This is a genomic window from Macrococcus brunensis (assembly GCF_022343725.1).
Classification (GTDB): Bacteria; Bacillota; Bacilli; order Staphylococcales; family Staphylococcaceae; genus Macrococcus; species Macrococcus brunensis.
Genome location: NZ_CP092179.1, coordinates 1,092,816 through 2,015,561 on the forward strand (window position 1 = coordinate 1,092,816; position 922,746 = coordinate 2,015,561).

The 922,746-nt window shown below is 42.1% G+C and carries 951 protein-coding genes, 39 tRNA genes, 6 rRNA genes, 2 other RNA genes, 14 pseudogenes, 7 riboswitches and 4 other annotated features (2 of these 1023 running past the window's edge); of the genes and pseudogenes, 256 read left to right on the top strand and 756 right to left on the bottom strand.

Annotated features, from left to right (window positions below; all coding sequences use genetic code 11):
* Together MGG13_RS05650 and MGG13_RS05655 are read left to right on the top strand one after the other, a co-directional pair.
* Window positions 1-211, top strand: partial view of a phage minor head protein gene (locus MGG13_RS05650; protein WP_239034251.1) — the 3' end only. The gene continues 725 nt to the left of window position 1, outside the view; 211 of the gene's 936 nt are visible here — the last part of the coding sequence; the start codon falls outside the window, past its left edge; its stop codon occupies window positions 209-211.
* Window positions 211-477, top strand: coding sequence for a hypothetical protein (locus tag MGG13_RS05655; RefSeq protein ID WP_239034252.1), 267 nt, complete (start codon window positions 211-213; stop codon window positions 475-477). The genes MGG13_RS05650 and MGG13_RS05655 overlap by 1 nt, the downstream gene beginning before the upstream one ends.
* A 31-nt stretch (window positions 478-508) precedes the next feature.
* Here MGG13_RS05655 and MGG13_RS05660 read toward each other — a convergent pair whose 3' ends face one another.
* Window positions 509-709 carry a hypothetical protein gene (locus tag MGG13_RS05660; protein ID WP_239034253.1) on the bottom strand — a complete coding sequence of 67 codons (201 nt, stop codon included), beginning with the start codon at window positions 707-709 and terminating at the stop codon, window positions 509-511.
* A gap of 221 nt (window positions 710-930) precedes the next feature.
* Here MGG13_RS05660 and MGG13_RS05665 point away from each other — a divergent pair, with 221 nt between their 5' ends.
* From MGG13_RS05665 to MGG13_RS05755, 19 genes are all read left to right on the top strand, one after another.
* Window positions 931-1,518: a phage scaffolding protein gene (locus MGG13_RS05665; RefSeq protein WP_239034254.1), complete on the top strand. Its 588-nt coding sequence runs from the start codon at window positions 931-933 to the stop codon at window positions 1,516-1,518.
* Window positions 1,519-1,533: 15 nt separating this feature from the next.
* Complete coding sequence (locus MGG13_RS05670; protein ID WP_239034255.1) at window positions 1,534-2,469, top strand: hypothetical protein; 936 nt, start codon at window positions 1,534-1,536, stop codon at window positions 2,467-2,469.
* A gap of 23 nt (window positions 2,470-2,492) precedes the next feature.
* A complete protein-coding gene (locus MGG13_RS05675; protein WP_239034256.1) occupies window positions 2,493-2,822 on the top strand; it encodes a Rho termination factor N-terminal domain-containing protein in 330 nt (109 codons plus the stop codon).
* An 8-nt stretch (window positions 2,823-2,830) separates the two neighbouring features.
* Window positions 2,831-3,130 (top strand): head-tail connector protein, encoded by a 300-nt coding sequence (locus MGG13_RS05680; protein WP_239034257.1) that lies wholly within the window; start codon window positions 2,831-2,833, stop codon window positions 3,128-3,130.
* On the top strand, window positions 3,130-3,456 hold the full coding sequence (locus MGG13_RS05685; protein ID WP_239034258.1) for a head-tail adaptor protein: 327 nt from the start codon (window positions 3,130-3,132) through the stop codon (window positions 3,454-3,456). The genes MGG13_RS05680 and MGG13_RS05685 overlap by 1 nt, the downstream gene beginning before the upstream one ends.
* Complete coding sequence (locus MGG13_RS05690) at window positions 3,453-3,845, top strand: HK97 gp10 family phage protein (RefSeq protein ID WP_239034259.1); 393 nt, start codon at window positions 3,453-3,455, stop codon at window positions 3,843-3,845. Before MGG13_RS05685 ends, MGG13_RS05690 begins: the two co-directional genes overlap by 4 nt.
* An 11-nt stretch (window positions 3,846-3,856) precedes the next feature.
* The gene (locus MGG13_RS05695) at window positions 3,857-4,297 is read left to right on the top strand and encodes a hypothetical protein (RefSeq protein ID WP_239034260.1); all 441 of its coding nucleotides are present in this window, start codon (window positions 3,857-3,859) and stop codon (window positions 4,295-4,297) included.
* Between the two features lie 14 nt (window positions 4,298-4,311).
* A complete protein-coding gene (locus MGG13_RS05700) occupies window positions 4,312-4,836 on the top strand; it encodes a phage tail protein (RefSeq protein WP_239034261.1) in 525 nt (174 codons plus the stop codon).
* Between the two features lie 73 nt (window positions 4,837-4,909).
* The gene (locus MGG13_RS05705; RefSeq protein WP_239034262.1) at window positions 4,910-5,431 is read left to right on the top strand and encodes a tail assembly chaperone; all 522 of its coding nucleotides are present in this window, start codon (window positions 4,910-4,912) and stop codon (window positions 5,429-5,431) included.
* Between the two features lie 77 nt (window positions 5,432-5,508).
* A complete protein-coding gene (locus MGG13_RS05710) occupies window positions 5,509-5,772 on the top strand; it encodes a hypothetical protein (protein ID WP_239034263.1) in 264 nt (87 codons plus the stop codon).
* Window positions 5,765-9,547, top strand: a complete 3,783-nt coding sequence (locus tag MGG13_RS05715) for a hypothetical protein (protein ID WP_239034264.1) — start codon at window positions 5,765-5,767, stop codon at window positions 9,545-9,547. The genes MGG13_RS05710 and MGG13_RS05715 overlap by 8 nt, the downstream gene beginning before the upstream one ends.
* Window positions 9,547-10,503: a phage tail domain-containing protein gene (locus MGG13_RS05720; protein ID WP_239034265.1), complete on the top strand. Its 957-nt coding sequence runs from the start codon at window positions 9,547-9,549 to the stop codon at window positions 10,501-10,503. The genes MGG13_RS05715 and MGG13_RS05720 overlap by 1 nt, the downstream gene beginning before the upstream one ends.
* On the top strand, window positions 10,500-12,257 hold the full coding sequence (locus MGG13_RS05725; protein ID WP_239034266.1) for a hypothetical protein: 1,758 nt from the start codon (window positions 10,500-10,502) through the stop codon (window positions 12,255-12,257). The genes MGG13_RS05720 and MGG13_RS05725 overlap by 4 nt, the downstream gene beginning before the upstream one ends.
* Window positions 12,258-12,271: 14 nt before the next feature.
* Window positions 12,272-14,221, top strand: a complete 1,950-nt coding sequence (locus MGG13_RS05730; RefSeq protein WP_239034267.1) for a phage tail protein — start codon at window positions 12,272-12,274, stop codon at window positions 14,219-14,221.
* Window positions 14,222-14,224: 3 nt separating this feature from the next.
* A complete protein-coding gene (locus MGG13_RS05735) occupies window positions 14,225-14,623 on the top strand; it encodes a hypothetical protein (RefSeq protein WP_239034268.1) in 399 nt (132 codons plus the stop codon).
* A 132-nt stretch (window positions 14,624-14,755) separates the two neighbouring features.
* Window positions 14,756-15,022, top strand: a complete 267-nt coding sequence (locus tag MGG13_RS05740) for a hemolysin XhlA family protein (RefSeq protein WP_239034269.1) — start codon at window positions 14,756-14,758, stop codon at window positions 15,020-15,022.
* Between the two features lie 13 nt (window positions 15,023-15,035).
* Window positions 15,036-15,467, top strand: a complete 432-nt coding sequence (locus MGG13_RS05745; RefSeq protein WP_239034270.1) for a hypothetical protein — start codon at window positions 15,036-15,038, stop codon at window positions 15,465-15,467.
* A gap of 30 nt (window positions 15,468-15,497) precedes the next feature.
* Window positions 15,498-15,827, top strand: a complete 330-nt coding sequence (locus tag MGG13_RS05750) for a phage holin (protein WP_239034271.1) — start codon at window positions 15,498-15,500, stop codon at window positions 15,825-15,827.
* Window positions 15,827-16,726, top strand: coding sequence for an N-acetylmuramoyl-L-alanine amidase (locus MGG13_RS05755; RefSeq protein WP_239034272.1), 900 nt, complete (start codon window positions 15,827-15,829; stop codon window positions 16,724-16,726). Before MGG13_RS05750 ends, MGG13_RS05755 begins: the two co-directional genes overlap by 1 nt.
* 546 nt (window positions 16,727-17,272) lie before the next feature.
* On the opposite strand, the gene MGG13_RS05760 is transcribed toward MGG13_RS05755, so the two are convergent.
* Complete coding sequence (locus MGG13_RS05760) at window positions 17,273-17,911, bottom strand: DUF4352 domain-containing protein (RefSeq protein ID WP_239034273.1); 639 nt, start codon at window positions 17,909-17,911, stop codon at window positions 17,273-17,275.
* A 303-nt stretch (window positions 17,912-18,214) separates the two neighbouring features.
* On the opposite strand from MGG13_RS05760, the gene MGG13_RS05765 reads away from it, so the two are divergent.
* Complete coding sequence (locus tag MGG13_RS05765; RefSeq protein ID WP_239034274.1) at window positions 18,215-19,711, top strand: hypothetical protein; 1,497 nt, start codon at window positions 18,215-18,217, stop codon at window positions 19,709-19,711.
* Between the two features lie 67 nt (window positions 19,712-19,778).
* Window positions 19,779-20,174, top strand: coding sequence for an HIT family protein (locus MGG13_RS05770; RefSeq protein ID WP_239034275.1), 396 nt, complete (start codon window positions 19,779-19,781; stop codon window positions 20,172-20,174).
* 17 nt (window positions 20,175-20,191) lie between these two features.
* Here the strand turns inward: MGG13_RS05770 and MGG13_RS05775 are convergent, their stop codons facing one another.
* Entirely contained in the window at window positions 20,192-20,740 is a 549-nt protein-coding gene (locus MGG13_RS05775) for a DUF4352 domain-containing protein (RefSeq protein ID WP_239034276.1), read from the bottom strand.
* A 233-nt stretch (window positions 20,741-20,973) separates the two neighbouring features.
* Here MGG13_RS05775 and MGG13_RS05780 point away from each other — a divergent pair, with 233 nt between their 5' ends.
* The 3 genes from MGG13_RS05780 to MGG13_RS05790 all read left to right on the top strand — a co-directional run bounded on the left by MGG13_RS05780 (window position 20,974) and on the right by MGG13_RS05790 (window position 23,116).
* Window positions 20,974-21,459 (top strand): arsinothricin resistance N-acetyltransferase ArsN1 family A, encoded by a 486-nt coding sequence (locus MGG13_RS05780; RefSeq protein ID WP_133432420.1) that lies wholly within the window; start codon window positions 20,974-20,976, stop codon window positions 21,457-21,459.
* Between the two features lie 138 nt (window positions 21,460-21,597).
* Window positions 21,598-22,005 carry a MarR family winged helix-turn-helix transcriptional regulator gene (locus MGG13_RS05785; protein WP_239034277.1) on the top strand — a complete coding sequence of 136 codons (408 nt, stop codon included), beginning with the start codon at window positions 21,598-21,600 and terminating at the stop codon, window positions 22,003-22,005.
* A gap of 79 nt (window positions 22,006-22,084) precedes the next feature.
* Window positions 22,085-23,116 (top strand): DUF2332 family protein, encoded by a 1,032-nt coding sequence (locus MGG13_RS05790; protein WP_239034278.1) that lies wholly within the window; start codon window positions 22,085-22,087, stop codon window positions 23,114-23,116.
* A 22-nt stretch (window positions 23,117-23,138) separates the two neighbouring features.
* Here the strand turns inward: MGG13_RS05790 and MGG13_RS05795 are convergent, their stop codons facing one another.
* Entirely contained in the window at window positions 23,139-24,482 is a 1,344-nt protein-coding gene (locus MGG13_RS05795) for an aspartate kinase (protein ID WP_239034279.1), read from the bottom strand.
* A 108-nt stretch (window positions 24,483-24,590) separates the two neighbouring features.
* Between MGG13_RS05795 and MGG13_RS05800 the strand changes: the two genes are divergently transcribed.
* The 4 genes from MGG13_RS05800 to MGG13_RS05815 are packed head-to-tail and all read left to right on the top strand — an operon-like array spanning window position 24,591 to window position 28,528.
* Entirely contained in the window at window positions 24,591-25,763 is a 1,173-nt protein-coding gene (locus MGG13_RS05800) for a homoserine dehydrogenase (RefSeq protein ID WP_338041120.1), read from the top strand.
* Entirely contained in the window at window positions 25,760-26,824 is a 1,065-nt protein-coding gene (gene thrC, locus MGG13_RS05805; RefSeq protein WP_133432415.1) for a threonine synthase, read from the top strand. The genes MGG13_RS05800 and thrC overlap by 4 nt, the downstream gene beginning before the upstream one ends.
* Window positions 26,821-27,702, top strand: coding sequence for a homoserine kinase (gene thrB, locus MGG13_RS05810; RefSeq protein WP_239034280.1), 882 nt, complete (start codon window positions 26,821-26,823; stop codon window positions 27,700-27,702). Before thrC ends, thrB begins: the two co-directional genes overlap by 4 nt.
* Before the next feature lie 19 nt (window positions 27,703-27,721).
* Entirely contained in the window at window positions 27,722-28,528 is an 807-nt protein-coding gene (locus tag MGG13_RS05815; protein ID WP_239034281.1) for a Cof-type HAD-IIB family hydrolase, read from the top strand.
* A gap of 8 nt (window positions 28,529-28,536) precedes the next feature.
* Here MGG13_RS05815 and MGG13_RS05820 read toward each other — a convergent pair whose 3' ends face one another.
* The gene (locus tag MGG13_RS05820) at window positions 28,537-29,391 is read right to left on the bottom strand and encodes an oxidoreductase (protein WP_239034282.1); all 855 of its coding nucleotides are present in this window, start codon (window positions 29,389-29,391) and stop codon (window positions 28,537-28,539) included.
* 79 nt (window positions 29,392-29,470) lie between these two features.
* Here MGG13_RS05820 and panB point away from each other — a divergent pair, with 79 nt between their 5' ends.
* The 3 genes from panB to panD are packed head-to-tail and all read left to right on the top strand — an operon-like array spanning window position 29,471 to window position 31,507.
* The gene (gene panB / locus MGG13_RS05825) at window positions 29,471-30,280 is read left to right on the top strand and encodes a 3-methyl-2-oxobutanoate hydroxymethyltransferase (protein ID WP_239034283.1); all 810 of its coding nucleotides are present in this window, start codon (window positions 29,471-29,473) and stop codon (window positions 30,278-30,280) included.
* A complete protein-coding gene (gene panC / locus MGG13_RS05830) occupies window positions 30,273-31,127 on the top strand; it encodes a pantoate--beta-alanine ligase (RefSeq protein WP_239034284.1) in 855 nt (284 codons plus the stop codon). The genes panB and panC overlap by 8 nt, the downstream gene beginning before the upstream one ends.
* Window positions 31,124-31,507 (top strand): aspartate 1-decarboxylase, encoded by a 384-nt coding sequence (gene panD, locus MGG13_RS05835; protein WP_133432409.1) that lies wholly within the window; start codon window positions 31,124-31,126, stop codon window positions 31,505-31,507. Before panC ends, panD begins: the two co-directional genes overlap by 4 nt.
* A 21-nt stretch (window positions 31,508-31,528) precedes the next feature.
* On the opposite strand, the gene MGG13_RS05840 is transcribed toward panD, so the two are convergent.
* Complete coding sequence (locus tag MGG13_RS05840; protein WP_133432408.1) at window positions 31,529-31,849, bottom strand: hypothetical protein; 321 nt, start codon at window positions 31,847-31,849, stop codon at window positions 31,529-31,531.
* Window positions 31,850-31,920: 71 nt separating this feature from the next.
* Window positions 31,921-33,366, bottom strand: a complete 1,446-nt coding sequence (locus tag MGG13_RS05845; protein WP_239034285.1) for an amino acid permease — start codon at window positions 33,364-33,366, stop codon at window positions 31,921-31,923.
* 188 nt (window positions 33,367-33,554) lie between these two features.
* Between MGG13_RS05845 and MGG13_RS05850 the strand changes: the two genes are divergently transcribed.
* From MGG13_RS05850 to MGG13_RS05865, 4 genes are all read left to right on the top strand, one after another.
* Window positions 33,555-34,493 carry a metal ABC transporter solute-binding protein, Zn/Mn family gene (locus tag MGG13_RS05850; RefSeq protein WP_239034286.1) on the top strand — a complete coding sequence of 313 codons (939 nt, stop codon included), beginning with the start codon at window positions 33,555-33,557 and terminating at the stop codon, window positions 34,491-34,493.
* Between the two features lie 120 nt (window positions 34,494-34,613).
* Window positions 34,614-35,597, top strand: coding sequence for a GMP reductase (guaC, locus tag MGG13_RS05855; protein ID WP_239034287.1), 984 nt, complete (start codon window positions 34,614-34,616; stop codon window positions 35,595-35,597).
* 78 nt (window positions 35,598-35,675) lie between these two features.
* Window positions 35,676-36,662, top strand: a complete 987-nt coding sequence (locus MGG13_RS05860) for a CAP domain-containing protein (RefSeq protein WP_239034288.1) — start codon at window positions 35,676-35,678, stop codon at window positions 36,660-36,662.
* Window positions 36,663-36,670: 8 nt separating this feature from the next.
* Window positions 36,671-37,087, top strand: coding sequence for a hypothetical protein (locus tag MGG13_RS05865; RefSeq protein WP_239034289.1), 417 nt, complete (start codon window positions 36,671-36,673; stop codon window positions 37,085-37,087).
* Window positions 37,088-37,124: 37 nt separating this feature from the next.
* Here MGG13_RS05865 and MGG13_RS05870 read toward each other — a convergent pair whose 3' ends face one another.
* Both MGG13_RS05870 and lexA read right to left on the bottom strand, forming a co-directional pair.
* Complete coding sequence (locus MGG13_RS05870; protein WP_239034290.1) at window positions 37,125-37,562, bottom strand: hypothetical protein; 438 nt, start codon at window positions 37,560-37,562, stop codon at window positions 37,125-37,127.
* A 209-nt stretch (window positions 37,563-37,771) separates the two neighbouring features.
* The gene (gene lexA, locus MGG13_RS05875; protein ID WP_133432699.1) at window positions 37,772-38,392 is read right to left on the bottom strand and encodes a transcriptional repressor LexA; all 621 of its coding nucleotides are present in this window, start codon (window positions 38,390-38,392) and stop codon (window positions 37,772-37,774) included.
* 142 nt (window positions 38,393-38,534) lie between these two features.
* Here lexA and MGG13_RS05880 point away from each other — a divergent pair, with 142 nt between their 5' ends.
* From MGG13_RS05880 to MGG13_RS05905, 6 genes are all read left to right on the top strand, one after another.
* Complete coding sequence (locus tag MGG13_RS05880; RefSeq protein ID WP_239034291.1) at window positions 38,535-38,738, top strand: hypothetical protein; 204 nt, start codon at window positions 38,535-38,537, stop codon at window positions 38,736-38,738.
* Window positions 38,739-38,844: 106 nt separating this feature from the next.
* Window positions 38,845-39,084, top strand: coding sequence for a DUF896 domain-containing protein (locus MGG13_RS05885; RefSeq protein WP_133432701.1), 240 nt, complete (start codon window positions 38,845-38,847; stop codon window positions 39,082-39,084).
* Window positions 39,085-39,094: 10 nt separating this feature from the next.
* The gene (gene tkt / locus MGG13_RS05890; RefSeq protein ID WP_239034292.1) at window positions 39,095-41,077 is read left to right on the top strand and encodes a transketolase; all 1,983 of its coding nucleotides are present in this window, start codon (window positions 39,095-39,097) and stop codon (window positions 41,075-41,077) included.
* Window positions 41,078-41,169: 92 nt separating this feature from the next.
* Window positions 41,170-41,400 carry a YneF family protein gene (locus MGG13_RS05895; RefSeq protein ID WP_133432703.1) on the top strand — a complete coding sequence of 77 codons (231 nt, stop codon included), beginning with the start codon at window positions 41,170-41,172 and terminating at the stop codon, window positions 41,398-41,400.
* Window positions 41,401-41,514: 114 nt separating this feature from the next.
* Window positions 41,515-42,198: a cytochrome c biogenesis CcdA family protein gene (locus MGG13_RS05900; protein ID WP_133432704.1), complete on the top strand. Its 684-nt coding sequence runs from the start codon at window positions 41,515-41,517 to the stop codon at window positions 42,196-42,198.
* A 1-nt stretch (window position 42,199) separates the two neighbouring features.
* The gene (locus tag MGG13_RS05905; protein WP_133432705.1) at window positions 42,200-42,673 is read left to right on the top strand and encodes a CcdC family protein; all 474 of its coding nucleotides are present in this window, start codon (window positions 42,200-42,202) and stop codon (window positions 42,671-42,673) included.
* A gap of 9 nt (window positions 42,674-42,682) precedes the next feature.
* Here MGG13_RS05905 and MGG13_RS05910 read toward each other — a convergent pair whose 3' ends face one another.
* Window positions 42,683-43,171, bottom strand: coding sequence for a DUF2621 family protein (locus MGG13_RS05910; RefSeq protein ID WP_133432721.1), 489 nt, complete (start codon window positions 43,169-43,171; stop codon window positions 42,683-42,685).
* A gap of 93 nt (window positions 43,172-43,264) precedes the next feature.
* Here MGG13_RS05910 and MGG13_RS05915 point away from each other — a divergent pair, with 93 nt between their 5' ends.
* From MGG13_RS05915 to MGG13_RS05935, 5 genes are all read left to right on the top strand, one after another.
* Window positions 43,265-43,468: a DUF1659 domain-containing protein gene (locus tag MGG13_RS05915; RefSeq protein ID WP_133432706.1), complete on the top strand. Its 204-nt coding sequence runs from the start codon at window positions 43,265-43,267 to the stop codon at window positions 43,466-43,468.
* Window positions 43,469-43,503: 35 nt separating this feature from the next.
* Entirely contained in the window at window positions 43,504-43,722 is a 219-nt protein-coding gene (locus tag MGG13_RS05920) for a DUF2922 domain-containing protein (RefSeq protein ID WP_133432707.1), read from the top strand.
* A gap of 75 nt (window positions 43,723-43,797) precedes the next feature.
* Window positions 43,798-44,910: an exonuclease SbcCD subunit D gene (locus MGG13_RS05925; RefSeq protein WP_239034293.1), complete on the top strand. Its 1,113-nt coding sequence runs from the start codon at window positions 43,798-43,800 to the stop codon at window positions 44,908-44,910.
* Window positions 44,897-47,794, top strand: coding sequence for an AAA family ATPase (locus MGG13_RS05930; RefSeq protein WP_239034294.1), 2,898 nt, complete (start codon window positions 44,897-44,899; stop codon window positions 47,792-47,794). The genes MGG13_RS05925 and MGG13_RS05930 overlap by 14 nt, the downstream gene beginning before the upstream one ends.
* An 80-nt stretch (window positions 47,795-47,874) precedes the next feature.
* The gene (locus MGG13_RS05935; RefSeq protein ID WP_239034295.1) at window positions 47,875-48,486 is read left to right on the top strand and encodes an SCO family protein; all 612 of its coding nucleotides are present in this window, start codon (window positions 47,875-47,877) and stop codon (window positions 48,484-48,486) included.
* A 35-nt stretch (window positions 48,487-48,521) separates the two neighbouring features.
* On the opposite strand, the gene mscL is transcribed toward MGG13_RS05935, so the two are convergent.
* On the bottom strand, window positions 48,522-48,890 hold the full coding sequence (gene mscL, locus MGG13_RS05940; RefSeq protein WP_133432711.1) for a large conductance mechanosensitive channel protein MscL: 369 nt from the start codon (window positions 48,888-48,890) through the stop codon (window positions 48,522-48,524).
* 172 nt (window positions 48,891-49,062) lie between these two features.
* Between mscL and MGG13_RS05945 the strand changes: the two genes are divergently transcribed.
* The 4 genes from MGG13_RS05945 to MGG13_RS05960 all read left to right on the top strand — a co-directional run bounded on the left by MGG13_RS05945 (window position 49,063) and on the right by MGG13_RS05960 (window position 55,312).
* On the top strand, window positions 49,063-50,586 hold the full coding sequence (locus MGG13_RS05945; RefSeq protein WP_239034296.1) for a glycine betaine uptake BCCT transporter: 1,524 nt from the start codon (window positions 49,063-49,065) through the stop codon (window positions 50,584-50,586).
* Between the two features lie 87 nt (window positions 50,587-50,673).
* Window positions 50,674-51,987 (top strand): TrkH family potassium uptake protein, encoded by a 1,314-nt coding sequence (locus MGG13_RS05950; protein WP_275416171.1) that lies wholly within the window; start codon window positions 50,674-50,676, stop codon window positions 51,985-51,987.
* Between the two features lie 142 nt (window positions 51,988-52,129).
* The gene (gene acnA / locus MGG13_RS05955) at window positions 52,130-54,835 is read left to right on the top strand and encodes an aconitate hydratase AcnA (RefSeq protein ID WP_239034297.1); all 2,706 of its coding nucleotides are present in this window, start codon (window positions 52,130-52,132) and stop codon (window positions 54,833-54,835) included.
* 57 nt (window positions 54,836-54,892) lie between these two features.
* Window positions 54,893-55,312, top strand: coding sequence for an acyl-CoA thioesterase (locus tag MGG13_RS05960; protein ID WP_239034298.1), 420 nt, complete (start codon window positions 54,893-54,895; stop codon window positions 55,310-55,312).
* A gap of 27 nt (window positions 55,313-55,339) precedes the next feature.
* On the opposite strand, the gene MGG13_RS05965 is transcribed toward MGG13_RS05960, so the two are convergent.
* Together MGG13_RS05965 and plsY are read right to left on the bottom strand one after the other, a co-directional pair.
* The gene (locus tag MGG13_RS05965) at window positions 55,340-55,618 is read right to left on the bottom strand and encodes a HesB/YadR/YfhF family protein (RefSeq protein WP_239034299.1); all 279 of its coding nucleotides are present in this window, start codon (window positions 55,616-55,618) and stop codon (window positions 55,340-55,342) included.
* 4 nt (window positions 55,619-55,622) lie between these two features.
* Complete coding sequence (gene plsY, locus MGG13_RS05970) at window positions 55,623-56,204, bottom strand: glycerol-3-phosphate 1-O-acyltransferase PlsY (RefSeq protein ID WP_239034300.1); 582 nt, start codon at window positions 56,202-56,204, stop codon at window positions 55,623-55,625.
* A 197-nt stretch (window positions 56,205-56,401) separates the two neighbouring features.
* Here plsY and parE point away from each other — a divergent pair, with 197 nt between their 5' ends.
* From parE to MGG13_RS05990, 4 genes and pseudogenes are all read left to right on the top strand, one after another.
* A complete protein-coding gene (parE, locus tag MGG13_RS05975; protein WP_239034301.1) occupies window positions 56,402-58,414 on the top strand; it encodes a DNA topoisomerase IV subunit B in 2,013 nt (670 codons plus the stop codon).
* On the top strand, window positions 58,414-60,804 hold the full coding sequence (parC, locus tag MGG13_RS05980) for a DNA topoisomerase IV subunit A (RefSeq protein WP_239034302.1): 2,391 nt from the start codon (window positions 58,414-58,416) through the stop codon (window positions 60,802-60,804). The genes parE and parC overlap by 1 nt, the downstream gene beginning before the upstream one ends.
* 99 nt (window positions 60,805-60,903) lie before the next feature.
* The gene (alsT, locus tag MGG13_RS05985; RefSeq protein ID WP_239035681.1) at window positions 60,904-62,346 is read left to right on the top strand and encodes a glutamine transporter AlsT; all 1,443 of its coding nucleotides are present in this window, start codon (window positions 60,904-60,906) and stop codon (window positions 62,344-62,346) included.
* A gap of 178 nt (window positions 62,347-62,524) precedes the next feature.
* Window positions 62,525-63,974, top strand: a pseudogene (locus MGG13_RS05990) (IS1182 family transposase).
* 132 nt (window positions 63,975-64,106) lie between these two features.
* Here the strand turns inward: MGG13_RS05990 and MGG13_RS05995 are convergent.
* Window positions 64,107-65,093 carry a DUF1002 domain-containing protein gene (locus tag MGG13_RS05995; protein ID WP_239034303.1) on the bottom strand — a complete coding sequence of 329 codons (987 nt, stop codon included), beginning with the start codon at window positions 65,091-65,093 and terminating at the stop codon, window positions 64,107-64,109.
* Window positions 65,094-65,205: 112 nt separating this feature from the next.
* Here MGG13_RS05995 and glcT point away from each other — a divergent pair, with 112 nt between their 5' ends.
* From glcT to MGG13_RS06015, 4 genes are all read left to right on the top strand, one after another.
* A complete protein-coding gene (glcT, locus tag MGG13_RS06000) occupies window positions 65,206-66,051 on the top strand; it encodes a glucose PTS transporter transcription antiterminator GlcT (RefSeq protein ID WP_239034304.1) in 846 nt (281 codons plus the stop codon).
* A gap of 104 nt (window positions 66,052-66,155) precedes the next feature.
* Window positions 66,156-68,225 carry a glucose-specific PTS transporter subunit IIBC gene (gene ptsG / locus MGG13_RS06005; RefSeq protein ID WP_239034305.1) on the top strand — a complete coding sequence of 690 codons (2,070 nt, stop codon included), beginning with the start codon at window positions 66,156-66,158 and terminating at the stop codon, window positions 68,223-68,225.
* 120 nt (window positions 68,226-68,345) lie between these two features.
* Window positions 68,346-69,497: an AI-2E family transporter gene (locus tag MGG13_RS06010; protein ID WP_239034306.1), complete on the top strand. Its 1,152-nt coding sequence runs from the start codon at window positions 68,346-68,348 to the stop codon at window positions 69,495-69,497.
* A gap of 100 nt (window positions 69,498-69,597) precedes the next feature.
* Window positions 69,598-70,536: an LCP family protein gene (locus MGG13_RS06015; protein ID WP_239034307.1), complete on the top strand. Its 939-nt coding sequence runs from the start codon at window positions 69,598-69,600 to the stop codon at window positions 70,534-70,536.
* A gap of 33 nt (window positions 70,537-70,569) precedes the next feature.
* Here the strand turns inward: MGG13_RS06015 and MGG13_RS06020 are convergent, their stop codons facing one another.
* Both MGG13_RS06020 and MGG13_RS06025 read right to left on the bottom strand, forming a co-directional pair.
* Window positions 70,570-70,755, bottom strand: a complete 186-nt coding sequence (locus MGG13_RS06020) for a 2-hydroxymuconate tautomerase (RefSeq protein WP_239034308.1) — start codon at window positions 70,753-70,755, stop codon at window positions 70,570-70,572.
* Window positions 70,755-71,768, bottom strand: a complete 1,014-nt coding sequence (locus MGG13_RS06025) for a cation diffusion facilitator family transporter (RefSeq protein WP_239034309.1) — start codon at window positions 71,766-71,768, stop codon at window positions 70,755-70,757. The genes MGG13_RS06020 and MGG13_RS06025 overlap by 1 nt, the downstream gene beginning before the upstream one ends.
* A 101-nt stretch (window positions 71,769-71,869) precedes the next feature.
* Between MGG13_RS06025 and MGG13_RS06030 the strand changes: the two genes are divergently transcribed.
* The 3 genes from MGG13_RS06030 (at window position 71,870) to MGG13_RS06040 (ending at window position 75,154) form a co-directional block, all read left to right on the top strand.
* Complete coding sequence (locus MGG13_RS06030) at window positions 71,870-72,250, top strand: sporulation protein (protein ID WP_239034310.1); 381 nt, start codon at window positions 71,870-71,872, stop codon at window positions 72,248-72,250.
* 89 nt (window positions 72,251-72,339) lie between these two features.
* A complete protein-coding gene (locus MGG13_RS06035) occupies window positions 72,340-73,383 on the top strand; it encodes a M42 family metallopeptidase (RefSeq protein ID WP_239034311.1) in 1,044 nt (347 codons plus the stop codon).
* Between the two features lie 64 nt (window positions 73,384-73,447).
* Complete coding sequence (locus tag MGG13_RS06040) at window positions 73,448-75,154, top strand: ABC transporter ATP-binding protein (protein WP_239034312.1); 1,707 nt, start codon at window positions 73,448-73,450, stop codon at window positions 75,152-75,154.
* Window positions 75,155-75,201: 47 nt separating this feature from the next.
* Here MGG13_RS06040 and MGG13_RS06045 read toward each other — a convergent pair whose 3' ends face one another.
* Window positions 75,202-75,567: a hypothetical protein gene (locus tag MGG13_RS06045; protein ID WP_133432322.1), complete on the bottom strand. Its 366-nt coding sequence runs from the start codon at window positions 75,565-75,567 to the stop codon at window positions 75,202-75,204.
* Window positions 75,564-76,229, bottom strand: coding sequence for a sigma-70 RNA polymerase sigma factor region 4 domain-containing protein (locus MGG13_RS06050; protein ID WP_133432321.1), 666 nt, complete (start codon window positions 76,227-76,229; stop codon window positions 75,564-75,566). The genes MGG13_RS06045 and MGG13_RS06050 overlap by 4 nt, the downstream gene beginning before the upstream one ends.
* 106 nt (window positions 76,230-76,335) lie before the next feature.
* On the opposite strand from MGG13_RS06050, the gene MGG13_RS06055 reads away from it, so the two are divergent.
* Window positions 76,336-77,559, top strand: a complete 1,224-nt coding sequence (locus MGG13_RS06055; protein ID WP_133432320.1) for an aminoacyltransferase — start codon at window positions 76,336-76,338, stop codon at window positions 77,557-77,559.
* Window positions 77,560-77,572: 13 nt separating this feature from the next.
* A complete protein-coding gene (locus tag MGG13_RS06060; RefSeq protein ID WP_239034313.1) occupies window positions 77,573-78,844 on the top strand; it encodes an aminoacyltransferase in 1,272 nt (423 codons plus the stop codon).
* 709 nt (window positions 78,845-79,553) lie between these two features.
* Here MGG13_RS06060 and MGG13_RS11405 read toward each other — a convergent pair.
* The 7 genes and pseudogenes from MGG13_RS11405 to MGG13_RS06095 all read right to left on the bottom strand — a co-directional run bounded on the left by MGG13_RS11405 (window position 79,554) and on the right by MGG13_RS06095 (window position 84,409).
* Window positions 79,554-79,688, bottom strand: a complete 135-nt coding sequence (locus MGG13_RS11405; protein WP_476703335.1) for a type II toxin-antitoxin system PemK/MazF family toxin — start codon at window positions 79,686-79,688, stop codon at window positions 79,554-79,556.
* Between the two features lie 158 nt (window positions 79,689-79,846).
* Window positions 79,847-80,737 carry an ABC transporter permease subunit gene (locus MGG13_RS06070; protein ID WP_239034314.1) on the bottom strand — a complete coding sequence of 297 codons (891 nt, stop codon included), beginning with the start codon at window positions 80,735-80,737 and terminating at the stop codon, window positions 79,847-79,849.
* Window positions 80,737-81,297 carry an ABC transporter permease subunit gene (locus tag MGG13_RS06075; RefSeq protein WP_239034315.1) on the bottom strand — a complete coding sequence of 187 codons (561 nt, stop codon included), beginning with the start codon at window positions 81,295-81,297 and terminating at the stop codon, window positions 80,737-80,739. The genes MGG13_RS06070 and MGG13_RS06075 overlap by 1 nt, the downstream gene beginning before the upstream one ends.
* A 377-nt stretch (window positions 81,298-81,674) precedes the next feature.
* Window positions 81,675-81,950 (bottom strand): helix-turn-helix domain-containing protein, encoded by a 276-nt coding sequence (locus tag MGG13_RS06080; RefSeq protein ID WP_239034316.1) that lies wholly within the window; start codon window positions 81,948-81,950, stop codon window positions 81,675-81,677.
* A 1-nt stretch (window position 81,951) separates the two neighbouring features.
* Window positions 81,952-82,242, bottom strand: a pseudogene (locus MGG13_RS06085) (type II toxin-antitoxin system RelE/ParE family toxin); the annotation flags it as partial.
* A 95-nt stretch (window positions 82,243-82,337) separates the two neighbouring features.
* Window positions 82,338-83,939 carry a choice-of-anchor I family protein gene (locus MGG13_RS06090; RefSeq protein WP_239034318.1) on the bottom strand — a complete coding sequence of 534 codons (1,602 nt, stop codon included), beginning with the start codon at window positions 83,937-83,939 and terminating at the stop codon, window positions 82,338-82,340.
* A 104-nt stretch (window positions 83,940-84,043) separates the two neighbouring features.
* Window positions 84,044-84,409 carry a hypothetical protein gene (locus MGG13_RS06095; RefSeq protein WP_239034319.1) on the bottom strand — a complete coding sequence of 122 codons (366 nt, stop codon included), beginning with the start codon at window positions 84,407-84,409 and terminating at the stop codon, window positions 84,044-84,046.
* Between the two features lie 115 nt (window positions 84,410-84,524).
* Between MGG13_RS06095 and pepF the strand changes: the two genes are divergently transcribed.
* Window positions 84,525-86,324, top strand: coding sequence for an oligoendopeptidase F (gene pepF, locus MGG13_RS06100; RefSeq protein WP_420827888.1), 1,800 nt, complete (start codon window positions 84,525-84,527; stop codon window positions 86,322-86,324).
* A gap of 140 nt (window positions 86,325-86,464) precedes the next feature.
* Here the strand turns inward: pepF and MGG13_RS06105 are convergent, their stop codons facing one another.
* On the bottom strand, window positions 86,465-87,334 hold the full coding sequence (locus MGG13_RS06105; protein ID WP_133432315.1) for a CvfB family protein: 870 nt from the start codon (window positions 87,332-87,334) through the stop codon (window positions 86,465-86,467).
* A 113-nt stretch (window positions 87,335-87,447) separates the two neighbouring features.
* Between MGG13_RS06105 and MGG13_RS06110 the strand changes: the two genes are divergently transcribed.
* Together MGG13_RS06110 and MGG13_RS06115 are read left to right on the top strand one after the other, a co-directional pair.
* Window positions 87,448-89,049: an ABC-F family ATP-binding cassette domain-containing protein gene (locus tag MGG13_RS06110; RefSeq protein ID WP_239034321.1), complete on the top strand. Its 1,602-nt coding sequence runs from the start codon at window positions 87,448-87,450 to the stop codon at window positions 89,047-89,049.
* Between the two features lie 146 nt (window positions 89,050-89,195).
* Window positions 89,196-90,155, top strand: a complete 960-nt coding sequence (locus tag MGG13_RS06115) for an IS30 family transposase (RefSeq protein ID WP_239034322.1) — start codon at window positions 89,196-89,198, stop codon at window positions 90,153-90,155.
* Window positions 90,156-90,304: 149 nt separating this feature from the next.
* On the opposite strand, the gene cspA is transcribed toward MGG13_RS06115, so the two are convergent.
* Both cspA and MGG13_RS06125 read right to left on the bottom strand, forming a co-directional pair.
* Window positions 90,305-90,505 (bottom strand): cold shock protein CspA, encoded by a 201-nt coding sequence (cspA, locus tag MGG13_RS06120; protein WP_016912585.1) that lies wholly within the window; start codon window positions 90,503-90,505, stop codon window positions 90,305-90,307.
* A 173-nt stretch (window positions 90,506-90,678) separates the two neighbouring features.
* Window positions 90,679-90,972, bottom strand: a complete 294-nt coding sequence (locus MGG13_RS06125; RefSeq protein ID WP_239034323.1) for a DUF1033 family protein — start codon at window positions 90,970-90,972, stop codon at window positions 90,679-90,681.
* Window positions 90,973-91,139: 167 nt separating this feature from the next.
* Between MGG13_RS06125 and MGG13_RS11390 the strand changes: the two genes are divergently transcribed.
* From MGG13_RS11390 to MGG13_RS06135, 3 genes are read left to right on the top strand one after another with little or no spacing between them, the layout of a single operon-like run.
* Window positions 91,140-91,385: an acylphosphatase gene (locus MGG13_RS11390; protein WP_420827916.1), complete on the top strand. Its 246-nt coding sequence runs from the start codon at window positions 91,140-91,142 to the stop codon at window positions 91,383-91,385.
* Window positions 91,386-91,410: 25 nt separating this feature from the next.
* On the top strand, window positions 91,411-92,133 hold the full coding sequence (locus MGG13_RS06130) for a 5-bromo-4-chloroindolyl phosphate hydrolysis family protein (protein ID WP_165983131.1): 723 nt from the start codon (window positions 91,411-91,413) through the stop codon (window positions 92,131-92,133).
* Window positions 92,114-93,250 (top strand): toxic anion resistance protein, encoded by a 1,137-nt coding sequence (locus MGG13_RS06135; RefSeq protein WP_239034324.1) that lies wholly within the window; start codon window positions 92,114-92,116, stop codon window positions 93,248-93,250. The genes MGG13_RS06130 and MGG13_RS06135 overlap by 20 nt, the downstream gene beginning before the upstream one ends.
* Window positions 93,251-93,263: 13 nt before the next feature.
* Here MGG13_RS06135 and brnQ read toward each other — a convergent pair whose 3' ends face one another.
* The 24 genes from brnQ to MGG13_RS06255 form a co-directional block, all read right to left on the bottom strand.
* A complete protein-coding gene (gene brnQ / locus MGG13_RS06140; RefSeq protein WP_133432310.1) occupies window positions 93,264-94,601 on the bottom strand; it encodes a branched-chain amino acid transport system II carrier protein in 1,338 nt (445 codons plus the stop codon).
* A gap of 89 nt (window positions 94,602-94,690) precedes the next feature.
* Window positions 94,691-96,526, bottom strand: coding sequence for a vWA domain-containing protein (locus MGG13_RS06145; protein WP_239034325.1), 1,836 nt, complete (start codon window positions 96,524-96,526; stop codon window positions 94,691-94,693).
* Window positions 96,526-97,308, bottom strand: a complete 783-nt coding sequence (locus tag MGG13_RS06150; protein ID WP_239034326.1) for an ATP-binding protein — start codon at window positions 97,306-97,308, stop codon at window positions 96,526-96,528. The genes MGG13_RS06145 and MGG13_RS06150 overlap by 1 nt, the downstream gene beginning before the upstream one ends.
* 40 nt (window positions 97,309-97,348) lie before the next feature.
* Window positions 97,349-97,552 (bottom strand): DUF6501 family protein, encoded by a 204-nt coding sequence (locus MGG13_RS06155; RefSeq protein WP_133432307.1) that lies wholly within the window; start codon window positions 97,550-97,552, stop codon window positions 97,349-97,351.
* Window positions 97,552-98,493, bottom strand: coding sequence for a VOC family protein (locus MGG13_RS06160; RefSeq protein WP_239034327.1), 942 nt, complete (start codon window positions 98,491-98,493; stop codon window positions 97,552-97,554). The genes MGG13_RS06155 and MGG13_RS06160 overlap by 1 nt, the downstream gene beginning before the upstream one ends.
* 44 nt (window positions 98,494-98,537) lie before the next feature.
* Entirely contained in the window at window positions 98,538-99,779 is a 1,242-nt protein-coding gene (gene odhB, locus MGG13_RS06165) for a 2-oxoglutarate dehydrogenase complex dihydrolipoyllysine-residue succinyltransferase (RefSeq protein ID WP_239034328.1), read from the bottom strand.
* 13 nt (window positions 99,780-99,792) lie between these two features.
* Window positions 99,793-102,546: a 2-oxoglutarate dehydrogenase E1 component gene (locus MGG13_RS06170; protein ID WP_239034329.1), complete on the bottom strand. Its 2,754-nt coding sequence runs from the start codon at window positions 102,544-102,546 to the stop codon at window positions 99,793-99,795.
* Window positions 102,547-102,651: 105 nt separating this feature from the next.
* The gene (locus MGG13_RS06175) at window positions 102,652-104,013 is read right to left on the bottom strand and encodes a sensor histidine kinase (RefSeq protein ID WP_239034330.1); all 1,362 of its coding nucleotides are present in this window, start codon (window positions 104,011-104,013) and stop codon (window positions 102,652-102,654) included.
* A complete protein-coding gene (locus MGG13_RS06180; RefSeq protein WP_133432302.1) occupies window positions 104,010-104,669 on the bottom strand; it encodes a response regulator transcription factor in 660 nt (219 codons plus the stop codon). Before MGG13_RS06180 ends, MGG13_RS06175 begins: the two co-directional genes overlap by 4 nt.
* A 171-nt stretch (window positions 104,670-104,840) precedes the next feature.
* Window positions 104,841-105,461 carry a phosphatase PAP2 family protein gene (locus MGG13_RS06185; RefSeq protein ID WP_133432301.1) on the bottom strand — a complete coding sequence of 207 codons (621 nt, stop codon included), beginning with the start codon at window positions 105,459-105,461 and terminating at the stop codon, window positions 104,841-104,843.
* Window positions 105,462-105,472: 11 nt separating this feature from the next.
* Window positions 105,473-106,480, bottom strand: a complete 1,008-nt coding sequence (locus tag MGG13_RS06190; RefSeq protein WP_239035683.1) for an undecaprenyldiphospho-muramoylpentapeptide beta-N-acetylglucosaminyltransferase — start codon at window positions 106,478-106,480, stop codon at window positions 105,473-105,475.
* A 62-nt stretch (window positions 106,481-106,542) separates the two neighbouring features.
* Window positions 106,543-108,000 carry a S41 family peptidase gene (locus tag MGG13_RS06195; protein WP_239034331.1) on the bottom strand — a complete coding sequence of 486 codons (1,458 nt, stop codon included), beginning with the start codon at window positions 107,998-108,000 and terminating at the stop codon, window positions 106,543-106,545.
* A gap of 98 nt (window positions 108,001-108,098) precedes the next feature.
* Window positions 108,099-108,320, bottom strand: a complete 222-nt coding sequence (locus MGG13_RS06200) for a YozE family protein (RefSeq protein WP_133432298.1) — start codon at window positions 108,318-108,320, stop codon at window positions 108,099-108,101.
* The gene (locus MGG13_RS06205; RefSeq protein WP_133432297.1) at window positions 108,320-108,817 is read right to left on the bottom strand and encodes a PTS sugar transporter subunit IIA; all 498 of its coding nucleotides are present in this window, start codon (window positions 108,815-108,817) and stop codon (window positions 108,320-108,322) included. The genes MGG13_RS06200 and MGG13_RS06205 overlap by 1 nt, the downstream gene beginning before the upstream one ends.
* Before the next feature lie 12 nt (window positions 108,818-108,829).
* Complete coding sequence (gene msrB / locus MGG13_RS06210) at window positions 108,830-109,258, bottom strand: peptide-methionine (R)-S-oxide reductase MsrB (protein WP_133432296.1); 429 nt, start codon at window positions 109,256-109,258, stop codon at window positions 108,830-108,832.
* Window position 109,259: 1 nt separating this feature from the next.
* Entirely contained in the window at window positions 109,260-109,778 is a 519-nt protein-coding gene (gene msrA, locus MGG13_RS06215) for a peptide-methionine (S)-S-oxide reductase MsrA (protein ID WP_239034332.1), read from the bottom strand.
* A gap of 5 nt (window positions 109,779-109,783) precedes the next feature.
* Window positions 109,784-110,311: a DUF2140 family protein gene (locus MGG13_RS06220; protein ID WP_133432294.1), complete on the bottom strand. Its 528-nt coding sequence runs from the start codon at window positions 110,309-110,311 to the stop codon at window positions 109,784-109,786.
* Window positions 110,304-111,026, bottom strand: a complete 723-nt coding sequence (locus MGG13_RS06225) for a lysophospholipid acyltransferase family protein (protein ID WP_239034333.1) — start codon at window positions 111,024-111,026, stop codon at window positions 110,304-110,306. The genes MGG13_RS06220 and MGG13_RS06225 overlap by 8 nt, the downstream gene beginning before the upstream one ends.
* Complete coding sequence (locus MGG13_RS06230) at window positions 111,026-111,505, bottom strand: dihydrofolate reductase (RefSeq protein ID WP_133432292.1); 480 nt, start codon at window positions 111,503-111,505, stop codon at window positions 111,026-111,028. The genes MGG13_RS06225 and MGG13_RS06230 overlap by 1 nt, the downstream gene beginning before the upstream one ends.
* 7 nt (window positions 111,506-111,512) lie before the next feature.
* On the bottom strand, window positions 111,513-112,463 hold the full coding sequence (locus MGG13_RS06235; protein ID WP_239034334.1) for a thymidylate synthase: 951 nt from the start codon (window positions 112,461-112,463) through the stop codon (window positions 111,513-111,515).
* A 113-nt stretch (window positions 112,464-112,576) separates the two neighbouring features.
* The gene (locus tag MGG13_RS06240) at window positions 112,577-113,395 is read right to left on the bottom strand and encodes a class I SAM-dependent methyltransferase (RefSeq protein WP_239034335.1); all 819 of its coding nucleotides are present in this window, start codon (window positions 113,393-113,395) and stop codon (window positions 112,577-112,579) included.
* Window positions 113,379-113,816 carry a BrxA/BrxB family bacilliredoxin gene (locus tag MGG13_RS06245; protein WP_239034336.1) on the bottom strand — a complete coding sequence of 146 codons (438 nt, stop codon included), beginning with the start codon at window positions 113,814-113,816 and terminating at the stop codon, window positions 113,379-113,381. Before MGG13_RS06245 ends, MGG13_RS06240 begins: the two co-directional genes overlap by 17 nt.
* Window positions 113,816-114,928, bottom strand: a complete 1,113-nt coding sequence (locus tag MGG13_RS06250) for a virulence factor (RefSeq protein WP_239034337.1) — start codon at window positions 114,926-114,928, stop codon at window positions 113,816-113,818. Before MGG13_RS06250 ends, MGG13_RS06245 begins: the two co-directional genes overlap by 1 nt.
* 10 nt (window positions 114,929-114,938) lie before the next feature.
* On the bottom strand, window positions 114,939-115,112 hold the full coding sequence (locus MGG13_RS06255; RefSeq protein ID WP_133432287.1) for a zinc-finger domain-containing protein: 174 nt from the start codon (window positions 115,110-115,112) through the stop codon (window positions 114,939-114,941).
* Window positions 115,113-115,244: 132 nt separating this feature from the next.
* Here MGG13_RS06255 and MGG13_RS06260 point away from each other — a divergent pair, with 132 nt between their 5' ends.
* From MGG13_RS06260 to MGG13_RS06270, 3 genes are all read left to right on the top strand, one after another.
* Window positions 115,245-115,925, top strand: a complete 681-nt coding sequence (locus tag MGG13_RS06260) for a queuosine precursor transporter (protein ID WP_239034338.1) — start codon at window positions 115,245-115,247, stop codon at window positions 115,923-115,925.
* Between the two features lies 1 nt (window position 115,926).
* A complete protein-coding gene (locus tag MGG13_RS06265) occupies window positions 115,927-116,313 on the top strand; it encodes a ribonuclease HI family protein (protein ID WP_239034339.1) in 387 nt (128 codons plus the stop codon).
* A 135-nt stretch (window positions 116,314-116,448) separates the two neighbouring features.
* Window positions 116,449-116,700 carry a hypothetical protein gene (locus tag MGG13_RS06270; protein WP_239034340.1) on the top strand — a complete coding sequence of 84 codons (252 nt, stop codon included), beginning with the start codon at window positions 116,449-116,451 and terminating at the stop codon, window positions 116,698-116,700.
* 103 nt (window positions 116,701-116,803) lie between these two features.
* On the opposite strand, the gene MGG13_RS06275 is transcribed toward MGG13_RS06270, so the two are convergent.
* From MGG13_RS06275 to MGG13_RS06285, 3 genes are read right to left on the bottom strand one after another with little or no spacing between them, the layout of a single operon-like run.
* Window positions 116,804-117,676 carry a 5'-3' exonuclease gene (locus MGG13_RS06275; protein ID WP_239034341.1) on the bottom strand — a complete coding sequence of 291 codons (873 nt, stop codon included), beginning with the start codon at window positions 117,674-117,676 and terminating at the stop codon, window positions 116,804-116,806.
* Window position 117,677: 1 nt separating this feature from the next.
* On the bottom strand, window positions 117,678-118,442 hold the full coding sequence (locus tag MGG13_RS06280; RefSeq protein ID WP_239034342.1) for a sulfurtransferase: 765 nt from the start codon (window positions 118,440-118,442) through the stop codon (window positions 117,678-117,680).
* A gap of 1 nt (window position 118,443) precedes the next feature.
* On the bottom strand, window positions 118,444-121,788 hold the full coding sequence (locus tag MGG13_RS06285; protein WP_239034343.1) for a dynamin family protein: 3,345 nt from the start codon (window positions 121,786-121,788) through the stop codon (window positions 118,444-118,446).
* Between the two features lie 120 nt (window positions 121,789-121,908).
* On the opposite strand from MGG13_RS06285, the gene MGG13_RS06290 reads away from it, so the two are divergent.
* From MGG13_RS06290 to MGG13_RS06300, 3 genes are all read left to right on the top strand, one after another.
* A complete protein-coding gene (locus MGG13_RS06290) occupies window positions 121,909-122,079 on the top strand; it encodes a cytochrome c oxidase subunit 2A (protein ID WP_239034344.1) in 171 nt (56 codons plus the stop codon).
* Between the two features lie 12 nt (window positions 122,080-122,091).
* Entirely contained in the window at window positions 122,092-122,571 is a 480-nt protein-coding gene (locus tag MGG13_RS06295; protein WP_239034345.1) for a cupredoxin domain-containing protein, read from the top strand.
* A gap of 119 nt (window positions 122,572-122,690) precedes the next feature.
* Window positions 122,691-124,301: a b(o/a)3-type cytochrome-c oxidase subunit 1 gene (locus MGG13_RS06300; protein WP_239035684.1), complete on the top strand. Its 1,611-nt coding sequence runs from the start codon at window positions 122,691-122,693 to the stop codon at window positions 124,299-124,301.
* Window positions 124,302-124,425: 124 nt separating this feature from the next.
* On the opposite strand, the gene MGG13_RS06305 is transcribed toward MGG13_RS06300, so the two are convergent.
* The 6 genes from MGG13_RS06305 to MGG13_RS06330 all read right to left on the bottom strand — a co-directional run bounded on the left by MGG13_RS06305 (window position 124,426) and on the right by MGG13_RS06330 (window position 128,256).
* The gene (locus tag MGG13_RS06305) at window positions 124,426-125,403 is read right to left on the bottom strand and encodes an LLM class flavin-dependent oxidoreductase (protein ID WP_239034346.1); all 978 of its coding nucleotides are present in this window, start codon (window positions 125,401-125,403) and stop codon (window positions 124,426-124,428) included.
* Window positions 125,403-126,521, bottom strand: a complete 1,119-nt coding sequence (locus MGG13_RS06310; RefSeq protein ID WP_239034347.1) for a THUMP domain-containing class I SAM-dependent RNA methyltransferase — start codon at window positions 126,519-126,521, stop codon at window positions 125,403-125,405. The genes MGG13_RS06305 and MGG13_RS06310 overlap by 1 nt, the downstream gene beginning before the upstream one ends.
* A gap of 131 nt (window positions 126,522-126,652) precedes the next feature.
* Window positions 126,653-127,022: RNase P RNA component class B (rnpB, locus tag MGG13_RS06315), an RNA gene on the bottom strand.
* A gap of 42 nt (window positions 127,023-127,064) precedes the next feature.
* Window positions 127,065-127,370, bottom strand: coding sequence for a DivIVA domain-containing protein (locus MGG13_RS06320; protein WP_239034348.1), 306 nt, complete (start codon window positions 127,368-127,370; stop codon window positions 127,065-127,067).
* Window positions 127,371-127,378: 8 nt separating this feature from the next.
* Complete coding sequence (locus MGG13_RS06325) at window positions 127,379-127,933, bottom strand: SLOG family protein (RefSeq protein ID WP_133432277.1); 555 nt, start codon at window positions 127,931-127,933, stop codon at window positions 127,379-127,381.
* Window positions 127,930-128,256, bottom strand: coding sequence for a DUF1798 family protein (locus MGG13_RS06330; protein ID WP_239034349.1), 327 nt, complete (start codon window positions 128,254-128,256; stop codon window positions 127,930-127,932). Before MGG13_RS06330 ends, MGG13_RS06325 begins: the two co-directional genes overlap by 4 nt.
* A 76-nt stretch (window positions 128,257-128,332) precedes the next feature.
* On the opposite strand from MGG13_RS06330, the gene recU reads away from it, so the two are divergent.
* The 3 genes and pseudogenes from recU to MGG13_RS06345 all read left to right on the top strand — a co-directional run bounded on the left by recU (window position 128,333) and on the right by MGG13_RS06345 (window position 132,891).
* Window positions 128,333-128,944 carry a Holliday junction resolvase RecU gene (recU, locus tag MGG13_RS06335; RefSeq protein ID WP_133432275.1) on the top strand — a complete coding sequence of 204 codons (612 nt, stop codon included), beginning with the start codon at window positions 128,333-128,335 and terminating at the stop codon, window positions 128,942-128,944.
* Window positions 128,944-131,265 (top strand): transglycosylase domain-containing protein, encoded by a 2,322-nt coding sequence (locus MGG13_RS06340; protein WP_239034350.1) that lies wholly within the window; start codon window positions 128,944-128,946, stop codon window positions 131,263-131,265. The genes recU and MGG13_RS06340 overlap by 1 nt, the downstream gene beginning before the upstream one ends.
* 178 nt (window positions 131,266-131,443) lie before the next feature.
* Window positions 131,444-132,891 (top strand): annotated as a pseudogene (locus tag MGG13_RS06345) (IS1182 family transposase).
* 112 nt (window positions 132,892-133,003) lie between these two features.
* On the opposite strand, the gene MGG13_RS06350 reads toward MGG13_RS06345, so the two are convergent.
* Genes MGG13_RS06350 through MGG13_RS06400 form a run of 11 tightly spaced genes read right to left on the bottom strand, consistent with a single transcriptional unit; the run spans window position 133,004 to window position 143,744 of the window.
* Window positions 133,004-133,348 carry a YpoC family protein gene (locus MGG13_RS06350; RefSeq protein WP_133431919.1) on the bottom strand — a complete coding sequence of 115 codons (345 nt, stop codon included), beginning with the start codon at window positions 133,346-133,348 and terminating at the stop codon, window positions 133,004-133,006.
* On the bottom strand, window positions 133,338-133,997 hold the full coding sequence (gene nth, locus MGG13_RS06355; protein WP_239034351.1) for an endonuclease III: 660 nt from the start codon (window positions 133,995-133,997) through the stop codon (window positions 133,338-133,340). Before nth ends, MGG13_RS06350 begins: the two co-directional genes overlap by 11 nt.
* A complete protein-coding gene (locus MGG13_RS06360) occupies window positions 133,987-134,640 on the bottom strand; it encodes a DnaD domain-containing protein (RefSeq protein WP_239034352.1) in 654 nt (217 codons plus the stop codon). The genes nth and MGG13_RS06360 overlap by 11 nt, the downstream gene beginning before the upstream one ends.
* Window positions 134,641-134,686: 46 nt before the next feature.
* Window positions 134,687-135,985, bottom strand: a complete 1,299-nt coding sequence (gene asnS / locus MGG13_RS06365; RefSeq protein WP_239034353.1) for an asparagine--tRNA ligase — start codon at window positions 135,983-135,985, stop codon at window positions 134,687-134,689.
* Between the two features lie 2 nt (window positions 135,986-135,987).
* The gene (locus tag MGG13_RS06370) at window positions 135,988-137,172 is read right to left on the bottom strand and encodes a pyridoxal phosphate-dependent aminotransferase (protein ID WP_133431923.1); all 1,185 of its coding nucleotides are present in this window, start codon (window positions 137,170-137,172) and stop codon (window positions 135,988-135,990) included.
* Window positions 137,173-137,231: 59 nt separating this feature from the next.
* Window positions 137,232-139,820: a helicase C-terminal domain-containing protein gene (locus MGG13_RS06375; protein WP_239034354.1), complete on the bottom strand. Its 2,589-nt coding sequence runs from the start codon at window positions 139,818-139,820 to the stop codon at window positions 137,232-137,234.
* Between the two features lie 10 nt (window positions 139,821-139,830).
* Window positions 139,831-140,802, bottom strand: coding sequence for a biotin--[acetyl-CoA-carboxylase] ligase (locus MGG13_RS06380; protein ID WP_239034355.1), 972 nt, complete (start codon window positions 140,800-140,802; stop codon window positions 139,831-139,833).
* Window positions 140,789-141,934, bottom strand: a complete 1,146-nt coding sequence (locus MGG13_RS06385) for a CCA tRNA nucleotidyltransferase (protein ID WP_239034356.1) — start codon at window positions 141,932-141,934, stop codon at window positions 140,789-140,791. Before MGG13_RS06385 ends, MGG13_RS06380 begins: the two co-directional genes overlap by 14 nt.
* On the bottom strand, window positions 141,921-143,048 hold the full coding sequence (gene bshA / locus MGG13_RS06390; protein WP_239034357.1) for an N-acetyl-alpha-D-glucosaminyl L-malate synthase BshA: 1,128 nt from the start codon (window positions 143,046-143,048) through the stop codon (window positions 141,921-141,923). The genes MGG13_RS06385 and bshA overlap by 14 nt, the downstream gene beginning before the upstream one ends.
* Window positions 143,045-143,422 (bottom strand): methylglyoxal synthase, encoded by a 378-nt coding sequence (mgsA, locus tag MGG13_RS06395; protein ID WP_239034358.1) that lies wholly within the window; start codon window positions 143,420-143,422, stop codon window positions 143,045-143,047. The genes bshA and mgsA overlap by 4 nt, the downstream gene beginning before the upstream one ends.
* Window positions 143,423-143,426: 4 nt before the next feature.
* Window positions 143,427-143,744, bottom strand: a complete 318-nt coding sequence (locus tag MGG13_RS06400) for a nucleotide pyrophosphohydrolase (RefSeq protein WP_239034359.1) — start codon at window positions 143,742-143,744, stop codon at window positions 143,427-143,429.
* 62 nt (window positions 143,745-143,806) lie between these two features.
* On the opposite strand from MGG13_RS06400, the gene MGG13_RS06405 reads away from it, so the two are divergent.
* Window positions 143,807-144,685, top strand: coding sequence for a YitT family protein (locus tag MGG13_RS06405; RefSeq protein WP_239034360.1), 879 nt, complete (start codon window positions 143,807-143,809; stop codon window positions 144,683-144,685).
* Window positions 144,686-144,721: 36 nt separating this feature from the next.
* On the opposite strand, the gene MGG13_RS06410 is transcribed toward MGG13_RS06405, so the two are convergent.
* The 22 genes from MGG13_RS06410 to cmk form a co-directional block, all read right to left on the bottom strand.
* Window positions 144,722-145,417, bottom strand: coding sequence for a zinc metallopeptidase (locus tag MGG13_RS06410; protein ID WP_133431931.1), 696 nt, complete (start codon window positions 145,415-145,417; stop codon window positions 144,722-144,724).
* A gap of 51 nt (window positions 145,418-145,468) precedes the next feature.
* A complete protein-coding gene (locus tag MGG13_RS06415; RefSeq protein ID WP_133431932.1) occupies window positions 145,469-146,050 on the bottom strand; it encodes a DUF1405 domain-containing protein in 582 nt (193 codons plus the stop codon).
* 49 nt (window positions 146,051-146,099) lie between these two features.
* On the bottom strand, window positions 146,100-146,888 hold the full coding sequence (locus MGG13_RS06420; RefSeq protein ID WP_133431933.1) for a menaquinol-cytochrome c reductase cytochrome b/c subunit: 789 nt from the start codon (window positions 146,886-146,888) through the stop codon (window positions 146,100-146,102).
* Window positions 146,889-146,915: 27 nt separating this feature from the next.
* Window positions 146,916-147,590, bottom strand: a complete 675-nt coding sequence (gene qcrB / locus MGG13_RS06425; RefSeq protein ID WP_133429078.1) for a menaquinol-cytochrome c reductase cytochrome b subunit — start codon at window positions 147,588-147,590, stop codon at window positions 146,916-146,918.
* A gap of 12 nt (window positions 147,591-147,602) precedes the next feature.
* Window positions 147,603-148,106, bottom strand: coding sequence for a QcrA and Rieske domain-containing protein (locus MGG13_RS06430; protein WP_133431934.1), 504 nt, complete (start codon window positions 148,104-148,106; stop codon window positions 147,603-147,605).
* Between the two features lie 116 nt (window positions 148,107-148,222).
* Window positions 148,223-148,651, bottom strand: a complete 429-nt coding sequence (locus MGG13_RS06435) for a DUF2487 family protein (protein ID WP_239034361.1) — start codon at window positions 148,649-148,651, stop codon at window positions 148,223-148,225.
* Between the two features lies 1 nt (window position 148,652).
* Window positions 148,653-149,150, bottom strand: coding sequence for a YpiB family protein (locus MGG13_RS06440; RefSeq protein ID WP_133431936.1), 498 nt, complete (start codon window positions 149,148-149,150; stop codon window positions 148,653-148,655).
* Window positions 149,140-150,351 carry a tetratricopeptide repeat protein gene (locus MGG13_RS06445; protein WP_133431937.1) on the bottom strand — a complete coding sequence of 404 codons (1,212 nt, stop codon included), beginning with the start codon at window positions 150,349-150,351 and terminating at the stop codon, window positions 149,140-149,142. Before MGG13_RS06445 ends, MGG13_RS06440 begins: the two co-directional genes overlap by 11 nt.
* The gene (gene aroA / locus MGG13_RS06450) at window positions 150,348-151,631 is read right to left on the bottom strand and encodes a 3-phosphoshikimate 1-carboxyvinyltransferase (RefSeq protein ID WP_239034362.1); all 1,284 of its coding nucleotides are present in this window, start codon (window positions 151,629-151,631) and stop codon (window positions 150,348-150,350) included. The genes MGG13_RS06445 and aroA overlap by 4 nt, the downstream gene beginning before the upstream one ends.
* Window positions 151,621-152,640: a 3-dehydroquinate synthase gene (locus MGG13_RS06455; RefSeq protein ID WP_133431939.1), complete on the bottom strand. Its 1,020-nt coding sequence runs from the start codon at window positions 152,638-152,640 to the stop codon at window positions 151,621-151,623. Before MGG13_RS06455 ends, aroA begins: the two co-directional genes overlap by 11 nt.
* Window positions 152,640-153,803 (bottom strand): chorismate synthase, encoded by a 1,164-nt coding sequence (aroC, locus tag MGG13_RS06460; protein WP_239035685.1) that lies wholly within the window; start codon window positions 153,801-153,803, stop codon window positions 152,640-152,642. Before aroC ends, MGG13_RS06455 begins: the two co-directional genes overlap by 1 nt.
* Before the next feature lie 73 nt (window positions 153,804-153,876).
* Window positions 153,877-154,323: a nucleoside-diphosphate kinase gene (gene ndk, locus MGG13_RS06465; RefSeq protein ID WP_239034363.1), complete on the bottom strand. Its 447-nt coding sequence runs from the start codon at window positions 154,321-154,323 to the stop codon at window positions 153,877-153,879.
* 72 nt (window positions 154,324-154,395) lie between these two features.
* Entirely contained in the window at window positions 154,396-155,331 is a 936-nt protein-coding gene (gene hexs-b / locus MGG13_RS06470) for a hexaprenyl-diphosphate synthase large subunit (RefSeq protein ID WP_239034364.1), read from the bottom strand.
* A gap of 12 nt (window positions 155,332-155,343) precedes the next feature.
* Window positions 155,344-156,069: a demethylmenaquinone methyltransferase gene (locus MGG13_RS06475; protein WP_275416045.1), complete on the bottom strand. Its 726-nt coding sequence runs from the start codon at window positions 156,067-156,069 to the stop codon at window positions 155,344-155,346.
* 12 nt (window positions 156,070-156,081) lie between these two features.
* Window positions 156,082-156,531, bottom strand: a complete 450-nt coding sequence (locus MGG13_RS06480) for a hypothetical protein (RefSeq protein ID WP_133431942.1) — start codon at window positions 156,529-156,531, stop codon at window positions 156,082-156,084.
* A 107-nt stretch (window positions 156,532-156,638) separates the two neighbouring features.
* Window positions 156,639-156,911 carry an HU family DNA-binding protein gene (locus MGG13_RS06485; protein WP_133429068.1) on the bottom strand — a complete coding sequence of 91 codons (273 nt, stop codon included), beginning with the start codon at window positions 156,909-156,911 and terminating at the stop codon, window positions 156,639-156,641.
* A 104-nt stretch (window positions 156,912-157,015) separates the two neighbouring features.
* The gene (locus tag MGG13_RS06490) at window positions 157,016-157,738 is read right to left on the bottom strand and encodes a hypothetical protein (RefSeq protein WP_239034365.1); all 723 of its coding nucleotides are present in this window, start codon (window positions 157,736-157,738) and stop codon (window positions 157,016-157,018) included.
* Window positions 157,731-157,937, bottom strand: coding sequence for a DUF2768 domain-containing protein (locus tag MGG13_RS06495; RefSeq protein ID WP_133431944.1), 207 nt, complete (start codon window positions 157,935-157,937; stop codon window positions 157,731-157,733). The genes MGG13_RS06490 and MGG13_RS06495 overlap by 8 nt, the downstream gene beginning before the upstream one ends.
* 9 nt (window positions 157,938-157,946) lie before the next feature.
* On the bottom strand, window positions 157,947-158,945 hold the full coding sequence (locus tag MGG13_RS06500; protein WP_133431945.1) for an NAD(P)H-dependent glycerol-3-phosphate dehydrogenase: 999 nt from the start codon (window positions 158,943-158,945) through the stop codon (window positions 157,947-157,949).
* Window positions 158,946-158,956: 11 nt separating this feature from the next.
* Window positions 158,957-160,267 carry a ribosome biogenesis GTPase Der gene (gene der / locus MGG13_RS06505; RefSeq protein ID WP_239034366.1) on the bottom strand — a complete coding sequence of 437 codons (1,311 nt, stop codon included), beginning with the start codon at window positions 160,265-160,267 and terminating at the stop codon, window positions 158,957-158,959.
* Window positions 160,268-160,370: 103 nt separating this feature from the next.
* Complete coding sequence (rpsA, locus tag MGG13_RS06510) at window positions 160,371-161,525, bottom strand: 30S ribosomal protein S1 (protein WP_239034367.1); 1,155 nt, start codon at window positions 161,523-161,525, stop codon at window positions 160,371-160,373.
* Between the two features lie 77 nt (window positions 161,526-161,602).
* Window positions 161,603-162,256, bottom strand: coding sequence for a (d)CMP kinase (cmk, locus tag MGG13_RS06515; RefSeq protein WP_133431948.1), 654 nt, complete (start codon window positions 162,254-162,256; stop codon window positions 161,603-161,605).
* Between the two features lie 64 nt (window positions 162,257-162,320).
* Between cmk and MGG13_RS06520 the strand changes: the two genes are divergently transcribed.
* Window positions 162,321-163,286, top strand: coding sequence for an asparaginase (locus tag MGG13_RS06520; RefSeq protein WP_239034368.1), 966 nt, complete (start codon window positions 162,321-162,323; stop codon window positions 163,284-163,286).
* A 9-nt stretch (window positions 163,287-163,295) separates the two neighbouring features.
* Here MGG13_RS06520 and MGG13_RS06525 read toward each other — a convergent pair whose 3' ends face one another.
* From MGG13_RS06525 to MGG13_RS06545, 5 genes are all read right to left on the bottom strand, one after another.
* Entirely contained in the window at window positions 163,296-164,270 is a 975-nt protein-coding gene (locus tag MGG13_RS06525) for a YpdA family putative bacillithiol disulfide reductase (protein WP_133431950.1), read from the bottom strand.
* 45 nt (window positions 164,271-164,315) lie between these two features.
* Window positions 164,316-164,960, bottom strand: a complete 645-nt coding sequence (locus tag MGG13_RS06530) for a CBS domain-containing protein (RefSeq protein WP_133431951.1) — start codon at window positions 164,958-164,960, stop codon at window positions 164,316-164,318.
* Window positions 164,961-164,984: 24 nt separating this feature from the next.
* Window positions 164,985-165,899 (bottom strand): LysM peptidoglycan-binding domain-containing protein, encoded by a 915-nt coding sequence (locus MGG13_RS06535; RefSeq protein ID WP_239034369.1) that lies wholly within the window; start codon window positions 165,897-165,899, stop codon window positions 164,985-164,987.
* A gap of 75 nt (window positions 165,900-165,974) precedes the next feature.
* On the bottom strand, window positions 165,975-167,324 hold the full coding sequence (locus tag MGG13_RS06540) for a RecQ family ATP-dependent DNA helicase (RefSeq protein ID WP_239034370.1): 1,350 nt from the start codon (window positions 167,322-167,324) through the stop codon (window positions 165,975-165,977).
* Window positions 167,321-168,214, bottom strand: a complete 894-nt coding sequence (locus tag MGG13_RS06545; RefSeq protein WP_239034371.1) for a helix-turn-helix domain-containing protein — start codon at window positions 168,212-168,214, stop codon at window positions 167,321-167,323. The genes MGG13_RS06540 and MGG13_RS06545 overlap by 4 nt, the downstream gene beginning before the upstream one ends.
* Before the next feature lie 122 nt (window positions 168,215-168,336).
* On the opposite strand from MGG13_RS06545, the gene MGG13_RS06550 reads away from it, so the two are divergent.
* Complete coding sequence (locus MGG13_RS06550) at window positions 168,337-168,561, top strand: ferredoxin (RefSeq protein ID WP_133432019.1); 225 nt, start codon at window positions 168,337-168,339, stop codon at window positions 168,559-168,561.
* A 33-nt stretch (window positions 168,562-168,594) separates the two neighbouring features.
* On the opposite strand, the gene MGG13_RS06555 is transcribed toward MGG13_RS06550, so the two are convergent.
* The 9 genes from MGG13_RS06555 to MGG13_RS06595 form a co-directional block, all read right to left on the bottom strand.
* Window positions 168,595-169,131: an ECF transporter S component gene (locus MGG13_RS06555; RefSeq protein ID WP_239035687.1), complete on the bottom strand. Its 537-nt coding sequence runs from the start codon at window positions 169,129-169,131 to the stop codon at window positions 168,595-168,597.
* 78 nt (window positions 169,132-169,209) lie between these two features.
* Window positions 169,210-169,329, bottom strand: a riboswitch (FMN riboswitch).
* A gap of 57 nt (window positions 169,330-169,386) precedes the next feature.
* On the bottom strand, window positions 169,387-171,066 hold the full coding sequence (locus tag MGG13_RS06560) for an ATP-binding protein (RefSeq protein WP_239034372.1): 1,680 nt from the start codon (window positions 171,064-171,066) through the stop codon (window positions 169,387-169,389).
* 47 nt (window positions 171,067-171,113) lie between these two features.
* Complete coding sequence (locus MGG13_RS06565; RefSeq protein WP_133431957.1) at window positions 171,114-171,821, bottom strand: response regulator transcription factor; 708 nt, start codon at window positions 171,819-171,821, stop codon at window positions 171,114-171,116.
* A 14-nt stretch (window positions 171,822-171,835) separates the two neighbouring features.
* Window positions 171,836-173,038 (bottom strand): c-type cytochrome biogenesis protein CcsB, encoded by a 1,203-nt coding sequence (ccsB, locus tag MGG13_RS06570; protein WP_133431958.1) that lies wholly within the window; start codon window positions 173,036-173,038, stop codon window positions 171,836-171,838.
* Window positions 173,035-174,651, bottom strand: coding sequence for a cytochrome c biogenesis protein ResB (resB, locus tag MGG13_RS06575; protein WP_133431959.1), 1,617 nt, complete (start codon window positions 174,649-174,651; stop codon window positions 173,035-173,037). The genes ccsB and resB overlap by 4 nt, the downstream gene beginning before the upstream one ends.
* Window positions 174,652-174,664: 13 nt before the next feature.
* Window positions 174,665-175,198, bottom strand: a complete 534-nt coding sequence (gene resA, locus MGG13_RS06580; protein WP_133431960.1) for a thiol-disulfide oxidoreductase ResA — start codon at window positions 175,196-175,198, stop codon at window positions 174,665-174,667.
* Window positions 175,199-175,275: 77 nt separating this feature from the next.
* Entirely contained in the window at window positions 175,276-176,010 is a 735-nt protein-coding gene (locus tag MGG13_RS06585; protein ID WP_239034373.1) for a pseudouridine synthase, read from the bottom strand.
* Between the two features lies 1 nt (window position 176,011).
* Window positions 176,012-176,548, bottom strand: a complete 537-nt coding sequence (gene scpB / locus MGG13_RS06590; protein WP_133431962.1) for an SMC-Scp complex subunit ScpB — start codon at window positions 176,546-176,548, stop codon at window positions 176,012-176,014.
* A gap of 1 nt (window position 176,549) precedes the next feature.
* Window positions 176,550-177,248, bottom strand: a complete 699-nt coding sequence (locus MGG13_RS06595) for a segregation and condensation protein A (protein ID WP_133431963.1) — start codon at window positions 177,246-177,248, stop codon at window positions 176,550-176,552.
* A 27-nt stretch (window positions 177,249-177,275) separates the two neighbouring features.
* Here MGG13_RS06595 and MGG13_RS06600 point away from each other — a divergent pair, with 27 nt between their 5' ends.
* A complete protein-coding gene (locus MGG13_RS06600) occupies window positions 177,276-177,779 on the top strand; it encodes a DUF309 domain-containing protein (RefSeq protein ID WP_239034374.1) in 504 nt (167 codons plus the stop codon).
* 42 nt (window positions 177,780-177,821) lie between these two features.
* Here MGG13_RS06600 and xerD read toward each other — a convergent pair whose 3' ends face one another.
* From xerD to MGG13_RS06615, 3 genes are all read right to left on the bottom strand, one after another.
* A complete protein-coding gene (gene xerD / locus MGG13_RS06605; RefSeq protein ID WP_133431965.1) occupies window positions 177,822-178,709 on the bottom strand; it encodes a site-specific tyrosine recombinase XerD in 888 nt (295 codons plus the stop codon).
* Window positions 178,710-178,777: 68 nt separating this feature from the next.
* On the bottom strand, window positions 178,778-179,215 hold the full coding sequence (gene fur / locus MGG13_RS06610) for a ferric iron uptake transcriptional regulator (protein WP_133431966.1): 438 nt from the start codon (window positions 179,213-179,215) through the stop codon (window positions 178,778-178,780).
* A 77-nt stretch (window positions 179,216-179,292) separates the two neighbouring features.
* Window positions 179,293-179,835: an NUDIX hydrolase gene (locus MGG13_RS06615; RefSeq protein ID WP_133431967.1), complete on the bottom strand. Its 543-nt coding sequence runs from the start codon at window positions 179,833-179,835 to the stop codon at window positions 179,293-179,295.
* Window positions 179,836-179,897: 62 nt separating this feature from the next.
* Between MGG13_RS06615 and MGG13_RS06620 the strand changes: the two genes are divergently transcribed.
* Together MGG13_RS06620 and MGG13_RS06625 are read left to right on the top strand one after the other, a co-directional pair.
* A complete protein-coding gene (locus MGG13_RS06620) occupies window positions 179,898-180,785 on the top strand; it encodes an aldo/keto reductase (protein ID WP_133431968.1) in 888 nt (295 codons plus the stop codon).
* Entirely contained in the window at window positions 180,782-181,708 is a 927-nt protein-coding gene (locus tag MGG13_RS06625; protein ID WP_133431969.1) for an alpha/beta hydrolase, read from the top strand. The genes MGG13_RS06620 and MGG13_RS06625 overlap by 4 nt, the downstream gene beginning before the upstream one ends.
* On the opposite strand, the gene MGG13_RS06630 is transcribed toward MGG13_RS06625, so the two are convergent.
* Entirely contained in the window at window positions 181,705-182,466 is a 762-nt protein-coding gene (locus tag MGG13_RS06630) for an SDR family NAD(P)-dependent oxidoreductase (RefSeq protein WP_239034375.1), read from the bottom strand. The genes MGG13_RS06625 and MGG13_RS06630 overlap by 4 nt on opposite strands.
* 77 nt (window positions 182,467-182,543) lie before the next feature.
* Here MGG13_RS06630 and proC point away from each other — a divergent pair, with 77 nt between their 5' ends.
* Complete coding sequence (gene proC, locus MGG13_RS06635; protein WP_133431971.1) at window positions 182,544-183,347, top strand: pyrroline-5-carboxylate reductase; 804 nt, start codon at window positions 182,544-182,546, stop codon at window positions 183,345-183,347.
* Window positions 183,348-183,436: 89 nt separating this feature from the next.
* Here proC and rnz read toward each other — a convergent pair whose 3' ends face one another.
* On the bottom strand, window positions 183,437-184,360 hold the full coding sequence (gene rnz, locus MGG13_RS06640; RefSeq protein ID WP_239034376.1) for a ribonuclease Z: 924 nt from the start codon (window positions 184,358-184,360) through the stop codon (window positions 183,437-183,439).
* Between the two features lie 108 nt (window positions 184,361-184,468).
* On the opposite strand from rnz, the gene zwf reads away from it, so the two are divergent.
* From zwf to MGG13_RS06655, 3 genes are read left to right on the top strand one after another with little or no spacing between them, the layout of a single operon-like run.
* The gene (zwf, locus tag MGG13_RS06645) at window positions 184,469-185,947 is read left to right on the top strand and encodes a glucose-6-phosphate dehydrogenase (protein ID WP_239034377.1); all 1,479 of its coding nucleotides are present in this window, start codon (window positions 184,469-184,471) and stop codon (window positions 185,945-185,947) included.
* Between the two features lie 46 nt (window positions 185,948-185,993).
* Window positions 185,994-186,596 (top strand): hypothetical protein, encoded by a 603-nt coding sequence (locus MGG13_RS06650; protein ID WP_133431974.1) that lies wholly within the window; start codon window positions 185,994-185,996, stop codon window positions 186,594-186,596.
* 18 nt (window positions 186,597-186,614) lie between these two features.
* Window positions 186,615-187,448 (top strand): helix-turn-helix domain-containing protein, encoded by an 834-nt coding sequence (locus MGG13_RS06655; protein ID WP_133431975.1) that lies wholly within the window; start codon window positions 186,615-186,617, stop codon window positions 187,446-187,448.
* A gap of 40 nt (window positions 187,449-187,488) precedes the next feature.
* On the opposite strand, the gene gndA is transcribed toward MGG13_RS06655, so the two are convergent.
* Entirely contained in the window at window positions 187,489-188,892 is a 1,404-nt protein-coding gene (gndA, locus tag MGG13_RS06660; RefSeq protein WP_239034378.1) for an NADP-dependent phosphogluconate dehydrogenase, read from the bottom strand.
* 149 nt (window positions 188,893-189,041) lie between these two features.
* On the opposite strand from gndA, the gene MGG13_RS06665 reads away from it, so the two are divergent.
* Complete coding sequence (locus MGG13_RS06665) at window positions 189,042-189,236, top strand: hypothetical protein (RefSeq protein ID WP_239034379.1); 195 nt, start codon at window positions 189,042-189,044, stop codon at window positions 189,234-189,236.
* 18 nt (window positions 189,237-189,254) lie between these two features.
* Here the strand turns inward: MGG13_RS06665 and MGG13_RS06670 are convergent, their stop codons facing one another.
* From MGG13_RS06670 to MGG13_RS06685, 4 genes are all read right to left on the bottom strand, one after another.
* On the bottom strand, window positions 189,255-190,364 hold the full coding sequence (locus MGG13_RS06670) for a M20/M25/M40 family metallo-hydrolase (RefSeq protein ID WP_239034380.1): 1,110 nt from the start codon (window positions 190,362-190,364) through the stop codon (window positions 189,255-189,257).
* A 186-nt stretch (window positions 190,365-190,550) separates the two neighbouring features.
* Entirely contained in the window at window positions 190,551-191,525 is a 975-nt protein-coding gene (locus MGG13_RS06675) for an aromatic acid exporter family protein (RefSeq protein WP_239034381.1), read from the bottom strand.
* A gap of 26 nt (window positions 191,526-191,551) precedes the next feature.
* Window positions 191,552-191,989 (bottom strand): BrxA/BrxB family bacilliredoxin, encoded by a 438-nt coding sequence (locus tag MGG13_RS06680; RefSeq protein ID WP_239034382.1) that lies wholly within the window; start codon window positions 191,987-191,989, stop codon window positions 191,552-191,554.
* A 70-nt stretch (window positions 191,990-192,059) separates the two neighbouring features.
* Window positions 192,060-193,154 carry a Glu/Leu/Phe/Val dehydrogenase dimerization domain-containing protein gene (locus MGG13_RS06685; protein WP_239034383.1) on the bottom strand — a complete coding sequence of 365 codons (1,095 nt, stop codon included), beginning with the start codon at window positions 193,152-193,154 and terminating at the stop codon, window positions 192,060-192,062.
* 252 nt (window positions 193,155-193,406) lie between these two features.
* Here MGG13_RS06685 and MGG13_RS06690 point away from each other — a divergent pair, with 252 nt between their 5' ends.
* On the top strand, window positions 193,407-193,637 hold the full coding sequence (locus tag MGG13_RS06690; RefSeq protein WP_239034384.1) for a DUF2627 domain-containing protein: 231 nt from the start codon (window positions 193,407-193,409) through the stop codon (window positions 193,635-193,637).
* A gap of 6 nt (window positions 193,638-193,643) precedes the next feature.
* Here MGG13_RS06690 and MGG13_RS06695 read toward each other — a convergent pair whose 3' ends face one another.
* The 16 genes from MGG13_RS06695 to MGG13_RS06770 form a co-directional block, all read right to left on the bottom strand.
* A complete protein-coding gene (locus tag MGG13_RS06695) occupies window positions 193,644-194,348 on the bottom strand; it encodes a glycerophosphodiester phosphodiesterase family protein (protein WP_239034385.1) in 705 nt (234 codons plus the stop codon).
* 3 nt (window positions 194,349-194,351) lie between these two features.
* The gene (locus tag MGG13_RS06700; protein WP_165983107.1) at window positions 194,352-195,005 is read right to left on the bottom strand and encodes a response regulator; all 654 of its coding nucleotides are present in this window, start codon (window positions 195,003-195,005) and stop codon (window positions 194,352-194,354) included.
* A 17-nt stretch (window positions 195,006-195,022) separates the two neighbouring features.
* Window positions 195,023-196,690 carry a DNA repair protein RecN gene (recN, locus tag MGG13_RS06705; RefSeq protein WP_239034386.1) on the bottom strand — a complete coding sequence of 556 codons (1,668 nt, stop codon included), beginning with the start codon at window positions 196,688-196,690 and terminating at the stop codon, window positions 195,023-195,025.
* 15 nt (window positions 196,691-196,705) lie between these two features.
* Window positions 196,706-197,158, bottom strand: coding sequence for a transcriptional regulator AhrC/ArgR (gene ahrC, locus MGG13_RS06710; protein WP_133431986.1), 453 nt, complete (start codon window positions 197,156-197,158; stop codon window positions 196,706-196,708).
* Between the two features lie 80 nt (window positions 197,159-197,238).
* The gene (locus MGG13_RS06715; protein ID WP_239034387.1) at window positions 197,239-198,036 is read right to left on the bottom strand and encodes a TlyA family RNA methyltransferase; all 798 of its coding nucleotides are present in this window, start codon (window positions 198,034-198,036) and stop codon (window positions 197,239-197,241) included.
* On the bottom strand, window positions 198,017-199,903 hold the full coding sequence (dxs, locus tag MGG13_RS06720; RefSeq protein WP_239034388.1) for a 1-deoxy-D-xylulose-5-phosphate synthase: 1,887 nt from the start codon (window positions 199,901-199,903) through the stop codon (window positions 198,017-198,019). Before dxs ends, MGG13_RS06715 begins: the two co-directional genes overlap by 20 nt.
* Window positions 199,904-199,991: 88 nt before the next feature.
* Window positions 199,992-200,846 carry a polyprenyl synthetase family protein gene (locus MGG13_RS06725; RefSeq protein WP_239034389.1) on the bottom strand — a complete coding sequence of 285 codons (855 nt, stop codon included), beginning with the start codon at window positions 200,844-200,846 and terminating at the stop codon, window positions 199,992-199,994.
* Window positions 200,843-201,037 (bottom strand): exodeoxyribonuclease VII small subunit, encoded by a 195-nt coding sequence (gene xseB, locus MGG13_RS06730; protein ID WP_133431990.1) that lies wholly within the window; start codon window positions 201,035-201,037, stop codon window positions 200,843-200,845. Before xseB ends, MGG13_RS06725 begins: the two co-directional genes overlap by 4 nt.
* Entirely contained in the window at window positions 201,030-202,370 is a 1,341-nt protein-coding gene (gene xseA, locus MGG13_RS06735; protein ID WP_239034390.1) for an exodeoxyribonuclease VII large subunit, read from the bottom strand. Before xseA ends, xseB begins: the two co-directional genes overlap by 8 nt.
* Window positions 202,367-202,756 carry a transcription antitermination factor NusB gene (gene nusB, locus MGG13_RS06740; RefSeq protein ID WP_133431992.1) on the bottom strand — a complete coding sequence of 130 codons (390 nt, stop codon included), beginning with the start codon at window positions 202,754-202,756 and terminating at the stop codon, window positions 202,367-202,369. The genes xseA and nusB overlap by 4 nt, the downstream gene beginning before the upstream one ends.
* Window positions 202,757-202,797: 41 nt before the next feature.
* Window positions 202,798-203,130, bottom strand: coding sequence for an Asp23/Gls24 family envelope stress response protein (locus MGG13_RS06745; protein WP_133431993.1), 333 nt, complete (start codon window positions 203,128-203,130; stop codon window positions 202,798-202,800).
* A 97-nt stretch (window positions 203,131-203,227) separates the two neighbouring features.
* A complete protein-coding gene (accC, locus tag MGG13_RS06750) occupies window positions 203,228-204,577 on the bottom strand; it encodes an acetyl-CoA carboxylase biotin carboxylase subunit (RefSeq protein WP_133431994.1) in 1,350 nt (449 codons plus the stop codon).
* Window positions 204,577-205,020 carry an acetyl-CoA carboxylase biotin carboxyl carrier protein gene (gene accB, locus MGG13_RS06755; protein ID WP_133431995.1) on the bottom strand — a complete coding sequence of 148 codons (444 nt, stop codon included), beginning with the start codon at window positions 205,018-205,020 and terminating at the stop codon, window positions 204,577-204,579. The genes accC (MGG13_RS06750) and accB overlap by 1 nt, the downstream gene beginning before the upstream one ends.
* A 112-nt stretch (window positions 205,021-205,132) precedes the next feature.
* Window positions 205,133-205,690, bottom strand: coding sequence for an elongation factor P (gene efp / locus MGG13_RS06760; RefSeq protein ID WP_133431996.1), 558 nt, complete (start codon window positions 205,688-205,690; stop codon window positions 205,133-205,135).
* Between the two features lie 24 nt (window positions 205,691-205,714).
* Entirely contained in the window at window positions 205,715-206,764 is a 1,050-nt protein-coding gene (locus tag MGG13_RS06765; protein WP_133431997.1) for a M24 family metallopeptidase, read from the bottom strand.
* 54 nt (window positions 206,765-206,818) lie between these two features.
* Window positions 206,819-207,649 carry a lipoate--protein ligase family protein gene (locus MGG13_RS06770; RefSeq protein WP_239034391.1) on the bottom strand — a complete coding sequence of 277 codons (831 nt, stop codon included), beginning with the start codon at window positions 207,647-207,649 and terminating at the stop codon, window positions 206,819-206,821.
* Between the two features lie 94 nt (window positions 207,650-207,743).
* On the opposite strand from MGG13_RS06770, the gene MGG13_RS06775 reads away from it, so the two are divergent.
* Complete coding sequence (locus MGG13_RS06775; protein WP_133431999.1) at window positions 207,744-208,127, top strand: rhodanese-like domain-containing protein; 384 nt, start codon at window positions 207,744-207,746, stop codon at window positions 208,125-208,127.
* A gap of 41 nt (window positions 208,128-208,168) precedes the next feature.
* Here MGG13_RS06775 and gcvPB read toward each other — a convergent pair whose 3' ends face one another.
* The 10 genes from gcvPB to comGA form a co-directional block, all read right to left on the bottom strand.
* Window positions 208,169-209,638 (bottom strand): aminomethyl-transferring glycine dehydrogenase subunit GcvPB, encoded by a 1,470-nt coding sequence (gene gcvPB, locus MGG13_RS06780; protein ID WP_239034392.1) that lies wholly within the window; start codon window positions 209,636-209,638, stop codon window positions 208,169-208,171.
* Entirely contained in the window at window positions 209,631-210,974 is a 1,344-nt protein-coding gene (gcvPA, locus tag MGG13_RS06785; protein WP_239034393.1) for an aminomethyl-transferring glycine dehydrogenase subunit GcvPA, read from the bottom strand. The genes gcvPB and gcvPA overlap by 8 nt, the downstream gene beginning before the upstream one ends.
* Before the next feature lie 11 nt (window positions 210,975-210,985).
* Window positions 210,986-212,068: a glycine cleavage system aminomethyltransferase GcvT gene (gene gcvT, locus MGG13_RS06790; RefSeq protein ID WP_239034394.1), complete on the bottom strand. Its 1,083-nt coding sequence runs from the start codon at window positions 212,066-212,068 to the stop codon at window positions 210,986-210,988.
* A gap of 72 nt (window positions 212,069-212,140) precedes the next feature.
* Window positions 212,141-212,638: a shikimate kinase gene (locus tag MGG13_RS06795; RefSeq protein ID WP_239034395.1), complete on the bottom strand. Its 498-nt coding sequence runs from the start codon at window positions 212,636-212,638 to the stop codon at window positions 212,141-212,143.
* Window positions 212,639-212,792: 154 nt separating this feature from the next.
* Window positions 212,793-213,179 (bottom strand): competence type IV pilus minor pilin ComGF, encoded by a 387-nt coding sequence (locus MGG13_RS06800; RefSeq protein ID WP_239035688.1) that lies wholly within the window; start codon window positions 213,177-213,179, stop codon window positions 212,793-212,795.
* 19 nt (window positions 213,180-213,198) lie between these two features.
* Window positions 213,199-213,432 carry a hypothetical protein gene (locus MGG13_RS06805; protein WP_239034396.1) on the bottom strand — a complete coding sequence of 78 codons (234 nt, stop codon included), beginning with the start codon at window positions 213,430-213,432 and terminating at the stop codon, window positions 213,199-213,201.
* A complete protein-coding gene (locus tag MGG13_RS06810; RefSeq protein ID WP_239034397.1) occupies window positions 213,419-213,880 on the bottom strand; it encodes a hypothetical protein in 462 nt (153 codons plus the stop codon). The genes MGG13_RS06805 and MGG13_RS06810 overlap by 14 nt, the downstream gene beginning before the upstream one ends.
* A complete protein-coding gene (comGC, locus tag MGG13_RS06815) occupies window positions 213,831-214,145 on the bottom strand; it encodes a competence type IV pilus major pilin ComGC (RefSeq protein ID WP_420827917.1) in 315 nt (104 codons plus the stop codon). The genes MGG13_RS06810 and comGC overlap by 50 nt, the downstream gene beginning before the upstream one ends.
* A gap of 43 nt (window positions 214,146-214,188) precedes the next feature.
* Complete coding sequence (gene comGB / locus MGG13_RS06820) at window positions 214,189-215,223, bottom strand: competence type IV pilus assembly protein ComGB (RefSeq protein ID WP_239034398.1); 1,035 nt, start codon at window positions 215,221-215,223, stop codon at window positions 214,189-214,191.
* Window positions 215,210-216,184, bottom strand: a complete 975-nt coding sequence (gene comGA / locus MGG13_RS06825; RefSeq protein ID WP_239034399.1) for a competence type IV pilus ATPase ComGA — start codon at window positions 216,182-216,184, stop codon at window positions 215,210-215,212. Before comGA ends, comGB begins: the two co-directional genes overlap by 14 nt.
* Window positions 216,185-216,384: 200 nt before the next feature.
* On the opposite strand from comGA, the gene MGG13_RS06830 reads away from it, so the two are divergent.
* Window positions 216,385-216,633 carry a DUF2626 domain-containing protein gene (locus MGG13_RS06830; protein WP_133432009.1) on the top strand — a complete coding sequence of 83 codons (249 nt, stop codon included), beginning with the start codon at window positions 216,385-216,387 and terminating at the stop codon, window positions 216,631-216,633.
* Between the two features lie 31 nt (window positions 216,634-216,664).
* On the opposite strand, the gene MGG13_RS06835 is transcribed toward MGG13_RS06830, so the two are convergent.
* Window positions 216,665-217,282: an MBL fold metallo-hydrolase gene (locus MGG13_RS06835; RefSeq protein ID WP_239034400.1), complete on the bottom strand. Its 618-nt coding sequence runs from the start codon at window positions 217,280-217,282 to the stop codon at window positions 216,665-216,667.
* 93 nt (window positions 217,283-217,375) lie between these two features.
* On the opposite strand from MGG13_RS06835, the gene MGG13_RS06840 reads away from it, so the two are divergent.
* Entirely contained in the window at window positions 217,376-217,615 is a 240-nt protein-coding gene (locus MGG13_RS06840; protein WP_239034401.1) for a DUF2759 domain-containing protein, read from the top strand.
* A 27-nt stretch (window positions 217,616-217,642) separates the two neighbouring features.
* Here MGG13_RS06840 and MGG13_RS06845 read toward each other — a convergent pair whose 3' ends face one another.
* From MGG13_RS06845 to MGG13_RS06865, 5 genes are read right to left on the bottom strand one after another with little or no spacing between them, the layout of a single operon-like run.
* Complete coding sequence (locus tag MGG13_RS06845) at window positions 217,643-217,954, bottom strand: MTH1187 family thiamine-binding protein (protein WP_133432012.1); 312 nt, start codon at window positions 217,952-217,954, stop codon at window positions 217,643-217,645.
* Window positions 217,955-217,964: 10 nt separating this feature from the next.
* A complete protein-coding gene (locus MGG13_RS06850; protein WP_239034402.1) occupies window positions 217,965-218,924 on the bottom strand; it encodes an ROK family glucokinase in 960 nt (319 codons plus the stop codon).
* Window positions 218,921-219,112: a YqgQ family protein gene (locus MGG13_RS06855; RefSeq protein ID WP_239034403.1), complete on the bottom strand. Its 192-nt coding sequence runs from the start codon at window positions 219,110-219,112 to the stop codon at window positions 218,921-218,923. The genes MGG13_RS06850 and MGG13_RS06855 overlap by 4 nt, the downstream gene beginning before the upstream one ends.
* A 2-nt stretch (window positions 219,113-219,114) precedes the next feature.
* Window positions 219,115-220,515 (bottom strand): rhomboid family intramembrane serine protease, encoded by a 1,401-nt coding sequence (locus MGG13_RS06860; RefSeq protein ID WP_239034404.1) that lies wholly within the window; start codon window positions 220,513-220,515, stop codon window positions 219,115-219,117.
* Complete coding sequence (locus MGG13_RS06865) at window positions 220,512-221,072, bottom strand: 5-formyltetrahydrofolate cyclo-ligase (RefSeq protein ID WP_133432016.1); 561 nt, start codon at window positions 221,070-221,072, stop codon at window positions 220,512-220,514. Before MGG13_RS06865 ends, MGG13_RS06860 begins: the two co-directional genes overlap by 4 nt.
* A gap of 169 nt (window positions 221,073-221,241) precedes the next feature.
* Between MGG13_RS06865 and MGG13_RS06870 the strand changes: the two are divergent.
* Window positions 221,242-222,571, top strand: a pseudogene (locus MGG13_RS06870) (IS1182 family transposase); the annotation flags it as partial.
* Window positions 222,572-222,710: 139 nt separating this feature from the next.
* On the opposite strand, the gene rpmG (MGG13_RS06875) reads toward MGG13_RS06870, so the two are convergent.
* The 8 genes from rpmG (MGG13_RS06875) to MGG13_RS06910 all read right to left on the bottom strand — a co-directional run bounded on the left by rpmG (MGG13_RS06875) (window position 222,711) and on the right by MGG13_RS06910 (window position 230,237).
* Window positions 222,711-222,860, bottom strand: coding sequence for a 50S ribosomal protein L33 (rpmG, locus tag MGG13_RS06875; protein WP_133428994.1), 150 nt, complete (start codon window positions 222,858-222,860; stop codon window positions 222,711-222,713).
* A gap of 71 nt (window positions 222,861-222,931) precedes the next feature.
* A complete protein-coding gene (phoU, locus tag MGG13_RS06880; protein ID WP_165983083.1) occupies window positions 222,932-223,582 on the bottom strand; it encodes a phosphate signaling complex protein PhoU in 651 nt (216 codons plus the stop codon).
* On the bottom strand, window positions 223,575-224,435 hold the full coding sequence (gene pstB / locus MGG13_RS06885) for a phosphate ABC transporter ATP-binding protein PstB (RefSeq protein ID WP_420827889.1): 861 nt from the start codon (window positions 224,433-224,435) through the stop codon (window positions 223,575-223,577). The genes phoU and pstB overlap by 8 nt, the downstream gene beginning before the upstream one ends.
* Window positions 224,436-224,456: 21 nt before the next feature.
* Window positions 224,457-225,350 (bottom strand): phosphate ABC transporter permease PstA, encoded by an 894-nt coding sequence (pstA, locus tag MGG13_RS06890; RefSeq protein ID WP_239034405.1) that lies wholly within the window; start codon window positions 225,348-225,350, stop codon window positions 224,457-224,459.
* Between the two features lies 1 nt (window position 225,351).
* On the bottom strand, window positions 225,352-226,281 hold the full coding sequence (gene pstC / locus MGG13_RS06895; RefSeq protein WP_133431598.1) for a phosphate ABC transporter permease subunit PstC: 930 nt from the start codon (window positions 226,279-226,281) through the stop codon (window positions 225,352-225,354).
* A 69-nt stretch (window positions 226,282-226,350) separates the two neighbouring features.
* The gene (locus tag MGG13_RS06900; RefSeq protein WP_239034406.1) at window positions 226,351-227,337 is read right to left on the bottom strand and encodes a phosphate ABC transporter substrate-binding protein PstS family protein; all 987 of its coding nucleotides are present in this window, start codon (window positions 227,335-227,337) and stop codon (window positions 226,351-226,353) included.
* Between the two features lie 162 nt (window positions 227,338-227,499).
* Window positions 227,500-229,539 (bottom strand): peptidoglycan D,D-transpeptidase FtsI family protein, encoded by a 2,040-nt coding sequence (locus MGG13_RS06905; protein ID WP_239035690.1) that lies wholly within the window; start codon window positions 229,537-229,539, stop codon window positions 227,500-227,502.
* A 95-nt stretch (window positions 229,540-229,634) separates the two neighbouring features.
* The gene (locus MGG13_RS06910; RefSeq protein WP_239034407.1) at window positions 229,635-230,237 is read right to left on the bottom strand and encodes a superoxide dismutase; all 603 of its coding nucleotides are present in this window, start codon (window positions 230,235-230,237) and stop codon (window positions 229,635-229,637) included.
* Window positions 230,238-230,341: 104 nt separating this feature from the next.
* Here MGG13_RS06910 and MGG13_RS06915 point away from each other — a divergent pair, with 104 nt between their 5' ends.
* Genes MGG13_RS06915 through MGG13_RS06925 form a run of 3 tightly spaced genes read left to right on the top strand, consistent with a single transcriptional unit; the run spans window position 230,342 to window position 232,783 of the window.
* Entirely contained in the window at window positions 230,342-231,112 is a 771-nt protein-coding gene (locus MGG13_RS06915) for a DUF1189 family protein (RefSeq protein WP_239034408.1), read from the top strand.
* Window positions 231,113-231,135: 23 nt separating this feature from the next.
* The gene (gene ispG / locus MGG13_RS06920) at window positions 231,136-232,233 is read left to right on the top strand and encodes a flavodoxin-dependent (E)-4-hydroxy-3-methylbut-2-enyl-diphosphate synthase (RefSeq protein ID WP_208001754.1); all 1,098 of its coding nucleotides are present in this window, start codon (window positions 231,136-231,138) and stop codon (window positions 232,231-232,233) included.
* The gene (locus tag MGG13_RS06925; RefSeq protein ID WP_133431603.1) at window positions 232,220-232,783 is read left to right on the top strand and encodes an LNS2 domain-containing protein; all 564 of its coding nucleotides are present in this window, start codon (window positions 232,220-232,222) and stop codon (window positions 232,781-232,783) included. The genes ispG and MGG13_RS06925 overlap by 14 nt, the downstream gene beginning before the upstream one ends.
* A 32-nt stretch (window positions 232,784-232,815) precedes the next feature.
* Here the strand turns inward: MGG13_RS06925 and MGG13_RS06930 are convergent, their stop codons facing one another.
* From MGG13_RS06930 to MGG13_RS06950, 5 genes are all read right to left on the bottom strand, one after another.
* Window positions 232,816-233,223, bottom strand: a complete 408-nt coding sequence (locus tag MGG13_RS06930) for a Fur family transcriptional regulator (RefSeq protein ID WP_133431604.1) — start codon at window positions 233,221-233,223, stop codon at window positions 232,816-232,818.
* Window positions 233,213-234,061, bottom strand: coding sequence for a metal ABC transporter permease (locus MGG13_RS06935; protein ID WP_239034409.1), 849 nt, complete (start codon window positions 234,059-234,061; stop codon window positions 233,213-233,215). The genes MGG13_RS06930 and MGG13_RS06935 overlap by 11 nt, the downstream gene beginning before the upstream one ends.
* On the bottom strand, window positions 234,058-234,822 hold the full coding sequence (locus tag MGG13_RS06940; RefSeq protein WP_133431606.1) for a metal ABC transporter ATP-binding protein: 765 nt from the start codon (window positions 234,820-234,822) through the stop codon (window positions 234,058-234,060). The genes MGG13_RS06935 and MGG13_RS06940 overlap by 4 nt, the downstream gene beginning before the upstream one ends.
* 89 nt (window positions 234,823-234,911) lie before the next feature.
* The gene (locus MGG13_RS06945; protein WP_239034410.1) at window positions 234,912-235,802 is read right to left on the bottom strand and encodes a deoxyribonuclease IV; all 891 of its coding nucleotides are present in this window, start codon (window positions 235,800-235,802) and stop codon (window positions 234,912-234,914) included.
* Between the two features lie 11 nt (window positions 235,803-235,813).
* The gene (locus MGG13_RS06950) at window positions 235,814-237,142 is read right to left on the bottom strand and encodes a DEAD/DEAH box helicase (RefSeq protein WP_239034411.1); all 1,329 of its coding nucleotides are present in this window, start codon (window positions 237,140-237,142) and stop codon (window positions 235,814-235,816) included.
* A gap of 113 nt (window positions 237,143-237,255) precedes the next feature.
* Between MGG13_RS06950 and MGG13_RS06955 the strand changes: the two genes are divergently transcribed.
* Window positions 237,256-238,221: a 4-hydroxy-3-methylbut-2-enyl diphosphate reductase gene (locus MGG13_RS06955; protein WP_239034412.1), complete on the top strand. Its 966-nt coding sequence runs from the start codon at window positions 237,256-237,258 to the stop codon at window positions 238,219-238,221.
* Window positions 238,222-238,252: 31 nt separating this feature from the next.
* Here MGG13_RS06955 and MGG13_RS06960 read toward each other — a convergent pair whose 3' ends face one another.
* The 7 genes from MGG13_RS06960 to ccpN form a co-directional block, all read right to left on the bottom strand.
* Entirely contained in the window at window positions 238,253-239,341 is a 1,089-nt protein-coding gene (locus MGG13_RS06960) for a Nif3-like dinuclear metal center hexameric protein (RefSeq protein ID WP_239034413.1), read from the bottom strand.
* Window positions 239,331-240,008, bottom strand: a complete 678-nt coding sequence (locus MGG13_RS06965; protein WP_239034414.1) for a tRNA (adenine(22)-N(1))-methyltransferase — start codon at window positions 240,006-240,008, stop codon at window positions 239,331-239,333. Before MGG13_RS06965 ends, MGG13_RS06960 begins: the two co-directional genes overlap by 11 nt.
* Before the next feature lie 55 nt (window positions 240,009-240,063).
* On the bottom strand, window positions 240,064-240,423 hold the full coding sequence (locus MGG13_RS06970) for a c-type cytochrome (protein ID WP_239034415.1): 360 nt from the start codon (window positions 240,421-240,423) through the stop codon (window positions 240,064-240,066).
* Window positions 240,424-240,505: 82 nt separating this feature from the next.
* Window positions 240,506-241,597 carry an RNA polymerase sigma factor RpoD gene (gene rpoD / locus MGG13_RS06975; protein ID WP_239034416.1) on the bottom strand — a complete coding sequence of 364 codons (1,092 nt, stop codon included), beginning with the start codon at window positions 241,595-241,597 and terminating at the stop codon, window positions 240,506-240,508.
* A gap of 18 nt (window positions 241,598-241,615) precedes the next feature.
* The gene (gene dnaG / locus MGG13_RS06980) at window positions 241,616-243,373 is read right to left on the bottom strand and encodes a DNA primase (RefSeq protein WP_239034417.1); all 1,758 of its coding nucleotides are present in this window, start codon (window positions 243,371-243,373) and stop codon (window positions 241,616-241,618) included.
* A 12-nt stretch (window positions 243,374-243,385) separates the two neighbouring features.
* The gene (locus MGG13_RS06985; protein ID WP_239034418.1) at window positions 243,386-244,210 is read right to left on the bottom strand and encodes a pyruvate, water dikinase regulatory protein; all 825 of its coding nucleotides are present in this window, start codon (window positions 244,208-244,210) and stop codon (window positions 243,386-243,388) included.
* 10 nt (window positions 244,211-244,220) lie between these two features.
* Window positions 244,221-244,853 (bottom strand): transcriptional regulator CcpN, encoded by a 633-nt coding sequence (gene ccpN, locus MGG13_RS06990; RefSeq protein WP_165983086.1) that lies wholly within the window; start codon window positions 244,851-244,853, stop codon window positions 244,221-244,223.
* A gap of 275 nt (window positions 244,854-245,128) precedes the next feature.
* Between ccpN and MGG13_RS06995 the strand changes: the two genes are divergently transcribed.
* The gene (locus MGG13_RS06995) at window positions 245,129-246,517 is read left to right on the top strand and encodes a glycine--tRNA ligase (RefSeq protein ID WP_133431702.1); all 1,389 of its coding nucleotides are present in this window, start codon (window positions 245,129-245,131) and stop codon (window positions 246,515-246,517) included.
* A 38-nt stretch (window positions 246,518-246,555) separates the two neighbouring features.
* On the opposite strand, the gene recO is transcribed toward MGG13_RS06995, so the two are convergent.
* From recO to lepA, 20 genes are all read right to left on the bottom strand, one after another.
* On the bottom strand, window positions 246,556-247,290 hold the full coding sequence (gene recO, locus MGG13_RS07000; RefSeq protein WP_133431617.1) for a DNA repair protein RecO: 735 nt from the start codon (window positions 247,288-247,290) through the stop codon (window positions 246,556-246,558).
* Entirely contained in the window at window positions 247,290-248,189 is a 900-nt protein-coding gene (era, locus tag MGG13_RS07005; RefSeq protein WP_133431618.1) for a GTPase Era, read from the bottom strand. Before era ends, recO begins: the two co-directional genes overlap by 1 nt.
* Window positions 248,189-248,593 (bottom strand): cytidine deaminase, encoded by a 405-nt coding sequence (gene cdd / locus MGG13_RS07010; RefSeq protein ID WP_133431619.1) that lies wholly within the window; start codon window positions 248,591-248,593, stop codon window positions 248,189-248,191. Before cdd ends, era begins: the two co-directional genes overlap by 1 nt.
* Window positions 248,594-248,605: 12 nt before the next feature.
* On the bottom strand, window positions 248,606-248,953 hold the full coding sequence (locus MGG13_RS07015) for a diacylglycerol kinase family protein (RefSeq protein ID WP_239034419.1): 348 nt from the start codon (window positions 248,951-248,953) through the stop codon (window positions 248,606-248,608).
* Entirely contained in the window at window positions 248,953-249,417 is a 465-nt protein-coding gene (gene ybeY / locus MGG13_RS07020) for an rRNA maturation RNase YbeY (protein ID WP_239034420.1), read from the bottom strand. The genes MGG13_RS07015 and ybeY overlap by 1 nt, the downstream gene beginning before the upstream one ends.
* On the bottom strand, window positions 249,417-250,361 hold the full coding sequence (locus MGG13_RS07025) for a PhoH family protein (protein ID WP_133431622.1): 945 nt from the start codon (window positions 250,359-250,361) through the stop codon (window positions 249,417-249,419). Before MGG13_RS07025 ends, ybeY begins: the two co-directional genes overlap by 1 nt.
* 47 nt (window positions 250,362-250,408) lie before the next feature.
* Window positions 250,409-250,816 carry a PH domain-containing protein gene (locus MGG13_RS07030; protein WP_239034421.1) on the bottom strand — a complete coding sequence of 136 codons (408 nt, stop codon included), beginning with the start codon at window positions 250,814-250,816 and terminating at the stop codon, window positions 250,409-250,411.
* Window positions 250,817-250,868: 52 nt separating this feature from the next.
* Window positions 250,869-251,327 (bottom strand): hypothetical protein, encoded by a 459-nt coding sequence (locus tag MGG13_RS07035; RefSeq protein WP_239034422.1) that lies wholly within the window; start codon window positions 251,325-251,327, stop codon window positions 250,869-250,871.
* A gap of 9 nt (window positions 251,328-251,336) precedes the next feature.
* Entirely contained in the window at window positions 251,337-252,326 is a 990-nt protein-coding gene (gene floA / locus MGG13_RS07040; RefSeq protein ID WP_239034423.1) for a flotillin-like protein FloA, read from the bottom strand.
* A 17-nt stretch (window positions 252,327-252,343) separates the two neighbouring features.
* Complete coding sequence (locus MGG13_RS07045; protein ID WP_476703336.1) at window positions 252,344-252,952, bottom strand: NfeD family protein; 609 nt, start codon at window positions 252,950-252,952, stop codon at window positions 252,344-252,346.
* A 165-nt stretch (window positions 252,953-253,117) separates the two neighbouring features.
* Window positions 253,118-253,294, bottom strand: a complete 177-nt coding sequence (rpsU, locus tag MGG13_RS07050) for a 30S ribosomal protein S21 (protein ID WP_133417242.1) — start codon at window positions 253,292-253,294, stop codon at window positions 253,118-253,120.
* 100 nt (window positions 253,295-253,394) lie between these two features.
* The gene (mtaB, locus tag MGG13_RS07055) at window positions 253,395-254,735 is read right to left on the bottom strand and encodes a tRNA (N(6)-L-threonylcarbamoyladenosine(37)-C(2))-methylthiotransferase MtaB (protein ID WP_239034425.1); all 1,341 of its coding nucleotides are present in this window, start codon (window positions 254,733-254,735) and stop codon (window positions 253,395-253,397) included.
* Window positions 254,736-254,867: 132 nt separating this feature from the next.
* Complete coding sequence (locus MGG13_RS07060; protein ID WP_239034426.1) at window positions 254,868-255,599, bottom strand: 16S rRNA (uracil(1498)-N(3))-methyltransferase; 732 nt, start codon at window positions 255,597-255,599, stop codon at window positions 254,868-254,870.
* Window positions 255,600-255,601: 2 nt separating this feature from the next.
* On the bottom strand, window positions 255,602-256,531 hold the full coding sequence (gene prmA / locus MGG13_RS07065) for a 50S ribosomal protein L11 methyltransferase (protein WP_239034427.1): 930 nt from the start codon (window positions 256,529-256,531) through the stop codon (window positions 255,602-255,604).
* A gap of 2 nt (window positions 256,532-256,533) precedes the next feature.
* Window positions 256,534-257,655 carry a molecular chaperone DnaJ gene (dnaJ, locus tag MGG13_RS07070; protein ID WP_239034428.1) on the bottom strand — a complete coding sequence of 374 codons (1,122 nt, stop codon included), beginning with the start codon at window positions 257,653-257,655 and terminating at the stop codon, window positions 256,534-256,536.
* Between the two features lie 75 nt (window positions 257,656-257,730).
* Window positions 257,731-259,551: a molecular chaperone DnaK gene (gene dnaK / locus MGG13_RS07075; protein WP_239034429.1), complete on the bottom strand. Its 1,821-nt coding sequence runs from the start codon at window positions 259,549-259,551 to the stop codon at window positions 257,731-257,733.
* Between the two features lie 21 nt (window positions 259,552-259,572).
* On the bottom strand, window positions 259,573-260,118 hold the full coding sequence (grpE, locus tag MGG13_RS07080; protein WP_133431631.1) for a nucleotide exchange factor GrpE: 546 nt from the start codon (window positions 260,116-260,118) through the stop codon (window positions 259,573-259,575).
* A 13-nt stretch (window positions 260,119-260,131) separates the two neighbouring features.
* Window positions 260,132-261,019 (bottom strand): LexA family protein, encoded by an 888-nt coding sequence (locus MGG13_RS07085; RefSeq protein WP_239034430.1) that lies wholly within the window; start codon window positions 261,017-261,019, stop codon window positions 260,132-260,134.
* Between the two features lie 110 nt (window positions 261,020-261,129).
* Window positions 261,130-262,245, bottom strand: a complete 1,116-nt coding sequence (hemW, locus tag MGG13_RS07090) for a radical SAM family heme chaperone HemW (RefSeq protein WP_239034431.1) — start codon at window positions 262,243-262,245, stop codon at window positions 261,130-261,132.
* Window positions 262,246-262,281: 36 nt separating this feature from the next.
* Window positions 262,282-264,105 carry a translation elongation factor 4 gene (lepA, locus tag MGG13_RS07095; RefSeq protein WP_133431634.1) on the bottom strand — a complete coding sequence of 608 codons (1,824 nt, stop codon included), beginning with the start codon at window positions 264,103-264,105 and terminating at the stop codon, window positions 262,282-262,284.
* Window positions 264,106-264,271: 166 nt separating this feature from the next.
* On the opposite strand from lepA, the gene rpsT reads away from it, so the two are divergent.
* Window positions 264,272-264,520: a 30S ribosomal protein S20 gene (rpsT, locus tag MGG13_RS07100; protein WP_239034432.1), complete on the top strand. Its 249-nt coding sequence runs from the start codon at window positions 264,272-264,274 to the stop codon at window positions 264,518-264,520.
* Between the two features lie 28 nt (window positions 264,521-264,548).
* Here rpsT and holA read toward each other — a convergent pair whose 3' ends face one another.
* The gene (holA, locus tag MGG13_RS07105) at window positions 264,549-265,517 is read right to left on the bottom strand and encodes a DNA polymerase III subunit delta (protein ID WP_420827890.1); all 969 of its coding nucleotides are present in this window, start codon (window positions 265,515-265,517) and stop codon (window positions 264,549-264,551) included.
* Window positions 265,518-265,604: 87 nt separating this feature from the next.
* On the opposite strand from holA, the gene MGG13_RS07110 reads away from it, so the two are divergent.
* Complete coding sequence (locus tag MGG13_RS07110; protein ID WP_133450790.1) at window positions 265,605-265,739, top strand: YqzM family protein; 135 nt, start codon at window positions 265,605-265,607, stop codon at window positions 265,737-265,739.
* 22 nt (window positions 265,740-265,761) lie between these two features.
* On the opposite strand, the gene MGG13_RS07115 is transcribed toward MGG13_RS07110, so the two are convergent.
* From MGG13_RS07115 to MGG13_RS07175, 13 genes are all read right to left on the bottom strand, one after another.
* Entirely contained in the window at window positions 265,762-268,014 is a 2,253-nt protein-coding gene (locus tag MGG13_RS07115) for a DNA internalization-related competence protein ComEC/Rec2 (RefSeq protein WP_239034434.1), read from the bottom strand.
* A 12-nt stretch (window positions 268,015-268,026) separates the two neighbouring features.
* Window positions 268,027-268,491: a ComE operon protein 2 gene (locus tag MGG13_RS07120; RefSeq protein ID WP_239034435.1), complete on the bottom strand. Its 465-nt coding sequence runs from the start codon at window positions 268,489-268,491 to the stop codon at window positions 268,027-268,029.
* A 50-nt stretch (window positions 268,492-268,541) separates the two neighbouring features.
* Window positions 268,542-269,162, bottom strand: coding sequence for a helix-hairpin-helix domain-containing protein (locus tag MGG13_RS07125; RefSeq protein ID WP_133431640.1), 621 nt, complete (start codon window positions 269,160-269,162; stop codon window positions 268,542-268,544).
* Window positions 269,163-269,228: 66 nt separating this feature from the next.
* A complete protein-coding gene (locus MGG13_RS07130; protein WP_239034436.1) occupies window positions 269,229-269,957 on the bottom strand; it encodes a class I SAM-dependent DNA methyltransferase in 729 nt (242 codons plus the stop codon).
* A complete protein-coding gene (gene rsfS / locus MGG13_RS07135; protein ID WP_133431642.1) occupies window positions 269,957-270,298 on the bottom strand; it encodes a ribosome silencing factor in 342 nt (113 codons plus the stop codon). Before rsfS ends, MGG13_RS07130 begins: the two co-directional genes overlap by 1 nt.
* 18 nt (window positions 270,299-270,316) lie before the next feature.
* Window positions 270,317-270,883, bottom strand: a complete 567-nt coding sequence (gene yqeK, locus MGG13_RS07140) for a bis(5'-nucleosyl)-tetraphosphatase (symmetrical) YqeK (RefSeq protein ID WP_239034437.1) — start codon at window positions 270,881-270,883, stop codon at window positions 270,317-270,319.
* Window positions 270,861-271,427, bottom strand: a complete 567-nt coding sequence (gene nadD / locus MGG13_RS07145; protein ID WP_239034438.1) for a nicotinate-nucleotide adenylyltransferase — start codon at window positions 271,425-271,427, stop codon at window positions 270,861-270,863. The genes yqeK and nadD overlap by 23 nt, the downstream gene beginning before the upstream one ends.
* Complete coding sequence (gene yhbY, locus MGG13_RS07150) at window positions 271,424-271,717, bottom strand: ribosome assembly RNA-binding protein YhbY (RefSeq protein WP_133431645.1); 294 nt, start codon at window positions 271,715-271,717, stop codon at window positions 271,424-271,426. Before yhbY ends, nadD begins: the two co-directional genes overlap by 4 nt.
* A 10-nt stretch (window positions 271,718-271,727) precedes the next feature.
* The gene (aroE, locus tag MGG13_RS07155) at window positions 271,728-272,513 is read right to left on the bottom strand and encodes a shikimate dehydrogenase (protein WP_239035691.1); all 786 of its coding nucleotides are present in this window, start codon (window positions 272,511-272,513) and stop codon (window positions 271,728-271,730) included.
* Between the two features lie 8 nt (window positions 272,514-272,521).
* Window positions 272,522-273,619: a ribosome biogenesis GTPase YqeH gene (gene yqeH / locus MGG13_RS07160; RefSeq protein WP_239034439.1), complete on the bottom strand. Its 1,098-nt coding sequence runs from the start codon at window positions 273,617-273,619 to the stop codon at window positions 272,522-272,524.
* Window positions 273,620-273,722: 103 nt separating this feature from the next.
* A tRNA-Gly gene (locus tag MGG13_RS07165) sits at window positions 273,723-273,793 on the bottom strand.
* 91 nt (window positions 273,794-273,884) lie between these two features.
* Window positions 273,885-274,127, bottom strand: coding sequence for a hypothetical protein (locus MGG13_RS07170; protein WP_239034440.1), 243 nt, complete (start codon window positions 274,125-274,127; stop codon window positions 273,885-273,887).
* A gap of 99 nt (window positions 274,128-274,226) precedes the next feature.
* Window positions 274,227-274,649 carry a cupin domain-containing protein gene (locus tag MGG13_RS07175; RefSeq protein ID WP_239034441.1) on the bottom strand — a complete coding sequence of 141 codons (423 nt, stop codon included), beginning with the start codon at window positions 274,647-274,649 and terminating at the stop codon, window positions 274,227-274,229.
* Between the two features lie 158 nt (window positions 274,650-274,807).
* On the opposite strand from MGG13_RS07175, the gene MGG13_RS07180 reads away from it, so the two are divergent.
* Window positions 274,808-275,227, top strand: coding sequence for a hypothetical protein (locus MGG13_RS07180; RefSeq protein ID WP_133431649.1), 420 nt, complete (start codon window positions 274,808-274,810; stop codon window positions 275,225-275,227).
* On the opposite strand, the gene MGG13_RS07185 is transcribed toward MGG13_RS07180, so the two are convergent.
* From MGG13_RS07185 to MGG13_RS07275, 19 genes are all read right to left on the bottom strand, one after another.
* Window positions 275,218-275,715, bottom strand: coding sequence for a GNAT family N-acetyltransferase (locus MGG13_RS07185; RefSeq protein ID WP_239034442.1), 498 nt, complete (start codon window positions 275,713-275,715; stop codon window positions 275,218-275,220). The two genes, MGG13_RS07180 and MGG13_RS07185, sit on opposite strands and share 10 nt — an antisense overlap.
* 57 nt (window positions 275,716-275,772) lie before the next feature.
* A complete protein-coding gene (locus MGG13_RS07190) occupies window positions 275,773-276,621 on the bottom strand; it encodes a prohibitin family protein (protein ID WP_239034443.1) in 849 nt (282 codons plus the stop codon).
* Complete coding sequence (locus MGG13_RS07195) at window positions 276,584-276,892, bottom strand: hypothetical protein (protein WP_133431652.1); 309 nt, start codon at window positions 276,890-276,892, stop codon at window positions 276,584-276,586. Before MGG13_RS07195 ends, MGG13_RS07190 begins: the two co-directional genes overlap by 38 nt.
* Before the next feature lie 84 nt (window positions 276,893-276,976).
* Window positions 276,977-277,501 carry a YqeG family HAD IIIA-type phosphatase gene (locus MGG13_RS07200; protein WP_239035692.1) on the bottom strand — a complete coding sequence of 175 codons (525 nt, stop codon included), beginning with the start codon at window positions 277,499-277,501 and terminating at the stop codon, window positions 276,977-276,979.
* 196 nt (window positions 277,502-277,697) lie between these two features.
* Complete coding sequence (gene mtnN, locus MGG13_RS07205; protein ID WP_239034444.1) at window positions 277,698-278,396, bottom strand: 5'-methylthioadenosine/S-adenosylhomocysteine nucleosidase; 699 nt, start codon at window positions 278,394-278,396, stop codon at window positions 277,698-277,700.
* Window positions 278,397-278,446: 50 nt separating this feature from the next.
* Window positions 278,447-278,923, bottom strand: coding sequence for a transcription elongation factor GreA (gene greA / locus MGG13_RS07210; protein WP_239034445.1), 477 nt, complete (start codon window positions 278,921-278,923; stop codon window positions 278,447-278,449).
* A gap of 23 nt (window positions 278,924-278,946) precedes the next feature.
* Complete coding sequence (gene udk / locus MGG13_RS07215) at window positions 278,947-279,561, bottom strand: uridine kinase (protein ID WP_239034446.1); 615 nt, start codon at window positions 279,559-279,561, stop codon at window positions 278,947-278,949.
* Entirely contained in the window at window positions 279,561-280,799 is a 1,239-nt protein-coding gene (locus MGG13_RS07220; protein WP_239034447.1) for a peptidase U32 family protein, read from the bottom strand. Before MGG13_RS07220 ends, udk begins: the two co-directional genes overlap by 1 nt.
* An 11-nt stretch (window positions 280,800-280,810) precedes the next feature.
* Entirely contained in the window at window positions 280,811-281,734 is a 924-nt protein-coding gene (locus MGG13_RS07225) for a peptidase U32 family protein (RefSeq protein WP_239034448.1), read from the bottom strand.
* A 1-nt stretch (window position 281,735) separates the two neighbouring features.
* Window positions 281,736-282,362, bottom strand: a complete 627-nt coding sequence (locus MGG13_RS07230; RefSeq protein WP_420827891.1) for an O-methyltransferase — start codon at window positions 282,360-282,362, stop codon at window positions 281,736-281,738.
* A 105-nt stretch (window positions 282,363-282,467) separates the two neighbouring features.
* Complete coding sequence (gene mltG / locus MGG13_RS07235) at window positions 282,468-283,595, bottom strand: endolytic transglycosylase MltG (RefSeq protein ID WP_239034449.1); 1,128 nt, start codon at window positions 283,593-283,595, stop codon at window positions 282,468-282,470.
* A gap of 15 nt (window positions 283,596-283,610) precedes the next feature.
* The gene (locus tag MGG13_RS07240) at window positions 283,611-283,940 is read right to left on the bottom strand and encodes a DUF1292 domain-containing protein (RefSeq protein WP_133431660.1); all 330 of its coding nucleotides are present in this window, start codon (window positions 283,938-283,940) and stop codon (window positions 283,611-283,613) included.
* A gap of 12 nt (window positions 283,941-283,952) precedes the next feature.
* Window positions 283,953-284,375 (bottom strand): Holliday junction resolvase RuvX, encoded by a 423-nt coding sequence (gene ruvX / locus MGG13_RS07245; RefSeq protein ID WP_133431661.1) that lies wholly within the window; start codon window positions 284,373-284,375, stop codon window positions 283,953-283,955.
* A complete protein-coding gene (locus tag MGG13_RS07250) occupies window positions 284,368-284,637 on the bottom strand; it encodes an IreB family regulatory phosphoprotein (RefSeq protein WP_133431662.1) in 270 nt (89 codons plus the stop codon). The genes ruvX and MGG13_RS07250 overlap by 8 nt, the downstream gene beginning before the upstream one ends.
* 62 nt (window positions 284,638-284,699) lie before the next feature.
* Entirely contained in the window at window positions 284,700-287,318 is a 2,619-nt protein-coding gene (alaS, locus tag MGG13_RS07255) for an alanine--tRNA ligase (protein WP_239034450.1), read from the bottom strand.
* A gap of 231 nt (window positions 287,319-287,549) precedes the next feature.
* Window positions 287,550-289,919, bottom strand: coding sequence for an SF1B family DNA helicase RecD2 (gene recD2 / locus MGG13_RS07260; RefSeq protein ID WP_239034451.1), 2,370 nt, complete (start codon window positions 289,917-289,919; stop codon window positions 287,550-287,552).
* Between the two features lie 2 nt (window positions 289,920-289,921).
* A complete protein-coding gene (locus MGG13_RS07265; RefSeq protein ID WP_239035694.1) occupies window positions 289,922-290,584 on the bottom strand; it encodes a tetratricopeptide repeat protein in 663 nt (220 codons plus the stop codon).
* Window positions 290,585-290,634: 50 nt separating this feature from the next.
* The gene (gene mnmA, locus MGG13_RS07270) at window positions 290,635-291,747 is read right to left on the bottom strand and encodes a tRNA 2-thiouridine(34) synthase MnmA (protein ID WP_239034452.1); all 1,113 of its coding nucleotides are present in this window, start codon (window positions 291,745-291,747) and stop codon (window positions 290,635-290,637) included.
* Complete coding sequence (locus tag MGG13_RS07275; RefSeq protein WP_239034453.1) at window positions 291,747-292,895, bottom strand: cysteine desulfurase family protein; 1,149 nt, start codon at window positions 292,893-292,895, stop codon at window positions 291,747-291,749. The genes mnmA and MGG13_RS07275 overlap by 1 nt, the downstream gene beginning before the upstream one ends.
* Before the next feature lie 131 nt (window positions 292,896-293,026).
* On the opposite strand from MGG13_RS07275, the gene MGG13_RS07280 reads away from it, so the two are divergent.
* Window positions 293,027-293,914 (top strand): nuclease-related domain-containing protein, encoded by an 888-nt coding sequence (locus MGG13_RS07280; RefSeq protein ID WP_239034454.1) that lies wholly within the window; start codon window positions 293,027-293,029, stop codon window positions 293,912-293,914.
* Between the two features lie 217 nt (window positions 293,915-294,131).
* Window positions 294,132-295,127 (top strand): LLM class flavin-dependent oxidoreductase, encoded by a 996-nt coding sequence (locus tag MGG13_RS07285; protein ID WP_239034455.1) that lies wholly within the window; start codon window positions 294,132-294,134, stop codon window positions 295,125-295,127.
* A gap of 27 nt (window positions 295,128-295,154) precedes the next feature.
* Here the strand turns inward: MGG13_RS07285 and cymR are convergent, their stop codons facing one another.
* Window positions 295,155-295,574 carry a cysteine metabolism transcriptional regulator CymR gene (gene cymR / locus MGG13_RS07290; RefSeq protein ID WP_239034456.1) on the bottom strand — a complete coding sequence of 140 codons (420 nt, stop codon included), beginning with the start codon at window positions 295,572-295,574 and terminating at the stop codon, window positions 295,155-295,157.
* Window positions 295,575-295,659: 85 nt separating this feature from the next.
* On the opposite strand from cymR, the gene MGG13_RS07295 reads away from it, so the two are divergent.
* A complete protein-coding gene (locus tag MGG13_RS07295) occupies window positions 295,660-296,919 on the top strand; it encodes a replication-associated recombination protein A (protein WP_239034457.1) in 1,260 nt (419 codons plus the stop codon).
* A gap of 15 nt (window positions 296,920-296,934) precedes the next feature.
* Here MGG13_RS07295 and MGG13_RS07300 read toward each other — a convergent pair whose 3' ends face one another.
* The 30 genes from MGG13_RS07300 to MGG13_RS07445 form a co-directional block, all read right to left on the bottom strand.
* Window positions 296,935-297,918 carry an ABC transporter permease gene (locus tag MGG13_RS07300; protein ID WP_239034458.1) on the bottom strand — a complete coding sequence of 328 codons (984 nt, stop codon included), beginning with the start codon at window positions 297,916-297,918 and terminating at the stop codon, window positions 296,935-296,937.
* Window positions 297,911-298,828 (bottom strand): ABC transporter ATP-binding protein, encoded by a 918-nt coding sequence (locus tag MGG13_RS07305; RefSeq protein ID WP_239034459.1) that lies wholly within the window; start codon window positions 298,826-298,828, stop codon window positions 297,911-297,913. The genes MGG13_RS07300 and MGG13_RS07305 overlap by 8 nt, the downstream gene beginning before the upstream one ends.
* Before the next feature lie 107 nt (window positions 298,829-298,935).
* On the bottom strand, window positions 298,936-299,709 hold the full coding sequence (locus MGG13_RS07310; protein WP_239034460.1) for a tRNA threonylcarbamoyladenosine dehydratase: 774 nt from the start codon (window positions 299,707-299,709) through the stop codon (window positions 298,936-298,938).
* Window positions 299,710-299,805: 96 nt separating this feature from the next.
* A non-coding RNA gene (gene ssrS / locus MGG13_RS07315) (6S RNA) lies at window positions 299,806-299,993 on the bottom strand.
* Between the two features lie 42 nt (window positions 299,994-300,035).
* Window positions 300,036-301,811: an aspartate--tRNA ligase gene (gene aspS / locus MGG13_RS07320; protein WP_239034461.1), complete on the bottom strand. Its 1,776-nt coding sequence runs from the start codon at window positions 301,809-301,811 to the stop codon at window positions 300,036-300,038.
* Window positions 301,811-303,073: a histidine--tRNA ligase gene (gene hisS, locus MGG13_RS07325; RefSeq protein ID WP_133431675.1), complete on the bottom strand. Its 1,263-nt coding sequence runs from the start codon at window positions 303,071-303,073 to the stop codon at window positions 301,811-301,813. Before hisS ends, aspS begins: the two co-directional genes overlap by 1 nt.
* Window positions 303,074-303,364: 291 nt before the next feature.
* Window positions 303,365-304,198: an N-acetylmuramoyl-L-alanine amidase family protein gene (locus MGG13_RS07330; protein WP_239034462.1), complete on the bottom strand. Its 834-nt coding sequence runs from the start codon at window positions 304,196-304,198 to the stop codon at window positions 303,365-303,367.
* On the bottom strand, window positions 304,195-304,647 hold the full coding sequence (dtd, locus tag MGG13_RS07335) for a D-aminoacyl-tRNA deacylase (RefSeq protein WP_239034463.1): 453 nt from the start codon (window positions 304,645-304,647) through the stop codon (window positions 304,195-304,197). Before dtd ends, MGG13_RS07330 begins: the two co-directional genes overlap by 4 nt.
* Window positions 304,648-304,656: 9 nt before the next feature.
* A complete protein-coding gene (locus tag MGG13_RS07340) occupies window positions 304,657-306,849 on the bottom strand; it encodes a RelA/SpoT family protein (protein ID WP_239034464.1) in 2,193 nt (730 codons plus the stop codon).
* Between the two features lie 93 nt (window positions 306,850-306,942).
* Entirely contained in the window at window positions 306,943-307,464 is a 522-nt protein-coding gene (locus MGG13_RS07345) for an adenine phosphoribosyltransferase (RefSeq protein ID WP_239034465.1), read from the bottom strand.
* Window positions 307,465-307,479: 15 nt separating this feature from the next.
* Entirely contained in the window at window positions 307,480-309,717 is a 2,238-nt protein-coding gene (recJ, locus tag MGG13_RS07350; protein WP_239034466.1) for a single-stranded-DNA-specific exonuclease RecJ, read from the bottom strand.
* A gap of 96 nt (window positions 309,718-309,813) precedes the next feature.
* Window positions 309,814-312,105 (bottom strand): protein translocase subunit SecDF, encoded by a 2,292-nt coding sequence (gene secDF / locus MGG13_RS07355; RefSeq protein ID WP_239034467.1) that lies wholly within the window; start codon window positions 312,103-312,105, stop codon window positions 309,814-309,816.
* Between the two features lie 49 nt (window positions 312,106-312,154).
* The gene (yajC, locus tag MGG13_RS07360) at window positions 312,155-312,430 is read right to left on the bottom strand and encodes a preprotein translocase subunit YajC (protein WP_239034468.1); all 276 of its coding nucleotides are present in this window, start codon (window positions 312,428-312,430) and stop codon (window positions 312,155-312,157) included.
* Window positions 312,431-312,440: 10 nt separating this feature from the next.
* The gene (tgt, locus tag MGG13_RS07365) at window positions 312,441-313,580 is read right to left on the bottom strand and encodes a tRNA guanosine(34) transglycosylase Tgt (protein WP_239034469.1); all 1,140 of its coding nucleotides are present in this window, start codon (window positions 313,578-313,580) and stop codon (window positions 312,441-312,443) included.
* Window positions 313,581-313,591: 11 nt separating this feature from the next.
* Window positions 313,592-314,617 carry a tRNA preQ1(34) S-adenosylmethionine ribosyltransferase-isomerase QueA gene (gene queA / locus MGG13_RS07370; protein ID WP_239035695.1) on the bottom strand — a complete coding sequence of 342 codons (1,026 nt, stop codon included), beginning with the start codon at window positions 314,615-314,617 and terminating at the stop codon, window positions 313,592-313,594.
* Between the two features lies 1 nt (window position 314,618).
* Window positions 314,619-315,632: a Holliday junction branch migration DNA helicase RuvB gene (ruvB, locus tag MGG13_RS07375; RefSeq protein ID WP_133431685.1), complete on the bottom strand. Its 1,014-nt coding sequence runs from the start codon at window positions 315,630-315,632 to the stop codon at window positions 314,619-314,621.
* 12 nt (window positions 315,633-315,644) lie between these two features.
* The gene (gene ruvA, locus MGG13_RS07380; RefSeq protein WP_239034470.1) at window positions 315,645-316,229 is read right to left on the bottom strand and encodes a Holliday junction branch migration protein RuvA; all 585 of its coding nucleotides are present in this window, start codon (window positions 316,227-316,229) and stop codon (window positions 315,645-315,647) included.
* Window positions 316,230-316,237: 8 nt separating this feature from the next.
* Complete coding sequence (locus tag MGG13_RS07385; RefSeq protein WP_239034471.1) at window positions 316,238-316,684, bottom strand: ACT domain-containing protein; 447 nt, start codon at window positions 316,682-316,684, stop codon at window positions 316,238-316,240.
* 8 nt (window positions 316,685-316,692) lie between these two features.
* Entirely contained in the window at window positions 316,693-317,982 is a 1,290-nt protein-coding gene (gene obgE, locus MGG13_RS07390; protein WP_133431688.1) for a GTPase ObgE, read from the bottom strand.
* A 13-nt stretch (window positions 317,983-317,995) separates the two neighbouring features.
* Complete coding sequence (locus tag MGG13_RS07395) at window positions 317,996-318,397, bottom strand: Spo0B domain-containing protein (protein ID WP_239034472.1); 402 nt, start codon at window positions 318,395-318,397, stop codon at window positions 317,996-317,998.
* Between the two features lie 99 nt (window positions 318,398-318,496).
* A complete protein-coding gene (gene rpmA / locus MGG13_RS07400; RefSeq protein ID WP_133431690.1) occupies window positions 318,497-318,781 on the bottom strand; it encodes a 50S ribosomal protein L27 in 285 nt (94 codons plus the stop codon).
* Window positions 318,782-318,791: 10 nt separating this feature from the next.
* Window positions 318,792-319,112 carry a ribosomal-processing cysteine protease Prp gene (locus MGG13_RS07405; RefSeq protein WP_133431691.1) on the bottom strand — a complete coding sequence of 107 codons (321 nt, stop codon included), beginning with the start codon at window positions 319,110-319,112 and terminating at the stop codon, window positions 318,792-318,794.
* The gene (gene rplU, locus MGG13_RS07410) at window positions 319,112-319,420 is read right to left on the bottom strand and encodes a 50S ribosomal protein L21 (protein WP_133431692.1); all 309 of its coding nucleotides are present in this window, start codon (window positions 319,418-319,420) and stop codon (window positions 319,112-319,114) included. Before rplU ends, MGG13_RS07405 begins: the two co-directional genes overlap by 1 nt.
* A gap of 14 nt (window positions 319,421-319,434) precedes the next feature.
* Window positions 319,435-319,506 (bottom strand) — a sequence feature (ribosomal protein L21 leader region).
* Between the two features lie 51 nt (window positions 319,507-319,557).
* On the bottom strand, window positions 319,558-320,049 hold the full coding sequence (gene mreD, locus MGG13_RS07415) for a rod shape-determining protein MreD (RefSeq protein WP_239034473.1): 492 nt from the start codon (window positions 320,047-320,049) through the stop codon (window positions 319,558-319,560).
* Window positions 320,049-320,894 carry a rod shape-determining protein MreC gene (mreC, locus tag MGG13_RS07420; RefSeq protein ID WP_133431694.1) on the bottom strand — a complete coding sequence of 282 codons (846 nt, stop codon included), beginning with the start codon at window positions 320,892-320,894 and terminating at the stop codon, window positions 320,049-320,051. The genes mreD and mreC overlap by 1 nt, the downstream gene beginning before the upstream one ends.
* Before the next feature lie 29 nt (window positions 320,895-320,923).
* Window positions 320,924-322,036 (bottom strand): glycoside hydrolase family 3 N-terminal domain-containing protein, encoded by a 1,113-nt coding sequence (locus MGG13_RS07425; RefSeq protein WP_239034474.1) that lies wholly within the window; start codon window positions 322,034-322,036, stop codon window positions 320,924-320,926.
* A gap of 58 nt (window positions 322,037-322,094) precedes the next feature.
* Window positions 322,095-323,834 (bottom strand): ABC transporter ATP-binding protein, encoded by a 1,740-nt coding sequence (locus MGG13_RS07430; protein ID WP_239034475.1) that lies wholly within the window; start codon window positions 323,832-323,834, stop codon window positions 322,095-322,097.
* Window positions 323,834-325,573, bottom strand: a complete 1,740-nt coding sequence (locus MGG13_RS07435; protein ID WP_239034476.1) for an ABC transporter ATP-binding protein — start codon at window positions 325,571-325,573, stop codon at window positions 323,834-323,836. Before MGG13_RS07435 ends, MGG13_RS07430 begins: the two co-directional genes overlap by 1 nt.
* 270 nt (window positions 325,574-325,843) lie before the next feature.
* Complete coding sequence (radC, locus tag MGG13_RS07440; protein ID WP_239034477.1) at window positions 325,844-326,515, bottom strand: RadC family protein; 672 nt, start codon at window positions 326,513-326,515, stop codon at window positions 325,844-325,846.
* Window positions 326,512-327,210 carry a prepilin peptidase gene (locus MGG13_RS07445; protein WP_239047006.1) on the bottom strand — a complete coding sequence of 233 codons (699 nt, stop codon included), beginning with the start codon at window positions 327,208-327,210 and terminating at the stop codon, window positions 326,512-326,514. The genes radC and MGG13_RS07445 overlap by 4 nt, the downstream gene beginning before the upstream one ends.
* A 323-nt stretch (window positions 327,211-327,533) precedes the next feature.
* Between MGG13_RS07445 and MGG13_RS07450 the strand changes: the two genes are divergently transcribed.
* Both MGG13_RS07450 and MGG13_RS07455 read left to right on the top strand, forming a co-directional pair.
* Window positions 327,534-328,118 carry an SMI1/KNR4 family protein gene (locus MGG13_RS07450; protein WP_239034478.1) on the top strand — a complete coding sequence of 195 codons (585 nt, stop codon included), beginning with the start codon at window positions 327,534-327,536 and terminating at the stop codon, window positions 328,116-328,118.
* Window positions 328,119-328,124: 6 nt separating this feature from the next.
* The gene (locus tag MGG13_RS07455; RefSeq protein WP_239034479.1) at window positions 328,125-328,493 is read left to right on the top strand and encodes a thiol-disulfide oxidoreductase DCC family protein; all 369 of its coding nucleotides are present in this window, start codon (window positions 328,125-328,127) and stop codon (window positions 328,491-328,493) included.
* A gap of 38 nt (window positions 328,494-328,531) precedes the next feature.
* Here the strand turns inward: MGG13_RS07455 and MGG13_RS07460 are convergent, their stop codons facing one another.
* The 8 genes from MGG13_RS07460 to MGG13_RS07495 form a co-directional block, all read right to left on the bottom strand.
* The gene (locus tag MGG13_RS07460; RefSeq protein WP_239034480.1) at window positions 328,532-329,086 is read right to left on the bottom strand and encodes a GNAT family N-acetyltransferase; all 555 of its coding nucleotides are present in this window, start codon (window positions 329,084-329,086) and stop codon (window positions 328,532-328,534) included.
* 8 nt (window positions 329,087-329,094) lie between these two features.
* The gene (locus MGG13_RS07465) at window positions 329,095-329,424 is read right to left on the bottom strand and encodes a hypothetical protein (RefSeq protein WP_239034481.1); all 330 of its coding nucleotides are present in this window, start codon (window positions 329,422-329,424) and stop codon (window positions 329,095-329,097) included.
* A 151-nt stretch (window positions 329,425-329,575) separates the two neighbouring features.
* On the bottom strand, window positions 329,576-330,343 hold the full coding sequence (locus MGG13_RS07470; RefSeq protein ID WP_239034482.1) for a DUF1129 family protein: 768 nt from the start codon (window positions 330,341-330,343) through the stop codon (window positions 329,576-329,578).
* A complete protein-coding gene (locus MGG13_RS07475; RefSeq protein ID WP_133432185.1) occupies window positions 330,333-330,671 on the bottom strand; it encodes a PadR family transcriptional regulator in 339 nt (112 codons plus the stop codon). The genes MGG13_RS07470 and MGG13_RS07475 overlap by 11 nt, the downstream gene beginning before the upstream one ends.
* 369 nt (window positions 330,672-331,040) lie before the next feature.
* Complete coding sequence (locus MGG13_RS07480; protein ID WP_239034483.1) at window positions 331,041-332,420, bottom strand: YfcC family protein; 1,380 nt, start codon at window positions 332,418-332,420, stop codon at window positions 331,041-331,043.
* Window positions 332,421-332,530: 110 nt separating this feature from the next.
* Complete coding sequence (locus MGG13_RS07485; protein ID WP_239034484.1) at window positions 332,531-333,793, bottom strand: bifunctional folylpolyglutamate synthase/dihydrofolate synthase; 1,263 nt, start codon at window positions 333,791-333,793, stop codon at window positions 332,531-332,533.
* 8 nt (window positions 333,794-333,801) lie between these two features.
* On the bottom strand, window positions 333,802-336,426 hold the full coding sequence (locus MGG13_RS07490) for a valine--tRNA ligase (RefSeq protein WP_239034485.1): 2,625 nt from the start codon (window positions 336,424-336,426) through the stop codon (window positions 333,802-333,804).
* Between the two features lie 50 nt (window positions 336,427-336,476).
* Window positions 336,477-336,680 (bottom strand) — a binding site (T-box leader).
* A gap of 22 nt (window positions 336,681-336,702) precedes the next feature.
* Complete coding sequence (locus MGG13_RS07495) at window positions 336,703-337,734, bottom strand: AbrB family transcriptional regulator (RefSeq protein WP_239034486.1); 1,032 nt, start codon at window positions 337,732-337,734, stop codon at window positions 336,703-336,705.
* 359 nt (window positions 337,735-338,093) lie between these two features.
* Here MGG13_RS07495 and MGG13_RS07500 point away from each other — a divergent pair.
* Window positions 338,094-339,215 (top strand): annotated as a pseudogene (locus MGG13_RS07500) (IS4 family transposase).
* A gap of 200 nt (window positions 339,216-339,415) precedes the next feature.
* Here the strand turns inward: MGG13_RS07500 and MGG13_RS07505 are convergent.
* The 26 genes from MGG13_RS07505 to zapA all read right to left on the bottom strand — a co-directional run bounded on the left by MGG13_RS07505 (window position 339,416) and on the right by zapA (window position 364,270).
* Window positions 339,416-339,844: a hypothetical protein gene (locus tag MGG13_RS07505; RefSeq protein WP_239034487.1), complete on the bottom strand. Its 429-nt coding sequence runs from the start codon at window positions 339,842-339,844 to the stop codon at window positions 339,416-339,418.
* A 143-nt stretch (window positions 339,845-339,987) separates the two neighbouring features.
* Window positions 339,988-341,262, bottom strand: coding sequence for a glutamate-1-semialdehyde 2,1-aminomutase (gene hemL / locus MGG13_RS07510; RefSeq protein ID WP_239034488.1), 1,275 nt, complete (start codon window positions 341,260-341,262; stop codon window positions 339,988-339,990).
* Window positions 341,262-342,242, bottom strand: coding sequence for a porphobilinogen synthase (gene hemB, locus MGG13_RS07515; protein WP_239034489.1), 981 nt, complete (start codon window positions 342,240-342,242; stop codon window positions 341,262-341,264). The genes hemL and hemB overlap by 1 nt, the downstream gene beginning before the upstream one ends.
* The gene (locus tag MGG13_RS07520; protein ID WP_239034490.1) at window positions 342,232-342,909 is read right to left on the bottom strand and encodes a uroporphyrinogen-III synthase; all 678 of its coding nucleotides are present in this window, start codon (window positions 342,907-342,909) and stop codon (window positions 342,232-342,234) included. Before MGG13_RS07520 ends, hemB begins: the two co-directional genes overlap by 11 nt.
* A 1-nt stretch (window position 342,910) precedes the next feature.
* Window positions 342,911-343,840 carry a hydroxymethylbilane synthase gene (gene hemC, locus MGG13_RS07525; RefSeq protein WP_239034491.1) on the bottom strand — a complete coding sequence of 310 codons (930 nt, stop codon included), beginning with the start codon at window positions 343,838-343,840 and terminating at the stop codon, window positions 342,911-342,913.
* Window positions 343,841-343,850: 10 nt separating this feature from the next.
* The gene (locus MGG13_RS07530; RefSeq protein WP_133432195.1) at window positions 343,851-344,684 is read right to left on the bottom strand and encodes a cytochrome C assembly family protein; all 834 of its coding nucleotides are present in this window, start codon (window positions 344,682-344,684) and stop codon (window positions 343,851-343,853) included.
* Between the two features lie 4 nt (window positions 344,685-344,688).
* Window positions 344,689-346,020: a glutamyl-tRNA reductase gene (gene hemA / locus MGG13_RS07535; protein WP_239034492.1), complete on the bottom strand. Its 1,332-nt coding sequence runs from the start codon at window positions 346,018-346,020 to the stop codon at window positions 344,689-344,691.
* Between the two features lie 69 nt (window positions 346,021-346,089).
* Entirely contained in the window at window positions 346,090-346,677 is a 588-nt protein-coding gene (gene yihA, locus MGG13_RS07540; RefSeq protein WP_239034493.1) for a ribosome biogenesis GTP-binding protein YihA/YsxC, read from the bottom strand.
* Window positions 346,678-346,730: 53 nt separating this feature from the next.
* Complete coding sequence (gene clpX, locus MGG13_RS07545) at window positions 346,731-347,984, bottom strand: ATP-dependent Clp protease ATP-binding subunit ClpX (protein ID WP_133432198.1); 1,254 nt, start codon at window positions 347,982-347,984, stop codon at window positions 346,731-346,733.
* Window positions 347,985-348,107: 123 nt separating this feature from the next.
* Window positions 348,108-349,397, bottom strand: coding sequence for a trigger factor (gene tig, locus MGG13_RS07550; protein ID WP_239034494.1), 1,290 nt, complete (start codon window positions 349,395-349,397; stop codon window positions 348,108-348,110).
* A gap of 74 nt (window positions 349,398-349,471) precedes the next feature.
* On the bottom strand, window positions 349,472-350,422 hold the full coding sequence (locus MGG13_RS07555) for a hypothetical protein (RefSeq protein WP_239034495.1): 951 nt from the start codon (window positions 350,420-350,422) through the stop codon (window positions 349,472-349,474).
* Entirely contained in the window at window positions 350,422-351,042 is a 621-nt protein-coding gene (locus tag MGG13_RS07560; RefSeq protein WP_133432201.1) for an NUDIX domain-containing protein, read from the bottom strand. The genes MGG13_RS07555 and MGG13_RS07560 overlap by 1 nt, the downstream gene beginning before the upstream one ends.
* Window positions 351,043-351,147: 105 nt before the next feature.
* A tRNA-Arg gene (locus tag MGG13_RS07565) sits at window positions 351,148-351,221 on the bottom strand.
* 90 nt (window positions 351,222-351,311) lie between these two features.
* Window positions 351,312-351,794, bottom strand: a complete 483-nt coding sequence (locus tag MGG13_RS07570; RefSeq protein ID WP_239034496.1) for a YfcE family phosphodiesterase — start codon at window positions 351,792-351,794, stop codon at window positions 351,312-351,314.
* The gene (locus MGG13_RS07575) at window positions 351,791-352,375 is read right to left on the bottom strand and encodes an XTP/dITP diphosphatase (protein WP_133432254.1); all 585 of its coding nucleotides are present in this window, start codon (window positions 352,373-352,375) and stop codon (window positions 351,791-351,793) included. The genes MGG13_RS07570 and MGG13_RS07575 overlap by 4 nt, the downstream gene beginning before the upstream one ends.
* Window positions 352,372-353,184, bottom strand: a complete 813-nt coding sequence (gene racE / locus MGG13_RS07580) for a glutamate racemase (protein ID WP_239035697.1) — start codon at window positions 353,182-353,184, stop codon at window positions 352,372-352,374. The genes MGG13_RS07575 and racE overlap by 4 nt, the downstream gene beginning before the upstream one ends.
* A complete protein-coding gene (locus MGG13_RS07585) occupies window positions 353,178-353,609 on the bottom strand; it encodes a MarR family winged helix-turn-helix transcriptional regulator (RefSeq protein ID WP_133432256.1) in 432 nt (143 codons plus the stop codon). Before MGG13_RS07585 ends, racE begins: the two co-directional genes overlap by 7 nt.
* A gap of 77 nt (window positions 353,610-353,686) precedes the next feature.
* Window positions 353,687-354,451, bottom strand: coding sequence for a succinate dehydrogenase iron-sulfur subunit (sdhB, locus tag MGG13_RS07590; protein WP_133432257.1), 765 nt, complete (start codon window positions 354,449-354,451; stop codon window positions 353,687-353,689).
* Complete coding sequence (sdhA, locus tag MGG13_RS07595) at window positions 354,451-356,211, bottom strand: succinate dehydrogenase flavoprotein subunit (protein ID WP_239034497.1); 1,761 nt, start codon at window positions 356,209-356,211, stop codon at window positions 354,451-354,453. The genes sdhB and sdhA overlap by 1 nt, the downstream gene beginning before the upstream one ends.
* A 20-nt stretch (window positions 356,212-356,231) precedes the next feature.
* On the bottom strand, window positions 356,232-356,846 hold the full coding sequence (locus tag MGG13_RS07600; RefSeq protein WP_133432259.1) for a succinate dehydrogenase cytochrome b558 subunit: 615 nt from the start codon (window positions 356,844-356,846) through the stop codon (window positions 356,232-356,234).
* Between the two features lie 188 nt (window positions 356,847-357,034).
* Window positions 357,035-358,834: an excinuclease ABC subunit UvrC gene (uvrC, locus tag MGG13_RS07605; protein WP_239034498.1), complete on the bottom strand. Its 1,800-nt coding sequence runs from the start codon at window positions 358,832-358,834 to the stop codon at window positions 357,035-357,037.
* Between the two features lie 50 nt (window positions 358,835-358,884).
* Complete coding sequence (gene trxA / locus MGG13_RS07610) at window positions 358,885-359,199, bottom strand: thioredoxin (protein WP_133432261.1); 315 nt, start codon at window positions 359,197-359,199, stop codon at window positions 358,885-358,887.
* Between the two features lie 179 nt (window positions 359,200-359,378).
* On the bottom strand, window positions 359,379-361,718 hold the full coding sequence (locus MGG13_RS07615) for an endonuclease MutS2 (protein WP_239034499.1): 2,340 nt from the start codon (window positions 361,716-361,718) through the stop codon (window positions 359,379-359,381).
* Entirely contained in the window at window positions 361,715-363,421 is a 1,707-nt protein-coding gene (gene polX / locus MGG13_RS07620) for a DNA polymerase/3'-5' exonuclease PolX (RefSeq protein WP_133432263.1), read from the bottom strand. The genes MGG13_RS07615 and polX overlap by 4 nt, the downstream gene beginning before the upstream one ends.
* Before the next feature lie 44 nt (window positions 363,422-363,465).
* Complete coding sequence (locus MGG13_RS07625; RefSeq protein ID WP_239034500.1) at window positions 363,466-364,011, bottom strand: CvpA family protein; 546 nt, start codon at window positions 364,009-364,011, stop codon at window positions 363,466-363,468.
* Complete coding sequence (gene zapA / locus MGG13_RS07630) at window positions 364,004-364,270, bottom strand: cell division protein ZapA (protein WP_133432265.1); 267 nt, start codon at window positions 364,268-364,270, stop codon at window positions 364,004-364,006. The genes MGG13_RS07625 and zapA overlap by 8 nt, the downstream gene beginning before the upstream one ends.
* Before the next feature lie 90 nt (window positions 364,271-364,360).
* Between zapA and rnhC the strand changes: the two genes are divergently transcribed.
* Together rnhC and MGG13_RS07640 are read left to right on the top strand one after the other, a co-directional pair.
* Window positions 364,361-365,260, top strand: coding sequence for a ribonuclease HIII (gene rnhC, locus MGG13_RS07635; protein WP_133432266.1), 900 nt, complete (start codon window positions 364,361-364,363; stop codon window positions 365,258-365,260).
* 110 nt (window positions 365,261-365,370) lie between these two features.
* Window positions 365,371-367,623 carry an ATP-binding cassette domain-containing protein gene (locus MGG13_RS07640; protein WP_239034501.1) on the top strand — a complete coding sequence of 751 codons (2,253 nt, stop codon included), beginning with the start codon at window positions 365,371-365,373 and terminating at the stop codon, window positions 367,621-367,623.
* On the opposite strand, the gene MGG13_RS07645 is transcribed toward MGG13_RS07640, so the two are convergent.
* From MGG13_RS07645 to MGG13_RS07705, 13 genes and pseudogenes are all read right to left on the bottom strand, one after another.
* A complete protein-coding gene (locus MGG13_RS07645) occupies window positions 367,603-369,288 on the bottom strand; it encodes an IS1182 family transposase (RefSeq protein ID WP_338041140.1) in 1,686 nt (561 codons plus the stop codon). The two genes, MGG13_RS07640 and MGG13_RS07645, sit on opposite strands and share 21 nt — an antisense overlap.
* Window positions 369,289-369,417: 129 nt before the next feature.
* Window positions 369,418-369,822 (bottom strand): annotated as a pseudogene (locus MGG13_RS07650) (M15 family metallopeptidase); the annotation flags it as partial.
* Between the two features lie 12 nt (window positions 369,823-369,834).
* The gene (locus MGG13_RS07655) at window positions 369,835-370,131 is read right to left on the bottom strand and encodes a M15 family metallopeptidase domain-containing protein (protein ID WP_239034502.1); all 297 of its coding nucleotides are present in this window, start codon (window positions 370,129-370,131) and stop codon (window positions 369,835-369,837) included.
* Window positions 370,132-370,197: 66 nt separating this feature from the next.
* The gene (locus tag MGG13_RS07660; protein ID WP_239034503.1) at window positions 370,198-371,247 is read right to left on the bottom strand and encodes a hypothetical protein; all 1,050 of its coding nucleotides are present in this window, start codon (window positions 371,245-371,247) and stop codon (window positions 370,198-370,200) included.
* A 291-nt stretch (window positions 371,248-371,538) separates the two neighbouring features.
* Complete coding sequence (gene pheT / locus MGG13_RS07665) at window positions 371,539-373,932, bottom strand: phenylalanine--tRNA ligase subunit beta (RefSeq protein WP_239034504.1); 2,394 nt, start codon at window positions 373,930-373,932, stop codon at window positions 371,539-371,541.
* The gene (pheS, locus tag MGG13_RS07670; protein WP_239034505.1) at window positions 373,919-374,989 is read right to left on the bottom strand and encodes a phenylalanine--tRNA ligase subunit alpha; all 1,071 of its coding nucleotides are present in this window, start codon (window positions 374,987-374,989) and stop codon (window positions 373,919-373,921) included. The genes pheT and pheS overlap by 14 nt, the downstream gene beginning before the upstream one ends.
* Before the next feature lie 534 nt (window positions 374,990-375,523).
* Window positions 375,524-377,038, bottom strand: a complete 1,515-nt coding sequence (locus tag MGG13_RS07675) for a hypothetical protein (RefSeq protein WP_239034506.1) — start codon at window positions 377,036-377,038, stop codon at window positions 375,524-375,526.
* Window positions 377,039-377,652: 614 nt separating this feature from the next.
* Complete coding sequence (gene hsdR, locus MGG13_RS07680; protein WP_338041141.1) at window positions 377,653-380,865, bottom strand: type I restriction-modification system endonuclease; 3,213 nt, start codon at window positions 380,863-380,865, stop codon at window positions 377,653-377,655.
* A gap of 230 nt (window positions 380,866-381,095) precedes the next feature.
* Entirely contained in the window at window positions 381,096-381,314 is a 219-nt protein-coding gene (locus MGG13_RS07685; protein WP_239034507.1) for a hypothetical protein, read from the bottom strand.
* Window positions 381,315-381,685: 371 nt separating this feature from the next.
* Window positions 381,686-382,207 (bottom strand): hypothetical protein, encoded by a 522-nt coding sequence (locus MGG13_RS07690; protein ID WP_239034508.1) that lies wholly within the window; start codon window positions 382,205-382,207, stop codon window positions 381,686-381,688.
* Window positions 382,208-382,231: 24 nt separating this feature from the next.
* Complete coding sequence (locus MGG13_RS07695) at window positions 382,232-382,750, bottom strand: hypothetical protein (protein ID WP_239034509.1); 519 nt, start codon at window positions 382,748-382,750, stop codon at window positions 382,232-382,234.
* A 30-nt stretch (window positions 382,751-382,780) separates the two neighbouring features.
* On the bottom strand, window positions 382,781-383,212 hold the full coding sequence (locus MGG13_RS07700; RefSeq protein ID WP_239034510.1) for a hypothetical protein: 432 nt from the start codon (window positions 383,210-383,212) through the stop codon (window positions 382,781-382,783).
* Window positions 383,213-383,302: 90 nt separating this feature from the next.
* Window positions 383,303-384,040: a TrmH family RNA methyltransferase gene (locus tag MGG13_RS07705; RefSeq protein ID WP_133431135.1), complete on the bottom strand. Its 738-nt coding sequence runs from the start codon at window positions 384,038-384,040 to the stop codon at window positions 383,303-383,305.
* 122 nt (window positions 384,041-384,162) lie between these two features.
* Between MGG13_RS07705 and MGG13_RS07710 the strand changes: the two genes are divergently transcribed.
* Window positions 384,163-385,551 carry a dihydrolipoyl dehydrogenase family protein gene (locus MGG13_RS07710; RefSeq protein WP_239034511.1) on the top strand — a complete coding sequence of 463 codons (1,389 nt, stop codon included), beginning with the start codon at window positions 384,163-384,165 and terminating at the stop codon, window positions 385,549-385,551.
* A gap of 26 nt (window positions 385,552-385,577) precedes the next feature.
* Here the strand turns inward: MGG13_RS07710 and MGG13_RS07715 are convergent, their stop codons facing one another.
* Both MGG13_RS07715 and MGG13_RS07720 read right to left on the bottom strand, forming a co-directional pair.
* Window positions 385,578-386,417 (bottom strand): patatin-like phospholipase family protein, encoded by an 840-nt coding sequence (locus tag MGG13_RS07715; RefSeq protein WP_239034512.1) that lies wholly within the window; start codon window positions 386,415-386,417, stop codon window positions 385,578-385,580.
* 108 nt (window positions 386,418-386,525) lie between these two features.
* A complete protein-coding gene (locus MGG13_RS07720; RefSeq protein WP_420827892.1) occupies window positions 386,526-387,590 on the bottom strand; it encodes a M42 family metallopeptidase in 1,065 nt (354 codons plus the stop codon).
* A 190-nt stretch (window positions 387,591-387,780) separates the two neighbouring features.
* Here MGG13_RS07720 and MGG13_RS07725 point away from each other — a divergent pair, with 190 nt between their 5' ends.
* A complete protein-coding gene (locus MGG13_RS07725; RefSeq protein ID WP_239034514.1) occupies window positions 387,781-388,311 on the top strand; it encodes a nuclease-related domain-containing protein in 531 nt (176 codons plus the stop codon).
* 926 nt (window positions 388,312-389,237) lie between these two features.
* Here MGG13_RS07725 and MGG13_RS07730 read toward each other — a convergent pair.
* From MGG13_RS07730 to nrdR, 14 genes are all read right to left on the bottom strand, one after another.
* Window positions 389,238-390,389, bottom strand: a complete 1,152-nt coding sequence (locus MGG13_RS07730) for an MFS transporter (protein WP_239034515.1) — start codon at window positions 390,387-390,389, stop codon at window positions 389,238-389,240.
* A gap of 118 nt (window positions 390,390-390,507) precedes the next feature.
* Window positions 390,508-391,479 carry a uroporphyrinogen-III C-methyltransferase gene (gene cobA / locus MGG13_RS07735; protein WP_239034516.1) on the bottom strand — a complete coding sequence of 324 codons (972 nt, stop codon included), beginning with the start codon at window positions 391,477-391,479 and terminating at the stop codon, window positions 390,508-390,510.
* On the bottom strand, window positions 391,470-391,778 hold the full coding sequence (locus MGG13_RS07740) for a nitrite reductase (NAD(P)H) small subunit (protein ID WP_133431140.1): 309 nt from the start codon (window positions 391,776-391,778) through the stop codon (window positions 391,470-391,472). Before MGG13_RS07740 ends, cobA begins: the two co-directional genes overlap by 10 nt.
* A gap of 1 nt (window position 391,779) precedes the next feature.
* Window positions 391,780-394,185, bottom strand: a complete 2,406-nt coding sequence (gene nirB / locus MGG13_RS07745; RefSeq protein ID WP_239035699.1) for a nitrite reductase large subunit NirB — start codon at window positions 394,183-394,185, stop codon at window positions 391,780-391,782.
* A 10-nt stretch (window positions 394,186-394,195) separates the two neighbouring features.
* On the bottom strand, window positions 394,196-394,621 hold the full coding sequence (locus MGG13_RS07750) for a precorrin-2 dehydrogenase/sirohydrochlorin ferrochelatase family protein (RefSeq protein ID WP_133431142.1): 426 nt from the start codon (window positions 394,619-394,621) through the stop codon (window positions 394,196-394,198).
* A complete protein-coding gene (locus MGG13_RS07755) occupies window positions 394,602-395,309 on the bottom strand; it encodes a sirohydrochlorin chelatase (protein ID WP_239034517.1) in 708 nt (235 codons plus the stop codon). The genes MGG13_RS07750 and MGG13_RS07755 overlap by 20 nt, the downstream gene beginning before the upstream one ends.
* 153 nt (window positions 395,310-395,462) lie before the next feature.
* Window positions 395,463-395,822, bottom strand: coding sequence for a 50S ribosomal protein L20 (rplT, locus tag MGG13_RS07760; protein ID WP_133431144.1), 360 nt, complete (start codon window positions 395,820-395,822; stop codon window positions 395,463-395,465).
* A gap of 32 nt (window positions 395,823-395,854) precedes the next feature.
* A complete protein-coding gene (gene rpmI, locus MGG13_RS07765) occupies window positions 395,855-396,055 on the bottom strand; it encodes a 50S ribosomal protein L35 (protein ID WP_133431145.1) in 201 nt (66 codons plus the stop codon).
* Between the two features lie 12 nt (window positions 396,056-396,067).
* Window positions 396,068-396,604, bottom strand: coding sequence for a translation initiation factor IF-3 (gene infC / locus MGG13_RS07770; protein WP_239034518.1), 537 nt, complete (start codon window positions 396,602-396,604; stop codon window positions 396,068-396,070).
* A gap of 18 nt (window positions 396,605-396,622) precedes the next feature.
* Window positions 396,623-396,742, bottom strand: a sequence feature (ribosomal protein L20 leader region).
* 31 nt (window positions 396,743-396,773) lie between these two features.
* The gene (locus tag MGG13_RS07775; RefSeq protein WP_239034519.1) at window positions 396,774-398,270 is read right to left on the bottom strand and encodes an amino acid permease; all 1,497 of its coding nucleotides are present in this window, start codon (window positions 398,268-398,270) and stop codon (window positions 396,774-396,776) included.
* Window positions 398,271-398,332: 62 nt separating this feature from the next.
* A riboswitch (Lysine riboswitch) is annotated at window positions 398,333-398,505 on the bottom strand.
* A 54-nt stretch (window positions 398,506-398,559) separates the two neighbouring features.
* A complete protein-coding gene (gene thrS / locus MGG13_RS07780) occupies window positions 398,560-400,488 on the bottom strand; it encodes a threonine--tRNA ligase (RefSeq protein WP_133431148.1) in 1,929 nt (642 codons plus the stop codon).
* 287 nt (window positions 400,489-400,775) lie between these two features.
* Window positions 400,776-401,693, bottom strand: coding sequence for a primosomal protein DnaI (gene dnaI / locus MGG13_RS07785; protein WP_239034520.1), 918 nt, complete (start codon window positions 401,691-401,693; stop codon window positions 400,776-400,778).
* Complete coding sequence (locus MGG13_RS07790) at window positions 401,690-403,006, bottom strand: replicative helicase loading/DNA remodeling protein DnaB (protein ID WP_133431150.1); 1,317 nt, start codon at window positions 403,004-403,006, stop codon at window positions 401,690-401,692. Before MGG13_RS07790 ends, dnaI begins: the two co-directional genes overlap by 4 nt.
* Window positions 403,007-403,014: 8 nt before the next feature.
* A complete protein-coding gene (gene nrdR / locus MGG13_RS07795; RefSeq protein WP_133431151.1) occupies window positions 403,015-403,479 on the bottom strand; it encodes a transcriptional regulator NrdR in 465 nt (154 codons plus the stop codon).
* Window positions 403,480-403,590: 111 nt separating this feature from the next.
* On the opposite strand from nrdR, the gene MGG13_RS07800 reads away from it, so the two are divergent.
* A complete protein-coding gene (locus MGG13_RS07800) occupies window positions 403,591-404,253 on the top strand; it encodes an SGNH/GDSL hydrolase family protein (RefSeq protein WP_239034521.1) in 663 nt (220 codons plus the stop codon).
* A 29-nt stretch (window positions 404,254-404,282) separates the two neighbouring features.
* On the opposite strand, the gene MGG13_RS07805 is transcribed toward MGG13_RS07800, so the two are convergent.
* The 8 genes from MGG13_RS07805 to MGG13_RS07840 all read right to left on the bottom strand — a co-directional run bounded on the left by MGG13_RS07805 (window position 404,283) and on the right by MGG13_RS07840 (window position 414,513).
* Window positions 404,283-405,293, bottom strand: a complete 1,011-nt coding sequence (locus MGG13_RS07805; RefSeq protein ID WP_239034522.1) for a glyceraldehyde-3-phosphate dehydrogenase — start codon at window positions 405,291-405,293, stop codon at window positions 404,283-404,285.
* 83 nt (window positions 405,294-405,376) lie between these two features.
* Complete coding sequence (coaE, locus tag MGG13_RS07810; protein ID WP_239034523.1) at window positions 405,377-405,970, bottom strand: dephospho-CoA kinase; 594 nt, start codon at window positions 405,968-405,970, stop codon at window positions 405,377-405,379.
* A 10-nt stretch (window positions 405,971-405,980) separates the two neighbouring features.
* Entirely contained in the window at window positions 405,981-406,853 is an 873-nt protein-coding gene (gene mutM / locus MGG13_RS07815) for a bifunctional DNA-formamidopyrimidine glycosylase/DNA-(apurinic or apyrimidinic site) lyase (RefSeq protein WP_133431155.1), read from the bottom strand.
* A gap of 9 nt (window positions 406,854-406,862) precedes the next feature.
* Window positions 406,863-409,463, bottom strand: coding sequence for a DNA polymerase I (polA, locus tag MGG13_RS07820; protein WP_239034524.1), 2,601 nt, complete (start codon window positions 409,461-409,463; stop codon window positions 406,863-406,865).
* Window positions 409,464-409,535: 72 nt separating this feature from the next.
* On the bottom strand, window positions 409,536-411,194 hold the full coding sequence (pnpS, locus tag MGG13_RS07825; RefSeq protein ID WP_239034525.1) for a two-component system histidine kinase PnpS: 1,659 nt from the start codon (window positions 411,192-411,194) through the stop codon (window positions 409,536-409,538).
* A 41-nt stretch (window positions 411,195-411,235) separates the two neighbouring features.
* Window positions 411,236-411,946 (bottom strand): response regulator transcription factor, encoded by a 711-nt coding sequence (locus MGG13_RS07830; RefSeq protein ID WP_133431158.1) that lies wholly within the window; start codon window positions 411,944-411,946, stop codon window positions 411,236-411,238.
* Window positions 411,947-412,108: 162 nt separating this feature from the next.
* Window positions 412,109-413,374, bottom strand: coding sequence for an NADP-dependent isocitrate dehydrogenase (icd, locus tag MGG13_RS07835; RefSeq protein WP_239035700.1), 1,266 nt, complete (start codon window positions 413,372-413,374; stop codon window positions 412,109-412,111).
* A gap of 17 nt (window positions 413,375-413,391) precedes the next feature.
* Window positions 413,392-414,513 carry a citrate synthase gene (locus MGG13_RS07840; protein ID WP_239034526.1) on the bottom strand — a complete coding sequence of 374 codons (1,122 nt, stop codon included), beginning with the start codon at window positions 414,511-414,513 and terminating at the stop codon, window positions 413,392-413,394.
* A gap of 237 nt (window positions 414,514-414,750) precedes the next feature.
* Here MGG13_RS07840 and MGG13_RS07845 point away from each other — a divergent pair, with 237 nt between their 5' ends.
* Window positions 414,751-416,130, top strand: coding sequence for an amino acid permease (locus MGG13_RS07845; RefSeq protein WP_239034527.1), 1,380 nt, complete (start codon window positions 414,751-414,753; stop codon window positions 416,128-416,130).
* A 35-nt stretch (window positions 416,131-416,165) separates the two neighbouring features.
* Here the strand turns inward: MGG13_RS07845 and pyk are convergent, their stop codons facing one another.
* The 7 genes from pyk to MGG13_RS07880 form a co-directional block, all read right to left on the bottom strand.
* On the bottom strand, window positions 416,166-417,923 hold the full coding sequence (gene pyk / locus MGG13_RS07850; protein WP_239034528.1) for a pyruvate kinase: 1,758 nt from the start codon (window positions 417,921-417,923) through the stop codon (window positions 416,166-416,168).
* A 25-nt stretch (window positions 417,924-417,948) separates the two neighbouring features.
* Window positions 417,949-418,908, bottom strand: a complete 960-nt coding sequence (pfkA, locus tag MGG13_RS07855) for a 6-phosphofructokinase (protein WP_239034529.1) — start codon at window positions 418,906-418,908, stop codon at window positions 417,949-417,951.
* A 110-nt stretch (window positions 418,909-419,018) separates the two neighbouring features.
* Window positions 419,019-419,954 (bottom strand): acetyl-CoA carboxylase carboxyltransferase subunit alpha, encoded by a 936-nt coding sequence (locus tag MGG13_RS07860; RefSeq protein WP_239034530.1) that lies wholly within the window; start codon window positions 419,952-419,954, stop codon window positions 419,019-419,021.
* Window positions 419,938-420,810: an acetyl-CoA carboxylase, carboxyltransferase subunit beta gene (accD, locus tag MGG13_RS07865; protein ID WP_133431165.1), complete on the bottom strand. Its 873-nt coding sequence runs from the start codon at window positions 420,808-420,810 to the stop codon at window positions 419,938-419,940. The genes MGG13_RS07860 and accD overlap by 17 nt, the downstream gene beginning before the upstream one ends.
* On the bottom strand, window positions 420,803-421,225 hold the full coding sequence (locus MGG13_RS07870) for a FadR/GntR family transcriptional regulator (RefSeq protein ID WP_239034531.1): 423 nt from the start codon (window positions 421,223-421,225) through the stop codon (window positions 420,803-420,805). Before MGG13_RS07870 ends, accD begins: the two co-directional genes overlap by 8 nt.
* Window positions 421,226-421,312: 87 nt before the next feature.
* The gene (locus tag MGG13_RS07875) at window positions 421,313-424,402 is read right to left on the bottom strand and encodes a DNA polymerase III subunit alpha (protein ID WP_239034532.1); all 3,090 of its coding nucleotides are present in this window, start codon (window positions 424,400-424,402) and stop codon (window positions 421,313-421,315) included.
* 10 nt (window positions 424,403-424,412) lie between these two features.
* On the bottom strand, window positions 424,413-425,357 hold the full coding sequence (locus tag MGG13_RS07880) for a DHH family phosphoesterase (protein WP_239034533.1): 945 nt from the start codon (window positions 425,355-425,357) through the stop codon (window positions 424,413-424,415).
* A gap of 53 nt (window positions 425,358-425,410) precedes the next feature.
* Here MGG13_RS07880 and MGG13_RS07885 point away from each other — a divergent pair, with 53 nt between their 5' ends.
* A complete protein-coding gene (locus tag MGG13_RS07885) occupies window positions 425,411-425,761 on the top strand; it encodes a YtpI family protein (RefSeq protein WP_133431169.1) in 351 nt (116 codons plus the stop codon).
* Window positions 425,762-425,773: 12 nt separating this feature from the next.
* Here the strand turns inward: MGG13_RS07885 and MGG13_RS07890 are convergent, their stop codons facing one another.
* Entirely contained in the window at window positions 425,774-427,066 is a 1,293-nt protein-coding gene (locus MGG13_RS07890; protein ID WP_239034534.1) for a DRTGG domain-containing protein, read from the bottom strand.
* Window positions 427,067-427,079: 13 nt separating this feature from the next.
* Complete coding sequence (locus tag MGG13_RS07895; protein WP_239035701.1) at window positions 427,080-427,763, bottom strand: metal-dependent hydrolase; 684 nt, start codon at window positions 427,761-427,763, stop codon at window positions 427,080-427,082.
* A gap of 92 nt (window positions 427,764-427,855) precedes the next feature.
* Here MGG13_RS07895 and MGG13_RS07900 point away from each other — a divergent pair, with 92 nt between their 5' ends.
* Window positions 427,856-428,914 carry a M24 family metallopeptidase gene (locus MGG13_RS07900; protein ID WP_239034535.1) on the top strand — a complete coding sequence of 353 codons (1,059 nt, stop codon included), beginning with the start codon at window positions 427,856-427,858 and terminating at the stop codon, window positions 428,912-428,914.
* 45 nt (window positions 428,915-428,959) lie between these two features.
* On the opposite strand, the gene ald is transcribed toward MGG13_RS07900, so the two are convergent.
* Complete coding sequence (ald, locus tag MGG13_RS07905; protein WP_133431173.1) at window positions 428,960-430,081, bottom strand: alanine dehydrogenase; 1,122 nt, start codon at window positions 430,079-430,081, stop codon at window positions 428,960-428,962.
* A 130-nt stretch (window positions 430,082-430,211) separates the two neighbouring features.
* On the opposite strand from ald, the gene MGG13_RS07910 reads away from it, so the two are divergent.
* Entirely contained in the window at window positions 430,212-430,709 is a 498-nt protein-coding gene (locus MGG13_RS07910) for a universal stress protein (RefSeq protein WP_133431174.1), read from the top strand.
* A gap of 97 nt (window positions 430,710-430,806) precedes the next feature.
* Window positions 430,807-431,957 (top strand): IS3 family transposase gene (locus tag MGG13_RS07915; RefSeq protein WP_133432853.1). Its coding sequence is split into 2 segments (ribosomal slippage): window positions 430,807-431,080 and window positions 431,080-431,957, totalling 1,152 coding nucleotides; the frame shifts between segments, so codons are not numbered across the junction.
* A 79-nt stretch (window positions 431,958-432,036) separates the two neighbouring features.
* Here the strand turns inward: MGG13_RS07915 and MGG13_RS07920 are convergent.
* The 9 genes from MGG13_RS07920 to MGG13_RS07960 all read right to left on the bottom strand — a co-directional run bounded on the left by MGG13_RS07920 (window position 432,037) and on the right by MGG13_RS07960 (window position 441,395).
* The gene (locus tag MGG13_RS07920; protein WP_133431175.1) at window positions 432,037-433,239 is read right to left on the bottom strand and encodes an acetate kinase; all 1,203 of its coding nucleotides are present in this window, start codon (window positions 433,237-433,239) and stop codon (window positions 432,037-432,039) included.
* A gap of 74 nt (window positions 433,240-433,313) precedes the next feature.
* Entirely contained in the window at window positions 433,314-434,252 is a 939-nt protein-coding gene (locus MGG13_RS07925; RefSeq protein WP_239034536.1) for a class I SAM-dependent methyltransferase, read from the bottom strand.
* Between the two features lie 49 nt (window positions 434,253-434,301).
* A complete protein-coding gene (gene tpx / locus MGG13_RS07930) occupies window positions 434,302-434,799 on the bottom strand; it encodes a thiol peroxidase (protein ID WP_239034537.1) in 498 nt (165 codons plus the stop codon).
* Window positions 434,800-434,851: 52 nt separating this feature from the next.
* Entirely contained in the window at window positions 434,852-435,394 is a 543-nt protein-coding gene (locus MGG13_RS07935) for an RDD family protein (RefSeq protein ID WP_239034538.1), read from the bottom strand.
* 8 nt (window positions 435,395-435,402) lie between these two features.
* A complete protein-coding gene (gene sppA, locus MGG13_RS07940; RefSeq protein WP_239034539.1) occupies window positions 435,403-436,407 on the bottom strand; it encodes a signal peptide peptidase SppA in 1,005 nt (334 codons plus the stop codon).
* 72 nt (window positions 436,408-436,479) lie between these two features.
* Window positions 436,480-437,244, bottom strand: a complete 765-nt coding sequence (locus MGG13_RS07945; RefSeq protein WP_239034540.1) for a TSUP family transporter — start codon at window positions 437,242-437,244, stop codon at window positions 436,480-436,482.
* A gap of 52 nt (window positions 437,245-437,296) precedes the next feature.
* Entirely contained in the window at window positions 437,297-438,502 is a 1,206-nt protein-coding gene (thiI, locus tag MGG13_RS07950) for a tRNA uracil 4-sulfurtransferase ThiI (RefSeq protein ID WP_239034541.1), read from the bottom strand.
* Window positions 438,499-439,635 carry a cysteine desulfurase family protein gene (locus MGG13_RS07955; RefSeq protein WP_133431182.1) on the bottom strand — a complete coding sequence of 379 codons (1,137 nt, stop codon included), beginning with the start codon at window positions 439,633-439,635 and terminating at the stop codon, window positions 438,499-438,501. The genes thiI and MGG13_RS07955 overlap by 4 nt, the downstream gene beginning before the upstream one ends.
* 62 nt (window positions 439,636-439,697) lie before the next feature.
* On the bottom strand, window positions 439,698-441,395 hold the full coding sequence (locus MGG13_RS07960) for a septation ring formation regulator EzrA (RefSeq protein ID WP_239034542.1): 1,698 nt from the start codon (window positions 441,393-441,395) through the stop codon (window positions 439,698-439,700).
* A gap of 139 nt (window positions 441,396-441,534) precedes the next feature.
* Between MGG13_RS07960 and MGG13_RS07965 the strand changes: the two genes are divergently transcribed.
* The 6 genes from MGG13_RS07965 (at window position 441,535) to MGG13_RS07990 (ending at window position 445,488) form a co-directional block, all read left to right on the top strand.
* Entirely contained in the window at window positions 441,535-442,011 is a 477-nt protein-coding gene (locus MGG13_RS07965) for a GAF domain-containing protein (RefSeq protein ID WP_239034543.1), read from the top strand.
* A gap of 218 nt (window positions 442,012-442,229) precedes the next feature.
* Window positions 442,230-442,832, top strand: a complete 603-nt coding sequence (gene rpsD / locus MGG13_RS07970) for a 30S ribosomal protein S4 (protein ID WP_133431185.1) — start codon at window positions 442,230-442,232, stop codon at window positions 442,830-442,832.
* Window positions 442,833-442,902: 70 nt separating this feature from the next.
* The gene (locus MGG13_RS07975) at window positions 442,903-443,340 is read left to right on the top strand and encodes an OsmC family protein (protein WP_239034544.1); all 438 of its coding nucleotides are present in this window, start codon (window positions 442,903-442,905) and stop codon (window positions 443,338-443,340) included.
* Window positions 443,341-443,558: 218 nt separating this feature from the next.
* Window positions 443,559-444,842, top strand: coding sequence for a cation:dicarboxylate symporter family transporter (locus MGG13_RS07980; protein ID WP_239035702.1), 1,284 nt, complete (start codon window positions 443,559-443,561; stop codon window positions 444,840-444,842).
* 94 nt (window positions 444,843-444,936) lie between these two features.
* Window positions 444,937-445,143: a hypothetical protein gene (locus MGG13_RS07985; protein ID WP_133431187.1), complete on the top strand. Its 207-nt coding sequence runs from the start codon at window positions 444,937-444,939 to the stop codon at window positions 445,141-445,143.
* A gap of 126 nt (window positions 445,144-445,269) precedes the next feature.
* Entirely contained in the window at window positions 445,270-445,488 is a 219-nt protein-coding gene (locus tag MGG13_RS07990) for a hypothetical protein (RefSeq protein ID WP_133431188.1), read from the top strand.
* Window positions 445,489-445,516: 28 nt separating this feature from the next.
* Here MGG13_RS07990 and MGG13_RS07995 read toward each other — a convergent pair whose 3' ends face one another.
* Window positions 445,517-446,116 (bottom strand): lysophospholipid acyltransferase family protein, encoded by a 600-nt coding sequence (locus MGG13_RS07995; RefSeq protein WP_239034545.1) that lies wholly within the window; start codon window positions 446,114-446,116, stop codon window positions 445,517-445,519.
* Window positions 446,117-446,191: 75 nt separating this feature from the next.
* On the opposite strand from MGG13_RS07995, the gene MGG13_RS08000 reads away from it, so the two are divergent.
* The 3 genes from MGG13_RS08000 (at window position 446,192) to sdaAA (ending at window position 449,226) form a co-directional block, all read left to right on the top strand.
* Entirely contained in the window at window positions 446,192-447,364 is a 1,173-nt protein-coding gene (locus tag MGG13_RS08000) for a S1C family serine protease (protein ID WP_239034546.1), read from the top strand.
* 272 nt (window positions 447,365-447,636) lie between these two features.
* Complete coding sequence (gene sdaAB, locus MGG13_RS08005; protein WP_133431191.1) at window positions 447,637-448,314, top strand: L-serine ammonia-lyase, iron-sulfur-dependent subunit beta; 678 nt, start codon at window positions 447,637-447,639, stop codon at window positions 448,312-448,314.
* A gap of 21 nt (window positions 448,315-448,335) precedes the next feature.
* Window positions 448,336-449,226 carry an L-serine ammonia-lyase, iron-sulfur-dependent, subunit alpha gene (gene sdaAA, locus MGG13_RS08010; protein WP_133431192.1) on the top strand — a complete coding sequence of 297 codons (891 nt, stop codon included), beginning with the start codon at window positions 448,336-448,338 and terminating at the stop codon, window positions 449,224-449,226.
* Window positions 449,227-449,272: 46 nt separating this feature from the next.
* Here sdaAA and MGG13_RS11330 read toward each other — a convergent pair whose 3' ends face one another.
* From MGG13_RS11330 to tyrS, 3 genes are all read right to left on the bottom strand, one after another.
* Window positions 449,273-450,145, bottom strand: a complete 873-nt coding sequence (locus MGG13_RS11330; protein WP_133431193.1) for a TPM domain-containing protein — start codon at window positions 450,143-450,145, stop codon at window positions 449,273-449,275.
* The gene (locus MGG13_RS08020; protein WP_133431194.1) at window positions 450,145-450,735 is read right to left on the bottom strand and encodes a LemA family protein; all 591 of its coding nucleotides are present in this window, start codon (window positions 450,733-450,735) and stop codon (window positions 450,145-450,147) included. Before MGG13_RS08020 ends, MGG13_RS11330 begins: the two co-directional genes overlap by 1 nt.
* Before the next feature lie 69 nt (window positions 450,736-450,804).
* Window positions 450,805-452,064, bottom strand: coding sequence for a tyrosine--tRNA ligase (gene tyrS, locus MGG13_RS08025; RefSeq protein ID WP_239034547.1), 1,260 nt, complete (start codon window positions 452,062-452,064; stop codon window positions 450,805-450,807).
* A 315-nt stretch (window positions 452,065-452,379) separates the two neighbouring features.
* Here tyrS and MGG13_RS08030 point away from each other — a divergent pair, with 315 nt between their 5' ends.
* Entirely contained in the window at window positions 452,380-454,764 is a 2,385-nt protein-coding gene (locus MGG13_RS08030; RefSeq protein WP_239034548.1) for a transglycosylase domain-containing protein, read from the top strand.
* 70 nt (window positions 454,765-454,834) lie between these two features.
* On the opposite strand, the gene MGG13_RS08035 is transcribed toward MGG13_RS08030, so the two are convergent.
* The 14 genes and pseudogenes from MGG13_RS08035 to MGG13_RS08100 form a co-directional block, all read right to left on the bottom strand.
* On the bottom strand, window positions 454,835-456,502 hold the full coding sequence (locus MGG13_RS08035) for a formate--tetrahydrofolate ligase (protein ID WP_133431197.1): 1,668 nt from the start codon (window positions 456,500-456,502) through the stop codon (window positions 454,835-454,837).
* 114 nt (window positions 456,503-456,616) lie between these two features.
* Window positions 456,617-457,606 (bottom strand): catabolite control protein A, encoded by a 990-nt coding sequence (gene ccpA / locus MGG13_RS08040; RefSeq protein WP_133431198.1) that lies wholly within the window; start codon window positions 457,604-457,606, stop codon window positions 456,617-456,619.
* 58 nt (window positions 457,607-457,664) lie between these two features.
* Window positions 457,665-458,738, bottom strand: coding sequence for a bifunctional 3-deoxy-7-phosphoheptulonate synthase/chorismate mutase (locus tag MGG13_RS08045; RefSeq protein WP_133431199.1), 1,074 nt, complete (start codon window positions 458,736-458,738; stop codon window positions 457,665-457,667).
* 90 nt (window positions 458,739-458,828) lie between these two features.
* The gene (locus MGG13_RS08050; protein WP_239034549.1) at window positions 458,829-459,998 is read right to left on the bottom strand and encodes a YtxH domain-containing protein; all 1,170 of its coding nucleotides are present in this window, start codon (window positions 459,996-459,998) and stop codon (window positions 458,829-458,831) included.
* Window positions 459,999-460,079: 81 nt separating this feature from the next.
* Window positions 460,080-460,619 carry a DUF948 domain-containing protein gene (locus tag MGG13_RS08055; RefSeq protein ID WP_133431201.1) on the bottom strand — a complete coding sequence of 180 codons (540 nt, stop codon included), beginning with the start codon at window positions 460,617-460,619 and terminating at the stop codon, window positions 460,080-460,082.
* Between the two features lie 85 nt (window positions 460,620-460,704).
* The gene (gene murC / locus MGG13_RS08060; protein WP_239034550.1) at window positions 460,705-462,000 is read right to left on the bottom strand and encodes a UDP-N-acetylmuramate--L-alanine ligase; all 1,296 of its coding nucleotides are present in this window, start codon (window positions 461,998-462,000) and stop codon (window positions 460,705-460,707) included.
* A 10-nt stretch (window positions 462,001-462,010) separates the two neighbouring features.
* Window positions 462,011-463,393, bottom strand: a pseudogene (locus MGG13_RS11395) (DNA translocase FtsK); the annotation flags it as partial.
* Between the two features lie 1,319 nt (window positions 463,394-464,712).
* Window positions 464,713-465,306, bottom strand: a complete 594-nt coding sequence (gene ytpR, locus MGG13_RS08070; RefSeq protein WP_239034552.1) for a YtpR family tRNA-binding protein — start codon at window positions 465,304-465,306, stop codon at window positions 464,713-464,715.
* A gap of 5 nt (window positions 465,307-465,311) precedes the next feature.
* Entirely contained in the window at window positions 465,312-466,169 is an 858-nt protein-coding gene (locus MGG13_RS08075; protein WP_239034553.1) for a DUF1444 domain-containing protein, read from the bottom strand.
* A 77-nt stretch (window positions 466,170-466,246) separates the two neighbouring features.
* Window positions 466,247-466,555, bottom strand: coding sequence for a thioredoxin family protein (locus MGG13_RS08080; protein ID WP_239034554.1), 309 nt, complete (start codon window positions 466,553-466,555; stop codon window positions 466,247-466,249).
* Complete coding sequence (locus MGG13_RS08085; protein WP_239034555.1) at window positions 466,552-467,556, bottom strand: PTS sugar transporter subunit IIC; 1,005 nt, start codon at window positions 467,554-467,556, stop codon at window positions 466,552-466,554. The genes MGG13_RS08080 and MGG13_RS08085 overlap by 4 nt, the downstream gene beginning before the upstream one ends.
* 76 nt (window positions 467,557-467,632) lie before the next feature.
* Entirely contained in the window at window positions 467,633-468,364 is a 732-nt protein-coding gene (locus MGG13_RS08090) for an amino acid ABC transporter ATP-binding protein (RefSeq protein WP_133431208.1), read from the bottom strand.
* Window positions 468,361-469,080, bottom strand: a complete 720-nt coding sequence (locus tag MGG13_RS08095) for an amino acid ABC transporter permease (protein ID WP_133431209.1) — start codon at window positions 469,078-469,080, stop codon at window positions 468,361-468,363. Before MGG13_RS08095 ends, MGG13_RS08090 begins: the two co-directional genes overlap by 4 nt.
* Window positions 469,064-469,837 (bottom strand): amino acid ABC transporter substrate-binding protein, encoded by a 774-nt coding sequence (locus tag MGG13_RS08100; protein WP_239034556.1) that lies wholly within the window; start codon window positions 469,835-469,837, stop codon window positions 469,064-469,066. The genes MGG13_RS08095 and MGG13_RS08100 overlap by 17 nt, the downstream gene beginning before the upstream one ends.
* A 146-nt stretch (window positions 469,838-469,983) precedes the next feature.
* Between MGG13_RS08100 and MGG13_RS08105 the strand changes: the two genes are divergently transcribed.
* A complete protein-coding gene (locus MGG13_RS08105) occupies window positions 469,984-470,274 on the top strand; it encodes a hypothetical protein (protein ID WP_239034557.1) in 291 nt (96 codons plus the stop codon).
* On the opposite strand, the gene MGG13_RS08110 is transcribed toward MGG13_RS08105, so the two are convergent.
* The 8 genes from MGG13_RS08110 to MGG13_RS08145 form a co-directional block, all read right to left on the bottom strand.
* Window positions 470,275-471,462: a MalY/PatB family protein gene (locus MGG13_RS08110; RefSeq protein WP_239034558.1), complete on the bottom strand. Its 1,188-nt coding sequence runs from the start codon at window positions 471,460-471,462 to the stop codon at window positions 470,275-470,277. It lies immediately after the preceding gene.
* Window positions 471,463-471,514: 52 nt separating this feature from the next.
* Window positions 471,515-472,159, bottom strand: coding sequence for a tRNA (guanosine(46)-N7)-methyltransferase TrmB (gene trmB / locus MGG13_RS08115; protein ID WP_133431213.1), 645 nt, complete (start codon window positions 472,157-472,159; stop codon window positions 471,515-471,517).
* Between the two features lie 11 nt (window positions 472,160-472,170).
* Entirely contained in the window at window positions 472,171-472,962 is a 792-nt protein-coding gene (locus MGG13_RS08120) for a phosphotransferase family protein (RefSeq protein ID WP_133431292.1), read from the bottom strand.
* Window positions 472,963-473,089: 127 nt separating this feature from the next.
* On the bottom strand, window positions 473,090-473,920 hold the full coding sequence (gene dat, locus MGG13_RS08125; RefSeq protein WP_239034559.1) for a D-amino-acid transaminase: 831 nt from the start codon (window positions 473,918-473,920) through the stop codon (window positions 473,090-473,092).
* 1 nt (window position 473,921) lies between these two features.
* A complete protein-coding gene (gene pepV / locus MGG13_RS08130; RefSeq protein ID WP_239034560.1) occupies window positions 473,922-475,325 on the bottom strand; it encodes a dipeptidase PepV in 1,404 nt (467 codons plus the stop codon).
* 99 nt (window positions 475,326-475,424) lie between these two features.
* A complete protein-coding gene (locus tag MGG13_RS08135) occupies window positions 475,425-475,868 on the bottom strand; it encodes a YtxH domain-containing protein (protein WP_133431216.1) in 444 nt (147 codons plus the stop codon).
* A gap of 56 nt (window positions 475,869-475,924) precedes the next feature.
* Window positions 475,925-476,623 (bottom strand): pseudouridine synthase, encoded by a 699-nt coding sequence (locus tag MGG13_RS08140; RefSeq protein ID WP_239034561.1) that lies wholly within the window; start codon window positions 476,621-476,623, stop codon window positions 475,925-475,927.
* Entirely contained in the window at window positions 476,620-478,251 is a 1,632-nt protein-coding gene (locus MGG13_RS08145) for a putative polysaccharide biosynthesis protein (protein ID WP_239034562.1), read from the bottom strand. The genes MGG13_RS08140 and MGG13_RS08145 overlap by 4 nt, the downstream gene beginning before the upstream one ends.
* Window positions 478,252-478,344: 93 nt before the next feature.
* Here MGG13_RS08145 and MGG13_RS08150 point away from each other — a divergent pair, with 93 nt between their 5' ends.
* Entirely contained in the window at window positions 478,345-479,604 is a 1,260-nt protein-coding gene (locus MGG13_RS08150) for a BaiN/RdsA family NAD(P)/FAD-dependent oxidoreductase (RefSeq protein ID WP_239034563.1), read from the top strand.
* 12 nt (window positions 479,605-479,616) lie between these two features.
* Here the strand turns inward: MGG13_RS08150 and MGG13_RS08155 are convergent, their stop codons facing one another.
* Both MGG13_RS08155 and leuS read right to left on the bottom strand, forming a co-directional pair.
* Window positions 479,617-479,898, bottom strand: coding sequence for a rhodanese-like domain-containing protein (locus tag MGG13_RS08155; protein ID WP_133431220.1), 282 nt, complete (start codon window positions 479,896-479,898; stop codon window positions 479,617-479,619).
* Between the two features lie 9 nt (window positions 479,899-479,907).
* Window positions 479,908-482,322: a leucine--tRNA ligase gene (leuS, locus tag MGG13_RS08160; RefSeq protein WP_239034564.1), complete on the bottom strand. Its 2,415-nt coding sequence runs from the start codon at window positions 482,320-482,322 to the stop codon at window positions 479,908-479,910.
* A gap of 301 nt (window positions 482,323-482,623) precedes the next feature.
* On the opposite strand from leuS, the gene MGG13_RS08165 reads away from it, so the two are divergent.
* Together MGG13_RS08165 and MGG13_RS08170 are read left to right on the top strand one after the other, a co-directional pair.
* A complete protein-coding gene (locus MGG13_RS08165; protein WP_239034565.1) occupies window positions 482,624-482,941 on the top strand; it encodes a nuclease-related domain-containing protein in 318 nt (105 codons plus the stop codon).
* Window positions 482,942-482,970: 29 nt separating this feature from the next.
* Window positions 482,971-483,531 carry a hypothetical protein gene (locus MGG13_RS08170; protein WP_239034566.1) on the top strand — a complete coding sequence of 187 codons (561 nt, stop codon included), beginning with the start codon at window positions 482,971-482,973 and terminating at the stop codon, window positions 483,529-483,531.
* A 171-nt stretch (window positions 483,532-483,702) separates the two neighbouring features.
* On the opposite strand, the gene MGG13_RS08175 is transcribed toward MGG13_RS08170, so the two are convergent.
* Window positions 483,703-484,863: an MDR family MFS transporter gene (locus MGG13_RS08175; protein ID WP_239034567.1), complete on the bottom strand. Its 1,161-nt coding sequence runs from the start codon at window positions 484,861-484,863 to the stop codon at window positions 483,703-483,705.
* A gap of 91 nt (window positions 484,864-484,954) precedes the next feature.
* On the opposite strand from MGG13_RS08175, the gene mnmL reads away from it, so the two are divergent.
* Together mnmL and mnmM are read left to right on the top strand one after the other, a co-directional pair.
* Entirely contained in the window at window positions 484,955-485,905 is a 951-nt protein-coding gene (gene mnmL / locus MGG13_RS08180; protein ID WP_239034568.1) for a tRNA modification radical SAM protein MnmL/YtqA, read from the top strand.
* Window positions 485,895-486,446 (top strand): tRNA 5-(aminomethyl)-2-thiouridylate-methyltransferase MnmM, encoded by a 552-nt coding sequence (gene mnmM / locus MGG13_RS08185; protein ID WP_133431225.1) that lies wholly within the window; start codon window positions 485,895-485,897, stop codon window positions 486,444-486,446. The genes mnmL and mnmM overlap by 11 nt, the downstream gene beginning before the upstream one ends.
* Window positions 486,447-486,463: 17 nt before the next feature.
* On the opposite strand, the gene MGG13_RS08190 is transcribed toward mnmM, so the two are convergent.
* Window positions 486,464-486,868 (bottom strand): transcriptional regulator, SarA/Rot family, encoded by a 405-nt coding sequence (locus MGG13_RS08190; RefSeq protein WP_239034569.1) that lies wholly within the window; start codon window positions 486,866-486,868, stop codon window positions 486,464-486,466.
* A 44-nt stretch (window positions 486,869-486,912) separates the two neighbouring features.
* Window positions 486,913-487,710 (bottom strand): alpha/beta fold hydrolase, encoded by a 798-nt coding sequence (locus MGG13_RS08195; protein WP_239034570.1) that lies wholly within the window; start codon window positions 487,708-487,710, stop codon window positions 486,913-486,915.
* A gap of 66 nt (window positions 487,711-487,776) precedes the next feature.
* Here MGG13_RS08195 and MGG13_RS08200 point away from each other — a divergent pair, with 66 nt between their 5' ends.
* Window positions 487,777-488,289: a gamma carbonic anhydrase gene (locus MGG13_RS08200; protein WP_133431228.1), complete on the top strand. Its 513-nt coding sequence runs from the start codon at window positions 487,777-487,779 to the stop codon at window positions 488,287-488,289.
* Window positions 488,290-488,303: 14 nt separating this feature from the next.
* On the opposite strand, the gene MGG13_RS08205 is transcribed toward MGG13_RS08200, so the two are convergent.
* The 3 genes from MGG13_RS08205 to MGG13_RS08215 all read right to left on the bottom strand — a co-directional run bounded on the left by MGG13_RS08205 (window position 488,304) and on the right by MGG13_RS08215 (window position 490,578).
* Window positions 488,304-488,639, bottom strand: a complete 336-nt coding sequence (locus tag MGG13_RS08205; RefSeq protein ID WP_133431229.1) for a hypothetical protein — start codon at window positions 488,637-488,639, stop codon at window positions 488,304-488,306.
* Between the two features lie 107 nt (window positions 488,640-488,746).
* Entirely contained in the window at window positions 488,747-489,496 is a 750-nt protein-coding gene (gene pnuC / locus MGG13_RS08210) for a nicotinamide riboside transporter PnuC (protein ID WP_239034571.1), read from the bottom strand.
* On the bottom strand, window positions 489,496-490,578 hold the full coding sequence (locus MGG13_RS08215; RefSeq protein ID WP_239034572.1) for an AAA family ATPase: 1,083 nt from the start codon (window positions 490,576-490,578) through the stop codon (window positions 489,496-489,498). Before MGG13_RS08215 ends, pnuC begins: the two co-directional genes overlap by 1 nt.
* 413 nt (window positions 490,579-490,991) lie before the next feature.
* Between MGG13_RS08215 and MGG13_RS08220 the strand changes: the two genes are divergently transcribed.
* Complete coding sequence (locus MGG13_RS08220) at window positions 490,992-491,984, top strand: proline dehydrogenase family protein (protein ID WP_239034573.1); 993 nt, start codon at window positions 490,992-490,994, stop codon at window positions 491,982-491,984.
* Window positions 491,985-492,022: 38 nt separating this feature from the next.
* On the opposite strand, the gene ribH is transcribed toward MGG13_RS08220, so the two are convergent.
* The 5 genes from ribH to MGG13_RS08245 all read right to left on the bottom strand — a co-directional run bounded on the left by ribH (window position 492,023) and on the right by MGG13_RS08245 (window position 497,117).
* A complete protein-coding gene (gene ribH / locus MGG13_RS08225) occupies window positions 492,023-492,478 on the bottom strand; it encodes a 6,7-dimethyl-8-ribityllumazine synthase (protein ID WP_133431233.1) in 456 nt (151 codons plus the stop codon).
* On the bottom strand, window positions 492,475-493,659 hold the full coding sequence (ribB, locus tag MGG13_RS08230) for a 3,4-dihydroxy-2-butanone-4-phosphate synthase (protein WP_239034574.1): 1,185 nt from the start codon (window positions 493,657-493,659) through the stop codon (window positions 492,475-492,477). The genes ribH and ribB overlap by 4 nt, the downstream gene beginning before the upstream one ends.
* Window positions 493,644-494,243 (bottom strand): riboflavin synthase, encoded by a 600-nt coding sequence (locus MGG13_RS08235; RefSeq protein WP_133431235.1) that lies wholly within the window; start codon window positions 494,241-494,243, stop codon window positions 493,644-493,646. The genes ribB and MGG13_RS08235 overlap by 16 nt, the downstream gene beginning before the upstream one ends.
* A 1-nt stretch (window position 494,244) precedes the next feature.
* Entirely contained in the window at window positions 494,245-495,252 is a 1,008-nt protein-coding gene (gene ribD, locus MGG13_RS08240; protein ID WP_133431236.1) for a bifunctional diaminohydroxyphosphoribosylaminopyrimidine deaminase/5-amino-6-(5-phosphoribosylamino)uracil reductase RibD, read from the bottom strand.
* Between the two features lie 117 nt (window positions 495,253-495,369).
* Window positions 495,370-495,500, bottom strand: a riboswitch (FMN riboswitch).
* Between the two features lie 162 nt (window positions 495,501-495,662).
* Entirely contained in the window at window positions 495,663-497,117 is a 1,455-nt protein-coding gene (locus MGG13_RS08245) for an FAD/NAD(P)-binding protein (protein WP_239034575.1), read from the bottom strand.
* Between the two features lie 106 nt (window positions 497,118-497,223).
* Here MGG13_RS08245 and MGG13_RS08250 point away from each other — a divergent pair, with 106 nt between their 5' ends.
* Window positions 497,224-497,937 carry a hypothetical protein gene (locus MGG13_RS08250; RefSeq protein ID WP_239034576.1) on the top strand — a complete coding sequence of 238 codons (714 nt, stop codon included), beginning with the start codon at window positions 497,224-497,226 and terminating at the stop codon, window positions 497,935-497,937.
* A gap of 27 nt (window positions 497,938-497,964) precedes the next feature.
* On the opposite strand, the gene MGG13_RS08255 is transcribed toward MGG13_RS08250, so the two are convergent.
* From MGG13_RS08255 to MGG13_RS08270, 4 genes are all read right to left on the bottom strand, one after another.
* Window positions 497,965-499,374, bottom strand: a complete 1,410-nt coding sequence (locus tag MGG13_RS08255; RefSeq protein WP_239034577.1) for an MDR family MFS transporter — start codon at window positions 499,372-499,374, stop codon at window positions 497,965-497,967.
* A gap of 239 nt (window positions 499,375-499,613) precedes the next feature.
* Window positions 499,614-499,979, bottom strand: coding sequence for a hypothetical protein (locus MGG13_RS08260; RefSeq protein ID WP_239034578.1), 366 nt, complete (start codon window positions 499,977-499,979; stop codon window positions 499,614-499,616).
* Between the two features lie 249 nt (window positions 499,980-500,228).
* Window positions 500,229-501,653, bottom strand: a complete 1,425-nt coding sequence (locus tag MGG13_RS08265; RefSeq protein WP_239035703.1) for a 6-phospho-beta-glucosidase — start codon at window positions 501,651-501,653, stop codon at window positions 500,229-500,231.
* A 55-nt stretch (window positions 501,654-501,708) separates the two neighbouring features.
* A complete protein-coding gene (locus MGG13_RS08270; protein ID WP_133431242.1) occupies window positions 501,709-501,900 on the bottom strand; it encodes a DUF6366 family protein in 192 nt (63 codons plus the stop codon).
* A 341-nt stretch (window positions 501,901-502,241) separates the two neighbouring features.
* On the opposite strand from MGG13_RS08270, the gene MGG13_RS08275 reads away from it, so the two are divergent.
* On the top strand, window positions 502,242-502,787 hold the full coding sequence (locus MGG13_RS08275) for a DUF421 domain-containing protein (protein WP_208001744.1): 546 nt from the start codon (window positions 502,242-502,244) through the stop codon (window positions 502,785-502,787).
* A 205-nt stretch (window positions 502,788-502,992) separates the two neighbouring features.
* On the opposite strand, the gene MGG13_RS08280 is transcribed toward MGG13_RS08275, so the two are convergent.
* From MGG13_RS08280 to MGG13_RS08300, 6 genes are all read right to left on the bottom strand, one after another.
* A complete protein-coding gene (locus MGG13_RS08280; RefSeq protein ID WP_239034579.1) occupies window positions 502,993-504,543 on the bottom strand; it encodes a hypothetical protein in 1,551 nt (516 codons plus the stop codon).
* A 473-nt stretch (window positions 504,544-505,016) separates the two neighbouring features.
* Entirely contained in the window at window positions 505,017-505,151 is a 135-nt protein-coding gene (locus MGG13_RS11335; RefSeq protein WP_275416066.1) for a hypothetical protein, read from the bottom strand.
* Between the two features lie 21 nt (window positions 505,152-505,172).
* Window positions 505,173-505,334 carry a hypothetical protein gene (locus MGG13_RS08285; protein WP_165983052.1) on the bottom strand — a complete coding sequence of 54 codons (162 nt, stop codon included), beginning with the start codon at window positions 505,332-505,334 and terminating at the stop codon, window positions 505,173-505,175.
* A gap of 89 nt (window positions 505,335-505,423) precedes the next feature.
* A complete protein-coding gene (locus MGG13_RS08290) occupies window positions 505,424-505,933 on the bottom strand; it encodes a hypothetical protein (RefSeq protein ID WP_239034580.1) in 510 nt (169 codons plus the stop codon).
* 343 nt (window positions 505,934-506,276) lie between these two features.
* Window positions 506,277-507,380 (bottom strand): IS30 family transposase, encoded by a 1,104-nt coding sequence (locus MGG13_RS08295; RefSeq protein ID WP_239034581.1) that lies wholly within the window; start codon window positions 507,378-507,380, stop codon window positions 506,277-506,279.
* Window positions 507,381-507,450: 70 nt separating this feature from the next.
* Window positions 507,451-507,708 carry a helix-turn-helix domain-containing protein gene (locus tag MGG13_RS08300; protein WP_239034582.1) on the bottom strand — a complete coding sequence of 86 codons (258 nt, stop codon included), beginning with the start codon at window positions 507,706-507,708 and terminating at the stop codon, window positions 507,451-507,453.
* A gap of 141 nt (window positions 507,709-507,849) precedes the next feature.
* Here MGG13_RS08300 and MGG13_RS08305 point away from each other — a divergent pair, with 141 nt between their 5' ends.
* On the top strand, window positions 507,850-508,242 hold the full coding sequence (locus tag MGG13_RS08305; protein ID WP_239034583.1) for a (deoxy)nucleoside triphosphate pyrophosphohydrolase: 393 nt from the start codon (window positions 507,850-507,852) through the stop codon (window positions 508,240-508,242).
* Between the two features lie 10 nt (window positions 508,243-508,252).
* Here MGG13_RS08305 and MGG13_RS08310 read toward each other — a convergent pair whose 3' ends face one another.
* On the bottom strand, window positions 508,253-511,144 hold the full coding sequence (locus MGG13_RS08310) for a DEAD/DEAH box helicase (protein ID WP_239034584.1): 2,892 nt from the start codon (window positions 511,142-511,144) through the stop codon (window positions 508,253-508,255).
* A 76-nt stretch (window positions 511,145-511,220) separates the two neighbouring features.
* Window positions 511,221-511,400, bottom strand: coding sequence for a hypothetical protein (locus tag MGG13_RS08315; protein WP_239034585.1), 180 nt, complete (start codon window positions 511,398-511,400; stop codon window positions 511,221-511,223).
* 232 nt (window positions 511,401-511,632) lie between these two features.
* Here MGG13_RS08315 and MGG13_RS08320 point away from each other — a divergent pair, with 232 nt between their 5' ends.
* Window positions 511,633-511,833, top strand: a complete 201-nt coding sequence (locus MGG13_RS08320) for a VraH family peptide resistance protein (protein WP_133431256.1) — start codon at window positions 511,633-511,635, stop codon at window positions 511,831-511,833.
* Between the two features lie 27 nt (window positions 511,834-511,860).
* Here the strand turns inward: MGG13_RS08320 and MGG13_RS08325 are convergent, their stop codons facing one another.
* The 8 genes from MGG13_RS08325 to MGG13_RS08355 form a co-directional block, all read right to left on the bottom strand.
* Window positions 511,861-512,220: a protein kinase family protein gene (locus tag MGG13_RS08325; RefSeq protein ID WP_239034586.1), complete on the bottom strand. Its 360-nt coding sequence runs from the start codon at window positions 512,218-512,220 to the stop codon at window positions 511,861-511,863.
* Window positions 512,221-512,265: 45 nt separating this feature from the next.
* Window positions 512,266-512,829, bottom strand: coding sequence for a DUF805 domain-containing protein (locus tag MGG13_RS08330; protein WP_239034587.1), 564 nt, complete (start codon window positions 512,827-512,829; stop codon window positions 512,266-512,268).
* A 1-nt stretch (window position 512,830) separates the two neighbouring features.
* On the bottom strand, window positions 512,831-513,376 hold the full coding sequence (locus MGG13_RS08335) for a DUF805 domain-containing protein (protein ID WP_239034588.1): 546 nt from the start codon (window positions 513,374-513,376) through the stop codon (window positions 512,831-512,833).
* A 109-nt stretch (window positions 513,377-513,485) separates the two neighbouring features.
* Window positions 513,486-513,833: a TIGR04104 family putative zinc finger protein gene (locus tag MGG13_RS08340; protein ID WP_239034589.1), complete on the bottom strand. Its 348-nt coding sequence runs from the start codon at window positions 513,831-513,833 to the stop codon at window positions 513,486-513,488.
* A 341-nt stretch (window positions 513,834-514,174) separates the two neighbouring features.
* The gene (locus MGG13_RS08345) at window positions 514,175-515,032 is read right to left on the bottom strand and encodes an N-acetylglucosaminidase (RefSeq protein WP_239034590.1); all 858 of its coding nucleotides are present in this window, start codon (window positions 515,030-515,032) and stop codon (window positions 514,175-514,177) included.
* A gap of 97 nt (window positions 515,033-515,129) precedes the next feature.
* Window positions 515,130-515,264, bottom strand: coding sequence for a hypothetical protein (locus tag MGG13_RS11340; RefSeq protein WP_275416067.1), 135 nt, complete (start codon window positions 515,262-515,264; stop codon window positions 515,130-515,132).
* A 12-nt stretch (window positions 515,265-515,276) separates the two neighbouring features.
* Complete coding sequence (locus MGG13_RS08350) at window positions 515,277-516,131, bottom strand: helix-turn-helix domain-containing protein (protein ID WP_239034591.1); 855 nt, start codon at window positions 516,129-516,131, stop codon at window positions 515,277-515,279.
* A 125-nt stretch (window positions 516,132-516,256) separates the two neighbouring features.
* Entirely contained in the window at window positions 516,257-516,967 is a 711-nt protein-coding gene (locus MGG13_RS08355) for a transaldolase (protein WP_239034592.1), read from the bottom strand.
* A 115-nt stretch (window positions 516,968-517,082) separates the two neighbouring features.
* Here MGG13_RS08355 and MGG13_RS08360 point away from each other — a divergent pair, with 115 nt between their 5' ends.
* From MGG13_RS08360 to MGG13_RS08385, 6 genes and pseudogenes are all read left to right on the top strand, one after another.
* Entirely contained in the window at window positions 517,083-517,376 is a 294-nt protein-coding gene (locus MGG13_RS08360) for a hypothetical protein (protein ID WP_133431264.1), read from the top strand.
* A 41-nt stretch (window positions 517,377-517,417) separates the two neighbouring features.
* Window positions 517,418-517,768: a fluoride efflux transporter FluC gene (locus MGG13_RS08365; RefSeq protein ID WP_133431265.1), complete on the top strand. Its 351-nt coding sequence runs from the start codon at window positions 517,418-517,420 to the stop codon at window positions 517,766-517,768.
* Window positions 517,768-518,076 (top strand): fluoride efflux transporter FluC, encoded by a 309-nt coding sequence (locus MGG13_RS08370; protein ID WP_133431296.1) that lies wholly within the window; start codon window positions 517,768-517,770, stop codon window positions 518,074-518,076. The genes MGG13_RS08365 and MGG13_RS08370 overlap by 1 nt, the downstream gene beginning before the upstream one ends.
* Before the next feature lie 93 nt (window positions 518,077-518,169).
* Window positions 518,170-520,434 carry a 5'-nucleotidase C-terminal domain-containing protein gene (locus MGG13_RS08375; protein WP_239034593.1) on the top strand — a complete coding sequence of 755 codons (2,265 nt, stop codon included), beginning with the start codon at window positions 518,170-518,172 and terminating at the stop codon, window positions 520,432-520,434.
* A 118-nt stretch (window positions 520,435-520,552) separates the two neighbouring features.
* On the top strand, window positions 520,553-520,723 hold the full coding sequence (locus tag MGG13_RS08380) for a hypothetical protein (protein WP_165983058.1): 171 nt from the start codon (window positions 520,553-520,555) through the stop codon (window positions 520,721-520,723).
* A 156-nt stretch (window positions 520,724-520,879) separates the two neighbouring features.
* Window positions 520,880-522,562, top strand: a pseudogene (locus tag MGG13_RS08385) (IS1182 family transposase); the annotation flags it as partial.
* Here the strand turns inward: MGG13_RS08385 and MGG13_RS08390 are convergent.
* Window positions 522,549-523,388: an aldo/keto reductase gene (locus tag MGG13_RS08390; protein ID WP_133431267.1), complete on the bottom strand. Its 840-nt coding sequence runs from the start codon at window positions 523,386-523,388 to the stop codon at window positions 522,549-522,551. The pseudogene MGG13_RS08385 and the gene MGG13_RS08390 overlap by 14 nt on opposite strands.
* Before the next feature lie 87 nt (window positions 523,389-523,475).
* Window positions 523,476-524,393 carry a nuclease-related domain-containing protein gene (locus MGG13_RS08395; protein WP_133431268.1) on the bottom strand — a complete coding sequence of 306 codons (918 nt, stop codon included), beginning with the start codon at window positions 524,391-524,393 and terminating at the stop codon, window positions 523,476-523,478.
* A gap of 193 nt (window positions 524,394-524,586) precedes the next feature.
* On the opposite strand from MGG13_RS08395, the gene MGG13_RS08400 reads away from it, so the two are divergent.
* Window positions 524,587-524,781 (top strand): hypothetical protein, encoded by a 195-nt coding sequence (locus MGG13_RS08400; protein ID WP_133431269.1) that lies wholly within the window; start codon window positions 524,587-524,589, stop codon window positions 524,779-524,781.
* Window positions 524,782-524,808: 27 nt separating this feature from the next.
* Here MGG13_RS08400 and MGG13_RS08405 read toward each other — a convergent pair whose 3' ends face one another.
* Together MGG13_RS08405 and metK are read right to left on the bottom strand one after the other, a co-directional pair.
* Complete coding sequence (locus MGG13_RS08405; protein WP_133431270.1) at window positions 524,809-525,447, bottom strand: FusB/FusC family EF-G-binding protein; 639 nt, start codon at window positions 525,445-525,447, stop codon at window positions 524,809-524,811.
* A gap of 63 nt (window positions 525,448-525,510) precedes the next feature.
* A complete protein-coding gene (gene metK, locus MGG13_RS08410) occupies window positions 525,511-526,704 on the bottom strand; it encodes a methionine adenosyltransferase (protein WP_239034594.1) in 1,194 nt (397 codons plus the stop codon).
* A 101-nt stretch (window positions 526,705-526,805) separates the two neighbouring features.
* A riboswitch (SAM riboswitch) is annotated at window positions 526,806-526,905 on the bottom strand.
* Window positions 526,906-527,094: 189 nt separating this feature from the next.
* Between metK and pckA the strand changes: the two genes are divergently transcribed.
* Window positions 527,095-528,678: a phosphoenolpyruvate carboxykinase (ATP) gene (gene pckA, locus MGG13_RS08415; protein WP_239034595.1), complete on the top strand. Its 1,584-nt coding sequence runs from the start codon at window positions 527,095-527,097 to the stop codon at window positions 528,676-528,678.
* A 201-nt stretch (window positions 528,679-528,879) separates the two neighbouring features.
* On the opposite strand, the gene MGG13_RS08420 is transcribed toward pckA, so the two are convergent.
* Together MGG13_RS08420 and MGG13_RS08425 are read right to left on the bottom strand one after the other, a co-directional pair.
* Window positions 528,880-529,647: an alpha/beta hydrolase family protein gene (locus MGG13_RS08420; protein WP_239034596.1), complete on the bottom strand. Its 768-nt coding sequence runs from the start codon at window positions 529,645-529,647 to the stop codon at window positions 528,880-528,882.
* Complete coding sequence (locus MGG13_RS08425; RefSeq protein WP_239034597.1) at window positions 529,647-530,078, bottom strand: NUDIX domain-containing protein; 432 nt, start codon at window positions 530,076-530,078, stop codon at window positions 529,647-529,649. The genes MGG13_RS08420 and MGG13_RS08425 overlap by 1 nt, the downstream gene beginning before the upstream one ends.
* A gap of 113 nt (window positions 530,079-530,191) precedes the next feature.
* On the opposite strand from MGG13_RS08425, the gene yidD reads away from it, so the two are divergent.
* Window positions 530,192-530,422, top strand: coding sequence for a membrane protein insertion efficiency factor YidD (gene yidD / locus MGG13_RS08430; RefSeq protein WP_239034598.1), 231 nt, complete (start codon window positions 530,192-530,194; stop codon window positions 530,420-530,422).
* 310 nt (window positions 530,423-530,732) lie between these two features.
* The gene (locus MGG13_RS08435; RefSeq protein WP_239034581.1) at window positions 530,733-531,836 is read left to right on the top strand and encodes an IS30 family transposase; all 1,104 of its coding nucleotides are present in this window, start codon (window positions 530,733-530,735) and stop codon (window positions 531,834-531,836) included.
* Here the strand turns inward: MGG13_RS08435 and MGG13_RS08440 are convergent.
* The 8 genes from MGG13_RS08440 to MGG13_RS08475 form a co-directional block, all read right to left on the bottom strand.
* Complete coding sequence (locus MGG13_RS08440; RefSeq protein ID WP_239034599.1) at window positions 531,790-532,266, bottom strand: DUF2812 domain-containing protein; 477 nt, start codon at window positions 532,264-532,266, stop codon at window positions 531,790-531,792. The two genes, MGG13_RS08435 and MGG13_RS08440, sit on opposite strands and share 47 nt — an antisense overlap.
* On the bottom strand, window positions 532,263-532,583 hold the full coding sequence (locus MGG13_RS08445; RefSeq protein WP_239034600.1) for a PadR family transcriptional regulator: 321 nt from the start codon (window positions 532,581-532,583) through the stop codon (window positions 532,263-532,265). Before MGG13_RS08445 ends, MGG13_RS08440 begins: the two co-directional genes overlap by 4 nt.
* 112 nt (window positions 532,584-532,695) lie before the next feature.
* Window positions 532,696-533,700, bottom strand: coding sequence for an enolase C-terminal domain-like protein (locus tag MGG13_RS08450; RefSeq protein ID WP_239034601.1), 1,005 nt, complete (start codon window positions 533,698-533,700; stop codon window positions 532,696-532,698).
* On the bottom strand, window positions 533,645-535,033 hold the full coding sequence (gene menE, locus MGG13_RS08455) for an o-succinylbenzoate--CoA ligase (protein ID WP_239034602.1): 1,389 nt from the start codon (window positions 535,031-535,033) through the stop codon (window positions 533,645-533,647). Before menE ends, MGG13_RS08450 begins: the two co-directional genes overlap by 56 nt.
* A 64-nt stretch (window positions 535,034-535,097) precedes the next feature.
* Window positions 535,098-535,919: a 1,4-dihydroxy-2-naphthoyl-CoA synthase gene (menB, locus tag MGG13_RS08460; protein WP_239035704.1), complete on the bottom strand. Its 822-nt coding sequence runs from the start codon at window positions 535,917-535,919 to the stop codon at window positions 535,098-535,100.
* Window positions 535,909-536,691, bottom strand: a complete 783-nt coding sequence (gene menH / locus MGG13_RS08465) for a 2-succinyl-6-hydroxy-2,4-cyclohexadiene-1-carboxylate synthase (RefSeq protein ID WP_239034603.1) — start codon at window positions 536,689-536,691, stop codon at window positions 535,909-535,911. The genes menB and menH overlap by 11 nt, the downstream gene beginning before the upstream one ends.
* On the bottom strand, window positions 536,684-538,321 hold the full coding sequence (menD, locus tag MGG13_RS08470) for a 2-succinyl-5-enolpyruvyl-6-hydroxy-3-cyclohexene-1-carboxylic-acid synthase (protein ID WP_239034604.1): 1,638 nt from the start codon (window positions 538,319-538,321) through the stop codon (window positions 536,684-536,686). The genes menH and menD overlap by 8 nt, the downstream gene beginning before the upstream one ends.
* Window positions 538,318-539,550, bottom strand: a complete 1,233-nt coding sequence (locus tag MGG13_RS08475; protein WP_239034605.1) for an isochorismate synthase — start codon at window positions 539,548-539,550, stop codon at window positions 538,318-538,320. Before MGG13_RS08475 ends, menD begins: the two co-directional genes overlap by 4 nt.
* A 143-nt stretch (window positions 539,551-539,693) precedes the next feature.
* Here MGG13_RS08475 and MGG13_RS08480 point away from each other — a divergent pair, with 143 nt between their 5' ends.
* Window positions 539,694-540,614 carry a 1,4-dihydroxy-2-naphthoate polyprenyltransferase gene (locus tag MGG13_RS08480; protein ID WP_239034606.1) on the top strand — a complete coding sequence of 307 codons (921 nt, stop codon included), beginning with the start codon at window positions 539,694-539,696 and terminating at the stop codon, window positions 540,612-540,614.
* 33 nt (window positions 540,615-540,647) lie between these two features.
* On the opposite strand, the gene MGG13_RS08485 is transcribed toward MGG13_RS08480, so the two are convergent.
* The 14 genes from MGG13_RS08485 to MGG13_RS08550 all read right to left on the bottom strand — a co-directional run bounded on the left by MGG13_RS08485 (window position 540,648) and on the right by MGG13_RS08550 (window position 544,260).
* Window positions 540,648-540,923: a hypothetical protein gene (locus tag MGG13_RS08485; protein WP_133432848.1), complete on the bottom strand. Its 276-nt coding sequence runs from the start codon at window positions 540,921-540,923 to the stop codon at window positions 540,648-540,650.
* Window positions 540,924-540,941: 18 nt separating this feature from the next.
* Complete coding sequence (locus MGG13_RS08490; RefSeq protein ID WP_133432847.1) at window positions 540,942-541,418, bottom strand: PH domain-containing protein; 477 nt, start codon at window positions 541,416-541,418, stop codon at window positions 540,942-540,944.
* Window positions 541,419-541,522: 104 nt separating this feature from the next.
* Window positions 541,523-541,611: transfer RNA gene (locus tag MGG13_RS08495), tRNA-Ser, on the bottom strand.
* A 42-nt stretch (window positions 541,612-541,653) separates the two neighbouring features.
* Window positions 541,654-541,725 (bottom strand) — tRNA-Glu (locus MGG13_RS08500).
* Window positions 541,726-541,800 (bottom strand) — tRNA-Asn (locus tag MGG13_RS08505).
* A 7-nt stretch (window positions 541,801-541,807) separates the two neighbouring features.
* A tRNA-Gly gene (locus MGG13_RS08510) sits at window positions 541,808-541,881 on the bottom strand.
* Window positions 541,882-541,891: 10 nt separating this feature from the next.
* A tRNA-His gene (locus MGG13_RS08515) sits at window positions 541,892-541,964 on the bottom strand.
* 6 nt (window positions 541,965-541,970) lie between these two features.
* A tRNA-Phe gene (locus tag MGG13_RS08520) sits at window positions 541,971-542,046 on the bottom strand.
* 4 nt (window positions 542,047-542,050) lie between these two features.
* Window positions 542,051-542,126 (bottom strand) — tRNA-Asp (locus MGG13_RS08525).
* A gap of 8 nt (window positions 542,127-542,134) precedes the next feature.
* A tRNA-Met gene (locus tag MGG13_RS08530) sits at window positions 542,135-542,208 on the bottom strand.
* Between the two features lie 205 nt (window positions 542,209-542,413).
* The gene (locus MGG13_RS08535) at window positions 542,414-543,292 is read right to left on the bottom strand and encodes a ketopantoate reductase family protein (RefSeq protein ID WP_239034607.1); all 879 of its coding nucleotides are present in this window, start codon (window positions 543,290-543,292) and stop codon (window positions 542,414-542,416) included.
* Between the two features lie 165 nt (window positions 543,293-543,457).
* Window positions 543,458-543,545, bottom strand: a tRNA-Ser gene (locus MGG13_RS08540).
* 1 nt (window position 543,546) lies between these two features.
* Window positions 543,547-543,621, bottom strand: a tRNA-Asn gene (locus MGG13_RS08545).
* An 84-nt stretch (window positions 543,622-543,705) separates the two neighbouring features.
* The gene (locus MGG13_RS08550) at window positions 543,706-544,260 is read right to left on the bottom strand and encodes a competence protein ComK (protein WP_133432670.1); all 555 of its coding nucleotides are present in this window, start codon (window positions 544,258-544,260) and stop codon (window positions 543,706-543,708) included.
* Window positions 544,261-544,450: 190 nt separating this feature from the next.
* Here MGG13_RS08550 and MGG13_RS08555 point away from each other — a divergent pair, with 190 nt between their 5' ends.
* Entirely contained in the window at window positions 544,451-544,651 is a 201-nt protein-coding gene (locus MGG13_RS08555; protein WP_133432671.1) for an IDEAL domain protein, read from the top strand.
* 61 nt (window positions 544,652-544,712) lie between these two features.
* On the opposite strand, the gene MGG13_RS08560 is transcribed toward MGG13_RS08555, so the two are convergent.
* Genes MGG13_RS08560 through hemE form a run of 4 tightly spaced genes read right to left on the bottom strand, consistent with a single transcriptional unit; the run spans window position 544,713 to window position 549,104 of the window.
* Window positions 544,713-545,693, bottom strand: a complete 981-nt coding sequence (locus MGG13_RS08560; RefSeq protein ID WP_239034608.1) for a lipoate--protein ligase — start codon at window positions 545,691-545,693, stop codon at window positions 544,713-544,715.
* Between the two features lie 42 nt (window positions 545,694-545,735).
* Window positions 545,736-547,115: a protoporphyrinogen oxidase gene (gene hemY / locus MGG13_RS08565; protein WP_239034609.1), complete on the bottom strand. Its 1,380-nt coding sequence runs from the start codon at window positions 547,113-547,115 to the stop codon at window positions 545,736-545,738.
* Between the two features lie 18 nt (window positions 547,116-547,133).
* The gene (gene hemH / locus MGG13_RS08570; RefSeq protein WP_133432674.1) at window positions 547,134-548,054 is read right to left on the bottom strand and encodes a ferrochelatase; all 921 of its coding nucleotides are present in this window, start codon (window positions 548,052-548,054) and stop codon (window positions 547,134-547,136) included.
* A 12-nt stretch (window positions 548,055-548,066) separates the two neighbouring features.
* Window positions 548,067-549,104, bottom strand: coding sequence for a uroporphyrinogen decarboxylase (hemE, locus tag MGG13_RS08575; RefSeq protein ID WP_239034610.1), 1,038 nt, complete (start codon window positions 549,102-549,104; stop codon window positions 548,067-548,069).
* Between the two features lie 144 nt (window positions 549,105-549,248).
* Between hemE and MGG13_RS08580 the strand changes: the two genes are divergently transcribed.
* The gene (locus tag MGG13_RS08580) at window positions 549,249-549,767 is read left to right on the top strand and encodes a hypothetical protein (protein ID WP_239034611.1); all 519 of its coding nucleotides are present in this window, start codon (window positions 549,249-549,251) and stop codon (window positions 549,765-549,767) included.
* 94 nt (window positions 549,768-549,861) lie between these two features.
* On the opposite strand, the gene MGG13_RS08585 is transcribed toward MGG13_RS08580, so the two are convergent.
* A complete protein-coding gene (locus MGG13_RS08585) occupies window positions 549,862-551,073 on the bottom strand; it encodes an ABC transporter permease (protein ID WP_239034612.1) in 1,212 nt (403 codons plus the stop codon).
* Complete coding sequence (locus tag MGG13_RS08590; protein ID WP_133432678.1) at window positions 551,066-551,803, bottom strand: ABC transporter ATP-binding protein; 738 nt, start codon at window positions 551,801-551,803, stop codon at window positions 551,066-551,068. Before MGG13_RS08590 ends, MGG13_RS08585 begins: the two co-directional genes overlap by 8 nt.
* A gap of 107 nt (window positions 551,804-551,910) precedes the next feature.
* Here MGG13_RS08590 and MGG13_RS08595 point away from each other — a divergent pair, with 107 nt between their 5' ends.
* From MGG13_RS08595 to MGG13_RS08615, 5 genes are all read left to right on the top strand, one after another.
* A complete protein-coding gene (locus MGG13_RS08595; RefSeq protein ID WP_239034613.1) occupies window positions 551,911-552,330 on the top strand; it encodes an HIT family protein in 420 nt (139 codons plus the stop codon).
* 51 nt (window positions 552,331-552,381) lie between these two features.
* Window positions 552,382-552,738 (top strand): YtxH domain-containing protein, encoded by a 357-nt coding sequence (locus MGG13_RS08600; RefSeq protein ID WP_239034614.1) that lies wholly within the window; start codon window positions 552,382-552,384, stop codon window positions 552,736-552,738.
* Between the two features lie 89 nt (window positions 552,739-552,827).
* A complete protein-coding gene (locus MGG13_RS08605; protein ID WP_133432681.1) occupies window positions 552,828-553,373 on the top strand; it encodes an HTH-type transcriptional regulator Hpr in 546 nt (181 codons plus the stop codon).
* A gap of 36 nt (window positions 553,374-553,409) precedes the next feature.
* Entirely contained in the window at window positions 553,410-553,955 is a 546-nt protein-coding gene (locus MGG13_RS08610; RefSeq protein WP_239034615.1) for a DUF3267 domain-containing protein, read from the top strand.
* Between the two features lie 61 nt (window positions 553,956-554,016).
* Window positions 554,017-554,949: a peptidylprolyl isomerase gene (locus tag MGG13_RS08615; RefSeq protein ID WP_133432683.1), complete on the top strand. Its 933-nt coding sequence runs from the start codon at window positions 554,017-554,019 to the stop codon at window positions 554,947-554,949.
* A gap of 36 nt (window positions 554,950-554,985) precedes the next feature.
* On the opposite strand, the gene yhaM is transcribed toward MGG13_RS08615, so the two are convergent.
* The 7 genes from yhaM to xdrA form a co-directional block, all read right to left on the bottom strand.
* Window positions 554,986-555,927, bottom strand: coding sequence for a 3'-5' exoribonuclease YhaM (gene yhaM / locus MGG13_RS08620; RefSeq protein WP_133432684.1), 942 nt, complete (start codon window positions 555,925-555,927; stop codon window positions 554,986-554,988).
* Entirely contained in the window at window positions 555,924-558,833 is a 2,910-nt protein-coding gene (locus tag MGG13_RS08625; protein ID WP_239034616.1) for an ATP-binding protein, read from the bottom strand. Before MGG13_RS08625 ends, yhaM begins: the two co-directional genes overlap by 4 nt.
* Window positions 558,823-559,959: a metallophosphoesterase family protein gene (locus MGG13_RS08630; protein ID WP_239034617.1), complete on the bottom strand. Its 1,137-nt coding sequence runs from the start codon at window positions 559,957-559,959 to the stop codon at window positions 558,823-558,825. Before MGG13_RS08630 ends, MGG13_RS08625 begins: the two co-directional genes overlap by 11 nt.
* Before the next feature lie 72 nt (window positions 559,960-560,031).
* Window positions 560,032-561,498, bottom strand: a complete 1,467-nt coding sequence (locus tag MGG13_RS08635; protein ID WP_239034618.1) for a coproporphyrinogen III oxidase — start codon at window positions 561,496-561,498, stop codon at window positions 560,032-560,034.
* Window positions 561,499-561,555: 57 nt separating this feature from the next.
* Complete coding sequence (locus MGG13_RS08640) at window positions 561,556-561,909, bottom strand: YlbF/YmcA family competence regulator (protein ID WP_133432688.1); 354 nt, start codon at window positions 561,907-561,909, stop codon at window positions 561,556-561,558.
* A 70-nt stretch (window positions 561,910-561,979) separates the two neighbouring features.
* Window positions 561,980-563,110 carry a DUF445 domain-containing protein gene (locus tag MGG13_RS08645; RefSeq protein ID WP_239034619.1) on the bottom strand — a complete coding sequence of 377 codons (1,131 nt, stop codon included), beginning with the start codon at window positions 563,108-563,110 and terminating at the stop codon, window positions 561,980-561,982.
* Between the two features lie 44 nt (window positions 563,111-563,154).
* Window positions 563,155-563,619, bottom strand: a complete 465-nt coding sequence (gene xdrA / locus MGG13_RS08650) for an XRE family transcriptional regulator XdrA (protein WP_239034620.1) — start codon at window positions 563,617-563,619, stop codon at window positions 563,155-563,157.
* Window positions 563,620-563,933: 314 nt separating this feature from the next.
* On the opposite strand from xdrA, the gene MGG13_RS08655 reads away from it, so the two are divergent.
* The 3 genes from MGG13_RS08655 (at window position 563,934) to MGG13_RS08665 (ending at window position 567,353) form a co-directional block, all read left to right on the top strand.
* Window positions 563,934-564,821, top strand: coding sequence for a cation diffusion facilitator family transporter (locus tag MGG13_RS08655; RefSeq protein WP_239034621.1), 888 nt, complete (start codon window positions 563,934-563,936; stop codon window positions 564,819-564,821).
* A complete protein-coding gene (locus tag MGG13_RS08660; RefSeq protein WP_239034622.1) occupies window positions 564,808-565,506 on the top strand; it encodes an SDR family oxidoreductase in 699 nt (232 codons plus the stop codon). The genes MGG13_RS08655 and MGG13_RS08660 overlap by 14 nt, the downstream gene beginning before the upstream one ends.
* Before the next feature lie 158 nt (window positions 565,507-565,664).
* Window positions 565,665-567,353, top strand: a complete 1,689-nt coding sequence (locus MGG13_RS08665; protein WP_239034623.1) for an IS1182 family transposase — start codon at window positions 565,665-565,667, stop codon at window positions 567,351-567,353.
* On the opposite strand, the gene MGG13_RS08670 is transcribed toward MGG13_RS08665, so the two are convergent.
* Genes MGG13_RS08670 through MGG13_RS08680 form a run of 3 tightly spaced genes read right to left on the bottom strand, consistent with a single transcriptional unit; the run spans window position 567,332 to window position 570,602 of the window.
* Window positions 567,332-567,961, bottom strand: coding sequence for a response regulator (locus MGG13_RS08670; RefSeq protein WP_133432693.1), 630 nt, complete (start codon window positions 567,959-567,961; stop codon window positions 567,332-567,334). The two genes, MGG13_RS08665 and MGG13_RS08670, sit on opposite strands and share 22 nt — an antisense overlap.
* A gap of 4 nt (window positions 567,962-567,965) precedes the next feature.
* Complete coding sequence (locus tag MGG13_RS08675) at window positions 567,966-569,054, bottom strand: GAF domain-containing sensor histidine kinase (protein ID WP_239034624.1); 1,089 nt, start codon at window positions 569,052-569,054, stop codon at window positions 567,966-567,968.
* 9 nt (window positions 569,055-569,063) lie between these two features.
* Window positions 569,064-570,602, bottom strand: a complete 1,539-nt coding sequence (locus MGG13_RS08680; protein ID WP_133432695.1) for a bifunctional GNAT family N-acetyltransferase/carbon-nitrogen hydrolase family protein — start codon at window positions 570,600-570,602, stop codon at window positions 569,064-569,066.
* A gap of 78 nt (window positions 570,603-570,680) precedes the next feature.
* Here MGG13_RS08680 and MGG13_RS08685 point away from each other — a divergent pair, with 78 nt between their 5' ends.
* Together MGG13_RS08685 and MGG13_RS08690 are read left to right on the top strand one after the other, a co-directional pair.
* Window positions 570,681-571,502: an RluA family pseudouridine synthase gene (locus MGG13_RS08685; RefSeq protein WP_239034625.1), complete on the top strand. Its 822-nt coding sequence runs from the start codon at window positions 570,681-570,683 to the stop codon at window positions 571,500-571,502.
* Window positions 571,503-571,561: 59 nt separating this feature from the next.
* Window positions 571,562-572,167: a nitroreductase family protein gene (locus MGG13_RS08690; RefSeq protein ID WP_133432697.1), complete on the top strand. Its 606-nt coding sequence runs from the start codon at window positions 571,562-571,564 to the stop codon at window positions 572,165-572,167.
* 114 nt (window positions 572,168-572,281) lie between these two features.
* Here MGG13_RS08690 and MGG13_RS08695 read toward each other — a convergent pair.
* The 5 genes and pseudogenes from MGG13_RS08695 to MGG13_RS08715 form a co-directional block, all read right to left on the bottom strand.
* Window positions 572,282-573,729 (bottom strand): annotated as a pseudogene (locus tag MGG13_RS08695) (IS1182 family transposase).
* Window positions 573,730-573,907: 178 nt separating this feature from the next.
* Complete coding sequence (locus MGG13_RS08700; RefSeq protein WP_239034626.1) at window positions 573,908-576,070, bottom strand: RNA degradosome polyphosphate kinase; 2,163 nt, start codon at window positions 576,068-576,070, stop codon at window positions 573,908-573,910.
* A 52-nt stretch (window positions 576,071-576,122) separates the two neighbouring features.
* On the bottom strand, window positions 576,123-577,658 hold the full coding sequence (locus MGG13_RS08705; RefSeq protein WP_239035706.1) for a Ppx/GppA family phosphatase: 1,536 nt from the start codon (window positions 577,656-577,658) through the stop codon (window positions 576,123-576,125).
* Between the two features lie 25 nt (window positions 577,659-577,683).
* Entirely contained in the window at window positions 577,684-579,069 is a 1,386-nt protein-coding gene (fumC, locus tag MGG13_RS08710; protein ID WP_239034627.1) for a class II fumarate hydratase, read from the bottom strand.
* A gap of 81 nt (window positions 579,070-579,150) precedes the next feature.
* Window positions 579,151-579,288, bottom strand: coding sequence for an SAS053 family DNA gyrase inhibitor (locus MGG13_RS08715; RefSeq protein WP_165983710.1), 138 nt, complete (start codon window positions 579,286-579,288; stop codon window positions 579,151-579,153).
* 129 nt (window positions 579,289-579,417) lie between these two features.
* Here MGG13_RS08715 and MGG13_RS08720 point away from each other — a divergent pair, with 129 nt between their 5' ends.
* Window positions 579,418-580,254, top strand: coding sequence for a nuclease-related domain-containing protein (locus MGG13_RS08720; protein ID WP_239034628.1), 837 nt, complete (start codon window positions 579,418-579,420; stop codon window positions 580,252-580,254).
* 163 nt (window positions 580,255-580,417) lie between these two features.
* On the opposite strand, the gene MGG13_RS08725 is transcribed toward MGG13_RS08720, so the two are convergent.
* From MGG13_RS08725 to MGG13_RS08750, 6 genes are all read right to left on the bottom strand, one after another.
* A complete protein-coding gene (locus tag MGG13_RS08725) occupies window positions 580,418-581,035 on the bottom strand; it encodes a sugar phosphate isomerase family (protein WP_239034629.1) in 618 nt (205 codons plus the stop codon).
* 276 nt (window positions 581,036-581,311) lie between these two features.
* The gene (gene nfsA, locus MGG13_RS08730) at window positions 581,312-582,052 is read right to left on the bottom strand and encodes an oxygen-insensitive NADPH nitroreductase (protein ID WP_239034630.1); all 741 of its coding nucleotides are present in this window, start codon (window positions 582,050-582,052) and stop codon (window positions 581,312-581,314) included.
* An 11-nt stretch (window positions 582,053-582,063) separates the two neighbouring features.
* Window positions 582,064-582,537, bottom strand: coding sequence for a tRNA (uridine(34)/cytosine(34)/5-carboxymethylaminomethyluridine(34)-2'-O)-methyltransferase TrmL (gene trmL / locus MGG13_RS08735; RefSeq protein WP_239034631.1), 474 nt, complete (start codon window positions 582,535-582,537; stop codon window positions 582,064-582,066).
* The gene (gene queG, locus MGG13_RS08740; RefSeq protein WP_239034632.1) at window positions 582,527-583,654 is read right to left on the bottom strand and encodes a tRNA epoxyqueuosine(34) reductase QueG; all 1,128 of its coding nucleotides are present in this window, start codon (window positions 583,652-583,654) and stop codon (window positions 582,527-582,529) included. The genes trmL and queG overlap by 11 nt, the downstream gene beginning before the upstream one ends.
* 72 nt (window positions 583,655-583,726) lie before the next feature.
* Window positions 583,727-584,449: an amino acid ABC transporter ATP-binding protein gene (locus tag MGG13_RS08745; RefSeq protein WP_239034633.1), complete on the bottom strand. Its 723-nt coding sequence runs from the start codon at window positions 584,447-584,449 to the stop codon at window positions 583,727-583,729.
* Window positions 584,442-585,866, bottom strand: a complete 1,425-nt coding sequence (locus tag MGG13_RS08750; RefSeq protein ID WP_239035707.1) for an ABC transporter substrate-binding protein/permease — start codon at window positions 585,864-585,866, stop codon at window positions 584,442-584,444. Before MGG13_RS08750 ends, MGG13_RS08745 begins: the two co-directional genes overlap by 8 nt.
* 176 nt (window positions 585,867-586,042) lie before the next feature.
* Between MGG13_RS08750 and MGG13_RS08755 the strand changes: the two genes are divergently transcribed.
* Complete coding sequence (locus MGG13_RS08755; protein ID WP_239034634.1) at window positions 586,043-587,200, top strand: aminotransferase class I/II-fold pyridoxal phosphate-dependent enzyme; 1,158 nt, start codon at window positions 586,043-586,045, stop codon at window positions 587,198-587,200.
* Window positions 587,201-587,225: 25 nt separating this feature from the next.
* On the opposite strand, the gene MGG13_RS08760 is transcribed toward MGG13_RS08755, so the two are convergent.
* Together MGG13_RS08760 and MGG13_RS08765 are read right to left on the bottom strand one after the other, a co-directional pair.
* Entirely contained in the window at window positions 587,226-588,272 is a 1,047-nt protein-coding gene (locus MGG13_RS08760) for a PTS sugar transporter subunit IIC (protein WP_239034635.1), read from the bottom strand.
* Between the two features lie 106 nt (window positions 588,273-588,378).
* Window positions 588,379-589,188 carry an alpha/beta fold hydrolase gene (locus tag MGG13_RS08765; RefSeq protein WP_239034636.1) on the bottom strand — a complete coding sequence of 270 codons (810 nt, stop codon included), beginning with the start codon at window positions 589,186-589,188 and terminating at the stop codon, window positions 588,379-588,381.
* 164 nt (window positions 589,189-589,352) lie between these two features.
* Between MGG13_RS08765 and MGG13_RS08770 the strand changes: the two are divergent.
* A pseudogene (locus tag MGG13_RS08770) lies at window positions 589,353-590,624 on the top strand (MFS transporter).
* 13 nt (window positions 590,625-590,637) lie between these two features.
* A complete protein-coding gene (locus tag MGG13_RS08775) occupies window positions 590,638-591,570 on the top strand; it encodes an ornithine cyclodeaminase family protein (RefSeq protein WP_239034637.1) in 933 nt (310 codons plus the stop codon).
* A 39-nt stretch (window positions 591,571-591,609) separates the two neighbouring features.
* Here MGG13_RS08775 and MGG13_RS08780 read toward each other — a convergent pair.
* From MGG13_RS08780 to MGG13_RS08905, 26 genes are all read right to left on the bottom strand, one after another.
* Window positions 591,610-591,691 (bottom strand) — tRNA-Leu (locus tag MGG13_RS08780).
* An 87-nt stretch (window positions 591,692-591,778) separates the two neighbouring features.
* Entirely contained in the window at window positions 591,779-592,807 is a 1,029-nt protein-coding gene (locus MGG13_RS08785) for a hypothetical protein (RefSeq protein ID WP_239034638.1), read from the bottom strand.
* Window positions 592,808-592,987: 180 nt separating this feature from the next.
* Window positions 592,988-593,061: transfer RNA gene (locus MGG13_RS08790), tRNA-Cys, on the bottom strand.
* A gap of 10 nt (window positions 593,062-593,071) precedes the next feature.
* A tRNA-Gln gene (locus tag MGG13_RS08795) sits at window positions 593,072-593,143 on the bottom strand.
* Between the two features lie 9 nt (window positions 593,144-593,152).
* Window positions 593,153-593,225 (bottom strand) — tRNA-His (locus MGG13_RS08800).
* A 2-nt stretch (window positions 593,226-593,227) separates the two neighbouring features.
* Window positions 593,228-593,301 (bottom strand) — tRNA-Trp (locus MGG13_RS08805).
* Window positions 593,302-593,314: 13 nt separating this feature from the next.
* Window positions 593,315-593,398, bottom strand: a tRNA-Tyr gene (locus MGG13_RS08810).
* A 5-nt stretch (window positions 593,399-593,403) separates the two neighbouring features.
* Window positions 593,404-593,479: transfer RNA gene (locus tag MGG13_RS08815), tRNA-Thr, on the bottom strand.
* A 17-nt stretch (window positions 593,480-593,496) separates the two neighbouring features.
* A tRNA-Phe gene (locus MGG13_RS08820) sits at window positions 593,497-593,569 on the bottom strand.
* A gap of 5 nt (window positions 593,570-593,574) precedes the next feature.
* Window positions 593,575-593,650: transfer RNA gene (locus tag MGG13_RS08825), tRNA-Asp, on the bottom strand.
* Window positions 593,651-593,658: 8 nt separating this feature from the next.
* Window positions 593,659-593,732 (bottom strand) — tRNA-Met (locus tag MGG13_RS08830).
* Window positions 593,733-593,771: 39 nt separating this feature from the next.
* Window positions 593,772-593,864: transfer RNA gene (locus tag MGG13_RS08835), tRNA-Ser, on the bottom strand.
* Between the two features lie 11 nt (window positions 593,865-593,875).
* Window positions 593,876-593,949, bottom strand: a tRNA-Ile gene (locus MGG13_RS08840).
* A gap of 32 nt (window positions 593,950-593,981) precedes the next feature.
* Window positions 593,982-594,055 (bottom strand) — tRNA-Met (locus tag MGG13_RS08845).
* Window positions 594,056-594,079: 24 nt separating this feature from the next.
* Window positions 594,080-594,155, bottom strand: a tRNA-Ala gene (locus MGG13_RS08850).
* Between the two features lie 25 nt (window positions 594,156-594,180).
* Window positions 594,181-594,254, bottom strand: a tRNA-Pro gene (locus MGG13_RS08855).
* Between the two features lie 10 nt (window positions 594,255-594,264).
* A tRNA-Arg gene (locus MGG13_RS08860) sits at window positions 594,265-594,341 on the bottom strand.
* A 13-nt stretch (window positions 594,342-594,354) separates the two neighbouring features.
* Window positions 594,355-594,443, bottom strand: a tRNA-Leu gene (locus tag MGG13_RS08865).
* A gap of 31 nt (window positions 594,444-594,474) precedes the next feature.
* A tRNA-Gly gene (locus MGG13_RS08870) sits at window positions 594,475-594,549 on the bottom strand.
* A 5-nt stretch (window positions 594,550-594,554) separates the two neighbouring features.
* Window positions 594,555-594,638: transfer RNA gene (locus tag MGG13_RS08875), tRNA-Leu, on the bottom strand.
* Window positions 594,639-594,659: 21 nt separating this feature from the next.
* A tRNA-Lys gene (locus MGG13_RS08880) sits at window positions 594,660-594,732 on the bottom strand.
* 5 nt (window positions 594,733-594,737) lie between these two features.
* Window positions 594,738-594,813: transfer RNA gene (locus MGG13_RS08885), tRNA-Thr, on the bottom strand.
* An 11-nt stretch (window positions 594,814-594,824) separates the two neighbouring features.
* Window positions 594,825-594,900: transfer RNA gene (locus MGG13_RS08890), tRNA-Val, on the bottom strand.
* 10 nt (window positions 594,901-594,910) lie between these two features.
* Window positions 594,911-595,025 (bottom strand): 5S ribosomal RNA (rrf, locus tag MGG13_RS08895).
* A gap of 84 nt (window positions 595,026-595,109) precedes the next feature.
* Window positions 595,110-598,032 (bottom strand): 23S ribosomal RNA (locus MGG13_RS08900).
* A 237-nt stretch (window positions 598,033-598,269) separates the two neighbouring features.
* Window positions 598,270-599,822 (bottom strand): 16S ribosomal RNA (locus tag MGG13_RS08905).
* The 16S, 23S and 5S rRNA genes sit together here with 21 tRNA genes alongside, the layout of an rRNA operon.
* Window positions 599,823-600,288: 466 nt before the next feature.
* Between MGG13_RS08905 and MGG13_RS08910 the strand changes: the two genes are divergently transcribed.
* A complete protein-coding gene (locus MGG13_RS08910) occupies window positions 600,289-600,684 on the top strand; it encodes a YgzB family protein (protein WP_239034639.1) in 396 nt (131 codons plus the stop codon).
* Between the two features lies 1 nt (window position 600,685).
* On the opposite strand, the gene MGG13_RS08915 is transcribed toward MGG13_RS08910, so the two are convergent.
* Together MGG13_RS08915 and MGG13_RS08920 are read right to left on the bottom strand one after the other, a co-directional pair.
* Window positions 600,686-601,141 (bottom strand): Fur family transcriptional regulator, encoded by a 456-nt coding sequence (locus MGG13_RS08915; protein WP_239034640.1) that lies wholly within the window; start codon window positions 601,139-601,141, stop codon window positions 600,686-600,688.
* A gap of 68 nt (window positions 601,142-601,209) precedes the next feature.
* Entirely contained in the window at window positions 601,210-601,644 is a 435-nt protein-coding gene (locus tag MGG13_RS08920; RefSeq protein ID WP_275416069.1) for a peroxiredoxin, read from the bottom strand.
* Window positions 601,645-601,725: 81 nt separating this feature from the next.
* Between MGG13_RS08920 and MGG13_RS08925 the strand changes: the two genes are divergently transcribed.
* Together MGG13_RS08925 and MGG13_RS08930 are read left to right on the top strand one after the other, a co-directional pair.
* Window positions 601,726-603,024 (top strand): glutamate-1-semialdehyde 2,1-aminomutase, encoded by a 1,299-nt coding sequence (locus tag MGG13_RS08925; protein ID WP_275416070.1) that lies wholly within the window; start codon window positions 601,726-601,728, stop codon window positions 603,022-603,024.
* Window positions 603,025-603,074: 50 nt separating this feature from the next.
* A complete protein-coding gene (locus MGG13_RS08930) occupies window positions 603,075-604,160 on the top strand; it encodes an aromatic acid exporter family protein (RefSeq protein ID WP_133431586.1) in 1,086 nt (361 codons plus the stop codon).
* A 29-nt stretch (window positions 604,161-604,189) separates the two neighbouring features.
* Here MGG13_RS08930 and MGG13_RS08935 read toward each other — a convergent pair whose 3' ends face one another.
* The 5 genes from MGG13_RS08935 to mutY form a co-directional block, all read right to left on the bottom strand.
* The gene (locus tag MGG13_RS08935) at window positions 604,190-604,795 is read right to left on the bottom strand and encodes a DNA-3-methyladenine glycosylase (RefSeq protein WP_239034641.1); all 606 of its coding nucleotides are present in this window, start codon (window positions 604,793-604,795) and stop codon (window positions 604,190-604,192) included.
* Complete coding sequence (locus MGG13_RS08940; RefSeq protein WP_239034642.1) at window positions 604,796-606,397, bottom strand: FMN-binding glutamate synthase family protein; 1,602 nt, start codon at window positions 606,395-606,397, stop codon at window positions 604,796-604,798.
* A 52-nt stretch (window positions 606,398-606,449) separates the two neighbouring features.
* Entirely contained in the window at window positions 606,450-608,192 is a 1,743-nt protein-coding gene (locus tag MGG13_RS08945; RefSeq protein WP_239034643.1) for an ABC transporter ATP-binding protein, read from the bottom strand.
* 49 nt (window positions 608,193-608,241) lie between these two features.
* Window positions 608,242-608,793: a nucleoside tri-diphosphate phosphatase gene (gene ntdP, locus MGG13_RS08950; protein ID WP_133431582.1), complete on the bottom strand. Its 552-nt coding sequence runs from the start codon at window positions 608,791-608,793 to the stop codon at window positions 608,242-608,244.
* Between the two features lie 66 nt (window positions 608,794-608,859).
* The gene (gene mutY / locus MGG13_RS08955; protein WP_239034644.1) at window positions 608,860-609,894 is read right to left on the bottom strand and encodes an A/G-specific adenine glycosylase; all 1,035 of its coding nucleotides are present in this window, start codon (window positions 609,892-609,894) and stop codon (window positions 608,860-608,862) included.
* A 78-nt stretch (window positions 609,895-609,972) separates the two neighbouring features.
* On the opposite strand from mutY, the gene MGG13_RS08960 reads away from it, so the two are divergent.
* On the top strand, window positions 609,973-610,959 hold the full coding sequence (locus tag MGG13_RS08960) for a metal-dependent hydrolase (protein ID WP_239034645.1): 987 nt from the start codon (window positions 609,973-609,975) through the stop codon (window positions 610,957-610,959).
* A 26-nt stretch (window positions 610,960-610,985) separates the two neighbouring features.
* Here the strand turns inward: MGG13_RS08960 and MGG13_RS08965 are convergent, their stop codons facing one another.
* The 8 genes from MGG13_RS08965 to MGG13_RS09000 form a co-directional block, all read right to left on the bottom strand.
* Window positions 610,986-611,744: an ABC transporter permease gene (locus tag MGG13_RS08965; RefSeq protein ID WP_133431579.1), complete on the bottom strand. Its 759-nt coding sequence runs from the start codon at window positions 611,742-611,744 to the stop codon at window positions 610,986-610,988.
* A gap of 9 nt (window positions 611,745-611,753) precedes the next feature.
* Window positions 611,754-613,268, bottom strand: a complete 1,515-nt coding sequence (locus tag MGG13_RS08970) for an ATP-binding cassette domain-containing protein (protein WP_133431578.1) — start codon at window positions 613,266-613,268, stop codon at window positions 611,754-611,756.
* Between the two features lie 15 nt (window positions 613,269-613,283).
* Complete coding sequence (locus MGG13_RS08975; RefSeq protein WP_239034646.1) at window positions 613,284-613,604, bottom strand: YfhH family protein; 321 nt, start codon at window positions 613,602-613,604, stop codon at window positions 613,284-613,286.
* Entirely contained in the window at window positions 613,597-614,385 is a 789-nt protein-coding gene (recX, locus tag MGG13_RS08980) for a recombination regulator RecX (protein WP_133431576.1), read from the bottom strand. The genes MGG13_RS08975 and recX overlap by 8 nt, the downstream gene beginning before the upstream one ends.
* Before the next feature lie 34 nt (window positions 614,386-614,419).
* A complete protein-coding gene (locus tag MGG13_RS08985; protein WP_239034647.1) occupies window positions 614,420-615,130 on the bottom strand; it encodes a glycosyltransferase in 711 nt (236 codons plus the stop codon).
* Window positions 615,131-615,261: 131 nt separating this feature from the next.
* The gene (locus tag MGG13_RS08990; protein ID WP_239034648.1) at window positions 615,262-615,780 is read right to left on the bottom strand and encodes a type 1 glutamine amidotransferase domain-containing protein; all 519 of its coding nucleotides are present in this window, start codon (window positions 615,778-615,780) and stop codon (window positions 615,262-615,264) included.
* Window positions 615,781-615,840: 60 nt separating this feature from the next.
* The gene (gene rlmD / locus MGG13_RS08995; protein ID WP_239034649.1) at window positions 615,841-617,211 is read right to left on the bottom strand and encodes a 23S rRNA (uracil(1939)-C(5))-methyltransferase RlmD; all 1,371 of its coding nucleotides are present in this window, start codon (window positions 617,209-617,211) and stop codon (window positions 615,841-615,843) included.
* A 10-nt stretch (window positions 617,212-617,221) separates the two neighbouring features.
* Window positions 617,222-617,377, bottom strand: a complete 156-nt coding sequence (locus MGG13_RS09000; RefSeq protein WP_239034650.1) for an SE1561 family protein — start codon at window positions 617,375-617,377, stop codon at window positions 617,222-617,224.
* A 132-nt stretch (window positions 617,378-617,509) separates the two neighbouring features.
* Between MGG13_RS09000 and yfkAB the strand changes: the two genes are divergently transcribed.
* Window positions 617,510-618,652 carry a radical SAM/CxCxxxxC motif protein YfkAB gene (yfkAB, locus tag MGG13_RS09005; protein WP_133431572.1) on the top strand — a complete coding sequence of 381 codons (1,143 nt, stop codon included), beginning with the start codon at window positions 617,510-617,512 and terminating at the stop codon, window positions 618,650-618,652.
* 19 nt (window positions 618,653-618,671) lie between these two features.
* Here the strand turns inward: yfkAB and MGG13_RS09010 are convergent, their stop codons facing one another.
* The 5 genes from MGG13_RS09010 to MGG13_RS09030 form a co-directional block, all read right to left on the bottom strand.
* Entirely contained in the window at window positions 618,672-621,215 is a 2,544-nt protein-coding gene (locus MGG13_RS09010) for a YfhO family protein (protein WP_239034651.1), read from the bottom strand.
* A gap of 102 nt (window positions 621,216-621,317) precedes the next feature.
* Window positions 621,318-621,830 (bottom strand): acyl-CoA thioesterase, encoded by a 513-nt coding sequence (locus tag MGG13_RS09015; protein ID WP_239034652.1) that lies wholly within the window; start codon window positions 621,828-621,830, stop codon window positions 621,318-621,320.
* Between the two features lie 64 nt (window positions 621,831-621,894).
* The gene (locus tag MGG13_RS09020) at window positions 621,895-622,068 is read right to left on the bottom strand and encodes a hypothetical protein (RefSeq protein WP_165983078.1); all 174 of its coding nucleotides are present in this window, start codon (window positions 622,066-622,068) and stop codon (window positions 621,895-621,897) included.
* A 55-nt stretch (window positions 622,069-622,123) separates the two neighbouring features.
* Entirely contained in the window at window positions 622,124-623,359 is a 1,236-nt protein-coding gene (locus tag MGG13_RS09025; protein WP_420827893.1) for an aminopeptidase, read from the bottom strand.
* 23 nt (window positions 623,360-623,382) lie between these two features.
* Entirely contained in the window at window positions 623,383-623,580 is a 198-nt protein-coding gene (locus tag MGG13_RS09030) for a DUF1128 family protein (RefSeq protein ID WP_239034653.1), read from the bottom strand.
* A 123-nt stretch (window positions 623,581-623,703) separates the two neighbouring features.
* Between MGG13_RS09030 and MGG13_RS09035 the strand changes: the two genes are divergently transcribed.
* The 4 genes from MGG13_RS09035 (at window position 623,704) to MGG13_RS09050 (ending at window position 627,140) form a co-directional block, all read left to right on the top strand.
* Complete coding sequence (locus MGG13_RS09035) at window positions 623,704-623,973, top strand: YtxH domain-containing protein (RefSeq protein WP_133431568.1); 270 nt, start codon at window positions 623,704-623,706, stop codon at window positions 623,971-623,973.
* A 37-nt stretch (window positions 623,974-624,010) separates the two neighbouring features.
* On the top strand, window positions 624,011-625,015 hold the full coding sequence (locus MGG13_RS09040; RefSeq protein ID WP_239034654.1) for a YihY/virulence factor BrkB family protein: 1,005 nt from the start codon (window positions 624,011-624,013) through the stop codon (window positions 625,013-625,015).
* A 9-nt stretch (window positions 625,016-625,024) separates the two neighbouring features.
* Window positions 625,025-625,600 (top strand): beta-class carbonic anhydrase, encoded by a 576-nt coding sequence (locus MGG13_RS09045; protein WP_239034655.1) that lies wholly within the window; start codon window positions 625,025-625,027, stop codon window positions 625,598-625,600.
* 148 nt (window positions 625,601-625,748) lie between these two features.
* Window positions 625,749-627,140: a glycosyl hydrolase family 28-related protein gene (locus tag MGG13_RS09050; protein ID WP_239034656.1), complete on the top strand. Its 1,392-nt coding sequence runs from the start codon at window positions 625,749-625,751 to the stop codon at window positions 627,138-627,140.
* Between the two features lie 28 nt (window positions 627,141-627,168).
* On the opposite strand, the gene MGG13_RS09055 is transcribed toward MGG13_RS09050, so the two are convergent.
* The 5 genes from MGG13_RS09055 to map form a co-directional block, all read right to left on the bottom strand.
* Window positions 627,169-627,798, bottom strand: a complete 630-nt coding sequence (locus MGG13_RS09055; protein WP_133431565.1) for a response regulator transcription factor — start codon at window positions 627,796-627,798, stop codon at window positions 627,169-627,171.
* Between the two features lies 1 nt (window position 627,799).
* Entirely contained in the window at window positions 627,800-628,819 is a 1,020-nt protein-coding gene (locus MGG13_RS09060) for a sensor histidine kinase (RefSeq protein ID WP_239034657.1), read from the bottom strand.
* Entirely contained in the window at window positions 628,816-629,424 is a 609-nt protein-coding gene (gene liaF, locus MGG13_RS09065) for a cell wall-active antibiotics response protein LiaF (protein WP_239034658.1), read from the bottom strand. Before liaF ends, MGG13_RS09060 begins: the two co-directional genes overlap by 4 nt.
* A gap of 77 nt (window positions 629,425-629,501) precedes the next feature.
* Window positions 629,502-629,876: a hypothetical protein gene (locus tag MGG13_RS09070; protein WP_239034659.1), complete on the bottom strand. Its 375-nt coding sequence runs from the start codon at window positions 629,874-629,876 to the stop codon at window positions 629,502-629,504.
* Window positions 629,877-629,958: 82 nt separating this feature from the next.
* The gene (gene map, locus MGG13_RS09075; protein WP_239035710.1) at window positions 629,959-630,717 is read right to left on the bottom strand and encodes a type I methionyl aminopeptidase; all 759 of its coding nucleotides are present in this window, start codon (window positions 630,715-630,717) and stop codon (window positions 629,959-629,961) included.
* 84 nt (window positions 630,718-630,801) lie between these two features.
* On the opposite strand from map, the gene MGG13_RS09080 reads away from it, so the two are divergent.
* The gene (locus tag MGG13_RS09080) at window positions 630,802-631,758 is read left to right on the top strand and encodes an FUSC family protein (protein ID WP_239034660.1); all 957 of its coding nucleotides are present in this window, start codon (window positions 630,802-630,804) and stop codon (window positions 631,756-631,758) included.
* Between the two features lie 25 nt (window positions 631,759-631,783).
* Here the strand turns inward: MGG13_RS09080 and scdA are convergent, their stop codons facing one another.
* From scdA to murT, 4 genes are all read right to left on the bottom strand, one after another.
* Window positions 631,784-632,461, bottom strand: coding sequence for an iron-sulfur cluster repair di-iron protein ScdA (scdA, locus tag MGG13_RS09085; RefSeq protein ID WP_239034661.1), 678 nt, complete (start codon window positions 632,459-632,461; stop codon window positions 631,784-631,786).
* 141 nt (window positions 632,462-632,602) lie between these two features.
* Window positions 632,603-632,731, bottom strand: a complete 129-nt coding sequence (locus MGG13_RS11345) for a hypothetical protein (protein ID WP_275416071.1) — start codon at window positions 632,729-632,731, stop codon at window positions 632,603-632,605.
* A gap of 58 nt (window positions 632,732-632,789) precedes the next feature.
* On the bottom strand, window positions 632,790-633,509 hold the full coding sequence (gatD, locus tag MGG13_RS09090) for a lipid II isoglutaminyl synthase subunit GatD (protein ID WP_133431558.1): 720 nt from the start codon (window positions 633,507-633,509) through the stop codon (window positions 632,790-632,792).
* Window positions 633,509-634,819 (bottom strand): lipid II isoglutaminyl synthase subunit MurT, encoded by a 1,311-nt coding sequence (gene murT / locus MGG13_RS09095; RefSeq protein ID WP_239034662.1) that lies wholly within the window; start codon window positions 634,817-634,819, stop codon window positions 633,509-633,511. The genes gatD and murT overlap by 1 nt, the downstream gene beginning before the upstream one ends.
* Before the next feature lie 168 nt (window positions 634,820-634,987).
* On the opposite strand from murT, the gene MGG13_RS09100 reads away from it, so the two are divergent.
* From MGG13_RS09100 to MGG13_RS09115, 4 genes and pseudogenes are all read left to right on the top strand, one after another.
* Window positions 634,988-635,224: a FeoA family protein gene (locus tag MGG13_RS09100; protein ID WP_239034663.1), complete on the top strand. Its 237-nt coding sequence runs from the start codon at window positions 634,988-634,990 to the stop codon at window positions 635,222-635,224.
* On the top strand, window positions 635,217-637,187 hold the full coding sequence (gene feoB, locus MGG13_RS09105) for a ferrous iron transport protein B (protein WP_239034664.1): 1,971 nt from the start codon (window positions 635,217-635,219) through the stop codon (window positions 637,185-637,187). Before MGG13_RS09100 ends, feoB begins: the two co-directional genes overlap by 8 nt.
* A 10-nt stretch (window positions 637,188-637,197) precedes the next feature.
* On the top strand, window positions 637,198-637,356 hold the full coding sequence (locus tag MGG13_RS09110; protein ID WP_133431554.1) for a FeoB-associated Cys-rich membrane protein: 159 nt from the start codon (window positions 637,198-637,200) through the stop codon (window positions 637,354-637,356).
* A gap of 42 nt (window positions 637,357-637,398) precedes the next feature.
* Window positions 637,399-637,914 (top strand): annotated as a pseudogene (locus MGG13_RS09115) (3'-5' exonuclease); the annotation flags it as partial.
* 395 nt (window positions 637,915-638,309) lie between these two features.
* On the opposite strand, the gene MGG13_RS09120 reads toward MGG13_RS09115, so the two are convergent.
* The 4 genes from MGG13_RS09120 to MGG13_RS09135 are packed head-to-tail and all read right to left on the bottom strand — an operon-like array spanning window position 638,310 to window position 642,724.
* Window positions 638,310-638,513 (bottom strand): hypothetical protein, encoded by a 204-nt coding sequence (locus tag MGG13_RS09120; RefSeq protein ID WP_133431552.1) that lies wholly within the window; start codon window positions 638,511-638,513, stop codon window positions 638,310-638,312.
* Window positions 638,514-638,518: 5 nt separating this feature from the next.
* Window positions 638,519-639,598, bottom strand: a complete 1,080-nt coding sequence (gene dinB / locus MGG13_RS09125; RefSeq protein WP_239034665.1) for a DNA polymerase IV — start codon at window positions 639,596-639,598, stop codon at window positions 638,519-638,521.
* 4 nt (window positions 639,599-639,602) lie between these two features.
* Window positions 639,603-640,949 (bottom strand): 23S rRNA (uracil(1939)-C(5))-methyltransferase RlmD, encoded by a 1,347-nt coding sequence (gene rlmD / locus MGG13_RS09130; RefSeq protein WP_239034666.1) that lies wholly within the window; start codon window positions 640,947-640,949, stop codon window positions 639,603-639,605.
* On the bottom strand, window positions 640,946-642,724 hold the full coding sequence (locus tag MGG13_RS09135) for a 5'-nucleotidase C-terminal domain-containing protein (RefSeq protein ID WP_239034667.1): 1,779 nt from the start codon (window positions 642,722-642,724) through the stop codon (window positions 640,946-640,948). Before MGG13_RS09135 ends, rlmD (MGG13_RS09130) begins: the two co-directional genes overlap by 4 nt.
* A 113-nt stretch (window positions 642,725-642,837) precedes the next feature.
* On the opposite strand from MGG13_RS09135, the gene MGG13_RS09140 reads away from it, so the two are divergent.
* Window positions 642,838-643,659 carry a glucose 1-dehydrogenase gene (locus tag MGG13_RS09140; RefSeq protein ID WP_133431548.1) on the top strand — a complete coding sequence of 274 codons (822 nt, stop codon included), beginning with the start codon at window positions 642,838-642,840 and terminating at the stop codon, window positions 643,657-643,659.
* Window positions 643,660-643,873: 214 nt separating this feature from the next.
* Here MGG13_RS09140 and MGG13_RS09145 read toward each other — a convergent pair whose 3' ends face one another.
* The 3 genes from MGG13_RS09145 to MGG13_RS09155 form a co-directional block, all read right to left on the bottom strand.
* On the bottom strand, window positions 643,874-644,836 hold the full coding sequence (locus MGG13_RS09145; RefSeq protein ID WP_133431547.1) for a diacylglycerol kinase: 963 nt from the start codon (window positions 644,834-644,836) through the stop codon (window positions 643,874-643,876).
* A gap of 36 nt (window positions 644,837-644,872) precedes the next feature.
* Window positions 644,873-646,279, bottom strand: coding sequence for a helicase HerA-like domain-containing protein (locus tag MGG13_RS09150; RefSeq protein ID WP_239034668.1), 1,407 nt, complete (start codon window positions 646,277-646,279; stop codon window positions 644,873-644,875).
* Window positions 646,280-646,359: 80 nt separating this feature from the next.
* Window positions 646,360-646,866, bottom strand: coding sequence for a GrpB family protein (locus tag MGG13_RS09155; RefSeq protein WP_133431545.1), 507 nt, complete (start codon window positions 646,864-646,866; stop codon window positions 646,360-646,362).
* A 165-nt stretch (window positions 646,867-647,031) separates the two neighbouring features.
* Here MGG13_RS09155 and MGG13_RS09160 point away from each other — a divergent pair, with 165 nt between their 5' ends.
* Together MGG13_RS09160 and MGG13_RS09165 are read left to right on the top strand one after the other, a co-directional pair.
* Window positions 647,032-647,715 (top strand): hypothetical protein, encoded by a 684-nt coding sequence (locus MGG13_RS09160; protein WP_239034669.1) that lies wholly within the window; start codon window positions 647,032-647,034, stop codon window positions 647,713-647,715.
* Window positions 647,716-647,801: 86 nt separating this feature from the next.
* Complete coding sequence (locus MGG13_RS09165; protein WP_239034670.1) at window positions 647,802-649,070, top strand: MFS transporter; 1,269 nt, start codon at window positions 647,802-647,804, stop codon at window positions 649,068-649,070.
* Between the two features lie 39 nt (window positions 649,071-649,109).
* Here MGG13_RS09165 and gatB read toward each other — a convergent pair whose 3' ends face one another.
* The 3 genes from gatB to gatC are packed head-to-tail and all read right to left on the bottom strand — an operon-like array spanning window position 649,110 to window position 652,294.
* The gene (gene gatB, locus MGG13_RS09170) at window positions 649,110-650,537 is read right to left on the bottom strand and encodes an Asp-tRNA(Asn)/Glu-tRNA(Gln) amidotransferase subunit GatB (protein WP_239034671.1); all 1,428 of its coding nucleotides are present in this window, start codon (window positions 650,535-650,537) and stop codon (window positions 649,110-649,112) included.
* A gap of 12 nt (window positions 650,538-650,549) precedes the next feature.
* Window positions 650,550-651,995 (bottom strand): Asp-tRNA(Asn)/Glu-tRNA(Gln) amidotransferase subunit GatA, encoded by a 1,446-nt coding sequence (gene gatA / locus MGG13_RS09175; RefSeq protein WP_133431541.1) that lies wholly within the window; start codon window positions 651,993-651,995, stop codon window positions 650,550-650,552.
* A 2-nt stretch (window positions 651,996-651,997) separates the two neighbouring features.
* Window positions 651,998-652,294, bottom strand: a complete 297-nt coding sequence (gene gatC, locus MGG13_RS09180; protein ID WP_133431540.1) for an Asp-tRNA(Asn)/Glu-tRNA(Gln) amidotransferase subunit GatC — start codon at window positions 652,292-652,294, stop codon at window positions 651,998-652,000.
* Between the two features lie 151 nt (window positions 652,295-652,445).
* Between gatC and putP the strand changes: the two genes are divergently transcribed.
* A complete protein-coding gene (putP, locus tag MGG13_RS09185) occupies window positions 652,446-653,981 on the top strand; it encodes a sodium/proline symporter PutP (protein WP_239034672.1) in 1,536 nt (511 codons plus the stop codon).
* A 42-nt stretch (window positions 653,982-654,023) separates the two neighbouring features.
* On the opposite strand, the gene MGG13_RS09190 is transcribed toward putP, so the two are convergent.
* From MGG13_RS09190 to MGG13_RS09245, 12 genes are all read right to left on the bottom strand, one after another.
* Complete coding sequence (locus MGG13_RS09190; RefSeq protein ID WP_239034673.1) at window positions 654,024-655,199, bottom strand: CamS family sex pheromone protein; 1,176 nt, start codon at window positions 655,197-655,199, stop codon at window positions 654,024-654,026.
* Between the two features lie 9 nt (window positions 655,200-655,208).
* Entirely contained in the window at window positions 655,209-657,197 is a 1,989-nt protein-coding gene (ligA, locus tag MGG13_RS09195) for an NAD-dependent DNA ligase LigA (RefSeq protein ID WP_420827894.1), read from the bottom strand.
* A 3-nt stretch (window positions 657,198-657,200) separates the two neighbouring features.
* Window positions 657,201-659,345, bottom strand: a complete 2,145-nt coding sequence (gene pcrA / locus MGG13_RS09200; RefSeq protein WP_239034675.1) for a DNA helicase PcrA — start codon at window positions 659,343-659,345, stop codon at window positions 657,201-657,203.
* 5 nt (window positions 659,346-659,350) lie between these two features.
* Window positions 659,351-660,043 carry a heptaprenylglyceryl phosphate synthase gene (gene pcrB / locus MGG13_RS09205; RefSeq protein WP_239034676.1) on the bottom strand — a complete coding sequence of 231 codons (693 nt, stop codon included), beginning with the start codon at window positions 660,041-660,043 and terminating at the stop codon, window positions 659,351-659,353.
* 90 nt (window positions 660,044-660,133) lie between these two features.
* Window positions 660,134-660,805, bottom strand: a complete 672-nt coding sequence (locus tag MGG13_RS09210) for a M15 family metallopeptidase (RefSeq protein ID WP_133431534.1) — start codon at window positions 660,803-660,805, stop codon at window positions 660,134-660,136.
* A 65-nt stretch (window positions 660,806-660,870) separates the two neighbouring features.
* Window positions 660,871-661,167 (bottom strand): YerC/YecD family TrpR-related protein, encoded by a 297-nt coding sequence (locus MGG13_RS09215; protein ID WP_133431533.1) that lies wholly within the window; start codon window positions 661,165-661,167, stop codon window positions 660,871-660,873.
* Window positions 661,168-661,229: 62 nt separating this feature from the next.
* Window positions 661,230-661,484, bottom strand: a complete 255-nt coding sequence (locus MGG13_RS09220; protein WP_239034677.1) for a hypothetical protein — start codon at window positions 661,482-661,484, stop codon at window positions 661,230-661,232.
* A gap of 336 nt (window positions 661,485-661,820) precedes the next feature.
* On the bottom strand, window positions 661,821-663,116 hold the full coding sequence (purB, locus tag MGG13_RS09225; RefSeq protein ID WP_239034678.1) for an adenylosuccinate lyase: 1,296 nt from the start codon (window positions 663,114-663,116) through the stop codon (window positions 661,821-661,823).
* Between the two features lie 132 nt (window positions 663,117-663,248).
* On the bottom strand, window positions 663,249-663,419 hold the full coding sequence (locus tag MGG13_RS09230) for an NETI motif-containing protein (protein WP_239034679.1): 171 nt from the start codon (window positions 663,417-663,419) through the stop codon (window positions 663,249-663,251).
* The gene (locus tag MGG13_RS09235) at window positions 663,409-663,966 is read right to left on the bottom strand and encodes a DUF2179 domain-containing protein (protein ID WP_239034680.1); all 558 of its coding nucleotides are present in this window, start codon (window positions 663,964-663,966) and stop codon (window positions 663,409-663,411) included. Before MGG13_RS09235 ends, MGG13_RS09230 begins: the two co-directional genes overlap by 11 nt.
* Window positions 663,967-664,023: 57 nt before the next feature.
* Window positions 664,024-664,848: an ammonia-dependent NAD(+) synthetase gene (nadE, locus tag MGG13_RS09240; protein WP_239034681.1), complete on the bottom strand. Its 825-nt coding sequence runs from the start codon at window positions 664,846-664,848 to the stop codon at window positions 664,024-664,026.
* Window positions 664,845-666,305 (bottom strand): nicotinate phosphoribosyltransferase, encoded by a 1,461-nt coding sequence (locus tag MGG13_RS09245; protein ID WP_239034682.1) that lies wholly within the window; start codon window positions 666,303-666,305, stop codon window positions 664,845-664,847. The genes nadE and MGG13_RS09245 overlap by 4 nt, the downstream gene beginning before the upstream one ends.
* 107 nt (window positions 666,306-666,412) lie before the next feature.
* Between MGG13_RS09245 and MGG13_RS09250 the strand changes: the two genes are divergently transcribed.
* Window positions 666,413-667,579: an MFS transporter gene (locus tag MGG13_RS09250; RefSeq protein ID WP_239034683.1), complete on the top strand. Its 1,167-nt coding sequence runs from the start codon at window positions 666,413-666,415 to the stop codon at window positions 667,577-667,579.
* 4 nt (window positions 667,580-667,583) lie between these two features.
* Window positions 667,584-668,615 (top strand): nitric oxide synthase oxygenase, encoded by a 1,032-nt coding sequence (locus MGG13_RS09255; protein ID WP_239034684.1) that lies wholly within the window; start codon window positions 667,584-667,586, stop codon window positions 668,613-668,615.
* A gap of 3 nt (window positions 668,616-668,618) precedes the next feature.
* On the opposite strand, the gene MGG13_RS09260 is transcribed toward MGG13_RS09255, so the two are convergent.
* Window positions 668,619-669,722: a glycoside hydrolase family 55 protein gene (locus MGG13_RS09260; RefSeq protein WP_239034685.1), complete on the bottom strand. Its 1,104-nt coding sequence runs from the start codon at window positions 669,720-669,722 to the stop codon at window positions 668,619-668,621.
* 57 nt (window positions 669,723-669,779) lie between these two features.
* On the opposite strand from MGG13_RS09260, the gene MGG13_RS09265 reads away from it, so the two are divergent.
* Genes MGG13_RS09265 through MGG13_RS09275 form a run of 3 tightly spaced genes read left to right on the top strand, consistent with a single transcriptional unit; the run spans window position 669,780 to window position 671,567 of the window.
* Window positions 669,780-670,340, top strand: a complete 561-nt coding sequence (locus tag MGG13_RS09265; RefSeq protein WP_239035711.1) for a cysteine hydrolase family protein — start codon at window positions 669,780-669,782, stop codon at window positions 670,338-670,340.
* A gap of 38 nt (window positions 670,341-670,378) precedes the next feature.
* Window positions 670,379-671,296: a manganese-dependent inorganic pyrophosphatase gene (locus MGG13_RS09270; protein ID WP_133431522.1), complete on the top strand. Its 918-nt coding sequence runs from the start codon at window positions 670,379-670,381 to the stop codon at window positions 671,294-671,296.
* A 4-nt stretch (window positions 671,297-671,300) separates the two neighbouring features.
* Complete coding sequence (locus MGG13_RS09275) at window positions 671,301-671,567, top strand: GNAT family N-acetyltransferase (protein WP_420827895.1); 267 nt, start codon at window positions 671,301-671,303, stop codon at window positions 671,565-671,567.
* A gap of 40 nt (window positions 671,568-671,607) precedes the next feature.
* Here MGG13_RS09275 and MGG13_RS09280 read toward each other — a convergent pair whose 3' ends face one another.
* From MGG13_RS09280 to MGG13_RS09290, 3 genes are read right to left on the bottom strand one after another with little or no spacing between them, the layout of a single operon-like run.
* A complete protein-coding gene (locus tag MGG13_RS09280) occupies window positions 671,608-671,919 on the bottom strand; it encodes a DMT family transporter (RefSeq protein WP_133431520.1) in 312 nt (103 codons plus the stop codon).
* Complete coding sequence (locus MGG13_RS09285; RefSeq protein ID WP_133431519.1) at window positions 671,916-672,251, bottom strand: DMT family transporter; 336 nt, start codon at window positions 672,249-672,251, stop codon at window positions 671,916-671,918. Before MGG13_RS09285 ends, MGG13_RS09280 begins: the two co-directional genes overlap by 4 nt.
* The gene (locus MGG13_RS09290; RefSeq protein WP_239034687.1) at window positions 672,244-673,203 is read right to left on the bottom strand and encodes a Gfo/Idh/MocA family protein; all 960 of its coding nucleotides are present in this window, start codon (window positions 673,201-673,203) and stop codon (window positions 672,244-672,246) included. Before MGG13_RS09290 ends, MGG13_RS09285 begins: the two co-directional genes overlap by 8 nt.
* 135 nt (window positions 673,204-673,338) lie before the next feature.
* Between MGG13_RS09290 and MGG13_RS09295 the strand changes: the two genes are divergently transcribed.
* Both MGG13_RS09295 and MGG13_RS09300 read left to right on the top strand, forming a co-directional pair.
* A complete protein-coding gene (locus tag MGG13_RS09295) occupies window positions 673,339-674,661 on the top strand; it encodes an aldehyde dehydrogenase (RefSeq protein ID WP_239034688.1) in 1,323 nt (440 codons plus the stop codon).
* Between the two features lie 284 nt (window positions 674,662-674,945).
* Entirely contained in the window at window positions 674,946-675,839 is an 894-nt protein-coding gene (locus MGG13_RS09300) for a nuclease-related domain-containing protein (protein ID WP_239034689.1), read from the top strand.
* A gap of 852 nt (window positions 675,840-676,691) precedes the next feature.
* Here the strand turns inward: MGG13_RS09300 and MGG13_RS09305 are convergent.
* Window positions 676,692-677,351 carry a hypothetical protein gene (locus tag MGG13_RS09305; RefSeq protein ID WP_239034690.1) on the bottom strand — a complete coding sequence of 220 codons (660 nt, stop codon included), beginning with the start codon at window positions 677,349-677,351 and terminating at the stop codon, window positions 676,692-676,694.
* 810 nt (window positions 677,352-678,161) lie between these two features.
* Between MGG13_RS09305 and MGG13_RS09310 the strand changes: the two genes are divergently transcribed.
* Entirely contained in the window at window positions 678,162-678,380 is a 219-nt protein-coding gene (locus MGG13_RS09310; RefSeq protein WP_239034691.1) for an IS3 family transposase, read from the top strand.
* A 64-nt stretch (window positions 678,381-678,444) separates the two neighbouring features.
* Here MGG13_RS09310 and MGG13_RS09315 read toward each other — a convergent pair whose 3' ends face one another.
* Together MGG13_RS09315 and pglS are read right to left on the bottom strand one after the other, a co-directional pair.
* Window positions 678,445-679,215 carry a carbon-nitrogen family hydrolase gene (locus tag MGG13_RS09315; RefSeq protein ID WP_239034692.1) on the bottom strand — a complete coding sequence of 257 codons (771 nt, stop codon included), beginning with the start codon at window positions 679,213-679,215 and terminating at the stop codon, window positions 678,445-678,447.
* Complete coding sequence (gene pglS / locus MGG13_RS09320) at window positions 679,212-680,234, bottom strand: 6-phosphogluconolactonase (protein WP_239034693.1); 1,023 nt, start codon at window positions 680,232-680,234, stop codon at window positions 679,212-679,214. Before pglS ends, MGG13_RS09315 begins: the two co-directional genes overlap by 4 nt.
* Before the next feature lie 194 nt (window positions 680,235-680,428).
* On the opposite strand from pglS, the gene MGG13_RS09325 reads away from it, so the two are divergent.
* The 9 genes from MGG13_RS09325 to MGG13_RS09360 all read left to right on the top strand — a co-directional run bounded on the left by MGG13_RS09325 (window position 680,429) and on the right by MGG13_RS09360 (window position 688,386).
* Window positions 680,429-681,937, top strand: a complete 1,509-nt coding sequence (locus tag MGG13_RS09325; protein ID WP_239034694.1) for an aminotransferase class I/II-fold pyridoxal phosphate-dependent enzyme — start codon at window positions 680,429-680,431, stop codon at window positions 681,935-681,937.
* 2 nt (window positions 681,938-681,939) lie between these two features.
* Entirely contained in the window at window positions 681,940-682,365 is a 426-nt protein-coding gene (gene speD, locus MGG13_RS09330) for an adenosylmethionine decarboxylase (protein ID WP_133431514.1), read from the top strand.
* Between the two features lie 12 nt (window positions 682,366-682,377).
* Window positions 682,378-683,238, top strand: a complete 861-nt coding sequence (gene speE / locus MGG13_RS09335; RefSeq protein ID WP_133431513.1) for a polyamine aminopropyltransferase — start codon at window positions 682,378-682,380, stop codon at window positions 683,236-683,238.
* Window positions 683,222-684,073, top strand: coding sequence for an agmatinase (gene speB, locus MGG13_RS09340; RefSeq protein ID WP_239034695.1), 852 nt, complete (start codon window positions 683,222-683,224; stop codon window positions 684,071-684,073). The genes speE and speB overlap by 17 nt, the downstream gene beginning before the upstream one ends.
* Window positions 684,074-684,273: 200 nt before the next feature.
* Window positions 684,274-684,792, top strand: coding sequence for an MFS transporter (locus MGG13_RS11350; protein WP_275416073.1), 519 nt, complete (start codon window positions 684,274-684,276; stop codon window positions 684,790-684,792).
* 2 nt (window positions 684,793-684,794) lie between these two features.
* Window positions 684,795-685,511 (top strand): MFS transporter, encoded by a 717-nt coding sequence (locus tag MGG13_RS11355; RefSeq protein ID WP_275416074.1) that lies wholly within the window; start codon window positions 684,795-684,797, stop codon window positions 685,509-685,511.
* A gap of 15 nt (window positions 685,512-685,526) precedes the next feature.
* The gene (locus MGG13_RS09350; protein ID WP_239034696.1) at window positions 685,527-686,531 is read left to right on the top strand and encodes an NAD(P)H-dependent flavin oxidoreductase; all 1,005 of its coding nucleotides are present in this window, start codon (window positions 685,527-685,529) and stop codon (window positions 686,529-686,531) included.
* 107 nt (window positions 686,532-686,638) lie between these two features.
* Window positions 686,639-687,046, top strand: a complete 408-nt coding sequence (locus tag MGG13_RS09355; RefSeq protein WP_239034697.1) for a YolD-like family protein — start codon at window positions 686,639-686,641, stop codon at window positions 687,044-687,046.
* A gap of 218 nt (window positions 687,047-687,264) precedes the next feature.
* Window positions 687,265-688,386 (top strand): hypothetical protein, encoded by a 1,122-nt coding sequence (locus MGG13_RS09360; RefSeq protein WP_239034698.1) that lies wholly within the window; start codon window positions 687,265-687,267, stop codon window positions 688,384-688,386.
* Between the two features lie 24 nt (window positions 688,387-688,410).
* Here MGG13_RS09360 and MGG13_RS09365 read toward each other — a convergent pair whose 3' ends face one another.
* Window positions 688,411-688,572 carry a hypothetical protein gene (locus MGG13_RS09365; RefSeq protein ID WP_165983738.1) on the bottom strand — a complete coding sequence of 54 codons (162 nt, stop codon included), beginning with the start codon at window positions 688,570-688,572 and terminating at the stop codon, window positions 688,411-688,413.
* Window positions 688,573-688,691: 119 nt separating this feature from the next.
* On the opposite strand from MGG13_RS09365, the gene MGG13_RS09370 reads away from it, so the two are divergent.
* Both MGG13_RS09370 and MGG13_RS09375 read left to right on the top strand, forming a co-directional pair.
* A complete protein-coding gene (locus tag MGG13_RS09370; RefSeq protein WP_239034699.1) occupies window positions 688,692-689,054 on the top strand; it encodes a hypothetical protein in 363 nt (120 codons plus the stop codon).
* 181 nt (window positions 689,055-689,235) lie between these two features.
* Window positions 689,236-690,753 (top strand): M4 family metallopeptidase, encoded by a 1,518-nt coding sequence (locus tag MGG13_RS09375; RefSeq protein WP_133431508.1) that lies wholly within the window; start codon window positions 689,236-689,238, stop codon window positions 690,751-690,753.
* Between the two features lie 45 nt (window positions 690,754-690,798).
* Here the strand turns inward: MGG13_RS09375 and MGG13_RS09380 are convergent, their stop codons facing one another.
* The 8 genes and pseudogenes from MGG13_RS09380 to MGG13_RS09415 form a co-directional block, all read right to left on the bottom strand.
* The gene (locus MGG13_RS09380) at window positions 690,799-691,602 is read right to left on the bottom strand and encodes a hypothetical protein (RefSeq protein WP_133431507.1); all 804 of its coding nucleotides are present in this window, start codon (window positions 691,600-691,602) and stop codon (window positions 690,799-690,801) included.
* A 62-nt stretch (window positions 691,603-691,664) separates the two neighbouring features.
* Entirely contained in the window at window positions 691,665-692,036 is a 372-nt protein-coding gene (locus MGG13_RS09385) for a DUF2178 domain-containing protein (protein WP_133431506.1), read from the bottom strand.
* A gap of 11 nt (window positions 692,037-692,047) precedes the next feature.
* Window positions 692,048-692,431, bottom strand: a complete 384-nt coding sequence (locus tag MGG13_RS09390; protein ID WP_239034700.1) for a hypothetical protein — start codon at window positions 692,429-692,431, stop codon at window positions 692,048-692,050.
* 10 nt (window positions 692,432-692,441) lie between these two features.
* Window positions 692,442-692,645 carry a helix-turn-helix transcriptional regulator gene (locus MGG13_RS09395; RefSeq protein WP_133431504.1) on the bottom strand — a complete coding sequence of 68 codons (204 nt, stop codon included), beginning with the start codon at window positions 692,643-692,645 and terminating at the stop codon, window positions 692,442-692,444.
* A gap of 85 nt (window positions 692,646-692,730) precedes the next feature.
* Window positions 692,731-693,890, bottom strand: a pseudogene (locus MGG13_RS11400) (CynX/NimT family MFS transporter).
* Window positions 693,891-693,919: 29 nt separating this feature from the next.
* The gene (locus MGG13_RS09405; protein WP_239034701.1) at window positions 693,920-694,129 is read right to left on the bottom strand and encodes a hypothetical protein; all 210 of its coding nucleotides are present in this window, start codon (window positions 694,127-694,129) and stop codon (window positions 693,920-693,922) included.
* Window positions 694,130-694,147: 18 nt separating this feature from the next.
* Window positions 694,148-694,849 carry a DUF3169 family protein gene (locus MGG13_RS09410; protein ID WP_239034702.1) on the bottom strand — a complete coding sequence of 234 codons (702 nt, stop codon included), beginning with the start codon at window positions 694,847-694,849 and terminating at the stop codon, window positions 694,148-694,150.
* On the bottom strand, window positions 694,846-695,049 hold the full coding sequence (locus tag MGG13_RS09415) for a helix-turn-helix transcriptional regulator (RefSeq protein ID WP_133431501.1): 204 nt from the start codon (window positions 695,047-695,049) through the stop codon (window positions 694,846-694,848). The genes MGG13_RS09410 and MGG13_RS09415 overlap by 4 nt, the downstream gene beginning before the upstream one ends.
* Window positions 695,050-695,192: 143 nt before the next feature.
* Between MGG13_RS09415 and MGG13_RS09420 the strand changes: the two genes are divergently transcribed.
* Window positions 695,193-696,230 carry a C45 family autoproteolytic acyltransferase/hydrolase gene (locus tag MGG13_RS09420; protein ID WP_239034703.1) on the top strand — a complete coding sequence of 346 codons (1,038 nt, stop codon included), beginning with the start codon at window positions 695,193-695,195 and terminating at the stop codon, window positions 696,228-696,230.
* 13 nt (window positions 696,231-696,243) lie between these two features.
* On the opposite strand, the gene MGG13_RS09425 is transcribed toward MGG13_RS09420, so the two are convergent.
* The 3 genes from MGG13_RS09425 to MGG13_RS09435 form a co-directional block, all read right to left on the bottom strand.
* Window positions 696,244-697,014, bottom strand: coding sequence for an NUDIX hydrolase (locus MGG13_RS09425; protein ID WP_239034704.1), 771 nt, complete (start codon window positions 697,012-697,014; stop codon window positions 696,244-696,246).
* A 73-nt stretch (window positions 697,015-697,087) separates the two neighbouring features.
* Window positions 697,088-698,188, bottom strand: a complete 1,101-nt coding sequence (locus MGG13_RS09430; RefSeq protein ID WP_239034705.1) for a DUF1648 domain-containing protein — start codon at window positions 698,186-698,188, stop codon at window positions 697,088-697,090.
* Entirely contained in the window at window positions 698,188-698,565 is a 378-nt protein-coding gene (locus MGG13_RS09435) for a GntR family transcriptional regulator (protein ID WP_338041155.1), read from the bottom strand. The genes MGG13_RS09430 and MGG13_RS09435 overlap by 1 nt, the downstream gene beginning before the upstream one ends.
* 153 nt (window positions 698,566-698,718) lie before the next feature.
* On the opposite strand from MGG13_RS09435, the gene MGG13_RS09440 reads away from it, so the two are divergent.
* The 3 genes from MGG13_RS09440 to MGG13_RS09450 are packed head-to-tail and all read left to right on the top strand — an operon-like array spanning window position 698,719 to window position 701,165.
* A complete protein-coding gene (locus MGG13_RS09440; protein ID WP_239034706.1) occupies window positions 698,719-699,759 on the top strand; it encodes an NADH:flavin oxidoreductase/NADH oxidase in 1,041 nt (346 codons plus the stop codon).
* Complete coding sequence (locus tag MGG13_RS09445) at window positions 699,759-700,412, top strand: HAD family hydrolase (protein WP_239034707.1); 654 nt, start codon at window positions 699,759-699,761, stop codon at window positions 700,410-700,412. The genes MGG13_RS09440 and MGG13_RS09445 overlap by 1 nt, the downstream gene beginning before the upstream one ends.
* A 54-nt stretch (window positions 700,413-700,466) precedes the next feature.
* On the top strand, window positions 700,467-701,165 hold the full coding sequence (locus MGG13_RS09450) for a PepSY domain-containing protein (protein WP_239034708.1): 699 nt from the start codon (window positions 700,467-700,469) through the stop codon (window positions 701,163-701,165).
* Between the two features lie 22 nt (window positions 701,166-701,187).
* On the opposite strand, the gene MGG13_RS09455 is transcribed toward MGG13_RS09450, so the two are convergent.
* Both MGG13_RS09455 and MGG13_RS09460 read right to left on the bottom strand, forming a co-directional pair.
* Window positions 701,188-701,607, bottom strand: coding sequence for a DUF3916 domain-containing protein (locus tag MGG13_RS09455; RefSeq protein WP_239034709.1), 420 nt, complete (start codon window positions 701,605-701,607; stop codon window positions 701,188-701,190).
* A 33-nt stretch (window positions 701,608-701,640) separates the two neighbouring features.
* On the bottom strand, window positions 701,641-702,870 hold the full coding sequence (locus MGG13_RS09460) for an aminopeptidase (RefSeq protein ID WP_133431493.1): 1,230 nt from the start codon (window positions 702,868-702,870) through the stop codon (window positions 701,641-701,643).
* 119 nt (window positions 702,871-702,989) lie between these two features.
* Between MGG13_RS09460 and MGG13_RS09465 the strand changes: the two genes are divergently transcribed.
* Entirely contained in the window at window positions 702,990-703,538 is a 549-nt protein-coding gene (locus tag MGG13_RS09465; protein ID WP_239034710.1) for a thioredoxin family protein, read from the top strand.
* 21 nt (window positions 703,539-703,559) lie between these two features.
* Here the strand turns inward: MGG13_RS09465 and MGG13_RS09470 are convergent, their stop codons facing one another.
* The 6 genes from MGG13_RS09470 to MGG13_RS09495 form a co-directional block, all read right to left on the bottom strand.
* A complete protein-coding gene (locus MGG13_RS09470; RefSeq protein ID WP_133431491.1) occupies window positions 703,560-704,006 on the bottom strand; it encodes a GNAT family N-acetyltransferase in 447 nt (148 codons plus the stop codon).
* Window positions 704,007-704,069: 63 nt separating this feature from the next.
* Entirely contained in the window at window positions 704,070-704,531 is a 462-nt protein-coding gene (locus MGG13_RS09475) for a DinB family protein (RefSeq protein ID WP_239034711.1), read from the bottom strand.
* Entirely contained in the window at window positions 704,531-706,582 is a 2,052-nt protein-coding gene (locus tag MGG13_RS09480) for a HelD family protein (RefSeq protein WP_239034712.1), read from the bottom strand. The genes MGG13_RS09475 and MGG13_RS09480 overlap by 1 nt, the downstream gene beginning before the upstream one ends.
* 56 nt (window positions 706,583-706,638) lie before the next feature.
* Window positions 706,639-707,142, bottom strand: coding sequence for a hypothetical protein (locus tag MGG13_RS09485; protein ID WP_239034713.1), 504 nt, complete (start codon window positions 707,140-707,142; stop codon window positions 706,639-706,641).
* A 64-nt stretch (window positions 707,143-707,206) separates the two neighbouring features.
* Window positions 707,207-708,109 carry a nuclease-related domain-containing protein gene (locus tag MGG13_RS09490; RefSeq protein ID WP_133431487.1) on the bottom strand — a complete coding sequence of 301 codons (903 nt, stop codon included), beginning with the start codon at window positions 708,107-708,109 and terminating at the stop codon, window positions 707,207-707,209.
* The gene (locus MGG13_RS09495; protein ID WP_338041156.1) at window positions 708,109-709,392 is read right to left on the bottom strand and encodes an NAD(P)/FAD-dependent oxidoreductase; all 1,284 of its coding nucleotides are present in this window, start codon (window positions 709,390-709,392) and stop codon (window positions 708,109-708,111) included. Before MGG13_RS09495 ends, MGG13_RS09490 begins: the two co-directional genes overlap by 1 nt.
* Here MGG13_RS09495 and MGG13_RS09500 point away from each other — a divergent pair.
* Both MGG13_RS09500 and MGG13_RS09505 read left to right on the top strand, forming a co-directional pair.
* The gene (locus tag MGG13_RS09500; RefSeq protein ID WP_239034715.1) at window positions 709,391-709,621 is read left to right on the top strand and encodes a hypothetical protein; all 231 of its coding nucleotides are present in this window, start codon (window positions 709,391-709,393) and stop codon (window positions 709,619-709,621) included. The genes MGG13_RS09495 and MGG13_RS09500 overlap by 2 nt on opposite strands.
* A 49-nt stretch (window positions 709,622-709,670) precedes the next feature.
* Window positions 709,671-710,831: a low temperature requirement protein A gene (locus MGG13_RS09505; RefSeq protein ID WP_239034716.1), complete on the top strand. Its 1,161-nt coding sequence runs from the start codon at window positions 709,671-709,673 to the stop codon at window positions 710,829-710,831.
* Here the strand turns inward: MGG13_RS09505 and MGG13_RS09510 are convergent.
* The 3 genes from MGG13_RS09510 to MGG13_RS09520 all read right to left on the bottom strand — a co-directional run bounded on the left by MGG13_RS09510 (window position 710,828) and on the right by MGG13_RS09520 (window position 712,166).
* A complete protein-coding gene (locus MGG13_RS09510) occupies window positions 710,828-711,475 on the bottom strand; it encodes a metallophosphoesterase family protein (RefSeq protein WP_239034717.1) in 648 nt (215 codons plus the stop codon). The two genes, MGG13_RS09505 and MGG13_RS09510, sit on opposite strands and share 4 nt — an antisense overlap.
* A gap of 64 nt (window positions 711,476-711,539) precedes the next feature.
* A complete protein-coding gene (locus MGG13_RS09515) occupies window positions 711,540-711,899 on the bottom strand; it encodes a hypothetical protein (RefSeq protein WP_239034718.1) in 360 nt (119 codons plus the stop codon).
* Window positions 711,900-711,911: 12 nt separating this feature from the next.
* Window positions 711,912-712,166 carry a hypothetical protein gene (locus MGG13_RS09520; RefSeq protein ID WP_239034719.1) on the bottom strand — a complete coding sequence of 85 codons (255 nt, stop codon included), beginning with the start codon at window positions 712,164-712,166 and terminating at the stop codon, window positions 711,912-711,914.
* A gap of 175 nt (window positions 712,167-712,341) precedes the next feature.
* Here MGG13_RS09520 and MGG13_RS09525 point away from each other — a divergent pair, with 175 nt between their 5' ends.
* Window positions 712,342-713,754 carry an anion permease gene (locus tag MGG13_RS09525; protein ID WP_239034720.1) on the top strand — a complete coding sequence of 471 codons (1,413 nt, stop codon included), beginning with the start codon at window positions 712,342-712,344 and terminating at the stop codon, window positions 713,752-713,754.
* Window positions 713,755-713,784: 30 nt separating this feature from the next.
* On the opposite strand, the gene MGG13_RS09530 is transcribed toward MGG13_RS09525, so the two are convergent.
* Complete coding sequence (locus tag MGG13_RS09530; protein ID WP_239034721.1) at window positions 713,785-714,147, bottom strand: hypothetical protein; 363 nt, start codon at window positions 714,145-714,147, stop codon at window positions 713,785-713,787.
* Window positions 714,148-714,399: 252 nt separating this feature from the next.
* On the opposite strand from MGG13_RS09530, the gene MGG13_RS09535 reads away from it, so the two are divergent.
* Together MGG13_RS09535 and MGG13_RS09540 are read left to right on the top strand one after the other, a co-directional pair.
* Window positions 714,400-714,549, top strand: a complete 150-nt coding sequence (locus MGG13_RS09535; protein ID WP_239034722.1) for a hypothetical protein — start codon at window positions 714,400-714,402, stop codon at window positions 714,547-714,549.
* A gap of 13 nt (window positions 714,550-714,562) precedes the next feature.
* Complete coding sequence (locus tag MGG13_RS09540; RefSeq protein WP_239034723.1) at window positions 714,563-714,757, top strand: hypothetical protein; 195 nt, start codon at window positions 714,563-714,565, stop codon at window positions 714,755-714,757.
* A 61-nt stretch (window positions 714,758-714,818) separates the two neighbouring features.
* Here MGG13_RS09540 and MGG13_RS09545 read toward each other — a convergent pair whose 3' ends face one another.
* Window positions 714,819-715,595 (bottom strand): hypothetical protein, encoded by a 777-nt coding sequence (locus MGG13_RS09545; RefSeq protein ID WP_239034724.1) that lies wholly within the window; start codon window positions 715,593-715,595, stop codon window positions 714,819-714,821.
* A 274-nt stretch (window positions 715,596-715,869) separates the two neighbouring features.
* Here MGG13_RS09545 and MGG13_RS09550 point away from each other — a divergent pair, with 274 nt between their 5' ends.
* Entirely contained in the window at window positions 715,870-716,253 is a 384-nt protein-coding gene (locus tag MGG13_RS09550) for a hypothetical protein (protein WP_239034725.1), read from the top strand.
* 13 nt (window positions 716,254-716,266) lie between these two features.
* On the opposite strand, the gene MGG13_RS09555 is transcribed toward MGG13_RS09550, so the two are convergent.
* The gene (locus tag MGG13_RS09555; protein ID WP_239034726.1) at window positions 716,267-716,467 is read right to left on the bottom strand and encodes a hypothetical protein; all 201 of its coding nucleotides are present in this window, start codon (window positions 716,465-716,467) and stop codon (window positions 716,267-716,269) included.
* 218 nt (window positions 716,468-716,685) lie between these two features.
* Window positions 716,686-717,807 carry an IS4 family transposase gene (locus MGG13_RS09560; protein WP_239034727.1) on the bottom strand — a complete coding sequence of 374 codons (1,122 nt, stop codon included), beginning with the start codon at window positions 717,805-717,807 and terminating at the stop codon, window positions 716,686-716,688.
* A 172-nt stretch (window positions 717,808-717,979) separates the two neighbouring features.
* Here MGG13_RS09560 and MGG13_RS09565 point away from each other — a divergent pair, with 172 nt between their 5' ends.
* Window positions 717,980-718,528 (top strand): excalibur calcium-binding domain-containing protein, encoded by a 549-nt coding sequence (locus MGG13_RS09565; RefSeq protein WP_239034728.1) that lies wholly within the window; start codon window positions 717,980-717,982, stop codon window positions 718,526-718,528.
* A 253-nt stretch (window positions 718,529-718,781) separates the two neighbouring features.
* Here MGG13_RS09565 and groL read toward each other — a convergent pair whose 3' ends face one another.
* Complete coding sequence (gene groL, locus MGG13_RS09570) at window positions 718,782-720,404, bottom strand: chaperonin GroEL (protein WP_239034729.1); 1,623 nt, start codon at window positions 720,402-720,404, stop codon at window positions 718,782-718,784.
* 33 nt (window positions 720,405-720,437) lie between these two features.
* Window positions 720,438-720,722, bottom strand: coding sequence for a co-chaperone GroES (gene groES / locus MGG13_RS09575; protein WP_239034730.1), 285 nt, complete (start codon window positions 720,720-720,722; stop codon window positions 720,438-720,440).
* Between the two features lie 167 nt (window positions 720,723-720,889).
* Between groES and mroQ the strand changes: the two genes are divergently transcribed.
* Window positions 720,890-721,648 (top strand): intramembrane glutamic endopeptidase MroQ, encoded by a 759-nt coding sequence (mroQ, locus tag MGG13_RS09580; RefSeq protein WP_239034731.1) that lies wholly within the window; start codon window positions 720,890-720,892, stop codon window positions 721,646-721,648.
* A 35-nt stretch (window positions 721,649-721,683) separates the two neighbouring features.
* On the opposite strand, the gene MGG13_RS09585 is transcribed toward mroQ, so the two are convergent.
* Together MGG13_RS09585 and MGG13_RS09590 are read right to left on the bottom strand one after the other, a co-directional pair.
* Entirely contained in the window at window positions 721,684-722,487 is an 804-nt protein-coding gene (locus MGG13_RS09585) for a phosphotransferase family protein (RefSeq protein WP_239034732.1), read from the bottom strand.
* Window positions 722,466-723,905, bottom strand: coding sequence for a phosphate--AMP phosphotransferase (locus MGG13_RS09590; protein WP_239034733.1), 1,440 nt, complete (start codon window positions 723,903-723,905; stop codon window positions 722,466-722,468). Before MGG13_RS09590 ends, MGG13_RS09585 begins: the two co-directional genes overlap by 22 nt.
* Before the next feature lie 113 nt (window positions 723,906-724,018).
* Between MGG13_RS09590 and MGG13_RS09595 the strand changes: the two genes are divergently transcribed.
* Window positions 724,019-725,716: a M3 family oligoendopeptidase gene (locus tag MGG13_RS09595; protein WP_239034734.1), complete on the top strand. Its 1,698-nt coding sequence runs from the start codon at window positions 724,019-724,021 to the stop codon at window positions 725,714-725,716.
* 40 nt (window positions 725,717-725,756) lie between these two features.
* Here the strand turns inward: MGG13_RS09595 and MGG13_RS09600 are convergent, their stop codons facing one another.
* Window positions 725,757-726,527, bottom strand: coding sequence for a hypothetical protein (locus tag MGG13_RS09600; RefSeq protein ID WP_239034735.1), 771 nt, complete (start codon window positions 726,525-726,527; stop codon window positions 725,757-725,759).
* Window positions 726,528-726,715: 188 nt separating this feature from the next.
* On the opposite strand from MGG13_RS09600, the gene MGG13_RS09605 reads away from it, so the two are divergent.
* Both MGG13_RS09605 and MGG13_RS09610 read left to right on the top strand, forming a co-directional pair.
* Entirely contained in the window at window positions 726,716-727,570 is an 855-nt protein-coding gene (locus MGG13_RS09605; protein ID WP_239034736.1) for a VOC family protein, read from the top strand.
* Between the two features lie 16 nt (window positions 727,571-727,586).
* Window positions 727,587-728,210, top strand: a complete 624-nt coding sequence (locus MGG13_RS09610) for a nitroreductase family protein (protein WP_239034737.1) — start codon at window positions 727,587-727,589, stop codon at window positions 728,208-728,210.
* A 126-nt stretch (window positions 728,211-728,336) separates the two neighbouring features.
* Here the strand turns inward: MGG13_RS09610 and MGG13_RS09615 are convergent, their stop codons facing one another.
* The 5 genes from MGG13_RS09615 to MGG13_RS09635 form a co-directional block, all read right to left on the bottom strand.
* Window positions 728,337-729,068 (bottom strand): MurR/RpiR family transcriptional regulator, encoded by a 732-nt coding sequence (locus MGG13_RS09615; protein ID WP_239034738.1) that lies wholly within the window; start codon window positions 729,066-729,068, stop codon window positions 728,337-728,339.
* 21 nt (window positions 729,069-729,089) lie between these two features.
* Window positions 729,090-730,022: a GH32 C-terminal domain-containing protein gene (locus tag MGG13_RS09620; protein ID WP_420827896.1), complete on the bottom strand. Its 933-nt coding sequence runs from the start codon at window positions 730,020-730,022 to the stop codon at window positions 729,090-729,092.
* Between the two features lie 83 nt (window positions 730,023-730,105).
* A complete protein-coding gene (gene tatC / locus MGG13_RS09625) occupies window positions 730,106-730,864 on the bottom strand; it encodes a twin-arginine translocase subunit TatC (protein WP_239034739.1) in 759 nt (252 codons plus the stop codon).
* Between the two features lie 57 nt (window positions 730,865-730,921).
* Complete coding sequence (gene tatA / locus MGG13_RS09630; protein WP_239034740.1) at window positions 730,922-731,113, bottom strand: twin-arginine translocase TatA/TatE family subunit; 192 nt, start codon at window positions 731,111-731,113, stop codon at window positions 730,922-730,924.
* Between the two features lie 10 nt (window positions 731,114-731,123).
* Window positions 731,124-731,756, bottom strand: coding sequence for a redox-sensing transcriptional repressor Rex (locus MGG13_RS09635; protein WP_133432828.1), 633 nt, complete (start codon window positions 731,754-731,756; stop codon window positions 731,124-731,126).
* 142 nt (window positions 731,757-731,898) lie between these two features.
* On the opposite strand from MGG13_RS09635, the gene MGG13_RS09640 reads away from it, so the two are divergent.
* Window positions 731,899-733,812 (top strand): ABC-F family ATP-binding cassette domain-containing protein, encoded by a 1,914-nt coding sequence (locus MGG13_RS09640; RefSeq protein WP_239034741.1) that lies wholly within the window; start codon window positions 731,899-731,901, stop codon window positions 733,810-733,812.
* A 212-nt stretch (window positions 733,813-734,024) separates the two neighbouring features.
* On the opposite strand, the gene tsaD is transcribed toward MGG13_RS09640, so the two are convergent.
* From tsaD to MGG13_RS09780, 28 genes are all read right to left on the bottom strand, one after another.
* A complete protein-coding gene (gene tsaD / locus MGG13_RS09645) occupies window positions 734,025-735,023 on the bottom strand; it encodes a tRNA (adenosine(37)-N6)-threonylcarbamoyltransferase complex transferase subunit TsaD (RefSeq protein WP_239034742.1) in 999 nt (332 codons plus the stop codon).
* Window positions 735,016-735,444, bottom strand: coding sequence for a ribosomal protein S18-alanine N-acetyltransferase (gene rimI, locus MGG13_RS09650; protein WP_133432835.1), 429 nt, complete (start codon window positions 735,442-735,444; stop codon window positions 735,016-735,018). Before rimI ends, tsaD begins: the two co-directional genes overlap by 8 nt.
* Window positions 735,445-735,455: 11 nt before the next feature.
* The gene (gene tsaB / locus MGG13_RS09655; protein ID WP_239034743.1) at window positions 735,456-736,118 is read right to left on the bottom strand and encodes a tRNA (adenosine(37)-N6)-threonylcarbamoyltransferase complex dimerization subunit type 1 TsaB; all 663 of its coding nucleotides are present in this window, start codon (window positions 736,116-736,118) and stop codon (window positions 735,456-735,458) included.
* Entirely contained in the window at window positions 736,115-736,558 is a 444-nt protein-coding gene (gene tsaE, locus MGG13_RS09660) for a tRNA (adenosine(37)-N6)-threonylcarbamoyltransferase complex ATPase subunit type 1 TsaE (RefSeq protein WP_420827918.1), read from the bottom strand. The genes tsaB and tsaE overlap by 4 nt, the downstream gene beginning before the upstream one ends.
* Before the next feature lie 86 nt (window positions 736,559-736,644).
* Window positions 736,645-736,759: ribosomal RNA gene (gene rrf / locus MGG13_RS09665) — 5S ribosomal RNA — on the bottom strand.
* Between the two features lie 84 nt (window positions 736,760-736,843).
* Window positions 736,844-739,766, bottom strand: a 23S ribosomal RNA gene (locus MGG13_RS09670).
* A gap of 136 nt (window positions 739,767-739,902) precedes the next feature.
* Window positions 739,903-739,978 (bottom strand) — tRNA-Ala (locus tag MGG13_RS09675).
* 23 nt (window positions 739,979-740,001) lie between these two features.
* Window positions 740,002-740,078 (bottom strand) — tRNA-Ile (locus MGG13_RS09680).
* An 88-nt stretch (window positions 740,079-740,166) separates the two neighbouring features.
* A 16S ribosomal RNA gene (locus tag MGG13_RS09685) occupies window positions 740,167-741,719 on the bottom strand.
* 162 nt (window positions 741,720-741,881) lie between these two features.
* A tRNA-Gly gene (locus MGG13_RS09690) sits at window positions 741,882-741,955 on the bottom strand.
* 21 nt (window positions 741,956-741,976) lie between these two features.
* Window positions 741,977-742,060: transfer RNA gene (locus MGG13_RS09695), tRNA-Leu, on the bottom strand.
* A gap of 107 nt (window positions 742,061-742,167) precedes the next feature.
* Window positions 742,168-742,239, bottom strand: a tRNA-Glu gene (locus tag MGG13_RS09700).
* 79 nt (window positions 742,240-742,318) lie between these two features.
* Window positions 742,319-742,759 carry a SprT family protein gene (locus tag MGG13_RS09705; protein ID WP_239034744.1) on the bottom strand — a complete coding sequence of 147 codons (441 nt, stop codon included), beginning with the start codon at window positions 742,757-742,759 and terminating at the stop codon, window positions 742,319-742,321.
* Window positions 742,756-744,897, bottom strand: coding sequence for a Tex family protein (locus MGG13_RS09710; protein WP_239034745.1), 2,142 nt, complete (start codon window positions 744,895-744,897; stop codon window positions 742,756-742,758). Before MGG13_RS09710 ends, MGG13_RS09705 begins: the two co-directional genes overlap by 4 nt.
* Before the next feature lie 61 nt (window positions 744,898-744,958).
* Window positions 744,959-745,735: an RNA polymerase sigma factor SigB gene (gene sigB, locus MGG13_RS09715; protein ID WP_239034746.1), complete on the bottom strand. Its 777-nt coding sequence runs from the start codon at window positions 745,733-745,735 to the stop codon at window positions 744,959-744,961.
* Window positions 745,710-746,183 carry an anti-sigma B factor RsbW gene (gene rsbW / locus MGG13_RS09720; protein ID WP_133432844.1) on the bottom strand — a complete coding sequence of 158 codons (474 nt, stop codon included), beginning with the start codon at window positions 746,181-746,183 and terminating at the stop codon, window positions 745,710-745,712. Before rsbW ends, sigB begins: the two co-directional genes overlap by 26 nt.
* A gap of 1 nt (window position 746,184) precedes the next feature.
* Entirely contained in the window at window positions 746,185-746,508 is a 324-nt protein-coding gene (locus MGG13_RS09725) for an anti-sigma factor antagonist (protein ID WP_239034747.1), read from the bottom strand.
* A gap of 88 nt (window positions 746,509-746,596) precedes the next feature.
* Window positions 746,597-747,595 carry a SpoIIE family protein phosphatase gene (locus MGG13_RS09730; RefSeq protein WP_239035715.1) on the bottom strand — a complete coding sequence of 333 codons (999 nt, stop codon included), beginning with the start codon at window positions 747,593-747,595 and terminating at the stop codon, window positions 746,597-746,599.
* 79 nt (window positions 747,596-747,674) lie between these two features.
* Window positions 747,675-748,016, bottom strand: coding sequence for a type II toxin-antitoxin system PemK/MazF family toxin (locus MGG13_RS09735; RefSeq protein ID WP_133432177.1), 342 nt, complete (start codon window positions 748,014-748,016; stop codon window positions 747,675-747,677).
* A complete protein-coding gene (locus MGG13_RS09740) occupies window positions 748,017-748,160 on the bottom strand; it encodes an antitoxin MazE (protein WP_133432176.1) in 144 nt (47 codons plus the stop codon). It lies immediately after the preceding gene.
* A 59-nt stretch (window positions 748,161-748,219) separates the two neighbouring features.
* On the bottom strand, window positions 748,220-749,350 hold the full coding sequence (gene alr / locus MGG13_RS09745; protein ID WP_239034748.1) for an alanine racemase: 1,131 nt from the start codon (window positions 749,348-749,350) through the stop codon (window positions 748,220-748,222).
* 13 nt (window positions 749,351-749,363) lie between these two features.
* On the bottom strand, window positions 749,364-749,711 hold the full coding sequence (gene acpS / locus MGG13_RS09750; RefSeq protein ID WP_133432174.1) for a holo-ACP synthase: 348 nt from the start codon (window positions 749,709-749,711) through the stop codon (window positions 749,364-749,366).
* Window positions 749,708-750,181, bottom strand: a complete 474-nt coding sequence (locus MGG13_RS09755; RefSeq protein ID WP_133432173.1) for a PH domain-containing protein — start codon at window positions 750,179-750,181, stop codon at window positions 749,708-749,710. Before MGG13_RS09755 ends, acpS begins: the two co-directional genes overlap by 4 nt.
* Complete coding sequence (locus tag MGG13_RS09760) at window positions 750,168-751,640, bottom strand: PH domain-containing protein (RefSeq protein ID WP_239034749.1); 1,473 nt, start codon at window positions 751,638-751,640, stop codon at window positions 750,168-750,170. Before MGG13_RS09760 ends, MGG13_RS09755 begins: the two co-directional genes overlap by 14 nt.
* Window positions 751,633-752,109, bottom strand: coding sequence for a PH domain-containing protein (locus tag MGG13_RS09765; RefSeq protein WP_133432171.1), 477 nt, complete (start codon window positions 752,107-752,109; stop codon window positions 751,633-751,635). The genes MGG13_RS09760 and MGG13_RS09765 overlap by 8 nt, the downstream gene beginning before the upstream one ends.
* Before the next feature lie 92 nt (window positions 752,110-752,201).
* On the bottom strand, window positions 752,202-753,683 hold the full coding sequence (gene cshA / locus MGG13_RS09770; RefSeq protein ID WP_239034750.1) for a degradosome RNA helicase CshA: 1,482 nt from the start codon (window positions 753,681-753,683) through the stop codon (window positions 752,202-752,204).
* A gap of 166 nt (window positions 753,684-753,849) precedes the next feature.
* A complete protein-coding gene (locus tag MGG13_RS09775) occupies window positions 753,850-755,187 on the bottom strand; it encodes a UDP-N-acetylmuramoyl-tripeptide--D-alanyl-D-alanine ligase (protein ID WP_239035716.1) in 1,338 nt (445 codons plus the stop codon).
* 5 nt (window positions 755,188-755,192) lie between these two features.
* Window positions 755,193-756,263 carry a D-alanine--D-alanine ligase gene (locus MGG13_RS09780; RefSeq protein WP_239034751.1) on the bottom strand — a complete coding sequence of 357 codons (1,071 nt, stop codon included), beginning with the start codon at window positions 756,261-756,263 and terminating at the stop codon, window positions 755,193-755,195.
* Window positions 756,264-756,417: 154 nt separating this feature from the next.
* Here MGG13_RS09780 and rodA point away from each other — a divergent pair, with 154 nt between their 5' ends.
* Entirely contained in the window at window positions 756,418-757,572 is a 1,155-nt protein-coding gene (rodA, locus tag MGG13_RS09785) for a rod shape-determining protein RodA (protein WP_239034752.1), read from the top strand.
* Between the two features lie 12 nt (window positions 757,573-757,584).
* Here rodA and MGG13_RS09790 read toward each other — a convergent pair whose 3' ends face one another.
* On the bottom strand, window positions 757,585-757,719 hold the full coding sequence (locus MGG13_RS09790; protein WP_229713250.1) for an Lmo0850 family protein: 135 nt from the start codon (window positions 757,717-757,719) through the stop codon (window positions 757,585-757,587).
* A 173-nt stretch (window positions 757,720-757,892) separates the two neighbouring features.
* Here MGG13_RS09790 and cls point away from each other — a divergent pair, with 173 nt between their 5' ends.
* Together cls and MGG13_RS09800 are read left to right on the top strand one after the other, a co-directional pair.
* A complete protein-coding gene (gene cls, locus MGG13_RS09795; protein ID WP_133432167.1) occupies window positions 757,893-759,368 on the top strand; it encodes a cardiolipin synthase in 1,476 nt (491 codons plus the stop codon).
* A 155-nt stretch (window positions 759,369-759,523) separates the two neighbouring features.
* Window positions 759,524-760,141, top strand: coding sequence for an HD domain-containing protein (locus MGG13_RS09800; RefSeq protein ID WP_239034753.1), 618 nt, complete (start codon window positions 759,524-759,526; stop codon window positions 760,139-760,141).
* Window positions 760,142-760,172: 31 nt separating this feature from the next.
* On the opposite strand, the gene MGG13_RS09805 is transcribed toward MGG13_RS09800, so the two are convergent.
* The 14 genes from MGG13_RS09805 to MGG13_RS09870 form a co-directional block, all read right to left on the bottom strand.
* Entirely contained in the window at window positions 760,173-761,384 is a 1,212-nt protein-coding gene (locus MGG13_RS09805; RefSeq protein WP_239034754.1) for an NRAMP family divalent metal transporter, read from the bottom strand.
* A 22-nt stretch (window positions 761,385-761,406) separates the two neighbouring features.
* On the bottom strand, window positions 761,407-762,159 hold the full coding sequence (locus tag MGG13_RS09810) for a LamB/YcsF family protein (RefSeq protein ID WP_133432164.1): 753 nt from the start codon (window positions 762,157-762,159) through the stop codon (window positions 761,407-761,409).
* A 3-nt stretch (window positions 762,160-762,162) separates the two neighbouring features.
* The gene (gene accC, locus MGG13_RS09815) at window positions 762,163-763,512 is read right to left on the bottom strand and encodes an acetyl-CoA carboxylase biotin carboxylase subunit (protein WP_239034755.1); all 1,350 of its coding nucleotides are present in this window, start codon (window positions 763,510-763,512) and stop codon (window positions 762,163-762,165) included.
* Window positions 763,513-763,522: 10 nt separating this feature from the next.
* Entirely contained in the window at window positions 763,523-763,945 is a 423-nt protein-coding gene (locus MGG13_RS09820) for an acetyl-CoA carboxylase biotin carboxyl carrier protein (protein WP_133432162.1), read from the bottom strand.
* 1 nt (window position 763,946) lies between these two features.
* Window positions 763,947-764,900 carry a 5-oxoprolinase subunit C family protein gene (locus tag MGG13_RS09825; protein WP_239034756.1) on the bottom strand — a complete coding sequence of 318 codons (954 nt, stop codon included), beginning with the start codon at window positions 764,898-764,900 and terminating at the stop codon, window positions 763,947-763,949.
* Complete coding sequence (gene pxpB / locus MGG13_RS09830) at window positions 764,897-765,592, bottom strand: 5-oxoprolinase subunit PxpB (protein ID WP_133432160.1); 696 nt, start codon at window positions 765,590-765,592, stop codon at window positions 764,897-764,899. The genes MGG13_RS09825 and pxpB overlap by 4 nt, the downstream gene beginning before the upstream one ends.
* A gap of 132 nt (window positions 765,593-765,724) precedes the next feature.
* On the bottom strand, window positions 765,725-766,576 hold the full coding sequence (gene yidC, locus MGG13_RS09835) for a membrane protein insertase YidC (protein ID WP_133432159.1): 852 nt from the start codon (window positions 766,574-766,576) through the stop codon (window positions 765,725-765,727).
* 76 nt (window positions 766,577-766,652) lie between these two features.
* Window positions 766,653-767,285: a thiamine phosphate synthase gene (thiE, locus tag MGG13_RS09840; protein ID WP_239034757.1), complete on the bottom strand. Its 633-nt coding sequence runs from the start codon at window positions 767,283-767,285 to the stop codon at window positions 766,653-766,655.
* Window positions 767,286-768,071 carry a hydroxyethylthiazole kinase gene (thiM, locus tag MGG13_RS09845; protein WP_239034758.1) on the bottom strand — a complete coding sequence of 262 codons (786 nt, stop codon included), beginning with the start codon at window positions 768,069-768,071 and terminating at the stop codon, window positions 767,286-767,288.
* Entirely contained in the window at window positions 768,043-768,861 is an 819-nt protein-coding gene (gene thiD / locus MGG13_RS09850; protein ID WP_133432157.1) for a bifunctional hydroxymethylpyrimidine kinase/phosphomethylpyrimidine kinase, read from the bottom strand. The genes thiM and thiD (MGG13_RS09850) overlap by 29 nt, the downstream gene beginning before the upstream one ends.
* A complete protein-coding gene (tenA, locus tag MGG13_RS09855; protein ID WP_239034759.1) occupies window positions 768,854-769,519 on the bottom strand; it encodes a thiaminase II in 666 nt (221 codons plus the stop codon). The genes thiD (MGG13_RS09850) and tenA overlap by 8 nt, the downstream gene beginning before the upstream one ends.
* Window positions 769,520-769,568: 49 nt before the next feature.
* A riboswitch (TPP riboswitch) is annotated at window positions 769,569-769,664 on the bottom strand.
* 81 nt (window positions 769,665-769,745) lie between these two features.
* Entirely contained in the window at window positions 769,746-770,576 is an 831-nt protein-coding gene (locus MGG13_RS09860) for a transglycosylase family protein (RefSeq protein WP_239034760.1), read from the bottom strand.
* 172 nt (window positions 770,577-770,748) lie between these two features.
* Window positions 770,749-771,108, bottom strand: a complete 360-nt coding sequence (locus tag MGG13_RS09865; RefSeq protein WP_133432154.1) for a LysM peptidoglycan-binding domain-containing protein — start codon at window positions 771,106-771,108, stop codon at window positions 770,749-770,751.
* A 189-nt stretch (window positions 771,109-771,297) separates the two neighbouring features.
* Window positions 771,298-771,906, bottom strand: coding sequence for a single-stranded DNA-binding protein (locus tag MGG13_RS09870; protein ID WP_239034761.1), 609 nt, complete (start codon window positions 771,904-771,906; stop codon window positions 771,298-771,300).
* A 212-nt stretch (window positions 771,907-772,118) separates the two neighbouring features.
* Between MGG13_RS09870 and MGG13_RS09875 the strand changes: the two genes are divergently transcribed.
* Window positions 772,119-772,547 (top strand): YwpF-like family protein, encoded by a 429-nt coding sequence (locus MGG13_RS09875; RefSeq protein WP_133432152.1) that lies wholly within the window; start codon window positions 772,119-772,121, stop codon window positions 772,545-772,547.
* Window positions 772,548-772,608: 61 nt separating this feature from the next.
* Here MGG13_RS09875 and fabZ read toward each other — a convergent pair whose 3' ends face one another.
* The 30 genes from fabZ to MGG13_RS10025 form a co-directional block, all read right to left on the bottom strand.
* Window positions 772,609-773,052 (bottom strand): 3-hydroxyacyl-ACP dehydratase FabZ, encoded by a 444-nt coding sequence (fabZ, locus tag MGG13_RS09880; protein WP_133432151.1) that lies wholly within the window; start codon window positions 773,050-773,052, stop codon window positions 772,609-772,611.
* Window positions 773,053-773,250 (bottom strand): DNA-directed RNA polymerase subunit beta, encoded by a 198-nt coding sequence (locus MGG13_RS09885; RefSeq protein ID WP_208001767.1) that lies wholly within the window; start codon window positions 773,248-773,250, stop codon window positions 773,053-773,055.
* Between the two features lie 4 nt (window positions 773,251-773,254).
* Complete coding sequence (murA, locus tag MGG13_RS09890) at window positions 773,255-774,532, bottom strand: UDP-N-acetylglucosamine 1-carboxyvinyltransferase (RefSeq protein WP_239034762.1); 1,278 nt, start codon at window positions 774,530-774,532, stop codon at window positions 773,255-773,257.
* A gap of 83 nt (window positions 774,533-774,615) precedes the next feature.
* Complete coding sequence (locus MGG13_RS09895) at window positions 774,616-774,840, bottom strand: DUF1146 family protein (RefSeq protein ID WP_133432149.1); 225 nt, start codon at window positions 774,838-774,840, stop codon at window positions 774,616-774,618.
* 54 nt (window positions 774,841-774,894) lie between these two features.
* Entirely contained in the window at window positions 774,895-775,302 is a 408-nt protein-coding gene (locus tag MGG13_RS09900) for a F0F1 ATP synthase subunit epsilon (RefSeq protein ID WP_133432148.1), read from the bottom strand.
* A gap of 17 nt (window positions 775,303-775,319) precedes the next feature.
* On the bottom strand, window positions 775,320-776,732 hold the full coding sequence (gene atpD / locus MGG13_RS09905; RefSeq protein WP_133432147.1) for a F0F1 ATP synthase subunit beta: 1,413 nt from the start codon (window positions 776,730-776,732) through the stop codon (window positions 775,320-775,322).
* Between the two features lie 18 nt (window positions 776,733-776,750).
* Entirely contained in the window at window positions 776,751-777,611 is an 861-nt protein-coding gene (gene atpG, locus MGG13_RS09910) for an ATP synthase F1 subunit gamma (RefSeq protein WP_239034763.1), read from the bottom strand.
* Between the two features lie 33 nt (window positions 777,612-777,644).
* Window positions 777,645-779,153 (bottom strand): F0F1 ATP synthase subunit alpha, encoded by a 1,509-nt coding sequence (atpA, locus tag MGG13_RS09915; protein WP_239034764.1) that lies wholly within the window; start codon window positions 779,151-779,153, stop codon window positions 777,645-777,647.
* Window positions 779,154-779,172: 19 nt separating this feature from the next.
* On the bottom strand, window positions 779,173-779,703 hold the full coding sequence (locus MGG13_RS09920; RefSeq protein ID WP_239034765.1) for a F0F1 ATP synthase subunit delta: 531 nt from the start codon (window positions 779,701-779,703) through the stop codon (window positions 779,173-779,175).
* A complete protein-coding gene (locus MGG13_RS09925; RefSeq protein WP_133432143.1) occupies window positions 779,703-780,254 on the bottom strand; it encodes a F0F1 ATP synthase subunit B in 552 nt (183 codons plus the stop codon). Before MGG13_RS09925 ends, MGG13_RS09920 begins: the two co-directional genes overlap by 1 nt.
* Window positions 780,255-780,304: 50 nt before the next feature.
* Window positions 780,305-780,517, bottom strand: coding sequence for a F0F1 ATP synthase subunit C (atpE, locus tag MGG13_RS09930; RefSeq protein ID WP_041636195.1), 213 nt, complete (start codon window positions 780,515-780,517; stop codon window positions 780,305-780,307).
* A gap of 44 nt (window positions 780,518-780,561) precedes the next feature.
* Window positions 780,562-781,284, bottom strand: coding sequence for a F0F1 ATP synthase subunit A (gene atpB / locus MGG13_RS09935; protein ID WP_133432142.1), 723 nt, complete (start codon window positions 781,282-781,284; stop codon window positions 780,562-780,564).
* Between the two features lie 24 nt (window positions 781,285-781,308).
* The gene (locus MGG13_RS09940) at window positions 781,309-781,662 is read right to left on the bottom strand and encodes an ATP synthase subunit I (protein ID WP_133432141.1); all 354 of its coding nucleotides are present in this window, start codon (window positions 781,660-781,662) and stop codon (window positions 781,309-781,311) included.
* A 175-nt stretch (window positions 781,663-781,837) separates the two neighbouring features.
* Window positions 781,838-782,980, bottom strand: a complete 1,143-nt coding sequence (wecB, locus tag MGG13_RS09945; RefSeq protein ID WP_133432140.1) for a non-hydrolyzing UDP-N-acetylglucosamine 2-epimerase — start codon at window positions 782,978-782,980, stop codon at window positions 781,838-781,840.
* A gap of 12 nt (window positions 782,981-782,992) precedes the next feature.
* On the bottom strand, window positions 782,993-783,622 hold the full coding sequence (upp, locus tag MGG13_RS09950; RefSeq protein ID WP_239034766.1) for a uracil phosphoribosyltransferase: 630 nt from the start codon (window positions 783,620-783,622) through the stop codon (window positions 782,993-782,995).
* A 15-nt stretch (window positions 783,623-783,637) separates the two neighbouring features.
* Window positions 783,638-784,867 (bottom strand): serine hydroxymethyltransferase, encoded by a 1,230-nt coding sequence (locus MGG13_RS09955; protein ID WP_133432138.1) that lies wholly within the window; start codon window positions 784,865-784,867, stop codon window positions 783,638-783,640.
* A 12-nt stretch (window positions 784,868-784,879) separates the two neighbouring features.
* On the bottom strand, window positions 784,880-785,410 hold the full coding sequence (locus MGG13_RS09960) for a TIGR01440 family protein (protein ID WP_239034767.1): 531 nt from the start codon (window positions 785,408-785,410) through the stop codon (window positions 784,880-784,882).
* The gene (gene rpiB, locus MGG13_RS09965; protein WP_133432136.1) at window positions 785,397-785,849 is read right to left on the bottom strand and encodes a ribose 5-phosphate isomerase B; all 453 of its coding nucleotides are present in this window, start codon (window positions 785,847-785,849) and stop codon (window positions 785,397-785,399) included. Before rpiB ends, MGG13_RS09960 begins: the two co-directional genes overlap by 14 nt.
* A gap of 65 nt (window positions 785,850-785,914) precedes the next feature.
* The gene (locus MGG13_RS09970; RefSeq protein ID WP_239034768.1) at window positions 785,915-786,340 is read right to left on the bottom strand and encodes a low molecular weight protein arginine phosphatase; all 426 of its coding nucleotides are present in this window, start codon (window positions 786,338-786,340) and stop codon (window positions 785,915-785,917) included.
* Between the two features lie 7 nt (window positions 786,341-786,347).
* On the bottom strand, window positions 786,348-787,358 hold the full coding sequence (locus MGG13_RS09975) for an L-threonylcarbamoyladenylate synthase (protein WP_239034769.1): 1,011 nt from the start codon (window positions 787,356-787,358) through the stop codon (window positions 786,348-786,350).
* An 87-nt stretch (window positions 787,359-787,445) separates the two neighbouring features.
* The gene (gene prmC / locus MGG13_RS09980; protein WP_239034770.1) at window positions 787,446-788,279 is read right to left on the bottom strand and encodes a peptide chain release factor N(5)-glutamine methyltransferase; all 834 of its coding nucleotides are present in this window, start codon (window positions 788,277-788,279) and stop codon (window positions 787,446-787,448) included.
* Window positions 788,269-789,345: a peptide chain release factor 1 gene (prfA, locus tag MGG13_RS09985; protein WP_133432132.1), complete on the bottom strand. Its 1,077-nt coding sequence runs from the start codon at window positions 789,343-789,345 to the stop codon at window positions 788,269-788,271. Before prfA ends, prmC begins: the two co-directional genes overlap by 11 nt.
* 1 nt (window position 789,346) lies before the next feature.
* Entirely contained in the window at window positions 789,347-789,934 is a 588-nt protein-coding gene (locus MGG13_RS09990; RefSeq protein WP_133432131.1) for a thymidine kinase, read from the bottom strand.
* A 132-nt stretch (window positions 789,935-790,066) separates the two neighbouring features.
* Window positions 790,067-790,324: a type B 50S ribosomal protein L31 gene (locus tag MGG13_RS09995; protein ID WP_133418455.1), complete on the bottom strand. Its 258-nt coding sequence runs from the start codon at window positions 790,322-790,324 to the stop codon at window positions 790,067-790,069.
* 103 nt (window positions 790,325-790,427) lie between these two features.
* Window positions 790,428-791,744, bottom strand: coding sequence for a transcription termination factor Rho (gene rho, locus MGG13_RS10000; RefSeq protein ID WP_133452034.1), 1,317 nt, complete (start codon window positions 791,742-791,744; stop codon window positions 790,428-790,430).
* A 146-nt stretch (window positions 791,745-791,890) separates the two neighbouring features.
* Window positions 791,891-792,868 (bottom strand): class II fructose-bisphosphatase, encoded by a 978-nt coding sequence (gene glpX / locus MGG13_RS10005; protein WP_133432129.1) that lies wholly within the window; start codon window positions 792,866-792,868, stop codon window positions 791,891-791,893.
* Between the two features lie 123 nt (window positions 792,869-792,991).
* On the bottom strand, window positions 792,992-793,312 hold the full coding sequence (locus tag MGG13_RS10010; protein ID WP_133432128.1) for a winged helix-turn-helix transcriptional regulator: 321 nt from the start codon (window positions 793,310-793,312) through the stop codon (window positions 792,992-792,994).
* 95 nt (window positions 793,313-793,407) lie between these two features.
* Window positions 793,408-794,664 carry a UDP-N-acetylglucosamine 1-carboxyvinyltransferase gene (locus MGG13_RS10015; RefSeq protein WP_133432127.1) on the bottom strand — a complete coding sequence of 419 codons (1,257 nt, stop codon included), beginning with the start codon at window positions 794,662-794,664 and terminating at the stop codon, window positions 793,408-793,410.
* 175 nt (window positions 794,665-794,839) lie between these two features.
* Entirely contained in the window at window positions 794,840-795,697 is an 858-nt protein-coding gene (gene fdaB / locus MGG13_RS10020; protein ID WP_133432126.1) for a class IIb fructose-bisphosphate aldolase FdaB, read from the bottom strand.
* A 76-nt stretch (window positions 795,698-795,773) separates the two neighbouring features.
* Window positions 795,774-796,115 (bottom strand): response regulator, encoded by a 342-nt coding sequence (locus MGG13_RS10025; RefSeq protein WP_239034771.1) that lies wholly within the window; start codon window positions 796,113-796,115, stop codon window positions 795,774-795,776.
* Window positions 796,116-796,205: 90 nt separating this feature from the next.
* Between MGG13_RS10025 and MGG13_RS10030 the strand changes: the two genes are divergently transcribed.
* Window positions 796,206-796,706, top strand: coding sequence for a DUF2529 family protein (locus tag MGG13_RS10030; RefSeq protein WP_239034772.1), 501 nt, complete (start codon window positions 796,206-796,208; stop codon window positions 796,704-796,706).
* A 39-nt stretch (window positions 796,707-796,745) separates the two neighbouring features.
* Here MGG13_RS10030 and MGG13_RS10035 read toward each other — a convergent pair whose 3' ends face one another.
* The 3 genes from MGG13_RS10035 to MGG13_RS10045 form a co-directional block, all read right to left on the bottom strand.
* Complete coding sequence (locus tag MGG13_RS10035) at window positions 796,746-798,341, bottom strand: CTP synthase (RefSeq protein ID WP_133432123.1); 1,596 nt, start codon at window positions 798,339-798,341, stop codon at window positions 796,746-796,748.
* Between the two features lie 145 nt (window positions 798,342-798,486).
* Window positions 798,487-799,002, bottom strand: coding sequence for a DNA-directed RNA polymerase subunit delta (gene rpoE / locus MGG13_RS10040; protein ID WP_239034773.1), 516 nt, complete (start codon window positions 799,000-799,002; stop codon window positions 798,487-798,489).
* 91 nt (window positions 799,003-799,093) lie between these two features.
* Entirely contained in the window at window positions 799,094-799,897 is an 804-nt protein-coding gene (locus tag MGG13_RS10045) for a GNAT family N-acetyltransferase (RefSeq protein WP_239034774.1), read from the bottom strand.
* 142 nt (window positions 799,898-800,039) lie between these two features.
* Here MGG13_RS10045 and coaW point away from each other — a divergent pair, with 142 nt between their 5' ends.
* Window positions 800,040-800,852 (top strand): type II pantothenate kinase, encoded by an 813-nt coding sequence (gene coaW / locus MGG13_RS10050; protein ID WP_239034775.1) that lies wholly within the window; start codon window positions 800,040-800,042, stop codon window positions 800,850-800,852.
* A 33-nt stretch (window positions 800,853-800,885) separates the two neighbouring features.
* Here the strand turns inward: coaW and ldmS are convergent, their stop codons facing one another.
* From ldmS to MGG13_RS10075, 5 genes are all read right to left on the bottom strand, one after another.
* A complete protein-coding gene (ldmS, locus tag MGG13_RS10055; RefSeq protein WP_239034776.1) occupies window positions 800,886-802,061 on the bottom strand; it encodes an L-aspartate--L-methionine ligase LdmS in 1,176 nt (391 codons plus the stop codon).
* Window positions 802,062-802,064: 3 nt separating this feature from the next.
* Entirely contained in the window at window positions 802,065-803,234 is a 1,170-nt protein-coding gene (locus MGG13_RS10060; protein ID WP_239034777.1) for a M20 family metallopeptidase, read from the bottom strand.
* A 66-nt stretch (window positions 803,235-803,300) separates the two neighbouring features.
* A riboswitch (SAM riboswitch) is annotated at window positions 803,301-803,397 on the bottom strand.
* Between the two features lie 43 nt (window positions 803,398-803,440).
* Entirely contained in the window at window positions 803,441-805,102 is a 1,662-nt protein-coding gene (locus MGG13_RS10065) for a sensor histidine kinase (protein ID WP_239034778.1), read from the bottom strand.
* Window positions 805,099-805,761 carry a response regulator transcription factor gene (locus tag MGG13_RS10070; RefSeq protein ID WP_133432116.1) on the bottom strand — a complete coding sequence of 221 codons (663 nt, stop codon included), beginning with the start codon at window positions 805,759-805,761 and terminating at the stop codon, window positions 805,099-805,101. The genes MGG13_RS10065 and MGG13_RS10070 overlap by 4 nt, the downstream gene beginning before the upstream one ends.
* A 74-nt stretch (window positions 805,762-805,835) precedes the next feature.
* Complete coding sequence (locus MGG13_RS10075) at window positions 805,836-806,363, bottom strand: GrpB family protein (RefSeq protein ID WP_239034779.1); 528 nt, start codon at window positions 806,361-806,363, stop codon at window positions 805,836-805,838.
* Between the two features lie 269 nt (window positions 806,364-806,632).
* Here MGG13_RS10075 and MGG13_RS10080 point away from each other — a divergent pair.
* The 4 genes and pseudogenes from MGG13_RS10080 to MGG13_RS10095 form a co-directional block, all read left to right on the top strand.
* Window positions 806,633-806,986, top strand: a pseudogene (locus MGG13_RS10080) (class I SAM-dependent methyltransferase); the annotation flags it as partial.
* A 144-nt stretch (window positions 806,987-807,130) separates the two neighbouring features.
* Entirely contained in the window at window positions 807,131-808,045 is a 915-nt protein-coding gene (locus MGG13_RS10085) for a PLP-dependent cysteine synthase family protein (protein WP_239035717.1), read from the top strand.
* Window positions 808,045-809,199 carry a bifunctional cystathionine gamma-lyase/homocysteine desulfhydrase gene (locus MGG13_RS10090; protein ID WP_239034780.1) on the top strand — a complete coding sequence of 385 codons (1,155 nt, stop codon included), beginning with the start codon at window positions 808,045-808,047 and terminating at the stop codon, window positions 809,197-809,199. Before MGG13_RS10085 ends, MGG13_RS10090 begins: the two co-directional genes overlap by 1 nt.
* Window positions 809,200-809,211: 12 nt before the next feature.
* Window positions 809,212-809,685 (top strand): S-ribosylhomocysteine lyase, encoded by a 474-nt coding sequence (locus tag MGG13_RS10095; protein WP_133432114.1) that lies wholly within the window; start codon window positions 809,212-809,214, stop codon window positions 809,683-809,685.
* Window positions 809,686-809,719: 34 nt separating this feature from the next.
* Here the strand turns inward: MGG13_RS10095 and MGG13_RS10100 are convergent, their stop codons facing one another.
* The 4 genes from MGG13_RS10100 to MGG13_RS10115 form a co-directional block, all read right to left on the bottom strand.
* Window positions 809,720-810,559 carry a carbohydrate ABC transporter permease gene (locus tag MGG13_RS10100; RefSeq protein ID WP_239034781.1) on the bottom strand — a complete coding sequence of 280 codons (840 nt, stop codon included), beginning with the start codon at window positions 810,557-810,559 and terminating at the stop codon, window positions 809,720-809,722.
* Window positions 810,559-811,455, bottom strand: a complete 897-nt coding sequence (locus tag MGG13_RS10105) for a carbohydrate ABC transporter permease (protein WP_239034782.1) — start codon at window positions 811,453-811,455, stop codon at window positions 810,559-810,561. Before MGG13_RS10105 ends, MGG13_RS10100 begins: the two co-directional genes overlap by 1 nt.
* A 9-nt stretch (window positions 811,456-811,464) precedes the next feature.
* On the bottom strand, window positions 811,465-812,784 hold the full coding sequence (locus tag MGG13_RS10110; RefSeq protein ID WP_133432111.1) for an ABC transporter substrate-binding protein: 1,320 nt from the start codon (window positions 812,782-812,784) through the stop codon (window positions 811,465-811,467).
* Window positions 812,785-812,883: 99 nt separating this feature from the next.
* Window positions 812,884-813,444, bottom strand: coding sequence for a hypothetical protein (locus tag MGG13_RS10115; protein WP_239034783.1), 561 nt, complete (start codon window positions 813,442-813,444; stop codon window positions 812,884-812,886).
* 80 nt (window positions 813,445-813,524) lie between these two features.
* Here MGG13_RS10115 and MGG13_RS10120 point away from each other — a divergent pair, with 80 nt between their 5' ends.
* Window positions 813,525-813,845, top strand: coding sequence for a hypothetical protein (locus MGG13_RS10120; protein ID WP_239034784.1), 321 nt, complete (start codon window positions 813,525-813,527; stop codon window positions 813,843-813,845).
* A 41-nt stretch (window positions 813,846-813,886) separates the two neighbouring features.
* On the opposite strand, the gene MGG13_RS10125 is transcribed toward MGG13_RS10120, so the two are convergent.
* From MGG13_RS10125 to MGG13_RS10145, 5 genes are all read right to left on the bottom strand, one after another.
* On the bottom strand, window positions 813,887-814,234 hold the full coding sequence (locus MGG13_RS10125) for a DoxX family protein (protein WP_133432108.1): 348 nt from the start codon (window positions 814,232-814,234) through the stop codon (window positions 813,887-813,889).
* Window positions 814,227-815,399: a phosphopentomutase gene (deoB, locus tag MGG13_RS10130; RefSeq protein WP_239034785.1), complete on the bottom strand. Its 1,173-nt coding sequence runs from the start codon at window positions 815,397-815,399 to the stop codon at window positions 814,227-814,229. The genes MGG13_RS10125 and deoB overlap by 8 nt, the downstream gene beginning before the upstream one ends.
* Window positions 815,400-815,410: 11 nt before the next feature.
* Window positions 815,411-816,712 carry a pyrimidine-nucleoside phosphorylase gene (locus tag MGG13_RS10135; protein WP_239034786.1) on the bottom strand — a complete coding sequence of 434 codons (1,302 nt, stop codon included), beginning with the start codon at window positions 816,710-816,712 and terminating at the stop codon, window positions 815,411-815,413.
* A gap of 15 nt (window positions 816,713-816,727) precedes the next feature.
* Window positions 816,728-817,390, bottom strand: coding sequence for a deoxyribose-phosphate aldolase (deoC, locus tag MGG13_RS10140; RefSeq protein ID WP_239034787.1), 663 nt, complete (start codon window positions 817,388-817,390; stop codon window positions 816,728-816,730).
* A 94-nt stretch (window positions 817,391-817,484) separates the two neighbouring features.
* Window positions 817,485-817,949 (bottom strand): Dps family protein, encoded by a 465-nt coding sequence (locus MGG13_RS10145; RefSeq protein WP_133432104.1) that lies wholly within the window; start codon window positions 817,947-817,949, stop codon window positions 817,485-817,487.
* Window positions 817,950-818,029: 80 nt separating this feature from the next.
* Between MGG13_RS10145 and MGG13_RS10150 the strand changes: the two genes are divergently transcribed.
* The gene (locus MGG13_RS10150; protein WP_133432103.1) at window positions 818,030-818,710 is read left to right on the top strand and encodes a DUF3169 family protein; all 681 of its coding nucleotides are present in this window, start codon (window positions 818,030-818,032) and stop codon (window positions 818,708-818,710) included.
* Window positions 818,711-818,737: 27 nt separating this feature from the next.
* Here the strand turns inward: MGG13_RS10150 and MGG13_RS10155 are convergent, their stop codons facing one another.
* Window positions 818,738-819,688 carry an LCP family glycopolymer transferase gene (locus MGG13_RS10155; RefSeq protein ID WP_420827919.1) on the bottom strand — a complete coding sequence of 317 codons (951 nt, stop codon included), beginning with the start codon at window positions 819,686-819,688 and terminating at the stop codon, window positions 818,738-818,740.
* A gap of 96 nt (window positions 819,689-819,784) precedes the next feature.
* On the opposite strand from MGG13_RS10155, the gene MGG13_RS10160 reads away from it, so the two are divergent.
* Window positions 819,785-819,943, top strand: coding sequence for a hypothetical protein (locus MGG13_RS10160; RefSeq protein ID WP_165983119.1), 159 nt, complete (start codon window positions 819,785-819,787; stop codon window positions 819,941-819,943).
* 21 nt (window positions 819,944-819,964) lie between these two features.
* On the opposite strand, the gene nhaC (MGG13_RS10165) is transcribed toward MGG13_RS10160, so the two are convergent.
* From nhaC (MGG13_RS10165) to MGG13_RS10175, 3 genes are all read right to left on the bottom strand, one after another.
* Window positions 819,965-821,386: a Na+/H+ antiporter NhaC gene (nhaC, locus tag MGG13_RS10165; RefSeq protein WP_275416080.1), complete on the bottom strand. Its 1,422-nt coding sequence runs from the start codon at window positions 821,384-821,386 to the stop codon at window positions 819,965-819,967.
* A 270-nt stretch (window positions 821,387-821,656) separates the two neighbouring features.
* Window positions 821,657-821,857: a hypothetical protein gene (locus MGG13_RS10170; protein WP_239034789.1), complete on the bottom strand. Its 201-nt coding sequence runs from the start codon at window positions 821,855-821,857 to the stop codon at window positions 821,657-821,659.
* 63 nt (window positions 821,858-821,920) lie between these two features.
* Entirely contained in the window at window positions 821,921-822,223 is a 303-nt protein-coding gene (locus MGG13_RS10175; protein ID WP_239034790.1) for a hypothetical protein, read from the bottom strand.
* Window positions 822,224-822,335: 112 nt separating this feature from the next.
* Between MGG13_RS10175 and MGG13_RS10180 the strand changes: the two genes are divergently transcribed.
* Entirely contained in the window at window positions 822,336-822,494 is a 159-nt protein-coding gene (locus MGG13_RS10180) for a hypothetical protein (protein ID WP_239034791.1), read from the top strand.
* A 20-nt stretch (window positions 822,495-822,514) separates the two neighbouring features.
* Here the strand turns inward: MGG13_RS10180 and nhaC (MGG13_RS10185) are convergent.
* The 5 genes and pseudogenes from nhaC (MGG13_RS10185) to MGG13_RS10205 form a co-directional block, all read right to left on the bottom strand.
* Window positions 822,515-823,874 (bottom strand): annotated as a pseudogene (gene nhaC, locus MGG13_RS10185) (Na+/H+ antiporter NhaC).
* Window positions 823,875-824,025: 151 nt separating this feature from the next.
* Window positions 824,026-824,385: a MarR family winged helix-turn-helix transcriptional regulator gene (locus MGG13_RS10190; RefSeq protein WP_165983117.1), complete on the bottom strand. Its 360-nt coding sequence runs from the start codon at window positions 824,383-824,385 to the stop codon at window positions 824,026-824,028.
* Window positions 824,386-824,611: 226 nt separating this feature from the next.
* On the bottom strand, window positions 824,612-837,736 hold the full coding sequence (locus MGG13_RS10195) for a Rib/alpha-like domain-containing protein (RefSeq protein WP_239034792.1): 13,125 nt from the start codon (window positions 837,734-837,736) through the stop codon (window positions 824,612-824,614).
* A gap of 426 nt (window positions 837,737-838,162) precedes the next feature.
* Window positions 838,163-839,536: a hypothetical protein gene (locus MGG13_RS10200; RefSeq protein WP_239034793.1), complete on the bottom strand. Its 1,374-nt coding sequence runs from the start codon at window positions 839,534-839,536 to the stop codon at window positions 838,163-838,165.
* Between the two features lie 98 nt (window positions 839,537-839,634).
* A complete protein-coding gene (locus MGG13_RS10205) occupies window positions 839,635-840,576 on the bottom strand; it encodes a YeiH family protein (protein WP_239034794.1) in 942 nt (313 codons plus the stop codon).
* A gap of 66 nt (window positions 840,577-840,642) precedes the next feature.
* Between MGG13_RS10205 and MGG13_RS10210 the strand changes: the two genes are divergently transcribed.
* Window positions 840,643-841,260, top strand: coding sequence for a thermonuclease family protein (locus MGG13_RS10210; RefSeq protein ID WP_165983104.1), 618 nt, complete (start codon window positions 840,643-840,645; stop codon window positions 841,258-841,260).
* 36 nt (window positions 841,261-841,296) lie between these two features.
* Here MGG13_RS10210 and MGG13_RS10215 read toward each other — a convergent pair whose 3' ends face one another.
* Window positions 841,297-842,310: a LysM peptidoglycan-binding domain-containing protein gene (locus MGG13_RS10215; protein ID WP_239034795.1), complete on the bottom strand. Its 1,014-nt coding sequence runs from the start codon at window positions 842,308-842,310 to the stop codon at window positions 841,297-841,299.
* Window positions 842,311-842,499: 189 nt separating this feature from the next.
* Between MGG13_RS10215 and MGG13_RS10220 the strand changes: the two genes are divergently transcribed.
* Genes MGG13_RS10220 through MGG13_RS10230 form a run of 3 tightly spaced genes read left to right on the top strand, consistent with a single transcriptional unit; the run spans window position 842,500 to window position 843,064 of the window.
* Window positions 842,500-842,679 (top strand): hypothetical protein, encoded by a 180-nt coding sequence (locus MGG13_RS10220; RefSeq protein WP_133431907.1) that lies wholly within the window; start codon window positions 842,500-842,502, stop codon window positions 842,677-842,679.
* Window positions 842,679-842,873: a hypothetical protein gene (locus MGG13_RS10225; protein WP_133431906.1), complete on the top strand. Its 195-nt coding sequence runs from the start codon at window positions 842,679-842,681 to the stop codon at window positions 842,871-842,873. Before MGG13_RS10220 ends, MGG13_RS10225 begins: the two co-directional genes overlap by 1 nt.
* Entirely contained in the window at window positions 842,873-843,064 is a 192-nt protein-coding gene (locus tag MGG13_RS10230; protein WP_133431905.1) for a hypothetical protein, read from the top strand. The genes MGG13_RS10225 and MGG13_RS10230 overlap by 1 nt, the downstream gene beginning before the upstream one ends.
* Window positions 843,065-843,094: 30 nt before the next feature.
* On the opposite strand, the gene MGG13_RS10235 is transcribed toward MGG13_RS10230, so the two are convergent.
* From MGG13_RS10235 to MGG13_RS10245, 3 genes are all read right to left on the bottom strand, one after another.
* Window positions 843,095-843,940, bottom strand: coding sequence for a TcaA NTF2-like domain-containing protein (locus tag MGG13_RS10235; protein ID WP_239034796.1), 846 nt, complete (start codon window positions 843,938-843,940; stop codon window positions 843,095-843,097).
* A 14-nt stretch (window positions 843,941-843,954) separates the two neighbouring features.
* The gene (locus MGG13_RS10240; protein ID WP_239034797.1) at window positions 843,955-844,962 is read right to left on the bottom strand and encodes a hypothetical protein; all 1,008 of its coding nucleotides are present in this window, start codon (window positions 844,960-844,962) and stop codon (window positions 843,955-843,957) included.
* 65 nt (window positions 844,963-845,027) lie between these two features.
* Window positions 845,028-846,032, bottom strand: a complete 1,005-nt coding sequence (locus MGG13_RS10245) for an aldose epimerase family protein (RefSeq protein WP_133431902.1) — start codon at window positions 846,030-846,032, stop codon at window positions 845,028-845,030.
* Window positions 846,033-846,178: 146 nt separating this feature from the next.
* Between MGG13_RS10245 and MGG13_RS10250 the strand changes: the two genes are divergently transcribed.
* The gene (locus MGG13_RS10250) at window positions 846,179-846,460 is read left to right on the top strand and encodes a hypothetical protein (protein WP_133431901.1); all 282 of its coding nucleotides are present in this window, start codon (window positions 846,179-846,181) and stop codon (window positions 846,458-846,460) included.
* Window positions 846,461-846,491: 31 nt separating this feature from the next.
* On the opposite strand, the gene MGG13_RS10255 is transcribed toward MGG13_RS10250, so the two are convergent.
* Window positions 846,492-846,743, bottom strand: coding sequence for a hypothetical protein (locus tag MGG13_RS10255; protein ID WP_239034798.1), 252 nt, complete (start codon window positions 846,741-846,743; stop codon window positions 846,492-846,494).
* A 38-nt stretch (window positions 846,744-846,781) separates the two neighbouring features.
* Complete coding sequence (locus MGG13_RS10260) at window positions 846,782-847,258, bottom strand: glutathione peroxidase (RefSeq protein ID WP_165983105.1); 477 nt, start codon at window positions 847,256-847,258, stop codon at window positions 846,782-846,784.
* A gap of 175 nt (window positions 847,259-847,433) precedes the next feature.
* Here MGG13_RS10260 and MGG13_RS10265 point away from each other — a divergent pair, with 175 nt between their 5' ends.
* Entirely contained in the window at window positions 847,434-847,943 is a 510-nt protein-coding gene (locus MGG13_RS10265) for a helix-turn-helix domain-containing protein (protein WP_275416081.1), read from the top strand.
* Between the two features lie 19 nt (window positions 847,944-847,962).
* Here MGG13_RS10265 and MGG13_RS10270 read toward each other — a convergent pair whose 3' ends face one another.
* From MGG13_RS10270 to MGG13_RS10285, 4 genes are all read right to left on the bottom strand, one after another.
* Complete coding sequence (locus tag MGG13_RS10270; RefSeq protein ID WP_239034800.1) at window positions 847,963-849,006, bottom strand: hypothetical protein; 1,044 nt, start codon at window positions 849,004-849,006, stop codon at window positions 847,963-847,965.
* A 118-nt stretch (window positions 849,007-849,124) separates the two neighbouring features.
* Window positions 849,125-849,901, bottom strand: coding sequence for an alpha/beta fold hydrolase (locus MGG13_RS10275; RefSeq protein WP_239034801.1), 777 nt, complete (start codon window positions 849,899-849,901; stop codon window positions 849,125-849,127).
* 91 nt (window positions 849,902-849,992) lie between these two features.
* Window positions 849,993-850,784, bottom strand: coding sequence for an alpha/beta fold hydrolase (locus MGG13_RS10280; protein ID WP_239034802.1), 792 nt, complete (start codon window positions 850,782-850,784; stop codon window positions 849,993-849,995).
* A 9-nt stretch (window positions 850,785-850,793) separates the two neighbouring features.
* Window positions 850,794-851,486 carry a hypothetical protein gene (locus MGG13_RS10285; RefSeq protein ID WP_239034803.1) on the bottom strand — a complete coding sequence of 231 codons (693 nt, stop codon included), beginning with the start codon at window positions 851,484-851,486 and terminating at the stop codon, window positions 850,794-850,796.
* A gap of 80 nt (window positions 851,487-851,566) precedes the next feature.
* On the opposite strand from MGG13_RS10285, the gene MGG13_RS10290 reads away from it, so the two are divergent.
* Window positions 851,567-852,088 (top strand): NUDIX hydrolase, encoded by a 522-nt coding sequence (locus MGG13_RS10290; protein WP_133431893.1) that lies wholly within the window; start codon window positions 851,567-851,569, stop codon window positions 852,086-852,088.
* Here the strand turns inward: MGG13_RS10290 and MGG13_RS10295 are convergent.
* The 13 genes from MGG13_RS10295 to pta all read right to left on the bottom strand — a co-directional run bounded on the left by MGG13_RS10295 (window position 852,067) and on the right by pta (window position 863,951).
* A complete protein-coding gene (locus MGG13_RS10295; RefSeq protein ID WP_239034804.1) occupies window positions 852,067-852,993 on the bottom strand; it encodes a magnesium transporter CorA family protein in 927 nt (308 codons plus the stop codon). The two genes, MGG13_RS10290 and MGG13_RS10295, sit on opposite strands and share 22 nt — an antisense overlap.
* Window positions 852,994-852,995: 2 nt before the next feature.
* Window positions 852,996-853,919, bottom strand: coding sequence for a FecCD family ABC transporter permease (locus MGG13_RS10300; protein ID WP_239034805.1), 924 nt, complete (start codon window positions 853,917-853,919; stop codon window positions 852,996-852,998).
* Window positions 853,897-854,706 carry an ABC transporter substrate-binding protein gene (locus MGG13_RS10305; RefSeq protein WP_239034806.1) on the bottom strand — a complete coding sequence of 270 codons (810 nt, stop codon included), beginning with the start codon at window positions 854,704-854,706 and terminating at the stop codon, window positions 853,897-853,899. The genes MGG13_RS10300 and MGG13_RS10305 overlap by 23 nt, the downstream gene beginning before the upstream one ends.
* Window positions 854,707-854,764: 58 nt before the next feature.
* Window positions 854,765-856,423 carry an arginine--tRNA ligase gene (gene argS / locus MGG13_RS10310; RefSeq protein ID WP_239034807.1) on the bottom strand — a complete coding sequence of 553 codons (1,659 nt, stop codon included), beginning with the start codon at window positions 856,421-856,423 and terminating at the stop codon, window positions 854,765-854,767.
* Complete coding sequence (locus MGG13_RS10315; RefSeq protein ID WP_239034808.1) at window positions 856,420-856,830, bottom strand: YwiB family protein; 411 nt, start codon at window positions 856,828-856,830, stop codon at window positions 856,420-856,422. The genes argS and MGG13_RS10315 overlap by 4 nt, the downstream gene beginning before the upstream one ends.
* 132 nt (window positions 856,831-856,962) lie before the next feature.
* Window positions 856,963-857,469: a YwhD family protein gene (locus tag MGG13_RS10320; RefSeq protein WP_239034809.1), complete on the bottom strand. Its 507-nt coding sequence runs from the start codon at window positions 857,467-857,469 to the stop codon at window positions 856,963-856,965.
* A 12-nt stretch (window positions 857,470-857,481) separates the two neighbouring features.
* Window positions 857,482-858,777, bottom strand: a complete 1,296-nt coding sequence (locus tag MGG13_RS10325) for an HD domain-containing protein (RefSeq protein WP_239034810.1) — start codon at window positions 858,775-858,777, stop codon at window positions 857,482-857,484.
* 77 nt (window positions 858,778-858,854) lie between these two features.
* Window positions 858,855-859,328: a GNAT family N-acetyltransferase gene (locus MGG13_RS10330; RefSeq protein ID WP_239034811.1), complete on the bottom strand. Its 474-nt coding sequence runs from the start codon at window positions 859,326-859,328 to the stop codon at window positions 858,855-858,857.
* 109 nt (window positions 859,329-859,437) lie between these two features.
* On the bottom strand, window positions 859,438-860,541 hold the full coding sequence (locus MGG13_RS10335) for a GNAT family N-acetyltransferase (protein WP_239034812.1): 1,104 nt from the start codon (window positions 860,539-860,541) through the stop codon (window positions 859,438-859,440).
* 13 nt (window positions 860,542-860,554) lie between these two features.
* Window positions 860,555-861,688 carry an ATP-grasp domain-containing protein gene (locus MGG13_RS10340; RefSeq protein WP_133431883.1) on the bottom strand — a complete coding sequence of 378 codons (1,134 nt, stop codon included), beginning with the start codon at window positions 861,686-861,688 and terminating at the stop codon, window positions 860,555-860,557.
* A gap of 121 nt (window positions 861,689-861,809) precedes the next feature.
* Window positions 861,810-862,136, bottom strand: coding sequence for a YuzB family protein (locus MGG13_RS10345; protein ID WP_133431882.1), 327 nt, complete (start codon window positions 862,134-862,136; stop codon window positions 861,810-861,812).
* Window positions 862,126-862,965: a lipoate--protein ligase family protein gene (locus MGG13_RS10350; protein ID WP_239034813.1), complete on the bottom strand. Its 840-nt coding sequence runs from the start codon at window positions 862,963-862,965 to the stop codon at window positions 862,126-862,128. The genes MGG13_RS10345 and MGG13_RS10350 overlap by 11 nt, the downstream gene beginning before the upstream one ends.
* On the bottom strand, window positions 862,965-863,951 hold the full coding sequence (gene pta / locus MGG13_RS10355; protein ID WP_133431881.1) for a phosphate acetyltransferase: 987 nt from the start codon (window positions 863,949-863,951) through the stop codon (window positions 862,965-862,967). Before pta ends, MGG13_RS10350 begins: the two co-directional genes overlap by 1 nt.
* A 153-nt stretch (window positions 863,952-864,104) precedes the next feature.
* Between pta and hemQ the strand changes: the two genes are divergently transcribed.
* Window positions 864,105-864,854 (top strand): hydrogen peroxide-dependent heme synthase, encoded by a 750-nt coding sequence (gene hemQ, locus MGG13_RS10360; protein WP_239034814.1) that lies wholly within the window; start codon window positions 864,105-864,107, stop codon window positions 864,852-864,854.
* A gap of 319 nt (window positions 864,855-865,173) precedes the next feature.
* On the opposite strand, the gene MGG13_RS10365 is transcribed toward hemQ, so the two are convergent.
* From MGG13_RS10365 to MGG13_RS10385, 5 genes are all read right to left on the bottom strand, one after another.
* Window positions 865,174-865,692 (bottom strand): hypothetical protein, encoded by a 519-nt coding sequence (locus MGG13_RS10365; RefSeq protein ID WP_133431879.1) that lies wholly within the window; start codon window positions 865,690-865,692, stop codon window positions 865,174-865,176.
* Window positions 865,693-865,783: 91 nt separating this feature from the next.
* Complete coding sequence (locus tag MGG13_RS10370; protein WP_239034815.1) at window positions 865,784-866,815, bottom strand: ferrated catecholamine ABC transporter substrate-binding lipoprotein SstD; 1,032 nt, start codon at window positions 866,813-866,815, stop codon at window positions 865,784-865,786.
* A 90-nt stretch (window positions 866,816-866,905) separates the two neighbouring features.
* A complete protein-coding gene (locus MGG13_RS10375) occupies window positions 866,906-867,709 on the bottom strand; it encodes an iron ABC transporter ATP-binding protein (RefSeq protein ID WP_133431877.1) in 804 nt (267 codons plus the stop codon).
* Window positions 867,702-868,655, bottom strand: coding sequence for an iron chelate uptake ABC transporter family permease subunit (locus MGG13_RS10380; RefSeq protein WP_239034816.1), 954 nt, complete (start codon window positions 868,653-868,655; stop codon window positions 867,702-867,704). The genes MGG13_RS10375 and MGG13_RS10380 overlap by 8 nt, the downstream gene beginning before the upstream one ends.
* Window positions 868,639-869,601, bottom strand: coding sequence for an ABC transporter permease (locus MGG13_RS10385; RefSeq protein ID WP_239034817.1), 963 nt, complete (start codon window positions 869,599-869,601; stop codon window positions 868,639-868,641). The genes MGG13_RS10380 and MGG13_RS10385 overlap by 17 nt, the downstream gene beginning before the upstream one ends.
* Window positions 869,602-869,826: 225 nt before the next feature.
* Between MGG13_RS10385 and MGG13_RS10390 the strand changes: the two genes are divergently transcribed.
* Window positions 869,827-871,164 carry an APC family permease gene (locus tag MGG13_RS10390; RefSeq protein WP_133431874.1) on the top strand — a complete coding sequence of 446 codons (1,338 nt, stop codon included), beginning with the start codon at window positions 869,827-869,829 and terminating at the stop codon, window positions 871,162-871,164.
* A 187-nt stretch (window positions 871,165-871,351) separates the two neighbouring features.
* Here MGG13_RS10390 and MGG13_RS10395 read toward each other — a convergent pair whose 3' ends face one another.
* The 3 genes from MGG13_RS10395 to MGG13_RS10405 are packed head-to-tail and all read right to left on the bottom strand — an operon-like array spanning window position 871,352 to window position 872,675.
* Window positions 871,352-871,714 (bottom strand): DUF423 domain-containing protein, encoded by a 363-nt coding sequence (locus tag MGG13_RS10395; RefSeq protein WP_133431873.1) that lies wholly within the window; start codon window positions 871,712-871,714, stop codon window positions 871,352-871,354.
* 9 nt (window positions 871,715-871,723) lie between these two features.
* Entirely contained in the window at window positions 871,724-872,017 is a 294-nt protein-coding gene (locus MGG13_RS10400; RefSeq protein ID WP_133431872.1) for a YwdI family protein, read from the bottom strand.
* Entirely contained in the window at window positions 872,007-872,675 is a 669-nt protein-coding gene (locus MGG13_RS10405; RefSeq protein WP_133431871.1) for a uracil-DNA glycosylase, read from the bottom strand. The genes MGG13_RS10400 and MGG13_RS10405 overlap by 11 nt, the downstream gene beginning before the upstream one ends.
* A gap of 109 nt (window positions 872,676-872,784) precedes the next feature.
* Here MGG13_RS10405 and thiD (MGG13_RS10410) point away from each other — a divergent pair, with 109 nt between their 5' ends.
* From thiD (MGG13_RS10410) to MGG13_RS10430, 5 genes are all read left to right on the top strand, one after another.
* Window positions 872,785-873,615: a bifunctional hydroxymethylpyrimidine kinase/phosphomethylpyrimidine kinase gene (gene thiD, locus MGG13_RS10410; protein ID WP_133431870.1), complete on the top strand. Its 831-nt coding sequence runs from the start codon at window positions 872,785-872,787 to the stop codon at window positions 873,613-873,615.
* A gap of 114 nt (window positions 873,616-873,729) precedes the next feature.
* The gene (locus tag MGG13_RS10415; protein WP_133431869.1) at window positions 873,730-874,086 is read left to right on the top strand and encodes a YojF family protein; all 357 of its coding nucleotides are present in this window, start codon (window positions 873,730-873,732) and stop codon (window positions 874,084-874,086) included.
* Window positions 874,087-874,098: 12 nt separating this feature from the next.
* Window positions 874,099-874,761 (top strand): bacillithiol biosynthesis deacetylase BshB2, encoded by a 663-nt coding sequence (bshB2, locus tag MGG13_RS10420; RefSeq protein ID WP_239034818.1) that lies wholly within the window; start codon window positions 874,099-874,101, stop codon window positions 874,759-874,761.
* Window positions 874,762-874,783: 22 nt separating this feature from the next.
* Entirely contained in the window at window positions 874,784-875,656 is an 873-nt protein-coding gene (folE2, locus tag MGG13_RS10425; protein ID WP_239034819.1) for a GTP cyclohydrolase FolE2, read from the top strand.
* Between the two features lie 9 nt (window positions 875,657-875,665).
* Window positions 875,666-876,220 (top strand): sugar O-acetyltransferase, encoded by a 555-nt coding sequence (locus tag MGG13_RS10430; RefSeq protein ID WP_208001761.1) that lies wholly within the window; start codon window positions 875,666-875,668, stop codon window positions 876,218-876,220.
* A 31-nt stretch (window positions 876,221-876,251) separates the two neighbouring features.
* On the opposite strand, the gene MGG13_RS10435 is transcribed toward MGG13_RS10430, so the two are convergent.
* Both MGG13_RS10435 and tadA read right to left on the bottom strand, forming a co-directional pair.
* Window positions 876,252-877,121: a Cof-type HAD-IIB family hydrolase gene (locus tag MGG13_RS10435; RefSeq protein WP_239034820.1), complete on the bottom strand. Its 870-nt coding sequence runs from the start codon at window positions 877,119-877,121 to the stop codon at window positions 876,252-876,254.
* Window positions 877,118-877,636 carry a tRNA adenosine(34) deaminase TadA gene (tadA, locus tag MGG13_RS10440; RefSeq protein WP_239034821.1) on the bottom strand — a complete coding sequence of 173 codons (519 nt, stop codon included), beginning with the start codon at window positions 877,634-877,636 and terminating at the stop codon, window positions 877,118-877,120. The genes MGG13_RS10435 and tadA overlap by 4 nt, the downstream gene beginning before the upstream one ends.
* Window positions 877,637-877,699: 63 nt before the next feature.
* Between tadA and MGG13_RS10445 the strand changes: the two genes are divergently transcribed.
* Complete coding sequence (locus MGG13_RS10445; RefSeq protein ID WP_420827897.1) at window positions 877,700-878,293, top strand: deoxynucleoside kinase; 594 nt, start codon at window positions 877,700-877,702, stop codon at window positions 878,291-878,293.
* The gene (locus MGG13_RS10450) at window positions 878,286-878,942 is read left to right on the top strand and encodes a deoxynucleoside kinase (protein WP_239034822.1); all 657 of its coding nucleotides are present in this window, start codon (window positions 878,286-878,288) and stop codon (window positions 878,940-878,942) included. Before MGG13_RS10445 ends, MGG13_RS10450 begins: the two co-directional genes overlap by 8 nt.
* A gap of 14 nt (window positions 878,943-878,956) precedes the next feature.
* Here the strand turns inward: MGG13_RS10450 and MGG13_RS10455 are convergent, their stop codons facing one another.
* The 11 genes from MGG13_RS10455 to mtnK form a co-directional block, all read right to left on the bottom strand.
* Window positions 878,957-879,649 (bottom strand): HAD family hydrolase, encoded by a 693-nt coding sequence (locus MGG13_RS10455; RefSeq protein ID WP_239034823.1) that lies wholly within the window; start codon window positions 879,647-879,649, stop codon window positions 878,957-878,959.
* 9 nt (window positions 879,650-879,658) lie between these two features.
* Window positions 879,659-880,714, bottom strand: a complete 1,056-nt coding sequence (locus tag MGG13_RS10460; protein WP_239034824.1) for a branched-chain amino acid aminotransferase — start codon at window positions 880,712-880,714, stop codon at window positions 879,659-879,661.
* 90 nt (window positions 880,715-880,804) lie between these two features.
* Window positions 880,805-881,320: a 1,2-dihydroxy-3-keto-5-methylthiopentene dioxygenase gene (locus MGG13_RS10465; RefSeq protein WP_133431860.1), complete on the bottom strand. Its 516-nt coding sequence runs from the start codon at window positions 881,318-881,320 to the stop codon at window positions 880,805-880,807.
* Between the two features lies 1 nt (window position 881,321).
* Window positions 881,322-881,936 (bottom strand): methylthioribulose 1-phosphate dehydratase, encoded by a 615-nt coding sequence (gene mtnB, locus MGG13_RS10470; RefSeq protein WP_239034825.1) that lies wholly within the window; start codon window positions 881,934-881,936, stop codon window positions 881,322-881,324.
* Complete coding sequence (locus MGG13_RS10475) at window positions 881,933-882,580, bottom strand: MtnX-like HAD-IB family phosphatase (protein WP_239034826.1); 648 nt, start codon at window positions 882,578-882,580, stop codon at window positions 881,933-881,935. Before MGG13_RS10475 ends, mtnB begins: the two co-directional genes overlap by 4 nt.
* The gene (locus MGG13_RS10480) at window positions 882,565-883,728 is read right to left on the bottom strand and encodes a 2,3-diketo-5-methylthiopentyl-1-phosphate enolase (RefSeq protein WP_239034827.1); all 1,164 of its coding nucleotides are present in this window, start codon (window positions 883,726-883,728) and stop codon (window positions 882,565-882,567) included. Before MGG13_RS10480 ends, MGG13_RS10475 begins: the two co-directional genes overlap by 16 nt.
* Entirely contained in the window at window positions 883,721-884,683 is a 963-nt protein-coding gene (locus MGG13_RS10485) for an ABC transporter permease (protein ID WP_133431856.1), read from the bottom strand. The genes MGG13_RS10480 and MGG13_RS10485 overlap by 8 nt, the downstream gene beginning before the upstream one ends.
* Before the next feature lies 1 nt (window position 884,684).
* The gene (locus MGG13_RS10490; RefSeq protein ID WP_239034828.1) at window positions 884,685-886,043 is read right to left on the bottom strand and encodes a sugar ABC transporter ATP-binding protein; all 1,359 of its coding nucleotides are present in this window, start codon (window positions 886,041-886,043) and stop codon (window positions 884,685-884,687) included.
* The gene (locus MGG13_RS10495) at window positions 886,044-887,087 is read right to left on the bottom strand and encodes a sugar ABC transporter substrate-binding protein (protein WP_239034829.1); all 1,044 of its coding nucleotides are present in this window, start codon (window positions 887,085-887,087) and stop codon (window positions 886,044-886,046) included.
* Window positions 887,084-888,100: an S-methyl-5-thioribose-1-phosphate isomerase gene (gene mtnA / locus MGG13_RS10500; protein ID WP_239034830.1), complete on the bottom strand. Its 1,017-nt coding sequence runs from the start codon at window positions 888,098-888,100 to the stop codon at window positions 887,084-887,086. The genes MGG13_RS10495 and mtnA overlap by 4 nt, the downstream gene beginning before the upstream one ends.
* Window positions 888,097-889,290 carry an S-methyl-5-thioribose kinase gene (gene mtnK / locus MGG13_RS10505; RefSeq protein WP_239034831.1) on the bottom strand — a complete coding sequence of 398 codons (1,194 nt, stop codon included), beginning with the start codon at window positions 889,288-889,290 and terminating at the stop codon, window positions 888,097-888,099. The genes mtnA and mtnK overlap by 4 nt, the downstream gene beginning before the upstream one ends.
* A gap of 80 nt (window positions 889,291-889,370) precedes the next feature.
* Window positions 889,371-889,474, bottom strand: a riboswitch (SAM riboswitch).
* Window positions 889,475-889,666: 192 nt separating this feature from the next.
* On the opposite strand from mtnK, the gene MGG13_RS10510 reads away from it, so the two are divergent.
* Genes MGG13_RS10510 through MGG13_RS10520 form a run of 3 tightly spaced genes read left to right on the top strand, consistent with a single transcriptional unit; the run spans window position 889,667 to window position 893,161 of the window.
* Entirely contained in the window at window positions 889,667-890,839 is a 1,173-nt protein-coding gene (locus MGG13_RS10510) for an amidohydrolase (protein ID WP_239034832.1), read from the top strand.
* Window positions 890,820-891,998: an amidohydrolase gene (locus tag MGG13_RS10515; protein WP_239034833.1), complete on the top strand. Its 1,179-nt coding sequence runs from the start codon at window positions 890,820-890,822 to the stop codon at window positions 891,996-891,998. The genes MGG13_RS10510 and MGG13_RS10515 overlap by 20 nt, the downstream gene beginning before the upstream one ends.
* Window positions 891,995-893,161, top strand: coding sequence for a M20 metallopeptidase family protein (locus MGG13_RS10520; RefSeq protein WP_239034834.1), 1,167 nt, complete (start codon window positions 891,995-891,997; stop codon window positions 893,159-893,161). Before MGG13_RS10515 ends, MGG13_RS10520 begins: the two co-directional genes overlap by 4 nt.
* 51 nt (window positions 893,162-893,212) lie before the next feature.
* Here the strand turns inward: MGG13_RS10520 and tuf are convergent, their stop codons facing one another.
* The 32 genes from tuf to MGG13_RS10680 all read right to left on the bottom strand — a co-directional run.
* On the bottom strand, window positions 893,213-894,400 hold the full coding sequence (tuf, locus tag MGG13_RS10525; protein WP_133431848.1) for an elongation factor Tu: 1,188 nt from the start codon (window positions 894,398-894,400) through the stop codon (window positions 893,213-893,215).
* A gap of 125 nt (window positions 894,401-894,525) precedes the next feature.
* On the bottom strand, window positions 894,526-896,607 hold the full coding sequence (gene fusA, locus MGG13_RS10530) for an elongation factor G (RefSeq protein ID WP_239034835.1): 2,082 nt from the start codon (window positions 896,605-896,607) through the stop codon (window positions 894,526-894,528).
* Between the two features lie 97 nt (window positions 896,608-896,704).
* Window positions 896,705-897,175, bottom strand: coding sequence for a 30S ribosomal protein S7 (gene rpsG, locus MGG13_RS10535; RefSeq protein WP_133418109.1), 471 nt, complete (start codon window positions 897,173-897,175; stop codon window positions 896,705-896,707).
* Window positions 897,176-897,274: 99 nt separating this feature from the next.
* Window positions 897,275-897,694, bottom strand: a complete 420-nt coding sequence (gene rpsL, locus MGG13_RS10540) for a 30S ribosomal protein S12 (protein ID WP_133431846.1) — start codon at window positions 897,692-897,694, stop codon at window positions 897,275-897,277.
* A gap of 87 nt (window positions 897,695-897,781) precedes the next feature.
* Window positions 897,782-898,036: a ribosomal L7Ae/L30e/S12e/Gadd45 family protein gene (locus MGG13_RS10545; protein WP_133431845.1), complete on the bottom strand. Its 255-nt coding sequence runs from the start codon at window positions 898,034-898,036 to the stop codon at window positions 897,782-897,784.
* Between the two features lie 141 nt (window positions 898,037-898,177).
* A complete protein-coding gene (locus MGG13_RS10550; protein WP_239034836.1) occupies window positions 898,178-898,558 on the bottom strand; it encodes a hypothetical protein in 381 nt (126 codons plus the stop codon).
* Window positions 898,527-899,318 carry an ABC transporter substrate-binding protein gene (locus MGG13_RS10555; protein WP_239034837.1) on the bottom strand — a complete coding sequence of 264 codons (792 nt, stop codon included), beginning with the start codon at window positions 899,316-899,318 and terminating at the stop codon, window positions 898,527-898,529. Before MGG13_RS10555 ends, MGG13_RS10550 begins: the two co-directional genes overlap by 32 nt.
* Entirely contained in the window at window positions 899,282-899,740 is a 459-nt protein-coding gene (locus MGG13_RS10560) for an SgrR family transcriptional regulator (RefSeq protein ID WP_239034838.1), read from the bottom strand. Before MGG13_RS10560 ends, MGG13_RS10555 begins: the two co-directional genes overlap by 37 nt.
* A 28-nt stretch (window positions 899,741-899,768) precedes the next feature.
* Entirely contained in the window at window positions 899,769-900,467 is a 699-nt protein-coding gene (locus MGG13_RS10565) for a hypothetical protein (RefSeq protein ID WP_239034839.1), read from the bottom strand.
* Between the two features lie 19 nt (window positions 900,468-900,486).
* A complete protein-coding gene (locus MGG13_RS10570; RefSeq protein WP_239034840.1) occupies window positions 900,487-900,858 on the bottom strand; it encodes a hypothetical protein in 372 nt (123 codons plus the stop codon).
* 249 nt (window positions 900,859-901,107) lie between these two features.
* Window positions 901,108-904,725 carry a DNA-directed RNA polymerase subunit beta' gene (gene rpoC / locus MGG13_RS10575; protein WP_133431841.1) on the bottom strand — a complete coding sequence of 1,206 codons (3,618 nt, stop codon included), beginning with the start codon at window positions 904,723-904,725 and terminating at the stop codon, window positions 901,108-901,110.
* A 78-nt stretch (window positions 904,726-904,803) separates the two neighbouring features.
* Entirely contained in the window at window positions 904,804-908,343 is a 3,540-nt protein-coding gene (gene rpoB, locus MGG13_RS10580; RefSeq protein WP_133431840.1) for a DNA-directed RNA polymerase subunit beta, read from the bottom strand.
* A 186-nt stretch (window positions 908,344-908,529) separates the two neighbouring features.
* Window positions 908,530-909,129, bottom strand: coding sequence for a class I SAM-dependent methyltransferase (locus tag MGG13_RS10585; protein WP_239034841.1), 600 nt, complete (start codon window positions 909,127-909,129; stop codon window positions 908,530-908,532).
* Between the two features lie 67 nt (window positions 909,130-909,196).
* The gene (rplL, locus tag MGG13_RS10590; RefSeq protein ID WP_133431838.1) at window positions 909,197-909,559 is read right to left on the bottom strand and encodes a 50S ribosomal protein L7/L12; all 363 of its coding nucleotides are present in this window, start codon (window positions 909,557-909,559) and stop codon (window positions 909,197-909,199) included.
* Window positions 909,560-909,593: 34 nt separating this feature from the next.
* Window positions 909,594-910,154 (bottom strand): 50S ribosomal protein L10, encoded by a 561-nt coding sequence (gene rplJ, locus MGG13_RS10595; RefSeq protein ID WP_239034842.1) that lies wholly within the window; start codon window positions 910,152-910,154, stop codon window positions 909,594-909,596.
* Between the two features lie 33 nt (window positions 910,155-910,187).
* Window positions 910,188-910,312, bottom strand: a sequence feature (ribosomal protein L10 leader region).
* Window positions 910,313-910,346: 34 nt separating this feature from the next.
* Complete coding sequence (gene rplA, locus MGG13_RS10600) at window positions 910,347-911,042, bottom strand: 50S ribosomal protein L1 (RefSeq protein ID WP_133431836.1); 696 nt, start codon at window positions 911,040-911,042, stop codon at window positions 910,347-910,349.
* A 96-nt stretch (window positions 911,043-911,138) separates the two neighbouring features.
* Window positions 911,139-911,561 carry a 50S ribosomal protein L11 gene (gene rplK / locus MGG13_RS10605; protein ID WP_133418118.1) on the bottom strand — a complete coding sequence of 141 codons (423 nt, stop codon included), beginning with the start codon at window positions 911,559-911,561 and terminating at the stop codon, window positions 911,139-911,141.
* 138 nt (window positions 911,562-911,699) lie between these two features.
* Window positions 911,700-912,245, bottom strand: coding sequence for a transcription termination/antitermination protein NusG (nusG, locus tag MGG13_RS10610; RefSeq protein ID WP_133431835.1), 546 nt, complete (start codon window positions 912,243-912,245; stop codon window positions 911,700-911,702).
* Between the two features lie 11 nt (window positions 912,246-912,256).
* A complete protein-coding gene (gene secE / locus MGG13_RS10615) occupies window positions 912,257-912,433 on the bottom strand; it encodes a preprotein translocase subunit SecE (RefSeq protein WP_420827898.1) in 177 nt (58 codons plus the stop codon).
* 11 nt (window positions 912,434-912,444) lie between these two features.
* Window positions 912,445-912,585 (bottom strand): 50S ribosomal protein L33, encoded by a 141-nt coding sequence (gene rpmG, locus MGG13_RS10620; protein WP_208001760.1) that lies wholly within the window; start codon window positions 912,583-912,585, stop codon window positions 912,445-912,447.
* A 48-nt stretch (window positions 912,586-912,633) separates the two neighbouring features.
* Complete coding sequence (locus MGG13_RS10625; RefSeq protein WP_239034843.1) at window positions 912,634-913,248, bottom strand: sigma-70 family RNA polymerase sigma factor; 615 nt, start codon at window positions 913,246-913,248, stop codon at window positions 912,634-912,636.
* 74 nt (window positions 913,249-913,322) lie between these two features.
* Window positions 913,323-913,841, bottom strand: coding sequence for an NYN domain-containing protein (locus MGG13_RS10630; protein WP_133431833.1), 519 nt, complete (start codon window positions 913,839-913,841; stop codon window positions 913,323-913,325).
* A complete protein-coding gene (gene rlmB / locus MGG13_RS10635) occupies window positions 913,841-914,575 on the bottom strand; it encodes a 23S rRNA (guanosine(2251)-2'-O)-methyltransferase RlmB (RefSeq protein WP_239034844.1) in 735 nt (244 codons plus the stop codon). Before rlmB ends, MGG13_RS10630 begins: the two co-directional genes overlap by 1 nt.
* Complete coding sequence (locus MGG13_RS10640; protein ID WP_239034845.1) at window positions 914,572-914,973, bottom strand: Mini-ribonuclease 3; 402 nt, start codon at window positions 914,971-914,973, stop codon at window positions 914,572-914,574. The genes rlmB and MGG13_RS10640 overlap by 4 nt, the downstream gene beginning before the upstream one ends.
* A complete protein-coding gene (gene cysS, locus MGG13_RS10645; RefSeq protein WP_133431830.1) occupies window positions 914,966-916,360 on the bottom strand; it encodes a cysteine--tRNA ligase in 1,395 nt (464 codons plus the stop codon). Before cysS ends, MGG13_RS10640 begins: the two co-directional genes overlap by 8 nt.
* On the bottom strand, window positions 916,344-916,985 hold the full coding sequence (gene cysE / locus MGG13_RS10650; protein WP_133431829.1) for a serine O-acetyltransferase: 642 nt from the start codon (window positions 916,983-916,985) through the stop codon (window positions 916,344-916,346). Before cysE ends, cysS begins: the two co-directional genes overlap by 17 nt.
* Before the next feature lie 226 nt (window positions 916,986-917,211).
* Entirely contained in the window at window positions 917,212-918,666 is a 1,455-nt protein-coding gene (gene gltX, locus MGG13_RS10655; RefSeq protein ID WP_239034846.1) for a glutamate--tRNA ligase, read from the bottom strand.
* 15 nt (window positions 918,667-918,681) lie between these two features.
* Complete coding sequence (gene ispF / locus MGG13_RS10660; RefSeq protein WP_239034847.1) at window positions 918,682-919,161, bottom strand: 2-C-methyl-D-erythritol 2,4-cyclodiphosphate synthase; 480 nt, start codon at window positions 919,159-919,161, stop codon at window positions 918,682-918,684.
* Complete coding sequence (ispD, locus tag MGG13_RS10665) at window positions 919,149-919,835, bottom strand: 2-C-methyl-D-erythritol 4-phosphate cytidylyltransferase (protein WP_338041182.1); 687 nt, start codon at window positions 919,833-919,835, stop codon at window positions 919,149-919,151. The genes ispF and ispD overlap by 13 nt, the downstream gene beginning before the upstream one ends.
* Window positions 919,835-920,887 carry a PIN/TRAM domain-containing protein gene (locus tag MGG13_RS10670; protein ID WP_133431825.1) on the bottom strand — a complete coding sequence of 351 codons (1,053 nt, stop codon included), beginning with the start codon at window positions 920,885-920,887 and terminating at the stop codon, window positions 919,835-919,837. The genes ispD and MGG13_RS10670 overlap by 1 nt, the downstream gene beginning before the upstream one ends.
* A 14-nt stretch (window positions 920,888-920,901) precedes the next feature.
* On the bottom strand, window positions 920,902-922,266 hold the full coding sequence (gene radA, locus MGG13_RS10675) for a DNA repair protein RadA (RefSeq protein ID WP_239034848.1): 1,365 nt from the start codon (window positions 922,264-922,266) through the stop codon (window positions 920,902-920,904).
* Between the two features lie 94 nt (window positions 922,267-922,360).
* On the bottom strand, window positions 922,361-922,746 hold the final stretch of the coding sequence (locus MGG13_RS10680; RefSeq protein WP_239035721.1) for an ATP-dependent Clp protease ATP-binding subunit. It continues 2,053 nt past the right edge of the window; only the last 386 of its 2,439 coding nucleotides appear in the window; its start codon lies off the right edge, out of view; its stop codon occupies window positions 922,361-922,363.

Here is a 922,746-nt window from a genome sequence, read left to right on the forward strand (position 1 = left end):
TAACGGCTGCGTCGGTCCAGGGCCAAAGTTATTAGTCGGTGCGAACTCGGCGAAAGAGAATATTAACTGCAGGTGTGTGCTGATTTACCTGGTGGATGGCCAAGTGCCTGAAGTCAGACGGGCAAAGAATGCGGATGATGAGTCGATAGTGATACCATTTATGACTTATGAGAAATACGAGAAGTGGGTTAAAGGAGGACGAGTAGCTTAATGGCGAAGATAGTTAAATTTTTTTCAGAGCAGGATAACACTAAACAGCAACTCATTGAACATATTGAGGACTTACTTGAATGGGCAAAGAACGACGAGTTTGACAATGTGATGATCGCCACTAAATTAAAGTCCGGAGAAGTGATGACAGGCTACTGTAATCTTGATGTGGGAGATAAACAATATCTTAACTCACACATACAAGTGGATATTAACTTTGAAACAGTAAGAGCGAATGTAGATGAACTAATTGAGTGGGTAGAATAAAGAACCTCTCTTGATAGAGAGGTCAAAGCAATTACTGGTCACTGAAATCTCTGTAAGATATGAACTGAATTTTACTTTTATCAATACGGTAAATTTTATTACCGTAAGAAACATTCAGTGCAATATCACTTTCAGAAATGAATTTATCGAATTTTACACCTTCATTTACAAGACTGATAAAGCCTTGCTTCCCCTTCGATAAAGCTTCTGAAATAAAGTCTCTATATTCCATATATTCACCACCTTTAATTGTATTAATGCAATTATATCTATTTTTGCCGACAGTCGCGATGATTGACGGTTATTTTTATACAGTTTTTTACTTCAAAACAAGGAGATGATCACTGTATCTCGCCTGGATGAGCGTTAGCATCCACTTGACTGGCGGGTCGTTAAATACGTGCCGGGTGGTACTTAATCCACCGTAATAAAAAAAGTAAAGGAGCAACACAAATGAACAGAGAATTTTTAAGAGGTTTAGGTGTCACTGAGGATATCATCCCGCAGATCATCAATCAGCATCATGATGCTTTACGTCCTTTGAAAGAAAAAGCTGATAAGGCAGATGAGTATAAGCAGCAGGCTGAGAGTGCAGCGGAAGAATTGAAAAATCGTGACGAACAAATCACATCATTGCAGGCAAAGGCAGGCAGTAACGAAGAACTCAACGCTGAACTTGAGAAGTACAAACAAATCAATGCACAGCGTGACAAGGAAATGCGAGAATTACAACTCGATAACCTCTTAAAGGTTGAAGCGATGAAGCAAGGCGCTATCGATGCTGACGACTTTCTAAAAGTAATCGACAAAAGTGCGATTACTGCAAAAGAAGATGGCACATTCGAAGGTATTGCTGAATTAGTTTCGTCCACAAAAGAAGTTAAGCCACACTTTTTCGCAACAGAACAACGACGCGCAGGCAATCCGCCGGTTAAGGGCGCACCGGCTGAAGTGATGACGAAGCAGCAGATTATGGCAATCCAAGATACCGCTCAACGTCAAAAAGCAATCCGGGAAAATTCCCACTTATTCCATAACTAAAAAGGAGAATCATTTATGCAAAAATTAACAGAAAAACTTAAACTGAACATTCAGTTCTTTGCTACACCAGTTTATCCGGAAACAAATCTTCAGACAGTGGCGACACTGGACAACTATCCAGAAAAGTCTATCGACCACGTGTACCGTTTTGAACAGTCTCTGAAAGACTTCCAAAACGCTTTAGGTATTTCACGCTTAATGCCAGTAGCTGAAGGTGTAACCATCAAGTTCTACGGTAAACCGACAGTAACACTTGCTGATGGCAACGTGCCAGAAGGCGACCTGATTCCACTGTCTTACGTCACACCAGCTGTTGAATCGACTAAGGAAATCAAGCTGAAGAAATACCGTAAAGCAACATCAGGCGAAGCGATTCAACGCTATGGTAAAGATAAGGCGGTTGAAATTACTGATGATGCTCTTATCAAAGAGGCGCAGAAAGATATTCGCAAAGATATGTTTACTCTTGTACAATCTGGTTCTGCACAGACTAGCCTAAATGCTGCTAATGGTTTACAGGCTGCCCTTGCAACCGTATGGGGTTCACTTCAAACCATCTTTGAAGATGACACTGTACGCCCTATCGTGTTTGTTCATCCGATGGACGTTGCACAAGCGATTGCTGACAAACAACTTTCACTTGAAACTTCATTTGGCCTTAACTACTACACAGATGTAACGGGTACAGTGGTGTTTACTTCGACGCAAGTCACTCGCGGAACTGTTTACGCAACTGCTGCTGAAAACTTAGTTGTCGCTTATATCTCTGCTGATTCATCTGACTTAGCACAGACATTTGCTTTAACATCTGATGACACCGGTTTCATCGGTATGACACACTTCGTCAGCCACGAAACACTGACTCAGCAGACATTACTTGTATCTGGTGTGTTAATGTACCCAGAACGTCTTGACGGTATCGTGAAAGTGTCACTTTCAGCAGGCGCATAATACTAAAAGGAGTGAAATAGCTTATGGCTAAGACAAATCTAACTGGAACGGTCCTCACTTATTGGGAGGACCTGCAAGACAATGACCGTGCTTACAATATGGGGGACACGTTTCCTCATGCAGAAGCCGGCTATGAAGTAACAGATGAGCGTATGCACGAGCTAGCATCTGAAAACAATAAGCGTGGACAGAAGTTGATTAATATCAACGAACCTGCGGAAGAGAAAGAAGAAGTAACTGATCCATACGCGGATCTAACTGTCGCTGAACTCAAAGAGTTGGCTAAAGAACGTGAGCTTGAAGGCTACTCTAAACTTAATCGTGAGGACTTAATCGCCCTCTTAGAAAAGTAGGTGATTAGATGAATGCACTAGAAGTGAGAACAATCAATCAGTGGCCAGCTGACAAGTATGATGATACTCAGTTGGCCATCTTGATTGAGTTGTATCGAGGTATCGCGCAGGAACACTGCAATAATACTTTTCCTGACGGCAGCGAGCCGATGGGCGTGAAGAAATTCATCGCTGACTCTATCAAGCATTGTGAGACATCAGGTGTGGCGAGTAAGAGCATGGGGTCAGTGAGTATTTCATTTGATACTAACTTACCCGCTGCAATTTATGACCATCTTGCACCGTTCAGAAAGTTGAGGTGGCGCTGATGTTCGATAACTTCTATATCCACAATGTACAGATTGAGCGTACCACTAAGACTGTTGATACAACTAAGTATCCAACAACGACTACTGTTAACGTCTCTCTGACGTCGCTACAAGCCTTTATGGACACACCAGCAACGTCCGAAGCTGTACAGTACCATCAGCGTAACATCAAGCTCACACGCTTTTTATACTACGCATACGGAGCCGCAGACATACGCAAGACGGACATCATCTTATTTGAGGGCGAACGTTACGAAGTGACAGGTAAGCCTGAAAATCAAGGTGGACAGAATGAAGTCATGCGACTGCCGCTGAATCAGCTATGAAGAAATTAGTCGTGGCGCTTGAAGATTACGCTGAGGACATGGAGAAGTGGGCGAAGAAAGGTATCGCAGGAACGACAATGGCTATCTACAATACAGCTGTCAGTTTGGTGCCGGTTGATACGGGATTCCTAAGAAGCTCCATTACTTACAAGTTCGAAAACGGCGGAATGACCGGCATTATACAAGTCGGTAGCGAGATAGCCGTATACGTTGAATTTGGTACAGGCGTACATGCACGGGGACCAGGAGGGAGCAAAGCTAAAAAGATACCGTGGAGTTATCAAGATGCTGATGGTCAGTGGCATACGACTTCCGGTATGGTAGCTCAACCTTTCTGGTTTCCGGCGCTTGATGCCGGCGAGCGATACTTTAACAAATACTTTAGCTAGGGAGTGATGACATGGCGGACTGGCTAAGTGCCGAACAGCCGTTATTCAAGGCCATCATGCTGCATTTATATGCGAGTCCGCTGATGTCTGAGGTTAACGGCAATATCTTTGACAGAGCGCAAGTGGATATTACAGGTAACACGTATATCGTCATAGACAATACAAACGTACTAGAATACCCCACAAGCACAACGAACAAAGAAGTGATTGCAGTCACAGCACATATTTACCACAAGGACGAAGCACATCCAGAACAGGTAGTCGATCAGACACGCCAGTTCATGCGATGGCTTCGTTTTTATATGCAGCAAATTGATAAATTGCCGATGGAACATTACGAGGTGAAGCGTGCCAGTCTCGATTTACAGGAGACCATCACAGACGCTGACCTGGTGACGCAACACGGCATCTTAAGAATAAAATACGACGTCTGGCATAACGTCAGATATTAAAAGGAGAGAAATAAATGAACGCAAGCGATTTAGTAGTAATGGTGCTGCCTGTCAGCCAACCTTTAGCATCTGCAGCGTGGGCAGTCGGAGACTTTACAGAGGGTTCACACAAGATTTCGAACGAAGTCCGTGAATCAGTCCGATCTGGTCTGAAAGATTTTGATTACGGTGTAACAGAAGAAGAAGTTGGATTCACAATGAATCAAGTCACGTCTGACAAAGGACAGAAAGCCTTTAAAGATGCCATTCAAAAGAAAGAGCAATTACGTGTGTGGATTGTTGAGAAGGCTCTGACGTCTGATGGTCAGAATCATAATTCTACTTTCTTCTACGCAGTTGCAGAAGAATTAGAAGACGGTTGGGACGATGAAGAAGGTACTCGTGAAGTGACACTCAAAGTGAAACTTAATTCCGCTGAGGGGTTATTCCCGAAATTACCGGATGAAATCCTTAATCCATCTGAAGCTGTACGTGTGGCATTCGAGAAGCCAGGTGAATATACTGGCGCTCTTGAAGCGCGTACGAACGCAGGGGCTTAACATAATCGGGGAGCGTAACGCTCCTCTTTTTTTATTTGCGCAAATAAAAAATTAACTGAAAAGAGGAACTCTAATGTCTAAAATCACAGAATTAACAATCGGTAAAGTAGTAGAAATCAATGAACAAGGTGAGAAAGTTGTAACGAATCCAGGTAAGACCATCAAAGGCAAAGGTTCATTTTTCTTCACACGTAAGGCAGATAAGAAATATAAATCAACTGACAAAGAAGGCAATGAAATCGATGGTGTATCAGCTATCTTCAACGACTTAACCATGTACAACGATATGGCTTTAATCAAGTTCTGGGATTGTGCAGCGGCAAATCATCCATCACTTGAAGTGACCGAAGAAGAAATCATCGAAGAAATTCAGAAGATCGCTGACGAACAAGGAACAGCGCCACTGTTCGCAGGTGCGCTCGAAGTTTTTACGAAGGGATTCTACAAAGACAAAGTGGACAATCAGGACTTCATGATGCAATTAAGCGTCAGCAAGGAGAAGGACCCAGAGAAGAAAGCAGAACTGGAAGGCAACATCGAAATGCTGAAAGAAATTCGCAATCACGTAGCGAATACATCAATTACACAGAACTAGAAATCAATGCGGTACGCTATTTCAACATTACTGATTTAGCGTACCTTTATTCTTTAACGCCCTTACAGTGGGTCAACATGATGAAAGGTTATCACCACAGATTGATTGACCAGCGGGAAGAATATGGTCAACTCGCTATCATGATTGGTCAGTATAACAATGGTAAACCTTTAACTAAATTCTTTAGATCATTTGAAAAAACACATCAGGATATCGAAACGACAGAAGACCAAAAAGAAATGCAGAAGATTGAAAAGAAAGTGCTTAAACAAATTACTGAAAGTGCGTTAGATAGATGGACGCACGAAACATTTATTAAAAAGGAGGGACAGGATGAATAGAAACTTTGTGGCTGAAATCACAGCGAACATTAATAAATTCATGGCTAACATCCGCAGAGCGCAAGCGTCAGCTGATAAGTTGCAAGATAAAGTGACTGTCAATGTCGATGCTGACACATCAGCAGCCACTGCACAGATCAGTCGTTTCCGTGCGATGTTAAAATCTATTCCTAACAAGTTCCGCGTCCGAGCGGACATGGACACGTCAGCGATGTCGAAAATGAATGGCCTACTTAACAACTTCAGAGGCAGCGTCAACAAGACGACATCAGGCATTAAGTCGGCATTCGGCGAGACGGCGTCTGAAATTGGATTGATGCAGAATGCACTGATGGCATTAGCACCTGCAGCGATTCCGGTCGTTGCATCCTTAGTTCCTGCTATCATGGCCATCGGTAACGCTCTAGCTGTAGTCGGTGGTGGTGCTATCGGTTTAGCTGGTGCGTTTGCGATTACAGGTGCAGGCGTTGCAGCATTTGGTGGTCTAGCAATGAGCGCTATACAGATGCTGAACGATGGACTACTTGTTGCGACGGCAGAAACAGCTGCCTACCAAGGCGCGTTAGAAGGTTTAAAGGGAGCATGGCAAGGACTTGTTACAGGCAATCAGGCAGCAATATTCACGACGATGGCAAACGGTCTCAACATTGCTAAAGCTGCTTTAAGTGGGATGACGCCATTTATCGAAAACGTTATCAATTCTATGGCGCAGATGAGCGCATCAGTACTTAAATTTGTGCAGACATCGCCTGTTATGCAAGGTTTTTTTGACATGATGAAAACAACAGGTGTCGCAGTATTTAATGACATTATGATGGCAGCTGGTAAATTCGGCACTGGTTTTTTAGCGATATTTAACCAGTTTGAACCTTTATTCGCATGGATGGCACAGGGGTTGCGCAATATGGCCACACAGTTTCAAGCGTGGGCGACAAGTATCGGTACATCTAACGGCATACAGACATTTATCAGCTATGTGCAGACGAATTTACCGCTGATCGGCGAGATATTCGGCAATGTGTTTACCGGTATCTTTAATCTATTTACAGCCTTTGGAACAAACAGCCAGACCATCTTTCAGTCACTCGCTCAGATGTCAGCGCAATTCGCGCAGTGGTCAGCGACGATTGCGCAATCACAAGGCTTCAAACAGTTTATCGACTATGTGCAGACGCAGGGTCCTATCGTGATGAGTACAATCGGTAGCATCGTGACAGCAGTTATCGCATTTGCAACTGCTATGGCGCCTGTCGGGGCAGCAGTCCTCGGGGTAGTTTCGGCTATTGCTCAATGGGTCGCATCATTTGCAACAGCACATCCGCAAATTGTAATGGTGGTCGGTGCGATTACGACATTTATCGGCGCGATTGGTATGATTATGCCCGTTGTGATGAACATTGTGACGGGCATTATGACAATGGTCAATGTGTTTAACACCGTGCGTACCGGCATACAGCTAGCAGCTACCGCATTTACATTATTCACAAGCCCTATCGGTTTAGCAGTTGTTGCTATTGGCCTACTTGTAGCGGCGTTTGTTCTGGCATATACAAAGATTGAGTGGTTCCGCAATGCGGTCAATACATTTATACAAGGTTGGCTTGCAGGTGTACAGATGATTATCGCGGGAGTTCAGCAGTTCGCTGCTGGATGGATGGCAGGCATGGCGATGATTGGTCAAGGTATTCAGACGGCTATTACTATCATCACGACATTCGGCTCGATGATAGTATCTACACTTTCAACGGCGTGGACGGTAGCAGTTGCCGCTGTTTCTGCAGGGTGGTCGATGATTACTTCTGCAATAAGTTCCGGTGTATCTTCGGCTATTTCATTTGTGTCTTCTGGATTCCAGTCGATGCTCTCAACAGCCTCTTCGATTATGAGTTCGATCGTCAGCGCTTGCTCTTCGGCTTTTTCGTCTGTCGTATCGGCGATAAGTTCCGGAATCAGCTCGGCTGTCTCATTCGTCTCCAGCGGATTCAGCAACATGCTTTCTACTGCATCGAGCATTATGAGTTCTATCTCTAGTGCAATCAGTTCGGCGTGGTCTGCGATTACATCCACTATCAGCAACGCTATCAGTTCGGCGGTATCTGCTATTGTCTCTGGTTTCAGTAGCATGATGAGTGCTGTTTCATCTTTCGCATCTAACTTAGTTTCAAGTATCACTTCAGCCATGAGTTCGTTTATCAGCGCTATCACTAGTGGTGCATCACAGGCTGTATCAGCTATTTCTAACGGCTGTTCGCAGATGATTAGTACAATCACTGGATTTGTAGGCAATATGGCATCTGCAGGGGCTGACTTAGTACGAGGATTTATCAACGGTATCACGGGTATGATTGGCGATGCAGTTGCGGCTGCAGGTCGTATGGCAAGTGCAGCGGTGGATAAAGTTAAATCGTTCCTCCACATCGGCTCCCCGTCTAAAGTCTTGAAACAAATCGGTCAATGGCTCACTCAAGGTTTCGCCATCGGTATTGAAAAGGATATCCCTAAAGTAGATACTGCGGTACAGCGTATGCTTCGACCAGTTACAAAAGGCATTGCAAAATTAAAATCAGCGAACTACTCAGACTCACGTGAGGGTGCATCAAGTGTTTATAGCTTTATGTACGCAAACATTGAGAACGCAAATAAGCGCATCAGCGAGCTTGCAGATAAGCGTAAATCGCTTGCTGAAAAGATGTCTAAGGTTACTAAGTCGTTATCTAAGAAGATGACAGTCAAAGCGAGATTTGCGAAGAAATCGCAACTGGTCAAGATGAGCAGACAAATGACACAATTGAATAATATTATCCACGGCCAGTATGTTAAAAAGGGTAAAAACCGTAACGTCATCAAAGAAATACGTCCTATGCAGATTTATATGACACGTATCGCACGTAAACGTGAAGAACTGGCTGGCAAGCTGGAAAAGGCACAGGACAAGTTACAGGCTGCAATTAGTCGCAAGACAGACTTTAGCGCTAAGATTCGTGACGACCTCCGTGGATACGCCTCAATTACGTCAACGGAACGTAAGACGGCGAACGGTATACGTAAGGTGATGGCTAAGCGTTTGAGCGATATGAAAGCCTATTATGCAAACATCGAGCGTCTTAAAAAGATGGGCATTAATAAAGGCACGTTGAAAGACATTTTGGACGCTGGCATTGAAACAGGCGGCTCACTGGCTAAAGGTTTAGTTAAAGGCGGTAAGTCGGCAGTTAATCAAATCAACAGCTTACAAGCACAAATCAATAGCGTCAGCAGTAAGATGGGCAGTAAGAATGCATCACACTTTTATCAGGTAGGTGTAGACGCAGCCCGTGGTGTGGTCAATGGCCTTAAATCACAAGACAAGCAACTTGCTGCAGTAGCAACTAAGATAGCAGACGTTATCAGCAGCACCATCAAGAAACGTCTCGGCATCCACTCGCCATCACGCGTGATGATGGACTTAATGGGCTATGTGGGAAGTGGACTGGTCAACGGTCTATCCACGGCACAGCGTAAGGTCGCGACAGCATCCAGTCAGATTGCAAGTGCGATTGAACGTAATGTTAAGCCCGATTTAAGCCTCACACCGCTTGACGTGGCAGGCGGCACACAGGAAATGAAGCGATCAGTAGCATCTACTTTTGACGCAAACTTACAAGATGGTATCGATATGCCACAGCAGAACATCACAATCGTGATTAAGTCAGAGCATGATTTAGATATGCTGAAACACACGCTTGACACAATGGACGCTGTTGGCGCAAATGTAAACATATTGGGGGCGAGTTAATGTATAGCTTGGAACTAGTGCAAGGCACTAAGAGTATCAGATTGCATGAGGCGGGCTTTTATCTCGCCTCTCCTTTAAAAGTAAGCAGTCCCGAAATCATCAATGAGTTCAGCCGTATTGACGGCAGACCAGGGCGAATTTTAGGGAACAGTAGTCATGAAAAGATAGTGTTAGAAGCAGAAATTGAATTTGACTTTAGCTTAGATGCTCAATATCCGATGCTGCGTGACCAGATAATGGCCGTACTATCGGGTAGCGAGCCTTTTTATATTAGAGAGATGGTGCCGGAACACGTGAGAGTGAGCTTTGAAAAGCCGGGCGAACGTACAGGTGCGATGGACTTACCTAACATGCGTTATGCAAACGGTAAGCAGTATCTGGTAATTGGTACAGGTAGTCAGGTATTTGAGCAGATAGCACTCACAGGTAAAGGTACAGCGACCTTTGAGACGGCGATGCTGCCATATGCTGAAAGTATCGGCACGAGTAAGGTGATTAATGATAATGGTGTGGATGTGTCTAGCGGCATCTGGTCATTTGGCATGGGCTTACAGATGGATGGTGTGAATAAGGACACATGGAAGTATAAATACAGTGACGTGTCGACATTTAACATCTACAATCCAGGACACGTGGACATCAACGACTGGAAACAGTATTGCCAGATTACGATTACAGCTAAACAGTCAGCGTCAAGCATCAGATTGGTTGACGCAACCGGCGGTGTGTTTATCTTGACCAGAGACATTAAGGCAGGCGATGTTATCAAGATTAGTCAGCCTTATGTCAAGGTCAACGATGCAACAGCCCTGCATCAGAGTAACTACTATTTTCCTGTTATCAAGGCGGGACAAAATGCGATGCGAGTTGAGGGGATAAGCTATTATGAAATAGAGTTTGATTTTAAGTTTTATTATGGCGCTCAAAAAATAAAAGACTTGGAGGTATGGAAATGATTGAACCTAAAGTAATCTATCCAGATTTAAATGAAATAACGCACCAAGATATAAATTATAACTTCGGCTTAGTGGCCGGAGTGATTAACGATAGAGGGGAAGAAATAATAGGTAGCGAAGTTGTGAAAAATTGGTTATCTGAAAACAACTTCAAACCAAAAGAAGCAGTAACTACTTTTGCTGACTTGCCTATTAATCCGGAGATAAAAGAAGTAAGAGGGGTTATTGATACTAACCAAGTTTATTGGTTCGATGGCGAAAAATGGCTATTGCAATCATCATTAAATTTTGATGGTTTAGGAGATGTTAAAAGTCAGGTAGATACATTATTTATAAAAACGAGCGGCCGCATAAGTGTAGAACAATTTGGTGCAGTAGGCGATGGGGTTACAGATGATTTACATGCCTTTATCTCTGCGAGAGACCATATTATTAATAATAGCGCTAATAAAGGCGTTTTGTATGTGCCTCCACATTTTAAATGTTATTTGAGCGATACTTTCGATGGTTTTGGACTTCAAAATTTAGAAATCCTCGGGACTATACTAAGTAAAGATACTACCAAAGAGTTTATTATTGGCGTGAGGTCCGCTGTTCCATTTCCTTTTGTACCGAATATCAATACTATTTCGAAAATGACACTAAAAATTCAAGGTACTAAAAACGCTTTCATCAATGTAAATTCTGCGGAAAAGGTGCTCTTATGGGCAGATGGAGATAACCCTCTAATTTCATCACTTGCCTATTCGACCTTTTTTCTCGGTACTTCACCTTATGTTGAGATTAACAGTATAGGTGCAGCAGCATGGATTAATGAAAACAAAATCTTTGGTGGTCGCTTAACAAAAGTAGTAATTGCAGGTAGTTACTCGCATAACCACAATCATTTTTATAGTCCGACCCTCGAAAATTGTGACATCCAAATAATTAATGGTAACAGCAATGTGTTTTGGGACTGTCGTCTTGAAGGGACTAATAAAGTGTTTTTTGGAGCAGGAACTTGGGGTAATGCTGTTGTACGTTCATGGGAGTCAGCGCCAGGGGCAGCGCTTAGAGGTACGTGGGATATTACTTATACGGACGAAGGTAAAAATAACTACGTCATTAATCTGCAGGATATAATGCTAAATCGCAGGATGGTTTATAACTTAAGTTATGATAATTACATTAATAACATGGATTATGTTTTGAAGAGTGATAATAAGTTAAAGGTATCTGCAGCTGGGCAGTACAAGGATGTATTTGACTCCGGATTGATAAAGCTAGGTAATAGTGTAGGGCTTGAATTTGAGAGCGATGCACAAATTTGGCGGGGTTTCATCGAGCTATATGATACCAATAAACAGATTATTACAACTGACTTATCAAATCATGTTAATGGCGTTAGTTTGACATTTAGTACAACAAAATATCAATACTATTCCTCGGGCAATGTGAAAAAGTTCAATACTGCGGTGTTTAAAAGTTCCGGCGCAGTGTATGTCAAATTTAAAATACAATGTCATGTAACCACAGACTTAAGTACGTTTGAATACTTAAATGTTTATTTAACGACGCACCTGAAACAGAACCAACAACTTAGTTTACCTAAATACAATCGACAAGCAGTGCTGAGTAAAATCCCTACTGAGGGTACGTGGCAATTCGGAGATAAGGCAGAATATACAAATCCATTGAGTGCAGGTTATATAGGTGCAGTATGTGTAACTGCTGGCACACCAGGGACCTGGCGTAATTATGGGGCGTTAGTATAGAGAGGTGTGATTAAATGTCCTTACATGCGATAGACCACAACAACAACCATTACATGGTCGAGGGTATAACCACGGTTGAGGAGCAATTAAACGGCGATGACTCACTCACGATCGAGCTGGCGGATTCACCTATTAATGCGCCAGTCACAGCTAACATCACAGAGAGCTGGAAGTTCTCGGGTGTTGAGGGTAATAATGACCGTACTGTCTACGTGGTTAAACGTAAGGCGGTCACAACGGTAGGCAAGTTTAAAAAGTTAGTAATCAATGCCATACCACTATTTAATGAAGTATTTAACACCACCAGATTATATGATTATCATGAGGGCGAGTTTACAGCTGATGCTGTACTCAGCTCTCTTTTTAATGGTTCGGGGTTTACTTATAAACTGCCACCGTTATTTGCGTCTAGTAAGTACATTGAGAGTTATGGCGATGGTCAGACTAAACTCGAGATATTTAATCTTGTGCTGGAGACCTTCGAATTAGAGTTTAAGGTCAACGGTAATGAGATTGAGTTGTCTAAGTACCTTGTCAACCGTCCTGACTATATTATTTCAGACACTATCAACGCCTCAAATGTACAGCAGGAGATTGATGGTTTCAACTTTTACACGTATGCCGTCGGTTATGCGGACGTTTCAGACGGCGACCCTAACAATTTAGCAGGCATACAGCGAGAGTACACACACCCACTGGCAAGTGTGCCGGGAATCGGAAAGAAACATGCACCACCTCTGAGGTTAGGCGAGGAGACAGACCCCGCTAAGTTAGATGCTGCGCTTAAGACATATGTCGATAACTCGCTTAAAGTGAGCATCACATCAGACTTTATCAGCCTGAGAAAGCAATATCCAGAGGCTGTGCCGAAAAAGGCAGATGAAGTGATGTTTACCGCTAACAATATCGATTACAAGCAGATGGTGCGAATCGTTGGAATTACCACCAAACGCAATCATATGGGCGATATATTAAGTCAGTCGGTTACTTATGGCGATCAGCCACTCGCTAAACGTCACAAGGCTAATATCAACTTTGCGACGCAGTTTATCAATGAGCTGGTAAAAGGTAGACGCACAATCAGCAGTACAATGTTAGATAGTGCTATTTCCACGGCGACAAGTTTAATTTTAAATGCTAAGACGCAGCTGGACTTTAGTTCTAGCCTTGGTATCGTGGCTAAGAATCCGGACAATCCACAAGAGATGGTTGTCTTTAACAGTGCCGGACTCGGCGTCAGTAAAGACGGCGGTAAGACGTTCAGAAACGCCATCACGGGCGCTGGAATGGTGGCCGATGTGATTACATCAGGCACACTCAATACGCAACTTGTGAAGATTGAGGGGACAACAGGAGCCTTTGTGATAACAGGGGATAAGCTAAAAGCTGTTGATTATGATAATCCCAACAAATATACAGAGATTAGTCCTAAAGGTGCATATTTTAAAGGTGGTAATATCTCGATAGAGAGACCTGATGGTGCAATATGGATGGAGAATGGGATAGGAAAAAACGAAATGATTGTGACAGGTTGTTTCCCTCCGTTTTTATCATCGCAAACGACAGAAGGTGGGGTTAACGAACAGGCGTGGACTTCTGGCGAATGGTTTGTAACTGACCGTAAAACAGCAGGAACAGACTATGTAAGACTGGATGCGTGTTACTTTAACCACGACTATCGCTACTTGCAGATACCATTTGCCTTTAAGGTGTCTAAAACAGGTGTGTATATTAAGATTGTAGAGTTTAACAACACGACAGGAAGACCATCTTTTGAAGTTACGAAACTCTATACATTAGCATCACATGGTGGCGGACAAGCTGAGTATGACAGCTTTACGATTGACTTAGGTGTTCCGACATACGAGAGACGCCAGTGTTATATATACTTTAAACCTAATGCAGAGGGCGAAGACATTGACCCTGCGTATGTACGATTCCTGCCGATGAAATTAAACAGATAAGGAGTGATAAACGTGGAAGAAGTGCAGACATACGACTCATTATATTTGCAGACAGCTGATGGTCTAGTGCCACAAACGTCACGGGTGAAGATGGTCGTGCCGTTCAAACATATTGCTGAGGACGGATCTATTACAAGTATTTCGTTTGGACAGATGCTGGTGGAGGATGGCCAGGGTTTAACATTTATCGTGGATAAAGGTGTGCCAGAGGAGTATTACAAGATGCTGGTCGACACGTCGGGGCTAGTGCCTAAACTAGTTGTAAAAGACGGAGAGACACTGGTCGGGCAGTTGACGCCAGAAGAACAAAACATCGTAGAACTGGAACAGCAGTTATTAATTGCGAAAGCGAAGTACAACAACGAACAGATAACTGTGAGAGAAAGCGGGCTATTGGAGTAGTGGGATGATTTTTATCGCAACTAAAATAAAGGAAGAGTGGAGAATTTAGCAGCTTAAAACCCAACCTCTCATGTAAGTGAGGGGTTTTTATTATAAATACAACAAAGAGGGTGATGTGGTGAAATGAGGGAGATGATAAATCGTGTTAAGGACGAACTGCTTTACACGATACTGGTGATGATGTTAGACAGACAAGACACACACGCTACCCGATTAGATAATTTAGATGGACGACTCAGGAAATTAGAGGACAAAGATATCGCAGATGATAAGGACCTAAAAGATGCACTTAAAAAAATCGAAGAGGATTCCAAGTACAGACGAAACACTTTGTGGAGCGTCATTACAGGCATCATCATGCTGGTTCTCGGTGCAATATCCGCGAGAATATTCGGATGAAAGGAGAGAGACAATGATTAAACCTAATGCAGCTGAAGGCGGAATGCTTCTTTTTGCTTTTGTAACAGCAATCACATTGATTATTGATGGCGATATGTTTTCGTCAAGAAATGGATTAGATATTTACGAAAGTTATCTTGAATTGTTCGGAAGTGAGAAAAATGTAGTTATAGCATCTGTTGTGTGCATTATATTATATTCAACCTTGCTATTTATTAATGGACTGTTATATAGGTTTGCCGTAAATCTATATGGCTTTGTTTACATCGCATGTAACGCAGCCACTTACTTTACCAACTATCCGACGATGGGTTTAGCATGGGCTTTGTTCGTAATTGTAATGGCAGCAGGTAATTTATTCTTGATTGTCAGCTTGTCAGAAGAAAAACGCAAACTCAAAGAGCAGAAAAAAGTGATTGAAGAATATGAAAAGGACATCTCATAGAGGTGTCCTATTTAAATTGGAGGGATTTAAATGGAAAAGGAAAAAGTTTCAACTGGTACATGGATTCGTACAATCGTATTGGCGGTAGCACTGTTCAACCAAACTTTAGTGATGTCTGGACATAACCCTCTGCCATTCACAGATGAACAAATGACGAATGGTTTGACGCTTGCTTTTACTGTCGGCGCTGCTATCTGGGCTTGGTGGAAGGATAACGGTTTTACTGAGAACGGCATCAAGGCAAAGAACTTTAAAAAGAAACTCGATCAGGGCGAAGTTGAATTTGAAGGGCCGAAAGAAGTGACAGAAGACTCACAAATTGAAGTGGATAATACTGACAATTTCGGAGGTGCAAAGTAATGAAAGATATTTATTCAAAGCATATCAACGGTACTAAACTGACATCGCTCAAACCGCAGGTAAGAGGCGTTGTGATCCATAACGACTATGGTACACTAAATGGCCAACAGTATGAGCAGTGGCTCTACAATCGGGAAGCTAACGGCGAGTATGTCAAAGGCTGGGCAGCCCTTTATGTCGATAAATTATACCGTCTTTGGTATCATCCAACTAATTTTGTTGAGTGGCATTGCGGCAATCAGTACGCTAACACTTATCTGGTGGGCATCGAAGTCAATCGCACGCATCCAGACGCTGGACTCACGGATGAAGAGTTTCTCGAAAATGAAGAAGCAGCCCTGCAGACAGCAGCTGAAATCCTGTACAGCTATAATCTGCCAGTCAATTACTCAACTGTCAACTTACATCGCGAATACTTTGCGACAGCTTGTCCACATCGTAGCTGGGATGTACACGTCGGTAAGAATGCACCTAACACACGGGCTAATCAGCTGGTACTGCTTGACTACTTTATCAAGCGTATTAAGGTGTACTATGCAGAACTCGAAGCTGCTAAACGCAAGGAAGCACCTGTAAAAGCGACGATTGACAGAGTGGTGAAGCAAGTTAAGAAGATTAATACAACGCTCTATCGTGGGCGCTCAAAGTCAGCGTACTTTGATGGCTTTGTTGACTCTCAAGGTGCAGAAGTCCGGAAGCGCACAGGTAATCGCGTTACTGGATTTAAATGGACTAAAAAGGCTGGATACTCACTCAAGCCAGGGGAAGAAGTCTACATCTTTGAAACGCATAAAGGTTGGGGACGTATCTATACGGGTAACACGACAGGCAAAGGATCCAATGAATGGATTTGGTTAGGTCGCTTGCAGGTTGATGACATCTATAAAGCAGATAAATAAATTTTTAAAGCCGTCTATCTCTATATGAGGTAGGCGGCTTTTTTTATTTGGTCCGCATTGTCCGATTAACGTCCGGTTTATCGGACGATAAGAATATAAGCTAAGCGTTAAGGTTATATGTTTAAGTTACTAGCTTATATGTTTTCGACCGACATTTTTGTCGGTGCAAAACTAGGCGAAATCGATACGGTTACATATGCTACTCGAAAGTTACTCGAAACCTACTCGAAAGTTTTGTCCCGTTTTGTTCGTTTAGGCGAATATTCAATAATTCGTTTATCTAGGCTGATTAGAAACTTGCACCCAAATGTGATTATACTATCTTATGGGTGCGAAATTGGGTGCGAACTTTTAAATTAATATAAATTGGTATAACCGATAAATGCTATGATTCATCATTTTATACGCTTATAAATGTTAATAATCACTCTAATTTTATATCGTATGCAAGTATCTGAGTGGGAAAAAGAGCAGTATCTGAAGCAGTACTAAAGATTAAAGCCCACAAAGCTGAATAGCTTTGTGGGCTTTATTAATAGCGATAAATTATTCTGGCTTTACTGTATAAATCGCTTTTTCACCACTTAAAAATGGTTCAAACTCAAGCTCAATTTCTTTAGGATTGCCTACTACTGCAAAACCTTGTTTACCACTAATTGAACGACCAGATGATAAACCATCCATTAGAGTATCGTTAATAGGATATGACTCTAATTTTTTACCGTCAGCGTAAGCAGAAACATCAGTTCCTACAGGTATATCTTCTTTACCATTATTTTTGATATCCATTTCAACCACTAATACTTTATCTGCTTTAGTTTCTGCAAACTCGTTTCTTTCATCGGTATAGTATGCTTTTGTAGGTTTAAAAGTCACATTTTTCTTAGTAACTTCATCACCAATTTTATATTTCTTCTCAGCTTCTTTACTATCTGATTTCTCTGTAGTTGATGTAGACTCTTTAGTATCAGTGGAAGAATTTTCATTATCATTACCGCCACCCATTGCAGCAACACACGCACCTAATAAAATCATTAGTAAGAGTAGACCTAAACAACCAATTAAAAAAGGATTTTTCTTTTTCTTCGTTTGACGTTCTACATACACTATACGTTCTCCGTTTTCAGTGTACTGTTCACGACCTTGCTCGCTGCTGTAAACTACTTCTTTGTCTTTTCGCGCCATGTAAAAAATTCCTCTTTTCACTTATATTTTATATTCAATGGCCTTATGCCAATAAATATTAGAATTGTAAAACTTATAACATCCTTAAGTTAAAATATTCAAAATATTAATTATTACAACTTTTTATATAATACCATTGTTAAAATAAATTGACAATTGTATGTAATATGAATTAATAAATTAATTAAGTTGACAATTTGATAAATACTATTAAAAAAATAAGAAGTTTATCATCTTTTTATAGTGACTAATGTTAAAATAAAAACTAATGATGAAAGTTGACTGAATTAAGGAAGTGATGTTTTGAATAAGTTTAAAATAAACCGCTATGGCGAGATTAATCTTTTCAGCAATTCGATTGAATATGTCTCACCACTTGAAAATTTTAAGGATATACATACCAACAAAGAGAAGCTGATGGAGGACTATCAGGCGTTTTCAAATGATTTCAAACATAATAATGTGTTCTGTCAGATCACTCGTTTTAATGACTGGGGTAAATATATTTCGTTTGATTATTTTCTGCAGGATGCGACGATGTATGCTGCTATTCGTAATTATGATTTTATGACTCAGCTTAATCTTTTTTCTTCTTTAACAGATGTAGCAGAGTTTCAGGAGCAGCACCAGGTACGTGTTCTCTGGGACTTCAATAATTTTGTGATCGCTCATCATAAAGATGACAAGGATAGAGTGAAGGCGGTCCTGCACAATTTTGGTGACCTGGTCGTCTATGATGATACGACGCCCCTTAACGGTCTTAAGCGTCTAATTATACTGGGTCTCACTCAACTAAAGTCAGGTGATGTAAAGCCGCTTAAAGCTGATTTTATACATCAGGATGACGATGTTTTTCAATTTGCCGATGAGGTTCTGCGTGCTAAGGATATTCAGTCTATCCGCCGTAGTATCGATACGCGTCTCGGTCAAGTTAAAGAAATGGGCACTGTGCCGGTAAAAAAGGAAAAGAACAAGAGTCCTAATAAGAGTCCGCTTCGTTATATTTTAATGGGTTTAGCTGCTCTTTTACTGATTATGGCTGTATTTTTTGTTTTTCATAATATGTCTCAGAAATCAAAAGAATCTGAAGCACTGAATCAACAGCTTAAGCAGCAGCAGAGAGTGAATGATATTTTCAGTGAATATATCAGTGGCGATAGACAGCAGGCTAAAAAAAAGATGTCGACACTCAACTATGATGACTTAAACAGTGATAAGCAGCGCTCAATTTATATTAAGTGGCTAGTTGAAGAAGAACAGTATGATAAAGCACTCAGTCTTGATAAAGAAGCTGCTTATTTAATAGGCCAGGATATCCATAAAAGCAATCAGTCTGCGATTACTGATCTTGCAAAAGAAAAAGATAGCGATGTGTTAAAGTTCTTTGTGGCGAGTAAAGAAGGACGATATGATGATGTCGTCAAGCTGAGTGACAAGATTGACTTAAAAGAACGTTCTGCTGCAAATGAGCTAGTTAAAGCCTATCTTTTAACTGATCAGTCGCAGAAGCTGAAAGAAGTCATTAATAAGTCACAAAAGGATAGCCAGGAAGCAGAGAATCTAACAACTGTGCAAAAGTATTATCAGCCTTATGAACAGTCATTAAAGGATGCGACAAATCATTATGACGATAAACGTAAAGAAATAAAAGCGCTGAAAGAAACTTTAAAGAAGAAGTCAAGCAATGCGAAAGCGAAAAAACAGCTGACACAGGCACGTAAAGAGCTGAAGAGTATAAAAAATAATCTAGTAGAAGTAAAAGCGAAGATTGCTGATATTGATGTTGAAGACATTCATTAAAAACAAGAAGCTAATAAGCCGCAGAATCAGTGATTCTGCGGCTTTAATTGAAGGAGGTATATTGTTAATGGAAGAGAGTTGTATTTTTTGTCATCACCTTAAGAAAGAACAGATACTGATGGCCTCTGCTGACTATAAGGTCTTGTTTGATATAGATCCTATTCAATATGGACATCTGCTGATTGTGGCGAGACGTCATGTCATGAATTTTAATGAACTGAGAGAAGAAGAGACCGCAGATTTAGTGAAACTACAGAAAGTTTTAATCACACTGTTTGAAGATGAATTAGGAGTTGGAGTGACAGTTGTATTTAATAACGGTAAGATGATGGACCAGCATACGCATTTTCACGTCCATCTTTTTCCAAGATATAGTGAGGATGGTTTCTGGGATAAAGTTGAAGTTGAAATGCGAGACTCTCATATAACGTCTGCCATAGAACATATTATAAAAGAGCTCTGAACTAAGTTCAGAGCTCTTTATTCGTGTCCTGATACTTTATAAAGTGCTTTTTGACCGTTTAAGTCAAATAAAGGACCGATCTCTACTTCGAATTGTCCGAGACTCGGATTCAGTCTGAATGACTGGCTGACTTCAGCGGTTTCACCAGGCTTAATAGTGGCTGATTTATCAGAAGCGAGTGCGTATGCATCTGCTGTTTTACCATTGTAGTAAATCGTAGCGCTCTGTCCAGCATAGTAGGGTGTATCCGATGTATTTTTAACTGTGTAATAAAGCGTGACAACATCTTCAGGCTGACTCGCATCAATTTCCTGCGCTGCTGTCACTTTTGTTAAGGTAAACGTCAGATTATGGATATCTCGACTTTCACCAATTTCAGCAGCATCTGCAAGAGATTCATGAGGCAACTGCTCAGGTCCATTAATGACACTATCCATCTCCTGTTCTATTGTATAAACGGTATGACTGATGGTTTTCTCCAGCGCATGCGCGGGTGTCATATTACTGAATGCTGATAGAATAATAGCTGATGTCAGGACTGTGCCTGCTAGTACTTTATTGTTCATTTTAATTCCGGCTTTCTTATTTTAATGATTGAATCTGTGTTAGTGATTTTCACAGAAGAATAGTCCTATTATAAGACCGAAAACTATATTGTCAAAGGAATATGCTTATAAAAAATATTAATCTTTTGTAAGTAATGATAAGTTTTACATTTACTCTATTTTATAATTTACAGCATTTAAAGTGAGATATAAAATAATCTTAGCATTTATCTAACATGAAGTGAGGCACATCATTGAATATCAGACCTGGAGAATTAAAAGACCTTTCAGCTATTACAGCGATATATAATCAAGGAATAGAAGATGGTATAGCAACTTTAGAAGTAAGAGGTAAATCAGAAGAAGAAGTGCGTATCTGGTTATTTGACCGTTCAGAACGCTATAGTGTATTAGTTATTGAAGAAGAAGGTGTGATAGCAGGCTGGACAGCTTTGCAGCCTTATCGTTACCGAGCTGCTTATGAGGGCGTTGCTGAACTTTCTATCTATATTGATCGCAATCAAAGAGGTAAAGGAATTGGGCGAAAACTACTAAATGCACTGGAAAAAAGCGCTCAATTAAATAACTTTCACAAACTGATGCTGATGGTGTTAGAGATTAATGAGTCAGCACACCAGCTTTATCTAAAATGTGGTTTCAGAGATATCGGTATTTTTGAAAACCATGGTTATCAGCACGGGCAGTATTATAATGTGAGAATTATGGAAAAACTGATTTAAGCATACTGAAGTATGCTTTTTTTATTTCTCTATCTTGTTAGGAAGTTCTATTGTTATTTATCTAGAATAAAAGGTTTGTTTAATAATTAATAAGTGTTTATAATATAAGTAAATAGATTAAAAAGAGAGGTCATTTTAATGAGTGATGGATTATTAGCGATTAGAAACTTGCAGAAGCTCCAGTCCGAATGGACAACCTTAAGCCGTAAAATATTGAAAAGTTATGATATCACATACCCGCAGTTCAGAGTTTTAAACGGCATGCATGAGCTGCAGGCTTCAGGTAAAAGAATGACACAATCGATGGTAAGTGAACATACGGGGATTGATGTCATGACGCTTTCGACTATCATCCGCAATCTTGAAAATCGCAGACTGATTAGAAGACAGGAGTCACGGTCTGATACACGTGCCAAAAATGTTTATCTGACGACGATTGGTCTTAGCTTTATAGAGGAAATGGAACCTATAATAGAGCAGGCAGCTGATAGTTTTTTTGAAGAATTTTCATCTGACTTAAAGAATCAATTTTGTCAACTTTATTAATCCGATTTTCTTTCTTTTCATTATTTTTTGTAGTATGATTACACTTCAATAAAACAGCCGTTAGGAGAAAATAACCATCATGGCTTTAAAATATAAAGAAATCATGCTTGCTTACAGTAATGCTGTCGCAGAGAAAAGCCCTTTTTATCATCAATTAGGTCAGCATATGGCAGAAGATAAAGAACTAAAAGAGATTCTGAGTCCGTTTATTAGCGATAGACAGTTTATTCCGCTTTTTATGACTGCCGTCTTAACTACTTTATATCATACTGAAGATGAGCTGAGAAATTATTATTTAAATTTTTCAGATCACCCTCTGGAAATGGATTTAGAAGGTTATAAAGTGTTTAAGTCATTTGTCACTACTCATCTGGATGAAATCATGATTCTTGCGCGAAATGGTGATCTGAAGAAGAACATCGTCGAGCGTTCTGCACTTTTAATTCCTATTTTTCACTATATTATGGAACAATCCGATAAAGAAAACTTCAACGTCATTGAACTCGGTACTAAAGCCGGTCTACTGCTTAATTTTGACTGGTATGGCTATACGTTTAATAAGGACCATAAAGTAGGTCTGACTGATGATATTAATATCAAGATGAAAATTAAAGGTTATCCGTATGATACGCTCAGACCTTTGACTCATCCACGATTAAAATATGGTTTATCATCAGATGTTGTTCGACTGGAAGAAGAAGAGGCTTTTCACTGGATGATGAGTCTATTCTATCCGGAAGAAGTCAAGCGTCGTAATAATATGAAGAAAGCGCATGATATTTTGCTGGCCCACCCAGTAGAACTACTTGAAGGTGATGAACTGGAATTACTGGAACAGACTTTAATGATAATGCCGGATGACGAACCCGTTGTTATTTTTCATATCCATCACACTAAGAACTGGTCTGACGAAAAAAAAGTGGCATTGCTTGAACTGATTCAACGTTTCTCATCTACTAAGGAGATTTACCATATTCATCATCAATTGTTTGGTCAGGACATTTTTATCGACTATACACATCATAATGTCATCAAACGAGAGAAACTTGCTAATCTTGAGCTTGATAAAATGAAAATAGAGTGGCTGCTTGGACAACCACTCAAACTTTAAGACACCTTTTAAGGTGTCTTTTTTATTGGAAAAATGCCTGATAGACGGCTCTGACTGCTGTTTCAGCTTGACCAGCGTCAATGCCGAACATCATCGAGATCTCTGATGAGCCTTGGTTGATCATTTTAAGATTGATCTGATGGCTGCTTAAAGACGACGTTGCTTTGTTAGCCGTCCCGATGGCAGTTTTCATGCCTTCGCCGACTATCATTAAAATAGCCAGATCTTCTTCCACGGAAATTTCATCTACACTGAGTTCATGTTGAATTCTGCTGATCAGTGTTGTCAGTTTACCGGATAACTGATGACTTCTTAAGACGATACTGATGTTATCAATACCAGAAGGCATATGATCATAAGAAATCTGCATCTCTTCAAGAATCGTTAATAGTTTCCGTGTAAAGCCAATCTCTCTATTCATGAGATACTTCTTCATATTGATACTCGTAAAACCTGTATCACAGCTGACACCTACAACGCCAGTAAGTGCATGAGTAGAAACAATTCGAGTGCCCGCTGCATCCGGCTCATTCGTGTTTTTAATGACAACGGGTATTGCTGTATTGATGAGTGGCGCCACTGCTTCGTCATGAAAAACTTTAAAACCTGCATAGGAGAGTTCCCGCATCTCATCATATGTAAGTTCATCGATTTTTCTCGGTTCATGGATAATATTCGGATTTGCGCTGTAAATACCGCTGACATCAGTGAAGTTCTCATAGAGTTCTGCGTGAAGTGCTTTCGCAATGATCGCCCCAGTTAAATCCGATCCTCCACGCGAGAATGTGATGATATCCTGTGTGCTGGAAACACCGAAGAAGCCAGGCACCACGATTTTTTCCTGATAGCCTGATAAACGTTCACGTATCCGGTGGTAGCTTTCCGGAAGTATCATTGCATTGCCGGGTTCATCTGAGACCGTGAGTCCTATTTCTCGCGGTGACATATAGCGGGTAGGAATGCCTTGCTCATTGTTATACTGTGCAATGAGTTTTGCATTAAAATTTTCTCCGCAAGATTTCAGCGCATCAAGCAGGTAAAGAGGTCTGCTGTGCAGGGAACTGATGAGTCGAGTCAGTTCATGTCTGATTTCATTGCTGAGCGATTGCTTGACATTAAGCTCTTGTTCTATATCTTCAAATCGTTTAACAACCGCTTCTATCTGGCTTGAATAATCTGCGCCACTTATGACTGCATGATAGATCTGGATGAGTAGGTCAGTCACCTTAATATCGTTTTCGTTTCTTTTACCGGGTGCTGAGACGATAATCACTTTTCTATTTGGATCATCATTAACAATCTTTAAGATTTTTTTAATCTGCTGAGCATCACTGACTGACGAGCCACCAAACTTACTTATTTTCATGTGAAACCTTCTTTCCACTTGATTAGTCTATAGATTCAGTTATACTATAACTAACAATCCATTACAAGTGGACAGTTGTTTTTACTGAAAGTACAAAGGAGTGACGACATGATCAATATAGCGTTATTAGGACTGGGAACAGTCGGTAGTGGTGTGATTAAAATACTGGAACAAAATCAGCAGCAACTGAAAGACTATATGAATATAGAATTTAATATCAAGCATATCTATGTCAAAAATATCAATAAGAAACGGGATATTGATATTTCTAATTATCATCTGACAGACAATATGGATGACATCCTGAATGATGACCTTGATATTGTGATAGAGGTCATAGGTGGTATAGAACCGACTGTTGATTATATTCGTCATTTCTTAAATAGAGGCATTCATGTGGTGACCGCTAATAAGGATATGTTGGCCGCACATCTTGAAGAACTAGAGACACTGGCGACTAAACAGCAAGTTGCATTGAAGTACGAAGCAAGTGTAGCGGGGGGCATTCCAATAGTGAACGCCATTAACAATGGACTCAATGCCAATGCCATCCATCACTTTATGGGTATCTTTAACGGCACATCTAATTTTATATTAAGCAAAATGACACATGACAATCTGTCATTTGAAGAAGCGTTGCAGCTTGCAACAGAATTAGGGTTTGCAGAAGCGGACCCAACTGCAGATGTCGATGGTATAGACGCTCAGCGTAAAGTCGTCATCACTAGTTATCTTACTTTTAATACTTTCATTCATTTAGAAGACTGTGAAGTAACAGGTATACGGGATGTCACGCTGACAGATATCAAGCTGGCAGAAGCGCTCGGATATCGGATCAAACTTATTGGACAGGCATCATATGACGGTAAACGTGTTCAGGCTTCTGTTAAGCCATGCCTGCTAAGTGATCAGCATCAGCTCGCACATGTAGAGAATGAATATAACGCAATTTATATCGACGGGGATGCTGTGGGAGATACGATGTTCTATGGACGTGGTGCAGGTAGTCTGGCAACAGGCAGTGCTGTTGTCAGTGATGTCATGTACATCATCAGTCAGCTGGAGACAAAGAAACATACATTACCGCCTCATTTTACACTCGGTGAAAGTCAGACTGCAGACAGAAAACGTGTTGTCGTCATCAGTGAACAGCCAGTTGAAGGATTAGCAGGACCACACGCTGAATATCAGGGCTCTCACGCCTATGAAGTAAATACAACTGATCTCGAGAAGTTGAACCTCACTCACTTAAAAATATATCAGATAGAAGGTGCAGAATGATGAGATGGCAAGGATTAATACATGCATATAAAACGTTTTTACCCGTTACTGACGAGACACCACTACTGACACTGAACGAAGGGAATACGCCCCTTATTCATCTGCCATATTTATCTGCTCAAATGGATATAGAGCTTTATGCAAAGTATGAAGGGGCTAATCCAACCGGCTCATTTAAAGACCGCGGTATGGTGATGGCAGTTGCAAAGGCGAAAGAAGCAGGACGGAAGGTTGTCATCTGTGCATCTACAGGCAACACTTCCGCTGCAGCTGCAGCGTATGCTGCACGAGCGGGCCTGAAAACCATCGTTGTCATACCTGAAGGTAAAATAGCCCTCGGTAAACTTGCGCAGGCCATGATTTACGGAGCTGATATCGTCTCTATTAAAGGCAACTTTGATGAAGCATTAAACATTGTGCGTAAAGTTGCCGAAAAGAGTGAAGATATTGAACTGGTCAACTCTGTCAATCCTTATCGTATAGAAGGGCAGAAGACCGCGGCATTTGAAATTGTAGATCAGCTGGACGGTGCGCCAGATGTACTGGCTATACCAGTCGGTAATGCGGGTAATATCACTGCTTACTGGCAAGGATTCAATGAGTATCACGAGCAGAAAGGGACTGCTTTACCGAAAATGTTTGGTTTTCAGGCAGAAGGTGCATCGCCTATTGTTCAAAACAAGGTGATAGAGCAGCCTGAGACTATTGCAACGGCTATCCGTATCGGTAACCCAGCTAGCTGGCAGCGTGCTGATGAAGCACGAGATTTATCAGGAGGACTGATAGATAGTGTGACTGATGAGGAAATCCTTGCTGCATATCAGCTGATGACTTCTAAAGAAGGTGTGTTTGCTGAACCGGCGAGTAACGCATCTATTGCCGGCCTCATCAAACTTCATAAGCAAGGTAAACTTCAAAGCGGGCAGAAAGTTGTAGCGGTTCTGACAGGCAACGGCTTAAAAGATCCTCAGACTGCAATTGACCAGGTCGAGCAGGTGCCAGCTGTGCTGGATAATGATGAGGAAGCCATTATCAATTATATTGAAAGACAGTTATCATGATTCGTGTCCGTGTCCCTGCATCTACTGCGAATCTAGGACCTGGATTTGATTCGTTAGGCATGGCACTGAATCTTTATCTGGACATAACTGCTGAAAAAGCAGATACTTGGCATTTTAAACATTTGGGGAATGAAATAGCTTCATTGCCATCAGATTATACACATTTCATCGCACAGAAGGTCACTCAGTTCTGTCATGAACTGAATGTTAAGCCTTTCTGTCTGAATGTGACGATGAAGTCGGACATTCCTCTTGCAAGAGGTCTCGGCAGTTCCGGTACTGCGCTTATAGCAAGTCTACTCTTAGTCAATTACTACGGGAAGCTTAATTTAAGCACACAGGTTCTGGTAAATTTATTATCGAAAGAAGAAGGGCATCCTGATAATGTTGTTCCGTCATTAGTTGGCGGAGTTATTGCAGGCTGTTATTACGATGAAACATGCAGCTATGTGACACTTCCAGCTATAGACTGGCCACTCTATGTGGTTATTCCGCCTTACGAGCTGAAGACAGAAGATGCCAGACGTGTTCTTCCGTCTTCTCTCGCACTCGCTGAAGCAGTAGAAGCAAGTGCTATTTCAAATGTACTTGTTGCTGCACTCGCACAGAAAGACTATGTTCTAGCAGGACGCCTGATGGTGCAGGACCGTTTTCATGAACCTTATCGTTCTGCGCTGATTCAGGACTATCAGACGGCTAAAAGGGTTGTTCAGGATAAAGGGAGCCTGTTTATTAGTGGTGCAGGATCCACGATTTTTGTCATGGGTCATCCTGAATATACGGATTTAGATGAAAAACTGAAAAGTGAGCTGCCACATTGTGCCGTCAGAACAGTATCAGTTGATACAACAGGGGCTATCTGTGCTAAGATAAGGTAAAAAACTTAGGAGTGACACAATGTATAAACTGATTGCACTGGACATGGATGATACACTGATGACATCAGAAAATGTGATTTCTGATCGGACGAAAGAGGCACTGATTCAAGCTCAGTCGTTAGGTGTCAAAGTGATCCTGGTTTCAGGTCGGCCGACGTCTGGTATGACTCAAGCAGCAAAACTGCTGGAACTTGATAAAAGAGGTTCTTATATTTTGAGTTATAATGGTGCAAGTCTGACCAGTATGAAGGATATGACAGTCGCTAAAGAGAATCCTCTTTCTAAAAGTCAATTCGATGAAGTTTATGACTACTGCAAAGAGCATGATTTCTTTGTTCTGACTTACATCAACGAGACGATTGTCTATGAGGGTCATCATCCCTATATGAACGTTGAACATGAACTGACGGGTCTGCCGATGAAAGAAGTCTCTAATCTTAAGGACTATGTAAAGGGCAGTGTACCAAAGGCAATGGCAGTTGATTTTGAGGAAAAAATAGCTGCAGCTGACCACGATCTTGACGGTAATCTGAATGGTCATATTCATGCGACGACTTCTAAACCTTTTTTCCTGGAGTTTATGGCCATGGGCGTTTCTAAAGGCGTTGCACTCAAGGAATTTGCTGAATCAGAAGGTATTCGTCAAGATGAAATCATGGCATTCGGTGATAGTGATAATGATAAAGATATGCTGGAGTATGCAGGACTTGGAGTCGCGATGGGGAATGCCAGAGAAAGTATCAAGCAGATTGCAGATATAGTGACTCATGACCATAATCATGATGGCATAGCAGAAATCATCGATCAATATATTTTAAAACACTAGAGCATGCTCTAGTGTTTTTTGTATTGATAGGCAGATAGGAGTATACAGCAAGTATCAAGTACAGGTGTCTTCAATTGATAATGGCGTGCAAGTCTATAAAATTCACCTTGAATAAAGTCATATTCAAGCAGGCGATTTTCAAGCGTATCATAATACATGCTCGTACCCATCTGAGGTGGGTAGCCGTCATAGATCGCCATGATTTCATCAACGACTTCATGAGTGAACGATTCACCATGAGTATTGGCAATTAATATACCTTCTTTAAGCAAGGACTGTACTAATTCTCTGAGTTCAGGTATTTTAACTATCTGTGCTGTGTTTTTAGACAGTGCAGTCACCGTATTGATACCTAGATTGACGAGCATCTTGTACCAGAGAATCGTCAGCTGATTGGAACTGACCTCAATGACAAGTTCTGTGTCACTCAGTTCTTCTTTTAGCTGATGCATCAGCTGATGTTCAGGCAGAATCAGTTTTTTGTCCCTGAAATGCGTGACTTGCAGTCCGTTTTTCTGGCCGCTGATATAAACAGCTGCTTGAAAAGACTGAGCCATATTAAATTGAGGAAGCTGGCCGATTCCATTCTGGCAGACAATAATAATCGTATCCGGATGGCACATTTTGATTAATGCACTTCTGATTTCTGCTATTCGAGTCGCTTTGACAGCGACAAAAATGTAATCAAACTTTTCCTGATTGACGACGAGTGAGGTCACATTCAGTTTCACCTGCTGCGGCATTGATAGAATGATCTGTTGTTCTTGTCGTCCGAAAAGTCGGACATTTTTGCCGGCACTTTTCAATTCGTTTGCAATGACACTACCGACTGCTCCATTACCGATGACTGCGAAATTTGTCATAACATTCTCCTTTTCGTTGTAGTCAGGTCACTCATACTTGATTATAATAAATTCAGCTCGTAAGAAGGAAGTGGTAATAATGAAAAATCTTAAAGATTTAATGACGATGAAACAAGAAGGCATCAAAATCTCTATGATGACGGCCTATGATTATCCAAGTGCTAAGCAGGTAGAAGCGGCGGGTATTGACATTATTCTCGTCGGTGACAGCTTAGGTATGACAGTGCTCGGGTATGACAGTACTATCTACGTCACACTCGAAGACATGATTCATCATGGTAAAGCAGCACGTCGTGGTGCACCTGATACGTATATCGTTGTCGATATGCCATTTGGTAGTGTCGGAATCAGCCATGACAAGGATATGCAGCACGCCATCACTTTATATCGTGAGACAAAAGCAGATGCCATTAAAATAGAGGGTGCTCATTTTGAGCTGATAGAAAAATGCAAGCTGATCGGCATACCCGTTGTCTCTCATCTCGGCCTGACTCCTCAAAGCGTCGGAATTATGGGCTACAGCGTACAAGCGAAGTCAAAGGAAACGGCAGAGCAGTTGATTCAGGATGCCATGGCAGCAGAGCGCGCAGGCGCTGTAATGCTTGTGTTAGAAGCTGTGCCGAGTGATCTCGCTGCGCATATTGCAGAACGATTGACGATTCCGGTCATAGGGATAGGTGCGGGAATAGAAACCGATGGCCAAGTATTAGTCTATCATGATGTTCTGCAGTACAGTACGGAACGTAAACCAAAATTTGTTAAAATTTATGGTGACTTCAGACCAGGTGTTGAAGCATTAAAAACTTATCATGATGAAGTAAGACAGAAAAGATTTCCGACTGAAGACTATATTTATAACACACAGGTAATGGGTGAGAACAATGACTGAAATCATCAGAACAATTCAAGAAATGACTGCGATAAGCAGAGATAATAAATCAGCAGGTAAGTCTATCGGTTTTGTGCCGACAATGGGTGCCCTGCACGACGGTCATAAGGCTCTGATGACACAGGCCCGCAAAGAAAATGATATCGTGGTGATCAGTGTATTCGTCAATCCGCTGCAGTTCGGACCTAACGAGGACTATGATGCATATCCGAGACAGCTGGAACAGGATCTGACTTTAGCTGAATCTGCAGGCGTTGATTATTTATTCCATCCTGAAGCAGAAGAGATGTATCCAGAACCGGCAGCAGTCACGCTGCATGTAGGGGCTTTAGCAAATGTACTTGAAGGCGCGAAACGTCCCGGCCATTTTGACGGTGTTGTCACTGTCGTGAACAAACTTTTCAACATAGTCAAACCGACTACCGCTTACTTCGGTAGAAAAGATGCCCAGCAGCTTGCCATTATTGAGGCGATGGTTAAAGACTTCAGTCACGATATAAAGATTGTCGGCGTAGATATTATCCGGGAGGAAGACGGTCTCGCAAAAAGCTCACGCAATGTTTATCTGACAGATACAGAACGTCAGGAAGCGGTTCATTTATCCAAAAGTCTTGAAATGGCGCGTCAGTTAATTGCTGAGGGTACAAGAGATTCAAAAACAATTGAAGATGCGATTGAAAATTATTTAAAAGAACACACAAATGGTGTAGTCGATGAAGTGGCGGTCTATCGTTATCCGGAACTGACACAGACTAAGATTATCGACGGTCAGTGCTTTATCTCACTTGCCGTTAAGTTCAGTCAGGCACGCTTAATCGATAATACGATAATAGGAGGAGTAGAATGATCAGAACAATGATGCATGGTAAGATCCACCGTGCAAGAGTGACACAAGCAGATCTGAATTATGTCGGCAGCATCACAATTGATGCAGATATTCTTGATGCAGTGGATATTTTACCCAATGAAAAGGTAGCAATTGTCAACAACAATAATGGTGCACGTCTTGAGACTTATGTAATAGCTGGAGAAAGAGGCAGTGGTGTCATCTGTCTGAACGGTGCAGCAGCACGGCTCGTTCAAGTTGGAGATATTGTCATCATCATGAACTATGTCCAGCTGACGACTGAAGAAGCGCGTCTGCACCATCCGAAAGTCGCAGTGATGAATGAAGACAATCAGATTGTTGAAATGATTGAAGAAAAAGAGGCAACGATCATCTTATAAAAAATAAGAGGCCGTGGCCTCTTATTTACTTGTATGAGTCCATTCGTCACCTGGATGACGATGACGTTTAGTATGGGCATAGATATTGTCTGCGGCATAGTCTTCATTCGTGTAGACAGTGATGTCAAAAAATGCCTGGTCTGTGTCAAAAGGTTCAGTCAAGTACTGATCTTTTAGATGTTCGAATAGTCGTCTCATCGCTATATGATCGAGGCTTGGGTATTCTCTTAAAATCTTCTTGATCAACAGACCATTCTTATTGTATACGCCTTGAACGACAATGACGAAAGTTTCATTCTCTTTTATGACATCATCAAAAATATTAATTTGTCCATTAGCCATAGGAATCCTCCTTGTTAGCGTTTTCTTTATTATAACTGAAAAGCAGGGAACTGACATCAGTTCCCTGCTTTTTATTTATTTATATGATGTTTAGAGAGGTCGATTTCATTAAGTGGAATGACTTTTGTTTTTCGAACGACTTTATAGATAATATATGAGCCGACCGCAATGATAATCGGTGTCACAGACTCAACCAGTTTAGGCCAGTTCAGAGCCATAATATCAGCGGATGATTGTCCGATCAGTAGGAAAAGAACCGTGCCGATGACAAGAATATCACCAATAGGATGCAGGGGTGCTTGATAACTGAGCAGCTCATGAATATCTCTATTTTGCGCTTTAATAGCGGCCCGGAGTCTGAAATGACTGAAGACGCTGATTGCCCAGACGATAAGGACAAGTGTACCGAGCATGTTTAGAAGCTTAGAGTATCCACCCATATCAATATGCGCGTAAATAATGGTGATGATGATTAATGCAGTTGTTAAGAGCAGTGCGTTAAAAGGCATATTGCGTTTATTGAGTCTGCCTAAAAAAGCTGGCGCCTGTTTGTCCTGACTCAGTGAGTGAAGGAGACGGCTCGTCGCATATAATCCAGAGTTACCTGCTGATAAAACCGCTGTTAAGATAACCGCGTTCATTATAGAAGCTGCAAATAAAATACCGATTTTTTCGAAGATGAGTGTGAATGGACTCATCGCTACGTCAGATGCTTCGTTTAACAGTCTTGGATCGGTATAAGGAAGCAGGGCACCGATGACGAAAATCGAACCGATATAGAAGATGAGGATACGCCAGAAGACCTGCTTGATAGCTTTAGGCATAGACTCCTGTGGATTATCTGATTCCCCGGCAGTGACAGCAACGACTTCAGTACCCCCGAAAGAGAATCCCGCTACTACAAGAACACCGAGTAATCCAAGTGTTCCATTGACGAACGGTGCTTCGCCGACTGTGAAGTTTTTAAGACCTACAGGCTCTCCGCCAATAATACCGAAAATCATAAGAACACCCATTATAAGGAAAAGAATAATCGTAATTACTTTTACGAACGAAAACCAGTATTCCGCTTCACCGAAAGATTTTACAGAAAACGCATTTAACAAGAATAGAAGCGCTAAAAAGACAAAACACCAGACGAGTGAACTGACGCCGCTGAATGTGTCCCAGTAGGATAACACTTTGGCAGCCGTAATGATATCTATACTCGCTACAAGTGACCAGATGATCCAGTACATCCATCCCACTGTAAATCCAGCAGCTGGATCAATAAAACGCTGTGCATATGCACTAAAAGAGCCGGATACCGGATAAAAGGTAGCAAGTTCCCCTAGAGAATTCATCAAGAAATAAATCATGACCCCGATCAGCATATAAGCCACTAATGCACCGCCAGGACCTGCCTGACTGACAATAGCACCACTCGCCATAAAGAGACCCGTTCCAAGCGATCCTCCTATAGCAATCATAGAAATATGACGTGTCTTTAAATCTCTGTCCATTTGTTTTTGTTCCATTAGATTCACTTCCTTCTTTAACTATGTCTAAGATTGTATAATGATACGCCTAATTTAGCAAGTAAAAGTTTTAACGCTTAAAACCTTCGACGCGTTAAAGTGATATAAATAACAGATACACCCTTGCATTATCATAAGAATGAGTCTAATATAATATATCGAAATGATTACGATTAGGAGATGCAAATATGAAAAAACTTTCAACACTTTTATTGATGGGTACACTGGTTCTTGGTGCATGCGGACAAAACAGCAGTGATAAAGGAGAACAACTTGAGGTCTATACGACTGTCTTTCCATTTAAATCAATGACCGAGCAAATTGGTGGTGATCATGTAGAAGTAAAGAGTATTTATCCGAATGGCACAGATATCCATACGTTTGAACCGACTCAGCAAGATACGTTGAATATTGCGAAAGGTGATCTCTTCATTTATTCAAGTGATGAACTTGATCCTGTTGCTGCAAAGATCAACAAAGCAGCTAAAAATAAAAATACGTTAGCAGTTGCCTCAAATCTTGAAGAAAAACAGTTACTTGAGCACCATCATGACCACGGAGATGAGCATGAACATGAACACGAGCATGGCCATGAAGAGAGTGCACATGACCCACATGTCTGGCTGGACCCAGTGATGAATAAAACATTCGCTAAAGAAATTAAAGATAAACTCGTTAAACTTGATCCAGAGAACAAAAAGGACTATAGCAAGAACTATGAAAAATTAGTTAAAGAGATTGATGACATAGATACTCAACTAAAACAAATCACAAAAAACCCCAAAAGGGACACTGTTTATATTTCTCATGAGTCGATCGGCTACTTAGCTAATCGTTACCACTTTACTGAAAAAGGTGTTTCAGGTATGAACAATGAAGAACCTTCACAGCAGGAGATTGTGACGATGATCAATGATATCAATGACTTAAAAGTACCTTACATTTTATATGAGCAGAATATTCCTTCTAAGATTACGGATGTAATCAAGGACAAAACAAAAACAGAGGCACTTAAGTTTCATAATATGTCTGTACTGACAGACGACGATGTTAAAAATAAAGATGTGACTTATCAAACAATCATGAAGCAGAATGTTGAATCACTTGATAAAGCATTAAATCAATAAAATAATAAAAAACAGTATTTTTCACTTTACAAAGTTATCATTAACCGGTAAATTACCCTATGGACGAATTATTTTATCAAAAGTCTAATTAAAAGTTCGTATTTGAAAAGAGGGGTAATAATGGAAGAAGTATTTGATTATGAAGATATTCAATTGATTCCGAACAAGTGTATCGTAACGAGCAGAAGTGAATGTAATACATCTATAGAATTTGGTCCTAAAACTTTTAAGATTCCTGTAGTCCCAGCTAATATGCAGACTGTTATGAATGAAGAACTGGCTGAATGGTTTGCGAGTCAGGATTATTTCTATATTATGCACCGCTTTGACGAAGCGGCACGTATTCCTTTCATCAAACGCATGCAGGAAAAAGGGCTGTTCGCCTCTATTTCAGTGGGTGTTAAAGAAGGAGAATATCGCTTTGTTGAGCAGCTGGCAGCAGAAGGTCTAGTTCCAGAGTATACGACGATTGATATCGCGCATGGACACTCTGACCAGGTCATCAATATGATCAAACATATTAAAGAGCATATTCCAGGTACATTCCTGATTGCAGGTAACGTCGGTACACCTGAAGCAGTTCGTGAACTTGAGAACGCTGGAGCTGATGCTACGAAGGTGGGTATTGGGCCAGGACGTGTCTGCATCACTAAGATTAAGACAGGCTTCGGTACAGGCGGCTGGCAGTTAGCAGCAGTTAAACAATGTGCGAAGGCAGCACGTAAACCGATTATCGCTGATGGGGGTATCCGTACGCATGGTGATATCGCGAAGTCAATCCGCTTCGGTGCTTCTATGATCATGGTCGGTTCATTATTTGCTGCTCACGAGGAATCTCCTGGTGAGACAGTTGAACTTGACGGTAAACTGTATAAAGAATACTTCGGCAGCGCTTCAGAGTTTCAGAAGGGCGAGAAAAAGAATGTTGAAGGTAAAAAAATGTTCGTTGAGCATAAAGGTTCATTAAAAGATACATTAATTGAAATGCAGCAGGACCTTCAGTCTTCTATCTCATATGCAGGCGGAAAAGATCTTGAATCCATTCGCAAAGTCAATTACGTCATTGTTAAAAACTCAATATTTAATGGTGATACGGATCGCTAAAAAATACATGACTTCGGTCATGTATTTTTTGTTTGATGTCATTTATGCTATAATCGTATTTATTTCTGGAGTGAAGTCATGAAAAAACTGCTATTATTCTGCATACTTGCAGCTGTACTCTTCTTGGTGCCTGTTAACTTCTCGACACTTCCTGATCACGCGACATTATCCGTTAAAGAAAGCTTGAGACATCTGACAGCACAAGAACGACCTGAAAAAACAAAGGCAGTATCAGTTGGTCGTATCAAGATGAATATGTCCAAAAGTCAGGTCAATCATATACTGGGTAAAGAAAAACGAGTGCTGCGCAATCCTTATGGGAGTTGGACGCTCTATCATCAGCAGTATCAGCATTTTGTTATGGTTGGGTTTATGAATAACCGGGTCGCTGCTCTATATTCAAATGATCCACAGTATATAGATAGTCAGGGAGTACTAACAGCAAAGTCACTAGAACAGGTAAAAAAGTTAAAAGGAACACCATTATCAGTAGAAGCGGGTTCAAATTATCGTGTCAGGTTAAGCGATAAACATGTGCTGAGATATCGAGCAGAAGGTATTAGATCGACCTATTACTTTGATCAGTTTAATCGGCGAGTGGATGCACTGATGATAATGTCTGACAGCTATTTCAATCAGAAACAGCAGTTCTATGGTCATCCATCCGTACAGCTGGCGAGAAGCTACGAGCAGCTTGATTTCGAACTGATCAATGCATCACGGGTGAAGCGAGGGTTATCAGCGCTTCAATTTAATGATAAAATAAGTCATACTGCACGACAACATTCAATAGACATGGCTGAAAATCATTTTTTCAGTCATGTCAATCAGCAGGGGCAGACACCATTCGACCGGATGAAGCAAGATGGACTTCACTTTTCTACCGCGGGCGAGAATATCGCCTATGGACAGGTTTCCTCTATAGAGGCGCATCACGGACTGATGAATTCAAAAGGACATAGACAGAATATATTGAATCGTCACTATCTTGAAGTAGGTACAGGCGTTGCATTCAATGAGAAAAACGCACCGTATTATACCGAAAATTTTATAACTGAGAATTAGGAGATTATATGGCTAAAGAGAAAATTTTTTCATCATTGCTCGTTACGACAGAAGAAAGTATTTTAGTAGAGGACATTGGTAATAAACAGATGAAGCTTCCTTCTGTAATGAAGAGAAGCAATCAATCGATTCAGCAGAGTGCTAACAACTTTGCTGCCAGTCTGCATAAACAGCTGAAAGTTGGGGGGATTCTTTTTGTAGTTGAAGACAAGAAGTTGATGAAGACTTTCTTATCAGCTTCTACAGTCAATGCAACATCATTTGTATTTAACGTAAGAAATCATGACGAATTCAAAGTGAAAAAACCTTATGTCTGGTTATCTTTTGATCATCTGGACCAACTGGATATAGCTGATGAACTGAAACAGATTATTATTTCAAATCAAGTCATCAAATCAAGTGTCCCGCTTGTTAATCTGCACTAAAAAAACCGATGGAAAAAAATCCCATGGGTTTTTTAGTTTAGAGACGAGTGATCGTCATATTCAGACGTTCTGTTACTTTCTGGCGACTATTTGTACGCTCTGCTATGCGGTGGTCATCCTGATCGATGATATGAAGCATAGTATCAATGTGACCCAGACGGCGGAACTCTTCAGCGATAGACTGTGCAATGGAGTGATGTTCCGGGTTTACATGTGCATCTATATCATTGAAATAATTCTGAACATCCGTAAAATTAAGTGTCTGTTCATTGTCTTTATAGTTTTCAAGTGACGAAGTAAAACCATTTGTACTGTTTAATGACGGCTGATAGAGATTAGCAATCGCCAGTAGAGATTTTTTAATGCTGCCTTCTCCAAAACCGAAGTTGAACGCGAATTCTGAATCGCTTAAGTTTTTAACTTTATCCAATACTTGCTGACGTTCTGTTTTTACCCAGTTATAGTCGATAGTCATAATCATTCTCCTTTTTGTGTGTTTAGTTTGTTCATACCCGTAATTTCATGAAATATGTTCGTTTATCAAGATTCATTACGGGGTATTCAAAATCTAGAAAAGAGGAATGGGAATGAATCAAGACAAAACTGAAACTAAAGACATATTAGAGCAAGTTAAAGAAATACTTGGACGTAAATAGGTCACGCTATAAATAGCGTGACCTATTTTTAAAACTCACGGAAAAGTCCGACGACTTTGCCTAGCACTGTCACTTTGTTTAAATAAATGGGTTCCATTGTCGCATTCTCTGGTTGTAATCGGTAACGATTGCTTTCTTTATAGAAGCGCTTAACAGTTGCTTCATCTTCTTCTGTCATCGCTACGATAATATCACCGTTCTCTGCAATGGACTGACGACGGACGATGACTTTATCCCCGTCAAGAATACCTGCTTCAATCATACTTTCTCCAATAACTTCAAGAATAAAGACATCACTATTGTGACTTGAAGTGAAATGTGACGGAAGAGGAAAGTACTGCTCAACGTTCTCTACAGCAGTGATAGGCAAGCCCGCTGTTACTTTACCGACGACCGGCACCATAATCGTCTCTTCTAACAGAGCAGATGCAGGTGTTGTACTCACAATTTCAATGGCACGTGGCTTAGTAGGATCGCGCTTGATATAACCTTTTTCTTCTAATCGTGAAAGATGACCGTGAACAGTGGAACTTGAAGCCAGACCGACCGCTTCACCAATCTCTCTGACACTTGGTGGATAACCTTTAGTTGAAACAATATGTTGTAAATATTCATAAATTTCTTGTTGTCGTTTAGTTAGTTCTTTCATGAGAACACTCCTTAGTGTACTTTCTATCTGTATTATAGCATACTTGTTCGGGTGTCACAAACGTTTGTTCGTATTTATATTGACAACGAACAAGTGTTCTGTTATCCTATGAATACAAACAAATGTTCTGGAGGAAAATCACATGACAATTAGAATTTCTAAGGACTTTTTAGCGTATTTCTTTTTCTTTTTAATGATGGCAACGTTCGGAATCATATATATGGCACAATCTAATGCTCTTTATGAAAAACCTCTTACTCATGAAGTAGGGCAAACTCAAGTACAATCGACTGCGAACACACATTCCGCCACCATGAACGGAGAAGTCCTGGGTATTGTTCGGTAATATGAACGTCTGACTTTAGTCAGACGTTTTTTTGTGCTTAAACAAGCACTCCTGATAGCTTTGAGCTATAAATTTTGATATCTTAATTAGTGAAAGGATGAGGTTTATGTTAGAAGAACACAAAATGAAAAGACTGAATGAACTCTCACAGAAAAAGAAAGAATCAGGTTTAACTGAAGAGGAAGGAAAAGAACAGACAGGCTTGAGAGCTGAATACCTGTCCAACTTCCGTAACAGTTTCAAAAAAACGATTGAAAACACAAAAATTATTGATCCTGAAGGCAATGATGTGACACCGGATAAAGTTAAAGAAATTCAGCGTCAGAATAATATCAGAGAAGAATAGGAGAGAAACAATGACAAACGATCAGTTAGCAATTGATACACTACGTGCGTTAAGTATTGACCAGATTGAAAAAGCAAAATCAGGACACCCTGGTTTACCAATGGGTGCAGCACCGATGGCTTATACTTTGTGGACAAAGCACTTGAGATTTAACCCAAGTTCTAAGTATTTCTTTGACCGTGACCGTTTTGTTTTATCAGCAGGCCATGGTTCAGCACTTCTCTATTCACTGCTGCATGTGTCAGGGGCGCTTGAACTGGAAGAGCTTAAAAACTTCCGTCAATGGGAATCTAAAACACCGGGACACCCTGAGTTCAACCATACTGATGGTGTAGACATTACAACAGGTCCACTCGGACAAGGTTTTGCGATGAGTGTCGGGATGGCGATGGCTGAGAAGCACCTGGCAGCGAAATACAATAAAGAAGGTCATGACATTATTGACCACTTTACTTATGTGCTTGTTTCAGACGGGGACCTGATGGAAGGGATTTCTCATGAAGCGGCATCTCTTGCAGGTCATTTAAAATTAAACAAACTGATTGCTTTATATGATTCAAATGATATCTCGCTGGATGGTGACTTGGATAAAGCATTTTCTGAGCAGGTTAAAGGACGCTTTGAAGCATATGGCTGGCAGCATATTTTAGTTGAAGACGGCAATGATATCAATGCCATTGATGCAGCAATCACTCAAGCTAAAAACGCTGACCGTCCGACGATGATTGAAGTGAAAACAGTCATCGGCTACGGCGCTCCTAATAAACAAGGGACAAATGGTGTGCACGGTTCACCACTTGGAGCTGATGAACGTAAACTTGCTTTTGAAAACTACGGACTTGATCCAGAAGAGACATTCAATGTGCCTGATGAAGTCTATGAAATCTTCCAGAACACTATGCTGAAACGTGCCAATGACAAGGAAGCTGCCTGGCATGAAGCATTTAAAGCTTATAAAGAAAACTTCCCTGAACTCGGGGAGCAGCTTGATGCAGCAATTGACAATCGCCTCGTAGAAGGTTATGCCAATGCTTTACCGAAGTTTGAAGTAGGGACATCAGATGCGACGCGTAGTACTTCAGGACAGGTTCTTCAGGCTTTATCACAGTCCGTACCGCAGTTATTTGGCGGCTCTGCCGATTTAGCATCTTCGAATAAATCTAATATTAAAGAAGAAGCTGATTTCTCAGCAGAAACACCAGAAGCCCGCAATATCTGGTTTGGTGTCCGAGAATTCGCGATGGCTGCTATGATTAACGGTATGGCCGCGCATGGTGGGGTTAAACCATATGGCGCGACATTCTTTGTCTTCAGTGACTATTTAAAACCAGCGCTCCGTTTAGCTGCTTTAATGGGTGTACCGTCAACTTATGTCTTTACGCATGATTCTATCGCAGTCGGAGAAGATGGACCGACGCATGAACCGATTGAACAGCTGGCAGGACTTCGTGCGATGCCATATTTAAATCTGTTCCGTCCGGCCGACGGTAACGAAACTCGTGTCGCATGGCAGGTCGCAATGGAATCTAAGAAGGATCCAACTGCTTTAGTACTGACACGTCAGAACCTGCCTGTTCTTGATGTAGAGCAGTCAGTTCTCGAAGAAGGTGTACGACGCGGTGCTTATATCGTCTATCAATCTGAAACACCTGAATACTTAATCGTTGCAACGGGTTCAGAAGTTTCACTTGCTTTAGAAGCAGGTCAGCTGCTTGAATCTCAAGGTAAAGGTGTACAGATTGTCTCTATGCCGAACTTGAATATGTTTGATCAACAGGATGCAGACTACAAATCACAGGTTCTGCCTCGCAGCTTAACGAAACGTGTAGCAATTGAAATGGGTGCGACAGATGGCTGGTACAAATATGTCGGTCTAGATGGACTTGTTATCGGTATTGACCGCTTCGGTGCAAGTGCACCTGGCGACATCGTTATGGAGAAATACGGCTTTACGAAAGAAAATGTGGTTAAAGAAATTTTAAGCCATTTCTAGTAAGACTACCGGGTGACCGGTAGTTTTTTTATGGTTGAAATATAGACTGTATTTTAGTAAAATTTGATAGGAATGAGAAAGTGGGTGAAAGAATGGCAACTTGGATCTGGATTTTATTAATTATTCTTGCAGCAGCTGCAGGAGCAGCCGCTGGTTTTTATTTCGCACGTCAATATATGATGGATTATCTTAAAAAGAACCCGCCTATTAATGAAGAAATGTTACGCATGATGATGATGCAGATGGGTCAGAAACCATCACAGAAGAAAATCAATCAGATGATGTCTATGATGAACAAAAACATGAATCAGAATCTGAAGTAATGAACAGCTCCTGTCCTGGTTGGATGGGGGTATTTTTTTGTCATCAACTGTTCAAAATATAGATGTTCATCCTATATAACTGTTTGCTAATATAGAAAGGAATGGGGTGATTAAATGGGCGATGTAACAATGGCTCTCGCGTTTGGGGCAGGTATTCTAAGTTTTATTTCACCATGTGTACTGCCGATTTATCCAGCGTTTCTATCATATATAACTGGGGTATCGTTTAATGATCTGCAGGAAGGTCAGATCAACCGTAAAGCTATCATGCATACGTTATTATTCCTGCTAGGGTTTTCAATTGTTTATATTTCGTTTGGTATAGGTATTGGTTTTGTCAGTACTATACTGCAGACGTATGATGATACGATTCGAATGGTTGGCGGACTGCTGATGATTGTGTTCGGGCTCATGACGCTCGGTATCTTTACACCTGACTTCCTGATGACGGATAAAAAGTTTAACTTCAAAAATCGTCCGTCAGGTTATTTCGGTTCATTCGTCATTGGTATCGCATTCGCGGCCGGATGGACACCGTGTATGGGGCCAATAGTAGGATCCATTATTTCTCTGGCACTTTCTAATCAATCGCTGGCACTGTTTTACATGATTCTCTATGTCCTTGGTTTCTGTATTCCATTTTTCCTGCTGACTTTCTTTATCACAAAACTGAAGTTCATTCGAACATACAGCCAGGTATTGATGAAAATAGGCGGGGTTATTATGATTATTATGGGTATACTGCTTTTCTTCGACCTGTTGGTTGAAATAACTAGACTATTCAGCTGGGGGATTTAATATGTATGTCATCTTGTCGATGATTGTTGCGGTATGTATGGGGCTTATCGTTATCGTAGTCAGAATGAAAGCCCAGAACTATCCGACTAATGTCAAAAAGATTATTTTACCGCCATTTTTTATGGCAACCGGTGCTTTAATGTATATTTTTCCGTATTTCAGACTGACACCGATGGAAATATTAGAAGCAGTTATTGTCGGAATGTTTTTCTCATTATTCCTGATCTACACTTCTAACTTTGAAGTGAAGGACAAACAGATTTATATGAAACGCTCTAAACTCTTTCCCGTCATATTAATCACACTACTTGTCATTCGGTCCGTCATGAAATATTTCCTCAGCAGTACGATTCATCCCGGTGAACTTGCAGGTATGTTCTTCCTTCTTGCATTCAGTATGATCGTTCCCTGGCGTATTGCCATGTATTTGAAATACAGAAAAATTGAACAGCAAATAAATAAGACAGTCCGCTGACGGACTGTCTTATTTTTTTTGCGCAAGTTCTGAATGGTCAAATATTGAGAATTTTTTCTTCTCGTCATCAGCAAACTCAAAGTATTTCATATAGGGACTATAATCAATGTTCAGTTCTTTCAGCTTTTTCTTCATAAAACCGTGGTCACGTTTTGGTGTCGCAATGATATAGCCGCGCATCATATGATCAAGTTCAATTTTGTCTGCTTTCTCGTCCAGCGCGATTTTAGAAATGCGTCCTGCTATTCTTTCCTTGGCTACATCACGAAAGAGTTCAGGTACAGGAGAGACTAATTCATTCAGTAACGCTCTGCTGTCCTCCTGCCAGAGTGGCAGTGCCTGATTGATGTAATAGTACTGCCAGTCAAGCTCGCTTCTTCCATCTTCTTTAGGCATCCGCTTTAGAAACTTCCTGAACATAAAAAATCCGCCGATTGCCAGTAAGCCAATAAAAATCAGCGTCCATAAGAAGATTAAATACATAAAAGTATCGTTCAAATTATTCACCTCATGCCTCATTATAAAAAATATTTAGGGCTGTGTCTATTTCTCCTTCTTCTGCCGATATATAGGGTGAAAGGAGGTGAACACATGTTAAAAGAACTGACTTTAGTCCTGACATATGTCGCAGCAGTTGATGAAGACGGCAGAGAAGCAAAAAAAGCACGCCGTTTCAGTCAGGTCAGACTCGATCTGACGAATACACAGGCTCTTGAACTGCAAGGATTGATCAGCGAGCTGACTGGTGAAACATATGTGACTGCAGAACTGACTGAACAGAAAGTAGTTAATTAAAAAAAGACTATCACTAAAGAAAGGAGGCAATATCAGTGAAAACACTTCAGATGACATTTATGACGGATTTCGGTAAGAGCTATCAGTTCTCAGTCGTTAATCCTAAAGCAGATTTAAATGCGCAGACAGTCGAAAATGTGATGCAGACGATTATTGACAAGCAGTACTTTGAAACTAAAGCTGGACGTCCAGTCGCTATTAAAAGCGCAAAACTTGTAGACCGCATTGAAAGTATTTTAATCAAGAAAGACTAATTAATCTGACATCTACCTAAGACATGACCCGTAAAGGGCATGTCTTTTTGTGTATAATATGGATGAGGTGAAGTCATGAAAATCATGCATATTGCTGACTTACATATCGGCAGAACATTAAATCAGCATCAGCTACTTGAAGATCAGGTTTTTATGCTGGAACAGCTGATTGACGAGATAGACAAAGAGAAAATAGAGCTTCTGATGATTGCGGGAGATATATATGACCGGGCACTGCCTTCAAAAGAAGCAGTGCAGGTCTTTGAAACATTCATTCAGAAAATCAATATTGATAGAGGGCTGCCTGTTCTGGCAGTAAGCGGTAACCATGATGGTGCCACTAGACTGGGCTATGGCAAAGAGTGGTTTAAGCAGCATCAGTTTCATTTAAGTACTCATATAGCTGACAGCTTTCAGCCGGTGACTTATCAGAATGTTGATTTCTATTTAATTCCTTATGTAGAGCCTGCTGAAGCGCGTCTATACTTCGAGGATGACATTGAGTCACATCGTGACAGCTACAGTCGAATCATCGACCAGATTAGACCGGCAATGAACAGAGACAGAAAATCGGTAGCAGTCAGTCATCTGTTTATTCAAGGAGGTAAGGAGAGCGATTCGGAACGTGCACTTTCAATCGGGGCTGTGGAATATGTGCCTGAGTCAATTTTTAAAGATTTTGACTATGTCGCGCTTGGTCACCTCCACCATCCATTTGCGATTCAATCGGACAAGGTCTACTACAGTGGCAGTCTGATGAAATACTCATTTTCTGAAGTGCAGCAGCCCAAGGGCTACCGGCTGGTTACTATCGATGAAGAAGTACGGAGTATTTTTGTGCCGCTTAAACTATATCGGGATATGCACGTGATTGATAGCAGCTATGACAAAGTGATGAATAACGAACTGAGCTTAAAACAGGATGATTATTACCAGTTTATTTTAAGCGATATGCGTCACATCAAGGATCCGATGACACGTCTTAAAACTGTATATCCCCATGTTTTAGAACTTCGCTACCTGGAAGAAACAGCTATAACGACTGATATTATAGCCGAAGTCGACAAAAGGGAAGACATTGAAATCATTGAACAGTTTATTCAATCGGTGTCAGAAGGCGCTCTGAGCAAAGAGCAGAAGCAGACGCTGGAACGTCTGTTAAAGGAGGTCAATGATGAAACCTATTAAACTTGAGCTCAAAAATTTCGGACCTTTTATTAATGAAACGATTCATTTTGATGAACTGAAAAAAGAGCAGCTTTTTCTGATCAGCGGACGAACAGGGTCAGGTAAAACCATCCTCTTTGATGCGATGACCTATGCCTTATACGGTGAGGCCTCAACGAAAGATAGAGACAAAAACGCGCTACGCAGTCAGTTTGCTGATGAAAATGAAGTATCGAGTGTGACTTTCACTTTTACGATTAATAACGCGACCTATATCGCTGAACGTCAGTTACCCTATAAAAAGCCGGGCAATAAGAATATGACTGATACAAAATTCCAGCTTCATGAGATTACTGATGACAAAAAACTACTGGCAGCGAAGCCCGCTGAAGGTAAACAAGCGGTGCAGAATATTATGAAAGTAGATGCGAATCAGTTCAGGCAGATTTTAATATTGCCGCAAGGTGAGTTTAAGCGATTCCTCGTCTCATCTAGTAAAGAAAAACAGCCTGTACTCAGAACACTGTTTGGTACCGACCGTTTCAAATCACTGGAAGATAAATTGATGACAGAAACGAAAGCGCTGGAAGCAAGTGTTCATTCAATGGAAGAGAGACTGTATCTTTTATTAGAGCAGGTGAAAACAGAAAAAAGATTTGATGGGACAATCAGTCAGCAGTTTGCCTCATATATGGACGAAGTTAAGCGGCAGCAACATGCACTTGAAGATGTACAGGTTAGACTGAGTCGAAAGTTAGAAGAACTGTCACTTGAGCGGCAGTCGCTTGAACAGGCGATTCAAGTCAATGACTGGCAAAGGCAAATAAAAGAGGCAGAGGCTAGACAGGCAGAATTAATTGAGAGTGATGCAGCTATTCAGAATGCGAAGGATGAAGTGAGTCAGCTGCTAGTGCTCGATTATTTAAAGGAAAAAAAGGAAGCACTGGATAACTTAAAGGATAAAAGAACAGTATGGCAAAATGACTTCAATACATTAAAAGATAAGCAAAAACACGAAGATCATCAGCTTACGATCTTAAAAGAGTCCATGACGGCACTTGATCAGGAATATGATTCTATAGAAGAAAAGAAACACTTCAGAGACAATCATCGACATTATATCGTTGAAGAAGAATGGCATCGATTAGAAGAGAAAATAACAGAAAGTATTAATGAACTTCAAGCACACCGGCAAAAATTAGAGCAACTTGAACCAGTTGATACAGGAAAGCTGCTGAATGAGCTTAATGAGATCATGACAGAACGTGAGCAGCTGAGTCAGCAGTTACAAGTAAAACAAATCACGATAACACAGCTGGAAAATGAACGACGTGATAGTGACAAGCAAAATGAACAAGTGAATATCAGAAGCACTTATGAAGAAGAACTGCAGGAACTTAACCAGAAGAAAACTGAACCGTTATTAGATGCTGTTGTAAAGCTTAGGCAACATCTGCATACCGGTGATCACTGTCCAGTGTGCATGCAGCAGATAAGTGTTGTACCAGACATACCTGACCGTGAGACATTAGAAGAACATCAGAAAATAGAACATCGTAAAATTAAACTGGAAAGTCTGATTGAGCAGCTGCAGCACTATCAAATTCGTGACACAACTGAAGTCGTTAAGCAGCTGAAGACTTTAAATGTTGAATTATCTGAACTGACAGCAAAAAAAGAACGATCTGACAGTCACTACGCGTCCTTGTCAGAACATTATCAAAAAGAACTTAATAATCAGTCCATTTATCAATCACAGCAGCAGCTGTACGAGAATCAACAGCGTGACTTACAGTTGAGCGAGCAGTTGTATGAGCAGTTTAAGAAACGAACGGGTTATCAAACCTATCAGCAGTTTGAAGAAGCCTGGCAGCAGTGTCATCAGTCTATTCAGGATCATGAGGAAAATGTCAATGACCTTAAAAGTCAGATACTAGATAAAGAGCGTCTTTTATCAAAGCTTGAAAGTGAACTCAGTCATTTGACAGTATTACTGTCGGACAGTGAAGCAGAATATGAATCTCTAGCTTTAAAACTGCAGTCTGATTTAACGAAGAACAAGCTGACTGAGGATTCAATTGAACAGAATGTGGATATCAGCCGCCTGGAAACGTTACAGCAGAAAGTTGAAGATTATCAGACAGCAGTGCAGGAAGTTCAGTTTAAATTGGATACATTGAATCAGAATATGGCGGGTCGCACGTCCACTGATATCCAGCCGATTGAAGAGTCGATTAAAAATTTGGAGAATGCGGTCAATATGCTCGAGGCAGAAAAGCATACACTGCTGATCAGAGTAGGAGATAATGAGGAACTGCTTAAACAGATTGATGCCTTACTGACAGAATACGAGGCAAAGATAGCGAAGCAGAAAGAGGCACTGGAACTGTCAAGACTCATCAACGGTAAGAATCCCCTCAATCTGACGCTTGAAAACTATGTACTGACATACTATCTCGAACAGACCTTGATCCTATCTAATCTCAGATTAAATGAGATGACGCATCATCGCTACCAGTTCAGACGGAAGAAGGAGAAGTCACTGGGCTATAGTGGACTGGATATCGAGATATTTGATCTCTATTCAAATCAGGTGAGAGATATTTCCACTTTATCGGGGGGAGAGACATTTTTAGCATCTCTTGCGCTCGCATTAGGTTTGAGTGATTATGTGACCCAGTTGTCAGGAGGCATCAGTCTTGAATCTGTCTTTATAGACGAAGGCTTCGGCACTCTGGATAATGAGACCCTTGAGACAGCGATTGAATCACTGATTGAGCTCGAACGAAGCGGTAAGATGGTAGGTCTGATTTCGCATGTTGAGATGCTGAAGTCGAGAATTCCAGCTATTTTACACGTTGAAAGTACAGGCTATTTAAGTTCTACACGTTTCAGCATCAAATAATTGTTACAGTTTAGTCAAAATTTCTTAGTAATATCTAAAAAACTCTGTGATATATTATTTATATCAAGGAGGGTACTGGTATGAAGAAATTAGTTTTTTTAATGGGTATTATCTTATTTTTAGCTGCCTGCAGTAACTCTAGGCTCGAGCCTAAGCCGAGTTATGGTAATCAGGTTTCTGAATTCAAAGCAACAGATGAAGACGGTAAAACATTCACCAATAAGGATATGAGAGGCAAGGTCTGGATTGCAGACTTCATCTTTACAAACTGTGAGACGGTATGTCCACCGATGACTTTTAATATGACTAAAGTGGTCGATGAGCTCGAAAAAGAGGGCGTCAAAGATTACGGCATTATCAGTTTCAGTGTAGACCCAAAACGAGATACACCGGCTAAACTGAAATCATATTCAGAACAATATGGCGCAAAAACAGATAACTGGAAGTTGATGACGGGCTATGATGAGAAATTTATTCGTCAGTTCGGTGAGGAAAACTTCAAAACAATCGCAATCCCACCTACAGCAGGAAATGATCAGGCTACACACGGGACATCTTTTTATCTGATTGATCAAAATGGCACAGTCATTAAAGATTATATCGGTAAAGATACGGGAGACCAGAAGTTCCCTAAAGGTGAAATTGTAGAAGATGTGAAGACCTTGATTCAAGAAGGGCCATACAAAAAATAAAACCGCACTGCCAGAAGGCAGCGCGGTTTTTTTGATTAAAGGTTTTTATTGCGAAGTAAATCGCGGATTTCTGTTAAAAGAACTGTGTTCTCTTCAATAGTTTCTTCTTTAGGCTGTGCTCTCGTTAATTTGTTGAACACTTTGACGAATAAGAAGATAGAGAAAGCGACAATCAGGAAGTCGATAATAGATTGAATGAAGACACCGTATTTAATTCCCATGTAAGCCCAGTCTTTAGCGAAGTCAGTTTTACCACCAAAAACTAAAGCGATGATTGGCATGATAACACTTTCAACTAATGCAGTAACAATTTTACCGAATGCAGCACCGATGACAACAGCGACAGCAAGTTCAAGGACGTTGCCTTTTATAGCAAACTCTTTGAATTCTTTCATTAATGACATGTATAGTCACCTCCTATTAGAACATTTTACATCATTATCAGGCTAAAGGAAATAGTAATATGAAAAATAATGAAAACGGATAATTTCAACAATCAGCCGTGCAAAGTTGAAAGTTTACTCTAAGTACGTTATGATGTACATTGCTTTTATCATACAGAAAAGGAGATGCAAGATGGAAAAAGCTAAAATTACTAAAGTATTTTATATTTCAATGGTGCTTGTACTGATCACAGTGTTACTCGGTGCAATCTGGCCTGCGCATTTTGAAGAAATTACGGGTAACATTAACGATTTTATCACGAAGGAATTTGGCTGGTACTATGTCATGATATCAACATTCATGGTTATTTTCTGTGTTTTTCTCATTTTCAGTCCGATCGGAAAACTGAAATTAGGCAAACCGTCAGATAAACCTGAATTTAATTTAATATCATGGTTCGCGATGTTATTTAGTGCAGGAATGGGTATCGGACTTGTCTTTTACGGTGCTTCTGAACCTCTCAGTCACTTTTTGACGCCGCCTACAGCTGAAAGCGGAACGAAGCAGGCTTTCAGAGATTCTCTTAGGTCGACATTTTTCCACTGGGGCTTTCATGCCTGGGCAATTTACGGCGTCGTGGCACTTGGACTTGCTTATTTTCAATTCCGTAAAGGAGAACCGGGACTTATCTCTCGAACACTTCGTCCTATTTTCGGAAAACACGTTGAAGGTGTATTAGGTACTATTATTGATGTACTTGCAGTATTTGCGACAGTAGTAGGGGTTGCAGTATCCTTAGGGATGGGTGCTCAGCAGATCAATGGTGGATTACATTATCTTTTCAACGTTCCAAATACATTTTTAGTTAAGGTTATCATCGTCATTATTGTAACGGTACTTTTCCTGATGAGTGCCTGGTCAGGATTATCAAAAGGAATCCAGTATTTAAGTAACTTAAACATCTTTTTTGCAGCATTACTTTTATTCGGTGTTCTCTTTGTAGGACCGACTATATTGATCATGAATATGTTCTCTACTTCAATCGGTAACTTACTGCAGAACTTTATTTACATGAGTTTCGATGCGGCACCGCTTAACGAAACTAAACGGGAATGGATGAGTTCATGGACAATCTATTACTGGGGCTGGTGGATGAGCTGGAGCCCATTCGTCGGTATCTTTATTGCTCGTGTCTCTAAAGGACGTACGATTAGAGAATTTCTGCTTGGCGTTCTGCTTGTTCCTTCAATACTCAGCTTCTTCTGGTTCAGTGTCTTTGGCACAACAGCAATTGAAGTGGTCAAAAAAGTTCCAGCTATCGGTAAGATGACGTTAGAGACTCAGTTATTCGGTATCTTCCATGAGATGCCGCTAGGAATCGGCTTATCGATTCTCGCTTTACTGCTGATCTGTACTTTCTTTATCACATCAGCAGACTCAGCGACATTCGTACTCGGTATGCAGTCGACACATGGCTCACTTAATCCGCCGAACACAGTGAAAGTCATCTGGGGTATTTCACAATCACTTATCGCACTTGTCCTGATTTATGCAGGTGGGTTAAATGCGCTGCAGAGTGCGGCTATTATTGTCGCATTCCCGTTCTCATTTGTCCTTCTCGGTATGATGTATTCATTGTACAAGGATGCGAATAAAGAAAGACTGCACCTTGGTCTAACTTTAAAACCTGATAAACGTTTCAGAACAAAAGAATAAAATAAAAGACGGATCAGCTGATCCGTCTTTTTTCTATTGATTAATTTCAGTTTTGACAGATAATAGATTAATGAGGAGGGGGCAATCATCAGAAAGAAATCTAATCCCTATACGATTATTCTCTTATCTTTTTTAGTAACACTCTGTATCGGCACTTTATTACTGGCACTACCTATCGCACAGAAACATCCGGTGCCCATAATCGATCATTTCTTTATTGCGACCAGTGCGTTTACAGTGACAGGACTCGCAACAATCGATATCACAGCGGACTATACTTATTTTGGTCTGACAGTCATTATGCTGCTCATACAGGTCGGAGGACTTGGTATTGTGACCCTTGGAATGGTTATCTTTATATTAATCGGTAGAAAGGTCGGCCTGAAAAACCGCTTCCTGATTACTGAGGCGCTTAATCAGACAAGTATCGGCGGTATTATGCGTCTCGTCAAATTTGTCCTCATAATCAGTCTCGGGTTCGAGTTTGCAGGTACGCTGCTTCTCGCTCTTGAATGGATTCCCGAGTACGGTTTTTGGAACGGTTTATACCGAAGCCTGTTTACCTCTATCAGTGCGTTTAATAACGCAGGCTTCGCGCTACATAGTGATAATATGATGTCACATCGTACGAACCCAGTCATCAACTTTATTGTGACATCGCTCATTATTATGGGTGGGCTGGGTTTCACAGTCTATATCGATTTGATCAAGAAGAAATCATTCCATGCACTGCGTGTCCATACAAAGATCATGCTGATTGGTACGATATGCGTCAACTTTTTTGCGACTGCCCTGATTTTCCTCCTGGAAATGCATAATCAAAAGACAATAGGAGGCTATCACTGGTTTGACCAGCTTCAGATGTCTTATTTTCAGGCTGTGACAACGAGGACAGCAGGCTTCAATTCTATTGATATCGGTGCGATGAATACAGATTCTCTGCTACTCATGATGCTGCTGATGTTTATCGGTGGCGGATCTACTTCTGTAGCCGGTGGTATTAAGCTGACGACAGCAGCCATGGTTATCTTTGGTACAATCAGCTATATTCGAGGTCAGGAAGAAATCAATATATTTGAACGTGCTATCGAAATGAAGTTTCTGCTCAGAAGTTTTGCGATTGTCGTTCTCAGTTCTACGCTCATTTTTATCATTACTTTCCTGCTTGTTCAGGTCGAGCATGACCTGCCGTTTCTGCCGCTGTTTTTTGAAGTAGTGTCAGCTTTTGGTACGGTCGGACTGACAATGGGCGTTACCGCGAAACTCTCCGTTGCCGGTAAATTACTCATTATCTTGATGATGATGATCGGTAAGATTGGTGTATTAACCATTGTCTTCACATTCTCTAAACCGAAAAAACAGCTTTATCATTACCCAAAACAAGATATACTCACAGGTTAAAAGATGCCAGAAAGGCATCTTTTTTTATAAGCAAAACTTATGATTTGTTATTTGATATTCAAAATATGAGCGTGTTTACTTATTTTTTGCAATTGATTAAAATAAGATTGAAAGGGCATTTAACTCAATAGGGGGAACTTATATGAATTCAAATCTTCAGCAGTCATCAAAGCAGACATTTGAACTGAACGGAAAGACTTATACATTCTACAGCTTAAAATCACTGGAAGAACTCGGTCTCGGTGAAATCAGCAAATTGCCATATTCTATCCGTGTGTTACTGGAATCGGTCCTGCGACAATTTGACGGACGAGTCATTACAGAAGACCACATTAAACATTTAGTCAAATGGAGTAAGAAAAATGATCCAAATGCAGAAGTGCCATTTAAACCATCACGTGTCATTCTGCAGGATTTTACAGGGGTACCTGCAGTAGTAGACTTAGCTTCACTACGTAAGGCGATGGATGATGTTGGGGGAGACGTCACTAAAATTAACCCGGAAGTACCGGTGGACCTTGTCATTGACCATTCTGTACAGGTTGACCAGTATGGTAATGAGTCAGCACTTAAGCGCAATGTGGAGCTTGAGTTTGCTCGTAACAAGGAACGTTATCAGTTCTTAAACTGGGCGACTAAAGCATTTGATAATTACCGTGCAGTGCCACCTGCAACAGGTATCGTCCACCAGGTGAACTTAGAGTATTTAGCGAATGTTGTTCATGTGAGAGAAATCAACGGTGAGCAAGTTGCGTTCCCGGATACACTGGTCGGTACTGACTCACATACAACTATGATCAATGGTATCGGTGTTCTTGGATGGGGTGTCGGTGGTATAGAAGCAGAAGCGGGTATGCTCGGACAGCCTTCATACTTCCCGATTCCAGAAGTTGTCGGGGTTAAACTGACAGGGGAACTGCCTGAAGGTACAACTGCAACAGACTTAGCACTGCGTGTGACGCAGGAACTCCGTAAAAAAGGGGTAGTCGGAAAATTTGTTGAATTCTTCGGACCAGGCGTTGAAAAATTACCACTTGCTGACCGTGCGACGATTGCGAATATGGCACCTGAGTATGGTGCGACTTGCGGCTTCTTCCCAGTAGACGAGGAATCGCTTGCCTATTTACGTTTGACAGGTCGTGACGACCAGCATATTCAAGTCGTTAAAGAATATTTAGTGCGTAATGATATGTTCTTTACAGTGGATAAGCCGGAACCGACTTATACAGATATTGTTAAACTTGACTTATCGACAGTAGAAGCTTCTTTATCAGGTCCTAAACGTCCTCAGGATTTAATCAAGTTAAGCGACATGAAGAAGGAATTCATTAAATCTGTTACTGCGCCAGCCGGTAACCAGGGACACGGTTTTGATGAATCTGAATTTGATAAAAAAGCGCATATCAACTTTGCAGATGGGCATCAAGGTGAAATCAAGACAGGCGATATCGCGATTGCGGCGATTACTTCTTGTACGAACACTTCAAATCCTTATGTGATGCTCGGAGCGGGACTCGTAGCTAAAAAAGCGATTGAAAAAGGCCTGCAGGTACCTGAATACGTGAAGACTTCTCTTGCACCAGGTTCTAAAGTTGTAACAGGTTATCTGGAAGCAAGTGGTCTTCAGGACTACCTGGACCAGTTAGGATTCAATACAGTCGGCTATGGTTGTACAACTTGTATCGGTAATTCAGGTCCTTTATTACCTGAAATCGAAGAAGCGATTTCTCGTGAAGATTTACTGGTGACATCTGTCTTATCAGGTAACCGTAACTTTGAGGGACGTATTCATCCACTTGTTAAAGCGAACTATTTAGCATCTCCGCAGCTCGTTGTTGCTTATGCACTTGCGGGTACAGTGGATATTGATCTGCAGAACGATCCACTCGGCAAAAGTGCTGATGGACAGGATGTTTATTTAAAAGATATATGGCCTTCTATTGAGGAAGTAAAAGATACGGTTCATTCAGTTGTAACACCGGAATTATTCCGCAAAGAATATGAATCTGTCTTTGAGTCAAATAGTCTCTGGAATGCGATTGAATCGACAGATCAGCCGTTATATGATTTTGATCCTAATTCTACTTATATTCAGAATCCGACTTTCTTCCAGAACTTATCGAAAGAACCGGGTATGATCCAGCCGCTTAAAGATTTACGCGTAATGGGTAAATTCGGTGACTCAGTGACAACTGACCATATTTCACCAGCAGGTGCTATCGGTAAAGACACACCAGCTGGACTTTATCTGAAAAACCATGGTGTTGATATCCGTGACTTCAACTCTTATGGTTCTCGTCGTGGTAACCATGAAGTCATGATGCGTGGTACGTTTGCAAACATCCGTATCAAGAACCAGATTGCACCAGGGACTGAAGGTGGCTTCACGACTTACTGGCCAACAGGTGAAGTGATGCCGATTTTTGATGCGGCAATGAAATATCAGGCAGACGGCACAGGACTTGCGGTACTTGCCGGGTATGACTACGGTATGGGTTCATCACGTGACTGGGCAGCGAAAGGAACGAATCTGTTAGGTGTCAAAACCGTTATCGCGCAGAGTTACGAGCGAATTCACCGTTCAAACCTTGTCATGATGGGTGTGCTGCCACTTCAGTTTATGAAAAAAGATTCAGCTGAATCTCTTGGTTTAACTGGACGTGAAGCGATCTCAGTCGATATCCATGAAGGTATTCGTCCTCGTGATATCGTTAAAGTGACAGCTGTCAAAGAAGACGGCTCAAAAGTAGAATTTGAAGCACTTGCTCGATTTGATTCAGAAGTAGAAATTGATTACTATCGTCATGGTGGTATCCTGCAGATGGTTCTTCGTAACAAATTAGCATAATGTTTAACCGGCTTAACAGCCGGTTTTTTTGTTATAATGTAGCGGAGGAGTGAGGATATGTTTATTACGGAAACAGAGATAGCGGTCAGATATGCCGAAACAGATAAGATGGGTGTTGTCTATCATGCTAATTATCTGATCTGGTGTGAAGTGGCACGGACTGACTTCATTGAGAAAGCAGGATTTAAATATGCAGATATGGAAGCTGAAGGGATTATCTCACCGGTTATCAATATCAATTTAAACTATAAACAATCTGTGACTTATCCGGAGAAGGTTATCGTCAGGAGCTGGATTGAGTCGTACAGTAAATTAAGAACGGTCTATGGCTATGAAATCTTAAACGCATCAGGTGCCGTTGTGGCAGACGGTACTTCAACGCATGTTCTGCTGAAAAAGGGCTCAGACAGACCCATCAGACTGGACCGGCACTTCCCAGAATGGCATGTGAAATATATGGAACTTTACGAGCAATAAAAAATACCACGTCCAGGGGACGTGGTATTACTTTGTATAAATAACTTCGTCGTTTTGCACGGTTACGTTTAATGTATTATCTTCAAAGTACCAGATATCTTTCGCATCAACAAAGTAAGTGATGCCATTAATCTTTTCGTTATAGCTGTCAGCGGGTAATGGCTCAACAGTAAAGCCAATTCCAAAACCTTGCTTCAGCTGAAAGTCTCCACCATATCTTGGATAGAATTTAACAGCCATATCCTCTGTTAGTTGAAGTTCTTCTTTAAACCAGTTCTGGGCATTTTCGTCTAAAATGATTTTCATTTTATCACATCCATTTAATTTTTGGTTCTTCGTGGTTCATTATACGACTGATGTTGGCACGATGTCTAACAATAACAATTACCATGATAATGAAGGAAATGCCTGTTATGATCCAGTCACCAAATGGAACTGCTGCGATAAAATTAATGATGCTGGCAAGGATGCTCGCCAGTGAGACGTACTTAAATGCGTAGAGAACACTGAAAAAGGCGATAGCGGTTAAAATGAACAGCACAGGATTGACAGCAAGTACAACTCCTGCTGATGTCGCGACAGCCTTACCACCTTTAAATTTCAGGAAAATGGAGAAGACATGTCCTAAGACGGCGAAGAGTCCGACAATGATTCCGTGGACATCACTATGAAATAGCAGGGGTAGAAGTGCACCGATGACGCCTTTTGCCATATCCAGCAGTGTCACCACTATACCGGCATTTCGTCCGAGGACGCGGAATGTATTGGTGGCGCCCAGGTTGCCACTGCCATAGTTTCTGATATCTTTATGATAAAAATATTTGCCGATCAGTAGGCCGGGCGATACGCTGCCGACGAGATAAGCAATTAAACACATCCATACAATAGTCATTCAAGCACTCCTTTTAATAGCAGGTACTAATAGTTTACCATATAGGTGTATGGACGATAAGTAGTTATCATTATTTTTATAATTAAAATATAACTTTATTATGTAAACTAATATATAACTTGATTTTTTAACCAAAATGTAGAAGAATAATGATTGTATGAAAAAATAACGAACATATGTTTGCAGGAGGGTCCGATTTGGTACAAAACAATCAATATAATGATGAATCTATTCAGGTGCTTGAAGGCCTTGAGGCAGTAAGAAAAAGACCTGGTATGTATATCGGTTCTACAGATGGCCGCGGATTACATCATCTCGTTTATGAAATATTAGATAACTCTATAGATGAAGCACTGAATGGACATGGATCAGCGATTGAAGTCACGCTTAATAAAGATGGCAGTGTGACTGTCGCAGATAATGGCCGTGGTATGCCGACTGGGCTGCATAAGACGGGCAAACCGACACCTGAAGTCATTTTTACTGTGCTTCATGCAGGCGGTAAGTTTGGCCAGGGTGGCTATAAAACGAGTGGGGGTCTGCACGGTGTAGGGGCTTCTGTCGTCAATGCACTGAGTTCATGGCTGAAAGTAACGATATATAATAACGGCAAGATTCATGAGCAGCGATTTGAAGACGGTGGACAACCTATGACGACTCTTGAAGAAGTAGGCACGACTAAACGGACTGGAACGACCGTTACCTTTATGCCGGACCCTAAAATATTCAAACAGACCGTGCATTTTAACTATGATACACTGGCAGAACGTCTTAGAGAATCAGCATTCCTCTTACAGGATTTAAAGATTACGCTGACTGACAAACGCGGTAAGGAAGAGAAACAGGATATCTTTCATTTTGAAGAAGGGCTGAAAGCATTTGTGGCCTTTGTCAATGAAGGGAAAGAGACGCTGCATGATGTCGTGATGTTTAAAGGAGAATCAGCAGGCATAGAAGTAGAAGCTGCCTTTCAATATAACGACCAGTACAGTGAGACGATTCTGTCCTTCGTCAATAATGTCCGTACAAAAGATGGGGGGACACATGAAGTCGGAATGAAGACGGCGATTACCCGTGTGTTCAACGAATATGCCCGCAAAATTGGAGAACTGAAGCAGAAGGATAAGAATCTGGACGGTAATGATATCCGTGAAGGGATGACAGCTGTCATCTCTGTCAAGATTCCTGAGGAACTGCTGCAGTTTGAAGGACAGACGAAATCTAAGCTGGGTACAAGTGAAGCACGAAGCGCAGTCGACAATGTCATTGCTGATCAGCTGCCCTACTTCCTTGAAGAAAACGGTAAACTCTCACAGAGTCTGGTCAAAAAAGCGGTTAAAGCCTCTCAGGCACGTGAAGCAGCACGTAAAGCGCGTGAAGAGGCGCGTAATGGCAAGAAAAAGCGTAAGGAAACACTTCTGTCAGGTAAGCTGACGCCCGCTCAGAGCAAGAATACAGAAAAGAATGAGCTCTATCTTGTTGAGGGCGATTCTGCCGGCGGTTCTGCTAAGCAGGGACGTGACCGTAAGTTTCAGGCGATTCTGCCGTTAAGAGGGAAAGTCATCAATACAGAGAAAGCAAAGCTTGAAGATATCTTCAAAAATGAAGAAATCAATACCATCATCCATACAATCGGTGCAGGCGTCGGTACTGACTTTACATTAAAAGACAGTAACTACAATAAAGTTATTATTATGACCGATGCCGATACAGACGGTGCACATATTCAGGTGCTGCTCTTGACGTTCTTCTTTAACTATATGCGCCCGATGCTTGAAGCAGGTCGTGTCTATATCGCTTTGCCACCTCTTTATAAAGTCTCAAAAGGGAAAGGGAAGAACGAAGTCATAGAATATGCTTGGACAGATGAAGAACTGATGGGTGTCCAGAAAAAAGTCGGTAAGGGATTCACTTTGCAGCGTTACAAAGGTCTTGGTGAAATGAATCCGGATCAGCTATGGGAGACGACGATGAATCCAGAGACGCGTACGCTTATCCGTGTGCAGATCAATGACGAAGTAAGAAGTGCAAAACGTCTGACGACACTGATGGGGGATAAAGTCGAGCCACGACGTGACTGGATTGAAAGACATGTTGAATTCGGCATGCAGGAAGATGTCGGTATCCTTGAAAATGATGAAGTACAGCTCATGAAAGAAGAAGAGGATATCAACGTGATAGAAGATTTAGAGTTAGGAGATGAAGCGTAATGGCTGAACAGATACAGATTCTGCCGCTTGAAGATGTCATTGGTGACCGCTTTGCGCGGTACAGTAAGTATATTATTCAGGACCGCGCGATTCCCGATGTTCGTGACGGCCTGAAGCCGGTGCAGCGCCGAATTCTGTTTGCGATGCATCAGGAAGGCAATACATTCGATAAGAATTTCAGAAAAAGTGCCAAGACAGTCGGTAATGTGATCGGTAACTATCATCCGCATGGTGATACTTCCGTATATGAAGCGATGGTCCGTATGAGTCAGGACTGGAAACTTCGCCATGTCCTGGTTGAGATGCACGGTAACAACGGTAGTATCGATAACGATCCACCTGCAGCCATGCGTTATACTGAGGCCAAGTTATCTAAACTGGCAGAACTTCTGCTGAAAGATATTCAGTATGATACAGTGGACTATGTCCAGAACTTTGATGATACAGCGATGGAACCGGTTGTCCTGCCTGCTAAATATCCGAACCTTTTAGTCAATGGTTCAACAGGGATTTCAGCAGGTTATGCGACAGATATCCCGACACATAACCTGAAGGAAGTCATCGATGCGACACTGCTCGTCATTGATAATACGAATGTCAATCTGGACCGTATCATGGAAGTGATGCCCGGCCCTGATTTTGCGACGGGGGGAATCATCCAGGGTAAGGCAGGCATCAGACAGGCGTACGAAACAGGTAAAGGCAAAATCGTTGTCCGCGGTAAAGTAGATATAGAAGAACTGCGCGGCGGCCGTAGTCAGATTATTGTGACTGAGATTCCATATGAGGTCAATAAAGGGGTGCTCGTCAAGCGTATTGATGAACTCCGTGCTGATAAGAAAGTCGATGGCATTCTGGAAGTTCGCGACGAAACAGACCGCGAAGGGCTGAGAATTGCTATCGAGCTTAAAAAAGATGCCAATGCTGAAGGCATTCTGAATTACTTGTATAAGAATACAGAACTGCAGATCAACTACAATTTCAATATGGTAGCCATCAGTGACAGACGACCTAAACAGCTCGGTGTCCGTGAGATGCTGGACAGTTATATCCGTCATCAGTATGAAGTGGTCACAAGACGGAGTGATTATCAGCTGCAGCAGGCTCAGCGCCGCATGCATATTGTTGAAGGTTTGATTAAAACAATTTCTATTCTGGACGATGTCATTGCTGTTATCAGAAAATCGAGTAACAAGCAGGATGCAAAACAGAACCTTGTCGATTCATTTGAATTTACGATGGAACAGGTTGAAGCGATAGTCAGTCTTCAGCTATATCGTCTGACGAATACGGATATAGTGGCGCTTGAGAAAGAACATGATCAGTTAAAAACACAGATCAAAGAACTGGCTGAAATTCTCGCAAATCCTAAGAAACTGAAGCAGGTCATTAAGAAAGAACTTAAACAAGTTCAAAAAGAATACGGTGAACCTCGACTCAGTCAGATAGAAGAGAAAGTAGCTGAACTGAAGATATCTAAAGACATTACTGTTCCGAATGAAGAAGTGATGGTCAGCCTGACACGAGATGGTTACATTAAACGAACTTCTTTAAGAAGCTACGGTGCAAGTGAAGTGAATGAAGTCGGCGTTAAAGAGGGCGATACACTGCTTACTCATACTCAGGCTAATCTGCAGCACACGCTCATTGTCTTTACTTCACAAGGACACTATCTCTATATTCCTGTCGTTAACTTGCCTGATGTGAAGTGGAAAGATCTCGGTACACATGTTTCACAGATTGTACCGCTGAAAGAACAGGATCGTGTACTCAACATGGTTGCTGTAGAATCATTTGATACGCGTTTTGTAGTCACGGCGACACGTAACGGTATGATCAAAAAGACGGCGCTTAAAGATTATCAGACCACGCGTTTTACCCGTCCGATTGTCGGCATTAAACTGAAACCAGATGATGAAGTCATCTACAGTGATATTGTTAATGAAGGCACAGTTATGGTCGTTACACAAAACGGTTATGCACTGAGCTATCAGACAGATGAGATCAGTGAACAGGGCTTAAAAGCATCCGGTGTAAAGTCAATCAATCTTAAAGATGATAGAGTCGCTGCGACCCTGATTCAAAAAGACGGTGATTTACTGATTGCGACGCAGCGCGGAGCAGTGAAACGGATGAAGTTGAACATGGAAGTTTCGAAAAGAGCTAATAGGGGCCTTTTACTTCTGAAGGAACTAAAATCCAATCCACATCGTATCGTTGCAGCTGCCATCGTACAGCCGGAAGAGCAGTTCCATTTACTTTCAGATAAAGGACAGACTTTCAGTCAGACGGTGAAATCAATCCGTGTGACAGAACGCTATACAAACGGCAGTTTTGTTGTAGATGAAGGTGACTTTGGGAAAGTCTCTGACATGTTTATTACTGAATAATATATCTTTGGACAATCCTTTTGTGATAATATACGTGATATACGTATTTTTTTACAGGAGGATTGTTCTTTGAATTTTAATGACATTAATTTTGATGCTATGATTCCTGAATGGTTCAAGACCATTGTGTCGACAGGTAATGATTTAATCTGGACACAATTTTTAATTGGTCTGCTGCTGATGGCAGGACTATTCTTTAGTTTAAGCTCGCGTTTTGTTCAACTTAGATGGCTGCGTGAGATGTTCCGTGTAATCGGTGAAAAACCGGAAACACTGGATGATGGTCAGAAAGGGATTTCCTCATTTCAGGCATTTGCAATCAGTGCGGCAAGCCGTGTAGGAACAGGTAATATTGCCGGCGTTGCAACTGCGATTGTGCTTGGTGGTCCAGGTGCAGTCTTCTGGATGTGGGTCATCGCGTTCTTCGGTGCGGCGTCCGCATTCTTCGAGGCGACTTTAGCGCAAGTCTATAAAGTACCGGATAAAGAAGGCGGCTTCCGCGGTGGTCCGGCATACTATATGGAACGTGGACTCGGTCAGAAATGGCTGGGTGTGACATTTGCGATTCTGATTACTGTGACATTTGCGTTTGTCTTCAACACAGTACAGTCGAACACGATTGCAGAGAGTTTTAATACGCAGTACAGTATTGCACCGTGGATAACAGGTCTCATTCTTGCTGTTATTACAGCAGTCGTCATCTTCGGCGGAGTTCGTTCTATCGCTAAGATTTCATCAACGATTGTCCCTGTTATGGCGATTCTTTATATCTTACTGGTACTGTTTATTTTAGTGACACATGCTAATATGATTATTCCGATGCTTGCTTCTATCGTTAAAGGTGCCTTCGGTATGGAACAGGCATTTGGTGGGGCGCTCGGCTTTACTATTATGCAGGGGATTAAACGAGGACTCTTCTCAAATGAAGCGGGGATGGGGTCAGCACCGAATGCTGCCGCAACAGCTGCTGTCTCTCACCCGGTCAAACAAGGGTTGATTCAGTCGCTTGGTGTCTTCTTTGATACAATGATCGTCTGTACAGCGACAGCGATCATGATTCTTCTTTATTCTGGACTTGAATTCGGTGAAAAAGCGCCTCAAGGTGTTGCCGTGACACAGGCCGCTCTTAATAGTCACGTCGGCTCGTTCGGTGGTATATTCTTAACAGTCGCTGTCTTCTTGTTCGCTTATTCATCTGTTATTGGTAACTATTACTACGGTCAGTCAAACATTGAGTATTTAACAACGAATAAGACAGTGATGTTTATCTTCCGTCTACTTGTTGTATTCATGGTCTTCTTCGGCGCAGTTGTTAAAGTCGAGACCGTGTGGGCAACAGCTGACTTATTTATGGGTCTGATGGCTATCTTAAACATTACAGCGATAATCGGCTTAGCACACGTCGTATTTGAAGTGGCTCGTGACTATGCAGATCAGCGTAAAAAAGGCCTTAATCCAGTCTTCAGAACAAAAAATGTTAAAGCAGATTTATCATCAGTTGATACATGGGGCGACAATCCTTATCACTATGAAGACAAATAAAAAAGACTATGCATGTGCAGAGGCCACTGAAAATCTCCTTTAATAATCTACGATTATTCTGATAATTAAAGAAGAATCGCAATTGAATAAAAATCTTTTAGAGAACATGAATTTTGAAATTCATGTTCTTTATTTTGTTCTCATCATTTAAACTTAAGGAAACAGGGGGAGTCGTTCAATGATCAGACCGGATTCACAGAAGATGAACAGTAATTATTCAGACCTTTATGACATAGTTGTACCTAAAAATAACAAACTGAGAAGAATGAAAGACATTATCGATTTTTCATTCATCTACGATGAAGTAATAGAAAATTATTCGATCACGAAAGGAAGAAGTGTCGTAAGTCCTGTCAGAATGTTTAAATATCTGCTTCTGAAAGTTATTTTTGATTTATCAGACGTTGATGTGGTGGAACCGCTCACGTTATGATATGTCTTTTAAGTTTTTTCTGGATATGGCGCCTGAAGAAGAAGTGATTCACTCCAGTTCTCTCACAAAGTTTAGAAAGCTTCGTCTCAAGGACATGAACCTGCTGGATCTGCTGATTAAAACTTCCGTTGAAACAGCACAAAATCAGGGCGTTCTAAATGGATCCACCTTAATCGTTGATGCCACCCATAGTCAGTCGAGGTACAATGCTTACCTTCCGAAGGAGATTCTTCAGAAACGTTCAAATCAGATTGTATATGCCGCAGGCAAAATAGATGACACGAAGATAAAACCTCTAAAGCTTAATGATTGTTCTACAAAAGAAGCACTGGATCTGTCGAAATCTTTTCTGGATGATCTGTTAAAAGAAGAAAAGTATCTGTCCATTCCATCCGTGAAAGAAAAAATAAACTATTTCAAAGAAACAATTGAGGATTGTGAGTCAACCTATACAGTATCGGTGGATGAAGATGCACGTGTTGGACACAAATCAGAAGATAAGTCGTTCTTTGGCTATAAGAACCATCTCGCAATGAACACCGACCGTATCATCACAGCGGCTGTTGTAACTACCGGAGAGAAATCCGATGGATGTTACCTGTCGCAGTTGATTGAGAAATCACGTGAAAATGGTGTAGAAGTGGACACCGTTATAGGTGACACAGCCTACTCATCAAGAGACAATCTGGATTACTGCTTTAATGATAATATCGAACTGGTTTCAAAACTCCATCCCCATATTATTCATGGTGTCCGTAAAGAGAATCAGGCCTTTGAATATAATAAGGATGCAGGTATGTTTGTATGTCCGGCAGGACAGTTAGCCGTTAGAAAAGCGCGTCAGGGAAAAAAGCAGGGTCAAAACCAGACGGATACTTATTATTTTGACATTGATAAATGCCAGATCTGCCCTCTCAAAATAGGATGTTATAGAGATGGCGCTAAATCTAAAACATACAGCGTGACAATAAAATCAGAAACCCATAAACATCAGATGAAGTTCATGGATTCTGAAAGATTCAAGTTAATCTCAAGAAAACGATATATGATTGAGGCAAAGAACTCTGAATTAAAAAATAGACACGGTATGAAAAGTTCAAAATACGCGGGTCTATTAAATATGGAAATGCAGACGGCTGCGACAATATTCGTAGTGAATATCAAAAGAATCATAAAACTTATAGATGAAAAATAGGATAAAAGAACCCGTCATTTCCTAATGTTGAGGAAATTGACGGGTTCTTTTACACTATTGAGTTGTTGGAATTAGTGAGCTTATAGAAAATCGTGAGATTTTCAGTGGCCTCCATGTGCATAGTCTTTTTTTTTAGCCCATTAATGATTTGAAGAAGTTACCGATTGCTGTGAAAAATGATTTAACAGCTTCAACGAATTTATCCCAGACGCCTTGTTCTTCTAATGAGTCTTTCAAATCTTTGCCAGCTTCCTTCGCTTTTTCAGCGGCGTTTTTGAATGTGTCAGAGTTCTTGATGTCATTGACATAGTTTGTTGCGCTGTCGATGATTTTATCGGCATTCTCACCTGTGAAGATACCTTGCTGCTGTGCATTATTGATGAAGTTGACGATGATATTGATCTGGTTGTCATTTAAAACGTTGTTAAGACCATTATTGTTGATTTTTTCAGTGACGACATTTTTTATTTCAGTCACAGATAAGTTACCGCCTTGTTTTGCGATTTCAGCTTTAGCTTCAGCAATCGCTTTGTTCAGCTGTTCTTGTGAGAAACCATCTTTGTTCTGGTTCTCTTCTGTGATATTAGTAATAGAATCGAGTTCGTCCTGAGCGGCTTTGGTCTGTGCCTGATCAATCGGTTCACCTTGCGCTTCGAAAGCTTTGTAGACGCCTGCTAATGCACTTTCGCCTGTCACATCTTCTGCAGCAGCAATTTTCACGTCAGCGTCTGTCACGCTTGCCGTTAAGAGGGCATTTTTATAAGTATCTTCAGTGAGTTTCGTGATCTTGCCTTTGGACTGGTCGATTGTCAGTGTCAGGCCGGCGCCTTTCGCAAGCTTCGTAATTCGGATACTTGATTTAAGTACATTATCAGATGACTGTAAATTTAAATATTTACCAAGATCAGCTGCTGTGACATAAGCAACTTTATCATTGTCTTTTGTACCTAGCAGGTCATGTGTCGTATTTTTCAGACTCTCATTAGACTGGAGTGCTGCACCGTATACAGTCACAGCTTCCTGCCAGGCTTCCTCTGTCACGGCATAGGAAGGTCTTGTAAATGTCAGTAACATAATGAACGTCAGTAAACCAGCAAATAACTTTGTTTTGTTTTTCAAGTGGGTCATCTCCTTTTTAAATGTATCAATATTCGCTATACTATGTATAAGCTTACAAATATTATAGCATGCAATAAAAGTTCTGCCATGGGACTTAAGAACGAGGTGACAGATGGGTAACTATATCATAGACAAGACACTCAACAATAATGTTCTAGTGGCAACTTACTATGGCGATGAAGTGATTTTAATCGGAAAAGGCATCGGCTTTGGAAAAAAGTCAGGAGAAGTCATTGATACTGATCAGATTGAAAAAGTATATGAACTGAAAACCTTTCAAGACCAGCAGCGGTATCGTACTTTAATGGATATTGGCGATGATGATGTCATGAAAGTCGTCATAGAAGTTGTCGATGAAATAAAAGATCTGATTGAAGAAGATGTCAGCGATAATCTGCTTCTCTCACTGACAGATCATATTATCTTCGCAATTAAACGTTTAGATGACCAGATTTTTATTTCTAATCCATTCAGTAATGAAACAGAAGCACTATATCCAAGAGAGTATAGCGCTGCTTATATTGCAGTGAATATGCTGAATGAGCGTCTGCAGGTGCAGCTGCCGGAGTCAGAAGTGGGCTTTATTGCGCTCCATATTCATTCGTCAATCAGCAGTCAAAGTATTCGAGATATGAATTTGATGGCTGAAGTTATTACACGTGCAGTCAGGATCATTGAGCATGACCTGAAGATTCAGGTCGATAAGAATTCAATTATTTATTCCCGGTTTGTCAGACATATCAGCTTTGCTGTGCAACGTGTCATCGCGAATGATTCAGCCCCGGAACAAAGAAATCTCGAAAACTTATTGAAAGTACAGTATCCTGTTTGTTATAATGTAGCTATTAAGATAGTAAAAATGATGCAGACATTGCTGAATAAGCCAGTATATGAATCAGAGCTGGTTTATCTGACAATGCATATACAGCAGTTTAATACTGAAGCTACAGACGTGTAACTGATTATGCAGGCATGAGTCTAAGGCTGGTACGAAGGGACCAGTCTAGACTCATGCCTTTTTGTGTCATTCAAATGTCTTGACAATAAAAGGAGGGTATTTCTATGTTCAAAATGTTATTCGGTCAATTGCAACGTATTGGTAAAGCGCTCATGCTGCCTGTTGCGATTCTGCCGGCTGCAGGTATTCTACTTGCGTTTGGTAATGCGATGCACAATGACCAGCTTGTACAGTTCGCACCTTGGTTGAAAGCTGATTTCTTCGTTATGTTATCAGGTATTATGGAGTCTGCCGGTCAGGTTATCTTTGACAATCTGCCTTTATTATTTGCGATTGGTACGGCTCTTGGACTTGCAGCGGGTGATGGTGTAGCAGGACTTGCTGCACTTGTCGGTTACTTAATTATGAATGCAACGATGGGTAAGATCAAAGGGATTACCATCGATAATATTTACAGTTATGCAGCAGGAGCTAAAGTACTTGGTCAATCTGCAAAAGAACCTGCTCATGCTCTTATCCTAGGGATTCCGACACTTCAGACTGGTGTATTCGGCGGTATCATCATCGGTGCTGTTGCAGCATGGTGTTACAACAAATTCTATAACATCACTTTACCGGCCTTCCTCGGATTCTTTGCCGGCAAACGATTCGTTCCAATCATCACATCTGTAATGGCGATTCTGACAGGGATTATCCTGTCAATCATCTGGCCGCCTATACAGACAGGTTTAAATGAATTATCACAGTTCTTATTAGATAAAAACCTTGTCTTAACAACATTTATTTTCGGTATTATTGAGCGTGCACTGATTCCATTTGGTCTGCACCATATCTTCTATGCACCATTCTGGTTCGAGTTTGGTCAGTACACAAATGCAGCAGGGAACATCGTGCGTGGTGACCAGAGTATCTGGATGGCTCAGATGAAAGACGGTGTGCCTTTTACAGCTGGTATGTTCACTACAGGTAAATATCCTTTCATGATGTTCGGTCTTCCAGCAGCTGCGTTCGCTATTTACCGTCAGGCTCGTCCTGAACGTAAAAAAGTAGTAGGCGGGCTGATGCTGTCAGCTGCTTTAACATCATTCTTAACAGGTATTACAGAACCTCTTGAGTTCTCATTCTTATTTGTTGCACCGATTCTTTACGCGATTCATGTACTGCTTGCAGGTACATCATTCCTTGTTATGCATTTGCTGCACGTTAAAATCGGGATGACATTCTCTGGTGGATTTATTGACTATACTTTATTCGGCTTATTGAACTGGGATCGTACAAATGCATTACTCGTTATTCCAGTTGGTCTTGTATATGCAGTGATCTACTACTTCTTATTTACATTTGCGATTAAAAAATTCAATTTAAAAACACCGGGTCGTGAAGTTGAAGAGACGACTTCTAAAGCTTCAACAGCGGGTGAATTACCATTCCACGTCTTAGATGCGATGGGTGGTAGAGAGAACATTAAACATCTGGATGCATGTATCACACGTTTACGTGTAGAAGTTAAAGATAAATCTAAAGTAGATACAAATGAATTAAAAGCTTTAGGAGCCGCTGGTGTGCTTGAAGTAGGTAACAACATGCAAGCTATCTTTGGTCCTAAATCAGATCAGATTAAACATGATATGGCTCGTATTATGTCAGGCGAGGTCACTCATCCAGAACAGACACATACAGCAGAAGCCCCTGATGATGTAGTGATTGAATCAACAGAAGAAAAAGGACTGACAGAAGTATTTGCTCCTATTTCAGGTGAAGTTGTAGATATTACGAAAGTACCTGATGAAGTGTTTGCAGGTAAAATGATGGGTGAGGGTGTCGCAGTCATTCCTGAAGAAGGTGTAGTATATGCACCGTTTGACGGCGTAGTGAAAATGGACTTCCCAACTAAACATGCGCTTGGACTTGAGTCAGAAGAGGGCCTTGAGATGCTGATTCACTTCGGTCTGGAGACTGTCGGCTTAAGAGGTCAGGGATTCGAAGTACTTGTAAAACCAGGAGATGCCATCGTAATAGGGCAGCCTTTACTTAAAGCAGATTTAAATTATATTAGAGAAAATGCGAAGAGTGATATCACACCGTTAGTTTTCACTAATCTTGACAACAAACAAATGATAGAAGTTCAATATGGTCACATTAAACATGGCGACAAATTAATGGAAATCAAGTAAAATGAAGGCTCTGGGAAACCAGAGCTTTTGTTTTTTATTTTTAAATATAATAACTTTATTATGTAAACTAATAATTATATATAAAAACTAAACATAAAAATAAGGAGAGTGAGAAAACAAATGTTCAAAAACAACCGATTTATTTCCTTTTTAGGTGGGGCAACCATTATTTATACATTGCTGGTTGCTATTTTGATTGGCATTCTTATCTTTATCACCAACCAGGTGTCCTTTATTTTTGATCCGGTAGTAACCATTGTCAAAACAATTATTGGTCCTATTATTGTAGCCTTTATCTTTTTTTATTTGCTTAATCCAGTCGTAAACTTTCTGGAAAAATATCGCATTAAAAGACTATGGGGTATTATTCTGCTCATTGTGATCATTATTGGTGTACTAGTCGGCACCATTACCTTGCTAGTACCATTAATACAGGAACAGCTTATCCGTTTCATCAACCATTTTCCATCCTATGTTGATCATTTAGGGGATGTCTTTAATCAATTTACTAAGAATTCCTTTATTGAACCTTATATGGCTGATGTACAGAGCTGGATTAATAATCATCTTGCCACGTTACAAGATAAGGCGAATGATTATATGGATAAGCTGCCATCAAAGTTTCGCTCTATAATAGATACTTTAATGAGTGTGATCATCGTTATTGGGACTTTTCCGTTTGTTCTGTTCTTCTTACTTAAAGATGGCGACAAGTTCCTTAACTATGTACTTAAGCTTACACCGCCAAAATATCGTCAGGATGTACATGATATTCTGCTTAAAATGGATATTCAGGTAGGTTCATATATCCAGGGACAGTTAATTGTATCACTGTGTATCGGTGTTCTATTATTTATTGGCTACAATATCATCGGTCTGGAATATGCTTTAGTATTAGCATCTATCGCGGCAGTTACGAGTGTCGTTCCGTATCTGGGGCCAACTATTGCTATCAGCCCTGCCATTGTCATTGCACTTGTCGATTCACCGTTTACATTGCTTAAGCTCGCCATCGTCTGGGTCGCTGTTCAGTTCCTTGAAGGGCACTTTATTTCGCCCAATATTATGGGTAAGACGATGCAGATTCATCCTTTAACTATTATCTTTGTCCTTCTCTGCGCTGGTAATCTAGCCGGTGTATTAGGCGTTATTTTAGCTATTCCTGCATATGCCATTATCCGCGTGATTATTTCTCATCTTTTTGATAAATTCAAGAAACGTTATAACCGCTATTTTTCAGAGGACTCTGGCCCTTATGATGTTCATCAATAAAGTTATCGGGCTTTAGAAGTATCTTTACTGATTTCCCTTGCTTTTTAGATATTTATTGGATAAGTTAATTATAGTTTCGGAAGATTGGAAGAGGGATGTCATGAGCACGAAAAAAGTATACAAACGTAAGAAAAAAACCAGACTGCGCAAACTGCCGTTTATCATTCTGGGGCTTATAGCCATACTTGTTTTACTCGGGTTCTGGGTTAAATCAAGTTATAATAACGGCATTCAATTTGCGAGGGACCATGGCAAGCAGGAAAAAAAATATGAGTTTAATGGACCGATTAATAAGGATGCTAAAGTCAATATTCTTATATTAGGTCAGGACCGGGTTGTAGATGGTTCTGCCCGCACAGACTCCATTATGATTGCGCAATATGATTATTTAAGCAAAAAAATGAAACTGATGTCTGTGATGCGCGACATTTATGCTGAAATTCCAGGCTATCAGAACTATAAGATTAATACAGCGTACACACTCGGCGGCCCTGAACTCCTTCGCCAGACATTAAAGAAGAATCTGGATATTGACCTGGAGTATTATGCCATTATTGACTTCAAGGGCTTTGAACAGATGGTTGATGAATTGTCACCAGAAGGGATTCCGATTAATGTTGAGAAAGATATGTCTGAGAAAATCGGCGTATCACTTCAAAAAGGACAGCATAACCTGAATGGTAAAGAACTGCTCGGTTACGCGCGATTCAGAAATGACGAGGAATCTGATTTCGGCCGTGTCAGAAGACAGCAGCAGGTTATAAAAGCACTGCAGAGTGAGTTCATCTCACTTTCTACATTGCCAAAAGTACCTAAACTTGCAGGTATCGCGAGAGGGTATGTCGATACTAATCTCACAAATAGTGATATTTTTAGAACTGGCGCATCGTTTGCGATCAGAGGCGATAAAGATATTCAGTCGCTCGTTATCCCTGTTAAAGGGACGTTTAATTTCAAGGACGTTTACGGAGTAGGGAATGTACTCGATATTGATAAGGAAGCCAATAAAAAGGCAATCAAAGAATTTTTGGCAAAATAAAATAGGTGTACTCGAGATGAGTACACCTATTTTTTATTCTTCTGATTTAAGTTTTCCGTTAACAGCGTAACGATTTTTCTTCAGTTCTTCTACAAAAACATGGATGTTTTCTTTAGGTGCATTGGTTGTTCTACTCACGACTTCAGTGACTTCTGTCACCATCGCTTTAAGCTGTTCTTCTGTACGTCCTTCAACAAGTTCAATAGTTACGAATGGCATTATTTATCCTCCTTAGTAAACATTCTATATGTCGATGAACCATGACCGTCTTTCCAGTCACGTATATCATCTGCTTCCATAAACTCTAAATTTACGTCTACAACGTGCGGTTGCTCCAGCAGACGTTGTGCAATTTGTTTCTTGATTTCAGAGAGCTGTCGTAAATTCATATCCACACGAGGTGTTTCAAGTAAAGCCTCTAAATGAAGGTCTTCTCCTTCTTTCAGTACAGTCAGACGTTTAATATCTGTGATATGTTCATTCTCTAAAATAATACGTGATGCATTAACTTCCATCTCCTGATCAGACACACCGATAGCACCCGCAGCATTTTCCAGGAAAACACGTGCAACCACAAAGAACATCATAAGACCGATAATAACGGATACAATTCCTTCTATTTGACCGAAACCTGTCAGGCGTGCAATAACGATGGCAATCAGTGCTAATACGCCACCTAAAGTTGCAACTGTATCTTCCATAAATACAAGCTTTGTAGCTGGTTTAGCTTTGTTTAAGCTAACATAGCTTGTTGTAAAAGGATGAATACCTGTTGTCGGTTTATGTGCTTCTTCTAAAACTTCTTTTCCAGCTTTATATAAAACTGAACCTTCAAGCACTATACCAATCAGTAAGACGCCGGCATTAATCAGAAAATGATTAAAAGGCTGTTCCTCATGTGAAGGGTGCTGAATGTGATGAATCCCTTCTAAAACTGTTTCGTATGCGAGAATCGCTACGATGATTACTGCGAATAAACAAACAATATTAACCAGACGTCCATATCCAAATGGGAATTTCTCGTTCGGATCTTTCTTTGACACAGCAGAACCGACCCAGACGAATAACTGGTTGGCTGCATCACCAAGTGAGTGCATCATTTCTGCGAACATAGCGACATTTCCTGTAATGATATACGCACCAAACTTCAGTGCACCTAAAATAAAGTTAACAATGGCTGCCATTAAAGATGATGTACTTCCTTTTTTGAGCAGACTAAACAAACCTGTCATATCATAATCTCCTTTTTTTAATATGTTTGTTCTCTTCCCTATTATATGCGATGATAGTCCTAAATAAAAAGACAAAATTACTCTTAGGAGGGGTTACCGATATGTTTAAAAATTTATTATCATCTATCGGCTTTGAAGATTTAACGGTTGATACTCGTATCAATCAAACAAATTATCGTCTAGGTGACACGATTGAAGGCATTGTCGAGCTGAGTGGCCAGACCGGTCATATCGAGTACATTGAAATTCAGTTAGTAGAACGTCAGGAGAATACGGATGAATCAAGCGATATCCAAAGCTTTGATCATATTATTAGTCGCGTACATCTGACACCAGAGACAGACGAGACCATCCGCTTCCAGCTAGATGCTGGACATGACATCAAGTCTATTTTAAACCAGTTCTTTATCATGACCCATGTCTATATTGCTAACTCCGTTGATGCATATGATGAAGATGAAATTTTCTTCAGTCAGCCGTAGCTTTTTAACAAGAATTACCTGTTGTTGTCAATATTTAAAATATCGTTTAAGATTGAATGGACCTATCATTCAAGAAAGAAGGGGAAAGAATGACTTATCCAGATGTTAAAAAGACCATCAAGCAAGTTGAGACACTTGTTAATATTCCAGGACCATCCGGCTATGCTTATGCTGCCATACAATACTGCCAGGATTACCTCCAGCAACATGATATTGAAAGCATCGTCACCAATAAAGGGGGCCTAAGCGTCACTGTAAAAGGGACTGATAATACTCGTCACCGCTTCATTACAGCACACGTTGATACATTAGGTGCTATGGTCAAGGATATTCTGCCGAGTGGACGACTTAAGATGACAAAGATAGGCGGCTTCAGCTGGAATGCGACAGAAGGGGAATACTGTCAGATTCATAGCACAGACCGAGTCTTCACAGGGACTATCTGTCTCCATGAAACAAGTGTCCATGTCTACCGTGGGAATGATGATATTAAACGTGATGATGATCATATGGAGGTCCGTATAGATGAAGTGACCTCATCTGCAGAAGAAACAAAGGCACTTGGCATCAATGTCGGTGATTTTATCTGCTTTGAACCCCGCTTCCAGTACACAGAGAGCGGTTTCGTTAAATCACGCCATCTCGATGATAAAGTCAGTGCAGCGATTATGCTGGAATTACTTGTTCATCTGAAAGAGAATGATATCCAGTTACCTCATACGACTCATTTCTTCTTCTCAAATAATGAAGAGATCGGGTACGGCGGAAATTCCAATATTCCAAAAGAAGTGGTTGAATACCTCGCAGTCGATATGGGTGCGTTAGGTGACGGACAGCTGTCAGATGAATATACAGTGTCTATCTGTGCAAAAGACAGCTCAGGTCCCTATCACTATCATCTTCGTCAGCATCTCGTCAAGCTCTGTCAGGACAATGGTATTGATTACAAAATAGATATTTATCCGTATTATGGCTCTGACGCCAGTGCAGCCATTTCTGCTGGCCATGACATTAAGCATGCACTGTTCGGGGCAGGTATTGAGTCCTCTCATGCGATGGAAAGAACTCATGAACGTTCTATACTGGCGACTGAATCTCTTCTTTATGCTTATGTACAAAGTCCACTTATTTAACACTGCGGTCTAACCGCAGTTTTTTTCTGTCTCTTATATTGTCTATCTGGAAAGGGTTATGGTAATGAAAGATTTCTTTAAATACTACAAGCCTTATAAAGGGCTGTTCATTCTTGATTTCGGTTCAGCCGTCTTTGTCGGTGTACTGGAACTGATTTTTCCGTTGATGACCAGTCTGTTCATTGACGAACTGCTGCCATCTAAGGACTGGCGAAATATCGTCTTCGGTGCAATCGGCTTATTTCTTGTATACGGCTTTGTCTCTCTGCTTAAGTTCATCGTTACTTACTGGGGACATAAGCTCGGAACCAATATTGAACGGGATATCCGTAATGAACTCTATCAGCATCTGCAGAAACTGAATTTCGGATTTTTCGATAACATGAAGACCGGTAAACTGATTGGCCGTCTCACCAATGACCTGATGGATATAGGGGAAGTGGCCCATCATGGACCGGAAGAAGTGTTTGTCGCAGTGATGACTGTTATCGGCGCGCTGATGATTATGCTATTCATCGATGTAAAGCTTGCACTCATTACATTCTGTATTGTTCCGATCATCTTTATTCTGACGATTTACTTCAACAAGAAGATGACAACCGCATTTGAACGTCTTTTCGGGAATGTATCCACTTTTAATGAAGTGATTGGTGAGAGTATCGGCGGTATTCGTCTTGTTCAGGCTTTTACGAATGAACGGCATGAACAGAAAAGATTTGAATCAGCAAATGAAGCATTCCGGGCGACTAAACTGAAGGCCTATAACTATATGTCCTGGAACTCATCCATCGGTTATATCGCACAGAAATTCACTTTAATCATTGTTCTGATACTCGGCTGTTATTTTGTCCTGCATGGTCATATGACCAATGGTGAGTTTGTGGCATTTATCATGATTACAGATATTCTCTTTAAGCCGCTTCAGTCCATTAATCTGATTATCGAGCTCTTTCCAAAAGGAATTGCAGGTTTTAAGAACTTCAGAGAGATTATGGAGACAACAACCGAAATCAAAGATTCTAAAGACGCTGTCACTTTCGCATCTACCCCTGAGACTATCAGCTATGAGCATGTGACCTTTAAATATGGAGATAAGACCATACTTGATGACTTATCGTTTACAGTGAACGAAGGTGAGAAAGTTGCTCTGGTCGGTCCTAGTGGCGGCGGGAAGACCACTCTATGCTCGCTGTTACCAAGGTTCTATGATCCTATCAATGGTCGTATCACCATCAATGGTGATGACATCAGAGATTATACGCTTGAGTCCTTAAGACAGCAGATCGGTATTGTTCAGCAGGATGTCTTCCTATTCAGCGGTACATTAAGGGAGAACGTTGCTTACGGAGATATGACAGCAACTGAAGAGGAGATTATGTGGGCTATTGATAAAGCACAGCTCAAGTCATTTGTGGATGGCCTGCCACACGGTATAGATACAATTGTCGGAGAACGTGGTACTAAACTGTCTGGTGGTCAGAAGCAGCGGGTCTCTATTGCCCGTATGTTCCTTAAGAATCCGAAGGTCATTATTCTAGATGAAGCGACGAGCGCTCTTGACGTTGAAACAGAGAATCGCATACAGGCAGCCTTCAAGGAACTATCAGAAGGCCGGACTACCTTAACGATTGCACATCGTTTGTCTACTATCAGAGATGCTGACCGCATTCTTTATATAGAAGACGGGCGAATCGCTGAATCAGGCAGTCACGATGAATTAATGGCACGAAGAGGTAAATATTATCAACTTCAGCTTGCTCAGCATCAATAATAAAGCATAATAAAGTCCCGCAAAAAATTTGCGGGACTTTATCTATCTTATCTAAAATCAATCGAGGCAAGTAATCCAATCAATATACCTACTGTCATAGAAAGCATGGTTCCGAGCAGGATGTATTCTGACTGTTTATCTATCTTATCAGGCTGATGCTCAACTGGGTCCTGTTTGACGTCATTGAACCTTAAAATAGATTTACTTGCGATGACCAGTCCAATTGCGGTATATTCCTTTAGTACAATAAAGATAATGATCAGAAACCTTTCGAGATAACCGATGACAAGCCCGACATTATCTGACTTAGGTAGTTTAGTAGAACTCATAGACGACAGAAATGCACGGATAAATGGCCCACTGAATATATAGAGGACGATACATAAGAAGTAGAGTGTCAGATTCATCATCATTGGTATAAGTCCTTTAGTGTCTGTCTAATATGTTTTCTCATCTCTTCATTGATACCTGAACTGTATTGGATGAGTTCCTGCTCAATCAGGTCAAGCTGTTTACTACGCGCTTTTTTGAGATGGGTGGACACTGTCGAGAAGCTCTTATCCATTTCATGAGCCAGTTCTCTCTGCACAGGAATCGAAAGACTCATCAGCAGTATTTCTCTCTGGATATCTGTATGCTGGCGCAGAATATCTGTCATATAGTAGAAGAGCACATGATTCATCATTGAAACATTCTCAGCCGAGAGACAGAGGTCAACCTGATCATTCGTCTTAATACTTTCCAGTGCTTGACGTGCTTTTTTAATGATAGGCGCATTCCAGTGCTCGAAATCCGCTTCCGGCAGCTCACTTTCACCGATTGATAACCCGAATTTTAGGGTCTGGCTTTTTAATGGCCATGATAATTTGATATAATAAGCTATTATCAGCATATCTCCTGGTGAGTCACAGACAAAAAACAGTTCGTCACCCATTCTGAAATTGACATAGCGTCTATTCAGGGGCTGTGTCCACTGATTGATTGCTGTCTCCAGCTGCTGGAGTCTATGACTGATTTCATCTGCATTACCATGGGCTGTACTTCCTGATACGTCCATAATGAACAATCCAATCATGTTATACCTCCGTTCGTTTATATAAGCGAATTTTATGAAATTCCTTTATATAAACGAATTATAGCATAAAATAACTATCAATCTATCGAACAAGAAGGAGTTAACTATGAAGTTTATTACACTGACAAAAGAACAATTCGGCACATTCTGCGATAAAACAGGCAGCCATTTCACACAGATGACAGTCAACTATGACGTCAAACAGGCAGAAGGTGCTGAAGTCCACCTAGTAGGAGTAGAGGAGAACGGTCAAGTTATTGCTGCATGTCTTTTGACTGCGATTCCTGTCATGAAAGTCTTCAAATATTTCTACACAAACCGTGGACCGGTAATGGACTATAACAACAAGGAACTGCTGCACTTCTTCTTTACAGAACTGAAGAAATATTTAAAACAACATAAAGCACTCTATGTCCGCGTCGATCCATATGTCGCTTATCAGAAGCGAGATCATGATGGCAACATCCTTGAAAAATATCCGACCGCTTCAGTCATCAATGAGATGGAAGCACTCGGCTATCAACATCAAGGCTATACAACAGGGATGAAAACCAATTTCCAGATACGCTGGCATTCAGTTCTTGACCTTGAAGGTAAAGATTCAAAGTCTGTCCTTAAGGATATGGACAGTCTGCGTAAGCGTAATATCAAGAAGGTTATCAAAAATGGTATTAAAGTTCGATACCTGACAGAAGATGAGATGCCTATCTTCAGACAGTTTATGGCAGACACAAGCTCAAAAAAAGAGTTCCAGGACCGCGACGACAGTTTCTATAAGCTGCGCCTGCGTCATTTTGGAGACAGAGCACTGATGCCGCTTGCTTATATTGACTTTACAGAGTATATTCCTCAGCTGGAAGAGGAAAAGCAGGGTGTTGAACGCAATCTTCAGAACGAGAATACACAGAAGAATGACAAGAAGAAAGCAGATCTTGAGAAACAGCTGGCAGCGATTGAAGATCGTCTGACAGAAGCGAAAGAACTGCAGTCTCAGCATGGAGATGAACTGCCTGTAGCGGCTGCATTCTACCTGATTAATCCATATGAAGTAGTCTATCTGGCTGGCGGAACAGCAAATGAATTCAGACACTTCGCAGGCTCTTATGCCATCCAGTGGAAAATGATCAACTATGCACTTGAACATGGTATCAATCGTTATAATTTCTACGGTATCAGCGGAGACTTCAGTGAAAATGCAGAGGATGCAGGCGTCATCAAGTTCAAGAAAGGTTTCAATGCTGACGTCATGGAATATATCGGCGACTTCGTACTGCCGGTCAATAAGCCGGTCTACCAGGCTTATCAGGCGATGAAGAAGATAAAAGGATAGTAGGGGGAAAGTTATGCAATTCACAGAACTGACTACAAAAGAATTCAAGACTTTTATGGCTGAGACACCATATATGAGCCACTACTTCCAGATGGCAGAAAATATCGCTAACAGGGAAGAAGAGAAAAGCCCGGTTGTCCTCCTGGGTGTTAAAGAGAACGATAAAGTGATTGCAGCAAGTCTGTTCTCTAAAATTCCGACATTCGGCAGCTATATGTACTATTCAAACCGAGGACCTGTTTTAGATACATTAAATACAGAGCTGATTCGCTTTTACTTCCAGTCACTTGATAAGTACTTAAAACAGCATCAGTGTCTATACGTCAAACTGGATCCATACTGGATTTATAGAACATATGATAAAGATGTTAAACCGAAAACAGAGGGCAATGATGACCTCATCAAGCTAATAGAGTCATTAGGCTATACGCATGGCGGTTTTACAAGGGGCTACAGTTATACACAAGTACGCTGGATGAGCGTGCTGTATCTGGAAGGTGAAACACCGGCATCTATCATGAAGCAGTTTGACAGCCAGCGTAAACGAAATGTCAAAAAGGCACAGAAATACGGTGTCAAAATCCGTCTGCTGGAAGAAAATGAGATTGACATCTTCCTGGATCTCTATAGAGAAACAGAAGAACGGGCAGGTTTTATTGCCCGTGACGACGACTATTTCAAACGATTTAAGAAACATTACGGTTCGAAAGCCATTATGCCACTTGCATATATTGATCTGGATGAACATATCGCAGATTTAAATGCAGAACAGCTTGAACTGGAAGCTAAGCATGACCAGCTGCTGTTAGCAGACAATAAGTCAGATAAACAGCTTAAGAAACTAGCTGACTTAGATGACCAGCTGAAAAAACTGCAGCAAAATATACTGGATATGAATGAACTGAAGAAAACTGACGGACAGATACTGAATCTAGCAGCCGGTATGTTTTTTGAGAATAATTATGAGATCAATTATTTTTCAGGCGGTTCAAGTCATAAATACAGCCAGTTTATGGGTCCATATGCCATGCACTGGTATATAATCAATTATTGTTTTGAACATCAATTTAGCCGTTATAATTTTTACGGCGTATCTGGCGATTTCACGGAATCTGGCGAAGATTATGGCGTTTATCGATTTAAACGCGGTTTCAATGCACAGATTGAAGAACTTGTCGGAGATTTTAATAAGACAATTAATAAACCGAAAGCTGTGCTTCATCAGGCGGCCATGAAAGCTGGCGGCGGTGCACGACGCATAAAACATATCATTAAAAAGAAATAATCACAAAAACCGTCATTAATTTATAATGACGGTTTTTGTGATTATTAAGAGAGATAGAAAGTCTCCTCTTATTTTTCATTATTCTAGTTTACATAATATATATTATAGGAAGTTATGTATAGGAGAGCATTTATGTTCTTATAAGTCCCTATCAACTACATATGAATATAATTGGTTACTTATAATGAACTTAAACCAAATGAGAACTATAGTTATAATTTTCATTGCCAGCTGTAATTTAACTTTTAATTGGATTCAACATCATGATTTCTTCTGACACAAGTTTCATAGCATGATTGAGAAAATCATATAGACAATCGGCAATACAAATAAATTAATCGCATTGATTATTGAACTGATTGAAACGATATACTCATATTCTTGTTTATTAGAATGATACATCCATAAACCGTATATCAGAATACATAACGATGTTGCTATAAAAATACCTATTCTGACAAATCCATTAAACCACGAATATGGATCATACGGAAATAACATTAAAAATATCAGCAGCAAATAGTTGGCGATATTTAAGCCTATCAGAGCCTTTTTCATTAAAACACCTCTTCCTGTATGTATAAGTGCTATTATGTTCTTAATAAAAATGGCAATCAACACATATACAGGAATTTTAAGGTTATTATTATAAGTTAGGAACTATTGCTAAATTAAAAAAACTAACCACCCTTTAAAAGGACAATTAGCGTTAATCTTTTGTACTAAATATAGGTAATACAATAGTCTTATAACTCGTTTTATTAACTAAATCATGACTAATAGCCAAAGTTGGTCTTTTATTACGTTGTTCATGACCTCTAGTTGGACTAAAGTCTAAAAAAATATATCACCTTGAAAGACCATTTTTACCAATCTAGTTCCTCTCCTTCAGAAATTCCCCAGTCCAGTTCAGTTGATCTAATACCATCATCTTTCCAACCAGCGAACATTTCATGAATATTATGAGGTTCATTTGTAATAGGCGTTAATATAATAGAATTATCAATGATTTAAGTTTTCTAATCTTTGAACCATCATCTGCACCAGCACTATCATATAGATGATAGCCATTAAAGGGGCATAGAAAGTCCACCAGGCGAATGATAAATCATGAAAATGATATCCCATCAGACTGCTGAGCTCAGGTAGTACAGGTTTTTCAATAATCTCACATGCCGGTCCATAACATACATCTGTTCCACCGAAGAAAATCTTAAAAAACGCAAGGTGTGAGATGACAATGAGTGTCTGAAATAATATTCTGAGAAATGTAATGAAATACTGGAGTGTCATATTTGGGACAATATGCTTCAAATAAATATGTATTTTACTAGGACTTAGGGTATAAGCGCTATCAATAAACTCCTTCTCAATAATCATTTCAGTAGATTCCTTAACAAGAGCTATAGTCGTCGGAATCATTAATAAAATGAGTATCACTATATGATAGACGACTCTGAATTGAGATGAGTTCTCAAATCCATCAATCGGTTCATAGAGAACAGGTCTTAAAAGTATATAAGCTAAAATTGACTGCGGAATATAGAAGAATGGATCAACTACTGCCTGAAAGAAAATACCGCTTCTTTTATTGAAAGCTAATAGTGTGCCAATAACTATTGCTATAATTAACGAAAGAAGCGCAATGATGATCAATAAGGCTAGTGTAATCCTGTAGCCTGATAAAACCTCATAGGCCATATGATTAGAACTTGAATCTACACCAAATATAGCCTGAAGACTTGGTGGAAACGGTGAGCTTGCTATAACGGTACCGTCACTATCATATAGAAAATCCGTTCTTTTTACTTTTCCATTCAGAATATCATAGTAAATGATTCCGATAATAGCTGGTATAACAAGCAGAATCAGATAGAAATAAATTCTCTTCATCATACCATCCTCCTGCCCGTTATATGATTCACAACATATTGAGTCATACCGAATAAAAGCGCAATTGGAATATAAAGCAGCATAAAGGTGATAAACAGAACGACCGGTGAGTTGTACTCAAATATAAAGACCGATACACCGAATATATTCATCACTCTCTCTAAAAATAGAAGACTCGATAAGGTGATCCAGACAATCTGTTTCAGATTAATCAGGTAACCCATCATCAGATTACGCATAATATGATTAGCAAACACTTGATGTTCATATAACCCTTTTGATCTAGCAAATTCCACGTATGTACTTACCTTCTCCGCTTCCATCAGCTTTTTTAATAATATGATGCTATTGACCGTAGGAATGACAAGTAAGACTATTACAGGAAAGATAATAGCCTTTGAGCTCTGACTCGTCGCAATTGCAAACAGCAGCGTTCCTGTATGCTGATAGATGAGAATGACAATAGTAATTGAAATAGGAATATAGAAGATATCAGGGACAACACTTAAAACATTATTCGTATGACTTAATAATCTATCAAAGAATGGAAATCTGTACATCAGATAGACTAAAAATAAAGATAGAAAAAAGGAAATTAGCATGGCTGAAAATAAAATAGTAAGTGTGTTGAACCACGGTTCGAGTATAAAAGGGAAAAGACTGTGCTCAACACCAGATTTTTGGTTGATAAATACAATCTGCTGAGGGTCTGATAAACTTTTTATCGTATAACGTATAGCAGATAAATAATTGTTGAAGCTGAAATGCTGAGATTTAAATAATGAAGGCAGACATGCTACAAGAAATAAGATTAATAAATTAATAAGAATTTTAAGTATCCCTTTCAAGTGTTCACTCCTCACTGAAATAATTATGATATAACTAATTTTATATAATATACCAAATATTCAGAAAATAAGGAATGAAAAATGAAACGTTAAATAAATTCTAACTTCAATTTTGTATCTGTTGCTTCAGCTATAGTTTCCAATGTTGACGATGTAGGATTCATTTCACCTGTCTCTATTCTTGAGATTGTTGATTGCGGCTTACCTATTAGTTGAGCCAGTTCTTTTTGCGTAAGCCCTTTTTGCTTTCTCAGATTAAGTAATGCTAAGGCAGCAGCAGTTTTAAATTCTTCTTCTCTGTAAATATCGGCACGTTCCGGCCTCTCCTCTATGCGTTTCCTGATAAGATTTTTAACATCACTCATTTTAAATCACCTCTATTGATAAAATATTGCTTCCTGATTTGTCTGCCTTTTTTATTTCCTTTAATGGAGTTGTTTGTGTTTTCTTGGTAAAACCATGCGTAATTACATACTGGTTCTGTTCTAAATGAAAGTAAACCGCTCTCTGCTGATTATTACCGCTTCTCGATCGTACCTCAAAAAGATAATCATCGAGTTTCTTAACATACTTTAGTCGTATGCTGTCATATATACCAATTTCCTCTATTACGTTCAAACGAGCAAGCAGGCTATCTAAATCCTTATCATTGAGAGAAAATAGGAACTCTTCAAATTGACATTTACCATTTACTTTTTATTTAAAAAAAGCCTCATATGCTTAATGAAGCAAATGGGGACTCTATTTCTTATTTATTTACCTGTAAATTCGTAAACCGCGATGGTTCCTGACATTTCATGGCTCGCCATCAGTAATGGCTTCTTCGTTGGTGATTCTTCTTTTGGAATGAATGTCAGACCTTCTGGTGAGATGTCTTTGTTGTCTTTTGATTTGAAGTAAGTTTCAAAGACCGGTTTTGTCGGATTATCCATGTTATAGACCATGATACCACCTGTACGCTCTAAACCGATGAAAGCATACTGATGTTTACCTACTTTACCGACTGTTACTGATTCTGCTTCAGGTCCTTTATCATCACTTCTATTGTCAAACTCGATTTTACCTGGTTCTTCCTGCTGGCTGTTGAAGGCATCAGGGAATGCTTTTGCTATGATTTTCTCGAAGTCATCTCCACTGTCGTAGACTTGCTTCATGGAATCCGCTTCTACTACTGAGAATGAACGGCCGCCAAACGTTACAACTGCATCATAAGTGCCGTCTGCATTCGTGAATGGGTTACTTGTAGATGTTTTCAGTCTGCCGAGTGATTTTTTGTCTTTTAAGATAGATGAATCGAATCCTTTGAAGTAATCACTTGCCGTATTATACTGGTCTGCAATATCAGCGACACGTGTCTCTTCAGAGAAACCTTTATAATCCTGTGTATCCCCTTCATTAGCTGTCAGCAGGTAAACGTGGCCTTTATAGTTCAGGTGGCTGATACCATCAGGCTGATACATACCGAATAACGGATAATTCTTCATGTTGATCTTATCATCTTTATCAGAGACATCAATTGTTGTTTTGTGATAGTCCTTATAACCAAGACCTTTTACAGAGACGAACTTCTTCTTCTTGATGTCGTAGGTAGCGACTGCATTTCGCTCCTGGATCGTGATATAAGCTAATTTATTGTTGTTATCAACCGTGATGTACTCAGGCTCAAGGTTGCGGAAGCTTTCTTCTGCATTACGGCCTAATTCACGAACGTCACTGCCAATCATTGAACGGTCAAAGTATGTCGTCGTTACATCAGACTGTTTAATGTGACCATTAGGCTTAGTGCGGATAACAGAGACAGATCCTTCTGGATTGACTGTATATTCGTCGTTTGGTTCTCCTTCATTTGCAACCACCAGATTATTACCATTCGGTGTAAAAGTCAGCATATCAGGCAGAGCCCCTACTTCTACCTGACCTTTGAACTTGCCGTTCATAGAAAGGAAGACAACATGGCCGTTATCTGTCTTATTTGCCGCCGGAACGCTTACTGCGATGTATTTATGTTGAGGATGGATAGCAACACTTGTAATATCTGAACCTTGTGCATTGAAGTCTTTTAATGCAACACGTTTCAATAATGGCATTTTCCCTTTAGTCAGCTTTGAAGCATCCAGAATATCAAGAGAATTCAGTGCACCGTTGATAGAATATGCACGCTTATATTTCTTATCATAAGCGACGATTTCAGTTCCGCTTTCACCGAATGATGTCTTTGAGTCGTAACGCGCGAGCTGGCTTACTTTTAATGAACTCTTTTCGCTATAGCTTGAAACTGAAGCGGCATCTGCATAAGGCGTTAACATGAGTGCTGCAAGTGTACCCGTAGAAAGAACTTTGACCAGTTTATTCATTTTCCATCCTCCAAATATGTATTTACTTCAGTGTATGGAAGTCTTGTAAAGATTCAGTGACTGGTATGTAAATTTTCCATTAAAAAAAGACATGCATGCATGTCTTAAAGCCCGTTCTCTTTCTCACGGCGGTTATATTTGTTTTCGAATTCTTCTCGTTCGAGATGACTCTCCCGTCTAAGCTTTCTTTGTCTGCGGCGATCTCTAGTCAGATACCAGAATAACAGACTCAGTATAAGAGAGATGACTGCAAGAAACGTTGCATAGCCTAGAAGCGGCTGGAACGTGATGTCAAAGAAATTCGGCAGAATGAATGCTGCGATTCCGAGCAGAACAAATGTCAGCACAGGCGCAAGTATAAAACGGTTGGTCAACAGACCGAAAATCATGGACAGTATCAGCATTCCGACAATCGAAATCAGAAGGAAGTTCGGTATAGCCGTGTAGCTGATGTCAGCGAGTATCAACATATGTACACCTCCTTATAGGGTATAACTATCTATACCCTTAATTCACTCTCTAAACATTGTCTCTAAGTGACCTGAAACTGTATAATGGATATCAGACAGAGAGGAGATGGAAATATTGACAACATTAAGAAGTGAAGTAAACATCGAAGAAACATGGGACCTTAGTCCCCTATTTGAAAATGATGCTGCTTTCTATAGCAATCTGAAGGAAACAGTGTCAAAAGTCCATGCATTTAGTCAACAGTACAAAGGGACTCTGAATAATTCAGAGACTGTTGAAGCGATGCTGAACGACTACGCTCAGATTACAGAGGCTATCGACCGACTAGGTAATTACGCCAGCCTGAACTTAAGCGTCGATCAGACCAATGCAGAAGCACAGAAACTGATAGGTCAGTTCGGTACAGCCTATGATGAGATGGCAAGTGCCCTGTCATTCATAGAATCAGAACTACTTGCTTTAGAAGCGGATAAACTTGAGGAAATTAAAAATAATTCTAAACAATATCAGCGTTATCTAGAGAAGCTTGTTAAAAGAAAACCACATCAGCTGCACCCAGAAGTTGAGAAAGCACTTGCTGCATTCTCATCTACATTTAGTGCACCATACGGTCTCTACGATACAACTAAGATGCTCGACATCGATTTTGGTACGTTCGAAGCTCACGGTAAAGAGATTCCGATGAACTACGTGTCATTTGAAGGTGAACTGGAAGTTGATGGCAACACAGAAGTCAGACGAAACGCTTTTCGCAAGTTCTCGGATACACTGAAGAAATATGAAAATACAACGGCTAAGACCTACAATATGACAGTACAGCAAGAAAAAACGGAATCTAAGCTTCGTGGCTATGACTCTGTTATCGATTTTCTCCTTGAAAGACAGGAAGTTTCACGTGAACTCTACAACCGTCAGATTGATTTAATCACGACGGAACTTGCACCCCATATGCGTCGTTACGCTAAATTACTGCAGAAGACGAATCATCTGGATACGATGAAGTTCGAGGATCTCAAGATATCACTCGACGAGACATATGAACCAGAGATTACTGTAGCTGAGTCTCAGGACTATATTAATAAGGCACTATCAATTATGGGTGAAGATTATATGCAGCTGGTAGATGATGCGTACAATAAAAGTTATATCGACTTCGTTCAGAACAAAGGGAAATCGACAGGTGCATTCTGTGCAAGTCCTTATTCAACGAATCCGTTCATCCTGATCTCATGGACTTCTAAGATGACAGAAGTCTTTGTCCTGGCTCATGAACTGGGCCATGCAGGACATTTCAATCTGGCAAACAAGCACCAGAATATCTTTGACGCAGAAAGTTCGCTGTACTTCGTAGAGGCGCCGAGTACAATGAACGAGATGCTCATGGCGAACTACTTGCTTAAAGAATCTGATGATCCTAAATTTAAGCGCTGGGTTATCGCGACCATCATCTCACGCACCTATTACCATAACTTCGTCACTCACCTGCTGGAAGCAGCTTATCAGCGTGAAGTCTATAACCAGGTTGATGCAGGCGAACAGCTGTCAGCACCTTTACTGAATGACATTAAAAAACAGGTCATTTCTGACTTCTGGGGAGAAACAGTAGAAATGACCGAGGGAGCTGAACTGACCTGGATGCGTCAGCCTCATTATTATATGGGCCTTTATCCATATACTTATTCTGCCGGACTGACAATTGCGACATTGATGGCTAAACGCATCAATGAAGAAGGACAGAGCGCTGTTCAGGACTGGATTGAAGTCTTAAAAGCAGGCGGCTCTAAAACACCTGTTGAGCTCGCCAAGATGGCTGGAATAGATTTAACGACTGATGCGCCGCTTAAAGAAACAATCGCTTATATCGGTTCATTAGTAGATGAACTCGAAAAGCTGACAGAAGAAATCGGCGAATAATAAAAAGGATTATCCATTACGGATAATCCTTTTTTATTGTCACTTTAGTTTAAACACTTATAATATAATAACTTATTAAATTACTATTGATTCCTTGATATGAAAGAAACCCCTCGCTATTAATATAGCGAGGGACCCTATTATATTTTCTTGATTTTATCTGTTTCAATCGTGATTCTTTTCTCTTTGTACAACTTTCCAATCGCACGTTTGAAACTACCTTTACTCATTTTGAAGACTTCGCGGATTGCTTCTGGATCTGATTTATCAGAGAACGGCAATTCACCATTATATTCATCCAGCATCGAAAGAATCATCTCACTGTCATCGTCCATGCGTTCATGAGCTAACGGCAGAAATGAACCATTTAGTTCACCATTTTCTTTATGACCAATGATACGGACTTCTACTTTTTCACCGAGTCTTGGCTCAGAACGTCGTTCGCTTTCATGAACAAAAATCTTATAGCCTTCTTTTGATAACAGAAACGTTCCGATTTTAAGCAGACGATATGGATAAGCTTCAATTGTGGTATGCAGTAGTTCTTCTTTAGCAGGTGTATATAATGACGTCACCATTGTCTCAGATGCCAGTCGAGCGTATATCTGGTCATTACGATCAACACGGAGCGTACAGAAGAGCTCGTCGCCGTTTTCCGGCCAGACTTCTTTCAGCTTAGGTAGATCTTCCCATGGGATGATGATTTCACGCGGCAGACCGATATCAACAGTCACACCATCTCTATCTTTTTTAATAACTTTTACCCAGTCGTATTTGTTGGTCGTGATGACCGGCATATTCTGAGTCGCAAACAAGTCACCTGTTCGACCGGGGTAGACGAAGAAGCTGTAGTCTTCACCTACTTCAAGTTCGTCGCCTTCTTCGATCTCAGAGGCATTCAGTTTCACTTCTTCATTATTCGGTCCTAGTAATCGGTAAGTCGATCCTTCCAGTCCCGCTACTTTCAGAAAGTCGATACTTCCTGATAAACGTTGTTCATTGTTCTCCATAAAAACTCCTTCAGTGCTTTTTGTTTATTATAACATCCATATAGAATAAAGTATAAGAAGCGGGTGAAAATATGTTATAATTTTGAACGGAAATAAATATTAAGGAGAATGTTATGTTACAAGTATCTAATGTCAGTCTTCGTTTCGGTGACCGTAAATTATTTGAAGACGTTAATATTAAATTCACGCCGGGCAACTGCTACGGTCTCATCGGTGCAAATGGTGCCGGCAAATCGACTTTCCTGAAAATCTTATCAGGCGAACTCGACTCTCAGACAGGGAATGTCTCTTTAGGTAAAGATGAACGTCTCTCAGTCTTAAAGCAGGATCACTTTGCGTACGAAAATGAACGTGTACTTGACGTCGTTCTTCGCGGTAATGAGAAACTGTGGAATGTCATGACAGAGAAAAATGAAATCTACATGAAGCCTGACTTCAGTGACGCGGACGGCATGCGTGCTGCTGAACTTGAAGGTGAATTCGGTGAAATGGGCGGCTGGACAGCTGAATCAGACGCTCAAGTTTTATTATCAGGCTTAGGTATAAAAGAAAAGCTCCATGACAAGCAGATGTCTGAACTTGAAAACAATCAAAAAATCAAAGTGTTACTCGCACAGGCTATCTTCGGTGAACCTGATGTTCTCTTACTCGATGAGCCTACCAATGGTCTCGATATCCCTGCCATCAGCTGGTTAGAAGATTTTCTGATCAACTTTGAGAACACAGTTATCGTTGTATCCCATGACCGTCACTTCTTAAACAACGTATGTACGCATATCGCTGACCTGGATTACGGCAAGATTAAAATCTACGTCGGTAACTATGACTTCTGGTATCAATCAAGCCAGCTTGCTCAGCAGATGTTACAGGACTCAAACAAGAAAAAAGAAGAGAAAATCAAGGAATTACAGGACTTCGTTGCTCGTTTCAGTGCAAACGCATCTAAATCAAAACAGGCGACAAGCCGTAAGAAAATGCTCGAGAAGATCGAACTGGATGATATCCAGCCTTCTTCACGTAAATATCCTTTCGTCAACTTCAAACCAGAACGTGAAATCGGTAACGACCTCCTTTCTGTACAAGGTCTTACTAAAACCGTTGATGGCGTAAAAGTACTGGATAATGTTTCATTCACAATGAACCCAAATGATAAAGCTGTCCTAGTCGGCGATTCAGAGATTGCGAAGACAACGCTGCTTAAAATCCTTGCAGGTGAACTGGAAGCAGATGAAGGTACTTACAAATGGGGTATCACAACGTCTCAAAGTTATCTGCCAAAAGATAACTCAGAGTTCTTTGAAGGTAAGAATGTTGACCTGGTGGAATGGTTACGTCAGTATGCCCCACCTGAAGAGCAGACAGAAACATTTTTACGTGGCTTCCTCGGTCGTATGCTCTTCTCTGGTGAAGAAGTACGTAAGAAAGCAACCGTTCTTTCAGGGGGAGAAAAAGTACGCTGTATGTTATCTAAGATGATGCTTTCGTCTGCGAACGTTCTTCTACTCGATGAACCGACAAACCACTTAGATTTAGAAAGTATTACAGCAGTCAATGATGGTTTAAAAGCATTCAAAGGATCTCTCATCTTTACTTCTTATGACTTTGAGTTCATTAATACCATCGCCAACCGCGTCATTGACTTAAATGTCCCTGGCGGTCTTTCAAAAGAAATTACTTATGAAGAATATCTTAAAGAACAAGGTGTTCTGAAATAATAGATGCCCTGCTTAGTGCAGGGTATTTTTTTATTATCGTTTTTATATTCCGCCGATTGTAAAATTAAGCTAGACAATTAATAAAGCCTTCTGTGCTAAACTCAATATGTATTTCCGTCCAAAGAAAACATAAGGAGTTAGCACAAATGGCCTATACACATCTTACCACGGATGAACTTGCGTTCATAGAATCATATTACCACCAGAAAATTTCGGTCAGTGAGATCTGCCGGAGAATTAAGCGTTCAAGACAGACCGTCTATAATGTAATTAATGCACTCAAAGCAGGTATATCTGCACTGGAATTCTATCAGAACTATAAGAAAAGAAAATCTCTTTGCGGAAGACGTAGAATCGTCCTTCCTAAGCATCAGATCAGTTATATTCAAAAAAGGATAGCCGACGGCTGGACACCTGACACCATCATAGGCAGAAATGAAGAACCTATCAGCTGTTCTGTCAAAACTCTGTACAGAATGTTCAGGGAAGATATTCTTCCTGTTCAATCACTTCCGATGAAAGGGAAAAGAAAACCTAACGGTCATCATGAGAAAAGAGGTCGTCAGACTTTCAAACGTCACATTTCAGAAAGAACAGTTGAATTTCCTGACTTTGATACAGAGTTCGGTCATCTTGAAGGAGATACGATTGTCGGGCGTCATCATGGCAGCGCAGTCATCACCCTTGTTGAACGCGTTTCTAAGATGATCATCACCCTACGACCGGAAGGCCGCAAGGCATCCGACATTGAAAAAGCATTAAACAGTATGTTCGCAGCTTTACCTTATCGTCTCTTTAAATCCATTACATTCGACTGCGGTAAAGAGTTTTCCAGCTGGAAGTCAATCAGTAACCAACACGATATATCTATCTTTTTTGCTGATCCAGGCACACCTTCGCAGCGTGGTCTTAATGAACATTCAAATGGTATGCTTAGAAGAAACGGTCTCGACAAAGATATGGATTTCAACACAGTTACAGATGATTATATTATTCAAGTTGCACATTCCCTCAATAATCGGCCAAGAAAATCTCTTGGTTACAGGACACCATTGGAAGTATTTATGAGTTTCATCGAAGATGAGAAGTTGTCTAGCTTATTTTGACAAACGAAATTCTCTATTGTGAATTATATTTTTTAATAATTTATTAAGTTTACATAATATATTTATATTAATTTTTAAAAGTTAAATAAAAAATAGAGCACCCCGGCATTAACCGGGGTGCTCTATTAACGTTCATCTATAATTATAAATTATAATTTAACAACGTTAGCTGCTTGTGGTCCGCGGTCGCCTTCAACGACTTCGAATTCCACTGCTTGGCCTTCTTCTAATGATTTGTAGCCTTCTTGATTGATCGCTGAGAAATGTACGAATACATCATTTTCTCCTTCGATTTCGATGAAGCCAAATCCTTTTTCTGCATTAAACCATTTAACTGTACCTTGTTTCATTATGAAACCTCCAACACTGAAAATTCAATATGCATTATTTGCATATTACAAAATAAATAACGCTTACTTACTTTGTAATATGCAGATAACGCTTACTGGTTGTTATCATTATAAAATAACACAAATGGTTATGCAATACAGTTTTTTGTAAAGTTTAGCGTTTACAATTTTACTTAATTGTAATAAATTTCTCCATTTCTTAAAGTGATTAAGCTGTAGAATATCTGCAGATCTTCTTCGCAATCTTCACAGTATTGCAGTTCACAGTTATTATAAAAAGCGTGTATTTGATATTTCCCTATTAGTTCGTTAGTAAACTTTTCTCGCATCAGTTTCAGACGCTCCTGATAGACTCTCTCAAACTTCTCTTCACTATCAGCTTGTTCCTGATGAATGATATGGTCCTGCCAACCTTCAAAAAGCCACCAGCCTTCATAATCTGCCCGTATGATGATGACTTCCCACATGCGAATCCCTTCTTTCATAAGTTCTACACTATTATGTGAGTATTCTGCAATATTTTCAAGCAATTGACTTAGCGATGCGATTTATTAGGAATTTCAGCATGAAATACATATAATTGAAATAAAGAGAAATGAAGAGGTGAAAAACTCTGATTACTGAACATTATAAAATATTTGGTAGAGTTCAAGGTGTCGGATTTAGAAATGCGACAGCTTCACATGCTAAAAAGTTTCCTGTAACAGGTACTGTCGCGAATGTTGAAGACTATGTAGAGATCTTTGTCTCAGGAAACAAGAATGATATTCATGCATTTATGGAACGTATATTAAAAGGTCCTACCATGTTTGCTAAAGTCTCCTCTAACACCTGTGAACAACTTCCCTATCAGGATTTTAAGCAGTTCAAACAAATATAGTAATTTCATTAAAGGAATGAAGCATATGAAATATAATATTTCCTATTATTTAGGTGCCATTTTTGCGGTGCCTATTACTTTAATCGTCGGTTTTATCAGCACAACATATTTTGCGTTTGATCAATGGCTTGACTGGCTGATTATGCTGGGTGGTTATATCGGTGCATATATCCCCATCCAGCTGACGACTTCTAAACAATATTTAAACGAAGCGGGACTCTCACGTCGAGAATTTAAATATATTCGTAAGCACTTGAATGAGGCCCGTCCTAAAATCAAGACTTTAATGTCTCAGTACACTAAGGTGCGGAGTATTAAAGATTTCAAGTCTGTAATTGAAATCAATCGTATTGCGCGTATCATTTATAAAACCGTTCAGAAACAGCCTAATAAATTTTTCAAAGTTGACAGTTTCTTTTTTACACATCTCGATAATACGGTCAACCTTGTCGATCATTATATGACACTGGTCAGAATGCCCCATAAGAATCAGGAAGAAATGGCTCAGCTGCAGGCTGCACGGTTGACACTTGAAGAACTGAAACGGACTTTGCAGGCCGATCTGCGTGCATTAAACTCAGAAGATTTTCAAGCGATGTCTGTTGAAGTGGATCTCGCCAAAATCAACCAGCCTAAAATACAAGAAAAAGTAACACCGCAACTTGAAACCGAGGAACTCGTAAAAGTACCTGTCATCAAAAAACGCCAAGAAGAAAGGATTTTTGATAATGAACAACGATTTAATTAATGACTTAACAGCCAACCCTTTTGCGGAGACTATCAGCCCTGCTACTGCCCCATTACAACAGGTCGATACCATTTCTCCTGAGAAGCGTGAAAAAATCAATCAGATTAAACATCAGATCAAACCACTCGATAATGAAAATTTACTGATGTACGGTGCAGGCGCACAAGCTAAACTTTCTCAGTTTTCTCAGCAGATCCTTGATGAAGTTCAGCGTAAAGATGTTGCTCCGATTGGTGATAATTTAGATAAATTAATGAAAAAACTGCGTGAAATCGATCCAGATGAACTGAGCCAGACTGAAAAGTCAACGATTAAACGCCTGTTCAAACGTGTTGGGGCGACTGTTAACGAATTGATGTCTAAATATCAATCAGTCTCTGCCCAAATCGACCGTATTTCAGTAGAACTGAACCACTCTAAAGATGTACTGATGAAAGACGTTGCTCTTTTGGACCGTTTATATGAGGAAAACCGCGCTTATTTTGAAGCACTCGATATGTTCATCATGGCTGCAGAAGAAAAACGTGATGAACTAAATGCGAACCTTCCTGAACTGCAGCAAAAAGCAAGCATCTCAAACGACCAGTTAGCCGTCCAGGAACTAAATGATATGCGCCAGTATATTAACCGTCTTGATAAACGTGTCTATGACCTGAAGCTTTCACGCCAGATTACACTGCAGTCTGCACCTCAGATTCGTATGATACAGGACGTTAACTCGACATTAGCAGAAAAAATTCAGAGTTCAATTTTAACAAGTATTCCATTATGGAAAAACCAGATGGCTATTGCATTGTCACTCATGCATCAGCAAAAGGCTTCTAAAGCACAGCAGCAAGTCACTAATACAACAAATGAACTGCTTTTAAAAAATTCAGAGATGTTAAAAACAAACACCATTATGACTGCACAGGAAAACGAACGTGGAATTGTTGAGATAGAGACGCTTAAAACGACTCAGAACAATATTGTAGAAACGATCCGTGAGACTTTAAGTATACAGGCTGAAGGTGCTTCTAAACGCCGCGCAGCTGAAGCAGAATTAACGAAGATGGAACAGGAACTGAAAACACAGCTCCTGCAATTACAGCAAGAGAAAAACCAGACGAACTTCTAGTTCGTCTGGTTTTTTAGTTGAATTTGATTTTAGGTTGTTTTGCTCCAAAGATAAGTCCGAGTACATAGCCCGCGAGTGCAAAGAGTAACCACTCCATTGACTGCGCCTTTAACGGTAAGTGATTCATAAGAGGGAACTGCAGCAGTCCAACATCTTTACTGGACAGCACCGAAAGAACAGCAATGATAGTAACGAAAGCCATTGCTATCTGATAAGACAGTCTTGGAGTCGGTATGAATTTAGATAAAATAACGAGTAACACAAGTGTCATACCAATCGGATAAAGAACCATCAGGACTGGCACAGAAGTTGCTATAACTTGCTGTAAGCCTTGATTCGCTAACAACAAGCTGAACAACGTAAAGATAACAACATAAACTTTGTAAGAGATCTTTGGGAAAATCTCATAGAAATATTCACTGACTGCAACGATTAATCCGATAGAAGTAGTCAGACACGCAAGCGTTACAATGACACCAATCAAGACTTTACCAAATCCACCGAATGCATCATTGGCCATATGTGTCAGCAGGTAAGTTCTGATGTCGAGGCCATTCTTATCAATGAAGGCCAGCTGCTCACCTGACAATGGATAATGATTCCCCATCCAGCCAAGCGTCAGATAGATAAATCCGAGTGCACCTGCCGCAATGAGAGCAGCTAGCATCGTCGGTTTCAGAAGGCCTGTCTCTTTCGTAAATCCTTTATCTTTCACCGCATTCAATACAATCACAGAGAAAGCAATAGCTGCAATGGCGTCCATCGTCAAGTAGCCTTCTGTGAATCCAGTGAAGAAACTACCTGTGCCCGATGTAAAAGTCTCTGTATCCGTTGGTGTAGATGCGTTACCAGAGAAAATAAAGATGCCACGGATAACAAGCAGCACAACTGATACAAGTAAGACAGGTGTCAGAATGGCACCAACCCGGTCAACCATCTTAGAGGGATTAATGGCGAGCCAGAGAGAAATACCGAAATACACTAACGTAAACAAGAATAAAGACAATTTAGAAGGACCACCTATAAACGGAACTAAAGCCATTTCATAAGAAGTTGCACCTGTTCGGGGTATCGCAAATAAAGGTCCAATAGTTAAATAGATGGCGATCAGAAAAATGACGCCAAAGACAGGATGAACATTCTTTAAAGCAGCCTTATAGCCTCCTTCATCAAATGCACCGGCAATAATCGTGATAAGCGGAATCCCTACCCCTGTCACAATAAAACCGATGATAGCGGGCCAGAAAAACTCTCCGCTGATAAAGCCTAATTTAGGCGGGAAGATTAAGTTACCCGCTCCGAAAAAGATAGCGAATAACATAAAGCCAACCACGACTATTTTTTTGTTCATAAACTTCCTCCTAACAGAAATAATTAATTGAAATTATATCACTTTAAAGGAATGAAGTCTATATTTTTCTGAAAATTTAAATTATTTATTTAGTGTAAAGATTGTAACAGCAATTTCTTCAGTAATGGCGAGATGACATAAGGTAGATTCTCTACGCCTTCTACAAAGACACAGTAGTCATTGTAGATGTTTTTAATCGTGTTTTCAACCGCTTCTGAGATCGGTGTCTGACTGAGGAAAACATTGATGACGAATATCCCTTCACGTCTCAGTTTCATTACTGCTTCATGCGTGTCGATAATCCCGTTCGATTCATATTGAAAGGCCGATGGTTCACCGTCTGAGAAGACAATCAGAAACTTCTGCTGTTCACTCCGTCTCTTCAGCATCTCCCCTGCTACTCTGATGGCCAGCCCGTCACGGTTGTCATCCTGTGCCGCAATGGTTTCAATACCTGGCCCCATGTTTGGATTTAGAGACTGCTGATAGTTGATCAGATAGTCAAATATATTCAGTTGAACATTCTGATCTGAACTGAATGTATCCTCATTAAATGCGATGACTTCATGACGAATCAGCAGCTTTTTAAGCGTCTCATGAAAAAGGACGATTCCTTTTTTTGTTTCTTCCAGTTTGTCTTCCATACTGTAAGAGGCATCAACAAGCAATGTGAAAGTCGCATCCAATTCTTTTGACTGCTGGTCCTCCTTGTAGAACACACGTTTCTGGTCGTCCATAAACCAGTTGACAAGCTTACGGTCCAGTCTGCCCATCGCTAGCTGTCTGCGTGCGTTTTCATTTTGGTGTGCAATCGTCTTCTGTATGATGTTTGTCAGCTTTTTCACTTCAGACATGACTTCCTGCTGACTTATACTGTAATCCATGCGCGACTGCTCAGTCACTTTCGGTGTACGCCACTCAATGGCTACCTGTTCATTTTCAGCACCTAGTTCTTCAGCGATGTCTACACCTTCACCGTCTTTCTGAGTTGTACTCTGACCTCTACCCGCCATAATCTCAGATGGTTCATCAGATGCATGCCCTTCTCGTGCACTGTCACTCTCAGCACGGCTGTTCTGGCCTTCAGAGATTTCTGTCTGCATATAAGCGGATTCAGAAGCTGACTGACTGGTCTTTGCCTGCACGTCTTCAGTCTCATTTGACCCCGAAGCAGCATCTTTGCCGGACAGCTCTGTTGCCTTCTGCTCTTTGAAGCGTTTAATATCATCCAGGAGTTTGACCGGCAGGTAGTAATAGTCATTCAGCATATCTTTTGTTAAGAGCGGCTCAATGATGTACAGCAGACTGAGTGTCAGGTCGACAGTATCAGTCGTCGTCTTCAGTTCGAACAGTGCAGTTAAACGTTGTCTGATCAGCGCATTAAATTCATCGCTGAAATCCGTCTCAAAATCAAGGATATTGTCATTCAGGACCGCACGCTCTATCTTCAGAAACAGCAGGTCTGTCGGCATCTTCTTCGTCTCATAGACCTTGATTTGACTCAAGTTCTGCTGTCGCTTCAGTCGCATCCGTGTATCAAAATATTTGGCAGCTGCAGGTCTATGATGAAGCACTGTTTTCTGCAGCCGGTATTCTTCAAGCAGCATGAACAGCTGGTTGCGGAACTTTGTAAACTTCAGTTCTTCTGATAGCAGCTCATGGACTGCCTGCTGATCCATATACTGATAACCCATGCCATACAAGAGGCAATCGCTCTTCAGGGCATAGAGCTCATCCAGATCGGACCTATGCTTCCATTTGAAGCTGACATTCAGACTTTTTTCGAGCGGATCGTAGTAGCCAAATTTCTGAAAATTGACCTTAACTTCATTATCCTCCATGATGAGCTGCGCGAGGTCTGTCAGCATCATCAGCTGAGAGGCATCTATTTTCTCATCGTTGAATAGAATAAATTTTTCACTCATCAGAAAGTCAGTTCCATCGCGTTGATGATCGCCTGCTGTTCACGCTCATCTTCCAGTTTATCTACAATGGCACGTTTCACGGCACGTTCTATCGGCATGATAGTCGTCAAGTCTGAAAGGTCGAGAAGCGCACGGATAGAACTCGCTTCCTCGCTGATCTGACCTTGCTCCGCCATCGTCACAAGGTCATGGTTAAACTTCACGAGCTGCTCAATCAGCGCACTGTCCTGCAGTAACGTCTGCGTTTTGATGACTTCTTTCAAGGTATCACCTGAAATATAATCCATATCTATCACAACAAAGCGGTTCTTAAGTGCTTCATTCATTGGGAGCGTACCGACATAACCGACATTGATGGCTGCGATGACCGCAAAGTCCTCAGCCGCTGTAATGACTTCACCCGTAAATGGATTCGTGATGGTACGGCGGAAGTCGAGTACACCATTTAGAATAGGCAATGTCTCCGGCTTTGCCATATTGATTTCATCGATATAAAGCAGATGGCCTTCTTTCATCGCCTGGATGACAGGGCCTTCAACAAATGTGATGACAGATTCACCATCTACTATTTCAATGGTCTTGAAGCCGAGCAGACTCTCCGCATCAAGGTCGACTGAGCAGTTGATGCTGTGCATCGGGCGGTTGAGCTCATGTCTCAGCGTTTCAGCGAGCTTTGTTTTACCGGAACCTGTCGGCCCTTTCAGTAATATATTCTTGTTCATTTTCAGCATATTGAGTGCATCTGTCTTTATCGCTGTATCTTCATTCTGATATAAGTTCATCTATATCTCCTATCCACAATAAAAAAGGGCTTACGCCCTTTTATACTTGTTCAAAGTATTCTTTGTAATAGCCGCCTACTTTACCGCTATTATCTCTTATATGATAATACTCTTCCGTTTCATTGACAACATCATAGACTTGACCGATTGTCAGCATATCACTGACTTTATACTTCTTCGCGTCAGTATGGACGACTTTCACTTTTGCAATCGGTGCTTTATCGTGCCATTCTTCGTGTAACATTATAACGCATCCTTTCTGATGGATTTCAGCTGATCTGTTATCTCCTGGCGTCTGCTCTCCAGTTGTTCAGGCAGGCTTAAAGACTGACCGAGCGCATCGATATCTTCATCGACTGTAAATCCAGGTTCATCTGTAGCTAACTCAAATAATACACCACTTATGTCTCTGAAATAAAGCGATTTGAAATACTGACTATCGACGATGCCGGAATGCTGGATCTCCGCTTTATCCAGCATCTGCTCTGCAGCTTCAATATCGTCTATTCTGAATGCCGCATGATGAATACCTGCATGCTCAGCCTTCTCTGTATTCTGCTGCAGCAGATGAATTTCTCCGCCATTGCCGCCTGTTGCCATTGTAAAGACCTGTACCGGTTCCTGTGAAGCAGTATGTGCGTATTCTCCGGTACGCTCAAGTTTTAAGATCTGATGAAGGACAGAAGCTGTGATCAGGGAATGCTGCACCGTTATCAGAACAGGACCTATACCGTAAATCTGATGGATTGATTCAACTGGTGAAGCATCATCCGGTGTGCCGGCAAGCACACCCGTATTCGTCTCATCTGAAACTAAGTAGACGAGACGGTTATCACAGTCATAGAACGGCAGTGCATGCCTGCCGTTCAATTGAATGACCGCATCATGCTTGACGTTATAATCATCAAAGCGCAGTTTATAAGCATATAGACTGCGGTCAGTCGGAACTCGAAGAGAGTATGCAAAGATGTCATCATTGCCATCTTTAAAATCGCCCTCTACAAATGAGAGTGCTGTGCCCGGCTGACCTTTTTTATCCCCGAAATAAAGATGAGGGACTGAAGGCGTCTGATGGTCAACTGTCTGTTTAATCAGTTTCATCCCTAAAATATGATGATAAAAATCATAACACTGCTGGATATCCTTAGTATAGGCCGTGATATGATGAATCCCTAATAGTTTCATTTCTTATCCTCCATGAGATAAAGCCGGCTAATGCCGGCTCTAGATTAGCTTTCCAGTAATAAGTCTTCTGGATTTTCAATTAACTCTTTAACTGTTTTAAGGAAGCCTACTGCTTCTTTACCATCAATAATACGATGGTCATAGCTCAGTGCGATATACATCATCGGACGGTTTTCCATACGTTCCTTATCAATGGCGATTGGACGTGTGACGATAGAATGCATACCTAAAATAGCCGCCTGTGTGCCGTTGATAATAGGTGTAGACATCAGAGAACCGAAGACACCCCCATTTGTGATAGTGAATGACCCGTTCATCATGTCATCAAGTCCAAGTTTTTTGTCGCGTGCTTTTACAGCCAGATTATAAATACTGCCTTCAATTTCAGCAAAGTTCTTTTTGTCACAGTCGCGTACAATCGGTACTACGAGTCCTTCTTCAGTTGATACGGCGATACCGATATCATAGAACTGTTTCAGTACAAGATCGTCGCCATCAATTTCAGCGTTGACAGCCGGATACTTCTTGAGCGCAGCGACAACTGCTTTTGTGAAGAATGACATGAAGCCGAGACGAGTACCGTCGTGGTCTTCCTGGAACTTGTCTTTCTTACGTTTACGAAGATCCATGACATTTGTCATATCTACTTCATTGAATGTTGTCAGCATCGCAGTATTCTGTGAGACTTCGAGTAATTTATTCGCAATCGTTTTACGTCGACGTGACATTTTCTCACGGATCACCGGTTTAGCAGGATTATCGTTTTTAGCAGCCGGAGCCGGTGCTTTTGCAGGAGCTGGAGCTGGTGCGTTAGCTGCATTGTCGACGTCATGACTTCTGATCAGACCACGCGGATCTTTAGCGTTGACTTCACTTAAATCGATACCCTGTTCACGTGCACGTTTACGAGCTGATGGTGTCGCAACGATACGTTCAGCTTTTGATTCCTCTACAGCCTGTTCAACTGTAGCCTCAGCCTGAGGTTGTTCAGCTTTAGGGGCTTCCGTTTTAGTCTCTGCTGGCGCTTCCGTTTTGGGTGCCGCACCTGAACCGTTTGCGTCTACAATTGCGATAACAGATCCTACTTCAACTGTATCGCCTTCTGCTGCTTTAAGCTCAGTAACGATACCTGCTTCTTCAGAAATCACTTCAACGTTGACTTTGTCTGTTTCCAGTTCTACGATGTTCTCACCTTTTTCAACGTGATCGCCTACTTGCTTAAACCATGTAGAAATCGTTCCTTCTGTAATTGATTCTGCTAATTCTGGTACTCTGATCTCTGCCACTCTATTTTCCCCCTTAAATTGTTAAAGCATCCTGTATGATAGCGTTCTGAACTAACTTGTGTACTTCATTGTCACCTTCAGACGTACTAGAGCGCTTCACGCGACCATAGTACTTGATGGTTTTACCATTTGCCAGACTTTCCAGTTCCGGATAGATGTAATGCCATGCACCCTGGTTCTGCGGTTCTTCCTGCACAAACCCGATTTCAGCTGCATTTTTTAAATCCGTTATCACGTTTTTAAGTGCTTCTTCTGGTAATGGATAAAGCTGCTCCAGACGGATGAGTGCAATTTCATCATTTGGATTTTTCTGCAGTTCCGTATAGAGGTCAATAGCCACCTTACCGCTGGCAATCAGAATTTTCTTCACTTTTGTTTTCTTATAGCTGTCTGTGATGACCGGTCTGAACTGTCCTTCAGTAAATTCTTTGATCGGTCTTGAGACAAATGTATTACGCAAGAGACTCTTAGGTGTCATCATCACGAGTGGTCGCATCTGATCTGTATTCAGATAATGAGCCTGTTTTCTTAGCAGATGGAAATAGTTGGACGTACTCGTCAGGTTCGCCACTGTCCAGTTATTTTCAGCAGCGAGCTGCAGATAGCGTTCTAAGCGGGCAGACGAATGTTCCGGTCCCTGTCCCTCGTATGCATGAGGTAACAGTAAAGTCATACCCGATGTTTCGCCCCACTTAGCATGAGCACTTGAAATAAAGTTATCAAACATCATCTGCGCCATGTTGGAGAAGTCGCCATACTGCGCTTCCCATACCGTCATCGCATTTTTATTCTGAACATTATACCCATAATCAAATCCGACGACTGCCGCTTCTGATAATGGCGAGTTATGGATATCAAAAGATGCCTGTGCACCTTGAATATGTTTCAGTGGTGTATACTTCTCACCGGTCTTCTCGTCACTTAATACAGCGTGACGCTGTGCAAATGTTCCGCGCTCTGAATCCTGGCCAGTGAGACGTACAGGTTTACCATCCTGAATAATCGTACCGAAAGCGAGTAGTTCGGCATGTCCCCAGTCAACAAGACCGTCTTTCGTAAATGGATCCTGGCGACGTTCCAGTATCTTCGTTAACTTACTGAAAGGCGTGAATCCTTCGGGATAAGTCAGCATATCTTGATTCAGCTGTTCTAAAACCGCTAGGTCTACCCCAGTCTCCACATCATCCTGACCTGCAGCAACAACTTCCGGCATCGCCATCTCAGCATCCGTCTCTTTTTCATTCTTATCGATAGAATCGTGAGCGCTGCGCAGCTCCTCTTCAACATTCTTGAAGATCTGGTTCATCTCTTCTTCTGAAATAACGCCGTCAGCTACCAGTTTTTTACCATATAGAATCTCGATGGACGGATGTGTTTTGATTTCTTTGTACATCATCGGATTCGTAACAGATGGCTCATCCATTTCATTATGACCATAGCGGCGGTAACCCACTAAATCAATGACGAAATCATGGTGGAACGTCTGACGGAATTTCATTGCGAGTATGATGACATCTATACATGCTTCAATATCATCCGCATTGACGTGGACAATCGGCATATCATAGCCTTTTGCGATATCCGTTGCATAATTAGTCGAACGTGAATCCCAGCATTCAGTTGTAAAACCGACACGGTTATTCGTGATGATATGAAGAGAACCGCCAGTTTTGTATCCATCCAGATTGCTAAGGTTCATACTTTCAAAATTAATACCCTGACCTGGGAATGCTGCATCACCATGTACTAGTACAGCTAAAGAACGGTTGATATCCTGTTCAGGCGCATTACCATTCGTTGCATCCTGAACAGCACGTGTTTTACCCAGCACAACTGGCGCCACGATTTCCAGATGACTTGGATTTTTCGCTAATTCAATAACTTGTTCACTTCCGTAACGCGTTGTCGTCTTAGTTCCGCCTAGATGATACTTCACATCGCCTGTCCAGCCTCTCGAAATCTTCAGACTGCCATCCTCAGGTAAAAACTTAAGTGGATCGACATGCATAAATTCAGCCAGCATCATTTCGTATGGCTTCTCTAAAATATGAGTCAGAACGTTTAACCGACCGCGGTGTGCCATTCCGATCTGAATGTTGCCGATATCACTTTTACTCGATTCAGATAAAACTGTCTCAAGCATTGGAACAAGCGCGTCTACCCCTTCAATAGAGAAACGCTTAGCGCCGACGAAGTTTTTATGAATATATTTTTCAAACCCTTCAACATGTGCCACGCTTTTAAGCAATTTAATCTTATCTTCTTTAGAAAAAGCCTGTCGTCCTGCTATTTCAATCTCATTGATCAGCCAGTCACGCTCATCTGCATTATTGATGTGAGACATCTCGTAACCAATCGTACCCATATACACTTCACTTAGGTGACAGATCGCTTCATAGGCATTAGTAAACTGAGAAGCCAGTTTCTCTGAGACGAGTTTTGCCGGTAGTGCCTTCAAGTCTTCCTCAGTCAGGCCAAATTCTTCTAATGTCAGTTTTGGCAGATGATCATACTCTCGTTTATATAATGGATAAATATCGCCCTTCAAATGGCCATACTGTCTGATATTATCAACTAATTGAATGACAGACTTCAGCTTTCCTGCATCCCCTGTTTTTACATCTCCAGAAGCAAGGACGCCAAAAAGCGCCTGCAGTTCTTCTGTCACTGATGCGGAATCATGATTATATTGATCCGCCATTTCCAGCAGATAACCTAGATTGGCACCGAAGCGGACAGGTGCTTCTTCAAGATTGTCTTTATTCATGCTGGTTCCCCCTTAATTTAAAGTAATAAAACGTTTACAACTCCTATTCTAGCACTGTGAATATTTATTTTGAAGAGTGAATAAGCAAATTTTTATAATTCAGAATTATGACTCGGGGAACTGAATGATGACTTTTGTATACTGCTCCCATTCACTTTCTATTCTAACTGTACCGTTGTAGCTTTCAATCATCTTCCTGGCAATAGACAGACCCAGTCCATTGCCTCCCATCTCGCGGGATCTAGACTTATCCACACGATAAAAACGGTCGAATATATACGGGATATCTTCAGGTGGAATGCCTGTGCCGTGATCGACTATTTCAATCTGCACCACTTTATTCTTTTTTGTCGTTCGAATTATGATGTGCTTGTTCTTCTGATCGTACTTGATGGCATTATCAAGAAAAATGAGAAGCAGCTGCTCAAACTGATAACGGTTGATATGCAGCTTTATCCCTTTATTTGGTGAGTGATATTCAAATTTATAATCCTGATGAAGGTTCGCCAGTGACTTCAGTCTGCCGGCAATCTCCTCATTGATATCCACCACTTCTGTTTCCTGACGCAGATTGACACCCGTTTCCTTGGTCAGCAGCAGGAGCTCTTCAACTAACGTCGTGATTCTATTCATCTCACTCAGAGAAATATCAAGTGACTCTTCCAGTACTTCAGGCTTGTTTTTACCCCACCGTTTAATCAAGTTAAGATGGCCCTGAATAATCTGCAGCGGCGTGCGCAGTTCGTGAGACGCATCTTCTACAAACTGTTTCTGCTGATTAAAGGACGTCTCAAGCTGTGTCATCATATTGTTGAATGTTTCAATCATATCATCCGTCTCATAATAACCTTTCGGCATGACAAGACGATTCTGGAAGCCGTCTCGTTGAATCTGCTGCATCTGATCAGAAATACGTCTGATTGGTTTTGTAATCTGATTGGAGAAGAAGTAACTGATAACTGCTGAAACAAAAAGAGCAATAATCCCAAAGACAGAAGCAAAAATGACAACGACCTGTATATGTCTGTGGTACGTATCAAGCGGATGAATGATGGTTACAAAACCATTGAACCGCTCAGTATTGATTTCTGTTGTATAGGTGATATAACTGTCTTCACCTACATTCACTTCGACAGGTCGATTATGAATAGGAATCAAGTCAGGCTGATAAGTAATTTCACTCTCATTATTAAAAACTGCAAGCTTTTTACCATCAGGACCATAAATCATCAGTCGCTCACCTTCAGACATAGAGTTGCTAAAATCAGGTCTCTGGAAGTCATTTCCTAGATTCTTCAGTATATTGGCAGATTTGACACTGCTATTACGCGCAATCTGCCCCTCCTGATCCTTAAAGATAAGACCTACAATAAAAATGATAATCAGACTGAACAACATAAATATGACAAAAGTAACAGTTGTTGTCGTAATGATCCACTGTGTTTTAAGTGAAGTTGACTTGTTCATCGGATGACGTAGCCTACCCCTCTGACTGTTTCTATCATCGTCTGAAGATTAAATGGTTTCAACTTGTTTCTGAGGTAGCGGATATAGACATCGACTACATTAGTCTCCACTTCACTGTTATATCCCCAGACGTGTGTAAGAATCTGTTCACGTGTCAGGACATGATTGCGATTTTCCGCAAGCAATTTCAGCAGTTCAAATTCAGTCTTTGTCAGTTCCAGGTTAGTCGAACCAACAAAGACTTTAAAGGCATCTTCATCTATCGTCAGTTCACCGATGCGGAGCGTGTCCATCACCTCATTACGGCGCATAATAACCCGTAGTCTGGCTAACAGTTCTTCAATATCAAAAGGTTTGACGATGTAATCGTCAGCGCCGTGATCCAGCCCCGCTACTTTATCATGTGTATCCCCTTTAGCCGTGATCATGATAATAGGTGTCTCCTTTGCACTCCTTACTTTCCTGCAGACATCTAGTCCGTTCATCTTAGGCAGCATCAAGTCGAGCAAAATACAGTCATAATCATGGAGAAGTGCGAGCTTTAGTCCTTCTGCGCCGTCATTAGCAATCTCCACTTCATAATCTGCATAAGTCAGTTCTAGTTCTATAAAGCGTGCTAAGTTTTGTTCATCTTCAATAATTAGAATCTTTCGCATTTCCTTCACCTCATTTATCTAATCAAATCATAGCAAAACCCCTGAAATAAAACAAAGAACCTGACAGGGCTGTCAGGTTCTTTAATGGGCATAAAGGGGGTTACTGTGAAATTGATTCTGGAATAGAGGGGGAACTCTTAATTGAGAATCACTTTCAATTACTATTATATCTTATTGAGAACGATTGTCAATTAGTTTATGTAAAAAAACTTGAGACAGTAAAATACAGATAACGCCGCCCAGCATTCCCGCGATGACATCTGTCGGATAGTGAACGCCGAGATAAACACGTGAACTTGAAATCATCAGTACAGTCAAGACGCAAAGTCCGATAATATAAGGCTTATACTGTGAGTCACTACGGCTGACCAGAAAGGCTATACTGCCAAAGAATGTAGCGGAGCCCATGGCATGCCCGCTCGGGAAACTAAAGCCCGTAATATCAATCAGACGCAGTAAAGTCGGACGTTCACGGTCAAAGATATTTTTAAGGATCGGATTGAGGGCGCCCGATAAAATCATAGCGAGAGCAAAGAATAAAGCTTCTATCTTCATGCGTTTCAGCATTAAATAGCAGACGACGACTAATGACAGGAGAATCATACTCCACACTTCTCCAATCGTTGTGTAGCCGAGCATAATAGAAGTCGTGATGAAACTTTCAGAAGAATAAATAAATTCATAAACCTCGTTGTCGATCCATTTACCGAGACGTGACTCGTGGAAAAAAGCAATCATGCCAAAGATAAATGAAAAGATAAGTATGAGAGAGATGCGCTGTTTCTGAGACATTGTTTACTCCTTTAACTGATATCTTTTAGTAGTTTATCGAGCAGAGTAGCGGCCGTGTAACTCACGCCTGCTCTGCTCATCGCAGTGATGTATTCACTCTGAGATGAATCAAGCGCTTCGATTTTCTCTGGTAAAGCTTCAATGAGACTCTCTTCTAAAACGTCAGCGTAACCCGCTTCTTTAAAGAGCTTAGCATTATCAATCTGATCGCCCCGACTCTGGTCAAGTCCAAGTGGTACCAGCAGCATCGGCTTCTTCAGTGCCAGAAACTCAAATATTGCATTTGCACCTGCACGGGACACAATCAAATCGGTAATCGCATAAAGATGCGGTAGTTCTTCTTTCACAAACTCAAACTGCTTATAGCCAGTTTCACTGATTGAAGGGTCTAAAAGACCTTTACCCGTTATATGGATAATCTGATAGTTTAGAAGTAATTTTTTTAAGTTTTTTCTGATGACTGCGTTGATTATTTTAGAACCCAGACTGCCGCCCATCACCAGTATAACTTTACGCTCACGGTCAAATCCGGTAAGATTGTACCCTTTCGCTTCTTCACCCGTCAGCAGATCCGGTCTGATGATGCTGCCGATGTAGTCCGCTTTTGCAGCGGGAACATAATTGAGTGTCTCTTTAAATGTCGTATATAGCTTTGTTGCAAATTTTAGAGCGATTTTATTAGCAAGGCCAGGCGTCACATCTGATTCATGGATGATGGTCTTGATGTTTAAAATCTTAGCCGCAATGACGACTGGTACGGTAACGAAGCCGCCTTTAGAAAAGACGACATCGGGTTTCTCACGACGAAGAATTTTAAGTGCATCCAGCACACCTTTTTGCACTCTGACTAAATCTTTGGCATTTTCAACAGATAAATAGCGACGTAATTTACCACTTGATATCGCGTAATATCGCGTGTTCGGAAACTGGGAAGTAATCATCTCTTTTTCGATTCCTTTTTTGGAGCCGATATAAATACTGTCAAAGTTTCTCGCTTCTGCTTCCGGTATAAGTGCCATGTTGACAGCAACATGACCAATCGTCCCGCCACCTGTAAATGCAATTTTCACTGTCTACACCTCTATTTCATCGTTTTGACCAGGTTCTCAGCACCTTTAAGCTGTGGATCATTTTTTTCCAGTTTAAGTCGTAATAATTCAGTGAACTTTTCAGTTGTTTTACCTTGCATCGTGCCCGTTACGTCAAGATGATGGTCGGTCTGGAATTCCTGCATCGCTATAGCTGTTTCATCGTCAAACTGTGTATCGACTTTACCGACATCATAGCCAAGTGCTTTCAGCCCTGTCTCAAGTGATTTCACCTGACTATTTTTAGTTCCTGTCGCAAACGTATCAGATGGATTCAGGACATGACTGTTCGCATAAGCAGGCAAATCCACTTTTTTATCTGGCTGGATACCTTTTTTATGAATCCACGTTTTATCGGGTGTCAGCCATTTCATCTCAGTAAATTTAAGCAGAGAGTCATCTTTAAAAGGTGTGGCTGTCTGTACAATCCCTTTACCGAATGATTTTGTACCCACTATTTGTGCCTTATCATGGTCATGAAGTGCTGCCGCAAAGACTTCAGATGCACTTGCAGAACCTTCATTCAGCACGATAACTGTTGGCAGGTCGCTTGTAATCGGATTAGCCGGATTATCGCTTGTGTACGGCGTCAGTTTACCGTCTTTAGGTTCCGTATAGAAAAGGACCTCATTTTTAGGTATAAATTCTCCGGCCATCTTCTTCGCTTCTTCCAGATAACCGCCTGGATTGTTTCTAAAGTCCAGAATCAGTTTTTTCATGCCTTTTTTATTCATATCAGACAGGGCCTGATGAAACTCCTGAGCTGTTCCTTCCTGGAACTTCGAAACTGTAATCAAGGCCGTCTTGTTTTTAAGCATTTTGCTTTCGACACTTTCAAGATGGATTTTACCGCGTTTAATCGCCAGTTTAAATGGTTCGCCACTGCCACGTCTAAGTGTCAGATTAACAGTCGTCCCCGATTTACCACGAATCTGTTCAATGACATCGACCGTTTTCATACCGACTGCTGATTTGCCGTTGACAGCGATGATTTCATCGCCTGGTTTGACCCCGGCTTTATAGGCAGGAGAATCTTTCATCGGGCTTGTGATGATTATCTTGTCGCCCTCTTCACTGACTTCAGCCCCAATACCCTGGAAGTCTCCACTCATCGTATCTGTGAAGGTCTGCTGTTCTTCTTTTGTCATATATTCACTGTAAGGGTCATCCAGGCCGTTGACCATTCCTTTAATCGCACTGTCTATCAGTTTAGACTGATCGACATTCTTATAATAATGGTCCCCGAGCGTATCATAGACTTCATATAATTTCAGAAATTCCGAGCGCTTCGGTGCTTCGTTATCAACGGATGTCTGGTTACCGCCAATCAGCGCAAAAGTGGTGATAGCTGCAGTCAGAATAATAGCGCCAATCACCGTCATAATAAACTTAAACAGGCTGATTGTGACTTTTTTCTCCTGTTTTTCTTTTTCCTCGATTTCGTTTGTCAAGTTATTCACATCCATCTATATTTATAAGTCATTTTAACAGGTTAAAAGATAAAATAAAAGATTTCCACATTAAAAGAGCATCTTCCAGAGGAAGATGCTTAGAAACGGCGCCATTCTTCATATGATTCGTATAAATCATCGAAGACGGATAACTTCATATCCGTCGTGCCGTAGTTTTCAATATAATCGGATAAATCATGATAAGATTGAGCCTGCTTCGGAAACATCAAGTCATCAAACACCGCTTCAGCAAACACGCCTTCAGCATTCTTTGAACCTCTAAGCGTTAAAATATACTGGTAAAACGAGTGGTCCTTCATTATTTCGTAACCACTTTTGCGACAGTTGTCTCTCCTCTGACTAATGAACCTTGTCCTACGATATCAAACTGCTCTACTACTTCTCCGTTAGTAATGATAACCGGTGAAACTGTAGAAGAAGCTTTCTCTTTAATCAGCTCGATGTCAAATTCAAGCAGTTCATCTCCTACTTGAACTTTATCACCGACATTGACTTTAGTCGTGAAGCCTTCACCGTTCATCGCAACAGTTTCCAGTCCGACGTGAATCAGGATTTCAACCTCATTGGCTGTTTTGATACCGATTGCATGCTTCGTCGGAAATACATTGACTATTTCACCATCAACTGGTGACACGACAAGACCTTCTGAAGGCTCAATACCAAAACCGTCACCCATCATTTTCTGAGCGAATACCGGGTCAGGAATCGATTCAATTTGTACATACTCGCCTGTAATAGGAGCTTTAATTTCGATGTCTTTAACAACTTCTTCTTTACCGAATAGTTTTTTGAACATTAATACCTCTCCTTAATGTTTGAAGTGATTCATAATATCTGTATACCCTAATTCTTCGAGTTTATCGTAAGGAATAAACTGAATCGCCGCTGAATTGATACAATAGCGCAGGCCGCCTGTTTCTCTCGGCCCATCATTAAACACATGCCCCAAGTGACTGTTCGCTGAATCACTGCGAACTTCTGTTCTCAGCATGCCATGGGATTTATCGACAAGTTCAATGATCTCATCATCGTTCAGTGCCTTGGAGAAACTGGGCCAGCCACAGCTTGAATCAAATTTCTCTTCAGAAGTGAAAAGAGGTTTACCACTGATTTTATCTACATAGATTCCTTTTTCGAAATGGTTCCAGTACTCATTTTGAAAAGGCGGTTCTGTGCCGTTCTGCTGAGTCACGATATATTCAATTTCATTTAAGTCATCAATATTCTTTTTCAGCATATTACTCCCCCCAATGCTTTTCTATAAATGCTTTACGACCAGAGCGTTCCTGGAAGTTCTGATAATGAGCCGGGTCTTTTTTGTAATAGTCCTGATGATATTCTTCAGCAGGATAGAAGTTTTTATAAGGTAACACGGGTGTCACAATTTTATCGCTGAAGATTTGCTTTGCGTCCAGTTCAGCAATCAGTTCCTCAGCAATTTGTTTCTGCTCTTCATCATGATAGAAAATAGCGGGTTCATAACTTTCACCGCGGTCATAAAACTGACCTTTTGCATCAGTCGGATCAAAAGTCTTAAAAAAGACTTCGAGCACTTCACGGTAAGAAATAACTGATTCATCAAATGTAATCTGAACAGCTTCTCTATGCCCCGTAGTATTCGTACAGACTTCCTTATAAGTCGGGTTTTCAACGTGGCCCCCACTATAACCTGAAATGACGCTTTCTACACCATCATACTGATGGAAGGGTTTAACGAGGCACCAGAAACAGCCGCCTGCAAGTGTTGCTTTAGTCATTAACTTCACTCCTCTTCTATTTTGAAATGCCAGCCTGATTGATCAATATCTGTCAGAATTAACTGAAGTCCTGACAGTTCAATCGGTTCAAGCTGATAGTAGAAACATTTATTTTTTACATCCAGTTCGACTCCGTCCGGCAAATCTGCAAACTGTCTGACAAGGTTCAGTTTCTGTCTTTCAGACAATTTAAGTCCGGCAATCTCAATCTCTTCTATATTTAGTCTGAGTCTATTATCGCCAATCGCAACCGGGGTCGTCAAAATATTTGTCTCAATATTCAGACTAAGAAATGTAGACTGCTGATCAATCAGCAGTTTGTTATCTTTCAGTGTCAGTTTCATATCATCTGTACTTTTGTCTGATATGGCTCCTGCAACAAGCTTAGGTGGCAGCACAACAGTTCCTTTTTCAGAAGTATCCTTAACTTTGATTGCAGGTGGATCTGCATTCAGCACAGTCATCAGCCAGAACGTACAGCCGAGCACCAGCGCTAACGAAATAGAGACAATTACGGCATAACCTTTAAGCATGAAGCGCGTCTTCTATTCTCGCTCGAATCAGCTGTCCCACTTCATCTAGTGAATGATCCTGGAATATTGCAGCAGGAACAGGTTCAAGAATCTGAACTTTGACATGGCCAGGCACCATGCGTCTGCTGTTGTATTTCTCCATAATAGCGGCTGTACCAGAAATTGCAATTGGCACGATATCAACACCGGCAGATTTGGCGATTTTCAGACCGCCTGCTTTAAATTCCTGCAGACCTTGACCTTTACTGCGATGACCTTCCGGGAAAATCAGCAGGTTATGACCTTCTTTGAGTGAAGCTACACCATCCTTGATCATCTGCAGACTTGAACGACGGTTTGAACGGTCCAGGTAAATACTGTTCAGCTGCATCATCCATTCATCTAAAAATGGAATTTCTTTCACTTCGATTTTAGAGACGAAGCCGAACGGTTTTTCAATTGCATGCACGAGGACAGGAATATCAAAGTTCCCTTCATGGTTGCTGATGAAAAGGACAGGCTGATCATCATTGATATTATGACCTGTCACTTCAACTGTCACATCAGCAGAATCCAAAATACGGCCGGCCCACTTTTTGGCCATCAGTGAAATATAAGTATCCTGCACATGAACCGTCGGCAGTTTTTCTTTCTGTTTTTTCATATGCTGCAGCTTAGTTGTCGCAAGTGCGGCATAACCGACTATCACACCTACAGTACGTATCAATCTGAACATTATTTTCTCCTCACTAAATACATAAATTTATGAGGGACTTTGTTTTTATCGTCCACTTTGCCCTCTTCTACAGATTTCACTTCAAACTCATCGAACGTATAAGCAGGGAAAAAGGCATCACCCTGGTGCTTTTGTTCGATGACCGTCACGTACATATCATCAACGCGGTCTATCATCTGTTCATAGAGGTTCTGACCACCGAAGATAAAGACATGGTCCGGAAGGTCCGCAATCGCGTCGAGAGAATGAATGACCTCCACGCCTTCTGCTGTAAAATTCTCATCACGGGTGAGGACCACATTCTTTCGGTTAGGAAGCGGTTTGCCCAGTGACTTAAAGGTGTTCTTCCCCATTACAATGGTGTTCCCTGTCGTCAGTTCCTTGACATGCTTTAGATCAGCAGGTAAATGCCAGGGCATCTTATTGTCGAGTCCAATGACTCGGTTCTGGTCATGACAAACAATAATAGATAGCATCATTTTCTCCTTAAACGGCAATCGGCGCTTTAATAGCGGGATGTGCCTGATAGTTTTTGATTTCAAGATCTTCATAATCAATATCGAATAAAGACTTATCTGAATGAATTTCAAGCGTAGGTGGCGCGAATGAATCCCGCGAGAGCTGTTCAGTGACCGCATCGATGTGATTGCTGTAAATGTGAGCGTCACCGAATGTATGGATAAACTCTCCTACTTCTAGACCACATTCCTTAGCGACGAGATGGGTCAGCAGACTGTAACTTGCAATGTTGAAAGGCACACCGAGGAAAATATCTGCGCTGCGCTGATACAGCTGACAGCTCAGCTTTCCGTCATTGACGTAGAACTGGAACATCGTGTGACAAGGCGGCAGTGCCATCGTCTCAATCTCACCTGGATTCCACGCAGATACAATGTGTCGTCTTGAGGATGGATTCGTCTTAATATTGTCAACGACATCTTTCAGCTGATCAACGACTTTGCCACCCGATTCAAAATGCCGCCACTGCTTACCGTAGACATTGCCGAGGTCACCGAACTTTCGCATAAAGTCATCATCATGCAGCACCTTATCCTTAAAAATAGCCAGTTGAGCCTGGTAATCTTTGTTGAATGCTTCATCAGTCAGACTGCGATGGCCGAAGTCCGTCATATCCGGGCCGGTATAATCACTGCTTTCAATCCATTTCTTAAAAGCCCATTCATTCCAGATATTATTGTTATACTGCAGCAGATAGCGGATATTGGTATCACCGCGAATAAACCAGATTAATTCAGTCGCAATCAGTTTAAATGATACCTTTTTTGTCGTCAGCAGCGGAAATCCTTTTGACAGATCAAAACGCATCTGATGACCGAATTTAGATAACGTACCTGTATTCGTACGGTCATCCTTAGAACGGCCGGTATTCAGTACTTCCTCACAGAGTTCATGGTATACCTGGTCAAATGAATTCATAGACGTCACCTCTTTTAAATTTGATATGGATGGCTTATAATAAGGTTATTATGACGTGAAACGGGGGTTCTCACATGCAAGAAATGATGATAGTTTCAGGTTTATTCTTACTTTTAGCTTATATGATCAGTATGATGATCACAGAATAAGTCGCTCCGGCGGCTTTTTTTTATGCCGAAATGACTCTTCGTACTCCTTCGAACTTGAACTTCAAAACCAAAACGGTCAAAAAGCGGACTCCTGAAATGAGCCTTTAAAATCAGACAGCGGCTGTACTTCAGTAAATAACGGACAAAATCTTCATTGTGATCACTTGGCACGATCCGGTGCAGTACAGCCATACCTGACTGCTGAGCAATTGTCTCTTCAAACATCGGATCAGCATAGACAATATCAGCACTTTTAAGGCGCTCTGAGTCAGCAGAACCATAGTGAAAAATGATTCTTCCTTTCAGCTCAGGATGATGCTGGACGATTCCTTCAGATATAACGAAATAAACAAGAGGATGAGTCTCAAATGCATGAAAGTAACTATTTCTCAGCACGGTTGCCATCAAAACGAGGTCGTTCCCCATCCCCATCGTCGTATCCACAATGGTATGTCGGTCATTAATATTCACCTGCATCATGTCAATCAAGGGTGGAAGCTCACCCCGCCTTTCAAACGCCTTCATTTTGAAGCGGGTTGTATTTTCATGATAAACAATTTTCGACTCGCTGTCGAAATAAACCTGCGGCAGTTGATGACTGATCACGATGAGCGGTACATCACTTATTCTGAAGAAATCTTTGATGGTCTTTTTGCCACGTGCTAACACTTCTACCTTAACGCCTATTGCACTTAGCTTGTCAGCTGCCTTTTCAATATGTGAAAAAATCACATCATCTGTTTTGACAGGTGATGTGATTCTGACTTTACTGGCAGTGTTCATCAAAAGCGTCTTTAAGATCCATTGCGATCTCTTCTACGTGACGGCCTTCAATGTGAAGTCTTGGCATAAAGTAGACAAGTTCTTTACCTTTAAAAAGTGCCATAGACGGACTTGATGGTTCCTGACCGATATATTCACGCATTTTCGCTGTCGCTTCACGCTCCTGACCTGCGAAGACAGTCACTGAATGATCCGGCTTATGGTCATTCTGAGTAGCGACTGCCACTGCAGCCGGGCGAGCAAGACCGGCTGCACAGCCGCAGACCGAGTTGACGACAACAAATGTCGTCTCATCGTCTTTAATCTTATCAAAATAACTTTCTACTTCTTCCGGCGTTTCAAGGCTGTTAAAACCTTCTGTTGTTAATTGTTCACGCATGGGTTTTGCCATCTGTTTCATGTAATCTTCATATGCATTCATTATTTTTCCTCCTTATTACGGTTAGCAATCTGTTTCCAGACAGATCCTACTGCCGCTTCACCTTTTTCTATCCGTTCTTTAGCCATCCTTGCCTGCAGACTGACTTCAAATGCCGCATCATCCAGATGTTCTTCAAGATAAGGGAGACTTGCAGTATCGCCCTCGTCATAGATGAACATCGCTGCACGCCATCTCACAGTAGCCATAGGGTCGCTTAACGCTTCATGCATAACCGGCAGACTTTCCTTAAATCCAAGGTCACTGAGTGTATCCCCTGCCGTACGTCTGATGGTCAGATTCTTATCTTTCATAGCTGCATGCAGTAAAGGCAGCACCGCTTCAGTACCGATCATACCCAGAAAAACAATGCCGAGACGTCTGAGCTGCGGTTTTTCGTCCTCCATCACAGCTGTAAGAAGTGGCAGATCTTCTTCTGTCGGCTCCGGAAAATGATCTAAGAGACGATACCTTGTCTGCCAGTCAGCAGACTGATACTCCTCAAGTGAAAAACGCTTCAGTTCTTTAGGCTGCACTTGATAATCAAGCGCCAGACCTTCAGTCACCAATTCCTGCAGTCTTTGCTGCGGGAACAAGGCTTCCACTTCTTCCTGTACAGAGCTGATGATATCTTCTACTTCACCGTATCTGACTCCAAACGGCAGCCATTTACGCAGAAACACGACGTTGTCATCATCTTTTTGTGCATTCAGCATGGCATCGATAAAACGGACATCCAGCTGTTTGCGTTTTTCTCCTGCCTGACTCGTCACTTTGATCTGATAAGGAATCTGTTTAAATGTCAGCAGCTCTACCTGGTGTTCACCTGTATCGATATGAATAACCGGATCAGTATCTTCAGCAGCATCAAAGACCTGGTTTATCTGATTGATCAGTGTTTCCCATTCTGCCTGCGGTGCTTTATCCACAGCGATGAAATCAATCACATGGAAGACTGATTTCACGCCTTCTATTTCCAGAAGTTCATTTATGAAAGAAGGGTTTTTTCTGTCTATTTCCCGATATGTCTGACTTTTATTATCATCTCGCTTAAAATCGAGAACAATTTTCATTGTATTTGGACTAGGTGTCGGTTCTATTTTTATGATTTTCATCGCGTTCTCCTTATTGAAGATTATTGCCCCACTGTTTGATCTGCAGACCAACTGAGCATTTGGATATACAGTAATGATGCGCCTTCGTCTTACTTTCCTGACGCAATGTTTTTTTAATCAGACATTGGTGACAATAATGGTCTTCAAGCTGATTGATTTTGTGGACGGTGTCAATCATCCTCATATTCTCACCTCATTTCTATTATAGGCGTAGAGACTGCTACTTTCAAACACCCCGTCTGTTTTTTATAGCTTGTCTTTATTCAGCACATCCACTATAATTGTAAAGTTGAAATTTGAGAGAGGAGATACACTTATGACGAATGAATTATGGGCAGTTATAGCATTTATTGCTACTTTTACGTGTCTTGTGGTCATGTATCGTCTGTTTGGACGCAATGGACTCTTCGTCTGGGTCGCAGTCGGTACCATCATTGCGAATATACAAGTGATAAAGACTATTGAAGTATTCGGCATCACGGCTACACTCGGGAATGTCTTATTTGCATCTATCTATTTAGCGACGGATATATTAAATGATGTTTATGGCCGCGCAACAGCGAAAAAAGCGGTCTGGCTCGGTTTTGCATCTGTCATAGTCATGGTTTTACTCATGTCTATCTCGCTCGGCTTTAAACCAGGCGAATCGGATATCGCACAAGACAGCATGCAGACACTGTTCGGTCTTGTCCCTAGAATAGCACTTGGTTCTATTATCGCCTACTTGATCGGACAGTATGTAGATGTTTATATATTCAACTGGATCAAAAAGCGGTTTTCAAGTGACCGTACTTTTTATATCCGTGCATACGGCAGTACAACGGTCAGTTCCCTGATCGACACAGCCCTGTTTTCTATCATCGCCTTCTACGGTGTGCTGCCGAATCCGGCGGTCATGGAAATATTTGTAACGACTTATGTCTTTAAACTGATCACCACCGTCTGCAATGTACCGTTCGGCTATTTAGCAAAATCGTTCGCAAAGGACGTGGACTAGAGTGGCACAGATCTTTATCGATGCAGCGACGAGACAGCACCCCTTTGAATCGAGCATCGGTTACGTGATACGTACAGATGATGCAGTTCTCGAGTTTGGTCAGTATGTAGGTGACATGGAAAATCATGAGGCAGAATGGACCAGTTTAATAGCTGCGCTGAAACAGGCTGAGGCCCTCGCTATCTGTTCTGTCATTCTTAAATCTGATTCCAGGATTGTCGTGGATTCAGTGCAGAAGAACTATACAAAAAATCCGAAGTTCAAGCCCTATCTGTCAGACTATCAGCAGCTTAAAGATAAATTCGACCTGCTGATCATTGACTGGATACCTCGCGAGCAGAATAAACATGCCGATCACGTGGCGAGATATTATTTGAATAAGAAGTAGAATAGACACTGTAAGAGATAACTTTAAGCTGTCTGATGATATTAATAAACATCCTTTTGAAACCTGCCTTAAAATTATATATGTTATAATATTTACCATAATATCTAAATAATTCTTTAACAAAAGGGTGAAACTATGTCTGCTGATTTACTGATCGGGATTATAACTGCCGTTACTATATTATTCCTCATTTATACCGTTATTAAAGATTTACATTTCGTTTATGTAATTTATGCTGTTTTTTTATCTTCTCTGAGCCTCTTTTTGATTAGAAGCTTTTTAATGGGACTTTCTCCAGGAAGAGCTTTTTTAAAGTCATTTGATCCTATTTTTTTGTTTTTTGTAGCGATGATTGCCTACTCCCTCTATAAAAATAAGAAGGAATAATAACATTGATTTTATCTTAGTAACAATAAAGAATCCGTACTGTCATTAAGTACGGATTTTTTGCGTCGTTTATTTTAATCAGAAATAAAGTGCTTAAGGTCTTCTATAAATTCATCAGATAATTCCTCGCGACTTTCAGCTCATGCTGATCACATACTTCGCACATATGTCTAGTATCAGCCACATAAGGCATACTCCCTATAATCTCTTCATAGTTCAGCGGTACTTCTGTATGAATGGCGGCCAGTTTCAGGCTCATGATCAAGTCATCATAATAAGCTTTGATTTTAGTCTGCTGTCCTTTCGGTAGTTCATGTTGATGGCTGATCACATTTTCTACAGTACCATACTGTTGAATGAGTTTAATGGCTGTCTTCTCGCCGATGCCTTTCACCCCTGGATAGCCGTCTGCCGTATCTCCCATAAAGGCTTTGACATCAATCAGCTGCGCCGGATTCAGGCCGTATTCTTCTTTGAAACGTGTTTCTGTATAGATATTATATTCCGTGAAGCCTTTTTTGATGAGCCAGACTTCTATGCGGCCATCTAAGAGCTGCAGCAGATCTTTATCGCCACTGATGATTTTGATGCGATAATCGCCCTCCAGTTGTTTCGCTATCGTGCCGATGACATCGTCCGCCTCATAGTTTCTGACACCGATATTATGAAAGCCAAGTTCCTGAGATACCTGCTGCACATGTGCGAACTGCGGATTCATTTCTTCTGGCGGTGCCTGGCGATGCGCTTTATAGGCGTCTGAAATTTCATTACGGAACGTTACGGCGCCCATATCCCAGGCGATGATGACATGGTCCACTTCAGAGTCCCGGACCGCTGTCGCCACGTGGCGGATGAATCCCTGTACACCATTTGTCGGCGTACCTGCTGAATTGCGCATATACTGCTGGTGCATGGCTGTCGCGTAGAAATGACGGAACAAAAGTGCCATGCCGTCAACGATAAGTAAATTCTCCATATTAACCTCTTTCTATCTCTTCCGGGTAATGGAAGATCCATTCCGAGTAACTCCCCGGATAAAGTCTGACTTTCTTATCAGCTGCTCTTAAAGCTGCATAAACAGGCGTCGCCGATAATCCAGAACCGCAGTAGACGATGGCGTCATCTGTGTCAGGCCGCTGGTATTCGAATACTTTCTTGTAAGGAAAATTAATAGCGCCTGGTATATGTCCGGGATGAATATCAATCGGTTCAGCTTCGCCTAAAAACCGCTTCTTTTCTCTTGCGTCGATCAAAGTGGCGACCTGGTTTCTGACGTCTTCACGGGTCGCTATCAGCTCCTGGCGAATAGCAGGCTGCTCGATCTGACGATCATTTTCCAGCTGTTCGATATCTTCAACCTTTAAGTTGCCCTGCTCTTTCGCAATCGTCACTGCATCAAAAGATTGTTTCAGAATATAACAAGGAACGCCCAGCAAATCGCACAGAAAGAAGAATCTGGTTGCCATAAAGCCTTTTTCTGAATCATAGGCAACCGGTACTTTGCTGTTACAATATCGCTCTAAGAACGTTTTAAAAAGCGCCATATCAGGCAGCGGATGACGTCCTTCTTCTGGTTTATGCCGGTCGTACAGTACCGGATAGCCAGGCACAAAGACTGCTGTTTCAATATGTGACTGATTATAGACAGCCAGACTTTTCTCTAAATCATCCATCTGGTTGCGGCAGTCAAATAACTGAAAACGACTGAAATCCAGTTCTTCTTCATCTATCCAGATTTTCATGCTATCCCTCCATGACTTTCTTAATTTCCTTGACGACTGTCTCATCCAGAACATGCTGTTCCTGTTCCATGATATCTGCTTCAATTTCTTCATTCAGCTGTGTCCATTTCTGCAGTAAGACAGGCTGAATTTCCCTCAGTTCATTTTCAATTATACGTCTGAACTGAATAAGCTTTTCACTCACCAGTGCCATCGATGATTGATGAATCGTTTCATATAATTTATCTACTGCTTCCTTAGTATTAAAACTGCGATTACTTGTTTTAATTGATATCGGCTGCATCACGGCATCGATATTCTGTCTGACTGGCAGAAACTTAAAGTCCGGTATAGCAACAGGAAGATGATGTTCACTCAGCGTCTGTCTGATAACAGCAGTCTGGCTGGCTAGAGAAGTGAATGCTGCATGGTTCAGACGCGGGATAATCATCGACAGTTCTTCTTCCAGTTTATCTGTCAGTGCACCCATATAGCCAGCTGCATCAACTTGGCCGCGATTAAAATACACTTTAATAAGATCAGACAGCTGAATACGGAAACGGTCAGTCATAAAGGTCAACTGTTCATTCAACTCCTGTTCTGCCTTTTCTATACTATGCTTAAGCTGTTCATCTGTGAATACAGGATTTCGTTTAACTTCATCATAATAGGCGCGGTGTGCTGCTTCTCTTTCGCGCGCCTGACTTGCATCTGCCAGTATAGTGCGCGCTTCTTCTTCAAGTTGCTGGACCCCATTTTCAAACTGCCTGATCTTCTGCAGTCTGCTGTCGACTTGAGCGAACTGCTGCAGTTCAGCCATATAATGGTTGAAGTTATCATCACGTGCTGACATCGCCTGTTTACTGGAGAGTTCATAGATTCTAGGAATCGCATTCAGCTGCTCCAGTTCAGAACTGAAATAATTCTTGACCTGTTCTATTTCTGTGTTATTTCGCGCGAGGTCTATCGCATTGATGACGTAGAATGTTGCGCTGTCCGTGCTTAAAATCTGCAGCTCGTTTAAGTACTGGATAAACTGTTTGTCATTTTCAGTGAAGACATGATTAAAATATGAAACATAGATCAGTAAGTCGCTGTCTGCGATAATCTCTGTTGTCTCATTTGTATGACGCATATTGGTAGAACCGATCCCTGGTGAATCAATGATGACCTTATCTTTCAGAAAATCAATTTCATATTGCAGATAAATGCGGTCAACAAAGGCGGAATGCGCATCTACAGCTGTAAATTTTTCTATTTCATCATCTTGTATCGTCACAATCTGACCATCCAGATAAGGCAGGTAGTGTTCATAATTCGCCTCAAGAGCCTGTATATACTTCTTAAACTGATGATCGAGGGCAGGCTGCTGTTTATGATAATCTTTTAACCAAAGATTAATATCTGTCGCCTCAATTCCAGCAGAGCGACCTATCTTGTTGAGTTCATCTAACAGCATCTGGTTCGTTTTAAATTTTACACTATGTGTCTGACCGTATGTCAGTTCTGTTATGGCAGCAGTCGTCGGGTTAGGTGACGATATCAGGACCTTCTGACCGAGCATCGCATTGATCAGAGAACTTTTCCCTGCACTGAAAGCACCGAAGACAACGATTCTCGTCACATCATGCTGTATACGGTCCAGCTGCGCTTCCAGCCTTTTAGTAATATGACTGAAGTAAGCAATCTCTTTAAACTTCTCAAACTTAGTCAAAGCAGTATCAAGGTCTGTCTTCTGAACACTTTTCTTCAATTTATCAGTAGGTTTATTTAATATAGAATCCTGTAATTCTAACTTGACCTGCTTACGGTCGACGAGTTTATCGATGGACTCGTCAACATGAATATAATAGTGCTGATAATTGCGGGTCGTCAGCGATTCAATCAGCTTTGTCAGTTGATCGTATTTATTCAGTGCTTCTGCTTGATGACTCACTGCCGGTTGCATTTTAGACATATTTATATTTTCTATGAACATTTTGATATGAGGTCTGTTTTCTTTAACGACTGACTGCTCGATAAACTTCTTCAGCTGGTCGGTATAATTCAGCACATAATCATTTGTAATAAGCGCCTGGCTGTTCATCAGCCCCTCCAACTCATCAGCAGTCACATTGTAAGTAAAGTGTCTTACATCTTCTACAACCGAATACTTCGCATGCTGATCATAGAGTGCACGTATATGGAAATTGATCTGCTTCTCAATTGATGCATTGAGCGCCTCTAAAACTTCGGTCATCTGCTGTGCTCTCAGTTCCTGCCTTTTCTTCTCTTTACCGAACAGTCCACCTACTTTAAAGTCAGGTGAATAAACTTCCAGCAGCCTTTTTATCTCCTCACGTATCTCAAATGGAACTATATAAGCATTTTTTAAGATTGTCCGAATAGAGGATAGAAAATAGGTTTCAGCTGATTCTGACGTCTTAAATAACTGCTGTTCTTCTGACAGCGCCTGACTTTCCTGGATAGAGTTACGATTCGCTTCAAGCTCTGACTGATCAAAACCTAACGTATCTAGAATACCTGCTTTTTCATCTTCCAGATAACGCAGCTGTTCGCCAGTGATATAAGAAGTAATCCGGTCAAAAAACTGCCTTCTGCTGTTTTCAATTAAATCACTATTAAAAAGAAGGTCTTTAAGCTGAGCGACTTCATTCAGCTCATGTTCATAAATAGAAGTGAAGAATATCTTCTCTATCTGTATATCCCACGTAGCAAGGTTCTGCAAAATAGCAGCCTTAAAGTCATTAAACTTCACTTCTTCTTCATTATGTTTATCAATCTGGTTAACGACAAAAACAAGCGGCATACCAAGACTATTTAAGCGTTTCATCTCCTTAAAATTTTTCTCGGATTCAACATGATTATATTCCACTGTGTAGACAATCACATCACTTGTCAGTAAATATTTCATCGTGTTCGCTTCGTGGTTACTGAAGGTAGCATCGATGCCAGGGGTATCCTGAAGTGTCAGTCCAAGCGGTAATTTCGAATGGATATGCTTGATTTCGACAGACTCAATCCGCTGATTCTCAGTGTTTATTTTTTTGACTTCTGCATAGTTTCTGGCATATGCATACTCCTGATTTTCAAGATTGACGATAATCTCTTCCTGTTCAGAGATTGTAATCTGTGCTGAGTTGCTCGTTGTCGGTACAGGAGAACTCGGCAGAATATCTTCTTCTAAAAGATAGTTGATCAACGAAGATTTACCTGACGAAAAATGGCCGATGAAGCTCGCTACTTTTTTATCTTCATAGACTTTTCGGATGACTTCATTAATCTGCTCGACAAGCACTGTATGATTAGATTTCTCTACTTCTTTCTTTAATTTGTATAACAGATCGATCTGTTCTTTTTTATTCATAGTAATCCCCTTTTGTGAACAATATAACAAAATTTAAGAAGTGTGATATATATCACATTATTAATCTGTCTTCTTTATTATTATAAAGAAAGAAAAGTTATTTAGAAAGGACGGATGGGCATGGCTAAAGATAAAGATCAAATTAAAGCAGAACAGCAGGAACTTGCACCTGAATATGATTCTCACGATAATCTGGATCTGCGCGGGACAATGGTCTCTGTTTTAACATTAGGTGCTATCTTTGTTGTTTTATGGTTTGCAATCTTTATTCTATTCATTGAACGTATTTAAGGAGGGGTTATTGTGCATAAGTTAGAGAAAATCTGGTTAGGCCTTGGGATGGCGTCACTTGTTTTATTCCTAGTTATTATCTTAGTTCAGGCCATCCACTTAGGTCACGAGCCAGCTGCAAGTGGCGGAGAGTTCGTTGATCCGGAGCTTGTCGATAAACATGAAACTTTTAAAAATCCAGGATTACATAAAGTTGAAGGTAAAGACTGGGACTACGAACTCGTCTTCGTTGTATCAGCATTCAACTATAATCCAGGTAACGTCGAAATTCCTAAAGGCGCTAAAGTGAAGATCATCGCAACTTCTAAAGACGTGAACCACGGTTTTGAAATTGCTCACACAAACGTAAACTTCATGGTGGTGCCAGGACATATCAGTACATTCACAAAGACATTTGATAAAAAAGGTGAATACCTTCTTCTTTGTAATGAATATTGCGGAATGGGCCACGCTGATATGAAATCTAATATTAAGGTGGTTGATAAAAAATGAGCGAAGTAATCTATAAAAGTGATGCCAGCGAGCATCACCACTACCGCAAACATCAAGTTTTTGAAGTCAATGAAATAGAAGATAACAAACGACTTGACCCGAAAGACGGCAAACTTGTTATGGCACATATGTATGTGGCAATAGTCTGCTTAATTATCGGTGGCCTTGCTGGTCTCGTTCAGACCCTTGTACGCTCTGGTACATTAGAATTACCAGCAGGCATTGGTTATTATCAGATCTTAACCGTACACGGTATCATCCTTGCGCTTGTTCTGACGACATTCTTCATTATGGGCTTTCAGATTTCAGCTATCTCCAGAACAACGGGTACATTCTCCCCTCTTGCGCGCCGTTTAGGCTGGCTAGGTTTCTGGGTGATGCTGATCGGTACAGCGATGGCTGCAACAATGGTTTTACTGAATAAAGCAACAGTGCTTTATACATTTTATGCGCCGCTTCAGGCACACGTAATTTTTTATATCGGTATGGCACTAGTCATCGTCGGCTCATGGATTTCTGCAGCAGGACAGATGATGGGCTACTTCCGTTACAGAAAAGAACATAAAGGACAGAAAACACCACTGATCAGTTATATGGCAACAATCAACAATGTCATGTGGATCGTCTGCTCTATCGGTGTAGCGTTAACAGTTCTTCTTCAGATGATTCCTTGGTCACTTGGTCTCGTCGAACGTATCGATGTGACACTGAGCCGTACTTTATTCTGGTATTTCGGTCACGCACTTGTGTACTTCTGGCTGTTACCTGCTTATATGTCATGGTATGCAGTCGTGCCAAAAATCATTGGCACTAAAGCTTTCTCTGATAACTTAGCTCGATTTGCTTTCATGCTCTTCCTGTTCTTCTCAATTCCAGTCGGTATCCACCACCAGTTAGTGGAACCAGGTATTGATGCAACATGGAAGTATGTACAAGTTGTGCTGACATTCATGGTTGTCATTCCTTCTCTTATGACAGCATTCAGTCTGTTTGCGACATTCGAAACATATGGTCGTAGAACGGGTGCAAAAGGTCTGCTTGGCTGGTTAAAAACATTACCATGGAACGATGCACGTTTTGTTTTACCATTCATCGGAATGGCTGCTTTCATTCCAGGAGGTGCCGGTGGTTTAGTTAATGCATCTGCACAGATGGACCAAGTCGTTCATAATACGATCTGGATTACAGGTCACTTCCACTTAACAGTAGCAACTGCTGTTATCCTGACATTCTTCGGTACGATGTACTGGTTAATCCCGCATTGTACAGGACGTGTATTAACAAAACAACTGAACAAACTTGCTTTAATTCAAGGCTATATGTGGGCACTAGGAATGTCCATCATGTCTGGTGCGATGCATTTCATCGGATTATTCGGTGCACCACGTCGCTCAACTTATTCTGAATACGGCGGTTCTAAAGTCGCTGCAGAATGGATTCCTTATCAGATTATTCAGGCAATCGGCGGAACAATCCTTTTCGTCTCAATTATCTTAGTTGTGATTATCTTCATCCGACTTGCATTCTTTGCTCCTAAAGGACATGAACCTTACCCAATTGCTACAGCGATGGATGAAAATCTACCTACGACTAAACTCGTTGAAAACTGGAAGTTCCTTCTTGTTGTGACAATCGCACTCATCTTAATTGCTTATACGATTCCAGTCAGCCAGATGTTTATCGATCCACCACCAGGCGCTAAAGGCTTTGGTGAAGGTAAACTGTGGTAATCTAAACTCCCTGCGGGGAGTTTTTTTCTTTTGTCCTTATGTTAGTTTTTTTAATTATTTATATATAGTTTACATAATATAGTTATATTAATTAATACAACAAAAAAAGAGATACCGCAGTATCTCATAAAGTCTTAAGCAGCTCGTAACTTCTTTTCTTGGCTTCAAAGTCATGTATATTACAGATGACCATGATTTCATCTGCATGCGGCAATTTAAGAAGTGCTTCTTTTACATCTTCCTTATTACCAACGATACATCGTTTACGGTTCTCCTGAATCACCTTCAGCTCTTTTTCACTGTAGTTCTTGTCAGCTACTTCAGCTGCTGTCGGAACCGTGGTATCTCGACCATAAGTCACATTTAACAGCCAGTGATCCAGTATTTTGGCGTGTTCTTTCGCTTCTTCTCTTGTGTCACAGCAGATGATGAATATACAGATGATTGCTTGCGGCTTCGGCATGACAACGGATGGTTGAAACTCATTATAATAGATTTTCAGTGCCTGTTCCATATGCTTTGGATTGATAAAAGCTCCGAATATAAAGCCGATACCTAACTTCGCCGCTCGTCTTGCGCCGTTTTCCGTGAGCCCCAGTGTATAGACGGGTGGCTGATGATTAATTCTCGGTCCTGCCTTCACTCTGCGGAAACGATGGTCGACAGGTAAACTGTTATGCATGAAGCCAATTAAGTCGGCCAGCATGGTCGTGTAGTCACTCAGTTTACTGTCTGCCCCGTCTGTCAGCGCTAGGCGCGTCAGCTCTGTGCCCCCTGGTGAATTACCGACACCTATGTTGACACGTCCCGGGAACATCGACTCCATCAATAAAGCTCTTTCAGCGATATTAAACGGGCTGTACTGCGGCAGTAGTATACCGCCTGAGCCCACTTCAATTGTCTCAGTAGCGCTCAATAGTCTCGTCATCAGGATATCCGGACTATTACTGATAAGGCCTGTCGTATTATGGTGCTCCGCCACAAAATAGCGCTTATAGCCCAGTTCTTCAGTCCATTTAATCAGTTCAATAGATTTCTTAATCGCTTCTTCCGGACTGTCCCCACGTGACAAAGGGACCTGGTCCAGTACGCTGAATTCCATTATCTCTCGCCCCAGTACTGATAATACGTACACTCCAAGTAACCGTTAAAGAGTTTACGACGTTTAGTCGCTTTTTTACCGACAAGAACTTCAAATTCTTTGTAGCTCGTCATAATATAGAGTGACCATTTTGGATTCTCTTTAATTAGTTCTCCTAAATATTTGTACATCGCTTCTACTTCGTCCCGTTCACCGATACGTTCACCATAAGGTGGATTTCCTACGATAGCCCCTTTTTCAGCATGTAAAGTCAAGTCATGGACATTCATCTGCTTAAACTTGATCAAGTCCCCGAATCCGACTTCTGTCGCATTATTCTGTGCAATTTTAATCATCTCAGGATCGATATCGCTCGCTGTAATATCAATCTCTTTGTCGTAGAGCGCTTCGTTATCTGCTTTGATGCGTTCTTCTTCATACATCTCTTCAGGAATGATGTCCCATTCCTCACTGGCAAACTCCCGGTTAAATCCAGGTGCAATATTCTGTGCGATCATCGCTGCTTCTATCGCTATGGTACCAGACCCGCAGAATGGATCTATGAACGGCGTATCACCATTCCAGTTTGATAGTCTGACCAGTGCTGCTGCCAGTGTCTCCTTCATCGGGGCAGCACCTTGTGCGAGACGATACCCCCGTTTATGAAGGCCGGCACCAGACGTGTCGATCGTCAGTAAGACTTCATCTTTTAAAATGGAAACCTCTACTTTATACAGGGCCCCGCTTTCATCAATCCATCCCTTAATGTCATGCGCTTTTTTCAGCCGTTCGACGATAGCTTTTTTGACGATTGCCTGACAGTCAGGCACACTGAAAAGCTTCGACTTCAGACTTTTACCAGATACAGGGAATGAACCCTGGGGGCCGATGATATCTTCCCATGGCAGTGCTTTCGTCTGTTCAAAGAGCTGGTCAAACGTCGTTGCATAAAATCTACCGACCACAATCTTGACTCGGTCAGCTGTTCTGAGCCACAGGTTAGAACGTACAATCGCTCGGGCGTCACCTTCAAAGAGAACACGTCCATTTTCTGTTTTTGTTTCGTAACCCAGTTCGTTAACTTCCTTAGCGACGACTGCTTCCAGTCCCATCGGCGAAGTTGCTAATAGTTGATACATAAAAATCTCCTTTATATTAAGTTTACATAATAATGTTATTTTAATTTTATAATTAAAAATATCTTCTTTGAATTTTACCATAAGCCATAAAAAAAGCCCTCCTTTACAGGAGGACTGTACTAGAAAGATATCTCTGTAAGCCATGTTCTGTTCCTTAGTACTGCAACCGAGTCTAGTTACTCTCGTACGCCGGTGATAATCATCTGTCTGTAGATTACTCTACCTCTTCTATACGTTCATTTCCGCTAGAAAAGTGCTCCTACCAAATTTGGATTGCTCACTCGAGGGGTTTACCGCGTTCCACCTTCTCCGTTTCCGGACAAGCTACGTCACTGTGGCACTTTCAAATTACTCGGGCCATATCCAGAGGACTTAGACCGTTTCACTGCCGTCAAATAAATGCCCTGGCTTATTGTTTCACCAGGCACGATCACTACAGCCATCTCAGGCATGTGTGAGCATGGACTTTCCTCTATATTGCTATAGCGATTATCCGAGATATCTTTTAACTTAATGCATTATATCACAGTTAGTCCTTTTAGACTACTTGCCAAATACGGCTTTTTCAAGATTTGAGATTCTTTTCAGCAGGTCATAATTCTGGGAGCCGGAATCGCCTCTGCCAGTCGCTACACGTATTCTCAAATCTTCAATCTCTTTTTTCAGTTTTTTGTTTTCATCTGTCAGCTTCATCAACTGATGATTCATATCTTCCATCTTCTGATAATCGGAAATGATATCATCCAGAAAACCGTCAACATCTTCAGGTTTGAATCCTCGAACCATTGTCCGTTCAAATTCCTTCTCGTAAATATCTTTTGCAGAGTACTTCAGTGTCATCTCTTCCATTATGTCAACTACCCTTCCCATTTTTCACTTTGATATTCATTGATAAAGACAGAGAGATCGTCCATAGAAATGATATCCATATTATAGTCACTCTGCGCACTAAAATCAATCAGCTGCCGCTTGAAGTACTTGGGACTCGCTTCCTGCTCCTCATCATAAAAGAGCAGCGTCCCTTCTGTATTCTCAAGTATAAATTGAGTCGCTTCTCTGAACATATAGCCGCCAGCATAAGGCTGCTGGTAAACAGAGGTCACAAAGTCTGCCTGGCTCAGGATTTGTTCGTAGTAAAGCTGGTTCTCTTCATTCCATTTGGATGTGTGCTCCAGAAAAGGCGAGATGATGGCCAGTTTCAGCTGATAGTTTTTCTTCAGCCTGATGGCGACTTCACCTGCCCAGAGTTCCGTTCCGAGCATACCGCTGATGATGACCCATTCCAGACCTTCTTCAGCATATTGTCTGATGCGCTCCTGCAAATAAAGTTTAATGAACTTCACTTCAGGTTGATTATTTTTGAATATATTGAGTTCAAACGGTTTGTAGCCAGTCACATATAGAGATTTCATAGTTTTCGCTCTAAATAATGAAGATCATGCTGAACTGCCTTAAATTTATCAAGAAAGACTTTTTTGCTCGTCTTATCAAAAAAACATTCAACTGACAGCTCTCTCAAGTGTAAAACGAGCAGTTTAAATTTAAGCTCATTCATTAATGGTAAACTCAGGATATGATCCTTAATGTCGTTTAACTGAGATAAGTGCAGATCGACATGCTCTGTAAATGGCTGGATATCCAGCACAAAATTAAATTCCTTACCCTTTTTAGCTGCATTGAAAAATGTTTCTATCTTTACTAAATCTTCATTTAATGGTTTAATATAATCTTGCAATTTAGGGCACGTCCCTTCAGAAATATGGTAAAATTAGCTATAAACCCATCATACTAAAAAATCAGGAAGTTATGAAATGGTAAATTATCCGAACGGTAAAAAACATCCGTCTAAAGACTTAGTTACAACAGACCGTGAAAAGCGTAAGATAAATTATGGCCGACGTGGGATGAATTTTGAAGAGGCAATTGATGCTTCCAACCACTACTATCTGACTGAACGTGTGGCAGTCATTCATAAGCGCCCCACCCCCGTACAGATTGTTAAAGTGGATTATCCTAAGCGTAGTCAGGCAGTGATCAAAGAAGCTTATTTTAAAACACCTTCTACAACAGATTATAACGGTATCTATAAAGGAAGATACCTTGATTTTGAAGCAAAAGAAACACAGAACAAAACGAGTTTTCCGCTCGTCAACATCCATACCCATCAGGTCGAGCATATGCATGCTGTAACCGAACAGGGCGGTATTTGTTTTCTGCTGATTCACTTTGCTGTCTTAAATGAGGTCTATCTCCTTCCTTTCCCTCCTTTCTATCACTACTGGCAACGCATGAGAGATGGAGGGCGTAAATCAATGACATTAACAGAAATCCGAAACGATGGTATATTAGTATCATCCGGTTTTAAGCCGAGACTCGATTATCTCGCCGCTATACCTTTAACAGATGAGAGTGAGGAAAAATAATGGCAACAACTAAAACTAAAAAACGCAACGTCAAGAAGACAATCCTTCAGATTCTAGGAGGACTTGTCATTGCTTTTGCTGCTGTGATGGTACTCGCTATCGGCCTGTTCATTTATTATGCATGGAAAGCTCCTTCATTTAATGAGGCCAGCTTACGCGATCAGTTACCTACTAAAATCTATGATAAGAACAACCAACTCGCAACTGTTCTTTATATGGGACAGCGTAGAGAAGAAGTTAAATTTGCTGACATCCCGGACCAGATGAGAAATGCGGTGCTCGCGACAGAAGATAACCGCTTCTATGAACACGGTGCAATTGACTTTAAACGTCTAACAGGCGCCGTATTTAAAAATATTACAGGCGGCTTCGGCTCACAAGGTGCATCTACTCTAACACAGCAAGTTGTTAAACGTTCCTTCCTGACGGATAAGAAATCAATCGAGCGTAAAGCACAGGAAGCTTACTTGTCTTACCGATTAGAACAGGAATACGATAAGAATCAGATCTTTGAGATGTATATGAACAAAATCTATTATTCAGATGGTATCTACGGTGTTAAAACAGCAGCTAAATACTATTTCAATAAAGACCTTAAAGATCTGACGCTTGCTGAATCTGCCTATCTGGCTGGACTTCCGCAGATTCCTAATACTTATAATATCTATGATAATCCTGAGTCTGCAGAAAAACGTAAAGATACAGTCCTTTATTTAATGAACCGTCATAATCGTATCACGAAGGAACAGATGAAAGAAGCACAGGCACAGGATTTACATGCTAACCTTGTTCCGCGTACAGCGGCTGACCGTCAGAACATCGACCAGAACGATCCTGTCTATGCTTCATACGTCAACATCATCAAACAGGAAATTAAAAACAATAAAGAATTTAAAGGTCAGTCGCTTAATGATATTCTGACAAGCGGCTTGAGCATCTACACGAATATGGATGTCAATGTACAGAAAAATCTGCAGAATAATGTAGATAATCTGCCTGTATATAAAAATGAAGATCAGCAGGCTGCTGCCACGATACTGGATACTAAAACGGGTGGTCTTGTCGCCATTTCAGGTGGACGTGGCTATCAGGACGTAGTGGACCGCAACCTGGCGACCGACCCTCATGCAGTCGGTTCAATCATCAAACCGATTCTCGATTATGGTCCAGTCATTGAAGGATTAAAATATCCGACAAACACTCAAATTCAGGATGAAGATGTTCTGAATATCAACGGCAGCGAGTTCCGTAACTATGACACTCTCAGTCACGGCAATGTGACGATGCGTGAAGCTCTTAGAAAAAGTTACAACATTCCTGCTCTTAAAATGTTCCAGGCATCTCAGTCACAGCTCGGCTATGATGCGCCTGCTAACTTCGCAAAGAAAGTGAACTTAAACTACGAGAACACTGATCTGGGTCCTGCTGAAGCTTTAGGTGGCGGCGCGTCTGAATTCTCGACTACACAAATGGCTGCAGCCTTCTCTGCATTCGGTAACAATGGTATTTATAATGAAGCACATGCCATCCGTAAAGTCGTGACACAAGATGATCAGACCATCTCGTTTAGTCATACGACTCGAAAAGCGATGGAAGATTATACTGCCTATATGATCACTGATATTCTGAAAGATGTCTTTACTGCAGATGGAACTGCTCCTGGTATTGCACCAGCCGGCGTCAACTTTGCTGGTAAAACCGGTACAGCGACATATGGTGATGAGGTTTATCAGAAATACAACCTTCCAAGCTCTGCTGCAAAAGATGTATGGATTTCAGGTTATTCTCCGCAGTACACGATGACAGTCTGGATGGGCTTCACCAAGATTGCTCAGTATGGTGAAAATTCATTCGTTGGACATGTGGAGCAAGCATTGCCGCAATCACTCTTTAAAGCTGTGATGACAGAAGTCAGCCCGATTGATGGACAGGATTTCCAGAAACCTGATTCAGTGATTGAAATCGGTAACGAACTTCAAGTAAATGGTGGCGAAATAACTAAACAGATTACTTCTTCAGAAGTCAAAACAGAAGCTGCAGGTGCTCAGACGCCTGCAGCCTCTGTTACAAATACACCTAATATGCCGGCAACAACTGCTCCAGTCACTGAAAAACCAGTTGTAACAACAGAAATACCAGTCACTGAAAAACCAACGACAGAAAAGCCAGCAACTGAAAAAGTGACAACAGAACCACCGACAACTGCGGCACCGACAACTGCGGCACCGACGACGACAGCTCCAGCAACGACTGCACCCACTACAGAAGCAGTTCGTACAGCTGCACCCGTAACAGAAGCGCCCAAAGATAAAGTGTCATAAAAAAGAGTCTATCATTTGAAAGGCCACTGAAAATCTCCTTTAATAATCTACGATTATTCTGATAATTAAAGGAGAATCGCAATTGAATAAAAATCTTTTAGAGAACATGAATTTTGAAATTCATGTTCTTTATTTTGTTCTCATCATTTAAACTTAAGGAAACAGGGGGAGTCGTTCAATGATCAGACCGGATTCACAGAAGATAAACAGTAATTATTCAGACCTTTATGACATAGTTGTACCTAAAAATAACAAACTGAGAAGAATGAAAGACATTATCGATTTTTCATTCATCTACGATGAAGTAATAGAAAATTATTCGATCACAAAAGGAAGAAGTGCCGTAAGTCCTGTCAGAATGTTCAAATATCTGCTTCTGAAAGTTATTTTTGATTTATCAGACATTGATGTGGTGGAACGCTCACGTTATGATATGTCTTTTAAGTTTTTTCTGGATTGGCGCCTGAAGAAGAAGTGATTCACTCCAGTTCTCTCACAAAGTTTAGAAAGCTTCGTCTCAAGGACATGAACCTGCTGGATCTGCTGATTAAAACTTCCGTTGAAACAGCACAAAATCAGGGCGTTCTAAATGGGTCCACCTTAATCGTTGATGCCACCCATAGTCAGTCGAGGTACAATGCTTACCTCCCGAAGGATATTCTTCAGAAACGTTCAAATCAGATTGTAGATGCCGCAGGCAAAATAGATGACACGAAGATAAAACCTCTAAAGCTTAATGATTGTTCTACAAAAGAAGCACTGGATCTGTCGAAATCTTTTCTGGATGATCTGTTAAAAGAAGAAAAGTATCTGTCCATTCCATCCGTGAAAGAAAAAATAAACTATTTCAAAGAAACAATTGAGGATTGTGAGTCAACCTATACAGTATCGGTGGATGAAGATGCACGTGTTGGACACAAATCAGAAGATAAGTCGTTCTTTGGCTATAAGAACCATCTCGCAATGAACACCGACCGTATCATCACAGCGGCTGTTGTAACTACCGGAGAGAAATCCGATGGATGTTACCTGTCGCAGTTGATTGAGAAATCACGTGAAAATGGTGTAGAAGTGGACACCGTTATAGGTGACACAGCCTACTCATCAAGAGACAATCTGGATTACTGCTTTAATGATAATATCGAACTGGTTTCAAAGCTCCATCCCCATATTGTTCATGGTGTCCGTAAAGAGAATCAGGCCTTTGAATATAATAAGGATGCAGGTATGTTTGTATGTCCGGCAGGACAGTTAGCCGTTAGAAAAGCGCGTCAGGGAAAAAAGCAGGGTCAAAATCAGACGGATACTTATTATTTTGACATTGATAAATGCCAGATCTGCCCTCTCAAAATAGGATGTTATAGAGATGGCGCTAAATCTAAAACATACAGCGTGACAATAAAATCAGAAACCCATAAACATCAGATGAAGTTCATGGATTCTGAAAGATTCAAGTTAATCTCAAGAAAACGATATATGATTGAGGCAAAGAACTCTGAATTAAAAAATAGACACGGTATGAAAAGATCAAAATACGCGGGTCTATTAAATATGGAAATGCAGACGGCTGCGACAATATTCGTAGTGAATATCAAAAGAATCATAAAACTTACGGATGAAAAATAGGATAAAAGAACCCGTCATTTCCTAATGTTGAGGAAATTGACGGGTTCTTTTACACTATTGAGTTGTTGGAATTAGTGAGCTTATAGAAAATCGTGAGATTTTCAGTGGCCTCTCATTTGATAGACTCTTTTTTAGCTTTTCTGTTATCTCTGATTTTTTTAATGGCTGCCAGTTTTTTGATCTCCGGGCGCATTGTCTTCATCTGCTGGTAACGCATAAAGTGAAAACTATTGGCAGAAATAAAGTCGATACGTTCAGCTGCATTCAGCGGTTTATATTCCAGTTGTTCAATCTGAGTAACATCAACAGACTTTTCATTGACTTCAAATAAGTATGCAATGAGCGCATCTTTATATTGTTCTAATAGGACTAACCCTTCTTCACTCTGCATCGCTTTGTCATCTGCTAATGCCTCAAGCTTCACTTCAAGTTCCTCAAAAATGGCCTCATTCTTCACCGACTAACACCTTCTTTCTTTTCTTTCCTTCTCGGCAGTCACTCAGCAGCGGACACTCATTACATTTAGGATTTTTAGCCGTACAGTGATAACGGCCAAAGAAGATAAGCTGGTGATGCGTTTTGGTCCAGCGTTCTTCAGGTACCTGCCGACATAGGGTCGCTTCAACTTCTGTGACATTATCTTTCCAGGGACAAATACCAAGACGCTTCGAGACCCTCTCAACATGTGTATCAACAGCCAGCGCAGGGACACCGAAAGCAACGGAGACAACGACATTAGCAGTCTTACGCCCGACGCCCGGTAGCTTGACCAGTTCTGCATGTTCTTTTGGCACCTGTCCTTCATATTCATCCAGCAGGATACGGCACAGCGACTGTATATTCTTCGCTTTATTTCTGTAGAGTCCTATAGAGCGTATATCCTCCATCAGTTCTTCTAGTGGCACACTGAGATAGTCGTGAGGTGTATGATACTTCTCAAAAAGTGATGCTGTCACTCTATTGACTGTTGCATCTGTACATTGTGCTGACAGTAAAACAGCAATCGTTAAGTCGAATGGATTGCGGTAGTTCAGCTCACACTCTGCATCAGGGAACATCTCCGCTATGACATTCAGCATCTCCATGGTCTTCTTTTTACTTAGCATAAGGATTCTCTCCGTTCACCCAGTCAAACACCGGAAAGTTTTGAATCGTTTTAGTCATTTTGCGGCCTGTCTTAAAATCGTTGCTGACTGTTTTAGAGTCATCTATCGTTTTAACATTCCGTTTCTGCCAGTTCAGCAAAATACGGTCTATATACTTAAAGCTGAGCTTATCATGTGATACGGCTTCGTCAAGAGCTGCCTCAATGATTTCCAGCGAGTGATGGTCACTATCCAGCCAGTGACTGAGTGTCTGCATCTCTATAGGGGTCAGCGGTCTGCTGAAGGCGGTTTCAAAGCGTTCGAACAGTGTATTGAAACTGACTTCATGACTGACTGTCTTTTCCTGAAAGCGTGCCTGCAGTTGTCGATCTAACGGCTCTAGTGAAATGATTTCATTGTATTGCTGATGACTGCGGTCCACATGTATCGTGATCAGGTCTTTTTGTATCAGTCCCTGAATCTGTGCAGCCACTTGTTCTGTCGATAACGACATCTCATCGGACAGCTCCTTAAACCCAGGCATCTCTTTGCCATCATATGGCATCAGTTTAAGCAGGACGACCAGCTCTGTTTCATTAATTTTTAAATGCCGGTAATCTTTTAAGAGAATGTGTGGCACTGATAAATGTTGATTAATAAGCATACTTTCACCTACAAGAAAACGCTAACGACTGTTAGCGTTTTGATTTTTATGGATAAAGTCTGTTCAGTAGACGTGGGAACGGACTTGTTTCTCTGACGTGTTCTACACCTGAAATCCAGGCCACTGTTCTTTCTAACCCAAGACCGAAGCCTGAATGCGGCACACTGCCGTATTTACGGAGGTCAGTATAGTAAGAATAAGCTGCCGGGTCAAGATCATGTTCTTTCAGGCGAGTTTCAAGAAGCTCAAGGTCGTTGATACGCTCTGAACCACCGATAATTTCACCGTAGCCTTCTGGTGCAATCAGGTCAGCACATTTCACTGTGCCTTCTTCCTCTGGATTTGGTTCCATATAGAATGGTTTGATTTTTGTCGGATAGTTGACGATGAATACAGGCAAATCAAAATGATTGGCAATCGCTGTTTCGTGCGGCGCACCGAAATCGTCGCCCCATTCAATATCATCGAAGTCCATTTCTTTCAGCATCTTGATCGCATCTGTATAAGTGATACGCGGGAATGGTGCTTTCACTTTTTCCAGCTTTTCAGTGTCACGTCCCAGCAACTTAAGATCAAGCTGACAGTTCTTAAGTACGGACTGTACGATATAGCTCACGTAGTCTTCCTGCACTTTCAGGCTGTCTTCATGCTGATAGAAGGCCATTTCCGGCTCAATCATCCAGAACTCAATTAAGTGACGGCGTGTTTTTGATTTCTCTGCACGGAAAGTCGGACCGAATGAGAAGACTTTACCATGTGCCATCGCTGCCGCTTCCATATATAACTGACCACTCTGTGAAAGAAATGCATCTTCGTCAAAGTATTTTGTATGGAAAAGTTCGCTTGTCCCTTCCGGTGCACTACCTGTTAAAATCGGCGGATCAATCTTAGTGAATCCTTCATTGTTGAAGAACTCATAAGTCGCACGGATGATTTCATTTCTAATTTTCATCACGGCGTGCTGACGTTTCGAACGCAGCCATAAGTGGCGGTGGTCCATAAGGAAGTCAGTACCGTGAGCTTTCGGTGTAATCGGATAATCCACTGCTTCGTGGATGATTTCAAGATCCGTCACTTCCATCTCGTAGCCGAAGTCAGAACGTTCGTCTTCTTTTATGACACCTGTAATATAAAGTGAAGTCTCCTGAGTGATGCCTTTAGCAACTTTAAAAAGGTCTTCACCGATATCTTCTTTGACAACGACTGCCTGCATAAATCCTGTACCATCACGTAACTGCAGGAATGCAATTTTGCCGCTAGAGCGTTTATTTAGGATCCAAGCTCCAATAGTGACTGTCTGACCGACAAAATCGGCCGACTGATTGATAGTAATTTTATCTGCCATGTCTATTTCTCCATTCTTTCTTCTACAAATTGTTTGATACGTCTAATCGCTTCTGTCATCGAATCTAAATCTGTTGCGTATGACAGACGAATATTATCAGGTGAACCGAAGCTTGAGCCAGGAACAACAGCAACAAGTGACGTTTCAAGTAACTGCTCTACAAATTCGTCAGCACTATCTAGCCCACAAAGTCGAACTGTTTCTTTCACATTCGGATATAAATAGAACGCGCCTTTTGGCTTAATACATTCAATACCCGGTATTTCCATCAGCTGTGGATAAATCGTATCAAGACGAGACTTGAATGTCTTGTTCATTTCACGTAGGAAGGTCTGGTCACCGTCATACGCTTCTATAGCTGCCCACTGAGAAGGTGTTGTCGGATTACTTGTTGAATGACTCGCAAGATCCGTCATCGCTTTGATCAGCTGTCTATCACCGGCCGCATAACCGATACGCCAGCCTGTCATGGAGTGACTTTTCGATACACCGTTGATGATGACAGTCAGCTTTTTAATGTCCTCTCCTAAAGCAGCGATACTGATATGTTCGCCGTCATAGACAAGCGTCTCATATATTTCATCTGAAACGACAATGATTTGATTTTTTACTGCCCAATCAGCTACGGCCTGCAATTCTTCTTTAGAATAGATGGCACCTGTCGGGTTACTAGGTGTGTTCAAGATGATGGCTTTCGTCTTTTCTGATAACACGCCGTCCAGTTTATCTGTTGTCACTTTAAAAGCTGTTGATTCATCTGTCGTCACATAAACAGGTTCTCCGCCTGCCAGTTTGACCTGCTCTGGATAGCTGACCCAGAAAGGAATCGGAATAATGACTTCATCGCCTTCATCAAGTATCGACTGAAATAAATTGTAAAGTGCATGCTTAGCGCCTGATGCCACCATAATTTCGTTCAGTTCATAGCGCAGACCCTCATCGCGTTCCAGCTTCTCCTGAATCGCCTCTTTCAGCTTAGGAAGTCCGCCAGCTGGTGTATATTTCGTTTTGCCCGCTTCAACCGCCTTAAATGCAGCCTGAATGATATTTTCAGGTGTATTAAAATCCGGCTCACCTGCAGCAAGTCCGATGACATTTTGTCCTGCTGCTTTCAATTCATTCGCCTTAGCAGTGATCGCTAAAGTAGAAGAAGGGGTCAATTTTTGTACTCGTTGAGATAATTCCATTTCAACAGCTCCTTAATGATGATACTTTCAGTTTACCAAAGAAGCCCACTCAGGTTAAATCATTTCTTGTCTTCCGCTTCTTTTTTAGTGACTAAAGAAAGAAAATCTGTCACATCTCCTCTTTTAACGTCATATTTCGACAGAACACCGTCAAAAATATGATGGTAACTCGCTTCAACAATTCGCTTGTCCATACAGAGAATGATGCCCTGATCTTCTTCACGCCTGATCAGACGACCTGCAGCCTGTCTGATTTTAGTTGCTGCATACGGAAGCTGATAGTCATTGAAGCTATCCGCAAGTTCATCTTTCATGAGTAAGATTCGTCTGTCGCTTGGATGAATAAAGGGAATCGTGACAATCATGACACACTTAAATGCATCTGACTGATAATCCACCCCTTCATAAAACGACTGCGTCCCAAGCAGTACGGCACTGTCCAGCTGATTAAACTGATGCAGCAGTTTATGGGCATTGGACTGCGGCGTCTGTACGAGCAGTGTTGTGTCCAGTACATCTTTCAGATAGCTCTCCACTTCACCAATCATCTGATAATTATTGAATAAGACCAGCATTTTTTTATGGTCGGTTGCGAAATACGACGAAATGTAGAAGGCCAGCTGTTCGATATAAGTGTCGTAGTTCTGATACTGAAATTCAGGCATATCATCCGGTATAAAGAATGTCACTTTGTCCTGGCGCGTGACCGGATCAAAAACAGTGACATTTTCCTGGTGTGTGTCAAGCAGAGGACTCAGATGACTGAGTGACTCATTCAGCATCAGTGAACCTGATAGCAAAGTCAGTGAATCGAAATGACTGAAGAGTTGCGTGCTGAAAATATCACCCAGCTTTTTATCTTTAATGAATAAAGTAGTAGCTGTATAGTTGCGTCCAGGCTGAACAAAGACAAGTTTGTCAGCTGTAAGTGCAGTCGATATCTGCTGAAAAATCTGATAAACAAAGTTGACTTCTCTATTCACCATTCGATTTAGATCCAGCTGGTCTGTCATCGTTTTGAAGACGGTCATCTTGTCGAGCAGCTGAGACAGCACCTGAGAAGTTCTTATTCTGATGAAAATACTGCTATGGTCAAGTGCGATTTCCTGAAAGAACTGATCGTTCAGCTGTTCGACTTCCTGTATGACCGTCTTAAGTTCAAAGTGTGATACTGCCAGTTCATCGAGACTTCTTTTCGACTGATTCAGTAGCTGATATGCACTGAAGACCAGTCCATCTTCTTTCGCCAGCTGAGACAGATGATATTTCACGGTCTGGTAGTTCCAGGACGTATAAGTATGCTCAAGTGCAACTTCCTGCAGCTGATGACCTTCATCGATAATCAGATGACTGAACTGACCCGGAAATCCTTCTTTACCTGAATGCAGCAGATGTGCGTGATTCGTCACGCCAAGAACAGGCGCCTTGATTTTACGGACATCCTGATAGAGGTAGGTATCCTGCCTCCCCTTATAGAGTGTACGCATCAAATCCAGATAAATCTTGCGCCCACCGTTGATGTTCAGCTGACTGATATCTCCAGACTGTCCCGCGAGTAAAAAGACAAGTAACTGCATCTTAAGCAGCAGAATATCATGGTTTTCTTTCGTATCATCGAGCAAAAACTTAACAAACTCGACTGAAATATAATTGCGCTTACTTTTCAGCAGAATAAGCGGCACCTGCTGTCCAAGCGCTTTTTCAATCAATCCAGCGTCTGACTGAATCAACTGCTGCTGCAGTGCTTTTGTCGCAGTGGTCAGTAAGATGTTCTCTTCATGCTGTGCGAGATAGTAAGTAGCCGCTGTCAGATAAGCAAGTGATTTACCGCTCCCGACTTCCGCTTCTATCAGCTGCATATTATCCGTCACCATTGTCTCATAGATCAGTTCTGTTAAATAAAGCTGTTCCTGTCGGAAATGCAGCTGATTCACTTCTACAATTCTTCTATAAAATTCTGCCAGCGATTCATCAATCCTGACCTTCTGTGCGTCTACTTTTGTCATTCGATAAGCCAGACCTTTCAGTACTGGATACTGACTGACCGCCTGATGACGCTCTATCAATGGAAAGAGCAGTTTATCTATATCGTTACGCATCTTCTTTGAGAGATGATAAATCTGAACGAGCGTCTCTTTCGGCAGTGCAGCAAGCTTAGCGACAGCGAGCTGCATGATTTCAGCTGTTGCCTGAGCATCCGCAATCGCACTATGTGCATCATCCAGTCGTATACCCAGTATCTCTGCTAAAGCACTTAACTGGTAACTTTCAGCATCGGGATAGACAATCTTAAAAAGATCGACTGTATCAATGCAGTGTCGTGGCTGAAAGGTAACACCCGCCTTATCAAAAAGCCCTGTCAGAAAATTAAGGTCGAAATTAATATTATGCGCGACAAATACTTTATCCTGTAAAAGAGCGAGTACATCCGGCATGATTTCTCTGAATGTCGGTGCCTGTCTGACCATGTCATCCGTGATACCGGTCAGTGATTCAATAAATGGAGGAATCGGCTGGTCGGTATAGACATAGCTGTCATAACAATCGATGATGGTCATATCATCCATAATGACGATACCAATCTGTATGATATCATCGACCGCAATATTATTCCCGGTTGTCTCTATATCGACTACTGCGTACTGCATGTCTTCCCTCCTAAAGTTCTATATCTGCGCTTATAAAGTGATGCAGTGTTCCTTCATCATCCTGAACTATTAAACGGCCATCATCCATCATCTCAACAGCTGTTCCCTCCACTACTTTCTTACCTTCTGTATAACGAAGTTTCCGCTGCCAGATGTTAGAATACTGCATATATTCCTCTTTGATATCACTGAATTCAAGAGTGATAAACTGCTGAAAAGCTACTTCTATTTCAGTGAGCAGTTCCTCAAAAAACTGATAGCGGTTGATTTTCTGACCCGTTGCGGCCATAAGACTCGTTGCTTTCACTGCAAGTTCATCCTGAAAATCTGACAGTTCATGATTTAAATTGATACCAATTCCGCAGATAATATTTTGAATAGCTGAAGCATCGCCACTGATCTCAGTGAGAAATCCGCAGCATTTCCGATCATCTATATAAATGTCGTTCGGCCATTTGATTTTTGCCTCAGCACCGCTCACACGACGAATCGTCTTAGCGATAGCAAGAGACATAAACAGGTTGAAAGTCATAATTTTATGGAGCGGTACCTCTTTTCTAAAGACCGCTGTCATCCACAGACCTTTAGACCCCTGGGAATCCCAGTTGCGGTTAAATCGGCCTCTTCCTGCTGTCTGCACTTCACTGACGACGATAAAAGGCTCATCTGTTTCCAGCATTTTTTCTTTTGCAACCAGCTGAGTGGATGTCACTTCTTTATAGACAAAGCGTTTCTTAAAATAAGAAGACTGCTTGATGATAAGTGCCATCATATCCTGATCCCATTCTTCCGGGAAACGAGTTAACTGATAGCCCTTATTCTGAACTGAACTCAGGCTAAATCCCTGCTGCTTGAGCAGCTCAATAGTCTTCCAGACAGCAGTCCGGCTGATGGACAGTTGTTCAGCAATCATCTGGCCGGATAAATAGGTCGACCGGTTATGATAGAGCAGCTCAAGAATGTCACTTTTATATTTTGCCATGTTGTTCCACCCATTTCAGTATCGAGTCACGCTGATTTTTCAACTGACCCGTAATAATCGCATCTTCAATCTCAGCAAGCATGTTCTTCAGCCAGCTGCCACTGCTTCGATCAAGATGTTTCATTAAATCATTGCCATTTACCTTTATATCCTGTCTTCTATGTATAATGCGATGCTGTGCATAGTCACTCGCATCTGCCTGATGACCCACCAGCGTCTGGCATGATTGAATCATTGACAGTGGATAATGATAGACCAGACGCTCCATCATATATTCTTCCTGCTGCTCAAGCTGCTGTAATACCATTACCGCTTGTTTAACCGCGCGGTAACTGTCATTAGATAGCTTCAGACTTTTAATCCCCTCTATGTCTGCATAACCTTTATAGATATGAAAGGCAATGTAGATTTCAAGTGATAAAGGAATTTCAAGTTTAAGCATTTCCTGCCACTCTCTGAAGTATGGCAGATGCTTGACAAGACCGCTTGCTGTCAATGTAGCGATTCCGGCAGATGGTTTAGGACCATTCAGTAGTTTCTGTATTTCAACTATGATTCTTTCGATCGCTACATGGGCAATAAGGGGCGCACATATTTCAATAGCTTGCTGCGTCTTTTCTTCAATGCTGAAATCCAGAACACTCTGGAAGCGCGCCGCCCTGATCATACGAAGGGCATCTTCTGTAAAACGTGTTTCTGCATCGCCTACAGCACGAATCAAACGTTTCTTTAAATCATCCTGTCCTCCTGTATAATCGATGACTGACATGTTTTCATCAAGGGCCATCGCATTCACCGTAAAATCGCGCCTTAAGATATCCTCTTTAAGGTCTCTGACGAAGATCACAGTATCCGGCCGTCTGTGGTCCTCATATTCTCCGTCTACTCTAAATGTCGTCACTTCAAATGTGCCGTTCAGGATGACCATCACCGTTCCGTGCTCTTTACCAATCGGCACTGTCCGTTCGAATAACGCTTCAACTTCATCAGGCAGAGCACTTGTCGTGATATCCACATCACTAATAGGCAGCTGCAGTAAATGGTTTCGGACAGCTCCTCCTACAATATAAGCCTCATACCCTGCACTTTTAAGCTGATTCAGTACAGGGATAGCAGACTTAAGCTTTTCCATCGATAAGCTCCTTGTAGAGCGCTTCGTATTGTGAAGTAATGGCTGTTGAAGAAAAACGTACTTTGATGTCTTCCAGCATATTGTGCTGCAGCTCTTTGTAATATTTCTCATCAGTCAACAGTTTAATGGCGTAGGCCGCTGCCTGTTCTGAATCTCCTACATCTACTAACAGCCCTGTTTCCTCGTGTCTGATCACTTCACCGATTCCGCCTGCTCTTGTACCAATACAGACGACTCCGCAGTTCATGGCTTCAAGGAGGACTAAACCAAAGCTTTCTTTCTCAGACATCAGTAAGAACAGATCTGACATCTGATAGAAGCTCGCCACTTGTTCCTGTTTACCGACAAACATGACATCTTCATCAACGCCGAGTTTAGAGGCTAGTCTTCTCATTTTAGATAGTTCAGGGCCATCACCGATCAGCAGCAGCTTGACTTTAATAGACTCGCGAACTTTTTTGAACGTATAGAGAATATCCTGTATCCTTTTCACTTTTCTGAAGTTTGAGACATGTGAAATGACTTTATAGTCCACCGGTATCCCGTATATCTCTTTTAGTTCAGTGTTATCGACCATCGTAAAATCATTTTCATTGATGAAGTTATACACCGTTCTGATCTGTTTATTCGGTGCAATGAGGGACATCGTGTCCGCAGTCAGTGCATCGCTGACACTCGTGACAATATCGCTTTCTTCAATTCCAAAACGAATGGCACTTCTCAGTGTTGAATCATAGCCTAAAACAGTGATATCAGTTCCGTGCAATGTCGTGACGATCTTGACATCTTTACGGGCAATCTGGCGTCCTAAAATACCACAGATGGCATGAGGAACCGCGTAATGCATATGAAGCACATCTAAGTCATACGCATTGATGACTTCCGCTATTTTTGTGGCAAGCGTGATATCATACGGTGGATATTGAAAGACAGCATATTGATTGACATCGACCTGATGGATGGTAATATTCGGTCGCTGAAACTGTATTCTAAAAGGCGTATTGGAAGTGATGAAATGCACATCATGTCCTCGCTCGGCCATCTGTATACCGAGTTCTGTCGCAATAATGCCTGAGCCCCCCATTGTCGGGTAGCAGGTTATCCCTATTTTCATGAAAGTCCTCCGTTCTCGTAATAAGTAATGACAGCAAGTGCTGTTCCTTCATTGGTTGCAAGCGGCACATCATAGACGTCTGATAGCCTTAGCAATGCTGAGACATCCGGTTCGTGCGGCTGAGCAGTCAGCGGGTCTCTGAAGAAGAAGATGGCATCTACTTCTTTATTGGCGACAAGTGCCCCTATTTCCTGGTCTCCACCTAGCGGACCAGACTTAAAGCGATGGACGGTAAGTCCTGTCTCAGTAGAAACCCGCAGTCCTGTCGTGCCGGTTGCATATAGTGTATGTTTACTGAATTCGTCCAGATGGTCCTGAATGAATGTGACCAGTGCTTCTTTCTTCTGATCATGTGCTATAATAGCAAATTTCATAGACTCAATTCCTTTCGAAGCGGTTAAAATCTCGCTCTTCATATTTCTCCATCGTTGCATCAAAACTTTCAGTGAGATCAATGCCCATAGAGTTGGCTAAGCAGATCAGTACAAATAAATTATCAGCTAGTTCGAGGCCGATTTCTTTTTGCTGTTCACTTAGCTTCTTCTGTTTAGGTCCGTAGACATGATTGACTTCCCTGGCCAGTTCACCTACTTCTTCAGTCAGGCGAACCATGTTTTCCATCGGTGTAAAATAACCGACTTTAAAGCCGCTCATATAATCATCTACTTGCTGCTGCATGTCTTTTAGTGTTTTCATAAGTCCTCCTATTGCGCCCTGACTTTCTTTCATTATATGATGGATAAAAGGGGTGTAACAATTTGAATATAAAATTAAAAGCAAGTAATATCATCTTGATATTAATCGGTAGTATTATCTTTAGTTTCGGTATCATCAACTTTAATATGGCTTACCATCTGACAGAAGGCGGCTTTACCGGTATCGCCCTCATATTATATCATTTATTTGGTATCAGCCCTGCTCTAATGAATCTGATTTTCAATATTCCGCTCTTTATCATCGGTTATAAGTTTCTCGGTAGAACGTCTTTTCTATATACATTAATCGGTTCGCTTAGTTCCAGTTTCTTTCTCTATATTTTCGAGAAATTTCCTTTTAACTTTTCTCTCGCAGAACAGGACCTGTTTCTTGTCGCTCTGCTAGGCGGTGTTATGATTGGCATCGGTCTCGGTATCATCCTACGAGCTGGCGGGACGACAGGCGGTGTTGATATTATCGCCCGTGTGACGAAAAAGGAATTCAACTGGCCGATGGGACAAGTCATCTTTATTTTTGACTGCATCGTACTCGTCATCACTTATTTCGCCCTAGGTGATATTAGAATCACACTCTACACTTTAATCTGCGTCTTTGTGGGTGGTAAGATTATCGACATCGTTCAGGGTGCAGGATATACAGCGCGAGGCGCACTTATTATCTCTGATGAATACAATCAAATCGGGGATGCTATCAATACCGTACTGGAAAGAGGCGTCACGCAGATTTCTGCGCATGGCCAGTATTCGAAGACAGAACGTCCCATGCTCTACTGCGTAGTCCCTAAAAACGAAATCTCAAGACTCCGTCAGTTGATCCATGCGATTGACCCTCATGCCTTTGTCTCTATGCTGGAAGTTCATGAGGTCCACGGTGAAGGATTTACGCTCGATGAAAATAAACAGCTGATACAGCAACATTAAAAAAAGTTCTATCCCGGAAGGATAGAACTTTTTAATTTAATCACTGCTTCTTGCCAGCATAAACATTCTCAGGAATTCTGCGACTGCGATAGCTGTAGCAGCAACATAGGTCATCGCAGCAGCTGAGAGCACTGACTTCGCATGACGGTATTCCTGTGTATCAACCATCTGTAACTTTTCAATTTGATTCATTGCGCGACGAGAAGCGTCAAATTCAACTGGCAATGTGACGATAGAAAACAGAACAGCGAAGAACATAAAGAATACGCCTGCCCAGATTGCTAAAGTCCCTAAACTGCTGCCAGATGATGAAATACCTGTTAAGACAGCACCGATCATAATAAGCAGATAGCTAAATGAAGTCCCTAAGTTCGCAAGGGGTAATAAACTAGAACGTACTTTCAGGAAGTTATAGCCTGTAGCATGCTGTATAGCATGTCCCACTTCGTGCGCGGCAATTGCAGTTGCTGCAACACTTGGCTGACGGAAGTTAGAAGGACTTAAAACCACTCGTTTTGTACGTGGATCATAATGGTCTGATAAGAAACCTTGACCTTCCAGTACTTGAACATCATGAATGCCATTTGCAGCCAGAATTTCTTCTGCTACCTGTTTTCCGGACTTGCCTGAAGTCGATCTGACTTTAGAATATTTGTTGTATGTCGATTTAACCTTATGCTGGAAATACATAGGAATCAACATGATAATAACGAAATAAATAATATAGCTCATCGATTTCCTCCTAGATAATTTGCTTACCTCTATTTTATTGAGAAGGTCAGATTAAGTCAAATAATTCATGCCGACAAATTTACGCCACAGAATGACGATAGGTATGACAGTCAGCCAGAACGCAAAATAACCGATATGTCTGATGTAGGTCTCGAGCATACTATAGACCGGATACTGCATATAGACGTAATCAATCACATCATTATGAAAGACCCAGATAAGCGTCGCTAAAATATGCCATTTCTTTATCTTAAAAAACGGTAAAAATAAGAAAGCTTCTATCGCCATAATACCATGCGAGACACATAACATGAGTCCCGTAGCCGTCACTTCACCCATTTCAATGAAGGTGAAAATATTCATGACGACTGCCCACACACCATATTTAATCAGTGTGACAAAAGCGAGTGCCTCAAAAAGTCCAGAATGTTTTTTCAGGACAATGAAAAAGAGCGCGATACATAAAAAAAGACTCGCTGTCGGACTGTCAGGAACAAACGGCATGAAGTACCAGCGAGTATGTTCTAACTGCCCTAGATACCAGTAATAACCATAAAGTGTTCCTAAAAGATTGCAGATGATTAGAAAGATAAGAAAATAGCGGTTCGTCAACCAGAAATAAAGCTGCTGCATACAAATCCTCCTATAAAAAAAGAGTCATCTAAAAGATGACTCTCAATTGTTATTTCTTTAAAGGTTTACCGTTTTCATCAGTCAGTTCAAGTTTAGCTACATATTCAGCAACTTGCTTGATCTGATCTTTAGATAACGTATCTTTAAATGATGGCATTTTACCAGCACCATTTGTTACGAATGCTTCAACAGCTGCAGGCTGTAAGTTAGCTTCTACTAAGTTAGGACCTGCTCCACCTGTCAGCTCACCACCGTGACAACTTGTACAGTTAGACTTGATGATGTCTGTATAGACTGGATCTTTTTTATCTAAGTTAGAGAAAGTGATTTTACCTTGTGCTTCTTGTTTTTCCCAGTCATGATAGTGACTAGATTCCCAAGTTGTATAGAATAAAATAGCTACAGTAAGTAACATCATACCTGAAGCCACTGGACGTTTATACCATAAACGGTGACGGCTCGTATCTAACCAAGGCGCAAGCAGTAATGCTGCGAATGCGATACCTGGTAAGACGATAGCACCGAACGTGTTGAACGGACCAGAAGCGTAAGTGTATTTTAAGATCTGGTATAAGAATAAGAAATACCAGTCAGGAAGTGGTGTATACCCTGTATCAGAAGGATCAGCTACACGCTCAAGCGGCGCTGGATGCGCAACAGTTAAGCATAAGAATGCGATTAAGAAAACCGCACCTGTCATCCATTCTTTCAGTAAGAAGTCGGGCCAGAAACTTTCTGTTTTACCCGGAAATTCTGAATAATCTCTGTTTAATTTGGCTTTCTCGTATTTTTTAATACGTGAATCACCGACAAATGTCATCCCTTTACCGCGATGCATCTCTCATTACCTCCTTTTATATTCGGTTTATAATGGACCAGAAATACCTTGTTTACGAATCATAATAAAGTGAGCCGCTAATAACGCGAATAAACATGCAGGTAAGAAGAACACGTGAATCGCGAAGAAACGTGTTAACGTCTGAGCACCGACAATCTGTGCGTCACCGGCAAGCAACGTCTTCACCCATCCTCCGATGAATGGTACAGATTCTGCAATCTGAAGACCTACTTTAGTACCGAATAAAGCTTTCATATCCCATGGTAATAAGTAACCAGTGAAACTTAAACCAACCATAATAATAAAGATTAATACGCCGACAACCCAGTTTAATTCTCGAGGCTGTTTGTATGAACCTGTAAAGAATACACGAAGTGTATGCAGGAACATCATGACCACTACTATACTCGCACCCCAGTGGTGCATACCACGAACGATAACACCCGCTGCTACGTCATGCTGTAAATAGTAAACTGATTTCCATGCATTGACGATATCGGGTACGTAATACATAGTTAAGAACATACCTGATAATACTTGGATTACTGTGATGAAGAATGTTAAACCACCGAAGCAGTAGACGAATGCAGAAAAGTGATAAGCAGGGTTGACATGCTCAGGCACCTCATGATCCGCAATATCTCGCCAGATGGGTGTTACATCAAGTCGATCATCGACCCAGTCATAGATTTTCTCGATCATTTAATTACCCTCCTATTTCGCTAACTCATTCGGATGCTTTTTACCGATCGTCAGCATTCCGCCTTTTTCGCCTGTTTCATACTGATCAAGTGGTGCAAGTGGTGGTGTACCTGGAATATTCTTACCGTTCTTCTCGTAACGACCGTTATGACAAGGACAGAAGAATTGATTCGGATTGCTCGCATCACCATTCCAGTTAACCGTACAACCTAAGTGTTTACAAGTCGGTGAAAGTGCAACAATGTTTTCGCCGTCTTTATAAACCCAAGCGAATTCAGTAACTTCACTTGTATACCAAGCGTCTTTCTGTTCAAATTTAAAATCAACCTTAGTTGGTTCTTCTTTGATTTCAGAGACTTTGACACTTGTTGTAATCATATTTCCAGCCGCTCCACTCTTGAAGACTGGATCCAGCGCAAAACGACCTAATGGTAAAGCGATACCAGCAGCCATAAATGATCCAACTCCCATCAGGGAATAGTTTAAAAATTGGCGTCTTGTGACACGTTGGCTCATTTAGTTTTCCCCCCTCTAATGCTTTGTTAATTCAAAAATATACTAGGACATATCAATTTTAGCCTAATAAATTAGGATGGTCAATAAAATGTCGGAAATATGTCATGAAAATTTAATTACTTATTCCACATTGAAATAATCGTTCTCATCAAGCTTTTGACTTGTGGTTCAATCATTTCTTCACGCATGTCAGCATCCATTGAAGCAAGTGGAAATACATTCACTTTGAACTGTGTCTCAGCAGTTTCAAATCGAGAATGTGAAGGTGTCACAAAAAGGATATTTCTCATACCATAGCTTTTTAATTGTTCACCAATCACAGTCGCAAGTGTATAATCCTCCTGCACTTGTACAGGCGGAACAAGCAGGACTCTGCCTTTAAACTGATTTTCAACTGATAAGGTCATCATCTGAATCACTTCGTAGCTATCAACGATATTCAGAAGCTGGTTTCTATAATCCACATCGATAACAGGAATAATAGCTGTATCAATATATTCGAGCTGGTGCTTAATATCCTTTAAGTCCTGATGATTGAATAACATGTTAACGCTCCTTCAGTTTCTTAAGTAGCTTGCTGTAATAATCAAAATTTGATCTCTCATTCATGATCAGCGCTAAATCAATTCTTGTTTCGACCATCGCTGTCATCTGTCTTTTCATCCTGGCGGTTAAGATCACTTCGTCTGGCAGCTGCTGTTTCTCCATCTGTTCAAGCAGCCACTCGTATTCATACATCTGATTAATCTTATCATCTCTGAATGTGATATACAGATAAAATGGCTGTTCGATTTGGTTCAGAAGGTTAAAGATGACATCCGGTTCCGTCAATATCATATTGTCGTAGTTGAAGAGCAGCTGAAAGCTTGATGTCAGTGTCAGACCATTCTGTCCTTCCTCTGGTGCACTGAACCGGCAGTACTCCATGACAGGATGATCTTTCAGATAGTTAAGCACCCAGACTGTCTCTTTATTTCTAATATGATATTGAAAGAGAATATATTTGAGCAGACCGCGACGTTCTTCTACTAAATCAGTGACCATAAGGCTCAAAGTTCGGATCTAGTTTAATCAGCTGCTGTTCTACTTTGTCAGCCTGCTGGCCGATTTCAAGAAGATAGCTGTAATACTCGTTTAAATAATCTATATTTTCCTGCAGATCCGGATACACGTCCTCGAAGAAATGCTGAGCTTCTTTGTATCGTTCCAGCTGCTGATAACTGTATGCAAGCGTCCATTTAACGACTGGATCCATTTCTTCTTCATCAATCATTGAAAAGAGCTGAATCATCTCTTCAAACTTTTCTTCTTCTTTATAATAATCTGCAAGCAGCAATGACGCTTCTGTATAAGAAGGATCAATGGTCAGTGCCTGAATCAGCAGCTGCTCGCCCTCTGTATCTTTCTGTCTTAACATAATGCGTGCAGTATCCACCATCAGTTCTTTGAAGAACTCATTGATCAGAAGCCCTTTTTTACCGACTAGTATCGCTTCATCGTACCTGCGCTCCGCTTCAAGCAAGTTGACAAGAACTAGATAAGCCTGCATATAGTCAGGATCTTTGTCTATTAAAGTGGTCAGCTCCTGCACGGCATCCTGCAGGTGATCATTTTTCTCAAGTGCCAGTGCTTTTTTAAAGAAATCGTCACTTGTCATATCTTCTTCATTCAGCGACTGATAATAGCTTTCAGCATCCTCGTAGTTACCTGCCTGAAGCATGCAGTCAGCTAACCGGCTTGTCAGATTGACACGGTTAATATGTGTCTCACCTGCTGATAACAGCTGTTCATAACGGCGCGCGGCCTGTAAATACTCACCATCATAGTAAAGCAGCTCCCCGAGCGCAAATGACACGATTAAATCGTCCGGTGCAAGTTCTTCTGCTTGTCGCAGCTTCTGCAGTGCCACTTCAAGCATATCCTGCTGCTGATAGAGGTCCGCTTCAAGCAGCAGACGTTCTGTCGTCAGTGGCGACTGGTGCAGAACTGTAAGAGCTTTATCAAGATCGTTTTCATCCACTAATCCTTCTATATAGTAGACGAGCAGTTCCTGTTCATCCGGATAAAGCAGATAAAGCTGTTCAAATACTTTAAGACCCTGTGGTACAAGACCATATTGATAAAGCGTTTCTCCTAATATAAATAAGGCATCATGGTCATCAGAACCAAGTGCACGATTTACATTGTCATCCAGGTTCTCAATATGCTGCAGATGAATCTGATCAATCAGTTCATATATATTCATTCTTTCACTCCTAATTGCTCGAATTGTTTCATAAAGCCAGGGAAAGAGACATTGATACTATCAAAATCAGCTATCTCTACTTCACCTGTTATGAGGGTGGCAACGGCCAGCATCATGCCGATGCGATGATCACCATGACTATCGACACGCGTCGTCACCTGTTCTCTGCCTGGTGCTATTTCCATCCCGTCAGGTGTTGCCGACAGATTAAACCCTAGTCTGTTCAGTTCGCTCACCACTGTATCAATCCGGTTCGTCTCTTTTACCTTCAGTTCTTCGGCGTCACGAATGACACTTGTACCGTTCGCCTGTGTCATGAGTAAGGCGATAATCGGAACTTCATCTATTAAACGTGGAATCAGATCGCCTTCAAGTGTGACAGGTTTAAGGTCAGGCGTATAGCGTACTTCAATCGTCGCGACCGGTTCGCCTTCATCAGTCTGATCGATAACGCTGATATCGCCTCCCATCAGCTTGATGACTTCAATAATACCGTCTCTTGTCGGATTGACGCCTACGCGGTGCAATGTGACTGCACTACCTGGAGTAATAAGGGCTGCTACCATCAAAAAGGCAGCTGAGGAGATATCACCCGGTACTTTAAAATCAAAAGGCTTTAAATGTTCAATACCTCGTGCTGGTAGTTTAATTGTTTCTCCCGTTTCAAGCTCTACCCCGTATAAGGGCAGCATGGTTTCTGTATGATTTCTGGAAGCAGTCTTTTCAATGATGGTCACGTCACCTGCCGCATGCAGCCCCGCCAAGAGTATAGCTGACTTTACTTGAGCACTTGCAACCGGCATCGCATAATGAATACCTGTAATATCTGCAGGTTCAATGATGAGAGGCGTTCTGGTGTCATGATAGCTGCCTGAAATTTGCGCGTTCATCTCTTTAAGAGGTGCAATGACACGTTTCATCGGTCGACGTCCAATAGAAGCATCGCCTGACAGTACTGTCCGAAACGGCAGACCGGTCAGAAGACCTGCCAGTAGTCTTGTCGTTGTGCCTGAATTACCGGTGTCCAGCACTTGTGAAGGTTCAGTAAATTGCTTAAATCCTGGCGAATCAACCGTCACTGTGTTTCCCGAAATTTCAATCGTAACGCCTAACTGCCTGAAAATATTGATTGTACTCATACAATCTTCTCCCAGCAGTGCGCCTTCAATGATAGAGCGACCCGCCGCAATAGAGCTGAAAATAACAGCGCGATGGGTCATCGATTTATCGCCGGGCACATGTGTCTGACCTTTAAGAGGTCCAGTCAAATTAATATGCATCGTATGCTCCTAACTGATTAAATGCATGAAGTAATCGTTCTTTTGAAATGGCTTGTATACGCTGATCCATCAAAACAAACTGGATAGTACCGTCCTGATTTTTTTTATCCTTCAGCATCAGCTGATAATAGTTTTCAAATGGCAGGTAACGAACAGGCGTCAATCCTAGACGTCTGAACCAGTCTTTTAACGGTCTGATATCCATATCTGACAGAAGAGCTGTCAGCAGAAGACCATGCATCACTGCCTGGCCATGCGGAATGTGATGCGTGAATTCCACTGCATGACCAAACGTATGGCCAAGGTTCAGTACTTTTCTGAGCCCCGCTTCATGTTCATCTGCCTCTACTACTTTCAGTTTCTGCGCCATACCTTTTATCAGCCAGTAATCGATGGAATCTAAGTCAGCGAGCTTACTTTTATCAGCAAAGTCCTGCTGCAGCAATTGTACCGTCTCCGGTGAATCAAGTAAGGCATGTTTGATGATTTCTCCAAACCCGCTCAGCTTTTCCGCGTCAGGTAAGGTTGTTAAAAAATCAAGATCGTATACGACGGCTTTCGGTCGCTTAAATGCACCGATCAGATTTTTGCCGCTCTCGGCATTGATACCGACTTTGCCGCCAATAGCGGAATCATGAGCCAGAATAGTGGTCGGTACTTGAATAAAATCAATGCCTCTCAGAATAGTAGCTGCAATAAAGCCGGCGAAATCTCCGACACTGCCCCCACCGATAGCCACAATGACGGATTTCCTCGTCACGCCATTTTCAATAATCTCATTAATCGTCTTACTGTATTCAGTCAGCGTTTTTAACTTTTCCCCTGCTGTTACTTGATAGACGGTTGATAGAGAAGTGATGCATTCAAGACGTTCCCGGTGCAATGCCAGAACTTGATCATCGATAATAGCGATGACTTTATCGTAAGAGGACGTATCTAGTTTCTTAAGCGCGCCATGTTCGACATTAACTTTGTAATTGTCAGACGCATAATGTGTAGAGAGTTCCATTAAAATTGTCTCACTCTTTCTCTATGTGCTGTTATCTGCTCGGTTAACTGTTCCATATAGTTCGACTGGAATTCTTCTAAAACAGCTCGAGCAATTTCATACGCGACAGCATGTTCACAGACAATCGATGCAGCCGGCACCGCACAGCTGTCAGAACGCTCTATACTTGCCTGATAGCTTTCTTTCGTTTCAATATCAACTGACTGGAGCGGCTTATAAAGCGTGGGAATCGGCTTCATTACCGCATTGACTACAATAGGCATCCCGTTCGTCATGCCGCCTTCTAGTCCACCCAGATGATTGGATAATCTTGAGTATCCATGTTCATCAAACATAATAGCATCCTGAACTTCGCTGCCTGGCATATCTGCCATCTTAAATCCTTCTCCAAATGACACGCCTTTAAACGCATTGATGCTGATGACGCTTTGTGCGATGCGACCGTCCAGTTTACGGTCAAAGTGAACATAGCTGCCAAGTCCAGGGGGTGCATTCACGACTGTAACCTCTACTTCACCGCCGAGAGAGTCACCCGCTTTTTTAGCCGCATCTATACGGTCACGCATGCCCTGAGCGAGAGCATCATTGATTACTCTGACATCGTTGGAATCATTTTTACTTTTAATTTGCTCGATAGAATAAGAGCCCTCATCTCTGACTCCGCCAATTGATTTCACGCGACTGAAAATTTCGATATCCAGCTCCTGAAGTAAGATCTTACAGACCGCTCCCACTGCTACACGAGCAGCAGTCTCTCTGGCACTTGAACGCTCCAGTACATTTCGCAGATCACGGTGGTTATATTTCATACCGCCGACAAGATCAGCATGTCCTGGTCTCGGCTTAGTGATGACACGTTTCATTTCTTCTTGCGCGCTCTGTTCAATCGGTTCAACGCCCATAATATTCAGCCAGTGCTTGTGGTCGTCATTTTTAACAATCAGTGTGACCGGACTGCCCAGTGTTAAACCATGTCTGACACCCGACATAATTTCAACGGTATCCTTCTCAATCTGCATACGTCGACCACGGCCGTAACCACCTTGACGTTTAAACAGCTCCTGAGTGATGGCGTCTCCTGTCAGTTCAAGACCAGCCGGTAATCCTTCTATAATAACGGTGAGCTGCGGTCCATGAGACTCACCTGCTGTCAAAAATCGCAACATAATCTTCCTCCTGTAAATAACTATATTTTAGCACAAAAAAAGCCGTGTCATCACTGACACGACTTTTAAATTAGTAAACCCAGGCTGCATTTACTAATGAATAATCAATAATTTCGTCTTCTTTAAACCAGAGTGCGATTTCTTTCTCTGCAGAAGCCACTGAGTCTGAACCATGGATAATATTTTTACCCACTGTCATACCGTAATCTCCACGGATTGTGCCAGGAGCTGATTCTGCCGGATTCGTTTTACCGACTAAAGTACGGCCGATTTCAACAACGTTTTCCCCTTCAAGCACCATCGCGAAAATCGGTCCAGAAGTGATGAACTCAACCAGTTCACCAAAGAAAGGACGCTCGCTATGTTCGCCGTAGTGCGTTTTAGCTAAGTCTTCTGACACAGTCATTAATTTAGCACCTACAATTTTAAGTCCTTTGTTTTCGATACGGCTGACAATTGGTCCGATTAAGTTACGACCGACGCCGTCTGGTTTGATCATTAAAAAAGTTCTTTCCATGAAAAATACCCACCCTTTGTTTTTTTATAAAACCATAGATAGTGTACCATTGAAAACGATTTCTTTCAATTATCAAAATATTCTTTTTGTCATTTTAGCGAGCAGTTCTTCCATCTGCTGACGGTCATCACTCTCAGGTAACTGAAGTAAATGAAACTTTGCTTTTTCAGCATATTTTCTACTGACAGTAGAAGCAGGCTCTATTCCCTTCTTCTTAACATAGTCAATCAGCTGATTGAAATATTCATCAGTCTGATCTGCTGACAAACGGTTCAGTTCTTTTTTGACTGCAGCGTCTTCAGCTGCGAACATCAACGGCAATGTCACATGACCATTCCTGATGTCGCTGCCCACAGGTTTACCGAGCACCTCTTCAGAGCTGGTGTAATCAAGTATGTCATCAATAATCTGATAGCTCATGCCCATAAAGTGACCAAATTTAGCTAGATGGAAGACGGTCTGTGCATCGGTGTCTGTACTCATCGCACCTAATTTACAGCTTGCCTCTATCAGAACAGCTGTCTTACGATTAATCCGTCTCAAATATTCTGTCAGACTGACGGCTGAATCATAGCGGTCATATAACTGATCAAACTCTCCGTAACACACTTCGAGTATGATATCTGAGAAGTACTGATGAAAATCAGGGTTGTCTATATCAGAGATAAGCTGCAGTGCAGAAGCAAGCAGGTAATGACCTGTCTGGACAGAAGTCTGGCCATCCCACACTTCATGAATCGCATCTTTTCCCCGTCTTTTAGAGCTATTATCAATATAGTCATCATGAACAAGACTTGCCATATGCACGATTTCAAGTGCAGAAGCTGTCTTAATCAGTTCAACATGTCGATTTTGACCGAAACTACCTGACAGCAGGACAAAATAAGGACGTATTCTCTTGCCGCCTGATGACAGGATATGCGCGCTTGCCGCATTGATTCTCGATTCATCCCGGCTGACGATGTCATTAATAATCGCTTCAACCTCTTTAATTTGCCCCTTTAACATATAAGCTCATCCTTATTGTGGTTTATAGGCGAGATGCATAGCGCTCACGCCTCCTGTGAAACCTTTAAATTCAACTTTCTCAAATCCTGCCGCTGCAAATAATTTTGCCAGAGCGTAGCGATCCGGGAAATTAAAAGCTGATTGCTGTAACCAGCTGTATTCTTTCATCGACTTAGCAAAAACTTTACCAAACTGCGGCATCACATATTTGAAATACGCTTCATAACCTTGTTTAAATCCTGGCAGTGTCGGCTGACTCGTTTCCAGACATACGACCATACCACCGGGTTTTAGGACACGGTACATCTCTTCAATCGCCTTTGAATAGTCAGGCACATTCCGCAGACCGAAACCGATTGTCACGTAATCATACGTATTATCTTCAAATGGCAGTTCCATCGCATTACCGAGCACAAGATTCACATTATCGTAAGCAGCTGTCTTCTGTTTGCCGACTTCAAGCATATTGGCACTGAAGTCAAGTCCAGTCACGTGTCCTGATTTGCCGACTGCCTGAGCAAGCTGAATCGTCCAGTCTGCAGTTCCGCAGCAGACATCAAGTGCCTGTGCACCGCGACTAACCTGCATACGTTTCATTACTTTTTTTCTCCAGCGCTTATGCTGGTTAAAACTGATGATATCGTTAAGACGGTCATACCGAGTTGATATATTTTCAAAGACACCATGAACGAGTTCTGTTTTCTCTTCTGGTGTGCGAGGCATTTCATTGTTAGTCATAGGGCACCTACTTTATTTAGTATAGAGTTCAGAGTGATTGATCAGCTGCTGGACAGTTGGATCATCTATTGAAACAAAAGGCAGAACAAATACAGCTTCTATTTCAGGTATTAACGCATCATCCTGTGACGTGTCATAAGCCGACATCAGAAGATTATAGCGTTTCACACATTCCGTCAGTTTTCTGAAAGTGGTCTGATCAAAATGTTCAGCGTTATAATGATAAAACTGTGCACTCAGCAGATCAGTTGCGAGTATGGTATGTGCTTTATTATGATTGTCTACTTTTCTACCGAGTCGCATTGCAGAATCAATAGCCAGTATACTTTTCTTGATATTGTCTGCGATGGAAAGTCGAGTCAGAATACTGACGAGATCAGCATTCGCTGCCGGACAGCGATAGAGAGGATAGCGTCTTTCCAGTTTTAAGTTGTCCTCTTTGTACTGTGTGTAAAAATCCATCCTGCAGCCTCCCAAACGTTATACTCCATTATAACTTAAAACAGGCGCTAATAAAGAAAAAAACTCAAGAAAAAAAGCCCTGATACAGGGCTTTCTTTTAAATCTCATTATTTCACTGCGTCTTTTAATGCTTTACCTGCTTTGAATGCAGGAACTTTGCTTGCAGGAATATCGATTTCTTTACCAGTTTGTGGGTTACGACCCTTACGAGCAGCACGTTCACGAACTTCAAAGTTACCGAAACCAATCAGTTGAACCTTATCTCCGTTTGATAAAGATTTTTGAATTGATTCAAAAACAGCATCAACAGCAAGACCTGCTTCTTTTTTAGTTAAGTTAGCACTCTCAGAAACTGCATTGATTAAGTCTGTTTTATTCATGTCAATTCACCTCCCCTAAGGTTATGTAATGATAAATGAATATCATTCTGTTATGACTTTAACACACAAAACGTTGATACTGCAACGTTTTATGTCCTGTTTCATCATTTTTTATCAGGATTAGCGTTCGATTTAAAGATAGGTTCGTTTTTCTCGTTCACCGTATAAGGCACACTGTATGCCGGCAGTATAGGTGAGTCTTTGTATAAAATGTAACGAATGTCTTCTCCCTGCTTTAACTTCAGCTTTTTCTCGCTGATGACTTTACCTAAATCCTGCGTGTAATCAATGATAAAGTCATTGCCGCCGTTGATATAAACAGGAAGCGCCTCACCACTATAAGGACTGTTGACAGTCGGATACTCATCCAGGCCATACTTTTTGTAAGCAATCTTATAGACATTCGGTCCTACTTTTTTATCAAGTGCGAGTGTTCTATCCTGAATATTCAACCTGATTCTTAAGTCTTTTAGCACTTCAGCATTGCGAAGATCGACAAGTTTCACTGTCGGATTTTTGTCCACGTCCATCATGACATATTGATAATAACCACCTTTTTCAAAGGATGAGCCAGGCAGTTCAGATATATAACGAGGCTGGAGTTTACCGAAGTCAACAGGATGCTTAACATACTGGTCATAAGACTGGTCACGGTCCTTTAAAGGCAATAGACCACTGTTATCCTGTCGGTACTGATCAACTGCCGTCTGTACCATATTGAGCTGGTCCAAAGGCGCGACCTGATTCTCCGCTTTCTCGGCATTTGGATAGAAACATCCTGATAGAAAGAAGACTGGAACCACTAACATCAGCACTCGTTTAAGCATGACTGGAGCCACCTAAGACAATAATCATCAGCAGCCCACTGAGAAGCAGTGAACCATATGCCAGAATAGAAAGCGTAATTGATAACGCTCTATTCTTCACTTTAAAACGTGCTAAATATATCAGCACCATAGCCAGCATCATGAGTCCTAATGAATAAAAAGAGACCCACATTAAATCCATTCTTGTAATATTAAACATTTATTTCACCTATTCATTTGTTTTTTGACGGCTCATCAGTGCTCTGACGTTTTCTTCCACTGGACCTTTGTTAAACAGTACATCATAAAGCGCACCGGTAATCGGCATGTCTACTTCATAGGCAGCAGCCATCTCGTATGCCGCCTGAGTGGTTCTGACACCTTCTACAACCATGCCCATCTGATCAAGTGCTTCTTCGAGCGACTTACCTTTACCCAGCATTTCACCACAGCGCCAGTTACGCGAATGGACAGATGTACAAGTCACAATTAAGTCACCGAGACCTGCCATACCGAGATAAGTCATCGGATCAGCACCCATCTTGACGCCAAGACGGGTAATTTCAGCGAGTCCCCTGGTCATAAGAGCTGCTTTAGCATTATCTCCGTAACCTATACCGTCACTCAGACCCGCAGCAAGCGCGATGATATTTTTAAGTGCACCGCCTATTTCAACTCCGACCAGATCATCATTCGTATACACTCTAAAATAATCACACATGAATAAATCCTGACCGAGCTTTCTAATACTATCATCTGATGAAGCTATCGCGACAGTAGTCGGCTGGCGTGTCGCCACTTCTTCGGCATGACTCGGACCACTAAGTACTCCCACACCCTGCAGTTTATCTGCATCGATCTCTTCTTCAATAATTTCAGAAATCCGCTTGAAAGTCTTTGGTTCCAGACCTTTTGAGACGTGTATGACCGTTTTCTTGTCACGCACGATTGCATTGACCTGCTGACAGACATCACGCATCGCTTTTGTCGGTACAGCTGCTATTAAAATAGTGGCATGTGCAAGCGCAGCACTTAAGTCAGTCGTAGCTTTCATGCCATCATTTAAACGTATACCCGGTAAATAGCCTGGATTCATCTTTTCTTCTGTCAGTGCTTTAATGGTTTTGTCATCTCTGCCCCACATCAGGACATCATGATGATTGTCCAGAAGCACATTTGCAAGCGCTGTGCCCCAGCTTCCAGTCCCTAGTACCGTAATTGCTGTCATGAAATAACCTCCTAGTTACGTTTTCGAGTAATCAGATGAATAGGCGTCCCTTCAAATCCAAACGCATCACGAATTCTGTTTTCCAGGAAACGCTGATATGAGAAATGCATCATTTCTACATCATTGACAAAGACCACAAATGTCGGCGGCTCAATCGCAACTTGCGTCGTATAGAAAATATTCAGACGGCTGCCGTTATCAGTCGGTGTCGGATTCATTGCCACCGCATCTGTGATGACTTCATTAAGCGTACTGCTCTGAACACGTTTCTTATGGTTCTCACTCGCCATATTGATCAGCGGGAACAGTGTTTTCAGACGTTGACCTTTCAGTGCTGAAACAAATGCGATCGGCGCATAATCAAGGAACTGGAAGTGCGCACGGATATTGTCTTCAAATTTCTTCATCGTCTTAGAGTCTTTCTCAACAGTATCCCATTTATTGACAACGATGATGACTGCTTTACCTGCTTCATGAGCATAACCAGCGATCTTCTTATCCTGCTCAATAATACCTTCTTCTGCATCAATGACTACGAGCACTACATTTGAACGTTCAATAGCACGTAAGGCGCGCAGTACTGAATAGCGCTCTGTTGATTCATAGACCTTGCCCTTTTTACGCATACCTGCAGTATCAATCATGACATAGTCCTGGTCATCATAGCTGTATACCGTATCAATGGCATCACGTGTCGTACCCGCAATATTCGACACTATAACACGTTCTTCACCTAAAATACTGTTGATCAAGCTTGATTTGCCGACGTTTGGACGGCCGATCAGACTGAACTTGATGACATTGTCATCATATTCATCTTCTGCTTCTTCAGGGAAATGCTTACTTGCTTCGTCCAGAAGGTCACCGATACCGAGACCATGTGAGCCTGAAATCGGGAATGGATCGCCGAATCCGAGTGAATAGAATTCATAAATATCAGCACGCATCTCTGGATTATCAATTTTGTTGACCGCAAGCACAACAGGCTTGCTGGATTTAAACAGCAGCTTCGCGACGAAATCATCTTCATTCGTAATACCATCGCGCCCATTCACCATAAAAATAATGACATCTGCTTCGTCAATGGCGATTTCCGCCTGTGCACGAATCTGTTCCTGAAATGGCTCATCACCCAGCTCAATCCCACCTGTATCGATGATGTTAAATTCATGTGTCAGCCATTCGCCGCTTGAATAAATACGGTCACGCGTCACACCCGGTGTATCTTCAACGATTGATACCCGTTCTCCAATAATTCTATTAAATATCGTCGATTTACCGACATTTGCGCGGCCGACGATTGCTATAGTTGGTTTAGTCACTTTTTTCTTCCTCTCAATATATGATCTTTCCTATTTTAACACACCTTGATTTTTTCTCATAATCAAAAAAAGTAACGCCGAAGCGTTACTTTAAGAGTCAATCTTATAATTTTAAGTCTTTGAATTTATCAGCGAAAACGTCACCAAGTGTTGGTGCATCGTCGTTTGAGCTTGTATCTAAATATGAAGCGTCAAAGTCTTGACCTTGCTCTTCAGTTGCTTTAATAGATAAAGCGATACGCTCATCTTGTTTGTTGATGTCTAAGATTTTAACTTTAACTGTTTGACCCGGTTCAAGAACTTCACTTGGGTTACCGATATGCTCGTGACTGATTTGAGAAATGTGCACCAAACCTTGAAGACCTTTAGCGATTTCAACAAATGCACCGAAGTTTGCAAGACGCATTACTTTACCGTCAACGATATCGCCTACTTTGAAGTTTTCTTCAATTGTTTCGAATGGTCCCGGTAAAGCATCTTTAATTGATAATGAAATACGTTCTGCTTCTGTATCAACACTTAAGATTTTAACTTTAACTTCCTGACCGATTTCAAGCGCGTCTTCTACTTTCTCAAGACGGTCATGAGTGATTTGTGAGATGTGGACTAATCCGTCTACACCACCGATGTTAACGAAAGCACCGAAGCTTGTGATACGTGCGACTTTACCGTCAACAATTGAACCTACTTCAAGGTTTTGAAGTGTTTCAGCACGTTTCGCTTTGTTTTCTTTTTCTTCGATTGCACGGTGATTTAAAATCACACGATTTTTCTCCTGATCAAGCTCTTCAATTTTAAGTGTTAACTGGCGACCTTGATAATCAGAGAAGTCTTCGATGTATTCTGTTGAAATAAGAGAAGCAGGGATGAAACCACGAAGGCCGACATCTACTACTAAACCGCCCTTAACGACTTCTTTAACTTCAGCTTCGATTGTTTCGTTATTTTCGAATTTTTCTTTCAGGCTCTCGAAAGATTGTGATTCATCTAATTGACGTTTAGACAGGATGTAATGACCATCCTCTTCTTTATCTTCAATCTTCGTTACGAATGCTTCAATTTCATCTCCAACAGAAACAGCTTCTTCTGCTTTATCGATATGAAGACTTGTTAACTGGCTGATCGGAATAATTCCGTCAAATTTAGCACCTTCAATGAATACGATCACGTGTTTATCTTCGATCTTTTGAACCGTACCTTTAACTTTATCGCCTTCTTGAATTTCTGTAATCATGTTTTCGTTGAATTCTTCTGTCATAGTCTTATCCTCCTAAAATATAAAAGCTCTTTATCTAACGTTCTTATATTACCCTAAAAAAGTCAAGAAAATCGTCTTTATTCCAATTTATCTGACGCAAGTTTTAAAATAATTGCCGTTACGTCTTCAATAGAACGTCCTGTCGTGTCTATTTCAATTGCATCTCCTGCCTGAGTAAGCGGTGAGATCTCTCTTGTCATATCCAGATGATCGCGATGAGCAATATCTTCTTTGAGTTGTTCTACTGTACTTTCAATGCCACGAGCTTCGTTATCAAGCTGTCTTCTGTTCGCTCGTTCTTCAACAGACGCGACCATATAGATCTTCAGCTCTGCATCCGGAATAACAGTCGTCCCGATATCACGGCCATCCATGACGACCCCTTTATCGCGTGTCATCTGCTGCTGCAGTTCCACTAAAAAGCTGCGTACAGCACCCTGACTAGCGACATAAGAGACATTCTCTGTAATATCATTTTCACGAATACGTTCTGTGATATCTTCACCGGAGAGCAGTACACGCTGCCCGTTATCTGCTACAAGGCGTATGTCAATATCCTGCAACAAACGCTCAAAATCTTTGTCATCTGATTTTAAGTAAGCTAATGTAATGGCGCGGTACATGGCACCTGTATCTACATAAACCATATCGAGTGCAGCTGCTACTTTTTTAGCAATCGTACTTTTACCTGCTGCTGCTGGTCCATCTATCGCAATATTAATTTTTTTCATCATCGTAACCTGCCTTGTTGTTTAATCATTAATATTTTATCATAGAAGAATAAAGGAGGCACATATGAAAAAACTTCTCGTTATACATACCGGTGGCACTATCAGCATGTCTGAGAATTCAGATGGACAGGTCATCACCAATGAAATCAATCCTGTTTCAGGTCTCGCATCTGTTGAATCTCTTGCAGATATCACTGAACTGAATCCATTCCAGGTCCCTTCTCCACATATGACTCTCCATCACATGAATACGCTCAGAAAACTGATCATCGAGCAGATCAATACAGATAATTATGAAGGCATCGTTATCACGCACGGTACTGATACACTTGAGGAAACAGCCTTTTTCCTGGACTTAACGCTGAATGTCAGTATTCCAGTCATTCTGACGGGCGCTATGCGTTCATCCAATGAAATCGGTGCAGATGGACTCTACAACTATATCGCCGCAATCAGAACCGCCTGTGATGAACAGTCCAAAGGCAAAGGAGTGCTTGTCGTCTTCAACGATGAAATCCATAGTGCCATGAACGTCACTAAAACACATACATCTAATACAAGTACATTCCAGAGTCCGAACTATGGACCACTTGGCATCATCACCAAGAATACGATTTATTATCATCACCTGCCTGTTGTCAATCGTCCACTCGTCAAAGTAGATGAAACAGTCAAAGTCGGCCTGATTACAGCTCATAGTGATTTAGACGCTGAACTGCTGGAGTTCTTTATGACCCATGATTATGACGGGGTGGTCATCGAAGCTTTAGGACAGGGCAATCTGCCTCCGTCGTCGCTTGCCGGCCTGGATCAGCTCTTAGCAGCGGACATCCCTGTCGTGCTTGTCTCCCGTTGTTTCAACGGTATCGTCAGCAATAACTATGACTACGAGGGTGGCGGCTATGAACTGGAGAAGAAGGGCGTTATCTTCTCGAATGGTTTAAATGGCCAGAAGGCAAGACTGAAACTGATAGTCGGATTAAGCAACCATCTTAAAAAAGAAGATTTAAATACTTATTTCCGCAAATAAAAAAGAGGCTTATGCCTCTTTTTTATTTTTGATATCCTCTGCGATCAAGCCGCCATGAAACTTTCCATTTTCAATGAAAATGGAATTGGCATCATTGCCTGCTGCGATAACCCCTGCGATATAAAGATTGCTGATATTCGTCTCCATCGTCTCAGCATGGTATTTTGGTGCTGTACCGTATTCATTGGTCACAAGTTCCATCCCCATCGCCTGAAGGAAATCATAATCAGGATGATAGCCGATCATTGCGAATACATCATCATTCTGAATCGTCTGAGCCACACCGTCCACACTAAATGTAACGGTATCTTCAGTGATTTCGTTTAAGTTTGCATTGAAATACATCTTGATCTTCTCACTTCTGACCAGCCCGTCAAAGATAGGCAGAATCCAAGGTTTAACACTTTTGGAGTATTCGCTGCCACGGTAAATAACGGTAACGTCAGCTCCCGCTTTCTCCAGTTCTATGGCAGCATCCACTGCTGAATTTTTCCCACCGATAATCAGGACTTTCTTATCGAAGAAAGGATGTGCCTCCTTAAAATAATGATGAACTTTCTCTAGCTCTGCACCAGGTACATCGAGTTTATTATGCTGCCCGTAGTAGCCGGTCGCCACTGTTAAATAGGTGCATGTGTAATTGTCTTTAGAAGTTTTCACTGTGAATGTATCATCTTCTTTCGTCACCGACAGTACTTCTTCACGTGTATTGATATTAAGGTTGTGATGTTTCACCACTTCTCGGTAATAGACGAGCGCCTGGTTTCTACGTGGTTTATGCTCTTCCACGATAAACGGTACGTCACCGATACCGAGCTTGTCACTCGACGAGAAGAATGTCTGGTGTGTCGGGTAATTATAGATGGCTTCTACTACATTCCCTTTTTCTATAATCAGAGTCTCTATTCCTTGACGATTCTGTTCAATTGCCGCAGAAAGACCACAAGGACCTGCACCAATAATAATACTTTCTATATAACGCACAATGATCACCTTTCTCAAAAAAAGGAGCTCATATGAGCCCCTCTGTTAGTCTTGTTGAACATCCAGCACTTTAAATCCATTTTTAGCCAGATACTTCGTAAATTTTTCGACATCTTTTTGATTTCTATCGTCTACTTTTACAATCATTCGACGATGCATTTTGTCTGTTTCATCAAATGTCACGAAAGAAATAGCATTGAGTTTATATTTTTGCAGCGCCTGTGCCAGACGTTTAATACGACCTTCTGCATCAATTGATGTAATGGCAATTCGGGTACCAGACTGGTTCATACCGAACGCGCTCTTGAACTGTTCCATGACATCAAAACGTGTCACTACGCCTAAAAACTCATTGTTTTTGTTGATAATGCTTAGAATCGGGAAATCCTGCAGACTTAAGAATGATTCTTCAAACAGTGAATCATCTGTCACGCTGTATTCATCAAGTGCCAGAATGTCCTTGATCTGAGTTTTCTCGATAAATTCTTCACGAGGCTGTGTATCTTTCTTGAAGAAATAGTGTCTGAAAATGTTATAACGAGTAACCGTGCCATGATAAACACCTTCGCTGACAACAGGCATCCCATCTATACCATGATGTTCAAGTTTATCAATGACTGATTTTACAGAATCATTTGGATTCGCAATATAACATTTCTCTTTTGGAATCATAATCGTTTTTAAATACATAAATCCATCCCCTTTGATGTTTTCTTATTTAGGAATAACAAGCTCCTGACCTACTGTCAGATTGTTGCCTGAAATGCCATTTGCTTTACGAATTTTGTCGACATTCGCCGGCGTACCGCTACCGTAATAACGGATTGCAATTCTATAAAGGTTTTCATTAGCGTTTACTGTATGCGTTGTGCCGCCACCTGTCGCTGCAGGTGCTTCTGTTGTTGCTGGTGCTTCAGTAGTCGCTTGAGTCGTATTTTCAGTCGTTGCTTCTTCTACTGTCGCAGGTACTTCTGTTGTTGTTTCTTCCACAGTTGCAGGTACTTCTGTTGTTGCTTTCTCAGTTGTTTTTTCTTCAGTTACTTTTTCTGTTGTCGCTTTTTCTGTTGTTGCTTTTTCTGTAGTTGCTTCTTCTGTCGTCACTGCTTTTTCATTATGGTCATCTTTATTATCACGATTACCGAAGAACATGAATAACAGGAATAGAATCGGAATCAGAATTAATAATCCTGCCAGAATAGGCAACCAGCTATTTTTCTTTTCTTTTTCTTCTACTTCATGTTCTCTCTCTTCTTCATGATGGACAACTGGTTCTCCTGAGCCTGCAACAAATGTTTCTGATTTTACTTCACCTGTATGAGCTGGTTCTTCAATATGATGGTCTGCTGCTGCACCTGCTGCAACAGCACCTGTGCCTGCAGCGGCTGAACGACGGCGTTTCTTTTTAGAACCTTTGATGTTGTCAGCCGGTTCTTCTACTGACTCTTCTCGACGTCGACGATCAGCTGAACGGTTGCGTCTTGATACACCGCGTTTAGGAAATTCAGCTGAATCTGTATCATTAGAAAAATCTTCTCCGTCAAATACTAAATCGTCATTTCCTACTTCTTCCTGTCTCTCTACAGGTTGCTTACTTTTTTCGAACTCGTCTTTGAAATTATCTCTAGCCATTTTAACACCCACTTCATTTAAATTTATTTAAATATACCATTAATTATAGACAACTATAAAGCGAATAGTAAAGAGCTAGCCTTGTTTAAATAACGATTTTATATAATCCACTCTGTTATCATTCTCTTTAACTTCCTGATACTTGTCAAAAGTGAATAAATTCTGGCCTTGACAGTACTCGCAGTGATTACAGGGCTTAATTCCATTATATAATTGATGACTCAGACACCCAGTCAGCTGTCCGTACTCCGCCATTTTTCTAAGCGCCGCTATTTTAGACAAATACTCCTTCTTTAGCACCTTTAAGACTTCAGTATCAGTGAAATTCGAACGAAGAATTCTCATTTGTTCCATCTTCTCTTCCGGTAATTGCGCGCCGTTGATATAAAGATTGAAATCTGATTCAGATAAATGATCTTCCTGCAGCAATCGATAGCTTAGGTTAAGGTCCTCGTCATCATAAAGAAGGATGGCCTGTGCTTGTTCACCGTCGCGGCCAGCACGTCCAATTTCCTGGATGTATTGAAGCGTTGACTTAGGCGCGTGGTAATGAATCACTGTCCGTACATTACTTTTATTGATTCCCATACCAAACGCACTGGTCGCACAGACGTAATGAATTCTGTCGCTGAGAAACGCAATCTGTACAGACATCCTTTCTTCATATGTCATATCAGCGTGGTAGGTCATGCCTTTATAGCGCTCCTTAAGCAGTTGATGAACTTCATTACAGCGCTTCTTAGATGAGAAATAAATAATAGTCGGCCCTGAAGTGTCAAGCAGTGTCTCGATTTCTTTCAGTTTATCTGCTGGATTTTTGACCGATAAAAAGATATTGCTGCGTTCCTCGCGTTTATCGACCAGTAACAGCTCCCTTCGTAATAGCTGGCTGATATCTCTGATAATTTTGTCATCAGCGGTCGCAGTCAAGGCGATTACCTGACAGCCAGGCTTCATCACTTCATGAAGCAATAGATAATGCGGCCTGAAGTCATATCCCCACTCAGAAATGCAGTGTGCTTCGTCTATGACCATGTGGGTCAGGTTCAGCTGTGCAACTGTCGCTCGTGCTTTGTCTGTTGCCAGCCATTCCGGTGAGCAGAAAATAAACTGATAGTCCTGCAGCTGACTAAAAATCAGACGTTTCTCCCGAATATCCAGATAGCTGTGAATACAGACTGCTTTCAGCCTTAAACGTTTCAGCTCAGCCACCTGGTCTTCCATCAATGAAATAAGCGGTGTGATTACCAGTGCCCGACCGTTTGAGGCTATTACAGGAAGCTGATAACAGAGTGATTTCCCTCCTCCCGTAGGCAGAAGCGCAAGTACGTCACGGCCTGTTTCAACCGCTTCAATCACTGCTTTCTGACTTGGCCGTAACTCTGAGAAGCCATATATTTTTCGCAGAATTTCTTCTGTTGTCATAGTTTCACTTCTTTCATAATCAGACAGAGAGCTATCTTGACTTTAAAGTAACTATCCATCTGAGATTCCTCGAAATAAGGTTTAAGCCGCTGATAATGATGCTGATGATAAAGAGAGCGTATCTCAGCGATTTCCGTTTCTGTCACATAGCGACTGACGTCTACCGGATAGTCTTTAATGATCATTTCTATGATATGGTCTTCAATGGTATGAAGTTTGACCCCTCTTTTTAATGCGATTGTATCAAGAGCTATTCCTTTAGTGATCCATTCTTTAGTCTGTTCAGTGGCACTGTGAAGTGGCATCCGGATATATAAGCTTTTAAAATAATCATGCTGATGGATTAGATGAGTCAGCAGATTGAGCTCTCGTAGCAGCATCAGAGAGTATTCTGTCTGTTCAAAGCCTGATGCCCTGCAGATCTCTTCTATCGAGAAATGGTTGCCTTTCGCATCCGGTAGCAGCTTGTAAGTGAATACAGGAAGTTCCTGCGCCATCTTGTCATACAGACTCAGCAGTTCTGTTTCGTATTCTTTAGGTTGACGCTTATATGAATGCAGCCAGCTTTTAACCTGATGCTGAATAAACAGATGATTTGAAACCGGATAGAAGTCTTTGATCTGATAAGACTGAGCTGCCATCGTCTGTGTCAGCAGTCTAAGTGCCTGGAATGTCATATGCGAAGCATCATAGAAATAGGGATAAAACCTGATATCCTCAGGCGTGTCACCAGTAAGTTCGGGCCGGCTATTATAAAAAGGAAGCTGTCCCTGCATCATTGCATCAAAATAAGTCTGATGGGATCTAAAACCCATCAATATATTATTGAAGCTTTTATCTGTCTTCTCTGCGAATTTACGCTGTTTCGCCTGCTGATAAATAGAATCCATCAATGCCTCCAGATAATTTTTGTTGAAAAAAAGTGCATGAATCTCTAAAATATATATGTACTAGTGTAGCATTTTTAAGTAGGGAGGCGAACCATTTGGCTGGGAAATATACAATCGTAGATATGGATACATGCATCGCTTGTGGTGCTTGTGGTGCAGCAGCACCTGATATATATGATTATGATGATGAAGGCATTGCCTTTGTTATTCTTGATGATAACCAAGGAACTCAGGAAGTACCTGAAGAACTCGAAGAAGATATGATCGATGCGTTTGAAGGCTGTCCGACAGATTCTATTAAAGTAGCAGATGAATCATTTGACGGAGATGCACTTAAATACGAATAAAAAAGAAGGAATTCCACTGGAATTCCTTCTTTTTTATTTAAATCTCTTTTCAATAACAGGTAACAGCGGTCTGAAAATCAGTATAAAGACGATAGAAACTATCAGTCCTTTTATGATATTAAACGGAATAATACTTGCTGATACAATGGCTTTAAAGTTGTTAGTAATATCACTTAAGTTTGTAATCATACCGTATAAAGGCAGCAATACAAAATAGTTCATGAGACTCATAATAAGCGTCATGACTAACGTCGCAGCGATTAAACCGACCCATCTATCTCTGCGACCCGCATAATAAGCTGTTAAAACAAAACTAGCACCCGCTAAAAAGTTTGCGATAGGACCGATTGGTTCAACCGGATTCACTGCAAAATTGAGTAAGTTTTTAATGAGTTCTATCATGACTGCGCCGATTGGTCCGACTGTAAACAGACCGATTAAAGCAGGTACATCACTGAAATCAATCGTTAAGTAAGGCGGCATAAAAGGCAGTGGAAACTTGAGGAACATCAGTACGAAACTGATGGCACTCAGCATGCTGATCAGAATCAGCTTCTTCGTTCTGTTAATACTTGACATATTCTACTCCTTACATCCATCAACTGAAGGAAGGAGGCATCACAAATAAGCAAAGCTCTTTGCTCTGCACTCCATCTTCTCCCATCCAGACTATACTGTCGGCTTCAGAATTACACTGAATCAGCCACCCGAAGGTAGGTCGCGGGCTATACCGCCGGTTCGGAATTACACCGTACCCCGAAGATGAAATATTTTATTTTTTCGGATTTTCATCCTTTTAATATATTAGCACAAGTTTTTATTAAATCAATGTTTTGGAATCACAATTTTAAAAGTAGTCCCTCTACCCTGTTCGCTTGAAACTGTAATATGTCCACCGTGTGACTCAATGATGGACTTAACGATGAAAAGACCGAGTCCGGTTCCATGTTTACCTCTCGTTCTTGCAGCGTCCACTTTATAGAACCGGTCAAAAAGATGAGGCAGGTGTTCCGGTGAGATACCGACGCCTGAATCGCTGACTTCGATTGTGAGCGCGTCTCCTGCTTTCACGGTTAAATGAATCGCATCTCCTTCGTGTGTATAACGAACAGCATTATCAACTAAATTCGTTAAAACCTGAATCATCTTGTCATAGTCAAGCGACCAGGCAAGTCCTGGCGGAGAATCTACGATAAGGCTGAGCTTATTATCAGTCAGAGACTGATTAAACGTTGATTTCACTTTATCAAGCAGCGCAACGACCGGCATTTCCTCAAGGTGCAGTTTAACGTCACCTGCGTCGTAGCGGGCGACATTAAGCAGTTCATTGACGAGGCGATTTAAACGTTTGCTCTCATCCAGAATGATATTTAAGAATTCTTTCCGGTCTTCCGGTGTTTCCACAATATCATCCAGTAACGCTTCCGTATAACCCTGCAGCATCTGGATTGGCGTTCTGAGCTCGTGCGACACATCAGCGACAAACCGCTTCTTCATCTCATCATTACGGTGCTCTTCAGTCATATCACGAATCAGAGCAACTGCGCCTATCTGATTATTTGCAGCTGCACGTCTCACTGGTGAGATAATAACCACGAAGTAATGATTAAGTGTCGCGATTTCAATGACTTCTGAATCATTAGTTTTCACCACTTCTTCAAATGACTGTTCGAGCTGTATTTTGTCATCCTCACTAATCAAAGTAAGAAACTGCTCTGCTTTCGGATTCATCAGCTGTTGATCTAAATCCATATGATAACTGAGTACACCATCTGCCATAGCATTGATCAGTTTATCTCTCAGATTTCTTTCCGTTTCAATGGAAGCGATGTTGTTTCTGATGTCATCCTCCATTTTATTGAATGCAACAGTGAGTTCGCCTATTTCATCACGTGATGTCGTCTTGATTTTCTGGGCGCGTTCGCCTTTAGCCACCTGAAACGCTGATTCCTTAAGTCTGAGCAGCGGCTTCGTAATCTTATTGGATAAGAAAAAGGCAAAAATCGTTGACAGTACAATTAAAATTAAAGCCGTTATTAAGATAATCAGGCTGACATACTGGAGTGTCGAACTGATAGAGTTAATGTCCTGATAGAGAATAATCGCACCTTTGTCCTGAAATGCCTGAGACGGGAATCCAAGAAGAATGTAGCGATGTCTCTCATCCTGATAATTGACATCGATAATTTTAGTCACATGTTTGTTTTCATCAAAGACTGCATTAAAATCTGGATTGGTACGAAACTCATCAATCATGATTTGCTTCAGATCATCATGACGATCCGTCAGCTGTGATTTATTTTCAACGATAATCAGACCAGCGGGATTCTCAACAAGTTCCATGACATAGTTCATCGCGTCTTCCTGGTTATGTCGACTCATCAAAATACTTTCAATTTTATTTGCCTGCTGATAGAGGGTCTTTCCTGTCTCAGAAATGAAGTAGGAGTTAAAGAAACCGACGAGTGCAACCGATAATATAAGTAAAACTGTCGTTACTATCAAAATGATAGTGAACCACAGTTTTATGACAATACTATTTAAATAGTGCATCAGTCTCTTGCCTCGAACTTATAGCCGACGCCCCAAACTGTGTGAATCATCTCGGCAGCTTCTGGAGAAACTTTATTCAGCTTCTCACGTAAACGTTTGACATGGGTGTCCACAGTTCTCAGGTCACCGTAAAACTCATAATGCCAGACTTCTTTCAGCAGCTGCTCTCTATCAAAGACTTTGTCAGGTGACTTAGCAAGGAATAAAAGAAGTTCATATTCTTTCGGCGTCAAGCTGACTTCCTGATTGTTTGCCGTGACGCGGTGTGCATCATTATCAATGACAAGTGAATCAAACACGATCAGATCTTTCGCATGTGCGTCATTCTGGAAGAACATTGAAGACTGTGAACGTCTTAAAATGGCTTTGACCCGTAAGACGACTTCACGAGGCGAGAAAGGTTTGACGATATAATCATCAGCACCGATTTCAAAGCCTTCAACACGATTGTTTTCTTCACCTTTAGCAGTCAGCATAATGACCGGTGTCGATTTCTCTTCGCGGATTCTCTTGCAGACTGCCAGTCCATCCATCCCTGGCAGCATGATGTCCAGCAGGACACAATGGAAATTCTGGCTGAGCGCCAGTTCCACTGCTGTTTCGCCGTCCGCTGCTTCTACTGTTTCGAATCCTTCGCGTTCAAGATACATTTTAGCAAGTTTTCTGATTCTATCCTCGTCATCAACGATTAAAATTCTTTCCTTCATAAATGGACTGCCTCCTAAGCGTATGAATGTAAACCAGCAATAATTAAGTTAACAGCGATGACATTGAACAAGATAATCGCAAGACCTACTACAGCAAGCCAAGCTGATTTCTTACCTTCCCAGCCTCGACCGAGTCTTAAGTGAAGAAATACCGCATAGAATAAGAATGTAACAAGTGCCCATACTTCTTTAGGGTCCCAGCCCCAGAATCTGCTCCAGGCAATCTGTGCCCAGATACTAGCAAATAAAAGTCCTCCTAAAGCAAAGAGCGGGAAGCCGATAATAACGGAACGGTAACCAATCTCATCCATCAGCTGTAACGACACCTTGTTAGTAAGTGGCTTCACCATCGAGAAGATAGTTCTTCTCGTTATCAGACGAATTAATCCATATAAGATCGTTCCAATAATAATGGACCAGATCACTGTCGTCAGCTTCTGTGCATTTAAGACAGGCGGCACTTCAAGTCCAGTTGAGAAGCGTTCAACTTCCTGATAGTTATTATTGCCCTTAGGTACAACAGGGTAAGCATCTTTAAATGTCACGATGGCAGGCAGATGGTAATGGCTGACTGCATTGTTACCATTTTTATCAACATAAAAGTATTGATCATCATAATGGACAATACCTTTCATCACGATAGTTGTTAAAATAAATGCGATAACTAATACTGCGAAGTACATGACTACTTCAAGCCAGAAAGCATCTCGCGATTTCTCTTTCGCATCTACATAACGCAGTAAATAAATCAGACCAGCCATTGAGCTGACTGAGAGAATTCCGTATGAAATAGTCACTGTAATCACGTGAATCGCGAGCCAGTTACTTTGCAGTGCCGGAATAAGCGGGCTGACTTCACGCGAGAACATGCTGGCATAGACGATGACGAGCATGGCTACAGGCAGTGAGAACAAAGCCAGTATCGGCGTATGATAGATGGCGTTGATAATCAGGAAGCCACCGACCATCATGATACCGAACATCGTCAGGAACTCATACATATTGCTGACAGGTGCATGTCCTGCTGCAATCCAGCGGGTGATAAAATAAACAATCTGCATGATGAAACCGATTGTCGTTAAGATAATGCCTATCCGTTCATAGCGCTTATTTTTTGCTTTAATGCTAGCCGAAAATGGCAGGATAGCGATTAAATATAAAATAAAAGCGGCATACAAAGAGGTACTGCTGATATTCAGCCATGTTTCATGGTTCATTTTGTTTCCTCCGATTCGTACTTATCTTTAATAGCAGGCTGATTATTCTTTTCGAGAATAGTGTTCAGTTCATTTTTTAATCCAAAATAATTCTTACTTGTATGCGCTGCAATTTGATTGCCATTGACCCAGATTCTACGATGATTGATATATGATCCGATCGCCAGACCGAGCAGGAAGATAGTAAATCCGATAAAGAGATAAGGCAGAGTTAAATCCTTTTTAACATTGAGATAAGTCATCGTATGATTTGTGGCACTGACAAACTTGATAGCATGTTGATTATTCTGTGAAATATCCTGTGATGAACGGATTTTAAGCAGACTATACTCCGGCTGCTGATTAGCTTTATCCACTTCAAATACAAATGCAGGGTTCACTGTGTTAGGTGTCTTTGTAGCGAGTGTACCATTCGCTTCAATTTTATCAAAATCAGGTGCATAGTTTCGAAGATTAACAGTCAGATTATCTGCAATCTTGTATGTGGGTGCTGGTTCATCCAGATTAACTGTGAATGTCTGGCCGATTTCTTTTTCCGTCTTCTTATCAATCACTTTAAAGGTCATTGATTTAAGCAGGCTTTGATCATAACTGTTTTGATAGAGTTCAAAATGATCAAATTTAAAGGGGTGATTGACCTTGATGTTCCCTGTCTTCACTTCTTTCAGTTCTGGTTCAGCACCTGGTATCGAATCTTTCGTGTTTTCAAACAATGTCAGACGTGTCTCGTAATTTTTGGCAATTTTATTCATCGCACTGTCAGCTTTAGTCGATTCAGTGTTTGAGTTCATCTGCTGATCATAATGCTCGAGAATAAACTTATCGTTACGCATATAATATTGTTTGTCTGTACCAGGTATCGCTCTCGTATCGCCTTCTTTAACTGCAACTGCACCATCATAATACATGGCTGGCACAAATCTCAGCATACCCCCCATCAGCAGGATGATCAGACCAGTATGGTTGATATAAGGACCATATCTGCTGAGACGTCCTTTTTCAGCGAGAAGAGCATCGCCTTCACGCTTCACTTTATAGCGTTTCTCTTTCAGCGTCTGCTCAAGTTGATCTAAATCCGGATTGACGAGTTCCCCTGTCAGTCGCTGTCGTTTTAAGAATGAAGGATGCTTTCTAGTCGCCTGGTTACGGAGTGATTTAAAAAGGGGCACCCCGCGGTCAATACTCGCCGCTATAATAGAGAATGCTACAAGCCCCAGTAGAATCAGAAACCACCAGGACGTATATAAATTGTCGAGTCCCAGCTGGTGATATAGGTAACCGAGGGAACCATATTTCTCCTGGTAGAATGAAGCAGGATCAACGTTTGCAGGGATAAAATATTCCTGCGGCATGATGGAACCGATTGCTGCTGCAACGATAGTCAGTACAAGTAAGATAACACCTGTCTTCACAGAAGCGAAGAAATTCCATATCTTATCGGTTACTGTCTTATTTTTAGTTTTTGACCGTACAGCAGAACCGTCATAACGCATAATATCAGTCGTTTTTTTCTTATCGTAATCATCATTGATTAACCGGCCACAGTTCTGACAGAGCTGTGTGCCGGGTGGATTGACATGTCCACAAGTACAGACTATTGCTTTCTCATTCATATACTGACCTCACTTACGGTGTCACAGTGTTCATGTAATTTTTAATTGTCTGGTCGTTCATTTCACCTTTATGAATCGCTTTTACTTTACCATTTTTATCGATAACCACTGTCGTAGGCAGTGGATCAATTCCATAAGCATCAGCTACTTCGTTATCTTTATCAAAAGCAACAGGCAGATGAACTTCTTTTTTCAGTCCGCTGAAGAACTGTTCAACCTGTTGAGGCGTCTTTCTTAAGTGAATCGCTAATACCTCAACATTTTTACCTTTATATTCTTCATAGTTCTCGCTTAGTGCAGGCATCTCTCGTTTACAAGGCTCACACCAAGTACCCCAGAAATTAAGGATGACACCTTTTCCTTTATAGTCACTCATTTTGACGGTACTGCCGTCCATCTTCTGCAGCTCAAACTCCGGTGCATCGTCGCCTACTCCTACTGCTTTACTCTTACTCTGTGTCACTGTCGAATAGACGATGAAGGCAATCGCCAGTGCAATCAATGTCATTACTATATATTGAGTCCACTTTTTTGTTCTTTTATTCATTTTACTCCCTCTTTCTCACATAGATAGGTCTATTATATCACTCAGCTAAACGCCAATAGTGGCAACTATGTGAAATTTTAAGACTGGTTCTGAGCGAGGTTGCGTAAGGTTTTCACTTCATGAGGACTGAGATCTCTAGCGTCCCCTGCATTCAAACCTTTAAGATTGAGCGGACCGTATTCGACACGCGACAGCTTGACCACTTCATGACCGAAATGAGAAAACATTCTTCTGACCTGACGGTTGCGACCTTCTGAAATCGTGATCTCTACTAACGTCGAATTCTTTTCGCGGTCCTGAGATTTTACTTTGACGATAGCAGGTGCTGTTTTACCGTCCTCAAGCATAATGCCTTTCTCAAGTTGTCTGACTTGTTCACGAAGCAGATAGCCTTTTAGTTTGGCCACATATTTCTTCTTCACTTTATAACGCGGATGCGTCATCTGATTGGCAAATTCACCATCATTCGTCAAGAGCAGTAATCCAGACGTATCGTAATCAAGTCGACCTACAGGAAAGACGCGTTCTTCCAGCTGCGGGAAAAAGTCGGTGACAACAGTCCGGCCTTTATCATCTGATACACTGGTAATGACTTTAGTCGGTTTGTGAAAAAGAATATAGACCTTGTCAGGATTTTCGAGTGGAATTCCTTCCACTTCAATACGGTCAGAAGGTTTTACTTTAGTCCCAAGCGTCTTAATGACTTCTCCGTTAACAGTGACTTTACCTTCCTCTATCAGTGCTTCTGCCTTACGTCTCGAAGTGACACCGCTCCTCGCGATGACTTTCTGTAATCTATCTAACTGTTCCATGTTATTCTCCTTTTGTTGTTAATGACTTGAAGAAGAGATCCATCTCTTCTTTAGTATCTGTATCGCTGTCCTCGGGTAGTTCTTCAATGGACGTCAGACCAAATACTTGCAGGAAATAGTCGGTCGTATAGAGCTGCTGACTTCTTGATTCCTCAGTTTTGACAGCAACTAGCCCTCTTTCAATCAATGTTCTGACAGGTCCGTCAGAATTCACGCCTCGTAATGACTCAACATCACTTCTCGTCACCGGCTGGTTGTAAGCAATAATAGCCAGCGTCTCCATAGAAGCCTGAGTTAATTTTCGCTCTGACTGCTGGTCGACAAGTGAAGCCAGATAAGGCGTATATTCACTTTTCAGTTCTAAAAACCATTTACCGCCGTAACGTCGCAGCTGGAAAACCGCAGACGAAAAGTCAGCCGCCAGCTGTTCCACTTCATCATGGGTCATATTCAGTAAACTTTCAACTCTTTCACTTTCCAGCCCTTCATCTCCTACAGCATATAACAGAGCTTCGAATATATCTATTTTTGCCGGCATATTAGACTCCTTTTTCAATATAAATCTCACCGAACAGTTCCTGCTGTTCTACTTTAATTTCCTGGTTTTTCATCATTTCAAGCATGGCCATAAATAGCGTAATCAGCTGATGTTTCGTTTCTGAAAAATGAAAGAGTTCAGTAAACTTGATTTGTGAAGATCGTTTCAGCCTATCCTGAATCACGGTTGTGGCCTGTTGAATCGTATAATTCTCACGGCTGACTGTCATAACAGGAGCGACACGTTTTTTACGGCTTTTTGCTTTTTCATAGGCTGCTATTAAATCAGTTAATTTCAGTACCAGTTCAGCTGGCTCCGCTTTTTCAAATCCGGACAGATCCTGAGGTGCCTTAACAAAATGGTCACTTGCCGCTTCGCGTTTTTCCCCTAGTAAAGTTGCATAATATTTATAGTTCTGATATTCAATGAGCTGTGTCATGAGTTCTTCCCGCGGGTCTTCTTCATCCTCTTCTATTGCAGGCAGCAGCATACGGCTTTTAATGCGTAATAATTCGCTCGCCATGACCAGATACTCCCCTTGAATATTGATATCCCATTCAGACATCGAGTTGATATAATGAAGATATTGCTCTGTCAGATGTTTCATTGAAATATCATAAATATCTATTTCCAGTTTTTTAATGAGATGCAGCAGGAGGTCTAGTGGACCTTCAAATGCATCGAGTTTAACTTCATACATAATGAATCCTTTCAGGAGGTACTTTTAATGATCGATACGTTAGTTGAATTTTATTATTATTTTCTTCATGAGCGTCATTACTTCGAATGTCACGAAATTATGGAGGACGCCTGGAAAGAGAAATCAGTATACACTAAAAACGATATTGAAGTTGGCCTGATTCTACTGGCAACGAGTCAGTATCATCTGCGGCGGGGCAATAAGAAAGGTGCAAGAACCTGCCTTAAGAAGGCCTATCAGATTCTTAAAATGTACTCGCTCAGTGAAATAGGGCTTCATGACTCAGTCCTATATATTCTTGAAGAGAATATGACTTCGGAAGAATATGTGCCTCTTACGCTGCCCTTAACAAATGAAATGAAAGAGGCGATACATAAGCAGCATCCTGATTTTTCTGTGAAGCACGCGCCGGACGCTAGATGGATACATTTTCACAGGACGCGCGATAGAAGTGACGTCATTGAAGCGCGTCTAAAGTCAATGCGCGATAAACACCCAGTAGATGACACCCCAGATAAGCGCCATGATTAAGAGTGCAGTCAATGTGCAATATTTATTTTTCATAAGAACCTCCTACGCTCTAGGGTGTGTCTTCTTATAGACATCCCTAATCTGTTTCTTCGAGATATGAGTGTATAACTGTGTGGTGCTGATGTCGGCATGGCCCAGCATTTCCTGAACCGCTCTTAAATCAGCGCCATTTTCCAGCAGATGCGTTGCAAACGAATGTCTTAACGTATGGGGTGTCAGTTTTTTCTTGATGCCTGCGTCTTCTTTCAGCTGTCTGATGATCTTCCAGAACCCCTGGCGTGTCATTCTTCTCCCATGAAAATTCAGGAACAGACTATCTGTCATTTCTTTTTTCAGCATGCGTGGTCGTGTATGCTCAAGATAATGGCCGAGTACTTCCATAGAGGTTGTACCAAGTGGAATAATGCGTTCTTTGTTGCCTTTACCGAACACTCTGACGTAACCCATGATCAGATTGATATCATTGACGTTCAGATTGATCAGTTCACTCACACGCATGCCTGTCGCATAGAGCAGTTCGAGCATCGCCTGGTCCCTTTTACCGAACAGTTTGGACGTATCAGGTGACTTTAAGAACTGATCCACTTCCTGAATACTGAGGACATCCGGCAGATGCTGCGCAACTTTTGGCGGCTCTACCATAACGCTCGGATCTTTCACTGCATATTTCTCACGGAGCGCAAACTGGTGAAACCCTCTGATTGAAGCGGTCTGTCTGGCGATGGTTTTCTGAGATTTGTTCTGTTCTTTTAATTCGCCTAGATAAAGGCCGATTGTCACTCGGTCCACATTATCCAGGTGACCAATCTTTTCTTTATTTAAAAACTGCATATAGCCAGTTAAGTCCCGTCTATAGGCAGCAATGGTATTATCACTGAGTCCTTTTTCAATCGCGATAAAATGCAGAAATTCTTCTACGATATCTTCCATTTAATCACCTCTCTTAAAGTTTACCATAATCATTTTATAATCATATAAAAAACCGCAAATGATTGCGGTTATTTGTGGCATCTATGACAGATTCCATGAAATGTCAGTCGATGATCCATAATCTTAAATTGATAATCACGTTCTACTTTCTTCTCAACTTCACCGAGTAAGTCTTCTTCTATCTCATCAACCGCACCACATTCTACACATACGAGATGATGGTGAAAGTGTTCAGCTCCTTCTTTTCTAAGATCGAATCTTGCAACGCCGTCACCAAAGTTAATCTTATCAACCACTTTTAATTCTGCAAGTAGTTCCAGTGTTCGATAGACAGTTGCAAGTCCAATTTCAGGAGAACTTTCTCTTACTTTCAAAAAGACATCTTCAGCACTTAAATGATCTGATTCATTTTCCAGTAGAACCCGAACAGTTGATTCACGTTGAGGTGTCAATTTATAGGAAGCAGCGTGAAGCTGATCTTTAATTCTATTTATTCTTTCCTGCATAGTTCACCTACTCCTGACGGGCTTTTTATATTAATAAAATAGCAATAATCATCAGACAATGCAACTATCATTCACTATTAATTAGAATGATTATAATTTAGAAGAAGCGTCTGCAGAGCCAGAATCGTTTTTGCATCTCTCACCTGTCCAGATTGAAGCAAAGAATCGATCTCACTGAACGGTGTCCAGAAGAGTTCAATAAACTCATCATCATCTGCCGTATATTCAGTTGAATCTGTCAGCTCTTCTGCTTTATAGAGTGAGATCAGCTCATCACAAAATCCAGGTGACACATAAAATTCGTGAAGAAGAGTGAGCTTACCTGCTTCAAGTCCAGTTTCTTCAATCAGTTCTCTGCCGGCAGTCTTGACTCGTTCCTCGCCCGCTTCTACTTTCCCTGCAGGAATCTCAATCAGCACTTCGTCCATCGCTTTACGGAACTGTTTAATCAATAGTACTTGATCGTCTCTTACTGCAAGTATCGCCACCGCACCGGGATGTTTAACGACTTCACGTGTAGTCTGTCTGCCATTTGGCAGTTCCACTTGCTGCTTCTCTACTTTAATGATACGTCCATCGTAGATTTTTTCGACAGAAAGCGTTTTTTCAGTTAATGACATTGTTTTGCCCTCTTTTCCGTTCATGTTAAACTAATAATAATATAACACTAGGAGGTATTCATTTGAATTATAGAACAACTAAAAGTGGTCTGAAATTTTCTGAACTGGGTCTCGGATGTATGAATCTCCCTCTTGATTATCAGGAATCTAAAGAAATACTGAAAGAAGCATTATCATCAGAGATCAGTTATTTTGATACAGCGGACCTCTATAATAAAGGGGCGAATGAAGAACTACTCGGCAAGTTCTTCAAAGAGAATGGGCACCGCGAGGATATTATGATCGGCTCTAAAGTCGGCAATGAGTTCTTTCAGCATAGTGATGAAGTGAAATGGAATCCGTCACGAGAACATATTTTAAATAGTGTCAAGGATTCTCTCCACCGTCTTGGCACAGATTATATGGACCTCTATATGCTGCACGGCGGCATGATAGAAGATAATAAAGAAGAAACGATTGAAGCTTTCAATATATTGAAACAGGACGGCTTAATCAGAGCTTATGGCATCAGTTCTATTCGTCCTAACGTCATCCGTCATTATCTGGCGCACAGCGATATGGATGTCATCATGATGCAGTTCAACTTAATCGATAACCGTCCTGAAATGCTGCTCGATGAAATCAGCGCACGCGATGTCAAAATACTGGCGCGTGGGCCGGTGATGAAAGGGCTGCTGACTGAAAAATACGATTCTGTGGCAGATCGCAAGTTTGAAGAAGGTGTTTTTGACTACAGTCAGGATGAATTAAAAGAAATACTTGGTAAAATTGATGCACCTCTCACGGTCAGCACGATGAACTATCTGTTAAGCCAGCCGGTCGCAAGTATTGTAGGAGGCGCAAGTTCTGTCGACCAGTTAAAGGCAAATGTCGCTGCTTATCAGCAAGTGGACTACCAGACTCACGATAGAGCCTTATTTCACGACTTGAGCTACGAGGAACACCTATGAAACTGAGAAACATCGCAGTCTTTGCTTCAGCGCTGACGACACTGGCACTTGTCACCTCAGGCGCAGTGGGCAGTAACTATATCCTCAACTTTAAGATGCGGGATGTCGATGTCATCAGACGTCGCGAAATCAAGGCAAAGCGCTTGGACGAGAAAGCTTACCAGGCGCTGAATCCGAAGAAAGTTTCTATCGAATCGAAAAACGGCTACCACATCAATGCAGAAATCATTAAAAAGTATCCTCATAATCACTGGATGATTTTCTGTCACGGTGTTACAGAAAACAGTATTACTTCTATTAAATACATGAACCTTTTCCTTGAGCTGGGTTATAATGGTGTTATTTTTGACCACCGAAGACACGGTTCGAGTGGCGGCAAATTTTCAACCTATGGCTATTTTGAGAAACACGACCTGGAATCAGTCATCAGCTATCTCAAGGAAACATATGGTTTTGACCTGAAGTTTGGTGTCCATGGTGAATCGATGGGCGCTGCGACCATGCTTCTCTATGCAGGAGAACTGGCCAACGAAGCAGAGTTTTATATTTCTGACTGTTCATTTTCATCGTTTGAGAAGGTCCTGACACATATCATCGGCCAGAAACTGCAGATTGGTTCAGGCTTTCTGCTCAAATTCATTAATATTTTCCTTAGAATCCGTTCCAGATTTTCTCTTTATGCGGTCTCGCCTATCAAGGTTGTTCAGAATATAGAACAACCGATTCTTTTTATTCATTCTAAACCTGATCTTTTTATTCCTTACACGCATTCTGTTGACCTCTACAATAAAAAAGTGGGTCCTAAAAGAAAATGGTATCCGGAATATGGTGGTCACGCATCAAGCTTCAATGTGAATCCAGTGACATATCGCAAAAAAGTGAAGAATTTTCTGACAGAGTTTAACCTGCTGCCACAAGATTAAAACTTCTTCGACAAGAAGAATCTTCTTAATATTTTTTCGATTGTTCGTGGCGCCAGATGATAGACAGTCAGGCTCTGATGCATCCAGCCTGGACGATTCACTTCCAGTTTTTTGTCGATCATCGCTTCGACAATGTCTCTTGCGAGTGCATCTTTATCCAGCTGGATGCTTTTTGTTGTGGACTCGTAAAGACCGGTCTTGTCTGCCCGGCTAAAGAAATTCGTCGCAATCGGACCTGGACTGACCGTCATGATGTGTAATTCCGGGTGCTCCAGTCTCAGAGCATTCGAAAAACTGAGCAAAGCGGCCTTAGTCGCTGCATAAACAGAACCATAAGGCGTCGTCACACGTGCAGCCTGCGAGGCAATATTGACGATGGATGCACCTGGTCTTAAAAGAGGTACCAGCCCCTTGATAAGTAACAAGGTATGTACAACATTCACGTTAAACATATCTGTAATATCTTCGTCTGTATGATGCTCAAACGATTTAAAGTAACCATAACCGGCATTGTTGACGATACCATCAAACGTCTGCCCGTCTCTCTGGACATCATTGATGAATTTTCTAACTTGCACTTTATCACCTAAATCAAGCTGAAAAACGGATATATTTTGATAGGTTTCTGAAAGTGACTTCAGACGTTGCTGGTTTCTACCGATCACTATAACATGTGCGCCGCGACCGATGAGTTCCTTAACAATAGATTCACCCAGTCCTCCTGTACCACCTGTCAAAATAATTTTTTTGCCTATCATCCTAACCCTCCACTGTTACTCATTTTCGTTCAATGTTACACTAGAATATATGAGAATGAAACCAAGGGGGCTACATCATGAAAATTGTTTTCTATGGTGCAGGAAATATGGCAAGTGCAATATTTGAAGGATTAATCAGCAGCAGTCTGTTGAACAGTCATGATATTTATCTGACAAACCGTTCAAGCGAGAACCAGCTGCAGGATTATCAGGAAAAACTGAACATCAGATACAGCTATGATGATATAGAACTCCTGACTGATGCTGACTATGTTTTTCTAGCGACTAAACCTTATGATTTCGATTCTTTGGCTGAACGCATCAAAGATAAAATTCAGCCAGGTAACCATTTCATTTCAATCATGGCAGGCATTTCGATCAATCAGATCAAGACTAAACTCCAGACACAGAACCCAATTGCTCGTATCATGCCAAATACTAATGCGCAAGTTCAGCAGTCCGTGACCGGCATTACTTTTTCAGAGTCTTTTGATGCGGGCCACAAGGACGAGCTATTTAAAATTCTCAACTCGTTTGGCACAGCACTAGAAGTAGAAGAAGATAAACTTCATCAGGTGACTGCCATTACAGGCAGTGGTCCTGCTTTTCTCTATTATATGTATGAACAATACATCAAAGCAGCGACGAAAATGGGTCTCGATAAAGACCATGTCGATGCTGCAGTGAGAAATCTCATCATCGGTACAGGACATATGCTGGAGGCAAGTGAGCTTGAAATTGAACAGTTAAGAGAAAACATCACTTCTAAAGGTGGGACAACGAAAGCAGGCCTTGATGCCCTGAAAAAGTATCCTGTTGAAGACATATTCACAGATTGTCTTGAACAGGCCATTAAACGAAGCAAAGAATTAGCAGATTAAAAAAACGTCACTATCTTGAATTCAAGATAGTGACGCTTTTTTTGTTCAAAGTATCGTCCCGCTAATCCATTCTGCGGGACTTTACTGCCTCAGTCTATTGACACTGTCATAAAGTCATGTGCAATTTTAAAATTGAAATCAGGATTCGCCAGTCTGATTGCTTCTTCAAGCTCTGCAACATCCAACTGATGGTAGCGGTTGCTCACATGATTGATTAAAGTCAATTTAACTTGGTTTCGCTCTGAGAGACCGATTACATCTGCTATATGACTATGATGATATTGGTGGCTGAGCAAATGATCCCCTTCTAAATAAGTACTCTCATGCACGATAACATCTGCATTTACTGCAAGCAGGTCTTCATTTCTGTTCGGCATTGTATCGCCGAAAAATGTCACAATCTTGCCGGGCACCTCGTCAGCACGATAATCCTGAGTATGATAAATCATACCTTCATATTCCACGGTATCTTGCATCTTGAAATCGCGATAAATAGGACCGGGCATAATACCTTCTGCTTGCAATTTTTCTTGCAGCAGTCGTCCCGGACTCGATAGGAACTCCAGTCTATAACCGTATGACGGAATACCGTGGGCTAACAGATGTATATTGATTGTAATCTCGTCTTCTATATAAATGTCTCCATCCTCTACTTCCACGACTTCCAGAGGATAATTCAGCCTTGACTCTGACAGCTTCAAAGTGGTCTCAATAAACTCCCTGATACCAGCTGGTCCATATAAAGTCAGCGGCTTATTTTCACCACCTTGAAAACTTCTTGATGATAATAATCCAGGCAGTCCAAAGATATGATCTCCGTGCATATGAGTGATGAAGATTCTTCTGAGCTTGCCAAGCTTGATTCTCGTATGGAGTATCTGATGCTGCACGGCTTCCCCTGCATCAAACAACCAGAATTCACTGAGAAACGGTTCAAGACTGAGAACCGTCGATTGTGTATTTCTTTCTTTTGTGGGCAAGCCTGCACTTGTTCCTAAAAATATGATTTCCACGTTTGTTCACCTACTTAATTTATCATGATATTATAGCATGTTTTAATTGTATTTTAGGTCATTGTATGAAAAAATAATAAGGAATTTAAACGAATCGAGGTCCCATAGATGGATATTGAAAAGCAGAATATTCCTTGTCTTATCACTATTTTTGGAGCTACAGGTGACTTAAGTCACCGCAAATTATTCCCATCATTATTCCACCTTTTTCAACAGGGTAATCTGAATGAGCATATTGCGATTATCGGTATTGGTCGCCGAGACTGGGATAATGCGAAGTTCAGAGAGGAAATCAAGGCTTCCATTACGAAACACGTCAAAGATACGGATCGTATTGATGACTTCATGACGCATGTCTACTATCAATCTCATGATGTCAATAATATTGAAAGCTACAAGAAACTGTTATCCTTCTCCGAGGAGCTTGATGCAGAGTACAAACTAGCCGGCAATAGATTATTCTATCTGGCGATGGCTCCGGAATTCTTTGGAACAGTTACTGATGCGCTGAAAGAAAGCGGTCTGACGGATACTGATGGCTTCACTCGTCTGATTATTGAGAAACCGTTCGGTACTGACCTGAAGTCAGCAGAAGCACTGAACGCTCAGATTACGCGTTCATTCAAAGAAGAGGAAATCTACCGTATAGACCATTATCTCGGCAAAGATATGGTACAGAATATTGAGATTCTTCGGTTCAGTAATGCGATGTTTGAACCGCTCTGGAATAATAAATACATTTCTAACATACAGGTAACTTCATCAGAAACTTTAGGTGTTGAAGATAGAGGCGGTTATTATGATAACAGCGGCGCACTGAAGGATATGGTGCAGAATCACATGCTGCAGATTGTATCACTTCTTGCAATGGAGCCTCCTATCTCACTTGAATCTGATGATATCAGAAATGAAAAAGTAAAAGCACTCCGTTCTATCAGACAAGTTAAACCTTCTGAAGTACGTAGTTACTTTGTGCGCGGTCAGTATGACAAAGGAACTGTTAACGGTGAAGCCGTTCCTAAGTACCGCGATGAAGAAAATGTTAATCCAGAATCAAACACGCCTACATTCGTCGCAGCAAAGGTCATGATTGACAACTTCCGCTGGGCAGGGGTGCCATTTTATATCCGTACCGGCAAACGAATGAAGAAAAAAGAAATACGTGTTGTTGTTGAATTCAAAGAAGTCCCGATGAACTTATATTACAAACGCGACCAGCATCTGGATTCAAATCTTCTTGTCATCAACATTCAGCCAAATGAAGGGATAGAGCTTCATCTGAATGCCCGTAAATACGTGGAAGGCATTGATACAGAACCTGTCAAATTATCCTATGCCTTAACCGCTCAGGATAAAATGAACACTGTCGATGCTTATGAAGGATTGATCTACGACTGTCTTAAAGGTGACGCGACTAACTTTACGCACTGGGAAGAACTTAAAGCCACATGGAGCTATGTTGATACTGTTGACCAGTACTGGCGAGAGCACCCGGCCCCATTCCCTAACTATCAGGCAGGCTCAAATGGGCCTGTTAAAAGTGAACTGCTGTTAACACGTGATAATCTGCACTGGTGGGATTTTTAATCAGCTTGAGACTTATGTCTCAGGCTTTTTTTGAGGAGAGGAAAACATGTCAGATGAAGAACTGAATATCATGACTCATGACGGAGAGCATCATTTTCCGACATTAAAACATTACCATCGTTATGAGGCAACTGCCTATCCGGATCTTGAACGGCTGGCCGAATATTTACTCAATCTTATCAAAAATGATCACTTTGTTGACTTCGGCTCGGGTTTAATGCGTGTGCCCATCGCTATGCACCATTTGCTCGGCATCAGGTCGACAGGTATTGAACTAAACAAGGCATTGTATCTGGCGAGTCGTCAAAATGTCGAACAGTACCGCCAGACATTTTATCCTGAAATCGATCTCGTGCGTTTTCCGGTTCAAGCTGTCAATTTAAACGTACTTGACTATCAATTTGATGGCAGCGAAAGTATATTGTTCTTTTTTAATCCATTTTCAGGCGAACTGTTCAGAACAATCATTCATCGTTTCTTATCGAGTTATCCGTACAAAAGACGCGCGTTTGTGATATTATATTATGCAAAGCATGAATATATTGACATCTTGGAGCAGTTCGGACTTTTTACAGAAATTCATCGCATTGAACTAGCCGACTATCAGGACGACCCCGATGATGTCATTGTTATTTATCAGATTGGTTAAATCTAGAAATGAGGCACTATGGAACCGTTAAAAATGATTCAGCAGACCATTGTCTACCTGGAAGATAATTTACTTAAACAAGTTGAACTGGAGGAATTAGCTCAGCATATCGGCGAATCCCCTTTCCATCTTAATCAGACGTTTACGATGATCACGGGGATGAATATAGAAGAATATATGAGAAATAGACGTCTCACTGAAGCTGCTGCAGAACTCGTTGACGGTCGCAGCAGTCTGCTTGAAATTGCCAGACAATATCAATACCCGGATGCTCCAGCGTTCAGTGATGATTTCAGGGATTACCATGGTTTATCGCCGCTTCAGGCTCGTTCACATCAAAATCAGCTGAAACAACTGAACCGTCTTTTCGTAAAATTCAGTGTCACAGAAGAACCTCCTATCCCCTACTTGATTCAATCTCGTGATTTTGCAAGAATGACAGGTTACCGGGAACAGATACGTACTAAAGAGCTGTACAATCATTTCCTGCTGGCTGATCTCTTATATAGTTACCAGGAAGACGGCAAAATACAGAACCTCACATCTAACCACCGTGTCCCGTTATATGTGGTCATTCATCCACATGCATACGGATTAGAAGTCTTTATCGGAATCGAGAGTAATGCCTCTACGGACCTTGAGACAGAGCATCTGCATCATCAGACATTTGCGGTTTTCAAGGAAAGAGGTCATCTTGACTATGTTTTTAATGAAATCTGGCAGTCTATAGAACAGCAGGTTGCCGTCATGCTGAACTACAGAAAAAACGACTACTACATCATCCAGCTGAATGAGCCGCTTGATTTTGACAATCCATATAACAAAGTGCTCTTTCATTTACCTATCGATTAAAAAACCCCTGTAGGCTGGTCTACAGGGGTTTTTTATAAGATTATTTCCAGTCTGTATGGAAAATACCTTCTTTATCTTTGCGTTCATATGTGTGAGCGCCGAAATAGTCACGTTGCGCTTGAATCAGATTGGCCGGCAGATCTTCAGCTCGATAGCTGTCGAAATATGTGATGGCTGCTGCAAAAGAAGGTACTGGGAAGCCCGCTTCAATCGCAACACCTGCTACGCGGCGTAATGAACCGTTATACTGTGAAACGATGCCATTGAAATAAGGATCTAATAATAAGTTCTGCAGTTCAGCATTGTTATCATAAGCATCTTTAATCTTCTGCAGGAACTGTGCACGGATGATACAGCCTTCGCGCCAGATCATCGCTAAGTCACCTAAATGCAGGTTCCAGTTGTTAGTCTCACTTGCGACTTTCATCTGACTGAAGCCTTGAGCGTAACTACAGATTTTGCTCATGTAAAGTGCCTGTCTGATTTGCTCAAGGAATTCTGCTTTATCACCTTTGAATTCATATTCATGGGCATCAAAAGCTTTTGAAGCAGCTATTCTTTCTTCTTTCTGTGAAGAAATGAAACGTGCAAATACAGATTCAGTGATGATTGTCAGTGGAATACCCAGGTCAAGTGCATTGATAGATGTCCACTTACCCGTTCCTTTCTGTCCTGCTTTATCCATCACTTTCTCAACAAGTGGTGTCCCGTCTTCGTCCAGTTTTCTGAAGATATCAGCTGTGATTTCAATCAGGTAAGAATCAAGTTCTCCGCTATTCCATTCTGCAAAAGTATCTGCAATCTCATCATGAGACATTTTCAGAACGTTTTTCATCAAGTTATAGCTTTCAGCAATCAGCTGCATATCTGCATATTCAATACCGTTATGCACCATCTTTACGTAATGACCCGCACCGTCCGGACCGATATAAGTGACACATGGTTTACCGTCTTCAGCTTTAGCAGCGATATCCTCCAGAATAGGTTGTACAAGTTCATAAGCTTCTTCCTGTCCGCCCGGCATTATAGATGGACCGTGAAGAGCTCCTTCTTCACCACCAGAGACACCTGTACCAATGAAATTAAGACCTTTTCCTGACAGATATTTATTACGGCGGATCGTATCGTTATAATTCGTATTCCCACCGTCAATTAAAATATCACCTTTATCTAAATGCGGAATCAGACTTTCAATTGTATGATCGGTTGCTTCTCCTGCTTTGACCATCATCAGAATACGACGAGGTGTCTCAAGACTCTGAACAAATTCCTCCAGTGTATAAGTCGGAAAAATATTCTTCCCTTCAGATTCAGCTACCATTTCTTCTGTCTTTTGGGGTGAGCGGTTAAAGACAGATACTGTGTAACCTCTAGATTCAATATTCCAAGCCAGATTCTTACCCATTACGGCAAGTCCGATGACACCTATTTGTTGTTTCGTCATGTAGATACCTCTTTCCTATTCATTTTCTTCATTATTATAACATAGAGCCTCTAGACGTACTAAGAAGAGAGTTGCGTTCTCGTAAGAATACTAATATGCAACTGGAATGTGTTATAATAGTTTCAAATATCTGTAATGGAGGAGATTGAATGGGTTTGCTCAGCATAGTTGCATTAGTTTATTATATACTTCCCTTTGTAATCGTTATTTTCATTGTCTGGTGGGTGAACTCAATGGTCTCTAAAAGTTATGAACAAAAAGAACGCCATTTCCAGCTACTCACTGAACAGAACAATCAGATGATTTCTGAACTAAGACGACAAAACGAAGAAAAACACCTGTAACCAGGTGTTTTTCTTATTTTATACGAGCTTAATGATTTCAAGTACTTGTTCATTTAGTTTGACAAGTTCACTGATCGGCATTTTTTCCTGTTTCGTGTGAATGTCCTGATAACCGACTGCAAGAACGAGCGTCGGAATTCCGAAGCCATTAAAGATATTGGCATCACTACCGCCGCCACTTTTCTTTAAGACAGGTGTCAGTCCGACATTTTCAGCTGCCTGCTTAGCCACTTGTACCGCTTCACTATCTTCAGCTACATTGAATGCTGGATAGCTTGGTGTCACTTTAACTTCAGCACTTCCACCCATCTCAGACGCTGTCTGTTCGAATGTTTCTTTCATATGAGCCACTTGCTGATCAAGTTTACTTTGGTCTAAACTACGTGCTTCTGCTAAAATAAAGCAGCTATCGGCCACGATATTCGTCACAGTACCGCCTTCAAAACGTCCGATATTTGCAGTTGTTTCTGCGTCAATACGTCCGAGAGTCATACGGCTGACAGCTTTTGCAGCAATATTAATTGCACTGATACCATTTTCAGGTGCAAGTCCAGCATGTGCTGTCTTACCTGTGATATTGACTTCCAGTTTTGCCTGACTTGGCGCCGCCGTAACAATAGTCCCCACTTCGTTCCCAGAATCAAGTGCATAGCCGAACTCACTTGTCAGATACTCAGAGTCAAATGCTTTCGCACCGACCAGCTGACTTTCCTCACCTACTGAAATCACAATCTGCAGAGGACCGTGTTCAATATTTTCTTCTTTAATAACTTTTAATGTTTCGAGCAGAACAGCAATCCCTGCTTTGTCATCTGCACCAAGAATCGTCGTGCCATCTGAGTAAATGACCTCATCTTTGATCACTGGCTTAATCCCTTGACCTGGAGTCACAGTATCCATATGACAGGAGAAATAAATCGGTTTTCTGGATTCATCTCCTTCAATATTGATAATTAAATTTCCGGCACCAAAGCCCGTATCTTTCTGACTGTCATCTTCAATGACATGGTAACCTAAATCTGTCATTAACTTCGTCAGATGGTCAGCTATCTCTCTTTCATGGCCCGTTTCACTGTCAATCTGTACAAGTTCTAAAAAGGTTTCTACTAATCGATCTTTGTTTAACATACGAACGCTCCTCATCACTTCAATAATTTGTTATAATAAATAAAAAAATAGAAAGGAATCAATCATGAATAATAACGCAAGAAGAATTCTGATTATCCTATTGTTGATAGCTGTTGTTGCAGCGCTTATCCTCTCTAGTGTTTTACCCTTTTTAACGATGTAATCTACAAAAGTAGATTACTTTTTTTATTTTCTTAAAGAACCAAACTTAGATTTAATAATCAAGTAGGCTTCCAGCTCTCTTAACAACTGAAAAGCAGAGGCTCTTGAATGCAGCGCCTCATAATTATCTGGCAGAGGATGCTCTCTCATCTCAAGCTGAATCGCATAGAGATCATGCAATCTGATGGCAGTATGATCATTACTTGAAATGTTCTGCCCCATTTCGTGTATCAATTCACTCAGTTGCAGATGAAGCTGTTCTGACCGGCTGACGTCATTGATGAGGTCGACCATGCGATGAAGAAGTCTCGCCTGCTTGCTTCGCATATCGAAATAGTGATAATAAGAGTTCTGATTTCTTACAAAATGATTTTCTACATCCATAAAGGCCACCGATTTCGCCTTCTCGATTGTCAGCAGTGCCTGGTCGATCAGTTTATGGTCGAGTTCAATATCGACATATTTGAGCGCTTCACTGAATTCAGACATTATAACCTGAAACTCCTGTTCAATCTTAGTCCGGAAAAGATCCAGTTCTTTTGCGCGGTTCGGCATATAAAGATTGAGTACTAATGCAATGGAGAGCCCAACTATAATCAGTAAAGTCTCATTCAACATGAACCCGGCACTAACGCCTTTAGAGTTAAAGCAATGTAATATAATAACACAGGCGGTCACGACACCCTCCTGTGTACCTAGTACGACTGTCGTGGGTATAAAAAGTAGAACAACCAGTCCAAGCACCATCGGATAATAGCCTAACAGTTCAAATATCGCACTGGCAAAAATGAGGCCAAGCAGACATGATATTAAACGAGCCCATGCGGCCTGTACAGATTTCATTTTTGTATTTTTGATACACAATACTACCAAAATAGCAGCAGATGAGAAATTGACGACTCCGAGATACTTGGCAATGATGACAGCGATTGCCATACCGAAAGCTGTCTTTAATGTCCGATAGCCTATTCGATAAGGATTCAGTTTAATGGTCTTCATGAAATAAAGCCAAGGTTTCCCTCGGCTTATCTTTCCTCCCCGTATTCTTCGAATAGGGCTTGAATATTCGTGATAACACTCATTGGATCGTGTCCTTCTATTTCGTGACGCTCAATCATAGAAATGATTTTACCGTCTTTAAGAAGGGCAAATGACGGACTTGATGGTGGATAACCTTCAAAATAGTCACGAGCTGTAGCCGTCGCTTCTTTATCCTGTCCTGCAAATACAGTGACAAGCTGATCAGGTAATTTATCGTAATGAAGCGCATGAGCAGCAGCTGGTCGAGCAATGCCGCCTGCACAGCCACATACAGAGTTAACCATGACAAATGTCGTACCTGGTTTACTGAATGCCTCTTTTACTTCATCTGATGTTTTTAACTGCTGATAACCTGCATTCTCTATTTCCTGTCTTGCAGTATCAACGACTTCGTTCATATAGAGATTAAAATCCATTTCCATACTAAGCACCTCTTCAATTTTTGATACCCTTATCTTACCTAAACTTTGAAGAGATATCTACCATACAGGTTTATCTTCTTGAAATAAGTGAATGTTCATGACGGCTGAATGTACTTCTGACGCGCATCATCTGATCGATACGTTCTTCTGCCATTTTTTCAGCCGCTAAAGCTGTTGAAATATGATCACGTTTCGCTATTTCAAAGATTTTATCCATCTGATTATAGATTTCTTTCACTTTATCTGTCGCACGTTTTTCATTATAGCCATGAAGTTCGTCTGCTACATTGATGACGCCACCGGAATTAGCCACAAAGTCAGGTGCATAGATAATATTTCTGTCGGCAAGCTGAGCACTGTGTTTCTCCATGTCTTTCAGCTGGTTGTTCGCACTGCCACAAACCGCTTTCACTTTTAGCTGAGGAATAGTTTCGTCATTCAGAATACCGCCGAGTGCACACGGGGCAAATATATCTGCTTCAACACCGTAAATCGCATCGGGTTCTACTGCAGTTGCACCAAAGGCATTGACAGCACGGTCAATAGATTCCTGGAAGATGTCCGTCACAATCAGTTCTGCACCTTCTTCATGCAGATATTCACAGAGTTTATAAGAAACGTTCCCTACTCCCTGAACAGTCACTTTCAGACCCTTCAGTGAATCTGTGCCAAATGCTTCTTTAGCTGTACGTTTCATTGCCTGGTAAACGCCGAATGCGGTAACAGGACTCGGGTTGCCTGATGAACCATAGCTTTCAGACAGTCCGACTACAAAGTCTGTTTCCTCGTGAATCGTATCCATATCCGTCACAGAAGTCCCCACATCTTCTGCTGTGATATAACGACCATTTAAGCTTTCAATATATCTGCCAAGTGCTCTGAAAAGTGCTTCAGATTTATCTTTCTTAGGGTCGCCGATGATAACCGTTTTAGCGCCACCTAAATTAAGACCTGCTGCCGCATTTTTATAAGTCATTCCTCGAGCTAAACGCAGAGCATCTTCAATCGCTTCTTCTTCAGATTGATATGGCCACATACGGCAGCCTCCAAGGGCCGGACCAAGCGTTGTATCATGGATGGCGATAATCGCTTTCAGACCGCTTGCTTTATCCTGACAGAATACCACTTGCTCATAATCATACTGCTCTAAAGTTTCAAAAATCATTTTCTTACCCCTTTTCGTAATTTCTCAGTTATTACAATAATATTATTGCATAAAAACTTTAATATTAAAACTATAATTGAATCAGGCTTTAGAAGTGTTTATTATTACCACTTTAAATTAATAAAGCGTTTACATTTAAGTTTATTCTAATCATTACTTTTATTAAATTATATTAAAATAGTAATTAGAAATTTAAAATGATACTTGTTTTTATTTCTCACCCATTCAGTTATAATATGTGCAGGTGATATTATGCAAAAAATTCTAGCGCTTATTGTGCTGATTATACCCATTTATCTTGCTGGTCTCGGCATTAAATGGATGAGAGATGCTGTATTCGGTGTTCTTGTTCCTGAGCTGCACTATATCTGGCTGCAGTTTTTACTGGGTGCTATCTTTTCAGTGCTCGGCATCGCCTTTGTCGGCGGTTATATCCTGCACATGGAAAAGCGAAACAACCGTGTACCTAAAAAAGAGAAGTAACCGAGGTTACTTCTCTTTTTTCAGTTTGAGTGCGAGTTCTACTTCATCTGTAATAATGGCATCTACATCCGACTCCAGCCAGTATTTCAGATCACGCTCCTTGTTCACTGTGTAGATACGTACGGGTATACCATGTGACTGAATGAGTGCGGCATACTCACGCGACGTATAGTTTGTATCTGTATGTATCGCATCAAAAAGATATCGTTCTTTTAACAGCCAGGGCTGGTCAATATATTTAGTATAGAGAAGTGCAGTCTCTATCTCTGGAGCAAGCTGCTTCATCTTCAGAATCGTTTCAGGATGAAAACTTGATATGACGATCCGCGAAGTCTCATAATTTTTGAGTAAATGAGTCAGTTTCTCCTCCAGAATGCCATCAGTGACAGCTTTTATTTCAATATTTAATAGAAGTGAGGTCTCTTTTAAAAGTTCCAGTACTTCAACCAGCTTAGGTACACTTTCTTTTCTGACAGCTTTCGAATACAGCTTAATTTTGCGGATGGCATTGTAATCCATCTCATGGACGAATCCCGCGTGTCCTGCCATGCGTTTGAAATGGTCATCATGAAAGACAACAATCTCACCATCTGACGACAGATGAATATCAAGTTCTATCCCTTCTGCACCGTATTGAATGGCTTTCCTGAATGCCGTCATCGTATTCTCGGTATACTTCGCTCTGTATCCTCTATGTGCAATGATTTTCATGATTTACCTCATCAGATATTCGAGTAATTCACCCGTAGTTGGTCGTACCATTTTTCCTTCTGCCTGCCAGTGCTGCTCAAGACCGTTATTCCATGCTTTTTCGATTGCATGTCTGATCGCTCGTTCAATTGTAGCTTTATTGACATCAAACTTTCGCGCAATCTCAGGATAAAGTTCTCCTGTTAGATGATTAATCTTTGATGGATCCTGCTCAAGTATATTCAGCGCTTCATATATATACTGTGTCCCTTTTAAACGCTGCGCAAAATAGTCCTTTATTAAATCTGAATCTTTCTGTTCTGTCATGCGAAGAATTGTCTGTGCAATCACTTCAAGCTTAACAGGCTTTAACAGGAAGTAATCGCCACCTAGCGTCAATGCTTCATTCAAAATGGATTCCTTGCCAAAAGCGGAGAAGCAAATTACCTTATAAGACCGATCTGCTGGAATGTCATTTTTCAGAAGAGTTAAACCATCAATATTCGGCAGTATAAGATCCAGCAGCAGAACATCAAAATTACCCCTCTGAATTATTTCCTGACCCTGCTGCCCATCATTTGCTACATCGGTCACAATCATCCCCTGTGAAGTCAGATAGCGATGGATACCAGCTGCCAGTTCCTGTGAATCTTCTATTATTGCTACTCGGATTGCCATTTGTCTCATCCTTTATTTTATTCTTTATTCTGAGAGATGAGTTCAGCTGCGTGCTCCAGCGTCAGAGGTGTCACTTCAACGCCAGATATCATACGTGCAACCTCTTTTACTTTGTCATCTCCAGTCAGTTCTGTCACTGTAGTGATCGTTCGATCATCACGCTCATGCTTTTCAATGAAGAGATGATGGTCACTGATTGCCGCTACTTGTGGTAAGTGAGAAATACAGATGACTTGTATATGCTCTGCAATCTGTTTCATCTTTTCAGCCATTTTCTGTGCGACACGACCTGAGACCCCTGTATCTACTTCATCAAACAGAATAGCTGTCTGTCCCCTGTTTTCTGCAAAAATAGTCTTTAAAGCGAGCATGATCCGAGACAGTTCACCACCAGATGCAATCTTTTCCAGACCTTTCAGAGGTTCTCCTTTATTCGGGCTGATCATAAATTCTATTGTCTCAAGCCCTGCTAACGTAGGTTCAGTCTTAGAAAATGCGATCTCGAAATTAGCACTTTTCATCTCCAGATGATGAATTTCATCAAGAATTTTATTACGCAGTTCTAGTGCATCTGTACGGCGTTCTTTTGATAACTGAGACCCTATTTTGAGCACTGCCTGGTACTGGTCTTCTATCTCTTTTTTCAGCTGCGAAGTGCTTTCTTCCAGATTCTCTATCTGATTGATCTCTGTTTCAAGTTCTGCTATTAGAAGAATCAGTTCATCATGGTTTTTCCCATATTTACGTTCGAACTGCTGAATCAGGTTCATTCTTGCTTCCATTTCATTCAGAAGATTTTCGTCGTATTCATTGGATGTCAGTTCATCGTATAGACGGTGCTTGGCATCTTCAAGCAGATAATAGACACTACTTGTTTCTTCCAGCAGAGAGGTGTACTGACCCTTTAGAATCTCATCAATTTCCTTCAGTGACTCATTAAAATCAAAAATCTTATCGATGATATTGTTTTCATCACTTAAATAACTTACTGTTTTCGTCAGTTCATTATTCAATTTCTCAAAGTTACGCAGCCGATTAATATCATCCTTCAGCTGATTGACTTCACCCGCTACAAGTTTAGCCTGCGTCAGCTCGTTATGCTGAAACTTAATTAAATCCAGGCGCTGGAGCAGCGACTCATCTTTTTGTTCGAGTTTTCTCAGCTCTTCTTTCTTTTCCTGATAGATTTTAAACGCTGCTGTGTATTCATCTATTGTCGGCTGATAGCGTCCACCTGAAAACTCATCCAGTAATCGGATATGATATTTAGACTTTAGTAAATGCTGCGTCTCATGCTGGCCATGTATATCAAGCAGCTCCTGCATCACTTGTTTCAGTTCAGTCAACGTGACCGTCTGGCTGTTGATTTTACAGATGCTTTTACCTGTTTTCATGATTTCACGTTTAACAATCATAAAGTCATCCTGCTCAATTTCTTTATCTTCAAGCAGTTGTCTGACATTCGGGTTGTCATCAATATCAAAGACCCCTTCAATGACTGCCTTGTTTTCACCGTGACGAACCAGGTTCTGACTGGCTCTTGCACCAATCAGCATTGAAATAGCATCAATAATAATGGATTTACCGGCACCTGTTTCCCCGCTGAGAACCGTCAGTCCATCTTTGATTTCAATGCTCAGTTCGTCAATGATTGCAAACTGCCTGATGGATAATGTCTGTAGCATAAATTAATCCCCCAACTATAACATATTGAACAATCGTTCAGTGACTACTTTACCGGCTTTCTCATCTCGACAAATAATTAGGCATGTATCATCCCCACAGATGGTACCAAGAATTTCTTCCCATTCAAGTTGATCCAGGATAGCGCCAATGGCCTGTGCATTACCAGGCAAAGTCTTTAAAACGAGTAAATTTGACGTGCCGTCCAGTTTAACGAATGAATCCATTAAATAACGTCCTAGTTTATCTAATGGATGAAATTTACGGTCCTTAGGCAGACTGTATACATATTGTCCACTTGGAGTTGGTATTTTAATCAGCTGAAGCTCCTTGATATCACGTGAAATAGTCGCCTGCGTCACGTTCAGGTTGACTTCATTCAGTTTTTCTACCAGCTCTTCCTGTGTCTCTATCTGCTGGTTAGAGATAATCTCTCTGATTTTAATCTGACGCATCGTTTTATTCGCCATAACGGACCTCCCTGTATATTTATACATTATGTTAGCATATAACTGACTAGTTGCCTAATAAAATAACCGATTAAAATAAATTAATCGGCTGTTTCAATCGTTACTTCTTCTATATCATCCTCATCGATTAGATGGGGTTTATCCTGATGGACCAGATAGATCAAATACTCAATATTTCCGTTAGCACCTTTAATAGGTGATACCGTTAATTTTTCAGCACTGAAGTGATGTTTCCCGGCAAAAGTCATAACCTCTTTTATGACTCTTTTGTGGACCTGTCTATTATGGACAACACCTTTTTCGCCCACTTCTTCTCTATGGGCTTCAAACTGCGGCTTTATGAGTGCAACGACTTCACCGCAAGGCTTTAAAATCGTATGAAGCGTCGGTAAAATCAATGATAACGATATAAAACTGACATCTATCGAAGCAAAGTCAGGTGTCTCAGAGAAACTTTCACTAGTCACAAAGCGGAAATTAGTCTGTTCCATGACGGTCACCCTTGGATCTATCCGCAAGCTATAGGCAAGCTGATTAGTTCCTACATCAATAGCATAACTTTTTCTGACGCCGTTCTGCAGCGCACAATCGGTGAATCCGCCTGTAGAAGACCCGATATCGACATGAATACGGTCCTGTAACTGAAGATTAAATTCACGAATTGCCTTCTCCAGTTTCAGACCTCCTCGACTGACATACCGTTTATCTAACCCTTTGATTCTGATTTTAGCATCAGCGGGATTGATTTTTTCAGCTCCGGAATGAATACGTTCATGCTCATTCAGCACCTTACCCGCCATAATATACCGCCGTGCTTCATCAAGACTCTCAAAGTATTCTCGTTCTACGAGCCATTCATCAATCCTCTGTTTTTTCATTCTGTACCATCTGCTTGATCTCATCGACAAAATGAGCAGTTGTCAGTCCAATCTCCTGAAGTAACAAGTCTACTTCACCTTGCTCAATATATTCATCCTGTATACCCAGTCTTTTTACAGGAAACTCATCACCATTGTCATTGAAATAACTAACAACAAGAGAGCCGAAACCGCCTGTCAGAATGGATTCTTCTACTGTCATGACAGGAATCCCGCGTGCGCTTAACTGATTGAGATATTCAGTATCAAGCGGTTTAATGAAACGTGCATTGACCACTTCGATATTAATACCTTCTTTTAAAAGAATCTCCTGTGCTTCAAGAATCGGCTGGAGTGTCGGCCCAAATGACAGAATCGCTGCGTCCTGACCTTCTCGCAGAACTTCCCACTTGCCGTATGGAACTCCATCAGACTTTTCTGTGACTTCTACTCCCAGCCCGTTACCGCGAGGATAGCGAATGGCAAGTGGACCACTATAGTCATTAAAAGCACTGTAAACCATCTTAGCCGCTTCGTCCTCGTCTTTTGGCATCATAACAGTCATGTTCGGCAGATGGGTCAGAAATGGTATATCAAATACCCCCTGGTGTGTTTCTCCATCAGCACCGACGAGTCCTGAGCGATCAATACCAAAAACAACATGCAGATTCTGACGGTCAATATCATGGAGAACCTGGTCATAGGCACGCTGCATAAATGTCGAATAGATGGCGACATAAGGCAGCATCCCGTTAGCAGCAAGCCCCCCTGCCATTGTCACAGCATGCTGTTCGGCAATTCCGACATCAAAGAACTGATCTGGTAATTGCTGCTGAAACTTCGTCAGTTTACTGCCTACTGGCATCGCAGGTGTAATGGCAACGATTCTTTTATCTTTCTCAGCAAGGGCCATGACATTATCACTCATCAGCTGGCTCCAGCTCGGTGCAGTGGCATTCCCTTTAATCTGTTCACCTGTATCCAGTTTATATGGCCCAAGTCCATGCCACGTTCCAATCTTATCATTTTCGGCATGTTCATAACCTTTACCTTTTTTAGTGATCACATGAATCAGGACAGGACCATTGATACGTTTAGATGTTTCAATTGCTTCGCCAAGTTCCCGGAAGCTGTGGCCGTCAACGGGACCGATATATTTGATGCCCAGTTCCTCAAAAAAGACACCTGAGACAACTAAATATTTCAGGCTGTCTTTAATCCGGTCTGCGGAATCACGAAGTTTATGGCCGCCCGGCAGCTTGCTCAGGAAGCCGTCGATGTCCACTTTAGCACGATTATAATTCTGATTGGTACGAAGACGTCCGAACATATTATGCATAGCACCGACGTTTGGCGCAATACTCATTTCGTTATCATTCAGAATGATCGTCATATTGGTTTTATCGTGACCGATATGGTTGAGTGCTTCAAGCGCCATACCACCAGTCAGTGCACCGTCGCCGATAATAGGGACGACGTGATAAGACTCACCCATAATATCACGTGCCTTCGCCATCCCCATCGCAGCCGATAATGATGTCGAGCTATGGCCAGCCTCCCAAACATCATGTTCACTTTCTGAACGTTTAGGAAACCCGCTTAAACCATTATGCTGTCTCAACTGATCAAACTGGTCTGCCCGGCCGGTCAAAATTTTGTGGATATAAGCCTGGTGCCCGACATCGAAAATCAGTTTGTCTTTCGGACTGTCAAAATGTTTATGCAGTGCAAGTGTCAACTCAACAACCCCCAGGTTTGCACCTATATGTCCACCAGTTACTGCACATTTTTCTATTAAAAATTTTCTAATTTCTTTACTTAACTGGATTAGCTCCTCGTCTGACAGACTTTTAATATCTGATGGAGTCTTAATTTTGCCAACATCCATGAGTTTTCCACCTACAGTCTCATTTATTAATTAAGTTTTATTATAGCATTGTCAGCCATAATGAACAAAAAAGCCATAACGGCTTTTTTTAGTTTTCACGTGATGTGATATAGTGAAGCAGATCAAGAAGAGATGCATTTCCATCAGATAGTTCATGAATCATCTGTTCTGTTTCAGTGACCATCTCCTGCATCGCTTCTTTTGCACCTGTCAAACCGAGTAGTGAGACATATGTGGATTTATCTTTTGAAACATCGCTGCCGGCAGATTTACCCATCTTCTCAAAGCTGCCTTCAACGTCCAAAATATCGTCTTTAATCTGAAAGATCAGACCAAAATTTCCGCCTATCTTGACCAGCTTCTGGATCACAGCATCAGATTGATCTGCAATAATGCCTGCACATTCGAAACAGGCCCGTATTAAATCACCTGTCTTATGACGATGGACAGTCTTCAGCTCATCAATGGTCAGCTCTTTATCTTCTGCAACCATATCGAGCATCTGGCCGCCGACCATTCCTCTGCTACCTGCCGCACCTGAAACCACTGTAATCAGTTTCATGCGCTGCTCTGCTGTCAGACTGTCATCCCCGCTGATTTGATGAAAACTATCAGTCAGTAATCCATCTCCCGCCAGAATAGCAACCGCTTCGCCGAATACTTTATGATTCGTCAGCTTGCCTCGTCTGTAATCATCATCATCCATCGCCGGCAGATCATCATGAATCAGGGAATATGTGTGTATCATCTCAATAGCTGCTGCTGTTTTTAGTCCTTTGTCAGCAGGAACCCCAAACAATTCAAGCGTTGAAAAAAGAAGCACTGGTCTGATGCGTTTACCGCCTGCAAGTAATGAATAGGTCATCGAGTCATCTAAAACCTGGCTGACTGGCTGGTGGTATAAACCTGACAGATACTGTTCTACCTGTTCTTTAGCTGTCATTCTGCTTCCTCTGCTGAACTTAACTGATTGATTTTCTTCTCTGCCTGAACCAGCTGTTCCTGACAGGCTTTTGATAACGCTACACCTTTTTCATACAGTTCGATAGACTCTTCAAGAGAGACTTGATCATTATCCAGTTTATTGACGATGGACTCCAGTTCTGTCATCATCGTTTCAAAATTTTTAGCCATGCGTATTCTCCTTTACTGAATTCACAGTTGCCTCAGCCGTACCGTCTGACAGCTGGATATGTATTTTTTCATTTGTTCTAAGCTCATCGATGTGACTGACAATCCCTTCCTTGTTACGGACAATACTATAGCCGCGCTCCAGTATACCTGTCGGATTGAGGCTGCTGAGAAGACGGGACTGCAGATCCAGCTGATGTGCCGCTCTGCTAATTTTCTGGTTAAGCATCTGATTCATCTGCAGACTCAGTTCTTTTTCTTGTGAACGGAACAGCTGCAGCTTATGACTCAGACGGTCAGGCGTCAACTTGACTTCAAGACGTATAAATCGTTCACGGTGAAGACTGAAACGATGCTTGAGCAGATACTGCAGTTTTTGCTCTGTTTCATCTATCCGCTGCTGTTTCTGTTCAATCATCATCAATGGATTTCTGAATAAAGGATGATTCTGAAAACGAGACAGTCTTTCATTCTGGAATCGTACATGCTGCGTTAGACGCTGATTCAGGAAAAGATCAGTTGACTTCAGCTGCTGCATCAGGTCCATCTGGTCGGGTGTCGCCATTACAGCTGCTCCTGTGGGTGTCGGTGCTCGCATGTCAGCGACGTAATCACTGAGTGTCGTATCAGTTTCATGACCCACAGCTGAAATAATAGGTGTCTTCGCCTGAAAAATGGCTTCAACTACTTCTTTTTCATTGAATGCCCATAAATCTTCAATCGAGCCGCCACCACGTCCAACGATGATGACATCTACACCAAGATCATCGGCCTGTCTGATATTTTTGACGATATCACTCGCAGCGCCGTTACCCTGAACGAGAGTAGAAATATAATGCACTTCAGCAAGCGGATAGCGTCTTTTAAGCGTTGTTTCAATGTCTCGCACTGCGGCACCAGTCGATGCGGTCAGCACGGCAATCGCAGATGGATATTTAGGGAGCTTCTTTTTGTGCGCCTCTGCAAAATAACCTTTCTGCTTAAACTCTTTTTTCAATGCTTCCAGTTTTTCATACAGCTGGCCGACACCGTCCAGTGACATACTGTCCGCATATAACTGATAGCTGCCTCTGCTTTCGTATACAGAAACGCGCCCAGTAATCAGAACACCGTCTCCTTCTTTAGGTGTAAAATTCAGACGGGTTGAATCACGCTTAAACATCATGCCGTTCATCACTGCACTGCCGTCTTTCAGGGCAAAATAAAGGTGGCCGCTTGAATGATGCTTAACATTAGACAGCTCACCTTTAATATAGACCTTCTCCAGATAAGGGTCGCGGTCAAATTTTGCTTTAATGTACTGCGTCAGAGCACCTATAGAGAGATACTGCGTCATTGTTTTTGCTTGATGACTTCACTCAGAACACCGTTAATAAATTTATAGCTGTCATCGTCTCCATATTCCTTGGATAAGTTAACTGCTTCGTTGACGGCCACTTTATCAGGTACATCTGTATAAAGCAGCTCATAGACAGCAAGGCGCAGCAGGACGCGGTCAATTTTAGTCAGTCGTTCTAAGGTCCACTGCTTAAGATGCGGTCTAATCGCTTCATCAATGGCATCCTGGTTATTTTTAACGCCTTCCACCAGTTCATCCATAAACTGATCCTGTTCATTCGCTTCAAGAATAAAGCGCTTGGCATCAGACGCCTCTATCGGCTCTTTTGTCTCCATCTGAAATAGTACTTTTACTGCATGTTCTCTCGATTCTTTACGACTCATAGGTAATCTCCTTCAAAAATTCAGAGGATGCAAGCATCCTCTTAGTCATTAAATTTTATATTGATGATATGGATATTGATTTCTTTAGGGGTAAGTGCTGTCATATTAGTCAGAGCGTTCTTAATATTCTGCTGAACTTGTTTGGCAGTAGCAGAAATTTTAGTGCCATAATCAAAGATACAGTATGCATCGATATAAATATCACTCTCTTTAACTACCACATTGACACCTTTGGCATTTTTTACGCCGAGCTTATCCAGTGATTTATTTCTCTGTGCAAGTGAGACACCTTTTACTTCACTGATCGCGATCTCAGTAATGACTTCAATGACATTAGGCGCGATTTCCACTGTTCCTAAATTCTGTTTAGACATAGCTTATGCCTCCCATCATATAATATGTTTATCATACCATTATTTTGCCGTTATTTTAACTGAAAAAGCAAAGAAAGAAGCCCGGGGGCTTCTTTCTTTATTCGATGTTCAGTTTATTCTCATTCAGGAAGTCTGTACTATATTCTGAACTTCTGAAGACAGGATGCTTGAGGAGCGCCTGATGAAAAGGAATGGTCGTATAGATACCCATGATGATATATTCATCCAGTGCGCGCAGTGCACATTGGATCGCTTCTTCACGCGTAGGCTGGTGAACGATGAGTTTCGCAACCATGGAGTCATAATAAGGTGGAATCGTGTAACCGTTATAACACGCTGAGTCAACACGAACGCCGTAGCCACCTGGCACTAAGTACTGCGTGATTTCACCGGCTGATGGCATAAAGTTTTTCACAGGATTTTCTGCATTGATTCTGAGTTCAATTGCATGCCCAGTAAACTGAACGTCTTCCTGCTGAAGCGTCAGTGGTTCACCCGCAGCAATCCTGATCTGCCACTTCACTAAGTCACAGCTTGTCACCATCTCTGTAACTGGATGTTCGACCTGAATACGGGTGTTCATCTCCATAAAATAGAACTGATCGCTATCCAGGTCATAGATGAACTCAATCGTACCTGCACTTTCATAGCCTACGACCTGTGCCGCTCTGACTGCTGCAGCTCCCATTTCAGCTCTTGTCTCACTCGTGATGGCAGGACTTGGGGATTCCTCCACCAGCTTCTGCATACGACGCTGAATCGTACAGTCACGCTCACCCAGGTGAATCGTGTGGCCGAAGCTGTCTGCCAGCACCTGAATCTCAATATGTCTGAAGTTCTCAATGAACTTTTCTATATAAAGGCCTTTGTTACCGAATGAAACTTCCGCTTCCTGCTCGGTCATGCGAAAGCCTGTCTCAAGTTCTTCTTCATTACGAGCGACACGGATTCCTTTACCGCCACCGCCGGCAGTCGCCTTGATGATCACAGGGTAACCGATACGCTCAGCTTCTGCTTTGGCATCTTCTACTGTGTCGACTAGACCGTCACTTCCCGGGACAACCGGTACATTTGCTTTAATCATTTCTTTTTTGGCGATATCCTTGATACCCATTTTATTAATAGCAGCATGTCCTGGACCTATGAACTTAATATTACAGGCCTCACACATCTCTGCAAAGTCAGCATTCTCAGCCAGGAAGCCATAACCTGGATGAATGCCATCACAACCTGTTGAGCTTGCGATTGATAAGATGTTAGGGATATTGAGATAGGAATCTTTAGAGTACTTTGGACCAACGCAATAAGCCTCATCCGCAAGCTGAGCATGAAGTGCTTCACGGTCGGCCTCTGAATAAATAGCGACCGATTGAATGCCCAGTTCTTTTAGGGCACGGATAATTCTGACTGCGATTTCTCCTCTGTTGGCAATGAGTACTTTTCTCATTATTTCACCTTGAAGAGCGGCTGACCATATTCCACCATTTGTCCGTCTTCAACCAGCACTTCAACAATCTCTCCGGCTACTTCAGCCTGAATCTCATTAAACAATTTCATGGCTTCTAAAATGCAGACAACAGAATCTGCTGTGACGTGATCACCTATCTGAACATAAGGTCCTTTATCAGGTGATGGTGACTGATAGAATGTGCCTACCATGGGTGCATTGATGGTCTGAGTTGCTTCCACTGCACTCTGAGTCTCTACTTGCGGCGCTTCTACTGCTATCTCCTGAACCTGCTGAGGTTGAATGGCAGCCGGTGCATATACTTCGCTGCCTTTTGTTTCTTTAAAAAGTTTTACTTTCTGTTCATTATCTTCTATTTCAATTGATGTAAGTGTTGAGTCTTCCAGTACTTTTATCAGTTCTTTAATTTGTTCAAGATTCATAATGTTCTCCTTTGGCAATCAAATTCATGTGCTATCCCTCATTTTACTTCAGTGGTCAGACCAATTCAAGAGAAAATAAAAAACCTCTCATCATGATGAGAGGTCTGATTGATTATCCACGAGAGACGTAAGAACCGTCAGTTGTATTGATGATTAATAAGTCACCTTGGTTAACGAATAAAGGCACATTGAGTGTATAGCCTGTCTCAACTGTAGCAGCTTTAGTCGCACCTTGTGCTGTATCACCTTTGATACCTGGTTCTGTTTCAGTGACTTCAAGTGTCACTGTGTTAGGGAGTTCAACACCCAGAGTTTCTCCCTGGTAGCTTTGAATATGAACTTCCATGTTCTCTTTAAGGAACTTCAGTTCATGTGACAGGTTTGCTTCAGGCAGTTCTGTCTGGTCATATGTTTCAGTGTCCATGAAGACATGAGAATCTCCGCTTGCATAAAGGTACTGCATTCTGCGGTTGTCAATTTGTGCTTTACCGACCTTTTCACCTGCACGGAATGTCTTCTCCTGAATAGCACCTGTACGTAAGTTTCTCAGTTTAGAACGAACAAACGCCGCTCCTTTACCTGGTTTTACGTGCTGGAACTCAAGTACACGCCAGATACCGTTATCTACTTCGATTGTTAAACCTGTTTTAAAATCATTAACTGAAATCATGAGTAATCCTCCTAAATTTGCTTTCTATAAAATAATAAGGTCTTTTGAAGAATGTGTAAAGCGCTTTAGTCCACTTTCAGTCACTAAAACATCATCTTCAATACGAACGCCGCCTAATCCTTCGACGTAGATACCCGGCTCAAGTGTGACGCACATATTAGGTTCAAGCTGCACATCTGAAGCCATGGACAGTCCCGGTCCCTCATGCACCTCGAGTCCGATACCATGGCCAAGTGAATGGCCGAATGCTTCACCATACCCTGCATCTGCAATAATCTGCCTTGCAATTTGATCTGCATCACGGCCCGTCATGCCTGATTGAATCGTTTCAAGTGCAGTCACTTGAGCTTTAAGAACGATATCATAAATCTGACGCATCTCTTCCAGTGGTTCACCTACTGAAAGCGTACGAGTGATATCAGATATATAGCCATTATAGATAGCACCATAGTCCAGTGTAATCATCTCGCCTTGTTCAATCACTTTACTGGACGCCACACCGTGTGGCAGCGCGCCTCTGACCCCTGATGCCACAATGGTATCAAACGAAGAACCGCTGGCACCTTGTTTACGCATAAACATCTCAAGTTCATTGCTGACTTCAAGCTCTGTTTTACCTGCCTGGATAAATGTCTGAATATGTTCATATGCTTGGTCAGCAATATCTGCTGCCTGCTGAATGATTTCGATTTCAAAAGGTTCCTTAACCATACGGATTTTTTCGACTTCTCCAGCGATGTCGACAAGCTCAGTCTGCTGGCTGAGTGCCTGATACTGCTGGAACGTTATCAGGTCTCCTTCAAAACCGGCACTTTTTATATTTCTGTCGTGCAGAACGGTCTTAATCGTATCCAGTAACCCTCCGCTTTGCTTGATAATCGTGAAGTCAGTCTGTTCCGTTGCCTGACTGATATAACGGAAGTCAGTAATCAGTAAGTTTTCTTCTCTAGTCATCACAAGTGCACCACTTGAACCTGTGAATAATGATAAGTAGCGTCTGTTATACGGTGAAAGAATAATGACTGCTTCAATCTTTTTATCAGCGAGCAGTTGTTGTATTTTATCAAATTTCATATTTATCCCCCATGTCTGAAAATTCTGTCTCATTATATGATAACATACTGGAGGCTAGCGTCTATAGGTCCATTCATCACTCATATACTTATCAGCAATACTGTAGACTTCTTCCAGCTGTTCATTAGTAAGGTCGTAAGGAACGAGTTCGATATTCAGTGCTTTTTCAAAGCCTTTATAAAATGCCTCTTCCATCTCCTCTATTGTCACGTGTCGGTCAGATAAATCATTAATAGCAACCGCTTTATCGCTGAAAGCATGCTGCATTTTTTCCCGCATTCTCGGATTCTGATAGATAAACAGATCGAATAGTTCATCAACATCAATATCCTGTAAAATTGAACCATGCTGCAGGATGACCCCTTTTTGTCTTGTCTGCGCACTTCCTGCTACCTTTCTGCCTTCAACGACCAGTTCATACCAGCTCGGTGCATCAAAACAGACAGAGCTTCTTGGATCCTTCAGTTTGGCACGCTGTTCTTCTGTTCTCGGTATAGCGAATTCAGCGTCGAATCCCAGTGCTCTGAATCCTTCAAGTAAGCCACCTGAAATGACACGATAAGCTTCTGTCACCGTCTGCGGCATATCAGGATGAGATTCCGGCACAACAACAGAATAAGTGAGCTCTTTATCATGCAGAACTCCTCGGCCACCTGTTGTTCTTCTGACGAGACCAATACCATTCGCCTTCACTTTTTCAATATCGATTTCTTTCTTCAATTTCTGGAAATAACCGATAGACAACGTTCTCGGATTCCAGCCGTAGAAGCGGATGACAGGCTGCATTTTGCCTTCTGACACCCAGTTCAACAATGCTTCATCTAAAGCCATATTGAAATATGGATTTTGTCTTTTTGTATTGATAAACAACCACTTTTCAGTCATAAAACCATCCTTATTGTAAATAGAGTAAATTAACTTTGAAATACGTGATATTAATCTTTATAATGATATTATGCTATTTTGAGGAGGAAACAGAATGACAGTATGGATTATTCTTGGAATCATCCTTCTTGCACTTATCATCTATATCGCGATTAGTTACAATATCAATCGTAAATCTGTTACAGAACTAAGTCAAGATGACTTTCAGGCAGGGCTTCGCCGTGCTCAAGTTATCGATTTACGTGAAAAAGCAGATTATGAATACGGTCATATCATAGGTGCGAGAAATATTCCAATGAGCATTTTCCGGACACGTATGCTTGGCCTGCGTAAAGATCAGCCGATTTATTTCATCGATAAAAATGGTGTCTCAAGCTACCGTGCAGCACGCATGCTGAAAAAGAACGGCTATGAACATCTTTTCATGTTAAAAGGCGGCTATAAGGAATGGAAAGGCAGAATTAAATCGAAGAACTAAAAAAAAACTTCAATCCCTGATGTGGGATTGAAGTTTTTTTGTTACTTCTCGACTGTGCCTTCAAAACGAAGAACAGGTTTACGAGCAGCTGTTGTTTCATCTAAACGTCCGATGATTGTGTGATGTGGCGCTTCTAAAACAATATCTGGATTCTCTTCTGCTTCTTTAGCAATCTGAATCATTGTGTCACAGAATTTATCGAGTGTTTCTTTAGATTCTGTTTCAGTCGGTTCAATCATCATACATTCCTCGACGTTAAGCGGGAAGTAAATTGTTGGTGGATGGAAGTTGAAGTCAAGCAGTCTCTTCGCCATGTCTAAAGTACGGACACCGAGTTTTTTCTGTCTCACACCACTGATGACGAATTCGTGTTTACAATGTCTGTCATATGGCAGTTCGAAGTAAGGCTGAAGACGACGCATCATGTAGTTTGCGTTCAGTACAGCAGTCTCTGAAACTTCTTTCAGGCCATCTGGACCCATTGTACGGATATACGTATAAGCACGTAAGTAAATACCGAAGTTACCATAGAATGGTTTAACACGTCCGATAGATTGTGGACGGTCGTAATCAAATTTAAATGTATCGTTTTCTTTAACGATGTGTGGTTTTGGCAGGAACGGAATAAGATCCGCTTTCACACCAACAGGACCAGAACCTGGACCGCCACCACCGTGTGGACCCGTGAATGTTTTGTGTAAGTTTAAGTGAACAGCGTCAAAGCCCATGTCGCCAGGACGTACTTTACTCATAATGGCATTTAAGTTTGCCCCATCATAGTATAATTTACCGCCGGCCGCATGCACGATTTCACGGATTTCTAAAATATCTTCTTCAAAAAGACCTAATGTGTTCGGGTTTGTCAGCATGATTGCTGCTGTATCAGGACCTACAACGCGTTTTAAGTCTTCGATATCCACTAACCCTTGTTCGTTTGATTTAACAGTGACTGTTTCGAAACCTGCAACTGTTGCTGACGCCGGGTTTGTACCGTGAGCAGAGTCAGGTACGATGACTTTTGTACGCTCGTGATCACCATTTGCTTCGTGGTAAGCTCTGATCATCATCAGGGCTGTCCACTCACCGTGAGCACCCGCAGCAGGCTGAAGTGTTACTTCATCCATACCCGTGATTTCCTTTAAGTGTTCCTGTAAGTCATAGATGACTTCCAGTGAACCTTGAATTGTTTTTTCGTCTTGTAATGGATGTGCCTGAGCAAACCCAGCCATACGCGCTACACGTTCATTGATCTTTGGATTGTATTTCATTGTACAAGAACCAAGTGGATAGAAACCTGTATCAACCCCGTGGTTTTTGTTAGAAAGCTCTGTGTAGTGACGCATTAAGTCAAGTTCAGCAATTTCTGGTAACATTGCTTTTTCTTTACGGATAAACTTACTATCCAGAATATCCTCAACTTTTTTGCCTTCTACTTCAAGAGGTGGTAGTGAATATGCGAAACGATTTTCTTTAGAACGTTCGAAAATTAATGGAGTTGCTCCTTTAAGCATTATAGGCACCTACTTTCTCAATGAATGTATCGATTTCTTCTTTTGTACGAAGCTCTGTAACAGCGATCAGCATATGTCCTTCGTATTTATCATCGATACGACCTAAGTCATAACCACCGATAAATCCTTCTTCAAGGAGCTGCTCATTGATTTCAGGAACTGGCTTGTTGAATTTAACAACGAATTCATTGAATGAAGTGCCAGGTAAGACATTGAATCCAGCTTCAATCATTTTGTCTTTCATATAGTTCGCTTTATAAAGGTTCTGTTCAGCCATTTCAACGACACCATTTTTACCTAATGCACTCATCGCAACAGAAGCAGCAAGGGCATTCAGCGCCTGGTTAGAACAGATATTTGAAGTCGCTTTATCACGACGGATATGCTGTTCACGAGCTTGCAGTGTTAACACGAAACCACGTTGACCTTCGTCGTCATGTGTCTGACCGACTAAACGACCTGGCATTTTACGAGTTAACGCTTTTGTTGCAGCGAAGTAACCACAGTGTGGTCCACCTAACTGAGCAGGGATCCCAAATACTTGTGCATCACCTACAACGATATCAGCACCAAATTCACCTGGAGGTGTTAATAAGCCAAGCGCTAATGGATTACTTGATACAACGAATAACGCTTTAGTGCCTTCAGTAAATGACTTGATTGCTTCTAAGTCTTCAATGCTACCGAAGAAGTTCGGATATTGAACCATCACACAAGCTGTATCCGCATCGATTGCAGCTTTAAGTGCATCTAAATCTGTTACAGTATCTTTTACATCGATTTCAACGACTTCTAAATTTTGACCTTTAGCATATGTCTGAAGAACTGCACGTGACTCATCGTTTACCGCTTTAGATACAACGATTTTCTTTTTGCGAGTATGACCGCAAGCAAGCATTGCCGCTTCAGCGAAAGAAGTTCCGCCATCATACATAGAAGAGTTAGCAACGTCCATTCCAGTCAGTTCAGAAATCATTGTCTGGAATTCAAAGATAGCTTGTAATTCACCTTGAGAAATTTCAGGCTGATAAGGTGTATAAGCTGTGTAAAATTCTGAACGAGAAATTACATGGTCAACCACGATTGGCATGTAGTGATCATAAACACCTGCACCTAAGAATGATGCATGAGTTTCACTTGTAATATTTTTATTAGCAAGTGCAGACAGTTCTCTTAAAAGAGCTGTCTCTGATTTTCTTTCTCTAATATCAAGTGGACGATCGAAACGAACTTTTTCCGGGATATCAGCAAATAATTCATCAATTGACTGAATGCCGATTGTCTCTAACATTTCCTGCTTATCAGTTTCAGTTAATGGAATATAACGATGGCTCATAATCTCTCTCCTTAGTTTTTATGGAATGGTGTTTTTACGACTTTAGCGGGTACTTTATTTTTTCTGACTTGAACATACACTTCGTTACCGATTTCAGTTTCCTTGATATCGATTAAAGCTAATGCGATTGAACGGCCAGATGAAGGTGATTGAGTACCACTTGTCACGTAACCAATTTTCTCGTCATTTTTATTGAAGACTTCATAGTCTGTACGTGCAATACCACGTTCTAATAATTCAAGACCTGCAGAGCGACGTGCTGGACCATCTTCTTTTTGTTTAGCGATGATGTCACGGCCAATAAAGTCTCCTTTTTGTAACTTAACACTGAAGCCCATTTTTGCTTCAATTGGAGAAATGTTTGGCGTGATATCCTGACCGTGTAATGGAAGAGCAGCTTCTAAACGTAATGTATCACGAGCCCCTAAACCACAAGGAACTACTCCAGCTTCAAGTAATCCATTCCAGATATCTACTGTGTCTTGTGCATAACAATAGATTTCATAACCATGCTCACCTGTGTAACCAGATTGTGAAAGAATGACTGTTTTACCGAATAACTCAACGTCCTGGATGAAACCGAACATTTTAAGTTCACTGATGTCTACAGTAACGAGTTTTTCCATTAATTCTTTAGCTTTAGGACCTTGTACAGCGATCTGACCATATTCACTTGAGACGTTCTTCACTTCTACGCCATCAATTTTGTGGTCTGTTAACCATTTATAGTCGATGTCAGTGTTTCCTGCATTGACAACTAATAAATATTTATTATCTTCTAACTGATAAACAACAAGATCGTCAACTACGCCACCTTGTTCATTTGTCATCATTGCATAAATAGCTTGAGACTGAGTGACTTTAGAGATGTCATTTGTCAGGACGTACTGCAGATAATCTAATGCTTTTTCGCCTTCAACTATAATCTCGCCCATGTGACTGACATCAAACATGCCGACATTTTCACGTACAGCAATATGTTCTTCTTTAATACTGGAGAATTGAACAGGCAGTGCCCAGCCAGAAAAATCAATTACTTTAGCACCATCTTCTATATATTTGTCATACAAAGGGGTTTTCTTAAGTTCTGTCATTGTTTCTCCTCCATTAAATGAAATTATCTTATTATTACTAATAAGACATACAGTTAAATTGTAATAAAGTGACTATAACGATGCAAGACTATCCATAATCTCTCTTACACAATCATCGACACATCTACTAGAATCTACTTGCATGAATGCGATTTCATTATATCGTGAAACTCTCCTGTTGTACAACTCTTTAATTTGTAAAAATGTCCGGCCATTTGCGTTCGGCCGACTTTCATCATCTGTTATTCTTGAATATAATTCTTGTATATCTGTATCCAGCCAGATGTTCACTTGATTCATTTTTAGCATATGTATGTTTTCAGGAGTTTCAATGACTCCTCCCCCTGTAGCCAGTACAGCATCCTGACTCAGACATTCTTTCAGTGCACAGACTTCAAGCTGTCTGAATTTCTCCTGCCCTTCAGTTTTAAATATTTCAGCAATGCTGCGGCCGTCTTTTTCTACTATATAACTGTCGAGATCAATAAAAGGCTTGTCTAATATTTGAGCAAGTCTTTTACCAATCGTTGTTTTTCCTGCGCCCATAAACCCCACTAGTACAATCGTCATTTATTCACTCCTGATTTCTGATATGATTTCCTGATAATAATAATCTTTCAAGTTATCCAATGTATTTAATTTTACCGTATACCTGACACTATAGGAACCAACATAAAATAAAACAATAGCTAACAGAATGAGTGCGAACGGAAACATCAGCCCATCATCTGATCTGAAAAACTTCATGAATCACTCTCCATTTATCCTGATAAGTCATTTCCAGATAAAATGAACCATTCTGCTCATAAAAGCGTGCTGACTTCACACGTTCCATCAGAATAACATAACCTGAATTTTCAGCTTTTCGAATAATTCTTAATCCATCAAAAGAATAGTTATATGTTCTATAAGTGTCTTCTTCTTTTGCAAGCAGTTCTTTATTGACCGCTACAAGACGCATATCTTTAGTTTCTGCTATTAAATCACGAAGACAAAGCTCAACATTGATATCATAGTTATCTTGCGCCGAAGCTTTAAAAATACTGATATTAGTGATAATAAGTGGAAACAGACTAATCAGCATGACTGCGATAGCTAAATTAAGAAGCATTTCCAGCAAAGTAAAACCCTCATCTTTTGCTGATACAGTGGTTTTCGGTACAGAGTTTATTATTGTGCTCATAAATGCCTTCACCCCTTCTAACTTCAATCAATACTTGCCGGTATGTCTGTAGTTCTGTATAGGAATCTCTATAATGCTGACTCATATTCTGCAGCATAGGTAAGAGCATCATACAAATGAGTGAAGTGATAGCGAGACTGAGCATCGCATCTATTAATAAGAATGCTTTACTGGCTTTCAATACGGATTCTTCCTCTCACAACTTGAAAGATTAATTGAAATCGCTGATTATTAACAAAATATGTGATGGTGGCCCCTTTACTCGCAAGTTCCCCTTTAAAGGTAATGGTCGAGTTGTTTCCACTATAAATATAGCCGTTACGAATACGATAACGCGTGTTGATGCCGAGCTGTGTAGATTTAATTAATATATCTTTTTGGCCAGGCAGAAAAGTCATTGTAATAGATTGTCCAGTCGAAACTGCCAACGTCTGATAGTAATTGATGACTGCTAAAAGTTCCTGGTTTGTCTCATCAACGTCTGCCTTCTTCGCATCAAACAGATGATAGCTCATCATGTGAATCATGATAAGCATGATTAACATGACGAGCAACATCTCTATATAACTGAATGCCTGATCAAGAGGTCGCAACCGCTTCACCGTTAACGATATTGATGGTCTTGCCATTCTTACACTGTGTCTGATTTTCCTTCAGAAAATCGGGCACTAAATCTTGAACATTAGTCGGTGTTTTCCCTGTCTGCAGTTTGTAAGCTTCCATCTGGCCTTGAACCATTTTGACCTGAGCGGTACATCCAGTTGACTGAACATTATCAGACTGTTTAGCGATGTTAGGGATAATAACGATGATAAGAACTGAAATAACTAATAAAACCAAAAGCATTTCTATGAGCGTAAAACCCTCATCTGTACGAAAACTCTGCTTGACCATAGCTTTGAATTTCATTGTCATACTTTTCATATGCTTCCTCCTGTTATTGGATGCCGCTCATCATTTGCAGCATCGGTAAAATGATGACCAAGTATAAAGTGATGATAAGTAATGCAAGTAACATAAAAACAATGGGCTGTATCCACTTAATATATTGCAGGATCTGGTTTTCAAATTTCTTAAAGATATATCCTGAATAATATTTAAGTTCAATCTCCAGTTTAGAATTTTGTTCACCATGCTGAATGAAATGAATCAGTGATGGTTCAAGTAAGTTAAGACGAGTGACAGCATCAGGAAGTGAATAACCACTCAGTAATGAGCCATCGATTTCTTCTCCGATATATTTCAGGAGCCGATCTTTATCCTGACTTTTAAAAATCTCTATGATTTTCAGCATTGCGATGCCATTCGCTAAGAAGAATGACAGTTCACTACTGACGCGGTAGGTCAGCAATTTTCGGTGCAGACTATTGATAATCGGTACGCGTTTTAGAAGCCATAGTTGACGTTCAATCTCTGCACGTCTAAAAATAAGCATATATCCTGCTACCAATAAAAAGAAAGAGACCAGCAGAATAATCAGTAATTTAGGCAGTAAAAAGAGGATGGTAGTCATAAAAGTTAGTTCTGGAGAAATAGCGATACCCATTGAATCATACATATTCTTGAACTGCGGAAGAACGGTCTGATTGACCACCATGATAAGTCCAAAGAAAATGGAGATAAGTATCAGAGGATACTGAATGGTCTTTAAAAATTGCTGCCTGCTTGTCTTCTGAGACTGATTATACTGATGGCATTCCATTAGTGACCGATTGATATCACCATACTGCTCTGCAAAATAAACCTGTAATACGATGTGATTCTTATATTTCAGATGAGTGAGAACATCGCTGAGCGGTCTGCCATTTTCCAGCAGCAACAGACTCTCTTCTTTAATATCTCGTTTTATACCGTCGTACTGACTGAATAAAAATTGAACAGCAGCATATAAAGTAAAACCATTGTCCAGAAGCTCTGCAGTTCTGAGTAAAAAATCATCTTCGAACTGTTTTAGTCGATTAGTTGACCACACGATGTTTCTCCAGTTCTGATAAAGTGATTTGCTGTGAATGATAGAGCGTTTCCAGCTGTTCAGCGATAGAGATGTAATGATCCACAGCTTGATTCGAGAAATATTCTTCTACTTGCTGCTGATTGAACATCTCCAGTACTAGCTCCCTGCCAGTTCGCATTCTGATCAGCCGCTGATTAGTGATAAGCTGAACGGCCTGCTTTATCTCAGATGGATTGTTACCCATTTCCATAAGACGCTCGATAGCTCCTGTACAGTTGTTCGCATGCAAGGTTGAAAGTACTAAGTGGCCACTCAGCGCCGCGTTAATGACCTGTTTTGCGGTCTCATCATCTCTGATTTCCCCGATCATGATAATATCAGGATCACAGCGCAGTATCGCTTTAAATGAGCTTTGATAAGTAATACCTGCTTTTTCATTGACGTTGACCTGTATAGTCTCATGCAAAGTCTGTTCAACTGGGTCTTCAATCGTGATAATCTGTTTCTGCAGTTTATCGCGTGCATAAGCAAGGAGATGATACATCAATGTGCTTTTTCCGCTTCCTGTTGGTCCTGTCATGAGAATAAGTCCGTGCGAAAGTTTCATCATCTGAAACAGAAGTTCATTGTCTATCAGGGGTTCTGCAGAGAATTCTGCTTTCAATAGTCGTAGCACAGCTGCTTCACTGCCCACTGACTGAGGTAATGTAGAAATACGGATATGATAAAGAGTATCTTCATGGGTAACTTGCAGCATACCGCTCTGAGAAGTTTTTCTTTCACTGACATTTAACTGTGAGACGAACTTCAAGTATGCTAATATTTTTTCGTATGTCGTGTGGTCCATCGTTGATATTCTCTCAATTACACCTTCAATACGCATTTTTAAATAGATATGTTCTGCTGATGGGACAAAATGAATATCTGACGCCTGTCTTTTAATACCTGCTGAAATAATTTCATCTACTTTTTCTTTCATAAATCCCTCCCTACTTAATAATCGAAGAAAAACCCTTATTCTTTTCTTTGTGGACAAAATAAAGGCTGAATAAATTTTTTCATCCTTAATTGACGTCAGAGTTACCTATATTTAGAAGTGAAAATTAGGTTTACATCTAATGTGACAAACTTTATAATAATAAGTGACATGAACTGATTGATCAGAGAGGGGAGCACTAAATGGATAAAGTTTATAAAACTTTAGGATTCTGGACAGCTATCTTTGCAGTAATGTTCTATGTAGGCGGCATGGATATCGTTGCCTTTATTTTCGTAGCACAGACTGGCTTCTTCATTCTTCTTGGCTACTTAAACCTTACTGAAAGAATGTATATGTATATCTTTGCAGCTTACTTAGTTATCTGTTTCGTAGGATTTACTTATTATTCTACATTCCTACTGGAACCAGGTTTCGGTATGCATAAATAAAAAAATCCTCAAGATAACTTGAGGATTTTTTTTATAGAAATGGGTTGTGGTCGCTTTCGTAAGCAAGCGTTGTTTTTGGACCATGCCCCGGATAAATCACTGTATCTTCCGGCAATGACATGAGTTCGTCAATGCTGTTCATCAACGTCTGAAGATTGCCTTCTTTAAGATCTGTTCTACCGATACCTTCTTTAAACAGCGTATCTCCCACGACAGCGAAATCTTCAAAAACAAAAGTCAGGCTACCCGGTGAATGTCCTGGTGTATGCATCACATCAAATTTGAATGAACCAAGGGTCTTCTGCCCCGGACGTAAAATCTCAGGCTTCACTCTCACCACGATTTCTTCCAGTCCATATGACTTAAACTTCTCTGAGCCATTTGATTCAGGATCTGACAGCCAGTATTTCTCTTCTTCTGCTACATAAACCTTGACTTGAAAAGCATCTACAAGGTCTTCAACAGCACCGATATGATCAAAATGTGTATGAGTCAATAGGACTGCTTCTACTTGTTTATTTAAATTCTGTATCAAACTGTTGATCTTTTCGAATTCAGCACCCGGATCAATGACTAACAGAGTTTCTTCATTCTCGATGATATAGCAGTTCGTCTGAACAGGTCCTAAGCTTAAAGCATGTACTTTCATTCATTCCACTCCTTAAAATTACACTCGACAAAACCTAACATTAATTATACAATAATGAGTGATAATAAATGAAATAATGTTGGGGGTTGTACTATGCCATTTATTGATTCAGGCAAACTGGGCAAACTTTTTGGTATCGATATTCATATCGGTGTTAATATTTTCGCTATCTTAATGTTCTTAGTTTTCTTATTTGCACTCAAAGGACTTATGCATTCTTTTAAAACAAAAAACATATTAGGCATTATCTTCGGCTTGCTCGCAGCTACATCATTCGGTTTCTTCTCTATCGCGACTATGCTGACTTATGGCTATCCAATTTTACATCACTAAAAAAAAGACGATTTTCATCGTCTTTTTTTATTTGAGATGTTTATTCACTGAGTCCAGTTTATCAGCCATTTTTCGCGAGATATCTCGTCTGTCATCTATACGAATATTCGTGCAGACCCGTTTAACACCTTTATTGAACGGCGCTTCATGAATCTCACCAATCACTTCCAGAAGAACTGATAACTCACCCTCAATGAGTGTACTCATCGGCGTTAATTGATAGTCAATTAAACCCGCTTCTTTTTTCTCTTTTAAAATCGTCTGAATGTCTGCGATATATTGACTGACACTGACCGACTTCTCATCCAGTGGTATTACGACTACATCTACTATTGCCATTTTTGGACCCTCATTTCACATATTGTTTAATCAATCCAGCTGCACCTATAATACCGGCATCATTGCCCAGTTCAGCTGTTACTATCTTTGTACCCTCAATTGCAGGCTTAAACGTCATTTTTTTGTAAGCTGACTCAATATGCTGAATCAGAAACTGTCCTGCTTTAGAGACGCCGCCACCGATAATGACATATTTCGGATTCGTCATAACGCTGATGACACTGATTGCATATGCCAGGTGGTTTGCGACTTTACGAATAATATAGGTCGCAAACTCATCCCCCTCTTTTGCAGCATCAAACACCATCTTCGCCTGAACTTCTTTGTTTTCGATCGCTTCCTGCAGAACCGTTGTAAACTGAAGTTCTTCGTAGTAGTAATAAGTCTGATTGACGACGCCCGTCGCACTGGCAACCGTCTCTAAACATCCCCGTCTTCCACAGTTACACTGGAAACGCTCTTTAGTGTCGACTTTGAAATGACCAATTTCGCCACCAGATCCATTATGTCCATGTACGAGTTCATTATTGGCGATAATACCTCCGCCAACACCAGTTCCGAGCGTGATACAGACAACATCAGGTTCGTTCTGGCCTGCTCCTTTAAACTTCTCACCGAGCGTCGCCGCATTGGCATCATTATCAATATATACAGGCTTGCCGCTCAACTTTTCAAATTCATCACGTACATGCTTAACACCGTGCCAGTTTAGATTGATAGCTCCATTCACAGTGCCTTTCTCGAAATCGACCGGCCCCGGTACGCCTAAACCAATGCCTTTCACATCTTCAAGCTGATAATTTTTAAGACTCGCATTCTTCTTAAAAGACTCATAAATATCACGCAGAATTCTATCGCCATCATTTTCTGTATGGGTCGGTATTTCCCATTTGTGAAGAATATCAAGGTCTTCACTTAATACCCCTAGTTTACATGTCGTGCCTCCGACATCTGCTGCCAGTATAATCATAGTTTTCCCATCTTTCTTTGGTTTAGAATAAGCCGTGCTTGTATAAAGTCTTCATTTGAGATCAATCCACTCTGGTGGATATCTTTTAGTTCCTGATTCATCATTTCAATGGTATTATGTTCATCTTTAAAATAAATAATCAGTCCAAATTTTTTTAGGAGCTGCTGTACATCGTAAAATGATTTCATTTCTACTCACCAAATACTTTCAACTCATTTTTTAATTCTTTAGTTTCTTTTGCTGACATATATTTTTCCGCTTTATTAAAATAACTTTGCGCTTTTTTATAATCATCATTTGCCCGCATGGCTAGCGCCATCTGATAATTAAGAACAGCTGATTCTGGATAGCGTTTCAATCCTGTCTGCCAGGTCGCTATTCCCTCTGCCAAGGATTGATTATTGGCCAGCAGAAGCCCGTATAAACGATAAGTATCTGCATCTTCATAACCTTTAGCAAAAATATCTTTAGCCATACTTTCCGCTTCTTTAAAGTCTCCATGTACCATGGCAGCCTGCACTTTATGATTATAAATATTCTCTTCGCTCTGACTAAATGTGTTCATTAACAGCAAAATGATGATAAGTGCTAGTCCCGCTGTCATCATATAAAAATAGAGTCTGGCCTGTTTAAACATCAAGGCTACAAAGAAGCCCCCGAAAAGCCCCCCAAAGTGTGCCCAGTTATTGACTCGGCCAAAAAGATTGCTCATCAGTAAGAAGATGAGGAGGCCGACTGCTGTCTGTATAAGCAATTTTTTCTCAAACCTTTTACTGATAATCATGTAGACAAATAACGCGCCTAAAAGTCCTGTAATAGCCCCACTTGCGCCTGCCGACAGAGCTGTAGTCTCGAAGGATAAGGAAAGTAAATTGCCTATTAGACCACTTATGAGATAGATCAGCAAAAACCTAAGCGGCCCAAAAAGGTATTCTGTCAGTTTTCCGAATATATAAAGGGACAGCATGTTCAGGAGTATATGTGAAAAATCAAAATGGAGAAAGATGGATGTGAATACACGATAATACTCTCCGTGTACAAAATTAAAATGACTGAGTCCACCTTTTTCAATCAAGTTTCCTGAAGGGTTACTGAACGAAATCATTAAATTGATAAGAAAAATCAGGACGTTTAACACAATCAATATCGTTGTGACCGGACTGAACTTTGACATGGCTCGATCTATGTCATTATCAGCCATCAGTCGTTTATAATAGTAATTTTCAGATTGCCGACCTTTTATCCGGCTAAATACCTGATATTGTCGTGATACATCTATATGTCTCAGTTCACTGTATTTTGACAGACTATGGACTTTTATAGTGGAATTATTAAAGTCAGCGGGTACAGGCTGATTGATTAAATAGATATCAATTTTTACAGGATTGAAGTTTAGGATTTCTTTAATCTGATGCTGTGTTTTCTGTATCAAAAAATCCAGTGACTGAACGTTCTGCTTTTCTTTGACAAAACGAATTGCTTTCTTTGATTTTTGATTAATCAGTAGCAGCTCATCCAATTTTACAAGCTTAAAATCAGAGTAGCGACTAATTTTATAAATCGTCTCCAGAAGCTGTTTAGAAGTAATCATCGACGTACTCCAGTAAAGGTACGTTTTTCAGTGATAATTTGATGAACAGGCTGATCGAAATCATCAATCGGTATATCCATAATCTGTGCATCTAAGATAACACTGACTGTTCGCCCGTTAAAAGAAGAGAGAAAACGATCATAATATCCCCCGCCATAACCAACGCGGTAGCCATCCGTGTTAAAACCGAGGCCGGGAACCAATAGTAAATCGACTTCATTATTGACTTCGGTCGGATTTTCAACTGCCAGTATCCCTTTTTCGTCTTTATGTAAATCAGCCGGTGAATGAAATCTCACAAAATCCATTGTTTTATTTTGATAATCACAGTTTGGCACATATACTTTTTTATTTTCAATCAGCGCAAACCTGATAATATTTTCTGTACTGACTTCATGATCCATGCTTAGTGTCACTCCAATGGACTCAGCATTCTGCCATTCAGTCGAATTAAATAATGTTTTTAGTAACTCTATCTCAGCTAAATATTTATCAGTCTCTTTCAAGTACGAAATAACCTTTTTACGTATCCCTTTTTTCAATTCTTTGTTATTCATATCTGTCACCTCATCTATAATTATACATGAAATATTCAGCTAATAAAAAAAAACAGACACAAAAGTGTCTGTTCAGACTGTAGACAAAGTCTCCTCCGGAGATTATGTTTACAGTCTTTTTTTGTTAAAATATAAGAAATAAATTCAGCAGGTGATTATATTGATTAAGATGTCTGATCAAGAGTATACAAACCAAAAGCGAAATCAACTTGAAATGTACAGTCTGGAAGATCTTGTGCCACCCAATCATTTACTCCGAAAGGTTGATCAGGTCTTCGACCTGTCTTTCGTATATGATCTGGTTAAAGATAAGTACTCGATTGATAATGGCAGACCTAGCATTGATCCAGTCATTCTAATCAAGATAGTCCTGATACAACATCTGTTTGAGATCAAATCAATGAGACAGACGATTAAAGAGATAGAATCAAACTTTGCATACAGATGGTATCTTGGCCTTGGCGTAATGGATAAGGTTCCTCATTTTTCTACCTTCGGTAAGAACTATGTAAGACGTTTCAGCGATAACACACTTTTCAACGAAATCTTTGAAAGAATTCTAAAGACGGCTGAAGAAAATGGCCTAGTCGATAGCACCTCTCTCTTCATAGATTCAACTCACATAAAAGCCAACGCTAATAAAAATAAATATGAAAAACATGAAATTGAAAAGACCGCAAAACACTATCAGGATGAACTTGAAAAAGAAATAAACGAAATCAGAGAATCTGAAGGAAAAAAGCCTATAAAGCCGGAGGATGAGATAGAAACTAAAACTATCAAAGTAAGTACCACAGACCCTGAGGCTGGATATTATGTTAAAAGTGAAAGAGAAAAACAGTTTGCGTATAGTGGACATGTCTGTTGTGATCAAAACGGATGGATAGTTGACCTTCATGTGACCCCGGGAAATGTACATGACAGTACTCAACTCCCTGAGATGATTGATAGATTAGAAGTAAAAGATATATTACCCAGATATCTAGCAGTTGATGCTGGATATAAGACTCCGCATAACGCTAAATACCTGCTGGAAAGATTTATTTTCCAGCCATGCCATACAAACGTCCTTTAGGTCCGAAGGACTTAATAAATAAAACCGAGTTTATATATGATGAAGCTTATGATGCATATCTATGTCCAAATAACCAGCTGTTGGAATATAAAAGGACTGATAGTGACGGCTACCGATTATATATGTCTGATTCCAGCGTGTGCAAAAACTGTCCGTTGCTTAGTGTATGTACAAAGAGTCAGACCCAAACAAAAATGGTAACAAGACATATCTGGCAGGATGAACTTGATATTGTCGAAGACCTCGTTTTGTTGATACGATAAAAGATAAATATCGTCTCAGAAGTCAGACGATAGAAAGAAGGTTCGCAGACGCGAAAGAACAGCTTGGACTCCGTTGGACTCGATTCAGAGGAATCAAAAAAGTCACGATGGAGACCACGCTTATTTTTGCCTGTATGAATTTAAAGAAAATGGCGAACTTCTTGGTGCCTGACCATGAAGGAACCCGCTATAAATACACCGATAAATCATTATTTATTATTTTTCGAAAAAAAAGAAAAGACAAACCCATTTTGAAAATGAGTTTGTCTACAGTCTGAACAGACACAAAAGTGTCTGCTCTTATTTTGTTTCTCTGTGTAAAGTTTTTTTGTTATCACGTGAACAGAATTTGTTCATTTCGATACGCTCTGGGTTATTTCGTTTATTTTTCTTAGTGATGTAGTTTCTTTCACCACATTCTGTACATGCTAAAGTTACATTAACGCGCATATTATTCCCTCCTTACTCTTTGTTACATACGACCTTTTTATAATAACACCTATTAATTCAATTTTCCAGTGTTATTTTTCGTATTGATCGAATTGTTCACCAGTAATGAAGTAATAAACATTTTCGGCTATGTTAGTAATATGATCTCCTATACGTTCAAGATGACGACCGGCTAATTGAGCTTGACCTGCCACAAATGGATCATTGTCAATTAAGTAGGTGGTATTCACAATTTCTTTATAAAGATCATTAATATCTGAATCCCTCTCAATGATTTCTTTTGTTAAACTGACATCTTTACTTCTATAGGCATTTTCAAGGTCAACCAGCATCAGCATGCTCAGTTTACCCATCGTTTTCAAACGCGCAAGAATGTATTCATCTTCAAACTTAACACGTGTTCTGATTTTAGCGATACTACTGGCATTGTCTGCAATCCGCTCTAATTCAGAAGCAATTTTTATACTCGCCATAATTACTCTTAAATCAGTGGCAATAGGTTGCTGTTTTGTAATCAAGCTTATCACCTGATCATTGACATCGTGCTCAATCGCATTGATTTCCTGATCATGTGCGATAATCATTCTTGCAGCTTCAAGGTTATCATTACCTAAAACATCCATTGAATTACTGATAGAATGATAAGCTTCCTTTGCAAGCATATGCACTGTTTCTGTCAAGTGATTCAGAGCTTCTTCGTATAACTCGCGCATATCAACCAAATCTCCCGGAAATATATCGTTCTGTCTGTTCATCAGCAGGGTTTGAGAAGATTTTATCCGTTGTATCAAACTCATTGACATAACCATTTAAGAAGAAGGCAGTTTTATCAGAAATACGAGCCGCTTGCTGCATATTATGCGTAACAATGATGATTGAATACTGATGTTTGATTTCTTGAACCAGTTCTTCAACCTTGAGCGTTGAGATTGGGTCAAGAGCTGAAGTAGGCTCATCCATCAGGATTACATCTGGTTCAATCGCTAAACAACGTGCGATACAGATACGTTGTTGCTGTCCCCCTGATAAACCGTAAGCATTCTGAGTCAGACGATCTTTGGTTTCATCCCAGATCGCTGCGCCACGCAATGATTTCTCAACGATTTCATCAAGAATCTTTTTATCTGTAATACCATGAATTCTCGGTCCATAAGTAATGTTATCATAAATCGATTTTGGGAATGGGTTAGGTTTTTGAAAGACCATCCCTACACGTGTTCTCAGCTTTTCTACTTTATAGTTCTTATCAAAGATATTGTCACCACGGTAAAGAATTTCACCTGAAGTTTTAACACTAGGAATCAGTTCAATCATACGATTAAGCGTCTTAATGTAAGTTGATTTACCGCAACCTGACGGCCCGATAATGGCTGTTACTTCATTTTCCATAATATCCAGGTTAATATTCTGAAGGGCATGATGATCTCCGTACCATAAATCTAAATTGTTCGTTTGATAAACGATATTCTTTTGTGCAGGTTGATTGCCTGACTGATCATATGTAGTAACTGCTGTTGAAGCAGATGGTGCAGTGACGACGATTTTTTCATTAGTCTTCAATGTTTCTGGCGTCATATTAACGCTCCTCTCAAAGGATTAGTATTTTTTCTGATATTTATTACGAATATAGATAGCGATTGAGTTCATCGCGATTAAGATAATTAATAAAACAATAATGCCTGCAGAAGATAAGTTCTGGAATTCTGCTTTAGGTAATTTAGCCCAAGTATATATCTGCATCGGCAAAGCCTGGAAACGGTCCATTATACCGTCAGGTGTCTTAAGGAAAATAGTTGGGATACCGATTACTACAAGGGGTGCTGTTTCGCCTAGTGCACGAGATAGCGCAAGAATCGTTCCTGTCAGGATACCCGGAATAGATGCAGGAAGGACAACATTAGTGATAGTCTGCCATTTTGTTCCGCCTAAACCAAGACTTGCTTCGCGAATCGCACCCGGTACTGCTCTTATAGCTTCCTGGCTTGATACGATAATAACAGGCAGAATCATTAACGACATTGTTAAGGCAGCTGCTAATACGGATTTACCTAATGATAAGCTTTCAATACCTGCGCCACGTACGAATAAAGTTAATCCTAATAAACCAAAGACAACTGATGGAACACCGGCAAGGTTTGAAATATTGATGCGGATAAAACGAGTGAACCAGTTATCCTTTGAATATTCCTCCATATAGATAGCTGTCCCTACACCTAAAATAACTGAGATAGGCGCAATCGTCATCATCAGCCATAAAGTTCCGATTAAGGCACCTTTAATACCGGCTTTAGATGGTGTTGAAGAAGAGAAGTTCTGGAAGAATGCAGGCGTTAAATAACCAGCACCCTTACGAAGTATATCAAATAACAGAACGGCCAGTACAACTAAACCGATTAACGTGCATAAAAGAAAAATAAACTTAACGATACTATTTTTAGAAAGTCTTCCAGAGAGTTTGCCATCTACTTTCTGCTGATCAATTAATTGCATCTTAATACTCCTCTCTGAATCGGTTCGTTACCCATTGAGAAATAAAGTTCATCACAAGAGTAAATAAGAATAAAGTAAAACCGACTGCATAAATACTATAGTAGATATCTGTTCCGAATGTTGCATCACCTGTTGCAACCTGCACAATGAACCCTGTCATTGTCTGAATAGATCCTGTTAAGCTCCATGACGAGTCAGGTGAGCTACCTGCTGCCAGCGAAACAATCATCGTCTCACCAATTGCACGTGAAATAGATAATACGATTGAAGCCAGGATACCTGATAATGCTGCTGGGAATACTACTTTAAGCGCGACTTCCAGTTTAGTTGAACCTAAACCAAGCGCACCTTCACGAATTGCCTGTGGTACAGCACTCATCGCATCCTCACTTAAACTAGCGATCATCGGGATAATCATAACACCGATGACAAGTCCAGGACTGATTGAGTTGAAACTGCCTAAGTCAGGCCAGATAGAACGTAGAATAGGTGTAACGAATGTTAATGCAAAGAAACCATATACGATTGTAGGAATACCCGCTAAAATCTCAAGAATTGGTTTGATGATTCTTCTTGCTGTATCACTAGCATACTCACTTAAGTAAAGTGCAGCGCCAAGTCCGACCGGTACTGCAAAAAGAGTAGCGATAAAAGTAACTTTAAGCGTCCCTAAAATCAATGCCCAGATTCCATATTTCGGATCACTACTGAAAGCATTCCAGTCTTTTTCTGTCAAGAATTCCATTAGAGGAATTCGGGAGAAGAATGTGATAGTTTCAGTAAGCAGAGTAACCAATATACCGATTGTTGTTAAAACTGAAACAGATGCGATCAGTAACAGAATAAACGGAACCATTTTTTCAATGAATGCTTTTGATCCCTTTCCCTTATTCTGTTCAATCATCTGTTGAACTGAAAGTTTTTCTCTCATAGTTTTTTACTCCTTAATTTTAAAAAAAGGAGCGAACGAGGTTCGCCCCTAAAAAATTTTTTGTTAAAATTATTTTACTTCGTCTAATTTTTTAAGGTCTGCTTCGTAGTCTTTGTCTTCAAGTGCTACGTAACCTGAATCAGTAGATGCTTGACCCGCTTTTTCAAGAGTGAACTTCATGAATTCTTTGAATGCTTCGTTGTTTTTAAGTGATTCGTTTTTAGCATAGATGAATAACGGACGGCTAAGAGCGTATGAACCGTCTTTAACTGTTTCTTCAGTTGCTTCAACTGGTTCTTTTTCATCTTTACCTTGGATTTTAACAGCTTTTAAGCTGTCTTTGTTTTCTTGGTAGAAGTTGTAACCAAAGAATCCGATACCATTTTTGTTATCTTTAACTGAAGATACGATAACGTTTGTGTCAGCGTTTTTCTCAGCTTTGATATCAGCTTTGTCTAATACTTCTTCACTGAAGAAGTCATAAGTACCGTGTGATTGGTCTGGAGAGAATGCTTTGATTTCTTCAGCTGGGAAATCTGCACGAACATCTTTCCAAGTTTTAGCTTCACCAGAGTAGATTTTTTTCAGTTCGTCAAAAGTTAAGTAGTCAACGAAATCGTTGTCTTTGTTAACTGCTACTGTTAAACCGTCGTTAGCGATTTTGAACTCAGTGTAATCGATTTTTTTGTCTTTTAATGCTTTTTTCTCTTCGTCTTTGATATCACGAGAAGCGTTAGAGAAATCAGTTTCGCCAGCGATGAATTTCTCGAATCCGCCACCAGTACCTGAAGTACCAACAGAAACTGTTACATCTGGATATTGTGTATTAAATTCTTCATTAATTTTTTCAACGATTGGAGCAACTGTTGTAGAACCGTCACCTTTTACTTCGCCTTTAAGATCTTTAGTTGCTGTATCAGCTGATTCAGTTGACTCAGTTGATTTAGCATCTTTGCTGCCAGTGTCTTCAGACTTTTCAGCTGCGCCGCCACAAGCTCCTAAGAATAATGCAGTACCTAATACAGTAGTAGAACCTACTAATTGCCATTTTTTCATTTCTAAGTTTCCTCCCAAATGTAGACAGAAAATATTTTTTGTTTTTTTATTACAACTTAACTCTACAATAGCTTTATTAATTAAAGATGAATCTATTGTAAAGATTATGTAAATAAAAAAGGTAACCCAAATATGATTCTGGATTACCTTTACTATAATTGTTTACTTTTTCGTTGAGAAATAGCTATTTATTATATCTCTACCCAAATCTCCGCCTGGTAACCATGGCGGTGGCACCGGCTGGTTGGAATAGATGATTGAAAATGAGATTTCTGGTTTGTCTTCTGGTGCATAGCCGATATAAGTTGCATTTACTCTAGGTTCTCCGTTCTGGAATACCTCAGCAGTTCCTGTTTTACCGGCTGATTTAACAGTTGTATTGTGAAAGCTATTATACCCTGTTCCTTCTATTTGGTTGAAAACCATATCAAAGCCAGATTTCACCTGTCTCATTTCAGTAGGTGTACTATTGATTTTATTGAGTACTTTACCGTTCACCACTTCTTTGACAGGCCCAAGGGTCTCTGTTTTAGAAGGTGTTCGGATTTCTTTTACGACGTGTGGCGAAATCCGGCTGCCATCATTTGCAATCGTCGAAATATATTGGGATAGCTGAAGTGGTGTATAGGTATCATACTGTCCGATCGCTAAATCCAGATAATTACCGGCATTGTCTGTCAGTTTACCAGATTGACCGACTACTTCATTCGGCAGATCAATGCCTGTTTTTACTCCCAGACCAAATTGATTCATACCTGTTCTTAGAATACGTCCTGCTTCTGAGATATCTTTAGGTAACGACATGCCTTGTGAATAATTCATACCAGCAATTTTAAGTGCTGTTTTAAACATATAGACGTTTGATGAATGCATCAATGCTTCTTTATCATTGATTGTTATCTTACCATCCTGGTTGAAGTATGAACGCTTCGTCATTCCACCTGCAAAAGACATTGGTTCATCCACCATTTCTTCGCCTGGCTTAATGGCATTCTGATGATAACCTGTCAGCAAAGTAGCCCCTTTTACGGAAGAGCCTACTGCATATTGAGAAGTAAATGTGCCATAATGATAATCTGAGATTCTGCCGTTCGGCTCTATTTGCCGTCCTGCTAGCGCAAGCACATCCCCATTATTCGGATCCTGTACGACTACCAGTACTTTATCCATTGTTTTAGCACCTTCAGAGCGCAAAATAGCAATATGCTTATCAATCATTTTTTCAATTTTCTGCTGAAGCTCTATATCAATTGAGAGAACTAAGTCGTTTCCTCTGGATCCCGGATCAATTATCTCTGAACTTGTGATCTGCCCCGACTTATCAGTCACATAGCGCATTTTTTTCTTTTGACCGCGAAGCACATCTTCATATTCATATTCCAGATAACTTTGTCCCACACGATCATTTCGGGCATAGCCTCGCGCTAAATAATAATCGATGTTATCTTTTGGCAGACCTTCTTCTTTTGATGTCACTTTACCAAACAATGTTTTCAGAGTATTACCATATAAATATTTACGATCCCAGTCCATCGTTGTATTAATGCCTGGTAACTTGGCAAGATTTTGTGAAACGAGTGCATATTCCTTTTCAGTTACATGCTCATTTTTGATCGTCTGAGGGGTTAACTGACTACCGGCAGACATCTCCCGGTAAATGGCTGCGATTTCAAGTTCTTTCTTAGAGAGCTTTACGCGCGGTGCAATCTTTTTATATAAAATATCATCATACTGCTGCTGTGTGATCATGTCATTTTGAAACTGTTCTGATTCTTTAGTCATTAATTTTTCAACGACTTCCGGATGTGTCTGAATAAAATAAGTTTCTTTATCCATATCAGTCAGTTTATCAGTCGGCATATTGATAATCTTAGACAATTTCTTTGCTGTATCTAGAAGTTCATATGTTGTCGTCATTCTGCCGCGTGTATAGGTGATAGATTTTTTCGCCGTATTATCAACTAAAAGTTTACCGTTCCGGTCATAAATACGTCCTCTTGGTACCGATTCATTGATAACGATATTCTCATTACTCGCTACTGCTTTCTTATAATTCTCACTTTTGACTATCTGTAAATATCCCAGTCTGAGGATCAGCAGTGTCATGAGTGTCATCACTGCAATAAAAAGCACATTCAGACGACGCTGTGTTGTCCGCTTCTGTCTGAGCTCATTTGATTCCTTTTTCAATCTTCTCAAAATAAATCCCCGCTTCTCACTTTATCTTTTAATATTAAAACAAATAAGACGCGATTTCTATCTTTAGACAAAAAAAGAGGCCGAAGCCTCTTCATTTATTATTTTGCAGCGTTATATAATTCGTTAACTTTATCCCAGTTGACTACATTCCAGAATGATTTGATGTAGTCAGGACGTTTGTTCTGATAGTTTAAGTAGTATGCATGTTCCCATACATCTAAACCTAAGATAGGCGTTTTACCTTCTTTTAATGGGTTGTCCTGATTTGGTGTAGAAGTGATTTCAAGTTCACCGTTATTGACAACAAGCCAAGCCCAGCCAGAACCGAAACGTTTCGTTGCTGCTGTCGCAAATTCTTCCTGGAATTTCTCGAAAGAACCGAATTTAGCATTGATTGCTTCTAAAACTTCACCTTTAGGTTCGCCACCTTCAGCTGATAACAGTTGCCAGAATAATGAGTGGTTATAGTGTCCGCCACCATTGTTTTGTACAGCTGTTTTCAGATCAGCTGGTAATGAATCGATGTTTTTGTTTAATTCTTCGATTGATTGATCAGCATATTCTGTACCTTCTACTGCTGCGTTTAAATTTGTTACGTATGTGTTGTGATGTTTCGTATGATGAATCTCCATTGTTTCTTTATCGATGTGTGGTTCTAATGCATCATATGCATATGGTAATTGTGGTAATTCAAAAGCCATATTATTCATCCTCCTCTGTATTAAGTACATATTTATCATAGCAAGCTTTTATTTTCGGCTCAACTACTTTGCTTGTAATAATCAATAGCACATTTGCACGTTGTATGGTAAGTTTTCAGATGGAGGAGATTCTATTGAAGTATCAGCTTGCACTCACACGGCTATTTAAGCCAAAAAAATATGCTTTATATCGCACTACACCGCTCAGATATATTTTTCTGCACTTGTTTATACTCAGTGCATTACTTGCAGCACCTGCAGCGAGTCAGTTTTTTCAGTCGATGACTTCACTGTCACAGCTTATTGCAGACAAGTCAGAAGCCATACCTGATTTCACTATAAAAAACGCAAAACTTAGTCTGCCTCAGCATCAGGATACAGTGATTCATTTAAACAACGGCACTGTCACTTTTACAGAGCAGAGCTCGGGCCTTTCAAGCGATCAATTTACGTTCAGTAAAGAACATATCATGATCAAAGGGATTGACCCTATATCCTACCATAACTTTAGTACGATAACAGATAGAGAATCTATGCTGGAAACACTGACGACATTTTCTTCATCTATTTATTTTTATTTCGGTCTTATTACGGTTGCACTTATCTTGATACAGCTCTTTATCATCCTTATTAAATTGGCATCCATCAGTCTTGTCGCTCATTTAGCCGCCCTTGTCTTACGCAAAAAATCACGCTATATGAACTGGCTGAAAATAACGACTTTCCTGTTAACGCCAGCCGTTCTTATACAATATACCGGTATACTAGTACCGAATACTTTAACCTATCCTCTATCATGGTGTATAATAATTTTACTTACGTGTCTAGCTATCTATCACCTGCCCGTGATTAAAAAAGCACGTCAAACCAATTAAAAGGAGACATCATTATGTCTGAAATTACACATAGAAGCAAAACCCGTCCAGTCAAAGTAGGTAATCTTACTATTGGAGGCTCCAACGAACTGGTTATCCAAAGTATGACGACGACTAAGACACATGATGTTGAAGCAACTGTCGCTGAAATCAAGCGTCTAGAAGAAGCAGGCTGTCAGATTGTACGTGTCGCCTGCCCAAAAGAAGAAGATGCGCTCGCTATCGCTGAAATCAAAAAAAGAATTGATATTCCGTTAGTTGTTGATATTCACTTTGATTATAAGCTCGCTCTTCTTGCGATTGAAGGCGGAGCTGATAAAATCCGTATTAATCCAGGGAATATCGGTCGCCGTGAAAAAGTGGAAGAAGTCGTTAAAGCCTGTAAAGCAAAAGGAATTCCAATCCGTATCGGGGTTAATGCCGGCTCTCTTGAAAAGCACATCCTGAAGAAATATGGCTATCCAACAGCAGACGGTATGGTTGAGAGTGCGCTGCATCATATTAAAATTCTGGAAGACCTTGATTTCCATGACATTATCGTCTCAATGAAAGCAAGTGATGTCAGTCTCGCAATTGAAGCCTATACGAAAGCTGCTCAAGCTTTTGATTATCCCCTTCACCTCGGTATCACAGAAAGTGGTACACTATTCGCCGGCACTGTAAAATCTGCAGCGGGTCTTGGTGCTATCATGAGTCTCGGTATTGGTAATACGCTTCGCGTGTCATTATCAGCAGATCCTGTTGAAGAAGTGAAAGTAGCAAGAGAACTACTTAAATCATTTGGTCTTGCCAGCAATGCAGCAACATTGATCTCATGCCCGACTTGTGGCCGTATCGAAATCGATCTGATTTCTATCGCAAATGAAGTAGAGGATTATATTTCAACTATCAAAGCACCGCTGAAAGTAGCTGTTCTGGGTTGTGCTGTAAATGGTCCTGGTGAAGCACGTGAGGCAGATATCGGTATTGCCGGTGCACGTGGAGAAGGTCTTCTCTTTATGAAAGGGAAAACCGTACGTAAAGTACCAGAAGAAACGATGGTGGAAGAACTGAAGAAAGAAATCGATAAACTTGCTGAAGAATATTTTAAGAAACAGGAAGAAGAACTTGCAAAAAATTAAACGACTCGGTATTGATATAGACGGGACAGTGACCTGTCCGACCGCTTTAGTTCCTTACTTGCAGCGTTCATTCGGATCAGACATCAAATATGAAGATATTACGGCTTATGATTTAGGCGTCGTTCTGAATAAGTCTGATGAAGAGATGTACGACTGGTTTATGGCCAATCAGGAAGAGATCTATACACACTCCCCTGTCGCAGAAGGTGCAATCCCTGTTCTGAAGGAATGGTCAGAGCAGTATGAGCTTTATTACATCAGTGCTCGCTATGATTATCTGGACCGAGTGACAACTGACTGGTTTGAAAAACACGACGTTCCTTTTCATCATATCGAGCTGACAGGCAGTCACGATAAGATTGAAGCTGCTAGACAGCACCATGTCGATGTCTTTTTTGAGGACAAGTTGGATAATGCCATCGATATCAATCGTGAACTAGACATTCCTGTTATTTTATTCGATACCCCTTACAATCAAAGCGCACTTCCGGAGAATGTCCACCGCGTTTTTACCTGGAATGAAGCTAAAAAAATTCTCAGCACATTATAAAAAAGGAAGCTATCCTCTGATAGCTTCCTTTTTTAATGACATTTTTCACATAAACCATATACTTCAATTTTGTGACGTTTAATCTCGACTCCCGGCAGCTCTGATTTAAACGTATTGATCGGGCAGTAGTCAATGACTTTTGTCTGGCCGCATGATTCACATATGAAATGATGATGATGATGTTTCGTACAGGAAAGTCTAAACTGTTTTTCATTATTCCACTCTGTCGCTTCTACTATACCGAGTTCTGCGAATAGATGAAGGTTACGGTAGACAGTATCGAATGAAATACCTGGATACGTCTGATGCATTTCAAGCTGCACCTGCTTTGCTGTAATGTATTTATCTGCATCCGCAAAAATAGTGATCATATCACGTCTTTTATCTGTGTATTTGTAACCATTTTCTTTTAAAATATTAATCGCTTCTTCAGTTTTCATCCAGCATTCCTCCTTGTTCTCGTTTTTTCTGATAAAGTATGGCACAAAGCAGGATGACGATAAGCAGTAAAACAATGACGCCTCCTGGTGAAATATTAAGATAAAAAGCAAAGATCAAACCTAAAATCACTGATCCTTCTCCGAAGATAACACTCCATAACATCAGTTCCTTGTACCCTCTCGCAAATCTCATCGCGCTTGCAACCGGCAATGTGATCAGACTGCTGACCAGCAGAATGCCGACGATACGCATCGATGCCGAAATAACTAGTGCGACCATCAGCATGAAAAGAACATGCAGATATTTAGGGACGCCGATAATCTGTGCATATTCCTCGTCAAACGAGAGCATAAACAACTCTTTATAGAGTAAGAATATAAACAACACGACGATGATGAATATAGCTACGATTGTTAACAGATCAGCTAGTGTCACTGCGCTGATACTGCCGAATAAGTAGCCGAACAAGTCCTGGTTAAAGCCATCAGCAAGTGAAATAAAGACAACGCTGAGACCGATACCCAGCGACATAATTATCGGAATCGACAGTTCCTGGTAGTGCTTATAGACACTTCTCAGTCTTTCGATGAGCAGTGCACCTGTCACTGAAAATAGGATGCCAAACCAGATGGGACTGATGGCGACAGGCGCAAGCCATTTTGCGGCCAGCATACCAAACGAAATACCACCGAGCGTGACATGACTGAGCGCATCCGCAATCAGCGACAATCTTCTGACCACTATAAATGTCCCGATTAAAGGTGCAAGAATACCGATCAGCATGCCACAGAGAAATGAATAGCGCATGAAATCGAAATTCAGGAGTGCATCGATCATAAACAACACTCCCTTTCGTGACTATGGTCAACAAACTGAACCGGATGACCATATATTTTAGAAATTTCCACTTCGTCCAGTGATTTAAACTGCTGAATAGTACCGTGGAAATGCAAGTGCTGATTTAAGCAGGCCACATTGGTCGCCGTATCGGCAACGACACCGATATCATGCGTGACCATCAGAATAGTGATGCCTTCAGACTTCAGTCGAGACAGTAGTTGATAGAAATCTGCGACATGTTTTGCATCTATTCCAACTGTTGGTTCATCTAATATCAATATACTTGGATTTGAAATCAGCGCTCTAGCGATAAAGACGCGCTGCTGTTGACCCCCTGATAACTGCGAAATATTTTTGTCTGCCAGATGTTCAATATTTAAACGTTCCATCATCTGATTGACCCGTTCCCGGTCCTGCTTTTTAAAACGCTGGAACAACTTTTTTTCCTGAATCAGTCCACTCAAAATCACTTCTCGGACAGAAGCAGGGAAACCTGTGTTACCCGAATTCGCTTTCTGTGAGACATAGCCAATTCGTTCAGACTTCTGCTGATTCAAAGGTTCCCCGTTAACAAGAATTTCTCCTGACTGCAGCTGAAGAATACCTAGTATCAGCTTAAGTAGTGTAGACTTGCCGGAACCATTTGGCCCGACTATTGCCAGAAAATCCCCCGGGTATATTTTAAGATTGATATCCTGAAGTGCTTTTTTATCTGGATAGCGATAATCTATGTGTTTGACTTCAAATACAGGTTCCATTTGTCACCTCTCTATTTTCCAATACCATCTATCTTAATGTAAATCGTAATGAAAACGCAAGGATGAAATCTCATCCTTGCGCAAAAAACTTATTGAGCCATAATCTTTTCGAGTAACGCCGGGTCGAACTCGCCGTTTTTAATCATCTCTATTTCAAAGCGATAAGGTGGCTTCTTATTTTTTTTATCTTCTCCGACATAGGGTGTCTCGAGAATCTTTGGAATTTCACTAAAAGCTTCATGTTTAACAACACGTTCTAATGCTTCAAATCCGATTTCCCCGAAACCGAAGTTTTCATGACGGTCTTTACGTGCGCCCTGCACATTTTTACTATCATTGACATGGACGACTTTGATGCGGTCAAGACCTACGATGCGGTCAAACTCTTCCAATACACCGTCAAAGTCATTGATGATATCGTACCCTGCATCATGTACATGGCACGTATCGAAACAGACTGATAGACGTTCATTGTTGTGAACACCCTCTATAATCTGTGCGAGTTCTTCAAAAGTCTTCCCGCATTCAGAACCTTTACCAGCCATCGTCTCAAGTGCGATACGCACATCATTCTGATTGGTCAGCACTTCATTCAGTCCTTCAATAATCTTATGAATTCCGGCATCTTCACCTGCACCGACATGCGCACCAGGATGCAGCACAATATCTTTTGCACCGAGCGCTTCTGTTCGTTCAATCTCTTTCTGCAGGAATTCGACACCCAGTTCGAAAACTTCAGGCTTAACGGTGTTGGCAATATTGATGATATAGGGTGCATGGACCACGATGTTTGACAGTCCATTTGCCTGCATATGCGCAAGTCCTGCCTCGATATTTAAGTCTTCAATCGGTTTTCTTCTCGTGTTCTGCGGTGCACCTGTATATATCATAAAGGTTGATGCGCCGTATGATGCTGCTTCTTCAGATGCAGCAAGCAGCATTTTTTTACCGCTCATCGACACGTGTGAACCTATTAGCATCTATAGACCTCCTATTTCTTACGGGCTTCTTTATTGCGACGTTTCGCAAATGATTTCTTTTCATTGCGTTTCAGCTGGTCTAACTCATAACGGAATTTACGCTTATAGCCTGGTTTAACTTTCTTTTTACTCTTTACTTTATGTTTCAGCTTCTGTTCGATATTATCTTCCTGCTTTTTACGTCCGGAACGCTGAGTACGGTCTTTGATTTCTTTTAGTTCACCTGATTTTGTATCAGCGTGAATAAAAGTAAATCCTTTTTTCTCAATCTGATTGATCAGATCTTCTTCTTCTGGTGTATAAAGGGTAATCGCCGTCCCTTTATAATTACCACGTCCTGTTCGTCCGACGCGGTGTGTAAAGAAGTCGACGTCCTGCGAAATATCATAGTTGATGACATGACTGACCCCTTCAATATCAATACCGCGTGATGCAAGGTCTGATGCTACAACGAACTGGAAGTCCAGCTGTTTAATCCGTTTCATCTGCTGAACACGTTCACGAGGTGTGAGTCCGCCGTGAATAATACCTGCCTTAATTCCTTGGTCTGCCAGATGATTCAGTACTTCATCTGCACGTTCACGACTGTTCGCAAAAATAATACAGAGATATGGATTGATTGTTGACATGACTTCAACCAGTTTCTCTTTTTTATCATTGGATTTAGTCGGAATAAGGAAAAACTCGATATTCTTATTCGTTTTCTCCATCGGGTCGATCTCTACGAATTCAGGCTGCGTCAAATATTTGTTCAGGAAAGGATGCAGCGCTTTTGGAATAGTGGCAGAGAAGACAGCAATCTGAGCTTCTTCTCCGAGACGTGCTGCAATAGAGTCCACCATCGGCATAAAACCGAGGTCAATCATTAAGTCTGCTTCATCAATAACAATTGATTTTGCAAGGTGCAGTTTCAGTGCATGTTCTTCTGCCATATCATTGATACGGTTCGGCGTACCGATGATGAGCTGTGGTTCTATTTTCGATTTCTGGATATCTTTCTGTTTATCCGTACCGCCGATGTAAAGACCTGCTTTGATTTCTTCTTTAAAACCGAGCAGATGCTGTGCTGCATCGTACAGCTGTTTCGCCAGTTCTCGTGTTGGAGCAAGTATAATAACCTGCGGCTCATGCACAGACGGATCAATACGGTCGATTAAGGGCAGCAGGAACGAATGTGATTTCCCTGTTCCTGTCTGGGATTGTCCGATTAAGTTAATGCCTCGTGTCAGTTTTGGAATGACACGTCTCTGGATTTCAGTGGGCTGATCAAAATTAAGATCTTTCACCGCTTCTATCAATTCAGATGAAAGTTCAAAATTTTCAAATGGATGTTTAGCCATTGTTATCCTCCTTTATTTCTTCATCTTAAGTATTATAGCGGAAAGTAGCGGTTAAAGATAGTTTAATTGCCGGCATGAAATTGCTATACTGAAGACATAAGGAGGTCATCCATATGGATATCGTTAAAATAACACCTCGTGGCTACTGTTACGGCGTTGTCGATGCGATGATTATCGCCCGCAATGCGTCGCTTGATAAAAATCTGCCACGCCCTATATATATTCTCGGTATGATCGTGCATAACAAACACGTGACTGATGCTTTTGAAAGTGATGGCATCATCACACTGGACGGTCCCAACAGACTAGAAATTCTGGAGAAGATTGATTCAGGTACTGTCATCTTCACCGCTCACGGTGTATCACCTGAAGTCAAGAAACGTGCTAAAGAAAAAGGACTGGTCTGTATCGATGCTACCTGTCCGGATGTTGAGAATACACATGCGCTTATCCGCAGCAAAAAAGCGGAAGGTTACCATGTCATCTATATCGGCAAAAAAGGACATCCTGAACCAGAAGGTGCGGTCGGCGTCGCACCGGACATCGTGCATCTCGTCGAGAATACAGATGATATCGCTGCCCTTGACGTTGCACTGAAAGACCATAAGCTGATTGTGACCAATCAGACAACGATGTCACAGTGGGATGTTTCTCATCTGATGGTGGAACTGCAGAAAAAATTTCCACATATCGAAGTGCATAAGGAAATCTGCCTCGCGACTCAAGTCCGTCAGGAAGCAGTAGCCAATCAAGCTGATCAGGCTGATATTCTGATTGTAGTCGGCGACCCAAAGAGCAATAACTCCAACCGTCTGGCTCAGGTCTCTCAGGAAATCGCACATACAGAAGCCTACCGCATCTCTGACATCAGCGAACTGAAGCTGGAATGGCTTGACGGGAAAAAAACAGTCGCAGTGACAGCCGGCGCTTCTACGCCGACACCTATTGTTAAGGAAGTCATTGATTTCATCTCGAAATATAATCCAGCTGAACCCGGCAATCTTCCTGCAGTATCAGCGGTTCCGACAGAGAAAATTCTGCCGAAAATCAAGAATCCAAAGCCCGTACAGACATTATAAAAAGACATTCGTCACATGACGAATGTCTTTTTTAGATGGCTTTAAATGGATTAGTGGATTGTTCAGAAGCATGTACATTCAGTTTACTGTCAAATGACTGAAGTAATTCCTTTAATCCTTCAATCATGACCTGTTCAGAATAATGCTCAATATCAGCAGTCAGAAGTCCCGCCATCAGTAAATCGTGAGCTTCATGATATTTGATATCACCTGTCAGAAATAAGTCCACACCCGTTGCAGCGACTTCTTTCATATAACTTACGCCTGCCCCGCTGATGATGCCGACAGTGCGAATCATTTTACTGCTATCTCCTATCAGTCTAAGCGTCTCAATATTAAGCTGCTCTTTTACAGATGTCAGCCATTCTATAACACTTACACTGGATGCCAGTTCCCCGCGAATACCAGTACCGAATTGATCCGTTGCTTGAAAGCGATATATATCATAGGCTGGTTCCTCGTACGGATGAGCAGAATGGATTGTTTCTTCTACTTTCTTCTGCAAATGAGGCTCGAAGACACATTCAAGCTTCATCTCCTCAACAACTTCAAGCTGATTGCTCGTGCCGATATAAGGTGAAGCTGATGCGTTAGGCCGGAACTGCCCCTGTCCTTCTAGTTGGAAGAAACAGTCACTATAGTCTCCTATCTGACCGACACCGACTTGCGCAAGTGCCTGTTTGAGTGACTCCACATCTTCACGCGGCACAAAAATCTGCAGTTTGGCCATTTCACGTTCCGCCGGCAATAGAATCTGCTGCTTTGTCAGACCAATTTTGTCAGCAATCATGGCACTGACACCTTGATCATAAGCATCCAGATTTGTATGCATAGCAATCAACTGTAAGTCATTTTTAATCAGCGCATGGATAACAGCACCGTAGCCTTGATTCTCAATTCTTTTAATACCGGAGAAAATAAGCGGGTGATGTGCAATGACGGTATTACAGTTTTTATCCACCGCTTCCTGTACGACTTCAAGTGTACAGTCAAGTGTTGTCAGAATGCCTGTCACTTCACTAGACATATCGCCGATCAGAAGACCGACATTATCCCAGCTTTCTGATTTCTTAAACGGAATTTCAGCATCAATCAGTTTCAGAAGCTCTTTAATCAGCAAAATGAATCGCCTCCCGGTAAAGTTTAAGCTGTCTTTCGATTTCTTCTTTCTTCTCCTGCTGCAATGGTTTGTCTTTAATCGTCTCAAGGATTGCTGTCAGGTGCTGATAATCCTTCTGCCACTTTTCATTGAAAGTCTCTGACTGTTCTCTAAGCAGCAGTGGGCCAAACTTCATTTCTGCTTCAGTCAGCGCCATTACACCTTCTTCAGCGACTATAATCTCATAGATATGTTTCTTCTCTTTAATGATTTCCTCAGCTACGATTTGATAGCCGAGTGACTGCAGGGCATGTCTGACCGCCTCTGAATGGATATTACTCTGCAGAATAAGACGGGGTTTAGATTCAAGCTTTGAACGGCCAGCGAGCAGAATATCACTGATCAACGGCCCCCCCATACCACAGATAGTGATGCAGTCGACTTCACCATTTTCGATGACTTCAAGTCCTGACCCCATCCGTACCTGAATCTTATGCGACAGCCCTTCACTACGGACATTGCGGACAGCTGCCTGGAACGGCCCTTCTACTATTTCTCCAGCTACTGCCTGCTCTATTTGATGCTGCTGCATCAGATAAATAGGCAGATATGCATGATCTGAGCCGATATCAGCAAGTGTTGTGCCTTTTACGTAATCTGCTACTTTCTTAAGTCTAGTACCAATCATATAATACTCCTAACAAAAAAATCTTTTGCCGCGGCAAAAGATTTTTTTAGTTTTATTATTTTGCTTCTTTTAAGTACTTAACAAGTGTATCTAAGTCTTTGTCAGCGATGACTGATTCATCGTGAGCTGGCATTGCGCCTTTACCTTCACGGATGATCTTTTTCATTTCTTCAGGTTTTTTTGTATTACCTGCTAATTTAGGACCCATCGCACCTTCAAGGTTTTGACCGTGACAAGAAGTACAGTTATCTTTAGCGAAAGCCGCTGCATCAAACTTCTGTTCAGTTTTAGCGCCGCCTTCTCCACCTTCAGCATCTTCTTTTTCATGGTTAGCTGCTTGAGCTGACATGAAGAAAATTAAACCTACGCCCATAAGTAGGATTAAAATGAATGGAACAACTGGATTACGATTCATTAAATTTTACCTCCCTTTATAGTGACCATATACATATCTATTTTATATTAAAAATGCGCATTGTCAAAGTCTTTTCACAATTTTAATCCATAAAGTCTTTGAGTCGTTTACTTCTCGAAGGGTGACGGAGTTTACGAAGTGCCTTCGCTTCAATCTGGCGGATACGTTCACGTGTCACACCAAATACTTTACCTACTTCTTCAAGTGTACGAGTTCGGCCGTCATCAAGACCGAAACGTAGACGGAGTACATTTTCCTCACGGTCTGTCAGTGTATCAAGGACATCCTCGAGCTGTTCCTTTAAGAGCTCATAAGCGGCGTGATCAGCAGGACTCTGTGCATCTTGGTCTTCAATAAAGTCTCCTAAATGAGAATCATCTTCCTCACCAATTGGCGTTTCAAGTGACACAGGTTCCTGTGCAATTTTCAGAATCTCTCTGACTTTTTCAGGCGGCAGGTCCATCTCTTCTCCGATTTCTTCAGGAGAAGGGTCACGGCCTAAATCCTGCAATAACTGACGCTGTACACGAATCAGTTTATTGATTGTTTCAACCATATGAACAGGGATACGAATCGTACGCGCCTGGTCAGCGATGGCACGAGTGATCGCCTGACGAATCCACCAAGTCGCATAAGTAGAGAATTTAAACCCTTTAGTGAAATCAAATTTCTCTACCGCTTTAATCAGACCCATGTTCCCTTCCTGGATTAAATCAAGGAAAAGCATGCCTCGGCCTACATAACGTTTAGCGATACTGACTACAAGACGTAAGTTTGCTTCAGCGAGACGTGCTTTCGCTTCTTCATCGCCTTGTTCAATTCTTTTAGCCAGTTCCACTTCTTCTGCAGCACTTAAAAGGTTAACGCGTCCAATCTCTTTTAAGTACATACGAACCGGATCATTAATTTTAACACCTGGAGGCGCTGATAAATCATTCAAATTGAGTTTTTCATCTGTATCCTGAGCATCTTTTTCATTGATTAATGTAATGTCATTCTCCGTGATGGTCTCAAAGAATTCATCCATCATATCTGCATCCATGTCAAAGTTCTGCAGTTTATCTGCAATCTCCTCATGGCTGAGCTGCCCGTTCTTTTTACCTGTTTCTATTAACTGTGCTTTTATCTGCTCTAATGAAAGAGCAACATCTGCTACGGTTTTCTTAACTGCCATACACATTGCCTCCTAATATCATGACTGCTTTTTTTGTCGGTTCAATATAATAATCTGCTGCATGAGACGATTTCTATTCTCAATATCGCCTTCTGCCACAGCTTGTTTCAGTTCTTTTTTCAGTTCCTGAAGCGTTCGTTTTTCTTCCTGCTGCGCGTGAATCACATAGATATAATCATTGATTTCTTCAATCGAAGGATGTTCATTAATCATCATGTCGTCTATCGAGATAACGTCACTATGTGATTCGGAACTTACCCCTGAAAGAAACTGACTGATTTGAAATTCATCCTCCGTAGTATAATACCCTGTTAGCGCCTCATATATCGTCTGATGTGCAGGCTTTTTGAAGTGATTGAGAGTCAGTGCGTCCTGCATCTTCATAAACAGTGTCTTATCCATAAAGAAATGCTTGAGCACCGTACGTTCAGCGCGTTCCTGCTTAGAATACGACACCTGCTGAACAGGACTCGTTACCACTTGTTCACGTTTTGGTATATATTTGGAAACCTCAAAATTAAGACTGTCAAAGTCCACTTTAAACAATTCGCTTGCTTCATGCAATATTTTTTTACGGATGACCGGTGATTTAACAAGTCCGATGTTTTGAACGATTTCATTTAGTTTCTGTTCGTAAACTAAATCATTTGAAGCAACTTCATGGGTCATCTGCCTCATTTTAAAGCTGACAAAAGCAATCTTATTATGTTCCACATAACTGACAAATCGCTCCTGGCCCGTCTCCTTGATCATCTCATCAGGATCCATCCCTTTACGGAGAGGGACGACGTAGACATTGCTGCCTGCATTTAAGAGTGTCTCACCCACGCTTAGAGTCGCTTCGACTCCCGCATTGTCACCGTCAAACATTAGCGTTATATTATCAGCCAGCTTCTTCAGCTGAAGCTGGTGCTCAAGGCTGAGTGCCGTACCCATCGTCGCAATAGCATTCGAAAGACCCGCATGATTCACTTTAATGACATCCATGAAGCCTTCTAACAGCAGTACTTCATCTTGTTTACGGATAGATTTTCGCGCAACATCCAGATGATAGAGAAGCTGCCTTTTCTGGAATATCGGTGTCTCAGGACTGTTGAGGTATTTCGGTTGCTGGTCTTTATAGGTTCTACCTGAAAAGCCTACGGTATGGCCCTGAGCGTTATTGATAGGAAACATAATCCGGTCGCGGAATCGGTCATAGTAAGTGAAGTTTTCCTCATTCCGGGACAAGAGACCCGCTTCATATGCGAGTGCTTTGTCAAATCCTCTTTTCTCTAAAAAGTCATTAGCAAAGTGGCTGATATCCGGACTGTACCCTATTTTCTCCTGATTGATGAGTTCATCAGTAAAGCCACGGTCATAAAGATATTGTAGTGCCGGCTCCGCTTCTTTAATCGCTTTAAGCACGTAATGATAATAATCGCGCAGCAGTTCGTGCATCTCAATCATCTTCATATTGTCATTTGCGACAACGACCTTCTGTTCCCCTGCTACTTCTATACCAACATTTTCACCGAGCCGTCTGACCGCTTCAACAAAAGAGATATTCTCAATCTGCTCTAAAAATTGAAAAACATTGCCTCCTTTTTTACAACCGAAGCAATGACAGATCTGTTTTTCAGGTGAGACTGAGAATGACGGGGTTTTTTCATCATGAAAGGGACATAAACCGACATAGTTTCGTCCCCTTTTTTCAAGTTTTACATATTGGCTGACCAGACTGAGAATATCATTTTTCTCTCTGATTTCATTGATTGTTTCTTGATTGATTTGCAATGTGTCACCTACTTACAATTTAGAACTTCTTCTTGATGTGACGATTTTAATAATTTCATTTGCCGTTTCTTCTATTGCTTTATTGGAAACGTCGATGACTGGACAGTCGATTCTTGAAACGACTTTTTCGAAATAAGCAAGTTCTTCATGAATGCGCTGATCCTGTGCGTAGCTGGCATCATCATTTAATCCTAACTGCACCAGTCTCTCTTTACGAATGGCATTGAGCTTTTCTGGATCTATTTTAAGTGCGATACATTTCGCTGGATCGATATTAAATAACAGTTCTGGTGGATCGACTTCCGGCACGAGCGGTACATTCATCACTTTATAACGTTTATGCGCAAGATACTGGCTAAGAGGTGTCTTAGATGTTCTGGATACACCAATTAAAACGATATCCGCCTTCGTCAGTCCCCTCGGATCACGTCCGTCATCATATTTAACAGCAAATTCTATCGCTTCGATCTTCTTAAAGTAGTCTTCATCCAGTTTATGTACCATGCCCGGTTCATTAAGCGGCTGTTCATTCAACTCTTCTGTCAGGATCGTCATGAGCGGACCCATGATGTCCACGTGTTTCAATTGATTTTCTTCTAACTGTTCTTTCATATACTTACGGATTGCAGGCTTAACAAGTGTATAGATTACAATTGACTGCTGTTCTTTCGCTATAGATATCACTTCATCCACATTTTCATGTGTTTCAATGTAAGGCAATCTGACAGTATCAAGCGCTTTGCCAAACTGGTTAAACTGTGAAGTACAGGCTTTCGTGACAAGTTCAGCTGTTTCACCGACAGAGTCTGATGCAATAATCAATCTGATTTCATCCATAATGAGTCTCCTATTCATCTTCTATCAGTGCTACAAAAGCACGTGTGATGGTTGTTTTTGTAATACGGCCAGTGACTTCAAAAGCAGAACCTTTCTGAGTGACGACAGGCAGCGAGTCTATTTCCCGGTCGATAAGCAGATTGGCTGCATATAAGAGCAAATCGTCCGGAAAGACCACTGCAATATTCGGCATCCGTGTCATGATGATATTGACAGGGGTCGCATGCACATCCTGACCGCCCATGGTTGCTCTAAGTAAGTCTTTTCTTGAGCAGACTCCGACCAGTTCATTTGCCTGGTTCATAATAAATAAAGTTCCGACATCATCGAGGAACATCTTAGTGATGGCCTCATAAACAGAAACGTCTTCCTTAATTAAGGAAGGCAGTGATTGGAAGTCTTTGACATAAAATTTCTTGATCGATTCAGATAACAACTGTGTACTGGATTTGCCCGTATAGAAATAGCCTACACGAGGTCTCGCATCCAGATATCCTGCCATCGTCAGAATCGCAAGATCCGGTCTTAAAGTCGCGCGAGTTAAATTGAGCTGTTCAGCTATCTTTTCACCGGTAATGGGGCCATTGTTTTTCACGATTTGCAGTATTTTATTCTGCCTTTTGTTCAGTTCGATAGTCAGCACCCCTATTAAGACATAATTAGATAAATATATTATACGACTTAAATGGGCTAAAAACAATGAATCGACATAAATATTGTCCTCCATACAAAAACATGATATATTCTTTGTAAGCGAGTTAAGGATGGTGCAAGCTTAACAATGAATTGGCCTGATGAGTTGAATATTAAAGATGAGTGGAAACACTAATTTGGGTGGAACCGCGGGTAAAATATACTCGTCCCAAGGCATATATGCCTTGGGACTTTTTTTATTCGCTAAAATTATAGGAGGTTTTGATTATGACAAACATGGAAACAATCGTAGCTTTAGCCAAACATCGCGGCTTTGTATTTCCGGGTAGTGAGATCTACGGCGGTCTTGCAAACACTTGGGACTATGGCCCGCTTGGTATCGAACTGAAGAACAATGTGAAAAAAGCATGGTGGCAGAAATTTATCCAGCAGTCCCCTTATAATGTCGGTCTGGATGCCGCTATTCTGATGAACCCTAAGACTTGGGAGGCAAGTGGTCATTTATCTAACTTTAATGATCCGATGATCGACAACAAGGATTCAAAAATCCGTTATCGGGCTGATAAACTGATCGAAGACTATATGCATGACGTTGAAGGTGATGAACATTTCATCGCTGATGGTATGAGCTTTGACGAAATGAAACAGTTCATCGATGATAAAGGTATCGTCTGTGCCGAATCAGGTACAGCTAACTGGACAGATATCCGTCAGTTCAACTTAATGTTCAAGACGTTCCAGGGCGTGACTGAGAATTCAACGAATGAAATCTTTTTACGTCCTGAGACGGCACAAGGTATCTTCGTCAACTATAAAAACGTACAACGTTCAATGCGTAAAAAATTGCCTTTCGGTATCGGTCAGATCGGTAAATCATTCCGTAATGAAATTACACCAGGTAACTTCACATTCCGTACACGAGAATTTGAACAGATGGAACTTGAGTTCTTCTGTAAGCCAGGTACTGAAATCGAATGGCAGAATTACTGGAAAGATTTCGCTGCCAACTGGCTGAAAACTCTCGGCATCAAAGAAGAAAACACGAAACTTCGTGATCATGATGAAGATGAACTGTCTCACTACTCAAATGCGACAACAGACATCGAATATAAATTCCCGTTCGGCTGGGGTGAACTATGGGGTATTGCCAGCCGTACAGACTTCGACCTGAGAAAACATATGGAACACTCAGGCGATGATTTCACTTACCACGATCCTGAAACAAACGAAAAATATTTACCGTACGTCATCGAACCTTCTCTTGGTGCTGACCGTGTGACACTTGCATTTTTATGTGATGCCTACACTGAAGAACAGCTTGAAGGTGACGATACACGTACTGTTATGCGTTTCCACCCTGCGCTTGCACCTTATAAAGCAGCGATTTTACCGCTCAGCAAAAAGTTATCGCAGGATGCATTAAAAGTGTTTGAAGAACTGAGTGCAGATTTCAATATCGATTTTGATGAAAGCCAGTCAATCGGTAAACGTTACCGTCGACAAGATGAAATCGGTACACCGTTCTGTATCACATTCGACTTCGATTCTCTTGAAGACAATCAAGTTACTGTTCGTGACCGCGATACAATGGAACAGATTCGTATGCCAATCTCAGAAGTGAAAAACTTCCTGAATGAAAAAATTAAGTTTTAAGCTGAAAAACCGTCAGACTTTAAAAGTCTGACGGTTTTTTATAGTTGTTCAAGTATTTTACGAGATTTAAGATAGACCCCTGTATACTCATCATACATCTTGAAGACCAACTGTTCCATCTCTTTAATCGTATCCCCGCTGATATTGATCTGACTGAACTGTTCTAGCGGGAGATTAGTAAGCAAGTTGAGTAGATAAAGCGCACGGTTTGAGATCCGTATCGCATGCGGATCCTGCTCAAGCTGTCTCGCTGTCAACACGCTGTTATACTTAAAAGAATAAGCAGTGAATTCTCGTGCGTCTGTCGATTGATCAACTTCACTCATGTAGAAGTTAGGCTGGTACCCGTACAGCTGCATCATTTTCAGGCCGACAATCAGTGCGATAACAGCAGGGTCATGCCCTTCAGAAATCTTATCAAGACCAAACTTGAGGAGCGTATAGCAGAACTTATTCTCTTCGTCTTCTTCAAGCGACCGATCAATCAGCTCTGCCATATACTGAGCATAGGTCAATTGATAAAGATCACTTCTGAGTGCATAGTGACTATTAAATGTATCTACAGAAGTCAGTGTGCCCATTCCTTTGAACTGTGAGAATATGAATAAATTCTCATAAAACAGATCAAGTGATGAACCAAATTTCTTTGATTTACGAGCATTTCTGGCCATGACTGCGATTTTGCGACCATGTTCGGCAAGAAAAGTGATGATTAAATGTGAATCACCATAAGGGACACGTCTTAAGACGATGCCATTCACTTTATTCAGCATTAATACTCGTCTTCACGATAGCCGATCTGTCTAATGAAATTCGGCTTGTTTCGCCAGTCTTTCTGTACTTTCACCCACAACTCAAGATAGACTTTAGAACCTAATAGACGCTCGATATCCTGACGTGCCCGGATACCGATTTCCTTAAGCATTTTACCCTGCTTACCGATGACAATCCCTTTTTGAGAATCACGTTCAACGTAGATAGTCGCTTCAACTTTTACTTTGTCATCGTCTTCGCGCAGCATCTTCTCAACATTGACACCGATAGCGTGCGGAATTTCCTGGCTCGTTAAGTGCAGTGCTTTTTCACGAATCAGCTCTGCAACGATGAAGTGTTCCGGGTGATCAGAAATCTGATCTTTTGGATAGTACATTGGTCCTTCTGGCAGATAACCGCTGATCACGTTCACTAATGTCTCCACATTATTGCCCTGTAAGGCAGAAATCGGTACAATTTCAGCGAAAGGCAGTAAATCCTTGTACTTCTCAATCTCTGAAATCAGCTCGTCCGGATGGATAAGGTCTATTTTATTCAGTACCAGGAATACGGGTGTCTTACTGTTTTTGAGCATCTCAATGATAAACTCATCGCCACGGCCGATACTTTCTTCGACATTGACCATAAACAGAATCGCATCGACTTCACGGAGTGTGTTCTTCGCGACTTTCATCATATAATCACCGAGGACGTGCTTCGGTTTATGAATACCCGGCGTATCAATAAAAATGATCTGTGCGTCATCTGTCGTCAGAACACCCTGGACTTTGTTACGAGTCGTCTGTGCCTTGTCTGACATGATAGCGACTTTCTGACCCAGCACTCGGTTCATAAAAGTCGATTTTCCTACATTCGGGCGTCCGATAATCGCAACAAACCCTGATTTAAAAGCTGTCATTAATTCAAATCCTTTCCTGAGAAACCAAGAGGCAGTAAATCTGCTACTGTTCTCTCAATGACATCACCTGTATGATTAGTCATAAAGACTGGCATGTCATCGTCACACAATTCATTAATCACCTGGCGGCATGCACCGCAAGGAGAAGAAGGTTTTTCTGTATCTGTTGTCACCACTATCGCTGCAAAATCACCGGGACGGTAGCCTTTGGCAATCGCTGATACAAGCGCTGTCCGTTCTGCACAGATCGCTTCGCCGTATGCCGCATTTTCTACATTACAGCCATGAAAAGTAGTTCCGTCTTTAGCGACGAGATAGGCACCGACGTTAAACTTTGAATAAGGTGTATAGGCATTTTTCTGCGCATTTCTGACTTCTTCGTACCATTCCTGTTTGAATTCCATGTTGTTTCCTCCTTAATCTACCAGCATTAAAATATAAGGGATAAAAATGATAAGACCTATCAATGCACTCATCAAGCTGGCTAAAACGACAGCAAATGCCGCAGTATCTTTCGCATGCTTCGCAAGCTCGTGGTAGTCCTCTGTGACCAGATCCACTACATACTCAACAGATGTATTCAGGACTTCAACGACGAGCACCGTGAATATGGCAATGATGACAAAAAGCCATTCCAAAGTCGTCAGTCTAAAAAACAGACCTGCCAGCACAACGAGAAATCCAGCGATTAAATGCAGAATAAAATTACGATCTTTTTTCAGCAGAGTAAAAAAACCCTGCAGCGGATAGATAAATCGTTTCATCATTGATCTCGTGTCAGTCCGTATGCAGATAAAATATTGTCCTGGCGGCCGAACATGACTTTCTCTTCTTCTTCGGTCATATGATCATAGCCCAGCAAGTGGAGTAGACCATGAAGCGAAAGAAAACCGAGTTCACGTTCAAAAGAATGTCCATAATCCTGTGCCTGTTCTTTAGCACGCTCAATACAGATGATAATATCACCCAGCACTCTTATTTCTGAAGGATCTTCAAAATCATCCTCACCCTCTTCAAGCGCGAAGCTGATCACATCTGTGACACTGTCTTTATCGCGGTACTGACGGTTAATCTCCTGGATCTCTTCACTCGTCACAAATGACACAGCAACTTCTGCCTCGTCGGTAATCCCTTCTTCTTCTGCCGCGAACTGCAGTAATGCCTCTACTTCCGGCAGAAAGGCCGGGTCTATTGTCTGATGTTCATCTATAAATTCAACTGTCAGCATTATTCATCACCCTCATATGCTTTAATTATTTTTCCGACAAGCGGATGGCGGACAACATCCGCTGATTCAAATTCCTGGATAGCGATGCCTGGTACACTGCTGAGCCGCGCTTCCGCTTCAACCAGTCCACTTTTCGTATTTTTCGGTAAGTCAATCTGTGTCTTGTCTCCTGTAATGACCATTTTAGAGCCGAATCCAAGACGAGTCAGGAACATCTTCATCTGTGCATGCGTCGTATTCTGTGCTTCATCAAGAATAATGAAGGCATCATCAAGTGTACGGCCACGCATATAAGCGAGTGGTGCTACTTCAATGACACCGCGCTCAATAAGGCGCGCTGTATGTTCAGCACCAAGGACGTGATGAAGGCCATCATAAAGCGGACGGAGGTAAGGGTCGACTTTCTCCTTTAAATCACCAGGCAGAAAGCCGAGCGATTCACCTGCTTCTACAGCTGGTCGTGTCAGTACGATGCGTTTGACTTTACCGGCACGGAGACTTTTAGCCGCCATTACAACCGCAAGAAATGTCTTACCTGTCCCAGCTGGTCCAATTCCAAAGACCAGGTCATTTTTCTTGATCTGATGCACATAAAGACGCTGACCCATTGTTTTCGCTCGGATGGATTTACCGAAAGCATCTTTCGTTATTTCTTCATCGTAGAGGTCTGTCAAGTAGTGCACAGTCCCCTTATCAGCCATCTGGGCAGCTGCCTGGACATCTTTTAAGGAGATGTTCATCCCTTTTTGAATCACCTTCAATAAGTTAATGATAACAGCCTCTGCTTTTTCAACATTCTCTTCATCACCGTTGACAGTCACCTGTCCACCTCGTGTATGAATCTCAACATTGAACGCTTCTTCCAGGTAATTGATATGTTCATCGTGGTTACCTAAAAGTGCCTGTGCTTCATTAACATCTTCTATACCGATTGTCTGTGGCATTCAAAAACTCCTTTTATGATTAATTAATTTAAATTTACCACAGCAGACTACAAGTTGCATCTTACCGCATCCATGTTCTGCTGATTCTGTAAATAGATTTTAGGATTCCGCTTGAGCAGCAATTTAACAAATCGTTCTGTTTCAACCGGAAAGACCACTATCTGATCTGTTCCTTTCGAGCAGATTTCAACGCCTATCCGGCTGCCGTAGACGGCAATATTCAACACCTCGATCTGCATGATATCGATCTGAATACGGCTGATCCCCCTATGAACCGTCAGTAAACGACTGATAATATAGTATTCCCTTAGAAGCATCACAATTAACAAGGTCGTCAAAAGAAATGTAAAAATGAACATGAGAAAAGAACTGATAAAGTAGTAGAATACAAGCATAGAGATCAGTATCACAGTGATACCATAAAACAAAGGATTGCCCTGGCTCTGAAATTTCATATGCTCACCTCTTTTCTCCATTTTAGCACAAAAAAAGAGAGCCAATGCTCTCTTATCTTTTAGATTTAGGTGGTGCTAGTAATTCTGCCATAATCAGACTGTGAACCAGATTTTCATTTGTAATTTCGAACTTGAATCCGTCTGTCTCTGTCAGGTCCTGACTTTTAATGGCTTCTAAACGGTGGGCTTTCTGTTGCTGCGTCAGATGCTTATCGGTCAGCACTTTCTCGACTGGGTCAATGGCTTTCATCCGTTCAGGACGAGCTTTTTTCTGTTCCTGAACAAGCCTTGGAGAAGCTTCTTTTACAACCTCTCGTGCTTTCCGCTGAGCAGGCTTATACGACTCTGATGTCTGCTCTATTTTATCGATATTCTGCTGAACTCGTTTTTCAAAGTTCTGCAGTTTACGAACAATAGGTTTTGCGTCCTCTTTCTTACCCATCTTCTCAACAACCGACTGACCGATTGTAATAATAATCCCGATAATGAATATAATCGTTCCTATTGACATGGATTCCACCTACTTTCTAGGCGGCGTCTGCTCACCTTGATCTGTCAGCTTGTTGATGGCATTACGCATCCCTGTATCTGACTCAATGTTCTTCAGGTTATAGTAATCCATCACACCGATATTACCTTCTTGCAGAGCTCTAGCCATTGCAAGCGGTACTTCTGCTTCAGATTCAACTACTTTCGCTCTCATTTCCTGAACGCGGGCTTTCATCTCCTGCTCCTGAGCAACGGCCATTGCACGGCGTTCTTCCGCTTTCGCCTGAGCGATGTTCTTATCTGCCATCGCCTGTTCTGTCTGCAGGTCGGCACCGATATTCTTACCGATATCTACATCCGCGATATCAATCGACAGAATTTCAAATGCTGTACCAGAATCCAGACCTTTACCGAGTACAGTCTGAGAGATCATATCCGGATTCTCAAGTACTGAAGTATGTGACTGGCTTGAACCGATTGTAGAGACAATCCCTTCGCCGACACGGGCGACAATGGTTTCTTCACCTGCACCACCGACGAGTCGTTCAATGTTCGCACGTACAGTGATTCTTGCTTTTGCTTTCACTTCGATACCATTCATTGCTACACCGGCGATAAACGGTGTCTCAATCACTTTCGGGTTAACTGACATCTGGACCGCTTCCAGTACGTCACGTCCAGCAAGGTCAATTGCCGCTCCTCTTTCAAATGGCAGGTTGATGTCTGCACGCTGTGCTGCGATAATCGCATCAACTACGCGGTCAACGTTACCACCCGCTAAATAATGTGATTCAAGCTGATTGGTCGTTAAATGCAGACCTGCTTTATGGGCTTTAATCAGCGGATCAATGACACGGCGCGGTGATACACGACGTAATCGCATACCGACCAGAGTGCCGATACCCACTTTAACGCCTGCAGCGAGGGCTGAAATCCATAGACCTACCGGTACAAACGTAAATAAGACCATCAGGAATACTAAGATGATCCCTAAAATAATAAGCAATGCTATCCATTCCATTCTATCCACTCCTTTTGTTATAATGCTCTGACGACGACTCGGGTTCCTTCAACTAAAATAATACTGACTTCGCGGTCTTTGTCGATGAAGGCCCCTTCACTGACCGCATCTATCCGCTTGCCTTCAAAAGTGATAATGCCAGACGGTCTAAGAGGAGTCATTGTCAGCGCAATTTTCCCGACAAGATGACTTCTGTCATCATGCGAGGAATAGCCCGCTTCCTTTGACGTAGAATCCGTCAGTATTACATTTTTGAAAAGCGGAATAGATTTTCCAAAAAATTTGACCATCACTATCCACTCCATTAATGCTAATGCCAGACTTATTGCCAGGAAAACTGCCATCTTTGAAATATCTTCACCGATGAGGAGGAAACTGCTGAAGACCATTAATGCACCTATAATACCTAGAACAGCGCCTATAACGAATAATTCCAGTATCATTAAAATGACACCCGCTACAAATAGAATCACTGACATCATTTCCAAATCGCCGGTCAAACCTGTCATGATGACAAAACCAGCACAGGCCAGAATCAGAATAATACCTGCTGCAGATAGTCTGGATGAAAATAGCTGCATAACAGCTGCTAAAAAAATTACTATCATCAATACCAAGAGTATCATCTCATAGGATGTCAACGTCAAAAAGCCACCTCCTTATCCTTATTATACATGAAGTGGAAATATCTTATATCAATTATGCAAAAAATTAAGAAAACTTTAAGAAAATAAAAAGCACAGGCATCGGCCTGTGCTGATCTATAGATAATATTTGAGGGAGATCAAATATTATTTGAACTTACGTTTACGTGCAGCTTCTGATTTCTTTTTACGTTTAACACTTGGTTTTTCGTAGAATTCGTGTTTACGAGCATCTTGAATTGTACCACTTTTAGAAACTGTACGCTTGAAACGACGTAAAGCATCTTCAATAGATTCATTTTTACGAACAACTGTTTTAGACATTAAATTTCCCTCCCTCCAAATATCAACGGAACTAATTAAACATAGTAAACTATGTACTCAAATATTATAATATACTCGATTTATCTGGTCAATAGTGAATTTATTTACCGGCTATTGCGACAGTCTGATGCTTAGGCATCACCTTGACAAACTGACCGTGGTTCATAGGATAACCTGCTTCAGTGATCTTCACTTTTACCAGTTCCCCGATCAGTGATTCACTGCCTTCGAACTGAACTTTAAGATAATTATCTGTGTAGCCGACGAGCTGACCGTCAACTGATCCTTTTTCCTCAGGAATCACTTCCAGCACTTCTCCCTCAAACTTGCTCGCATATTCTTTTGCAAGCTGATCGGATAAACTGATCAGTTTATGAACACGTTCATTTTTAACTTCTTCATCAATCTGATCTGTCATGCGGGCTGCAGGTGTTCCTGTACGCATGGAATAAGGGAAGACATGCAGTTCAGAAAACTTATGAGATTCAATGAAGTGATAAGTTTCCATAAACTCTTCTTCTGTTTCACCTGGGAAACCGACAATGACATCACTTGTAACAGCAAGCCCCGGCATAATCGCATGAAGCTTCTGCAGACGTTCAGAGAAGTGTGCCATCGTATATTTACGACGCATCCGTTTCAGAACTGTATCGCTGCCTGACTGAAGCGGAATATGCAGGTGACGCACCACTTTTTCACTTTGGTCGATGACATCAATGACTTCATCTGTCAGCTGACTTGCTTCAATAGAAGAAATACGAATTCGTTTCAGTCCATCAATCTCTTCCAGGTCACGCAGGAGCTGTGCAAGATTGTAATTCTTCAGGTCTTCCCCGTAGCCACCAGTATGAATACCTGTTAAAACAATCTCCTGGTAGCCGGCACTTACTAACTGACTTGCCTGTTTAACGACTTCCTTCGGATTACGAGAACGCATAAGCCCACGAGCCCACGGGATAATACAGAATGTACAGAAGTTATTGCAGCCTTCCTGAATCTTGAGCGATGCACGCGTTCTGTCTGTGAAATAAGGAACATCCAGTTCTTCATATGTCCGATTCTTCATAATATTGGTCACACCATTGATTGGCTGGCGTGCTGACTTAAACTCTTCGATATAAGGGAGCATTTTATGACGGTCCTGTGTTCCTACTACTATATCGACACCAGGGATATCCATAATTTCTGCAGATGAAGTCTGCGCATAGCAACCTGTCACACAGATCACTGCGTCCGGGTTACGTCGTATCGCACGACGGATGACCTGACGACTTTTTTTATCACCTGTATTGGTTACAGTACAAGTGTTGATGACATAGACATCGGCATTTGTTTCAAACTCGACACGGTCATAACCGTCGTCTTTGAAGAGCTGCCAGATGGCTTCTGTTTCGTAATGATTAACTTTACAGCCCAATGTATGGAATGCAACTGTTGACATAGCGTCCACCTCTTTATTTCTTATTTCTATCTATCACTCGGCTTTTCGATAACCTTAACATTTTACTATTTTTCTTATCTTAAAATCAAGTGGCTGATACGATAAAAGACAGGATTCAACTGAATCCTGTCTTTAGCCCAGCAATTCCATATGATAACTGATTGCGGATAATGCGTAAAGCGGTGCTGTTTCAGCCCGCAGAATACGCGGTCCGAGTCCTGCGGTAATTCCGTCAACCATCTCAATTTCTTTTGGGCTGAGTCCACCCTCAGGACCAAAGACCAGAAGCACACGATCGCCTTTATTAAAATTTTTGATAGCCTGCTGAAACGCCCGCTGTTCTTGATTCTTCGCACTTTCCTCGTATGCGATGATGACGTGATCAAACTGACCGTTTAACTCTCTTAGATGATTAGTGAATTTAATAACGGGCAGCTGCTGCCGATAGCTCTGCTCTGCCGCTTCTTTGATGATTTTACGGAAACGTTCAAGCTTTTTATCCGCTTTTTTGTTATCCCATTTAACGACAGAAAATTCGCCTTGAAACGGCATAAACTGACTAGCGCCTAGTTCTGTCGCTTTTTGCAGCATCCATTCATATTTATCATTCTTCAGCAGACCACTCGCTATCGTGATATGAACAGGGAGCTCTGTATTCAGTTCAAGCGCTTCTGTTACACGGACAAGCACTTTGTCGGACATCTCATCAATCGTCACCTGATAAGTTCCATTGGTGAAATTAATAATCAGTGCGTCACCCGGCTGCTGTCTCATGACATTTTTAATATGGTGAACATCTTCTTTTGTGTCAATTACGGCCGTGCTACCTATTTCAGCTGATTCATTAAGAAAATAACGCTGCATGACTAGACCTTCTCAGCCAGGATGGCTACCCAGCCTTTTTCGCGCGTAATCGTTTTAATTGTAAACCCTGCTTCAAGCATGTGATCTGTAATCATCTGTTCTTTTTCATCGATGATGCCTGAGGCGATAAACAGTCCTTTATCATTTAAAAGATTAAAGGCGTCATCAACCATTAAATCCACGATATGCGCGAGGATGTTGGCGATAACCACATCACGTTTTTCTGTTTCACCGACCAGAAGATTGCCTGTATCTGTCTCAATCGCTTCGGCACAATGATTGATTGCAAAGTTCTCCTCAGCGACTCTCACGGCAACTTTATCGAGATCGACTGCACGGATAGGCGCAGCACCCATACGATGTGCCGCAATACTTAAAATTCCTGAACCTGTACCGACATCGATGACAGACATACCCGGTTTCACATATTCTTCAACCAGACGCAGACACATGGAAGTCGTTGCATGATCACCTGTACCAAATGCCATACCCGGATCTAAATGAATGACTTCTTCATCACTTTCCGGCTGGTAGTCTTCCCAGCTTGGCACCACAGTAAAACGTTCAGACGCCTTGAACGCGTGAAAATGGTTCTTCCATTCATTTTCCCAGTCCTCGTCCTTAATATCGGCAGTCTCTATTTCAAAACGTGTCACTTCAACATCCTGTAAGGACTTCACAGCTTCTTCAATATCACTCAGTAGTTCATCTTTGTAATCATATTCACTGTAATAGCACTTGACGCGGACATCTTTTTCCGGATAGTCTGCTGGATTCAGCTCATAGATTTCACCAAACGTTTCGATACGTCCCTTTTGCAGTTCAAGGCTATCCTCAATGACGACACCATTTGCACCTAATTCATTTAGAATTTCTGCTATATAAGGTTCTACTTCATGATTGATCATCAATGTGATTTCTTTGTAATCCATCTTTATTCTCCTCTAAAGAAGCGTCGTGTTTTTTCGAAGAAATTATCATTTTGTTCATTCAGTTCTTCACCATCAATTTCAGCGAATTCACGCAGTAATTCAATCTGATGGTCTGTCATTTTAGTTGGTGTGACAACGGTCACTGTGACGTAAAGATCACCTTTACCATATCCGTGAACATTTTGAACACCTTTATCTTTCAGACGGAATCGTTTACCTGTCTGTGTGCCAGAAGGAATTGTCAGCTTGACGCGGCTATCTAATGTCGGTACTTCTATTTCATCACCGAGTGCCGCCTGTGCGAATGACAGTTTAAGATCATAGAAGATATCATCGCCATCACGTTCAAAATCAGGATGGTCAGATACGCGGAAGACCACATAGAGATCACCCGCTGGTCCACCGTTGACACCCGGTTCACCATGTCCAGCTATACGAATCTGCTGACCATTATCAACACCTGCTGGAACAGTGACATCTATAGTGACGTCTTTTACTTTTACACCTGTACCGCGGCAGTCCGAACATTTTTCTTCAAACTCTTTACCTGTACCGTTACAGTCCGGACAAGGGCGTTCTGTACGAATACGGCCAAATGGTGTCTCCTGTTCTACGCCGACCTGTCCACGTCCGTGACAAGTCGAACAGCGTTTAACTTCAGTGCCTGGTTTCGCACCGGTACCGTCACACGTATCACATTCAACTTCTTTACGAACCTTAATTTCTTTGTTTGCACCGAAAACAGCATCCTCAAAATCAATATCCATCTGATACTGCAGGTCATTCCCTTTTCTTGGAGCGTTTGGATCACGTCTTGCGCCGCCGCCGAAAAATGAACTGAAAATATCTTCAAATCCGCCAAAGCCGCCACCGAAGTCCGCGCCACCGAAACCGGCGCCTTGACCCATGCCTGCATGACCGAACTGGTCATACTGCGCTTTTTTCTGATCATCACTTAATACTTCATAAGCTTCTGATAGTTCCTTGAACTTTTCATCTGCGCCTTCTTCTTTATTGATATCCGGATGATATTTTTTAGAAAGTTTTCGGTATGCTTTTTTAATTTCGTCTTTTGAAGCGCCTTTTGATAATCCCAGCACTTCGTAATAATCTCTTTTTGCCACTCGTCATTCTCCTTTTCTGCCGTCAAAGAAAAAGTCAAAGCCAATAAATTGACTTTGACTTTTTAGAAACAGCTATTATTTTTTATCGTCGTCTTTAACTTCTGTGAAATCAGCATCTACAACATCATCCTGAGGTGCTGCTCCGCCCTCTGCCTGCTGTTCCTGTGCCATTTGTTCGTAAAGCTTCATAGATAAAGCTTGAACGATTTCATTCAGTGCATCTTTTTTCGTTTTGATGTCTTCGATATCATTACCTTCAAGGGCTTTTTTGAGTTCTTCTTTCGCAGCTTCTGCTTTTTCTTTCTCAGCATCGTCTACTTTTCCTTCAAGGTCTTTTAATGTTTTTTCTACAGTGAAGACTAATTGATCTGCTTCGTTACGAGTATCAATTTCTTCACGGCGTTTTTTATCTGCTTCTGCATTAGCTTCTGCATCTTTCACCATACGATCGATTTCTTCATCTGATAATGCTGAAGAAGACTGAATCGTGATTTTTTGTTCTTTTTGAGTACCTAAATCTTTAGCTGTAACATTAACGATACCGTTTTTGTCGATATCAAATGTAACCTGGATTTGAGGTACGCCGCGTGGTGCTGGTGGAATGTCTGTTAACTGGAAGCGCCCTAAAGTTTTATTGTCCGCAGCCATCTGACGTTCACCTTGCAGAACGTGTACATCTACTGCCGGCTGGTTGTCAGCAGCTGTAGAGAATACTTGTGATTTTGAAGTCGGAATTGTTGTGTTACGTTCAATCAGAACAGTAGACACACCGCCCATTGTTTCGATACCGAGTGATAACGGTGTTACGTCAAGAAGCACGATATCTTTAACGTCACCAGTGATGACGCCGCCTTGAATAGCAGCACCCATTGCTACTACTTCATCCGGGTTAACACCTTTATTAGGTTCTTTATTTAATTCTTTTTTAATTGCTTCCTGAACAGCTGGAATACGTGTAGAACCACCGACAAGGATGACTTCGTCGATATCAGACGCTGATAATGAAGCGTCTTTTAATGCCTGGCGAGTAGGTCCCATTGTTTTTTCTACTAAGTTACGAGATAAGTCTTCAAATTTAGCACGAGATAATGTCACTTCTAAGTGAAGTGGACCTGCTTCTCCTGCTGAGATGAACGGTAATGAAATCTGTGTAGAAGATACACCTGATAAGTCTTTTTTCGCTTTTTCAGCTGCATCTTTCAGACGTTGCATAGCCATTTTATCTTTTGATAAATCTAAGCCGTTCTCTTTTTTGAACTCTTCTACTAAGAAGTCAATGATCACCTGGTCGAAGTCATCCCCCCCGAGTCTGTTATCACCCGCTGTAGAAAGTACTTCGAATACGCCATCACCGAGTTCAAGAATAGAAACGTCAAAAGTACCGCCACCTAAGTCAAAGACAAGGATTTTCTGGTCTTTATCTGTTTTATCTAACCCGTAGGCAAGTGCTGCTGCTGTAGGTTCATTGATAATACGTTCTACTTCTAAACCAGCAATTTTACCAGCGTCTTTAGTTGCTTGACGCTCAGCGTCGTTGAAGTATGCAGGTACTGTAATAACCGCTTTAGAAACTGTTTCACCGAGGTATGCTTCAGCTGTTGCTTTTAAGTTCTGAAGAATCATAGCTGAAATTTCCTGTGGTGAATACTGTTTACCTTCTACTTCAACTTTATGATCTGTACCCATCTCACGTTTAATAGAGATGATTGTATTAGGATTAGTGATCGCCTGACGTTTCGCTACTTCACCGATTTGAGTTTCACCGTTTTTGAATGCGACAACAGATGGTGTTGTACGGTTACCTTCTGGGTTAGCGATTACTTTTGGTTCTCCGCCTTCAAGTACAGCTACACATGAATTTGTTGTTCCTAAGTCAATACCAATTACTTTACTCATTTAGAATTCCTCCAGTTTATATTATTCGTTGACTTTAACCATTGAGGGTCTTAAGACACGTTCTTTTAATTTATAGCCTTTTTGTAATTCATCAAGCACGATGCCTGATTCTTTAGTATCATCTTTCTCCTGCATGACTGCCTGATGGAAGTTCGGGTCAAATGGCTGATCCTGAGCTTCAATTAATTCAAGTCCGTGCTCTTTCAACGCACTGACTAAGTTGTCATAAACCATCTGCACACCTTTGATCAGTGTTTCATCTTCACTCTTCTGACCGAGTGCACGCTCAATATTATCGAGCGTCGGAATGACATCACGCAGCACGGCCTGAGAACGATACGTTTTTTCTGTTTCTAATTCAGTACGCGTGCGTTTTTTATAATTTTCAAACTCAGCGTATAATCTTAAATATTTTTCTTCACTGGCTGCGAGCGCTTCTTCCAGATCTGCTACCTTTTGCTCCAGACCATCTCCATCAACATCGATGGGCGTCGTGTCGACAGGCGCTTCAGCAGTTACTTCTTCTTCAGGAACTGTTTCTTCCTGGACGTTTTTCTCTTCCGTCATTCAAATATCCTCCTTAGAGTGCGCTAAGTCCCTCAAAAACTTTGCGATAGCTCATCATAATAGGTCCGACTACAGCAACCCGTCCATCTACGTCTTCTGTCTGAACAGGTTTAGTGACAAGTGAGACATGATTGAGACTATCATCGATTTCCTGTCCTATCTTAACATTAATCAAATCGTCATTCATACTAATAAGCTTGTAGATGAACGTATCCGATTCAATGTAAGACAGTAAGTCCCGGACGCCGTCCAAGTCCTGCGGAACCGCATCAAACAAAAACTCCTGTCCTGCCTTATATATAACCGGGTCAGGCTTTTTAAGTCTTCTGTTGACATAATGATTAATCATCGATACAAGCTGCTTGTTAAGTGGTGTATAAGTAGTATTCTCATGATGAATCATGGCATTAAAATACTGATTGAGTTCAAGCAGTTCTTCCATTGATAAAGGGCTCTGCCATCCAAGCTGTTCATGCTCAACTTCACCATCACTGTAAATCAGTATGATAAGTAAAGAATGCGCGACAGCAGCCAGGTGTATGGCTTCTATTTTCCTGGCTTTATAGTAGCCGGTCACAACAGAAAAATAATGCGTATCAGCAGCCAGTTTATCTGCGAGTTCATCAAAATTTTCATGACTGACTGCACTTGCAGCATGTTCAGTCTGTAATGTGCTGATGTAATGTTTATATCCTTCTATTGAAGGGATACGACCAGAAGAGATATGGGTCTTCTCAATGAATCCCTGCTCTTCCAGCTTCTTCATTTCAGCACGGATAGTCGCTGAACTGATAGCGAGCTGGTACTTATTCATCAGTGTACGTGAACCTACAGGCACACCACTTTCAACAAAATCTTCAACTAATGTGTTCAATAAAGTCTTTTGTCTATTCGTGAGCATGTTTCACCTCTTTAGCACTCTTGTATCTGAAGTGCTAATAATAATTTATCAAATTGGTCAAAGTATGTCAATGTAAAACCCTTCAGCTAAGATATAAAAAAATCTACTTTCTAAATAGAAAGTAGAAACTGTTCAAATACATCATTGCCGACCATGCGTCCTTCAGGTGTCATCATGATTTTGTCATCCTGCAGCTTAAGGTGACCGCTTCTTTCCAGCTGCGCCAGCACATCACCAAATATATCATCAATCTGGATACCGTAACGCTTAAAGAAGTCAGCTCTTGATACCCCTTCGTTCATCCGGAGCCCGAGGAACATGAATTCTTCCATGGATTCTTCCTGTGTCACGTGATGCGTCTCTTTAACCGCATCTCCTTTTTGCATCGCTTTAATGTAATGCGGGACAGGCGCAACGTTATAGTAACGACTGCCGTTGACATAACCATGACTGCCAGCACCGGCACCATAATACTCTTTGTTCTGCCAGTAAACTTTATTGTGTTCAGACTCATGACCTTCTTTTGCAAAGTTTGAAATCTCATATTGTTTAAAGTCAGACTGGGCTAGCCGTTCAATCGTATAATCGTACATTTCAGCAGCAAGTGTTTCGTCCGGCAGCTGCAGCATGCCTTTACGATACTGGTTATAAAACTGGGTCTTCGGTTCAAGTATCAGTGAATAACTCGAGATATGATCGATATCAAGTGCAAGGGCATGCTCTAAATCATCCTTTACCTGCTGAAGTGTCTGTGTCGGCAGATGATACATCAGATCGATGCTGACAGACTCGATACCGGCTGATTTAGTAGTATCAACTGCTTTTTTGATGTCACTCTCAACGTGTGTCCGTCCGAGCAGCTTCAGTAGTTCATTATCAAATGTCTGAACACCGAGACTGAGTCGATTAACATGATAACGTTTCATGATCAGAATCTTCTCTCTTGTAAGTTCATCAGGATTTGCTTCCATCGAGAACTCACGCTTAATCTTAAAATGCCGAGAGATGAAGCCGAGCAGTCGTTCCAGCTGTTCTTCATTCAGTGCAGTCGGCGTACCCCCTCCGATAAATAAAGTATCGATATCTTTGGGTATTTCTTTAAGTTCTTTGATCAGACAATCGATATACTGATCCACCGGCTGATTCTTAATCAGAAACTTATTAAAGTCACAATATGTACAGATGCGGTTACAGAACGGGATGTGGATATAAAGACTGGTCATCATAGCTCCTTTCACGAAAAAAAGTGGCTATCGCCACTTTTATTCTTCGTCCATTTTCAGTACAGCAAGGAATGCTTCCTGCGGGATTTCAACAGAACCGACAGATTTCATCTTCGCTTTACCTGCTTTTTGTTTTTCCAGCAGTTTACGCTTACGGCTGATGTCACCACCATAACATTTAGCGAGGACATTCTTACCGATTGATTTAATGTTCGTACGTGCAATAATTTTCTGGCCGATTGCAGCCTGTACCGGTACTTCGAACTGCTGACGTGGAATAAGGGTCTTCAATTTCTCTACGATGACTTTACCACGGTCATAAGCGAAATCACGGTGAACAATAAAGCTCAGCGCATCGACTGTATCACCATTCAATAAAATATCCATCTTAACAAGGCGGCTTTCCTGATAGCCGATCAGTTCATAGTCAAACGAGGCATAGCCTTTTGTATTAGATTTCAGCTGATCGAAGAAATCAAAGACAATTTCAGATAACGGCAGTTCATAGATGATATTGACACGAATGTCATCGAGGTAATCCATCGTCTTAAAGTTACCCCGCTTCTTCTGACAGAGCTCCATTACTGCGCCGACATAGTCATTAGGCACCATGATGCTCGCTTTTACATAAGGTTCATAAATATGCTCAATCTTCTGAGGGTCAGGCATTTTAGAAGGATTGTCAACAATCACTTCGCTGCCATCCGTCATCATACATTTATAAATAACAGAAGGGGCTGTTGCAATCAGTTCAATACCGAATTCACGTTCAATACGTTCCTGAATAATCTCCATGTGAAGAAGTCCAAGGAAGCCGACACGGAAACCAAAACCAAGTGCCTGTGACGTTTCTGCCTCAAATTCAAGGGAAGCATCGTTAAGCTGTAGTTTTTCAAGTGCTTCTCGTAAATCGTTGTATTTACTCGTATCGATTGGATAGATACCACAGAAGACCATCGGATTCATCTTTTTATAACCTTGCAGGGGTTCTGCAGCAGGGTTGTTCGCAAGGGTAATCGTATCACCGACACGTGAATCACCGACATTTTTAATAGATGCTGTGATATAGCCTACGTCCCCGACTGTCAGTTCACTGACTGGCATCTGTTTCGGTGTGTTGATGCCTACTTCAACTACTTCAAAATCTTTGCCGGTCGCCATCATACGGATTTTATCGCCAGCTTTAACTGTGCCGTCGATGATACGGATAGATGAGATGACACCACGGTATGCATCAAATGCACTGTCAAAGATCAATGCTTTCAGCGGTGCTTCAGGGTCACCTGTCGGCGGCGGTACAAGTTCTACAATCTGCTCTAAAATCTCATCGATACCGATATTGGCTTTAGCTGAAGCGAGTACCGCATCAGACGCATCTAAACCGATGACATCTTCTATCTCCTGCTTGACGCGTTCAGGTTCTGCTGCCGGTAAATCGATTTTATTGATCACCGGAATCAGTTCAAGGTCATTATCCAGTGCAAGGTAGACATTGGCTAATGTCTGTGCTTCAATCCCCTGCGCTGCATCCACTACAAGAATCGCACCTTCACAGGCAGCTAAACTTCTTGAAACTTCATATGTGAAATCGACGTGACCCGGCGTATCAATAAGGTGAAAGATGTAAGTTTCACCGTCTTTAGCGGTATAGTTCAGTTGAACCGCGTTCAGCTTAATCGTGATACCGCGCTCACGTTCTAAATCCATTGAATCCAGCAGCTGTGACTTCATCTCACGAGAGGCTACTGTCTTCGTGTTTTCAAGAATACGGTCAGCAAGTGTCGACTTCCCATGGTCGATATGCGCAATAATCGAGAAATTCCTGATTTTATTCTGTCTATTTAAACGTTCTTCATTGTTCATTCAGAGAACCAACTTTCTTTTCTATTCAATAATTATGATTATATCAAGTATAGAAGGCTACTTCAATCAGTTTTAAAATAACGATTGCAATGCCTCCTGTATTTTGATAAAATATTTCTTGTTGCAATGAAAACACACAGGTGTAATATTTTTAGGAGGTGACATCATGCCAAACATCAAATCTGCTATTAAACGCGTGACGACTAGTCAAAAAGCTCAAGATGCTAATATCTCTCAAAAGAATGATATGCGTTCTGCTATCAAAACTGCGAAAGCTGCTATCGAAAACAACGCTGATAACAAACAGGATTTAGTAAACACAGCTGTTAAAAAGATTGATAAAGCTGCGAAAAGCAACTTAATCCACTCTAACAAAGCTGACCGTTTAAAATCACAAGTTATGCGTTCTAACTAATAATGAAAGCCCTCGAAAGCGGGCTTTTTTATATGCCTAAAATAAATAATTCTAAAATTAAGACCTTATCCATATAGGAGGATTTAAGCTGATAATCTGTTTCAGCACAGCTATCGATCACTTTAAGGATATCGCTCAAGTTAAGACGTGATACTTTTCGTAGGGCGAGCTTCACTCTATATGGATGAATCTTGAGCTGCTTAGCGATCTGAGCCTCACTGAAACCTTTCTGACTCAGTATCTTAGTCTGATAGAAAAGGCGGTACTGACCACTGATGAGCGCTAATAGTTTAATCGGTTCTTCTTTCATATTGATCAAGTCTTTGAGCAGCACGATTGCTTCTTTCTTACGATGAGTCGTAATATAATCTGTCAGCAGGAAGACATTCTGCTCCAGACTACGGGAGACAATCATTTCAACATGCGACTTTGTAATGATGGAATCATCACCTATATACAGAAGCAGTTTATGCATCTCATTTGATACCAGTTTATAATCGGCACCTGTCAGCTGAATCAGTTCATCAAGCGCATCCTGCTTGATGTCTTTAAATTGATTATTCATCTCCTGCTTGACCCATTTCTTCAGTGCCATTTCGTCCAAAGCATCTATTTTATTGACTTGATGCAGCTTTTTCATGTTTTTGACTATTTTTTTACGTTCATCCAGCTTGTCGCTGTTCACTTCAAAAATGACGACATTCGGTCCCGTGAACTGTTCTACAAATTGCGCGAGCGCATCAAGCTGATGTTCGACTGCTACACGTGGTTTCTCCCCTGTAAAAAGATAACTGTTTTTGACGACAATGACCTTCTGCTCACTGAGAAATGGGATTGTCATCGCGTCTTCTATAATATTCTGGATAGGTGTCTCCAGCAGATCGTATCTTGAAAAATTAAAGTCATCCTGTTCAGGCAGTAAATCACTGACGATTTTAGTTGTTCGTTCTGCCACTAGTTCCGGAACGACACCATGATTGATGATAATAGCATTCAAATTAAGAACTCCCTTGATAAATCTTAATTTCATTATAGCTTTTTTCACATAAATATCATATACTTAACCTAAATGGAGGTTGATAACATGAATCATTTTGAACATGATGTGCAATCTAAAAACAATGACGTGAAAGATTCACTCCTTGCAATGGGTACAGGTTTCGGCGCGTTTGCTGCTATCTATATCATCGCTCAAATCTTTGATCTTTTAGCAAAATAAAAGACCGCTCGCGGTCTTTTTTTTATGGTCTTTTCGCTGTCCTGACCGTATTTAGAAATTCTATTTTTCCGTCTGACTGCGTATTTAAAATATGAATTTTTCTCGCCGTTAACTTATTCACTACTTCCTCATGAGGATGACCAAAACGATTATTTCTACCAGCTGAAATCACGGCATATTTAGGCTGAACACAGTCCAGCAGTTCATCTGAAGTACTCGTCTTACTGCCATGGTGCCCCACTTTAAGAACATCAATCTCGGCGCTGCATAGCTGTGCTATTAACGAAGTCTCTATGTCCGTCGGCGCGTCTGCCATCAGCAAGTAACGGCGGCCAAGTGTTATCCTCGAAATAATACTGCTGTCATTCTCCTCACTGAACGAACCCCTTGTATTAAAGAATTCAACTACTGCATGTCCAACTCTTATCTTATCAATCTGTTTCGAATCGATAATCTCAGTATCTCCTGCTTTCGCCAGAGCAAGCAGCTCGTCATATTTATCATGGCCCGGTGCCTCTTTATTTAGTATCAAATAGTCCACATGTATCAAGCGGAGTAAATGCACTGCTTCACCAAAATGATCAGCATCAGGATGTGTGATCAGTAGATAATCAATTTTCTGATACCCTTTCTCTTTTAGCACACCATGTAAATGAAATGCGACTGCGTCATTCTCTTTCCGCCGTTTCTGCCACTCCTCTTTCGGCAGTTCCATCTGTCCACCTGTGTCTGTCACAAGTATCTGCCCACCGCTTTCCACTATTGAACTATCTCCCTGGCCGACATCTATAAAAGTTACACCTTCTTCATGCGACTGTATGACACTTAAACAATACAGGAGTAAAAACAGGGCCATTGTATAGCTGACAAACTGGATTACTGAAAACTTAAGTCTTAATAAAATATAGAAAATAATCAATGTCAGGATAAGATAGAGTTCAGCTCCCTTATTCGCCATATGAATATCCGGAAGATGGACAAGACTGTAAATATCAATCATTAAGTCATTCAGGAAAAAAGCAGCTTTTAATAAATAATCAAACCAGCCAGGCAACGAATGCAGCAGAATCACCCATAGCAAAATAATCGTACAAAGCGGAAACATGACAACTGTAAAAAAAGGAATAAAAAGAAGATTGGTAAGAAGTCCGATGACTTGAAAACTGTTGAAGTTGATAAGCAAAATGGGAATACTTGCGAGCTGAGAAACCAAACAGGTTATGACGAGCAGAGAGATAGGCCGTCTGTCCTGATAAAGATTGCTCGTAAAAATTAAAATAAAAGAGATGAAGTAGGACAGCTGAAAACCGATATCAAAAATAGCCGTCGGTTCAACCAGAAGAAAAAGCAGAAAAGATAAAGAAAGCGCATCGAGAAGGTTGATACCATATCTTTTTAATGCCATATAAATTAGTATAAAAAGTGAAGACCTGATGACAGATGGTGATAGCCCGGTCAGTATGGTATATATTGGAATAATTAAAAACATAGCAGCTGTACACCAGTAAAGAGGTATATAGAACCGTTTCAGCAGAAAGAAGAGCTGCACACTGATTAAAGCAACATGAGAACCGCTGATGGCATAAAGATGATAAATACCTAGTACCTTCAGTTTATCGAGTTCATCTGTTGACAGATACCTTGTATCACCAAGCGTCAGGGCAACCACATAACGCATGTTAAAACGGTCGCTTATCATCATCTGATCAGCAAGCTGGACACGATACAGCTTCAGCTGATCAATTATATTAAGTTCTACTTTCCTGCAGGACGACCAGTCGATATTTTTCACAGTCGCCTGGTAATGGATATTCTGCCGCTTTAAATACTCGGCGTAGTCGAACTTCAGCCCATTTGTGTTCGGGAGCGGCTGCCTCAGTTCAACAGAAGCTGAACACGTCCTGAAATAAGGCATACTGCTGACCAGCTTCTTCTGCTCATTCTCCGTCTTAATATAATAACTGAATCTTACCGGCTGATTTTGTATGAGCGCAACACCGGAAAAATAATCACCATCAATATTCTGCTCATCAGTAAATACGAGGGACGATGTCAAAGTCCCTCTTTTAGTGTCTGTCCAGTCAAAATCTGCTACCGGTTCACTGTATGAATAAAAATAGAAAAAGAGTCCCATGGCAGTGAAACCTAAAATATAGATTAACCTTTGCTTTTGATAACAGTGAATGATGATTAAGAGAAATAAGATACATGCACTTAACGGGGCGAACCGAAACAGTGTTCCGCAGAATGCAGCGACAGCCAGATTAAACCACATGTATCCTCCTTTTTATTCAATCATTTTAAAATATTCCGCTACTTTACTCGCATCAAAAGGTATCTTCTCTACTTGAATACCTGCTTTTTGCAGTAACTCAACTGCATACGGGTGATTCTTATAATCTATTGCATAGGAGACCTTGCTGATTCCTGCTTGAATCAGGGATTTCGTACAATGAATACAAGGAAAATGTGTGACGTAGATTTCAGCGCCTGTCGTCGAAACACCTAGTTTTGCACATTGCAGGAGTGCGTTCATCTCTGCATGGACGGTTCTGATGCAATGTCCCTCTTCCAAATAACAGCCGACGTCTGTACAGTGTGCTTCACCTGCTACAGAACCGTTGTAGCCGCCCGCAATAATTCTATTATCCTTAACGATGGTCGCACCTACACTTAATCTGTTACATGTTGAACGTAATGCGAGTAGCTGGCTCTGTGCCATAAAATAATCCTGCCATTTAATTCTTTCCACAATGATCCCTCCAATAGTCTCATTGTAAGGAATGAATCCGTCTCTGGCAATTACAATTCAATAAACGGCTCAAGAGACGTATAAGTTTTATCGCCGATGCCTTTTATCTCTTTCATCTCTTCTTTTGATTTAAAACCACCATGCTGTTCACGGTAATGCAGAATGTCTGCCGCTTTCTTAGGACCTATGCCCGGTATTTCCTGCAGCTCTGATTCTGTTGCAGTATTGATATTGACCACTTTGGTCTCTGGATCAGTTTTCGTTGATGATTTATTCTGATACATGGTAAACTTCTCTTCTTTCACCTCTCCTTTGAACGGGACATAAATCACCATCTGATCAGTCAACTGCATAGACAGATTGACCGCTTCAAGATCAGCATTTTCTCTCGGCACTGCAAGCATGATGACATCATTGACACGCTGACTTTCCTGCGTAGGATAGACACCCGGATGCTTGACAGCCCCTTTAATGTCAACCATCAGTTCTTTTTGAGGGGCTTCAGTTGTCACTACTTTTTCGACCGTCTGCTTTTCAGTTGCCAGAGTTTCCAGCGGCTCTACTGATTTTTTGAAGGACGACTGATAAATAAATAAGACAGCCATCAGCACAACAACGCAGATTCCAATTTTCATTTTATGCGTCTGAATCAGTTCCTGAATTTTTTCCACAAAAAAACACCTCCCCTTAATAATCGGAGAGATGTAGCGATTTTATTTTTTCTGTCACAATAAAAATTATCTTTTACATTTTTTACGTGCAACATAAAAGATTCTTTCAGCGTCTTCTTCTATCGGTCTATCAGTATTAAAATCCGCAAAAACTTTTTCAACTGTAAACTGATTCGTCTCTAACAGCTCGATATAAAATTCCAATGGAAAAGTGCGCTGATAATGCGATTCATCAAAACGACGATATCTGCCATCTTCTTCAAGCGTAAAGAAACTCATATCGTGATAGACACTGTTCTCTTCTTCTCCGGGCTCTGTCTGCCAAAGGTAAGTCACATGTTCTGTCTCGTCACTATATGTCTGTCCGTCAAAGAGATTCGTCATCTTCCAGACAGAATGCACATCAAAAAGAAAAACACCGTCTTCTTCAAGGTGCATATAGACATGGCTGAACAGTTTGTTCAGGTCTTCTTCTGTTGTCACGTAGTTCATGCTGTCACAGAAACAAGTGATGACATCAAAGGTCATGTCCAATTCAAGTGCCGTCATATCCTGCACCAGCCACTGAATAGAGGGGTCTTTTGTCTGTGCCACTGTCAGCATGTCCTCACTCAGATCTACACCGACACGATCCAGCCGTTTTGGCAGAAGTGTCGTGAATGAACCCGTGCCACACGCAAGATCCAGTATAGACTGCTTACCATTCAGATAAGGTACAGTCAGTTCGAGCCACTTATCATACGGCTGATCATACATCAGTTCATCATAAAGAACTGCAAATGCCTCGTAAGTCATTATTCGTAAGTGATGAACTCTGCATCACGATACAGACGCTCTAAGTTATAGTAGCTCCGCTCATCGCGGTGGAAAATGTGGACGACAACATCATCTAAGTCAACGAGTACCCACTGTGCTTCATTAAACCCTTCAAGTTTGCCCACATCAATTCCTGCTTCTTCTGCCTGCTGCTTCACTTCTCTAGCGATTGCCTGCACCTGACGGTCAGAATTGGCATGGCAGATGACATAGTAATCAGTAATCCCGCTGATTTCTTTGACATCTATACCGATAATTTCTTCAGCTTTTTTATCGTCACACGCTTTAAACGCGAGTTCAAGTAATTGTTTTGAATTCATTCAATCCATCCTTTAATATTATTTTTCAAGGTTATAGTAATTCAGACAGTCTATCGTCAGCGGATAGATCACATGATCCTGCTCTACTAAGTATAAGACCGTCCGTTTAGAGATTTCATAGATGGCTTTATCAAGTTTCTGTTCCTCAAAAACGATCGTTCTGATCTCCTCAACGCCTGGTTGTGTTCGTCCCGGTTCTATATAATCCGCAACAAAAATAATTTTTTCACTGAGTGTCATCTGGTTGCGACCAGTCGTGTGATGATAGATAGCCAGATAAATCTCTTCATCATCCACACCGAATTCATGTTTCATAATCGCTGCACCGACCGGTCCATGCAAAATCTCAGAGTTATAAGCTAAAAGTGCATTATCAAGCTCATACTTTGTCACTTTCTGATAAAGCTTTGAAAGTTCATCATATTTAGCATAGTCATGTAGAATGCCTGCAATTTCAACACGTTCAGCATCACCGCCAAAAATTTCAGCCATTTTAACTGCCGTCTCTGCCACTCGTAGTGAATGTTCGAAACGTTTTTTAGGCAGTTTCTCTTCAACTATTTTAATCGCTTTTTTCTTCTTCATAAATACGTTCCTTTCGCACATACGTTTCAATGTCTTCAGTGAGCCAGAATTTCACTGTCTTACCCGCAGCAAGACGTGTTCTGATCTCTGTAGAGCTGACATCAATCCGCGGAATATGGAAGCTCATGGCCTGTTCAACCTGCTGATACTCGACTGAGCGATTGACGATTAAAAACCTGCACATTTGATGCAGTTCATCTATGCGGTACCAGTTGTTCAACTGTTCATATTGGTCACTACCGATAACGACATAGATATCAGGGTCGGTTTCAAACAGATATTTAACGGTATCATAAGTGTAGCTCTGGCCTTTACGCTCCAGCTCAAATGTTGACACTTCGCCAAACCCCAGTTCAGCGATACCTAGTTCCAGCATCTTCACTCTCTCTTTATCTGTTGCTACAGCATGGCGTGATTTTAGCGGGCTCTGCGCTGCCGGCATGAAAATAAAACGGTCTGGTCTGAAGGCATCGTATACTTCATTCGCTACAACTAAATGACCGACATGCAGAGGATCAAACGTTCCGCCATAGAGAATAATCATCGAGGCAGTTCAATTTTCTTATGATTTTTAGAAGGCTTATAGAGAATAATCGTCGAACCGATTAACTGCACAAGGTCACCGTGCACGCGACGTGCAACCTCTTCAGCCAGTTCATCTTTTTCATCATCATTGTTCTGAAGAATGCTGACTTTAATCAATTCTCTCTTCTCAAGTACCTCATTCAGTTGTTCAATTAAATTTTCATTGACGCCGCCTTTACCGATCTGGAAGATCGGATCAAGATGATGTGCTTCTCCGCGTAAATAACGTTTTTGTTTGCCTGTTAACATATCGTTCCTCCTATAAATAATTTTTAACACATTCGGTCATAGCAGTTCTATCTGCCTCTAGACCTGTCCAAATTTCAAAACTTTGTGCACCCTGGTTAATAAACATACCAAGACCATTTACAGTGGTCAGCTCCAGACGGTCAGCAAGCTTTAGAAAAGGGGTCATGCTCGGTGTATAGATGATATCTGCAACAACCGCATCCGGATGAACCGACTTGAAGTCATAAAGCACCTCATCCTCAAATCCCGTCATGCCGACCGGTGTTGTATTGATCAGTAAATCCGCTCTATCCGCAAAACGCTCAATGTCATCGAGCGTAATCTTATGAACTTCAAATGGCCAGTCAGCCAGACGTTCAGGGCTGCGATTAGCGACTGTCACATCAGCACCTTTAGCGGCGAACCCTTGTGCAATCGCCCTACTGGCACCTCCTGCGCCGATTAACAGTACATGGCTGTATTCCTTAGGCGGCAGACTTTCAATAAACCCAGTTGCGTCTGTATTGTAGCCTGTCCACTTCCCATCAACAATTTTGACAGTATTGACTGCCCCCATCTTCAAAGCAAGGTCATCAACTTCATCCAGATAGTCGATAATAGCTGTCTTAAAAGGAATCGTCACATTGAAGCCGTCAATTTCTCGCTCCGCCATAATATCACGGATATGATGAAAATGGTTCGGATGGATATCCAGTGCAATATAGGAATAATCGAGTCCGAGAGACTTGAAATTAGCATGATGCATGACAGGTGATAATGAATGGCTGATCGGGTGACCGATGACGGCAAAATTCATCGTCATGTCTAAAGAATGCTCGGTCTTAAATAAACATCCACTTGTTTAGGGGCATAGACTTCAATAACTGCGCCTTCTTCTACAGTGATAAAACCGAGTCCTGATATAATGATATCCTGCTTCTGCTCTTTGACTGATAATGTATGTCTTTTAAGCGTACTAAAATCAAATTCCTTATTTCCTGGCGGTGTCAGTAACTCACCAATCTGACGGTGCCATAAGTCTTCAGCATTTACAGTCTTCGTACGGTGAATATTCAGACGGTTGGAAACAAAACAGTTCAGACTGCGTCTTCCCCCCGAGATATAGTCGACTCGGACTAACCCGCCGAGGAACAGTGTCTGTCCTTCGTTCAGCTGGAAGTTACGTGGCTTGATTTCTTCTTTCGGCATGATAACCTTCAGTTCGTCTTCAGTGACATAATGCGTCATCTGATGAGACTGTATAATACCTGGTGTGTCGTACATAAACGTTCCATCACCTAAAGGAATATCGATTAAATCAAGCGTCGTACCCGGAAAATGCGAAGTGGTGATGACATTTTTCTCACCGATACTGCGTTCAATCAGCTTATTGATGAGCGTTGATTTACCGACATTGGTCGTACCAACAATATAGACGTCCTGACCACTGCGTTCTGTTTCAATCACTTCAAGCAGTTCATCAATGCCCTGGTTCTTCTCTGCAGAAATCAAAACCACCGCTTCCGGCTTCATCCCGAGTTCTTTCGCCAGATGCTTAATCCAGTTCTCTACACGGTTTTTATTGATCAGCTTAGGCAGTAAGTCAATCTTGTTCGCTGCCAGAATGACTTTCTTCTGCCCGACAATTCGTTTTAAACCACTGATCCACGATCCCTGAAAGTCAAACACATCAATGACATTGACAATAATACCTTCGCGATCACTTAACGCATTCAGCATCGTCAGAAAGTCGTCACTCGACATATTGACATCTTGTATTTCATTATAATGTTTCAATCTGAAGCAACGCTTACAGATGACATCTTCTTTATTTAAACTAGATTTCGGAACATAACCAGCCTGATTCGGATCTTCACTCTGAAGAACAGCCCCACAGCCGATACATCTTAATTCATTAGACAAATATGTTTCCTCCTAAAGTTATGTTTATCCATCCCTATTTTAGCACATTTCTATTTGAATCAAAAAAATGACATAAAAAAAGTCCCAGGAACCCGGGACGGTAAGCGGATGACTGGAATTGAACCAATGACTCCAACCAGGAAGGCTGGTATTATAACATTTAACTACATCCGCATATATATAATTCTGAATAACACTTTATCTATAATAGCACAATCAAAAAATAAATGCAACAAAAAACGGACTTTTTTTAAAGTCCGAAAAATTACCATCTGTTCTTAAGTTTTTCAAGCATCGCTTGGCCTTGCTGCGTCAGTTTAAGATCTTTCATCTCTTCAATACTATAAGCCCCATTTAACTGGAAGTCGGCTTTATTACCTTCCACTAAACCTTCGTCGAATAAATAATCCAGTTCTGCTTCATCATAATCGTTATTTACAGAATCAAAGCGTCCTTCTTTGGAAATACTGTCTAAATATTTGTAGAGTACATCATTATCAATAGTCATATCCACAGCTCCTTTTTGTTTTCTTAATCAATACCCAGACTTTGGCAATATAACCTCAAATATAAAATAAAAAGACAGACTTTTAAGTCTGTCTAGAAATTACTGTTCATTTGGATCGTTTTCAGCATCTTCATGTGTTTTGTGGACAGTGCCCGGTTCATGGTCAGGTCCTGCATAAATAGAATAAAGTTTAATCGGTTCGTCACCTTTATTCGTTACATTATGCCAAGTATCAGCAGGAACAATAATGATATCATCAGCTTTTACTTCACGCTCAAAGTTCAGGTTGTCCTCACTAGGACCCATCTGACATAAACCTTGTCCTTGTTCAATTCTTAAGAACTGTTCAATACCATGATGAACTTCAAGACCGATATCATCGCCAGGTTGAATCGTCATTAATGTGACCTGGAGTTTATCTCCTGTCCAGATAGTCGTACGGAAATTTTCATTTTCAAGTGTCATACCCTCAATATTTTCAACTACAGGTTGTTTGCCGTGGTCTTTAAAATCATATACCATATTTAAAACCTCCTATAAAATAACATACAGTTATCAGTACCCTTAAATAAAAGATGATAACTTTGACTAAATGACAAAATAGTGACTTCTAAAATATTACAGATTGCTTCTTATTGACAAGAGACTATAATAGAAATAAAAGCTATAGAGGTGATGAAATGACAAGACATTTTATCAGATTAATTATTTTAGTTATTTACACTTTGTTTATGATGTCAGTTGCTGTTAAATCATTGACTGACGGTTTAAGCGCTGATAACTTTTTCTTTATCCCGTTATCGATTATGGCTTTGACTATTTTAGTGGATTCTATAACACAGCTCTACACCAATTCACAAAATGAAGAAAATCCTTATCGAACTTATCCGGCTGAAACAATCATTAAATGGACATGGATAAGTACTTACTATCATATCGGTGCCATCGTTATATATGTTATGACTGCGGTATTTATCCTTTATTTCAACTTTTCAATTTTTTGGCCTCTTACTATCTTATTAGCTATCATTCTATCCATTCTCACGATTTGGCGCGAATATAAGAGAAGACAATACGTTAAAACGCGCATTTATGAATAAAGGTTTATTTGATAACCGAGTATGGTCAGAGAGTAAGCTTTATCATCCATCCATGCGACATCCGGCAGCTGACCGTATGTTGTAAAACCATTTTTCTCGAATAGCCTTATAGACGGTGAATTGTGACTGAAGATAAATGCGAGCAGCGTTTTAAATTTGAGCTCCACTGCCCGTCGTTTCAGTTCATCTACCGCAAACTGGCCTATTCCCTGACCGCGATAATTCTCATCGATATAAATACTGACTTCTACCGTCTGATTATAGGCCGCTCGCGCATAAAACGTACTAAAGCTTATCCAGCCGACTACTTCGTCATTTTGTTCAATAACAAGTATCGGTTGACCGTCATGATGTGCATGAAACCATTCCAGCCTGCTTTCTACTGATACAGGTTCGACGTCTGCAGTCACCATGCGGCTAGCTATTGTTGAGTTATATATTCCGACTATCTTATCCAAGTCTTTTAGTTCCGCCTGTCTCGTTCTCATCAGTTTCCCCCACTTTTTTTCTTATATTAACACAAAAATAGGACTGCAAATGCAGTCCTATTTATTGACATCAACAATGACACCTTCGCCGCCCACTGTAATCGGCTGCTTACCGTCCCATTTATCGATCATATGTTTTTTAATAATTTTATCTGTCAAAGATTTATCCAGAATCTCATTGGCTTCCGCCTGACCTTTTGCTTCTATTTTCTTCTTCGCTGCATTCTGCTCAGCGATAGCACGGTCAGTCTTCGCACGTTCCAGTTCCTGGTTCGCTTTCACTCGTTCATCAATCGCAGCCTGTGTCGCTGCATCTGCTTTCGGACTTGAGATAGCGATATCCTCAATGATAAATCCTTGATCGGTCAGTTTATTCTGCAGTTCTTCTAAAGTCGACTTCTTGATCTCACTCGTTTTAACACCAAATGTCTCTATAACAGAGTATTTTGCGACAGATTGGCGAAGACCATCGAGAACACGGGTACGCAGGAAGCCGTTTTCCAGCCCTTCTATATCTGCATTACCAAACTTATTGAAAATCTTAACAACTTTAGTCGGATCAACATGATAGTTAATGCTGATATCCATATCCAGATTCTTACCATCTGACGTTGCCACGTTCAGATTTTGATATTCCTTCGTCTGTGTACGAATTGGATAATGTACAGCCTTGTCCAGCGGCGAAATAATATGCCAGCCGGCTGGTTTAGTCTGATCTTTAACACCCGTCACAGAGTAGATGACGGCCTGATAACCTTGGGGCACTTTTTCGATACACATAAATAGAATGATGGCACCTAAAAGCACTAACATACCAATAATAGTCGTCAAAAGTAATGATTTACGGTTGACGGGCTTTTTTGCTGGTCTAACGGTCTTCACTTTCGATGTGCTTGATGAGTTCATTAACTTCCTCCAATTCTTCGGTCAGCTGCCTGATTTCCTGCTGTGACTGAAAATGTCTGCTTCTAATGTGAATGGCATGAATAAGACGATCACGCTCTTCTTCGAGTCTGATGAGCTCCAGTTCTTCTTCATACTGCCGACGCCTCGTCATACGCTTTTCATCGTTCACTTCACTTTTGAATGAGAAATAATCATAGAAACGAGATAAAACAATGTAGAGAATCACTGCAAGTATAATCAGGATGATAAGCCCGATTAAGAAATAACGCATAAAATCCCTCCATTCCATGCTTACTTCTATTATAGCATGAACAATATGTAAATAAATGCAAAAAGACCATGACTTTGTCATGGTCTATTCTTCCCAGTTGATATATCCTTTACGTTTAAAATAAGCGAGGAATCGTCTCTCCATCATACGATTGACTTTCGTCTTCCACTCATCATTCGATTTGACCGGCACCACCATAATAGAATAAAATCCATTTGAATTCGCTGCCAGCACATCTGTCATCATCTGGTCGCCGATCACCACTGTTTCATCAGGCGTCACTGCCATCGCTTTTGTCGCTTTCTTGAACGCCTGCCCCATCGGTTTTCTGGCATTGAAAATATAGTCTACTTTTAAGGGTGTCGCAAAAGCAGCAACACGTGTTTCATTATTATTGGAGACAATCGTGATTTTAATACCGGCTTCTGCCATCTGATTGAACCATGCGATCACTTCTTCTGTCGCGAGTTCCACATCCCAGCCAACTAATGTATTATCCAGGTCTGTGATAATCGCTTTAACGCCCCGGGCTTTTAAATCTTCCGCCTTGATTTCAAATACACTTTTGACATATTGACTTGGCATTAAATATTTTTTCAGTATACTCACTGTTTTCACCTCATTATAGTTCATACCTTGTTTTTACCATAATAAAACCCCAATTCACTTGGAACTGGGGTCCATGCTATTCGATGATTTCTTTGTCGCCGTACTCGACTTCTGTTTCACTGTAAATGATGAAGCCGATGATTGCAGTTGCAATCACTGATAATGCCATGATGAAGATCATGTCAACGCCTCCTAACTACTTTGTAGCAGCAAATGTCTCTATTAATGATTTTACAATTTTACTGGACGATACGCAAGCGACTTTCAGGAACTCCTCAAATGTCATTCCCGCTTCTCCGTTCGCTAAATCCGAGACGGCACGCGTGATGATAAATGGTGTCTGGTACTGATATGCGACCTGTGCTACTGCAGCTGCTTCCATTTCAACTGCGAGTACTTGAGGGAAGTTCTCAATGATTTTCTCTTTCTTTTCTAATGAACCGATGAAGCTATCCCCTGAAACAATTAGACCGATGTGAGCCTGCAGGTCATTCTTTTGTATCGCTTCTTCTGTTAATGCCATCAGCTTGTCGTCTGCCTGATAAGTCTTCGGCATGCCTGGGACCTGACCGAGTACGTAACCAAATTCTGTTGCATCTACATCGTGATGCAGAACTTTACGGCTGATAACGATGTCACCGACGCTGAGACCTTGACCGAGTCCTCCTGCAGAACCTGTATTGATAATCGCTTCCGGCTGGTAATGTTCAATCAGAAGTACTGTCGTTAAAGCGGCATTCACTTTACCGATGCCACTCTGCATGAGTACAACGTCATAGCCATACAGGTTGCCTGTATAGACTTCGACATGCGCATGTTTTTTCACTTCGAGATTCTCTATATCATTTTTCAGGATTTCGACTTCTTCCTGCATTGCACCTATAATTCCAAGCATGTTTTTCCTCCTCAAATAAAAAGTAGATTCCTAAAGAATCTACTTGAATTTTAGCTGATTTCGACGATTTTAACACGCATTTCATTACCGTTTGGTAAAGGTACGTTTACTTCGTCATTCACTTTTTTACCGATCAGTGACTTAGCGATCGGTGATTCATTTGAAATCTTACCTTCGAACGGGTCTGCTTCAGCAGAACCGACAATCATATAAGATTCTTCGTCGCCGTCTGGTACTTCAACGAATTTCACTGTACGGCCGATCTGTACTTCTGATTTAGAACCGTCATCTGAAATGATTTTAGCATGACGCAGCATCATTTCAATTTTAACGATTTCCTGCTCTACAAAGCCCTGCTCGTCTTTCGCTGCATCGTACTCAGAGTTCTCTGATAAGTCACCGAAGCTGCGTGCGACTTTAATTTTTTCTACGACTTCAGGACGTTTAACCGTCTTTAAGTGTTCGAGTTCTTCTTCAAGCTTGTTATAACCTTCTTGAGTCATTGGATATTCTTTTTGGATTTCCATTGCTGTTCCTTCTTTCTACGTTCTTAGTTTCTAATCAATGATTGAATTTTTGTCGTCATGATATCAATGGCAACATGATTGCTGCCACCTTCCGGAATAATGATATCGGCATATTTCTTTGTAGGTTCTATAAACTGATTGTGCATCGGACGTACGACTGTCAAATACTGTTCGATAACAGATTCCATCGTCCGGCCACGCTCTTCTATATCTCTCATCATTCTTCGCAGAATGCGAAGATCTGCATCGGTATCTACAAATATTTTAACGTCCATCAAATCACGCAGTTGTTCGTTTTCCAGTGCGAAAATTCCTTCTACTATAATAACATCTTTTGGTTCAAATGTAATCGTTTTCTCGCTTCTTGTATGAATTGTATAATCATATGTCGGCACTTTAACGATCTTGCCGTCTCGAAGATCAATCAGATTCTGAATGAGTAAATCATTATCAAAAGCAAATGGATGATCATAATTAGTGGCCAGCCTTTCATCAAAACTCAAATGAGACTGATCTTTATAATAGTAATCCTGTTCTATTAAAGCCACACTGAAGCCTTCCAGGTTCTTTAATATTTTAGAGGTTACAGAGGTCTTACCAGACCCCGAACCACCTGCAATTCCAATGATAGTAGTCATCAAGCCATTTCCTTCCGCATCATATTGTTTTTATAAACAGGATGGTCCACTTTAATCTGGACAAGCTGCAGTGGATGACGCGCAGCATCAAGAGAAGTCCCTTCTTCATCGTAGATAGCTGAAATCTCCTGCTTAAAGTTGCCGATTTCAGGACCAAAGAATTCGATTTCCATTCCCGGTTTGAAATTATTACGCTGCTGAATCGTTGCCATCTGGGTCTTTTCATCATAGTCTAACACTAATCCACAGAAATCAAAAGGTGTTTTCTTGGATTGCTCATGGCCGAACATCTGCTCCTCGTACCCAGGTACGCCTTCGAAGAACGCAGGTGCTGTATCACGGTTGGCACACTTACCAAGTTCAACAATCCACTCAGGGTCGATTTTGAAGTTTTCTGGATCTGCACAGTAAGCATCGATGACTTTACGGTAAACAGAAACAACAGTCGCAATATAATGGATTGATTTCATACGTCCTTCAATCTTCAGTGAGTCAATGCCGATATCAATCATGCTTGGAATGGATTCAATCAGTTTCAAGTCTTTCGGACTCATCGCAAATGGTGTCACGTCTTCGCCTTCATAGACCACATCCAGTTCATCGTTGTCTACAGAAAGTAAGTCATAATCCCAGCGGCAGCTCTGACAGCAGCCTCCGCGGTTAGAGTCACGCGCAGTCATATGGTTACTTAATGTACAACGTCCTGAATAAGCGATACACATTGCACCGTGTACGAATGCCTCAATTTCAATATCGACTTTCTCTTTCATCAGACGCATTTCTTCTGCGCCCGTCTCACGTGCGAGAACGACACGTTCTAATCCTTCATTCTTCCAGTACTCGACGGCCTTCCAGTTTGAAAGTGACTGCTGTGTACTTAAATGAATTTCAAGCTTTGGTGCTACTCGTTTACACGTTTCAATGATAAGCGGATCTGCTACTATGATACCCGTTGCACCTGTTGCTTCAAGCTGACGCAGATAATCATCCAGTCCGTCTATATTTTCATCATGCGCAATGATATTCGTCGTCACATAGATTTTAGCGCCGTATTTATTTGCAAATTCGACACCTTCTTTAATCTCTTCCATAGTAAAATTGTCAGCATTTGAACGGAGACCGTATTCCTGACCACCCAGGAAAACAGCATCTGCACCGTAATGAACAGCAATCTTCAGTTTTTCAAGATTGCCGGCAGGCGCTAAAAGTTCCGGTTTTTTTAATATTGTTTTAGTCATACTATCATCCCTTAATATACAGTTTGTTTATAGAGGAAGCCTTGATCAAGTGGTCGGTGTTCCGGCTGGATATCTTCAATCGCTTCCATCATATCGAATTTTTCGTCGTCATACAGATCCGGGTCTTCAAGAAATAGGTCAATGGCTTTACGGTATTGTCTTGTCACTTCTGTGATGTAATCAGCTGAATGCAGGACACCATCTATTTTAAAGCTGTCAATCCCTGCTTCAAACAGTTCCTCCATCTCCTCGATCACACAGATATCATTTGGACTCATAATATGTGTCCCATTGTAATCTTCATAAATTGGATATTTATTGTTACGTTCTTCGTCATAGAGCAGCATATTTTTGGCATCCTGACGATTCTCAATTTTCATCGCTTTATCCATGTAAAGGAAATAATTGCCGAGCAGCTGACGTTTCGACTGGAACATACATGTCATACCATGAACCTGTACCTCTATCTCAACATCTGTATTTTCCTTGATTTCGATGACTTCCTCCATACTGAGCTCACGGGCAAGGACGGCACGTGCTGCGCCGCGCTCTCCCCAGTAATTACATTGAAACTGATTCGTTACAAGTGTTTCCTGGTTCCAGTGCAGGGGAATCGGATTTTCCTGTTCTTTCACATACATGACAACAGCAGGATCACCAAAGATGATGCGATCCGGTCTTACTTCATGCAGCCAGTTGATATAGTCTTCTACAGCATCTAGATGCTCATTATGAAAAAGTCCGTTTACTGCAACATAAGCTTTTTTATCTGCCGCATGAAGCATATCGATGGCCTGTACGAGGGCATCGCGATTAAATTCTCCTGCTAAACGGAGCCCAAACTGTGCCTCACCAATCACAAAAGCATCGGCTCCTGCTTCGATCAGTTCTTCTATATGATCAAGCGACGTCGGTGTTACTAATAATTCAGTCATATTACCTCTCCTTTATAGAGATGCTCATGCCATCTCCTAAATCTATAAAATTCGTCGTATAGTCTGATTGTTCTTTTAGCCAGTCATTGTATTTCTCTATTTTTCTGACCATCTGTTTGACATTACGGCTGCGGACAATTTCAATGTTACCGACAAAATCGTGATAAAGAATATTGTCTGTAATAATCAGTCCGCCTTTTTTAACGAGCGGGCTATAGAGCTCAAAGAACTTCTTCGACTGGGCTTTCGCTGCATCGATAAACAATATATCATATTCCCGGTCGTTTACTTTTTCAAATGCTTCAGCAGCGTCTGCAAAGATCAGTCTGATTTGCTCGTCATAGTTAAAGCGTCTAACGTTCTGGACAGCTAAGTCATACATCTCAGGATTACGTTCTATTGTCGTCACATGCATATGGTCATGGGTCGAAGCGAAATGCATTCCGCTGTATCCGATGGCCGTACCGATTTCCAGTATACTTTCTGACTGATGAATTCTGATCAGCTGCTTGACCATTTCAAGCGCGACCTTATCCATAATTGGCACAGCGTTCTCTTCAGCATATTCGCGAAGTGTATCTAATGGGCTCAACGTGTTCAGCTCTGTGATGTATTCTCTATTGTTCATTATATTCAATCCTTTAACAGAAAAACTACCAACCCGAAGGCTGGTAGAGTTCATAAGTCATTCAAATTATTGTAGCACATTTCAGTGGTTTTATTAAGTTAAAAATTAAAAACCAATGTATTTCGCTTTATTCGCATTATGTTCTTCAAGTGTCTTAGCAAAGTAGTTTTTACCGTTCTTATCAGCAAGGAAATACAAGTAATCCGTTTTAGCTGGATTCAACGCACTTTCCATTGACTCAGTTCCGCTTGCCGCGATAGGTCCTGGCGGCAGACCGACATTCTGATAAGTGTTATAAGGGTCATCTACTTTTGTATCCTGCTCATATGTCACATCTTTATGACGACCGAGAGCATATAGAACAGTCGGATCAGTCTGAAGTGGCATTTCAGGATTCTCTTCCATACGGTTGATGAATACTGACGCAATTTTCGCACGGTCTGTCAGCCCCGAAGCTTCACGTTCAATCAATGAACTGAATGTCAGGAACTCATGGAAACTCATGCGCTTTTCCTGACCTGCTTCATTAATTAAGACACCACCGTATTTATCCCATAACGGAAATGCATTATCTTGCGTTGCAGTCAGCATTTTGTCTACAATCTGCTCTACTGTCGGATTCTTTTCAGTAAAATCATATGTCGCCGGGAAAAGGTAGCCTTCAAGCGGATGCTTAATCTCTTTATTAAAGACGTCTTTTGTAATCAATTTAGGGTGCTTCTTCTGCATTTTTTTGACGAATGCAGGATCGTCAATCTGTTTAGTGAAATCAGCTGCTTTAATTGAAGTATTTTTCTCAACAATTTTACCGATTTCATCTAATGTAATACCTTCTGGAAAACTGATCTTGAATAAGACAGGCAGATAGACCTCACCTTTTTGCAGACTTTTAGAAATATGTTCAAACGTCATAGAAGGAGAGAGTTCATATTTCCCTGCTTTAAAGTCAGAGATGTTATTGAATTTCAGATAATATTTAAACATTGTGCTGTTCTTGATAATATGATTTGCTTCTAGTTTCTCACCAATTGCTGTTGCGGATTCGCCAGGCAGTATTTCTACTTTAGTCACTGCTTTGTTATCTGGATCTAACGGTTTCTGGCTGGATGTAAAATAAAACAGTCCAGCAATACCAGCAAAAATAATTCCTAAAAGGAAAAGTCCAATGATGATCGCTGAAGCGAATCTGGATACGGATGCCGTATCACGTATCTCTTTATTTCGCTTACTCATAGGGTCACCTTATCCTTAGAAATTTTCCTCATCGATTTCAGTGTTGACGATTTCTTCAATCATGTCCCACTCTTCATCTGTCTCCACTGGTAAGAAACGGCCGCCATCTCCATCTTCATTCGGCACGTTAATCATTGGAATCAGTTCGATTTCTTCATCATCGTCTGAAGCGCCTTCTTCAGCTAAAATGACATAGTTCTTATCAAACTGAGGATTGTAGAATTCTAAAACTTTACGGTAAAGAACTTCATTGTTGTCTTCATCGTATAAAGTTAAAAGCTCTTCCTCGTTGTTGATATCTAATGTTTCTTGTACTTCTTCGTTTTCTTTATTAAATTCAGTCATGGTCATTCTCCTTTATGATTTAGAATTAAGATAGCCTTGCAGGATAAAGACTGCTGCCATCTTGTCAATAACAGCTTTTCGCTTCTTACGGGACACATCTGCTTCAAGTAAAGTACGTTCAGCGCCAACTGTCGACAATCGTTCGTCCCACATCACTATTTCAAGATGTGGACAAGCTTCTTTCAGCAACTCACTATACTGGATAGAAGCTTCACCACGGGGTCCAATTGAATTATTCATATTCTTCGGTAAACCGACGACTGCCACTGATACTTGATGCTCTTCAATAATTTCTTTCAGTCTGTCGATACCAAAAATACCTTCATCTTCATTGATACGTAATGTTTCCAGTCCCTGTGCTGTCCATCCCATAGCATCACTTAATGCAATACCGACCGTTTTGGAACCTACATCGAGACCTATCGCCTTATTCATGTGACTCTGTTTCTGACTCGATATAATGCTTCACTAACTGCTCCATGATGTCATCTCTATCTAGTCTTCTGATTTGGTTACGCGCCTCATTATGTCTTGGAATATAGGCTGGATCACCTGATAAGAGGTAGCCGACAATTTGATTGATCGGGCTGTATCCTCTTTCTTCCAATGTATGATAGACATTCAGAAGGACAGTACGTACTTCTTCTTTCGGTAGTTCTTCAATGTCGAATTTCATCGTCTTATCAAAGTTTTCCACTGAGTTACACCCCTTAACATTACATTTGTTCACATTGTATCATATATCAAACGCTTGATAAATTATAGCGATTTAATGTGTTCTTTAACAAACTGTAATGCTTCTGTCACTTTAGATAGATCATTTGACCCACCTTGAGCAGAATCAGGGCGTCCGCCGCCTTTACCGCCTGTTACACCTGCAACGCCTTTAACCAGGTCACCTGCTTTGACGCGGTCAGTTAAAGACTTGGACACAGTCGCCATATAGCTGAGTTTATCAGACTTCGCAATCAGGAAGATCACTGTATCCGGTAACTTAGATTTATAGTCATCCATCATATCACGTAATTCTTTCGCATCTGCTGCATCAACTTCCATCGCTAAAGTCTGAATGCCATTTAAGTCTTCAGTAAGCGCTGTGATATCACCGACTTTTAAGTTAGACAGTTCACGTTTCGTATCTGCAAGTTCCTTCGTCAGCTGTTTCTCTGTCTGAACGAGTTCTTCTACTTTCGCTTCAAGCTGTCCAGCATTCTTCACTTTCAATGTCGCGACGAGCTGATTAGCCATTTCTTCAAAGTTAGACAAGAATTCAAATGCCGCCTGACCAGTCACCGCTTCTATACGTCTGACACCTGCACCCGTTCCTGACTCAGAAACAATCTTGAATAAGCCGATTTCAGAAGTGTTACGGACGTGAACACCCCCGCACAGCTCGATAGAGAATTCACTCATTTCGACGACACGTACAACGTCACCGTATTTCTCACCGAACAGGGCCATCGCCCCTTTTTCTTTTGCCTGTGCAATCGGCATCTGTTCAATGACAACTTGGATATTCGCCCAGATTTTCTGGTTGACGATTGCCTCTACCTGCTTCAGTTCGTCCTGTGTCACAGGGCCGAAGTGCGAGAAGTCAAAACGCAGTCGTTCTGGTGTTACTAAAGAACCTGCCTGGTTGACATGTGTACCGAGTACCTGTTTCAGAGCTGCATGCATTAAGTGGGTCGCACTATGGTTTTTAATGATATGGTTACGGAATTCAGGATTCACATTCGCCAGGACTGTCGCGCCGCGGTGGACACGTCCAAATTTCACTGTTCCTGTATGCAGATTCTGACCATTCGGCGCTTTGATGACTTCTGTCACTGCGATTTCAAAGTCGTCATGGCTGACAAGTCCAGTATCTGCAATCTGTCCACCACTCACTGCATAAAAAGGTGTCTCACGTAAGACAAACTGAACAACGTCACCGCTCTCTGCTGTATCGACAAGCACACCGTCAACAAGCATATCTTCTATCTCAGTCGTGGTTTCCAGTGTATCGTAGCCAACAAATGTGCTTGGCGTCTTGATGTTAGAAAGTGTTTCATTCTGCACCTGCATACTCTGTGTTTTCTGACGGGATTCACGTGCACGTGTACGCTGTTCTTCCATTGATTTTTCAAAACCTGCATGGTCTACTTTCAGACCATTCTCTTCAGCAAGTTCTTCTGTCAGTTCGACCGGGAAACCGAATGTATCGTACAATTTGAAGACATCTTCCCCTTTCAGTTCACCATCCGCTGTCTCTTTCAGGCGGTTGAAATGGACTAAACCTTCTTCTAATGTTTCATGGAAACGGTCTTCTTCAGATTTAATGACACGTTTGATAAAGTCTTTCTGTTCTTCAACTGATGGATAGTAAGCTTTCATAATTGCAGCTACAATATCCACAAGTTTGTACATAAACGGCTCATTGATGTTCAGTTTCTGAGCAAAACGAACGGCACGGCGAAGGAGACGACGAAGGACATAGCCGCGTCCTTCATTCGATGGCAGCGCCCCGTCACCAATTGCAAAAGCGACTGTACGGATATGGTCAGCGATTACTTTGAAAGCAACGTCCTGATCTTTATCTGCCCCATATGTCTGCCCTGACATGCGCTCTGTTTCCTGAATGATCGGCAGGAATAAATCTGTATCAAAGTTAGTACGAACGTTCTGCGATACACTGGTCATACGTTCAAGTCCCATACCTGTATCAATATTCTGCTTAGGCAGCGGTGAATAAGTATGGTCTGGATTATGATTGAATTCTGAGAATACTAAGTTCCAGATTTCCAAGTATCGTTCATTCTCACCGCCTGGATACATCTCTTCAGCAGGATCATCCTGACCGTAGGCTTCGCCGCGGTCATAGAAAATCTCTGTGTTCGGTCCAGATGGCCCTTCACCGATGTCCCAGAAGTTACCCTCTATACGTGTGATACGGTCGTCTGTCAGTCCGATATCGTTGACCCAGATATCATAAGCTTCTGTATCTTCCGGATGAATCGTCACATACAGTTTTTCCGGTTCGATCGCCATCCATTTTTCACTCGTCAGAAATTCCCATGCGAATGCCACTGCTTCTTTTTTGAAATAGTCGCCGATAGAGAAGTTACCGAGCATTTCAAAGAAAGTATGATGACGGGCTGTGAAGCCGACGTTTTCAATATCGTTAGTACGGATTGATTTCTGTGCATTCGTGATTCTAGGGTTTGCCGGAATCACCCTGCCGTCAAAATATTTCTTCAGTGTCGCTACGCCCGAGTTGATCCAGAGAAGTGTATCGTCATCAATCGGTACTAGTGGTGCTGAAGGTTCTATCATATGTCCTTTTTCTACAAAAAAGTCTAAATACATCTGTCTGATTTCTGCTGCTGTTAAACGTTTCATCCAATCTCTCCCTTAAAATAAAAATACACGCCCATCCCTCAAAAAGGGACGAACGTGTTCGCGGTACCACCCTAGTTATGACCAAGTCATCACTCATAGTTCTATTCGTTTGCACTGTATAAGCAGCGTTCAGAGCTAGCTGCATGCCTCTCACCAGCCGGCATGTCTCTCTTGTTCAGCGTCACTCCTACTCATCCTATACTGAATAATTAAATTATATGAATTTCAGCGTCACGCGTCAACTGTTTCATAGTCATAAGGAGAAATCCCGTCCATATTGATCATCGGTGAAATCAGATGCATATTCTCTTCTGTCAGTTCACCGACCGGTATATCGGCGGTCTCCTCCTCACCGCCGAAGTAATCACACAAATGCTGAGCGAAGGAGGTCATGCGTTCGAGACCCATGCGCTTTATCCCGTCATCAAAAGCCTGCCGTTCCCCGCAAAGAATAAGGGATTGTTTCGCACGCGTCAGTCCTGTATAAAGGATATTTTTCTGCAGCATGCGGTAATAGGCTTTGACGACCGGCATGATCACAATCGGAAATTCTGAACCCTGCGCCTTGTGGATGGAACAGCAGTATGCGTGTGTCAGCTCAGTCAGGTCCTGCTTCGTGTAGGTCACTTCGTTGCCGTCATAGTCTACAATGATCACATCTTTGTTCAGCGCATTTTCTGCCGCCATAAAAATCCCCACTACTTCGCCGATATCACCATTAAAGACATTGTCTTCCGGCCGGTTGACCAGCTGCAGTACTTTATCACCGTCACGGTAGATAACCTCGCCGAACTCCAGTTCTCGTTTGTCATCTTCTTTCGGGTTTAAAATCTGCTGCAGTTCTTTATTTAAAAATTTGATACCAGCTTTTCCTTTGTAAATCGGTGCCAGCACTTGTATATCCCGCATGTCATAGCCTTTATCCACCGCTCTTGATACTACCTGGTTGATGACAGAGGGAATCTGGTCTGTAGTACAAGGTATAAAAGAACGGTCATTATAACGCGCTGAAATATCAAAAGTCTGATTCTTCTTGATCTGATGCGCCAGTTCTATAATAGATGAGCCTTCCTGCTGACGATAGACTTCTGCAAGTTCAACCTGCGGCATGATTTTAGAATCAATCAAGTCACGAAAAACCTGGCCCGGTCCTACTGACGGCAGCTGGTCCTGGTCGCCGACAAAGATGATCTGACAGTCATTCGGTACAGCGCGCATCAGCTGAAACATCAGCCACGTATCAACCATAGACATCTCATCAATAATGACCAGCTTCGCTGAGATGTCATTTTCCAGGATGTCATCCGGTTTATTTTCACGCGTCCAGCCGATCAGCCGGTGAATAGTCGTTGCTTCAAGTCCGGTGGATTCTGACAGTCGCTTAGATGCACGTCCTGTCGGCGCTGCAACAGCGACAGGGAAGTCTGTCCCCTTATAGTCCTTATAATCGAGACTAAGGCCGTGCAATTCGGCATATAAATTGACGATACCGCGGATGACAGTCGTTTTTCCTGTACCAGGGCCGCCAGAAAGTATCATCATCTTGTGACTCATCGCCGTCTCCAGTGCCTCGCGCTGCTTTTCTGCATAAGTCACATCGAACTGCTCTTCTAATTCACCGATCGCGAGCAGCACTTCTGATTTTTCAAACTGTTTGATCTTATCTTCAGTCTGCTGCAGACGATGCAGCACCTGTACGGTCTTCACTTCCGCAAAGAAAAGACTCGGCATATAGATGCGATTGTCGTCACTCACGACTATTTTCTCTTCACTGAGCTCTGTTAACTTATTGACGAGTAAGCCGGAATCAACGTCCTCTCCTGATGCAGTCAGTATATTGTACGCTGCTTCTAAGAGTGCCTGATCTTCTACGTAAGTATGTCCATTCTGCAGACATGCCTGCTCAAGCGTATAGACAAGTGCGGCACGCAGCCGTTCAGGGTGACTGCCTGCAATACCGAGTTTCTTCGCCAGTTCATCTGCCTTCGTAAAACCGATACCCTGTATATCCATCACGAGCTGATAAGGTGACTTTTCAATAACTTTCAGCGTTTCTTCTTTATAGAACTGAAAAATTTTCATCGCAAGCTGCGGACCGAAACCCCACTCGTTCAATTGAATCATCGTCTTCTCAATCGCCTGGTTTTCACTGACCGTCTGATAAATCATTTCCTGCTTATCTGTTGATAGTTTCGGCACCTGCTTCAGCACTTCTTTATCATGCATGATCTTAGTCAGCGCATCTTCTCCGAGCGTATCAACAATCTGCTGTGCGAGTTTCTTTCCGATGCCTTTAAACAGATCGCTCGATAAATAATGGATGATCCCGTCTCTTGTCTGCGGCATATCTTTCTCAAACTTTTCAGCAGATAACTGCTTGCCATATTTGGCGTGCGTGACGATCTTGCCTGTGAAAGTATAGGTATCTCCTTCAGCTATCTGTGGTAAATAGCCGATTACCGTGGCTTCGTCATCAAAGTCTTCATTCGATTCCAGCACTTCTACTTTCAGCACGGTATAGTAGTTGTCAGCATTCTGAAAAAGAAGACGAGTGACTGTGCCTTTAATATAGGACTGTTCGAATAAAGACATGTTCTCCAACCTTATTCCTCCTTCAGTTGCTCAAACATCTTAATGGCATGACCCGCTAAAAGATGATCTGGCTGCAGTTCAGTTATCTGACGGAAACTTTCCAGTGCCTGGTCGACATCTTCATTTTGCATATACCGGGCGAGTGCCAGGTTGTAAAGTGCATCTGTGTGATGGGGTTCCTTAACCAGAACTTCATTAAGAACAGTCACCGCCTCACTGAACATTTCGAGCTGACAAAGGACGAGACCGTACTGAAATCCGACTTCAGTATCACCCGCATTCATCTCATAGCTGCGCATCAAATAAGGCATCGCTGTCTTAAAGTCACCCAGATTGACAAATGACATGCCGAGCATATAGAACGTATCGGCATCTTCCAGACCATTAGTCACTGCTTTCTGGTACAGTGTCGCCGCTTCCTGATAACGTTCATGGTTAAAGTAGATATTAGCGAGACCATAGTAGGCACCGCCATGCGCCTTGTCCAGCGTCAGTGCCTTCTGGAAAAAGCGCTCCGCTTCTTCCAGTTTGTTTGCATCTGCTAGAATCGTACCTGCATTGATATAATGATTCGCTTCTGCCGGTTCTTCTTCTATCGCCTTAAAGAGCAGTTCCAGCGCTTTATCGTACTGTTTATTTTTTATAAATTCTACTAGTAATTCGTCGTTCATAATACCCTCCATTTTCCTGCCATTATACCAAAAAAAGAAGACTTGAGTCTTCTTTATACGACATATGTGAGCTGTCCTGAGTGTTTATAGACATCATCGATAGTTGCGCCACCGAGACAGACTTCATCCTGATAGAAGACAACTGCCTGGCCAGGCGTAACCGCACGTACGGGTTCTGCAAACGTAACTTTCAGCTGTGTCTCAGAAATTTTTTCAACGGTGACTTTTGTGTCTTTCTGACGGTATCTGAATTTCGCCGTACACTCAAGAGGTGTATTAAAATCCACTTCATTGACGAAGCTGAAATCAGAAGCGATCAGATAGTCGCTGTACAGAGAATCGTGATGAAATCCCTGTTCAACATAAAGCACATTTTCTTCCAGATTTTTACCTGCTACAAACCACGGGTCCCCGTCGCCACCGATACCAAGACCGTGTCTCTGACCGATTGTATAGTACATCAGTCCTGCGTGTTCACCCATTGGTTCACCGCTTAACGTCAACATGCGGCCGCTTTGTGCAGGCAGATACTGACTGAGGAAATCCTTAAAATTACGTTCACCGATAAAACAGATGCCTGTTGAATCTTTTTTCTTCGCTGTCGCCAGATTGTTTTCTTCAGCAATACGGCGTACTTCTGGTTTCTCCAGATGACCGAGCGGGAACATAACGTGTTTCAGCTGATCCTGTGATAATTGATTAAGGAAATAAGTCTGATCTTTGTTCGTGTCATTGCCTCGCAGCATTTCCACATGGCCGTCATCATGACGTCGAATTTGAGCATAATGACCTGTCGCCACATAATCTGCACCGAGCTTCAATGCATGATCCAGGAAAGCTTTGAACTTAATTTCCTTGTTGCACATGACGTCCGGATTAGGTGTGCGGCCTTTCTTATATTCATCCAGGAAATAAGTGAAGACTTTGTCCCAGTATTCTTTTTCAAAGTTGACGGCGTAGTACGGGATTCCGATCTGGTTGCACACTGCGATAACATCTTCATAGTCCTCTGTTGCGGTGCAGACACCATTTTCGTCCGTGTCATCCCAGTTCTTCATAAAAATACCGATAACGTCGTAGCCCTGCTGTTTCAATAGCAGCGCAGTTACAGAGCTGTCGACCCCGCCGGACATACCGACGACGACTTTTGTGTTTTCATTTGTCATTAATATTCGCTTCTTTCTTTATTCATTTCGTATATTTTCAGGAGCTGGTCAGCGATATAATCGATTTCTTCTTCATTCATCGTATAGCTGAAACTGAAACGGATGGACTGTTTCGTCCGTTTATCTTCACCAAACATAGCAGTCAGTACATGTGAGGGTTCAATCGAGCCTGCTGTACAAGCAGAACCGCTGGATACATAGACGCCTGCCATATCAAGGAGTGTCAGCATGATTTCAACGTCACTGAATGGAAAGTACAGATTAGTGATATGCGGCAGCTGCATGTTTTTGTTACCGTTCATTTCAAATGGAATACTGCGTTCCTGCAGCGCGTTCAGGAAATATTCCTTCAGCTGCATGAGTCTGATGTTCCGTGCATCCATTTCTTCAGTTGCGAGTGCGAGTGCTGTCGCCATCCCTTTAATCATCGGTACATTCTCCGTCCCTGCACGGCGCTTCGTCTCCTGTGAGCCGCCGAGCTGCTGGTATTCAAGTTCCGTACCTTGCTTAACATACAGAAGGCCGATGCCTTTAGGGCCGTAGAATTTATGAGCGGTCAGACTGAGAAGGTCGACGCCTAGTTCTTTGACATCAAGTGGCAGGTGCCCCGCTGTCTGAACTGCATCAGTATGGAAGAGTGCCTGATGGTCTTTTAAAAGTATAGCGATGTCATCAATCTGCTGGATAGCACCTACTTCGTTATTGCCGAACATGACGGAGACAAGAATCGTATCAGGTCTCAGTGACTGTTTGAATGTCTCGAGACTTATTTCACCGTATTCGTTCACAGGCAGATAAGTTACTTCGAATCCCTTTTTTTCGAGATATTCGAAGACATGGAGAACAGAATGGTGTTCAATCTGTGTCGTAATCAGGTGTCTGCCGAGATGCTGACGTTTATAGGCAGCGCCTTTAATCGCAGTGTTATTCGATTCTGTTGCGCCGCTTGTGAACATGATTTCCTTCGGGTTCGCGTTCAGAAATTCTGCAATGTCGCGTCGTGCACTGTCAACGATGTGACGCGCTGCTCGACCTGTCTTATGAATGGATGACGGATTGCCGTACGTGTTCTCGTACACCTCCATCATCGCTGCACTCACTTCAGGTGCTACAGGCGTTGTCGCTGAATAATCCGCATAAACTTCCATCTCAGAAGACCTCCTTTTTTTCAATACTCTATATTAGCACCGATTGAACGAAATTACCACATTATGAAACTTTACAAAAATTAATAAATAATTTCGTGGATTGATAACGATTATTTAATGGAGGTGTTTTTTTGAAAAGAAAACATTTAATCATGGAGCTTTTGCATAGACGTGCTGGGATAGATGTAAAATCACTTGAAAGAGAACGTAAAGGTGTGTCAGGCGAAAAGATGGTGAGAGAGCTGGTCGATGAAAAGATGGTGCTAGAGGACGTGACTTTAGAGATTGACGGATCGATTATTCAGCTGTATTTCGTGGTTATTGCTGAAGGGAGAGTGACTGTTCTGGAGGTGAAACATCATTCAAGGGATTATGTGATTCGCGAGAATAGCTGGTATTTTAATGATGGTCAGAAAGCTTCAAATCCATTTTATCAGCTCGAGCGTGCTCGCGGGCTGATGGAAAAGTACTTGAGGCAACGCGGGTTCAGAGTGCCTGTCTGGGGATTTATCGTCTGGACAAATTCAGAGAGTCATGTATTTGGACTTAAGCAGGATGACCCGTTTATGACGCCCGGTAAACTGGTGCGCTATATGCGTGAGAATCCGTTTAGAGCAAATTTAGAGTTAAGAGAGATGATTGAGAGAGACAGGATTTTGGTGTCTCCTTTTGACAAAATAGAACTGGACGCTGCAGGACTAGCGCCTGGTCTTCATTGTCTGAAGTGTTTTTCCCTAGATGTGAAAAGGACAAGGAAAACTGTTTTGTGTACGAAGTGTCAGTGTTCCGTCTGTACGCTAGAAGCGGTCAAGGCGCATTTAGTTTTTTACTGCCTGTTATATGATAGAGAGTCTTTTCAGATAAAAGACATAATGACATTTATCGGTGGCTTGATCAGCTTGCGCACAATGCAGACATGTATCGGTCAGATGGTCGAAGCTGAGATTTTACGTAGAATCCATCGTACAGAGTTTCAATTGCTGCACATTAATGAACTGATCAGGGAAATGAAGGATTGAAGGCGGGTCTCGCGCTGAATGAAAATTCATCAGGCGTGTGAGGCTGTTCTCGCGCTAAATCTGATTTCAATATGCGCGAGATTCTGTTCTCGCGCCAAACCGCACGTTCATTAAGCGCGACAGCTCGCCCACAGTAACCCATAAGCATATCTATAACGTCTACAACCCTCCAAGTGCTAAACTTGTCTTACCATTTCCCAGAAAGAAGGTATAAATTATGACTTCTATCAATATCCCCGTTTCAGTTCTTAACCTCGCACCTATTAGAGCAGGTGAAGATGCTAAGCAAGCGATTGAAAATGTTGTTGACCTGGCGCAGTATGTCGAAGATATCGGTTATAACCGTTTATGGATTGCTGAGCATCATAACTCACAATACCTCGCAAGCTCTGCGACTGCAATTTTAATCAATCAGGTACTCAATCATACAAAATCTATTCAAGTAGGTGCAGGCGGTATCATGCTGCCCAATCACGCACCTCTTGTAGTCGCTGAACAGTTCGGCACAATGGAGACGATGTTCCCGAACCGCTTAAACCTTGGCCTCGGTCGTGCGCCTGGTACTGATATGCTGACAGCAAGCGCACTTCGTCGCAGCCAGCATGATTCTGTCCATACTTTCCCGGATGATGTTGCTGCTCTACTTCAGTATTTCGGTCCTGAACAGACACAAGGATATGTGAAAGCTTATCCTGGCGTTGATACAAATGTCCCGATTTTCATTCTCGGTTCATCGACAGATTCTGCCCATCTTGCTGCACGTATGGGACTTCCTTACGTATTTGCTTCACATTTTGCCCCGCAGCAGATGCGTGAAGCGATCGCCATTTACCGCAACCTCTTCACACCGTCAGAATATCTGGCTGAGCCTTATGTAATGGTCGGCATGAATGTTATTGCAGCTGAAACAGACGAGGAAGCAGAATTTCTTTCTTCAAGCCTGCATATGATGTTCCTCGGTATCACCAGAAATTCTCAACAGCCGTTACAGCCGCCGACTGATAATCTCGATGCTATCTGGAGTCCACAGGAAAAACTGATGGCGCTGTCACGCACATCAACAAGCCTCATTGGTTCAAAAGAAACAGTAAAGCAGCAACTCGAGGACTTCCAGAATGAATTTCATGTTGATGAAATCATCGCAGTGTCATACATCTATGACACAGACAAACTGAAACGCAGCTTCCAGATTCTCAAGGAAATTACTTCATAATAAAAACGGCCAGTTTGAGCCGTTTTTTTAAATATAATACATATAACCATCAATCACTTCATCAGCGCGATGATTCATTAAATCTTCAAGTGTCGTACTATCCAGTACGTCTTTTACCGCATCACGAATCTTAATCCACAACTGCTGCTGTGCAGGTGGTTCATCTTCCAGCGCCTCAACAAGGGTAATCGGACCTTCTAAAAGTCTGATGACATCTCCTGCTGTGATTTCAGAAGGTGCTTTCATCAGCTGGTAGCCTCCTTTTGCGCCCCGAATACTGCGGATAAGCCCCGCATTTCTAAGCGGGCCGACCAGCTGCTCCAGATAAAGATCACTCAAATCATTTTCTTCTGCGATTGTCTTTAATGAAACTGCGCCTTCGCCATATCGCTTGGCCAGGCTGATCATCAATGTCAGGCCGTATCGACCTTTTGTAGAAATTTTCATGCATCTTTGCTCCTTTTCTCATCACAATCAATTTTAACACATCTTACCTGAAAATAAGGTAATATTTATATAAAGGAGGCTCGATATGGAACCATTAGCCTATAGAATGAGACCGCACAACATCGATGACGTCATCGGTCAGAAACATCTGGTCGGCGATAAAGGTATCATCAGAAGAATGGTTGACGCCAGAAGACTTTCTTCTATGATTCTTTACGGACCACCTGGTATCGGTAAGACCAGTATCGCGCGTGCAATAGCTGGTTCAACTGATGTCAAATTCCGTCAGTTGAATGCGGTCACAGACACAAAGAAAGATATGCAGATAGTTGCAGAAGAAGCGAAGATGTCAGGGCAGGTCATCTTACTGCTGGATGAGATTCACAGACTTGATAAAGCCAAGCAGGATTTCCTCCTCCCTCACCTGGAAAACGGCCGTATCATCTTAATCGGTGCAACGACTTCCAACCCTTATCATGCTATTAATCCGGCGATTCGCTCACGGACGCAGATATATGAACTGGAACCATTAACACCGGCCGATATCAGGATGGCCATCAATCGTGCACTGACCGATAAAGAAAATGGCTTCGGCAATAAAGACATCAAGATAGACGATGCAGCTGTTGACCATTTTGTTCAGGCATCGGGCGGTGACGTCAGGTCCAGTCTCAATGCGCTTGAGCTGGCTGTTCTCTCTGCTGATGAACCGATTCATATTACGCGTCAGGATGCTGAAGACTGCCTGCAGAAGTCTTCTTTCAACTTCGATAAAGACGGCGATTTCCATTATGACGTCATGAGTGCTTTTCAGAAATCTATTCGAGGCAGCGACGTCGATGCAGCCCTTCACTATCTCGCGCGGCTTATTGAAGGCGGTGACCTGCCGACTATTGCGAGACGACTGCTCGTCATCAGTTTTGAAGATATCGGACTCGCCTCTCCGCAGGCCGCCTCCAGAACATTAACAGCGATAGAAGCAGCAGAACGGCTCGGTTTTCCGGAAGCGCGTATTCCCCTCTCTCAGGCCGTTATCGAACTCTGTCTGAGTCCGAAGTCCAATTCTGCTATCACGGCCATCGATAGTGCACTTTCAGACGTTCGAAAAGGACAGTCAGGCGATATTCCGAAGCATCTGAAAGACGGCCATTATAAAGGTGCAAAAGACCTCGGCAATGCGATTGGCTATCTGTATCCTCATAACTACGATGGCGGCTATGTTCAGCAGCAGTACTTGCCTGATAATCTGAAAAATAAAACTTACTATCAGCCTAAAAATACGAGTAAATCTGAACAGCAGTTCAAACAGATTTACGACAATATTTTAAGACAGAAAAAAAAGTGACGAACGTCACTTTTTTTAATTTGCAATATCCCGCTTTTTAAAGATGTAGGCTGCAAGACCGATTAACAGCACAACTGCGACCACATTATAGCCGAAAGAAAAAGCGTAAGTCATGCCTTTTACCGGAGACGTGCCCGTCAAATACTGGTTCAGTGACCAGTTAGCCGGCCAGAGATATTTAACGAGCTCAGTACGACTGGAAAGCAGTGAAATCACCAGTCCGCTTAAGAAGAGAAGGCCAAGCGTAATGCCTTGAGCAGCAGCCGTATTACGGCAGATGACAGACATCGCGTATGCAATTGTCGCAAAAATAACAACGAATATCAGATCATTGCCGACTATTTTCCAGAAGAACGGCCAGAAATCTATCATGCGATATTCACCAGTGCTATTTAAAAGAGCCAGTTTGCCGGTTGGATTATGAACTTTTGTGGCAAAGGCAAATATTGCTGCCACAATATACGTAAAGCCCGTAAACAGGACAGCTGTTATTAAGGCCAGGATATATTTGGAGAAGAAAATCTTCAATCTGGATGCTGGACGGATCATTAACAGCTTGATTGTGCCGAGCTGATGTTCACGGCTCATCAGACTACCCGTGATGACAACAACCATTAATGCTATAAAAGTAATGATAGGTGATATTTCAAGCAAAGAACTATAGACGCTGGCAGCTGCAGGTGGCTGGACATTTTTATCTAAATAAAACTGCAGGCGTGCAAGTTCCTGCTGCATATTCGCCTGCTCCATTATTTCTTCAAAGCTCAGTTTCTCAGGATCCTTTTTACCTAGTTTTTCAAGCTTCACACTATAATCTTTGATATCAGTCTGCACCTCTGACTTCCAGTCACTGCCGTAGCTTTTCGTCATCGAATCTGTTGTCGTAAAGTGAGAGAGGACGGCACTTGCAATAAAAAGGAGAATTATAAGCGCCAGCATGATATAAGTGCCAGGGCGAAGTATATTTTTGATCCATTCATTTTTTACAAGATTAAACATGGTCCTGTCCTCCTGTCAGTTTCAGGAACCGTTCTTCCAGTGATTCCTTATCTGCTGTCACACTAAAAATATCCACCTGTTTTGTGACGAGTGCCTGTATGATCATCGGCATCTCTTTTCTGCGAGCATGGATAACCAGTGTTTCCCCAGCTTCAGTGGTGATACCTTTCGCATTCAGTATTTCATGAGTTAAACGCGCCGGATGAACATCCAGACGGTAAGTCAGAATATCCTCCTCTGTCTTCACCTGATTCACATCTTCTATACTAAGCATTCTGCCATGCTGGATAATACCGATACGGTCACACATCATTTCCATCTCGCCGAGAAGGTGACTTGAGACAATAACAGAAAGGTTTTCTTCTCGTGCCAGCTGTCTGATATAATCTCTGATTTCACGTATCCCTTGCGGATCCAGTCCATTTGTCGGTTCATCCAGGATAAGAACGGACGGGCGGTGCAATAGCGCTTGAGCTAACCCCAGACGCTGACGCATACCAAGCGAGTACTTCTTCACTTTTTCTGTAATACGCTCTTCCAGTCCTACCAGTCTAATGACACGGTCAATATCTGACGGATCAATATGCTTCTGCATGCGGGCATACTGCTTCAAGTTTTCCAGGCCGGACAAAAATGGATAAAGCTCAGGATTTTCTACGATGGCCCCAACATGCTGCATCGCCTCGCTGCGAGCTGTCCGGACATCATGGCCAAGAATCCTGATACTGCCGGCAGTTGGTGTTGTTAAACCAACAATCATTCTGATGGTCGTCGTCTTCCCTGCACCGTTCGGTCCCAGAAAACCAAATACTTCCCCTGTTCTGACCTTGAAGCTGACATCTTCTATCAGCGTTTTATTACCTATTGTTTTCTTCAGTCCCGATACTTCAAGACTTATCTGCTCTTCCACAATATAACCTCCTTTTTTTACCACTTTACATGAATGACTCGCCTGAGGTAACCTTTCTCATTCATCTTTAAGGAAACTTTAAGGTAAAAAAAAATAAGCCCTCAGGCTTATTTTTGTCCTTTATCTTTAACACGTGTCACTGGAATGTCTTTCAAAATATCATTGACCACGTAGCTTGCACAGATCAGACCGACGACACTTGGTACAAATGCATTGGATGAAGGTGGCATCTGCGCCTTACGATTTGCTGCATCCGGATTACCCACATAACTTTTCACATCTTCACGGATAACAATCGGACTTTCATCAGAAAAAACAACCGGAATGCCTTTAGTGATGCGTTCTTTCTTCAGACGTGTACGGATGACTTTCGCCATTGGGTCTGTATGAGTTTTAGAAATATCTGCAATCTTAAATCGTGTCGGATCGGTTTTATTCGCGGCACCCATACATGAGATGATTTTAATGCCGCGTTTCAGACACTCTTTCATCAGATGAATCTTATAGACAATCGTATCAGAGGCGTCAACGATGTAATCAATATCATAGCTGAAAAGTTCTTCATATGTCTCTTCAGTATAGAACATATGCATCGGTGTCACTTGACAGTCCGGATTGATCAATTTGATTCGTTCTTCCATTAAGGTCACTTTCGACTGACCGACAGTTGTCGTTAAGGCATGCAACTGTCGATTGACGTTCGTAATATCCACATCATCTTTATCAATCAGGATGATATGACCGATGTTGGTTCTTGCCAGAGCTTCAGCGGCAAAAGAACCGACACCGCCTACACCTAGTATTGCAACAGTCTTACTTTTTAAGAGATCAAGGCCTTCTGTGCCATAGGCCAGTTCATTTCTGGAAAACTGATGTTTCATGCTATCCCACTCTTTCAATAGTTTTTCGTCTCTATATCCTACCATATCACTCATATTTATGCATAAAAAAATACAGGACCGAAGTCCTGTAAATCGATAATATCCAACTGAGCCGTCATTATTAAGTTGATTATTTTGGCCTGCTATAAACAGGTGGGTGCCTCGTTTCTTACCTTGCACGTCCTCCAGTAGAGGCGTGTGCTCAGCATGAAAACCTATCCGGCTCCCTAATCAAAAGTGTTAGGTCAAAATAGAAAAACTAATGTCGAACTCTTCAGATATTCATCTTATGACTATATAATAGCACTTTTATTCAGGATTGCAACTTATTTATCTTCCTGAATATTTAATTTCAGACTGAGTTCTTCGAGCTGTGCATTGTCAACAGGACTCGGTGCATCTGTCAGTAAGCATGTCGCTGAAGCCGTTTTCGGGAATGCGATGACATCACGCAGATTTGTACGACCAGCAAGCAGCATGACCATTCTGTCAAGGCCAAGTGCAATACCGCCGTGTGGGGGTGCACCGTATTTAAATGCATTCAACAGGAAGCCGAACTGTTCTTCTGCTTCTTCTTTTGTGAACCCGAGTGCTTCGAACATTTTTGCCTGCATTTCCTGGTCATGGATACGGATAGAACCGCCACCCAACTCATAACCGTTTAAGACGATGTCATAGGCATTCGCCTGAACTTTGTCTTTATCTGTCATCAGCATATCGACATGTTCTTTTTTCGGTGCAGTAAACGGATGGTGCGCTGCGAAATAGCGGCCTGCTTCTTCGTCATATTCAAACAGCGGCCAGTCTGTTACCCAGAGGAAGTTGAACTGATTGTCATCAATCAGACCCAGCTCTTTACCGAGCTTATTACGTAAGTTCGCAAGCGCGGCATTGACAACATCCAGTTTGTCAGCGACGAATAACACTAAATCACCGGCCGCAGCCTCTGTTGCTTCCAGCAGTTCAGCAGTTGTGCTGTCGTCAAAGAATTTAGCGATTGGACCGTTCAGTCCTTCAGCCGTCACTTTAACCCAGGCAAGACCTTTTGCACCGTAGATCTTAGCAAAGTCCTGCAATGCATCGATATCTTTACGTGAGTACTTGTCTGCTTCTTCTTTCACGACAAGCGCTTTAACAGCTCCGCCATTCTCTACAGCTTCTTTAAAGACTTTAAAGTCTATATGACCCGCTAAGTCATTCAATGTCTTCAGCTTCATGTCAAAACGTGTATCTGGTTTATCAATACCATAATCACGCATCGCTTCCTCGTATGTCATACGCGGGAAAGGCAGCTGAACGTCGATTCCTTTCACATCTTTCATGATACGAGCCATCATGCCTTCGTTCATCGCAATCACATCTTCCTGATCGACGAAACTCATCTCCACGTCTATCTGTGTGAACTCAGGCTGACGGTCAGCACGTAAATCTTCATCACGGAAACACTTAACGATTTGGTAGTATTTGTCAAATCCACCAATCATCAGGAGCTGCTTGAAAATCTGCGGTGACTGCGGTAATGCATAGAACTCACCATCATGGACACGAGAAGGGACCAGATAGTCACGAGCACCTTCCGGCGTCGATTTAGTCAGAACCGGTGTTTCAACTTCATAGAAACCTGATTCATCCAGATAATTTCTGACCGCACGTGTAATCTGATGACGCATACGGAATGTTTCAGCAAGTGGTGCACGTCGTAAGTCAAGATAACGATACTTCAGACGAACGTCTTCAGCGACATCTACTTCTGATTCAATCTGGAACGGTGGTGTCACCGCTTTATTAATGATATTGATCTCAGCCACCTGTACTTCAATTTTACCGGTCTTGATCTTCGGATTGATAACCGCCGCATCGCGCGCCGTCACTTGTCCACGTACTTCTACAACATATTCTGAACGTAGTGTTTCAGCGACTTCAAGGGCTTCTTTTGAGAAATCCGGATTGAACACAATCTGTACGATACCTTCACGATCCCGTAAATCGATGAAAATAAGTCCACCGAGGTCTCGGCGTTTTTGTACCCATCCTTTTAAAACAATTTCCTGTCCAATATATTCCTCTGTTACAAGTCCACAGTATGTTGTACGTTTCTCCATTATTTTCTCTCCTTCAAGTAAGAGGCCATTTCCTCAATTTTAACATCCGTTACTTCGCCAGATGACATCTCTTTCAGTTTAACAATACCTGATTCCAGCTCGTTGCCACCCAGCACGAATGTATATTTCGCGTTCAGACGGTCAGCCTGCTTCATCTGGGCCTTCATCTTGCGCTCAAGATAATCCATATCTGCACGGATACCACTCATGCGTAAATCAGCAATCAGCTTGACCGCTTCGTTTAATGTCTCCGGCATCGTCACGATAAACAGATCCAGCTGCTCATCGACCTCGAGCTCTATTCCTTCTGCTTCAAGGGCCAGTAGCAGACGCTCAATACTTAAAGCAAAACCGATACCTGTTTCGCTCGGTCCGTCCAGCATCTCGAGCAGTCCGTTGTAGCGGCCGCCGCCAGACAGTGTTGTGATTGCACCAAAGCCTTCAGCTTCACTCATCATTTCAAAAGCGGTATGCGTATAGTAGTCAAGCCCGCGGACTAAATTCGCATCTTCGACATAAGGGATGCCGAGGCGGTCCAGATGGCCTTTTACAGCTTCGTAATACTCTTTTGAATAGTCATTGAGGTAATCCGTGATCTTCGGCGCTGACTTTACAGCAGGCTGCTCGCAGTCTACTTTACAGTCCAGTATGCGCATCGGATTCGTATGCAGACGGTTCTGACAGTCCTGACAGAAGTCACCGATGTGCGGTGTGAAATGTTCAACGAGCGCTTCCTTGTATTCCTGACGGGATTCCATATCACCGATTGAATTGATGACAAGCTTCAGTGACTTCAGTCCGAATGAGGAATAAATATGGTAGAGCATGTGCAGCACTTCTGCATCAACAGCTGGATTCTCTGCACCGATGACTTCGACACCAAACTGGACGAACTGACGGTAGCGTCCTTTCTGTTTGCGTTCATAGCGGAACATCGGCCCGTTATAGAAAAGTTTGAGCGGCTGATTAGCATTGCCGTGCATCTTGTTCTCTATATAGCTTCTGACCACTGCCGCTGTGCCTTCTGGACGAAGTGTCATACTGCGGTCACCTTTATCCATGAACGTATACATTTCTTTCTGAACGATATCTGTCGAATCACCTACTCCACGTGCAAAAAGATCAGTAGATTCAAATATTGGCGTACGAATTTCTTTATAATTATAGCTTTTAGCAATTTCAATTAATTGACGTTCAATATACTGCCACTTCGGTGTTTCTTCAGGCAGAATATCCTGTGTGCCTCTAGGAATGTTTATCATCATAATCCTCCTTAAAATATAAAAAAGCCCCTTATGCATTATGCATAAGGGACGAATCGACCGTGTTGCCACCCTAATTGATACCGAAGTATCCACTCTCAGGACAAGTATCGTTTGTCTGACGGCTCTACTTTCGTAGAACGACCTCATCTATTGTTCATAGTCAGTCGTTTAATCATCTAATTTCAGCAGCATAGATGTCTCTAGAAATAAACGGAAAAACCTTGATAGATTCATACGGTCTTATCTTCAGTTAAATTCATAGTACTTCGTCACCGCACTAAAGTCAAGTTAATAGATAAAGTAATTGCGCAGCCCATCGACAATCGATGTCGTGACAATTTGACGATAGACTTGATCATTCATCATCTTTTCATCTATCGGATTGCTGATATAGCCCAGTTCGAGGAGTACTGCCGGCATCTTCGTCTGTTCGATGACCTGGAAGTTCTCCTGTCGGACACCGCGGTCTGACAGCAGAGCTTTTTTCTTGATGGAAAAATGCAGCGTATCTGCAAGCACCTTCTGTGATTCATGACTGTAATAGACCGTCAGCCCGTGCGGGGCTTTGTCATCCAGTGCGTCGCTATGCAGGCTGACAAAAATATCGCCTGTCCCTTTGCGGTCATCCAGACTGACGAATTCATCGGTTGACCTCGTCATGATGACTTTGGCACCTTCTTTTTTCAGCTTATCTCTTAGCATCAGTGCCGTTTTAAGTGTTACCTCTTTCTCAAGCGTACCTGTTTTACTGCTCGCACCTTGGTCAGAACCCCCATGCCCAGGATCCAGAATAATCGTTTTATTTTTAAATGGATCGTCTGCCGCCACTTTATCGGGCGAGATATTAAGATCTGTATGCCAGCCGCCAATCCAGCCCTTCTTCTTCTTATCAGACACATAATACCATTTGCCTTCATGCTTGATGATTTTAAGTCTGTCACCTTTTTCTACATCAAACACGACGGGATATGAGGCCTGGGGACCTGTACGCAGCTCGCCGTCCTCAATCATTTTGAGCGATGTGCGATTACTTGAACCGCCTGTTAACATCAAAAAAATCAGAAGGGCGATAAGTATGCCTGCTAATAGCGCAGCCAAAAGAATTAAACGGTTGCGTTTCATTGAATCTTGCCATCCTGGCTCTCGTAGATAATCGTAACAGGACCATCATTAATGAGCTCTATCGCCATATCCGCGCCAAACATGCCAGTTTTAACTGTCAAGTTCTCGTGGCGAAGCAGTTCATTGAACCGGTCATACATCTTGCTAGCTTCGGCCGGATTTCTTGCCTTGGTAAAACTCGGCCGGTTTCCTTTACGGACATCTGCATATAGCGTGAACTGCGAGATAGACAGGATACTGCCTTCGACGTCCTGTATTGAACGGTTCATCTTACCGTCCTCATCTTCAAAAAGACGGGCTGAACTGATTTTTTTTGCCATTGCTGTCAAATCAGCTTCAACTGTTTCCTCCCCTATTCCAACCAGGAGAAGAAAACCTTGTTCTATTGCCTCAAAATGTTCGTCAGTCTTGACAGACGCACGACTCACTCGTTGTAATACTACTTTCATAAGCCACCTCTAATTCCAGATTCGGCTGACCGTATAAATATCGCTCAACTGTTTAATGCGGTCCACTACTTTCTGAAGTTCCGCTACATTTTTAACCATAATACCAATATTGATTCTTACATTCTTATCGATGTCTGCACGACCATGGACATGGACAAGAGAGACATTTGTCGAATTCACAGCATGCAGCACTTCATTCAGTAAGCCGTTATGGTCGTAGGCCGTCACTTCCAGATCGACCTGATAAGTCTGGTTCTGATTGAGAGCCGCGACCCAGTTTACGTCAATCAGGCGTTCTGTCTCATCCTTAATATTCGGACACTCTGTGCGGTGCACTTTGACACCATGTCCTTTCGTGATATAACCCACAATTTCATCGCCTGGAATTGGGTTACAGCATTTTGATAGTTTGATGAGCATATTGTCCATTCCTTCAACGTACACACCGGATTCAGTCTGAATAGGTGGTTTTGTCGATAAGGACTTACTGACTTCCTGTACCTGATTAAGTGCGAGTTCTTTTCGTTTAATACGAATCTTTTCAGTTAACTTAGCAACCACATTTGAAGCAGTGAGACCGCCAAAACCAACTGCAGCATACATATCATCTGTATGGCTGAAATTATATTTGTTTTTCAGCATATTTAAATTCTCTTCAGTCAGGACTTCATCCAGTCGAAAATTCTGTTCCTTGATTTCTGCTTCAATCATGAACTTCCCTTTTTCAATATTGCTTGATCGGTCCTGCTTCTTGAAGAAACTGCGAATCTTACTTTTAGCACTCGATGATTTAACGATCTTCAGCCAGTCCCGGCTCGGGCCATAAGAATGCTTGGATGTCCGTATTTCGATGATATCACCTGTATGGAGCTCGTAATCAATCGGTACAATTTTACCGTTCACTTTGGCACCGATCATCTTATTACCCACTTCACTATGGACAGCATAGGCAAAATCAATGGGAACAGCCCCAATCGGTAATTCAACGACATCGCTTTCCGGGGTGAAGACGTAGACTTTATCGCTTTGAAGATCATACTTCAGTGATTCCATAAAGGCTTCGGCATCAAGAGAAGTTGAATCCGCTTCTTCAATCTCTTCTATCCAGCCCATCTTGCTGAGTGACTTCGCTTCATCAGGATTGACCAGCTGTTTCCCTTCTTTGTAGGCCCAGTGTGCAGCGACACCGTGCTCTGCAATCTCATGCATCTCTTTCGTGCGGATCTGTATTTCAAGCGGATCTCCGTTGGGTCCGACAACCGTCGTATGCAGCGATTGATACATGTTCGGTTTTGGCATTGCGATGTAGTCCTTAAATCGACCAGGCATCGGCTTCCAGAGCGTATGAACGAGTCCTAACACGGCATAACAGTCTTTGATGGAGTCCACAATGACACGAATAGCGAGTAAATCAAAGATCTGATCAAACTGCTTCTTCTGCTTGACCATTTTGCGATAGATACTGTAAATATGTTTTGGACGACCCGTGATTTCACCATGGATATCTGTGATCTCCATCTCATGCTGAATATTCTCGATCGCATTATGTATATATTCCTCACGTTCGCTGCGTTTTTTCTTCATCAGATGAACGATGCGGAAATACTGGATACTGTCGATATAGCGAAGTGAGATATCTTCCAGTTCCCATTTAATCGTGCTGATCCCGAGACGGTGTGCAAGCGGGGCATAAATCTCGAGCGTTTCTTTAGCAATTCTGGCCTGCTTCTCATGTGGCATTGCCTTCAGTGTCCGCATATTATGCAGTCGGTCTGCAAGCTTGACTAAAATGACGCGGACATCTTTAGCGATGGCAATGAATAATTTCCGGTGGTTTTCAGCCTGCTGCTCAGCTTTTGAACGGTATTTAACTTTCTCAAGCTTTGTCACACCATCCACTATTGTTGCGACTTCCATGTTAAACATCGACTGCAGATCTTCATATGTATAAGGCGTATCCTCTACAACATCATGCAGAAAACCTGCCACGATAGTAGGAGCATCAAGCTTCATTTCAGCGAGAATACCTGCGACTTGAATGGGATGCATGATATACGGCAGTCCATTTTTACGGAACTGGCCTTCATGCGCTTTTTCTGCAAGTTGATAGCTTTTGACAACAAACTGATAATCTTCTTCAGACAGATAGCTGCGCGTCATCGCAAGCACATCATCAGCTGTATACGGATATTCGTTATTCATGCTATCACCTCACTTTTTATAATGTTTTTATCATACTATAAAATATATTAGAAATAAATATAAACAAAAAAGAATAAAGCAGCTGACGCCGCATTATTCTTCGTCATAAGAGACTAGAGAAAGGACATCATATCCTTTTAATTTCTCCATCCCGTTCAAATACTTCAGGTCGATGATAAAAGCAATACCCGCCACAATACCGCCGAGCTCTTCAACGAGCTTGATTGTGGCTTCAATCGTGCCGCCTGTCGCCAGCAGATCATCTGTGATTAAGACGCGCTGTCCTGGTTTGATGGCATCACGGTGCATCGTCAGAACATTTGAGCCGTACTCCAGGTCATATTCATAGCGAATCACTTCACGTGGCAGTTTGCCTTCTTTTCTGACCGGTGCAAAACCAATCCCCATTGCGTAGCTGACGGGACAGCCGATGATGAAACCACGCGCTTCAGGTCCTACCACGAGGTCAACCTGCTTGTCTTTTGCATAGGCAACAATCTGATCTGTCGCATAGCGATAAGCTTCTCCGTTGTCCATGATAGTCGTGATATCTTTAAAACTGACGCCTGGAACCGGCCAATCCTGTACTTCTGAAATATACTGTTTTAAATCCATAGTAGCCTCCTGTGACTAGAACATTTTGTCATTGATGAGATTTTTAATACTGTCAAACGAAGAATAGAGCAGCTGTTGTTCACGTTCAAGCTGTGCATGACGTGCAGCATAGACGGGTGAAGCCTGCATATCTACTTTTCCTGCTTCCTTATTAACGACAAGCAGACCACCTTCGTCATGGACCAGGCCTCGTTCCTTCAGGACTTCAATCATAAACTTCAGCGCATCAGGCGATATGCCGAGCGTCTGGCAGATAGAGAGGCCTTGCTGAACAAGATTGACCGGCTCTTTGAACAAGATTTTATAAAGTTGTCTGAACTTATCCAGACTTGGCATGCCGTCGAAATAAACTTGTACTGCTGAATGAAAGATCACATAAATCTGCTTAGCCGTCGCCGATTTCATCGATTCACTAAAAGCCGTTAAATCTTCAGGCAGATCTCTCAGAACAATTTTATCATGGCCGGACAGATTATCGCCATAATAAAAATAATGTTCATTCTGTCTAGGACGGTCCGGATTGATGAGATAGATGACATCTTCATCCTTCAGAAAAGCGAAACGGCTGGCATGCTGATTACGATAATCAATATACCGCACACTGTCTGTTCTGACATCTTCAAGAATCATCTGAGGCGTCACATGGCCATTCCACTCGTTCAGCTGAAATTTTCCGCAGACATCTACTACGGTTTCAGCTGGGTAATCGTGAACAAGCTGACCGCCTGACCATTTTAAGGCCGTCAGCGAGTCATTGAGCATCATCTTCATATGAGCACCCTGCTGACCGATCGCTTTGTTCTGTGTGATGGTCAGGTCATTCAGCTTAAAGACAGGCTGCGGATTACCCGTACCAAACGGTCTTAATTTATCGAGCTGTCTGATTGCATCAACTGTCACGTGGCTCATATCTACTTCAGCATCAACTTCAAGTACTGGCTGCAGTTCACCTTCTTCTTCGATCAGGTCATTCAACGCCTGTTCTAATTTCTCAACATTCTCGAGTGGCATCGTCAGACCAGCTGCCATATGATGTCCCCCGAACTTAGATAGTAAGGCTTCATTTGCCGTCAGATAATCAAACATCGACACCTGGACGATACTTCTAGCAGAGCCCTTGGCATAATCAGAGCCGAGGTTCAGTACGATAGTCGGTCTGTAATACTGCTCCACAATACGGGACGCAACGATACCCAGTACACCTTCATTCCAGTTCTCGCCAGTAATAATCAGGAAATTAAGTCCTTGTGCGACTTTATCTGCTGCCTGTGCAAGTGCCGCTTCTGTCATATCCTGGACAACAGCCTTACGCTTAATATTATAGGCATCAACACTTTTTGCGAGCTCCGCTGCGTATTCCGGGTCCTGTTCCATTAAGAGTTCTGCAGCAGGTCGGGCGTCTTCCAGCCGGCCGACTGCATTCAGCCTGGGACCAATGATAAAGCCGATCGTCTCTTCTGTCACTTCACCCTGGTGAGATGCCTGCGTAAGAAGCGCACGAACACCTGCAGGCAATGACTGATTGAGTGCATCCAGCCCTTTTTTAACAAGCCAGCGATTCTCTCCTGTCAGCGGCACAAGGTCACTCACCGTGCCGATTGCCGCAAAACCGATCAGGCTAGGCTCAACTCTGCCCATCAGAGCAGTGGCAAGTTTCAGACTCACGCCCGCACCGGCTAGATGCGGACAAGGATAATGACCATCTGGATGAGCAGGGTGAATAACTGCATAGGCATCAGGTAGAGTCTCTCCTATTTCATGGTGGTCTGTAATAATGACATCTATACCTAGAGATTTCGCCACTTCCACTTCATGATGGCCTTTCACGCCATTATCAACAGTGATGATGAGACCAACGCCGTCATCTGCAAAAGAGCGAAATGCCTCTTCGTTCGGTCCATATCCTTCTGTAAAGCGGTTCGGAATGTAAAAGGCAGCCATGGCACCGATTTCCTCAAGTGCTGCCATGAGAATCGTTACACTCGTTACACCATCTGCATCATAATCACCGTAGACGATAATCGGTTCCATTTCTTCTACGGCCTGCTGAATTCTTGAAACCGCCTTCTCCATATCATACATCTGAAAAGGGTCTTCCAAGGCTTCCTCATTAAACCATGCAGTCAGTTCATCTCGCGTAGTAATATTACGAGCCTCGAGTATCTCCTTAAGAAGAGGAGGTATTTTGAATTCTTTAGCGAGTGCAGAATCCAGTTCTGCGCTTTTTTCTTTTAAGAGCCATTGTTTTGCCATCCACGTCATCCTCCCAACCGTTTTATTATACCTTTTTCATTTTAAAAATGAAATTCAATAGAAAAAGCAGACCTCATGAAGGTCTGCTTCCAAAGATTAAACATAAATCTTTTCATCATTTTTAGGTTTGTCTGTGTAGACAGTCAGACGTCCACCGTTTGCTTTAAGCTGACGTTTCTTCAGGATGCCCCATAACGGAACAGCGATAAAGATAGAACTGAAAACCCCTGACACTAAACCGATCAAGAGTGCAACTGAGAAGTTAAAGATGCTCGGCGCGCCGAGGAAAATCAGTGCAACTACGACAATGATGACTGTCAGAACTGTATTGATGGAACGTGTCATCGTCTGTCTGATAGAACTGTTGACGATGTTATCGATCTGTTCTGGTGCAGTGATGACTTTAATCTTATGCAGGTTCTCACGAACACGGTCAAATGTAACGATGGTATCGTTGATTGAATAACCGATGATGGTCAGAACAGCCGCGATGAAGGTCATATCTACTTCCAGTCTGATCAAACTGAATACAGCAATAATCAGAAACGCATCATGGAGCAGTGCGAGGACTGAAGTCAGACCCATACGCCATTCGAAACGTAACGTGACATAAATAATGATACCAATCGATGCAATAAGAGTTGCAAGCATCGCATTTTTAGCAAGTTCCTTACCGATAACTGGTGAAACTGTGTTGACGTTCGGTTCAAAACCATACTTGTCATCAATCATATTTTTAAGATCATCAATCTGTGTTTTCGTTAAAGGTTCTTTGTACTGTACAACTGCTGATTTTTTATCAGATCCGGACAATGTAATCGTACCCTCTTCTAAATCAACAGTTTTTAAATCTTTTTCAAGTGTATCTACATTGATAGTCTGTGCACTCTTCACATCGACACGAGAGCCTTGAGTGAAGTCGATACCCAGATTAAGCTTGAAGACTGATAACGCGATGACTCCCAGAATAATAGAAGCTAGCGATAACATAATAAGCGGTTTTGCAAGCTTTACGAAATCAATGCGGTCCCACACTGTTCTTAAATCGTGAATATCATAGCCTTCAGATAAGTCGTGACGATGTTTAGCATTTACACCGAATAGATTGAAGTTCTTGTTAAAGAAATTAGAATTCACAATGAGAGACATCAGCAGTCGAGTAAAGAATACTGATGTGATGAAACTCATCAAGATAGCGAGCAGAAGCATCGTCGCGAAACCTTTGACACTGCTGACACCAAAGAAGAAGAGCACAAGTGCCGCAAGAACTGTAGTAATATTAGCATCAAAAATAGTCAGGAATGATGACTGTGAACCTTTATGGTACGCCTGTTTCAGACTGCGACCAATCCTCAGCTCATCTTTAATCCGTTCGTACATGATGATGTTGGCATCAACCGCCATCCCGACACCGAGAACGAGTGCCGCAATACCAGGCAGCGTCAGAACACCATTAATCATATTAAACGCCAGCATCGTCAAGTAAATATAAGCTGACAAAGTGATGACAGCGATCAAGCCTGGCAGTCTGTAGTAGAAAAGCATGAACAAGAATATCAGACCGACACCGACAGCTGACGCAAATAACGTCTTCTGCAAAGCATCCTGACCGAACTGTGCACCGACAGAAGTAGAATAGACTTCGTCAAGTTTCACAGGAAGTGAACCTGAGTTTAATAAGTCCGCGATCTGTTTGGCACGAAGTAAGCCGTCCTGACCTGCGAAACCACCTGAAATTTCAACATTTTCAGAGTTAATCGGCTGGTCGACTGAGGCAGCGCTGACATATTTCGGCTGCTTGCCTTCCTGCTCTCGTTTCACTTCTTTTTCGTAGCTGTCTTTACCTTCTTCAAAGTCCATCCATATAACCATGACATTCGGCGTCATTTTAGAGACTTTTTCAGTGACTTCCTTAAACTTGCTGGCAGACTTCAGCTTAAGTGAAACAGCAGCTTCATTTGTATCCTGCTTAAAGCCTTGCTTTGCACCGCCCTGCACTAAATCTTTACCCGACAGGAGAAGCTTATCATTCGCATCACGAATCGTTAAGTTCGCACTTGTCGATAAGATTTTTCGGGCTTCATTCTGATTTTTGACACCCGCCAGTTGAACACGGATACGGTTGCCTTCCTCAATCTGAATCTTCGGCTCCGACACTCCGAGCACATTGACACGGGATTCTAAAGTCTTACTGGTTGCTTTAACAGCTTCTTCATCAATCTTGTCACCTTTTTCAAGCGGCTTGACCTGATACAGGACTTCAAATCCACCCTGAAGATCAAGCCCAAGATTGACGTCTTTCATCACTTTCTGTACTGTGCCACCAATTAAACTGAATAAAAGAATAGCAATCAGCAGAAAAGCAACAATTCTACTTCTCTTTTTCACAATTTCACCTCATTAAAATGAATCAATACTGACATCATCATATCATAGTTTAAGAAGGACGTTTATCTTTGATTGCCTGCTTGTCAAAAGTCAGTTCCTGGTTACGACCGACAAGTAATGTCACTGTCTGCGCATCTGTTGACTTGACAGTACCGTGGATGCCGCCGATCGTCACCACCCGGTCTCCTTTTGTGAGTCCGTTGATCAGCATAGTCTGCTTTTGATTACGTTTTTGTTGCGGGCGCACCATCGCAAAATAACCGATGACGATAATCGCAAGCAGCGGCAGAATGTTAACTAAAATCATCTGTAAATTTTCGTTCATCATTACTCTCCTAGAAATTTTTTGGGTTTTCGACGTTCAGACCATAGCTTTCAAAGAACTCTTCTTTGAAATCCAGTAATCTGTCGTTACGAATCGCTTCACGTACCTGCTCCATCATATTTAAGAGGAAGTGCAGGTTATGAATAGAAGTCAGACGGATACCGAACGTTTCATCAGCTTTGATTAAATGTCTGATATACGCTTTCGTATAATTCTTACAAGTGTAGCAGTCGCAGTTCTCGTCAAGCGGTGTGAAATCACGTTCGTATTTCGCATTTTTGACGACGACACGACCTTTTGACGTCATACAAGTTCCGTTACGCGCAATACGGGTCGGCAGTACACAGTCAAACATGTCAATACCGCGTATCGCTCCTTCTATCAACGCGTCAGGTGAACCGACGCCCATCAGATAACGAGGTTTATTAAAAGGCATAAGCGGTGTCGTGTGTTCTAGCATGCGGTACATAATCGGTTTCGGCTCGCCGACTGAGAGTCCGCCAATCGCATAGCCCGGGAAGTCAAGTGATACGAGGTCTTTCGCACTTTGCGTACGTAAGTCTTCGTATTCGCCGCCCTGGATGATGCCGAACAGTGCCTGATCTTCAGGGCGGTTATGAGCTTTAAGACAGCGTTCTGCCCAGCGAGAAGTTCTTTCAATTGAATCTTTGACGTATTTATATTCAGCAGGCATCGGTGGACATTCGTCAAAAGCCATCATGATATCAGAACCGAGATCGTTCTGGATATGCATCGCTTTCTCCGGGCTCAGGAAGAGTTTAGAGCCATTCAAGTGATGCCTGAAATGGACACCCTCTTCTTCAATCTTACGCATATCGCTTAAACTGAAGACCTGGAAGCCACCGGAATCCGTTAATATCGGACCGTTCCAGTTCATAAATTTGTGCAGTCCACCTGCTTCACGAATCACATCATTACCTGGACGCAGCCAGAGATGGTAAGTGTTACTTAAAATGATTTTCGCGTTCATCGCATGCAGTTCTTCAGGGCTTACTGTTTTGACAGTCGCCTGTGTACCGACAGGCATAAACATCGGCGTCTCAAAAGAACCGTGAGGGGTATGGACGATACCTAGACGTGCACCTGATTGTTTACAAGTTTTAATGTGTTCATAAGTTACTGCTGGCATAGTATTCTCCTTTAATAAATAAACATCGCATCGCCAAAACTGAAGAAGCGATACTTTTCTTTGACAGCTTGTGCATAGGCGTTCAGCACGTGCTCACGAGTGGCAAGACTGGAAATCAGCATCATGAGAGTCGACTTCGGCAGATGGAAGTTCGTAATCATGGCATCGATTCCTTTGAATTCATAGCCTGGATAAATAAAGATATCAGTCCACCCTGAAGTCTCAGTGAATTCAGGATGCATCGATGCAATCGTTTCAAGCGTACGCGTAGAAGTCGTGCCGACTGTAATAATGCGGCCGCCCTGTTGTCTTGTTCTGTTCAGGATGTCTGCTGTCGCCTGTGACATCTCGTAATACTCACTGTGCATATCATGTTCTTCTATCTCTTCAACACTGACAGGTCTGAATGTACCTAGTCCGACGTGTAAAGTGATATAGGCGATATTGACACCTTTTGCAGCGATTTCTTCGAGCAGGGTTTCAGTAAAATGCAGTCCTGCTGTCGGTGCAGCAGCGGAGCCCACAGCTTTCGCATAGACCGTCTGATAACGGGACTGATCTTCCAGCTGTTCTTTGATGTATGGCGGCAGAGGCATTTCACCCAGTTCTTCTAGCCGTTCCTGCAGAATTCCTGAAAATTGTAAGGTCATGATACGACCCCCTTGTGGCAGCAGTTCTTTACACACTGCCTTCAGTTTTCCTTCACCAAAACTCACAACTGTGCCAATCGTTACTCGTTTAGCTGGTTTAATCAGTACTTCCCAGTCATTGTCTGCCATTTGTTTTAACAGCAGCATTTCAACTTTGGCGCCTGTTTCTCCTTTAATACCGTAGAGTCTGGCAGGCATGACTTTAGTGTCGTTCAGTACTAACGTGTCACCCGCATTCAGGTGACTGACGATATCAGAAAAATGTTCATGGCTGACTGCTCCCGTGTCCTTATTTAACGTCATCAGTCGACTGGACGTGCGGTCAAGAAGCGGTGTCTGAGCGATTAATTCTTCCGGTAATTCAAAATCAAAATCATTTACATTCACTTTATTTCCTCTTTTCGTTGCGATACGGGTAGTTAAAATGTTCATAGGCGAATGGTGTCGCCGCACGACCACGCGTTGTCCGTTCCAGAAATCCCTTTTGAATAAGGAAAGGTTCATAGACATCTTCTACTGTCACGCGTTCTTCACCGATACTGACAGCGATTGTATCAAGTCCGACCGGCCCACCGTTATAGCGTTCGATAATAGCCGTCATGATTTTATGGTCGATATGATCAAGACCATGTTTATCAACCTGCAGCATATCAAGTGACTGTTTCGTCGTCTCAATATGAATCATTTCTGAGCCTTTTACCTGTGCAAAGTCCCGCACACGTCTAAGCAGACGATTGGCTATCCGCGGCGTACCACGGCTGCGACTGGCGATTTCTCCAGCTGATTCATCATCTATCTCTGTATCAAAGACAGCGGCCGTACGCGTGATGATCTCCTTCAGGTTTTCTTCATCATAGTAGTCCAGTCTCAGATGAACACCGAAACGGTCTCGAAGCGGCGCAGAGAGACTACCGGCACGAGTCGTGGCTCCCACAAGCGTAAAAGGTGGCAGGTCAATACGGATACTGCGCGCCTCCTCTCCTTTACCAACAACGATATCCAGACAGAAGTCTTCCATCGCCGGATAAAGGATTTCTTCAACGACGCGTGACAGTCTATGAATCTCATCAATAAACAGCACGTCACCCGCGTTCAGTGAAGAAAGGATAGCAGCAAGGTCGCCGGGGCGTTCAATAGAAGGACCGGAAGTCGTTCGGATATTGACATCCATCTCATTGGCGATAATATTAGCGAGTGTTGTCTTACCGAGACCAGGTGGTCCATATAATAGGACGTGATCTAACGCTTCCTCGCGTAATTTCGCTGCCTGTATAAAAATCTCCAGATTGTTCTTCAGCTTCGGCTGACCAATATATTGATTTAGATAAAGCGGTCTTAGACTCAGTTCGGTCTCCGCTTCAAAATCATTCATCAAGTGGTCATCCATCATACGTTCATCCATATAGCCACTTCCTTAAGAAACTAAAATCTGTAATCCTCGTTTGATGTTGTCATCTACTTGCTCTATTTTTTCAGCTTTCAGTATTTTCTCGACTTTCGTCAGTTCCCGTTTAGAGTATCCAAGAGCCTCCAGTGCAAGTAAGGCTTCTGCCACTGCACCAGAATCAGTGAATTCCTCAAAGAGTGCAGACTCATCTGTAATGACGAGCTTCCCTTTCAGGTCGAGAATAATCTGACGTGCTGTTTTTTTACCGATGCCCGGAAACTTAATAAGATAGGCCTCGTTTTCTTCTTCAATCGCTCGTCTGATTTCGTCAGGTGTGCTCGTCGCAAGAATAGCGAGTGCTGACTTTGGTCCGATACCCGTTACTTTGTTGAGTGATAGGAAAAGACTTTTCTCTTCAGCACTGATAAAGCCGTATAACGTATGTGCATCTTCACGTACAATCAGCTGTGTAAAAAGCTTTGTTTCTTTATTCAGGAATTTCTGCAGACGATATGGATTTGGGGTGTGACATTCGTAGCCGACCCCTCCGATATCCATAACGACATGCGTAGGTGAAATCTGTGTCAGTTGACCTTGTAAATAAGCGTACATAGTGCCTCCTACATATTCATGCCGAGAAGCTGAACCTGATTCACACCATCAATCTGTTTCAGCTTATCAAGCAGTTCGTTGATCGTCAGTCTCATCTCTCTCGCATTCAGTGAAATCGTGATCGTTGCTTTCTCCATAATCGGCAGACTCTGGTGAATCGTCAGCACAGAACCTTTCTCTGCTGCAATACTTTCCAGTATGCGGTAAAGCAGACCTACATTATCATCTACATGGACAAGGAGCGTAATATTGCGTTCTCTCGTCTGATCTTCTACAGGAAATATCGTATCTTTGAACTTATAGTATGCACTCCGTGAGAGATCATAACGCTTAACGGCCTCGAATATAGAAACCTGCGGTTCACGTTCCAGTAACTTTTTGACTTTAAGCGTTTTTTTGACTGATTCTGGCAGGACATCTTCTCTGATCAAATAATACTTCTGTCCATCGCTCATCTCTTCACCTACTCAACGAATTCGAATTCGCCGCCGAGAATGCGGACGATGTCTCCATTTTTAGCGCCACGTTCACGCAGTGCATCATCAATACCCATCGAACGCATCTGACGTGCAAAACGTCTGACAGCTGCATCACGGTTAAAGTCCGTCATCTTGAAGGTACGCTCGATAGAGTTACCGCTGACTACATACGCACCATCATCATCACGCGTAATCTCAAAGTGGTCCACTGACTTCTCATGTTTGTAAAGAACACGGTGAACACCTGTCTCTTCTTCATCTGCGTCAAAGTCCATATCGGCTGTCTCATCTAATATATCTGCTACTCGGTAGAGCAGTTGATCGATATTCTGATAAGTAGCAGCACTCAGTTCGATGATTTCAAGCTCCTCACCGACTTCTTCTTTGAAGAGTTCAAGATTGTCCTCAGCTCCGAGCATATCCATTTTATTCGCTACAACAATCTGTGGTCGCTTCGCCAGCTTCTCATTATAGTTCTTCAGCTCTTTGTTGATCGTCACATAGTCTTCGTAAGGATCACGGCCGTCTGTTCGACCCATATCAATCATATGAATAATGACGCGTGTCCGTTCAACGTGGCGCAGGAACTGATGACCAAGGCCCACGCCTTCAGAAGCGCCTTCAATCAGTCCTGGTAAATCTGCCATGACAAAGCTGCGGTTATCTTTCGTCTGAACGACACCGAGGTTCGGTTTAATCGTCGTGAAATGATAAGCACCGATTTTGGGTTTCGCTTTTGAGACGATGGATAGTAAAGTTGATTTACCCACGCTCGGGAAACCGACCAAACCGACATCTGCCATCAATTTCAGTTCGAGAATAACATCAAGCTCTTCGCCCGGCTCTCCATTCTCACTAAACTCAGGCGCCGGGTTTGATGCACTGGCGAAACGCGAGTTACCACGTCCACCACGGCCACCTTTAGCGACTACGGCCTGCTGTTCATGCATGACGAGGTCAGCAATGACTTCTCCGTTTTCGGCATTTTTGATAATTGTGCCTGGTGGAACTTTCAGGATTAAATCCTTCGCACCACGGCCATGCATATTGCTGGATTGACCGTTTTCCCCTTTTTCCGCTTTGAACATACGTTGAAAACGGAAGTCAAGTAACGTTCTTAAGCCCTCATCCACTTCAAATACGACAGATGCCCCTTTACCGCCGTCTCCACCTGACGGTCCTCCGAGGGGTACATATTTCTCGCGACGATAAGCGACGATACCATTACCGCCGTCCCCCGCTTTTAAATTAATTTTGACCTGATCGACAAACATTTAAACACCTCTTTTATTTCCCTATATAATAGTCAGTCGCCGTACCATCCATACTAAATATAAAATGATACCGCTCTGTTTCTTCTTTAATCGTTATAATGATCTGCTGACCCGCAGCTTTTTCTAACCAGTCTATAAAATGACCCGACAGCTCTGCATCATTTACACCACTACCTTTTGTCTCAATCTGAAAATCAAACTTGAAATCAGTGGTCAGTTTATAATGAATCACCGTTTCGACAAACTGTGGCCAGGCAAGCTGAATGAACTGCTGCTCACGCTGTAACTTATCACTCCAGTTTTCAATGAGTGACTGCACTTTTCTGTAATCTTCGAGTTCACAGTAAATACTGAGAAGCTGCAATTGGTTACTGATATCATGTTTAGCTCTTAAATATAAATCGAGTTCTTTCATCCAACCACCTCATCCCATTATAACACGTCTGTCTATATGAGACGAACAGTATCACAAAAAAGAAAAGCACTAGAACAGTGTCTAGTGCTTGAATCTTGATTATTTTGCTTCAGCGTATACTGAAACTTTCTTTTTGTCACGTCCGAAACGTTCGAACTTAACAACGCCATCGATTTTAGCGAATAAAGTATCATCGCCACCACGACCTACGTTTTCACCAGGGAAGATTTTAGTACCGCGTTGACGGTATAAAATTGAACCACCTGTTACGTATTGACCATCAGCACGTTTAGCACCTAAACGTTTTGATTCAGAGTCACGACCGTTACGTGTAGAACCTACCCCTTTTTTCGATGCGAAGAACTGTAAGTTTAATTTTAACATGAGTTACACCTCACTTATAATTTAGTTTGATGAACTGACCGTATTCAGCTTCAATTGTTTCAAGTGAGACAATCATCGCCTGCAGGATCAGTTGCGCTTCATTGTTATTCAAATCTACCACACGGGCTTTGAAAAAGCCACCATCGTGTGCGTAATCAATATCGGGTCTTTCATCTGTCAGTCCAAGCACTGCATTCATACTGCCGAAAACGACAGCTGAAGCACCTGCGCAAACTAAATCCTGTCCATGTGGGGCTGAGTCTGCATGACCTGTCATTTCAAAGTCAGTGACTCTGCCATCATCATTTACAGCAATCGTGACATTAATCATTAAGCGTTGATCGCTTCGATTGTTAATTTAGTGTAAGGCTGACGATGACCTTGTTTACGTTTGTAGTTCTTTTTAGGTTTGTATTTGAATACAGTTACTTTTTTACCGCGGCCGTGTTTTTCAACTTTAGCAGTAACAGTAGCGCCTTCAACTACAGGTGAACCAACTTTAACAGATTCGCCACCAACCATAAGAACTTTATCAAAAGTAAATGTAGCGCCTTCTTCTGCGTTTAATTTTTCAACCCAGATTTCTTGACCTTGTTCTACTTTTAATTGTTTTCCACCAGTTTCGATAATAGCAAACATACTTGCACCTCCTAATAAATTTTAAGTCACGCCGTATACAGGTGGCCGAAGCACTTCAACCTCTATCCGAGCGGTTGTATGTAGCTATAAACTACTCAACTTGATTATAGTAACACCTTACACATTTGAAGTCAATACTAATAATCACTGCGGTTCAATATTTTCAGCACGGTCGGAAACAGCACAAAAATCAGGACAAAATTAATCAGTGCTGATGGCAGACCATGATGGAAAATAAAATAGATCAAGCCATGTGAAGTAGAATAAAGTATGCGATAGATGGCATAGAACACCACTTCAAAAAACAGCACAAAACCAATCAGCAGGCTGATCATCACGGCAGTATCTTTATAGAAGACATTGAATAGCCTGCTCATCAGCATAATACAGGCAATATAACCGAACGTGTAGATACCATAAATAGTAGATAAATAGACATCGGAGATAATTCCGAAAACAATTCCCATCGTCATAGCAACAGAAGAATGTTTATAGACAGAGAGTATCAGCAAGTAAATAAACAATAAATGACTGGTGAAGAAAAACGAGCCCACGGGCATGAGACTATTGAGCAGTGTATCCAGATAAAACAGAACCACTGCAATACCTGAAATAATTAGATACTGCATTACTCGCCACCTGCTGCCTGACTTTTCATCGCTATATAAACATGCGTAAGATCTTTTAGACTGGCTGCTGTCTCTACATATGCAATCTGGCTAAGACCAAATTCATCATTTTCAATTTTTTTGACTTTCCCGATAACGATTCCCTTTGGAAACTGTCCGCCGAGTCCACTTGTCACGACATTAGTACCAACCTTCAGCTTGATATTATTCTCGATATCATCGATGACGAGCAGATTCTTGCTGTCATCATATTGATCGATCATTCCGAAGACTTCACTGCCGCTGTTCTGCAGCGTTACACTAATTTTACTTGCTTTCGCGCTGGAAGAAATCAGCTCTACCTGACTGGAATAAGCATTGGCTTTCTTAATGCGACCGATCAGTCCTTCATTGGTGATGACTGCCATGTTCTCTTTAACGCCGGACGTCTGCCCTTTATTAATCACGAACGTATTCATCCAGTCATCGATATTGCGAGAAATAATAGTGGCAATTTCAGGATCATAGCTCGCAATACTTTCTGTTTTCATCATACTTCTCAGTTCTGCATTCTCTTTTTCAAGACGGTAGTTATCCGCTTCCAGCTGGTTAAATCCTCGTATCTTCGCTCGCAGCTCCTTGTTTTCTTCAGCAGCATCCCACATATGCACTACATTGCTGAGATTCTGTCCGATAAAGAGCATCGGATAGCTGACAATACGCTGTCCAACTGCGGTTGAATCTCCTACAATCTGTTCCGGTACAGCCGTTTCACGCTCTCTAAGAGATAAACCGACCAGCATGATGAAGACAATAATACCGAATAAAATGAATACAAGCTTGTTGCGTTTATAAAAATCGGGCAACCTGAACACCTCACTACTTTAGCTAATAGTTACAGAATATCATATTTTGTTTTTAACCGAAGAATTTTTTGGACATTTTCATCGATCACTGTCTCACTGATTTCACCGTTCCTCACTTTATCTGCAATAGTTTGAACGAGTACATCTACATCGCCGACATCAGAACCGATCAGCACCATTGTATTACCTGCCTGAATGGCCATAGCTGCTGCTTCACCTTTTGTGTAACGGTCAGCTATAGCGCCCATCGCAAGATCATCTGTTATGACCACACCATCAAAACCTAACTCTTTCTGCAGCACATCTTTTGTGACAACAGCTGATAATGAACTTGGCAGTGCATCAAGCTTTGATACCACGATGTGAGAAACCATCATCATATCGATTTCATCCTGCAGGTTGTTAAAGGGTACTAATTCTACCTTTTTCAAACGGTTCATATCTGCCTCGCTCACCGGCAGCGCAAGATGTGAATCAAGGAATGTATCTCCATGTCCCGGAAAATGTTTACCGACCGTCACAATCCCTTCAGAGTGCAGGCCTTTATTGAAAGCACTCGCATTCTTAGTGACTGCCTCTGCTGTTGTGCCGAAGCTGCGGTTACCGATGACCGTGTTAGCCGGGTTTGTCCAAATATCAAGTACTGTAGAAAAATCAAGATTAAATCCAAGCAGTTTCAGCATCTGACCGTTCCACTTACCTGCAGAATGAACAGCTTCAGAACCTGACTGAGCGAGCGTATAAGCATCTGCGGTATTTCCCAGTTCACGAGGTAATCTGTTCACTCTCCCACCTTCCTGGTCCACTCCTATAAAAGGCGGAATTTCTGTCTGAGCGCCCGCAATCGAATGGTTCAAGCCTTGTGTCTGAGTAACAGATTCAATATTACGACTGAATAGAATCACGCCGCCTAGTTTCTTCTGAAGACGGTCATTTAATTCAGGCGTCATTGCTGTCCCGTCGAAACCGAGGATGAGCGACTGATAAATTTTCTCTTCAAGCGACATCTGACTGACTGTTAAACCTGTCAGGTCAAGCGCACCTAATTTCTGATAATCAAACGGCTCATATTTCACTGTATTTTTATATGTCTGCTGACACCCTGCGAGCAGCAGAATAGTCAGTAACAGAAGTTTTTTCATATAGTCTCCTCAAAAAAAAGTAATTGCCGTTCGGCAATTACTTCTAATATAACATGATTTACTGGCTATTGGCAGATTGAAGCTGATACATCTTGGCATATTGACCATCTGACTGAATAAGGGTCCGGTGGTTACCTCGTTCAATAATTCTTCCTTTATCAAGAACAATGATCTGATCAGCATTTTTGATGGTAGACAGTCTATGCGCAATAATAAATGTTGTTCTGCCTTCTTTTAGGACATCCATCGCCTGCTGGATAACCGATTCCGTTTCAGAGTCAATACTTGCAGTCGCTTCGTCCAGAATCAGAATAGCCGGATCAAAAGCGAGAGCACGGGCAAATGAAATCAGCTGACGCTGACCACTGGATAACGTATTTCCTTTTTCAACTACAGGTGAATCGATGCCATTGTCTAGCGTATCGAGAACCCGTGATCCACCGACTGCTTCAAGCGCTGCTACTGCTCGTGCGCGTGAAATGCGTTCATCACCTAGCGTGATGTTGCTGAGGATCGTTCCGCTGTACAAATAAGGATCCTGCAGAACAATACCCATATGCTCGCGAAGTGAGGTTTTCGTCACTGACTTGGAATCAACACCGTCCATCAGAATACGACCCATTGTCGGATCATAGAATCTGAAGAGCAGATTCATAATGGAGCTTTTACCAGATCCCGTATGACCGACCAGTGCAACGGTTTCACCGCGTCTTGCATGAATATTGATGTCTTTTAAGACATACTCTTCTTCCTTGTAGGCAAATGACACATCCTCAAACAGGACGTCACCCTCTAAACGAGCGATTGATTTATTTTCCGTGATTTCTGCAGGTTCATCCAGCATCTCGTAAACACGATCCGCCGAAACACGGGCCTGTTCAAGGACGCTTAGATTATTGACCAGATTATACATCGGATTAAATAGTCTCGTCAGATATTCCACAATGACATACATCATACCCGCAGTCAGAGCAGTCTCACCGCTCAGAAACGTAGAACCGAAAATATAAATCATCACCGCAAAAATCACTGAACGGATGGTTCCCATCAAGTTATGGCTGGTGAGGGAATCCAGCTGAATAATACGCGAGTAATTCCGTAAGTAGTCGTCATTTAATTCATTGAATTCCTGCTGAATCTTCTCTTCCTGGTTAAAGGCCTGAATAATCGTCATGCCGTTGATCGATTCATTGAGCATCGCATTCATATCACTGTTTTTTTCGCGTGTCACCTGATTGTATTCATCAGACAGCTTGCGGTAGACCACCAGCCAGCCTATCAGTAACGGTACGACAAGAAAAGCGGCAAGTCCAACTTTCCAGTTGAAGAAGAAAATCGCAATAATAATGGCTATGATATTAACGAAACCTGACAGATAAGTCGGCAGCAGGACAGTAAACAACTCCAGGATTGTCTGCGTATCATTCGTGATTCTTGCCACTACCTTACCGGCCGGCAAAGTATCAAAGTATTTGATCGGCAGCTTCTGCATATGCTTAAAGAGTTCGTTTCTCAAGTTCATAATGACATTTGAGCCTGCATTCTGGAAATAGAGCGTCTGATAGTAGCTGAAGACCGCATTAAAGACAGCGATGACTGCATAGATACCAAGAAGCTGCATAATGGGCGTAAGATTAATCGTATCCGCTGCTTCCCTTACATGATCATCAATTATCTTCATCGCGATCACAGGACCGATGAGTTCAGCGACAACAGCACCTGCCAGGAAGAGAAAACCGATTAAAAAGAGTTTTTTGAACTTAAGTGCTTCCCGTAACAATCGTTTTGAATTAGACATTATCTCTCCTCCTCTCTTAACTGCTGACGATTAAACTGCTCCAGGTACCAGCCTTGCTGACTAATAAGTGATGCGTGTGTCCCCTGCTGAATAATTTCTCCGTTAGCAAGCACTACGATAAGGTCAGCATGCTGGACAGCAGACAGTCGGTGAGTGGAGATAATAGTAGTCTTACCTTGACGTGACTGCTGGATATGTCCGATGATCGCTGTCTCTGTTTTAGCATCGACTGCTGATAGTGAATCATCAAGAATCAGTATATCCGGATTTTTGATCATGGCACGTGCGATAGAGATACGCTGTTTCTGACCACCGGATATAGCGATACCTTTTTCACCGACCAGTGTATCCAGTCCCTGCGGCAGACGTTTAACGTCTTCAGTGAAACTCGCGAGCTCTATAGCACGTGCAATTTCCACTTCACTGGCATCTGGCTTTCCGAACAAGATATTTTCTCTGACAGAACGTGAAAACAAAATATTTTCCTGGGAGACGTAACCGATTTTTTCACGGACCTGACGTTTAGTCAGTTGTCCGATATTGATGCCACCGAGTGTGATATGCCCTTCACCCACTGGGTATTCTTTCAAGATCTGACGGATGAGTGTCGTCTTACCGCTGCCTGTCGGGCCGACAATCCCCAGCGTTTCACCGACACCGAGTTCGATATTGACCGCCTTTAGATTGGTCTGTTCACTTGATGGATATTTAAAGTTAACAGTATCAAATGATACATGATGATCCGGTGCGACAAGTGAGTCTACTGAGTCCGCCATGATATCGTCTGTATCCAGTACTTCCATCACACGGTCGAGTGAGGCATTGCCACGCTGCATGATATTGAAGAGCAGTCCAATGGCAAACATCGGCCACACCATCATATTGAGGTAGACATTAAAAGCAATTAAGTCTCCGATTGAGATTTCGCCACGATTGACAAGTACACTGCCGTAACCAAGGGCAATGATAAAACTGACCATCGTCACGATGATTGTCAACGGTTTAAACAAGGCATCCAGTTTTTCAACTGCCATAAATTTATCGACGACGTCTGTCGTCATTCTGTTAAACCGTCTATTCAGGTTATCTTCCTGTGCGAAAGCACGCGTCACACGTATCCCTTCAATTGATTCCAGAACATCATCATTCATATCACCGAATGCATCCTGGCTGATGGTATAACGTTTATGAATCATCTTACCCAGTCGCTGTTCAATAATCGCGAGCAGCGGTAAAGGCAGCATTGCAAAAAGAGTCAGCTTCCACGAGATGGCAAAACCCATCATCAAAATAATGGTAACCAGATAAGTCGTACTGTCAATCAGCGTCAGGATACCAAAACCGACAGTCTGACGGATGGCACTCAAATCATTTGTTGCACGGGCCATCAGGTCGCCGGTCCGGTTCTTTTCATAATAACCGGGACTCATGGACAGAAATTTCGCCATCAGTTTTCTTCTCATTAAGCTCTCCAGAATCTGAGAACCGTTGAAAAGCAGGAATCTCCAGGCATAATTAATCAGATAGCCGATGATAATCAGTGCAACAAATGCGGCGATAATCTCGTAAAAACGTCTCGTGGTGAGAGTGCCCAGAGTAATGGCATCAATCGTCTTACCGATCAGCCATGGTGGGAGAATCTCCACGACATTTGCGATCAATAACAAAAGGACAGCGATTAAATACCGCTTCTTTTCCTGCTTAAAAAACCAGCTTAGTTTAAACAAAACATCAAACATGTAAATCCTCCTTATTAACTCCTCATAGAAACACAAAAAGCACATACCTCTCCTAATGGAAAGCATGTGCTTTACGACCGGAAGAGAGACTCCTCCTATGTCTTAATTAGTGTGACACATATGAGGAGGATAAATTAATTTGTAATGAAAGACACAGATATTCGTTGCGCATATTAATCTCCCCCTTTTCTTATTTTCAATATTATCATAATTCAAATAATTTGAACTGACAACACTTTTTTTCGATTTCCGAAATACTTTACAAAAAATTTACAAGAGTCCCTTCTCTTTAATACTGACGAAGACGCCGTCCCCGATAATGATATGGTCCAGGAGTTCTATCCCAAATAACGTACCACAGTTGATCAGACGTTTCGTGGCCTCAATATCTTCTACAGAAGGTGTCGGATCTCCAGATGGATGATTGTGACAGACAATAATATTGGCAGCAGATCGTCTCACCGCTTCTCTGAATACTTCGCGCGGATGAACGATGGAAGCATTTAAAGAACCTTTAAAGATGACCTGTTCATGAATCACGACATTCTTCGTATTTAAATAAAGGGCGATGAAGTGTTCCTGTGTAAAATAGCGCATACGCTCCATCAAAAGATCAGCTACGCACTGCGGCGACTTAATCTTCACGCGGTCTTCGAGAGAATGTGTATGCATCCTGACAGCGAGCTCTATCATAGCGAGCATTGTCACAGCTTTCTTCTCGCCGATACCCTTGATTTCCCGTAACTCCTGCAATGTCAGGTAACGCATGTCACGAATATTACCCATAGACATCAGCAGTTTATTAGCGACCTCTAAAACGGATTCATCCTTACTGCCTGTGTTAATGATGATGGCCAGAAGTTCCTGATTGGTTAGCTGTTCAGGTCCATAAGTCATGAGCCGTTCACGAGGCTGATCTTGTTTTAACATCGCTAGCATCATAAAAACCCTCCAAAATAAATAGTATAAAGTTCATCATAAAATTTAAACACGAGCAGTGTGCTAGCTGTGATAAAAGGAATAAGCGGTATTTTCTTCAGATTATGTTTGTAAAACAAGAAACAGATGACAGCGATGCCGCCGATAAAATAAGTCAGCATGAAGATGAGCAGAAAATAAGTAAGCGGTAGAAAAAGTGCGAACAAGGACAGCAGCTTGATATCACCGTAGCCGATGCTGCCTGTCAGCAAGTAAAATAAATGCAGCAGTATAATCAGCAAGACGGAATAGACTAAATGCTGAATGTCAAATAGGAGAGGGTAACGAATCAACAGGAGAATACATGCGAAAAGCAGAAGCATATGATTAGGTACTTTAAAATGGTGAATATCATAAATCGCCAGCGGAACTAAAAAAGAGATACAAGCAGCATAAAGTGCTGAACTGCTTTCTGAAAAAAACAGGAGAAAGAGCATGAAAAACAGCAGCTCTGTCATGAAGATGTGTAATGGAATCTGATTGTTACATTGACGGCATCTTCCCTTTTGCATGATAAAGCTGACGACCGGTATCAACTCGTACCATACAAGATCAGAATGACAACTATCACACTGCGAACGTCTGAAAAGCGAACCTTCCTGATAGGTAAGACAAAGCATAAAAGAGCCGATAAAACTACCTATCACTGCTATAAACATATGCCACCCCTTTTCTTAATTTCACTTTAAAGGAAAGACATGTACTTGTAAAAAAGCAGAAAAAGATAAAAACAGGCAGAAACGGCTACAGTTTTTCATCAAAACTTTTAATTTCATGAGATTCTACAGTAAAATCATCTCTTTTAAAGAAAAACAGCAGAAATCAGTCTACATTTTATGACCTTCGTAACAATGAGTAATCATCATAGCTAACTAATCATGTATAAGACTGTACAGGTGATTATTCATCTAAGATGATATAACTACGTTTTTATTCAATAGAACAGGCAATAGAATACTATCTGACAAAAGGAGGTTATTCTATGCTTGAACATGTACTCAATCAGTCTCATGTCCCCTTCAAAGATCATGTAAACCCAGGTGCCACTGACGAAGAACTGCAGGAATTAGAAGAAGTATTCGGTGAACCGCTTGACCCTGATTTCAAAACGCTCTATCAAGCCCATAATGGTGAATCATTTGATAGTCCGGGTCTTTTCTTCGGACTGGAATGGCTGTCACTTGATGAAGTGATGAACGAAGTTGAATTCAATCAGGACGAAGAAGAAGAGTTTGATGAGTTCCCTTACGAGATTGAACCTGCAGGCGCCATTAAACCGATTTATTACCACGCGAAATGGCTGCCATTTGCGGCAGATGGTTTCGGTAATTTCCTTGCAGTCGATATGGACCCAGGTGAAAACGGCAAAAAAGGACAGATCATCAGTTATGGCAGTGACGAAGAAACATTTTACGTCGTAGCAGATTCATTGAATAACCTGTTATCTTTCATCGCTAAGACCATAGAAGAAGGCAATTATGAATACGCAGAAGACAGATTTACATTCGGTCACGAAGGTATACTGTTTCTTGATCAGATTGGCGATTTAGATCGTCCTGTTAAATAGTGAACGATGAACATTATTTATTTTGATGACCAATGTCTTATCTGCAATCGCTTTGTAAAAATCATATCAATGCTGGACGTTGAAGACAAACTTTACTTTGCTGCTCTCAGTTCTAAAATAGCCGAACAGAAACTCGCTCATAGATTTGATGCAGTTGACAGCGTTATTTATTCAAGGGACGGGGACACCTACATCTACAGCGATGCCGTCATAGCAATCCTGAAAGACCTTCATATAAATGTCACGCTTCTAAAACTAATACCTTTGAATATAAGAAATTCACTTTATCAATATGTAGCGAAAAAAAGGTACCGCTTCAGACGAAATTACTGTGAAATACCAGATGCGAGACTGAAAATGAAGATTTTAAAATAAATAAAGCCTCTCTGCACTCATTAGAGTACGGGGAGGTTTTATTTATGAAATTCTGATTTGAGTAAGCCATATAGATGCTGATTAAGATAAGTATCTTCCACCTTTACCGCTTCCCTGATAGTACCTTCAAGTTTAAATCCATGTTTATTCGCTAATCTGATACTTGCCTGATTATTTTCATTGATATAGAGTTCCAGCTTATTAAGCGCAAGTTCCTCAAAACTATAGGCAATAATTTGAGACAGCGACTGTGACATCAATCCTTTAGAAGACTGTCTTTGGCTCATAAAATAGCCAAGCTCACCCACATTATTCTCCACGTCCAGCTCATTAAATCCAATCAAACCACATAAAGTGCCGTTGAAATAAATTCCAAACCACAAGGGTAGATTGTTTTCTCTAAAAGTCATAGTGATTCTTAACTTCAGACTTTCAAGAGACTGTTCATATAATTCGTCTTTAATCATCCACATTAAAGACGGCTTAAAATAATCGTAATTATCAACTAACAGCTTAAAGAAATCTTCATGGTCATCTATGGTGAGAGGTTTCAAAACTAATGATGAGTCACGATACACTCTAATATTTAACATCTCCTTAATTAAAAAATAGTGCCAAACACATAGTCACGTTTCTTAAAAATATTTTCCAATGTTTGACCGTCTATCTCTACTTCTTTGAGCATTTTCATATGATTATTGTAGAAACGTTCTTCTTCGCAATCTTCTCCGCATAAAATACGACCATCTGGGAAGTTGCCTATGAAATATTCTTTACCATCTACAACAAACTCAATCTCACGCCCTTGATAAAGCAAGTGGAGGAAATGCTCAAAAGAAACAGTAGCCCCTTCTATTTCAATGTGATCATAAATATCTGGCTTGAAATATTTCTCATGCATCTCAAACTCATTTTCATCCCGTTCCAACATGTCATATACCTCCTCCTTAATGTTTTTAATATATTCTATCTTTCAGTCCACTTGTAAAAAACTGTTTAATTCAATATAACTTTATTCATTTTGAAAAGCTAATCGAACATCAAAAAACCCTCAGCATTTGATTATGCAGAGGGTTCGTTTCTTATCTTCTACTTTTTTTAAATCTTGAATAAAATGCCATCGCTCCTACTAAAGCCACGACGCTTAACATGAGAAAGATGGATGATGAGATGTTGACGAATTCTTTACTGTCAGCTGGTTTATCTGTAAATAATCTTGCAACTAAGTCAGGTAATACAAGGTATACCATGACCCCGATATAAAACCAGGATTTGTACATGACACAGAAACCAATGAATAATAATAGAAGAATTAAACCTATCCATAGACTCATATGAATATCTAAGTTGATGATTGAAGCTCCTTCGTTGACACGAAGATAAAACTCACCTGCTAAAATAATAGCAAAACCTATTAATGCGATGATGAGAGGTGCGAAATAGCCCTTCTTTGAATGGCCATATTTTTTTAACATAGTCATGAGCAACCAGAATTCAAGCGGCAACAGAATAACGACTAATAAGCCATAAAAGACAATTCTTTCGACTGACATATCGAATTGTCCTGCAATAAGTCTTGGGATTGTAAAGAACCCTAAAATCGCAAACAATGCACCAATAATTGTTTTGATAAATGAATTGTCAAATGGCATTTCCTTTGAGATAGAATTGATATATGCGTCAGGAGTTCCGCCTGTAATACTGTCTACACTTTCACCGCGTTTTTCGGCCTGAGTCAGATGATCTCTGAGTTCTTCAGTTACCGCTTCTATATCTTCATCTTTCTTACCGCGCTTCATTAGTTCCATTCTGACACTATTTAAAAACTGTTCTGATTTCTTACTCAACATCTTCCACACTCCTCATTAAATTATTCATACCATGATTCAAATCTGTCCACTTCTGTTTAAAAACTGTAAGCTGCTCCATCCCACTTGCTGTGATGGTATAGTATTTCCGCTTCGGACCGCCATTATCTGACTTTACCATGCGCGTACTGACATACTGCTTCTTATCCAGACGCAATAGAACTGGATAAATACTTCCATCGCTGATTTCAGGAAAATCATTCTCCTTCAAGCGCTCCATAATCTCATAACCATAAGTTTCACCTTGCGCAATCAACCCCAGAATAGCTCCATCAAGCAACCCTTTCATCATCTGATCATGCACCGCCAAGAATCAGCACCCCCTGTTAACTATCTTATTTTATAAGATAGTTAGTCAAAAAATATAGATAGCTATCTTGTAATCTACTATAGTACAATATAAGAAAAAAAAACAACTATCTTTTATAAAAAGTTAGTTGTTTTATAAAAGCAAAGTCCAGCTAATCTACTTTGCTAGACTTTGTTCACTACCTGCTACTTTTTCTCCTACGTATCGTTCCGCAAATCCACTTTACGGGACTTTGCTCGCTCTCCTGCTCCGATTTCACCACAGCAAAGTCCCGCTAACCCCTTTTGCGGGACTTTGCTCATCCATATGTTTCAAAGCTTCTCGCACTCACCACAAAAAACCGAAGACTTTTTAGTCTCCGGTCTCTACTTATATATTCATATAAATAATCATGGCCCCGATACAGATAACCGCCCATATAGCAATAATCTTCCACACAAACTTAATCCAGGTCGTATATGGAATACGTGCAACTGCGAGTGCACCCATGAGCGAAGCTGATGTCGGAATGATATTATTACTGATAGCATCTCCGTACTGGAAGGCGAGTACAGCCAGCTGTCGATTAATACCTAGCAAGTCTGACACAGGTACCATAATCGGCATCGTCGTCATGGCCTGTCCTGATCCAGATGGTATAAAGAAGTTCAGGAACAGCTGTGTCACAAACATTGCTATAACTGAAAACGCTGCAGGTAAGTGATCAATAACCGCTGTCATATGATGTACAATTGTATCGATGATTTTTCCTGATTCCAGCACTAAGACAATTGCTCTCGCAAATCCTACGATAATTGCACCGTACAGAATATCTTTCATGCCTTCTATCAATGCATCAAATGTTCCGTTCAATCCAAGTCCACCAATGAGTCCAGCGATAATGCCCATGATCAGGAAATTTGCACTCATCTGCATTAAGAACCAGTCGAACTTAAAGATGCCGTATACATTGATTATTACAGCAATGGCCAGACATAACAGAATGAGCGCATGTCTCATTGTAAATGAATCAATTCCTTTAATCTGCTCTTCAAAGCGGGCATCATTTGCGGCACGCATGTCTGCAGCAATCAAGCTGTGTTTTTTATCTTTTTTCACTTTCTTTGCATAATTCAGCACATACAGAATGCCTGTTAACAAGACAATGAGATAGACAATTGTTCTAAAAATAATCCCTGAGAATAACGGTATCTCCGCTATCTTCTGGGCAATCCCTACCGTAAACGGATTGATCATGCCACCTAGGAAACCGATACCGCTGCCGAGTATAATCATAGCGGTTCCAACCATCGCATCATATCCGAGTGCTTTGGCAAGCAAAATCCCAATCGGTACAAAGACGATCGCTTCCTCGCTCAGCCCTATCGAAAAGCCCAGTATACTGAAGACAATCATTGTGACAGGTATCAGCATATTCCCCTTTTTGCCGACTTTCTTCATCATGGCGCCTACGCCTGCATTGATGGCACCTGTTCTATGTATAATACCGAATGCCCCCCCGACTAAAAAGATATAGAATACAATCTCCGCTGCTTCTACTAGGCCAGTCGGTACTGCTCTAAAGATCTCTATCGGACTCACCGGTTGCTGAGCGACGTGATGGTATGAATCATTAATGACCTGCTTTCTACCGTCCACATCTTCCCTGTCATAAATACCTGCTGGAATGATATAGGTCATGACACAGGCAAACGCGACTAAAAATAATAATAGTGCATATGTGTGTGGCATCTTCAAACTTTTTTTCATTTCAAAAACCAACCCCTTTGTCTCTTCTACTTTTCACTTTCCCTAATTCTGAATATTTAAATAATATAAAGCAAAAAAATACCAGGCAAATGCCTGGTATGAATAACGCTTTATTTTTTTAGATATGCTTTGACTGCACTGATAAAGTAAAGACTGCCTGTCACAAGTAACAGATCGCCGTTGTAATGATTGATGAATTCACCGTATTCCTTAATCTTCATCTTCTGATCATGTTCAACAGATTCATAGATTGTATCGACCGGCAGTGCTTTCGGGAAATCGAATTCAGTGACGTAGAACTTATCTGCTATCTCTTCTAATGAATAGAGCATACTGCCAATCGGTTTTCCGTCAATCGCCGAAAACAATACATCAATTTTTCGGTCACTGTAGTGCTGTTTCATCGTATCAACAAGTACATCAATTGATTCGCGGTTATGTGCACCATCAAGAATGATTGTCGGCTCTTCCTGAATCGTTTCAATACGACCAGTCCATGTTGTCTCTTCAATCGCAGATACCATTTTATTAAAATCGAGATGCAGCATCTCCTGTTCATACATATCGATAAGTGCCGCTATTGCAAGTGATGCATTTTCCTGCTGATGATAACCCAGCATTTTCAGACGGATGTCTTCCAGTTCATAATCCTTATAGCGGAAAGTGAATTCTTCACCTGACGAAACACACTGGATATCCCGGTCCAGTTTAATGCCTTTAGAACCTGCTTCTGCAACTGCCTCATTGACATATTGCTTCGCATCAGCATTTTTAATGGCATAGACAAGCGTAACACCCGGTTTAATAACGCCTGCTTTTTCACGTGCAATATCGAGGTATGTATCACCCATAATATTGGTGTGATCAAGTCCGATACTGGTCAGAATAGTCATGATCGGCATAAACACATTCGTTGAATCATGCTTTGCCCCAAGCCCCGCCTCTATCACAGTAAAATCGACCGGATGGACTTCGCCGAAATAAACAAACATCATCATGGTCATGACTTCAAATTCTGTTGCCAGGCCTAAATCTGTTTCTTCTGCTAACGCTTCACTGACCGGTTTCACTTTTTCAACAAGTGTCACAATCTCGTCATCTGTAATAGGATTGCCGTTCAGACTAATTCTTTCATTAAATGTTTCAATATACGGTGAAGTGAACGTACCGACTTCGTAACCGTTTGCCATCAGCGCATTTTTCAGATAGCTGACTGTCGATCCTTTACCATTCGTGCCGACAACATGGATACCCCTGATATTTTTCTCAGGGTTACCCATGCGCTCAAGCATCCATTCCATACGTCTGACACCTGGTTTAATGCCAAACTTTGTTCGTTCATGTATCCAGTATAAACTCTCTAAATAGTCCATCGTCATCCCTACGCTTTCAACTGTTCAAGTCTTTCTTTCACTGCATTATAGCGCTCTGTATAAAGGGCCTGCTTTTCTTTTTCTTCATTGATGACTTTCTCAGGTGCTTTTGACACGAACTTCTCATTTGCAAGTTTACCGTTGACACGGTCCAGTTCTTTCTGCCATTTTTCAAGTTCTTTATTCAGACGTTCACGTTCTTTATCCATATCGATTAAGCCTTCAAGCGGCAGAATCACTTCTGCACCGTAAACAGCAGTCGTCATCGCTTTTTCAGGTACATCTGGTGACAGCGCAATTTCAAGAGAAGATGGATTACAGAAGCGCTCAAGATAGTGACGGTTCGCATCGATGTTGTTCAGATGTTCTTCATTATTTGCTTTGATCAGCATCGGGATTTCCTTAGACATCGGCGTATTCACTTCACTGCGTGACGTACGAACAGCACGGATAATCTCCATCAGCTGCTCCATCTCATGCTTAGAAGCGGCGTCTGTCAGTTCAGGAAGAACAACCGGCCAGCTAGCTGTCACGATTGATTCGCCTTCGTGTGGTAAGTTCTGCCAGATGGCTTCTGTGACAAACGGCATGAATGGATGCATCATACGCATGATCTGGTCAAGTGTATAGGCAAGGACTGAACGGGTCATCTGCTTCGCTTCCGCGTCATCACCGTTCATCGGAATCTTACTCATCTCAATATACCAGTCACAGAAATCATCCCAGATAAAGTTGTAAAGACTACGTCCAACTTCACCGAACTCATATTTATCCGCAAGACGTGTCACTTCTTCGATTGTTTCATTCAGACGCGTCAGAATCCATTTATCCGCTACTGATTTTTTGCCATCCAGGTTAATATCTTCCACTGTGAAGTCGTCACCAATATTCATCAGGCTGAAACGAGAAGCGTTCCAGATTTTATTAATAAAGTTCCAGTTTGCTTCTACTTTCTCTGTTGAGTAACGTAAATCCTGTCCAGGTGTTGAACCCGTTGCCAGGAAGTAACGTAGTGCATCGGCACCGTACTGGTCGATAACATCCATCGGATCTACACCGTTGCCAAGAGATTTACTCATCTTACGGCCGTCTTCAGCACGCACTAAACCGTGGATCAGTACTTCGTTGAACGGACGACGCTCTGTGAATTCAAGTCCCTGGAAGATCATACGGGCTACCCAGAAGAAGATAATATCATAGCCTGTGACAAGAACATTTGTCGGATAGAAGCGCTTGAAGTCTGCTGCTTCTGCATCCGGCCAGCCAAGCGTTGAAAATGGCCAGAGCGCACTAGAGAACCAAGTATCCAGTACATCTTCATCCTGTGTCCAGTTGTCACTGTCTTCAGGTGCTGTTTCACCGACGTATACTTCACCCGTTTCCTTATGGTACCAGGCAGGAATCTGATGACCCCACCAGAGCTGGCGAGAGATACACCAGTCATGGATGCCTTCCATCCAGCGGTTAAAGGTATTCTCAAAACGTGGTGGAACGAAATCAATGCGGTCATCCGTCTTCTGATTGTCCAGTGACTGTTCAGCAAGTGGTGCCATTTTGACGAACCATTGTGTAGACAGATAAGGCTCTACAACTGCGCCGCTACGTTCTGAGTGACCCACCTGATGGACGTGTTTTTCAATTTTAACCATGACGCCACTGTCTTCAAGGTCCTTAACAAGCTGTTTACGGCAGTCAAAGCGATCAAGTCCCGCATATTTACCTGCTTTGTCATTCATCGTACCGTCTTCATTCATCACATTGATACGAGGCAGGTCGTGACGGTTCCCGATCTCAAAGTCATTCGGGTCATGTGCAGGTGTTACTTTCATCGCACCTGTACCGAAGTCCATATCAACGTAATCATCACCGATAATCGGAATCTCGCGTTCTAAAATAGGCAGCAGCACTGTTTTACCGATCATCTTTTTGTAACGCGCGTCTTCAGGATGAACGACGACTGCTGTATCACCGAGCATCGTCTCAGGACGTGTTGTGGCAATTTCAATCATGCCCGATCCGTCTGTCAGTGGATAGTTCATATGATAGAATGCACCTTCGACTTCTTCATGGACCACTTCGATATCACTGAGTGCTGTACGTGCTGCAGGATCCCAGTTGATAATACGTTCGCCGCGGTAAATCAGTCCCTTATTGTACATATCGACGAATACTCGTTTAACGGCATCGCTTAAGCCTTCGTCAAGTGTGAAACGTTCACGTGAATAGTCTAAACCAAGCCCCATCTTCGCCCACTGTGCACGGATAGTCTCAGCATATTCTTCTTTCCACGCCATCGTATGCTCCAGGAATTTCGCGCGGCCGATGTCGTGACGGCTAATGCCTTCTTCACGTAACTTTGCCTCTACTTTTGCCTGTGTCGCGATGCCCGCATGATCCATCCCCGGCAGATAAAGCGTGTTATAGCCCTGCATACGTTTCATACGTGTAATGATATCCTGTAATGTTGTATCCCAGGCATGGCCGATATGAAGTTTGCCTGTGACGTTCGGCGGTGGAATCACAATGGTAAAAGGTTGCTTGTCATCATTGTCTTCTGCTTTAAAAAGCTCTGCATCAAGCCATTTTTTGTAGCGTCCTTCTTCTACTAATTTCGGATTATATTTAGTATCCATCAAAAAACCTCCAGTAATTAATTTTACTCAATAAAAAAACCGCCCTATAAGAATAGGACGGGAATAATCTCGTGGTACCACCTAAATTCAGCCGAAGCTGCACTCAAACGATTAACGCTCGTCCACGCTTATACCTAGTTACTTTCAGTATAAGAACATATGCGGGCTACCTTCAGTCATAGATGCTGCATAGTTTCACCAACCCTATGCTCTCTGTCCAGTCATCACAGACTTACTCTTCCCGAAATCTTATTGAATAATTTCATATTAGCGGATTTAAATGGACTTGTCAAATCGCTTCAGCACAGTCTGCATAAAGGGCGCCACGACTAATAAGATAAGAAAAATACGGAAGATATGATAACTGGATATCATCGCAATATTGCTGCCTGTTTCAAGGGCAACAATCACAATCTGTGCCATACCGCCCGGTGCCAGACTTAAAAAGGTATCGTTAAATGGATGATCTGTCATGAATAAAGCAGCTACAAAGGTCACTAAGATAAGCAATGTATTCTGTACGGTGATACCTAAAAAAAGTCTGAACGTCAGACTGCTGGATAAATCCACCAGCTGCAGACCGATTCTGATGCCGAATAACAGCTGAGCTGCAGCAATTAAGTAGTAAGGAATAGAAAAGCTGTCCCCCGTTACAATATTCCAGCCTGCCATGATAAATATCGGTGCTAGAAGTTGAGGAACTGGAAAATGAATTCGCCGCAAGAATATAAAGAATAAACCGGTCAGACTGACGATGAATAAAATCTGATTAAATGACAAAACATGAAAAATGGATTCACTGTGTATTACGCTTCCTGTTGCTGCACCGCTACTGAATGACGCAATAAAGGGTACAATCATCACGACAAACAACAGACGGGAGGTCTGAGATAATGTAACGGCAAGAAGGTCTGCTCTTTTATTCTCCTCTGCCATGACAATCATCTGACTCAGGGCTCCTGGAACTGCACTTAAGAATGCAGTCTCATAGCTGCACTGCGTTATCTTTCGGTAGATAAGCGACAATAAAATAGCTGCACCGATAATGATGATATTGAGTAAAACAATATGAAACAAATCATTTCGAATGTCTGACAGTACCTTTAATGTAAAGGATGTCCCTATCTGAGCCCCCAGAATAAACAGTCCTGAATCTGCGAGCCACTTCGGCCAGATCATTTGTCTGCCGCTTATTTTTCTGACAGATGCTGCTGCGATAATGGGTCCAAACAACCAGGGGAGAATCATATGTAACATCATCAGTAATAAACCAAAGGCAATGGACAATAAAACGGTTATTATTAGCAATTCTTCACACCTCCTTTGTTTAATCATGTAGGAATGGGTATAGTTCATTATAACTAAAGGGAGGACAAAAAAGTGATCAGATTTTTCGGCGGTACAACAGGATGTATGTTTTCAATCATTGCATCTATTATTCTGACTATTATTCTTAATCTTATCCTTAACTTTATCTTTTAAATAAAAGACAGTTTCTATCATGAAACTGTCTTTTTTTCATATTTATTCACTAGTGTTGCATAAAAATATTTCAAGCTACGGTTTTAAATAGAATATTCTAAAAATTTATTTTCTGTACAAAAAAAGTCCTTTATAATGGTTGGAGGTAGTAATACACATCCAAATCCAATACAAAGGATCTCAACATGGATAAGTTTACTAGAAAATCATCATTTGAACAATGGATTTCACCGATAGATTTCAAGAAAATTTCTCAATAGGTGAAAATCCTGAATTTAGACTACTATACAAAGAAGCTAGATACCTGTGCTTTCATTAAACTCCTGTTATATTCACAGTTATTTGAGACCGAAAGTCTACGAGCTGTCAGTGACAGTGTTTTTTCAGAGAAACTTCAGAAAACCTTAGGTTTTGATTCTATCAGCTATTCTCAGCTCAGTAGAAAACTATCTGACGTTCCCACACAGATTTTTAAGGATATCTTCAGTCAGCTGTTAGACCAGATCCAGAGGGAGACGCATTTTAATCAGAAGAGAAAGATCACTACACCATTGAAGATCATTGACTCAAGTACACTGCCTCTGAACCTTCATCACTATCGCTGGGCAAAGTTCAGAAAAACAAAGTCAGGTGTCAAGCTGCACTTACGGTTGGTTCACATGGAAGATCATGATTCATATCCAGACGATTTTTACCTTACCAATGCCTGTGAGAATGATCAGAATCATCTTGAGCTTTTAGTGGATGACAAGGAATGTATGTACGTTTTTGATCATGGATATGTACAGTACAGCAGATTTGATGAAATGACTGATGAAGGCTACTTCTTTGTATCCAGATTACGGAGTAATGCGGTTCATAGAGTCATTCACGATTTTGGTGCCGGCGAACAGAGCAGCGTCATTTCAGATGAGATGGTGGTTCTTGGAACAACGACTAACAGGACAGAACATTACTTTCGCCGTGTGACTGTTCAGGATGAAAAAGGCAAAAACCTTGTCTTAGTGACCAATAGATTTGACTTATCTCCGGAGGAGATTGGCGAAATCTACAAATCACGCTGGGCGATTGAACTGTTCTTTAAATGGATCAAGCAGCATCTGAACGTCAAAACATTTTACGGCTGTTCGGAGACAGCTGTCTCCAATCAGGCTTATATCGCTTTGATTGTCTACTGTTTGAATATGCTGATTAAGTTGAAGAATAATAGTAGAAAGAGTATTCTGCAGATCACCAGGTTACTTAAAGCCTCTATATGGAGCAAGGGACACCATCTGATTCGTAGAATCAGGGAGCCTATCCCCTGATAGTTACTAAAAATGTCGCTTAGTTATTACGTAATTACATCAGTAAAAAAATGGATGATCGCTACCTCTGTTTAGGTGTTTTCAATTTTTAAATTTTCGTAGAAAATAAAAGTTCAGAAAATTCTGTATTTATTTATGCAACACTAGTGATATTTATTCAATAAAAAAAACCGTGAACTATGTTCACGGTTTTTTATCAATTATGCAGCTAAGTCAAAGTTGATGATTGAAGCTAAGTCAAAACCACCAGCGTTTGCTTCTGTAGTTGCTTCTTCAGTTGTTGTTGCTTCTGTTGTAGTATCTTCAGTTGTTGCATCTTCAGTTGTAGTTTCTTCTGTTTTGTTATCTTCTTTTTTATCATCTTCGTCATTGTTGCAAAGGTTTAATAAGAATGGGATAGCTAAAAGAAGAAGTAATAATGGAATTAACCATGGCCATGGGCTTTTCTTTTTAGGCTCTTCATGAGCAACATGGCGAGTTTCACGAGTTGTAGTTGTTTCTTTTACACGGTCTCCAGCTACACCCTCACGGTTAGTTGTGCTGTCTACAGTGTGTGTTACGTGACGATCACGCTCTGAATCATAGATAACGTCTTTGTCATTTCTGTTATTATTGTTGTTATTAGCCATTTAACTTACCTCCACATAGGTTATATTTTTTTGTAAATTTTATTTACATGAATAATATTGCCTGATTGCAGAGTTATAAACATAAATAATCAAAAATTTATTAATATTTTTATTCTTCAACTAGCTAAAAGGCTCGCAAACCCTTATTTGACGGCACTTAACGCTTTGTCGAATGCATCTAATGTTTTTTCAATATCTTCAGACGTATGCTGAGTAGAAAGGAACATGCCTTCAAATTGTGACGGTGGTAAGAAGACACCATTCTCTGCCATTTCCTTGTATATTGCTGCAAATAGTTTAAGGTCTGACTTCGAAGCGACTTCAAAATTGATCACTTTTTCATCATTCAGGAAGTAGCCAATCATACTGCCGGCACGGTTGATTGTAATCGGCGCATCGTGTTTTGCGAATATTTCAGTGAGACCTGCTTCTAACTGGTCACCTAGTTTGTTGAAATGATCATAGCTTTCAGGTGTTAACTGGCTGAGCGTATAATAACCACCTGTCATCGCGAGCGGATTACCACTCAGTGTTCCTGCCTGATAAATATCTCCAGCTGGCGCAATGCGCTCCATGATATCTTTGCGGCCGCCGAATGCACCTACTGGCAGACCCCCGCCGATTACTTTACCTAGGCACGTCAAGTCTGGTGTCACATTGAAATAACCTTGTGCACAGTTATAACCAACTCGGAATCCTGTCATGACTTCATCAAAAATCAGCAGTGAGCCATATTCTGTTGTGATGTCTCGTAGTCCTTGCAGGAACCCTTCTACTGGCGGTACAACACCCATGTTACCAGCAACAGGTTCTACAATCACACAGGCAATATCATCACCGAATTTTTCGAATGCTGTCTTAACCGCTTCTAAATCGTTGTAATGAACAGTGATTGTATTTTCAGCTGTTCCTTTTGGGACACCTGGAGAATCCGGCAGCCCAAGAGTAGCAACACCTGAACCCGCTTTAATGAGCAAGCTGTCACTATGTCCATGATAACACCCGATAAATTTGAGAATTTTGTTCCGTCCTGTAAACCCTCGTGCTAAACGTAGTGCCGCAAGAGTGGCTTCTGTACCACTTGAAACCATCCGCACCATCTCGATTGAAGGCACACGCTCAATCACCAGCTCTGCCATCTTTGTTTCAAGTTCTGTCGGCGCGCCGAAGCTCGTTCCTTTTTGGATGGCTTTTGACAGTTCTTCTGTCACTTTATCATCGGCGTGACCTAAAATAAGAGGCCCCCAGCTTAAGACATAGTCAATATATTCTTTACCATCAATATCATAGATTTTAGAACCTTTACCATGATCCATGAAAATCGGGTCCATATCCACACTTTTAAATGCACGAACTGGACTGTTGACGCCGCCCGGCATCACTTTCACTGCTTCTTTGAATGCTTGTTGTGATTTCATTAGTATGCTCCTTTATCTAAGTATTGACAGATATCTTTCGCAAAATAAGTGATGATCATATCTGCGCCGGCACGTTTCATCGAAATCATCTGTTCCATGACGATACGTTCCTCGTCAATCCAGCCGTTTAAGGCAGCCGCTTTAGTCATCGCATATTCCCCGCTGACATTATAGGCAACAACAGGTACATTTGAATTGTTGCGGACATCACGAATAATATCGAGGTAGCTGAGCGCCGGTTTAACAATCATCATGTCACAGCCTTCAGCAAGGTCACTTTCCAGCTCGCGCATTGCTTCTAAGCGGTTTGCCGGATCCATCTGGTAGCCTTTACGGTCCCCTTGACCTGGCGTACTTTCAGCCGCATCACGGAACGGACCATAGAATGCTGACGCATATTTAATGCCGTAACTCATAATAGGAATGTGATAGAACCCTGCTTCGTCGAGTCCTGCACGAATCGCCTGAACAAAGCCATCCATCATATTGCTCGGTGCGATAATATCTGCACCTGCTTTTGCCTGTGAAACTGCTGTTTGAACAAGTAGCGGTAATGTTTCATCATTTAGGACATGACCATGGTCATCCAGCACACCGCAGTGACCGTGGTCTGTATATTCACAGAGACATGTATCAGCGAGCACCAGCATATCCGGATAAAGTTCTTTTGATAAACGCGTTGCTTTCTGGATGATGCCATCGTCAATAAAAGCGCCTGTTCCACAAGCATCTTTTTCATTCGGAATACCAAAGAACATCACTGCTCTGATACCTGCTTCATAAGTCGTCTTCAGTTCCTCGTGTAGCATATTCAGGCTCAGCTGATAAATACCAGGCATCGATGGTACTTCATTTTTAATATCATCCTGTTCAATAACGAATATTGGATAGATTAAATCTTTCTTGGAGATAGTGGTTTCTCTTACCATATCTCGCATCACTGCTGAACTTCTTAAACGTCTATGTCGATCAAAATTCATTCTGTTCCCTCATTTCAAGTATTTTAGTGATCATCTGCTCTTTAGTCGCTTCTTCAGGCATTACGCATCGTTGTCCGTATTCGGTCAGCCTGCGATAAGTCACAGGACCAATCGCAACAACTGGAATCTCAACAGGTGTGAATAAACTGTAATAGGCATCTACAGCTGAAGGGCTCATAAAAGTCAGTACATCTACTTTCTGCGCTTCAATCATAGCATGAATCTGTTCTGCAGCCGAACGAGAAGGCGCCGGCTGATATAAATCAATCCGGTCAACAAGACCACGCGCACTTAAAAATTCGAAAAGCGCAGGCCTTGCTTTCGCGCTGACCGGCAGACAGATATTCCTGCCATCAAAACGACTGCCCGCTTCAACAATAAACGATTCCTGGTTATAGGCGCTCGGCATGAAGTCTACCGTCCAGCCCATGTTTTCGAGCGCTGACTTTGTCTTACTGCCGATCGCCGCAATGTGGTTTGCGGTGATGTCATAGTTCTGACTGAACACTTCGACTGCATTCTGACTCGTAAAAATAAGCCAGTCATAGTGTTCTTGATAGTCACTTCGTACGGGGAGCACTTCTATACCGATAAGCGGTATATGAATAAGCTCGACTTCGTCTGTCTGTGTTTTTCCACTATCAGTCATCACTACAACTGGCTTCATTTTATCGACTTCCTTCTATATTTAATGCCTCAATAATATCGTAGGCACCTTTTTCTTTCATTTCAGCCGCAGCTTTTTCACCAATAGCTTCAAGATTCTTACTACGGATTTCGCTCGCGTAGCGTTGTCTGCCGTCTGGTGACATGATCAGTCCACGGAAATAGATTTCATCATTTTCAACTACCGCATGTCCTGCAATCGGTACTTGGCAGCTACCATCCATCAGACGCAGGAAATCACGTTCCACTTGTGTACAGCGTGCTACATCATCATTGTGCACAGCACTTAAGATGTCGAGGACGACCTGATCATCTGAACGGCACTCTATGCCCAGTGCACCTTGTCCAATCGCCGGCAGCATCGTTTCAGGTTCCAGATATTCAGTGACCGTATCCTCACTCCAGCCCATACGTTTAAGACCTGCTGCTGCAAGAATAATGGCATCATAAGCGTCGTTATTCAGCTTGTTCAGGCGAGTATCGATATTGCCACGTATCCATTCAATCTTCAGGTAGGGATACTGATTAAGAATCTGCGCCCCACGACGAAGTGAGCTGGTCCCGACAATACTGCCTTCCGGTAAATCTTTAAGCTTTGTATGATTCTTAGAAATAAAAGCATCACGAGGATCTTCACGATCAGGAATACAGCCAAGCGTTAAACCTTCTGGCAGGACACTTGGGACATCTTTCAGTGAGTGGATCGCAATGTCGATTTCTTTATTCAGAAGGGCGTGTTCTATTTCTTTCACGAACAGTCCTTTTCCTCCTACTTTAGAGAGCTGCACATCGACAATCTTGTCACCTTGTGTGACGATTTCCTTAAACTCGATCTCAAGGTCAGGAAATTTCGCCTGCAGAGAATCTGTAAACTGTTTACTTTGTGTTAAAGCAAGTTGACTTCTTCTCGTTCCCACTACGATTTTCGCCATAATAATCCTCCTAATTAATCAGCTGATGAAACTCTGAATATCTGCTGATGATCAAATAATTGACCATACAGATGAGAAAGAACATAATATTGATTTCCATCAGTCTGTTCAACTTCATTTTTTTGTTTGTGAAGAAATAAATATAAATCCCGTAAATCAATAGCACAAGCGCCGAACCCACTACCTTACTGTCCAGCCAGATAGATGGCCCAATCAGTATCAGTCCCCACTGAATACCCAGAACCAGTGAGATAAAAAGCAGAATAAAACCGATGATACTGAAATGATTGACAGAACGGCTGATAGACGCAAGGTCACTCATTCTAAAAAATTTCTGCGTGAACTTCTTGTTTTTCAGGTTGCGCATCTGATAGAGATAAAGGCCTGCCTGTATCGCTGCTATCAGAAAGGTCACATAAGCTGCTATAGCGAGCGTCACATGCACCATCAAGAGTTCATTCATCATGTGCGACACCGTTGTATTGGACTGATATTCCACCGGCTGAAAGGTATGAATCGCCATAAAGATAAAGCCGATAAGGTTCATCATAAATCCTAAAAATTCAGTCCGGGTCGTTTCAGACATCACGATCGAAGCGATAATGATCAGCCATGTAAAGAAATAAAACCCTTCTGTTATCGTCTGAACTGGAAACCGTCCTGCTGTCAGATAAAACTGGCCTATCATCAAGGTCTGCAGCACCAGCACGATGATAAGGAGTGTAAATCCTATTTTCTTGATGCGGTTATTCTTATCTATAAAGTCTATGAAATAACAGGCAATACTCATCATATAATTGAAAAGTATTGCCTCGTTAATTCTGACTGTCAGTAACTCAGACATCTAATCACCCATTTCCTGGTTCTAGCCGTCCTTGCATCGGTTTACTGTCTGAGAGTTTGTGTGTTTCAACTTCACTCGTAATGTTGAAGATTTCCTGGAAAAATTGCAGCTGTTCTTCACGGTTCACACTGCCACTGAGTTCTTTGGCCTGCTGAATCGGATCTTTCAGCATCTGATTGATAATGCTCTTCATGTGTTTAGAGATGACTTTACGATCACGGTCAGACAAGTCCGGCATCTTGCGGTCAATGCTGTCCATCGTTGTCTCCTGGATGCGCAGTGCTTTCTCACGCAGTGCAGTAATAACAGGTACAACACCGAGCATATTGACCCAGTCAAGGAACTGGATAATCGCTGTCTCAATCATGCCTGTAATTTTATCTGCTGCTTTCTCGCGTTCAGCAAGATTGGCATCAACAAGACCTTTCAAGTCATCGACATCATAGTTGAAGACAAGGTCAAGCTCGCCTACTGCCGGATCAATATCACGTGGTACGGCGATATCAATCATCACAAGCGGATGAGAAGGACGCAAATTCATCACGTGAGCCATCATTTCCTCTGTAATAATATAATCACGAGCACTCGTTGAAGAGATGACAATGTCATTCTCCAGAAGCGCACACTGAAGTTCTTCCATCAGCACATGTCTGCCGCCAAAACGTCCTGCTAAAGTCTCTGCTTTTTCTGCTGTACGGTTCATGACGGTGATGTCTTTTGCCCCACTGCCTGCTAGATTCTCGAGCGCAAGCTCTGCCATCTCACCGGCACCAATAATGAGGATTCGCTTTCCTTGCAGAGAACCCAGTATTTTCTTAGAAAGTTCAACTGCCGCATATGAAACCGATACTGCCTTAGAAGAAATATCCGTTTCAGAGTGCGCACGCTTCGCGAGCGTAATCGCTTCCTTGAACAACTTATTAAAGATAGTTCCAGTTGTGCCTTCACTTTGTGCCAGTAAAAAGCTGTCGCGTATCTGTCCTAGAATCTGTGTTTCACCTAAGACGATTGAATCGAGACCTGCTGTCACTCTATATAAGTGTCTGACTGCTTCATCATCAACTTTAACGCTTGTCACACTTTTGACTGTCTCCATCGACACGTCAAACCATTCAGCAAGGAATGCTTTCACATAATAACGTCCTGTATGAATCTGATCGACAACTGCATAGACTTCTGTCCTGTTACAAGTCGATACAATGACACCTTCAAGTACTGATTTCTGATTAATCAGCGCTGAATGTGCCTGTTCAATGTTCATGTCTGAAAAAGTCAGCTGTTCCCGTAAGCTGACGTCTGCTGTTCTGTGATTGACACTCACTACAACAATATGCATTTCTGTCGCCCCCAATATAGCCATTACTCCTATTATAGCACTAACTAGACCTGCTGTAACAGGATGTGTTTATAAATAACTTGCAATGGCCTGCCAGATGACTGGATTTTTTTCTTTCGATAATGAAGAGTAGCTGATCAGTGTATCGTTCTTGTCGATTTCTAAAGCCTGTCTGATGACTTTAAGATGCTTCTGTACTTTCCCCTTCGGAATCTTATCTTCTTTTGTTGCGATAATAATGGTCGGTATATCGTAATGCTTCAGGAAATCATACATCAGTACATCATCCTGAGAAGGTTCGTGACGGATATCGACCAGCTGGATAACGACAGCCAGATTTTCTCTTGTCGTTAAATATGTTTCAATCATCTTGCCCCAACGTTCACGTTCAGTCTTCGAAACCTTAGCATAGCCGTAACCCGGTACATCGACGAAAACGAGCTGCTCATCGATATTAAAGAAGTTCAGTGTCTGTGTCTTACCTGGTTTAGATGAAATTCTCGCCATACTTTTACGTTTAATCATCGTATTGATGAAAGACGACTTGCCAACATTTGAGCGGCCGGCAAGTGCCACTTCTTTCAAACCTGTATCCGGGTACTGCTCTGGTTTGACAGCACTGATCAGGATTTCTACATTATTTGGATTGATATTCATATTGCTCCTCCTTCAAAAAAGCCCCACAGGTCTTAACCCATGAGGCTTGTCCATTAAGCTGTTTTAATACGTTCGCTGTTCTCGTCGTAAAGCTCAGGTCCCACTGATTCACGAATCGTTTCTTCAGTGATGACGACTTTCTTCACTTGATCTTCTGATGGAATATCAAACATAATATCCATCATGCTCTCTTCTATAATAGAGCGCAGACCGCGTGCGCCTGTTTTACGTTCAATCGCAAGTTCACTGATCGCTGTTAAAGCATCGTCAGTGAATTCAAGTTCTACACCGTCCAGTTCAAGCATTTTTTTGAACTGTTTGACCAATGCATTTTTCGGCTGAGTCAGGATGTTTTTAAGCGCATCTACATCCAGCTGTTCAAGATTGGCAACGACTGGAATACGACCGATAAACTCAGGAATTAGACCATAAGCCTGTAAATCTTCCGGTTTAATCTGCGAAAGCAGTGTAGATTCATCGAAATCACGTTCTTTCGTACCCGTGAAACCGATCACTTTCTCACCGAGACGACGTTTGATGACTTCATCGATACCGTCAAATGCACCACCCAGAATGAAGAGAATATTAGTCGTATCAATCTGAATAAACTCCTGGTTCGGATGCTTACGTCCACCTTGAGGCGGGACAGAAGCGACAGTTCCTTCAAGAATTTTCAGGAGTGCCTGCTGGACACCTTCACCTGATACATCACGTGTAATCGATGTATTCTCAGATTTACGAGCAATCTTATCGATCTCATCGACATAGATAATACCTTTTTCAGCCCGTTCGATATCAAAATCAGCTGCCTGAATCAGACGGAGAAGGATATTCTCTACATCCTCACCTACATAACCTGCTTCAGTCAGGCTCGTAGCATCTGCAATCGCAAACGGTACGTTCAGTGAACGAGCCAGTGTCTGAGCAAGGAGTGTCTTACCGCTACCTGTCGGACCAATAAGTGCGATATTACTTTTCTGCAGTTCCACCGCATCTTCTTCTGTCGCAGCCGGCTGCACTATACGTTTGTAGTGGTTGTAGACAGCTACAGCAAGAGCTTTCTTGGCTTTTGTCTGACCGATGACATATTCATCGAGCAGTGCAAGCATCTCTTTAGGTTTAGGTACTTCTGTGAGTTCTTCTGTCTCAGTCGTACGCAGTTCTTCTTCTACGATTTCCGAGCAGAGTTCGATACATTCATTACAAATATATACGCCGCTACCTGCAACTAATTTCTTGACCTGATCCTGGTCTTTGCCGCAGAACGAACATTTTAAATTACTTTCATCTTCATCAAATTTAAACATTTCTACACCCCTATCTTATTCAAAAATATACTAAAGTGACTGACCTAATGCAAATGATTAAACTGAAAGAGAATCTGTAGTAAAAGCTACAGATTCTCTTCCGTTATTCTTATAGTCAGAACCTTATTTTGTTTTTGTTTTTGATTCTGATACTAATACGTCAATTGCTTTTTGGATGCGAAGATCGTCTTTTAATACTTCTGCATTACCTAAAGCTGCGCGGATATCTTCTACTGATAAACCGAACTGTTCGCTCATGTTAGTCAGTTCTGCTTCTACATCTTCATCAGAGATTTCGATGTTTTCAGCATTAGCAATAGCAGCAAGCGTTAAGTTTGTTTTAACACGTTTAGCTGCATCTTCTGACATGCTTTCTTTTAACTGTTCTTCAGTTTGACCTGAGAACTGGTAGTAAAGATCTAAGTTAAGACCTTGTTGTGCGATACGTTGTTCGAATTCCTGCATCATGCGGCCAAGTTCAGTCTCAACCATTGCTTGTGGAATATCGATTTCAGCGTTTTCTGTCGCTAAGTTGATGAGTTCTTCTTTCGTTACATTTTCAGCTTGAACTTTTTTCTGTTCAGCTAAGTCTGTACGGAATTTTTCTTTAAATGCATCTGCTGATTCAGCTGACTCATCAAGTTCTTTCGCTAACTCATCATCAAGTTCAGGTACTTCTTTTGTTTTGATTTCATTAATTTTCACTTTGAATACTGCATCTTTACCTGCTAACTCTTCTGCATGGTATTCTTCAGGGAATTTAACGTTAACATCTTTTTCTTCGCCGACTTTAGCGCCAACTAACTGTTCTTCAAAACCTGGGATGAATTGACCTGAACCGATTTCAAGGTCGTATCCTTCAGCTTTACCGCCTTCGAACTGCTCGTCATTAACATAACCGTCGAAGTCTAAGTTAACAACGTCGCCTTCAGCTACTTCGCCTTCTTCTTTAACTGTTAATTCAGCTTTACGAGAAAGTTCAGCATCTAAAGCACTCTTAAATTCTTCGTCTGTTAATTCAGTGTCTTGTGCTTCTACTTCAAGACCTTTGTAGTCTCCAAGTTTAACTTCCGGCTCTACAGTCACTTTAGCTGTAAAGATGAGCTCTTTATCTTTTTCCATTTGTTCGATATCGATTTCAGGACGATCAACCGGGTTGATACCTGCTTCTTCTACTGCATTTGCATATGCATCCGGTAAGATGAAATCAAGTGCATCTTGATATAAAGATTCTACGCCGAAACGTTGTTCGAATAATGGACGAGGCATTTTACCTTTACGGAAACCTGGTACATTAACTTGTTTCACAACTTTTTTGAATGCTTTATCTAATCCTGATTTTACTTCTTCAGCAGGAACAGTAACCGTTAATACGCCTACATTCCCTTCTTGTTTTTCCCATTTAGCTGTCATGTGTGATAACCTCCAGAATTTTTTCAACTCATTTATTATAGCATAATCTTAGTGTTGTACAACAATACTACGTCTTAAAGTTCATATTTCACTGCTTCTTTAATGATGCCCAGTACATGTTCGTGGTCTTCCGTCAGAGTAAGTGGATAAATCTCCTCCATCTGAAACATCGAAAGTGCGAAGTAAATATAGCAGTCTGCAATGACATCCGTCTCAATCGTCAGCTCATCGATATCGAAATTAATCGGATAAAAAACAAGCGCCTGACGTTCCATCCAGTTTTGTACAGAGCCTGCCATGTCCGGCATATTAGACTCAAACCAGTCCAGAACGAGTGGCAGAACATCTTCTATCAGAAAATCCCGGTCTATTGTGACAACGTCAGAAGAAAGAAAGGTCACCGAGGTGCCGAATTTGTTAACTTGAATGATTTCTCTTTCTCCCGCCAGCTGAATATACTGAATGATGACTGTCTGAACAACAGGGTGCAGAGGAGACTTAAGCAGCTCCAGAAAAGTTCCGGTATAAGCCATATTTTCTTCATTTATCAGCTGCTGAATAAAATGCACCTGACGATCAGCGCTCCAGTTAACGAAATCTGACAGGGCATCTGCTGCCTGGCGGTCACGCAGATTTTTGCGGTGACGTGCCTGATCATATAAAGGCAGGAGTTTCATCTTCAGGCGGTGATCGATTTCTTCCGCGCGCAGAGAATCAATGAGTTCAATCACAGTCTGATACTGCCCCAGCTCAAGAAGACTGAGCAGGAAATAATAGACCGTGACTTCGTAGTTAGGATGGCCCTGATTCAGTAGGATACTTGCTTCTTCACGCAGTTCCAGAAAAGATTCAAGCGCGTAAAGGATTTCAAGTTTCTGCAGCTGCTGCTGGTGACTCAATTCAACATGGCGCTCCAGTTCGAGTATCGTCTCGTAAGCAGGCTCAAATTCATTATTCTGAATATATGTCTGCAGCTGCCGATTCAGTTTATCCGGCAGACCAGGAAAAGGTATGATTTCAGTCATTAATGACCTGTCATGTACATCGCTTCAATAATGAGACGACTCCATGTTTCATATGTCGGGACTTCCATCAATCTATTTTTAACCATCCATTGAATAGAAAGTGTATCTGTTTCAACAGCACTTACATCGTGACGGTCGACACAGATTCTGAAGACAAGTCCGATATGTACTCGACCTACTTCATCCCCATCATCATTAATAAAACCAATCAGTTCAAGGTCGCTGTCAGGAATATCAGTGAGACCGACTTCCTCCTCCAGTTCACGACGGGCATTCTCAATCAGAACGCGCTCAATATCGCCGCCTTCCAGTTGATTCATATGTCCGCCCACACCGATAGAGCTTAAACCGTGCAGACGTTCTTCTCCTCCACCTGTCAGGCGTTTATAGACTAAAAGCTCGTCTTCCTGATTTTCAAGTACGCAATAAGAGATAAGCTGTTTGAACTCAGGCGTTTCTTCCATGTCTCCACGACGTTTGACCTGATATTTAGATAATGTCTCAAAGATTTCAAGTGCACGCTGATCTTCTATAGAAATAAAACCATTAAAGGCATTTTTTTCGTGGCTAAATATAGATTCGCGATCAACCACAATAATCTGTTCATCATATTTATTCATCTTTCTGCCCCTGTCTGTTTTTTAATAATAACTAAAGCTTATACGAAATGCTGTCAGTAGACAAATAAAAAAGGAAATGTGAAGTTTCACATTTCCTTTTGTTAGCGTCCTGGGAGGGATTCGAACCCCCGACCGACGGCTTAGAAGGCCGTTGCTCTATCCAGCTGAGCTACCAGGACTCAATTTCAAGACAAGATTAATTATAATCAAGTTTGAACTGGAAAGTCAACAACCTTTTTTTGCGTTATTACACCTTTAATAGTAGAAGGTTAACCCTTCAGCTGCTCTTTTGCATAGATACGGTGCTGCTGATCATAAAAAGTGAGTAAATCATCTTCTATAACAAGATAGGTTTCCGGCTCTTCGCTTCTCGACTGGGCGATACTGCCCGGATTGATACAGATGATCCCGTCAATCTCTTCTATTTTACGGACATGGGTATGACCGTAAAATGCGAAACGGCAACCAGCCGCTTCTGCTGCTTCTGCGAGCTGTTCTCTACCCGCATTGACGCTGTAAAGATGGCCATGTGTCAGAAATGCACCTTGTTTATCTTCAATCACAGCCGTCTTATCAAACCACGGTCCATCACAGTTACCCATCACAGCAACGTAATCTCTTATCTCAGGATTCTCCCTTGTAAATTCAGAATCTCCTAGATGAATATAATAATCAGCATCGTGATGGATGGATTTGATATCTGTCAGAATATTGGTCATGCCATGATTATCGCTGACGACGACCCACTTCATGATGTCTGTCCCTCTAAGTATTCTGTCAGTTTATCGATAGCTTTACGACGATGGCTGATTTCCGCTTTTTCTTCTGACACCAGTTCAGCCATGGTCTGGTCTCTTTCAGGCAAGTAGAAAATAGGATCATAGCCAAAGCCGTGTTCACCGCGCTCTTCTTCAGCAATGACGCCCTCCACTTCACCTCGGAATGTCTGTGTCGGATGTCCAGGCTCGCTCAGTGCGATGACACAGACAAAACGCGCAGCTCGCTCTGATTCACCTTGCAGGTTCTTCAGCAGCAGCTTGATATTAGCCGCATCATCTTTTTCTGTCCCTGCATAGCGGGCAGAGTAAATGCCGGGTGCTCCGTTTAAACTGTCCACAGAAAGTCCTGAATCATCAGCTATCACTGTCTTGCCGAGCAGATGACTTGCCGCTTCTGCTTTCAGTGCCGCATTCTCTTCAAAAGTGGTGCCTGTCTCTTCTACATCAAAATCAGGCAATAAGGTCGTGATGCCGATGACATTGTGTTCAGGGAAGATATGCTTGAAGTCGTTGATTTTACCCTGGTTTCCTGTTGCGATAACGATATCTTTCATTTCAGTTCCTCCTCTAAATTAATGGACTGGACAATGAGCTCCGGATCTTCCAGCCATTCGCGTGCGACACGTGTAAATTTCTCTGCATCCCCGTTGACATAGAACTCATGATGCTTTTCGCTCGAATAAGCGGCATGTCCTTGACTGAACGTCAGAAGTGCACTGACTTCTCTTGCTGTTTCAAGACCGGACGAGATAACCGTCTTTTCTCGATTAAAGTAATCCTCAATATACCCTTTGAGTAAAGGATAATGTGTACAGCCTAATATCACTGTATCAGCTGGATCAAGCCGCCATTCTTTTAAAGTCTGGTGAATGACGATATTCGTCACAACCGGATCATTATAGCCGATCTGTTCGACTAACGGAACGAAGCGCGGACAGCTGACACTATGGACATCGACATTCGGATTGATGGCCTGAATCGACTTGCGGTAGGCATCCGACTTCACTGTTCCTTCTGTCCCGAGAACAAGAACATGACCGTTCGTGGTTGTCATCAGTGCAGTTCTGGCACCCGGCTCTATGACGCCGACCACTGGGATGGAGAGCATCTCTTGCAGCGGCTTAAGTGCAACTGCTGTCGCTGTATTGCAGGCAATCACCAGCATCTTGATGTCTTTCTTCATCAGAAACTGAGCAAGTTCAATCGTGAACTGCTTGACTTCTTCTCCGCTTCTCGGACCGTATGGACATCTAGCCACGTCTCCCAGATAGCAGATACTTTCGTTCGGCAGCTGACGCATGATTTCTTTTGCAACAGTCAGGCCACCCATGCCGGAATCAATCACACCTATCGGCTTCATGATGAGGCCTCCATTTTATCAAACAATTGCTTGATGACTTCAGCCGTCATCATCTGTTTGTCTACTGGAATATCTGCCATCAGCTCATTTAAAAACTCCTGCCGTTTAGAAATGACTTTATTGATAATCTCAATACTCTTCTGCTCGGGATAAAGATTGACTTTACGCTTGTCCGTCGCGTCTTTTTCTCTTCGTACACACTCTTTTTTGATCAGCTGATCGACCATTTCTGATGCTGTAGAGACGGCAATACCCATCTTCGACGCCAGCTGACCGACTGTCAAAGGTTCTTCATGTATCCACTGCACAGCGATAAACTGAGTATCTGACAGTTGATAAGCCTGCAGCTGACTGCGCCCAGACTTCTTAATTCGATCTGCCAGATGACGGAGATGAAACTCCAGTGGAATAATCACTTCTTTATTCATCTTCAATTCCTCACTTCCTATTCATTACTATCATAACAAAAAAAGAGACAGGCGAGAATTCTCACCTGTCGCTCTGATTAATTCACTTGATAGTCTGAACCGAAGAAAGATTTGAATAACTGGAAGTTTGCTGAACGGTTCATTGCTGCGATACTTGTTGTTAAAGGAATCCCTTTTGGACAAGCTTTGACACAGTTCTGTGAGTTACCGCATTCAGCTAGACCACCGTCACCCATTAACGCATGAAGACGCTCATCTTTATTCATCTTACCTGTCGGATGCAGGTTGAAAAGACGAACCTGTGAAATCGGTTGTGCACCCATGAAGTCTGAGTTTTTATTAACGTTCGGACATACTTCAAGGCAGACACCACATGTCATACATTTAGATAATTCGTATGCAGTCTGACGTTGTTTCTCCGGCATACGAGGTCCTGGTCCGAGATCATATGTTCCGTCAATAGGTACCCATGCTTTGACACGTTTTAAATTATCGAACATTTTAGAACGGTCTACCTGTAAATCACGCATCACAGGGAATGTCGCCATCGGTTCCAGTCTGATCGGCTGCTCCAATGTATCAATGATAGCAGAACACGACTGACGTGCTTTACCATTGATGACCATTGAGCAGGCACCGCAGACTTCTTCTAAGCAGTTCATATCCCAAGTGACAGGTGTTGTTTTCTGGCCTTGTGCATTGACTGGATTACGCTGAATCTCCATCAAGGCAGCAATGACATTCATATTAGGACGGTAAGGAATGACGAATTTCTCATCATACGGATTTGATTCGGGATTCGCCTGGCGTCGGATAACAAGTTCAATCGTTTTTTCTGCCATTAATGTTTACCTCCTGATTTAGAGTAGTCGCGGACACGTGGTGGAATTAAGCTCACATCCACGTCTGCGTAATAGAAGATCGGCGGATTTGTCGCACCGTCAAATGTCGCCATTGTTGTTTTCAGCCATTCTTCATCATTACGTTTCGGAAATTCCGGTTTGTAATGGGCACCACGTGACTCATTACGGTTATAAGCACCGATTGTCATGACACGTGCCAGCACAAGCATGTTCCATAACTGACGAGTGAAGAAGACTGCCTGGTTGCTCCATGTCGCTGTATCCTCCATATCGATATCCTGATAACGTTTCATCAGTTCAACAATTTTCTTATCTGTTTCAAGTAATTTATCATTATGGCGGACTACTGTGACGTTAGCCGTCATGATTTCACCCAGTTCCTTGTGCAGCTTATAAGCATTCTCGCTGCCGCGCATGCTCATAAGTGCATCAAATCGGCGTTGTTCTTCGTCTACTTTACGTGCAAAGACTTCGTCAGAAATATCTTCATAAGACTTTTCGAGATCTTTAACGTATTTAATGGCATTCGGTCCAGCTACCATACCGCCGTAAATAGCAGATAACAGTGAGTTGGCACCTAAACGGTTACCCCCATGCTGAGAGTAATCACACTCACCCGCAGCAAATAGACCTGGAATATTCGTCTGCTGATCATAATCTACCCACAGACCGCCCATAGAATAATGAACAGCCGGGAAGATTTTCATCGGTACTTTACGTGGATCGTCACCTGTGAATTTTTCATAGATTTCGATGATACCGCCGAGCTTCACATCAAGTTCATGCGGGTCTTTATGACTTAAGTCAAGGTAGACCATGTTCTCACCGTTAATACCAAGCTTCTGATTCACACAGACATCAAATATTTCACGTGTCGCAATATCACGCGGCACTAAGTTACCATAGTCAGGATACTTCTCTTCTAAGAAGTACCAAGGCTTACCATCTTTGTATGTCCAGACACGACCGCCTTCACCACGTGCTGATTCACTCATGAGACGCAGTTTGTCATCTCCAGGGATCGCTGTCGGGTGAATCTGAATGAATTCACCGTTCGCATAAGTCGCGCCCTGCTGGTAGACAATCGATGCAGCAGAACCTGTATTGATCATAGAGTTTGTTGATTTACCGAAAATAATACCAGGGCCACCTGTTGCCATGATAACTGCATCAGCAGCGAAAGACTTAATCTCTGAATTCACTAAGTTCTGCGCCACGATACCACGGCAGACACCGTCGTCATCTTTAACGATGCCGAGGAATTCCCAGCCTTCAAACTTTGTCACAAGACCGTCTACCTCGTAGCGACGAACCTGCTCATCAAGTGCATAAAGCAGCTGCTGACCTGTTGTTGCACCTGCAAATGCTGTACGGTGATGCAGTGTGCCACCGAAACGACGGAAGTCAAGTAAACCTTCTGGTGTACGGTTGAACATAACACCCATTCTATCCAGTAAGTGAATGATGCTTGGTGCTGCTTCAGTCATCGCTTTAACAGGCGGCTGGTTTGCCAGGAAATCTCCCCCATATACCGTGTCGTCAAAGTGAATCCAAGGTGAATCCCCTTCACCTTTCGTATTGACTGCACCATTGATACCACCTTGTGCACACACTGAGTGTGAACGTTTAACTGGCACTAAAGAAAATAGTTCTACGTTTGTATTGTGCTCAGCTGCTTTAATGGCTGCCATTAAGCCGGCAAGACCGCCTCCGACAACAATTACTTTACTGTTTGCCATATATATGCCACTCCCCTAAATTAAATAAATGCGATTAAAGCTGTAAATCCTAATGCTGCTACGAGTACAAACACCGCAAGTGACACATATGTCATGATACGCTGTGATTTCTCGCTTTGCGTGATTCCCCATGTCACGGCAAATGACCATAAGCCATTAGCAAAATGGAAGATCGTGCTTAAAAGACCGATTGAATAAAACGCGATCCAGAATGGATTATTGAAGATGTTGTGCATCATCTCATAGTTGACATGTGCATCATGCAATGTAACCTGGACACGTGTCTGCCAGACGTGAACAGCGATGAAGAAGAATGTGATGATACCTGAAGCACGCTGCAGCAGGAACATCCAGTTACGGAATGTTGAATAATGTCCGATATTATTTTTAGCTGTAAACGCAATATAGAAACCATAGATGGCATGGAACAGGATCGGAATGTAGATAATCACTGTCTCCAGCAGCAGTTTGAGCGGTAATCCTCCCATAAAGTCAGATGCTCTGTTAAAACTTGCCTCACCATATACTGCGAAGTGGTTTACGAATAAATGCTGAATTAAAAAGACACCAATCGGTAACACACCTAGTAATGAATGAAGCCTGCGTATTGCAAATGATTGTTCTGAATTCGCCAAGCGAAGTCCCCCCTAATATTTTCTGATAAATCATCACAAACTATTGTACGCTTAAACATAGGTCAAATCAAGAAACCGATTACATTTTGTTGTACAGTATGTGAAGTTTAATATATGACAATTGTATCATTAATTTTAGATGGATTGTTTATGATAATTATTCTCAATAAAAGTAAAAAAACAGCCCCTCAGGACTGTTTTTCTGTCTGTTCATTTAATGTCTCTAAAATCAGAGTTGCCGTCCCTTTCGGAATACCGATAGCAGTCAAATCTTCCTGCTTGGCTTCCTTGATACGTTTAGTCGAGCCGAAGTGCTTGATCAGCTGCTGCTTACGCTTCGGACCAATGCCTGGAATCGTATCCAGCTGTGACTGCAGACCTGTCTTCTGTCTCGTCTGCCGGTGGAATGTAATCGCAAAGCGGTGGACTTCATCCTGAATCCGCTGCAATAGATAAAAGGCCTGACTTTTCTTATCAAGCGGAATAATATCCGCATTGTCGCCGTAGAGCAGTTCTGCTGTCTGGTGCTTGGCGTTTTTCTTCAGACCGGCAACCGGTATATCGAGACCGAGTTCATCCTGCAGGACACTGGTCACGATATTCATATGACCTTTACCACCGTCGACAATGATGAGATCCGGCAGCGGCAGTTGTTCTCGTAATACGCGCGTATAGCGACGTCTGACCACTTCTGCCATTGACTTATAGTCATCTGGGCCCGATACTGTCTTAATTTTATATTTACGATAGTCCTTCTTGCTTGGTTTACCATCGACAAAAGAAATCATAGCAGAGACAGAGTCGACACCCTGAATGTTCGAGTTATCAAATGCTTCGATACGAATAGGCGTCGGTATACTCATCGCTTCCCCGATCTCTTCAATCGCTTTGATTGTCCGGGATTCATCACGCTTGATGATTTCAAACTTACTGGACAGTGCGATATCTGCATTTTTAACAGCAAGGTCAACCATCTCGCGCTTCTTGCCGCGGACAGGCTGAACAACCTTTGTGTCTACTACAGAACGGATGACATCGATATCCAGACCCGGCTGGATATGGACTTCACCCGGCAGAATATGCTGATCCAGCTGATAAAACTGACCGATAAAATTATAGAACGCGTCTTTCGGGTCTTCCATCAGCGGAATCATCGTGACATTACGTTCAATCAGATTACCCTGTCTGATAAAGAAGACCTGGACGCACATCCAGCCTTTATCCACACTGTAACCGAATATATCACGCACTGTCATATCCGCTGTCATCATCTTCTGCTTAAACATCAGGGATTCAACATGACTGATGAGGTCGCGATACTCTTTTGCCTGCTCGAAGTTCAGCGCTTCACTCGCCTCTGCCATCTTCACTTTAAGGTCTTCAACAATCGTCGTATCTTCACCGTTCAGAAACTGACTGACTGTCTGTATCATCTCCTGATACTCCCGTTCTTCTACATCATAGACGCACGGGCCGAGGCACTGGCCTATATGATAGTAAAGACATAACCGGTCCGGCATTTTGTTGCATTTTCTAAAAGGGATGATTCGATCGAGCAGTTTTTTTGTTTCCTGTGCCGCATAAGCATTCGGATAAGGTCCGAAGTACTTACCTGTATTCTTTTTGACCTGCCTTGTCACAAAGAGTCTAGGGTGCTTCTCTTTCGTGATCTTGATGAACGGATAACTCTTATCATCTTTCAGCAGGATATTATAGCGCGGATAATGCTTCTTGATCAGCGTCAGTTCCAGCAGAAGCGACTCAATTTCTGTACTCGTGACGATAAACTCAAAGTCGCGGATCTCTGCGACGAGCCGTGTCGTCTTCTCATCATGTGCGCCTGTAAAATAAGAACGCACGCGATTTCTTAAGTTCTTTGCTTTACCGACATAGATGATTTCATTCTGCCGGTCTTTCATCAAGTAACAGCCCGGTTCCATCGGCAGGACTGCAAGCTTATGTTTGATTCTGACTTCATATTCTTCCATTTCTTCACCACACTATTCCAAAAAAAAAGAGCCGAAGCTCTTTTTCTCAATTAAAAATGTTTTTCAAGTACTGACTGTAACTGTTCTTTAGGTTGGAAGCCAACGACTTTATCAACTGCCTGACCGTCTTTGAAGACGATTAATGTTGGAATACTCATGACTTCAAACTTAGCAGCTGTTGCCTGGTTGTCGTCCACGTTTACTTTAACGATATCCGCTTTACCATCAACATCGCCAGCTAAATCTTCTAATACAGGCGCGATCATTTTACAAGGTCCACACCAAGGTGCCCAGAAATCGACTAAAGTTACGCCTTCTTTAATTTGTTCTTCGAAATTTGCATCAGTTGCATTGATTAATGCCATGTTTATTTCCTCCTCAAAGTACTATTTTTAAGAATTATAGCATGCAGTTATTTATCCGTCATGCGGTTTGCTCACGACGCGAGAATCAGGTAGCCGACGCCGGAAAGGAGCATGACGACTGCCACCACAATCAGCACAATAGCAAGCTTATACATATCAAAATTCCACATCATATCCTCCTATTTCAGTTCGACCACTGTGACACCAAACCCACCTTCAGACGGCATACCGCCTCTGAATGATGCCACAACCTTAGAACGCTTCAGATAATCCTGAACGCCTTTTTGCAGTGCACCGGTTCCTTTACCGTGAATAATCGTGACCTGACTGTAGTTGCTGAGCAGTGCCTGGTCAAGGTAACTTTCCAGTCGCTGCAGGGCATCCTCGTAACGCTCACCGCGCAGATCCAGCTCCATCTTAATCGTCTGACGATTGGCACGAGGCACAACCCGAATCTGCTTCTCTTTTTCAGGTTTTTCTTTTTTAAAGTCTGTCAGCGGCAGCTTCATCTTGATGATGCCCATCTGAACCACTGCCTCGTCTTTATCAATGCTTAAAATGACACCTTTTTGACCGTAGGACAGCACTTTAACATGATCACCGGCCACAATTTTTTCCGCTTCCTGCTGCTTCGCCTGTTTTTTTAGCGTTGCTTCATTATAAAGGTTTTTAAATTTTCCTTTACGCTCAATCAGTTCATTCTCCTTAATCGACTGATGCTCACTGCGCAGATTCTTCAGATCCTTGATAATAGCATCTGCATCTTTTTCAGCTTTCTGAACGATATCATTCGCTTTCATCTTCGCATTTTCAACCAGCGTTTCTTTCATCTGCTGGTAAGATTCGAATTGCTCGGACAACTCTTTATGAAGGGCAGCGGATTCCTGTTTCAGACGTGCCATTTCTTCGCGGTCATTTTCTGCCTGTCTTGTGTTTTTCTCAAGTGCTGATATCATGTCATTGATTTCGATATTGTCCATATGAATCAGCTGACGTGCATTTTTAATAATAGACAAGTCGAGTCCGAGTTTTTTTGAGATTTCAAAGGCATTACTCTTCCCTGGCACACCCATCAAAAGCTTGTAAGTCGGGCTTAACGATTCCACATCGAATTCCACGCTGGCATTCATGACACGATCCCGGTTATAGCTGTAGGCTTTCAGTTCCGGATAATGCGTTGTCGCCATCGTCATGACATCCGCTTCAAGACAGCGGTCAAGGATGCTCATCGCAAGCGCTGCTCCTTCAGATGGATCGGTACCCGCACCGAGTTCATCAAAAAGTACGAGACTCTTATCATCCATCGATTTTAATATAGAAACAATATTGGTCATATGACTCGAGAACGTGGACAGTGACTGCTCAATAGACTGTTCGTCACCAATGTCACAGAAGACATCGTTAAAAATGCTGAGACGGGCGCCAATTCTTGCTGGTATCATCAGACCGGACTGATTCATCGCAATCAGAAGACCGACTGTTTTAAGTGTGACAGTTTTACCCCCGGTGTTCGGTCCCGTGATAATCACAGCATCAATGTCATCGCCGAAGATGATGGAATTTTTGACGACTGTTGCAGGGTCTAAGAGCGGATGCCATGCAGACGGCAGTTCAATCGCGCGTTCTTCTGCTGTCTCAGCGATGACCCCATTGATGGAATGGCCGTATTTCGCTTTAGCCAGCTGGAAGTCCAGTTCACCCATTACTGTTGTAATCCAGTCTATATCGTGCTGCGCTTCCGCTACAAAGGCAGACAGTTCATACAGTATGCGACTGACTTCCTCGTTCTCGCGCGCCGTAATTGTATTCAGTTGACTGCTGAGTTCTATGATACTGTTCGGTTCAATATAGAAAGTCTGTCCCGAAGCAGATGTATCGTGGACAATACCTGGAAAGTCCTGTTTATATTCACTGCGGACAGGTATTACCTGACGGTCATTACGGATGGTGACAATGGCGTCAGACAGTTTCTTCTGGTTAGCCTGTGAACGAACGATACTGTCAAGCTTCTCTTTAATCCGCCGATTAATCGTTTTTTTCTGCTGCCGGATATCATAAAGGGTTCCTGAAGCATTGTCATACAGCATCGTCTCATCACATTTTGCGTCTATTTCATCGCTGACGTGCGACAGAACAGGAAGCTGCTGGAACCGGGCACGTAGAAGCGGCAGTTTAATCTCACTGTCTTCTGTCATATTCAGCAGATAAGTCTTGTAGCGATTGGTAACACGGATATTATTCTTGATACGGTTCAGTTCAGTCACACTGAGCATGGAACCGATACTCGCTCGTTTAGTCAGATGTTTCACTTCTGTCAGTTTACTCATGCCAGGTTCACTTGCCTGCATATGAATGATCCTTGCCTCGTCCAGTTTCTCAAGCTCTGATTCAATCCAGCTGACGTCAGATTTCGGTTCAAGTTCACTGATCAAAGCCGCACTGACTTCATTCTGACTGTAAGTCGCGACTTTCTCTATAATAAGGTGGTATTCCAGTATATTTAATGCTTTCTGATTCATGTTGTTTTTCCTTTCTGCAGCCAGTCATGGAATGCTTCGCGAGTGAGCGTATTCAGTACTTGCTCACGTTTCACATGACCTTTGATGGCTGTCCCGACACCATACTTCATAAACTCCAGATGACTTGTATGGTGCGCATCTGTATTAATAGCGAGCTTGATGTCTGGATACTGCCTGATGACTTCTGCACTCAGGTCCAGACGCATCGGATTCGCGTTAATTTCAAGCACAGTGTTCGTCTGGCCGGCTACTTCAATCAGCTCTGCCATATTGACTGCATAACCTGAGCGTCTGCCAATAAGCCGTCCCGTCGGATGGGCAATCTGACGAACGTATGGATTCTGACAGGCGTTGATCAGGCGCTGCATCGTTTCTTCCTCTGACTGATTGAAAGACTGATGGATCGCTGCAATGACATAGTCAAGCTCTTTTAAAACATCGTCCGCATAATCAAGTGTACCGTCCGGCAGTATATCCATCTCAATACCGCTATAGATATCAATCTCACTGTAAGCCTGATTAAGTTCTTTGATTTTCTGATTCTGTGCCAGCAGGCGTTCAACGGATAGTCCGTTCGCTACTTTTAAACTTCTGGAGTGATCCGTGATGGCCATATAGTCGTAGCCTTTTTGTATGCAGGCTTCTATCATCTCCTCAAGCTCAAACGCACCGTCACTAGCGGTTGTATGCATATGAAGGTCGCCTCTAATGTCCGACAGCTTAAGGATTTCTGACTGCTCCACTTCAAATGCCGTCACATCATCACGCATTTCCGGCGGTATATAATTCAGCTGGTAATGCTTATAGATGGCTTCTTCTGAATCATACTGCTTGAGAGTGCCGTCTGCTAAAGTGATGCCGTATTCATTCACTTTCTCGTCACGTGCTTTAGCCAGCTGGCGCATCTTGACGTTATGTTCCTTGCTGCCCGTAAAGTGATTCAGCATCTGTACAAAGCCTTTGTCATCTGTAAAACGGAAATCGACGCCCGATTCAAGATCATCCATCTTGACCGTGACAGAAACTTTTTCCTGACCGCTGACTTCTATATGCTGAATAAAAGTGAACGCTTCAATCTCTTTTGCTGCTGCCAGCGCATCATCAGTGACGACGATATAATCAAGATCCTTACTCAGCTCTTTCATACGGCGGTGACTGCCTGCGACAGCAAACCGTTTAACATGCGCTGCTTCTTCAAGCGTCTGATTGATAAAACCTGTCAGCTTAACTGCTTCATGAATCGTTATATGCTCTTTCTTCGTCTCAAGATCCTGAATGCCCTGCAGGATGGTTTCTTCTGTTTTTTTGCCGAAACCCGTAAGACCGCTGACTGCATGACTCTCGCATGCTGCTTTTAATTCATCTATCGTTGTGATATTCAGTTCCTTGTAGAGCTTAACGATTTTTTTGGCACCGAGATTTCTGATTTTCAGCATCTGAATATGACCCGCAGGCACCGCTTCTTTCAGTTCCTCAAGCAGACTGGACTCACCAGTCGCGCGATATTCATTCAGTACTTCAGAGACTCCTTTACCGATACCGGGGAGCACGGTAAAATCCGCCAGTTCATCTATCGGCACCTGCGACTGTTCTAAAGCAGCTGCAGCTTTACGGTAGGCGGATACTTTAAAGGTGTTCTCACCTTTAAGTTCCATATATAAACCGATAGTTTCCAGTAACTTGATATAGTCTTTCTTTGTCATTTAATGACCTCCAAAATAAAAGTCATAGACCTATGCCTATGACTTTAAAAGATATGAATAAAGGCAATGTGCTGAAACCAGTCAATTGCACGGTTGCTTAATATAGGTGTATATTCAATGATTGTGCGTGCGAGTGTACTCGACTGAATTCTGTCCTGAATAGCAGGAGCAGGTATCATCGCAATAAAGAAAAATGCAATAAAAATAACAAGATAACTTTCGATAAAGCCAAGTAACGACCCTAAACTCTTATTGAGCTGCTTTAATAAAGGCAGCTGTGCAATATAGTCAAAGACAGTCGCAACCATCTGCAGTACCACTTTACTGACAATGAACAGAAAAATAAAGCTGATCATATTGTAAAAAGCATGTTCACCGTCTGCCCAGTTGATCAGTACTTTAGGTGTCTCACCGGCAGCTGGATAAGGCACGATAAGCGCCAGTTTATCCGCAAGCGGCTGGTAAAAGATTCTGGCGATGACAAGTGCGCCGATAGTGCCGAGTAAATGTAAGGACTGAAGAATAAATCCTCTTCTAAGCCCGATGATAGCCCCTAATAGTAAAAAGAACAGTAAAATAATATCAATCATGGTCGTAACCTTCTGCTTCTAGTTTATGTAATAATATTTCAAAATCTTCTTTCAGTTTGACATAGTCATCCATAATATTGACTGCTGCCAGCACTGCTTTTCTCGAAGTATCCAGCCCCGAGTTGTATTTAGATATTTCACGGATTCGCTCATCGACTAACCCTGCCACATAGCGGATGTGACCCGGTTCATCTTCACCGATAATCGTATACTGCTGATCATAGATCGAGACAGTAATTCTATTTTTAAATTCTGCCATACGATTTCACTCCACTGTGCGTCATTTAATATATATGGTACCATTTTTTATAAGGAATAGACAATAAAAATACGTTAAGAGGAATTGACAATGAGTACAGTTGTAAAAGTGATGGAGAAAAACGAAATAGACAAACTGCTTAATAAAATCAGCTATGAATCTACCAACCTGCCACCCGGTATGATTGCTCGCGCAAAAATACAGGGCCATTCCCTATCCGTCTACCGTTCTAACAAAGTGATGATTCAAGGGAAAGACGCAGAAAATCTGGCTGCAGAACTACTGGGCACAGTAGCGCCTCGTCAGACAGACGCACTTCAGTATGACCAGTTCAATTGTATCGGCTCTGATGAGGCAGGCTCAGGTGACTATTTCGGTCCGATGACAGTCGTCGCAAGCTACGTCTCAAAGAAAAATGCAGAGATACTGAAAATACTGGGCGTCATGGATTCAAAAAATCTGAAGGATCCAAAGATTGTGGAACTGGCTGAACAGATCATCCCGCTGATTCCCCATTCGCTGCTCGTTCTGACCAACCCTAAATATAATCAGCAAAAAGCGCTTGGCTGGAGCCAGGTCAAGATGAAAGCCGTCCTCCATAATCAGGCCATCCAGAACGTACTGACTAAAATAGAAGAACGGCCGGATTATATCGTAATTGACCAGTTCGCTGTCCAAGGTGTCTATGAAAATTACGCACTGATCGCTATTCCGGAACGTGACCGCACACGGTTTGAAACAAAAGGTGAATCGAAATCCATCGCGATTGCGGCAAGTTCTATCATCGCAAGATACGCCTTCATCAAATGGATGGACAGGATTGAAGAGGAAACAGGGCTCGATATCTATAAAGGCGCCGGCAGCAAAGTCGATCTGCAGGCTGCTAAAATCATCCAGCGAAAATCACTTGATTACCTCGACAATATTACAAAGAAAGACTTCAAAAACAGAACAAAAGCACTTGATCTGATAGAAAGGAAGCGTTCATAATGGAACCTATTTATGTTGGAGCGGGGCTTGGTGTCATCGCTTATTTACTATGGTATATCTCAAAAGAAATAGGGAAAAGAAAAAGATAACAACATGAAAGGATTTTTCCTATGGCTAACATTATCATTAAAGGTGCAAAACAGAATAATCTTAAAGGTATCAACGTGGAGATCCCTAAACATCAGCTGACTGTTTTTACGGGACGTTCCGGTTCCGGTAAGTCTTCACTCGTCTTCAGTACAATCGCTGCAGAGTCCGAACGACTGCTGAACGAAACGTATTCTACTTATATACAGAATCAGCTGACTCAGTATGAGAAACCGGATGTCGATGCGATCCACAACTTGCCGGTTTCCATGGTCATCAGTCAGAAGCGCCTGGGGGGCAACTCGCGTTCGACTGTCGGGACAATTTCAGATATTTATTCTGCTGTCCGCCTTTTATGGTCGCGTATCGGCGAACCTTTTGTCGCCTACTCGAACGAATTCTCTTTCAATAACCCTGCCGGAATGTGTGAGACGTGTCATGGACTCGGCTATGTGGAAGATATCGATGTCGATGAGCTACTTGACTATGATAAATCGTTGAATGAACACGCCATCAATTTTCCGACTTTTGGTCCGGATCACTGGCGCGGCAAACGCTATACAAATTCCGGACTATTCGATAATGATAAAAAACTAAAAGACTACACAGCTGATGAAATGAAGACTCTTCTCTATACAGAGCCGAAGAAGCTGAAGGACGCACCAGAAAAATGGCCGAAGACGGCTAAGTTTGAAGGTGTCATTAATCGTTTCCGTCGCAATTTCCTTATCAATGACGGCTTCGAGAAAAATCGTTGGCTGAGTGAAGTCAACCGTGTTGTCACAGAAAAGACTTGTCCTACATGTCACGGTAAACGTCTGAACAGTAAAATTCTGAGCTGTAAAATCAACAAGCTCGATATCGCTGATTTCACCAGCATGACCATTCGTGAAAATATCCAGTTTCTTGATGAATTAGACGATCCGACAGCGAACTATATCATCAAACCCCTGCGTGCACAGCTGCAGTCACTTGTTGATATCGGCCTCGGCTATTTGACATTATCACGCGAGACTCCTACTCTGTCAGGCGGGGAATCACAGCGTATCAAATTGATTCGTCACTTAAATAGTCCACTCACTGACCTTGTTTATATCATCGATGAGCCGAGTGTCGGGCTTCATCCTGAGGATATCGAGAACATTAACCGCATTATTCAGTCCATACGTGACAAAGGAAACACTGTACTCGTCGTTGAACATGACCCGGATATCATTAAAATTGCCGACCACGTCATTGATATTGGACCTGGTGCCGGCAAAAATGGCGGTAACATTACATTTCAGGGCAGTTACGCGGACCTGCTCCGCTCTGATACAGCAACCGGGCATGCATTAAAAGAAAAACATCAGCTGACAACGCCAAGAGAACCTCAAGACTTCATCAGTTTAAAAAACATCTCTAAAAATAATCTGCATGATGTTTCAGTAGATATCCCTAAAGACATGATCACGACAGTGACAGGTGTCGCGGGCTCCGGGAAAAGTACACTGATTAAGACCGGCTTCAAAAAAGTGAGCAACACGATCACCATCGACCAGAAACCGGTTCATGCATCTAACCGTTCAAACCTGCTGACCTACACAGATATCTTTGATGATGTCCGTGCTTTTTTCAGCAGTGTGACCGGTCTGAAGAAAAGTCTGTTCAGCTATAACTCGGACGGTGCCTGCCCGAACTGTAATGGTAAAGGTATTTTAAAAACTGAGCTCGCCTATATGCCGGACTTCTCTCAAGTGTGTGAAGTCTGCCACGGTACCCGCTATAAGCCTGAAGTACTTGATGCTACAGTTGACGGCTACTCCATCGCGGATGTGCTCAAACTCACGGTGGACGAAGGTATCGCCTATTTCAATCATCACGACAAAATAACAGAAACACTCAAGTCTCTGCAGTCGACAGGACTCGGCTATATGACGCTTGGCCAGTCACTTGATACATTGTCAGGCGGAGAAGTTCAGCGCGTCAAGCTCAGCAAGTATCTGATTGAACAGGTCACAGATCATATCTTTATCTTTGATGAGCCGACAACAGGACTTCACGAAGAAGATATCCATGTACTGGTCACACTTTTCAATGATCTGGTCGACCAGGGCAATACTGTCATATTGATTGAACATAATTTAACGATGATGACAGCTGCAGACTGGATTGTCGATATGGGACCGGAAGCAGGCCAGAATGGTGGCCGTCTGCTGTATAGCGGTCCGCCGGCTGGTCTTCTGGATGTCAAAGAAAGCTATACCGCTCGTCATTTAAAACGATATACCAAATAAAGAGTCTGGGACATAAATAGTTCTGGGTAGTAAAAAAAGACGAAGAAAATGTGATTTCAACATTTTTTTCGTCTTTTTATGATTTTTACAGATAATCTGACCGCCTACGGCAGCCATTTTTCTTATATTTACTGCCATTAAGGCGATACCAATTTCTTTTTTTACTTTGGCAGTTCCTCGAACTGACATTCGAGTGAACCCCAAAATAGCCTTCAGATATCCAAATACTGGTTCGACATCTATCTTGCGACGCGCATAGATGTTACCAGTTTCCTGATCTGAAAGCTTTTGTCTTGTGTATTCTTTAAAGTACTCCAGGTTATTATTCCTGAAGATTTTCTTGTTTCCGGCTGCTTGTGCTGAAATACACTGGGTCTTCAATGGACATTCCTGACACATATCGCATTGATAGACCTTTGATACTTGCTCTTTATCACCATTTTTTCTCACACTATAATCTTTAAAAGGGAGTGGATGATTCTGAGGACATATAAAGGCATCCTCCAATTCATGATACTTCCAGTTAAAAGTGTTAAATCGATCTTTTCTGTAGCCTGGAGACTGCTCTTTTACATACATATTGAAAGGAATGAGCGGGATGACCTGCAGGTCATCTATAAGTATTTCATAGTTACTTTCACTTCCATAACCAGCATCAGCCACTATGTGTTGCGGAAATTTATGATAGAGCGCTTTGTATGTATTCAGAAATGGAATCAGTGTCTTAGTATCTGTAGGGTTTGGAAAGACATCGTATGCGAGAACGAACTGGTTGTTAGTGGCAATTTGAATATTATATCCGGCTTTCAACTGACCATTCCTCATATGATCATCCTTCATACGCATAAACACGGCATCATGGTCAGTCTTAGAATAGCTGTTTCTTTCTCCTAATATCTTGAGCTGTCCCTCATATTTTTTATTTCTTTCAAAGATCGCTCTAATTTCTTTTTGCCCAGCCTTTAATGATGTTCTCTCTTTTCTGATACTTTTTCTTTCCTCTGAATCGTCGCTCTGCTCCATTTTATGTGTTAAATCTTCGATTTTCTCTGTGAGAGCTTCGTCGACATACGGGGTATCATCAATATTAAATTCTTCATCCATTTCGTTCTTTATCTCCTGAATGATTTCATTTTCATAGAGATCCTCATAGATAAGCCGGGCTCTGGTCACAGCTTTGGACTGATTATTGAGAACAGTCTTCTTCCATACGAATGAATACTTATTTGCGTTTGCTTCAATTTTTGTTCCATCTATAAAGATGGCATCCTCATCTATCAGATTGTTTTCAGTTAGCTGAGCTCTGAAATTAGTATACAAATTTTTCAGTAGGTCATCCATCACCGGATGAACTCTAAAGCGATTGATGGTTCTATAGGAAGGCTTCTGTTCCTGAGACAACCACATCATTCTAATGCTGTCATTAAGAGAGGCTTCAATCCGTCTGCCTGAGAAAACAGACTGTGTATATGAATAAAGAATAATCTTAAGCATCATCTTGGGATGGTACGAGGAAGCTCCTCGGGAGTTATAGTATTTTGAATACTGACTTTCTGGTATTGATTCAACTAGATCATGAATGATGGCACATAAATCTTTATCTCCGAACAAGATACGAGTGTCCAATGGCAGAATGAGTTGATTTGTGTTATAATTTTTATACATAAAGAGGCTCCTTTTCTGTTGTTGTGGTGACTACATTATAAAAGAGAGCTTCTTTTTTTGCACTTAAAAACGGAAATTCCATACAGGAATTTCCGTTTTTCTTTTGAGTCGAGTAGATAAATCGTAGATTTAGTTATTTATGTCCCAGACTCTTTTATATTTGCACAGTGTGCCATTCACTTTATACTGACCCGCACTCAGCTTCTTGCGACCGGCGATACCGAGATATTCTTCTAATGTGACATTTTCCTTCTTTATACGGGTCGCATGTGTCACACCGACGTAGCGGATGTGCCAAGGTTCATACATAAAACCAGTGATGGCTTCTTTACCTTTTAAATATCGGACGATGAAGCCATAACGCTGACCATTTTCACGGATAAATTTTGAAGCTGCTGTATATTCAAAAGCTGTGTTAAGCGTGCCAAAATTCGTGCCATCTCTAATATCCATCGCCAGGCCAAGCTGATGTTCACTTGTGCCGGGCTTAGCTGATATCTTTGAAGCATAACTAAAACCGTAAAGATTGATGTATTGATTATAAAGCTATTTCTGCGTCGCATAACTCCTATAACCATAAGCACCAGGCGTACCGACAACATCCAGGACAATCCCCTTTTTCAGCGCGGCTTTCTTCATTTGCTGATAGCTTTGTAACATCGTCTTGTTCGCACCAGGGTTATAGCTTCTTGCCATACCGTACTGCTTATTCGCAATCGGCAGCCCATCGATTTTATAGAACTGCTTATTGTAGCTGACATTTATTTTACAAGATGCTGCCTCTGCCTCGTGCCCTGTTGCCAGGACCGACAGACTGATCAGCCCTACTAAAATACGTTTCATCTTCATCCCCCTTTTTTTCATTATAGCAAATAAACTGAAGCAGCTTTGACTGCTTCAGTTTATATTTTATAGGTAAGTAACATTGACAACAGTCCAGTATTTACCCAGTTTCTCTGCTGTGATTTCTAAATGTCTGCCGTACTTAAGCGTCATTGTATTAACATGTCGGTCGTTTTTTCCATCCTCACTCAGTACATAGCTGTCTTTCGTAGTGGAAGTTGGTTTGCCGATTATCTTCTGAACATCAGCGAGACGTACATTTTCATCAAAGTTCATGAAAATCATCTGTTCAAGTTTCAGCTTATTGACGTCTGCTTTCAGATTTTTAGAACTGTACTCAAAACTTAATGTACTGCCTTTGCCATAATCTGCGGACACCATCAGCTCGCCATCTTTGATAACAATTTCACTAGTGGATTCGCCGATTAATTTATAGACCTGCTCTTTCGTCATTCCAGGTTTTACACCTTCTAGTTTAAAGCGGCCCGCTTTCATCGCCTGATAATCTGCTGCAGAGAGTTTTTTAATATTTTTATTGAGCAACTTACCTGGCTTTGAAATTGTCTTTTGTTCCTTAATTTCCTTTGCAATCATGATATTTTCAACCATCCATTTACCTGATAGTCGATTATAGTTGATGATGAAATGATCATATTGCTGCATCAGCTGATCATCTTTAATATCTTTCGTCTCATTATCTATTATGATAGTATCTTTCGGCTTACCCAGAAGTGATTTAAGAGATTGGTAAGAGTAACGAGAATCAGCATAACTAAAGTTTAAATAGCTGACTTTCATTTTATCAAAATTGCTGTAGCGGTCATGAGACTCTCCCCCAATATTAATAGCGTAATTATCATATGAACTATCAAAGTTAGAACCGTATATACTGCGTCCAAAGGATTCGTTTTGAGGCTTACCCAGTTTTTTGATGACATCCAGGCGTGTTGAATTGAAGTTAATACCTTTAAAAGAATAGGTACCGGCTTTGATCTGGCTGATGGTCGTCTTATTTGTTAAATCAGGTAATGCTTTCTCACTGACTGCTGCATTTGCTGATGGCTGCACCGCTAAAAGAGAAACGACGGCAATCGTGCTAACGGCTAATTTTTCCATATTTTCCCTCTCCCTTTGTTAATCGCTTACACTTCCAATTAAATACTGTTTACCATCTTTTGCATAGTCGTTTTTGACATTTTTAAGGTAACGTTAAGGTAGGATCGATTTTAGATGAAAAAAGACTGCATGCCTTAAAAGGCATGCAGTCTTCTCGTTTCCAAAACGTTACCAGCGATAAAGTCTGTTTATCGCTGGTAACTTGCTTAATCTTAAGAATTTTAGTGAGTTACTGGTGATATTCCACGTTTATCGCTGGTAACTCCCACTTCAATTATAAAAAATTCCTTTTTAACCGCGCAGTTTAGCGCCTGCTGATGTCAAGTTTTCAAGGACTTTATCGACAATCGGTTGGATATCTTCATCTTTCAATGTATCATCCGGATTCAGGAATTCCATACGGATAGCGACAGATTTCTTATCCTCTGCGATATGTTCACCTTCATAAACATCAAAGACCGCTGCCTGCTGCAGATATTTGTTATCTGTCTGCATGATGATATCGATGAGTTCTCCAGTCGCACGCGTGCGGTCCACTTCAAGTGCGATATCACGAGAGATGCCCGGGAACTTAGGAATCATATGATATTTCACAGCGCTTGTTTCTTCCAGAATGCGTTGTAAATTCAGTTCGAAGACGTAAGTGTCTTTTAAGTCATGTGCGCGTTCCACAAGCGGATGCAGCTGGCCGATGACACCGACAACTTCACCGTTTAAGAGCACGTGCGCGCTGCGTCCTGGATGCAGCTCGGCGAGTTCAGCACGTTCGTATGCGAACTGAACGCTGAGTTTCTCACTTAATGCTTCAACAATACCTTTAACCACGAAGAAATCAACGGGTTCTACTTTGCCCTGCCATTCTGTTGCACTGAACTGACCGGTAATAATACCAGCGAGCTGTTCGACTTCTACCGGCTGATTCGTACCGCGGCCATGGAAGACGTTACCGATCTCATATAATGCGACGTCTTTCATCTGACGTGCATTATTGTACTGAACGGCATCAATCAAGTGTGGCAGGAGACTTTGACGCAGCACTGCGTGATCCGCACTCATCGGCATCATCAGTTTGACTGTCTCTTCTGTCTGTTTCGTGAACTGCTGTGCTTTTTCTTCTGATACAAGGGCATAAGTAATCGCCTGATTCAGGCCCAGTCCTTCAAGAAGTGATTTTACTGCGCGGCGTTTTGACTGATAAGCAGTCAGACCGACACGCTTATTTGTATTCGTTACTGGGAGTGTCGACGGCAGTTCATCATAACCATATATACGCGCAATTTCTTCAATCAGGTCTTCTTTGATTATGATATCGCCGCGTCTGGACGGCACATGGACATTGAAGGAATCTCCGTCTACTTGTGAATCAAAGCCCAGACGTTCAAAGATATTTTTAATCTCAGTATTAGAGAGATCAAAACCAATCAAGTTATTGACTTCATCTGTTGTAATCTGCACCGTTGTTTCAAGTTCAGGCAGTTCTCCCGCAACCACAATACCTGCAAGAATGTTACCTTCAGCATGTTCCTGCAGGAGGAACGCAGCACGGTCGAGCGCCATATTCACACGTTCTGGGGCCACGCCTTTTTCAAAACGGCTGGATGCTTCAGAACGAAGTCCTGTCTGACGTGATGTTTTACGGACATTTACGGGATTGAAGAGTGCTGATTCAATGACAACGTTTGTCGTCTTGTCTGTTACTTCAGAGAAATCGCCACCCATAACACCGGCAAGTGCGATAGGTTGAGAGCCATTCGTGATCACGATGTCTTCAGAAGTCAGCACGCGTTCTTTATCATCAAGTGTCGTTATTTTTTCGCCGTCATTCGCATAGCGAACAACGATTTCTTTTGAGCCGATCTGATCCGCATCGAACATATGAAGCGGTTGACCGAGTTCCATCATGACATAATTAGAGACATCAACCACGTTATTGATCGGACGAACGCCTGCTTTAATCAAACGCATCTGCATCCATGTCGGTGATGATTTAATCACTACATTCTGAACAACACGTGCCGCGTAATAAGGAGATGCTTCTAAATCTTCAATTTTAACCGCGATAGAATCTGTCGCCTGACCTGATTCTTCAAGTTCAGCTTCAGGAAACTCGATTTCTTCTTCATATAACGCGCTGACTTCGTATGCAGAACCCAGCATGCTCATCGCATCTGCACGGTTAGGTGTCAGACCGAACTCCATGACGCCGTCCTGCAGGAATAAAGCTTCCAGTGCATCTGTTCCGGGTGTCACTTCTTCCGGGAAATTGAAGATACCTGTTTCATACTCTTCAGGCACCAGGTTCTTTGGAATGCCAAGTTCGCCTAAAGAACAGATCATGCCGTTCGACTCAACTCCGCGTAACTTCGCACGTTTGATCTTGACGCCGCCGGGCAGACGACCGCCCGGTCTGCAGACGATGACATACTGACCAGCGTCTACATTCGGTGCACCGCAGACAATCTGCAGTGTTTCGTCACCTACGTCGACTGTTGTTACATTCAGTTTATCAGCATCCGGATGCTTCTCTTTCGTCAGTACATGACCGACCACTAAGTTTTTAATGTCCTTGCTGTAATCTGTGATTTCTTCTACTTCTATACCACTGCGTGTGATTTTCTCAGCGAGTTCTTCCACCGGTACATTGACACGCACAAATTCATTCAGCCATTCTTTACTGACTAACATGTTCACTACCTCCATCTTCTACTGCTTTGAACTGTTCAAGGAACCTGAGATCATCCGTATAGAAGTGACGGATATCTTCAATACCATACTTCAGCATGGCAATACGGTCCGGCCCCATACCAAACGCGAATCCTGAATATTTAGTTGAATCGAATCCAGCCATCTCAAGGACATTCGGGTGAACCATCCCTGCACCAAGAATCTCTATCCAGCCTGTACCTTTGCAGACATTACAGCCTGTACCGCCACATTTGAAACATGAAATATCCACCTCAACAGATGGTTCTGTGAACGGGAAGAAGCTTGGGCGCAGACGAATCTCACGCTCAGCACCGAACATTTTCTTCGCGAATAATTCCAGTGTTCCTTTTAAGTCACTCATTTTGATGTTTTCATCCACAACTAAGCCTTCAATCTGTGTGAACTGATGACTATGTGTCGCATCATCTGAGTCACGTCGATAAACTTTACCTGGACAAATAATTTTAACAGGACCTTGACCTTTGCGGCTTTCCAGTGTTCTTGCTTGCACCGGTGATGTATGCGTACGCATCAGAAGTTCTTCTGTAATGTAGAAACTATCCTGCATATCGCGTGCCGGATGAGATTTCGGTAAGTTCAACGCTTCAAAGTTATAGTAATCTGTCTCAACTTCGTAGCCTTCAACGACTTCATAACCAAGACCGATAAATAAATCTTCCAGTTCCTCGACAATCTTAGTCAGCGGATGTGCGCTACCCACATTGAACTTGCGCCCCGGTAACGAGATATCAATCGTTTCATTCGCCAGTTTGTCATTGATCGCTTTCTCCTTAAGTTCAGCGTCTTTAGCAGCCATCGCTGCCTCAACCGCCTGACGTGCTTCATTGACAAGCTGACCGAACATCGGTTTTTCCTCGTTCGGCAGAGACTTCATCTCTTTCATTAACCCTGTGATAATCCCTTTTTTACCGAGATACTCTACTTTCACCTGCTGCAGTGCCTGAGCATCGCTTGCGTCATTCACTTTCGCCAGTGCTTCTTCCTGCAGTGCACTTAACTTTTCTTTAAGCTCCATCATAATCCTCCTAAAAAATAAATAAAAAAATAGCCTGACATCCAACAAGGGACGAAAGACTTCCGCGGTACCACCCAAATTTATGCCTAAGCATACACTTCATTCATGCATAACGGGCACGGGCCGGCTTAACTTCTTATTAAGCAACCAAAAAGATGAAAAGACACATACCGCTGGTGACCGTTCCACCACAATCGATCACTCTCTACTACAGCAGCCAAGCATCCCGTCCTTTTATCGGTCGGTTATTGAATTCCTATTTATTATATGAAAAAAAGAGAGGACAAGCAAGTGCGTTGAAAGTAAATAGCAGATTAGAAATAAGAAAAGTGTCGTGTAAATATGAAATACACGACATTTTCTTGAAGTTTATGCAGTTTTTATCGTGTAAATGAAGAATACTCGACAATATTTATGCACAAAACCCCTCACTACTTCCACAGGTGAGGGGGCAACTTTTGATAAGTTCAATACTTAATAGAGTAGTTATTAACCATCATTTTGAAAAGCACAAATTGTAATTATTCATTTTTGTTATCTATATTCATCCAGACGGACCACTCGTGCAACATTTGTATTCTTCTTCCGCTTCTTCGACTTTTTCATAACCTGTCCTTTTCGTGGTGTACGAGCCTTCTGACGTTGTTGACTTTGTAGAGATGACTGAGGTATCTGATTACCAGCTGTCGCCCAGAAACGCGCTTCTTTCATCAATTCAACTATTTCAGGACCTATATCTGTCATCAGTTCTTCCTCAAACAGACCTTCATCAATTAAACCTGCGATAAAATTAAGCACATCTTCAATACTTAGACAGACACGAATACCTTTACGGATTTCCCGGTCCAGCGTTTCTATCTCAAATTGATGTGCGTGACGTGCATGCTTCTTCAGAACTTTGCGCAGATGAGTTTTATTGATATAGCCTTTTTCTAAAAACGGCTCAAGTTCCTTTAGTGTCGGCTCGTAGTATGGAGGTCGTTCCAGTTCATTTACATCGACTGCTTCCCAGTTACTGTGTTTAATACCTTTACTGCTGAAAATCACTTCATCATGAGAGAACAACGATTTGATATCTCGTTTGACCCGAGCGAGCGTAATGTTTTCATCCAGCAGCTTCTGTGCCATCTTATGGAGATGCTCATAGTCGACAGCACCATAAAAGTGCAGCAGACGCCGATAGAATAACTTTTTCGTTACTACCGGATGCAGTTCATTTTTCTTCAGATAGGCTCTGAAATGTGCCCTTACATCTTTAGTTGAAACAAATAATTCAGAATCACTTAAATAATAGAAGAAAATCATCGGGTCAAGCTCAGGACGATCCATTGTATGCATCCGGTCAAGACGCACCATCATCTCAACAATTTCAATGGTGTCAAGCGGCATATGCTCGACCATCTTTTCAAGCATAGTGAAATCCTCAAAAAAGCGATTGCAGATTAACATAGCGAGCTGCGACTTATTCTTAGAAGAGAAACCTTTAATCTTGTAAAAACGGCAGATATCCTTTAGGACATCATTTGGATAGTCAACAAGGCAGTCATAAAGTGTATCCTTCTTAAAAGCACGAATCTGTTTATCCAGCTCTTTCTTAATCCAGTCCTCTTCTCTTCTTTCCAGTGCCTCTCGAAATTGACGTCTGATTTCATCCATCTCGTCCTCTAATGAATCATCTTTAATCAATGGGAAAGCATCATTCAATTCAATTTTTATATATAAATTAATCAGTTCAAGCGGCACCTGCACTTCAACGCCATCCGGACTGTAAGGTAAATAGCCAAAACGAGTCAGAACCGGAAACGCAAAAGCAGTATCATCAGAAGTATGACAATAAGAGACCTGGCCTTCAGCAAAATAACGCAGCATGTTATGCTCATTATCTGTCAATTGCTTAGATATTTCTTTAAAATCTTTAGGGTTAAACAAACGAGACTTTAAGCTATGAATCATATCTGCTTTATTTGCACTCGTCTTGATTCCAAAATACATGCAAAGCTCGATTAATTTTTTGTTGGAGAAAGCATTTAGATTTTCTAAAATTGGCATAAAATCATCCTTTGTTATGTTACTTTAATAGCTATTTTAAGCTTTTTTTAAAAATTTATACAATCATAATCATTAGTAATGAAATGATGTTCGGCAACTTTATATTATGAGAAGTTAAGTAACTCTAGTCCCAGAGATATAGAAAATGAACTGGATTTTAGTATACCTGATAACTGGGCATGGGCAACCTTATCTCAATTAACCAATAATAATTCTTTGAATGATGGAGACTGGATATTATCCAAAGATATGACAAGTTCAAAAGATATTAAACTTATACAATTAGGTCATATAGGATACGGTTCTTTCAAAGAGAAAGAATACAAGTATATTTCAGAACAAACCTTTAAAGAATTAAACTGTAATGAGATTCATAAAGACTATATTCTCATAAATCGATTACTTGGAGAAGAAATGTACGTGTGTAAGCTTCCTGAAATAGATGGTAAAAAGATAACATCAATTGATGTATGCTGGGTGAAGCCCACTGCGGATGTATATAACATATATTATGAGAAGTTACTTCCTTTAATTTTAATATTCGTGAAGCGGAAATGCACGTACTTTCGCAAGTTGCAAGCTAAATAGCCCTATTCAATCGAATAGGGCTATTATTAACCATACAGACTCTCATTAATAATCGCGGCGAATGAATCCACTTCTTCACCTAAGATAGAATGTACTTTTTTATAGCCACCTTGGTCTTTGAATACATCGAGTGTATCAAAGTATTCTTTTGAGGTTGGAGCAAATACAGTCGTCTCCAGTAACTGATTTTCAATCCGCTTCAGCCATTTCATTTGATTATTATTCCAATCATACATACCATATATCTTCTTCATTGCATTCTTAATACGTACTTCATGGTCGATTAACGGACTCCCTAAAGCTGCTTGTCTGATGAAACTGATGATATCAGCTGCAATGTATTCTTTTTTCTGATTTCTCCATGCTGCCTGCAACTGTTTCTCATCATATTTTTTTCTGAGTAATTCTTTTTTGATAGTCTTTAAATCTTTAATCGTTAAATCGCTTGGCTTATTAATTGTTAAATGTAAAGCTGGAATTAGATTCATATTATCTTTTACAAATTGTGTAAAACCATCAAGGTAGTCCTGAGGCTTTTCATTCCATTCACCATACCCTCTAGTGATGCCTTCTTTTACAAGCTGGTCTTCGTGATTAGATATATAGGCTTTATTAGGAATACCTTTATATTCAGCTATACATTCGATATTTTCAATCTGAGCTTCAATCTCAATACGAGTCATCGCTTTAATGCTATGAATATAATAATCTAATGAAGGAACATCATTAAGAAGTGCAATTTCTTTCTTCTCACTATCAGTCAGCCTCTGTTTCTTTCTTTGCAGTTTAGCCATCAATTCAGCTTTGTAAAAGCCAAACTCTTCATCTGAGGATGAATGAACGGCTTTATCAAATACTTCGATTAAGGTCTGATTTTTGTTCTTAACGATAGGGTTCATATCAGTGATTTTCTGTAATTTATCATAGAGGTGTACCGCATCAAAAATTCTGAATGATTCCTTACCAATTTCAGGACACAGTCTAGTCGCACGTCCCAACATCTGATCATATAAAATTCGCGATTTAACACGTCGCATAAATACTAGATTAGTAATGGCCGGAACATCTATTCCTGTAGTTAAAAGGTCAACAGTTACAACTATGTTAGGATTTTTCTCATTCTTAAATTTCTTAATCTCAAGATCAGCATTTTTGACATTACCGGTTATTTTCATTATTGCATCAGGGTTTATTTTTTTTTCTTTATTTTCATATATTTTTTTCAGTATTTGTACAATTTGATTTGCATGATTATCTGTCGCTGCAAATATTAATGTTTTCTCTGCTCTGTCTGGATCAATGTAATCAACTAATGCCTCTAGTACAACACGGTTAAAATTCTCACTTAATACTTGCTTATTAAATTGCTCAACTTCAAAATCTAGTTTATCTGGCAATCTTTCAATATCAATCTGATAAGTTTTAGGATTCCAGAGCATAATTTCTTCATGTTCGTTAAAATGTATACCATTTTTCGAGAGTTCTGTCTCAAACTTATAAGGCGGTTCATGATCAACTAAATAACCATCAACCACTGCTTCCTGATAACTATATGTGAATATAGGTTCACCAAAGATATTAGTCGTATGAAGTGCAGGAGTGGCTGTTAGAGCTAAGACATTTGCATCAAAATAATCAATCACTCGTCTATATTGACTCACGTAATCATCTTGATCCTCAAACGTCAGTTCCTCATCACTCATCATTCTATCTTCTGTATAACCTCGATGTGCTTCATCAACAATGATAAAATCAAATGTTCCTATTGATGGAATATCATTTCCTTCATTATAGAACAATCTTCTGACCATCCCTTGCACTGTTGCTATCTGAATTTTAGTATTGAACTCAATCGTTTTATCGTCAATATCATTGACGTCATAAATATCAGAGAAAGAAATATTTTCAATCATTGTATCTTTTAGAGCATCAGATGTCTGGTTACCTAAAGACTTTCTGTCCACAAGAAAAAGAATTCTTCTGGCTCTTTTAGTTTTGATTAATCTATACATAATTGAAAGTGCTGTTCTTGTCTTACCCGTACCTGTAGCCATTGCAAGCAGCATTCTTCTTTGATTATGTTCAAGCGCATTTTCTACAGCTTTAACTGCATTAATCTGATAATCTCGACTCGCAAAATCTTGAAACGGCTCATTTTTGAGTTGTTTTTTGGATTCTTCTATATCAACGATTAACTTCTGCCGTAAATCTTCTGGTGAATGCCATTTTTCAAGTGCTCTTTCTGGTGTATAAAGATTTCTAGTATCATAAAACCAAATTCCAGACTTTTCTTTTAATTGTTCAATGAATGGGCGGCCATTCGTAGAATAAAGGTAAGGTACTTTATAATCATCGTTTTGTATGATTTCTATATTTTCATCAACTATAATTCCCTTAGCATACTCTTTAGCTTGTGGTAAATCTCCCGGAATATCACGGCCGTATTTCTTAGCTTCTATTATTCCTACTAAAGTTAAACCATCAAATAAAGCATAGTCAGCTCGCCCTGTTCGGCCATCATATAAGGTGCAAGGCCATTCAGCTATTGCTATCTGTTTATTTTTAGCCGGTCTTGCTCCTTTGCGATGATCAATAAGATTCGAATCGGCTTCCCATCCTACAGCTCGAAGTTGCTGATCAATAATAAATCTCGTTTCTTTTTCGTTTAAAGGGTGTTTTTTTATATACTCATTAGAACGACGTTTTCGTTCTTTTCTATTGACATCATAAAGAGACTGATTCTTAATCTGAAGAAGTTTCATTTCGAAGGACTTTCTTTCTTGCTTCATGAGTCTCTCATTTTCTCTCAACTGCTCTTTTATCTGTTCTAGTTCAGCATGTTTTAAAGAATCAACATTCTCAGGAACATTGAACTCAGCAGATATAAAAGAAAATTGTACATAGATTTTCATAAACCAGTTTGCTAAGTAATGAGCATGCCTTAGAAGATTAAGAGCTTCTTCTTCAGTCCCACTCATTTCATGAGCCGCTTTGTTACCAGCTTTTCTTATGAGATGAAATAATTCAATTATATCAGGAGGTATAATATCTTTATTTTCAAGATAATTTAATCTATCAATCTGTTTGCCATGTTTATAACTGTCCAATTCTTCTAGTTCAAAAACTGCTTCAGTCATCTTCTCAGCAAAAACTCGTAGTTGAATTAAAGAAATACTTGGATCCTTGTATAAGTTGAACTCAGCATTCTGACCAAGTTTATTAAAAAAATTCCCACTCACTGGAAAACATATTAAAGTTTGTTTTCACTATACTATCCCCCTTTATTAGCCTTTCGTCTTATTAGTAATATTATCATATAATTTATATATGAGGCTCATAGTATCTAAAAAACGCTTTCACTATATAGAGAAAGCGTTTGTTCGTGTCATATTAAGCTATGTGTACCATCTACTTCTATTATATTTTTGCATATAAAATAGGCAGTAAAGTCATTCACAAAAAGATACGTTCATCTTCTAAATTTCTTTTTCAGTTTAGGAATATCTTCCAACTTAATCCACTCTTCAGTATAACCACAGTTACAGCAGACATATCGATCTACTAATATGGCTGATAGATTTGTAAGCCCTACTTGTATATTATTGCCTGAGCCATATGCGCCTGCATTGCCTGGTATCAATAAAATATCATTATCACCGCAGTTAGAACATAAGCTGTTTTCCTTCATGTTAACTCTCCTTGTAAATTTTAGTTATGTAAAGCTTCAATATTCATTTCTCAGCCACTCAGATTTTTTCTGCTTCATAAATTTCTCATTGCTGAAGAGAACAGGCATATATAAAAAGACTATCATAATGACGGACTGTCCCATTAATTGGGGTCAGTCCGCTCTGATAAGCGTATTCCTTTTCAGATAAATTATAATCCACTGGGTCGAACAGCCCTGATTGACTCGCAATATACCATAAAAGTGCTGTAGTTGGCAGCAAGAATATTAAAGTAATCCATCTATGATAATCATCCATCTCATAACTGATCGGCGCTTTCGGCTTAAAGAAGTTACGCGTATAATCCTGCCGGGCTTCCTATCAGGTAATTTTATTGTTCATTTTGGTCGGCCCCTGTTTTTCTCACGTTATCTACATAACTTTGATTATTCATAAATATCAACACTAACATCATTAGAACACCGAACAGCATATCTCCCTTCATATTTAGATAGAAGGTGATAAAAGAAAAAGTAATCCCTCCAACAACAAAGAAGATAAAAGTTAACATATAAGGCAAACCACTTTTACCTCTTTTAGTGAACATTCTTAATTCTGTTGGTAAAGTGGGAAGAATGATAGCGCTGGAGATTAAGATGAATACTAGACCACGTTTAAAAGATTGGACAATTTCAAAGTGATCCTGTGTCTTTTCAGCTCTATTCCAAAATCCTTCTGGATATTTTCCTATCTGATAAATAATAATAAACCATATGATTGTTAAAACTACACCTAAAGGTCGCACGAGACGACTATGTGCCTTATACATCTCATAACTGATCGGTGCTTTCGGCTTAAAGAAGTTACGCGTATAATCCTGCCAGGCTTCCTGCCAGGTAATTTGCTGTTTCATTTCGATACTCCTTCCTGAAAAGCATTAATATTCTTTTCGTAGTCGATCTGCTTTTCTGTTATTTATATATCTCCAGTTGTTGAAATAAGACGGTAAATAAAAGAATATGATGATGAAAAACGTTTGATTCTCTTGCTCGAATCGATACATCAAATAAACAAATAATAATGAAATGATGGGAGCTACTATCAGTGCAATCAGATAGTCTCTCGCACTTTTTCCTCTTGCATGAAACATTCTTAGTTCAGTTGTTAAATCTGTTAGGTGAAAGATGAAAAGAAAAAGTGTAAAGACAAGTCCTGACAGAAAAGCTTGTTCTACCTTTAATTTATGGTATTTTTCAAGTGATTGATTCCAGTCTATCGAGTCGAATAAATCTAACTGATAACTGATAAAAAAGAACAGAATAAGCAATAAAATGAGCAATGGCACAGACACCCATCTATGTTTGTCGTACATCTCGTAACTGATCGGCGCTTTCGGTTTAAAGAAGTTACGTGTATAGTCCTGCCAAGATTCCTTCCAGGTAATGTTGTTTTTCATTAAATTGCCCCCTTTATGAATACCTCAGAATTATTTTAAATAATAGTTTCCCATCGTGGTCATGCTCGGGATAAAATAACCTAGCACAAGCACATAGAACTGAACTTCCTGATGTAGAAAGTAGCTGATCAGACAGTAGATAATCGAACCGATAAAAACGATAACATGGGACACCCGATAAGGCACATCAGATTTGTCTCTTGTATTGAACATGCGTCTTTCTACCGGATTTCTAAGTATTGTTATTATTAAAGCTGCAATTACAAATGTCACACCGTAGATAAAGGACTGTTTGATTCCTTCATTTAAATTCAAGGAAATCAGAAAGATAAAAGATAAGAAAACAGGTAATGTCATTATCGCGATTAAATTTAATTCATCTCTATACTGTTTATAATTAATGGGTGCTTTCGTATTATAAAAGTAGTCGTTATAGTCCTGCCATGTCTCTTTTAGATTCATAGAAAAAACCACCTTCGTCGTTATACATTTAGTATAATCGAAAAGGTGGTTAATTTTACTATTTTCTGTATTTTTAAGGTAACTTTAAGGTTACTTCAGCTGATACATTAAAATACCGGCACAGACCGCGACATTCAGACTTTCTGCCTGGCCAAAAATCGGTACAAATAAATTTTCATCAGTTTCATTTAAAATCAGTTCATCGACGCCCTGCCCTTCATTGCCGAGAACAAGTATGAATTCTTTAGACAGTTCGACTTCCTTATAGTTCTTACCATTCTTCAGTGATGTGCCGTATATCTTGCCGCTGAAGTCTTTCCTGATATCGTGAAAATCCGCTTCCACAACCGGTATATGAAAGACACTGCCCTGACTCGCGCGCAGTACTTTATCATTGTAGATATCAACGGTGCCTTTTGAGATGACAACACCATCATATCCTGCTGCATCTGCTGTACGGATAATCGTGCCGACATTGCCTGGATCCTGGATGCGGTCAAGATAAATCAGCTGACTGAAATCGCCTATCTGATAGTCCGGCATGTTGCATACCGCATAGATACCTTGAGGCGATTCTGTCTGAGACAGTTTTTCCGCAATCTTAAAAGTAATCTGGAACTGTTCCTTGCTGCCTGCTGTCATCTCACTTGATATATCATCCGGATTGACGCTCAGAATTGTCTCTACTTCAATGCCGCTTTTCACTGCTTCTTCCACTAAATGATAGCCTTCCACTAAGAACTGCTGTGCTTTTTTGCGGTCTTTACGTGTATGCAGTTTGGCGATATTTTTAATTCTTGTGTTCTGTACTGATTCGATTAATTCCATGTCTTCACGCCTCCGATTTATCTGATTACCTCTATTATAACTTAATTCGCTGTCTCCTTACAGGTTGATTAAATACCCAGAAAAAGGGAAGAGGAAAATATAATAGTAGAGGAGGTTCAGTAATGAATTATGATGTAATTTTTATCGGTAGTGGTCATGCAGCCTGGCACGCGGCGATTGCACTTGTCAAGATGAAAAAGAAAGTCGCCATTATTGAAAAGGATACAATTGCCGGCACATGTACGAACTATGGTTGCAACGCAAAGTTTTTACTGGAGACACCATTTGAAGTACTTGAAGATCTGGATAACTTAGGAGATATATTTGAATCAAGACCTGAAGTAAACTGGCCGAACCTCATGAAGTATAAACATGAAGTCATCGACCCGCTCTCCGATATACTGGAAGATTTATTCAAGCAGTCAGGGATTGATATTATTAAAGGTACCGGCCGGCTGAAAGATAAAAATACGGTGACCGTTGAGAACAGAGCTTACACAGCTGATTATATTGTACTCGCGACAGGACAGCGCAGCCACATTCTTGATATTGAAGGGAAAGAGTATCTTCATGACAGTCGTGATTTCCTGGACCTTGAGACATTTCCTGAGCATATCACGATTATCGGTGGCGGCTATATCGGTATTGAATTCGCTTCGATTGCCAGTAAAATGGGTTCCAAAGTGACCGTCATCAGTCACTCTGACAAAGTACTGAAGGCCTTCTATCAGCCGCATGTCGACAGGCTTGTCAAGAAGCTGGAAAGTGAGCATGTGACGTTCCACTATCATGAGGATACCGTACAGGTGGAAAAACAGAATGGCAAGTTCGTCCTGCATACTAAAAGCGGTTTGTCTGTCGAGACTGATTATGTACTGGATGCAACCGGTCGTATTCCAAATGTAGAAGGTTTAGGCCTGGATGAGGTCGGCGTAAAATACAGTACGAAAGGGATTAAAGTCAATAATCACTTGCAGACTTCAGTCGATAATATTTACGCAAGCGGCGATGTGCTTGATAAAGAGATACCGAAACTGACGCCAACTGCCACGTTCGAATCAAACTACATTGCTATGCAGATTCTCGGTAAAGACGCTTCACTTCTGCAGCTGCCTTTAAAAGCACTGGAACTGCTGCCGATTAAATATCCGGCTATTCCGTCAGTTGTCTATTCATTGCCTCGGCTTGCACAGGTCGGTATGCCGATAGATGAAGCGGCGAAAAAAGGTCATAAAATCAAGACGATTAAATACGGCGAGCAGATGCGCTTTGAGTATAAAAATGAACTTGATGCTGAACTTGTGATTGCACTGAACAAGACGAATCATTTAATTGGGGCAGCCATTTATGGTCAGGATGCGCCAGACTTAATCAATCTACTGACTCTCATTATCGAGAAAAAACTCGGTGCAAAGGATCTGAACTTAATGATTTTCGCCTTCCCTGGTGCTTCGAGCGGTGTCATCGACCTGCTGAAGTTCCAGATGCTCGGTGTAGATATGGATTTATAATAAAAAGACTGCCACGGCAGTCTTTTTTAGCTGGACCAGTACTTTCTTAAATCTTCGTGCTCCTGAGCAAACCGGACACCTTGCGCATAGCCCGCTGCACCGATTTGCTCTGCTAATGATACGTTGAATGAATCAGCGACAAGCGGACGTGATGTGTCGTCAGGCGTAATCAGAGTGACGTGGCTGTTTTCTCTTAATTTTTCGACCTCGTCATAGACATTCGGCAGTGTCCCCTGTCCCTGCTCAATCATCGCAATGACCACGACCTGGTCATAGCCTTCAGCAAACGGCACATTATTTCCTGATGTCAGACCGCCGTCAATCCATTCCTCACCATTCAGATGGACAGCGCCCCAGATACCCGGCACCGCTGAACTCGCTGCGACTGCCTGCCAGAGCTCGACGCCGCTGTCCTTGTCGAACTGATGTGTCTGTCCTGTCTCTACGTTGAGAGCAGTAGTCGTGAGGGCATCTGACCAGCTGAACTGACCGACCAGCTGCTTCATTCGATTCGTACGCTCTTCGTCAGCAATCGCAGGCACCCTTGACTGTGTGATGCGACCGAAGTTTCTGCCGATTTCTTCAGCTGAATCACCTGCTGCTGCGCGGCCGAATAATTCAAAGAAGTCTATACCCGCTAATAACTGATCCTGCTCTGCGCTCTGACTTAACATAGCAGCCAGATAATCTTTCATATTCTGTCCATTCGTTAGCGCGGCACCGACAATTGAACCCGCTGATGTTCCGATGACCTTGTCCGCCATATTCAGCTTGATGCCATTATCAGCGAGGCCAGCGATTACACCTGATTCCCAGGCAATACCTGCAATACCGCCGCCACCTAACACCACTGCACGTGTTATCATTCAAATCATTCCTTTTTCTGAAATTATGAAACACCGTCAGTATAAACCAGCCATTGTCAAAGAACGAATTTTCTGCTTAACAAATAAGACTGCCGCGGCAGTCTTATTTTAGTATGTCTGTTCTATAATCTGGTCGACGATATCATCAGTCAGTTCGTTAAGTACAGCGTTCAATAGTTTCAGGGCACTGTTATAATCCTGGCGGTTCATCATTGAGACATTCGAATGAATATAACGAGTCGGCACACCCATTGTGATAGCCGGAATGCCGTCAAAGCTCTGGGCAATATGGCCTGCGTCTGTATAGCCGCCTGTCAGATAGTCAAACTGAATGTTGATCCCGTGTTTCTCAGCGATATCTGTAACGAACTGTCTGAAGGTCGGATGTCCGATATGCCACGCATCGACAAGAACAATGATAGGCCCATCCCCCATATTGGCGTTACCTGTCATACCCGGTGTCTTTGCACAAATACCGACATCAAGCGCAATGGCAAGTGAAGGTTTCACTTTGTGAGCCGCAGTCTTTGCACCACGTGACAATGTCTCTTCCTGTGTGACTGCACCTGAGTATATCGTGATGTTCGGGTCAGGGTTATCTCTTAATGCTTCAATAGCAAGTGCGCAGCCGAAGCGGTTATCCCACGCTTTAGCAAGCAGATAATCAGGATTCGTCATCACTTCAAACTCACTGTAAGGTGTAACCGGATCACCTACCCGCACACCTGCATCAAGTGCTTCCTGTCTATTATTCACACCGATATCAATGAACATATTGCTCACCTCAGCAGCAAGCTCCTTCTCTTTCACCCCTAAAACATGAGGCGGCTTACCACCGATCACACCGCGGATATCTCCTTTACTGCCGGTAATCGTCACTTTCTGGCTCAGCATGACATTTGCCCACCAGTACCCGAGATTGGTGAACCGGATGAAGCCGTCCTCAGTAATGGCCGTCACTATAAAGCCGATTTCATCTAAATGACCGGCCAGCATAATGGAATGGCGTCCCTGCCCCTTCTTGCCGAAAATACTGCCGGTATTGTCTGTAACGATCTCATCTGATATCGGCTCCAGGTAATCTTTCATGAGCTGTGTCATGGGTCTTTCAAATCCAGCGACTGCATTACAGTGAGTCAGTTTCTTAAATAAGTCCAGTTGTTCCATGTCCATCCCCCTTTTTATTAATTTCAGTATAGCACTTTTAACTTTAAGTTTTTTCGATATTTCGTCAAAAACTGCAGAAGAAGATAGCACCGTTTTTAATGAAGTGACAGCAGAAAATGAAAAACTGTATCTAAGGCTGTGGAGAGCGGTTTGTCAGAATTCGGCGGAGCTTATATAGTGAGTGTGAGGTGATGATATGTTTTTAACAAGGCACCAGCCATCTGAATACATTCACTATTTACTTGCAGCAGACAAACGAGTGGCGTTAAGCCAGGCAGATGATAGAGTCCTTAAGAATTATTTAAAGGGCTATGAAGGTGAGAAATATTTCTACGAGCGGTCATGTGGATACGGCGGTCTTAAACTCTGGGATGTATCATTGATGAGTCCAGGTCTAGCACAGTACGATTTCATTCATATCTACAACGGAAAAGTCTATCATTTTGATATCAAGAACTATACAGGAAATGTCCGCCGAGTCGGTCAGCAGTTTGTGTCGGATGGTGACTACTATTATCAGGACATCTTCTCTCAATTGAATCGCGCTGATTTTTATTTAAGCAACTTTCTCAGAACGCACGGATTTCAAAATGAAGTCATCAGCCGTATCGTTTTTATTAATCCTCAGCTGACACTGATAGAAGATGCTCCAGACCCTAGAATCGTGAAGCCCTCGCAGGTCGAGCAGGTGATTCATTTTTTTCCGTCAGGATTATCAGCCCAGTAGAGAAGAAGAACGCTTAGCCCGCATACTTTTAGAGCATCATCAGGCTTCAAATCCACATGACCGTATTGTGTATTATCCTTTTCAGAACATGAAAAAAGGCATCCGTTGCCCGCGATGCCGGTATATAGGGTTAGAGAGTGAAAAAAGCTTGAAAAAAATAAGATGCCACTGCGGATTCGTGGAACAAAAGAAAATTATACTAAAATCTGCAATTGAAGAAATGCTATTACTGAAAAATGCGACAGTCAGCCGAAGAGAGATAGAAGAATGGACATCGATGTGTCCAAAAGCGATTAAGAGAGTTTTAAAAGAAAGTTTCCAGATGCATTATAATAATCGATCCACAGTATATTGTTTATTAAATGATAAGTAACGTCCCGCTAATCTATTTTGCGGGACGTTGCTGCGTCTCCAGCTCACTTTTCCATTGGGTATCGTACCGCTAATCCTCTTTGCGGGACGTTGCTGCGTCTCATGCTCATTTTTCCACTGAGTATCGTCCCGCTAATCCATTTGCGGGACGTTGCTGCGTCTCATGCTCACTTTTCCACTGAGTATCGTCCCGCTAATCCTCTTTGCGGGACATTGCTACAACAATAGACCCTTATTTCAATAAAAAACGTCCCACTTACTCGGCGGGACACTCATACTTACCTTTTTATCACCCATCGCTCAACATTTAATTTTGACAATGGTTCCACATTCATTTTAACGATTGGGCTATAGCCGATTCTATGTTCAAAATTGGTCTTGCACTCAACTAGCAGAAAGAACAGGCAGAGAACGATGGCGATGACTGCGAACGTCGCCATTAGCCTTACTACGATGCGATTTTTCAGAAAGTCCATCTGATCACCCTCCATTTTTTTCTATTTTAACGTAAAAAGGGTGTCAAATTTCATTTTCCTCGTGTTTTTAAGGAAACTTTAAGGTAATCTTCTTTCTCTGGAAAATCTGAACAACATCAGTGACACTATTACTGTTCCAATCAGAATCACCACTGCCCACACAATCAATAATGTATAGGACGCGTAAGCTCCTAGTATCATGCCGCCAAGTAACGCACCAAATGAAATACCGAACTGCACCGATGACGTACTGACCGTCTGATTGATACTCGCATATTTTTCTGAACGTTCAATCAGATAGGACTGTGTCGGAGCATTAATGGACCAGCCGACAAGTCCAAGCAGCGCAGTATTGATAAACAGCCAGCCGACTGAACTTGAAACCAGGTAGCCGGCCATCACAACAGCATAAAGCATACTTAAAACCACTAATGCCCGTCTGCCGCCCCATTTCTCTGTCAGGAGTCCGCCCAAGCCGCTGCCGAGTGTACCACAGACACCAAAGACAATGAAAAGCAAACTGATGACAGTTGCACTGACTTTTTCATGTAGTAAATAAGGTGAAAAGTAAATATAGAAAACACTCTGACCTGTAAAAAAGAGAAAGGTATAGCAGTGGGCTGCAATCAGGTCTTTTCTGAGCAGTCCTTTTAAATCATCTTTAAGCGACAGCTTCTCAACTTCCAAATCAGACGGAAAATATTTAACGGTAATCAGTAACGTCACAACAGACAAGACAGCAATCCCCATAAAAACCATCTTCCAGCTATAAAGAGAAGATAAAAAGATTCCAATCGGCGATCCGAGAACCATGGCGCTGCTGAGAGCCATCAGGACAATACCGATTGCTCGTGGCTGAAACGGCTGCCTGACTACTTTGACACATAATGAAAATGCGAGGCCGACAAGCATCGACACACTGATTGCAAGAACGATTCTTGACAGCATGATCATACTGTAAGTCGTGCTCATCACGCTGAGCAGATTACCGATGATAAAAAGTATATTAAAACCGATCAAGAGTGTACGTCTTTTAATAGCGCTCGTTACCATCATCAGGATGGGTCCAGCAATAGCAAAGATAAAAGCAAAGACGGTTACGAGTAAACCTGCCTGATCTGTCGTCACCTGAAAGTAATCGGCGAGGTACGGAATAATCCCGGCGATAACAAATTCAGCAAGTCCTGCGAGAAAGGCCATCAAAGCGAGTAACAATAAATTGATATTCATATTCTCCTCCAATAAAAAAGCACCTTCCGAATTGGAAGGCGCTGCAGTCATATACATATGAAAGCGGGCAATGAGCCGCCTCTATGAAATTAATTTTATTATACTGAAGGCAGTTCACTTAATCAATAGCGAACTGCTGCTTGAGTAAGGCCTTTGCTGCATCTGTTCCGCTGATTTCATCGAACGCCACTGTCTTTAATACATCGCGGTGAACATCCCCATATTTTTCGCAGTGCGTCGTATCGGTCAGCTGATCGATTAAATAATAATAGCCGCCGTCATCAAAGCGTTCGAGTACATCGTCAATCTCTATTTTTGACTCACTGACTATTAGTATTTTACGACCGAAATTAGTTTTTTTCTCAAACCAGGATTCAGTCTTCCGGCATCTTACGACATCTCCGACAATAATCACAGCAGGATGCGAAACCTTTGCTTCGCCAACTGCCCGCTCTATATGACAGAGATTACTGATGACTGTCTTCTGGTAGCCATAGCTTGCTTGTCCGATGACCGCTATAGGCAATGTCTCGCCATTTTGATCAATCAGGACTTTGACGATATTCGGCAGTTCCTTCATCCCCATATAAAGTGCGAGTGTCCCGCCTTTAGCGAGCGCCTGAAAATCTATTTCTTTAACACTGTCTTTCTGCAGATGACCAGTCGCAAAAGTCACATGTGGGGAATACTCACGGTCCGTTAACGGAAATCCGCTATAGACTGCTGCCGCCGTCGCGCTCGTAATGCCCGGAATCACTTCATAGTCCGTATGAACAAGACTTTCAACTTCTTCTGTCAGCCGACCGAAAATAGCAGGGTCCCCGCCTTTCAGCCGTACAATCTGCAGTCCTTTAGCCGCTTCATGATTAATCACTTCATTGATCATATCCTGCTTCATGTATTTGACGTCAGGGTTTTTACCCACATATATCAACTTACATTCCGGCTTTGAAAGCTGCAGAAGAATAGGATTAACAAGCCGGTCGTAGATGATGACATCTGCTTTTTCAATGGCTCTTCTTGCTTTTAAAGTCAGAAGGCCGGGATCCCCCGGCCCTGCTCCGACAAAATAAACTTTGCCTACACCCATACGAAAACTTCACCGTTTTCAACTTCAGTCTGATATGTTTCTACACAGCCGTCGCTATCAGGAGGCTGCACTTCCCCGTCTTCAAGACTGATTTTGCGTTCATGGAGTGAACAGAACACATAATGACCGGATACTGTGCCTTCACTAAGTGTCCCTTGCTGGTGAGGACAACGATTATAGACTGCTTTCACTTCACCATCATCAAGGAGGAAGACACCGATTTCTTTATCGCCGACGAAACACTTCATGCCGATCTGAGGTTTTAAGTCCGACAGATTGAATACTTTTACTTTTTCCATATTATACGCGCCCCACTTCGAAGATTTTACGTTCATTTTCATTCTCGATGACATTTCTCCATGGCTCATGCTGACGATCTTTGTTTGCATCCATGAGTCTCGCATGAAGCTCCTGGCGTTTTTCTAAGTCCATCAGCACTTCCTGCACCTGCTCGAAGCCGAGACGCTCAAGCCATGGTGCTGTACGTTCGCCGTAAATACCTGTTTCACGGTAGTACTGCATCATTGCGCCACATAATTCGATCACTTCATCTTCAGTCTCAACTGTTGTCAGCAGTGTCGCTGCTTTAACTTCTGTACCGCCGTTACCACCGATATAAATCTGGAAGCCGTTTTCCACACCGATAATACCGAAGTCTTTAACACCTGATTCCACACAGCTACGTGGGCAGCCAGAGACACCCATCTTAAATTTATGCGGCGTATCAATATATTCAAATGTGGACTCTAAGCGAATTGCGAGGTCTGACGTGTACTGTGTACCGAAACGACAGAACGCTTTACCGACACATGATTTAACAGAGCGTGTAGATTTACCGTATGCTGCAGCTGACCGCATATCAAGTTCTTCCCAGATCTTCGGCAGATCATCTTTTTTGATACCGTACAGGCCGATACGCTGTGCACCAGTAATTTTCAGTAAATCAACATCATATTTCTTCGCCACTTCACCGATCTTAATCAGCTGATCCGGATTCGTAATACCACCCTGCATCTGTGGAATGACAGAGAATGTACCGTCTTTCTGGATATTGGCACGGAAACGTTCATTAGCGTAGCGAGAATCTTTTTCGTCTTCATGTTCATGCGGCCATACCATATTGAGGTAATAGTTGACAGCCGGACGACATTTAGAACAGCCGCCCTCGTTTTTCCAGCCGAGGACATTACGTACTTCTTTAGAAGTTTTAAGGCCTTTTGCTCGAATCTGAGTGACAATCTGATCACGTGTCAGTTCTGTACATTCACAGATACCTGTCGGTCCGCCGGCATTAAAGGCATCACCCAGTGTAACAGCAAGTAGATCAGCAATCTGACCCTTACATTTACCACAAGAGCCCCCTGCTTTTGTATGCTTTGTCACTTCAGCAACAGTCGTCAGCGCTTTTTCGTGGACTGCAGTGACAATCTGTCCTTTAGAGATACCATTACAGCCACAGATGGTTTCATCGTCAGCCATTTCTGCAACAGAAATCGCATCCACTTCACCTGCTTTATGAAGCAGTGACACAAGTGTAAATTCTTCGATTGTTTCGCCTTTTTTGATCATGTTATAGAAGCGGTTACCTTCTTCTGTATCACCGTACAGCACAGCACCGACGACTTTACCTTGTTCAACGAAGACTTTCTTATAGACATTATCAATGCCGTTGTAAACTTCAATGCCGCGTGTTTCTTCACCTTCGTAGATTTTGCCAGCACTGAAAAGGTCACAGCCGGATACTTTCAGAGAAGTGAAGGTCGCTGAACCATGATAGCCGTCTGTCGGACGCCCTGTGATATGGTCAGCCAGTACTTTACCCTGCTCATAGAGAGGCGCTACTAGCCCGTATACTTTAGAGTTGTGCTCTGCACATTCTCCGACTGCATAGATATTTGAATCACTCGTCACCATAAAATCGTCGACTACAATCCCACGACCTATTTCAAGTCCTGCAGCACGAGCCTGTTTTGTGACAGGTCTGATACCGACTGCCATGACAACAAGATCGGTCTCAATAACAGTGCCATCACTTAAACGGACAGCTTCTACACGCTCGTCTCCGATAATTTCCTGTGTATTACCCTGCAGCTTGAATTTCATACCCTGCTTCTCTAAGTCCGCTTTCAGCATATCGCCTGCTTTACGGTCTAACTGCATTTCCATCAGCCATTCAGCTAAGTGAACGACTGTGACATCCATGCCCTGATCAAGCAGACCACGGGCACATTCCAGACCAAGCAGACCACCACCGATAACGACTGCCTTACGGTAATGTCTAGCCTGTTCAATGATGTATTCTGTATCTTTAATGGTTCTCCAGCCGATAACACCGTCTAATTTGACGCCATCAATCGGTAAAAGGAATGAAGTAGACCCTGTCGCCATAATCAGTTTGTCATATTCATAGACCGCGCCGTCTTTCGTGATGACCTTTTTATGATCACGGTCAATCTCTTCTACACGGTCGCTGTTGTGCAGCGTGATACCCTGCTCTTTATACCAGGCATAATCATTTAAAATCGTTTCTTCGACTGTCATCTTTTTCTGTAAAATGTTCGACAGCATAATACGGTTATAGTTTGGATAAGGTTCTTCACCGATGATGGTAATATCAAATTTTTCCGGATCTCTATCAATAATCTCTTCTATTGTTCTGACGCCGGCCATACCGTTACCGACCATGACTAATTTTTCTTTCATGATTGACTCTCCTTTATGAGTTAAAAAATAGTTTAAGACGTTCTTTTAGTTTCTTACTGGTCTCAGGACTTTTACCGTCTGTTGAAATCATGATGCGCGCGTCGTCTGTTCTAAAGCTGGCCATATTAAAAAAATTGGAGTTCTTTTTATTCGTACAGTCGTTGACGAGCTGATGCGGTTTAATCTGCTTCATGACACGGGCATTCACTTCTGCGTCATCAGTCGCAATAAAAATCATATCGAAATGTGATAGATCATGATGGAAAGGTTCTTTAATACAAGTAATGGTCTCACCATTAATTGTTTCCAGGATTTCAGGTGCGATAACGGTGATGCTGGCGCCTGTCTCTTTCAGTCCATTCACCTTACGTGCGGCGATTCTGCCTCCACCGACAATCACGATTTTCTTATCTGTTAAATCAAGCATGACGGGATACATCGAGTGCCTCCAGTTTATTCAGTGCTGCTTCGACCATTGATTCATCCAGGTCAAGCGTGTCAGTGAAATGAATAGTCTTTCCTTCCTCTATAAAAGGCTGACTCAGTCGCTTAATCTTGCGAACGAGATGCCCATCGAAAAGGAAATAAGGCATAATGGTGATTTCCTGTGCCTCTGTTTCTGCAAGCTGATTCTCAAAACTGAGTGCACCGTAGAGCATTGCAGCCTGCAGACGCTGTTCCGTCTGTTCTTGCATATTATGTACAACCTGTTCAAGCATGCGGTCAGGTTCTGCAAAACGCTTGTTGCCATGCGCTGTAATGAGGATGAGTCCCTCTGCATCTTCTATTCTCTTTAAGGCAACCTGCCAGACACTTACTTCATCACCAAAGCAGTCTGCAATATGGTAAGTCGCCCGACCGTTCAGGACTGAGTCAAGTTGCTCAGGTATATCTTCCTGAGCATGCATAGCAGGGAAAAGCAGCATCGGCATGACTAAAAAGTCAGTGACACCTTCTGCCAGCATTTCACCTGCTACAAGCGGCACATTTTCATCGTCTTTTTCAAGGAATGCGAGTCGCTGAATACTTTCAGGACGATTTTTGATAATTTTATCTACAAAAGCTCTGAACTTTTCATTTTTATCCGGCATTTTCGAGCCATGCGCAATATAAATAATTCCCTTCATTCTATTCCCCCTCGAATACACTTTTATTTTATCGTATCCATGTCATGATTTATAGCTATTAATGTGACTTTGTTCACAAATAGGGAATTCCCTTATAGAGAAAAATTGCAACAAAAAAACTCCAGTATCTCTAAAGATACTGGAGTTAAGTGATTATTTATTTAATGCTTTTTTAGCTGCTTCAACTAATTCGCCGAAAGCTTTGTCGTCAGAGATTGCAACTTCTGATAACATTTTACGGTTGATGTCGATACCAGCTAATTTAAGACCGTTCATTAAACGGCTGTAGCTGATGTCGTGCATACGTGCAGCCGCGTTGATACGTGCGATCCATAATTGACGGAAGTCACGTTTTTTCTGACGACGGTCACGGTATGCGTAGTTTCCTGATTTCATTACTTGTTGTTTAGCTACTCTGTATAATGTGCTTTTTGAACCGAAGTAACCTTTTGCTAATTTAATGGTTCTTTTACGGCGAGCGCGTGTCACCGTTCCACCTTTAACTCGTGGCATGATAATTCCTCCTTAAATAAATCCTGATTTTATTATTTTACGTAAGTCAACATTTGAGCAACACGTTTTTGGTCGCCTTTAGAGACTAATGACGCTTTACGAAGACCGCGTTTTTGTTTAGTTGATTTGTTTGCGAATAAGTGAGAAGTGTAAGCTCTTGAACGTTTTAATTTACCTGAACCAGTTCTTTTTACACGTTTCGCTGCTCCGCGGTGAGTTTTCATTTTAGGCATTTCGTTATCCTCCTAGTTTTGTTTTTTGTCGACGATTGGCGCAAGCATTAAGAACATTGAGCGACCATCCATCTTAGGCTTTTGTTCTACTGTGGCGATATCTTTACACTCATCAGCAAATTTCTCAAGCACTCGCTGACCGAATTCTTTATGCGTGATCGCACGTCCACGGAAACGAATCGATACTTTGACCTTATCCTCTTTTTCAAGGAATTTACGAGCATTTTTCAGCTTCGTATTAAAGTCATGTTCTTCAATCGTTGGACTCAATCTGATTTCTTTAACTACAACGACTTTCTGCTTTTTGCGTGCTTCTTTGTCTTTCTTCTGCTGCTCGAACTTGAATTTACCGTAGTCCATGATTTTAGCAACTGGCGGTTTCGCGTTAGGCGCAACAAGAACAACATCCAGATTCACACGTTCAGCGATTTCAATGGCTTCAAATTTAGATTTAACACCTAACTGAGCACCATCATGTCCGATGAGTCGTAATTCTCTCGCACGAATTTTGTCATTGATTTGCGTTTGATCTTTAGCTATGATTGACACCTCCAAATAAAATTTACTAGACGAACAAAAAAGCGGGCGCAAAGCGCCCGCTAAAAATAGACATGGTATCCATGTATATACCCGGTCACTGCTCGTGGCGTTCTGCGGGTGAGAAGCGGGAGGCTTCTACTTGTCCGTTTCGTATTCAACAGATTTAATAATAACAGGATTATTTGACAGTGTCAACATCTATTTTTTCATATTCACTCATATCATGAGCTTGTGATAAGTCCACTTGTTCAAGCGGAATTTTTCTCGTTTTATATTTTAATTTGTGATAGAGATAGAAAGCCAGGAAAATCGGAATACCCATGTATGTGATCAGGAAACCGTTCAGCTCAAACTCACCACGTAGAATCAAGTCTGTATCCTGTCCGATGATAACGAACAGACAGAGGACAAAGGCGAAGATCGGACCGAATGGGAACCACATCGCTTTATACTTCAGTACGGATAAATCTTTGTTCTGACGATAAAACGCACGTCTGAAGCGATAATGGCTAATCGCGATACCCAGCCAGGCAATAAAGCCGGTTAAACCACTTGCCGCAACGATATATTCATAGGCCCCGCTTGCCACACGTTCTACAAGGAAGATGATGACAACAACGACGAATGTCGCCAGTAAACTCGGAATCGGTACACCTTTCTCGTTAGTTTCAGAGAACTTGCGTGATGCAAGACCATCTTTACCCATTGCGTACAGCATACGAGTAGATGCATACATACCAGAGTTACCTGCTGACAGAATAGAACTCAGAATAACTGCATTCATAAATGATGCTGCAAAAGCCAGTCCTGCATTTTCAAATACGAGTGTAAACGGTGATTTGGAGATGCTGTCCCCACCCATTAAGTTCGGGTTTGTATAAGGGATGATGAGTCCGATAACGAATATAGATAAAATGTAGAAAATCAAGATACGCCAGAAAACCTGTTTAATGGCTCTAGGAATTGTTTTCTCCGGTTCTTCTGACTCACCTGCTGTAATACCGACAAGCTCTGTCCCCTGGAAGCTAAAGCCCGCTACTAAGAATACACCGAGGATGGTCAGGAACGAGCCTGACAGACTACCACCAAGAAACGGTGCTTCACCTGTTGTGAAGTTTTTAAGACCAATATATTCCCCGCCTAAAATACCGAATATCGTCAGTACACCGATGATTAAGAAAAGGACGACTGTGACGACTTTAACAAGCGCAAACCAGTATTCACTTTCTCCGTATACTTTAACGCTCAGTGTGTTAAGCAGGAAAATCAGCGCAAGAAAGACGAGACTCCAGCCCCACCCCGGCAGAAAATCAAATATCGCCCAGTACTTGATGACGCTGGCTGCAATACTGACGTCTGCTGCAACGGTAATAACCCAGTTGAACCAGTAGTTCCAGCCAAGCGCAAAGCCAAGAGACGGATCCACGAACCGGGTCGCATAAGTTGAGAATGAACCTGAAATCGGCAAGTATGTCGCCATCTCACCGAGACTGGTCATCAGGAAAAACACCATGATACCGATAATTAAGAAACCAAGCAGTGCACCACCAGGACCTGCATCACGGATAGCACCACCTGAAGTCATGAACAGACCTGTACCGATACAGCCCCCGATCGCGATCATCGAAATATGGCGCGGTTTCAGTAATCTTTGTACTTCATTGTTATTACTCATTTTGACACTCCATTCTTCACACAAAAAAAGGTGCACATCTATAGATGCGCACCTTTATCTATTGTATCAGTAGCGCATCACAAATGTGACAGTCTGATATATATTCTATATCAGCCCAGCAGCAGACGGTTATCAGACGTCTGCCACTTCGGCGATGTTGCCTTTCATCCTGCTTCAGCTACGTGATACCGTATCAGCAAGGCTACTCTTCTTCATCGCGACCTCTACCTCTTATTGAGGAATATTTTATTTCTTTATACTATAACGTATTAAAGTAAGTCCTGCAAGCCTATTTTTTGAGACGGATTTCATCGACAAGTTTCCAGATGAAATCATCGCGGTCGATTGTTTCTGAATCCTGGCTGCCGTATTGACGGACATTGACTTCATTATTCTCAACTTCTTTGTCACCCACAACGATTTGGTATGGGACTTTATGCATCTGAGCTTCACGGATTTTATAGCCCATTTTCTCTTCGCGGTCATCGATATGACAGCGAACACCTTGAGATTTCAGCTCATCATAAAGTGCACGTGCATAGTCATAATGGACTTCGTTAGATACCGGAATGATTTCCAGCTGGTTTGGCGCAAGCCATGTTGGATAAGCCCCTTTGTATTCTTCTGTCAGGAAGGCTACGAAACGTTCCATCGTTGAAATGACACCGCGGTGAATTACGACCGGACGATGTTCCTGACCATCGCTGCCGATGTATGTTAAATCAAATTTCTGTGGTAACAGGAAGTCGAGCTGTACAGTCGATAAAGTCTCTTCTTTACCTAATGCTGTCTTCACCTGAACATCCAGTTTAGGACCATAGAATGCCGCTTCGCCTGGTGCTTCCTCGTAGTCAAGACCCATTTCGTCTACTGCTTCTTTCAGCATCGCCTGTGCTTTTTCCCACATTTCATCGTCCTGGAAGTATTTCTCTGTATCTTCCGGGTCACGATATGACAGACGGAAGCTGTAATCGTTTAAGTTGAAATCTTTGTAGACGTCAATCACAAGCTGTACAACACGCTTGAACTCATCTTTGATCTGATCAGGACGAACGAAGATATGCGCATCATTTAAAGTCATGCCGCGGACACGCTGTAAGCCTGATACAGCGCCACTTGCTTCGTAGCGGTGCATTGTACCGAGTTCGGCAATACGGATAGGCAGCTCACGATAGCTGTGCGGTTTGTTTTTATAGATCATCATATGGTGAGGACAGTTCATCGGACGAAGAACGAACGCTTCATTGTCCATTTCCATGACCGGGAACATATCTTCCTGATAGTGATCCCAGTGACCAGATGTTTTGTATAGGTCAACAGAACCCATCACCGGTGTATAGACGTGGTCATAACCGAGCGCGACTTCTTTATCGACGATATAACGTTCTAATTCACGACGGATAGTTGCACCGTTCGGCAGCCAGAGCGGCAGACCTGCTCCGATTAACGGGCTAGTTGTGAAGATATCGAGCTCTTTACCGATTTTACGGTGGTCACGTTCTTTACGCTCTTCCAGCATTTCTAAGTGTGCTTTCAGATCTTTCTTATCGAAGAACGCTGTACCGTAGATACGCTGCAGCATTTTGTTGTCAGAATCACCACGCCAGTAAGCACCTGCTACAGATAACAGCTTGAATTCCTTGATTTTAGCTGTTGAAGGCACGTGTACACCTCGACATAAGTCAGTGAACTCACCTTGTGAATAAAGTGTCACGTTCTCATCTTCCGGAATCGCGTCAATCAGTTCCTGTTTGTAAGGATCGTCTTTAAAGACTTCTTTTGCTTCGTTACGTGAAACGACACGGCGTTCAATCGCAATGTTTTCGTTGACGATCTGTTTCATGACTTTTTCGATATTCTCAAAGTCTTCAGCAGAGATTTTCTCCGGCATATCGAAATCGTAGTAGAATCCTTCTTCAATCACAGGACCTACACCGAAATGAACGTCGCCGTAAATACGTTTAAGTGCCTGTGCCATTAAATGAGCTGTTGAATGACGAAGGACCTCGATTCCTTCCGGTGAGTCCGATGTGATGATCTCGATATCACCATCTGTTTCAAGAGCAGTCGTTAAGTCGACCATCTGACCGTTAAACTTACCAGCCAGTGCTTTCTTCTTCAGACCCGGGCTGATAGAAGCTGCAATCTCTTCAGTTGTGATGCCACTCTCAAAACTTTTTTCATTACCATCTGGAAACTTGATCTTAATTTCACTCATTCTAAACACTCCTTTTATTTTTTAAACACAAAAAGACCCCATCCCACAAGGGACGGAGTCATTCCGCGGTACCACCCTAATCACCATAAAGGCAACTCTGCATAAGATAACGGTCTTGAGCCGGACATGGATTAGATGTCGATTAAAAAAGGGAGTAAAACAACATGTCATCCATCAGGCTCACACCTACCCTGACTCGCTATATGATGAGAAATGCGTTTCATATCCTTTTATCATTGTTTGAATTGTTTGACTATAATGCTATTATACACCTTGCCGCAAATTTATCAAGAGCGACGATAATTTTTTCCGTTAAGCGGATAAGCTTCTGTCAGCGCATCAATTCGTTCCATCATCCGGTAAGCTTTTGTCTTCTCTTCGCCCACCTTCGTCTTCTGGAAATGATATCTCAGTTCCTCTTTGTTGAAGTTGGATGAGAAGAAAGTCGGTAGCTGGTTCATCATGCGGTAATGTAAGAGGGGTCCCAGCACTTCATCTCTGACCCACGTCGTCATATCTTCAGCGCCGATATCATCCAGCATTAAGACAGGACTTTTTTTGACGCGGTCCAGTTTTTCCGCATAAGTCTGATCATTGAAGCCATTTTTCAGTTCACGGATAAATTCCGGCACATAGAAAATGGTCGTATAAATATGGCGCTCCTTAAGCTGATTGGCTATCGCACCTAGAATGTATGATTTGCCTGTACCAAAGCTGCCGTAAATATAAAGACCCTTCGTCGGTCTGCCTGCAGCGATATCGTTACAGATTTCCATTGCCCGTTTAACGATATTAAGACGGTCCGTCCCCTCTAAATCAATCGAATTGATTTTGGCATTCAATGTTTCATACGGCACATGCATAGCAGTGACATACTGTTTCATCAGCTGCTCTTCGTCATGCACTTTTTTATTCGGACAAGGCGTGTAGCTGATCTTTATGCGGTTATCTTCTATATATAGATGCGGGGTATGCCCTTTGACGAAGTTGATGCACTGGCCGTAACTGGCGCAGCGGTCACAGAGCTTAGACTGGTCTTTATATTCCTGCAGAACAGTCAGATCTTTGTCAATCATGTCATCTGTCACGGCATGTGCTTCTAAGAACGGCTTGATTTCAGGATGCTGCACGGTCTCTTTTTTGACCTGCTCAATCCGCGCCATAATAGCGGGGTTATTCTTTACAAATGCACTGAACGGTTTCATGATTCACCCTCCTTCCAGAAGTTCTTCAGTTCTTCTTCTAGTTTTCGTTTTTCTTCTGCTAAATCTGTCACTGCTTCAGCGGTTTTAGGCTGTTCCTGATTGTTCAGCCATTCCGGTGTTTTTTCGTAGGATGCTTTTTCACGCTGAACTGTTTTTCTCGTTTTTTTCTTCTCTTCTACTTTCATCGCATGATTGTAGGCTTCCTCGCTGGAAGAGAGTTTGAGTTTCTTCCAGTTAGATGCTATCTCTTCTATATAGCTCTGCGGCAGTTTCATCTCACTGGTCAAAAGTACATACTGCAGCAGAATATTCATGACCCCAAAAGGCAGTTTCTCCCGCTCCAGAATACTTTCAACCATCCGCTTCTGTTTGACAGTCGGCTCTGACTGACTGAAACTTGCGAGCATCTCAATCGGACTCGTCGTGTCGAGCATCTCAAACCAGTTCTTATCACTCTTAGGCGCAGCTTCAGCTTCAGCAGAAATAGTCAGCGCCGGCAGATTACCTTCGTGTTCAAACTGATAGAAGTCCCGTGCATTACGTCTTAAGTCTTCATGCGATATCGTCTGGTTGGAGGTCAATGACTTCAGGATAATTCGTCTCATATCTGTCGGTGCAATGTCATAGAGTAACGACAGCTGGGCGATCAGTTCCCGGACATCTCTCGTCAGCTGCTCTTTTGTGATCATGTTCTGCGCGAGGAGCATCTCGAGCATCTCAAAATCAAACGTCTGCTGATGAACAGGGATGCCGAGCGACTCTCTCGTCTTAATCAGATGATCGTTACCCGCGTAAATTGACGCCGGTGGTGATTTCGGTGTGCCGTATATATCGATATAGTTCTTGCTGATTTCCTGATAACTTGAAACATCAAAACGTTCTGTGCAGAAATGACGTTTCAGCTGATTGAAACGCTCTTTGCCGACCGTCTGAAATAAATAGACAGACAACATGGGATCATTGAAAAACTGGTCCGGCATTACTGGACTGATCAGCTTATAGACAAAATGCTGTGCTTCATCCGTCACTTTCATAAATGATTTCATCAGACCGATGCCTTCTAAACGAAACCGCAGCTGCTCAAAATGGCTGAGATTCATCTTCAGTTCGTTCATAACGATATAGTGAGTGACCTCGTCAGAGACCTGGCTTTTCTCCAGAAACTGACTTAAATACTGATAGACCGCTATACTTTCGAGACCAATCAAAGGAATATACAGACGTTTTAATATCTCATCTGTCAGACTGGTTTCGACATAATTGGTCGTGACGACAAAACGGTCGGCCGGCCGTAACCCTGAAAAATATTGCATGTGTACACCTACTTCTTATTCTTATCGCTTAAAATCCCCTGCATCGTCGACAAGAGCTGATCGATATCTTTGAACTCCTTATAAACCGAGGCAAAGCGCACGTAAGACACCTGATCCAGCGTCATCAGCTGCTCCATGACGCGTTCACCGATATCAACTGATGATATTTCAGTCTTACTGCCCTCACGCAGCTGATATTCAACATCGTTTGCAATTTTCTCTAAGTCATCATATGCGACCGGTCTTTTCTCGCATGCACGTACCAGACCGTGCAATATTTTATCGCGGTTGAACGCCTGGCGCGTACCGTCTTTTTTAACGACGATAAGCGGAGACAGTTCTATACGCTCAAACGTCGTAAAACGAGTGCCGCACTGTTCGCACTCTCTTCTCCTTCTGATGGCATTCAGATCATCTGCATGACGTGAATCGATGACTTTAGACTGATTGTAACCGCATTTCAGACATTTCATATGATCGCCCCTTTAGTTAGTATCACTTCATTATACATGAATCAAGTCTTCATAAAAACTGTTATTGATTTTACTGACAGGGTATAATGACCACAAACGGAGGCGAAAAAGATGATTGAATTAGAAGAATTTGAAGAAGGCAATCCAGTCAACAAAGAACGGGAGAAATTCAACCGTAGAAATGAAGCCATTCTTTATCATGAAGATCCAGTCGGTGCTGTCTTTATCGGTGATTCCATCACCGCCTACTGGGATATCGACAGTTACTTCAGACATACTGAAGGCAAACGTCTAATCAACCGCGGGGTCAGCGATGACTATTCCATGTACTGCAGAAGACGCTTCGAAGCTGACGCACTGCAGCTTAATCCGGAACTCATCATATTGTCAGTAGGCGTCAATAATACGAAAGAAGCGTCTGACTCTGAGAAAGCAGCTGACATCATCCAACAGGTCGTGTCAGATATCCGGGCGATGGTCGAAGAGAGTAAGAACAGGGGCATTAACATTGTGATTCCTTCAGTCACTTCCATCAACCGTCCCCACACGGATCTTCAAGGTATCAGACAGGACGCTATTATAGAGATCAATCGCCGGCTAATAGAGTTCGCGACCGAGGAAAACATTCACTTTCTGAATTATTATGACGTTATGACCATAGATGACAAGCTGAATCCAGAACTGACGATAGATGGTCTTCACCCTCATGTCAAAGGCTACGATAAAATGGCGGAAGTTCTGACTAAACAGATTAAGAGTATAAAACTGCAATAAAAAAAGCTGGCATACGCCAGCTTTCTTTATTATTTCGCTAATTTTTGTCCCATTAAGACAGCAAGTTCTACAACACGAGTTGAGTAGCCCCACTCATTGTCATACCAAGAAAGGACTTTCACTTTATTGCCGTCCATGACGATTGTTGATAAGCCATCAACAACAGATGACATTGGGTTTGTGTTGAAGTCAACACTTACTAATGGTTCGAAAGTGATGTCAAGAATGCCTTTTAAAGAACCTTCTGCCGCTTCTTTAAACGCGTTGTTGACGTCTTCTACTGTTACGTCTTGTTTAAGGTCAACGACTAAGTCAACTAATGATACGTTTGTTGTCGGTACACGCAGTGCCATACCGTGTAATTTACCTTTTAATTCCGGTAAGACAAGCGCTAAAGCTTTTGCTGCACCTGTTGAAGTCGGGATGATGCTTTGTGCACAAGCACGCGCACGACGTAAGTCTTTGTGCGGGTTATCAAGGTTTTTCTGGTCATTTGTATAAGCGTGAACAGTTGTCATTAAACCGTTCTCAATACCGAATTTTTCGTTCAGGACTTTCGCTACAGGTGCCAGACAGTTCGTCGTACAAGATGCGTTTGAGATGACATCATAAGTTTCAACATCTAATCCTTCGCAGTTTACGCCGCGTACGATTGTCTGAACATCCCCTTTACCAGGTGCTGTTAACAGAACTTTTTTAGCGCCCGCTTTTAAGTGAGCAGATGCTTTCTCTGCATCGTTGAATTTACCTGTTGCTTCGATGACGATATCAATGTTCAGATCTTTCCAAGGTAATAATTCCGGATTACGTTCAGCTACAAGTTTGATTTCTTTACCGCCGACGCGAAGGCCGTTTTCAATCGGTTCTACTTCAAGCTCATACTTACCGTGAGTTGTATCGTATTTAATCAGATGCGCTAATGTTTCCGGCGGATAACTTGCATTGATTGCTACAACCTCTAACTCATCGTTCAGTGCTGCTGCACGGAATACCATTCTACCAATTCTTCCTAAACCATTAATTGCTACTCTAGTCGTCATGTCATTTCTCCTTATTGTGCTATACTTTTATGTCAATAGTATAACACAATGAATCTAATATGGAAGCGGTTGCTAGCAACTTTTTAGTGAGATTTGTAATATTCTGCGACAATTTCATTGATGCGTCTTTCCAGATCTAAGAGCGTGCCATTATTATCGATGACGACATCTGCTCTTTCCTTCTTATCTTCAATGGACAGCTGAGACGCAATGCGTGCAAGTGCCGCTTCCTTGTCCAGGTCATTACGCTTCATCAGTCGTTCAAGTTGTACTTCCTTTGTCACGTAGACGACCCAGACTGCATCAACCGTCTCTTCCAGTTTATTCTCATAAAGCAAAGGAATATCCATAATGACCGGTTTCCCGGCAGCAAGTGCTGACTGTTTCTCTTCTTCCATAATGTCTCTGACAATAGGATGAATAATCCCGTTCAAAGCCAGACGCTTCTCTTCATCATGAAAAATCTGCTGCCCGATATAGCTGCGGTTCATCTCACCGTCTTTAATTGCTTCAGGTCCGAATACGGTTTCTACCTGCCTTAAACCTTCTGATCCTTTAGCGACTGCCTGGCGTGCTGCAATATCTGCATCAACGATCACAAATCCATGTGCCGCGAGTAATCTTGATACTGTTGATTTCCCGCTTGCGATACCACCTGTTAAGCCTATAACTGACATACTTTATCTCCTATTTCTGACAATGCGTGCAGTAGTGGGTGTTGCGTCCGGCAATGACTGCCTTCTCTACTTCACGACCACATGTCCCGCACGTCTGTCTGCCATATATTTTGAACCGGGTCTGCATCTGGCCACTTTCGCCTTCAACGTTACGATAGCTCGATATAGACGAGCCGCCGTAACGAATTCCTTCTTCAAGACTTGCTACTAGCGCCTTAAAAAGTCTGCGCTGTTCATCTTCCGTCATGTCTTTCACCAGTCGATGAGGATTAATAGCTGCTGTATGCAGACCTTCACACGCATAGATATTGCCGCAGCCACTGATCACACTGTGATTCATGACCGCTTCCTTGATTTTCTTCTGCTGCCACTTCTTCTGCTTGAGCTGTCTGATGAAATAATCTTCAGACCCTTCTTCAAAAGGTTCGGGTGCAATCGCCATAATCTGAGCGGCATCTTCTAAGTGTTTGGCTAATCGCATCTCACCGAATCGCCTGATATCACTGTAGATCAGCTTTTTCCCTGACTGCAGTTCAAGTTCCACATGCCAGTGATTGATATAGTTTGGAATGCCGATATCGTCGATTGTATCGACCACGAAATAGGCCCCGGACATGCCGAGATGACTGATGATAAACTGTTCTCCAAATTCATTTTCAAGCGTAAAAATCAGATATTTACTTCTTCTGTCTATCGACTTAAATCTACTGCCGATGACTCGTTCTCTGAAAGATTCTAGATCGATTCCCTTTATAATTGTTTCCTTACCGGCTTCTTTGCCGATATGAACTTTGTCAGAAAAGGTCACACCGGTGATCACTTCACCGGTGACCTTGGGTTCAAGACCTCTTTTGACATGTTCGACTTCTGGTAATTCAGGCATAACTTCCTCCTACTTCGCTTCATACCACGACTGACCGTAATTAGATTCCACTAATAACGGCACGTTCAGTTCTAGTGCGTGCTCCATGATATCTTTCACAAACAAGCTGAACGCTTCTATCTCTTCTTCTGGTACTTCAAAGATCAGCTCATCGTGTACCTGCAGTAACAACTCTGCTTTAAAATCAGTGTTCTTCACTTCTCTCGCGTAATTCACCATCGCAAGCTTAATAATATCAGCAGCACTACCTTGAATCGGCGTGTTCATGGCTGTACGTTCTGCAAAGCCACGCGCATTAAAATTACGTGCATTGATGTCCGGAATATAACGGCGGCGATTGAGCAGTGTTGAGACATAGCCATCTCGTTTTGCTTCTAAAATAATATCGTCCATATATTGCTTAACATTCGGGAAGCTCGTTAAGTAATCATCGATAAAGCGGGCAGCAGCCGGACGTGAAATACCGAGTGACTGGCTGAGGCCATAATCACTGATACCGTAGACGATACCGAAGTTGACCGCTTTCGCCTGACGTCTCATATCCGCATCGACCTCGTCCTTTTCTACATCAAATACTTCCATCGCTGTCTTCGTATGAATATCGATACCATGATTAAAGGCTTCCATCATACTCTTATCTTCTGTGATATGAGCGAGGACACGCAGTTCAATCTGTGAATAGTCCGCTGCAAAGATCACCCAGCCTGGTTTCGAAGCAGTAAACGCTTTTCTGATTTTGCGCCCTTCTTCTAAGCGGATTGGAATGTTCTGCAGATTCGGTTCGACTGAAGAGAGACGGCCTGTCTGTGCGAGCACCTGATTGAAGCGTGTATGAATCTTGCCATCTTCAGCAATCATTTTCTGCAGTCCTTCGACATAAGTCGACTGCAGCTTTGCGAGCTGTCTGTAGTCCAAGATGGCCGGAATAATGTCGTGCTTGGTTCTTAAACCTTCTAAGACATCAACCGCTGTTGAATAACCCGTCTTCGTCTTTTTAGCAGCCGGCAGACCAAGCTCTTCAAATAAAATGACACCCAGCTGTTTCGGCGAGTTAATATTGAATTCGTGGCCGGCGAGTTCATAAATACGATTCATCAGCTCATCGATACGTGCTTTCAGTTCACCCTGCATGTCGATCAGTGCCTGTCTGTCTACTGTAATACCACGATACTCCATTTCCGCTAAGACAAGTGATAACGGCAGCTCCAGTTCATCATGCAGCTTCAGCTGTTCATTATTCTCGAGCTCTTTTTTCATGATATCGGTCAGCTGATGTATGGTCATCGCCTGTCTGCCGAAATAATCAAAGAGTGTCTCCCTATCTGGAATTGCCATTTTAGCGCCTTTACCGAAGATCTGTTCATTATTCGGCATGACCATTCCGTGCAGCGTGGCCGTCTCTGCAACGTCAACGATAGTCTTCGATGGATCAAGCAGATAGCTTGCCAGCATAACATCAAAATGAATATTCTGCACATTGACACCTAAACGCTTCAAAAGTACAGCCGTCTTCTTCGCATCGAAGACATTCTTCTGGTCAGGACCTTCCAGGTATGCTATGAGCGCATCCGGCAGTTCATCAGATGATGTCACAAAAATCTTCTCGCCATCTGTCACAGCAATCGGCAGAATTTCGTTGACTAAGTAATTATCTTTGAAGCAGTCGATAAATAGTGACGTAGCCCCTGTAAGATCAATAGCATCAAACTGGTCTGTCAGTTCAAGCGCCTTCTGTTCGATGACAGGTGCTGTATCCATCTGGTCAAGCATCTGTTTGAATTCGAGTTCCTTGAAAATCTCGATTTTGTCGTCATTGCTTTCTGCGGACAATTTGACATCTTCCAGATGAATTTCTATCGGTGCATGGACTTCTATCGTCGCAAGCTGCTTACTCATCAGTGCATCTGCCTGATAAGTCGTTAAGTTCTCATGCAGCTTCTTGCCTTTAATCTCATCTAAGTGGCTGATCACTTCTTCTACTGTGCCGTATTCAAGCAGCAGTTTGACTGCAGTTTTCTCACCGATGCCCGGTACACCCGGAATATTATCTGATTTATCGCCCATCAGACCTTTTAAGTCGATGATTTTATCAGGACCAAAACCATACTGTGCATGGACAAATTCAGGTGTATAGTGATCGATATCTGTAACACCCTTTTTAGTGTAATAGACAGATACAGAGTCGTTGACAAGCTGTGTCAAGTCACGGTCACCCGTGATAATAATCGTCTGCATCTTCTTTTCAGTCGCTTCACGAGCCAGCGTGCCGATGATGTCATCCGCTTCATAATTTTCAAGCTCATAGTGTTTGATGTGATAGGCATCGACCAGCTTTCTGATCAGCGGGAACTGTTCACTTAGTTCCGGCGGTGTCTTCTGACGTCCACCTTTGTAGTCGCCATATGTAGAGTGACGGAAAGTCGTCTTCCCTGCATCGAATGCCACTAAGAAGTGAGTCGGTGCCTCATCTTTAAGTATTTTTTCAAGCAGTAAAGTAAATCCGTATACCGCATTCGTATGAATACCCGCGCGGTTACTTAAGAGCGGCAGTGCATAGAAAGCACGAAATGCCAGGCTGTTACCGTCTATTAAAATCAATTTTTCAGTCATAAAGAACCTCCATCAGGTTGATACTCTTATTTTACCACAGCACAGAAAAAGCCACGCACTCACGTGCATGGCTTAACTTTTTTTAAGATATACTCTGAAAGTGGAACCTTTACCCAGTTCACTTTCAACTTCTATCACACCGTCAAATGCCTCTACGATATGCTTGACGATGGCCAGACCCAGTCCCGTACCGCCACTGTCTCTGCTTCTCGCTTTATCCACTCTATAAAAACGCTCAAAAATTCGCGTCTGCTCTTCTGCTGCAATACCCATTCCTTCATCAACAACTTCCAGGATGCCCTGCCTGCCATCTTTAACAATGACTTTGATCCGTGAACCTTCCGGTGAATAGTTGATGGCGTTTGACAGCAGGTTAATGATGACTTGTTTCAGTTTGCTGGCTTCTGCCATCACAATGACGTCATGGTCAATCATCGCTTCAATCGTTATATTCTTCTTAGTAGCAAGTGGTTCAACGACTTCAATACAGCGGAGCGCCTTATTGCTCATATTGACCGCATCGAGCATGATATGACTACTCTGCTCTATTTTAGAGAGTTCCAGCAGTTCACTGACAAGCCCCTGAATTCGGTTGGACTCTTTTAGAATGATATCCAGGAACATGTCCAGTGTATCGGGATCATTTTTTGCGCCGTCGAGCAGCGTTTCAGAGAATCCTTTTATAGAAGTGATAGGAGTCTTCAGTTCATGAGAGACATTGGCTACAAAGTCTTTTCGCATCTGTTCCAGTGACTTCAGCTTCGTGATATCATGCAGAACGACAACGACACCTTCCAGTTTGCGGCGACGTCTTGATAATACCGGCACAACAGCCGCATCGAAATACTTGCGGTAGACGGTCATCTGAATATCTATCGTCTGATTGATCGGCTTCTCAGATATGATAGCTTCTTTGATCATCTGTTTAACTGACGCGAAATGAATCACTTCTTCAAAATGTCCGGAAAGTATCTGCTGACCTTTATTAAAGGTTTCATTGTAGTTATCATTGACGATAACAACCTGTCCCTTCTTATCGATCATCAAAATAGCAGAAGGGATGTTTTCAAGGGTCGTCTCCAGCCTGTTACGCTGCAGTTTCTGCTCATTGTTCAATGTCTGGAGTGTCCGTGCGAGTCGATTAGTACTGATGTAAAGTTCTTTCGTTTCAGTGACACTGCTTTCCGGCACACGGACTTTATAATTACCTTCTGTCAGTAATCTCGATGCATAGGTCACTTCTCTGATCGGTGCTATATAAGTCCGGTTGATGTATCTCGCTATAAAGAAGATGACCGGAATTGCAGTTGCCAGTGTCAGAAACATGTACTGCCAGATGGTTTTTGTCAGACTTTCCAGATTGGTCAATCTGTCTATAAGAAAAATGGTATAGCCTTCTTTTCTATAGATCAGCATGGCATCGCTGCTATCACCTTGAAAACGGTAAAAATCAGAAGCCCCGCTGTTGATCCATGGCGCCATCACTTTTTCAATCTGTTCATCATCTATTGTGTCGCTTTTAAAAAGCGTCTTTTCACCTTTTTGTATCCAGACTTTTTTGAGCGATACTTTATCATAGTCTCTGATTTTCTGGAGATACTGGTCTTCATTTTTTAAGACTTCTATTAATCGCTCAGCCTGGCGTTCTAATTCTGCTTCCTTCGTTTTACTGATTTGTTCGCCTAAAATATTGGACAGGAAAAAGCCGATCAGCAGAAAACTTAAAATCATCAAGGCAACGAGCGAGGTAAAAAGTCGGTTTGTGAAACTTCTCATATTGAACGAGGGTTCTCCAGCTTATAGCCGAGTCCACGTACGGTCTTAATATATTGCGGCTGTTTCGGATTCTCTTCAATCTTCTCTCTTAAATGACTGATATGTACATCGACAATTCGCGAGTCACCCGCAAACTCATAGTTCCAGACAGAATTCAGCATATGTTCACGTGTGATAACGCGTCCCTGCCGTTCAATCAGATAAATCAATAGTTCAAATTCTTTAGGTGTCAGATCTAATAACTCATTGTTTCGGTAAGCTTCAAAATGTTCAGGCAAGATTTTCAGTTTACCGATATTGATTTCTTTGCTTTGTCTGATATCCATCTGCTGTTCATTGACAACCGTACGTCTTAATATCGCTTTAACACGCGCCACGACTTCTCTTGGAGAAAAGGGTTTCGTCATATAGTCGTCGGCACCCAGTTCAAGCCCGAGCACTTTATCAAATTCATCATCTTTTGCTGTCAGCATCAGAATCGGAATCTGATTCTTTTCGTTACGAATGGACTTACAGACTTCTACGCCGTCCATTTTAGGCAGCATCAAATCAAGCACCAGTAAATCCGGTCGTTCTGTAAAAACTTTCTCGAGTCCTTCTTCTCCGTCAAAAGCAGTTTCCACTTCGAATCCTGCTTGCTGTAAATTATATTTCAACAGTGTCACGATTGATTGCTCATCGTCAACAACTAGTATTTTCTGTGCCATTCACTACCTCCAGATGATATGTCTCTTATATTATATATGAAGTCGATTTATTAAGGCTATATTTAATCAATAAACTTCAACTGCTGGTAATAAAATTTACAAAATATTTATATTTCAGATATACCCATAAAAAATAAGCCGCTGTTACACGGCTTACTTGATTTACATATTTTTAACCAGTTCATCAGCAAAATCTGAACATTTCACTTCTGTCGCACCGTCCATTAAACGGGCAAAGTCATATGTGACCACTTTTGATGCAATGGTTTTTTCCATTGATTTAGTAATCAGTTCGCCCGCTTCTTTCCAGCCGAGGTGATCCAGCATCAGCACACCACTTAGGATGACTGATGACGGATTAACTTTATCAAGACCTGCATACTTCGGCGCCGTACCGTGAGTCGCTTCAAAGATTGCATGACCTGTCTCATAGTTGATATTAGCACCCGGTGCAATACCGATACCGCCTACTTGAGCAGCGAGTGCATCCGAGATGTAATCACCGTTTAAGTTCATAGTTGCAACAACATCAAATTCAGCGGGACGTGTCAGAATCTGCTGCAGGAAGATATCTGCAATTGAATCTTTAATCAGTAATTTGCCGCTGTTTACTGCTTCTTCCTGTGCTTTTTCTGCTGCTTCTTTACCTTCTGATTCAACCAGTTTATCGTACTGTGCCCAAGTGAAGACTTTGTCGCCAAATTCACGTTCAGCTAAATCATAACCCCACTGTTTAAATGCACCTTCTGTGAACTTCATGATGTTCCCTTTATGAACCAGTGTCAGAGACTTACGTCCTTGGTCTAATGCATAATTGATGGCAGCACGGACTAAACGCTCAGTTCCTTCTTTAGAGACCGGTTTGATACCGATACCTGATGTTTCCGGGAAACGGATGTTTTTAGCGCCCATTTCATTCTGCAGGAAGTCAATGACTTTCTTGACATCATCTGATCCTTCTTTATATTCGATTCCTGCATAGATGTCTTCTGTATTCTCACGGAAGATGACCATATCTGTATCTTCCGGACGTTTAACTGGAGAAGGTACCCCTTCAAAGTAACGGACAGGACGCAGACAGACGAATAAATCAAGTTCTTGACGTAATGCGACGTTCAGTGAGCGAATACCTCCACCGATCGGCGTTGTCAGAGGTCCTTTAATCGCGATTAAATATTCATCAATTGTATCAAGTGTTTTCTGCGGCAGCCACTCACCTGTCGTATCGAATGCTTTTTGACCCGCCAGGACTTCTTTCCATTCAATTTTCTTTTCACCGTTATAGGCTTTTTCTACAGCTGCATCAAGCACACGGCTTGCTGCATACCAGATATCCGGGCCTGTGCCATCACCAATAATGAATGGGACAACAGGATTGTTCGGTACATTTAATGTTCCGTTAGAATTCGTAATTTTTTCAGCCATGATAATCCTCCTATAATTGATTATTTTCGTTCAGATACAGGGACATATTTACGTCCAACTTCACCGATATACTCTGCACGAGGGCGGATGATGCGGTTATTTTCGTACTGCTCAAGAATATGCGCTAACCAGCCGGAGACTCGTGATACTGCGAAGATCGGTGTAAATAAATCATGTTCAATGCCCATTGAGTGGTAAACCGTTGCTGAATAGAAGTCAACGTTTGGCAGTAAGCCTTTTTTCTCTTCCAGTATTTCAGCGATGCGAACAGACATATCGTATAATTCTTTCTGCCCTGTCTCATCTGTAATACGACGTGACATCTCTTTCAAGTACTTCGCACGCGGATCGCCTTCTTTGTAGACACGATGACCGAAGCCCATGATTTTTTCTTTATTATCAATTTTTTTCTGAATATAAGATTCCACATTTTCCATAGATCCGATTTCACTGAGCATTTTCATGACCTGCTCATTGGCACCGCCGTGAAGAGGTCCTTTTAAAGCGCCGGCTGCTGCTGTCACGCCTGAGTACATATCTGTTAAAGTCGAAACGCAGACACGTGCAGTAAATGTAGATGCGTTCAGTTCATGATCCGCATGAAGAATAAGTGCTTTATTAAATGCCTCTTCCTGCACGTCTGTCGGTACTTCACCGAACAGCATATAAAGGAAGTTCGCTGCATAGCTCAGCTCTTCTTTAGGTTTCAGTGGCTCTTTACCTTGACGGACACGCGCAAATGCTGCAACCAGTGATGCCACTTTCGCCTGAATACGAGTCGCTTTATTGAAATGTGCTTCATCATTGAACTCTTCAGCACGCGGATCAAAGTGTGCCAGATAACTAAGTGATGTTCTTAATCCTGTCATCGGATGAACATGATCTGCTGCATAATCTTCAAAGTGTTCATAGATGCGTGGATTTAACTCCATATTTTCAAGTAACTGTGCTTTGAATTCTTCCAACTCTTGCTCGTTTGGTAATCTGAAGTGCCATAATAAAAAGATAACTTCTTCAAACTTAGCATTTTCAGTCAGATCATCGATATCATAACCTGCATATGTTAACTGCTGTCCAACGATAGAACTTACTTTCGTCTCAGTAGCAAGGACGCCTTCTAAACCTCTGATTACATCTGCCATATTATAGTCCCCTTTACATCTTATATTCGTACTCTTTCGAAATTACTTTACATGATTATTATACAGAAACCAGTCAGATATGTGAACGTTTTCAATACTTTGGTATTCTTTATCGTTATCAATAAGTTTTACTTATGAAATCGCATCCAAAATTTTCTTGCAATTTAGAATATTTCGTTATATGCTTTTGGAGATTAAAATGTTATACCAAATCAATATCAGAAAAGGGGAAAATTTATGGAACAGAATCATCACTTTGACGATAATAATTTACAACGGACGTTGACGAATCGTCATATTCAGCTGATTGCGATTGGGGGCGCAATCGGTACCGGTTTATTTCTTGGAGCCGGGAAATCCATTCACTTTGCAGGTCCATCAATTTTACTGACTTACGCAATTTTAGGTGTTATCTTCTTCTTGTTCATGAGACTGCTAGGAGAGTTATTACTTTCTAACCTGAACTATCATTCATTTACAGACATCACTAAAGATTACTTAGGTGAATTTGCAGGTTATATGACAGGCTGGACTTACTGGTTCTGCTGGATTGTTACAGGGATGGCCGAAGTAACAGCTGTTGCACAGTTTATCAACTTCTGGTGGCCGGACTTTCCGACCTGGTTATCGGCACTGATCACCATTCTTTTCTTAATGACTTTAAACTTATTAACAGCTAAATTATTCGGTGAACTTGAATTCTGGTTCGCTATCATTAAAGTTATTACCATCATCGCGCTGATTTTAGTCGGTATTTTCTTAATCATCATTCAGTTTAAAACACCATTCGGTCATGCATCACTTACTCACTTATGGAGTCACGGCGGCTGGTTCCCGAACGGAATCAACGGCTTCCTGCTCAGCTTCCAGATGGCAGTCTTCAGTTTTGTCGGAATTGAGTTAATCGGTGTAACAGCCGGTGAAGCGCAGGATCCAGAAAAAACGTTACCAAAAGCAATCAACAATGTGCCGATTCGTATCATCTTATTCTACGTGGGTGCTTTAACCATTATCATGAGTATCACGCCTTGGGATCAGATCAATCCAGAACTCAGCCCATTCGTTGAGCTCTTCAAAATGATTGGTATTGTCTTTGCAGCAAGTTTAATTAACTTCGTTGTTATCACATCTGCTTCTTCATCTTGTAACAGTGGTATCTTCTCAAACAGCCGTATGTTATACGGCTTAAGTAAACACTACGCAAAAGGAACAGGTTTCTTTGAAAAGACAAACAAAACAGGCGTTCCTGCCAATGCAGTTATTTTCTCTAGTGCATTACTTTTAATCTCTGTATTACTGAACTACATGATTCCGAATGCTTCACAAGTATTCACACTCGTGACAACACTCGCAACTGTATTCTTCATTGTTGTGTGGTCACTGATCACGATTTCTTATATGGTCTATCTAAAGAGACGCCCAGACTTACATCAGGCTTCTAAGTTCAAGACACCTGGTGGTATGGCGACTGCCGTCGTACTGTTAGCTTTCTTCATCTTCATGTTTGCGCTGCTCTTCATGGCGCCTGACACAAGAATCGGCGTTGCGCTTACACCACTCTGGTTCGTACTGATCTTCCTGATGTATCGTTTTGATATGAAAGGTAAAAAAGCTTAAAAAAAGAAGCTCATCCGAGGGATGAGCTTCTTTTTTTATACTTTGGCATGACCTGCATAAATCTTATTATGCTGTGCATCTACTGTTACAGTAGCGCCGTTTTCAAACTTATCATAGATGCCTTCTATGCCGACGATGGTCGGTTTTCCAAGTGTCAGTCCTACAACAGCGGCATGACTTGTCAGTCCGCCTTCTTCTGTTGCAATAGCGACTGCCTGTTCAAGATAAGGCACCATATCAGCATCTGTAGAATGCGTGATGATAACTGCATCTGTCAGATCTTTGTCAGCTAACTCTTCAGCATTTCTAGCGATTACGATACGCCCGACTGCTGATGTACGGCCGATACCTTGACCAGTAGCGAGTTCGTCACCTACGAGCTGAATCTTCATAAAGTTCGTCGTGCCAGCTTCACCTGTCGGGATACCCGCTGTAATAATAATCAGGTCGCCATTTTCCACGCTACCTGCTTCAATAGCTGCTTCTGATGCCTGTTCCAGCAGCTGGTCTGTCGTTTTCTTGCCTTCTTTGACGACTGGAATCGTTCCCCAGACTAGAGCCATATGACGAGCTGTCTGCTCATAAGGCGTCATCGCAATGATGTGTGCATGCGGGCGGTATTTAGAAATAATCTGAGCAGTGTGACCACTTTCTGTCGCAGCTACAATAGTCTGTACGTCCAGGTTAAGCGCTGTATGAGCCACAGAAACCCCAATTGCATTGACCATATTTGTTTCATTTAATTTTGTTCGAGCGTTCAGCAGGAACTTATAATCCTGTGCTTCTTCTGCAGCAAAAGCGATGTTAGCCATTACTTTTACTGATTCTACAGGATACTGGCCTGCTGCTGTCTCGCCTGATAACATGACTGCGTCTGTGCCGTCATAGATCGCATTCGCAACGTCACTTGCTTCTGCACGGGTCGGACGCGGATTACGCTGCATAGAATCCAGCATCTGCGTAGCTGTAATGACCGGCTTACCAAGTGCATTACACTTACGGATTAATTCTTTCTGAACTAACGGCACACGTTCTGCTGGAATTTCAACACCCATATCGCCACGAGCAACCATTAACCCGTCTGACACCTGAAGAATCTGGTCGATATTATCGATACCTTCTTCATTCTCAATCTTAGGAATGATGCGGATTGTTGTACATTTACGGTCTTCAAGAATCTTACGGATTTCAAGAACATCGCTTGCACGACGAACAAATGAGGCTGCAATAAAGTCGACTTGCTGATCGATACCAAACTTGATGTCTTCAGCATCTTTTTCAGTAATACCTGGTAAGTTGACTTTAACGCCTGGCAGGTTAACCCCTTTTTTGTTCTTTAGTTCACCAGCGTTAATGACGTCACAGACAATTTTACCTTCATCATGCTTTAAGTCTTTCACTTTCAGTTCAATCAGACCATCGTCTAATAAAATCGTTGAACCGACATGAACATCGTTGATCAATTCAGGGTAAGTCACAGAGAATTCGTTCGCTGTGCCAAGTACTTCCTGCATATTGATGACAACTGATGTATTCTTCTGCAGTTCAATCTTATCGTTCTCCATATTATGCGTACGGATTTCAGGCCCTTTAGTATCAAGCAGGATGGCTACTGTCTTGTTCAGTTTTCGGGCTGTTTCACGGATACGTGCGATACGCTCACCATGTTCTTCATGAGAACCATGTGAGAAGTTCAGACGCGCAACATTCATCCCTGCTGTCATCAGTTGTTCAAGTATTTCTGGTGATTCCGAAGCTGGACCAATCGTACATACAATTTTCGTTTTTCTCATTATTTCTCCCCCATTATCAGTTTAATTAAATCGATAGTTCGTTCGTCAGGCGATACATATCTTCATCAATTTTATGCTGACTTGAGAAGATATCTTCAAACTTCGTCTTTGTCAGTTTGTTATTCTGTATACCCACTGCTAAACCTGATTCATCATTCATGAGTAAGTCCACTGCATAAGCACCGAAACGAGAAGCGAGCACTCTGTCGATGCCTGATGGTGAGCCACCACGCTGCATATGACCTAGAACAGAGACACGTGTATCTACATTAATATATTTTTTTAGTTCTTCAGCGCAGTCTTCACCAGACATGACCCCTTCAGCTACGATGATGATTGAGTGTTTTTTACCACGCTCAATCCCTTGTTGAATCTTGTCCGCAATTTCCTGAACATCTTTTTTGAATTCAGGAATCAGCACAGTTTCTGCACCGCCTGCAAGCGCTGACCATAATGCCAGATCTCCTGCATCGCGTCCCATAACTTCGATGATAAAAGTACGCTCATGACTGGATGCAGTATCACGAATTTTATCGACTACTTCAATGATAGTATTCAGAGCTGTATCAAAACCAATTGTGAAATCTGTACCGTTAATATCATTATCAATCGTTCCTGGAATACCAATTGTCTTGATTCCTTCTTCATTCAAACGCTGAGCACCACGGTAGCTGCCGTCTCCCCCAACGACGACAAGACCTTCGATACCTAATGCCTTCAGATTTTCAATCCCCTGCTGACGAACTTTAGGTTCTTTGAATTCAGGACATCTTGCAGACTGGAGAAAAGTACCACCACGCTGAATTTTGTCCCCTACCGCTCCTCGGTCCATCTGCTTGATATTGTTGGTAATCAGACCTTGATAGCCTTGATAGACACCGTATACTTCCAGATCGTGATAAATCGCTTTACGGACTACTGCACGTACAGCCGCATTCATCCCCGGTGAATCTCCACCGCTCGTTAATACTGCAATCTTTTTCATAATGGCTTCCTCACTTTTTGTCGGTATTTATTTATAACGTACCACAAAAAAAAGTAGGATGCTATTAATTGCAAACAGGGTTGAAAATGAAAACGTTTCACATCATATTCTTAGTTAAATGACTGGCCGGAACCGATATTTCGGTATTTTTCATAGCGCTGATTGATCAGTTCATCAGCAGATAATTGAGTCAGTTCAGAGAGAGAATCAGAGATGGCTTTCGCAATTTTTTCACTTTGTCTTTCAACGTCTTCATGAGCGCCTCCGACTACTTCTTCGATTACACGGTCTGCAACATCTAAATCAAGTAAGTCAGGCGCAGTAATTCGCATCGTTTCAGCGGCACGTTTAGCCTGTGTACTATCCTTCCAGAGAAGAGCGGCTGCGCCTTCCGGTGAAATGACTGAATAAGTTGAATTCTCAAGCATGAGCAGATGATTACAGATACCGATTCCTAGAGCGCCACCGCTTCCACCTTCACCGATAACAATCGAAATAACGGGTACTGATAGTCCCGCCATCTCCACTAAGTTGCGGGCTATTGACTCACTCTGCCCGCGCTCTTCTGCTGCTTTACCAGGATAAGCTCCTTTCGTATCGATAAAACAGATAATCGGTCGTTTAAACTTCTCTGCCTGTTTCATCAATCTCAGCGCTTTACGATAACCTTCAGGATGTGCCATACCGAAGTTGCGGTAAATATTGTCCTTTGTATCTTTTCCGCGCTGATGACCGATGACGGTAACGGGTGTGTCATGGAACATAGCGATGCCGCCGATCATCGCTGTATCGTCACCATAAGTACGGTCGCCGTGCAGTTCAATGAAGTCGTCAAAAATCGCATAGATATAATCAAGAGTCGTCGGTCTGACACCTAAGCGTGCAATCTGGACCCGATCCCAAGGTTCCAGTTCACGATATATTTTCTTCTGAAGTTCCGCACGTTCTTCTTTCAGTTGTTGCAGTTCTTCTTCACTGCTCTTCTTTTCCAGTTCCTTGATTCTGTTATCCAGCGCTGCAAGTGGTTTCTCAAATTCCAGTGTCATCTGCTTTACCTCCGTGCATCATTATTAATTGACTAAGTGTCTGTTTCATATCCTTGCGGTGAACGACTTTATCCAGCTGACCATGCTCCAGTAAAAATTCTGCTGTCTGAAAATCGTCTGGCAGTTTTTCATTGATGGTCTGCTCAATAATACGTCGGCCCGCGAAACCGATCAGACTTTCCGGTTCAGCCAGATTGATATCACCAACAGAAGCAAAGCTGGCACTGACTCCACCTGTTGTCGGATGTGTCATATATGCGATGTAAAGCCCGCCCGCATCACTATGACGTTTAATCGCAACACTAGTCTTCGCCATCTGCATCAATGAAATAATACCTTCCTGCATTCGCGCTCCGCCACTCGCCGTAAAAATAACAAATGGCAGCTTATGTTCAGTACAGTAGTCGATGACACGGCAGATTTTTTCTCCTACTACAGCACCCATCGACCCCATACGGAACCTGGAATCCATGACGCAGATTCCGAGTGGCATACCGTCAATTTTAATCGTTCCTGTTACAACTGCTTCATTCAGCTGAGTTTTCTTTCTGTCTTTTTCAACTTTCTCCATATAATCAGGGAAATCGAGCAAGTTCTCCGACAGCATCTCTGCATCAAATTCAACGAAGCTGTTTTTATCAGCGAGAGATTGAATGCGGTCATGTGCCGTCATCGTTAAATGAAAGTTACATTCCACACAGACATTCAGGTTTTTGTTAAGTTCTTTTGTATACATGATTTTACCGCACTTCGGACATTTCACCATGATACCTTCAGGAACGTCTGTTGCCTTTATTTTGGGTACTGCCACATATTTCTTATTGCCATTATTACGTTTAAATAAATCTTTAATCATGCTTGGACCCCTTCCCGCTGAATACTTTATCGTAACGTTTGATCAATCTGTAGACACGAAAGATAATTCTATTCTTTTCCCCGTGCTGACTGATAAATCCTTCTAAAAGTTGCTTGAATTCTGTGATTTCATTTTTTTGTTTTTCTGAATATATTAAAAAGCGGCCGATAATTTCAAAAAGCTGATGGTCATCTACATTGGAGAGAAAGGTTCCCTCGCCTCTTTTAGTCGTGATGATACCGATGAGTTCCATCGCTCTTAATGCTTCACGAATACTGGACCGGCTGATATTCATCTTTTCACTTAAATCCCGCTCTGAAGGTAGTTTGTCTCCAGCAGACAGATCATGGGCTATCATATAGTTTTCGAGTTCTTTAACAACAGATATAAACCCTTTTTGTTTTGCAGTGTTCATCATTCTGCTCCTAGTATGTAAAGTAAAAATTCCTTAGTGGTCTGACCACTAAGGAATAATATATCATAATCATTTCAGTTTATAAAGTTAAATCAGGCGGATCAGTTCAGGCGAATAATGTGCTAGCAGCTGCTTCATTGTCTTCTGATTCACTGTAGCAATCTGCTTAGACTGACCTGTTGCATAGTCAAAGAACAGAAGCGCAATCTCTCCATCTTCCAGCGGTATCTTAGGCTCTTTGAGAAGATAGATTTCTTTCACTCTGTTCATATAATTAACTTTGAACTGCTTAAAAGTAGCCATCTCTTCCACAATGATTTTCCCTTTATCATCTCGTTTGCCTCTGATAACGACCTCTTTCTCATTAAGCACCGCTTCAAAACGCTCAAATGCAGATGGAAAAATGACCAGTTCAGCTTCTGTCGAGCCATCTGTTGCGGTCGCAAAAGCCATAAGCTGCCCCTTTTTAGTGCGAATCTCTTTGACCGACGTCAAACTGACGAGCAGCCAGTTTGACTGGTCCATATGATTCAGCTTAAAAAGCGGCAGATAAAGATGGTCATTGTACAACTTCTCAATTGGATGTGTCGATAGATAGAAACCGAGATACTCCACTTCATACTGTGTACGTTTCTCTTCTGACATTTCAGGGCGATCCTGATAACTTTTTTTCAGGCTGAAACCCAGTTCCTCGAGAAAGTGGTCATCCTCCTGTCCCTGTTCCATATCCATAATACTGTCAATGGACGCGAGTAACGTTGCACGCGTCTGTCCGAATTCATCGAAGACACCTGTTACAATCATCGCCTCGAGCGCTGCTTTTGAAACTGATCGTTTAGGCATACGCTGCATAAAATCATAGATGTCCAGGAACTGACCTTTCTGCCGTTCGTCCACTATCTCCTTTACCGTCCGGTAACCCATTCCTTTAATCATACCGAGTGACAGAATAACCTGATCCTGGTCTGCTCTGAAAAACCAGTGCGACTGATTGATAGAAGGCGGTTTAAACGTCATCTGTTTTGCCTTCATTTCAGCGATTAAATCGGCAAGTTTATCTTCACTGCCGATCACGTTGCTCATTGTTGCCGCATAAAAATAGGTTGGATAATGAACTTTTAAATAAAGCATCATATAGGCGATCTGCGCATAAGCAACCGCATGGGCCCTGGGAAAACCATAATCAGCAAATTTCATAATCAGCTCGTATATCGCCTCGGCTGTCGCTGTATCATAACCATTTTGCTCGCTGCCCCTGATAAAATGCTGACGTTCAGCTTCCAGTACATCCCGTTTCTTTTTGCTCATTGCGCGTCTAAGCGTATCGGCTTCCCCTAAAGTGAAACCTGCAAACTGACTCGCAATCTGCATAATCTGTTCCTGATAGATGATGACACCATAAGTTGATTTTAAAATAGGCTCAAGATCAGGATGCAGATAGTCAAACGGCTGACCATGACGTCTTTCAATGTAAAGCGGAATCTGTTCCATCGGTCCGGGACGGTACAGACTGAGTACGGCGACAATATCTTCAAAGTTCTGCGGTTCAAGTTGACGCAGTACCTGCCTGATACCAGAAGATTCGAGCTGGAAAATCCCAGTTGTATCCGCCTGACTGAGGGCATCAAAAACAAGCGGGTCATGATAATTGATCGTTTTCGTCGTCAGTTTCTGCCGACTCGCATTTAAGACACGCTGAATAATCGTTAAATTGCGCAGACCCAGAAAATCGATTTTCAGTAATCCCAGATGTTCGACTTCTGTCATGGTCCACTGCGTTAAATTCAGCGTGTCTCCTTTAATGAGCGGGACGTAATTCGTCAACAGCTGGTCATGAACGATAATACCCGCTGCATGAGTAGAAGTATGGCGAGGTAAACCTTCCAGACGCTTGGCGATAGTATACCACTGCCGATGCGCGTCGTCCTGCTCGGTAAACTGCTTGAACTCTGCGTTCTGATAGGCATCCTCAAGCATAGTTCCTGGTTTTTTAGGAATGAGGTGAGAAACAAACTTTAAATCGGAATCGGGAAACTGCAGAATCCGTCCGACATCGCGCATCACAGCGCGAGCCGTCAGATGGCCGAACGTCACGATGCCTCCTACATTAAATGCGCCGTATTTCTTTACACAGTATTCGATGACTTCGTGACGTCTTGTATCCTCAAAATCAATATCGATATCCGGCATCGTCACCCGTTCAGGATTTAAAAATCGTTCAAATAACAGCTGATGTTTAATCGGATCAATCATGGTGATATCCAGCAGATAACTGACAAGAGAACCCCCTGAAGAACCACGTCCCGGGCCGACAAGGATGCCCTGACTTTTCGCATAACGGATCAAATCACTGACAATCAGGAAGTAGTCACTGAACCCCATATCCGTAATGATCTGATACTCTTTCTCCATTCTTGCCTTATATACTTCAGTAAAACCAGCGCATGCTTCGTCCAACAGCTGCTTTAAATAATCATCACTCGTTTCACCGTTTGGCGTCTGAAATTTCGGCAGATGGTGCAGCTGCGGAATTTGAACGTCACACATCGCTGCAATTGCTTCAGTTCGTTCTAAAAACGGACGCTCGACATGTGACAAGGACTCAGAAGTTCTAAAGAAGTCTTCCCCTGTCACTTGATCCAGTGCCATCTTCTGATTATTCTCGATGGCCTGTAAAACATTCAGATCCGTCAGACCAGCTGGCTCCATATATTTCACACTGCTGACATAGACTTTCTGCTCCGCTCTGACGTCAGACAGATGACAGGCATAGCTTCCCGGGAATAGTTCCAGAAACCCGTTATGCGCCTGCTTGAAAATAACGATGAGCCCTTCCAGATATTGCTTCAGTAATTTTTCTGATACAAAGTCCAGTTCTTTAAGCTGAATACGTGAGGACAGTCGAATAAGATTATGATAACCTTCCAGATTTTTCGCAAGCAGAATAGTTTCTGTTTCATCAGGACCTTCTGTCAGCCAGACTGTCATACCGATAATCGGCTTGATGCCTTGCGCCAGACACTTCGTATAAAATGCCTGCACACCGTACATGGTATGGGTGTCTGTGATGGCAAGTGCGGTCTGACCCGCTTCTTTTGCACGGCTGATGACTTCATCTATTCTGACTGTTGATGCAAGCAGGTCATAAGCAGTATGAATATTCAGATGCACGACCATCACTTTCACCTCACTCTTTGACTGTAGATTTTAACTCACTGATCAATTGCTCAAGTTCTTCTTTACTGTAAACTGTTGCGCCGCTGGCCATCGGATGACCGCCGCCATTATATCGTGCAGCAAGCGTGTTGATAGGTGCTCGTTTGCTTCTGATGCGTGCGCGAATCTGATTGCCTTCATCCACTGCAAAGACCCAGGCTTCAATCCCTGCTACATCGCTTATACTATTGACGAAAAGCGAGGCATCATTTGCACTGATTTTGAACTGCTGCAGGATATCCTCTGTAATAAAGATAAAACCGACATGGTCCTCGTAACTGAAGTGCTGCAGCACATAGCCTTGAAAATGCATGCTTTCAAGTGTCCGCTGACTCATCTGATTCAGCATCTTTGTATGATCAAAATCATATGACAACAGCATACCTGCAATCTCCATCGTGCGTGGTGATGTATTGTTAAAGAGGAAACGGCCCGTATCACCCACAATACCGATATAGAGGCGCTCCGCGATTTCTGTGTTCAGATAGTCCTGTCCAAAGCCAAACTGCATCAGCAGTTCAGCGATTAATTCACTTGTAGAGGATACTGTTGTATCAACGATATTGATGTCCCCGTAATTTTCTACAGGCGGATGATGGTCAATCTTGACCAGTTTATCTCCTAAATGATAGCGTGCATCATCTATTCGAGCCGCATTGGCTGTATCCAGCACAATGACAAGTGCATTCTGGTAGTCACTATCCTGCACTTCATCCATTGAGCCGATGAATGCCAGGTTATCAACTGTTTCGCCAGTGGCCAGTATTTTTTTATTAGGGTACATCTTCTGCAAGAGTGCTTTAAAACCTAGTTGAGAGCCCAGTGCATCTGGATCTGGGCGTACATGTCGATGCAGAATAATGGTATTGTAATTATTGAGCCAGTTCTGTAACAATTTGATGCTATTTTTAGTCATGGTTTCTCCTTTTAGCAAATCCTCTGCTATAATGCAGATGGAGGTTGTTCATTATGTGGAATACAATATCACCCTATCTTGCATCATTTGCGCTGGCTGTCATGATTATTTCGCTCGTCCTGACTTTATACCAGGTGGCACGCTACTTCAGAACGAATCGTGAAGTACGTCGCGCATGGTATCGTGCCCGCGGCAGAATGATGTTCGGCATCTTCTTAGTTGCCTTTTCATTTAATCAGATCATCCAGTTCACAAACCTGGTGACTTATCTCATCTGCGCCGTCCTTATTGTCTTCGCAGTTGCCAATATCAGTTACGGTGTACGTGCAATGCGCTACTTCGAACAGCATTTTGCAGAAGAAGACCGTGCATGGGCAGAACTTGAGAAAGAAAAGAAAGCATAATGCTTTCTTTTTTTATGCTTCTATCAGCTGACACATCAGCATGGCTTTTGAGACGATTTCTTCTTCAGAGTGAATCGTCACTTCCATCTTCGCGAATTTCCGCCCAAGGTCCAGCATTTCACATGAGATTGTGAGGACTGTATCAATCGGTACTGTTTTCAGGAAGTAGATGTTCAGGCTTTCAATAAGCGCTTCGCCTCGTCGCTCCCGCTTGAGCAGATGTTTCGTCGCTTCTTCTATGATGGCGACGAATACAGATTTACTCATCGTTCCGAGCTGATTGGACATCTGCGGCGTCACTCGGATGGTGATATCATCTCCGAACTTCATCTGCTTCAATACCTGATCATTCAACGTATGACCAATCTGCGGCTGACGTTCTATCGACTGCATGGCGCGCAGAACATCTTCACGTGTGACAATACCAATCAGTCGATGATTCTTGCTGACGACCGGCAAAAGCTCGATGCCTTCCCATATCATGACATGTGCACAAGTCGCGATGGTTGAGCTCAAGTTAACCGTGATAGGATTCTTCGTCATGACGCGTTTTATTTTCATGCTGTTATCCAGGTCAATAATATCTTTGTTCGTTACGATGCCGTAAGCACGGTTCTGATCGTCCAGTACAGGAAAACGTGTATGACCTGAGCTGTGAGACAAAGCTTTCCAGTCTCCTACTGTATCGTTTTCATACAAGACATTGGTCTCACTGACCGGAATCAGTATCTCTGCGACCGTCAGGACTTCCTGTTTAATCAGTTGATCATAAAGCGCACGGTTGATGATGTTCGCCACGGCAAAAGTGTCATGGCTCGTCGATAGAATCGGCAGACCTTTCTGGTCGGCCAGCTGTCTGATTGAATCACTGACTGCAAATCCACCTGTCACGAGTACCGCACTGCCTTTTTCAAGTGCAAGCTGCTGGATGTTCTCACGGTTGCCCACAATGAGCAGGGTGTTCTCACCTAAATATTTTGTGACGTCTTCCTGCTCCATTGCCCCGATAGCAAAGCGCGACAGAGATTTATGAAGTCCCGTACGGCCACCGATCAGCTGACCGTCAATAATTTTGACGATTTCAGCAAATGTCAGATTTTCAATCGCTTCCCGCGTTTTTTTCTCGATACGGATCGTTCCGATACGTTCCATTGTAGAGACGATGCCTCTGTTTTCAGCATCTTTAATCGCTCTATATGCTGTTCCTTCTGAAACAGACAGATCTTTAGCGATCTGTCTGACGGAAATTTTGCTGCCCACTTTGAGCGCTTCTATATGTTTGATGATTTGTTCATGTTTCGTCATGCTGGCACCTCAATTATAATGTGACGGATTCACCCGGCTGTATAATTTCTACCTTTCCATCTACTTTGCTTTTAAATACTTCAGGATCCTGTTTAATCAGATCAAACGTATCATAATGAATCGGCACTGTTATATCCGGTTTAATAAAATGGTTGATTGCATAGCTTGCATCGTCAATGCCCATCGTAAAATTATCACCGATTGGAATAAAGCAGAGATTAACAGGATGTCTGTCAGCAATCAGCTTCATATCGGAGAATAGACCTGTATCACCCGCGTGATAGATCACTTTTTCACCTAGAGTAAAGATAAGACCGCACGGCATCCCTAAATAAACAATACTTCCGTCTTCTTCGGTATAGGAATTACTATGAAAGGCCTGAACAAATTTAACCTGACCAAAATCAAATGTCCGGTTTCCTCCGATGTTCATCGGATGTCCATTCTCCACACCTTTTGTCGCCAGATAATCGATGAGTTCCGGCAGGGCGATGACCAGCGCACCTGTCCGTTTCGCAAGCGCAATCGTGTCACCTAAATGATCGCCGTGTCCGTGTGTCAGCACGATGAAATCAGCCTCTACTTCCTCAACGTTTAAATCTGATAAAGGATTTCCTGTAATAAAAGGATCTACAATCACTTTCTTATCGTTTGCCTCAAAAGAAATACAAGATTGTCCGTGAAAAGTCACTTCCATTTCTACTTCACTCCTCTTCATTATTTACTGTTATTATACCTCATTGCACTGTCTTTTGATATGATGGGACATATGAAGGAGTGTGGAACGAAATGAATAATGAAAAATTAAACGGACTAAGAGAACTTCTTGCTTCAGAAGAGCTGAACGGCATCTGGATTTCCAATCCTGAGAACATCAATTACCTGACAGGTTTCTTATCCAATCCGCATGAACGATTACTGTCATTGCTGATCACTGACAGCGAACTGACACTTTTTGTCCCTAAGATGGAAGTAGAATCAGCAAAAAAAGTATTTGATGGCAATATCATCGGTTATCTGGATACTGAAAATCCGTACTTAATCCAATCATTCGAACTCACAAGTCTCGGCATTGAAAGTGAACATCTGACTGTCGCACGATTAGCAGAATTACAGAGTCATTTTGCTGTTGAAGATACAGTCGCTATTGATCAGACAATCAAGGAGATGCGTAATATCAAGACTGATGACGAAGTCAGCATCTTAAAGCAGGCTGCTCAATATGCTGATCAGGCTGTACAGATCGGTGTTGACCACCTAAAAGTCGGCATCACTGAACAGGAAGTTGTTAGAATCATAGAAAATAACATGCTGCAGATTGATGACATCACGGCGATGAGTTTTGAGACGATGGTGCTTTTCGGTGACAATTCAGCCAATCCTCACGGTACGCCGGGCAGTAATACACTTAAAGAAGGTGACTATGTCCTCTTCGATTTAGGCGTTGTTTATAAAGGTTATTGTTCTGATATCACAAGAACCATTCCATTCGGCGCGCCGTCAGAACTGCATCAGCGCATTCATGCCATTGTCACTGAAGCCAACAAGCGTGCAATTGAAAAAGTTGCGCCTGGTGTCAAGATTGCAGATATTGATGCTGCAGCACGTGACTATATTAATGATCAGGGATACGGCGAACAATTCCCTCATCGTCTCGGCCATGGCCTCGGCATCAGTGTTCATGAATTCCCTGACATTTCTTCTACAAATGAAGATGTCCTGCAAGAAGGCATGGTCTTCACGATTGAACCTGGTGTTTATGTGCCCGGCGAAGTCGGTGTACGAGTTGAAGATGATCTGCTCGTTACAGAAGACGGCTATGAATTACTGACTCACTACTCTAAATAAGCATAAAAAAAGACATGAACTTTGCGTTCATGTCTTTTGTTCTTTCTATAAGTCAGCAAGTAATTCGCTTGCGTCTTTGAATTCTAAACCTTGGTCTTCTGCAACTGCTTTGAAAGTGACGTGACCATTTAAAGTATTGATACCTTTGAATAATGCTTTATTTGATTTTACTGCTTCTACATAACCTTTGTTAGCGATCTGCAGTGCGTAAGGAATTGTTGCGTTGTTCAGTGCCATTGTAGAAGTACGAGGAACAGCGCCTGGCATGTTAGCTACTGCATAGTGAACGATATCATGTTTCACATAAGTTGGCTCATCATGAGTCGTGATACGATCAGTTGTTTCGAAGATACCACCTTGGTCGATTGCGATATCGATAACAACTGAACCAGGGTTCATAGATTGAATCATTTCTTCTGTTACAAGTTTAGGAGCTTTAGCACCTGGGATTAATACGGCACCGATAACAAGATCACTGTTTTTAACGCTTTCAGCGATATTGAATGGTGTAGACATTAAAGTCTGTACTTTGCTGCCGAATAAGTCATCAAGCTGTGCTAAACGAGCAGGGTTTAAGTCAAGAATCGTTACGTCAGCACCAAGACCTACTGCCATTTTCGCTGCGTTTGTTCCTGCTTGACCACCACCGATGATAGTCACTTTACCTTTTTCAACGCCTGGTACACCAGCAAGTAAGATACCTTTACCGCCGCCTGTACGTTGTAAGAACTGAGCACCGATCTGAGTTGCCATACGTCCAGCTACTTCACTCATAGGAGATAACAGTGGTAATGAACCATTGTCTGCTTGAACAGTTTCATATGCGATACCTACTACTTTGTTGTCGATTAACGCTTTAGTCAGTTCTGGTTCTGGTGCAAGGTGAAGATATGTGAAGAGAATCAGATTTTCTCTGAAATACTGGTATTCAGAAGCAAGTGGTTCTTTAACTTTCATAACCATTTCTGCTTTCCATGCTTCTGCAGCAGATGAAACAATTTTACCGCCTGCTTCAGTGTAGTCAGCGTCTGTGAAGTAAGAACCTTCACCAGCAGTCGTTTCGATCAATACTTCGTGACCGAACTGAACAAGAGAATACACGCCAGCAGGTGTCAGAGCGACACGGTTTTCGTTGTTTTTAATTTCTTTAGGTACACCAATAATCATTGCTAATTCCTCCTAATAATTGTTTGCGGTTTCAGTTTAACACTTTAAAATGAAAACGCAAACATTTTTAATTAAAAAGTATTTTTTTGTGCTATAATGAAGTCAGAAAAAGACTTTGGGAGGGATTTATATGTTATTCTACAAAAACATTTTAATTGCGGTTGATGGTTCAAGCGAAGCTGAATGGGCGTTCAACAAAGCAGTTGAAGTAGCAAAACGTAATGGTGCCAAACTTTCAATCGTCAATGTTATCGACACAAGAAGCTATGCTAGTGTTGAAGCATACGACCGTTCTATCTCTGAACGCGCTGCTCACTACAGCAATAAATTACTTGAAGGTTACAAAAATGTAGCTTTAGAACGTGGCGTTGAAAATGTAGAAATCTTCACAGAATATGGTTCACCAAAAACTATTATCCCTAAACGATTAGCGAACAAAATGAATGTTGACCTGATCATGTGTGGTTCAACTGGACTTAATGCCGTTGAACGTTTTATTATTGGTTCAGTGTCAGAAGCGATTGTTCGTCACTCTGAATGTGATGTGCTTGTCGTTCGTACAGAAACATTACCAGAAAACTTCGAACCAGAAGTCGCGACAGAACAGTTTAAACAAGATAATCAATAAAAAATAAGACTCTAGTCCGGACTGACCCCAATTAATGGGACAGAATAAAAAACACTCTTGTTGAATTCATATAAAATGAATTTGATAGGAGTGTTTTATTATGCAGAGAATTGCTTATTCAAGTGAAGTTAAATGGAAATGTGTAAAAATGAAAGCCGAGGGCTTTTCCACAAGAGAGATTATGGATGAGCTAAATATCAGAAACAGAACCCAGGTCAACACTTGGTGGAGATGGTATAAAAATAATGAGACCCATCGTTTCGATCAGAATGTAGGAAAACAATATAGTTATGGCAAGGGCACTGAGGAATTATCTGAGATCGAACAGCTTAAACTGGATAACAAGAGAAAAGCAGCTGAAATTGATGTTCTAAAAAAGTACAGGGAGTTGGAAAGGAGCTGGTACCAGAAATAGTTGTTAGTTTAGTCGAGAGTCTGAAGAATGAACATCCATTATCACTTATTTTATCCACACTGGAGGTAGCAAGATCTACTTATTACCGCTGGAAGAAACAGTCGGACAGAGCAAAAGATGAAATCACGATAAAAATAGGTGAGCTGTGCAAAAAATATAACTACACCTACGGTTATCGTAAAATCTGTTACCTCTTAAACAAACAGACCAAGCAGCGTGTTAATCACAAGCGAGTCCAGAGAATTATGCAGAAAAATAAATGGAACTGCAGAGTCAGAGTCAAGAAGAAAACGCGTATAGGCCGGCCCTACCATCTTACAGACAATCTGTTGAAGGGTGATTTTAAATCTGATCAACCTCTGACCAAGCTCGTGACAGATATCACTTACCTGCCTTTCGGTAATACGATGCTTTATCTTTCATCAATTATGGACCTTCACAATGGTGAGATTGTGGCATTCACCATAGGTGATGTACAGGATACAAACTTCGTCCTTGATACACTGAATCAGCTCAATATCCCGAAGGGATGTATGCTTCACAGCGATCAGGGAAGTGTCTATACTTCAAGGGAGTATTACCTGGCATGTAAGGAAAAAGGCATCATCCGTTCGATGTCCCGTAAGGGGACACCGTCAGATAATGCCTGTATAGAATGTTTTCATTCCACACTAAAGTCTGAAACATTCTACTTAAACAGTGAGCAAAAGAACTCTAACTTTATTGTAAAAGAGATTGTGAGTAATTACATCAAAAATTATAATGAAAATAGAATTCAACAAAAATTAGGCTACTTATCTCCGGTTCAATACCGAATACAAGCAGCCTTATAAAAAGTGTTTTTTATTCCGTCCCATTTTCAGGGTTCAGTACCAGTCCAGGACTAGAGTCTTTTTATTATGCTTCGATTTATTACGCTTCGATTTTACCGAATTCCATAGTATCACGTGCGATCATCGCTTCTTCTTCTGTAGGGATGATCATGATTTTTACTTTAGAATCTTCTGTGTTGATGAATGCTTCTTTACCACGAAGTCCATTGTTTAATGCTGGATCGTATTCCACACCCATGAATTTGAAGTTATCAAGTACTTTAGCACGGATTAAGTCAGAGTTCTCACCTACACCTGCTGTGAAGACGATAGCATCTAAACCTTGAAGTACCGCTGCGTATGAACCGATGTATTTCTGAATACGGTCAACGTAGATATCAAGCGCTAACTGAGCACGTTCTTTACCTAATTCTGCTGCTTCTTCAACGTCACGTAAGTCACTTGAGATACCAGAGATACCTAAAATACCTGATTGTTTGTTGAAGACGTTCATGATAAGATCTTCTGCTGTTTTACCTGTTTTCTCCATTACGAACGGAATAACTGCTGCATCGATATCACCTGTACGTGTTCCCATTGTCACACCTGCAAGTGGTGTAAAGCCCATTGATGTATCAACTGATTTACCACCATCTACTGCAGTGATTGAAGCACCGTTACCGATATGGCAAGTGATAATTTTCAGTTCTTCTGCTGGACGTTCCATTAATTCAGCTGCACGTTGAGATACATATTTGTGGCTTGTACCGTGTGCGCCATATTTACGTACACCGTAGTCTGTATAGTATTCGTAAGGTGTGCTGTAAAGGAATGCAGATTCAGGCATTGTTGAATGGAATGATGTATCGAATACAGCAACGTGTGGGATATTAGGAAGCATTTTACGAAATGCACGAATACCCATTAAGTTTGGACCGTTATGAAGAGGAGCAAGCTCGATTAATTCTTCAATCTGCTTCTCTACTTCGTCAGTAACAAGTGCTGAAGTCGGGAATAAGTCCCCACCTTGAACAACACGGTGACCTGTACCATCTAAGTCGTTGATATCGTTGATGATGCCGTGTTTTTTCATTTCTTCAAGCATCATGTTAACCGCTTGTTCATGGTCTTTAATATCTAAAGTCTGAGTGATTTTCTCACCGTTGACAGAGATTGTGAAAATAGAATCTTTCATGCCGATACGTTCTACTAAGCCTTTAGTCAGAACTTTTTCTTCTGGCATTTCGAATAATTGGAATTTTAATGAAGAACTACCGGCGTTGATCGCCATAATTTTTTTCATAAGGATCCTCCTCGTTATTTATATACATATGCTATTTAACCATTATTACAGCAATTAATCAATGAATATAACAGTTATTTATTTTTTCTGTTAATTTCAAACCACTCATTGAATTCATCAAGGAATTTTTTCATCGCCTGACTGTCTTTGAAGTCGGGGATATTTGCTAGCAACACTTCAACTGGCAAACTATTTTCCAGTGGTTTCTTCTGCAGTACGAGGATGGATTTCTGTGCAGATTCTGTCTTAAACAAGCTTTTCGGCAAATTTAAAAAGGCCTGCATATAAGTCTCTGTAGCAATAAATTGCTGTAGCTGTTCTACTCGGTCATATTCAAATAACTGACTTGGAACAATAAGCATCGCAAATCCGCCAGGCTTAAGTCCCTGCACACTTTGTTCAATCATTAAGTGATGAGAGAAGCTATGACCTTCTTTAAAACCGAGCTTCATTTCGTGGCTACGTTCGTCAACAGGATAATAGCCGACCGGCAGATCTCCGACCACGACATCGACTTCGTCTACCTGCAGCGGCATCATTGCATCCTGAGGATAGATATCAAACGGAACTTCAAGGAAATTCGCAAGGTGAACACTAACCCGCGCAAGCACCGGGTCTACTTCTACAAGCGCATGCTGAAATGATTTATCAGGGTTCTGTTCATTGATGGTTGCAGATAGATGACCTGTTCCGCTCGCTATATCAAGGATGGTAATATCAGTGACGCCTTCAGTGAACATTTTCACCATATAGCTGACAAAATAGCCGATACTATCAGGCGTAATCTGATGATTCGGTTGAATCATCTCTTCTTTCAGCATACTTAAATAAGCAAACTGAAAGGCTTTACGGCGGTCACTGAGCGTGCTTTGCTCCAGCATCTCCCGCTGATTCATATAAATATCTTCCATCGCGAGCCCCAGGTTCTCGATAAAACTATGACCGTTGTCCTGCTGTAATTCTTTTGTTTTAGCGTCTAACGTATTAAATAGAGTTTCAATCATTGATTCCATGTTATTTCCTTTCAAATAAAAACTGCCCATAAAAGGGCAGTTCAAGTTATTAAATTGATTTAAGTGCTTCTACTGCTTTATCGTAGTCAGGGTGATCTGTTCCTTCTGGTACGATTTCTGTATAAACCACTTTATTATCAGCATCCAGTACAAATACTGAACGTGCGAGCAATCTCAATTCTTCCATCACGACACCGTAGCTTGTGCCAAATGACAGGTCTTTATGGTCGCTAAGTGTCACAACGTTTTCAAGTCCATTAGCTGCACACCATTTAGCTTGTGCAAACGGCAGGTCACATGAAATAGTGATAACCACTGCATTATCAATACCTGACGCATTTTCATTGAATGTACGCGTCTGCGTGCTGCATACACCTGTATCGATTGATGGTACAACGCTGATTAATTTCTTTTTACCTTCAAAATCAGCAAGCGTACGAACGCTTAAATCATTTGCAAGTACTGAAAAATCCGGTGCTACAGTACCTTCTTTAACCTGCTCACCGATTAATGTCATCGGTGTTCCTTTAAATGTCACTTGAGTCATTGATAATTCCTCCTTATGAATAAGTTCATCTTTAATTTATCATGAATTAAAGTTAAAGCGTACTATTTTGTTTCATGAAAGGAGCCATCAGACGGTCGCGTAAACGCTCCTGTCTTTCGTAAATCACGACGGTATCACTGAGCATATCGTGAATACCTTGCTTGTTTGGGTTGAACAAGACGACGAGATAGAGCAGATAACCCGGGAACCCGCTGATATAGCGTCCAAACCATTCACGTGTGACAACCTGCAGAAAGTTCAGCGGTTTGTCATTGGCCGAAATGACTTTCAGACCCATCAGCATCTTACCAAGTGTCGCACGGAAGAACCAGGTCATCAGAATAAAGTACAAGAAGAAAATCATGGACGACGCAATGTTCTCAATACTGAAAATAGGTGCCCATACATAGCTGCTGAGATCCCAGTCAAATAGTTTCGCCAGTGGATTTAAAATGATGGCTTTCAGACTACCGACAACGATGCCATCGATAAGAAACGCAACCATTCGCACACCAAACCCTGCATGCGTACTATTGATGATATCGCGTTCATAACCTTCTACTATTGAAGAGGGGTACACAATTCTTTCACTCATATCTGCACCTACTCTCCGTAAAGGTACATAGGTGTTGTACCTTGACGTTTAGACATCAGTTCTTTGATCGCTGATAAATCATCATTACCCATCATCTTCTGAACAAATGAGTTCGCAGCAAATGGATTACTGCCCCAGAATGAATCAGCTGGCGCAAATTCAATGACTTCTGCATCATTTGCTTTAATTTCTTTTTTCAGGGCGCTTAAAGCGTCTTCTTCAAGTCCAAGCTCGTCAACTAAGCCATTCTTTTGCGCCTGAAGTCCTGAATAAACACGGCCATCTGCAAGCTTGCGTACTTCAGCCTGTGACATTCCACGTCCGTCAGAAATGACTCTGACAAATTCGCCATAACTTTCATCGACTAACGACTGAAGAATTTTACGTTCTTCAGCATCCATTTCTTTTGTCGGGCTCATGATATCTTTATGAGCACCACTTTTGATCGTGTTGAATTTGACGCCATACTTATCAGCAAGTTCTTTATAGTTCATCGACTGCATGATAACACCGAGCGACCCAGTCAGTGTCTCACGAGAAGCGAAGATTTTGTCGGCAGGAGCTGAAATATAGTAACCGCCTGATGCTGCTATATTTTTCATCGTGACATAGATTTTCTTGCCGGACTTTTTCAGTTCTTCTATTTTGTTATGAATTTCAGCACTCTCGTAAACACCGCCCCCTGGAGAATTGACAATCATCAGGACGCCTTTGATTGACTCATCTTCTTTGATCTGCTCAAGTTCTTTCATCATCGTCTCATGATTATATCCTTCTTCAGCAAAAAGACTTGGACTACCTGTATCCTGAATAACACCATCTACTTCAATTCTAGCAATTCGATGACCAAGATCGTCTCCTTCAAGAGAACTTTCTGCCAGTTCACCTGTATCAAGCTGTCCTTCAAACTCCTGAGTGAAGCTATCCATGAAGTTCGTTGTAAATAACGACGAAGCCGTTGCTAAAATCAGTAATGCGGCAGCAATTAATAATGCAATAATTCTTTTACTCATCTTATCTCCCTTTCCAACATTTAGTATCTCCTTATAATATAACAGAAACCACCCTAAAATTTACAGCACTTATCAAAAGTGCATTGAAATATAGTCATAGGCATTTTTTCCGATCAATAAAAGAGTCACGATGATGAAAAGCATTTTGACGTATGAGACACCTTTTCTCAATGCGAACTGACTGCCTGCGTAACTCCCTGCAATCATTGAAGCACCCATCACAAAACCCACCATGTAATCCACTTTGCCTACCACCATGAATAGTAAGAGCGCACCGATATTAGAAGCAAAGTTCAGAAACTTGGCATTGCCGGCAGCACGTAGAAAATCGAAACCGACAAATAATAAAGCAAATAAAAGAAAGCTGCCTGTGCCGCCACCGATGAATCCGTCATAATAACCAATCAGCACTAGAATCGAACAGAACAGCAGCATTCTTAACGGAGAGAGCTTCTTGTAAGTCGTTTCATTTCCCCAGTCTTTTTTGACAAGTGTGTAGACAAGAACGATTGACAACATCACGATAATAATCGGTTTCAACAGTGCGGGTGGCAGGACCGTGGCGGTCAATGCACCTAATATAGACGCAATAAAAGACAGCGGAAAGAGCTTTCCGACTATATTGAAGTCTACTTTACCGGACTTGATGAAAGAAATCGTCGACGTTAAAGAACCGAAAGAACTGGCTAGTTTATTTGTTCCTAAAGCCACTGCAGGTGGCATACCTGTCGCGAGCAGTGCAGGCGTTGATATCAGTCCTCCTCCCCCTACGACTGCATCAATAAAAGCTGCTAAAAAACCAAATATAATAATCATGATCAGCATCTGTATATCCATTTTTTATCCCCCTTGTTAAAAAAGCGCTATTCATTCGAATAGCGCTTATCCATTATAAGAAGTCGCTGAAGTTTTCTTCTGGACGTTCTTTCGTAATAGTGAGTACTTCTATATGGTCTATTGCGGTGTTTAAAAGCGGTTCAAAATCAAAGCGACTTTCAAACTTCTCCATTTTTTCGAGCTTCGGATTCGTCTTTGGATTTTTAGGCGTGAAAATCGTACAGCAATCTTCAAACGGTTTAATAGAAGTTTCAAACGTACCGATGTCTTTCGCTTTTATAATAATCTCATCTTTATCAAGGGTGAGAAGCGGTCGTAGGATAGGCATGTTCGTCACTGCATTGATGGCATGCATACTGCCGAGCGTCTGGCTCGCGACTTGCCCAAGATTTTCCCCGTTGACAATTGCCTGCGCATTAATGTTTCCTGCTACGCGGTCAGCAATTTTGAGCATCATACGACGTGTAGATGTCATCGTCATATTCTCCGGCACCACTTTATGGATCGTTTTCTGAATTTCAGTGAATAGTACGAGATGAAGTTTAATTTCTCCAGCCGTCTCAGCCATAATACGTGTCAGATCGATGACTTTCTGTTTCGCTTCTTCGCTTGTGAATGGAGGTGAATGGAAATGAATCGCTTCAATGGTCACGCCCCGCTTCATCACTTCAATACCGGCAACAGGCGAGTCGATGCCGCCTGACAGCATGAGTAATGTTTTGCCGCCTGTGCCTACAGGAAGACCGCCTGCTCCTTTTTCGATACGTGAGTACAGATATGCACCATCCTGTCTGATTTCAACCGTCACTTTATAATCCGGCTGTCTGACGTTGACAGTCAGGTGTTCGATATCTTTTAAGATGGCACCGCCGATTACCTGCTGCAGTTCAAAAGTCTCCATTGGGTAGTTCTTATCATAACGCTTCACATCTACTTTGAACGTCCGGCCTTCCTGGTCAACATCCTTTGCGACTAAAACAGCAGCTGCCTTGATTGTTTCCAGTTCTTTATCGACTCGCATGACCGGGCTGACCGAATGGATGCCAAATACTTTCGATACACGGCGGATCACTTCTTCAACATCGATATGCTCGTCTAAATGAATGTACATCCGGTCACGGTTTGCATGCACCTGGTACCCTGTTAACGGAATCAATGCATGTTTGACGTTCCCTTTTAATTGGTTGACGAATGTATGGCGGTTCCCGCTTTTAAGCGTGAGTTCACCGTATCTTACTAATAACTGATCATATCTCATTTCTTCAGTAACTCCTCTACTTCTTCATATATTTCTCTGAACACTTCATTGAAGGTATGCACTTCTTCGGCTGTGTTATTTTTCGATAACGATATTCTGATGCTGCCTGTGATGGCTTCATCTGATACGTGTAGTGCAGTCAGCGACTCATTCAGTTTAGCACGTTTTGATGAGCATGCACTTGTTGTTGATACCATGATGTCCCTTTTAGAAAAAGCATTGACGATGACTTCTCCTTTGACACCGACAAACGACAGGTTAACGATGTGCGGCGCACCATTTTGCTGTGAGTTCAGCTGGATACCTGGAAATTGTTTAACGTACCGTTCTATCTCTTCTTTCATCTGATAGAGACGGGCACGCTGCATCTCATAGTCATCAAGTGTCAGACGTATCGCTCTGCTCATCGCTACTGCGGAAGCCACATTGACCGTACCGCTTCTGAAGCCATACTCCTGGCCACCACCGAACAATGTATGTGCGATAGTCTTCAGCTGACTAAATACAAGAATCCCCTGACCTTTCAGTCCGTTGAATTTATGTCCGCTGAGACTGAAGCTATGAACACCTTCCAGCTGCAGCGGCACTTTACCAAATGACTGCACACAGTCAACATGGAAATGAATCTTCGGATAGTTGTGAATCAATGACGCTACTTCTGCGACCGGCAGAATAGCGCCCATGACATTGTTGACATGCATCATGGCAACCAGTATCACATCACTTGTCAGCAAACCTTCCAGATGCTCCAGATCAAGCGTCTCGTCTTCTTTAAATCGCATGTACTTCACAATGAATCCTTCTTCTTCAAGTGCACGGACAGTCTCAAGCACAGATGGATGTTCAAGTTTAGTTGTAATAATCGTACGACCAAACTGTTTTTTTGCACGTGCCATCCCTGTCAGTAGAAGGTTATTGGATTCAGTCGCCCCGCTCGTAAAAATAATCGACTGCTGATCAAGCTTGAGCAATTTTCTGATCTGCTCTCTGGCAGAATCCAGTAATTTCTCTGTCTCGAGTCCTTTAACATGAGGACTTGCGGGATTGAAATAATAATCTTCATTCACCTTATTAAAGGTAGAAAGTACTTCCTTATCCGGTTTTGTTGTTGCGCTATTATCAAAATAGATCATTCGTATTCTTCTCTCCTCTCACAAAAAAGAAAAAAGACTTAGAAGAAAGTCTTTTTTCTGCGTTAGTTCATCTCGTTCATTCTTTTTTCAATCTGTACAGGTGCACCGGGACTGACGCGTTCAATCGCAGTTTCAGCAATCTCTACTGCGCGTTTATATCGATTGTTGCTGAATAATCGCTCTGCTTCAATTAAATCTTTATTGAGGTCAGCATGGTCCTTACGATAACGGTTACCATACTGGATAAGAGCTTCAGCATACGACGCCTGCTGGAGCATTGTCAAGACTTCCTGCTCAAAGGTATTCATCATAGACAACACTTTCTGCACTTTATCTCGTACATGCTCGACATGCATTGGACGTTTGTTGAATAATGCATGCGCCTCGCGCGTTTCAATATCGATCTCATTTTTCATAATGATAAAACGTTCAGGGATACTAGATAAGTTAGAGGCCATCAGTTTGCGGAAGACGTCTTCTTTTCGGCTCTGAATCTTAAGCGTATGTGACTGAGCCTCCCGCTCATATTCACGCAGCGCTGTCAGATGCTGCTGCAATTTCTCCTGCTCAGTATTGATTGTCCCTACATGGTCTTTGATATAAGTCAGGTTGTCTTCAACTTCTGAGTAGCGGACAGCTGATTTTGCCATCTCGCTTAAAATCTCATCATAAACAGCAATCAGACTTTGAATTTCATTATCATATTGACGTACTTTCTGAATATCTTCTTCATCGATATAATAATTATCTCGAACATATTCTATTTCAGTACGCAGTGTATAGTTCATATCTTTTGCGTAGAAAAGTTCATCAGTGATCAGCTCTTTGGATTTCTCCACATTATTCTTTGCCATCACTTCGATTTCAACTAATTCCAGCATCTCATCTAAAGTGCCGTTAATATCAGCAATAATTTCTTCTGCCTCGTCAAGCTGCAGTCTCGCGATCAGTGGTTCAACTAAGTTTAACTTTCCTTTTAAAGTCTGAAGGTTACTGTCCACTTTAACATGGTCCAGGTTATACCCTTCTACTTTAAGGTCGCGACAGCCGTATCGGATTTCCTGAAACTGTCCCGGCAGTTCTTTTTGAACATCACGGATCAAGAGAGGAATCTCTTCCATATCTGATTTCAGACGCGTCATCTGATCATGAACTTCTGTAATTTTGAAGTGCGCTGATTCATAGTTCCCTTCACTCGTCAGCTGTTCATACTCAGTCAGAGCCGGTAAGAAGCGTTCGATATTCTCTTCAAGCGGTCGCGCAGCTTCACCGTACTGATGTCGATTGGCCAGTACATCACGTTTCGCCTCGCGATAAATAGTCCGGCATTCTTCATATTTAATACGGTCTTCTTTGGCACGACTCACATAATCATCAATCTCTGCAGACAGCGTCTGATACTTCTGTTCAATGCTGTCAAGTGTCTGATGACTTTCATCAATTCGTTCGCTGCTCTCTTTAAATCTAAAACGATCCAATGCCTCATCCGCTTCGTTAATATGCAGTTCACTTTCATCGAGGTCATTTTTCAGCACATTCTGCCAGCTGTACTTCCAGTCCTCAAACTTCATTTTCGCTTCGCCTTTAAGCTGGAGATCTTTCACTTTAACAAGCTCATTCTGAAAAGGCAGCGCCTTGATTTCCTCTTTACGTAGTTCAACTTTTCCAACAGCCGTACGTTTCTGATTTCTTAAATAAAACAGGACGCCGACTCCAATTAATATCAGTACGATCAGTAACACAATCATGTAAATTATCAACGTTCTTCCCTCCAACTTGTTCTTTAACATTATAACGTAAAAAAGTGTTGCAAAAAACTATTTTATTGTGAAAATATAAGTCGATGTATAAAATGAAGTTCAGACAAATATTTTCATTCTATTAACATGAGGTGGTCCTATGTTTCAACCAGGTCAAATTAAAGACTATCAAGCGCTGAATACAGCACTTGATCATTTACTTACAGGTGAATCAGATGTCATCAGTCATCTGGCCAATGCATCAAGTTTACTCAATTACTTTCTCGACGATGTGAACTGGGTGGGCTTCTACACGATGAAGAATGGTCAGCTTCAACTGGGACCTTTCCAGGGCTTACCTGCCTGCGTAACGATACCAGTCGGTCGCGGTGTATGCGGGACAGCTGTCAGTGACAACCGCACAATGCGAATTGCAGATGTTCATGCATTCCCGGGTCATATCGCCTGTGATGCGAACTCCAAGTCAGAAATCGTGATACCCATAACAGTGAACGATGAAGTTTATGGCGTACTGGATATCGATGCACCGATCACTGACCGTTTTACTGAAGAAGATCAGACAGGGCTTGAAGCTTTCGTCCGTGTACTTGAAAAGCATCTGGCCCAGGCAAATTAAATTATCATATTGACATGCATGGCAGAACAAACTATAATAGACAAATGTGAATAAACGAGAGTAGCAGATAAATATTAAGACGCTCTATGGTGTCCCCTTAGTTGGCGTGCTGTGTAACCAAAGCTAACAGGCGAAGGCACGGAAAGATACTATATCGCTTTAAGCATTTATCATATTTTTGTTTTTCGCGAAAAAAACAAAAGAGGAGGAGTCAATCCATGGCTCGATTTACAGGTTCAACTTGGAAAAAATCTCGTCGTTTAGGTATTTCTTTAAGCGGCACAGGTAAAGAATTAGAAAGACGCCCTTACGCACCAGGACAACACGGTCCTAACCAACGTAAAAAAATGTCTGAATACGGTCTTCAGTTACAAGAGAAACAAAAATTACGTTACATGTACGGTATTAACGAACGTCAATTCCGCACAATCTTCGACCGCGCAAGTAAAATGAAAGGTATTCACGGTGCTAACTTCATGGCACTTTTAGCATCTCGTTTAGATGCAGTGGTATACCAATTAGGTTTAGCTCGTACTCGTCGTCAAGCACGTCAGTTAGTTAACCACGGTCACATCTTAGTTGATGGCCAACGTGTAGATATTCCTTCTTACACATTAAAAGCAGGTCAAGTCATCTCAGTTCGTGAAAAATCTCAAAAATTAGATATCATCGCTGAATCAGTTGAATTATCTAACCACGTACCAGAATACTTAACATTCGATGCTGACAAATTAGAAGGTACATTCGTTCGTACACCAGAACGTTCAGAATTATCTGCTGAAATCAATGAACAGTTAATCGTTGAGTACTACTCACGTTAATATCCATTTAGTCTTAAGCGCTTGCTTAAGGCTGTTTTTTTATGGTTTTATAAGGTAAAGGAGTGATTTGATGAAACACCATTTTGAAGGTACTGCTCATTTTACCGGCAGCTATGACTCACACGGCACACTTGAAACCCAAAACATGAAAACAGACATCTCTATCCCCGCTTCCATGGGGGGCGTTGAAATCGGCACTAATCCTGATGAGATGCTGCTCGGCGCTGCGACGACCTGCTTTATTATTTCTCTATCTGTACTCTTTGAACACAACCGTATTCCTCTGACTGATTTAAAAGTGGAGTCCAGGGCAACAGTCGATCAGTCGAAAGGCATCCTGACTTACGAATCAATTGATTATATAGTGACAATCCAGACAGATGCGCCTGACAGCAAGCAAAGTCTGCTCCGACGCTTCGTGCGTAAAGCTGAAGAAAGCTGCATGATCACCCGCGCATTGAAAGGGAATGTCGACGTGAATATCTCTGAGATTCATATCAATCCATGATAAGGACAAGATACTTCTTTTAAATAGGAAGTATCTTTTTAAATTAGAGTGCGAAATAGTCTGAAAAATGGTATGATACATAAGTATCCGCTTTCAGAGGACATCCGCTGAGCCTTGTTGTCATCGTGCTTCTGCTAGTTATTCTTCCATTGACTTTGATACATAAAAGCAATACTATTTATAAATACTAAAGAAATGAGGGATTCGTTTTGGAAACAATCAAAAAGCGGAGAAGAGGCATCAGTCTCCCTACCCAGATTATTATCGCGCTAGTCCTCGGTGTCGTAGTAGGTTTTCTCCTTTATGGTCAAGATGACTTAAAGAACTATATTCAACCATTTGGGGATGTTTTCCTTCACTTAATTAAGATGATCGTTGTCCCTATCGTCTTCTGTTCACTTGCTATTTCTATCGCAGGTGCCGGAGATATGAAAACTGTCGGACGTTATGGCTGGAAAACGCTTCTTTACTTCGAAGTCATTACGACATTCGCTATCGCGCTCGGCATTATTTTTGCCAACATCTTCAAGCCGGGTTCAGGTATCGACCCGACTAAACTGCCTAAAGGCGATGTATCAAAATATACAACAAATGCAGAAGCTGCTGCACAGTCTACATATGGTAACCATATGATTGATACCATCGTAGGTATCATCCCGACCAACATCATCGACGCAATGGCTCAAGGCCAGTTACTGCCTGTCATCTTCTTCTCAGTGTTCTTCGGACTTGGGATTGCAGCTATAGGTAAGCGTGCAGAACCTGTTAAGCTACTTTTAGAAGGCGTACTTGATGTCATCTTCTGGATGACGAATCAGATTATGAAATACGCGCCGATTGGTGTATTTGCCTTTATGGCTGTTACAGTGATGACGTTCGGTATCGATGCTTTAATTCCATTACTGAAGTTAGCCCTTGTCGTTATGGGTTCAATGATTTTCTTCATTATCGTTGTACTTGGTGCTGTTGCGGCTATCTGTAAGATTAATATCTTCCATTTACTTCGCATCTTAAAAGATGAGCTGCTTCTTGCATTCTCTACTTCAAGTTCAGAAACAGTACTGCCAAGTATTATGGATAAGATGGAAAAGTTCGGTGCGCCAAAAGAAATCGTGTCATTCGTTGTACCGACAGGCTACACATTCAACCTGGATGGCTCAGCTCTTTATCAGTCTATCGCGGCGTTATTCATCGCTCAGATGTATGGTGTCCATTTATCACTAACTGAACAACTGATTCTTTTACTGACACTGATGCTGACTTCTAAAGGGATGGCTGCTGTACCGGGTACTTCTATCGTTGTATTAATCACTACGTTATCAGCGATGGGTCTTCATCCGGAAGGTTTAGCCCTTATTATCGGTATTGACCGTATCCTTGATATGTCTCGTACTGTCGTCAATGTTGTAGGGAACTCTTTATCTACACTTGTTATCGCAAAATGGGAAAACCGTCTGGATTACGAAAAAGGACGCAAGTATTACGAGACTTATGTAAAATAATATATGACAAAAAAATAAAAGTTAACATATAGTCTATATTTTATTATCCGAATGCTTTATACTAAATATACCAACTTAGTTAAGGGTGATAAATTTGAAACACCTTTCCAATCTTTTTAGCGGTAAGTTAACAGCCTATCAGATAGCTACAGCGACTGATGTCGATATTCATATTATAGAAGAATTGATGGAGAATGCGAATGCTGCGGATGAGCTTGATGATTCTTCATTCAATAAGCTCGTTCAACTGGAGAACGAACTGTTTACTCCATCCGTTAATAAAAATGAGACAAGTGCTTAATAGCACTTGTCTTTTTTTATCTCTAATATAAAAATTATATCTAAAAGTGGACGTCAAATAGGTTTAATGTCATCTTTTACGGGCTATAGTTAAATACCATCATAATTCGAAAAGGAGGTTATTCTGATGCCTGCCATACTTTTAAAAGCATCATTACCTACTTTGCTGAATCAGAGCATACAGTTTCAGCTTTTAAGAGATGAGTCTGAGAAAGAGACATTCATCGACCATTATAGAAAACAATCCAAAGAAACTGCTAAACAAACAAATCGCCCGCATGTCTGTACGCTGCAATTTATTTATCCAGATGAATACACTGAAACCATAGTCATGAAAGCAGAATAAAACGACGATTGTATCAACAATCGTCGTTTTATTTTTTTTCGAGCTCCGCACTCATATTCTTCATAGCGACATCAACTGCCTGCGTGATTTCAGCTATTGCTTCATTTTTAGGGAGCTGATAATCTGTCGGCTGAATCGCTTCTCCGAACTGAATATAAGCTTTCTCTTTTCCGAACAATAAATCCTTGAATGTCAGCGGCCCTTTATAGACAGCCGGCACAATCGGTTTCTTGCTCATCACTGCAATGGTAGCCGCGCCTTTTTTGATCGGTGCACCTTCTGTACGGGAGCCTGAAGGAAACATTCCCACTGTCTGATTGTTACGCAGCAGTTTAACAGGAATCTTCAGTGTAGAAGGACCCGGGTTCTCACGATTGACTGGAAACGCACCGACACTTGTAAAAAGCCAGTTCAGAAAACGGTTTTTGAACAATTCCTTCTTCGCCATATAATGGATTTCAAGCGGATACACCGCCATGGCAAGCACGATGATTTCAACCATGCTTCTATGCGTACAAGTCAGGATATAAGCTGGGTCTTTCGGTAAATACTTTTTATCGATAACTTTTAGTTTTCTTCTGAAAATAACGATAACGAAGTAAAGAACAGTCGCAATCAATTTATACATTGATATCTCCCTTTTTCATGAAATTTTCATTATTATCTGTTATTAATATATAATAACATAAACAAGGAGGCTACTATGAACACAGAAGAAGAACATGTTGAATATATTGAAGAACGTTCCGCTGCAAGACAGCAGCCTAAATTTCTCCCCCTCTTACTGGCAAGTGTCCTAGGGTCCGCTTTAACACTCGGGGCAGATTATGTCATCGAGCAGAACACTCAGTCGGACACACAGAACTCTGTGCCACAGATCGTTGATAATGCAACTGTTCAGAATAAGGAGAATGCGACATTACCGGATATGCTCGAGAAAGTTTCACCTGCTATTGTCGGAGTCGTCAATCTCCAGAAGACCAATGGCATCTTTCCTGACGCCAGCAGCACAGAAGAAGAATCAGGTACAGGTTCAGGCGTCATTTATCAGGCTGATGACCAGGCCGCTTATATTGTGACCAATAATCATGTTGTCGAAGGCGCTTCAGACATCAAAGTGCAGCTCGCTTCAGGCAATAAAGTGGATGCAGAGCTTCTTGGGACAGATGCGCTGACTGATATCGCAGTCCTCAAAATAAAAGGTGATTTTAATATTAAACCTATCGCCTTCGCTGATTCAAACAAAATTCGGACAGGTGATGCTGTCTATGCAATCGGTAATCCACTAGGACTGGATTTATCAAACAGTGTGACAAGGGGTATTATTAGTGCGAAAGAACGTACAATGACTGTCTCTACTTCCGCAGGTACTTCTACAGTAAAGGCCATACAGACTGATGCAGCTATCAACCCGGGTAATTCCGGCGGTGCACTCATCAATACAGCAGGTCAGCTCATCGGCATCAACTCGATGAAGATTGCAGCGGCTGAAGTAGAAGGCATCGGTTTTGCCATTCCATCCAATGACGCTCGTACTGTCATCTCAGAAATTATCAAGAACGGCAAAGTGATTCGTCCTTATATGGGCGTCGCCCTCGTCTCATCGGATTCGATCCCTGAACAATATAGAAATGAAATGACTGCCAATAAAGAAGGCGTTGTTGTCATTCAGACAGATGAATATGCAGGCAAGACGCTTCAAAAAGGTGATATTATCACAGCAGTCGACGACAAAAAGGTCACTTCTGACAGCGAGCTGAAAAGCTATCTCTATCAGAACAAAAAAGCTGGAGATTCACTTAAATTCACGATTTATCGTAATAACAAAGAGATGGAAGTTTCTCTTATTCTCCGCGATGATGAAAACGTCCGTTAGTACATGAACACTCTGTTAACCAGAGTGTTTTTTTTTATAAATATAGAGTCGTTTCGTTCATCAATTGTTAACAATTATCTCTTTGACTATGTGAAGATTTTCACTTATGATTAGGTCATCAATCATTTGTGAATTCGTTTACAAAATCTTATCTTTTTTGCTTAAAATGTGATATTATCAATTGGGCAGTATTAAGCATTTTATTTAATACTTATAAACTGACTTAGTATAATAAATAACATATAAACAACTAACTATTGGGGGTTATAATTATGGCAAGAACGGCAGACTATAGAAGCGCGTTTGATGTAATAGGACCAATCATGGTAGGTCCATCTAGTTCACATACAGCAGGCGCAGTAAGAATCGGCTCTGCAGCACGTACTGTACTGGGTGTTGAACCTGAAAAAATTCATATCTCTTACTATGAATCGTTTGCAGAAACTCATTTAGGTCATGGTACTGATTTAGCGATCATCGCAGGTCTTCTCGACTTTGAACCAGAAGATCCACGCGTTAAAACATCAATTGATATTGCAAAAGAAAAAGGAATTGAGATTGAATTTGTTGAAGAAACGGGTACTAGTATTGGAGACCATCCAAATACAGCGCTTGTTAAGCTTGATGCAGGCGGTAAACACGTTGAAGTATTAGGCAATTCAATCGGTGGCGGTACAATTAAACTACGTAGTATTCATATTAACGGTGCATGTGTTGTCATGAATCACACATTACCTATGCTTGTCCTTTATGGTAACAGCCCGATGTCTGAATTTAATGACTGTATCGCTAAAATGTATGATTTAGGCGTAAAAATCAACGAAGAAATTAAATCTAGTCTGAATGATTACCATATTATCGCGATTCAATTGTATAAACCAATCAAAGAAGAAGCATTCGAAGAGATTAAGAATGCTTATCCAAATATCGATTTTTCAAATATTATCTAATTTTATGAGGGGGACTCATCTATGTTTAAATCTATAAAAGAAGTCGTAGATCATGCGACTGAGACGAATCAGTCATTAGCTGAGATTATGATCCAGATGGAGATGGAAACATCTGATATGACGCGTGAAGAAGTTCGCGCTAAAATGCTTAAAAATCTGCAAGTAATGAAAGATGCCGTTAAACGCGGCTCTACTGGTGAAGGTGTTAAATCTGTAACAGGTCTGACAGGACAGGATGCTATCAAGATGCAGAAGTATCGTGATAATAACCAGTCTTTATCAGGTGATGCTGTCGCTCTTGCGATTCAAGGGGCTATTGCAACAAATGAAGTCAATGCTGCGATGGGTCTTATCTGTGCGACACCAACTGCCGGTTCTTCAGGCACTATTCCAGGCGTTTTAACATCTCTTGAAGATAAATTCAATCTGACAGATGATCAGCAAGTTGATTTCTTATTCACTTCTGCCCTCTGTGGTCTTGTTATTGCTAACAATGCTAGTGTATCAGGCGCTATGGGTGGCTGTCAGGCTGAGGTCGGTAGTGCTTCTGCAATCGCTGCAGCAGCAGCCGTTGCAACTTTCGGTGGTACACCGCAGCAATCAGCGCATGCGATTGCCTTTGCTTTAGGTAACCTGCTCGGTCTTGTATGTGACCCCGTTGCTGGTTTAGTTGAAATTCCATGTGTAATGCGTAATACAGTCGGTTCAGGTAACGCTCTGATTTCTGCTGACTTAGCGCTTGCAGGTATCGAATGTAAGATTCCAGCTGATGAAGTCATCGAAGCGATGGATAAAGTTGGTCGTAACTTACCTCGTGAACTTCGTGAAACAGGTCTTGGAGGTATCGCCGGTACTCCGACAGGTGAAGCGATTAAAGCTAAAATCTTCGGCTCACAACACGCATTCAGTTAAATATAAAAAAAGTGCTGAACCCATAGGTTCAGCACTTTTTTTATGGCTAGAAACTGCGATCTGCGCCGCCTCCACCGAAGCCGCCGCCGCCAAATCCTCCACCATCAAAGCCGCCTCCACCGAAACTGCCGCCAGATGAGAAGCCACCGCCTCCGAAGCCGCCGCCTGTCGGGAAGAAGATAATAGGACCGACGCCTCTTCTACGTCCACCTCCACGTCCTCCACGACCACCGCCGCCAAAGAACATAGAGAAAATCAGATATAAGAAGAAAAGTGTTAAAAGAATATCAAATATACTGAATGAACCACCGCTTTCAGAATCACTGACTGGTTCTTCACGAGTAAACTTGCTGCCATCATAGCCATAAGAATCTGCTACTTCCTTCCAGACTGCTTTATAAAGCTTAGTCACACCAGAAGCATAGAGTTCTTTAGCCTGTGGGTCCTGCCCTTTCGGATCAATCGCAACTGCCTTTTGGATATCAGGCAATGCATATTGATCAATCAGCGCCCCGACCTTTGCATCATTGAGTACGCCTTCAAGGCCATAGCCCACTTGCACATTTAATCCTCGATTTCTGAATTCATTACCATTATCAAGATTGAGTAAGATGACAATGCCGTTATCTTTTTCTTTTTGACCGACACCGTATTCACGGCCTGCACGTAGCGCATAGTCCCCTTTAGGTTCCTGACCGATAGTCGGCATGGTCATCAGTAGAATTTCAGCTGTCGTTCCTTGTTCCAGTCGATTACCCAGCTCATTGAGTTCATCCACCTGTGTCTGGTTCAGAATACCGATATGATCCTGAGTGTAGACAGGTTCTTCAAGCGTTGGTAGAGGTTCAGCTGCATTCACCTCATAGAATGGACCAAGTAAGACAAAAATCGCGATTAAAAACGCGATTTTTTTTGTCATTATTTTTCATCTCCATTGTTGAAATCAACTTTAGGAGCATCTTTTGCAGCACTATCTGCTTTGAAGTATTCTTTTTCATGTTTACCGACAATACCTGCAAACAGGTTCATCGGGAAGCTTTTCACGACTTTATTATACTCTGTTACCTTATCATTGTAATCACGACGAGCCACTGCGATTCTGTTCTCTGTGCCTGCCAGTTCATCACGTAAGCCTGTGAACTGAGCATCTGCTTTCAGTTCAGGATAGTTTTCACTGATAGCGATTAATCGACCTAAAGCTGAAGTCATCTCAGCATTCGCTTCTGCTTTTTGTGCAGCTGTACCATCAGCTGTTGCTCCTGCTAATTTAGAACGTGCATCTGCTACTGATTTGAAGACATCAGATTCATGTTTCGCATAACCTTTAACAGTTTCGACTAAGTTAGGAATTAAATCAAGACGACGTTGAAGCTGTGTATCGATATTGGATTCTTCTTTATTCACATCCTGCTCGAGAGAGACTAATCTGTTGTAAGGTCCCATTACCATAGTACCTAGAATAGCAAGGACTGCAATAATCGCAATAATCGGAATCAATAATTTTCTCATGTCATTTCTCCTTTAAGTAAGTTAATTCTCTAATACCCAAAAAAGACTGGCTTTAACCAGTCTTTCATCCTATTTATAGTTGACCATGAAGTACTTTTTCTTCCCTCTTCTGATGATGGTGAATTCATCTTCAATTTTATCAGCTGCACTGATTTCATAAGCAGTATCTGTCACTTTTTCACCGTTGATTGAAATGGCACCGTTTGTGATATCTTCTCGTGACTGTCTCTTGCTTGGACTGACGCCTGCTTCAACCAGGTAATCTACTAAATTGGTAGATTCAGAAACCGTACTCTGCGGCACATCTTTGAAACCTTGACGAATTTCGTCAGCTGATAACTGTGATAAGTCGCCTTTAAAGAGTGCATCTGTAATACGGATGGCATCTTGAAGGGCTGTTTCGTCATGCACAAGTTTTGTGACTTCAGATGCAAGTGCTTTCTGAGCTTTTCTAAGATGTGGTTCTGTCTCAAGAAATGTCTCGAGCGCTTCTATCTCCTCTTTAGATAAGAAAGTGAAGTATTTAAGGAATTTAATCGCATCTGCATCCGGTGTATTGATCCAGAACTGGTAAAACTCATAAGGTGAAGTCTTAGTACGATCTAACCAGACAGCGCCTGATTCAGACTTACCGAACTTTTTGCCATCTGCTTTTGTGACAAGCGGAACGGTAATACCGTATGCTTCGACTTCGCCGTACATACGGCGCATAAGATCAAGTCCAGATGTAATATTGCCCCACTGATCTGAGCCACCAAGCTGAATCTTAACATCGTGCGCTTTATTGAGATGACCGAAGTCAATCGCCTGCAGAATCGTGTATGTGAACTCTGTGTAAGAGATACCTGTCTCTAAGCGTGACTGAATGCTATCTTTACCAAGCATGTAGTTGACGCCGACATGTTTACCGTAGTCTCTTAAGAAAGTCAGGAGATCAATCTGTCCGAGCCAGTCTTTGTTATCGACACGGATAGCGCCGTTATCTCCGCTGAAATCGAAAAGTTGTTCCATCTGTTTTTTGATACCATCCACATTGTGCTGGACCATTTCAGGTGTCTGCAGGACACGTTCATCTGTACGACCAGATGGATCCCCAATCATACCTGTCGCGCCACCAATCAGCACGACCGGGCGATGGCCATGTGCCTGAAAACGGCGTAAGGTCAGAAACGGTAATAAGTGACCAATATGCAGGCTGTCTGCAGTCGGGTCAGCTCCGCAGTAAATGCTGACACTTTCTTTGTTAAGCAGTGCTTCAATCTCTTCAGGATGTGTCTCCTGATAAATCAGACCACGCCATTTCAAGTCATTTAATAATTCATTCGTCATATAAATCCCTCCTGTTTAAAATAAAAAAAGCACCCCTACTAATGTAAGGGTGCTTGAATACACGGTACCACCAAACTTATGATTGCTCATCACTTTGCTGATGAAAAGGTCATCAGAGCCGTCAGACTGTTTCGTTAGGTGTATTCATCCATAGCTTCCCGCCAGTTTCCAGCCCCACTGACTCTCTAAAAGAGAAGATTATGTCTTACTTGTCCTATAGTCTGAAGTATATAATTATGTTACTAGTTTAATGAATGAATGCTTCTAAGTCAAGTCCTTCATATGCTATACTGAATATAATTCAGGAGGTTAGAGATGTCAAAATTAAAGCGAAGTTCTTCTAATTGGAAGAATACTTATACTCAAAATAAGTCTAATCTGAAGACTGTAAAATGGACGCCCTATGTCATATTCAACTCTATTTATAAAGTATTTGCGAATTTATTTCTACTCATACTTGTCGGTGGTTTTCTACTAGCCACTTTACTGGGCGGCTTTGGTATTGGTTATTTTGCAGGTCTTGTCAAAGATGAACCTGTTCCTTCCAAAAATGAACTGAAAAACTCATTATACTCAATGAACCAGAGTTCAACTGTTTATTTTGCCGGGGGCGAATCTTTAGGAAGTTTAAATGCCGATACGCTTCGGACTGTGATTAAATACGATCAAGTCACGCCTCATGTTGTCGATGCACTCATCTCAACAGAGGACGAAAATTTCTATCAGCATAATGGTATTGTTCCTAAAGCTTTTATCCGAGCAAGTGCTCAGGAATTTCTCGGCAGCGCTTCTTCATCCGGAGGCAGTACGCTGACGCAGCAGTTAGTGAAAAACCAGTTACTCTCCAATGAAACTTCTTTTGAAAGAAAAGCTAAAGAAATGCTGCTGTCTTTCAGAGTAGAAAAAACACTTTCGAAGCAGCAGATACTTGAAGTCTATTTAAATGTTGTCAGTTTCGGACGTAATACGAATGGTCAGAATATCGCCGGTATCGAAGCGGCAGCACAAGGCGTTTTTGGTAAGAAAGCTAAAGACCTTAACATAGCGCAAAGTGCTTATTTAGCCGGTATGCCTCAGAACCCTTATACATATACCCCATTCTTAATAACGGGTGAAGTTAAAAAAGATGCGGAACTTAAATACGGGTTTGAACGTCAGAAGTATGTGCTGAAACGAATGAAAGAAGAAAAGAAAATCACAAATAAAGAATATCAGGAAGCACTTAAATTCAATTTAAAGAAATCGTTTGTTGAACGTATTTCTAAACCTGATGTGGAATATCCATTCCTGACGAAGGAAGTTGAAAATCGTGCAGTAGATATTCTTAAATATGAACTCGCCAAGAAAGATAAAGTATCGGCTCAGCAGCTCGATGAAACACCAATACTCAATGATAAGTATACAGCTCTCGCAAATGATAAAGTTAGAAACGAAGGCTATAAGATTCAGACAACTATTAACAAACCTATTTATGATAAAATGAACGAAATCAAAGACAATCCTTATTACTATTCATATGATCGTCCAGCAGAAGTAGACGGTAAGACAGTGAACCTGCAGCAGGAAGTCGGTGTCATGTTAAAAGAGAATGAATCAGGTAAGATCATCGCCTTCGTCGGTGGACGTGATTACGAAAAATCTCAAAATAACCACGTGACTCAGACAAGACGTTCACCTGGTTCTACAATGAAACCACTCGTTGCTTACGCACCCGCTATTGAATATGGTGTCACAACACCTGAAACGATGTTGCTTGATAAACGTTTTGATGTGAATGGCTATAAACCTGAGAACTATGCACGAACAGAGTTCGGCCAGATCACTACTCGTATGGCTCTTATCAACTCATTCAATTTAAGTACGTTAAGACTTTACTCAGGTATTCAGGATAGAAAACCATGGGAATTCCTTGATAAAATGCATATCAACATTCCTGACAATCAGAAACCGAATTTATCTCTTCCACTTGGAGCGACAGATACGACCCTTGAAGATAATGTTGACGGCTTCTCGACATTCGCTAACAAAGGGAATTATCAGGAGCCTTATATGATTGAGACGATTAAAGATAACAGCGGTAAAACAGTCTATAAACACGAAGCAGCACCTGAACGAGTATTCAGTGATGCCACAGCTTATATCATGACGGATATGCTCCGCGGCGTTCTTGACACAGGTAGTGCTTATCAGCTAAAAGGTACATTCCAGTTCAATCAGGACTGGGCAGGTAAAACTGGTACAGCTGAAAATGGTACAGACAGCCTGTTTATCGCCTATAACCCGAAAGTGACACTCGGTATCTGGATGGGTTACGATAAACTTATTCCATTTGACGAGGAGAATCACTATCAACTTAAGTTATGGCGTGATATCAATAACAGTATCACAGCGATTGATCCTGAGCAGATGGGTGTAAATGAACAGTTCACTAAACCTGATAGTGTTGAAACACAGAAAATCTGTCAGATTACGAACAGCCCTAATGGCTCATGTAATCAAGGTGAACCCGCTGCAGATAGTTTAGTGTGGGAGAATACTGACCTATCAAACAAATCGATTGATGACCCGCGTGTACTGAATCGCTTAGGTAACAATATTGACAGCAGCACTAAATCAAAGATTTCACCTAAATCGCCTATTGCAGATCAGTTCAATGAATTACGCGGACAAAATAAGAAAAAAGAAGACGACGCACAATAAAAAATCTCTGCCAGCCGGCAGAGATTTTTTTGATGAAAAAAACGCATCCTAATGGATGCGTCTCTTGTTATTAGAATAAACCGACTGCGTTACCTTCTGCGTCGATATCCATGTTCAGTGCTGCTGGTTGTTTCGGTAAACCAGGCATTGTCATGATATCTCCTGTTAACGCTACGATGAAGCCAGCCCCTGTTTTAGGGATTAATTCACGGATAGTGATTTCAAAGCCAGCTGGACGACCTAATTTTTTAGGATCATCTGTGAATGAGTATTGTGTTTTAGCCATACATACTGGATAGTTATCCCAGCCGTTGTCTTTAATTGTTTTAAGTTGTTTTTTCGCGCTATCAGTGAAGACAACATCATCTCCGCCGTAGATATCTTTAACGATTTTACGGATTTTTTCTTCAACTGGTAATTCAAGCTCGTATAATGGTTTGAAGTTTTGTTCAGTATCCATTACTTCTTTAACGAGTTTAGCAAGCTCTACGCCGCCTTCTCCGCCTTTTTCCCAAACTTCTGTAAGTGCGATTTTAATGTTGCGCTCTGCACACCACTGTTTAACGAAGTTTACTTCTTCTTCAGTGTCAGTAACGAAAGCATTTAATGCTACGACTGGTTCAACACCGAATTGTTTTAAGTTTTCTAAGTGTTTTTCTAAGTTAACGATACCTTTTTTAAGTGCGTCAACATTTTCAGCTTTAAGTTCGTCTTTCGCTACGCCACCATGCATTTTCATCGCACGGATAGTTGCGACTACAACGATTGCGCTTGGCTCTAAACCAGCACGACGCGCTTTGATGTCCATGAATTTCTCTGCGCCTAAGTCAGAACCGAATCCTGATTCTGTTACAACGATATCAGCCATTTGACGAGCTGTGTTAGTTGCGATGATTGAGTTACAGCCGTGAGCGATGTTAGCGAATGGTCCACCGTGGATTAACGCAGGTGTTCCTTCAATTGTTTGTACTAAGTTAGGTTTGATTGCATCTTTAAGGATTAATGCTAATGCACCTTGTACCCCTAAATCACCAACAGTAACTGGTTTACGGTCATAAGTGAAACCGATAGTAATTTTAGCGATGTTTTCTTTTAAGTCATGGATATCACGAGATAAACAGAATACAGCCATAATCTCACTTGCAACAGTGATATCAAAACCATCTTCACGAGGTACCCCTTTGAATGGTCCACCAAGACCTACAACAACTTGACGTAATGTACGGTCATTCATATCTAATACACGTTTCCATGAGATACGACGAGGGTCGATGTTTAATTGGTTACCTTGATAAACATGGTTGTCGATGAATGCTGCTAAAGCGTTGTTCGCAGTTGTAATCGCATGTAAGTCACCATTAAAGTGTAAGTTGATCTCTTCCATTGGTAATACTTGAGCGTAACCACCACCAGTAGCGCCGCCTTTCATACCAAATACTGGTCCAAGAGATGGTTCACGAAGAGCAACCATAACGTTTTCACCGATTTTTCTGAATGCGTCACTCAGTCCAACTGTTACAGTAGATTTACCTTCACCAGCTGGTGTCGGGCTCATCGCAGTCACTAATACCACTTTACCTTTAACCGGTTTATCGATTAACTGTGTATTAATTTTTGCTTTATAAAAACCATAAGGTTCTACTGACTCTTTTGGGAAGCCCGCTTCTTCAGCGATTTCCTGGATTGGACGAATTGTAGAGCGTTTAGCGATTTCTAAATCAGATAAATATTCAGCCATTATTTTGTGTCTCTCCTTTAAATGTTTTTAACTCCTCCTTAATGATATGATAAAGCGGTTTCAATGTCGACCGATTTGCTAAAAAAAAATAAAGAATCAACTTGAGTTGATTCTTTATTTCGTTGTTCCTCTATAATCAATTCGATAAGGAAGCACGACATTCGTATCTTCTATCTCTTCATCGTTCATGAATTTTGTGAGCAGTCTCATACCGACAGCACCAATATCGTAGAGCGGCTGCATGACACTGGACAGCTTAGGACGAACCATCTGCACAAGACGTGTGTTATTAAAACTGATGATCTGCAGGTCCTCAGGAATAGACAGTCCTGCATCCTGGGCTGCATGAACGATACCAATCGCTTGTTCATCGCTGATACAGAGCACAGCTTGTGGTTTTGCTTCTTTAATATGATTAAAAGCTTTCTCACCATCCAGGTACTGTTCGTTGCCGATGTAGACAGCTGAGGAATCTAAGTTGATTTGATGCTCTGCCAGAACAGCCTCCATGCCTGCCTGTACATCAAGACGGGCTTTCTCAGAGTAACCGCCACCTACAAATGCAAAACGTTCGACACCTTGCTCTATTAAGCGCTCAGTGATCTCTGTACTTGCCTTTTTATAATCAATATTAACAGCAGGTAACGTCTCTTCAACATCATGTGTACCAGATACGACCACGGGCACAGATGTCGATTGAATCAGTTGAAGTGTCTCAGATGACAATGTACCTCCTAAAAAGATGATGCCATCGACCTGCTTACTGAGTAAATTATTGAAAATATCATTTTCTTTTTCAGGGTCATTATCTGAGTTCGAGATAATCGTCTGATATTTATACATTTTGGCGATATCTTCCAGACCTCTTGCAAGTTCTGAATAGTAAATATTTGAGATATCAGGGATAATGACACCGACAGTCGTCGTCTTTTTGCTGGCAAGTCCACGTGCGACAGCATTCGGGCGATAGTTTAAACGCTTGATGACTTCATTAACCCGGTCTCTCGTCGCTGGTTTAACGTTTGGATTACCGTTAACTACTCGCGAGACAGTCGCCATTGAAACTTTGGCCTCACGTGCGACATCATAGATAGTAATTGTCATGATGACCTCCTGTAATCGTTTTCTTTTTCATTATATCACGCTTTTCGACAATGTTATATTATAAATATAACTGACGGGCTTTGTCAATTTCAGCGAAGAAAGAATCGAATTCCTGAAGATCCATCTGCTGGCCGGCATCACTCAGTGCAACTGCTGGATCTGGGTGAACTTCTGCCATTACACCATCTGCACCTACTGCAAGCGCTGCTTTAGCGACAGGCAGCATAATGTCTTTACGCCCCGTTGAATGCGTCACATCAACCAGTACAGGAAGGTGCGTTCCTTGTTTCAATATAGGCACCGCTGAGATATCTAACGTGTTGCGGGTCGCTTTCTCATACGTTCTGATTCCTCGTTCACACATAATAATCTGACTGTTACCATTTGAGTGAATATATTCTGCCGCATAAATAAATTCTTCAATAGTTGCAGCTAAGCCTCTTTTCAGCAGAATCGGCTTATTTGATTTACCTGCTTCTTTTAAAAGTTCGAAATTCTGCATGTTTCGTGCACCAATCTGAAAGACATCTACATACTGATCTGCCATCTCAAAATGAGCTGGATTGACAATCTCTGAAACAATATTAAGTCCATATTTCTTATTCATCTCTTTTAATATTTTCAGGCCTTCTTCACCTAACCCCTGAAAATCATACGGTGAAGTACGTGGTTTAAAGGCACCTCCACGGATAAACTTCTGCCCTTTAGCAGCTAAATCACGTGCAACTGCATCAACCTGTTCATAAGACTCTACAGAACAAGGTCCAAATACAAATATCTTATCCTGACCGCCAACTGCTGCGCCGTTAGGAAACGAAACGATTGTATCTTCAGGCTTCATTTTACGAGAAACAAGCAGATGCTTTTCATTCTGTGCCTGCTGCAGTTCTGTAGATGCTTTGAAAATCTCCTTGAATAATTGTTTAATGACGTTATCATCGTAAGGTCCTTTATTCTGTTCGATGAGCTGATTCAACATCTCTTTTTCGCGCTGCGGGTCATAAATATCTGTTCCAGCCTTAATTTTCTCCTGCCCTATTTTTTTCGCTACTTCTCCGCGCTCTGTCAGAAGCTCCAGTATAGCAAAGTTAATTTCTTCAATTCTAGTTCTTAATTGATTGAGTTCTGTCATTATTACACCTCTTCATAAAAAAATTTAAAATAAAAATAGTAGGGCGAGAATCACCCTACTATTTTATCACAGGATAAACAGAATCACTTGTTATTTGTTTTTGCCCTGTTTGGTATTATTTTTGTTATTGTTCGTGTTGTTTTTGTTGTTGTTATTGTTTTTATTGTTATTATTATTTTGTTTTTGATTGTTTTGTGTTTTGTTCACGTTACCACTGACGTCAGTATGATTCTTTTTGTGCTCTTCAATATCACTTTTAGTATCTTTATCTACAACAGCTAATGGTTCTGCTAAAGAATCATCATTCACTTCTTCTTTAATTGCACGGCGTTGTGCAGCTAATGCATCAGAATCTGCCACTTTATCTTTTAACTGTGTATCTGTTTTAACGTCTGTATTGTTTTTATCTCTGTCATCCACTTCTACAACTTTAATAGTTGAATGTGCCTGAGTTGTTTCACTTTTGCCCGCTTCTTTTTTTGCTTCTTTTTTCTCTTCTGCTTTCGCTTTCACTTCTTCTTTTTTATCTTGAGCTTTTTCTTTTACTTCGCCTGCTTTTTGAGCGACTTGTTCTTTTACTTCAGGTGCTTTTTCTGCGACTTTTTCCTGAACTTCGTTCGCTTTTTGAGTGGCCTGTTCTTTTACTTCACCTGCTTTTTGAGCCACTTGCTCTTTTACTTCAGGTGCTTTTTCTGCGACTTTTTCCTGAACTTCATTCACTTTTTGAGTGGCCTGCTCTTTTACTTCGCCTACTTTTTGAGCCACTTGCTCTTTTACTTCAGGTGCTTTTTCTGCTACTTTTTCTTGAACTTCATTCGCTTTTTGTACGACTTGCTCTTGAACTTCGCCTGCTTTTTGCACGACTTGTTCTTTAATTTCCTGTGCTTTTTCTTTTACTTCACTGACTTTTTCAGTCACTTTGTTTTTAATTTCATCTGCTTTTGAAGGTTGACCTTGTTTATCAACTGAGTTATTGACTGCGCTATCTTTAAATGTAACCACTTTTGAATTGATATCTTTTTTAAGGTCACGACCTGGTTTCGGTGCAAGCAGTAAACCTGCAAGAGTACCAATCGCAATACCGAATGTCAGACCAAAAGTGAAATCACGAGCAATTGTGTTTTTACATTGTACTTCGTATTCTTTTACAGTATGCGTATGTAAATCGCGGTTATAAGTATTACCACCATTTGATCTGTAAACAGTTACCGATTCATTATTTCTACCATTGTTGAGTTCTCTGTTATAAGTGTTGACCATGTTGTTTCTCCTCCTTAAGGTATAAAAAAATAGGAATATACTTATTTAACAAGTATATTCCCAATTATTTAATAACTAAACTTATTTATTATGAAGTCCTGCATTGATTCTGTCTTCATCTACATTGTTGTAGCGAGCAGTATCATTGTTAAATACTTCTTTGTCATTGTTGACAACCACTTGGTTAGAGAAGTCATAAGCGTTACGACGCTCTTTTCTCATTTTCCATTTGTCTGCAACTTCCATTGCAACGTTAGACCATTGTACGACTTGCGCAATCTGATCTTTGTTGTTTGCAATGTTTTGTGTAATTGATGTTGTCACACGGTCTACATGGCTGTTTAAGTTGTTAACAGTACCACCGATACCTTGAACAGCATCAACAACTGTGTTTAAACGAGCTGATTTATCTTGAACATCTTCAGCAAGTCTGTTTGTTTTGTGAAGTAAGTCAGTTGATTCACGAGTAATCCCTTGAATCTGTCCTTCTACTCCGTCCAGCGTTTTAGCAACGTGGTCTAAGTTTTTCTTAACTGAAAGTAATACGATGACGATACCGATACACAGAATCAAGAAAGCGATTGCTGCGATGATGCCGGCGATTGGTAAAATCCATTCCATATTGAGCCCCTCCTAATGTGGTTATCCTTAATTTACTCTTTTTTTATACCCCTGTTCAAGGGCTTAAAACATGTTAGTTACATCATTATAACAAATTTTCATAGGCTTGCTGAAATTTCTGAATATCACCAGCACCCATAAAGAGTAAGACTGAATCATTGTGCTGTTTAAGCACATCGATTGCTTCTTCAGTCAGTACTTGAGAATTTGGAATAAGGTCAGCCAGGTCCTGAATCGTTAAAGCACCACTCTTCTCACGGGCAGAACCGAAGATTTCACAGAGATAGACTTGATCCGCTTCTTTCAGGCTGTCTGCAAACTCACTCAGAAACTTTTCAGTACGAGAGAATGTATGTGGCTGGAAGATAGCGATGACTGATTTATTCGGATACTTCTTACGGGCTGAATCAATAGTCGCTTTAATCTCTGCCGGATGATGTGCATAATCATCAATCAGAATCTGTGTGCCTTCTTTTTTCTCGCTGAATCGGCGCTTGACGCCTCCGAACAGTGTCAGTGCTTCTTTGATGTTGCTGACATCGAGCTGTTCAAGGTAACATACTGTGATAACTGCCAGTGCATTCAGAACCTGGTGATTACCAAACATCGGCGTCTTGAAATTACCGTATAGCTTATTATCAATCAGTACATCAAAAGAAGTCCCTTCACTGGATGTCACAATATTCTCAGCTCTGACTCTGTTTTCCTGACCTAAACCGTAGTAATAGACCGGCACATCTACTTTAATATCGTGAAGAATTTTATCATCTCCACAGGCAATAATCGCTTTTTTGACTTTATGCGCCATCTCCTGGAACGCATTGAAGACATCCTCTAGATTCTTGAAGTAATCAGGATGATCGAAGTCAATATTGGTGATGATTGCGTAATCAGGTGTATAGCTGAGGAAATGTCGTCTGTATTCGCAAGCTTCGAATGCAAAATACTCACTTTCAAGCTGCCCCATGCCTGTACCATCACCGATTAAGTACGAAGTTTTTTTGTCACCATTCATCACATGGGATAAAAGACCCGTTGTAGAGGTCTTACCGTGCGCACCTGTTACCGCGATAGACGTATACTGACTCATGAAACGTCCAAGGAAATCATGATAGCGATAGTATTCAACACCCAGTTCCTTTGCACGCACAACTTCAGGATGGTCATCTCCGAAAGCATTGCCGGCAATAACCGTCATGCCTTCCTTAATATTCGCTGCATCAAACGGCATGATTTGAATGCCTTTATCTCTAAGCGCATCTTCAGTAAAAAAATGTTTGTCGATATCAGAGCCCTGCACTTCATTATCCATATCAAAAAGAATATGTGCCAGTGCACTCATACCTGAACCCTTTATACCGATAAAATGATATAACGTCATAGTTCCACTCCTATAATTGATTTTCACTCACTAATACAGTTCTCGGTTTAGAACCATTTGCTCCACTAATATACCCCATCGTCTCTAAACTGTCGATAATTCGAGCCGCGCGGTTGTAGCCAATCTGGAATCTACGCTGCAGCTGAGAAGTAGAGATATGCCCTTCTTCCAGCATAAACTGAACCACTTCCTCAAAGAGCTCATCCTGCGGGACTTCATTCACTTTGTCCAGCAGTTCTTTCTCCTGGAACAGATAATTCGGTTCACCCTGTTCCTTGATATAATCTACGACGGCATCGATTTCCTCATCAGAGACGTAGCAACCTTGAATCCGAATCGGTTTATTCATACCATTGCCCTGGTAAAGCATGTCACCATTACCCAGCAGTTTCTCAGCGCCACCATTATCGAGAATGGTTCTGGAGTCAATAGAAGAAGAAACCATGAAAGCAATTCGTGTCGGTACATTTGCTTTAATCAGCCCTGTAATGACATTGACAGACGGACGCTGCGTTGCAAGGATCATATGTATACCTGCTGCCCGTGCTTTCTGTGCTATACGGGCGATAGAATGTTCTACATCCTGCGGCGCCATCATCATCAGATCTGCGAGTTCATCGATGACAATGACAATTTTCGGCATGCGTTTATCATAAGGTGATTTCTGATTATAAGCGGTGATGTTACGAACATGGACGTCAGAGAAGACTTTGTATCGACGTTCCATTTCTTCAACGACCCATTTCAGACTTTCAGTGGCTGCTTTAACGTCTGTAATAACAGGCGCTATCAGATGCGGTAAGTCATTATAAGGTGCGAGTTCCACCATCTTCGGATCAATCAGCAGCAGCTTCAGTTCATTCGGATTATTGCGGTATAAAAGAGACAGCAGTATCGCATTGATACTGACTGATTTACCCGACCCCGTTGCACCTGCGATTAAAGCATGCGGCATCTTCGCTATATCCATCAGCATCGGTTCATTATTGATTTTAGCACCGAACGCGACCATCAGTTTCGATTCAGCAAATTTGAAACGTTTGCTGAAGATCACTTCACTTAAATTCACTTTTCGCGTATCAATGTTCGGCACTTCAACACCGACACGGGAAGTCCCTGGAATCGGTGCTTCAATACGAATTTCCTTCGCTGCAAGCGCCATCTTGATGTCATCCTGCAGATTGGTAATCCGGCTGACTTTTACACCTTTTTCAACTGACAGTTCATAACGAGTGACAGAAGGACCGATGACGACTTCTTCTACTTTCGCAGGCACATTGAAATGATAAAAGGCTTCATCCAGCTGTTTGCGCTGTTCTTCTACCCATTCAACATTTTCGTGGGATTTCTCTTCTGGTGACAAAAGACTGACAGGTGGCAGAAGGTACTTCGGTCCGATTCTTTTAGCTTTTTCGGTTTCCGCTTTCTTTTCTTCAGTTGAAGATTCTGAAACGGATTCTTTGACCGTTGCCTGCTCTGACGCTTTATTCATCAGTCGTTTTTTATCAGATGGTGTCATCATGACATTGAAAGGTGATGTTTTACGTTTGGGTTGAGGGGCGGGTTCTGAGTTTTCGCTAGTCTTCACTGGTTCAGTGACAACTGTTTCCTCAGTTTCAGGTTCTTTTATTGCGTCAGGCTGCGGCTCTAATTCAGTTTCTTCAGTTGATGACTCAGATACTGGTTCGACGCTTTCTGCCTGAACTTCCAATACCTCTGCTTCTATTACTTCCGGCTCAGTTTCCACCGCTTCAACGGGTGTTTCCTCAAGCTTTTCTTCAACTTCTGTATTCTCTTCAACAGGGTCAGTTTCAGTGTTTTGACCGACTTCAAAGACAACTTTTTCTATCAAAGCGTCATCAGCGTCGCTTGAATCTACATCAGTGACTGTCTTCTCTTCTGATACTGGTATTTCATCTGTCTCTATCACTTGATGATCTTCTGATGAATCAGCAGAGATAGTAATGATTTCAATCGGCGCATCTTCTGTTACCGGCGCACTGATTTCCTCCACTTCAAGCGGTTTAAATGATTCCTCCTGCAGATCAATCGTTTCCACTTCTAATTCTGCCGTTAGAATCTCAACCAGTTTCTCCTGTTCTTTCTGCTCGCGTCTTGCTTCTTCAAATGCCTTTCTTGCCAGCATTTTCTTTTCGCGTTCTTTACGGATTTCTGCGACTATCTGTGAAGCATAGATATTCTCTACGTTGACGACATTATCCTTCTGACGATATGTCGGTACTTCCGGCTTCGCTTTTTCTGGTTTTTTGCCTGTCAGAGGGGTAATAACCACTTTTTCCTCGCTAGGCTTCAGGTTTTTGCGTGTACCGAATATAGCTGAAGGGACTTCACTCGCTGTAAACTGCCGCTTCTTGTCAGGAATTCTCGGGGGCTGATATTCCCTCTGTCTTTCCTGTCTAGGTGCTGCCGTCTCCTGTTTGACGGTTCGACCTTTTCTAGCTCTTCTTCGCTCAAAATAGTCATCATTAACGAACTGCTGGCTATTTGATACTTCTTGAACTTCGGACTGTTCTTTTATAACGGTCTCTTTTCTTTCATCACCAAGATCGATTGGAAAACGGAATTTACCGCGCGGTCTTCTATAGATATCCTGATGCTGATGCTCATCTGTCTCTACAGATTGCTGAATATCAGGTTCTTTTTCTTCTTGTCCAAATATTTTATCGAACCAGCTCATCTTCAATCACACCTTTATAATTGATTAAAAAAGTCTGTTCCCGGTGTCATGGCCGCATCCAGAACAAGAATCCCTTTTTTCTCTTCTGAATCTGTTAGCCCTAGTTCACGTTCTGAGCAGATCATACCGCTTGAAGGTACACCGCGTAACTCAGCGTCTTTGATAATCATACCGCTTGGCATGACAGCACCGACTTTAGCGACTACCACATTCTGACCGGCTGCAATATTCTTCGCGCCGCAGACAATCTGCAGCACTTCATCGCCCACATTGACCTGGCACACATTCAGTTTGTCCGCATCGGGATGTTTCTCCATCTCATCAACATGGCCGACAACAAACTTTGGTGATAAATCGACTTCGAGCGGCGACATGCCTTTTGTCTCTAAAAACGCATTGACCTCTGCAACACGTTCCTTATTCAGTTCAACCTGGCCGTCTGTCTGAATGTTCAGATCGGCTACATTGTAGACATTGTAACCCACAACTTCGTCATTTTGACGAATCGTTACAACATCGTCTTCACGATGATAAGTGAATGGTCCTTCTGTCTGCTTGACTGTAATGAGAAGAACATCTCCAATATGCTTGTTATAAAAAATATTCATGTTATTTACTCCTTTTTTTCCTCTTCAAATTTTTTGCGGTTCGCTTCAATTCGTTTGATTGTTTCTGTGTCTCGTCTCGCCTTATTCTTTCCGAGAATAAAGACAGGTGTCAGTGTGCCTGCCTCATACTGGAATGACAGTGAAGTAATAGGCACAAGCCCATTGCTGAAGAACTGCATCATCATCTGTGCCATGATGTCATACCCTGTTTCGTTCTGAATATCTGCGATAATCAGGACGTCAGCATGAGGTGTCGCAATGAGCAGCTCGCCTTCTTTATTATGATCAAACTCCGCAAGAAGACGTTCGTTTAAAATACGGCTTGCGTCATACCCATCATTGGAATTAAAGAAGTAAAAAGTGTTACCTGCAACAATATCTTTCTTATAAGGGTTATCGAGCTTACGGATATTAAACAGTGCCTGCTCTCTGACATGGTCCTCTGAAAGCTTCATCTCTTCAAGTAACTGCTTATCAATCAGGCGATACGTCGTCCCGAGATCCAGCGCATAGTAAATATTGGTTTCAGCAGTATGCGCTGTAATGACAAAAGGATGACCGTCTGCTTCTTTTGGAAAGCTGGTAGAACGGATGACCGGCATAATTTTGATGGTATCAACGGATTTCTCACGCTCATCTGCCATCGCTTTAACCGTTTCATTAATGTAATACAGGACTTCATCGATGATTTTCTCACCTTGTGCTTTATGTTTGGCGACTAAAGGTGCAAGTTTAATAGTCAGACCTTTCTGGTTATCAGTACGTTCAACTCGCAGTGTTTCTTCTTTACGGTCGAACTTGATATTCAGCTCTGATTGATCCAGTTTTGCTGTTATTGCGTCACGTATTTCAAAGACGTTCATCTCTATACACTCCTCAATTCATGTACTCTTCATTGTACAATAAAACCACGATGAACGGTAGCCATCGTGGTCTGTCATTAAAGGGCGTCAATAAATGCATTGATCTCTTCTTTTGTTTTGCGGTCTTTAGATACGAAGCGACCGATTTCCTGTCCTTCTTTAAATGCAACGAAGCTTGGAATACCCATTACATCATACTCCACTGCAAGCTCCATCAGTTCGTCACGGTCGATAGAGACAAACTGATAATCAGGATGTGCAGCTTCAATTTCTGGCAGTGCCGGTTTAATAAAGTGACAATCTGGACACCAGCCGGTTGTAAACATCGCAATCGTCGGGGCATTAATCATTTCTTTGAAGTTCTCTACACTTGTTATGTTTTTCATGTTCTCTCTCCTGTCATAATCTGTTGATCACCTGGTTTGATGATATGCGCATTTTTCATGAGTCTATATACAATATAACTGATAACGGCCGGCAGAATAAAATGAAACACTAAAATCTGCAGCCATGTCTCGATAGATGTTCCCATCGTCCGGATGGTCATAATCTGACCGACGAAACCACTCGTGCCCATGCCGGCACCTGCTGCCACATTTTTCATTGGCCAGAGCAACGTCATTATCGGTGCTGTAATGATACTTGCAATGACCGGTGGTACCAGAATAAACGGATTTCTTAAATAGTTCGGAATCTGAATCTTACTCGTTCCTATCCCGTTGGCGATTACCCCTTGAATCCCATTATCACCGTAACTCGTCACTGCAAAGCCGATCATATGACAGCAGCAACCGATTGTCGCTGCAGCAGCGGCTGTCCCTTCGATACCGAGCATCAGTGCCAGAGCAGCGCTTGAGATTGGGCTGGATAAGGTCAGTCCAAACACAGCTGACACTAAGATCCCCATCAGGAGTGGCTGCTGGTCAGTCGAAAACGTGATGAAATCACCCAGTCCGGTCATCAGTTTCGCAATAAACGGTCCGATCAGTTTCGCGACGACAGCGCCGATAATTAGCGTTAGCAGCGGCGTCAGCAAAATATCAATCTTTGTTCGCCCGGAATATAACCGACCAACTTCTGATGTGACAAGAGCAACAATATAAGTCCCAGCTGCACCACCGAGTTCGTAGCCATACATACCAGTCACAGCGCTAGAAAAAATCACCAAAGGCGATGCGCCGAGCCCATAAGCGACACTCACTCCGACAGCGGCTCCTGTATAAGTTTTAGCCATCTGTCCAATCGTAATAAAGAGTGATGTATCAAAATAAGGTTTCAACTGTGTACCGATTGTTTCAATAATCAAGCCGATAATCAATGAACTGAATAACCCAAGTGCCAGATAGCTCATCCCATCTATGAACCATCGCTTCAAATATGTTTTCATCCCTTCACCTCACCGTTCAGTATAAATGATTTAATGAGAGTTGTGTATATAAAAAAAGACAGGTCTTTAACCTGTCTTAACGTGTTTCAATAATGTTCAGGAAACGCTTAAGCGGCTCTGTCTGTGGATGATTAAATATATCATCCGGTGTGCCCAGTTCAGCAATCTGCCCATCATGTATGAAAGCGATACGGTTCGCCACATTTTTCGCGAAGTTCATTTCATGCGTCACAATAACCATGGTCATACCATCAGCCGCCAGATCCTTCATGACGTTCAGTACATCATTGACCAGTTCCGGATCCAGTGCTGACGTCGGTTCATCAAACAGCATGACTTTTGGATTCATCGCAAGCGCGCGGGCGATGCCGACACGCTGCTGCTGTCCGCCTGACAGACCAGAAGGATACTGATTCTTAACCTGGTTAAGCCCTACTTTCTGCAGTAGGTTTTCTGCGATTCTTCTCGCTTCTTCTTTTGGCATTTTCTTAACGATAACTAGACCTTCCATCACATTTTCAAGCGCCGTCATGTGCGGAAAGAGCTGATAATTCTGAAAGACCATACCAGACTTCTGTCTGACCGCAATTTGACTTTTTTTGTCTTTGTTGCTGTAAGTCTGCCCGTCCACTGTCACCGTACCTGTCGTCGGAAGTTCGAGTGCATTCATCATACGAAGAAGAGTGGTCTTCCCAGAACCACTGCGACCGATCAGTACAACGACTTCACCATCACGGACATCGAGGTCAACGCCTTTAATGACTTCTTTGTCTCCGAAGCTTTTATGGATATCTCTCATTTCAATCATGACACATACTTCCTTTCAATACGACGTTCGTATCTGCCCTGGATAAATGAAATGATAAAGCAGACGACCCAGTACATCAGGGCGACGAGTGTATAGATAGATAAAAATTCGTAACTCGTGGCTGCAACTTCCTGTGCTTTACGGAACATCTCAGCGACTAATATGAAACCTAGGAGTGACGTATCCTTGATTAAGCTTAGGAATGTATTTCCCAGCGCCGGGATCGAAATTCTCAAGGCCTGCGGTAAAACAATACGACGCATGGTCATCCATTCCGTCATACCGATGGAATAAGCGGCCTCGCGCTGACCTTTAGGAATAGAAATAATACCGCCGCGGATGATTTCTGAGGCATACGCACCTACGTTAAGGCTCAAACCGATAATCGCTGCAACAAATGGTGCCAGTGTCAGTTGATTATCCGGATTTCCAGTCATCAGACGGCCAATCTCTGGAATACCATAGAAAATAATAAAGAGCTGAACGATCATCGGTGTTCCGCGGATAATCGAAACGTAAATTCTTGCAATTGTGCTTAGAAACTTGTTATCAGAAATTCTGCTCAGTGCTGTAGCAAGCGCTATGATCAGTCCTAAGACAAAGGTAATAATAGTAATAGGGATTGACCAAGTGATCAATCCCTGTAACATAGGCAGAAACGCTTGCTGAGCTGCGTCCAGGGCGTGCTGCTGTTCTGCATTAAGGTTGAGTGACATCTTCACCAAACCATTTTTCACTGATTTTTTTCAGCTCACCGTCTTTTTGAAGTTCGTCAATTGCTTTATTGACTTTATCGATTAAAGCTTTATCTGTTTTCTTAGTGAAAACAAATGCTGACTGACTTTTTTCTGCATCGCCTTCAATGACTTTGATATCTGCATTTTTCTTCTGCTTAGTGTAATCCAGCACTGATAATTTTTCGTTGAATGTCCCTTCAACACGGTTAGATAATACAAGTTCCATAGACTGGTTGAAACCTTCTACCTGTGTAATCTGTGCGCCTTTGTCTTTCGCCAGTTTACCGTAGTTTGAAGTTAAAGTCTGTGCAAGTTTTTTACCTTTGACATCGTCGAATGATTTGATGTCGCTGTTTTTGCGTGTCACAAGGACAGCGTTTGTATAAGTATAAGGTTTAGAGAACTGATATTTCTGTTTACGTTCGTCATTGATACCGACTTGGTTTGCGACTGTCGTAAAACGACCTGAGTTTAAACCTGCAAACATTGAATCCCATTGTGTTTCAACGAATTTCACTTTATAGCCCATTTTTTTAGCGACTGCTTCAGTCACTTCTACGTCGAATCCTGTCAGTTTGTCATTCTTGTCGTGGAATGTGAACGGTGAATACGTTCCTTCCGTTCCTACTGTCAGCACTTTGTCCTCTGATTTAGAACTATCAGATGATTGATCTGATTGACCACATGCTGCAAGGAAGATGAGCACTGCCATCATCATTATTAAAAACTTTTTCATTTTGTCCGCTCCTATTCTTATTGATTTACTCGGAATAGTTTCATTTTAGTGGATTGTGACATTAAGTCAACAAAAAGATGCTGAAGTTGAGTCGAAACTTGAATTTTTTTGTTGAAAGATGATAATAGAAGTAAGGAGGATTGACTATGAAACTTAAATCCATTATCGCCGGCACGACACTTTTACTGATTGCGGGCTACTTCTTCTCACTGCGTTACCAGCTGAAGAACCCTGACAAAGTACTCACTGAAATCAAGAAACAATATTCTGATATTGAAGGGGCCTATATCGACTATACCCCGGAAAACTATAAAAAACTCGGACTGGAAACCACTATTTATCGCGGTGGTATTATTACTGCAGCAAAGGAATACGATTTTATAGCAGATGCCTATAGCGGAGAGCTGATTGACACGACAGAAATAACCACAGTTTAATTAACTGTGGTTATTTTTTAAGTGATCAAACGCTTTTTTAATTCGAGCCATTCCTTCTTCAAGACGCGCGCGGTCACAAGCAACATTCATTCTGAAGTGCGTGCTGTCATCATGCATATACGTACTGCCGATGCCGAGCGCAACCTTCCCAACTTTCTGCAGGGCTTCCTGTACTTCTTCTTCGCTGTAACCACTTTTACTGAAGTCAATCCACATCAGAAATGTAGCATCTGGAATATAGACATCCAGTACATCATCAAGAAATTCTTCAGCATAACTTTTAACGAACTTCATATTGCTCAGTATGAAGTCATTGATAGCATCCACCCAGTCAGCACATTCCATATAGCCTGCTTCTATGGCATTCAGTGCCAGTGCATTCGGATTCCCGATGCCGGCAGCCAGAATCTGACGGGATAACTCCATCTTCAGGAAACGGTTCTTCGTCACATAATAAGCATGGGGCAGCCCTGATATATTGAATGTCTTACCCAGACAGGACGTCACAATTATATTGCTGTCCGGCTTCATCCAGTTGATCAGTGACTGATGCTTCTTCTGTCTCGCAAAATCCATATGAATTTCGTCAGCGATGATAAAAACGTCATGTGCTTCGCAAATACTGACGATTTCATCGAGTTCTTCTGTTGTAAATACTTTACCGGTCGGGTTATGTGGATTACAGAACAGGAAGACCTTCATATCAGCACGCTGACAGAGTGATTCAAACGCATCAAAATCCATCTTATATTCCTGACCATCAAATACAAATGGTGACGGCACAACGACTCGTCTGTTCGCTTCTATTAAAGTCAGGAACGTATTATAACTCGGAATATTGACGATAATACCTTCCGCAGGCTGCGTCAGTGCACGGATAGATTCTGTTATCGTATAAAGAACTGTCGGTGAATAAAACAGGTCACTATTCATGACTCGCGTATCAAATCTTGTTCGATACCAATGTTTAATCGGCTCATAGAACTTGTCCTGCTGCCATTTCGTATAGCCGATAATCCGGTGGTCGAGTCGTTTTTGGATAGCGTCCAGAACAGGCTTTGGCGTCGCAATATCCATATCTGCTATCCAGAAAGGCAGCATGTCTGATGTTTCATAGACAAGGTCCATGCCTTCATATTTAATGCTCTGCGTATCACTGCGATCTATCACTTCATTGAAATCATACATTTAAATTTCCCCCTTTTGTTTATTTTAGCACGCACAATAAAAAAAGACCGCTCTAGAGGCGGTCTTGGAATGTAGCTTCTAATCGATTGATTCGGAAACCTTTACTTGAAAATTTATCTTCATATTCAGTTCTGATATTGTCTTCCGGCTCATCCGTGTGAAGGTCAAGGTTGATGTTCTTCAACTTCATGCCGTACTGACTCATACTTTCCAGTGAGAACTCGAACAGATGCTGGTTGTCTGTCTTAAAATGAACTTCACCGTCCGGCTTTAAGATGACCTGATAAAGCTTCAGGAAATTCTCATGTGTCAGACGTCTTTTCGCATGGCGCGTCTTTGGCCATGGATCTGAGAAGTTCAGATAAACTCGGTCTACTTCTCCAGCTGAGAAATAATCTGCCAAATGTTCTGCATCTAACGTCAAGAGGCGCAGATTACGGATATTCTGCTCAATTGCTTTTTCGACGATACGAATCATCACATTTTTATCACGCTCAATGCCGATATAATTGATATCGGGATTAGCTTTTGCCATCTCAGTAATAAAACGACCCATACCACTGCCGACTTCTATATGAATCGGACGGTCATTGTTGAACCATTCTCTCATCTGTCCTTTTCTTGCTTCGTCAATACTGACGATTTCAGCATGAGCGAGCAGGAAATCTTCTGCCCATGGTTTATTTCTCATTCTCATGTTGTATCTCCTTATATAAAACGGTTTCTCGACAGCACGTCATCTAAAAAGACGAGCCAGTAGTTCATATCCTGATAACGATTTTTCTCCTCATACCATTCCACCATCGCAATGGCCTGAATCACCGTGTACCATTTCATGCGTTTTCTTAAGTCCAGCGAATCATCTATCCCGTACTGTCTAAGCCACTGCGGCCAGTCCTCAGGCTTGATATAAGTGTATAGAATCATACCGATATCTATCGCAGGATCAGCAATCATAGCCCCTTCCCAGTCAACTAAAAATAGTTCGTCCTGTTCAGATAATAACCAGTTATTATGATTGACGTCACCATGACAGACTGTGTAGAAAGCCTTATCCAATACAGGCATGTGTTCATCGAGATAAGTGAGTGCTTTACGGACAACGCGATGCGCCATCACCTGTCTTGAGAGCGATGAATTGATCTTAGCCAGAAGCATCGATGGAAACATCGGTTTCATCTCCAGTTTTTTGAGCATACTGGAGAGATGCTTAGAGCCATGAATTTTACGAAGCAGAAGTGCAACACGTTCGGAATTCATTTCTTCCTGTTCGAGCGCTCGACCGTTCTTCCAGTGCTGGGCGGTCACGACTTCTCCTGTTTCAATACGTTTCGTCCAGACTAGTTTAGGTACAATTCCTTCTGCTGACAGGGCAGCGAGGAACGGACTGGAGTTTCTTTTAAGAAACAACTTGTGCCCATCCTGTTCCGCCATATAAGCTTCACCGGATGCACCACCAGCTGAGTCGAGCGTCCAGCCCAGTTGATAGAAATGTTCCAACATGTTCACCTCCATTCAGAAAAAAGAAAAGGCTCGAGATAGAATCAAGAGCCTTATCCAAGTATGTTGCCAAAAAAGCGACTTGCTTAAATTTTATATCCTTTGAACTATTAATTCAAGAGTAAAATCAAGAAGCTGGGTAAATCTTCTCTTTAAAAGCTTGCTGAAGCTGACGTGTCACCGGTCCAATCTCAATCGTCTGATCGTCAATCTGAGTAACAGGCGTGACTTCAAGTGAAGTACTGGAAATAATGACTTCATCAGCATCATAAAGTTCTTCTAGCGTAAATGTTTTTTCGACAAAAGGAATATTCAGCTCTTCAGCACAGCGTTTGATCACTATGCGCGTGATACCATTTAAAATCAGGTGATTGGCAGGATGCGTATAAATCGTACCGTTTTTTATGATAAAGACATTGCTTGATGCCCCTTCTGTCACGATACCGTCACGCACCTGAATCGCTTCGACCGCCTGTGCGACATGTGCCTGCTGTTTAGCCAGTACATTGCCCAGTAAATTCAAGCTTTTGATGTCACAACGCAGCCATCGGATATCTTCAAGTGTAATGACTTTTACTCCCTTATCCATACCCTCTACCGGACGCGCTGAATCATAAGAATAGATTAACGTCACCGGCTTAGATGATTCAGGAAAAATATGATTACGTAATGCATTCCCCCGTGTGACCTGCACATAAATCAGCCCGTCTGTCACCTGATTTTCAGTTATCAGATGCTGACATATCTCAATATAATCATCTACAGTTAACTCAAGCTTGATTTGAATCTCTGCTGCACTGCGGACTAAACGTTCAAAGTGCTCCCGAGCCGTAAATAGCATACCGTTATAAACACGGACCACTTCATAGATGCCATCTCCGAACTGGTAACCCCGGTCATTCGGATCAATAGCTATCTTATCGTTGACATATTCACCGTTAAAGTAAATAAGATTCATATCAGTCCTCCACGCAGACGGCATGGATGGCTTCTAAATAGATGGCTGTCGCATCAAACAGCTGTTTTTTCGTGATATATTCATTTTTCTGGTGCATGAGGTCGACTGAATCTTTGAACATGGCACCGAATGCAACACCTTTTTCAAGATTACGCGCATAAGTACCACCGCCAATCGTATATGGCTCTGTCATATCGCCTGTCTGATTGCGATAAGCCATCAGCAGTTTTTGCACGAATGGATCGTTTTTGTCAACATAGTGAGGTTCCTGGTGTGTATTGACATCAATTTCAAAATGATCTTTGATACGCTCTGTGAAATCTGCGATCTGCTGATTGAAATCAAATCCCGTTGGATAACGTAAGTTGACACCGTAATGACCACCATCTACATCTGTGTAACTGATGACACCAATGTTAGTCGTCAGACGACCCATTTCTTCTGTCTCATAAGCCATATCCAGTTTCTCACCGAAATGAGAATCATAGAGATAACGATCACCAAACTGTACGAACTGTGCTGCTTTAGCATCAAGCTGCAGTGAGTTTAAGAAATGAACAAGGTAGAGACCTGCATTAATACCGATAGAAGGATCCATGCCGTGTACTGATTTCCCTTCAACCTGCAGAAGAAGACTGCCGTTATCAACAGATGACTGACCTGACAGTTCATGCTCAGCCAGGAAGTTTTCAAATGACTGAATCGTGTGGTCCATTTTTTCGCGCACGACCATTTTCGCTTCAGCAAAATCAGGCACCATATTATAACGTTCTCCTGCATTAAGAGCTTTGAGTTCTACTTCTGGCGTCTCGCCTTCCGGTGAAGATGTCTGAACGATATCAAACGTTGTAATCCCTTTTTCACCATGAATCAGTGGGAAGTCAGCATCCGGTGCGATACCGAGGTCCGGCATTTCTTCTGTCTGGAAGTAACGGTCTGTACACATCCAGCCAGATTCCTCGTCTGTACCGATAATCATGTGAATCCGTTTTTTGAAGTCAACATTCATATCATTCAGGATTTTCACAGCGTAATAGGCTGCGATAGTCGGCCCTTTATCATCGAGCGTGCCACGAGCGATGACACGGTCTTCAGTGACCACTGGATCAAAAGGTGCTGTCTCCCAGCCACTGCCTGCTGGAACAACGTCCACGTGACATAAAATACCGAACAGGTCATCCCCTTTACCCATTTCGATACGGCCGGCAATATGGTCGATATCTACAGATTTGAAGCCATCACGTTCAGCTATTTTGTACATGTATTCAAGTGCTTCTCTCGGCCCTGGACCGACAGGCGTCTCTTTTGACATCAGGCTATCATCGCGAACACTCTCAATAGCCAGTAAGCCTTTTAAATCTTCAATGATCTGATCTTCATATTGTGCAACTTTTTCTCTCCACATGTTACATTCCTCCTTATATTACTCATTATTTTACATGAAATATTCTGAAAATGAAAACACCAAAAAAGCCGCCCGATAATGGGCAGCTTTTCAGGAAAATTATTTAAGGTCGTTTTTGTCGACTGCTGTTGGGTTGTTGTCTGTTACGTTGCTATGATCAGTCACGATGTGAATGTTGCTTGCGCCACCTTCATCATCAAAAGTAGTCACTTGTTCTCTTGTATCTGCTTGGTTTTTAGGGAAATCGCCTTCGTTACCTTTTACTTTGTCGATAACAGGCGCTGCTTTTTCCATTACTTTATCTGTTAAGTTAGCTTTGTAAGCGTTTGGGTCTTCTTTAGCTTTAGAGACTTCTTCTTTAGCTACTTGTGTTAAGTTGTTTGCTTTTTCTGTTAAACTCGCTTTGTAAGCATTTGGATCCTGTTTCGCTTTGTTAAATTCGTTCACTAACATGTCGCGGTTTTCTTTTTTAGAAAGGATAGCTGCAACAGCAGTTCCTCCAAGAACTAAAGCTGTACGTAATAAACTTGGTTTGTTATTCATGTTCATCCACCTCTGATAGTATATTTGTAGTTTAAATATACCCACTACATTGCCCGCTAAACATGCTGTACGCGATTTATTTCTTCTGCAGTCATTTCACGATAATCACCGATTTCGAGGTCAGCAGGCAGCTTAAGGTCGCCCATCTGAATCCGCTTCAAATAAGTGACTGTACAGCCAACCGCCTGAAACATGCGCTTCACCTGGTGGAACTTACCTTCCTGAATGGTCACCTCAATAACATTCGGTTTAATGATATGAAGTACAGCCGGCATACAGAGATAACCATCATCAAGCGTAATACCCGCTTTGAATTTTGCGACTGTCTCCTCTGACACCGTGCCATCCAGTTCAGCATAATAGGTCTTATTGACATGTTTTTTCGGACTCAGAACTTCATGCGTGAACTGGCCATCTGTCGTTAAAATAAGCAGCCCTTCTGTATCCTTATCCAGACGCCCGACAGGATGCAGGTCGAAGTGTCGGTATTCCGGCATCAGGTCAACTACAGTATCATGTAGATGATCCTCTGTCGCGCTGATGACGCCTGCCGGTTTATTTAAGATGATATAGAGTTCGTCTATATACCGTACGGCTTCACCTTGACAGAGCACAACGTCTGTTTCGGGATCCAGTTTATAATCAGCTTTTTTGATGACTTCATTATTAACTTGAACACTGCCTTTTTTAATCAACTGCTTGACTTCTGTCCGCGTTCCCATTCCGTGGTTTGCCAGAAACTTGTCTAACCTCATTTAAGATGGAGCTTTCTAGCGAGTGTACCGACGCGTTTACCCAGGTAACGTTCAGCATGGCCCGTTTTTAATGTAATCAAGGCGTAGACGATGATACCGACAGCACCGCAGATCACAAGTATGATGAGTGACTGTCCTTTAGATTCTACGCTTAAGAAGTGCAGCAGCAGCCAATAGATGAAACCGACAACTGCGAGCATTATGCCTGTGAATGCGGCGATCTGCAGCATCTCTTTCACTGTGGAACTAAGCGGAAAATGTCCATATTTACGGATAACCATTATATTACAGATAATGGCAAACAACATCGCTATTGATGTAGAAAGAACAGCACCATTTGTATGGAAAAGAATAATCAGCGGCAAGTTAAGAATCGCTTTAATCGCAATAGAACCGAGCACGATCCAAACTGTCAGTGCCTGTTTATCGATTCCCTGCAGTATAGCAGCCGTTACCGATGTCAGTGACAACAGAATGCCTGCCGGCGCGTAAAACATCAGAATCTGTGTCGCTGTAGCACTATAGCTGTAGAACACCGTGTAAAGAGGTGCTGCAAGGAGCATAATACCGAGTGAGGCAGGTACTGTTAAGTACATGAGTACCCCGAGAGACGTTCTGATCTGCTGATGCATCTCTCTGATTCTTCCTGACGCATACGTACGTGTAATAGAAGGAACGATACTGATGGCAAATCCACCCGCAAGAGAAGTCGGTATCATGACCAGTTTATTCGTCGTCAGATTCAGCATTGTCAGTAACTGGTCATGTAGTTCAGACGGCACTCCTGCAATGGCCAGACCTTTATTATGTGTGAACTGGTCAATCATGATGTAAAGCGGCACACTTAAGCTGACGATAACGAACGGCACACTATAAAGCAGAATCTCTTTATACATAGAACGGTAACCGACATCGATTGACGTCTCGTCCGAATCAATCATCCTATCTATAAACGGCTTACGTTTGCGCCAGTAATACCAGAGCGTGAGAAGTGCAAAGATTGCGCCAATAGCAGCAGCGAACGTCGCTACTTCATTAGCGAGTAACAGTCCTTTGTCAAAGACATGGAGCACAAGATAAGCGCCGCCAAGTAAAAACAGAATACGTGCAATCTGTTCAATGACTGTCGACACAGCAGTCGGCCCCATTGAATCATAGCCCTGAAAAATACCGCGCCATGTTGCGAGGAACGGTATAAAAATCACGGCAAATGAAATGACTCGCATGATATGTGTGATATCATCGACTGACCAGGCACCGTTTTGTCCGTCACCTGCTAAAGTCGCTTCTGCTATCATGGGTGACAATAAATACAGTATAATGAACCCTAAGAGACCGGACAGACTCATAACGAGAAGGCTTGACTTATAGAGCTTCTCGCTGACCCGGTAGGCACCCAGCGCATTATATTTCGAGACATACTTCGCAACAGCGAGCGGCACGCCCGCCCCTGCTATCGTCAGCATGACGACATACGGCTGATAAGCGTAAGTATATGGCGCTAAGTTTTCTTCACCGCCAATAATCGCGTAAAATGGTATGACGTATAGAATGCCGAGTACCTTTGTAATAAATATACTTGCTGTTAATATAAAGGTACTTCTGACTAATGAATTACTTTCTGACATATCTTCATCCCTAACTATCTAGTTTTAAACTATCCATATATTATCATCTTTACTTCAGGTTAACTACTTTTAATTATGAAAAGGAGCATCAACATGTATCAGACAATCGTCATCGGCGGCGGGCCGAGCGGACTGATGGCTGCTATTAGTGCCAGCGCACAAGGCGGCAGAGTCCTGCTCATTGACAAAAAAGACAAGCTCGGCCGTAAGCTGCAGATATCAGGCGGTGGTCGTTGTAACGTCACCAACCGCCTGCCTTATGAGGAAATTATCAAACACATTCCGGGAAACGGTAAGTTTTTATATAGCGCCTTTAATACTTTTGATAATGAAAGCATTATCGCTTACTTCGAAAAGAGAGGCGTCAAGTTAAAAGAAGAAGATAACGGCCGGATGTTTCCGGTATCGAACAACGCAAAAGATGTCGTCGATACATTACTGAATAACTTAAGAGATAATCAAGTAGAGATTAAAATAAATCTCGCCGTCAACCATCTGATCTTGGATGGTGACACGATCATCGGCGTCGATACAGAGCGCGGTGTATTTCACTGCCAGAGCGTCATCATCGCAACGGGCGGTAAAAGTGTGCCGCAGACGGGCTCAACAGGCGATGGTTACAGATTTGCTGAACAGGCTGGACACACCATCACAGAACTCTTTCCGACTGAAGTGCCGATCACTTCCAGTGAACCTTTTATCAAGTCCAAAGTGCTGCAGGGCTTAAGCCTTCAGAACGTGGCACTCAGCGTTCTCAGAAAGAACGGCAAGCCTGCCATCACCCATCAGATGGACATGCTCTTCACCCATTTCGGTGTCTCAGGTCCCGCTGCTCTTCGCTGTTCACAGTTCGTCTATAAAGAACAGCAGCGTCAGAAAAAACAGGATATTCAGATGACCATCGATGCATTCCCAGAAGAATCACTGCACGATTTGACAAGACGCGTTCAAGAGATGCTTAAAGAGAGTCCGGACAAATCCATTAAGAACAGTTTAAAAGGACTGGTGCATGAACGCTATCTCCTCTTCTTACTGGAACGTGCTGGAATAGAGGAAACAACAAGTTACCATCACCTGAAACGTGATGCTCTAAGTACTTTTATCGCATCTTTAAAGCAGTTTCAGTTCACCGTCAATGGTACATTGTCCATTGAAAAAGCATTTGTGACAGGTGGCGGGGTCAGCGTCAAGGAAATTCATCCGGCGACGATGCAGTCCAAGCTGCATGATAATCTATTTTTCTGCGGTGAGGTACTGGATATTCACGGCTATACAGGCGGCTATAATATTACAAGCGCACTTGTGACGGGTTATGTCGCGGGTCTCAACGCACAAAAAGCGGCTCTCTTATAGAGAGCCGCTTTTTCAGAATGCTGCCATACCACCTGTGACATTGAATGCTTTAATGTCATGGTCACGTAAATATTCAGTTACTTTTTCGCTGCGGATGCCATGTGCACAGACGATATAATAAGGTTCGTCCTGCTTAAATTCTGGCATATGGTCAGGAATTGTATTCATTGGGATGTGAGTAGCACCTTTCAGCATCCCCATCTGTACTTCATAATCTTCACGGACATCAATGATATGCGGTTCTTCACTATCCATCTTTTTCATCAGGTCCTGCGGCGATATTTCGTAAGTCATAGTATCCTCCTAATTCGCTACAATGTTAACGAGCTTATTCGGTACTGCGATGACTTTGCGTACCGTCTTACCTTCAATCGCTGTTTTAATTTCTTCTTCAGCGAGCGCAAATGCTTCCAGTTCTTCTTTCGGCATATCTTTTTGAATCATTGCTTTCTTCTTCAGTTTACCATTAATCTGAATCACGATTTCCACTTCATCGTCAACTAGTTTAGATTCATCGAATGCTGGCCACGCTGCATAAGTAATAGTCTCTGTATGACCCAGTTTCTGCCAGAGTTCTTCAGCGATATGCGGTGCGATTGGAGACAGCATCTTAACGAAACCTTCAACGTATGCTTGATTGATTTTCTCCTGTTTATAGCCTTCATTGATAAAGACCATCATCTGAGAGATTGCTGTATTGAAGCCAAGAGCTTCGTAATCTTCTGTCACTTTTTTCACAGTCTGGTTATAAGTTTTGTCAAGCGCTGGTGTCGCCTCTGTCGTAATTTTCTCAGTCAGTGTACCCTGCTCTGTGATGAAGAGACGATAGATACGGTCAAGGAAACGACGTGCACCGTCTAAGCCGTTTGTGCTCCAGGCAATCGATGCTTCAAGTGGTCCCATAAACATTTCGTAAAGACGCAGTGTGTCTGCACCATGTGACGCTACGATATCATCTGGATTGACGACATTCCCTTTAGATTTACTCATCTTCTCATTACCTTCACCTAAAATCATGCCCTGATTGAGCAGTTTCTGGAAAGGTTCTTTTGTCGGCACAACGCCGATGTCATACAGCACTTTATGCCAGAAACGCGCGTACAGTAAATGAAGGACCGCATGCTCTGCCCCGCCGATATAAAGGTCAACCGGCAGCCATTCTTTCAGTTTCTCAGGATCGGCTAGTGCCTCGTCATTATGAGGATCAATATAGCGCAGGTAGTACCAGCAGCTGCCTGCCCACTGCGGCATTGTATTGGTCTCGCGACGACCTTTCATGCCTGTTTTCGGATCAACGATATTGACGAACTCATCGATGTTTGCAAGTGGTGATTCACCTGTTCCTGATGGTTTAATATGTTCTGTCTTCGGTAACATCAGTGGCAGTTCTTCTTCTGGCACTGTCGTCATCGTGCCATCTTCCCAAGTGATAACTGGAATCGGTTCACCCCAGTAACGTTGACGTGAGAATAACCAGTCGCGCAGTTTGTAGCTGATTTTCTTCTGACCGATTTTCTTGTCTTCCAGCATCGTAATCGCTTTTTGAATACCGTCTTCCTTATTCAGTCCATCGAGCTCACCAGAGTTGATGTGCACGCCGTCACCTGTAAATGGTGCAGACGAGATGTCGCCGCCTTCAAGCACCTGCACAATCGGCAGGTCAAACTGCTTCGCGAAATCATAGTCACGTTCGTCATGGGCCGGTACTGCCATAATCGCACCCGTACCATAAGAGGCAAGCACGTAGTCAGAGATCCAGATCTGCATGTCTTCGCCTGTAAACGGATTGACTGCATAAGCACCTGTGAAGACACCTGTTTTGTCTTTCGCAAGATCTGTACGTTCAAGATCAGATTTACGTGACGCCTGTTCCTGATAAGCTTTAATCGCGTCCTGCTGCTCATGCGTTGTAATAGCATCCACTAACGCATGTTCAGGTGATAAAACAGCATAAGTCGCACCGAAAATAGTATCAGGTCGTGTCGTGAAGACATCAAATGTATGTTCTGAATCTTTGATGCTGAATGTGACTTCAGCGCCTTCAGAACGACCGATCCAGTTGCGCTGCATATCTTTTAGCGATTCTGGCCAGTCAAGCTCGTCAAGGTCTTCAAGCAGACGGTCTGCATATTCAGTAATCTTCAGTACCCATTGGCGCATCGGCTTACGGATAACCGGATGACCGCCACGTTCTGATTTACCATCAATCACTTCTTCATTGGAAAGGACCGTGCCGAGTGCAGGACACCAGTTTACGGCTACTTCATCGACATAAGCGAGCCCTTTGTTATACAGCTGGATAAAAATCCACTGCGTCCATTTATAGTAGTTCGGATCCGTCGTATTGACTTCACGGTCCCAGTCATAGCTGAAACCGAGCTCCTGAATCTGACGTTTGAACGTCTGAATATTTTTCAGCGTAAATTCTGCAGGGTCATTTCCTGTATCAATCGCATATTGTTCTGCCGGCAGACCGAATGCATCCCAGCCCATCGGATGAAGGACGTTATAGCCCTGCATACGACGAAAACGTGACATAATATCCGTCGCTGTATAGCCTTCTGGATGACCGACGTGAAGACCTGCGCCTGATGGATAAGGGAACATATCGAGCGCATAGAATTTAGGTTTATCAGAATGCTCTTCTATTTTGAACGTTTTATTCTCAGCCCAGTACTGCTGCCATTTCTTTTCAATTTCCAGATGATTAAAACTCATAATAATTCCTCCTCAAAATAAATAAAGACAGTCATCCCTGTTAAGAGGGACGACTGTCTTCTATAGACAACCGCGGTACCACCCGCAATTCACTGTTAAGTGCAGCTTAATGTGTTAAATTTCAGAACCCCGGCAAGTTCACCTGTACTCAATGCCAGTTCACACCCCCACTGACTCTCTAGAAAATGATTCAAGGTTACTACTCCAGTTAATATCTACTATAAAATGATTAAGATGAACATGCAAGAAGTTTTTACAGTTTAAAAAATTACCGATTACAATAGAGGACAGGAGGTATGGTGTGGAGATTGTTAAACGTTTAACTAAAACAGAAAGTTTTCAGCAGTTAGAGCAGAAATTGATGCGTACACAAACAACTGAAGAAGACATGCTAAAATGGCAGCGTCGGCTGAGAGGATTCCAAGGCGAAAAACAGTTCGCTTCATTAGTTGAAAAACACCTTACGGAAGGTATTGTCATGTTCAATCTCATATTATCCTTTAACAATAAAGAGTTTCAAATTGACGCCCTTTTGCTAATGCAAGATGATATTTATTTATTTGAAGTGAAGAATTTTAGTGATGATATCTTTATTAAGCAGCATCAATTTTTTATGTAAATAGTGGTCATGAAATTCCCATGCTCTTAATGCAAAAAGAAAGAACCCTCCAGCTATTTAATCAATTTCTTCATGCTCATGGACTTAATTATACTGTTCATTATTACCATGTTTTTATTAATCCTGATCAGCAGATTTTCGGACATATGCCGGATAATCACCGCTTAAATTTTGTGTCTGCTACTCACTTGATAAAAAACATTTCAAATGTTCCAAATTTCTTCCCTCATAATCATCTTGTAAAAGCCTTGATGGACCGACATATCAAACAATCTCAGTATGAGAAACCCATTCAGCTTTCCTTCGAAGAATGCAGGAAAGGTATTCTTTGTGAATGCGGACTGTATTTTCTACAGAAACAAACGCTTCGTAAAATAACATGTCTATGCGGCAAAACTTACTCTGTTGATGAAGTGATGGAACGAGCTGTTAAAGAAATATCTCTCTTTTTTAATGATAAGCCTCTTACAGTGAGACAAATCCATTTGTGGAGTGATGGTCTCTTACATAAAAAGACCATTTCCAGATATTTAGATAGAAATTTTACCAAGCATAATGAAACAAAAGGCAGATTTTATACGTGTAACTAGGTTATTTAGACTCTCCGCATACATTTGTGATACGAGAGTCTAAATAATTCATTATTTTGGACTCTCAGCATATGGTTTCTCCACGAGAGACTAAATAATACAAAAATTTGGACTCTCACTACATAAATAGTTAGCGAGAGTCCAAATTATACTTTTTTCAAAATTATCCCATCACTTCTCAAGTCCTCTATCATACACTTTCAAAAACAAGAAGCTCACGATGAGGAGCGCAATCATCACTACAAACATCACCTGCATATTGTAGAGATCGACGACCACACCCCCGACAACCGGCCCAATTGCACGACCGAGTGTCGCTGTCGAGTTGACGATGCCCTGATAAGTACCGACTCGTCCTTCAGGCGCAAGCATGTTTGCGATAGTCGGGACAGCCGGCCAGACGAACATCTCACCGATCGTCAGAATTACCATTCCGACAACAAACATCATAAAACTTTCAGCGAAACTGGTTACGACAAACGACGCTATAAATATCGTTATCCCGACCGCAATCTGAGTCTTAATCTTGTCTTCAATCAGACGTACGAACGGTCGGAACAGCGGCTGACCTACTATAATAAGTACACCATTTAGCGCCCACAGCATACTATACTGCTGAAGACTGATACCAATAGTCTGAGTGTAACTTGAAATAGTCGTCTGCCACTGCACATAGCCGATCCAGCAGAGACAATATGCTACGCAGACTAAGATAAGCGCATTAAATCTACTCTTATCCACTATTTCCTTTACTTCCTCGACTTTACGGTCTTTATGAAGATTGTCCGCTTCCCTGTAGCCAAAGAAAGCAATAAAAAAGAAGACAACGAAAAGCACTAAATTCGCGATAAAAATAATATTGAAACTGATATCGGCCATAAAGCCGCCGAGTGCCGCGCCGAGCGCCACCCCTAAATTCTGTGCGAGATAGATTGCATTAAACGTCCGTCTGCCCCCTTCCGGCCAGGCCACTCCTGCCATCGCATAAATAGAAGGAAAGACAATCCCTGATCCAAAGCCAACCAGAATCAGCCAGATTGGATACCACGGCCAGGAATGAAGCATGACCATGCCGACCAGACTTACCAGCGCTATCAAAATACCGGTCATCACAGACAGATAGCCGCCGAAACGGTCAAACATTTTACCGCCGAGCAGATTGCCGACAACAGACGCACCGGAATTCAACATCAGTACAATCCCTGCAACGCTCAGACTCTTTCCGAGCTCATTATGTATATATATCGTGTTAAGCGGCCAGATAAAACTTGCCCCTGTCACGTTGACTGCCATCCCAATGATAAGAAGCCAGACTAATTTTGGCATCTTCATATTTTTCACCTCACTCTTTCAAGCGTAACTTTTTTCTCACTGTAAGACAACGTTTTGTGTTAAAATCCTACAATAAGAAAGGTGAGACTAAATGGAACAATTTAAATATGCATTAGACAATAAACGTTATCATACATGGAACTATCATCTCCGTCAGAAATTCGGTCAGAAAATCTTCAAAGTCGCACTTGAAGGCGGATTTGACTGTCCGAACCGGGACGGCACAGTGGCCCATGGCGGCTGTACATTCTGCTCTGTAGCAGGTTCCGGTGACTTCGCGGGCGAACGTGTCGACCCGATTCCTGTTCAGTTTGAAAAAATCAAGAACCGTACACACGAGAAATGGAAAGACGGTCAGTATATCGCCTACTTCCAGGCCTATACGAATACCCATGCCCCGCTTCACGTCTTAAAAGAAAAATACGAGGCAGCGCTCGCGCAGGAAGGTGTTGTCGGTCTGTCAATCGCTACACGCCCAGACTGTCTGCCTGACGATGTCGTCGAATATCTGGCAGAATTAAATGAGCGGACTTATCTCTGGGTAGAGCTCGGACTGCAGACTGTTCATCAGGAGACATCAGACTTGATCAACCGTGCACACGATATGCAGTGTTACTACGAAGGTGTTGCAAAACTGCGTAAGCACAATATCAATATCTGTTCGCATATCATTAATGGTCTGCCAGGTGAAAATTACGATATGATGATGGAAACAGCACAAGCAGTGGCAGAAATGGACGTACAAGGTATCAAAATCCACCTTCTGCACTTATTAAAAGGAACACCGATGATCAAACAGTACGAAAAAGGCAAGCTCGAGTTCATGTCAAAAGACGACTATGTCAGTCTTGTCGCAGACCAGCTGGAACTGCTGCCACCCGAGATGATCATCCATCGTATTACAGGTGACGGTCCGATTGAACTGATGATCGGACCGATGTGGAGCGTCAATAAATGGGAAGTCCTGAATGCAATCGACCAGGAACTCATCCGCCGTGATAGCTGGCAAGGAAAGCACTATAAGGTGGCACATGAAGCTTAAAGGCATCCTGCCCTTCTCCAAACAACTCATCGACTTATCAGCGGCAGCTGGAGATATAGTTGTCGATGCAACTTGTGGCAACGGAAACGATACCCTTTATCTTGCGGAAAAAGTATCAGAAAATGGCCATGTTTATGCATTCGATATCCAGGACGCTGCAATTCAGAACGCAAAAGAAAAAACGAAAGACTACTCTAATATCACTTTTATTCAGGACGGCCATGAACATGTCAGCAATTATGTCACTGACACAATCAGCTGCGCCATCTTCAATCTTGGCTACTTGCCAAAAGGCGATAAATCAATTACCACGCTACCTGCAACGACCGTTGAAGCAATCAATGCGCTCTTTAAACTGCTCAAACCAGGTGGAATGATTATATTGGTCATCTATCCTGGTCATGCAGAAGGACAGATTGAAAAAGAAGAAGTTTTGAAATTCCTTTATGAGTTCGATCAGGAGCTGGCACACATCATTCAGTATGGCTTTATCAATCAGAAGAACAACCCACCCTTTATATGTGCAATAGAAAAACGGTAAGCAGCTGCTTACCGTTTTTATTTACATATATTGAGAACCTGATCAAAATAATTCTTGAAATCATTCATATTATTCTTGATTACTGAACACGCAACATTGACGATTTCTTCTTTATCAGATGCTCTTTCCTCATTGTAATGAATGATGACCGTTCTCTCATCATTCGCAGGACGTTCTTTATAAATCCAGCCTTTCGCCACTAAATTATTAAAAAAGCGGGTCCGCTTATAAGGTTTAATATCCACATACTGATTCAGTCGTTTCATTGACATCGGGCCATTATCCCATAGTGCGACCATCGTCAAATACTCTTCTTTTGACAAATCAAATCGATCAGATATAACATCGAAAATAGTATCGATTTCTTTCTGTAAATCATTTAGTGCGACCATATCACTGAGTTCATTTTTTTCGCGTGACATCTAATGCCCCCTGTCTAAGACAATATTAGCTTATTCTTACCCTTTTATTCAAGAATCAACCCTATATACTCGATTCTTTTATCCATAAAATCAACTATTTCTGTCAGTACTTTTTCGTTTTCAGGTTCCTGGTGGAGTTCATGATAAAAGCCTGACCATTCCTTCACTTCACAAGCCATCTCGCGTTCAAATACCTTGATCTGCGATAAGTCTACGAGCCGGTCTTCCGTGCCGTAATGAAGCTGTATCGCAACCGGTTCAATCCGCTCCAGATTTTCCATCGTTTCCTTCATCGTCTCAATAATTGAACGGTACCAGTGATAACTGACCTGACTCAGCATCAGAGAATCATTCTGTACTTCCGCTATCACATCTTCAGAACGAGTCAGCTGTGCATAATCTATCTTCATATCAAATTTGGCATCTTTAGATGTACCACCGAAACTAGAAGCAAAGAAGTTCTTCCGGGTCGTCGTTGTATGCTGAAAACCGAAGAGCGGCGACAATAAGATGACACCTTCCAGCTTAAGTGTGATATGTTCCAGCAGATTAGTGATGATGAGTCCGCCGAGACCTGAACCAATGACGAAAACCGGCAGATAATATGATTCGGCGACATCTATCCAGTCAAGCACTGCTTCTCTGTAATCAGCGAAGGAATTGATATGCCCTTTTCTGACACGTGATGTCTGTCCCTGTCCAGGCAGGTCGCCCATGACAACATGGTAGCCTTGACGTCTTAACTGTGTAATCAGCCAGGCATAACGTCCGTGATGCTCCAATATACTATGGACGATGACCACAACACCTTTAGCTGTTTTTTCCGTTTCCCACTTCCACATAACTCTGCCCACTTTCCTCTTTCATGATAAAATTAATTATACCAAAAAAAGAAAGGGAGATTCATCATGCTTGTGAACTATCAAGGACAACAACCCGAAATACATGAAACTTCTTTTATCGCACCAGGTGCTGTTGTAACAGGAAATGTTAAGATAGGTGAAGGCTCATCTGTCTGGTACAACGCAGTCATCCGCGGCGATGTCAGTCCTGTCATTATCGGCAAAGAAAGTAACATACAGGACTTATGCTGCCTGCATCAGTCACCGAATAAACCTCTGATCATTGAAGACCGTGTGACAATCGGCCATAAAGTCACGCTGCATTCTGCCATCATCAGAAATCATGCGCTGATCGGTATGGACTCCACTGTGCTTGACGGCGCAGAAATTGGAGAATATGCATTTATCGGGGCAGGCTCTCTTGTCACACCAGGTACCAAAATACCGCCACGGACACTCGCATTTGGACGCCCGGCACGAGTCGTCAGAGAACTGACGCCAGAAGATTATCAGGATATGGAACGTATCGTCCAGGAGTATGCTGATAAAGCACAAGTCTATAAAAAAGAACATCAATAAAAAAACGGTATCGCTTAAGCGATACCGAATTTTTTATGCATAACTGGCAGACCAGCTAATAAGAAACTGAATACAAATTCATAGAACATAGAGAAAGTATTCGAGAAGAAGAATGCCACGTTCTGTCCGAGAATAGTACCAATGCCTTGATCTCCAAATAAGAAGTTAACATCGATTGCATTATCAATGATGTTGAGAAGAATAATGACTAACGCCATTGTCCATGCTTTTTTAGTCACGATTGCGACGAGAACTGCAATAATGGTAATCACAATCGGTTCAAAAATAAAAAGTTGTAAAAACGGATCAATTTCATGCCCGAAAATGTAGAACGCCATATCTTTAAACATAGATACACCTCTTTAGATTATTCATTAAGATATATCTATTCTATCATCCTGTCAGAAGGAAAATTATTAAGAGTTTTTAAAGAATATTGTTCCACCTTTACAATAAATTAATATTTCTCAGTAACCTGCACATCCTGTAGTTTTTTCCAGTAGTAGTAACCGTAGACACTATTGATCAGGAAAGCAACCCACATGGTGACAGCTGATAAACCTTCAAATGTCAGTTTATCATTTTGCAACATCAGTCTTGCCCATAGGAAGATAGACACCATATTAATGACAATCCATAATATCCACTGTTCTTTATAACGTAGCGTCATAAGGGTCTGTGCGACTAAACTAAGACCTACAGATAAAGCATCGACAAATGGCTGCTTTGCTTCTGTAAAGTTATCAAGATAATAACCCGTTCCTACATAAACCAGTGCGGTCACTGCAATTGTAATCAGCCAGCCGCGAATACTCAGTCCTCGAGAATCAACTTCCTGAACATCCGGATCATCTGTATGGTGATCACTATGCATGTTCTTCAGCCAAGCATAGAGGCCGATGAACTGAAAAATCCCAAATACAACTTGAAGACCTACTTCTCCGAAGAGAAAACTTTTATAGCTGACATAACCATAGGTCGCTGCCTGAATAACCCCGTAGAAGAAAGTACTCAATCGTCCTTTAGCCGACATGATGACACATGCAACACCCGAGATACTTGAAATGGCAGAAATAACGCTAAGGGTATTAAAAGCTTCACCATTATTCCAGAAATAGACAAGGATAAAAATCTGGGCTATTAGAATGAATGCAAATAACACCTTCTCATACGTCGTAAATCCTTTAAAGTCTTTTACTAGAAACATCAGTTATCTTTCCCTTCCGCCAGCAGCTCATCGACCAAGCGATGTGCTTCTTCGTATTTTTCCTGGAAGCTTTCGCCTTGCAGCACAACGGTCTTTTCCATGAGCCCGTGCTGCTCAAGTTCATCCAAAAACATCTGATGCATTTTATTGCGTGAATCTGTGTCTGCCTGCGACATATCACGGAAGCCATCATTAACATATGTGGTCGTCGGTGGAAGCAGGAGAATCAGGGCCCATGTCTGCTGCGAAATATAGAAATCAAAGACGGGTGCGATTTTTGCATAGTCTTCATCAGACAGATAAATCTTAGAATATAGTTTTGTCGTCATCACATCTGTATCCGCAAAAAAGACTTTTCGTGTACCCGGTGAATGTATATGTTTACGGTTCACTTCATACTGTCCGATACCGATTGCCTGCAGGTCTTTAATATCCAATTCATCATCTTTAACCTGACGTTCCGTCTGATATTCACGTGAATATTCAAGAGAATAAGAAGTGGAATATCTACGTGCCAGGTCACGCGTCAATGTCGTTTTACCGGTACTTGCCGTCCCGATAATCAGTACATTCTGCACAAAGAATCTTCTGAACGGACGTGTAACATAATCCCAGTTATAAATCGGATTCTCACGGATAGAGGTGCCGCTGATACCCGTAATACGTCTGTCAACGCGTGTGATGACGATATCACGTTCCGGCCATTTTGCTTTGAAGTAAGTGTTCAGCGGTTCGATGTACTCATCCTCACCCACATAGAAAGTGACTGAGTTAAACTCACCTGCGCCTTCTATAATATGAGCTTCCAGCAGTTCAAGCCAAGGCTGCCAGCCGGCTGGATACTTCGGAATATGGGTCTCATCCAGTTTCATGACCGTTACATTATCATCATCTTTCAGTAATTCGCGCATAGACTTCGTACGGTTGACGAGGCTCATGCCTGCCAGATCTCCGCGGTCGCCGTCATAGCCTGACACAATGACAACAGCACGTGTATTTTCACGTTTTGCTCGTACTATCTGTTCAAAATGACCTACATGGCATGGTGCAAATGTACCAAAGTAAACCCCTAAATCTCTCATGTTCTTGCTCCTTCATCTTTTTTTACATTATACATGAATAAAGCGCTTACTGACTGAAAAGTAAACATTTAATTTACAATTCTTTAAACGTTTCTTCACATTAGCCGGATAAACTGATAAAGAAGAGAATATCAGGAGGCCCTTATGCGCTTTATTAAAAAAATCGTCATTACACTTTGCTTGATCAATGTAGTCCCTCATATTATCGACATCAGTGCTCAGCCTCTAGACAGTAAAATTATCGCCGATAAAAGTGTCCAATCCGAGGATTAGGCACTTATTTTTTATGCCTTTTAGTGCAATGAGTAATTTTCTACAAAATAACTGAATAACTTAAAAAGAAAACGCTTAACTTTTTGAATATTTGTAGTAAAATATATTAAGTTATATGAAAACACTAGGAGGTTTTTAGCATGGGTTTAACAAGAGATTTCTTTATCATGTTAAGCGAGAATCAGACACTGAATGCGGCAGCAAAAAAATATGGTCTGGCACTCGGTGCAAATAAAGTCGTAGCAGGTGTGGATATTCCATCTACTATCGAAGCAATTAAAGAATTAAACCGTAAAGGCATCACAGCGACTGTTGATAACTTAGGAGAGTTTGTTTTCTCTAAAGAAGAGGCAACTAAAGCCAAAGAAGAAATCATCGCTATGATCAAAGCGATTGATAATGCGGGCGTCAAAGCGCATATGTCCATTAAACTCACACAGATCGGTCTCGATGTAGACAAAGAATTCTGCTACGAGAACGTACGTGAAATCCTGATGGTTGCTTATCAGCACGGTAACATGCATATCAACATGGACACAGAAGATTACAATCACACAGTGCAGACATTTGAAATCCTTGACCGTTTAAAAGGTGAATTCAAAAATGTCGGTACTGTGATTCAGGCTTACCTCTTCCGCGCAACTGATGAGATCGAGAAATACAAAGATGTGCGTCTTCGTCTTGTAAAAGGTGCTTATAAGGAAAGTCCTGAAGTGGCTTATCAGACAAAAGAAGATATCGACGAGAACTACATCAAGTTGATCGAGCAGCGTCTTCTGAGTGCTAAAGCGATGACTTCTATCGCGACTCATGATCATAACATCATCAATCACGTAAAGAAATTCATCAATCAGCATAACTTAAACAAAGACCTGATTGAATTCCAGATGCTGTACGGCTTCCGTACTGAGCTGCAGGAAGAAATCGCGAAACAAGGCTATCAGTTCTGTGTCTATGTGCCATTTGGTCAGGACTGGTATGGTTACTTCGTCCGTCGTTTAGCAGAACGCCCTCAGAACTTACAGCTTGTGACGAAGTCTATCTTTACACCGCAAGTTAATAAAAACATCGCAATTGGTGCAGGTGCTGTGGCTGCGATTTCAGCAATAGCATTACTCGCAAAACGTAAATAATAAAGAAAACTCGGATGTCTGCTGACATCCGAGTTTTTTTATATCATTTTATTTAAGTTGGCCATCTCAATTGCAGCAACTGCGACTTCGCCACCTTTATTGCCTGCTTTAGTACCGGCACGTTCAATCGCCTGTTCAATTGTTTCTGTCGTCAGGACACCGAAGATAACGGGAATCCCGAATTCATTGGCTTTAGACACACCTTTTGCTACTTCATTGCAGACATAGTCATAATGAGTGGTTGCACCGCGGATGACGCAGCCCAGTGTAATGATGGCATCGTATTTACCCTGTTTCGCCAGTTTCTGTGCGATAAATGGAATCTCAAATGCGCCAGGCACCAGCAGCTGGTCGATACTTTCTTCTTCAACACCATGACGGATTAATGTATCCACTGCACCTTCTACTAAGCGGTCTGTAATAAAATGATTGAATCTAGAAGCGACAATCGCAATTTTAAGTCCTTGTCCTGTTACTTTCGCATCATATTTCATATTAAATTCTCCTCCAGTAAATGTCCTAATTTTTCTTTTTTTGTTGCTAAATAATGACTGTTGTCCGGGTTGCTTGAAAACTGATGGGGAATACGCACTCTGACGTCAATGCCGTAGTCTCTTAAACCATCAATTTTGCGCGGATTATTGGTGATAAGATTGACAGATGGAATGCCGAGGTCGCGGAGTATGGCAGCAGCGACACCATAGTCACGAAGATCTGCATCAAAACCGAGTGCCGCGTTTGCCTCAACTGTGTCGAGACCCTTTTCTATTTTTTCATATGCTTTCAGTTTGTTGATCAAACCGATGCCGCGCCCTTCTTGTCTTAAATATATGAGCAGGCCGCCGTGCGCATCGATATGGCGAAGTCCGTTCTCGAGCTGGGTACCACAGTCACAACGTCTTGAATGGAAGACATCGCCTGTCAGGCATTCAGAATGTAAACGGATGTCGGGCACACCTTCGTAAGGTTTCATGTAGACGACATGGTCTTTATCACTGTAGATTTCACTATAGCCGTATACCGTGAAGTGTCCGAAATCTGTCGGCATATCAACGACTGCTTCTCGCTTGACGAGTGCTTCCTGTTGTTTACGATAATGAACCAGCGCTTCTATAGTGATCATCTTCAGGTCATGCTTCTCTTTAAACTGGACGAGATCATCGCGTCTTGCCATCGTCCCGTCCGTCTTGATGATTTCACAGATAATACCTGTTTTTTTAGCGCCACATAGCCCGGCGAGGTCAACACAGGCTTCTGTATGTCCCTGTCTTTCCAGTACACCACCGTCTTTCGCGATGAGCGGAAAAATATGGCCGGGTGAATTAAAGCAGCGGCTGTCTTCGCCCAGTAGTGCACGAACAGTATCAAAACGCTCCTGTACACTGATACCTGTTGTGGATGACACATGGTCGATGCTGATCGTAAAAGCGGTACCATGCGGATCGTCATTACGCGCAGTCATCGGCGTCAGGTTAAAACGCTCAGCCAGTTCTCTGGATAATGGCGCACAGACGAGGCCACGCGCTTCTGTAATCATCAAATTGAGAACATCAGGCGCTGCAAACTCTGTAACAGCGACTAAATCCCCTTCGTTTTCTCTGTCTTCTGAATCGACAACAATCACCGGTTTACCCGCCTTCAGATCGATAAGTGCTTCTTCTATTGTGCTGAACATGCGAGCGCCTCCTGTCTGACAATATATTTGCCGAGCATATCAAACTCGAGATGAACCGTGTCGCCCGGTTTGAGGGACATCAGTTTAGTCGCTTCCTGTGTCTCCGGGATCAACTGTATCTCAAAGTAATTCGCGTTCAATTCAAAGATGGTCAGTGACGTGCCATCGACTGCGATGGAGCCTTTTGGAATGACATATTTCTGGTCATTTTTATCCAGGCTGATGTGATAGACGATAGCATTCCCTTTAGACAGTTTACGCAGCACTTTGCCTGTGTTATCCACGTGACCTGAGACGAAATGACCGCCGAGACGTGTCGTCGGCAGGAGTGCACGCTCTAAATTGACTTGATAACCGGCGCTCACTGCCTTGAATTTTGTACGGTCTGATGTGCCGATGATGACATCCACATCAAAGGACTGAGGTGTAAAAGAAGTCACTGTCAGACACGTGCCATCGACTGCGATTGAGTCACCTACCTTAATATCTTCAAGTATTTTCTTACAGCGGATCGTCATTTTAAGTGCACCCTGCTGCTTGATGCGTTCTATCGTACCTACTTCTTCAATTAAACCTGTAAACATCTTACTGCCCCTTTCGGTAAGTCAGACGGACATCATCTTCAAACTGCTGAATATCCACTAGTCTGAGCTGAGTCATCCGACTTTCTTCTGTATGATAAAAACGATTGTTCAATGTGCCGCCAAGTAGTTTCGGGGCGTAATAAATGACGACTTCATCAAAACAATCCTGTTCTATAAATTCACTGATGACGCCGGAACCACCTTCTATCATCAGCCGGCTGATGCCTGCCTGATAGAGAAGTTCCAGGAGATGTGCCGGACGGAAATCTTGTGTGATTAAAGTCTCCGCATGCGGGATTTCTGCCGGGCTGATAACGAGGATTCTCTGTCCGTTCATTCTATCCGCTTCGTGGAGCGTTACATCTCCCGACTGCGAGATAATCACCTTGGCAGGCTCCTTGTCACTGACATGACGCGCATCGAGCTTTGGCTTATCGATTTCATAAGTTTTTCTGCCGACGAGTACTGCATCCTGACTATGTCTAAGTCGGTGTACATCCTGACGTGAAGCCGTGTTTGTCAGCCATTTACTGTTGTCAAAGTCATCGGCAAGTTTACCGTCAAGTGTCGAAGCCAGCTTCAGCGTGACATAAGGACGTTTCTCCTCTTTTGAAGTAAAGAAAGCCTCATAAAACGCGGAGATGGCAGAGTCAGGCGCATGAATCACTTCTATACCATGTGATTCCATATATCGAATACCTGTATCATCCAGACTAGTATCACGAACAGCAAAGACGACCTTTGTGATACCTGCCTGAATAATCGCTTCAGTACAAGGCGGTGTCTTGCCTGTGTGATTACAAGGTTCAAGCGTGCAGTAAAGTGTTGCGTCTGTTGCATCTCCTGCCATTTTGATCGCCTGCACCTCAGCATGCGCGGTTCCTTCCTTGAGATGAGCACCTATACCGATGATGACGCCATTTTTTACAATGATGCAGCCCACTGCCGGATTACGTCCGGTCTGTCCCGCCGTCATTTTAACGAGTTCAAAAGCTTGTTTAAGATACATCTGTTCCTCCTCAAAATAAAAAGGCGCCCTGAGAGGCGCCTTGAATTTAGGTATCACAAATAAGACCTTGTAAGCATTAAAAAGTCATGGTCAAATAAACCATCTTACAATGGTGTCTTATTCTTTCTCCCATCCAGACTTTAACTGTCGGCTTCAGAATTTCACTGAATCAGCCAATATCGAACATCGATAAAGGGTCGCGGGCTATGACCGCCGGTTGGGAATTTCACCCTGCCCCGAAAGAATGTATGAAGTTATGTTAGTTGCCTAACGTATTAATCGTACAGCTTCTAAGCATTAAATGCAAGATGAAGGTAGTTAGAATAAAAAGTTGATGCAATTGATCGTTTTTGCACCAGCTTTCACCTCTCCTAACAAAAAAAGCACTTTCAATGAGTGCTTCCATCAACCTATTTAATACGATCATAGAACGCTTTGACGTCCCGGCGTGCTTCTAACAACAATTCATAGACACCATTGTTCTTCATATTGACGCCACCTGTCAGCTGTCCTAACGCAACAAAATCGTCAAGTACGCCGTATTTCGGACTGATAACTCGCCCGTCGCCTGGCATCACTTGAATACCACCGTCTGCATGTTCAGCAATCAGACTGTCATTCAGCAGACCTTCAAGCATCGGACTAACCTCAGTTTTACTTAAATATTTAGCTGGACCTGTCGCATTGATGACATAATGTACACGGTCTTCAGAACCATCTTCATATTGAAGACGATATTTACGATATTTATATTCGATAGCTTCCAGCCCTGCTTTAATCACGACTCTGTTATTTTCAATATGGTCGATCAGTTCTTCCGCGCTTGGTTCTGGCATCGGATTTGAATAGTGATCGACGAATGGTGCGTACTCTTCTTGATAGCGTGCTTTATCTTCCTTAGTCATATAAGGCCAGATTTGCGATGCTTCGAACATGATCTGATAAAACATCGACTGCAGTGCGCCGATAGCTTCATGATTTTTCAGGTCAAACTGCATCGCTTTCACTGGATCTTTGCGTGAGACACCGTAGAATTTTTCAAAATCTACGCCTTGATGATCACATTCTTTCTTAAAGAGTTCCACTACTTTATCCAGAGGAATAAAGTCATTATTTTTCTTACGGATTTTACGGAAACTCGCTGCTGTCCAGTACTTCATTTTGAACGTCACCATCTTACCGCGCACGGATTGCACTTCTCCTGAATGAGAGGCAACGAGCACTTTAGAGCCTTCTTTCGTTAAATAGCGCATACAGTCCAGTCCACTGAGTCCGGCACCAATTACCGCATAATCTTTCTCTGTTTCTACTTCAAGAGTATGAAGCGGATATGGCCATGAAATGAAGTGATCCGTTTCCTTCAGTTTATAAGGATCCTTTGCCGGCAGTTGTCCCGCTGTCATAAAAAGATGATCAAACTGATGCTTCTGATCCTGTGTTTCAAGCTCATAGCCCCCAGGACGTTTCTTCACCGCGCGAATATGATCGGTCACCACTGTAACCTTGCCTTTTTTAATAAGCGCTTCAAACTGCGCTTCCATATATTTGCCGAACAACTGACGAGAGAAGTAGATGTTGCCCTCCTCGTTCGAATTATCCCCTTCACGCGCCTGAATTTCTTCTACAGAGCGGTTCTCTTCCACCCATTTCATAAAGTCATCTTTCTTATTCCGTTTCATAGACAACTGATTTGCCGGGTAATTGAGCAGCATTTCCACATCTTCATATTGAAAAGCACGTCCCTTACCCATATACTTTTTGTCATCAAAGACTGTGATATCCAGTTTCTTGCCGAGTTTATGATTCAGTAAATACTTAAGGACGTGGGTCCCGGCTACGCCACCACCGATAATTGCTACTTTCATATTGTCCTCCTTAAAATGTTCATTTTATCTATCATACCCTACTTCAGTTGCGAATAAGACATTAATGTTATTATACTAAAGAGACTATGAATTTCGGAGGTTCGATATGTATAAAAGATTATCTGCTGTATTCCTTGCATCAGCTTTACTGGCTGGCTGTCAGTCAGAAGAGGCCGTCAAAGTGACAGATACAGCGTCACAGATTAAGGCTGCACAGCAAATGAAAGACGATGTAAAATCTTATGCATCCACTTATAAGACTCAGTCAACAGAAAACAATAAAGAAACACAGACTTATCTCGGACTTAAAAAAGATGAGGATGACAATCAGGAAGTAACCGTCAAGAATTCAGAAGAAGACGGTAAATTCTATGTCTATGATAAGAAAGCTATTCTGCAGAGAGAAGGCGAATGGGTGGATATATCGAAACTCGGTGGTTCTCAGCTGCTTTCGATGACAAAACCGCTTCTCTACAGCGAGCAGTTTCAGCTACTCGACAAGATGACAGCTGCCAAGTACAAAGACCATACACTGACACAGACAATTAACGGCTATGATGAATACCTGAAAGTTTTCGGTCAGAGCAAAGAAGATAAAAAAGCCATCAATAATCTGAAGAAAACTTATCCAGACATTCAAAACGAGATCACTTTTACTTTCGATAAACGCAATCAGATTGAGAAAATTACCAATGACCTGAAACTTAAAAATGACAAAACCACTGTCCATAACAATGCAATGACAACTTTCTCAGAAATCAATAGTGTCCGCCTCGATATTCCTGGCCCCGTTAAACATGCCAAGGAAGTCGGTGCATAAAAAATAGGCCATCTCATTCGAGATGGCCTATTGTTCTTCAGGTGGTACGCTGCGCGTGATAAACAGTGACATGATGAGACCTGCAACGACCAGTGCCGTCGCAAACCAGTAGGCATGATGAACACCAACCGTCAGGGCATCATTAATCTGCGCCGTTGTCGGTTTCGTAATACCATCGAGCGCTTTTTGCTGACCACTTGTCATAATTGTGATAAAGAGTGATACACCCATCGCTCCTGCAAGAGGCTGCATCATATTACTGATGGCAGTCCCATGCGGATAAAGTCGTTTCGGCAGCTGATTCAGTGCGTTTGTATTACTCGGCATCATAATCATCGAAATACTGATCATGAGTAGAATATGCGCAATGATAAAAATGACTACTGAAATCCCCGGATGAATGACAGAGTAAAAGAACATGACCAAAGCAAGCACAAGCATGCCCGGGATAATCATTTTACGAGGACCGATAGTGTCAAAGATCCGACCCATGACAGGTGACAGAAAACCATTCAGCAGCGCGCCCGGCAGCAGAATCATACCGACTATTTTAGCTGAGAACATCATCGGACCTTGCAGATACATCGGCATGACGATATTGGAGGCAAACATTGCCATGACCACTACTGCAAATATCACCATACCGCGACTATAGTTCGTATATTTGAACACCGCAAGGTCAAGCATCGGCTCAGCCAGTGTGCGCTGACGCAGCCCGAAGATGATTAAAGCCGCTGTTCCCAGGATAATCGTCGCTAAAACAACCGGATTCGTAAAACCGCCTGCACTTGTCCCGACTGCACTGAATCCATAGATCACACTCGCTACGCCCAGTGATGACAGAAGTCCTGACAGCACATCGATCTTCGGTCTCGTGACTTCAGTGACGTTTTCAAGATAGCGCAGTGCCAGCAGAATAGAGCCGATGACGAACGGTACTACGACGAAGAATAACCAGCGCCAGCCTAATAAATCAACGATAATACCTGATAATGTCGGACCGATAGCCGGCGCAAACATCATCACGAGACCAAAGTTCCCCATGGCCTTACCGCGTTCATGCGGCTCAAATAACAGCAGCATCGCGGTCATGATGGTCGGGATCAAAAGACCCGTACCTGCTGCCTGGATCATCCGGCCGGCTAACAGCATCGGAAAGTTAACCGAGAAGCCTGCGATCAATGTGCCGATAAGGAAGATGCTCATCAGACCGATAAACATCTGTCTCGTCGTGAACCACTGGACAAGTGAAGCTGATAGAGGCATCAGCATCCCCATCACTAACATAAACCCTGTGGCAAGCCACTGGACAGTCGGCGCATCAATCTCGAAATAATGCATCAGTTCTGTTAAAGCGATGTTGAGCAGTGTTTCATTTAAAAACGTAAAGAATGCACCTGTCATAAAGATCATCATGATCAGATTAGATTTTTTCATTATGTTTCCTTTCTATTGCCTCTAATAACTTTCAAGCGATATGACTATCTATACATCTACTTTATCACATTAACAAAGTAAACATCATTTCAATACTCCGTAAATAAAAATGTCGCAGTTCATCTTTAAACTTCGACATTCATCATGCCGGATAAATAGAGGCTAGTCGTGCATAATATGCTTCCACTTGCTGCATCAATGGTCAATGTGATTAAAAAAAGGATGTGGGACGAATTATCTCACACCCTTGTTAATTCCAGTTCTTCAGCGAACAGTCTGACCAGCTTAAACCCATCATCAACTTTCTGGAACGTCAGTAACCAGGCTACTTTCTCTCTTTTTCTTTCTAGGTCTTTCAGCTCACGACTGACTTCCATAAAAGCAATCACCCGTTCTTGTATGTTTGCCTTATATATAATATCAAAATCCCAGTGCTCTGTTTCAGCTATCTTGCTTTCAATGCGTGCCAGGAATGCAGCACGTTCCAGATTAAGTCTTGTACCGTCCACTTCTACAATTGAGGTGAAAACTTCATCAGCCACGATGTTATCCACGGCTTTCATATCCTTTTTCTTCACAGCGATTAAAAATTCAAAATATGGCATGTCTGTTCCCCTATCGTCGTTGTTATAATGTTTGATTTATACCATGATGATGCTTGTCGTTGATATAATTTCAATCATTATATCAAGAACACAATTCATTCTATATTATATTTGTATGACAGAAAGGGTAATAGCATATTATCAAATGCATTTATATTACATATAAAAAACATTGTGCTGTACATAATTATATATTAAATAATTTTATCAATTAATGAGATGATCTATTCAAGTTCATCAAGCATTGAACTATATTTCCTGTCCATTAGTCGCTATGACATTCTGATACCAGTAGAAGGAATCCTTTTTCATTCGTTTCATCGACCCCTGTCCTTCATTATCCCGGTCGACATATATCATGCCGTAGCGTTTTTTCATCTCGCCTGTCGTAAATGACACAACATCAATGATACCCCATGGTGTATAGCCGATCAAATCCACACCGTCTTCAAGTACCGTTTCTTTCACAGCTGCTATATGCTTGCTGAAATAATCGATTCGTGTCTCGTCATGTATACCATCTGCTTCAACATGATCTATTGCACCGAACCCATTCTCAACGATAAAGAGAGGAATCTGATAACGATTATATAAGGTATTAAGCACATAACGAAGACCATCCGGATCGATCGTCCAGCCCCAGTCAGAAGATTCAAGATAGGGATTATCAACGCCATTCTTTAAACCACCGTTGATAATGCTGTCACTTGCTGTATGAACTGCATCATGTTTGACCACTGTTGACATATAATAGCTGAACGCCAGATAATCAACCGTCCCAGCTTTAAGATCTGCTTCATCCCCTGCTTCAACCGGTAACGATACACCTAAGCGCTCAAGTTCTTTCAAAGCATAGGCGGGATATTTCCCTCTGACCTGCACATCCGGGAAGAAGAATCGTTCGCGGTTCGCGATTTCAGCTGCCATGATATCTTTCGGATGACAGGAATAAGGATAGACAGGAACGTACGAGACCATTGCGCCGATTTTAAAATCAGGGCTGATTCTCCGCCCTGCCGCTACAGCTCTGGCACTTGCCAGCAGCTGATGATGCGCGGACTGGTACATGACACTTCGCGCATCTTCTCCTTCTTCTACCTGGATCCCTGCATTAGTCCATAAGAAGAGCGGATTATTGACATCCATCTGGTTATTGATCTCATTGAACGTCATCCAGTATTCCACTTTATCTTTATAACGTTCGAATACGACCTCAGCAAAACGAACGAAGAAATCAACGGCTTTCCGACTACGGAACCCGCCGTATTCACGCGCCAAGTGTAACGGAATCTCAAAATGACTGAGCGTAATGACAGGCTTGATGCCATGCTTCAGCAGTTCATCAAAGACCTCATCATAGAACTTCAGACCTTCTTCGTTCGGTTCAGCTTCGTCTCCTTTCGGGAAAATACGTGTCCAGCCGATAGAAGTCCGAAGAACCTTCAGCCCCATTTCTGCAAAGAGAGCGATATCTTCTTTGTAGTTGGAATAAAAGTCGATGGCCTCATGGTTCGGATAGAATTCATCCGCTTCCACTTGATCAGTGATACGACGCGGCACACCATGCGCACCCGCTGTCAGCACATCCACTACAGACGGCCCTTTCCCTCCTTTATTCCAGCCGCCTTCAAACTGATGGGCAGCGAGTGCACCGCCCCATAAAAAAACTTTCAGGTAATTGAGTCATTTCATGTTCCTCCTTTTTAATATAGACAGTCACTTATCGTGCCTAATGGCCAAAAATTAACCAGCCTGCAAGTATCAACAGCAATAAGAAAACAATGCCCATCCCCATCATCTTTGTACTTACACTACCTGTCAGATCGTTCAATCCATGCTGTGCATCATTAAAAGTATTACCTGCTACATTACGTTTTAGTTCTTCTTGTCTTAGACGTTCTCTTTCCTCTTCTGGTCTCATCTTCCCATCCCCTTTTAGTTTTATCATACCAGAGATTGCCAGTCGCTTATCATAAAAAAGACAGATATGACTGTCTGTCTTTCTCTTCAGAATTATTGAGTGGCTTCAATATTTTCAGCATATTATGATCATAGAAACAGAATAAAATGGTCGCTATATATGTTTGAAGTACATGAGTGATAAAATAGAGGATATCAATGCGATTAAAATGATCGTTTTTGAGAGAATCAACCATTAAAATTACTTGAAAGCTGTTCTTGGCGCAGTTCAAAGAAAAGCCAGACAGCAGCCACTCGACTCTCTACAGATATTTAGAGAAATAATTTAAAAGGAAGATCATCATGGACAAACTATTTTTTGACAACTTCAATGTCATCATCAGAACATTTTTAATCGGGATTATGGCCTATACGGCCCTTATCATCCTGCTGAGAGCAAGCGGCAAACGCACACTGACGAAACTCAATGCATTCGACCTCATTGTGACCATTGCGCTTGGTTCTACACTAGCAAGCATCATGACCAGTAAAGACATCGCATTACTCCAGGGAATCGTCGCATTCGCCACATTGATCGGCCTGCAGCTGCTCCTGACCAAACTATCACTCATCAATCCGAAAGTCAGTGAAATCATCAAATCAAATCCTACGCTACTCTATTACAAGGGCCAGTTTCTGAAAGAAGCGATGAAGAAAGAACGTCTGCTAGAAACAGAAGTTAAGCAGGCCGTGCGTTCACAAGGTCACGCCTCACTGTCAGAGATAGAAGCCATCATCCTCGAGACAGATGGAACCTTATCCATCTTAAAACCTGATCAGTCCCTTGAACAAACTTTACTAGAAAAAGTCAGCTATCCATCTAAAGATGACTCAACTTATGACAATTAATTTATGATCTCAAAAAAGTACTTTTCGTAAACATGACGAAAAGTGCTTTTATATAGTCACTTATAAAATTGCCTCTGCACTCAGACGTCGCAATACAACAATATCTGTTTTTCTGTCATAAAACTGCACGATTGCTTCAGCACTTTTCAAATTCACCCTGTAATTATTCCGGTTCCTGCTGAAAGGAAACTTTAAGGCAGAAGACTCACACACCCCACCACAGATGATTTTTCTTATAATTGTCTCCATGTATCGTGATTGACTGAACCTGGTCGTTTAAAGATAAGATTTCAACATGATAGCCGTTTGTTTTATTTGTGTCGTAGACAGTGTATTCGCCGCTTTCGCTGTTAATAATCTGATAGTCATAGCCCCAGGCAGTGCGTAATTCATCAATATCTGATTCTGTAACATCCAGTGAAATAAATTCGAGTTTATCATCTATAAAAGTCATTCTCTTCAGACCGTATTCAATGTATTCTACACCGTTCTCGTTTTGATGCCGGGAATCAGGCTCGCCTACCGCTTCAATCACTTCCTGTAACGTAGCGTTATCACCTGCATGGTAGCCTGCAATGTTATAGTCGTTACTCAATATAGAATAAGCAAAATCTTTATTAAGAATCATCTCTTTTGTAAAGCGGCCTGTATCAGCTTGTTCCAGCGAAGGGCCGGCATAATTTTCTCTGTAAATCGTAATGCCGGAAATACCAGCAGTCGGACCCATATACGGGTAAACTTCTACATAGAAACCATTGTCCTTCACTTTATCGAAACGCATATATTCACTGCCGGTATTTTCAGATTGGACCCCCCAGATTTCCTGTATATCAGGTGAGACATTTTCCTCCAGGACATTCAGCGTAATAGCGTAGATTTTATTGTCATTGATCATAACACTGAAGTTGTCATAGTGATAGACAGAGCCCTGATCTCCGTCTTCCTTACTTTCATACATACCTAACTTTTCTATCAGATCTCCTGCATCATCACCTGCATGATAACCCATGATATTAAATGAGTTTGACAGAACACTCTGACCGAACTCACGACTATCAATCTGAGGATAGTTGTAGTGAGCGATGCCTCGCTCCATAGAAATATTTTCATCACCTGCATGTTCATTCATGACCTGCTTCATATCATGCTTAGTGACCCATACAACCTGACCGCTATGAATAAGAGCATCTACACTCCTGCCATTGACGGTATAACGATACAACATGGAAATGCCACTCGGCGAAATACTTTCCCGGCTGTCCTCTTTGCCCCATGCCTCAAAAAACTCACTCGCGTCGAGGGTCTCGTCAGGGGAAATAAAAACATATTTTATCTTAGTGTGATCACTCAACTGGTTCTCCTCAGTCACGCCATCAAACACTACAGCATAATCACCGAACTTAACATGCAGACCTCCCAGCATTTCTGCAGTACCGTCATAGGCGCCTAACATCTCTTTTATCTGACTATAAGTAAGTCCTGGTTCAATTCCTTGATACCCTGATCCTTTATCCTTTGTAAATTCATTAATGAGATCCTCAGACATGATATCAATAGTCTTATTCACTTTTTTGACTTCTTCAGTCACTGGATTCTCCGTCATTTGAGCTTCTGTCGGCGGCTTTTCTGTTTTAAGAGTCACACTTTCTTCCGATGATTTTTCAGAAGCGGTTTCTTCTTTTTTAGACTCTGAATCGTTGCCACAAGCTGCCATAATCATGCTCGTTCCCATTATCACTAACGATAGTTTTCTCATGAATTTCTCCTTAAATGATGAATTATTACTATTATTATGCATCAGTAAACTTTAAATATCTAGATTATCTAGAAAAATATACAAATTTATAGCAATTTCATACATTTTAGCAAATTATATTGAACGTGATTGATGACTGATAAAATAAAAAAACGACAGATTCCAATATCTGTCGTTAAAAAATATAGCTTACAGCACATGTCTGGAAATCAGTTGCTGAAGTGCGATGATGTTAGTCTTCTCAGAAAGAACCTCGCTTCAACCACTTCATCGGGAAGTAAATAACCTCCAAACTCATTCTATACTTCTTGAAGATTCTGCTCGCTTGAGTTGCCCATCAACTGATCGAAAAGACCCATCTACACTCCCTCATTTTTATTTATCATAGCACTCAGAATATGATAAATAAGGAAACCTAGACAGTTTTAAGGAAACTTTAAGGTAAAGAAATGTCTCACTTTTCTCCTTAATTATTATTCAAAGTCCACCAGATACAAGTCACTCTTTACATAACCGTGTCTATCCACTGCATCCATCTGATAAATAGTCTCCTCAGCCAGATTACGGCAGTTCCATGTTACTTGAGGATTCTGCTCTTCACGCGGCACTTTGGCATAATGCAGCCTTTTCTACACATAGTACTGACTGGTCAGCTGAACCTGCAGCAGCCACCCTCTTAAATCACAGACAACAGGACGCACATAATCAAAACGTGCTAAATCACGACTCATCATTGAAAGATGGAGAAAAAGAGAACTTCTTAACCGAATCATGACACGATCTCTTACCATCTAACTGCGCCTGAAGAAAATGAGTGCGGTAAGTGAGCCAGAACTTAAAGTTATCGTGCGTGATTATTGATGCCCCTCCCTATGTTAATTCACCATTCCTCTTCTGAAATCGGCAGAACACCATCGAAATCAGTTACCCTGTTACTAAAAGAAGATCTTAAATGCGCAATTAAAGTGACGTCATCAGAAATAATATCAACATAAAAAGGGCTGATCCTTATGAAGGTGTCCTCATTGTAAAAATACGTCACAAGCGGCATATGTACTTTGCGTCTATACGCTTTATAGAACTGCTCTATATCACGCTGACGCAGATTCCTGACAACAGCAAAGTACAGCCAATCAATTGCGCATGAATGGACACTCCAGCTGGGAATTCTCATAAAACGATACAGATAATAAGGCTTAACCTTGCCCCATCCTACTTTACGTTTAGAGAATGCCATCGTAGATAAGTTCCTATTCAGAGCAAGCAGCAGCAATTTAAATTCCTTAAATGACAAATCGTCTATAGAAAAGCGAATACGATTCTCATCTTCCACCTGAACAAACGGTGACAGAGAAGTATTCAGAAAATCAACACCAGCAATAACAGTCATCAAAATCGCCTCCAGTCATCAGCCTTCTTATAACCATAATATACTATCACTACTAAAATAAAAAATACCATCAATTGACAATGAAAAGAGCCAAACTAGAACAAAAGTGTTCAATGACAAAATAACAGGAGGACGACCATTGACAGTACAATAATAATTGTAGGCCTGACGGTTGTAATGCTGTATATTTTGTTTGGATTCGGACAGACGAAGAAAAAATAAAAAATCGGACAAATCCGATTTCTTCTCTAATACCAAGTTAATATTTTTAAACATTTTTTCTTCTACTTGGTATTTTAATTAATTTCTAAATTGCAATTACAAGTTAGCCACCCTGACAAATTTAGTTCATATAGAATCCTAGGGATTCACTTAGTATGTTCTCTTTGATTAGTTCCTTCAAAAACACTTCCATCGCTGACTGTCCATCTAGTATCATACGTGGATATCTGTTCATCCATTCCTGGATTTTGTGGACAGTAGAATCTGTTACGGTTGAAATGGGGATGCTCTTAGGAATATGCCGGCGAATAAATCTGTGCTGATTTTCTTTCGTACCTCTTTCCCAAGAGGCGTAGGGATGAGTGAAGTAAACTTCTGATAATCCCCCGAGGCATTCAGAAAGACCGCTGAATTCAGGTCCATTATCTGATGTAATGGATTTAAATATCTTAGGGAAAGCATCCCCAGTTTCCTTTATCAGACGGCGTAGTGCATTGACTACATGATAACTTTGTTTACCATCAATCTTTAAGATAAGTTCATATCGGCTTTTTCTCTCAACCATGGTGAGGAGTACCTGATCTTCCGCAGACTTCTGACCGACTACAGTATCTATCTCCCAATGTCCGAAGGTCGTGCGTGTATCCACTGCATGAGGTCGCAGCTCGATAGATTGACCCAGTACTTTTTTATTGATACGAGTAAAGCCTGTCGGCTTCTTAGTCTTAAGCTTCAATTTCATCAGGAGATTGATATTACGTGTCTTTATCAGTTTTCTGTCAATCCAGTTATAGAGTGTCTTGATGCAGGGTATGAATCTTTCCGGAAAAAGTTTAGCCTTTTTAGCCAGCATAATAACGGAAGCCGGAGACATCTCCTGATGTATCATCAGATTATCGGCCCATTCAACAAAGGGATTATCTGTAATAGGGAGAGGACGACGTCCCGACTTGATACGATTTTCAAAGTATCTATCCTGAGCAAGATCAGGTGAATAGACGCACTTGTAGTAGGTATAGGTCTTATTATTCTGTACCTGCTGGCTCTTTTGAGTGTAGGTGCCACGCTTCACTTCGTTATTGATGGTCTGCGGCGCTCTGCCAAGCTTGCCGGCTATTTGTCTGTTTGAATATCCTTCATTGATCAACGTCTGTATGATGATTCGTTCGTCTCTAGAAAGGTGTTTGCCCTTAACGGTTTTCGTGTTACCATTGATATGCGTCATACGAATTCATTCCTTTATTGTCGGTGTGAGAACTACAATATTAACATGAATTCGTCATGGCGTATTTTTTTTATAAATAATTAATGTCTCTTCCACCATAGATGGCTAACTTGATTGTATAACTTACCATTTTAATTAATTTGTTTATATCTAAATTCAAATAAGCCGCTATTTCCGTTAACTCTTCTGCAGTCAGATATTGTTCTCCATTTTCAATCTTAGAATATTTCGACTGACTGTGACCTAATATACAGGCTATTTCCTTTGAAGGTATTTCATTATTTTCTCGATGCCATTTTATAGCTGCTACTATTTCATTATTCTTCATATTAATCCTCGCCTTTTTTAGCGAGGTTAACAATCTCAATTATAAATAAGTGGGAACTTTCCAATTTGGAAAGTTCCCCCAAAAATTCTTCAAATTATAATATAATAAATAGTTAAGAAACTTTTTTGAAAGGAGAGCAATATGAAAAAGTATATTAAAGTTGTTGGTGCTGTGATTATTAAAGATCATAAAATCTTATGTGCACAGCGTAGTGAAACTATGTCTTTACCTCTTTTATGGGAGTTCCCAGGTGGTAAGATTGAAGAAGGCGAAACCCCAGAGGCTGCTTTAGTTAGAGAGCTTAAAGAAGAAATGAACTGTGATATTAAAGTTTTAAATAAAGTTGAAACTACTATTTACGAATATGATTTTGCAATTATTGAGCTTTCTACATTCTACTCAGAGCTTATTAATGGCGAAGTTCATTTAACTGAACACAAGCAAATTAAATGGTTACCAGCTAATGATCTTGAATCTCTTGAATGGGCTCCAGCTGATATACCAGCAGTACAAAAAATAACGAAGGAATATTAAATTTCCTTCGTTATTTTTCAGTTAGATAGTGATAAATTTCGTATGGTACTGCTTTCTCAAGTCTAAAGTCCATTTGAACAATCGGTAGATTACCTTTATCTGTTTGTATCTGGCTATTGTAAGCTGAGCCTTCGATGTAATCTATTTTCCCCAAGTAATAAAATTCGCTACTTTCAGCATCTTCTTTTTTTACAAAAAGATAATTATTAATGTCTTCCTTTTTATGTTCAATTATTCTTTTAACTTCAGAAGACTCAAGATTCCTTTTTGGACGAGTAAACCAGTGAAAAATTTGTTCGTTTATAAATCTATCCTCATATTTCGTACTCTCAGAGATATTAACTGACTTGTGATAAGTTACAAAGATAGGCGTGGTATGATGTTTAGTAATATATCCATACATAGTTGAGGATTCATCATTATCCCAACACAGCAATCTACATGCATCCTTCCTTGAATATTTTTCGCCTAATTGTAATAACTTATTAGTATAGCCTGCAGGATATTTCTTTGAACGAATTAAACCTGCTTCGATAACATCTTTAAGTAAAGCATGAAAATCTTTATTATTAAACGCTTGTTTAATTTCACTATCAAATTCGTAATAATTATTTTTAATCTTTATTAAATGATCTCCATATTTTTTTCTATCACTTTTTTTAAAGAATTCTAGATTAAGAACACGCTCCACAGATTTTAGAACTTTTTCATCATAGTGAATTTGATGTGTATCTAAATAGTCTAGATACATTCTTTTACTGATATAACTCTTGTTTTCAGTTAATAGTTTAAGCAATATTAGTTCATGAGGACGTTTTCCATTTAATAATTCATTTGAAACAAATGAAAGTAGGTTGTTGGCAGATGCATCCTCAATTTCATATGAATCATCTTTAAATTTTCTAAGAACATCTGTATAGTTTATAGTACCTTTAACAAAAAGGACTAAAGGATCTAAACTATCATGTTCTAAAAAATCTTTTAAAAGTGGTGTGCGTCCAAGTCTATTTTTCAAATCTATGAATATTTCTTTATACATACTCAATTTTGAAAAGTTTGTTTGTTTAATTGAATCAAATATTTGTTTTTTAGCTACTTCTTCAAAATTAATTGTTGTCACACCAGCTAACTGTGTTTTATTAATCAAATCACGTCTATAGTTATCTCTATTCATTGAATTATCTCCATAGAGTGCCAATGGAATAATGTAATTATTTCTATAGTTACCTATAAAATCGATTATTGTGACATACTCTTTAGAATTATGTTTTCTTAGTCCTCGACCCAATTGTTGAATAAAAACAATACTAGATTCTGTATTCCTTAACATTATTATCTGATTAATACTAGGTATATCAATTCCTTCATTAAATATATCGACAGTTAAAATATAATCAAGAGAACCCTCTTCTAGGTTTTTTACACATTCCTCACGAAAATCTTGTGTATTGTCACCCGTTAAGGCTACAGTTTTGTATTTTCGTTTATTTAATAAATTAGATAGTTCTTTTGCTTCATCCTTAGAACTACAAAAAATAAGTCCTTTTAAACTTTTACCCGAATGGCCATAATATTCAGCTTTTTCTAATATATGATCGACACGTTCTTCTGCTATTAAATCATTAATTTTTATTTTTTCATCTAATATATCTCCATTTATACTGATGTCACTTACTCCAAAGTAAAGAAATGGGCATAATATATCTTCTTCTAATGCTTTTTGTAATCTTATTTCATATGCTAAATTAAAATCAAATAACTCATAAATATTTTTATCGTCAGTTCTTTCAGGTGTTGCTGTCATTCCTAAGATAAATTTAGGATTAAAGTAATCCATCAAACTGAGATAAGAATTTGCACCAGCTTTATGAACTTCATCGATTAAAATATAATCGAAAAACTGTGGATCAAACGAAGATAGATTTGATTTTTTGGAAAGTGATTGTATAGTTGCGAAAATATATTTTTTGTTTGATACATCCATTTTAGATCTGTAGATGCAAGCCTCTTCATCTTTAAAACCTATTACTCTCTGATAATCAAATATTGCTTTTTTTAAGATTTGTTCTCTATGTACTATAAATAAAAATCTTGAAGGAGCATAATCTTTAACGTCAAAAGCAGATAAAAACGTTTTACCTGTACCTGTAGAAGATATTACTAAAGCTTTTTTAGACCCTTTTTCTCTTATTTGACGTATACCTTCTAGTGCTTCTAATTGCATTTTATTTGGCATTATTTCTAATTCTTCTGTTTTTGTTTCTCTTATTAACTCAGTTGCTAATATATTTTTACGATAATTTTCTTCTTCATACATAGTAATTAATTGATTTGTAAGAACTTTAGATTCATTCCAAATACTATCAAAGGCTTGTTGTACTTGACGAATATAGTCCCCGTCCTCAGAAGATGAAAGTTTTAAATTCATTTCATAATTAATTTTTAAGGCATTATGTGTTAAATTTGACGATCCAATTATAACGACATTATCTACTTCTTGATTAAATATATAAATTTTAGCGTGACTATTTATTTTTTCGTTTGCTAATCTAACATCAACATTAGGTAATTTTAGAAGTTCTTTTAAAGCATCAGGATCATTGAATCCTAGATAAGGAGATATTAATAGCTTCCCAGTTCCACCTCTTTTAGCAAAGTCCAAAATTTGAGATTTTAACATTGCGATACCACCTTTTGTGACAAAAGCAACATTAATACAAAAACTGATAGATTTATTTAATTCGTTTTGTATGTCGTTTAAAACGTACTTTCCGGTCTCAGAACTATTTAATAATAATTTAGGTGCATATAGAGAATTTTGATAATCAATATGATTAATAAATCCATGTTTTATAGAATCTTCTAAGTAATTTAAGTATTTATTTTGGTTTAATGCCTTCATAGTTAAGTCTTCCTCTCCAAACCATATACTATAAGTATAAAGAAAAACTGGTACCAGTTTAATTCTTATCATAATTCTATTTTACAAGATCATTCTTCCACACTGTCTCCCCAATTGACAGTACATCATCCTGCCACAGATTGAACTGGTAGTAATACCCTTTATCGACCAGATGCGTGACTTTGAGTCTCGGTGTTGTATCAAAGTAGCGCAGGTAATGTCTCTCTAAATACTTTTCGATTTCCCTGTACATCAATTGTCTCAGCCCCTTCTCGACTGAACATATCAGTTTTTATGATGGATTATCTTTTCATTTCCAATTTAGCAAATAATCACTTTTAACTATTATTTTACACTATAATTAATGTTTAATGCTCGTCATTTAAGACTGATTGAATATCTCTGAACATCATATAATTTGAAATTTCCAGTGAAATAGGTTACTTTTTAACTGAGCTTATTCCATTATGACGAAGGAGATGAACATCTTGAATATCAGTACGATTATCGAGTACTTAAAAGAGAAACAGTGGAACAGCACAGATATCACTTACGTTGTACTTTATATGATTATTGCGAGCCTTTTAACAACACCTATCTTCGGAATACCTATCGGCCTTGCTTGTTTCCTGTATCTGAATGACAAAGAGAACCTTAAAGCGTTCCAGCGTGACTATGACCGTAAATAAAAAGACTGCTTCGGCAGTCTTTTTTATTTATGAATAAACATTATAAGACTTCAGTTCGAACATCCAGTCCACCGGCATGTCTACAAGTCTGTCTGCTGTCAGGTCTTCTATTCTGATTGTATGTTGCCCTTTTACGGCGAAAGGATAGCGGTTGCTGTTCAATCCATAGGTTATTTCAATCGAATCATAACGTTTCTTCTTCAGATGTTCGTGACAAATTTCAATAACTTTCTTTAGTTCCTGCTTCTGCAGATGATAGTACAATTCATACTGAAAATCATAGCGGTTTTCTTCTGCCTTCCATTGGTACGCTGATACTTCAGCGCCATATTCTTTTAAAGCTTCAGGTAACTTACTTTTAGCACCTATATATAAATAATGTGTCATAATACCTCCTATAAAAAAACAGCCTCACAGAGAGACTGTTTCCGCTTAGTTTTTGTAAGTATCGTTGTAGAAATAACGTTCATTCTTTTTAGGGTCTTCCCCGTATTTATTCGGCCCCGGCTTGCCGTCCATTACTGTAAAGACGAAGAAGACAATTGCCATAATAATCAAGATCAAACCGCAGATAATCAAAATAATAAGTGGTGTAGATTCTGCTCCACCCATTGCAAATAAAAATACTAATGTAATAATCAAGCCAATACCAAAAACAATTCCTCCTACATTAGGTAACAGTGCCCACCAACCGTTAATATTAATATCCTGTAACCTTCTTGCCAGTACTGTGAATCCTAGAATCAGAATAATCAGTGACCAGATGCCATTGACGATATCTGACGGCTTAGTGAATGAAACATTCGTCATCTGGTCATTTGCCATAAAATCTGTACTGAATCCCATCGCACTATCTACAAAGGAAAAGATAATACTTAAAGCAATGGCTATTAATCCATTAAATAACTGTGGTACCCAGTATTCTTTTCTTCTTGCTCGTCCACGCATCTTGAAGGCGTTCTGCCAGAATCTTTTATAAGCTTCCATCCATGTCATCTTAAATCTCTCCTTTATAAAAATAACGTTCTTTTTTCTTCGGATCTTCTCCGTATTTGTTCGGCCTTGGATTGCCATCCATAACATTGAAGACAAAGAATACAATGGACATCACGGCAAGCATGACCCCTATAATTGTACTTGTCGTTAATGCTGCAGTAAGTCGCTCAGGCTGACTCAGATAGTCTACAACACCTGGTATTATCAAGATAGCGATCATTGAACCTAGCGCTATATACCATCCGAATATCGGAAGAACTGCCCACCAGCCATTGATGTTGATGTCCTGCAGTCTCCTTGCAGTCACTGTAAATGACGGAATAAGAATAACGATTAGCCAGATCAAACTACCGTAGTCAATAATGGCTTCTTCGTCCATGCGTATTGAAAACTTAGTTGTAGCGCCACCCATAGTAAAAATGAGTTCGATGACTCGACTGATTACAGTATTCAGCAGCTGTGGAATCCAAAACTCTTTTCGTCTCGCGCGTCCTTTCATTTTGAAAGCATTCTGCCAGAATCTCTTATAAGCTTCTATCCATGTCACGTCTCTATCCCTCCTTTTTTTCATCATATCATACTTAAATTTCCAGTTATCTTAAAGTTTTCTTAAAAATCCTCTAAAAAAGCTACTGAATATTCAAGATTACCAGCTTTTATTTCTTAGTTCTTTTTTGCATCTCTCTGAACTGTCGGTCCAGTAAGCCATCAGGTTCTTCAACAAATTTCATCGTTAACGGCATAATAAATATAATGATGCCTAGAAGAAAGATTAATACAATAATAAAGCCCATAAAACCGATTTCATACAAGTTAGCAATCAACATGAAGATAAATTCTATAAAGAGCAGCAATCCATAAGACAGTGCTACTCTTTTACTCGACATATAATAAGTCTTTCCACAGTCCGGACAATGTACTTCATTATTGAAGGTGATCCGCCAAATCATTTTGGACTTGTCTTTAAACGTAAAATGGTGTCCGCAATTCTGACAGTTTTGCATATAGATTCTCCTTTGTGTTTTTGATTCAATTATAGCATATATGGATATTTTTTACTTTTTGCAGATATCTATAGCAGTTCTCTGTGTAACTTTGGATGTGTATATTGTGATAAAATGAACATATTATAAAGAAAAACATCATGAACCAGTATATTGCCTTATTATTTAACAAAAACACCGGATAACTTCTGTATCGTCGGCGCAAAATCAATGGGTAACATCGTGATGAGTCTTGAGCAGTAATCAAGTTCATTTTATATAGACGTTACGGCGTATATTCCTTAAATACGCGCCAAAATGTTTTTATTTATGGCAAACAAAAAAAGCACGAGGTCTCGTGCTTACTTCTTATAATGGTGACGCGTATAGAACTTCCCCTCAATCCCCATCTGCTTATAATACTTCGCCATCTGTCTCGCATTATGATGCGCCCACATCACATCGGTTGCATACTGATGTCTACCGGGATCGACTGGATTGAAACGCATTGAATAGAGTGTGTATTGATTATCTCTGGACAGATACTCTTCAGCAATAAACTCTGCACCACCTTTAATCGCTTTTTCTGGTGTATCCCATCCATGCTGCTGCGCATACTTCGCCCCTTCTGCTACAGCATTATAATCAAAAGCACCGACACCGAAGAAATTATAATAAGTCTTTCCTTGTGGATCTAACTGGCCTTTATCATTCACTTTCAGTCCTTTTGCCAGTTCACTGACACCTTTACCCGTCTCCAGCTGTGCATGACTGATCAAATATATCTCATTTAAATCAGATTCATGCGCGGCATCACGAAATACTGCCCCCTGCCCTTCAAGTATGCCTTTTCCTCTGAGCAGTTCATCCAGCTTACCTGCACTGATACCCTGCGGCTTACGCAAGTTTAAGAACTGATACTTCTGTTCCGAGTGATGATAGAAAGGTTCAGGATGTAAGTACCGATTAATCTGAGAACGATCCGCTTTTGACCATTTCACCCCATCAGAAGCTACAGCATCCGTATGCATCTGCCGCGCCAGAGCCTGGTTATAAGTATAATCAACCACAACATGCTGATCCTTGAATTTCTCTTCCTGTGCTGCCTTCGACATCAGATAGATCAGATAGATTGCAAGTGCAACGAGCAGTAAAATACAAACTAATATCAGTTTATTACGCATTTCGAGTTTTTTTATCGAAGTCCTGTTAGTCGCCAAATTTAACCTCCTGCATTCAGTCTTTCTTCTCATACCCAAAAAAGACCACAAAAAAAACCGAACCAAAGAAGGTTCGGTTATTTGGTTATTTAGTTATTTAATGTACGTCTAAGTCTACTTTAATCGATTTAACTTGATCAAAATTGTGAGAATCGAATGAAGTACCGCCTAATCCTAGGAATACAGCAAGTACTGATACAGATAAAATACTTTTAACAAAATTTCTTTTCATTTAAAACACTCCTTAGTTTTTAAGATTATAATCTTTTAATTCTTTTTCATACAGTTCAATCTGAACTGTATTATTTTTTAATTTCGAAAGCCCATATCCTACTTTGCATAATTCTCTATCTTTAAATGAGATGACACCTAGTTCTTGTTTCGCTCCACAAGCAACATAAATTAGATTATCAAGTAAAAATAGAATATTATGTCTAATACATATATTGATTCCTTCATTCGCCATTTCTAAAGCATCTTCATAGCTTTCCTCACTTATTAATAATGCAGAGTATTGATAATATATTTTAGCAGCTACTTCATTAAATAAATTATTCTCATTAATAATACTGCGCGCTATCCTAATTCTATTTTCAGCCTTTTCATTGTCTTTTAACTTTTTATAAAAGATTGAAAGTGAGCTGTTTATACTTGCCTCAAGTTCATAATCCTGATGTTTAATTGGGTTATCCAATAACTCTTCCAGCATTTTTATGGCGATTTCTAAATCCGGTTTCGTATAGCCCGCGCATACTGCTTTGACCCATGTCAGATAGCGATGCTCATATTCTGTCAGTACAGTCTGCAGCTGTGCATCGACAAATACTTCTAATGTTTCAAATTCTTTCGATTCTAAATAATCCTCACATATTTTCTTGCCCCGTATCGTATTGTTGACAGGTTCAACACCAAAGAAATAATCCATACTGACATTCAGTCGACGCGCTATTTGATAGAGTGTTTCTGAACTCGGCATAATTTCATTTTTTTCAATTCTACTGACCTGACTTTGTGTACAGATATTTTTAGCAAGATCGGCTTGTGTCATTTTGAGTTCTTTTCTGCGACCGAGAACTTTATCTCCGATCTTTGATGCCAAGCTCATCATCCTTTCTTATATTATTAATTCAAATATAACATTTGCATATTATGCATGCAATATGTAATATTCAGAAAATTAAATTTTCACATAAAAAAACTCTCTCAGCTGAGAGAGTTCTATTTTTACAGGATTGCAAGGCCGCTTGTTTTAATATCTTTAGCAAAGCCTTTCACTGTATCTACTGATAATTCGTTGATATCGCGGCCGATGTTTGGTAATTTCTTCACGACGTCGCCAGGACAAGTGATGATGTCACAGCCGATTTCGTCTGCCTGAATGACATTGTAGAGTTCGCGGCAGCTTGCCCAAAGCAGTTTAACGCCTTCTTTACTGTGACACACTTCAACCGCTTCTTTCATGAGCGGCATTGGATCTACACCTGTGTCAGCGATTCGGCCAGCGAATACTGATACATAGGTTGGTACGCCTTCTTTTACAGCATCCACGATTTCTTTGACTTGTTCAATCGTATAAACCGCAGTGACATTTAACTGCACATTTTCAGCTGATAATTCTTTGATTAATGGAATCAATGATTCGCCTTGTGTATTCACTACAGGAATTTTAACGAAAACATTCTTGCCGTAGTTCATCAGAATTTCTGCTTCTTTACGCATTGTTTCGATATCGTCTGCGAATACTTCGAATGAGATAGATGCATCCGGGATTGCTTTTACTGCATCTTCAGCAAACTGTTTGTAGTCTTTGATACCTGCTTTTGCCATTAATGATGGATTAGTCGTGAAACCATCTACTTCTTTATTGTTATATGCTGATTTCATTTGTTCAATATCTGCACCATCTGCAAATACTTCTACATTTAAGTCTCTCATCTTCATTTCCTCCTAGCGCTTTAGTCAACCTCACTATAAAGCTTCTAAAATACAAATACAAGCAAGATGCTATATGCTAAAATAACCCTATACTAATTATTTAGAGGAGCATTTTATGAAGCATTCACGTCGCTATTTTATCATATCTGTTGTCCTGGTCATTCTGAGCATGCTGCTCAGCGTGAAGAATCCCCTGCTTAGTCAGATTTTCGGTTCTGTAACTTCAATTATCCTGTTTTCCGGTCTGGTCAATGCCATCATATTAATCATCAGTGTCATCATGCTCGACCGTTATATGAAACAGCCTGATGAAGAATTTCAGTTAGCCGCTAAGATCTGGCAGTTCGTTATTCTGGCCGTCATTATCTATCATTTGATCAGTGGTATGCTGCTGTTCGGTATTATTTAAGATTGTACATATGTACAATCTTTTTCTTATGGAGGTTTATCATGAAATATTTATATGTAGCTCTATTCGCATTTGTCGGAGCTACTCTTCGCTACAGTCTTACTCTTTTAGCGGGCGACATTTCTTATATTGGGACACTTGCTGTTAATCTAGCAGGTTCATTTTTCCTGGCTTTCTTAGCCAGTTACCCATTCAAAGATCAGAATTTGAAGATAGGGGTTACCTCTGGTATGCTGGGCAGTTTTACAACGTTTTCTACATTCAGTGCAGATAGCATTCACTTGCTAGAAGCCCAGCCAACAGCAGGTATTGTTTATATCACTATCACAATGGCGGGCGGTCTCTTTTTGAGCTATACCGGTCTGAAATCAGGGAGGTCCGTATTTTGCTGATGGTAGGTCTAGGTGCAATGCTCGGCGCCATCATTCGTGTCTACTTAAGCCAGTTCAACGGCCAGTTTCCATGGGTAACGTTAGGCATCAATATCACCGGCTCATTGATACTGGGACTGATTTCTCATTTTGATTCTGTCTATCTCTTTATCGGTACCGGAATGATGGGTGGACTCACGACATTTTCAACATTTGCACTGGAAAGTATTCAGCTTTTTGAAAATGATCGAACCAAGTCTCTGCTTTATGTTTTGCTGTCTATCATCTTGCCCATCCTTGGTTATCTGACAGGAATGTTAATATTGTAAATTTTATTTAATATTTTCTAAATTCAAATGAATATTTCCCGGAAATTTATTATGATAATAAAGTAAATTATTATTTAATAGGAGGATTCATTTGTGAAGAAAATCAGCTTGTTCCTTGCCTTTATCCTGATTCTTTCTCTCTTTGTTTCAGGACAGAACGTATCTGCAGCTGTAACACCAACGACAGAAGCACCATCAACTGAAGTACCGACTACTGAAGTACCATCAACTGAAGCTGTGTCGACAGAAGCAGTATCCACAGAAGCACCAACGACTGAAATTCCGTCGACAGAAGCGCCGACAACTGAAGTTGCAACAACTGAAACAGTATCAACAGAAGCTCCAACAACTGAAATCCCTACAACTGAAGTGGCGACTACTGAAGCACCCGCTCAGGTAACATTTGTTCCTGATACAACAACTGAAAAAGAAGTGACTATCCTGCATACCAATGACATTCATGGTCGTCTGGATGCAGAACCAGGACGCGTTATCGGAATGGCGAAAGTAAAAACTGTCAAAGAGCAGGAACAACCGACTTTAATGCTTGATTCAGGAGATGCCTTCCAAGGGCTTCCGCTTTCAAACTATTCTAAAGGCGAAGATATGGCTAAAGCGATGAACGCTGTTGGTTACGATGCAATGACAGTCGGTAACCATGAATTTGATTTTGGGTTTGAACAAGCGATGCATTACAAAGACTTACTGAATTTCTCTATTATCAGTTCTAATATCTATAAAGACGGCAAATCTGTCTATGCGCCTTCTACAATCGTAGAAAAAGATGGTATCAAGTTTGGTATCATCGGTGTTACGACGCCTGAAACAGCAACTAAAACACATCCAAATAACATTGTAGGCGTGACGTTCCTCGATCCTCTTGCATCTGTTACAGCAGAGATGGAAAAGTTAAAAGGTCAAGTTGATTCATTCATCATTCTGAGTCATTTAGGGATTGATACAGCAACTAAAGAAATCTGGAGAAGCAGTTATTTAGCAGACCAGTTAGCAGCGAACAAATCATTCCAGAATGATTCTATCGTTTTACTCGATGGTCATTCTCACTCAGTCATTGAGCACGGTATGGTCAATGGCAATACATTACTCGCTCAGACGGGTACAGCACTTGCTAACATCGGTAAAGTGACTTACACACTTGACGGCTCTAAACTAGAAGCGAAAATGATCACAGAAGCAGAAACAGCGAATCTAGTAGGTGACGCTGAAATCAACGCAATCGTTAATGATGCAAAAACTAAATTCAATACATTAACGTCTGAAGTGGTCTTCCGCAATCCAGTGACACTTCAAGGTGAGCGTGAATATGTGCGTACAATGGAAACAAACTTAGGAAATGCCATTGCTGACGCGATGGAAAAATATGCACAGACTGGTTTCGCAGCAAGAGGTGATTTCGCAGTCACAAATGGTGGCGGTATCCGTGCAAGCATCGAAGGTAACAAAGACGTGACGATGGGCGACATCATCAAAGTGCTGCCTTTCGGTAACCGTATCAGTCAGATTCAAGTATCAGGTCAAAATGTTCAAGCGATGTTCGAACATGCATTAAGCGCACCTGTCGTTGAGAAAAACGGTAAAACAGGCCTGGATGCAAATGGTGGATTCCTCCAAGTGTCTGAATCAGTACGCGTACACTTCGATTTATCTAAACCAGCAGGTGAACGTGTTTATGGTATTGAAATCTACGATCCTGCACTGAAACAATTCGTTCCACTTGATATGAACAAAATTTATAACGTGACAACGAACGACTTCACAGCAGCGGGCGGAGATGGTTATACTATGCTCGGCGGTGCACGTGAAGAAGGTCCTTCACTTGATGTTGTATTTGCTAATTACTTAAAAACAGCTGATATGACTAAATACGAAACAACTGAACCTATCCGTATCATGCCAGGAGACGCAGCAAGCTATGTACCTCCAGTTGTTTCAACTGAAGAACCGGCTACTACTGAGGAACCGGCTACTACTGAAGAGCCGGCTACTACTGAAGAACCAGCTACTACTGAAGAGCCAGCTACTACTGAAGAGCCAGCTACTACTGAAGTGCCGGCTACTACTGAAGAGCCGGCTACTACTGAAGAGCCAGCTACTACTGAAGAGCCGGCTACTACTGAAGTACCATCAATTGAAACACCAACTAAAGAAGTTCAGCAGCCAGCAGCTGTAATGACAACTTCTACTCCATCACCAGCAGCCCACACTAAAGAAGTGACTTCTACAGAAAAAGAAGAAGGACTTCCAACAACAGGTGAACACCAAGGTGCCCCAATCGCCGCTGGTGGTTTACTCCTTGCAGGTGCTTATATGGTTTACCGTAATCGTAAAGCAGCTTAATCAATAAAAGTGCAGATAAACCCCTGTTTATCTGCACTTTTTTATTTTATTCAAGAATGAAGATATAAATTTCACTATTATGGGTAGAGATTATAAACAAAGTGAAAGGATGATATTCATGGCTGAAGATCAAAAAGAGAAAACATTAAGAGAATTAGATGAACATAAAGAAGAAACAGGTATCAAATATACAGATACACAGGAAAATACAAAAGAAGCGGCGCCTGGTGTCGTTCAAAGTGGTTCAGATAGCATTAAGACAACGCCAAGTGTAAACGGCGACAAATAAAAATGAGTCTGGGACATAAATAACTAAATCTACGATTTATCTACTCGACTCAAAAGAAAAACGGAAATTCCTGTATGGAATTTCCGTTTTTAAGTGCAAAAAAAGAAGCTCTCTTTTATAATGTAGTCACCACAACAACAGAAAAGGAGCCTCTTTATGTATAAAAATTATAACACAAATCAACTCATTCTGCCATTGGACACTCGTATCTTGTTCGGAGATAAAGATTTATGTGCCATCATTCATGATCTAGTTGAATCAATACCAGAAAGTCAGTATTCAAAATACTATAACTCCCGAGGAGCTTCCTCGTACCATCCCAAGATGATGCTTAAGATTATTCTTTATTCATATACACAGTCTGTTTTCTCAGGCAGACGGATTGAAGCCTCTCTTAATGACAGCATTAGAATGATGTGGTTGTCTCAGGAACAGAAGCCTTCCTATAGAACCATCAATCGCTTTAGAGTTCATCCGGTGATGGATGACCTACTGAAAAATTTGTATACTAATTTCAGAGCTCAGCTAACTGAAAACAATCTGATAGATGAGGATGCCATCTTTATAGATGGAACAAAAATTGAAGCAAACGCAAATAAGTATTCATTCGTATGGAAGAAGACTGTTCTCAATAATCAGTCCAAAGCTGTGACCAGAGCCCGGCTTATCTATGAGGATCTCTATGAAAATGAAATCATTCAGGAGATAAAGAACGAAATGGATGAAGAATTTAATATTGATGATACCCCGTATGTCGACGAAGCTCTCACAGAGAAAATCGAAGATTTAACACATAAAATGGAGCAGAGCGACGATTCAGAGGAAAGAAAAAGTATCAGAAAAGAGAGAACATCATTAAAGGCTGGGCAAAAAGAAATTAGAGCGATCTTTGAAAGAAATAAAAAATATGAGGGACAGCTCAAGATATTAGGAGAAAGAAACAGCTATTCTAAGACTGACCATGATGCCGTGTTTATGCGTATGAAGGATGATCATATGAGGAATGGTCAGTTGAAAGCCGGATATAATATTCAAATTGCCACTAACAACCAGTTCGTTCTCGCATACGATGTCTTTCCAAACCCTACAGATACTAAGACACTGATTCCATTTCTGAATACATACAAAGCGCTCTATCATAAATTTCCGCAACACATAGTGGCTGATGCTGGTTATGGAAGTGAAAGTAACTATGAAATACTTATAGATGACCTGCAGGTCATCCCGCTCATTCCTTTCAATATGTATGTAAAAGAGCAGTCTCCAGGCTACAGAAAAGATCGATTTAACACTTTTAACTGGAAGTATCATGAATTGGAGGATGCCTTTATATGTCCTCAGAATCATCCACTCCCTTTTAAAGATTATAGTGTGAGAAAAAATGGTGATAAAGAGCAAGTATCAAAGGTCTATCAATGCGATATGTGTCAGGAATGTCCATTGAAGACCCAGTGTATTTCAGCACAAGCAGCCGGAAACAAGAAAATCTTCAGGAATAATAACCTGGAGTACTTTAAAGAATACACAAGACAAAAGCTTTCAGATCAGGAAACTGGTAACATCTATGCGCGTCGCAAGATAGATGTCGAACCAGTATTTGGATATCTGAAGGCTATTTTGGGGTTCACTCGAATGTCAGTTCGAGGAACTGCCAAAGTAAAAAAAGAAATTGGTATCGCCTTAATGGCAGTAAATATAAGAAAAATGGCTGCCGTAGGCGGTCAGATTATCTGTAAAAATCATAAAAAGACGAAAAAAATGTTGAAATCACATTTTCTTCGTCTTTTTTTACTACCCAGAACTATTTATGTCCCAGACTCATTTTTTAGTGTCCGTTATATTCAGCTGGATCCGGTCCGTTGCGGCGGTCTTCATTCAACTGATCCAGTTCATATAAATCTTCTTTTGTCAGCTCGAAATCAAAAATATTTAAATTCTCTTCAATACGGCTTGGTGTCACTGATTTCGGAATAATCACGACATCTTTTTCGATGTTCCAGCGGATGATGATCTGTGCTGGTGATTTACCATGTTTCTCTGCGATATTCATCACGACTTCATTCGTCAGTATTTCACCATTCATCAGTGGAGACCAGGATTCAGCCACAATAAACTTTTCTTTTAGATAGTCACGCAGTTCCTGCTGATTTAAATAAGGTGTGAACTCTATCTGGTTGATGACAGGTTTTACAGATGCTTCTTCAAGCAAGCGGTCTAAGTGCTCGATATTGAAGTTACTGACACCGATATTGCGCACTTTACCGTCATTATATAGTTTCTCTAAGCCTTTCCAGCTGTCGATATAGAGCTGTGTATCCTGACCCGGCCAGTGGAGTAAATAAAGGTCTGCATAATCAAGTCCGAGACGATCAAGTGATGCCTGATAAGCTGTCTGAGATTCTTCATAACCGTAGTCATCCAGCCATAGTTTGGTGGTGATGAATAAATCTGCCCGGCTGATGCCGGCTGCTTCTATTCCTTGACGAATGCCTTCGCCGACTGACTGCTCGTTATCATAGATACGTGCTGTATCAATACTTCTATACCCCGATACAATAGCATGCTTGACTGCTTCTACTAGTTCCTGACCTTCTTCTACGCGGAAAGTACCGAGACCTACTTTCGGCATCGTATTGCCATTATGAAACGTCACTGTTTGTTCCATCTTCCAACACTCCTTCATTCATTAATAATCCTCTATACCCTTTCATGAACCATAATAAAACAAGGCGGTCAGAAGGACCGCCTTGTTTTATGGGTTAAATCGTTCTATTTCATCCAGCATATGTGCCAGTTCTTCGACAGAATACTGGAAGCGACCGTGGAAGACATATTTCTCAAAGAATGTTTCTAACTCGTCTTCACCGACGATGACTTTAACATTTTTATCACGGGAATAGTTATCCATCGTGCCCGCGTCATGGCCCTCTTTATTGAAATACATGATAGGCGTTACCGGGTATTGCAGATGCAGTGTTTCCTGCAGCAGCTCTGCTCGACGTTTTAAATCTTCGATATTATGGTTCAGTGATTTGAAGTAGACCACATCACGTTCTGCATCACGCTCCATTGCGATGGTCTGTTCGATATATTTATCCAGGTCAAGCAGACTGAATACATGCTCAAACATTGGGTCAACTGAAAACTGTGACTGGTCCACACCATGATAGATATGGCCTTTCCAGTAATGAGACTCTAGTAAATAGACACCTGTACGTGTCATCACAAGATGGGCAAGGCGCTCTGTCCGTTTTAAATCACGGCCAGGCAGAAAGATATTGGCAAGTACATGCATATCTTCCGGACGAATGCGTTCATTGCGCACAAGACGGTCTTTCAGTTGAATCAGCGTGAAGTCCGTCAAATATTCACCGCCATCTTTTGTCAGCAGCTTCAGACTATCAATCTGTGTTGCTTTCTCTGACAGTTTATTGTTCAATTCTTGACGTTCAGCGTCAAAAGCCTCAGCCTGCGCTGCTTTTTCTTTAGCCGCCTGTTCTTCGAGTGAAGTAGTCAGAGACTGACGCTCTGATTCATGGCGTGCTGCCAGTTCTTCCTGGTCACGTTTACGTTTAGAGTTTGCCATCAACCACAGCACAAGGAAAATCAATGCCAGTACAGCAAGCGCAATCAGCCCGTAATGCAGGGGTGTTAATTCAGATAAGTTCATATATCTTCTCCTTCTTTAGTGTCTTACTCATATTATAAAGAAGTTTAGCGGGAACTTCAGTAATTTTCATATATAAATTCATATAGACTTTCGCTTTAAAATTTCTTCTGTTATTTTAAAGTTTAGTTTTACACCAGATGGGTATGGATGATTAACCTCACCTGAGGAAAACTTTATGATAGGAGCCAATTTCATGACAAACTATAAGAAGTTCTTACTGACAGGTGCATTTGCTTCTGCTTTATTACTCGGTGCTTGTGACAGTGCAGAAGAAAATCAAGCAGAAAAAACAGAAGACTCAGCTGAAGAAGTTGAAGATAACACTGAAAACGATTCAGTGGAAGATTCTGCTGAATCTGTAGAAGACGCTGCTGACGAACAGGAATAATTCAAAAGGAGGCTTTCGCCTCCTTTTTTATTTTGAAATGTGATCGACAAAATCATAAAGATGCTGGATATCATCCAGATTATCATTACAGACTTCGCTGTGATGACAGATGTAATCCCCTTTTTTTGTATAAGTGCCGTCAGCGGATGCTTTCGTCTTGTTCAAGAACAATGAAACGTCTGATTCTTTGTTGCAGATTTTGCAGAAACCTTTTACTTTAGTCGGTGAAAGTTCACCGTAGATCCCATGTAGCTGCTCATCCTGGTCTTTATAAATGATGAATTTGCGATGCGCTGAAACATCGTTCCAGCCGATATAGCTGATGAGCTGTGTGTCGATTGTTTCAGGATTCGGCACTTTCAGTTTCTTCACTTTCTTGAATAACCGTTCCATCTCATTCTGCGAAGGCATCTCGAAAGGTTCCACATATTGTTTTAAATGATGCAGCACTTGTTCTGCCTTCGCTTTAGACAACTGTTTATCATCTAGTTTCATAACTTCTTCTTTAACATCGATGTCGTGTACTGAGAAGACTGCCTCTATTTCGTCAAGCAACCGCTCCTGTTCTGCCTTATTCGTTCTAAGATCATTTGTCTTATAAATTCTTAAGAGCTGTCTGACATGGTTCTTTACTTTTATGTAGTCATACACTTTAATCTGATTCATATCAGTTCCTCATTTCACAAAAATAGACAGGAAGCCTGTGCTTCCTGTCTTCATTATACGCTATTATTTTGCTAAAGCAGATTTCAGTGCCTCTACTTTATCGGTCTGTTCCCATGGTAACTGTACATCTGTACGGCCGAAGTGACCGTAAGCCGCTGTCTGTTTATAGATTGGACGACGGAGGTCAAGCATCTTGATGATACCTGCTGGACGTAAGTCGAATGTGCTGCGGACTGCTTCTACAAGTTCCACTTCAGAATACTCGCTCGTACCGAATGTATCAACTGAAATTGACACTGGATGTGCCACACCAATCGCATAAGCAAGCTGTACTTCTGCTTTATCTGCAAGACCAGCTGCGACGATGTTCTTCGCTACGTAACGTGCTGCGTAAGCGCCTGAACGGTCAACTTTCGTCGCATCCTTACCAGAGAATGCACCGCCACCGTGACGTGCATAGCCACCATAAGTATCAACAATAATCTTACGGCCTGTTAAACCAGCATCCCCTTGAGGTCCACCGATAACGAAACGGCCAGTCGGGTTGATGAAGTATTTTGTTTCTTCGTCGATCAGATCAGCTGGTACGACAGGTTTGATAACGTGTTCTTTAATATCCGCCTGAATCTGCTCAAGCTCAATTTTCTCGTGGTGCTGAGAAGAGATAACGATTGTATCGACGCGTTTAGGTTTGTTGTTCTCGTCATACTCAACAGTAACCTGTGTTTTACCGTCCGGACGTAAGTAATCAAGCGTGCCGTTCTTACGCACTTCTGTTAAACGACGCGCAAGTTCATGAGATAAAGAGATTGGAAGAGGCATTAAGCTCTCTGTTTCATTACATGCGAAACCAAACATTAATCCTTGGTCACCCGCACCGATTGATTCGATATCTGAATCAGATAAGTCTTCACGGTCTTCAAGCGCACGGTCAACACCTTGTGCGATATCAGGAGACTGTTCATCGATTGCTGTTAAAACAGCCATCGTCTGGAAGTCATAACCGAATTTAGCACGCGTATAACCGATTTCTTTAACTGTTTCACGTACGACTTTCGGGATATCAACATAAGTAGAAGTTGTGATTTCGCCGGCGATTAATGCCATACCTGTAGTGACTGATGTCTCACATGCCACACGTGCTTTAGGGTCTCCTGTAAGAATAGCGTCTAAGATTGCGTCAGAAATCTGGTCTGCAATTTTATCCGGATGTCCTTCTGTTACTGATTCAGAAGTAAATAATTTACGATCTGTCATAGATAATTTCTCCTTTTATATATATGATTACGGTTCAATCCATAGAAAAAAGCCTTTCCCTACAGTTAAGAGAGAAAGGCTCGAAAATACAAGTCCATTCACTCTTATCGTTCAGAATAACTCTGCAAACGGTTTGGCACCTTACTTAAAAGGTTGCTGGGCTTCAAAGGGTCCATGTCCCTCCACCACTCTGGATAAGAGAATCCGCAAGTAAGATAATACTAAACTTTGTGTAAACCGTCAACATGTTTAACTTAAATCTCAAAATGAATTATTTTTATGAATTTTCAAACATTAAATATGTGAGATGGCATATAATTTTCATTATGCTATACTTATGAGTGAAAATGCTTACATCAGCATATCAATCAATAAATGGGGGATTATTTTATGAGTGCAAATTACACGGCAGAAGTCAGACAACTGCTGGAAAAACCGTCTACGTTAAAACAGTTATCACGTACGCAGCTGATAAATGAAATCATTCTGAATAACGAAGGCGAATTAACTGAATCAGGTGCTGTGCGTACTGAAACAGGTAAATATACAGGTCGTTCACCAAAAGACCGCTTTATCGTACGCGAGGCAGATACAGAAGATAAAATTGACTGGGGTGCTGTCAACCAGCCGATTGAAGAAGAAGTCTTCCTGAAATTAGTCGATAAAGTGCTGAACTACTTAAATGAAAAAGAAAAAGTATATGTTTTTAACGGCTATGCAGGGGCAAGCAAAGCGTCACAGTTAAAATTACAGGTTATCAATGAACTCGCCTGGCATAATATGTTCGCCCGTACCATGTTCATCCGTCCTGAAACAAAAGAAGAAGGACTTGCTATTGATCCGGAATTCACCATTATCTCTGCGCCTCATTTCAAAGCAGATCCAGCAGTAGATGGCACAAAATCAGAAACATTCATCATCACAAGCTTCAAACATAAAATCATCTTAATTGGTGGTACTGAATATGCCGGCGAAATGAAAAAAGGAATTTTCGGTGTCATGAATTACTATTTACCGGTTCAAGGCATCATGAGCATGCACTGTTCAGCAAACGTCGGTGAAAATAAAGATGTTGCCTTGTTCTTCGGTTTATCAGGAACAGGTAAAACAACATTGTCAGCAGACCCTCAGCGTAAACTGATTGGTGATGATGAGCATGGCTGGAACGATGAAGGCGTCTTTAACATCGAGGGTGGCTGCTATGCGAAAACAATCAACTTAACACGTGAGAAAGAACCTCAGATCTACGATGCTATCCGTTACGGTGCAATTTTAGAGAACGTTAAATTAGAAGAAGACGGTACACCTGATTACTCTGACAAGTCACTGACAGAAAACACACGTGCCGCTTATCCGATTGAAAACATCGATAATATCGTTCTGCCGTCTTATGCAGGACATGCAAAAACAATCATCTTCTTAACAGCAGATGCGTTCGGTGTCCTTCCTCCGATCTCTAAATTGACAAAAGAACAGTCAATGTATCATTTCTTAAGTGGATTCACATCTAAACTTGCCGGTACTGAGCGCGGTGTAACAAGTCCGCAACCTGTATTCTCAACATGCTTCGGTTCACCATTCTTACCACTGCATGCAACGGTTTACGCGAACATGTTAGGTGACCTGATAGACAAGCACGGCGTTAAAGTATACCTCGTCAACACTGGCTGGACAGGCGGGGAATATGGTGTCGGTAGCCGTATGAACCTTAAATATACACGTTCAATGATTCGTCGTGCGATCAGCGGCGGCCTTGAAGATGTAGAATACGTACAAGACGATATTTTCGGCTTAAACATTCCTAAAACAGTCCCTGGCGTGCCATCTGAGCTATTAATGCCTCGTAATACATGGGTATCAGACGATGCTTACGACGAAACAGCAACAAAACTTGCAAAAATGTTCCAGGAGAACTTCAAGCAGTTCGAATCACCTGAAATAGAAGAAAAAGGCGGCTTCAAATACCGCGGATAATATATCAAAATCCCCTTCACTGCTCGATGCAGCGAAGGGGATTTTTTTTGCGAGGATTGACTGAGGCTTGGTGCAATTATCTGTTTTTTTGCACCAGCTTTCCTCGAGAATTGGTGCAATTATCTGTTTTTGCACCAGCTTTCCGTCGGACTTGGTGCAATTACCTGTTTTTGCACCAGCTTTCCTCGAGACTTGGTGCAATTAAGTTTTTCTATTCTGTTCCACCTTATTCATCCACTCTTGAATCTTTCCTAAAATATCTCGTTCATTCGGCGGAGTAAAAACATGACCTTCTCCTTCATAAATATGCAGCTCATATGGGACATCGAGTTCCTTCAATCTCTTCTCCAGTATATAAGCGTGTTCAATTCCTACCTGCATATCATCGGTACCATGAATAATCATGACAGGCGGGCTGTCTTCAGTCACATGCATATAGCCGTTACGCTTATTATAGCCCTCATGATCAACATCCGGTTTCCCAATCAGTCGTTTCATCATGCCTCTCAAATCAGGTCGTTCTTCGTACATATAGTAGATATCACTGACTCCGCCCCACGAAATAAATGAAGTCGCACCAACATCCTGATAAGTCAGAAGTCCTTGGATACCCCCTCTTGAGAAGCCAATTAGATGAATAGGCAGGTCACCATACTGTCTTCTAAGTTCCCGGACTAGCGCGCGGACATCTTCCAGGTCAGCACCACCAAACTCATCTTTTCCCTGTCCTTTTGTCCCGCGGTAATAAGGTCCTACTACTAGCGTCTGACTATTCGCAAACTGCATGAGACGCACGGGTCTTACCATGCCGACGCCCCCCTTCCCCCCGCGCAGATAAATAACGATGCGTTCAGGTGCAGAATGGTCAAGAAGCATCGCGGTCACTTCCAGATCATCAGACTGATAAGTCACTTCATAAAATCCCCTGTCAAAATAATCTGCTGCTACTCGTGTTTTACTGAGCCACATTACATCATCTCCCGAACGATATATTGGATACAATCATCCATCAGAAGGCGGCTCTTTTCAGATTCCGCTACTTCATCAAGTGAATCGACAATGACCGGACCATCCGTCTCATGATAATACGTCTGTCCATTGATTCCAGTAATTTCAGCTTTAAAAACATCTTTTGTAAATGGTTTTTCCGTCATTACAGTATAACTCGTTACATACTGTAAATTCCCAACAGCACCGGTTTCCTCAAATAATTCACGATGTGCCGCTTCTATAGACGACTCCCCTTTCTCTCTTTTGCCACCTGGAAATTCAATGCCACGCTCTTTATGCTTTGTCAGTAAATATTGATTGTCTACAAAAGGGATGATCAATACATGATGATGTACAGGTTCATCTGTCTTCAAAACTACTGTATTCCCTTCAACATCCTTAAATTCCATCGTCTTACCTCACACTCAGTCTTTTCTTTAGTTTATCATAGTAAGCATTAGAACTGAAAAGTGCATGCAACTGCTCTATAATTAATGAAACACGACTTAGAAGGAGAACTAAAATGAAACAAATCCTGCTCGCCATCATCCGTTTCTACCGCAGCTATATCTCGCCGATGACACCGCCCACCTGTCGTTTTCACCCTACATGCTCGCAGTACGGCATGGAAGCCATCGAGACACATGGCGCATTAAAGGGCAGCTATCTGACAACAAAACGGATATTAAAATGTCATCCATTCCATCCAGGCGGCTTCGATCCAGTACCGCCGAAAGAAGAGCATAAACATTAAAAACCACTCAATATCGAGTGGTTTTATTTTATCAATACTGTACTCTATTGTTTTCTTTCAGTTTTCTAATATTCAAGTACATTTTATATGAAACAAGTCCAATGAAAAGCGTAACACATAATGATAGGATACCCACGATTGAACTCCAAGTATTCGGTGTATTTTGACCAATACTTAAATTAGGTAAGTTATACAATCAAGTTAGCCATCTATGGTGGAAGAGACATTAATTATTTATAAAAAAAATACGCCATGACGAATTCATGTTAATATTGTAGTTCTCACACCGACAATAAAGGAATGAATTCGTATGACGCATATCAATGGTAACACGAAAACCGTTAAGGGCAAACACCTTTCTAGAGACGAACGAATCATCATACAGACGTTGATCAATGAAGGATATTCAAACAGACAAATAGCCGGCAAGCTTGGCAGAGCGCCGCAGACCATCAATAACGAAGTGAAGCGTGGCACCTACACTCAAAAGAGCCAGCAGGTACAGAATAATAAGACCTATACCTACTACAAGTGCGTCTATTCACCTGATCTTGCTCAGGATAGATACTTTGAAAATCGTATCAAGTCGGGACGTCGTCCTCTCCCTATTACAGATAATCCCTTTGTTGAATGGGCCGATAATCTGATGATACATCAGGAGATGTCTCCGGCTTCCGTTATTATGCTGGCTAAAAAGGCTAAACTTTTTCCGGAAAGATTCATACCCTGCATCAAGACACTCTATAACTGGATTGACAGAAAACTGATAAAGACACGTAATATCAATCTCCTGATGAAATTGAAGCTTAAGACTAAGAAGCCGACAGGCTTTACTCGTATCAATAAAAAAGTACTGGGTCAATCTATCGAGCTGCGACCTCATGCAGTGGATACACGCACGACCTTCGGACATTGGGAGATAGATACTGTAGTCGGTCAGAAGTCTGCGGAAGATCAGGTACTCCTCACCATGGTTGAGAGAAAAAGCCGATATGAACTTATCTTAAAGATTGATGGTAAACAAAGTTATCATGTAGTCAATGCACTACGCCGTCTGATAAAGGAAACTGGGGATGCTTTCCCTAAGATATTTAAATCCATTACATCAGATAATGGACCTGAATTCAGCGGTCTTTCTGAATGCCTCGGGGGATTATCAGAAGTTTACTTCACTCATCCCTACGCCTCTTGGGAAAGAGGTACGAAAGAAAATCAGCACAGATTTATTCGCCGGCATATTCCTAAGAGCATCCCCATTTCAACCGTAACAGATTCTACTGTCCACAAAATCCAGGAATGGATGAACAGATATCCACGTATGATACTAGATGGACAGTCAGCGATGGAAGTGTTTTTGAAGGAACTAATCAAAGAGAACATACTAAGTGAATCCCTAGGATTCTATATGAACTAAATTTGTCAGGGTGGCTAACTTGTAATTGCAATTTAGAAATACTTAAATTAGAATAAGCAGAAAATAAATTCATAAGCAAGAATACAAGCAACATCTTCAGTATATTTGATAAATGTTTAATTCTTGATTCATTATCCGAAAACATTTCAAACTTAGGTTCTCCAGGAATATTTTCTTTTCGGAAGTAGCCCCAGTTAGATAAAGTATCGACATGTTCAATATCCATATCTTTCATGAACTCTATAAAGTTTTCCTTGTTTTGATCCATGAAGACCATGCGTACCGTCTCATCTTTTGTAGTTTCTTTAAATGTATACTTCCCAAAGCTGACTTTTTCCAATCGATAGCCTTGTGATGCCATCTCATTCAACCAGTCTTCTTCTTTCTGATAATTATGCACCCAAAACCATTTATGCACTACTTTAGTCATCGACCATCACCTCTTAAGAATTTTTCGCCATTCAAGCTCAGTTCTTTTAATCTTAGAATTTCTTCCTCAATCACTTCTCGCCCCAGATGCGTTAAAACATATTCTTTTTTTCCTTTAGGACCATCTTCACTGACAAGTTCGATCCAGTCCTTTTTAATCAAGTTATTCAATGCGCCGTATAAAGTTCCTGCCGCCATATTAATGCGATTGTTTGAAAGGATTTTTATGTTCTGTATAATGCCGTACCCGTGAAGTGGTTCGTCCAGTGATAGCAAAATATAATACACACTTTCTGTTAATGCTGATTGATTAATCATATCGTCATCCTTTATATCGTTTATCTATATATCGTATAACGATATATTATCGCTTATTTACTTAATTTGCGAGACAAAATAAAAAAGCATTAATCTTTTTAGGATTAATGCTTTAATCAAGCTTATTTAACCGACTCGCATCTACTTCCGGGAATGTCATCGTCAGTTTGCCATTCTCTACGTGTTCGTCATATACACTATAATCTTCCGCAAAATACGTGCCACGCGGCGTGACGTCTGGGATGGTGCCACATGTGCTCGCTAACGTCGCTGTGAAGTATTTACTGAGTCCATACTCATACATGCCGCCGACAATCACTCGGAGATCGGGTATCGCTTCTTTAATCGCGAGTATGGGATAGCCTCCACCCAGTCTCGCATATTTTGCGATGATAGTCTTCACACCGGCTCCGTAGTATTTAAGAATCTGATCGATACTTGATGCTGATTCATCTATCGCGAGTGGCAGGTGCTGGTTGTCAGCATAGAGTCTGAAGTCGCTGAAAGGTTCCTCAAAATAATCGATATCATACGCCATCAATGCTTCGAGTGTCGGAATGTCTTCCACGACCAGGCTGCCGTTTGCGTCTATCGCAATATTGATATCAGGGTAAGTGGCTCTGACCTTCTTAACCACATCTATTACGTCTTCACTCCACTTAATCTTCACACGATTCTCAAGATTCATAGAATGACCACTGTGGAGTGTGTAACCTAACGGCACAGTGACCGCTGATCGTTCATTCAGGCTTTGCCAGCCGATATAATCAAACAGTGCCATTGCATGCGGTGTACTCTGAAAAGGAGCCAACAATGCGCCGAGTTCCGCGTAATCCTGCCATTCAATTTCTTTAATCCGTTTATAAATTCGCTCGACAGACTGATAAACAACATCTATTGTCTCATCATGATACCAGTCTGTTTCGAACGCATTCGATTCTGCAAAATAAGTCTGATCATCTACCTCAAGTGATATCACCAGCACTTTTCTCGTCTCAAGGTCTGCTTTCACCGTCTTGATCGGTGACTTAAAGGGTGCCTCAAAAGTATAGTACTGCAGATTACTGAATTTCATCGAGCAGCCATTCTTTGACGAGGTGTCTGGAAATCTTGCCATTGCTGGTACGGTGCAGCTGCTTGATGCGTTTATAGAGAACCGGTCTTTTATATTTCGCAATCTCTTGCAGTGTTTCTGTTATCTTCGCGTCCAGATCACTGTCACTTTCATAGACGAGTGCAGGCACCTCGCCCCATTTAGCATCCGGGATACCGACGACAGAGCATGCACTGATATCAGGAATACTCAAGATGAGCTGTTCAATTTCACTCGGATAGATATTTTCACCACCTGATATAATCAGGTCTTTCCGGCGGTCTAAGACATAAAGGTAACCATTTTTAATATGACCGACATCGCCAGTCATAAAATAATCGCCGCTGAATGCCGTGTCGTTCGCCCCTTCCGGGTAAAGATAGCCCTTCATGACGTTGTCACCGCGTACCAGTATCTCTCCAGCGCCGTTCAGCGGTGCCGCCACTTTAATATCATCTGTCACAGGCCCGACTGAATTCGGATGATTCACCATATCGGTAGGTGATGCCGTGATAAATTGCGAAGCGGTTTCAGTCATGCCGAATGAAGTATAGACAGGCAGGTCCCGTTTCAGACATTCTTCGAGTGTACGGTCATCGAGCTTCGCCCCGCCGATCAACAGTCCTTCAAGTTTATGGCGCTCAAGGCCTGCTTCCAGTAACCACTCGAGTGTCTGCGGAACGAGTGAGATATGTGTAATTTCGTCTTCAGCTATTGATTGATTGATGGCATTCGCATCAAATTTATCAAACAGTACGATTGTAAAGCCGTCCATCACACTTCTTACAAGCACACTGAGTCCTGAAATGTGGTAGAGCGGTAAAGCGAGCAGCCATTTAGAGTCTCTGTCAAACGGAAAACTGATTTTACAGCGTTCTGCACTCGCAACATGGTTCAGGAAAGTGTGCGGTACGGCTTTTTGAACACCGGTTGTTCCTGAAGTGAACATGATGGACATGATATCCTCGGGATTATAGGTTGTAACTGCTGAGCGTTCTGCCATTCCCTTAAATAACGTTTCAGGCATAATGCAGCTAAGCGATGTGTAGTTGTTCTCTGTGATGATGATGCTGACGCCAATAGAATCAAGCTGACGTTTTACTTCTGATTCTGTCAGATGCGTATTGATCAGCACCATCTCTATATGAGCAAGTACAATGGCGTGCATGATAATAACGGAATTCAGCTGGTTCGTCGGCTGAACTGCAATCCGACTGGGAAGTTCCATTTCAAGGAGCTGATCTTTCACAGCGCTTGCCTGTTCATATAATTCGGCAAAGGTCAGTGTACTCTCATTAAACTTCACTGCAATGTGGTCCGGGCGTTCTTTTGCTTGTTTTACTAAATTATGTTGCACTGACCTTCTCTCCTTTAACTTTAAAATACGCGCATGCTTTAGAAGCAGACGCGTAAAATAGAACTTATGGGAATTTAGGGAACTGATCGAAGTCCGGCTGACGTTTTTCTTTGAATGCGTCACGACCTTCTTTCGCTTCATCTGAAGTATAGTAAAGTAATGTTGCGTCACCAGCAAACTGCTGCAGACCTGCTAATCCATCTGTATCTGCATTCATTGCTGCTTTCAGGAAACGAAGCGCTGTTGGTGAATGCTGAAGAATTTCTTTACACCATTTCACTGTCTCGTCTTCAATATCAGCTAAAGGTACAACTGTATTGACTAAGCCCATATCAAGCGCTTCCTGTGCGTTGTACTGGCGGCATAAGTACCAGATTTCACGCGCTTTTTTATGTCCGACGATACGAGCAAGGTAACCAGAACCGTAACCTGCATCAAATGAACCGACTTTAGGACCTGTCTGACCGAAACGAGCATTGTCAGCAGCAATTGTTAAGTCACAGACGATATGAAGGACATGTCCGCCACCGATCGCATAACCACGAACCATCGCGATAACCGGTTTAGGGATGACACGAATCAAACGCTGTAAATCAAGTACATTTAAACGTGGAATGTTATCATCGCCTACGTAGCCACCGTGACCGCGGACTTTCTGGTCACCACCAGAACAGAATGCCATATCGCCTTCACCTGTTAAGATGATGACACCGATACGCTGGTCGTCACGTGCACGAGAAAACGCATCGATCATTTCCATTACTGTGTTAGGTGTGAATGCATTACGAACGTGAGGACGGTTAATCGTGATTTTACCGATTCCCTCGAAGTATTCATATTTAATTTCTTTGTATTCTTTAACTGTTTCCCAGACTCTAGACATGATATGCCTCCTTAATGAATTCTAATACTATTGTATCAAAAATTTCGGGATGTTCCACATGAATTGAATGGCCTGCACTCACTTCGATGTGCCGGCTGTCTTTAATACGCTGTGCCATATCTATATTGATGGTTTTAAATTTCTGGTCCAGTGTGCCTGTCAGCAGCAGCACCGGACAATTAAGCTCTGCTAGTTCAGGCCATAAATTCGGCTGACTGCCTGTCCCGTAGTCCATAAGTGCTTTCTTAAGACCAGCCGGTTCCTGACTTCTTCTGATCGTGCTGAGTTTCTGCTGTTGCGCTTGATTAAGGGGCACTGCAGGCTTAAAGAGCGGTAAGTTCTCCCAGTGCTGCACGAACTGCTCATAATCCAGTAAAATTTTATCGCCGCGTGCCTGATCTATTCGCTTTCGTTCTTCCCGTTCTTCAGCGAGCTTAAGTCCAGGTGACGCACTTTCCAGGATGATTCCTTGAACCGGATGCTTCAATGCATAGTAAAGGGCAATCCGGCCGCCCATAGAATAACCATAAAGTAGCACCTGCTTATAGTTTTCACGCGGGATAATTGCATGCAATTTTTCAGCAATCCAGTCAAAAGACCACTTCTCTGTTCTATCACTTTCGTCAGCGCCATGACCGGGCAGGTCAATCCTTGAAATATCAGTCTTATGGCGCAGTCGCTGAACTGCTTCAGTATAAGTACGGCTGTCACCCATAAAGCCATGCAGCATGACAAGAAGCGTATCATGACCCTCTCTTGTCCAGAAGCTATTCATTGAGTGCCGCCTTCGCTTTCAGATATAAGTCCTGATGCGCCTCGTAGTTGGCATTCCGGTCTGTTCTGACCTCGAAAAGCACATGCGTCTCTTCAGGTAACTTCATATTCTCATCTGCCAGTTTATATTCCAGGTCATATAATGCAGCGACATGGCTGAAATCAAGACCGAGCGGCGTGCCATATAATCGCTCAAACAGTGCTTCCTCCTTACGCTGCGGCAAGTAGCTGAATATACCGCCGCCATCATTATTCAGCACGATCACCCGTATATTCGAGCGTTCAAGCTTATGCATAATCAGCCCATTCATATCATGATACATCGAAATATCGCCGATGAAGAGATTGACTGTCTGATGTGCCGCCATGCCGAGCGCTGTTGAGACCACTCCGTCTATACCGTTGGCACCACGATTACAATAAGCACGACCGCGCTGCATAAACGTATCACCGTCTCGTATCGGCATACTGTTGCCAAAGAAAATCACTTCATCATCAGGAATCTGCTGCAGCAGTTTAGCGACTGCTGTCCCCTCGTCTGTAACCGTGTCAACATGCGACTCAATAACTTCAGAAAGTAGATGGTCTAACTGCCGGAACTTAACTACCAGATCGTTTTTCACATCTACTTTAAGATTAAGCATGGATTTAAAATAGGCGTCCGGCTGCATATTAAAGTGGTACTGTGGCACGACTGGAAACGTATCAGGTTCACTTTTCTCCTGCACTAATATCTGCGGACATAGCTGCTTCGTCAGCCACTGGTTGAGCTGCTTCGAAACAACCGGCTTACCGACGCGAATAATATAATCCGGGCGGATCGTCTGCTGACTTTTAAATAGTGTATCTGCTGTCCTGATGAGGTGAGGATGTTCAATCCCTCTAAGCTGACTCAGCACATCGGCAAGAACCGGCAGCTTGAACTGCTCAGCTACTTCCATTACATAGTCAAGTTTCTGATGCTGGCAGTCGCCGACAACCATAACGCCGTTTCCTGCTGCAAAGAGCGCGCTGAGAGAACTCAAATCCACCGTCCGTTCTTCTTCAAAAGTAATGACCGGTTCAGGTGCCAGCAGTTCGACTGCAGTCAAGTCCGGAATCAGGGGTTCACGGAACGGCACATTGAAATGGACTGGTCCTCTGTCAGACCCTGTAAAGTAATGCGAAGCCTGCAGCATGGTTGCCTCAATCAAATCATGAGGTGCCTCGTATAGATCAGCCAGCGGAAAATCGATGTCGAACTTGACGAAGTTTGAGTACATTCGCACTTGATCGATTGCTTGAGGCGCTCCGACATTTCTCAGTTCATGCGGGCGGTCACCAGTCAGGACAACAAGCGGCAGCTGACTGATATAAGCTTCTGTTATTGCGGGTGTGAAGTTGCTCGCTGCTGTCCCTGAAGTACAGATAATCGCTACCGGTCTTTCCGTTGCCTTGATCAGACCAAGCGCAAAAAACGCAGCACTTCTTTCATCAGGATGAATATATGTGATTAACTCCGGATGCCTTTCACTGGCCATCGCTAGAGGGGTCGAGCGGGAACCGGGCGAAATCACCACTTCTCTTACGCCGTAATCATAAAGTCGTTTAACCAGGTGATAGACTTGTCTTGTTAATGCTTCATTTTTCATTCTGTCACTCCTAATAGCTGCAGCATCGGCTTGAATTTAGTTTCAGTTTCATCGAGCTCAGACTCAGGTATACTGTCTGCTACCACTCCGCAGCCTGCAAAGAGAACAGCAGTGTTTTCCTTGATAAGCATCGAGCGGATAGCAACGATAAATTCACCTTCAAATTCAGCTGTCACATAACCCATAGGCGCACCGTAAAAGCCGCGATCTCCTTCTGCCTGTTCAATAAATGCTGCTGCTGCCTGCTTCGGAAATCCACCGAGTGCCGGTGTCGGATGCAGCGCCTGGCTGATGTTCAGCACGTTCCCCTTTTCTATTTTTGCCGTAATCGGCGTATAGAGATGATAGACGAACTGGTTTGTCATAATCTTCGGTGAATCAGGGACGTTCATACAAGTTGTAAAAGGCTCAATATCTGCTGTGATGCTTTTGACGACAATATCATGCTCCACTAGATTTTTAGCATCCCTCAATAATTTCTGAGCGGCATGGTTAAAGCCTCTGGCCATCGTACCGGCAATCGCATTGGTTGACAGCTGGTCCGCCTTGACTTTAACCAGCTGCTCCGGTGTACGTGATACAAAGATGCTATTCTGCCCTTCCATCAGTAGAAAATAACTGTATTCATCGTTCTTCAGACCACGCTCGATCAGCCACGCGCTGTCAACCGACTCGTTCATGACCACTTTCTTCTGTCTCGATAAGACGACTTTGTCAAATTGATCAGCTTTCATCGCTTCAACTGCGGTCGCAACGTTACGAAGAAACTGCTCTTCATTCTGATTGCTGACAGACTGAATGACAGGCGCTTTGACCTCGCTAACTGAACGCCAGTTTAAGATTTCTTCTTCTGTCATATCCGTATAACTGTATGTCAGCTGGTTATTCTGGCAGAATATCTGAATCTTCGGCCAGATGAAATGGCTATGACCAAACTCGTCAAATAACGGACTGTTCCCCGCATCAAACTGAAACCCACCAAACAGGCGGATGTGATGCGGTTCTTTTGTCTGCTCAAGCAGTATCTGAAACTGCTCTGTGATCCGTTCAGGACTGCGGCTCTTCTCTTTAATCATATAAGCATGTCCGAGACCGATCAGCCATTCACTTTTATCTTTATTCATATAGAAATAACGCTCACCCTTATAGCGGGCAGCGGCCTTGAACAGCTCAGCGGGTGATTCATACGCGCCTGTCTGTTCTGTGATTTGTATATTTCCTTTCGACATACGTTCAGCTTCCTTCAAATTCTTTTTAGTCTTATCTATTTTACCATTTTTAAGTCTTCTGCGTAGGATTCTCGCTCCTGCATTGACTAAGATTTCAATAAAGCATAAAATTTAAGCAGATATGAAGGAATAGGAGCTTAAAAATGTCAGAACATCTTGCTACACAAACTGGTTTCAAAAAATATTATCATCTGATGCGTCCACATACCCTTACCGCTTCATTTGTTCCGGTACTGGTCGGAACAGCGGCAGCTAAAGTATTTGGCGATATCCGTCTCGACTTGCTCATCGTCATGCTGATTGCCTGTCTGCTGATTCAGGCGGCAACCAATATGTTCAATGAATACTTCGACTATAAACGCGGACTGGACGATCATACTTCTGTCGGTATCGGCGGCGCCATCGTTCGTAACGGGATGTCACCAAAATCCGTTTATAATCTGGCGGTCGCTTTCTATATTATCGCAGCCATTCTTGGTCTTTATATTTGCTGGCAGTCATCATGGCTTATCTTACTCGTCGGCATTATCTGTATGGCAGTCGGCTACTTCTACACAGGCGGACCTGTTCCTATCTCATGGACACCATTCGGCGAAATTTTTGCTGGTTTCTTCATGGGCTTTGTCATCATCATGATTACTTTTTATATTCACACGGGTCATTTAAGTGTCTATCCTGCTGTACTCAGCATCCCCGTGTCAATCAATATCGGTATGATCAATATGGCTAACAACATACGTGACCGTGTTAAAGACAAGATCAGCGGCCGTAAGACATTTGTCATTCTTGTCGGAAAAAATATCGCCATTATCACAATGGCCATTCTTTACGCACTCAGCTTCATCATTATTCTTTATGTGACTTTCACAAAAGATTATGGCTCACTCTTCCTGCTCATCGTTTTCCTGAGCGCGAATCTGCCAATCAAAGCGGTCAGACGCTTCTTTAAAGGTGACAAGCCAATCGAACTGATGCCTGTCATGAAAGTAACCGGACAGTTCAACACTGTATTTGGCTTTCTGCTTGCTATCGGCATCTATCTATCAGCTATTACAGGTATATAAAAAAGACCGAATCCACGGATTCGGCCTTTTTGATTAGCTGAAACGATAAAATTCAGTCATGCGGTCCGCCACAGCCTGTGCATCTTCAGCTGTCACTTCTCCTGTAAGTCCGGACTGTGTCAAATCAATTTCATATGATTTCGCATCGTAGTCCAGGATAACAGATGTGCCACGTGCAGTGATTGTTTTAGGTGCTACTTCTGCCACTTCATCTTCTTCATGATTTTCACGGTAGTCAACACCAAACTGACCTGCTTTCAGTTCTGCATATTGTACGAGTTTATCAATATTCATTTTATATTCCTTCATGATTCAGCCTCCTAAAAGTTATGACTTCTTCATTTTAATGAATTCAGTTAACTTAGGCAAATCCCTTTTAAGAATGCCACGAACGTTGTAGTTTTTCGTCCCCATATTTTTACGGGCCACTTTAAGAAATAATGAGCCATATATTTCGTCGTTATTTCCATTTTCATCTACTCGCTCAAAATCAACTTGCGCTATTTTGCTGAATTTAATCTCGTCAAAATGAATGATTTTTGAGCGCTCTTTACTATGAATCAGCATCAGGCGATCTGACAACACAAGAATCAAGCCTTTCTGATTCAGATTCAGCTGACTTGCCGAAGCATACTGAACGAGTTCATGATTCTTAATTTCAGAACAATACACTTTTAAAAGCTTAATAAAGAACCGACGTTCACTCTTTTTAATTTTTTTGAATGTTTTGGAGAACTTCTTATAAGTCAAAGGATACTCAAGCTGTTCCAGCGCCTGACGTATCGTCATTTTCTTTTTTTTCATATCATACACCAATCTTATTCAAGAATTATGTTTATTATAGCTATAAATCCTAAAAATTTCTATGTCAAAATAAAAAAGCCTTTAGAGATAAAGGCTTTGATTAACGGAGGGCAAGGGATTCGAACCCTCGAAACGCTTGTGACGTTTACACACTTTCCAGGCGTGCTCCTTCGGCCAGCTCGGACAACCCTCCATAATAAAAAAAAATCAGAAGCGATATTTCACCTCTGATATATGACCCCTACGGGATTCGAACCCGTGTTACCGCCGTGAAAGGGCGGTGTCTTAACCGCTTGACCAAGGGGCCTGGCTCCACAGGTAGGACTCGAACCTACGACCGATCGGTTAACAGCCGATAGCTCTACCACTGAGCTACTGTGGAACAATAATGGAGCGGGTGATCGGAATCGAACCGACGACATCAGCTTGGAAGGCTGAGGTTATACCATTTAACTACACCCGCATAAATAAAGGGCGACTGATGGGAATCGAACCCACGAATGTCGGAACCACAATCCGATGCGTTAACCACTTCGCCACAATCGCCAGAAATGGTGGCTCAGGACGGAATCGAACCGCCGACACATGGATTTTCAATCCATTGCTCTACCGACTGAGCTACTGAGCCATAATGGCGGTCCCGACGGGAATCGAACCCGCGATCTCCTGCGTGACAGGCAGGCATGTTAACCGCTACACCACGGGACCACTTAAAATTGCGGGAGGCGGATTTGAACCACCGACCTTCGGGTTATGAGCCCGACGAGCTACCAGACTGCTCCATCCCGCGTCAATAAAAAATGTTACTCAGCTAATATATCATTTATCTTATTTACTAGTCAATTATTAAAAAGTGTAAATAGTTAAACGTTACTGCTGCGCTGTTTTAAAAGGACTTTTTAAGTATATAAAGAAATTGTAAAGTCGTCAACAGTTAAATTTACATCCATAAAAAAATAGGGAATTCGGTCTGAACTCCCTATTCATGTCTCAATTTATTTTTCAATCTGATGGACAAGATGCGTGAGGATGTCACAGTACGGTGTTGGAATACCGAATTCCCGACCATACTCTGCCACACGGCCAGTCAGGAAATCGACTTCTGTCTTACGACCATTATGAATATCCTGATGCATAGAAGGATAATGAAGTCCGACGACATCAGGGCTGTACATCGCATGGAATTTATTCAAAGTCGCATCGAAATCAAGCTTAACACCCTTCTGTTCCCCGACTGTAATAATTTCTTTCATTAGCGGAATCAGCATATCATCGGAATGCACGTATGCACCGAACTCACCGATTTTTTTGTCAGTTACCGCACAGTAAGTATTAAAGCAGCAGTTAACGAGTGCTTTGTTCCAGATACTTGTAACGATGTCATCACTGATCTTGCCATTCAGTTTCGCTTCGTTAAAAATATCATTCAATTCTTTAACGAAATTATCTACTGTGCCATCAATACGACCGAATTCAATATTTCCTGTACCTTCAAGCGTTACTTCACCTGGACCATTGAAACCTGCAGACCACATCGTCACAGCAAGAAGAATTTTGTCATCCGCAATATATTTTCTGAGTAAGTCACCATGACCGAGACCATTCATCATGGACATGACATTAGTATCTTCCGTGATGACACCTTGATCCATCAGCTGTTTAATTTTTTCTTCAGCTGCCATTGCTTTAGTCAGAACAATCACTAAGTCTACTGGTACACTGTAATCCTTAAAGTTTCTGATTGAGACAGGGTAAGTTTCTGTTTCCCCCAGTGTATTCACTTTCAATCCGTGTTCTGTCACTGTATCTACATGCATCTGCCAATCATCTAAAAGGACAACATCCTGACCCGCCTGCGTTAAATATAAACCCACTCTGCTTCACATTGCACCTGCGCCTGCTACTGCTATTTTCATGTTATCAGTACCTTCTTTTTGTTATGTTCATTATATCACAATCTTTTATTTCACTTAATAATTTTAAGTATTAATTAAATAAATAGACACAAAAAAACCACCACGAATGTGATGGTTTAATAACGGAGATGGAGAGATTTGAACTCTCGCGCCGGTTACCCGACCTACACCCTTAGCAGGGGCGCCTCTTCAGCCACTTGAGTACATCTCCATGGCTCCACAGGTAGGACTCGAACCTACGACCGATCGGTTAACAGCCGATAGCTCTACCACTGAGCTACTGTGGATTAATTTTTAAGACAAATATTATTATAACAATTACAGTATTATTTACAAGGCTTTTAGTAAATTTTTTTATGGAAGATTTACACCTACTTATCCAGTAATGCATACATCGCTAGTACTTCGTAGATATTCATATTCGCTTTTTTATAGTCGATTTCGCTTTTTAGCTTGTCGTTTTTCAGTGATTTAGTACGTAGGCAGTATTCCAGTTTCAGTGTATGCAGGTACTGCGTGTTGATGATGTGATGACTGACTGGAAAGGTGATTTCGCTGTCATCATCAAAGATAATCCGTGTATCATTGAATTTTCCCTTGCCGTAAGATTTGATCAGCAGCAAGTTGAACCAGTACCCCTCTGCTACACGGTCACTATGGCTCGGGAAAAAATAAGTAGAAGTCTCCGGCTTGATGACAATCGGTGGTTTATGACAGATATCTGCGATGATGCGTGTCGTCTCTTTTCTAGCGACATAAGTCGTATTATAGAAATGGCAGGATTGTTCAATAATGGTCAGAGGTTTCTGGTCAATAATAATGGGGTTTTTCCCATATTCCTTAACCTCTGACTTCAGTTTATGGCCTTCAATAATGGGTTTGATGTACATTGTTGTTTCTCTAATGATATATCGAAAAGTCGCCATTTAATCCCCCACCCGTTTTTAATCAATTATACTCATTTTCATTATAAATTGGTTTAAAATATGGTTAATTTACAATTTTTACTTTATTTTCAAAATTGATATACTAAAAGATTTAATTTTCAGAATATTCTTGTTACAAGTTTATTTATCAGTTATAATGGGAACAATTATCCAAAAGGAGGCGTTCACTATGCAACAGTTAAATCAAAATGGTCTTGAGATGTTTATTGGTAATTTAAATAATCTATATATCGAACTTCTGATTGAGGATGCGATTCGCGAAAATCAGAAAAAAGAATATCAGCAGTTGATTGAGGAATCACTCATTAAACGCAACGAACAGGACTTCCTGTTATATACGACAGCGCTCAAAGAGCTGGAGGCTATGTAGATGTCTGTCTATTATGAATGAAAATAAGAGATTAACCACTATGTGATTAACCTCTTATTTTTTATGCCATTAAACTCAGGAACTCTTCTCGCTCTACCCGGCCGAAGTAATGAGCAAAATCAATATCTTCTATCGCTTCCGCCACAGCCTGTGTCTGATGTGGCACACCGATTAATCTATCTTCTATTTCCTTGATTTCCCCTACACCAAAGAAATCGCCGAATATTCTAGCTTCAGTGATCAATCCTTTTTTCACGTTTAATTTCAGGTCGACTAATCCACCCGGGAATTTCTGTTTTGATTCATAGTTGTAAGCTGGATTCTGTCCGTAGTTCCATTCAAACGTCTGATATTTCTCACGGCTCAACTCCTGTATCGCCTGCCAGTCATCTTCTGATAAGACATACTCTTCAACATTACCTTCAAAGATATGGTTTAAAAGCTTCTTCTTGAACTCTTCCATGGAAATCGGTTCATCCAGAAACTCACTGATATTCGCTACTCTTGAGCGGATGGAACGAATACCTTTTGTGATCAGCTTCTCTTCACTGACTGACAGACTTCTGACGACTTCATCAATATTGCTGTCTAGCATCAAGGTTCCGTGTGAGAACATACGGTCTTTGGCCTGGAACATCGCATTACCGGAGATTTTACGGCTGCCGACCTGCAGATCATTACGGCCGGACAGTTCTGCTTTCACGCCCATGTCATTGAGTGCTTCAACAATCGGCATCGTGAATTTTTTAAAGTTATGGAAGCTATCCGCATCAGCATGTGTCACAAAGCTGAAGTTCAGGTTACCGAGGTCATGGTAGACAGCGCCGCCCCCTGAAATACGTCTGACGATATGAATGTGATGTTCATCGACATATTTCTGGTTGACTTCAGCATACGTATTCTGGTTTTTGCCGATGATGATAGATGGTTCATTGACATAGAAAAGAAAATAAGAATCATCCGTCAGATTGTTCAGTATATACTCCTCCATCGCCAGGTTGATGCGTGGGTCTGTTATATTGTTGTTGCTGATAAATTTCATAAGATAGCCTCCTTTTTTCTGACAGTACCAAAATAAAGACAATTACGCAATGTAATTGTCTTTATTGATTTCTTCTGCTGCTTTTTTTGCCTGTGCGATGCAGTCAGGAAGTCCGACTGCTTCAAATGAGGCCCCGGTCAGTATGAGACCCGGGTACGTCTCTCTCATATACTGCTGAATCGCATGAATGCGGTCAATATGCCCCACTTCATAAAGCGGCATACTGTTCATCAAACGCGTCACAATGGTGAATTCCGGCTCACCGTTAATATCCATCATCTTGTCCAGATCATGGCGTGCCAGTTTCACGAGTCCTGCATCGTCATGATCTTTGACGACTGTATCACCCGGGCGGCCGACATACGCACGCAACAGAACCTTGCCTTCCGGTGTTGAGTGCGTCCATTTTTTACTTGTCCATGTACAGGCAGTGATCACGGTATCAGAATTACGTGCGATGACAAAACCTGTGCCGTTCTCTTCATTCTTCACCTGTGACTCATCAAAAGCCATGACGACAGTCGCCACACTGGTTGTCTCCATATGCTTGAAGTAGCGGAGCGGCGCATCTTCGAACCACTTGCTGAAAGCTGTATGCGGAACGGTGACAATCACTTTATCATAATATTCTTCCTGACCGTTTATAGTGATCAGATAGCCCTCTTCTGACTGCTGGATTGCCGTCACATCACTGTTATAACGGATTTTCGCGCCTTTGTCAGTCACTGTCTCTGCCAACCGGTCGATAAAACTCTGGAGGCCGTTTTTAAACTGACGGAACTGACCGACGGGTTTAGCGCCCGGTACTTTTTTAGGTGCATTCTTCTTCTGGTCACGCATCCCTTTAATGAGGCTGCCATGCGTTTCTTCCTGCTCCTTGAAGTTAGGAAACGTTGATTTCAGACTGAGTTTATCAATATCTGCACCGTAAATACCGGACAGTAACGGCTCGATCAGATTCTCAAGCGCTTCGTTACCTAGACGCTTTCTAAAGAAAGCACCGACAGAGATATCTGTCGTCATTTTGTCCGGTTTAATGAAGTAATCCAGACCTGCACGAGCCTTGCCAAGCGGCGACAGTAGGCTTGTCGCAAGAAATGGCCTGATCTCTGTCGGGATCCCCATGATAGAGCCGCCCGGCATCGGATGCAGCTGATTCTTTGCGTAAATATATGACTGACCTGTCTGGTTCGCCACGATGTCGTCACCGAGACCGATTGCAGTAGCGAGTTCCGTCATTATTGATTTGCGTGCGAGATAGGATTCAGGTCCCAGTTCAATCGTGTAGCCGTCTCGCTGATAAGTCTTGATCTTACCACCTGGGCGGTCAGACTGCTCTAAAATATCGATTTCTGCGTTTTCTAAATAGTACGCTGCTGAAAGTCCTGTAATACCTGCTCCAATGATTGCGACTTTCTTCATTGCTATCCACTTCTTTTCTTATGAATTTAATACTGATTTAATTTCGTCAACCATCGCACCGATGAAAAGTGGGTGTGTGCCCGGCATCTCCGGACGGTAGTAATTAACGCCTAATTCATCACAGATCACTTTACATTCAACGTCATTATCATAAAGAACTTCTAAATGTTCACAGACGAAGCCCACTGGTGTATAGATAAAGTTTTTATAGCCATGCTGGTCGTACAGAGCACGTGTTAAGTCCTGCACATCAGGACCAAGCCATGGGTCCGGCGTGTTACCTTCGGACTGCCAGCCACGTGCTACATGGATGATGTTAGAATGTTCTGCGATGAGTTTCGCTGTATCAGCCATCTGGTCCGGATACGGGTCTCCTGCTGCTTTGATTTTTTCCGGCAGGCTGTGCGCGCTGACGATCAGTACTGTATCCTGCCAGTCTGGTTCAGTAATGCGTTCAAGTGTCGTATTGACTTGGTCAGTCCAGTATCGAATAAATTTATCCTGGCGATAGAAATCCGTCACGTGTTTCAGTTTGATACCGTATTTGTCGGCTTCTTCAGCAGCCCGCTTGTTGTATGAACCGACTGAGAAGTTTGAATAATGAGGTGCTAAAACAATCGTTACCGCTTCAGTGATACCATCTTCAGCCATCTGTTTAACCGCATCTTCAATAAATGGTGCAATATGCTTCAGTCCGATATACAGTGTGTAATCATCACCCGTCTCTTTGTTCAGCGCATCACGCAGCTCTTCTGCCTGACGATCTGTCATTCCCGCAAGAGGTGAGATACCACCGATAGCCTGATAGCGGTCTTTTAAATCCTGTAATGCTTCCTCAGATGGTTTACGCCCATGTCTGATGTGCGTGTAATATGGTTCAATATCTTCTTCTTTGTACGGCGTACCATATGCCATAACCAGTAACCCTTTTTTCCCCATTGTCAAGCTCCTTTATTTTTTATATTGTGTTGAGTAATCGTGAACAAATTCAGAGACGCGGCGCAGTGTATCCGGCTGTACTTCCGGGAAGACACCGTGTCCTAAGTTAAAGATATAGCTGTGTGACTGTAAGCCTTGATCTAAAATACGTTTTAAATGAGATTCGATGACCGGCCATGGTGCTAAGAGGATGGCCGGATCTAAGTTACCTTGTAGGGTTTTAGTAATCCCTTTGGCACGTGCTTCTTCTATCTGAAGACGCCAGTCAAGACCTAGCACATCGACCGGCAGTGCGTTCCATTCTTCAATCAGGTGACTTGCACCGACACCAAACGTCGTGACCGGTACATTCTTTTCTTTGATACCCGCAAAAATACGACGCATATGCGGTGCAATAAATTCATGATAATCTGCTTTATTCAGTGCACCGACCCATGAATCAAAGACTTGAATCATCTTACAGCCCGCGTCAATCTGTGCATGCGTGTATGTGATACACATGTCACTCAGCTTCTCCATCAGCAGATGCCATGCTTCAGGCTGTTCATACATCATCGCTTTCGTCTTATTGTAATTTTTAGAAGGACCGCCTTCTATCATATAGCTAGCCAGCGTAAAAGGTGCACCCGTGAAACCAATCAATGGAACATTGAGCTGTTCAGTCGTCAGCAATTTGATCGTATCCAGAATATAAGGCACATCTTGTTCCGGCTGAATCTGACCTAAACGCTCAACATCTTGAATAGAGCGAATCGGATTACCGATCACAGGACCGATGCCTGACTTGATTTCGACATCTACCCCGATGGCGCCAAGAGGTGACATGATATCTTTATAAAGAATCGCCGCATCTGTGTTGTACTGATCTACAGGCAGCTTCGTCACGTATGCACAAAGCTCCGGATCATGTGTGATTTCAAACAGAGAATGCGTCTCTTTGATCTTTCTGTATTCCGGCTGACTTCTTCCAGCCTGGCGCATGAACCATACCGGTGTATGAGTTGTTTTTTCACCGTATGCCGCCTTTAAAATTGTATCGTTGAATGGCATTTAACCAGTCCTCCTGTGTCTTATGAATACTCACTATTTTACCATAATCAGACGTAGACCGTATTCAATTAAGATTTTGTCATAAATATGACATAATAAGCGTCAAAAGTGGTAAATAGAAAGAAAAAGATATAGAGGTGTATGATGATGAACGTTTATTTTACGCACGGCTCTGACTACTATATGGAGCGCTTAATAGAAAAATATCCGAACCGTAATATCATTAAATATGCGGGACCAGAGGATATCGTTCTGTACGAATCGACTGAAGACAAATCAGTCTTCAGTTCAGGCGAGTCTTATGAAGTGGTCGAACAGCAGGGAGAAGTGACCGGGACGGGTGTCCTTCTTCTTAAATACTTCCAGGTCAGCGAAGAAAAACAAAAAGTCGCTGAGATGACCTTAACTGGTCACAGCGACTTCAGTGAATATGACGGTTACGAGGCTTATCAGCTGCTGAGACCTCACAGAGGACAAACTTATATTGCGCTTTTTCAGTTCCGTACAGCTGACTTAGCTGAGGATTTCAAGAAAAGTTCAGTCTATCGTAATCACTATGATGAATCACTCAAGCAGTATCAGTCTGCTGACTTTATCTCGAATGTTCAGTTCACTAAACTGCTACGTCCCTACGATGCAGCAGAGAGAATAGAAGAAGAATAAAAAAACCGGCAGCAGCCGGTTTTTTGATTGTGGTATGGAAGCTGAGTTACCGGCGATATTTCACGTTTATCGCTGGTAACTCGACCGCAACGACCTAATCCTTCAGCAGCACCATGCGTTTTTTCAGCTTAGACATGACTTGCTGATTTGTCCACCACATGATTGCGAAGAAAAACAGCGCATAATAGAACGTGCCTGGATACAGCACAATATATATAACAGCAACAACAATGGTCACCACGAGCGAGAGCTGCCTTAAGAATTTCTGGAAACCCTCTACTACTTTACTTTCAGCGACCGGCCAGACTTGCGGCCATAATTGATAGGCCTGCTGTTTATAGAACTGCGATGATTGCAGGACAACGATATAAATCATAAAGACGCCGATGATTGCCGCGATGATAGGCTGATGAACAAGCCAGATAATCAGCCCACCTATCACAACGAGTCTGATAATAATCCAGAAGGCATCTTTACTGCGCACAAAGTTACGTTTAAATAAAAACAGAAACATCCCTTCATGATTATATACACGGTCTTTCAGCAGAAAATCGAAAAAAGCCCGGCGCCTTACATTGTCTTTCAATCCTTTAACATCCGTGAACATGTTGATCAGTTTATATTGCTGCTGCGTCAGATCTTTTTCATATTCAATCAAAGTCTCCCACGGATAGACACGATGCTCAGCTATATTGCGTACGAGGAGCAGGAGTCCGAGCAGCATGATAAGTGCGGCAAGTCCTGAAAACCAGCTGCCGTCAAGCGACATATAGATACCGGATATCAGCACGATAAAGAGCAGTATGTTGACGCTCATATTTGAGACGCCTATTTTAAGAAAATAAAAACGCAGCAGAAGGCCGATCCCTATGCCGATGACACCGGTTAAGTAAGCCGTGATTGCACCGTGAATCGAAAAGTATTCTCCTGCATGATAAAGCGGCAGCAGAATGACAAATAAGACGGTAAAAAGAATGCCACGCCGTAAAGCTGAGCCTACTATACTGTTTCTGATATAGTCATCCAGCTGTTCTTCATACGGCAGCAAAAAGACCTGATCCGCTTCCCTGAAATAAGTGCGCAGCGGTGCGAGTGTCGTCAGTGCCAGGATAAAAGCAATGATCAGATGGTAGTCTATGCCATCCGGCAATGCTTTTAGGAGCTGGCTGTATTGCAGCATCAGCGCACCGAATGCGATGGACAGAAAGATGATGAAGTGCCCATTAAAGATAAAACGGCTGTAGCGTGCGACTTCCTTGGAGTTCGCACCTGCACGTTTCTGATAAAGCGACTTTGCATTATACATGTTGATCACCTTGCGTCAGTTTGATATAGATCGCATCCAGTGATTCACCAGGCATATTGAGCTCTGTCTGCAGGTCATGAATAGTGCCTTTAGCGACTAGATGACCCTGATGCATGATAAGGAAGTAATCACAGTATTTCTCTGCTGTCGCAAGGATATGGGTACTCATCAGAACAGTACGTCCTGCCTGTCGTGCCTGCACCATTAAATCAAGCATCGACTGGATACCGAGCGGATCGAGCCCAAGAAAGGGTTCATCGATGATATGGAGTTCAGGCTGACTGATAAACGCACAGATGATCATCACTTTCTGCTTCATCCCTTTAGAGAAATTCTGCGGAAACTGCTTCAGCTTATCTTCCAACCTGAAGATCTTCAGCATCGGTTCGCTGCGCGTCATCGCTTCCTCTTTTGTCAGGCCGTATGCCATAGCTGTCATATCGATATGCTCTTCAAGTGTCAGCTCATCATACAGGACAGGAGACTCGGGGATATAACTGATTTTCTGGCGATAATCATAAGGGGCTTCACTCAGCGTGATGCCATCAATCGCGATATCCCCTTTCATCGGCTGTAAAAGCCCAAGCATATTTTTGATTGTCGTACTCTTACCGGCACCGTTCAGACCAATCAGACCAACGATTTCGCCCGCTTTTAATGTAAAGTCTATATCATGAATGACAGGCTGATTGCCGTACCCGCCTGTCAGATGTCTTACTTCTACTGTCAAACTCGTGCACCTCCTAAGGATTATTTCATATTGTATCAAATATCCTTTGTATTCACCTATTGATATGGCTAAAATAAAAATATATCGAATTTGAAGGAGGACTTCCTATGACAGACTGTATTTTCTGCAAGATCACGAGCGGTGATATCCCGTCCTACAAAATTTATGAAGACGACTATACTTATGCTTTTCTTGATATCTCACAGGTCGCTAAAGGGCACACACTTGTCGTCCCTAAAAAACATAGCCAGGACCTGCTTGAAACAGAACCTGAAGTGCTCGCACATGTCATCAAATCAGTCCAGAAAGTCGCACAGATGGTCGACAAAGCACTCAAACCGGATGGCATCAATATCGTTCAGAACAACCGTGCATTTGCCGACCAAAGTGTCTTTCATCTCCACTTTCATATCATGCCGCGTTACCAGGATGATATCGATGGCTTCGGCTATAAATGGCAGACACATAGCAATGCATTCGATGCTGATGCCATGACTGCACTTGCAGATCAAATAAAGCATGCTTGATAGTCTGAATTAGGGGTATAACAAAGGAAAACCAATTGGAGGAATCATCTTATGAAAATCACACATATTGCTGCCGGCTTTACAGTCGGACTTGTTGCAGGAGCAGCGACAGCACTGATGAATGCAGCGAAACCTGGTTCTGAAGTACAGCGTAATTTCATGGCTAATTCTACTGATGTTAAAGCACAGGTCAATCAGCTGAAGACAGAAGTCGGCGACCTGAAAAGCTATGCGATGCAGACAAAAGAAGAAAGCCAGAAACTGATCAAAGAAATGGGTACTGAAGTCAAAGAAATGATCGCTAACTATAAGAGCGATATCGACCCGAATATCAAACATCTTAAAACAAACGTCGAAAACGTTAAAAATCGTGCAGATGAAGTCAAAGAAACATTCTCTAAAAAATAGCCTTGTGTTAAAATGAATCAAATGCACGTACGAAAGCATGATGTCCTCGCATCATGCTTTCTCTATGACCTATAAAGGAGGAAGATTTTTTGAAGCGCGACCGCGAAATCATCGAACAAATGTTATTTACTCACCATGTCTCTCAACTGAGTAAAGCTTTATGGAAGACAGTTGAAAAAGACTGGCAGAACTGGATTAAACCTTATGACCTGAATATCAACGAGCACCATATCCTCGTTATTATCCGCAACCTGGAAAAGGCTACGATTTCACAAGTGTCTCAGTATGGTGTCATGCATGTCTCAACAGTCTTCAACTTTGCCAAAAATCTGGAGAAGCGCGGCTACTTACGCATGCCGAAAAGTGAATCAGACAAACGAAATACATATCTAGAACTGACTGATAAAGGTAAAGAGCTGTTATATGAAACATATAAAAACTACGAGAATACAGATGACCGTATTCACGATGCTGCTCTGGAATATCAGAAAGTCATGCTGGCGATGCCTGCTTTCAGTGACCTGAAATATATCGTTTCTCAGATTTATGGTCGGGACTTTATAGAACAGCTTGATAAAAGCCATCAGGACCTCCTTGAAATACTGCTTGACGAAAATGAGGACAGTAAGGCATAATGCATAAGATAATATGACTGATAAGGAGCATTATTCATGTATTCATGTACAAAGAAACTCAATCTGAAACACACTTATGGTCGTCAGCGATTGATTTTCACTTCATTTCTCATCACTGTCATCACATTTCTTGTTTCTTTTGAGATTTTCAGTTCATTTGTCAGCGATCACTTCAGCGACAAATATTTTCTATTGTTCGCTCTTGCCTGCCTGGCTATGTACCCGCTACACAAATTCTGTCACATCATGATGTTCATGAATGACTTAGGCTCTATCATCGTCCAGAAAGTCACAGCGATGGGAGTTCTGCCTATTTTGAATATCAGGCTCAACCATCCCATCAGTAAAGGACGCTTTCTCATCACACTGATGATGCCATTTATCATCATTTCAGCACTGACACTGACTGCTGCACTCTGGTATCCATTATATGCACATTATTTTCTGTTCTTATTCTCTATGAATGTCGGTCTGTCTTTCGTTGATTTCATTTATTTTAAGTATCTGCTGACTTCACGCAACTGCTCTTTCGTCGAGGAACGGAAGCACGGCCTGGAGTTACTCACGAAGTTCGACATGTAATTTCATGATATTTTCATAATTGAATGCTATGCTAGAATGAGCAAAGAAAAGGAGAATTACAATGAAGAATCTTAAAAAAGCGGTAGTACCTGCCCTTCTGTCTGTTTCAGTACTTGGACTGACAGCTTGTGGCAATGGAGACGAAGGTAAGACGTTAATCACTTCTAAAGCTGGAGACGTAACGACTACAAACGTTATGGATCAAATTGGCAAAGAAGAAATCGCGCAGAATGCGTTCCAGATTCTGCTGAAAGACATTCTGAAAGATAAGTACGGCAAAAAAGTAGACGAAAAGAAAATCCAGGAAGACGTCGATGCTGAAATCAAAAAATATGGTGGCAAAGAGCAGTTTGAAGCATTACTTCAACAGCAGTCACCGGGTATGACAGCTGACAAATATAAAGAGTCCCGCTTAACAGAGGCTTATCAGAAACAGCTGATGAACGACACTGTTAAAGTTTCTGATGAAGATGTTAAGGACAGCGTGAAAAAAGCTTCACATATCCTCATTAAAGTGAAGTCATCATCTGACCCATCCGGCTTATCAGATGAAAAAGCAAAAGCAAAAGCACAGGATATTCTTGCGCAGCTGAAAAAAGATCCAAGTAAATTCGCGAGTCTTGCTAAAAAAGAGTCAGGTGACACTGGTACAAAAGAAAAAGGCGGAGAACTTGGCTATGTTGCTAAAGGCGATACAGTCCCTGAATTTGAGAAAGCTCTCTTTAAACTGAAAGAAGGCGCAATGTCCGGTCTCGTTAAAACGGATTACGGCTACCACATCATCAAAGCAGAAAAACAAGATGATTTCGCTAAACAGAAAGACGCTCTGAAAGAGAAAATCCGTCAGACAAAAGTACAGGAAAAACCTGAACTGATGATGGATGCCTACAAAAAATTATTAAAAGATTATAACGTAGAATATAAAGATGAAGACCTGAAGAAAATCATTGATGAAAAAATCCTCAATGCAGCCGCTTCACAACAGCAACAATAAGAAGAAAAGCTCTGATCATAACGATCAGAGCTTTTTTTAATCCAGTGTTTCGGGTTTATAGAACTGACGCCCTTCAAGCGCAAATATACGCTCAGAGAACTGGCCTTTCTCTACTTTCTTCAGATGTTTATCAAACATCTGCATCCGGGCATCGATATTATCGATGAAGTGCAGAATCTCCGCTTCTTTGACCATCGGCAGTTTAGGTGAGCCATATTCCAGTTTACCGTGGTGAGCGAGAATCAGATGTCTCAGCAGCATAATTTCTTCGCCTTCAATCCCATGTTCACGTGCGGTCTCTGCTACTTCGTCACTCATGATGGAAATATGACCGAGCAGATTTCCCTCTACAGTATAACTCGTTGCGACCGGTCCAGACAGTTCCTTCACTTTTCCCATATCATGCAGAATGATGCCGGCATAGAGCAGACTTTTATTCAGCGACGGATAAATCGCGCAAAGCGCTTCCGCCTGCTTCAGCATTGTCATGACATGATACAGCAGACCGGACACAAAGTTATGATGATTAGAACTCGCTGCCGGGAAAACAAGAAATTCCTGCTGGTATTTCTTAAGTAAAAGTCGGGTGATACGCTGCAGGTTGGCATTCTCGATATCCATGACATAAGTCATCAGCTGATCAGACATTTCCTGTGCAGATACAGGTGCCGCTTCCAGGAAATGTTCGAGCTTGATGCCGTCTTCTTCTGTCGCTAAACGGAACTGATTGACTTTCATCTGCTTACGGCCCCGATAATCAATGACATCACCTTTGACTTTAACGAGTTTTTCCGGTTGCAGCATTTTGATATCCTGTTCTGTCACCGTCCAGACTTTCGCTTCAATATCCCCGCTCTTATCTTTAAGATATAAAGTCAGATAAGGTTTCCCCTGGTTCGTCACACCTTGGACAGCTCTGTGAATCAGAAAAAATGCTTCGACCGATTCGCCGGGTTTTAATGTTTCAATTGTTCTCATTTTTTTAACTCCTTCTCGTGGCGCTCAAGTACGATTGTATTCTTGGCTGGTATATTCGCCGAGCGATTGCAGGTGAAGTACAAATACTGATTAGCCTGCTGCTGCATCAAGTACTCCAGAATCATATCCTTACGATGTTTATCAAAATGGACAAATGCATCGTCAATAATAACCGGAAATGGATAAAGATATCTGAGATGATCGACCAGACTTAGTCTCATCGTAATATAAAGTAGCTCTTTCGTCGACTGAGACAGCTCAGTCGGATGATAGATCTGACCATTCTTATGCTTAACGAGTAAGGCATCATGATAAATAACATCTATATAACGTCCTTCTGTCAGCAGCGTGAATATCTCTGAAGCTTTACGGATGATGTTCGGGATACGCTCTCCTTTAATTCTTTGACGGTGCGCATCAATCAGTACTTCAATATAATGCAGTGCACTGTAATCAAGTGCGAGTTCGTTGACGATATTACGCTCAATCGCGTAACGATGATTAAGTTCTGACAGCGTAGTGTCTTCTTCCATCGTTTTCATCATCTGCTCGATTTGATAGAGTTCATGTTCCTGCTCTTTTAGTTCGCCTGCGTATTCCTTCAGCTGATCTGTAATACGACCTTCCATAATACGCAAGTCTTCAGATGTCTGTTCAGACAGTTTAGTGCTCATCTCATACGTAAAGTTTTCTTCCTCAAGCTGCTGACTTAACTGATGATGTCGATTCAGATTCTGATGGTACTCAGTAAATGCTTCAAACTGTCTGTAATAATCAGACTCCTCTTTAACGCCTGCTTCCTTGAACAGCTGCTTCAGTTCTGCATCCATCTCTTTAAAACCGTCCTGTAAAGTTGACAGTTCTTTTTCTGACAGCTGCAATTGCTCTGTGACTCGCTGCTGTTCATTTCGATTACGTACTTCTGTTTTTACGAGACCGCCCAGTTCTGTGAAGACAACAGACGGCGGCACATCATTAGACACTAAGCTGAAAGCATTGACCTTACTGCTGAAGCTGTCCAGCTGCTGCTGTTCGGAGGCCATCGATGTTTTTAGCTGCATCAGCTGCTGATAGGTCTGCTGCAGACGATAGATAGTGCGAAAAGCATCTGGCAGCAATGAATCTTCGTAGCTCAGTTTAAGCTTCAGCATGTTCTTGGTTCTGTTCAGTGTATCATTCACTTTTTTGAGTGCTGTTTCTTCTTCAGTCAGCAGCTGCTGCAGTTGTTCTTTTTTACGGCTGAGAGCCGCTTTCTCATCCAGTATACGCAGCTGCTTATCACGAAGATTTCGCTGACGCTCTAAATCAAACTGATCATCAAGTAGTGACTGCATATTCTGGATAGAGCTCTCCAGATGACTGATTTCATCCTGCATAATATGGTTCTGATTGTTCTCTACCGGCTTATTCTGCACGAATAAGACAATCATAATAATTGGTATCAGGAGCAGGATAGAGGCCGGAATATAGAACTGCAGGTAGAAGAGATATGCAGCAGTAGCAAGACCAACAACGCCACCTAACAGATAAATCAGATTCAGTTTTCTTCGCTTCTGTTCTTCTATCTCTGCTGCTCGCTGCTGTTCAGATTCCAGTTTGTGATAGAGTTCCGTCTTCTGACTGAGTTCCAGTCTCTGTTCGGACAGCTGGATACCCGTTCTGAACAAGTCATCTGTAACGATGTGAGGCGTAATATCTGCCAGTTTACTCGCATTCAGCTCTTCTTCACGAGACAGCTGACTGATTTCACGCTGCAGTTGAGCAGCCTTTAAGTTCAGCTGCTCTTTATCTGACAACGCATAAATCAGATGGTCTTTCAGCGCTTCATCTATCTTGATATCATGATATTCCTGCCAGCCGATATCATGCTGTAATCGTTCCAGTGTCGCTTCTTTATCAGCGATATCCCGCTCCAGCGCATCACGGTTTTTCTGATGCACTTTGATCTGCGGTTCCTCCTGCAGCAGTTTCTCTGCTTGTTCAAAGTCAGATCCATCAAGTAGTTCGATTGCTGAATTCTCACGTTTAAGCTGTTCGATTTTTTCTTCACGAAGCGCAATATCACGTTTTGCAGCCTGCAGCTGTTTTTTCAGCCCTTCATACCGTTCAATCCCGTGATCCGGAAAGACGAGCGGCTCTATATTCAGCTGCAGTTCAAGTTGTTTCCATTCCTTTGCGTTAGCATGAAAACTCATTTCTTTCTGCTTCATCTGCTGTAGTTTTGTCAGCTGACTGATATGCATCTTGATATCATCCATCTTCTGCTTCAGTTCAAACTGTTCTGCTGACAGCTGCTCATAGCGTTCAAGCTTGACTTCTTCATCTCTGATCTGCAGCTGAAGATTTAAGATCTCTGTAATATGATCACTCAGTTCTCCTTCAGAATGATCAGGTGCCAGAAGACGCAGTTTTTCTTTAATTAGATTGGTCTCCAGACTGGAGAATTCAGTGGAACCGAAAACCCCTGCCTGCATCAGATAATCCTGCAGTTTATCTTCTGTCAGCTGATGAACCTGCTGCAGGCCTAAGACATCAAACGAAAAGATTTTGTCGTAAGCGGCATCCGTCATAAAGTTAAACTTCTGATGAAGCCATTCTATGTCCTTAGGGCTGTTATTATAGAGAATGGTGACCTGCTCCGCGCCATCGCGGTAAATCCGTTCAATATAGAGTTCAGAACCCTCATCATCCATCACCATATGACCGCCGTACTGGTTCGTGAAACGAGGTACATAAAGCGGTTTATCTGTCCGTGCAAAACCGAAAAGTAGAGAATGGATGAACGTCTGCATCGTCGACTTACCGGTTTCGTTTTCTCCATAGATCTGTGTGAAACTTCTATTTAGATTGAACTGCTGTCCTTCAAGCCGGCCATAACCGTATATTTCAAGCCCTTTAATTTTCATCGCTCTTCAGCCTTTCTTTCAGCTTTCTTTCCCCCTGATGAATCAGTGCCACCCGGTCAATCTTTGTGTAATCATCGAGAAAACGACTCATTTCGAGATCATGATAAAGAGGCTGCATCGCCTGATCGAACATGGCATCATCTTCTATCATCGCCGCATCAAATTCACGGTGCAAAGTCGTTGTATCGACCTGATCTACAGTCAGTTTATCGATCCAGACAAAAAGATTATCATGGCGTTCCTGCTGCTGTGCGAGTCGTGTGACAGCTGCAAGTTTCCCTGGTGTAATCAGCTGCTCTTGCTGATTGATAAATTCAATCTGGTAGATGCCTTTACCGTCTGGCCGATGCTGCACTTTGAACTCTTCCATTAATTTCAGGAGGCCATTCTTCGATAAATCCTCCACCTGAACCTCGTACTGCCCGAAAATAATATGCTGCACGGGCACAAACAATACTTTCATGTCGATATGGTCACCTTCAACCATCAGGTAGCCTTTGCGACCTGTTTCTTCTGGTAAATAGCTTTGAATGTTACCGGGATAGTGAATATGGGGAATCTTACTGACCAGCTGCCTTTTATGACGGCCGCCGAGTGCCCAGTAATGATACAGTTTCTGATTCAGTGCTTCTTGATCGAAATCACGGCCCAGTTCGCCGTAAAGCATACCGATGTGGATACTTTTGTCCACCTGATTTGTCGGGAAATAGCTGATATCATGTCCGCTGCTTGTCCCGTGAACATAGACAGTATCACCTGACTTGGTAATAAACTGATAACTTTCTACTTGGTCATTAAAGATGATGACGTTATCCGGCCAGCTTATTTGTCGTAAAGGCAGTCCTGTCTCGCCCAGAATAATGTAGACATAAATCCCTGCATCTTTCAGGCGCTGAAACTGTTTCTTCAGGAAAATAGTCGTTCTGAGTGTCTGGTTATCAGCAGCCAGAACATCCCCTGAAATCAGAACAAAGTCGACCTCCTGCTGAATGGCATCTTTAATAAGGGTGCTGAAGCTTTCAAAACTAGCGCGGTGAATATCTGACATAATAGCCTCTGATACATAACCACTTAACTGAAATGGCGCATCTAAATGTAAATCTGCACAGTGAATAAATTTAATCATTGATCTACCTCGTTTAGTGACTTCACCTTATTTTACAATAAAAAAGACGGCGAAACATAAAAAAGCCGAAGATTAGTCTTCGGCTTTATAGATATGATTCAATTTTTTGATTTTTTCAGTCGTATAATGTGCGTACGACTTGTTATAACTCTTTGGATCTTTAGGATTGAGATAGTTTTCGATCTTACCTGTCTCAGGATGAATGAACTTAGAAGAAGCCCCGCAGCCGATGCCGAGAATCGTCTGAACTTCTTCCATGATAAGAATATTATAAAGAGAATATTCCTGGTCAATAGAGTAGCCGATATTTTCAAGATTGCCGAGAATATTTTTCTGCCGGTAGAGATAATACGGCTTGTAACCTTCATCAGATGCAAACTGACGGGTCATATCCATCATGTGCATGATCTCCGTACGAGGTGCCACGGGATATTTCTCTTTGTTACGGGTCATCTCACTTGCCCGCTTGAAGCTGAGCGTATGAACTGTGAGTGACTCCGGGCGCAGTTTCTTCGTTTCTCTTAATGAATGTGCGACATTTTCTCTATCTTCATTCGGCAGCCCTATAATCAGGTCCATATTGATATTATTCATATGATGTTCTCTGGCCAGTCTGAACTTATCGACGGTTTCTTTAACAGAGTGATGACGACCGATTGCTTTCAATGTCTCATCTGTAAAACTCTGTGGATTAATACTGATACGGTCGATATTGAAGTCATTCAGCACCTTCAGCGTCTCCGCATCAATAGTATCAGGACGTCCAGCTTCAACTGTCACTTCTCTGACCGTCGACATATCAAAGGATGCATCGCACTGTTCTAGCAGCAGCTTTAAATCTTTCGGTGTAATTGATGTCGGTGTGCCGCCACCAAAATAAATAGTGGTGACTTTAATATTATTTTCTTTCAGCCATTGCCCTGTTTCAGCGATTTCATGCAGCAGCCCCACTAGAAATTCAGGAACATCATTTTTATGAACTAGGATACTGTAGGCAGGGAATGTGCAGTACGCACATTTTGTCGGACAGAACGGGATGCCGATATAGACACTCACTTCCCGCTTCAGATTATATAAATCAGGTATCGCTTCGTTCTGTGTATGAACAATTTCCTTCATCAGGTCGAGCTTCTCCTGGCTGATCAGATAATCTTTAGCGAGCCTGTCACTGATTGCCTCGTGCGACAGCCCTTGACGATAAAGACGATGATACAGCTTGGTCGGCCTGATACCGGTCAGCGTGCCCCAGCTCTGCGTGACGCCAGTGTGCGCAGTCAGCATAGTCACCAGCGTCTCTGCGACAGCCTGTTTCACTGTCTTCTTATCATGACTAGTTCTTTCAGCAGTCGCTGTATAAGTTTCTCCGTCAATCGTCATTTGCCCTGTCACGGCGACCGCTTCTTCTTTTGAAATAGTGAATGCGAGCTCATTAGCGCCTTCTCCTATGAGTAGAAAAGAATCTTCAAAATAAAGATTAATAATATTCTGCAGGTATAGGAGGTCATTTTCCATTTCCTGATTCTTTAAATATAGTTTCATGTTTTATCCTCTTTAAAAAAAATAAACGAACACAAGGTTTCGTTTATTTTCTATCTATTATTGATTGTCCTGACCGTATAAATCTTGCAGTGGTTTTAAGATGATGCGGTTTAAATCTTCAATGACTTGGCCCATACGTTGTTCTGCCTGCATAAGTTTTGAGATGTTTTCATCATGCTCGATTTTACCTGCAAGTTCATTCGCTTTTGCGATATCTTCTTCTGTAATCTCTTCGCCGCTCATCTGTTTTTCCTGTAAAGTCATCTGGATGTTGCGGAAATCTGCAAAGATTGATTTAGATTCTTCATTGTTATTAACGGCTTCTAATTGCGCTTTAACCGCCTGATACTCTTCGCTCTGGCGCAGTGCGCTTTCTAATCTGTTTGCTTCATCATAAATATTAACTGACATATGAATTCTCCTTTAACTAACTGTTTTCTCTAATTTAACATACTTAAAGAAGATAATCACTTGATTAGAATTAAATAAAGAGAGCGAGAACCCCTTGCAGGAGCCCGATGATACCGCCCAGTAAGAAGCCAAGCAGTGTGATGAGTTTCAGTTCTTTACTTGCAATCTCAATAATCAGCTGTTCAATGAAGGAAAGTTCAAAACGATCAATCTGATCTTTAATTAGTTCTGCGATATGGAGACGTTCGAGAATAGCCGGCATACTATCAGCCACTCGGGCGAGTCCTTTATCAAGCAGACGGTCCATTCCTTCATTTTCAGCATAATGAAACGCTTCAGGAAACAGTTCAGAGAGCGGTGTACGTGTATAGGCGCTGATATTAATTCTATCTATAATCGTCTGAGCTGACTGATTGATCACTTCGTGAACTTTTTCTTCAGCCATATAATCAGCGGGTGTTGTCTGCATCAAACGGCTGTATTCTTTATCAACTTCACTTTGAATAATTGACTTAATTTTGTTGTCTTCTGTCAGCTTGAGCATCTCTCGCTGCACACGGTCTGCGATAGCAGCGGGTGTCATCAGCATCTGCAGCAGGCTGATCAGCTTCCCTTTTTGTGTAAAGAAATTCTCTACCATGTTCAGGATATCATCGTAGCCTTTATCTGAAGCAATATAAACCTGAAACTTCTCAAGTAATAATCCAGAGGCACCGTTCACTTTCAGTGTGAGGTCCTGCCGGGTCTGCTCAGGTAAAAGACGCGTGAATGGCATTTTGTAATACTTGTCTGTGATTGATGTCATTTCACTTTTGATTTTTTCTTCAAGTAAAACATTCAATTGAGCTTCTATATCCAGATTCATTTTTTCTGCCAGATAGCGGATCGTATAACGCTGATTTTTTAAATTCATCAGTTGATCTTTAAGAAATGTTTCAAAGAACCGGCGTGTGTCGGCTGTCAGTATCTTTTCCTTGAAGACTTCAGGCGTCAGTAGATGTCTTGTGACCATCTCACCTATTTTCTGTGAAAGTTCATGACGGCGTTTCGGAATAAGACCCGGCGTGAAAGGCAGCTGTCTGCCAAACAAGTAAACAGGCTTATAAGGTCTGAATAACATCTTGATAGCGATATAATTTGTAAAGCCCCCGATGACAGCACCGATCAGACCCATGAAGAGCACGAGTAATAAAGACTGCATAAAGTTCCTCCTTTATAAGAAAAAGCAAACGTCATGACGTTTGCTTAAACATTTACTAGCTGCTCAGCTGTCTTCTTAGAGAAGAACATTTCAGCCTCGCGTTCTTTATTAGAACCGTATAACGGCTGGTTAGAGCGGTCAAGAATACGGTAGAGATTTGAAATCTTGTTGAACTGTAACGTGAAACCTGCTTCTTCACGCTTTGTTTCCCACCAGAGCTCATCTAAGTTATCGTTCTGCGGATAAGCACACGCACCGCGTGAAATCACTTGAACCACTTCAAGCGGATCGCCGCCCAGTGTCGTCTGAAGCACTTCTGAATCACGGAATAAAGCACATAATGAAACGCATGTAGTCCAGTTAGGAAGTACACGTTCTTTCTCAATTTGTACTAACGTTTTCTTTGAAAGACCGATCGTCTGAGCCATTGTATCTTGTGTATAGCCAGCTTCAATTCTGACCATTTTGAATTTTGTCTGCAGTAAATCTGTAAAAGTTTGTTTATCCATTCTATTCAACCTTTCATTTATCAATTTACTCATCATTAAATGTAGTTAACATTAAATTGAAATAATACACATCTAAATAAGTCACTTTAACATCTTAATATAATTTACAAAAAATTAAAAGAAAAAAATACTCATTTTGCGCTCTTTTGCAGATATGTGTCTATTCTCTGTAAATTGACAGATTAGTCACGCAATTTAAATGCAGATTTTATGTTATTTTAGCTATTTTTAACCCTTCTAACTCTTCTATTTTGTAGAAATGAACTCGTTTTTCCGTCATAATAATGAAGTATTCTATATAAAGGCGGGATCGTATGCATATCAAAGATAAACTGGAACAGGCGAAAAAAGGCGCACGCGTCAGTATCATGATGTATATTTTACTGACTATCCTCAAAGTAGCTTTCGGTTATCTCAATCAATCTCATGCCCTGGTGGCTGATGGTCTTAACAACGCAACAGATGTCATCTCATCTATTGCTCTCCTGATTGGTCTTTCAATCTCAATGCGGCCAGCGGACTCGAATCATAACTACGGTCATTACCGTTCAGAGTTTATTGCTTCACTGATTGCTTCATTCATCATGTTCGCTGTGTCAGTTCAAGTTATCGTGCAGGGCATCACTCACTTTATTAAAAGGGAGTACTCAGCACCTACTTTCGAAGCAGGTATCGTCGCCTTTGTGTCCGGCCTTCTGATGCTTGTTGTCTATTTCTATAATCGCAATCTCGCTAAAAAAGTCGGTTCCAGTGCACTCAAGGCTGCAGCCTATGATAATTTATCCGATGCGCTTGTCAGCTTCGGTACTCTTGGCGGAATTCTAGGTGTCATGTTCGGTTTCCATACGCTTGATACGATTGCGGCGATCGTTGTCGGTCTTATCATCATGAAGACTTCTATTGATATTTTCAAGGATACTGCCATCACTTTGACAGATGGATTTGATGTCGAGACTCTGACTGATATGAAAAACCTGGTCACGACCATTCCAGGTGTGATTCAAGTGATCGACTTAAAAGGTCGTAACCATGGCGTCATCACATTTGCCGATGTCACTGTGACCGTCAATTCACTGCTCACTGTTAAAGAGAGTCATGATATCGCTGAAGCCATTGAGTTCAAGATGAAAGAACAGTTCGGTTCTATTGAAACTATCGTCCATATCGAGCCAGAAGGAGGAGACACAGATGTTCAAAGATAAAGTCGTTGTCATCACAGGTGGCGCAGCAGGAATCGGTCGTGCTGCTGCAGAACGCTTTAGACAGGAAGGTGCTCATGTCGCTGTCATCGATATACAGGACAATGATTACTTTATAGGTGATATCAGCCGCCCTGAAGTTCTCGATCAGTTTCACGATAAAGTGAAGAAGGATTTTGGTTCAATTGATATCCTGATCAATAATGCCCTGCCGTTAATGAAAGGGATTGACAAGTGCAGTTATGAAGAGTTTCTCTACGCACAGCAGGTCGGTGTTGCTGCACCATTTTACCTCAGTAAACTCTTTAAAGATGATTTTACTGAGCAAGGTTCGATTATCAATATCACTTCTACACGTGCAGACATGAGTCAGTCCCAGACAGAAAGTTATGCGGCAGCTAAAGGCGGCTTAACCAGCCTGACACATGCACTGGCCGTCAGTCTTGATATTAGAGTCAACGCCATCGCTCCAGGGTGGATTGATACGACCCACACTGATTTTTCAGGTGCGAACAACTCACAGCATCCGGCTGGACGCGTCGGTAAACCAGAAGATATCGTTGAGATGATGCTGTTTCTCGCTTCTAATAAAGCGGGCTTCATTACAGGTCAGGTCTTTACAGTGGATGGCGGCATGACGAAGCAGATGATCTATCACAATGATCAGGGCTGGCAATATAATAGATAAAACAAAGAGTCTGGGACATAAATAACTAAATCTACGATTTATCTACTCGACTCAAAAGAAAAACGGAAATTCCTGTATGGAATTTCCGTTTTTAAGTGCAAAAAAAGAAGCTCTCTTTTATAATGTAGTCACCACAACAACAGAAAAGGAGCCTCTTTATGTATAAAAATTATAACACAAATCAACTCATTCTGCCATTGGACACTCGTATCTTGTTCGGAGATAAAGATTTATGTGCCATCATTCATGATCTAGTTGAATCAATACCAGAAAGTCAGTATTCAAAATACTATAACTCCCGAGGAGCTTCCTCGTACCATCCCAAGATGATGCTTAAGATTATTCTTTATTCATATACACAGTCTGTTTTCTCAGGCAGACGGATTGAAGCCTCTCTTAATGACAGCATTAGAATGATGTGGTTGTCTCAGGAACAGAAGCCTTCCTATAGAACCATCAATCGCTTTAGAGTTCATCCGGTGATGGATGACCTACTGAAAAATTTGTATACTAATTTCAGAGCTCAGCTAACTGAAAACAATCTGATAGATGAGGATGCCATCTTTATAGATGGAACAAAAATTGAAGCAAACGCAAATAAGTATTCATTCGTATGGAAGAAGACTGTTCTCAATAATCAGTCCAAAGCTGTGACCAGAGCCCGGCTTATCTATGAGGATCTCTATGAAAATGAAATCATTCAGGAGATAAAGAACGAAATGGATGAAGAATTTAATATTGATGATACCCCGTATGTCGACGAAGCTCTCACAGAGAAAATCGAAGATTTAACACATAAAATGGAGCAGAGCGACGATTCAGAGGAAAGAAAAAGTATCAGAAAAGAGAGAACATCATTAAAGGCTGGGCAAAAAGAAATTAGAGCGATCTTTGAAAGAAATAAAAAATATGAGGGACAGCTCAAGATATTAGGAGAAAGAAACAGCTATTCTAAGACTGACCATGATGCCGTGTTTATGCGTATGAAGGATGATCATATGAGGAATGGTCAGTTGAAAGCCGGATATAATATTCAAATTGCCACTAACAACCAGTTCGTTCTCGCATACGATGTCTTTCCAAACCCTACAGATACTAAGACACTGATTCCATTTCTGAATACATACAAAGCGCTCTATCATAAATTTCCGCAACACATAGTGGCTGATGCTGGTTATGGAAGTGAAAGTAACTATGAAATACTTATAGATGACCTGCAGGTCATCCCGCTCATTCCTTTCAATATGTATGTAAAAGAGCAGTCTCCAGGCTACAGAAAAGATCGATTTAACACTTTTAACTGGAAGTATCATGAATTGGAGGATGCCTTTATATGTCCTCAGAATCATCCACTCCCTTTTAAAGATTATAGTGTGAGAAAAAATGGTGATAAAGAGCAAGTATCAAAGGTCTATCAATGCGATATGTGTCAGGAATGTCCATTGAAGACCCAGTGTATTTCAGCACAAGCAGCCGGAAACAAGAAAATCTTCAGGAATAATAACCTGGAGTACTTTAAAGAATACACAAGACAAAAGCTTTCAGATCAGGAAACTGGTAACATCTATGCGCGTCGCAAGATAGATGTCGAACCAGTATTTGGATATCTGAAGGCTATTTTGGGGTTCACTCGAATGTCAGTTCGAGGAACTGCCAAAGTAAAAAAAGAAATTGGTATCGCCTTAATGGCAGTAAATATAAGAAAAATGGCTGCCGTAGGCGGTCAGATTATCTGTAAAAATCATAAAAAGACGAAAAAAATGTTGAAATCACATTTTCTTCGTCTTTTTTTACTACCCAGAACTATTTATGTCCCAGACTCTTTTTATTTATTGATTAAGTTATAAGTCATCGCATAGATAGCAGCTTGCGTACGGTCTGTCACTTCAAGTTTAGTGAAAATATGACTGACATGCGTCTTGACCGTTTTTTCTGATACGAATAGAATATCTGCTATTTCTTTATTCGTATGCCCTTTTGTCATCTCTTCCAGCACTTCAAGTTCTCGTTTAGACAGTTTATTCTTTAGATGCGGTAATGAAACGGCTGTCTCTGCTGCTGTCATGACAGCAGGATGGAAATATTTTTCTCCTGCCACTACTTTATTGATGGTTTCTATCAGCTGACCGGGTTCAGAATCTTTCACTTCATAACCGTCTGCCCCTGCTTCCATCACGCCGATAACATGTTCCTCGTCGATATAGCTGGATAAAACCAGAATCTTGATATCAGGATAATGCTGTTTGATGTATTTCGTTGTTTCAATACCGTCCATATGTGGCATCACAAGATCCATCAGGATACAGTCTGGATGCACGCCTTCTGCCAGGTAGCCAATGACTTCCCGACCATCGCTGAAATCTGCGACGACTTCATAATCTGTCATCGAATCAACTAGAAACTTCAGACCTTGTCTGACAATATGATGGTCATCAACAAGTAAAAGTGTCGTCATCTTCTCATCCTTTCAGCTGCAGTGTAATCGTTGTCCCCGCTTTGCTGCTGTCAATCGATAACTGTCCGCCTATCGACTCTGCACGCTGCTGCATGTTGCTGAGCCCATGGGTCGGCAACTGGTCTGCTGAGCTGGCAGTAAAGCCTTTTCCGTTATCTTCTATTTTAACAGAGTCTGCACTGATTGTGATGACTGCTTCTTGTGTTTCAGCATGCTTTCTGATGTTGTTAAGTGCTTCCTGAACGATTCTGAAGATGGTAATCTCTTCTTTATTATCAAACTGGACTAAACCATCTACATGAATCGTCGTCTCCAGATTCAGCACCTGAGCATACTGACGGATCGCATGGGTCAGCCCTTCTTCCAGACCGATTGGTTTCAGCTGCCAGATAAGTGCACGCATCTCATTGACCGCATTCTGACTCGTTTCCTCGATGATAGAAAACGCCATCTTAGAACGATTATCTACTGTCTGAGCACCCGCTGCATGCGCTGTCAGCTTCAGTGAGAATAACATCTGATTAACGGAATCATGCAGGTCACGCGCTAAACGGTTCCGTTCATTTGTCAGTGCAATCTCCCGTTCTTTCTCAGTCAGCGCAATACGCTTGATGGCACTGCCGATCTGAAATGCGACGGATTCCAGTAGCTCCAGCTCTTCAGCACTATACGTTTCTTTATGAGGCGTAGCCACATTTAACAGACCGAACTTTTCCTGTCCAGACTGCAGTGGCACTGTCGCATGATGTGTAATACCGCCTGTTTCAGTCGGAAACTTTCGGTTCGCCTTAACAATCCGAGAACAGGTGATGATATTCGACGCCTTCGTCAGTTTACCTTGATGATAACGTGATACGCACCAGCATGGCCCTTCTGTCATATAGTGACAATCATTCCGCTCTAATGCTTGCGGCAGTTCATAATCAGATACCAGCTGATGATGGCCTTCATTGTCGATGAAAAAAATCCAGCCGGTCGAAAACTCACTGCCTTCAACCAGCCGTTTTAGCGCACCAAACAGCATTGACTGTACTTCTGTCTCTTCATTCAGAAATTCTGCTATTTCTTTTAACAGTGCTGTCTTTGATTTCATGCGCTCACCTTATTTCTTGTATTGAATATGATAAAGGTCATGTCTGCGGTCACGGAGTTGACGCACCGTACCATCTTCACGCCCACGACGTAATCCTTCAAGATCGACATCGCCGATCATCACCATCTCTACGTTCTCACCTGTCTCACCGATGATACCGTCACGTGCGAAGCCGAAATCGCTCGGCGTGTAGATGCCTGACGCTGAATACTGGATGTCCATGTTTTCAGTCTGAGGCAAGTTACCGCAAGTACCACTTGTTACAGTATAGATCTGGTTCTCAATGGCACGAGCCATAGAACAGTATTTCACACGTAAGTAGCTTTGACGGTCTTCTGTTGAGAACGGCGTAAAAATAATTTTCGCTCCTTTTTCAGTCGCAATACGTGCCATTTCAGGAAACTCACTGTCATAACAGATCTGGATAGCGATTTTACCGCAGTCTGTGTCAAAGACTTCTACTCTGTTACCTGGTGAAATTCCCCACCAGCGGCGCTCGTTAGGTGTCACATGAATCTTGTACTGTTTCTCAATTGAGCCGTCACGACGGAATAAGTATGAGATATTGTAGATTTCATCATCTTCCTCAACGAAGTGAGAACCACCGATAATATTGATGTTATAACGCATCGCAAAGCTGTTGAACATTTCAATATACTGTTCTGTATATTTGGTCAGATGACGGATTGATTCAGCTGGGTTGCGGCGTTCATCAAAGCTCATCAGCTGTGTCGTCAGTAACTCCGGGAAAACGACAAAGTCACTGCCCGCATCATAGGCAACATCAACGAAATATTCAATCTGGTTCGCAAACTCTTCAAAAGAATCTATTTTACGCATCATATAGTTGACGGTACAGATACGTACAGGGTAGCTTGTCTTGAAATGCAGATTAGTCTTCGCTACGAAATCTGGATTGTTCCATTCCATAAGTGTCGCGTATTTATTACTTTTCACGTCGTCAGGCAGATAACCTGGATTAATACGCATTAAAGTGAAGCCGTTCATAAACTGGAATGTCAGTACCGGGTCCTTGATTTTCCGTTTCATGACGTCATTAACATATTCGCGTGGCGATAACTCATCTTTGTAAAGATGATAGTTCGGAATACGGCCACCGATGATAATACTCTTTAAGTTCAGTTCATAGGCAATCTCACGACGTGCTTCATACAGACGCTGTCCGACACGCATCCCGCGGAAATCCGGATGCACCATTACTTCTATGCCGTAAAGGTTATGACCGTTTTCATTATGGTTCGTGATATAACCTTTATCCGTAATATCATCCCACGTATGGCGATCATCATATTCATCAAAGTTGATGATTAAGCTTGAAGAAGAACCGATTAATGTTCCTTCATATTCAATAACGACCTGTCCGCGCGGAAAAAGGTTTAAATGGGATTCAAGCTGTTCTTTTTTCCAGGGTTCCATGCCAGGAAAACAGACTTCCTGCAATCTGATGACTTCCTCTATATCATCAAAAGTCATCAGACGGGATTCAATTGATTTATTAAAATTCTCTAAGTTAAGTTCTTCAGTCATGTTCATACTCCTTCGTTTACTCTATAATAAATATTATACACGACTCAAGGAGTCGCTAAACATTAGATGGAGGCTACTATGAATATTACAATCAATCAGTCATTTGACGGCATGACAGTAGAAGAACTGCTGAAACACTGGATGCTGCCTAAGAAAATGATTCACGAACTTCGCATGTCAAAAGAACTGACTATCAATAATGAACCGGCAACGTTTCACTCTATACTTCATACAGATGATCAGTTGATGCTACCAGTCATGGAAGAAAAAAGTCAGTACAAATCGTCGTTCAGACTTTGCGAAGTCGCTTACGAAGATGAGTACCTGGCCATACTTGTGAAGCCAAAAGGTGTCAAGACGCACCCGAACGACATGATGGAGACGAACACACTGCTTAACCACGCGGTCTATACACTGAAATCGGACTACGTTGAACCGATTCATCGTCTCGATCAGGAGACAGTTGGCCTCGTGCTCGTTGCAAAAAATCCACTTGTCAAAAAAATACTGGACCGAATGCTGGAACAGCGTGACATCACCAGAACCTATAAAGCGAAAGTACGTAGTTTATTACCAATCAAACAGCAGACTATTGAACTGCCGATCGGTAAAGATAAATTTCACCCAAATAAACGTCGTGTATCAGATAGTGGTCAGCAGGCAGTCACACATATCATTGATTCAAAAGTGCTGGGCGATGGTGTCACGGAAGTTGAACTTAAACTGGATACAGGCCGCACCCATCAAATCCGTGTCCATCTTGCTGCAATCGGCTATCCAGTACTTGGTGACCCATTATACAGTGATTCTAAATTACGTCAGCTTCAGTTAACAGGCTATAAACTGACTTTTATCCATCCGATTACAAATGAACATGTAGAAGCAGAGCTCAAACAGTAAAATTGCAATTTGACCTTCTTTCACTTAATATATAAGTGCTAATTAAAAGGAGGATTATCATGTCAGAATTAAATATTTTCACTGATAGAAAAGCGGTCAAAGAATATGACCCCAATTTTAAACTGTCTAAAGAAGAGATAGTCGATCTCTTAGAGAAAGCGAACCGTGCACCTTCCGCATGGAATCTGCAGCACTGGAAATATATCGTCATTCATAGTGACGCCGCAAAAGAGAAACTTCTTCCTCTCGCTTTTAACCAGCGTCAAATTACTGATGCCAGTGCTACACTTATCGTCCTTGCTGATAAAGAAGCAGAGAAAAATATTGATGCTGTCTTTAATCCAGACATAGAAGCGGGACGCATGACCCCTGACTTAAAAGAAAGACTTGCCGGACAGGTCAATGGTGCACATTCACGACCTGAATATGCTTTTGAGGCAGGCGTCCTGAATGCGTCACTTGCAGCCATGCAGTTCATGAATGCGGCGACACTCGCAGGATTATCAACCTGTCCTATCGGCGGCTTTAATCGTACCGCTCTGATTGAAGCCTTTGATATTGAAGACCGCTATTTACCGATTATGCTGATACCTGTCGGTAAACAGGCTAAAGAACCCCGTGCGACAAGTCGTCTTGACGTTTCAGACGTCGCAACATTCTTATAAAAAAAGTGCAGCGAAATTCGGAGGCCACTGAAAATCTCACTAATTCCAACAACTCAATAGTGTAAAAGAACCCGTCGATTTCCTCAACATTAGGAAATAACGGGTTCTTTTATCCTATTTTTCATCTATAAGTTTTATGATTCTTTTGATATTCACTACGAATATTGTCGCAGCCGTCTGCATTTCCATATTTAATAGACCCGCGTATTTTGAACTTTTCATACCGTGTCTATTTTTTAATTCAGAGTTCTTTGCCTCAATCATATATCGTTTTCTTGAGATTAACTTGAATCTTTCAGAATCCATGAACTTCATCTGATGTTTATGGGTTTCTGATTTTATTGTCACGCTGTATGTTTTAGATTTAGCGCCATCTCTATAACATCCTATTTTGAGAGGGCAGATCTGGCATTTATCAATGTCAAAATAATAAGTATCCGTCTGGTTTTGACCCTGCTTTTTTCCCTGACGCGCTTTTCTAACGGCTAACTGTCCTGCCGGACATACAAACATACCTGCATCCTTATTATATTCAAAGGCCTGATTCTCTTTACGGACACCATGAATAATATGGGGATGGAGTTTTGAAACCAGTTCGATATTATCATTAAAGCAGTAATCCAGATTGTCTCTTGATGAGTAGGCTGTGTCACCTATAACGGTGTCCACTTCTACACCATTTTCACGTGATTTCTCAATCAACTGCGACAGGTAACATCCATCGGATTTCTCTCCGGTAGTTACAACAGCCGCTGTGATGATACGGTCGGTGTTCATTGCGAGATGGTTCTTATAGCCAAAGAACGACTTATCTTCTGATTTGTGTCCAACACGTGCATCTTCATCCACCGATACTGTATAGGTTGACTCACAATCCTCAATTGTTTCTTTGAAATAGTTTATTTTTTCTTTCACGGATGGAATGGACAGATACTTTTCTTCTTTTAACAGATCATCCAGAAAAGATTTCGACAGATCCAGTGCTTCTTTTGTAGAACAATCATTAAGCTTTAGAGGTTTTATCTTCGTGTCATCTATTTTGCCTGCGGCATATACAATCTGATTTGAACGTTTCTGAAGAATCTCCTTCGGAAGGTAAGCATTGTACCTCGACTGACTATGGGTGGCATCAACGATTAAGGTGGATCCATTTAGAACGCCCTGATTTTGTGCTGTTTCAACGGAAGTTTTAATCAGCAGATCCAGCAGGTTCATGTCCTTGAGACGAAGCTTTCTAAACTTTGTGAGAGAACTGGAGTGAATCACTTCTTCTTCAGGCGCCATATCCAGAAAAAACTTAAAAGACATATCATAACGTGAGCGTTCCACCACATCAACGTCTGATAAATCAAAAATAACTTTCAGAAGCAGATATTTAAACATTCTGACAGGACTTACGGCACTTCTTCCTTTCGTTATCGAATAATTTTCTATTACTTCATCGTAGATGAATGAAAAATCGATAATGTCTTTCTTCTTCTCAGTTTGTTATTTTTAGGTACAACTATGTCATAAAGGTCTGAATAATTACTGTTTATCTTCTGTGAATCCGGTCTGATCATTGAACGACTCCCCCTGTTTCCTTAAGTTTAAATGATGAGAACAAAATAAAGAACATGAATTTCAAAATTCATGTTCTCTAAAAGATTTTTATTCAATTGCGATTCGCCTTTAATTATCAGAATAATCGTAGATTATTAAAGGGGATTTTCAGTGGCCTTGAAATTCGCTGCACTTTTTTTAGCTTCTTCTGATACGTGCACGCACACGGTCAAACAAGCGGGCACGCTTAGACATCATCGGTCTTGGCGGCTCGACTTCTTTTTTGACGAGGCTGCGTTTGTACTGTTCTGCTTCCTGCACCAATTTCTCCTGAGAGTTCGTTGGCTCAAGGTCATTTTTCACGTATTCATATACGCCTTCTTTATTCTGTTCACGAGCTTTCAGATTATCATTCAACTGCAGTGCCAGAATATCTTTCAGTCTTGCCACAATCGCTTCATCCAGCACAGGGAAAAGAATTTCTACACGTTTAATCATGTTACGCGTCATCATATCTGCTGAAGAGAGATACATTCTTTCTTCGCCGTTATGATAGAAATAGTAAATACGAGAGTGCTCAAGGAAACGTCCGACAATACTGATGACGCGGATATTCTCACTGACTCCTGGAATGCCCGGCTTCAGACAGCAGATACCACGGATGATCAGATTGACTTTAACGCCTGCCTGACTCGCTTCAAACAATTTCTTGATAACCGCTTTATCAGTTAAAGAGTTCATCTTCGCGATAATGAGACCATTGCCATTTGCTTGATGAGACGCAATCTCCTGATCGATGTGATCCAGAAACTCATCACGAATTTCAAACGGTGCCACATGCAGTTTCTTATACTCAGGCTTCTCAGAGTAACCGCTTAAGTAGTTAAAGAAGTTCATGGCATCCTGGCCTATTTCTTTATTTGTTGTAATAATACCCATATCAGTATAAATTTTAGCGGTTTTGTCGTTGTAGTTACCTGTACCTAGATGGACATAAGGAACAAGTTCCTCGTTTTCACGTTTAATGACAAGCGTGATTTTACTATGTGTCTTTAAATGTGTCATACCATAGATGACATGACAGCCTGCTTCTTCAAGCATCTTTGCCCAGTGCACATTGTTCTCTTCATCAAAACGTGCTTTCAGCTCGACTAAAACAGTCACCTGTTTACCCGATTCCGCCGCATTTTTCAGCGCTTCGATAATCGGTGAGTCGCTGGATACACGGTAAAGTGTCTGTTTGATTGCGAGTGTATTCGGATCTTCTGAAGCTTCCTTGATAAAGTCGACAATCGGCTGGAACGATTCATATGGATGATGGAAGAAAACATCGCGCTCTTTTGCCGCCTTATAAACATTCTGCTCATTTAATGCAAGCGGTGGTGCTGCTTCGAATGGTTTAAATTCAAGCTGCGGATATTTCTTACCGATCATACCTGCCAGCTGGAAGAGCATCGTTAAGTCAAGCGGTCCGTCGAGTTTGTAAATATCGCGTTCTTCGATATCCAGTTCTTTTGTTAAAAATGAGCCATTGATTGTTGGGTCGTGACGCACATCAATTTCAAGACGGACAGCTGCACCACTTTTTCTTTTCTTAAGAAACTTCTCAATTTCAATCAGCAGATCCTCTGCCCCGTCTTCGTGAATCGTTAAATCGGCATTACGCGTGATTCTAAACGTGAATGTGCGCAGGATTTCAAAACCTGCAAATAAGCGGCCGATAAAGTGTGTGATGATGTCTTCCAGCAGAACATATACGCGGCGCTGGTCATCCTTAATTTCGATGATACGGTTAAGAAGCGCCGGAATTTGAACAATCGCAGACTTTTTAGCACCTGTTGTATCTTTGACATCCACAAAGATGTTCAATGATTTATTCGTTAGTTTAGGGAAAGGACGGTACGCATCAATCCCAAGTGGTGTTAACGTCGGTAAAATTTCAAACTCGAACTTCTGCTTAATGAACTCGTAGTTTTCTGGAGACAGTTCATCAGGCGTTTTGAAGAAAACCTGGAAGCTTTCAAGCTCCTTGAGCAGTTTCTGGTACTGTTCATATTGAATACGAACGTTCTCACGGTTTTTCTCGTCAATCGCAATCAACTGTTCAGTCGGTGTCATCTGCGTTTTATTTTCACGTTCTGTAAAATTCAGTTTGACCTGGTCTTTTAAGCCCGCTACTCGAACCATGAAGAATTCATCTAAATTTGACGATGCGATAGCTAAAAACTTAAGACGTTCAAGTAATGGATTCTTCATATCCATTGACTCTTCGATGACTCGGTAATTGAAAGCGACCCAACTAACTTCTCGGTTGTTATAATATTCCTTGTTATTTAAATCTATCGTTTTGTTCGTTTCCATTTTAGTCACCTCAACTAAGTCTATATACCTCTACTTATACAGTTATAACGGACTAATGTAAATTTTCTGTAAAGATGATGTTAATTTTTGACTTTGTGATTTTTTCCAGATGCTTTTTCTGACGTTCTGCCTGATATTCCTCTGCAATCGGATCACCTGTGTAATTGATGTACAAGTTCAGATGGTCCTTCTCTTCTTCCAGATATAGCTCTGTCACGACACGCGTATTGCTGACATTCAAAGCATGGGCAAACTTCAGGATGCTGCCCAGAACTTGAATTTCACCTTTTTCTTTATCGCTGAACCAGCCGGTTTCATCCATAAAAAACTTCAACAGGGATTTGCTCTTGTAACTAGCAAGAAGCGCTAATTTAACACGTTCACGATGGGCGATACCATTCAGGCTTGAGTTCGAGATAATGTAGTACGTATGCTGACTGGACGCATCAGAATCGATATAGCTGCCAAGATAGAAAAGATAAGCTGCCTGCAACATCAGTTTCTTCTGCTGTTTGTCGCCTTCAATCAAACCCATTTTCTCCAGTTCAAAATAAAGCAGTTCTGCCAGTTTCTGACGCTGAACGGCATCCTCATGGTTGATGCTGTAACTGTAAGCAAGATTGCGCAGGCTCTCTTTAAACACTTCATTTTTATCAAAAGGGTGCTTATAGTCCTCCTCGAGAATAGACATAGTGATTCCTTCCCGTAAGCCTTTACGCGAGAAGATAAATTCAGTTGCGTTAACTTCCTCGTAAAGAGTCGTGAAGACAATGCCTGACGGTACAATGATATCCTGACGGTCCTTACTTAGACCGTCTAGATCATCCAGCTGTTCCATTGTAGAGCTGATTAGTTTTTTGAAGACATACTCAATATCGTTTTTAGACATAGAATAGCCGTGGACACCTGCTATCGGATATTCAGACAGAGACTGGTGGATACGTGCGAAGTTACGTGCAGAACCGCCAATCGCAATAATAGGGACTTTACGCTGGCCAAGCCATTTAAGTGACTGAAGTTGTTCTTTGACAAATTTTCTAGCCGCTTCGATGGCCTCAGAATCGTTATGAGCTTTACCATTAAAGAATAGTTTCTGCAGTGTGACGACACCAAACGGGAAACTATGTGAGAACTTCAGTTCTTTATCCTCGTAATAGGTGACTTCCGTACTGCCGCCACCGATATCGACTGTTACACCATCTTCGTAGTCGAGCGTATTTACGACCGCATAGAAGCCAAAGTAAGCTTCTTCTTTTTCAGAGATAATACGCATCTTGATACCCGTACGTTCTTCAACTTTATCAATGATTTCAGTGATGTTTTTTGATTGACGTACTGCCGCTGTCGCAACAGGATATAATGCTTCGACATTGAACTTGTCGGCTACTTTCTGGAAGCTTTCAAGTGTATCGCATAAAACATTGATTCCGTTTTCAGCCATCACTTTGTCAGCATCCAGATACTGATAAAGACGAGCAGGTGTTTTAATATTCTGCAGTTCAATAAGTCCTGTTTTTTCTGAGTATTCAAAGATGACTAATCTGATTGTATTTGAACCGATATCTACTAAACCTATTCTTTTCATAATAAACCTCTTCCCTGATTGATACTTATTATTTCGGATGAATCATTTCCTCCGGTTTGATCCAGTCGTTGTACTGTTCTTCAGTTAAATAACCACTTTTCAGGGCAGACTCTTTTAACGTCAGCCCTTCTTTATGTGCTGTCTTCGCGATATAAGCTGCTTTCTCATAACCGATGTGCGGGTTAAGCGCTGTGACAAGCATCAATGACTGATTCAGGTAGTTGGTGATATTCTCTTCAACAGGTTCGATACCTACAGCACAGTTATCATTAAATGAATTCATACCGTCAGCCAGTAAATAAATGGATTGCAGCGTGTTGTACATGATAACCGGTTTAAAGACATTGAGTTCAAAGTTACCCTGACTCGCTGCAATACCGATTACTGTATCGTTCCCCATCACCTGTACAGCAACCATTGTCAGCATCTCACTTTGAGTTGGATTGACTTTACCTGGCATGATAGAAGAACCAGGTTCATTTTCAGGAATCGATAGTTCACCGAGACCCGCACGCGGACCTGACGCAAGCCAGCGTACATCGTTCGCAATCTTCATTAAATCTGCTGCCAGTGCCTTTAAGGCCCCGTGGACGAAGGTCACTTCATCATGAGCCGTCAGCGCATGGAACTTGTTCGGTGAAGAAACAAAGTCAAAACCGGTCTGCTCCTTGATCTGTGCGGCCACGCGGTCACCGAATTCCGGATGCGCATTGATCCCAGTACCGACAGCAGTGCCGCCGATTGCCAGATTCAGCAGTTCTTTTTTAGCTGTGTTCAGCAGCTCCTCGCATTTGTCGAGCATATAGCGCCAGCCTGAGATTTCCTGACCCAGCGTTAAAGGTGTCGCATCCTGTAAGTGAGTACGACCGATCTTGATGATATGCGCGAACTTTTCCTCTTTGTCTTTCAGCGTGTTGCGCAGACGGTCAAGTGCCGGCATGAGTTTCACTTCGATCTCATTGTAAAGGGCCACGTGCATCGCCGTCGGGTAAGTATCATTTGAACTTTGTGATTTGTTGACGTCATCATTCGGATGAATACGTTCTTCAGAACCTGATTCAGCCAGATACTGGTTCGCTGCGAATGCGACGACCTCATTGACATTCATATTACTCTGCGTACCGCTGCCGGTCTGCCAGACGACAAGCGGAAAATGTTCGTCCAGTTTGCCTGCCAGTACATCATCACAGGCTCTGACAATTGCAGCTGCTTTCGCTTCAGATAATTTGCCCAGTTCCTTATTGACGACTGCCGCCGCACGTTTCAGATGTGCGAAGCCGTAGATGACTTCAATCGGCATCTTTTCTTTACCGACCGGGAAATTCTGCTTACTGCGCTGCGTCTGAGCGCCCCAATATTTTTCAGCAGGTACTTCGATTTCACCAAATGTATCGTGTTCAATTCTTACAGACATGTTATTCTCCCCTTAATGTTTTGATACTTCTATTCTACCTTAAATAATAAGGACATTCATCACAAAAAAACAGCTGAATCATCAGCTGTCCTCCCGTTCATCTTGTGTGCCGTTGAAGTTGTGCTCTTCAGCATTCTGTTCTGAAATCTGTTCCATTTCTTTTCCGAGTTCTACAACATCACTGAAATCTTCAACCATTTCATTTTCTGGATTATGCATGAATAGTCCTCCTTAAAATTTGTCAGGCTGCTCATTAAGGGATATATTGGAAATGTCAAATACCTCCAGGAGCGCCTCATAATCATCTACCATTCTCGTACCCTCATTCACCAGTATTTAAGCTATGAAATGCTGAAATATCGCTATCCCTTTGACCTCGAGACGATTGACAGACAGGAAAGAATGAAGAAAGGTTACAGTGGTGAATCTCTGGTTGACCACTGGCTTAGCGACTTATTCATGTCCTCCAGCTGCCTTTATCTCTGTGATTTACGACTGAATGTTGACTTTGAGCAACTGCAGATTGACAGCCTTATTATTTTTGACAGGTCCGTCATCGTTTTTGAAATTAAGAACTATACTATGGATCTGCGTTATCAGAATGGGCATTTCTACCGGCAGTCCGGCGAGATGCTGACCTCAGTGCGTGCGCAGCTCGACAAAATCAGGCGGCTGATGTCCAAAGTGATCGCTGACTATGACAGTACGGTTGAGGTGAAAGTTATGCCATTCTTTGTCAACAGCAAGCAGCAAATAAGCGGCCTGCCGCTGGACGGTGATGTCCTTGTGCCTGGTAATTACCAGCACGTGCTCGCGCCCTATATAGATAGTAGAGCGCCCCGTGATGATTTAGCACGTTATCTTGTTTCCTTGAATCAAGTCAATGACTTCGACAGAAAGCTTGAGATTGACTACGATTCAGTCTCTAAAGGCATCTACTGTGAGAAATGTCATCAGCCGCTCACCAAGAAAAGCCAGCGTCAATATGGTTGTTCAGCATGTGACCGGGTCTATAACGCGCATCAAGTGGTCAGCCATCAGCTGAAAGTCTATCGTCACATCTGGGCTGACCGACCTGTGACGACTAAGACGGCCTATGAATGGATGGACGGCAAAATCTGCTGGCGGACACTGCAACGCATTCTGGCAAATAAGATAGACGAATCACTTATTCCCAGGGGCTAAGCGGGCGGCGCCACTCAAATCCGTTCTCCGCTCCCAGTGGCGCCGGACGCGCCACTCAAACCTGTTCTCCGCTCCCAGTGGCGCCAGGCGCGCCACTCAAGCCTATTTTCTCTCTGGTTCCCATTAAAAAACACCAGCTCATCACGAGCTGGTGCACTTCATCTTATGAGAACACTGAATAATAGTATTCACGTACATCTGCTGGCAGACCTTGTGCCGCTTCCCAGTCTAAGATGACTGTCGACATACGGTGTGACTTCAGGTTGCCGGCCTCAAAGTTTGTATTGGTTTCACTTGTGCTGTAGAGCTGTGAAACAACATTCGCTTTATCTGCACCTGTCACTAACAGGATGATTTCACGTGCAGTGAGCAGACCCTTATCTGAATCAGCATTCACTTCACGGTAACCAACAGTACCGTCTGCATTAATTGTACCTACAAACATAGTCAGTTTACCTTTGTTTTCTTTTGTTTTCGCTGTTTCTTTAATTTCTTCGTCAATATTAACTGTTTTCTTCACACTGTGAAGCTGATCTTTCACAATACCCATATTCAGAAATTCTGCGCCGGCATTATCATAATCGAATACATGAATCTGGCTTGCATCAACTGGATTGATTGCCATTTCTTCATGTAATTCACGGTAGAAATGATTGTGTTCGTCATTCAATGCAAATACAACGATTGAAGTCGGGTTGTTATTGAACTGTTTTCTTACGATATCCGCTGCATACTGAGAAGCGATACCCTCAGTTTCAAAAATCTTAAAATTCATTGCCATGATGTTTTCCTCCTGAGTCCACTTTTAATAATTCACTTATACCCTTATTAGTATATCATTGAAACATAAGGTTTCACTCTTAATTGTTATGGTATATAATAAAAGTAATTATATTTCAGGAGGTCCTTCTCTTATGAACACATTATTACTTTGCATGGTCGGTTTATCATTCATCGTTGCAATGTTAACAGCTGGTCGTGAATCTAAATACGGTATCCGCGACGAAGAACTTAAAAACTTAAAATAAAAAAAGATTGGCTTCCCGCCAATCTTTTTTTATTGTTTCAGAAATCCCTGTTTCTTCACCACATCATCTACATCCAGACGAGTTTTTTCGCTCAGCATACCGATAACCTGTTCGCTCCATTTATCGGCGCGCTTACCATTGGTCCGTTCTCTGTAATAGGCAGCAATCTCTTCGTCATAAGCTGTAATTTCATCAGCATAACGACTGCTGTCATACTCATTTTCATGATAGATATGCTCAAACGGCAGACGCTCTTTCTGACTGCCTGAATCTTCAGGATGACCGACAACCATGCCAAAAAGAGGATAAACATGTGCGGGCAGATTTAAAATATCAATCACTTGCTGCATATCATTACGCAGACTGCCGATATAACAAATACCGAGTCCCATACTTTCCGCTGCAACAGCCAGATTCTGTGCGGCAAGCACTGCATCTACAGTTCCCACTAAGAAGCTTTCTGTTGCACCTAAATAGTCATTGATGTCTGCACCGAGTTTTTCGCTCATCAGCTGATGGCGGTGAAAATCAGCGACAAACACAAAAAGATGACCGTTCTCCTCGACATATGGCTGACCGCTGACTTTTCTTAACGCTGCTTTCTTGTCGGCATCTGTCACGCCCATAATAGAATAGGCCTGCAGGTAGCTTGATGTTGAGGCCATCTGTGCGGCCTCCACGAGCGTCCGGACTTCTCCTTCAGTCAGTTTCTCTTCTGTAAACTGACGGATTGAGCGGTGATTCATTAACTGTCTGATGACTTCGTTCATATTTGCACCTCTTATTTCAAATTTGGATAATCCTGCTGTCTCAGCGCCTCATAGACTAAAATAGCTGCTGTATTAGACAGGTTCAATGAGCGCACATTATCATTCATCGGAATTCTAAGCGCCGTATCCATATACTTTTCTTTTACCCAGTCAGGCAGTCCTGTTGTCTCTCTGCCGAAAATAAAATAGTGCTGAACATCTGTATCAGAGTAATCAAACGTCGTGTGCGGCTTCTGACCGAACTTCGTCAGTAAATAATAGTTACCGCCCGCTGTTTTTTCAAAGAACTCTTCAATACTGTCATAATAGATAATATTGACGAACTTCCAGTAATCAAGACCTGCACGGCGCAGCATTTTGTCGTCTGTCGAAAAGCCGAGCGGACGAATCAAGTGCAGTGTTGTATCTGTAGCAGCGCAAGTTCTGGCGATATTGCCTGTGTTGGCCGGTATTTCCGGCTGATAAAGTACGACGTTAATTGACATGTGTAATCTCCTCTAATCCTTTTAATATTTCATTCTTCACTTCTGTTTCTTCTTCCAGATGATATCTTTCCTCTAAGAATAATCGTTCAGCTTCACCCGCGATTTGACCGATTGCCCAGTAGGCAGTGCCTTTGATGACCGGGCGTTCGTCTTTTACAGCGACTTCTTTTAGCGTCGGCACAGCAGATGCTTCTTTAAAATGTGCAAGCGCAATGATCGCATTGCGCTGGATGGGCTTTTTGCCACGCCAGCTGCCTGCTAAATGACCATACTCATTTTTGAACATCTTATTGCTCATCGTTAAGAGCGGCTCGAGTAACGGCTTCAGTTTAAGGGGTTCCAGTATGATGTCGTCATGAGTCGTATTGATACTGCGGTTCTTCGGACAGACCTGCTGACATGTATCACAGCCATACAATCTGTTTCCGATCTTAGTTCTGTATTCATCCGGCAGAAAGTCTTTTGTCTGTGTCAGAAAGCTGATGCACTTCTGTGAATTGAGCTGACCGTTACCGGCTAAAGCACCGGTCGGACAGCGGTCGATACAGATCGTACAGTCGAGGCAGCTATCCAGGACAGGCGCATCCGGTGGCAGTTTGATGGAGGTGAGCAGTTCACCGAGATACGTCCATGTCCCGAGCTCCTTATTCAGAATAAAGCCATTTTTCGCTGCATAACCGAGACCCGCACGTTCAGCGACAGCCCGGTCGCTTAAGACGCCGGTATCCACCATGGACATACACTCCGCTTCAGGCACACGCGACTTGATGAACGTTTCCAGTAACTGCAGCCTCTTTCTAAGGAGTGAATGATAATCCATCCCCCACGATGCGCGTGCGAACATGCCGCGTCTCTCGCCCCGTACGCTTTTCGGTGCATCCGGCAGTTTATTAGGATAACCGACCGCTATCGCGATAATCGTTTCAGCAGACGCCATTGATTTTCTTGGATTGATTCTCAGCTCGATATCTGATTCCTCAAATCCAGATGCATAGCCATTCGCAAAATAAGCTTCAAGCTTCGGTCTCAGCTCTTCAAATGGTTCTGCTGTCGTAAATCCGATGGCATCTATTCCGATCGTCTTACTGTAAGCGATGATCTCTTCTTTCAGCGTCACATCCTGTCACCTCCAAATCAATGCAACTATTTTACCACAAAAAAACACAACGCCGGAGCGTTGTGCCTGATTTTATAATACTTTGGATAAAAAGCTTTGTGTTCTTTCATTCTGAGGATTACCAAAGATTTGAGCAGGCGGTCCTTCTTCCTGCACAATCCCTTTATCCATGAAAATCACACGGTCGGCCACTTCTCTCGCAAAACCCATTTCATGTGTGACGACCACCATGGTCATTCCTTCACGCGCCAGATTCTTCATGACCTGCAGCACATCACCGACGACTTCAGGGTCAAGTGCTGAAGTCGGTTCATCAAACAGCATGACGTCAGGATTCATCGCCAGTGCCCGTGCGATAGCGACACGCTGTTTCTGACCACCTGACAGCTGGGACGGATAATTGTCTGCTTTTTCCTTTAAACCGACTTTATCCAGCAGCTCAAGTCCAGTTACTTCAAGGTCTGCTTTACTCCCTTTTTTCAGCAAAAGCGGTGTCATCGTCAGATTATCGAGCACTGTTTTATGAGGAAATAAGTTAAAACTCTGGAACACCATGCCCATCTTCTGACGATGCAGGTTGATATTCGTTTTCTTGTCATTTAACACATTGCCTTCAAAAATAATCTCACCGCTGGTCGGTGTCTCAAGTAAGTTCAGACAGCGGAGAAGCGTTGACTTACCGCTGCCTGAAGGTCCGATGATCGCGACCACTTCACCTTCCTGCACATCTAAATTGATCCCTTTCAGTACTTCAACATGTCCAAAATTTTTATGGAGTTCTTTAACATTAATCACTTACACTCATTCTCCTTTCGAATAAGTTCATCACTCGTGATAAACCAAATGTCAGTAAGAAGTAGACAATCGCCACAATCAGTAACGGTGTAAACGGATCAAACGATGCCCCTTGAACAACCTGCGCATTGAACATCAGTTCGCTTACCCCGATGACAGAGACAATAGAAGATTCCTTGATGACTGTAATGAACTCGTTACCTAATGCCGGCAGAATATTCTTGATTGCTTGCGGCATGATGACTTTATTCATAGCCTGCGCGTGACTGAGACCCAGTGAACGCGCTGCCTCCATCTGTCCTTTATCGACTGCTTTGATACCCGCACGAATAATTTCTGCGATATAAGCACCGCAGTTCAGAATAAGTGCGATCGCACCGCAGACAAATGCCGACAGATCAAGACCGAGTACAGCTGTTGTACCGAAATAGACAAGGAAGACCTGAACTAAAAGCGGCGTTCCGCGGATAAATTCAATATAGACCCAGGCAATCGCCTTTAGAATCTTGTTTGTACTCAGCTTCATAAATGCAAAGATGCCGCCGAATAATGAACCGAGCACTACTCCGAGCAATGAAATCAGAATCGTTGCACCGAGACCATGAAGAAAATAAGTACCGTACTTGCTTAAAAAAGAACCGTCATCAAACATGGCTGCATTCGCTTTATCTTTATAGCCGTCAATCAGTTTCTGATCATTGACTTCCTTGATAGATGCATTTAATGCGTCAAGCAGTTTCGGTGAATCTTTCTGCAGAGCGATAGCTGTCCCTTTATCCGCATTGCCAAATTCGAGATCTGAATAAGCAAGCTGTGTATTCTGTGAAAGATAGGCATCGGCTACAGGCCCTTCCATAATGACACCGTCAACTTTGCCGGTATTGAGAGACATGATGGCTTCAGGCAGTCGCGTCAATGAAGTCAGGTTTGATTCCGGGAGTTCAGTCTGTGCCAGCTCTTCCTGTGTCGTCTGTTTCTGTGCAGCCACACCTTTACCCTTGAAGTCTTCTACTGTTTTCAACTTCTGCTGATTTTTCTTCTGAACGACCATACGCTGCTTCACCTGCATATACTCATCCGTGAAATCGACTTCTTTTTTTCGCTCAGGAGTCGGACTCATACCGGAGATAATGACATCAATCTTGCCGGTCTTAAGAGAGCCAAGGAGACTATCAAACTGCATATTGACGATTTTCAGTTCCACCCCTAAATCTTTTGCTATTTTTTTAGCCAGTTCTATATCGATACCGACATATTCTCTTTTGCCATTGACTGTTCTTTCAAATTCATAAGGTGCATAATCTGCTGACAGTCCCACTCTTAACTCTCCACGTTTTTTGATGACATCCAGCTGATCTTCTTTCGCTGAAACATGATCGACTGGAAAACCAGTTAGTAACAGCAGTGTAATCAGCATGAATACCCAGACATTTTTCATCTTCAAATCTCGAACCTCCTTAAAAGTATTGTAATAACTATACAATAAGTCTAATATATATACAATAAATAATTTAATATTGCTTTAACGTCTTAAATTATCTATAGTTATTTTATATTATATTCAGAAAATTCAGAATAAGGAAGGGTTTTTTTATGAAATTGATTAATAAATTTGTTACCGGTCTTGAAGTGCCGGGCACCCGTCAATTTTCAAATAAAGTAGCGCTCTATGATAACTGCATTGATTTAACACTCGGACAATCAGGTTTCGCACCTGCAGATTATATTAAAGACGCGATGATCAGAGCGATTTCAGAAGATCAACTTCGCTACACCCATAACAAAGGGCTTCTTGAACTGCGCCAGGCAGTCAGTGACGATATATACAGAAGACTTGGTGTCCGCTATGATGCTGAGACAGAAATCCTCATGACAAACGGTGGTTCTGAGGCTATTGATGATGTTCTCCGTACCATCATCAATCCTGACGATGAAGTCCTGCTGCCGGTTCCGACTTATCTGGGTTACGAACCGGTCATCAAGCTGCTCGGTGCAAAGACAGTGTATATCGATACAACGCAGACCGGCTTTGTACCGACACCTGAAGCAGTGACTGCAGCAATAACAGATAAGACAAAAGCGATTATCTTTAATTATCCGACGAATCCGACCGGTGTCACTTATACTTATGACCAGATTCAGGCACTGGCAGATGCTTTAAGCGAGACCAGTATCTTTATTATTACGGATGAAATTTATTCAGAGAATGTCTATGACGCCCCTCACCACTCGTTTATGGAATTTAAAGATGTCCGTAATCAGCTCTTTGTCGTCAGCGGTCTGTCCAAGTCGCATGCGATAACAGGTGCACGTGTTGGTTATGTGCTGGCACCCGAAGCACTGATGGAACATGTGACGACCGTCCACCTTTATAATTCCATCTGCGTCGCCACACCTATGCAGTACGGCGCCATCAGTGCTCTAAACCACGGGCAGGAGGACGTTACAAAAATGAACGACGCTTATATTGAAAGACGCAACTACCTGTACGACCGTCTTATCGGAATGGGTTTACCTGTCATTAAACCACAAGGCGCCTTCTATATCTTTCCGGATATATCTGCCTATTCGAATGACTCTTTTCAATTTGCAAATGACTTGATAGAACAAGAGCAGCTTGCTGTCGTTCCTGGTAAATCATTTTCTGATTTAGGTGAAGGCTATATACGTCTGTCTTTTGCCTGTACAATGGAGGAAATCATCGAAGCCTGCGACCGGCTTGAGCGTTTCCTGAATCATTACCAGCAATAAAAAAATCCAGCCGAAAGGCTGGATTTTAAGCTTCCGACGTAAAACGATAAACTTCGTCACGATAGCCAGGTAATATTTTTTTGAGAATCATATGAATGATAAAGGCCATAGGCACTGGAATAATAAGATAAGCGAATAACAGATTGATGATTCGAGACATCGTACTGCCATCCATCAGTGCAAATGCATTGATCGGTCCAACAAGTCCTGTATAACCGAATCCCGCTGACATCGGCGTCCCTTGAATATTGAAGAAGTAAGTGCAGAGTCCACCGACGATACCATTCAGAAGAAGCGCCACAAAGATGACGGGGTTCTTGAATAACACAGGCATCATCATTTTCGCAGCCCCAATGACCAGTGTCGTATTAACCCCTTTAGAATTCACGAACCATGAACCGAAGATAAAAGTATAGCAGCAGGCAGCGATGCCAAGATTAGCAGCGCCGCTTCCAAGTCCCGACAGACTGATGACGGTTGCAATCGCAACAAGCGAAATTGGTGACGCCATCAGCATGCTGTAAGTGACGCAGATCAGAATACACATCAATAGTGGATTAAGCGTTGTAAAATGTTCGACCATCTGGCCTAGAGTACCTGTTACCATGCGAACATACGGCAGTGTCAATAACCCGACGATCCCGGGAATGACACCTGCCAGTACGGGAAGAAAGACGATATTCAAGCTACCCATTTTACTGCCGAGCGCAAGTATAATCGCAACACTTAATGTCACGACAAGCATAATATTGATTAAGTCACCAATACCGACCAGCGTGAATGCGCCATTTTTCATGACAGAAGCGCCACTCCCTACAAAACTGGCACCGGCAACGATAGCTGTCTGCACAGCATTCATCTTAAACTGATAAGCAACCAGCGCACCAATAAAGAGCGATGCACAGAACTGAAACAGCACGAGCGCCTGCGATACTATACTAAGCACCGGCCAGACTGTAACCAGGTATTTGAACAACTCACCTAGTAAAGCATTCGGAATCAAGGCCACGACAATACCCGTTGCCATACCGTTAATTATATTAAAGAAAAACTGTTTTTTACTTATAGACATCTTGCACCTCATTTTTCATAATGCATTGATATTAACATGAAAATGGATGCATTTGTAGAGTATTTATGAATGTCTTCTAACAAACTTTAAATCACTAACGAATCTCTTACAATTGATTCACAAACACACCTGCTATTGCTCGGATCAGCTCGTATTCTTCAATCATTGGGTTATGTCCAGTATTAGCAAGCAGTGTCACACTGACATTGGCTTCTTTATTAAAGAAAGAGAGCTGATCTTGATAGCCGACAATATTATCCTGTTTACTTAAAATGACCTGTAGTTTGGTACGGTCTCCAATATCAATCACATCTTCACAACGAAACTGGTAATAGACACTCTCGTCCCGGCGTAATGCCTTCATAAAGGCTTTGTCTGCCTTTTTAATCCCCGGTACAATTAATTCCTGATAACGACGCCATGTGTCCTCGCTGATAACCACAGTTGTATCTGTATATTCATCGTAATAATCCTGATTGTCTTTTACATGAATCTTTTCATTGATAACAGGTACAAGCTTCTCGCGCGTGCGCGCCTTAAACTGGCCTTCTACGACCGGGCATGTCAGAAAAGCATCTGTGATTCGATTCTTCCAGCGATCCATAAGACCTAAACACATATAAGCCCCGTAAGAATGGCCAAACAGAATGATATCCTGCTTCGGAGTCAACGTATCGATAAACGCCATAATAACATCCAGCATATCATTCGTCGTCGCAATGCTCTGGGCTGCTTCAGACTCCCCCATCCCCGGTAAATCCATATAAATTCTGCGGTACATGGCATCATCAAATAAATCATCATAGAGTAGATAATGGCTGTTCAGTTCTAGTCCATTACCATGAATAAAATAGACGGGCTTACCTCTTCCCGCTTCTTGATAATTAATTTCTATATTTTTAATATTGATTTTCATATCCTCACCTACCATCATTTTAGTCCGCAGAAGTTTATACCCGCTCTCACGTTTCGTAACCCAGGAGAAAATAAGAAAAATTGATTTGACAGAATATTCTTTCAAATATAATATTTAAAATATACTTAAATTAAGTCGTATTTAAATAACAAGGGGATGTTTCAATGAATAAAAAGTTAGAAAGAAAAGTTTTAAGTGCAAGTCTCATCGGCTCTTCGATTGAATGGTTCGACTTTTTTCTGTATGCCTCAGTCGCGAGCGTTATCTTCAGCAAGCAGTATTTCGTAACAGATAATCCGACGCTATCTAACTTAATCGCTTACTTTGGTCTCGCTCTCTCATTTTTCATCAGACCATTCGGCGGTATTTTCTTCGCCCATATGGGAGATAAGATGGGCCGAAAAAGAACGCTCGTTATTACACTTCTATTGATGGGTGTTGCGACAGTTGCTATCGGTCTTATTCCAAATTATGAGACGATCGGTATACTGGCACCTATTCTTCTCCTGCTGTGCCGCTTAGTCCAAGGACTGGGTATCGGCGGGGAATGGGGCGGCGCACTTCTGCTCGCAACAGAATATGCGCCTGCTGAGAAACGCGGCTACTTTGGCAGTGTTCCACAGATGGGCGTCACGATTGGTATGGTTCTTGGTTCACTCGCCTTTTATATAATGACTTCACTGACGACAGATGAGCAGTTTGCAAGTTTCGGCTAGCGTCTGCCCTTTATTTTCAGTGGTGTTCTTGTCATATTCGGTTTCATCATCCGTAAAGGATTAGATGAAACGCCTGAATTCAAGCAAGTGCAAAAAGAAGGGACAGCACCAAAAGTTCCACTTATTCATACACTCAAATATCACTGGAGAGAAGTGCTCGTCACAAGTGGTGCAAAATTTGTTGAGACCGCACCGTTTTATATCTTTGGCACATTTGTGGTGGGCTATGCCACTACTACACTCGGATTAAAATTTGAACATATCATGCTGATTGTCATGACAGCTGCGATTCTCACTACTATTCTGATTCCTTTATATGGTAAGCTGAGTGATAAAGTAGGACGCCGAAAGTTATATTTAATGGGTGCTGCCGCAATGCTTTTATATAGCTTCCCTTATTTCTGGCTTCTGGAACAGAAATCTGTGATTATGGTCCTCTTTGCCACTATTATCGGACTCAGTATCATCTGGTCACCTATTACTGCTGTTCTAGGTACTATTTTTTCTGAAGTATTCTCTAAAGAGGTCCGTTATACCGGTGTGACGCTTGGTTATCAGATTGGTGCTGCATTAGCTGGCGGAACAGCTCCGATGATCGCTGAATATTTAATGAGCAAATTTAATCACACCTATGTACCGGTTGCGATTTATCTGATGATTATTGCAGCTATATCAATTTTTAGTGTTCTGTCAATTAAGAAACAAAAACATTTACTTTAAGCAGGAGGTCAATATGCAACACTTTAGTGATGAGGCTATACAAGAAGTTTACAAAATGTCAGATGCAGTACGAGATATACGTGAACTGCTGATTGATTTAAATAATGATCAGATAATTAACGAAGAACGTACTGTTATCCAGGTGCCTGGCACTGATAATACGGTGCTCTATATGCCCTGCATCAACATTCATAACAAGTATTCAATCCTAAAAACAATTTCTATTTTTCCGGATAATATAAACATTCCAGTTTCTCAAGGAATCACGCTGCTGACTGAATTGGAGAACGGTGAACATATTGCAACGCTTGAAAGCAGCTATCTGACGCGTCTTAGGACAGGTGCAATGAGTGCACTCGCAACAGATCACCTGGCCGCTGAAAAAGCTGCCTCACTCGCTATCATAGGAACAGGCGGTATGGCCTACGAACAAGCACTAGGTGTTCTCGCTGTCCGGGAAATCAAAAATATTTATCTCTATAACCGCACGTCAGTAAAAGCAGAACTGTTTAAAGCAAGTTTGGAACAGTCTACTCAAGCAGCTATTACCATCTGTCAGACATCAAGCGAAGCTGTTAAGCATGCTGATATCATTAACTGCGCTACTCGTTCAAATGAACCTGTATTCCACCATGAAGATATCAAATCAGAAGTACATATCAACGGTGTCGGTTCTTACTTACCATCTATGCGTGAAATTGATATACAGACTATTCAAGCAGCGGACACCATTGTCATGGATGATAAAGAAGGTGCAATGCAAGAAGCCGGAGAGTTTATCGAAGCTGAAAAACAAGGTTTATTTGATTTCGGTCAGATCCTGTTACTGAAGGACATTGCAATTAGCCAGTCAAATAAAAAAGGAATCACTATTTTCAAGTCTGTCGGTGCAGCCTATTATGACCTGGCTGTCACAGTCGGAGCGTATCAGAAGTTAAAATCATAAAAAAAGACCCTAAACTTGATATTTAGGGTCTTTTCACGATACCACCGGTCGGGGTCGAACCGACACTCCGTGAGGAACCGGATTTTGAGTCCGGCGCGTCTGCCAATTCCGCCACGGTGGCTTATTTAAAAACAATATATTAATTATAAGTGAATTATTTTTGAGAGTCAAGACAAGATAGGAACCTGCAAAGAGGTTCCCCTGATTATTATTTATAAATGATACTTTCAACTTGCCATACTTTACCTTGCTTCACTGCTTTAATGGTCACATGCTTGCCATATTGTCTTGTAGTCGTATAAACTATCTCATTACCTTCTTCTGTCTCTTCTGTATAACTGCTATTCTTTACAGACGTTGCTTTTCCTAAATATTTTTCCACTGTTGAGAGCGTCTGAACATTCTCATAGATATCATAGTTATATTGGATTTTCTTCAATGTATTACCAGCAGGTATATTATAGTGAAGCGTTACATCGTATCCACTGCCATATGTTGATGTCACTTCTTTAACTTTTCCTTTTTCTCTGAAAATATCGTCTGAACTCGATTCACCGATCAGCGCAACAATCTGTGAGTTCAGCATACCCGGTTTCACACCGAAGAATGAATAGGTGCCTGCTTTCATTGCTTTCAGTTCACTGCTCTTTAAAGTAGCGAACTCTGCATCTTTTAGATTAGAAGGATCAATCGCATAAGTCACTTCTTCGTTCATACTGGCACCAGTGACAATCCATTCACCTTTTGGTCGTTCCATATCAAGAGACAAATGACCATATTCTCTTGATAAAATATCATCCTTAGGATCTTTAGTATCATTGTCATACATATCAGAAGCTGTGTATTTACCAAGAACAGATTGAATATCTTTTAGTTTAACGGGTTTAGATGCATAGTCAAAATAAATGGTGTTTATTTTCATATCATTAGTCGCTATTTTTCGATTGTCTGATTCAGCACTGAAACTGATTTTATTAAACTCCGCTACTGCATAAGCCCACTCTTCACTGCGACTTTCGTATTCTGAGGCAGGTGTTCCAAATTTCTGATATATCTTGCTGTAAGGATCGCCAATCTTAATCGTCTGAGCTGCAAAAATCCCTTTTTTAAGTAAGGTTACTGTCTTCTGGCTCTTCAAATCAGGAAAAACTACTTTTGAGACCTGCTTATCAGCAGCTTGTGCACTTCCTGCTGATAATACTGCAATTGCCAAAACACCTGCTAACGTTTTTTTCATTTCTTAACCTCTTTTCAATATAATGTAATTCTCTCTAATTATACAAATGATGATGAATAAATTATATAAAATTGTTATACTTTTAAGAAAACGTTAAGGTAATAAAAAAACTCACTACATAAGTAGTGAGTATAATATAAAAAAACAGGATTCATCCTGACTTAGATTAATATATAAAAATGGAGGCGCCAACCGGATTTGAACCGATGATAGAGGTGTTGCAGACCTCGGCCTTACCACTTGGCTATGGCGCCTTATGAAAAGCTGGGGTAGCTGGATTCGAACCAACGAGTGACGGAGTCAAAGTCCGTTGCCTTACCGCTTGGCTATACCCCAATAATAAAGGGCGACTGATGGGAATCGAACCCACGAGTGTCGGAACCACAATCCGATGCGTTAACCACTTCGCCACAATCGCCATGGCAGGGGCAGTAGGAATCGAACCCACATCAAAGGTTTTGGAGACCTCTATTCTACCGTTAAACTATGCCCCTACTATTAAATAAATGGTGGAGGGGGGCAGATTCGAACTGCCGAACCCGAAGGAGCGGATTTACAGTCCGCCGCGTTTAGCCACTTCGCTACCCCTCCATAAATGGTGCCGGAAAAAGGACTTGAACCCTCAACCTACTGATTACAAGTCAGTTGCTCTACCAGTTGAGCTATTCCGGCATAATATAATAAAAAGATGGCTCAGGACGGAATCGAACCGCCGACACATGGATTTTCAATCCATTGCTCTACCGACTGAGCTACTGAGCCATACATGGCGGTCCCGACGGGAATCGAACCCGCGATCTCCTGCGTGACAGGCAGGCATGTTAACCGCTACACCACGGGACCACTTAAAATTGCGGGAGGCGGATTTGAACCACCGACCTTCGGGTTATGAGCCCGACGAGCTACCAGACTGCTCCATCCCGCGTTAATAATAAATTATATTGATTTGCTGAAGTAAAAATAATGGCGGAGGAAGAGGGATTCGAACCCCCGCGAGCCGTTAAGCCCCTGTCGGTTTTCAAGACCGATCCCTTCAGCCGGACTTGGGTATTCCTCCATTATATTAAGTGGACCTTGCAGGACTCGAACCTGCGACCCAACGGTTATGAGCCGTTTGCTCTAACCAACTGAGCTAAAGGTCCTAAATCCAAGGTTTCACTGTTAAAAAAGATAGTGGCGGCAGAGGGGATCGAACCCCCGACCTCACGGGTATGAACCGTACGCTCTAGCCAGCTGAGCTACGCCGCCGATATGTTATTAATAATTTAAAAATGGTGGAGACTAGCGGGATCGAACCGCTGACCTCCTGCGTGCAAAGCAGGCGCTCTCCCAGCTGAGCTAAGCCCCCATTTTTTATGCTTCAAAGAAGTAAGTCGGGAAGACAGGATTCGAACCTGCGACCCCTTGGTCCCAAACCAAGTGCTCTACCAAGCTGAGCTACTTCCCGTAGCTATAAATGGCGCGCCCGAGAGGAGTCGAACCCCTAACCTTTTGATCCGTAGTCAAACGCTCTATCCAATTGAGCTACGGGCGCTAAATAATTTGAATGGTGCCGAGGACCGGAATCGAACCGGTACGGTAATCACTTACCGCAGGATTTTAAGTCCTGTGCGTCTGCCAGTTCCGCCACCCCGGCTAATATGATTAAAATGTTAATTTAAAAATAATGGAGCGGAAGACGGGATTCGAACCCGCGACCCCAACCTTGGCAAGGTTGTATTCTACCACTGAACTACTTCCGCATATATGGTGCGGGTGAAGGGAGTCGAACCCCCACGCCGTAGGCGCTAGATCCTAAGTCTAGTGCGTCTGCCAGTTCCGCCACACCCGCAATTTAAATTTAAAATAATGATGAGCCATAGAGGATTCGAACCTCTGACCCTTTGATTAAAAGTCAAATGCTCTACCAACTGAGCTAATGGCTCTAACATGGTGCCGGAAAAAGGACTTGAACCCTCAACCTACTGATTACAAGTCAGTTGCTCTACCAGTTGAGCTATTCCGGCATAATAGAAAATGGTGGAGGATGACGGGATCGAACCGCCGACCCTCTGCTTGTAAGGCAGATGCTCTCCCAGCTGAGCTAATCCTCCATATAAAACTGCCCGGCAACGTCCTACTCTTGCGGAACGTAAGTCCAACTACCATCGGCGCTAGAGAGCTTAACTTCTGTGTTCGGTATGGGAACAGGTGTGACCTCTCTGCCATCATCACCAGACAGGATGAGAATATTATACTCTCAAAACTAGATAAGTAAGAAGAAATTGATTCACAAGCTCACCGAGCTTAAAAAATCTGATATTTGATTAAGTCTTCGATCGATTAGTATTCGTCAGCTCCACACATTACTGTGCTTCCACCTCGAACCTATTGACCTCATCATCTTTGAGGGATCTTATAACCGAAGTTGGGAAATCTCATCTTGAGGGGGGCTTCATGCTTAGATGCTTTCAGCACTTATCCCGTCCATACATAGCTACCCAGCTATGCCGCTGGCGCGACAACTGGTACACCAGAGGTATGTCCATCCCGGTCCTCTCGTACTAAGGACAGCTCCTCTCAAATTTCCTACGCCCACGACGGATAGGGACCGAACTGTCTCACGACGTTCTGAACCCAGCTCGCGTACCGCTTTAATGGGCGAACAGCCCAACCCTTGGGACCGACTACAGCCCCAGGATGCGATGAGCCGACATCGAGGTGCCAAACCTCCCCGTCGATGTGAACTCTTGGGGGAGATAAGCCTGTTATCCCCGGGGTAGCTTTTATCCGTTGAGCGATGGCCCTTCCATGCGGAACCACCGGATCACTAAGTCCGTCTTTCGACCCTGCTCGACTTGTAGGTCTCGCAGTCAAGCTCCCTTGTGCCTTTACACTCTGCGAATGATTTCCAACCATTCTGAGGGAACCTTTGAGCGCCTCCGTTACTCTTTAGGAGGCGACCGCCCCAGTCAAACTGCCCGCCTGACACTGTCTCCCGCCACGATAAGTGGCGCGGGTTAGAAAGTCAACACAGCCAGGGTAGTATCCCACCAGCGCCTCCACGTAAGCTGACGCTCACGCTTCAAAGGCTCCTACCTATCCTGTACAAGCTGTGCCGAATTTCAATATCAGGCTGCAGTAAAGCTCCACGGGGTCTTTCCGTCCTGTCGCGGGTAACCTGCATCTTCACAGGTACTATGATTTCACCGAGTCTCTCGTTGAGACAGTGCCCAAATCGTTACGCCTTTCGTGCGGGTCGGAACTTACCCGACAAGGAATTTCGCTACCTTAGGACCGTTATAGTTACGGCCGCCGTTTACTGGGGCTTCAATTCGTAGCTTCGCGAGATGCTAACCACTCCTTTTAACCTTCCAGCACCGGGCAGGCGTCAGCCCCTATACGTCACCTTACGGTTTTGCAGAGACCTGTGTTTTTGATAAACAGTCGCTTGGGCCTATTCACTGCGGCTCTTCAGGGCTTGCACCCTAAAAAGCACCCCTTCTCCCGAAGTTACGGGGTCATTTTGCCGAGTTCCTTAACGAGAGTTCGCTCGCTCACCTTAGAATTCTCATCTTGACTACCTGTGTCGGTTTGCGGTACGGGCACCTGATATCTAACTAGAGGCTTTTCTTGGCAGTGTGAAATCAACGACTTCGCTACTTAATTTCGCTCCCCATCACATCCTGACCTTACGAGTGCCGGATTTGCCTGACACTCAGTCTCAATGCTTGGACGTACATAACCAACAGTACGATCGCCTATCCTTCTGCGTCCCCCCATCGTTCAAACAATCTCAGGTGGTACAGGAATATCTACCTGTTATCCATCGCCTACGCCTGTCGGCCTCGGCTTAGGTCCCGACTAACCCAGAGCGGACGAGCCTTCCTCTGGAAACCTTAGTCAATCGGTGGACGGGATTCTCACCCGTCTTTCGCTACTCACTCCGGCATTCTCACTTCCAAGCGCTCCACATGTCCTTACGGTCATGCTTCGACGCCCTTGGAACGCTCTCCTACCATTGTCCTACGGACAATCCACAGCTTCGGTAATATGTTTAGCCCCGGTACATTTTCGGCGCAGCGTCACTCGACTAGTGAGCTATTACGCACTCTTTAAATGATGGCTGCTTCTAAGCCAACATCCTAGTTGTCTGGGCAACGCCACATCCTTTTCCACTTAACATATATTTTGGGACCTTAGCTGGTGGTCTGGGCTGTTTCCCTCTCGACTACGGACCTTATCACCCGCAGTCTGACTCCCGCATTAAATTATCTGGCATTCGGAGTTTGTCTGAATTCGGTAACCCGAGGGGGGCCCCTAGTCCAAACAGTGCTCTACCTCCAGTAATCATCATGCGAGGCTAGCCCTAAAGCTATTTCGGAGAGAACCAGCTATCTCCAGGTTCGATTGGAATTTCTCCGCTACCCACACCTCATCCGCTCACTTTTCAACGTAAGTCGGTTCGGTCCTCCATTCAGTGTTACCTGAACTTCAACCTGGACATGGGTAGATCACCTGGTTTCGGGTCTACGTCCTGATACTCATTCGCCCTGTTCAGACTCGCTTTCGCTGCGGCTCCGCATCCACTGCTTAACCTTGCATCAAAACGTAACTCGCCGGATCATTCTACAAAAGGCACGCCATCACCCATTAACGGGCTCTGACTACTTGTAAGCACACGGTTTCAGGTTCTATTTCACTCCCCTTCCGGGGTGCTTTTCACCTTTCCCTCACGGTACTGGTTCACTATCGGTCACTAGAGAGTATTTAGCCTTGGGAGATGGTCCTCCCGGATTCCGACGGAATTCCACGTGTTCCGCCGTACTCAGGATCCACTCAGGAGGGGACGACTTTTCGACTACAGGACCTTTACCTTCTATGGTTGACTTTTCCAAAGTCATTCGTCTAAATCGTTCCTTTGTAACTCCGTGCTGAGTGTCCTACAACCCCAGGATGCAAGCATCCTGGTTTGGGCTCTTCCCGTTTCGCTCGCCGCTACTCAGGGAATCGAGTTTTCTTTCTCTTCCTCCGGGTACTTAGATGTTTCAGTTCTCCGGGTGTGCCTTCTCATATGCTATGTATTCACATATGGATAACATGACATAACTCATGCTGGGTTTCCCCATTCGGAAATCTCTGGATCAGTGCTTACTTACAGCTCCCCAGAGCATATCGTCGTTAGTAACGTCCTTCTTCGGCTTCTAGTGCCAAGGCATCCACCGTGCGCCCTTAATAACTTAATCTGTTATTAATAATGTGATGTCTGTATGAATACAGACGCGCGATTTTTTGAGAATTCAATAAATGAACTCACTCGGTTTTGCTTGGTAAAATCTTTTTTCTTCTTACTTTATCTAGTTTTCAAAGTACAATCTGAATGAACTGAACCGTAAGGTTCTATGAACACTCAAAACTGAATACAATATGTCAATGTCAATTCCTAAGAGATATCGAGTATCTCTTTTCCGTATTATCCTTAGAAAGGAGGTGATCCAGCCGCACCTTCCGATACGGCTACCTTGTTACGACTTCACCCCAATCATCTGTCCCACCTTCGACGGCTAGCTCCTAAAAGGTTACTCCACCGGCTTCGGGTGTTACAAACTCTCGTGGTGTGACGGGCGGTGTGTACAAGACCCGGGAACGTATTCACCGTAGCATGCTGATCTACGATTACTAGCGATTCCAGCTTCATGTAGTCGAGTTGCAGACTACAATCCGAACTGAGAATGGTTTTATGGGATTTGCTTGACCTCGCGGTTTCGCTGCCCTTTGTACCATCCATTGTAGCACGTGTGTAGCCCAAATCATAAGGGGCATGATGATTTGACGTCATCCCCACCTTCCTCCGGTTTGTCACCGGCAGTCTCTCTAGAGTGCCCAACTGAATGATGGCAACTAAAGATAAGGGTTGCGCTCGTTGCGGGACTTAACCCAACATCTCACGACACGAGCTGACGACAACCATGCACCACCTGTCACTCTGTCCCCCGAAGGGGAACGCTCTGTCTCCAGAGTTGTCAGAGGATGTCAAGATTTGGTAAGGTTCTTCGCGTTGCTTCGAATTAAACCACATGCTCCACCGCTTGTGCGGGTCCCCGTCAATTCCTTTGAGTTTCAGTCTTGCGACCGTACTCCCCAGGCGGAGTGCTTAATGCGTTAGCTGCAGCACTGAGGGGCGGAAACCCCCCAACACTTAGCACTCATCGTTTACGGCGTGGACTACCAGGGTATCTAATCCTGTTTGATCCCCACGCTTTCGCACCTCAGCGTCAGTTACAGACCAGAGAGCCGCCTTCGCCACTGGTGTTCCTCCATATCTCTGCGCATTTCACCGCTACACATGGAATTCCACTCTCCTCTTCTGCACTCAAGTCTCCCAGTTTCCAATGACCCTCCCCGGTTGAGCCGGGGGCTTTCACATCAGACTTAAGAAACCGCCTACGCGCGCTTTACGCCCAATAATTCCGGATAACGCTTGCCACCTACGTATTACCGCGGCTGCTGGCACGTAGTTAGCCGTGGCTTTCTGGTAAGGTACCGTCAAGGTACGTTCAGTTACTAACGTACTTGTTCTTCCCTTACAACAGAGTTTTACGATCCGAAAACCTTCTTCACTCACGCGGCGTTGCTCCGTCAGACTTTCGTCCATTGCGGAAGATTCCCTACTGCTGCCTCCCGTAGGAGTCTGGGCCGTGTCTCAGTCCCAGTGTGGCCGATCACCCTCTCAGGTCGGCTACGCATCGTCGCCTTGGTGAGCCGTTACCTCACCAACTAGCTAATGCGCCGCGGGTCCATCTGTAAGTGACAGCCGAAACCGTCTTTCACTATTCCACCATGAGGTGGAAAATATTATCCGGTATTAGCTCCGGTTTCCCGAAGTTATCCCAGTCTTACAGGTAGGTTACCCACGTGTTACTCACCCGTCCGCCGCTGACTTCAGAGGTGCAAGCACCTCGTCTGTCCGCTCGACTTGCATGTATTAGGCACGCCGCCAGCGTTCATCCTGAGCCAGGATCAAACTCTCCATAAAAGTGTTTGATAAAGCTCTTTGATTGGTTGAGCCAATCACTCTTGAAAGTACTGTTAGTACTCAAATTATTGGAATTAACGTTGACATATTGTCATTCAGTTTTCAATGTTCATTTGGTGTTACAAGATTAAATTATAACAGCTACGTTTTATCTTTGCAAGACTTTTCTTTAAGAAGTTTTAAACTTCTTACTAGCCATTCAAGTTTAAGTTACTGTCTCTTTCAAGCTTGCATTAAAAATTTTACTCGAATGAATCACTTGTTTCAAGTATCTTTTTTACACTTTCGAAATTTGATTTTCTTAATCTCATTTCGTAATGTCTGTCGTTTTCAGCGACTTTTATATCTTAACAAGCATAAGTCAGAGCGTCAACACTTTTATTCATTTTTTTCTAAAAAACTTCTGACAGGTTATTATCATGATTTATGCTATACTTTCTTCAGTATTTAAATAAGGAGTGTTTCTATGAAATGGAATAAGAAGCCTACTAGCAAGATCAATCGTATCCGCTCGTGGGCGCTCGGTCTTATATTCGCTGCAATGATTGTCATGTACTTAGGCGTTATTCTTCTATATATGGCACACAGTAAGATACTATTTGGAATCTTCCTGCTCCTTGGAACGCTTGCTTTCCTTCTCAGTTTTGTTGTCTATTTCTGGATTGGTATGCTATCGATGCGTGCAGTGACCGTTCAGTGTCCTAACTGTAACCATTATACGAAGATGCTCGGGCGGGCTGATATCTGCGCGAACTGCAATGAGCCGCTGACCTTAGATCCATCTCTTGAAGGGAAAGAATTCAACGAGGATTATAATAACAAGCGTAAAAGTGCAGAATTAGAAAAAAAGGAAGAACGCTGATTTAGCGTTCTTCCTTTTTTGTACATTCCGGACAAATACCGTATATCTCCATGCGATGATGCGTAATCTTGTGGCCTGACAAATGCTGGGCTATCTGTTCCACTTCATCTAGACGAGGATACTGAAAATCTGTAATCTTGCCGCAGCTTGTACAGATGACGTGATAATGATTGGCTGTTTCAAAATCATAACGGCTTGCTGCATCACCATAAGTTAATTCAGATACAAGTCCACATTCTTTAAAAACTTTAAGGTTATTATAGATGGTTGCTACACTCATACTGTCAAACTTAGGACTAAGTGCCTTGTAAATCTCATCCGCAGTCGGATGTGTATCCGCTTCTATCAGATAGGCGAGTACGGCTTGTCTCTGCGGTGTGATTCTGACACCTTGATCTCTTAGTTGCTGCACCGCTTCCTGTAGCTTCATCTCAGCTGAATGATGTTCGACTGCCATACTGTCACCTTCTTTCGTGTTTATTATTTATTTATCATACAACTTAATAGGTAAAACTTCAATATTGCTTACTCAGCAAATAGCACTTCTAACTGATTTTTCACTTTCACATTGTCTATTCGTTTTTCTATCGTTAAGTCAGGTCCTATAAGTAAAGTCGTGCGCACGATTCCCATCGATTCTTTGCCAAACACTTTTTTAAGGCGATAGATATCCAGTTCTTTTGCTAACTGATAGTCTTCATCCACTAATAGATCGAATCCGATATTGTGCTTCATGATAAAGTTCTGGTGTTTCTTCATTGTATCGCCGTTAACACCAAATACTTGTATCCCTTTACCTTGCAACTCGGCAAGATGCTCTGTAAAATCAATTGCCTGCGTGGTGCAAGTCGGGGTATTATCACGCGGATAGAAGTAAAGAATCGTTCTTTTATCTTTTAAATCCTGTTCCGTAATCATGTCACCGTTCTGGTTGACCATATTAAACGCTGGTAACTTCAAATAAATTCCTCCTGTTCATCATTCTTCTATAATTATGATACGATAGGGACGAAAAAAATTTAAGCAAAAGAGGTTATAGTTATGAATTTTTCAGAATCTGAACGTATTCAAAAAGATGCGAATGAGTATATTTTAGGCGGCGTCAATTCCCCTTCCCGCTCCTATAAAGCAGTGGGCGGCGATGCACCTGTTGTTATGGAGCGTGCAGACGGTGCTTATTTCTATGATGTCGACGGTAACCGATATATCGATTACCTGGCGGCATATGGTCCGATTATCGCAGGACACGCTCATCCTCATATTACTGCAGCCATCAAACAGGCTGCTGAAACAGGCGTGCTCTATGGCACACCGACTAAGCATGAAGTTAAATTTGCCAAGATGCTGCGCGAGGCGATTCCTTCTTTAGAGAAAATCCGCTTTGTGAACTCCGGTACTGAAGCTGTCATGACGACAATCCGTGTCGCTCGTGCTTATACTAAACGCGACAAGATCATCAAGTTTGCAGGCTGCTACCACGGTCACTCTGACCTCGTTCTCGTTGCTGCCGGCAGTGGACCAAGCCAGCTGGGTACACCTGACTCTGCCGGTGTGCCGGAAAGTGTCGCCAAAGAAGTGATTACAGTACCCTTCAATGATATTGAGTCTTTCAAGGAAGCCATCCATCATTTCAGCGATCAGATTGCAGCTGTACTGGTTGAACCTATTGTCGGCAACTTCGGCATCGTTGAGCCCGCTGAAGGTTTCCTTCAGGCAGTCAACGATATCGCTCATGACAATGGCACACTTGTTATCTATGATGAAGTCATCACAGCATTCCGCTTCTGCTACGGCGGTGCACAGGATATGCTCGGTGTGACACCCGACTTGACTGCATTCGGTAAGATCATCGGCGGCGGACTGCCGATTGGCGCATATGGCGGTCGCCAGGATATTATGGAACATGTAGCGCCACTAGGACCTACTTATCAGGCAGGGACAATGGCAGGTAATCCGCTCAGTATGCAGGCTGGTATCGCTTTACTCGAAGTCATCAAGGAAGAAGGTACTTACGAACAACTCGATGCACTTGGCAAAAAGTTAGAAGATGGTGTTCAAGCCCTGATTCAAAAATATAATATTCCTGCTACAATCAATCGCCTTAAAGGGGCGATGACGCTCTACTTCACAAAAGAGAAAGTCGTGAACTATGAGCAGGCTGAAAACACTGACGGCGAAATGTTCGCAAAGTTCTTCAAGCTGATGCTGAATCAAGGTATCAACCTCGCTCCTTCTAAATATGAAGCGTGGTTCATCACGATTCGTCATACAGAAGCAGATATCGATGAGACACTGGCTGCTGTAGAGAATAGTTTCAAAGAAATGTCGCTTGTCAAATAATGATTCCTATTGTATAAGTGAGTTATTATGAACTAAAAAGAGGTAACTGAATGAAATTAGGCGCAAGAATCTTTAAGACAGGTATTGCGATCATGCTCGCACTCTATGTGGCCCAGATGCTAGGAACACCGGGATACGTCGTCGCAGGTATCTCAGCGCTCTTCGCGATGCAGCCCAGTGTCTATCAATCTTATAAGTCGGTGCTCGAAAATCTGCAGGGCAACTCAATCGGCGCTTTGCTTGCCATCATTGTCGTCCAGACTTTCGGCAATCATCTCTTTATCATCGGGCTGACGACGATTATCCTGATATCACTTCTAGCTAAGCTGCACCTGCAGAACGTAACAGGTCTTGCTGTAGTGACTCAGCTCGTTATCATGGAGGCGACAGGTGATCACTTCCTTACCATTGCCTTCACCCGTTTTGCGTTCATCATGATTGGTGTCTTAAGTGCAGCTCTTGTTAACCTGCTCTTCTTGCCGCCGCAGTATGAGACGAAACTCTATTATACGTGCCAGCAGATCGGCAATGATATCTTCAAATGGCTGCGACTCAGCATCAACGGTTCCAGTGAATATCATGTCGTCAAGCATGACGTGGAAGATATCAGAGACCGTATCATTGCAGTCGAATCTAAGTTTAACCTGTATAAGAACGAGCGTGCCCTGACCAAAAAGCAGAACTACCGCAACATCAGAAAGAAGATATTATTCAAGGAACTGATTATGACGACAAGACGTGCCTATGATCTGCTCAGGAGAATCAATCGATATGAAAATGATATCCTCCATCTGCCGGAAGCGCTGCGTATTCAGCTGAAGTTTGAGATGGATGAACTGATGACGTTGCATGAAGGCATTCTCATGCAATTTAATAATAAGCTCTCCCCAACACATCTCGCTGAAGAGAACTTCATGACAGGCGACTTCAAAAAAGATGTTCTGGAACTTGTACTTGCTGAAATGCGGACTGTAGACGACCCGCCTTACAATAAGCAGCACATTATCCTCATCATCAGTGCACTCTTCGAGTACCGCGAGAAGCTTGAGCATCTCGATAAACTGACACACAGTTTCCATCATTATCATAAAGAAGACAACAAAATAAAGGTTGCTGATGATATTCAGGATCTATAGAAAAAGGCTGACTCAGTTGAGTCAGCCTTTTATTGTTGCCAGCCATTAAATTCTGCCTTTTCCACTCTATCTTTAGAGACATGCGGATTACCTTCTACTGTGAACCGGTAGAGATAATCGACCGCTTCTTCTTTGTTATCTATCCCGATACGCTTCGATGCTTTGATGGCCCCCGGCACTTTACCCTCGCTTAAAGTAAGAGGACCTTCATTCAGCCGAGTGCCATTATAGATGTCACGTCTGATCCCCATACTTTGGGTCAGTTTACCTGGCCCATCAGTCAGATGATCCAGCCGTCCGCGGCGCGCCTGCATCACCTCTATGCCTTCAACAGGTTCCAGTCCACGGATCAGCACTCCTTCAGGCGAGTATTCATCCTTAGTGATGAAGTTCATACAATGATGGCCGTGCATCGTGTAGACATAGACAGTGCCGTAGCTTCGGTACATCATCTCATTCTTCTTTGTCCGTCTGCCCTGGTAAGCATGAGCTGCTTTATCTTCCAGTCCGAGATAAGCCTCAACTTCTGTAATATAACCAGATGTGACAATACCATCTGTCACTGTCGTAATCTTTTTGCCGAGCAGCGACTTTGCTGCAGTCAGCGTATCTTTTTCCAGAAAACTTAAATCCACTTATACCGCCTCTTTCAGTGAACGGTACATGCGGTTCACATACTGCTCTCCTGTCAGAATATCGCCGCGCTCCGTCTTATAGAGAAGGTGCTTGACTGTGATATCAGTCGGAGAAACAACACCGCATGCCGCTGCTATATTAAATAAACCTTCATGCATACTGATCATATAGTTCGTTACCCTGTACTGCTTCTCTTCAATCACAAGGCCTTTCTCCCGGTCCGGATTCGTCGTCGCTACGCCGACCGGACAGTCATTCGTATGACACTGCTGCGCCATGATGCAGCCGACACTCATCATCATGGCACGGGCAACGTTGACCAGATCCGCCCCAAGTGCAATCGCAATAGCTACTTTATCCGGTGTAATTAGTTTGCCTGACGCAATAATCTTGATATCGTCACGCAGACCATTTTCCTTCAATACTAAATCAAGAATCGGCAGCGCTGAAAAGAGCGGCAGTCCCATTGTGTCTTCCAGTTCCTGATAAGTCGCACCGGTTCCGCTTTCTCCACCATCCACTGTAATGAAATCAGGATAAATACCTGTTGCCTTCATATCAGCAGCAAGACTGTACAGCATATCAAGATTGCCGACGACCATCTTAAAGCCGACCGGTTTACCGCTCATCTGTTGCAGTTTAGCGATGAACTTCAGTAAATCATGATTATCGTTCATAAACGTAAATCGGTTCGGTGAGTTGATCGTCGTATACGGTTTAACATTACGGATTGCCGCAATCTCTTCTGTCACTTTCTCTGCTTCTACGTGACCGCCGCGCGTCTTCGCCCCTTGCGCGAGCTTAATTTCAAATGCCCTGATATAAGGGTTTTCTGCTTTTCGCATAAACTCTGCGTCACTGAAATGACCTTCAGAATCACGGACACCGAATAAACCAGGTCCTACCTGAAAAATGATATCCACTTTACCTTTCAGATGATGCTCAGATAATCCGCCCTCGCCTGTATTCATCCACGTCCCTGCTGCCATGCCCAGCCCATTACTTAGGGCAGTGATCGCATTTTTACCGAGTGCACCGTAACTCATACCCGACTGACCTACAAGGCGCTTGACTGCAAAAGGATGTGCACGTCTGTTACCGAGGATAACTGCATGCTCATCTGTCAGTAAATAAGGGTCTACAGTGGAACTTTCACGGTGTTCATCACGGTCAAAAAGCCCTTCTTTATCGAGCTTATAGATGCTGGTGTCAATCTTCTGTGACTGATCGATATGAAGTTCGCTTGCCTCTTTCGGGAAGATTGAATTCTGGAGATAAAAACCAGGTTGCGTGAAATCACGACGTGAACCAAAACCACCGATACGCGTCTTATATTTACCTGCTTTAACAACATCCAGATAATCTTTACGAGAAAAAGGCGTCGCTTCGTTATCTGACTGAATTAAATACTGTCTGATTTCCGGTCCTATTTTCTCAAAGAAATAACGCACACGCCCAAGCACTGGAAAGTTCCTTAAAATGCTATGCTGGTTCTGCTTGCGGTCCGTAACGAGTAAATACAAAATGAAAAAAACGAGTAGAACAAATAATACAAGAAATATCGTGTTGACGATGACTTGTATCATCCATAATAAATTCATAAAAAAATCCCCCTGATGTATGATACTTCTATCATACATCAGAGAGAATCTGTTAACTATCCAAATGTTGAATCGTATAAAGATTATAATAGTGAGATTGATGAGACATCAACTCATCATGTGTACCGATTTCCTTAATTTCACCGTTCTGAACAACGACAATTTTATCAGCATGAGTAATGGTCGATAAACGGTGTGCGACAATAACCGTCGTACGGTCCTGCGATAACGTCTCAAGCGCTTCCTGAATAACCGCTTCACTTTCTAAGTCAAGCGCACTCGTCGCTTCATCCAGAATCAGGATCGGCGGATTCTTCAGAAATACCCGTGAAATAGCGACACGTTGCTTCTGACCGCCGGAAAGCTTGACGCCTCGTTCGCCGACTTCTGTATCATAACCATCCGGCAGACTCATGATAAAGTCATGCGCATTCGCCAGTTTCGCAGCATAAATCATCTCTTCTTCTGTCGCTTCCGGTTTACCGAGAAGAATATTCTCACGGATAGAATCAGAGAACAGAATATTATCCTGCATGACCATACCGATCTGATTGCGCAGACTCTCTATTGTAAAGTCATCAATCGCATGACCATCAATACAGATCTGTCCACTCGTTACATCATAAAACCTCGGAATCAGACTGATCATCGTTGATTTACCGCCGCCACTCATCCCGACAAAGGCAACCGTTTCACCGCTTTTAATATCTAAATTGACATGATGAAGGACTTCATCGTCATCTTCATTGTATTTAAAACCGACTTCTTTGAACTGAATATCACCATGTTCAACCTTCAGATTTTGAGCGCCCGGTTTATCGACAACATCGTATGGCTCATCAAACAGCTGGAACATACGATCCATCGATGCCAGACTCTGTGTCAGTGTCGTCGAACTGGATACTAAGCGACGAAGCGGACCATATAGACGGTCAAGATAAGCGATGAACGCAGCTAAACTACCGACAGACAGACCATCACTGATGACCAGATAGGCACCAAAACCGACTACGATCAGCGGACCGATATCAGTGACCGTATTGATGACCGCGAAACTTTTCGCATTCCATTTTGTATGATCAATTGCCTTGTTAAAGAAATTCATATTCCGTTTATTGAAACGTTCGCTTTCGTTTTCTTCGATAGCGAAACTCTTAATGACTGTCATACCTTGCACGCGTTCATGCAGAAACCCCTGCACTTCAGCTAATGCCTGTGATCGTTTTCGTGTCAGTTTTCGTAAGTTACCGAAGAAATAATAAACACTGAAAATATAGAACGGGAAAATGACGAGTGAAGCAATGGTCAGTTTGACGTCCATCGTAAACATAATGGCAAGTGCAATGATAATTGTGACTAAATCCAGCCAGACATTCATCAGTCCTGTAACGATGAAGTCCTTCGTTGACTCCACATCATTGATGACACGTGAAATCACTTCACCGACTTTATTATTAGAATAAAAACGGACGCTCAGTGCCTGCAGGTGACGATAAAGTTTTTTACGGATATCGTAAAGAATCTTGTTGCTGGTCCACTGGGCAAGGTACTGACGGTAATATTCAACAGGCGGACGAATCACAACAAAAATAAATGAAAAGATGAGCAGCACTTGCCATAACGCTGCTTTCTTATCCGCTATCGACATACCTGAGTTACCGATGACATCATCTATGACATACTTAATCAGCAGTGGAATTAACAACGGGATACCGAATTTCAGAATCCCGATTAAAATAGTCAGTACAATAAGCCATGAATAAGGCTTAACGAAATGAAGGTAACGCCTGAACATGCAATCATCTCCTCAAAATTAAGAATCAACCTATAAACTATAGGTTGATTCATTCTTCCATCATACGCTTCTGTAAATGAAAACGCTCCTGCCAGACTTTGATGAAGTCCGGCGCGAATGGTCCTTTTTTTCTTTCAATCCATTGCTGCAAAGTATCAACGTTTCTTCTAAGGATCTGATCGATTTCAGCGGGATAGTTCATCTGCTTCATATGCTGCTGGTATTCATCTTCATCAAGGAGATGATATTTACCATTCGGATAGACTTTGATATCTAAATCATAGTCGATATATTTGATGGCTTCTGTATCATATACAAATGGTGAAGAGAGATTACAGTAGTAATACACACCATCTTCTCTGAACATACAGATGACATTGAACCAGTATTCAGCGTGAAAATAAACTATAGCAGGTTCGCGTGTCACCCACGTTCTACCATCACTCTCTGTTACAAGCGTCCTGTTATTCCCCCCGATAATGACATGATTGGTCCCTTTTAAAATCGTTGTTTCAGACCAGACGCGGTGAATCTTGCCGTTATGTTTATAACTTTGGATCTGTACGTTCTGGCCTTCTTTTGGTATGGATTCTTTGACCATGTTCCACACCACCTAGTATTTAGTATTTGCATAAAATATTATAGCACAGATTGTGTATCATGAAACCTATTTGACTGTCTGGTAATGGTCAAAGATTTTTGTCATCGACACCGGGAATGTATAATCGCCTTTCTCTTCTATACCGATAAAACGGTAGTCACCGGACGCTTCATCCGTCGTTCGCGCTATGTAGACATCCAGCAGCCAGTCAAGGTGAGTAAAGCCATGTGTCACATGGTGAAATTTCTCCTTCTCATCTGCGAGCTTCATGTTCAGGGCTTCTTCAATGTCATCAATCGCCATATCTTCATCGAACATGGGAAACTGCCACATTCCGCCGAGGAGGCCGGTCTTCGGTCGCTTTGTAATGAGCATTTCTCCTTTATCATTGATGATCAGCATGACCTTGTAGCGTAGTTCTTTACGTTTCAGTTTTTTGATTTTTACAGGACGCTCAAGTACTGTCCCTGCTTCAAACGCTTCGCAGTGCTCATTGACAGGACAGAGCATACAGACTGGGTTTCGCGGTGTACATACCGTCGCCCCCAGTTCCATCAGCGCCTCGTTAAAATCACCGGCCCGCTCAGGAATGACCCGCATTACCTTTTCTTCAAAATGCTTACGGGCAGCGGGTTTCGCTGTATCTGTCGCATCATCATCGAGTCGTGAGAACACGCGGAAGACGTTGCCGTCAACTGCAGGATAAGGCAGATTGAACGCAATACTCATCACCGCACCTCTCGTATAAGGTCCGACCCCTTTTAATGCCAGAAACTTCTCGCCGTCACCCGGTACACTCCCATACGTCGCCTCCACTTCTCTCACAGCAGTCTGGAAATTGCGCACACGTGAATAATAGCCGAGTCCTTCCCAGTACTTCAGTACTTCATCTTCGTCTGCACTCGCCAGACTCTCAATCGTCGGAAAGCGTTCTATAAATCTTAAGTAGTAATTTCTGACTGTATTGACCTGTGTCTGCTGCAGCATGACTTCTGACAGCCAGATTTTATAGGGATCTTTTGTTTCCCGCCATGGCATCTCGCGCTTATTGATATCAAACCAGTCAAGGAGATGGTCTGCAAATGATTCTGGATTTTTCATATTTACACCTCTAAGTCATCAAAGTTTATGTCATTCATTCTGTTTTCATTTATAATAAAGAAAAAGGAGGATCGTCTTATGGATACAGCTACACACTTTGCAATGGGTGCTGCACTTGCAGGACTTGCGACTGTCGATCCTACGGTGACAGCTCATTACCCGGCGATTGCGATGGCTGTAGTCGTCGGTTCACAGATACCGGATATCGACACCGTACTGAAGCTAAGAAACAATGCCGTCTATATAACGAATCACCGTGGAATCACGCATTCTGTCCCTTTTACATTGATCTGGCCACTCGTCATTGTGGGCATCATCTCTCTTTTTATACCCGATATCAACCTGCTTCATTTCTGGCTCTGGACGCAGCTTGCAGTCTTTCTGCATGTCTTTGTCGACATCTTCAATTCTTACGGCACACAGGCGCTCAGACCATTCAGCAGTAAATGGATACAAATTGGTATCATCAATACATTCGATCCGATTATGTTCGCTATTTTAATAACAGGTTCTATACTCTGGGCGTTTGGACTGAACCCGGTCCCTGTCTTCCTGATCATCATAGCGATACTGGTCATCTACTATATCACCAGACGGTTGCTCCAGCAGTCTATACGCAAGCATGCGCTCAGTATACTGCCGCAGGATGAACATATCGTCAAAACATTTGTCGCCCCGACCATCCGCTTCTTCGAATGGCGCGTTGCTGTTGAAACTGACCGCTATTATTATATCGGCCGCAGCTATAAACTGAATGTCAACTTCAGCGACCGTTTCAAGCGGACACCCATGCCGCCGGAAGAGATTATGGCCGATGCCAGAAAAGATTCGAATTTAAAAGCATTTCTGAGTTTCAGTTCTATCTACCGCTGGACGCTTGTCGACAGACCGCACGGCTATGAGCTCAGATTCATCGACCTGAGATATCTGAAGAATGGCCATTATTCTTTCGTCGCCATTCTCAACCTCGATTCAAATTATAAGGTCACACATAGTTATACAGGCTGGGTGTTCTCAGAAGATAAGTTACTTAAAATCTTGAACAATAACCCTATCAAATCATAACAATAGGCTGCTGAATCTTCAGCAGCCTATTTCTTATTGATTTCATCCTTTAGTTTCTTATAGAAATAGAAAGTCCAGATATACAGGAGCACCAGTTCACAAAAAAACAGCAGATGCAGCGGTATATTATAAAATGCAACCTGCCCGAGCACGACAGATGACTGGAAACCATTGACTAAAAAATAGAACGGATTCAAACTGAGCACTTTGATCGCAAGTGCCGGCAGCTGTGTCGGTACCCATAAGATGGAGACTGATATCATGAGGACTGTTAAAATCAGAATCATGTTTCGCTTCATATTCCGGCTGTAGTATTTCAGCAGACTAAGTATCAGACCAACTGGAATCAGAATCAGATAGGTCAGCACCAAGAAATAAAAAACACCGAGTGTACTGGGTGTCATATGAATATGGTTAGTAAGAGCAATGACCAACAAGAAGACGAAAGACATCATAAACTGCAGCAGAAAATTAATGATCTGTACATTGATCAGTACATAAAGCGGCAGACTCGTGATATTAAGAATAAAGCCACGTCTCGACAAAATAGAGCTCGAAAAATAAAGGGCACCAGCCACCCAAAAGAACAGAAGATAGCCGCTCAGCTGAAATAAAAGCCGTGATTTGTCTGTTTCTGTCGGCGAAAAAAGATTCATCAGAAACACACTCAGAAAAATAATGCTTAAATTAAATAGCAGCCACCAGACATATTGTTTCAGATTATAGCGTAGTTCAATAATCGTATTTTTTATCATATAAGGGAAGTATGTAATTAATTCATTCATTGCATCCACCTATCTCCGGAAATAAAGCCACATGTCTGATTCAAAATCAGCAACAGCATAGCCATTATCCACTTTAACAATCCAGTTGTTATCTTTAATTCCAAATTTCTTTTTCAGTTTGTCAGCATTTCTCATCGGAAAACGGAGCCCGCTCACCTGGTTCTGATTATTGAACTGCAGATATATATCATTTTTCGTCAGCTTAATGACATAACGCTGACGTTTTTCAGGATAAAGTCCTTCTTCTACTTTTGAGCGGCTCGCCCCAAGAAATCCATTGAAGAACTGATGAAAGTTGACATAGTTACTGTACATATAAGGATTAAGTTCATCAAAAGTTCGTTCGTCATAGAGTGCCGCCGGATTGATATAGAGCAGATTTTTCTTTGCCATCTTCATCTCCTTATCTTCAAAAGAGATGCGGTAATCATCTGTGCCAATACCTGTGATTTCAACAAGTGAGCCTTCAGGTAACTGGGCTACAGTCTGTCCTTTAAAAGTAATAGGACTATTTTTCCGGACGACAGCAAGGGCATATTTATCGGTATAGACGACCCGCTGCTGATTGATAGCTGTCGGTTTCTCGTCTACTTCAGGGGTATACTGCACGTCCTTAAGAATCAGAATAAAGAACAGTGCGCTTAGCACCAGCAAAACAAGTGATGTCAGCAGCCACTTCTTCAGGTCACTGTCCATATACGAACGCATATGTCTATTAATACGTTTATAGTTTTCAGGCTGGTCGGACTGTCTCTGAATTTTATAATCCAAATCGAAAAGGTCTTCTTTCTGAGTTCCTTGAACCGCTTCAAAGCGTTTATAATAATCTACATAATCAGCGAGCACCTCGGTCGTGTCACCTGACTTTCGAAGCTGTCCGTGGCTTAACCAGCTGACGTAATGGGCTTTGTAAGGGATCAGTTCAGGTTTCTCTTCCATCAGCACGACGGCACTCTCTACTTCTGTCAGCGCATCAATGACCATCGCAAATTTTTTCTTGAAAGAAGCTGATAAATGACGGGTTAAATCGTTATAAATCACGACTTCAGGCTCAAGAAAATACGTCAGAGCTATAAGAAGCTGCGCTCGTTCTGCCTCGTTTAAGCCACTGACTTTTGCCTTCTCTTTTTCGGACAGTTCAGCAAACTTTAAAATATCCGCTTTCAGCTCAGAATATTCAGTGAGCGGAACATTATAGCTTAATAACACTGATTCTATAAACTGACTGACTGAATGCGTTGTCGTACTATCACTTGCGAGAAAAGTACTGACATTGTTTCTGACTTTACCGCTGCTAGGTTCAACTACTTTAGCGATCAGCTGACCCAGCACTGTCTTCCCTGAACCTTTTATCCCAGTAATTCCGAGTGTTTCACCTTTATAAAGATGAATGGTTACTTTCTTGATACTTGTAAATTTATTTTTCCCTGTTCCCTGTATACGTTCTAAGAATGATTGCTCCGTCTGACTCTGCCGGAAATATTTAGTTACATCTACTAATCTTGCGAGAATATCACCAGACATGTTCAAACTCCTTTATTAATCTAATTGCAGCAGTGAAAGAGGAATACCTTCCTCATGAGCGTCCCCGTTCAGTCTGAATCCCCAGGCAAAGACACCTTTTATTCTTTCTACTTTGAAGTAAGCAGCATCAGCACCTATTAAACGATAGACCTTACCAATCACAATTCGGTCAGGATCAACAAGATAACTCTCTGCTATCAGTGCTTTTCGCTGATAGACTTCATACTCATTGATCACGCCAAGCATCTCCGCTTTACGAGCCTTCTCCCGGTACATGACAATAGCTTCTCGTAATTCGTTTGCCGACATTTCCACTAATTTTTTATCTTCACTCATCTTCTATACCACTTTCCTTTAAGGCAGCATTGATCTCGTCATATTTAAATCCTTTACGCATCAATGCTGTAATCACTTTTGTCCGAAGCTCAAAGCCCGTTGTTTTCCTGGACCATTTATTGACTTGTTTCTCCAGTTCTTTCTGAAGCGCCTCTGTGTCCTGTATATTATTTTCCAGATAAGGCATGATGTTATTCAAATTATAACCTTTTTGAACCAGTGTTTGAATTGTTTTTTGACTGGCCATGTGACTGGATGTTTTACCCTGGTGTCTTTTCAGCTGTTTTTGAACCAGTTTCTGCATGCGCTCAGCAGTGATTTCTTCTGTGTATAGATCATAGTACTGATCAATCAGCGGCCGCTCAATGCCTTTTTCAAATAATTTCTGACGATAGATGTCCGGACCTTTATCTGTCGTATTCAGCATCGTATTCATCAGACTCTTTGCATAATCATCATGGTCAATATACCGATTGTCATAGCAGTACTTGATGACATCCTGAATCACATCTTCTGCTATTTCGCTCTTCTTCAGATGTTCCCTGATTTCTTTCTCTGTTCTTTTCTTATAGGACAGATAGACGACTGCTGAGTTAATCGCTCGTCTATAGTCATCATATTCTCTAATTGCTTTCAGCTTTTCTTCAGTCAGTATATCATCTTTACGCAGGTTAAATTTAACATATGTTGCACTGTCAATTCCCATATTGAAGTCACCATCAATATAGAGATTGAATCGATCTTTGTTATTCTTCTGTACTTCAATCTTTGTAATTTTCATTTATTCACTCCTCAAAAAAACTAACGCCTTAGCGTTAGTTAGTAGTGGGTATGCCTGCAATAGCCTCATTATACTGTGCATCTGTGATCAAGCTTTGATCGTGCATCTTATCAAGTGTTGAACGCGTTCGTGCCTGCAGTGCTGTATCAATCTGAAACTGATCAGGATGATAAGTGCTTGGCGCATTGATAGTACTTGCGAGAATGGCACTTTGCAGTACTGTAATCTGCGGCATGCCTGTATAGCTGGCATCTGTCGTCGTACCGAAATATGTATTGGCAGCCTCTTCTATATTATAGATATCATTACCAAAATAAATCGTCGTCAAATAAGCGCTGATGATTTCTGACTTAGAGTAATTATTTTCGATTCGCTTTGCAATCATCATCTCACTGATTTTACGGCTAAGCGTTTTTTCACTGGATAAGTATAAATTTTTAGCCAGCTGCTGCGTAATCGTACTACCGCCTTGTGAAGCCGACTGATTTTTAAGGGCGATTCCTATCGAACGCCCTGTCCCTTTCCAGTCAATGCCGTCATGCCGATAGAATCTTTTGTCTTCAACCGCAATAAATGCAGCGGGTGCATAGTTTGGCATATTTTCAGCCGAAACATAATAACGGTTAGCCTGCAGGGACTTAATGTCGTTCATATCAGCACTGGCCGTCTTGAAATAGAAGAAGCCGCTGACAGCAAGTACCAATACGATGATGACGATTAGTAGCCCACATCCTATTTTCTTCATATATGGCCTCCTTATCTTTAATCAACAGTTTAGCAGATTAAGGAGGCGCGTAATATGATTATACGCTCATTTTTACATAAATCAGTCTCGGGACCGAGATAAAAAAAACACCGCCGAAGCGGTGATTTTTTTTATTGAAGTGCTTTAACGATTGCTTGGTTAAAGTCTGGCAGGTCATCAGGTGTTCTTGAAGTAACCAGGTTATTGTCTACAACTACTGATTCATCTACTACTGTAGCGCCTGCATTTTCTAAATCTTTACGTACTGATAAATAACTTGTCAGTTTACGACCTTTTAATTCATCTGTATCGATTAATACTTGTGGACCATGGCAGATTGCAAATACAGGTTTGTCTGCAGTTACAAATTCTTTAGCGAATTTACCGAAACGGCCTTCTTCGTCGCCACGTAACTGGTCAGGTGAGAAGCCCCCTGGAATCAGTAATGCATCATAGTCTGCTGCATTAACGTCACCAATTGCTTTATCGATTTTTACTTCTGTTTCTTCTTTTTTGCCTTTGACAGTTGAACCGGCTTCTTTACCGATTACTGTTACTTCATGGCCTTCATTTTTAATCGCCTCTACTGGGCTCGTATATTCTATATCTTCAAATAAGTTGTCTAAAACTACTGCTACTTTTTTAGTCATTATTAAAATTCCTCCTAAGTAGTGATAGTATAGTTTACCCGCCATTTACATGTTAAAACATTATAAGCGTCTTTTGCGGGACAACCGAACGACAGCTTCTACTTGAGTTGTCTGCGGAAACATATCTATCGGCTGAATGTAATCCACTGTAAATGCTTTCGTCAGATGCGCAAGATCTTTCGCCAGTGTCGAAGGATTCCGGCTGATATAGATGAAACGATGAGGCTTAATCTCATTAATGGCATCTATTTCATCTGCCGTGAGGCCTGAACGGTTTGGATTAATCGTGATAACATCCGGATAGAATCCGTCCTGAATCCATTCTTCCAGCTTATCGGCAGGCTCACCATGTTCAAATGTCACATTGTCGATAGCATTGGCTGATGCACTATAAGTCGCATTAATGATTTCCTGCTCATTGAGGTCTACGCCCTTTAAAGCACGTGCATGAGCCGTAAGTTTCAATGCACTGCCACCTGCTCCACAGAATAGGTCAGCGACATTCTCTTTACCTGTTAATTCTGCAGCTTCGACAACCGCCTCATATAGTACGTTCGTCTGTTTGATATTGATAGGAAAGGCGCTGACTGCTGTCACATCGTATTCTGTCATGCCAATTTTTTCGTGAATGGTTTCGTCACCGCTTAAAATGATAGTTTCCTCACCAACTAGTAAGTCGCGGTCATCATTGATGTTCAGCCCGAAGCTCGTCACATGTGGCAGACGCATAATCCGTTCACTGAGTAAATCTGCTTTCTTTAAATCAGGCGTTGTGGACACAAGAATCACCTGAATCTCGACGCTATCTTCAGCTACTCTTGTCATGATGTAGCGCACGCCTTCTTCTTTGTTGACGTTCTTCGCCACATCGATATTTAATTCACTCATGATCGCTTTAATGGACTGTGTTGTCTCCATTGTGCGTTTATCTTGAACGATACACTCATCCAGATCAATCAATGTATTCGATTGTTCTTTATAAAGGCCGGCACGGATTTTGCGTCCAGACTTCTCAACAGGAAACTGATTCTTACTGCGGTAACGGAAAGGTTTATCCATGCCGATGGTCGGTTTCACTTTATCAGCCTTAACATGTCCGGCATACTTTTCCATTGAATCGATAATAATCTGCTGTTTGAACTTCAGCTGTGCGTCATAACTCATGTGCTGAAGCTGACAGCCGCCACAGAGAAAGAAGACAGGGCAAGGTGGGTTTACTCGTTCCGGTACACTTTCCCTTACTTTCATCATCTTACCTTCTAAAAAGCGATTGCTGACTTTTGTGACCCGGACGAGCACTACTTCTCCTGGAAGAGCATCCGGTACAAACGTGATTTTACGTTTGAAATAACCGATACCTTCACCGTTGATTCCCAGCCTTTTAATAGTCAGAGGGAATTTCTGTCCTATTTTTACTTCTACATCTTTCATTCCAGTCCTCCTACTTGATCGACTTGACTTTTGCTTCTAACTGATTCAAAATTTCAAGCCATTCATCTATATCTGCCATATCAGTGGTTTCTGGATTTACACTATCAATCGTTTCGATGAAATCACTTAATTTTTCTTTAATTTCGTTTAATGATTCGTTCGCCATATTTATCCTCCTCGTCGCTTTATATCGCCCTTTATTATGAACGAGAAGTGCCTAACTTTCAATCTATAGTCGTTGACAACTTATATCAAGATGAGATAATGGTAAGGATTATTTCCGGAAAGAAGGACAATTATGTTAGTAACAAAACAACGTATTACCCCTCAGTTCGATCCTTGGGAAGCTTATAATGAAGTAGAGAAATACGGCGAAAACAAACTCTCGAATATCGAATTCACAACGACAACTTTATGCAATATGCGTTGTGCGCACTGTGCGGTCGGCTACACACTTCAAGTTAAAGATCCAGAAGTCATGGATATGAACCTCATTTTAAAAAGACTCGATGAAATCCCCCATCTCTCGACAATCAGCGTAACAGGCGGAGAACCGATGTTCTCAAAAAAATCGATTAAAGAAACCGTCAAACCACTTCTCCAGTACGCTCAGAACCGCGGCATTTATACGCAGATGAACTCCAACTTGACGATGCCCTACAACCGCTATGAAGATGTCTTCGATCTTGTGGATGTCATGCACATCTCGCATAACTGGGGAACGATTGATGAATTTGCTGAAGTTGGCTTCCATGTCATGGATAAAAAGCCGCCTCTTGCAGCAAGATATAAACTTTATGAACAGATGATCGAGAACGCCCGCAAACTATCAGAAGCAGGCATGTTCGTCTCTGCAGAGACCATGCTGAACAAAAATACACTGCCTCATCTGGAGAAAATCCATCACGAAGTCGTACGGGATATGAAGTGCGCGCGTCATGAGATTCATCCGATGTACCCTTCTGACTTTGCATCTGATATGAACATCCTGACGCTGGACGAGATGAAACAAGCCATACGCCATCTGCTGACGTTCCGTGATAAAGACACATGGATGCTCTTCGGTACATTACCTTTCTTCCCTTGTTCAATGGATGACGATGATCTGAAGCTACAGGAGACATTACATATGGACCCGAGCATCACCATCAGAAACGATCCTGACGGTCGCTCACGACTCAATGTCAATGTCTTTACAGGTGATGTCATCGTTACAGATTTCGGTGATGAGACAGGTACTATCAACAACATTAAAACACATTCCTTGCAGTCCATTTATGACAAATGGCAGGCAAGTGCTTTGAATAAACAACTGAACTGTCACTGCGCGCCTGTTAAATGTTTAGGTCCTAACCTGCTGGTCAAAAACATGTATTATCCGGGCGTTGATTTCAAGAAACGTGAACAGACCATGCATGAACAATTTAATCATCTCAAATAAAAAACGAAGTGAAAAGATTTCACTTCGTTTTTTGATTTGAACGCCACATCCATAAGGCAGTTAAAAACAGACCGACAATCATCATCACTAAGCCCCATTTTAAGTAAGGCGGTGTGTACTTAATGATGACATGCTTATCATGCTTATCAACCTCTACGCCGGTCATCAAGTAATTGACCGCCTCAACTGGACGTTCTTCACCATCAACGTATGCAGTCAGACCTTTCGTATAAGGCATCGGCAGTACAAGTGTACCCTTGTCACCTTGTAAATCTACTGAGAACCCTTCTTTTTGCTGCTTGAATGTTAATGGTTTATTTTTATATTTTGCGTACGCCTGTCGTAACGTCTGATAATCTTCACCTTGTACAGACTTAAGTTCAATGTGATATTTGCCTTCAGGGAATGTGATACGTATTTCATTGGCTGCTTTCACATTCATAACAGCATCTTTAGCCTGACGTCTATATTTATAGTTCTTCTTCGGCTTCATGACTTTCTTCTCGTTCACCTGTACATAGAAATCCTGATCCTCAGGCGCCATAATATCTGTTTTCATTGTCAGATAGAGTTCTGTATAAGGTTGGATCTTTTTAGAATCGAACGACAGGACAAGACCACCACCATCTTCTTTTACATCAAGTGTGTTGTCTTTAAAATTCGCCTGTTCAGTCGAAATTTGAGCCTGACCTAGTAAATCAGGTGCCTGGAAATGGCCAGGTGCGCCCTCTTCTTTTACTACCCCTTCCAGCATCGCGTGTTCTCGTTCAAGCGCATTATGGAGAGAGGAGGCAGCATATGTCTTGTCAGCTACTCTGACACTCGGCAGAGGATAAGGATTGCTCAGTACATCATAATGTTTAGTCGATGTGAATCCGCCTGTCTTGTTAAATAAAGGAGAGGCGTCCTGCTCTGCCGTGATATAGTCATCGACGTTCAACAGACTAGCCAGGTTCTCACGTCCTGATAGGCGTGCATAATAACTGTTCTTCTGTTTATCCTGTGCAATCTGCAGGTCATCTTCATAGAATTCAAGGATCTTCTTATCAAAAATACTTGAGTACAGCATCGTGCCATTATAGCCGTAATACATCGGTGTATTAACAGATGAATCATCATTCAGACTGATACGTCTCAAATCATCCTGCTGTTCTTTTTTCAGCTTATCAATCTGCTGCTGCATCTTATTGTTATAAACTTCACTGTAGAAATAATCATCTGTCTTAAAATACTGATGCTGGACACCATAATGATAATCCTGAATCAGTGTCAGCTGACAGAGCGCAATTCCGAATATGATCATCATCAGCCATTTTTTACCTGGTTCTTTTAAATAGAGCACCATCATCAGCAGAATAAGCGGAATATAAAGAATCCAGTAATGAAACTGCATAAGAACAAGAGCTGAAACGAAAACAACCAGAATAACAGGCACTGCAGCTAGTAACAGTTCACGAGTAGAAATTTCAGCGAGATGCTGAATAAACAGTGCTGAGAGTATCGCTGTCGAGAACGCTAGAATATAGACCCATCTGCGCTGCGGCATGGAAAATCCATTGAACATACTGCCGACATAAGGTGTCAGTGAGCCGAGCATCAAAATCCATGTCGCTACTGCAAACAATTTATAGTAATAATGTCGATATAATTTAAAGGTAAAAAGCGCTATAACGGCCACAAATATAACCACAAGGTGAAAACCACCGTAAAAAATATTATTATTGGACGACCATTCAATCAAGAGCGGCACATGAAGTTTCTCAAGCGTGCGGTCATTATTGAAGAATGACGTGACCCCCGATATGAAACCGATATTACCGACCATAAATCCGAGAACTGCCGCAACTATTGTTTTTAACACGGCCTGCTGTCTCGTCAACTGGTCATCAGGATGACGGCGTATAATCCTGAACAGGAAATAGATGCCGACTGCTATCATTTCGTAGTAAGCAAGATAGAAGTTCGAGAATACTGTCACTGCGATACTGATGATAAAGATAAACGGCTTGTTTCTTCTGAGTAAACGCTCGAGTCCTAATATAGAAAGCGGCAGGTAAATCATGACATCACTGAAAAATGACCATGTATAAGTAAAGTAATAGAATATGGTTGACCAGCTGTAAAGAATGGCAGCGAGTATAGCAGACTTCGACTTAAGACCTATTTCCTTTGCAGCGTAATACATCGCGATAAAGACAAAACTGCATTTCAGTATTGCTGTTACATACTGCATATGAATCATCTGCGTAATGACATCTGCATGATTAAACAGCTGATAAACTACCAGCAGTATAAAGGTTACATAAGACACGAGTGATGTCGCATAGTAATAGCTGAGACTGGTAAAGTAATCACCTCCCAGTCCAAAAGAAACATCATAGAAAGTTCTCGACTCCTTGAAATGTTCATAGAGATATACCTGAAACGGTATCATCTGCTTCATGCCGTCGCCTTTACCGATATAAAGTACACCGTGTACTACATATCGATATAGATCCGGCAGATAAAAAATCACACTCATGACTAATGCGATTGCGGATATCGTCATAAAACGTTTTAACATCATTTGGCCCTCTGGTTCTGTCTATTTTTTCCTTTGTCATTATAACAAGAAATAACCTATAAACAAAACGACACCAGTAAACGACTGTTTACTGGTGTGTTCTTACGTATAAAGTTTGGTGGAAAAGAAGTTCAGCAGTTCTTTGCTGTAGACAGAACGTTCTTTTCGTTTAATCGCTCGTTCAGCGCCAGACTGATTCAGCCATTTCTGATCATCATCTTCTGCATAGACTTCCGGGACTTGTACAGGATGATTTTGCTCATCAAGTGCAACAAATGTCAGGAAGCTGACAGCAGCCAGTTCCTTTCTTTCTTCCAGGATGTTCTCTGCAATCACTTTTGTAAATACTTCCATTGAAGAGTTGCCTGTATAAGTGACGAGCGCAACAAGTGATACAATATCACCTGGCCGGATAGGTTTGACGAAGTCCACTGAATCTGTCGAGGCAGTCACCACTGAATGTCCGCAGTGTCTCGTTGCCGCAATAGAAGCGACATCATCTATCATCGCCATCAATTTGCCGCCGAACAGCGTATTGTGATGATTCGTATCAGACGGAAAGACCTGCTGTGTTTTCACTGTTCTCGACTCAGACATTGATTTTCTTTCTCTCATCCGTTTTCTCCTCATTTTTTCTACAAGAAAGGAGATAGTCTCCTATCTCCCCTGTTGTACTTATTTAGTGTAAGTCATCTGCAAAGACTTTCTTCTCGAGTGCTTCTTCTGGCGTATCGATAATGTCGGCCTCTCTAGAATCGAAAGCGTGTCTTAAGAAGAACATTAGCATGCCACCGAAAGCGAAAATCGAGAAAAGAAAGGCGATAACAACAAACCACATCATAGCTACTGACATGTTCAGCCTCCTGCTCTTAACAATATAGAATTATCATATCATTATATACCCAAAATTAAAACGCCCAATTACCATTTACGAAAATAGGTTCTTCGTTACCATCTGCTGTAATCCCGCTGATATTCATCTCAGCATTACCAATCATGAAGTCCTCATGCGTAATGGACTGATTCAGACCTGCCGCATCAAGTTCAGCATCTGACATCTCTTTTCCGCCTTCCAAACAGAATGGATAAGCAGAACCAAGGGCTAAGTGACAAGATGCATTCTCATCAAATAACGTATTGTAGAAAAGTGTCTGGCTGTTCGAGATAGGAGAATCGTGCGGCACGAGCGCGACCTCACCCAGCTGCACAGCATTTCCATCAGACTCAAGCAGACCTTTCAGAATATCATGACCCACTTCAGCGTGATACTCAATCACTTTACCGTCTTTGAACGTCAAAGTGAAGTTATCAATAATATTTCCGCCGTAGCTCAGTGGCAGAGAGTTTTTCACTGTACCGTTGACCTGATCCTGATGAGGTACAGTAAATACTTCTTCTGTCGGCATATTCGCCATAAATTCAATGCCTTCAGCACTTACTGAAGAAGCACCGCACCAGATATGTCCTTCCGGCAGACCAATCGTCAGATCTGTACCCGGCGCACTGTATTTCAGCGCTTTATAGGCTTTTTTATTTAAGTAATCTGCTTTGATATGAAGATTGTGATTATGTTCTTCCCATGCTTTAACCGGGTCCTCTTCATTGGCACGAACTGTATAAAGCATTAAATCAAGCAGTTTATCGACCGCTTCTTCTTCAGTTAATTCCGGGAAGACCAGTTTTGCCCATGCTTTTGATGGATATGCAGCAACAGTCCATGGAAATTGATCAGATTGCATCATTTTCATATATTCCCGGAATGCATTACCGTTTGCACGCATCATCGCGCTCACTTTATTTGGATCGGCTTCTTTTAAGTTCTCCGGACTTGAAGAAATCAGCGCTAGTTGAGCAGCACCGCTTTTTGCATAATCCATACGCTCGTCGACGATATACTGCGGCACTGACTCGAACGCTTCCAGCGGACGATATTGAAGATTGAGCTGCGCCAGACGGTCATCTCCGTAGATGACTTTAACATCTTCAGAACCTGCTTTATAGGCTTCTTCTACAACTAAGTGTACAAATTCAGCTGCATCAATTGTCGTGCGAATATATACTCTCTGCTTCGGCTGTACATTCATCCCCACATGAACGAGAAGCTGAGCGTATAATCTTAATTTTTCCTCTTGGTTTGCAATCATGTTTTAATCCCCTTTATTTAAAGTTATTTTCTAAGCTGTCCAAGCGCATCTGTAATCGCTGCAATTTCACTTGGTGATACATTATCACGCTTCATGACCATCGTATGAAGATCTTTTAAATCTTCTTCTCTAGAATCATCGATATCTTCCGCATTGATGACCCCTTTATTGATTAATTTCAATTTTGACATAATATCTTCTAACATGGCTTCTTTATTCATTACTGTCCTCCACTGTCTTTTAGCATAAATTCTGAAAAAATCTCATCTGTAACAAGTTTACCATATAATATATTAGGATATATAATAGTATTATCAACACACTAACTTAATGGAGGAATCATCATGAATAACAAATTAATTCCTGGTATGCTGATTGGCGCTGCTGTAGGTGCAGCTGTTGCAATGCTCGACAGAAATACTCGTTTTTCTGTAAAAAATCAAGTAAGTAACGTGAATGAATTACGTAAAAACCCATCTAATGCTAAAGATAAAGTAGCAGGCATCAAAGATGAAATCATGTACTGGAAAGATCAGATTGAAGAAATTCGTCGTAACAATCCAGAACTTGAAAAAGCAATTCTTGATACTAAAGATATGCTGACTAAAAAATAAGAAATACTTTTTACTTATATTCTGAGGAGTGATTCATATGGCTGAAAAGCAGAAGAGCTCTTCTAAATTTTTGACTCAGGCGGCTAATCCGTCTGGGTCAAAAAATTTAGATGAGAGTTATGTTAAAACACAGAAGTTTCAATCTAAGGATGCAAAAAAAGCAGATGAGGAACTTCATGTATCTAAAATCAATAAACCTGTTAAATATAAAGAAGACGGCAATTTTCTGCAACGTCTCCTTTACCGTATCGGAAAAGATGACGCATCCGGCTTAGCTGCTCAGCTTGCCTACTATTTCCTGCTTGCCCTTTTCCCTTTGCTTATTTTCTTATTAACTCTTTTACCTTTATTTAAATTAAAACCAGAAACGATTACAAACTTTATCGCAAGTAATGCTCCTGGTGATACTGCGAACACTATTAATACAATTGTTAGTGACGTCATGGCCAATTCATCTGGCGGCTTACTGTCATTCGGTTTAATTGCTGCATTATGGTCTGCTTCAAATGGTATGACTGCTTTAATGAATGCATTTAATGTGTCTTATGAAATAGAAGATGCCCGTAACCCGGTAGTTGCTAAACTGCTCAGTGTTTTATTCACTATTATCATGATTTTAGTTGTAGCGATTACCCTCGCCTTACCTGTATTTGGTGAACAGATCGGTAATTTATTATTCGGTAAGATTGGTCTCGGCGATCAGTTTGTCTGGGTCTTTAACCTCGTTAAAATCTTGCTTCCAGTAATTCTGACATTTGTTGTGTTCACAACGTTATATGCTATTGCTCCAAACATCAAATTAGCATGGAAATCCGTATTACCAGGGGCTCTCTTTGCAACAGTTGCCTGGTTAGGTGCCAGCTATTTATTCGGACTTTATGTCAATAATTTTGCGAATTACTCTAAAACATATGGTAGTATTGGTGGTGTCATCGTTCTGATGACATGGTTATATTTAACTGGCTTCATCATCATCATTGGTTCGCAAATCAATGCAATCTTGCACCAGAAGAAGACAGGTCAGTTACCTACTAAACGATAGGAGACAATCATGACATTATTAGAAGAGATTCTGAACTACAATTTGAAATTCGTTGAAGATAAGACGTATGAGAACTACGAAACTTCAAAAGTACCTACAATGAAAGCTGTTATGCTGACTTGTATGGATACTCGTCTTGTTGAACTGTCTACAAAAGCGCTCGGTTTTAAGAATGGTGATGTTAAACTCGTTAAAAATGCCGGTGCAACAATCACACATCCATATGGCTCTACGATGAGAAGTTTGCTTGTCGGTATCTATGCTTTAGGTGCTGAAGAAATCATCATTATGGGTCATAAAGACTGCGGCATGGGCGGTATCAATGTAGAGCAAGTGCTAAACACAATGAAAGACCGCGGTATCAAAGAAGAGACTATTTCAATTTTAAAACATTCTGGCATTGATTTAGACCACTTCTTAGGTGGATTTTCTGATGTCAGAGAAAATGTACGTGCCAATATTGACCTGGTCTATAACCATCCACTCTTCGATCAAAGCGTACCTGTTCATGGGTTAGTCATTGATCCACATACTGGAGAAGTAGAACTGATTCAGAATGGCTATGAAAAAGTAGTAAAACAATAGAATAATGCATTTAATACTGCTTCTACAAAGTTTTATCATGATTAAGACTTTTAGAAGCAGTTTTTTTGAAAGGAGTCAGCATTTGAAAAGCCTAAAGTATATTATTTTAATTTTCTCTCTATCAACTCTAATAGCATGTCATAATGAATTGCCAAAAGAAGCTCCAACTCAAGAAATCCCGTCGACAGAAAAGGTACAGACTAAACAGATCAATGTTACTGACTTCGGTGCAAAACCTGATGACAATAAAGACGATACTGTTGCATTTCAGCAAGCTATAGAACAAGCTAAAAGTCAGCCGACAGAACTTATCGTTCCAGAAGGTGTCTATGACACAAATAAGACGATTGAGGTCACAGGCATCCAGCATCTGCACATTAAAGGACATCACGCAGTCATCAAACCTAAAAATCCAATGACGAATCCGCCTGAATTTTATGCCATGAATTTATCTGGAGAACGAGAGAAACTCGCACAGATTGAAATTGAAGGCTTAACGATAGATGGCAGTAAAAATCCTCAAGATCTTTACTTCACGATGAAAACAGCGAAAGACTTCTATAAGACACCGATGTCTAAAGGGTTCATCATCAACAATACTAAAAACGTCAATATTCATAACGTCAATTTCCGCCATATGTACGGTGGCTATGCAATTCATTTAGATGAATATAGAGATGTCAACATTCATCACATCAATTTAAAAGATGTCGGAGGCGATGATATTACAGATAGTTTTGGAATGGTTGTTTACCTTGGCGGTCACAAAGATGATGCTCTCGTCAATATCGACCGAGTTGTCTCAAATGCCAAAACATCGAAACGTTCTAAAGAATATATGGGTTGGATTGGTGTAGTCCTTGAAAATGGCAGTATCCAGTCGAAGGATAAATCTAAATGGCTAAAAGATCAGAATACAACGGTCAATGTGACTAACTCAACATTCAATGACTATGAAACGACTTTCCACGTTGAATCGACGTACGGCAATGTCTACTTTAATTCAGACAATATTAAAACTCGCACGAAAAGCTATTTCATTGCGGCTGGTATTAATGGTGAATTCCTTGAGCGCTCTAACCAGATAGAACTGGATCTACTCCCTTACGGACGCAATAAAATTGTGCACGGTGTTTATTACACTGAAGGTATGGATCCAGAAAAATATAATCTTGCTATGTATAATTCTACAGTCAACAACTTAGAAATAGATGGAAAATCAACGCCTATTACCGCTGTCTATGGACACGACACAATCGGTCATTTCTATAACACAACATTTAATGGTGTTAATAATGCACTCGTCTATAATGCCTCAGGTTACTTTAAAGATAGTGTGATCAATCTAACAAAAAACAATAATAAAGATAAACTGGGTGTATTCAGTAAATCATCTCAAAAATTAGACTTAGGTAACTCACAGGTCAATGTAGGCGGATCAGAAAAAGCTTCTAATGGTAAAATACCTGATAAAGTAAAAGCTTCCGACAAACCTGTTGAAGAATCTAAAGATACGACGGCACCCGCCGAAATCAAATAAACCCCTATGCCTGAGGCATCGGGGTTTTTTACTGACCATCAATCAGATGATGTTTAAATGCATAGATGACCGCTTGTGTTCTATCCTGTACTTCCAGTTTACTGAGGATGTTACTTACATGAGTTTTGACTGTTTTAATGGTAATATGACTGGCGTCCGCGATTTCCTGGTTAGACATACCGCTCGCTATCAGGAGCAGAATCTCCATTTCGCGTTCTGTCAGCATGTCATAGAGCTCCGCTTTCTGCTGCAGACGATTACGCATCTTTGTCATGACTTCTGCTTCAAAGACTGTCTCACCGTTAAACGTCTTCCGCACGACATCCGCGATACGGTCAGCGCTTGATGTCTTAAGGATATAACTGTCCACACCAGCATCGAGAGCCGCATAAACTTCTTTATCGTTGATGAAGCTGGTCAGCATGATTACTTTTATTTCTGGCATGGAGCTTTTGATAACTGCTGTTGCTTCAATCCCGTTCATCTTATCCATCACCATATCCATCAGGACGACGTCAGGTTTCAACGATTTCGCTTGTTCGATTCCTTCCTGCCCGTCGCTCGCTTCGCCGACTACTTCTATATCCGGCTGCGTCGATAAAAAGCTGGAAATCCCTATTCTGACCATCTCATGGTCATCTACGAATAACACTTTCATATTACCCCTCCTCATTGATTGGAACTTTTATTTCTATACGTGTACCGCTGTCAGGTGCTGAAATAATCTGGCATGTTCCGCCGATTTCAAGTGCACGCTCTTTCATGGTATTAATACCGTAACGTGTTTCATCTCTCGTTTCCAGGTCAAACCCTCGACCATCGTCAGTGATACGAAGCATGAGACTTTCTGGAATCGGAAACAGCTCTACCGTCAGTTTGTGCGCTCTTGCATGACGCAGTGTATTAGATATGGCTTCCTGAGTGATACGGAACAGCTGATCTTCTATTCCTTTGGACAACTTTATCGGTGTCATATCCAGTTGTATATCAAGCGGTGTCTTCTGTTTCAGGTCCATCGTTAAGTCTGTAATACCATCTACCAGGGATTTGTTCTGCAGCGCGAGCGGTCTTAAATGCAGCAGAAGAGCGCGCATCTCCTGCTGCGCTTCGTGCAGCATTCGTTCCAGCAGATTCATCTGTCTGGTCATATCGTCACTGAGTTCCCGGGCCTTGACCGCTGATAACATCATACTTGCTGCAAAGAGCTGCTGACTGACTGAATCATGCAGTTCACGTGCCAGACGCTGTCTCTCTTCCTCAACGATTTTTTTGACGACCTGCTCGTTCACACCACTTGTCACAATCTGGTTCTGGTGCTTGATCGTCCGGATTGTCTCGTTCAGCTTGATGATGGCATTGAAGACCTCTCCTGCCTCCGGATGTAATTCTATTTCATTAGATGACCGGACGTTCTCACCGTCATCTAACGCTCGAATCTGATCTTTTAACCAGGCATACTGCTCATTCTGCTTGTAAGCCACAAGCGATCCCATAATGATACACGATAGAATCACAATGACATTGAGAAAAAGCCAGGCAGGTACTCCCATGATATAAGAAGTCAGCATGCCCTGGAAATAGATGATATTCGTGAAAATCCTATCTAAAATATAGAAAGTAAATAACAGACTATAGATAAGTATCAGCATAACGCCTATATGACGTGTATAATTATTCATCGATGAATGACCTCCAAGTCACCGATAATTGAAGAGACCATCACTTTAATCAGGACACCATTAGGATAGTCAGGCGTTAAATAAGTCAGCCGCTGATTTTTAGACCGCTTCGTAAAGTCATCGACAGTCAGCTGTCCATAAAGAGCTGAATAATCTACTTTAACCTGATAATGGTGCGGAACAATAATCGTTGTCTTACCGAGAAGCTGATGAACAACAATGACATTTTCCTGTCGCAAGTTCGCTGCTGTCGTCAGATCGATTAAGATATCTCCTATGGCATGCTGAAGGTGTATATCATCAAACTTATAGACCTCATCCGGTGTTTTCTTCGTATTGAACCAGTTCTGACTGGATACCCTTAGATCATTGTTCTCGACAGTGATGACCGACGGCTGTCGTCTCGCGATTAAGTACCTGAGTGACAGTATAATCAGGAAACTGAAGAGCAGAATCAGTGTATAAGGATTTGACAGCATGCCAAAAGCGATCAGCGCAATCCCTATCCAGAGCAGCACTAATCCCCTCAGCTTTTTTTTATAGAACTGGCTACTGTAGACGAGTAGAAATCCGACAAGCAGGACCAGTATCATTCCAGTCTTCATAAAAAATAAATAATACAGGTTTGAAATAATGAGTAAAATTATAAATGTAATTAAGATTTCAGTTGAAACTAAATGTTTCACATACTCACTTCTCTTTCATTCATCTTCTGTAGCATCATTATCTCATATTGCATTTCTTCTTTCATACTTTCAATCATAGCAAGTGACACTTCAATTTCATGGAGTTCACTGTCCAGCTGGTTCAGCTTATTAATATGCATCACACGATTAGAACGGAACTCACGCTGACTGCCATCTTCTGAATCAATCACCGTTAATTTGAAGTTATAATGGTCGTATTGTTTCAGCAAAGATTCCTGCTCATTCGATTTAACTGCTTTTTGAACATTTAAATCTGTCAGTCTGTGCTGCAGTTCGGCTATTTTATCGAACAGACTATGGTTGATCGCTTTTTTGACCGTTTTGGTTAATACAGATGTAATTCGGCTCATAACATCCTCTCCTTATTATCCTCATTATAAAAAAAGTTCCTCAGGACGTAAAACGTCTGAGGAACGATTCATCTCTCAGACTTTAGTCTGAGACGCGTTCTGTTAAAAGGAGCGGACCTTCTTTAGTCACCACGATCGTGTGTTCAATCTGAGCAACATAACTTCTATCTTTTGTTTCAAATGCCCAGTCATCTTTACCATCGCCGACAATCGTTGCTTTAGAAGAAATAAACGGCTCAACTGCCAGGACCATTCCTTCTTTCAGTAGTACTTTGTCGTGTGGATCGTAGTAGTTCAGAATATGCTGCGGCTCTTCATGCAGACTTGTTCCGATACCATGACCTGTTAAGTTCTTGATAACTGTCACATCATTCTTACGTGCTGTCGCATTGACCGCACGACCGATCTGACTGAGTTTTGTACCTGGTTTCACTTTTTTCATTGCCTCCTCAAAAGCCATAAGTGCTACATCGACGACTTTCTGTTTCAATGGATCAGCGCTCTCACCGACCACAAATGAAATACCTGTATCCGCATAATAACCGTCTTTACAGCCAGAGACGTCTATATTGACGAGATCGCCTTCTTCGATGACACGTTTACCCGGAATACCGTGTGCTACTTCTTCATTCACACTGATACAAGTATATCCAGGGAAATCATATTCAGTGATAGGCGCTGACTTCGCGCCGAGCTTGTCAAACATTTCACCAGCGATATTATCAAGCTCTTTCGTTGTGATACCTGCCACTGTTTTTTCTTTCAGCGTATCTCTGACTTCAGCGACAATCTGTCCAATCGCTTTTAATTTTTCAAGTTCCTCGTTAGATTTAATAATCATCATATCTCTTCTTTCATTTGGATTGTTCCTATATTATAACAAACATTTAATGGTATACTAAATTTAAAAAATGGAATGATAAGGATGAACTTAAAACATATACTCGGTCCGCGGATTATCAAGACAGGTCTCGCGACATTTCTGACCGCTCTTATTTGTCAGCTCTTAACCCTTCCTGCGATATTTGCAGTTATCACTTCTATCGTCTCGATTGAACCGACTGCTAAAGCATCGCTGAAAAAAGCCTATATTCGTTTTCCGGCCTCCATCATCGGTGCTTTTATTGCGGTGATGAGCACCTATTTTCTCGGTGATTCACCTCTTGCCTATAGTCTCGCAGCGACAGTCACTATTCTAGTCTGTCATCAGCTGAAATTATTTGACGGCATGCTTGTCGCCAGTCTGACAGCTGTCGCTATGGTGCCTAATATTCATGATGCATTCGCGTATAACTTCTTCTCACGACTCGCAACGACTACAATCGGTCTGACGACTGCTGGACTTGTCAATTATCTGGTACTGCCACCGAAATATCAGCAGCAGATTCAGAATATCATCGGCTCGATCGAACAAGACAGCGCTGCCCTTTTTATCAGACGCAGCAAAGAAGTACTTATCGGAAACTTCACTTCTGAAGAAAGCATGCATCTGCTGGAAGCCATCAACTCCAAAATCAGCAAAGTCCATCAGCTCATTAAGTATGAGCATGAGGAATATCAGTACCATCGTGATATGAATCGAAAACGTGACATGACGAAAATAGAAAAACGTCTGCAAGTTGACCAGCTCATTATTCTGCATTTATCCAATATGATCTATATGCCGGATCACCAGTACTTTGACTTTTCTCTCACTGAACGTAAAGCATACGTCCAGATACTTGAAGCCATGACTGAGAGAAGACCAGTACCGGCACCTGCACTTTCAGTCTTTAAATCCAGCGTCAAACACCTCAACGAATTCGATGACAATCAGTTAAAAAGCCATTATATATATGAGCTTCTTATGATCCAGAAACTAATGAAAGACCACCTGACTTAAGTCGGGTGGTCTTTCAAAGTTTAATCTAGAAACGTTTGAATAAAACGTTATTCTCTAAATGCACATGATTGAAAGTATCTTTTTCAAGCTGCTCTAAACGAGCGAAGACAAGACGATAAGTCCCGCATGCTTCAAGTGGCGGTGTAAAATCATGAGTCAGCTCTCTTAATTTTTTGAGTGCATGACCGGCATTTTCATGTTCTGTCTCCAGTTCATCAATATGCGGTTGCAGCTGTACACGTAGTTCATCTGTTGGACTGTTCGTATACTCTACAACAAGCGGAAAAACATTGTCATCTTCATCCTGTGTATGATCAAGCAGTTCATTTTTGAGTGCTGTAAAGACTTCTTTGATTTCAAGTAATTCAGGATGGTTGTCACCATGAACTTTCGCGACTTTAGTGACATAAGGCGTCAGGTTTTTCATTTCTTCACGCAGCGGCACATGATATTTGTTTTGAATATAATTGATCAGACTCGCATTATCCAAATACTGAACATCAAGACCTTCTCCAGCATTACCTTTTTGAAGACCATTAATTTCATCAAGCAGTGTTTCAAGCGGAGCACTTTTATCACTGATCGCTTCTGCTAATGGAATCTGACCACCGCAGCAAAAATCAATACGATTACTTCTGAATATATCTGCACTTTTCGGAATTTCTTTAACGATATCTGCGACTAGCATTTCTTTTGTGATCATGGTGTAGCCTCCTGTTTTTACTTTTATCTCTTAACATCTTATATTATACACTTAAAAGATATATTTTAAATACATCTTTTAAGTGTTCTTATTATTGTCAAAAATAAAAGCACCGTATCAAATGATACGATGCTCGTTGAACTATTTCTTATCGTCTTCTTTTCTGTCGCCAGGTTCATTCTGCAGCTGTTCTCTTACTTTTCCGTCGACGAGACCTGGAGTATCGTCCGTCATACGCTGTGACGTTGTTTTAGGATCTTCTTTAGTCATGATAAACCCTCCTGTCAGTTAGATAGTTAACTTTACCCGTCAGGAGACTCATTAATCTTTATTTATCTGAAAGTAACCGGTCGATGATAACTTTCTTTGCGTTCTCTTCAATTGTGTTATCATTCAGCGGTCTGAATTCAATATTCTTACGTTCGCAGGCTGCCTTTAGGAGATAGTCTGTGATCTCATGATTCTTCGGCAGAATCGGTCCGTGTAGATAAGTGCCGAGGAGGTTTTTGTAATGGATACCTTCTTTTTTATCAGTGTCGTTATTACCGAACCCTGAAACGACATGGCCCAGTGTATCGTAGTCATGATAGGTGCGGCCACCGTGGTTCTCAAAACCGACGATTTGTCCGAACGTCTCTGATTCAATGACGATGTTACCCGTCAGTCGGTCAGTTTTAGATTCTGTATAGAAATCCAGGATATTGAGTCCTTTTAGTTCATGACCATCCGGTGTCACATATTTTTCACCTAGGAACTGGTATCCTCCGCAAATAGTGAGTGCAGGTACACCGTCTTCTATCGCAGCTTTGAACTCATCCTTGATTTTGAAGAGTTCTTTAGTGGCAATCGCCTGTTCGCGGTCACTACCACCACCGATAAAGAGGATATCGGCATCTGATAATTTAAGCCCTGCTGTTTCCTTCACATCTGTGACATCGACATCAATGCCGCGCCATTTCGCTCTTTTTGATAAGGCGATGATATTACCGATATCGCCGTAAAGGTTAAGTTTATCAGGCATGAAGTGATAAATATTAATCGCTGTCATTATTTATCCTCCTTGAAATAAGTCGTGAGTGTCGTATGCATCGGCTCAAGCGATGTGTAGTTTGGAATACAGACCGTATAATCATCAAGTGCCATCGCCTGCAGTGTCGCCTGTTCAATGGAGCGTTCAACTGTAATCTGCGCAGGTATCTCTGCATATTTCAGTCGTACTGCCAGTTCTTCCGCGCGGTTTCCTGTACAGATGATATGACCGATTGTCTGTCTCGACAGCTTTTCAAAGTCAGCATCCCAGATCCAGGAGATATCGCGACCATCTGCTCCGTTATCATTCAAGCTGATCAAATATGATTTAGAACCCTGGATTTTCTCGCCAACTGACAGACTCGCATTTAGACCCGCTGGATTTTTGGCTAGATTAATAATCGCTTCTTTTCTGTCATTAGAGAAATACTGCATCCGACCATTATCTGATGCATAGCTCTCGAAGCCGTTTCTGATGGATTCATTATTTAGACCGAGTTCGCGCAAGACACTGTAGGCCGCGATGATATTAAAGACATTGAAGTCTCCAGCAAGCTTCATATTAAATGTAGCCCCGTTAATCACCGGTACAAGATACGGGTTCTCAGAAAGTGCTTCCACCTCATATTTAGGTTCACTGCGGTTGAAGCCGCATTCACAGCTATAGTGCCCAATCTGGTTGTAATGAATTGCCTCGTAGTGAAGTAAACGTCCGCAGTTCGGGCAGTATTTACTTTCAATCATCGTGCTTTCTTCGAAGTGATGAATACCCGCTTTCATACCGTAATAGACAACATCTCGACTCGCAATTTTCAGTCGTGAGACAAACGGATCATCGGCATTTAAAATCAACTTGATCCCTTTATTCTTAATATGGTCAGCGATACGGTCGACCAGAATATCGATTTCACCAAAACGATCCATCTGGTCGCGGAAGAAGTTCGTGAAGACCATCATCGTCGGTGTCATTTCATTCAAGACACGCGGAATAGAACCTTCATCAATCTCGATGATAGCGAGCTTTGTGTTCTTGTTAGACTGTACGATAAAGCTCGATGTGATACCCGCCGCCATATTCGCACCTTCTGTATTATGGATGATGTTGATGCCATTTTCCTTTAATGTATGACCGATTAGATTAGAAGTGGTAGTCTTACCGTTTGTACCGGAGATAAAGACGACATCATCTACAGTTGATGCCATTTTTCTTAAAATCTGTGGATCTATTTTTCTGGCTAACTGCCCTGGTAAATCAGTGCCTCTTTTACCGGCAGCGATACTTGCCTGTCTCGACAGTTTTGCCATTAATTTAGCTGTAAAAGTTCTCATAATGACCTCCTTGATTAACAATTTATTATACCATTTGATGGATATAAATCACATGATTAAGAAAATGATTTTCATGGAATGTTCATCTAATACATCTTGTTAAACTAGAATCACCATGCTAATATTTAATTGAAAATGATTATCGCAATCAAATAAGAAGGTGTCTAAATGCTTCATGCAGCTAATGCCGAAATCGGCGTTACTTATTTTGTTAAATCAATCAGTTTTGATAATCCGGTGTTACAGCACCGTCTAAATGCGCTCGGTCTGTCAGTCGGCAACATGCTGAAAGTTCAGCGTAAAAGCCTTTTTAAAGGTCCGTGCGTCTTTGATATAGAAGGACAGCATATCTGTATACGGAACTGCGATGCGTGCAAGATCATGCTGGAAGCCGCTCATGACTAACACGTTCTGTATTCTCGGCAATCCGAATGTCGGGAAAACATCCCTCTTCAATGCACTGACCGGTTCATATGAATACGTGGGCAACTGGAGTGGTGTAACGGTTGAAAAGAAAATCGGTAAGCTCAAGAAGAACTATGGTAACCTTGTGGATCTTCCGGGTACTTATGACTTGCTCCCTATATCAAAAGACGAGACCGTCGTCACACGATTTCTGCTGCAGGAATCTTTCCAAGGCATGATCAATATCGTTGATGCTTCGCAGCTGCGCCGAAATCTACTCCTGACTATCCAGCTGATGGAATACGGAGCACCTATGATGATGGGTCTCAATATGGTTGACGTCTCAGCTAAACGTGGCTACCGTATTGATATAGACTTATTGATGCATCGTCTGAAGATTCCTGTCATTCCTGTCGTAGCACGCACAGGTAAAGGGACGCATGAAATACTGGAGGCTGTCAATGACCGTCATCTGTCAGCTGCCCGATTGTCGCTTCGCTATGATGACAGAATAGAGGCGCTTATCACGAAAATTATGCCGACATTCAGCGGACTTACGCTCAATAGACGTCATCATCGTTTTCTCGCTGTCCAGTTTCTGATGGATAATCCAGCTGTCATTGAATATGTGGGTTATGATGCGACGCGAGAACAATTAAAAGAACAGATTGATTTCCCTGTCAAAGAACTCATCTTAAAAGCACGTCAGAATAAAATCACTGAAATCCTAGAAGGTGTCGTGACGAAACCTGAAGTCTATAAGACACCTTTGACAGAGACAATCGATAGTATTGTCACACACAAATATTTCGGCATGCCTATTTTCCTGCTGTTAATGTGGCTGATTTTTCAGACGACATTCACCTGGATCGGTACACCGCTCTCAGATCAGCTGGATGCATTTTTCGGTGGTCCATTAACAGACTGGGCACACACCATCATGACAAAGCTCGGTGTGGTCGAATTTCTGCAGAATCTAATCACTGACGGTATTATAGCGGGTGTAGGCGGTGTCCTAGTCTTCGTCCCTCAGATTCTAGTCTTATTCTTCTTCATCTCACTGCTCGAGGACTCAGGTTACATGGCGCGTATCGCAGTGATTATGGACCGTTTAATGGAGTTCTTCGGACTGAACGGCAAGTCATTCATCCCGATGATTATCGGCTTCGGGTGTAATGTGCCAGGTATTATGGCTGCACGTAGTATCGAAGAAGAGAAAGAACGTCTGACGACTATTTTAATCGCACCTTTCATGTCCTGTTCTGCACGATTGCCTGTCTATGCACTCTTTGCCGGTATATTCTTCAAGGAGAATCAGGCTTTAATTGTGTTGAGCTTGTACGTCATCGGTGTTGTCGTTGCTTTATTCATGAGTTTTATTCTATCGAAGACACTCCTGAAAAATGACACTTCAATCTTCGTGATAGAACTGCCGCCCTATCGTTTACCATCGATTAAAACTTTATGGCGCAGCACATGGGAAAAAGGAAAAGGGTTCGTCAAAAAGGCGGGGACATTTATTTTCGGAGGATCTGTATTGATCTGGCTCTTAAACTACACAGGGCCCGCCGGCCTCAATGTAGGGATCGGCGACAGTTACCTTGCGATGATTGGCGGCGTAATCGCGCCGCTCCTTGCCCCTCTTGGTTTTGGTACATGGCAGGCGGGTGCTACACTGATTCCAGGCTTTTTAGCTAAAGAAGTCATCGTCAGTGCGATGGCTATCATCTATGCGGTCAGTGATGATGCCTTGATACAGGTGATTCATAGCCAGTTCACGCCGCTGACTGCCTATGCGTTCATGCTTTTCATCCTGTTATATATCCCCTGTCTGTCAACAGTCGCTGCTATTCGTAAAGAAACAAGTTCATGGAAATGGACATTTCTCGCAATGCTCTATCCTATCGCAGTTGCCTATTTCTTAACGTTTGCTGTCTATCAGCTCGGCCAATTGTTCATTTAAGGAGGCTCTTATGTCATTATTCATCAATATTCTGCTCGCCTTACTCATATTTGGATATGCTGCTTTTACACTGGTCAAATTCTTCAAAAAATCCAAAGAAGGTAAATGTAACAGCTGCTCTGTCAATCATGACTGCGGCTGTGACATACCTAGAGACAAACCTCTATAGGTTCTGTCTCTTTTTTTGTATACTGAAACAAAAGGGGGACGTATGATGAATGAGTTTATTGCACTCGATTTCGAGACAGCAAATGGTCAGCCGGCAAGTGTCTGCAGCGTCGGTATGGTGAAAGTGCAGGGCAATATGATGACGGAGACGTTTTATACACTCGTCAACCCTGAGACATACTTCTCTAAAGGCAATATTGCTGTACACGGCATTAAGCCGGAAGACGTAGTAGATGCACCGATATTCCCTGACGTCTTCCCGCATATGATGGATTTCATTGGTGATCTGCCTGTCGTCGCTCACTTTGCGCGTTTTGATATGAATGTGCTCTATCAGTCGATTGAACGCTATAATCTTGAGCTGCCGACTATGCCTTACTTCTGTTCATGTAACATGGCGCGCAAAACAGTCAAAAATCACAGCTACAGCTTGAAAAATATGATGAAGTTCTATGACCTCGATTTTCACGGGCATCACCATGCTTTGAACGACGCTAAAGCAAGCGCTATGATCACGCTCCGCCTGCTGAAACACTATGATTCACTGGAAGACTATCTCAAACGTCACCGTTCGTATTTGTCCGGTATGAAATACAAGAAAAGCCAGCAGATGAGCCGCTATAATGCAGAGCTGAATGCCATTAAACCGTCGACGAAAGATTTTGATCTGACTCATCCTTTTCATGATAAAAAGCTTGCAATATCGGGGACCCTGCATCTGAAACGAAAAGATATCGTCCAGTATATCGTGGATCACGGCGGACAGTATGAGACTGATGTCGAGCAGGCTGATATCTATCTCTTCGGCAAACAAAAGAACAATAAACCTTCCGCTAAAGACAATGCGATCACTAACCGGATAGCCCGCGGTGAAGAGGTTCAGCTGATCAGTGACGACAAGTTAAAACAATTGATCGAGTTCTATAAATAAAACCATGTCCTATGGACATGGTTTTATTTGCGTCTATATTTAATATTCTGTCTGATGCTGTCTCGTGATACCGGTCTCTCCAGTTTGTGGTCTACCCAGAACAGGAACACTGCAAGTACAATAATCCCTAGTAGTTTCCAAAGGTCAAAGCCATTATTCCATGTATCCATCACAAAGAGAGCGAATAACAAGGCGACAATACCAATAATAGAAAATTTAAATTTCATCTTACTCACTCTTTCCGTTGTATAAAATCATATATCGTCATATTTTCGAAACGCTTCTCCTTTAAATTCCCCACTGTGACACCGATTAAACGTATCGGACGTTCCGTCGATTTCACTTCGGTATAAAGATGATAGGCGATATTATAGATTGCATCTGCTTCAGTGATGTGTTCTGGAAGCTTAAGCTGTTTCGTCACCGTAGTGAAATCAAATTCCTTAATTTTAACAGTTACAATATCTCCTGCAAGATGATGCTGACTCAGTTTGTCGCTGACCTGTTTAGCGAGTTTTCGAATAACTGCCAGTATTTCTTCGTCATCATTTTTATCCACTTCAAATGTCGTCTCTTTACCTATCGATTTACGTGTCCTTTCAGAACTTACAGTATCATCACCTATGCCACGCGCATAGCAGTATAACTTCGGGCCTCTTTTGCCGAACCAGTTGATGAGGTCGCGTTCTGTCTGGTTGAATAAATCCTGTCCTGTTTCAATACCGAGTGTTTTCATCTTCTCTTCAGTGACTTTACCGACACCCGGAAAATCTCCGATGGGCAGCGGCATAAGAATATCATGCACATTACCATGATGAATAATCGTCAGCCCGTCCGGTTTATTCATACCGGATGCCATTTTAGCGAGAAAACGATTATAAGATACACCAGCTGAGCAAGTCAACTGTGTTGCTTCCAGCACATCACGTTTAATATAACGGGCCACTTGTGAAGCCGGCATATCTCGTCTGACAAGATGGGTGATGTCAAGATAAGCTTCATCTAGAGAAACGGGTTGAACAAACTCGGTATAACTTTTGAAAATCTCCATAATCGTGGCAGAGACTTCCCGGTAGACATTGAAGTGCGGTGTCACATAATAACCATCCGGGCAGAGCTGATGCGCCCGACTCATCGGCATCGCTGAATGAACACCAAATTTCCTTGCCTCGTAACTCGCTGTTGAGACGACACCTCTGGAACTCGATTTACCGCCTACGATAACGGGTTTCCCTTTAAGCTTCGGGTTATCACGCTGCTCAATCTGCGCATAGAATGCATCCATATCGACATGAATGATTCTTTTCTCCATCTGCTTACCCCTTTAAGGTCATCTTGCAGACAGCTTCAACATGCGTCGTCTGCGGAAACATATCGACTGGTGTAATCTCATCGATATGGTACTTCTCTTCCAGCAGCTGTATATCACGCATCAAGGTTGAAGGATTGCAGGATACATAGACGATACGATTCGGTTCAAGCTCCAGTAACGTCTCAACAAAGACAGAATCACAGCCTTTACGCGGCGGATCAACCATAACGACGTCTGGTCTGATGCCATCTTCACGCCACTTCAGAATAACATCTTCTGCTTTGCCCGCTTCAAAATGTGTATTTGACAAGTGATTGAGAGCAGCATTCCGCTTCGCATCTTCAATCGCTTTCTCTACTATTTCGACACCGTAGACACGTTCAGCATGTGTCGCCATAAATAGGCCGATTGTGCCGATGCCGCAGTAAGCATCAATGACATTCTGTTTCTCTTCCAGTTCTGCATATTGCAGAGCTTTTCGGTACAGTTTCTCTGTCTGCTCATGATTCACCTGATAGAAACTCATGTCTGAAATTTCAAAAGTCAGCGTGTCCAGCTGGTCATGGATAAAGTCATTGCCCCGAATCGTCTTTGACTGTCTGCCGAGAATCACATTCGTCTTTTCACTGTTGATATTCTGTCTGATACTCGTCACATCAGGAAAACGTGTCATCAGTTCATCCGCAATCTGTTCAAGTTCCGGCAATTGCTTGCTTTTCGTCACGAAGACGACCATCGTTTCGTTCACTTTCGTTCCGCTGCGGAGCACGATATGCCGAAGGTTCCCTCTATGCTTGCGTTCATCATAAATGCTGACATTGTACTTCGTAAGCAGCTGTCGAATCGTGTTCATCAGTTCATCGTGGCTTTCTTTCTGAATCAGACACTCTTCTATCGGCACAATATCATGTGAACGCGGTCTGTAGAAGCCTGTTACAATGCCATCCTGATACTGGACAGGCAGCTGACTTTTATTGCGGTAACGCCAAGGGTTGTCCATCCCTATAATGTCACGAACCGGAATATTGAGCTTCGTCATCTTATGAACTAAGTTTTTTACCTGGTTTTCCTTCATAGTGAGCTGCGCGCTATAGCGTAGATGTTGTATATTACATCCTCCGCATTGCTGATAATAGATGCAAGGAGGCACCACGCGGTCCGGACTTTCTGTTTCAATGGACATCACTTTGCCGATACCAAATCCTTTATTCTGCTTGATCAGCTTGAAAGTGACCGTTTCGTCTTTCACAGTCTTTGGGATAAAAATAGGATAACCTTCTATTTTGACAACACCGTTACCTTCGTGTGTATAATCGATAACTGTGCCTGTTAATATATCGTTTTTCTTCATTCATTTCTCTCTTTCATATTAAGTTCGACGATGATAAAGTCATCTGCCGCATCTGCCACTTTTCGTGCCGGATACTCAAGTAAGACGTCTTCAGCATGTCGACTCGTTTTCATGCGGTAAGTCCCGTCCTCAGTGAATCTGAACGGCCATGCCGCCTTGAAATCACAGCCTTCTTCCTTGATATATTCTATCACAGTTTCTCTGACATCAACATCGAGCACTTCGCCTTCCAGACTTTTTAGAAATGGCGTGAAGTTCAGCCTGTAATCATTGGTCAGCACTGTAAATTCATCATCCGGTTCTACAGCCCGCCCCTCAAATGTCAGGCCTTGAATACGCACGCTGTCTGTCACCTGCACCGCTGCATGGTTATAGCGTGCCGGCACACTCAGATCAATCTGGTAGTCAAGCTCGTAGAAGATATCCATGTTGTAGCTCGGGAAGCCCGGTGCAATAGACTGATTATCTTTGACAATCAGCTCATCACTATAACAATTAAAAGCAGAAGCACTCCACTCGAGCCACTCTTTCAATACTTTTCCTGTCACCTTAACTGCTGCAAGCTTGTTCGGAAAGCGGTAAATACTGATAGCGTCTTTAATCGTCAGAGAGCCTGGTGAAATCATAACGTAATCACTCGCACCATCTCGCCCTGCCTTTAAGGGCGCAGAAGTAGAAATCAGGTTAGGTATATCTCCACGCAACTTCTCATATGCTCTTCTACCGCTTATTGCCACTATTTCAACTGCTCTGCTCGGCGCCAGCTGGCTGAAGAAGCTATCGATATAGTGTTCTGTCTGACCGATTTCTTCATTGATATAATCGAATATAGCCTGATGTGTCGTCTCATTGAGTTCAACAAGGGCCGGATCAATCACCGTATTATTTTTCAGCTCGATGACTTCAGAATGTCCAGACTCGACTTCAAAACCATTCTCAGTCTTTTTCAGCGTCAGTTCAATCCGGCCGAGATGGCTGCCGAAAGAAGTCGGCTGTACCGCATAAACGTGATGAATACGACTTCCATCAATATAGTCAGCTGTTAATGTATCAGACGGGAAGAGCTGATGTGTATGACCGAAAATAATCGCATCGATATCATCAATCGTGCTGATACGGTGAACCTGGTTCTCAAGCCCATCTTCGTCTGGCAGTGAGGCATCAAATCCTGTATGACAGAGGCAGACAACAACGTCACAATGCTTCTTCAGTTCAGCTGCACATGCTTTGGCAGTCTGATACATATCCTGAACCACAACTTTACCATGCAGCCATTTATCATCCCACATCAGAATCTGTTCAGGGACGACGCCTGTCACCCCAACTCTGATTGTTTCACCGTCACTGAATGTCTTCTCAATGACAGTATAAGGATTAAAAAGATAGTCACCTTCTACAGTCCTGATATTGCAGTTGACGACCGGAAATTCTGCCTGAGCGAGCGTGGACTTCAGATAATCAAGACCATAGTTGAACTCATGGTTACCAAGTGTCATCGCATCATATCCGACTGCATTCATCATCTGCATCACCGGGTGCCGCTCTGGTCTTTTATCGGCTGCGTAATCTGCAATCAGATTGCCCTGCAGAATATCACCGTTATCCAGTACAACAGTCTGTGTTTCTTTCTGCTGATTCTCTTCGACAAGCGCCTTGATCTTACTTCCTGCTAAAATCAGACCATTTATCTCCTGTTCAGTTCCTAAAAAGTAATCATATAAACTTAAATGAGCATGCATATCCGTTGTGCTGAGTATTGTTAGTTGATAAGTCATCTGTCCTCCACCTTTCTTTTCTATTTTATTCCACTGATAGTTCGTTGTCACATAGATTACTTAAAAACGATATGGGTATAGTCTATTAAACTAATTTAAAGGAGACTACAATCATGTATAACGATTTAAAAGATAAAGTGGCACTCATCACAGGCGGTGCTTCTGGTATCGGTAAAGCGATTGCTGAACGTTATGCCGAAGAAGGTATGAAAGTTGTCATCAATTATCATTCAAGAGAAGACGAAGCGAGTGAACTAGTAGAATCTATTAAAGCTAAAGGCGGCGAAGCAGTTGCCGTTAAAGCTGATACAACTAACGAAGAAGAATTCCTCAGTCTATTCCAAAAAACAATCGATACATATGGCGCTCTCCACGTTATGGTCAACAATGCAGGTATGCAGAAGGATATCGTCAGTCACGAAATGTCGACAGATGAATTTGATAAAGTGATGAACGTCAACTTGCGTGGCACTTTCATCGGCTCTCGTGAAGCGATCAAGCATTATATGGAGAAGAAATATAAAGGCGTTGTCATCAATGTCTCAAGTGTACACGAAATCATTCCATGGCCGCATTATGCTCAGTACTGTGCAAGTAAAGGTGGCGTCAAGCTTCTGACACAGAGCTTAGCACTTGAATATGCCCGTGTACAGATTCGCGTCAATAATATCGCACCAGGTTCAATCAATACACCAATCAATGCTGAGAACTTCTCTACTGAAGAGAAGAAAAAAGAAGCAGACGGTTTTGTACCGATGGGTTATGTCGCTGAGCCGGAAGAAATCGCAAGCATTGCCGCATTTCTGGCAAGTAAAGAATCTAAATATATAACAGGACAGACGATTGTGGCAGATGGCGGACTCTCTCTTTATCCATCCCACCGCAACTGGGAATATGATGAACTGGCAGAATCATTTACAGACGAAATTAAATAGAGAGGATTTCTATAGAAACCACGAAACAGCGATAAACTCTAAATTTATCGCTGTTTCGTGGTTTTTCATATTATTTATTATATGAGGAAAGTCCCGCTAATGGAATCTGCAGGACTTTACGTAGTGCTATACTGCCCTTTCTTATGAGAAAAGTCCCGCTAATGGGATCTGCGGGACTTTACGTGATGCTAGACTTCTCAATTCGACTAATCTTTTATTCAACGTCTGTGACTGTATACTGATTATCGATTTTCTTCATCTTCTCAATATTATTCGAACGAGTAATATCATCAAGCGGACTGAAAATCTCTAAATGGCTTGCAAGATTGACGAAATGAGCGGGTAACACGCCCCCATATTCACCGTCGACATTCAAGTCCATCATCTCATATGAAGAGACCTTGATTTCCCGCGCCTTAATGTAATGGACTTTCGGATGATTCAGATGTTCACCGCGTGAGGCAAGGGTCAGTAAATGTCCGAACTCTGCCAGGTTCACTTTTTCGAGAAACAACAGCGTGAAGTAACCATCATTAATAGAGGCATCGGGTACTAGTTTCTCAAAGCCGCCGACAGAATTTGTCAGACCGATCAGGAACAGCATGACTTCCCCTGTGAAAACCTGCCCGTCGTATTCAATACGGACATCAGTCGGTTTAATCTCAGGCAGCATTTCCAGCCCTTTAATGTAATAAGCTAATGGGCCGATCACTGTCTTCAGTTTGCTAGGAGCTTCGTAAGATACAGAAGTGATTTTACCGCCGCCTGCAATATTGATGAAGTAACGACTGTTCATTCGGCCGATATCAACCGGCACTGTAGTTCCTTCAATGATGACATCCACCGCTTCCATGATATCCTTTGGTATCATGAGCGCACGCCCAAAGTCATTGACAGTCCCCATAGGAATAACGCCTATTTTAGGGAGATCCGGCAGGTCTGCAATTCCATTGACTACTTCGTTAAGCGTGCCGTCACCGCCTGCTGCGATGATGATATCGAACTTGTCATGCACTGCTGCACGGGCCGCAACAGTCGCATCACCTGCCGCAGTTGTCGCATGCGCACTCGTCTCGTAACCTGCCTGTTCCAATTTGATCAGGACATCCGGCAATGTTTTTTTGAACAATTCTCGACCAGAAGTTGGATTATAAATAATTCTCGCTCTTTTTTTCATATCTATTCACTCTTTCGGAAGATTCCCTTGATTTTGCTAGCGTCTACGCCCACCAAATATATTGCGGACAATTTCGCGTCCTATCTGTCTGCCGACAGATGTCAGTACAGAAGTTGCCACCTTCTGCAGTTCAGACGGTTTTTCTTTCGTCGCTTTCTTGGCAGGCTGCTTTGTTTCTTTTATTTCAGGCTGCTCAGTCAGTTTCTGCTGAAGCAGTTCGTAGGCACTCTCACGGTCCAGTTGTTCTTTATAAGTCGCATAGAACGGATTCGATTCGAGGGCAATCGGTTTGCTTAAGACACCGATTTTACTTTCAGGTGGTCTGATCCATGCACGTTCAACGATACCAGGTTGTCCGTCGCTATTAAGAAAAGAAACAAGCGCTTCACCGGTTTTCAGTTCGCCGATAACTGTTTCTACGTCCAGCTCCGGGTTCTGTCTGAATGTCTCTGCTGCACTCTTCACCGCTTTCTGATCACGCGGTGTGAATGCACGTAACGCATGCTGAACACGATTACCGAGCTGACCGAGTACTTCGTCAGGTAAATCGATTGGGTTCTGTGTCACGAAATAAACACCGACCCCTTTAGAACGGATAAGGCGCACGACTTGTTCAATCTGCGTGATAAATGCCGAATTGGCGTCTTTGAATAAAAGATGAGCTTCGTCAAAGAAGAAGACAAGCTTCGGTTTATCCGCATCGCCTACTTCGGGTAGAATCTCAAACAGTTCAGTCAGCAGCCAGAGCAGAAATGTCGTATAAAGGAGGGGCTGGCGATACAGTTCAACTGCATGCAGAATATTGATGACCCCTTTACCGTTCTCCTGCTGCAGGAAATCTTCCAGTTTAAGAGCAGGCTCACTGAAGAAATGACCCGCACCTTGACTATCCAGTTCGAGCAGCTTACGCTGAATCGCACCAATAGACTGCTTCGTCAGGTTGCCATATTTCGTCGTATACTCTGCTGCATGATCACCCATATGATTGAGCAGTGACTGCAAATCCTTGAGGTCAAGGAGTGCCAGGCCTTCATCGTCACTGATTCTAAACGCCATATTCAGAATGCCCGTCTGCGTCTCATTCAGTCCCATCAGGCGGGACAGAAGAAGTGGACCCATTTCAGTCACTGTCGCACGTATCGGCGTCCCCATTTTGCCGAAAATATCCCACATTCTGACTGGAAACTGCTGCGGTTGATAATCTGTCAGATCCAGTAATGTCAGACGTTCCTGAATCTTATCATTCATTTCCATCGGCTCGGCGAGGCTGGTCAAATCTCCTTTAATATCAGATAGGAAGACTGGAATCCCTGCTTTTGAGAACTGTTCTGCCATGACTTTAAGTGTAATGGTTTTACCTGTACCTGTTGCGCCGGCAATCAGACCATGGCGGTTCGCCATTTTTTCTTCTAAACCGATATTCTCGGCAATTTCTAGCGTCATCTTTCATCCCCACTTTATCAATAATCTCACTGTCTCTAATTTAACTTATTCTATAAGATTACACAAAAAAAAGATTCTTTTCAGAATCTTTTCTGCCATTCTTCTGCTTCTTTTTTCAACTGCAGCATATATTCGATTTCTTTTAACTGAAATTCCATTTCGTCTTTAGCCTGCTGCTTATTTTTCAGCAGAAAATGAATATACTGTTCTTTTGCTGATACATTCTGTCTTAAGTAATCTCTGAAAAGCAGGAGCGACTTGACCTGTTTCATATCATTTTGCTCAACCCATCTAATCTGTATAGATTGTCCGCCGCTCTTTTTCTCATGGATGATGCAGTCAGATGACTGTTCTACACATGTGAAGCCTTGTGCTTCAATAGCCTCCATCTGCTTCTCAACATGACGGTAGTGTTTGACGACCGGCATGATATTGATTTCATCGATGAATGGTAATCCTTCAACTGCTGAACTGCCGTATTGATGTATTTCAGTAATCGCATTTCCCAGAATTTCAATCAGCTGCTTCGACTCTTCAATAAACAAGGTTCTGTACTCCAGGAAACTGCGAGGTGTATTTTTAATCATAGTATGCCCTCACTTGTATCTCATTTCGTTTTGTAGTTCTTTAAATATAGATACATATTCAAAACATATTACCATTTTTTATAAATTATAAACATTTTAGTTCTCTCTTACTAGCAATTTCATATTTATGTTAAAATAATAGTATTGAAATCATGGAGGATTCAGATGAAAAATATACTCTTCTGGCTTTATGTAGTACTAGCAGTCTTATTAATCGGTTTCGGTTATATTTACTGGCAATCAAACGTGTCGCCCAGCCATTCCGACAGTAAAAGTAATCAAACAGAAATGAAAAAAACAGCTTTTAAAGACAAGTCACTTCAAAATATTTATAATAAAAATAAAGAGATGAATATCACTCTTCTTTCTACACCTTACCAAGTCACAGATGATAATCAAAGCTTAGCTCAGACGCTTCGTGATCACTATCCATCACTGAAGATAAATGAACAAATGATCGAGACAGCGAGTGATAAAATTGATGTCGGCAAACTGAAAGATGCAAAACCTGATGTTGTTATACTTGATGCCATGACACTCAATGATTTTACGGAGAAAGTTCCTGCTCAAGCGCACAATAAACAGCTTTCTAAAATTGTCGATGACCTTAAATCAGATCATATCGAAGTCCGAGTGATTGGCACTCGTCCTTCAACGGATAAAGCATTCAAGACTTATCAGAAAGAAGAAGAAAACTATTTCGAGGATTCTAAAACTTATTATACACAGTCGAAAAAATGGGCAAAAGATGACCTCGAAGAAAGCTATGACGCTAAAACAGAACTTCTGACTGATCAAGGTCTCGATATCTGGTATGCCAATCTCACAGACTATCTCTTCAAAAAGTAAATTTCATATATTTTGCATCTACCCGATTAAATCTTATTTTAACGGGTAGTTTTTTTGTATTAAAGAGCGGAGCGGAGAGAACAATAATGGATAAAAAACTGCAAAGAAAAGTACTGACAGCAAGCCTTGTCGGCTCATCAATAGAATGGTTTGATTTCTTTCTTTATGCTTCAGTAGCAAGCGTGATCTTCAGTAAACACTTTTTTGTGACAGGTGATCCTGCTGTCTCGACCATGATTTCCTATTTCGGTATTGCGATTTCATTCTTTATTCGTCCCTTAGGCGGCGTTATTTTCGCGCATATCGGCGACCGAATGGGCCGCAAAAAAACACTGGTGATGACGTTGACCATGATGGGTGTTGCCACTGTCTGTATCGGTCTGCTCCCTACATATGAAACAGCTGGTATATGGGCACCGGTCCTTCTCCTGCTCCTTCGTTTAGTGCAGGGACTGGGTATCGGCGGTGAATACGGTGGATCATTACTGCTCGCAACAGAGTATGCACCGCATGACCGTCGCGGCTTTTACGGCAGCTTTCCACAGCTCGGCGTCCCGATAGGTCTTGTACTCGGATCACTCGCCTTTTTTATTATGACGTCTATTCTGAATGATGAGCAGTTTACGCTGTACGGCTGGCGTATTCCTTTTATCATGAGTGGCTTTTTTGTCGCTTTCGGTCTCTGGATCAGAACAGGTCTTGAAGAAACACCCGATTATAAGGCAGCTGTCAAAAATGGTTCTGTCCCGCGTATTCCGTTACTTTATACGTTTAAGCACCACTGGAAAGAAGTCATTATTACCTGCTGCGCTAAATTTGTGGAAACAGCACCTTTCTACTTGTTTTCAACATTTATTGTCGGTTACGGTACCAAAACGCTCGGTTTTTCCTTTGATACGATTATGCTCATCGTTCTGACAGCGGCAAGTATAACAGTCTTCATTATTCCGCTGTATGGTCGTCTGAGTGACCGTATTGGACGTAGAAAACTGTATCTGGCAGGCAGCGCCGGTATTATTCTGTTTGCATTTCCATATTTCTTATTGATTGATCAGCGGTCCGTTCTCCTGTTATTCCTGGCGACTTTCATCGGTTTAAGCGTCATCTGGTCTCCTCTCGCTGCTGTTCAAGGTACACTGTTCTCTGAAGCCTTCTCTAAAGAAGTCAGATATACAGGTGTGTCACTCGGCTACCAGGTCGGTGCAGCACTTGCTGGCGGGACTGCGCCACTGATAGCAGAATATCTGACCAGTCATTATCACAGTACTTATCCCGTTGCGATTTATCTTGTTATTGCTGCGAGTATCTCATTCATTGGCGTACTCACGCTGAATAAACAATCATCCCACGTATAAAAAAAGCTGATATGACCTGAGTCATATCAGCTTTTTTTATTATCTTTTTTCCAGTTCTTCTTTCAGAATCTGGTTAACGAGTTGCGGGTTTGCCTGTCCTTTTGAGATCTTCATGATCTGACCGATAAGGAAGCCCATTGCTTTACCTTTACCGTTCTTGAAGTCTTCGATAGACTGTGGATTCGTATCAAGTGCTTCAGTGACAAATGCACGTAGCTGTTCTGGATCAGACACTTGTACAAGCCCTTGTTCTTCCATAATGACTTTCGGTGCTTTACCTGTCTCAACTGTATCTGCAAAGACTTTTTTCGCGATTTTACTTGAGATTGTACCATCAGCAAGCAGTTTCACCATTTCAGCGAGGTTAGCAGGTGTTAAAGCTGTTTCGCCTAAGTCTTTCTGGTTTTTGTTCAAGTATTCATTAACGCCGCCCATCAGCCAGTTAGATGACAATTTAGCGTCTGCACCGAGCTTCAGCGTTTCTTCAAAGAAGTCAGACATCTCTTTAGTCAGTGTCAGGACATGTGCATCATATGCAGGCAGACCATATTCATTTACATATTTTTCTTTACGCGTATCCGGCAATTCAGGAATAGATTCGCGGACACGTGCTTTCCATCCTTCGTCGATGAAGAGAGGCACTAAGTCAGGCTCTGGGAAGTAACGGTAGTCATCTGATCCTTCTTTGACACGCATCAGAATCGTTTTACCTGTAGACTCATCAAAACGACGTGTCTCCTGAAGGATCTCTCCACCCGCAAGCAGAACTTCTGCCTGACGTTTTTCCTCATGTTCTAAACCACGACGAACGTAGTTGAAAGAGTTCAGGTTTTTAAGTTCTGTCTTCGTACCGAATTCTTCACGGCCAGCTGGACGAAGTGAAATATTAGCGTCACAACGAAGTGAACCTTCTTCCATCTTACAGTCAGAGACGCCTGTATACTGGATGATTGCTTTTAACTTTTCAAGGTAAGCATAAGCTTCTTCCGGTGTACGGATGTCGGGTTCAGAGACAATCTCAACAAGCGGTGTCCCCTGACGGTTTAAATCCACTAGTGAATGACCGTCTTTATGGGTCAGTTTACCGGCATCTTCTTCCATGTGAAGACGCGTGATACCGATACGTTTTGTTTCGCCGCCTACTTCGATGTCAATATAGCCGTTTTCACCGATCGGCTCATCAAACTGTGAAATCTGATAAGCTTTCGGATTATCCGGATAGAAGTAGTTTTTACGGTCAAATTTAGTTTCTGTTCTAATATCCATGTTCAGCGCCATCGCTGCACGCATCGCCCAGTCTACTGCTGTACGGTTGACGACTGGCAGCACTCCAGGATAACCCAGGTCGATGACACTAACATTTGTATTCGGTTCTGCACCGAAATGGGCAGGTGAACTTGAGAACATTTTAGATTCAGTTTTCAGTTCAACGTGGACTTCAAGTCCGATTACTGTTTCGAAATGCATTTCATCGTCTCCTTATAATGTTTGATAACGGTCGTGTAAGTTGAATTTTTGTTCATACTGATAAGCAACATTGTAAAGCTTCTGCTCATCAAACGGTTTACCGATGATCTGCAGTCCGATTGGGCGTCCGTTCTCTTCACCACATGGTACAGAAATAGAAGGTAGACCCGCTAAGTTAACAGGGATTGTCAGGATATCATTCGCATACATTGTCAGTGGATCATTGATTTGCTCACCGATATTAAATGCAGGTGTCGGTGCAACAGGTCCAACGATGACATCGTAGTCAGCAAAGACTTTTTCGAAGTCCTGTTTGATTAGTGTACGGACTTTCTGTGCCTTTTTATAGTAGGCATCATAATAACCAGAACTCAGGGCATATGTACCGAGCATGATACGACGTTTCACTTCGTCACCGAAGCCTTCTTGACGAGTCTTCTTGTAGAGTTCCTCTAAGTTCTGAGCACCTTCTGCCTGATAACCGTAACGGATACCATCAAATCGTGCCAAGTTAGCAGATGCCTCTGAAGACGCGATGATGTAATACGTCGCGACACCGTATTTAGCGTTCGGCAGGGACACTTCTTCAATCGTCGCACCCAGATTGCTTAATTCCTGAATGGCTTTTTCTATAGAAGCTTTCACTTCCGGTGAAACACCTTCGCCTAAATATTCTTTAGGCACTGCCACACGGAGACCTGTTAAATCTTTGTCAATGTTAGACGTGAAGTCCACATTATCAACTGGTGCACTTGTTGAATCCATCTTGTCATGACCTGCGATGACTTCAAGTACTGTCGCATTATCTTTGACGTTACGTGTTAATGGTCCAATCTGGTCTAGTGAAGAAGCGAAGGCAACTAAGCCGAAACGAGAAACACGGCCATAAGTCGGCTTCATCCCGACAACACCACAGTATGACGCAGGCTGACGAATAGAACCACCTGTATCAGAACCTAAAGTGAAAGGTACTAAGCTTGCTGCAACTGCTGCTGCACTACCACCTGAAGAGCCACCTGGTACTGCTGTGTGGTCGAATGGATTGACTGTCTTTTTGTAGTGAGAGTTCTCTGTAGAACCACCCATCGCAAACTCATCCATGTTAAGTTTACCGACAAGTACAGCATTTTCATGATTCAGTTTCTGCATGACTGTAGCATCGTAAACCGGGTCAAAGCCTGTCAGAATTTTAGAGGCACAAGTTGTCTCAACATTTTTAGTGACGATGTTATCTTTAATCCCCATCGGAATACCGAAAAGTTTACCTTCTGGTGACTGATTATCAAGTGCTTCTGCTTTTTTCATCGCATTCTCTTTATCAAGTGCGAGGAATGAATTGATGATACCATCTTCTTTTTCGATGTTTACGAAAGTATCTGCGATCAGTTCTGATGGTTTGATTTCTTTGTTGTGAATCATCTTGGATAATGATTCGATTGATTCATATCTTAATGACATTCTTATTCTCCTCCTAAGATTGAAGGCACACGGAACTGACCATCTTCTTTAACCGGTGCATTTTTCAGTACTTCTTCCTGGCTTAAACTTTGTTCCGCTGTATCAGGACGTAGAACGTTCTGCAGGTCCAGCACGTGGAAAGTCGGTTCAACGTTTTCTGTATCCACTTCTTCCAGCTGATTGGCAAAGTTCAGAATCGCCTCAAGCTGTCCGCTGAATTTAGCCGCTTCTTCTTCAGTAATTGCAAGACGTGCTAAATGGGCAACGTGTTTAACCTGATCATTTGTAATCGTTGTCATTTTTATCCTCCTAAGCATGTATAGCATCTATAAATTTTATCAAATTTACTGCAAAAAATCTAAAAAAACTAAAAATAGTTATATGAAAACGCTTTAACGCAATATATAATTAATCATGTAATAGAATATTCATAAGTTTGGAGGAAAACAAATGATTTTAGGACATACTTTTCAAAACGTCAAAATCGAAGCCACTTGGATGACTTACGTCATGATTGCCGTTTATTTCTTAATTCTCCTAGGTATTGGTTATTATGCATATAAGCAATCGACAAGTACGCTCGATGAATATATGCTTGGTGGCCGTAGCCTCGGCCCTCTTGTTACTGCCCTCTCTGCCGGCGCAGCTGATATGAGTGGCTGGATGCTGATGGGATTACCTGGTTCTGTTTATTCAACAGGTCTATCAGCTACATGGATTGCGATCGGACTGACTATCGGTGCCTGGTTAAACTACATCTTAGTCGCACCACGTCTTCGCGTATATACAGAGTTAGCTGATAACGCGATTACAATTCCCGATTTCTTTGAGAAACGCGTAAGTGACCATACACGTATCTTAAAAATTATTTCTGGTTTAGTTATCATCATCTTCTTTACGCTTTATACACAGGCCGGTATGGTTTCCGGTGGTGTCTTATTCGAAAGTGCATTCGGTCTTAACTACCACTGGGGCTTAATCTTAACAGCAGGCATCGTCATCATCTATACGCTTTTTGGGGGTTACCTCGCTGTGTCACTGACTGACTTCTTCCAAGGGGTCATCATGCTGATTGCTTTAGTCATGGTGCCGATTGTAGCCATGCTTAAATTAAATGGTCTTGATACATTAGGAGACGCGGCAACACTTGAACCGACAAACCTTGACTGGTTCAAAGGGACTACGACTATCGGTATTATCTCACTCGTAGCCTGGGGTCTCGGTTACTTCGGTCAGCCTCATATTATCGTTCGTTTCATGTCGATTAAAACACATAAAATGCTGCCGGCTGCACGCCGTATCGGTATTTCATGGATGGCCGTTTCATTAATCGGTGCTTGTATGACCGGTTTAGTCGGTATTTCATTCATCCACGAATCTGGTCAGAAGCTGGATAATCCAGAGACTATCTTCGTTGTGATGAGTCAGATTTTATTCCATCCGCTGATTGCCGGCTTCTTCTTAGCAGCCATCCTGGCAGCGATTATGAGTACGATTTCTTCACAATTACTCGTAACATCTAGTTCGTTAACACAGGATTTTTACATGTTACTCCGTAAAACAAATATTCAGGACACTTCTCGCGAGAAAGAATTTGTTCTTGTCGGCCGTCTGTCAGTATTACTCGTTGCGATTGTCGCAGGTGCAATTGCCTGGAATCCTAATGATACAATCTTAAACTTAGTAGGTAATGCCTGGGCAGGCTTTGGGGCTGCATTTGGTCCATTAGTCCTTCTGTCATTGTACTGGAAAGGCCTGACAAAAGAAGGTGCCATTACAGGTATGATCCTAGGATCTCTTACAGTCATCTTCTGGATTATCATGAAAGCACCAGAACAGCATGCCGCAATATTCGACTTATACGAAATCATCCCAGGCTTCTTAATCAGTCTGATTTCAACAGTTCTTGTCAGCATGATGACAAGAAAACCAGAACAACGTATTCTTGATGAATTCGATGAAATGGTTCGTATCGTTAAAAGTTAATACAAAAAAAGTCTTGTCCCCAAACCGGAGACAAGACTTTTTTTATTGCTGGTAAATATGAATATTCTGGTCACTGCCTTTTTCCTTCGTAATTAGGGCAAGTGGTTTGTTGTTATCGACAACAGAAATCTCGTAGCTATCCAGGCCATCAAAATACTTCTTAGACTGGTCTGCAATATGCTGAGTGACACCAATTACTTCAGCTTTGCCGAAGTAATCAAGCGGGATACTGATAGTCAGTGAACTGATTTTCTTATCCACTACATGTGCAGAGCCTATCGCCTGTGTGAAGTTCGGGAAATAGTTACTGAGCGACTCATTAAACTGTTTAAAGTTATTATTCAGACCTTCATCAATCTTTTCAGCTTCAGCAGAAGGCAAGAGTATATGGTCTTCGTCTATACTTGTCCACTTCTTGATGTTATCTCCTTTATCGCTCGTTCCATATGCGACAAAATGACCTGGCGTAATGCTTTCCGCTGATGACTGAACAAATATTGCAAAAGTAATCGGCAAGTCTTTCAGTTCCGACTTCACTCTTAGACGTGACAATATTTCATCCGCCATCTCTTTTCCTTTTGCGGCACTGATCTTCGGATCAAGCTTCTGGCTGTATACTTCGCCGTACTGTTCTTTCTGATAATAATAGACGCTGTTCATCGCGAGACCAATCGTCATGCCAGACAGTTTGTCTTTCTTCGCATCTTCTTCAGTATAGAAGTCCTGCTCCAGAATGTGAGATAAGTAAGCAGGTGAGTTCTGAGCAATTTTAACGGGATCCGTTTCACCTTTGTGAGATGGGTTTAACCCGAAATTCGCGTAAGCATTTCGTTCGATTCGTGTATCTTCATCCATCGCATCAATTTCTTCTTTCGTGAACTGGGGTTCAAGATAGCTCTGCACAGCTTCTTTAGTGAGCAGCTGACCGTCGCGGAAGAAGTATTCGTCTGGTGAATAGACTTTCTGACTGATATTCAGTAGCCCATCTTCAAATGCTTCACCGTTATAAGCGCTTGCCATATTCGTGCTCGTCAGACCACGTGCCTGGCTCTCCTTAAACGGAAGAAGTGTGCGGTAATATTCCTTTGAAATCTGAGCATCTGTCGCAATCTGTTTTTCATCTTCTGTCTGATTGGTCTTACTATTATTATGGTCACCGTTATCACTGCAGCCTGCTAGTAGCAGGGCGGATAACAGTAGTAATGATGCTTTTTTCATACGTTCACCTTAACCTATTTCCTGTAGTTTGTTGATGAGTTGTTCTTCGCTCCAGACTTCAATGCCGAGAGACTCTGCTTTAGCGAGTTTACTGCCAGCTTCCTCACCTGCAATAACAAGATCCGTCTTCTTCGTCACACTGCTCGTCACTTTGGCACCGAGTGATGTCAGTTTCTCAGATGCTTCTGTTCTTGTCATAATCTCAAGCTTACCGGTCAGTACAATGGTCTTATCCATAAATTCTGTATTGCTGACCACTTCAACTTTTGTGCCAGTATAAGTCATGTTGACACCAGCTTCTTTCAGTTTCAGAAGCAGTTCTCTCATATCTTCATTATGCAGATACGTGACGACTGACTGTGCTATCTTATGACCGATTTCATGGATTGCTGTCAGTTCTTCTTCTGTAGCTGCTGCCAGTTTTTCCATAGAACCGTATTCCTCTGCTATAATACGGCTTGCTTTTGCACCTAGATGTCTGATGCCGAGTCCAAAGAGCAGACGCTCCAGTGAGTTAGCTTTAGACGCTTCAATCGCCTGCAGCAGTTTATCGACTTTCTTGTCCGCCATGCGCTCAAGCGGCAGTAGATCTTCACGTTTCAAATAGTAAATATCTGCGACATCGCGGATCAGCTCTGCCTGGAACAGCTGTTCAACGATACGTTCACCGAGTCCGTCAATATTCATCGCCTGGCGTGACACGAAGTGAATCACACCTTCAACAAGTTTCGCTTCGCAGGCCGGATTGATACAGCGTAGTGCTACTTCTCCTTCAATACGTACTAGTTCATGACCACAGGCCGGACAATGTTCAGGCATATGGTAAGGCACGGCATCATCAGGTCTCCGGTCAAGGACAGGTCTGACGACTTCGGGAATAATATCACCCGCTTTACGGATAATAACTTCATCACCGATACGGATATCTTTTTCCCGGATGAGGTCTTCATTATGAAGGGATGCACGGCCGACTGTCGTCCCTGCAACTTTAACAGGTTCAAGGATAGCGGTTGGTGTCACTGCACCTGTACGTCCTACTGAGATTTCAATATCCCTCAGCTTCGTCATGACTTCTTCTGCCGGGAATTTGTAGGCAATCGCCCAGCGAGGAGATTTAGCAGTGAAGCCAAGTTCTTCCTGCTTTGCAAGATCATTGACTTTAATGACGATTCCGTCGATATCATACGCCAGATTGTTCCGTTCTTCTGTCCAGTGCTGGATATAGTCCAGTACTTCATCGATATTTTTGCATAATTTTCGTTCGTGATTCGTCTTAAAACCGATATCATCCAGCTTATCAAGTGCGGCACTCTGTGACGGCACATCCAGCTCACGTAAATCGTTCACACTATAGAGAAAGATGTCCAGCTTGCGTTTAGCAGCAAGCTTGGAGTCCAGCTGTCTGAGTGAACCTGCTGCCGCATTACGCGGATTCGCTGCAAGCGGTTCACCGTTCTTCTCTTTTTCTTTGTTGAGATTGATGAACGACTGGCGAGGCATATAGGCTTCGCCGCGCACTTCAAATGTTAAAGGATCTTTTATCACAAGCGGCACTGCGTAAATTGTCTTGATGTTCTCAGTGATATTCTCTCCTGTTGTACCATCGCCGCGCGTCAGTCCTTGGACAAAGCGACCATCCTGGTATTTCAGGGAAACTGCAAGTCCATCTATCTTCAGCTCTACCATATAATCCACTTGACCGGCACTTTCTACAACGCGACGGTCAAATGCACGTAAGTCTTCTTCGTTAAATGCATTGCCGAGACTAAGCATCGGCGTATCATGTTTCACCTTTTCAAACGATGATAGGGGTGTTCCCCCTACTCGGACAGTCGGTGAATCCGCTGTCTTCAGATCGGGATATTCTTCTTCAATCGCGATGAGCTCATGCAGCAGCTTATCGTATTCACTGTCAGGAACAGACGGCGTATCCAGCACATGATATTCATAGTTATACCGGTGCAATAAACGGTGTAATTCATCTACTCTTTGCTGCATCATTTACTCCTTCTTTTGAATCGGTGCGAACTGGCTTAACAGACGCTTCATACCGACAGATTTAAAAATAATGTCCAGTTCCTGTGAACCCTCTTTATCAGTCACATGACTGACAAGACCCTCACCCCATGTTTTATGGATGACTTTATCCCCGATTTTATATTCGCCTGGTGCAGGTTTATTATTCGTTGTCCGTCTTGCGAAACCTCTTTTCTGAATCACTGTCTTCTTACCCTCCAGCAGATCTTCAGGAATCTCATCCAGGAAACGAGAACGGCGATTGGCCTGACTACGTCCGAAAAGTGTCCGTGAGTCAGCGTGTGTGACATGTAGATGCTCTTCAGCACGCGTAATTGCCACATACATTAAACGGCGTTCCTCTTCCATTTCCGATTCTTCCGACAGACTTCTCGAATGAGGGAAAATAGACTCTTCCAGACCGGCGATAAAGACGACCTTGAACTCCAGACCTTTAGCAGAGTGAATGGTCATGAGTGTAATACCCGCTTCTAGATCTGCACTGTCCACATCGCTGACCAGTGATAAATCTGTCAGGAAATTGACGAGTGACTGCTCTTCAATCGGCGTATTTTTCTCGTAGTCCTGAGGAACACTGAGAAACTCTTCCAGGTTTTCAAGACGTGACTGTGATTCAAGCGTTCGATCTGCTTTCAGCATATCCATATAACCTGTCTTCTCCATGATCTGTTCCGTCAGTTCTGTGATAGACAGAAACTCCTGCTGCTTCATAAAACCATCCATCATATCATAGAACTTGACTAGCGCTTCAGTAGTCTTCTTCGGCAGTCCGATGAAATCCACTTCTGCAAGCGCATCAAAGTAGCTCAGACCATTCATCTCTGCATATGCTGTAATCTTATCCAGTGCACCTGGTCCTACCCCACGTTTCGGTGTATTGATGATACGCGCAAAGCTGATGTCTTCATTGCTGTTCGCCACAAGTCTCAGATAACTTAAAATATCTTTGATTTCTTTACGGTCGTAGAACTTGGTCCCGCCGACCATCGTATAGCTGATATTTGATTTAAGCAGTGTTTCCTCCAGCACACGGGACTGTGCGTTCGTCCGGTAAAGAATAGCCATATCATCCAACCGGTAGCCTTCCCGCTGCTTATTCTGTACTTCAGAGATGATATATTCCGCTTCATGACGCTCGCTCTGTGCTTTGAAGTACTTGATTTTACTGCCTTCATCACTTTCAGTCCATAATGCTTTTGGTTTTCGTTCTGAATTATGTCTGATGACTTCATTCGCGGCATGCAGAATATTTTTCGTGGAGCGGTAGTTACGTTCGAGGAAGATTGTACGGGCATTCTGATAATCTTCCTCAAAGCTCAGAATATTGTAGATATCTGCACCACGCCAGCCGTAAATGGATTGGTCGGAGTCACCGACGACGCAGATATTTTCAAACTTTTCTGCGAGCATCTTCACTAGGAGGTACTGCGCTCTATTCGTATCCTGATATTCATCGACATGAATGTACTGGAATTTATTCTGATAATAGCTTAGTGCTTCTGGTGCACGTTCAAAGAGTTCGATTGTTGTCATGATGAGATCATCGAAATCCAGCGCCTGATTTTTCAGCAGAATAGACTGATAGCGTTTATACGTTCTTGCGACAATCTGCGCCATAAAATCATTCGCTTCTTTTTCAGCATCTTCCGGTGTCTTCAGTTCATTTTTCAGATTTGAAATCTGGGCAAGCAAGGTGCGGGGTTCATAACGTTTCGGATCGATGTTCTCCTGCTTCAGTACTTCTTTCATGACTGAACGCTGATCGGTCGGGTCAATAATCGTGAAATTCCGCTCAATACCGATTCTATCGCTGTCACGTCTCAATATGCGGACACACATCGAATGGAATGTTGAGATCCATACCGCTTCAGCTTCTTCGCCAATCAGATGCTGCACACGTTCCTTCATTTCTTTTGCTGCTTTATTCGTGAACGTAATCGCGAGTATATTATAAGGGTTAACGTCTTTTTCCTGTATCAGATAGGCGATGCGATGCGTTAGCACCCGCGTCTTGCCTGAACCCGCACCTGCCATGATCAGCAGGGGGCCTTCTGTCGCTTTGACAGCTGCACGCTGTTCTTCGTTCATTCTATTCAGTAATTCATTCACAGGAATTATCCTTTCTTTCCTTTGATTTTAACGGTCTCGAGGGCCTTCTTCAGGTCGCTGTAGATGATGTTACCGACAACTATTGTATCTGCATACTGGAACATCTCTTCAGCCTGTGCCAGTGACTCAATACCACCGCCATAAATAAGACGCGTATTCTCAAGCGCTGATTTCAGCTCGGCAAGCTTCTTCACCTCTCCATATGTACCACTGTATTCAACATAACAGACCGGCAATCGGTAAAAGTGTTCAATCATCTGCCCGTAAGCATAGAGATCCTCACCACTCAGGGTCGTATCTGCTGCTGTCAGCTTTGCGACCTTGCTGTCAGGATTCAGAACGATATACCCCTCCATCGTGAAATCTTCAAAATTCAGCATGTGACCATAAGCTTTCAGCGCTTCAATCAACAGGCCATTATGAAACTGGACGTTCGGACTGTTAAGAACAGTTGGCACCAAATAACGGTCAAAGCCTGGAATCACGCTCTCAAGATTAGAGATTTCGAGCGCACAAGGAACTGTGTAGCGACGGACACGTGCCATTAAATCGAGCACATTATCCATCGTCACATCATCTGTTCCGCCTACGATAATCGCATCTGTTCCTGATTCACATAGACGCTGCAACGACTCATCATCAATTGTTTTAGCAGGATCAAGTTTGAAGACATGCTGCCAGTCATTTATCTCATACATATAGAAACTCCTTTTAAAGACATATTTATAATTATAGCATTTTAAAGAAACGATAACGAAAAAAAGCCAGTCCGACTGACTGACTTTCTCTTACTTGACTAACCCAAAATACTCTTCTAACGTTAATCCGCTTTTATAGACATCCTGCGCCAGATCATCACCCAGATAACGGATATGCCAAGGCTCATACTGATAACCGGTAATATGCTCTTTTCCTTTTGGATAGCGTATGATGAAACCGTAGTTCTGCGCATGAGTCTGGAGCCATTTTCCCTCTGGTGTGTCACCGAAAGAAATCGTGAAATCTTTGACAGACTCACGGCTACCGAGGTCGAAAGCAAGGCCGGTCTGATGTTCAGAGTGGCCGGGCTCTGCGCTATAAGTATCCGCAGCGGCCTTACCGTCTCGTGCAACATAATTATGATACAGCACATCCTGTTCATCATAACTTCTGAAGCCACTTCTGATGGCAAAATTCAGCCCTTCCGCAGTTCCTGCTGTCATCAGCTTATCCAGTGCCGCTCTTGCCTCAGCATTCTCACCTGGAGCATAATCTGCCGGCAGACTGATTGATTTATTGACGATAATCGTATCGCCATAATAAGTGACACCGTCTACAACAGATTTCTCTTTTGAAGACAGCCATTTTTCCAGTGGATTGATTTGTTTAATATTGTCGATTACTGACAGATGCTGTTCAGACTGTTCACTGCAACCTGCGAGCAAAAAAGCAGCCAATCCTGCGATTAATAATCTTTTCATGATAGCCCTCATTTCGACTTCATTATAAAATAAAAATGGTACTGAATCAATTCAGTACCATTTTTTTACTGTTCTTCGCCCAGACGTTCCATCACCATCGTGTACGCATCATTTCCCCATTGTAATGAGCGTTTCACCCGTGAAATAGTCGCAGTAGACGCACCTGACTCTTTTTCAATTGTTGCATAAGTATGACCTTGCTTGATCATCTTAGCGACCTGCATACGTTGTGATAATGAATGTAATTCATTCACCGTACATAAGTCATCAAAAAACTGGTAGCATTCTTCACGATTTTCGAGAGCAAGAATTGCATCGAATAAATCATCAAGACGCTTCCCTCTTAATTTTTCAATTTGCATTCCGTTCATCCCCTTGAAAGATATAGTCTAAGTTTAACGCACTACTGGACTGAAGTACAGTATTATTCATGGTCAGTTATGTGCTCTTTACCTTTCGGTGTTAAGTAAGCTGTACTCGCATCCATCATCGTATAAGTATCTTCTACTTTTCTAAGCAGAATATCCTCTGCCAGCTTATTCTTTTTAATATAAGAAAGCGCATCTCCCACTTCTTCGCGCTCTAAATCCAGTCCACTCGTTGTCACTGGTTCGTTGTTATCAATATGGTTCAGAATTGTTTCAACATTCTCCTGATTCACTGCTCTCACCTCACTCATATATCATTGCATTTAATAAGTATAATACATTAAAATGTCTAAAAAATATAGTAAGTGCAGATGAAAAAAGACCTCTGCAGCAGTGCCAGAGGTTAACTTTTTACTAATTACAACTGACCTTTTTTAGTCGTCCATTTATCGCTAAACTGTTTCTTTCATCTTCCTTGCTCTAAAAAAGAATACATCATTGCTAGTATTAAGTTTAGCGTACCACAACTAAAATGTTAAAAATAGTAAAATTTAGAAGTGAGCCATTTTTATTTAGTATCTTTTTATTTTATTCAGAACAGACAAAAACCCTTGTGCACTCAATGTTCACAAGGGTCTCATTAACTATTATTCTAATCCTGCACGCTTGAACAATGTATCCACTTGGTTCAGGTGATGGTTTTCATTGAAACATTCATCCAGTTCTGCTGGTGAGAGCAGCTCTGTGATTTTATCTTCTTTTTCAATTAATTCACGGAATGGTGTTTCTGTCTGCCATGATTCCATTGCTTTCGGCTGTACTAAGTCGTATGCTTCTTCACGTACCATGCCTTTGTCGATCAATGTCAGCATGACGCGTTGTGAATAAATTAAACCGAATGTCTTATTCATGTTACGTTTCATGTTTTCTTCGTAAACCGTTAAGTTCTCGATGATGTTAGCAAAACGGTTTAATGCGTAGTCAAGTGCAATCGTCACGTCTGGCAGCATGATACGTTCTGCTGATGAATGTGAGATGTCACGTTCATGCCATAATGGTACGTTTTCATAAGCTGTCGTCACATAGCCACGGATAACACGTGCGATACCTGTGATGTTCTCTGAACCGATCGGATTACGTTTATGCGGCATTGCTGAAGAACCTTTCTGTCCTTTAGCAAATGCTTCTTCTACTTCACGTGTTTCTGTTTTCTGAAGGTTACGAACTTCAACAGCAAATTTCTCGAGTGATGTTGCGATTAAAGCAAGTGTTGCAACATAATAAGCATGACGGTCACGTTGTAATGTCTGTGTTGAAATTTCAGCAAAATCGATGCCCAGTTCTTTGCAGACATACGCTTCAATTTCTGGCGGGATATTCGCAAATGTGCCGACTGCGCCGCTCATTTTACCCACTTCGATTTCTTTACGAACTTCTTTGAAACGTTTCATGTTACGCTGCATTTCCATATACCAGAGTGCCATTTTCAGACCGAATGTTGTAGGTTCTGCATGCACACCGTGTGTACGTCCCATCATAAGCGTATTCTTGTATTTCAGTGCTTTGACTCTTAACACTTCGATAAAGCGTTCAAGATCCTTCTCGATGATGTCATTCGCCTGCTTAATAACGTAGCTAAGTGCTGTATCAACCACATCTGTACTTGTCAGACCGTAATGTACCCATTTACGTTCTTCTCCGAGTGTTTCACTGACCTGACGCGTAAAAGCAACCACATCATGACGAGTTTCAAGTTCGATTTCTTTTGCACGTTCAACATTTACGCGTGCATTCTGACGAATCAGTTTGACGTCTTCTTCAGGAATCACACCTAACTTGCTCCAAGCTTCACATGCTAAGATTTCTACTTCCAGCCATGCTTCAAAACGGTTCTGCTCACTCCAAATATCAGCCATTTCTTTTCTTGAGTAACGTTCAATCATCCGTATTCTCCTATCTGATTAGTAGTCGCCTCAAGTATAACAAATTTTATTAGATACGTACATTAAATATTAAAAATAATTAAATGTACGGAATTTAATGCAAAAAACCTATCTGCTAAGCAGATAGGTCTGTTAATCTATTTTTTTGCCGACAAAGATGATCTGCTGACGCAGAACTTCAATGCCTTTATCTGTCTCATGGAAGATAGGCTTCTCCATTCGTTTCACGGGCGTAAATCCCTCTTTTTTCATGCGTGCGAGGCACTCAGCAATTGTCTCACTTTCAGCGACCTCAAATTTCATCTGTATCATATGCACGCAGTTTTTTACTGCGGACACCTTTCACCCAGAATCCACCGTGAATATTCTTCGGCTCATAAGCGATGATAAACGCTTTCGGGTCAAGCTGTCTGATTGTTTCAGTCAACTTGATTTCATATTTACGTGGCGTTAAAATCTGCATGATCATACGATGACCATCACGTCCGTGCGCCACGTAATGCGTCACGCCATAGCCTAAGTCGCGGAGTGTATGCGGGATATCAAGTTCGTATTCGGCAGTTGTCACATTGACAACGATATAACCGAGCGCGATTTTCTCTTCTAGTTTCATCCCTACTATAATCCCTACGCCAAAACCGAATGCATACGCCAGCACATTCCAGATATTATCCAGATTCTTCATGACAAGTCCAAGCCCTACAACATAGACCAGAACTTCAATGACTGAGACACCTGCTGCCAGGTAACGATAACCTTTTAAAGTCAGGATTGTCCGCATGGTCAGACATGTGACATAAATAATATTAATAAAAAAGATAACAGCAACCATAATCCATGGATTATCCATTCAATAGCACCTCCTAATTCATAGGCATTCTATCAGAGATTAAGAGGTAGCACAAGACTAGCGGATGAGTTCATCCACGCTAAATCTTGTAATAGGCATCATACGCTTATGCTGCGTTTTCAGGAAATGTCCTTCAATTACTTTTCTATCTTGTTCACTGACTTCCTGTCCTTCAAGATAATGGTCAATGGCTTCGTAAGTCACGCCGAGTGCCACTTCATCTGGTAACTGCGGCTTATCTTCTTCTAAATCTGCCGTCGGTTTTTTATTATAGAGATGTTCAGGACAACCTAAATATTTTAGAATTTCTCTGCCCTGACGTTTATTCAGTCCGGCAAGCGGCAGAATATCTGCGCCTCCATCACCAAATTTTGTATAGAAACCTGTGATACTCTCAGCTGCATGATCGGTACCCAGCACGATACCACTGTTTGCTGCAGCAACAGAATACTGAACTTTCATACGTTCACGCGCTTTTTCATTCCCTTTCTGGAAATCTGTAAGCTGTATACCGGCATTTTTAAGTGTTTCAAGACTTGCTTCCACACTCGGTTTGATGTTAACAGTCAACTCTTTAGATGCATTGATAAAGTCCAAGGCATCCTGACAGTCCTGTTCATCTTTTTGTGTACCATAAGGCAGGCGGATAGCAATAAACTGATAATCTCCACCTTCCGCGTTCAGTTCATCAACAGCCATCTGAGCCAGTTTACCGGCAAGTGTTGAATCCTGTCCGCCTGAAATACCAAGCACCATCGATTTCATAAATGGATAGCTTTTCAGATAATTCTTCATAAAATCAAGAATAACTCTTGTTTCCTCTTCAACGTTTATAGAAGGTTTTACTTTTAATTCTGCGATAATCTGTTCTTGTAATGTCATGATTCCCACTCCTTTATACGATCTGCCACTTCATGAATTTTGTGGTTTTTATTTTCCCAGCATGCTGTACTTAAATCGACCGGGTACTCTTCAGGATTCATATAACGCTTCGTTTCTTCCCAGATTAGTTCAAGATTATCCTGATGATACTGTCTGATTGTTTCAAGTGAAGGCTGGTCGTAAACAAATTCGCCGTTTTCAAATATAGGATGAAGCAATTTTTTAGCAGTGAAGTCTTTCACCCATTTCTGTTTGTATGTATAGATGGGATGAAACATCTTCAAGACTTCCTCTGATTGAGGATCTTCATGGGCGAGTGTAACGTAGTCTCCTTCTGATTTACCCGTTTTATTGTTAATAATGCGATATAAATCTTTTTTACCAGGTGTTGTCACCTTCTCCGCATTGTTAGAAATTTTAATACGGTCCTGCAGTACGCCGTTATCATCAGCTATCGCTGTCAGTTTATAGACGGCACCTAAAGCAGGCTGATCGTAAGCCGTGATGAGTTTTGTGCCGATACCCCATGCAGTGACTTTACATCCTTGCTGCTTCAAGTTGATGATAGTCGCCTCGTCCAGGTCATTCGAAGCAAATATTTTCGCATCAGGGAACCCTGCAGCATCGAGCATCTTGCGCGCTTCTTTTGACAGATAGCTTAAGTCTCCTGAATCCAAGCGTATACCGATGAAGTTAATCTGGTCGCCAAGCTCCTGTGCCACACGAATCGCATTCGGCACCCCACTTTTCAGTGTATGGAAAGTATCGACTAAAAAGACACAGTTCTTATGACGCTCAGCGTATTTCTTAAACGCTGTATATTCATCGTCATATGCCTGAACCATTGCATGTGCATGTGTCCCTGAAATCGGCATACCAAACAATTTGCCGGCGCGGACGTTACTCGTTGAATCAAAACCTGAAATATAAGCCGCGCGAGCACCCCAGATAGCAGCATCCATCTCCTGCGCACGACGTGTTCCAAATTCCATAAAGATTTCGTCCGGTGCAATATTTTTAATGCGGCTTGCTTTCGTCGCAATGAGCGTCTGAAAATTGACGATGTTCAGGATAGCTGTCTCTAAAAGCTGGGCTTGAATGAGCGGCGCTTCTATTCGGAGTAACGGCTCATTGTTGAAACAGATTTCACCTTCCTGCATAGAGACGATGTTCCCAGTGAATCTCAACTCTTTTAAATAGCTCAGGTAATCTTCCTGATAGCCTTGCTCACGTAAATATTCGATGTCACTGTCCGTAAACTTAAAACGTTTCACGTACTCGATGATTCTCTCGAGGCCGGCAAATACTGCGTAACCACCGTCAAACGGCATACTTCTGAAATAAACATCAAAGACAGCCATATTCTCATGTATGCCGTCAAACCAGTAAGTTTCTCCCATATTAATCTGATATAAATCCGTATGCAGCATCAAGCTATCATCAGTTTTTTTGAACATCTTAATCCCTCTTTTTCCCTTTATTAACGTCTTCTCTTTCATATTAACATACCTTTAAGTGAAGCAATAATGCTACAATTTAACTAACTTATAGAAGAGGTCATGATATGAAAAATAAACAATTTGTCTTTATCCTTTCAGCTGTCGTCTCCATCTCCGGCTTTTCTCAAGGCATGCTGCTGCCGCTTATTTCCTTTATATTCGAACGGGATCATGTGCCGAGTATCGTCAATGGTTTCCATGCCACTTCTCTTTATATCGGCGTGTTCCTGACGTCCCTTTTTCTTGAAGGACTTCTCAGGAAGTGGGGTTTTAAGCCACTCATTATTACAGGTGGTGTCCTCGTCTGTTTATCGTTCCTGCTTTTTCCCGTTCTTCAAGCGATGTCTATCTGGTTTGTGCTGCGCCTGATTGTCGGTGTCGGCGACAATATGCTGCATTTCGCAACGCAGTCATGGCTCACGCATGTGACGCCGCGCAATCAGCTCGGACGTGCACTTGCTTATTACGGGCTGAGCTTCTCACTCGGCTTTATGCTTGGACCTATTCTAGTGCCGCTTGTTAATATTCATGAGTCACTGCCCTTTTTAATCAGTGCCGGCTTAACGTTCATTGCGTTCTCACTTGTCTTTACACTGAAAAATAGTTTTCCTGAGCCGTCTGAAGAAAAAGTCTCTCTTTCTTCTACTTTCATCAACTTCCGGAAAGTCATCCATACTTCCTGGATCGCGTTCTTATTTCCGATGGTCTTCGGTGTGATGGAGAGCTCTTTGAATAGCAACTTCCCGGTATTCGCACTGAAACATGATTTAAGTTTAATCGATATCACTTGGATACTCCCGATGTTCAGTCTCGGTACCATCCTTTTCCAGGTACCAATCGGCAGTCTGTCTGACCGTATGAATAGAAGTCATTTAATGCTGTTACTGACCTTAATAGGTGCAGGTATCTTTCTTTTAGGCGATTTTTTTATCGCACATCATTACGGCATGATGGCCATCTTCTTTATTGCCGGCGTCTTTACAGGTTCTCTTTATTCTCTCGGTGTCACCTATATGACAGAACTCACACCTAGATACTTACTGCCGGCAGGCAATCTGATGTGCGGTATCGTCTTCAGCATCGGCAGTATATTCGGTCCTATTATTGGAGGCACTGTTATCTCTGTAACAGATAATCAGTTTTTCTTTATTGCTATCAGCGTTCTCATCCTACTGACGAGTGTCGCGACTTATATCTTTATTCTGAACAACCGCAAATTTTCAGAGGAGTGATTAAATGTTAGAACTAGCCCAGTCTTTTATCAGAAACATGCACCAGGAACTCAATATCTCAGACGCTGCCACCAAAGCACGATTACGGGTCATTGAAGAAGAAATCAGTCAAACCGGCACTTATCAGCATACGACTGAAGAACTTGAATATGGTGTACGCGTCGCATGGCGTAACAGCAACCGTTGTATCGGTCGTCTCTTTTGGGACAAACTGAATTTAATAGATAAACGGAGCGTCCAAACACCCGCGGAATTTGAGACAGCGCTGCTTCACCATATCGACTATGCAACGAACAACGGCAAAATCAGACCGAGCATCACTGTTTTTCCGCCGCGTAATGGTCATCACACACCGTTTACCATTCTGAATGACCAGCTGATCCGCTATACTAGTGACACGTTAGCAGACCCGGTTAAAGCTATTAAGCCGGGCATCACTTCCAAGTTTCTACCTATTGTTTATCAGCACGACGGACAACTTCATACTTTTGAGCTGCCGGAAGAAAAAGTGCTCGAAGTATCCCTTCGTCATCCAAGTCACCCGGCATTCGATGACCTGAATTTGGCCTGGTATGCCGTGCCAATCATCTCAGGTATGGAACTCCGTATAGGCGGCATCATTTATCCATGTGCGCCTTTTAATGGCTGGTATATGGAATCAGAGATTGCATCCCGCAATCTGCTGGACTGCTACCGCTACAACTTGATAGAGCAGATTGCCGACAGTTTCGGTTTTGACCGAAAGACGACTGCTACTTACTGGCGTGACCGGTCGCTCGTCGAACTGAACTATGCCGTCTATCATTCATATAAGTCACAAGGTGTTGCAGTTGTCGACCACTACACTGCGAGTAAGCAGTTCGAGAAATTCGAAGAACAGGAGAACGCTGCCGGTCGGCATATCACGGGCGACTGGACTTGGCTGATCCCGCCTATCTCTCCTTCACTCGTGCACAACTTCCATAAAGGTTACGATAATACTTATCGCGACCCGAACTTTTATTACCGTAAAAAAGGCTGTCCTTTTTCCGGATAATCATTAAAGGTCACTGAAAAGCTTGTCAACATGCTTCTGATGAATCGTATTTAAATGCCTGTTGCAATGGCAGTAAACATCTGCCGCTTCAATCAGACGGACCGCACACGTGTCCTCCTGATTAAATGTATTGTTGAAGACATAGATGCCCTCGTTTTTAACACCGTTATAGCCTTTAATTAAAATGACATCTTCCTGGCGGATTGATTTGAAATCATTGTTTGCTATGATGACTGTCTCCCCGGCCTGCACACCTTTGTCAATACCGGCAGGAGACGTCGAGTATTTGCCTTTATTGACTGCAAGATACCTGATGCCGCCTCTGCAGTCTATAAACTGATTGCCTGACACTTTGACAATCTTTGATTTGAGCAGTGTGACCGCATAGTCATTCATGCCGTCAAACGTATTATTCTCGATGAAAATATTCTCATAGAAAACATCATATCGACTGGCATGAGAGCCGACTGCCCGGTTCCATGCTTTCATCAGCGGTTCTTCTGAACCACCGAAATAACAGTCCTCTATAATGACATTGCGAGTCGGTGTACCGTCATAATAGCCGAACTTCGGAAATGAATCTTTCAGCTGGAGATCAATCTGAATCGCTTCACTGAACTGCCTTTTTCCTGAATCATCTCTGAAGCCCAGGAAACGGCAGTTTTTCACGTGAAAACCATCCAGTCCGCACGCATCGATGGCATGACCGCCGACGACATTCTTAAAAGTCACATCTTCAATCTTTATCTCTTTTGCGTGTCCAAGCGACATAATGGTATTGTTGAAATTGAGAACATGGCCATACTGGTCAAAAGTGCCGCCTTTAATGGTGATATAACCATTGCCGTCATATCCATGATAGCCTGGTTTGCGACCATTTTTGAGGAGGGCGCTATTGCTCATCCTTCTGATGACCGCATCTTTATGTAGAATAAGGGTAGTATGATGGTAGATCACTAATTCTTTTGCGATATAGTATGTTCCTGCCGGCACATAGATTTCGACAGGTGTCTTTTTAGCTTGATTTAAGGCACGCTGAAAACCGATACTGTCCATCAAAATGTGACGTCCGCGTGCACCATAATCGATTACATTGATTTTTCTCATTTAGTTCATCCTTATTATCATTTATACTTTGATTAACTATACCCTGTTAGGAGGCTCATTATGGATAAAGCATTACTGATTATTGATTATTCGTATGATTTTGTTGCTGATGATGGAAAACTGACTTGCGGTAAACCTGGTCAGTCTATCGATCTGGCCATCGCCCGTAAATTTGAAGCTTATCTCACCGAAGGCAACCCTGTTTTCATCATGATGGATCTGCATGACTTAAATGATATGTCACACCCTGAATCAAAGCTCTTCCCGCCCCATAATATCCGCGGGACCGAAGGCCGTGAACTTTATGGCGCTGTTAAAAAAGTTTATGAAGAGTTCCGGAATCATCCTCTTGTCTTCTGGATTGACAAGAGACGCTATAGCTCATTTGCGGGCACACCGCTTCATCAGTATTTAACAGAACGTCAGATCAAGATCATTGAACTGACAGGTGTCTGTACGGATATCTGTGTTCTTCATACAGCAGTAGATGGTTATAATCTCGGTTATACGATGATGGTCGATAAAGATGCTGTTCAATCCTTCAGTCAGGAAGGACACCAGTTCGCGCTTTCTCATTTTGAGCATTCACTCGGCATGACGATTACCGGTCAATCATGATAAAATAAAAGATATTCATATTAAAAGGAGAAGAATTCATGACTATTTTAACTTTCGGACATCAAAATCCTGATACAGATACAATCACTTCAGCACTTGTAATGGCAGACCTGCAGACTGCTGCCGGCAAAGAAGTTGAAGCAGTAAGACTGGGTGAAGTAAGTGCTGAGACTCAATATGCGCTTGACAAATTCAACGTATCTGCACCTCGCTTAATCGAAAAAGTTGACGGTGAGGAAGTCATTCTTGTTGACCACAATGAGTTCCAGCAGTCAGCACCTGGCATCGAATCTGCTCACATTCTGATGGTTGTTGACCACCACCGTATTTCTAATTTTGAGACGGCAGCACCTTTATACTACAGAGCAGAACCAGTCGGCTGTACAGCAACGATTCTTAATAAAATGTATAAAGAAAATCAGATCGAAGTGAAACCTGAGATTGCAGGGCTGATGTTATCTGCTATTATCTCTGATACATTACTTTTCAAATCTCCTACTTGTACAGACGAAGACGTCAAAGCAGCAGAAGAACTTGAAAAAATTGCAGGTATCAACAAAGAAGAATATGGCCTTGAAATGCTGAAAGCAGGTGCTTCTACAGCAGACAAATCTGCAGAAGACTTACTGAACATCGATGCGAAATCATTCTCTATGGGCGAAAAAGAAGTCCGTGTTGCACAAGTCAACACTGTCGATATCGATGAAGTATTCGCACGCCAGGAAGAACTTGAGAATGCTATCAATGCAGAGACAGCACAAAATGGTTACGACTTATTTGTCCTTGTCGTGACAGATATCATTCATTCTGATTCGAAGATCCTCGCACTGGGTAAAGAACAAGAAGCGGTCAATAAAGCATTCAACGTTGCTTTAGATAAAAACACTGCTTTACTTAAAGGCGTTGTATCACGTAAGAAACAAGTGGTACCTCAATTAACTGACGTTTTATCATAAGGAGGTGTTCCCTATGGAAATCCAGCAGTCAGGAAACAGATTTTATATCGATGACAAAGCTGAGATTACATTCTACACACAAGGTGAAGACACGATTGTCATCAATCATACATTCGTTGATCCTTCGCTTCGCGGACAAGGTATTGCTAAACAATTACTGAACCGTGTCATTGACTATGCACGAGAAAACAACTTAAAAATCGTGCCCCTCTGCTCCTATGCAGTGACTACAATGAAAAATGATGCATCTGTACAAGATGTACTGAAATAAAAAAAGGACGTTTTATCAAAAAGATAAAACGTCCTTTTTCTTATACCAGCTTCAGTCCGACGATAGCGATGATAATCAATGTAATCAGAATCACTTTTTTCAGATTGAAACTGTCTTTATAGAAGACAATGCCGACAATAACACTACCCATGGCGCCTATTCCAGTCCAGACGCTGTAGGCAGTACCGAGCGGCAGTGACTTAATCGCCACTGACAGTAAAAAGAGACTTAACATACTCAGCAGAAACCAGATGACCGTCCACTTTTTATTTTTAAAACTGTCGCTGTTTTTTAAAGCCACAACCATCAGGACTTCCATTAGACCGGCTCCGATTAATACAATCCAGCTCATGACTCCTCAGCCCCTTCCACAAATTTCAGTCCGACGATGGATGCTATCAAGAGTGCGAGGAAAAATATCTTCAGAACACTCATCGGTTCATCGAGGAAAAAGTAGCCATAGAGTACTGTTCCGACTGCTCCAATACCTGTGTAGATCGCATAAGCCATTCCAACTTCCATATGCGTCAGGCAGTAAGCAAAAAAGTAAAATGATAATGCCATGACGACTACCGTGAACAAGGTCCACGGAATATCTGTAAAGCCATGTGAATACTTGAGTCCGACTGCCCAGACAACTTCCAGCAGTCCGCCGATAATTAAATAAAGCCATGATTTATTCATGTATCTTTGCCTCTCTTTTTATGATTTCCAGCATGCGCAGTGTATCCATACTCATCTGCTCTTTACTCGAATGGATTGAGCCCGACTGACAAGCATCCATAAACGTCTTGATTTCATAGGACATCGGCTGTGCATGGTGCTCAAACCGCTCAATTTCTTCACCTTGGCGATTGTACTTTTTAATGATGGCAGGTGCTGATATCTTATCTATCGTCAAGATCCCATCTTCACCGATGATTTCAGACGGCAGATAACTGTTGATGATTTTTGAGAAGCTAAGAACAGCTGTCATTTCGCTGTATTTAGCAATGACTGTCCCTTGACCGTCCGCCCCAGTCGACAATCGATGAAGTTCAGCGCTGACGCTTAAAGGCAGGCCGAACAACCTGACAAGCGGTGCAATCGTATAGACACCCAGATCCGTCAATGCACCGTTGCCGAGCTCCGGTCTGAACGCATTCTCTACAACATCTGCTTTCAGTTTATCGTAACGTGATGAGTACTGATTATAGTGAAAGTTGACACGTCTGATGGTGCCAATGTCATTCAGCCATTTCTCCAGCTGATTGAATGCAGCTGCTTCAGTCGACTTCATCGCCTCCATTAAGATAACATCATTTTGCTTTGCACAGTCAAAAAGCGCCTGTCCTTCTGCTGCAGTTAATGTGAGTGGTTTCTCGCAGAGCACGTGTTTCTTAGCATTCAGCGCGGCCATCGTCTGTTCCGCATGCAATAAATTAGGCGTTGCAATATAAACAGCATCATAGCTGTCGCTCACTATAAAAGCCTGCCAGTCTGTAAATCGGTGTTTGATATCGTACGTAGCAGCGAAGGCTGTCGCTCGTTCAGCGGTACGTGAATAGACTGCCGTCACTTCAAAGCCTTCAATTGTTCTGCCGGCAGTAATCATACGATCGGTAATCCAGTTCGTGCCCACTATACCCAATCTCATTTCCTTCACCTCGTTTAAGTTCAATTGATTTTATCAGGCAACAATCTATTGTACACTAATTACATCATATATGCAGAGGTGACCGTTTTGTATAAATCCGTTTTAGATGAAATCAATGAGTTTTTTGATACAGACATGACAAAAGATCTAAAGTTTCGCAAAAAGCATCTCAAAGCACTGAAGAAAGAAATCAGGGAACGGGAAAAAGATATTCTGAATGCCCTAGCTGCGGACCTAGGTAAAGGTAAAGTAGAGGCTTATGCTTCAGAAATCGGCTTTATCTTAAAATCCATCTCCATGTTTATAAAGGAAATGAAGAATTACAGTAAAGTAGAATCCATCTCAACACCGATGATGCAGTTCCCAGGAAAAAGTTATATCATGCGTGAACCACTTGGGACTGTCCTGATCATCGGACCTTTTAACTACCCATTCCAGCTCGTCATGGAGCCTTTAATCGGTGCCATTGCAGCAGGTAACTGCGCTGTTATAAAACCTTCTGAGCAGACGCCACATACAAGCGCCATTATCGAAGAAATCATCTCTGCCGTCTTTCCGGCTGATTACGTGAAAGTCGTTCAAGGAGAGAAAGAAGTCACTTCAGAATTACTGGAACAGAAATTTGATTTCATCTTCTTCACGGGCAGTACTAAAGTCGGCCAGATCGTATACGAAGCAGCAAGTAAGAATCTGACACCCGTTGCACTTGAACTAGGCGGCAAAAGTCCGACGATTATCGATGAGACGGCTAACATCAAAGTCGCTGCTGAGCGTATCGCGTTCGGTAAATTTATGAATGCCGGTCAGACCTGCATCGCACCTGACTATGTTCTGATCGACCGGAAAGTAAAAGAACAGTTTATCAAAGCGATGCGTTCGACACTGAAAGATTTCTACGGCAAGGATGCTCAAACATCTGCGGACTATGGTCGCATTGTTAACGAACGTCATTTCGACCGACTGGATGCACTGCGACAAAGCGCAGAAAATGATATCGTCATCGGCGGTGAAACAGACCGAACAGAGCGCTATATCGCGCCAACATTGATTGATAACGTGCAGCTTGATGACAAAATCATGGAAGAAGAAATCTTCGGGCCTCTGCTGCCGATTGTCACATTTGACGACCGCGAGGAAATATTCCCGATCATCAAAAGCTATGATAAACCGCTTGCCCTTTATATCTTCAGCGAAGATGAAGACTTCGTCAGAAAAGTATTTAAGCGCTTATCATTCGGCGGTGGCTGCGTCAATGATACGCTTATGCATGTCTCTAATCCATATCTGCCATTTGGTGGTGTCGGTGCATCAGGCATCGGCCACTATCATGGTAAGTATTCATTCGATTTATTCAGCCATCAGAAAGCCTATATGACCAAAAGCACAAAGCTTGAAACAGGGTTGATGTTTCCACCTTATAAAGGAAAGTTCAAATACATCAGACAAATATATAAATAGAAGACAGACTGCTGACGCGAGAAATCAGCAGTCTTTTTTTAAAATTTTTAATATAGCATATTTTGATGAGTGAAAATTAAAAGTTGCCAAGTTGGCAATTTTCCGCAAATTTCATTTAAAAAGTAATATAATTAAAAGTTTTCTTAAAAATGAGTTGATTTCATGAAATTTTTGATGAATAGTAGCTTTTTTATCAATTTCAGTAGGCAATTAGGATGTATTTCATCTTTTTCTGCTTTTTTGAATTTTTTAGGCCATCGTTTAGAATAAGGCTGAGATGAGATATGTTTGTCAAAATACATGAACCAACAGATTATCAGAAGTTCCTGCTGGCTGCTGATCAACGTCTAATCTTGAATGACCATGATGATATGAAACTATCAACTTATTTACGAGGTATTGAAGGAGAAACTGCATTTTATGAACTTATCAAACATTCCATATGTATCAAACTTTGGGATTTTAACTTAAGGTATAAGGGAAGCAGCCAGTATGATTTTTTAATCGGGCATAAAGACACTTTATTTCATTTTGATATCAAGAACTTTACTGCCCATTATAAAATCGTCAATCACCAGTTTGTATCTGAGCGTGATTATGTCCATACGGATGTGACATCTCAGTTAAATAAGGCTTATTATAAACTTGAGACTTTTCTAAAAAACCAGCAGGTTAAGGCTAAAGTTGTTAGCAAGACTATTTTTATCAATCCTGGTTTTAATTTGTCTGCAGATTCCGTGCCAGATCATGTTATTCTTCCACATCAGATAGAAAAGCTCATAGAATTTATTTCTAGTATTGTCCCACAGCCTGTACACTCTATTCATGCTGAGAAAATGAAACTTTTTCATTACTCAGGAGCGCATTTTGATAGAATCCATTACTATCCTTTCGAAGAATATAAGCAAGGTATGAGATGTCCGAAATGCAGAAGATTAACGATTCTACATCAGCAGAAGAAGAGATACGTGACCTGTCAGCATTGTCAGCATCGAATTGATAATCAGACAGCTCTCATACATTTAATGAAAGAAATGACACTTCCGAAAAATGATGCACTGACATCAACTGAAGTCAGTGTGTGGAGCGGTTTTCCAAAGTCAACGGTACGAGGAATCGTACAGAAAATCTGCACAAAAGAAGGTGCGAATAAAAATAGAACCTATCAATTAAAATAGTGAAGCAGTAGTTACCAGCGATATTCCTTATTTATCGCTGGTAACTTATTATCTTCCTCGCTTTCATCTGAGTTGCCAGTGATATTTCTCCTTTATCGACCATAACTCACCCTCTCCAATCACACTAAAAAACTGCTCCTCACGCGTGATAAGCTCCCTCTAAAGTAGACACTTAAAAAAGTAAAACTTTAGAGGGAGTTTTTCTATGCGAAAAATGAAGTTATCACTGGAAACATTTCAGCAAATCTTCGATTTGTATGAGGAAGGTTATTCTTTCAATCGAATTAAAGACATCTTAGACGTAGATATGCATCCCAAAAATTTAGCAGTTTACTATAACCGCTATAAAAAACATGGAATCATGGCACTAAAGCCCCGAGCGCATAACGGCAGTTATTCTCAGGCGTTTAAATCAAAGGTGATCAACGAATATTTTAAAGAGGGTAGATCGCCCAACGAATTGGCTATGAAGTATAATATCCCCTGTCGAAAAACTATTAACAACTGGATTATCAAGTATGCCAAAGGAAAAGAGAATAAAACTTATTTTCAAAAGCCGGAGGTATATCAAATGAAATCTAAAAACAGGCGCTCATCCATGCGCCTGCCTCTCCATCATCTTTCATTGTTTTTCTCCTTCGTATTTCGAATCATGATAAATAAAACAATGTATAATATGACATTACAAATATACATATATATGGAAAATAAATCCCATACATCCTCTGCTACCCCGCCCAGAATCAAGAATAAAACTACTGTGGGACAGAAGATCAAAAGTAATCCAAATAGATTTTTAAATTTTTCAAGAGAAGGTTTAAAATTGTTCATAATATTTAACATTCCTTTATTTTATTTACATCCACCCGGTGGATATTTTTTTTGTGCAGCCTTAATACATGTATACTGTATAGTAGCAAGTGTTACCACAATACCTCCAATTGAGGCTGAGCTTTTGCCAGCTTTACCTAACGTCGTTCTGACATTTTTCCATTTTCCATTTGCTACATCATCAATAAACTGTTTTCCAAATCCACTTAACAACCCGCCCAAAGTAACTAAACTTTTAACTTTTTTTCCGACACATGCATCTAAAGATTGATAATATTTTGTATTAACTTTTTTCCCTTGGATACTACAAGCTAATTGTCTTGAATCTGGACTTGCGATTCGGGCTTGAGTACTTAACGCTCTATTGTTGCTTTCTGCTGCTTCGGGATTCTCTGCACTCTCTAATATATCAATGCTTTTATTATTTAACATTTTAGCTTGAGTCAAAGCTTCATTTTTATACGGATTATCTTTTAACTTCTCTTCCATCACCTCTAGGTTGTAAATAACAGTACCTTTATCATTAACACTGATATTACTTTGAGTGACTTCGATTATTTGATCATAATATTTGTCTGAATTATTACTTGATGCATGAGCCTTTGATTCTATATAGGGATTCATCCCTACTGAAAATAACAACCCAAATATTAACACTAATCGTAAAAGTGATTTAAACATCTTATACTCTCCTTTAGTTTATTATAGATTCAGTCTAAACCAATCAAACGAATTAAAGTTATATAATATGGATTTTTAAGGAAACTTTAAGGTTTTAAGTAAATATATATAATTTAGCAGTGATAAAATAGGACTGCTCCTGCCGCTTCCGTTCCTCCCTCATCCTCAGCTTCTCCTGCCTCGCCATAACTACTGTATCAGTCGTAACAAAGATTATAAAGGAGCCGCAGAACGTTATCGTGTCAACTATTCTTAGATATACAGCTGGGTAAAAAAGTTCGAAGAACACGGTGCAGAAGGACTAATAAATAGTAGAGGTAAAACAAAGCCAGTTACAACAAGAAGTTCAGAAGATGAATATAAGTTAAAAATTAAGGCGCTTGAAGAGTGCAATAAATATCTGCAGATGGAGCATGAGATACTAAAAAAGTGCCGCGAGATAGAAAGGCAGTTGATGAATCAAGAGTCAGACAATTAGCATCCTATAAGACTGTTGAGTGTCTTAAGAAGTGTTTTCCGATTAAATCATTGTGCAAAGTTCTAGGTATTTCTAGAGCGAGCTACTATAAATGGTGTCATCGTGGAACGCCTGAATATGAAGTTTTTAATAACGATCTGAGTGCAATCTATGATCTACAGTCGAAAAAGATACTGAGCTATGAGATTTCCAAGAAAAATAATAATGAATTAGTCTTTAATACTTTTAAAAAAGCTCAAGCATTATAGGATACTGACGATATCATTCTTCATAGTGACAGAGGCTTCCAGTATACAAGTAGAGCATTCAGACAAAAACTTCGTGCAGCCGGAATGACTCAGAGTATGTCTAGAGGCGGCAGATGTATAGACAATGGGCCTATGGAAGGATTCTTTGGCTTATTAAAATCGGAGATTTTCAAAGGGAAATCAAAAATATTTGATGATTTCTGTCATGCGAAAAAAGAACTCGATAAATATATCAACTTTTTCAATCAAGAAAGAATTTCATTAAAAATGGCTGCACTTATACAAGCGCAGCCGAGTAACTAATTTTGTTTTTTTACGTGTCTACTTGACAGGGTGATGTTCACACGCAAGGGGCGGTTTTCTAATTCTAATATAACTCTGATCGGCGTGATTCAAATACCGGTATTGCTTGTCTGATTTCTTTTGAACGTTCTATGTCTATATCTGCGATGATTGTTTCTTCTTTCTGTCCTGCTGCAGCGAGCACCTGTCCAGTCGGCTCTATAATCATCGATTGTCCGCCAAAGACTGTACCATTACATTCGCCTGCTGCATTGCAAGCTGCGATGTAACACTGATTTTCTATCGCCCGTGCTTTAAGCAGTGCAATGAAATGATCCATTCGTTCTTCCGGCCACTCTGCGACGACATAAATGATTTCTGCACCTTCTAGAGCAAGCCGACGCGTCAGCTCAGGAAATCTTAAATCATAGCAGATGATGACACCCATTTTCTCTCCAGCGAGTTCAAACACCTCAAACTGTCCGCCCGCTGTCAAGTAGCGCGGTTCATCCAGCATCGGCACTAAGTGTATTTTATCGTATTGATAGGCCACTTCTCCCTGCTTGTTGACGATGACACTTCTATTAAAATGCTTTTCTTCCTCTGACACCGCAATTGATCCGCCGACAATATGAATTCCTTTTTCCTGCGCCAGACCTTTTAAAAAGTCAATTTCACGTCTGCCTTTTTCATCAGCAAGTTCACCTAATCGTTCTAACTCGTAAGAAGTATTCCACATTTCAGGCAGGACAGCAATATCTATTCCTTCCAGTCCGCGGAGCCAGCTGGCTACTTTCTCCGCAGCTAAGTCTGGTCTGCCAGGCACTACCGCCATCTGATAGAGTGCGATTCTCATGACAGGAATTGTACGCAGACACCTTCAGCTGCCTGCTGATCCTTCTCGAGAAGCGTCAGTCTGCCTGTCTCCGCATCACGTTCAAATAATACAACGTTACCGCTCACTTCATGTGCACAGACTAAGAACTGATCATCATTTGAAATATTGAAGTCACGCGGCCAGTCGCCACCACAGTCGACGATTTCTACAAGTGACAGTGCAGCACCGTCTTCTTCTACTTTAAAGACTGCAATGCTCTGGTGACCTCTGTTTGAAGCATAAACAAATTGGTTGTCATGACTCATGCGGATGGCTGCACCTTGCGTATTCTCTTTAAAATCAGCAGGAATTGCTAAATGCTGCTCCAATAGTTCAAACTCACCATTATCGTATTTGAGTACAAATACTTCATTGCTTAGTTCTGTCATGACGTAAGCGTATCTGCCATTCTGATTGAAGACGAGATGTCTCGGACCTGCGCCTGCCGGAACTTTCAGTGCCTGTTCACGCTTCAGTCCGTCTTCATCAAATGTAAAGGTGATAATCTCATCAGCCCCCAGGTCGACAGCCACTGCTTTACCGTCCGGTGTTTCTTTAATGAAATGCGTGTGTGCTTTATCCTGACGATCTTCGTTAGGTCCAAGCCCCTCCTGCACGACTACATTGATCAGTTTCTGAATTGCACCGCTTTCTGTATCTAACTTGTAAAGACGCGCTTCTGCTGCCCCGTAAACGGCTTCAAACAGATATTGACCGTCCTGACTGACTGAGATGTGGCAGCCAGATTCTGCTGACTCCAGACAGTCGTTAATCAGTTCAAGCTTACCCGCTTCTCCTATTTTATAAGCTGCAACGCCTGCTTTATCATTTTCCTTTTTAATGCCATATAAGAAATCGCCGTGCTGGACGACATAGGTTGACGCAGGTACTTCGTATCCCGTTTCAACTGTGTCGATTTTTTTCTCTTCGGCGTTCAGCACAAAGCGGTAAATCCCTTTACCTTCTTTTTTTGTATATGAGCCAATGTATCCTATCATCTTATTGCCTCCCTTTTTCTTTTATTTTAACAGACTATCTTTCCTTCAAAAAAACATATGCAAATTCAAATTTTTTCTTGCCAACAGTTTAGTAATACATTACAATTTGTTTGGTAAAAATAAATTAGTAGTTATATAAAACCTCAAGTTAAGTCATACTATATTTTACAATTCTGTATCTTGGAGGTGTGAGATTGCTCAAACCCTATAAACTTAAGACTTTAACCCCTATCAATCAGACATTGCACAATCAGACGCCTCTGTTTGATGCACTGAAATTATATGAAGAACAGGATGTCATCAGTTTTGATGTGCCCGGCCATAAACGAGGACTCGATAATGAAACAGATCTGCACTACTATGGCCGCTCTACTTTACGGCACGACGTCAACTCAATGCCGCAGCTGGATAACTACGATAACCCAAAAGGCGTTATTAAAGAAGCACAGGAGCTAATGGCTGACTTTTACCTTGCTGACCAGGCACATTTTCTTGTAAACGGAACGACTGAAGGCATTCAGGCCATGATTTTTTCTGTCTGCAAGCCGGGTGACAAACTGATTCTGCCGCGTAATGTCCATAAATCTGTGCTGAATGCGATGGCACTCGCTGATGTCACGCCGATCTATGTACTGCCTGAATTTGATACAGAGTTCGGCATCGCTCATAACTTAAGTGTAGAAACGGTCAAACACACTATTGAAGAGCATCCTGATGCACGCGCCGTTTTCATCATGAATCCGACTTACTTCGGTGCTGTCAGCGACTTGAAAGCCATCGTCAAGCTTGCTCACGCACATGGCATGCCGGTTCTTGTAGACGAAGCGCACGGTGCACATTTCAGATGCTCACCTGAACTGCCGATCTCCAGTATGGAGGCAGGCGCTGATCTCGCCGCAACTAGTCTGCATAAGACAGGCGGTTCGTTTACACAGTCGAGTGTTCTGCTCGTTAAAGGACACCTTGTGGACCAGCATAAAGTCAAGAGTGTCATCAACATGCTGACATCTACTTCTGCTTCCTATCTGCTGATGTCATCGCTTGATATCGCTCGTAAACATCTCGCTCTTCACGGTGCGGAACGGATTCAGACATTAATGCCGCATATTCGCAAATTTAAAGAAGCCGTCACGGCTATCCCAGGTTTTCATATGCTGGATGGCCATGACTTCAACAGACTTTATAATCAGAACCTGGATGAGACAAAACTGACTATTTATGTCGATTCAACCATCAATCTATCAGGTTTTGAAATCTATAAACTGCTACGTAGTGACTATCATATTCAGATGGAACTCGCTGAACCTAATGTCGTTATGGGAATTGTGACTGCAGCAGATAATGCCCATGTCCTTGAACGCTTAAAAGATGCGCTCATGGCTATCAGTGATAAGCACCATGATGCCAAGCGTGAAGTCTACGCACCGGTACTCAGACAGCTTTCCATTCCGGAGCAGGCGCTGGGACTTCGCGCAGTCCTGTACGGTGAGAAACACCCTGTCTCCATTGAAGAAGCACTTGATGAAATCTGCGCTGAATCTTTAATGATTTATCCACCGGGTATTCCTATACTGATGGCTGGTGAACGCATTTCACAGGAAGTCATTGACTACTGGCAGTTCATCAACAACCAGCCTATCATCAAAATCGGTACTGAAAATTCAAATCAAGTTTATATTATGAATAGAAAAGAGGACAATTAATAATGAAATTAACAACTTTAGGCAGACACGTTTTAATCGAATACTATAACTGTGACAAAGACATCTTAAAAGACCACGATAAAATCGAAGAAATCATGAACGAGGCGGCACGCGTATCAGGTGCAACTATCGTTGAAAGCTGCTTCCATACTTTCAATCCTTACGGTGTATCAGGGGCTGTCATCATCTCTGAATCTCATTTAACAATCCATACATGGCCTGAATATGGTTACGCATCAGTTGACGTATTCACATGTGGTGATACAGTAGACCCATGGAGAGCAGAAGACTTCCTTGAAAAAGCATTAAAAGCTGAGCTCTCTGATTCATATGAAATCGGCCGCGGTATGGCTGACAAAATCCATAAGTATTCTAAAGGTGAAATCGTCGTAGAATCATTCAAACCTGTCGAAGTCGACGTAAAATAAGGAGGATTATCCATGTTAGATCTTTGGTACACAGAAAATCATACAGATAACGTTCGTTTTTCAATCAAAACAAATAAACATATCCACTCTGAGCAGTCTGATTTCCAGCAGATTGACTTCTTTGAGTCTGATGAATTTGGTACATTCTTCACATTAGACGGCTTAATGATGGTGAATGAGAAAGATGAATTCGTCTATCACGATATGATTACACACGTAGCGATGGCAACAAATCCTAATATCAAAAAAGTATTAGTTATCGGTGGCGGTGACGGTGGTACAGTCCGTGAATTAACGCGTTATGCGTCTATCGAACAGATTGATATGGTCGAAATCGATGAACGCGTGGTCCGCTTGTCTCAGGAATACCTGCCGATTACTGCCGGCAAATTAGAAGATCCTCGTGTGACACTGTTATTCGAAGATGGCCTTGCTTATGTCAAGAACAAAGAAGATGGTTATTATGACCTCATCTTAGTTGACTCTACAGATCCAATCGGTCCTGGTGAAGGCTTGTTTTCACATGACTTCTATAACAACTGTTTCCGTGTACTGACAGACGACGGTATTTTAATCAATCAGCACGAATCACCGTACTATCCAAGCTACGCACATGAAATGAAACGTGCTCATTCAAAAATCAAAGGTCTCTTCCCTATCACACGTGTCTATCAGTTCCATATGCCGACTTATCCGTCAGGCCACTGGCTCTTCGGCTTCGCGTCTAAGAAGTTCGATCCATTAAAAGATGCCGACTTAGAAGCATGGAATAAACTTGGACTTAAAACGAAATACTACAATACAGATATCCATACAGGCGCATTCGCCCTTCCGACATTCGTCAAGGAGATGCTGAATGATGCAGCCGAATAAACATGTCTATATGGCCTGTGAGTCGACTTTCGACGAGGCCTCAACCGTTATTTACGGTGCACCTTTTGATGGCACTGTCTCAAATCGTCCAGGGACACGTTTTGCAGCAGATGCGATTCGTTCTGAGTCGTATGGCTTAGAAACCTACAGTCCTTATTTAGATAAAGATCTGGAAGATGTCAACATCATGGATTCGGGAGACGTTGATATCACGATCGGCAACAAAGTGAAAGTACTGGATGAGCTGGAAGCGACAGCACGCGAGATTTTAACAGCGGGTAAGCTGCCTTTTATGATTGGCGGCGAGCATTTAGTAACGCTCGGCCCCTTCCGTGCAGTCCACGAAAAATATCCTGAAGTTGTACTCGTCCAGCTTGATGCCCATACAGATTTACGCGACGACTATATGGGCGAGCCGTTAAGCCATGCGACAGTCGTTCGTCGTATCCATGACATTACAGGCGATGGCCGTATCTTCCAATATGGCATCCGTTCAGGCACTAAAGAAGAATTCGACTGGAGCAACGAACATACGACACTCGAAAAATTCTCTATCGATACTTTGAAAGACCTGCCAGGTATGCTGAAAGATACACCTGTCTATGTCACGATTGACCTTGACTGTCTCGATCCTTCTATCTTCCCGGGTACGGGCACACCAGAACCCGGTGGTCTGACTTACAAGGAACTGGAACCTGCATTCAAAATATTTGAGCAGCTGAATGTTGTTGCGGCTGACATCGTAGAACTGTCTCCACCATACGATGCATCAGGCGTATCAAACGCAGTTGCAGCCAAAGTCGCACGTGAACTTATGCTTGCGATTACAAAATAGATGAAAACCCCCTCGTGCTTCTTATGTACGAGGGGGTTTTCTGTAGGTGGCGTTACGAGCGATATGTCTTGTTTATTGCTCATAACGTAACGGTACATGACTTTTCACACCTTCAAGTGAAAAATGTTAGAAAATTTTAACTATTCTATCTTTAATATAGGTATAATATATCTATTCTATAGAAAAACGAGGATACAACAATGAAATTCTCACAATTTCCCTCCAACGTCAAACTGAGGATTATCTGCGGCTTCTTTGATCATGCAGCCGGTATGAGTGTCATGCCTTTCATGGTTCTCTATATCGCTGATGAACTCGGCAAAGTGACGTCTGGTATTTTACTCAGTGTCAACGTCATTTTCGGTCTGATCTGCGGTCTCTGCGGTGGTTATTTTGCGGACCGCTTCAGTCGAAAAGGACAACTTGTCGCAGGCCAGCTTTTGTTTGCTGTGCTGATTATTTTGATGACTATTTTTATTCATCCGGCCATCAATCAGCCGTGGCTGGTGACACTCTTCTTTATGCTGACAGCGGTCAGCAATGCGATGATTTTCCCTGCACTGGAAGCTTTAATCATTGACTCGACGACTGAAGAAATGCGGAAGTCCGTATACGTGACCACTTACTGGACCAACAACCTGGCGACTGCTATCGGTACAGCTATCGGTGGTCTCTTTTATAAAGATCACCGTATTTTCTATTCATCTGTATCATTATGATCATGCTGATCAATACCGCCATCTTTAAACGCTACCTGGTCGACCCGACTGTCAATAAAGTGCGCAAAGTTGTTGAGACACACTGGGTCAGGGATCTATTCAGCAGTTATCAGGTCGCACTCCGTGATACTCGCTTCGTTGTGTTTACATCAGCTATGATTTTTGTCTTCTCAGCAGAGTTTGCATTGACGAATTATATTGGTGTTCATCTGCACAACGTCTTTAAACCGATTGATCTCTTCGGTGTTCATGTCGACGGTGTGCGTATGATGAGTATCCTGCTCATTGAAAATACATTGCTCGTCGTCTCCATCACGTTCCTGGTTGCGAAACTGACAGAGAAGCGAAATCAGGTGTATGTCCTTCTGCTCGGCACGTTTCTTTATACAGCCGGTTACGGTCTCGCTCACCACTTAACAACCTGGTACTTGCTGGTTATCGTCATTTTCTTTGCGACGGTCGGTGAACTGATGCAGACACCGATTATCTCCGTCTTCCAGGCTAAACTGATGCCAGAGGATAAGCGTGCAAGTTATATCGCTTTTAGTTCGCTTGGTTACAGTGGAGCGGGTCTTGTAGCGAGTTCCGGTCTGATTATAGGCGTTGTCTTAAACAGCATGATGATGTCTATCTATGTTATTATTATGGGACTTATCGGGATGCTTCTTTTCTATCTTGCTGTTCATACCCGTATCTTCAAACAACCGATACCCGAATAAAATGGAGGTCTTGCCATGTTATCGTTTCAATATCCTATTATCCAGGCACCGATGGCAGGTGGCATCATTCCGCCTGAATTTGTCGCAGCAGTCTCAAACGCAGGCTGTCTAGGCTCAATCGCAGCAGGAAATCTCTCGCTTTCTAAACTAGCTGATCAAATCAAGATGGTTCAGTCACTGACTGAACAGCCTTTTCAGGTCAATCTGTTTGCAAATGACTGGCCTGCTGTACAAGATGTGTCAGCAGTCAACGAGGAACTAAATAAAATCAGAAAAACGCTTAATCTTCCAGTCCGCCATCAGTACGACTTTACCCCTGACGCATCCTTAACAGATTATGTTGACCTCTGCATCGAACTAAACGTGCCCATTGTCAGTTTTACGTTTGGCTGTCCGGATTCTTCTTTAGTGGACAAACTGCACAAAGCAGATATAACGGTTATCGGCACTATTTCTACAGTCGATGAAGCATTAATAATGCAGCAGGCAGGTGTCGATGCCGTCGTCGCTCAAGGATACGAAGCAGGCGGACATAAAGGCGGATTCTCTGATGCAGCATCCATCGGACTCATGGCACTCGTTCCACAAGTCGTGGATGCTGTGCGTCTACCCGTCATCGCCGCAGGTGGTATCAGCGACAGCCGTGGTATCCAGGCAGCTCATGCACTCGGTGCTTCATATGTTCAGATAGGTACTCGCTTTCTTAACACAGTGGAAAGCACGGCCCATTCCCTGCATAAAAAGGCGGTTACTGAAGCAATTGAAACCGATGCGCTTTACACTCAGGTCTTTACCGGCAAAACCGCTCGCGGTATTCAGAATCAAATGATGACTCAGCTTGCTCACCTCGATCTCCCGTCGTACGCTTATATGAATATAATGACAAAGGACATCAGAGCAGCTGCTAAAAATCAGCAAGAAATAGATTATATGAGCAACTGGTCCGGTCAAAATATCAGAACCTCTGAAACATTACCTTTAGACCTTGTGTTAACTGAACTGACAGCCTCTTTTCATTGAGAAAAAGAGGCTGTTTTTTCATCTTAAAAATGAAAAATAATAAATATAGTTGCAATATCGAACGTATGTTCGTATAATGAAGCTACATCAGTGAAAGAAGTGATGTTATGGAACATCCAGTCTATGGTGAGCTGGATTATCGTCAAGTTGATCCCAGTCAGCTGAATCCGCACATACCAAAAGGGCGAGGCATGATTAAATGGGCGCCATTTGCGACAATGCCTGAGCAGTTCCAAAGTGTCAGACAGCATATAGAGAATCAGAACAAGATTGCCCGGCCCGAACTATCAGACGACCGTCTTGAGGAGCTGGATATGCAGCTGCGAGAAGCGAAACGGCAGCAGTGTCCTGTTCTGATTCAGTTCTATAGTGAAGGCTATATCAATAACCTCCTAATGACCATCGAGAGGATTGATATGTGGGCTCTTCATATCATCGGAATCAATCAAGCTAATCAGCAGATGTGCTTCATTTCATTTATGGATGTCATCAATATCACCCTTGAAACTATCTGAGCTCTTCAGATAGTTTTTTGTAAATTTAATTAAGCTTCTTTTTTACATCAATACATTAATTTATATCCATCTGTAAATAAATAGATATTAGCCATTTAATAAAGCTCCTATTTCTACTTATTGATAACAGTAATGTAGAGATTCTATAGAACTTGTAATCCAGTAGATTTGATGTCAGTGACCTGTCACAATGAAAGAAAAAGCGAAGGAGATAACGGATGTTTCACTTCAGCATTCTACTCATGACTACTCTGACCATCACTAGCACTTCTGACCATCTTATTAAACTCGTCGATAATCATAACCAGCCTTTACCCCACTACTCAGTCACGATGATGATCGATGACCAACCGGTTCCTGCAAAGACATTGTCTGATGGACAGTTGCTGCTGGAAACGAATGAAGTAATCATCAACGGGGAGACTTTCACTTTGGATAAAGAACAGGAAACGATTGTTGTATCTGACATCCCTGACGAGCCACTCTCAATTGCTGAACAGCAATCTGAAACCTTTATTCAAGTTATCGACCAGCATAATGAGCCGTTGTCGTCTTATTTACTTCTGTTAGATGGTGAAGAAGTGCTGACAGATGAAGAAGGACACCTGACCCTTGAACTTACGCCTGGTAGCCATGAACTCTCTCACGGTGAAGAGCATATGATGGTGACAGCTGGCGAAGAACGCTATTTCACTATTCAAGCGGAATCAGACCAGCCTGCCGCCTCGTCATCAGTTAGTTCCTCTGAAGAGGTCTCCACACAGCAACGGGCCCCGGAAAGAATAGCTGCAGCGGGTCTTGTCATCCAGAAACCTACCCATAAACCTATTCATAAACCCATACGGAAAACCATACAGACTCCGCAATCACCTGTTCTTCATCCTCAGCCAAAACCTCAACAGCACAAGACGTTAAAACAGCACACTAAGAAAACAGCAGCCAAGAAAACTAAAACTCAGAAGAAGCATATAACGATTTCCCAAAAACCTGTTAAAAGCCACGTAAAAAAAGAAAAGATAATCAAAGAAGCCCGACCAAAACAAAATCATCCTAAAACAGCCGGCGTACCCTATGAAGTCACACAAAAAGCCATCAAAAAAACGCCTATCCGGAAGATAAGCGTCAAACCCCAGCTACCTGTGACAGAACCTCAAGTCGATCCTCGTCCACGAGTGAGCACAGAGGAAACAGTGCCTAAAAAACCCATTCGAGCTAAAAAGAAAAAAACAGCCCAGCTACCTCAGACAGGAGAACACGATATTACAAGGCTGCTCAGCTCTATTTTTGCTGTTAGCGGTGCCAGCCTCCTCATCTTCTCACAGCGTTCATTCAGAACATAAAAAAACTTGCCCGGAGGCAAGTTTTTATGGGTTTTGTGCTTCAATTTGAGCGACGATATCTTTAGTACGACGTTCGATATCTTCAAAATCTGCTTTAAAACGAGTGAATAAGAATGCAGCTCCACCTGTTACAACGATCGCTAATAAGAATACGATAAAGAATAAAGCTTTAAAAAATCCCTTCATTTGTTTCACCTCTATCTTTATAATAATTTTATTTTACCATATTAAATTCCCCTTATGAAATATTTAAAACACCATATGCTATAATATTGTAAAGTCTTTATAAAGAAGGAATGACTCATTTGTCACATGTACAACTACTTGCTGCATGGCAGCAACAGAACCTTGAAGAAATCAAAACACTTATCGAACCTGAGATAGTAGCAGAATTTGTCTATCCAGATGGACGTGTGACATATGGAGATTATAACAAAATGATTCAGGTCTTTGAGGAACGTTTTGCAACGGCTCAGGAGTGGAACTTTGAAATTATTTACAAAGCAGAGCGAGAAGAAGATGCCATTGTCATCATGAAAATCACAAGAGAAGATGATCATTTTAATCGTCTGGAAAAACCATCATTATGTTTATTTACATTCCATGCAATAGGTCATACGCACAAACTCAAGCGAGCTCATTTTGAAATGGGTCTCACAGATAATTAAATACACGAAAGAAAGCGTACTTGTCATGATGATAAGGACGCTTTTTCTTATATCCCCTTTTATTTTATCTATATATGCATATATAAAATGTTTTTATAAATAATTATGTTGTTTTTTTATAATTTTCTGATTATAATCAATTTAAGCTTTAAAAATACTTACTGAATAAGGGGATAGTAAAATGAAAAAAATCATTGCACCTGCTTTGCTTTCATCGGTTATGCTTGCTTCTTTAGTTCCTACCCATGTGACAGAAGCTAAAACCGACGCTTCGAAATCACTTAGTAAAATGGAAAAAGTTCACAACAAGCAAGATGCTAAACACGCACTGAAAAATCTTCCTGGCTCTAAAGCAGTGAAAAAGAACTATAAACAATATGAAGTAGTCGCTACTGAAACAGATAGCGAGGGGTTTACTCATTACACATTGAAACCAAAAGTAAATGGTAAGGCCGCTCTTCATTCAGAAGTAAAAGTTCATGTTAATAAAGAAGGACAGATTGTCTTTGTCAATGGTGATCTTGATCAGAAAACACTTGCACCGACTAATACTCAGAAACTTTCAAGCGCGGATGCCGTGGATAAAGCTTTTGAAACAGCTGGCGTTAAACAATCAGAAGTTAAGAATATGATGGGTCGAAAAGTGGTTAAGAAAGCAGATCTTGTCATCAATGCGGAAAAAAATAAATATGTTTATAACGTGCAACTCATTTATGTCACGCCGAAGCCGGCAAACTGGAACATCCAGATTGATGCAGAGACGGGAGAAGTGGTTAAAAAGCAGAATCTTCTTGAAGAAGTGGCAACAACAGGCTACGGCTACGGGAATAAAGGAGATTATAAATCACTTAATATCACTGCAGATAGCGGTCAGTACTATTTAGTCGACCAGACTCATACTGGAAATATTGAAACTTATGATGCACATAACACAAAATCCAACTATAACCTGATTTCTGATTATGACAATGCATTCACGAGTACGTCACAGCGTGCGGGTGTAGATGCACATTATTATGCAGATCAAGTTTATGATTATTATAAAAACACACATAATCGTGATTCCTATGATGGCAAAGGAGCACCTCTTTACTCAGTGGTACATTACGGTTACAACCATAATAATGCTTATTGGAATGGTGAAGCAATGTTCTACGGTGATGGTGACGGGCGTACATTCTCACCATTATCAGGTGCCAATGATATCGTCGCACATGAATTAACACATGCTGTCACTGATTATACAGCTGGTCTTGTTTATGAGTATGAATCTGGTGCTCTAAATGAATCTTTCTCCGATGTCTTTGGTTATTTTGTTGACCCTGATTTCCTGATGGGAGAAGATGCTTATACACCTGGCATTGCCGGTGACGCACTGCGCAGTATGTCGAATCCGGAACAATATGATCAGCCAGCCCATATGAGCCAGTATCAGTACCTGCCAAATACAGAAGATGGTGACTACGGCGGTGTTCATATCAACAGTGGTATCCCGAATAAAGCCTTTTACAATACAGTGACAGTCATCGGAAAAGCTAAAGCAGAGAAAATCTACTATCGTGCATTAAGTTACTACCTAACACCAAATGCTTCGTTCTCAGACGCACGAGCAGCATTAATCCGCTCAGCACAGGATCTCTACGGTTCAACTGATGCGAATACAGTAGCAAATGCATGGTCTAAAGTCGGCGTTTATTAATAACAAAAAGAAAGGCGAGAGACTTCTGTCTCTCACCTTTCTTTTTTATGCAACGACTTTATCATCAATCCCTAAGTTCACTAATTCATCCAGTTTGGACGGATCACAGAAGAACATGACTTTGCAGTCATGCCAGTCTTCCACTACTTTGCCTATGCGTGCAATGTGCCAGGGATTGAAGAAAGTCTGTCCTGATTTATTAAAGCAGTATTCATCATCAATGACATAGCAGGCATGGACGACTACACCGTCATGTTCAAATACCAGCACACTGTCTTTTGTCGCCCGATCGAACCGCTTGAAATGATTGCGTTCCAGCATATCCAGGAATGACTGACTATGCACCCATTCGTCCAGCAAGGACGGCTCATCTGCCACACCATAGAGTGCAGCTGCAAAGCAGTTTCCGCCATGTTCCTCCGGAAACACATGGTGCAGCTGCTGAAAACGTTCTGGCAGACCCCTGGTATCAATCTCTTCAATCTTCTCATCATAAAGGTGAATCAGTTTCTGCTGCGTTGTTGACGTAAGACTACGCCAGAACTTCTGAGTAATCAATAAATTGCCAAGTACAAGCCTGGAACCCGTTCGACGCTGCTCCTGGAATATGAGCTGCTGCAGATCATCTGAAAGAGATTCGTACCACCCAGGACGCGCAACAATCACGTAATCATAGTCTTGAATCCGCCATGTTCTATGGCAGTTACTCACATGAAAGTTTTTATACAGAATATGTCCTTTGAACTCATCTTTTGGACATACCACGGTCGTTTTTAAGTGTTCAGCTAAAAGTTTGTACGTTGAACTGTCGACGAAGAAAAGGTCCTTCTCCTGTTCAAACGTTCTCATTTTATCACTCCTCGGTACTCACCTTAGGGGAAATATATGCATAAGTCAAGTGAAGACGGCTATTACACTTTCTTTGCATAATAAAAGCTGGAGATGCCTTGGGACAGAACAACGAGTGCCATATAAAGGATAAATGTATCTTCGCCCGGCAGATGCAGCCAGTCAAAATAGTAAAGAGAATAGAACATCATTCCTATAAGAATCGTCATCATAAAAGTTAACTTATAGCTCTTAAAGTTAATCAGCTGCTCACGTTCATCGAAATGTTCACCCTCAAAAATAAAGGAACGTAGAATCAGTACAATTCCAAGCACAAATGTCATGACCCAGATACTCATATTCTGCATTCCAACTACTATACCGATAAAGGCACCTAATAATGCAAGCATTATTCCCATACCGAACAATACCTTTTGATTAAACGCACGCTTCATCAAAATCCCTCCTACATAATTTTTGAATAAATCAGTCGGCTAATACTTGAGCTGATAGTTAAGATTGATAAACAGATAATCAACATCTGTTCAGCAGAAAATAACTGGTTGATGAAACCCCCTCTAATAACCTGAGATATGAAGAGGATAATAGCAAAAATGAGCAGTGATAGCATGGCGATAAAGTTACTTCTATATTTAATCAGCTTGTCTCTTTCATCTTCTTTATCTGGTATATCTATTACACTGAAAACAATAAACATTACAGCTAAACTTAAAGACATCAACCAATGTTCAAACTGCTTATAACCGTATACTTCAAAACTCTGCCAGCATGATATTAATGAAAATAAACCTATAGCTAAAAATACCCATTGCTTTCCCTTTAACTTCATAGCTTCCCTCCTAGTAATCTGATTCTTCTAAAATAAAAATCTCGGTAACATCGACGTCGAACAATTCAGCAATAATCAGTCCAAGCGGCAGTGAAGGATTGTACTTTCCTTTTTCAATCGAAATAATTGTCTGTCTCGACACATTCAGCTTTTCAGCCAGTCGCTGCTGCGACATCCCTTTTGCCTGTCTGTATTCGGCCAACTTATTTTCCATAGCTTCACCTCGTTATCATTATAATAAATGTAAAGTTAGCTTTACGTCAAGTAAACTTTACATTTCATACAAAAAAACAACCATCCTAAGATAGCTGTTCATCTTCTACCACTCTGTTACTACCTGCATAGATACCTGTTATCATAAAGATAACCACCATCACAAACAGCAGGATAATACCGGAAGTCCAGCTGTCTGTTATATCATGCAGATAGCCCATCATAAACGGTCCGATAGACGCAATCAGATAGCCTACCGACTGGCCGAATCCCGACAAGGCGATGCTGCCTTCTTTCGTACGTGCACGTAGTGAGCAGAAAAGCATACAGATACTGAAGGCAGAGCCGCTGCCAAGTCCCGCAAAAATCATGGCCAATAAAGCATAGTCTGTAAATAACAGGCTGTATCCTATCAGAAAGAATGATGAAACAATCACAACAAGTATACGCTGAGCTTTCATCTTGCCTGCAATAACCGGGAAGATAAAGGTCATCGGCACCTGAGCGAACTGGTTGAGCATCAGATAAAAACCTGCTGTCTTAGGATCAATACCTCTATCCACCATTAATGCCGGAAACCAGGCCGCTGTCGTGGAGAACAACACGGACTGGAATCCCATCATGATTGCGACCATCCAGGCGAGCTTCAAACGACTCATCTTATAACATACAACGATTCCCTTGTCTCAATTTTTTCTGTCAGCTGTGGCAGCCAGATAATAGCGGCGATAACAGCGAATATCACCCAGAAGCCTAGTGAGAGTTTAATGCCTAAGTCGCTCATCTCATACAACGGATAACTTGCCCCTGCTCCGAAACCAGCTATTAAATTCATCGTTGTACTATAAATACCTGTCGCGAGTCCAATCTGAAGAGGAAACGCCCATTTCACATAACTGGGCAGTGTCACATTACTGATAGCAATCGCGATACCCATTAGAATCGTACCTAGCATAAAGATACCAATCCCACCAGACACACGTATAATCAAACCGACCACAAGCAACAGAATGGCATAGAAAATGGTCTGTGACATCCCAAGACGATTCACCACTTTAGAAACGAACGGAGAAACAAGACCGAAAATAATCAGAGGAATTGTTGTGAGAAAACCAGCCAGCGTATCATTGATGGCAAGAGTCTCTTTGATTTCATTAATCATCGGACCAACTGCGGTCAGCGGCGATCTAAGCGTCGCAGCTACAAATATGATCCCGATAAGCAGCAGCCATCTATTTTTAATCATCACTTCACCTCATCTACATTGTAGACGATTTAGCGCAAAAAAAGTAAATGAACAATAAAATAGTACTTGTTCTCTTCTTTATCTATATCTCTTAAATATAATCTATAGAATATAAATGACATAATAACTGAAGCAATTGCACTACCAATTCTCACTTCTTCCGGAACAAATAGGGTCAATAGACCAAAAGCAAGAGCTACTATCAGCATCACATATGTTAGTAGTAAATTCGTATTCATCCATCACATCTCCTAATATTATCGATTATATTTAGCAGCTGTACGATAGTAGACAAATGATGAAGCGGCAATCATAATTCCTATCAGAAAAATTCCTAGCAACTGACTATTATTCGATACGACTGAATAGCCGCAAAGAATCAGCATAGAAAAGGCTGCTATAAAGATGAGTGAAGCATAACAATTGAATAAACTCTGTAAGGTAATCAGTCTCTCCCCCTCATCCATTGAATTAATCCAGATACGATTCATATCTTTACGTTCAGCGTCATATTCATAGTCGCCATTATAGATTTGAGGCAGCAATTTTACCAATGCCCGGCAAAGATAAGTAGTGAAGAAAATAAAGAATAATCCAACTATTGTAATCAGAAGGAGAAAAGATTCGAAAAACATTAAAGAACTTGTCAACCAGAGCAGGGTTAATGGTAGACCAAGTGATGCATATAATGAACTCTTATTGTAAATATCAATCAGTCTGATGTTCTCTTCATCCGACTGCTCCTTGGATAACAGTTTCTTAGTTTCCTTATAATAACTAAATGCAGTAATCAAAGAAATCACAAGCAGCAATAGCAGAATAGATGAAACAACTAATCTAAGCTGCAGCGGATAATAAGCATTCAGATATCTCACCATATCTATTCCAAAACTCCCGAGGATTCCTATTAATCCACCAGCCAGGCCGCCTATTATAAACCATTTCCAAGTGTTTTTCATAATTCTTCCTCCTCAAATATAAAGATATTCTCCACCGGTTCATTAAATATTCTCGCGATTCTCACTGCTGTCAGTATAGAGGGCATAAAATCATCCCGCTCTATCAGTGAAATGGTCTGCCTTGAAACGCCAGCTTTTTTAGCAAGTTCAGTCTGATTGTAACCGTCACGAGCTCTTAGTTCTTTCAAGCGATTTTTCATCTCTTCACCTTTTTCATTAACTTTTATATCTATATTGTAATACATACTTTTCATTTTGACAAATATATTAGTCATATTGATTATTTTATTTGTCATGAGTCTGTATGGTAAACTATGTTTATTACTGATAAAGGCGTGATAATATGCAACAAGTCAAAAGTGTGATTACTGAGTTCAGGGGCGGTCATTATGATTTCGGTCTCGAGCAGGCTGAATGGCTGAAATCGACTTTAATGATGGAGAATCGCGAGCGCGAGTGGCGGCTTCGTCGGCCTCGTTTTGATATTGATTCTGTTGAAACGGAAAAGGTCTATCAGCAGTTTGCCCCGAAAATTTGGGAGGAACTGATGGGGATTCAGGACGGGCTTAAACTTAGTCTTGAACAGATTTTGCTCAACTTCGGTCATTACCGGGTCTATGCGAAGGAAAGCGGCTGTTCTGTTTTTACGTCAGACTCATATCTTGTCCGTAACTATGATTATCATCCTGCGACCTATGACGGCCGGCTTACATTCTTCCAGCCGAATGACGGTGGTCTTGCAACGATGGCACCCGTGTCCCGTATTACCGGCCGCATGGATGGAATCAACGAAAAAGGGCTGACGATGGGTTATAATTTTATGCATCGTAAAAAACCTGGCGACGGCTTCGTCTGCTATATGGTCGGCCGTCTGATTTTGGAGACTTGTGCAACCGTCCAGGATGTCGTTGATCTCCTGCAGGAAATTCCCCACCGTTCAAGCTTCTCATATATCGTTCTCGACCCTTCAGGTACAACAAAAATCATTGAGATTACGCCGCGTGATGTAGTGGTACGTGACCATCATTACTGTACCAATCATTTTGAAGTCCTGACACATGAAAACAGACGTGTGCTGACTGATTCTAAGATGCGTATGCAGGCCATGACTGAACAAGTAACAGATGCACTCGCAGCTGACCAGGCATTTCGCGTCATGAATAATACAGAGGCCGGCATCTTCAGCGATAAATACTCAAGCTGGAGCGGCACAATCCATACGAGCTGCTACTTCCCTAAAGAACTGAAGGCTCTTTTCGCACTCGGCGGTAATCAGTCACCGGTCGAACTGGATTTCGGCAGATGGCTCAGTGGTCATGCACTGGACATTAAGACCATCCACGGACAGATTGACAGCGACATTACTTTTGCCAGCGAATAAAAATAAACGGCGCTCATGATTGAGCGCCGTTTAATCGTTGGGTCAGGTCATAGGGCCTGACTTGATACATATCTAATGGTAAGTAATTAAGTTTGCTGCATTCAAGTATCCGTTCCTTAAAATGTGGATAAGTGACATGGACATGCAGCTGTGTGTCAGATAAGTCATAAAAGCCGACGTCCTGTGTCTCACCCTCACAATTTGCAAGTTCACCACCAATGACTTCGCCGTGAAAGCTGAAATTGATGACGCCACTTGATAGATTCTGAGTGATACAGAGAAGCCCCTTAATCTCTACATCCAGCCCTGTCTCTTCTTTTACTTCTCTGACTGCACAATCGACAAGACTCTCCTTCTTGTCCATAGCGCCGCCCGGCATCTCGAGTGTGTCACTGCGATGCAGACTACGTACGAGCAGTGTCTCACCCTCAGCATTCTGAACATAGACGCTAGCTGAAACACTATGCTGCGGCTGGAAATAATCGCCTGTCGGCATCATATGTGTTTCCTTCTTCGAGATAATCCATTTGTCATTGGCGATTTTCTGCAGGCGACTGTTCTTATAATGTGATGTTTCTTTCCTCAGATTAAAGAACTGCTGATAGTGTTCACGATCCTGAAAGTCCCATATTTCTGTAATCTGCGTATAATCTTCATCTACCCAGCGGCCGACAAGTCGCGCCCCGAGCTCAATATAGCTGCGAAATACATGGTCGTGAAAGAAATCGTTGACGGCTTCAAAGCCGTCCGGAATGATTTTGACTTCCGTCTTTACCTGGTACATCTTCTCACACCTTTACTGCACTTTCCTTCATTATAGGTAAAAAAACAGAATTTTGCTAATATTTGAAGGTTGATTACTTGCTTAAAAATTCAATTAAGAGCAAGGGCCCTAATATCACGAGAATAAAAAGAATGGCCAGTATTTTCGCTTCTGTCCGCGCCATATTGAGGGTCATGCCAAACTGTGAGACTTTAGGGACCCAGACATTCGGATCTTGTTTGTTGTAATAAAACAGACCTAATACATAGTTTGAATCATCATGATAAGGTGCTTTGTCGTTTTCAGCTGCTGCGTGGCGATAGTCTTTGTCTGCTTTCCACTGAAGGTACATCCCTGCAATCACAGGTAAGAAAGTACCGATCAGAACGACTGGCATAAAAGCAGCTGGCAGATCCTCATTCGGCATCATGATCTGTTGAACCATAATAAAACTAAACAGCAGTGCCATAATCATACTGATCATAAAAATCACATAACTGTTATTCTTCCGTGTTCTCCCCTCATACGCAGCAGATGCTTTTCTGGCAGCCGGATTCAGCTTAAGTGGCATCATGTCTGTTGCATTTGAGACAGCCATCATAATAAGAAGTGTGAAAAAGCCCATTCCAGCCGGCATAAAGACTGTCATCAGACTCTTTTCTTCAAAGCGGTCAGGTTTATTATCCATTCCCCAGTGTACGGCAACTCGTTCTGGTATTTCCGGGTAATTAAATAACGTATAAAGTGTTGCAAGTAAGAGAAGACCCGACGGAATTAAATAAACGATAGCCGGTAAAACATGCACATCATTTCTGATAGCTGTATCTGTTGCACGGACCATCTGCTTGCCTTTCATCCAGTCTTCCTGTTCTTTCAGATGCTTAAGTGACCGGTAGCTCTGACTATAAATGAAGAGCTCCACTATAATCAGTGTATGAATGATAATGATAAAGGCTGCCATCCCCCAGCCATCAGATAGTGTTGCAAGCATAAAACCCGTTAAGAGGGTCGCAACCACCGAGGCTAGAAGGGTCCTGTTTCTGAACTTCAATTGTATCGCTTTTACTTCAGACCGGTCCTGCTGCTCGTCCGGCACATAAATACTAAAGAGTAAATTTCTTTTAGTCCATCGGCCAGAAAATAACATCATTAATCCAATCGCTAAAACCATGAGGCTCAATATGATTATTTCCATCATTTCTTCTCCCCTTTTATCAGTTGATAGATTTCTTCATCAGTCAGTTTGAGACACTTCGCTTCATCAATAATAGGCTGCAGACGATCTCTGATTCCTTCTCTTTCTTCATCCGACGCTGTTCTGATTGCTTCCGGATGAATGATAGCTCCAGATTTCGGTAATACCTGAATAAACCGCTTATCTTCCAGATAATGATAAGCCTTATTCACAGTATGCATGTTAATACCGAGATCACCGGCTAATGCCCGTCCTGAAGGAAGTGACTCATACGGCAAAGCATCACCCGTCGCAATCGCCTGAATAATCTGATTGGCAAGCTGCAGGTAAATCGGAATTTCGGACTGATCGTTAATTTCAATATAAATCGTTCTCACCTCTGTTCTACATAATGTATAACAATACTTTAATCAAAAAAATATATCTGTTCTATTTATAGTATATCAAAACTGAAAGTATTTGTAAATAAATGCTTATTATTATCTTCACTATTTACTCTCCTTTATAATGGACATAAGGAGATGACAATCATGAAAACTATTTTAAATACACCTTATTCATTTAAGAATCTTGAACTGAAGAACCGCATCGTCATGCCACCGATGTGTCAGTATTCCGTTACTAAAGAAGACGGCACGCCAACGGACTGGCACTATGTTCATTATGCTTCTCGTGCTGTAGGAGGTACCGGGCTTATTATCGTTGAAATGACCAATGTTGAACCTGATGGACGTATTTCCGCTAACTGTCTCGGCTTATGGGATGACGCGCAGATTCCTGCCTACAAACGATTAGTCGATGTCATCCATGACAATGGCAGCAAAGCCGCCATACAGATTGCTCACGCCGGCCGTAAAGCGACGCATATCGAAACGCCGGTCAGTGCTTCCGAGGCACCAGTAGAAGAGCCAACAAAATTCGGCCCTGTCCGCCATCCACGTGCGCTTTCGACAGAAGAAGCAGAAGAAATGATCATCAAATATCAGGAAACAGCACGCCGCGCAGTCGAAGCCGGTTTTGATACAATCGAAATTCACGGTGCTCATGGTTACTTGATTCATCAGTTCCATTCACCAGGTATCAATAAAAGAGATGATAAGTATGGGCAGGATTTAGCTTTATTCGGCGTAGAAGTCATCAAAGCAGTTAAAGCTGTTATTCCAGATGATATGCCTCTCCTTTTCCGTATTTCAGCTCGCGAATATATGGACGGCGGCTATGGTATTGACCATGCACTTGAAATGGGACGCCGCTATAAAGAAGCAGGCGTTGATATCTTTGACATCTCAACAGGTGGTGAAGCCCCTCCAGGGCAGGATAAACCTGGCAACTACCCAGGATACCAGGTCAGTTTCGCCCGTCGTTTCAAAGAAGAGCTGGATGTGCCTGTCATCGCAGTCGGTATACTGGACGAACCTGCTGTTGCTGAAATGACGCTTCAGGATAACAGTGCAGACTTAGTCGCTGTCGGTCGAGGCATGCTGAATGATCCCTACTGGGCTATTCATGCTGTCAAAGCATTAAGAGATGACGTTGAAGTACCGAAACAGTATGAACGAGGCATTCGTTAATGTACAACCATCTCTTATTTGACTTGGACGGCACTCTTACAGATCCAAAGGAAGGCATCACGAACTCTATCGTTCATGCCCTTAATAAGATGAAGATTACAGCGCCTGACCATGACGAATTAGTTCACTTCATCGGGCCCCCTCTTAAAGACAGTTTTGAAAAAGATTACGGCCTGTCCGGTGATGATAATGTGCGAGCATTAAAGTTCTATCGTGAGTACTTTGCAGATCGAGGGCTCTATGAAAATGCAGTTTATCCAGGAATAGAAGATTTCCTTAATAGCCTGAAAGAAAATGGCTATCATCTCTATGTGGCAACGAGTAAACCGATTGATTATGCTCAAATTATTCTGGATCATTTTGATTTAAGTCAATACTTTGACGGGATAGCAGGCAGCGAACTCGATGGGACACGCAACCATAAAGCAGAGGTTATTCAATATGTGATTGAAGAGTTTGAACTGCATCAAGAAAAATGTGTCATGATCGGTGATCGCAAACATGATTTAATCGGCGCAGAGCTTAATCAGATGGACGCAATAGGTGTTTTATATGGTTATGGCTCATTAGAAGAACTTTCGTCTTATCCTTCAGTTGCACTTATATCAGATGTAGCATCTTTAAAATCATATTTCTTAGGAACAGAAGTTTAAAAGCTTCCAATTTAGGTTAAATAAGTAATAAATATGTAACTGGAGGTTGTTTCTATGAAATTCAAAGCATTAGGACTCATTCTTTCCGCTGGTCTGGCACTTGCTGCATGTGACGCTGATAACAGTAATGACAAACAGACAAGCCCGGACGATAACGCTCAGTCAGAAGTCAATTCTGGTGAAACAAATAAATCATCAGATGTGAAAAGCAATGAAGATGCTAACGTGACGAAAGACTCAGACGATAATGATATGGATGATTCTAACGACGCGGAGAAAGATGATGAAGGTCAGACCTCGTCAAGCACTGCTACTAATAGCGAGCAGGCTTTAGCTATTGATGACATCAAGTCAACACCAGATGATATCATTAAAGTGATTGAATCTCAGAAGAAAAAAGGCGAAATCACAGATATCAAGTTTGAAAAAGAGAACAATGAATGGGTTTATAAGATTGGTCAGAACGAAGGTAACAAACATGTGGAATATACGTACGGCATGGATAGCCGTAAGCTGATCAGCACTGAGAAAGACAATGAGAAAGACACTGCCATTAATTTAGATAAAGCGATGAACTATGATGATCTCATTAAAAAAGTTAAAGATAAAGTAGGAAACAACGCTAAAGTAAAAGAATGGTCATTGGATACAGAAGATAATATACCTGTCTTTAAAGCGACTTTACTGGATGGCACGACAGAACATGAATATAATGTCGATCCGTTCAGCGGAGCAGTTACTGAAGACAAATAAAAAAAGCGCCTAGGCGCTTTTTTTATTGCAGTAAATACTTTTCTTCGTCTCTTGAGTGCATCTCGTTGAGAATAATCAGTGTTCTGAAATAGTCAATAATCTGCGTGCTGAACCCTTCGTCTTCCATCTGTCTTTTGATCTTAGTGACAAGATCACGCAGGAGCTGATGATCTCTTTTCAGCATGATGACTTTTTCACTTAATTCTTCTGACTTAGCTGCCATTTCACTGTAAAAGCCGTTCTCCTCTTCTTCAGCATCTGCATGGCTGATGACGCGAGATTCCCAGAACTCCACTAGCTGGACGACTTGCGTCACAATCTGCTTTTCATCATTATCTCTCAGCATCATGACGAGATCATCTGTCATTTCCACGGCTAAAGCGAGTCCAGTATCATGAATCTGGCGATGTGCCATTAATTGTTTAAGTGATGGTCCTGTCATCACAAACACCTCTTTTTTCTTTTCATTCTATCATTAAATGACCCAGTTGCCGTCCTTAAATATGAACTCTTTTGTGCCATCCTTGTGAATGCCTTCGATAGAGAGATCAGGTCCACCTATCATGAAGTCAACATGAATGAGTGACTGGTTAAGACCGTGTGCTTCTAAATCCTCTTTTGATAACGCCTTGCCTTCTTTAAGCGCACCGGGGAATGAACGTCCAAGCGCGACGTGGCAAGATGCATTCTCATCAAATAACGTGTTGTAGTAGAGGATACCTGAATTTGAAATAGGTGAATCATCCGGCACTAATGCGATTTCTCCGAGACGTCTCGCGCCTGCATCTGTCTCAAGCATATTCTTCAGTACATCGTAGCCCACTCCTGCTTCAAAATCAGTAACAGAACCGTCTTTGAACGTCAGCTTGAAATCATCGATGATGGCACTGTTATAGCTTAAAGGCCGTGTATTACCGATTATGCCATTGACGCGTCTGAAGTCGGGCGACGTGAACACTTCTTCTGTCGGCATATTGACTTGTATCTCAACACCTTCTGCATTGACGGCGCTTGCGCCCATCCAGATATGATGCTGATTCAGTCCAATCTCAACATCTGTTCGTTCTGATTTGTAATGCAGACGATCGAATCCTTTTTCAGTCAATAGACGTGCTCGTGCGTTTAAGTTACGATTGTGTTCTTCCCATGCAAGTACAGGGTCTGCCTGATCTGCTCTCACTGCCGCGATCATCGCATCAAGGAGTTTCGTTCTTGCTTCTTCTCCTTTTAAATCCGGGAACACAAGCTCTGCCCAGGCTACGTTCGGGAATGCCACAATACACCATGAGAAGTCAAAGCGACCGACCGCACGTGCAAAATCTTTATTCAGTTCACCGAGTGCTGTCGCGTTAGCAGCGATTTTTTCAGGATCTGCATTCTTTAAGAGTTCTGGTGTCTGAGAATAAATACGCAGATGTGCAACGCGTTCTTCGAGATGTGTATCAATTCGTTGTTTCTGATATTCATAAGTCTTTTTGAATGTTTCTATCGGTGCATATTCGTACTTCATCTGTGTAGAAGGCCCGTCGGTTAAATCCTGGATGACTTCTACTGCCCCTACTTCATAAGCCGCTTTCGTCACTGCTCTTACAAAATCAATCGCGTCAATATCTGCACTAATGGAGACTTTCTGTCCTTTTTGAACATTGAGCCCCACTTTCACAACCAGTTCAGCATATTTCTTTAATTTTTCAATGTAATCCATAAACATCCTCCTTTGTCTCAATAATATAATTATATCGGAAACCGAAATGTTTAGGTAGTCTTTAGCTGAAGGATGTGTCTAGTTTTTGATATACTGATAAAAAAGGAGGATGAATCAATATGTCATTAAAAGAATACTTTGAAAATGCACTATCCGTCGAAGACTATAAAGCACAGATGAAAGTCAATAAAGAAGAGATGCAGCAGATTTACGAGCAATTTGATGCACCTGAGGATGATCGTTTGAACGACCTGAAAGATAGACGTTTACGAGTGCTTGCCATCAGTGAAGACTGGTGCGGTGACGCCATGATGAACAATGCTATCCTACTTCGAATCGCTGAACAGGCGAATATGGAAGTCAGATTTGCACTGCGAGACAGCAACCTAGATCTCATTGACCAGTATTTAACGAATGGAACTTCACGTTCTATTCCAATCTATGTCTTCATTGATGAAAATTTTGATGAAGTTGCAGTCTGGGGTCCACGTGCAGAAGAAGTTCAGGCTTTTATCACAGATTCACGAAAAGACCTGCCGGCTAAAGATGATCCGACTTTTGAAGAAAAAAGCAAAGCGAAGCATAAACTGGCTCATGACGCTTTCCTTTCAACTCCTGCATTCTGGAACGGTGTATACACTTCAATCCTTAATAAAGTTACAAAATAAAAACCGGCCCTAGGGCCGGCTTTATTTTTTCCAGTAATACATGACATCATCTTCATAAACTTGATGAAATCCTAGCTTCTGGAGTACTTTAATTGATGCTTTATTTTCCTTGAGACATTCTGCTTTAATCGTCAGTTCAGGATTGCTGGCGCGTACATAATTGATAAGTGCACCTACACTTTCAGTCGCATAGCCATGACCACGGTATGCTTCTTCAAACCCATATCCGACTTCAATCTCCTGATACTGATTCGGTTTCCCTTTAAAGCCGATATCCCCGATATAAGTCCCGTCCTTCAGCTGTACGATCCATGCATCCCAGCCTTTTAACGTTGGATCAATCGCCAGTTTCTGCAGGTGCTGGAAGAAACGTTGATGCTGATTATATTCTGTTCCCATTTCATTGATTAAATTCTGATCTAACGGCCTGATGATCAGCCGTTCTGTCTGCAGCTTATCACATACCATAGCGCCACCTCTTCATGATTATAGCACCCAGATGAGATAAGAACTGTGTCAAAAAACACAACTTTACTCGAACAGTTTCACGTCTATCTGCTCGCCTTCTGTCTTCAGAAACGTATAGAGCTGACTACGATGATGGCTGAGATGCGTCAGAATAACAAGCAGCCATTCTTTCTGATTATACTTTGTTCCCCAGTAGCTTGTTGTCTTGACCATTAGTTCTTCTGGTTCCAGCTCTTTATAGGCATCCTTTAAAATACTGAAGCTCAGGTCAAGACGTGCTTCAAGCATCTCTGTTGATGTCAGTTCTTTCTGCCAGTAATGCGTTAACTGGTCTATCTCTTCCTTTGATGCGCCCTGGCTGAGTCTGTAATCCGCTTCAGGGAGTAAGACGATATGATTGAGCAGTTCCTGGCACGTGCGGCCCCCCGGATAGATTTCCTGTTCCATCGAGAAAAAGCTGACGCGGCGGAACAACTGTTTCAGACTTTCAATCTGCCAGCTGATCTGATTCATGATTTCATTCATTACTCTGCCTCCACTAAATAAAGATGTCTCGTCGCACGCGATGCCACAGTATATAAAAGATATTGATCTTTGTCAGCATCATAAAGGTCATAATCCAGTATAAAGACATGCGTGAACTCAAAGCCTTTTGACATATAGTTCGGCATCAAAATCTTCCCTTTTGTGAACGTATATTGGTCGTTAGTAAGTAATGTGACGGCTGACAGATCATCTGCTATGTCTCTTGCATGGGCTGCGTCCCGTGCAATAATCGCGACACTGTCTGACTTAAGTTCAGCAAGCTTCATCTTGAAGTCACTGTAAGAGAGCTCCTCAACCGGATCGCCGTGTACACCGAGAGACTGAGTCGTCTCATTGCCGATCAGCGTCTTCGTGAAATCCGTGATTTCAACCGTTGACCGGTATGATTTAGTGAGTTCAATGGCTTCCCCTGTCACCTGACTACTGATAACTGGATGAACCAGCTGATTACGGTCACCAAGCATCGTCTTTCGTGCGTTCGGAAATACTGCGGAGATTGCAGCAAGCTGCACTGGACTGTAGTCCTGCACTTCATCAATAATGAGATGCTGAATCTTCGGCTCCCGCTCAAGTCCTTTCACTTTTATCGTCAAAAGTAAGAGCGGTGCAATATCCTCGTAGTTTAATTGTTTCGCCCTAAGCGACTCGAGCGTCATCTGACGAACTGTTTTATCCAGTTTATGCAGAATGTCCAGATAGATTTTTTCGACATTGACGAATTCCAGACGCTGAATATAATTTCTGATGACACGAAACTGCTTCGTCTTCTCCTGCTTTGCCTGTCTTTCAAGTTCCTCGTCCGTTCCGATATAACGGGTCACTTTCTTCAGTGCCTTTGTCCGTTCTTTAATCGCTTTGTTCAGCACTTCCTGGTAACGCGGCCAGAGCTCCACTTGAATCTTCTTCAGACGGGTATCAATCGGTGAGTCTTTAAATTTACCGTAGAAGAGTTCTGTCAGTTCCTCTGAGGTCGCAAAATAGTCATCCTTAATTTTAATAGTCCGGAATTTAATACCTTTCTCGGCTAGTTGACTGACATGCATGTTGATGGCATCAAGCAGACGCGGAGAAGACTTCAATTGAAAGGCAGTCGTGTCGTCTGACTTTCGCATGCGTTCAATGTGCTGGAAGAGCGTCTCAAATTTATAGCTGCGTCTTAACTTATCATGCAGCCGGTAAAAAGGCATGGCATTGATAGACGCTTCACCAAGCTCCGGCAGTACTTCTGCGATATAATCGCCGAACATTTCATTCGGCGTGATGAACAGCATGTTATCTGCATTCATTTTGTGACGATGCAGATAGAGTAAGTAAGCAATACGCTGCATCGCAATCGATGTCTTTCCACTTCCCGGCGGGCCAAGCACAAGAAGATCCTGCGCTGAATTCTGACGGATAATCCGGTTCTGGTCTTCCTGGATTGTTGTCACGATGGATTTAATCTTGTCTTTCGCTGTATCGACCAGGAGATGCTGCAATGCATCGTCACCGATATAAAGTTCCGAGTCAAAGACATCCAGCAGTTCTCCGTGCTCGATGACCAGCTGAATGCGCTCTTTAACATCGACAGACTGCATACCGACTGTCGGTACTTCGTAGTCCACATTTCCCAGGTGATTCGCGTAATAAGCAGAGGCAATAGGTGTTCGCCAGTCGTAGATAATGAGGTCGCGTGTTGATGGATCTTTCAGACTGTTCAGACCGATATAGAGTTTCTCAGTGCCTGCGTCAGCATCATCAATCGTCACTGCGCCAAAGTATGGTCTGTCCTTCATCTTGCCGAGACTATTTCTGACATCCTGTCTGCTGACTTGCAGTTCCTCCTGAAATTTCAGTGACGGGAGCACCTGTGAGTACTCAATCTGTGCGTCATCTGAGATTTCTGTACCGAGTTCTTCCAGTGCGAAACGACGCTCCTCAATGAGTTCTCCTGTCGTTTTCTCAAGTTCTCCAGATAATTCGTTGTGTATAATATCAATCAGGCTTTTGACGCCTTCTAAATGTAGCGCTTCTTGTTTTTTAGAGACCATAACGTCCTCCTTTTTTCGCGTATGATAAGTTTAGCGAATCCACGCGAAATGTAAACCTATTTGTTTTTGATAGCACGGCGGAGATGAGACGCTGTCAGCTTGCGATTTATCACGAGCTGCTTGAATTCTCTAGGGGTCAAATAAGAGAGGCGGATGTGAAAGTAATTGATATATTCGAGCCACATAAAGATATAAGTTAAAGCAATCAGCAGCCACATATCATGCGAATGGGGCAGGGTGACGAGGATCGCGATTGTCGATATGATGATCATGACTATGATGAATATTTGAAGGAGTCTGAATCTTTGGGTCTGATGATCTGTGAGAACAAGCTTCTTCCTCCTATCTACATGGTGCTTCATGATGCCCCAGAAATAACTCCCTGTCAGTAGTATCAGGCTAATATTGAGGACAGAAAAAAACGTCGCAGGACTGAGGAGGAAAACGCGCGTCTCCGGCTTAAAGAGTGCCGTGCCGAACCATAGCAGCAGAAATCCTACTCCTGATAGACCTTCGCCGTAATAAAGTTGATTGACTTCTTTCTGCAGTTTGTTCGGCATAACAATCGTTGACTCCTTTGATGTGGCTTAAACTTGGTGCAATTAGCTGTTTTTGCACCAACTCCTATTTCTTTTCCCTCAAACTGTACGTCGCCCCTTTTGTATGGCCTGACTTGATAAAATGCTGATTCAACAGACGCTGAAGTGTCGATCTTGAAGGATGACCGCACCACTCCATCGCCTCACGATAAGTAAATGGTTCTCCCTTTACATAATATAATTCGTCCAAACTTGCTCTCAGCATCTCCGTCACCTTCACAGATTCACGACACTTCTCACATTCATGATAAATTTTCCCATTAAAGTCGATTCGCACAAGCCTTCTGCACTCGGGGCATCTCACCCCTGGCTGCACTTCTGAAAAAGGCACTCTAATAGGTTGATTCAGATGATCAAACGGCTGATTATAATCCATCAATAACCTGCCGATTTCCAGTTGATACTCCTGCACAACACTCTTCTTATATCTTTTAAAATGTTCCTGCAACTGTCCTCGCATCAACCAGCTGTCATCTAAAGCACCACTCACATGAAAATGCTCATTGATAAAGACTAAGTAACTCTCTACTTTACCCGTATATCCTGACTGCTGCATGAGCCGTTCAAGTATAGAATGTGCACGCTCCAGCTGATGTTTCGGGTTATCATATTGTCGGTTATAACTTGAAACCAGCCGCCCACCTGCAAACCTGAACTGTCCTTTAAAATTTTTGATGTCATAGTGGATAATCTTACTGCCTGTAATCAGTAATACATCAAACTGTGCACTGCCTAAATACGGTGCAGACAAAGTCGCGTCCCATAGAATGACCCCGTAATCACCGACCATTTCCACAAAAGACTGCTCGCCACTATACCCGAGCTCCGTCCGCACGAAATCAGAACGCTGACTTTCATCCAGCATACAACGTTCCTGCAGAGACAAGTAATAGTTCAATTTATCCTGAACAGCTGTCTTCAAAATCATTATCTATTCAACCTGAAAATCTGCTGCATTTGCGTGCGTCTTCCGCGCACCATGTCCAGCAGCATCCTGCTGCCGAACGCTGAATAGACCGTGCCGTTCCCGCCATATCCGAGAAGCATATAGCAATTCTTTTTACCTGGTACTTCACCGATAAATGGCAGTCCGTCTTTCGTCTCACCGAATCTTGCACCATATCGCGCATCAATCTCAATCTGAATATGCGGAAAAATATACTCGAATTCACGTTTCAGCTGTCTAGTCTTCCGGTTAATACGCCATTTACCAGGAACCTGTTTCTTATTATCATCCAGACCACCGACAACGATTCGATTCTCTTGTGCATGCCGTATATAAAGATAAGGTCTTGCTGTCTCCCAGAGCATCGCATTTCTCGGCCATAGTTCGTTTACCGGTTTAGTGAAAATCGCATATGATCTTACCAGTTTTCTTTTTTTGATTTTCTTTACGAAGTGATTGTCTGCGTATCCGCCGGCATAGATGGCATGATTCGCCGTTACTTCAAAGCCGTCAGCAGTTCGACAGACCACTTTTCCTTTCTTGGTCCGCCAGCTCGACAATTCAGTATCTGTATAGATTTGTAAATCGAATTCACTAACAGCTTTCTCAAGCAGTCGTTGAATAAAGATATATGGATTGATTTCTGCATCTTCATAGGTGATGAGCGCGCCTTCCGCTTCAATCTCATATCGGCTCATGAGTTCATTTCTATCCAGCAGCTGACAAGGAAAGCCATATTTTCTAAGCGCGACGTATTCCTTCTTCAGGAACTTGGCATCTTTCTTTTTAGAAGCATAGAGCACGCTTTCCCGTTTGATGAACTGGACGTCATCCGGCAGTTCCTGACATAATGCTTCAATGTGTGACAGCCCTTCATAAGACTGACGATAGAAATGATAGGCCGCTTCAGCTCCGAAGTCTTCAATACATTCATGTAATGACTTATCACTCATGTACTGCAACAGGCCTGTATTTGCCGCTGAACTTTCTGCTGCAATCTTGCCCTTATCAATCAGCACGGTCTGATAGCCTGCCTGTGCAAATGTATATGCACTGAGGGCCCCGCTCATCCCTCCTCCAATAATTAAAACATCGCACTGAATAGATGTCCCGAGTCGAGAATAATTATTTCCCTCGAAAGTATGTGGCCAGAATAATTTTCCGTTATGCAGCATAAAAAGCCCTTCTTCCTGATAGTATGTGTAAAAACATGTGAGACGGGTAAAGAACAATAAATTCAATTGATAAAGGAGCTTTTTTCTCATGTCTGAAAGTAATCAATATTTAAAGATTGAAGTCCTGATGGAAGATAACGTCATTATCCATCATTTCGAACGTGTGACAACAAATGAAACGATTACATTTAACAATTTCATCGCTAAACTAGGTCGCGACGCAAACGGCTTCCTGACAATAAAAGAACAAGATGATTTCTCTTCTATCAACGTCAATAAAATCATCAAGCTTTCACCTCAAGGTATCGAAGAACTTTAAAAATCAGCTACGGCTGATTTTTTTTATCACTTTTTTGAAGGAGACATAAATGGAAGAACATTTATTCGAAGACTTAACGGATAGACATAAACAGGACAAGAAAGCTGTAGATATGACAGAGCTTTTCTATGATCTGGTCTTTGTCTATGCAATCTCGCAGATTTCCCACACTATTCTTTATACCGAGCATGGCGATATTCCTCTACTAAATTTTATCAAATATTTTATGATGACGCTCGTTTTCTATACAGTCTGGTCTTATCAGACGACCTACACCAATCGTTTCGGGCTGATTCGTGTTAAAGATTTATTCTTCCTGTTATTCAATATGTTCATCGCTATATTTCTAGCTATCAGCTTAAAAGGGGATATTAATTCAGTTTTTGACCCTATCAATATCTGTATTGCCATTCTTTTCATCAGTACCAGTCTTCAGTTTTTCCTGGCATTGAAAGATAAAATCCTGCCATATGACCGATTCGCTGCTAAACTATTCGGTAGGATTATGCTCATCAGTGCCTGTCTCGCAATCGCTGCAATCTTTGTGACGGGGCCACTTATGTATGTCTTATTCGTCGCCGCTATTCTGTCAGCAAGTCTGATGCCGATGCCTTTCAGAAAAAGAATTCAGCTGTCAGGTGTCAATGTACCCCATATGGCGGAACGTTATTCACTGCTGATCATCATCATGTTCGGTGAAGCCATTATCGGGCTGACTGAAATCTTTGATATCAAACATCTGCATTTCAGTTACCCTATCTTATTTATTACGTTAATTTCACTATTCGGTGCCTACTGGCTGAAGTCTAACCGTCTGATTCAGAAAGAGAACTACTCATCAGGTCTGACGATGACTATCGCTCACTTCCTGATGATTATCGGGCTGGGCATGATCAATGCTTCTCTTGTACTGAATGCAAAAGAACCTGTGGAAGATTCGTTTGAAATTCAGCTGATGCACGCAGCTTTCGCCTTCTTTTACGCAGGCATGCTCTTAACACTTCAGTATTCACATGAGAAATTCACGAATGACCGTACACTCCGTATCGTTATACCGATCATTCTCATCATCAGTTTCATCATCGCCTATATCACGAGACATATGGCGTATACACTGACTATCACAGGCGCAGTGACCACTACCATTATCTTCTTCGTCTACTTATATATTTACAAAAAGAAACATCCAGATATACAGAAAGAGGACTAGTGATAGTCCTCTTTTTTGACGTTCTCTGTATAGACTTTTTTAATTTTACCCGATTCACTGATCAGGACAGCTGTCATATTATCGAAGTTACCCGCGCCGCTATCAATATTAAGACCATTATATTTCTTGCTGTATTCGGCGTGTTTTGATTCAGTCGGTGTATGACCAAACACCTGAAGTTTCTTCATATTCTTCAGACGCCCCCGATATCTCAGGACACTCCAGCTTGAGTTCTCCTTAAATTTCCGTAGTCCGAGCCAGTTCACCCCTGCATGAGTGACGTAGATAACATCATCTTCGTAATATAACGGCAGACGCTTCATCCATTTAAGGTCATCCCGGTACTTATCTTTAAGATCATACTTAGAAAGCGTATTGCGAAAGTTCTCTTTAATGTCCCGCATCGGTACATATTTGTCGATATACTGAGCCATCTCGTATTCATGATTCCCTTTTATACAAATGGTGCCTGGATACTTACGCTGCAAAGTTCTGACAAGCTCAACAACTTTGTGAGAGTGTTTCCCTTTATTGATATAATCTCCAACAAAAATCAACTTCTGATGGTCACTGTCCCAGTGATGAAGCAGTTTTCTTAGCGTATAATAACAGCCGTGCACATCACCCACGATAAAATAATCCATTGTTCTATCACCCTTTAAAGTAGTGCTTTTATTTTACCACTTAAAGAATGAAAAAAACTAAGAATCATTGATTATATGCTTTTAACTTTTTTAAGAGCCGCTTCTTGTCTGCTTTATCCATAAAAAAGGTATAGCCTTCTTTTTCGTCGGGCGTCATCGTATAGACATTTAACCCAGTATAGGACCAGAGCTGCTGCTTAGATAGACCTGTCTTCTCTATCTCCCTGTTCAGGGCCTCGTTCAGCTCGACTTCATCAACGTTCATGTTGAACTGGACATACGTAAATAACAAACCCAGCACTATATATATTAAGACCTGCAGCCAAGTATGCTGATTTCTATAAAACTGCACACCAAACAAGAAATAAGGAACTGTCCACGCACCAACAAATAACCACGGGTGACGCTCAATTTTTTTAATCATCTTTTCCCCTCCTTAGTTAAAGCAATAATCAGCTGCTGCCATCATACCTAAACCAACTCCGCCGACTGCGGCACCGACCGGCATCATGACTGGAAATGAATAAGCACCTATCAGAGCACCTGTTCCCGCACTACCGATAACGCCCACACCGCACTGCACAGGTGTATGTGGTCCTTTATTAGCCTGACTGAGCAGAAATGCCATCATTAGAAAGAGTAACAACGCACCTATCAATGCGCGTTTACGTACATTCTCATCTAGTTTCATTTCATCACTCCTCACGTCTATCATATCCTAATTGTATTCTTCATATTATTTCAATATGGATTTTTAAGGAAATTTTAAGGTAAAAGTCTCATATAATTGTCAAAAAGTTGGGAATCAAAACGCAAACAACCACCTATAATAGAAATGAATGTTTATACAGAAAGTAGGACTATTTATGACACATAAGAGCATGTGGAAATTTCTTATTCCCATCATCACTGGTATCATCTTCTGGCTCTTAACCCCTATCCGGCCAGAAGCCGTCTCTGTCAGCGGCTGGCATATGCTGACCATCTTCATCGCAACGATTATCGGCTGTATTCTTCAGCCCTTCCCTATCGGCGCAATCAGTATACTTGGTTTCACAGTAGCAGTCGTTACCGGAACACTTGAAATTGATACAGCTATCGCCGGATTCGGTAATCCAAGCATCTGGCTGATTGCTATCGCCTTCTTTATCTCACGAGGCTTCATTAAGACAGGGCTTGGACGTCGCATCGCCCTCATCTTCGTCCGACTTTTCGGCAAAAAAACGCTGGGTCTCGCCTATTCTCTTCTCGGCGTCGATCTGATCCTGGCACCTGCTACACCCAGTAATACAGCTCGTGCAGGCGGTATCATGTTTCCGATTATCAACGCACTCTCACGCTCATTCGGCTCGAAGCCTGAAGACAATACTGAGCGAAAAGTCGGCAGCTACCTGACCTTCACAGAGTTTCATGCCAATATCATCACGTCAGCGATGTTTCTGACTGCGATGGCGGGTAATCCACTTGCCCAGTCACTCGCTCAGTCGCAGAATGTCCATATCACTTGGATGAACTGGTTCACAGCAGCGATTGTTCCAGGCATCATCTGCCTCATCGCTGTGCCTTATATCATCTATAGAATATATCCACCTGAAATCAAGGAGACACCGAATGCACGTCACTGGGCAGAAGAGGAACTGAACACTATGGGACCTCTGACCCGTCCTGAAATCTATATGGCTGTCGCCTTTATCACGGCACTGGCACTCTGGATGTTCGGTTCTGTGCTTGGCATTCATGCCACAATAGCTGCTTTCATCACGCTAGCTATTCTATTGATAACGAAAGTCCTGGAATGGAACGACATCCTGCAGGAAAAAGGTGCATGGGACACCCTTATCTGGTTCTCTGTTCTTGTCATGATGGCTGACCAGCTTAATAAACTCGGTTTCATTCCATGGCTCAGTAAAGCTATCTCAAGCAGCCTCGGCCATTTCAGCTGGCCGGTCGTCTTAATACTACTCATCCTGTTCTATTTCTATTCGCATTACCTGTTCGCAAGCTCAACGGCACACGTCAGCGCCATGTATGCAGCTTTACTTGCCGTCGCCATCTCAGCAGGTGCACCGCCATTACTCAGCGCGCTTTTACTCGGCTTCTTCGGCAACTTGATGGCTTCAACGACTCACTACAGCAGTGGGCCCGCTCCAATCCTCTTCTCATCCGGTTACGTCCAGCAGGGCGACTGGTGGAAGATGAACGCACTGCTCGCTATTTTCTATATCATCGTCTGGGCCGGTCTCGGTTCATTATGGATGAAAATGATTGGCATCTACTAAAAACAGCCTTCCTGGGAAGGCTGTTTTTTGTTATTGTTCTGTCACGACAGGCAGATGATGGGCACGGCAAACTTTATGATCTTCCTGACTGTCGAAAGGTCCGCATCCGTAAAAACGGTCACCTATTGTGAAAGTAGACAACACTTTATCTCCATTTTCGAACCGATGGAAATAATAGTCATATTGATCAGTGTGATAGAGATACGTAAACGTCCCTTCGTAACGTGGCGTACCTATATTCAGGTAAGTCCTGTACTGTGTGATAGGTGCATCAATCAAAGATTCTGCGTATCCCCTCATCTGGTGTTCCGCTATCCCCTGGACAATCGCATAGATTAGAAACGGTGAAATCATGAATATCAGTAAAATAGAACGAGCGATATGATGGTCCATTTATGACTCCTCTTTTCATATTAGATTAATATTCATTTTACTCTAATGATGAAAAGACATTACCTTAAAGTTTCCTTAAATATTCCAGAAAACAGACAATTTCTGTTAAATGTAAGCTATAGTGACACTAATAGCCAGAAAGGAAAATGAGACATGCAATATTTTTTATTAGCCTTTCCAATCATCATGCTCGTCCTATCAAAGCTGAAAGTTGATCAAAATAAGCGAACCTAATCTTGAGGGAGGATTCATATGTATAAATTCCTGATGAATTTAGTCTTTGCCATGATTCTCGGTTTAGTAGTCGGCATCTTGTATCAGCACACCATGTTCGGCTTATTCATATTCTTTATCACAGCTATACTGCTCGACTTTAACAGCAGATATCAGACTAAAAAATAACGGAGGACAGTCTATGTTTGAAGATTATATCGTACAAGCGCTGGAGGAAGACCGCGTTATTACAATCAAAATGATTTCGGAAAATAATATCATATCAGTCCGACAATTCGTTGAAGAAAGTGACGACGTACTCGTCGTCGTGGATACATTTAAAGATGTACAGATGATCGTGAAGCGAAACATCAGTACAGTGAGAATCGATTACTAAAATATTTTGTGAAAATACTTTACTTAATAAAAATAACCTTTCATCTCGAAAGGTTATTCTCTTATTCAAGTTCAGTTATTTCATCTGATTCACCTAAAGTTTCTTCAAGTTCAACCGTTTCTTCTTCAATTATTTCCTCAGAACTTTCCTCTTCGTATAAATCTTCTTCCGTCGTCTCTTCATCGAAAACTTCTTCAGTAGCTTCTTCCGTTAATTCTTCCTCAGCAGTTGCTATGTCCTCATCATCTTCAACTGTTTCGATTTCTTCAGTGTTACCGGTATCTTCTTCCCAGTCAGACGAAGTATCTTCAAATTCTTCAGCTGTTTCTTCATAATCATCTGACTCATTATATAAAACTTCTTCTTCAATCTCATCATCATTTTCATAATCAGACATATCTATGTCATCTATTGTATAACTTTCAACATTATCAACTGAAATATCATAAAAACTATATACATCTATATCATATAGTTCTTCGTAATAATCTAAATAGGCAATAAGTCCCATCAGCTGCAAATACGCAATATATTCTTCAAGTTCCGAACTCGAAAGTTTACTTTTCTCTTCGAGATTTCTTTTCACTTCATCAAAAGTATCTTGTTTAAGACCTTCAGGCAGTTCCTGTGTTTCAACTTTTTGATCAGCCTTTACTGTTTTTACAGACTTTTTCTTATCCTCTGATTCATCTGATTTCATTTCTGCATCAGCCACCTGTTTGAGTTGTTCATCTTCGCTGCTAAAAAATTCTTTTTCTCCTTTTATATATGGGAGTGAAACGATTAATAAAATTCCCATTAATAATAACGCGATAAAAGAAGTTGCTATGGCTTTCATATTCATCAATTGTAAGTCCCCTTATTTGGCATTTGTATACATATTTATTATAGAATGTATATAAACAAAAAACATCTAGCAAAATAAGTTTTTTTACACTATTTAATTTATGATCTAGATTATTGAAATAGCTATTATCATTTATTTACACTTACAAAGTTATTTTAAAATATGTTATATCTTTAAAAATATAAAAGTGTATAATAAATTGAAAATTAATTTATCACAATACATTTATCATTAATCTTGAGTCAGGATTCCTGGTTAACTATCAATGGTAAAAGACAATGGAGTGCATATGGCCTATATTAAGTTTTTAGCAGCTTGGAAAAACCAAGATATCTGTGATCTCAAAAAAATGCTCTCTCAAGATATCGAAGTGCGTATCAGTTACAGTGATAAACAAATCGTCCTTGACTATCCAAGGACTGTTAAATTGTTAGAAAAACGTTTTGAGATTCAGCAAGACTGGCATTTTGATATTATTCAGCAATATACAAGAGAAGATGAAAATATTATTGTCACTAATATTACAAGAGAAGATTCGAATGCACGACTGCTTGAGCCTTTGTTTTTAAGTATTTTTACTTTTAAAGGAGACTCAAACAACAGTCAGTTGATCAGACTTCATATTGAAGCAGAATTAAATCCTATTTAAGTCCACATAAATATTATTTAAATATATCCCATAAGCTAAATGAAGTTTTTTTATACAATTTATTTTTTATTGTCTTTTCAGGATTCTTTAAAAAACCAACTCCCTTTTTTCCATATAAAGGATTGACTGAACTCTTTACTACTCTCTTAGCTTTTCCTGTTGTTCTTGCTTTTATTGACTTTTTAATACTAGGTTTTCTCATCCCAATCTTCATTAAAATTCTCCTTAGAATATATTAAAATATGATTGTATAAACTTACTTTTTACATATATAATTAATATCACTAGTGTTGCATAAATAAATACAGAATTTTCTGAACTTTTATTTTCTACGAAAATTTAAAAATTGAAAACACCTAAACAGAGGTAGCGATCATCCATTTTTTTACTGATGTAATTACGTAATAACTAAGCGACATTTTTTAGTAACTATCAGGGGATAGGCCCCCTGATTCTACGAATCAGATGGTGTCCCTTGCTCCATATAGAGGCTTTAAGTAACCTGGTGATCTGCAGAATACTCTTTCTACTATTATTCTTCAACTTAATCAGCATATTCAAACAGTAGACAATCAAAGCGATATAAACCTGATTGGAGACAGCTGTCTCCGAACAGCCGTAAAATGTTTTGACGTTCAGATGCTGCTTGATCCATTTAAAGAATAGTTCAATCGCCCAGCGTGATTTGTAGATTTCGCCAATCTCCTCCGGAGATAAGTCAAATCTATTGGTCACTAAGACAAGGTTTTTGCCTTTTTCATCCTGAACAGTCACACGGCGAAAGTAATGCTCTGTCTTGTTAGTCGTTGTTCCAAGAACCGCCATCTCATCTGAAATGACGCTGCTCTGTTCGCCGGCACCAAAATCGTGAATGACTCTATGAACCGCATTACTCCGTAATCTGGATACAAAGAAGTAGCCTTCATCAGTCATTTCATCAAATCTGCTGTACTGTACATATCCACGATCAAAAACGTACATACATTCCTTGTCATCCACTAAAAGCTCAAGATGATTCTGATCATTCTCACAGGCATTGGTAAGGTAAAAATCATCTGGATATGAATCATGATCTTCCATGTGAACCAACCGTAAGTGCAGCTTGACACCTGACTTTGTTTTTCTGAACTTTGCCCAGCGATAGTGATGAAGGTTCAGAGGCAGTGTACTTGAGTCAATGATCTTCAATGGTGTAGTGATCTTTCTCTTCTGATTAAAATGCGTCTCCCTCTGGATCTGGTCTAACAGCTGACTGAAGATATCCTTAAAAATCTGTGTGGGAACGTCAGATAGTTTTCTACTGAGCTGAGAATAGCTGATAGAATCAAAACCTAAGGTTTTCTGAAGTTTCTCTGAAAAAACACTGTCACTGACAGCTCGTAGACTTTCGGTCTCAAATAACTGTGAATATAACAGGAGTTTAATGAAAGCACAGGTATCTAGCATCTTTGTATAGTAGTCTAAGTTCAGGATTTTCACCTGTTGAGAAATTTTCTTGAAATCTATCGGTGAAATCCATTGTTCAAATGATGATTTTCTAGTAAACTTATCCATGTTGAGATCCTTTGTATTGGATTTGGATGTGTATTACTACCTCCAACCATTATAAAGGACTTTTTTTGTACAGAAAATAAATTTTTAGAATATTCTATTTAAAACCGTAGGTTGAAATATTTTTATGCAACACTAGTGAATTAATATAACAAACAATAGGGGGAACAAAAAGGTGAAAGGCAATTCTAAAAAACAAGGCTGTTTAGGTTGTGGATGCTTATTACTTATTATTTTATTTTTTGCTGGTTGTGTAGGATCATGCATGGACTCCGATACTACTAAAAAAAGCAATCAATCAACTAAGGTTTCCACACAAGATTCAAGCGCTAAGGAAGATGAATTAAGAAAAAAAGAACAGGAATTAAAACAAAGAGAAGATGAACTTAAGAAAAAAGAACAGAAACAAAAAACTTCCGAGAGAAAAATTGAAGAGCAAACTAGTGAAGCTCCAACTACAGAACAAACAAAAACTGAAGCTGTTTATAGTGAAAACCCTACTGCTGAAAATCAATATAAAGTTAATAACTTTTCATCTTCAAATGGTGAAAGGAATTATGATGATGATTCAAATAAGGGCACTGGAACTCCTTCTGCTACCTATTATCCAAACTGCACCGCAGCAAAAGCAGCTGGCGCTGCTCCTATTTCAATGGGACAACCTGGCTATGGAAAACACTTAGATCGTGATGGTGATGGTGATGGTATAGGGTGTGACAAATAGTTTACAGAATGAAATTAGATAGTCATCTCAACCTTACTTTAAATATAAGTGCTCAATAATAATACAATACTACACTACAAATTCAAGAACGCTTTCAAATTAATAATTTAGAATAATCTATTGTAGTTTTACAAATTTTATTTAATGAGCTTGATTGTAAATATTTAATTTTAAAAACCACTTGCACGCAAAAACCCACCGTTCAAAAATTATTGAACGGTGGGTTTTATTTTACTTATTTATAAGAGATTAATTACATCATGCCCGGCATGCCGCCCATTCCCATTTCTCCACCTGCTGGTGTTTCTTCCGGAATGTCTGCGACAACTGCTTCTGTCGTTAAGAACATCGCTGCGACTGATGCTGCATTTTGTAATGCTGAGCGTGTTACTTTTGTTGGATCGACGATTCCTGCTTCAATCATGTTGACCCATTCATCTGTCGCTGCATTGTAACCCACGCCTGTTTCTGCGTGTTTGATTTTTTCTACGATGACTGATCCTTCAAGTCCTGCGTTTTCAGCAATCTGACGGATTGGTGCTTCTAATGCTTTTAAGACGATTTTCACACCTGTTGCAACGTCGCCTGTTGCTTCTACTGCTGCGACTTTGTTGTAGATAGAAACAAGTGCTGTTCCCCCACCTGCAACGATACCTTCTTCTACTGCTGCACGTGTAGAGTTCAATGCGTCTTCGATACGAAGTTTACGTTCTTTAAGCTCTGTTTCTGTAGCGGCACCGACTTTAATGACAGCGACTCCGCCAGATAATTTCGCTAAACGTTCTTGTAATTTTTCTTTATCGAATTCTGATGTTGTTTCTTCAATCTGCGCTTTTAATTGAGAGACACGTGCTGAGATGTTGTTCACATCGCCTTTACCTTCTACGATTGTTGTATCATCTTTTGTCACGTGTACTTTTGCTGCCTGTCCAAGCATATCGACTGTTGTTTCTTTCAGCTCTAAGCCTAAGTCGTCTGTGATGACTTGTCCGCCTGTCAGAATCGCCAGGTCTTCAAGCATCGCTTTACGACGGTCGCCGAAGCCCGGTGCTTTAACTGCAACGGCTGTGAATGTACCGCGTAAACGGTTTAAGACGATGTTTGTCAGTGCATCACCTTCTACGTCTTCTGCAACGATTAAGATTGGACGTGATGTTTGTACAACCTGCTCAAGTAATGGCAGTAAGTCCTGGAATGATGAGATTTTTTTGTCTGTGATTAAGATAAATGGGCTTTCAAGGTCAGCGACCATTTTATCTGAATCTGTCACCATGTATGGTGAAGCATATCCACGGTCAAACTGCATCCCTTCTACCACTTCAAGTTCTGTTTTGAAGCCTTTAGATTCTTCGATTGTGATGACACCGTCGTTACCGACTTTCTCCATCGCTTCTGAGATGAACTGACCGATTTCTTCGTCAGCTGCTGAGATAGCGCCGACTTGTGCGATCTCTTCTTTGCTTGAGACTTCTTTAGAGATAGCTGCAAGTTCTTCTAATGCGACTGCAACTGCTTTATCGATTCCTTGACGGATGCCGACAGGGTTCGCACCACTTGTGACGTTTTTCAGGCCTTCCTGAATCATTGCCTGTGCAAGTACTGTTGCTGTTGTTGTACCGTCACCGGCGATTTCATTTGTTTTGTTCGCCACTTCTGCGACGAGCTTAGCACCCATGTTTTCATATGGATCTTCTAATTCAATTTCTTTTGCGATTGTCACACCATCATTTGTGATGAGGGGTGCTACGAATTTTTTATCGAGTACGACATTGCGACCTTTTGGCCCAAGCGTTACTTTAACTGCATTGGCAAGTTTGTCAACACCTTCAAGCATTGAGCGTCTTGCATCTTCAGAGAATTTAATTTCTTTAGCCATGTGTGAATGCCTCCATTATTTTAAATGTTTATATTATTCTACGATTGCGAGTACGTCGTCTTCAGAAAGCACTAAATATTTAGCTTCGCCGACTTTCACTTCAGAACCACCGAACGGTGAATAGATGATTTTATCTCCTGCTTTAACTTGCATTTCAGCGCGTGCGCCGTTCTCCAGTAAACGGCCAGGTCCTACAGCAGCAACAATACCTTCATTTGATTTCTCTTTTGCTGACTCTGTCAGAATGATACCACTTGCTGTTTTCTGTTCCTGTTCCTTCAGTTCTAAAATCACGTTGTTCCCTAATGGTCTTAACATGTGAAATCCTCCTTAGTGGAATGTATAAGCACTCTTATCGTTCAAGTGCTAATATACTTTAATATTAATCAAAGAAGGTCAAGATTGCAATTGATTTGCTGTATAAAATTTTTACTAACATCATTTTTACTGTACAATGAAAATATATTGAATTGAAGGAGTTAGCTATGAAATTAAGTCGTCTCTGGGCAGATATTTTGATTGTCCTTATCTACGGGGGAGCTCAAATCTCTTCTCTTATCCCTGCTATTATTTACGCCAACCAGAATCTTTCAGCTTCTGAAATGATGATGAAGGTGATTCCATATATGATTGGAGCTTTTATTCTCGCAAGTGTTCTCGTGTATTTCATCAATAGAAGCATCACGAATGAAACACATCTGGAACGTCTGCCTAAAGAGCGATGGCTGTATACAGTCATTTGGATTATCGCCGGATTCTTTATGGCGCTAGTGGCGCAGGCTATCATGAATATGATTAATATCTACGTGCTGCATCAGCCTGCTGAAAGTCAGAATACGACAGACATCATGGCAGTCGCAAAACAGAATCCGCTCTTTATTATCATTATTTCACTAGCCGGTCCGTTCCTGGAGGAATTCGTCTTCCGTAAAGTCATCTTCGGCGAATTATATGAATTCATCCGTTTACCACGCTGGGCAGCATTCCTGATCGCTGGCACACTGAGCGGTTTGATTTTTGCTGCTGCACACATGGATTTCGACCATACACTCATTTATCTGGGTATGGCATTTGTTTTTGCAGGACTTTATGTAGCCACTCGCCGCATTATCGTACCGATTCTTGCCCATATGATGATGAACTCTTTTGTCGTCATCATGCAGTTTACAATGGGTGATAAAATAGAAGAAGCTGCCAAACAGATGAAGAGTACCACACAGTTCATCTGGCATCTCTTAATATAAAAGTGTCGCAGTTCAGTTAAAAACTGCGACACTTTTTATGTTTCTAATAGTTTCAATATATCCATTTTTCTATTCACTTCACGCTTCGTTTCATCCTGATTCTGCATACCTTGCTGATACTTCGACAGCTCCCAGACCAGCATTTTGACAGTATTGACTAATAAGAAGAGACTAAATTCCGTTGTATAGTCCGTTTGATTCATTTCATAGGGCATCATCTGATGGAATGCGTCGCGGTAATAATTGATTTCTTCTATAGTCGCAAAATCCTGCAGCAGCATTGTGATATCACGGACAGGGGATGATAGAGCTGCTCGCTCCCAGTCAATCAGCTGAATATGAGAGCGGTCAAAAATATTGCCCCGGTGAAGATCGCCATGTGTCAGCACAAGCGGTAACTTCAGCTGGTAGTGCTTGACCTGCATCTCGTCATAGTAACGATCAATTGTTATCATCAGATCGATATTCAGTTCATCACAAAGATCACGCAACCACGTGCGTTCTATCTCATCAAGAGGATAGACAGGCACTTCTACCGGCGCACGCTGTATACAGATGAGTTTTTGTATGATCCGCTTCGTCTGTTCTTCTGTCAGGTGCCGGCCCGCCAGAGATTCACCTAAATCTTTCATGACCATGACATCATTATCCAGATAGACGACGGGTAGTTCAATCGAGTCGCCCAGCTTTCGATAGATATCTGCTTCTGTCTTATCAATCAGCTTAATCACCAGATGACCTGCACGGTATAACTGGTGAGTTTGCTGGTCAAGTGGTTTAAAGTCTTCCAGTGTCAGCTGAAACTGATGGGCGACTGTTAGTAACGCTTGACGCCCCATAAACGTTCCTCACAGCGCTCAATAATGGTGCGCAGTGCCTTGATGCGTGCAGCTTTCTTGTTGTTAGCGGGTACAATAACCCACGGCGCATTCTCTTTAGATGTCTTTTTGATCATGTCTTCACTTGCTTCGAGATAGATGTCCCATTTTTCGCGGTTACGCCAGTCTTCATCTGTAATCTTCCATTGTTTCTCCGGTGTATTCTGACGTTCTTCAAAACGCGTCAGCTGCTCTTCTTTGTCAAGAACGAGGAAGAACTTGATGACGATAGCCCCTTCAAGCGTCAGGCTCTTCTCGAAATTATTGATTTCTTCGTATGCACGTTGCCATTCTTCCGTAGAGGCGAATCCTTCTACACGCTCGACGAGTACGCGACCGTACCAGCTGCGGTCAAAGATTTCGATATGACCGGTTCTCGGAATCTGTGTAGCGAAACGCCATAAGTAGTGATAGCTCAGCTCTGTTTCTGTAGGGGCAGAAATAGCGTTGACTTCATAACCTGTCGGATCCAGGCTCTCACGAACACGCTTGATATTACCGCCTTTACCCGCTGCATCCATCCCTTCATAGACTAAAATCATCGGAATTTTACGTTCATAGAGTGCATACTGCAGTTCACGCATTCGTTGCTGCAGCTCCGGCAGCAGCTCTTTGTAATCATCTTTCGACATTTCATCTTCTGTATCTTCGAATAAGTCTGTTTCAAAATGATCTGTGAATTTGCCATCTACTTCTTTTTTGTCTTCTTTTTTCTTTTTATCTTTCAGCGCTTGTTCCAGTTCCTTGATGATGGTCTCATACATATCATTAACAGCCTGGCCACGCTCTGTATAGTTGATGGTATGCCATGGTGCAATATCCTTTGTTTCTTTCATCAGCACATCCATATCATCAAGATAAATATCTGCCGGAATTGCTTTCTCAAACTCCTGTGCTTTCCAGCGTGTCAGCGGGTTCTCTTTTGTCTGCTGAATATGTTCCTGACGTTTCTTCTCATCTACGACCACATTGAATTTAATGATGCGGTAGCCATCATCAAGAAGCATCTTCTCGAACCCTTTGATTTCACTTAACAGAACATGATGGTCCTTAAAGATTTCCGGTTTCAGGTTATGGTGCTTGTAATCAATCAGATTCGCATACCAGCTACGGAAGTATAACGTTAAATCACCGTGCTTCGGTAAGTTCTTCCAGTAAGGAAATAAGAACGGCATTCTTAAGTCTTTTTCTGAAGGTGTCTTTGTAGCGTAAAAATGCGTATACTTCGCATCAAGCGCTAGTAACAGTTCATTGGACAGTCTTGATTTACCTGCTGCTGCCACCCCTTCAAATATAACCATGACTGGTATTTTGGCTTCATGAGTCTGTCTGACGAGTTCTGCTACTTTCAGTTCTAATGTTTCATCGATTTTAGTCATCTGTTTCTCCTCCTCTTCATTACAATGTCTGTTCCCTCTTTCAAAACGCTTCATGTATCTTAATTTGACAGAATATTGTAATATTAAATTAAGCATACCTAAGGAGGATACATATGACAACTACATTTAAAGACTTTGAATATCAGCGCCCTGATTTAAATGCAGCAAGAGAGAAAGCCGATCAGCTGTTAAATCAGTTTAAACATGCAGCAAGTGCTGAAGACCAGATCCAGCTGATTGATGAGCTTAATCACATCAGACGTGAGATTGACACTTATTCAAATATAGCCTATATCCGTGCATCTATCGATACCAATGATGCTTTTTATTCTGATGAAAGAGATTATTTTGATGCGAATGGTGCTAAGATCGTCGCACTGGAAGCTGCTTACTTTGAAGCACTTCTAAATAGTCAGTTCCGAGAAGAGTTAGAGGCTCACTATGGTCAGCAGCTCTTTGATCTGGCTGCAAACGTCGTCAATTCTTACTCAGAAGAAGTCGAAGAACTGATCAATCAGGAAAATAAACTGAGCAGTGACTATTCAAAACTGATTGCCAGTGCACTGATTGAGTTCGACGGTCAGGAACTGACACTCACGCAGATGTCGCCTTACACACAGTCACCAGACCGTGAAACCCGTATCGAAGCAACAAAAGCCGTCCAGTCATTTATGGGCAAACATTTAGCTGATTTTGATGAGCTTTATGATCAGCTGGTAAAAGTACGCCACGACATTGCAGTGAAACTAGGTTTTGATAATTTTATAGAGCTCGGCTATATGCGTATGCAGCGTATCGACTACAATCAGGAGATGGTACGTGATTACCGTCGTTCAGTAGAAGAGTTTGTCGTGCCTGTTGCGACAAAACTCTATCAGCAGCAGGCGGAACGGATTGGCGTTGACAAACTGAACTTCTATGATGAATCTGTCATGTTCTTAAATGGTAACGAAAATCCTAAAGATGATGCTGAAGTCATTCTGGAAAATGGCCGCAAAATGTACAGTGAACTGAGCCCTGAAACAGATGAATTCTATCAATATATGATGGAACACGAACTGTTCGATGTTCTTGCTAAAAAAGGCAAGGAAGCAGGCGGTTACTGTACTTATATCGACCGCTACCGTGCACCGTTCATCTTTGCAAACTTCAATACGACAGACCATGATATCACGGTACTGACTCATGAAGCAGGACATGCGTTTCAGGTTTATTCTTCACGAGATTTAACAGTGCCGGACTACTTATGGCCGACACATGAAGCCTGTGAAATTCATTCGATGAGCATGGAGTTCTTCACTTACCCTTGGATGGACCTATTCTTCCAGAATGCGGATAAATTTAAATATAAACATTTAACGGATGCCATTCAGTTCTTACCATACGGCGTCGCTGTGGATGAATTCCAGCATGGTGTCTATGAAAATCCTGAGATGACACCAGCCGAAAGAAGATCACTCTGGAAAACCATCGAGGAAAAATATCTGCCGCATCGTGATTATGACGGTATCATGCCGCTTGCTGAAGGTTCACTCTGGCATCGTCAAAATCATATTTTCAGTTCTCCGTTCTATTATATCGACTACACGCTTGCACAAGTGTGTGCGTTCCAGTTCTTTAAACGCAGTCGTGAGGACTTTGCTTCTGCCTGGCAGGATTATCTGCACTTATGCCAGCTGGGTGGTTCACTACCGTTTAATACGCTGGTTAAAGAAGCCCATCTTGCGTCACCATTTGGTACAGGGACACTGAAAGATATTATGATCTACCTTGAGAACTATATCGATCAGATTGATGCTTCAAAATTCTAAGTTAAAAGCCCTTATGTCTATATAACATAAGGGCTTTTAACTATGCTTTAAAACGTGACAATGCTAAAAGTGACAATCCGCTTAACATCAGTAAAATCACAGCTAAGTAAGATTTTTCTTCTCCTGTTTCAGGCAGGATATGCAGTTTCTTTTTATCTTCTTTCAGTTTAAGCTTTTTTGTTACGATATCATTGATCTGCTTATCTAATGACTTATAAAACTTTTCAGATGATTCAGGATGAAAACGTCCGACTTTTATCGGTTTAGAGGGCTGTTCATCCAGCTCAGGCTGTGTTGCAGGCTGCGGTGCTTCAGATTCAACTCCCCCCGGAGTGACCGGCTCCTGAACAGCTGGCGGTGTTGCAGGCTGGTTCTGTGAGATAGACGGTGCAGGTTGAGCGGGCGTCAGCTCAGGCTGCTCAACAGATGGTGCAGGTTCATAGGAATGAACAGGCGGTTGTTCTGTAGTGATGCTTTCAGATGAAGGCGCCTCTGTTATAGGCACTTGCGTAACAGGTGCCTGCATAGTAGGTGCTTCGGTTCTTGGGATTTCTGTTACAGGAATCTCTGTTCTGGGCACTTCCGTACTTGGCAGTTCAGTCGTCATTGATTCCGTTGAAGGTGCTTCAGTCTTAGGTGCTTCAGTCTTAGGCGTCTCTGTCGTCACTGGCTGATCCGGCATCTCTGCTGAAATGATCTCTATCGTTTCATCGGCGCTATTTTTTCCGATAGGTTCAGCTGCATCTACATCACTTGTCCCTGCATAAGTCAGCGTCAGCACTAAAGTCGAGGTTAAAAATAGTTTACGCATGATTGTTCCTCCATATTTCTGTTAACACCCATTATATAGGAAGAAGTGTATAATAACTATTAGTGTTGTAGAATGTTATCAAGTCTTAATAAATAATATCTTACTGCAATGAAAAGTAATATTTGCATTTCAAATAAATGATTAGTATAATAATTATATTAGATATATTAATTATATGGAGGTAGGCAATGGAAACAAAATTTTTTACCCATGATACACATATGGGTGCTGTTCATCTGAACGTCAATTTTCTGGACAACAGTATCCGCTTCTATCATGAAATACTCGGAATGGCTATACTTGAACAGAATAAGACATATACCGTTTTAGGTCTTTCAGGACGTCCACTTGTCTATCTATATGAGACACGCACACCACGTGCTACGGGACAAGCCGGTCTGTTCCATATGGCTTTACTTGTACCTTCTCGTACAGAACTCGGGAATGTCTTCAATCATTTAATCAAGACTCAGTATCCGCTAGCAGGCGCCAGTGACCATGACGTTTCAGAAGCGATATACCTTCAGGATCCTGAAGGTAATGGCATTGAAATCTATCGTGACCTGCCATCTGCTGAATGGAGATTCCAGGACAACGGTCATGTCGTCATGGGGACGACAGAAATGGATTATCAGGGTGTACTGGAGGCAAATGACGGTAAACCGTTTACTGGCCTGCATCCTGATACTATCATGGGGCACGTTCATTTATCAGTAAAAGATATACCCTCATCAATCGCTTTCTATGAAGATGTCTTCGGTATGGACATCATGCAGTTATACGGCCCGCAGGCTGCTTTTATGAGTGCAGCAGGCTATCATCACCATTTAGGACTGAACACTTGGCAGCATGCACAAGTTTCACCTGAACTGGATGCACCTGGCCTGAGAAAGTTTGAAATCAACATTCCTAATCCGGAAGACTTTGAATATTTCAAACAGCAGTTAGAAGCTAAAGGGCTGCACACAGAAAAAGATGGTCATTCAGAAATCCTGCGTGACCCGAATGGCATCGCTATTCGGGTGATGTACCAACAACATTAAAAATCTGGAGGTTATTATGATGTTATTTAAAAAAATCGGTTATGAAAACTTTGGTCAGGCAATGGAAAAACGTCGCTCAATCTATGATATTAAAGGTGAAATTCCACTCTCGGACGCTAAAATCGAAAGTATTTTATCTGATATTATTAAGCACGTTCCTTCTGCATTCAATTCACAGTCTACACGCCTTGTCTTACTTTTAAATGACCAGCATCAAAAGCTTTGGGATCTAACGGCTGACGCCTTAAAAGAGAAAATGGGAACCGAGCGCGATTTCTCAGCAACAGAAGCTAAATTAAATAGCTTCAAAGCGGGTTACGGCACTGTTCTGTTCTTCGAGGATGAAATAGTTGTAAAAGGGCTGCAGGACAACTTTGCCGCTTATGCAGATAACTTCCCTATCTGGAGCCATCATACAAACGCGATGCATCAGTATGCAGTATGGACTGCATTCGCTACTGAAAATATCGGTGCATCTCTGCAGCATTATAACGGGGTCATCGACGAAGCCGTTTATACTGCATTTGATATTCCACGTGACTGGAAACTCGTTGCACAGATGCCATTCGGTACAATCGGTACACAAGCAGACGCTAAAGAATTTAAACCCGTTGAAGACCATCTCATCATCAAGAAATAATGAAGAGCTCGCATTTATAAATTAAAACCAGCAATCATATCTGATGAAAATTCAGATGTGATTGCTGGTTTTTTGTTTTAAAATTATTGATGCGTTTTTTCTTTCATCTCGAGTATCGTCTAACTATCAAGTGATGGACTGCAGATGACGGATTTTCATATACAGCACATCAATAACCGCATGTTGAACCAGTCGACTCGTCATATCTTGTTCATAGGAAGACAGCAGATTAACTTGAGCCCGAGGCGATACTTGATGTCCAAGCATAATAAGAGTTTGATGAGAAGATAAAGGTTGTTCCGGCTTATATTCATCCATCATCATCACCACTTTAAAATAACTGGCTAGTTTGAGGTAGCGCTCATATGTCTGAACGATGTCACAAGAAATACCTATCTCAGCCAGTCTGAGCTTAAAGTCGAGTGCAACAGATATCTGGTCAGTCTGACAGTATATTAACACCCGCTTTTCCAGTTCAATTACTTCAGCTGCACCATCGATTTGCTTAAAATCAAGCAAGCGTTCTGTCCGCTTCAGAGCTTCCTGCATGCCATTAAATGTCTGATGTATCAGCGCTGAAGTTGAGTCTGTCTTTTGCCTGAGCTGGATTTCGTGCTCCAGCATGTGCAGATCTCTCATCAGTACCAGCTTCATCTCACGCAGACCACTGAAGCCGATTCTCTGGCTGAAACGCACTAATGCAGATCCACTGACCTCCGCCTGTACAGCGAGCGTTTTCCCGGGTAATGTTGCAAAATCCAGCGGGCTTTCCTTAATAAGTGCAGCAATTCTCTTCTCGACAGGCGACAAGAGATGCTCTATAGATTGAAGCTGATTCAGAACAATCGGCATACTCATCACTCTTCTCTTTTAAGATAGTCAGCTCTCCTGTTTTTCTATATCATATTTCGTAAATTTAAGATAGACTTGCCCAGATTCAGTGGACGTTCTGATGCCAGTCGCACTATCAGAAGGAAATATACGAGATGTCATGACCTTCTCACCGTCATTCAGAAAAATCTCAATACTCGATTGATCGACAAAGGCATGAATTCTCTTTAAATGATTATCTAAAGTGACTGAACGTGTGAAATCGTTGCCATAAGTGCTAAGAATCCCACTATCAAAACGATCCAGCGTGAATTGACGGCTCGCATGATTATAGATCAACCTAGTTGCTTCTCGCTTAGATACACGCAGTTCAATATAGAATTCAGTTGATTCGTTCTCTAAAATATCTATAACCATTTCGTAGCAGTCGCCTTCGTAAGGATGTAGACGGATATCATGCTTCATCGCATAGCCTTCCGCAGTTTCAGACTTACCGCGCCATTTCTTGACTAAAGGATGAGGACGTTGTATCACTTTCTCTTCTTCAAAAGAGAGCAGCCGAGGAATAGTGAAGCAATGGGCAGTATACTCTACATTCGACTGTCTGATACAGCCGATCAGTATGGGTGCACCTTCAGCGCCGTACGTTATCTGCGGCGCATAAAAATCAAAGCCATCATCCCATCTCTGATTCACATTAAAGTCATCATCATCTGAATCATCAAGTATGATGACCGGTCCATGTGTCACAAAGTGAATAAGATCAGGAGAAGTAAGATGATATCTATATTTAAGTCCGGACATTGGAAGCCATTCATAGAAAAGATGATAGAGTCCGTCCAGATAGACGAAGCCTGCTGGTCTATTCAGCATTCCAGCTGAAGGCTGAATATGAAAATGCTGCCGCCATCTTGAATCTGCGGTCTCCTGGCGCACGTTTTCATTTTCTGTTATATAGCGTTTTTCTCGCATCCATTCCACTTTACGCACTCCCTTATCGATAGTTCAATTACTTTAAAATATAACATCGACAGACAAAAAAAACCATCTCATAATCAGATGGTTTAATCTTCTTTCAGTTCTTCTTCTAGTAATTTCTGTTCACCTTTTAAATACATACGATAGCCGACGTGACTGATCTGAATACTGATTTCATATAAGACGACCATAGGCAGTACAAAGATGACGTAAGTCATCACATCAGGCGGCGCTATAATTGCGGCAATGACCATCAGGAAGAAGTAAGCATATTTACGGTTCTTCTTCAGAAAAGCAGGTGTGACGATACCAAGTCGCGTCAGGAAGAGCAGCAGGATAGGCAGCTGAAATACAAATCCGAATGGAATCGTAAACTTCAGGAGTTCGTTAAAATACTCTCTGACCCCAATAATCTGCTTGACGCCCATTTCGTTTGCAAGTCCAATCGTAAAGTGAATCATATAAGGAAATATAATAAAGTAGCTGAATGTAAGGCCTGCTACAAATAAGACAAAACTGACTGGAATATAACTGAGCGTCGCGCGTCGTTCCTGCGGATGCAGGCCAGGCGAGATAAACGCCCACAACTGATAGAGAATAACTGGCGATATCAATAGAACAGCTATCAGCATGATGACACTGATATAAATTGACAGAGGATCCGTTACCTTAAAATAATGCAGCGTGATTTCAGCAGGAACATCATCTTTTGTTAAAAATCGTGTGACCGGCTTACCGAAATAAAAGCCAACGATGATGCCGCCCATCAGAAAATAAGCAACGATCATCAGACGTTTTCTAAGTTCGTCTAAATGCTCAACTATCGTTAATTCATCTTTATTCATCTGAAGGTCTTCCCTCCTCATAACAAAAGCGACAGTGACTGTCGCTTTTTTCAATCATTATTTACGTACGTCGTCTTTATCATGGTCTTTCATGATACCATCTGTCGCATCTTTGAATTCCTTGAGTGAAGAACCCATTGCACGGCCAAATTCAGGCAGTTTCTTCGGTCCGAAGATAATGAGTGCAACCACACCTAGAAATATTAAAATAGCAGGTGATGCAACACCTAATGTATTAGCATACAGCATAGTGTACCTCCTAATGATTTTTCATAAAGAATATAAGAGACTGGAGTTCTACACCTAAATCAATATGGTGTACCTGGACATCTGATGGAACATTTAAGCGTTCCGGTGTAAAGTTTAATATACCTTTTATTCCGGCTTTTGTCACTCTATTTGCTATATCCTGGCCAATTTTTCCCGGCACAGTGAGAATGACTACTTCTATCCCCATTTTCTCGACGACTTCTTCAAAATCGTCCATGTGCTGGATATATATTTTACCGATTTTTTCACCGACAACATTGGGTGCGATATCAAACGCCGCTTCTATCTGCATACGGTCACTGATCGAGAAATTATAGTTGACGAGGGCATGACCCAGATGACCGATACCAATAATCGCTACTTTCGTCATCGTATCCTGCTGCAAGGTTGTTTTGAAGAAATTCAGTAAATATTCTACGTTATAGCCATATCCTTTTTTACCAAGCTCTCCGAAATAAGAGAAATCTCTTCTGATTGTCGCTGAATCGATTTTTAATCCTTCGCTCAGTTCCTTTGAAGAAACACGATCAACTTTTGCGCTATGAAGCGTATTGACGAACCGGTAATAAAGGGGCAGGCGCTTGAGTGTCGCTTTAGGAATCTTAACTTCAGCTTTTGGCACACTGTTCACCTTCTTATTTTAATTGTGACTTTTTTCACAGTACCTAAATTATAACATGCCTGCCCTTGACTGACTATGTGAAATTCAGCCCTTTTATTTCATGTCACTCATCAATCATGTAAAATATAAATGAGGTGAAAATATGATTTTATTACAGGCAAGTCAACTCAATAAATCATTCGGCGGAGAAGATATCTTCACCGATGTTAAAATAGAAATAAAGACAAACGACCGCATCGCTATTGTCGGACGTAATGGTGCCGGTAAAACAACGCTGATGAAAATCCTGGCAGGCGCTGAGTGTTACGATAGCGGACACTTGATGCGGGCTAAAAATATCAATATCGGTTATCTGACTCAGCAGATGACGCTTGATGCTGAAGGTACAGTGTACGAGGCGATGTTGAAGCCATTCAGTCATCTACAGGACATGGAAAGGAAACTGACAGGTATCACGACTTATCTTGCTGAAGAAAGTGATAAAGCAGGTACAGAAGAATATGCTGACAAGCTGTCGGAATTCGAGAAACTGCAGCTGCAGTTCGAAAGTGCAGGCGGGTATCAGTATGAACATAAGATTAAGACCATTCTGACAGGACTGAATTTCAGCTCTGCTGATTTCGATCAGAAAATTGACTACTTCTCAGGCGGCCAGAAGACAAGACTCGCCCTCGCGGAGATGCTGATCAGAGATCCGGACCTGCTGATGCTGGATGAGCCGACCAACCATCTAGACATGGAAACTACTGCATGGCTTGAAAACTATTTGACGACCTATCAGGGCGCTATCGTCGTCATCTCCCATGACCGTTACTTCCTGGACAAAGTCGTTAACACGGTATACGATGTCGCACTCGGACGTGTTATGCGTTATGTCGGTAACTACTCCAAGTTCCTGAATCTGAGAGATGCCTTCTACGAGAAAATGTCTGCTGAATACGAACGTCAGCAGGCAGAGATTGAACGTCTGGAGACTTTCGTCCAGAAAAATATCACTCGTGCCTCTACAAGTGGCATGGCTAAAAGCCGCCGTAAAATACTGGAGAAGATGACCCGGATTGAAGCCCCTAAGCTTGATGACCATTCTGTCAACCTGCAGTTTCATATTGACCGTGAATCAGGCAATGATGTCCTGGACGTAAAAGCGCTGGAGGTAGGTTACGATAGCCCTATCACTGCTCCCATCACTTTTGACGTCAAAAAACAGGATGCCATCGCAGTTATCGGTCCCAATGGTATTGGCAAAACAACCTTGATTAAGACGATTGCTAAAAAATTAGAAAAACTGAGCGGTGACATTAAATACGGTGCCAATGTTTCGATTGGTTACTACGACCAGAAGCAGGCAGAATTTAAGTCAACGAATACAGTTTTAGAAGAACTGTGGCAGTATTATCCTGAGGTGCAGGAGAAAGATGTCAGAGCAGTGCTTGGCCGCTTCCTGTTTGTGCAAGATGATGTCAAAAAAGTCATCAATGATCTGTCAGGCGGCGAGAAAGCCAGACTGCAGCTCGCAAAACTGAGTCTTGAGAATAATAATGTCCTGATTCTTGATGAGCCGACCAACCATCTGGATATCGATGTAAAAGAAATCTTGGAACAGGCCCTTATGACTTATCCCGGCACTATTCTTTTTGTGTCGCATGACCGTTTCTTCATCAATCAGATTGCGACAAAAGTACTGAATATTACACATTCAGGTGCGAGTCTTTTCCTCGGGGATTATACTTATTTCATCGAAAAAGAAGAGGAACGTCTGGCGCACGAAGCGTACCAGGCAGTCGAAGAAGAAACAGTGACACCAAAACAGACGGACTATGCAGAAAATAAAGCGCAAAGGAAAGAACGCCGAAAAATAGAACGCGCACTTCAGCAGCTGGAAGAAAATATTGAAGAGTACGAAGCACGTATTCAGGCCATTGAACTCGAACTGACGCAGCCCGATGTATTCAATGATTCACAACGCAGTTACGAGCTGCATCAGGAAATGGTTGATCTTCAGAATAAACTGGAAACAGCAATGGAAGAATGGGCTGAACTAGAAGAAGCAGAATAACTCTGCTTCTTTTTTCTATTCACAGAGTTATGCACAGTAAAAACAGCTTTATAACAGTAATCCACAAAGTTATTAGACTTATCCACAGAATTCAGACAATTTCTGTTGTTTATTTTTGTGTAAAATGGTCACTAGACAAAAAGTTATCCACAATCAGTTAACAACTTGTGTACAAGTACGTATGTTCGTATCCATAAAAAAACGCCTGATTTTTATAAATCAAGCGTACTTTTTCCATTTAAATTGAGGTCTGCTCTGACATTTTTTATGTAATAATAGTAAGCTGCGGCACCGATCATCGCAGCATTATCTGTACAGAGATTGAGCGGAGGGATACGCAGATTGATATCACGCTCTTTTGCCATCGCATCAAGTCTTGCTCGTAATCCCTTGTTCGCTGCGACCCCGCCGCAGACAATCAGTTCATCTATATGATATTCTTCCAACGCTTCAAACGTCTTCTGTGTTAAGACGTCAATGACACTGGCCTGAAAGCTTGCAGCAACATCTTCGGATGGTACTGTCTCGCCTTTTTGTGCTTTATTGTGCAGCGTGTTGATGACAGCACTCTTCAGACCACTGAAACTGAAATCATAGCCTTCAAGTACTGGACGCGGAAAGTTCAGTGAATCCTGTCCCTCAGCTGCAAGTCGGTCGACGTGCGGTCCACCTGGATAAGGTAGATTGATGGTACGTGCTACTTTATCATAGGCTTCACCTACTGCATCATCTCTCGTCTCACCAATCACTTCAAAGTTCAGATGGTCACGCATGATGACAAGCTCTGTATGCCCGCCAGAAACAATGAGTGCCAGCAGGGGGAACTTGAGCGGTTCTTCTATATGATTCGCATAAATATGCCCTGCAATATGATGAACTGGAATCAGCGGTTTCTGATGGCTCAGTGCCAGTGCTTTAGCCGCATTGATTCCAACGAGAAGCGCACCAATGAGTCCCGGGCCTTCCGTCACTGCGACAGCATCGATATCAGCCATCGTTATATCAGCCGTCTTTAGCGCATCCGCAATCACTGTCGTGATATTTTCGACATGATGCCGGCTCGCGACTTCAGGTACGACGCCGCCAAAACGTTTATGTGATTCAATCTGACTGTTGACGCTATTGCTTAACACTTCACGGCCATTTCTCACAACACTGACAGCTGTTTCATCACAGCTTGTCTCTACTGCTAATATTGTAATATCATTCATCTCTTAACCTCACCCACATCACTTTTGCATCCTGCCCGGCACCATAATAGTCACGACGAAGGCCTCCATAAGAAAACCCCATTTTCTCATATAGTGCTCTGGCAACTGCATTTTCTTCTCTGACTTCGAGACTCATCATCTCACAAGTGAGACGGGCATAGTTCATGATGTATTCTAATAAGATTTTGGATAAGCCCATGCCACGCTTATCTTCACGTATCGCAACAGTCGTTATCTGTGCCTGATCGATAACGATCCACATCCCCAGATAACCGATGACCTCTTCTTCTGCTTCCACGACAAAATAGTGCCCAAACTCGTTTTTCTCCACTTCGTGATAAAATGCATCAATCGACCAAGTACCAGACGGAAAACTGCGTTTCTCTATTTCATGCACAGCGGGAACGTCTTCAACCGTCATCTTTCTGATTGTTAATCCTGCTTGTTCAGCCAATTGCGTTCCGCCTCCGTCATTCTTAAATAAGTCGGCTCAAAGCCATGAACATCTTCCGGATGCTCAAAATCAGCTATACGTCGCATCTCAGCACTACGCGGAATACAATAAAAGACCGGTCCTTTAAGCTTATCTTTCAACTTGACTGCATCCATTCCTATAAAGAGATAAGGCATGTGCTGAGCCTTCAAATAATGATTAAGATCATCTATAGTCATATAGCGGTCTTCTATCATCTGTTCTACTGCCGTCCCTTTAAATCGGTAAATGCCGCTGTAGACAGCATCTCTTCTTGCATCAATGACGGGCACCAGAAGGAATTCATGCATTCTGACAGTCGCGGCTAGTGCTTTAAGAGAAGATACGCTGTACAGCGGGATATTGAGTGTATAGGCGAGTGTCTTTGCAGTGGTTACCCCTATCCGAAGTCCAGTATAGGAACCCGGTCCTGCACTGACGATGATCCCTTCAAGTTCTTTCATTTCTAAATCAGCATGTTTCATGACCATCTCAATCATCGGCATTAAAGTAATCGAATGATTGATTTTTTTCGCACTATTGAATTCAGCCAGAACTTCTATGCCATCGGTTACACTGACAGATAAAGGCTGATTCGCCGTATCAATATTAAGTAATTTCACGATAAGACCTCCAGTACAGTTTCATAACGTTTGCCAGTTGCAGTGAGAATCACTTCTCTGGTTGTCTCAGACACTCTGTTGATCTCAATCGTCATATAGCTATCAGGTAAAAATTCTTCTATCATCTGTGGCCATTCAATGAGCGTCACACCTTCACCATAAAAATAATCATCAAATCCCAGGTCTTCTTCTGCATCTTCAAGTCGGTAGCAGTCCATATGATGAAAAGGCAGGTGTCCTTGATAAGATTTAATAATATTAAAGGTTGGAGAATTAATGGTTCGCGTCACACCGAGTGCTTGTCCAAAGAATTGACTGAACGTCGTTTTTCCCGCACCTAAATCTCCTTTTAACAAGTACACATCGTTCGCCTGTGCTTGAACAGCGAGACTTGATGCAAGTTTCTTCATGTCTTCTAATGAATCTATTATGATATGCATTCCATCACCTTCGCTTCTATTCATTCCTATCTATTATACTAAAAAAGAATATAAAAAAAAGAGACCTGACAGGTCTCTTTCTATTTGCCCGGCAACGTCCTACTCTTGCGGAACGTAAGTCCAACTACCATCGGCGCTAGAGAGCTTAACTTCTGTGTTCGGTATGGGAACAGGTGTGACCTCTCTGCCATCATCACCAGACAGGGTGAGAATATTATACTCTCAAAACTAGATAAGTAAGAAGAAATTGATTCACAAGCTCACCGAGCTTAAAAAATCTGATATTTGATTAAGTCTTCGATCGATTAGTATTCGTCAGCTCCACACATTACTGTGCTTCCACCTCGAACCTATTGACCTCATCATCTTTGAGGGATCTTATAACCGAAGTTGGGAAATCTCATCTTGAGGGGGGCTTCATGCTTAGATGCTTTCAGCACTTATCCCGTCCATACATAGCTACCCAGCTATGCCGCTGGCGCGACAACTGGTACACCAGAGGTATGTCCATCCCGGTCCTCTCGTACTAAGGACAGCTCCTCTCAAATTTCCTACGCCCACGACGGATAGGGACCGAACTGTCTCACGACGTTCTGAACCCAGCTCGCGTACCGCTTTAATGGGCGAACAGCCCAACCCTTGGGACCGACTACAGCCCCAGGATGCGATGAGCCGACATCGAGGTGCCAAACCTCCCCGTCGATGTGAACTCTTGGGGGAGATAAGCCTGTTATCCCCGGGGTAGCTTTTATCCGTTGAGCGATGGCCCTTCCATGCGGAACCACCGGATCACTAAGTCCGTCTTTCGACCCTGCTCGACTTGTAGGTCTCGCAGTCAAGCTCCCTTGTGCCTTTACACTCTGCGAATGATTTCCAACCATTCTGAGGGAACCTTTGAGCGCCTCCGTTACTCTTTAGGAGGCGACCGCCCCAGTCAAACTGCCCGCCTGACACTGTCTCCCGCCACGATAAGTGGCGCGGGTTAGAAAGTCAACACAGCCAGGGTAGTATCCCACCAGCGCCTCCACGTAAGCTGACGCTCACGCTTCAAAGGCTCCTACCTATCCTGTACAAGCTGTGCCGAATTTCAATATCAGGCTGCAGTAAAGCTCCACGGGGTCTTTCCGTCCTGTCGCGGGTAACCTGCATCTTCACAGGTACTATGATTTCACCGAGTCTCTCGTTGAGACAGTGCCCAAATCGTTACGCCTTTCGTGCGGGTCGGAACTTACCCGACAAGGAATTTCGCTACCTTAGGACCGTTATAGTTACGGCCGCCGTTTACTGGGGCTTCAATTCGTAGCTTCGCGAGATGCTAACCACTCCTTTTAACCTTCCAGCACCGGGCAGGCGTCAGCCCCTATACGTCACCTTACGGTTTTGCAGAGACCTGTGTTTTTGATAAACAGTCGCTTGGGCCTATTCACTGCGGCTCTTCAGGGCTTGCACCCTAAAAAGCACCCCTTCTCCCGAAGTTACGGGGTCATTTTGCCGAGTTCCTTAACGAGAGTTCGCTCGCTCACCTTAGAATTCTCATCTTGACTACCTGTGTCGGTTTGCGGTACGGGCACCTGATATCTAACTAGAGGCTTTTCTTGGCAGTGTGAAATCAACGACTTCGCTACTTAATTTCGCTCCCCATCACATCCTGACCTTACGAGTGCCGGATTTGCCTGACACTCAGTCTCAATGCTTGGACGTACATAACCAACAGTACGATCGCCTATCCTTCTGCGTCCCCCCATCGTTCAAACAATCTCAGGTGGTACAGGAATATCTACCTGTTATCCATCGCCTACGCCTGTCGGCCTCGGCTTAGGTCCCGACTAACCCAGAGCGGACGAGCCTTCCTCTGGAAACCTTAGTCAATCGGTGGACGGGATTCTCACCCGTCTTTCGCTACTCACTCCGGCATTCTCACTTCCAAGCGCTCCACATGTCCTTACGGTCATGCTTCGACGCCCTTGGAACGCTCTCCTACCATTGTCCTACGGACAATCCACAGCTTCGGTAATATGTTTAGCCCCGGTACATTTTCGGCGCAGCGTCACTCGACTAGTGAGCTATTACGCACTCTTTAAATGATGGCTGCTTCTAAGCCAACATCCTAGTTGTCTGGGCAACGCCACATCCTTTTCCACTTAACATATATTTTGGGACCTTAGCTGGTGGTCTGGGCTGTTTCCCTCTCGACTACGGACCTTATCACCCGCAGTCTGACTCCCGCATTAAATTATCTGGCATTCGGAGTTTGTCTGAATTCGGTAACCCGAGGGGGGCCCCTAGTCCAAACAGTGCTCTACCTCCAGTAATCATCATGCGAGGCTAGCCCTAAAGCTATTTCGGAGAGAACCAGCTATCTCCAGGTTCGATTGGAATTTCTCCGCTACCCACACCTCATCCGCTCACTTTTCAACGTAAGTCGGTTCGGTCCTCCATTCAGTGTTACCTGAACTTCAACCTGGACATGGGTAGATCACCTGGTTTCGGGTCTACGTCCTGATACTCATTCGCCCTGTTCAGACTCGCTTTCGCTGCGGCTCCGCATCCACTGCTTAACCTTGCATCAAAACGTAACTCGCCGGATCATTCTACAAAAGGCACGCCATCACCCATTAACGGGCTCTGACTACTTGTAAGCACACGGTTTCAGGTTCTATTTCACTCCCCTTCCGGGGTGCTTTTCACCTTTCCCTCACGGTACTGGTTCACTATCGGTCACTAGAGAGTATTTAGCCTTGGGAGATGGTCCTCCCGGATTCCGACGGAATTCCACGTGTTCCGCCGTACTCAGGATCCACTCAGGAGGGGACGACTTTTCGACTACAGGACCTTTACCTTCTATGGTTGACTTTTCCAAAGTCATTCGTCTAAATCGTTCCTTTGTAACTCCGTGCTGAGTGTCCTACAACCCCAGGATGCAAGCATCCTGGTTTGGGCTCTTCCCGTTTCGCTCGCCGCTACTCAGGGAATCGAGTTTTCTTTCTCTTCCTCCGGGTACTTAGATGTTTCAGTTCTCCGGGTGTGCCTTCTCATATGCTATGTATTCACATATGGATAACATGACATAACTCATGCTGGGTTTCCCCATTCGGAAATCTCTGGATCAGTGCTTACTTACAGCTCCCCAGAGCATATCGTCGTTAGTAACGTCCTTCTTCGGCTTCTAGTGCCAAGGCATCCACCGTGCGCCCTTAATAACTTAATCTGTTATTAATAATGTGATGTCTGTATGAATACAGACGCGCGATTTTTTGAGAATTCAATAAATGAACTCACTCGGTTTTGCTTGGTAAAATCTTTTTTCTTCTTACTTTATCTAGTTTTCAAAGTACAATTTTAAATGGTGGAGACTAGCGGGATCGAACCGCTGACCTCCTGCGTGCAAAGCAGGCGCTCTCCCAGCTGAGCTAAGCCCCCAAAAAGGTATATTAAACTATCAATGGTGGGCCTAAATGGACTCGAACCATCGACCTCACGCTTATCAGGCGTGCGCTCTAACCAGCTGAGCTATAGGCCCATTTGAATGAATGAACATTCAAAACTGAATACAATATGTCAGACGTTATTCCGAAGGAATTAAGATTCCTTTTCCGTATTATCCTTAGAAAGGAGGTGATCCAGCCGCACCTTCCGATACGGCTACCTTGTTACGACTTCACCCCAATCATCTGTCCCACCTTCGACGGCTAGCTCCTAAAAGGTTACTCCACCGGCTTCGGGTGTTACAAACTCTCGTGGTGTGACGGGCGGTGTGTACAAGACCCGGGAACGTATTCACCGTAGCATGCTGATCTACGATTACTAGCGATTCCAGCTTCATGTAGTCGAGTTGCAGACTACAATCCGAACTGAGAATGGTTTTATGGGATTTGCTTGACCTCGCGGTTTCGCTGCCCTTTGTACCATCCATTGTAGCACGTGTGTAGCCCAAATCATAAGGGGCATGATGATTTGACGTCATCCCCACCTTCCTCCGGTTTGTCACCGGCAGTCTCTCTAGAGTGCCCAACTGAATGATGGCAACTAAAGATAAGGGTTGCGCTCGTTGCGGGACTTAACCCAACATCTCACGACACGAGCTGACGACAACCATGCACCACCTGTCACTCTGTCCCCCGAAGGGGAACGCTCTGTCTCCAGAGTTGTCAGAGGATGTCAAGATTTGGTAAGGTTCTTCGCGTTGCTTCGAATTAAACCACATGCTCCACCGCTTGTGCGGGTCCCCGTCAATTCCTTTGAGTTTCAGTCTTGCGACCGTACTCCCCAGGCGGAGTGCTTAATGCGTTAGCTGCAGCACTGAGGGGCGGAAACCCCCCAACACTTAGCACTCATCGTTTACGGCGTGGACTACCAGGGTATCTAATCCTGTTTGATCCCCACGCTTTCGCACCTCAGCGTCAGTTACAGACCAGAGAGCCGCCTTCGCCACTGGTGTTCCTCCATATCTCTGCGCATTTCACCGCTACACATGGAATTCCACTCTCCTCTTCTGCACTCAAGTCTCCCAGTTTCCAATGACCCTCCCCGGTTGAGCCGGGGGCTTTCACATCAGACTTAAGAAACCGCCTACGCGCGCTTTACGCCCAATAATTCCGGATAACGCTTGCCACCTACGTATTACCGCGGCTGCTGGCACGTAGTTAGCCGTGGCTTTCTGGTAAGGTACCGTCAAGGTACGTTCAGTTACTAACGTACTTGTTCTTCCCTTACAACAGAGTTTTACGATCCGAAAACCTTCTTCACTCACGCGGCGTTGCTCCGTCAGACTTTCGTCCATTGCGGAAGATTCCCTACTGCTGCCTCCCGTAGGAGTCTGGGCCGTGTCTCAGTCCCAGTGTGGCCGATCACCCTCTCAGGTCGGCTACGCATCGTCGCCTTGGTGAGCCGTTACCTCACCAACTAGCTAATGCGCCGCGGGTCCATCTGTAAGTGACAGCCGAAACCGTCTTTCACTATTCCACCATGAGGTGGAAAATATTATCCGGTATTAGCTCCGGTTTCCCGAAGTTATCCCAGTCTTACAGGTAGGTTACCCACGTGTTACTCACCCGTCCGCCGCTGACTTCAGAGGTGCAAGCACCTCGTCTGTCCGCTCGACTTGCATGTATTAGGCACGCCGCCAGCGTTCATCCTGAGCCAGGATCAAACTCTCCATAAAAGTGTTTGATAAAGCTCTTTGATTGGTTAAGCCAATCACTCTTTGACATTGTACAAACTCGCTACGCGAGTTCGCAAATGCGACTAGCGATTAAAAATCGCAGTCTTATTTGGAATTAACGTTGACATATTGTCATTCAGTTTTCAATGTTCATTTATTTAATGGAGCGGGTGATCGGAATCGAACCGACAACATCAGCTTGGAAGGCTGAGGTTTTACCACTAAACTACACCCGCATATATAATTTTAAAAAGTAGTGCGGTCGAGAGGAGTCGAACCTCCACGGGTATTACACCCACCAGATCCTTAGTCTGACGCGTCTGCCATTCCGCCACGACCGCTCGTTAGCAGATAACTTTTATGTTGTCGTCTGTTTTAGCGACAATATTTATTATATAACCTTCAAGTTTTAAAGTCAACACTTTTGTTTAACTTTTTTAAAAGATTATGACCCCTACGGGATTCGAACCCGTGTTACCGCCGTGAAAGGGCGGTGTCTTAACCGCTTGACCAAGGGGCCTGTTGTTTTAGCAACGAATACTATCATAAAACGTTTCGAAGCTGATGTCAACACTAAAAAAGAATTAATCAGTAATTTTTTAACTACTGACTAATTCTAGCTTTCCGTGGCATTTGCCACACCTGTATCTATCGATATTGATACGTCTTTTTCGCTGGTAATGTATACCACATTGACTGCAGCGGTATATAAGATATTGCTCCTTCGTGACAGGGGCACAGTACCTAGGAGCGCCGGTTTCTTGGCAAAGCGTTTTGAAATCCTGGTCTCGATGTCTGTAGCCTTTCCCTTCCAGATGCAGATGATAGTGACACAGTTCATGCTTAATAATGGCTATCACTGCTTCTTCGCCGTGTACTGCTAATTGTCTGGGATTAATCTCGATATTGTGACTTAAGAGCATATAGCGCCCACCTGTTGTTCTTAGACGCCGGTTAAAAAGAGCCTCATGCTTAAATGGCTCATGAAACACTTCCTGCGATACTGTCATCACAAGCTTCTGCAGTTCATGATCTGTCATTTTGGCTCTTTCATCGCGAGCCCTACTTTACCCTTATCCAGATCCACCGTCTCTACCCATACTTCCACTATGTCACCAACACTGACGATATCTGTCGGATGCTTGACGAAACGTTCAGACAGTTTTGAGATATGGACAAGTCCATCCTGTTTGACTCCGATATCTACAAAAGCACCGAAATCCACTACATTCCGAACCGTTCCGGATAGTTTCATTCCCTTTTTCAGGTTTTCAAGTGACAGGACGTCAGATTTAAGGAGAGGGACTTCATAATCTTCCCGCGGATCCCGCCCCGGCGCAATGAGTGCTGTGATGATATCTTGTAATGTCAACTCGCCGATATCAATTATCTGCGCCATATCAGCAGTATTCATGGTCTGAAGCTTCGATTTGAGCGCTTCTGTTCCAAGTTCACTGATGTGACTATCCAACTCATCAAGCAGCTGGTAAGTTGCTTTGTAACTTTCAGGGTGAATCGCAGTCTGATCAAGAGGCTCTGAACCGTCCAGTATTCTTAAGAAACCAATACTCTGCTCGAATGTCTTAGCACCAAGTCGAGGAATCTTCGCAATTTCTTTATGATGACGAATAGGTCCATTCTCTTCCCGGTATTTGATGATGTTATTTGCAACCGCTGTCGAAAGTCCTGAAACATGCTGCAGGAGTGGCAGAGAAGCCGTATTGACATTGACACCGACCTGGTTAACGGCTGTTTCGACGATAAAGGACAGAGATTCTGTCAGAGACTTCTGGTTGACATCATGCTGGTACTGGCCGACACCAATTGATTTCGGATCAATTTTAACAAGTTCACTGAGCGGGTCCTGTACACGACGTCCGATTGAAACGGCACTTCGTTCTTCTACCTTAAAATCCGGGAACTCCTGACGTGCAAGGTCACTTGCAGAATAGACAGAGGCCCCTGCCTCATTAACGATGATAAATGCTGCTTTTAATTGATGCTTTTTAATCATCTCAGCGACAAACTGTTCTGTTTCCCTGCTCGCTGTACCATTACCGACGGCAATCAGTTCAACGTTATACTTTGTGACCATATCTATAAAGATTTTTTCTGCTTCAGCTTTCTTACTAACTGGCGGGTGCGGATACATGACAGACTTTGCTACAAATGTACCGTATTCATTGATGACTGCAAGTTTACAGCCTGTGCGGTAAGCAGGATCAACGCCGAGTATCACTTTACCTTTTAATGGCGGCTGCAGCAGTAAGTTTTTCAAGTTAACCGAGAAAATCTCAATAGCCTGTGCTTCTGCTTTTGTCGTCAGCTCGCTTCGGATTTCTCGTTCGATAGAAGGCAAAATCAGACGCTTCAGACTATCGGTAATGATTTCATTATAGAGGTCGTCATTCTGAGTTGTCTTTTTAACGAACTGTTTCTTAATATAACGTTCCTGGCGCTCAAGGTCGTGTTCTATAGAGACTTTGAGCACACCGAGTTCCTCACCCCGATTGATGGCAAGTGTACGGTGAGGAACCACTTTACTGATACGTTCACTATAATCGTAGTACATTTCAAAGACTTGTTTTTCATCTTCTGCATTTTTCTTTTTGCTTGAATGGAGCTCCCCGTAATCCTGGACGGATTTCAAGATAAAGGCTCGATATTTCGGATCATCTGCAATCACCTCTGCTACGATGTCCATTGCACCTTTCAGCGCCTCTTCTACTGTGTTCACTTCGTCACTCAAATAATTTTTTGCTTCCATTCGATCAAAGTCCTCGAACTTCAGCAGCCTGTCAGCAAGCGGTCCTAAATTTTTACGCTTCGCTTCTGTCGCCCGCGTTTTCTTTTTCTGCTTGAAGGGCCGATATAAATCTTCTACACGCTGTAGCTTCGTCTGTTTCTGGATATCTTTTCTTAAATCTTCAGTGAGCAGGCCCTGTGCATCGATGGCTTTAATAACATCTTCCTTACGTTTCTGCAGGGCAGCCATATAGCTGTATTCAGTCTCGATTTCTTTGATCTCTACTTCATCTAGCCCACCTGTCACTTCTTTTCGGTAACGGGCGATGAAAGGTACTGTATTCTTCTCTTCCAGCAGGTTCAGCACCGCTTCTATCTGCCCATTCTTATAAGGTAGTTTTTCTATGATTAAATTGATGATTGCTTTCTCCATCTTCTCGCCTCCAGTCCATTTATTTTAACACAAAAAAAGACACATGCTGTTAAGCATATGTCTAGTTCCCCTCCTGTACAGCGTCTCTCAGTTTCTTGATCGCTGTACGCTGAAGTCTTGATACATGCATCTGGCTGAGGCCGACCTTCTCGCCGGTTTCTTTCTGGCTGAGGCCTTCGATGAATGTACATTGTATAATCTCTCTTTCACGGTCTGACAGGATAGGAAGAATCTTGATTAGGATCATCCGTTTCTCAGTTAAATCGTAGCCTTCCTCCTGCTGCCCCATCACGTCAAGTAGCGTGACAGTAGAACCGTCCTTATCCGCTTCAATAGAATGGTCGACGCTGAGCGCATTATAGCTCTGTCCCATCTCCATCGCTTCCAGAACTTCTTCGTCTGTTACTTCAAGATAATCAGCAATTTCTTTAATCTGCGGAGAACGTCCAAGCTGGTTGGTCAGTTCATCCGTCGCCTTCTTGATTTTCGGTCCAATCTCCTTGATACGGCGCGGTACATGCACACTCCACGTCTTATCTCGCAGATAACGTTTAATCTCACCGATAACAGTCGGCACAAGAAACGCTTCAAATTTTCTTTCAAATGAAACATCAAAACGATTGATGGCACCGAGTAATCCGACCATCCCTACTTGAACCAGGTCTTCGTGATGACTTTGTCCTTTAGAATAGCGATAGGCAAGTGATTCCACGAGTTTTTTATAGTGTTCAACGAGTGTGGTCTGTGCCATTTCGTCCTTTGTTTCCTGATAAAGCTTGATCCAGGCATTAATCTGCTCTGGAGAAATGTCGTTAAATGATGTTGACTCTCTCGCCATCAGGTTGCACCTGCTCTCCTGCTATGTACTTAGTCATGCTGATTGTGACACCGGCATCTTTCTTAACGTTCACTTCATCCATCAATGATTCAATTAGGAACAGTCCTAGTCCTCCTTCACGAATAAAATCAATGTTTTCATCTTCTTTATAAGGTCCGAGTTCTGATTTCGTTTCTTCGTAATCAAAACTTTGACCTGAATCTGATACAATGACTTCCACTTTTTCGTCGAAGATCACATAACCGACTAACACATCACCTTTTACTTCGCCTTTGTATGCATGTTTAATCGCATTCGTTACAGCTTCAGAAACAGCAATTTTTGAATCTTCGATATCGTCATATGAAGCGCCCGCCCTGTTCAGAATGCCTGATAACGTCAGACGCACGAGTCCTACATATTCAGCTGAAGCCGGAAAACGCATCTCTATATAATCATAATTCGTCATATTAAACCTCCGTCTCCGCATTCACGTGCATCAGTTCTTTTAAACCTGTGATATCGAATAATCTTTCGATACGACTGTTAGCCCCTAATACATAAAGTTCATGATTATGTTTGTTAAGTTCTTTTAATGTACCTACAAATAAACCAAGACCTGTTGAATCCATATAGCTGACCTCTGAAATATTCAGGTGAATGTCATGAGTTCCTTTTTGGTGTAAAGGCTGAAGAACAGCCAGCAGTTCAGGGGCTGTATAGACATCAAGCTCTCCTGCTACTTTAATTTCATAAAATGTATCATGTTCGATTGTATCAATATTCAAGTTCATTACATACACTCCTAGTTACACTATAATTTTGTCTAATTTAAATACGTAAAATTCAATTAAAAATACCCTTTATCTGAATCATTAAACATTAATTGACTCTTTTAATTAAAAGAATAGTCAGATCATCCCGTTTTTTAGGGTCCTGAATCTTGATCAGTTCTTCGTAGACCACCTGCACGATGTCCTGTGGATGCAGATGTTTATAAGTTCTAATCAGCTCAAGCAAATCTTCAGTCCGAACAAACTCACCTGACAGACGCCGTATTTCTGACAGACCGTCCGTAAAGACAAGTATCATATCACCGATATTGATGTCATGTTCTTCCTGATCATAACGAGTCGTCGGATTGACACCTAATACGATACCGCGAGCACCCATCTCTTCGAAGCTGTCCGTCTTTTCGCGGTAGATATAACCTGGTTCATGACCTGCGGAACTATAATAGAACTTACTGCTGATTTCCTCGTAGAGCCCGTAGAACATCGTCACGAACATATTCTGATTGACGTTCTTCTCCACAACCCTGTTAAGACGTTTCAGACCATCACTTGGGAGTTGTGAGTGTCCATATGAATCCATTCCAAACTTAATCATACTCATGGCAAGAGCAGCTGGAATCCCTTTCCCGATGACATCTGCGACCGCGAAACTCATCGTGCCATCATGATGATCGATCAAGTTGTAATAGTCTCCATTTACGCGCTGTGCGGGCACACTGATCGCACCGATTTCAATGCTGTTCAGTTTCGGAATCTTGGTCTTCAGCATCATGGACTGCAGACTTGCTGCAATATCCATTTCTTTATCATGTGCTTCCATCTTTTTGACCAGTGCTTTGTAGTCGCGATAAGAGAAGCCAAATCCAATGACCATCTCAAGTAATACGTCCATCGACAGCTTCATCTCTTCAGCAGTCAGCTCTTTTTCAAGCGTTAAATCTTTATGTAAGGAAACAATTTCTTCCGGAGAAATGTCGTTTTCAATCGCTTCAAAGCTCAGGTTCTGAATGCCGTCCAGATCCTTTTCATTTTTTGATTCGATATAACGATCCAATATTTTTTCGTAATTAACGACAAGTTCATCTATATGATTCATTCCATTTGCCTCCTTTCCAACTAAAAAGACTTTAGTCATCCTAAAGTCCACGATAAGTATCTCTTTTAATTCATTGAGTAAGTCCGAGACTGATTTCAAGCGCCTGGTTCACTTCATGCATTTTTTCCGCAGAGAGAACAGTCAGCTTCTCAATCAACCGATTTTTATCAATCGTTCTGATCTGTTCAAGCAGTATCACTGAATCCTTATCCAGATGATGATTGGTTTTACCAATCTCTACATGGGTCGGAATACGTGCTTTATTGATTTTCGCTGTGATAGCAGCCACGATAACAGTCGGACTGTACTTATTCCCGACATCGTTCTGAATAATGACAACAGGACGCTTACCGCCTTGTTCCGAGCCTTTGACAGGGGACAGATCAGCCAGGAAGACTTCGCCGCGCCTCATCTACTCACCATCATCAGATAAGAAATACATTTCGCTCTTTTCACATACTTCACTTTCAAGATCGAATTGCTCATAAGAAATGATTAAATTAAGTTCAGCCATAGATTCATAGCCTTCAGCTAATAATTGATCAAATTTCTTCATGATTAACCTCCTAAGTAAATCAACATAATCATATCAAACGCATATAAAAAAAACTACTTTTATTTTAATAATGTATTCTTCGCGGTTGACTGATTATCCGTATAGTAAACACGTGGCAGCCTTTGTCCAAGGTTACAGAGCACTTCATAGCTGATTGTTGACTGTTTCTTTTCTGCCACTTCCATTGACTGGTGAGTATTCATCTTGTTATCGATGATGAGCACTTCATCTCCCAGTTTTACTTGATCAGAGACACGGATCATCGTCTGATCCATACAGACACGACCGACAATCGGTGCATCTTCTCCTGCCACGCTGACCGAGTAGCCCGACATAGAACGAAGAAGTCCGTCGGCATAACCGATAGGAAGTGTCGCGATCCGTTCATTCTGTTCTGCTTCGTAATGACTGCCGTATCCGATTTTCGTACCAGCCGGCACATCTTTGATGAAGTTGATTTCACTCGTCAGCTTCATGACCGGCTTCAAGTTAATATCAGTGAGTGTTTTGATGAACGGCGATGGATAATAACCATACATCGCAATCCCCAACCTAACTGCTGTACAGTCCGCCATTTCATATCGGAGCGCAGCAGCAGAATTCTGACTGTGGATATAACGCGGTTTGTCATAAGCATTCACAATCTCCATAAATGTCTCATGCGCCTGTTCAGCAGAATCATTGTCCATATCCGCACAGCTGAAATGGGTATAAACACCTTCAAAGTCCAGCAGTTCACTTTGTTTGATGCGTACAAGTACCCGGCCATACTCTTCTTTATCTCGTATACCGATACGATTCATACCTGTATCAAGTTTCACATGAACGGTGAGGGTCCTGTCTAAATGTTGAATGGCTTCAGTCAGCCAGGCTTCATCAGGCAAAGTGACCGCTATATTTGAAACGGCAGCCCGTTTGACATCTTCTGGTCTGATGACACCTAACACGAGTATGTGTGCGGTAATATCATTTTTGCGCAGTTCAAGTGCTTCATCTAATGTAGCAACTGCAAAGAAGTCAACACCTTGTTTTCTGAGGTGTTCAGCGACTGTCACTGCTCCCATGCCATAAGCATTTGCTTTGATTACTGCAATGGTTTTCTTATCAGGATGCAGACGCGCTACAGCCGCATAATTATCATATAAATCATCTAAATTGATATGGAGTACACTCTGACGATAATAATTCATTATTATCCTCCTCTTACTTTTCTTCTATTATAACGAATGCAGTCGCCACTGTGTGAGAATGAGCGATTGAAACATGAACTTTATATTTCGCGTCCTCGATGTACGGCTGACCTGCCGCGTTGTTCAAACAGCAGATATCATTAAAGCGGAACTGCTGTCCAATGCCGGTACCATAAGCTTTTGCGTACGCTTCTTTTACAGCGAACCGACCCGCAACAAAAGAGACCTGTCTCGCTTCATGACTAAATGTTTCAAGAACTTTAATCTCCTCCGGATGCAGGATACGCTTGATGAACTTCTCTGACATCAGTCCGCTGATTCGTTCTATTTCAATCACATCTGTTCCAATTCCTATTATCATCTGCCAGTCCACTCCAAACGATTCACTGCTTCATCAATCACTTTTTTAATATGCTCCGCCTCCGTACTATTGATCAGTTCAATCTGAGTTGCTCCACCCGCTGTCGTTACCTCGACGCTTTTTAAGTTAAAACGCTTCATAATCGGACCGACTTGTGTTTCTACATTTTGAATACGGACAAAAGGAATAATCGTCTCACGTTTGATGAAGATACCAGAACGAGTGATCAGTTCTGTTTCACCTACTTGATATTCATGCGTCCTATAAGCGATACGCGGCTCGATCCAGATAAACCAGATCATCTGAAGGACATTAAGAGCCCCAAAACCCGCCACAACCATCAAGGGAATCCAGTCGAAGAAGAAATGTCTGACGGCCGCTAAACCTATGAGTAACGCCAGCAGTATAACTGTCCAGATGGTATTCGCTATACGCCATACTTTTATGGCAGAAGCATCAGCTTTCTTCATATTGTCTGACCTCCTTCTCTAAAAACCAGTCATAAATACGTTCTGCATCTGCTCTTTCTACTAGTTTAAGCGATGCATCCGTAAAAAGCGAACCCGCTGATACACGTAAGACAATTGACGCGAGATGCGCTTTTTCCAGAAAATAATGATCGGTGACATGAACGCTGATCAGCCGGTCTTCTTTCAACTGGTAGATAGTGCTGGAAAACAGACCGGTCTCACGGACAGTGATCTGATTATCCTGAATCTCGTATCCTGAATAACGGTAACGCATCCAGCCTGATATAAACGTCAGAATCAGCAGGACAACACCGATGATCCACGCTTTATCGAACAAATAATACTGCACGAGCCCTGTGGCGACAATAATCACGAGCCAGTACCACTGAATATAGCGTCTTAGCGACCGTTTCGGGATAATGCGTTCCACTTCATTATAATAGTAGTCGGGAACAAGCTGTGCCATCACCTGAAGACCTTCCTTCCGCTTAATAAAAGGCAGAACATCAATCTGTCCAAGGACATTGTCGTCTTCTGATTCAAGGGCGGCATCACTTGTTATGGTCACCCGGAAACTCGTATAGCCGAGCCATTGTCTAAGAAAGGATTTCTTCTCTTCAACCGCCTGAATTTGTTTGACGACAACAATACGTTCCTTGACCTCAAAAAGTCCATGTCTGATTTTCAGACGCTCACCATCGTAAGTCAGTTCATAATTAAAATATTTCAGTGCAGTGACAAAGATACCGATGATGTAGCTCAGTAACAGGCCTAGAATCACAGTAACCGCTATTGAATAAAAACTTGAACCGATCTCTTTCTGAAGCGGTGACAATCTTTCACTGATATGAAGAATCTCATCAACCTGTGAATACAAGCCGAATACAACAGCAAGCACTGTCCCCATCGCCCCACTCGTCACACTCATCAGCATGATATCTTTAAATTTCAGCTGGTAGTAGGATTGAAATGCTGAAGGCTGATGAACTTCCTCTACAGCATCACCCAGATTATTTTTTCTTGTTTCAAGATAATGGGTCAGCTCATCTGCCGCTCGTTTAGAGATGGTATCCAGCTTAATACCGTCTCCCGGTGTCTTAATATCCAGGATGACGCCTCCGAAAATCTGGTTGACTATATTACGCGTCGTTTCAACGGACTGAATGCGGGCAATATAAAGTTCCTTTGTTGTCACTGACAGAATACCGCTTTTGACAAATAATTTATCATCAGCGATCCAGTAGGTGGTCGTCAGCGCTTCGATGATACCAAGTACGATACTGATGACGGCGAAGAAGAGCAGAATGCCAGGGAAAATAAGATCGCCGATATCATTCAGATTAAAGCCGTTCTTTAAGAAAAGAAAACCAGCAAGCAGAATGGTCAGGAAGTTATCTTTGACGGATTTAAATATCTTTGACAGATAAGTGATGGGATGCAGACGTCTAGTCTCAGACATAACTGCTCACCTCCTTGATTCGTTCTGTAATCTGTCTGGAGATATGGCGGGCGGTCTCCGCATCAACATAAGGTAGCGCTACCGACTCTCCACTCGTGATGACATTGACTTTAGACAAGCCGAGTGTTTGAGCAATCGGTCCTGTACTGATTGTGACGTACTGAATGCGGTCCATCGGAATAGCTGAGCGCTGATGCCAGAACAGACCCTGTGATATCTCTATCGATACGGCATTCAGTCTATAAGCTGTATAACGATAACGGATAGCCGGGGCTACCAGGGAGAAGAGGAACATCAGGGCAGGTAGTACATAGATAAAAATCAGCTGGTCGAACCAGGACCAGTGAATAATCCCATAATGAACACCATAGGCTACCAGTAAAAGCAGCGCTGCTATGATCAGATAATGATACATTTTAAGCTGTTTGACCTGCAGGGGCTGTTTAATCATTTCAGTTGTTGAACGCATAGTTAACCTCCTCTTTTCAATCAATTATACCAAAAATAGGATATCGATGACGGCACAAAAAAGAGCCGCACTTTTCAGTGCGGCTCTCAGTATTATTTCTTGTGATCAGCGAATGTACGCCCTTTGAAGTTCTTAGATTTACCTGCTGCCGGTTTACGACGGCGGTTATCTTTAGAATCACGGTTTTTGAAGTTACGGTTACCACCGCCACCGTTACCACCACGACGACCATAAGATGATTTGCCACCTTTACGGCCAAGCGGTTTTTCGAATGTCAGTTGAACATCAACATCATTGTTAGATTGAATCAGTTCCTGCAGTAATGATGTCACTAATTTAACATCGCCGTATTCTTCAATCAGACCTTGCGCGATTGTTTCAATACGTTCTTCAGATGGTTTAGCTACCCATTCCGCTACTTTTTTCTTAACGTCGCTCTCACGTGATTTCATGACTTCACCTGGTGTAGGTGGACGAAGAGCTTTCATCGTACGATTTTTCTCTTTTTCGATCTGACGGATATAATCCATTTCAATCGGGTTGACGAATGAAATCGCCATACCATGTTTACCTGCACGGCCTGTACGTCCGATACGGTGTGTATAACTTTCAACGTCCTGAGGGATATCGAAGTTATAAACGTGTGAAACGCCTGAAATATCTAATCCACGTGCTGCAACATCTGTTGCGACAAGGATATCGATAGAATCATTCTTGAATTTTTTCAGTACTTCAAGACGTTTCGCCTGTGTGATATCACCATGAAGACCTTCTGCACGGTAACCTTTAGAGATCAGTGCACTTGTCAGCTCATCTACACGTCGTTTAGTACGACCGAAGACAATCGCAAGGTCCGGGCTGTGAACATCAAGGAAATTCGTAAATGTATCAAATTTCTCAAGTTCTTTGACGATTGTATAGAATTCGTCGATATCCGGATTAGAATCAACGTTTGTCATTGTCTTAACAACAACTGGGTCCTTCATGAACTTCTGAACAAGTTCCTGAATGGCTTTAGGCATTGTCGCTGAGAATAATAACGTCTGACGATTCTCTTTCGGTAATTTATCCATGATAAAACGCATATCATCGATGAAGCCCATGTTCATCATTTCATCTGCTTCATCAAGAATCAGTGTCGTCATCTGTTCTGTTTTCAGTGTACGACGGTTTAAGTGGTCGATAACACGTCCTGGTGTACCGACTACGATTTGAGGTTTTCTTTTTAATTCACGAATCTGACGGTCGATCGGCATACCGCCGAATACAGTCACAACCTGAACACCTTGTCCACGGCTGAATGCTTTTAACTGGTCTGCTACTTGTACAGCCAGTTCACGAGTAGGCGCGAGTATTAAACTCTGAATGCCTTCGTGCTGCTTCACTTTCTCAATTAAAGGTATACCGAATGCACCTGTTTTACCTGTGCCGGTCTGCGCTTGTCCTAATACATCTCTGCCAGCCATAGTATATGGAATACTTTCAGTCTGGATCGCTGTAGGTTCTGTAAAACCTAACTTCTCTAGCGATTGGATTGTAGGTTCGCTAATACCTAAGTCTCTAAATTTTTGCAAAATTATTTCTCCTTTTTCTGTTCGCTTGCTCTACGTGTGAATTTTCACTATGCTCTCGCGTTAACTTCTCTATACTACCATCTAACCAAGTGAATAGCAAACGCATTTATCTGAGAATGAAAGGAAAAGAAAGGAAACCGTCTTCATCCAGACAGTCTCCTTTCCTTTAAACGAGCGTTTCTATTATCGTTTCCAGCTTCATGCCACGACTTGCTTTGAAGAGCACTTTTGCCTCTTCATTCAGTCGTGATTTCAGGAATTCTGCTACGGCTTCTTTCGTATTAAAGTAATGAGCAGGCACATATTTTTCTGCTTCTTCGTAAATGTAGCGCGCTTCCTGCCCTGTCGCGAGAAGCGTCACGTCTTTTCCTGCAAAGTAGCGGCCGACCGCGCGGTGATAATTTTCTGAGTCCGGACCGAGTTCCAGTACATCGCTTAAGACGATATACTTTGTGCCATCCATTGCATCAATTGTATCTATTGCTGCCTTCATACTAGTCGGACTTGCATTATAAGCATCATTAATCAAAATGCTGCCTGCCGGGCCTGCTAGTTTCTCCATGCGCATACCGGTCATTTCGAGATGTGCAAGATTGCGATTGATTTCTGCATCGCTTAACTGCATATGACGGCCGATAGTCACTGCAATCGCTGCATTTCTGACATTATGAAGACCCAGCATCGGCAGCTCAAAGACCGATTCCGATTCACCTACTTTAAAAGCAATCACATCGTCAAGCTGCTTGATATCTCGCAGCTGGAGCTGATTGTCTTCGTTAAAACCGATAGACTGCTTATCACCTTTAAACGTTGCAGCAAGCGGCTTCAGCAGTTCCTCGTCTCCATCATAGATAAATAGTCCTTTTAAGCCTTCAGTGATCTCGAACTTAGCCTTAGCAATTCCTGCACGGGAGCCGAGGTCACGCATATGGCTTTCACCAATATTCGTGATTGCTGCGATATCAGGCTCCGCAATACGGGATAATAATGCAATCTCTCTGAAGCCGGACATCCCCATCTCAAGTATTGATACTTCTGTGTCTTCATCAAGCTGACAGATCGTCAGAGGCAGCCCGATTTCATTGTTATAGTTACCGATTGTCTTTTTCACTTTGAAATGAGGTGCGAGTACACTCGCAACCATGTCCTTAGTCGTTGTCTTACCATTGGAACCCGTAATACCGATTACAGTAGGATGTACTTCTTTCAGATAAGACTGGCTGAGTTTCTGTAAAGCGGTGAGGCAGTCATCTACTTTAATAAGGGGTACATCCGGTGCATCAGCTACATCATTCTGCCAGAAACTGATGGCTGCACCACTCGCTATCGCCTGAGTGACGTAGCGATGACCATCTGTATGCTCCCCTTTGAAAGGAACAAAAAGAACGGCGTCGTCAATCAATCTTGAGTCTATAGAAACGCCTTCTACTTTGATGTCTTCAAAATTTTTTTCTATCGTACCGCCGCACATGGCAGCGAGTTGTTTTGCTGTTCGTTTTATCATCGCCATCAGTCCATCTTATATTTAATTTTCTTTTTCTCTGTGTAGCGCTCTTTTGCGAGTTCAATCAGTCGGGTGATCAGTTCGCTGTAAGAGACATTCATGTTCTCCCAGAGAAGTGGATACATACTGAACTTCGTGAAACCTGGCATCGCATTTGTTTCATTGATATAGATCGTTTCGTCTTCAGTAACGAAGAAGTCCGCGCGTACTAAGCCTGAACAATCTGTCGCTTTGAACGCTTCTACAGCCATGTTACGGAGTGTTTCAGCTGTTTCCTCGGAAATATCTGCCGGGATAGCGAGTTTGACTTTGCCGTCTTTATATTTCGCTTTATAGTCATAGAATGCAACGTCCTTCACTACTTCACCAGGTAACGTCGTCTCAGGATGGTCATTACCAAGAACAGCGACTTCGATTTCACGAGCGCTGACACCTTGTTCAACGACGAGTTTACGGTCAAATTGGAGTGCTTCTTCTATACCTTTGATCAGTTCCTCGCGGTCATTGCACTTAGAGATACCGACAGATGAACCTAAATTGGCCGGCTTAACGAAAACCGGATATTCCAGTTTATTATCAACCAGTTCAAGAATATTGGTACGATATTTCTCAAATTCACTTCTTAAGAAGCTGACGTAAGGAAGTTGCGGCAGTCCTCTATTCGCGAATAACTGTTTCATCACCAGTTTATCCATTGAGCTTGATGCAGCTAAAACGCCGTTACCGACATACGGTAAATCGAGCACTTCAAATAGGCCCTGAATTGTTCCGTCTTCACCGTTCGGTCCGTGCAGGAGCGGGAAAAGTGCATCATAGGCCTGACCTGTTGTTGACTGGCTCAGCATCTCTGTCAGAGAAACTGATTCTGAAGACATCAGTCGCAGAACTTCTGCGTCTTCTATCTTATTTGTGATAGCAGGGCCTTTAATCCATTCGCCCTCATTAGTGATATAGATAGTATCCACTGCATATTTCTCTTTATCCATCGCATTGATGACTGATTGTGCCGTTAAAATGGAGATATCATGTTCTGCACTTTTACCACCATAAATAATACAAATATTTTCTTTTGTCATATTACGCCTCCATAAAAATTGTTAGTGCTATCTTATCACGATATGAAACGATAGAACAAATTGCAGTTGAAAATTTCAATCATATTTCATTCTTTTTCTAACTTAAGTTATAATGGTTATTATTAACTCGCAGTAAGGAGAAGTGCTTACCTCAATGAAACAATGGTTAGAAAAGATTGACTGGTGGTTACTTGTACTGCTTATCGCTTTTGCAGCGGTCAGTATAACGGTTATCACATCCGCAATGACCGGTCAGCAGTATGCAACCAACTTCGCAGAACGACAGTTCCTATATTACATACTCGGTTTTATCATCGCGCTTTCTCTTATGTTTATCTCACCTAAAAAACTCCGTCAGTTTGTCTGGCCGATTTATTTAGTTGGTAATCTGGCTTTAGCAGGGCTTTTCATCCTGCCTGAATCTTCTTTCACGCCGATTATCAACGGTGCAAAGAGCTGGTATAGAATTGGACCCATCAGTCTTCAGCCCTCTGAATTTATGAAAGTGATCTTAATGCTGATTCTGGCAAACGTGATTTATCGCCATAATCGCTTCACGTTCAATAAAACGATTCAGACAGATTTTAATCTCATTCTGAAAGTAGCAGGTGTCGCACTTGTACCGATGATTTTAATTCTATTGCAGAATGACCTGGGAACGACACTCGTATTACTCGCCATCATTCTCGGCATGATCATCGTCTCAGGCATCAGCTGGAAGATACTTGTCCCTTTCCTGTTGACGATCGGTGCAGTCGGAGCTTCACTTATTCTGAGCATTCTTTATAAACCGGTTTTAATTGAAAAAGTGCTGGGAATTCAGACTTATCAGCTGGGCCGAATTAATTCCTGGCTTAATCCTGAAGCTTACAGTGAAGGTGACGGCTTTCACCTGATTGAATCGATGAAAGCCATCGGTTCCGGCGGCCTTTTTGGTAAAGGATTTAAGAACGGTGAGGTCTATATCCCGGAAAACCATACCGACTTCATTTATTCTGTTGTCGGCGAAGAATTCGGCTTCATCGGTTCAGTCCTTGTGCTGATTCTCTTCCTGGCCCTATTCATGCATCTGATACGGCTTGCACAGTATGCTGATCATCCGTTCAGCTCTCTGTTTCTGACCGGACTGATCAGCATGCTCATGTTCCACGTGTTTCAGAATGTCGGTATGACAATTCAGCTCGTACCGATTACAGGGATTCCGTTACCTCTCATCAGTTACGGGGGAAGCGCCTTATGGACAGTGATGTGCGGCATCGGAATTGCCCTTAGTATTTTTTATCACAAACAAAAAACCTCTGATTCGTAGGAATCGGAGGTTTTATTTTAATTTAACCGGGGCAACATGCGGTAATGTACGGATGACATCCAGTCGTGATTTTGTTCGAGTTATGTTGACGCCGAGAGTCGATAAAAGCGTAACGACATTTTTCATTTTATCCTGCTTATTCGTCATAGAGTTCTCTCCTGTCAATTGATTACCTTCATTCTAACTGAAACATTCCCTTTTTACTATAGGACTAAAGACTTATTTGTGTAAATTTTTTGAAAATATTATATCTGCGAAGTAAAGGTTCTGTGCGAAAGATTATAGTATAATAGTCTTACTTATAAGAGGAGGCCAACCATTTGAATCATTTAATCGTCAATGAGCTGTCGAATATATATGCACTCGCTATTTTTCTAGGCTTTATCGTCAATATTTTTCTGGCCTTCGTCATCATTTTCCTGGAGCGGCGCACTGCCAGTTCAACCTGGGCCTGGCTTTTTGTCCTCTTCTTCTTACCGCTTCTCGGCTTCTTTCTCTATCTGCTATTCGGCCGGAAGATCAGTCGGGAACACCTCTTTTACTTTGATGAGAGTGATAAGTACGAACTGGAAACCGTTATCAACGAACAGATTTATGCGCTGGATAATAATTTACTCGTTTCACCGTCTGAAGAAGTCGTCAGACATAAAGATATGATTCGTATGCTGCTGATCAACCAGCCGGCCTTTTTAACAACAGATAACCGTGTCAACGTACTCACTGATGGCCATGATAAATTCGAGAACCTAATCACGGACATCCTCGCAGCGAAAGAGCATATCCATATTCAATATTATATTTTTAAACGCGACGGTATCGGTCAACGTATTATCGATGCGCTCGAAGTAAAGCTCCGAGAAGGCGTTGAAGTCCGTATGCTATATGACGATATGGGCTCAAGAACACTTACTTTATCTAAATTCAAAGAGTTCAAAGCACTCGGCGGACAGGTAGAAGCATTCTTCCCGTCCTTCTTTCCGCTCATCAACTTCAGGCTCAATAACCGTAACCACCGCAAGATTGTTGTGATAGATGGTCGTATCGGTTATATCGGCGGTTTTAACGTCGGGGATGAGTACCTTGGTCTCGACGATAAATTTGGTTACTGGCGAGATACACACTTGCGCATCGAAGGCGATGCAGTGAATGCGCTGCAACTCCGTTTTATCCTGGACTGGAATTCACAGGCGACCCGTAATTTCCTCCGCTATGAACCAAAATATTTTCCGGATGTTAAAAGCGGCGGGGATGTCGGTATTCAAATCGCCTCAAGCGGTCCGGAGGAAGAACTCCATCAGATCAAGTACGGCTATATCAAGATGATTTCAAGCGCTAAAGATTCCATCTACATTCAGAGTCCTTATTTCATTCCAGATGCTGCTTTTCTGGACGCCTTGAAAATCGCGATTCTCTCTGGTGTTAAAGTTTATCTGATGATTCCTAACAAACCCGACCATCCGTTTGTCTACTGGGGAACGACGACATTCGCGAGCGAACTGCTAAAAGTAGGGGGTAAAGTCTTTCTCTATGAAGAAGGCTTTATTCATACGAAAATGATTGTCATTGATGACGAAGTTGCGAGCGTCGGTACCGCCAACATGGATGTCCGAAGTTTTGAGCTGAATTTCGAAGTCAACGCCTTCATCTATGACGCCGGAGTCGCTTGTGAACTGCGTCACGCCTTTGAAGAAGATGTCAAACTCTCCAGTGAAATGACGATAGAATTATACGAACAGCGTGCGTTATGGATCAAAGTAAAAGAAGCATTAGCGCGACTTATTGCCCCTATCCTTTAAAAGGGGTAACAGCACAACGTTCACCAGGAACAGACTATGAGCTAAAAGCGCACCGTAGCTCAGCATTTTTTCTTTGTTAGAAAGTTTAATCATGACTTCACCTCTTCTCATATTTGTTACACTGTACCCATAAATGAAGTAAAAGGAGCATACTGATGATAAAAGAAACCGAAAAATACGTGAAAGATTTTCACATGGGCGATTCATCCGGCCATGATTATGCGCATATCGAACGTGTCAGAAAAATGGCACTCACTATCGGCAGAGAAGAACAGGCTGATCTGCTGATTGTCGAGATGGCTGCGCTGCTCCATGACACAGTCGATGATAAACTGACGGACGAAGTCACTGCCTGGACGAAGCTTGAAAACTTCTTCGACCAGATTGCGCTCGCTGAAGATAAACGTGACGCAATCAAGCATATTCTGAAATATATGAGTTTCAAAGGCGGTAAGAACGCCGGTAAGCTTGAATCACTGGAAGGCAAGGTGGTACAGGATGCTGACCGTCTGGATGCCATCGGTGCAATCGGAATCGCCCGTACTTTTATGTATGCGGGTAAGTTCGGCGATATCATGTACGATCCACTCATTCCACCACGTGACCTGCAGCAGGCAGATTACCGCGAAAAAACACATGCGATTAATCATTTTTACGAGAAACTACTCAAATTAAAAGACTTGATGAATACTGAGACAGGTCGAGCTATAGCTGCAGAAAGACACGAGTTTATGGAGCAATTTGTGGCTCAGTTCAAAAAAGAATGGCAATAAAAATAAGCTGACTTTAAAAGTCAGCTTATTTTTATTGATTCCATAAATCCAGCAGGCTCTGGATAGACAAGACGCCTGCGCCTAGTGTGACCAGCACTGCAATGACACCGAACACAAGCATCCATGTCGGATGTTTGTAGTCACCTACAATTGATTTCTTGCGTGAAGCTATCAGAATAGCGGTTAATGTCACTGGTAAGATGAGTCCGTTGAACGCACCTGCTAAAATCAGCAGCTTAACCGGCTTCCCAATAAAGACAAACACAATAGTCGAGAAAACAATAAAGCATATGATGACGATATTATTATATTTCGAGAAAACAGGGTGGAACCCTTTTAAGAATGAAGCACTGGTATAAGCGGCACCGATAACAGACGTCAAGGCTGCCGCCAATAGAACTAAACCAAATATTTTTGGCCCGATATCACCTAGCGCATACTGGAATGCAGATGCCGGTGGGTTATCGGCATTCAGTTTAACACCCGTTGCGACGACACCGAGTACTGCCAGGAATAAGAAAAGACGCATAAATCCTGTTGTTAAAATACCGAGGTTCGCTGCACGCGTCACAAACGGCAGATTTTTCGGACCGACCATACCATCTTCAATTAAACGGTGAGCACCGGCAAATGTGATATAACCGCCGACTGTTCCACCGACGATTGTAATAATCGGCATAACGAGTGCTGCCGGATTTTCAGGTGCAACCATACGATACGCGGCTTCTGCGTAAGGTGGATTGACTTTAATCATGACAATCCCTACTATGACAAGCATCAGAGCACCGAGTATCTGTGTGATGACATCCATCACTTTCGCGCCACTCTTAGAGCTGAAGATTAAGATAGCAAGTAAACCTGTGATCACAGCGCCTATTTTTACATCCAGCCCGAATAATGCATTGAAACCAAGACCTGCGCCTGCCACGTTACCGATGTTGAAGGCGAGGCCGCCCAGTACAATCAGGATAGAAATAACTGTCCCGAGACCCTTCACTACTTCGTTCGCTACATCCTGACCACGCTTTCCTGTTACAGTCAGCACACGCCAGATATTCAGCTGAGCACCGATATCAATAATAATACTGACTAATATCGCAAATGCAAAACTGGCTAAAAACTTCTCCGTAAAGACGGTCGTCTGTGTTAAAAAGGCCGGTCCAATCGCTGACGTTGCCATCAGGAAGATAGCGCCGAATAGCAGACGTCTCTGTCCAGCTGTTAATTTTGTGTTGTTTTCCATTCTTTCATCCCCTTTGTTCTGACTATATCGTCGTCAGTTCTATATTCTGTTTCTGTAAAGCCGTTCTGATTGCATGGACGAACTGGAGAGCTTCAGGTCCATCACCATGAACACAAATAGAATCTGCCTGGATCGGCACAAGCTTACCTGTTTTCGTTTTGACGACCTGATCGTTTATCATGCGCAGGATATGAGCAGTTGCTTCTTCTGCATCATGGATCAGTGCATCGGCTTCTTTCCGGCTGACAAGTGTTCCATCCTCTTCATAGTTGCGGTCTGCGAAAACTTCATGAATCCCAGTCATCCCTTTATCTTCTGCAGCCTGAACAAGATGGCCGCCTGCTATCCCCATCACTTTAAGCGCTGGATCCAGTCTGTAAAGCGCGTCAACAATATGATCAGCGAGTTTGCGGTCGTTAAACGTCGCGTTATAAAGGGCACCGTGCGGTTTAACATGATTTAACTTAACACCATGACGCTGACAGAATGCCTGAATCGCACCGACTTGATAAGTGATGAGTGCTTCAACTTCTTCATAAGGCATATCTACTTTGCGGCGTCCAAAGCCCATCAAATCGTTATAACCGGGATGTGCACCTATACCGACACCTTGTTCTTTGCACAGCTGAATAGTCTGTTCCATGACATTAAAATCACCTGCATGCATCCCGCATGCGACATTCGCTGAAGTAATAAGCGGGATGATCGCCGCATCATTACCAATCTTGTAATTACCAAAACTTTCTCCTAGATCTGCATTTAAATCAATTTTCATCAGTTATCCCTCCAGGAAGTGGTTCTTCTCAAGAAACTTAATATCGAGCGTGTTGGCAACATAGTTCGGATGCTGAATGATGCGATACTGGAAATCCAGGTTTGTCGCAAAACCGTCAATAACTGTCTCATCCAGAATCGTCTGCATTTTCTGTATCGTCCGTTCACGTGTTAAATCAAACGTGATGATTTTTGCAATCATCGAATCATAATAAGGTGAGACCGTACAGTTCTCGTATAGGAATGTATCGATTCTGACACCAGGTCCGCCAGGTAAGTGCAGACCTTGCACTTTACCTGGAGACGGTCTGAAGTTGTGGGCAGGATCTTCCGCATTAATCCGGCATTCCATTGCAAAACCGTGGATTTTAATATCTTCCTGCTTGAATGGGAAGTGATCATCCAGTGCAATATCGAGCTGCGCTTCTATAATATCGACACCTGTCACGCGTTCTGTCACAGTATGTTCCACCTGGACCCTTGTATTCATTTCCAGGAAATAATAGTCGTTGGTTTCTTCTACGTAAAGAAATTCAAGCGTACCCGCACCGCGGTAATTGATGTTCTTTGCCGCGCTGACTGCGTCGCTCGTCATCTTCTCACGTATGTCTGCCGGCACGATAACAGCCGGAGCTTCTTCAATCAGTTTCTGGTTATTACGCTGAATCGAGCAGTCACGGTCGTACAGATGAATAGCGTCTCCTTTACCATCACCCAGCACCTGCACCTCGATATGTCGCGCCGTTTTGATAAACTTTTCAATATACACTCTGTCATCACCAAAAGCTTTGAGTGCTTCATTCTTAGCGGAATGATAAAGTTTTTCTACATCAGCCAGATCATTGACAATCCGCATCCCTTTACCTCCGCCACCTGCAACTGCTTTGATGACAAGCGGCACTCCGACTGTTTCAGCCATTTTAACTGCTTCTTCTACTGTCGGAATGACATCTTTAGAGCCGGGTATGACAGGGACACCTGCAGCAATCATCGTTTTTCTTGCTTCTGCCTTATCTCCCATCTTATCAATCGTTTCAGGTGTAGGACCGATGAAAATAATATCATGCTCCGCGCATGCTCTCGCAAATTTTGAGTTTTCAGCGAGGAAACCATAACCCGGATGGATGGCGTCTGCATTTGAAACGATTGCTGCGGAGATGATCTGATTCATATTCAGATAACTTTTCTGAGCTTGTGCCGGACCGATGCAGTATGCTTCATCCGCCAGTGCTACGTGAAGCGAATCCTTATCAGAAGTAGAATAGACAGCAACGGTCTGAATACCGAGCTTTTTACATGTTCTGATAATACGGATCGCAATTTCTCCTCTGTTGGCAATCAATACTTTTTTCATTGTGACACCCCTAAACTTCTTTAATTTTGACTAACGGCTCGTCATAGCTGACTGCTGTACCACTTTCCACTAAGATTTCCTCAATTGTTCCTGATACTTCAGCCTGGATATCATTCATGACTTTCATCGCTTCAATAATCCCGATACGGTCGCCTTTTTCGACTTTCTGACCGACTTTCACGAGTGGTTCAGTGCTGTCTTCATTTTCAGTATTATAGTAAGTACCGACTAGCTGTGATTTCTGAGTATAGCCTTCAGAAGTCACTTTTGCTTCATTCTGTACAGGTACCTGATTTTGTACAACTGGAGCTGCACTTGATTCCGGCACTGCTTTTTCGATATGATATTCTGTTTCTTTATCTTTATATGAAATGACTTTTAACTGATTATCATTCATCAGCTGGATTAATGTTTCTAAGTTTTCTGTATTCATATTATTTCACCCTTTTAATTAATTGTTGGATCTTGCTACCTGATGAACGTCCTTTATACGCCAGCACATTAATATCTTCAATATATTTCAGCATCTTCTTTTTCTCTTGAATCGCTTCTTCTAAGGTCCCCGGCACGAGATGAATCTCTTCACCTGGTTTCTTCTGTACAAGTTTCACCAGGTCATAGAAATAGACCGTTCCTACTTTAGCGTAACCACCGACTGTCTGACGGTCGCTCAGCAGCACAATCGGTTGACCTGACGCTGACACCTGTATAGAACCCAGCTGTACCGGTTCAGAGATAATATCGTAGTTCTCTGCCTTGATTGTATCGCCTTCCAGTCTGATACCCATACGGTCAGACATGTTCGAAACTGTATAAGATTTCAATTTGAATTTTTCGAACCGTTCAAACTGCTGCCCCGGAATAAAACGGATTTTATTATCATCGAATGCCGGTGTATAAAGAGTCTTTTCCGGTACTTTTTCTGAATTTGAAAAGACGAGCTCATCTCCCGCTTTCAGCGCTCGGCCTTCTACACCGCCGAGTTTAATCTTAGTGTGCGTCGCATAGCTATCATAGATAGGTTCTATATCAAACCCGTTTCTGACTGTCAGATAAGTGCGCATGCCGTTCACTGCAGCTCCAAATGCCAGCTGATCATTCATCTTGGCATAATGGATGGTATTATGCTTCACTGGTTTACCATTTAGCGTCGCCTGCATATCTGCACCTGTAATAATAAACGCATTACCGCGTCCAAATTCGAACGTCCCACCCTGCATCGTCATTTCAAGACTGACAGGACGCTCATTACCAAGCAACTGATTGCCGACCATAAAGCTGAAATAATCCATTGCGCCGCTTGGGCTTAAGCCAATATGCTGAACTCCTTGACGACCTGCATCCTGCAGCGTCGTAAACAGACCAGGCTGTATCACTTTTAAACTCATGCTTCAACCTCCTTTACTTCGATTTTGTACTCGGCATCTTGCTCTATTGCCGTATATTCTTCTTTGCTGATTGCTTTAAACTGAATATAGTCCCCCGCTTCATAAAAAACAGCAGGTGTACGATCTGCATCAAATAAAGTGACAGGTGTCCGGCCGATAATATTCCAGCCACCTGGTGATGCAAGAGGATACATGCCTGTCTGTTCATTGGCGATACCCACAGAGCCTGCTGGTATTTCTTTACGAGGTGTCTCTTTTCTCGGCTTAGCGATGGACGCATCCAGTCCGCCGAGGAATGGAAACCCTGGCATAAAACCTAACATGTAGATCAGATATCGTCTGGAAGTATGACGTTCAACCACTTCCTGCGGCGTCAGCCCACAGTACTCTGCCAGTTCATCCATATCCAGTCCATAGTCATAACAAACAGGAATCGTATAGACTTTCGCCGTTCGCTTCATCTGACTATTGATATCCAGACTTTTAATTTTCTCAACCAGGACATCATGCGTGATTGAATCATTAAAATAAATGACAAGCGTATGATAAGAAGCAATGATTTCTTCAATTCCATCCACTTGCTGTGTTTCAAATGCGTGTTTTAATGCCAGCACCTGTTGATTCACTTGCTCGCTGATTGTCTCTTCAAACACACATGCAATCGCATTTTCATTAATATATTTAATGTCCATATATGAAACCCCTTTCAACTACCATATAAATTTTAACATACTATTCAGATAATTCTCTATGTTTTTTTGCTGCATTAAATGGATGAAGTAACAATTAAAAAAAATCACCGTCATTTTGACGGTGATTGAAAACTATCTTTTTTTCTTTTTCGCTTTAACTTGTGTGTTTCTCACTACTTTTTCCTGGTTCTCTTCATGCGCATCGATAAGAGGTTTCATTTCTTCATGAACTTTCTGTTTGTAGAACTTATTCCCTAACCATGTTTGCAGGACAAGGAATGCCCCACCGACTGCCCAGTATAATGGGAGTGCTGCTGGAGAGATGTAAGACATCCAGATGATCATAATCGGTGAAATGAACATCATCATACGCATTTGTGCTTTCTGCTCATCAGGAATATTCTGCATAGAGACAAAGGCCTGAGCCGCATAGACAATACCTGCGATAATAGTCATTAAAATATCCGGCTCTGTCAGTTTAAACCATAAGAAGTCAGGATACTGCGTAATTCCGCCACCTGATGGATATTTAAGAACATAGAAGAGACCTGTAACAATCGGCAGCTGAATTAACAGAGGCAGACAACCCATATTAAGTGGATTGATGTTATTGTCTTTATACAGTGCCATCATTTCCTGATTGGCAGCCATTTTCTCTTCTTGTGTACGTGCATGTTTTGATTTTTCCTGTATCGCTTTTAACTGCGGCTGAATCAGGTTCATTTTTTCTTTCATGACACTCTGGTTCTTATAAGTACGCATCATGAACGGGAACAATGCAAGACGCACAATTAACGTAATCGCGATAATCGCAAGACCATAGTTATGACCCATATTGGCACCCAGCCAGTGAATCAGTAAATCCAGTGGATGTACAAACGTATCATAAAAGAAGCCTGTACGATTAGACTCTTTGGAATAATCACAGCCCGCTAAAAATATAATAATACCGAACAATAATGGCATCAATGCCTTTTTCTTCATTTCTTCACCTCATAGTATTCTTCACATAGAGGTTATTTTAACACATTTTATGTGCTGATTAAACTAGGGAACTCGTTTATTTGTAATAATCCAGATAATTCTTCACATCTTGTTCAATGTTGGAACTGGCAGCGATTGAAGAAATGGTCGAGATGCCGTCTGCGCCTGCTTTCAGTATCATCTCGCAGTTACGATTTGTAATACCGCCAATCGCGACAATCGGAATCTGTTCATCGTAGAGACGCATCTTACGAATCAGTTCGATGCCGCCGGGACGTTTCGCATCATTTTTTGAACTTGTTTCATAGACAGGTCCCACACCGATATAATCCACATGCGCTAAGTCAGATTGATCGTATTCCTCAAAATTGCTGACAGAAAGCCCGATGATTTTATTCGGAAACTTTTCAATGATGTCTGCAATCTTGTCATCATCCTGACCCAGATGAATACCATCTGCATCAACATCAAGCGCCAGCTGCCAGTCATCATTGATAATAAAAGGTACGCTGTATGCCGCACACAGCGCTTTTAATTTGAGTGCCATCTGTTTTTTTTCTTCCCCAGCTAATGCGCCTGTCCCTTTTTCTCTGAATTGAAACAAAGTGATGCCTGCTTTTAAGGCTTCTTCAAGAACCGTTTCAATATCTTCAGTATTATTGGTACCGCAAATAAAATATAGTTGTAACATCTCACGCTTAAATTCCAATTAGCTCACTTCTTCCACTCGCATATTCTCTGCTACGTCATTTTCATCTATGCTGTTCAACATATCCAGCAGATTGATCTGAAAATGGCCCGGCAAAGTGCCATTATCAAGTGATTCAGCACGCTCAGCTGCAACATTGTAATAAGAGACAGCTTCGACTAAATCATCTAATGTCGGTTCAACCTCATTATATATAAAAGCGGATACAATTGCCCCTAATAAACATCCTCCGCCCGTGACTTTAGTCAGCATCTCCGTGCCGTTCGACAGCTTTTTCACCTTGCCCTGTGCATAAACAGCATCCTGCGCGCCTGTCACGATTACCGCAGTCTCCAGCTGCCCACCTGCTACCTGTGCGATTGCGACTGTATCAAGTGATAAGTCACTATCCGTCCCTTTCATTGTCGCCTCTTCAATCAGCCCTTTTAGCTCTGACGCATTGCCTCGGATGACACTGATATCATAGTTCTCGATAAGTTTCAGACAGAAATTTTTTCTAAATGCTGTCGCGCTGCAGGCAACTGGATCCAGAACGACTGGAACGCCAAACTTATTTGCTGCTTCTGCCGCTTTTTCCATGGAAGGCATACTTTCTTTAGTCAGTGAGCCGATATTGATAAGGACTGCCCCTGCATGCTTAATAAAATCTTCCAGCTCTTCGACTTCCGTCGCCATAGCCGGACTCGCACCAAGCGCCAGTAGACCATTAGCAGTGAAGTTCTTGACGACATCATTCGTCAGGCAGATGATAAGGGGATTATTTTGTCTGATTTGATTGAGTCTCATATTCTTCCTCCTGATAGCTGAAATGATTGACCGGTCCATTACCGTGGCCGAGTCCCGGGTTGTTAAGAATCGCGCTCGTGATATAGGCTTTAGCCGTTCTGACACTGTCTTCTATAGAGCGGCCTTTCGCAAGTTCCGCTGTAATGACAGCGCTGAACGTGCAGCCCGTGCCGTGTGTATGATGAGTCGCGATTCTTTTGGCTGGCAGCTCAGTGACACCCTTTTTGGTAAAAAGATAATCAATGGCATCGCCCTCCATATGTCCCCCTTTTACGATGACAGACTGACTACCGATTTCATTCAGAAAGATGTGACCGGCGCGGTCGATATCACTTCTCGTTTCGACCTTCATATTCAAAATACGTTCCAGTTCCGGCAAGTTTGGTGTAGCTACTGTTGCGAGATCCAGCAGTTTATAGCGTACCGCGTTCTTTCCTGCATCATCCAGCAGATCGTCACCGCTTTTTGCAACCATGACCGGATCAATGACATAAGGAATACGGTGCTTCTCGATATAAGGTCTTACGACATCCATGACTTCACTTGATGCAAGCATGCCTGTTTTAACAGCGTCCGGCACAATATCACTATAGATGCTCTCAAGCTGAGCTTCCAGAACATGCACCGGCTGGTCAAAGACCTGCTGTACGCCGCGCGTATTCTGAGCGACGATACTGGTAATGGCGCTCATCCCGTAAACACCTCTTGACTGAAAGACTTTAACATCAACAATTGTACCGGCGCCGCCAGTCGGATCTGTTCCTGCAATAGAGAGTGCTGTTTTAAACATTCCATTTCTCCTGATGATATGACATCGCGAAAAATCTTCTTTCGTGAACACAGCTTTCAAGGAAATTACGTCTTAAAATAGCTTTATTCTGCTCGGTCGTTGTTTCAGCAAAACGATTGACCCAGCGGTTCAGATGACCCATCAACTCATCCATATTCACCGCATAGAAATCCACCCAGTCTTTTAAAGGATTACCTATTAAATCATGATTTTCTTTTATTTTTAAAGCCAGCTGTTGGTAAACATAAGGACAAGGGGCCATCGCACAGATGGTGAAACTTGCATCATCATATTTAAAAGCATTGTAGTACATATGTTTGATATAGTGATCGCTCGCCGGATACCACTCGCCGCCTTCGATAATCGATGCATAGTCCTCCCCGACATAATCTGCCATCGTATAATGGGCAGTCACTTCGCCGTTGACGACAAAGTCAATCTGCTCGAGCAGAAAACGTATATCTTCTTTATCATCTAATTTCGCAATTAAGAGACTATAGATTTTAGCAAATTCATTTAAATAGAGGTGATCTGCTTTCAAATAATGACGAATCGCATCCTTCGAAATATCCCCGTTGATGATACCTTTAATAAAAGGATCATGATAAATGGCATCAATAATAGGCGCCGCTTCCTGTTGTAGTTCATCTGTAAACATAGTGATTCCTCCTTCAAAATAAAAAAGACCTATTTCTGCAGAAAAAGGTCTTTAAGCACGACCGCTTTCCTACGCTAGCATTATCTAGATCAGGTAAAGGGTTTGACATCGTCATCTCAGCCATCAGGCACCCCTAGCAGTAATAGATATATTGTTATGTTAAGCATATAGAACTCAAGGTTTGAATGCAAATAAAAAAAGACTATCCGCAGATAGTCTTGAATGATTAGTAAGCTGTGCTCCAGTGCTGTGCACCGTATTGTGTATAAAGGATGCGAGCACGTTTCCATTGTTCTTCAACAGAAGCATTAGCCGGGTTACCTGTGCCGCCGACAGCAGCCCAAGTTGTTGGTGAAAACTGGAATAAACCGTAGTAACCAGCTGGGTTGACCGCACGTGGGTTACCGCCTGATTCACGTTGCATAATTAATTTTAAATGAGCATCTACGCTTGAATTTGTAGCGTATGAAGCAGCTGAAGTTTGAGTTGTCGCTGCTTTAGGCGCTTGATATGCTGGAGCTTGTTGAGCTGGTGCCTGATATGTTTTCACTGGTGCTGCCTGCTGTACTGGCGCCTGGTATGTTTTTACTGGTGCCGCCTGCTGTGCTGGTGCCTGATATGTTTTTACTGGTGCCGCCTGCTGTACTGGCGCCTGGTATGTTTTTACTGGTGCTGCTTGTTGACCACCCACTACTAGAGTTTTACCTGCAATGATTAAATCAGATGATAAGTTATTCCAGGCTTTAAGATCTGCTACTGTTACATTGAACTGAGCAGCGATTTTCCCTAAAGTATCGCCTGCAACGATATGATAGACTGTTGTATCATGATTTTCCGCTTTAACAGCTTTTTCATTAATTTTTAAAACTTGTTTCGGTAAGATCAGATTAGAAGTTAAACCATTTTCAGCTTTAAGATTTGCAACTGAAGTACCATATTGCTGTGAAATCGCCCAAAGTGTATCTCCAGATTTAACTGTGTACTCTGCTGCATTTGCTGTTGCTACGAAAGATCCTGCTACCGCTACTGCAGTCGATGCCGCCAATACTTTTTTCATAAATGTTTTCCTCCTAGGGATGGTCTTTTTTCATTAATAACAATATATCAGAATAAAATATTTCATAGGTTACAGATATATATAAAATAAAAGCGTAATATTACGCTATCGTTACAAAAAGTTATGATTGGATTCTTTTTATAAAAAAAGAAATTAACTCAGAGGGTTAATTTCAGTTCTCATTCACTTGAAGTGTGCGACCTTCAGTCAACTTTTGTTCTTCTGTTATATGATTTAAATGATGGATCTGTTTAACTGATACATCACACTTGTCGGCTATTTCTGGTATTGTATCGCCCTTAATCACTTTGTATTTTCCATTTACAAGGACTTCTACTTTCGGATTAGGTGTAATTAGAGTGGTATCAACCGCGTTGATTTTTTCTATGTTCTCAATCGTTCTATCATATTTATCTGTAATTGACCAAACCGATTCATCCATCTGCAAATTTTGCATTTTTGCTTCAGCATTCGTTGTTGCTACAATGCCAGACAAAATGACAGCACCGACAATGACTGATAATCTATTCATTTCTGTGTTGTCTCCCGTCTTTGTTTAATCTTGATATTACTTTAGCACGCTTTATGATTTCTATGGTTACAGAAAAATGATAAGTCGGCTCTTTAAATTACGTTAGCATTACAAAATGATATCAAAATAAAAAACCCTTCCAGACAGCACGTTTGAAAGGGCGAGTGGGGTGTGAGTAAGAAGGATGTCTTATGAGAGTACAGCTGCTTCCTTTGTTTCGTCTTCAGCTTTTTCCTGTGGCGTATCATTCGTTAATGTATCAAGTGATTTCAGTAACTCATGACTTTCATCATCAGTAATGACTTTAACTGGTTCGGTCTCGATGGGTGCTGTATTCTGATCAGCAATCATCTGTTTTACTAATTTTTCTTTAGCCAGCAGAATCGTATGTGTTTTTTCGGCATCTGATAGTTCACTCCAGATTTCATCAGGTGTCTGAGGGAGTATATCACCTGTTTTAATGGCACCAAAATTAGGCAGAAACTTGATGCTTTCAATCAGAATTTCTGTAAAATACTGTGGTTTATCTTCTCCTGGTTTCTGGTAACGGTTGCTGTGGATCTGACCCGTCACACAAACTGTTGAGCCTTTACGACAATATTGTAATATATTCGCCGCTGTTTTGTTGAAAGCTTTACAGTGCAGGAAATCTACTGTCTGAGCTTGCTCATCGCGAGGTTTATACCCCCGTTCAATCGCAATAGGGAATGTGACGCACTGTACGCTATTTTTACTGGAATGTTGGTTGGTTTTAGGCGCATTCGCCAGGCGTCCAACGAGCACAACTTTATTGATCATGTGTCACCTCCTTTCTAAACTCACTATAACCTGACTGAAATAAATTGAAAAATCACCGTTTTTATTTTTCTGCGGCTCAGGTAGTGCAGATTCTGATAAATTACTTGTATTTGATAAAAAACTGCGACTTATTACTGACATTTCAGGAAAATCGATAACTTTTTGAATTAAATTCAGGCAAACTATATAATGAATGAAAGGAGGATGGATCCATGAAAACATTTAAAGCACTCAGGTTTCAGATTGTAGAAAATGAGACCACACATGAGTTCACCGTACATGATGGAGTCATCATTAATAAGGAGAACAGTGGTACAGGCTGGCTGCTGGAAATCTTGATTGATCGTATACATAAAGAAACAATGGAAGCCTATCAGCAAAACCACACCGTGCTGGACACAAGAGTTGTCATCACGCGCGCCTCCAATGATCCAGCCTTGTTTGAAGCAACTATTAAAAATATCAAAGAATTAAATGACCATATTTCTGTTATTTTTGAATGTCATATTTATACACCAAGACAGGCTTATGCAGAGCAGCTGCTTGAGCAACTTGTTGAAGATGAGTTAACAGGTGATGAATTGATTAGCACATTTAATCGCATGATGGTCTCTAAACCTATTTTAAGAGAAAAAGACTGAATAAAATTTCACTTTAAACAAAAGCCCCCTGTCACACTTTAAGATGTGACAAGGGGTTTCATTATTCTTTAGCATCTGTTAATGCAAATGTAATTTCACAGCTGCAGGCTACTGCGCCGTCTACTGTTGCTGTTGCAGTTCCTTTACCGATAGGCCCTTTAATTTTAGAGATCTCTACTTCTAATCTCAACGTATCACCAGGCGTCACCTGTTTTTTAAAACGGCATTTATCAATTCCTGCAAATAAAGCGATTTTTCCTTTGTTTGCTTCCATATCAAGCATCGCAACTGCACCTACTTGTGCCAGTGCTTCAACAATCAGAACCCCGGGCATGACAGCATAGTCCGGGAAATGCCCTTGAAAGAAAGGTTCATTGCCACTCACTTGCTTGATGCCCACACAGCGTTTACCTTCTTCCAGCTCAACAACTCGGTCAATCAGCAGAAATGGATAACGATGCGGAATAATTTTCTTGATTTCATCAAAAGTCAGAATAGTTTCCATCTAATTTAAGCTCCCTGTCAATTCGAAAATATGTGTCCATGTATTTGGATTAAAGATGCCAAACGGTGAATGAAGAACACCGTAACCCATCATCAGTCCAACTAAAAATAAGATGAGTGCCAGTACAAGTATAATTACAATCGTCACAAACATCGGTATTTTGCGGTGAACGACTTCATTACCTGAATAATTAGCCATTTTTTTACCTCACTTCTACTTTATCTTCTTCCGTTCGCTCAATATCTGCTCCTAATTGCTTGAGTTTGCCATGGAAGTTAACGTACCCACGGTCAAGGTGCTTCAGTTCAGTCACACGTGTATAACCTTCTGCGACCAGTCCTGCAAGAATCAGTGAAGCAGCTGCTCTTAAATCTGTTGATTTCACTGATGCACCGTGCAGCTCACTCTTACGAATAAAAGCAGTACGGTCGCTGACTCTGACATTTCCGTTCATCTTCATAAATTCATCGATATGCATAAAACGATTCTCAAATACGGTTTCTGTCATACGACTTTCAGTCTCTGCCGTCATCATCAGGGCTGTCATCTGTGCCTGAATATCTGTCGGGAATCCTGGATGCGGCATTGTTTTAACTTCGACGCCTTTAAGAGGCTTATTCACTGTTACGCGTAATCCTTGTGTTTCTTCTGAAATAGTGACGCCCATCTCCTGCAGCTTAGAAATAAGAGATGTCATATGTTCCGTGCGGGCACCTTCAATCAGAACGTCGCCTCGTGTAATCGCTGCTGCAATCATATAAGTACCTGCTTCGATACGGTCGGGAACAATCGTATGTGCAGTCCCAGATAAACGTTCAACGCCTTCAATCGTTAACGTATCTGTACCGGCACCCGTAATACGTGCACCCATCGCATTTAAATAATCGACTAAGTCAACAATTTCAGGTTCTCTTGCAACGTTAGCGATGACAGTTGTTCCTTCAGCAAGTGTCGCTGCCATCACAATATTCTGAGTCGCGCCGACACTCGGGAAATCCAGATAAATGTTTGCGCCTTTCAGCCGACCCTCTACATGTCCGACTAAATAACCATTTTCCTGTTCAATTACGGCTCCTAATGCTGACAATCCTTTTAAATGCTGTTCAATAGGGCGTGATCCAATAGCACAGCCACCTGGTTGTGCAACTCGTGCATGACCTAATCTTGCAAGAAGAGGCCCCATCACTAATATACTCGCTCTCATTTTACTGACGTATTCATAACTTGCCGTTGATTCAAGTTCTGACGTTGCATCTACTTCATATGTATTTGCAGCTACTTGCTTCACGCTGACATTCAAACCGTCCAGTACATGACTGATTGTATTAACATCTGATAACTGAGGAACATTTGTAAAAGTACTTACGCCATTATCCGCTAATATAGATGCTGTTAAAATAGGTAGCACTGCATTCTTTGCACCTTCTACTTTAACTGTTCCTGACAGACGGTTTCCGCCCTTTACTAAAATCATATCCATTATTTTTCCTCCACCACTCAACTTCTATAACCTATACTATATCAAAAATATGTATGGAACAGTAAGTTTAATTACCGGGCTCTCTACATCCAGGTCATCTGCTGAGAAAAATAGATGATATCCATCATAAAGTCACTGACCAACTTTCCGAGCGCAAAACTAACAAAAACCAGAAGTAACTGTATCTGCTTTGTGTGATTGCCCTTAAACCATTGTTCTGTTCTCAATGATTTAAGTGCCCAAAAAGAGAGACATGTAAACACAACATGAAGAACCAGATGAATGAGTGCATATATACCTGTATCCATATTTTCCTCCTCAATTAAAAAAAAGACTTAGCGCGTGCTAAGTCTTTTTGGGTTTTAACGATATTTGGCTACATCCAAACGATTGATGGCACGATGAAGTGCACGTTCAGCGCGGTGATAATCCACGCCTTCTTTTTTGTCATGCTCCAGACGCTCCTGGGCACGGCGTAAAGATTCCTGTGCACGGTCAATATTGATGGCATCTGATTGTTCAGCAGCCTGTACAAGCACTGTTACGCCTGTCGCACGGATTTCAGCAAAGCCTTCCGTTACAGCGATATAATGTACTTTTTTATCAACAGTCACACGTACTGCACCGATTTTGAGCGGGGCAACAGTCGGAATATGTCCGGCCATGATCCCCATCTCACCACCTTCAGTCTGTAGTACGACAAGTTCAGCCTGCTCAGTAGAATAAACTGAACCATTAGGAGTAACAATATTTAACGCTAACGTGTTCATATCTCATTCCTCCTAAATTAGACTTGTACACCCATACCTTTAGCTTGTTCAAGTACTGCTTCAATGCCACCGACTAAGCGGAATGCATCTTCAGGGATGTGGTCGTATTTACCTTCAAGAATTGCTTTGAAGTCCTGAACTGTCTGTGCAACTGGCACATAAGATCCTTTTTGACCTGTAAACTGTTCAGCTACGTGGAAGTTCTGTGATAAGAAGAACTGGATGCGACGTGCGCGGTTAACAGTCTTTTTATCATCATCAGATAACTCATCCATACCCAGGATGGCAATGATATCTTGTAATTCACGATATTTCTGAAGCGTTGCCTGTACACCACGAGCTACTGCATAATGCTCTTCACCTACTACAGAAGGTGTTAAAGCACGTGAAGTTGATGCAAGTGGATCTACGGCCGGGTAGATACCCATCTCTGTTAATTTACGTTCTAAGTTTGTTGTTGCATCTAAGTGAGCGAAAGCTGTCGCTGGCGCCGGGTCAGTATAGTCATCGGCTGGTACGAATACTGCCTGGATTGACGTTACAGAACCTACGTTAGTAGAAGTGATACGTTCCTGTAACTGACCCATCTCAGTTGCAAGTGTTGGCTGGTAACCAACGGCAGAAGGCATACGACCTAAGAGGGCTGATACCTCAGAACCTGCCTGAGTGAAACGGAAGATATTATCGATGAATAACAGTACGTCCTGACCTTGTTCGTCACGGAAGTATTCTGCCATTGTTAAACCTGATAAAGCGACACGCATACGCGCACCAGGTGGCTCGTTCATCTGTCCGAATACCATCGCTGTTTTCTTGATAACGCCTGAGTCACTCATTTCGTGGTATAAGTCATTACCTTCACGCGTACGTTCACCAACGCCTGCGAATACAGAGATACCACCGTGCTCCTGTGCGATATTGTTGATTAATTCCTGGATTAATACCGTTTTACCTACACCGGCACCACCGAAGAGACCGATTTTACCACCTTTGATGTATGGTGCTAATAAGTCGACAACTTTGATACCTGTCTCAAGAATTTCCACTTTCGTTGATAACTCTTCGAACTTTGGTGCAAGACGGTGAATTGGATCGCGACGAGTACCTGCCGGTAACTCTTCTCCTAAATCAATTTTTTCACCGAGAACGTTGAATACACGTCCTAATGTTTCGTCTCCAACTGGAACAGAGATAGGTGATCCTGTATCTGTAACATCAGCACCACGTTGTACGCCGTCTGTAGAGCTCATTGCGATAGTACGAACTGCATCGTCACCTAAATGAAGGGCTACTTCCAGAGTTAACGTTGTAGTGCCGTTTTCACGCTGGATATCTAAAGTTAAAGCGTTATTAAGTTCTGGTAACTGACCATGTTCGAACTTAACATCGATAACTGGACCCATAACTTGAATTACGTGACCTACTGCCATTATTATTCCTCCCTAAAATTATTCGAGTGCCGCTGCGCCGCCGACAATCTCAGTAATCTGTTGTGTAATTGCCGCCTGACGAGCACGGTTATATTGTAATGATAAGTCATCTATCAGTTCTTTAGCATTATCTGTTGCATTCTTCATCGCTGTCATACGAGAAGCATGTTCACTAGCTTTAGCATCGAGTAAGGCTCCGTAAATCAAACTTTCTGCGTATTGAGGAAGAATGACATCTAAAATGGCTTCTTTGTCGGGTTCAAATTCATACATCGCAGTCGCTCCAGTCGCCTGAATATCACTCTGACTGACTGGTAAAATACGACGTTCCTGAACTTCCTGCTCCAGCACACTGATAAAATGGCTGAAGTGAAGGTAAAGCTCATCGAATTCACCCGCTTCGTAACGCTCAACTGCACTTTTAGTCATTGCATTGATCGCTTTGAATGAAGGTTGTTCTGGCAGTCCTACCATCTCATTGATGATATTATAGCCACGTGCCTTCAGGAAATCTCGGCCTACACGACCAATGACCAGAATGCCATACTGACTTGCATCATTGTTATGACGTTCTCTGATAATATTCGTCACATTCTTCAGCACACTTGCATTATAAGGACCTGCAAGACCTTTATCACTCGTTACAACGAGATAACCAGTTTTCTTGACGGGACGTTTTACAAGCATAGGATGTGAACTATCATTACCACCGATTGCTGAGATTGTTTCCTGCATCTTGTCCATATATGGATAGAAGCTTTTCGCATTTTCTTCAGCACGTCGTAGTTTAGAGTTAGATACCATGTGCATGGCTTTCGTAATCTGACTCGTTTTCTGTGTTGAAGTAATACGTGTTTTGATCTCTCTAAGTGAACTCATTTTGTCACCACCTTATTTACTTATCATTCTCTGTTAGACTGAAGGATTGAAGATTTTCTTGAAAGCATTGATTGCATCAACGAATTTCTCGTCTGCCGGTAAAGCTTTAGTTTCACGAATTTCCTGGTAAAGGTGTGGTGCATTATTGCCCACCCATCCTAAGAATTCATCTTCAAAACGAGTGATGTCCTGTACAGGAATGTCATCAAGGTGACCTTTAGTTAATGCATAAAGAATCGTAACCTGCTTTTCAACAGTAAGAGGTTTATTTTCATCTTGTTTCAGTACTTCTACTGTACGTTTACCACGCTCTAACTTCGCTTTAGTTGCTGGATCTAAGTCAGAACCGAACTGTGCGAATGATTCAAGCTCACGGTATGATGCTAAGTCAAGACGAAGTGTACCCGCTACTTTTTTCATCGCTTTGATTTGTGCTGAACCACCTACACGTGATACAGATAAACCGGCGTTGATCGCTGGACGTACACCTGAGAAGAATAAATCAGACTGTAAGAAAATCTGACCATCTGTAATAGAGATAACGTTAGTCGGAACGTAAGCTGAGATATCCCCTGCCTGCGTTTCAACGAATGGAAGCGCTGTGATAGATCCGCCACCTAAGTCATCGTTTAGTTTCGCTGCACGCTCAAGTAAACGACTATGTAAGTAGAAGACATCCCCTGGGTAAGCTTCACGACCTGGCGGACGACGAAGTAATAATGATAACTCACGGTAAGCTGCTGCTTGTTTAGTTAAATCATCATAAACGATTAAAACATGTTTACCATTGAACATGAATTCTTCTGCCATTGCGACACCTGAGTAAGGCGCAAGGTAAAGAAGTGGTGCTGGTTGTGATGCAGAAGCAGATACGACGATAGTGTAATCTAACGCACCGTGTTGACGTAAAGTTTCAACCGCTGTACGCACTGTTGATTCTTTTTGTCCGATTGCAACGTATACACAGATCATATCTTCATTTTTTTGGTTAAGAATCGTATCAATAGCAACCGTTGTTTTACCTGTCTGACGATCACCGATGATTAACTCACGCTGACCACGACCGATAGGTACAAGTGCGTCAATCGCTTTAATACCTGTCTGAAGCGGCTCGTCTACTGATTTACGGTCCATAACGCTTGTTGCTGGAGATTCGATAGGACGTGTTTTTGTTGTGTTGAGCGGGCCTCTGCCATCGATTGGCTGACCAAGTGGGTCAACAACACGACCAATCAGTTCTTCACCTACAGGTACTGACATGATGCGACCTGTACGTTTCACTTCGTCTCCTTCTTTAATCTCTGTATAAGGTCCTAAAATAACGATACCTACATTGTTTTCTTCTAAGTTCTGTGCAAGACCTAACACGCCGTTATGAAATTCAACAAGTTCCCCTGCCATAACGTTGTTAAGACCGTGAACTAAAGCGATACCGTCACCGACCTGAATTACTGTACCGACATCTGTTACTGTCACACCAGATTCATAGTTTGCAATCTGTGACTTTAACAGTGCACTGATTTCTTCAGCTTTGATGGCCATCTATGTCACTCCTTAATGATTATTGTTGTTGAACTGCTTTTGAGATTTCTTTAAGACTATTCTGAACTGAACCATCATAAACTGTTGTACCGATTGTCGTTCTGATACCGCCAATCAAATCTTTGTTAATGATATTTTCAATCAGTAATCTTTTATAGCCTGTACGCTTGATGAAAGCTTTACCGATGTCGTTGATCTCCTCATCAGAGAGTGCATAGACAGATTCTACTTTCATGTACTGTTGTTCATTCGCTTCATTATAAAAATGTTCATACTCTGCACTGATTGCTGGAATCAGTTCTAAATGCTTACGTTCAGCGAGAATCTTAAGTAAATTCATCAGCGGCTGATCGACACCTTTGAACGTCTTTTCAACAAATTCGATGCGAGATTGTTTGGATACTTGTGGATCTTCAGCGAAACGATGGAAAGACTGGTCAGCTGATACGACTGTCTTTAAAGTATCAAGATCTTTCTTGATGCTGTCCGATACCCCTTGCTCGTGTCCGACTTCGAATAGACTTTCGGCATATTTCTTCGCGATAATCATTATTTATCGCCTGCCTCTTGAATATACTGACTCACAAGTTGTTTTTGATCTTGTTCGTTAATTTCTTTGTTGATGACTTTAGATGCAATCAGAACAGAAAGTTCAGCAACGCGGTCATTGATGTCCGCAATTGCACGTTTCTTTTCGTTCTCGATTTCAACTTGTGCATCTTCAACTAATTTGTTTGCTCTTGCATTCGCTGTATGAAGAATTTCTTCATGTTCACGTTTCGCTTGTACTTTTGCATTTTCAAGGATTGATTGCACTTCTCCTTGGGTACGAGTAAGTAAAGCTCTATTTTCTTCAGCATAACGTCTTGCTTCTTCGTTCTGAGCTGCTGCGTTATCGATGTCAGAATTAATCGCCTGCTGACGCTCATCCATAATATTTTTAAGCGGACCCCATGCGAATTTACGCAGTAATGCGAGTAAAATAATGAATGTCAGAAGTGTTGCAAAGATAGTCCCCCATTGAACACCGTCAACATGTTCAGTTGCTCCTAAAATAAAGAAATCCAATATTAACGCTCCTTTCGCCACAGTTAAAGTCATAAATGAATGGCGAAATCATAAAGACTTCGCCTTAACGAGTGATATTATAATTAGCGGTTCATTACCATGAATGCTACTACTACTGCGATGATAGGAAGGGCTTCGACTAAACCTACACCGATGAACATGATTGTCATTAATGGACCACGTGCTTCAGGCTGACGAGCAACCCCTTCAACTGTACGAGAAACAATAAGACCGTTACCGATACCTGCGCCAAGTGCTGCTAAACCAATTGCGATTGCTGCTGCTAATAAATTCATTAATAATTTCCTCCTAAGAAATATAATTGTTTTTTTATTTTATATTAATGGTCTTCAGACACTTTATGTGACATGTAAACCATTGATAACATAACAAAGATGTACGCTTGAATTGCACCTACGAAAATTGAGAAACCTTGCCAGATGATAAGCGGGATTGCTGCACCGAACCAGCCGAGCATTCCAGCGCCGCCGATACCTGCAAGCAAGCCGAGTAAAACTTCTCCGGCAAAGATGTTACCGTATAGACGAAGACCGAGTGTCAGAGTAGATGAAAACTCCTCGATGATCTTGAACGGTACCATAAACCATACTGGTTGAGCAAAACTCTTGAAATAATTACCCGCACCGCGCATCTTAATACCATAGAAGTGTGTCAGTACAACCATTAAAGTTGAAAGCGTCAGCGTCACTGTAGCGTCTGCTGTCGGCGATTTCCACCATAATGTGTGTCCAGTCACAATCGCAAATGGTAAACCAAGCATGTTAGCAACAAAGATGAAAAGTAATAAAGTGACAGCTAAAAAGTGAAAGCGTGCCCCTCTCCCCCAGTCCATATTGCTGTTGATGATTCCGCGCGTGAAGTCGAAAATCCATTCAATAAAGTTTTGAGCACTCGATGGTCTGTGACTTAAATTGCGAGTGCAGAGAATCGCAATCAGAAGGACGATAACCGCTGTAATAACCAGCATCATAATCGAGCTTAGATTGAAGATGATATCGTGTCCCATGAAGTTCCAGATATAGAGTGGTGATGCGTGTTCCATTTCTTCACCTCTTCCTATTATTTATTATTGTTTCAGACTGATAAATGTATGTATGAGAATCATGACATACGTTAGAGTGAGGCCAAGCGCGATGCCATAGATGCTGATCGCTTCAGGAAATCTCACCCAGAAGAGGCAGGCCATCGTCGCAATGAGAAAACGAATACCCATACCACTAGAGATGTACAGCGACTCACTATTGATCGCGCGATACAGATAGTGATGCCATACAAAAGCACTGATTGCCGAAGCAATCGTACCGATGATTAATCCTAACGCGAAGCTACTTCCTGTAATAAGATAGGCAACAAGAAGTATGAGGATTAGATAGAGAAAAAACTGCAGATAACGCTTAAAAAAGATTTTGAAACTTGACATATAATATGTCTCCTTCGAACGCAATGAAAACCGTTACATTCCAAGGTTTATAATAATATAGCCCTAAATGTGTGTCAATGCCATGCCAAAAACTCAAAAAATAAAGTTTAACAAAATGTTCACATTTCAGACACATTTATTCTTTTTATTTTCGCATTATCATTGCTTACTGTTTTTATTTATCTGAAACCTTGAATGGAGTTGGTTTCTCCTCTGTCAAGCCGAAATAATGCTTAATATGCGCACAGATTCTCTCAGAAGTATGACCATCACCATAAGGATTGCTGGCCTGACTCATGGCATTATAGATCGATTCATCTGTCAGCAGTTCTTTAGTCAAACGGTAAATGTCTTCTTCTTCAATACCCGCAAGTTTAAGCGTCCCTGCTTTTACTCCTTCCGGACGTTCTGTTGTGTCACGTAGAACGATAACGGGTTTACCGAGTGATGGCGCTTCTTCCTGGACACCACCTGAATCTGTAAGGATAAAATGGCTTCTTGCCGCAAAGTTATGGAAATCAATAACATCCAGCGGCTCAATCAGTTTGATGCGATCATGGTCAGCCAGGTACTGTGCAGCGATTTCACGTACTTTCGGATTTTTGTGCATCGGATAGACTACTGTCACATCTTCATGTTCATCAATGATTCGTTTGATAGCTTTGAAGATGTTATGCATCGGTTCGCCGATATTCTCACGACGATGAGCAGTCAGTAAAATAATTTTTTTGTCTGCATATGCATCAATGATTTCACTATGGTAATCATCCTGTACAGTCGTTGATAATGCATCGATTGCTGTGTTGCCTGTTACGACAATTGCGTCTTCCGGTTTATTTTCACGGCGAAGGTTCTCAGCCGCTTCATCTGTCGGTGCAAAGTGAAGATCTGCAAGAACACCCGTCATCTGTCTGTTCATTTCTTCTGGGAACGGAGAATATTTATTGAATGTACGAAGTCCTGCTTCTACGTGACCGATAGCGACTTCATTATAGAATGCTGCAAGACCTCCCGCAAAAGTCGTCGTCGTATCACCGTGAACAAGAATCATATCCGGCTTCGCTTCTTTAATGACGCCTTCAAGACCTGTCAGCACGCGCCCAGTTACTTCAGTCAGTGTCTGACCGGCTTTCATGATATTGAGATCGTAGTCAGGTGTGATATCAAAGATTTCAAGTACCTGATCAAGCATCTCTCTATGCTGTGCCGTTACAACAACAATCGGCTCCAGACCTTCTTCTTTCTTCAACTGTAAAACGAGAGGTGCCATCTTGATGGCTTCCGGCCTCGTCCCAAATACCGTCATAATCTTCTTCATTTTCTTCTCTCCTTATTTTGTACCGAATAAACGGTCGCCCGCATCGCCAAGTCCTGGCACGATATAACCATGATCATTCAACTTCTCATCCAGTCCGGCGATATAAATATCAACATCAGCATGGGCTTCTTTTAATAATTCTACACCTTCAGGCGCTGCAATCAGACACATAAAACGGATTTTAAGTGCACCGCGCTTCTTGAGCGAATTAATCGCTTCAATTGCTGATCCGCCTGTTGCAAGCATCGGATCGACAACGATAAAATCACGTTCTTCTATGTCCTGTGGTAATTTCGCAAAATATTCAACAGGTTGCAGTGTCTCTGGGTCACGATATAAACCAATATGGCCGACACGTGCAGCTGGAATTAATTTCAGCACGCCATCCGTCATACCCAGACCTGCTCTTAAGATGGGTACAACTGCAATTTTCTTACCTGCTAAGCGCTTAGCTGTCATCTTAGTGACAGGTGTCTGAATTTCGACATCCTGCAGTTCAAGGTCACGTGTGACTTCATAAGCCATCAGCATGCCGACTTCATCGACTAGCTCGCGGAATTCCTTCGTTCCTGTTTGTTCATCACGAATATAACTTAGTTTGTGTTGAATCAATGGGTGGTCAAATACATGTACTTTGCCCATTATTGCACCTCTCTTTTATTGGTATAAGGGAAATCTAGCAACGAGCGCACTGACGCGTTCTTTTGCTTTATCAAGTGTTTCCTGTTCTTCATGATTATGCAGTACATCTGCTATAATTTCAGCGACTTCTTTCATTTCCTCTTCTTTGAAACCACGTGTTGTAACAGCGGGTGTCCCAATACGAATGCCGCTTGTTACAAAAGGACTGTTTTCATCAAAAGGAATCGTATTTTTATTTGTGGTAATACCGACTTCATCAAGTGCTTTTTCCGCAACCTTGCCTGTCAGACCAAAAGTCGTGACATCTACTGCAAAGACGTGGTTATCCGTACCGCCTGATACGATGCGTAGTCCTTTTTCTTTTAATGCTTCGCTCAGTGCGACAGCATTTTTCAGAACCTGCTCCTGATATTCTTTAAATTCAGGCTGCAGCGCTTCACCGAATGCAACAGCTTTAGCAGCGATGACATGCATCAATGGTCCACCTTGGATTCCTGGGAAAATCGCTTTATCGATCGCTTTAGCATATTCTTCTTTGCAGAGAATCATACCACCGCGTGGTCCACGGAGTGTTTTGTGTGTCGTTGTCGTCACAAAGTCTGCATGCGGTACTGGACTTGGATGAAGACCAACTGCAACGAGTCCTGCGATATGTGCCATATCTACCATGAGCTTGGCACCGATTTCGTCAGCGATTTCCTTAAATCGAGCAAAATCAATCTGACGTGAATAAGAAGAAGCCCCTGCTACAATCAGCTTCGGCTGATGTTCATGTGCCAGACGACGCACCTCATCATAATCAATCGTTTCTGATTCCTTATCCACTTCATAAGCCACGAACTTGTAATCGATACCGCTGAAATTCACTTTAGACCCATGTGTCAAGTGACCACCGTGAGACAGATCCATTCCTAGCACTGTATCCCCTACTTCCAGTGCCACACGGTAAACTGCCATATTAGCCTGAGAACCTGAATGCGGCTGAACATTCACATGCTCGGCTCCAAACAATTCTTTAGCGCGGTCTCTCGCCAGATTTTCCGCAATATCCACAAACTCACAGCCACCGTAATAGCGTTTCCCCGGATAGCCTTCAGCATATTTGTTGGTCAGAACTGAACCTTGTGCTTCCATCACCGCTTCAGATACAAAGTTCTCTGATGCGATTAACTCGATATTGCTGTTCTGCCTTGCTCGTTCTTTTTCAATTGCCGCGTAAAGCTCTGCATCCTGTTTCTTGATCATGATGAATCCCCCTTAGTTTAATTCGTACTGTGCTCTTGGTCCGCCGATCAGCTTCGGTCGATGAGTCGCTATTGTCACAACTGCTTCACCGACTTTTTTCGTGTTGACCCGTACCGGAATCTGCACATGTTTGATATGCATACCGATTAATGTCTGTCCGATATCAATACCGCAGTCTGCCTGAATATGTTCAACGACCACAGGTTCTGATAGATGGCGATAAGCGTATGCACTCATACTGCCGCCTGCTTTTCTGACAGGCACTATAGTTACAGTCTGCAGGCCCAGCTTATCAGCCAGCGTTTTTTCCAGCGTCAGTGCCCGGTTGATGTGTTCACAGCCCTGAAAAACGAACTGAACACCTGTTTTCTCAGCAATAGCCTTAAAGGCCTCAAAAAAGGTTTCTGCGACTTCATCAGAACTATGTGTACCGATTTTTTCACCGATGACTTCTGACGTAGAGCAGCCGATGACGCAGATCTCACCTTCTTTGAAGAAGTGAATGGCTTCCAGTTCTGCGAGCAGTGTCTTAATGTCTGCCATAAGCATCTTCCAGTGCTGTAATCTTATCGATTCTTGCCTGATGACGTCCGCCTTCAAATTCACCTTTCAGCCACGTCTCAACAATCAGGAGTGCAAGACCCTCTCCGATGACGCGCTGCCCCATAGCGAGCACGTTTGAATCATTATGCTGTCTAGTGACTTGTGCCGTAAAGACATCATGGACAAGTGCACAGCGGACACCTTTTACTTTATTGGCTGCTATAGACATCCCAATACCTGTCCCGCAGATCAGAATACCTCTGTCATACTCTCCAGACGTCACTGCTTCACTGACTGGACGCGCGTAATCCGGATAATCAACAGAATCAGGTGAATCCGTGCCAAAGTCCTTATATTCAATTCCTAATTCATCAAGATGGTTCTTGATGGCTTCTTTATGCTGATAGCCACCATGGTCACTTGCAATCGCAACTTTCATTTTAAGACCTCCCTTACTCGAATAGGTTCATTATAGCTTATTTGTATTTTTTCCTCGAGTGTTTATTAAACAGGTGGCAACTTTTTAGCTAAATTGTCAATATGCTTTCTTAATTCTGTAAACACCTGTTCATAATGTGCAAAATGTCCCCCGTATGGATCGGCGATATCTCTCTGACTATCCGAGGTATATTCTGAAAGTGTATAGACATTCGCTGCCGGATAAAGAGACTGGATGTTCTTTTTATGCTGGCGTGACATCGTCAGAATCAAGTCTGCTTCAGCATCCTCCTCAGTGAAAGCCATTGCTGGACCGACTGCTGGTAACTGGTGCCTGCTGATGAGTTCAGCTGAATACTCAGACACGGGCGCCCCCGGGAAAGCCGCCAGTCCTCTTGATTCAAAAAGATGTGACGGTATAGCTGACTGCGCAAGACTCTCAGCAAGTGGGCTACGGCATGTATTACCTGTACAGACAAAAATTATTTTCATCTTTTTCCTACTTTCCGGCTGATGCCTTATCTATTCTATTCATCAGTGCCTGGCTCGCTTCATCACGTTTAAAACCGCTGAGAATGATCTTTGTGATTTCTTTATTGTGATCGATCGCTCTCAGGACATCATAAAGATTTGCCGATGCACTTTTAATATCCTGTTCATCCTGACAGAGCGGATAGAAAGTGCCACCCGTCACAAGAGAGCGAATGCTTTCCGGCCCGACAACTGCAGTGTGACGGTCGACTTGAAGAGATGAGGATATACCACCATCTACCAACTGAATCGGGCTATTCGGCGCATAGTGACGATATTTCATGCCGGGTGCAATGGGAGCATCATCACTCGTGTAATCAGCCTCCGTCATGCAACCTGCTACCACTTCTTCCAGCATGGATACTGTAATAGCACCTGGTCTTGCAATTCTAAATGGATAACTTGAACAATCAAGCACCGTACTTTCAATTCCGATGTGACTATCATCACCGCGAACTATACCATGTATACGGCCATTTAAGTCTTCATAGACATGTTCATAATTGGTAGGAGAAGGACGACCGCTTAAATTGGCGCTCGGTGCTGCGAGAGGCAGGCCGACGATTTCCAGTAACTGCAGTGCAGTTTTATCTTCCGGCATTCTAACAGCAACCGTCTCTTTTCCTGCAGTCACCTGTTCAGCGAGGCTATCTTTCTTGAGTGGCAGGATAAATGAAATAGGTCCCGGCCAGAAATAATCCATCAATTGCTGAGCTGCCGGATGAATATTTTCGATGAAGTCCATCTGTTTCTGCGAATAGATATGAACAATCAGTGGATTGTCACTGGGTCTGCCTTTGGCCACATAGACTTTTGAGACCGCTGCTGCACTTTTAGCGTTTGCTGCCAGCCCGTATACCGTTTCAGTCGGTATCGCGATAAGCTCATCTTCTTTAAAACCTGCTATAATTTCTGCTATTTGTGGATATGTGGATAAGTCATGCACATAGTTACGCACATCCCAAACGTATGTTTCCATCTCATAATCGCCTCCATTATTACTAGTTTAGTATAAAATAAAAAGTTATGCACAAATCGTGGATAACTTTTACGTTTTGTGCATAACTTATTGACACCATTTGAACCAGATGATACGGTCCAGCTGATTAATATCTTTTTCTATATGGACGTCGACATTCGGATAAAGCTGATTGATAGACTCTTTCAAGGCCAAGCCCTGTGCATGACCGATTTCAAACAATACATGGCCGCCTTCTTTCATAACCTCAGGTAAATCCTGAATCATGCGTTTATAAAGTGCCAGTCCATCGTCGTCAGCAAAGAGGGCAAGATGTGGATCAAAATCCAGTACAGAATCAGACATCAGCTCTTTTTCACTTTCAGCGATGTAAGGTGGATTTGAAACGAGTATATCCAGCTGGATACTTTCTGCTTTAATAGGGGCGAGCAGGTCACCTTCTAGAAATCGGACAGATGCCCCCAGCAATTCTGCATTTCGTTTCGCTACTTCAAGTGCTTCAGAACTGATATCCACTGCGTAGACTTCGTAATCAGACTCCAGAGCAAGTGTGATAGCGATACAACCGCTGCCAGTTCCAATATCAGCTACGACCGTTCCCGCATGTTCAAGGGTTCGTTCAACGAGTTCCTCTGTTTCAGGACGCGGAATCAGCACATGTCCATTGACTTGAAAAGGTCGGCCGTAGAACATCTGAAAACCGGTTAAATGTCCCAGAGGCACGCCAGATGCCAGCAGCTCTACTTTAGAAACATAGAGCTGCTGCATCTCCTCAGTCAGCACGGGCTGATCCAGCATGATATCAAGCCTGGATAGTTCAAATAAATCCATCAGCAGCCAGTCCGCGCCGTTTACAGGGATATCCTGCACGCGTAACAGCTGACGTGCAGGTATCAGCAGTTCGCTCGGCTTAAAGGACACCTTCGTTCAACTCTTCAAGCTTAGATGTCTGCTCAGCAACTGTCAGTGCCTCGATGATTTCAAGTACTTTACCTTCAACGATCTGATCAAGCTTCTGAATCGTCAGACCGATGCGGTGATCAGTTACACGGTTCTGCGGATAGTTATAAGTACGAATACGCTCTGAACGGTCACCAGAACCGACAGCTGATTTACGCTGTTCTGCGTATTTTGCCTGTTCTTCCTGCAGCATCATGTCATAGACACGTGTTTTCAGAAGCTTCAGGGCTTTCTCACGGTTCTGAATCTGTGATTTCTCTGAAGAAGTTGCGACAATACCTGTCGGAATATGCGTGATACGTACAGCAGAGTCAGTCGTGTTGACGTGCTGACCGCCCGAACCACTTGAACGATACGTTTCAATTCTTAAATCTTCCTGCTTGATGTCAATTTCAACATCTTCTACTTCAGGCAGTACGGCTACCGTTGCAGTTGATGTATGGATACGTCCACCACTTTCAGTGGACGGGATACGCTGCACGCGGTGTGCACCGTTTTCGAATTTCAGCTTACTGAATGCCCCGTTACCGTTAATCATAAAGATAATCTCTTTATAACCCCCGTGGTCCGCTTCGCTTGCTTCCATAATATCGATCTTCCAGCCCTGCTCTTCAGCGAACTTAGAATACATACGGAACAGATCGCCGGCGAAAATAGCCGCTTCATCTCCACCCGCTGCACCACGAATCTCCATGACAACGTTTTTATCGTCATTCGGATCTTTTGGAATCAATAAGAATTTCAGCTCTTCTTCTAGTGCTGGAATCTGCGGTTTCAGTTCTGCGATTTCTTCCTTAATCATTGCTTCTTCTTCTGCATCTTCAGCATCACCCATCATTTCGAGTGCTTCTTCCAGCTGCTGCTTTACTTCTTTATAATTGCGATAGACTTCTACTGTCTTTGATAAGTCTGACTGCTCTTTAGAATACTGACGCAGTTTATTTGGATCCGATACAACATCCGGATCACTCAGCAACTCATTCAGCTGCTCATAACGATCTTCAACGATTTCTAACTGATCTAACATATTAATCCTCCTCTGTACTTCTTACGATATGATGCGCCCGGCACCTTGGTTCGTAACTTTCATTTGCGCCAATCAGAATGAGCGGGTCATCAACACGTGCTGGTTTACCATCTATCAGACGCTGAGTACGTGATGCAGGCGAACCGCATACTGCACACACTGCCTGCAGCTTCGTGACGTGTTCACTGATGGCCATCAATTCTGGCACTGGATCAAAAGGCACTCCTTTAAAATCCATGTCCAGTCCTGCGACAATAACGCGATGTCCACGGTTTGCAAGTTCCGTCGCAATCTCAACTACGCCATTATCAAAAAACTGCACTTCATCTATCGCTACAATATCGATATCACTCGTCACATGGTCCAGTATAGCTGCTGAACCCGGCACATTGAACGCCTCTACTTTCGTGCCGTTATGCGAAACTACTTCATCATCGCTGTAACGGTTATCGATCTGCGGTTTAAAGACCATGACTTTCTGCTTTGCATAGAGTCCTCGTCTGATCCGTCTGATTAACTCTTCACTTTTGCCACTGAACATACTGCCGGCAATACATTCCACCCAGCCTGCGTGATAACTTTCATACATATGACCTGCCACCTTTTAACACATAATCGCTTCATTATATCATAAAATAAGACTTTTAAGCGCATAGCAAAAGGCGAATTTATGATACAAAAAAAGTTCCAGCATTCAGTTGAATGTGGAACTCGTAAGCTATTATTCGTTGCTTGATTTGAATCCGAATTTCTTGTTGAAACGCTCAACACGACCATCCGCAGATGCGAATTTCTGACGGCCAGTGTAGAATGGGTGAGAATCTGAAGAGATATCTAAACGGATAACTGGATATTCGTTACCGTCTTCCCATGTCATCGTTTCGTTTGAAGAACGAGTAGAACCGCTTAAGAATTTAAAATCTGTAGTAGAATCTAAGAAGATTACTTTACGGTATTCTGGATGAATGCCTTGTTTCATTATTTTTCAGCTCCTTTGCCCTGAACCATCTGGAACAGAGTTATTCGTGTTATACACGTCAATACTTACATATTATATAGGGTCTGACCTCAGAATGCAACCATTAAATAATCGGTTTGCCGCTCTTTGCACTCTCAGCCATACGCTCACCTAATTGCTTGAAGAAATCAGCATTATTGTCACTTTGCTTCAGTCGTCTTAGGAAGCGTTCAGTGAAGTCAGGTGCTTCAGTGAACAGGTTGCGCAGCTGCCAGACCATATCAAGTTCTTTCTTATCCAGCAGGAGTTCCTCTTTACGCGTTGAGCTCCGGCGGATATCTATCGCAGGATAGACACGCTTTTCAGCTAATTTCCGGTCAAGTGTCAGTTCCATATTACCTGTTCCTTTGAATTCCTCGTAAATCATGTCATCCATACGTGAACCTGTATCTACAAGCGCAGTCGCAAGAATAGTCAGGCTGCCGCCTGCTTCGATATTACGAGCCGCACCGAAAAAGGCTTTCGGCTTATGCAGACTTGCTGGGTCAAGACCACCTGACAAGGTGCGGCCGCTCGGCGGAATCACCAGGTTGTAAGCGCGAGCGAGTCTTGTGATGGAATCCATCAGGATGATGACGTCTTCTCCGAGTTCGACTAAGCGTTTCGCACGTTCAAGTAACAGTTCAGCCACTTTAACATGATGCTCAGGCGGCTCATCAAACGTTGAATGAACCACTTCTGCCTGCTCAACAGACCGTTCAAGGTCAGTTACTTCTTCCGGTCTTTCACCGACAAGTAGAATAAAGAGCTTCGCATCCGGATGATTCGTGCAGATCGCATTGGCTATTTCTTTCAGCAGAGAAGTCTTCCCTGCTTTAGGCGGTGCGACAATCATGCCACGCTGGCCAAAACCAATAGGCGTCACAAGATCCATAATACGTGTTGAATACGCTGTCTTAGTCGTTTCAAGTTTAATACGTCTATCCGGATATAGAGGCGTCAGCGCCTGGAAATGGGGACGCTTCTTCACTTCTTCCGCATTCTGATCATTGACAAAGTCCACCTGCAGGAGACCATAATATTTCTCATTTTCTTTAGGCTTACGTACTTTACCCGTTACTTTATCGCCTCGTTTGATTTCAAAGCGACGGATCTGACTGGCTGAAATATAAATATCTTTTTCGCCTTTTGAGTAGTTGACCGTTCTCAGGAAACCGTAGCCGTCTAACTGTATGTCATCCAGTACGCCCTCCATATAATAATTGCCGTCCTGTTCCATCTGTTTTTCCATGACAGCCAGAACCAGCTCTTTTTTATTCAGTTTGCTATAGTTCACAAGTCCCAGTTCTTTTGCGCGTGCAGTCAGTTCTTTAGTCGTACTGTTCTTATAAAGCGCATCAAAAGATTCATACTGAGGGCTTGTCCGTTGTTTTTCAGTCATATGACACCTTCTATTTAATTTATTCATTTCTCTGATAATAGATAAGAGGGAAAGATACGGGGATCTTGCGATGAACTTTCATAGTTTATCATAAAACGAATCATGCCAAAAGAAAAATCAGCATGCCTCGCATGCTGATTGGTCTATTAGATTGTATCAGAATCGTTGATAGTGAGACCCGGTTTTTTCTCAAGGCTGTGACGACCTTGAACAAAGCGGACAGTTCCTGATTTAGCACGCATGACAAGTGAGTGTGTCGTTGCGAATCCACCTTTGAACTGAACACCTTTCATCAGTTCGCCGTCAGTCACTGCAGACGCTGCAAAGATAGCATCGTCACCTTTAACCATATCATCCAGCTGAAGAACGGTATTCGGTTCGATACCCATCTTGCGGCATCGTTCTTCCTGCTCTGCATCTTCAGGTAACAGGATACCCTGGAAGTCACCGCCAAGCGCTTTAATACCAACAGCCGCAATCACGCCCTCTGGTGCACCACCTGAACCAAATAAAATATCAACACCCGTAAAATCAAATGCTGTGTTAATAGCACCCGCTACATCGCCGTGCTCAATCAGTTTGATACGTGCACCTGTTTCACGAATTTCCTTGATAATACCTTGATGACGTTCACGATTAAGAAGCGTCGCCGTTACTTCAGAGATATCTTTATTTTTCGCTTTTGCTACCGCATGCAGGTTTTCGCTGACGCTCTTCGTGATGTCAACGACGCCCTTACATTCAGGACCCACCGCGATTTTTTCCATGTACATATCCGGCGCATGAAGCAGTGTCCCGCGGTCTCCGACAGCAAGAACCGTCATCGCATTCCAGCTACCTTCTGCAACCAGTGTCGTTCCTTCTAACGGGTCAACCGCGATATCGATGGCTGGACCTTCTTTAGTACCTAGTTCCTCACCGATATATAACATCGGTGCTTCGTCCATCTCACCTTCACCGATGACAACCACACCATCCATCGGAATTGTATCAAATACAGTACGCATCGCAGTTGTTGCTGCATCATCTGCTTCGTTCTTTAATCCTTTACCTACCCATTTCGCACTCTGAAGTGCCGCTGCTTCAGTCACACGAACTAATTCCATCGATAAACTACGTTCCATATTCCATTCTCCTTTATCTATCAGGTTTGCATTCACAAATAGTATAACACATTCAGGTTAATGGTATATTCTTTTCATCAATATTCAGTCTTTAGAAACCAAAAAATCCTGCCAGGCAGGGTTTTAATGGTTCAGCTCAAGATTTTCCTGAGCCCATTCTTCTATTGGAATCATCGCCTGACTCAGTGCATATCCTTTCGGTGTCAGCACATATTCGATCGAAAGTGGTGTCGTTGTCGTCACTTTCTTCTCAATAAGTCCCCAGTCTGCAAGTTCCCCGAGTTTCAGACTCAGGGCGCGGGGTGTAATAGATTTCAGATCTCGTTTAATATCTGAGAAATGTGCACTACGATTGTCACATCTTGAAAGATAGTTGATCAATAACCCGTTCCAGCTTCTACCGAGGATTTTAAATGTCTCTTCTAAATAAGGACAAATTTCCATATTCCTCACCTCTTACTCCCATTATACTAAAGTATAAAAAATATATCAACTATAATAAATATATAAAAACACCTCACGAGAGGTGTTTTTATAGGCTAGATTTGTTCACGCCAAATGTCTGCGCCAAGCGCTTTTAATTTCTCAACAATCCCGCTGTAGCCACGGTCAATATGTTTAACATTATAGACAGTAGTCACACCTTCAGCAGTGAGACCTGCAATGACAAGACACGCACCAGCACGTAGGTCACTTGCTGCCACTTCTGCCCCTGTCAGTTTTGACGGCTTGATATAAGCAGTACCGGATTCTTCACTGATGTCTGCAGCCATACGTCTTAGTTCATCGACGTGCTTAAAACGCGCCGGATAAATAGTATCTGTTACGGTGCTTGCAGCATTCGCCATAAAGAGAAGCGGTGTGAACGGCTGCTGCAGGTCTGTCGCAAATCCTGGATAGACATTGGTTGTAATATTAAGCGGTTTTAAAGATTCTGAACGACGAATAATCGCACTGTCTTCACCTACTTCAATATTGACACCCATTTCTTTCAGTTTAGCCGTTAATGGGTCCATATGGAGTGGAATAATGTTCTCGATCACGACTTCCTCACCCATCGCTGCAGCAGCACACATATAAGTCCCCGCTTCAATACGGTCCGGGATAATCGTATGACTTGTACCATGCAGCTTCTCTACACCTTCAATTTTCAGTGTGTCAGTACCTGCACCGCGTATTTTAGCACCCATGTTATTTAACAGCGTTGCCACGTCTACAATCTCAGGTTCTTTCGCCGCATTTTCAATGACGGTCTTACCTTCTGCCATAGAAGCAGCAAGCATAATATTAATTGTCGCTCCTACAGAAACAACATCCATGAAAATAGTCGCGCCGCGCAGATTCTCAGCATGTAAATGCATGCCGCCTTCATCGCTTGTCACAGTTGCGCCTAATGCTTCGAAGCCTTTAATATGCTGATCGATCGGGCGTGGTCCAAGAGGACAGCCGCCCGGTAAACCAATCGTACATTTTTTGAATCTGGCGAGCATCGCACCCATCATATAATAAGATGCTCTAAGTGACTGTACTTTATGATTAGGGAGCGGCAGGTTCACTGCTTCTGAAGAATCCACAGTCAGTGTATCGCCCTCAAGCTCTGTTTTAATATTTAAGTCGCCCAGCAGACTCATTAAAGTGACAACATCAGAAATATCCGGAAGCCCGTCCAGCTTAACGATATCATCTGCCATCAATGTTGCTGGGATAAGTGCTACTGCACTGTTTTTTGCACCACTGATCTGGACTTTACCATTCAGCAGTTTGCCACCTCTTATCTTGATTACCTCTTCAGACATATATGTACTCCTTTTCGCATTTCACAATTATATTTTAATCTTCTATCTTACTGTTCGTTATATTTATATATCAATAGCTATAAGATTTGCGATTTTAAATATAATGCAAAATGTGGTAAAAAGTCAAGAAAAGCACACTTCAGCAATGAAGTGTGCTTTATTTTTCAATAACAGATTATGCTTTATTAGAAGTACCAAATTCACGAATCTTACCTTGTACAGTCGCTTTAATTGCTTCACGAGCTGGTCCAAGATATTTACGTGGATCGTAAACATTTGCATCGTTGTTTAATGTGTCACGTACTGCTTTAGCTGAAGCGATTTGGTTTTCTGTGTTAACGTTGATTTTAGCTGTTCCTAAAGAAATTGAACGTGTGATATCTTTAGTCGGGATACCTGTACCACCGTGTAATACAAGTGGTAATCCAGTTGCTCGACCGATTTCTTCCATTTCTTTGAAACCTAAATTAGGTTCACCTTTATATGGACCGTGAACAGAACCAAGTGCTGGTGCTAAACAGTCAATACCTGTTTTTTCAACTAATTCCTGACATTCTTTAGCGTCTGCATAAACAACACCGTCAGATACAACATCATCTTCCTGTCCGCCAACGCGACCCAGTTCCGCTTCAACAGAAACACCTTTAGAATGAGCGTATTCAACGACTTTTTTAGTGATTTCTACGTTCTCTTCAAATGAATGGTGAGAAGCATCAATCATGACTGATGTGAAACCAGCATCAATCGCTTCTTTACATTTTTCAAAGCTAGAACCGTGGTCTAAATGAATCGCTACAGGAACAGTAATGTTCATGTCTTTCATTAAACCTTCAACCATTTTAACAACAGTATAGAAACCGCCCATATATTTTCCTGCGCCTTCAGATACTCCAAGAATGACTGGTGCATTTTCTTCTTGAGAAGCACCTAAGATAGCTTGAGTGAACTCAAGGTTGTTCAAGTTATACTGACCTACTGCATAACCGCCTTCTTTTGCTTGGATTAACATTTCTTTCATAGAAACTAATGGCATGAAAATATCCTCCTTATGTGCTATGCACAACTTTTATAACTTCAGTATATCAAAGACCAGAAATGATTGCATAATATTAAGCATCTGCAAATTGCTCAGCAATCTCCAGTACATCTTTCATGACAAAAGGCTTCGTCAGTATACCCGTTGCACCTAGCTGATAGAGTTTTTCAACTTCTTCAGCAGACTGAAATGCAGAAACGACGTAGACAGGTGTGTCCGTCAGTTTTTTGATTTCACTGAGTGCTTCTTCTCCGTTCATTACCGGCATTCTTTTATCCATCAATATAAGGTTATATTGCTTGTCCTTCACCATTGTAAGCGCTACAAGTCCGTTTTCAGCTTCATCAACTGTATAACCACTCAATGAAAATATTTCCTTCAGCAATAGGCGAATATTGGCTTCATCATCAATCACCAGAATCCTCATGATTGTAATCGTCCTCCTTTTTATACTAAGATTGTACTATATATGTGCGATATTATTCAGGAAAAGGAAGGATTCATCATGATTAAGATTTTCAATACACAGCTGAATGGTGTCTTTCAGAAAATCAACAACCAGGAGACAGAGATCGACATCGCAGCACGTCTGCTTGCACAAGCTATTCTAGGTGAAGGCAAAGTTTATGTAAAAGGATTCGGAGACCTTAAATATTTCGAGGAATTTGCGACCAGCAGTGCCGAACGGCTGCCGGATTCAGAAAAACTGATTACAGAATCGGTCATCGATAAAACAGACAGAGTTCTGCTCATGGCTGATGCTTACGATGATGCTGTCATTGAATACATCGCAGACCTTGACCAGCAGGATATTGACTACGTTCTCATCTGTAATAAAGACGAACGCATCAGTAGTATGAACTTCATCGACCTTTCGACACCGCGCGCGCTTGTGCCGACTGAAGACTTCAGCCGTATCATCACCCCTCATATGATGGCGATGAATTATATTTATTACATTCTCTATGCCACTATTAAAGAAATGATAGATGACGAGAACGCATAAAAAAGTGCTATCTGCTGTACTGCAGATAGCACTTTTCTACTATTTGATTGTCGCTTCAATGAAATCTCTGAATAACGGCTGTGGACGAGTAGGACGAGATAAGAATTCAGGGTGGAACTGACAGGCAACAAACCATTTATGTTCCGGAATTTCGATAATCTCAACTAGACGGCCATCAGGTGATGTTCCTGAGAAGACCAAACCTTTTTCTTCAAGACGACCACGGAATTCGTTATTGAACTCATAACGATGACGGTGGCGTTCTTCTACTAATGGTTCACCGTAGGCTGCATGCGCTTTTGTTCCTTCAGTCAGCTGACAAGGATAGAGGCCGAGACGGAGCGTTCCGCCGAGGTCCACTACATCTTTCTGGTCAGGTAATAATGAGATGACTGGATAAGGTGTGTTTGGATCAAGTTCTGATGAATGCGCATCTTTTAAACCGACCACATTACGTGCAAATTCAACGGTTGCAAGCTGCATACCTAAACAGATACCGAAGAATGGAATATTGTTTTCACGCGCATACTGCGTCGCAAGAATTTTTCCTTCAATTCCGCGTTCACCGAAACCGCCTGGTACTAAGATACCGTCAACGTCTTTTAATTCTTCTTTAAAGTTAGAGACGTTCAGTTCTTCAGAATTCAGCCATTTGATCTCCACGTCTTTACCGAACTGGTAACCTGCATGTTTAAGTGCTTCTACTACAGATAAGTAAGCATCCTGCAGCGCCACATATTTACCGACAAGCGCGATTCTTGTTTTACCATCCAGATTGCGGACTGTATCAAGAAGCTGTGTCCATTCTGTCAGTTCCGCTTCCTCGTCAGCCTGTAAGCCTAGACGTTTAACAACGATGTCATCCATCTTCTGTTCTTTCAGCGCCAGTGGAATCTGATAAAGTGTGTCCGCGTCGCGGCACTCAATGACTGAATTTTTATCGATATCACAGAATAAAGCGATTTTATCACGCAGATCCTGTGTCATTTCGTATTCTGTACGTACAACGATTATGTCAGGCTGAATACCCAGACCACGCAGTTCTTTTACGCTGTGCTGTGTTGGTTTTGTCTTCATTTCGCCTGCCGCTTTAATGTAAGGAAGAAGCGTACAGTGAATATACATGACGTTCTCACGACCGAGATCACTTTTGATCTGACGGATTGATTCAAGAAATGGTAATGACTCAATATCACCTGTTGTACCACCGATTTCAGTGATAACGACATCAGCATGAGTGCTTTCGCCCGCTTTGAGCAGACGTGCCTTGATTTCATTCGTGATATGCGGAATCACCTGAACAGTGCCGCCTAAATAGTCGCCACGACGCTCTTTTTTCAGAACGTGAGAGTAGACTTTACCCGCTGTGACGTTAGAATACTGATTCAAGTTAATATCGATGAAACGCTCATAGTGACCTAAGTCAAGATCGGTTTCAGCGCCGTCATCCGTCACGAATACTTCACCGTGCTGATAAGGACTCATCGTACCTGGATCGACATTTAAATAAGGATCAAATTTCTGAATCGTTACGTTTAAGCCACGGTTTTTAAGCAGACGCCCTAAGCTCGCAGCAGTAATCCCTTTACCAAGTGAAGATACAACGCCACCTGTTACAAAAATAAATTTAGTCATATAAACCTCCTGAAATTAAAAAATAAAAAACGCTCCTTTTGCAAGCGCAAAGGGAGCGTAAATTTTATACGTTGTCCTATTTAAAGGAGCCCAAGTAAAATAATAATCATTTTTAGAAGATAAGTCAATCATCTTAAAAGAGAAATTAGAGTTCTTCCTCTTCTTCGTCTTCTTCAAAATCATCGTCGTCTTCTTCAACGACTAGACCCGCTTGATCGAGTTCATCTTCAACATCTTCATCTTCAGGATCTTCAAGGTTTTCTTCATCGCTGCCGTCTTCTACGACAACATCCAGCTCATCGTCGACTTCTTCTTCACCAAGAAGCGCGATATTAGCGTCATCTTCATCGTCATCATCAAGCACTTCAAACTTCTGAACAGTCGGTGCAATTTTTTCTTCGATATCGTCGACAGAATACCAGTCACGAAGACCCCAGATATTTTCTCCTGTAGAGAGGAAACGGCCATCTGTATTTAAATCTGTATAGAACTGAACCACGCGTGTTTCAATTTCTTCATCTTTATAATCACCGATTTTTTTGAATTCATCGATGATATCGTACAAGCCTTGATCCTTCCCTTTTTCTAAGAGATAAAGATAAGCCATATCGATGAAAGAATGTTCGTTCATCATTTCTTTAGTATATTCACTGATTTTCATTATTAATTCGTCCTTTCACGTCAGGCAGTCGATTTTTATTCACCCTAAATCATAACAAGAATAATCATGATTTACCAGTAAATATTTCTCTTTAATACTTGATCAGCTTCATCAGCTGTTCAGGTGCCTCCGAATCTTCCTGCACGAAATTAACGTTCAAATAAGGGTCCGGCTGATCAGTATCCACTAAAATGCGATCCGCTTCAGGATAATGTTTTCTGACATAAGTCGCCAGTTGTCTAAGTGCGCTTTCTCGCACTTCATCATCAGCAGGCTGAAACTCTTCAATACGAACAGCCTTGCCGTCCACTGACAGCTTAATCTGTCCTACATTAGTGCCGTCCTTATCAAGTAGAACAGTATCATCCTGCTTGATCAGACGCAATTTAGAAACATATTGACCTGATAAATCAAGATAGTATAGACGCTCTTTACCGATGGGTCCCTCAGGATTTGTTGCTAAGTGCAGGAAGCCTGCGCGTTCATATAAATTCCATGCTGCCTGGTTCTCTGCATCAACCACTAAATAAAGATGTTCAAAGTCAGGGAAAACCTGCTGTACATAATCAGGAATATTCATCATGATTTCAGTACCGTAACCATGTCCCTGATATTTAGAGTTGATAGATAAGCTTCTGACATAGACCGCATTAATCGGCGTTTCATATCCTTCATGCTGATAATACTGATGAAGAACAAAGAAGCCTACTACTTGATCTTCTTTATTTAAAACGACGCATGGACGTCTATTGTGATCCATCAGTCCTTCCTCCAGCACTTGAATCGGCAGAGAAGAATAAATCATCTGACGCTCTTCCAGCTCGAATGCTTCTAACTGCTCTCTGTAATCTGCGCTATACTGCACGATATTAATCTGTGATCCATTGAATTCCATAATCCACAACCTCCAGCGTTATTCACCTTTTTTTTAGATTATACCCCTTTTTCACTGCACTGCATCATACTAAATCATGAACTTAATTTACAAGTCACGCTGCAAGTTGTATCATGGTAACCAAAAAAGAAGAGGTTTTAAAATGAAATTCGGTATAGATGCTGGTGGGACACTGATTAAAATTGTTAAAGAAGAGAACGGCGAGCGTACTTTTTCGAAGTATTTATCTACAGAAGTCGAGACAGTTGCAGAGTTGCTGCAACAATATCCGGATGCTGAAGTCGCATTGACAGGCGGAAAAGCGACTTATCTCCAGAGCCTTATTCCACAAGATGCTTTTCAGAGCATTGAATTTGATGCCACATTTAAAGGTATTCAGACGTTTCTTGAACAGCTGAATCATCCTCTTGAAAATTATATTTTCACCAATGTCGGAACAGGCACTTCTATTCACCACGTTAAAGGAGAAGTGCAGGAGCGCGCGGGTGGTACTGGTGCTGGCGGTGGTATGATTCAAGGGCTTGGCTACCTGTTGACCGGGGAAGCAGATTACGAGACTTTGACTGCACTGGCCGCAAAAGGTGACCGTGATGACATCGACCTCAAAGTTAAACATATCTATAAAGGTGATAAGACCCCTATTCCGGGTGAACTGACAGCGGCAAACTTCGGCCGTGTGCTGCATACAAAAGATACGGTCCAGTACACTGATGCTGATAAACTGGCAGCTGCTATCGGTGCCGTCGGTGAAACCGTGACGACTGTTTCCATCCATGCCGCAAGAGAATTCGGCGCTGAGTACGTCGTTTACATCGGTTCATCGTTCCTAAGCAATGAACTGCTGAAAAAAGTTGTTATGAACTATACGGTACTGCGCGGCTTTAAACCTTATTTCATCGAGAACGGCGAATATTCAGGTGCACTCGGCACTTTAAAATTAATGGAAGAAAAATAAGACAGGCCGCTGAGTCAGCGGTCTGTCTTATTTTTATCGGTTGAATTCTACAAAAGCCTGGTCATGCTTTTCTACATCTTGTTTTTCGCCATGCCAGATGCCAACAAATCTTGAAGGTACAGTCTGTCCCTCAAAATAATCACCATCGTAATAAGCAAGCGGGAACAGTCGTCCTGCCTTTACTTCTTCTAAAATCCGGGCGTAGAAATCCTCATTTGTAACTTTCGCGTATGCACCGAAGAATTTCTCATAATCGCCTTCCAACAATTCGTCCATAATCAGCATAGAGGTCGAACCATTCTGTCTGAAGTTCAGATCAATCGCATAGACAGCACCTTTATCATCGACGAGGAGATCAAATCCTGCAATACCACGATAGCCTTCAGCGACGCCGTTCTCCATGATCTCACGGCCAGCCGCAATCACTTGTTCAGGTACATGATGAGCTGTTGTGTTGCCGCGGTACTTGCCATATTCATTCGTATCCTGAATTGAAGCACCGATATACTGAAGCCCTGTTGCATCACTATAGGCGTACTGCACACAATAGTTCTGTTCTGTCTTGATGTAATCTTCAATGATGAAGTCTGAATCTGTTTCTGCTTCCTGAATACGGCTGAGTGCTTTCTCACGATCCTGGTCGTTATAGCAGATCATTACGCCATAACCACCTGCAGTCGGATGGTCATCACCCGGCTTGATGACGTATGGATACTGCCAAGTTTCGAGTGTTTCTTCAAGCTTGCTGACAGGTACCACGTCGCGTTTTGGCAGGAATTTGCCTTTCGTCCAGTCTGACAGCTTCATTTTATTATTAAGCGCTACAAATAAATCTTTATTCACATAGTACGTAGACGGTTTCACGTAGTCCTCATTATGTGTATATTGGAAGAAAATCTTCTCTCCCGCTTCTTCTGCTTCTCTCAACCGCTGATGATAACTATCCGCATCTTTAAACGTACGATAATTGGACGGCAGTTCAATACCTGCTGCTTCCAATAACGTTTTCGTCTTTTCTCCAACCGTTGCTTCATGAAGAATCACCGGTATATCCGCTATCAGTAATTCCCTTGCCGTCAGCATATTGGCCTGATGTTCTTCCGTTGTCAGCCAAGGATTTTTTTCGTATGAAGGACGAGATGTAAATACAACATGATTGCCATAAAGCTGATGCATAGTCAGCGGGCGTTTAGATAAAAAGTTATTCATTCGTTACTCCTTATGTAGTTGCTTGATTTGATTTAAAACTTCAGGTTTAGTAATCAGTTCAACAGCCATTGTCGCCATAATACGTGCACCTTGCAGAAGGGCATGGTCGCCTCCCGGGCTTGCCGCTGCTTCTCTGAATGCCGGTGTATGACCGACAAGAGTTGAAGGTCCCATTTTCAAATGAGGATGAATGGTAGGAATGACATGACTCACATTACCCGTATCAGTCGAACCGAAACCAAAATCATCATGCTCAATAGGTTCATTATGCTTCTTCGCATGGCGTTCAAATAAATCATCCAGACGGTCGTTCACAATGAATTCGTCCACTCCATTCTGAATGCGATTCAGTTTGGCAGTTCCACCGGCCATACGAGCAGCACCGTGCGCAATCTCTTCTACTCTGTCAGTCAAACCATTGAGCTGCTCACGTGTCAATGCCCGTGTATAGAGACGTGCTTTCGTATAGTCCGGGATAATATTTGCACTTGCACCCCCGTCCAGAATAACACCATGGACTTTATCACGCGGTTTGATATGCTGTCTCAGCTGTGCAATACCGTTGAAAAAGCTGATCATCATATCCAGTGCATTAATGCCGTTGAACGCACTTTCAGAGGCATGTGCGCTCTTGCCGAAGAACTCCACCTCAAAGACATCAACTGCTAGTGTCGGTACTGTGCGATATGATTCATGGCCAGGGTGAACCATCAGGGCCACATCACTATCATCAAAGAGACCTTCCTTAACATAACTTGCTTTCGCGCTACCATTGACTCCGCCTTCTTCAGCAGGTGAACCAAACACTTTGATAGTACCGCCTATATCGTCAATCACTGTCTTCAGACTGAGGGCAGCGAGCACACTGCTTGTACCGATAATATTATGTCCACATGCATGCCCGAGTTCAGGGAGTGCATCGTATTCTGCGAGAAAAGCGATAGTAGGACCTGGTTTAGAACTGGCATAAGTCGCAATGAAGCCGGTCGCATGACCTGCGATATCCCGCTCAAGGTGAAACTCGTTATCCTCAAGAAGCTTTGATAACTCCGCTGACGCGAAGAACTCTTCGTTGCCCAGTTCAGGTCTTGCATGTATCGCATGACTCAGCTCAATTATACTTTCTTTATGTTGATTAATATATTCTAAAATGCGGTTTTCATATTGTTCCATAAAAAAGCTCCTTTATTTCCGTACACTTAACAAAAGAGACATTCCAAGATAAGGAATGTCTCTGCAATCTTATCTGTCAGCTATGCTGTAGGACTTAGCACCTTGCCAAACGGTAGGTTGCTGGATGTCATCGGGCCTATCCCTCGATCCTTCTTGATAAGTATGGAATTATTTAATGATTACTATATAGTTTTCTGATTGTTTCGTCAATCATTTAGTTCTCGAGGCAGCCTAATCTGGAATTTTGTACCTGCTATTGAACTATGGACACTGATCTGCCCGTTATGGTTTTCGACAATCTGTTTAGCGACTGCCAGACCTAAACCAGAACCTTCATTATTGGCTGTCGTATTCGTCCCGCGGTAATAGCGATTGAATATATAGGGTATCTCTTCCTGCGGGATGCCTTTGCCATTGTCGCCGATCTCAATGACAATATCATTACCATCAGCAAATGAATTGATCCAGACTTCAATATCATCATTATAGACAAAAGCATTAGAGACGATATTCATCAGTACCCGATTCATGCGTTCTTTATCAAGCTTAACATTCTGATTGAGCTGATTGACGGCATGCAGATTCGGATGATTGAACGAGTCAATAAACTGCTGAATATATTCGCCGACATTGACCGTCTGTTTATTAAATTCAAAATGATCATTCTTCAGCTGGTAAGTCATATTTAAATCTTTTAACAGTGAATCGATATAAAGGGCTTTGTCTTCAATGATTTCAGCAAACTTCTGACGGTCTTCGCAACTGATGTCAAGATCGCTGTTTAAGAGTTTGCTATAGCCATAAATGGAACTGAGCGGCGTCTTAAAGTCATGAGTGATACCTGATACCCATTCATCACGCAGCGTTGCAACACGGTTCTGATAAGTCCGGTCGTTATCCAGCTTCTCTGTCAATTCACGGATGGATTCATCTACAGAGGTGTACATCCGGTACTTTCTGCGCATGCGGTCCCTTCTGTAGATATGCTTATTGTCAGGGACGCGGTAGATGCCTCTGCTCAACTGACTCAGCCAGTCAACAAAATGGATAAGAGGTCGTGCAAAGTTGCGGCTCACATAATAAGCGAGTGCCAGTATCAGCCCGAAAATAAGTGAAGAATAAATAAGATACCAGAGCAGGAAGTTTAAAGCAAAGGCCATATAATCTTTATCCATAAAAATACCGTTCTCTGCTAAAATAATTCTTTTGTCCCGAGCATTCTGATTTTCTGCTACAAATAAATAGTAATCATCATCATGCATCGTTTCCTGCAGCACATACTTATTGAAGTTATCATTATTGAGATCCTTGAACCAGTTCTCTTCGACGTCTTTAGTGTTAAAGCTGCCGTAGAGTTTAATCAGTTTATCTTTTTCCATATTCTGCTTAAAAAGCGACAGATTATGTTCATCCATGTAGCGATGAAGTGCCACGGTCTCTTCTAAATCAAATAATTCAGCGGCTTTAACCAGCGGCTGGCGGTTGATCAGCACCGCCTGGTATTGTTCGGTCAGTGACCATGTCGTGACTCCCTGCAGATAATACCAGCTGAGTGTATGGATTTTTTCATGATTATTGAAGGATTTGATGATATCACCGTGACTATTACGTATGAGAAGCATGCCATCCTGGTCTTTCAGTGCCTGTGAGAGTTCTTGCTGAATCGTAATATTTTTTTCATTGCTGATGTCGATAAGACTCTGTATCGTATCTGTAGACTGCGCCTGCAGTGTTCCGCTTGTCATGTTACTCGATGAACGAACGATAAAAAAAACAATCAATAAAAGAAGAAGTAAATTGATCAACACATAGAATAATGAAAAATAGCCGATAAATTTCCAGGTGAATTTGCGCGCCGTTGTCTTCAATTGTGTTCCACTTTCAAGATGTAACCGACACTTCTGACTGTGAGAAGTCTGACAGGGTCACTCGGTACTTCTTCAATTTTTTCTCGTAGTTTCCTGATATGTACCATCACTGTATTCTCATCGATGAACTGGTTATCCCAGACTGCCTCGTAAATCTCTTCTTTTGTCAGCACTTTATTCTGATTTTCAAATAAATACTGCATGAGAAGATATTGTTTCCCCGACAGATGATAGACTTTATCTTTAACTGTCAGCTCAGCGGTACGCTCATCAAAAAAGAAATCAATAGGCTGCTTCGCCCTCAAGTAACGATCAATATTCGCCTTCACTCTTGCAGCGAGAATCAGCGGATTAAATGGTTTGGTGATATAATCATCTGCCCCTGTTGCAAAGCCGGTGAGTTTATCTTCGTCTGTTACATTCGCTGAAACATATAAAATGGGTGCATCTGACTGACGACGAATACGTTCAGCCAGGTCATAACCTTTACCGTCCGGCAGATTGATGTCCAGTATATAAGCATCGTAATGCAGAGACTGCTTGCAGGCATCCTGAAACGTATGGACGAGATCAATAGTCTCATAACCTTCCCGCTGCAGAATAAACTTAATCATCTCAGCAATTTCTACTTCATCTTCTACGATTAACACACTGACCATCAAACCACCCCTTTACGTCTTTATAGCATGTAAGCGTCTACTCTTCAAGGCTTACTTGAAAGTTTAAGAAAACTTTAAGATACTGGATGCTGCAAGTTATACCAGTCCATTGCTTTTATTTCCATTACCTGCACAAAAATATTCTTGCCGTTGATATAGGATTCGATATCAGATGGATATAATTTTGCGAGTTCTAATTTTAAATGCCCATATCGCTCCGCCTCGCCACTAAACGTTCTAAGATAATCTCTGAAAACAAGATGACGTGTAATATTCATATCTCCTTCTGCATAGACATGAAGATGATGCGTACGCATATCTCCGCCTTTCTGAAAATAGCGTCGCCCCTTGATCCCATTCTCACCCTTTGGCTCATATCCGATTTCCATTAAGCTGTCATTTACATCATCTACCTGCACAATGTCTTTGACGACAATCATGATATCCAAGACTGGTTTGGCCGCCAGTCCAGGAACTGCTGTTGAGCCGATATGATGAATCGAGACCAGCAGCTCTTTGAAGATCGCTTCCATCTTCTTTTTTTCTTCTAAATATAAATGCTGCCAGATACTATCATAAGGCATCACTTCTACTTTTCTCATCTTTCATTCCCCTCTCCCTCTGCTCACGCTTATTCAACTTTTAGTTATTATAATATTTTGTTCGGCTTTTCACAAAGCATTTCATTGTAATCATTGGGACTTCATGTTAATATTAATCCCGACTTAATTGATAGGTTTAATACACTTTAGGAGTGAACTGAATGTCACCAGCTTTTATGGATATTTTCGAACAATGGGCGGACAAGTACGATAATGCAGTCGATGGCAACGACCCTGAATATAAAGATGTATTTGCGAACTATCCTTTCATGTTGAATGAAGCGGCCAAACAGGCAAAAGGTAAAACAATTGAATTCGGACCAGGTACGGGCAATTTAACTTTACTGCTGCTCGCTAAAGAACTGGACGTTACAGCTGTAGAGCCAAGCGAAGAGATGGCAGCAATCGGTCAGGAAAAAACAGGTCTGACATTTGAACAGGGTGATTTCCTTAATTACAATGCGCAGCAGGCAGATACGATTATCAGCTCTTTCGCATTTCACCACCTGACGGACGAAGAAAAAGAAACAGCTATTAAAAATTATGCTGAGACATTGAATGGCAACGGTCAGATCATTATATTGGATACTGTATTCAACAGTCCGGAAGAAAAAGAGGATATGATTCGTTATTATTCAGATCTCGGATTTGATAATCTTGTCGCAGACTTAAACCGTGAATATTATCCATTTAAAGATGTTATGAAAAATATCGCGAAAAGACAGGGCTTCAGTTATTCAGCAACTCAGCTTAATAAGTTTGCACATCTGCAAGTCCTAAAAAAGAAGAGCTATAAGAAACCTGCTGATTTAATCGGACAGACCCCCCTCGTAGAACTGACAAAGTTCCAGTTACCGCAGGGCGTTCGTCTATTCGCCAAACTCGAAATGCATAATTTAGGCGGCTCCGTTAAAGATCGTCTCGGTCAGAACATCATTGAGTCTGCTGTGCGACGCGGCGAAGCAACAAATGAAGTCGTCGAAGCGACAGCCGGCAATACAGGCATCGGTCTCGCACTTGCCTGCCAGCAGCACGGCTTAACACTGAAAGTCTTTGTGCCCGAAAAATTCAGCGTCGAGAAACAGGAAATCATGCGTGCACTTGGGGCAGATATCGTGCATACAGATTCTTCCCTTGGTATGGTAGAAGCAAGAAGACAAGCGAAAGAATATGCTGAAAAGACAGGCGCTTACTACGCCAATCAGTTCGAAACAGAAGATAATCCTGCGAGTTACGCGGGGCTGTACGAAGAACTGATCGATGAACTCGGCACTATCGAAATGATGGTTGCAGGCGCAGGCAGTGCGGGCACTTTCACAGGACTCGCTGAACGCCTGAAACCTCATACACGTACAGTGATTGTTGAACCGGAGGGCTCTATTTTAAACGGCGGACCAAGCGGTGCGCATCGAACTGAAGGCATCGGTGTAGAAGTATGGCCGGATTTCCTGAAGCGTGAGCTGATTGATGCCATTGAAACTATTTCAGACGATGAAGCTTTTCAGATGGTCAAAGACCTCGCACAAAAAGAAGGTTTACTTGTCGGCAGTTCATCTGGGGCTGCCATGGTTGCCGCTCTTAAACAAGCAGAACATATCAAAGGTAACATTGTCGTCATCTTCCCTGACGCAAGTGATCGCTACATTTCACAGCAAATCTTTAAAACTAAAGGAGAATTATAATGCAGAAAAAAACAATGATGATTCACGGCGGTAAAACAGTCGATGAATTTACAGCTTCAGTCAACGCCCCTATCTATCAGACAAGTACTTATAAACAAGATGGTATCGGCAACCTTCGCCAAGGCTATGAGTACTCACGTACAAAAAACCCGACACGTACAGCACTTGAAACGTTAATCGCTGATATCGAACATGGTACCCATGGTTTCGCTTTCGGATCAGGTATGGCAGCTGTTTCTTCTGTTGTCATGTTACTTAATGCAGGCGATCATATCGTCGTCGGTTCAGACGTTTACGGCGGTACATACCGCGTCTTCACAAAAGTATTTGACCGTATCGGCATCGAATCGACGTTCGTTGACACAACGGACGCAGAAGCCGTTAAAGCAGCCATTACAGACAAAACAAAAATGCTGTATATTGAAACACCGACGAACCCACTTCTGAACGTGACTGATATCGCAGAAATGGCAGCAATCGCTAAAGAAAACAACTTAATCTCAGTCGTCGATAATACATTCATGACGCCTTATTTCCAGAATCCACTGGATTTAGGCGCAGACATCGTATTACACTCAGCGACTAAATATATCGGCGGCCATAGTGATGTTGTTGCAGGCTTACTTGCGACTAAAGATGATAAAATTGCAGAAGACTTAGGGTTCATCCAGAACTCTGTAGGCGGCATCTTAGGGCCACAGGACAGCTTTCTCCTCGTCCGCGGTATCAAAACACTTGCGCTGCGTATGGAACAAACTGAAAAAACAACACTGCAGCTCGTTGAATATTTAGTGAACAACGACACAGTGACTAAAGTCTTCCATCCAAGTTTACTCGAAGGCAAACAACTTGAAGCACAGAAACGTCAGGCTACTGGCTTCGGCGGAATGATTTCATTTGATGTCGGCTCTAAAGAACGTGCAGAAGAACTCGTGAAATCACTTAAATACTTCACACTTGCAGAATCACTTGGTGCGGTTGAAAGCCTGATTTCTGTCCCTAGTCAGATGACACATGCTTCTATTCCACGTGAACGTCGTCTGGAACTGGGTATTACAGATGGCTTAGTTCGTATCTCAGTGGGTATTGAAGATAGTGCAGACTTACTTGAAGACTTGCAGAATGGCTTTAAAGCTATTGAATCCATCAAATAAGGAGAGAATCTCATGCAAAAAATGAACGTAGAAAGTTTTAACCTTGATCACACAAAAGTTGTGGCACCTTTTGTCCGTTTAGCAGGCATTAAAGAAGGAAAGAACGGCGATGTCATCCATAAATATGATATCCGCTTCAAACAACCGAATAAAGAACATATGGAAATGCCAGCGCTGCATTCACTGGAGCACTTAATGGCCGAAAATATCCGTAATCATACTGATAAAGTCGTCGATGTATCACCAATGGGCTGTCAGACAGGCTTCTATTTAAGCTTAATCAACCATGACAACTATGATGATGTGCTCGCCATCTTAGAAAAAACATTGAATGACGTGAAAAATGCGACAGAAGTACCTGCCTGCAACGAAGTACAGTGCGGCTGGGCAGCAAGCCACTCTTTAGAAGGCGCACAGCAGTTAGCAGAAGAAATGCTCGCGAAAAAACACGAATGGAAAGTCATTTATCAGGACGACGCAGAATAAATGAAACAGCCTCTGAAAATTCAGAGGCTGTTTTTTATTTATCTACTGAAGTCTGTCCAGTAATGTTAGACCCTTCTATAAAGAATCGCTGGAAAGAGAAGAATAGAACGATGACAGGCAGTAAGACCATCAAAGAGCCTGCCATCATATAGTTCCATTGTGTAGAACTCCGCTCTTTAAAGACCTGCAGACCAATCTGCAAGGTATAGAGATTTTCATCGTTAATATAAAGCAATGGCCCTAAAAAGTCATTCCACACTCCGTTAAACGTGAAGATAGCGACTGTCGCGAGAGCAGGTGTGACAAGCGGCAGTGCAATCTTACGAAAAATATAAAAATGACTCGCACCTTCCATTCTGGCTGCTTCTATATAGGATTTAGGGATGCCCATAAAAAACTGACGCAGCAGAAAAATATTAAATGCACTGCCAAAGAATGCCGGCAGAATAAGCGGATAATACGTATTGAGAAGATGCAATTTGGCGAACAGCACATATTGCGGAATCAATGTCACAAAGCCGGGAATCATCATTGTGCCCAGAACAACTAAAAACCAGAACTTCTTACCTCTAAAATCCAGCTTAGCGAAGCCATATGCAATAAAGGCATTCGCAAATACATTAGCCACTACAGCAATCAGTGTGATGGTTAAGGAGTTAACCGCGTAAGTGGAAAATGGCGCTGCATTCCATGTTTCAATATAGTTCTCAAAATGCCATTCTTTCGGGATAAAAGTGGGCACACCCATGATTTCTTCCATCGATTTAAGTGAAGTCGCTATCATCCACCATATGGGACTTAAGATGACAAGAGAACCTGCAACGAGCAGAATAAAGTTAACCCAGCGCCACATCGGATGGATCTGGTTTCTCATTATTCATCCCCTCCCTCGTAATGCACCCAGCGCGGCGCAATCTTTAAGTTGATGATGGTGATAATCAAGACGATGATAAAAAGAATCCAGCTCATTGCCATCGCATAACCCATATCAAATGCTTTAAAAGCTTTGAGCCACATGTAGAGATTATAAAAGAGCAGTGAGTTACCTGGTGAACCTGCACCATCACTACTCATGACGTATGCCTCCTGGAATATCTGAAAAGCGCCGATTGTACTCGTAATAATATCGAAGAAGATAATCGGTGTAATCATGGGTAATGTAATGTGAAAAAATTTCTGAAACCGGTTCGCGCCATCTATATCAGCTGCTTCATAAAGTGATTTTGAAACGCCCTGCAGGCTCGCTAAATAGAGCAGCATACTGCCGCCGACGCTCCACAGTTTCATAAAGATAAGTGACGGCTTCGTCCAGGCAGGATCTAGCAGCCAGTTAGGTCCATCTATTCCAAAGAAACCAAGGACCGTATTCACTAGACCTGTTGAAGGATCAAGCAGCTGCATCCACAACAGATAAACACCTACCCCTGATAATACAGCAGGCAAGTAATAAATCGTTCTGAAGACACGCATACCCGGTACATCCTGATTTAACATTAAAGACAGTAAAATAGCGCCGATTGTCGTCAGCGGTACAGAGAACAGCACAAAATAGAGCGTGTTCATCATTGACGTATAGAACAGTTCATCTTCCTGAAAAAGTCGCTGATAATTATCAAGGCCGATGAAGTCCATCTGTGAGGTGATATTATAATTCGTGAAACTGGCATACAGAGAAAAAAGAATCGGTCCTAGTGTAAACACTAGGAAACCGAATATCCATGGTGAAATAAAGAAATAGCCAGCCAGATTATCTTTGTACTTCTTTTTCATGGCTACCTCCTATTTTTTGTTTTGCTCTACCAGCTTCTCTAAATCTTCCTGAGCCTTTTTAAGTCCGTCTTCAGGGGATTTCTTGCCTCGCATAATTGCATCTAGCTGTGGATTCACTAAATTAAAGTACTCCGGTGCTGTAACAGGAACTGGCGTCAGAATCGTCTGTTTCATATTATCAACAGCTGCCTGATAAGCCACTTTTTTATTGCCTGACAGATTTTCACCTGCTGCTTGAGCTGCTTTTTCGTTCGCTACTAAATCGAATGTTTCTTCAGCCCATAACTGCTGGTTCTTTTCATTTGTCAGGAACTTAATGAAGTCATAGGCTGCTTCTTTATGTTTAGAGCCCTTAGGTACTTCCGCTACAAATCCGCCGCCCCAGCTTGTAGGTTCTTCGCCTTCTTTAACGGCAGGGAGCGGTGCCACACCGTAATCGATATCTTTCGCAAAATCATCTAACTGTGTTGCAAAGCTTTGGTCCTTAATAATCATACCGACGTTTTCAGTAAAAAACGGATTGCCTTGCTGACTATCGAACTTAGCCTGGAATTTCTGCAGGGTATCTGTACCATATTGATCCTGATATTTTTTCAGCCAGTTCATTGTGTTGATATTTTCCTGTGTATCAATTGATACTTTACCATTCTCATCAATATAGTTCTTATGGTTAGCATTCGTCAGCCAGATGTCAGCACCTATTCCACCGAAGAAAGGATAAAAGCCGATATTTTCATAAGTATTTCCTTTTTTCTTATCCATCAGCTGACCATATTTTTTAATTTCATCCCATGTAGCAGGCGGCTGGTCAGGATTAAGACCCGCTTCTTTCATCATTTTTTTATTATAGAAGAGTACACGTGTATCAGTATTGAACGGAATCCCATAGACTTTGCCTTCATGTTGAGAAGCCTGCCAGAGTTCCTTAGAGAATTTACCTTCCAGCTGATCTTTCTCAGCTAAATCGGTTAAATCTTCCGCCTGATTTTTCAGGCCACGAAGTGCTGTTGAGTTAATATCATTAATCACAACATCTGCTGGGTTACCTGCAGCTACTGCCGCCAGGTTTTTCGTCCAGATATCTCCCCAAGGCAGATAAGTATATTTGACCGTTACTTTATCTTGGGATTTGTTGTAGTCGTCAATTATTTTATTGATGGTCGCTTTACGTGGATCTGAGCCCCAGAATGACCAGAACTTGATTTCTGTCTTGCCGTCAGCTTTTTCAGCATTATTTTTATCACTCGAATCGTTACCCTTTGGTACTAAACCGCCACATCCTGCTAAAATCATTAACAATACTAACATCAAAGCCGCAATTCTCTTCATCAACACAATCCTCCTCATATTTTATTACAGTGTCATTATACCATTTACATGATAGTCACTTGCAAATGTAAACCAAAAAAAACAGCATAAGCTGTTTTTTTAATATCTGATAATATTCGCTGCATTATAAACATCAGGGAAATCATTTAACACGTTGTCTCTATCATCCAAAATTGTCATGTGGATTTTGTCTGATACATCAATCGCTTTGATTTCTTCTGCTGTTGTTTCTGGTTTCGCTTCGAACTGGAAAGTCACTGTGTAATCTGCGCGGTCGCTTCCAGCTGCTACTTGTTCCCCTTTAATGACACTAGTAGATTCCTGGAAAAGAGACTGATATTTCTCAGGTAATATGAGTTTGAAGTAATAATTTGGACGATTGTTGATAAGATAATCGATTAAAACTTGATTGATTCGATAATCCACATTGATTGTTAACGCTATCTCAGCTACATCAAGACGTACATTTTTAACCATAAAGTGCGGCATATAAAATTCATGTCCAATAGTTTTATTGAAAGTAGTCACTTCTTCTGTTCCTTTTTGTTCTGATTTATTTTTTAATAGCGTATATCCGACTGATAAAGCACCAATAGCAAGTCCTGCAATCAGTGGTAAGTTTGATTTCTTTCTTGGTTCATAGTGATAAGGACAACCCATTCTAATTCCTCTTTTCGTTTTTCTTTTACTATACCCCTTTCATCTACATCCATTCATACAATTATTTACAAACTCTTTATATGAGTTTAATAATCAGATGTTATGATTATTTCAATGGAGTTGATGACATGTTCAATCGAAATGAACGTATGATTTTAATGAAAAAATACGGCAAAGATGAAGCGTTAGACCTGTACAATAGATATAAACAAATCATCAGCAGTGCTTTACTTCGTGACTATAAGCAATCTTTAAAACATTATCTTTCCGACGAATCTTTCCCTCTGGATGATGCGATCGCTTTTCTTGATTACTGTTATACCTTTAAAAAGAGCAATTATGATGTCATCGCAGACTGGCTCTATACATTACGTGCCATCCAGATGCAGCTGGAAAAATAAAAAAGTAGAAGCTGAAAAATCAGTCTTCTACTTTTTTTCGTTTATAATTTATCCATTTCTTTGATTAACAACCACTGTAGAGGCAGTCGTCCCCAAAGTGCAGCCGGAGAAAGCTGCTTATCTCCTAAACCTATCTTCTTTATCGCCATATAGACATTAGCCGGGAAGACGGCAACGAGAAACAGTTTGATGATAGCTTTAAATAACGGACCTGGTTTTCTTAGGATCATTCCTAGACCGAAGAAAATTTCCATCACACCTGTCAGATAAACAATCTCCTTTTTTAAAGGAAGCTTCGGCGGCACTATTTTGGTGAATGATGGCTCATGCACAAAATGCAGAACCCCTGCTGTCGTGTAGGCTAATCCATAGACTAAGCGTCTAATCATGTAACTCACCCAGATAGCTCTGACCGAACTTCGGCAGATTGACGCCAAAGTTATCAGCAATCGTTGCACCAATTGACGCAAATGTTGAATGTCCTGCTAATTCACGGCCTCTCTTAAACTTCGGACTGTACATCAGGAGCGGCACATACTCACGTGTATGATCAGTTCCTGGTGCTGTCGGGTCATTACCATGATCAGCAGTGATAATCAGTAAATCGTCTTGACGAAGCTCAAGCAGCAGTTCACCCAGTCGCTCATCAAATTCTTTTAGGGCGTTGGCATACCCTTCTTTATCACGGCGATGTCCGAAAAGGGCATCGAAATCGACTAAGTTCAGGAAACTTAACCCTTCAAAGTCTTTGTCAATAACTTTTATCAGCTGATCCATACCATCCATATTGTCTTTTGTACGGATTGCTTCAGTTACACCTTCACCATCATAAATATCATTTATTTTGCCGATAGCGATAACATCTTTACCGGCATCTTTCAGTTCATTCATTACTGTACGATTAAATGGTTTAAGGGCATAGTCATGACGGTTAGAAGTCCGAGTGAAGTTGCCCGGCTCACCGACATAAGGACGTGCGATAATGCGGCCAATCAAGTATTTAGGATCTTTCGTGAGTTCGCGTACTTTCTCACAAATATCATACAATTCTTCAAGCGGAATAATTTCTTCATGTGCTGCAATCTGCAGGACCGGATCAGCTGAAGTATAGACGATTAAATCGCCCGTCTTCATCTGATGTTCACCGTACTCATCAATAATAGCTGTGCCAGATGCTGGCTTATTCGCTATAACTTTACGGCCTGACAGCTTTTCTATTTCCTGTACCAGTTCATCCGGAAAACCATCTGGATAGACTTTAAAAGGTTGATCGATATTAAGACCCATAATCTCCCAGTGTCCTGTCATGGTATCTTTACCGACAGATGCCTCGCTTAGTTTCGTATAGAAAGCAGCCGGCTCTTCAACAGGTTTGACGACAGGAAGTTCAGCAATATTACCGAGTCCAAGTCTTTCTAAGTTCGGCAGCTCACCTTTAAATCCCTCAAGTGTGTGTGACAGAGTATGACTGCCTGTGTCGCCGAATTGATCCGCGTCGGGTGCTTCTCCGATACCGACAGAATCCATAACGATTAAGTGGATACGTTTAAACATGTGATCCTCTCCTATTCTGTGATGATTGTATGAATCAGCTTCGGTGCTTCAGCCTGTTCAGCAATCTCTATATTCGCATAGATTTTCTCTTTGACGTCTTCAACATCCTCGCGGTTTGAGTAAATAGTCACGAGTGATTCGCCTTCTTCTGCTTTGTCGCCGACTTTTTTACGGAGCATCAGACCGACTGCAAGATCAATCGTATCTTCTTTAGTCGCACGGCCTGCTCCAAGAAGCATGGAAGCAATACCGATTTCATCGGCTACCATTCTGCTGACAACGCCAGATTGTTTCGCTGGCACCTCGATTTCATATGCAGCTTGTGGCAGTAATGACACGTCATCAACTACATCGCCATTGCCCCCCTGGTTTTCCAGGAAGGTACGGAACTTCTCAAGTGCCTTACCGTTATCGAGGACTTCCTGCAGTTTACCACGCGCTTCATCAAGTGTCTCTGCACCGCCACCTAAAACGACCATCTGGCTGCCTAGTGTCAGCACAAGTTCATTTAAATCTTCAGGGCCTTCACCTTTCAATGTTTCGATGGCTTCCTTCACTTCAAGTGCATTACCAATCGCATAGCCGAGCGGCTGACTCATATCAGAAATAATCGCCATCGTACGACGACCGACGTTATTACCAATCTTAACCATTGCGTGTGCGAGCTGCTCTGCATCTTCATCTGTCTTCATAAAAGCACCCGCACCTTTCTTAACATCGAGGACAATGGCATCAGAGCCTGCAGCTATCTTCTTACTCATGATGCTTGACGCAATAAGTGGAATGCTGTTGACTGTCCCTGTTACATCTCGCAGTGCATACAGTTTTTTATCAGCTGGTGTCAGATTCCCTGTCTGACCGATGACCGCAATCTTGTCTTCATTGACCAGACGTACGAATTCCTCGTCAGAGATTTCAACATGGAAACCTTCGACCGCTTCCAGCTTATCAATTGTCCCGCCTGTGTGACCAAGTCCACGGCCGCTCATCTTCGCAACAGGAATATCCAGTGCTGCGACTAATGGTGCGAGGACAAGTGTTGTTGTATCACCGACCCCGCCTGTCGAGTGCTTATCGACTTTAATGCCATCAATATCACTTAAGTCGATCTGGTCGCCACTTTCGACCATCGCCATTGTTAAATCTGCGCGTTCCTGGTCATCCATGTCCTGGAAGTAAATCGCCATCGCAAGACTGGATGCCTGATAATCAGGCACATCACCTGCTGTATAACCTTTGATGAAGAAGTTGATCTCTTCTGTCGTTAACTTGCCGCCATCTCGTTTTTTCGCAATAACATCAACCATTCTCATGGCTAAATCCCCCTTTTAGTAGTCTTGATCTGATTGCTGTCCGTTCAGAATTTCTACTCCTGCACTTGCGCCGATACGTGTTGCCCCTGCTTCGATCATGCCGTTCACATCTTCTAAAGAACGTACGCCACCAGAAGCTTTAACACCCATATCAGGCCCTACAGTTTCTCGCATTAACTTCACATCTTCAATTGTCGCACCACCTGTTGAGAATCCTGTCGAAGTTTTGACAAATGTTGCGCCTGCTTTTTTCGCAAGTTTAGACGCACGACGTTTTTCATCTTCAGTTAATAGACTTGTTTCAATGATGACTTTAGTTGTCACTCCTGCTGCAGCGTCCACTACAGCTTTGATGTCTTCATAGACTAAATCGTCGTTGCCGTCTTTCAGCGCGCCGATGTTGATGACCATATCGACTTCTCCTGCACCATTCTGGATAGCATCTTTCGTCTCAAATGCTTTAACTGCTGATGTTGTAGCGCCTAAAGGAAAACCGATAACGGTACAGACTAAGACATCCGTTCCTTTCAACTGTTCAGCACAATGTTTAACATGTGTGGGGTTGACGCACACACTCATAAAGTTATATTCCTTTGCTTCTGCGACAATCTTATTGATTTGTTCTGTCGTTGCATCCGCCTTCAGTAAAGTGTGATCGATGTATTTCGCTAATTCCATGTTAAATTCCTCCTATATATTGGTTAGTTTTATTATAGCATTACGTCAGATTTAAACAAAAAAAGCACACGGCTGAGCCGTGTGCAATCTAATATTAGCCTAAATAAGATTTAAACATCCAGTTATGTTTTTCAAGATCCGTAATCATGCCAAGGAACATATCCGCCGTCATTTCGTCTCCAGCTGCTTCTGCTGTTTCCTGACCTTCTTTAAGTTGTGCAATAACCTTATCGAAGTCTTTAGATAAATCAGCAACCATATCTTCAGCTGATAAATCTTTTTTCGCTTCTTTGACAACAGATAAGTCCAGTGATTCTTTTAAAGTAGCAACAGGATTGCCGCCAATCGCTAATATACGTTCTGCCAGCTCATCGATATAAGTACCCGCCTGTGTATAAAGTTCTTCAAACTTTGTGTGGAGCGCAAAGAAAGTAGGCCCTTTTACATACCAGTGATAGTTATGAATTTTAGTATAAAGTACTGTCCAGTCAGCCACTTGCTGATTCAATGCCGCAACTACTTTATTATCTTGTGTCTGTGCTTTTTTAGCTTTAGCCATTTTAATCATCCTCCCTATTTATCGTTATAATGACTTTACCCGTTTTTATTGGGTATAATACATAAAAAAAGGAGTATTCTATGACAAGAAAATATCTTTTTCCCATCATCTGCGTCATACTGGCAGCCCTTCTTATTTTCACGATGAGCTTCTGGAAAATCCCTGCTAATGATGCTCTGCATTCTGATGCATTTGTCATCACACTTATTATCATTGCAGTTATAGCCGGGATTATCGGTTATGTTTATAGTGCTGCTGCCTATAAGGTGGATAATGATCCGGCACTTGAACACTATGAGCAGGACCGTCAATCATTCAAAAAGTTCTCACTGATGAACATTGCCATGATTATCTCTTTCTATGTGGCGCTTGCCTCTCTTCTGATGGTTGCACTCAATCAAGTGCCCTTATGGCTAAACATCGTCAGTGTTATTGTATTTCTTCTCATTATCTTCCTGCGCTACTATGGTTATGGCATGATTAATAAACTTTATCCAGAGCGCGAGCTGCCGAACAACTTCGACAGTGAATTTGATGATAAATTGATTGAAACATTAAATAAGGAAGAAATGATTGTTATTTTTACGGGTCTTTATAACGCATTCAAACTGACGAATATCCTGCTGCCTGCTTCTATGCTGTTGATCACGCTCTACGGCCTGGAAACCGGACAGCCACAACACTTCGCTTTAATCATTATTGTGCTGTGTGCAGTTGCTATCAACATCATCTATCAGCTGACAGTTCGTAAAATGATATAAAGAAGGGGCTCAATATGAGCCCCTTCTTTATTTGAGATTTTCTTTATATACATCAGAAATTTGCTGTTTTTTATTCTCATCAGCAAGGAAGTACCAGAGACCATCGTCCTTTATCTTTCCAGTGCCTTCTAGCTGATATTTTTCCACATTGTCCAGTGTCTTAGAATAGCCTGACTGCAATGAAGTTAAATCAGAGAATGTCATATCGGTAATAACGTTTTTCGATGTAGCTTTTAAGATGCCATCAAATTTAGTTACAGATTCCGCTGATAACAGTTTATGTGCTAATCCCTGGATGACAATCTGCTGACGTTCTTGACGCCCGAAATCATCCCCAGCACCCTCTTCTTTACGGCTTCTGATAAAGACGAGTGCTTTTTTACCGTCTAAATGCACTTTCTGACCTTTAACAAAGCTTTCTCCCTGTGCAGTAAAAGTTGCGTTGCTGACAACATCCACTCCACCAACTGTATCAATTAGTTCCTGCATACCGTCCATATTGATTGCTGCATAGTAGTCAATCGGTACGTTCATTAATTTTTCGACGGAATTCACTGCCATTTTCGCACCACCATAGGCATAAGCATGGGCGATTTTCTCTCTTGAGTTATGTCCCACTATCTCGCTATATGTATCACGGGGGATGGAAATCATAACCGTCTTTTTATTATTCGGATTAATACTGAGAAGAAGGATGGTATCTGTACGGCCATGGTCTCCTTCTGATAAACGTTTTGCGTTTGCATCTACACCAAACAAAGCGACAGAAATGGCATCTTTATTCTTGACATCGACCCCTTTGTCTCTTAAATCAGATTTCTCACGCCCTGCTATCGGAGAATGAATTGAATCTGCAGTCCCTTTTACTTTAAAATACGCGTAACCCAGTATACCTCCTATCACTAACAGAATAATCAAAGCTATCGTGACTAACCAGCTGAAACATCCTTTTTTCTTCATTTTTCCACCTCTTCTAATTTCCACAACTCTTCTCACTTATACTTTATCATAATACAATGAAAATAAAATGAAAATCTATAGAATGGGTATAGATATCAAAAAGGAGTGGATACGATGGAACATATGACTTCAGATGAAATCGCTCATTTAACACAGGTAGCGTCTGTCACAAAAAAAGAGGACTGTCCTCATGAGCAAGTAGTCGACCAACAAGGTATTTACATTTGCCTGGACTGTGGAATGGAATCGCGAGACTTAAAAGACTTCAAATAAAAAAGATACGGCGAACCGTATCTATCCTAAAGATTTTTCACTATAGTAAACTTTTTCTGCATCTGTCATCTTCACTATTTTAAATCCGATAAACCCGAAGAAAATCGAAATAAATGGAATGACATAATTCAACACTGTGTACGGTCCATACTCATAAGCATGGACACCTAATGTTGCGAGTATAAAGACCCCGCAGGTATTCCAAGGGATAAAGACACTTGTCAGCGTCCCACCATCTTCCAGCGCACGGGACAAGTTTTTAGGATGCAGCCCTCTGTCAATATAAGCTTTAATATACATTCGGCTGGGCACTACAATACTGATGTATTGTTCTGAACATGTCGCATTTGTCGCAAAACAGCTTGCAACTGTAGCTGCGACTAAACTGCCGGTATTCCGAGCGAACCTAAGAATAATATTGATGATCGCTGTCAGCATGCCACTGTATTCCAGAATCCCGCCGAATGTCATGGCCACAATCGTCATCGATATCGTGAAGAACATCGATTCAAGTCCACCTTTATTGAATAACTCAGTTAAGAATTTATCTTTTGAATCAATGACGTATCCAGACTGCAAAGTCGTAGCCGCCTGCAAGATCGAATCTCCTTGAACAAAAATCTGCGCACCAAATCCTAACAGTATCCCTACTACTAAAGCAGGCACAGCCGGAACTTTGACTGCGACTAAAATAATAACAATCACTGGAATCAGTAACAGCCACGGTGATAAGACAAACTGATTTTCCATCCCTGTATTGATTGAATTAATTTTATCCATATCCAGATGAGCACCGCTGAACTGTCGTCCAATAAAGAAATAGGCAATCAGCGCGATAATCAGTCCTGGAATCGTTGTATAAAACATATGCTTGATATGATCAAATAAATCCGTACCCGTCAGACCTGCTGCAAGGTTTGTTGTATCAGATAACGGGCTCATTTTATCCCCAAAATAAGAACCCGAAATAACAGCACCAGCAATCATGCCTGCCGGAATATCCATACTGAGTCCGATTCCCATACCTGCAACACCAACTGTTGCCATCGTTGACCAAGATGATCCGATAGCTAGAGCGACGATACCGCAGATAATACAGATGGTCACCAGAAACATAGAAGGCGTAATAATCTTAAGACCATAATAAATCATTGTTGCAACAACGCCGCCGCCAATCCAGGCGCCAATAACCAAACCGACCAAAATAATGATGATAATTGCCGGAAGTGCCAGTTTAATCCCCTTATACATCATCTCTTCGACTTCTTCCCAGCTAAAGCCATGATAATAGGCGACAAGCGCCGCAATAGCTGTACCGATCATGAGCGGTATATGCGGTGCAAGTTCCAGGAAATAAACTGCGCCGAACATACTGACGATCATAAAAATAAGCGGAAGTAACGCCCAGCTAATAGTAATTTCTCTTTTTTGCTTGTTCTCCAAATAAAACACCCCTTAATGAAATCGCTTTCAATTATATTTTAATGGAGTGTACTGAGAATTACTATACTAAAAATGAAAATTTAATAATAAGTGCATATATTAAAGATTGTGATCTAAATTAATTTTTCTTACCTTATCACTGAACTGCTCAATCACATGATTTACTTGCTCTCGACTCGACTCTCTAATTGAAAGTCGTACTGTGCGTTCATCCATAGGCAGACGTTCCTTATTGATAAGTTTCAGATCATATAAGTTTCTAACTGACTTTTAAATCTGATTAGCTTTAATCATCTCATTCTGGATAATCGTTCTAAGTTGTATTTCACCATGTTTGTAGACGATTAAGAGCAATTCAATATCATATAAATTCAGATGATACTTATCAAGAAACTCATCTAATATGGCTCTAGTACTATTAATTCCTTCAAAAAAATTAAGTGCAATCTGTGCTGACTGTTTTGCTGTCAAAAGACTTCCCTACTTTCATCGAACCTTTAAAAGACACTTACAAGCATTACTCATATATTTTCACTAGTGTTGCATAAATTTAATGTATTCTTCTAACGTAGTGGCTTTACTCTCTCTCATTGCAATATAGGTTAAACCATTAGCTAAATTTTCTTTTTCACTATCTGAATATTTTTTACCTTCAAACACATCATTTACAATATCATAAGGGTCTTGAGAACTTTCTATTTTATTGTTTGGATCGTATATATCTCTGAGTACATGAAATACTGTTAAATTTGTTGATTTTCCATATAGTTTTTCGTAATTACCATATCTATAATTCAATTGGCTTCTCTGAACTGAAACATCTAACGCCCAATTCATATTAAATTTCCATGGATATCGATTTGCCTGAAAAAGTCCCCAACCTTCTTTATAACGGAAATAAAATGAAAATCCATAGAATGGGTATAGATATCAAAAAGGAGTGAATACCATGGAACATATGACTCCAGACGAAATTGCTCATTTAACACAGGCAGTTGCTATGAATAAAAAAGAGGACTGCCCTCATAAACAAATAGTTGATCAGCAGGGCATTTATATTTGTCTGGACGGCGGCATGGAGTCAAGACAGCTAAAAGACTTCAAATAAAAAGATACGGCGAACCGTATCTAACCTAAGGATTTTGTTTGATAGTAAGCTTTTTCTTCATCAGTCATCTTCACTATTTTAAAACCAATAAAACCAAATAATATTGAAATAAATGGAATAATATAATTCAATATAGCGTATGGCCCATATTCATAAGCATGAACACCTAATGTTGCTAATATGAAGACACCACAAGTGTTCCAAGGAATAAACACACTTGTCAGCGTACCGCCATCTTCAAGAGCACGAGACAAGTTTTTAGGATGTAATCCTCTATCAATATAACCCTTAATGTACATGCGACTCGGTACGACAATACTAATATACTGTTCTGAACATGTTGCATTTGTTGCAAAGCAACTTACTACAGTTGCTGCCACTAAACTACCTGTGTTACGAGCGAATTTAAGAATAATATTGATAATGGCTGTCAACATGCCGCTGTATTCCAGAATACCGCCGAATGTCATGGCCACAATAGTCATTGATATTCGTAAAAGACATGGATTCGAGTCCCCCTTTGTTAAATAACTCAGTTAAGAACTTATCTTTTGAATCAATGACGTATCCAGACTGCAAAGTCGTCGCCGCGTACAGAATCGTATCACCCTGAACCAATATCTGTACCCCAAATCCTAACAGTATTCCTACTAATGCAGGCACAGTAGGCACTTTAATTGCCACTAAGACAATAACCACCACTGGAATGAGTAGCAGCCATGGTGATAATATAAACTAGCTTTCCATTCCTGTATTTATGGCATTAATTTTATCCATATCCAGATGAGCACCGCTGAACTGACGGCCAATAAAGAAATACGCAATCAGTGCGATACTCAGTCCCGGAATAGTTGCATAAAACATATGCTTGATATGATCAAACAAATCCATTCCCGTAAGGGCGACAGCGAGGTTTGTCGTATCAGATAACGGACTCATCTTATCTCCGAAATAAGCGCCTGAAATGACAGCACCAGCAATCATACCAGCTGGAATATCCAGACTTAATCCAATCCCCATACCGGCAACATCCACTGTCGCCATTGTTGACCATGATGATCCGATAGCTAAAGCAACGATGCCGCAGCTGATACAGATGGTGACAAGAAACATGGAAGGCGTAATAATCTTAAGACCATAATATATCATCGTTGCAACAACACCACCACCAATCCAGGCAGCAATAATTAAACCAACCAGGATAATAATGATGATTGCAGGGAGCGCAAGTCTAATCCCTTTATACATCATCTCTTCTACTTCTTCCCAACTAAAACCATGATAGTAAGCGACAAGCGCCGCTATTGCCGTACCAATCATAAGTGGTATATGCGGCGCAAGTTCCAGGAAATATACAGCTCCGAACATACTTACTATCATGAATACTAAAAGAAGTAATGCCCATCCAATCCCAATCTCTCTTCTATGCTTATTCTCCAATTAAGACACCCCTTTATGAAATCGCTTTCAATTATAATAATAAAGAAATGTTTATGGAGATACTATATTTTTTGATTAAAATAACTATTTTTTATCTGTATACTTTTTTAATCATGCTACTAAAATGATGAATTATATGTTTGACTTCTTCTTTGCGCTCTTGATTGATACACAGTATAACAGTTCTCTCATCCTCTGGAACTCTTTTTTTTGTAATTAAGTTAAAATCATAAAGTTTTTTAACCGATTTATTAATCTGACTCATTTTTATAGTCTCATTTTTATAAATATTTTTTAATTGAATGCTGTTTGCTTCATAAATAATTAGTAACAACTCTATATCATATATACTTAATTGATATTCATTAAGAAAAGTCTTGAAAACTTTTCTCGTTATATTAACCTTATTAAAGAAATTATGAGCTATTTCTATTTTTTGATTCTCAACCATTCTAAATCCTACTTTCATATAGCAATTTCTAGACACTTATAATCTTTACTCATATATTTTAAACTAAAAGGATTTGTAAAGCGAATATTATTTTAATATATTATCTGAAACTTTCGAAAACGTGACAGCATATTAAAAAGAGTCTGGGACATAAATAGCAGATTTAGCTATTTATGTCCCAGACTCGATTAATACTTCTTTTTAATTTAATTATAATTTCATCTGATTAATTGTTTTTATGACGTTCTTTTTTTCTGCGTGATGTAATAATTAATAATCCACCAAACATTGCTATAGCACTTGCAAGCAAACCTTTATTATAAGTTTCCCCAGTATCAGGTAATTGATGTAATCGCTCTACATTTTTAGTTGTTTTCGATTTAACAGGAGAACTGTTATGAACATTAGTCGGTGTTTCCAATCTACTATCTGCCTGTTCTTTCACTGCTACCGTGACTATTAATACATCTTCTGTACCGTCTGGATAAGTCACCACTACTGTGCCTGTTGTCGTGCCCGGCTTGGATACATCCGGTGGTGTCTGCCATTCCACTGTTGTGCCTGGCGGGAATGTATCTTCGTTACCGATGCCCTCTGTTGCTGGCGGTACTACACCTACCGGTGTTGTGATCGGTGTCACGATTGGCGTGTTTTCAACGGCATCCGTCGGCCTTGCAGGTACTTCTACTGTCACTGGTACTGTTACCACATCTTTTGTACCGTCTGGATATGTCACCATTACTGTGCCTGTTGTCGTGCCCGGCTTGGATACATCCGGTGGTGTCTGCCATTCCACTGTTGTGCCTGGCGGGAATGTACCTTCATTACCGATGCCCTCTGTTGCTGGCGGTACTACACCTACCGGTGTTGTGATCGGTGTCACGATTGGCGTGTTTTCAACGGCATCCGTCGGTCCTGCAGGTACTTCTACTGTCACTGGTACTGTTACCACATCTTTTGTACCGTCTGGATATGTCACCACTACTGTGCCTGTTGTCGTGCCCGGCTTGGATACATCCGGTGGTGTCTGCCATTCCACTGTTGTGCCTGGCGGGAATGTACCTTCATTACCGATGCCCTCTGTCGCTGGCGGTACTACACCTATTGGTGTTGTGATCGGTGTCACGATTGGCGTGTTTTCAACGGCATCCGTCGGCCCTGCAGGTACTTCTACTGTCACTGGTACTGTTACCACATCTTTTGTACCGTCTGGATACGTCACCACTACTGTACCTGTTGTCGTGCCCGGCTTGGATACATCCGGTGATGTCTGCCATTCCACTGTTGTGCCTGGCGGGAATGTACCTTCATTACCGATGCCCTCTGTTGCTGGCGGTACTACACCTACCGGTGTTGTGATCGGTGTCACGATTGGCGTGTTTTCAACGGCATCCGTCGGTCCTGCAGGTACTTCTACTGTCACTGGTACTGTTACCACATCTTTTGTACCGTCTGGATATGTCACCACTACTGTGCCTGTTGTCGTGCCCGGCTTGGATACATCCGGTGGTGTCTGCCATTCCACTGTTGTGCCTGGCGGGAATGTACCTTCATTACCGATGCCCTCTGTCGCTGGCGGTACTACACCTATTGGTGTTGTGATCGGTGTCACGATTGGCGTGTTTTCAACGGCATCCGTCGGCCCTGCAGGTACTTCTACTGTCACTGGTACTGTTACCACATCTTTTGTACCGTCTGGATACGTCACCACTACTGTACCTGTTGTCGTGCCCGGCTTGGATACATCCGGTGATGTCTGCCATTCCACTGTTGTGCCTGGCGGGAATGTACCTTCATTACCGATGCCCTCTGTTGCTGGCGGTACTACACCTACCGGTGTTGTGATCGGTGTCACGATTGGCGTGTTTTCAACGGCATCCGTCGGTCCTGCAGGTACTTCTACTGTCACTGGTACTGTTACCACATCTTTTGTACCGTCTGGATATGTCACCACTACTGTGCCTGTTGTCGTGCCCGGCTTGGATACATCCGGTGGTGTCTGCCATTCCACTGTTGTGCCTGGCGGGAATGTACCTTCATTACCGATGCCCTCTGTCGCTGGCGGTACTACACCTATTGGTGTTGTGATCGGTGTCACGATTGGCGTGTTTTCAACGGCATCCGTCGGCCCTGCAGGTACTTCTACTGTCACTGGTACTGTTACCACATCTTTTGTACCGTCTGGATACGTCACCACTACTGTACCTGTTGTCGTGCCCGGTTTGGATACATCCGGTGATGTCTGCCATTCCACTGTTGTGCCTGGCGGGAATGTACCTTCATTACCGATGCCCTCTGTTGCTGGCGGTACTACACCTACCGGTGTTGTGATCGGTGTCACGATTGGCGTGTTTTCAACGGCATCCGTCGGTCCTGCAGGTACTTCTACTGTCACTGGTACTGTTACCACATCTTTTGTACCGTCTGGATATGTCACCACTACTGTGCCTGTTGTCGTGCCCGGCTTGGATACATCCGGTGGTGTCTGCCATTCCACTGTTGTGCCTGGCGGGAATGTACCTTCATTACCGATGCCCTCTGTCGCTGGCGGTACTACACCTATTGGTGTTGTGATCGGTGTCACGATTGGCGTGTTTTCAACGGCATCCGTCGGCCCTGCAGGTACTTCTACTGTCACTGGTACTGTTACCACATCTTTTGTACCGTCTGGATACGTCACCACTACTGTACCTGTTGTCGTGCCCGGTTTGGATACATCCGGTGATGTCTGCCATTCCACTGTTGTGCCTGGCGGGAATGTACCTTCATTACCGATGCCCTCTGTTGCTGGCGGTACTACACCTACCGGTGTTGTGATCGGTGTCACGATTGGCGTGTTTTCACTGGAATCTGTCGTACCAACAGTTACAACTATATCAATAATTCCTGCCGAGCCGTCCGGATATGTCACTGCCACCGGGATTGTCACCTGACCTGCTGGGACGCTGATATCCGGATTCACCGTGATGGTGCCGTCCGCGTTCACCACTGCCCATGCCGGCAGGGTCGTCGCATCCGCCGGCGCATAGCTTGTGCCTGCCGGTGGTGCTGTGCCGTCTGAATTGAGCGGCGCTGCGATTGTTGTCGCTGTACCCGGCTCCACTGTCGTATCCACGTAGTCCGGCTGGTTGTCATGCGCATCTGTCGTACCTACGGTCACCACTACATCGATCACACCGCCTGAGCCGTCCGGATATGTCACTGCCACCGGGATTGTCACCTGACCTGCTGGGACGCTGATATCCGGATTCACCGTGATGGTGCCGTCCGCGTTCACCACTGCCCATGCCGGCAGGGTCGTCGCATCCGCCGGCGCATAGCTTGTGCCTGCCGGTGGTGCTGTGCCGTCTGAATTGAGCGGCGCTGCGATTGTTGTCGCTGTACCCGGCTCCACTGTTGTATCCACATAGTCCGGCTGGTTGTCAAGCGCATCGGTCGTACCTACGGTCACCACTACATCGATCACACCGCCTGAGCCGTCCGGATACGTCACTGCCACCGGGATTGTCACCTGACCTGCTGGGACGCTGATATCCGGATTCACCGTGATGGTGCCGTCCGCGTTCACCACTGCCCATGCCGGCAGGGTCGTCGCATCCGCCGGCGCATAGCTTGTGCCTGCCGGTGGTGCTGTGCCGTCTGAATTGAGCGGCGCTGCGATTGTTGTCGCTGTACCCGGCTCCACTGTTGTATCCACATAGTCCGGCTGGTTGTCTACTGCATCGGTCGTACCTACGGTCACCACTACATCGATCACACCGCCTGAGCCGTCCGGATACGTCACTGCCACCGGGATTGTCACCTGACCTGCTGGGACGCTGATATCCGGATTCACCGTGATGGTGCCGTCCGCGTTCACCACTGCCCATGCCGGCAGGGTCGTCGCATCCGCCGGCGCATAGCTTGTGCCTGCCGGTGGTGCTGTGCCGTCTGAATTGAGCGGCGCTGCGATTGTTGTCGCTGTACCCGGCTCCACTGTTGTATCCACGTAGTCCGGCTGGTTGTCTACTGCATCGGTCGTACCTACGGTCACCACTACATCGATCACACCGCCTGAGCCGTCCGGATACGTCACTGCCACCGGGATTGTCACCTGACCTGCTGGGACGCTGATATCCGGATTCACCGTGATGGTGCCGTCCGCGTTCACCACTGCCCATGCCGGCAGGGTCGTCGCATCCGCCGGCGCATAGCTTGTGCCTGCCGGTGGTGCTGTGCCGTCTGAATTGAGCGGCGCTGCGATTGTTGTCGCTGTACCCGGCTCCACTGTCGTATCCACGTAGTCCGGCTGGTTGTCATGCGCATCTGTCGTACCTACGGTCACCACTACATCGATCACACCGCCTGAGCCGTCCGGATATGTCACTGCCACCGGGATTGTCACCTGACCTGCTGGGACGCTGATATCCGGATTCACCGTGATGGTGCCGTCCGCGTTCACCACTGCCCATGCCGGCAGGGTCGTCGCATCCGCCGGCGCATAGCTTGTGCCTGCCGGTGGTGCTGTGCCGTCTGAATTGAGCGGCGCTGCGATTGTTGTTGCTGTACCCGGCTCCACTGTCGTATCCACGTAGTCCGGCTGGTTGTCTACTGCATCTGTCGTACCTACGGTCACCACTACATCGATCACACCGCCTGAGCCGTCCGGATATGTCACTGCCACCGGGATTGTCACCTGACCTGCTGGGACGCTGATATCCGGATTCACCGTGATGGTGCCGTCCGCGTTCACCACTGCCCATGCCGGCAGGGTCGTCGCATCCGCCGGCGCATAGCTTGTGCCTGCCGGTGGTGCTGTGCCGTCTGAATTGAGCGGCGCTGCGATTGTTGTTGCTGTACCCGGCTCCACTGTCGTATCCACGTAGTCCGGCTGGTTGTCTACTGCATCGGTCGTACCTACGGTCACCACTACATTAATCTCTTCTGAAGAACCATCTGGATAAGAAACTGTTACCGGAATCGTTGTTTGTCCGGCCGGCACCGTCGCGTCCGGATTCACCGTGATGGTGCCGTCCGCGTTCACCACTGCCCATGCCGGCAGGGTCGTCGCATCCGCCGGCGCATAGCTTGTGCCTGCCGGTGGTGCTGTGCCGTCTGAATTGAGCGGCGCTGCGATTGTTGTTGCTGTACCCGGCTCCACTGTTGTATCCACATAGTCCGGCTGGTTGTCTACTGCATCGGTCGTACCTACGGTCACCACTACATTAATCTCTTCTGAAGAACCATCTGGATAAGAAACTGTTACCGGAATCGTTGTTTGTCCGGCCGGCACCGTCGTGTCCGGATTCACCGTGATGGTGCCGTCCGCGTTCACCACTGCCCATGCCGGCAGGGTCGTCGCATCCGCCGGCGCATAGCTTGTGCCTGCCGGTAACGCGGTCCCGTCCGCATTGAGCGGCGCTGCGATTGTTGTTGCTGTACCCGGCTCCACTGTTGTATCCACATAGTCCGGCTGGTTGTCTACTGCATCGGTCGTACCTACGGTCACCACTACATTAATCTCTTCTGAAGAACCATCCGGATATGTCACTGTAACTGGAATCGTTGTTTGTCCGGCCGGCACTGTCGCGTCCGGATTCACCGTGATGGTGCCGTCCGCGTTCACCACTGCCCACGCCGGCAGGGTCGTCGCATCCGCCGGCGCATAGCTTGTGCCTGCCGGTGGTGCTGTGCCGTCTGAATTGAGCGGCGCTGCGATTGTTGTCGCTGTACCCGGCTCCACTGTCGTATCCACGTAGTCCGGCTGGTTGTCTACTGCATCGGTCGTACCTACGGTCACCACTACATTAATCTCTTCTGAAGAACCATCTGGATAAGAAACTGTTACCGGAATCGTTGTTTGTCCGGCCGGCACCGTCGCGTCCGGATTCACCGTGATGGTGCCGTCCGCGTTCACCACTGCCCATGCCGGCAGGGTCGTCGCATCCGCCGGCGCATAGCTTGTGCCTGCCGGTGGTGCTGTGCCGTCTGAATTGAGCGGCGCTGCGATCGTTGTCGCTGTACCCGGCTCCACTGTCGTATCCACGTAGTCCGGCTGGTTGTCTACTGCATCGGTCTTACCTACGGTCACCACTACATTAATCTCTTCTGAAGAACCATCTGGATAAGAAACTGTTACCGGAATCGTTGTTTGTCCGGCCGGCACCGTCGCGTCCGGATTCACCGTGATGGTGCCGTCCGCGTTCACCACTGCCCATGCCGGCAGGGTCGTCGCATCCGCCGGCGCATAGCTTGTGCCTGCCGGTGGTGCTGTGCCGTCTGAATTGAGCGGCGCTGCGATCGTTGTCGCTGTACCCGGCTCCACTGTCGTATCCACGTAGTCCGGCTGGTTGTCATGCGCATCGGTCGTACCTACGGTCACCACTACATCGATCACACCGCTTGACCCGTCCGGATATGTCACTGCCACCGGGATTGTCACCTGACCTGCAGGGACGCTGATATCCGGATTCACCGTGATGGTGCCGTCCGTGTTCACCACTGCCCATGCCGGCAGGATTGTCGCATCCGCCGGCGCATAGCTTGTGCCTGCCGGTGGTGCTGTGCCATCCGAATTGAGCGGCGCTGCGATTATTGTCGTTGTACCTGGCTGCACTAATGTATCAATATAATCTGGTTGATTAGCAATCGCATCCGTAACTATTTCATTTGCTGGTAATATTGTTACAACTATATCAATAATTTCTTTTGAATTATCTGGATAGGTTACTGTAACTGGAATTGTTACTTGTCCAGCTGGCACTGTCGCATCCGGATTCACCGTGATGGTGCCGTCCGCGTTCACCACTGCCCATGCCGGCAGGGTTGTCGCATCCGCCGGCGCATAGCTTGTGCCTGCCGGTGGTGCTGTGCCGTCTGAATTGAGCGGCGCTGCGATTGTTGCCGTTGTACCCGGCTCCACTGTCGTATCCACGTAGTCCGGCTGGTTGTCAAGCGCATCGGTCGTACCTACGGTCACCACTACATCGATCACACCGCCTGAGCCGTCCGGATATGTCACTGCCACCGGGATTGTCATCTGACCTGCTGGGACGCTGATATCCGGATTCACCGTGATGGTGCCGTCCGCGTTCACCACTGCCCATGCCGGCAGGGTCGTCGCATCCGCCGGCGCATAGCTTGTGCCTGCCGGTGGTGCTGTGCCGTCTGAATTGAGCGGCGCTGCGATTGTTGCCGTTGTACCCGGCTCCACTGTCGTATCCACGTAGTCCGGCTGGTTGTCAAGCGCATCGGTCGTACCTACGGTCACCACTACATCGATCACACCGCCTGAGCCGTCCGGATACGTCACTGCCACCGGGATTGTCACCTGACCTGCTGGGACGCTGATATCCGGATTCACCGTGATGGTGCCGTCCGCGTTCACCACTGCCCATGCCGGCAGGGTTGTCGCATCCGCCGGCGCATAGCTTGTGCCTGCCGGTGGTGCTGTGCCGTCTGAATTGAGCGGCGCTGCGATTGTTGTCGCTGTACCCGGCTCCACTGTCGTATCCACGTAGTCCGGCTGGTTGTCTACTGCATCGGTCGTACCTACGGTCACCACTACATCGATCACACCGCCTGAGCCGTCCGGATATGTCACTGCCACCGGGATTGTCACCTGACCTGCTGGGACGCTGATATCCGGATTCACCGTGATGGTGCCGTCCGCGTTCACCACTGCCCATGCCGGCAGGGTCGTCGCATCCGCCGGCGCATAGCTTGTGCCTGCCGGTGGTGCTGTGCCGTCTGAATTGAGCGGCGCTGCGATTGTTGTTGCTGTACCCGGCTCCACTGTCGTATCCACGTAGTCCGGCTGGTTGTCTACTGCATCGGTCGTACCTACGGTCACCACTACATCGATCACACCGCCTGAGCCGTCCGGATACGTCACTGCCACCGGGATTGTCACCTGACCTGCTGGGACGCTGATATCCGGATTCACCGTGATGGTGCCGTCCGCGTTCACCACTGCCCATGCCGGCAGGGTTGTCGCATCCGCCGGCGCATAGCTTGTGCCTGCCGGTGGTGCTGTGCCGTCTGAATTGAGCGGCGCTGCGATTGTTGCCGTTGTACCCGGCTCCACTGTCGTATCCACGTAGTCCGGCTGGTTGTCAAGCGCATCGGTCGTACCTACGGTCACCACTACATCGATCACACCGCCTGAGCCGTCCGGATATGTCACTGCCACCGGGATTGTCATCTGACCTGCTGGGACGCTGATATCCGGATTCACCGTGATGGTGCCGTCCGCGTTCACCACTGCCCATGCCGGCAGAGTTGTCGCATCCGCCGGCGCATAGCTTGTGCCTGCCGGTGGTGCTGTGCCGTCTGAATTGAGCGGCGCTGCAATCGTTGCTGCTGTACCCGGCTCCACTGTCGTATCCACGTAGTCCGGCTGGTTGTCAAGCGCATCGGTCGTACCTACGGTCACCACTACATCGATCACACCGCTTGACCCGTCCGGATACGTCACTGCCACCGGGATTGTCACCTGACCTGCTGGGACGCTGATATCCGGATTCACCGTGATGGTGCCGTCCGCGTTCACCACTGCCCATGCCGGCAGGGTTGTCGCATCCGCCGGCGCATAGCTTGTGCCTGCCGGTAACGCGGTCCCGTCCGCATTGAGCGGCGCTGCGATTGTTGTTGCTGTACCCGGCTCCACTGTTGTATCCACATAGTCCGGCTGGTTGTCTACTGCATCGGTCGTACCTACGGTCACCACTACATCGATCACACCGCCTGAGCCGTCCGGATACGTCACTGCCACCGGGATTGTCACCTGACCTGCTGGGACGCTGATATCCGGATTCACCGTGATGGTGCCGTCCGCGTTCACCACTGCCCATGCCGGCAGGGTCGTCGCATCCGCCGGCGCATAGCTTGTGCCTGCCGGTGGTGCTGTGCCGTCTGAATTGAGCGGCGCTGCGATTGTTGTCGCTGTACCCGGCTCCACTGTTGTATCCACGTAGTCCGGCTGGTTGTCTACTGCATCGGTCGTACCTACGGTCACCACTACATCGATCACACCGCCTGAGCCGTCCGGATACGTCACTGCCACCGGGATTGTCACCTGACCTGCTGGGACGCTGATATCCGGATTCACCGTGATGGTGCCGTCCGCGTTCACCACTGCCCATGCCGGCAGGGTCGTCGCATCCGCCGGCGCATAGCTTGTGCCTGCCGGTGGTGCTGTGCCGTCTGAATTGAGCGGCGCTGCGATTGTTGTTGCTGTACCCGGCTCCACTGTTGTATCCACGTAGTCCGGCTGGTTGTCTACTGCATCGGTCGTACCTACGGTCACCACTACATCAATCACACCGCCTGAGCCGTCCGGATATGTCACTGCCACCGGGATTGTCATCTGACCTGCTGGGACGCTGATATCCGGATTCACCGTGATGGTGCCGTCCGCGTTCACCACTGCCCATGCCGGCAGGGTCGTCGCATCCGCCGGCGCATAACTTGTGCCTGCCGGTGGTGCTGTCCCGTCCGCATTGAGCGGCGCTGCGATTGTTGTCGCTGTACCCGGCTCCACTGTCGTATCCACGTAGTCCGGCTGGTTGTCTACTGCATCGGTCGTACCTACGGTCACCACTACATCGATCACACCGCCTGAGCCGTCCGGATATGTCACTGCCACCGGGATTGTCACCTGACCTGCTGGGACGCTGATATCCGGATTCACCGTGATGGTGCCGTCCGCGTTCACCACTGCCCATGCCGGCAGGGTCGTCGCATCCGCCGGCGCATAGCTTGTGCCTGCCGGTGGTGCTGTGCCGTCTGAATTGAGCGGCGCTGCGATTGTTGTTGCTGTACCCGGCTCCACTGTCGTATCCACGTAGTCCGGCTGGTTGTCTACTGCATCGGTCGTACCTACGGTCACCACTACATTAATCTCTTCTGAAGAACCATCTGGATAAGAAACTGTTACCGGAATCGTTGTTTGTCCGGCCGGCACCGTCGCGTCCGGATTCACCGTGATGGTGCCGTCCGCGTTCACCACTGCCCATGCCGGCAGGGTCGTCGCATCCGCCGGCGCATAGCTTGTGCCTGCCGGTGGTGCGGTCCCGTCCGCATTGAGCGGCGCTGCGATTGTTGTTGCTGTACCCTGCTCCACTGTTGTATCCACATAGTCCGGCTGGTTGTCTACTGCATCGGTCGTACCTACGGTCACCACTACATTAATCTCTTCTGAAGAACCATCTGGATAAGAAACTGTTACCGGAATCGTTGTTTGTCCGGCCGGCACCGTCGCGTCCGGATTCACCGTGATGGTGCCGTCCGCGTTCACCACTGCCCATGCCGGCAGGGTTGTCGCATCCGCCGGCGCATAGCTTGTGCCTGCCGGTGGTGCTGTGCCGTCTGAATTGAGTGGTGCTGAAACTGTCAAAGTTTCGCCAGGTTCTACAGTTGCGTCAATATAGTCCGGTTCATTAATAATGGCAAACGGAGTAGCTGCGACTATAAATGAATCTGAAGATAACGGATAAGGAGAACGCCTCACATTATCACCTGGTTCAATTGCATATAATTTGGCAGTATAAATATCCCCGGGCTTGGCTGTCGTAGGAACGATAAAATCTGCCGAAGAAATAGTCCCTTGTTCAGTCGGACTCTGAACGCCAGTACTTGCTACTTCAATTCCATTTGAGTCGTACCATACTATTTCATATTTATTATCACCCATACTGCCAGCTGGAAGACCAGCCGTAACTGTGGTAACTGTATTGCCAATATATGCTGGAGTAGTCGTATTATTATAATCAATTATACCAAATTTCAATTCATCTAAAAATAATGCAAAATCAGCACCTGTAATATGCTGATCAGCTACAGCATCAATTTTATAAGTATTTGTCCAAGATGTACTCGCATCATCAAAAGCAAATTTATTACCGTAATAAGGACTGGCAATTCCAAAGCTATCCATACCTTGTAAAGATACATATGTCCAATTTAAGTTAATATGCTTTGGTGCTGCTTCTATATTTGGATTAGTACTGCTTGTACTCACATCACCATACCACGATCCAATTGTCGGGGAAGATGCGACACGATTAAATAGATCTGCGTATGTGGAACCTATTGGAAGACCTTCAGAAATAGCCAATGACTCCGGAAGAACCACATTTGTATTTAGTGCTGAGTCATTCAGAGGTCCATCATATCCTCTAAGATTATATTCTTTTCCATAAGTTCCATTAAATTGAAGTGCGTAATTTCCATTACTATCAGTTGTAGTAGTGACAGTTTCGCCAATCCATAATGCTGTGCCTTCAGCAGCAATTTGAGATTTAATCCATGCTTGAAGTTTCGCTTCATCAGCATCAGTCCATGAAGTACCTCTGATAGCCTTTCCAATATAAGTTTGTCCAGCAGTGTAAATTTTATTTAAAGCATAGTCAGATAAATATGAACCTACTACAGTAACATTTGGTGCGGCGGTATCAGTTGTACCCGGACTATATGTAGCCGTAGCACCCATTGTCTGAGCACCTACGTTCACATTGTTATTCCAGAATACTTGTCCAGTAATATACCCTTCTTCACCAGGCACTCTTACATTAGTTTCAGCATTAGCTAGGTCATGCATAACTGCATTATCTGTTTCAGCAACATAAATAAAATTAATATCAGTTAGTTGATCCATTCCAATACCATTGCCGGCATTGTAACTTGTATCCATTGCAACTGATTGTGGCCCAACTTGACTGTTCTCCCAAGAGTAGTAAAGATTTAATCCTTCAGGTGTTTCAGCCCACACACGCCACTTTTCACCTTCTGGTAAGTTAGGATCTGCATCAAAGTTGACCACTGTGCCATCATCTAATGTCAAACTTTTCATTACAATATGATAAGTTCCATCTGCGGCTGTTGTAGTTGTAAAAATTGGTGATGCAAATCCATCTTTCTCATACCATTGTGCATAGACTCGAACACCTTCTAAAGGTGTAGCTACTGTCGTATTATTTGTTTCAAGTGGATTACCTGTCCATTGCTGAACAATTTTACCATTGACTGTATGTTGAATAGCAGTAGAAGATCCAGATTCAATAACATTCACACCATCAATAACTAAAGTGGAATCCCCTGCGACTTGTGTAGTTTCAGTTGCAGTTAATGTATTGAATGTGCTTAAGCCAGAAAGACTGATAGTCTGATCGATACCTGTCGTCTGAATTTCATTAATAGATAAGTTAATACTTTCAGCATTTTCAAGTGCACTATCTTGTGTTGACGCTACTGCCGGTAATTGATTAGCAGCTTGACTATCAACAATAGCTTGTAAAAGAATTGTTAATAATTGTTCATTTGTTAAATTTGCATAATCAAGGTTTAAGTTCGATACGTATGCTTGTGCATTTTCTAAAGAAATACCGGTGTTAGAAACTACTGTATCAGCCAGTACCTGCTCTTTATCTGTCACTGTATCAGCAGAAGCTAATGCAACCGCTGTTTCTGAAACTGCTGTTGTCGGCACTTCAGTCGTCGCTTTCTCTGTCGTCGGTGCTTGCTCTGTTGTCGGCGCTTGCTCTGTTGTCGGCGCTTCTGTCGTTGCTTGCTCTGTTGTCGGCGCTTCCGTCGTTGCTTTCTCTGTCGTCGGTGCTTCGATCGTTGCTTGCTCTGTCGTCGGCGCTTCCGTCGTTGCTTGCTCTGTAGCCGGCGCTTCCGTTGTCGCTTTCTCTGTCGTCGGCGCTTCCGTCGTTGCTTTCTCTGTCGTCGGCGCTTCCGTCGTTGCTTTCTCTGTCGTCGGCGCTTCCGTCGTTGCTTTCTCTGTCGTCGGTGCTTCCGTCGGTGCTTTCTCTGTCGTCGGCGCTTCCGTCGTTGCTTTCTCTGTCGTCGGCGGCTCAGTTGCTATTACATTAGCTTGAACTTTAACTGTCTCACTGGCTTGTCCAGTTGCATCTAGTACAGTAACTGAGACAACTTCGCCATCTGCTACAGATAAGCCGCTAAATATAAAACTTCCTGCATTGATATCTGTAGACAATACTTCCCCATTTGCTAAGGTTAATTTAGCCACTGTTCCTTCTGTCGCTTCACCTGTTAAAACAGTATTATCAGCATTGAAAGATATATTTGTAGGTGCTACTGGCGCAGCCGGTGCTTCAGTTGTTGCTTGCTCTGTCGTTGGTGCTTCAGTTGTTGCTTGCTCTGTCGTTGGCGCTTCAGTAGTCGGAGTTTTTGTCGAAGCAGCCCCTGCAGTTGTGTTATCTTCTGCAGCATCCGCTTCATGTCCTTGACCAAGGAACAACAATGATCCGATAAGAATCGACGCTGTTCCTACAGTGAATTTTCGGATAGAATACTTGTTCAGACGGTTAGGAATAAAATCAAATCTCCGGTTGTTAGGCTTCTTATTCATATTTCCTCCATTGGCATTATAATTAATGCGCTTATATAATTTGAAAATCTTTTTAATATATTAACTCTACCCTATTATATCTTATTTCAATTAAATATCAGACAATATGATTTATAATCATTATGGTAGTTAATCTTTTTTATACACATCTTTAAATATCATTTTTAAATTATAACTTCTTTATAGTTAATACTGTTTATTTCAGTTGGTTTTAAGACATCAAAGCATCAAAAATCATTTTCTAGTATAAAATAACTTAAATATTATATTTTTGTAAATTTTTATTAAAATCATCCTTTTTCAAACTAAATATTAACAAATATAATTTGATACACGATTTGTTGCATGAAATAACACATTTTTAAGTTTGATTAACTTATTCAAAATAAAACCAGAAAACTTAAACAAGTTCTCTGGTTTTATCCTCTATTTATTTGTTGATTGGTAAACTTTTATGTAGGGGTGCATTTCCTTTGGAAAGTATTCCTTCACTTCATCAATAGTTAATGAAGTCAAACCAATTAATTTAAAGTCATCTGTCACTAAATAAGTAGCATTTTCTTTACCGATTGATGATTCATTTAAACCTAGTTGAACTGTTCTGCCGGCTGCTGCATGGATCAGCGGTTTAAAATGACGCACATCCATACACTCGATATCTTCAATAATTACGGATTGCTGTTTACTGAGGGCACGCGTAATGATTCCCTCTTTCATTATCACTTCTTCACCCTCTTTTACATACTGGCCATATAACATCCCTTGAGTCCAGCATTCATCGGCAACCATATACAGTGTCTCTTCACTTAACTTCAGAACATCCAGAACTTTCGGGCTGTAATGTGTATTTAAAAAGAGATGGATTAGCTTATGTGATTCATTTGTCATACGCTTCTTTGAATTGCCTGCTTCATATGTTTTAATACTAACTTGTTTCTTCGGCGCTGCTTTAGCCAGCTGTTCTGCGTAAGAAGTGATGGCAGGTGCTTCTTCCTGTTCAGTCGGATTAAGCATGGCCTCATACTGAATCTTTGTCAGTTCTGTCACCGATTCATTCCAGTTCTCACCGACAAAATATTGTGCTCTCAGCATCGGTTCACGGTCAAGATCATAAATCGTCCGGTAATCAATGTCTCCTGTGTATTTAATGGTGATAGCAGTAGTATCGGTCCGCCCCATCATAACAGGCTTCTTATGCATCGCTTCTTCGACAACTGCTGTACCATAAATTCCGCGCTCCGGCGCTGTACGATAGATGATGACTTTATCGCCACGTTGCATTTCTTTATAGTGTTTGTAGCCATTACGTTCAATTCCGTTTACCGTCTTAGTGAAGATGGTATATTTCTCATCAGTCTGGAAGTTTTCCATCTCTCTCATCAGGAAGTAGCGGTCAATCTTTTCTTCTCCGCGTCCTAGTCCCATAATCAGTTCATAGTCTTCTTTGTTGATCTGATTGAGAAGTTGTTCTTTCATTCTGAATAATGAAATTTTCAACTGCTCATTACGTTCAAGGTAATCTTTAGTGAGCGGCAGCAAATTCTCCTCGTATTTAAAATGAATCTTGATCTGACCTCTTCTTGGTTCCTCGAACTTAACGACTGTCCCTGCGCCCAGCAGACCGATTTTATTCTGCACCTGATAAAAGATGACTTTATCACCGACCTGGGCACGCTTGAATGCTGCATAGCCTTCTGAAGGGTTGAAGTGAACAGATGAATCAAAGATTGAAACTTGTCCTATGAGATTCTCAAAATGGTTAAAGCGGTTATATCCGCAGTTCAACCAGAAATAATTCATTCCATATCCCCCCTTAGTTATTCTGCCTTATTTTTCTGAAAGAACATTGCTATAAATGCAAGCAATATTGATAATATTATTTTTCTCATCGTTTTCACCTACTTAGAAAGTATCACAAGACTGACAGCTGTGACAATAAACCAGAGTAACACCCCTAACAAAACCGGCCGGTAACCCAACTGTCTAAACTGTTTCAAATCTACTGACAGTCCAATGCCACTCATCGCAACAGCAACTAAAAACATTGACGACTGCTTTATGATTGCAGCTAATCCAGCAGGTATCGGTACAACTGTGGCAATAATACTCGCGATCATGAAATAAAGAATAAACCACGGGAAGATGCGCCCTACAGAAACGCTTCTGCGGTTCATCCAGACGATACCAAGACAAAGGGGTACAATCATCAATGCGCGCAGTAATTTGACTATCGTCGCAGTCATACCTGCTTCTACACCGTAAGTATAGGCAGCGGCTACTACACTGCTTGTATCATTGATAGCAGAGCCGGCAAAGTAGCCAAATGTTTCTTGCGACATATTCAGCATATGGCCAATGGCAGGAAAAAGAAAGACAGCGACTACATTGAAAAGAAAAATGGTTGAAATAGCATAGGCTATTTCTTCATCTTCCGCTTCGATGACCGGGCTCACTGCCGCAATTGCAGAACCCCCACAGATTGCTGTACCTACTGCTATTAGCGTTCTCAGCTTACTTTTTACCTGAAGCATTCTACCTAAAACTAATCCTGCGATAAGTGCCGATGCTATAGTAGACAGACTGAGCGGAAGTGAAGACCACCCCAGTGATGCCACTACTTTAAAATTAAGCGTCAGTCCCATCAAAATGATTGAGGCCTGAAGCACGTTCTTCGAGCAGAACTTCACCCCTACACTGACTTTGTCCATTTGCACAAAAGGTCTGACACACATCCCTAAGATAATACTAAAAACCGCTGCACCAATCAGCGGCATCCACTGCCCTGCCAGAGTTGCAATCACTGCGATGCATAGGCAGAGCAAAATTCCACGCCATTTCATAACGTCACCTCGCTGTTATTTTAACATAATGCTATAATATTAAAATATCTAATTAAGGAGGAAGACTTGAAAACTTTTATTATCATTTGTCTGCTTACTCTATTTAGCGTACAACCAGTACAAGTACAGGCAGCTGAACATATTCCTGTTACACTTGACCGCGTAATCGATGGCGACACGCTGTCTATTAAACAGCGCGGCCATAAGAAAACCGTGCGTCTTCTACTCATTGACACACCTGAATCCAAGAAACCAAATACGCCTGTCCAGCCATATAGTCTAGAGGCGGCTGATTATACAAAATCACTCGTCTCACACTGCGACCTTAGTATTGAACATGATTCGAAGGGCAGATATGACCGTTACAAACGTGAACTTGTCTACCTTTACTGCGGGGATAAGATGGTCAACGAATCACTTGTCCGTGAAGGCTATGCACGTGTCGGTTATATTTATCAGCAGAAAGATCATTTAACTGAACTGCAGGAAGCTGAACGGCAGGCTAAAAGTAAAAAGCTTAAAATATGGTCCATGGATGGATTCGTCAATGAAGATGGTGAAGGCTTTAATGCCACAGAAGAAGAACGTCAACAGGAAACTGACATAATAGAGGAATTACGCCAGTTTCTCTATGAGCTTATAGATGAGCTGCTGGATACGCTTCTCAAAAAAATCGGTCTATAAAAAAAGCATTGTTTCATTGAGAAACAATGCTTTTTACTATTGAATAAAGACGTAGCGGCTACGTTCTGCCATGCTGATTGTGCGGTAACCCACTACTGTAGGCGGTGTATAATAATTCATTTCTGACACGAGTATACTACCATCAGGATTAACACGTTCAACAAATGCCACATGTCCTAGTGGACCTTCTGTAGATTGTGCGATAGAACCCACAGTTGGAGTATTATTAACCACATAACCATCTTTACGTGCACCATTTGCCCAGTTATTTGCATTCCACCAGTAGGTAGAAATGCCTTTACCGATAGCAGCACGACGATTGAAAACATGCCAAGTACATTGACCATAATCATACAGATTACTGTGATTGAAAACAGGCCCTGTGCTCGGTGCATGCTGGACTGTACTTGGTGACTGCGGTTCAGTTTTTGTCGTAGTAGAACGCGTATCTCCTGAAATTACAAGCTGCTGATTTGGAAAGATGAGATATGAGTTCAAATTGTTCCAGCGCTGAATATCTGAAATAGTTATATTAAATTTGTTTGCAATCAGCCACAAGCTGTCACCTGATTTAACTGTGTATTTTCCGGGAGGTGCAGAAGGTGTTGATGTGGCAGGCGCTGTAGTACTTTGATCTGTCACACCTGCTTTTACTTTCAGTCGCTGACCCGGAAAAATTAAATATGAGTTAAGGTTATTCAGACGCATGATCTGAGAATATGAAGTCCCATATTTAGCTGCAATGACCGATAAACTTTCTCCTGCCTGTACAGTATGGATTGCAGCAGTAGTAGCCTGGCCAGACTGCGTATTTGGTACAGGACGAGAATAAGTAGCGCCGCCTGGTATCTGCAGTTTCTGATTGACGAATATCAAGTTAGACGTTAAGTTATTCAAACTTTTTAACTCTGATACAGAAGTATTATACTGCGTTGCGATTGCCCATAATGAATCATTTGCTTTTACTGTATATTCACTTGCATCTGCTGTATGTGAATAGAGCGCACAAGCTCCTGCAGTAGCTGTTAATGCATAGACCTTCTTTCTCATCGATTAATTCCTCCGGTTTCTTTTAATAGATTAATTATGACATAGACATATTACTTTGGATGTTACAGTTTTCTTTCATGTTTACTAACTTTATTGAGATATTGTCAAATAAACTTAATAAAAGAAGGTTTTCTGAAAATCAAGAAGGGTAAAAGCTAATAACTTTTAATTTTAAAAGGGAGTGAAAAAATGGCAGAAGAAAAATATGATGTTCTTGATACTGAAAAAGAATATTTAAACCAGCAAGGTGCAGAGGAAAGTGCTGCTTTAGTCAATGATTCATTGAATGTGGCACCAGATGCAGGCGTCCAGGAACTCGATCCAAACCCACCGACCGACAAAAAGATGATAGAAGAAGATGATAAGTAATGTTTGAATGGTTACATCTTAGCGGTTTAAGTCTTTTTCTGCTGATGTCGCCATTTATTGTCATCGCTTTTCTTCTGTTTGTGATTGTAGGTTTTCTAGCTAGATTGACCAGGCAGCAGAAGCTTATTATACAGCAGCAACAGGAACTGATAGGTTTAACAGTGAAAGCACAAGTTCAAAGGAGGACTTTATAATGGCTAACAATAAACAGTACGATAATAGTTTAGATGGTGTGGATAAAGAAGTAACGCAGCAAACAGATCCTGCAGCTAAAAATTACGACTCCAGTATCGACGGAATAGATAAGAAAGACGATACTTTAACAGATAATCAAAAAGAACAGCTTAATAATCCCGCTCAAGCATCAGATGGTCGGGGAGAATAAAAGAGTGCGCTCGAATTTGAGCGCACTCTTTTATTCTACAACAATCTGCCCTGTATTTTGATAGTATTTATATGAATGAACGAGCCGGTTCTGAGCGTCGACAGCTTTGAAGCGGTAATAAGCACCACTGGCATCCTGCTCAACTGCAGGATTTGCTTTTTCAAAACGCACCGCACTTCCTGCTTCTTTTTCTGCAGCGGTTCTGTACTGACTGCTGACAGCATTCAATGCTTTATTCTGCAAATTATCCACTGCATAGATACCTTGATCATTGAAATCATAAATCTGCATTGTTCTTGTGATCGGATTATAGACTAAATCATAAACCGTCACGACTTTTTTCCATTCTCCCCCTGTTGCGTTTGAAGCCATAACACGTGTCGTGATGACATGCTGTTTTAACCGGTCATTCTTCACTTGATCTATTGTAAAACGATTGATTTTATAATTGTCAAAGTGACCTGCCGGAATTTTATTTCTTAAATAACGTGCTGCTTCAGAATCCTCTTTAACGTAAATATTCAACAGTGCTAGATCACGACTGTTAAATGCGACCGGCATCTGCTTCATATAACCTGTGACTTGCTGTTTAGCAAGCGCTGAATAATTAACTCTTTGTGCAAGTTCCTGTGTGGCAGATACGTTTCCTTCAACTGAATCATTTTCTTTATTTGCTGTTTCTGTACTTGGTGCATCTGTTTGCGGCTTCTCTGTAGACGACTTTGTTTCAGGTTGTTCTGTTGTTTCTTTTTCAGTACTGGCTTGTTCTGATGTTACAGTGTCAGGTGTTTTTTCTGTCGCTCTCTTCGACTCATCATTCGCTGCACATCCTGCGAGAAGTAATGCTATTAAACTTACACTTAACCATTTTTTCATCTCAGCTCACCTTTTTATATGTCTTTTCGAAAGACATCCAGATTAATTACCTTTTTTTCCTTCTCTTCTTCTTCAGCTTGTTTCTGTGCTTCAATTTCCTGACTGACTTCTGATAATTTTTTGCCGCCATAAATCCAGAGTCTCGTCTCATTTAAAGCAGTGATAAATAATTGTTCAAACTTTTCAAACTGAGGTTCAGGTAAATCCTTGGCAAACAGATTAATCAGCTCTTCCATAGTCAGGTTCGCATTATTACTCGCGATAATCAGAAAACGAGCAGTATCAATCAGTTCTCTTATTTCTTCCTCTTCTTCAGATGCATGTATCTGAATGAAGTCGATAAGATGATTAAGTGCTTCTTCATGTTGATGATGATGACTTCCCGCATACAGTTTAAGCTCTGCAAAATTTTCCGGCACATAGTAGTGTTCTGCATCATATGCGGGCAGTTCTTGAGCCACAAATCCGTCTCTGATTACCGGTAAGATAATCATATCTTCTACCGGCTGAATACCTAACAGCTGCAGTAGATAATTTAGACGTTCTTCTGACAGTTCCTGATTGAAATATCGCTTATATAGTTGCTCAACATGTTGTCTGTGCACGTAACCATACAAAAATAGCACACCTGTTATAAACTCCAGATCTTGTTCGAGCTGCTGACGTTTCACCTCAATATCCTGCTTATCCAGCTGTTTAATCATACGCCGAAGATCAAATGGTAGAATCATTCCTTGTTTCGTCTCAAACATCAGAAGTGATTGCAGTGCAAAGAACACTCGTTCACTTGGAACAGGTACAAATTCGTGTTCTTCTTCTATAGAGTGCATTAAAAGTGAGTATTCATCTGATGGCATTAATTGCAGGATTCGGTTCAGGTAGGTTAGACTGAAGACCTCTTTTCGGATAGACTCTATAAGCTCAATCTGATGGAGTTCTGCTGCCTCTTCCTGAAAGAGCTGCTCATAAATATATTTCAAATCTATATCATTCAAATTATGCAGTGCTTCTCTATAATCCACATTCATCATCCTAAATCTTTTTCTTTAATTATAGAATGAGTACTCGAAGAACACAAAGGTGAATATTAAGAAAGTACACTGAAGTGGTAGGAAGTCGCTGTCTGAAAGGTTTCTGTTTCTTTCAGGCGAATGTCATCTAGTTCAGGATGATGAATAGCATCTGGCATGGATTGTGTTTCAAGCGCAATACCTGCCCCGCTGTCAAAGTGACGTCCAGAACTATCTGTAAAATCCATGCCTTCTGCTGAATAGACCACTACATAGGGTGCATCTGTTTGAACCTTAACCTGTCGTCCGGATGCTTCATGCAAAAGTTCGATACGTTTTTTACAGGGGTCCCCTGTTAACCTGTAAGCAGTATCCAGCCCTAACTGGACTGGTCTTGACTGTCTATAGTCCATGGCTCCTTCAACCGTTGCTAATTTTCCAGTTGGAATCAGTTCATCATCTGTCTGTAGAAAACTGGCGCTTTCTATGCATAGCAAATGGTCAGTTACATCTGTCTGTCCGCCATTAAGATTAAAATAAGTATGATTAGTTGGATTGAAGAGTGTTTCCTGATCCGTCACTGCAAAGTAATGAATAGTCCATGTGTTGTCACTTTTAATGGTATGGGTAATCTGGACTTTCATATTACCGGGATAACCATCTTCTTCTGCTCTCAGTTCTGCAATCATCTTCAGCGCAATCTCTTGCTGATTAGCATTTTCGATTATCTCTGTCTCAAATATACGATGGCTTAAACCATTCTTACCGCCATGCATATGATGATTGCCCATATTTTTTTCAAGATCATAAGATTGATCGCCTAGCTTAAATGACGCATTTGCTATTCTTCCACCAACTCGTCCTATACATAGGCCTGCATACGTGCTATTGTTAATATAATCTTTCAGGGTATCGAAGCCGATAATGATATTATCATGCTGACCCTGACGGTCAGGCATTTCAATCTTCTGCAGTGCTGCGCCGTAGTCAATAAAAGAAAAACGCATATCATCTGTCATAACGATGTAACGATGGACTATCTGACTATTTAAACAACCAAATACTTCCTTTTTAATTTCCATTCTATCACCCCACTCTTTATTAACTATATCTTACCCTTTAGTCAATCATTACACACTTCACCTATGACTTATTATTTTACGACCTGACTGAAAAATATTTCACTCGAAAGTTTTTTATTATTACAGTGTACAAAGGGGGCTGACCCATGGATTCCATTGAGCGTAAATATGAAATTTTTGATCGCTTCGGCCAGAGATGGACATGTACTATATTCAAAAATAAAGAGTATCGAGATGCACCTTCATTTATGAGAATCCGTTGCCGCTCAGCTGGTTTTAATAAAATATTAGATAGTATGAATAATGAACACACGCTGCTTAAAGTACTGCATTTTATTACTGTTTTTAACGAAACTGAGCAGATGGATTCTTATCATATGAAGTCTGACTATGTCATGAATATCGATCGTCAATTAGATGAACAATAAAAAGAACTTTACCGGTCAGGTAAAGTTCTTTTTAGATATAAGTCAGCAATGTATAGAGCGCTAAGATAACCGCATCAAATATATGGCGTCCCTTATTCTCTCGGAAACGTTGATGATCAAGACTATCAAGTAGTCCTGTGATGAGAAGAGCAGCAAGCGTTAATATAATAAAGAGCGAAACATCTCTTGCTATCGCAAACTGCAGAATAACCAAAATAATCACTAAAAAGTTCAATAGGCGGTACAATGTACCCCATTTAATATCCATTTTCTTATTTTCCATTTATTACTCCTTCATCCCTGATTGGAATGATGTCATTTCTAGAGATATTTCTCAATATCTTTTGTCATTTTTTCAGGTTCTTTTTGTGGGCCGAAGCGTTCAACTACATTTCCTTCACGGTCGATAAGAAACTTAGTGAAGTTCCATTTGACCGCACTGCCTAACAGACCCCCTGTCTCTTTTTTGAGATAAGTGAACAACGGGTCTGCATTTTCCCCATTGACATCAACCTTCTCATGCATCGGGAATGTAACACCATAATTTAAACGACATGCACTCGCCGCTTCTTCAGCAGAACCTGGTTCTTGCTTCCCGAACTGATTGCACGGAAAACCTAAAACGACAAAACCTTGTTCTTTATATAATTGATATAGCTTTTCTAAACCATCAAATTGTTTCGTGAAGCCACATTTACTTGCTGTATTAACGATAAGAATGACTTGACCTTTATAACGTTCCAGTTGATATGTTTCACCGTTACTCAGTTTCACCTTGTAATCATAAACTGTCATGATGATCGCTCCTTTAGATTATTACAGCTATTATAGCAATAATAAGAAGCACTTCCCATTATATTGCTTAAGATTAAAGTCAATTTTTAATATGACCAAAAACATCAAAAATATATTCAAAACGTATATTTAATTTGTCTGATAAATGCTATAATTTCAATAATCAGAATTGTGAGAGGTGTCAGGATTGACTATCGGACAAAAGATACGTGAAATACGCCTATTAAAGAAAATGACTTTAAAACAAATTGCACAGAAAACAGAGCTCTCTATTCCATTCTTATCACAACTAGAGAGAGATAAGTGCAATGCGACTATGGGATCGTTACGCAATATAGCTGATGTGTTAGGTGTCCACCCAAGTGCTTTCTTTGATTACAATGAACTGACAGAACCTACTGTTGTGAATAAGAATGATTTTGACTACCGGGATCTCAGTAATCATGTAAACAGCATTTTCAAACCCCTCAAAATTACTATCCAGCCTAATTCGCAGATTTCAAGCCGTATTTCTCATAAGGGAACAGAGTTTGTTTACTGTCTGGAAGGTACTCTTACCCTTGTGGTCGGAGATGAAAACTATAATCTGACACCTCATCAATCATATATGTATCAAGCGACTGAGCCACACTACTGGTACAATCACACTCAGGAAAGTGTTACATTCCTTGTAGTGAACGAGACGTAAATAAGCTGCCAATGGCAGCTTATTTTTTCAGGCGGCTGATATTTTTCTTTTTTCGTTTTTTACTCTTCTTTTCTACACGTTTATTAATTACACGTTTTTCAGGCTGTTTCATCTCGGTCATTTTATACCCGCCAAGATGCCAGTTGCGAATGGTCTGGTAAGCATTCAGCATCAGTACAGAAGCTTGATTCACATCGAATGCTCTGAGCACGCTCTGGTCGATCATATCCTGCAGAATAGATGTTAAATTCGCAGGATTATTAATCATTTTCATCATCACAATAATTGTATCACGAACATCCTTCTGCTGATTGACATCAATAATATAAGGCTTAAGGAATTGCAGTAATACTTCGATTCCAGAACTCTCTTCATGATACTCAAACGCAAAGTAATTCTGGAAATCTTTCCAACTATCCGGAATGTAATACTGACGTTTAGATTCTATGCCGACACCGCTAAAATGAGCAGCTTCAATAAGCGGATTTAATACAAAACCATCTTTTATAGTAGCAACTCCATGCAGTTCTTCAGCCAGCTGCTCTTCTGTCTGCTGACTGGACATAAAGCGTTCAGCAAGTACTCTATAATGAGCGAGTGAGAAGTAACCATACAAGTTAACAGCACTGACAAGCAGCTTAACGCCATCGCTCAGTTCCTGTGACTGACTTTTTTCAACCACATAGCGTCTTAAATATTCTTTTATATCCACCGGGATAAATACATAGCCGTCCTTAACAAATAAGAAATTCTGAGCAGGTACTTCTCTGTTTTCTTCTGCAGAGAATACGTCTGCAATCAGTAAATGGTTTAACACGTTATAGTTCTCTACAGACATGTTCTCGAACATGCGGTCAGCCGCTGTAAAGTCCTTAAAGACATGAGAAACAATTAAGTCAATTTGCTCACTCTTCTTTTTATTTGAATAGCCTTTCATCTGATAATATTTACAGATATTTTTTAATGTTTCCATCTTCTCATGCTGAAGATAAAAAGCAAGCGGCTGCTCGAAGTGCTTGATTTCCTCTTCTGTCATCTGTTCTAAACTAAACTTGTTCGACATCTTACACCTCAATAATCTTTTTCACTTATATATTATAGCGGACGCCTCTTACATCTGTATAGCTTATCTCTACAAAATAACTTCGACTGTTGTCGAAGTTATCTTCTTCTCTCTATTCTCACTGTCTTAAAAATGATTGTACTTCTGCTACAAAACGTTCAGGTTCCTCCGCAAGAGGTGCATGTCCGGAATACTTAAATCTCACAAGCTGACTGTTCGGTATCTTCTGAGCAATCAGTTCACTTTCTTCAGGCGGATTCAGCTGGTCATATTCACCTGTGATCAAAAGAGTCGTATTCGGCACTTTGGATAGTTCATCACGATAATCAAAACCGCTGATGCTTCTGGATGCGACCGCTTCTTCGTTTGCGTCTAATGTACTGTATTGATTCACGTCACTCTGCCAAGCTTTTACTTTATCTTTATCATAAAAAATATAGTTATTCAGAATTTCAAGTGCTTCTTTTTTAGATTTATTTTTAATCTCGTTTCGATGCTCCATCATGATACGTGCAAACGAGCTGACTGCCGCATTAGCTTTTGCACCTACTAAAATCAATTTATCAACTTTTCGAGGGTAGCGAGTGACTAAGCCAAGTGCAATATAGGCTCCCATAGAATATCCGAGAATATGTGCCTTTTTGATACCTAAATGTGTGAAAAGTTCTAAACAATCATCAATATGATCATCCAGTGTATAGTCTGCTGGTCGATCAGAATGGCCATGGCCTCTGACATCATATGTAATCACGCGATAATTTTCTGCAAGAGATTCTTTTGTTCTTTCAAACATCTTCAGGTTACCATTCAACCCATGTATCATAATAAGGGGGTCACCGGAGCCTGTTGATTCATAGTTAATCATTGTGCCGTCCATCGATTTAAATTCACTCATAATCAAGCTCCTCCTTTCTAGTCTATTACCCGATTTTCACAGTTGTAAATAACTATAGGTAAATAAAAAGGAAACACACCCCTGTGTTTCCTTATACTTGTGTTTCTGTAGAAAGAAATGTCTGGATATCCTCTAGAAACTTTTCTTTTTCTTCTATCATCGGTGCGTGCCCGCTGTTTTCATAGACAAAATGAAAACTGTTTGGTATTTCTTTACTTAATGTATGACCATTATCAGGTTTAATCAGTTCATCATGCGCACCGCTGATGATAAGCGTCGGTGCTGTGATGAGGTGAGCCTGACTTAACAAATCAACACCTTCTGTAGAATGATTGACTGCAAGACGTTCTCGTTTAGTTAAGTTAGTATCTGTATCGCGCAGTGACTTCTTCCATCTGTTCACTTTTTTAGCATCATGATACATATACTCTTCAAGAAACTTTTCACGTTTTTCAGGCTTCATCGTCCGCAGGATATTAGAGTACTGCGCTTGAAATTTATCTTCTGAGACGTTAAACGGTTCATTGCCGACTGTCACCAGAATCAGGCGCTGGACAATCCCCGGATAACTGCTTGCGAGAGCTTCTGCGACCATCCCGCCTAGACCATAACCCAGGAAATGAGCCTGCTTGATGAGAAGTTCGTCCATCACCGTCAGCACATCTTCCATATAATCTTCTATACGAATCTTGAAAGGTTTATCTGAATAACCATGCCCTCTTAAATCGATTTTGATCAGCTGATAGTGCTCTTTTAAAGCTGTCTCAAAGTCATTGAACATAGTCACGTTCATAAATTGTCCATGCAGTAAAATAAGCGGATATCCTCTTCCGCTCACTTCATAATGAATCGCTACATCATTTTCCGTTACAATAATATTCATGTTGTTCTCCTAGTCTCTTGTTATTTTCCCTAGTTCAAGGACATCAGACTGTTCATCCAGTTTGTAATCCTCTGTATATTCTACAACTTTAATGGTACAGTTCGGACCGATAGTGACCCGGTCGCCTCTGACAAGTTCAGCGATGACATTCTCTAAATAGACCTCTCCGCCGTCTATTTCGTTTACTTTTAATGAATGATCATCGTCCTTAAAAATAAGAGCTTCTCGTTGAGCCTTGATTCTAATATCTGATGCTGCCAGATAATCAGCTGAACTATTGTGAGTGACGGTGATATCCAAGCGTTCCGCACGAATATCATGCAATTGAATGAATCCCGATAAACGTACCGATGTGGCTTCAATCGTTCCAGCAGCGACTAGTTTCCCAGTCGATTCAATTGTTTCTGCCTTAAAGTGATGGCCGAGTTCCAGAGTACCTGCATTATTAACGGTTTGCACCACAACATTATCTGCGACTTTCAGATGCGCCTCTTTTTTATTCGCCAGCTCATTTGTTTCAAGAGTTGATGTGACTTCCAGCCCGCCTGCATTGCTTAAATAAGGCGCATTCAGTCGTCCTTCAATAACAACAGAGCCACTTTGCACGTCTATCTCATTCGCTTCAACACTTGAGGCATAAGTTACAGATTGGTCCAAGTGAATCGTTTCAAAAATACCTCCATCTTGTCTCTCCACTGTCATTCACAGCTCCTCTACCAAATGTTTTTTTATGTTATACCCTTTTTGTTAAGATAGTAACGAATAGACAGGAGGAATCATTCGTGAAAAAACTAATTGCACAGCATGACTATCATATCTTTAAAATTAAGACACTGGAAATGATGGTTAATGGTGAAAAAGGAATCTTTTATCAGATTGTACAGCCTGACTGGGTCAATATTATCGCTTTCCATAAAGGACAGCTTATTGTCGAAAAACAGTATAGAATTGGCTGCGATAAAGAGATACTGGAGCTACCTGCCGGAATCATCGAACATGGAGAAGAAATCATTGCCGCAGCAGAGCGTGAACTACTGGAGGAGACCGGTTATAAAGGACACGGTCAACTGCTAAGCGAGATGCTGCCTAATCCTGCTGTACAGACGAATCGCTGTCATACGGTGCTGATCCAGGAAACGATTGATACAGGCCAGACTCAAATGGATTCATTCGAAGTTATCTCTACTGAACTCATGCCTCTCTCTGAAGCTGAAACAGCTATTATCAATGGTCAGTTTCAGAACGCACTCCATATTGCTTCACTTTATCAGTTCCATCTCTATCAGAAAAACTTATTTTTATGATGCGACTTGTTATCAAGCAGATCGCCCATCCAGCCTTTACCTTTCAAATAGATATAGATGGTATAAGTCACCATTACCATCAATAGAAGTGCAATTAAGTAGCCAAGTTTCCAGTCCAGTTCAGGCATATGTTTAAAGTTCATTCCCCATATAGCCCCGAGCAGTGTCGCTGGCGCAAACAAAGCAGTGAAAATCGTTAATGTTTTCGTAATCTCGTTGCCTCGGTATGATGAGACAAGGTTCTCGAAGTCAAGTAATGCATCAATCTCTTCTTCATAAGCATTGATCAAGAAACGTGCACGTTCAACACGCATCTTCATCTGATGATGATATCTGCTTTCAGTAATTTCCTTGCCAAAAACTTCTTCAGTCATCATAAAGAGTTCAGTCACCGTCACAATCTGTGTTTTACAGAGCAGCAGCTGATGGTCCGCTTCAGCTACCTGATTAAGAATCTTGATGTTGTTACGCTCTTTAACTTCCCATAAAATTGAATGCAATTTCTGCTCAAATATATCGATCTGCGACATATATTCATGTGTCGTATTTTTGATGATGATATAGAATGTCTCGACGGCTGAACGCTTACTCTTGTCATTCAAGAGTTCTGCTTCTGTATAGGAGAACATCTTCGGTACATCGATATTGATCAAGACTAAGTCATCCCTGTCGAGATAAAACTGAAAGTCTGCGTGATCAGATTCGTCCTCCAGACTCTGTCTGTAAATATGTGAGCCCCATAATGACTCATGGTCTTCTCTAGTTTCAATCTTCAGTATATTTCCAGTCAGGCCCGACATTTCATCAATCCGTTCTGTCCAGGTCATCTCTTCTGGCCTGATAGTATCTAAATGAAGTGTCTGTTTGGTCCAGCTGCCGTTGTGATAATGATAGTAATTCGTCATGGCTATCTCCTTTTCCATTCTTTTTTGAGCATGATCATCATCAGTAAAGGAAGTCCTACTAGTGAAAGAAGCACGCTGACGGGTATCTGTAATGGCGTCAACATATTATTACCCAGAAAATCTGCTGCTATAACTGCAATTCCGCCTACTATACCTGTTATCAGCAGCGTTGTTGTCTGTTTAAAAAATTGCGGCACAATCAATCCGACAAACCCGATAATGCCGGTTATACTGACCAGAACAGCAGTCATGATTGAAGAGATAATGAGCGCTGTATATTCCACTTTCTGCTGTTCAACGCCTACACCGCGTGCAATGGTCTCACCGCTCGCAACTATCATGATAGGACGGGCCAGTTTAAGGAGAACAGCCAGGCCGATTAAAGTAACGGGAATAAGCACATAGATATTCTGCCATTCGGCTGTGCCGATACTGCCGAAAAGGTAATTTAAGAGCTGTCTCGATTGGCCTGGCCATAGGATGACCAGGCCATACAGTGCACTTGAACAGAAGAAATTAATAAACATACCGAAAAGTATCATACCTGTACGCTGCTCATGACGAAAATAAAGCTGCGTGAGCAAGACGACTGCGAGAAGCGTCAGCAGACTTCCTGCGACACTCATGACTGCCGCTGATATACCTATCACGACCGCAAGCGCACTACCGAGACTTGCACCGCCTGCGATACCAAGCGTGAAAGAATCAGCTAGTTTATTATTGAAGATGGTCTGAAAAACTGCTCCTGTGATCGCAAGGATGAAACCTGTCAGGAATCCGAGTATCGTGCGTGGCAGCCTGATATCACGGATAATCAGCCAGTCAAAGGCATCGACTGGCAGAAGATGTCCTTTGACAAAGAAAATATGACAGAACATAACACCTATCAGGACGCAGGCGAGCTTAATCTTCCAGCGCTTTTGCAAGCTCTTCCAGTCCTTTCGAGATTCTTGGACCCGGGCGCGTTATCCAGTCATCGTTCAATGTATGGGTCTTTACATTTTTCAGTCCTGGACGCTTCTTGACAAGTGCCCTGTAATCCTCAGCCTTAGCACCCGTCACAGATAGCATGACATCCGGTTTTCGTCGCACGACTGTTTCAAGAGCAACTGGCTGCCATCCTTCTATATCATGGAATGTGTTAGACATTTTAAGTTTCGACAGCATATCGTCCATAATCGTATGCTGGCCTGCTGTATAGATGTCCGGCTCTGATGAAACTTCAATAAATACTTTCTTTTCAGGTAAATGGCTGTACTTTTTCAGGACCCTTTTCTTATCCTGATCAATGCGCTCTGCCAGCTCTTTACCTTCTTTTTCATGATCCACCGATTCAGCAATCTGCATCACTGTGTCATCTATCTCATCCAGCTTCTTCGCCTCTTTGACATAGACAATCTTGATACCCTTATCTTTTAGAGAATCCAGTACTTTCTGCTGACTCGCACGTGCAGATTCATGGGTGACAATCACTGAAGGCTTCGCTCGCAGTAACTGTTCTTTATTGAGATTAAAACTGTCAAACTGTTCTTTAGTCTTTACATCTTTTGGGTAGTCATCATTTGTTGAAACACCGACGACTTCATCGCCGAGCCCCATTTCATAAAGAATCTCTGTATTGCTTGGCATCAGACTGACGATTCGATCTTCCGATTGATCCGCCTGACAACCACTGAGCATAAAAAACGAGAATATTAATACTGACTTTTTCATCGACATCTCCCTTAATATAGAAAAATAGCGGAACTGATTCTTCAGTTCCGCTTAGGATTTACATCTTTTCCGGTGCAGAAACACCGATTAATGCCAGTGCATTTTTCAATGTGATTCTGACCGCTTCAATCATCGCAACATGTGCGCTTGACTTCGCAGCATCTTCTGTCAGAACTTTCTCTGCATTATAGAATTTATGGAAATGACTTGCTAAATCCTGAATATAGTTTGTAATACGGTGCGGGGCACGGTGTTCTGCTGCCGATTCTATTGTACTTTCAAAGTCAGCAACACGTTTCAACAGTTCAAACGCTTTATCATTTGTGATAAGACTGAAATCTGCATTTGAATCAATCTCGATTCCCTGTTCTTTTGCCGCTCTAATGATTGAACAGATACGCGCATGTGCGTACTGAGCATAATAAACAGGATTATCACTTGATTCACTTGTCGCAAGTTCCATATCGAAGTCAAAATGCGTGTCAGGGCTTCGCATCGTCAGGAAATAACGTGCAGCATCAATACCTACTTCGTCCATGATGTCACGTAATGTAATGGCATTCCCCGTACGCTTACTCATCTTCATCTCCTGGCCGTCTTTCATCAAACGAACCATCTGCATCACTTGAACTTCCAGACGTTCTGAATCGATACCCAGTGTTTCAAGAGACGCTTTCAGACGTGGGATATAACCATGATGGTCAGCACCGAATAAATTGATCAGCGTATCGTTACCGCGTTCAATTTTGTCATAATGATAGGCGATGTCAGGCAGGAAGTAAGTATAGCTGCCGTCCTTCTTAATCAGGACACGATCTTTATCGTCTTTGAAATCAGTAGTCCGTAACCATGTCGCATCGTCTTCTTCAAAAATATAACCATTGTCTCGCATCTTAGACAGCGCCGTATCAATTTTACCTGTCTCGTATAACGTTGTCTCACTGAACCAGTTGTCAAAATGAACATTGAAATCAGAGAGATCCTGTTTCAGTTTCTTCATCTCATATTCCAGACCTAGCTGACGGAACGCTTTCAGACGTTCCTCAGACGGCATATCCTTGTAGCTCGCATCCTTCTTAGCAAGGTCTTCTGCGATACCGATGATATCTTTACCATGGTAACCATCTGCCGGGAGTTCTGCGTCCTGACCGAGTGCCTGCAGGTAACGTGCTTCAATTGAATACGCTAAGTTCTCAATCTGTTTACCGGCATCATTGATGTAATATTCTCTTTCTACCGGATAACCTGCTGCCGCGAGAACATTGGCCAGTGTGTCACCGACTGCCGCATTACGTGCATGTCCGATATGTAAATCGCCTGTCGGGTTCGCAGATACGTATTCAAGAAGAATTTTCTCTTCTTTCTGTTCAGACTGATGGCCGAATTTGTCCTGCTGAGATAAGGCTTGAGAGATAATATCTGTCAGATAACTGTTATCCATGTAGAAGTTGATGAAACCAGGGCCGGCAATTTCCACTTTTTCAACATGTGCTTTAGATGCATCGAGGTCATCTACGATCAGCTGGGCAATTTCACGCGGATTACGTTTAGCAAGCTTTGTCAGTACCATCGCAATATTAGAAGCATAATCTCCATTTGCTGTATCTTTCGGTGTTTCAATCTTAATTTCAGGTACTTCAGTCACGAGTTCTGCCTTTAAAATAGCAGCTTTGATTTCTTCGATCAAAGTACTTTTGAGCGCGTTAACAATATTCATTGTAATCTCTCCTTATAGTCTAGTTGATATCTAAAATGTCCGTGACTGACGTTCTGCTCACTGAGTTCATATTCAATGACAAGACGGCCACCGACCGATAGTTTTTTATAGTCGAGTTTTGTAGTATGGACATCCATGACAGTACGTCCTGCTGGGGTTTCATAAATATTCTGCGTTGTTTTTCCTTCTATAAACAGAAAATCCATATTGATCGTGCCTTTACGGGATATACGGATACCTGCCGGGTCAAGCTTCACTCTGACAGCGATTGCCTCGTCGCCCACTTCTTCTGTATAAGTGAGATAAGCCACTCGTTTTTCGGTCAGTTCGCCAGCGCTCTCCCCTCTGAATTTCTGCAGTTCATGATGCTGTTTAATTTTCTGCTCTGTCGTTACCCAAATTTTCATTTTTATTCACCTGCCAACATTATAGCAAAAAATAAAGAAAGCAGGTACAGTGACCTGCTTTCTTTAGTGTCCTAGCTATTTTGATAGCTAGTACCATCTTACGACTCTCACTCTAAAAATTCAAGGGTTTCACTATTCTGACACATTTAACTGCGCTTTTAGTTCCTGCGGCGCATTCTGCCACATCACTTCGTTATGCTGCTCTAGAAATTCAGCGAGAATCTGCTTATTGTCATCACCAATCTGGTCGAGAATAAAGTGATGTTTCATCGATTTATCCATCATGTTGACATGTTCATGCATGCGCTTGAATGCTCTTTTTTTCGTTTTATTGACGAGCATGTAGCAGGCTGTCACCCCCGCATAGTAAGGACCGTTTGCACCCCGTTCTGTTGTCACCCAGACCAGCCAGTAAGGTTTAGCATCCGCGCCTTTTACTTCTTCCTCGTCATCTATCCATTTCACGCGTTTTTCCACTTCGCTTCTGGCGTGCATCGCGCCGATATCAATAAAAGCACGCTTCTCCAGCACGTCGATAAAGACCGGTGCGACATTTTCAAGACTGATAGAACCTGCGTTTGTTCCTTTGTGCCCGTCTAAAGGGTCGTTCTTAATAATATTGAACTGAAATTGTGCCATTTGACTTCACCTCTAGTTTAATTCATTCAGCAGATTAATGATGGCGCCTTTAATTGCTGAATCTTTAATGTTCACAATCATCTCTTTTGGATAGTAGAGTTTATAATCCATACGATTGACGCCGGTAATACTATTGATGATGACGGACTGAGTACTGATCTCTTTTATCTGGTCCTGCCTTGTCAGCAGATGAATTGGCTTACGGTTATTTTTCGAGCCTGGTCGGTCATAGTCATAAGGCAGATCACTATATGCATCTGATACAAAATAATATTCCGGATCAATACCTGCCTGCGTGAAGAGCTCTGTCAGTTCACCGATTGTAATGACAGAACCATCAAACGGTAAATATTTAAATAGATCTCGGTTCACAAATCGACGCGACAAATCACTTAAAATAGCATCTTCCTCGTCCATCCACTCCTGGAGATAGAAAAATAGAACCGTCTCATCCAACCTTAAGTAATCCTGGACAGAGACCGCATCTTCAAAAAACGGCAGCAGATGCACGGGCTGTGACTTAAACTGATAGCCTGTTTCGTATAATACTTTTACCCGTTTAAAACAACGGTTCAGCAGTACTTCGCCGCCTCTACTGACTGGGTGAAAATAAATCTGCCAGTACATCTGGTAACGGCTCATCAAGTAATCTTCAACCGCATGCATGCCACTTTCTTTAATGACGACTTCATCTTCTGTCGGACGCATCAGCCTTAAGATACGCTCCATATCAAAACTGCCGTAGCTTACACCTGTATGGTATGCATCTCGCTGCAGATAATCCATACGGTCAGCGTCTATCTGTGAGGAAATCATCGAGATGACCAGTTTATTTTTGTGCGTCTTGTTGATGACATCAGCTACTTCCTGAGCGAAACCTGGATGTACACGGGACAAGACAGCATTGACTTCTGTATCACCTGTAATAATAGACTGGGTATAGGCTTCGTGATCGGTATTGAATATCTTCTCAAAACAATGTGAGAATGGTCCGTGCCCTAAATCATGCAGAAGCGCTGCACAAAGCGCAAGCGGTCGATCCTCGTCATGCCAGGCCGATCTGTTTCTGAAGATTTCATCAATCATCCGTCTTACAATCTCATATACACCGAGCGAATGTGTGAACCTTGAATGCTCTGCAGACGGGAACGTCAGATAGAGTGTGCCGAGCTGCTTGATACGTCTCAGTCGTTGAAATTCCTTCGTTTTAATCAGGTCCCAGATCAGCTGGTCTCTGACGTGGATATAACGATGGACTGGATCCTTAAATACTTTTTCTTCAGGCATTTTCTGAAATTGATAGCTCATTCGTGTCCTCCAACATAGAATATATCAATTTTACCATAAAAAAAGGAAACGCTCTCGTATCGCGTTTCCTCGTCTAATTATAGTTTTTTCTTCAGTAAACCTGTTGTGACTTTCTCTCCGAACAAGTCTTCTTCGTATTCGCGAACAAGTACAAATCCATTTTTACGGTAGAAGTTACCGGCTGTTTCATTATCGCTTGCCACTTCAACGAAAAGTTCATGATAGTCGTTACAGATTTCAAGACCAGCCGCAATAAGTCTGCCGCCAATATTCTGACGCTGGTAGCCGGGTATAACGTAAATGGCTGATAAGAAGAGTTCTGTGCCGTTGATAAAGTTTGTAAAGCCAACGACTTCGTTATTTTCCTCTGCCACTAGAAATACAGAACTATCCAGTCTTTTAGTCAGACGTTCATCACTGTAAGCTGCAGAAAGCAATTGTGCGATTGTGCTTGCTGCTACGATATTCTGATAAGTGTCATGCCAGGCCATCGTCGCAACACGGCGAATAGCCGGTATATCTTCTACATTCGCTTTTCTGATATTAACCATATTCCACACCTCGTTAAAAAAAAGAAAAGACGGACCTGCGTCCGACTGCTCTTTTTAAAATGATAGATTTATTATACGCCTAAAATTGTCAGAATAGTAGATAAACTATTTATTTAAACTGGAGTTTTTTGAGTAAAAATGCACCGAGGGGTGTGGCGCATTTAACAAATAAATCATAGAAGATACGCTGCTCGATTTTCAGATGCTTCGTATAGACGAGGTGATATTCAAGAAAAGGTCTCGAGCCTCGCGCTAATTTGTAGTCTTTTGCGCCCGCACTGTTATTGATTTTGAGCCCTTTATCATTAGCATACTGATAGAGCAGTCCGCTTGTCATAAAATATAATCCTTTATAAGACTGATCCATGCCAAAATATGCCGGAAAGAGCATATCCCCTTTTTGCTGCACCGCCATAAACGAAACGATATGGTCACCGTCTCTTAGAACAAACCATTTAAGGGGCACATAGTCATATATAAAACGGAAAAAGTCAGCGGTGTAGTGCGGGTTATGTATAGAATATTTATCAAGATAAACTTGAGTATATAAAGGAATGAGTGCATCAAAGTCAGTTGCTGATAGTTCATCAGATACGGACAGTCCGCTTTTCTCCAGTTTTTTAATATCTTTTTTCAGGTCTTTTCGTTCATTCTTAGTATGAGACTCAGCAGCATCATAAACATAGATGGCGCGTGAAATCAACGGTGCGTAGCCCGCTGCTTCCAGCTGCTCTTTAACTGCTTCTTCGCTGACTGTCCTGAAGACAAGCGCATGACGAGGGTAGCGGCGGCTTAGTTCTTCTGTCAGCTGACTGATATACTTCAGCTGATTATCGCTATAGAGCGTCGTTGACATAAATGACGGGAAGACCGTGACTGTCTTTTCCCTTGTTCCTTTTAAGATTAATCGCCCTGCACTGAGCAGGAGAGCAGCACCCTTTCGAGCAATAGAAGGTAGGGTCATGCGTTCAACTTCACTGACCATTTCCTCGATATATTGCCCGGTAAATGAATGAATCCAGCTGTCATTATAAGCACCTGATTTAACGCTGTATGGAATTAAGTGTCCATCTATCAATAGCACTTCTACTTTAGCGTGTACATTTGTGATGCCGCGCTCCATGCCATTCATCTTATATTTAAGATAGTCTTTATTGATGTGCAGATCAGTGACCTGTTCGAACGGAATGGTCTCAAATCTCGTGTAAATCATAGAATCCCTCGCTTTATAAGCTGATCAGTTCATCGTTCCATTCAATATCATACGTCGTTATCGCATTGACTGCGACTTTCTTTCTTTTCGCTGATACCCACCACTGGGCACCGCTGATCAGCTGTTCAAAGAAAATCACTTTTTCATTAGGGTGCCAGAAGACATCTTTACCGTACTTGAGTTTCTCAAATGTATCTTTCTTCGGTTTCTTCATCCAGTTGAAAAGCGAGACGAAAATCAGCTGTCTGACCTCATAGGTCGGTGCAGTGACTTCCAGATTCCAGACTTCAGGCTTCATGAATAAAGCTCCATTTGTCGCTCTAGGATTACACTCGATGAAATAGAATTCTCCTGTCTTACTGCACTGAATAACGTCAAACGCGATCTGATAAGACCAGTTCAGTTTGCTGATCACTTCTTCAATCACTGCCTGCAGCTCAGGATTCTTCTGTGAATGAAAATGAGTGGAACAGTTATAACTTTCATGTGTGTTAGACAAGTAGAGTGACGTTGACAGAGCCTGTCCTTCATAAGCCATCGAATAAGAACACCATTCTGTCCCGTAGATAAGCGTCTGAATCATAAAGGGAAACCGGACTTCATTGCCGAACTCCAGTGAATATCTTGATAGTTTACGCACAGACTGACCGAAACGTCCGAAAGGCTGTTTAACGATATAGTGTTCATCCGGATGGTTTGTAATAAAAGATGTCAGTTCCTTTTTATTATAGACATAAGAGGTATCAGGGACTTTAAATCCCATCTCCTGCATCAGCTTTGTAAAATTGAATTTATTATGGACAGACAGCATTTTATCGATGTCTTCTACCCAGACCGGTGCCGCCAGCAAATGTTTAGAGTATGAAAGATAGAACGATTCTTCGTTGAGCGGCAGAATATAATCGATATCATATTCACGCACAATGGAATTGATATCTTCTATATATTCCTGTGTAGAAAAGCGGGGAGAAGTCGTCATGATGAATTTCTCGATGAATTTTGTATTTTTGATGCTGACTTTGTTTGTTGAATCTGTCAGATAAACCTGATTGCCGAGTGCGACCTGCTGTTGAACCACTGCATAAGAGATCGGTGCACGTGCACCTGTTATCAGAATACGTTTCATCTGTATGAGTCCACCCTTCATCTCGTCATTATTCTTCTCCTCTACTATATCAGCCAGTTGTAAAGGTCCTGTAAATTTGAGATAAAGATAATGTTGTTACATTGTAAAGAAAAAAAGTTCCACCGTTTATAACGGTAGAACTTTACTTCATACGTTTTGCTTTAATTTTAGCTTCCTGCTCTTCCATCCGGCGTTTACGTTCTTCATTTCGTTTCTGAAGTCTCGCCTCTTCTTCCGGATCACGCTTTTGAGCTAGTCGTTTCTCGACTTTCTCCATCAGTTCTTCTTCTGTATGAGCCGCACATGGACGATTGTTAACAAATGCGAATGTTTTCTTTCGTCCGGGACCACAGTAAGATTGACATGCGACTTCTATTTCCGCATCTGGATCTATTTTTTCGAGTTTAGGTAATAAAGTTCGCAGGTTAACCGCCTGACAGTCATCGCAGACTTGAAACTTATTGCGCATTGCTGTTCACATCCTCCATATTTTTTCTCATTTTATCATTACGCTCAATCATTCTATCGAAGTAATCATTATACAATGACCAGGCCTCATCTGTCATCTCTACCATCGATAATTGTGAACCGAGAGATTTCATTGCACCGAGCAGCTTGAACAGAATGTCCTGTACGGTCAGTTCAAATCCCAGGAGTTCACTTAAACTCGCCATATCTTCAGGGTGAATCTCTGGATAACTGAATTTTGTCTCTTCATCCTGAAGTGCACGCTTGTAGAATTCCTGCATCAGACGGGCGCGCTCGCTGCCACTACCCTCTACACAGAGATAAATCTGCACGGCGACCCCGCCACGCACCCTGCGCTGTGAGATGCCGGCAAACTTACGATCATTGATGCTTAAATCATAGCTGCCAGGACAATACGAGTGCACGATTTCCTTCGCTTCAATTATGACACCATACTCTTTGAACATCTCTTTAATAAGGTCATACATCAGCTCGTAGCCACCATCTATCGAGAACGATTCACCGCCGTTAAATATTAATGAGATATTTAAGACACCACTATCAAGTACAACACCTAGTCCACCTGAATTCCGAACGATGGCACCATACCCCTGCTCAATAAGATAATCAATTCCCTCTTTTAAGTGCGGCAGTCTGCTGTCATGGATTCCTAATATAACGACATGCTGGTGAACCCACGTGCGTACGACACTGTCCCAGTTCTCCTTGCCGACCAAATGACAAAAGGTGTCATCAAAACTGAAGGACTGCATAGGCTGCAGTCCTGTCGTATGATCAGTATATTGCCATCTGTCCTGAAACTTGGACATTAAAGTGTTTGTGCTGCTGTGATGATTGCTAAGTCATAGACATCGTCAGTTGAGCAGCCACGTGATAAGTCGTTAACAGGTGCATTTAAACCTTGAAGGATAGGTCCAATCGCATCAAATCCACCTAAACGTTGAGCAATTTTGTAACCGATGTTACCCGCTTCAAGACTTGGGAATACGAAGACATTCGCATCACCTTGGATTGGAGATTCAGGTGCTTTTTTAGCAGCTACAGAAGGAACGAATGCAGCATCGAACTGGAATTCACCGTCGATTACGACATTTTCAAGTCCCGCTTCTGCTTGTTTTCCCTGTGCTAAACGAGTCGCTTCTACGACTTTTTCTGTTTCAGGGGTTTTTGCTGATCCTTTAGTTGAGAAGCTGAGCATTGCTACTTTAGGATCCATGCCGAAGCTTTGTGCAGTCTTCGCACTCTCGATAGCGATTTCAGCTAAGTCAGATGCTTCTAAAGTCGGGTTGATGGCACAGTCACCAAATACATACTGTTCATCTTCACGTAACATGAAGAAGACGCCAGATGTTTTCGCAACACCAGGTTTTGTTTTGATGATCTGAAGCGCTGGACGCACTGTATCAGCTGTAGAGTGAGCAGCACCTGATACAAGCCCTGCTGCTTTACCTGTATGAACAAGCATTGTCCCGAAGTAGTTGCCGTCGTTCATCATTTGTTCAGCCTGCTCTTCAGTTGCTTTACCTTTACGACGCTCAACGAAAGAAGCGATTAATTCTGAACGTAATTCGCTAGTCGCAGGATCGATTGTCTCTAAACCGTCTAAAGATACACCGAGTTTTTCGCTAAGTGATTTCAGTTCTTCTTCTTTACCTAACACGATAGGTGATACGTAATCAGATTTACCGAGTTCCACTGCTGCTGCGAGAACACGCTCATCGTTACCTTCAGGGAAGACGATGCGGACATTCTTACCTTCTAATTTGCCTTTTAATACATCCATTAAATTAGCCATAATAGCCTCCTAGTAGTGTTTCATACAATTTACATCCTTATTATAGAGCATTTGCGAATAGAATTCACGTCATCAATTTGTAAAAGTCTGAATGCAGAATTTTCCGCTAATTATGGTATATTGGAGAGGACTAAGACAAGAGGAGAGATATGAATGATTGAAGCAGCAAAAACATTAGATGGCTGGTACAGCCTCCATTTATTTTATGCCATCGATTTCACAAGCCTGAAACTAGTGGAAGCAGAAGACCGCGAACAGATGGTCACTGAGCTGAAAGAATATTTAACTAAACTTGAAGCGAACCATGAAGCAAAAGAAGGTTCTTATGCGTTCTATAATATCACTGGCCAGAAAGCAGACTTAATGCTCTGGATGCTGCGCCCTGAAATGAAACAGCTGACAGCACTTGAAACAGAATTCAATAAACTGGCTATCAGCGACTATTTAATCCCGACCTATTCATACGTATCAGTCATTGAACTCAGCAACTACTTAGCTGGTGACTCTGACGAAGATCCATATCAGAACCCTCACGTCCGTTCACGTTTATACCCAGAAATTCCTCGCACAGAGTACGTTTGTTTCTATCCAATGGATAAACGCCGCGAGGGCAATGATAACTGGTATATGCTTGACATGGATCACCGCAAAGGCCTCATGCGTTCACACGGCATGATTGGACGCGGCTACGCCGGTAAAGTGAAACAGTTCATCACAGGTTCTGTCGGTTTTGACGACCATGAATGGGGCGTAACACTTTTCGCTGATGATGTACTGCAGTTCAAAAAGTTAGTATATGAAATGCGTTTTGACGAAGTCTCTGCCCGCTACGGCGAGTTTGGTGAGTTCTTCGTTGGTAATATTTTAGAGCAGGATGACCTGTCGTCATTATTTGAAGTTTAAAGTGTGATAGTGAATAGAAAAGAGTCCGCTATTTTGTGAATAGCGGACTCTTTTTTGATGGATAGTTATGTGACCGCGCGTTGTGTCCGGTAAAAGCGGGATAGCGGACACTTCCCTGATGAATGGTCGCGTGGCGGACGAGTTGTGTCCGACAAATGTAGTATGGCGGACACTTCCCTGATGAATAGTCGCGTGGCGGACGAGTTGTGTCCGACAAATGTAGTATGGCGGACACTTCTCTGACCTCTGAAGCTGATTTACATCAGTTGTATCCGGAAAAGTCATAATGACGGACACTCCCTCATCCCTACTGCTGTTTTTAAGATGACTTATCTCCCTTAACCAAAAGAGTGGTATTGTCTTCAAATCTATTCAAAGAATTATACTTCTTTTCATACTTCCTAACTTTGTCGTACGGTCCTAACATACAATCGAAAGTATAAGAACCCGCATGGTCCTGCCACTTCTCTATATCATGTGTTGCTTTAATATCATGACGGCCAATGAAAAGCTTAAAGTGACTTCCTTCTTTTACAAAATAGTAAAGCGTTAAGTATAATTGTTTATTTTTATAATAGCTCGCTGTACCGATATAGTGATTCCCATCGCCACCATAACTATTCCCATTCAATTCCATATCCTTGTAAAGTATTTCTTTCACAGCTTTACTAGCTTCATCTACAGATGCATAAGTCTCGGCTTCTACTTGAGCAATAGCTTCATCACGGACAGGCTCAACCCCGCTATTTTGTACTTCTCTTTGCTGTATGACTGTCATCATCGTAAGACCTAGTCCTGCAATGATCAATACTGCCCACCATAACCATCCTCTATTCATCATGTCACCTCAAAGTTTTCTTCAGTGTAATACTGCCCGACTGACATGTCAATTTATACCAAAAAAATCCGGCTGCTGCCGGATTTTAAGTTTATTGATAAGCTTTTTCGATTTCATCGATCTGCTGCATTGTTGTTTTAACGCCGCCACCTGAGAAGTACCATAAGTATGGGTTTAATTCGATAACTTTGTTTTCTTTAATAGCGTTGACGTCTTTAATCACTTTATTCGATAACACTTGCTTGCTTGATGATTTACCACCGACTGCTACGCCTCTGTCCATCGCAAAGATGATGTCAGGATTCACTTTGTTGAAATATTCATAGTTCACGACCTGGCCGTGACCTTCTGCTTTAATATTTTTGTCCGCTTCTTTTACTCCTAATACATCATGGATGAAGCCGAAACGTCCACCTTTACCAAACACTGAAAGTTCGCCTTCATTCGCTAATACGAAAAGACCTTTTTTATCAGATGCTTCTGTCATTTTTTTCACTTCTGCAATCTTGTCGTCTAATTCTTTGTTTAATTTTGTTGTTTCGTCTTCTTTATCGAACATTTTACCGATGTTGTCTGTATTGGCTTTTACACTGTCGACATAAGCTGTATCTTTAGTACCGACATAGACAATTTTAGCGTCTGGTGCTGCTTTTTTCATTTCATCCATGACTTTAGCTGATGCCTGACGTCCTGAAATAAGGATGACTTCCGGACTCAGTTCAGCGAGTTTTTCAAAGTTAGGTTCTTTAAGTGAGCCGAGGTTTGTGTATTTATCGTCTTTGAATTCTTTCAAAAATTCAGGGACAGAGCGATTACCTTCACCTTTAGGTAAACCGATGACGTGATCATTCAGACCTAGTTCCTGCATTGTTGTCAATGTACCGTAATCAAATACTGCTACTTTTTTAGAGTTTTTAGGGACTTCTACTTTTTCTGATACATCTTTTGCATCGCTGCCATCTTCTTTTTCACCCATCATTTTGTATTCATTTGTGATTTCTACAGTATTTTCTGATGAGTCTCCTGCTGTTTTTTCTTCTGTTGTCGTTTCTTTTTTGCTGCCACATGCTGCTAAGATTAAAATTAATGCAAAACTAAGTACTAAAAGTGAATATTTCTTCATGGTAATCTCCTTGTATTTTAAATTTTTCCCCGAATTTTTGCGCCCAACGTAACACTTAATCCCCAGCATCACTCCTTTCATTATGCGTGACTATACCATCTGTACTTCTCTGACGTAGTCATCCACTGTTTTTTCATCATCGAAATAGACGCAGATCTGCTGCCCAAAAATACATTCAATGTTGATGTCCATATCATAGATAGACTTTAAAGCTTCCGGCGTGATGACATCATCCTTTGGTCCGTCGAGCAGAATTTCGCCTTCTTTCATCGCGACGATATAATCTGCGTAGCATGAAGCGAAGTTGATGTCATGTATGACAATGACGATTGTCTTCTGTTTTTCTCTTACGAGACGTCTGAGTAGCTGCATCATCTGAACAGAGTGTTTCATATCCAGATTGTTCAGCGGCTCATCTAAAAAGATATAGTCTGTATCTTGCGCAAGCGTCATCGCGATAAAAGCACGCTGTCTCTGCCCGCCTGACAGCTCATCTAAATAAGCCTCCTGCATGTTCGTCAGTCCCATATATTCAAGCGATTCATCGACCACTTGTTTATCTGTCTTCGATAGTCGTCCTTTCGAATACGGGAAACGGCCAAAGTTCACCAGTTCGCGGACTGTAAGTTTTAAATTGGTATGATTGCTCTGCTTCAGAACAGCCAGTTCCTTTGCAACCTGATCACTTTTCAGACGAGTGATTTCAGTCCCGTTCAGTTCAACAGAACCCGTTGTCACATCAATCAGACGTGTCGCAGCATTGAGCAATGTACTTTTACCCGCGCCGTTAGGACCGATAATCGCCGTTATAGCACCTTGTCTGATTTCTGTCGATACATTTTTAAGGATCTTTTTCTTTCCGATATCAAGCGATAATTGACTGACTTTAATCATGTGCGCCCTCCTTAAAGAGTAAATAGATGAAGTAGAGTCCTCCGACAAAATTGATCATAATCGTAATTTCAGTCGTCCCGTCAAAAATATACTGGGTCATCATCTGACCGATCAGTAGCGTAATCACTGAAATCAGTATCGTGCAGACAATGAGCAGCTTATGTTCATAAGTCCGGATAAACTGATAGGTAATGTTACAGACGATGATACCCAGAAATGTGATAGGTCCGACAAGGGCTGTTGAAATGCTGACAAGAATTGCGACAATCAGCAGCATTGAACGCGTTAACTTGTCGACATCAAGTCCAAGGTTGACCGCATGAATCTTCCCAAGACTTAAAACGTCCAGTTCATGACTCCTGCGGTAGACGAGGATGAGCAGTAAACCGATTAAAACTGCACAGAGAATCAGCAGCTTTTCGTTTACTGTATTGAAGCTTGCAAATAATCTGTCCTGCAGCATCAGGAAATCATCGGGATTCATGACCATGTGCATGAAGCTTGAAAGACTTTGAAAGCAAGTTCCCATCACCAGACCGAAGAGCAGGATAAAGTAAACTGATGTATTTTTTCTGAAAACGAGTTTGAAAAGTCCGAGTGTAAACAGAACCATTAGAGCAACAGAAAGAAAGAAATTAATATACGTATTCATCAGCAGCGAACTGACAGCCCCGAATATAAAGATGATGACCGTCTGCAGGAATAAATAGACAGCATCAAGGCCGATGACTGACGGCGTCAGCAGATGATTTTCTGTCAGCGTCTGAAAAATCAGTGATGAGACACCGATGGCTGCGCCTACCAGAATAATAGCTGCAACTTTACGCACGCGTGCAGGTAAAACGTAGCCGAGTGCATTCATATTCAGCTGTATCAGAATATAAAGACCAATTAATACGACCGCCGTCACTAGTAATAGCAGAACTTTCTTAGATTTTGGCGACATACTCGTTCCTCCTTTTCAAGAGAAGCAGCATGAAAAGCACGCTGCCGATAATGCCGAGCGTCAGACCAATCGGGATTTCGTAAGGAAAAATAATCAGGCGGCTGAAAATGTCCGCAACCATTACAAGGATCGAACCAATCAGCGCTGTAAACGGCAGCGTCTTCTGCAGGTGGTCGCCTACAAGCATATAAACGATATTCGGCACAACAAGACCTAGGAACGGCAGAACTCCGATTGTTACAACGACTGTCGCCGATACCACGGCGCTGATGATAACACCGATATTCATGATGCGTTCGTATGGAATGCCTAGATTGCGACTAAACGATTCTCCCATGCCGACAATGGTGAAATGATGTGCGAAGAAATAAATCAGTATGACCATCGGAATAATAATATAGAGAATCTCATAACGTCCCGACGTCACCATCGAAAAATCACCAACAAAGAAATTGCCGATACTCTGCATCGCATTGAATCGAAGCGCCATGAACGTCGCAAAACTGGAAACGATATTACCGAGCATCAGTCCGACGAGCGGAATAAAAATGGCATCTTTGTATTTGATACGGTTGACGATGAACATAAATGAGAGCGTTCCAATAATCGCAGCCATTATCGCAAAGATGAGTTTGATGAGAATATGGGCTTCCGTGAAGAAAATCATGGCAATCAGAATACCGAGTTTCGCGAAATCCATCGTTCCTGCTGTTGTCGGTGAAACAAATTTATTACGTGTCAGCTGCTGCATCAGCAGCCCTGAAATACTGAGAGCAGCACCTGCCAGAATGATCGAGATAGTCCTCGGCAGTCGACTGTTGATCAATATATTTTTTTCATTGGCTGTCAGCTGCAAAAGGTGTCTGGGCGCAAGATCCACTACACCGATAAAAATAGACAGCATAGACAGTACAATGAGTAGGATAACCAGGTACCGCAACTTCATATGAAAAAGCTCCTCTGCAATTGATAATCATTATCATTTATAATGATAACAAAGTTAATACGCATTTCAACCTTTTTTCTGTATTTAATTTAATAACATGTTAATCTTTCCTATTTAATAGAAAAAAATATTTATTATTTTGTATACGCATTCATTACGGGGTATTTATGTCTTCTCTTTCATGCTATATTGAGAGAGTATTATTTAATTTAAGGGGGTATTTCTATGCATCAGGAGGATTCTCTGAAGAAATCCATCGGCTTGATGACAGCCATCACAATTGTTATCGGTACGATTATTGGATCCGGTGTATTTGTTAAGCCATCAGTCGTTCTCGGCCATGCAGGATCCAGCAATATGGCGATTGCAGCCTGGGTTGTCGGGGGTGTGCTGACGCTTGCTGCGGGGTTGACCATCGCTGAAGTCGGTGCTCAGATTCCGAAGACAGGTGGGCTTTATGCTTATATTCGTGATATATACGGTCGTTTCTGGGGCTTCTTAACGGGATGGGTCCAGACTGTTATTTATGGTCCAGCCATTATCGCTTCTCTCACTTTATTCTTCGGTATTTTAGTAGCTAACTTTTTTGGTTTCAGTGAGAGCCTGGGTATCTGGATTGGGATTGCAGCACTCACATTCCTAGTCATTCTTAATATTCTGGGTACTGGTCTTGGCGGAGCGATGCAGAACTTCACAACAGTCGCTAAACTGATTCCAGTATTTGCGATTATCATCTTTGGATTATTATGGGGGAAAGCAGATATCTTTAATCAAGATGTAACGAGTCTTATTAAAGATGGGGATGAGATCAACTTCGGTCGTGCTGTACTCGCGACGCTATTCGCTTACGACGGCTGGATTATGCTGACGAACTTAACAGGCGAGATGAAAAATGCGAAACGCAATCTGCCGCTCGCGATGCTTATCGGCCTGTCAGTCGTGACGCTCGCTTATGTTTTCATCAATATTGCCGTCTTCCATGTCATTCCTGCATCAGAACTGATCGGTATGGGTAATACCAGCTCAGCACAGGCAGCGACTGTTCTCTTCGGTTCTATCGGGGCAAAATTCGTCAATATCGGTGTCATCATCTCCATCTTCGGCTGTCTGAACGGTAAGATCATGACATTCCCTCGTGTACCATTTGCGATGGCAGACGATCACTTATTGCCATTCTCTAAAGTCATCGGTTACGTCAGCCCGAAAACAAATACACCAGTCGGCGCACTCAGTATCGTTTATCTGCTTGGCCTTCTGCTCGTCCTTCTGACGATGGCGTTTCCTAAAGTCGTCAATGCGGACTACTTATCCGAAATCTGTATTTTTGTCATCTATGTTTTCTATATCATGGCTTTTGTCGGTTTATTCCTGCTCAGAAAACGTTTTAAAGGTCAAAGAGCTTACTCGGTACCACTTTATCCAGTCGTACCGATCGTCGCTATTCTAGGAGGTCTGTTCATCATTATCAGTACCCTGCAGAGTGACTTCCTTGGGGCGCTTTATTCACTGATAATCGTTGCCGTCGGTATTCCTTTTTATCTGTTCCTTAAAAAGCATGTTTAAGCTATTTATTTAACGGCTATAAATAAGAAAACCGTGAAAAGAGGAGTTCAATATGAAAAGATTAATCTCATTATTAATTAAATTAGCACCCATCATTTTACCGATTTTACAACGTCAGTTAAACAAACGTAACAACACAAACAACTATAACCGCTAAAAAAATGACCCTCGTCTGAGGGTCATTTTTTTATGCTTTCCATGCTGCAAGAATCATCAACGCCCAGCTGGCGATAAAGAGAACGCCACCGATTGGTGTAATCGCGCCTAGTACTTTAATCTGTGTTACGGCAAGCACATAGAGTGAACCGCTGAAGAAAATAATACCCGCTGTCATCAGCCATCCTGCTGTATTTAGGTTCAGTTTAGTCGTCCCCATCAGGATACCGATCAACACTAATCCTAGTGCATGATACATCTGATAAGTCGTCGCCTTGTTCCAGATGTCGAGATATTTCTCGCTCAGCTTTCCTTCAAGTCCATGTGCACCAAAAGCACCGAGCGCCACTGCGATAAGTGCATTAAGTGCACCTATTATAATAAATGTCTTCATGTTATCCTCCTAAAAATCAAATAACGAATCGCCATTGCCAAAACCATCATCTGTTACTGCTTTATTTTCTTTCGTTGGGACTTTCGCACCCATCATCTTCAGCTCTGCAGCAGATATGACAGGTTGAGAGGTGGTTGGATTTGAATGACTCACGTACTGCACTTTCTCATCTGCATCCGCGGTAGTTGCAGCAAGTCTTGCAAGTGTTTCAACTGCGTACATATGTCTTGCAAACATTTCACCGTCTGACATCTTTGCCTTACTCAGTTCAGCCTCTATCTGCTGAATGACCTTATTTTTCATGCATCACAACCTCTTTGCACCAGTTAATCGGTTCAAGACCTTGTGCTTTCAAATAGTCATTTGTCTGACTATAAGGCTTTGAACCAAAGAAGCCGCGAAAAGCACTTAAAGGGCTCGGATGGACGCTTGTAATGATATGATGTTTCGTCGTATCAATAAGAGGCAGTTTACTCTGTGCCGGTTTTCCCCAGAGTATGAACACAACATGCTCTTTCTCATCACTGACTGCTTTAATCACTTCGTTCGTAAAGGTTTCCCAGCCGATGCCACGGTGTGAGTTCGCCTGTCCTTTCTCCACAGTCATGACCGTGTTGAGTAACAGGACACCTTCTTCTGCCCAGCCTGTCAGTTCACCTGTCTGTCTGACACAGCCTGTATCTTCTTCAAGTTCCTTATACATATTGCGCAGTGAAGGGGGCAACTTGGTACCGTTCTTGACTGAGAACGCTAAACCATGTGCCTGGTCCGGACCATGATAAGGATCCTGCCCGAGTATCACAACCTTTACTTTATCAAACGGCGTGTATTTAAACGCGTTATAGATGTTCTCACGCGCCGGATAAATCTCTTTTGTTTCATAAGCTTCTTCCAGAAATGAATCCATCTCCGTAAAATCGTGTTTTCCCTTGATTTCCTTGAATATTGTATCCCAATTCATCTCATCACCTCTTCATATGAATTGTATCATAATTTGTAAGCATTTTATTTTGTCATACCCGTATTCATGCTATGATAATAATAATCAGAAAAAGAATGGGGTATGTCACATGTCACTTAAGAAAACTTTAACTATTGCAGGGTCTGACACAAGTGCCGGAGCAGGCATGCAGGCCGATTTAAAAACGTTCCAGGAGTTAAACACATACGGTATGGTCGCACTGACTGCAGTTGTTACAATGGATCCTGAAACATGGGGTCATGATGTTACACCACTACCAATTGATTTATTAGATAAACAGATTAAGACTGCATTATCTATCGGTCCAGATGCAATCAAAACAGGTATGCTCGGTTCAGAAGAGATTATCGGCCGTGCAGCACAAGCCTACAAAGATTCAGATGCTGACTTTTTCGTTGTGGACCCAGTTATGGTCTGCAAAGGAGAAGATGAAGTCTTAAATCCTGGTAATACTGAAGCGATGATCAAAGAACTGTTACCACTTGCTACAGTCGTTACACCTAACCTTTTTGAAGCTGGCCAATTATCGGGTCTCGGTAAACTGACTTCTATCGACCAGATGAAGGAAGCGGCGCGTATTATTCATGAACGCGGTGCGAAACACGTCATCATTAAAGGCGGCAAAGCACTTGAAGGACAAGAAGCAGTTGACCTTTACTTTGACGGTGAAACTTATACATTGCTGACAACAGAAAAATTCCAGTCTTCTTATAATCACGGTGCTGGCTGTACATTCGCTGCTGCGACAACAGCAAACTTAGCGAACGGTCAGTCTCCACGTGAAGCAGTCATCAATGCTAAAGTATTCGTCGCTTCTGCTATTAAACACGGCTGGAAAATGAATGACTTCGTAGGACCTGTTCAGCACGGTGCTTCTAATAAAGTAGAGAAAATCGAAGTAGCAACAAAAGAAGTATAGACTGACGACAGCGGAGAGTGGACCTTATGGTGCACTCTTCTTTATCAATAAAAGCTATAAATCAGCTGCTGACTTTAGTAAAATAGTAGCAGTATTTCATGAGGAGTTATAATGATGGAATTAATTAATGAACAAACTGTACAGCAGCATCTGGACGAATTCGCCAATACACCTGTCTATCTTCATGTTGAGACAACAAATGGCGCATATGCATCACATTTCGATGAACGCGTCTTCAATGCGGGTACTTTTCTTCGCAATATTAAAGTAACTTACATTCAAGGCAAGATCACGGGTGGTAAAAAAGATCCGTACCGCGTCGGCTTAAAGCTCGAAGGCGGCTGGGTTTATGTACAAGGACTTACGCATTACGAAATCGCAGAAGATGGTGCTTTTCTGATGGCCGGCCATAACTATGATGGACAACTGGCTGCCGCTCTTGAAATCAGTCGAACACCATTTCATTTATAAGAGGTGCACAAAATGACAGAATCACAAGTATTAGTTGTATTCCCACATCCTGATGACGAAGCATTCGGTGTTTCAGGTACCCTTGCACAGTTCGTAGATGCAGGCGTTCCTGTTACTTACGCATGTCTAACGCTTGGACAGATGGGCCGTAATTTAGGTAATCCCCCGTTTGCAACGCGCGAGTCACTTCCTTTTATCCGCGAACAGGAACTGGAACGTGCAGCGGAAGCTATCGGTATTAAAGATTTAAGAAAAATGGGCTACCGCGATAAAACACTGGAATTTGAAAAAACCGAAGACCTGGCTAACATGGTCGGTGCTTTAATAGATGAACTGAAACCTTCTCTCATCATTTCATTCTATCCAGGCCACGCTGTGCACCCGGACCACGAGGCTACAGCAGATGCAGTGATTGAAGCAGTCAGACGCCTGCCTGAAAATGAACGACCTAAACTCAATCTTGTCGCTTTCAGTCATGATACGTTTGATGTCCTAGGTGCACCAGACGTTGTCGTTGATATAACAGGATATGAAGAACAGAAAATGCGCGTGCTGGAAGCACATGCCTCACAGACAGGTCCAATGCTTAAAAATCTCGCCGCAGACTCTCAGCAGGCAGAAGAAACGCGTGATATGTGGATGAAAACAGAACGCTTTTACAGCTATACTGTATAACGAAACTTAGGAGATTAGTAAAATGAAAGAATATAATTTAAAGACACGTGAAGGTCGCTGGAGACATTTTGGTTCCGTTGACCCGATCAAAGGTACTAAACCGACCGAAAAAGAATTGATGATGGATTTACAGAGCTCTAAAAAAGACTTTTTATTTGAAATCGACCATGTCGGTATCAAGAATCTGACTTATCCTGTCCGTATCGGTGATTTCCAGACAGTCGGCAATTTCAGTCTGTCTACTCATCTGGCAAAAGATGAGAAAGGCATTAACATGAGTCGTATTCTGGAATCTGTTGAGTCGCATTATGAAAATGGTCTGACACTCGACTTCGATACTCTGAAGAAAGTTCTCATTACACTTCAGACAGCGATGAAACAAAAAAACGCCTCTGTTGAAGTAGAAGGTGTCTGGTTCTTCGACCGTTACAGCCCGATCACTAACTTAAAAGCAGTCGGCCATGCGGATACCACATTTGAGATGACAGTCGCTGATGAAGAAGTCAGCAGCCAGTCATTAACGATTAAAGCACAAGTGACGACGCTTTGCCCATGTTCAAAAGAAATCAGTGAATATTCTGCACATAACCAGCGCGGCGTCGTGACGGTCAAAGCGGACCTTGCTGAAGAACTGCCCGCTGATTACAAAGAACAGATGCTTGAAGCGATGGAGATCAACGCATCAAGTATGCTGTACCCTATCTTAAAACGCACAGATGAAAAATCTGTTACAGAACGTGCTTATGAAAACCCTCGTTTTGTTGAAGATTTACTGCGTTTGATTGCTGCTGATTTAGTAGAATTACCATTCATCAAAGGATTTGAGATTGAATGTCGTAACGAGGAATCTATTCACCAGCATGATGCGTTTGCCCGTCTTAAATACAGTAAATAAGGAGCCCTTATGACTGAAAAAGAAAAGATGCTGCGCGGCGAGCTTTATAATCCGCAAGATCCTACACTTGTCAGTGACCGTGTTCAGGCGAAACTTGCAACACGTAGTTTCAATGCGATACCTGAAAACTTAGCAGAAGAACGTGCGAAAAAAGTGAAGGCTATCTTCGGCTCAACAGGTGAACAGATTCATGTCGAAAGTAATCTACGAGTCGACTATGGTTATAATATTTACGTGGGTGAAAATTTTTATTCAAACTTTGATTTAACATTGCTTGATGTCGCGCGTATTGATATCGGTGACAACTGTATGATTGCGCCCGGCGTGCATATTTATACCGCGACACATCCGGTGAATCCAGTTGAACGTAACAGCGGCGTCGAGTATGCCAAACCTGTTAAGATTGGTCACAACTGCTGGATTGGTGGCCATTCAGTCATTAATCCAGGTGTGACAATCGGAGACAATGTAGTCATAGCGAGTGGCAGTGTTGTCACTAAAGATGTGACCGATAATGTCGTAGTTGCAGGCGTACCTGCTCGAGTCATCCAAATCATTGAATAAAAAAAATGGACTGATTGCTCAGTCCATTTTTTTATTCATTTTCCTGTTTGACGTACTTCATAATGGCTCTTCCGACGCCGCTTTCTTCATTTGAATCTGTTAAATATTTGGCGATAGCTTTTGTCTCACGTGCTGCGTTCTCCATTGCGACAGAAAACCCTGCTACTTCAAGCATCGATACATCATTCAGATTGTCTCCAAGTGCCATCGTTTCTGACAGTGGAATTTCCAGCTGTTCAGCGATTCGTTTCAGTGCGACTCCTTTTTGGGCATCTGCATGTGTGATTTCTAAGTTGTTTCGGGCAGATGCTGAAACCGCAAGACTGCTGAACGCTTTCAGTTCACTTTTAGCCTGCATTAATTTATGATGATCACTTGTATAAGCAAGCAGTTTCATGACGAGCTCACCTTCGCGGTCATATATCATGCTGTAGTCATCTACTTCTTTTAAAGTCCCTTGTTCAAGACGCTTTTCGATTCCTTCGCGTATCTTTTCTTCATCAGGCTCGTTACCGGCCTGCATGGCAATGTCGAGATAAATCTGCAAGTCTTTTTCTTTGTCTTCTGTGTAGATACCGAAGTTCGTATAGACTTGATAAAAGATATCATATTTACGCAGAACACCGGTCACTTCTTCGATCTGTTCTGGATTTAAATGAGAGGTATGCGTGATATTAAACTGTTCGTCTCTTATTTCTGCACCGTTCAGACAGATGTAGGGAACCGTCAGTCCGGTTGGTTTGACAGGCATATTCGCCTCGTAAAAAGCGCGTCCCGTGGCGATGACAACTGTCACCCCTTGACTCTGTGCATAGCGGATGGCCTCGATGTTCTCCTGTGAGATTTCGTGCCCTGAATTGAGTAATGTTCCGTCCATATCTGTTGCGATAAGTCTGATCATTCTTTCATCTCCTCTTCTTGTGCTGCCACTTCCAAGTTTACTACACCTTTATGTCTGGCTACCTTATTTTTGCGTATATTTCTGAAGAATTCCGTTAAGATCACACTGCATTCTACCTGACAGATGCCTTTGATAACGGTCGCCCGGTGATTGAACCTCTGTTCAGTCAGCAGGTTCATCAGACTGCCACTGCATCCGCCTTTTGGATCAGTCGCGCCGTAGACGACAACAGGAATCCGGCTCATGACGATCGCACCTGCGCACATCACACACGGTTCAAGCGTCACATAGATAGTGCAGTCTTCCAGTCGCCAGGAACCTAAATGTTCAGCTGCTTCATTGATAGCTATCATTTCAGCGTGATAGGTCGGATTCTGCTCAGTCTCCCTGAGATTATGTCCACGACCGATGATTTCACCGTGGTGCACGACGACTGCCCCAATCGGGACCTCACCTATCGCCTCAGCTTTACGCGCCTCATCCAGCGCCTGTTTCATAAAAATTTCATGATTCATCGTAGACCACCTTAATTCGATTTGTGTTACAATACATATACATTTTATCGGTAGGAGAAAATTATGTCATTATATATAGCTATTGAAGGCCCTATTGGTGTTGGCAAAAGCTCCCTCACACGTATGCTGTCAGAAACTCTTCAGATGGAGACGTTATATGAAATAGTAGAAGAAAATCCTTTTCTCAGTGATTTCTATGAAGACATCAATAAATGGAGTTTTCAGACGGAGATGTTCTTCCTCTGTAACCGCTATAAACAAATTAACGACCTCGCTGACCGCTCTGTCATCAGCGACTATCACATCCTAAAGAATAAAGTCTTTGCCAGAAACACATTAAACACCACTGAATACGCGATGTTCGAGAAAATTTATGATGTCATGACCGAAGATTTACGACGACCTGATGTCACTATCTTCCTGACAGCTGAACTACCTGTCCTTAAGGAACGCATCAAAAAACGTGACCGTGACTTCGAGATGTCCATTACTGATGATTATTTACTGACCTTAATCAAAGATTATCATGATGTCTATCAGTCGGCGACTCATGCTCTCTATATCGATACAACAGACCTTGATTTTGTTCATCGTCCTGAAGATTATGACAGAATATTATCACAAATCACGACTTTGTTAGGAGAAAACCATGTATAACATACCCAATGATGCCATCATTACAATCGCCGGTACAGTCGGCGTCGGCAAATCGTCGCTGACAAAAGCAATGGCTGAAAAGCTGAATTTCAGAACTTCATTTGAGAAAGTAGATAACAACCCTTATCTCGAGAAATTTTATCAGGACTTTGACCGCTGGAGCTTCCATCTGCAGATTTACTTCCTTGCTGAACGCTTCAAGGAACAAAAACGCATGTTTGAATATGGTGGCGGCTTTATCCAGGACCGTTCTATTTATGAAGATGTCGACATCTTTGCGAAGATGCACGAAGAAGGTGGCACAATGACTGCTGAAGACTTCGAAACTTATCGCCAGCTTTACGAGGCAATGGTCATGACACCTTATTTCCCTCGTCCTGACTGTCTGATTTATCTTGAATGCGATTATGAAGCAGTCATACGTCGTATCTCTGAACGTGGCCGTCAAATGGAGATTGAGACAGATGAAGCATACTGGCGTGCTTTATTTGCCCGTTATGAGAAATGGATTGACGGCTTCAATGCCTGCCCAGTCGTCCGCATTCATATCGATGAATACGATGTCTTCGGTGATATTGACTCACTCGACCCTGTAATCGAAAAAATCGGCAAAGTGATTCATGCACATCGTGCTTCACAACAAAGATAGACCGCATATGCGGTCTATTTTATTTGGTCTATATGAATCTCACTGACACTGTTCAAAATCAGATTAGCATCGCGCAGGTCCTGTCTATCGCCGGAGCCGCTCAGTACGCCAATCACTTTCTTGACCTGACCATTTCTGCCGAGCATAACGTCCATTTCCGTGTCACCCACCATCACGGTCTCGGACGCAGTGACATTCAGTTTATCCATAATCTCATCGATGAGTGCTTTCTGCGGTTTCTGATGCTCTGTATTGTCACTTGTGACGATGAGATCAAAGTAAGGTGACAGTTCAAACTTATTGATGAATAAATCCATGGAATACTGATCATCTGCAGACACAATCGCCAGTTGATAGCCCGCTTCTTTTAAGCGCTTCAGTGTATCTTTCACGCCTTCGATAATTTCTATATCATCGACTTCATTGTCAGTCGAAAGATGTTCCATCTGGCTGAGCGTCCAGTCAGCCATTCTTTCTCCTTCCGGCAATACGCGTAGACGTTCAACTATTGATTTCACACTATCAGCACGCAGCACTTTATCCAGCTGATCATCAATGAGGCCAAAAGCATCCTTGATTTCTGACTTCGGTATGTGGATATTGGAACGCAATGAAAACTCATTAATCAGATCATCTGCGAGTTTAACGATGACACTCCCAAGCTCCATCAGCGTGCCATCTTTATCAAATATAATGAGTTCAGTCATATGTCACCTCTATTTAATTTTCAGACACCAGTTAAATGGGTCTTCTTTTTTACCTTCCTGAATCGCTGTATATTCATCGTAAAGTCGCTGCGTCACAGGTCCTGTCACGCCGTCATTGATCACAACTTCCTGATCTTTATAGCGAATAGAACCGACTGGTGAAATCACTGCTGCTGTCCCTGTGCCAAATATTTCAGAGACATCTTCAGAACTCAGAATTTCTTCAATCGCAATACGTCTTTCTTCCACTTCATAACCAAGATACTCAGCCAGCTGTAGAATCGATTTACGAGTGATACCTGGCAGGATGCTGCCGTTCAGTTCAGGCGTCACGACTTTACCGTTAATAACAAAGAAGATATTCATACTGCCGACTTCTTCAATATAGCGCTGCTCTACACCATCCAGCCAGAGGACCTGATGATAACCGAGTTCTGAAGCACGCGTCTGTGCTGCAAGACTCGCTGCATAGTTACCAGCCACTTTAGCGAAACCGACTCCACCACGTACTGCCCGTACATATTCATCCTCTACATAAATCCGTGTCGCTATCAGTTGGTCGTCTCCGTAATAAGCGCCGACTGGTGACAGAATAATCATGAATTTATATTCTGTCGCTGCATGGACACCGAGATAAGGCTCTGTAGCGATGACAAATGGACGGATATATAGCGATTCACCCTGACCAGATGGAATCCAGTCCTGTTCAAGACGGACAAGCTGCTGCAGGGCATCTAACAGAAACTCTCCATCCACTTCAGGAATATTGAGACGGGCATTGGATTTGTTCATTCGCTTGAAGTTCTCATCTGGTCTGAAGAGAATGATATCGTCACCTTGACGGTATGCTTTCATTCCTTCAAAAACTGCCTGTCCGTAGTGCAGAACTTGTGCTGCTGGCGAGATTTCAATGTTCTGGTAAGGCATGATCACCGCGTTGTGCCAGCCTTCTTCTTTGTTGTAATCCATCGTGAACATATAATCAGTGAACAGCTGACCGAAACCAATCGGTCCCTGCGGCTTTTCTTTCAGTTCTTCTCGTTCAATCACTTTAATATCGCTCATAACTAATCCTCCAATATCCTTGATATGGTTCATTATAACTGAAATAGTGACGGGAATAAAAAAAGAGCATTCACTTGAATGCTCTGCCTCTTACTTTTCGTAAACAGGAACCCATCCTGCCTCATCCACAAATATTCTGACAGCTACAACTTGACGGCTCGTATCAAGTGTAAAGTAATGTCTGACGTTCGGTGGTACCGAAATAAGATCACCCGGATTCAGATGAACTTCAAAAAACTGCTCTGATCCTTCAATGACAAAGACGCCGTTTCCACTTACAATAAAACGTACTTCGTCATCTGTATGATGATGTTCACGCTGAAAGTTAGTCAGCAGTTCATCCAGATTAGGCGTAGCAGAAGATAAACTGATAACATCACTTGCCTTGTAACCACGTCTCTTACTGATATCATCAATTTCAGATTTAAAAGTTGTCAGAATCTCTTCTTTTTCTTCATCAGTCAGTGCATAGTTCTCTTTTAGATTGTCGGGTAATTTTGATGTGTCCCACTGTTCATAGATGACTTCATTTTTCTCAAGGTATGCGCTTACTTTGTCCTGATTCTCAATTTTTTCCTGTGTCTTCTGCAATACTAAATATGCCATGTTACTTCTCCCCTTTAATATAATATTGTGCTGCATTCAGCTGCAGCTGGTAATCAAACAAAAATTCAGCAGCTTCAAATAACTTCATTGCTTCTGTACTGGTCCTGCCCCAGACATTAATACCGTGATTACGAATCAGCACTGCCCCATAATCCGCTGTCAGGTGTGGAACCAGAAGTTCTGCAAGATGGCTCACATCACTTGGATTATCGATGATTGGAATAGTGAGTACGTCTTCCTCATGCCATAAACCAAATGCTTTGATCAGTTCCTGATTACGGAAGACAATCTTACCCTGGTTCCCGTATATTTCAGATATGACGTTATTGCTGACTGTATGGATGTGAATAGAAGTACGTGCCTTTGTTCTTTTGAATATCTCGACGTGAAGTACTGTTTCAAGAGAAGGCTTGAGTTCAGTAAGAGGCTCACCTTCTTTTGAAACGTGAACAAAACTTCGGTCATTCGTAATATATTTATCAACACCACTTGTCGTGACATACAATGTACCGTCGTCATTTCTGATGCCGAGGTTACCACTTGTCCCGGGAAATAATCCGCGGGCCGCCAGTCGTTCTTTAACGATTGTCAGGTTATGCAGCGTATCACACGTCATCTGACCACCTCCTCTAATTGTTCGACTATGTCATAAAACGTCTGAAACGGTATATGCGGAATAGCTTCTGCTTCTGCATAAGTAGTCAGCTTATCAGTCGTAAACAAAATATCAGCGACTTCAGCCAGCCGAATATCGGTTACACTATCACCAATAGCAATGACCTGATGGCTGCCGAGCGTTCTGACGATGGATGGTTTGCAGGTCCCACACTCACCCGATGCGCACACGTCATCACATGGATAGCGCCATTCCACAAGCATTTTCTCACCGCTGAAATCCACGTTGTTGGCATAGACCGCTTCTATGCCGGTGAAATCACTCAAAATAGGATCAATAAAAAAATGCATCCCACCGCTGATGATATAGAACGGAATATCCAGCTCCTGTGCTTTATCCAGAAGGGTCTGAAAACCCGGTCTGATACTGACTTCCTGGCGGACGAACTCAACAATCGCTTGCCGTTCACTAGTATCCAGCAGATTGAAAAGAGTGGTGACACCTTCCTGAATAGATAGTGTTCTGTCCAGAATACGACTTAAAGTCGCCTGACTGTCTGTCGGCGCAAAACGCTGCATAATAGCGATAATGGTATCACTAGCCGTTACCGTGCCATCAAAATCACAGGCTATGATGTACCCCATTGTTTCACCGCCTTTTCATATGCTGTACCTGCCGCTTTACCTTCATATAAGTCGATCGCCTCAAAAAATGCTCGTCCTCCGGCAGCAGCACCATCCGGATGACCATGGACCCCGCCTCCTGCATTGATAACAATATCATGACCGAAGTCATCAATCAGACGACTGACCAGCCCCGGATGAATGCCCGCAGAAGGGACCGGAAACGCGCGCGGCACAGCAGCTTCTGAGCGGGCTGCCTGCACAATTTTTTCTGCTTCCTGCTCATCAAGTGGAACAGAACCATAGGGCGCCGGAAATAATATCAGATCGGCTCCTGCTAACCGTGCAAGCTTACTGATAAGGAGCGGATAGCTGATACCATAGCTGTCACTACCCGCAAGTGCACCGGCAAAAGCAGGATGTGCAAGAATCGGCAGACCGATGTTCAATTCTCTGATTCCTTTCAGAACATCCAGTCCACAAGCATGAACATTGAAAAGAATAGCTGTAGCGCCCAATTCTTTAGCACGCATGGCTTTGTCCTTGAGCTGGAAGACAGGTCCCGAGAGATTGACTGCATACAGAACCTTATGTCCCGTCGCGTCTTCAACTTCCTTCAGTACAGCCGCTGCAGCACTGATACGCTCTTCAAATGGCAGCTCAGGGACATCATAGAGAATTTCATCATCTTTAATAACGTCCACACCTCCGAGTGCCTGAGCACGAAGCTGCTCTTTGAAAAATTCTAAATTACGTCCGATGATACCTTTGAAAATACTCATCACAAGTGGTCGTGCTTCAACATCCAGCTGACGACGTATACCTTCAATACCGAAAGCAGGACCCGGGAAATGTCTAGTATAATCCCCTAAATCAATATCGATAAGTTTAACCGCACCATCCAGCGATAACTTGCCAAATACGGTCGTCAAAATAGAAGAAAAGTCAGGCGTAACGTTTTTATCCGGATAGGCAATTTTAATGTAAAGTCCGTCCGGCTGCTGTTCTGCCTGAACAACCCGACCTTTATAGGCAGCAAGATGCTGCTGATCAAGTTCTGTCAGCTCTGTCCAGCTGCCGACCGTCAGACCGACAGCGAGCTTCTCTGCAAATGGCTTAGGATCTGCAACTTTCCCCTTGAAAAAATAAGTGGCTGTGATTTCAGACACGATGACGACCTCCTTTAGTGAACTGCTGATAATTTAAAATAAGTGCGATGGCAAGTACACACCCTTTTACAATATTCAGTGCATAGTACGGGACTGATAACATAACGAGTCCATTTTCAAGTACTGCAATCAAAAGTGCACCGAGAATGGTACCTATCACATTCGGTTTATGACTGGCTGATGCTGTCGCCCCTATAAATGCAGCCGCTACTGCAGTCATCAGATAGCCTGCTCCTGAATTAATCTGTGCAGAAGATACTTGTGCTGCAAGCAGAATGCCGCTGATACCTGCCAGTAAGGCAGAGATGATGTAAGCCACCGCGATGTGACGATGTACTTTGATGCCACTGAATTTTGCCGCCTGTTTATTAGAGCCAATCATATACATAATGCGTCCAGGATTTGTCCGATGTAATAAGAGATAGGCAATAACACCAATAATCAGAAGTATCATAATCAGTGATAGAGGAGAAGCTAACGCTGAAAAATCAGCCGGAATCTGTCCTGACGTTGCACTGCCGTCCTGTCTTGACATACCCACACTGATAGATCCGCCCTCAGAGTAAGTCAGCGCAATTCCTTCGACAATAAACATGGTCGCAAGTGTCGCATAAAGGTCCGGTACTTTGAAATAAAGAATCAGCAGTAAGTTCAGCAGTGCCACGCCGATGATACAAACCAGTGTGACAAGGATGGATAAACCAAGCGACAGCTGATGCCAGACGAAAAGTGAAATAATAAGTGTATTACTGAGTGTGACGGTAGAACCTACCGATAAATCGAAACCATCTACACTCAGACTATAAGTCAGGCCCATTGCCACTATCGTCACGATGACCATCCCACTTACAATACTCGTGATATTATTCATCGATAAAAAGTGAGGTGCAGTCACTGTAAAAATAATCAGCAACAGCACGATGACAGCTGGGAGCCCCAGTTGTTTGATTCTCATGTTATTGTCCTCCAGATGCAATATATAAAAGTTCCTGTTCGGTCCATTCAGCAGAAGGTCTTTCAGCGACAATACGACCTTTATTCATCACATAGATCCGATCTGCTATCGTTAAGAGTTCTCTAAAGTCAGATGACAGATAGATGACTCCTTTGCCTTCGTGCTTCAAGGCTTCCAGATTGCGAAAGATATCCTGTTTTGCACCGACATCTATACCTGTCATGGGCTCATCACAGATAAAGAGCTGCGCTTGTTTCTTCAGACCTCGCATGAGCACGACTTTCTGCTGATTCCCCCCTGATAACGTCTGAACAGTATCCGTTACACGCCCAAATTTTAAAGTAACCGCTTCTGCGAGTGTGTGCGTAACGTCTTTCTCGTTTTTATAGATGAACGGTGCAGAAGCAAAATGTACATTATCATTGATACTGTGATCCATGACGAGCCCATGTTTCTGCCGTTCTTCCGGCACATAGGCAGCAAGTCCCTTTGTCTGACGAAAAAGATAATCAGCCAGCTCACTTTTTCCGGCACCGACCAGTCCTGCTATTCCCACAACTTCTCCGCTATAGATATCGAGCGAAATATCAGTCAGCATTTCTTCACTGATATCTTTAATGCTGAGGATTTCTTCTCCCTTTTGTACCGGTAACCTTTTAGACAGAGCCGCCTGATCTGTAATACTTGCAGCAAGTGTTTTTTCTGTCCAGTCGTCTACAGGTCTTCTGTCATAAACTTCACCGTTTCTCAGAACGATGACTTCATCAGCCACTGCGAGCAGTTCATGGATATGATGCGAAATAAAGATAATCGCTGTTTCTTCTTTCAGGCGTTCCAGTTCTCTAAATAACTCGCTGACTTCTTTCTGGCTGAGACTTGCAGTTGGTTCATCCAGCACGATGAGTTTCTTGTTCTGGAGAATAGCTCTTAAAATCACGATAATCTGTTTTTGGGATAAAGTCAGCGACCTGACTAACTGGTCGAGTGACAGGTCCAGCTGCCACTGTTCAATCCATTTTTTCAGTTCATCATAACGCCTCCGCCTGTAGACAAACCCTGACTTTAAGTCATGAACGATCAAATTATCATAAACAGTGAGGTCATTGAACAGGACTTCATCAACCTCCTGCGCCACATAAGCAATATCGTGACTGAAGTCTTTAACGTGTTTGTTGTCTTTGAATAGTTTCCCTGTCTGATAAGGGTAATGACCGCTCAGCACTTTCATAAGCGATGATTTTCCTGCCCCATTACTCCCGATGACTGCATGAATCTGTCCTGTTTTAAAGTCGAGTGAAATATCATTCAGTATCTTCTGTCCGGACAGTGTCAAACAGAGGTCTTCAGTTCGGTACTCCACTTACTTCTTCTCCTTCATCCACTCAGACTGGAAAAGTCCTGTGTCGCCAAACGAAGGAATCGTCTGCGACAGGTTCTCCATTGTCGAATCCTTCTTCAGATCACTTTGCTTCACTTGAACAGGTTTGAATTCATAGGTCTGAGGTACTTTCTCATTATTCAGCTGCTTCGCCAGCAGTCTGACATCTGTAATACCTATCACTCTTGGATTGACACCAGCCGTCGTCTTCCAGTTGCTATTCGGTTCTTTCAGGAAGTTAATATCCTGGTTTGAGATATCGATTGAATAAATCGGTAACACAGCCTGTTTTTCTTTGATGGCTAAGTAAGCACCTTTTGTCATTTCATCCCAAGCGCCCCAGACAGCATCGATATCCTTATTGTTATATTTTGCTAAAACTGCAGCTGTCTTTTTCTTAACATCACCTGACACATCTTCAAAGTTTGTCGGTCCTACTGTTTCAACGACTTTAATTTTGCCTTCTTTTACATAATCCTTAAATACTTCTTCTCTTCTATCCAGTGGCAGGAACCCGGGTCCTACCCATAACTTCAGTACTTTGACCGGTTGTGTTTTGTCTTCGATCAGCGCATCGAGTGACAGTTCCGCCAGTGCATGGTCATCCTGACTTGTTGCGACTACGTGATCCAGTACTTTGCCGTTCTGATCTGACTTTGTATCAAAAGTAACGACTTTAATACCTGCATCAGCTACTTTTTTAACTAGGTTGTAGCTGTAATCTTCTTTTCCGTGTGAAAGTATGATACCATCATACTTCTTCAGAACTGCCTGATCGACCAGCTGCTGAAACTTAGCATCATTGCCGTTCGACAGAAAAGTGTCCACTGTCAGGCCCAATGCTTTTCCTTCAGCTTTAGCGCCATCAATAAATTGTTTCGTATGGTCATCACTCGCCAGGTTTCTGATGACTGCAATTTTCTTACCCGCTACTTCTTTGTTTGCGCTAGTTGCTGTTTTCTCTTCTTGACCACATCCTGCAAGCAGTATACCTGCAGCCATTAATATCCCAAGTGTTCGTTTCATTCTTTTTCCCCTTTGCTGAATAAGTTCTTAATTGCTTCATAAGTAGGTTCGATTTCCCCGTGTTCTGTGACAATGCCGGTAATAAGCGCGGCTGGTGTGACGTCAAACGCCGGATTGTAGACAGTCCCTTCGATTGTGACCAGCTGCTCACGAATATGTGTCACTTCAGTCGCATGACGTTCTTCTATCGGAATATGACTGCCGTCTTCTATCGTCAGGTCAAACGTTGGTGTGGGTGCCGCCACATAAAAAGGCACTTTAAAATAGTGAGCGGCTATCGCAAGCGGCAGTGTCCCGATTTTATTGACGACATCGCCATTCGCTGCCACTCTGTCGCATCCTACAAATACTGCTGTTATCTTCCCCTGCTGCATCAATGTCGCGGCTGTTGAATCTGTGATGACCGTTACATCAATACCTGCTTCTGATAGTTCGTAGGCTGTCAAAGCACCCTGTAGTCTTGGTCTGGTCTCGTCGCTATAGACTTTAAACTTCACACCTTCCGCGTGGGCCAGATAGAAAGGTGCTGTCGCTGTACCGTAATCACTGGTGGCAAGGCGTCCAGGATTGCAGTGAATCAGAAAAGCTGATGATTCTGTTACTAATCTTTTAAGATGCTGTCCAATCGCCAGGTTGATTGCCTGGTCTTCCTCAAAGATTCTTTCTGCTTCCTGTTCAAGCGCCTGAATCGTTTCAGCAGGATGATCAGTGACTACTGCATGAACTCGTTTCAGTGCCCAGTGCAGGTTAACAGCAGTCGGCCGTGTATGCTGCAGTCTTTCGATAACACGTGTCATATGTTCTTTGAAAGAACCACGTTGATATTCACGTGCGCCTACTGCGACGCCATAAGCAGCTGTTATACCGATAGCAGGTGCTCCTCTGACCACCATATCTTCAATGGCGCGAGCAATTTTCTCATGTTCTGTATAAGTGATGTGTGTCGTCTGATGAGGCAGCTGTGTCTGATCCAGCAGCGTCAGTTTGCCGTCTTTGTACGAGATAGCTTTCATGCGACTGACTCCTTGCTGCTGTCAAACAGCGTGAACAGCGAGGAAAAAGCTCTGACTTGCTCAGGATGTTTGATTAAGAAAGTTGCGAACAGCAGAAGCTGCGTTTCGGCTGTAATGCGGTCATCCTGTAAGCTCGTAATATCTGTAACTTTGGCAATACCTACAATGCGGCGGATGATCTCCAGTCCTGCGACAATGTAAGCATCTTTTTCGATTTCATTGATAAATCCTGCAAAAATAGATGAATCACGCAAAGCTACATCTATGGTCTCCTGCTGTAAAATAGTGAGCGCCTGAGACCGGAATGTCTGAAGCACTTCTTCAAGCGTCTGCTCTATCCAGAGAGCCTGGTCCACTCGTCCTGATGATGAGGCATGCGTATGGGCAAAGAACAGATGGGCAATAATATTGCCGAGGTCATAACCAGCCGGGCCAAAGAAACCGAATTCAGGGTCGATGACTTTAAGTCCTGACGAGTTGATAAAGATTGAGCCGGAATGCAGGTCACCATGAATCAGGCTCTCTGCTTTATTCAGAAACTTCAGCTTCGCCTGCGCAACTGCTGATTTAAGAGCAGGGTCCTGATAGACGATGCGGTCTACTACTTTCGCTAAGTCTTCAGACAGCTCATTACGATTGAAGTTATTATAAAAAGGTTCTGTATAGACGAGATCTTCAGTAATCTCACAGAGTTCCGGATTGATCATTTCTTTCTGGAGCGCTTTTTTCTCTTTAGCGGGCATCACAAAATCTGAAGTACGGATTAAAGTCTCTGCTAAATAGCGTCCGAGCTCCTGCCCTAGAAACGGGAATGTCTGTCCGTCCTGAAGCGCTGTCCGTAATATCGTATAGTCTTTTAAATCCTCCATGATGACACATTTCATAATCGGATCAATTAGGATGATTTGAGGTACAAGATCAGGAACGTAATGACTATGCGCCTGAATCAAGTGTCCTTCTCTGATCGTGCGGTCTGTTGATAGAACAAACTCATCTGAGATCCGCGCAGTGTGCCCAGAATGCTTAACGATGACAGAACGTTCTCCATCTGAAACTCTAAAAACATAGTTTAAATTGCCGTCACCAATCTCCGTTACAAACAGTTCATCAGTCTCAAACAGAGTTGTCTTATATTTGATATAATCGCTGACTGCTTGTTCATCCATTAAGAAATACTCATCAAAATTCATAATTTCCCCCTTGTTCATCATCAAGAAGCAAAAAAAGACGTTTCTCCTGTTCCCAGGAAAAACGTCGCCATCAGTATCTCTACTTATCTTTCAGTACTTGTGTACTGTAGGAATTGGCACCTTTTCCATCGGACAGGTTGCTGGACGTCATCGGGCCTAATCCCTCAGTCACTCTTGATAAGAACTATTTAGTTTTTGGTTAATATGAATATTAAAGGACAGCAGATTTAATGTCAACACTATCTTCAGAAATTTCTAACCATGCTGGTTGTATCTCTTATGTGCACTTTTCTTAGACGATTCAGATTATTTAAAATACAGTTGTTTTATTCTGCCTGGAGGTTTGCTAGAATTTAAAGAAAACGGGAGCTGAACTATGAAAATAAATCAAGTTGTTGAAAATCAATTGTCCGCTCTAGTTGAACAGAGAAGATATTTACACCAACATCCTGAACTCTCTTTCCAGGAGACTGAAACATATCAATACATATTGAAACATCTGCAGAAACTTTCTCATTTTCATATCAGAGAGAATGTCGGAGGAAACGGAATAGTCGCTGAAATAAAGGGAAATGGCGATAGAACAATTGCTTTTCGTGCTGATTTTGATGCACTGCCAATACAGGATCTAAAGGAGGTCCCGTATAAATCGACCGTGCCAGGTGTTATGCATGCCTGTGGTCATGATGGCCACACTTCAATTTTACTTTCTCTGGCGTCTATCCTGAATGAACATACCGATAAGATCAACGGCAATGTTGTGTTGATTTTTCAGTTTGCTGAAGAACTGGCACCGGGCGGGGCTGAGCCTATGGTGACGGACGGTGCACTCGCAGGTGTCGATGCGATTTATGGCCAGCATCTCTGGAGTCAGTTCAAAACACATGAAGTTCACTGCCGTCCTGGTGCACTGATGGCAAGCCCGGATTTATTCGAGATTACGTTGATCGGTAAAGGTGGTCATGGTGCTAAACCCCACACCACTATTGATGCAATCGTCGCAATGGCTGAACTCATTCGCCAGCTGCAGACCATTGTTTCCAGGCAGATTGATCCTGTAGATCCTGCTGTTGTAACAGTCGGTAAAGTAAAAGCCGGACAGGCCTTTAATATCATTAGTCAGGAAGCTTACTGTACAGGGACAGTCCGCACATTCCGTGATGAAGTGAAGCAGCAGATCAAAAAAGCGATGACAGATATTCTGGAGGGTCTTAAGATATCGATGGGTATCACGTACCATTTCAACTATATGGACGGCTATCCCTCTGTCACTAATCATGACAGGGAATACGAAGTCATCCGCCAGACAGCTGAACGGCTGAATCTGCCTTTTATAGAAGCAGAACCGATGATGGTCGGTGAAGACTATGCTTATTACCTGCAATATAAGCCGGGTGCTTTCTTTCTGACAGGCGCAGGTTCACCGGACTATCCGCCCCATCACCATGCGCTGTTCGATATCGACGAAGCATCTCTTGCCAGTGGTCTTAAAATGTTTCTATCAATCTTAACGGAAGAAGGTCTGCTCAATGATGATCAACAACGCTGAACAATATAATGACGAACTGATCAAAATCCGTCGTCATTTCCATATGCATCCTGAACTCTCTTTTCAGGAGGAGAAAACTCCCCTTTACATCGCTGATTATCTAACGGCTCTCGGTATCGAAGTCGAAACAGGGGTTGGGGGCAGAGGAGTTGTCGGACGGATGATCAAAGATCCGGCACTACCGACAATCGCCATCCGTGCTGACTTTGATGCACTGCCCATCCAGGATGAAAAAGAAGTCCCTTATAAGTCTACAGTCCCTGGTGTCATGCATGCCTGTGGTCATGATGCTCATACAGCGGTATTACTCATCACTGCAAAGATTCTCAGTCAGCATCGCGACGAAATACCGGGCAATATTGTTTTCATCCATCAGCATGCTGAAGAAGTAGACCCCGGCGGTGCTATTCAGATGATAGCGGATGACTGTCTGCGCGGCGTAGATGCGATTATCGGCCAGCATGTATCAAGCAGCCTGCCAGTCGGCCAGATTGGCTATAAAGTAGGCACAGTGACAGGTATTCCTGACGACTTCTGGATCACACTGCAAGGTCGCGGGGGGCATGCTGCTCATCCTGATACGACAATCGACCCGATCGCAGCTGCTATTCGTCTCTGCAATGACCTGCAGTATATTGTATCCCGTAAGACAAAACCCACTGCTCCTGCTGTTCTCTCTATCACAATGTTTAATGCGGGCGAACAGAATAATGTCATTCCAGATAGCGCCAAAATCGGTGGCACGATTCGTACATTCGATGCAGAAACACAGAATCTGATGTATTCAGAACTTAAACGCTGTTTAGAAGGTCTTGTGACGACTACAGGTATTACTTATGAGCTTAAATACTTAAAAGGCTATCCTCCTGTCGTCAACACTGAAAAAGAGATGATGACAATCGTCAACGCTGCCAGAAAAATCGATAGCGTGACCGAACTTGTTGAACTTGAACCTTCTCTTGGCGGCGAAGACTTCTCCTATTACTTGCAACGAGTACCCGGAGCGTTTTTCTATACAGGTACTCATAACGAGAACTTTAAAGCAGATTTTCCGCATCATCACCCTAAGTTCGATATAGACGAACAAGGTATGATGAATGCAGTCAAAGTCTTTCTGCAGTCTGTAGAAGACTATTTCAAGAAGGAGGCGAGCGAATGAACTGGAACATCCTAGACTATGAAGAAGAACTGATTGCTATCAGACGACACCTGCATATGCATCCGGAATTGTCATTCCATGAAGATAATACGAAACGCTATATCGCAGAATATTTAGAAGCACTTGATATAGAGGTCACACGTGACGTCGGCGGAAATGGTGTATTAGGCAGAATAAAAGGAACCGCGCCGGGCCCGACCATCGCTTTTCGTGCTGATTTTGATGCGCTGCCGATACAGGATCTAAAAGAAGTGCCATATAAGTCGACAGTGCCAGGTGTCATGCATGCCTGCGGTCACGATGCTCATACTGCTATGCTTCTGATTATCGCTAAAATACTTACAGATAACCGTGACAAAATAGCCGGTAATATCGTCCTTATTCATCAGCATGCCGAGGAGCTGATTCCCGGTGGCGCGCTGTCCATGATTCAGACAGGCGCACTGGAAGGCGTCGATTATGTCTTCGGTACACATACAGCAAGCTACTTACCGACTGGTACTATTGCCTTCTGCCCGGGACCTGCTTATGCGAATGCAGACCGTTTTACCATCAAGGTCCAGGGGAAAGGTGGACATGGTGCAGCCCCACATGAAACACATGATGCTATCATCGCTGCCAGCAGCTTAATCAGTCAGTTCCAGACGATTGTCTCACGTTCAGTTGATCCGATTGAAACCGCTGTAGTGACTGTTGGAGAATTCAAAGCAGGAGATGCTTTTAATGTCATCGCAGATCATGCTTACTTGTCCGGCACTGTCCGAACTTATCAGGATACAATTAAAGAAAAAGTAAAAGAGCGCATGACACAATTGATTCAAGCAGTTGAAGTGGGCTATCAAGTCACCATTGACCTTCAGTACGAAGATGGTTATCCTGCCCTAGTTAATCCCGTTAAAGAAACAGAATGGTTAATGGAACGTGTAGCAGCAGCTGGTTTTGCTGAAGAAGTTAAACTTCAGCCTGCTTCGCTTGGTGGTGAAGACTTCAGTTATTTCTTAAAAGAAAGACCAGGTACTTACTTTTATACCGGTGTCATGAATGAAGAAATGAACGCCCACTACCCGCACCATCATCCCAAATTTGATATCGATGAAAAAGGACTGCTATATGGCATTCAGACATTCTTAACCATCGTTGAAAATATAAATGAACTCAAATAAAAAAAGCCGAAGAGCGTCCTCTTCGGCTTTTTGCAATTCATTTAGAATGAATTATTTTTCAATTACTGATACAACACCTGATCCAACTGTACGTCCACCTTCACGGATTGAGAAACGAGTACCGTCTTCAATCGCGATAGGAGAGATAAGTTCAACGTTCATTTCAACGTTATCGCCAGGCATTACCATTTCAGTACCTTCTGGTAAGTTAACTACGCCAGTTACGTCAGTTGTACGGAAGTAGAACTGTGGGCGGTAGTTAGTGAAGAATGGAGTATGACGTCCACCCTCTTCTTTTGATAATACGTAAACTTCAGCTTTGAATTTTGTATGTGGTGTGATTGTACCTGGTTTAGCTAATACTTGACCACGTTGTACGTCTTCACGAGAAACCCCACGAAGTAACGCACCGATGTTGTCACCAGCTTCAGCGTAATCTAATAATTTACGGAACATTTCAACACCTGTTACAGTTGTTTTTGATGGCTCTTCAGTTAAACCGATGATTTCAATTTCTTCACCAACTTTAACTTGTCCACGCTCAACACGACCTGTAGCAACTGTACCACGACCAGTGATTGAGAATACATCCTCAACTGGCATCATGAATGGTTTTTCAGAGTCACGTTCTGGAGTTGGGATGTACTCATCCACAGCGTCCATAAGTTCGATGATTTTTTCTTCGTAAGCTTCGTCGCCTTCTAATGCACGTAATGCTGAACCAGCGATTACAGGTACATCGTCGCCTGGGAAGTCATATTCAGATAATAAGTCACGAACTTCCATTTCTACTAATTCTAATAACTCTTCGTCGTCTACCATATCAACTTTGTTTAAGAATACAACAAGTGCAGGTACACCTACGTTACGAGATAAAAGGATGTGTTCACGAGTTTGTGGCATTGGACCATCAGCAGCAGATACTACTAAGATACCGCCGTCCATTTGTGCAGCACCAGTGATCATGTTTTTAACATAGTCAGCGTGACCTGGGCAGTCAACGTGTGCATAGTGACGTTTTTCAGTTTCATACTCGATGTGAGAAGTATTGATTGTGATACCACGTTCTTTTTCTTCAGGTGCGTTATCGATTTGGTCGTAAGAACGAGCTTCCCCACCTAATTTTTTTGCTAATACAGTTGCGATAGCAGCTGTTAATGTAGTTTTACCGTGGTCGACGTGACCAATTGTACCAATATTGGCATGGGTTTTCGAACGGTCGAATTTTTCTTTAGCCATTTTGAAATCTCTCCTTAGATATAAGTTTATATATATCTCATGAGGGATTCTCACCCTCATGAGGTAAAGCTATAACTCATTTATAAAGCATTTTACTGTAAAAATCAAACTAGATAACTTAAAGCTTATTGGCCTTTGTTTTTCTTGATGATTTCTTCAGAAACTGACTTTGGAACTTCTTCATAGTGGTCGAATACCATTGAGTAAGTACCACGTCCTTGAGTGTTAGAACGTAAGTTAGTTGCATAACCGAACATTTCAGCAAGAGGAACGAATGCACGAACAACTTGAGCGTTACCGCGTGCTTCCATACCTTCTACACGTCCACGACGACTTGTAACGTCACCCATGATATCTCCCATGTATTCTTCAGGCATTACGATTTCAACTTTCATCATTGGTTCAAGGATAACTGGATCACATTTTTTCGCAGCTTCTTTAAGTGCAAGTGATGCAGCTACTTTGAAGGCCATCTCAGATGAATCGACATCATGGTAAGAACCATCGAATAATTTCGCTTTAACGTCGATTAATGGATATCCAGCAAGTACACCGTTTTCCATTGCGTCTTTAAGACCCGCTTCAACTGATGGAATGTATTCACGAGGAACAACCCCACCGACTACAGCGTTTTCGAATTCGAAACCTTTACCAACTTCGTTAGGTGTAAATTCGATGTGTACGTCACCGTACTGACCACGACCACCTGATTGACGAGAGAATTTACCTTGAACTGCAGCAGCTGTTTTGAACGTTTCACGGTAAGATACCATTGGCGCACCAACTGTACATTCAACTTTAAATTCACGTTTCATACGGTCTACTAAGATGTCAAGGTGAAGCTCACCCATACCACCGATGATAACTTGTCCTGTTTCAGGATCAGTATGCGCGTGGAATGTAGGGTCTTCCTCTTGTAACTTAACTAAAGCGTTAGTCATTTTATCTTGGTCAGCTTTAGATTTTGGTTCTACTGATAAGTGGATAACTGGCTCTGGGAATTCCATAGATTCAAGGATAACTTGAACTTTTTCGTCACAGAGAGTATCACCTGTTGTTGTATCTTTAAGACCAACAGCAGCAGCGATGTCACCCGCATATACAGTAGAGATTTCTTCACGAGAGTTCGCGTGCATCTGCAGGATACGACCTACACGTTCACGTTTACCTTTCGTTGCGTTCTGGATATATGAACCTGAGTTTAATGTACCAGAATACACACGGAAGAATGTTAATTTACCTACGAATGGGTCAGTCATAACTTTGAACGCTAGTGCTGCGAATGGTTCAGCATCATCAGGTTTAGCTACGATTTGCTCATCTTCGTCGTCAACAGCGTGACCAACGATAGGTTTAACATCTAATGGTGATGGTAAGTAGTCAATTGCTGCATCAAGCATTAATTGAACACCTTTGTTTTTGAATGCTGTACCAGCTAATACTGGGAAGAATTCAACATCACAAGTTGCTTGACGGATAGCGGCTTTCAGTTCATCTGTACCGATTTCTTCTCCGCCCAGATATTTTTCCATTAATTCTTCGTTGAAGTCAGCAACCGCTTCAATTAAAGCTTCGCGTTTTGCTTGAGCTTCTTCTAAGAATTCTTCAGGAATTTCTGTTACTTCGATATCTGTACCTAAGTCATTTGTATAAGTGTGAATTTTCATGTCAACTAAATCAATGATTGCGTTGAATTCATCTTCCGCACCGATAGGCATTTGAATAGGATGAGCGTTAGCCATTAAACGTTCATGTAAAGTACCTACAGAATAGTCAAAGTTTGCACCTGTTTTATCCATTTTGTTGATGAATACGATACGAGGTACACCATATGTAGTCGCCTGACGCCATACAGTTTCAGTCTGAGGTTCTACACCTGATTGTGCATCAAGTACAGTAACAGCACCGTCAAGTACACGAAGTGAACGTTCAACTTCAACAGTGAAGTCTACGTGACCTGGTGTATCGATGATGTTGATACGGTGACCATTCCACTGAGCTGTTGTTGCAGCCGAAGTGATTGTGATCCCACGTTCTTGTTCTTGCTCCATCCAGTCCATTTGTGAAGCACCTTCATGTGTTTCACCAATTTTGTGGATTCGGCCAGTATAATAAAGAATACGTTCAGTAGTCGTCGTTTTACCAGCATCGATGTGAGCCATGATACCGATATTACGAGTGTTCTTCAAAGAGAATTCTCTTGCCATGGGTATTCTTTCTCCTTCCAGGAATTGGGTTTATATTTAGAAAGACACCAAAAGCATGCAAAGACTGAAGTCTTTGCTGCGATTGGTTACTTTCATCTTACCAGCGGTAGTGAGCAAACGCTTTGTTTGCTTCTGCCATTTTATGAGTATCTTCACGCTTCTTAACAGCACCACCAGTGTTGTTAGCAGCATCTAAGATTTCATTAGCTAAACGCTCTTCCATTGTTTTCTCTCCACGAAGGCGAGAGTAGTTTACTAACCAACGTAAACCTAAAGTTGTACGACGCTCAGCGCGTACTTCTACAGGTACTTGGTAGTTAGAACCACCAACACGACGAGCTTTAACTTCTAAAACAGGCATGATGTTGTTGATCGCTTCTTCAAAAACTTCCATTGCATCACGACCAGAACGTTCTTGAACTAAGTCGAATGCTGAGTAAAGAATTTTTTGAGCAGTACCACGCTTACCATCAAGCATGATTTTGTTGATTAATTTAGTAACCAATTTAGAGTTGTGAATTGGATCCGGTAATACGTCTCTTTTTGCAACAGGACCTTTACGAGGCATGTGTATGTCCTCCTTTCCAAGTATATTTATTCACTGTTTTAATGTCTAGCAATGACATTGATATTTACATAAATGAAATAATTCAGTTAGTAAAATCGATTATTTTTTAGCTTTAGGTTTTTTAGCACCGTATAATGAACGGCTTTGCATACGACCGTCAACACCTGAAGTATCTAACGCACCACGTACAATATGGTAACGTACCCCCGGTAAGTCTTTTACACGTCCACCACGAATAAGTACAACACTGTGTTCTTGTAAGTTGTGGCCGATACCAGGAATGTAAGCATTGACTTCGATATTATTTGATAGACGCACACGTGCATATTTACGTAACGCTGAGTTAGGTTTTTTAGGTGTCATAGTACCTACACGAGTACAAACACCACGTTTTTGTGGAGATGCAACATCAGTAGATTTTTTCTTATGACTGTTATAACCTTTGTTCAGTGCAGGTGCAGTTGATTTTTTAATTTTAGAAGTACGAGGCTTCTTAACTAATTGGTTAATAGTAGGCATTTTGTATGTCCTCCTCTCTGTTCTTTAATTCCACACATCCAGGTGGTTCATTTTTAGAGTAAATAAAAATTTTGTAAGAATAATGGCTTACAAACCATGTTTCAAGTAAGCAGCGATCATCGCTTTCACTTGAATTCCAAATCGATTCCCGAGTTCTCGACGAGATTCGCTGAATTCTATTGGAACTTGTTGCATGTGTGCTTGTAACAGCACATCGGTTAATAAGTGGATTTGAACATCCTGCGCAATCACAATGGATTCTGCACGGTGTTCCTTTAATGCCTTCAGCGTCTGCTTCAGACCCACTACATATTGATTAGAATGAACTTTTTCATTAGACATGAAAATCCTCCAAAGTGCTTCTGCATCAACCTTAATTATATTAACACCCTTTTGTAGCTGTGTCAACAATTCATCTTGTTTTTTTATAACCAATAATATGAAAAGCCATTGAAAATCACAATGGCTTTATAATGCCTCTTTTTAATTATCGATTACCATGGAATGATAATCCAGTGTCCCATAAGCAAGTTGCTGAATGTTCTTCATATTCATCGGCATTTCAATTAATCTTTTATTTTCAAACAAAGGGATCATCAGTTTTTTCTTTTCCAGATCTCTCACAAACTGCTGGGCAATATGTTTTTGTGAATCATTAGGTTTGTAATTTAAATCATTTAAAAACTTCCGGGCTTCCGGTAATTCTCCATACCATTCCTGGAACTTGCATTGTGTTAACAGGTCGACAGCTTTAAAGGCTTGAATCATATGATAGTGTTCATACATCCAGATAAAATCCGCATCTGTATTTAACAGATGATTGTTCAGATAGTCAAGCTGGCTCCATTTTCTGAAGAGGCTCATTCATGTATTCATTAAACGGAACTTCTATAATATCAATCTCAATTGAATTCTGAAGCTTGTCAATAAAATGAGAGACCCATTCATTTGACTCTTTAATCTTCAATATTTTGACCGGTCGAGATATGTCGATTTTTTCCGGATTCGTTTCATCTACTAACTGCGTAATATACTGGCGTTCCACTAGATTCAGTGAAGAGGCAGGATTAAACAGCATGAAGTCGATACTAGAATACGCCTGGTCAGCCAGAACGTGATAATTATGCTGAAATGTATAGTCTTCATAATACTTATAATCACTCGTGAATATGAGCTCTGTAACATCAGGGTTATTTTGTCGGTAATAATGATTTTTACTGAGCTTAGCAACTGTTTCATCAAGTGAAACCAAGCGATAAGGACCTGTGAAAAGTAAATGATCATCGTGATACTTATAGAGCGTTGTGAAATCCTGGCTTAAAATCAGCTTAATATTTTCAACTCTTTCTCTAAAATGAATCACTATTTTTAACGGTGAAGGTGTTTCAATCATATCAATCATTGATAATTTCTGATGCCCAATGAGTTGTTCCAGACAATATTTAACGTCATATGACTGAAGCAGATCTCCATTTGAAAACCGAGTATTCCGCTGAAGATGGATAATAAAATCATGTCCTTCCCATTCATCGAACAGGACTAGACGACTACTAATCGTGTCTCCTTCATCTTCATATAGACGTTCTCCTATATTAACAAGAATAGTAGCCAACGCCACATCCATATTTTCAAGAGGGTGAATGTTCTGGGGATACGATATAAATAATCAGTATAATAAGCACGCTGGTAAGTCTCTTCGTCTTTGGAATACAGATTTTCATCGATACAGATACGCAGAACTTTACGAGCGCTATCACTCATGTCATAGTTCAGGATATCTTGAATAGCAGGAATATCATATTTATGAAAGTTCTTAAGAAAATAATTAATAAATTCTTGTTCAACATTAATATTAAAATGTAATTCTGAAGCATTCCCCCGTCCGCTTCCGCTTGTATAAGAAAGAATACCTTCATCCTGCCATTTTCCTAAAAGACGGGTTAACTGTCTGGAAGTAATACCGAGGAGATCGGCAACTTGATTGCAGTCGAAACTATTTTCCTTAAGATATAAGTACATTTTAAAAACACGTTCATTAACTTCCATTCCGTCTCCTCCTTCCAGTGATTTTGATTTAACTAAGATGATTCATGGATAATAAGGTGCCACCAAAACCAGAGAGGAAAGTAGGTAGTCCTCTAAACTCTTCTCCTCCTACATCGTCTGATAAAACAGCAGCCGGGATAACAGGATCCCGTTTTAAATCATTTTTTGAGTCATTATCCGTTTGCTGATGTGGCTCTTTATTCTCATCAGTTTTTTTCTCTTTTACAGGTTCGCTGTCTTTAGCAGCCACACTATTATTTTCTTCTCTATGCACTTTACCATTAACAGGCTCTGTGATTTCGACTGACTGAATTCGATCCTGAGGCTTCGAATCGCTAAAAACAACCGAACGAGCGTCCGGATATAAATTATTATTGAAAATATCGTTAACAGGACTAATAGACACGCTTAAATCGTTTGTAACTTTTAAATCAGAGTTCGAATTGTTCCAGACCGGCGATTCCGTTAACGGGATTTCTATTGTCGGAATCTCGGTTGTGGGTTCTTCTGTCGTTGGAACCTCAGTCGTTGGTTCTTCCGTTGTCGGCTCCTCGGTCGTTGGCTCTTCCGTTGTCGGCTCTTCTGTCGTCGGAATCTCTGTCGTTGGAACTTCCGTGATCGGTTCTTCTATTGGTGTTTGAGGTTCTGGTTCTGTAAGTACTAAATTAAATATACTGATATCATAGCTCTTAATGTAAATAGGTACGTCAATATTCTGGTAACGCATTGGTTGCTGAGGGTCTTCGTTAATAATCGCAATTGGAAATCGTAAAGTGTAATTTCCTGTAGGTATATTGATAGAAACCATTAATATCTGTCCATGTAGATCTGATGACATTCCCATTTCTATCTAATAGAAGCACTTCTGAGTTGCTTAGATTGTAATCTCCTACACCATCTTTATCGTCATCCAGCATCACGTAGCCTTGTATCGCTTTCATCGCTACTTCAGTGTGAAGGATTGGTGATGTCACTATGGGCTGTTCAGTATTTAAACTTGTATTTCCAGTTGGTGCAGCTTTTGCTAAGACTGCTTGATTGAGTAACATCGCTGAAACAATCAATAGAGAACGCGTCCCAATGGTCATACTTTTTATTTTATTTTTATTATTCTCCATCTTATCTACTCCTTTCCTTCACTTGCTGCTGAAATGACAGACAAAAAACGAATCCATCATGGATTCGTTTATGCGATTTATCAATCTATACATACAACAGACACTTTGTTACCTATTATACCAAAATGGATAACTGTATTCTATGTATATATATTAGAACGACTTAATCTTATACAATTTATATACCCATTTTTAAGCTTTATTAAAAAGAAAACCTATCAATCTAAAGATTGATAGGTTTCCTCTTTATTATTCAGTCACAAACGCTTCTTCTGGTTCAAATTCCGGAGCATCTTTTTCGTATTCAACGCCTGAATAACGTCTCATACCTGTACCTGCAGGAATTAATTTACCGATAATAACGTTCTCTTTAAGACCGAGCAAGTCATCACGTTTACCTTTGATTGCAGCATCTGTTAACACACGAGTTGTTTCCTGGAATGATGCAGCAGATAAGAAACTTTCTGTTTCAAGTGATGCTTTTGTGATACCCAGTAAGACTGGTTTCGCTGTCGCTGGGCGTTTTCTGTTTTTGAAGACTTCGCGGTTGGCATCTGTGAAGACATGGATGTCGACAAGTGCGCCTGGTAAGAGTTTCGTATCGCCTGCTTCAATGATGCGGACTTTACGTAACATCTGACGAACCATTACTTCAACGTGTTTATCTGAAATTTCTACACCCTGCATACGGTAAACTTTCTGTACCTCTTTAAGCAGGTAGCTTTGCGTCGCATTCAGGCCTGCTACAGCAAGTAATTCTTTAGGCTCGATAGAACCTTCAGTCATCACTTCACCGCGGCTGACTTTTGTGCCGACTTCTACTTTCAGACGAGCTGTCGCTGGTGCTAAGTACGGACGTACTTCGTTTTCACCTTTAACTTTGATTTCCTGCATACGGTCTTTAACGATATTGATTTCAACGACTTCACCGTTGATTTCAGAGATGATCGCCTGACCTTTAGGGTTACGCGCTTCGAATAATTCCTGGATACGCGGTAAACCTTGTGTAATATCGGCTCCGGCTACCCCACCTGTATGGAAGGTACGCATTGTAAGCTGTGTACCTGGTTCACCGATAGATTGTGCAGCAATTGTACCGACTGCTTCGCCGACTTCCACTTTTTCACCTGTTGCCAAGTTTTTACCGTAACATTTTTCACATACACCGTGACGTGTGTTACATGTGAAGGCTGAACGGATATGCATTTCTTCAATACCTGCATCCACAATTGCTTTTGCGATTTCAGGTGTGATCAGTTCGTTTGCTTTAACAAGGATTTCTTTTGTTTCTGGATGACGTAATGTCTCACGAGAATAACGTCCTTCTAAACGTTCGATGAATGGTTCGATTAACTCTGAACCTTCGCGGATAGCTGAGACTAAAAGACCACGGTCTGTTCCACAGTCTGCTTCGCGGACGATGACATCTTGTGCCACGTCTACAAGACGACGTGTTAAGTAACCTGAGTCAGCTGTTTTCAGGGCTGTATCGGCAAGACCTTTACGAGCACCGTGAGTAGAGATGAAGTATTCAAGTACTGTCAGACCTTCACGGAATGAAGATTTGATTGGTAACTCGATGATACGACCAGCCGGGTTGGCCATCAGACCACGCATACCCGCAAGCTGCGTAAAGTTAGATGCGTTACCACGGGCACCAGAGTCACTCATCATGAAGATCGGGTTAAGATCATCAAGAGAGTTCATCAGGCGAGACTGGATTTCATCTTTTGCTTTTGTCCAGATATCGATAACTGCAGCGTAACGTTCGCTTTCAGTAATTAAACCACGTGTGAACTGTTTCGTTACTTTATCGACTTTTTCTTCTGCTTCACCGATGATTTGTTGTTTATCCGGTAATACCACGATATCAGATACACCTACTGTGATACCCGCACGTGAAGAATAACGGAAACCTAAGTCTTTCATTCTATCAAGCATCATTGATGTATCAGTGATGTGGAAGCGATTGAAGACTTCAGCAATGACTTGTCCTAAGAACTTTTTGTTGAATGGTTTAACAAGCGGTGTGTTTTCCAGATATTTCAGTAATCCTTCTTCTGGAATATCCGTTGCATCAACAAAGTACTGTTCAGGTGTTTTTTCTTCAAGGTTTGTCAGTGTCGGTTCGTTGATGAATGGGAACGATTCCGGCATGATTTCATTGAAGATAACTTTACCGACGCTTGTAATCAGAAGTTGTGTATTCTGCTTATCTGTAAATGTCGGATTATTGAATGATGATGCGCTCACTGCGATTCTTGAATGTAAGTGAACGAAACCATTTGTATAAGCTTTGATGACTTCATTTGTATCTTTGAAGATACGTCCTTCGCCAATAGAACCACGACGCTCAAGCGTCAGGTAATAGTTACCTAAGACCATATCCTGAGACGGTGTAACAACTGGTTTACCATCTTTCGGGTTCAGGATGTTCTGTGCAGCAAGCATCAGCATACGCGCTTCAGCCTGAGCTTCTTTAGATAATGGTACGTGAACGGCCATTTGGTCACCATCGAAATCGGCGTTGTAAGCAGTTGTTACAAGCGGATGCAGACGGATCGCACGTCCTTCTACAAGAGTGGGTTCGAAGGCCTGGATACCTAATCTGTGAAGCGTCGGTGCACGGTTTAAAAGAACTGGGTGCTCACGGATAACGTCTTCTAATACGTCCCATACTTCAGCATCCATACGCTCAATTTTACCTTTAGCGTTCTTGATGTTTGTAGCGATTTCACGTTCTACAAGTTCTTTCATCACAAACGGCTTGAATAATTCAAGAGCCATTTCTTTAGGAAGACCACATTGATACATTTTAAGGTTTGGACCTACGACGATAACTGAACGACCTGAATAGTCAACACGTTTACCAAGTAAGTTCTGACGGAAACGACCTTGTTTACCTTTTAACATATGAGATAAAGATTTAAGTGGACGGTTACCTGGCCCTGTTACCGGACGACCACGACGACCATTATCAATCAGAGCATCTACTGCTTCTTGCAGCATACGTTTTTCATTCTGAACGATGATGCCAGGCGCGCCTAAATCAAGAAGACGTTTCAGACGGTTGTTACGGTTGATGACACGACGATATAAATCGTTCAAGTCACTTGTCGCGAAACGACCACCGTCAAGCTGAACCATCGGACGGATTTCCGGTGGAATGATCGGCAGTACGTCTAAAATCATCCAAGATGGATCATTACCTGAGTTACGGAATGATTCCACTACTTCAAGACGTTTGATCGCTCTTGTTAAACGCTGACCTGTTGCTGATTCCAGTTCTTCACGTAAAGATTTCAGTTCCTCATCAAGATTGATTGTTGTCAGTAAATCTTTGATGGCTTCTGCACCCATCTTAGCAGTGAACTGACCTGGGAATTTATCATAATACTCACGGTATTCACGTTCTGACAGTAAAGATTTTTTCTCAAGACCTGTCGGACCTGGGTCAATCACTGCATAAGAAGCAAAGTAAATGACTTCTTCAAGTGAACGAGGAGACATATCGAGTAAAAGACCCATACGGCTCGGAATACCTTTGAAGTACCAGATATGTGATACTGGCGCTGCAAGTTCGATGTGACCCATACGTTCACGACGAACCTTAGATTTCGTTACTTCTACGCCACAACGGTCACAGACCATTCCTTTGTAGCGGACACGTTTGTATTTCCCACAGCTACATTCCCAGTCTTTAGTAGGTCCGAAAATCTTTTCGCAGAATAAACCGTCTCTCTCTGGTTTTAATGTACGGTAGTTAATTGTTTCTGGCTTTTTAACTTCACCAAAACTCCATGAACGGATTTTTTCAGGTGAAGCGAGACCTATCTTCATGTAATGAAAGTTATTTACATCAATCAAAGCCCTACCTCCTCAAGTTTTTATATTAAAAGTGTCTAAAGAAGAGGCTACGCTCTTCTTTAAGGCACATCGTCAGAATTACTTCTCAGTCACTTCAGTTTCCTGAGGCATGTTTAAGTTGATTTTTGTATCAGCATAATCGTCATCCTCAAGGTCACGCATTTCGATTTCTTCGTCTTTGTTATCCATTACTTTAACGTCGAGTCCTAAACTTTGAAGCTCTTTCATTAATACGCGGAATGATTCTGGAACACCTGGTTTCGGAATGTTCTCACCTTTAACGATCGCTTCGTAAGTTTTCACACGGCCGACTGTATCATCTGATTTGTAAGTCAGGATTTCCTGTAATGTGTAAGCAGCACCGTATGCTTCCAGTGCCCATACTTCCATCTCACCGAAACGTTGTCCACCGAACTGCGCTTTACCACCCAGCGGTTGCTGCGTAACAAGTGAGTATGGTCCAGTAGAACGTGCGTGAAGTTTGTCATCTACCATGTGAGCAAGTTTCAGCATGTACATAACACCTACAGAAACACGGTTATCGAATGGTTCACCTGTACGGCCATCGTAAAGAACGGTTTTACCGTCACGTGCCATGCCTGCTTCTTCGATTGTTGACCATACGTCTTCATCGTTCGCACCATCGAATACTGGTGAAGCAACGTGAAGACCTAAGTTTTTCGCAGCCATACCTAAATGTAATTCAAGTACTTGTCCGATATTCATACGTGATGGTACCCCAAGTGGGTTAAGCATGATGTCAATCGGTGTACCGTCTGGCATAAACGGCATGTCCTCTTCAGGTAAGATACGGGAGATAACCCCTTTATTACCGTGACGACCACACATTTTATCCCCAACGTGGATTTTACGTTTTTGAACGATATAAACACGAACTAACTGGTTAACACCAGGAGATAATTCATCGCCATCTTCACGATTGAAGACTTTAACGTCAAGCACGATACCGCCGGCACCGTGAGGCACACGTAATGAAGTATCGCGGACTTCGCGGGCTTTTTCACCGAAGATCGCATGTAATAAACGTTCCTCAGCTGTTAATTCAGTCACACCTTTAGGCGTTACTTTACCCACTAAGATATCACCATCTTTAACTTCAGCACCAACATAAATGATACCGCGATCATCTAAGTTTTTAAGTGCATTATCAGAAACGTTTGGAATATCACGTGTGATTTCTTCAGGTCCGAGTTTAGTGTCACGCGCTTCTGATTCATATTCTTCAATATGGATAGAAGTATAAACGTCGTCTTTTACAAGACGCTCGCTCATGATAACAGCATCCTCGTAGTTATAACCGTCCCAAGTCATGAAACCGACTACGACGTTACGTCCAAGTGCCATCTCGCCAAGTTCCATAGAAGGACCATCTGCTAAGATTTCACCTTTCGTTACGACGTCGCCTACTGCTACGATAGGGCGCTGGTTGTAACATGTACCTGAGTTTGAACGAGCAAACTTAGATAATTTGTAAGTATCTAAATCTGTTTCGATTTCTTTACCGCCTTCTTCTACGATACGACGGATTTTGATTTTACGGGCTTCAACGTGTTCAACACGTCCTTTATACTTCGCAACAACTGCCGCACCTGAGTCACGGGCTGCTACGTGTTCCATACCTGTTCCGACAAATGGTGCTTCCGGATTCATTAACGGCACTGCTTGACGTTGCATGTTCGCTCCCATTAAGGCACGGTTAGAGTCATCGTTTTCTAAGAACGGAATACATGCTGTCGCTGCTGATACAACCTGTTTAGGTGATACGTCCATGTAATCCATGCGAGTACGAGCCATTTTTGTGTTATCTCCGCGGAAACGGCAGACAACTTCATCATCAAGGAAATGACCTTCGTCATCAAGACGTGAGTTCGCCTGTGCCACAACGTAAGCATCTTCTTCGTCTGCTGTTAAGTAGTCAATCTGATCTGTTACACGATTCGCTTCGATATCTACTTTACGATACGGTGTTTCAATGAAACCGAACTCATTGACACGCGCATAAGAAGATAAAGAGTTGATCAGCCCGATATTCGGACCCTCTGGTGTTTCAATCGGACACATACGACCATAGTGAGAATAGTGAACGTCACGGACTTCCATACCAGCACGCTCACGTGTTAAACCACCGGGTCCTAATGCAGAAAGACGACGTTTATGCGTTAACTCTGCTAACGGGTTTGCCTGGTCCATGAACTGTGATAACTGAGAACTACCAAAGAATTCTTTGATAGAAGCAATCACTGGACGGATGTTGATGAGCTGCTGTGGTGTGATAGATTCAGTATCCTGAATACTCATACGTTCACGTACAACACGCTCCATACGAGAGAGACCAATACGGAACTGGTTCTGCAGTAATTCGCCAACTGAACGAAGACGACGGTTACCTAAGTGGTCGATATCATCAGTGAAACCGACACCGTGTAATAAGTTGAAGAAATAGCTGATTGAAGAAATAATATCAGCAGGTGTGATACTTTTCACTTCATCATCCGGGAACGCATTACCGATGATGGTCGTCGTACGTTTTTCTTCATCACCAGGGATATAGACTTTAACTGACTGGATTTCAATCGGCTCATCTAACAGACCATTCTCAAGTTCATAAACTTTGAGGTTGGCATTGTTTTCAAGTACATCAATAATCTGATCGAGGTTACGACGATCAAGAAGTGTACCTTCTTCAGCCACAATCTCGCCTGTTTCGATATCTACAATCGGTTCAGCAAGTGTCTGGTTGAACAGACGATGCTTAAGATGAAGTTTTTTGTTCATTTTATAGCGACCAACGCTCGCTAAATCATAGCGTTTTGGGTCGAAGAAACGAGAATACAGTAAGCTTCTCGCATTATCTACTGTAGGTGGTTCGCCCGGGCGAAGACGTTCGTAGATTTCAAGTAAGGCAGACTCAACTGAATCAGTATTATCTTTATCAAGCGCATTGCGTAAGTATTCGTTATCGCCTAATAAGTCTATGATCTCCTGATCACTTGAGAAACCTAATGCACGTAAAAGGACAGTAATAGGTAACTTACGTGTGCGGTCAATACGAACAAAGACGATATCTTTCGCATCTGTTTCATATTCAAGCCAAGCACCACGGTTAGGAATGACAGTTGCACCGAAACTTACTTTACCGTTTTTATCTACTTTATCATTGAAGTAAACAGATGGTGAGCGGACAAGCTGAGATACGATAACACGTTCTGCACCATTGATAACGAACGTTCCTGTATCAGTCATCAGTGGGAAATCACCCATGAATACTTCCTGCTCTTTTACTTCTCCTGTTTCTTTAATGATCAGACGAACTTTAACGCGGAGCGGCGCAGAATAAGTCGCATCACGGTTTTTCGCTTCATCTAAGTCATATTTAGGTTCGCCAAGTCTATAGTCTACAAACTCTAATGACAGATTGCCTGTGAAGTCTTCAATTGGAGAAATGTCTCGGAACATTTCAAGAAGTCCTTCTTCAAGGAACCACTCATAAGATTTCGTTTGAATCTCGATTAAGTTCGGTAATTCTAAAATTTCGGAGATACGCGCGTAACTTCTACGCTGACGATGTCTTCCGTACTGGATAAGTTGACCTGTCAACAGATTCACCCCTCAAAGATTGTAATGACTCACCAGCTCATAAGACAAAAAGAAAACGGAATCCATATTAACTCCATTTTCGAAATATATGACTGTCTTCATCTTGCTAATACGAGCTAGAAAAGTACATACTTATTGAATTTAAAATTTAACATTCTATTACTATAACAGACGGCAACTTTCCAGTCAACCTTTTACACTCTTTAATATATAATAACCTTTATCTTTCGTCAGGACTTCTACATTGCCAAATAAACCTTCCATCCGTTTTTTCGCTGATGGCATGCCCTGCTTTTTCTGAATAACGACATACAGGGCACCTGCGTCTTCCAGCCGTTCATAACTCTGATCAAGAATCTGGTTGACGACTTCCTTGCCGGCACGAATGGGCGGGTTTGTCAGGATAGCATCAAAAGTTTCTTCAACCTGACTGAGTGCATCACTTTTGTAGATGTTGACGTTATCGATATGATTCGTGCTCGCATTTTCTTCTGCCAGACTAAGGGCGCGTGCGTTAACGTCTACCATATGAACAGCACTGTCAGTGTAGACACTCGCAATCATGAGACCAATCGGACCGTAACCACAACCGACGTCCAGAATTTTTGAGTAACGTCTGTCTTCCTGCAGAAAAGCACGGACGAGCACATTTGATCCGAAATCGATGCTGCCTTTTGAGAATACCCCGCTGTCAGTCTTCAGTTTCAGTTCATGCGTTTCATATGTATAAGTAAAATGGACAGGGTTTGATACGACATCCTGTTCTTCACTGTAATAATGGCTCATGCTGCACTCCTTTATATAAAAATAAAACCCGTTATTATCATAACGGGTTTTTTCATGGAAGTGGTAATTATTTAACTTCTACAGTTGCGCCAGCTTCTTCTAATTTAGCTTTTAATTCTTCAGCTTCGTCTTTAGAAACGCCTTCTTTAACTGCTTTAGGAGCGTTATCAACTACTTCTTTAGCTTCTTTTAAGCCAAGGCCAGTTGCTTCTTTAACAGCTTTAACAACTTTAATTTTTGAAGCGCCAGCAGATACTAATTCAACTGTGAATTCAGTTTGTTCTGCTTCAGCAGCGCCGCCAGCTGCACCAGCTGCTGCTACAGGAGCTGCTGCTGTTACACCAAATTCTTCTTCAATAGCTTTAACTAAGTCGTTTAATTCTAATACTGACATTTCTTTGATTGCATCGATGATTTGTTCTTTAGTCATGATTTATTTCCTCCATTTTTTGTTTTAGTTTTGTTTATGCTTCTGTTTCTGTTGTTTCTTCAGTTGCTGGTGCTTCTTCAGCTGCAGGAGCTGCTGCTTCTGTACCAGTTTCTTTTTGTTCACCTACTGCTTTAACAGCATAAGCGAAGTTTCTCATTGGTGCTTGTAATACTGAAAGTACCATAGAGATAAGACCTTCTTTTGATGGTAAAGAAGCGATTGCTTTAACTTCTTCAACAGAAGTCACTTTACCTTCGATGATGCCGGCTTTGATTTCTAATTTATCGTTTTCTTTAGCGAATTCAGCAATAATTTTTGCTGGCGCTACAACTTCTTCATTAGAGAATGCGATTGCGTTAGGGCCTGTTAAGAATTCTTCAATTCCTTCAACACCTGCTGCTACAGCTGCACGACGAACTAAAGTATTTTTGTATACTCTGAATTCGATGCCTGCTTCGCGAAGTTGTTTACGCAGTTCAGTTACTTGAGCAACTGTTAATCCACGATAGTCAACGATGATTGTAGATACTGAATTTTTAAATTGTTCAGTGATCAAATCCGCTTTTTGTTGTTTGATTTCAACTGTTTTAGACATTCTGACACCTCCATTAAGATTTTCGTGCTTTTTTAATAAATTAAAAAAGCACTTTTCACCCATGGTAAAAAGTGCTTGAAGATTCAAGTCAATTTTCACCTCGGCAGGATGATTAAGCACATGGCCCCTGCTGTCTTAGGTTATAAATACAGATTACACTATAACGTGTAATCTGATATTTGTCAATATGAATTAGTTACGGATTTCAGCTGGATCAATTTTGATACCAGGGCCCATAGTAGTAGAAACTGCTACAGTTTTGAAGTAAACACCTTTTGATGATGCTGGTTTAGCTTTTGCTAAAACATCTTTAAGTGTGTTGAAGTTTTCAACTAACTTAGCTTCATCAAATGATACTTTACCGATCGCCGCATGAACGATACCTGCTTTTTCAGCACGGTATTCAACTTTACCTGCTTTGATTTCCTGAACCGCTTTTGTTACGTCCATTGTTACTGTACCTGTTTTAGGGTTAGGCATTAAACCTTTAGGTCCTAAGACACGTCCAAGTTTACCCACTTCACCCATCATATCAGGTGTTGCAACGATAACATCGAAATCGAACCAACCTTGGTTGATTTTGTTGATGTACTCAGTATCACCAGCGTAGTCAGCACCTGCTGCTTCAGCTTCTTTAAGTTTTTCACCTTTAGCGAATACTAAGACACGTTGAGTTTTACCAGTACCGTTTGGCAGAACAACTGCACCACGGATCTGCTGGTCATTTTTACGAGTGTCGATTCCTAAACGGAATGCAACTTCAACTGAAGCGTCGAAGTTTACTGTGCTTGTTTCTTTTGCAAGTTTGATTGCTTCTTCTACTGAATAGAAGTTTTGAGCATCAACTTTTTGTACGGCTTCTTGATATTTTTTACCTTTTTTAGCCATTGTATTTCTCCTCCTTTAGTGGTTTTAGCGGAATTTCCTCCCACATTAATAACGCAAGAGCAGACGTCAGACGTCTGCTTTTCTTAAAACAATTAATTATTTAATTTCAAAGCCCATGCTACGAGCAGTACCAGCGATAATACGCATTGCTGCTTCAACGCTTGCTGCGTTTAAGTCTTCCATTTTTTCTTCAGCAATTTGACGCACTTGGTCTTCTGTTACTGTAGCAACTTTATTTTTATTAGGTTCGCCTGAACCTTTTTCAACTTTAGCTGCTTTTTTCAGTAAGACTGCTGCAGGTGGAGTTTTAGTAATAAATGTAAATGAACGATCTTCAAATACAGAAATTTCAACTGGAATGATTAAACCTGCTTGTTCTTGTGTACGTGCGTTAAATTCTTTACAGAATCCCATGATGTTCACACCCGCTTGACCTAATGCTGGACCAACTGGTGGTGCTGGATTCGCTTTCCCTGCAGGAATTTGTAATTTAACAACTTTAATAACTTTTTTAGCCACGATGTGCACCTCCTATAGTATCGTGATGTGGTCACAGGGTATGAGATTTACCCTCCCACTCAACAATCGTGTTTAGACACGACCCTAAGATAATATCATTTCTCAAACTATTTTTCAAGTGTATATTTTAATTTTTTATTATAATTTTTCAACTTGATCAAATTCTACCTCAACCGGTGTCTCACGGCCGAATAATTCAACAAGAACCGTTAACTTATATTTTTCAGCATCCATCTCTTTGATTTCGCCTACCTGATTAGTAAATGGACCTGTTGTAATACGGACCTGTTCGCCCACTTCAAGTTCAACATCAATGGTCTTCTCTGCCATACCCATTGATTTCAGGATAAATTTCGCTTCTTCCGGCAATAATGGGTTTGGCTTAGAACCTGCGCCTGCTGACCCGACAAAACCTGTTACACCTGGTGTATTACGCACGACGTACCATGATTCATCTGTCATCACAAGTTCTACTAATACGTACCCTGGGAATGTTTTTTTGAGTGATGTTTTACGTTTACCATCTTTAATCGTTGTTTCTTCTTCTTCAGGAATCACAACGCGGAAGATTTGATCCTGCATGTTCATGGATTCAAGACGTTTTTCCAAGTTATCTTTGACCTTATTTTCGTACCCGGAATACGTATGAACCGCATACCAATGCTTTTTACTTTCTTCTGACATGATGTGCCTCCTTAATTAATTAACTTGATTAGTTCTGTGATACCTAAATCGACTGCATAAAAGAATAAAATAAAGAATAAAACCGTAAGTACAACGATTGTTGTATCACGAACGACTTCTTTGCCGGTCGGCCAAGTCGTTTTTTTCATCTCTGATATGACACCCTGGAAGAAATTTTCTTTCTGCATGATATTGCCTCCTAAATTGACTCTTTGTGCATCGTATGTGCATCGCAAGTCTTACAGTATTTTTTCAGTTCCAGCCTTACTGCTGAATCCTGTTTTGTCGCCGTATAATTTCTGCTGCCGCATCTCGAACAGTTCATCGCTACTTTTTTCACTTTAACTCACCTTAATCTTATTTAATATAAAACCTAAAGAATTAATTGTCAACGCATCAACTGGGAGAGAACCTTTCTTCTGAGTCTTGCATGCGCGTTTCTGACAACGCGTTCTGACTTCTTTTCCTGCTCCATTACTTCAACGAGATCCCGTCCGTCGAGCAGGTGTTTTAGCAGCTTATACTCAAATGGACTTAAGCCGAGCGTAACCGGATTGATGAGCAACCATAATTCCTTATAAATACTATCACTCTCAGGTGAAGGCTTTAAGTCACTAAGTGTTTCTTCCAGAGTCTGTTCAGAGACCTGTTCATGGATGGGCTGCTGCAAACTGATGGATAAACGATACTGGCGGTTTTTCCTCGCCCAGTCAATCAATCGGTAGTGCAGGACCTTTAAGTAGTAGGGTCTGAAACTACCGCATTTTTCTTCGTTAAATTTTAGCGCTGAATGGTACAGCAGAATGAGCGCATCCTGATAGACTTCCTGTTTATCTAGATGCGGATAACGGCTGCTGCAATGTAGAATAAGAGGCTTTAAACGGGCCGTCAATGTTTCAAAGGCTGCTTCACTGCCCGTATTGATTTTTGAGACAAGACTTTCATCACTTTCAGCATGATAATCAGCAGGGTTTTCAAAAATATACAGCAGTAGAATATCCACAGAATACCTCTTTTTTCTTTTTATTCTACAATGCTGAATACACTTTTACAATTGTTACCATTAAGATAAAATATTTACTTATACCCTCTTCTTAATGCTTCAAGGCGCTCTTTTGTTTCTTCATCAATAGAGATGCGTATGCGTGGTTTATCTTCGTTGATATCTAGTAATTCCCGTTCCAGCAGTACTTTCTCTTCCTGTAATTCAAGGAGAAATTCTCTTGAAGAAATCCTGAGGGCACCTGACCCAAAAATCGTATGCTGTTCGGATAAGTCGCTCGTTACGACAGTGATACGCGTGATGTGCTTATCATACAGATCATAGACGAGTCGTTCAATGACAGCGTCTGCTGTTTCATCTCTCTTTGAGTAGATGACATGAATACCGTGAAAGTACTCCTTTGATTCCACGCCATTTGTATTGTAGGCATCAAAGACACACATCAGTTTCGTCTGCTGTCTAGCATTATAGTTCACGAGCCAGAGCAAGAGCGTCTTGCGGGCTTCTTCCAGCGATTCCTTTGCCACTTCCTTCAGTTCCTCGCTTTGACCGATGACGTTATAACCGTCGATGATCGTATAATGTGTTTTCATCAATCAAGCGGTGTGCGCTTTCTATAAACTTCATACATCAGAAGACTCGCTGCAACTGAAGCATTTAAGCTGTTCACATGTCCGATCATCGGTAGATGGACAAGAAAATCACATTTATCTTTCACTAATCGGCTCATCCCTTCGCCTTCAGAGCCTATGACGATAGCAAGAGGCATCCCCGCATCCATCTGACGATAGTCAACAGACTTCTTGGCATCTGTACCGCAGACCCAGAATCCTGCTTCTTTCAGTCTGTCAATTGTCTGCGCAAGATTCGTCACGCGCATAACAGGTACATGTTCAATTGCACCCGTCGATGCTTTAACGACTGTAGAATTGAGTGTGACAGAACGGCGCTTCGGAATGATGACACCATCAACACCGATTGCGTCAGCAGTTCGTATAATAGAACCCAGATTATGCGGATCTTCCAGTCCATCCAGAATCATCACCGTAGATAGTTTCCCTTGAACAGTCTCCAGGAAATCCTCGAGTTCTGTATATTCGTATGGTGAAATCTGTGCTGCGATGCCTTGGTGAGGCACGTCACTCATCTGGTCCAGTTTATTTTTAGGGACCTGCTGCACCATGATTTTACGTTCTTTTAAAATATCCAGAATCGGTTTAATCTGCTGTTTATTGATGCCTTCCTGAATATATACTTTATTGATTTCACGGTCAGACTGCGCTGCACTTTTGACCGCATGGCGACCTACAATGATATCTTCATTCATTTCGGTTCTCTCTCCTCGCAGAGTTCAACTATTTTATCAAGCAGAGCCTGAAGCCGTTCGTCTTCTCCTGAAAGTTTCAGGTAGCCGATGACCGCTTCAAGTGCTGTACTCTTCTTATAAGTCAGAACATCTGTATTTTTAGCTTTCGTATGGCTCTTTGCGTTCCGTCCTCTCATCAGGACGTCGTGCTCCGCTTCCGTAAAGTACGCTTCAGCGACAAGGGCATCGAATGTCTGTGCCTGACTCTTCGCTGAGACATAGAACGTCGATGCACGATGTAACGTGTTCGGCTTCGCCTGCAGTTTCATGATGACATGCGTTCTGATATGCAGATCAAGCAAAGCATCACCTAAATAGGCTAAAGTGAGCGGATTATATAGATGCGCCTGATTAGCCACGACGGAATCTCACGCCTTGCGCTGTATCTTCAAGAATGATGTTCTTGTCTTTCAGCAAGTCACGGATTTCATCAGCACGGGCAAAGTCTTTATTCTTTCTTGCTGTCTGACGTTCTTCGATCAGTGCTTCGATATCCGCATCAAGCAGTTCTTCTTTTTTATCGAGCGTTACCCCGAGGACGCCGCTGATTGCCTCGAATACTTCGATAAAGCGGCTGATCACGGCCTGATCGGTTGTCGTACGTTGATTATAGACATTTGCAAGCTTAGCGAGCTCATACCAGCTTGTCACTGCATTTGCGGTATTGAAATCGTCGTCCATCGCTTCTTCAAAACGGCCAAGAATCTGATTGATGTCTTCAATAACAGTCTGATCATCAGCAATATCAACAGACATCGCCTGACGTTCTTTTAACGCCTGATAAGCATGCTGAATACGTTCAAGACCTGCTTTCGCGCTCGCCACAAGCTCCATGTTGTAGTTGATCGGGTTACGGTAGTGGACACTGATCATAAAGAATCTGAGCACATCCGGGTCTACTTCTTTGATGATGTCATGTACTAGAATAAAGTTACCGAGCGATTTACTCATCTTCTCGTTATCGATATTGATGAAACCGTTATGCATCCAGTAACGCGCAAATGTTTTATCATTATGTGCTTCTGACTGCGCGATTTCATTCTCATGGTGCGGGAATGCGAGGTCACTGCCGCCCGCATGGATATCAATCGTATCGCCGAGCATCTTACGTGCCATTACTGAGCATTCTATATGCCAGCCTGGTCGCCCTTCACCCCATGGACTTGTCCATTTAATTTCACCTGGTTTAGCCGCTTTCCAGAGCGCAAAGTCAAGGGCATCATCTTTCAGTTCACCTTGCTGAATACGCGCGCCGACTTTCAGCTCATCGATAGACTGCTGACTGAGTTTACCGTAGCCGTCGAACTTTCTCGTACGGAAGTAAACGTCACCGCCACTTTCGTATGCATAGCCCTTATCAATCAGCGTGTCGATAAAGACGATGATGTCATCCATATGATCCATCACTCGTGGATGCGCCGTTGCAGGCTTGCAGTTCAGTGCCTGTGTATCCTCAAAGTATGCTTCGATAAAGCGGTCAGCGACTTCAGGAACCGTTGAACCCAGTTCTTTCGCTGCCTTGATTAATTTATCGTCCACATCTGTAAAGTTTGAGACATAATTGACCTCATAACCTTTATATTCAAAGTAACGACGGACTACATCAAAACTGATAGCAGGACGTGCATTACCGATATGGATATAGTTGTAGACGGTCGGTCCGCAGACATACATTTTCACTTTGCCTTCTTCAAGTGGTACAAACGGTTCCTTCTTACGGGTCAGCGTATTATATAATGTAATCATCAATAATCTCTCCATTCTTCACGCCGTCAATATGGCGTTCAAGTTCTTTTAGTTTCTCATACAATGGATCTGGTAATTTTGTATGGTCAAAGCTCTTACCTACACGTTTGCCGTGCTGCTTGACGATATGGCCCGGGATCCCGACAACCGTACAGTAGTCAGGGACATTTCTCAGCACGACAGAGTTTGCGCCTACGTTGACGTTATTGCCGACCTGAATATTCCCAAGTACTTTAGCGCCTGCTGCAATCAAGACGTTATTGCCGATATCGGGATGTCGTTTGCCTGATTCTTTACCCGTTCCACCGAGCGTGACGCCTTGATAAATCGTCACATTATCGCCAATGGTGCAAGTCTCCCCGATTACAATACCCATACCATGGTCAATAAACAGTCTGCGTCCGATTTTAGCACCAGGATGTATCTCGATACCTGTCATAAATCTGGATATCTGACTGATGACTCGGGCAGAGAAGAAGCGTTTTCTGTTATAAAGTTTGTGGGCGACCAAGTGCCACCAGATTGCATGCAGACCTGAATAAGTCAGGAACACTTCGACACTGCTTCTCGCCGCCGGATCCTGTTCAAATACCATCGCAATATCCTCTTTAATTCTTGCGAACATGATTCACCATCCCCTTAAAATAAAAAGACACCTCAGACGATTTAACGTCAGAGGTGTCTGTCATCAACACGGTTCCACTCTTCTTCAAATGGCAGAGCCATTCACTCATTTAAGTATGAAGTTAGTTACGGAAGGTGCATTCAATCAATCCTGCCACGTCTTTTCACCAGCCAGACGCTCTCTACTGGACATTCATCATTTACTCTGTCTTCCTATCTAATCGTTATTATACTGTGTAAGGTGCGATGCGTTCAAGTACTTTCTCTTTACCCAGCAGTTCCATTGTGTTCGGCAGTTCCGGACCGTGTGTCTGTCCAGAGACCACTACACGAATCGGCATAAATAAGTTTTTACCTTTAATGCCTGTTTCTTTCTGTACAGCTTTAATCGCCCCTTTAATCGATGTTGCATCAAACGTTTCAAGTTCATTCAGCTTCTCTTTTAAGACACGCATCAGTTCAGGTACTTGTTCACCGTTTACCACTTCAGTCGCTTCGTCACTCAGTTGTAATTCATCCTTGAAGAACAGTTCAGACAGTTCGACGATTTCGCCTGCATAGCTCATCTGCTGCTGGTAAAGTTCCACTAAACTTTTAGCCCACTTCAGCTCTTCTTCTGATGGATTCGCTGAAATAAGTTCTGCTTTTTCCATGTGAGGCAGTGTCATTTCGAAGACTGTATCCAGATCTTTTTCTTTCATATACTGGTTATTGATCCAGGCGAGTTTCACTTTATCAAAGAAAGCAGGTGATTTGCTCAGACGGTTCTCGTCAAACATTTCAATGAACTGTTCTTTAGAGAAGATCTCTTCTTCACCGAATGGCGACCAGCCAAGTAAGCCAATGAAATTGAACAATGCTTCTGGCAGGTAACCTAAATCATGATACTGCTCGATAAACTGAATGATAGAGCCGTCTCGTTTAGATAGTTTTTTGCGTTCTTCATTGACGATTAACGTCATGTGCCCGAACGTCGGGATTTCATAACCGAGCGCCTCATAGATCATCATCTGTTTAGGCGTGTTGGAAATGTGGTCATCACCGCGAATAACATGAGAAATCTCCATGAAGTGATCATCGATTGCTACTGCGAAGTTATATGTCGGAATGCCGTCTTTCTTTACGATGACCCAGTCACCGATGCCGTCAGATTCGAATGACACTTCACCTTTAACCATGTCATTGAACGTATAAGTTTTGCCTTGTGGCACACGGAAACGGATACTTGGTTCACGTCCTTCAGCAATGAAGGCTTCTTCCTGTTCCTTCGTTAAATGTGCGTGCTGTCCGCCGTAGCGAGGCATCTCGCCGCGTGCCTGCTGTTCCTCGCGCTCTGCTTCTAATTCTTCAGATGTCATATAGCAGCGGTATGCTTTATCTTCAGCGAGTAACTGCTCCACAATAGGATTGTAGATATGCGCACGTTCAGACTGACGATAAGGACCGTAGCCGCCGTCTTTATCAACTGATTCGTCCCATTCAAGCCCTAACCATTTAAGATAGCGGAGCTGTGATTCTTCGCCGCCTTCCACATTACGAGCGGTATCTGTATCTTCTATACGGACGATGAAGTCACCGCCGTTATGTCTCGCAAATAAATAGTTGAATAATGCTGTTCTAGCATTCCCGATGTGCAGAAAGCCGGTTGGTGACGGCGCATATCTGACTCTTACTTTATCCATTTATGTCACTCCAATTTAATTAGTTTGATTCAATAATACCACAGCCTGAGCGGCAATTCCTTCTTCTCTGCCCAGGTAACCCATCTTCTCATTCGTTGTTGCTTTAATATTCACCTGATCGGTATCGGTTTCAAGTAATTCTGCAATAACCTGACGCATTGCATCAATGTGTGGACGGAACTTTGGTTTTTCAGCTACAATCGTCGCATCAATATTGCCGATTGTGTACCCTTTTTCTTTAACCGCTCTATATGATTCCGTCAGTAAGATTTTTGAATCCGCATCTTTAAATGCCATATCTGTATCCGGGAACAGTTTGCCGATATCACCAAGAGCCGCGGCACCGAGCATCGCGTCTGTAATCGCATGAAGCAGTACATCTGCGTCACTATGGCCGAGTAGCCCTTTCGTATGAGGGATTTCGAGCCCTCCGATGACCAGCCGACGTCCTTCTACCAGTTGATGCACGTCGTAACCAAATCCTATTCTGAACATTCTATCCCTCTTTTCTTCATGATCGCTTCAGCAAAATATAAATCTTCCGGCGTCGTGAGTTTGATATTGTCATAATCGCTGACGACAACAGAAACTGGCTGTCCAAGACGTTCAACAAGAGAGGCATCATCTGTGCCGAGAAAGCCGTCACGTTCTGCCTGATTGTAGGCTTCCAGAAGCAGATCATACGTGAAGGCCTGAGGTGTCTGTACCTGCCAGAGTGTCGTTCTATCAAGCGTGTGATCGATGACCAGCTCATTGACGACTTTGATTGTATCTTTAACCTGTACAGCAGCAATAACCGCTTTTCTTGCAAGGGCCCCGTCATAAAGCTGCGTCAAGGTTTCATGTGAAACAAAGGGACGAGCTGCATCATGCACCATCACAACAGCGCAGGGTGGAATCGTCTTCAGCACATTATGAATACTGTACTGCCTTTCACTGCCGCCGATCACCAGCCCTTTCACTTTTGTGAATCCTTGAAGAATATCTGTCAGTTCTGTCAGTTCTTCCTGACGCGCTGCCAGATAAATCGCATTACAACTTGCATCCTGCTCAAATCGCGAAACAGTATGAAAGATGACAGGGCGGTGTTTCAGCTCAAGCAATACTTTATTTTTATCGCTGCCCATTCTTTTGCCTTGTCCTGCTGCAGGAATAATAACTGTATACATTATTTATCCGCTACTTTCTTTGTGAAAATAATTCTGCCTGAAGCCGTCTGAAGTATAGACTGCACTTCTACCTGATGTTCCTCACCGATATTCTGTTTTGCATGATCGACGACAACCATCGTGCCATCTTCAAGATAACCGACACCTTGATTTTCTTCTTTCCCAGTCTTAGTAATCAGCAGTTTAAATCGATCGCCTTGCTGGACGACTGGTTTGATTGCTTCAGAAAGATCATTGACGTTCAGCACTTTAATCCCTTGTACACGGCAGACTTTATTTAAGTTGTAATCTGTTGTAATGACGCTCGCTTTCGACTCCGCTGCCATCTTCACTAACAGCTGATCAACTTCACGAATCTCCTTATGTCCTGGAACAATCTTAACCGGATGGTCAGATTGACGCAGCGCCTCGAGAATATCCAGTCCTCTTTGCCCTTTATCACGTTTGAGGCCGTCTGTAGAGTCTGCGATCAGTTGCAATTCATCAAGAACACCTTGCGGCACAATAATCGTGCCATCCAGGAAACCGCATTTCACAATTTCTAAAATACGCCCGTCGATAATCGCCGATGTATCCAGCAGTTTAGAACTATCGTTTACTTTTCGTTTCTGTCCCTGTAATCGTTCAGGCAGCATGTTCTGAATCTCCTCACGCTTCTTGAGCCCTACCTGAAAGCCCAGATAACCGAGAATAACTGCCAGAATAATGGGGATCGTATTACGCAGAAGCGAAAAACCGATCGAAACAAGAATAAGACTGATCATAGAGGCAATAGCCAGACCGATCATCATTCCTAGTGTCGCAAAGATGATCTCCATCAAGTTTCTTTTGAGAAGTAAACCTTCACTTTTCTCAATCAGCGCCACGACTTTATCAATAAGCCAGTAAAATAATAACATGAAGACAATGATACCTAAAAGGCCATCAACATAGGTGTTCATCAGTATGGGATGCAGTTTAAGATCAAAGATACGCGTAATTTCCGGCACCATAAAAATACCGAGTGAAGCACCAATAACAATAAAAACAAGTGTCATTAAACGTTTTAACATATGTTCACCTCCCTTTAGTTAAAAGCAATTCTAATTGCTTCCGCAATATTAGTAATACCCAAAATTTCGATGTTTGGCGGAAAATCCCAGCCACCGATATTATTTTTGGGGATAATCACACGTTTAAAACCAAGTTTAGCTGCCTCCTGGACACGTTGCTCTATACGTGCAACCCGTCTCACTTCTCCTGTCAGCCCTACTTCACCGATATAGCAGTCATCGCCGCGCGTTGCTTTGTCGCTGAAGCTGGAAGCAATACTGATGACCACGCTTAAATCGACAGCCGGCTCATCCAGTTTGACCCCGCCTGCCACTTTAATATAGGCATCCTGTTGCTGCAGCAGGAGTCCCTGCTTCTTCTCCAGGACAGCCATTAATAGACTGAGACGGTTCTGATCGATGCCTGTAGATGTACGGCGCGGATTATGGAATGACGTCGGTGTCACAAGTGCCTGTACTTCTACAAGTAGAGGTCTTGTGCCTTCCATCGTCGCGACAATAGTAGAACCGGCCACATTTTTTGTCCGTTCTTCCAGGAACATTTCAGACGGGTTAAGTACTTCTTTCAGACCGGCTTGACGCATCTCGAATATACCCATTTCATTCGTTGAACCGAACCTGTTTTTTACAGCGCGCAGTATGCGGTAACTATGATGTGTATCGCCTTCGAAATAAAGAACGGTATCCACCATATGTTCGAGTAGACGCGGTCCGGCAATCTGACCTTCTTTCGTCACGTGACCGACAATGAATGTCGCGATGTTCATGGACTTAGCCATGCGAAGCAGCTCCTGTGTACATTCACGGACTTGCGATACAGAACCCGGTGCTGAAGTGACTTCTGGATGGAATATCGTCTGGATAGAGTCGATAACCAGAAATTTCGGCTCAATTTTCTTGACTGTCTCATGAATAATCTGCAGATTCGTCTCAGCATAGACACTGAGTTCTCCTGCGTCTTCACTAAGTCGGTCAGCACGCAGTTTGGTCTGGCGGACAGATTCCTCCCCAGAAATATAGAGCACGTTGTCATGCTGTGATAGTAGCGCACAGACTTGCAGCAGGAGCGTTGATTTACCGATACCCGGGTCCCCACCGATTAAAATCAGTGAACCAGGAACGATTCCCCCACCCAGAACACGGTCAAATTCTTTAATATAGGTCGTCGATCTTGGTGTTGTTTCTTTTGTGACATCTTTCAGCTTTTCTACTTTCTGATTAGCAGAAGTGTCTGTAATAGCCGTCTTCGGCCCTTTGGCTTTATGTTCAATGACTTCTTCCATCTGATTCCAGGCACCACAGTTCGGACACTTACCCATCCATTTGGGTGACTGATAGCCACAAGCCATACATTCAAATGTTACTTTTGTTTTTGCCAATGAAGTTCCTCCTGTATGTTTATCTTTCCATTCTAAACTCTTTTTATGCGTAATACAATTAAACCCCTGAAGCATATACTTCAGGGGTTTAATCTTATTCTGCAGCTGATCTTGCGACAGTCTGAATATCAAATTTATCGTTTACATAATCAATTTTGACATCCTGTCCTGCCAGTGTCTGACCTTTCAGCAGTTCTTCGGATAACTCATCCTCAATATTCTTCTGAATCGCACGTGCGAGCGGACGAGCACCGTATTCAGGATCATATCCTTCATCTGCAATTTTTTCTTTCGCTGCATCTGTTAAAGTGATATGAATATCCTGTTCTTCCAGACGTTTCGCCAGGCTTCCGACCATCAATGTAACGATTTCTTTCAAGTGTTCTTTTTCAAGCTTGTGGAAGACAATGATATCGTCTACACGGTTTAAGAACTCTGGACGGAACTGATTTTTCAGTTCGTTCATCATCGTTTTACGGA

Excerpts from the sequence above, each read along its gene's own strand:
- MGG13_RS05655 (WP_239034252.1), top strand. The coding sequence starts at position 211 with ATGGCGAAGATAGTTAAATTTTTTTCAGAGCAGGATAACACTAAACAG.
- MGG13_RS05660 (WP_239034253.1), bottom strand. The coding sequence starts at position 709 with ATGGAATATAGAGACTTTATTTCAGAAGCTTTATCGAAGGGGAAGCAA.
- MGG13_RS05665 (WP_239034254.1), top strand. The coding sequence starts at position 931 with ATGAACAGAGAATTTTTAAGAGGTTTAGGTGTCACTGAGGATATCATC.
- MGG13_RS05670 (WP_239034255.1), top strand. The coding sequence starts at position 1,534 with ATGCAAAAATTAACAGAAAAACTTAAACTGAACATTCAGTTCTTTGCT.
- MGG13_RS05675 (WP_239034256.1), top strand. The coding sequence starts at position 2,493 with ATGGCTAAGACAAATCTAACTGGAACGGTCCTCACTTATTGGGAGGAC.
- MGG13_RS05680 (WP_239034257.1), top strand. The coding sequence starts at position 2,831 with ATGAATGCACTAGAAGTGAGAACAATCAATCAGTGGCCAGCTGACAAG.
- MGG13_RS05685 (WP_239034258.1), top strand. The coding sequence starts at position 3,130 with ATGTTCGATAACTTCTATATCCACAATGTACAGATTGAGCGTACCACT.
- MGG13_RS05690 (WP_239034259.1), top strand. The coding sequence starts at position 3,453 with ATGAAGAAATTAGTCGTGGCGCTTGAAGATTACGCTGAGGACATGGAG.
- MGG13_RS05695 (WP_239034260.1), top strand. The coding sequence starts at position 3,857 with ATGGCGGACTGGCTAAGTGCCGAACAGCCGTTATTCAAGGCCATCATG.
- MGG13_RS05700 (WP_239034261.1), top strand. The coding sequence starts at position 4,312 with ATGAACGCAAGCGATTTAGTAGTAATGGTGCTGCCTGTCAGCCAACCT.
- MGG13_RS05705 (WP_239034262.1), top strand. The coding sequence starts at position 4,910 with ATGTCTAAAATCACAGAATTAACAATCGGTAAAGTAGTAGAAATCAAT.
- MGG13_RS05710 (WP_239034263.1), top strand. The coding sequence starts at position 5,509 with ATGATGAAAGGTTATCACCACAGATTGATTGACCAGCGGGAAGAATAT.
- MGG13_RS05715 (WP_239034264.1), top strand. The coding sequence starts at position 5,765 with ATGAATAGAAACTTTGTGGCTGAAATCACAGCGAACATTAATAAATTC.
- MGG13_RS05720 (WP_239034265.1), top strand. The coding sequence starts at position 9,547 with ATGTATAGCTTGGAACTAGTGCAAGGCACTAAGAGTATCAGATTGCAT.
- MGG13_RS05725 (WP_239034266.1), top strand. The coding sequence starts at position 10,500 with ATGATTGAACCTAAAGTAATCTATCCAGATTTAAATGAAATAACGCAC.
- MGG13_RS05730 (WP_239034267.1), top strand. The coding sequence starts at position 12,272 with ATGTCCTTACATGCGATAGACCACAACAACAACCATTACATGGTCGAG.
- MGG13_RS05740 (WP_239034269.1), top strand. The coding sequence starts at position 14,756 with ATGATAAATCGTGTTAAGGACGAACTGCTTTACACGATACTGGTGATG.
- MGG13_RS05745 (WP_239034270.1), top strand. The coding sequence starts at position 15,036 with ATGATTAAACCTAATGCAGCTGAAGGCGGAATGCTTCTTTTTGCTTTT.
- MGG13_RS05750 (WP_239034271.1), top strand. The coding sequence starts at position 15,498 with ATGGAAAAGGAAAAAGTTTCAACTGGTACATGGATTCGTACAATCGTA.
- MGG13_RS05755 (WP_239034272.1), top strand. The coding sequence starts at position 15,827 with ATGAAAGATATTTATTCAAAGCATATCAACGGTACTAAACTGACATCG.
- MGG13_RS05760 (WP_239034273.1), bottom strand. The coding sequence starts at position 17,911 with ATGGCGCGAAAAGACAAAGAAGTAGTTTACAGCAGCGAGCAAGGTCGT.
- MGG13_RS05770 (WP_239034275.1), top strand. The coding sequence starts at position 19,779 with ATGGAAGAGAGTTGTATTTTTTGTCATCACCTTAAGAAAGAACAGATA.
- MGG13_RS05775 (WP_239034276.1), bottom strand. The coding sequence starts at position 20,740 with ATGAACAATAAAGTACTAGCAGGCACAGTCCTGACATCAGCTATTATT.
- MGG13_RS05785 (WP_239034277.1), top strand. The coding sequence starts at position 21,598 with ATGAGTGATGGATTATTAGCGATTAGAAACTTGCAGAAGCTCCAGTCC.
- MGG13_RS05790 (WP_239034278.1), top strand. The coding sequence starts at position 22,085 with ATGGCTTTAAAATATAAAGAAATCATGCTTGCTTACAGTAATGCTGTC.
- MGG13_RS05795 (WP_239034279.1), bottom strand. The coding sequence starts at position 24,482 with ATGAAAATAAGTAAGTTTGGTGGCTCGTCAGTCAGTGATGCTCAGCAG.
- MGG13_RS05800 (WP_338041120.1), top strand. The coding sequence starts at position 24,591 with ATGATCAATATAGCGTTATTAGGACTGGGAACAGTCGGTAGTGGTGTG.
- thrC (WP_133432415.1), top strand. The coding sequence starts at position 25,760 with ATGATGAGATGGCAAGGATTAATACATGCATATAAAACGTTTTTACCC.
- thrB (WP_239034280.1), top strand. The coding sequence starts at position 26,821 with ATGATTCGTGTCCGTGTCCCTGCATCTACTGCGAATCTAGGACCTGGA.
- MGG13_RS05815 (WP_239034281.1), top strand. The coding sequence starts at position 27,722 with ATGTATAAACTGATTGCACTGGACATGGATGATACACTGATGACATCA.
- MGG13_RS05820 (WP_239034282.1), bottom strand. The coding sequence starts at position 29,391 with ATGACAAATTTCGCAGTCATCGGTAATGGAGCAGTCGGTAGTGTCATT.
- panB (WP_239034283.1), top strand. The coding sequence starts at position 29,471 with ATGAAAAATCTTAAAGATTTAATGACGATGAAACAAGAAGGCATCAAA.
- panC (WP_239034284.1), top strand. The coding sequence starts at position 30,273 with ATGACTGAAATCATCAGAACAATTCAAGAAATGACTGCGATAAGCAGA.
- panD (WP_133432409.1), top strand. The coding sequence starts at position 31,124 with ATGATCAGAACAATGATGCATGGTAAGATCCACCGTGCAAGAGTGACA.
- MGG13_RS05840 (WP_133432408.1), bottom strand. The coding sequence starts at position 31,849 with ATGGCTAATGGACAAATTAATATTTTTGATGATGTCATAAAAGAGAAT.
- MGG13_RS05845 (WP_239034285.1), bottom strand. The coding sequence starts at position 33,366 with ATGGAACAAAAACAAATGGACAGAGATTTAAAGACACGTCATATTTCT.
- MGG13_RS05850 (WP_239034286.1), top strand. The coding sequence starts at position 33,555 with ATGAAAAAACTTTCAACACTTTTATTGATGGGTACACTGGTTCTTGGT.
- guaC (WP_239034287.1), top strand. The coding sequence starts at position 34,614 with ATGGAAGAAGTATTTGATTATGAAGATATTCAATTGATTCCGAACAAG.
- MGG13_RS05860 (WP_239034288.1), top strand. The coding sequence starts at position 35,676 with ATGAAAAAACTGCTATTATTCTGCATACTTGCAGCTGTACTCTTCTTG.
- MGG13_RS05865 (WP_239034289.1), top strand. The coding sequence starts at position 36,671 with ATGGCTAAAGAGAAAATTTTTTCATCATTGCTCGTTACGACAGAAGAA.
- MGG13_RS05870 (WP_239034290.1), bottom strand. The coding sequence starts at position 37,562 with ATGACTATCGACTATAACTGGGTAAAAACAGAACGTCAGCAAGTATTG.
- lexA (WP_133432699.1), bottom strand. The coding sequence starts at position 38,392 with ATGAAAGAACTAACTAAACGACAACAAGAAATTTATGAATATTTACAA.
- MGG13_RS05880 (WP_239034291.1), top strand. The coding sequence starts at position 38,535 with ATGACAATTAGAATTTCTAAGGACTTTTTAGCGTATTTCTTTTTCTTT.
- MGG13_RS05885 (WP_133432701.1), top strand. The coding sequence starts at position 38,845 with ATGTTAGAAGAACACAAAATGAAAAGACTGAATGAACTCTCACAGAAA.
- tkt (WP_239034292.1), top strand. The coding sequence starts at position 39,095 with ATGACAAACGATCAGTTAGCAATTGATACACTACGTGCGTTAAGTATT.
- MGG13_RS05895 (WP_133432703.1), top strand. The coding sequence starts at position 41,170 with ATGGCAACTTGGATCTGGATTTTATTAATTATTCTTGCAGCAGCTGCA.
- MGG13_RS05900 (WP_133432704.1), top strand. The coding sequence starts at position 41,515 with ATGGGCGATGTAACAATGGCTCTCGCGTTTGGGGCAGGTATTCTAAGT.
- MGG13_RS05905 (WP_133432705.1), top strand. The coding sequence starts at position 42,200 with ATGTATGTCATCTTGTCGATGATTGTTGCGGTATGTATGGGGCTTATC.
- MGG13_RS05915 (WP_133432706.1), top strand. The coding sequence starts at position 43,265 with ATGTTAAAAGAACTGACTTTAGTCCTGACATATGTCGCAGCAGTTGAT.
- MGG13_RS05925 (WP_239034293.1), top strand. The coding sequence starts at position 43,798 with ATGAAAATCATGCATATTGCTGACTTACATATCGGCAGAACATTAAAT.
- MGG13_RS05930 (WP_239034294.1), top strand. The coding sequence starts at position 44,897 with ATGAAACCTATTAAACTTGAGCTCAAAAATTTCGGACCTTTTATTAAT.
- MGG13_RS05935 (WP_239034295.1), top strand. The coding sequence starts at position 47,875 with ATGAAGAAATTAGTTTTTTTAATGGGTATTATCTTATTTTTAGCTGCC.
- mscL (WP_133432711.1), bottom strand. The coding sequence starts at position 48,890 with ATGTCATTAATGAAAGAATTCAAAGAGTTTGCTATAAAAGGCAACGTC.
- MGG13_RS05945 (WP_239034296.1), top strand. The coding sequence starts at position 49,063 with ATGGAAAAAGCTAAAATTACTAAAGTATTTTATATTTCAATGGTGCTT.
- acnA (WP_239034297.1), top strand. The coding sequence starts at position 52,130 with ATGAATTCAAATCTTCAGCAGTCATCAAAGCAGACATTTGAACTGAAC.
- MGG13_RS05960 (WP_239034298.1), top strand. The coding sequence starts at position 54,893 with ATGTTTATTACGGAAACAGAGATAGCGGTCAGATATGCCGAAACAGAT.
- MGG13_RS05965 (WP_239034299.1), bottom strand. The coding sequence starts at position 55,618 with ATGAAAATCATTTTAGACGAAAATGCCCAGAACTGGTTTAAAGAAGAA.
- plsY (WP_239034300.1), bottom strand. The coding sequence starts at position 56,204 with ATGACTATTGTATGGATGTGTTTAATTGCTTATCTCGTCGGCAGCGTA.
- parC (WP_239034302.1), top strand. The coding sequence starts at position 58,414 with ATGGCTGAACAGATACAGATTCTGCCGCTTGAAGATGTCATTGGTGAC.
- alsT (WP_239035681.1), top strand. The coding sequence starts at position 60,904 with ATGATTCCTGAATGGTTCAAGACCATTGTGTCGACAGGTAATGATTTA.
- glcT (WP_239034304.1), top strand. The coding sequence starts at position 65,206 with ATGGGTAACTATATCATAGACAAGACACTCAACAATAATGTTCTAGTG.
- ptsG (WP_239034305.1), top strand. The coding sequence starts at position 66,156 with ATGTTCAAAATGTTATTCGGTCAATTGCAACGTATTGGTAAAGCGCTC.
- MGG13_RS06010 (WP_239034306.1), top strand. The coding sequence starts at position 68,346 with ATGTTCAAAAACAACCGATTTATTTCCTTTTTAGGTGGGGCAACCATT.
- MGG13_RS06015 (WP_239034307.1), top strand. The coding sequence starts at position 69,598 with ATGAGCACGAAAAAAGTATACAAACGTAAGAAAAAAACCAGACTGCGC.
- MGG13_RS06020 (WP_239034308.1), bottom strand. The coding sequence starts at position 70,755 with ATGCCATTCGTAACTATTGAACTTGTTGAAGGACGTACAGAAGAACAG.
- MGG13_RS06025 (WP_239034309.1), bottom strand. The coding sequence starts at position 71,768 with ATGACAGGTTTGTTTAGTCTGCTCAAAAAAGGAAGTACATCATCTTTA.
- MGG13_RS06030 (WP_239034310.1), top strand. The coding sequence starts at position 71,870 with ATGTTTAAAAATTTATTATCATCTATCGGCTTTGAAGATTTAACGGTT.
- MGG13_RS06035 (WP_239034311.1), top strand. The coding sequence starts at position 72,340 with ATGACTTATCCAGATGTTAAAAAGACCATCAAGCAAGTTGAGACACTT.
- MGG13_RS06040 (WP_239034312.1), top strand. The coding sequence starts at position 73,448 with ATGAAAGATTTCTTTAAATACTACAAGCCTTATAAAGGGCTGTTCATT.
- MGG13_RS06045 (WP_133432322.1), bottom strand. The coding sequence starts at position 75,567 with ATGATGATGAATCTGACACTCTACTTCTTATGTATCGTCCTCTATATA.
- MGG13_RS06050 (WP_133432321.1), bottom strand. The coding sequence starts at position 76,229 with ATGATTGGATTGTTCATTATGGACGTATCAGGAAGTACAGCCCATGGT.
- MGG13_RS06055 (WP_133432320.1), top strand. The coding sequence starts at position 76,336 with ATGAAGTTTATTACACTGACAAAAGAACAATTCGGCACATTCTGCGAT.
- MGG13_RS06060 (WP_239034313.1), top strand. The coding sequence starts at position 77,573 with ATGCAATTCACAGAACTGACTACAAAAGAATTCAAGACTTTTATGGCT.
- MGG13_RS06070 (WP_239034314.1), bottom strand. The coding sequence starts at position 80,737 with ATGAAGAGAATTTATTTCTATCTGATTCTGCTTGTTATACCAGCTATT.
- MGG13_RS06075 (WP_239034315.1), bottom strand. The coding sequence starts at position 81,297 with ATGTACAGATTTCCATTCTTTGATAGATTATTAAGTCATACGAATAAT.
- MGG13_RS06080 (WP_239034316.1), bottom strand. The coding sequence starts at position 81,950 with ATGAGTGATGTTAAAAATCTTATCAGGAAACGCATAGAGGAGAGGCCG.
- MGG13_RS06090 (WP_239034318.1), bottom strand. The coding sequence starts at position 83,939 with ATGAATAAACTGGTCAAAGTTCTTTCTACGGGTACACTTGCAGCACTC.
- MGG13_RS06095 (WP_239034319.1), bottom strand. The coding sequence starts at position 84,409 with ATGTTGATACTCGCTGACATCAGCTACACGGCTATACCGAACTTCCTT.
- MGG13_RS06105 (WP_133432315.1), bottom strand. The coding sequence starts at position 87,334 with ATGGAGAACAATGAACAACGTTTATCAGGAAGTATCGACTTTCTGAAA.
- MGG13_RS06110 (WP_239034321.1), top strand. The coding sequence starts at position 87,448 with ATGTTACAAGTATCTAATGTCAGTCTTCGTTTCGGTGACCGTAAATTA.
- MGG13_RS06115 (WP_239034322.1), top strand. The coding sequence starts at position 89,196 with ATGGCCTATACACATCTTACCACGGATGAACTTGCGTTCATAGAATCA.
- cspA (WP_016912585.1), bottom strand. The coding sequence starts at position 90,505 with ATGAAACAAGGTACAGTTAAATGGTTTAATGCAGAAAAAGGATTTGGC.
- MGG13_RS06125 (WP_239034323.1), bottom strand. The coding sequence starts at position 90,972 with ATGTGGGAAGTCATCATCATACGGGCAGATTATGAAGGCTGGTGGCTT.
- MGG13_RS06130 (WP_165983131.1), top strand. The coding sequence starts at position 91,411 with ATGAAATATAATATTTCCTATTATTTAGGTGCCATTTTTGCGGTGCCT.
- MGG13_RS06135 (WP_239034324.1), top strand. The coding sequence starts at position 92,114 with ATGAACAACGATTTAATTAATGACTTAACAGCCAACCCTTTTGCGGAG.
- brnQ (WP_133432310.1), bottom strand. The coding sequence starts at position 94,601 with ATGAACAAAAAAATAGTCGTGGTTGGCTTTATGTTATTCGCTATCTTT.
- MGG13_RS06145 (WP_239034325.1), bottom strand. The coding sequence starts at position 96,526 with ATGAGTGAAAAATTTATTCTATTCAACGATGAGAAAATAGATGCCTCT.
- MGG13_RS06150 (WP_239034326.1), bottom strand. The coding sequence starts at position 97,308 with ATGAACTTATATCAGAATGAAGATACAGCGATAAAGACAGATGCACTC.
- MGG13_RS06155 (WP_133432307.1), bottom strand. The coding sequence starts at position 97,552 with ATGTTACACGAAGAATGGCACGATAAAGCACCGATTGCAAAAGTGAAA.
- MGG13_RS06160 (WP_239034327.1), bottom strand. The coding sequence starts at position 98,493 with ATGAAACTATTAGGGATTCATCATATCACGGCCTATACTAAGGATATC.
- MGG13_RS06170 (WP_239034329.1), bottom strand. The coding sequence starts at position 102,546 with ATGAATAAAGACAATCTTGAAGAAGCACCTGTCCGCTTCGGTGCCAAT.
- MGG13_RS06175 (WP_239034330.1), bottom strand. The coding sequence starts at position 104,013 with ATGAACAAGTCAACTTCACTTAAAACACAGTGGATCATTACGACAACA.
- MGG13_RS06180 (WP_133432302.1), bottom strand. The coding sequence starts at position 104,669 with ATGCGAAAGATTCTAATTATTGAAGATGAACAAAACTTAGCACGCTTT.
- MGG13_RS06185 (WP_133432301.1), bottom strand. The coding sequence starts at position 105,461 with ATGTCTCAGAAACAGCGCATCTCTCTCATACTTATCTTTTCATTTATC.
- MGG13_RS06190 (WP_239035683.1), bottom strand. The coding sequence starts at position 106,480 with ATGGCACTTATACCGGAAGCAGAAGCGAGAAACTTTGACAGTATTTAT.
- MGG13_RS06200 (WP_133432298.1), bottom strand. The coding sequence starts at position 108,320 with ATGAAGGACCACTCGTTTTACCAGTATATTTTAACGCTTAGAGGTTCA.
- MGG13_RS06205 (WP_133432297.1), bottom strand. The coding sequence starts at position 108,817 with ATGTTCAAAAAACTATTCGGTAAAGAAGAAGTTGTTAAAGACATCGAA.
- msrB (WP_133432296.1), bottom strand. The coding sequence starts at position 109,258 with ATGCTGAAAAAGAATATTGATGACTTAAATGAAATTGAATATATCGTG.
- msrA (WP_239034332.1), bottom strand. The coding sequence starts at position 109,778 with ATGACTAAAGCAACACTTGCAGGCGGCTGTTTCTGGTGCCTCGTTAAA.
- MGG13_RS06220 (WP_133432294.1), bottom strand. The coding sequence starts at position 110,311 with ATGCTTAAAGGTTATGCCGTAATTGTCTCTATTTCGTTAGCGCTGGTG.
- MGG13_RS06225 (WP_239034333.1), bottom strand. The coding sequence starts at position 111,026 with ATGTTCAGATTGATACGTACTGTAGGTGTGATAGTCGGTTATGCCGCA.
- MGG13_RS06230 (WP_133432292.1), bottom strand. The coding sequence starts at position 111,505 with ATGATGCTATCTATTATTGTTTGTCATGACCAGAACCGAGTCATTGGA.
- MGG13_RS06235 (WP_239034334.1), bottom strand. The coding sequence starts at position 112,463 with ATGAATTCATTTGACCAGGTATACCATGAACTCTGTGAGGAAGTACTG.
- MGG13_RS06240 (WP_239034335.1), bottom strand. The coding sequence starts at position 113,395 with ATGAACACTGCCAGTAAAGTCAGAATCACATCACCTGTCAAAACAGAT.
- MGG13_RS06245 (WP_239034336.1), bottom strand. The coding sequence starts at position 113,816 with ATGAATGCATATGAAGATTACATGAAACAGATGGCAAAACCCATGCGT.
- MGG13_RS06250 (WP_239034337.1), bottom strand. The coding sequence starts at position 114,928 with ATGAAAATCATAAAAATAGAACCGACACCTAGTCCAAATACAATGAAA.
- MGG13_RS06255 (WP_133432287.1), bottom strand. The coding sequence starts at position 115,112 with ATGAGGATGATTGACACCGTCCACAAAATCAATCAGCTTGAAGACCAT.
- MGG13_RS06260 (WP_239034338.1), top strand. The coding sequence starts at position 115,245 with ATGACGAATGAATTATGGGCAGTTATAGCATTTATTGCTACTTTTACG.
- MGG13_RS06270 (WP_239034340.1), top strand. The coding sequence starts at position 116,449 with ATGTCTGCTGATTTACTGATCGGGATTATAACTGCCGTTACTATATTA.
- MGG13_RS06275 (WP_239034341.1), bottom strand. The coding sequence starts at position 117,676 with ATGGAGAATTTACTTATCGTTGACGGCATGGCACTTTTGTTCCGTCAT.
- MGG13_RS06280 (WP_239034342.1), bottom strand. The coding sequence starts at position 118,442 with ATGAAAATCTGGATAGATGAAGAAGAACTGGATTTCAGTCGTTTTCAG.
- MGG13_RS06285 (WP_239034343.1), bottom strand. The coding sequence starts at position 121,788 with ATGAATAAAAAAGAACAGATCGATCTGTTATACAAATTAAAGAAAGAA.
- MGG13_RS06290 (WP_239034344.1), top strand. The coding sequence starts at position 121,909 with ATGGCTAAAGATAAAGATCAAATTAAAGCAGAACAGCAGGAACTTGCA.
- MGG13_RS06300 (WP_239035684.1), top strand. The coding sequence starts at position 122,691 with ATGGCACATATGTATGTGGCAATAGTCTGCTTAATTATCGGTGGCCTT.
- MGG13_RS06305 (WP_239034346.1), bottom strand. The coding sequence starts at position 125,403 with ATGGAATTCAGCGTACTGGACCAGGTCCCTTTGTCACGTGGGGACAGT.
- MGG13_RS06310 (WP_239034347.1), bottom strand. The coding sequence starts at position 126,521 with ATGTATCAACTATTAGCAACTTCGCCGATGGGACTGGAAGCAGTCGTC.
- MGG13_RS06320 (WP_239034348.1), bottom strand. The coding sequence starts at position 127,370 with ATGGAAGAGATGACACTGAAGTACTCTGCAAAAGATATTTACGAGAAG.
- MGG13_RS06325 (WP_133432277.1), bottom strand. The coding sequence starts at position 127,933 with ATGAAATCTCTATATGTGACTGGCTACAAACCGTTTGAACTCAATATA.
- recU (WP_133432275.1), top strand. The coding sequence starts at position 128,333 with ATGGTAAATTATCCGAACGGTAAAAAACATCCGTCTAAAGACTTAGTT.
- MGG13_RS06340 (WP_239034350.1), top strand. The coding sequence starts at position 128,944 with ATGGCAACAACTAAAACTAAAAAACGCAACGTCAAGAAGACAATCCTT.
- nth (WP_239034351.1), bottom strand. The coding sequence starts at position 133,997 with ATGCTAAGTAAAAAGAAGACCATGGAGATGCTGAATGTCATAGCGGAG.
- MGG13_RS06360 (WP_239034352.1), bottom strand. The coding sequence starts at position 134,640 with ATGCTTATTAATCAACATTTATCAGTGCCACACATTCTCTTAAAAGAT.
- asnS (WP_239034353.1), bottom strand. The coding sequence starts at position 135,985 with ATGGCAGATAAAATTACTATCAATCAGTCGGCCGATTTTGTCGGTCAG.
- MGG13_RS06370 (WP_133431923.1), bottom strand. The coding sequence starts at position 137,172 with ATGGAATTATCTCAACGAGTACAAAAATTGACCCCTTCTTCTACTTTA.
- MGG13_RS06375 (WP_239034354.1), bottom strand. The coding sequence starts at position 139,820 with ATGCAGTACGCAGTAGTCGATATAGAGACAACCGGGAATAATATTGCG.
- MGG13_RS06380 (WP_239034355.1), bottom strand. The coding sequence starts at position 140,802 with ATGGCAAAATATAAAAGTGACATTCTTGAGCTGCTCTATCATAACCGG.
- MGG13_RS06385 (WP_239034356.1), bottom strand. The coding sequence starts at position 141,934 with ATGGAAAAGCTTAAGTCTGCTATCCCTGTACTGAATCAGCTTAAAAGT.
- bshA (WP_239034357.1), bottom strand. The coding sequence starts at position 143,048 with ATGAAAATAGGGATAACCTGCTACCCGACAATGGGGGGCTCAGGCATT.
- mgsA (WP_239034358.1), bottom strand. The coding sequence starts at position 143,422 with ATGAAATTTGCTATTATAGCACATGATCAGAAGAAAGAAGCACTGGTC.
- MGG13_RS06400 (WP_239034359.1), bottom strand. The coding sequence starts at position 143,744 with ATGAAAACACTAAAAGACATGCAGCAGCAAGTAGATGATTATATGAGC.
- MGG13_RS06410 (WP_133431931.1), bottom strand. The coding sequence starts at position 145,417 with ATGAGCTATATTATTTATTTCGTTATTATCATGTTGATTCCTATGTAT.
- MGG13_RS06415 (WP_133431932.1), bottom strand. The coding sequence starts at position 146,050 with ATGCAGCAGCTTTATTTCTGGTTGACGAACCGCTATTTTCTTATCTTT.
- MGG13_RS06420 (WP_133431933.1), bottom strand. The coding sequence starts at position 146,888 with ATGCATCGCGGTAAAGGGATGACATTTGTCGGTGATTCACGTATTAAA.
- qcrB (WP_133429078.1), bottom strand. The coding sequence starts at position 147,590 with ATGATCGAGAAAATCTATGACTGGGTCGATGATCGACTTGATGTAACA.
- MGG13_RS06430 (WP_133431934.1), bottom strand. The coding sequence starts at position 148,106 with ATGAGCCAACGTGTCACAAGACGCCAATTTTTAAACTATTCCCTGATG.
- MGG13_RS06435 (WP_239034361.1), bottom strand. The coding sequence starts at position 148,651 with ATGTTATTCAATCATCAGGACTTAAAGGATATTAAGCACCAGCTCGAA.
- MGG13_RS06440 (WP_133431936.1), bottom strand. The coding sequence starts at position 149,150 with ATGGTCACTGATTTAGTAGAAGAACGTCGCGGTCTGCTCAAATATATT.
- MGG13_RS06445 (WP_133431937.1), bottom strand. The coding sequence starts at position 150,351 with ATGAATATATATGAACTGATTGATCAGATTCATCTGCAGCATATTGAG.
- aroA (WP_239034362.1), bottom strand. The coding sequence starts at position 151,631 with ATGCATATTAATTTGACTGGACCTCTTAAAGGTCAGACACATGTGCCC.
- MGG13_RS06455 (WP_133431939.1), bottom strand. The coding sequence starts at position 152,640 with ATGGAACTCTCTACACATTATGCGTCTGACAATTACAAAGTTAATGTC.
- ndk (WP_239034363.1), bottom strand. The coding sequence starts at position 154,323 with ATGGAAAGAACTTTTTTAATGATCAAACCAGACGGCGTCGGTCGTAAC.
- hexs-b (WP_239034364.1), bottom strand. The coding sequence starts at position 155,331 with ATGTTAAAGGGGCAAATTAAAGAGGTTGAAGCGATTATTAATGACATC.
- MGG13_RS06475 (WP_275416045.1), bottom strand. The coding sequence starts at position 156,069 with ATGACTAACAATGAAATGCCTCGCACACCAGAAGAGAAAACAGAACTC.
- MGG13_RS06480 (WP_133431942.1), bottom strand. The coding sequence starts at position 156,531 with ATGGATTTTTACACACAGTACAAAGAGGACAACTTAAAACTGGAAAGA.
- MGG13_RS06485 (WP_133429068.1), bottom strand. The coding sequence starts at position 156,911 with ATGAATAAAACAGACTTAATCAATGCAGTTTCTGAGAGTGCTAACTTA.
- MGG13_RS06490 (WP_239034365.1), bottom strand. The coding sequence starts at position 157,738 with ATGCTTAAACGAGTGCTGATGTTAGTGGTTCCAGTCTTCTTTCTATCA.
- MGG13_RS06495 (WP_133431944.1), bottom strand. The coding sequence starts at position 157,937 with ATGTTTAATATTACAAGAATGGATTTAATGTGGGTCTCTTTTTATTCA.
- MGG13_RS06500 (WP_133431945.1), bottom strand. The coding sequence starts at position 158,945 with ATGACAGCAATTACGGTACTAGGGACTGGAAGCTGGGGCACAGCGCTT.
- rpsA (WP_239034367.1), bottom strand. The coding sequence starts at position 161,525 with ATGACAGAAGAATTCAACGAAAACATGATTACAGAAATTCAAGAAGGC.
- cmk (WP_133431948.1), bottom strand. The coding sequence starts at position 162,256 with ATGAAAAAAATTAATATTGCGATAGATGGACCAGCAGCAGCAGGTAAA.
- MGG13_RS06520 (WP_239034368.1), top strand. The coding sequence starts at position 162,321 with ATGAAAAAACTTCTCGTTATACATACCGGTGGCACTATCAGCATGTCT.
- MGG13_RS06530 (WP_133431951.1), bottom strand. The coding sequence starts at position 164,960 with ATGTATTTAAAAACGATTATGATTCCAAAAGAGAAATGTTATATTGCG.
- MGG13_RS06535 (WP_239034369.1), bottom strand. The coding sequence starts at position 165,899 with ATGGCTAGAGATAATTTCAAAGACGAGTTCGAAAAAAGTAAGCAACCT.
- MGG13_RS06540 (WP_239034370.1), bottom strand. The coding sequence starts at position 167,324 with ATGACAACAGAAGAAATTCTGCGAAAAATATATGGCTTCTCAGAGTTA.
- MGG13_RS06545 (WP_239034371.1), bottom strand. The coding sequence starts at position 168,214 with ATGGATTCTATTTATCAGCAGGCGAAACAGCGTAAATTCGCAGAGAAG.
- MGG13_RS06550 (WP_133432019.1), top strand. The coding sequence starts at position 168,337 with ATGGATACATGCATCGCTTGTGGTGCTTGTGGTGCAGCAGCACCTGAT.
- MGG13_RS06565 (WP_133431957.1), bottom strand. The coding sequence starts at position 171,821 with ATGAAGGAAAGAATTTTAATCGTTGATGACGAGGATAGAATCAGAAAA.
- ccsB (WP_133431958.1), bottom strand. The coding sequence starts at position 173,038 with ATGAACCATGAAACATGGCTGAATATCAGCAGTACCTCTTTGTATGCC.
- resB (WP_133431959.1), bottom strand. The coding sequence starts at position 174,651 with ATGAATGAGAAAGCAATAGTCTGTACTTGTGGACATGTCAATCCACCC.
- resA (WP_133431960.1), bottom strand. The coding sequence starts at position 175,198 with ATGAATAAAAGAACAAAAAAGTGGACTCAATATATAGTAATGACATTG.
- MGG13_RS06585 (WP_239034373.1), bottom strand. The coding sequence starts at position 176,010 with ATGGAACAGTTAGATAGATTACAGAAAGTCATCGCGAGGAGCGGTGTC.
- scpB (WP_133431962.1), bottom strand. The coding sequence starts at position 176,548 with ATGCCGGCAAAAATAGATATATTCGAAGCTCTGTTATATGCTGTAGGA.
- MGG13_RS06595 (WP_133431963.1), bottom strand. The coding sequence starts at position 177,248 with ATGTATGAAGTTAAACTCGATGCATTTGAAGGTCCACTAGACCTCCTG.
- MGG13_RS06600 (WP_239034374.1), top strand. The coding sequence starts at position 177,276 with ATGATCGATACGTTAGTTGAATTTTATTATTATTTTCTTCATGAGCGT.
- xerD (WP_133431965.1), bottom strand. The coding sequence starts at position 178,709 with ATGGAAGATATCGTAGAAGAATTTCTGCATTTTATCGCGATTGAAAAA.
- fur (WP_133431966.1), bottom strand. The coding sequence starts at position 179,215 with ATGCAGGAAAGAATAAATAGAATTAAAGATCAGCTTCACGCTGCTTCC.
- MGG13_RS06615 (WP_133431967.1), bottom strand. The coding sequence starts at position 179,835 with ATGTCATTAACTGAAAAAACGCTTTCTGTCGAAAAAATCTACGATGGA.
- MGG13_RS06625 (WP_133431969.1), top strand. The coding sequence starts at position 180,782 with ATGAAACTGAGAAACATCGCAGTCTTTGCTTCAGCGCTGACGACACTG.
- MGG13_RS06630 (WP_239034375.1), bottom strand. The coding sequence starts at position 182,466 with ATGATAGGCAAAAAAATTATTTTGACAGGTGGTACAGGAGGACTGGGT.
- proC (WP_133431971.1), top strand. The coding sequence starts at position 182,544 with ATGAAAATTGTTTTCTATGGTGCAGGAAATATGGCAAGTGCAATATTT.
- zwf (WP_239034377.1), top strand. The coding sequence starts at position 184,469 with ATGGATATTGAAAAGCAGAATATTCCTTGTCTTATCACTATTTTTGGA.
- MGG13_RS06650 (WP_133431974.1), top strand. The coding sequence starts at position 185,994 with ATGTCAGATGAAGAACTGAATATCATGACTCATGACGGAGAGCATCAT.
- MGG13_RS06655 (WP_133431975.1), top strand. The coding sequence starts at position 186,615 with ATGGAACCGTTAAAAATGATTCAGCAGACCATTGTCTACCTGGAAGAT.
- gndA (WP_239034378.1), bottom strand. The coding sequence starts at position 188,892 with ATGACGAAACAACAAATAGGTGTCATCGGACTTGCCGTAATGGGTAAG.
- MGG13_RS06665 (WP_239034379.1), top strand. The coding sequence starts at position 189,042 with ATGGGTTTGCTCAGCATAGTTGCATTAGTTTATTATATACTTCCCTTT.
- MGG13_RS06670 (WP_239034380.1), bottom strand. The coding sequence starts at position 190,364 with ATGTTAAACAAAGATCGATTAGTAGAAACCTTTTTAGAACTTGTACAG.
- MGG13_RS06675 (WP_239034381.1), bottom strand. The coding sequence starts at position 191,525 with ATGAAGACCATTAAACTGAATCCTTATCGAATAGGCTATCGGACATTA.
- MGG13_RS06680 (WP_239034382.1), bottom strand. The coding sequence starts at position 191,989 with ATGGAAATGGATTTTAATCTCTATATGAACGAAGTCGTTGATACTGCA.
- MGG13_RS06685 (WP_239034383.1), bottom strand. The coding sequence starts at position 193,154 with ATGATTTTTGAAACTTTAGAGCAGTATGATTATGAGCAAGTGGTATTC.
- MGG13_RS06690 (WP_239034384.1), top strand. The coding sequence starts at position 193,407 with ATGCAAAAAATTCTAGCGCTTATTGTGCTGATTATACCCATTTATCTT.
- MGG13_RS06695 (WP_239034385.1), bottom strand. The coding sequence starts at position 194,348 with ATGAAAATCATTGCACATAGAGGATACAGAGCGAAGTATACCGAGAAT.
- MGG13_RS06700 (WP_165983107.1), bottom strand. The coding sequence starts at position 195,005 with ATGGCAATCCGAGTAGCAATAATAGAAGATTCACAGGAACTGGCAGCT.
- recN (WP_239034386.1), bottom strand. The coding sequence starts at position 196,690 with ATGCTACAGACATTATCCATCAGGCAGTTTGCAATCATTGACGAACTG.
- ahrC (WP_133431986.1), bottom strand. The coding sequence starts at position 197,158 with ATGGCGAATAAAACGATGCGTCAGATTAAAATCAGAGAGATTATCTCT.
- MGG13_RS06715 (WP_239034387.1), bottom strand. The coding sequence starts at position 198,036 with ATGAAAAAACAGAGGATTGATGAATGGCTCGTAGAACGAGAATACTTT.
- dxs (WP_239034388.1), bottom strand. The coding sequence starts at position 199,903 with ATGGATGTTGGCAAAATTAAGACTCCATCAGATATTAAAAGTCTGTCA.
- MGG13_RS06725 (WP_239034389.1), bottom strand. The coding sequence starts at position 200,846 with ATGACAGCTAAAGAACAGGTAGAACAGTATCTGTCAGGTTTATACCAC.
- xseB (WP_133431990.1), bottom strand. The coding sequence starts at position 201,037 with ATGGCTAAAAATTTTGAAACGATGATGACAGAACTGGAGTCCATCGTC.
- xseA (WP_239034390.1), bottom strand. The coding sequence starts at position 202,370 with ATGACGCAGTATCTCTCTATAGGTGCTCTGACGCAGTACATTAAAGCA.
- nusB (WP_133431992.1), bottom strand. The coding sequence starts at position 202,756 with ATGAGTCGTAAAGAATCGAGAGAACATGCAGTAAAAGTACTATTTCAG.
- MGG13_RS06745 (WP_133431993.1), bottom strand. The coding sequence starts at position 203,130 with ATGTCTAAACAGAATTTAGGAACAGTGGAAATCGCGCCTAATGTCATT.
- accC (WP_133431994.1), bottom strand. The coding sequence starts at position 204,577 with ATGAGAAAAGTACTCATTGCCAACAGAGGAGAAATCGCAGTCAGAATT.
- accB (WP_133431995.1), bottom strand. The coding sequence starts at position 205,020 with ATGAATCTTGAACAAATTAAAGAACTGATAAAAGTACTGGAAGACTCA.
- efp (WP_133431996.1), bottom strand. The coding sequence starts at position 205,690 with ATGATTTCAGTTAATGATTTTAAAACAGGTTTAACAATCGAAGTAGAT.
- MGG13_RS06765 (WP_133431997.1), bottom strand. The coding sequence starts at position 206,764 with ATGAAATTTGATAAAATACAACAACTGCTCGCTGATAAAAAGATTGAA.
- MGG13_RS06770 (WP_239034391.1), bottom strand. The coding sequence starts at position 207,649 with ATGACTGAAAAGTGGTTGTTTATCAATACAAAAAGACAAAATCCATAT.
- MGG13_RS06775 (WP_133431999.1), top strand. The coding sequence starts at position 207,744 with ATGACAGTATGGATTATTCTTGGAATCATCCTTCTTGCACTTATCATC.
- gcvPB (WP_239034392.1), bottom strand. The coding sequence starts at position 209,638 with ATGCTTAAAGGAGCAACTCCATTAATTTTCGAACGTTCTAAAGAAAAT.
- gcvPA (WP_239034393.1), bottom strand. The coding sequence starts at position 210,974 with ATGAGCCATCGTTATATTCCATTAACTGAAACTGATAAGCAGGAAATG.
- gcvT (WP_239034394.1), bottom strand. The coding sequence starts at position 212,068 with ATGACAGAACTTAAGAAAACCCCTTTGTATGACAAATATATAGAAGAT.
- MGG13_RS06795 (WP_239034395.1), bottom strand. The coding sequence starts at position 212,638 with ATGACGATTGTACTAGTGGGGTTTATGGGCGCAGGAAAAACAACGATT.
- MGG13_RS06800 (WP_239035688.1), bottom strand. The coding sequence starts at position 213,179 with ATGCTTCTTAATTTAGCTATCGCAGTCATGCTGATTAGTCTGTTTCCA.
- MGG13_RS06810 (WP_239034397.1), bottom strand. The coding sequence starts at position 213,880 with ATGGCAAGACCATCAATATCGTTAACGGTGAAGCGGTTGCGACCTCTT.
- comGC (WP_420827917.1), bottom strand. The coding sequence starts at position 214,145 with ATGGTCAAGCAGAGTTTTCGTACAGATGAGGGTTTTACGCTCATAGAA.
- comGA (WP_239034399.1), bottom strand. The coding sequence starts at position 216,184 with ATGAAAGAAAAAGTAGATGAAATTATTTCAGCAGGTATTAAAAGACAG.
- MGG13_RS06830 (WP_133432009.1), top strand. The coding sequence starts at position 216,385 with ATGGATAAAGTTTATAAAACTTTAGGATTCTGGACAGCTATCTTTGCA.
- MGG13_RS06835 (WP_239034400.1), bottom strand. The coding sequence starts at position 217,282 with ATGAAAGTACATGCTTTAAGCTTAGGACCTGTTCAGACGAACTGCTAT.
- MGG13_RS06840 (WP_239034401.1), top strand. The coding sequence starts at position 217,376 with ATGCCATTTATTGATTCAGGCAAACTGGGCAAACTTTTTGGTATCGAT.
- MGG13_RS06845 (WP_133432012.1), bottom strand. The coding sequence starts at position 217,954 with ATGGCAATAGTAGATGTAGTCGTAATACCACTGGATGAGAAGTCGGTC.
- MGG13_RS06850 (WP_239034402.1), bottom strand. The coding sequence starts at position 218,924 with ATGATTATACTGGCAGCAGATGTCGGAGGCACGACATGTAAACTAGGG.
- MGG13_RS06855 (WP_239034403.1), bottom strand. The coding sequence starts at position 219,112 with ATGAAATCATTTTACGATGTACAGCAGCTCCTAAAAAAATTTGGACTG.
- MGG13_RS06860 (WP_239034404.1), bottom strand. The coding sequence starts at position 220,515 with ATGATTACTTCTAAACAGCTTCTGGAGACGATTTATAAAATTAGTCGC.
- MGG13_RS06865 (WP_133432016.1), bottom strand. The coding sequence starts at position 221,072 with ATGAATAACAAAGAATTGAAAAAAGGGATACGTAAAAAGGTTATTTCG.
- rpmG (WP_133428994.1), bottom strand. The coding sequence starts at position 222,860 with ATGCGCGTTAATGTAACTTTAGCATGTACAGAATGTGGTGAAAGAAAC.
- pstB (WP_420827889.1), bottom strand. The coding sequence starts at position 224,435 with ATGACGCCAGAAACATTGAAGACTAATGAAAAAATCGTCGTCACTGCA.
- pstA (WP_239034405.1), bottom strand. The coding sequence starts at position 225,350 with ATGCAATTAATTGATCAGCAGAAAGTAGATGGCAAACTCTCTGGAAGA.
- pstC (WP_133431598.1), bottom strand. The coding sequence starts at position 226,281 with ATGAGAGAAAAACTTTCAGTTCAACAGATGATTGAACAGAATAAGGGA.
- MGG13_RS06900 (WP_239034406.1), bottom strand. The coding sequence starts at position 227,337 with ATGAAAAAATGGCAATTAGTAGGTTCTACTACTGTATTAGGTACTGCA.
- MGG13_RS06910 (WP_239034407.1), bottom strand. The coding sequence starts at position 230,237 with ATGGCTTTTGAATTACCACAATTACCATATGCATATGATGCATTAGAA.
- MGG13_RS06915 (WP_239034408.1), top strand. The coding sequence starts at position 230,342 with ATGGTAAGTTTTCAGATGGAGGAGATTCTATTGAAGTATCAGCTTGCA.
- MGG13_RS06930 (WP_133431604.1), bottom strand. The coding sequence starts at position 233,223 with ATGAAAACTGAAGAAGCGATTAATATTTTAAAAGAAAATGGTTACAAA.
- MGG13_RS06935 (WP_239034409.1), bottom strand. The coding sequence starts at position 234,061 with ATGATCGATGCACTCCTGAATTTCGATTTCATGCGCTATTCATTTCTC.
- MGG13_RS06940 (WP_133431606.1), bottom strand. The coding sequence starts at position 234,822 with ATGGAACCTGTATTTGAAGTCAAACACATAGATTATCGCTATCCAGAT.
- MGG13_RS06945 (WP_239034410.1), bottom strand. The coding sequence starts at position 235,802 with ATGCTAATAGGTTCACACGTGTCGATGAGCGGTAAAAAAATGCTGCTT.
- MGG13_RS06950 (WP_239034411.1), bottom strand. The coding sequence starts at position 237,142 with ATGGCTAAACATCCATTTGAAAATTTTGAACTTTCATCTGAATTGATA.
- MGG13_RS06955 (WP_239034412.1), top strand. The coding sequence starts at position 237,256 with ATGGATATCGTTAAAATAACACCTCGTGGCTACTGTTACGGCGTTGTC.
- MGG13_RS06965 (WP_239034414.1), bottom strand. The coding sequence starts at position 240,008 with ATGATTGGTACTAGACTTAAGAAAGTAGCAGATTACGTAAAAGGCACA.
- MGG13_RS06970 (WP_239034415.1), bottom strand. The coding sequence starts at position 240,423 with ATGAATCGTAATCCAGTTGTTCCATTCATTTTAATCCTACTTATGGGC.
- rpoD (WP_239034416.1), bottom strand. The coding sequence starts at position 241,597 with ATGGCAGTTAAGAAAACCGTAGCAGATGTTGCTCTTTCATTAGAGCAG.
- MGG13_RS06985 (WP_239034418.1), bottom strand. The coding sequence starts at position 244,210 with ATGGATGAAATCAGATTGATTATTGCATCAGACTCTGTCGGTGAAACA.
- recO (WP_133431617.1), bottom strand. The coding sequence starts at position 247,290 with ATGCTGAATAAAGTGAATGGCATCGTCTTAAGACGTGTCCCTTATGGT.
- era (WP_133431618.1), bottom strand. The coding sequence starts at position 248,189 with ATGACAGCTTTTAAATCAGGGTTTGTTGCGATTATCGGACGCCCGAAT.
- cdd (WP_133431619.1), bottom strand. The coding sequence starts at position 248,593 with ATGGAATTCAAACAGGAATGGTACGAAGAAGTCAGAAATGCGCAGAAA.
- MGG13_RS07015 (WP_239034419.1), bottom strand. The coding sequence starts at position 248,953 with ATGAAACGATTTATCTATCCGCTGCAGGGTTTTTTTACTCTGCTGAAA.
- ybeY (WP_239034420.1), bottom strand. The coding sequence starts at position 249,417 with ATGCTGACAGTTGAATTTATAGATGAACATCAGACAATAGACCCGGCC.
- MGG13_RS07025 (WP_133431622.1), bottom strand. The coding sequence starts at position 250,361 with ATGCCACAGACAATCGGTATAGAAGATGTTAATGAAGCACAGGCACTT.
- MGG13_RS07030 (WP_239034421.1), bottom strand. The coding sequence starts at position 250,816 with ATGAAATTTCAGAGCCAGGGCAATCCTTTGTTTTATGGTATCACTGTG.
- MGG13_RS07035 (WP_239034422.1), bottom strand. The coding sequence starts at position 251,327 with ATGTCAATAGGAACGATTATATTCATTATCGGGATTATTATTACAATC.
- floA (WP_239034423.1), bottom strand. The coding sequence starts at position 252,326 with ATGGAATGGATAGCATTGCTTATTATTTTAGGGATCATCTTAGTATTC.
- MGG13_RS07045 (WP_476703336.1), bottom strand. The coding sequence starts at position 252,952 with ATGATACTCTTGGTATTGATGATAGTAATTTTTTTAGCAGCTGTTATG.
- rpsU (WP_133417242.1), bottom strand. The coding sequence starts at position 253,294 with ATGTCTAAAACAGTTGTTCGTAAAAATGAATCTATTGAAGATGCTTTA.
- mtaB (WP_239034425.1), bottom strand. The coding sequence starts at position 254,735 with ATGTCAACAGTTGCATTCCATACATTGGGCTGTAAAGTTAATCATTAC.
- MGG13_RS07060 (WP_239034426.1), bottom strand. The coding sequence starts at position 255,599 with ATGCAGCGTTATTTTCTTAATGAATCAGCTGAAATAGGTAGCACGGCC.
- prmA (WP_239034427.1), bottom strand. The coding sequence starts at position 256,531 with ATGGATTACAAAGAAATCACATTGATGATCAATCATGAAGTAGAACCT.
- dnaK (WP_239034429.1), bottom strand. The coding sequence starts at position 259,551 with ATGAGTAAAGTAATTGGTATTGACTTAGGAACAACAAATTCATGTGTA.
- grpE (WP_133431631.1), bottom strand. The coding sequence starts at position 260,118 with ATGACGGAAGAGAAAAACGTCCAGGAAGAAACAGTTCCTGAAGAAGAA.
- MGG13_RS07085 (WP_239034430.1), bottom strand. The coding sequence starts at position 261,019 with ATGCTCACGAATAGACAAAAGACTTTATTGAACACATTAGTTGAAGAT.
- hemW (WP_239034431.1), bottom strand. The coding sequence starts at position 262,245 with ATGATGACCAGTCTTTATATCCACATCCCGTTCTGTAACCGCATCTGT.
- lepA (WP_133431634.1), bottom strand. The coding sequence starts at position 264,105 with ATGAACAATGAAGAACGTTTAAATAGACAGAATAAAATCAGGAATTTC.
- rpsT (WP_239034432.1), top strand. The coding sequence starts at position 264,272 with ATGCCAAACATCAAATCTGCTATTAAACGCGTGACGACTAGTCAAAAA.
- MGG13_RS07110 (WP_133450790.1), top strand. The coding sequence starts at position 265,605 with ATGAATCATTTTGAACATGATGTGCAATCTAAAAACAATGACGTGAAA.
- MGG13_RS07115 (WP_239034434.1), bottom strand. The coding sequence starts at position 268,014 with ATGTGGTTTAATCTGGCTGTCGCTGCATTCTGCGGAACACTGTTTCGG.
- MGG13_RS07130 (WP_239034436.1), bottom strand. The coding sequence starts at position 269,957 with ATGACTTACGAGGCATTTGCAGTTCTTTATGATGAACTGATGTATGAT.
- rsfS (WP_133431642.1), bottom strand. The coding sequence starts at position 270,298 with ATGAATTCAAAACAATTACTTGAACTCGCGTTTAAAGCGTGTGACGAT.
- yqeK (WP_239034437.1), bottom strand. The coding sequence starts at position 270,883 with ATGAAGAAGAAAAAAGCGATTAAAATAGTTGAAGAGAAACTGCCTAAA.
- nadD (WP_239034438.1), bottom strand. The coding sequence starts at position 271,427 with ATGATTATTCTCTATGGCGGAACGTTTGATCCTCTGCATGTCGGTCAT.
- yhbY (WP_133431645.1), bottom strand. The coding sequence starts at position 271,717 with ATGTTAACAGGCAAACAAAAACGTTATTTACGCGGAGAAGCACATCAT.
- aroE (WP_239035691.1), bottom strand. The coding sequence starts at position 272,513 with ATGAATTTTGCCGTCATCGGTCACCCGATCAGCCATTCATTATCACCT.
- MGG13_RS07170 (WP_239034440.1), bottom strand. The coding sequence starts at position 274,127 with ATGACTATTGATAATGATGTACTCTACAAATATTTAGACAGTATTTCC.
- MGG13_RS07175 (WP_239034441.1), bottom strand. The coding sequence starts at position 274,649 with ATGGTATATGATTTTAAAGACCACGGCAAACAACCTGTAGTTGAAAAT.
- MGG13_RS07180 (WP_133431649.1), top strand. The coding sequence starts at position 274,808 with ATGACAAGACATTTTATCAGATTAATTATTTTAGTTATTTACACTTTG.
- MGG13_RS07185 (WP_239034442.1), bottom strand. The coding sequence starts at position 275,715 with ATGAGAACGAGACAGGCGGAACTAAAAGACTTGGATAAGATAGTCGGA.
- MGG13_RS07190 (WP_239034443.1), bottom strand. The coding sequence starts at position 276,621 with ATGAACTCATCAAGCACATCGAAAGTGAAGACCGTTAGACCAGCAAAA.
- MGG13_RS07195 (WP_133431652.1), bottom strand. The coding sequence starts at position 276,892 with ATGCGTTATTTCTTAATCGGGCTTATCATCCTGATTATACTTGCAGTG.
- mtnN (WP_239034444.1), bottom strand. The coding sequence starts at position 278,396 with ATGCTTGGAATTATAGGTGCAATGCAGGAAGAAGTCGAAATCCTGAAA.
- greA (WP_239034445.1), bottom strand. The coding sequence starts at position 278,923 with ATGGAAATCCAAAAAGAATATCCAATGACTCAAGAAGGTTATAACAAG.
- udk (WP_239034446.1), bottom strand. The coding sequence starts at position 279,561 with ATGACTACTATCATTGGAATTGCAGGTGGTTCGGGGTCTGGTAAGACC.
- MGG13_RS07220 (WP_239034447.1), bottom strand. The coding sequence starts at position 280,799 with ATGACTAAAACAATATTAAAAAAACCGGAACTTTTAGCGCCTGCCGGC.
- MGG13_RS07225 (WP_239034448.1), bottom strand. The coding sequence starts at position 281,734 with ATGACTGAATTATTAGTAACACCGACGTCGCTTGATCATATAGAAGAA.
- MGG13_RS07230 (WP_420827891.1), bottom strand. The coding sequence starts at position 282,362 with ATGAACAATAGAGAATACATCACAGAGCTGAACACGTTGAGCCCATTA.
- mltG (WP_239034449.1), bottom strand. The coding sequence starts at position 283,595 with ATGAGTAAGCGAAATAAAGAGATACGTGATACGGCATCCGTATCCAGA.
- MGG13_RS07240 (WP_133431660.1), bottom strand. The coding sequence starts at position 283,940 with ATGACTGAATTTAATAAAGAAAACGAAGAAGTACAAGAAACATTAGAT.
- ruvX (WP_133431661.1), bottom strand. The coding sequence starts at position 284,375 with ATGAATAAGGCGATAGGTCTCGATGTAGGTTCCAAAACGGTCGGTATT.
- alaS (WP_239034450.1), bottom strand. The coding sequence starts at position 287,318 with ATGAAACGTTTAACAGCAGCAGAAATCAGACAGATGTATTTAGACTTT.
- mnmA (WP_239034452.1), bottom strand. The coding sequence starts at position 291,747 with ATGACAAATGAAAACACAAAAGTCGTCGTCGGTATGTCCGGCGGGGTC.
- MGG13_RS07275 (WP_239034453.1), bottom strand. The coding sequence starts at position 292,895 with ATGGAAGTTTATGCGGATTATTCAGCGACAACGCCTGTAGCACCTGAA.
- MGG13_RS07285 (WP_239034455.1), top strand. The coding sequence starts at position 294,132 with ATGACTTCTATCAATATCCCCGTTTCAGTTCTTAACCTCGCACCTATT.
- cymR (WP_239034456.1), bottom strand. The coding sequence starts at position 295,574 with ATGAAAATTTCTACAAAAGGTCGATACGGCCTGACATTGATGATCAGC.
- MGG13_RS07295 (WP_239034457.1), top strand. The coding sequence starts at position 295,660 with ATGGAACCATTAGCCTATAGAATGAGACCGCACAACATCGATGACGTC.
- MGG13_RS07300 (WP_239034458.1), bottom strand. The coding sequence starts at position 297,918 with ATGTTTAATCTTGTAAAAAATGAATGGATCAAAAATATACTTCGCCCT.
- MGG13_RS07310 (WP_239034460.1), bottom strand. The coding sequence starts at position 299,709 with ATGAAACATCAGTTTTCCAGAAATGAACTGGCCTATGGCACAGAAGGC.
- aspS (WP_239034461.1), bottom strand. The coding sequence starts at position 301,811 with ATGGAGAAACGTACAACATACTGTGGACTTGTAACAGAGGAATATATT.
- hisS (WP_133431675.1), bottom strand. The coding sequence starts at position 303,073 with ATGATAAACATTCCTAGAGGCACACAGGATATTCTGCCTGAAGAAACA.
- MGG13_RS07330 (WP_239034462.1), bottom strand. The coding sequence starts at position 304,198 with ATGAAACGCAACCGTTTAATTCTTTTGGCTGCGCTATTAGCAGGCATA.
- dtd (WP_239034463.1), bottom strand. The coding sequence starts at position 304,647 with ATGAAAGTAGTATTACAACGAGTGAGTCGTGCGTCTGTCAAGACTGAC.
- MGG13_RS07340 (WP_239034464.1), bottom strand. The coding sequence starts at position 306,849 with ATGAATAACGAATATCCGTATACAGCTGATGATGTGCTTGCGATGACG.
- MGG13_RS07345 (WP_239034465.1), bottom strand. The coding sequence starts at position 307,464 with ATGGATTTAAAACAGTATATTTCAGAAGTACAGGATTGGCCGGTTCCA.
- recJ (WP_239034466.1), bottom strand. The coding sequence starts at position 309,717 with ATGGCAAAACAATGGCTCTTAAAAGAAAAAAGCGCAGAACTGGATTCT.
- yajC (WP_239034468.1), bottom strand. The coding sequence starts at position 312,430 with ATGAACGAAAATTTACAGATGATTTTAGTTAACATTCTGCCGCTGCTT.
- tgt (WP_239034469.1), bottom strand. The coding sequence starts at position 313,580 with ATGCCAGCAGTAACTTATGAACACATTAAAACTTGTAAACAATCAGGT.
- ruvB (WP_133431685.1), bottom strand. The coding sequence starts at position 315,632 with ATGGATGAACGTATGATGGATGACCACTTGATGAATGATTTTGAAGCG.
- ruvA (WP_239034470.1), bottom strand. The coding sequence starts at position 316,229 with ATGTACGCTTATTTACAAGGTCAACTGACACAGATTTCACCTACGCAT.
- MGG13_RS07385 (WP_239034471.1), bottom strand. The coding sequence starts at position 316,684 with ATGAGCGATGGACAGAAGTATTATTTGATCAGAGAAGATGTCCTGCCA.
- obgE (WP_133431688.1), bottom strand. The coding sequence starts at position 317,982 with ATGTTTGTCGATCAGGTCAAAATTAATTTAAAAGCGGGGGACGGCGGT.
- MGG13_RS07395 (WP_239034472.1), bottom strand. The coding sequence starts at position 318,397 with ATGAAAGAACTCGATTTATATTTAAGAGCTAAACATGATATCAGTAAC.
- rpmA (WP_133431690.1), bottom strand. The coding sequence starts at position 318,781 with ATGTTAAAATTAAACTTACAGTTCTTCGCATCGAAAAAAGGGGTAGGT.
- MGG13_RS07405 (WP_133431691.1), bottom strand. The coding sequence starts at position 319,112 with ATGATTAATGTCACGATTGCTGTAAATGATGATGGCAGAGTCACTGAC.
- rplU (WP_133431692.1), bottom strand. The coding sequence starts at position 319,420 with ATGTTTGCTATTATCGAAACTGGTGGAAAACAATTAAAAGTAGAACAA.
- mreD (WP_239034473.1), bottom strand. The coding sequence starts at position 320,049 with ATGCAGTATCTAATTATTTCAGGTATTGCAGTGGTTCTGTTTTATCTG.
- MGG13_RS07425 (WP_239034474.1), bottom strand. The coding sequence starts at position 322,036 with ATGAAAAAACTTCTGTTACTGACTATTCTGCTGCTCGCAGGGTGTCAG.
- MGG13_RS07430 (WP_239034475.1), bottom strand. The coding sequence starts at position 323,834 with ATGTCTAATTCAAAACGATTGTTACGGGAAGCACTTAAGTTCAAAAAA.
- MGG13_RS07435 (WP_239034476.1), bottom strand. The coding sequence starts at position 325,573 with ATGTTTGATGTTTTGTTTAAACTAAGCTGGTTTTTTAAGCAGGAAAAG.
- radC (WP_239034477.1), bottom strand. The coding sequence starts at position 326,515 with ATGATGCTAGCGATGTTAAAACAAGATCAGCCTCGTGAACGGCTCATG.
- MGG13_RS07445 (WP_239047006.1), bottom strand. The coding sequence starts at position 327,210 with ATGTTTATAGCAGTGATAGGTAGTTTTATCGGCTCTTTTATGCTTTGT.
- MGG13_RS07450 (WP_239034478.1), top strand. The coding sequence starts at position 327,534 with ATGCTTGAACATGTACTCAATCAGTCTCATGTCCCCTTCAAAGATCAT.
- MGG13_RS07455 (WP_239034479.1), top strand. The coding sequence starts at position 328,125 with ATGAACATTATTTATTTTGATGACCAATGTCTTATCTGCAATCGCTTT.
- MGG13_RS07460 (WP_239034480.1), bottom strand. The coding sequence starts at position 329,086 with ATGTTAAATATTAGAGTGTATCGTGACTCATCATTAGTTTTGAAACCT.
- MGG13_RS07465 (WP_239034481.1), bottom strand. The coding sequence starts at position 329,424 with ATGTTGGAACGGGATGAAAATGAGTTTGAGATGCATGAGAAATATTTC.
- MGG13_RS07470 (WP_239034482.1), bottom strand. The coding sequence starts at position 330,343 with ATGTTGAGTAAGAAATCAGAACAGTTTTTAAATAGTGTCAGAATGGAA.
- MGG13_RS07480 (WP_239034483.1), bottom strand. The coding sequence starts at position 332,420 with ATGAAAAAAAGTTTGAAGATGCCACACACATATGCACTATTATTATTT.
- MGG13_RS07485 (WP_239034484.1), bottom strand. The coding sequence starts at position 333,793 with ATGGACTATTTAGAGAGTTTATACTGGATACATGAACGAACAAAGTTT.
- MGG13_RS07490 (WP_239034485.1), bottom strand. The coding sequence starts at position 336,426 with ATGGATACTAAATATAATCCGAAATTAGTAGAAGAAGGACGCTACAAA.
- MGG13_RS07505 (WP_239034487.1), bottom strand. The coding sequence starts at position 339,844 with ATGGCTAATAACAACAATAATAACAGAAATGACAAAGACGTTATCTAT.
- hemL (WP_239034488.1), bottom strand. The coding sequence starts at position 341,262 with ATGAAATCACAACAAGCATTCAAAGAAGCAGTGAAAGTGATGCCGGGC.
- hemB (WP_239034489.1), bottom strand. The coding sequence starts at position 342,242 with ATGAATTTTGATCGACATAGACGTTTAAGAAGTTCAGCAGTGATGCGA.
- MGG13_RS07520 (WP_239034490.1), bottom strand. The coding sequence starts at position 342,909 with ATGAAGCCAGTTGTAGTGATGACTGATAGTGGAAAAACACAGACAGAC.
- hemC (WP_239034491.1), bottom strand. The coding sequence starts at position 343,840 with ATGGCGAAAATCGTAGTGGGAACGAGAAGAAGTCAACTTGCTTTAACA.
- MGG13_RS07530 (WP_133432195.1), bottom strand. The coding sequence starts at position 344,684 with ATGTCTGAGTTACTGACAGTCAGAATTAACGAGGCAATACTTTTCAAT.
- hemA (WP_239034492.1), bottom strand. The coding sequence starts at position 346,020 with ATGCATATTGTTGTAGTGAGTGTCAATCACAGAACAGCAGACGTCAGC.
- yihA (WP_239034493.1), bottom strand. The coding sequence starts at position 346,677 with ATGAATATCAATCCAAATAATGTAGAAATCCTGATCAGTGCTGTCAAA.
- clpX (WP_133432198.1), bottom strand. The coding sequence starts at position 347,984 with ATGTTTAAATTTGATGAAGATGAAAGTAATTTAAAATGTTCGTTCTGC.
- tig (WP_239034494.1), bottom strand. The coding sequence starts at position 349,397 with ATGACAGCTAAATGGGAAAAACAAGAAGGGAATGTAGGCGTATTAACG.
- MGG13_RS07555 (WP_239034495.1), bottom strand. The coding sequence starts at position 350,422 with ATGACTGAAATCATACCTTTTCCTGGTCTGCCGGATAAACTGAATCGG.
- MGG13_RS07560 (WP_133432201.1), bottom strand. The coding sequence starts at position 351,042 with ATGAATAAATATGATGAACAGATTATTGTGGTTGATCGCGAATCTATA.
- MGG13_RS07570 (WP_239034496.1), bottom strand. The coding sequence starts at position 351,794 with ATGAAGTGGGTCGTCGTCAGCGATAATCATGGCATGACCAATATTCTG.
- MGG13_RS07575 (WP_133432254.1), bottom strand. The coding sequence starts at position 352,375 with ATGAAAGATATCGTTATCGCAACAGGAAACCAGGGTAAAATCAACGAC.
- MGG13_RS07585 (WP_133432256.1), bottom strand. The coding sequence starts at position 353,609 with ATGAATAAAGAAGTGATTATTCCACTGGAGTTTCATCTCCGTCATCTG.
- sdhB (WP_133432257.1), bottom strand. The coding sequence starts at position 354,451 with ATGGCAGAAAAAACGATTGAACTTGTTATCCGACGCCAGGCGAATCCC.
- sdhA (WP_239034497.1), bottom strand. The coding sequence starts at position 356,211 with ATGGCAAACAGTAAAGTAATTGTTGTCGGAGGCGGTCTTGCCGGCTTA.
- uvrC (WP_239034498.1), bottom strand. The coding sequence starts at position 358,834 with ATGGAAGAATATGAAGTCAGAATCAAACATAAGCTTGCAGTCCTGCCG.
- trxA (WP_133432261.1), bottom strand. The coding sequence starts at position 359,199 with ATGGCATTAATCAATGCAACTGATGCAAATTTCGAAGAACAAATTAAA.
- MGG13_RS07615 (WP_239034499.1), bottom strand. The coding sequence starts at position 361,718 with ATGAATCAGAAAGCATTAAATATACTGGAATACCACCTTATTATAGAG.
- polX (WP_133432263.1), bottom strand. The coding sequence starts at position 363,421 with ATGACAAAGAAAGACTATATCAAGTTACTGGAAACTATCGGTTTATAT.
- MGG13_RS07625 (WP_239034500.1), bottom strand. The coding sequence starts at position 364,011 with ATGATTGATATTATTTTACTGTTCTTTTTACTATTAGGGGCTATCATC.
- zapA (WP_133432265.1), bottom strand. The coding sequence starts at position 364,270 with ATGGCAGAATTTAAAAATAGAATTACTGTCTCGATCTATGATCAGCAG.
- rnhC (WP_133432266.1), top strand. The coding sequence starts at position 364,361 with ATGAGTACAGTTGTAAAAGTGATGGAGAAAAACGAAATAGACAAACTG.
- MGG13_RS07640 (WP_239034501.1), top strand. The coding sequence starts at position 365,371 with ATGGCTAACATTATCATTAAAGGTGCAAAACAGAATAATCTTAAAGGT.
- MGG13_RS07645 (WP_338041140.1), bottom strand. The coding sequence starts at position 369,288 with ATGTATAAAAATTATAACACAAATCAACTCATTCTGCCATTGGACACT.
- MGG13_RS07655 (WP_239034502.1), bottom strand. The coding sequence starts at position 370,131 with ATGAAACGTATTTTAGTAGGGCTGATCAGTCTGTCGGTCCTGGCAACA.
- MGG13_RS07660 (WP_239034503.1), bottom strand. The coding sequence starts at position 371,247 with ATGGAAAAATTAGCCGTTAGCACGATTGCCGTCGTTTCTCTTTTAGCG.
- pheT (WP_239034504.1), bottom strand. The coding sequence starts at position 373,932 with ATGTTAGTCAGTAAAGAATGGCTGAATGAATTTGTGCGTGTCAATGTA.
- pheS (WP_239034505.1), bottom strand. The coding sequence starts at position 374,989 with ATGGAGCTTAAAGAAAAGTTAAGTGCACTGCAGGAAGAAGCACTGGCG.
- MGG13_RS07675 (WP_239034506.1), bottom strand. The coding sequence starts at position 377,038 with ATGCCAATTTTAGAAAATCTAAATGCTTTCTCCAACAAAAAATTAATC.
- MGG13_RS07685 (WP_239034507.1), bottom strand. The coding sequence starts at position 381,314 with ATGAAGGAAAACAGCTTATGTTCTAACTGCGGTGATAATGATATTTTA.
- MGG13_RS07690 (WP_239034508.1), bottom strand. The coding sequence starts at position 382,207 with ATGAAACAGCAAATTACCTGGCAGGAAGCCTGGCAGGATTATACGCGT.
- MGG13_RS07695 (WP_239034509.1), bottom strand. The coding sequence starts at position 382,750 with ATGAAAAACAACATTACCTGGAAGGAATCTTGGCAGGACTATACACGT.
- MGG13_RS07700 (WP_239034510.1), bottom strand. The coding sequence starts at position 383,212 with ATGAATCTAAAAGAGACATGGCAGGACTATAACGACTACTTTTATAAT.
- MGG13_RS07705 (WP_133431135.1), bottom strand. The coding sequence starts at position 384,040 with ATGGAATTAATCGAATCAGTACAGAACACAAGAATTAAAAATATCGCC.
- MGG13_RS07710 (WP_239034511.1), top strand. The coding sequence starts at position 384,163 with ATGAATTATGATGTAATTTTTATCGGTAGTGGTCATGCAGCCTGGCAC.
- MGG13_RS07715 (WP_239034512.1), bottom strand. The coding sequence starts at position 386,417 with ATGATAACACGTGCAGTGGTGTTAGGTGGCGGCGGTATTGCAGGTATT.
- MGG13_RS07720 (WP_420827892.1), bottom strand. The coding sequence starts at position 387,590 with ATGGACATGGAACAACTGGACTTATTTAAGAAACTGACTCACTGTAAT.
- MGG13_RS07725 (WP_239034514.1), top strand. The coding sequence starts at position 387,781 with ATGTTTTTAACAAGGCACCAGCCATCTGAATACATTCACTATTTACTT.
- MGG13_RS07730 (WP_239034515.1), bottom strand. The coding sequence starts at position 390,389 with ATGAATATCAATTTATTGTTACTCGCTTTGATGGCCTTTCTCGCAGGA.
- cobA (WP_239034516.1), bottom strand. The coding sequence starts at position 391,479 with ATGGGTGTAGGCAAAGTTTATTTTGTCGGAGCAGGGCCGGGGGATCCC.
- MGG13_RS07740 (WP_133431140.1), bottom strand. The coding sequence starts at position 391,778 with ATGGAAAAAGTAAAAGTATTCAATCTGTCGGACTTAAAACCTCAGATC.
- MGG13_RS07750 (WP_133431142.1), bottom strand. The coding sequence starts at position 394,621 with ATGTATCCCGTCATGCTTGATTTAACAGATAAGAAAATCGTGATTGTC.
- MGG13_RS07755 (WP_239034517.1), bottom strand. The coding sequence starts at position 395,309 with ATGAAGGGAATTATTTATATTGCGCATGGCTCGAAAATGCCGGATAAA.
- rplT (WP_133431144.1), bottom strand. The coding sequence starts at position 395,822 with ATGCCACGAGTTAAAGGTGGAACGGTGACACGCGCTCGCCGTAAAAGA.
- rpmI (WP_133431145.1), bottom strand. The coding sequence starts at position 396,055 with ATGCCTAAAATGAAAACTCACCGCGGAGCAGCGAAACGTGTAAAAAGA.
- MGG13_RS07775 (WP_239034519.1), bottom strand. The coding sequence starts at position 398,270 with ATGAGTAATAACAATGAAGTACAAAGATTACTGAAACCGCGCCATATT.
- thrS (WP_133431148.1), bottom strand. The coding sequence starts at position 400,488 with ATGAGTGAAATTAAGATCAAGTTTCCAGATGGTAATGAAAAAAGTTTT.
- dnaI (WP_239034520.1), bottom strand. The coding sequence starts at position 401,693 with ATGAAACCGTTCAGTGCATTTGTAAAGAATAACCCCGCTATTATGGCG.
- MGG13_RS07790 (WP_133431150.1), bottom strand. The coding sequence starts at position 403,006 with ATGCAATATTTTTCAGGGTTACGGCCGGCCGACCGTTTTGTCGTCACG.
- nrdR (WP_133431151.1), bottom strand. The coding sequence starts at position 403,479 with ATGAAATGTCTGAAATGCGGTTACAATCAGTCTAAAGTCATCGATTCA.
- MGG13_RS07800 (WP_239034521.1), top strand. The coding sequence starts at position 403,591 with ATGATTGAATTAGAAGAATTTGAAGAAGGCAATCCAGTCAACAAAGAA.
- MGG13_RS07805 (WP_239034522.1), bottom strand. The coding sequence starts at position 405,293 with ATGACGACTAGAGTAGCAATTAATGGTTTAGGAAGAATTGGTAGAATG.
- coaE (WP_239034523.1), bottom strand. The coding sequence starts at position 405,970 with ATGTCAGTTATAGGCTTAACAGGTGGTATCGCAAGCGGGAAATCAACA.
- mutM (WP_133431155.1), bottom strand. The coding sequence starts at position 406,853 with ATGCCTGAATTACCAGAAGTCGAACATGTCAAAAGAGGTCTTGAACCC.
- polA (WP_239034524.1), bottom strand. The coding sequence starts at position 409,463 with ATGACTGAAAAATTGATTTTAATAGACGGTAACAGCCTGGCATTTCGT.
- pnpS (WP_239034525.1), bottom strand. The coding sequence starts at position 411,194 with ATGATTTTAAGTTTTCTGCTGATCGGCTTTTTCCTGTCCAATATTTTA.
- MGG13_RS07830 (WP_133431158.1), bottom strand. The coding sequence starts at position 411,946 with ATGGCACAGAAAATACTAGTTGTTGACGATGAGCAATCAATCGTGACA.
- MGG13_RS07840 (WP_239034526.1), bottom strand. The coding sequence starts at position 414,513 with ATGGCAGATGTAATCAGAGGTTTAGAAGGCGTCCTTGCTACTGAGACG.
- MGG13_RS07845 (WP_239034527.1), top strand. The coding sequence starts at position 414,751 with ATGGAACAGAATCATCACTTTGACGATAATAATTTACAACGGACGTTG.
- pyk (WP_239034528.1), bottom strand. The coding sequence starts at position 417,923 with ATGAGAAAAACGAAAATTGTATGTACGATTGGTCCAGCTTCGGAATCA.
- pfkA (WP_239034529.1), bottom strand. The coding sequence starts at position 418,908 with ATGAAAAAGATTGCAGTATTAACGAGCGGTGGAGATTCACCGGGGATG.
- MGG13_RS07860 (WP_239034530.1), bottom strand. The coding sequence starts at position 419,954 with ATGACACTGGAATTTGAGAAACCACTTGCAGCGCTGGATAACAGAATC.
- accD (WP_133431165.1), bottom strand. The coding sequence starts at position 420,810 with ATGATTAAAGATTTATTTAAACGTAATAATGGCAATAAGAAATATGTG.
- MGG13_RS07870 (WP_239034531.1), bottom strand. The coding sequence starts at position 421,225 with ATGAACACTGCAAAACAAAAAGGGTTTATATCTGTTGTTAAAGAACTC.
- MGG13_RS07875 (WP_239034532.1), bottom strand. The coding sequence starts at position 424,402 with ATGGTCGTGCATCTGAATATTCATACTGCTTATGACCTGCTTGCATCA.
- MGG13_RS07880 (WP_239034533.1), bottom strand. The coding sequence starts at position 425,357 with ATGACTAAAAATAGCATCAAATTGTTACAGAACTGGCTCAATAATTAC.
- MGG13_RS07885 (WP_133431169.1), top strand. The coding sequence starts at position 425,411 with ATGTGGAATACAATATCACCCTATCTTGCATCATTTGCGCTGGCTGTC.
- MGG13_RS07890 (WP_239034534.1), bottom strand. The coding sequence starts at position 427,066 with ATGACGAAACATGAACAAATCATCAAACATATAGAAGCGCTCAAAGTG.
- MGG13_RS07895 (WP_239035701.1), bottom strand. The coding sequence starts at position 427,763 with ATGGAAGTGACTTTTCACGGACAATCTTGTATTTCTTTTGAGGCAAAC.
- MGG13_RS07900 (WP_239034535.1), top strand. The coding sequence starts at position 427,856 with ATGAATAATGAAAAATTAAACGGACTAAGAGAACTTCTTGCTTCAGAA.
- ald (WP_133431173.1), bottom strand. The coding sequence starts at position 430,081 with ATGATTATTGGTGTACCTAAAGAAATTAAAAACAACGAAAACCGTGTC.
- MGG13_RS07910 (WP_133431174.1), top strand. The coding sequence starts at position 430,212 with ATGTTATTCTACAAAAACATTTTAATTGCGGTTGATGGTTCAAGCGAA.
- MGG13_RS07920 (WP_133431175.1), bottom strand. The coding sequence starts at position 433,239 with ATGAAAAAAATTATGGCGATCAACGCCGGTAGTTCTTCATTAAAATTC.
- MGG13_RS07925 (WP_239034536.1), bottom strand. The coding sequence starts at position 434,252 with ATGGAATCAATGATTGAAACTCTATTTAATACGTTAGACGCTAAAACA.
- tpx (WP_239034537.1), bottom strand. The coding sequence starts at position 434,799 with ATGACTCAAGTGACATTTAAAGGAACACCGATGACATTAATCGGTGAG.
- MGG13_RS07935 (WP_239034538.1), bottom strand. The coding sequence starts at position 435,394 with ATGAGTGAAAGAATTGTGTACCCCTCTTCAATAGTAGAAGGTTATGAA.
- sppA (WP_239034539.1), bottom strand. The coding sequence starts at position 436,407 with ATGAGTAAAAGAATTATTGCATTATTAATTGCTGCCGCATTACTGATT.
- MGG13_RS07945 (WP_239034540.1), bottom strand. The coding sequence starts at position 437,244 with ATGGATATACAGATGCTGATCATGATTATTATATTTGGTTTTTTAGCA.
- thiI (WP_239034541.1), bottom strand. The coding sequence starts at position 438,502 with ATGAGATATGATCAGTTATTAGTAAGATACGGTGAACTCACGCTTAAA.
- MGG13_RS07955 (WP_133431182.1), bottom strand. The coding sequence starts at position 439,635 with ATGATCTATTTTGATAATAGCGCAACAACAAAACCGGATAAGGAAGTA.
- MGG13_RS07965 (WP_239034543.1), top strand. The coding sequence starts at position 441,535 with ATGTTTCAACCAGGTCAAATTAAAGACTATCAAGCGCTGAATACAGCA.
- rpsD (WP_133431185.1), top strand. The coding sequence starts at position 442,230 with ATGGCTCGATTTACAGGTTCAACTTGGAAAAAATCTCGTCGTTTAGGT.
- MGG13_RS07975 (WP_239034544.1), top strand. The coding sequence starts at position 442,903 with ATGAAACACCATTTTGAAGGTACTGCTCATTTTACCGGCAGCTATGAC.
- MGG13_RS07990 (WP_133431188.1), top strand. The coding sequence starts at position 445,270 with ATGCCTGCCATACTTTTAAAAGCATCATTACCTACTTTGCTGAATCAG.
- MGG13_RS07995 (WP_239034545.1), bottom strand. The coding sequence starts at position 446,116 with ATGTATAAATTGATTGCGACTGTTCTTTACTTCGTTATCGTTATTTTC.
- MGG13_RS08000 (WP_239034546.1), top strand. The coding sequence starts at position 446,192 with ATGAACACAGAAGAAGAACATGTTGAATATATTGAAGAACGTTCCGCT.
- sdaAB (WP_133431191.1), top strand. The coding sequence starts at position 447,637 with ATGGCAAGAACGGCAGACTATAGAAGCGCGTTTGATGTAATAGGACCA.
- sdaAA (WP_133431192.1), top strand. The coding sequence starts at position 448,336 with ATGTTTAAATCTATAAAAGAAGTCGTAGATCATGCGACTGAGACGAAT.
- MGG13_RS11330 (WP_133431193.1), bottom strand. The coding sequence starts at position 450,145 with ATGACAAAAAAAATCGCGTTTTTAATCGCGATTTTTGTCTTACTTGGT.
- MGG13_RS08020 (WP_133431194.1), bottom strand. The coding sequence starts at position 450,735 with ATGAGAAAATTATTGATTCCGATTATTGCGATTATTGCAGTCCTTGCT.
- tyrS (WP_239034547.1), bottom strand. The coding sequence starts at position 452,064 with ATGACGAATGAATTATTAAATGACTTGAAATGGCGTGGTCTGATTTAT.
- MGG13_RS08030 (WP_239034548.1), top strand. The coding sequence starts at position 452,380 with ATGTCAAAATTAAAGCGAAGTTCTTCTAATTGGAAGAATACTTATACT.
- MGG13_RS08035 (WP_133431197.1), bottom strand. The coding sequence starts at position 456,502 with ATGGCTGAATATTTATCTGATTTAGAAATCGCTAAACGCTCTACAATT.
- ccpA (WP_133431198.1), bottom strand. The coding sequence starts at position 457,606 with ATGACAATTACTATCTATGATGTCGCACGTGAGGCCAAAGTTTCAATG.
- MGG13_RS08045 (WP_133431199.1), bottom strand. The coding sequence starts at position 458,738 with ATGACAGAACTCAATCAATTAAGAACTAGAATTGAAGAAATTAACTTT.
- MGG13_RS08050 (WP_239034549.1), bottom strand. The coding sequence starts at position 459,998 with ATGGTCAACACTTATAACAGAGAACTCAACAATGGTAGAAATAATGAA.
- MGG13_RS08055 (WP_133431201.1), bottom strand. The coding sequence starts at position 460,619 with ATGGAATGGATTTTACCAATCGCCGGCATCATCGCAGCAATCGCTTTC.
- murC (WP_239034550.1), bottom strand. The coding sequence starts at position 462,000 with ATGACGTTATATCATTTTATCGGTATAAAGGGTTCAGGTATGAGTGCA.
- ytpR (WP_239034552.1), bottom strand. The coding sequence starts at position 465,306 with ATGAATATTTTTTATAACAAGCATATTGGAGATGTTCTTCTCATTACA.
- MGG13_RS08075 (WP_239034553.1), bottom strand. The coding sequence starts at position 466,169 with ATGAACGTCTTTGAAATACGTGACGCAATAACAGCAAAACTGGATCAA.
- MGG13_RS08080 (WP_239034554.1), bottom strand. The coding sequence starts at position 466,555 with ATGAAAAACATAACAAGTGTAGAGAACTTCAAAGAAATGATTAATGCC.
- MGG13_RS08085 (WP_239034555.1), bottom strand. The coding sequence starts at position 467,556 with ATGAAAACATATTTGAAGCGATGGTTCATAGATGGGATGAGCTATCTG.
- MGG13_RS08090 (WP_133431208.1), bottom strand. The coding sequence starts at position 468,364 with ATGATTGAAATGAGAGATATCCATAAAAGCTTCGGAGACAAAGAAGTC.
- MGG13_RS08095 (WP_133431209.1), bottom strand. The coding sequence starts at position 469,080 with ATGTCACTCAACCTTAATGCAGAACAGCAGCACGCCCTGGACGCAGCT.
- MGG13_RS08100 (WP_239034556.1), bottom strand. The coding sequence starts at position 469,837 with ATGAAAAAGTTTTTAATAATGATGATGGCAGTGCTCATCTTCCTTGCA.
- MGG13_RS08105 (WP_239034557.1), top strand. The coding sequence starts at position 469,984 with ATGAAACTTAAATCCATTATCGCCGGCACGACACTTTTACTGATTGCG.
- MGG13_RS08110 (WP_239034558.1), bottom strand. The coding sequence starts at position 471,462 with ATGTATGATTTCAATGAAGTGATAGATCGCAGTGATACGCAGAGCATT.
- trmB (WP_133431213.1), bottom strand. The coding sequence starts at position 472,159 with ATGAGAATGAGAAATAAACCATGGGCAGAAGATTTCCTGCTCGCTCAT.
- dat (WP_239034559.1), bottom strand. The coding sequence starts at position 473,920 with ATGAATCTTATTTACTTTAACGGTGAATATGTCAACGATAAGATAGCT.
- pepV (WP_239034560.1), bottom strand. The coding sequence starts at position 475,325 with ATGTGGAGAGAAAAAGTTGCACAATATGAAGATCAGATCATTGAAGAT.
- MGG13_RS08135 (WP_133431216.1), bottom strand. The coding sequence starts at position 475,868 with ATGAATAACAAACCAAGTTTATTACGTACAGCTTTAGTTCTTGGAGGA.
- MGG13_RS08140 (WP_239034561.1), bottom strand. The coding sequence starts at position 476,623 with ATGAGGTTAGACAAGTTTCTGGCAAACCACGGAATGGGAACGCGGACA.
- MGG13_RS08145 (WP_239034562.1), bottom strand. The coding sequence starts at position 478,251 with ATGTCAGAAAGTAATTCATTAGTCAGAAGTACCTTTATATTAACAGCA.
- MGG13_RS08150 (WP_239034563.1), top strand. The coding sequence starts at position 478,345 with ATGTATCAGACAATCGTCATCGGCGGCGGGCCGAGCGGACTGATGGCT.
- MGG13_RS08155 (WP_133431220.1), bottom strand. The coding sequence starts at position 479,898 with ATGACTTACGAAATATCGCCGCAGGACCTGATGAAAAAGATGGATAGT.
- leuS (WP_239034564.1), bottom strand. The coding sequence starts at position 482,322 with ATGAGTTTTAATCATCTGGAAATTGAAAAGAAATGGCAGCAGTACTGG.
- MGG13_RS08170 (WP_239034566.1), top strand. The coding sequence starts at position 482,971 with ATGCAAAAAGAAAGAACCCTCCAGCTATTTAATCAATTTCTTCATGCT.
- MGG13_RS08175 (WP_239034567.1), bottom strand. The coding sequence starts at position 484,863 with ATGAAGATGCCAAAATTAGTCTGGCTTCTTATCATTGGGATGGCAGTC.
- mnmL (WP_239034568.1), top strand. The coding sequence starts at position 484,955 with ATGGAACAATTTAAATATGCATTAGACAATAAACGTTATCATACATGG.
- mnmM (WP_133431225.1), top strand. The coding sequence starts at position 485,895 with ATGAAGCTTAAAGGCATCCTGCCCTTCTCCAAACAACTCATCGACTTA.
- MGG13_RS08190 (WP_239034569.1), bottom strand. The coding sequence starts at position 486,868 with ATGTCACGCGAAAAAAATGAACTCAGTGATATGGTCGCACTAAATGAT.
- MGG13_RS08195 (WP_239034570.1), bottom strand. The coding sequence starts at position 487,710 with ATGTGGAAGTGGGAAACGGAAAAAACAGCTAAAGGTGTTGTGGTCATC.
- MGG13_RS08200 (WP_133431228.1), top strand. The coding sequence starts at position 487,777 with ATGCTTGTGAACTATCAAGGACAACAACCCGAAATACATGAAACTTCT.
- MGG13_RS08205 (WP_133431229.1), bottom strand. The coding sequence starts at position 488,639 with ATGTTTAAAGATATGGCGTTCTACATTTTCGGGCATGAAATTGATCCG.
- pnuC (WP_239034571.1), bottom strand. The coding sequence starts at position 489,496 with ATGTTTCTAGTAAAAGACTTTAAAGGATTTACGACGTATGAGAAGGTG.
- MGG13_RS08215 (WP_239034572.1), bottom strand. The coding sequence starts at position 490,578 with ATGAGAGATTTAGGGGTTTACTTTGGTACATTTGCACCATGCCATGTA.
- MGG13_RS08220 (WP_239034573.1), top strand. The coding sequence starts at position 490,992 with ATGGGTTTAACAAGAGATTTCTTTATCATGTTAAGCGAGAATCAGACA.
- ribH (WP_133431233.1), bottom strand. The coding sequence starts at position 492,478 with ATGAAATATGATGCGAAAGTAACAGGACAAGGACTTAAAATTGCGATT.
- ribB (WP_239034574.1), bottom strand. The coding sequence starts at position 493,659 with ATGTTCAGCACAATAGAAGAAGCACTTATCGATCTGAAGGCGGGTAAA.
- MGG13_RS08235 (WP_133431235.1), bottom strand. The coding sequence starts at position 494,243 with ATGTTTACAGGTTTAATTGAAGAAGTAGGTACGATAGAACGCATCAAG.
- ribD (WP_133431236.1), bottom strand. The coding sequence starts at position 495,252 with ATGTATCTTAAACAAGCTTTTGAACTCGTTAAAATGACGGCGGGACAG.
- MGG13_RS08245 (WP_239034575.1), bottom strand. The coding sequence starts at position 497,117 with ATGAAAGTAGCAATTATCGGTGGTGGCGTAGCCGGGACCCACGTCCTT.
- MGG13_RS08250 (WP_239034576.1), top strand. The coding sequence starts at position 497,224 with ATGTATAAAAGATTATCTGCTGTATTCCTTGCATCAGCTTTACTGGCT.
- MGG13_RS08255 (WP_239034577.1), bottom strand. The coding sequence starts at position 499,374 with ATGAAAAAATCTAATCTGATCATGATGATCTTTATGACAGGTGCATTC.
- MGG13_RS08260 (WP_239034578.1), bottom strand. The coding sequence starts at position 499,979 with ATGCCATATTTTGAATTTTTAATCGCTGTGAAGAAAAAGGATATGAAA.
- MGG13_RS08270 (WP_133431242.1), bottom strand. The coding sequence starts at position 501,900 with ATGAGACCAGAAGAGGAAAGAGAACGTCTAAGACAAGAAGAACTAAAA.
- MGG13_RS08275 (WP_208001744.1), top strand. The coding sequence starts at position 502,242 with ATGGACAAACTATTTTTTGACAACTTCAATGTCATCATCAGAACATTT.
- MGG13_RS08280 (WP_239034579.1), bottom strand. The coding sequence starts at position 504,543 with ATGAGAAAACTATCGTTAGTGATAATGGGAACGAGCATGATTATGGCA.
- MGG13_RS08285 (WP_165983052.1), bottom strand. The coding sequence starts at position 505,334 with ATGGTAAGAGATCGTGTCATGATTCGGTTAAGAAGTTCTCTTTTTCTC.
- MGG13_RS08290 (WP_239034580.1), bottom strand. The coding sequence starts at position 505,933 with ATGACTGTTATTGCTGGTGTTGATTTTCTGAATACTTCTCTGTCACCG.
- MGG13_RS08295 (WP_239034581.1), bottom strand. The coding sequence starts at position 507,380 with ATGACGCATATCAATGGTAACACGAAAACCGTTAAGGGCAAACACCTT.
- MGG13_RS08300 (WP_239034582.1), bottom strand. The coding sequence starts at position 507,708 with ATGAAGAATAATGAAATAGTAGCAGCTATAAAATGGCATCGAGAAAAT.
- MGG13_RS08305 (WP_239034583.1), top strand. The coding sequence starts at position 507,850 with ATGAAAAAGTATATTAAAGTTGTTGGTGCTGTGATTATTAAAGATCAT.
- MGG13_RS08310 (WP_239034584.1), bottom strand. The coding sequence starts at position 511,144 with ATGAAGGCATTAAACCAAAATAAATACTTAAATTACTTAGAAGATTCT.
- MGG13_RS08325 (WP_239034586.1), bottom strand. The coding sequence starts at position 512,220 with ATGACACATTATTTATATATAGGTGCTAAAAGTAAGTTACCTGAAGCT.
- MGG13_RS08330 (WP_239034587.1), bottom strand. The coding sequence starts at position 512,829 with ATGACATGGATGGAAGCTTATAAAAGATTCTGGCAGAACGCCTTCAAG.
- MGG13_RS08340 (WP_239034589.1), bottom strand. The coding sequence starts at position 513,833 with ATGCAAAACTGTCAGAATTGCGGACACCATTTTACGTTTAAAGACAAG.
- MGG13_RS11340 (WP_275416067.1), bottom strand. The coding sequence starts at position 515,264 with ATGAAAAGAAATTTTGTTAAAAGTATTTTATCTGTATCAGTACTTGCT.
- MGG13_RS08355 (WP_239034592.1), bottom strand. The coding sequence starts at position 516,967 with ATGAGAGACTTAAATGTAGAAGTATTTGCAGATGGTGCAGATATTGAA.
- MGG13_RS08360 (WP_133431264.1), top strand. The coding sequence starts at position 517,083 with ATGAAGCATTCACGTCGCTATTTTATCATATCTGTTGTCCTGGTCATT.
- MGG13_RS08365 (WP_133431265.1), top strand. The coding sequence starts at position 517,418 with ATGAAATATTTATATGTAGCTCTATTCGCATTTGTCGGAGCTACTCTT.
- MGG13_RS08370 (WP_133431296.1), top strand. The coding sequence starts at position 517,768 with ATGGTAGGTCTAGGTGCAATGCTCGGCGCCATCATTCGTGTCTACTTA.
- MGG13_RS08380 (WP_165983058.1), top strand. The coding sequence starts at position 520,553 with ATGGCTGAAGATCAAAAAGAGAAAACATTAAGAGAATTAGATGAACAT.
- MGG13_RS08390 (WP_133431267.1), bottom strand. The coding sequence starts at position 523,388 with ATGGAACAAACAGTGACGTTTCATAATGGCAATACGATGCCGAAAGTA.
- MGG13_RS08395 (WP_133431268.1), bottom strand. The coding sequence starts at position 524,393 with ATGAACTTATCTGAATTAACACCCCTGCATTACGGGCTGATTGCGCTT.
- MGG13_RS08400 (WP_133431269.1), top strand. The coding sequence starts at position 524,587 with ATGACAAACTATAAGAAGTTCTTACTGACAGGTGCATTTGCTTCTGCT.
- MGG13_RS08405 (WP_133431270.1), bottom strand. The coding sequence starts at position 525,447 with ATGAATCAGATTAAAGTGTATGACTACATAAAAGTAAAGAACCATGTC.
- metK (WP_239034594.1), bottom strand. The coding sequence starts at position 526,704 with ATGACAGATCGTAAATTATTTACTTCTGAATCAGTAACAGAAGGACAT.
- pckA (WP_239034595.1), top strand. The coding sequence starts at position 527,095 with ATGAGTGCAAATTACACGGCAGAAGTCAGACAACTGCTGGAAAAACCG.
- MGG13_RS08420 (WP_239034596.1), bottom strand. The coding sequence starts at position 529,647 with ATGTGGCTCAGTAAAACACGAGTAGCAGCAGATTATTTTGACAGGGGA.
- MGG13_RS08425 (WP_239034597.1), bottom strand. The coding sequence starts at position 530,078 with ATGGAATTTAAGGATGTTGAAGGGAATACAGTAGTTTTGAAGACAGAT.
- yidD (WP_239034598.1), top strand. The coding sequence starts at position 530,192 with ATGAAACAAATCCTGCTCGCCATCATCCGTTTCTACCGCAGCTATATC.
- MGG13_RS08435 (WP_239034581.1), top strand. The coding sequence starts at position 530,733 with ATGACGCATATCAATGGTAACACGAAAACCGTTAAGGGCAAACACCTT.
- MGG13_RS08440 (WP_239034599.1), bottom strand. The coding sequence starts at position 532,266 with ATGACTAAAGTAGTGCATAAATGGTTTTGGGTGCATAATTATCAGAAA.
- MGG13_RS08445 (WP_239034600.1), bottom strand. The coding sequence starts at position 532,583 with ATGATTAATCAATCAGCATTAACAGAAAGTGTGTATTATATTTTGCTA.
- MGG13_RS08450 (WP_239034601.1), bottom strand. The coding sequence starts at position 533,700 with ATGGCAAGATTTCCAGACACCTCGTCAAAGAATGGCTGCTCGATGAAA.
- menH (WP_239034603.1), bottom strand. The coding sequence starts at position 536,691 with ATGAATAGCTTCTGGACAAGAGAGGGTCATGATACGCTTCTTGTCATG.
- menD (WP_239034604.1), bottom strand. The coding sequence starts at position 538,321 with ATGAAAAATGAAGCATTAACAAGACAAGTCTATCACCTGGTTAAACGA.
- MGG13_RS08475 (WP_239034605.1), bottom strand. The coding sequence starts at position 539,550 with ATGTCGAAAGGAAATATACAAATCACAGAACAGACAGGCGCGTATGAA.
- MGG13_RS08480 (WP_239034606.1), top strand. The coding sequence starts at position 539,694 with ATGTCAGAACATCTTGCTACACAAACTGGTTTCAAAAAATATTATCAT.
- MGG13_RS08485 (WP_133432848.1), bottom strand. The coding sequence starts at position 540,923 with ATGAAGGAATATAAAATGAATATTGATAAACTCGTACAATATGCAGAA.
- MGG13_RS08490 (WP_133432847.1), bottom strand. The coding sequence starts at position 541,418 with ATGAAAAAAAAGAAAATGACGATACGTCAGGCGCTGGAACAGCTTGAG.
- MGG13_RS08550 (WP_133432670.1), bottom strand. The coding sequence starts at position 544,260 with ATGGCGACTTTTCGATATATCATTAGAGAAACAACAATGTACATCAAA.
- MGG13_RS08555 (WP_133432671.1), top strand. The coding sequence starts at position 544,451 with ATGCAACAGTTAAATCAAAATGGTCTTGAGATGTTTATTGGTAATTTA.
- MGG13_RS08560 (WP_239034608.1), bottom strand. The coding sequence starts at position 545,693 with ATGAAATTTATCAGCAACAACAATATAACAGACCCACGCATCAACCTG.
- hemY (WP_239034609.1), bottom strand. The coding sequence starts at position 547,115 with ATGAAGAAAGTCGCAATCATTGGAGCAGGTATTACAGGACTTTCAGCA.
- hemH (WP_133432674.1), bottom strand. The coding sequence starts at position 548,054 with ATGGGGAAAAAAGGGTTACTGGTTATGGCATATGGTACGCCGTACAAA.
- hemE (WP_239034610.1), bottom strand. The coding sequence starts at position 549,104 with ATGCCATTCAACGATACAATTTTAAAGGCGGCATACGGTGAAAAAACA.
- MGG13_RS08580 (WP_239034611.1), top strand. The coding sequence starts at position 549,249 with ATGATGAACGTTTATTTTACGCACGGCTCTGACTACTATATGGAGCGC.
- MGG13_RS08585 (WP_239034612.1), bottom strand. The coding sequence starts at position 551,073 with ATGTATAATGCAAAGTCGCTTTATCAGAAACGTGCAGGTGCGAACTCC.
- MGG13_RS08595 (WP_239034613.1), top strand. The coding sequence starts at position 551,911 with ATGACAGACTGTATTTTCTGCAAGATCACGAGCGGTGATATCCCGTCC.
- MGG13_RS08600 (WP_239034614.1), top strand. The coding sequence starts at position 552,382 with ATGAAAATCACACATATTGCTGCCGGCTTTACAGTCGGACTTGTTGCA.
- MGG13_RS08610 (WP_239034615.1), top strand. The coding sequence starts at position 553,410 with ATGTATTCATGTACAAAGAAACTCAATCTGAAACACACTTATGGTCGT.
- MGG13_RS08615 (WP_133432683.1), top strand. The coding sequence starts at position 554,017 with ATGAAGAATCTTAAAAAAGCGGTAGTACCTGCCCTTCTGTCTGTTTCA.
- yhaM (WP_133432684.1), bottom strand. The coding sequence starts at position 555,927 with ATGAGAACAATTGAAACATTAAAACCCGGCGAATCGGTCGAAGCATTT.
- MGG13_RS08625 (WP_239034616.1), bottom strand. The coding sequence starts at position 558,833 with ATGAAAATTAAAGGGCTTGAAATATACGGTTATGGCCGGCTTGAAGGA.
- MGG13_RS08630 (WP_239034617.1), bottom strand. The coding sequence starts at position 559,959 with ATGATTAAATTTATTCACTGTGCAGATTTACATTTAGATGCGCCATTT.
- MGG13_RS08635 (WP_239034618.1), bottom strand. The coding sequence starts at position 561,498 with ATGAAACTATATTTAAAGAATCAGGAAATGGAAAATGACCTCCTATAC.
- MGG13_RS08640 (WP_133432688.1), bottom strand. The coding sequence starts at position 561,909 with ATGTCAGTTAATATTTATGATGAAGCAAACAGATTAGAAAGCGCACTG.
- MGG13_RS08645 (WP_239034619.1), bottom strand. The coding sequence starts at position 563,110 with ATGCAGTCTTTATTACTCGTGCTCTTCATGGGTCTGATCGGTGCTGTC.
- xdrA (WP_239034620.1), bottom strand. The coding sequence starts at position 563,619 with ATGGATAAACAAACTTTTACAGATTTACTGCAGACAAAATTCAAAATG.
- MGG13_RS08655 (WP_239034621.1), top strand. The coding sequence starts at position 563,934 with ATGCATATCAAAGATAAACTGGAACAGGCGAAAAAAGGCGCACGCGTC.
- MGG13_RS08660 (WP_239034622.1), top strand. The coding sequence starts at position 564,808 with ATGTTCAAAGATAAAGTCGTTGTCATCACAGGTGGCGCAGCAGGAATC.
- MGG13_RS08665 (WP_239034623.1), top strand. The coding sequence starts at position 565,665 with ATGTATAAAAATTATAACACAAATCAACTCATTCTGCCATTGGACACT.
- MGG13_RS08670 (WP_133432693.1), bottom strand. The coding sequence starts at position 567,961 with ATGACGACACTTTTACTTGTTGATGACCATCATATTGTCAGACAAGGT.
- MGG13_RS08675 (WP_239034624.1), bottom strand. The coding sequence starts at position 569,054 with ATGAAATCAAAGACAGCACTGTTAAAAGAAATAGCAGAATTTCTGAAT.
- MGG13_RS08680 (WP_133432695.1), bottom strand. The coding sequence starts at position 570,602 with ATGACTGAAGAACTTAACTTAGAGAATTTTAATAAATCAATTGAATCC.
- MGG13_RS08685 (WP_239034625.1), top strand. The coding sequence starts at position 570,681 with ATGAATATTACAATCAATCAGTCATTTGACGGCATGACAGTAGAAGAA.
- MGG13_RS08690 (WP_133432697.1), top strand. The coding sequence starts at position 571,562 with ATGTCAGAATTAAATATTTTCACTGATAGAAAAGCGGTCAAAGAATAT.
- MGG13_RS08700 (WP_239034626.1), bottom strand. The coding sequence starts at position 576,070 with ATGGAAACGAACAAAACGATAGATTTAAATAACAAGGAATATTATAAC.
- fumC (WP_239034627.1), bottom strand. The coding sequence starts at position 579,069 with ATGTCTGTAAGAATTGAACACGATACATTTGGTGAAATCGAAGTACCT.
- MGG13_RS08715 (WP_165983710.1), bottom strand. The coding sequence starts at position 579,288 with ATGCATAATCCAGAAAATGAAATGGTTGAAGATTTCAGTGATGTTGTA.
- MGG13_RS08720 (WP_239034628.1), top strand. The coding sequence starts at position 579,418 with ATGCTGAAATATCGCTATCCCTTTGACCTCGAGACGATTGACAGACAG.
- MGG13_RS08725 (WP_239034629.1), bottom strand. The coding sequence starts at position 581,035 with ATGGCAATGAATTTTAAGATTTTTGAAACTGAGGGTATCGCTTCTCAG.
- nfsA (WP_239034630.1), bottom strand. The coding sequence starts at position 582,052 with ATGAACGAAGTCATCAGACAGTTAATGAATCACCGCTCAATCCGTCAG.
- trmL (WP_239034631.1), bottom strand. The coding sequence starts at position 582,537 with ATGTCAATTAACGTCGTACTTTATCAGCCGGAAATACCGGCCAACACA.
- MGG13_RS08750 (WP_239035707.1), bottom strand. The coding sequence starts at position 585,866 with ATGCTGATTACACTGCTGTTACTAACTGGTTTTCCAGTCGATCATGTT.
- MGG13_RS08755 (WP_239034634.1), top strand. The coding sequence starts at position 586,043 with ATGAAATTGATTAATAAATTTGTTACCGGTCTTGAAGTGCCGGGCACC.
- MGG13_RS08760 (WP_239034635.1), bottom strand. The coding sequence starts at position 588,272 with ATGTCTATAAGTAAAAAACAGTTTTTCTTTAATATAATTAACGGTATG.
- MGG13_RS08765 (WP_239034636.1), bottom strand. The coding sequence starts at position 589,188 with ATGAAAATCAATATTAAAAATATAGAAATTAATTATCAAGAAGCGGGA.
- MGG13_RS08775 (WP_239034637.1), top strand. The coding sequence starts at position 590,638 with ATGCAACACTTTAGTGATGAGGCTATACAAGAAGTTTACAAAATGTCA.
- MGG13_RS08785 (WP_239034638.1), bottom strand. The coding sequence starts at position 592,807 with ATGAAAAAAACGTTAGCAGGTGTTTTGGCAATTGCAGTATTATCAGCA.
- MGG13_RS08910 (WP_239034639.1), top strand. The coding sequence starts at position 600,289 with ATGAAATGGAATAAGAAGCCTACTAGCAAGATCAATCGTATCCGCTCG.
- MGG13_RS08915 (WP_239034640.1), bottom strand. The coding sequence starts at position 601,141 with ATGGCAGTCGAACATCATTCAGCTGAGATGAAGCTACAGGAAGCGGTG.
- MGG13_RS08925 (WP_275416070.1), top strand. The coding sequence starts at position 601,726 with ATGAATTTTTCAGAATCTGAACGTATTCAAAAAGATGCGAATGAGTAT.
- MGG13_RS08930 (WP_133431586.1), top strand. The coding sequence starts at position 603,075 with ATGAAATTAGGCGCAAGAATCTTTAAGACAGGTATTGCGATCATGCTC.
- MGG13_RS08940 (WP_239034642.1), bottom strand. The coding sequence starts at position 606,397 with ATGAATTTATTATGGATGATACAAGTCATCGTCAACACGATATTTCTT.
- MGG13_RS08945 (WP_239034643.1), bottom strand. The coding sequence starts at position 608,192 with ATGTTCAGGCGTTACCTTCATTTCGTTAAGCCTTATTCATGGCTTATT.
- ntdP (WP_133431582.1), bottom strand. The coding sequence starts at position 608,793 with ATGGTCAAAGAATCCATACCAAAAGAAGGCCAGAACGTACAGATCCAA.
- mutY (WP_239034644.1), bottom strand. The coding sequence starts at position 609,894 with ATGAAAAATCCAGAATCATTTGCAGACCATCTCCTTGACTGGTTTGAT.
- MGG13_RS08960 (WP_239034645.1), top strand. The coding sequence starts at position 609,973 with ATGGATACAGCTACACACTTTGCAATGGGTGCTGCACTTGCAGGACTT.
- MGG13_RS08965 (WP_133431579.1), bottom strand. The coding sequence starts at position 611,744 with ATGAATGAATTAATTACATACTTCCCTTATATGATAAAAAATACGATT.
- MGG13_RS08970 (WP_133431578.1), bottom strand. The coding sequence starts at position 613,268 with ATGTCTGGTGATATTCTCGCAAGATTAGTAGATGTAACTAAATATTTC.
- MGG13_RS08975 (WP_239034646.1), bottom strand. The coding sequence starts at position 613,604 with ATGAGTGAAGATAAAAAATTAGTGGAAATGTCGGCAAACGAATTACGA.
- recX (WP_133431576.1), bottom strand. The coding sequence starts at position 614,385 with ATGAAAATTACAAAGATTGAAGTACAGAAGAATAACAAAGATCGATTC.
- MGG13_RS08985 (WP_239034647.1), bottom strand. The coding sequence starts at position 615,130 with ATGAAGAAAATAGGATGTGGGCTACTAATCGTCATCATCGTATTGGTA.
- MGG13_RS08990 (WP_239034648.1), bottom strand. The coding sequence starts at position 615,780 with ATGACTAAAAAAGTAGCAGTAGTTTTAGACAACTTATTTGAAGATATA.
- rlmD (WP_239034649.1), bottom strand. The coding sequence starts at position 617,211 with ATGAAAGATGTAGAAGTAAAAATAGGACAGAAATTCCCTCTGACTATT.
- MGG13_RS09000 (WP_239034650.1), bottom strand. The coding sequence starts at position 617,377 with ATGGCGAACGAATCATTAAACGAAATTAAAGAAAAATTAAGTGATTTC.
- yfkAB (WP_133431572.1), top strand. The coding sequence starts at position 617,510 with ATGTTAGTAACAAAACAACGTATTACCCCTCAGTTCGATCCTTGGGAA.
- MGG13_RS09010 (WP_239034651.1), bottom strand. The coding sequence starts at position 621,215 with ATGTTAAAACGTTTTATGACGATATCCGCAATCGCATTAGTCATGAGT.
- MGG13_RS09015 (WP_239034652.1), bottom strand. The coding sequence starts at position 621,830 with ATGAGAGAAAGAAAATCAATGTCTGAGTCGAGAACAGTGAAAACACAG.
- MGG13_RS09020 (WP_165983078.1), bottom strand. The coding sequence starts at position 622,068 with ATGTCAGTAGCTATGATGTGGTTTGTTGTTATCGCCTTTCTTTTCTCG.
- MGG13_RS09025 (WP_420827893.1), bottom strand. The coding sequence starts at position 623,359 with ATGATTGCAAACCAAGAGGAAAAATTAAGATTATACGCTCAGCTTCTC.
- MGG13_RS09030 (WP_239034653.1), bottom strand. The coding sequence starts at position 623,580 with ATGAATAAAGAAGCCATGTTAGAAGATATTATGTCAAAATTGAAATTA.
- MGG13_RS09035 (WP_133431568.1), top strand. The coding sequence starts at position 623,704 with ATGAATAACAAATTAATTCCTGGTATGCTGATTGGCGCTGCTGTAGGT.
- MGG13_RS09040 (WP_239034654.1), top strand. The coding sequence starts at position 624,011 with ATGGCTGAAAAGCAGAAGAGCTCTTCTAAATTTTTGACTCAGGCGGCT.
- MGG13_RS09045 (WP_239034655.1), top strand. The coding sequence starts at position 625,025 with ATGACATTATTAGAAGAGATTCTGAACTACAATTTGAAATTCGTTGAA.
- MGG13_RS09055 (WP_133431565.1), bottom strand. The coding sequence starts at position 627,798 with ATGAAAGTGTTATTCGTAGATGACCATGAGATGGTCAGAATAGGGATT.
- MGG13_RS09060 (WP_239034657.1), bottom strand. The coding sequence starts at position 628,819 with ATGAATAATTATACACGTCATATAGGCGTTATGCTGATACTTATCTAT.
- liaF (WP_239034658.1), bottom strand. The coding sequence starts at position 629,424 with ATGAAGACTGGAATGATACTGGTCCTGCTTGTCGGATTTCTACTCGTC.
- MGG13_RS09070 (WP_239034659.1), bottom strand. The coding sequence starts at position 629,876 with ATGAGCCGAATTACATCTGTATTAACCAAAACGGTCAAAAAAGCGATC.
- map (WP_239035710.1), bottom strand. The coding sequence starts at position 630,717 with ATGATTATTAAATCTAACGAGGAACTTGAAAAATTAAAAGCGATTGGA.
- MGG13_RS09080 (WP_239034660.1), top strand. The coding sequence starts at position 630,802 with ATGAACTTAAAACATATACTCGGTCCGCGGATTATCAAGACAGGTCTC.
- scdA (WP_239034661.1), bottom strand. The coding sequence starts at position 632,461 with ATGATCACAAAAGAAATGCTAGTCGCAGATATCGTTAAAGAAATTCCG.
- MGG13_RS11345 (WP_275416071.1), bottom strand. The coding sequence starts at position 632,731 with ATGACTAAAGAAGATCCTAAAACAACGTCACAGCGTATGACGGACGAT.
- gatD (WP_133431558.1), bottom strand. The coding sequence starts at position 633,509 with ATGACAGCGATTAATATTTATCACTTCATGCCTGATAAACTTAACCTT.
- murT (WP_239034662.1), bottom strand. The coding sequence starts at position 634,819 with ATGAGAACTTTTACAGCTAAATTAATGGCAAAACTGTCGAGACAGGCA.
- MGG13_RS09100 (WP_239034663.1), top strand. The coding sequence starts at position 634,988 with ATGCTTCATGCAGCTAATGCCGAAATCGGCGTTACTTATTTTGTTAAA.
- feoB (WP_239034664.1), top strand. The coding sequence starts at position 635,217 with ATGACTAACACGTTCTGTATTCTCGGCAATCCGAATGTCGGGAAAACA.
- MGG13_RS09110 (WP_133431554.1), top strand. The coding sequence starts at position 637,198 with ATGTCATTATTCATCAATATTCTGCTCGCCTTACTCATATTTGGATAT.
- MGG13_RS09120 (WP_133431552.1), bottom strand. The coding sequence starts at position 638,513 with ATGAAATTTAAATTTTCTATTATTGGTATTGTCGCCTTGTTATTCGCT.
- dinB (WP_239034665.1), bottom strand. The coding sequence starts at position 639,598 with ATGGAGAAAAGAATCATTCATGTCGATATGGATGCATTCTATGCGCAG.
- rlmD (WP_239034666.1), bottom strand. The coding sequence starts at position 640,949 with ATGAAGAAAAACGATATATTAACAGGCACAGTTATCGATTATACACAC.
- MGG13_RS09135 (WP_239034667.1), bottom strand. The coding sequence starts at position 642,724 with ATGACTTATCAACTAACAATACTCAGCACAACGGATATGCATGCTCAT.
- MGG13_RS09140 (WP_133431548.1), top strand. The coding sequence starts at position 642,838 with ATGTATAACGATTTAAAAGATAAAGTGGCACTCATCACAGGCGGTGCT.
- MGG13_RS09145 (WP_133431547.1), bottom strand. The coding sequence starts at position 644,836 with ATGAAAAAAAGAGCGAGAATTATTTATAATCCAACTTCTGGTCGAGAA.
- MGG13_RS09150 (WP_239034668.1), bottom strand. The coding sequence starts at position 646,279 with ATGACGCTAGAAATTGCCGAGAATATCGGTTTAGAAGAAAAAATGGCG.
- MGG13_RS09155 (WP_133431545.1), bottom strand. The coding sequence starts at position 646,866 with ATGATTAAAAATACACCTCGCAGTTTCCTGGAGTACAGAACCTTGTTT.
- MGG13_RS09160 (WP_239034669.1), top strand. The coding sequence starts at position 647,032 with ATGAAAAATATACTCTTCTGGCTTTATGTAGTACTAGCAGTCTTATTA.
- MGG13_RS09165 (WP_239034670.1), top strand. The coding sequence starts at position 647,802 with ATGGATAAAAAACTGCAAAGAAAAGTACTGACAGCAAGCCTTGTCGGC.
- gatB (WP_239034671.1), bottom strand. The coding sequence starts at position 650,537 with ATGCATTTCGAAACAGTAATCGGACTTGAAGTCCACGTTGAACTGAAA.
- gatA (WP_133431541.1), bottom strand. The coding sequence starts at position 651,995 with ATGTCATTAAGATATGAATCAATCGAATCATTATCCAAGATGATTCAC.
- gatC (WP_133431540.1), bottom strand. The coding sequence starts at position 652,294 with ATGACAACGATTACAAATGATCAGGTTAAACACGTTGCCCATTTAGCA.
- putP (WP_239034672.1), top strand. The coding sequence starts at position 652,446 with ATGATTTTAGGACATACTTTTCAAAACGTCAAAATCGAAGCCACTTGG.
- MGG13_RS09190 (WP_239034673.1), bottom strand. The coding sequence starts at position 655,199 with ATGAAAAAAGCATCATTACTACTGTTATCCGCCCTGCTACTAGCAGGC.
- ligA (WP_420827894.1), bottom strand. The coding sequence starts at position 657,197 with ATGCAGCAAAGAGTAGATGAATTACACCGTTTATTGCACCGGTATAAC.
- pcrB (WP_239034676.1), bottom strand. The coding sequence starts at position 660,043 with ATGTATGAGATAAATGACTGGCAGCATGTCTTCAAACTTGATCCTGCT.
- MGG13_RS09210 (WP_133431534.1), bottom strand. The coding sequence starts at position 660,805 with ATGAAAAGATTATTAATCGCAGGATTGGCTGCTTTTTTGCTCGCAGGT.
- MGG13_RS09215 (WP_133431533.1), bottom strand. The coding sequence starts at position 661,167 with ATGCAAATTGAAAAATTAAGAGGGAAGCGTCTTGATGATTTATTCGAT.
- MGG13_RS09220 (WP_239034677.1), bottom strand. The coding sequence starts at position 661,484 with ATGAGTGAGGTGAGAGCAGTGAATCAGGAGAATGTTGAAACAATTCTG.
- purB (WP_239034678.1), bottom strand. The coding sequence starts at position 663,116 with ATGATTGAACGTTACTCAAGAAAAGAAATGGCTGATATTTGGAGTGAG.
- MGG13_RS09230 (WP_239034679.1), bottom strand. The coding sequence starts at position 663,419 with ATGAAATTTGAGGTCGCTGAAAGTGAGACAATTGCTGAGTGCCTCGCA.
- MGG13_RS09235 (WP_239034680.1), bottom strand. The coding sequence starts at position 663,966 with ATGGATAATCCATGGATTATGGTTGCTGTTATCTTTTTTATTAATATT.
- nadE (WP_239034681.1), bottom strand. The coding sequence starts at position 664,848 with ATGACATTACAAGAACAGATTATCGCAGAATTAAAAGTAAAACCTTCT.
- MGG13_RS09245 (WP_239034682.1), bottom strand. The coding sequence starts at position 666,305 with ATGTTCAAAAAAACTGATGATAGCTTGATGCTGCATACGGATTTATAT.
- MGG13_RS09250 (WP_239034683.1), top strand. The coding sequence starts at position 666,413 with ATGAAAAATAAACAATTTGTCTTTATCCTTTCAGCTGTCGTCTCCATC.
- MGG13_RS09255 (WP_239034684.1), top strand. The coding sequence starts at position 667,584 with ATGTTAGAACTAGCCCAGTCTTTTATCAGAAACATGCACCAGGAACTC.
- MGG13_RS09260 (WP_239034685.1), bottom strand. The coding sequence starts at position 669,722 with ATGAGAAAAATCAATGTAATCGATTATGGTGCACGCGGACGTCACATT.
- MGG13_RS09270 (WP_133431522.1), top strand. The coding sequence starts at position 670,379 with ATGACTATTTTAACTTTCGGACATCAAAATCCTGATACAGATACAATC.
- MGG13_RS09280 (WP_133431520.1), bottom strand. The coding sequence starts at position 671,919 with ATGAGCTGGATTGTATTAATCGGAGCCGGTCTAATGGAAGTCCTGATG.
- MGG13_RS09285 (WP_133431519.1), bottom strand. The coding sequence starts at position 672,251 with ATGAATAAATCATGGCTTTATTTAATTATCGGCGGACTGCTGGAAGTT.
- MGG13_RS09290 (WP_239034687.1), bottom strand. The coding sequence starts at position 673,203 with ATGAGATTGGGTATAGTGGGCACGAACTGGATTACCGATCGTATGATT.
- MGG13_RS09295 (WP_239034688.1), top strand. The coding sequence starts at position 673,339 with ATGACAAAAGATCTAAAGTTTCGCAAAAAGCATCTCAAAGCACTGAAG.
- MGG13_RS09300 (WP_239034689.1), top strand. The coding sequence starts at position 674,946 with ATGTTTGTCAAAATACATGAACCAACAGATTATCAGAAGTTCCTGCTG.
- MGG13_RS09305 (WP_239034690.1), bottom strand. The coding sequence starts at position 677,351 with ATGTTTAAATCACTTTTACGATTAGTGTTAATATTTGGGTTGTTATTT.
- MGG13_RS09310 (WP_239034691.1), top strand. The coding sequence starts at position 678,162 with ATGACTCAGAGTATGTCTAGAGGCGGCAGATGTATAGACAATGGGCCT.
- MGG13_RS09315 (WP_239034692.1), bottom strand. The coding sequence starts at position 679,215 with ATGAGAATCGCACTCTATCAGATGGCGGTAGTGCCTGGCAGACCAGAC.
- pglS (WP_239034693.1), bottom strand. The coding sequence starts at position 680,234 with ATGATAGGATACATTGGCTCATATACAAAAAAAGAAGGTAAAGGGATT.
- speD (WP_133431514.1), top strand. The coding sequence starts at position 681,940 with ATGAAATTAACAACTTTAGGCAGACACGTTTTAATCGAATACTATAAC.
- speE (WP_133431513.1), top strand. The coding sequence starts at position 682,378 with ATGTTAGATCTTTGGTACACAGAAAATCATACAGATAACGTTCGTTTT.
- speB (WP_239034695.1), top strand. The coding sequence starts at position 683,222 with ATGATGCAGCCGAATAAACATGTCTATATGGCCTGTGAGTCGACTTTC.
- MGG13_RS11350 (WP_275416073.1), top strand. The coding sequence starts at position 684,274 with ATGAAATTCTCACAATTTCCCTCCAACGTCAAACTGAGGATTATCTGC.
- MGG13_RS11355 (WP_275416074.1), top strand. The coding sequence starts at position 684,795 with ATGCTGATCAATACCGCCATCTTTAAACGCTACCTGGTCGACCCGACT.
- MGG13_RS09350 (WP_239034696.1), top strand. The coding sequence starts at position 685,527 with ATGTTATCGTTTCAATATCCTATTATCCAGGCACCGATGGCAGGTGGC.
- MGG13_RS09355 (WP_239034697.1), top strand. The coding sequence starts at position 686,639 with ATGGAACATCCAGTCTATGGTGAGCTGGATTATCGTCAAGTTGATCCC.
- MGG13_RS09360 (WP_239034698.1), top strand. The coding sequence starts at position 687,265 with ATGTTTCACTTCAGCATTCTACTCATGACTACTCTGACCATCACTAGC.
- MGG13_RS09365 (WP_165983738.1), bottom strand. The coding sequence starts at position 688,572 with ATGAAGGGATTTTTTAAAGCTTTATTCTTTATCGTATTCTTATTAGCG.
- MGG13_RS09375 (WP_133431508.1), top strand. The coding sequence starts at position 689,236 with ATGAAAAAAATCATTGCACCTGCTTTGCTTTCATCGGTTATGCTTGCT.
- MGG13_RS09380 (WP_133431507.1), bottom strand. The coding sequence starts at position 691,602 with ATGAGAACGTTTGAACAGGAGAAGGACCTTTTCTTCGTCGACAGTTCA.
- MGG13_RS09385 (WP_133431506.1), bottom strand. The coding sequence starts at position 692,036 with ATGAAGCGTGCGTTTAATCAAAAGGTATTGTTCGGTATGGGAATAATG.
- MGG13_RS09390 (WP_239034700.1), bottom strand. The coding sequence starts at position 692,431 with ATGAAGTTAAAGGGAAAGCAATGGGTATTTTTAGCTATAGGTTTATTT.
- MGG13_RS09395 (WP_133431504.1), bottom strand. The coding sequence starts at position 692,645 with ATGGAAAATAAGTTGGCCGAATACAGACAGGCAAAAGGGATGTCGCAG.
- MGG13_RS09405 (WP_239034701.1), bottom strand. The coding sequence starts at position 694,129 with ATGAATACGAATTTACTACTAACATATGTGATGCTGATAGTAGCTCTT.
- MGG13_RS09410 (WP_239034702.1), bottom strand. The coding sequence starts at position 694,849 with ATGAAAAACACTTGGAAATGGTTTATAATAGGCGGCCTGGCTGGTGGA.
- MGG13_RS09415 (WP_133431501.1), bottom strand. The coding sequence starts at position 695,049 with ATGAAAAATCGCTTGAAAGAACTAAGAGCTCGTGACGGTTACAATCAG.
- MGG13_RS09420 (WP_239034703.1), top strand. The coding sequence starts at position 695,193 with ATGCAACAAGTCAAAAGTGTGATTACTGAGTTCAGGGGCGGTCATTAT.
- MGG13_RS09425 (WP_239034704.1), bottom strand. The coding sequence starts at position 697,014 with ATGTACCAGGTAAAGACGGAAGTCAAAATCATTCCGGACGGCTTTGAA.
- MGG13_RS09430 (WP_239034705.1), bottom strand. The coding sequence starts at position 698,188 with ATGGAAATAATCATATTGAGCCTCATGGTTTTAGCGATTGGATTAATG.
- MGG13_RS09440 (WP_239034706.1), top strand. The coding sequence starts at position 698,719 with ATGAAAACTATTTTAAATACACCTTATTCATTTAAGAATCTTGAACTG.
- MGG13_RS09445 (WP_239034707.1), top strand. The coding sequence starts at position 699,759 with ATGTACAACCATCTCTTATTTGACTTGGACGGCACTCTTACAGATCCA.
- MGG13_RS09450 (WP_239034708.1), top strand. The coding sequence starts at position 700,467 with ATGAAATTCAAAGCATTAGGACTCATTCTTTCCGCTGGTCTGGCACTT.
- MGG13_RS09455 (WP_239034709.1), bottom strand. The coding sequence starts at position 701,607 with ATGACAGGACCATCACTTAAACAATTAATGGCACATCGCCAGATTCAT.
- MGG13_RS09460 (WP_133431493.1), bottom strand. The coding sequence starts at position 702,870 with ATGGATTACATTGAAAAATTAAAGAAATATGCTGAACTGGTTGTGAAA.
- MGG13_RS09465 (WP_239034710.1), top strand. The coding sequence starts at position 702,990 with ATGTCATTAAAAGAATACTTTGAAAATGCACTATCCGTCGAAGACTAT.
- MGG13_RS09470 (WP_133431491.1), bottom strand. The coding sequence starts at position 704,006 with ATGGTATGTGATAAGCTGCAGACAGAACGGCTGATCATCAGGCCGTTA.
- MGG13_RS09475 (WP_239034711.1), bottom strand. The coding sequence starts at position 704,531 with ATGAATGAAATCATGAATCAGATCAGCTGGCAGATTGAAAGTCTGAAA.
- MGG13_RS09480 (WP_239034712.1), bottom strand. The coding sequence starts at position 706,582 with ATGGTCTCTAAAAAACAAGAAGCGCTACATTTAGAAGGCGTCAAAAGC.
- MGG13_RS09485 (WP_239034713.1), bottom strand. The coding sequence starts at position 707,142 with ATGCCGAACAAACTGCAGAAAGAAGTCAATCAACTTTATTACGGCGAA.
- MGG13_RS09490 (WP_133431487.1), bottom strand. The coding sequence starts at position 708,109 with ATGATTTTGAAGACAGCTGTTCAGGATAAATTGAACTATTACTTGTCT.
- MGG13_RS09500 (WP_239034715.1), top strand. The coding sequence starts at position 709,391 with ATGTCTGAAAGTAATCAATATTTAAAGATTGAAGTCCTGATGGAAGAT.
- MGG13_RS09495 (WP_338041156.1), bottom strand. The coding sequence starts at position 709,392 with ATGAGAAAAAAGCTCCTTTATCAATTGAATTTATTGTTCTTTACCCGT.
- MGG13_RS09505 (WP_239034716.1), top strand. The coding sequence starts at position 709,671 with ATGGAAGAACATTTATTCGAAGACTTAACGGATAGACATAAACAGGAC.
- MGG13_RS09510 (WP_239034717.1), bottom strand. The coding sequence starts at position 711,475 with ATGGATTATTTTATCGTGGGTGATGTGCACGGCTGTTATTATACGCTA.
- MGG13_RS09515 (WP_239034718.1), bottom strand. The coding sequence starts at position 711,899 with ATGATTAAAAAAATTGAGCGTCACCCGTGGTTATTTGTTGGTGCGTGG.
- MGG13_RS09520 (WP_239034719.1), bottom strand. The coding sequence starts at position 712,166 with ATGAAACTAGATGAGAATGTACGTAAACGCGCATTGATAGGTGCGTTG.
- MGG13_RS09525 (WP_239034720.1), top strand. The coding sequence starts at position 712,342 with ATGACACATAAGAGCATGTGGAAATTTCTTATTCCCATCATCACTGGT.
- MGG13_RS09530 (WP_239034721.1), bottom strand. The coding sequence starts at position 714,147 with ATGGACCATCATATCGCTCGTTCTATTTTACTGATATTCATGATTTCA.
- MGG13_RS09535 (WP_239034722.1), top strand. The coding sequence starts at position 714,400 with ATGTATAAATTCCTGATGAATTTAGTCTTTGCCATGATTCTCGGTTTA.
- MGG13_RS09540 (WP_239034723.1), top strand. The coding sequence starts at position 714,563 with ATGTTTGAAGATTATATCGTACAAGCGCTGGAGGAAGACCGCGTTATT.
- MGG13_RS09545 (WP_239034724.1), bottom strand. The coding sequence starts at position 715,595 with ATGAAAGCCATAGCAACTTCTTTTATCGCGTTATTATTAATGGGAATT.
- MGG13_RS09550 (WP_239034725.1), top strand. The coding sequence starts at position 715,870 with ATGGTAAAAGACAATGGAGTGCATATGGCCTATATTAAGTTTTTAGCA.
- MGG13_RS09555 (WP_239034726.1), bottom strand. The coding sequence starts at position 716,467 with ATGAAGATTGGGATGAGAAAACCTAGTATTAAAAAGTCAATAAAAGCA.
- MGG13_RS09560 (WP_239034727.1), bottom strand. The coding sequence starts at position 717,807 with ATGGATAAGTTTACTAGAAAATCATCATTTGAACAATGGATTTCACCG.
- groL (WP_239034729.1), bottom strand. The coding sequence starts at position 720,404 with ATGGCTAAAGAAATTAAATTCTCTGAAGATGCAAGACGCTCAATGCTT.
- groES (WP_239034730.1), bottom strand. The coding sequence starts at position 720,722 with ATGTTAAGACCATTAGGGAACAACGTGATTTTAGAACTGAAGGAACAG.
- mroQ (WP_239034731.1), top strand. The coding sequence starts at position 720,890 with ATGAAATTAAGTCGTCTCTGGGCAGATATTTTGATTGTCCTTATCTAC.
- MGG13_RS09585 (WP_239034732.1), bottom strand. The coding sequence starts at position 722,487 with ATGGGGCGTCAAGCGTTACTAACAGTCGCCCATCAGTTTCAGCTGACA.
- MGG13_RS09590 (WP_239034733.1), bottom strand. The coding sequence starts at position 723,905 with ATGACTAAAATCGATGAAACATTAGAACTGAAAGTAGCAGAACTCGTC.
- MGG13_RS09595 (WP_239034734.1), top strand. The coding sequence starts at position 724,019 with ATGACAACTACATTTAAAGACTTTGAATATCAGCGCCCTGATTTAAAT.
- MGG13_RS09600 (WP_239034735.1), bottom strand. The coding sequence starts at position 726,527 with ATGCGTAAACTATTTTTAACCTCGACTTTAGTGCTGACGCTGACTTAT.
- MGG13_RS09605 (WP_239034736.1), top strand. The coding sequence starts at position 726,716 with ATGGAAACAAAATTTTTTACCCATGATACACATATGGGTGCTGTTCAT.
- MGG13_RS09610 (WP_239034737.1), top strand. The coding sequence starts at position 727,587 with ATGATGTTATTTAAAAAAATCGGTTATGAAAACTTTGGTCAGGCAATG.
- MGG13_RS09615 (WP_239034738.1), bottom strand. The coding sequence starts at position 729,068 with ATGAGTATGCCGATTGTTCTGAATCAGCTTCAATCTATAGAGCATCTC.
- tatC (WP_239034739.1), bottom strand. The coding sequence starts at position 730,864 with ATGAATAAAGATGAATTAACGATAGTTGAGCATTTAGACGAACTTAGA.
- tatA (WP_239034740.1), bottom strand. The coding sequence starts at position 731,113 with ATGCTGTATGCTAATACATTAGGTGTTGCATCACCTGCTATTTTAATA.
- MGG13_RS09640 (WP_239034741.1), top strand. The coding sequence starts at position 731,899 with ATGATTTTATTACAGGCAAGTCAACTCAATAAATCATTCGGCGGAGAA.
- tsaD (WP_239034742.1), bottom strand. The coding sequence starts at position 735,023 with ATGAATGATATTACAATATTAGCAGTAGAGACAAGCTGTGATGAAACA.
- rimI (WP_133432835.1), bottom strand. The coding sequence starts at position 735,444 with ATGACGGTTGAAGACGTTCCCGCTGTGCATGAAATAGAGAAACGCAGT.
- tsaE (WP_420827918.1), bottom strand. The coding sequence starts at position 736,558 with ATGCATATCATAATAGATTCATTAGAAGACATGAAGAAACTTGCATCA.
- MGG13_RS09705 (WP_239034744.1), bottom strand. The coding sequence starts at position 742,759 with ATGACAGATCATGAACTGCAGAAGCTTGTGATGACAGTATCGCAGGAA.
- MGG13_RS09710 (WP_239034745.1), bottom strand. The coding sequence starts at position 744,897 with ATGGAGAAAGCAATCATCAATTTAATCATAGAAAAACTACCTTATAAG.
- sigB (WP_239034746.1), bottom strand. The coding sequence starts at position 745,735 with ATGGCGAGAGAGTCAACATCATTTAACGACATTTCTCCAGAGCAGATT.
- rsbW (WP_133432844.1), bottom strand. The coding sequence starts at position 746,183 with ATGACGAATTATGATTATATAGAGATGCGTTTTCCGGCTTCAGCTGAA.
- MGG13_RS09725 (WP_239034747.1), bottom strand. The coding sequence starts at position 746,508 with ATGAACTTGAATATTGATACAATCGAACATGATACATTTTATGAAATT.
- MGG13_RS09735 (WP_133432177.1), bottom strand. The coding sequence starts at position 748,016 with ATGAGGCGCGGCGAAGTCTTCCTGGCTGATCTGTCCCCTGTCAAAGGC.
- MGG13_RS09740 (WP_133432176.1), bottom strand. The coding sequence starts at position 748,160 with ATGAAGAAATTTGATCAATTATTAGCTGAAGGCTATGAATCTATGGCT.
- alr (WP_239034748.1), bottom strand. The coding sequence starts at position 749,350 with ATGAATTATTATCGTCAGAGTGTACTCCATATCAATTTAGATGATTTA.
- acpS (WP_133432174.1), bottom strand. The coding sequence starts at position 749,711 with ATGATAATAGGAATTGGAACAGATGTGATTGAAATAGAACGAATCAGC.
- MGG13_RS09755 (WP_133432173.1), bottom strand. The coding sequence starts at position 750,181 with ATGAAGAAAGCTGATGCTTCTGCCATAAAAGTATGGCGTATAGCGAAT.
- MGG13_RS09760 (WP_239034749.1), bottom strand. The coding sequence starts at position 751,640 with ATGTCTGAGACTAGACGTCTGCATCCCATCACTTATCTGTCAAAGATA.
- MGG13_RS09765 (WP_133432171.1), bottom strand. The coding sequence starts at position 752,109 with ATGCGTTCAACAACTGAAATGATTAAACAGCCCCTGCAGGTCAAACAG.
- MGG13_RS09775 (WP_239035716.1), bottom strand. The coding sequence starts at position 755,187 with ATGATAAAACGAACAGCAAAACAACTCGCTGCCATGTGCGGCGGTACG.
- MGG13_RS09780 (WP_239034751.1), bottom strand. The coding sequence starts at position 756,263 with ATGACAAAAGAAAATATTTGTATTATTTATGGTGGTAAAAGTGCAGAA.
- rodA (WP_239034752.1), top strand. The coding sequence starts at position 756,418 with ATGAAACAATGGTTAGAAAAGATTGACTGGTGGTTACTTGTACTGCTT.
- MGG13_RS09790 (WP_229713250.1), bottom strand. The coding sequence starts at position 757,719 with ATGACGAATAAGCAGGATAAAATGAAAAATGTCGTTACGCTTTTATCG.
- MGG13_RS09800 (WP_239034753.1), top strand. The coding sequence starts at position 759,524 with ATGATAAAAGAAACCGAAAAATACGTGAAAGATTTTCACATGGGCGAT.
- MGG13_RS09805 (WP_239034754.1), bottom strand. The coding sequence starts at position 761,384 with ATGGAAAACAACACAAAATTAACAGCTGGACAGAGACGTCTGCTATTC.
- MGG13_RS09810 (WP_133432164.1), bottom strand. The coding sequence starts at position 762,159 with ATGAAAATTGATTTAAATGCAGATCTAGGAGAAAGTTTTGGTAATTAC.
- accC (WP_239034755.1), bottom strand. The coding sequence starts at position 763,512 with ATGAAAAAAGTATTGATTGCCAACAGAGGAGAAATTGCGATCCGTATT.
- MGG13_RS09820 (WP_133432162.1), bottom strand. The coding sequence starts at position 763,945 with ATGAATACAGAAAACTTAGAAACATTAATCCAGCTGATGAATGATAAT.
- MGG13_RS09825 (WP_239034756.1), bottom strand. The coding sequence starts at position 764,900 with ATGAGTTTAAAAGTGATACAGCCTGGTCTGTTTACGACGCTGCAGGAT.
- pxpB (WP_133432160.1), bottom strand. The coding sequence starts at position 765,592 with ATGGACATTAAATATATTAATGAAAATGCGATTGCATGTGTGTTTGAA.
- yidC (WP_133432159.1), bottom strand. The coding sequence starts at position 766,576 with ATGAAGAAAAAGGCATTGATGCCATTATTGTTCGGTATTATTATATTT.
- thiM (WP_239034758.1), bottom strand. The coding sequence starts at position 768,071 with ATGAGACTCAATCAAATCAGACAAAATAATCCCCTTATCATCTGCCTG.
- thiD (WP_133432157.1), bottom strand. The coding sequence starts at position 768,861 with ATGTTTAAAACAGCACTCTCTATTGCAGGAACAGATCCGACTGGCGGC.
- tenA (WP_239034759.1), bottom strand. The coding sequence starts at position 769,519 with ATGTTTACAGATGAACTACAACAGGAAGCGGCGCCTATTATTGATGCC.
- MGG13_RS09860 (WP_239034760.1), bottom strand. The coding sequence starts at position 770,576 with ATGAAAAAAGTATTGGCGGCATCGACTGCAGTAGCGGTAGCAGGATCT.
- MGG13_RS09865 (WP_133432154.1), bottom strand. The coding sequence starts at position 771,108 with ATGAATAGATTATCAGTCATTGTCGGTGCTGTCATTTTGTCTGGCATT.
- MGG13_RS09870 (WP_239034761.1), bottom strand. The coding sequence starts at position 771,906 with ATGATCAATAAAGTTGTGCTCGTTGGACGCCTGGCGAATGCGCCTAAA.
- MGG13_RS09875 (WP_133432152.1), top strand. The coding sequence starts at position 772,119 with ATGAAAACATTTAAAGCACTCAGGTTTCAGATTGTAGAAAATGAGACC.
- fabZ (WP_133432151.1), bottom strand. The coding sequence starts at position 773,052 with ATGGAAACTATTCTGACTTTTGATGAAATCAAGAAAATTATTCCGCAT.
- MGG13_RS09885 (WP_208001767.1), bottom strand. The coding sequence starts at position 773,250 with ATGGCTAATTATTCAGGTAATGAAGTCGTTCACCGCAAAATACCGATG.
- murA (WP_239034762.1), bottom strand. The coding sequence starts at position 774,532 with ATGGATATGATTTTAGTAAAGGGCGGAAACCGTCTGTCAGGAACAGTT.
- MGG13_RS09895 (WP_133432149.1), bottom strand. The coding sequence starts at position 774,840 with ATGGATACAGGTATATATGCACTCATTCATCTGGTTCTTCATGTTGTG.
- MGG13_RS09900 (WP_133432148.1), bottom strand. The coding sequence starts at position 775,302 with ATGAACACGTTAGCGTTAAATATTGTTACTCCTAATGGTTCAGTTTAT.
- atpD (WP_133432147.1), bottom strand. The coding sequence starts at position 776,732 with ATGGCAGTAGGTCACGTAATTCAAGTTATGGGTCCAGTTATCGATGTT.
- atpG (WP_239034763.1), bottom strand. The coding sequence starts at position 777,611 with ATGAGTTCACTTAGAGAGATCAAAACACGTATTACTTCAACACAGAAA.
- atpA (WP_239034764.1), bottom strand. The coding sequence starts at position 779,153 with ATGGCCATCAAAGCTGAAGAAATCAGTGCACTGTTAAAGTCACAGATT.
- MGG13_RS09920 (WP_239034765.1), bottom strand. The coding sequence starts at position 779,703 with ATGATTATCGCGAAGAAATATGCCGAAAGTCTATTCGAAGTCGGACAC.
- MGG13_RS09925 (WP_133432143.1), bottom strand. The coding sequence starts at position 780,254 with ATGACTTTAACTGTGGCGAAAGGAGCGTTAATATTGGATTTCTTTATT.
- atpE (WP_041636195.1), bottom strand. The coding sequence starts at position 780,517 with ATGAATTTATTAGCAGCAGCAATCGCAATTGGTTTAGCAGCACTTGGC.
- atpB (WP_133432142.1), bottom strand. The coding sequence starts at position 781,284 with ATGGAACACGCATCACCACTCTATATCTGGAACTTCATGGGACACGAT.
- MGG13_RS09940 (WP_133432141.1), bottom strand. The coding sequence starts at position 781,662 with ATGTCAAGTTTCAAAATCTTTTTTAAGCGTTATCTGCAGTTTTTTCTC.
- wecB (WP_133432140.1), bottom strand. The coding sequence starts at position 782,980 with ATGAAGAAGATTATGACGGTATTTGGGACGAGGCCGGAAGCCATCAAG.
- upp (WP_239034766.1), bottom strand. The coding sequence starts at position 783,622 with ATGGGCAAAGTACATGTATTTGACCACCCATTGATTCAACACAAACTA.
- MGG13_RS09955 (WP_133432138.1), bottom strand. The coding sequence starts at position 784,867 with ATGATCAAGAAACAGGATGCAGAGCTTTACGCGGCAATTGAAAAAGAA.
- MGG13_RS09960 (WP_239034767.1), bottom strand. The coding sequence starts at position 785,410 with ATGGCAGACATTAAGACACTGCTCGCAGAACTGGAAGCCATTCACTTC.
- rpiB (WP_133432136.1), bottom strand. The coding sequence starts at position 785,849 with ATGAAAGTTGCGATTGCAAGTGACCATGGTGGCTATCAGCATAAAGAA.
- MGG13_RS09970 (WP_239034768.1), bottom strand. The coding sequence starts at position 786,340 with ATGAAAATAATTTTTGTCTGTACAGGTAATACATGCCGTAGCCCACTT.
- MGG13_RS09975 (WP_239034769.1), bottom strand. The coding sequence starts at position 787,358 with ATGGAAACATACGTTTGGGATGTGCGTAACTATGTGCATGACTTATCC.
- prfA (WP_133432132.1), bottom strand. The coding sequence starts at position 789,345 with ATGTTAGATCAGTTAGAAATCGTTGAAGATCGTTATGAGCAGCTGAAT.
- MGG13_RS09990 (WP_133432131.1), bottom strand. The coding sequence starts at position 789,934 with ATGTATGAAAGTTATCACGCAGGCTGGGTGGAATGTATTGCCGGCAGT.
- MGG13_RS09995 (WP_133418455.1), bottom strand. The coding sequence starts at position 790,324 with ATGAAACAAGGCATTCATCCAGAATACCGTAAAGTAATCTTCTTAGAT.
- rho (WP_133452034.1), bottom strand. The coding sequence starts at position 791,744 with ATGACTGAAAAACAACGGACAAGCCCTCAGTATGAATCTTTTGATGCG.
- glpX (WP_133432129.1), bottom strand. The coding sequence starts at position 792,868 with ATGGAACGTAGTTTATCGATGGAATTAGTTCGTGTGACTGAAGCAGCG.
- MGG13_RS10010 (WP_133432128.1), bottom strand. The coding sequence starts at position 793,312 with ATGGAAATTTGTCCTTATTTAGAAGAGACATTTAAAATCCTCGGTAGA.
- MGG13_RS10015 (WP_133432127.1), bottom strand. The coding sequence starts at position 794,664 with ATGTCTGAAGAGGTAATCAAGATAAGAGGTGGCAAACTGCTGAATGGT.
- fdaB (WP_133432126.1), bottom strand. The coding sequence starts at position 795,697 with ATGCCATTAGTTTCTATGAAAGAAATGTTAATCCAAGCAAAAGAAGGC.
- MGG13_RS10030 (WP_239034772.1), top strand. The coding sequence starts at position 796,206 with ATGATTAAGATTTTCAATACACAGCTGAATGGTGTCTTTCAGAAAATC.
- MGG13_RS10035 (WP_133432123.1), bottom strand. The coding sequence starts at position 798,341 with ATGACTAAATTTATTTTTGTAACAGGTGGCGTTGTATCTTCACTTGGT.
- rpoE (WP_239034773.1), bottom strand. The coding sequence starts at position 799,002 with ATGAAAATCAGTGAATATACTAAAGAAATGATGAACGAACATTCTTTC.
- MGG13_RS10045 (WP_239034774.1), bottom strand. The coding sequence starts at position 799,897 with ATGGAATTCAATGGATCACAGATTAATATCGTGCAGTATAGCGCAGAT.
- coaW (WP_239034775.1), top strand. The coding sequence starts at position 800,040 with ATGAAATTCGGTATAGATGCTGGTGGGACACTGATTAAAATTGTTAAA.
- ldmS (WP_239034776.1), bottom strand. The coding sequence starts at position 802,061 with ATGAATAACTTTTTATCTAAACGCCCGCTGACTATGCATCAGCTTTAT.
- MGG13_RS10060 (WP_239034777.1), bottom strand. The coding sequence starts at position 803,234 with ATGGAACAATATGAAAACCGCATTTTAGAATATATTAATCAACATAAA.
- MGG13_RS10070 (WP_133432116.1), bottom strand. The coding sequence starts at position 805,761 with ATGGTCAGTGTGTTAATCGTAGAAGATGAAGTAGAAATTGCTGAGATG.
- MGG13_RS10075 (WP_239034779.1), bottom strand. The coding sequence starts at position 806,363 with ATGAGAAAAGTAGAAGTGATGCCTTATGATAGTATCTGGCAGCATTTA.
- MGG13_RS10090 (WP_239034780.1), top strand. The coding sequence starts at position 808,045 with ATGCAGAAAAAAACAATGATGATTCACGGCGGTAAAACAGTCGATGAA.
- MGG13_RS10095 (WP_133432114.1), top strand. The coding sequence starts at position 809,212 with ATGCAAAAAATGAACGTAGAAAGTTTTAACCTTGATCACACAAAAGTT.
- MGG13_RS10100 (WP_239034781.1), bottom strand. The coding sequence starts at position 810,559 with ATGAGAAACCAGATCCATCCGATGTGGCGCTGGGTTAACTTTATTCTG.
- MGG13_RS10105 (WP_239034782.1), bottom strand. The coding sequence starts at position 811,455 with ATGAAAAAGAAGTACAAAGATAATCTGGCTGGCTATTTCTTTATTTCA.
- MGG13_RS10110 (WP_133432111.1), bottom strand. The coding sequence starts at position 812,784 with ATGAAGAGAATTGCGGCTTTGATGTTAGTATTGTTAATGATTTTAGCA.
- MGG13_RS10115 (WP_239034783.1), bottom strand. The coding sequence starts at position 813,444 with ATGGGTTGTCCTTATCACTATGAACCAAGAAAGAAATCAAACTTACCA.
- MGG13_RS10120 (WP_239034784.1), top strand. The coding sequence starts at position 813,525 with ATGAGTTTAATAATCAGATGTTATGATTATTTCAATGGAGTTGATGAC.
- MGG13_RS10125 (WP_133432108.1), bottom strand. The coding sequence starts at position 814,234 with ATGATTAGACGCTTAGTCTATGGATTAGCCTACACGACAGCAGGGGTT.
- deoB (WP_239034785.1), bottom strand. The coding sequence starts at position 815,399 with ATGTTTAAACGTATCCACTTAATCGTTATGGATTCTGTCGGTATCGGA.
- MGG13_RS10135 (WP_239034786.1), bottom strand. The coding sequence starts at position 816,712 with ATGAGAATGGTTGATGTTATTGCGAAAAAACGAGATGGCGGCAAGTTA.
- deoC (WP_239034787.1), bottom strand. The coding sequence starts at position 817,390 with ATGGAATTAGCGAAATACATCGATCACACTTTACTGAAGGCGGATGCA.
- MGG13_RS10145 (WP_133432104.1), bottom strand. The coding sequence starts at position 817,949 with ATGGCTAAAGCTAAAAAAGCACAGACACAAGATAATAAAGTAGTTGCG.
- MGG13_RS10150 (WP_133432103.1), top strand. The coding sequence starts at position 818,030 with ATGACAAGAAAATATCTTTTTCCCATCATCTGCGTCATACTGGCAGCC.
- MGG13_RS10160 (WP_165983119.1), top strand. The coding sequence starts at position 819,785 with ATGGAACATATGACTTCAGATGAAATCGCTCATTTAACACAGGTAGCG.
- MGG13_RS10175 (WP_239034790.1), bottom strand. The coding sequence starts at position 822,223 with ATGAATTGGGCGTTAGATGTTTCAGTTCAGAGAAGCCAATTGAATTAT.
- MGG13_RS10180 (WP_239034791.1), top strand. The coding sequence starts at position 822,336 with ATGGAACATATGACTCCAGACGAAATTGCTCATTTAACACAGGCAGTT.
- MGG13_RS10190 (WP_165983117.1), bottom strand. The coding sequence starts at position 824,385 with ATGGTTGAGAATCAAAAAATAGAAATAGCTCATAATTTCTTTAATAAG.
- MGG13_RS10195 (WP_239034792.1), bottom strand. The coding sequence starts at position 837,736 with ATGAATAAGAAGCCTAACAACCGGAGATTTGATTTTATTCCTAACCGT.
- MGG13_RS10200 (WP_239034793.1), bottom strand. The coding sequence starts at position 839,536 with ATGAATTATTTCTGGTTGAACTGCGGATATAACCGCTTTAACCATTTT.
- MGG13_RS10205 (WP_239034794.1), bottom strand. The coding sequence starts at position 840,576 with ATGAAATGGCGTGGAATTTTGCTCTGCCTATGCATCGCAGTGATTGCA.
- MGG13_RS10215 (WP_239034795.1), bottom strand. The coding sequence starts at position 842,310 with ATGAGAAAGAAGGTCTATGCATTAACAGCTACTGCAGGAGCTTGTGCG.
- MGG13_RS10220 (WP_133431907.1), top strand. The coding sequence starts at position 842,500 with ATGGCAGAAGAAAAATATGATGTTCTTGATACTGAAAAAGAATATTTA.
- MGG13_RS10225 (WP_133431906.1), top strand. The coding sequence starts at position 842,679 with ATGTTTGAATGGTTACATCTTAGCGGTTTAAGTCTTTTTCTGCTGATG.
- MGG13_RS10230 (WP_133431905.1), top strand. The coding sequence starts at position 842,873 with ATGGCTAACAATAAACAGTACGATAATAGTTTAGATGGTGTGGATAAA.
- MGG13_RS10235 (WP_239034796.1), bottom strand. The coding sequence starts at position 843,940 with ATGAAAAAATGGTTAAGTGTAAGTTTAATAGCATTACTTCTCGCAGGA.
- MGG13_RS10245 (WP_133431902.1), bottom strand. The coding sequence starts at position 846,032 with ATGGAAATTAAAAAGGAAGTATTTGGTTGTTTAAATAGTCAGATAGTC.
- MGG13_RS10250 (WP_133431901.1), top strand. The coding sequence starts at position 846,179 with ATGGATTCCATTGAGCGTAAATATGAAATTTTTGATCGCTTCGGCCAG.
- MGG13_RS10255 (WP_239034798.1), bottom strand. The coding sequence starts at position 846,743 with ATGGAAAATAAGAAAATGGATATTAAATGGGGTACATTGTACCGCCTA.
- MGG13_RS10270 (WP_239034800.1), bottom strand. The coding sequence starts at position 849,006 with ATGTCGAACAAGTTTAGTTTAGAACAGATGACAGAAGAGGAAATCAAG.
- MGG13_RS10275 (WP_239034801.1), bottom strand. The coding sequence starts at position 849,901 with ATGAGTGAATTTAAATCGATGGACGGCACAATGATTAACTATGAATCA.
- MGG13_RS10280 (WP_239034802.1), bottom strand. The coding sequence starts at position 850,784 with ATGAATATTATTGTAACGGAAAATGATGTAGCGATTCATTATGAAGTG.
- MGG13_RS10285 (WP_239034803.1), bottom strand. The coding sequence starts at position 851,486 with ATGACAGTGGAGAGACAAGATGGAGGTATTTTTGAAACGATTCACTTG.
- MGG13_RS10295 (WP_239034804.1), bottom strand. The coding sequence starts at position 852,993 with ATGACGAATTACTATCATTATCACAACGGCAGCTGGACCAAACAGACA.
- MGG13_RS10305 (WP_239034806.1), bottom strand. The coding sequence starts at position 854,706 with ATGAAAAAGTCAGTATTAATATTCTCGTTTTTTATGCTCAGTGGTTGT.
- argS (WP_239034807.1), bottom strand. The coding sequence starts at position 856,423 with ATGAATATTGTTAACGCGCTCAAAAGTACTTTGATCGAAGAAATCAAA.
- MGG13_RS10315 (WP_239034808.1), bottom strand. The coding sequence starts at position 856,830 with ATGAAAATTTGGGTAACGACAGAGCAGAAAATTAAACAGCATCATGAA.
- MGG13_RS10320 (WP_239034809.1), bottom strand. The coding sequence starts at position 857,469 with ATGGCACAATTTCAGTTCAATATTATTAAGAACGACCCTTTAGACGGG.
- MGG13_RS10325 (WP_239034810.1), bottom strand. The coding sequence starts at position 858,777 with ATGAGCTATCAATTTCAGAAAATGCCTGAAGAAAAAGTATTTAAGGAT.
- MGG13_RS10330 (WP_239034811.1), bottom strand. The coding sequence starts at position 859,328 with ATGGTTAATATCAGAAAAGCGAATGTAGAAGATATACCGGCTATTCGC.
- MGG13_RS10335 (WP_239034812.1), bottom strand. The coding sequence starts at position 860,541 with ATGATTTACACGAGATTTGAGACCATTCCGTTCGAACAGGTCACTGAT.
- MGG13_RS10340 (WP_133431883.1), bottom strand. The coding sequence starts at position 861,688 with ATGAAGGGTGGACTCATACAGATGAAACGTATTCTGATAACAGGTGCA.
- MGG13_RS10345 (WP_133431882.1), bottom strand. The coding sequence starts at position 862,136 with ATGCGCAATAAGTTTCAAGTCTGCGATGACTGTCAGGCGGTTAACCTG.
- MGG13_RS10350 (WP_239034813.1), bottom strand. The coding sequence starts at position 862,965 with ATGTCCAAGTTTCAGGACAGATGGCAATATACTGATCATACGACAGGA.
- pta (WP_133431881.1), bottom strand. The coding sequence starts at position 863,951 with ATGGCTAATTTAATGGATGTATTAAAAGGCAAATTAGAAGGTAAGAAT.
- hemQ (WP_239034814.1), top strand. The coding sequence starts at position 864,105 with ATGATTGAAGCAGCAAAAACATTAGATGGCTGGTACAGCCTCCATTTA.
- MGG13_RS10365 (WP_133431879.1), bottom strand. The coding sequence starts at position 865,692 with ATGAATAGAGGATGGTTATGGTGGGCAGTATTGATCATTGCAGGACTA.
- MGG13_RS10370 (WP_239034815.1), bottom strand. The coding sequence starts at position 866,815 with ATGAAGAAATATTCACTTTTAGTACTTAGTTTTGCATTAATTTTAATC.
- MGG13_RS10375 (WP_133431877.1), bottom strand. The coding sequence starts at position 867,709 with ATGATTAAAGTCAGTCAATTATCGCTTGATATCGGAAAGAAAAAGATC.
- MGG13_RS10380 (WP_239034816.1), bottom strand. The coding sequence starts at position 868,655 with ATGTCGCCAAAATCTAAGAAAGTTCTGCTATTACTAGTGACGGCGGTC.
- MGG13_RS10385 (WP_239034817.1), bottom strand. The coding sequence starts at position 869,601 with ATGAAGTTGCGGTACCTGGTTATCCTACTCATTGTACTGTCTATGCTG.
- MGG13_RS10390 (WP_133431874.1), top strand. The coding sequence starts at position 869,827 with ATGCATCAGGAGGATTCTCTGAAGAAATCCATCGGCTTGATGACAGCC.
- MGG13_RS10395 (WP_133431873.1), bottom strand. The coding sequence starts at position 871,714 with ATGAAGACATTTATTATAATAGGTGCACTTAATGCACTTATCGCAGTG.
- MGG13_RS10400 (WP_133431872.1), bottom strand. The coding sequence starts at position 872,017 with ATGAAAAATAAGGTCATTCAGCAGATAGAGGCTGAACTGAGTAAGGCA.
- MGG13_RS10405 (WP_133431871.1), bottom strand. The coding sequence starts at position 872,675 with ATGAATTGGGATACAATATTCAAGGAAATCAAGGGAAAACACGATTTT.
- thiD (WP_133431870.1), top strand. The coding sequence starts at position 872,785 with ATGTCACTTAAGAAAACTTTAACTATTGCAGGGTCTGACACAAGTGCC.
- MGG13_RS10415 (WP_133431869.1), top strand. The coding sequence starts at position 873,730 with ATGGAATTAATTAATGAACAAACTGTACAGCAGCATCTGGACGAATTC.
- bshB2 (WP_239034818.1), top strand. The coding sequence starts at position 874,099 with ATGACAGAATCACAAGTATTAGTTGTATTCCCACATCCTGATGACGAA.
- folE2 (WP_239034819.1), top strand. The coding sequence starts at position 874,784 with ATGAAAGAATATAATTTAAAGACACGTGAAGGTCGCTGGAGACATTTT.
- MGG13_RS10430 (WP_208001761.1), top strand. The coding sequence starts at position 875,666 with ATGACTGAAAAAGAAAAGATGCTGCGCGGCGAGCTTTATAATCCGCAA.
- MGG13_RS10435 (WP_239034820.1), bottom strand. The coding sequence starts at position 877,121 with ATGATCAGACTTATCGCAACAGATATGGACGGAACATTACTCAATTCA.
- tadA (WP_239034821.1), bottom strand. The coding sequence starts at position 877,636 with ATGAATCATGAAATTTTTATGAAACAGGCGCTGGATGAGGCGCGTAAA.
- MGG13_RS10445 (WP_420827897.1), top strand. The coding sequence starts at position 877,700 with ATGTCATTATATATAGCTATTGAAGGCCCTATTGGTGTTGGCAAAAGC.
- MGG13_RS10450 (WP_239034822.1), top strand. The coding sequence starts at position 878,286 with ATGTATAACATACCCAATGATGCCATCATTACAATCGCCGGTACAGTC.
- MGG13_RS10455 (WP_239034823.1), bottom strand. The coding sequence starts at position 879,649 with ATGACTGAACTCATTATATTTGATAAAGATGGCACGCTGATGGAGCTT.
- MGG13_RS10460 (WP_239034824.1), bottom strand. The coding sequence starts at position 880,714 with ATGAGCGATATTAAAGTGATTGAACGAGAAGAACTGAAAGAAAAGCCG.
- MGG13_RS10465 (WP_133431860.1), bottom strand. The coding sequence starts at position 881,320 with ATGGCATATTTAGTATTGCAGAAGACACAGGAAAAAATTGAGAATCAG.
- mtnB (WP_239034825.1), bottom strand. The coding sequence starts at position 881,936 with ATGACGTGTGATACGCTGCATAACCTGACAATCGTTAAAGAACGACTG.
- MGG13_RS10475 (WP_239034826.1), bottom strand. The coding sequence starts at position 882,580 with ATGGGGTACATCATAGCCTGTGATTTTGATGGCACGGTAACGGCTAGT.
- MGG13_RS10485 (WP_133431856.1), bottom strand. The coding sequence starts at position 884,683 with ATGAGAATCAAACAACTGGGGCTCCCAGCTGTCATCGTGCTGTTGCTG.
- MGG13_RS10495 (WP_239034829.1), bottom strand. The coding sequence starts at position 887,087 with ATGAAACGAACACTTGGGATATTAATGGCTGCAGGTATACTGCTTGCA.
- mtnA (WP_239034830.1), bottom strand. The coding sequence starts at position 888,100 with ATGAAAGCTATCTCGTACAAAGACGGCAAACTGACGCTGCTGGATCAG.
- mtnK (WP_239034831.1), bottom strand. The coding sequence starts at position 889,290 with ATGAATTTTGATGAGTATTTCTTAATGGATGAACAAGCAGTCAGCGAT.
- MGG13_RS10510 (WP_239034832.1), top strand. The coding sequence starts at position 889,667 with ATGAAAATAAATCAAGTTGTTGAAAATCAATTGTCCGCTCTAGTTGAA.
- MGG13_RS10515 (WP_239034833.1), top strand. The coding sequence starts at position 890,820 with ATGATGATCAACAACGCTGAACAATATAATGACGAACTGATCAAAATC.
- MGG13_RS10520 (WP_239034834.1), top strand. The coding sequence starts at position 891,995 with ATGAACTGGAACATCCTAGACTATGAAGAAGAACTGATTGCTATCAGA.
- tuf (WP_133431848.1), bottom strand. The coding sequence starts at position 894,400 with ATGGCTAAAGAAAAATTCGACCGTTCGAAAACCCATGCCAATATTGGT.
- fusA (WP_239034835.1), bottom strand. The coding sequence starts at position 896,607 with ATGGCAAGAGAATTCTCTTTGAAGAACACTCGTAATATCGGTATCATG.
- rpsG (WP_133418109.1), bottom strand. The coding sequence starts at position 897,175 with ATGCCTCGTAAAGGTCCTGTTGCAAAAAGAGACGTATTACCGGATCCA.
- rpsL (WP_133431846.1), bottom strand. The coding sequence starts at position 897,694 with ATGCCTACTATTAACCAATTAGTTAAGAAGCCTCGTACTTCTAAAATT.
- MGG13_RS10545 (WP_133431845.1), bottom strand. The coding sequence starts at position 898,036 with ATGTCTAATGAAAAAGTTCATTCTAATCAATATGTAGTGGGTCTGAAG.
- MGG13_RS10550 (WP_239034836.1), bottom strand. The coding sequence starts at position 898,558 with ATGAGCCTCTTCAGAAAATGGAGCCAGCTTGACTATCTGAACAATCAT.
- MGG13_RS10555 (WP_239034837.1), bottom strand. The coding sequence starts at position 899,318 with ATGGATGTGGCGTTGGCTACTATTCTTGTTAATATAGGAGAACGTCTA.
- MGG13_RS10560 (WP_239034838.1), bottom strand. The coding sequence starts at position 899,740 with ATGGAAGTTAATGAACGTGTTTTTAAAATGTACTTATATCTTAAGGAA.
- MGG13_RS10565 (WP_239034839.1), bottom strand. The coding sequence starts at position 900,467 with ATGCGTTACCAGAATATTGACGTACCTATTTACATTAAGAGCTATGAT.
- MGG13_RS10570 (WP_239034840.1), bottom strand. The coding sequence starts at position 900,858 with ATGGAGAATAATAAAAATAAAATAAAAAGTATGACCATTGGGACGCGT.
- MGG13_RS10585 (WP_239034841.1), bottom strand. The coding sequence starts at position 909,129 with ATGAGCCATTATTACAGTGAAGAACAGGATGTCGTATCAAACCCTGTC.
- rplL (WP_133431838.1), bottom strand. The coding sequence starts at position 909,559 with ATGACTAAAGAACAAATCATCGATGCAATCAAAGAAATGTCAGTATTA.
- rplJ (WP_239034842.1), bottom strand. The coding sequence starts at position 910,154 with ATGTCTAAAACAGTTGAAATCAAACAACAAAAAGCGGATTTGATCACT.
- rplA (WP_133431836.1), bottom strand. The coding sequence starts at position 911,042 with ATGGCTAAAAAAGGTAAAAAATATCAAGAAGCCGTACAAAAAGTTGAT.
- nusG (WP_133431835.1), bottom strand. The coding sequence starts at position 912,245 with ATGTCAGAAGAAAGTAAAAAGCATTGGTATGCGGTTCATACGTATTCC.
- secE (WP_420827898.1), bottom strand. The coding sequence starts at position 912,433 with ATGCAGAAAGAAAATTTCTTCCAGGGTGTCATATCAGAGATGAAAAAA.
- MGG13_RS10630 (WP_133431833.1), bottom strand. The coding sequence starts at position 913,841 with ATGAAAACACATTATACGATCATCGACGGTTATAACGTCATCGGTCAA.
- rlmB (WP_239034844.1), bottom strand. The coding sequence starts at position 914,575 with ATGAATGAAGATATCATTGTAGGTCGCCATGCGGTCAAAAGTGCAGCG.
- cysS (WP_133431830.1), bottom strand. The coding sequence starts at position 916,360 with ATGATTACATTATATAATACGCTGACCCGTAAGAAGGAACCGTTTGTA.
- cysE (WP_133431829.1), bottom strand. The coding sequence starts at position 916,985 with ATGTTCGCAAGAATTAAAGAGGATATTGCGATGGTATTTGAACAGGAT.
- gltX (WP_239034846.1), bottom strand. The coding sequence starts at position 918,666 with ATGGATAAAGTAAGAGTCAGATATGCGCCGTCACCAACCGGCTTTCTG.
- ispF (WP_239034847.1), bottom strand. The coding sequence starts at position 919,161 with ATGTTCAGAATAGGATTTGGTTACGACGTGCATCAACTGGTAGAAGGA.
- ispD (WP_338041182.1), bottom strand. The coding sequence starts at position 919,835 with ATGTATACAGTTATTATTCCTGCAGCAGGACAAGGCAAAAGAATGGGC.
- MGG13_RS10670 (WP_133431825.1), bottom strand. The coding sequence starts at position 920,887 with ATGTTAAAACGTTTAATGACACTTGTTTTTATTGTTATTGGTGCTTCA.